Below are 687,500 nucleotides of genomic sequence, written 5' to 3'. Positions count from 1 at the left end.
AGTGCCGCCAGGCCAGCGGCACAAGCTACCGGGTGCGCCGAGTAGGTGTAGCCGTGCGGGAATTCCACGGCGTATTCCGGGGTCGGCTGGTTCATGAAGGTCTGGTAGATCTCGGAGCTGGCAATCACCGCGCCCATCGGGATCGCGCCGTTGGTGACTTGCTTGGCGATGCACATCAGGTCCGGGGTCACGCCGAAGGTGGTGGCGCCGAACATGGTGCCGGTCCGGCCGAAACCGGTGATCACTTCGTCGAACACCAGCAGGATGTTGTGCTGATCGCAGATTTCACGCAGACGCTTCAGATAACCCTGCGGCGGAACCAGCACGCCAGCGGAACCGGCCAGAGGCTCAACGAACACCGCAGCGATGTTCGACGCATCGTGCAGCTCGATCAGCTTCAGCAGCTCATCGGCCAGTGCGATACCGCCCTGCTCCGGCATGCCACGGGAGAAAGCATTGCTCGCCAGCAGAGTGTGCGGCAGGTGATCGACGTCCATCATCGCCTGACCGAACAGCTTGCGGTTGCCGTTGACGCCGCCGAGGCTGGTGCCGGCGATGTTCACACCGTGGTAGCCACGGGCGCGGCCGATCATCTTGGTCTTGGTCGACTGGCCTTTCAGGCGCCAGTAGGCACGGACCATTTTCACCGCGGTATCGGCACACTCGGAACCGGAGTCGGTGAAGAACACGTGGTTCAGGTTGCCCGGCGTCAGGTCGGTGATTTTCTCCGCCAGCTGGAACGACAGCGGGTGACCGTACTGGAAGCCCGGCGAGTAATCGAGAGTGCCCAACTGCTTGGCCACCGCTTCCTGGATTTCCTTGCGGGTATGCCCGGCGCCGCAGGTCCACAGACCGGACAGCGAGTCGTACACCTTGCGGCCCTTGTCGTCGATCAGCCAGCTGCCTTCGGCGCCGACGATCAGGCGCGGATCGCGCTGGAAGTTGCGGTTGGCGGTGTACGGCATCCAGTGCGCGTCCAGCTTCAGTTGGCTGGCCAGTGGCGACGACGCGTTTTCAGGCATGTTCATCGGGCAAAACCTCACAGGGCAATAAGCTTCAGAGAGATAGAAAGCGTTGTTGCAGCTAAATTGCCACGCGGATAAAGTCGGTGAAATTCAACTCTTCTAACCTTCAGTTAGAACTCTGCTAAACAATGAGAACAACAGCATGAGCAGCCGTCGCCCCGATCCACTGGCCCAGGTCAGTGACTTTGATATTCGCCTGCTGCGGATTTTTCGCAGCGTGGTGGAGTGCGGCGGTTTCTCGGCGGCGGAAACCGTGCTCGGCATCGGTCGCTCGGCGATCAGCCAGCAGATGAGCGATCTGGAACAACGTCTCGGCCTGCGTCTGTGCCAACGCGGGCGCGCCGGTTTTTCCCTGACCGAAGAGGGCCGCGAGGTCTATCAGTCGGCGTTGCAGCTATTGAGTGCGCTGGAAAGTTTCCGCACCGAGGTCAACGGCCTGCACCAGCACTTGCGCGGCGAGTTGATCATCGGCCTGACCGACAACCTCGTCACCCTGCCCCACATGCGCATCACCCACGCGCTCGCGCAATTGAAGGAGCGCGGGCCGGACGTGCAGATCCAGATCCGCATGATCGCTCCCAACGAAGTCGAACAAGGCGTGCTCGACGGACGCCTGCATGTCGGCGTAGTGCCGCAGGCCAGTGCGTTGTCGGGGCTGGAATATCAGCCGCTGTACAGCGAACGTTCACTTCTCTACTGCGCAGTTGGTCATCCGCTATTTTACGTCGACGATAAACAGCTGGATGACGAACGCCTGAACAGTCAGGACGCCATCGCCCCGACCTTCCGTTTGCCGGCAGAGATCCAGGCGCACTATCAGGCACTCAATTGCACCGCCAGCGCTTCCGACCGCGAAGGCATGGCGTTCCTGATTCTGACCGGGCGCTACATCGGTTATCTGCCGGATCACTACGCCAGTCTCTGGGTTCAACAGGGTCGCTTGCGCGCGCTCAAGGCCAGTACCCGCTTCTACGATTTGAGTCTGGCCTCGGTCACCCGCAAGGGTCGTCGCCCGCATCTGGTACTGGAAAGCTTTCTCGAAAGCCTGGCCGCCACCCGCTGACGACCGGGGTTTTATTCGCCCGGGGCTTGTCCCGCGCCGGTGGTTGCGCTATCAACGCAACTGGTTGCACCCCACAGACAAACCCGGAAGTGCCTATGACCTTTGAAGTCCCCGCTCACGGCGGCAAACCTGCCAGCCGCATTCGTCAGAAGAACGAAGAGACCATCATCAAAGCCGCCGAAGACGAGTTCGCCCGTCACGGGTACAAAGGCACGAGCATGAACACCATCGCCACCAAGGCCGGACTGCCCAAGGCGAACCTGCATTACTACTTCACCAACAAGCTCGGGTTGTACGTGGCGGTGCTGAGCAACATCCTTCAATTGTGGGACAGCACCTTCAACACCCTGACGGCCGAGGACGATCCGGCCGAAGCGCTGACCCGCTATATCCGCGCGAAAATGGAATTCTCCCGTCGCCAGCCGCAAGCGTCGCGGATCTTTGCGATGGAAGTGATCAGCGGCGGCGAATGCCTGACCGAATATTTCAACCAGGATTACCGCGCCTGGTTCCAGGGCCGCGCCGGCGTGTTCCAGGCCTGGATCGACGCGGGCAAAATGGACCCGATCGACCCGGTACACCTGATCTTCCTCTTGTGGGGCAGCACCCAGCATTACGCCGACTTCGCCACCCAGATCTGCCGGGTGACCGGTCGCAGCAAGTTGACCAAACAGGACATGGAAGACGCCGGCAACAATCTGATCCGCATCATTCTCAAAGGCTGCGGCCTCACTTCTTCTATATAAGTCGTTTTATGCCATTCACCCTCAGCGGCTTTTGCGAATTCCGCGAAGAGATTCGCAAAAGCCGTTTCATCACTTTCGCCGCGCCGATCGGCAGCCCCGCTGAGGCGCAAGCCTTCATCGAGCAGCACAGCGACTTGAACGCGTCGCACAATTGCTGGGCGTGGAAGCTCGGCGATCAATACCGCAGCAACGACGACGGCGAACCCGGCGGCACTGCGGGGCGGCCGATTCTCGCGGCCATCGAGGCGCAGGACTGCGATCAGGTCGCGGTGCTGGTGATCCGTTGGTACGGCGGCATTCAACTGGGCACCGGCGGTCTGGCCCGGGCCTATGGCGGCGGCGCCAACAAATGCCTGCAAGCCGCGCCGAAGATCGAGTTGATCAGTCGCGTGCCCGTGCGTTGCGCCTGCGCCTTTGGCGAACTGGCGCTGGTGAAACTGCGCGTCGCGGATCTGGGCGGATTGGTGCTCGAGGAAAACTTCACCGCCAATGGTGTCGAGCTGCAACTGGCCGTGGGCGAAGCGCACATCGAGCTGTTGCAGAATCAGTTGGCCGATCTGAGTCGTGGGCGAATCCTGCTGAAGCGTTGAAGCCCCGCCATGTTTTGGGGCACCAGCCCGTTTGCTTATGCCCGAGACTTGCCCACATCCGCTGTGCACCCGGCTGTGGATAACCTGAGCACAGGATGCTGTAACCCTTCTGTCACGTGGCTTTGCGGGATTTGTTCACTTTTCGTCCAATCGACTGACGCAACGAACAATTTCACGTAAAAACAATCGCTTAGCGCCGTTTATCGCCTTTAGAAGAAAGCCCGGCAGTGCTTATGCCCGGGATTTTGTCTTGCGCACAAATACTGTGGAGCAACCTGTGGATAAGCCGTTCATGGCTGGCGCAGTCGCAGGTTCTGCATGGCTTCGGCGAGGTTGTTCGTTTTTTGATCAGCCAGATGCGGGCAAAACTGGAGCCTGATCAAGGGCTTTGCCCTCAAGTGGTGCCGCGCAAGACGTCGAATTCATTTCACAGGCTCTACGCCACAGGCTGGCAAACAGCGGTCGTACAGGTTCCTGACTCAATGGCCAGGAAATTGCTTTATCCACAGGCACAACTCCAAGCGACCCGAGCCTGTCATGCCAAACCCCACGCCCACACCGCGCCTGCAACTGCGCCACATCAGCAAACGTTATCCCGGTTGCCTCGCCAATGACGCCATCGACCTGAGCATTGCCCCCGGTGAAATCCACGCGCTGCTCGGTGAAAACGGTGCAGGTAAAAGCACATTGATGAAGATCATCTACGGCGTCACCCAGGCCGATTCGGGCGAGATGCTGTGGCAGGGTCAACCGGTGAGCATGCGCAACCCGGCCCAGGCCCGGCAGTTGGGCATCGGCATGGTGTTCCAGCATTTCTCGCTGTTCGAGACCCTGAGCGTGGCGCAAAACATCGCACTGGCGATGGGCGCAGGAGCCGGTTCGCCGAAACAGCTTGAGGCGAAAATCCGTGAAGTGTCGCGCCGATATGGCATGGCGCTGGAACCCCAGCGACTTGTCCACAGCCTGTCGATCGGCGAGCGGCAACGGGTCGAGATCGTTCGTTGCCTGATGCAGGACATTCGCCTGCTGATTCTCGATGAGCCGACCTCGGTGCTCACGCCGCAGGAAGCCGACGAGTTGTTCATCACCCTGCGCCGGCTCGCGGCCGAGGGCTGCAGCATTCTGTTCATCAGCCACAAACTCGGCGAGGTGCGCGCCTTGTGTCACAGCGCCACAGTTCTGCGCGGCGGTCGGGTGGCCGGCCATTGCGTGCCGGCCGACTGCACTGATCGGCAACTGGCGCAATTGATGGTCGGAGAAGCCGCGACATTGATCGGCGAGTTCACGAAGGTCACCGGTGGCGCGGCGTTCTTGCAGGTCAGCGGATTGAACTGGCACAACCCGGATCCGTTCGGCTGCTCCCTGAGCGACATCGACCTGCAGGTGCGCAGCGGTGAAATCGTAGGCATCGCCGGCGTGGCGGGCAACGGACAGGACGAGTTACTCGCCTTGCTCAGCGGCGAACAGACACTGCCCCGCGATGCAGCGGCAACCATCCGTTTCCAAGAACACGCCGTCGCCGATCAGCGCCCGGATGCACGACGCAAACTCGGCCTGGCGTTCGTCCCCGCCGAACGACTCGGGCATGGCGCGGTGCCGGACATGAGTCTGGCGGACAACGCCCTGCTCACCGCTTTTCAACAAGGCCTGGTCAGCCACGGCTTGATCGAGCGCGGCAAGGTCGAAACCCTCGCCCGAACGATCATCCAGCGCTTCGGCGTGAAAACCCCGGACACCCAGACCGCCGCCCGCAGCCTGTCCGGCGGCAACCTGCAGAAATTCATCCTCGGCCGGGAAATCCTCCAGCAACCGAAACTGCTGATCGCCGCGCACCCGACCTGGGGCGTGGATGTTGGCGCGGCGGCCACCATTCACCGGGCGCTGATTGCCCTGCGCGATGCCGGGGCGGCGATTCTGGTGATCTCCGAAGACCTCGACGAACTGTTCCAGATCAGCGACCGCCTCGGCGCGCTGTGCAGCGGGCGCCTGTCGGCGTTGCAGGACACGGCGCAAACCCGCCTCAGCGACGTCGGCGGCTGGATGGCCGGCCAGTTCGACACCCCTCAATCACAACCGGCCACGGTTTAACGGAGTTTTCCCATGTTGCTTTCCCTCGAACCCCGTGGCCGGCAATCGCGCCTGATGCTGTGGTGCTCGCCGGTGCTGGCGGCGGCGCTGACGCTGGTGTGCGGATCTTTGCTGTTCATCGCCCTTGGCCACGATCCGCTGAAGACTTTGCACACGTTGTTGATCGCCCCTGTCAGCGACCTGTACGGCGTTTCCGAACTACTGGTCAAAACCCTGCCGATCCTGTTGTGTGCGTTGGGCCTCGCAGTGGCCTATCAAGCGCGGATCTGGAACATCGGCGCCGAAGGCCAGTTGCTGCTCGGCGCCCTGGCCGGAAGTGCGCTGGCGGTAAATATTATCGATATGCAAAGCCGCTGGGCGTTGGTGCTGATCCTGCTCACCGGCACCCTCGCCGGCGCCGCGTGGGCCGGGCTCACCGCCTGGTTGCGCACACGCTTCAACGCCAACGAAATCCTCACCAGCATCATGCTCAATTACATCGCGCTGAACCTGTTGCTGTTCTGCGTGCACGGGCCGCTGAAGGATCCGGCCGGATTCAACTTTCCCGAGTCGGCGATGTTCAGCGATGCCAGCCGCCTGCCGCTGTTGATGGAGGACGGGCGGGCGCATATCGGCGTGTATTTCGCCTTGCTTGCGCTGGTCGCGGTGTGGGTGTTGCTGCAGAAAAGCTTCGTCGGTTTCCAGATCAAGGTGCTGGGGCTGGACAAGCGTGCGGCAGGATTCGTCGGGTTTCGCGAGAAGCGTCTGATCTGGCTCGCACTGCTGATCAGCGGTGGATTGGCGGGACTCGCCGGCGTCTGCGAAGTCACCGGACCGATCGGCCAACTGGTGCCGCAAGTCTCGCCGGGCTACGGCTATGCGGCGATCACCGTGGCATTTCTCGGGCGGCTCAATCCCATCGGCATTCTGTTTTCCAGCCTGTTGATGGCGTTGCTTTACATCGGCGGCGAGAGCGCGCAGATGACGCTGAATCTGCCGCAGGCGATCACCCAGTTGTTCCAGGGAATGATGCTGTTTTTCCTGCTGGCCTGTGACGTGCTGATCCTCTATCGGCCACGCCTGAACCTGCGCTGGGTGCGGCGCACTTCTACCACCGCCGTAACCGCCGGAGCGCTGTGATGGATCTCGATCTGCTGAGCAATATTTTCTACGCAATGGTGCGCTGCGGTACGCCATTGCTGTTGGTGGCACTGGGTGAACTGATCTGCGAGAAGAGCGGCGTACTCAACCTCGGTCAGGAGGGGATGATGCTGTTTGGCGCGGTGATCGGTTTCATCGTCGCGTTCAACAGCGGCAACCTATGGTTGGGCGTGGTGCTGGCGATGCTCGCCGGGATGCTGTTGTCGTCGCTGTTTGCCCTGGTGGCGCTGGTGTTCAACGCCAATCAGGTGGCGACCGGGCTGGCGCTGACGATTTTTGGTGTGGGCCTGTCGACCTTTGTCGGCGCGGCGTGGGTTGGCAAACCGCTGGCGGGATTCGAGCCGATGGCGATTCCTTACTTGAGCGAAATCCCGCTGATCGGCCGCATGCTGTTTGCCCAGGATCTGCTGGTGTACCTGTCGTTCGCGCTGTTTGCGCTGGTGGCGTGGGTGATCGTGAAAAGTCGTGTCGGGCTGATCATTCAAGCGGTCGGCGAGAACCCGGATGCGGCCAGTGCCATGGGTTTGCCGGTGCTGACTGTGCGCACACTGGCGGTGCTGTTTGGCGGCGCGATGGCCGGACTGGCCGGGGCTTATCTTTCGCTGGCGTACACGCCGATGTGGGCCGAGAACATGACCGCCGGACGCGGCTGGATCGCGCTGGCGCTGGTGGTGTTCGCCAGTTGGCGGGTGTGGCGGTTGTTGCTCGGCGCGTATCTGTTCGGACTCGCCAGCATCCTGCACCTGGTGGCGCAGGGGTTGGGGCTGGCGATTCCTTCGAGTCTGCTGGCGATGCTGCCGTACGTCGCGACCATTCTGGTGCTGGTGTTGTTGTCGCGCGATGCGGTGCGTACGCGGTTGTATGCGCCGGTGTCACTGGGGCAACCGTGGCAGGCCGGACACTAAGCCGTGACGGCTCGCGACAGCGGCCGAACCGGCAACACCTGAGCAATGCCCCACGCCAGTTCGAAGACCAGGAAACCCACCAGCAACGAACTGGCGCCGTGGGCCAGGGCATACGTCATCCACGCGGCGAACAGAAACCGCGTCACCGCGTCATAGCGCCCATAAACCGGCTGCGGATCACGAATCCGCAGCACCGCCCACATGCACACCACCGAACCGAACAAATTGGCTATCAGCAGATGCGCAGGTTCGAACGGCGGCAGCTCGCCGGGCAGTTCCAGCGCCTGGCTCAGCGCCGTCAGCAACCCATGCAACACAGCAAAACTCCACGGCGTGACAAACGCCGCCGTCACGATCAAGTCATACCAGGCACTGCCGCGCACCAACTGCCGATACTGCGTTGAAGTCCACATCATCCTTGCTCCAAAAATTCAGGGAGCAACCACGATAAAGCCTGGAGTATGCTCCAGGGTCAAACACTTTCGAGACCTGCTAGATGCGCATCGGTGAGTTAGCCCAGGCCTGCGATGTCAGCCGTGACACGCTGCGTTTTTACGAGGAGCGCGGATTGATCGCGGCGCAACGCAGCGCCAACGGTTATCGCGACTATCCACCGGAGATGGCGCAACTGGTGCTCTACATCAAGACTGCGCAGCGTCTGGGCTTTACCCTCGGCGAGATCGGCAGCAGCGTTGGCTCGCTGTGGCAATCGCCAAATCCCGACACCACCGTCACGCAACTGCTGCAAGACAAACTCAAGCTGGTCGAAACCCGCATGGCCGAGCTCGGTGAGTTGCGCCAGGAGTTGCAGCATCGGCTCGGTCAACGCTGTCCATTGAACCCGTGATCTTTCAACTTTCAAGGAAAGCCCATCATGTCCGCACTGAATCCTGCCAAGCACGCATTGATCATCGGCGCCTCCCGGGGCCTGGGCCTGGGACTGGTGAAAACCCTGCTGGCCGACGGCTGGCGAGTCACCGCCACGGTTCGCAACCCTGCGAATGCCGAGGCGCTGAAAGCACTGGGCAACGTACAAGTCGAAAAACTCGACATGGACGACCAGCAAGCGGTAATCGCCTTGAGCCAGCAGCTCAAGGGCGAGACCTTCGACCTGTTATTCGTCAACGCCGGGGTCAAAGGCCCGGAAGTCCAGACGCCAGGCGGCGCGACGCTGGCGGAAGTCGGCCAGCTGTTCTTCACCAACGCCGTGGCGCCGATCAATCTGGCCCAGCGCTTCGTCGGGCAGATCCGCGACGGCAGCGGCGTGCTGGCGTTCATGAGTTCGGTGCTCGGCAGCGTGACCATGCCCGACGCGCCGGAACTGGCGCTGTACAAGGCCAGCAAAGCGGCGCTGAACTCGATGACCAACAGCTTCGTCACTCAATTGGGCGAGCAGAAACTCACCGTGCTGTCGCTGCATCCGGGCTGGGTGAAAACCGACATGGGCGGCGAAGGTGCCGACATCGACGTGGAGACCAGCACCCGGGGTCTGGTGGATCAGGTGGATGCATTTGCCGGCAAGGGCGGCCATCACTTCGTGAACTACAAGGGTGAAACCATTCCCTGGTAATCGCTGAATCCTGTGGGGGCTCGCTCCCACAGGGTTATCCCGGTGTCTGGTCGGGTTGGACTTGCCCGTCGTAACATTTTGTTCGAAACTCCGCACCTCGTCCTTCGCGGCGACCCTGGATCAGCAGACAGGGCAACACTGAGCTGGCAACCCTGAACCCAACTTTCAGAGGAGCCGGCCACAATGCCTGCGACCCGTATCTGGTTAAAAAATCCCCTCGCCATTTTCACGGCCAACGGTCTCGATGCCCGTGGCGGTCTGGTGCTGCAAGACGGTGTGATCACCGAAGTGCTCGGCGCCGGCCAGCAACCTTCCGCCCCATGCAATGAAGTGTTCGACGCCCGTGAACACGTGATTCTGCCGGGCCTGATCAACACCCACCACCACTTCTATCAGACCCTGACCCGCGCCTGGGCGCCGGTGGTCAATCAGCCGTTGTTCCCGTGGCTGAAAACCCTCTACCCGGTGTGGGCGCGCCTGACGCCTGAAAAACTCGCCCTTGCCACCAAAGTCGCGCTGGCCGAGTTGCTGCTGTCCGGCTGCACCACCGCTGCCGATCACCACTACCTGTTCCCGGATGGCCTGGAAAACGCCATCGACGTGCAAGTTGAAACCGTGCGCGAACTGGGTATGCGTGCGATGCTCACCCGCGGTTCGATGAGCCTCGGCGAGAAGGACGGCGGCCTGCCTCCGCAGCAGACCGTGCAGGAAGGCCAGGTGATTCTCGACGACAGCCAGCGGCTGATTCACGAGTACCACGAACGTGGTGACGGCGCGCAAATCCAGATCGCTCTGGCGCCGTGTTCGCCGTTCTCGGTGACCCCGGAAATCATGTCCGCCAGCGCCGAACTGGCGAACAAACTCGATGTGCGTCTGCACACCCACCTCGCCGAAACCCTCGACGAAGAAGATTTCTGCCTGCAACGCTTCGGCCTGCGCACCGTGGATTATCTGGACAGCGTCGGCTGGCTCGGCCCGCGCACCTGGCTGGCCCACGGCATCCATTTCAACCCCGACGAAATCGCCCGCCTCGGCGCCGCCGGCACCGGTATCTGCCATTGCCCGAGCTCGAACATGCGCCTGGCGTCCGGCATCTGCCCGAGCATCGAACTGACCGATGCCGGCGCGTTGTTCGGTATCGGTGTGGATGGTTCGGCGTCCAACGATGCATCGAACATGATCCTCGAAGCGCGTCAGGCTCTGTACATCCAGCGCCTGCGATACGGCGCCGAGAAGATCACCCCGGAACGCGTGCTGGGCTGGGCGACCAAGGGTTCGGCGAGTCTGCTGGGTCGCACCGATATCGGTGAACTGGCGGTGGGCAAGCAGGCGGATCTGGCGTTGTTCAAGCTCGATGAGCTGCGTTTCTCCGGCAGTCATGACCCGATCTCGGCGTTGCTGTTGTGCGGCGCGGACCGTGCGGATCGGGTGATGGTCGGCGGCAAGTGGCGTGTGGTTGACGGGCAGGTTGAAGGGCTGGATCTCAAAGGCCTGATTGCCGATCACAGCCAGGCGGCTCGGCAGTTGATCGCGGGCACCTGATCTCCCCCCCTCTGATCGTTCCCACGCTCCGCGTGGGAATGCATACCGGGACGCTCTGCGTCCCAGCATAGGACGCGGAGCGTCCTTTGCGGCATTCCCACGCAGAGTGTGGGAACGATCTGTCGGTGCTGTTCGCTCTCAGAGGCCCAGCAGCGACAACATGATGAACGTCGCAAACAGCACAAAGTGGGTCATGCCCTCGATGGCATTGGTCTCGCCGTCATTGAGGTTGATCGCGCTGACGATCAGCGTGATGAAGATCATCACCGTCTGCACTGGCGTCATCGCCATCTGAAACGGCTGCCCCGTGTAGAGCGCCATCGCTTCCATCACCGGCACAGTCAAAATCACCGTCGATAACGAAGCGCCCATCGCAATGTTGACCACCGACTGCATGCGGTTGGCCAACGCTGCACGCAACGCGGTCAAAATCTCCGGCGCCGCCGAAATCGCCGCCACCAGAATCGCCGTGATCACCGGCGGTGCGCCCGTCCCTTCCAGGCCCAGATCGAGGGTCTTGGACATTACCTCGGCCAGTGCGCCGATCACCACCACACCAAACACCAAAATGCCGATCGACAGCGCCAGGCTGACCGGTTTCGGCTCTTCTTCCACGGGCTCTTTCTTGCGGCGTTTGTCCGGGTAGCTGTAGCTGAAAAAGTAGCTGTGCGGGCCGACCTGCATGCGCAGGAACAACGCATAAAGCACCACCATCGCGCCGATGGTGAACGCCGAATAGATTTTCCAGTTGGCCTCGGGAATGAACTCCGGCACCACCATCGAAACGCCCATGGCGGTGAGGATCATCACGCTGTAACTGCGGGCCGAATCATCGTTGTAGGACTGCTCGCCATGCTTGATCCCGCCCATCAGCGCGGCGAGACCGAGGATGCCGTTGATGTCGAGCATCACCGCCGAATAGATCGTGTCGCGCACCAATGTCGGCGAGGCTTCGTTGCTCATCATGATCGCCAGGATCACCACTTCCACCAGCACGGCGGCGAGGGTCAGGATCATCGTGCCGTACGGGTCGCCGACTTTTTCCGCGAGCAATTCGGCCTGATGGGCAACGCGCATCGAGGCGGCGACGATGAACGCGATCAGCACAAGGCCGGCCGTCAGCGCGACGATCTGGCCGCTGTGCAGCAACCAGTGCTCCAGCGGATACGCGACAAAAGCCGCGATCAGGGCCAGCAGCAGAAAGCTTTCTTGCTTGAGGATCGTGAGCATGGCGGGCCTTTTGGCGCAGGGGTTTGAATGAGCTACTGACTGCGGGGCGGCGCTAATGGTTCGTTACACCTTAGCGCACCAGTGGATGGCGTCCGTGTACGGGCATGCACTTTTTTCGGCCCGGCCGGCCTCATCGCGAGCAAGCTCGCTCCCACAGGGATCGCGGTGCTTTTGTGGGAGCGAGCTTGCTCGCGAAGGCCTCGCCGCGATTTCGACTCGATTTGTTGTCCGCTTGGTCAGCCTTTTGCATTGCCCTCCCCACACACAACAAAAGGGAGTTCGCGTTCATGCAAAAACGTCCACTGCAAACACTGCTGTGCATCGCCATGGGCCTTGGCCTCAGCCTGAGCGCCAGTGCCGCCGATCCACTGAAAGTCGGCTTCGTCTACATCGGCCCCATCGGCGACCACGGCTGGACGTATCAGCATGAACAGGGGCGCAAGGCGCTGGCGGAAAAACTCGGTTCGCAGATCACCACCAATTACGTGGAGAACGTCGCCGAAGGCGCCGATGCCGAGCGGGTGATCCGCAACATGGCCAAGGACAACTACGACCTGATCTTCACCACCTCTTTCGGCTACATGAACCCGACGGTGAAAGTCGCCAAACAGTTTCCCAAGGTGACCTTCGAACACGCCACCGGCTACAAGCAGGACAAGAATCTCGGTACCTATCTCGCGCGCACCTACGAGGGCCGTTACGTCGGTGGTTTCCTCGCGGCGAAGATGACCAAGACCAAGAAGATCGGCTACGTCGCCTCGTTCCCGATCCCGGAAGTGATCCGCGACATCAACGCCATCCAGCTGGCCCTGAACAAGTACAACCCCGGCACCGAGATCAAAGTGGTATGGGTCAACTCTTGGTTCGATCCGGGCAAGGAAGCCGATGCCGCCAACGCGCTGATCGATCAGGGCGTGGACGTGGTGTTCCAGCACACCGACAGCCCGGCGCCGATCCAGGCCGCCGAGCGACGCGGTGTGTATGCCGTGGGCTACGCTTCGGACATGGCGCACTTCGGGCCGAAAGCGGTACTGACTTCGATCGTCAACGACTGGGCGCCGCACTACATTCAGGCGACCCAGAGCGTGATCGACCACAACTGGAAATCCCAGGACTACTGGGGCGGGTTGAAGGAAGGCACGGTCGAACTGCCGATCAGCGATCTGGTGCCGGCACCGGTGAAGGCCGAAGCCGAGCAGATCATCGCCGACATCAAGAGCGGCACCTTGCAACCGTTCACCGGGCCGATCAAGGATCAGGCCGGGGCCGAGAAAATCCCGGCGGGCGTGAGCGCCACCAACGCCGAACTGGCGTCGATGAATTACTACGTCGAAGGCATGAAGGCCGAGATGCCGAAGTAACCAACCTGACGCCGACCTGACCCTGATCGTTCCCACGCTCCGCGTGGGAATGCAGCCCGGGACGCTCCGCGTCCCTGCCGAAAGCGGACGCGGAGCGTCCATTGAGGCATTCCCACGCAGAGCGTGGGAACGATCGAACGATCATTAAAGAGCATTCGAAATGAACCAACTCCCGATCATCGACATCTCGCCGCTCTACTCCGACGACCAGAACGCCTGGCCCGCCGTCGCCGAACAGATCGACCACGCCTGCCGCGAATGGGGCTTCTTCTATATCAAGGGTCACCCGATTTCTGCGCAGCGCATCGGATCCCTGCTCGATCACGCACAGCGCTTCTTTGCGCAACCGGCAGAAGAAAAACTCAAGATCGACATCACCCAGACTGTCCATCACCGCGGCTACGGCGCCATCGCCACCGAACAGCTCGACCCGGACAAACCCAGCGACCTCAAGGAAACCTTCGACATGGGCCTGCACCTGCCGGCCGATCATCCCGAGGTGCTGGCGGAAAAACCCTTGCGTGGCCCCAACCGTCATCCGGCCATTCCCGGTTGGGAAACGCTGATGGAGCAGCATTACCTCGACATGCAGGCACTCGCGCAAACCCTGTTGCGGGCCATGACGTTAGCGCTGGGCATCGAGCGCGACTTCTTCGACACACGCTTCAACGAGCCGGTCAGCGTGCTGCGAATGATCCACTACCCGCCGCGCCACACCGCCAGTTCCGTCGAACAGCAAGGTGCCGGCGCGCACACCGATTACGGCTGCATCACTTTGTTGTATCAGGACACCGCCGGCGGCTTGCAGGTGAAAAACGTCAAAGGCCAGTGGATCGACGCACCGCCCATCGACGGCACGTTCGTGGTCAACCTCGGCGACATGATGGCGCGCTGGAGCAATGACCGATATCGCTCGACCCCGCATCGGGTCATCAGCCCGCTCGGCGTGGATCGCTACTCGATGCCGTTCTTCGCCGAACCGCACCCGGACACCCGCATCGAATGCCTGCCCGGTTGCCAGGACGCACACCATCCGGCGAAATATCCGACCACCACCTGCGCCGAATTCCTGCTGTCGCGCTTCGCCGATACCTACGCCTATCGACGGGAGCAGGAAGCGGTGTGATGGATCGGTTGGTCAGGTTTTGCCAATTGTTTCGGCGGGCATCTGTAGAATGCCGTCATTGCACCTGATGAGAAAAGAATATGTACGACTGGCTCAACGCCCTGCCCAAGGCCGAACTGCACCTGCACCTCGAAGGCTCGCTGGAGCCCGAGCTGCTGTTCGCCCTGGCCGAACGCAACAAGATCGCCCTGCCGTGGAGCGACGTCGAAACCCTGCGCAAGGCCTACGCCTTCAACAATCTGCAGGAATTCCTCGACCTGTATTACCAGGGCGCCGACGTGCTGCGCACCTCCCAGGATTTCTACGACCTGACCTGGGCCTACCTGCTGCGCTGCAAAGAACAGAACGTGATTCACACCGAACCGTTCTTCGATCCGCAGACCCACACCGACCGTGGCATCCCGTTCGAAGTGGTGCTCAACGGCATCGCCGCCGCGCTGAAGGATGGCGAGCAGCAACTGGGCATCACCAGCGGCTTGATCCTGAGTTTCCTGCGCCACCTGAGCGAAGACGAAGCGCAGAAAACCCTCGACCAGGCGCTGCCGTTCCGTGATGCATTCGTCGCGGTGGGTCTGGACAGTTCCGAAATGGGCCACCCGCCAAGCAAGTTCCAGCGCGTGTTCGATCGTGCCCGTCACGAAGGTTTCCTGACCGTCGCCCATGCAGGCGAAGAAGGCCCGCCGGAGTACATCTGGGAAGCCATCGACCTGCTGAAAATTCAGCGTATCGACCATGGCGTGCGCGCCATCGAAGACGAGCGCCTGATGCAGCGAATCATCGACGAGCAGATCCCGCTGACCGTGTGCCCGCTGTCGAACACCAAGCTCTGCGTGTTCGATCACATGTCGCAGCACAACATCCTCGACATGCTCGAGCGTGGCGTGAAGGTCACGGTGAACTCCGATGACCCGGCGTACTTCGGTGGTTACGTGACCGAGAACTTCCACGCGCTGCACACTCACCTGGGCATGACCCAGGATCAGGCCAAGCGCCTGGCGCAGAACAGCCTGGATGCGCGGTTGGTAAAACCATAAGCAACAGCGCATAACCAATGTGGGAGCGAGCTTGCTCGCGAATAGGGTCTGTCATTCAACGAAGATGTTGTTTGATACACCACTTTCGCGAGCAAGCTCGCTCCCACAGTTGGTTTAGGGTTCAGCCAATAACTTCTGCTTCGGTCAATTCCTCCAAGGTTTTACCCCGGGTCTCCATCCCGAACAGCCACACCACTCCCGCCGCAATCGCAAAGCACAGCGCTCCCAGCGCAAACACCCCGCCCTGCCCGGTGATAGGGAACACCAGCCCGGTGACCAACGGCCCGAGCAGCGAACCCACGCGCCCGATGGCCGAAGCGAACCCCGAGCCCGTCGCCCGCGCCGAGGTCGGATACAGTTCCGGCGTGTAGGTGTAGAGCACCGCCCACATGCCGAACAGGAAAAACTGCATCAACAGCCCCGTACCGATCAGCAGCGCCACGTTGCCGCCAAACACCGCGCTTTGTCCGTACAGAAACGCCATCACCCCGCCGCCGAGCAACGTGACGATGCACACCGGCTTGCGTCCCCAACGCTCCACCAGCCAGGCCGCCATCAGGAAGCCGGGAATCCCGCCGAGGGAAATCAGCACCGTGTAATACACCGACTGAGTCACGGCGAAACCCGATTGTTGCAACAACGCACTGAGCCACGAGGTCAGGCCGTAAAAACCGAGCAACGCGAAGAACCACAGGCTCCAGATCATCGTCGTGCGCTGGCGATACAGCGGTGACCAGATCTGTTTGAGTGCCGAAAGGAAATGGCCCGGAGGGGTCACGCTGCGTGGCAGACGAACCGGCTCCGGCAATGCAGCACCGCCGAGTGAGGCTTGTACCCGCGCCTCGATCCCACGCAACACCTTGTCCGCCGCGTCATGCTTGCCGGCCTGCTCCAGCCAGCGCGGCGACTCGGGAATGAAAAAGCGGATCGCCAGCACGAACACCGCCGGTACCGCCAACACCAGAAAGATGTCGCGCCAGCCAATCAACGGCAGCAGGAAATACGACAGCACGCCCGCCGCGACGAAACCCAGCGGCCAGAAACCGTCCATCAAGGCGATGTAGCGTCCCCGGCGCTGGGCAGGAATCAACTCCGACAGCATCGACTGGGCAATCGGAAACTCCATGCCCATGCCGATTCCCAGCAGAATGCGAAACAGCGTCAGGCTCTCGACCGTCTGCGCCGTGGAGCACAGGTAACTGGCCAGGCCCCACAAGACGATGCTCCACTGGAACACCGGTTTGCGACCGAACCGATCTGCCAGCAATCCGGACAGCGACGCCCCCAGCACCATGCCGAAAAAACTCGAACTGGCCAGCAGGCCGGCCTGCGCACTGCTCAGACCAAACTCGGCTTTGATCGAGCCGAGCAGGAAAGTCATCATCGCCAGATCCATGGAGTCGAAGAAAAACGCCAGGGCGATGATGATGAAGATGATCCGGTGATAACCGCTGACTGGCAGGCGCTCCAGTCGATCTGCCGCGCTGAAGTTTCCCGTGTCCATGCCACCTCCTCAATCCGAAAAGTCCCCGGATCGAGTGTGCGCGATAGCGGTTGCGCGCCTGTGCCAGATGCGACGTGTTCGCAGCCGTTGACGACGCTCAGTAGCAAACCACTGGAAGAAAGCGCTCTACAACGCCATTTCCAGCTCGGTTTCACAGGCAAATCGATGAATTTCCCGCTGGCCCGCCGCCGTCAGTTGCAGGGCGCGGGAATCGTTGGGCAGTACCAGCCAGCCCGACTGCATGAACAGCTGCAGCAACGCCGCCCCCAACGAGCCTCCCATGTGCGGGCGACGCTCGCTCCAGTCCGGACAGGCGCAGGCCACCTGGGCGTTGCGGTGGGCCAGCGCCTGGATGTACACCCCGCGCCCGGCCAGTTGAGTCGAGCCTTTATGCGTGACCACCACTCTATGCTCAAGCTGCTCGATCCAGCCGGCGTCGAGCAGGCGCTGGTACAGGTCGGCGGCCAGCGTTCCACCCAGATGGTCGTCGCAAAACCGCGCGCGCAGCAGTGACGAAGGCGCCGCCTGGGGTCTGACGACCGGCGAGGCACGCTTGAACACGTCGGGGATTTCTCGCGGAGCGCTGGCCAACGTGGCGCTGGCCAGCGCTTCGATGGCCGCGCCGATTTCGGGAGCCGCCAGGCGGAAGAAGCGTTTGCGACCGCGCGCCTCGACCTTCAACAGACCGCCTGCGGACAAGCGCCCCAGATGCGCACTGGCCGATGACGGCGAAAGCCCCGCCAGCAACGCCAGTTCCTCGGTCTGCCGCGCCGAGCCATCCATGAGCGCCCACATCATTGCGCTGCGTTTGGGATCGGCCAGCAACGTGGCGATCTGGCTGATGCAAGGTGCATGTTCCATCTATTCACTCCCTGTTGAATCGTATCGTCTACAGCTCATAGACATCTTGACCAGTAATCAGTCGTCGGCCAAGGCGCGCAAAATACCTTGAGCCCAAGCGAGGCAGCGCGCCGCAGCAAGGAAACCGCAGCACTGTCGCGACCCTCGTCCCTACCCGGCCGGTTGCGGTCTGATCGTTCTCGCATCGGCCTTTTGGTGCGGGCATCAGGCGGTCGCTAGTATAAGCGGGTTGCTCGCGGCGTCCTGCGCCGGAGCGGCCGTGGTTGGTGATTGTTCCTGAGAGAAATTTCGCTATTTACCTGCGACTAATGGTCAGACTTCTGGAAAACGGGAAAACGGCTACTCAATTCGGCGCAACGGCTGGCGAGCATCTCCCTCAGAAGGTTCACCGGCTTACTCAATTGTGCGCGATGGGCGCACAGCAGATTCAGCGGAGCGCGTTCGCAGAGCAGCTCCGGCAACAGCACTTTCAGCCGCCCCGCCAGCACATCACCGGCCACATCGAGCCACGATTTGTAGGCGATGCCGGCTCCCGCCACAGCCCAAAGACGCACCACATCGGCGTCGTCACTGAAGCGGTCGCCACTGACGGTCAGGCCGACCTCGCGCTTGCCGTCGTGGAAACTCCAATGGTCGTGCACCCGGCCACCGAGCATATAAAGCAGGCAGTTGTGCTGAGCGAGCTGTTCCAGATGCAGCGGCTCGCCGTGCCGGGCCAGGTAGGCCGGTGATGCGCACAACACCCGTCGGTTGTGCGGGGCAATCGGCAGCGCCACCAGACTGGAATCCTCCGGCTCGCCGTAGCGCAAGGCGATGTCCACCGGCTGGCGAAACAGGTCGGCGATGCGGTCACCCAGCAACAGGCGCACCGTCAGTTTCGGGTGTTCACGTTGAAAGTCATCGAGCCACGGCAACAGCAGGTTGCGCCCGAAATCCGAAGGTGCCGACAGCTGCAAAATCCCGCTGACCTGATCCTGCCCGCTGGCCAGCAGACGCCGACCCTCATCAAGGTTGCTCAGCGCCGCCCGGGCGTACTCGAGAAACCCTTCACCTTCGGCCGTCAGCCGCAGGCTGCGGGTGGAGCGCGCCAACAGCCGCGCGCCCAGTTGCTGTTCGATACGCTTGAGCGCAGCACTGGCCACGGCGGCGGACATGTCCATCACCCGCGCCGCCGCCGACAGGCTGCCCAGATCCGCCGCCCGGACAAACAACTGCAAGTCATCGAAACGCAGCATCCTCAGCCCCGATTATCAAAAAAATATTGAAAGAGACTGCTCTTTTAGCCGGTTTTATCTCCGGCAGAAATAGCCAATCATGCCATCCATCGAATTCATCCCGTCCCGGAGTCGAACATGTCCCAGCCTTTCACCGCCATCGCCACCCTGATTGCCCGACCTGGCCAGCAGGACGCCCTCGAACAGCACCTGCGTGCCCTCATCGAACCGACCCGCGCCGAAGCCGGTTGCGGCCAGTACGAGCTGCACCAGGATCTGGCCAACCCGCTGGCCTTCTACATGATCGAACAGTGGGCCAGCGACGAAGCCCTGCAAGCCCACGATGCCAGCGCTCATATCCAGCATTTCCGCAGCCAGGCCGAGGCGTTCCTCGAACACTTCGAACTCAAGCGCCTGCGCGTCATCGCCTGAAGCCTTCCTTTATTCACTTTCGGAGTTCCCCATGAAAGCCATCGCCTATTACGCCTCGCTCCCGATCAACGACGAAAAATCCCTGCAAGACATCGAACTGCCGGAGCCGGTAGCCGGCCCGCGCGACCTGCTGGTGGAAGTCAAAGCGATTTCGGTCAACCCGGTCGACACCAAGGTTCGCCAGAACGTCGCGCCGGAAGGCGGCGCCGCCAAGGTGCTGGGCTGGGACGTGGCCGGTGTGGTCAAGTCAGTCGGCAGTGAAGTGACCTTGTTCAAGGCCGGCGACAAGGTGTTCTACGCCGGCTCCATCGCCCGGGCCGGTGGCAACAGCGAACTGCACGTGGTGGATGAGCGGATCGTCGGCCATATGCCGAAAACCCTCGGTTTCGCCGAAGCCGCTGCACTGCCGCTGACCGCCATTACCGCTTGGGAGCTGTTGTTCGAACGTCTGCAGATTCGCGAAGGCAATACCGATGAAGGCCAGAGCCTGTTGATCGTCGGCGCGGCCGGCGGCGTCGGTTCGATCCTCACCCAACTGGCCAGCCAGTTGACCGGGCTCAAGGTGATCGGCACCGCCTCCCGCCCTGAGACCCGCGACTGGGTGACCGAGCTGGGCGCTGACCTGGTGATCGATCACAGCCAGCCGTTGAGCGAAGAACTGAAACGCGCCGGTGTCACCCAGGTGACCCACGTCGCCAGCCTGACCCAGACCGACCACCACCTGGACCAACTGGTCGAGGCCCTGGCGCCGCAAGGCAAACTTGCACTGATCGACGATCCGAAAGCGCTGGACGTGACCAAACTCAAGCGCAAGAGCCTGTCGCTGCACTGGGAGTTCATGTACACCCGCTCGCTGTTCGAAACGCCGGACATGATCGAGCAGCACAAACTGCTCAACCGGGTGGCCGGGCTGATCGACAGCGGTACCTTGAAAACCACGGTCGGCGAGCACTTCGGCACGATCAACGCGAGCAACCTGCGCCGCGCCCATGAATTGCTGGAAAGCGGCAAGGCCAAGGGGAAAATTGTTTTAGAAGGTTTCTAAAATTCGCAAGACCGCAGCCTTCTCCAGCCTCCGATGTGGCTGGCCCGGGGGCTGCGGTGTTTTTTTGCCGTCAGTCAGATGCTTGACCCTTGTCACAATTGCGATCGTATTCAGGACTACAATCGAGTCCTCTGCGATGCAATCTTTTACGTACGGGAGGTCAGCAATGAAGATCCTGATAAAAGAAGTGGCAAAGTCCCAGTGGCAAGTTCGTCTCGACCAGCACGCCGTGACCTTCCGCAGTGAGGCCGAAGCTCGCGCCTTCACTCGCACCCTCGAAGCGCGTATCTGCGCGCCCCACCAGATTCCCGACCTCGGCCAGCAACGCGCTGTCGGCTGAGTTTTTCCGTTCAGGCTTCGGCCTGCGCCTTTGCGAGCGCCCGGGCATTCTGCATGCGCCGGGTGAGCATTGCTGCGCAGACCACCAGCAAACCACACAAGGTGATGACGATGGCCATCGGCACGGCGGTGCCATCGTGCAGGATCCCCACCAGCGCCGAAGCCCCGGCGGCGACGCTGAATTGCATGCTGCCGAGCAACGCTGAAGCACTGCCGGCGCGACCGCCCTGCCCGTTCATCGCACATGCTGCCGCATTGGGGCTGATGCAGCCAAGGCTGGCCACGCAGATGAACAATGGAATCAGCAGTGGCCACAGGGCCTCGGTGTGCAAGGCGCTGACCGCGAGCAGCGTCAGCCCGGCGCCCAGGTAAACCCAGACCGCCCGCGACAGCAGGAACGCCGGACCACGTTTGGCCAACAGTCGCGCATTGACCTGCGCCACCAGAATGAACCCGGCCGCGTTGGTGCCGAACAGCCAGCCGAAGTGCTCGGCCGGTACGCCATACAACTTGATGAAAATGAACGGGGAGCCAGCGATGTAGGCAAACATCCCGGCGATGGCGATGCCGCCGGTCAGGGCATGGCCCATGTAGACCGGGTCCGCCAGGAGCCGACCGTACTGGCGCAAAGCGCCGGACAACGGCTGACGCGGAACATGCGCCGGCAGACTTTCCGGCAGGCCTAGGGCAACCGCCAGTCCGGCAAGGGCGCTGAAACCGGTCAGCACCAGGAAGATCGACTGCCACCCCGTCGTGTTGACCAACAGACCGCCGAGCATCGGCGCCAGAATCGGGGCCAGCCCCATCACCAGCATCAGTTGCGAGAAGACTTTCGCCGAACCCACCGCGTCGCACTTGTCGCTGACCACCGCCCGGGCAATCACCATCCCCGCACAACCGCCCAGCGCCTGCACGAGCCGCGCAGCGATCAGCCATTCCAGATTCGGCGCGTAGGCGCAGGCCACCGACGCCAGCGTGAACAGCGTCAGGCCAATGAGCAGCGGAATCCGCCGGCCAAAACGATCCGCCACCGGCCCGTAAGCCAGCTGGCCGATGGACAGGCCGAAGAAGTAAGCCGACAGCGTCAGCTGGACGTGTTTCTCGTCGGTGCCGAACGCCAGCGCCATGGTGGGAAACGCAGGTAGATAGAAGTCGATCGCCAGCGGACCGAAAGCGGTCAGGGCACCGAGAATCAGAAGGGTACGGAAGTTCATCAGGCGTCCACGTTCGGCAGGCATTGGGAGGGCACTTTAGTAGAGAGTGCAGCCCGACAGTCTAGCCGCGCGAAGACGCCTTGAACATTCCGGTAGCTCGCTAACTATTAAAAAGATCAGGCGAGCTTGATCGCATAACCTTCTTCGCTGATCGCCTCGATGACCTGCTCGGCACTCAACGCACTTTCGACGCCGACTTCCTTCGCCGCCAGATCGACCCGCACGCTGGCGGCCGGATCCTTGCTCTGCACCGCCTGAGTGACGGCTTTGACACAGTGACCGCAGGACATGCCTTCAACAGTGAACACTTGCATGGAAAGACTCCTTTGAGTGAGGTTGCCGGCAGTTTCGGGCTTGCCACGATGGCAAGGTCAAGTTCTGCAAAAAACTGCCGGGCTGGCAATCGTCGCCGCGCTCGGCCAAGCTGCATGCATCAATGACATGAATTCAGGAGATTCAGCCATGCGCTGGTCAGCTTTCAGCCTGTTTGGCTTTCTCAGCCTCTTTGCCGCGATCCCTTCGGTGCATGCCGCCGGGGAAGATTACGGGGTGCTGATCATTTCCCGCGAGCGCCTGGAAGTGGCGACCTCGTGCGAAATCGGCGTGTACATCCAGGATCAACTGTCGGCGCGCCTGTTCCAGGAGCAAAGCACGTCGTTCAACCTGCCGCCGGGCAATGTCTCGCTGCGCCTGAAACTGCTGCCGGGACAAATGCCGGGTTGCAATCCGGGCATGCTCGCGCCGGGCTCGCAGGAGATCAGACTGCATGCCGGCGACATCCTGAAATTCCGCATCGCGATGAACCAGGAAGGCATGTACCTCAAGCCGACCGGCCTCGGTTACTAAGGCCTGCCACTCGTTCCCACGCTCTGCGTGGGAATGCCTCTTGTGACGCTCTGCGTCACGCTTTGGGACGCAGAGCGTCCCCGGCTGCATTCCCACGCGGAGCGTGGGAACGATCAGGCGAACAAGCGAGCAGCCGGTAGCGGAAACTGGCGCTTGACCTTGCCAGCATGGCAAGGTTGATCCTGTAGGCATCCACTACAGGGAGTACGACCGATGTCCGATTCCATCACGTTCGATCTGCCCATCAGCGGCATGACCTGCGCCAGTTGCGCCGGTCGTGTCGAGCGGGCGTTGAGCAAAGTCAGCGGCGCCAGTGCCGTCAGCGTCAACCTCGCCACCGAACAGGCCCGGGTGCAGGCCCCCGGTGACAGCCTGCCGGCGCTGATGGAAGCGGTCGAACGCGCCGGTTACAGCGTGCCGCAGCAAAGCGTGGAATTGAACATCGACGGCATGACCTGCGCGTCCTGCGTCGGTCGCGTCGAACGCGCCCTGAACAAGGTTGCGGGGGTGAAAAGCGTCAGCGTCAACCTCGCCAATGAACGCGCCCACCTCGAATTGCTCGGCGCGGTCGACCCGCAAACCCTGATCGCCGCCGTGAGCAAGGCCGGTTATTCGGCCAGCCTCTTCGAACTCGAACATCCACAATCAGACAATCGCCAGCAACGCCTGAACCATGAACGCTGGGCGTTGATCTGTGCGATCGCGCTCGCCTTGCCGCTGGTGCTGCCTATGCTGCTGCAACCGTTCGGCATTCACTGGATGCTCCCGGCCTGGGCGCAATTCGCCCTCGCGACCCCGGTGCAATTCATCTTCGGTGCACGTTTTTATGTGGCCGCGTGGAAAGCTGTGCGCGCCGGCGCCGGCAACATGGACTTGCTGGTAGCGCTGGGCACCAGCGCCGGATATGGCCTGAGTCTCTATGAATGGGCGACCGCTGCCGGGCGCATGCCGCACCTGTATTTCGAAGCCTCGGCGGTGGTCATCGCTCTGGTGCTGCTCGGCAAATACCTGGAAAGCCGCGCCAAACGCCAGACCGCCAGCGCCATCCGCGCACTGGAAGCGTTGCGCCCGGAGCGGGCGATTCAAGTCATCGATGGCCGCGAACAGGACGTCGCCATCAGCGCCCTGCGCCTCGGTGACCTCGTATTGGTCAAACCCGGTGAACGCTTCCCGGTGGACGGCGAAGTGCTGGAAGGCCAAAGCCACGCTGACGAAGCGTTAATCAGTGGCGAAAGCCTGCCGGTACCCAAACAGCCGGGCGACAAGGTCACCGGCGGTGCAATCAACGGCGAAGGCCGCTTGCTGGTGAGCACCACGGCGCTCGGCGCGGAAAGCGTGCTGGCGCGGATCATCCGTCTGGTGGAGGACGCCCAGGCGGCGAAAGCGCCGATCCAGAAACTGGTGGATAAAGTCAGTCAGGTGTTTGTGCCGACCGTGTTGCTGCTGGCCCTGGCCACGCTGATCGGCTGGTGGCTGTACGGCGCGCCGCTGGAAACCGCGTTGATCAACGCCGTCGCGGTGCTGGTAATCGCCTGCCCGTGTGCCCTTGGTCTGGCGACACCGACCGCGATCATGGCCGGCACCGGCGTGGCCGCTCGGCACGGGATTCTGATCAAGGACGCCGAAGCCCTGGAACGTGCCCATGAAGTCAGCGCCGTGGTGTTCGACAAGACCGGCACCCTGACCTCCGGCACGCCGCGCATCGCGCATTTCAGTGCGATCGACGGTGACGAAAACGCCCTGCTGACAGCGGCCGGCGCACTGCAACGCGGCAGCGAACACCCATTGGCCAAAGCCGTGCTGGATGCCTGTGCCGAACGCAGTCTGAACGTACCGGATGTCAGCGACAGCCAGTCCCTGACCGGGCGCGGCATCGCCGGCAGCCTCGACGGTCGGCGCCTGGCGCTGGGCAACCGGCGCTTGCTGGAAGAAAGCGGTCTGAACGCCGGAAACCTGAGCGAATCCGCCAAGGCCTGGGAAACCGAGGGTCGCACGCTGTCCTGGTTGATCGAGCAAAGTCCGGAGCCCCGCGTACTCGGTCTGTTCGCCTTCGGCGACACCCTCAAGCCCGGCGCGCTGCACGCGGTGCAACAACTGGCGGCCCAGCATATCCACAGCCACCTGCTGACCGGCGACAACCGCGGCAGCGCCCGGGTGGTCGCCGAAGCGCTGGGCATCGAAAACGTCCATGCCGAAGTCCTGCCGGCGGAGAAAGCCGCCACTGTCGCCGAGCTGAAGAAAACCGGGGTCGTGGCCATGGTCGGCGACGGCATCAACGACGCACCGGCGCTGGCGGCCGCCGACATCGGTATCGCCATGGGCGGCGGCACCGACGTGGCCATGCACGCCGCCGGCATCACCCTGATGCGCGGCGACCCACGGCTGGTGCCCGCAGCGCTGGAGATCAGCCGCAAGACCTACGCGAAGATCCGGCAGAACCTGTTCTGGGCCTTCGTCTACAACCTGATCGGCATTCCGCTGGCGGCGTTCGGCTTCCTCAATCCGGTGCTGGCCGGTGCGGCGATGGCCTTGTCGAGCGTCAGCGTGGTGAGCAATGCGCTACTGTTGAAAACCTGGAAACCCGAGGATCTGGAGGACAACCGATGAACATCGGCCAAGCGGCCCGCCACAGTGGCCTGAGCGCGAAGATGATCCGTTATTACGAGTCGATCGGCCTGCTCAAGGCTGCCCATCGCACCGACAGCGGCTACCGCGTCTACGGCGACGATGACCTGCACACGCTGGCATTCATCAAGCGCTCGCGGGACCTGGGCTTTTCGCTGGAGGAAGTCGGCAAGCTGCTGACCCTCTGGCAGGATCGCCAGCGTGCCAGCGCCGATGTGAAGGCACTGGCCCGCCAGCACATCGACGAGCTGAATCAGAAGATCCGCGAACTCGGCGAACTGCGCGACACCCTGCAGGATCTGGTCGAGCACTGCCACGGCGACCATCGCCCGGACTGCCCGATCCTCAAGGAACTGGCGTCGGGCTGCTGCGCGCAACCCGCTCGCGCCTGAGCAGCAGGATTTTCATCGACAGCACTGTGGCGAGGGGAATGCCGTGGAACAGCAGCACCACGGCACCCGGCGCCCACCAGTTGTAGAACGGTGCGGCAATCAGCATGCCGACGCCAAACCCGGTCATCTGCAACAGCGTCAGGAAGCTGAAGATCGGCAGGCGCAGGGGCTCCGGCTCCCGTTGCAGCCGTGACATCAGGCCGACTTCCGAGAATCCGTCGCCCAGTCCGGCCGGCAGCGAAAACAGCAACAGACCGACGACGCTGTGCTGCTGGAACATCAGGATGAAACCGCAGGACATCAGCAATACGCCGCCGAAATAGCGACGCTCCAGATGGATGTTTTCCGAGCCTTTCAGGCGACTGGCGATCCGCGCGCCGAGCAGTTTTCCGGCGGCCCACACCGCGAGCATCAGGCCCAGCGTGGTGCTGGCTGAATCCGGCGTCAGCAGTCTGGAAATGATCGGAAAACCGACGTTGTGAGCAGCGCTGCCAAGGGTGTCGGCCATGGTCACCGCCAGCATCGCGGCCACCACCGGAGCGCTGCGCAGGCCTTGCAGCAAAGCCGACCATTCACCCTGTTTAGCGCTGGATTCGGCCACCGGCTCCGGTGCGCTGAACCGCAGTGGCACAATTAACACCGCCGCGAATAGATAGGTCAGCGCATTCAGCGCGAACACCGTTTCAAAACCAAACCCCGCGACCAGCAGCCCGGACACCAGACTGCCGCCGACCATCGCCATGGACGAGGCGGACGTGATCCAGGCATTGGTTTTGAGCAACTGCGCCGGCTCGATCAAGCGCGGCAACTGGCTGTTGAGGCCGATGGCGAACATCGAATTGCCAAAGCCAAGGCCGAACGCAATCAGCGGCAACAGCAACGCCTGCTGACTGACCGGAACGATCAGCAACAATCCGAGCACAGCGGCGCGCAGCAGATCGAAGGCAATCAACGGCAGACGGCCACTGCATCGACGATAAAACGCGGTGCCGATCAGGCTGGCGAAAATCCCGCCGCCCACGCGACTGGCGAGAAAAATCCCCACGCTCATCGCGCTGTTGCTCAGCAGATAGACATAAGTGGCCAGCGCCACCATGTTGAGGAAAGCGCCGAAATCGGAAATCAACCGGGCCGTGATGATCAGCAGGGCATTGCGGGAAGTGGTGCTCACAATCAATCCTTGAATGTGTAAAACCCGGCCGAAGCCGGGTTTTCTTTTTCAGATGCTCACTGCATCCACGGTGGCGGAGGCGGCTCGTCAGACTTGCCCTTGGGTTCGTCGTCCGCCGCGCGGATGGCTTGCTTGCGCTCCTCATCCAGACGCGCCGCTTCGATCTCGCGCAGCACCCCGCCGACATCAGCCAGGTCCTCGGGATCGTCGAACTCGCCGGTCAGCACGCTGGCCGGGTGCAACGTACCCGCTTCGTACAGCGCCCACATTTCCTTGGCGTATTTGGTCTTCTTCAACTCCGGGGCGAAGCGACCGAAGTACGAAGCCATGTTGCCGACGTCACGTTCGAGCATGCTGAACGCGTGGTTGTTGCCGGCGGCGTCCACCGCTTGTGGCAGGTCGATGATGACCGGGCCGGTCGGCGTCAGCAGCACGTTGAACTCCGAGAGGTCACCGTGCACCAGACCGGTACACAACATCAGCACGATCTGCGAGATCAGGAACGCGTGATATTCGCGGGCCTGATCCGGCTCCAGCACCACGTCGTTCAGACGCGGGGCGGCATCGCCGAATTCGTCGGCCACCAGTTCCATCAACAGCACGCCGTCGAGGAAGTCGTAGGGCTTGGGCACTCGCACACCCGCGCCGGCCAGACGGAACAGCGCCGCGACTTCGGCATTCTGCCAGGCGTCTTCGGTCTCTTTGCGACCGAATTTCGACCCCTTGGCCATCGCCCGGGCCTGTCGGCTGTTGCGAACCTTGCGGCCTTCCTGATACTCGGCCGCCTGGCGGAAACTGCGTTTGTTCGCCTCCTTGTAGACCTTTGCGCAACGTAACTGATTGCCGCAGCGCACCACATAAACAGCTGCTTCTTTGCCACTCATGAGTGGACGCAGCACTTCGTCGACCAGACCGTCCTCGATCAGGGGTTCAATGCGTTTTGGAGTCTTCATCAGCTTTTATTGTGGGTCCTTTATTACCAAACACGCGAATGTCATTCGTTATACGGCAATCCTCGCATCACGGGGAGGGGTTGCCGACCTGTGAACCTGTGGATGCACACACTGTGCCGGATAAACCGGGCCGATCCGCCGCTTTATCGACCGCTGCGAATCATAGCCGAGGCTGCCGAAGTTGTTGGCGACAGCACTTGAGGGCATTTGCGACAGAATCTGACATCCCGCTGCACGCAGCTCGTAAGAATTTTCTCTTGCGGCCTCAATTTCCCCCTCCGGCAGCCGAATTCCTCAGAGACAGAGGAATTTGTCCGACAATCGTTTCAAAAAAAACTTCGATGTCGCACTCAAGGAAACGGGTGGAAAACAACGTTTTTCGGCTGCCAATAACCGCGAGTCATCTGCACTGCGTGGGCCTACAAGAAAATCTGGAGCGCGGATGAACATCAAACAGAAGTTGACCTGGGCGTTTGCAATCATCGCCTGCTTGCCCGTGGTGCTGGTCGCCACGCTGGTGGTACTGAACCTGCGCAGCGATGCCCGGGACGATTTTGTCGACAGCAGCGGGCGCGAGATCCGTCAGGTCAGCAACGCCATGCAGCTTTTCTTTGACGGCATCAGCCAGAACGTCGATTACCTGGCGACGCAACCGCTGATCAAGAACACCGACGACAGCCTCAAGACCTACATGAGCGCCAACGCCGAAAGCATTCCGCAGGGCGAGATGGACAAGAAGGTCTTCGCCTTTCTGCAGGATCTGGGCAACAGTCACCCGGCTTACGCCTACGCAATCGTCGGCACCGCTGCCGGTGGCTATGTGTCCTGGCCCGACGATCCCAAATTGAACAACTACGATCCGCGTCAGCGCCCGTGGTACAAGGCCGCCCAGGCCAAGCCCGGCAAGCCGTTCCGCACTGCCGCCTATTACTGGGCGCAGGACGATGCGACCTACGTCAGCACCGTGCGCACCATCGACAACAAGCTCGGCAGCAACGGCGGCGTGGTCAGTATCGACGTGACGCTCAAGCAGCTCACCGAGATCGTCAAACAGATCAAACTCGGCGAAAGCGGTTACCTGATGCTGCTGGAAAACAGCGGCACGGTGCTGGTCGATCCCAAGCAGCCCGAGCACAACTTCAAGCCGCTCGACAGCCTCGGCGAGGGCTACGCGCAACTGGCCAAGGCCGGTAAAGGGCTGGTGGAAGTTGAGCTCAACGGCGAACGTTACATGGCCAACGTCTGGCCGTCGGAGCAACTGGGCTGGACCTTCATCGGCCTGATCAAACAGAACGACGTGATGAGCTCGGCCACTAAACTCACCTGGCTGATCGCAATCATCGCTGCCGTGCTGGCGGTGATCTTCGCAGTGGTTGGCGCCAGTTTCGCCAGCCTGATCGTGCGGCCGATCCGCAGCGTGGCCAGCGGTCTGGAAGGCATCGCTCAGGGCGAAGGCGACCTGACCAAGAACCTCGACATCCGTGGCAGCGACGAAACCGCGCAACTGGCCAACTGGTTCAACCAGTTCCTCACGGCGATCCGCAGCCTGATCCAGCACATCGGCGGCGCGGCCGGGAAAATCCTCGCCACTTCGCAGAGTTCGACCCGGGTTTCCGGCGACATGGCCGAAGCCGCCGGACGCCAGCGCGAAGCGGTGGACATGGTCTCGACCGCGTTCCACGAAATGGTCGCCACCGCCAACGAAGTCGCACGCTCTTGCAGCCAGGCGGCGGAGTCGGCCGACAGCGGCCAGCGCCAGGCCCGCGAAGGTCAGCAGCAGATCGATGCGGCGGTGCACAGCGTCGATCAACTGAGCCAGGAACTGGAGCAGTCGGCGCAGTCGATGCAACAACTGGAACGCGACAGCAACGACATCCAGTCGATCCTCGGCACCATCCGTTCCATCGCCGAACAGACCAACCTGCTGGCGCTCAACGCGGCCATCGAAGCGGCGCGGGCCGGTGAGCAAGGCCGTGGTTTTGCGGTGGTGGCCGATGAGGTTCGCGCACTGGCCAAACGCACGGCGGATTCGACGGCGGAAATCGACGGGTTGCTGGGCAATCTGGCCAAACGTACCAGCGCGGTCACTCAGCAGATGCGCGCCAGTCTTGATGTGTCGCAGCAATCGGTAGCGCGGATTGGCGAGGCGCGGGAGAGCTTTGGGCAGATTCGTGAGTCGGTGGATGTGATTCGCGACATGAACACGCAGATTGCGACAGCGGCGGAAGAGCAGCATCAGGTGGCCGAGGACATCAATCGGCACATCAGCCAGATTCATGGTGATGCGCAACTGGTGGCGGAGCTGGCGAATTCGGCGCGGCTGGATTCGCAGAGTCTGGCGGGGTTGTCGAATGAGCTGGATGGGTTGGTGCGGCGGTTCCGTACCTGAGTAACCTTTGGAATCCCCTCTCCCTTTGGGAGAGGGGATTCTTGTTCTTTCAGCGCTCGATGATCGCCGTCACACCTTGCCCCCCCGCCGCACAAATCGAAATCAACCCCCGCCCCTGCCCCGCCGCATCCAGCAACTTCGCCAGGTTCGCCACGATCCGCCCGCCCGTCGCAGCAAACGGATGCCCCGCCGCCAGCGAGCTGCCCTTGACGTTCAAGCGGCTGCGATCAATCGAGCCCAACGGCGCGTCCAGTCCCAACCGGGTCTTGCAGTACTCCGGATCTTCCCAGGCCTTCAACGTGCACAACACTTGCGCGGCAAAGGCTTCGTGGATTTCGTAGTAGTCGAAGTCCTGCAAGGTCAAACCATTGCGCGCCAGCAAGCGTGGCACCGCGTACACCGGAGCCATCAAAAGTCCTTCGGCACCGTTGACGAAATCCACCGCCGCTGCTTCACCGTCCCGCAGATACGCGAGGATCGGCAGGCCACGTTCCTTCGCCCACTCCTCGCTGCCCAACAGCACCACCGACGCGCCATCGGTCAGCGGTGTGGAGTTGCCGGCGGTCAGGGTGCCCTTGGCGCTTTTCTCGAAGGCCGGTTTCAGGGTCGCGAGTTTTTCCAGGGTCAGGTCCGGGCGCAGGTTGTTGTCGCGAGTCAGGCCGAGGAACGGGGTCATCAGGTCGTTGTGCCAGCCTTCGCTGTAGGACGCCGCCAGTTTGTGGTGGCTTTCAAAGGCCAGTTGATCCTGTTCTTCGCGGGGAATGTTCCAGGTCTGCGCCATCAATTCGCAGTGCTCGCCCATCGACAGGCCGGTGCGCGGTTCGCCGTTGCGCGGGAATTCGGGGATCAGGTGTTTCGGGCGCAATTGCAGAAAGGTCTTGAGCTTGTCGCCGGTGGTCTTGGCGCGGTTTGCTTGCAGGAGGATCTTGCGCAGGCCTTCGCTGACGCTGATCGGCGCGTCCGACGTGGTGTCGACGCCGCCGGCGATGCCGCAGTCGATCTGGCCGAGGGCGATCTTGTTCGCCACCAGCAACGCCGCTTCCAGGCCGGTGCCGCAGGCCTGCTGAATGTCGTAGGCCGGCGTCGCCGGCGACAGGCGCGAGCCGAGCACGCATTCGCGGGTCAGGTTCATATCCCGTGACAATTTCAGCACCGCTCCTGCGACCACTTCGCCGATGCGCTGGCCGTGCAGGTTGTAGCGTTCGATCAGGCCTTCGAGGGCGGCGGTGAGCATCACCTGATTGCTCGCGGTGGCATACGGCCCGTTGGAACGGGCGAACGGAATGCGGTTGCCACCAATGATCGCGACGCGGCGCAGCTGACTCATGAAATGCTCCTTGTGAAATATCCGGTCTGAAAATCGAGCGCTGAAAACCCGGTCGGGCCACAAAAGCGCCGAGGGCAAACTACTCTGCTGTTCTAGCGTAGGCCTTATTGCGTGGATCGAACGATTGATTGCCCTTCGCAGTCCACACTTTGAACCCCATCTTCTGGAGAGCGTTCCATGTCTGACCGCTATATCGACTTCGCCAACTCGTCCATCGGCCACCGTCTGGTCGGGGCCCTGGGCCTGCCGTCGCCGGTGCGGCTGGAACGCTGGCAGGCCGGGCGCCTGCGGCCGGTGGACGGTGCGCTGCTGATCGGCGGCGGGCCGCTGGCCGAACGGGTCAGTGCATTCGCCAATCGCCTGACCGACGCGATCTACCGCTACGGCGACCAGCCGGCAACTGCCACCCAATGGATTCCCGGCCATGGCCCGAAACTCAAGGCCGTGGTGTTCGACGCCAGCGATTTGCAGCACACCGACCAGCTCAAGCAGCTGCGCGAATTCTTCCAGCCGCTGATGAAGAACCTCGACAGCAGCGCGCACCTGGTGATTCTCGGCCGCGCCCCGGAAACCCTGCGCGAACCGTTTGCCGCCAGCGCGCAACGAGCGCTTGAAGGTTTCTCCCGCTCGCTGGCCAAGGAGCTGCGCAGCGGCGGCACGCTGCAACTGATCTACGTGGGCGAAGGCGCCGAGGATCAGCTCGAAGGGCCGCTGCGGTTTTTCCTCTCGCCGAAAAGCGCTTTCGTGTCCGGGCAAGTGATTCGTCTGACGGCCTGCGCCACTCAGGTCACCGACTGGACCCGCCCGCTGGCCGGGCGCAAGGCGCTGGTCACCGGCGCGGCGCGAGGCATCGGCGCCTCCATCGCCGAAACTTTGGCCCGTGACGGCGCCGAGGTGGTCCTGCTCGACGTGCCGCCCGCGAAAACCGATCTCGAAGCCCTGGCCGCTCGCCTCGGCGGGCGCGCCATCACCCTCGACATCTGCGCCGAAGACGCCGCTACGCAACTGATCGAACAGTTGCCAGACGGCCTCGACATTCTGGTGCACAACGCCGGCATCACCCGCGACAAGACCCTGGCCAACATGACGCCCGAGTTCTGGGACGCGGTGCTGGCGGTCAATCTCAACGCGCCGCAAGTGCTGACCAAGGCCCTGCTCGACAGCGGCACCTTGCGCGATAACGCGCGGGTGATTCTGCTGGCGTCCATCAGTGGCATCGCCGGCAATCGCGGGCAGACCAATTACGCGGCGAGCAAGGCCGGCCTGATCGGACTGGCCCAGGCCTGGGCGCCGACGCTGCTGGAACGCGGCATCAGCATCAACGCCGTGGCGCCGGGGTTCATCGAGACCCAGATGACCGCGCACATCCCCTTTGGCCTGCGCGAAGCCGGCCGGCGCATGAGTTCGCTGGGCCAGGGCGGCCTGCCGCAAGACGTCGCCGAAGCCGTGGCCTGGCTGGCCCAACCGGGCACCGGCGCGTTCACCGGGCAAGCCTTGCGAGTGTGCGGCCAAAGTGTGCTGGGGGCCTGAACATGACCATCGAATGGCAAACGCTGCACCACGAGCCGAGTCTGCCGGGGCTGTATGCCCGGGCAGCGACCCGACGCAAAATCACCGGCACCACTCTGCCCGACAGCGGCTTGCGCTGCGCCGTCGAGGTGGATGGCAAACGTCTGGCGGCGTATCGCAAGGTCTGCGGTTTCGCCGATGACGGCCTGCTGCCGCCGACCTATCCGCATATCCTGGCGTTCGCCCTGCAGATGCAATTGCTGACGGCCAAGGAGTTCCCGTTCCCTTTGCTTGGGCTGATTCATCTGAGCAACCGCATCCGCGTATTGCGGCCAATGGGCGGGATCAGTCGCGCACAAGTCAGCGTCCGGGTCCATAACCTGCAACCGCATCCGAAGGGCGCGACCTTCGATCTGCTGACCACCCTCGACGATCAACTCGGCCCGTTGTGGGAAGCTGAAAGCCGGATGCTCTGTCGTGGCGTGAAGCTCGAAGGCGAACCGGTCGAACAGACCTGGGAGCCGACACTGCCCCTCGCGCAAGTGGCGCAATGGAAGGCGCCGACGGATATCGGCCGGCAGTACGCCAAAGTCTCCGGCGACTACAACCCGATTCACTTGAGTGCCGCCAGCGCCAAGCTGTTCGGTTTCCCTACGGCCATCGCCCACGGTCTGTGGAACAAGGCCCGGACGCTGGCGGCACTGGCGGATCATCTGCCCAAGGCCAACCTTGAGGTCACCGTGCACTTTCGCAAACCGGTGCGCCTGCCGAGTGAAGTTTCGCTGTTCGCCAGCGCGGCCGGTTCCAGCGGTGAGTTACGCCTGATCGGCGCCGGCGATCTGGAGCACATGGTGGGCAACTGGCAGCCGGTGGCCTGAATCAATCCACCGTTCCCGTCGCTACCCCGACCTTCGCGGGGAGCGCCCCACACCCGTGGAACCTGATTAATTGTGTGTATATAACTTAAGTTTTTGTGCCCGCCGCCCACGCCTGCGCCAAACACCAAGCCTTGATTCTCAAGGCTTTTTTTTGCGCGTTTATATCCTCGGGATTAGTCGTTAAGCAGCACGTTCACCGATGTATATAAAGGCGTTAATACCAACTTGAGAATAGTGTGGATGCAGCCTTGCGATTGATATGAGCACAACGGACGAAGGCATTGCCGGCAACAGAATCGGCGAGCCATCGAAGACGACGAACGTTGTGACAGGTGCAAGGAATATCCAACATGAAAACTCAAGAGTGGTGCAAATCGGCAACAGCGCTGGCATTGATTCTTTCCCTCGGCCTGGCCGGCTGCAGCAGCGGCGGTGGCGGTCATCACAGCAGTTCCGGCAGCTCTTCCCCGGACAGCGCCGCCGCGGGCAGTGGCGGTACGGGCGCAACCGGCGGCACGGGTGACACAGCCGGGACTGGCGGAACAGGTGGAACGGGCAACACCGGTGGGACGGGTGGGACCGGCGGGACCGGGACTGGTGGTACGGCTGGCACCGGAGGAACAGGCGGAACCGGCGGTACAGGTGGCACGGGCGGTACCGACCCCACCAATCCGACCAATCCAACTGATCCGACTGACCCAACGAACCCGACCAACCCCACCACCCCTACGCTGGTGACGACCACCCTGGTACAGGATGTCGGCAACACCGTCAGTGGTGTGGGCGATGGTGTAGGCCAGGTGGGCGACTCGCTCAGTACCGTTCCGGTGGTCGGCGGGGTGGTGCAGAGCGTCGCCAATACCGCTGGCAATGTGGTCGGTACGCTGGGTGATGGTGTGTCGAACGGCATCGGCAAACTGGCCAGCACCCCGAATGGCGTGGGTGTGACCGCCTCGGCGGTCGGCGGAGTGGTGCAGGATGTCGGCAACGGCGTGTCGGATGTCAGCGGCAAGCTGGCGACCGCCACCGGCAGTATTCCGGTGGTCGGCGGGGTGGTGACCAAAGTGGCGCCGGTACTCGACGGCGTTGGCGAAAAAGTCACGATGCTTGGCGACACGCTCAGCACCGCTACTACCACCGGACCGCTCGGCGGACTCACCACGCAGGTCAGTCAGAAACTGGTGCCGGTGATTGCCATGGTTGAAAGCACCACCGACAAACTCGGGAGCACCACCGGTCTTGGCGCCCCGCTCAACGGCGTTCTCCAGAAAGTCGGCGGTACCGTGGACGGTCTCGGTGACAACGTGACGGCAGCGGGCAAGGGCAATGCCCTGACCAACACCCTCGGCGGTGCGCTGAGCAATGTCGGCACCACCGTCGGCAAGGCCGGCGGGCTGGTGGCCAACGGCACGGGTGGCAATTCAGGCGGTATCGGTGGCGGTCTCGGCGGCACCGGTGTGCTGCAAACGGTCGGTGGCGCCGTGGCCAATGTCGGTGCAGGTCTGGGAGCCGGCAACAGTACGTTGAGCGCACCCGGCAATGTGCTGGTGTCGACAGGCAACACCGTGGCTTCGCTCAACACCGCACTGGGTGGCTCCGGCACCCCCATCACCGCACCCACCACGGCGCTGGCCAGTGTCGGCAACGCCGTCGGCGCAGGCCTGAGCCCTGTGACCAGTGCAGTGACCAGCCTGACGCAAAATGTCGGTAGTACAACCGGGCTTGGCGGGCCTGTAGCCGGTCTCACAGCGCAAGTGGGTGGCGCCGTGAGCAATCTGGGTGGCACCCTCGCCGGCAGCACCACCAATCCGGTAGTCACGGCAGTCGGTGGCACCGTCGGCACGGTGGGCAGCACGGTAACCGCCGTCGGCGGTCTGCTCAATGGCGGTGCGGGTACCCCGGCCACCAATCCGGTCACGACCGTCGTCAGCAACACTGTCAATACCGTTGGCGGAGCGCTCACGGGCGCCACCAGTGGCGGCAGCGGCGCAGGTCTGGGTGGCGTCCTCGGTGGCCTGACCGGCGCCCTGGGCGGTAACAAACGCTGATTTGCACCTGGCCGATTCGACGGCCTTACCTACAGCGCCTACGCTTGGTTGAGGGCGGAAGATTCCCACGAGTCTTCCGCTTTTTTTCTTAGGAGAAACCCAGCCCCGTGCTGCGGGTTTGAACATGGAGTGTCCTATGCGCGTCATGGCATCCCTGCTGTTGCTCAGTCTCAGTTCCACCGCCCTCGCCGACACCCTGCCCAGCTTTCTCAACAGCAACGAAACCATCCGCAACCTGCCGGTGCCGAACCTGCCCGCCGACGCCTACCGGCCGAACGCCGCGCCGCTGCAAGTGCCGGATCCCGGCGCCACGGCCGCCCAACCGTTGCTGATGAGCACCAAGATCAACCTCAGGACCGTGCAGATCGAAGGCGGCACGCTCTATCCACTGAACGAACTGGCCGAAATCTACAAACCCCTGATCGGCCGCGAGAGCAGCCTCGCCGACCTGATCGAAGCCACCCGCTCGATCACCCGTCGCTACCAGCAGGACGGTTATCTGCTGTCCTACGCTTTCCTGCCACAACAGACCTTCGATGACGGTGTGGCACGCGTGGTGCTGGTGGAAGGCTACGTGCGCGACGTGCAGATCGCCGGCGACGTTGGACGGGTCAAAGCCCTGCTCGACCGATTGGCCGCCAAACTCCAGGCCGAACGCCCGCTGACGCGCAAGACGTTCGAGCGCTACACCACACTGATGACCCGCATTCCCGGCGTGACGATCCAGGCCCAGGTGCCGCCGCCCGGCACCACCGACGGTGCAACGACGCTGGTGGCCCAGGCCAGTCGCAAGCCGTTCACCAGCACCCTGAGCACCACCGAAGACAACCGCAACGGCACCCAGGCCCTGCTCGGCGTCAGCAGCAATTCGCAAACGTCGATGGGCGAACAGTTGAGCCTCAGCGGGCTGTTTCCACCGGGGGACGATCACGAGCATTACTACCGGCTGGACTACAACCAGTTCATCAACGATGAAGGCGCACAGCTGAGCCTGTCGGCCTCGCGCTATCGCGCCGATCCCGGCACCAACGTGCTGTTGACCAACGGACTGGAACTCAAGCCGCACCGCGAAAACGATCGTTATTCGCTCGGTTTCACCCTGCCGCTGATTGCCGCCTCGGATGAATTGCTGACCGCCGGATCGCGCCTGTACGCGGTCAACGACAAGACACGCTACAAGGTAATCGGTTACCCGCTGAGCGTCGAAGAACGCACCGACATCCGCGCCCTGGCCTTCGAAAGCGACTGGCGCAAGGCCGATGCCCGCCAACTGCGGATCCTCAGCGGCGGCGTGTACCAGGGCTTCGACAGCATGGGCGCACACACCAACAACAGCGCCATCGACCTCGACTTCTTTCGGGTGCGCCTCTCCGGAGTGCAGAGCAACAAGTTCCTCGACAACTGGCAAGGGGTGCTGTCGGCTGCGTTGTACTGGAGCCGCGACACCCTGCCCGACAGTGAGCGCGCGGTGTTCGGCGGGCAGAATTTCGGCCGCGGTTATCCCGACGATCAGGCGTCCGGTGACAAGGGCTGGGGAGTGGCTTACGAGATCAACTACAGCTTCAACCGCGACGGCAACTGGGTGCGCATCCTGCAACCGTACTTCGTGCTCGACCGCTCGCGCAGCTGGTTCAATGAATTGCCGGTGCAGGCCAACAACCTGTCATCGGCCGCGGTCGGCCTGAGATTCGGCGATGCGAAGTACTACAACATTGCCCTGGAAGCCGCCAAGGCGATGTCCGATGAAGCGTTCGATACGTTCAACCGCCGGCCGCGATACAGCATCAGTTTCAGCTATCAGTTATAGGCCGCTGCCGCAGGCAACGGCGGTTGCCTGCGAAGCGCGACTATTGCTTCTCGATCTTGCCACCCGCATCCGGGTCGTAGAAATCGGGAATCTCATATTTGTACTTCTTCAGCCAGCGCTGCATCGCCAGCTCACGCTCGGTGGCCGTGGCCGCCTGCGGATCGGGGGACGCAGCCTTGTTGCGGCTTTGCAGCAACAGCCAGCCTTCGGTTTCCTGCTGCTGGGCCGAGGCCGGGCCGGCGTCGATGGCCAGTGCGCCGAGCGGCAGACTCAGCAGACTCAGGCAGCACAGCGTCTTGAACGTGTTCATGGCAGCTCCTTGAGGCTCACTTGATCGTCGCCGGTTGCGCATCAACCGCCACCGCGACCTGATTGCCAGCGACAGGTCTGGCCTTGACCGGCGACTTGAGTTTCTCCGCGCGTTCCTGGGCATCGGTGAACTGTTCCGGGGTCAGGTGCGCACGGCTGACTACTTCCGCAGCTTGCTGCCAGTTGTTCTGGTAGAGCAGCAGGGTCACCAGATTCAGCGTCGCCAATTGATTGTTCTGCTTCAACTCGATGGCCGTCAGAAACTCGAAGCGAGCGTCTTCGAGCCGCAGCTGATTGAGGTACACCACGCCCAGATCGTTGCGGATGTCTTCATTGGTCGGCGCCAATCGCGCGGCCCGTTGCAGATGGGCCTGAGCCTGACCGTTGTCGCCACGGGCGGCATACAACTGGCCCAGACCATGTTCGGCGTCGGCGTTCAGGCACGTGCCGAGCAGGCTGCGATACAACGGCTCGGCTTCGCTGCGGCCCAGCAGGCGATAGACCTTGGCCTTGCGCAGGCGTACCTCGACGAGGTTGTCGGGCAGCCCCTGCAGGTTGGCCAGGCTGGCGTGCAGCTTGCCATCGTTGACCAGATCATCGGCCAGGTTCAGCGACAGCTCCTGTTCGGAACTCAGCTTGCTGCAACTGGCCGGCGCCAGCATCGTCGTCCACGGCGCCTGACCGTCCGTTGCGCAACCGCCGAGCAGCAACAGACTTGCCACAACCATCAGTGCTTTCATCCATCGCTCTCCATCGCCATAGTCATTTTCATTGTCAGGACGCAAACGCCCGGGTGATTGCGGTAAAACCCGGGCCCGCCAAAACGATCAGCAAGGCCGGGAACAGCAACAGCATCATGACCACTGACATCTTCGCCGACATCTTCGAGATGTATTCCTGCAAGCGTGTCAGGCGTCGGTCATCCAGCAGTTGCTTGAGCGTCAGCAGCGATTTCATCGCGCCGCCGCCCTGTTGAATCAGTTGTTGCAGGATCACGCAGGTGTCAGTGAACTCATCCACCGCCAGCATCGCGGCCGCCTTGTTCAGCTCCTGTCCGAGCTCGAGGCCCGAGTCGACACGGGCCAGAATCAGGCGCAGTTCGCTGGTCAGCTCCGGCAGCAGTTTCTGCCCTTCGATGCTGAGCACACGCAGGGCCTGCTCGACGGCCATGCCGGACTCGAACAGGATCCGCAGCAGCGGAATGAACGTCGACACTTCCACCGCAATGATTTTCTGCCGCCGGCCAGCGGCGTACGCCAGCAGGCGTTTGGGTACAAGATAACCAACGCCTGTGGCGATCATCGGCACCAGCCAGCCGTTGGGGGCGAGGGGAAAAAACACTTCTTTCAGAAACAGGCCCAGCCCCAGTGTCAGCAGCGGCGTGCCGATCTGGCAGGCGGCAAACAGCGAGCGCTCGCTGGCCCGGCGCCAGCCGAGGCGGCTGAGCAGGGTCTGGGTTTCACTGTCGATGCTCACCGAACGCTGGCCGAACCGACTGCTGCCCAGTGCCCGCAGCCAGTTGCCGAAACGGTTCTCGCGCACCAACTGTCCCTGCAGACGCTGGTTGACCTGACGCACTCGACGCCGCTCGGTCAGCAGGTGATTGCCGACCAGCAACAGCGCCCCGAGCAACAGCATGAGACTGGCCAGCATCAGCATGTCAGACACTCCTCAACATGCGCCAAAGCGCCAGGCAACCGGAGACCTGCAACACCACCGCGATAATCAGCATGGTCCGACCGCCCGAGTCGTTCCACATGCCGAGCATGTAGCCGGGATTGGTCAGCATGAAGTAACTGACCAGGATCACCGGCAGCGATCCGAGCACCCACGCGGTCATCCGGGTTTCGCCGGTCAGCGCGCGCAGTTGCCGGGCACCCTGGTCGCGTTCGCGAATCAGCTTGATCAGGTTCTCCAGCAACTCGCTGGCATTGCCGCCGTAGCGATGGTTGACCTTCAGGCCCAGGGCGAACATGCGCAGTTCGTCCTGCTCGTAGAGCTCGGCGAAATCGCTGACCGCGTCCGGCAGGTTCACCCCCAGCTGCACGTTGCGCTGCACCCGGCCCATCGCGGCTTTCAACGGGTCCTCACTGGTTTCAATGCCGCCCATCACTGCATCGCTCAGGGTCCGGCCGGACTTGAGGCTGCGCACGGTGTGGTCGAGCAACTGCGGCAACTGTTCGATCATCCGATTGAGCCGGCGCCGATATCGCCACGCGATGTACAGCCGCAGAATCAGCGGCGGCGCCAGTATCAGCACCAGCAGACCGATCCAGTCGGCCAGCAGGTAACCCAGCATCATGGCCACGACCCACAACGACAGCCAAAGCCCGAAATGCTCGCTCGGCCGGCCGAGGCCGGCCCGCAGAAACATCCGCTCCAGCCCGGTCCACGAGGTTTTTTCGGCAACGCCCTGGGGCTGCCCGGCGGCGAGGCGCGAGAGCACCCGTTCGTTGGCGGTCTTGCGCACGCCCTGCAGGAACAGGCGAATCGACAGCCCCAGCAACAGCAGGCAGAGGACGATCAGGATCACCGGTCCGATCATGACGAAGGCTCCATGCGCTCAGCCCAGACTCGACTCGTGTCGCAACTTGTCGCCGGCCGGGTTGACCGCTTCGCGCAGGAAGCCGAAACCGGTGCGTCGATCCAGACGGAACAGGGTGTTGGTGACGTACACGTCTTCACGCACGCCGACTACTTCCACCACTTCACTGACACAGCGGCGGCCGTCGGGCATGCGGGTCAATTGAATGATCACGTCGAGCGCCGCGCAGATCATCTGCCGCAGGGTGCGTTCGGCCACGGTGCGCCCGGTCAGGCCGACCAGGGTTTCCAGACGCAGCAATGCATCCTGAGCGTTGTTGGCGTGGACCGTGCTCATCGAGCCGTCGTGACCGGTGTTCATCGCCGTCAGCACGTCGAGCACTTCGACGCCGCGGATCTCGCCGAGAATGATCCGGTCCGGACGCATCCGCAGAGCGTTGCGGATCAGGTCGCTGGCCTTGACCTCGCCATGGCCCTCGGCATTCGGCGGCCGGGTTTCCAGGCGCACCACGTGAGGATGGCCGAGTTGCAGTTCGGCGACGTCTTCGATGGTTACCAACCGTTCGTGGGGGTTGATGAGTTGGCTGAGAATGTTCAGCAGCGTGGTCTTGCCGGTGCCCGTGCCGCCGCTGATCAGGATGTTGCAGCGCTTGCCCACGGCCTCCTGGAAGCACTCGAAAATCGGCAGGTCGATGGTCTGCATCGCAATCAGGTCGCTGCTCTTGAGCATGTCCTTGCGGAATTTTCGAATCGACAGGCACGGACCGTCGAGGGCAATCGGCGGGATGATCGCGTTGACCCGGCTGCCGTCCGGCAGGCGCGCATCGACCATCGGCGAAGACTCGTCCAGCCGGCGACCGAGGGGCGCGAGAATGCGCTGCATGACCCGTTCGACGTGATGCGCATCGATAAAGCGCAGGTCACTCTGATGCAGTACGCCGTCACGCTCGACGAACACCCGGTGCGGGCCGTTGACCAGAATTTCGGTCACGGCGCTGTCGCGCAGCAACACTTCCAGCGGGCCGAATCCGGTCAGCTCATCGACGATTTCTTCCGCCAGCCGCTCCATCTCGTAACGTGAAATCGCCAGGTGCAGACGAGCGATGTATTCGGCGACCTTGTCGGTGACGAATTGCGCCAGCAACTGCCGCGAGCCTTCCAGCAGGTTTTTCCCGGACTCCTCGATGGCATCGATGATGTACCGATGCAGGACCAGTTTCAGGCCTTCGTGGTCGGTGTTGCCCGACTGGCCACGCGCCGGCGCACCGAAGAGTTTTTCCGGGCTCATGAGGTGCCTCGCAACCGGTCGAACCAGGTGACTTTGGGTTTGGCCAGGCCTTCGGAGCGTTTGGCCAGCCGTTCGCCGAGCACCCGCAGGCTCTGGGTGAGTTTTTCCCGGGGGGCCAGTTCAAACAGGCTGACGCCCTGGTTCTTGGCGTTCATGCGCAGCTCCGGACTCAAGGCCAGCACGGCGATCACTTCCAGGTTGAAGGTCTTGCCGAGGGTGTCCGCATCCGGTGCGACGTTGCTCAGATAGCGGTCGACCAGCAGCCGTCCGTGATCGAGTTTCATGCCTTTTTCCCGCCACAGATTGAACACCGCCAGATTGCGCCGGCAATCGAGAACGCTCTGGTCGGTGTACCACAGCAGCTTGTCGCAATGACTGACGAAGGTGCGCAGGGCTTCGCTGTCGGGCTGGCCGGTGAGGTTCACGACGATGTGCTGGAAGTGCTGGCGCAAGGCGCTGAGCAACATGTACAGCTCGGCGGCGCTGGTGCTTTCCAGCGGTTCGTCGTTGTCGGCGTACGCCAGAATCCGCAGCCCCGCTTCGGCGCTGGTGAAGGCACTGTCGATCAACGTCGCGTCGAGCCTGCGCAGGTGGCGCAAGGCATCGCCGAAGTGGAACGAACTCTCCAGCCCCAGCAACGCCAGGCTGTCGCCACGGGGCAGCCCGAGATCCAGCAGCAGCGTCTGCTGTCCGCTCTTTTGCACCACCAGTGCCATATGGTTGGCCAGTAGCGCGCCGTCGGAACTGCTCTGTACGCCGTACAACACCGTCAGACCGCCCAGTTGTGCGTTATGGGTCACCGGCGGCAGGCGCTTGCTCAAGCGCCGCACCAACCCGGCCACTTCGCTGGAGCGCGAACCATAGGCGACGAAATCCCGTGCCCCGGCGCGCATCGCATTCAGTACAAGCTGATTGTCCATGCCATCGCCGAGGGCAACGATCGCCAGCATCGGTTTGGCCTCCAGCGCGCCTTCAATCAGCGCGCTCTGGGCCACCACGTGTTCACGGTCGAGGCCGACGAACACCAGGCTGGCGAAGGTGACGTCCACCAGCGCGAGCAATTCGTCGAGGCTACCGCCACCGGCACTGACCACCTGGCCCAACGGCGCAAGCGCGCTTTGCAGCCACTCCAGATCGGTGTTGTTGCGGGTGATGGCGAGGAAGGTCTGACTCAGGCTCTGGCTCATTGGGACAACCCGCTGCGCTTGTCGAAGTTACCGTTTTCCAGGAAGAACATGCGGTAGAAATTCGGATCGTAGTTGCGCAGTTTTTCACCCGGCAACGACGGCAGTTGTGCCTCCGCCGAGAGCGGGCGCACCAGGTGCGGGGTGACGATCATCAGCAGCTCACGTTCTTCGCGCTTGATCTGCGAGCTTTTGAAAAAGGCCCCGAGCACCGGGATATCGCCCAGCCCCGGAAACTTGTCGACCTGGGATGTGTTGGTGGTGCTGATCAGACCGCTGATGACAAAACTCTCGCCATCGGCCAGGGAAATGCTGGTGTCGGTGCGACGGATGGCCAGGGCCGGCACCGTGGTGCCGGCGATGTTCACCGCTTTGCTGAAATCCAGTTCGCTGACTTCCGGTGCCACTTTCAGGGCGATGCGATCGTGGCTGATGATGGTGGGCGTCAGGGTCAGGCGGATGCCGAATTCCTTGTATTCGATCGACACGTTGTCGCTGCCGGAGCTGGGCACCGGAATCGGAATCTGCCCGCCCGCGAGGAAACTTGCGCTTTGCCCATTGAGAGCCACCAGACTTGGCCGCGCCAGGGTGTAGGCGAAGCCGCTGCCCTCGAGGGCGTTGATGATTGCCATGGTCTTGCCGCCGATCCACGAGAAGTTGAACAGCGCGTTGTCCACCGGCAATCGCGGTTGCGGGACGCCGTCGATGGGCGGCAGGGTTCCGGGTGAGCCGAACAGGAAGTTGCCGCGGGTGCCGATCAGCGAAGCCGACGCCTGTTTGAGCTTGGTGCGGCTGACTTCGACGAAGCGAATGTCGGTCTGTACCTGCGAGGGCAACAGCGCATCATCCGACGGCAACGCACTGGTGTTGGTGAGGGCCGAAGTGGCGGCGCCCTTGACGAAGACCATGCTCTGACGCGGCTCGCTGGAACAGCCGGTCCAGACCATGAGGCTGGTAGCGCCCGGCGCCACGGCGGTGAGCAGGAACGAGGAATTGCCATTGGCATGCACATCGGCGATTTTCGGATCACCGATGGCCAGGCGTGTGATCGCCACCGGTGATTGCATGTCCTGCTGCCAGCCTTCGTTGATTTCGATCACCGGCGGCAAGCGCCCGAGGGCCGCGCAGTTGCCGGTGGCCGCGTGCGCGGCATTGATTGACAGTCCCATCAGCAGCAAGGCCCGGAGCACGGGATTGAAGGTCGGCCAGGAACGACTCTGCATGCACTTGGATCCTTGCTCAGTCATGGGTTTTGTTGGTTGGTCTGATTGCCGCGAATCACTTCCACTGCGGGCCGTGCCGCCACAGCTTGGTCGCCGCTCGACAACGCTTTCGGCGCTGTCCCCAGCGCCAGCTGCGTGAACTGGAAGAGCTGGCTGTTGGCGGCAACCAGTTTGTCCGGTGCCTGACTTTCGCCGGCCCAGTACTTGGCCAGGCGCTGTTCTTCACTGCTGCGCACGGCCAGGCGCAACGTCCCGACCTGGGTGGCGAGCATCAGTCGACTCAACAATTGTTCAGGCACCGCCAGCACTACGGTGCGCGCGGTGAGCCGGCGCTGGTCCTGTTTGATCTTGTCGTCGGCACTCATGGCGGGAGCGGACGGCTGGCCGTCGTTGGTCAGGCCGTACTGTTCGCCGACTCCCAGCACGCGCATCGCTGGCACCACAATCTGTGCCGACTGCTGCGGGTTGCTGGCGTCCTGGCGCAGGTACAACAGCACGTCGACATAATCTCCGGGGATCAGTTGCCCGGCCGCGCCGATCACTTCATCGACCGACACGGCCAGCGCGCGCTCATCTTTGTGGATCATGCGCGCCAGTGTGCCGCCAGCCTCGAAGCTTTCTTCGTTGAGCCAGGTGCCGGCGCTCAGGTGGCGCCACGGCGTGCGGCCCACGGCCTGCTCGATTGTGCCGAGGCTGCCGGCGGGGGCGCTCAGCAGTTTTTCAACGGCCAGATCGGCGGCAGTCAGGGGGGTGAATGGCGGGACGTCACGCACCAGCACCACGACAGGTTGACGGGTTTGGTCTTCGGCGGCAGCGACGGTTTTTTCGACGGTGACCACCGTCGGCGCGGGAGCCTCGGCCACCGGAGCGGGTTGGCGGCTGAGCACCAGGCCCCAATATCCGACAACGATGGCGCCCAGTAAAAGCACCGCTGCAAGGCCCATGGTCACACGACTGTTCATGACGGCTCTCCCTTTCCTGCTGCACTACCAGCCCGCACTTCCTACCAAGGGAACATCGCAATCAGGCAGCTATGAACATCCAACTATTTCGCTATTTCCACGCTAGCTGAAACAAGCCAAAACGCCATTTCTGACAGGCAAATAACCCACGAAAGTATGGGTGTTGGCCAATTGGCAGTCGAAATACCGGGAGAGACGAAGCGACTAATCCTTTATGACTAATCCGTTCTTACAGTTGTTGGGAGGGGGTTTGTTGACAATGCTCAAATGGCACGGCGAACGCTTTGCCGCTGCCGTTACATCGGCGCCAGGAGCGCAAAGGAGTGGGCACATGTTTCGAATGATCGTTGATTATTTAATGGCCAGAGCCCTGATGTTCTACAAACGTGAAGACGGTGCTTCGGCGATCGAATACGCCATCGTCGTGGCCATGGTCGCCGTGGTGGTTGTCGTTTTCGTCACTCCGCTGGGTGATCGTATGCTGGCGATCTTCAACAACGTCCTGGAGTCGCTGGGCGGCACTGCGCAAACCCGGCCAACTCCGTAATCGAAGTTGCGCCAGCACCTTGCTGATGTCGGGCTACACTCGATCTTCCATTCAGCTTTCAGGTACTGCCCATGAACGTGTCTTCTTCCCCACGCCAACAGTTGCTTCTGGTTGACGACGAAGAGGACGCGTTGCTGGAGCTGGCGGAGTTGCTGGAAGGCGAAGGCTTCGTCTGTCATACCGCCACATCGGTCAAACTCGCCCTGCATCATCTGACCCGCCATCCCGATATCGCCCTGGTGATCACCGATCTGCGCATGCCGGAGGAAAGCGGCATGTCGCTGATCAAGCGCTTGCGCGAGCACACCTCGCGCCAGCATCTGCCGGTGATCGTGACGTCGGGACATGCGGACATGGAAGACGTGAGCGACATGCTGCGGTTGCAGGTGCTGGACCTGTTCCGCAAACCGATCTATCACGTGCGGCTGCTGGAAACCCTCGACAACCTGTTTCCCAAGCCAAAGGTGAATGCCGGGTAAAGAGAATGCCCGGCAGTGTGATTCAGTGGGCAGTCACCCGCTGACGCAAACCGGAATTGCCCGGCGATAACGCCAGCGCCAACTGCGTGCGGTTATGCATGTGGGTCAGGCGCAACACCTGCGAAACGTACAGCTTCACGGTGTTTTCGGTGATGCCCAGCTCACAGGCAATCTGATAATTGGTCTGCCCCTTGCCCACCAGGCGCGCCACGTCCAGTTGCCGTGGCGACAGCTGATTGAAGATCGCCGGGATTTCCAGCTCACCGGTCTCGCGGGTGGCTTCGTCACTGGCGGGCGCCGGCCCGCGACGCACCTTGTCCAGATCCTGATAAAGATCGTCGATGGACGACGACAGATCTTGAAGCTTCTGATTCAGATGGCCCAGTTGCAGGGTTTTCTGCCGCTCCTGCAGCACCGTTTCCTGGCGTTGCAGGCCTTCGAGCAATTCATCGAGATTGACCGGCTTCTGGTAGTAGTCGGCAATCCCGGCGCGCAAGGCCTTGATCACGTCCTGCTTGTCGGCGCGGCCGGTGAGCATGATCGCTTCGAACGCCCGGTGTTTGCCGGCCAGCCGTTGCAGTTCCTGCACCAGTTGAATCCCGTCCATGTCCGGCATGTGCAGATCGCACAGCACCAGTCCGATCGCGAGGTCGTCCGAAAAACGCTCGATCGCCTCTTTGCTGGACTCGCACGGCACACAGCGGTAGCCGCTGCTCTCGAGAAATTCACAGAGTTCTTCGACGATCAGAGGCTGATCATCGACAACGAGGACTTTTATCGCAGATGTAAGCTTGTTCACGTGCCACTCCATGCCCAGGCCAAAGCTGACTATTCCTGTACTGTCAGCCGTCGGCTGTATAACCAGTACCTTTGAAAGTAGACCCACTTTCCGACTATGTACATAAGACTAGTGGCGTTCGGCGACTAATGGATCCAAGGTAGCGCAAGCACAAAACCGATCAGCACGAACGGCGCAAATGGCAGCTTTTTTGACATGGATGGCGCCATATATCGAAGACGATGCCTAAGCCCTTGACTCATATGCAGCCAGAGTCTTGGCGCCAGCAGGATCCAGACCACACTCGCCGCACCGGCGCCGATGAATATCCTGAGCAGCGACAGCCCGTCCGTCGAAAGACCGAGAGCTGTCATTAATTTCACATCGCCGGCGCCCATTCGCCCCATGAAATACCCCGGCAGCGTGAACGCCAGCGCCACGACACAGGCCCAGCCGCCCTGCCCGGCTTCGGCGCCCATCCAGGTGGTGCCGAAAGACAGCAGATAGACCAGCGCGAGAGCGGCGGCACCCAGCGTCAGAACGTTGGCAATCCTTCGTTGCCGGGCATCCTGAGCCGCGCACGCCGTCAACCAGATCAGAAGGACAAGGCTTTGCATGCGGTAAAAACCGTCCGTTTTTGCTGAATGATTCTATGCTGATACTACGCATTGACTGTCAGGGTAGACGCACGGATGAAAACCGGCTCTCGGAAGGCGCAAAAAGGTGCGGTGGCGATCGAGTTCGCCCTGGTGTTCGTGATCTTTTTCGCGGTGTTTTACGGTCTGGTCAGCTATGCCCTGCCGTTCGTGCTGATGCAGACATTCAACCAGGCCACAGCCGAAGCCATACGCCGCGCCGTGGCGGTCGATCCCGCGATTCCCAACTATTCCAGCGTGCTGGTCAGCACCGCGAATACCGCGTTGACCCAGCAATTGTCGGTGCTGCCGTCGTCGCTGAACGTGGTGGTCGGCACGGATACGACAACGGTCTACGACCCGACTCAGGGCACGCTCACCGTAAGCGTCAATTACCCGGTGAGCAAACTCAATCGGGTCATCCCGTTTCTGGTGTTGCCGGGCATCGGCGCTGTCCCCAGCCTGCCCACCAACCTGACCGCCATTTCGAGCCTTAAATTTTGACCCCGGGTGACAACCTGCTCGGCCGCCTGCTCAAGCGGAGCATGGTCGCCAGCGATTTGCCAGACGTGCTCGGCACCCCGCTGACGGGCCTGCACATCCACCTCGACAACGACGGCGGCGTGTTGCAAATGGCCGGCCCGCTGCGCTTGCTGCTGGCGCAACAGACGCCCCGTGACAAACCGTTGCCGTTGCACGACTACCTGCTGGCGCACAGCACGCTGGCGATCGAGGGCCGGCCGCAGGAATGGCAAGGCCAACTGCTGGATCTGGACTTTCCCGGCCTGGGCGACCAGACCTTGCACCTGCGCGGCTGGGTCCAGCCGCTGGGCAACGGCTGGCTGCTGCAACTGATCGACATCGCCGACCTGCTTTCCGAACGCCAGCAAGCACATCAGCGCGAGGCGTGCCACATGATCGCCGAGCAGATCAGCAAGCAGTTGCGCAGCTGCAGCCTGGGCCGGTTACCGATGCTCGTCAGCGAACAATTGCAGGTAATCGCCCAGCGCTGGCAGATCCCGTGCCTGGCGCTCGCCCTGCTCGATGAACAGGAACAGGGCTGGCAGATCCATCAACAATTCCACGCCCATGACGCCCCGGCGCTGTGGCATGACGGCCAGCGTCTGGGCACACCGCTCGACAGCCTCAATGGCACCGGCCCGCAGCGCCTGGGTGAGCATTACGGCCAGTATGAACACTCGCGGGTTCAGGGCCTGTTCGGCAATGCCGAAGGCTTCGCCGTGCCTTACAGCGATGATCGAGGCGTGATGGCGTGGCTGCTCTGCGGTTTTTACGCGGTGGACAAGACCGCGCCGTATCTGACCGACCGCGACTGGCTGATGCTGGCGGGCGCACTGGCCGGCCCACTGCTCGGGCGCTTGCGCGAACAACAGCATCAACTGCAACTGGAACGGCTGGAGTCATTGCAGTCGCTGCTCGGCACAGGCTGGTGGGAAATCAGCAGTAACGAGCAGATTCAACTGGCCCCGACGCTGGCCGCCACGCTGCAACAGGACAGCTCGACGCTGATGCTCGACACCTGGCTGACGCTGATCCATCCCGCCGATCGCGAAGAAGTCCGCAGCCGCCTGCAAGCCCTGCAACTGCACGGGGAAATTCTCGACCTGTGCGTGCGCCTGCATGCTCGCGACGCCAGCCAGACGCCGGCGTGGTATCGCCTTCAGGGGCAAGTCACCGGCACCGGCGAGCATCGGCGCCTGGTGGGGTTCATGCTCGACATCAGCGACATCAAGAACCAGCAGCAACTGGCCGCCGCCGCCCATGCACGGCTGGACAACCTGATCGCCAGTTCACCGGCGGTGATTTACGTCCAGCACTACGTCGAAGGCGCCTTGCTGCCGGCGTTTTTCAGCGCCAGCCTGCAACCGCTACTGGGCTGGAGCCTGGAGGACTGTGACGCCAGTGCGCTGGCAGAGCGGATTCATCCGGATGACCGTGCCCTGTATTTCGAGCGCACCCGGCAACTGCTGCGCGAAGGGTCGGTGCGCGCCCGCTATCGCCTGCGCGACAGTCACGGCGATTACCACTGGCTGCTCGACGAAGCCCGGCTGTTGCGCAATGACCTCGGCCTGCCGGTGGAGGCCGTCGGTTTGTGGCTGGACGTCACCGAAGCGACGCTGGCCGCCGAGCAGGTCAGACAGAGCGAGGAACGCTACCGGATTCTGGTGGAGGACTCGCCGGCGATGATCTGCCGCTACCGCCCGGATCTGATCCTGACGTTCGGCAACCGGCCGCTGGCGACCTATCTGGAATGCACTCCCGAAGACCTGGCCGGGGTCGATCTGGGCAGCTGGATGTCCGACGTTCAGCGCGCGGCCTTCGTTGAGCGGCTGGCGCAGTTGACCCCGCAATCCCCCGTCAGCACCGCCGAAATCAACCTGCAATTGCCGGGGCGCGAGCACGCGTGGTGGGTGTGGTCGGATCGCGGCGTGTTCGATGAGCACGGCAAACTGATCGAAATCCAAGCCGTTGGCCGCGACAACACCGAAGTGCGGCGCTCTCAACAGCAACTTACGCAAAGCGCAAAAATGGCCACCCTCGGCGAAATGGCCACCGGCCTGGCCCACGAAATCAATCAGCCGCTGAACGTCATGCGCATGGCCATCGTCAACGTGCAGAAGCGCCTGAGCAACGGCGATGTGCAGATCGATTACCTGACCGACAAACTCAATCGCATCGACGCTCAGGTGCAACGCGCCGCAAAAGTGGTGGATCACATGCGGGTGTTCGGTCGCCGTTCCGAGATCGAGCAGCAGCTGTTCAACCCGGCCAGCGCCATCGAAGGCACGCTGTCGCTGTTGGCCGAAGGCATGCGCGGCAAAGGCGTGGATTTGCGCATCAGTGAAACCGCGTTCGAGGTTCAGGTGCGCGGGTATGTCGATCAGCTTGAACAGGTGCTGATCAACCTGATGGTCAACGCCCGGGATGCACTGCTGGGCAAACGCGAGTCCGACTCGGCGTTCAAGCCGTGGATTTCGATCTACGCCGAGCGCGACGAGCAGAAGGTGCGGCTGTGGGTCGAGGACAACGGCGGCGGTATCGACCCGCGGCTGCTGGAGCGGATTTTCGAACCGTTCTTCACCACCAAACCGATAGGCGTCGGCACCGGTCTGGGGTTGTCGGTGAGTTACGGGATCATCGAGAACATGGGCGGCCACTTGAGCGTGCGCAACTCGGCGGACGGTGCACGGTTCTGCATCGAACTGCCGATCGCCCCCGACGACTAGATCACCAGATACGCCTTGCCGGTCTGGCCACAGGTCATGTTGGCGCCAACGTCGACATCCATCAGATTGATCCCCAGCCCCTTGAGCAAATTGTTGAGCAGCGGATCCAGCAGCGGGCTCACCACATTGGTGATCACCGGTTGCAAGGTCGTCGTGACATCGCTGATCAGGCTGGCGACGCCGGTGACGATCGCCCCCAGCGGGTTGCTGCCCTGGGGTTTGTAGACGATCAGATTGATCCCGGCGAGGGTGCTTGCCAGGCTGCTGACGATATTGGTTGAGGGCGCGGCGGCAATCACGCTCGGCGGCAGTTTCAGGTTGGGCGGTGTTGCGAACGGTGTACCACTGGAAAACACCAGATTCTGGGTGTTCTGCGCCACGCTGGTGTTGACCATGATCGCGATGCCGCCGGCGGCGTATTGCACGTGGGTGCTCGGATCGCAGCCGCCAAGGCCCAGGATCGTATGGCAGGTGATAATGCCCAGGTCCACCAGCGGCAGCGGAGTGACCGTGGGCTCGGCAGAGGATGAAAACGCATTGGTCGGGTCGATCTTGCCCAGTTTGAGGTCGGCAATCGACGTGGTGGTGCGGGCCGTCAGGCTTTTGGTACCGGTGTTGCCGGTCGGGCAGCTGTAGTCGGTGACATAGCTGACGGCGCCGCCGGCATCCAGGCTGATGTCGACTTGTGGTGACGGCAACAATAACGGATCCATTCGCTGGCAACCGGAACAGACAAGTGAGTTAAGCAACGAGACCAGATTCAGGCTCAACAGATCATTGACGACCGTGGTCAGAGTGCCGACCAGCCCCAGTACTGCGTTGCTCAGCCCGGGCACCCCGGACAACACCGGCAGTTTCACTGACAGCAGCGTGCGAATCTGCGCAGTGCGCACATAAATCCGGTTTGGCCCGGTGGGGTTGGCCTTGGCCAGCGCCGGATCGCCAATCGCCGAAAACTGCGGCGGCTCGATGACCTTGACCCGCACCGTGACATTCGCCAGCCCCAGCACGCTGATCGGCAAGGTCGCGGCCACCGCACTCTTGCTGTTGGCCAGTTGAATCACGCCCTGGACCAGTTGCAGCAACTGCAGATTGGCATCCAGCCCGGCGGCCGTGGTGCCGGTCTGCAATTGCAGGATGTCGCCGAGTTTTACCGGTGCGGCATTGATCGCCGCCACTTGCAGCTGGCCCAGCGCGGTAATCACTTCAGCGGTGGCGCCATTGAGCTGCACCGCCGTAATCGCGGCCTGGATCAATTGGGTCACCGTGGCCTGGGTATTGAGCAGCTGAGTGTAATTGCCGGCGGCCACGTTGAGGTTGATCGCCAGTTGGTTCAGGTAGCTGAGCAGATTGATGTCGGTGTTGAGCAGCCCGTTCCAGCCCAGGGCCGTCAGGTTGACATTGCCCCCGAGCAGCCCCGAGAACAGCGGATTGAGGATGTTCGATTGGGCGGTGTTGATGCTGGCCAGGTTACTGCGGATGTTCAATTGGGCGACGGTCGGCTTGGGTTTGGCCGCCACCGCCGAAGCATAAAGTACCGTGTTGAGATTGACCGGTGTGCCACTGAACAACGCCTGCACGCCACCGGCAAAACTGGTGGTGACGGTACGATTGGCCGCGACCTTGACCGCCTCTGATTGCGTCGCGTCCACCGTAAACGTGCGCAGGCCGGTAGCGGCTGTCGCCAACTTTCCGCAATCGATCACAAGGACGTTGGTGGCGTTGGCAACAAAGCCGTTGCGCGTTGCACTTTGCCCCGCGTAACTGGCGGCGGTGAGGCCCGGCAGGCAATTGCCGCCACGGCTGACGGCTTCGAGGGCGGCGGTGTCCACCAGGCGCTGCAGTTTGCGTTGTTCCATGTACAGGCGGCCGCTGTCCACGACCAGCAGCATCAACACCAGCGCCAGGCTGAGGGTGGCGGCCGCCATCAGGCCGATGGCCCCCCGCTGCCGGGCTGGCCCGCCGCACTGCGGATGACGCGACATGGCGCACTCCTTTGCCGGCGCACTGCCGGGCGCAACCTCCATTGGTGGATTTGAGTGTAGACGCGCTGCACCGACACTGCTGGCAACGCGCCAGTTTCACCCGCCCATAAAAAAGGGAGCCATAGGCTCCCGTTTTTTTGCACAGGCTCAGCGCGGAGGATAATTCGACAGGATCCGCGCCACCGTCTCGCGGATGGCATTGCTGCGATCCGCCGGGTTCGGCGTGCGGCTGAGCATCTGCTCGTCGCTGCCGCGCCACACCAGTTTGCCGTCCTTGCCGTCGAGCAGATCGACCTGGATGGTCGCCACCTTGTAGGTAATGTTGCGGGTTTCGTTGTACATCGGCGCACCCCAATAACCGTTCCACGGGCCACCCCAACCGCCGCCGTAGTTGGTGGTCACCTGTTGCTGCCGGTCCTCGACGATCAGGTAGGTCTGCACAAACAGATCGCCTCGGGCACCCGAAGCGGCCGGGCGCAGGCCACGCTGATCCAGTTGGTCGGCAACGGCCTGACGGATGCGCTGTTCGGTCAGATCGCTCTTGATCCGTGGATCGTCGGGGCGGTATTGCAGGGCGGGGTCTTTCCAGCTCCAGCTGCGATAGGCTGCAAAGTCGCGGCTGGCGTCGAAATCATGATTGACCTGGTTGGCGGCGCAGGCACTGAGCAGTGCGGCCACGGCCAGTAAAGCGAGACGGCGGAACATGGTTTTTCTCCGGTGGAAGACATGAACCTGAGGGAGCTTTTCAATTGCAGGAAGCTAACTGGGAGGATACGCCGACATGGCCTTTTCGACAGCCTCGCGAATCGCATCGGTGCGATCACCTTGTTTGCCCTGGGTGCGGGTTTCGGCGCTGGCGCTCCAGACCGGCTGGCCACTGCCGGCGTCGAACAGATCGACCCGCACCACCACGACCTGTTCCTGGTAGGTACGAACGATCGGCACCGTGTTGTACATCCCGTATCCGCGGCCGTAACGGTCATAACCACCATAGCCGCCGCCGTAGTAACCGTAATCGTCCTGCACCTGACGCAGGCGGGTTTCCAGGCTCAGGTTGGCACTGACCAGCAGATCAGCCGGACGATTGTCATGCAGCGGGCGCAATCCGCGCTGGTCCAGAGCACTGCTCACGGCTTCGGCCACTTGCGCCGAATCCGCCCAGGCCGTGCCCGGCGGCAGCTGACCGTTGAGCCACGCCCAGCTGCGGTAGCGCCCGTAGTCACGAGGCGGCGCGGGATAAGCGCTGCGGTCGAAGGTGGTCGCCGCTTGCGGTGGTGCCGGCGGCAACGGTCGCGACTGCGCCACGTAAGGGTTGCTGCCCTGGCAGGCGGCCAACCCCAGACAGATCAGCAGTAACCCTGAATGACCTTTCATTTCTCGCTCCGATCAGATCGGCCGGCAGATCCAGTGCAAGTAGCGCCCAAGCCCGGCGAAGCTTGGGTGACGACGGTGGGCGAGCTCCATCTCGAGCAAATCAATCAATTCGGCGCGGGCCTGGAATTCCACCGGCATGTAATCGTGGAAAACCCGCACCCCGCTCTGGGTTTCGACCTGCCACAACCCGGCGAGTTGCGTTGCCAGTTCCCGTGGATCGAGTGGCTGCTGCGGGGTCAGGCTCTGTTTTTCACCGGCCATGTCGTTCTTGCGCATTTTCTTGAAATGGCCTTTGAGCAGGTTCCGGTAAATCAGTGCATCGCGGTTGTAGAACGCCAGCGACAGCCAACCGCCGGGTTTGGTCAACTGATGCAGCACCGGCAGGATCGCGTGGGGTTCGGCCAGCCATTCAAGCACCGCATGGCACAGCACCAGGTCGTAGGGTTCGGTGAGCTGGCCGAGCAGTTCCTGCCAGGGCGCCTGAATGAATGTCGCGGCTTGCCCGGCTTCGGCAAATCGCTGGCGTGCGCCTTCGAGCATCGGCTCGGCCGGCTCGGTGAAGGTCACCTGGTGCCCGCGCTCGGCCAGCCACAGCGACATGTGGCCCAGGCCGCCACCGATGTCCAGCACCCGCAACGGACGATCCGGCAAGGCTTCGGCAAGGTCGGCCTGCAGCACCGCGAGGCGGATCGCGCCTTTGGCACCGCCGTAGATTTTTTCGGCGAAACGGGTCGCCAACTGATCGAAATGACGGTCGCTCATCAGCTGAACCGCCGTTCGCTGTCGGCGAGCTTGCTGCGCACCACTTCATTCATGTCCAGCCCCAGTTCGCTGCACAGCAGCAACAGATACAGAACGATGTCGCCGACTTCCTGCCCGGCGTGGGCGAGTTTGTCCGCCGGCAATTGGCGGGACTGGTCTTCGGTCAGCCACTGGAAGATTTCCACCAGTTCGGACATTTCCACGCTGGCGGCCATCGCCAGGTTTTTCGGGCTGTGAAATTGCCGCCAGTCATTACGGTCGCGAATGGCGTGCAGGCGTTCGGTCAGTTCAACAAGGTTCATCGGGCTCTCCTGAAGGCGTATAGCTTCGGGGGGATGCCCAGCGAAGGCAAGCGCCAGTCGCCCGTTAAAACCCTCTATGCTTGCAGGGAACTCGACCGCACCCGCTGCGGCCCAAGGCTCAGCTCTTTCATCAGGAAACAGACATGCAGGTAGAAAGCTTTTTCGAATGGCTGGGCCAGGCGCTCGGCTCGATCATCCGCTTCATCGTCGATGGCCTCAGCGGCCTGTTCAATCTGCTCGGCAACGCCGGCGGCAACTTTGTCGACGGGCTGTCGAAGGCGCTGGGCATGGACACGTCGATCATCAGCATCATCGCGCTGATCGTCGGCCTGATGCTGCTGTGGTCGGCAATCCGCGCGTTCATGAATGCCTCGATCATTGCCGGGATCATCTGGTTGCTGCTGGGATTGTGGCTGCTGAGCTGGATCATTCACTGACACCTCCCGCTACAATGCCGCTCCCCAAGGAGCCCGCATGTCCAACCTGATCGCCGACTGGCGCGACCGCCCGACCCATCGCCGGGTCTGGGCCCTCGCCGCCCCCATGATCCTCTCCAACATTTCCGTGCCGCTGGTGGCGCTGGTCGACAGCACCGTCATCGGTCACCTGCCCCACGCCCATCAACTGGGCGCGGTGGCGGTAGGCGCCAGCCTGTACACCTTTCTGGCCTGGGCCATGGGTTTTCTGCGCATGGGCACCACCGGTTTCGCCGCGCAGGCGGCCGGTCGCAGCGACGGTGCGGCCTTGCGACAGATTCTGCTTCAGGGCCTGCTGCTGGCGATGGGGCTGGCGCTGCTGCTCGGAACCCTGGGCGTACCGCTGAGCGGCGTCGCGCTGCACTTCATGCAACCGTCGGCGGAGCTGGGTCAACTGACCCGCGACTTCTTCCACACCCGGCTGTTCGGGCTGCCGGCGGCGCTGGCCAGTTATGCGCTGGTCGGCTGGTTCCTCGGCACTCAGAACGCCCGGGCGCCGCTGGCGATTCTGTTGAACACCAACCTGATCAACATCGTGCTCAACCTGTGGTTCGTGATGGGTCTGGACTGGGGCGTGGTCGGTTCGGCCCGGGCATCGGTGATCGCCGAATGGAGCGGCGCCCTGCTCGGCCTGTGGATGACTCGCAAGGCATTGCGCGCCTATCCCGGTCACATCGCCTGGGCCGCCCTGAAAGTCTGGCAGAGCTGGCGCCCGCTGCTGGCCGTCAACCGTGACATTTTCATCCGCAGCCTGGCCCTGCAATCGGTGTTTTTCCTGATCACCGTGCAGGGCGCGCGACTCGGCGATGCCACGGTCGCAGCCAACGCGCTGCTGCTCAACGGCCTGCTGCTGACCGCTCACGCGCTGGACGGTCTGGCCCACGCCGTCGAAGCCCTGTGCGGCCACGCCATCGGCGCCCGTGATCGTCTGGCCCTGCGCCGCTCGCTGGTGGTTGCCGGTGGCTGGTCGTTGCTGGCCAGCCTGGGCTTTGCCGCGCTGTTTCTGTTGGCCGGCCACTTGTTCATCGAAATGCAGACCGACATCCAAAGCGTGCGCGACACCGCCTTCATCTACCTGCCCTATCTGGCCGTCCTGCCGTTGATCGCGGTCTGGAGCTACTTGCTCGACGGCCTGTTCATCGGTGCCACCCGCGCCCGGGAAATGCGCAACGGCATGCTGGCGACCGTGATCCTGCTGCTGCCGGTCGCCTGGGCGCTGCAAGGTCTGGGCAATCACGGCCTGTGGATTTCATTCCTGCTGTTCATGGTGCTGCGCAGCCTGACGCTCGGAGGGCTGGCGTGGTGGCTGCGTCGCACCGATGGCTGGTTCAACGGTGCCGCTCACTGAAGCGGCGCCTCACGACGGGTCGTTCAGCCAACGCCGACGCAACAGCTCAAGCCGCTCCCGTGGGGTCAATCCTTGCGGCAGCGGTGTCAGTTCGGCACGCGGATGCTGCAAACGCAGCCACAGCCAATCGTCCAGCAGCGCCTGCTCGCTGAACCCCAGTTCCAGGCCTTGCTCCTGAAAGGAAGACATCAGCCGATAGTCGTTCCCTGTCGCCTGACTCCAGCGCCAGACATGCTGATCCAGCAGGCAGCGGTGCAGGCGTTCGCGCTGGCGACGGGTCAGGCTTTGCTCGATCCGCAGCGACTCCACGGCCAGCCCCGGATTGCGCAGTTGCTGCCAGCCCTGACTGCCACCGGCCAGATCGGCCCAGGTCCCGCCGAACCAGCGCAGCCACCCGATCGGCCCGAGCCAGCAGCTCAATTGCCGGGCATCGCAGGCATCGAAAAAGTAGCTGGCGGTCTGGCGATTGTAGAAATTGAGCAGTGCCCGATGATTGAGGCCGACGGACACGGTCAGCATCCGCTGCAAGTGTTCGCGCAATACCTGTGCCGAGGCCTCGCTGCCCAGCAGCAGGCCTTGCCAGGTCTGCGGGTCGGCGTGGCAAAGCGCCGACAGCGCCGGGCTGTCATGCAGGTCGATCAGCCACGGGCCTTGTTCACTGACCGGCTGGAACTCCGTACCGTCAAACAGCTTCAGGCTGTGCACACCGGCAAATCCCTGGCGTAACGTCTGCACGGCCTGTGGTGCCTGTGCGATATCCAGCAACAACCATTGAGCGCGCTGTCCGGGGGCCGCGACGCTCATCTTCCGTCGCTCGTTTTGAGCCCGGCGACCAATCGACAGCTGCACAGTGACGCCGCGCAATGCCGATAACTGCCGCCTCCCGGTATCAGGCACAACAACAATAACGGCTCGGCCGCTTTCAGCCATTGAGGCAGGCCCGCGCTCGCCAGATGCTCGGGCAGTGCTGACGGTGCATCATCCCCAATGGCTTCGGTGAGTGACGGAACCTGCAAGACGCCGCTGATCACGGGCTGCTCTGGGTCACCTTCCAGAAAGCTCACCACCACCTCCACCCCGTCCTTCAATGATGCCATCGGCGTATCGGCCAACGCCGGAGCCAGCGGCAGCCAGCAGTGGCTGGGGCGGGCCCCCTCTCCCTGATAGAGCCAGTCGAACTGAACGGCCACCGGCCGCACGGCATCCGGTTGCGCCTCCTCGACCGAGACCACCCACGCGCGTTGTGGGCTGCACATGCGCGCACCCCGGTATTCAACGGATGATCGGGACATCGGCAACTGGTCAGCGGTAAAGATCCGGTTGCTGTAGGGCGGCTCGAGCGACTGATCGGCCCGATGCTCGATTCGGCTCACCAGCCAGTGCGCATTCGCGTCTGCCAGGGGCTGGCCGGAAATCGTCAGCCAGTGACCACTGCGCAGGGTTGGCGAGTGGGAATGCCCCTGCGCCGTGCGTGTCCGCCGCGAGCCTGCTGCATGCAGGCGGGCATGTTCGCCCAGTTGCCAGCGGCTCAAATCCTCGCCCTCGCATCGCAGGCTCCCGGCGCGTGGCAGTCGAGCCGGGTCATCCCCGAACACCAGGCAATGCCCCCTGACCCCATGTTCGAAGTGATAGTGAATGCGTGCCTGGCCGCACAACCGCTGCACCAACTCCAGATCCGACTCGCCGTACTGGGTGCAGAACGTGCGGGGCGGATAGGCGTCCTGCAAATCAAACCGGCGCCCGTTGCCACTGATGCCGTGCTCCCTGAGCACCTGATCAAGAATCTGCGGTATCGAAAGATCACTGAAGATGCGCTGGCTGTAACGCAGGCCCAGGCAGCTCAACCGAGGCCCGAGTCGCGCCCGAAACAACCGGGCACCGCGCCCCTGTTCATGCTGGACAAGACTGTGCAACTGCCCGTGAACACCATTGCCGCAAGGCCCGAAACACAGGCGCGCCGAACGGTACATCAGGCCGGCAAGGTCCAGGTGCGGATCATCGACCAGCACGTCGATCTCGAATGAAAAAGGCTCGCTGATGGCTTCGCAACCCGTGAATGCCAGGACTTCAAGCGAGTCGGACAGGCCCGCTACATCGAGACGAAACGACGGCTCGTCGGCTGGATCGAACATGGGGGGATTCTCTACAGGGGGGCGGGCGGGGATTCTCGCCGAGACCCATGGCCGAGTAGAGGGCCGAACTACAAATTCGGAAATGACCTACGCGAAAAGCAGACGACGTCACTTTGCTCGCCTGGAAGCAAGCCGTTTCGCGAAGAGAAAAAGAAGCGTCTCACCTGGTTGTCTGAAACGTCCGCGGTGAGCGGAACAATTTCAGACAACCCGATGAAAGCGGAACCTGGCCTCAGGAAGACAGGTAGGAGGAGCGGGTCAGACCCAGGCGCAATGCATCGAGGAACTGGGTGCGCTCGCTGGCGCTGATGCGGGCACTGGCGCACTTGTCGCGGTAGTGGGTCATCAGCTCTTCCGGCGACAGGTGCACGTAGCGCAGCATGTCTTCGATGGTGTCGTGGGTTTCAATGCCGGCGTGGTACACGCTGCCGTCGGCGTTCTGGTAGATGTTCACCGAGTCGGTGTCACCGAACAGGTTGTGCATGTCGCCGAGGATTTCCTGATAGGCGCCGACCAGGAACACGCCCAGCAGGTAGTCTTCACCTTCGTTCAGCGCATGCACCGGCAGGCTGGTCTCGATGCTCTGCTCGTCGACGTACTGGTTGATCTTGCCGTCGGAGTCGCAGGTCAGGTCTTGCAGAACTGCACGACGCAGCGGCTCTTCGTCGAGACGGTGCAGCGGGATGATCGGCAGGACCTGATCGATCGCCCAGGTGTCCGGCAGGCTCTGGAACACCGAGAAGTTGCAAATGTACTTGTCGGCCAGCTTGTCGTTGAGTTCGTCCAGCACCTGACGGTGCGAACGCTGACGCGCTTTCAGCGAGTTGTGCAGGCGACGGCACACCGCGAAGTAGCATTGTTCGGCCAGGGCTTTCTCGGCCAGGGTCAGTTTGCCGTCGGCGTACTGGGCGGCCACGTCGCTCATGTAGTGGGTGGCGCGCCAGTAGGTTTCGGTGACCATTTCGATGTCGGTCGGGCCGAGCAGGTCAACCAGCCACTGCACGGTTTCCGGCAGTGCTTCCTTGTTCTCGATCTGCGGCACGTCGTCGTTGTGCTTCTCGACGTCGGTCACCTGCACCACCAGCATCGCGTGGTGCGCAGTCAGCGAGCGGCCGCTTTCGGAGAAGATGTGCGGATGCGGCAAGGCCTGCGCGTCGCAGAACTCCTTGAGCATTCCGACCACGACACCGGCGTAGTCGTCCATGTCGTAGTTGATCGAACTGGCGTTGCGCGAGTGGGTACCGTCGTAGTCGACGCCCAGGCCACCACCGACGTCGATGTGATCGACCGGCAGACCGAGGTTGCGCAGCTCGCCGTAGTAACGGATCGCTTCCTTGAAGCCGTGCTGGTAGTCAGCGAGGTTGGCGATCTGCGAACCCATATGGAAGTGCAGCAGGCGGATGCCCTGATCCAGGCCCGCCGCGCGGAAGCGCTCGACCACGGACAGCAGTTGCGCCGCCGACAGGCCGAACTTGGATTTCTCACCACCGGTGTCCGCCCACTTCGACGATGCCAGCGACGACAGACGCACGCGCAGGCCGACCTGCGGCTTGACCTTCAGCGAGGCGGCTTCTTCGATCACCAGACCGACTTCGGATTCTTTCTCGATCACGATGAACACGTTGTGACCGAGCTTCTGGCCCATCAGCGCCAGACGGATGAATTCGCGGTCCTTGTAACCGTTGCAGACGATGGTGCCGCCCTTCGGCGCCAGCGCCAGCACCGCCAGCAGCTCAGGCTTGGAGCCGGCTTCCAGACCGATGGAAACGTTCTGGGTGGCGATGATGTTCTCGATCACCGCTTCCTGCTGGTTGACCTTGATCGGGTACAGCGCGGTGTATTTGCTCTGGTATTCCAGACGCTCGATGTTCGCATCGAAAGCGCCGGTCAGCTGACGGACGCGGTCTTGCAGAATGTCGGGGAAACGCACCAGCAGCGGCAGGGACAAGCCACTCTTGCGCAACTGGTCGACTTGTTCGAACAGATCGATAGGCGAGCTGCTCGGGCCGTTCGGACGAACTTCGACGCGACCGGCGTCATTGATCGCGAAATACCCGGCCCCCCAATGGCGAATCCCGTAAACACTGCGGCTGTCCGCAACTGTCCATTGGCTGCCATCGTCTTTGCGTGTGCGTCGTACGGACATCGAAGTCCCCTATAAAGAAGTCATAGTGCGTCGCCTGATCTCAGGCCGGCGCAGTCTAAAGAATGAAAATGACGGTTCGTCAGCGGGGCGGTAGACCGCGCTGACAGCGTTGAGTTTAGAAACCGGTCATGAACAGGCTCTGTGAAAACCATGGAAACGACGTCAGGCCCAGGAACTCTGGAGCTGAATCAAGCCGCCGGTGGGTTTCACAGAGGCTGCTAGCCGCCGGACTTCTTCGCCTTGAAACCGTGCTTGACCAACTCGGCCAGGAGCAGCTCGACATGGTCGCCCTGAATCTCGATGATCCCGTCTTTCAACGCACCGCCGGTGCCGCAACGTTTCTTCAACGTTGTCGCCAGCTCCTTGAGCGCGTCTTCGGCCAGGGGCACGCCGGTGATGGTGGTCACCGTCTTGCCGCCACGGCCCTTGCTCTCGCGGCGCACGCGGGCAATGCCGTCGCCGGCCGGGATCACGGTTTGCTTGCAGATACAGGCGTCCACCGGCTTGCTGCATTCCGGGCAATGACGACCTGCGTCGGTGGAAAATACCAGGCCGCCCAAGGCGGCGAAGGATGCGGCTTTTTTGGCCACCGGCAATCCTCTCGGGAGGACAAAGACTGATCGCAGCCTTGGGCAAGGCTATCGACCGCGAAGCCCCACTCAGGCAGGGGCAGCGCTACTGTGCCGATTGATCCTGTAAGCAGGCCGGCACAGCTTGAAAAGGTCGCGCAGTGTAACGGCAAAAACGCCGATTGCTAAGTGCCAATCGGCGCCAATTTATGTGTTCTTTGCGACGTCGCTTTGCTGAGCCTTCAGATAGCGTTTCAACGCGGCCAGAGAGTCCGGGCAATAAGGCTTTTGCTGGATTTCCAGCATGACCTGCTCGACCGGAATGAAGCGCGCTTCGAGCACTTCTTCGGGCTGCAGGATCAGCGGCCCGTCCCACACTGCCGAAAACGCCGAACACCAGAGGCGATTGCCAGTGTCCTCGAAGTAGAAATGGTCGTGGGCCGTCAGCTCGACGCCGCTCACTCCCAACTCTTCCTCCAGTTCACGGGCCGCCGACTCGGCGTAGGTCTCGTTCGCCTGCACCATGCCGCCTGCCGCCACGTCCCAGTAACCGGGATAGATGGCTTTGCTCAACGTACGCCGATGGACGCAGAGTTCACCGGCGGAGTTGAACAGCATGATGTAGGTGCCACGGCCGATCAGCCCGCGCTCGCGCAGGTCGGAGCGCACCAGGGCGCCGAGCAGGTTGTCCTGCTCGTCGACCCAGGCGATCTGTTCGGCATCCGAGGCGGCGCGGTGGGCCGCCTCTTTGGCGCTCTCGTCCATGACTCAGCCCTGATTGAGCAGTTGACGCAAATCGATCACGGCGGCGTTGGCCCGGGAAATATAGTTGGCCATGACCAGCGAGTGGTTGGCCAGCACACCGAAACCGCTGCCATTGAGGATCATCGGGCTCCAGATCGGCTCCTGAGACGCCTCCAGCTCACGAATGATCTGACGCACGCTGACGGTCGCGTTCTTCTTCGCCAGCACGTCGGCGAAATCGACCTCGATTGCGCGCAGCAGGTGCGACAGCGCCCAGGCCTGGCCGCGGGCTTCGTAGAACACGTTGTCGATCTGCATCCACGGAGTCTCGACGACTTCCTCGTCGACCTGCGGCACTTCACCCACCGCCGGCACTTCGGTTTTCAGCGCGGTGTTGAGCTTGACCCGGCCAACGCTGGCCGACAGGCGTTGCGACAGCGAACCGAGACGGGTGCCGACATCGCCCAGCCAGTTGTTCAGGTTGTCGGCGCGGGCGTAGAACAGCGCGTTTTTCTGGGTCGGGTCGGACAGGCGCGCCTGATAACGGCTCAGGGAATTGATGCCTTCCTGATATTCCGATTCGCTGGACGGCAGGATCCAGCTCTTGTTGTCGAAGTTGAAGCGCGGCTCGGCCTTGGCCAGGTCGGCGTCTTCAGCCGATTGCGACTGCGAGCGGGCGAAGTCCTTGCGCAGGGCACGGGTCAGGTCGCGCACCTGCACCAGCACGCCGTATTCCCAGCTCGGCATATTGTCCATCCACAGGCCCGGCGGGAAACGGTCGTTGGAAATGTAGCCGCCCGGCTTGTCGAGCAACGTGCCGGCAACGGTTTTCAGGGTTTCGACGGTGGTGTAGCCGACCACCATCTGCTTGCCTTCCTTCTCGGCGGCAACCTGAGCGTTCTGCGCCACGGGAAACAGCGCCGGCTCCTGGCTCCAGTACCAGCCCAGGCCGATGGTCACCAACAGGTAAATGGCGACCAGCGTGGCCAGCGCCCGGCTGAACAACAGCCCGCCGACATAGCTGCGGGCGGCCGACTTGGGCTCGGCGGCACGTTCAGGCGCGCTGCCCGCGCGGTTCTTCCAGTCCAGCATGGCGATATCCTTTCAATCTTGGGTTCAACGGTTCGACCACAACCATACAACAACGTGCCTCGACCGGGCACCCGTCAATATTGACAGGCGTTGTCTCGCCACCCGACACGAGGCCCGGACAGACCGCCCTAAGGGATTCCCCGATATCCGAATCACCATCAGTTCGATGCCGATACCCGCAACGCGACAGCACAAACACCCCGCCCCACCTTTCTCATCCTCCGATAAATTCACCGGCATTCAGATCGGCAAATGCCCGATAGATGGGGACTTCCCCGACGATCAGGTTCAAATTGAAACCCGGCAGTCAGAAACTGAATGATGTCGTACCGCAGATTATTGACGTACGACACTCATGTAAGGGAAAAGAGGTGCTAGCATAGAGCCACCAGTCGATCTCAGCATGCACCCTAACTAGTAGTCAGGATATGACCGAGCCAGAAGACCCCAGCCGTGAGCGCCTCAAGCACCACTTTGCCCAGCGGGTAATTCATCAGGCACGTCAGATTCTTGAGATATGGCAGCGCCTGCAACGCAGTGAGTGGTCCACTGCCGATCTCGCCGAACTGAGCGAGGCCAATCTGCGCCTGCTGCGTTTTGCCGAGCGTTTCGAACAGCCCGAACACACGCAGCTGGCCCGCCACATCAGCCAGTCGCTGGAAGCGGTGGACGCCAATCGCGGGCGCCTGAGCAGCGGCCTGATCACCGATCTCAACCGTCTGATGCAGCGCTTGTCGCGCACCGGCCTGCGCCATGGCGATCAGCTCGATCAGACCTTCCTGCCGCCCCTGCGCAAACCGATCTACGTGATGCTGCAGGATCACGACCGCGCCGAGCGGCTGGCCAAGCAGCTGGAGTTTTTTGGTCTGAGCGCCCAGGCGCTGGACAGCGTGTCGGCGTTTCGCTCCTCGATGGTCGAGCGCCTGCCGGCCGCGATCGTCATGGACGTGGATTTCAGCGGTGCCGGCGTCGGCCTGAAACTCGCCGCCGAAGCCCAGCAAGGTCTGGAAGAACCGCTGCCGCTGCTGTTCTTCAGCCTGCACGAAACCGACACCCCGACCCGCCTCGCGGCGGTACGCGCTGGTGGCCAGGAATTCCTCACTGGCACCCTCGAAGCCTCGAGCCTGCTGGAGAAGATCGAAGTCCTGACCTGCGTCGCCCAGTACGAACCCTATAAAGTGCTGATCATCGACGACTCCCGCGCTCAGGCCCTGCACACCGAACGCCTGCTCAACAGCGCCGGGATCGTCACTCGCACCCTGATCGAACCGATTCAGGCCATGGCCGAGCTGGCGGACTTCCAGCCGGACCTGATCATCCTCGACATGTACATGCCGGCCTGCACCGGCACCGAGCTGGCCAAGGTCATCCGCCACAACGACCGCTATGTCAGCGTGCCGATCATTTATCTGTCGGCCGAGGACGATCTGGACAAACAGCTCGACGCCATGAGCGAAGGTGGCGACGACTTCCTGACCAAGCCGATCAAGCCGCGTCATCTGATCACCACTGTGCGCAACCGCGCCGCCCGCGCGCGCAACTTGAAGGCACGGATGGTCCGCGACAGCCTCACCGGCCTGTACAACCACACGCACATTCTGCAATTGCTCGAAGACTGCTCGTTCCGCGCCCGCCGCGAGAACAAGCCGCTGAGCTTTGCCATGCTCGACATCGACCACTTCAAGCGGGTCAACGACAGCCACGGCCATCCCATGGGCGATCGGGTGATCAAGAGCTTGGCGCTGTTTCTCAAGCAGCGTCTGCGCAAGACCGACTTCATCGGCCGTTACGGCGGCGAGGAATTCGCCATCGTCATGCCCGACACCGATATAGAAGCCGCGCACAAAGTGCTCGACGAAATCCGCCAGCGCTTTGCCGAGATTCACTATCCGGCTCAGCCGCAGGATCTGTGGTGCACGTTCAGCGCCGGCGTGGTGGAGATGCACGACGATTCCGACAGCCTGATGATGGCCAGCCAGGCCGACGAGGCGCTGTACCGCGCCAAGGGCGAAGGACGCAACCGGGTGCAGACCGCGCGCGACTCAAAGCAAAGTGCCACTTTTTCATCGGATTCGACCCAATCGGTCATAACCTTGTAACAGAACCGCAATAAATTCAGGCACTTACCATTCTGCCGTTGGTAGCCGTCATGCGCCTGAAGTTGCTCACCAATCTCAATACTCTGTTGCTGGTCGCCGTCTGCGTGGCCCTCGGCGCCACGCTGTGGTGGTCGCAGAAAGCCCTGGAGCGCCCGTATCTGTTGATGGAGCGTTACCTGGGGCTGTCGCAGACATTTCAGAATGACGTGGCACGCAATGTCGAGGATTACCTCGCCAGCGGCGACGCCCTGCGCCTGAGCAGCGCCAGCCAGGCCATCGATCAGTTGCAGAAAGAACTCGGCGAGTTGCCGCCCGCGCTGGCCGACACCTTGCGCCCGAGCCTCACCGGTCTCGATGAATTCAGCAAGACCGACCTGCTGGCCGCCGGCAAACTGGCCGGCGATCCACAAGCGCTGCTGTTGCAGGCCGAGCGCGAATTGAGCGCCAGCCTTGATCAACTCAGCACCTACGCCGGCGGCAACGCGACTTACCTCACGCCCCTGCTGGTCGCCTCTCAACATCTGGGCAAGCTGTCGCTGGCCCGGGACAAACTGGTCAGCAGCGGACGCAGTGAACTGGCCGCCGATGTCGAGCGCGAAGTCAGCAACATCCGCGCCCAGGCCCAGACGATCGACGCCCTGCCCTTGCTCGGCGTGGTCGCCAGCAGCGAATCCGGCAGCGATGATTTCGCCGCCATGATGGGCATCGAAAGCACGGAAAAAGCCGCTGCCGAAGACGCCGGCGTCGGCCTCAAACGCGAACTCAACAGTTTGGTAGGGCGTTACCCGGCGGAGCTGGCGCGCACCCGCGATCAGATCCAGAAACGCACCGACCTGAGCACCGCGACCCACCAGAAAATCGCCGCCGTGCAGCAGGCCATCGCCGGTCTCGAGCCGGTAGTGCGCGCCCAGCACGGGCAGATCCAGGGCGAAGTGCGGCTGATGCAAGGCGTGATGATCGGCCTGATTCTGCTGATCGCGCTGCTGATCGACACTCTGCAGCGGCGCCTGGCCCGCACCCTGACCAGCCTCGCCCCGGCGCTGTCGACCTGGGCCGAAGGCGATTTCAGCCGCGACATTCATCTGGGCAAGACCAACCGCGAACTGCACGACATCGAAGCCTCGCTCAATCGTCTGCGCGCCTATCTGGTGGATCTGGTCGGGACGATTCGCGGCAATGCCGAGCAAGTGGCAGGCAGCAGTCGCACCCTCGCCGAGCTGAGCAATGACTTGCACAGCGGTGCCGAACATCAGGCCGGCGATACCGCGCTGATCCGTGATTCCCTCGGCGAACTGGAAGCGACCATCCAGCAAGTGGCCGGCGATGCGCGTCAAGCTGCCGACGCCAGTCGCCATGCCGGACTGGCCGTCGAACACGGGCAACAAGTGATCGGCCAGAGCCTCACCGGCTTGCACGCGCTGGTCGGCGAAGTGCAAGGCAACGCACAGATGATCGAACACCTGGCCGAAGAGTCGGCAACCATCGGCGGCGTGCTGACGGTGATCCGCTCGATTGCCGACCAGACCAACCTGCTGGCGCTCAACGCGGCGATCGAAGCCGCCCGCGCCGGGGAAATGGGCCGTGGTTTTGCCGTGGTGGCCGAAGAAGTGCGCTCGCTGGCACAACGCACCGCCGGCGCCACCGCCGAAATCCAGACCCTGATCGCCGGCCTGCAAACCGCCGCCCGGCAATCGGTCGAGGGCATGCGCGCGCAGGTCGAACATGCCGAGGCCACGGCCAATCAGGCGCAATCGGCGGACGGTGCACTGGACAAGATTGTCGGCGCGATCCAGACCATCTCCGACACCGCGATCCGCATCGCCGACATCACCGCGCAACAGAGCGGCGCGGTCAGCGAAATCCGCGATCACAGCGAACGGATTCACCAGTTGGGCGGGGACAATCTGCTGCGTATCGGCCAGGGCCGCGAGCAAGGCGAGAACCTGCTGTTACTGGGCGGTCAGCTGCACACCGCCGTGCAGGCGTTCCGCGTGTGACACACAGCGCAGGGCCAAGTCCGCTATCATTCCCGCACCTTTGATTCGCGAGATTGTCATGCGCCGTCTGCTCTGCCTGCTGTTTTTCGTCTTCGCCCTGCCGGCCGGCGCCGCCGGTCTGTTCGACAGCAAACCCAGCGCCACGCTGGGCTCGGTCAACAACAGCGCCGATTTCCTGCCGGTGCGCGAAGCCTTTCAACTGAGCCTGGTCGAGAGCACGCCGCAATCGGTCAAACTGCGCTTCGTCGCCACCGAAGGCTATTACCTCTACCGCCATCGCTTCCAGTTTCGTGCCGAGCCTGCCGAGGTAAAACTTGGCGCCGCACAACTGCCCCAAGGCGAACAGAAACACGACGAGTATTTCGGCGACGTCGAGGTCTACCACGGCATTCTCGATGTGGAGCTGCCGCGCAATGATTCCCGGGCGTTTACGTTGGCCGTCACCTATCAGGGCTGTGCCGACAAGGGTTTGTGCTACCCACCGGAAACCGAACGCCTGAGCATCGAGGGCAACGCAGCGGCACGTGACGCGTCCGCTCCGGTGACGGGTTGGGACTGGCGTGATCTGGCGCTGTTCTTCCTGGCGGGCCTGGGGCTGACCTTCACACCTTGCGTATTGCCGATGCTGCCGATCCTGTCCGGCGTGGTGTTGCGCGGGCAGGTCGGCGGTTTGCGTGGCTTCAATCTGTCCCTCGCTTATGTGCTGCCGATGGCGGCGTGCTTTGCGCTGCTCGGGGCCTTGATGGGGCTGTTCGGTGCGCAACTGAATTTGCAGGCGCGGCTGCAATCGGCGTGGGTGCTGGTGCCGTTCGCGATGTTCTTTGCGGTGTTCGCGCTGGCGATGTTCGGCGTATTCGAGTTGAAACTGCCGCACTTCATCAGCAGCCGCCTCGACCGGATCGCCGGCCGTACCGAAGGCGGTTCGCTGTGGGGCGCGGCGGTATTGGGCGTGGTGTCGAGTCTGCTGGTATCGCCGTGTGTTTCCGCACCGCTGGCCGGCGCGCTGCTTTATATAAGCGCCAGTGGCGATGCGCTGGGCGGCGGTTTGAAGCTGTTCATGCTCGGCTTGGGCATGGGCGCGCCGCTGTTGCTGGTGGCTACCGGCGGCGCGGCGTGGCTGCCGAAAAGCGGGCCGTGGATGATGTACGTGAAGAATGGCATCGGCGTGTTGCTGCTCGGGCTGGCCATCGGCCTGCTCAGCCGCGTGTTGCCGGGGCAGATCACCTTGCTGCTGATCGGCTTGCTGGCTGGTGGCGTTGGCCTGTTCCTCGGTGCCCTGGAATTCGTCTACAAACCGCCGCGCAAACGGCTCGGCCAGTTGCTCGGCATGTTCCTGCTGTTTTATGCGCTGGCCTGCTGGTACGGCGCGTTCAGCGGGCAGACCGATCCGTTGAATCCGATAGCCCCGGCACGCCTTGCCGACAGCGGCTCGACCGCGCAAAACAGCGGCTCGTGGCAGACCGTCAGCACCCCGGCGGAACTGGATCGGGTGCTGCTCGAAGCGAAAACCGCCGGCACCCCGTTGCTGCTCGACTGGTACGCCGACTGGTGCATCAGCTGCAAAGTCATCGAACACGAAGTGCTCAATGACGCGACAGTCGTCGATCGGCTCAAGGGCTATCGGCTGATCCGCTTCGATATCACTGCGAGCAACGCCGAACAGCGCACCCTGCTCGACCGCTACAGCCTGTTTGGCCCACCGGCGCTGATGTTCTTCGGCAAGGACGGGGTGGAACGTCGCGATGTGCGGGTGATCGGCGAGATCAACGCCAGCGACTTCGCCGAACGTGTCGCCAAAGCGAATGACCGGATTTAATCAGTCAGTCACATATTTTGCGCAAACATCGGACATCGTGCTGGCTATTGCAGAGAACTGGACAGTCACAAAGTCTTTGCGGCATAGTCGCCGGGTTCTGACGAAGGCTCACCCATAACAAGGAACACGCAGATGGCAACGCTACTGGTGCTGCACGGCCCCAACCTGAACCTGCTCGGCACCCGGGAACCCGGGACCTACGGGTCGACCACCCTGGCGCAGATCAATCAGGATCTGGAACGCCGCGCCCGTGAAGCCGGCCATCATCTGCTGTATCTGCAAAGCAACGCCGAGTACGAATTGATCGACCGCATCCACGCCGCACGCGGCGAGGGCGTGGACTTCATTCTGATCAACCCGGCAGCATTTACACACACAAGTGTCGCATTACGTGACGCGCTGCTGGGAGTGAGCATCCCATTCATCGAAGTGCATTTGTCCAACGTGCACAAACGCGAACCTTTCCGCCATCACTCTTACTTCTCCGACGTAGCGGTAGGAGTGATCTGCGGCCTTGGCGCCAGCGGTTATCGACTGGCCCTGGAGGCTGCACTAGAGCAGCTTGAACAACAAGCTATACGCCCCTGACCGACCCTTGGGAGTTGATGATTCATGGATATCCGTAAAGTTAAGAAACTGATCGAATTGCTGGAAGAGTCCGGCATCGACGAGCTCGAGATCAAGGAAGGCGAAGAGTCCGTACGCATCAGCCGTCACAGCAAGACCCCGGCGCAGCAGTATTACGCACCGGCTCCGATGCAGGCTCCGGCCGCTGCACCTGCCGCCGCTGCCGCTCCGGTTGCTGCTGCAGCAGCTCCGGCTGCCGCTGCTGCTCCAGCGCTGAACGGCACCGTTGCCCGTTCGCCGATGGTCGGCACCTTCTATCGCAAATCTTCGCCAACCTCGCCGTCCTTCGTTGAAGTCGGCCAGACCGTGAAGAAAGGCGACACCCTGTGCATCGTCGAAGCCATGAAGATGATGAACCACATCGAAGCTGAAACCAGCGGTGTGATCGAGTCCATCCTCGTCGAAGACGGCCAGCCGGTTGAGTACGACCAACCGCTGTTCACCATCGTTTGAACTGCGGAGAGCCTTTGATGACTGCGAAGTTGGAAAAAGTTCTGATCGCTAACCGCGGTGAGATCGCCCTGCGGATTCTGCGTGCCTGCAAAGAGATGGGCATCAAGACCGTCGCCGTTTACTCCAAGGCCGACAAAGAGCTGATGCACCTGGGTCTGGCAGACGAATCCGTCTGCATCGGCCCGGCTTCTGCCGCTCAGTCCTACCTGCACATCCCGGCCATCATCGCTGCCGCTGAAGTGACTGGCGCTACCGCCATTCACCCAGGCTACGGTTTCCTCGCGGAAAACGCTGATTTCGCCGAGCAGGTCGAGAACTCCGGCTTCGCCTTCATCGGCCCGAAAGCCGACACCATTCGCCTGATGGGCGACAAGGTATCGGCCAAGCACGCGATGATCGAAGCGGGCGTGCCAACCGTTCCAGGTTCCGACGGCCCGCTGCCGGAAGACGAGGAAACGGCACTGCGCATCGGTCGTGAAGTCGGCTACCCGGTGATCATCAAGGCCGCCGGCGGCGGTGGTGGTCGCGGCATGCGTGTGGTGCACAAGGAAGAAGACCTGATCGCCTCGGCGAAACTGACCCGCTCCGAAGCTGGCGCGGCGTTCGGCAACCCGATGGTCTATCTGGAAAAATTCCTGACCAACCCGCGCCACGTCGAAGTGCAGGTTCTGTCCGACGGCCAGGGCAACGCCATCCATCTGGGCGACCGCGATTGCTCGCTGCAACGCCGTCACCAGAAGGTTCTCGAAGAAGCGCCGGCACCGGGCATCGACGAGAACGCGCGCAAGGAAGTCCTGGCTCGCTGCGTCAAGGCGTGCATCGACATCGGCTACCGTGGCGCCGGCACCTTCGAGTTCCTGTACGAGAACGGTCGTTTCTACTTCATCGAAATGAACACCCGTGTTCAGGTGGAGCACCCGGTTTCGGAAATGGTCACCGGTATCGACATCGTCAAGGAGATGCTCAGCATCGCCGCTGGCAACAAGCTGTCGTATACCCAGGATGATGTGGTCATCCGCGGTCACTCGCTGGAATGCCGGATCAACGCCGAAGACCCGAAAACCTTCATGCCGAGCCCGGGTACGGTCAAGCATTTCCACGCGCCAGGCGGCAACGGCGTTCGCGTCGATTCGCACCTGTACAGCGGTTATGCCGTTCCGCCGAACTACGACTCGCTGATCGGCAAGCTGATCACTTACGGCGCGACCCGCGACGAGGCCATGGCCCGCATGCGCAATGCCCTGGACGAAATCGTGGTCGACGGGATCAAGACCAACATCCCGCTGCACCGTGATCTGACCCGTGACGAAGGCTTCTGCAAAGGGGGCGTGAACATTCACTACCTCGAGCACAAGCTGGCTGGCGAGAAGCACTAAGCTTCAGCCCGCACCTGACAAGGCCGCCTTCGGGCGGCTTTGTTGTTTCCGAAGGTTTCATCTGCTCACACATTCCCCGCTCCCACAAAACCGTCGCGCTCGCGTAAACTTGCGCGCTTCTCGCAGGCCGCTAGGCTGCAATCAATCTTTTTCACAGGTGCCCGCCATGCCTTGGCTGCAAGTAAGACTCGCCATCAGCCCGGAACAAGCCGAAACCTACGAAGACGCTTTCCTTGAAGTGGGCGCCGTTTCGGTGACCTTCATGGACGCCGAAGATCAGCCGATCTTCGAACCGGAACTCAATACCACCCCGCTGTGGGCGCACACCCACCTGCTGGCCCTGTTCGAGGGCGGCACCGAAGCCGCCCCGGTACTGGCCCATCTGGAACTGCTGACCGGCAGCCCGCTGCCCGAGCACCACAGCGAAGTGATCGAAGACCAGGACTGGGAACGCAGCTGGATGGACGGTTTCCAGCCGATGCGCTTCGGCCAGCGCCTGTGGATCGTGCCGAGCTGGCACGCCGCACCGGAGCCGGACGCGGTCAACCTGCTGCTGGACCCGGGCCTGGCGTTCGGCACCGGCACCCACCCGACCACCGCCCTGTGCCTGGAATGGCTGGACGGCCAGGACCTGAAAGACTGCAACGTGCTGGATTTCGGCTGCGGCTCGGGGATTCTGGCGATTGCCGCCCTGCTGCTCGGCGCGAAAGAAGCCGTGGGCACCGACATCGACGTGCAGGCACTCGAAGCCTCCCGCGACAACGCCGGACGCAACAACATCGCCGACGAACTGTTCCCGCTGTACCTGCCGGAAGACTTGCCGCAGGTCAAAGCCGACGTACTGGTGGCCAACATTCTGGCCGGCCCGCTGGTTTCCCTGGCGCCGCAACTGTCCAGCCTGGTCAAGTCCGGCGGGCGTCTGGCACTGTCCGGGATTCTTGCCGAACAAGGTGACGAAGTCGCCGCCGCTTACGCGCAGGACTTCGATCTCGACCCGATCGCCAATCGCGATGGCTGGGTGCGCATCACCGGCCGTCGGCGCTAGAATGACCGCCTGCTCAATCCGGATCGCCGCATGACCGACAGCTTCGTCACCCAGTGCCCGCATTGCCAAACCAGTTTCCGTGTCAGCCACGCTCAGTTGAGCGTGGCCCGCGGGGTGGTTCGTTGCGGCTCCTGCCTGCAAGTGTTCAATGCCGCCAAGCAATTGCTGGAGCAACACGCAGGCAAGGAAGCGGTCACGCCGGTGGCGCCGTTGATCAGCGAGCCGCCACCGATCAGCGAGCCGGCGCCTGTCGAGCCACCGGCCATCGTCGAAACGCCCGAGCCGCGCGCCATCAGCCAGAAGCAATGGAGCGCCGCCGAGCTGGATCTGGACAGCCTGGATCTGGACGAAGAACTGGCCCGCCTCGAACAACGGGAAATCCAGCCGACCACCGAGTTCGGCCGCCCACGCGAAGACGCCCTGAGCGCTCGCCGCGACAGCCACGAACCGGAAGACACGACGTGGCCGGACAGCCTGTTCAGCGAACCGGCAGATGAGCGCGCACCCGAAGTCGAAGATGAACCCGAAGCCATCGAGCCCGAGCCGATCAAACCGGAGCGCACTGAACCTTCGCTGTCGCTGGAGCCGGTGGATCTCGACGATGAACCGCCGATCCCGCAACTGCGCCTGCACGATCCGATCGACCCGAACGCCCGCCGCGAACGCCTGTCGGCCAGCGACGACGTCGACGACGAACTGCCACTGATCGAAGCACCGCGCAAAAAACGCGAACGCGTCGAATCCAGTGTTCGCGCCGAAGCCTTGCAGGACCTGACCGACGATCCGCTGCAACTGGACTGGCAGAAACGCCGCTCGCCCTGGGGCCGTCGCCTGCTCTGGCTGTTGCTGATCGTACTCGCCGCTGCCGGCCTGGGCGGACAATACATCACCTATCACTTCGATGAACTGGCCCGCCAGGATCAATACCGGCCATGGTTCCAGCAACTGTGCCCGCAAGTCGGCTGCACGGTGCCGTCCAAGGTCGATATCGCCAAGATCAAGAGCAGCAATCTGGTGGTGCGCAGCCACCCGGAATTCAGCGGTGCGCTGGTGGTGGACGCGATCATTTATAACCGCGCGCCGTTCTCGCAGCCGTTTCCGCTGCTGGAGCTGCGCTTCGCCGACCTCAACGGTCACCTGATCGCCAGTCGTCGCTTCAAACCCGGCGAATACCTCAACGGCGACCTCGAAGGCATGGCGGAAATGCCGCCGCAGACGCCGATCCACATCGCCCTGGACATCCTCGATCCAGGCCCGAAAGCCGTGAACTACAGCCTGAGTTTCCACTCGCCCGAGTGAAACGCTTCATCGCTCCCGGATTGACGGCAGTTTTCTGACTGCTCAGCGCACGACCAAACCGGCGGTAATAACAGAATAACTGTTCAGATTTTGTTCAATTCAGCCTTTATCCAGTCATCGAGAGCGGGTATCATGCCAACCCTTTTTCGAACTCTCATGATCCGGCCCCACTTCAGGGAAGTCCTATGTCGGCGGTACGCATCGGCCCATATACATTGCAGAACGGCTTGATCCTCGCCCCGATGGCGGGTGTCACCGACCAGCCCTTTCGTCAGCTGTGCAAGCGTCTGGGCGCAGGGCTTGTAGTCTCGGAAATGGTCACCAGTGACATGAGCCTGTGGAACACCCGCAAGTCGCGCATGCGCATGATCCACGAAGGCGATCCCGAGCCACGCTCGGTGCAGATCGCCGGTGGCGATGCGCAGATGCTGGCGGATGCGGCCCGGGCCAACGTCGAACTGGGCGCACAGATTATTGATATCAACATGGGTTGCCCGGCGAAGAAGGTCTGCAACAAGGCCGCCGGCTCCGCGTTGTTGAAGGATGAGGCACTGGTTACCGAGATCCTGAACGCCGTCGTGGCGGCAGTTGATGTGCCGGTGACCCTGAAGATCCGCACCGGATGGGATCGCGACAACAAGAACGGCCTGACCGTGGCGAAGATCGCCGAGCAGGCCGGGATCACGGCGCTGGCGGTGCATGGCCGTACCCGCGCCGACCTGTACACCGGCGAAGCCGAATACGACACGATTGCCGCAATCAAGCAGGCGGTGTCGATTCCGGTCTTTGCCAACGGCGACATCGTATCGCCGGAAAAGGCCCGCTACGTGCTCGACGCGACCGGTGCCGATGGCCTGTTGATCGGCCGGGCCGCCCAGGGGCGGCCATGGATTTTTCGCGAGATCGAACACTTCCTGCGTACCGGCGAAAAACTGCCGGCGCCGGAGCTGATCGAGGTGGAACGCATTCTGCTTGAGCATCTGGCCGCCCTTCACGCCTTCTATGGGGACGTGATGGGTGTGCGAATTGCCCGCAAGCATGTGGGCTGGTATCTCGCAACCTTGCCGGGCGCCAGGGAATTTCGCGCCCACTTCAATCGTTTGGATGGTACGGAAACACAATGCGCCAACGTTCGGGAGTTCTTCGCCGAACGTTACAAGAGCCTGACAGGGGACGGAGAAGGGGTGGCCGCATGACGATGATGACCGAGACTTTAGTGAGTGGAACAACACCCGTGAGCGACAACGTGAATTTGAAACAGCACCTCAATACCCCGAGCGAAGAAGGCCAGACCCTTCGCGGGAGTGTCGAGAAGGCGCTGCACAATTATTTCGCCCACCTTGAGGGCGCGTCCGTCACGGACGTGTACAACCTGGTGCTCTCCGAAGTCGAGGCTCCCCTGCTCGAAAGCGTGATGAACTACGTCAAGGGCAACCAGACCAAGGCCAGCGAGCTGCTCGGACTGAACCGCGGCACGTTGCGCAAGAAACTCAAGCAGTACGATCTGCTGTAAGCATTCAATCAAACCAGAAAGGCGCCCGCGTAAAACCGGTCGCCTTTTTTGCTGACTTCCCTTGCTTTTGATGGAAATTGAGATGACCGACCAGACTACCCGCCTGCCGATCCGCCGCGCCTTGATCAGTGTTTCCGACAAGACCGGGATCCTCGAATTCGCCAGGGAGCTGGAAGCCCTGGGCGTGGAAATCCTTTCCACCGGCGGGACCTTCAAACTGCTGCAGGACAACGGCGTGGCCGCAGTGGAAGTCGCGGATTACACCGGTTTCGCAGAGATGATGGACGGTCGGGTGAAAACCCTGCACCCGAAAATCCACGGCGGGATCCTCGGTCGTCGCGGTACCGACGACGCGATCATGAACGAGCACGGCATCAAGCCGATCGATCTGGTGGCGGTCAACCTGTACCCGTTCGAAGCCACCATCAGCAAGCCAGGCTGCGACCTGCCGACCGCCATCGAGAACATCGACATCGGCGGCCCGACCATGGTCCGTTCGGCGGCGAAAAACCACAAAGACGTGGCCATCGTGGTGAATGCCAGCGATTACGCCAACGTCCTGGAAAACCTCAAGGTCGGCGGCCTGACCTACGCTCAGCGTTTCGACCTGATGCTCAAGGCGTTCGAACACACCGCTGCCTACGACGGCATGATCGCCAACTACATGGGCACTGTGAACCAGGCCGCTGACACCCTCAGCACCGAAGGTCGCAGCGAATTCCCGCGCACCTTCAACAGCCAGTTCATCAAGGCCCAGGAAATGCGCTACGGCGAGAACCCGCACCAGAGCGCTGCGTTCTACGTTGAAGCCAAGCCTGCCGAAGTCGGCATCGCCACCGCGACCCAACTGCAAGGCAAAGAACTGTCGTACAACAACGTGGCCGACACCGACGCCGCGCTGGAATGCGTGAAGAGCTTCGTCAAACCGGCCTGTGTGATCGTCAAGCACGCCAACCCGTGCGGCGTGGCCGTGAGCCCGGACGCCGAAGGCGGTATCCGCCAGGCCTACGAACTGGCCTACGCCACTGACACCGAATCGGCGTTCGGCGGCATCATCGCCTTCAACCGTGAACTGGATGCCGAGACCGCCAAGGCGATCGTCGAGCGTCAGTTCGTTGAAGTGATCATCGCCCCAAGCGTCAGCGAAGAAGCCCGCGCCATTGTTGCAGCCAAGGCCAACGTGCGCCTGCTGGCCTGCGGCGAGTGGTCGGCCGATCGCGTTCCGGCCTGGGACTACAAGCGCGTCAACGGCGGTCTGCTGGTACAGAGCCGCGACATTGGCATGATCGGCGCCGACGACCTGAAAGTGGTGACCAAGCGCGCCCCGACCGAACAGGAAGTCCACGACCTGATCTTCGCCTGGAAAGTGGCCAAGTTCGTCAAATCCAACGCCATCGTCTACGCCAAGAACCGTCAGACCATCGGTGTCGGCGCCGGCCAGATGAGCCGCGTGAACTCCGCGCGTATCGCGGCGATCAAGGCTGAGCACGCCGGTCTGCAAGTGGCTGGTTCGGTAATGGCATCGGACGCGTTCTTCCCGTTCCGCGACGGTCTGGACAACGCGGCCAAGGTCGGTATCACTGCGGTGATCCAGCCGGGTGGTTCGATGCGTGATGCTGAAGTGATTGCTGCTGCCGACGAAGCCGGCATTGCCATGGTGTTCACGGGAATGCGTCATTTCCGTCACTGATTTTCCTGCTTGATCGTGCCCACGCTCTGCGTGGGTACGTAGCCCGGGACGCTCTGCGTCCCTCGGACGCAGAGCGTCCGTTGAGGCATTCCCACGCAGAGCGTGGGAACGATCAGCCCCCACAGAATTAGCGTCATCCGAGGTTTTTGAAATGAATGTTTTGATCATTGGCAGCGGTGGCCGCGAACACGCCCTGGCCTGGAAAGTGGCTCAGGATCCGCGTGTGCAGAAAGTTTTCGTCGCACCGGGCAACGCCGGCACCGCGATTGAAGCCAAGTGCGAAAACGTCGCCATCGACGTGCTGGCCCTCGAGCAACTGGCCGACTTCGCCGAGAAAAACGTTTCCCTGACCATCGTCGGTCCGGAAGTGCCATTGGTGGCCGGCGTCGTCGACCTGTTCCGCTCCCGTGGCCTGGATTGCTTCGGTCCGACCGCTGGCGCCGCGCAGCTGGAAGGCTCGAAAGCCTTCACCAAGGATTTCCTGGCTCGCCACAAGATCCCGACCGCCGACTACCAGAACTTCACCGAGATCGAGCCGGCCCTGGCTTACCTGCGTGAAAAAGGCGCACCGATCGTGATCAAGGCCGACGGCCTGGCCGCCGGTAAAGGCGTGATCGTCGCCATGACTTTGGCCGAAGCCGAAGACGCCGTGCGCGACATGCTTGCCGGCAATTCCTTTGGCGACGCCGGTTCGCGCGTTGTCATCGAAGAATTCCTCGACGGCGAAGAAGCCAGCTTCATCGTCATGGTCGACGGCAAGAACGTTCTGCCGATGGCCACCAGCCAGGACCACAAACGCGTCGGCGACGGCGACAGCGGCCCGAACACCGGCGGCATGGGTGCTTACTCCCCTGCACCAGTGGTCACCGCCGACGTGCACCAGCGCGTGATGGACCAGGTGATCTGGCCGACCGTGCGCGGCATGGCCGACGAAGGCAACGTCTACACCGGTTTCCTGTACGCCGGCCTGATGATCGACAAGGCCGGCAATCCGAAGGTCATCGAGTTCAACTGCCGTTTCGGCGATCCGGAAACCCAACCGGTGATGCTGCGTCTGCAATCGAGCCTGGTGCTGCTGGTCGAAGCGGCACTGGCGCAAGCGCTGGACAAGGTTGAAGCGCAGTGGGATCCACGTCCGAGCGTCGGCATCGTGCTGGCCGCCGGCGGTTACCCGGGCGACTACGCCAAGGGCGCGCCGATCAACGGTCTGGACGCAGCCGCCGCACTGGAAGGCAAGGTCTTCCACGCCGGTACTGCGCTCAAGGACGGCAAGGTCGTGACGGCCGGTGGTCGGGTGCTTTGCGCCACTGCCATGGGCGCCAGCGTTGGCGCTGCGCAGGAGCAGGCCTACAAACTGGCCAAGGCCATCGACTGGGAAGGCTGCTTCTACCGCACCGACATTGGCTACCGCGCCATTGCCCGTGAACGCGGTGAGTCTCAGTAATAAGCTACGCTGTGTTTCCGGCAGGGGCTCATCGCCCTTGCCGGACTGTTCCGACGCTGCGCATCGTTATATTCTGGCATCAACCTACGAAGGGATTTCGCCGTGCGCTGGCTCAGGATTGCCATAGGCTTCACCGTCACGCTGTTGACCTTGCTCTGCATGCTCCCGGCCCAGGCCGCGCAAGGCAGTGGCTGGTCGGTATTGATTGACGATCAGGGCAACCTCCAGCTGAGCGACATCCGCTCCGCCCGCTACACCAATCAATTCAGCCCTATCGAGCTTGACCGCCTCACCGCGGCCGAACCCGATGGCGCCTTGTGGCTGCGCTTCAGGCTGGCGCCCGGCAAGCACGAACAAGTGCTGCGGATCTTCGCCCCCGACCTGTCGCACCTCAATCTGTATGTCCTCGACGGCGATCGCCTGATCGAACAACGCGACACCGGCACCACCCAGCCCCAGGTAGAGCGACCGCTGCCCAGCAGCGATTTCATGCTGCCGTTGCCGCAGAGCGACAAGCCCCTCGACGTTTACCTGCGACTGGTCTCCGATCACCAGTTGCGCCCGTACATCACCCTGCAATCGGCAGTGATGGCCGCGGCCAATCACAACCAGACGCTGATCTACGGCCTGCTGTTCGGCTGTCTGGCGATGCTGATCCTGCACAACCTGATCCGCTACGCCTACACCCGCTCGCGCAGCAGCCTGTGGCTCGCGGTGTGTGAAGGCCTGTTGAGCCTGAGCCTGTTGCTGTTGCTCAACCTCGCCGGCCCGTGGCTGCCGAACTGGCATGCGATCCAGACCCCCGGCGCCTATCTGGCCCTGCTGCTGACTGCACCGGCCGGCCTGATGTTCGCCTACCGCTTCTTCGCGCCGCTCGGCCCGCATCCGCTGAACAAGCTGTTGATCGGCGACATCCTGTTCATCGTGATCTGCAGCCTGCTGCTGTTGTTCGTCAACACCCTGCCGCTGAACATCATCACTTACGCGCTTGTGGCTCTCGCCGGGCTGAGCATGTTGCTGGTGGCGTTCTATCACTGGCAGAAAGGCTACCGCCCTGCCCGCTTGTTCGTCGCCGCGATGGTGGTGTTCAACATCGGCACGCTGATCATCCTTCCGGCCTTGCTGGGGCTGACCCTGGTCGCGCCGCAAGGCCTGATCATGACCCTGATGGGTTTCATCTGTATCAGTGGCCTGCTGATGAGCATCGCCCTCGGCGAGCGTCAGCGCAGCATCACCGAAAGCCGTTTCAGCATCAGCCGCGACCTCGCGGCGAGCAACGCCGAGATCAACGCCAAGGCCGAATTCCTGGCCAAGATCAGCCACGAAATCCGCACGCCCATGAACGGCGTACTGGGCATGACCGAACTGCTGCTCGGCACGCCACTGTCGGTCAAGCAACGCGATTACGTGCAAACCATCCACAGCGCCGGTAACGAACTGCTGACCCTGATCAACGAGATCCTCGACATCTCGAGGCTCGAGTCCGGGCAGATCGAACTCGACGACGTGCAGTTCGACCTCAACGCCCTGATCGACGATTGCCTGAGCATCTACCGCGCCAAGGCCGAACAGCAGAACGTCGAGCTGATCAGTTTTATCCAGCCGCAAGTGCCACGGGTCATCAGTGGCGACCCGACGCGCCTGCGCCAGACGTTGCTGAGCCTGCTGGAAAACGCCCTGAAGAAAACCGAAGAAGGCGAAGTGCTGGTAGTCGTCGCCCTCGACGAACGCAGCGCCGGGCCACGCCTGCGCATTGCCGTGCAGGACAGCGGCCAGCCGATGGATCAGGAAGAACGCGACGCGCTGATGCACGCCGAGTTGCACAGCAAGCACTTCCTGTCGGCCAACCGTCTGGGCGGCAACCTCGGTCTGGTGATCGCCCGCCAATTGATCCGTTTGATGCAGGGCGAGTTCGGCATCAAGAGCGGCGCCAGCCAGGGCAGCACGCTGTGGCTGACCCTGCCGCTGGACCCTGATCGCCTGGAGCATCCGACCTCGGACCTCGACAGCCCGCTGCAAGGCGCACGCGTGCTGGTGGTCGACGACAACGACACCTGCCGCAAGGTGCTGGTGCAGCAATGCAGCGCCTGGGGCCTGAACGTGAGCGCCGTGCCGTCGGGCAAGGAAGCGCTGGCCCTGCTGCGCACCAAGGCGCATTTGCGTGATTACTTCGACGTGGTCCTGCTCGACCAGAACATGCCCGGCATGACCGGCATGCAACTGGCCGCCAAGATCAAGGAAGACCCGAGCCTGAACCACGACATCCTGCTGATCATGCTCACCGGCATCAGCAATGCGCCGAGCAAGATCATCGCGCGCAACTCGGGGATCAAGCGCATCCTGGCCAAACCGGTGGCCGGCTATACGCTCAAGACCACGCTCGCCGACGAACTCAACCAGCGCAACCGTGGCCAGGTGGTGTTCCAGCCACAGGTCGCGAGTCCCGCTGCGCCGGTCAAGGTGCCGAGCGATTTCCGCATTCTGGTGGCCGAAGACAACACGATTTCGACCAAGGTGATCCGGGGCATGCTCGGCAAGCTCAACTTGCAGCCGGACACCGCCAGCAACGGCGAAGAAGCCTTGCAGGCGATGAAAGCCCAGCGTTACGACCTGGTGCTGATGGACTGTGAAATGCCGATCCTCGACGGTTTCTCCGCCACCCAGCAACTGCGGGCCTGGGAAGTCGGCAATCAGCGCATCCGCACGCCGATCGTGGCGCTGACCGCGCACATCCTCGCCGAGCACAAGGAACGCGCGCGTCAGGCCGGGATGGACGGGCACATGGCCAAACCGGTGGAGCTGTCGCAACTGCGTGAGCTGATCGAGCACTGGGTGGCCCAGCGTGATCAACAGAACCGCGCGACGACGCAACCGTCGTGAGCCGACAGACACGATAGCGCCTGTTAGACTCCCCCGACTTTCCCCGCCAGCGAGCCCGCGCCATGCTCCACGTGTTATTCAGTGTTTACCTGAAGATGCTGGTGCTCTACAGCCCGTTCTTCGTGTTGTCCTGCTTCATCAGTCTGACCCGCGGTTACTCGCGCAAGGAACAGCGCCGTCTGGCCTGGAAAGTGGCGGTCGCCACGCTGGTCTCGAGCGTGTTGCTGTATCTGTTCGGGCGGGTGATTTTCGATGTGTTCGGCATCACGGTGGACGCCTTCCGCATCGGCGCCGGCAGCGTGCTGTTCATTTCGGCGCTGGGCATGGCGCAAGGCAAGTCGGCCGTGCAGACCGACAACGTGCAGCAAGACGTGACGATCGTCCCGCTGACCATTCCGCTGACCGTCGGCCCCGGGACCATCGGTGCGCTATTGGTGATGGGCGTCAGCCAGCCGCACTGGGACGACAAGCTGTTCGCGATCATGAGTATCGCCCTCGCCAGCTTCACGGTGGGCGTGGTGCTTTACTTGTCGAACCGCATCGAACGCATTCTCGGCGATCAGGGTTTGCAGATCGTCAGCCGCCTGATGGGGTTGTTCGTGTGCGCATTGGCGGCGCAGATCATCTTTACCGGGGTCAAAGGCTATCTGGTGCCTTGAACCCGGAAACGAAAAGACCGCCGACGGTAACGTCGGCGGTCTTTTTTCGTCAGTGACCGCGGACCGTCAACCCGCCGACTCGACGGCTTTCTTCGCATCCGCCTGATCGATCAACGCTTTCAGCGTCAAGCCCTCGGCGCCTTCCTTGCGCGCCTTCAGCCAGCGAACCAGCGTCGACACCTGGCACGGACGCAGGCCATTGACCTCAAGCATCGCATCGCCCCGCTGCGAGGGATCTGACGCATCCGCATTGCGCACCAGCACGCAGTGCTCACTGTCGGGGTCGATCAGTACCAGATGATCCTCGACCATCGCCACTTCGAGCTTCTGAGGGACAGTCAGCGTCAGGATCAATCGGCTCAGGACCAACGGGCGGCCCCCCAGCGGATAACGACAGTCCACTACCAGCGAGTCGAGCTTGCGCATGAGCGCCTCCGACAGGTGCCATTTCATCGCACCGCGCCCTACCCGCAAAACGAGCGTGCGCACATCGTCCGGGATCACCGGCAGAAGATCGTAGGCATCCACCCGTCCTTCGAGCACCAGCACGTCACCCGTGCGCTGGACGTAATCCAGCGGCTTGATCTGGCGCAGGCTCGGATAACCCTGCACAACTCGATCCTGCGGCTCATGCAGCAAGACATCGGCATGCCGCCGGGTTCCCAGCAGCTGGTAATCCTGCGGCAGGTCGGCAGCGGGGATCTGAACCAGCCGCGCGCTGTCAGCGATGTACCACTGCACACTGGCGTCCTGTGCGCCGATCGAAATGAACGGACGATGCGCTTCGTTCGCCAGCAAGGCCTGCAAGTCGCTGATCAGATGTTCGCCATGGGCCGCCAGCCAATTCTGTTGCACACCGATGATCTGCGGTGGCTCCTGATGCTCCAGTTGCAGCACGACACCTTCGCCCGTCGTGCCCACGAGACCCGCACCGTCGACCCGCACATCGGCAAAGCGCCACGCCGTCCAGAGTCGTTCTGGCCTGGTCAGCATCCGGGTCTGCAGCAACTGCGTGCCTTCTCCGAATGCCGACTGCAGATGTTGCGGATCGATAAACGTCTGGCGCCAGACCTCACCACTCTCGGGCTCGAACAGCCATGCCGACTGATTGTCCGGTGTCATGCCCAGCAACCGGAGCTGCGTCTGCTGCGCTTCACACAACAACAAGCGGTTGTCCACGTACCAGGCGTGCAAGCGCGCATCCCCGGCAGCATTGGCAATGCCGACAATCGGGAATTGCTCGACGGCGTATTGCCGGGCAATGGCGTCGAGCGCCAGCCACCATTGCTTGCGTCCCTTGAGCCAGGGTTCTGCCAGGCCGGCAAAATGCAGCTCACCATCAGCGCCGATCCCGAATGACAACCCGTCCTCGGTGCGGGCCTGATAGCCATTGTGCTCAGCCGTCACCTGCTTCAGGCGCTCGGGTTGCACCCAGCGGTGCGACCATTGATTCTGCTCCTGCGCCACAGTGCGCTGCACCCGGCACAGGCTCTGGAACGGTCGGTCGTAAATGACAAACACGTCGCCGTCATCGGCCGGCGTCAGCAGCATCAGCTCGTTCAGGTTCTGGATCGAATCGGGCCAGGCGCGCGCATGGTGACGTCGCGGTACCGGGCGCACGATCAGGTTGTCACGGGTACGGACCCAGGCCATGTCCCGCTCGTTCTCTTCAATCATCCAGCAGACCGAAACATAAGGCGCGAACTGCCAGTCGACCGTGGCATAGCCTTTGTCCGCATGAACCGGCATGCGCTTCGCCCGATCACCCAGCACCGGAGCCCAATCTGCCAGACTTTTGCTGTCATCGAACAGCGCCGCGTAAGTCGGTTCAAGCCCGCGAGTGATCGAACTCAACCACAGCTCACCTTGGTGTATCAGGTAGTTGAGGCGCTCAAACGTGCCGTCTTCATACGTATATTCCTGCACCACATGGACGACACCCTGGCCATCGGCGTCAACACTACGAATCGAGCTCGCGCCCTTGTGCCGGAAGATCAATCGATAACGATGGCTGAGCAGCCCGGTGTCGGCATCGACCTGGCAGATATCGTAGCCACTCGGATCATGGAAAAACGCCGAGCCGCCGGTGACCACCGAGAACAATCCCTCATCGTCGAACACTTCATCATTGCGGATATAGAGGACCCGATCCTCCGCGGCGTCGTACCAGCCGTTGGTGTAACGCGGCGCCTTGGGGTTTTCAAAAGGAACCCGGTAGTTGAGGATCGGCGTATAGCGCAGCGCCAGTCGATGCGCCCGTGCCAGCGCTTGCAGATGATCCTGCAGGGTCTGGTCATCCAGCCCTTTGGGTGCCTGTTCCTGCAGCAGCTCCAGCTCGTGCCGTTTGCCGCCGGCGATCCTGAAGAGCCGGCCATTTTCGATCAGCAGGGAGATCTCCGGCGCACTGTTCGCCGTCACCTTGAACTGGCAGCCTTTGACACTGAACTGCCCGTCCTGGCTGAACACGATCTCCGACTCTCGGGCCCAGGGTGCGACGATGATCCAGCGGTTCTTTTGCGCCCCCACGGACACCAGTTCGACGTTGACACCTGGATTGAGCACCAGCGTACAAGCGCCTCCCCCACCCTGAATCCGATAACTGATCTGCTCGTGCCAGGGCTTGGGAATCACCGGCACAACCAGTTTGCGCGCCTGTGCATCGAGCGTGATGCTGATCTCGGTCGGGCGATAATCGGGGTACATCCGATGAACAATGTAATGGCTGGGGAACGAGTAGAACGAAAACAGGAACAGCCATTGGCCGTCCGTTTTTTTCTTCTCCAGACGCCGGGCAATGTCGAAACCCTTGTCGTGGCGTTGCGATGAAAACGGCAGGATCTGGTACTCGTAGCCGTAGCAAGTGAGCGGCGTGCACGGCAGGACAATGGCCTGCTCCGCCGATGGTGCGAACGTCATTTCGGCGGGGTAGCCAAGCTCTTTACTGAGGTGGATGGCTCGCGGGTAATCGACCTCGAAGTCCGGCACACCGAAATGATCACGCAGCGGATACAGCCGGGAACTGTCGATCAGCAGTTTGCCGGTGCTCAGATCCAGTCCGTTGATGATCAGCGACGGTCGCGGCAACCAGGCACCTTGCTCGTCGCTGTAGTGAAATCCGGCGCCGTGATGTGCCTGCTCAAGCTCCGCGAAAAACAGTCCGACCGCCTTCGCTTCTTCAGCGATGGTCGCAAAATTCTGCGCCAGCGCAGTCACGCCGACGGCCAGCCCTCCGAGAATCACCCCGGCGCCTCCCAGCACCGCAGCCGCCGTACCCGCGCCAGCGGCCGCTGCGCCAAGTCCCGCAGCGGTCAGGGCCAGACTGCTGGCGTCGAACGTCAGCTGGGTGGCGTAGGTGGCGGTCTCGACATCGTTGCGGGCATTCGCCAACTGATAGATATCAAAGCCGACATTCGCCAGACCCAGCACCGCGCCGACACCCTCGTTGGCCACATGCCCGGCCACCGCGCCGAGGGTTCTGCCGGTCAACGGCTCAAGCGCTTCGCCGACCACTTTCGCACTGGTGCGGGCGATCAGCTTTTCATCACGCAATGCGGCTTGCACCAGGCCGATCAGCCCCGCCGCATCGACCACGTTGCCATGCACCAGCTGTGCGTAGTTGACGTAGGCATGCCACTGCACCGCGGTGCTCACAGTGCGATCTTCACCCTCGCGCCCGCGCAATGCATTCATCAGCGCCTGTACCGCAAAACCGGCATTGAGCGTGTGCACGGCCGCCGCCTCTGTCGGATCCACCACCGCGCCGGTCGCAGGTTTGTGCCCCAGCGTCGAAAACAGATCCGTCAGGTAATTCCTGATCCGCAGCAGGCGATCATCCCGGCTGGTGACCACGGCGACCGTCTCGCCACTTTGCGGGTCGAGCATGTGTACCCGGTAACCGCCTTCAGGGGTCACCTCCAGCGAGTCGAACAACGGCACCAGTGGAGTGACCGACTCATGGCCCTCCTGCAAGCGTGCAGTGACGTCGGCAATCTGCTCGGCCCACCAGTCATTTTCTGAAGACAGCAATGCACTGCCCAGGCGCGAATTGTCCATGAGCGATCGACCGTGAGCGCTGTTCACCCTTTGGCGAACGGACCTGAACGGTTTGTCCGGCAGCGGTTCATCCCTGAGCAACTGACTTACCTTGATGCCGTTCGACAGGTTCAGGGCGGCAACCTTTTCGCCTTGCACATCGATCAGATCGAACTGGGGTCGGCCGGGTTTGCCGTACACGGCATAATGACGGGCGATATGCGTGTTCTTGAAAAATTGCTTCAGGGCCATCCGGAAGGTCGCCGGGCTGTCGAATTCGAACAGGCCGAAGTTCGGATCGTAGAAGTGGTAAACGGCCGTACTCCCGTTTACGGTCCGGGCCACCAGCATCGAGTGGTTGTCCGAGTTGAGCATCAGGGTTCGAGGCCCCGCGGACGCCTCGAGAGTCGCGACCATGTTATCCAGATCGACCCGCCCCAGCGCCGTGCCCACCTCTGCGGCGTTCACGCCACGCATTTCCTCCAGCGCGGCCAGAAACGCCTTCGAGTCCGAATGCTCCGGCTCAAGCACCGCCAGATAGAATCGCTCGCGCAACTGTCGGGTCTCACCCTCACCCTGCGTGAGGGCGGCACTCATTGCCAGCGCCAGCGGAAAACAGCGCCCGGCCGCGGTATCACCCAGCCCGTGCATCAACAAATCCTGAGGCACCAGTTTGACGGTGCCGACCGCGAACTGATTGAGCACCTGCTCCGCCCGCTCCTGGATTTGATCGCGATGCTCCTGAGTGGCCAGCCGCTGGATCTGCGCTACCCGGCGCCCCCAGTCAAACAGCGTCGCAGCGTTGGCCAGCGCGTTCTTTTTCAGGCTGAGTGCGTTGACCGAATGTGCGGGCAATTCATCACCCACACTGGACATGCCTGCCATGAACGCAGGTGCCCGGTGCTGATAGAGCTGCTGTTCAATTACCGCGTAACGCCCGGACGTACCGCGCTCACTGACGCTGTTGATCAGATTGTCCAGCGCACCGTTCAGGGCGGCAAAGCTCTGGGCATCCAGTGAATCGGCGCCCAGCAACGCGCCGATCGTCAAACGCTGCAGCGGGTTGAGCTGCGCGAGTTGCCAGGAACGGGTACCCAGCCCGATCAGCAGTTCATCCAGCGCGATACTCTGGGCAATCGGATTTTTCGGGAATGCCGGTGGCCGCAGGCGAGTGTCCTGATGACGTATGGCCTGACGATCATCGAAGCTCAGCGGCAATCGGTCGGCGAACACGACCGGCCCATCATGGCCGCTCATCATCGCTTTGGTAAACGGTTCCCCGAGGTGATCAGCCATACGCTGCAACAGCTCGGTATTCAGGACATGACGTCCTTCGACCAGTGGCCAGCCGAGTTCGAATTCGACGGTGGTCTGCTTGAGCAATTCGGCGACATTCCCGGCGTAGCGGGTTTTGTATCGGCCGTCGCGCCAGCTTTGCTGTTCGGTATCGAGCCACTTTCGGGTATCGGTTTCGTTTTCTTTCCAGGAGTGATCCAGCTCCTCTTCAGTGACCTGATTGACCGTCTGCAGAGGTGCGATGGCCATTTCCCGCCGTGACGCCTGCGCCCCTTCGGGCGTTAAAAATGTTTTTTCGAAATCGCTGGTGCCATCCTTGATTCCGACGGGCCCGGTCAAATAGATCGTCCCCTCGTTTCCCGGACGGATACCTTCGTTGTGGTATCCGGCAACGGCATCCGCCAGATAAGCCGCAAAAAGGGACTCCATTCCCGGCAACTCAACCAAAGGCCCGTAAGATCGTTCCAGCACTTCATTGGCCAGCGTACTCATCGCTTCATGCTCTTGAAGTCTGATACCTCTTTCAATGGCCAACCGGGTGGTGTCATCGAGCAGTTCGTAGTTGAACCTGAAGCGCTTGAGCACGGACTCAAGTACCGCCGAACCGGCATGAGCCATCATGTAGGCATTGCTGATCGTGTTTTCCATTGCCACTGCGCGCAGCGCATACGGTCGGACAAGCAGATCCTGCGGAGGCTGAAACACCTGAGTCAAAAGCGGCCGGCTTTTGGCAAACGCCTGCAGCACCGGGCGATGCTCTTCGGGTATTTGCAGCAGCTTGTCTCTGTACCGCCCCCGTAGCGCCTGTCGACCGGGCATCCAGTCGGGATTCTGATCCAGCATCAACTGCAAGACACCGAGGCGCGCATCAGCACCAAAGTCGCTGATATCGATACCTGCAATTTCCTTCAGCAACGGCGGCAAATTATCAACATCGCTGTAGCTGCCACCTTCGAAGTGCAAGACCTCTGCTCTTACGATATCCGACGCAGCCGCCAGGTTGCCCCGCATGCGCATTTCCCGCTGGTAAACATCCCGCAACTTCAAAGGTATTTCCGAACCCGCCAGATCGCGCACTCGAATATTACCTCCGACCAGCGCATCGATACTTTCACGGTTCTTTGCTTTCAACGCTCTTAAATCCTGAACGTTCTGCCCATAAGCACGGTTCAACAACTGCAATCTTGCTTCATCGGCGGATTCGCCTCTCGCAACCGCCGCATCAATGTGTTCGCTCATCTGTTGCTTCAAAGCGATAGCGCGGGCGACATACATTTCGCCCAAAACCTTGTCGGAGAGGCTGTCGACGCCCCCGTGCTCCATGGCGTCCGCCTTGGCCGCCTCGACCATCAAGCGATTGGCCTGCCAGGCCAGCAACGCATCACTGTCATACCAGACGTTGATCTGATAACCCTGACCGGCCAATACCTGTTTCCAGACATTGATGTAATCGCGCTGGATTTCACCGACTCCGCCACCCAGCCAGACGAAGTGCAGGATCTTCGGCACCTGCGTAGCAGGTGTTTTCATCAGTTCAACGCTGTAGTTCAGCCGCGACTCGAAGTCGCTGACCCTGGCGCTGATTTCTGAAAGATCGGGCGCTGTTTCCGTCTTCGGGCTCGGCGCAGGTGCTTTTTCAACTTCACGTCGCACCCGATGCCCGTCGAACTCTCCAAGCGCCCGCTTTAACAGCGCGAGTGGTTGCAAGAGCCGTGGCGAGTCGAGCAAACCGACACAGGCAAAGTAATAACGGATCACCTCGTCATAACGAACGGTATTCTTGTAGGGCAACAGCGCTTGTTCAAGATCAGACAATTTGAACAGATTGACAAACTTTACATACCCGCCATCAACTTTAGCTTCCTGCATTGAAACATTTCCTCGACATAATAAATTACACGCGCGCGCCGACGCCGCGAGAGCAAACAACTTGCAACAAGCAAACACTAAAACCCGAACAGATTTCACATAATCGAAACTAGTGCAAAACAATACCCAAAGACAAACGCAAAGCCATTCAAACAATGTCCAACGAAACATCCAACAACACTGGACCACTCAAACAAACGCTATTGAAACAAATACAAACTTCAGAAAGCGCACAAACCAAAAAGGCCGCGAATTGCGAATTCGCGGCCTTTTTGGGTTTTATCGAAAACTAATATAACGGTATCAGGCTACGGGCTTGTCCCCGTACCACCTCGGCGTATACACCCACTCCCCGCCTTCCGGGCGAGGGAAGGTGCACGTAGTGGACGAACCGATCAGGACCATGGTGCGCATGTCGACCTGATCCGGAGTCAATGCGCCCAACGTGGTGGTGCGTAACGCCTGTCCGGGACGGCCGATATCGCGGCCCAACACCACCGGCGTTTGCGGCGTGCGGTGTTGCGCGACGATTTCCAGCGCTCGCCCCAGTTGCCACGGACGGGCACGGGAGATCGGGTTGTAGAAGGCCAATGCCAGATCCGCCTCGGCGGCCAGATCCAGACGTTTTTCGATGATCGACCACGGCTTGAGGTTGTCCGACAGCGACATCACGCAGAAGTCGTGGCCCAGCGGTGCACCGGCCTGAGCGGCGGTGGCGAGCGACGCCGAAACACCCGGCAGGATTTCCAGATCGACGCTGTGCCACGCCGGGTCCGTCGACTCGTGCAACGCTTCGAGCACTGCCGCCGCCATGGCGAACACGCCCGGATCGCCCGACGAAACCACAATCACCGAACGACCCTGAGCGGCCAGCCTGAAGGCGTGACGGGCACGCTGCATTTCTTCGCGGTTGTCGGTGCAATGCTGCACCTGATCGTCGCGGAACGGACCGGCCATGCGCACATAGGTTTCGTAACCGAGCACGTCGGTGGCTCGGGCCAGTTCGGCTTTCACCGCCGGCACCATCAGCTCTGCCGCGCCCGGGCCAAGACCGATGACGGCCAGGCGACCGCGTGGACGGCCGACCTGCGAAACATCCAGCGGCTGTTCGGCCACGGCGATGGCAATGTCGCGGGATGTTGTGATGATTCGAGCGTCGGGGACTGCATCGCGAACCAGCTCAACGATGTCACTCGCCGGCGCGACAAAGCGCAACGGCACAGCCAATTCAAGCGCGGCTTCACGCAACGCCGGACTGGCCATCTGTGTATCAGCCGCCACCAGACAGGCCAGCGATTGAATAGCTACACCGGCCTGCTGCAACGCGTCGCGAATCGCATCCGGCAGACCGGCCACATCGGCACCGACCGCTACCGCCACGCTGCGCGGATAAATCAGCAACTCACTGGCGCTCGCCGCACGGGCATCGCTGCCCACATGAATCGAGCGCTGCGCCTGTGGATCTTCCGGCAGTTGCGCCTGCTCAAGCCACGGCGCTGCGCCGTCGATGCGCACGCTGTGGCCGGCGAGCAAGTCGGAGACAAAGCGTTTGCCCTGCTCCAGATCGCCGAGGGCATAACCGCCGGGCGGGTTGAGCAGGCAAGTGCCGAAACGCAATTCGCCGCTGGTGGTGATCGCCGCTGCCACTTCAAGCGCAGCTGCGATCTCGCGGGCCATGACATTCACCCCGCCGAGGCCGCCAAGCAGCGGCACCACGGCGCTGCCGTCTTCCGCTACGGCGAGCACCGGAGGCTCGACGCCCTTCTCCAGCAACAGCGGCGCCAGCGTGCGGATGACAATGCCGGCCGCGCACAGGGCAATGATCGGCGTGTCCTGTTGATACAGCTCGCGCAGGGTCGCGCCGAAGTCGCTGTAAGTCAGATCAGCCCCTTCGACTCGCCCTGAAAGGCCATGAACCTGCGCGCCCGGATAAACCTGCTGAAGGCGACGGGCCGTGGCCAGTGCGCCCTGGCCGAGAATGACGATAGCCGGTGTGGAATGAGTCATCAGCCTTGCCACCGTTCGCCGGGAACAATGATCAACGAGAAGTACGGCGACGACATCGGCTCGACCTCATCCAGCGGCACGATCTTCTGGTTGGCCATTGTCGCGCGCTCGACGTACAGCGCACGCTCGGCCAGGCCCAGCTCTGCCAACACGTCGCGCACTTTCGGGAAGTTGCGGCCCAGTTTCATGATCACCGCCGCGTCGGCATCGGCCAGACGACGCTTGAGTTCATCGTGAGGCAGCACACCGGACAGCACCGACAGGCTCTGATTGCGATACACCAGCGGTGCGCCCAGCACCGAAGCGCCGCCGAGCATCGAGCAGACGCCCGGCACCACTTCGGCTTCGTAACGGCTGGCGAGGCGATCGTGCAGGTACATGTAGGAGCCGTAGAAGAACGGATCACCTTCGCAGATCACCGCCACATCGCGACCGGCATCCAGATGCGCGGCCACTTCCACTGCCGCGTCATCGTAGAAGTCGCTGATCACTTGCTCGTAGGACAGCGGCGCCGGCAGCACTTCGGTGGTTACCGGGTACACCAGCGGCAGTAGATTCTGGGCGTCCTGCAGGTGCGCTTCGATGATGCCGAACGCGTTGCCCTTCTTGCCCTTGGCCACGAAGTACGCCACCACCGGCGATTCGCGCAGCAGGCGCAGGGCCTTGACGGTAATCAGTTCCGGATCACCGGGACCGACGCCCAGGCCAATCAAACGTCCTTTAGCCTGCATCATTCGATCTCCGTGGCGAGGGCATTGACCGCAGCGGCGGCCATGGCGCTACCGCCGAGGCGGCCCTGCATGATCACGAACGGCACGCCACGGCTGTTGGCGGCCAGCTCGGCCTTGGATTCGGCGGCGCCGACGAAGCCCACCGGGAAGCCGAGGATCAGCGCCGGTTTCGGGGCGCCGGCGTCGAGCATTTCCAGCAGATAGAACAGCGCGGTCGGCGCGTTGCCGATCACCACTACACTGCCTTCCAGATGCGGGCGCCACAGTTCCAGCGCGGCAGCGGAGCGAGTGTTGCCCAGCTCGCGCGCCAGCTCCGGCACGCTGTCATCGCGCAGAGTGCAGATCACTTGGTTGTTGGCCGGCAGGCGCGCACGGGTCACGCCCTCGGAAACCATCCGCGCATCGCACAGGATCGGCGCGCCGGCAGCCAGCGCATCGCGCCCGGCCTTGCCCGCGCCTTCGGAAAATTGCAGCCCGTCGATGGCCTCGACCATGCCGCAGGCGTGGATCACCCGCACCGCGAGTTTTTCCAGGTCGGCCGGGATGCGAGCCAGGTTGGCCTCGCTGCGAATGATCGCGAAGGAGTTGCGATAGATCTCCTGACCGTCGCGGATGTAATCAAGCATCAAGGGGGCTCCGTGAGCGGGCGGCGAGCAATTTCGCCGCCGCTTCGATAGTAAGGTTGTGAGCGTGCAGCGCGCCGAACCCCGGCAGCGCTGCATCGCGAAAATAGAGATCGTAGTGACCGGGGCCGACCGCCAGCAGAGTCACCGCAGCCCGATGCGCGGCGGCGCAGGAACGCGGACAGCCGGACAGGTGCACATCCACGGCGTGTGGCAACAGCGTAGCCAGCAGGCGGGCATCGTGTTTGGTGTCGGCCAGGCCTTTGCCGCAGCCGTTGGCGCCGGTGCAGGCGATCAGGTGCGCCAAGGGATCTTCGAAGTGGGTCAGCAGGTTCAGCTTGCTCAATTCGTCGAGCACTTGAACCGCATCGATTCCCCGCACATTGGGCAGCAACAGACTCTGCCAAGGGGTGAAACGCAGGCTGCCGTCACCGAAGGTTCTGGCCAATTGTGCGGCGCCACGCAGCATCTCCGGATCGAGGCGGCCGAGCGCCGGTGCTGCACCGACATAGGCCTGACCGGACGATTGCAGAGGGTGGATGCCGAGGTGCAAACCTTGCGGTCCGGCTTCGCGCTGCCAATCAGCGGCGGCTTTCAGGTTGATTCGCTGAGCGAGTTTTTCCAGGAAGACCGGCGCCGGGTATTCATCCAGCAGATGGCGCATTCGCGTCTGCTCCGGCCGGGCCAGATCGAGGAACAACTCCAGCACCGCCACCACCAGCGCATGTCCGTCCGCAAGCGCCACAGCGGCCAGCGGTCGATCCGTCGGACAACCCGCCAGGCCGAAAGCCAGCAGCGTGTCGCCGCGATCTTCGAATGCCGACAACCACAGGTCATGGGGATGTTCGAGCATCGCCAGCGCTTCACCGCCATCCAGTTGCACGGCGAACTTGGCGCTCAGCTCGTGGAAGCGCGGATGGCTTTGCAGGGTTTCGAGGATCTGCCCGGCCACTGGACGAGTATCGAAGCGCATCCGCCGGTCGATGCCGGCGGCGGGACTGAGCATCAGGTTGCGCACATCGTCACCCGCTGCGGTTCGCGGCCCGAGACCGGCGGCCAGCAGGCTTTCGATCAGCGCGGCGGACTGCTCGCCGATCCCGCGAATCTGCAGATTGCCCCGGTTGGTCGCCTCGATCGCCCCGCCGGCAAACCGTTCGGCGGCGTTGGCCACCGCATCGGCCTGATCGGCCGTGATCGAACCGCCATCGAGCTTGATCCGGCAGATCCCGCCATCCAGCGCCTGGACGATACGCAGCAACCCCGGGCAGGCCGAGGGGCGTATGGCGTTGGACATCGGGCGTTCGTTCAAGGGCTGGCAGCTCTGTGGGAAAGGCGCTTCGCGGGCGAAGGCGCGGTATTATGCCTGCTTTGTCCGACGGCATGAAAAGTCTGCCCGTCGGAACGGCGCGTTTGCGGACACTTTTTTGAGGGGCTACAGATGTCACCCTGGCTGACAGTGGTAGGAATCGGTGAAGACGGCTTCAAGGGCCTGGGCAAGAATGCCCGGCGCGCCCTGATGGGCGCTTCGCGGATCATCGGCGGTCAGCGTCAGCTGGATCTGTTGCCGGTGTGCATCCGTGGCGAGCGCCAGTTGTGGCCGAGCCCGTTTTCCCTGGCCCCGGTGCTCGAACGCCGTGGCGAAGCGGTGTGCGTGCTGGCCAGCGGTGATCCGATGTTCTACGGCGTTGGCGCGAGCCTGGCGCGGCAGGTGCCGGGGGCGGAGATGCTGGTTCTGCCGGCGCCGTCGTCCTGCTCGCTGGCGGCGGCCCGACTGGGCTGGCCGTTGCAGGACGTCAGCGTGCTGTCGCTGGTGGCTCGCCCGCTTGCGGCCCTCAACGCACAACTGTTCAGCGGCGCGCGCCTGTTGTTGCTGAGCAATGATGGCCAGAGCCCGTCCGCCGTTGCGCAATTGCTGCGTGAGCGCGGATTCGGCGCCAGTCGTCTGAGTGTTCTGGAACATCTGGGCGGCGACACCGAGCGCCGGATCGACGGCACCGCTAACGACTGGAATGACTCGCTCATTGCCGACCTCAACGTGATCGCCATCGAATGCCTGGGCGATCCGCAGACACCGCGCCTGTCGCGTCTCGCCGGTCTGCCGGACTCGGCCTTCCAGCACGACGGCCAGCTGACCAAGCGCGACGTGCGCGCGATCACCCTCGCCCGCCTCGCCCCGACGCCGGGCGAACTGTTGTGGGACGTCGGCGCCGGCAGCGGTTCGATCGGCATCGAGTGGATGCGCGCTCACCCGAGCTGCCGCGCTCTGGCTATCGAGGCCGATGACGGTCGCCAGCAATTGATCGAACACAACCGCAATGCGCTGGGCGTTCCCGGACTGCAACTGGTTCGCGGTAGTGCCCCGCAAGCTCTCGCCGGTCTTGAGCGACCGGATGCGATTTTCATCGGCGGCGGCGTGACCCGCGAAGGCGTGCTCGACACCTGCTGGGAACAACTCAAACCCGGCGGCCGACTGGTCGCCAACGCCGTAACCCTGCAAAGCGAAATGACCTTGATGAGCTGGCGCGAACGCCACGGCGGCGAGCTGACCCGCATCCACATCGCTCAAGCCCAGCCGCTGGGCGAGTTCGACACCTGGCGCCAGGCCCTGCCGATCACCCTGCTCGATCTGGTCAAACCCCTCGATGCGTGACGAAACCGCCGAACAACCCGCGCCCCTGCGCAGCGGCCTGACCACCGGCAGCTGTGCCACGGCCACCAGCCTCGCCGCTGCCCGCCTGCTGCTCGGCGGCGTGGTGGCGGACGCCGTGCAGATCGTCTTGCCCAAAGGCAAGCAGGTGCAGATGCGCCTGGAGTTCTGCCGGCTGACTGATGTCGGCGCTGAAGCCGGAACCATCAAGGATGCCGGCGACGACCCGGACGTGACTCACGGCGCCCTGCTCTACTCCCGCGTACAGCTGATCGACGAGCCGGGGATTCGCTTCATTGCTGGCAAAGGCGTCGGCACTGTCACCCGGCCGGGACTGGTGCTGGGGGTCGGCGAACCGGCGATCAACCCGGTGCCGCGCAAGATGATCAGCGATCACCTGACGCTGCTCGCCGAGGAAACCGGCTATCGCGGCGGCTTCGAGGTGACGGTCAATGTCGAGGGCGGCGAAGCCCTGGCGCTGAAAACCATGAACCCGCGCCTGGGGATACTCGGCGGCCTGTCGATCCTCGGCACCAGCGGCATCGTCCGGCCGTTTTCCTGCGCGGCGTACATCGCCTCGATCCATCAAGGCATCGACGTGGCGAAAACCAACGGCTACCTGCACATCGCCGCCTGCACCGGCAACGCCAGCGAGGACACCATGCGCCGGGTCTACAACCTGCCGGAAATCGCCCTGATCGAAATGGGCGACTTCGTCGGCGCCGTGCTCAAGCACCTGCGCAAAGTGCCTGTGGATAAACTCAGCCTGTGCGGCGGCTTCGGCAAGATCAGCAAACTGGCGGCCGGGCACATGGATCTGCACTCGCGCCATTCGAGCATCGACCTGCCACAACTGGCCGAATGGGCGGCGGCGATTGGTGCTGACGATGCGTTGCAGCAAGCCATACGCGGGGCGAACACCAGCCAGCAGGCGTTGGCGATGGCCAGTGCGGCTGGCGTTGCCCTCGGTGATGAGGTCTGTCGCCATGCTCTGGAATTCGCCCGTAGCGTGGTGCCGGCGCAGGTCCAGGTCGAGGTGTTTGCGATTGATCGTCAGGGCGGCATCGTCGGCCACGCGGGGGCTTTTGTATGAAACGGATTCTGTTGCTGGGCGGCGTGACTGAAGCACTGGCCATCGCGCGCACGTTGGGGCCGGAACACATCTACAGCCTGGCCGGCGTCGGCCGGGTGCCGACCGATCTGACGTGTCAGGTGCGCGTCGGCGGCTACGGTGGCGCCGAAGGTCTGGCGCAATTTATTCGCGACGAAGGCATCAGCCTGCTGCTTGACGCCACCCATCCCTACGCCGCGCAAATCAGCCAGAACGCCGCCATCGCCGCGCAACTCACCGGCATCCCCTGCTGGGCCCTGCGCCGCCCCGCGTGGCAACCGCAACTCGGCGATGACTGGCGCGAAGTCGCCGACTGGGCCGAACTGATCACCGCCCTCGAACCCTTCCGCCGCCCCCTGTTCACCCTTGGCCGCGAACCGCTGCAACACCTCGACGAAATCCCTGCACACCAGTTCTGGACCCTGCGCGCCCTCGACGTCTACCCCGGCAACGAACGCTGCGAAGTCATCGGCGCCCGTGGACCGTTTCTGCTGGAAGATGAGCGGGCACTGTTCGAACGCCGGCAGATCGACGTGCTGATCAGCAAGAACAGCGGCAGCACCGCAACCGAGCCGAAGCTGGACGTGGCGCGGGAGCTTGGGGTGCCGGTGATGGTGTTGAAGCGGCCGGTGTTGGCGGAGGTTGATCGGGAGTTTTCGACGGTTGCTGAAGCCATCAGCGCACTCACCATCAACTTACAGCCCTGAGTCTTTTGCGCTCTTGAATACGCCTTCGCGGGCTTGCCCGCGATGGCGTCGGCTCTCACAGCGAAAAACTTGAGTCCTACCAATCAATCGGACGCTACGCACAACAACTTAAAGCCCGACTGACTACCTGCAGCAGCCTCCCGAGCATACGTTTGCAGTATCAACCTGCCTCTGGACGCGATTCCAATGTTCGAAAAATTCACCCGCTTCGACGCTGCAGAGTTTCTTAAAACGCCGGAGGAGATGGCGGCTTACCTGGACGCTTGTTTTGACGAAGATGCTGGCGACGGCGTTCTCATCCGTGCAGCGCTTAATGACATTGCCCGCGCCCAAGGCATGACCCAGGTTGCACGAGATGCAGGTCTGGGCCGCGAAAGCCTTTATAAAGCGCTGAGCAGCACTGGAAATCCGGAATTCGCGACTATCATGAAAGTCATGAAGGCGCTGGGTTTGCGGTTACATGCCGTAGCAGGCTGAATCCTCTGCGACACCAAACCGCACGACGCTTTTTTACTTATCGGCCCTGATCAGGCTAAATAGCCGCGCCTGATCGCCCACCCTACGGATCTGTCCCATGAACCGACACCGGCTCGCATTTGCCTGGATCGCCTGCTTTGCAGTGCTGTTCAACATGCTCGCCATGCCGTTGACGGGAGCGATGGTGCAGGCGGCGCAAACGCCGGCCGAGCAGTTGCTCTGGAGCAGTTTCTGCACCGGCAGCGGGACGAAGATGGTGGCGATCGACATCGGCAGCCTCGATCAGAAAGCGCCGCAAAGCGGTGACAATCATTCGACCATGCAGCATTGCTGGTGCTGTTCCGGATCGGCGCCGTTGGTGGCGTTGCCGGGGCATTCGCCGCAGCTGTATTTCGCTCAATACGAAAGCAATCGCAGCGTGGCGCCCGCCGTGCTGCAAACTCCGACACCGCGCCAGCAATGGCCGAGCCTCAATCCCCGCGCCTCTCCTCTGGTTTGATTTGTTCCCGCATTTGACCTGCGTTTCAAATCGTTCTGGAGAACTGCCATGTTGAACAAATTCATCGTCATCGCTGCGCTGCTGCTGCCTGCGTGCTTCGCCCATGCCCACGAATACAAGGCCGGTGAGCTGGAAATCGCCCACCCGTGGTCGCAGGAACTGCCGCCGAACGCGCCGACCGTTGCCGCGTATTTCATCATTCACAATGCCGGCAAAACCGCTGACCGCCTGCTCAGTGTCGACTCGCCCATCGCCCCGACTGCGGAACTGCACGAGCATGTGATGCAGGGTGATCTGATGAAGATGCAACAGGTGCCGAACGTGGCCATCCCGGCCGGTGGAAACGTGACCTTCGCGCCGATGGCCTATCACGTGATGCTGATGAATCCGACCGACCGCAGTCTGCTGACCGACGGCAAGCGCTTTCCCCTGACGATGCACTTCGAAAAGGCCGGTGACGTGACCGTCGAAGTCGCCGTGCAGAAGAAACCACCGGAAGCCACGCAAGCCCACGCGCACGCCCAGTAACCGTTCCGGCAGACTCCGCCCATGCGCCCCCTGAGCGCCAGGCCCTCCCTGCAACGCCGTCAGACTGAACACCTGACCCGCGGCAGCTGGATCGCCCTGTTCGCCATGTTGATGATCTTCATCGGCCCGCTGATTTCCCAGTCGATGCCGATGGATCAGCACGCCTCGACCTCCATGCCGATGAGCATGGACATGTCGATGGACATGGCGGGCATGGATCATTCCGCGCATGAAGCAAAACCCTCGGCCGAACACTGCCCGCCGCAATCCTCGCACCATGTGCTGTGGGAAAAGTGCGGCTATTGCAGCCTGCTGTTCAACTGTCCGGCGCTGACCGGTGGTGGCAGCTTCGCCACTTTCAGCATTCCGCTCGTCAACACCTTCACCCCACCCTCCCCGCATCTGGGCCATGCCCGGCAGACCTTCTTCCCCGGCGCCCGCACCCGCGCCCCGCCCGTCGCAGCGTAAACACCCACCTCTGATTGCACACGGTTGAGAAGACAGCCTCAGGCTGCCGGCCGTGTCGTTTACGACTGTTTGATGGAAATTGTCATGTCCAGGTTTTCTGCTGTCCCACGCCCGGGTTCTGCCCCAGCGTCCTTTGCCCTGAACGAATCCCGCGTTCGTTTCAGGCACGCTACCGCCGTCCTTTGCGGCGTCCTGCTGTCCCCGCTGGTCCACGCCGACGAACACGCCGGTCACACTGATGAGCTGAGCCCGACGGTGATCACCGCCATCGCCCCGAGCTCGCCGCTGACCATCGTCACCAACCCGAAAGACCCGCGCCAACCGGTGCCTGCCAGCGACGGTGGTGACTACCTGAAGACCATTCCCGGCTTCGCCCTGGTGCGTAACGGCGGCACCAACGGTGATCCGGTGCTGCGCGGCATGTTCGGTTCGCGCCTGAACATCCTCACCAACGGCAGCATGATGCTCGGCGCCTGCCCCGGCCGGATGGACGCGCCGACCTCGTACATCTCGCCCGAGACCTACGACAAACTCACCGTGATCAAAGGCCCGCAAACCGTGCTCTACGGGCCGGGCGCGTCGGCCGGCACGATCCTGTTCGACCGCGAGCCGGAAAGCTTCGGCGAACTCGGCACCCGCGTGAACGCCAGCGTGCTGGCTGGCTCTCACGGGCGCTTCGACAAGGTCGTCGATGCGGCGGCCGGCGGCTCGCTGGGTTACGTGCGAGTGATCGGCAACACCGCGCATTCCGACGACTACCGCGACGGCAACAACGACATCGTTGCCTCGCGCTATGACAAGTGGAACGGCGATGTTGCGCTGGGCTGGACCCCGGATGCCGACACCCTGATCGAACTCACCGCCGGCAAGGGCGACGGCGAAGCACGCTACGCCGGGCGCGGCATGGATGGCTCGCAATTCCTGCGCGAAAGCCTCGGTCTGCGCGTCGAGAAATCCAACATCAGCGACGTGCTGGAGAAGCTCGAAGCGCAGGTCTACTACAACTACGCCGACCACGTGATGGACAACTACACCCTGCGCACACCGTCCGGCACCGGGATGATGGCCGGTCCCATGGCGTCCAACGTCGACCGCCGCACCCTCGGCGCCCGGATCAAGGCCACCTGGCGCTGGGCCGACATCCAGCTGATCACCGGCCTCGATGCGCAGACCAACGAACACCGTCAGCGCAGTGGCATGGGCATCGATACCTACAAGGATCAGCCGTACACCAAGGACGCCGACTTCCATAACTACGGGGTGTTCAGCGAAATGACCTGGTACGCCGCCGATCGCGACCGGCTGATCACCGGCGCCCGGGTCGACCGCGCCTCGGCCAGGGATTTCCGACAGACCACCGGCTCGGGAATGATGTCCCGCCCGAACCCGACTGCCGGCGATACCCGCGCCGACACCCTGCCGAGCGGCTTCATCCGCTACGAGCATGACCTGGCCGACAGCCCGACCACGCTCTACGCCGGTCTCGGCCACGCTCAACGTTTCCCGGATTACTGGGAGCTGTTTTCGCCCAAGTCCGGCCCGGCGGGTTCGGTCAATGCGTTCGATTCGATCAAGCCGGAAAAGACCACTCAGCTCGACTTCGGTGTGAACTACAAGAGCGCCGAACTTGAAGCCTGGGCCTCGGGTTACATCGGTGTGGTGCGCGATTACATCCTGTTCGATTACACCCCGGGGATGATGGGCATGAGCACTTCCCGCGCCGAGAACATCGACGCGCGGATCATGGGTGGTGAACTCGGTGCCGCTTACAAACTCACCGACAACTGGAAAGCCGATGCGACCCTGGCCTACGCCTGGGGCAAGAACAGCAGCGACGGCAAGGCTCTGCCGCAGATGCCGCCGTTGGATGCGCGCTTCGGTCTGACCTATACCGAAGACAACTGGAGCGCCGGCGCACTGTGGAGGGTGGTCGCCGCGCAAAACCGTATCGACCAGAACAAAGGCAACGTGGTCGGCAAGGATTACGACAAGAGTTCGGGCTTCGGCGTGTTCTCGCTCAACGGTGCCTACCGGATCAACAAGAACTGGAAGGTCAGTTCCGGCGTCGACAACCTGTTCGGCAAGGCTTACGCCGAACACCTGAACCTGGCGGGCAACGCCGGGTTCGGCTACCCGGCGAACGACCCGCAAGCGATCAATGAACCGGGGCGCACGCTCTGGACCAAGGTGGACATGAGTTTCTAACCCTGAAGGGCGCTCGCTCCTTTCAGGGAGCGGGCGGCAACAGACAACTAGAAGATCCAAGCCAAGCGGAGCACACGTGATGAAACAGCCCAAACCGAATTTCTACAACCTGGCCTGGCGTTGGCATTTTTATGCCGGATTGTTCGTCGCCCCATTCATGGTGATGCTGGCCCTGACCGGCATCATTTACCTGTTCAAGCCGCAGCTCGATTCGCTGATGTACAGCAGTCTGCTGAACGTCCCCGCCGGGCATCACACCGTGCCGGCCGACGACTTGCTGCAAAAGGTCAAAAGCGCTTATCCACAGGGCCAGGTCACCCAGTACCTGCCGCCGGTGAATGCCGAGCGCAGCGCGCAGTTTGTCGTGGCCAATGCCGGCCATGAGCTGAACGTGTTCGTCGATCCGTACCACGGCGATATCCTCGGCGAGCAGGATGCCAAGCAGAACCTGCAAGCCATCGCCCGGGCGATCCATGGCGAACTGATGATCGGCACTGTCGGTGACCGGCTGATCGAAATGGCCGCCGGCTGGGGCGTGGTGCTGGTGGTGTCCGGGGTTTTCCTGTGGTGGCCGCGAGGTCAGGCAGCGGGAATTTTGTGGCCACGCCTGAGCAGTCGCGGCCGCGTACTGTGGCGTGATCTGCATGCCGTTACCGGATTCTGGGGCGCGGCCTTGCTGCTGGTGATGCTGCTCAGCGGCATGACCTGGACCGGCTTCTGGGGCAAGCAGTACGCCCAGGTGTGGAACGTGTTCCCGGCGGCGATGTGGGACAACGTGCCGACTTCCGACGTCGAGGCCGGCAGCCTCAACAACGCTGCGCGCCAGACCGTACCGTGGGCGATGGAAAATACGCCGATGCCGATGTCCGGCGACCACGCCGAACACATGGCCCACGGCGGCATGCAACACGGCCCCGCCGCGCCGACCATCCGCCTGCAGGATGTGCAGAACATCGCCGTTGAGCGCAAGGTCGAGCCGGGCTACAGCATCACCCTGCCGACCACCGCCACCGGCGTGTTCACCATCGCCGTGTTCGCCGACGATCCGCGCAACGATGCGACCCTGCACGTCGATCAGTACACCGGCAAGGTGTTGGCCGACGTGCGATTCGAGCAGTACGGCGCTGTTGCCCGGGCCACCGAGATCGGCGTGATGCTCCACGAAGGCAAGATGTTCGGCACCTTCAATCAGATCGTCGTGCTGCTGATCTGCCTGATGATCCTGCTCAGCGCCGTCAGCGGCGTGGTGATCTGGTGGAAGCGCCGGCCACAGGGCAAGTTCGGCGTGCCGCCGCTGCGCCACGACCTGCCGAAGTGGAAAACCGGGGTGGCGATCATGCTGGTGCTGGCGGTGGTGTTTCCGCTGGTGGGGGCTTCGCTGGTGGTGGTGTGGTTGCTGGATCGGCTGCTGTTGTCGCGTCTGGGCCGACCAGCTGAATCTGCCTCAACTTCATCATGAAACAGGCGAGATGCGCGATCCAGACAGATCTTTAAACTGCCGGGGCTTAAACTCCGGCAATTTTTAGTGTTACTGTATAACGCAAATTTGCTGCTCTGCCCGCAGCCATGCACTGTCATGAGCCTGCGGGCTTTTCTTTTGAAGAAGTGATTCACCGCCCCGATGAACAAGTACCTCTTGTCCAGCCTCTGTCTGTTCGCCCTGAACCACAGCGCCCACGCCGACAACGCCCCGCTGACGCTGCCCACCGGCACCATCACCGCACCGGCCAATGATGACCAGACCGTCAGCCTGACCACGCCGACCAGCGCTGGCTCGCGCCTGAACCTCACGGCCATGGAAACCCCGGCCAGCGTCGAAAGCCTCAGCGGCGAACAAGTCCGCGCCCGTGGCGACCGCAGCGTGCAGGACGCGGTTTCGCGCAGCACCGGCATCAGTCGCACCGGCACACCGGGCGACGGCGGCACTTCGTTGCAGGCCCGGGGTTTTACCGGGCAGAGTTCGGTGATGCAGTTGTATGACGGCAACCGGATGTACACCGGCATGGGCACCGTGACGTTCCCGGTCGACACCTGGTCGGTGGAGCGCGTCGATGTCCTGCGCGGCCCGGCCTCGGTGCTGTATGGCGAAGGCGCGACCGGCGCGGTGGTCAACGTGATCCCGAAAAAGCCGTTCGACGGCGAAATAGAAAACCACGTGCGCGTCGGCTACGGCTCGTTCGACCGCCAGCAGCAGGCGTTCGACAGCGGCGGTTCGCTGACCGACACCCTGAGCTACCGCCTCAACCTCAATCGCCTGCGCAGCAATGGCTGGGTCGATCGCGGTGATTCATCCAGCGACTTCATCAGCGCCGCCCTGCGCTGGCAGGCCACTGACGACCTGACCTTCACCCTCGCCCACGATTACGGCGACCAACGCCCGCAGAACTACTTCGGCACGCCACTGATCAACGGCCAGTTGAAAGACAGCCTGCGTAACAAGAACTACAACGTGCACGACGACAAGCAGCACTACAACGATCAATGGACGCGCCTGACCACCGACTGGCAGATCAACGATGCGGTCAGCGCCAGCAACGAGCTGTACTACCTGAAAGCCCAGCGCCGCTGGCAGAACGCCGAGAACTACAACTTCGACGCTGACAGTCAGCAACTCAGCCGCAGCGGCTACTTCGGCATCGGCCACAAACAGGAGCAGGTCGGCGACCGCCAGACCTTCACCTTCAAGCATTCGCTGTTCGGCCTCGACAGCCAGACCGTGACTGGCGTCGACTACAACCGTATTCGCTTTCAGCTCGACAGCAACTCGCCGTTCAACGACGTATTGCCGAACGGTCAGCCGCTGGATCGGTATCACCCGCAACCCGGTTATTTCGAGAGCGCCGATCCGTATCGCGATCAGTTCGACAGCACCACCAAACAGATGTCGGTGTTCGCCGAAAACCGCACGCAACTGAGCGAGCGCTGGTCGCTGGTGACCGGTGTGCGCCGCGACTACGTGCATGTGGATCGCAACAACCTGGTCGACGGCAGCCAGAGCGACAAGACCCTGATCGGCAACAACTGGAAGGCTGGCCTGGTGTTCGCGCTGACGCAGGACACCTCGTTCTACGGCCAGGTCGCCACCAGCACCGATGGCATCGGCGGCCTGATTTCCCTGAGCCCGAGTCAGCAGCAATACGACTTGTCCACCGCGCGGCAAACCGAAATCGGCCTGAAGCAGCTGTTCTGGGATCAGCGTGGCGAATTCACGCTGGCGGCGTATCGCATCGTGAAGAAGAAGCTGCTGACCGACGACCCAGGCAACCCGACGCTCAAGCAGCAGGTCGGTCAGCAATCGTCGAACGGCCTGGAAGCCAGCCTCGATCTGCAATTGCCACACGCCTGGCAACTGCAAGCCAACGCTGCAATCTTGAAGGCCAAGTACGACGATTTTGAAGAAGTGGTCGGCGGCGTGCCGGTGTCGCGCAATGGCAATCGTCCGGTGGACGTACCACGCCGCACCGCCAATCTTTGGTTGAGCAAGGCGCTCACGGATGACCTGAAGGCTGGCGCTGGTGTGCGTTACGTCGATGCGCGCTACGCCGACATGGCCAACCGTAGCGAGCTGCCGAGCTACACCGTGGTCGATGCGACGCTGTCGTGGAAAGCCCTGCGCGACACCACGCTGGGATTGCAGGTGAACAATCTGTTTGACCGGACGTACGCGCAAAGCCAATACAATGAGGGCCAGCAGTGGATTCTGGGTGAGCCTCGTTCGTTCTTTGTCACGGCTGACTACACCTTCTAGAACAGGAACGAAATGACCTCACTGTCCCTCACCGATCTCGCCTGGACACCTTTGGGCCACGGCCACTGCCATCACCAGTTCCAGCTGCGTGACGCCTCGTTGCAAGTGGCCGCCGGTGAGTTCGTCGGGCTGATCGGGCCCAATGGCAGCGGCAAGACCAGCCTGTTGCGCTGTGCCTACCGTTTCAGCCAGCCGGAACACGGTGAGGTCAGACTCGACCACCACAACGTGTGGAAACAATCCTCACGCTGGTGTGCGCAACGCATCGCCGTGGTGCTGCAGGAATTCCCCGACGCCTTCGGCCTGACCGTCGAAGAAGTGGTCGCCATGGGCCGCACGCCGCACAAGGGCCTGTTCGACGGCGACACGCTTGAAGACCGTCACCTCGCCACCCAGGCCCTCAAATCCGTGGGCCTCGACGGCTTCGAAGACCACGCGTTCGCCACCCTGTCCGGTGGAGAAAAACAGCGGGTGATCCTCGCCCGAGCCCTGACCCAACAACCGCAACTGCTGATCCTCGACGAGCCGACCAACCACCTCGACCCGCGCTATCAGCTGGAACTGCTGCAACTGGTCAAGCGTTTGCAGATCGGCACGCTGGCAAGCATTCACGACCTGAACCTCGCCGCCGCGTTCTGCGACCGTTTGTATGTGATCAATCACGGTCGCATCGTCGCCAGCGGCACGCCGCAACAAGTCCTGACCGTCGAACTGCTGCGTGACGTGTTCGGCGTCGAAGCGTTGATCGATTCCCACCCTCTCCACGGCTACCCGCGAATCACCTGGATAACCCGACCATGACTGTGCGCTCCCTGCTTTGCCTCGCCCTGTTGCTGGGCACCACCCACGCCTTCGCCGAGGCCACCCAGTATCCGCTGACGATCCAGAGCTGCAACCGTGAAGTGACCTTCAAGGAAGCGCCGAAACACGCGGTCAGTCACGACATCAACATGACCCAGATGATGCTCGCCCTCGGCCTCAAGTCGAAGATGGCCGGCTACAGCGGCGTCAGTGGCTGGAAATCGGTAACGCCTGAAATGCAGAGCCTGCTCGACGGTCTGCCGGAGCTGGCAGCCAAGTACCCATCGGTGGAAACCCTGCTCAACGCCAACGTCGATTTCTTCTTCGCCGGCTGGGACTACGGCATGCGTGTTGGTGGCGATCTCACGCCGCAGACCCTGCAACCGCTGGGCATCAATGTGTATGAACTGACCGAATCCTGCGCCTTCGTGATGAAGCGCCCGGCCGCCACGCTAGACGACACTTATAACGACCTGCGCAACCTCGGAAAGATTTTCGACGTGCAGGATCGCGCCAACGCGCTGATCTCTGAAATGCAGAATCAAGTCGCCGAAGTCCGCAAAGACCTGCCCGCCGAAAAACCGCGGGTGTTCCTGTACGACAGCGGCGAAGACCGCGCCATGACCTCCGGCCGCCTCGGCATGCCGCAAGCGCTGATCGACGCCGCCGGCGGGCGCAACGTTCTCGATGACGTCGAAGCGAGCTGGACCCGGGTCAACTGGGAGACCGTGGTCGAGCGCAATCCGCAGGTGATCGTGATCGTCGACTACAGCGAAATCACCGCCGAGCAGAAGATTGAATTCCTGCTGAAGAACAAGGCGCTGCAATCGGTGGACGCGATCAAGAACCAGCGCTTCATCGTCATCCCTTACGTGCAGGCCACGCCGGGGATCGACAACGTGCTGGCGGTTGAAACCCTGGCCAAAGGGTTTCACGGCGAATGATCAATCGTCGCTACGGCTGGCTGCTGATTGCCCTCGGCGCGGTGCTGCTGGTGTCGTGCGTGGTGTCGCTGGGCTTTGGCCCGGCGCGGGTGCCGGTGGACGTGGTGTGGCGGATTCTGCTGCACAAGTTGTTCGGCCTCGGCGTACCGGACTGGAGCGCCGGCCAGGAACACATCGTCTGGCTGATCCGCGTACCGCGCATGCTGCTCGGTGCATTGGTCGGCGCCGGGCTGGCGTTGATCGGCGCGGTGCTGCAAGCGGTGACGCGTAATCCGCTGGCCGATCCGCACCTGCTCGGCGTCACTTCCGGCGCAACCCTCGGCGCAGTGATCGTGGTACTGCACGTCGGTGAAATCGTCGGCCTGCTGACCTTGCCGATTGCCGCGTTCATCGGCGCGTTGTTGAGCATGTTTCTGGTGCTGGGCATCGCCAACCGTCAGGGTCGGCTGGACAGTGATCGTCTGCTGCTGTGCGGCGTGGCGGTGTCGTTCGTGATGATGGCGATCGCCAATCTGCTGTTGTTCATGGGCGATCACCGCGCCAGTTCGGCGGTGATGTTCTGGATGCTTGGCGGCCTCGGCCTGGCGCGCTGGGAGTTGTTGGCCGTGCCGGCGCTCAGCGTGTTGCTCGGACTGATTCTGCTGATCGGCATGGCCCGTCCGCTGAACGCCTTGATGGCCGGTGAACAGACCGCCGTCACCCTCGGACTGAACGCCCGGGCGGTGCGTCTGCGGGTGTTCGTGATTGCTTCGCTGATGACCGGGGTGCTGGTGTCGATCAGCGGCTCCATCGGTTTTGTCGGGCTGATGGTGCCGCACATTGCCCGGCGTCTGATCGGTGCGGAGCACCGTCGTCTGCTGCCGGTGTGCGTGTTGCTCGGCAGCGTTTTCCTCGTCTGGGTGGATGTCGCGGCGCGTACGCTGATCGCCCCCGAAGACCTGCCCATCGGCGTTGCAACCGCTGCCCTCGGCGGCCTGTTCTTCATCGGCCTGATGCGCCGCCGCTGAATCCTCTGGGTGCGCCCCAATCTGGCGCACCCCGCTGCACCTTTGCATGCAACACGTCCCCTCATGGTGCGCCGACTCTGTGCGCAACCGCTCTAAACCGACATTTCCCTGCCCAAACCCGACCGGGCACAGCCCTTGCAAAACAGCCTTCAGTCGTTCGCATCTGCCAACCATAAAAAACTTTAACGTTCATGGAGATCGCACAATGAAGCGTCGCAGTTTGATCAAGGCTTTCACACTCACGGCATCCATTGCCGCGATGGGCATGACCTGGACCGTACAGGCCGCCGAGACCATCAAGGTCGGGATTCTGCATTCGTTGTCCGGCACCATGGCGATCTCCGAAACGTCGCTCAAGGACATGGCGTTGATGACCATCGACGAGATCAACGCCAAGGGCGGAGTGAACGGCAAGATGCTCGAACCGGTGGTGGTCGACCCGGCGTCGAACTGGCCGCTGTTCGCGGAAAAGGGCCGGCAGTTGCTGACCCAAGACAAGGTCGCGGTGGTGTTCGGCTGCTGGACCTCGGTGTCGCGCAAATCGGTGCTGCCGGTGTTCGAAGAACTCAACGGCCTGCTGTTCTACCCGGTGCAATACGAAGGTGAAGAGATGTCGCCGAACGTGTTCTACACCGGCGCCGCGCCGAACCAGCAAGCGATCCCGGCGGTTGAATACCTGATGAGCGAAGAAGGCGGCAGCGCCAAGCGCTACTTCCTGCTCGGCACCGACTATGTGTACCCGCGCACCACCAACAAGATCCTGCGTTCGTTCCTGCATTCCAAAGGCGTAGCGGATAAAGACATCGAAGAGGTCTACACCCCGTTCGGCCACAGCGACTATCAAACCATCGTAGCCAACATCAAAAAATTCTCGGCCGGCGGCAAGACCGCTGTGATTTCGACCGTGAATGGCGACTCCAACGTGCCGTTCTACAAAGAGCTGGCCAACCAGGGCCTGAAGGCGACCGACGTACCGGTGGTGGCGTTCTCGGTGGGCGAAGAAGAACTGCGCGGCATCGACACCAAACCGCTGGTGGGCAACCTCGCGGCGTGGAACTACTTCGAGTCGGTGGATAACCCGGCGAACAAGAAATTCGTCGCCGACTGGAAAGCCTACGCGAAGAAGCACAACCTGCCGGGCGCCGACAAAGCGGTGACCAACGACCCGATGGAAGCCACTTACGTCGGCATCCACATGTGGGCGCAGGCGGCGGAGAAAGCCAAATCGACCGACGTCGACAAGGTCCGCGAAGCCCTCGGCGGCCAGACCTTCGCCGCGCCGTCCGGCTACACCCTGACCATGGACAAGACCAATCACCACCTGCACAAACCGGTGATGATCGGCGAGATCCAGAGCGACGGTCAGTTCAACGTGGTGTGGCAGACCGAGGGGCCGATTCGGGCGCAGCCTTGGAGCCCGTTCATTCCGGGTAACGACAAGAAGCCGGAGTATGCGGTGAAGAGCAACTGAGTTAACCCGCTCAACCTGATCGTTCCCACGCTTTGCGTGGGAATGCCTCAATGGACGCTCTGCGTCCGCTTTTGGGACGCGGAGCGTCCCGGGCTGCATTCCCACGCGGAGCGTGGGAACGATCACTACGCAAGGCCATTTCATATGCCCACTGCCCTTTATCGTTTGCTCCTGGCCGTCGCACTTTTGCTACCGATGGCCGCCCATGCCGGGGAAGCGGAAGACTTCGTCGCCGCCAACCCGACCCAACAGGCCAAACTGCTGGAAGCCTGGGCCGCGCAGCCCGATCCGGCCCGTGTCGAACTGATCAACGCCCTGCAACAAGGTGAACTGACCGTTGACGGCCAACCCAAGACCCTGCGCCTGAACAATCGCCTGCGGGGTCTGATCGACACCGCGCTGGCCAGCCACCAATTGCTCGCCGCCGACGCCAAAACCCGTCTGACCGCCGCGCAGCAATTGCAGAAAAGCGCCAAACCGGCGCAGCTGAAATTCCTCGACCAGCAACTGGCTGGCGAACAAGACGAAAGCGTCCACGCCGCCCTGAGCCTGGCGCTGGCCAATCTGCAACTGGTCGACACCGACCCGGCGGTGCGCCTCGCGGCCGTGCGTCTGCTTGGTGAAACCGGCGACCCGCTGGCCCGCACTCGCCTCGAAGGTTTGCTCGAACCCGGCGTCGAAACCGATGCCAATGTGCGCACCGCCGCCGAAACCAGCCTCGCCCAGGTCAAGCGCAAACTGCTGGTCGGCGAACTGCTCGGACAGGCCTTCAGCGGCATGTCCCTCGGTTCGATTCTGTTGCTCGCCGCACTGGGTCTGGCGATCACCTTCGGCCTGCTCGGTGTGATCAACATGGCCCACGGCGAGATGCTGATGCTCGGTGCCTACTCGACCTACGTCGTGCAGTTGATGTTCCAGCGCTACGCGCCGAATGCCATCGAGTTCTATCCGCTGATCGCGCTGCCGGTGGCGTTCTTCGTCACCGCCGCCATCGGCATGGCCCTGGAGCGCACGGTGATTCGTCACCTCTACGGTCGCCCGCTGGAAACCCTGCTCGCCACCTGGGGCATCAGCCTGATGCTGATTCAGCTGGTGCGTCTGGTGTTCGGTGCGCAGAACGTTGAAGTGGCCAACCCGGCGTGGCTGTCCGGCGGGATTCAGGTGTTGCCGAATCTGGTGCTGCCGTACAACCGCATCGTGATCATCGCCTTCGCGTTGTTCGTAGTGGTGCTGACCTGGCTGCTGCTGAACAAGACCCGCCTCGGCCTGAACGTGCGCGCCGTCACCCAGAACCGCAACATGGCGGCCTGCTGCGGCGTGCCCACCGGGCGCGTCGACATGCTCGCCTTCGGCCTCGGCTCGGGCATCGCCGGGCTCGGTGGCGTGGCCCTGAGCCAGATCGGCAACGTCGGCCCTGACCTCGGCCAGAGCTACATCATCGACTCGTTCCTGGTGGTGGTGCTCGGCGGCGTCGGCCAACTGGCCGGCAGCGTGTTCGCCGCGTTCGGCCTGGGCATCGCCAACAAGATTCTCGAACCGCAGATCGGTGCGGTGCTCGGCAAGATCCTGATCCTCGCGCTGATCATTCTGTTCATCCAGAAACGTCCGCAAGGCCTCTTCGCACTGAAAGGACGGGTGATCGACTGATGAACCAGCCTCTACTAGTCACGGCCACACAAAAGGCCGGCCCGAAAGTCACTCTCGCTGTCGGCGCGGTGGTTCTCGCGTTGCTGGTCGCCCTGCCGCTGCTGTCACTGTTGCCAGCGGACAGTGCGCTGCACGTTTCCGCTTACACCCTGACGCTGGTCGGCAAGATTCTCTGCTACGCCATCGTCGCGCTGGCGCTGGATCTGGTCTGGGGTTACGCAGGTCTTTTGTCGCTGGGTCACGGTCTGTTCTTCGCCCTCGGCGGTTATGCGATGGGCATGTACCTGATGCGTCAGGCCGCCGGTGATGGCTTGCCGGCGTTCATGACCTTCCTGTCGTGGACCGAGTTGCCGTGGTACTGGAGCGGCACCGGCAACTTCCTCTGGGCGATGTGCCTGGTGGTATTGGCGCCGGGGTTGCTGGCGCTGGTGTTCGGTTTCTTCGCCTTCCGTTCGCGGATCAAGGGCGTGTATTTCTCGATCATGACCCAGGCCCTGACCTTCGCCGGGATGCTGCTGTTTTTCCGCAACGAGACCGGCTTCGGCGGCAACAACGGCTTCACCAATTTCCGCACGATCCTCGGTTTCGGCATCACCGAACCGGGCACTCGTGCGGTGCTGTTTCTGGCGACGGTGCTGTTGCTGGTGGCGAGCCTGTTCATCGGCTGGCGCCTGGCCCGCAGCAAGTTCGGCCGGGTGCTGACTGCCCTGCGTGATGCGGAAAATCGCCTGATGTTCTGCGGCTACGACCCGCGCGGTTTCAAGCTGTTCGTCTGGGTCTTGAGCGCGGTGTTGTGTGGTCTGGCGGGTGCGTTGTACGTGCCGCAGGTGGGGATCATCAACCCGAGCGAAATGTCGCCGACCAACTCGATCGAAGCCGCTGTGTGGGTGGCTCTTGGCGGGCGCGGCACCCTGATCGGCCCGCTGCTCGGCGCCGGTGTGGTCAACGGCATGAAGAGCTGGTTCACCGTGGCCTTCCCCGAATACTGGCTGTTCTTCCTCGGCGCGCTGTTCATCGTCGTGACGTTGTACCTGCCCAAAGGCGTGATCGGTCTGCTGAAGAAACGAGGTGAATCATGAGAGTCACGGCGAGCGCAGAATTCATGCTGGAACCGGCCTTTTTCCCGGTGGAGCCCAACAAGGACGAAGGCACCAGCCGCGACTCGATCGGCCTCGGGCAACGTGTCGGTCCGGGCCTCGACACCCGTCACGGCACGATCCTGACCCTGGAAGACATCAGCGTCAGCTTCGACGGCTTCCGGGCGCTGAACAATTTGAACCTGTACATCGGCGTCGGCGAACTGCGCTGCATCATCGGCCCCAACGGCGCGGGCAAGACCACGCTGATGGACGTGATCACCGGCAAGACCCGGCCGAGCCACGGCAAGGCCTGGTTCGGTGAAACCCTCGACCTGACGCAGATGAGCGAGGTGCAGATCGCCCAGGCCGGCATCGGTCGCAAGTTCCAGAAACCGACGGTGTTCGAAGCGTTGAGCGTGTTCGAGAACCTGGAACTGGCGCAGAAGACCGACAAGTCGGTATGGGCCAGCCTGCGGGCGAAGTTGAGCGGCGAGCAGAAAGACCGGATCAGCGAAGTGCTCGACACGATTCGCCTGACCACTTCGGTCAACCGTCCGGCGGGGCTACTGTCCCACGGACAGAAACAGTTTCTGGAAATCGGCATGTTGCTGATGCAGGACCCGCAATTGCTGCTGCTCGATGAACCGGTGGCGGGCATGACCGACGCCGAAACCGAGTTCACCGCCGAGCTGTTCAAGTCGCTGGCAGGCAAGCATTCGCTGATGGTGGTGGAACACGACATGGGCTTCGTCGGCTCGATTGCCGACCACGTCACCGTGCTGCACCAGGGCAGCGTGCTGGCCGAAGGATCACTGGAACAGGTGCAGGACAACGAGCGCGTGATCGAGGTTTACCTCGGCCGCTGAAGAGGAACCCGATCGTTCCCACGCTCCGCGTGGGAACGATCACCGGGGAGAGTTTGAACATGCTGCAAGTCGACAAGCTGCACCAGTACTACGGCGGAAGCCACATCCTGCGTGGCCTGAGCTTTGACGTGAAGGTCGGCGAAGTGACCTGCCTGCTCGGCCGTAACGGCGTGGGCAAGACCACGTTGCTCAAGTGCCTGATGGGCCTGTTGCCGGCCAAGGAAGGCGCGGTGAACTGGGAAGGCAAACCGATCACCACGTTCAAGCCACATCAACGGGTGCACGCCGGGATCGCCTACGTGCCGCAGGGCCGGGAGATTTTCGGCCGGCTGACCGTGGAAGAGAATCTGCTGATGGGTCTGTCGCGATTCCCCGGCAGCGAAGCCAAGGAAGTTCCCGCGTTCATCTACGAGCTGTTCCCGGTGCTGCTGCAAATGAAACAGCGACGCGGCGGCGATCTGTCCGGCGGTCAGCAACAGCAGCTCGCGATTGGCCGTGCACTGGCCAGCCGTCCGCGCCTGCTGATTCTCGACGAACCCACCGAAGGCATCCAGCCGTCGGTGATCAAGGAAATCGGCGCGGTGATCAAGAAGCTCGCCGCCCGGGGCGACATGGCGATTCTGCTGGTGGAGCAGTTCTACGATTTCGCCGCCGAACTGGCCGATCAGTACCTGGTGATGTCCCGGGGCGAGATCGTGCAGCAGGGCCGTGGCGAAAATATGGAAGCCGAAGGTGTACGCGGGCTGGTGACTATTTGAGGTTACGGTCTAATCTGTAGCGTCCTAACGATAATTAGAAAACATGAACTTACCTGTTGCGACTGCCCTGTTTACCCCGAGCTGGCACGCCGAGCTGGAGCTGGCCTACGCCCGCTTCGGCGATTGCACGCGGCCGACCCGACGCCGGCACCTCGGCCCGTTGCGGGTGCAAAAGCATCTGTACGCCGAAGGGCCCGAGGTCTGCCAGCACATCATCGTCCACCCGCCGGGCGGGATTGCCGGCGGTGACCGGCTGGACATCAGCGCCCGCGTCGAACAAGGCGCCTGGGCACAAATCACCAGCCCCGGCGCGGCCAAGTGGTATCGCGCGGCAGGGCCCGCTTATCAGTCGCTGAACCTGCATGTCGCTGATGGCGCGACACTGGAATGGCTACCGCAGGAAACCATCGTTTACAGCGCCGCCCAGGCAGAACTCACGACTTCGATTGAGCTTGAAGGCGATGCGCGGCTGTTCTACTGGGACGTGGTGGCCCTCGGGCGTCCGGCCAGTGGCGAGCGTTTTGATCTTGGGCATTTCCAGGCGCATCTGGATATTCGCCGTGATGGGCGGTTGTTGTGGCATGAGCGTCAGCGCATCGTCGGCGATGACGGCTTGCTTGATTCGCCGATCGGGCTGGATGGTAATCCGGTGTTTGCGACCTTGCTGGTGACCGGTGAGATTGATGCTGAATTGCTGGAGCGCTGCCGCTCGCTGGGCCACGAGGTGCGCGGGGATCTGACGCAGTTGCCCGGTCTGTTGGTCGCCCGTTGCCTGGCCAGTGAAGCGTTGCTGGCGCGGGCCTGGCTGATCGATCTCTGGCGATTGCTCAGACCTGCGCTGCTCGGCCGCGAAGCCCTGCCTCCCCGAATCTGGAATACCTGATTTTCTTCAACTGCCGACAATGGATTTCAAACGATGGACCTGACCCCACGCGAAAAAGACAAGCTGCTGATCTTCACCGCCGGCCTGGTTGCCGAGCGGCGACTGGCCCGTGGCGTGAAGCTCAACTACCCGGAAGCCATGGCATACATCTCGGCGGCGCTGCTCGAAGGCGCCCGTGACGGCCAGACCGTGGCCGAGCTGATGCACTACGGCACCACCCTGCTGACCCGCGATCAGGTGATGGAAGGCATCCCGGAAATGATCCCGGAGATCCAGGTCGAAGCGACGTTTCCCGACGGCACCAAACTGGTCACCGTCCACCAACCGATCGTCTGAGGCCGCGCCATGACTTACACCATCCGCGATGCACTGCACGCCGACCTGCCGGCGATCCGCGACATCTACAACGACGCCGTGCTCAACACCACGGCGATCTGGAATGAATCCGCCGTCGACCTCGGCAACCGTCAGGCGTGGTTCAGCGCGCGTCAGGCCCAGGGTTATCCGATCCTGGTGATCGTCGACGCCGACAACACCACCCTCGGCTACGCTTCTTTCGGTGACTGGCGACCGTTCGACGGTTTCCGCCACACCGTCGAGCACTCGGTCTACGTGCGCAGCGACCAGCGCGGCAACGGCCTCGGCCCGCAACTGATGACTGCGCTGATCGAACGCGCGAAAACCTGCGACAAGCACGTCATGGTCGCCGCCATCGAGAGCGGCAACGCCGCGTCGATTCGCCTGCACGAACGCGCCGGTTTCATCACCACCGGGCAGATGCCGCAAGTCGGCACCAAGTTCGGCCGCTGGCTCGATCTGACCTTCATGCAACTGACCCTCAATCCTGGCGCGGAGCCGCCGCCCGCCCACAAGGAGTGACACCGATGAACCCCGCCCAACTGCGACGCGTCAATGCTGAAAGTTTTGCGCACTATCGTCAGGGCCTGATCGACCTGCTGCTCGACGCCGTGGGTTATGGCGCCAGCGTCGGCTTCATGGCCGACCTCGATGCCACGCAGGCCCGCGCTTATTTCGACGATGTGCAGGACAACCTGAACAAGGGCAACGTTTTGCTGTGGGTGGTGGTCAAGGACGAACAGGTGCAGGCCAGCGTCCAGTTGAGCCTGTGCCAGAAGGCCAACGGCCTGAACCGCGCCGAGGTGCAGAAACTGCTGGTGCGCGAACACGCCCGGCGGCGCGGCCTCGGCCAGCAATTGATGGAAGCGCTTGAGCTGGCGGCCCGCCAATACAAGCGCGGCATGCTTTACCTCGACACCGAGGCCGGCTCCCCGGCTGAAGATTTCTACAAGGCCCTGGGTTATACCCGCGCCGGGGAAATCCCCGACTACGCCTGCGACCCGAACGGCACCTATCGCCCGACGGCCCTCTATTACAAAGTCCTGCAAGGAGCGAACTGATGATTCCCGGCGAATACCGGATCCAGCCCGGCGACATCGAACTCAACGTCGGTCGCCGCACCGTCAGCCTGAAAGTGGCGAACAGCGGCGACCGGCCGATCCAGGTCGGTTCGCACTACCATTTTTTCGAAACCAACGACGCCCTGACCTTCGACCGCGCCGCCAGCCGTGGCATGCGCCTGAACATTCCGGCGGGCACGGCGGTGCGCTTCGAGCCGGGACAAAGCCGTGAGGTGGAACTGGTGGATTACGCCGGACACCGGCGGGTGTTCGGGTTTGCCGGGCGGGTCATGGGTGACCTCGACTGACTGATCGTTCCCACGTCGAGGCGTCGAACCGTCTGCGTGGGAATGCATCCCGTGACGCTCCGCGTCACATAACGGCGGACGCAGAGCGTCCATGGCGGCATTCCCACGCAGAGCGTGGGAACGATCAATACCAAGGCGAACGAATGAAGATTTCCAGACAAGCCTACGCCGACATGTTCGGCCCCACCGTCGGCGACAAGGTGCGCCTGGCCGACACCGAGCTGTGGATCGAGGTCGAACAGGACTTCACCACCTACGGCGAAGAAGTGAAATTCGGCGGCGGCAAAGTGATCCGCGACGGCCAGGGTCAGAGCCAGTTGCTGGCCGCTGAAGTGGTCGACACCGTCATCACCAACGCGCTGATCATCGACCACTGGGGCATCGTCAAGGCTGACGTCGGCCTCAAGGACGGACGCATCGCTGCCATCGGCAAGGCCGGCAACCCGGACGTGCAGCCCGGCGTGACCATCGCCATCGGCGCCAGCAGCGAAGTGATCGCCGGCGAAGGCATGATCCTTACCGCCGGCGGCATCGACACCCACATCCACTTCATCTGCCCGCAACAGATCGAAGAAGCACTGATGAGCGGCGTCACCACCATGATCGGCGGCGGCACCGGGCCGGCCACCGGCACCAACGCCACCACCTGCACTTCGGGGCCGTGGCACCTGGCGCGGATGCTCCAGGCGGCGGACGCATTCCCGATGAACATCGGCCTCACCGGCAAGGGCAACGCCAGCCTGCCGGAGCCGTTGATCGAACAGGTCAAGGCCGGCGCCATTGGCCTCAAGCTGCATGAAGACTGGGGCACCACCCCGGCGAGCATCGACAACTGCCTGAGCGTCGCCGACCAGTACGACGTGCAAGTGGCGATCCACACCGACACCCTCAACGAGTCCGGTTTCGTCGAAACCACCCTCGGCGCGTTCAAGGGCCGGACCATCCACACCTATCACACCGAAGGTGCCGGTGGCGGCCATGCACCGGACATCATCAAGGCCTGCGGTTTCGCCAACGTGCTGCCGAGTTCGACCAACCCGACCCGGCCGTTTACCCGCAACACCATCGACGAACACCTCGACATGCTGATGGTCTGCCACCACCTCGACCCGAGCATTGCCGAAGACGTGGCGTTCGCCGAAAGCCGCATCCGCCGCGAAACGATTGCCGCCGAAGACATCCTCCACGACCTCGGTGCGTTCTCGATGATCAGCTCCGACAGCCAGGCCATGGGCCGCGTCGGCGAAGTCATCACACGCACCTGGCAGACCGCCGACAAGATGAAAAAGCAGCGCGGCCCGCTCGCGCAGGACGGCGAAGGCAACGACAACTTCCGCGCCAAACGCTACATCGCCAAGTACACGATCAACCCGGCGATCACCCATGGCATCAGCCATGAAGTGGGTTCGGTGGAAGTCGGCAAGTGGGCGGATCTGGTGCTGTGGCGCCCGGCGTTCTTCGGCGTGAAACCGACGCTGATCCTCAAGGGCGGTGCCATCGCCGCCAGCCTGATGGGCGACGCCAACGCCTCGATCCCGACCCCGCAACCGGTGCACTACCGCCCGATGTTCGCCAGCTACGGCGGCTCGCTGCACGCCACCAGCCTGACCTTCATCAGTCAGGCAGCGCAGGAGTCCGGACTGCCCGAAGCGTTGGGTCTGAAGAAGAAAATCGCGGTGGTCAAAGGCTGCCGCGACGTGCAGAAAACCGACCTGATCCACAACGACTACCTGCCGAACATCGACGTCGACCCGCAGACCTATCAGGTCAAGGCCGACGGCGTGTTGCTCTGGTGTGAACCGGCCGAAACCCTGCCGATGGCGCAGCGTTACTTTCTGTTCTGAGTCAGCGCCCCGGTCGTCGAGGCTTTCGACGACCGGGACTGCCGACACTTCAGCGGGTTGAAGTGTCCATCGAATAACGTGAAGAGCCAGGCTGCTCCTCGTCGAGAGTGACCGTCAGCGGTTCGCCTGTTTCCAGGTGCGACAGGGCAATCAGTTGCTGGTTGCGCTCGATACCGCGCTCGATCTCGAGCATCTGCACCGCCTCCTGGTACGCGGTGCTGGTCACGTCTTCATATTCATCCTCAAGTCGTTGCAGCTTTTCATCCGCGCTGCGCTTGAGTGCGCCGAGAGCATCCGGGTACTTCTCGGTCAGGTACTGCACCCAGTAATCGCGGCTGATCAGCTCTTCATAGAACCGCTCGCTTTTTTCCGCCGTCACGACGGCGTCACGCGCCGTCGCCAGCTCCTCGCCCCTGATGGGTCGGGCAAATCGCATGTGCCTTGGCTGCCCGGGCAGTTGCAGACCGTCTTCCCAACCTGAAGTCAGACCGATCCGATATTGCAATCGTACTTCCGCAGGATCGGCATGACGCCCCATGTTGCGGGCAGCAAGTTTTTCCACCTCGCCCAGGCGGAACAGCTGCCGCGACAATTCGAGCAGGGCGCGCCCCTTCGCCAAGAGGCCGGGTTGCAAATGTCGCAAGGCGTTGTACTCGAACACCTTGACCTCGATTTCACTGAGCGCCAGGGTGCGGCCATCGACGCATGTCGTGTGCGTGGTCGCCATGGAAAACAGTGTGTCGCGCAGCTCCTGACTGCCATCGGCCGCTTCGACGATTTCCCAGATGCGTCGTGTCAGATCGGCGCGAAACACCCGGAACTCCTCCGTATGCGGCATCTGCGAAAGCAGATGGAAGAAGGCGGCGTTATCGGGCTCGGCGGCCAACCGCTGCCACATCGCCCGACAGCGAGCGGCATCCTCATGAGGAATGTTTTCAATCCAGGGTGTGGCCTGGAGTTCAAGAACGCTTTCAGCAAGTGTCGGAACCACTTCATCCGGTTCTGCATCACTTTCGAAGCCCGCGCCATCACCGTCACTTTCGGTCGTACTGTCCATGTCATCGATCATCCGGTCGATGTCGGCATACGTCAGGCCCAGCACGTCGCCACGCCCATGGGTATCGGCGTAATCACGCAGCTGGATCAGACTTTGTTGCGACATTTCGTAGTTCTCCGACAGATTGCTGCCGGCTAGCAAACCGGCATGGTCGCTGTCGTACAACTCGACGGGAATCGACGAGATTTCATTGTTGCTCAGATCGATCGCTCGTAAACGGGGAGCTTGCAGCACCCCTTCCGGCCATGCCGTGAGCAGGTTGTCACGCAGGTTCAGCCGCTCCAGTCGCTCCAGTCGGGCGACGCTGAACGTGCGCAGGCCATTGTGGCTCAGGTCCAGCCGCCGCAGTTGCGGCAGGCCCGCCAGCGTTTGATCCAGCGCTGCGGAATCCACAAGCCCGGTGAATGACAGCTCCAGTCGCTCAATTTGCAGCATGTGCCCCACTGGCTCGGGAATTGCCAGCAAGTGATTGCCGCCGATGTTGAGCCTTCGCACCTGCGTGAACGCCCTGAGAAAGTCATTGGAACCCTCGGTAGTGAGCTTCACTCCCGAGAGGTTCAAGGTGCGCACCGCCGCGAACGTTTCTTCCAGTGCGGGCAGGTTGCCCACCTGCAGGCCGTCGAGATTCAGCTCTCGGTCAACCACGCCATTCCAGTCGACCGTGCCCTCACGCCAGCATTCGATGATCCGCTGTGCGGCGAGCTGACGAGTGCGCGATGACACGACCCAATCCATGCCCCGGGTTTCATGGGTGAACAACCAATCGTTCAGGCGTCGCGTCAGCGACTCGAACGTCTGCTCCCAAGCGTCGATTCGTGCACCGATCTCAACTTCGGTCAGCCCCGCGTCTTGCAGCCGTTCAATCGCCAGCTGCGCCTGAGCGCTGTCGTACTGCGAGCGCAGGCGCTGGATACGTGCAATCCACCCGGCCGGACCTTCGCCTGCCGACAGCGGCGGCAGCGGCAACAAACGTCGAGCGATCACCGAGCCACTTTCGACAGGCGGCGTGCGATGGCGCGGTTCTTCCAGCGCAAAGCGCTGCAACGATCCTGGCAGCAGGCCTCTGGCCTGTTCGATGCGCTGACGTGCGATGACCAGCAACAGGTTGGCCTGCTCGGTCAGCGGTGTTCCGACCAGGCTGGTATCGAGCAACAACGCGTCACGCGCCAGCAACGCCTCCGGCAGCGAGGTCAACTGACTGTTGCTGAGATCCAGCCAGGTCAGCTCCGGCAGAAACTCTGCCCCCACCGGCCATTCGCGCAGGCCCGTCGCGCTGAGATCCAGCGCCATCAGGCGATTCATCCCGCGCACGTCGATACTGCTCAGCGGATTGTCGTGCAGGTTCAGGGTTTCGAGTGCCGGCAGGGTATCTGCATCCAACGGCAATTCACTCAAGCCACAATGGCTCAGATCGAGGGTATCGATCCCGCGAAAGGTGCTGATGAAACCACGCAACTGCTCGACCGGTGCCTGTAATCCGGCCAGATGCAGACTTCTGACGTGGGTGAATCCTTCTGCCGAAAGCGTCGGCAGACTGTCCACCGGCGAGCCAAGAATATCCAGCACCGACGCATCGTTGGGCAAGCTGACGTACAGGTTGAAAAATATACTTTCGGTCCGCGCGCCGTAACGCTGGAACAATCCGCTGCGCCAACTGGCCTTCAGCGCATCGGCAACCGCCAAACGCGCGGTCCCGCCATTTTGAAGCGTCGGTTCGGCGCCGACCCACCCGTCCAGACGGTTGAGTTCACTGAACTGTTCACTCAAGGTTTCGATCGCCGCAAAGCGGCTGCCGACGTCAGCCCATTGCGCCTTGAAACCCGTACTCAAGACATCGAACAGGCTCGGCTCCATGCCGACAAAACGCTTGAGTTCGCCGCGGCAATAGTCCGCGACCATTTCGTCCAGATCGAGCAGATGCCGGGGCTGGTTACGGACAAATTCGTAGATCGGTTTGAACACCCGACGCGGGAACTTCGACCAGTCCAGTGACAGGCCGGACAACAGCCGCTGATGGCCCTCATAGATTTCCATCGGCAGGGTGTTGATTGCCGTTGATCGCAGGTTCAGGCGCTCCAGCCGTGGCAAATCCAGAACACCGTGTGGCCATTGGTGCATATGCGGACTGCCGATTTCCAGCCTGCGCAGTTGGCGCAGGCCGCCGACGTCGAGCGTCATGGGTACCACCGGATTCATGCCTCCAGAGGAACAGTGCAGCTCCAGCTCTTCGAGCCGGGTCAGCTCCCGAAGCCGTGTCGCCACTTGCCCGGTAATCGGAGTGGAGAGTTTCAGACGGGTCATGTGACGCAGGGTTTTCAAGGTCGCGAGCACTTTGTCGAATTCCGCAACGCGCGCGGTCAGTGCCAGTTTCTCGACATTGGGAAACGCCGCAAGCGTGTCGCCCACGACCGGAACGCGCAACGTCAGTTCGCGAACATGGGAGAAGTCCGCCGCCAATGACGGCAGTGGCGCGTCACTGATCAGCGTCAGGCGGGCCGCTCGCGGATCGTGTTCGGCCAACGGTGCATTGCGCCAACAGTCCTTGATGTTTTGCACCACGCTGACGAACTCGTCGCGGGCACTGCGCAGGCGCAGGTTCTGCGACATCATCCACTGATCGAGTGTTGTTTCCAGCTCCCGCCACTCGCTCAACCGGTTGTTGAGCAGATGAAAGATCTGTTGGTCGGTCTTGCCCAGCCGCCATTGCTCGAGAATGAAGCCGCGGGCCTGAACATCGGTCAGCCCCGGGTAGACGCTCTGGACATGACCGGTCAACGCCGGGTTCGGCCCCGGTCCATCGCCGCTGGCGGGATAACCGAGCAGTTTGGGGGCAATGCGTTGCGGCGGTTTGAACCATGGTTTTTCTGCCGCGCCCGCACGCAGAATCCGGGCCGACTGACTGCGCTCGGCGAGCGCTCGCTCAATGATCGCGTTTTGCAACTCGATGCTCTGCCCGACACTCGGAAAACCCAACGCATGACGTGCCGGATCGGGCAAGGCATGCATCAACGAGCTGAAAAAGTTATCACCCGTGTGGGGAATGCTATTGAGCGGCTCACCACGCTCATTGTCGGCTTGAAAGGCATCTCCATGCTTGACCAGATACTTGTGCGCAGAGGCCGTTTCGCTGCCGATGGCATCCAGCATCGGCCCGCTGATACTGCCCTCGCGGATTTCCAGACGCACGTCATCGGACCAGCCCGGCAGCCGACCCAATGTCTGCAACGCCAGATGACGACTGTCGGGCGAGGCCATCGTTTCACTGCGCAACCCGGCCAGAGCCCGGGTCAGGCGTCCCTGCTGGCGATACCAGCGACCGAGTTCCTGCAAATGCGACGGGACCTTCGCGGCGCTGTCCAGTCGCGCCAGCTCTTCGGCATCGGCCTGTCCCAATGCTGCCGTTGCCTCTCGCCCGGTCAACCCGGGGACGACTCGTTGCAGCTTCGCCGCCCGAGGGTCGACTGGATCGTTTGCCTTGAGAAGACGGTCGAACAACGCGGGCTGGTGCGCGCGGGCGTAGTCGGCAATTTGTCTGGAGAACTCCTGTGCCCTCGATGCGCGAACCCGTGCAGGCTCGCCACCCAGCAGACGCACTGTCTCTGCCTCATCCAGTGCCGCGAGTATCCGGGCCGGCAGCTCACCGTTCAGCACCTCGGCCCGGCTGATCCGGATCGGCGCCTTGCCGCCGCGTTTCGTCCCGTAACCGATTGCCCGCCCCGAGAAGTCCGGGCTGTCGAAGATCTGCAGCCTGCGCCCGAACGGCCAGCGCGGCATGTCGGGAAGCAGCGGCAACAGATGCATGAGTCGACTGTCGACTGCCTGTGTGCCGGCTGCCTGTTCGACGATCAATCCGGCATCGCGCTCGGCGTTGAACAGTTGCATGGCATCCGCCAGTTCCGGCGGCGGCAAGGCGTTGTCCAGGTGCATCTTGCGCAAGGCGTTGTCGCTGACATCGGCGACATCGGCCATCGTCAATAATTGCTCGTCAGAGAACGGGGCAGTGCGGTGGCCGATACGCCGCAACAGCGTCAACCGGTCCCAGACCTGCGGGCGTTCCAGGGTATATCGCCATGCGCCGGCGCCGTTGTGCGTCAAGGGTGGCTGATAGGCCTGCGGATCGCTCGGATGCTGGATGCGCCAGGCTTTGAGCGACTCGTCGTAAGTCTGCTGATAAGTCTTGCCATCGAGGCGTATGCAGGTTTTTTCTCCCGACTCGTACTGCCCCAGCGCATTCGGTACAGCATTCTCGTCCAGTGTGACCGGACTCTCGTAGCCACTCAGATCAGGCTTCCACAAGCGAGTCGTGCCGTCCGGCATTTCCACTTGGTGCAGGTTCTCGATGACCGGTGTCGATCGGGCGGCGGTCAGCCGGGCGAGCCCTTTGCCGGCGCCCGCCATCAAGGCAATCAACGCCAGATTCTGCGCGACATCGATCAGATGCGCCTTGGCGGCCTTGCGATCACCCTCGCTCCACTCGATGGCGCCTTCAAGGGTTTCTTCGAGCAGTTGCCCGGCCATCACCACCATCATCACTTCGCCCAGTACCGGCACGAACATCGAGACGCCCATCAGCACCAGCATCCCGATGTTCAACAATGTGGCGAGCTTCTCCGAGCGCACTTTGGCGTCGACATCCGCCGTGGGCACGGCGTGGCTGCGAGCATCGGCGATCAGCCGTTCGCGATGCTGCTCGAACTGGTAACCCCACAGATCGATGTTGTCCGACCAGATCCCGCCGCCCTTGCGCGACAGGTCAACCGGGTTCAGATACGGATCTGCGTTGGGCACCTGTTCGACCGGCGGCGCAGGCGGCAACTCGTGAATGCCGATCAGTGCCGCGTTGATTGGATTGAGTGCCTTGAAAAACTCATTGAGCAGCGGCTCGTAAGGAGCGAGTCTCTGCGAAAACGTGCGGTTCGGCGTGTCGTCGGTGAACTGGCCGAAGTAGCGCGGTCGGTCGGCATACGCGACGAACTGGCTGAAAAACCGCTGGTAGCTATTGGGGTCTGCAGGATGAGCCTGAGTCGCATCGGGAGCGGTGAACCGCTGCTTGAACATCGTCGCGATTTCCCGCCCCTTGTAGCGTTTGAGCGGGTGGTAGGGATCACCCGGGATGTACAGGATCGCGTCGTCGCTGTAGCGATACTTCTCGCAGATCGTGAACATTACACAGCCGGTCATGCGCCGGCCCATCAGGCCCAGATCACGGAACCAGATTTGCCGCTGGCCCTGACGCGGTGCCAGTTCGCCGTTGAGGATCGATCGAATCGAGGCGTAATCCTCACGGCCGATATCACCCTTGACCAACGCCAGTTCCGCAGCTGCACGCAAAGCGGTTTTATGGGCGTCGATGAATTTGTCGCGCAGCACGTGCTCGGCCACCGCGTCCCTGGGGTGCAGGAAATCCTTGAGGTAAGCCTGGTATTTCGCCCCGATGTCCAGCGAGCGGCACAGGCCGGTGAATTGCTCGACGGTCAAGGATGTGTTCAACGGCGCAAGCGTGCCGGGTGTCGAGGTTTCACTGCGAAATCCCGATGTTTCATGAAAAGCCCCGTTTTTGCATTCTCGGGCTTCGAAGTTGTGCAGCGACGCTTGCAACAAAGGCAGCTTCAGGACTTCGAAGAAATCGATATCGATGGCAAAAATCCCGATCTCCACCGGTTTGTTCAGCACCAGCCAGGTCTTGCTGACGTCCAGCGTCACGTTGAAACGGTCCTTGAGGGCCTTGGCCAGCAACGGCGCGGCGAAGCTGTCGATGTCCTGAAAGTTTGACATGGCCTTGTCCAGACGAGTCTGGGCGGCGAGGCTGGCGGTCAAGGCATCGCCCACGGCTTTGCGTTGTTCGCGCGATGCGCGCCTGTACCAGTCAGGTGCGGCGGGATCGGCACTGTTCAACCCTTCCCGCTGCCGAGCCGAGGCATTGATCAGCCAGTCCGGACTGGCTTTCTGAAGGAAATCGGCGTGCAGACTTTGCGTCGCGCGCGGAACTGGCGGGAGGGGGGCGTTATCGGGTGATGATCGGGTGACAGGGATTCCGGACATGGTTTCGCTCCTTGAAATGGAGCGAAAGCAGACCATGGCAAGCCTCTGTGGCTGCGGTAGATATGTATCGTGGCACGGCGGGTTGTCAGCGAAAATTTCAGCTCCAAGCGGCGCTTTCATTCCCGCGCAAAGGGGCTAATATTCGAACGCCCCGCCTTGAATTTCCAGGAACCCGGACATGCGTTTATCCGAATTCATCCGGCAACACGCGGATCACATCGTCGAGGAATGGGAACAGTTCGCCAGGACCATCACTCCGGCGGCCGACACCATGGATCGGGCAGCGTTGCGTGATCATGCCCGGGCGATCCTGCTGGCCGCCGCGCGCGACATGGACACCGCACAGACCGCCAGCGAACAAATCGCCAAGGCCAAGGGCGAAGGCCCGGAGAAAACCCCAAGCCTGGACGAGGCCGGCGCCAGCCATGGCGAGTTGCGGCATACCGTCGGGTTTGATCTGGTGCAGATGACATCGGAGTTCCGCCATTTGCGTGCCTGCGTGATCCGCCTCTGGGTCGGCAGTCTGGAATCCCCGGACATGGCGTATTTTCAGGACATGATCCGCTTCAACGAAGCCATTGATGAAGCCCTGGCCGAATCGACGGCCGCCTACGCCGAGCAGGTCAACCGCTCGCGGGACATTTTCCTCGCGATCCTCGGTCACGACCTGCGCGCGCCGCTGCAAGCGGTCAGCATGTCAACCGAATTGCTGATGCGCAAAACAGCGCTTGAAGGCGATGCGCTGACCTGTGCGCTGAACATCAAGCAAGGCGCGCGGCACATGGCGGCGATGGTCAGCGACCTGCTGGAACTGGTGCGCAGCCGCCTGGGCAGAAGCCTGCCGATCGAACCGGCACCGATGGACCTGGCCGACGCGGCGCGAGCAGCCATCGCCGAAGCCTGCGCCGGCAATCCGGAATGTGATCCGACATTGAAAACCGAGGGCGACACCCGCGGCGTCTGGGATGCCGGACGGATCGATCAATTGCTGCAAAATCTGATCGGCAATGCCTTGCAGCATGGTTCAGACCCGCGGGAAGTTCTGGTGACGCTGCGGGGCGATTCGGGAAGCGTTCACCTGAGCGTGCAAAACTACGGCAACCCCATCCCCGAAGAGGCCATCGGCACGATTTTCGATCCATTGGTGCGCAGTGCCGACGAAGAACTCGGCCAGCCGTCGACCAGCCTCGGTCTGGGCCTGTTCATCGTCAAGGAAGTGGTGACCGCCCACGGCGGGGCGATCGAAGTCAGTTCAAGCGAAGCCGACGGAACGCTGTTCAGCGTGACGCTGCCCAGACAGGTTTGAAGCGCTACTCGACCACCAGCCGCGCCAGACGCTGACGGAGCATGCGGTTCTCGGCCCGCAGCTCCTGCACTTCTTCCAGCAGGTCCAGCGCCAGGGCGACGCCTTCCCATTCCAGGTCAAGGTCGCGCCGCAGCTTGGCGGCGCGTTTGGCCAGGGCCAGTTCGTAGTCGGTGAAGCGCCATTCCCGGGGCTGCGCGCCCTGAGGTTCGAGGATGCCGTGCTCGACGATTTCGATCACGTAGACGTCCGACAGGTCGGCCGCCTCACAGAATTCTGCCATGTCCAGTTGAACGATCAGGGGGCTGCTCATGATGGGCTACTCCGTCGTCAGTATCAGAAGTTCTCTCGCGGATTGAAGGCGGCCTTCTTCGCCAGTTCCTGCCACAGCGCCTTGACGTCATCGCCGTTGGCTTTCGGCATCACGGCCTTCAGCTGGACGAACAGATAACCGCGTTCGCCGGCCTTGTTCTGCAAGCCATGGCCCTTGGCACGCATGCGCTGGCCGTTCTGGCTGCCGGCCGGGACCTTGAGGTTGATCTTGCCGGTGAGGGTCGGCACGGCCACTTCGGCGCCCAGCGCCAGCTCCCAGGGAGCGAGCGGCAGGGTGATGATCAGGTTTTCGCCTTCAACGTCGAATTTCGGGTGCGGCGCGAAACGGATGGTCAGGTACAGATCGCCATTGGCGCCGCCACCGATGCCCGGTGCGCCCTGGCCCTTGAGGCGAATACGCTCGCCGTCGGCCACGCCGGCCGGGATCTTCACGTTCAGGCTCTTGCTGGTGTTGCTGACGTGCTGGCCCGAACCGTTGTATTGCGGAACCTGGAAGCTGATCTTTTTCGATTCGTTCGAAAGCGTCTCTTCCAGAAAGATCGGCAGTTCCAGTTCCACGTCTTGCCCTCGCCGTCCGGCGCTGCGGGATTGCCGGCCAGCGCCGCCACCGAAACCGGGGCCGCGATTGCCGAAGATCGAACTGAAGAAGTCCGAAAAGTCGCCGGTGTCGCCACCGCCGCCGCCAAAGCCGCCACGGCTCTGCCAGCCAGGTGGGCCCTGAAACGGCTGGCCGTGCTGACCATAACGACGCAGTTCGTCGTATTCGGCGCGTTTGTCGGCACTTTTCAGCGCTTCATAGGCTTCCGAGGCGTCCTTGAACTTGGCCTCAGCGTCTTTTTCCTTGCTGACATCGGGGTGGTATTTGCGCGCCAGCTTGCGATAGGCAGCCTTGATTGCCTTGTCGTCAGCCGTCGGCTCCACGCCGAGTATCTTGTAATAGTCTTTGAAGTCCATCGAAGGAATCACCATCCGTTATCGATTTCGCGCCGATCCCAGCATGCGCCTATTCGCGCGTGCCGGGTTGACCGATCTCAAGTTTGTGACCGGGTGGCGCAGCAGAAGTTTATCGGCAGTGGACGGCGGTTCTTGCGACCGCCGGTATGTCTGCCGGCCCATGCCAGCAAGTTTGGGGCAAAGCGGCGAGTTTCAAGCAAGCTTAGTCGTGAAATAGCAGATGACCGGCCTTCGAATCTGTCGCGCACTGACATACACTGCGCGGCCGTTTTTTTGACCGGAACCGAAAGACCATGAAAGACGCCTCTCCAGCCCGTGCCTGCGGCATCGACTTCGGCACGTCCAACTCCACCGTCGGCTGGCTGCGCCCCGGCGTGGAAACGATGATCGCGCTGGAAGACGACAAGATCACCCTGCCGTCGGTGGTCTTCTTCAACATCGAGGAGCGCCGCCCGGTTTACGGTCGCCTGGCGCTGCACGAATACCTGGAAGGCTACGAAGGCCGGCTGATGCGCTCGCTCAAGAGCCTGCTCGGTTCCAAGCTGATCAAGCACGACACCAGCGTCCTCGGCACCGCGATGCCGTTCAAGGACTTGCTCGGGCTGTTCATCGGCCAGCTCAAGAGCCGCGCCGAAGCGGCCGCCGGTCGTGAGTTCGAGCAGGTGGTGCTGGGCCGTCCGGTGTTCTTCGTCGACGACGATCCGCTGGCCGACCAGGAAGCCGAAGACACCCTGGTGGAAGTGGCGCGCAAGCTCGGCTTCAAGGACGTTTCGTTCCAGTACGAGCCGATTGCCGCGGCCTTCGACTACGAGTCGACCATCGAAAAGGAAGAGCTGGTACTGATCGTCGACATCGGCGGTGGTACGTCGGACTTCTCGCTGGTGCGCCTGTCGCCCGAGCGTCGCGGTGTGGATAACCGTCACGATGACATTCTCGCCACCGGCGGCGTGCACATCGGCGGGACCGACTTCGACAAACAGTTGAGCCTGCAAGGCCTGATGCCGCTGTTCGGCTATGGCAGCCGCATGAAAAGCGGCGCGTTCATGCCGACCAGCCACCACATGAACCTGGCGACCTGGCACACCATCAACTCGGTGTACTCGCAGAAATCGACCCTGGCTCTGGGCAGCATGCGCTACGACATCGAGGACACCGGCGGCATCGACCGTCTGTTCAAACTGATCGAGCAGCGCGCCGGGCACTGGCTGGCGATGGAAGTGGAAGAAACCAAGATCCAGCTGACCCACAACGACAGCCGTCATGTGCCGCTGGATCGCATCGAGTCGGGCCTGAGCGTGGAACTGACCCGGGCGCTGTTCGAATCGGCCATCGAGTCGCAGCTCGAGCGCGTGCGCGGCAGCGTCACCCAGTTGCTGGCGGACGCCAATGTGGCGGTGGGTCAGGTTGATACGGTGTTCTTCACCGGTGGTTCGAGCGGTATTCCGGCACTGCGCAACAGCGTCTCGGCGATGCTGCCGAACGCGCGGCATGTGGAAGGGAATATCTTTGGCAGCATTGGTAGCGGTCTGGCGATTGAAGCCATGAAACGCTATGGCTCGGTGAACTGACACCGCACGAAGATCGTTCCCACGCTCTGCGTGGGAATGCAGCCCGGGACGCTCTGCGTCCCAAAGCGGACGCAGAGCGTCCATTGAGGCATTCCCACGCAGAGCGTGGGAACGATCAAGCCTGGATCAAACCATCCCGCCCAGCTTCAACTCACTCTTCAGATACGCGTAATAGATCGGCCCCGCCACCACCCCCGGCAGGCCGAACGCGGCCTCGAACACCAGCATTGCCAGCAGCAACTCCCAGGACTTGGCACTGATCTGCCCGCCGACGATGCGCGCGTTGAGAAAGTATTCCAGCTTGTGGATAAAGATCAGATAACCCAGCGCCGCAATCGCCACCCAGATCGACAGCGACAGGCCGACGATGGTGATCAGCGTGTTCGACATCAGATTGCCGATCACCGGCAGCAGACCGAGCAGGAACGTCAGCACGATCAGGGTCTTGGTCAGCGGCAGCTTGATCCCGAACATCGGCAGGATCACCGCCAGGAAAATCCCGGTGAAGAAGGTGTTGAGCAGGGAAATCTTGATCTGCGCGAACACGATGTTGCGAAACGCCTGAACCAGCAAGTGCAGACGGTCGAACAGCGCGGCCGCCAGCGGCTTGCGCTTGGTGACGTCCGGCACGCGCTGCAAGGCGATGATCGCGCCCAGCACCATGCCGATCAGCAGCGTCACGAACATGTGCGCCGCGTCCTTGCCCACCAGTTGCAGGTCGGACAGGTGTTTGCTCGCCCATTCACCGATGGCCACACGGAACTCGGCGGCACTGGCCGGCAGGTAGCTGTCGAGAAACGGCGGCAGTTGCCCGCGCGCGCGGTCGACCACGCCCATGAATTTATCGAGGGAAGCCCCGGGGTTTTCCGCCTCGTGCAGCAGGAAACTGATGGCCCCGGCAAAGATCAGCGCCAGCACACTCACCACCAGCGTGCCCAGCAGCGCCACCGCCAGCCAGCGCGCGCGCCGGCCTTCGATCAGACGTTGTAGTTGCGGGGTGAGCATGTTGACCAGTTCGAACACCAGCAACCCAGCCAGCAGACTGGGCAGCAGACGCAATGGCAACACCAGCAACAGACCGCCGAAAATGATGATGCAACTGACCCAGAACACTACATGACGCTCAGAAAACGTTGGCATACAGCCTCAAAACGAACGGCGTAAAAGGATTGGCAGTCTGCCAGCGATCCGGCGCCGAAGCGAGCGGATGCCCTGCCGCTCGCTGCGATCTGTCGATCTTATTTTTTCTTCAGACAATCACTCATGAACGTCTTGCGCGCATCACCCGTCAGCGCCTTGGTCTTGGCATCGGCATTACAGGTTTTCATCTTTTCCTGCTGCGGGGTCAGGGCCTTGGCGTCGTTGGCCGCCGGGGCTGCCTTGAGGCAGGTGCTCATGAAGGCTTTGCGCTCGTCGCCCTTGAGGCTCTTGGCCGTGGCGTCGGCGTTGCAGGTGGTCATCTTGTTCTGTTGCGCCGTGGCGGCGAAACCCTGGGAGCACAGCAGCAGACCGATCATCAACAAAGGGACACGCAGCATCTTCATGGAGTTTTCTCCTTGGCGCCGCCTCGATGGAGGTGGCCTCTGCTGGAGTGTAGTCAAAGCTTGTTACACCTTCCTAGCCTCAAGATGGCTGCGCCGATACTGCTCCGGGGTACATCCAGCCTGCCGGGCAAACATGGCGATGAAGGCCGAGCCGCTGCTGTAGCCGAGATCGAAAGCGATCTCCTGCACGCTGCGCGCCGACTCCAGCGCCTCGATGGCCGCGAGATAACGCAGCCGCTGGCGCCACTCGCCGAAACTCATCCCTAGCTCCCGCACGAATTGCCGGGCCAGGGTACGCTCGCTGACATGCACCTGCGCCGCCCAGTGCGCCAGCGGCTGGTTGTTGCCGGGCTCGGCCTGCAGGGTTTCGAGGATGGTCAGCAATCCGGGGCTGCTGGCGTAGGGCAGATAGCATTGGTGAACCGGCGCCTGGCGCAATTGATCCACCAGCACCTGGGCCAGACGCTGGTCGGCTTCGAACGCGGGGATCTTCACATCACGAGCGGCGAAGTCCTTGAGAATCGCCTTGAGAATGTCGCTGATCGCCAGGGTGCAGGCCTGCGCCGGCAAATCGGAACAGACATCCGGCGCCAGGCACACCGCCCGATAGTTGACCGGTTGATGGCTGTAGAAACTGTGCTCCACCTGCGGCGGCACCCACACCGCGTACTGCGGCGGCGACATGAAACGGCTGCCGTCGACATCCATGTGCAACACGCCGTGGGCCGCGTATTCCAGCGTGCCCCACGGATGGCGGTGCGGTGCGGCGTATTCATGGGCGTTGAAGTCGGCATAGCGGAAATACACCGCCGACGGCAGTTCGCTGAAGTCCAGCAGATCGATATGTTTACTGTTCATGCTGTCCGGAATCAGGGGCGGGTTGTCCGGTTCGCAGTATAGGCCTGCATCCAGACAGGGGATAATCACCATTCATCAACGTACTGGTTTCTCCTCCCATGCAATACGCGTTTCCCCTGCTGGCGATTTTCATCTGGGCCGGCAACACCGTGATCAACAAACTCGCGGTCGGTGCAATCTTCCCCGCCGAGATCGGCTTCTACCGCTGGCTGCTCGCCGGCCTGCTGTTCACGCCGTTCATGCTCAAAAAAGTAATTGCGCACTGGCCGCAGATCCGCCCGAACCTTGGCAAAATTTTCATCCTCGGCGTACTCGGCATGGCGGTCTATCAGAGCCTGGCCTACTTCGCCGCGACCATGACCAGCGCCACCAACATGGGCATCATCCTCTCGCTGATGCCGTTGATGTCGCTGGCCATGGCGATCATCAGCCTCGGCCAGCGCCTGACCGCCGGCGCGCTGGTCGGTGCGGTGCTGTCATTCGCCGGCGTGCTGGTGGTGGTGTCGTCCGGCAGCCTCGGCGCACTGCTGCAACACGGGGTGAACCTGGGTGACGCGATGATGCTGATCGCCACCCTCGCCTACGCGATCTACAGCACCCTGCTGAAAAAATGGCAGCTACGCCTGCCGCCGCTGGTGTTGCTGTATTTGCAGGTGCTGGTGGCGGTGGTGGTGCTATTTCCGCTGTACGCGGCTTCACCGAAAACCGGCCTGACCCTGCAGAACATTCCGCTGGTGCTGTACGCGTGCCTGCTGGCCTCGATGCTCGCGCCGCTGGCCTGGATGCAGGCCGTACAGCGCCTTGGCCCGAGCCGGACCACGCTGTTCTTCAACCTGCTGCCGTTGATCACGGCGCTGATTGCAGCGGTGGTGTTGAAGGAACAACTGGCGATGTATCACCTGGTCGGTGGCTTGCTGACGCTGGGCGGGGTGATTCTTTCCGAGCGCTGGACCACCGTCCTCGGTCGCTCCCGCACTCCGAGCGCCGCCTAGACCCCGGCGGCTTTCAACCGCGCCGCATGCTCGACGAACAGCCGCACCGGGTCCGCGCCTTTGCCGACCAGTCCCAGCGACTGGTTGACGATGTCGAAGTGATCCATCGGGTAGTCATCGCCGATGACCGTGCCCAGGTGCGAGCTGTAGCGTCCGACCATGCCGTCGCACTGCCCCGGCTCGCGCACGAAGGTTTTGGCGAACAACCGGCAACTGCGGTTGGTGCCGTCGAACAGGTTGCCACCGCGATCGGTCTTGCCCGGTTGCAAGGTGCCGGACCACGAGTAATAACGCACGCCGTTGACCTCTTCCGGCCCCTGCCCGCCCCAGGTATCAGGCAAGCCCTGTGGATAACGCTGATTGAACAGGGCCACGCCTTCGGTGGTCAGGGAATGGTGCGAGGCGTGAATATCCACCGGCAGTTTCGGCCCGTGGTAACCGGTTTCCAGCAGCGCCATCAGCCAGCCGATAAAACGCAACAGCGCTTCCAGAATGCGGCCCTTGGCGCTGTCCGCCGGATAGTGTTTCGCCAGATAGTCGGCCAGTTCCGAACCGTGATTGGGCCCGGCCACCGATGTGACTGAAGCCACCAGATCCGGTCGCTTGGCCGCCGCATAACGCGCCGTCAGCGAGCCCTGGCTATGGCCGAACAGATTGACCTTGGCCGCACCGGTCTCACGCAGGATTTCATCGATGCGCGTCAGCAACTGCTCGCCGCGCACTTCGGTGGAATTGAGCGGCGACACCTGCACCGCGATCACCGTTGCACCACCCCGGCGCAACGCCTTGATGATCCCGTACCAGTACGGGTACAGCACCAGACGGATGAAACCGAGCATTCCCGGCACCAGCACCAGTGGATAACGTGTGGCCGAATCTTGCGACATGGGCAAACATCCTTGTGGTCGGTGAGTGGATGCTGGGCGTGCAAAACGCCCGCCAAGCATCCTCCTCGATGATGACAACTCCACGACCAGCCTACTTCAGCCCCACCACCCCCGCCACAATCAGCCCCACCGACAACAACTTCACCAGCGTCAGGCTCTCGCCCAGCAGCGCGAAACCGAGAAACACCGTGCCGAGCGAGCCGATGGCGGTCCAGATCGGATAGGCGATGCTCACCGGCAACTCGCGCATCGCCAGGGTCAGGAAGTACACCCCGCCCACCGCCGCAACCACGGTAATCAGCGACGGCCAGAGCCGGGTGAAACCTTCGGCGTACTTCATGCCCATGGCGAAGGTGACCTCGAACCCGGCCGCGATCAGCAGAAACAGCCAGGCCACCTAGAACTCCCGGGCCAGGTTGAGCAAGCGCTGCTCGGCCTCGGCCACCGACACCGCAAAGGTGCGCTCGGCGGATTCCTCGCCCTCGGCGGCGACCACCGTGACATCGTTGATGCCGATGAAGCCCAGCGCGGTGCGCAACCATGGGTCAGCGTGGTTCAACGCCTCCAGCTCACCACCCGGGCCGAATCCGAAACCTCCGCGACTAGTGACGATCAGCGCCTTCTTGCCGTGCAACAGCGGCGTGTACTGGGCAATGCCGTTGTCCAGCGTATGGTCGAACGTCAGGCCCAACCGCACGATCTGATCGACCCAGGCCTTGAGGCCGCTGGGCACGTTGAAGTTGTACATCGGCGTGGAAATCAGCAGCAGGTCGTGATCGAACAACTCGCCCACCAGCTGATCGCTGAGCGCCAGATCGGCCTGCATCGTCAACGGACGCGCTTCGGGCTCCGGGTAAAACGCCGCTGCGACAAACGCTTCATTCACCGCCGGAATCAACGTACGCCCAACCTCGCGGCGGGTAACCTGAGTCTGTGGATAACGGACTTGCCAGGCGCTGAGAAAGCTCTCCGCCAAGCGCCGCGAATGGGAACGCTCACCACGAGGGCTGGCATGGATCGCAAGAATCTTGCTCATCTGAATCTCCTTGGGACTAGACTTGAGTGACGGTGTGGCGCCAGATTGCTGCCATTCAGTCATTGCCTCAAATGAGCAAAAATCAGTCGGGATGAACTGATTTCATCCGTGGAGTTTTCATGTTTGCTGCCTTGCCCCTGACCGCCCTGCGCGCGTTCGAATCAGCCTCACGCCTGTTGAGCTTCAAGGCGGCCGCCGAAGAACTGGCGGTGACGCCGACGGCGATTTCCCATCAGATCCGCTCGCTGGAGGACTGGCTCGGCGTGGCGCTGTTCGAACGCCTGCCGCGTCAGGTGCGCCTGACCGAGGGCGGCGAGCGGCTATTTCGCAGCCTGCATGGGGCATTTCTGGAGGTGGCGCAAAGCGTCGACACCCTGCGCCCGAAACGCAGCGGCAGCAGCCTGACGCTGTCGACCACCGCCGCGTTCGCCGCGCTGTGGCTTGTGCCGCGACTCGGGCGGTTTTACGCGAAGCATCCGAACATCAATGTGCGACTTGACACCCATTGCGAAGTCATCGACCTGCATCAGGACGCCAGCGTCGATCTGGTGCTGCGCTACAGCCTCGACGATTACCCGAACCTCTACGGGTTGTGCCTGTTCGACGAATCGTTCGGCGTGTACGGCTCGCCGGAACAAGTGGCGCTGGCCGCCCGCCGCACCCCGGCGCTGATCAGCGTGCGCTGGCACAACTCAAAGCTCTACGCCCACGGCTGGGAGGCATGGTGCGCGCAGTCAGGCGAGAACTGGCTGAATCAGCATCCGGCCGTCCGCGAATACGACGAAGAGCATTACGCCCTGCAAGCGGCCATTGCCGGACAGGGGCTGGTGCTGGCGAGCAATATTCTGGTGTCGGAGAGCGTCGCCAGCGGTCTGCTGGTGCCGTACAAAGGTGAAGTGCAGGTCGACGGCGCCGGTTACAGCGCGCTGTGCGTGCCGGGCCGCGAGCGGCATCCACCGGTGAAAGCGTTTTTTGCCTGGCTGCGCGAAGAGGCGCTGCTTTCCGGGCATGTCCCGCGCTGAATCCGACAAAACTTTTTGCAGCGTTCATCACTCACAACCTGGTAACGATCACGTCAGCAGAACGTGACGCCAATCGGATTAGCCTCCAGGAGACTGAAATGAGTGACCTGCATTTGTCTGATGTTCAAACCCTGCGCGAGCGCGCACGCCAGCACGTGGAAAACGGCGCAGTGACCGAAAGCTACAGCGCCAACCGTGAAGAAGTGCTGCGCCTGCTCAACGAATCGCTGGCCACTGAACTGGTCTGCGTCTTGCGCTACAAGCGCCACTACTTCATGGCCAACGGCCTGAAAGCCAACGTCGCCGCCGACGAGTTCCTCGAGCACGCCACTCAGGAAGCCGAACACGCCGACCGTCTGGCCGAGCGCATCGTGCAACTGGGCGGCGAGCCCGAGTTCAACCCTGACCTGCTGTCGAAGATGTCCCACGCGCAATACGTGGCCGGCAACACCTTGAAGGAAATGGTTTACGAAGACCTGGTGGCCGAACGGATCGCCATCGACAGCTACCGCGAGATCATCCAGTACATCGGCGAAAAGGATCCGACCACGCGGCGGATCTTCGAAGACATCCTGGCTCAGGAAGAAGAGCATGCGGATGACATGGCCGATATCCTGAAAGACCTCTAATCCCCGCTCCCCCGCTGACCGATCGTTCCCACGCTCTGCGTGGGAACGATCGGGTTGCAGCGATTACTTGGTGGGTTTGACGGTCACCGGTGCCTTGCCCGCCTTCATCTGCTCCAGCAACGGCGCGCACTGGTTCGGCTCGCCACCACTCGGCGCCACCAACGCCAGCAGTCCCGCCGCCGGTGCAGCGATCACGCCCAATGCCACCATCCCTGCCCCGCGCAACATTAGCGGCACTGCTTTCACCCCGGCATCCGGCTTGATGAATTTGCCACGCACGTACAGCGGCGAACGCAGGGAAATCAAACGCCAGCCTTTGGATTCCGGCGTCACCGTCAGATCCAGTTGCTCGGTGGCCATGTTCGCCGTGCCGTCGATGTAGATGATTGCGTTCTCGGTATCGAACACAAACAGCCGCGTACTCGCCAGGCCGGTCTTGATGTCGAAGTCCGCCGCCGCGCAGTTGATCTTCACTTCCTTGTCGCCAAAGATCTTGCCGACCACGTAGTTGCCGACGTTGAGCCCTGCCAGCTCCATCAACTCGCGACTGATCGCGCCGTCGTTGATCAGCATTTTCAGATTGCCGTTGGCGCCGCCCAGCAGTTTGGCCACCGAGTTGCCGCGACCGGCAATATCAGCATCGCCGTTGAGCTCGCCGAAACTGGTCTTCATCGGTTCGAAGGTCGGGAACAGCTGTTTGAGCTTGAACTTGCGCGCGGTCAATTTGGCCCGGCCTTCCAGCGGCTCGGTGCGCCCGTTGAGGCGAATCTGCGCGTCGAGGTTGCCACCGGCCACGCCGAAACGCAGCGGCTCCAGGCTTAGTTCGCCGTCGTTGAGTTTCAGGTGGGTATAGAGGTCGGTGAACGGCAGTTCCTCGCTGTGGACGATGCGTTTGCCGGTGAATTCGACGTCGGCGTCCATGTCGCGCCAGCGCTCGGTCTTGAACTCTTCCACCGGCAACACCTTGTCCGCCGGCTGCTTGCTTTCGCCGCCACGGGCCTTCTGCTTGGCATTGGAGTCGGCACCGATCAGCGGCGCGAGGTCGGCGAATAGCAGTTGATTGGACAGCAGCGCGCCACTCAGCTTGGGCCGTGGCTGGCTGGCGACGTAGGCCAGATCGCCATGAATGTCGCTGCTGCCGATCTTGCCGTTGAACTGTTCATAGCGGAATTGCGCGCCGCCCGGCTCATGCAGCTTGGCGATCAAATGGCCGTCGGTGGCATAAGGCGGGGTGTCCGGCAGGGTCACGCCGGTCAGCGGATACAGATTGCCGAGGCTGGCGCCCGCCAGTTTCAGGCGCAGATCGAGCGCACCGAGATTCAGCGGATCGGTCAGGGTGCCGGCGAGTTCGACGCTGGTATCGCCGATCTTCGCCTGGGCTTGCAACGGGAACGGTTTGCTCGCGTCCTGCAGGGCCAGCAAGCCGCCGATCTTGCCCTGGCCGGCGAGTTTCTGGCCGTGGTACTGGCCGGTGACTTTCAGGCCGAAGGCGTAATCCTGCGGTGCGCCGTCCTTGTCCTGTGCGGTTTTCGCGGCTTTGTCGCCGACGATGTCGCTGAACGGAATCGGCTTGCCCAGCGGATCGATCAGCAGGTCGAGGTTGGTCTTGAGGGTCTGGTCATCCAGGGTGACGTGGCCCTTGTCGAAGCCAATGGCGCCGATGTCGACCACCCAGTTCGACGGCTCGGCATTCGGATCCTTGGGATCGAACTTGAAGGTCCAGTTGGCGCGGCCGTCGGCCAAACGTTGCAATTGTGCATTGGGTTCGGTCAGGTCGATCCGTGGAATCGTCACCCGTTGCGCCAGCAAGGCCAGCGGCGAAATGCGCAACTCGACCCGTTTAAGGGTGACCATCTGCGGCTGCTTCGACCAGTCCGGATTGCCCAGCGTCAGGTCTTCGGCTACCACGTGCGGCCACGGCACCCAGGCGCGCCAGCCGCCCTCGTCGAGTTCACGCCGCCAGACCACCGACAGGTTGCCGTTAATGGCGAACGGTCGATGCAATTCTTCCGAGACTTTGGCGTTGAGCGGCGGTTTGATCCGGTTCCAGTCGAAGAACACGATGATCAACACCAGCACTGCCAGAAGCAGCACGAGGGTGGCGAAGGTCCAGGCGAAGATTTTACGCGTGCGCGTCATGCACAAAGCTCCTGAAGACGACTGCATCCATTGGCACGACGCAGCTGAAACGGCGGGCCGTGATGGCCCTCATGAAATATGTGACTGACAAACAGCCCGCAGGTTTAATCCAAAGCCCCCTCGAGGGGGAAAAACGGTCGCCATTCTGACCGATCGGTCGAGTTGGCGTTACCGGGCCCGCACTTTTGCGGAGCGCGAGTGGGTGGAAAATACCCACCGCAGTGCAAAACGGCCCGTCTGAAACGCCCGAGCTAGAGCCTCCCAAGCGAACAATCAATTCTGTTGATTATTACCATTGTGTTTATGAACTTTTATATCGACTTATCGAGAGTAGCATTGCCCTCGTACCCACTTTATCGCCCTCCCAAGGAGCAACCCATCATGAAACGCCAACTTCTGTTCAGTCTTACCCTCTCGATGCTGGCCAGCACCGCTTTCGCCCTGCCAGCTGCCGAACAGGCTACCCCGCAAGTGAAATCCAGCCACTCGGTGTTCAGCCAGACTGTTGCCGCTGATGGCTCGGACCGCACTCCACAAGGCCAGACCCTGGCTGAAAACGGTCGCAACCGTCTGGAAGAAAAAGGTCTGGTTCAAGATGGCTATGACAAAACCCCACAAGGTCAAACCGTAGCTGAAGGCGGCCGTGATCGTCTGGAAGAGAAAGGTCTGGTTCAAGACGGTTCGGATCGCACTCCACAAGGTCAAACCCTGGCATCTGACGGTGGCGACCGTACCCCACAAGGCCAGACTCTGGCTTCTGACGGCGGCGACCGTACCCCACAAGGTCAAACCCTGGCTGCTGACGGCTACGACAAAACCCCACAAGGTCAAACGCTGGCCGAAGGTGGTGGTGACCGCGTGATCGAACGCAACAGCGCTTTGAGCTAAGCCCATGGCGGCCTGGAAAAAAAGCCCAATCCCCGGATTGGGCTTTTGACTTTTCAGCAGCCGGTATAAAGAAGTCGCGATTTCCCTGCTCCATCTCCCCCGCTGCCGTTCGACGCCGACAAAGCCGATTTGCTAGAGTGCGGCGCTTGTCTTGCCTAAGAACACACCCTTGCGATGCTGCCCCGCGCCGAACAGAAACAACAGACCCGCAACGCCCTGATGGACGCTGCCCGCCACTTGATGGAAAGCGGCCGAGGATTCGGCAGCCTGAGCCTGCGTGAAGTGACGAAAACCGCCGGCATCGTGCCCACCGGTTTCTACCGGCATTTCGCTGATATGGACGAACTCGGCCTGGTACTGGTCAGCGAAGTCGGCCAGACCTTCCGCGAAACCATCCGCCTGGTCCGCCACAACGAATTCGTCATGGGCGGCATCATCGATGCGTCGGTGCGGATCTTCCTCGACGTGGTCAGCGCCAACCGTTCGCAATTCCTGTTTCTGGCCCGCGAGCAGTACGGCGGATCGTTGCCGGTGCGTCAGGCCATTGGCCGTTTGCGTGAGGACATCAGCTCCGACCTGGCGGCGGATCTGGCGTTGATGCCCAAGCTCCAGCACCTCAATCGCGAAGGCCTGAGCGTGATGGCCGATCTGATCGTCAAATCGGTGTTCGCCACCCTGCCGGACATCATCGATCCGCCCGCCGAAGCCCTGCCCGAACATTTGACGCCACAGGCGAAGATCACCCAGCAGCTGCGCTTCATCTTTATCGGGTTGAAGCACTGGCAAGGGCTCGGCAGTACCGAGTGAGAAAGCAAAAAATCGCAGCCCGAAGCTGCGATTTTTTTTGCGCCGCAAATTGGTGCATGTAAAAAACTTCATGCACCAAAACACCCCACAATCCTGCAACATCTTGAAACATCCACTAGGCTCCGACAGGGTTTTCCTACGCCTCGTCCGGTTGGCAAGCCCCTTGCTCTAGCCTGAGCATTGTCCACTGCTGGAAGCTTTCCGATGCTGGTGATTCATCGCAGAATCGACCCCCAACCCGTCTGGGCCGCCGAGTTGCACCTGACCTTCGAAGCCCGGAGCAAAAGCCGCCTGCGCTGTTTCAGTGCCGAAGGTGAAGACGTCGGACTGTTTCTGGAGCGCGGCCAGCCGCCGCTGTACGACGGCGAGTGCCTGCAAGCCGAAGATGGCCGGATCGTCCGGGTCTGCGCCCGTCCAGAACAACTGCTGCACGTCACCTGCGCCAACGCCTTCGAACTGACCCGCGCCGCCTATCACCTGGGCAATCGCCACGTCGCGCTACAAGTCGGTGACGGCTGGTTGCGGCTGCTCGACGATTACGTGCTCAAGGCGATGCTCGAACAGCTCGGCGCCGCCGTGGAATCGATCGAAGCGCCGTTCCAGCCGGAACACGGCGCCTACGGTGGCGGCCATCACCACTCGCGGCACGGTGACGAAGACTTCAACTACGCGCCGAAACTCCATCAGTTCGGCGTCCGTTTGTGAACCCGGCCTGGGCGCTGCTGCGCCTGGCCAGTCCGCAATTGCCGATTGGCGGCTACAGCTATTCCCAGGGCCTGGAAATGGCTGTGGATAACGGCCGCGTCGACAGCCCGGACAGCGCCCGCCGCTGGATCAGCGATCAATTGCTACTCAACCTCGCGCGGTTCGAAGCGCCCATGCTGCTCGCCCATTGCCAGGCCGGCGCGGACGAACACTGGGATGAATTGCGCAAGCTCTGCGAAAGTCACCGCGCCAGCCGCGAAACCCGCGAACTGCATCTGGAAAGCCGGCAGATGGGCTACTCGTTGCAGCAATTGCTCAACGGTTTGCCCGAGCTCGATCAGCCCGCGCGGGACTTTCTCGAACACTGCGCCGAACCGCACCTGGCCCTGTGCTGGGCCTTGGCGGCTCGCGCCTGGCAGATCAGCCCGCAGGACGCACTCGCCGCGTGGCTGTGGAGCTGGCTGGAAAACCAGCTCGCGGTGCTGATGAAAACCCTGCCGCTGGGCCAGCAAGCCGCCCAGCGCCTGACCAGCGAACTGCTGCCGCTGCTGCAACAGGCGCAGCAGGACGCCACCCGAATCAATCCCGAACACCTCGGCAGCGCCGCGTTCGGTCTGTCCCTGGCGTGCATGGCCCATGAGCGCCAGTACAGCCGCCTGTTCCGTTCCTAGGGCCTTTTATCTGGAGAATCACATGAACACACAACCCCTGCGCGTCGGCATCGGCGGCCCGGTCGGTTCCGGCAAGACCGCGTTGACCCTGGCCCTGTGCCTGGCGCTGCGCGAGCGCTACAACCTGGCGGTGGTGACTAACGACATCTACACCCGCGAAGACGCCGACTTTCTGGTGCGCAACGAAGCGCTGGCACCGGAACGCATCATCGGCGTGGAAACCGGCGGCTGCCCGCACACCGCCATTCGTGAGGACGCCTCGATCAACCTCGAAGCGGTGGATCAACTGAACCGCCGCTTTCCGGGGCTGGACCTGATTCTGGTGGAGTCCGGTGGCGACAATCTTTCCGCGACCTTCAGCCCGGAACTGTCCGACCTGACCATCTACGTGATCGACGTTTCAGCCGGCGACAAGCTGCCGCGCAAGGGCGGGCCCGGCATTTGCAAATCCGACCTGCTGGTAATCAACAAGATCGACCTCGCGCCGCTGGTCGGCGCCTCGCTGGAGATGATGAACAGCGACACCCAACGCATGCGCAACGGCAAGCCGTTCGTGTTCAGCAACCAGAAAACCGGTCAGGGCCTGGAAGAAATCATTGCCTTCATCGAACGCCAGGGCCTGCTGACCGCAGCCTGATTCACTGATCAACAAGGAAGCTTATCCATGACACTCAAACGCATTCTCGGCGCCGTCGCGCTGCTGCTGACTCCAGCCCTGGCCTTCGCCCACCCCGGTCACGGCGACTCTGGCCTGGTGGCCGGCATCAGCCACCCGATCGGCGGTCTTGACCATTTGCTGGCGATGGTGGCCGTCGGTCTGTGGGCCGCGCAGCAGCAAGGCGCCGCACGCTGGGCGCTGCCCTGCACCTTCGTCGGCACCATGCTGATCGGCGGCCTGCTCGGCTTTGAAGGGCTGGAGCTGCCGGCGCTGGAAAGCGGGATTGCCGCCTCGGTGCTGGCGCTGGGTCTGGCGGTGGCGCTGGCGGTGCGTCCGCCACTGGTGATGGCGGTGGCGGCGACGGCGCTGTTTGCGCTGTTCCATGGCGTGGCCCATGGCCTGGAGCTGCCGGACATGTCGAGCCCTTGGGCGTATGCCGCCGGTTTCGTGGTTGCAACGGCTGCGCTGCATGCGGCGGGTTATGCGGTGGTTCGTCTTCTGCCTCAGGCTGCTGCGCCGCTGGTACGACTGGCCGGAGCGGCTTCGGCAGTGACGGGCGCGTGGTTGCTGGCCGGCTGAATGGCACCTCTGATCGTTCCCGCGCATGGCGCGGGAACGATCGATCGCCACTCTCTGCTACCATGTCGCGCAATCGCCCCTGCCGTGACGACGTCCGCCCATGCCCCACGCTTCCCGCTCCACCTCCCTGCCTGAATTGACCACCCTGTTCGGTGAAGTGCAACAGCACTTTCTGAACGTGATCGTGCCCCTCTGGCAAGGACCGGGCTGGAACGCCGACATGGCGTTGCCTTACGAGGCGCTGGACGCCGCGCATCAGCCGCTGCCACCGCAGCGCTACCGGGCAATGGCCTGCGCACGGCAGCTTTACCTGTTTTCCAGCCTGATCGGGGTTGTGGATAACGCCGAAGTCCGCGCTGCTGCGCTGTTCCGTTCCCTGCAACGGCACTTCCACGATGCAGAGCACGGCGGCTGGTTCTACAGCATCGATCCGCAGGGCAAACCGCTGGATCAGCGCAAGGACCTCTACACCCACGCCTTTATCCTGTTCGCCTGCGCCCACTATTGGGACAAGTCTCGCGAACCGCTGGTGGAATCGACGCTCAACGCCGCGCTGGAAGTGATCGGCCGACGATTCGCAACGGGCGACGGCCTCTACGAAGCCTGCCTCGACCGCGACTGGATCACGCTGGAAACCGGCCCGCTGCAAAACCCGCTGATGCACCTGGCCGAAGCCTTCCTGGCCACGTTGGCCGTGCGCGAAGATCCCCAGACCCGGCAGGCGCTGAACGAGTTATGCACAGCCATGCACAAGCGCTTCATCGCACCGCAACAGGGCGTGTTGATGGAAAAGCCGCTGGGGGCTGTGGATAACTGGTTTGAGCCGGGGCATCAGTTCGAATGGTATTTCCTGCTCGAATCCTCGCCGCTACTGCGCGGGTCGAAGCTGCACGCGGCACTGGATCGTGCGTTTGCCTTCACCGAACAACAGGGCGTCGAGGCCGACACCGGTGCGGTGCTGGCCATGCTTGATCCGCAAGGACACGGGAAGGATTCGACCCAACGCATCTGGGCCCAGGCCGAATACCTGCGGGCCCTGACCTTGCGTCCGGGCAGTGAAAGCGCGGTGCTGCGCCAGTTGCAGGCGCTGCAACAGCGCTTCCTGCATGCCGGCGGCTGGCACGAATGCCGTGACGATCAGGGCGAGGTCAGCCGCAAGGACATGCCGTCGACCACGCCGTATCACCTGGCGACCTGCTATCGCGGCATCGCCGACTATCTGAGCTGACGTCGTGGCGAGCCCGCGCGCTCGCCCAAGTCAGGCAATCCACTTCCGGTCGCCAGTGAAGCTGATGGTCAGCCAGCGCGCCGCGTCCGGTTTGCCCAGCTTCGCGGAAATCTCCTCACGCAGCACATCCAGCTGGCCGACGCTCTGCAGCCGGTAATCCGCCGGCAACACCACATGAATCTCGATGAACCGCGCCCGCCCGTGTTTCTGCACATAGGACACGTAATCGTCGAAACCATGCTCGACCTTCGCGGCGTCCATCACCTGGCGCACCTGATCGTCCAGCGTGTCCGGCGCAATGCCGAGCACGTCCCGCAGCGCCGGGCCGAGGATCTTGAACGCCGGCGGCAGCATGGTCAGAGCCAGCACGATGAGAATCAGCGGGTCGACGAACTTCGCCCACTCGCCATAACCCTGGGACTTGAGCAGCAACGCCGCGAGGAAACTGATCAACAGGCCCACCGACAACATCGCGTCCACCAGCCAGCTGATGTTGTCGAACTGGATCAGGCTCGACTTGAGCTTGCGATTGCGGTGCCGGACGTAGAAGAAGTAGGCGAACTCGACAACGGTGAACACCGCCGCGTAGATGATCACCAGCCCCAGTTCGATCTCACGACCGCCGTTGATGATGCCGAACACACCGTTGAGAAACGCGTAGATCGCGATCAGTAGCAGGAAACTGCCCTCGATCAAAAGCACCATCGGCTCCAGATGCCAGAAACCGAACTGGAAGCGCTGGTTGCTTTGCTTGGCGATCAGCTTCGCGGTGATCAGCATCAGGACTTTGATGAAGGTTGCGATCAGCGAAAAAAAGCCATCGAACAGGATGGACTGGGAACCCGAAACAAAACCGGTGGCGATCCCGGCGATCGACACGGCCAACATCAGGATGGTCGATTGTTTGAGCAGCGACTGCTCACCTCGGTTACTCACTTTGACTCCTCGAAAAACCTTGAAAACCGCTGGGTGCGGTGGGGTCGTTGAGGAGTGAGTCTACCTTACTGCCAGAATTTGGCCGATTTGCCCTCTTCGCCAGCAGACTGGCGAAGAGGGCAAAACCGTATCAGGCCTTGTTACGCTCGATGGCAAAACCGGCCCAGGTCTGGCTCACCGGCATCAGCTCAAGGCTGTTGATGTTGATGTGCGCCGGCGCATTCAGTACCCAGAAGATCGTCTCGGCGATGTCCTGCGGCTGGATCGGCTCGGCACCGGCGTAGGTCGCATCGTAACGCGCCTGATCGCCGGCGAAACGCACCAGCGAGAACTCACTCTCGCACAGGCCCGGCTCGATGTTGCTGACGCGTACGCCAGTGCCCTGCAGGTCGCAACGCAGGTTCAGCGAGAACTGTTTGACGAACGCTTTGGTAGCGCCGTAAACGTGGCTACCCGGGTAAGGGTAGTTACCGGCGATGGAGCCGAGGTTGATGATGCCAGCACCACGACCGTGGGCGATCAGGCGAGGCAGCAGCAGACGAGTGCTGTACATCAGGCCTTTGACGTTGGTGTCGACCATGGTGTCCCAATCGTCGAGGTCGCACTTCGGTGCAGGGTCCACGCCCAGCGCCAGGCCTGCGTTGTTGATCAGGCCACGCAGTTTGGCGAACGACGGCGGCAGGTTGGCAATCGCCTCCTCCATCGCCTTGCGATCACGCACGTCCAGCACCAGGCCATGCACTTCGGTCTGCTTCGACAGCTCGGCGCACAGCGCATTGAGGCGTTCTTCACGACGACCGGTCAGCACCAGTTTCCAGCCGGCCTCGGCAAAACGACGGGCACAGGCTTCACCAAAACCGGAGGTCGCGCCGGTGATAAACAGGGTGTTGGACATCGTGTTCTCCTTGCTTCGGCTGCCGGGGCAGCCATTGGAATAGAAAATCAGCGGGCAGCATGCCCGGCCCTGCTTTAACCGGCAACCACCGAATCCTGCTCATTAATTGATCAATGGCCGCTACGCCATATGCGCCGCGGCCTGTAGCCATGTGCACGCACGTTATCCACAAGCCCTTCCACAGTTTCCGGGGGCAAGTGGAAAAGCGCAAAGCCGCGCTACACAAGGCTTTGCGGGCGATCTGGAAAGTTTTTTGCTTGACCCTGAACAACCAGTTGTGCCGGGCAGGGCATTTTGCACGACCGACCGGTCATGGCCATGATTGCGCGAGGCCAGCAATTACGGCCCTTAGCCGAGTCTTTCCAGAGTTTAATCACAGACTTATCCACAGGATTGACCACAGCCATCCGCGCTGTTTTGCGCCCCCATAAAAAGGTTGACAAACAGGCCTGCCCCTCAGCAAAAACACACTGATCAAAAAACAACCACAGCGCTGAAAGCCACGGTTTCAAAGGCTTTTAGCCAGCTACACCCACGTTATTCACAGCCAGCTCCACAGCAAACGGGGACAAGTCAAAACTGTGGAAAAACAGCCATTTGCAGCGGCTTTATGTCGCGCTTTGGCAGGTTGGCGATTTTGTTTTCCACAATTTCCCGAAAGTCCTGGTTTTCAGTGAACGAGCAAACGCAAAAAAGCCCCGACACTCACGCATCGGGGCTTGTGAACAACTTCAAACGATCAGTGACCGCCGAGGTAAGCGTTACGCACTTCTTCGTTCACCAGCAGCTCCTTGCCGGTGCCCGTCAGGCGGATCTCGCCGTTGACCATCACGTACGCCCGGTCAGACAGTTTCAACGCATGGTTGGCGTTCTGCTCGACGAGGAAAATGGTCATCCCGGTTTTCGCCAGTTCCCGCAGGGTGGCGAAGATCTGTTTCACCACGATCGGCGCCAGGCCCAGGCTCGGCTCATCCAGCAGCAACAGCTTGGGCCGGCTCATCAGCGCCCGGGCGATGGCGAGCATCTGCTGCTCGCCGCCAGACATGGTCATCGCGCGCTGCGTGCGGCGCTCTTCGAGCCGCGGGAACAGCTCGAACATGCGCTGCATGTCTTCCTTGGCGTACTTGTCGCCGATCGGAATGGTGCCCATCAGCAGGTTTTCCTCGACGGTCATGTCGGGGAACACCCGCCGCCCTTCCGGCGATTGCGCAATGCCGTTGGAGGCGATGTAGTGCGATGACTTGTGGGTAATGTCCACGCCCTGATACAGGATCTGCCCGCCCGCCGCCCGTGGCTGACCGAAGATCGACATCAGCAGGGTGGATTTGCCGGCACCGTTGGAGCCGATCAGGCTGACGGTTTCTCCTTCGTTGATCTGCAGCGAAACGCCTTTGAGGGCCTGGATCGGGCCGTAGAACACGTCCAGATCCTTGAGTTCGAGGATGGGTTGCGTCATACGACTTCCTCTTCGTCGGCGCCCAGGTAGGCAGCGATCACTTTCGGATCGTTACGAATGGCATCCGGCCCGCCCTCGGCGATGACGATGCCGTGGTCCAGCACCACGATGTGATCGGAAATGCTCATTACCATGCCCATGTCGTGTTCGATCAGCACCACGGTCAGATCGTGCTCGTCGCGCAGCAGCCGGATCATCGCGCTCAGCGCTTCGGTTTCCTGAGGGTTGAGGCCGGCGGCCGGTTCGTCGAGGCAGATGATCTGCGGCCGCGTGCACATGGCCCGGGCGATTTCCAGACGGCGTTGCTGGCCGTAGGACAGTTCACCGGCCAGACGGTTGGCGCAGTCCACCAGATCCACCACTTCCAGCCAGTAGAACGCGCAGTCCAGCGCGTCACTTTCAGCCTTGCGATAGCCCTTGGTATTGAGGATGCCGGCCAGCATGTTGCGGTTGACCCACATGTGCTGGGCCACCAGCAGGTTTTCCAGCACCGACATTTCCTTGAACAGGCGAATGTTCTGGAACGTCCGGGCCAGGCCCGCACGGTTCACCAGATGAGTGCCGCCGAACATCTTGTAGTACAGGCGACTGGCAAAGTTTTTCGGCGAAACGAAGTCGGTCGGCTTGAACGACTCGCCCAGCAGCTGGATGACGTTGGTCTGCTGGCCGCGCACGTTGAGTTCGATCTTGCCGCCGGAGGCTTTATAGAAACCGGTCAGGCAGTTGAACACGGTGGTCTTGCCGGCGCCGTTAGGGCCGATCAGGGCGAAGATCGAGTTGCGTTTGACCTTCAGGCTGACATCGCTCAAGGCCTTGATGCCCCCGAAGTGCATCATCAGTTTTTCAACAGAGAGTACGACTTCACTCATGGCGCAGTCCTCTCATAGTGAATGGCACCTTTGCGTGGAGTGACCCCGGTGCGGCTGATGCGGATCAGCCCGCGAGGTCGCCAGATCATCATCAACACCATCAGGATCCCGAACAGCAGCACGCGGTATTCGGCGAAGCCGCGCAGCAGTTCCGGAGCAACGGTCAGCACGAACGCTGCGATCACCACACCGATGGTCGAGCCCATGCCGCCGAGCACGACGATGGCGAGGATCAATGCCGATTCGAAGAAGGTGAACGAGGTCGGGTTGACGAAACCTTGATAGGTGGCGAAGAACACACCCGCCAGACCTGCCGTTGACGCACCGATGGTGAACGCCGAGAGCTTGACCAGCACGTGGTTGAGGCCCATCGAGCGGCAGGCGATCTCGTCTTCACGCAGGGCTTCCCAGGCGCGGCCGACCGGCATCTTCACCAGACGATGCTTGATGTACAGCACGGCCAGTACCACCAGGAACAGCACCGCATAGATGAAGTAGTACTTCACGTCCGGGTTGTAGGCGATGCCGAAGAACTCGTGGAACGGCACCCCGCCATCCTTCGCCCGTTTGCCGAATTCCAGACCGAAGAAGGTCGGCAGTGGCGCCGGCATGCCGTTCGGGCCGCCGGTCAGGGACAGCCAGTTGTTAAGCACCAGACGAATGATTTCACCGAAGCCCAGGGTCACGATCGCCAGGTAGTCGCCGTGCAGGCGCAGCACCGGGAAACCGAGGATGCAACCGGCAAGGCCAGCGGTGATCGCCGCCAGCGGCAGCACGGTCCAGAAGCCCAGCCCCAGGTACTGATAACCGAGCGCCAGACCGTAGGCGCCGATGGCGTAGAACGCCACGTAACCGAGGTCGAGCAGGCCGGCCAGGCCGACCACGATGTTCAGCCCCAGACCCAGCAACACGTAGATCAAACCGAGGATGACCACGCCCAGCAGGTAGGAGTTGGACACGAACGGCACGGCCACGGCCAGCACGATCAGCAGCGGGATGATCCAGCGCAGGCGGGATTTGTGATCGGCGGGCAAAACATGCACGCCGGAACCGGTGCTCTCGAATCCTTCGAGGATGCGCAGGCCCTTGGGGGTTTGCAGGAACAGGCTGAGGGCAAAGCGGCCGGCCATGACGATGGCGATGATCCACGCCACGCGGGTCGGTTCGAGGTTGAAGCTGTAGCCGTCGAGTACCACGCCGACAATCGGCCCGAACACGATCAGGGCAATCAGACCGGCGAGAATCGCCTCAACCAGGCTTTTTTTGACATCAATGGATTTTGTAGTGGTTGAAGACATCGCTTACACCTTCGACACAAGAGGACGGCCCAGCAGGCCTTGAGGCCGGAAGACCAGAACAAGTACGAGCAGCGAGAAGCTGAACACGTCTTTGTAGTCGGAGTTGACCAGGCCCGAGAACAGCGACTCGGAGATCCCGAGGATGATCCCGCCGAGCATGGCGCCAGGCAGCGAGCCAATCCCGCCGAGCACCGCGGCGGTGAACGCCTTGATGCCGATGACGAAGCCTGCGTAGAAGTCGAACGTGCCGTAGTTCATGGTGATCAGCACGCCGGCCAGGGCCGCCATCGCTGCACCGATGATGAACACATAGGAAATCACCCGGTCGGTGTTGATCCCCAGGATCGAGGCCATCTTGCGGTCTTGCTGGGTGGCGCGGCACATGCGGCCGAGCTTGGTGTACTTGATCACGTAGGTCAGCAGGCCCATCCCGACGAACGCCGCGACGAGAATGAAGATCTTGGTGTAGGTCAGCTGGACGAAGCCCGAGCCGACGTCGATGCGCCAGGCACCGGTGAGCAGCGTCGGAACACCCTGTTGGCGGGCGCCCTGGCTGATCTGGGCATAGTTTTGCAGGATCAGGGAGATACCGATGGCGCTGATCAGCGGTGCCAGTCGGGTGGAGTTGCGCAGTGGTTTGTAGGCGATGCGTTCGATGACCCAGCCATACACCCCCGTGACGACGATGGTGAAGACCAGTGTGCCGAGCATCAGCAGCGGGAAGGATTCGATACCGAAGTAAGCCAGCAGAGCCAGACTGATTGCCGCGAGGTAAGCGGAAATCATGTAAACCTCGCCGTGGGCGAAGTTGATCATGCCGATGATGCCGTAGACCATTGTGTAGCCGATGGCGATCAGGCCATAAACCGACCCGAGGGTCAGGCCGTTGACCAGTTGCTGCAGGAAAATACCATCCATAACGCAATCTCACGCAGTGAGAACCTGCACACCCTGGGGCGCGCGGTTCTTCTAGGAAAAATACAGATTTACGTCGGAGCAATGTCAGCCACGACCGGGCTGGCCCCCACAGGTGTTCTGCAGAGGTCAGCCGATCGCGTCAGCCCTTACTTCTGTTTTTCCAGCTGGTGATATTTGCCGTCCTTGTCCCACTGGTAAACCACGTAGTCGGAGACTTTCAGGTCGCCCTTGGCGTCCCAGGTCTTCTCGCCCATCACGGTTTTCACTGGGTTGGCTTTCAGCCATTTGGCAGCGTCTTCGCCCTTGTTGGACTTGGCGCCGTTGAAGCCGGCGGCCAGTGCCTGAACCGAAGCGTAGGCGTACAGGGTGTAGCCTTCAGGCTCGGTGCCGGCCTTGCGGAATGCGTCCACCACGGTTTTGCTGTCCGGCAGCATGCGCGGGTCGGCGCCGAAGGTCATCAGCACGCCGTCGACGTATTGCGGGCCGCCAGCGGTGGTCACCAGTTCGTCGGTCACGATGCCGTCGTCAGACATGAACTTCACGTCTTTCAGGCCTTCGGTACGCAGTTGCTTGACCAGTGGACCGGCTTCCGGGTGCAGACCACCGAAGTAGACCACGTCGGCACCGGCCGCGCGGATCTTGGTGACCACGGCGCTGAAGTCTTTCTCGCCACGGGTCAGGCCTTCGTACAGCACCGGCTTCACGCCGCGTTTTTCCAGTTGAGCCTTGGTCGCATCGGCCAGGCCCTGACCGTAGGTGTCCTTGTCGTGCAGCACGGCCACTTTCTTGCCCTTGAGCACGTCGACGATGTAGTCGCCGGCCACAATGCCTTGCTGGTCGTCACGGCCGCACATACGGAACATGGCGCTCAGGCCGCGCTCGGTCACTTGCGGGTTGGTGGAACCCGGGGTGATCGCGATGATGCCGGCTTCGTCGTAGATCTCCGACGCAGGAATGGTGGAGGACGAGCAGAAGTGGCCGACCACACCGGCGACTTTCTGGTTGGTGAGGTCCTTGGCGACCGTCACCGCCTGTTTCGGTTCGCAAGCGTCATCGCCCTTGACCAGGACGATTTTCTCCCCGTTGACGCCGCCCGCCGCGTTGACCGCGTCGGCCGCCGCTTGTGCCCCTTTCATGTACTGTTCGCCAAATGCCGCGTTGGCGCCCGTCATCGGACCCGCCACACCGATTTTCACATCAGCTTGTGCAAACGCAGAAACACCCAGCGCAGTAGCCACTGCGAGGGCCAGAAAGCCTTTCTTGTAAAACGTCTGGGACATGAGGTGGTGCTCCAAGGTTTTTTTTAGTTGGCACTGCGACTTCACTTGAATGCTCAGAGCAAGGGCCGTGCCATCGGTTTTTTATTCTTCAAAAAGTCGCTGCTTTCTTGTTATTTCGACTGTTTCGTTCCCATTTTCATTGGGCGTGCAACCGTCTAAACCGCGGAAGGTGAAACCAATTATTTTTTCAGGCGCAACCCGCACGCGCCATCATTGCAACCGCGGCGCCAAACGACGTGCAACCAGCCTGTAACAGCCCGCGTCACCGAACTGCACACTGCTGGTGCGGGACTGCTACAACCCGCACCATTACAGGCTAGTCGCTACATCGAAAAGCGCCGCTTCCGGCAACATATTTCAACACTCAAATGACGATCCGCAGGCACTGGCCCGCGTGATACAGCGAGAACCCGGCCTCGTACAGACAACTGCGCAAGCCCACACCCGCCAGGGGCTGCATCGGTGCGAAGGGAATCGGCAACGCCTGAGGATTTCCGTTACACAGGTAGTCGGCGAACGCCTTGCCGACCACGGTGCCGGTGGTCACGCCACGACCGTTGTAACCGGTGACGGCCACCAGTCCGGGGGCCGGCTCGAACAGGCGCATCAGGTGATCGGGAGTGAAAGCGATGCGCCCGGTCCAAGTGCATTCCCACTCCACGGGTTTGAGGTTGGGGAAGTAATGCTGCTGCACCCGGTCGGCCCAGGCCTTGAGGAACCAGGTCGGTTTCTGATTGCCGTTGCCGAGGCTGCCCAGCAACAGACGACCATCCTTGTCACGGCGGATGCTGCTCAGCACCTGACGGGTATCCCACGAGCCCTGCCCGCCCGGGAGAATTTCCTGGGCGGCGTCTTCGGTGAGCGGCACCGAAGCGACCTGATAGTAGTAACCGGGAAAGAAGTTGCGCTTGAGTTCGGTCCAGTCGCCTTCGGTGTAGGCGTTGGAGGCGATCACTACCTGTTCGGCGAGCACCGAACCCTGCTCGGTCTGCACCGACCATTTCTGCCCCTGGCGCTCAAGACGCGCGACCGGGGAGTGATCGAACATCTGCCCGCCCAGGCCGATCACAGCATTGGCCAGCCCGGTGACATAAGCCATCGGATTGAGCGTACCGGCGCGCCGGTCGAGCAATGCGGCGGCGATCTTCTGTGTACCGGTCGCCTGTTCACAGGCCTTGCCGGTCAACAGTTCGACCGGCGCCCCCCGGCGTTTCCACTGTTCTTCGCGACTGCGCAGATCCGCCTCGCCCTTGGCGTTGTGCGCCATGTGCAGGGTGCCTTCGCGGCGCAACTGGCAATCGATGTTGTATTTATCCACAAGGCTGAACACCAGCGCCGGCGCCGCACCGAGCATGCGGTTGAGCTGACTGCCGACCGCCTCGCCGAAGCCGGCCTCGATCTCGTCCGGCGGAATCCACATCCCGGCGTTGACCAGCCCGACGTTGCGCCCGGAGCCACCATGCCCGGCGCGATGGGCTTCGAGCACGCAGACGCTCTTGCCCTTTTCCAACAGATGCAGCGCCGCCGACAGCCCGGTAAACCCGGCCCCGATCACGCAGACATCGACTTTGACCTCGCCCCTGAGCGCCGTGTTATCCGGTCGTTGCGGCGTGAGTTTTTCCCACAGACATTCTTCGCGTAACGGCATTGCCAGACTCCAACAGAAACCTGCCAAACACACCTAAAAGATCGTTCCCACGCTCTGCGTGGGAACGCAGTCAGGGACGCTCTGCGTCCCGAAAGCGAACGCGGAGCGTTCGGTGCAGCATTCCCACGCAGAGCGTGGGAACGATCAACAGGGGGAATATCCAACTGTCAGTCGAAAGTAATGCCCTGCGCCAACGGCAACTCCAGCGAGTAGTTCACGGTGTTGGTCTGGCGGCGCATGTACGCGCGCCACGCATCCGAGCCCGACTCACGACCGCCGCCCGTTTCTTTTTCACCGCCAAACGCGCCGCCGATTTCCGCACCGCTCGGGCCGATGTTGACGTTGGCGATGCCGCAGTCACTGCCGACCGCCGACATGAATTTCTCGGCCTCGCGCACATCGGTGGTGAAGATGCACGACGACAACCCTTGCGGCACGGCATTGTTCAGGCGCAACGCCTCTTCAAAATCGCTGTAACCGACCACGTAGAGGATCGGTGCGAAGGTCTCGCTGCACACCACGTCGCTCTGCTCCGGCATTTCAACGATGGCTGGCGCCACGTAGTAGGCATTCGGGAATTGATCTTCCAGTTGGCGCTTGCCGCCGAACACCCGACCGCCCTCGCTCAGCGCCTGCTCCAGCGCGTCCTGCATGTTTTCGAAGCTGTGCTTGTCGATCAGCGGGCCAATCAGGTTGCCTTCCAGCGGGTGACCGATACGGACTTTGGAGTACGCGGCTTTGAGGCGGGTGACGATTTCCTCTTTCACCGATTCATGGGCGATCAGGCGACGCAAGGTGGTGCAACGCTGACCGGCGGTACCGACGGCGCTGAACAGGATGGCGCGCACGGCCATGTCCAGATCGGCGCTAGGGCCGAGGATCATGGCGTTGTTGCCACCCAGTTCGAGAATGCTGCGGGCAAAGCGTGCGGCGACTTTCGGCGCCACTTCGCGGCCCATGCGGGTGCTGCCGGTGGCGCTGATCAGCGCGACACGCGGGTCATCCACCAGCGCTTCGCCGGCATCACGACCGCCGATGATCACCTGGCTCAGGTGCGCCGGAGCATCGCTGAAATTCTTCAGTACGCGCTCGAACAGCGCCTGACAGGCCAGCGCGGTCAGCGGGGTTTTCTCCGACGGTTTCCACACCACCGGGTTGCCGCAGACCAGCGCCAGCGTGGTGTTCCACGCCCACACCGCGACCGGGAAGTTGAACGCACTGATCACGCCGACCACGCCCAGCGGGTGCCAGGTTTCACGCATGTGGTGGCCCGGACGCTCGGAGGCGATGGTCAAACCGTACAACTGGCGGGACAGGCCGACGGCGAAATCGCAGATGTCGATCATCTCCTGCACTTCACCGAGGCCTTCCTGAGTAATCTTGCCGGCCTCCCAGGAAACCAGTTCGCCAAGATCATTCTTGTACTCGCGCAGGACTTCGCCGAACTGACGCACCAGCTCGCCGCGACGCGGGGCCGGCACCTTGCGCCATTGTTCGAACGCATGATCTGCGCGACTGATGTGTTGCTCGACTTCGGCGGGGCCTTCCCAGTTCACGGCGCCGATGCGGCTGCCGTCGATGGGCGAATGCACCGGCACTTTGCCGTTCTGGTACAGGGCCGGGTTCACACCTAGACGATCAAGCAATGCGGCAACCATGGGTCACTCCTCAAGCAAAAAACTGAATGTGTGCGGGCGCGATTTCACGACCGGGCAGACCTTTAGTTGTAGCGTCAGGAAGGCTGTGCAACAAACGACCTTTACGCGAGATATCATTCCGTTTATTCATGCTGCGCAGAAAGACAAGAAAAGGATCGCCCATGCTGAACAAACGCCACTTGCCGTCGATCACCGCGTTGCAGTGCTTCGAGGCCGTGACCCGACACCTGAGTTTCACCCGGGCCGCCGAGGAACTGAACCTGACCCAGAGCGCTGTCAGCAAGCAGGTGGCGCAGCTCGAAGAATTGTTACAGCACTTGTTGTTCCGCCGGGTACGCCGCCGTTTGCAGATGACCCCGGCCGGCGATCTGTATCTGGTTGAAGTCAGAAAAATCCTGACCCAGGTCGAGATGTCGACCCATTACCTGCGTTCCTACGGCGGCGAAACCGAAGTCCTGCGCGTCTCCACCCCCTCAACCTTCGGCGCCCGATGGCTGGTGCCGCGCCTCAAGGGCTGGCGCCTGCGTCATCCGTCGATTCATCTGGACCTGTGCAACGAGCAAGAGGCCGATGACCTGCTGCAAGGGCGCAGCGACCTGGCGTTCTATTTCGGCCAGGGCTCACGTCCCGGCACCGAATGCCTGAAGCTGTTCGGCGAAGAGCTGGTGCCGGTCTGCGCGCCGAGCAGCCTGCCGGACACTCCGTTGACTGATCCAACGCAACTCGCCGATCTGGTCCTGCTGCAGAATGCTTCGCGCCCGCAAGCGTGGCACGACTGGTTCGACAGCCAGGGCTACCAGACCGAACACAGCTACCACGGCCCGCGCTTCGAAACCTTTTATATGTGCATCCGCGCCGCCCAGGTCGGTTGCGGCGTCGCCCTGTTGCCGAGGTTTCTGGTGGAAGAGGAATTGGCCGACGGCAAACTGGTCATTCCCTGGCAGCATGCAATGCCCAGCACCGACGCCTATTACCTGGCCTACCCGGAACACGCGGCGGAAGTGCCCAAGGTGCGGGATTTCGTGAAGTGGATGCTGGAGCAGATCGACAGTACTAATGCCGACTGACCTAAGTGAAAACGCGTTGTATTGCGCCGGCTCGGCGAATCGTCACGCAATTACAAACAGGCCATCAACAAACTTGGTTTGAGTGAGTCGCGCACGCAGGTCTTCATCGATAACCGGATCATCAACGTCATAAAGACGCACCCGGCGATAGGCATCGATCCGATTGATTTCCGGTCCCAGATACTCCCAAACGACCCGCGAACAAGCCGGAGCACGATGGTCAGCGGCGGACACACCCATTTTCAGACCGTTGAGCCGTGTGATGCAGCTTTTGAAGCTAGGTATGAGAATGGTTTGGCTGATCTCGTTCGAGGTCAGCGACTCGTAGTCGATAAGAAACAGGCGATCTCTCAGGTAGTAAGCGAACCCAACGTATCGATACCGTTCAAATTCGCCTTCAGCACCCGCAATCTGTAAGCGCTCGTTTCGCTCATAGACAATGTCTGCCCCATCTTCTCGGACGTGCACCAGTGAACACAAAATCGAGCCAGGCTCCGTCATAGCGTGGTAGTACTCATAGTAATAGCCGATGTGCGCCTTGAGCTCCGGCGAGGATCGTTGACGCAAGTGTCCTAGCATTCTCTGCGGTGCCGTTTGTTCATCGACGGTGCTGGTTTTCCTGGATTTCACGCCAATCAGTGTGATGAATTGCTCGGTTGGAAGAGCGATTTCAAACTCTTCAACCCCGAAAAAATCGCAGATTCTTTTCAGGTTGAAGGCTGTAGGAATGCTGTTACCGCAAAGATATTTATTGAATTGCCCACGATTAATCCGAATCTTCCTACAGACTTCTGCGACAGATCTGTAGTGACTGCACAGAAGTCTTAAGTTAGCTGGAAGAAACTCCCACATAAATATCCTTGAAACAGTTTTAGAAGGCGCAACCATAGCAGCAACTCGCATCACTTTTAAGCAACTTGCGAAATTGCGCCCTGCGAAATATGGCTGGATATTACGAGCCCTGATATTTCAGGACTTAACCAGCTAATAAAAAACGCCAGCACTTTCAATAGCAAGGAGCTTTGAATGCTAGACATCATCAACGACTTTCTTACGGGAAAGGTTTTGATCCCTGTAGTCCTTGGCCTGGGTAGCTATTTCACCATCCGATCACGGTTTGTCCAGTTCAGATACTTCATGCACATGTTTACCGTTCTACTGGGCAGTTGGCGCAGCGGCAGCCACCATCTGAGTTCGTTTCAGGCATTGACCCTCAGCCTCGCTGGGCGGGTGGGCACGGGGAATATCGTCGGGGTCGGAATTGCTGTGAGCATGGGAGGCCCAGGCGCAGTGTTCTGGATGTGGATGACAGCCTTGCTCGGCATGTCGAGTAGCTTCTTCGAATGCACACTGGGCCAACTCTACAAACGTAGCGATGGGAATGGCCTGTTCCGAGGCGGACCCTCCTGGTACATCGAGCACGGTCTGGACAAACGCTGGCTCGGAACAATTGCAGCGCTTCTACTGCTAGTGACGTTTGGATTTGCAATCAATGGTCTCGAATCGCATGCAGTCTCACATTCGCTGAAAGACGCTTTCGGTCTGGCGCCCATTTGGTCAGGACTCACATTGTCCCTGCTGCTCGGGGCAGTTTTTATTGGTGGGATAAAACGAATAGCTGCCGTAGCCGACTTGTTGGTGCCGTTGAAGGTTCTCGCTTACGTCGGCGTGACGAGTTACGTGATCGTGCTGCAGTTCGATCAGGTTCCACCAATGCTGATGACTATCATCCAAAGCGCGTTCGGTCTGGATCAAGCCTTTGGTGGATTGATCGGCAGCGCAATCGTCATGGGTGTGAGACGTGGTGTGTTTTCCAATGAAGCGGGCCTGGGCAGCGCTCCCAATGTCGCGTCAGTGGCGAAAATCGACCATCCGGTGGCCCAAGGCGTCGTGCAGGCATTCAGCGTTTTCATCGATACGTTCGTGATTTGTACCTGCACGGCACTACTCATTTTGCTTTCGGGTTTCTACGCGCCGGGATTTGAGGGCGACGGCGTTGCGCTGGCACAAAACTCGTTGGCAGCCGTGGTCGGTGAATGGGGGCGAATGTTCATCAGCGTGGTGCTGGCGCTGTTCGTCTTCACGGCGATGCTCTACAACTACTACCTGGGGGAAAACAGCCTTCGGTTCATGTTTGTCGAACCCCGAAAAGCGCTGTTTTTCTACCGTTCGCTGGTATTGGTTTTGGTGTTCTGGGGGGCGGTAGAGGACCTTTCGACCGTGCTTGCTTTCGCCGACATCACCATGACGCTGCTGGCGCTGGTCAACCTTGTGGCCATGGCAATGCTGTTTAAAGTTTGTCTCCGGATCTTGCGAGATTACGACGAGCAGCGTCGTGTCGGAATCAATACGCCCATTTTCGATTCCAGCAAGTTTCTTGATCTTGATCTCGACCCGTTGGCTTGGCCGCCGCAACCAAGAGAACTACAAACGATAAATCGCAGTTTGTCATCGGTAGCCAACGAAGCAACTACACGATCAGCTTAAATAATTAAGCCGAGCGCTGAGCCATTCGACCCCGCAATGGCTCAGCAAACCAATACTTAAGCCCCCACCAAATTGGCTGGAAAAACAAACAGCTCTTCTACTAATTAAGCCAAAAATAATTATCAGGACGCGTCCGATGAATCGTTATTCCCCACTTAAAGCCAATGCGACCAACAGTCCAACTTACTTAATAGATACACACGCCGCACCCAGCCAGTTGTTCGAAGATGCCTGCTTCAGAATCCGCGCTGCTGTCAGCCTTCTGGAGACCCTGACATCCGTAACCATCAAGGACATCAATGACTCAGATCTGTACCGACTGATACTTCCCGTTTATGTATTACTTCAAGATGGCGTTGACACACTCGACCAGGTTTCCTTCAAGGGAGACTTCACTCATGGCTGAAAAAGCAACCTATGCAATGCTCAGGGCAGCAATGATCAAAGCGGTTGAAACCAACCTCATCCCTAGGCATTCGCGTCTCGCAGAGTACATAAAAAGTTGGGAACGACTTGAGCTGGTCATTCAAGCCTCCCTCGATGTGTATCCCGAACAAAAAGCTGCTGCAGGAAAAAAAAAGCAAAAGCCGTCAAAAACAAAAGCAGGCCACCGAACAAAAAATCGCTAGCAATCTTCATCCAGGATATGAGCCACTAGCGCCATTGATTGATACCGCGCCAACGCGCGGCCCGTCTGGAGACCCCTTTATGAGCGAGAGTGTGTTTGCCGATCGCATCGTGCAGAACCTGCTCGACACCGACTTCTACAAACTGACGATGATGCAGGCGGTGCTGCACAACTACCCCAACGTCGAAGTCGAATGGGAGTTTCGTTGCCGTAACAGTGAAGATCTGCGCCCGTATCTGGCGGAGATCCGCTTCCAGGTCGAGCGTCTGGCCGAGTTGAGCCTGAGCGCCGATCAGTTGAGCTTTCTCGAGCGCATCTCGTTCCTCAAACCGGATTTCCTGCGCTTCCTCGGTCTGTTCCGTTTCAACCTGCGCTACCTGCACACCGGCATCGAGAACGGCGAGCTGTTCATCCGCCTGCGCGGGCCGTGGCTGCATGTGATCCTGTTTGAAGTGCCGCTGCTGGCGATCGTCAGCGAAGTGCGCAACCGCTATCGCTACCGTGAAACAGTGCTGGAACAAGCCCGCGAACAGCTTTACCGCAAGTTCGACTGGCTGACCGCCAACGCCTCGGCGGAAGAACTGTCGCAGTTGCAGGTCGCCGATTTCGGCACACGCCGGCGGTTTTCCTACCGTGTGCAGGAAGAAGTGGTGAACGTGCTCAAGCACGATTTCCCCGGGCGTTTCGTTGGCACCAGCAACGTGCACCTGTCTCGCGAACTGGACATGAAACCGCTGGGCACCATGGCTCATGAGTGGATCATGGCCCACCAGCAACTCGGTCCACGGCTGATCGACAGCCAGATCGCCGCCCTCGATTGCTGGGTTCGCGAGTATCGCGGGCTGCTGGGGATCGCCCTGACCGACTGCATTACCACCGACGCTTTCCTCGGCGATTTCGATCTGTTCTTCGCCAAGCTGTTCGACGGTTTGCGGCATGACTCCGGGGATCCGGTGCAGTGGGGCGAAAAATGTATCGCCCACTATCACAAGCTCGGCATCGACCCGATGAGCAAGACCCTGGTGTTCTCCGACAGCCTGACACTGCCCAAGTCGCTGGAGATCTTCCGGGCGCTGCGCGGCCGGATCAATGTCAGCTTCGGCATCGGCACCAACCTGACCTGTGACATTCCGGGTGTCGAACCGATGAGCATCGTGCTTAAAATGACCGCCTGCAATGGCCAACCGGTGGCGAAGATCTCCGACGAGCCGGGCAAGACCCACTGCAAAGACCCGAATTTCGTCGCCTATTTGCGACACGTTTTCCAGGTTCCTGCCGTTTCCAGCCTTTCTAGCAAGGAGTGAATTCATGCAAGCCGTACAGCGTGAGATTGCTGAACAGCTCAACGTTCAGCCGCCGTTCGCCGATTACCAGGCCCTCGAAGCGGAAGTCGCCCGACGCATCACCTTCATCCAGGATTGCCTGACCAGTTCCGGACTCAAGACCCTGGTGCTGGGCATCAGCGGCGGGGTCGATTCGCTGACCGCAGGGCTGCTGGCCCAGCGCGCCATGCGTGAACTGCGCGAACGCACCGGTGACGAGGCCTACAAGTTCATCGCCGTGCGCCTGCCGTACGACGTGCAGTTCGATGAACACGACGCCCAGGCCTCGGTGGACTTCATCGCCCCAGACGAGCGCCACACCGTCAACATCGGCCCGGCGGTCAAATCCCTGGCCAGCGAAGTCGCAGCCTTCGAAGGCAAGCACGCGGTGTCGGTGGATTTCGTGCTCGGCAATACCAAGGCGCGGATGCGCATGGTCGCCCAGTACACCATCGCCGGCGCGGCTCACGGCCTGGTGATCGGCACCGACCACGCGGCGGAAGCGGTGATGGGTTTCTTCACCAAGTTCGGTGACGGCGCCTGCGACCTGGCCCCGCTGAGCGGTCTGGTGAAGAACCAGGTCCGCGCCATCGCCCGCAGCTTCGGCGCACCGGAATCGCTGGTGGAAAAAGTGCCGACGGCGGATCTGGAAGACCTGTCGCCGGGCAAGCCGGACGAAGCGTCCCACGGCGTGACCTACGCCGAGATCGACGCCTTCCTGCACGGCGAGCCGGTGCGTCAGGAAGCATTCGACATCATCGTCAACACTTACAAAAAGACTCATCACAAGCGGGTCATGCCGTTTGCGCCTTGATTCCGAGGCATAAAAAAAGCGTCCTTCGGGACGCTTTTTTTATGACCTTGTGTTGCTTACTTCAGAGTCACGGTGCCTTTCATCATCGAGATGTGGCCCGGGAACGAGCAGAAGAAGCCGTACTTCTCGTCAGCCTTGAGCTTGGACACGTCGAAGGTCACCGAGTCGGTTTCCTTGGCGCCGATGATCTTGGTGTGAGCGATAACGCGCTCGTCACCGTCCTTCAGGTAGTTCTTGTCGATGCCGGCGGCCAGGCCGTCGGTGGCGATCGGCTGCATGTCGGCTTCTTTGCTGATCACCAGGTTGTGGCCCATGACGTTCTTCGGCAGGCTGCCGGAGTGGGTCAGCTCGACGGTGAAGGTCTTGCAGCTCTTGTCGATTTCGATGGCCTTGGTGTTGAAGGACATCTGGTCGGTGGAATCAACGGTGGTTTTGCACTCGGCAGCCATCAATTGGCTGCTGGCCAGCGCCAGCAGGGATACCGCAACAACTTTGGAAAACATGGTGAATCTCCAAGGCAGGGTTAACAAAAACACGAATGGTTGGAAGACTGCCTGAAATCTTCGCAAGTTCCTATGACTTGAGTCAAAAATTGTATACAACTTTCAGGCTATGACACTCATCGAAACAATCTAACAGCCAGACGTTTGGCCGGGCCGTATCTTCAGGGCTCAACACTCACCTGGAGTATCCGTCATGTCCTTCAACAGCCTGTTGTGCAGTCTGCTCGCCGCCTACGCCTGTGGTGCCAGCGGCACCTATGAAACCCCGAAACGCGAAGTCTAGCCCTTGGATCAAGGCGTGCCAGCCATTACCCTGTGACCGATTGACCCAGGAGGAAGGCATGTCTCTCACATCCGTTTGTGTATTTTGCGGTGCCAACGCCGGCACCACCCCGGCGTACACCGAAGCCGCGATCGCCCTCGGCACGGCTATCGCCGAGCGTAAGCTGACGCTGGTCTACGGCGGTGGCGCCGTCGGCCTGATGGGGATTGTCGCCGACGCCGCGCTGGCGGCCGGTGGCGAAGTGATCGGCATCATCCCGCAGAGCCTGATGGACAAGGAAATCGGTCACAAGAGCCTGACGCGTCTGGAAGTGGTCGACGGCATGCACGCGCGCAAGGCGCGGATGGCCGAACTCAGCGATGCGTTCATCGCCCTGCCCGGTGGTCTTGGCACCCTGGAGGAGCTGTTCGAAGTCTGGACCTGGGGCCAGCTCGGCTACCACGGCAAGCCGCTGGGCCTGCTGGAAGTGAACGGTTTCTACAGCAAACTCACTGCATTTCTCGATCACATCGTCGGCGAAGGCTTCGTTCGCGCGCCGCACCGTGACATGCTGCAAGTGAGCGAATCGTCGCAAACGCTGCTCGAAGCCCTCGACCACTGGAAGCCCACCGTCACCCCAAAATGGGTCGACCAGAAACCCGGTTAACCCCCGGGCACCGATACAGGGCAGAATACGCGCCGCTCAACCTCACCTTCGACCCCAGAGGATCGCCCATGGCCAAACCCAATTACTCCTTCGCCAAACGTCAACGTGACCTGGCCAAGGAACAGAAGAAAGAGGAAAAGCTTCAGCGCAAGAAACAGATGGCTGAAGAAGCGGCACTGAACCCTGACGGTGAAGTGGCGACCGATGATGATGTTGAGGCACCGAAAGACCAGGCACCCGACGCCTGAGCAACACTGCAGGACCACTGAACACAATCCCTGTGGGAGCGGGCTTGCTCGCGATGCGGGCGGCACATCTGAAATGGATGTGACTGACCCACTGTCATCGCGAGCAGGCTCGCTCCCACAATTGTTTTCTATTCCTCCAGTGGCATCACCGTGACCCGCACCTCCGGATCATGGCTTCCTCCCCCCAGAATCACCCCGCGCAACGGCGAAACATCGGAAAAATCCCGTCCCCAAGCCAGGGTGATGTGCTCCAGTGCCGGCTGCACATTGTTTGTCGGATCAAAATCCACCCAGCCCAGCACCGGGCAAAACACCGAGACCCAGGCATGGGACGCATCGGCGCCGATCAACCGTGGCTGCCCCGGTGGCGGTTGGGTCAACAGATAGCCGCTGACGTAACGCGCCGCCAACCCGCGTGAGCGCACACAGGCGAGCATCAGGTGTGCGAAGTCCTGACAGACGCCGCGTCGGCGCTCGAGCACTTCCACCAGCGGCGTCGCTACTTGCGTCGCTTCGGCATCGAAGGTGAATTCGCTGAAGATCTTCTGCATCAGGGCCTGCACACCCAGCATCAACGGTCTGCCAGCCGGGAAACAGCTTTCCGAGAACTCGACGAAGCTGCGCTTCAGATGCACGTAGGGCGACTGGAATCGATAGCGACAGGCTTCCAGCAACGAGGCGGACAGCGGCTGGCTGCTGTAGGTCAGCGCATTACGGGTCAGTTCCCAGGCCGGTGACTGATGGAAATCCACCACGGGCCGCGCCAGCACTTCGACCGTCAGCCGTGCGTTGACCTGCAACTCATCGTGAGGCCGTTCGAAAGCCAGGCGAGTCAGCGGATTGCCGAAGACATCCTGCTCGTCACGGCGGGTGGTCGGCTCCGGACTGATCAGCAATTGCTGCTCGGTGCAGCGCTGCCACTCGCATTCGCGCGGCCACAGATGCGCCAGTTGCTGGGCCAGGGACACCGGGCTGTCGTAGCGATAGCAGGTGTCGTGAAGGATCTGGTAATGGGCGCTCATCAGACGGACACCGTGCGCTGGCTGACATCATCAACATGGGCGAAATGGCGCAGGGCCAGACGATCGGATACCTGACTGCTGGCGTCGGCGATTTCCTGCAGCAGGTCTGCCAGACCGTCGAGGGCCGCGCGCACGCTGGATTCACCGAACAGCGGATTCTCCAGACAGCTCAGATCGAAGCGCGCCAGACGCTCGACCAGCGGCGGCAACCCAGCCTCTCTCGGCACACCGAAGTCATCATTCAGCCGCTTCAGGGTGCGGGTCACCAGTTTCAACTGGAACAGCACCGCATGGGGGTTCTGCTCGTCCAGCAGCAACAGGTCGAGCACCGGAATCAACTGCGCCACCGCCAGATAACGCGAGCGATAGGTGATGCTGCTGTTGCCCAGCTCCAGCAACCATTCAAGCCCGGCCTGATCGAACGCCCCGGCGCCACGCAGGAAACCCGCCAGGCTGCTGCTGAGAAATTGCAGGCGCTCGATCCGCCGGCCGATCATCAGGAAGCGCCAGCCTTCGTCACGGGTCATGTCGTCGAGGGCAAACCCGGACAGCGCCGCCAGCGACATCACCAACCGGTTGAGAAAATCCAGCAGCTCGCCGAAATCCGGTTCGTCGGTGTCCAGCTCCGAAGCCTCGCGTTGCAGTTCCACCAATGCCTGCCAGTTTTCCCGTGAGAGCTTGCCGCGCACCTGCGATGCCGCCCACTGCAAACGTTGCAGGTTGGAACGCAGGCTGAACGACCAGTCCTCGCCAAGCAGTGCCGCGAGCAAACGCTCCGGCAGCTCACCCTCATCCGGCAGCAGCATCAGCCGCTCGCCCAGATCCACGGCGGCCTGCAAGGCTTGCGGGTCATCGCCGTCGACGTATCGCGCGAGCATGATCCGCAGCAGCCGCGCGCTGTCGTCGCAACGCTCGCAATAACGGCCGAACCAGAACAGGTTTTCCACCACCCGCGACGGCAGATACGGATCGCGGCGCACCAGATCGGGCACGCCGATGTTGCGCTGGGCTTTCCATTGTTCCCCGCTCGGCGGCCGATCCCCCAGCACCCAGGTGTCTTTGCTCGCGCCACCGCGCTGCATCGACACCACTTCGGCATCGGCTTCGGCTGCGACCCGGGTCAGGCCACCGGGCAGCACCCGATAACCATCGTGACTGGCCACCGCGTACATGCGCATGCCGATCGCCCGAGGTTGCAGTTGCCCGTCCTCGGGCTGCCAGATCGGCGCCTGGGACAACTGGGCGAGTTCTTGCGCGACATAGGCATAAGGGCGGGCCTGCATGCGCGCGGCGAGACTTTCACGCTGTTTTTCGCTCAGATCCCGACCAAACACCGGTGTGAAGCTTTGCGATGGGAACGCCGGTTTGATCAACAGCTCCGGCAGTTTTTCCAGGGCCTGGGCCAACACCGGCGCTTCGCCGCACCACCACGTGGCAATGGACGGCAGGATCAGTTCTTCGCCGAACAGGTACTGATTGATCTTTGGCAGGAAACCTAGCAGCCCCGGCGACTCCAGCACGCCGCTGCCCAGCGCGTTCGCCACCAGCACCCGGCCCTGACGCACCGCCTCCAGCAATCCCGGAACGCCGAGCGCCGAATCCGTGCGCAACTCCAGCGGATCACAGAAGTCATCGTCGAGCCGACGCATGATCGCGTGCACCCGGCGCAGGCCGCTGAGGGTTTTCAGGTAGACCGTGGCATCACGCACTGTCAGGTCACCGCCCTCCACCAACGGATAACCGAGCTGGCGGGCGAGATAGAGATGCTCAAAATAGCTTTCGTTGAAACGACCTGGGGTCAGCAACACCACCAGGGGCGCGTCATCGTCGCAGGGAGCCTGACGGGCCAGCGTTTCCTGCAACGTGCGGAAGAATCCGGCCAGGTGCTGGACTTTCAGATCCCGATACAACTCGGGGAAGGCGCGGGACACGATGGTGCGATTTTCCAGCGCGTAACCGGCGCCGGATGGCGCCTGGGTACGATCCGCCGTCACCCACCAGCGCCCGTCCGGTGTGCGCGCCAGATCCACGGCATACAGATGCAGAAAGGCCCCGTCCGGCGGCGCAATGCCCTGACAGGGCCAGAGGAAGTTGTTATGGCCGAACACCAGCTCCGCCGGCAGCAAGCCTTCGCGGATCAACTGCTGCGGGCCATACAGGTCCGCCAGCACCGCATTGAGCAGCCGCGCGCGCTGGGCGATTCCGGCCGACAGTTGTTGCCACTCATCGGCAGCGATGACGTGAGGCAGCAGATCCAGCTCCCACGGACGATCCGCGCCCTTGGGATCGGCATACACGTTGTAGGTGACACCGTTTTCCTGAATCTGCCGGGTCAGCAACGCCTGACGCTGCACCAGTTGCGCCGGGGTGCTGCGCTGCAATTGGTCGACCAGTCGCCGCCAGTGCGGGCGCACCGCCCCGCTGTCGTCGAGCAGTTCGTGATAGGTGCCCGCTGTCAGCGGGTAGCGGTCAAGCAGGTCAGGCATGGAAAGCTCGGCAGCCGGCAAGGAGCGGTCAGACTAACGCAGGCACATGACGCCCGGATATACGAAAAATCCGGGGGTCGTGTACGAATCAAAAACGTCGTAAATCGAGAGTCATCGGTAGCTCGTCGGAGGTTGTCAGGTTCGGTATTGGAAGTTTCCCCGGCGTATGTCCGATGCGGAAGAAACGCGCCATGCGCCGGCTCTCTGCTTCGTTGGCGTTGACCGGCAGCGTTTCGTAATTGCGCCCGCCCGGATGCGCGACGTGGTACTGGCAGCCGCCCAGCGAACGTTGCATCCAGGTGTCGAGCAAGTCGAACACCAGCGGCGCATGCACCGGGATCGTCGGTTGCAGGCAGTTGGCCGGTTGCCACGCGCGGAAACGCACTCCGGCGACAAACTCGCCGACCCGCCCGGTCGATTGCAGCGGCACCGGGATGCCATTGCAGGTCAGCAGATAACGCTGCGGCGGCAGCCCCGTAAGCTTGACCTGCAAACGCTCCAGCGATGAGTCGACGTAGCGCACCGTACCGCCCGCCGCGCCCTCCTCGCCCAGCACATGCCAGGGTTCAAGGGCCTGACGTAATTCCAGCTCGATACCGTTGACGGCGTAGTCGCCGACCTTGGGGAAACGAAACTCAAGATGCGCCGCGAACCATTCGGCGCGCAGTGGATAACCGGCGTTGTTGAGTTCGACGATGACGTCGGCAAAGTCCTGCTCGATAAAATGCGGCAGCAGGAAGCGGTCGTGCAGTTCCGTGCCCCAGCGCACCAGTTTCGGCGGCGCATAAGGCTCGCGCCAGAACCGCGCCACCAGCGCCCGCAACAACAGCTGCTGAGCCAGGCTCATGCGCGCATGGGGCGGCATCTCGAACGCGCGCAACTCCAGCAGACCGAGGCGCCCGGTGGCGCCATCCGGTGAATACAGCTTGTCGATGCAGAACTCGGCGCGATGGGTGTTGCCGGTGACGTCGATCAGCAGATTGCGCAACAGTCGATCCACCAGCCACGGCGGGCAGTCTTCTCCCGGTGCCGGCATTTGCGCGAAAGCGATTTCCAGCTCATACAGCGCATCGTTGCGCGCTTCATCGACTCGCGGTGCCTGAGAGGTCGGGCCGATGAAAAGGCCGGAAAACAGGTAGGACAGCGAAGGATGGTTGTGCCAGTAGCTGATCAGGCTGCGCAGCAGGTCCGGACGGCGCAGAAACGGTGAATCGCCCGGTGTCGCGCCACCGAGCACGAAATGGTTACCGCCGCCGGTGCCGGTGTGTCGTCCATCGACCATGAATTTCTCGGTGGACAGTCGGGTCTGGCGCGCTTCTTCGTACAGAAATTCGGTGCGCTCGACCAACTCGTCCCAGGTCGCCGACGGCTGCACGTTGACCTCGATCACGCCGGGATCCGGGGTGATGCGGAAATTGCTCAGGCGCGGATCGCTCGGCGGCTCGTAGCCTTCCAGCAACACCGGACAGTGCAGCTCCTCGGCGGTGGCTTCGATGGCGGCCACCAGCTCCAGATAATCCTCGACCCGCTCCAGCGGCGGCATGAACAGGTACAACCGGCCTTCCCTGGCCTCGGCGCAGAACGCGGTGCGGGTCAGCCAGTCGGCGGACTCGTCGATCTTCGGCACACGCTCGTCCGCCGGAGCGGGCTCGCCGTGTTCGTTGAGCTGCGATGTTTCGGGCAGTTCGGGGAAGTCCTGATTCGGATCGTTCGGATGAATGAACGGATACTCTGCCGCCTTCACCCAGGGCTGCGAACCCAGTGGCAGGCGATAGCCGAGCGGTGAATCCCCCGGCACCAACCGGCAATGCTCGTCACGCAGATACCAGCGCCCGCTCTGCCATTGATCGCCCTTGGCGGTGCGCGCCAGCGGCAGCACCTGGCCGATGACCTTGTCCAGCCCCTGACTGAACACCTTGCGCAGTCGCGCACGTTCCAGCGGTTCCTCCAGGCGCGAGTCTTCGGCGCTGACGTTGCTCGGCAAGGCGCCTTCGCGCCAGAGGTAGTAGAAATTGTCTTCGTAGGCCGGGAATACGAAGCGTGTCGGCAGTTTCAGGCGTTCGGCGACACTCGCCAGAAAGCGCCCGGCCAGTTCACCCGTGGCGCCGTAATCCTGCTGCTCATCGGCAATCAATGCGTTGTTGTGCCAGATCGGCACGCCGTCGCGGCGCCAGTAGCAATTCAGCGACCAGCGCGGCAGCTGCTCCCCCGGATACCACTTGCCCTGGCCGAAATGCACCAACCCCTTGGGCGCGTAATGCTTGCGCATGCGCTGGAACAGTTCGGCGGATAGCCGACGCTTGTCCGGGCCCAGCGCAGCGGTATTCCATTCGGCACCGTCGGGGTCGTCGATGGACACAAAGGTCGGTTCGCCGCCCATGGTCAGGCGCACGTCGCCTTCGAGCAGGTCGGCATCGATCTGCCGGCCCAGCGCCTGGATCGCCAGCCATTGCTCATCGGTGTAGGGCTTGGTGACCCGGGGTGCTTCCCAGATCCGCTCCACGGACATTTCGTGGCTGAACTCGCATTCGCAAGGCTCCACCAGACCGCTGATCGGCGCCGCCGAGGACGGATCGGGACTGCAGGCCAGCGGGATATGCCCTTCCCCGGCGAACAATCCGGAGGTCGCATCAAGGCCGATCCAGCCGGCGCCGGGCAAATACACCTCGCACCACGCGTGCAGGTCGGTGAAGTCCACTTCGGTGCCGGAAGGGCCGTCGAGGCTTTTCACGTCGGCAGTCAGTTGAATCAGGTAACCGGAGACGAAACGCGCCGCCAGCCCGAGATTGCGCAGCAGTTGCACCAGCAGCCACGCCGAATCGCGGCAGGAGCCGGAGGCATGCTCGAGGGTGTGTTCCGGGGTCTGTACGCCCGGCTCCATGCGGATCAGGTAATTGATGTCTTCGCTCAGACGCTGGTTGAGCGCCACCAGGAAGTCCACGGCCGGCAGCGGCGTACGGTCGATGGCGTCCAGATAGGCCTTGAATTTCGGCGTCAGCGGCAGGGTTTCGAGGTACGGCGCCAGCTCCTTGCGCTCATCGGCGGCGTAGGCGAAGGGGATTTTCTCGGCGTAGGGCTCGAGGAAAAAGTCGAACGGGTTGAACACCGCCATCTCGGCCAGCAGATCGACCTCGATTCGCAACTCGGCGGTTTTCTCGGGGAACACCAGCCGTGCAAGGTAGTTGCCTTGAGGATCCTGCTGCCAGTTGATGAAGTGCTGCTCGGGCGAGACTTTCAGTGAATAAGACAGAATCCGCGTGCGGCTGTGAGCAGCCGGGCGCAGACGCACGATCTGCGGGCCGAGTTCGACAGCGCGGTCGTAGCGGTAATGCGTGACGTGATGCAATGCGACATGAATCGACACGGCGTGCCTCCTGCGAGCCCAAGCGTATTCGAAAGCGCGCAAGACTTATGCCATGCAGAGGCTTGGGCGCTTTCCCGGAATGCTTAGGGCAGTACAGCACCAAAATCGGGCGATGCGGTGAAATGGTTTGGCACAGTTGCACGCAAATGTTGCGAAGAGCCCCTTCCCCTGACCCTCTCCCGTGATCGTTCCCACGCTCCTGCGTGGGAATGCAGCCCGTGACGCTCTGCGTCACTGGACGCAGAGCGTCCCTAGAGGCATTCCCACGCAGAGCGTGGGAACGATCAGCAAAACGCCAACCCGAAGGTTGGCGTTCTGTTCAGCTCAAGTGCGTTTTAGCGCGGTACGACCGGCTTGCGTGCCGGTTTCGGCCCTTTGCCTTTCGCGGCTTCCTTGCGCTCCTTGGCGGCCTGCTGGTTGCGGGCGAATGCCGCGGCCTTGGCCTGTTCACGCTTGTCCCAAGGATTGCCGCCGTCGCTGGCGCGTGGAGGCAGACCGGTGTGCTGGGTGAGGATCTTGGTGGTCTTCTCTTTCGCGACCTTGTGGCTGCCAGCCGGGGTCGAGTTCTTGCGACGGGCACTCTGGTAGCTGTCGGTGGCCGGCTGGTGCAGCGGGATCAACTGGTTCTTGCCCGGCCCGATCAGGTCGGCGCGACCCATGCGGGTCAGCGCTTCACGCAGCATCGGCCAGCCTTTCGGGTCGTGATAACGCAGGAACGCCTTGTGCAGACGACGCTGCTCCTCGCTCTTGACGATGGTCACGCCGTCGCTCTTGTAGGTGACCTTGCGCAGCGGGTTCTTGCCGGAGTGGTACATCGCGGTGGCGGTGGCCATCGGCGACGGATAGAACGCCTGCACCTGGTCGGCACGGAAGCCGTTGCCCTTGAGCCACAGGGCCAGGTTCATCATGTCTTCGTCGGTGGTGCCCGGGTGCGCGGCGATGAAGTACGGAATCAGGTACTGCTCTTTCCCGGCTTCCTTGGTGTACTTCTCGAACATGCGCTTGAAGCGATCGTAGGTGCCGATCCCCGGTTTCATCATCTGGTTGAGCGGACCTTCCTCGGTGTGTTCCGGGGCGATCTTCAGGTAACCACCGACGTGGTGGGTCACCAGCTCCTTGACGTACTCCGGCGACTCGACCGCGAGGTCGTAACGCAGGCCGGAGGCGATCAGGATCTTCTTCACACCCGGCAACGCACGGGCGCTGCGGTACAGCTGAATCAGCGACGAGTGGTCGGTGTTCAGGTTCGGGCAGATGCCCGGGAACACGCAGGACGGCTTGCGGCACGCGGATTCGATTTCCGGGCTCTTGCAGGCGATGCGGTACATGTTCGCGGTCGGGCCGCCAAGGTCGGAGATGACGCCGGTGAATCCCGGCACCTTGTCGCGGATCTCTTCGATTTCGCGAATGATCGACTCTTCGGAACGGTTCTGGATGATCCGGCCTTCGTGCTCGGTGATCGAGCAGAAGGTGCAGCCACCGAAGCAGCCACGCATGATGTTCACCGAAAAACGGATCATGTCGTAGGCCGGGATCTTTTCCTTGCCGTACGCAGGGTGCGGAACACGTGCGTAAGGCATGCCGAACACGTAGTCCATTTCTTCAGTGGTCATCGGAATCGGCGGCGGATTGAACCAGACGTCGATCTCGCCATGCTTCTGCACCAGCGCACGGGCGTTGCCCGGGTTGGTTTCCAGGTGCAGCACGCGGTTGGCGTGGGCGTACAGGACCGGATCGTTACGCACCTTTTCCATCGACGGCAGGCGGATCACAGTCTTGTCGCGGGTCATTTTCGGGCTGGCCAGGATCTGCACGACCTTGGCTTCTTCCGGATCTTCAACCGGCCCCTTCTCCTGCTCGATCGCGCAAGCCTGAGTGTCCTGGGTGTTGACGTACGGGTTGATGATCTTGTCGATCTTGCCCGGACGGTCGATGCGCGTGGAGTCGACTTCGTACCAGCCCGCCGGAGTGTCGCGACGGATAAACGCGGTGCCGCGCACATCGGTGATGTCTTCGATCTTGTGACCGTAGGAGAGACGCTGGGCGACTTCGACAATCGCCCGCTCGGCGTTGCCGTACAGCAGGATGTCGGCGCTGGCGTCGATCAGGATCGAGTTGCGCACGCGATCCTGCCAGTAGTCGTAGTGGGCGATGCGGCGCAGGGAGGCTTCGATGCCGCCGAGCACGATCGGCACGTGCTTGTAGGCTTCCTTGCAGCGCTGGCTGTAAACCAGGCTCGCGCGGTCCGGACGTTTGCCCGCCATGCCACCCGGGGTGTAGGCGTCGTCGGAACGGATTTTCTTGTCGGCGGTGTAGCGGTTGATCATCGAGTCCATGTTGCCGGCCGCGACGCCGAAGAACAGGTTCGGCTCGCCGAGCTTCATGAAGTCGTCTTTGGACTGCCAGTTCGGCTGCGCGATGATCCCGACGCGGAAGCCTTGCGACTCCAGCAGCCGGCCGATGATCGCCATGCCGAATGACGGGTGATCGACGTAGGCATCTCCCGTAACAATGATGATGTCGCAGGAATCCCAGCCAAGCTGATCCATCTCCTCCCTGCTCATCGGCAGGAATGGCGCCGGCCCGAAACATTCGGCCCAGTATTTTGGATAGTCAAATAACGGCTTGGCTGCTTGCATGTCGACGACCGGTGTTGAGATGAAAAATCGCGGGCGCGGAATATAGCACAAATTTTGACCAATTCCGACGACTGTGGTCGGTTTCTCTTCCAGCCGCCCGCCTGTCATGCAACCGGCAGAAAACGAAGGTTCCGTAACTCATTCAAGGATGAATGCCCATGCCTGTAAAACCACCGTCCATCGGTATTACCACCGCCGAAGTGCATCATTTGCCTTCACGCCCTGCAAACGACACGCCCACGCATCGCGCGCCCATGCTTCACATCCCGCCTGCCGCGCACTCTCCCGTCATTACTCCGACACGAAACAGTGGTGCCGCAAACGCCCAGCTGGACACCATAAATTCCGACCCAGCGGTGGTCGTCAACGAACTCGATGCACCATTCCCTGCCACAAGCTCCCGGCACGCCTTGGAAATGTACAGAATCAGTCCCGGCGCCCAGCTTCCGCCCGCCGACGCGTCGGGCTTCAGATCCTTCAAGGGGCGTCTTTTCGTCGACACACACGACGGTGCGATCCTGTACATCGGCCTGGACCCGGACAGCGGTCTTTACCGAGCCAGACTCAGGAGCGAGCTGAAACCCTCGGGCCCGATTCTCTATCAGGACCCCGACACCAGGCGCTGGCACCCGCTGCTGGATGACCTGGAGGGGCATTCTGTCCCGTTAAGCTCCAGCCGCCTGGAACCCTTCAGGACAACACTGGATTTCTCCGCAGTTACGCCTGACAGCGACGGCCTGCACAGCTTCGAAGGCAAACGCTACCTGGTCGTTGAAAACCACGCTCATCAGGTGCTGCGTGACGTTGACGCATCCTCGGCCGGGCGCAGGGTGTGGCGCGTCGTCAATCCAAAGGACCCGGTCGCCACGGACAGCGAAAACATCTATCGCGCCAGTCGATCCGGCGAATCGCTTGCTGTTACCCGCAGTGCCGAAGGCATCTGGACAGCCAGCCTCGACGGACTCATGGGAGGCATGCGCCGCAATCCGACAGCTCAGGACAATAAAAGCTATTTGCTGCAACGCTATGAACCAGTCAGAAATGCCTTCGATGCTCTGGTCGCGTCCGAACGGCGCTACGGCGAACTCTGGCGCAACGCCCGAATCCTGCCTGAAGGGAGTGACGCCGTGAAAGCCGCGCTGATTGCGCTTGAAGTGCATGTGATCAAACACACGAGAATGCAGACCGATTACGCCAAGTCACTCATCGAAAACAAGGACTGGCTGATTCTGCTCAAGGCTGGCGGACTCTACAAAACCGAGCTTCATGCCCAGCAGATCAACAGAATCGACTACCTCAACAAATTGCTCGCGGTCATGGACCGCAGGGTTTTACCCACGCTGAATGTGATCACTGTTGAATCGCTGAAGCACAACCTTGCTCACCTGAACAAAAAGCTGAAGATCATGGACGATCGACAGGCGGTCATGGATCTGCTTCAAAAAACCGACCGCAGCGCAGTGTCGATCATGGACGACATGAATCGCGCATTGCCCTCCGTGGATCAGATCAACGCCAGCAAATACAACATTTGCCTGCGCCTTATTTCCGATGATCCGCAAACTCCACCGGATCAGGGTTTGCGCAGTGCCATGGCCATGCATTTGCACAAGCAGGATCTGAATAACGTCCGCGGCTACTCAGAACCGCTGGCACTGCAACTTTCGATCGAAAACATCAAAAGCGACAGGGCCGGCTTGCAGACATTGATCGCTTCAACGCCTCCCGCCAGGGCAGAGTTCGTCAATCAGGCTCTGTCCTTGCTGGATGCATTCGAAGTGAAAATCGAGGCCCGGCTTAACGAAATCTATGACCGGTTTGACAGCAACCACGAACTGCCCAGCTACGATCAGGAAATCGATTTCGACTTCCTCCCGGAGCAGACTGCAGGAGCCACGGAAGTCGTCGCTCCGCGAAAGCTGTTCCGGACCCGACAACATGGCACTTACCAGGTACTGGTCGGCGTGCCGGACACCGCGGCTGATGGCAGCGTCACCCTTAACGTTGCCAACATCTTCAAACCGAACGACCCGCCTCAACGGTACAAGAAGAGAGAGGGTGAATGGCAACCGGTACGCCCCGCCGCGACTCCCATCCCGAAACTTCAGCTGATGGACGAAGCGTCCGCACGCCTTGGCAACATGGATGCGTACGTTGCCCACGCCAGACAAATGGAAAGCCGAAGGGATAACCCGACCTCTATTGTCGAATACCTGGGCGCCGAGACGGATCGGCTCACAGATCTGGCGAAACGCCTAGAACCCACCGACGGAACAGCAGCGGGCGCCGACGCCACTGGCTTGATCCGTCGCCTCAAAGCTGCGGCGCAATCAATGGATGCCGAAGGACAAAGCATTTTGATCCGGATGTACAAAAACAGGGAGGTGCTGGACGTCCTGCGCCTGAGCTTTCTGCTCGACCATTCACAGCTGAAGGTTGTGAAAACGTTGGAACGCAGACAAATGGGCAAGGGCAAGGAAAAGTCCTTCCTCGATGTCTACTCGATCAACGACCGCTCAGACAACGCGCCTTTGTGGGAGGCCCACTTTCATTACGACAGACCCGACCGAGCGGCACTGGATTACAGCGTCAAGGGTGCGCATTTGAAAACCCTGGAGCAGCGTGCGCTCGGTCGATCGTTTCAACAGCGCGAAGAACAGGCTGGTCGGCCCCATCAACGAATCTGGAGGGAACTCATCAACCCGCGAATCGCCCAGAAACTGTTTGATCACCTGACGTGATCGATCGCGTTATTCGTCGTCGTCGAAGTTGTAGCTGCCCGGCGCGAGGTTTTCGAAGCGGGTGTACTTGCCGATGAAGGCCAGGCGGATGAAGCCGATCGGGCCGTTCCGCTGCTTGCCGATGATGATTTCGGCGATGCCCTTGTGCTCGGTTTCCGGGTGATACACCTCGTCCCGGTACACGAACATGATCACGTCGGCGTCCTGCTCGATCGCTCCGGATTCCCGCAAGTCGGAGTTCACTGGACGCTTGTTGGGACGTTGTTCCAGGGAACGGTTGAGCTGCGACAGGGCGACTACCGGGCAGTTGAATTCCTTGGCCAGGGCTTTCAGGGATCGGGAGATCTCGGAAATCTCGTTGGTCCGGTTGTCACCGCTGGAACCCGGGATCTGCATCAGCTGCAGGTAGTCGATCATGATCAGGCCGATGTCGCCGTGCTCGCGCACCAGACGCCGGGTCCGGGCGCGCATTTCCGACGGGCTGATGCCGGCGGTGTCATCAATGAACAGCTTGCGGTCGTTGAGCAGGTTGACCGCCGAGGTCAGGCGCGGCCAGTCGTCGTCTTCCAGCTGGCCGGAACGCACCTTGGTCTGGTCGATACGACCGAGGGACGACAGCATACGCATGATCAGCGATTCACCTGGCATCTCGAGGGAGTACACCAGCACCACCTTGTCGCTGCGCAACACGGCGTTTTCCACCAGGTTCATCGCAAAGGTGGTCTTACCCATCGACGGACGGCCGGCGACGATGATCAGGTCGGCCGGTTGCAGGCCGCTGGTCTTCTCGTCGAGGTCGGTGTAGCCGGTGGACAGGCCGGTGATCGAGTCGGCGGTGTTGAACAGGGTGTCGATGCGGTCGATGGCCTTGGTCAACAGGTCATTCACGCCCACCGGGCCGCCGGTTTTTGGCCGGGCCTCGGCAATCGCGAAAATCTGCCGCTCGGCTTCGTCGAGGATTTCCTCGGCGGTGCGACCTTCGGGGTTGAAGGCGCTGTCGGCAATTTCAGTGCTGATACCGATCAACTGACGCAACGTCGCACGCTGGCGGACGATCTGCGCATAGGCCTTGATGTTGGCGACAGACGGCGTGTTCTTCGCCAGCTCGCCGAGGTAACCGAGACCGCCGACCTGCGAGGTCTGACCTTCCTTGTCCAGTTGCTCGGCAAGGGTCACGACGTCGATCGGCATGTTCTGATCGGCCAGTTTGGCGATCGCACGGAAAATCAGACGGTGGTCATGTCGGTAGAAATCGCCGTCGGAGACTTGATCGAGCACGCGCTCCCAGGCGTTGTTGTCCAGCATCAGACCACCGAGCACGGCCTGTTCGGCCTCGATGGAATGCGGCGGCACCTTCAGCGCGGCGGTTTGCAGATCGTATTGCTCGGGAGCGGAGATTTCGTTCATGGCCACTTTTTAATCAGGAAAAGCAGGGAGTGCAGAAAGACAAAGGGCACGACCTGTAAACAGGATCGTGCCCGATGTTAACCGTCTGACGGACAAGCCGCCAGTCGATCAGGGTGTTGCTTAAGCTGCTACCACGACAACGCGTACGGTGGCTTCAACTTCGGCGTGCAGGTGCACAGCCACGTCGAATTCACCCACGTTGCGGATGGTGCCGTTCGGCAGACGAACTTCGCTTTTCGCAACTTCAACGCCGGAGGCGGTCAGTGCGTCAGCGATGTCGTGAGTACCGATCGAACCGAACAGCTTGCCTTCGTCGCCAGCGGTGGCAGTGATGGTCACTTCCAGCTCGGCCAGTTGGGCAGCACGGCTTTCAGCCGATGCTTTACGGTCTGCGGCGGCTTTTTCCAGCTCAGCGCGACGCTCTTCGAACGCAGCCAGGTTGGCAGCGGTCGCAGCGGTGGCTTTGCCGAAAGGCAGCAGGTAGTTACGGCCGTAACCGGCCTTAACGTTTACTTTGTCGCCCAGGTTGCCCAGGTTGGCGATTTTTTCCAGAAGGATCAGTTGCATGTGGAAATCCTCTTAACTTTTAACCTTCACCGTTCGCGTTATCGGTGTCTTTCGACACCCGACCGCGAAAATCAATCAGGCTGTCGACAATGGCCAGAACCACGAGCAACGGATAGATCAGCTGCATGAACAGCAACAGCGTCACGTACAACCCCACCAGCCAGAAACCGGCCAGTCGCCTTTGCGCCACCAGCCCGTGAATCAGGGCCAGCCCGGCGAACACCAGCGGTACACTGCACAACGGCGTCAACATGGCCATCTGTGCACCGAGATTCGGGCCCAGAAGCATCAACGCCAGCAGTAACATCGCCGGCCCCAGCGGGATCCGGATGGCGCGAAACTCGCGACCAAAACCACCCGGGTTGTACAACAACGCCTGCCAGTAACGCCCGACAATCAGGCTCAGCACGCTGACGATCTGCAACAAAGCCGCAATCAGGCCGGTCAGGACCGGTGCGATCAGCGACGCGAAACGCGCCTGCTCGTCTACCGACAACTGTTGGTAGGCATCACCGAGAAGCGCGGGCATGACCTTTACCAAGGCCTGCGCCAGCATCTCGATCTGGGGCGCAAACGCCGCCCCGAGCACCACTGAAAACACCAGCCCCATGGCTACGCTGACCAGCAGCGTACGGACCCAGGACTCGCTTGCGCGCAACACCAGCGCAAGCCCCGAAGAACCCAGCAGCACGAGAAGTGCCCTTGGGTCATCGGCATACAACCACCAGATCAATGCCGGCAGCAGTCCCAGCGACACGACGCCCAGGGCGTCGGTCAATCCGCGCCGCAGAAGCACCAGGCTCCCGGCGGCAGCACCCACCCAATACAACAACGGCAATGTTGCAAACCCGGCCACTACGAGAGTGGCCTGCATACGGCCGCGCATGATGAACTCAGCTAAGGCACGCATGCATTCAATCCTTTGCTACTTGTCGACTGCCCGGTCTCAGCGGCCGTGGCTGTCGGTGTAGGCCAGCAGGGCCAGGAAGCGGGCGCGCTTGATAGCGGTGGCCAGCTGACGCTGATAACGAGCTTTGGTACCGGTGATGCGGCTTGGAACGATTTTGCCGGTCTCGGATACGTAGGCTTTCAGAGTGTTGAGATCTTTGTAATCGATCTCCTTCACGTCTTCAGCGGTGAAGCGGCAGAATTTACGACGACGGAAGAAACGTGCCATTTGATAGGCTCCTTAAAAGGTCCGTGGATTACTCGTCAGCGTTATCGCTGTTGTCGCTGTCGCTATCGCTGTCATCGCCATCGGCGCTGCCATCGTGCTCAGGACGTTCGCGACGCTCACGGCGCTCACTGCGGTTTTCTTCAGCCTTGAGCATCTCGGACTGGCCGGTAACGGCTTCGTCGCGACGGATGACCAGGTTACGGATCACAGCATCGTTGTAGCGGAAGTTGTCTTCCAGCTCGGCCAGGGCCTTGCCGGTGCACTCAACGTTCAGCATCACGTAGTGAGCCTTGTGAACATTGTTGATTGCGTAGGCCAGTTGACGACGGCCCCAGTCTTCCAGACGGTGGATTTTGCCGCCGTCTTCTTCGATCAGCTTGGTGTAACGCTCAACCATGCCGCCGACTTGCTCGCTCTGGTCAGGGTGGACCAGAAAGATGATTTCGTAATGACGCATGAATGCTCCTTACGGGTTGTAGCCTGCCGCTCAAAAACGGTCAGACAAGGAGTGAATGACACTTATGGACTTGCTGGCGCGGGGGCACATGCATGCCTGCCGCCACAGCAAGGGGCGCAATTGTAGAGAAGGGACTGAAGAGGTGCAAGGCAATTGGTGATTATTTGAACAGCCACCGAAATTTTGCCCCGCCATAAAAGCCTGTGGGAGCGAGCTTGCTCGCGAAGGCGATACATCAGGCAACATTTTTGTCGACTGACACTCCGCTTTCGCGAGCAAGCTCGCTCCCACATTTGAATCGGCGTAAGGCTTAAGCCTTTTTAGCCGCCGCCTTGGCCTTGGCACCGCGCTGGCGCTGGGCTTCGAACAGGCACACGCCGGTCGCAACCGAAACGTTGAGACTGCTGACGCTACCGGCCATCGGCAAATGCACCAGGTAATCGCAATGCTCGCGGGTCAGGCGACGCATGCCTTTGCCTTCCGCGCCCATGATCAGGATGGTCGGGCCGGTCAGGTCCTGGTCATAGATGCTGACTTCGGCCTCACCCGCCGTACCTACAATCCACAACCCACGCTGCTGAAGCTTTTCCAGGGTGCGCGCAAGGTTGGTGACGGCCACCAGCGGAATCACTTCCGCCGCGCCGCAGGCCACTTTACGCACCACAGGGGTCAGGGTGGCCGACTTGTCTTTTGGCACAATGACCGCCAGCGCACCGGCAGCATCCGCCGAACGCAGGCAGGCGCCGAGGTTGTGCGGATCGGTCACGCCGTCGAGCACCAGCAACAGCGGCGCGCCTTCGGTGCGATCGAGCAGCTCGTCGAGCATCGCTTCACCCCAGACCTGGCTCGGGCTGACGTCCGCCACCACGCCCTGGTGCACGCCTTCGACCCAGGCGTCCATTTCGCGGCGCTCGGCCTGACCGATCTGGACCCGGTTTTCGTTGGCCAGTTCGATCAGCGTCTGCACGCGCGGATCGTTGCGGCTTTCGGCCAGCCAGATCTGCTTGACGCGTTTAGGGTGGTGACGCAGCAACGCTTCTACCGCGTGAACGCCGTAGATTTTTTCCAACTGACTCATGACTTCGCCTTCGGTTTACGCGCCCCGCCACTTTTGGCTGGAGCGGAACCCGCTTTCGGCGGGCCTTTACGGTGTTTGCTCGGTTTGGCTGGCTTGCCGCCGGAGGCCTTTTCAGGCGCCGACCGTCCGGTCTTTCCCCCGGACGCCGCTTTACCACCGTTTTTGGCGTCGGCCAGCAAGGCCTTCTTCATTTCACGGCTTTTGCGCAGTTCGGCGTTTTTCGCCACGGCATCGCTTGGACGATAAGCCTCGGCAACCTTTTCCTTGGCCGGACGACGGCTGGCGGTTTTTGCCGGAGCCTTTTCTTCCACAACCTTCGCTGCTGGAGCGGTTGTCTCGGCGCCACGCTTCTTGCGGCCGATCGGCGCGCTGATGGTTTTTTCAGCCATCTCGAAGTCGATCTTGCGCTCGTCGAGATCGACGCGCATGACGCGCACTTCAACGGTATCGCCAAGACGGAAACTACGACCGGTGCGCTCGCCCGCCAGGCGGTGGTGCACAGGGTCGAAGTGGTAGTAGTCGCCCGGCAGTGCGGTGACGTGCACCAGACCTTCGACGTAGATATCGGTCAGTTCGACGAACAGACCAAAACCGGTCACGGCAGTGATCACGCCCGGGAACGATTCGCCCACGCGGTCCTTCATGAACTCGCACTTGAGCCAGTTCACTACGTCGCGGGTCGCTTCGTCGGCACGGCGCTCGCTCATCGAGCACTGCTCGCCGAGTTGCTCCAGCGCTGCTTCGTCGTACGGATAGATGCGCGCCTTCGGAATGGTCATCGCACCGGCACGACGAACGTGCGGGGTGTCTTGTTTCGAATGGATCACGCTGCGGATCGCCCGGTGCGTGAGCAAGTCCGGGTAACGACGGATCGGCGAGGTGAAGTGGGTGTAGGCTTCGTAATTCAGGCCGAAGTGGCCTTCGTTCTGAGCGCTGTACACCGCCTGGCTCAGGGAGCGCAGCATCACGGTCTGGATCAGGTGGAAATCCGGACGGTCCTTGATGCTGGCCAGCAAGGCCTGATAGTCCTTCGGCGACGGACCATCCTTGCCTTTGTGCAGGGACAGGCCGAGTTCACCGAGGAACGCACGCAGTTTTTCCAGACGCTCCGGTGGCGGGCCGTCGTGGACGCGGTACAACGCAGGGATTTCGTGCTTCTTCAGGAATTCGGCGGTGGCCACGTTGGCCGCCAGCATGCATTCCTCGATCAGCTTGTGTGCATCGTTACGGGTGGTCGGACGGATTTCGGCAATCTTGCGCTCGGAACCGAAGATGATTCGGGTTTCCTGAGTTTCGAAATCGATCGCGCCGCGCACGTGACGGGCAGCCAACAACACCTTGTACAGCGCGTAGAGCTGCTTGAGGTGCGGCAAGACGTCGGTGTATTCACCGCGCAGCTTGCGACCTTCGGTAGCCTTCGGCGTTTCCAGCATCGCGCTGACCTTGTTGTAGGTCAGACGAGCGTGGGAATGGATCACCGCTTCATAGAAGCAGTAGTCGGTCATTTCGCCGGACTTGGAGATGGTCATCTCGCAAACCATGGCCAGACGATCGACATGTGGATTCAGCGAGCACAGGCCGTTGGAGAGCTGCTCCGGCAGCATCGGCACCACGCGCTCGGGGAAGTACACCGAGTTGCCGCGCACCTGGGCTTCGTTGTCCAGGGCCGAACCGATCTTCACGTAGCTGGAAACGTCGGCAATCGCCACGTACAACTTCCAGCCGCCGGAGAACAGGCGCAGCTTACCTGGCTTGGCTTCGCAGTAGACCGCGTCGTCGAAGTCGCGGGCATCTTCGCCGTCGATGGTGACGAACGGCAGATGGCGCAGGTCGACGCGCTTCTCTTTGTCTTTCTCTTCGACTTCCGGCTTGAGCTTGCCGGCTTCCTTCAGAACGGCTTCAGGCCAGACGTGCGGAATGTCGTAGGTGCGCAGGGCAACATCGATTTCCATGCCCGGCGCCATGTAGTTGCCGACGACTTCGATCACGTCGCCTTGCGGCTGGAAGCGCGGAGTCGGCCAGTGGGTGATTTTCACCTCGACGAACTGACCGATCTGGGCGTTGGCGTTGCGGCCCGGGGTGACCAGCACTTCCTGCTGGATCTTCGGGTTGTCCGCAACGACGAAGCCGATACCGCCTTCTTCGAAGTAACGGCCGACGATGCTTTCGTGGGCACGGGACACCACTTCGACGATCACGCCTTCGCGACGACCACGACGGTCCAGGCCGGAAACACGGGCCAGGGCACGGTCGCCATCGAACACCAGACGCATTTGCGCCGGGCTCATGAACAAGTCGTCGGAGCCGTCATCCGGTACCAGGAAGCCGAAGCCGTCGCGGTGACCGCTGATGCGACCGAGGATCAGGTCGAGCTTGTCCACCGGCGCATAAGTGCCACGGCGGGTGTAGATCAGTTGAGCGTCGCGCTCCATGGCGCGCAGGCGGCGGCGCAGGGCTTCGATCTGGTCTTCTGTGGTCAGACCAAACTCTTCGACCAGTTGCTCGCGGGCAGCAGGCGAACCCCGATCAGCAAGGTGCTGAAGGATCAGTTCGCGGCTGGGAATAGGGTTTTCATATTTTTCCGCTTCACGAGCGGCCTCGGGATCGAGGGACTGCCAATCGGCCATTAGAGAGTTTTCACCTTGTCTATATGCGGGTTAGTTTGGCATAGGCGCCATCAAACGGGAAATTTCCGACTATATAAGACGCGTCTGGAGCCTTGTATCGACGCCTGGAGGGCGTTTTGAACACCGCTGGTAAAAAAAATCATTTTTTTTGCTGGCAGGGGTTTACAGTTAAAAAGGCGCTCCGTATAGTGCGCGCCATCGACGACGTACACACGTTGACGAGATGCCCAGGTGGTGAAATTGGTAGACACGCCAGCTTCAGGTGCTGGTGACCTTACGGTCGTGGAAGTTCGAGTCTTCTCCTGGGCACCAATTTCGAGTTTGAGACTAGATCAGTTTCAAGACTCACACAAAAACCCGCGAAAGCGGGTTTTTTGCATTCTGCGCCCCGCCTTTTTCTGAAAATGATTTATTAAAATCAAATCAGGGGTTTACAGATCAAAAGGCGCTCCGTATAGTGCGCCACATCAACAGCGGCAACGCTGAAGATGAAGCCCAGATGGTGAAATTGGTAGACACGCCAGCTTCAGGTGCTGGTGACCTTACGGTCGTGGAAGTTCGAGTCTTCTTCTGGGCACCAATTCAAATTCAAGATCACGATCTTGAATCTCACAAAAACCCGCGAAAGCGGGTTTTTGCGTTTCCGGGGTTTGGAAACCTGAATCCCAACGCCTATCAGACCCACCCTCTCCCCTGCAAGGCGCACTTGAGAAACAATATCGTTTATCATTGTTGCAAGTTTTTGCAATGCGACAGTGAGGAACCCTGCGAATGATGTTTCGAAATACCCTGCGCCGCGGCTTGACCTTCACCCTGCTCGGCCTGGCACTCGCCACCCCCCTCACCCAGGCTGCCGACGCGGTTTCCCTGACTCTCTATAACGGTCAACACAAGGAAGTCGGCGACGCGATCGCCAAAGCCTTCGAAGCCAAGACCGGCATTCACGTCAATGTACGCAAGGGCAGCAGCAATCAGCTGGCCAGCCAGATCATCGAAGAAGGCGACCGCTCCCCCGCCGACGTCATCTACACCGAAGAATCCCCGCCGCTGAACAACCTCGGCGAGCAAGGCCTGCTGGCCAAGGCCGACGACGCGACCCTGGCTGTTCTGCCGAAAGAATACGTCGCCGGCAACGGCACGTGGATCGGCGTTACCGCCCGGGTTCGCGTGGTGGCTTTCAACCCGAAACTGATCGACGAAAAGGACCTGCCGAAATCGGTGCTGGATTTCGCCGACCCGCAGTGGCAAGGCAAGGTCGGTTTCGTACCGACCAGCGGCGCGTTCCAGGAACAGGCTGTCGCCATCATCAAAAAACACGGCCGCGAAGCCGCCGAAGAATGGCTGACCGGCCTGCGTGCCTTCGGCAAGACCTATAGCAACAACATGGTCGCCCTCAAGGCTGTGGAAAACGGCGAAGTCGCCACCGTGCTGGTGAACAACTACTACTGGTTCGCCCTGCAACGGGAAAAAGGCCAGCTTGATTCGAAACTGCATTACTTCACCGGCGGTGACGTTGGCGGCCTGATCACCGTTTCCAGCGCAGCCGTGCTGAAATCCAGCAAACATCCAAAAGAAGCCCAGCAATTCCTCGCCTACATGGCCAGCGAAGAAGGCCAGCGCGTGATCACCCAGACCACCGCCGAATACCCGCTGCACAAAGGCATGGAATCGGATCGCGGCCTCAAGCCGTTCAGCGAACTTGAAGCGCCGGACGTCACGCCCGCCGATCTGGGTAATGCCGAAGAAGCGCTGGAGCTGGAACGCGAAGTTGGCCTGAACTGATGACCGCATCGTTATCCGCCCCCGCTACACGCGGGGGTTACGTGCCACGGCGCAAGCGGCCGTCGATGTGGCTGATGCTGCCGGTGGTGTTGCTGGTGGTCATGAGCCTATTGCCGCTGGCCTATGTTGGGCTCAAAGCCTGGCAGGCCGGCTGGACCGAGGCGCTGCACTTGCTGTGGCGCCCGTATGTGTTCGGCCTGCTGCGCAATACGCTAGCGCTGATGGTTGGCGTAACCGTGACCTGCGGCCTGATCGGTCTGTCACTGGCGTGGTTGCTGGAGCGCAGCAATCTGCCGGGCCGACGGCTGTGGGGCGTGATTCTTTGCCTGCCGTTCGCGGTGCCGGCATTCGTCAGCAGCTTTACCTGGGTTTCGCTCAGCGCCCAGTTCGAAGGACTCGGCGGGGCGATCCTGGTGATGAGCCTGTCGAAGTACCCGCTGATCTTTCTGCCGGTCGCAGCAACCCTGCGCAATCTCGATCCCTCTCTTGAGGAATCGGCTCGCACGCTGGGCCAGAATCGCTGGGGCGTGTTTTTCCGGGTCACCTTGCCCCTGCTCAGGCCTTCGCTGCTGGCCGGTTCGCTGCTGATTGCATTGCACATGCTGGTGGAATTCGGCGCACTGTCGATCATTGGCCTGCAAACTTTCACCACCGCGATCTATCAGCAATTCGAACTGGAATTCAGCAATGCCAACGCGGCGATGCTGTCGGCGGTATTGCTGGCGCTGTGCCTGATGCTGTTGTGGCTGGAGTTGCGCGTGCGCGGCAAGGGCCGTCATGTGCGCACTGGCCAGGGCGCGGCGCGTCGAGCTGAACAAGTGCGACTCGGGCCTTGGGCGATCGCCGGTCAGCTGTATTGCCTGATGCTGGCGATTGTCGGCAGCGGAATTCCGCTGGGCATGCTGGCTTACTGGCTCGCGGTGGGATCCTCAGCAGCCTTCCCGGTTGCGGCGATCACCGAAGCTTTGCTGTCGTCGCTGGCGCTATCGCTGGGTGGCGCGGGATTGTGTCTGGTACTGGCGGTGCCGGTCGGGTTGCTGGTGGTGCGCTACAAAGGCCAATTGGCGATCTGGGCCGAGCGCTTGCCCTATCTGCTGCACGCCCTGCCGGGATTGGTGATCGCCCTGACGCTGGTGTATTTCGCCCTGCATTACGTGCCGGTGCTGTATCAGACCTCCGCGCTGTTGCTGATCGCTTATGCATTGCTGTTTCTGCCACTGGCTCAGGCGCCGATCCGCACGGCGCTGAACAAAGCCGCACCGCAACTCGAAGAAGCCGCCCGCACGCTGGGCGCCTCTTCGTTCACGGCGTTCTGCCGAGTGACCTTGCCGATCATCTTCCCGGCACTGGGCGCGGCGTTTGCGCTGGTGTTTCTGGATGCCATGAAAGAACTGACGGCGACGCTGCTGTTGAGTCCGACCGGGCTCAACACATTGGCGACCGAAGTCTGGGCCCACACCGCGAATGTCGAGTTCGCAGCCGCAGCGCCTTATGCGGCGTTGTTGATTGTGGTGTCGGGATTGCCCGTCTACCTTCTGACGACCCGGATGTATTTGAGCCGATAAAAAAATCGCAGCCGGGGCTGCGATTTTTTTTGCCCGGACTATCAGGCCCGGAACTGCCCCAGACTGGCCTTGAGCTGCGCCGCCAGACCATCGAGCACCTTGCCGCTGGCCGTGGTCTCGACCACCGCCTGAGCGGCTTTCTCGGCCTGGGCATGAATCGTCTCGACCCGCCCACGCACGGCCTGCGCGCCCTGCGCCTGATGCGCCGCTGCCTGAGTCGCCAGGCCAATCGCCGCATGCACCTGCTCGACCGACGCCTGCACCGACTGCTGCAACCGCGCGCTGTCACGCAGCACCAGCAAACCTTCGCTGGCCTGACGCCCGGCCTGACCGATCGCCTCCACCGCCTCACGGGCGCCCTGCTGCAAGGCCACGATGTGCGCTTGAATGTCGCCGGTGGAGCTTTGGGTCTTGCTCGCCAGCGCCCGCACTTCATCCGCCACCACTGCAAACCCGCGACCGGTCTCGCCGGCCCGGGCCGCTTCGATGGCCGCGTTGAGCGCCAGCAGGTTGGTCTGCTCGGCGATGCCGTGAATCACGGTCAGCACCACTTCGATCTGCTCGCTCTGCTGCGCCAGCCGTTCGATAACTTTCGCCCCGGTATCGACCTGCCCCGCCAGCGCCTCGATCAGGCTGCCGACCTTGGCCGAGGTGCGAGTGTTTTCGTCGGTGGCCTGGCGAATATCCACAACCTGCTTCAGCGCCGCCTGCATCGCATGGCTTTCCGATTGCGCCTCGTCGGCCATTTGCGACAGTGCCCGCAGACTTTCGGCCACTTCATCGCGCTGCATTCCGGCCGCCGCATCGGCACCGGCATTGCGCAAGGTCATCGCACCGATTTCCACACCGGTACGCTGAGCCACATCCCCGGCCTCGCGCACGATCGGCTGCAACTTGTCCACAAAGCGGTTGACCGCCGACGCCATGTCGCCGATTTCGTCCTTGCTGTTGATCTGCACGCGCTTGGTCAGATCGCCCTCGCCTGCCGCCAGATCATCCATGGCGGCGTTGAGCATTTTCAGGCGATTGACCACTCGATGACCGAGCACCACCGCCAGCAGCAACAGCACGCCGGCACCGACCAGCGCCAGGCCCATGCCGATACGCCAACGCAGGGTTGCTGCAGCGTCCTGCACGGTACTGGTGGTGTTCGCCTTCATCTCGGCAGCCGTGGACTGCGCCGATTGCAGGCGTGCGCGCATGGCCGTTGCACTGTCGGCAGCGGCGCCTTTGAGGCTGTCGCCAACCAGTTGATCGCTGCTGGCAATCAACGCCGTGAAGCGCTGATCGAGCGCCGCCAGATCGGTTTCGACCGAAGCAGTCGAGACACCCATCAGCACCTTGCCGATTTCCACGCCATTGGGGTTGATCGAGGCTTCGAGGTAGTAGACCGACGGATCGTTCTTCGCCGCATCCAGCACTTTATCTAGCGCCCGCTCGCCTTGGCCTTTTTCCAAAAGGGCCTTGTTGATCGGGTTTTCGCGGTTGAGGTAGCGGGTCAGATGCTGGCCGGTGGCGTCGTCATACACCACGAACAGCACGTTGGGATTGCGCTGGGCCCGGCGGGCGAACTCGGACAGGGTCGGCACGTCGCTGTCCCACATGGCGCGAGGCGCCACCGAGGCCAGCAACTGGGCCATGTCATTGGCCGAATCCTTCAGGTCTTTTTCCAGAGTCGCACGCAGCTGCGCCTGCTCTTCCTTCAGACGCGAGGAAAGGCCGGCGGTGAGACGCTGACGGGTACTTGAGGAGAGGTTGTCGAGGCTCGACGTGACTTCGCGCCCGGCCTGCTCCAGCTCACCGGACAACTTCTGGCTGTCGGCGCCCAGGCGAGTGCCGAGATCGGCTTCAAGCGCGGTGACGGTGCTCCGCGTCAGGGCGACGGCCACCAGCACTTGCACCAAAAGGGCGATACCAAGGGTAACGAACACAGGCCGCAACAGACGGCTTTGTAACAGTGAGAGAACGGCTGACACTTTGAATCCCTCTACTTCTGACGCCATTAATTTGATGGCACTCTTGTAGACAGAATCACAGCAAAGGTCATGCCGTCCAACAGGCATAAACGACAAAGGCCCCGATGAAGGGGCCTTTGTGTTTTTACATCAACGACTTATCAAGCGAACGGATGACGCAGAACGATGGTTTCGTTGCGGTCCGGACCCGTCGAAATAATGTCGATCGGCGCGCCGATCAACTCTTCAACGCGTTTGATGTAAGCACGAGCGTTAGCCGGCAGCTCTTCCAGGGTTTTGGCACCCACGGTCGATTCGGTCCAGCCTGGCACTTCTTCGTACACAGGCTGCAGACCTACGTAGCTGTCAGCGTCAGTCGGGGCAACAGCGTTGCCTTGTGCATCCTTGTAGCCGGTGCAGATGTTTATGGTTTCCAGACCGTCGAGTACGTCCAGCTTGGTCAGGCAGATGCCCGAGATGCTGTTCACATCGATAGCGCGACGCAGGATAACGGCGTCGAACCAGCCGCAACGACGGGCACGGCCAGTGGTAGCACCGAACTCGTGACCTTGTTTGGCCAGGTGCGCACCGACTTCGTCGAACAGCTCGGTCGGGAATGGGCCCGAACCTACGCGAGTGGTGTAGGCCTTGGTGATGCCCAGGATGTAATCCAGGAACATCGGGCCAACGCCCGAACCGGTCGCCACGCCACCCGCGGTGGTGTTGGAGCTGGTCACGTACGGATAGGTACCGTGGTCAATGTCGAGCAACGAACCCTGGGCGCCTTCGAACATGATGTCTTTGCCGGCGCGACGCAGGTCGTGCAGCTCGGCAGTCACGTCCAGCATCAGCGGCTTGAGCAGCTCGGCGTATTCCTTGCACTCGGCCAGAGTCTTTTCGTACTCGATGGCAGGCTCTTTGTAGTAACCGACCAGCATGAAGTTGTGGTAATCCACCAGTTCACGCAGCTTGTCTTCAAAGCGCGGCATGTTGAGCAGGTCGCCAACACGCAGGCCACGACGTGCAACCTTGTCTTCGTAAGCCGGGCCGATGCCGCGACCGGTCGTACCGATCTTCAGCTCGCCGCGGGCCTTTTCACGGGCCTGGTCCAGCGCCACGTGGAAGGACAGGATCAGCGGGCAGGAAGGGCTGATGCGCAGGCGCTCGCGCACCGGTACGCCTTTCTCTTCCAGCTTGGTGATCTCGCGCAGCAGGGCGTCAGGTGCAACCACCACGCCGTTGCCGATCAGGCACTGCACGCCTTCGCGCAGCACGCCCGACGGGATCAGGTGCAAGACGGTTTTTTCACCGTCGATCACCAGAGTGTGACCGGCGTTGTGGCCACCCTGGTAACGCACTACGGCGGCAGCATGTTCGGTCAGCAGATCAACGATCTTGCCTTTGCCCTCATCACCCCATTGGGTGCCCAGGACTACGACATTCTTACCCATAACACTTGTCCTCATTCGCGCAAACTTGGTGCCGGCGTCAGCCGGCAGGAAAACTCAAGAAGCCAGTGGCGATACTTGCCAAAGCCCGTTCTGCTGGATCAATTGCCGGTCGCAGTCCGCATCACGGGCGGCGGCCAAAGGTTGTCCAGGCAATGCCTGAACGACACGCTGACCCTCACTGCGCAACTGGCAAACCTGCTGCCAGAGTGCCGCATCCGTACTGTCAGGCATCCAGATACCGCCAGACGGTAGCTCGATCTCAGCACGCCCCAGGGTCACCAGGGTTTTCAAATCGGTAGAGAAGCCGGTGGCCGGACGGGCGCGACCGAAGTCCGCGCCGATGTCGTCGTAGCGACCGCCCTGGGCGATGGACTGGCCAACACCCGGCACGAATACCGCGAACACCACACCGGTGTGATAGTGATAACCGCGCAGCTCGCCCAGGTCGAAGTACAGCGGCAGCTCCGGGAAACGCACCGACAGACGCTCGGCAATCGCCAGCAAGTCTTCCAGTGCCGCCAGTACCGGGGCCGGCGCATTGGCCAGACGCTCGCGGGCAGCGGTCAGTACTTCACGACCGCCGCACAGGTCGACCAGCGCACGCAGCATGCCGGACAGATCGGCCGGCAGGCCTTCGGTCAAGGTAATGACCTCGTCGATGGCCTTGCGTTGCAACGCATCGAACAACTGCTGCTCGACTTCACCCGACAGACCGGCCGCCTGGGCCAGACCGCGGTAGATGCCGACATGCCCGAGGTCCATGTGCACGTCCGGCACGTCGGCCAGTTGCAGCATGGCCAGCATCAGGCTGATGACTTCGACGTCGCTGCTCGGGCTGGCATCGCCGTACAACTCGGCGCCCAACTGGATCGGGCTGCGCGAGGACGACAAGGCACGCGGCTGGGCATGCAGCACACTGCCGGCGTAGCACAGACGGCTCGGGCCTTCGCGACGCAGGGTGTGCGCATCGATGCGCGCCACTTGCGGCGTGATGTCGGCACGGAAACCCATCTGCCGGCCCGATTGCGGGTCGATGACCTTGAACGTACGCAGATCCAGGTCCTGGCCCGCGCCGGTCAGCAGGGATTCCAGGTACTCGATATGGGGAGTCACGACAAACTCGTAACCCCAGCTCTGGAACAGATCCAACACCTGACGACGCGCGACTTCAATGCGCGCCGCTTCCGGTGGCAGTACTTCTTCGATGCCATCTGGCAGCAGCCAGCGGTCTACCGTTGCCATTACGCCATTCCCCTTAGATCCGGGCGGCCAGCCCGAGGGCGAGCCTTGAGTGAAGCAGAAAATGACCGGCCCGTTCAAAACGCACGCGCATGAACGACGCGGCGAAAGGCCTGTTACCGGCTTCGCCCATCACTTTCCTCGAAAAACTGTCGGGCCATTCAACCCGATCTTCTGCAACAAAAACAGCAATCAAACGTGCAGACGCAAAAAAGCCGGGAATTTCCCGGCTGCCGCATCATACACACGTTTTCCCAAAGGATCACCCCGCCCGAGGTTTTAGCCGCCGGGCGGAATGATTCAGGTCAACGTCGTATCAAGGCTTGGACTTTTCCAGGTAACGGAAGAAGTCGCTGCTTGGGTCGAGGACCAGGACGTCGGATTTGTTCGCGAAGCTTTCACGGTAAGCACGCAGGCTACGGTAGAAACCGTAGAACTCCTGATCCTGACCGTAGGCCTTGGAGTAGATCGCAGCGGCCTGGGCGTCACCGTCACCGCGAATCTCTTCGGATTCACGATAGGCTTCAGCCAGCAGCACGCGGCGTTGACGATCGGCGTCGGCACGGATGCCTTCGGCCAGCTCGTTACCCTTGGCGCGGTGCTCGCGAGCTTCACGCTCACGCTCGGTGCTCATACGTTCGAACACGCTGCGGTTCACTTCTTTCGGCAGATCGATGGCCTTGACCCGGACATCGACCACTTCGATACCCAGCTCTTTTTCCGCCATCTTGTTCAGCGACGCGGTGATGTCAGCCATCAGCGCATCACGCTCACCCGACACCACTTCGTGCAGGGTGCGCTTACCGAACTGGTCACGCAGGCCCGATTCCAGACGACGGGACAGACGCTCGTCGGCGATCTGCTTCAGGCCGGATGTTGCGGTGTAGAAGCGCTCGGCATCTTTCACGCGCCACTTGGCGTATGCATCGACCATCACGGCTTTCTTTTCCAGCGTCAGGAAGCGCTGTGTCGGTGCATCCAGCGTCATCAGACGTGCGTCGAATTTACGCACCTGGTTAACGTAAGGAACCTTCACATGCAGACCCGGCTGAACGTCAGCCTGAACCACGCGACCGAATTGCAGCAACACCGCGCGCTCGGTCTGAGCAACGATGTAGAAGCAGTTCCAGCCAACCAGTACCACAACAACGCCAACGATCAGGGCGATCAGCGATTTATTGCTCATCAGCGGGTCTCCCTTGTACGCGACTGCGGCAGGTCAGTGACATGCGGCGTAGCATCCGTGTTGTTGCTGACGGCAGCCGAACCGGTGACCGGTGCATTGCTGCCCGAACTGTTCTGAATCATCTTGTCCAGCGGCAGGTAAAGCAGGTTGCTCTGGCCGTTCTTGTTGCCGGTCACGAGTACCTTGCTGGTGCTGCTGAAGACTTCCTGCATGGTGTCCAGGTACAGACGCTGGCGAGTGACCTCGGGCGCCTTGCGATATTCGGCGACCAGTTTGGTGAAGCGATCTGCCTCACCCTTGGCGCGCGAGACCGTTTCGTCACGGTAACCGTTGGCATCTTCGAGGATGCGCTGTGCCTGACCACGGGCTTCCGGCACCACGCCGTTGGCGTAGGTTTCGGCCTGGTTGCGCGAACGCTGCTCGTCTTCACGGGCGCGGATCACGTCATCGAAGGCTTCCTGCACTTCACGCGGTGCCGCTGCGCTCTGTACGTTGACCTGGGTGACGGTGATACCGGTGCGATAGGTATCGAGGAAACGTTGCAGACGCTCCTTGATCTCACTGGCCATCAGCTCACGACCTTCGGTCAGCACCTGGTCCATCGCGGTGGAACCCACCACATGGCGCAGCGCACTGTCGGTCGCGTGTTGCAGGCTGATTTCCGGCTGGTCGACGTTCAGCACGAAGTCCTGCAGGTTGCTGATCTTGTACTGCACGGTCAGCGGCACTTCGACGATGTTCTCGTCTTCGGTCAGCATCTGGCCCTGCTTGGTGTAGGCACGCTCACGCGTGACGTTCTCCATGTACTTCTTGTCGATCGGCGGGAAGTAGATGTTCAGGCCGGGACCGACAGTCTCGTAGTACTTGCCGAAGCGCAGCACCACGGCTTGCTCCTGCTCGTCCACAACGTAGACCGCGCTGTACAGCCAGACGGCCGCCAGCACGACCAGGCCGATGCCGAGCAGGCCGCCAAAGCCGCCGCTCTTGCCCGAGCCACCACCGTCATCACCGCGTTTTTTTCCACCACCGAACAACCCGTTCAGGCTTTCCTGCAGCTTTCGGAAGGCCTCGTCGAGATCCGGCGGTCCCTTGCGGTCGCCGTTGTTGCGACGCTTGCCACCCCAAGGATCCTGATTGTTCGAGTTGCCACCCGGCTCATTCCAAGCCATAGCGCTCTCCATCTGATAAAGCAAAGACGCACCCACGGCGCGCCGACCAATGCTACAGAATGCCTGCCGTTGCGGCACAACCGCTTTGCCAGGCTTTTATTGCAAAGTGTGTTGCTCGATGAACTCCGTCGGCACAACGCCTTCACGACTCACCAGTCGATTGAGCTCCGAGCGTGGCAATCGAACGGCCAGCAAGCTGACCCCTTCTTCGTCGTGTTCTTCTTTCTGTACCGCGCCCAGTTCGAAGAACTGCGCACGCAGACGCGCGAACCGCTGAGGCAGGCGCAAGGTTCCCACGAACAGGTCACTGCCCAACAACTCGGCAATCGCCTGCTCGAGCAATTCCAGACCGGTGCCATCACGCGCCGACAGCCAGACCCGCTGGGGCTTGCCGTTTTCATCGCGCTGGATTTGTGGCTCAACGCCTTCAAGCAAATCGAGTTTGTTATAGACCTCGAGGATCGGCAAGTCCTGGGCACCGATCTCGCCCAGCACCACCATCACCTGCTCGATCTGCAACATGCGATCCGGTTCGGCCGCATCGATCACGTGCAACAGCAGGTCGGAGTTGCTCGACTCTTCGAGCGTAGACCGAAATGCCTCGACCAGTTTGTGCGGCAAGTGGCGGATGAAACCCACCGTGTCGGCCAGGACAATCGGCCCCAGGTCGTCCAGATCCAGACGGCGCAGGGTCGGGTCGAGCGTGGCGAACAGCTGGTCAGCCGCATACACGTCGGACTTGGTCACGTTATTGAACAGCGTGGACTTGCCGGCGTTGGTGTATCCCACCAGAGACACGGTAGGGATATCCGCACGCGAGCGGCCGCGACGCGACTGTTCGCGCTGGCTGCGCACTTTTTCCAGCCGGCCCTTGATCTGGCGCAGGCGTACCCGCAGCAGTCGCCGGTCGGTTTCGAGCTGGGTTTCACCCGGGCCGCGCATGCCGATACCACCACCCTGACGCTCAAGGTGAGTCCAGCCGCGAACCAGCCGGGTGCTCATGTGGTCAAGCTGGGCCAGTTCTACCTGGAGCTTGCCCTCATGGGTACGGGCGCGTTGGGCGAAAATATCGAGAATCAGACCGGTACGGTCGATCACGCGACACTCGAAAACACGTTCGAGGTTACGTTCCTGACTGGGCGTGAGGACGTGATTGAAGATCACCAGATCGGCTTCTTCGGCGTGGACCAGGTCGCGCAATTCCTCGACCTTGCCGCTGCCAATCAGGTATTTGGCGGTTGGCCGATGACGCGGCACGTTAAAAAACGCAACGGTCTCGGCGCCAGCCGAATTTGCCAGTTCCTGAAACTCCTGCGGATCTTCGCGCGCCTCAGGGTCCTGTCCATCCAAGTGAACGAGGATGACTCGTTCACCACCACCGTGGCGCTCAAAGAACAAAGGAGACTCCTATCAGGCGTTACCTGGCTCAGCGTCACCTGCTTCGGATTCGGTTGCGCTTGGCAGACGAATTGGACGAACCGGCACGACTGTAGAGATAGCGTGTTTGTAAACCATCTGGCTGACGGTGTTCTTCAGCAGGATAACGAACTGGTCGAACGACTCGATCGTGCCTTGCAGTTTGATCCCGTTCACCAGGTAGATGGAAACCCCCACTTTCTCTTTACGTAAAGTATTCAAGTAAGGGTCTTGTAGCGAATGCCCTTTTGACATGTGCCGCACTCCTTTAAGGATTCAATATAAAAAATAGGTAAACAGATGGCTTTTGCCGCCACACCCCCAAGGATAGACGGCAATTGCAAGGACTCAGCTCAATATGGAGATCGTCCCAAGGTATTTCAAGGCGCGTGGCAGATTGTCGCAATCCAGACTGTCGAGCCAGTGTAAATCTTTCCAGCTGCGCAGCCAGGTGAACTGGCGTTTGGCCAATTGGCGCGTGGCGATGATGCCCCGTTCCTGCATCTCGGCCGACGTCAGCTTGCCATCCAGGAAGTCCCAGACCTGGCGGTAGCCTACCGCACGTATAGACGGCAACCCGGCATGCAGGTCACTTCTATTACGCAGGGCTACGACCTCGTCGATGAATCCCTGTTCCAGCATATTTGTGAATCTTTGTTTAATGCGCTCGTGCAGTACCTGCCGATTAGTTGGAGCAATCGCCAGGTTCGCGACAGTATAGGGCAATTGTTGCAGTCCCGATGCGGCCGCTTCGGTACTTTGTACAGATTGTTTCAGACGCAGTTCAGTCATGCTCTGACCGCTGACCCGGTAAACTTCCAGCGCACGACTCAGTCGTTGTGGATCGTTCGGATGAATGCGTGCCGCCGACTCCGGATCGATGACCGCCAATTGATCGTGCAGGGCCTGCCAGCCAAGGCGTGCGGCCTCTTCTTCAATCTGCGCGCGAACTTCGGGATCGGCCGCCGGCATGTCCGCCAGACCGTCGATCAAAGCCTTGTAATAGAGCATCGTGCCGCCCACCAGCAGCGGAATTTTTCCGCGTGCGGTGATCTCGGCCATGGCCTCCAGCGCATCACGACGGAAATCCGCTGCCGAATACGCTTCGGCCGGATCGAGAATGTCGATCAACCGGTGGGGAAATTCGGCAAGCAGCTCTTTGGAAGGCTTGGCGGTGCCGATGTCCATGCCGCGATAGACCAGCGCCGAATCGACACTGATCAGCTCGCACGGCAGCACCTTGGTCAGCTCGATGGCCAGGTCGGTCTTGCCCGCAGCGGTCGGGCCCATCAGGAAAATCGCTGGAGGAAGCTGGCTCATCAACGACCGCGCAGAAACAGTTTGTCCAGATCGTCCAGGCCCAATTGGGTCCAGGTCGGCCGGCCATGGTTGCATTGACCGCTGCGCTCGGTGTTTTCCATGTCACGCAGCAGGCCGTTCATTTCCGGCAGGGCCAGGCGCCGGTTGGCGCGGATCGCGCCGTGGCAGGCCATGGTGCCGAGCAGTTCGTTCAGATGCGCCTGGATCCGGTCGCTGGTGCCGTATTCCATCAAGTCCGACAGCACATCGCCCACCAGACGGTTGGCTTCGGCCTGCTTGAGCAGGGCCGGGATCTGCCGGATGGCCAGGGTTTCCGGGCCAAGGCGCTGCAATTCAAAACCGAGGCGCTGGAACCATGCCGCATGTTCTTCGGCACAATCGGCCTCGCGCTGACTGACCGCCAGCGATTCCGGCACCAGCAGCGGCTGACCGCTCAGGCCTTCGCTGGCCATGGCGATCTTCAAGCGCTCATACATGATCCGCTCGTGAGCGGCGTGCATGTCCACCAAAACCAGGCCTTGGGCGTTCTCGGACAGAATGTAGATGCCCTTGAGCTGCGCCAGCGCGTAGCCCAGCGGCGGAATGTCTTCCTGACCGGCTGGCAATGCATTGGCGTTGGCCTCGGGCAGCGGCGCAAAAAACTCGCGGTACGCGGCCTGGGCCTCGGCTACGGGCACGCTCGATTGCGGACGCGGCGTGTATTGATACTGATAAGCGCCGCCAGCGCTGGCACCCGACGAGGTATTGAACACCGGTTGCGCCTGCGGCTGCTCCAGCAGCGCATTGGCCGCCAGACGCATTTCACCCTGCGGCCCGAATTCACCGGCTTCAAGGCCGGTTGGCCGGACGATCGCGGTGGTGACCGAACCGGCAAGCTGATCTTCCGGCCGCACATCGCCGAGGGCACGGTGCAAGGTGCCATAGAGGAAGTCATGCACCATGCGCCCGTCACGGAAGCGCACTTCGTGTTTGGTCGGGTGCACGTTGACGTCGACCGCTGCCGGATCGACTTCGAAAAACAGTGCGAACGTCGGATGCCGGCCGTTGAACAGCACATCGCGATAAGCCTGACGCACCGCGTGAGCCACCAGCTTGTCACGCACCGCACGGCCGTTGACGAAGAAATACTGCAAGTCCGCCTGACTGCGGTTGAAGGTCGGCAGACCGACCCAGCCCCACAAATGCAGGCCATTGCGTTCAATCTCGATCGGCAGCGCCTGCTCAAGGAAGCCCGAACCACAGATTGCCGCCACGCGCCGGGCGCGGGCCGCGTCATCGTGGGCTTCGTGCAGGCTGAGGATGGTCTTGCCGTTGTGACGCAGATGGAACGCCACGTCGAAACGCGCCAGCGCCAGACGTTTGATCACTTCTTGCAGGTGATCGAATTCGGTTTTTTCAGTCTTGAGGAATTTGCGTCGCGCCGGGGTGTTGAAGAACAGGTCACGGACTTCCACCGACGTGCCGACCGGGTGCGCCGCCGGCTGCACGCGGGGCGCCATGTCACGGCCTTCGGTCTCGACCTGCCAGGCCTGATCGGCATCTCGGGTGCGCGAGGTCAGGGTCAGGCGCGCCACGGAGCTGATCGATGCCAAAGCCTCGCCCCGGAAACCCAGGCTCATTACTTGCTCAAGGTCTTCCAGGTTGCGGATCTTGCTGGTGGCGTGACGCGCCAGGGCCAGCGGCAGGTCATCGGCGGAAATACCGCTGCCGTCGTCACGCACACGCAGCAGTTTGACGCCGCCCTGTTCAACATCGACGTCGATACGTTTGGCGCCGGAGTCGAGGCTGTTTTCCAGCAGCTCCTTGATCACCGAGGCCGGGCGTTCGACCACCTCACCGGCGGCAATCTGGTTCGCCAGCCGCGGGCTGAGTAGTTCGATGCGCGCAGCGTTCAGGACCTGATTCATTCTTTGGACGCCAGTTCGGTGCCGGGAATGGTCAGGTGCTGACCGACTTTCAGATCATCGCTTTTCAGGTTGTTGGCGCTGCGCAGCGTGGCCGGCGAGATCTGATACCGCACGGCAATCATCGCCACGGTTTCACCCGGACCTACCCGGTGATCACGCGGCCCCTGAGCAATCTTGCCCGAGTCACGCAGCCAGGCGATGTAAGTGCCCGGTGGCGGATTCTGCTGGAAGAACTGGCGCACGCCGCTGCTGATCGAACGCGCCAGCGCCTGCTGGTGGCTCGCTGCCGAAAGCTTGTTCGCTTCGTTGGCGTTGGAGATGAAGCCGGTTTCCACCAGGATCGACGGGATGTCCGGCGACTTCAGCACCATGAACCCGGCCTGCTCCACGCGCTGCTTGTGCAGCGGAGTGACCCGGCCAATGTTGGTCAGGACTTTCTGGCCGACGTTGAGGCTGGAGGTCAGCGAAGCGGTCATCGACAGGTCGAGCAGAACGCCGGCCAGCATCCGGTCCTTGTCGTCGAGGCTGACGTTGCCGGCACCGCCGATCAGGTCGGAACGGTTTTCGCTGTCGGCCAGCCAACGGGCTGTTTCCGAAGTGGCACCACGATCGGACAGGGCGAACACCGACGCACCGAACGCGGCCGCAGACGGCGCGGCGTCGGCGTGGATCGAGACGAACAGGTCGGCGCCCTTCTTGCGAGCAATCTCGGTACGGCCGCGCAGCGGGATGAAGTAGTCGCCGGTACGGGTCAGTTCGGCGCGGAAGCCTTTCATGCCGTTGACCTGACGCTGCAACTCGCGGGCGATCTGCAGTACCACGTCTTTTTCGCGCTGACCGCGCGAACCGGACGCACCCGGGTCTTCGCCACCGTGACCGGCGTCGATCACCACGATGATGTCGCGCTTGCCGGCCGGGGCCGGTGGCAGTTTGATCGCAGGTTCGGCCGGGGTGACCGGCACCGCAGGCACGGTCGCAACCGTCGGGGTCGGGGCAGGTGTCGGCGCTGGTGCGGCGTCAGCCGGGTTGTCGAACAGGTCGACGACCAGACGGTTGCCGTACTGCGCATTCGGCGCCAGCGAGAAGCTTTTCGGGGTGACGGCTTTTTTCAGGTCGATGACCACCCGCAGGTCGGTCGGCGTACGTTGGGCCGAGCGCATGGCGGTGATCGGCGTGTTGGCGGTCTGCACATTCAGCGGCGCGCCGAGGGTGGCGCCGTTGATGTCGATCACCAGACGATCCGGCGCGGTCAGCGTGAAGACGCTGTGTTGCACCGGGCCTGTCAGGTCGAACACCAGTCGCGTGTTGTCCGGCGCCCGCCACAGGCGCACGCTGTTGACCTTCGTCTCGGCCACAGCGTTGACGGTTACTGCCATCAACATCAGTCCAGCGGCAGCCACCAACGCGCGAAAGCGCATACCTAACCCCATCATTCAATTGGTTTCCAATGCCAAAGCGGCACACCAGGCCTCGCCGCGCGAGCCCTGGGATAAAATGGTCAGCGAACGTCCGCTGTCTTGCGGGCTAATGGTAATGGTCAGGTCAGGCTTTGGCAAAAAGCCTGCACCTTTATCGGGCCATTCGATCAGGCACAGGGCGTCATCTTCGAAATAGTCGCGGATCCCGAGAAACTCCAGCTCCTCCGGATCGACCAGACGATACAGGTCGAAGTGAAACGCCCGGACGTCACCGATCTCGTAGGGCTCGACCAGGGTGAAGGTCGGACTTTTCACCGCCCCCACGTGCCCCAGACCGCGAATGATGCCCCGCGACAGCGTGGTTTTGCCCATCCCGAGATTGCCTTCGAGAAAGATCAGGCCATGGCCCTGGGTGATACGGGCGATGCGTGCGCCAAAGTCGCTCATGGCCTGTTCATCGGCCAGGTACAGGGTTACTTCAGACACGGTGCATGCTCCTCCAACAACTGACGAATGGCTGGAATCAGATCACTGGCCGCCAGCCCACGGCCGAATTTACCTTGTTGCAGACCGGCGTTGGCGTGCAGCCAGACCGCCAGACACGCGGCATCGAAACCGTCCATGCCCTGGGCCAGCAGCGCGCCGATCAGACCGGCCAATACATCGCCGAGCCCGGCGGTGGCCATGGCCGGATGGCCTTGATGACACAGCGCCAGACGACCATCGGGATGAGCAATCAGACTGCCTGCGCCTTTGAGCACCACCACCGCTGTATATTTTTTGCTCAACGCCAGCGCCGCCGCCGGACGATCGGCCTGCACCTCGGCAGTGCTGATCCCCAGCAGGCGCGCCGCCTCCCCCGGATGCGGCGTGATCACGCAATCCTTGGGCAGACTGACGAAACCGCAGGCCAACAGGTTCAGCGCATCGGCATCCCACACCTGCGGCAGCGAGGCATTGGCAGCAGCCGACAGCAACGCCCGTCCCCAACTCGCCTGACCAAGCCCCGGCCCGACCACCAGCACGGACACCTTTTCCAGCAGCCCCATCAGTTGATTGGCCGAAGAGGTGCCCAGCACCATGGCTTCCGGTACCCGGCTCAACGCCGCCGGCACATGTTCCGGGCGGGTCACCAGCGACACCATCCCGGCCCCACTGCGCAAGGCGCTTTCGGTGCTCAGCAGAATCGCCCCGCCAAAGCCGTGATCGCCGCCGATCAGCAGCACATGGCCGAAACGCCCCTTGTGCGCAGCCGGCGCACGGGCCGCCAGACGCGGCAGGTTAATCGCGCTGAGTCGTTGAGCGGCGGCAGGAATGTCACTGAAGTTTTCGGCCGAGGCCTGCAGATCGTTAAACAGCAGTTCGCCGACGTGATCCGCCGCCGCGCCCGTAAACAGCCCGAGTTTAAGGCCGATGAATGTCACGGTGAGATCAGCGTGCACCGCCTCACCCAGCGCATGACCAGTGTCGGCGCACAATCCGGAAGGGATATCGACCGCCACCACCGGCAGTCCGCTGGCATTGATCGCCGCAATCGCAGCGGCGTAAGGCTCACGCACCTCGCCGCTCAGGCCGGTGCCGAGCAACGCGTCAACGACGATACCGCGCAACCCGCAGGACACATCCCACGGGGCAATCGAGACGCCGTCGGCCACGGCTTCGGCGTGCGCCACGGCGGCATCGCCCTTCAAACGCTGCGGCTCGCCGACAGCCAGCACCTGAACCTGCCAACCCGCCCGATGCGCGAGCGCCGCCACCAGATAACCATCGCCGGCGTTGTTGCCGTGCCCCGCCAGCACCGTCATTTCATTCGCGGCCGGCCATTGGCGTACCAGTGCGCGCCACGTGGCATGGGCGGCACGCTGCATCAATTCGAAGCCCGGTGTGCCCGCGGCGATCAGCCGTGCATCGAGTTCACGCACCTGCGCGGCACGGTACAGCGCGTCGGGTAATTGATCTTTAGTGTGCGGCATGCGTCTTCGGGCTCCGATGTCTGGCAGAATTATACGCACCTCAGCTCCGGTTTCTCTCGCCTCATGTCCGCCATCACCACAGATCTGCCTGCCCTCGCCCAATCCATCAAGGACTGGGGCCGCGAGCTGGGCTTCCAGCAAGTCGGCATCAGCGGTCTGGACCTGGCCGAGCACGAGCAGCACCTGCAACGCTGGCTTGAGGCCGGCTACCACGGCGAAATGGATTACATGGGCGCCCATGGCAGCAAACGCTCGCACCCCGAAGAGCTGGTGCCGGGCACCTTGCGCGTAGTCTCACTGCGCATGGACTACCTGCCGGGCGACACGCAAATGGCGCAACTGCTGGCGAAACCGGAAAAGGCCTACATCTCCCGTTATGCCTTGGGCCGCGATTATCACAAGTTGATCCGTAAACGCGTTCAACAACTGGCGGACAGGATTCAATCCGAGATCGGCCCGTTCGGTTTCCGCGCCTTCGTCGACAGTGCGCCGGTGCTGGAAAAGGCGATTGCCGAACAGGCCGGCCTGGGCTGGATCGGCAAAAACACCCTGGTGCTGAACCGCAAGGCCGGCAGTTACTTCTTTCTCAGCGAACTGTTCGTCGACCTGCCCCTGCCGGTGGATGAACCCCACAGCACCGAACACTGCGGACGCTGCACGGCGTGCCTCGACATCTGCCCGACCAACGCCTTCGTCGGCCCGTATGTGCTGGACGCGCGACGTTGTATTTCCTACCTGACCATCGAACTGAAGAACGCCATCCCCGAAGACCTGCGACCGCTGATCGGTAACCGTGTGTTCGGCTGCGACGACTGCCAGATCTGCTGCCCGTGGAACCGCTTCGCCCGCCCGTCCGGCGAAAGCGATTTCAAGCCACGGCACAACCTGGACAACGCCGAACTGGCAGAGCTGTTCTTGTGGGATGAAGACAAATTCCTCAGCAGCACCGAGGGTTCGCCGTTGCGCCGTGCCGGTTATGAGCGCTGGCTGCGCAATCTGGCGGTGGGGCTGGGGAATGCGCCCTCAACGATTCCGGTGCTGGAAGCATTGCAGGCGCGACGGGATCATCCGTCAGAGTTGGTTAGAGAACATGTCGAATGGGCACTGCGCCAGCATCTGGATGAAAAGCCGTAAAGCTTTCCTTCACGAGCTCTCCACACCACTGTCCTCACCCTCGAATGCTGCAATTTGTGGCTGCATCTGGCCTTCTCCATCAACCTGAATCAGGACTTTCCTGTCCAGGCCAGCGGCCTCCATATAGACACTGACTCGCTGCAGCGTAGCCTCATCCAGCGGATTGTTTCGAAAGTTAAAATTGACTTGCCGAACATCCGGCACCTCGAAGAGTTCGTCTGGCAAGTGTGCAATTTCGTTATTGCGCAGATCGGCAAATGCCAGACTTTCGCTTTCAAATAGCCCGACAGGCACCTGGTTCAGCCCTGTATCCGAGAGATAAAGACTGTCCAGGCGCCTCATGAATCTGAGATCGGGCGACAGTCCGAGCGGGTTGTTGCTCAAGTCCAACAGTGTCAGTTGTTCAATGTGGGCAAGGCCTTCAACGCTGGCTTCGCTGAGCCGTATGTCACAGTTGTCCAAGGTCAGCGTCACCAGTTCCCTCATCTGGTACACCTCAGCGGGAAACGATTTCAACGCAAAGCCGGACAGGGTGAGATACCGCACACCCGGAAAACTCGCGAGAAAGGTGCTGTCTTCCAACGGGGCAGTGCTGGTCAGACTCAACTCGCGAACATGGCTGAAATCCGCCGACAAACGAGGCAGGCTGCCAAGTACATCGAGATCGTAATCCAGCGTCGATGGAGTGTACGGATTGGCGCTGGTTGCCTTCCGGGACCAATTGTCCTGAAGCTCCTGAGCAAAACGCTCTCGGCTTGCTGTCTGCGCGGCAATTTCGGTATTTGTCAGAGGCAAACCCGTGACCGGGTGTCGGGACGGCACCTGCCCGGTCCACGCGCCTAGATCCTTCACCAGAGTGAAGTGTTGCGCTTCCAGCCGGGCCACTGCCAGCAGCGGATCACCCGTCAATCGCTCGCGGTGCATGGAAGTCCGAGCATCCTGGGCCATGGTCGGAAACAACGTTGCCAGACGCTCATCTACACTGCGCGCCAGCCCCGACGGGGCATCGCCTCGATCCAACGGGCTCCCTGATGCTATAGGGCGCCAGTACCTACCCTCGGCGTCCGGCTCCATCAGCGGACCGGAAGCCTTGAGTTCTCTGGCGACCGTGGCGCGAAAAAGGCCGCTTTCGGCATCCCGAACCACTTGTACGAAATGATCGTCGGAAACAGCCACATACTGGCGCTGCTTGAACACCCGAACGCCCTGCGCATCGACCTCACCGAGACTTTTTCGGGCGGGAACCCGGTAATCCGCGAAAGAAGTGGGCGAGGCAACTCCCGCTACTTCATTGATCGCGAAAAGCTCCACGCTCGGCCTGGGATCGGTTATCTGCGCCGTCGTGACAGGATCCGGCAGGAAAAGAGACGGTAGCGGATCCGGACGATGCGGCAGGGCTGAGGGGGGAGAGTCCCCCCTGGGCACACGATGAGAACCATCGGCAGCGGAGTCATTTATTTTGCTGGAGCCAGGTTTGATCCTGGGTGATTTGTCAGCCATGAAACTCTCATCCTTGAGATTGGGTTGCACTGATAACGGAGTTCTACGCGAACCGTATCGAACGCGCAGGTCAGTCAGCCAAACCTGAATTGTCTGGCCCTCGAGAAAACCATCATACCGCTGCGCTTGCTGCGGGCTGTCGTATGTATGTCTACCGCATGAGCCTGCATGCCCAGACCGCCACCCCGCGGCGCGTTGACTGCCTGACCAGAAAATGAAAAGGCGCCTTCAGCGATTCCTGCTGGAACCGTTGAAGGCGCGACCGGATCATTCCTCAGAATATGTCCGGCAAAAGCACGAGTGAGCGTTGCTCTCCCGGCCATGGCATGCCACGCCCATCAAGCGCCTCTCACGGTATGACCAAACGCATGCATGGTCACCGTACGGGTGTCATGGTTCGCAAAGAAAAACAGGCGCGTGGCCTGGTTAAGCCTGATTTCTGTGTAACCCGTGTCATTGAAGTAACCTGGGTCGCGGAGTTGACGCGGGTTGGGAGACTTGAAAGGGACCATCTCATTGTAATAAGTCTTGCCCCCAAGCCCATTGGCAGCTTCGCTTGGAGACTTTCCTCCGTCCTTGATTGCATCCTTGAAACGGAAGAATTTATCCCTTGAAATGTCATCAAGGTCTTCAAAGCCGGGAATGGCGCCTCTTCCTGTTTTTTGCCCATCCACCGTCCCCCTGAAGCCCTGGGTCTTGTATGTCCATTTTCGTGCCCCCGCACTCGTTCCTGAAGTGCTTCGCCCCCCCATTCCACTCGCCATGGCTCTGGCGGCCTCGCGAGGATTATTGCTCAGCCCTGACTTGAAAGCCCCCGCCAACCTGCTGGCACCTTTGATAGCCTGACCCGCCAGGCCGGCGCCAAGGGATGCCAACCCAAGCCCCAGACTGATGTAACCCAGAATGTCGCCAGCCGAAGAGTGCGGATCCAGTTCATGCGCCAACTCGCTGGCAATGGCCGTAACGCCCGAGGCGACTCCCAGTCCCACGGCCAGTAATGCCAATGGCGTAGCCGCCCCCAGTGTCGCGATACTTGCAATACCCCCGATAAACCCCAGCGCAATCCCGGCAATCGACTGCCAGGAAACATGCCCCGTGGGATCCACTCGGTTAACCGGATCGCCAAGGCAATACGCGTAAGCATTCAAGCCGCCTGCATCGAACGGACTCAGGCTGTCCGGGCTGGTGAAGCGCATCAGTGTCGGGCTGTAGGCCCGGTAACCATTGCCCAGCAGATACAGACCGGTGACTTCATCCAGTTGCTCGCCGTTGAAACCCGCCTGACTGAACAGGCCTCCCTCGACAGCCCGATGCCCGTAGGGGCTGTAAGCGCTGTCGAGCGATTGCTCGCCGTACGAACGAGTCAGCACGCTCTGCTGCTGATCAGCCCCGAAAAGCCGAATGCCCGCACCCGCTCCCAGTTGCTGCTGTCCCAATATCAGACGGCCGTGTCGCACGACACTGCGTGATTCAGGACCACTGACTTCGCTGCTCACTTTGCCGTGGTGATAAAAGCGCTGCACCGCCGACTTCCCGGATTGCGACAACTCAACCAGCCGATCGAGGCCGTCGTATTGGTAGCCGCGCAGGAGCTCCCCACGTGCATCGATCACCTGAGTCAGGCGGCCAAAGGCGTCGTAGGCCAGAGTGCGGTCCTGATCGTCCTTGATCATTCGGCCATTGGCGTCGTATTCCAGGGTGACCGGTGCCGGATAGTCGGCATGAGAATGTTGGACCCCGACCAATCGGGCCGGGTCCTGTTCGCTGAAACTGAACGTCGTCACGTTGACGCCCACAGGGAACGTGGTTTGCAGGGCGAGAATGTTATCCAGCGCATCGAACGTGAATGTTTGCTGGATAATTTCCTTGCCATAAGGGTCTCGCGGTCGCTGGAGCCCTTCACAGTCGTACTGGATGACTCGCCCGCGTGCGTCGTAAGAGAACCGCTCATCGCGCAACACCATGAAGCCGCGTCTGAGAACCTTCTGCGCCAGCTTTCCCGCCACGGTGTAACTGGAGGTCAGTGTTTGCGAGGGCAATCCGTTGACTTCGAAACGGCGGGTCAGCTCACGACCGATATCATCGTAAGTCAGATGCGTGAGGAGCTGATGCCGGGACAGGGTATCCCGGGTTTCGATCCGGTCGAGCAACCCAGCCTTGCCATAGAAATATCGAGTTTCTACCGGACCTTGCCTGTGCAAGGTTTCGCGCCCCCAGATGTCGTACTCGGTTTTGTGCCGCGTGCCCACCACGTCCACGTATTCCAGAGGGCGCCCCGCCAGCGAGTAGGTATGGGAGGTCGTCTGGCGCCGTTCGGCAAAGCGGGTTGTTTCCGACTTCAGGCGCCCGGAAGGAAAGTATTCGAACAGATTCTCACGTCCTTGCTCGATGCAACTTTCCATTCTGCCGTTTCGTTCGTCATAGGTGAAACGGGTGAGTACTCCGCTGCCTGTTAGCGCTTTGCGCTCAGTCAAGGTGCCACCCGGACCCGATGAATAAACAAACTCGGTCGTTTCCCCTGCCGCACTCGTGTGCGATGCGGGCTGAGTCTTGCCGGCCGGATAAACCGCAACCGACTTGCGCCCGCCCACCGAAACCTCGGTCAGCCGATTCAAACCATCGAAGACTTGCTGCCCCAACAGTTTCCCGGCGACTCTGATGGCGACCGGCAAAACCTCGGTGCTGTGGACGGCAAAATCGGTCTGCACCACATGCCCGTCAGGCAAAACACTGCGAAACAGACGATCGTACGCATCGTACTCATAACTGGTCTTGTTCCCCGCCGGATCGGTTTGACTGATGGTGCGCCCCAATCCGTCGTACTCAAAGACGGTTTTGCCCAGGCTTTGCGCCTTGAGGTCGAAGACTTCAAGGCTGTCCGGCTTGCCGAAGGCATTGAAGACGGTGACGGTCTTACCCAGGCCCTGCTGCCAATGCTTGTGCTGGCGCTTCACCGGGTCGAATTCGTTGTACTCGACTCGTCCGTCGGCATGGCGAGTCTCCTTGACCTGACCCCAATTGTCGTAAAACAGCTGCGACTTCACAGGGCGCGCAACACCGTCCCACCAATCGGTGCGGGTCTGCTCAGTCAGTCGTCCGACCCGATCATGGAGCGCGGCATAGAACACTCGCATTGGAAATGCACCTGCCGGATCCGGGTTGTCACAATCCATTTCTTCAACGCCGATGACCCTCCCCAACGCGTCGTAGGTAACTTTTTGCATACCTCCCGACGGATCGGTCAGAACCACCGTGGCCGGCACGCCTACCTTGGCTGTTTCGTGACGCCATTGGTACGACGCGACATGCGCCGTGCCAGAGACAAGCGTCTTGCGGACACGACGCCCGAGCTTGTCGTATTCGAATGTAACCACACTGTCGTCGGCATCGCGCTCGGACAGCGCCAAACCGCTCAGGGTGGAAAGCGTTTGCTCGGTCGAACTCGCGGTACCGTCGAAACCCTGCAAGGTTGTCTTCAGCCTCAGGGAGAAACCGTCAGTCGCGTAGGCATAGTTGATACAAGTCGTCGTGCCGTTACGGGTGACCTTCTGCTGCTTCAGGAGGCCGTGTGTAAGCGGGTTGTCCGGCGTTTCCAGATAAGTCAGCGCAATGGTCGAACGATGGACTTCGCGATCTGCGACCCACTCGAAGAAGTTTTCCTCGACAGGCACCACACTGGCCAGCGTCCCGCCCTTGAGCATGGGGAGTAAGGCATAGCGGTAACGTGTGACGGTGGATGCACCGCCACCCGTCGCGGGGGCCACGGTTTTCTGCTTCAGGAAGCGGACAAACTCCAGCGGATCGGCCGGACAATCCTGAGTCTGGGTCGCCGGATAGTATTCAAACCGCGTTGTCACCCCGTCCACCCCAACCTGTTTGAGCAGGTTGCCGATGGCATCGTATTCAGTGACAGAGGTCTCGGAACGCTTCTCTTTTGTCGTCAGGTCCTCGTAAGTCAGGGTCTGGACTTGAGGCATCCGGAACTGCGCAGGTTGCTGAGTGAAAGGTAGCTTTACGTCACAGTAATATCGGGTTGAAACCGACGTTTGCGCATTACCGCAAGTGGTCACCTCGGAAATCAACAAATGGAACTTGTTGTAGGTTCGCTTGATGCGGGTGTGGACTGTGCTCCCGACAATCAGCCGCTCTTCGCTGGAATACTGATAGCCCCCCACGGCGCGGAAAAGAGGATCGCCATCGTCCTGGGGATCCGCTGCAACGCCGTGCCCAAGGTAATTATGGTCCGAGTAGGTGTAAATCTTGCTGACCTTCGGTTGCCCGTGTCTGGCGTAGATATCGTGGGCAATGACGCACGGCAGGCTTTGATCGCCCTCGACGGTCGGGAAGAGATGGCCGACTTCCTTGTAGCGAATGTTTTCCACGGCACCCAAGGGCGATTCAACTCGGGTCAGATAACCGTCTGCGTACTGCAGTTTCCAGCCCCCACCTTCCGGCAAATCGATGGCGTTGACCTGATCGTTTCTGAGCGTCAGAGCAAACTCAGCGCTGGAGGGCGTATCCGGATGCCGGGTCAAAATCACCCTTGTGTCTTTGCGGGCGATCTTGAGCAACGTTCTTTGGAAGTCGCTGATCTCGATCAGCATCGGCTGCTCATTGAACGTCCTGTACTTCAGGGAAATACTCACGCCATTGGCTGCGAATATCGTCTCGGGAACCGCGATGTTAGTCGCCCCATGGACCCTGAGCACTTCACGTCGACCATCCTTGTATCGGATCTCGTATCGTCCATCAGCAGTTTTCAGAACCTTGGCACTTTCCAGCTTCATTTCCTTGAAATGCAAGGCTCCCCGCGACTCCACAGCTTTGTAGCTCTCGCCGCTGGAAAACGTCATGACTCTGCTGCGCAAGTCATAACGGGTGATCGACAATGACCAGCCAGCGCCATAACCGGCACTGTGTGAATTCAAGGGATTGAAATTCAGCGCAAGATTGAATGAAGGGCCGTTGAGATCGACGGACTGAATAGACCCAAGGGATAACGAACAGGTATAAACGCCGGTTCTGGGATCGACCCCGCCGGCTACAAAATCACCAAAATTGAAAGCATTCGAATGCACGGATTCCGGAGAGTGGTTACTCATAAATAACATCCTGTCATTTGTTTCAAAATCGAATCAATTACGCACAATAAAGAACCGCTTTTCCGCAATCATTTAAAACTGCGAAAAAACGGCTGCATTAACCGTAAAACAAATCGGGCGACATCAGACGTGCGCGCTGCCACGCTCACCATCAACCAATACAGGAGTCGACACCGTTGTATTTTTAATCGGCAAGGTCTCGACGAAAAGAACTCAAGCAGTGACTGCACTCGCCGCGGACTTATCCCCGCTCCAGAAAGAACTCACGCTTTTCAGAGTCGGTCCGAATGGCCAACTTGTGCTCCGTGCCATATTGATCGATTACGGCAAACGGAAACACGCCATCGGCGCTGGAATCTGCCGCAGTGTACGCAAACTCGGAAAGCGCCTGCACGACGGTCAACTCGCCGTGACGATCATTGACTATCACGACATACTCTTTGGTCTTTGACGAAGAATCCAGAGCGTGATCTCGAAATGTATAATTCACAAAAGTATTGTCATTAACAGGTAGCGCCACAGTGATATCAGTCTTGTTCGGCCTTACCATGACTCCCTTCAGATAGTTGGTTTTCCACGCATGTACCCAGTTACCATAGGCAAACATGACATCATCCGTACCTTTTGAAGCAACCCAGTCCACCAGATTGATCTGCTGTCCCTGATAAACAAGTCCGAGATAGTAGTTCCAGATCCGGTTTCCCGGCTCCTCATTGCCGCGCCTGGTGGAAGTCCAGCGAAACTGGTCGACCGAATAGGTAACCGGCACCTGAGCGTCCAGAGTGACACTGCTGTCCTGAAAACCGGAAAGACCGGTTGCATTGCTTCGGATAGTCACTCCGCTCAAAAAAACGCTTGCCGCGATTTGCGTCGAGCCGCTACCCGAGGACGATACCCAGAATGTGCGCACTTGCGGATGGATACCGTTATCCGGCTCATCCTTAATCACTGGCGCTTCCAGCGTATATCGACCTTGATCGATACTGGCACTCCAGCCGTCGCGCAAGGCTCTCCCAGTGTTGTAGTGAATAAGTTCAACCGTATTCATGACTTCTTCTGGAACCAGAGTGCGATCCCCGTTTTCATCATAACCTGACACCAGCACCTGAACCTTTACTTGCATACGGCCGTTGCCGTACAGCACTTTATTTCGCGCGGATGAGGAAGAATTCAACTTCACTTTCAAGTCAATACTGTCCAGTCTTCCAGGACCGGCCAACTGATTTCCTGATACTTCGTTAAGCTCACTCATACTTTTACTCCTTGTGCTTGATGTCATTCCATACCTCGCAAAGCAAAAACGAAGCAAGCCATGAATAACATGCAACCCCAAACCGGCAAAAAGTTAAGTGTAAGAACCTGTAGCTAAAACCAATACAGAATCGGCAATTCTAAAAAAGCGGCCATATTAACTTCGAGATACATTCATCATAAAATGTAAATCCAAAGAAAAAAGCTCACGAAGAACGTAACGCGGCCGCCCCGGACAATCCAGATAGCAAAGAAGTCATTTGCTGGCAGACCAGCTATGGGTTCATTTGCGCAAGGTTTCAATGCTCGTCGTTATAGACGAACTTTGGCATTTCCCAATGAAAACGAATCGCCAGAAGACGCAACAGGAAGCCACCAAACAGCGTGATCAGAATCGCCTGCTCGCTCGGCACGTTGAGGAACAGACAGAGCATGTAGCACCACGCCGCAGCGAACGAGACGCTGGCGTACAGTTCGCGACGGAAGATCAACGGGATGTCGTTGCAGAAGATATCGCGCAGGATGCCGCCGAATACACCCGTGATCACGCCGCTGACCGAGGCCACCAGCATGCCGTGGCCCATTTCCAGGGCAGTCATGCAGCCGATCAGGGTGAATGCCACCAGACCGACCGCGTCGAGCACCAGAAACAGCGAACGCAGGTGACGCATCCAGCGTGCGGTAAACACAGTGATCATCGCCGCGACAGTCGTCAGCACCAGGTACTCCGGGTGTTTGACCCAGGTCAGCGGATAATGCCCGAGCAGCACATCGCGCACCGAACCGCCGCCTAAAGCCGTGACGCAGGCGATCAGCACCACGCCGAACCAGTCCATGCCGCGACGGCCCGCAGACAGGGCGCCGGTCATGGCTTCGGCAGTAATGGCGACGAGGTAGAGCATCAGCAACATGGTGGCGATCCTGGCAGGAAGGCGCGCAGTCTACTCACTTCGCCGAGGCACCAAAAGAGGGCACCTCGGCGTGGGTGCCGATCTCAGAACTTGATGAAATGCTTGCGGTAGTGCTGCAGCTCGGCGATGGATTCGCGGATGTCGTCCAGCGCCAGGTGAGTGCTGCCCTTCTTGAAGCTGTCGCGTACGTCCGGCGCCCAGCGCGCGGCCAGTTCCTTGAGCGTGGAAACGTCGAGGTTGCGGTAGTGGAAGTAGCTTTCCAGCGACTTCATGTGGGTATAAAGGAAGCGGCGATCCTGGCAGATGCTGTTGCCACAGATCGGCGACTTGCCCTTCGGCACCCACTGTTCGAGGAAGGCGATGGTTTCGGCTTCGGCCTCGGCCATGCTCACGCGGCTTTCACGCACGCGCTGGGTCAGGCCCGAGTTGCCGTGAGTGCGGGTGTTCCACTCGTCCATGCGGGCGAGGACTTCGTCGCTGTGGTGGATGGCGATCACCGGGCCTTCGGCCAGGGTGTTCAGGTCACTGTCGGTGACGATGGTGGCCATTTCGATGATCACGTCGTTTTCCGGATCCAGACCGGTCATTTCGAGGTCGATCCAGATCAGATTCTGCGGGTTTTGCATATTTCGGCTCCTGAGCAATGCTGCGCAGTTTAGCCTAGGCAGCCTGCAGGGCGTGCTAAACTCGCGGCCGTTTTACCTAATCGCTGCATTCTTCAGACGGAACACCCATGGCCAAACGCCAACTCAATCGTCGTCAAAACTGGCGCATCGAAAAGATTCAGGGCGAGCGCGCCGCCCGCGCCGCCAAACGCGAGTCCTCGGCTGTCGAGGCGCTCGAAGGCGGCGATCTGGGCCCGGAACAGCACGGCCTGGTGATCGCCCACTTCGGTGTGCAGGTCGAGGTCGAGGCCGTTGACGGCGAACTGGCCGGCCAGGTCTTCCGCTGCCACTTGCGTGCCAACCTGCCAGCGCTGGTGACCGGCGATCAAGTGGTCTGGCGCGCCGGCAACCAGGGCATCGGCGTGATCGTCGCGCAACTGCCGCGCACCACCGAGCTGTGCCGTCCGGACAGCCGTGGCCAGCTCAAACCGGTGGCCGCCAACGTCGACATGATCGTCATCGTCTTCGCCCCGCTGCCCGAGCCCCATGCCAACCTGATCGACCGCTATCTGGTCGCCGCCGAGCACGCCGGCATCCGCCCGTTGCTGCTGCTGAACAAATTCGACCTGATCGACGAGCAGAACGCCCCGGCGCTGAATGCCCTGCTGGCGGTCTATCGCACGCTGGGTTACCCGGTGCTGGAAGTCTCGGCGCACCACGGCAACGGCATGGAGCAATTGCAGAAGCAGCTCGACGGGCGCATCAGCGTGTTCGTCGGCCAGTCCGGTGTCGGCAAGTCGTCGCTGGTCAACAGCCTGCTGCCGGAAGTCGAAACCCGCGTCGGCCCGCTGTCCGAGCTGTCCGGCCAGGGCACGCACACCACGACCACCGCACGCCTGTTCCACTTCCCCGGCGGCGGCGAACTGATCGACTCCCCGGGCATCCGTGAATTCGGCCTCGGCCACGTCAGCCGCGCCGACGTCGAAGCCGGTTTCATCGAGTTCAACGACCTGCTCGGCACCTGCCGCTTCCGCGACTGCAAACACGACCGCGAACCGGGATGCGCACTGCTCAAGGCCCTGGAAGACGGCCGCGTGCAGCAGCAGCGCATGAATAGCTATCGCTCGATCATCGCCAGCCTGCCGGAAAACGGTTACTAGGCTTTAAAGTAGCCAGACACAAAAAAGCCGCGATCATCTCGCGGCTTTTTTGTGGGTCACTGTTTCGGCGCGGAGGCCGGTGCAGCAGCCGGTGCAGCCGGCGCCGGGGCTGGTGCCGCTGCGCCCGGCTCGGTCGGTTTCGGCAGCGGGTCGTCGAACAGGTTCAGCCGTTCGCGCAACTCGTGGGCCGGCACCGGCTGCTGATCCGCCGGCAGGGCGTTCGGGTCGACCGGGGTGGCCGGCGCGGCGCCGTTCTGGCCTTGATCTGCCGGTTTCGACGGGTCGGCACCTTGCGAACCTTCGATGGCTGCCTGAGCCTTTTTGGTCAGCACCACGATGTCGATGCGGCGGTTGACCGGGTTGAACGGGTTCTCCTTGTCGAACAGTGCCGACGAGGCGTAACCAACAACCCGCGCCACTTGAGCATCCGGATAACTGCCCGCCACCAGTGCACGCCGGGCGGCGTTGGCACGGTTGGCCGAGAGTTCCCAGTTACCGAAATCGCCGTTGCCCACGTAAGGCTTGGCATCGGTATGACCACTGATGCTGATCTTGTTCGGCACCGCCTTGATGGTGTCGGCCATGGCCAGCAGGATGTCTTCGAAGTACGGTTTCAGGCGTGCAGAACCGGAGTCGAACATCGGCCGGTTCTCGGCGTCCATGATCTGGATGCGCAAGCCGTTCGGCGTGATCTCGAACAGGATCTGGTCCTTGAATTTCTGCAGTTGCGGGTTCTCGTCGACCTTGTTCTGCAGTTCTTGCAGCAGCAGTTCCAGGCGTTCCTTCTCGACCTGCTCGGCCATGCCTTCAACCTGTTCGGTGTCGACCGTGACCTTGTCCGGCTGCGGTTGAGACTTCACTTCAGGGTTGAGGGTGTTTTCCGGCGCGAGGGTCGGCGTACCGCCCAGATCGATGATGTACGGCGTGCCGCTCTCGGAGAAACCGACCGGGTCCTTGAAGTAACCGGCGATGGCGATCTTCTGCTCCGGGGTCGCGGTGGACAGCAGCCACAACACCAGGAAGAACGCCATCATCGCCGTCGCGAAGTCGGCGAAGGCGATCTTCCACGCCCCGCCGTGATGCCCGCCGGCGATGCGCTTGACGCGCTTGATGATTATCGGCTGGTTATTTTCCATGACTTAACGACCGCGAACAGCTTGTTCCAGCTCGGCAAAGCTTGGACGGTGAGCCGGGTACAGAACCTTGCGACCGAACTCGACAGCCAGCGACGGCGGCATGCCGGAAGCCGAAGCCACCAGCGAGGCCTTGATGGCTTCGTAGACGTTCAGCTCTTCCTTGGCATCGTGGGCCAGGGAGTGCGCCAGCGGGCCGAAGAAACCGTACGCCGCGAGAATACCGAAGAAGGTACCCACGAGTGCCGCACCTACGTGCAGACCGATGGACTTCTGATCGCCCTCACCCAGGGAGGCCATGGTCACCACGATACCCAGTACCGCCGCGACGATACCGAAACCCGGCATGGCGTCGGCAATGCCGTTCACCGCGTGGGACGGATGCTCGAGGTCTTCCTTCAGGCTGTACAGTTCCATGTCGAACAGACCTTCCAGCTCGTGGGGAGCCATGTTGCCGGAGGACATGATGCGCAGGTAATCGCAGATGAACGCGGTCATGCGTTCGTCTTTCAGTACCGCCGGGTACTTGGCGAAGATCGGGCTCGCGGCGGCGTCTTCGATGTCGCCTTCGATGGCCATCATGCCTTCGCGGCGGCTCTTGTTGAGGATCTCGTAGATCAGGCCCAGCACTTCCAGATAGAACGTGTGGCTGAAACGCGAACTGAACATGCTCAGGGATTTCTTGAGCACGTGCATCGTCATGTAGCCGGGGTTGGCCTGCAGGAATGCACCGAGTGCAGCACCGCCGATGATCATCACCTCGAAGGGCTGGATCAGAGCGGCAATCTTGCCGTGGGAGAGCACGTATCCGCCGAGCACGCTCGCGAATACGACGATGATGCCGATAATTTTAGCCATAGGTAGAAAGTACTTATTTAAGTCGGGTTCAAGGTCATATTCGGAAGTTAAAAAATCTCTTCTTCTACTTATCGGCAAAACTGCGCCAGACTATAGCCAGTTCAGGCGAAAAGCCAATTTAGCCCATGCCGGGCGCGTCTACAGTCAGTGAAGATCTCGTCCAGACATGGCTAATGAAACGAACGTCCCACACGCAAAACCGACCACACTCGATGGCTGGGTGAAGCTGCTCGACAGCGTTCGCCTGCCGGTGCCGCAAGATGCCCATGACCGGGTCTGCCGGGCGATTCGCGATGACCGCAGCTCGCTGCGCGACATTGCCGACCTGATGCAGGACAGCCCGGCGCTGGCCCTGAGCATCATCCGCGAAGCCAACCGCCATACCCACGGCAACATGACTGCGCCTGCGGAAAACCTCGAAGTGGCGATCAATCGCCTCGGCCTTGCCCGTACCGAAGAACTGCTGGCGCGCCTGCCCGCCGAGCCTGCCGCACAGATCCCCCAGGCCCTGCGCCAGTTGCAGATGATCAGCCAGCACGCCACGCAACAGGCCAACGGTTTTTTCGCCAGCCGCCTGGCGCGACTGTGGCAGGACATCCATTGGGGCAGCCTGCTGTTTCTGTCGCCGCTGTGGCCGTTGGCTCTGACCTTTCCCAAATTGCTTGAAGAGTGGGAAGTGCGGGTTATCCACAAGGGTGAATCCGCCCGTGCAGTAGAGAAGCAATTGTTCGGCGTGCGCCTGCTGAAAATCGGCGAAGCGCTGGTGGAAGCCTGGCGTCTGCCGATCTGGGTCCAGCAAGGTTATCGCCTGCTGCTGACCGAGCAGCGCGAACTGGTCAAAGTCCTGCGCATTGCCCGCGACGTCGATCATCCGCTGCGCCAACAGAATCGCCTCGATGACGACCCGACCCTGCGCCGCTGGCTCAACCAGCCGGCCAACACCGTGTTGCTGGCCAACGGCCTGGCACTCTCGGCGCAACAGGCCTGGGACAGTCCGCACAGCGAGCGCTGGCAATACCTGACCAGCCTTTATCTGCAAATCTCGATGGACGAGGTGCAGCAACAGTTGCACCAACAGGCCGCCGTCAGCGCTCGCCATCATTCCATGCCGGACCTGTGGCACCCGGCGGTTTCGCTGCTGTGGCCGTGGGGCACCCGACGCCTGCCTGCCGGAATGCTGCCGGCTGCGGCGCCGTCCGCTGAAGACCTGACCCAGTGGCGCCGCCAATGCGCCGAACTGCTGGCTGTGCCAAGCCGCTTCACCAACGCCATGAGCCTGACCGTCGCCGCCCGCGATGCGCTGGTCGCCAGCGGCATGCGCCGGGTGATGATCCTGATGGCCGACCGCAGCCACGCCAATCTGCGCGTCCATCAAACCTCGGGGTTGCCGAAGGAAGCCGCTGCACTCAATTTCGTCGTCAGCCAGAGTTCGGTGCTGCAACGCTTGCTCGCGCAGCAGGCGCAAGTACGCATCACCCCGGACAACAACGCCCAGTTTTCCGCCCTGCTGCCGCCCTCGCTGCGCACGCTGTTCCGGGGCGAGCACCTGTTCCTGCGTTCGCTGGTGAACAACGGCCGGGTGATCATGATCGTGGTCGCCGACCAGGGTGGCGGGCCGTTCGCCGACATCACCGTGCAAGCCTTCGGCAAAACCGCGCAGTGCATCGAGAAAGCCCTGCACAGTTTTAGCCAGCGCGGCCAATGACAGCTACAATCCTTCCCCTTTGTGCTCTGGAGACCTCACATGTCTGATTTCTCTGGCCTGGCCCTGGTGATCGAGCCGAGCGACCTGCTGCCGCGCCTCGAATCCCGCGATCTGATTCTGGTGGATCTGACCAGTGCCGCCCGCTACGCCGAGGGACATATTCCCGGCGCACGTTTTGTTGATCCGAAACGCACCCAGCTGGGTCAGGCGCCGGCTCCGGGCCTGTTGCCGAGCAAGGAAAAACTCGAAGAACTGTTCGGTGAGCTGGGCCATCGCAAAGACGCTGTCTACGTGGTCTATGACGACGAAGGCGGCGGCTGGGCCGGGCGCTTCATCTGGCTGCTGGACGTGATCGGCCATGACAAATACCACTACCTCGACGGCGGTCTGCCGGCGTGGCTGGCGGAAGGTTCGCCGATGTCGATCCAGATTCCTCCGGCGGCGGGCGGCCCGGTTGCCCTGACCCTGCACGAGGAACCGACCGCCACTCGCGAGTACCTGCAGAGCCGTCTCGGCGCTGCTGACCTGGCGATCTGGGACGCTCGCGGGCCGCTGGAGTATTCCGGCGAGAAGGTCCTGGCGGCCAAAGCTGGACACATCCCCGGCGCAGTCAATTTCGAATGGACGGCAGGCATGGATCAGGCGCGCCAGCTGCGCATCCGTACCGACATGCCGCAGATCCTCGAAAACCTCGGGATCACCAGGGACAAAGAAATCATTACCCACTGCCAGACCCATCACCGGTCCGGTTTCACTTATCTGGTGGCCAAAGCCCTCGGTTATCCGCGGGTCAAGGGCTACGCCGGTTCCTGGGGCGAATGGGGCAACCACCCCGACACCCCCGTCGAGCTTTAAGGATTTTTAAGGACAGTCATGAAAGAGCGTTTGTTTATCATCAGCCAGTACCTGCTGCCTCATCACCTGCTGTCGCGCCTGGCCGGCTGCGTCGCCGAATGCCGCGTGCGCTGGTTCAAGAATGCCTTCACCACCTGGTTCGCCAAGCGTTACCAAGTGGACATGTCACAGGCACTGGTTGAAGACGTCACCGCTTACGAGCACTTCAACGCCTTCTTCACCCGCGCCCTGAAAGACGGCGCGCGTCCGCTGGACCAGACCCCGGGCGCGATCCTCAGCCCGGCCGACGGCGCGATCAGCCAGCTCGGCCCGATCGAACACGGTCGCATCTTCCAGGCCAAGGGCCACAGCTTCAGCGTGCTGGAACTGCTGGGCGGCGATGCAGCCAATGCGGCGCCGTTCATGGGCGGTGAATTCGCCACTGTTTACCTGTCGCCGAAGGACTACCACCGCGTGCACATGCCGCTGGCCGGCACCCTGCGCGAAATGGTCTACATCCCGGGCCGGATCTTCTCGGTCAACCAGACCACCGCAGAAAACGTTCCGGAACTGTTCGCCCGCAACGAGCGTGTGGCGTGCATCTTCGACACCGAGCGCGGGCCGATGGCCGTGGTGCTGGTGGGCGCGATGATCGTGGCATCGATCGAAACCGTGTGGGCCGGCCTGGTCACGCCACCGAAGCGCGAACTGAAAACCTTCCGTTACGACGAAGCCGCCCGTGCGCCGATTCATCTGGAAAAAGGTGCAGAACTGGGGCGCTTCAAGCTGGGTTCGACCGCGATCGTGCTGTTCGGGCCGGATCAGGTGAAATGGGTTGAAGAATTGAAAGCCGGCTCGCCGGTACAGATGGGTCAGGCCTTGGCACAGTCGAACGCCTGAACCTGTTGATCCGCCCTTTCGCACGTCTGCGAAGGGGCGGACACGACCTGAGTGGCGCCGTTACTCTATCTGCCCACGGAAGCCGATAGGGCCTTCGTTGGCGTAGGTATTGGTGCCACTGAGGTTTTTCCCTCCGTCACTGGACGTGACGCTCAACGCGATAACATTCTGGTTATCCCGCCCGCCGATCACCCACTTGCCACCTGGATGCCACGGGGCATCGTTGCCACCCCACTGGTTCTCGACGTTGTACTGGTTCTGGCCAGTGCGCTGAGCCTTGAAGCCAATAGGGCCTTCGCCGGCGTAGGTCATGGTGCCGGTGAAGCTTTTGCCACCGTCGCCGGACTTGATCTCGATCGCGACGACGTTCTGGTTGTCCCGCGCGCCCAGCACCCAGGTTCCACCCGGATGCCAAGGTGCCGAACTACCGCCCCATTGATTTGCCACTGCGTATTTAGACATGAACCTCATCTCCTTGAAGTTTTTCAGAGACCTGCCCGACGTTGCGGCAAGCCGTGCAACCGTGCGTTTCCGATCGCACGTCTGAGAGCCTAGTAGCGCCTGCCGAAATGGCACCAGGCCAGCAGACCAACGGTAAAAAAGCCTGACAATCGCCTGCGAAACAGAGCACAACTGCTAGAGTTTTTGGCATTGCCCTATTCGCCGCCGGAGCTTGTCACGGCATGAGTGAGCCTCGATCCCAACCAAAACTGAGCGCCCCGACGCCCACGCAGTTGCGCCTGTCCTTCTGTGAAGCCACGCCGCGCGACCTCAAGCGCTGGATCGCCGGCCTGCCCAAGGCCAACATCGGCGAAACCGCGCGCCTGCTGTATCAAGGCCTCGGCGAACTCAATCAACTGCTGACCCCCAGCGACAATCGCCTGCATCTGCTGGAACTGTTGCGCCCCGAGGTTTACTTCGTCTGCCAGCACCTGGAACGGCATTTTCTGCATCAGGCGATCATGCTCGATGAGCGCTCACGCAAGATCAGCAACCTGTGCCAGGCCCTGCAAAGTCAGCTGGCCATCGGTTACAAACAGATCATTGGGCGGATCGCGCCCAAGTATTCCCGGGATCGCGCAGCTCTGGTGAGCGAAGCGCTGCAACGAGCGGCCCATGCGCTCAAAGGGCAACTGGTTCGCGCCACACAGTTGTACAGCGCCGCACCGGAACAGCTGTGGTTCGAACTGCATCAATTGTTTCGCTGTGCCTGCGAGCTGCAACTGCAACATCGCCGGGTGCGCGACGACCTTGCCAGCCTGACCGGCGAGCTGAGTGTCGAACAGACCTACCTCGCCGCCCTGCTGCTGGGCAGCGCCCGTTGCAATCAGTTGCGCCAAAACCAGATCGCGCGTCTGGCGCAAGTGGTGGAACCGTGGAGTGCGTGGCTGAAACTGCATCCCGCCCATCCGGGCGAAGGGTTGTTCGCGATCTCGGCAGAGATCGACGCCGGCCCGCGCTACCGCTCCCAATTCCGTAGCGAGCAACGAGCCAGTCTGCTCGGCTTCGATCCGCAACCGCTGGTGAATGCCATCGAGGCTAACCTGCTGCATCAGGATGCGACTACGCCGCTGCCCGTGCCGTCCGGTCTGACCCTCGACACCCTGCAACACCTGCACGCCACCTGGGGCGAAGCCGCCGAGCGCAGCTTTCAGCGCACCGTGGGCCAGGGCAACCTGACCGTGTGCGTCGGCATGAGCGCCCTGCACTTCTACCTTGGCGGCGAGCGCACCTTCAGCGAACTGCTCAAGCACCCCGGCGCCCGCGCGGCGAATTTCAGCCGAGCGGTGGTTCAGGGCGAAAAGGACAGCTGGAGCCAGGCGTTCGACGCCGCACCACAGAGCACATCCGATGAATTGTTGCCCTACGAGGAAATCCGCTACGAACCGCTGACCGACGATGAAGGCGACGCCGACAGTCCGCCGCATTACCCGACCTATGCCTTGCCGGTGATCAACCACAGCCCCGGCGGTTACTGCCTGGCTTGGCCAAAGGACGTACCGGCCGAATTGCAGGCCGGGGAAATGGTCGGGATTCAGGACAGCCTCAATCAGGGCTGGAGCATTGCCGTGGTGCGCTGGATCCGCCAGGTACGCGGCGCCGGTACGCAAATGGGCATCGAACTGGTCGCGCCCCATGCCCGGCCGTGCGGGTTGCAACTGGTGCGTTCGCGGGATGATCACAGCCAGTATCTGCGCGGTTTGCTGTTGCCGGAGATCAGTGCGATCGATTTGCCGGCGACATTACTGGCGCCACGGCTGCCGTTTCAGGAAGGCAACAAAGTGCTGATCAACACCCAAGGCGAGGAGCACCGCGCCGGGCTGGATCGGCGGGTGGCCAGCACTCACAGTTTCAATCAGTTTGCCTATCGCTCGCTGGAGGCCGCCGGGAATGGCGGGAGCGAGGAGGATTTCGACTCGTTGTGGAAATCCCTTTGAGCCAGGACCGCAGCCGATGTCAGAGCTGCCCGTCGCGATCCCGGAAGCCCAGCAGGTACAGCACGCCATCCAGCCCGAGGGTCGAGATCGCCTGCTTCGCCGACTGCTTGACCAGCGGCTTGGCGCGGAACGCCACGCCCAGACCGGCAATCGCCAGCATCGGCAGGTCGTTGGCGCCGTCGCCCACGGCGATGGTCTGCTCCAGACGCAAACCTTCTTTTTCAGCCAGCTGCTTCAGCAGATCGGCCTTGCGCTGGGCATCGACGATCGGCTCGATCGCCACGCCGGTGCACTTGCCGTCGACCACTTCCAGTTCGTTGGCGAACACGTAATCGATGCCGAGTTTGGCCTGCAATTGCTTGGCGAAGTAGGTGAAGCCGCCCGACAGGATCGCGGTCTTGTAGCCCAGACGCTTGAGTTCGGCGAACAGGGTTTCGGCACCTTCGGTCAGGCGCAGCGAGGCGCCGATCGAGTCGAGCACGCTGACATCCAGACCCTTGAGCAGCGCCAGACGCTCTTTGAAGCTGGCGCGGAAGTCCAGCTCGCCGGCCATTGCCCGCTCGGTGATTTCCGAAACCTGATCGCCGACGCCGGCGGCTTTGGCCAGTTCATCGATGACTTCGGCTTCGATCAGGGTCGAGTCCATGTCGAACACCGCCAGACGACGGTTGCGACGGAACAGCGAATCCTCCTGGAAGGCGATGTCGACGTTCAGCTCCTGAGCCACGCTGAGGAATTCGGCGCGCAGCGCCTGCGGGTCGGCCGCTTCGCCACGCACGGAGAACTCGATGCAGCCCTTACCCTTGTCGGCCGGGGTGTCCAGCGGCATGCGACCCGACAGACGGTCGATATGGTCGATGTTCAGGCCGTATTTGGCGGTGATCGAGCTCACGGCCTGCAACTGGCCGGCGGTGACCTTGCGGGTCAGCAGGGTAACGATGTGGCGTTTCTTGCCCTGATTGCCCACCCATTGCTGGTAATCCTCTTCGGACACCGGGGTGAATCGCACCTGCTGGTCGAGCTCATAGCCCTTGAACAGGATGTCCTTGAGCACCGACTTGCCTTGCTCGGAGTCGGGGATTTCCACGAGGATGCCGAACGACAGCATGTCGTGGATCACCGCCTGACCGATGTCGAGGATATTCACACCACCCTGGGCCAGTACACCGGTAATGGCCGCCGTCAGACCCGGACGGTCGACTCCCGTGATGTTAATCAGGACGATTTCGCGCAACGCGCACCCCCGCAACTGGAAAAAAACCGCATTCTACCCACTTTCAGTGACCATCGGGCACCGCCAGCGCTTTGCCGGTCTAGGGCCTGTCGCTATACTGCGCGTCAACTTCACGGACAAAAGAGCCGAGCTCAGTGAACCGGCCCACGCCAGTTAAAACCGATAACTTCTTTCTGCTGATCTTCCGTGCACTGCGCCACCGCCGTGTACCGATTGCATTGCGCATTGCCAGCCATAACGTGATCCTGGTCGCCCTGGCCCTGGTGATCTATGCCTGCGTGATGGGCCTGCAGTTCAAGCAGGCCATGCACGAGCAGGCCGATGCGCTGGGCGAAAGCCTGACCACGCAGACCGCCACCTCCGCCACCGAACTGCTGGTGTCCAACGACATCCTCAGCCTCAACGTGCTGCTCAACAACCTGACCAAGAACAAGCTGGTGGCCCACGCCGCCATCTACAGCGTGGACAACCGCATCCTCGCCGAGTCCGGTCAGCGGCCCAAGCACGGCCTGCTCGGCGAAGCCGAGGGCATGTACGAGAGCAAGATCACCTTCCAGGATGTGACCGCCGGACAACTGCGCATCAGTCTGGACATGGATCAGTTCCAGCAGCCGATGACCATCAGCCTGCAAAGCATGGGCATCCTGAGTGCGATCCTGCTGGCACTGTCTCTGGCCCTGAGCCTGCGTCTGGGCCGGCACATTTCCACGCCGCTGCTGCAATTGCGTGTGTGGCTGCGCCGGATCGACGAATACACGCCGGGTATCGAGCGTCAGGACGAGATCGGCGATCTTGCCCGCCAGTTGCACGCCAACTATGCCCCGGAGCCGGCTGAACCGGAGCCTGAGCCGGAACCCGAGTTCGAGGACGACGAGCCGGAATTCGAAGTGCGCAACCTGCGTGATCCGAGTTTCGACGAGAGCCGCCCGATGGCCGCGCAGAAGCCTGCGCCACGCCATGTGGTCAGCACCGTTGAAGACGACGATGACGAAGATCCGTTCGCCGATCTGCGTGACGAGTCGCTGGACGAAGCAGCGCAACCGGCAGTGCGCCGACCGACCCCAAGCGTGCCGCAACATACGGCGGTACTGGCGGTGCAACTGGGTTCACAGGAACAACTGCGCCGTTTACCGCGCGCACGTCTGGAAGAGTTGCAGGATCGTTATCGCGATTGCCTGGAACAGGCCGCTTCGCTGTATCAGGGTGAAATCGAAACCCTGAACGACGGCAGTACGCTGATGCTGTTCCACACCGAGGACAGCGGCGACGATTACCTGACCAACGCCATCTGCTGCGGCGAGCTGCTGCGGGCGCTGGGCCACCAGTTGCAGATCGAAGTCGCCGACAGCGGCATCACCCTGCAATTGCAGCTGGGTCTGACTCTTGGCGACGAACTGTTCGGTCTGAGCCAGATCGACCTGTTGCTGACCGACTCCGCCCAGGACGCTCTGGCCCTGTCGCAACACAGCCGCAACCTGCTGCTGGTGGAGCGCAAGATCGGTGACGACGCGCTGATCCGCCAGCGTGCGCGGATCCGGCCGATTGCCAGCCCTGAGGGGGCTTGTTGTGTGGAGCGGTTGATGGAGCCTTATCCGTCGATGCTTGAGCGGCAATTGGCGCGGATGCATGAGCGTCGGGCTTAAGCCTTAGACCAGTTACAACGAAGCCCGCAGATGAGTGATTGTCTGTGGGCTTTTTTGTGCGTGGCGTTTTCGTGATTGCGCCAGGCTTTGGAGCCCCCTAGCCCTCTCCCTACGGGCGGTCCGACGTCTCGGGAGGGCTGGGGTGAGGGGCTTTTCGAGTCGGACACCAATGCATGTCCCACCAACGTCCAGACACAACAAAGCCCGCACAAGGCGGGCTCTGTTCTGACTCGATCCAGCCTTAGAAGCGAAACACTTCCATATCCGTACGAATCGGCGAAGCCATCGGTATCTTCGGCTGCTTCTCGGCTTCCGCCGCCGGTGCTGCCGGTTTTGGTGCCGGTTTGCGCGGCGCCTCGGCCACCGGAGGCTGATTGGCCAACGGCTTGAGCGCTACCGACAGCTGCTCCGCCAGACGCTGCAACAACACGCCTTGCGCTTGCACCTGCGCGGCGGTAGTGCCGGCATGCTGTTCCTGCAGATGGACGATGCGGTTATCGCGCACCTGACCACGGCGGTCGATCAGGCGCCATTGCGCATCAAGGATCGCCGGTTGCGACTGACCCGAGTCCAGACGCGTAATGGTCAACAGCACCTGCACATCCGGGGTGAAGCCCACGGTGGCCGGCGCCAGCACGACGCGCTGACTGTCCAGATGCCCGGCGACCTGACGCAACAGCAACTGATCGATGTCCGAAGACAGGCTACCCGCCCAACGGCCATCGACCGAGGCTTGCAGGCTGCCGTCGGGTTGACGTTGCAACAGGGTTTCCCGTTGCAGGTAATCGGCAACGATTACAGGGCCCAGCAAAACTGCCATGCCTGAGCTTTGCGCAGGCTGAGCCGGACTTCCGCTGTCCAGCTGATACAGCGACACCGGCTGGTGAACGCTGCAACCCGCCAGGCCAAGAACGCCGGCGAGCAGGAAAATAAGGGGGCGCAGAGAAGTCATCATCCCGTCCAGGTGGCCGCCACAAGGCTGACCACAGTGAAAATACTCAATAAATATGAAGAACGCTCGGCCACGCCGGCGCTTGGAAAGGCCATATCATCCGTGAATATGCGTTCCGACTCCAGCGCCAAAGCGCCGATCTACGCGTTAAATCGTAGATACGGCGCTCTAGGACGCCTAATTGAGGTTTTCGACGAGCAGCGCATCCACCCTCTGGAAGCCACGTGGCAGTTTGTTACCACGGCGACCACGTTCACCTTTGTAGTGTTCGAGGTCGTCGGCTTTCAGCGACAAGGTGCGTTTTCCGGCCTGCAAAACCAAGGTGGCGCCTTCCGGAAGAACGGCGATGTCCGTGACATATTCTTCGCGACTGGCCACACGTTCACCGGAAATACCGATGATCTTGTTGCCTTTGCCCTTCCCTAATTGTGGCAGATCGCTGATCTTGAAGATCAGCAGGCGACCCTCGGTCGTCACCGAAGCCAGCCAGTTATGCTCGCGGTCGGCGACCGGACGCGGCGCAATCACCTTGGCGTTGTTCGGCAGGCTCAACAGCGCCTTGCCGGCCTTGTTCTTGGCTTGCAGGTCTTCACCTTTCACCACAAAACCATAGCCGGCATCGGAGGCGATCACGTACAGCGAGTCCTCTTCAGGCATCAGCACGCATTCGAACGTGGCGCCCGGCGGCGGCGTCAGGCGACCGGTCAACGGCTCGCCCTGGCCCCGTGCCGATGGCAGGGTGTGGGTGGCCAGCGAGTAACTGCGGCCCGTGGAGTCGATGACCACCGCCGACTGGTTCGAACGCCCCGCCGCCGAGGTCTTGAAGCCGTCGCCGGCCTTGTACGACAGGCCGGTGGCGTCGATCTCGTGGCCCTTGGCCGAACGGATCCAGCCTTTTTCCGAAAGTACGACGGTGACTTTTTCGTTCGGCAGCAGATCGTGCTCGGTCAGCGCCTTGGCTTCAGCGCGCTCGACGATTGGCGACCGACGGTCATCGCCGTAGGTTTCAGCATCTTTCAGCAGCTCGCTGCGAACCAGCTTCTTCAGCTTGGCTTCACTGCTCAGCAGGGCTTGCAGCTTGGCCTGTTCCTTGAGCAGTTCGTCCTGCTCGTCGCGCAGTTTCATCTCTTCCAGTCGCGCCAACTGACGCAGACGGGTGTCGAGGATGTAGTCAGCCTGGATTTCGCTGAGGGCAAAACGCTCGATCAGCCTGGTTTTCGGATGCTCCTCGGTACGGATGATATGAATCACTTCATCCAGGTTGAGGTAAGCGATCAACAAACCGTCCAACAGGTGCAGGCGACGCTCGACCTTGTCGAGGCGGAATTGCAGGCGGCGACGCACAGTCAGCACGCGGAATTCCAGCCACTCCACCAGCAACGCACGGAGGTTTTTCAGCTGCGGCTTGCCGTCCAGACCGATGATGTTGACGTTGACCCGGTAGGTCGACTCCAGCTCGGTGCTGGCAAACAGGTGCTGCATCAGCGCTTCGTGGTCGACGCGGCTGTTGACCGGAATGATCACGATGCGGCACGGGTTTTCGTGGTCGGATTCGTCGCGAAGATCGGCGATCTGCGGCGCCTTCGACGGTTTGGCCTGCATCAGCGCGGCGATCTGCTCCAGCACCTTGGCCCCGGAGACCTGGTGTGGCAGCGCGGTGACGATGATGTCACCGTCCTCGACGTGGTACACGGCGCGCATGCGCACCGAGCCCTTGCCGGTTTCGTACATTTTCAGCAGGTCGGCGCGCGGGGTGATGATTTCCGCTTCGGTCGGGTAGTCCGGGCCCTGGATGTGTTCACAGAGCTGTTCGACCGTGGCTTTCGGCTCATCGAGCAGGCGCACGCACGCGGTGGCAACTTCGCGCAGGTTGTGCGGCGGCACGTCGGTGGCCATACCTACCGCAATACCGGTGGTGCCGTTGAGCAGGATGTTCGGCAAACGTGCCGGCAACACCAGCGGTTCCTGCAGGGTGCCGTCAAAGTTCGGGCCCCAGTCTGCGGTGCCCTGGCCTAGTTCGCTGAGCAGCACTTCGGAATAACGCGACAGCCGCGCTTCGGTGTAACGCATGGCGGCGAAGGATTTCGGATCGTCCGGCGCACCCCAGTTACCCTGGCCGTCCACCAGCGTGTAGCGATAGCTGAACGGCTGGGCCATCAGCACCATCGCCTCGTAGCACGCCGAGTCGCCGTGCGGGTGGAACTTGCCGAGCACGTCGCCGACGGTACGCGCCGACTTCTTGTGCTTGGAATCGGCATCCAGCCCCAACTCGCTCATGGCGTAGACGATACGCCGCTGTACCGGTTTCAGACCGTCGCCGATATGCGGCAGGGCACGGTCCATGATCACGTACATGGAGTAGTTGAGGTAGGCATTTTCGGTGAAGTCAGCCAGCGACCGGCGTTCTACGCCATCTAAGCTGTCTGCAAGGTTGTCGCTCATGCGGGCCTCATCGGTTCGTTGTCTGGCGCAGCAGCATGGTGCCGCCGCGCTGAGTAAATTCAAGTTTGTTCAGGGCGCTCATGCCGAGCAGCACCTGATCGCCATGCAGCCCCGGCGCCACCAGTGCGCGGACGTCCCGCAGCACGATGTCGCCCAGTTGCAGGCGGTCGATACGGGTGCGATAGCCCTGGCTCAGGCCATTGGCCGTGCTCAGGGTCACACCGAAACCTTCTTCCAGCCGGAGGTTTTTCGCCACCTCGGCCGGGATTGCCACGTCGGTCGCGCCGGTGTCGAGCATGAACTCCACCGGCCGACCGTTGATCAGCCCGCTGGCGACAAAATGTCCCTGGGCGTTGCCGATCAGTTTCACTTCGATAAAGCCGTTACCCTGCTGCGAAGCCACGTCCACATTGGGATTGCGCTGGCGCTCTTCCCACTGGCCGAAAAACCGCGTGGCCAGAAACAGCGCCGCGCACCACGCCAGAATCATCAGCACCCGACCGGCGCGTTTGCCCGGCGGTTGCTGGCTCATGGCTTGGCGCTCCAGCCACCCTCGGGCGCGGCGAAACGCCAGATGATCGGGCGAACCTCGCCATCGGCGCGCGGGCCAAAATTGTTGTCGACGCCGATCCAGGCACCTTGAGCATCGACCACCAGTGCCTCTTCCAGCCCGAAGTTCTGCGAATAACGCCGATTGGCCTGCAACAGTTCGGCCGCGTACGACCAGCAGAGCTCGACCTTGGCTGTCTGCGCATCGCGACGACAGATCTGGTACGCGTTGCGCTCAAGGGTAAACAGCTTGCCGTTGAACAGGGAGATATCGGAAAAATCCCGATTGACCGGACGGGCTTTCGGGAACTGCGGCGGTTGCATTTCCATGCCGCCTTCACTGAGCAGCACGCAGCGACCGTCACAATCCCACACCGTCTGCTGGCGTTTGATCAGCAACAAGCCACGGCTTTGCCGCTCGGCAGCCAGCCACATCTGATCGCCCGCCGGGTTGATCGCCAGGCCCTCGAATATCGCGTTGAATTGCAGCAACATCCCACTGGCCCGAGCCTCGCGCACCATCATCGGCGAGATTTTCAGCCACGACGACGGCCCCTGCGGCGGCACTTGCAGCACGGCCGCGTGGGCTTCGCTGACGATGTAGCGGTTGCCGGCGCTGTCGCAGCTGATGCCTTCGAAATCCAGATCGCCGCCACGAATGAACGACGCCGCCCAGGTGCGCGAACTGATGCCCCACGGCAAGCCGCTTTCCGGCACTTTCGGCGGATCGATGCGCACGGCCGTGGCCTGCCAGACCCGGTCGCGGATATCGAGACGGTAGATCTGGTCATCGTCACGATCCGAAACGGTCCACAGGTCATTGCCGCACAAGGCCAGCCCTGACAGATTGCCGCCGCGCATGCCTTCGACCGGGTGTTCGGCGAGCACGCGCAGCTCTTGCACAGGCTCTGCCGACACCGTCATCGAACCCAGCAGCAACGCACCCGCCAAGGCCCAGCCAAACCGCATCAGGCCAGAACCTCGGCGAGGTTGCCCTTGGATTCAAGCCAGGTCTTGCGGTCGCCGGCGCGTTTCTTCGCCAGCAGCATGTCCATCATTTCCGAGGTCTGGGCGAAGTCGTCCCCGAGGGTCAACTGCACCAGGCGCCGGGTGTTCGGGTCCATGGTGGTTTCACGCAGCTGCGGCGGGTTCATTTCACCCAGACCTTTGAATCGGGTGACCTGCGGCTTGCCGCGTTTTTTCTCGGCCACCAGACGGTCAAGGATCCCGTCGCGCTCGGCGTCATCCAGGGCGTAGAAAATCTCTTTGCCCAGGTCGATGCGGTACAGCGGCGGCATCGCCACGTAGACGTGACCGGCATCCACCAGCGGGCGGAAATGCTGGACGAACAAGGCGCAGAGCAAGGTTGCGATGTGCAGACCGTCGGAGTCGGCGTCGGCGAGGATGCAGATCTTGCCGTAGCGCAGCTGGCTCATGTCCTCGGCGCCCGGATCGACACCGATGGCCACGGCAATGTTGTGCACTTCCTGGCTGGCCAGCACTTCGCTGCCGTCGACTTCCCAAGTGTTGAGGATCTTGCCGCGCAACGGCAGGATCGCCTGGAATTCCTTGTCACGCGCCTGCTTGGCCGAACCGCCGGCGGAATCACCTTCCACCAGGAACAGCTCGGAACGCATCGGGTCCTGCCCGGCGCAATCGGCCAGTTTGCCCGGCAATGCCGGCCCCTGGGTGATGCGCTTGCGCTCGACTTTCTTGCTGGCCTTCAGGCGACGGCCGGCGTTGCTGATTGCCAGTTCTGCCAGCGCCAGACCGGTTTCCGGGTTGGCGTTGAGCCACAGGCTGAACGCGTCCTTGACCACACCGGAAACGAAGGCCGCCGCTTCGCGAGACGACAGACGCTCTTTGGTCTGGCCGGAGAATTGCGGTTCCTGCATCTTCATCGACAGGACGAAAGCGATGCGCTCCCAGACGTCTTCCGGCGCCAGCTTCACGCCGCGCGGCAGCAGGCTGCGGAATTCGCAGAACTCGCGCATCGCGTCGAGCAGGCCCTGACGCAGACCGTTGACGTGGGTGCCGCCCTGCTCCGTCGGGATCAGGTTGACATAGCTTTCAGTGACCGAGGTGCCGCCTTCCGGCAGCCACAGCAGGGCCCACTCGACCGCTTCCTTGGTACCGGCCAGGTTGCCGCAGAACGGCGCGTCCGGCAGGCGCTCGAATTCGCTCACCGCGTCTACCAGGTAGGAGCGCAGGCCGTCTTCGTAATGCCACTCGACCTTTTCGCCGGTGCCTTTGTCTTCGAAGCTGATCAACAGCCCCGGGCACAGAACGGCTTTGGCCTTGAGCACGTGCTTGAGGCGGCTGATGGAGAATTTTGGCGAATCGAAGTACTTCGGATCCGGCGCGAAGTACACGCTGGTCCCGGTATTGCGCTTGCCGACGGTGCCGATCACTTGCAGATCGGTGGCCTTGAAGCCGTCGGCGAAGGTCATTTCGTATTCGTTGCCGTCACGCTTGACCCGCACCCGTACCTGGGTCGACAAGGCGTTGACCACGGAAATACCCACCCCGTGCAGACCGCCGGAGAACTGGTAGTTCTTGTTGGAAAACTTGCCGCCCGCATGGAGCTTGGTGAGGATCAGTTCAACGCCCGACACACCCTCTTCCGGGTGGATGTCGACCGGCATGCCACGGCCGTCGTCGCAGACTTCCAGCGAGTGGTCGGCGTGGAGGATGACCTGGATCGATTTGGCGTGGCCGGCCAGGGCTTCGTCGACGCTGTTGTCGATGACTTCCTGGGCAAGGTGGTTCGGCCGACTGGTGTCGGTGTACATGCCGGGGCGCTTGCGCACCGGGTCGAGGCCCGAGAGGACTTCGATGGCGTCGGCGTTATAGGAGCTAGCGCTGGGAGTGGCCATAGGGTCTCGTCGTCAGTGATTCAATGAAAATGGGGCAAGACTTCACAGTGCGGTGAAATCGATTGCCTGATAGGTATCGGCGCCAATCCCGGCAAAGCTGAGCAATGCCGGCAATTGTGTAACAAATCCCTGGAAACTGTGGTCGCCGCCGGCCTGGATGCGCAAGGCACAGGCCCGGTAATACTGCTGGGCAAGGCGATAATCCAGCGTTTCATCCCCGGTCTGCAACCATACCTGATAACGCTGCGGATCCTGCGGCGCCGGCACTTCCAGCTCGGCCAGGGCCGTCACGTGGTCGTGGGTCAGCTCCCAGGTTTCGTCGGTGTACAGGTTTTTCTGGGTGCCCAGGTATCCGTCGAACATCCGGTGCGGACTGACGGCCGGGTTGACCAGCAGGGCTTTCAGGCCATGGCGCTCGGCCAGGTGAGTCGCATAGTAGCCGCCGAGCGAACTTCCCACCAGCAATGGCCGGCCGAGTTCGGCGATTGCCTGTTCCAGCTGACCGATGGCTTGGCGCGGGTGGTGATGCAGCGCCGGGACACGCAGTTGATCGCTCAAACCCAGCCGCTCCATCACCTCGACCAGCTGACAGGCCTTTTTCGAGGCCGGCGCACTGTTGAAACCATGGATATAGAGAATCGAACCGGACATTTGAGCTCCCTGGGCGTCGGCTGAAGAAAGCGGAGTTTACAGGGAGTCGAGGGGAGTTGGGCCAGCACCCGAGGAAATCAGCGCTGCGCCCTTTGATCAGTAACCGTCGGAGCCGTAATCAACGGTGAACCGGAAATCGGTGACACGCTCCACACCGGTCTCGATCCGGCCGTCCGGCAGCAACCGCAACCAGCGATATCCCGGCGCCTGATCGCCGACCTTGAAGTCTTCGCTGCCCGGCTCGAACTGGATGCAGGTCGACGGCGATGCCATCAGCCTTACGCCGCTGCGCTCGCGGTCGATCTCCTGATGGACATGCCCCCACAGCACGGCACGGGCCTGCGGGAAACGGTCGAGCACTTCGAAAAACGCTTCCGGATTACGCAAGCCGATCGGCTCCATCCAGGCGCAACCGATCGACACGGGATGATGGTGGAAGCACACCAGATGATGGCGATCCGGCGCTTCGCTCAGGGAGCGGGCGAGCAATTGCAGTTGGTCATCCTGCAAATACCCCGGCACCGATCCGGGCACCGCCGAATCGAGCAGGGTCACGCGCCAGTTGCCAACATCCACCACGGACTCCAGCAGCGCGCTCTTCACAGTCGCCTGAGACATGATCTGCGGTTCGTCGTGGTTACCGGGGATCCAGCGGGCCGGCGCGTCGATCTGCGCCGTCATCTGCCGGAATTGCTGGTAGGACTCCAGCGTGCCGTCCTGGGACAGGTCGCCGCTGGCAACGATCAGGTCGATCCGCGGTTGCTGTTCGAGCACCAGCTCGATGACTTTTTGCAGACTCTCGCGGGTGTTCATGCCCAGCAGCGTTCCGTCCGCCTCGGCGAACAGATGACTGTCAGAGAGTTGCACCAGCAACGCCGTGTCGGCGGTGGTCAAAGTCGATACGCTCGGCAAGGCGTTCTCCCCCGGGATCGCGGGACTGGATAGGTGCGGCAATTATGCGGGGGGACAGCGCAAAGAGAAACCGGCGAACCGGACGCAGTTCACAACTTGCGGTGGTTATCGGACCGCCGCGTATTCGTGTCCGCACGCCAGGCAATGACTCAGCCATTCGCCCAGGAACAGATTGAGCTGGGCCTTTTCGTCCGGCTGATGCATTGCCGCATTCGGGTAAGGATAGACGCCGCGAAAACGTCGCGCATGCTCGGCGCTGATCACCTCGGCCATGCGCGCGTCGTGATAGACCTGCACTTCCAGTTGCGGCACCGGCAGCCACGGCAGGCTGTGTTCCTGACGCACCTGCAGGGTCGTGGTGTACGGACAGGCCTGCAGCACTTCCAGAGTCAGTACGCCGAGCATCTGGTCGCCCTGGGTCACGGCGATGCGCCGTGCCTCCGGGTCGCTGCGCATGTCCGGCAACAGTCGCATCAGGCGCGCGTAGTTCGCCTCGCAGGCGGCTTGCAGGCCCACGAGGTCGACGCGGTAGCGATCGCGCAGCTTGTTTACGACCATAGCCCCCTCACTTCGGCGCGATTGAGCGCCAGCCACTGCAAGGCGATGATGCTCGCCGCATTGGCAATCCGTCCGTCACGTACGGCCTGCAGGGCATCTTCAAACGCCCAGACCGTGACGCGAATATCTTCAGCTTCTTCCTCCAGCCCATGCAGGCCGCCCGCGCCTTCGGTGCTGCAACGCCCCAGATACAAATGCACGAATTCGTTGCTGCCGCCCGGCGATGGAAAGTATTTGGTCATCGGCCACAGGGCCTTGATGTCCAGCCCAGCTTCCTCCTGTGCCTCGCGGTGAGCAACTTCTTCCGGCTGTTCGTCCTTGTCGATCAGACCGGCGACCAGTTCCACCAGCCAAGGGTTGTCCGCCTTGCCCAGAGCGCCGACGCGAAACTGCTCGATCAGCACCACTTCGTCGCGCTGCGGATCGTAGGGCAGCATGCACACCGCATCGTGGCGCACGAACACTTCACGATTGATTTCGCGGCTCATGCCACCGGCGAACAGTTCGTGGCGCAAGTGCAGACGGTCGAGCTTGTAGAAGCCCTTGTAGCACTGCTCGCGTCGCACGATATCGACGGCGGTCGGAATGGCTTTGGCAAAATCGGTCATGAGCATCCTCTTTACTGCAAATCCAATACGAGGCGCCTTACCTGCGACCTCGACTTCGCGCCATCCTAACGCGCCGGTGACGTTTGATGCAGCCCCTTTACTGTCAGCGGGATGGACGGTGGAGGCGAAACCCACTCTAATTAGCTTAGTGGCGAACTGACCGCTTCGTTGAGAGTCGAAGCGGTAACTTTTTGCCTTCCCCTGCTTCAGAAAGGACGCCCATGTCGCTTTTCAAAATTGCCTCCGTGGCCGCCATCGCCCTGACCCTGGGCGCCTGCGCCAGCCTGTTCCAGCCCAACTACCGCACGCCGCTGGAAACCACCCGCGACGCCTCTGAAACGCTGAAACCCGGTTGCTCCAACCCGGACTGCCCGCTGGTGAACATCGATACGTTGCGCTTCCCGGCAGAACCGGCGCTGGACGGCATCATCGAAAAACGCCTGCTGCAGATGACCCGCACCGCACCGAACGCCCCGGTGGCGCCGACGCTGGCAGCGTATCGCGAGCAGTTCCTGGCCAACGCCGGCCCGCGCAACAGCAGCTATTTGCAGGCGAAAGTACGCGAGCAGCATGACGGTCTGGTGATCATCGAAACATCGAGCTACCTGGACACCGGCGGTGCCCACGGTACGCCGGGACGCGGTTTCATCAACTATTCGCGTCAGCAGCACAAGGTGCTGACTCTGGCGGACATGTTGCTGCCGGGTCAGGAAGAGGCGTTCTGGAAAGCGGCGCAAGTGGCGCACAACAGCTGGCTGATCAGCACCAAGCTCGATCAGGAACCGGAGTTCGTGAAGAGCTGGCCGTTCGTCAAAACCCCGAACGTGGCGCTGACCTATGGCGGCGTGATCCTCAAGTACGACGTGACCACCATCGCACCTTATGCGCTGGGCCACGTCGAACTGAAGATCCCTTACCCGCGCCTGAACGGCATTCTCAAGCCCGAGCTGTTTCCCGGCCGTAACTGAAAGCCCGACCGAGTACGAGTTGCAGCAGCCCTGCCAGCACCAGCGCCGGCAGGGTCGCGCCGACATCCGGATACAGATTGGCCAGCAAGTGATAGGTGCTGATGCCACCCAGCCAGGCCAATAGCGCCGGCCAGCGCAACGCGGCCGACGCCACCTGGGCACTGCGCTTGCGCAGGATGAAGTGATCCACCAGCACCACGCCGAACAGCGGCGCGAACACCGAGCCGATCAGCAGCAGGAAGTTCTGGTACTGCGCCAACGGCGCGAGCAAGGCGATCAGGGTGCAGATCACGCCGATGGCCAACGCCAGATGCTCGACTTTCAGACGCAACAGAATCCCGCTGGAAACCGCTGCCGAATGAATGTCGGCGAAAGCGTTTTCCGACTCGTCCAGCAGAATCAGCAACAGCGGAATGCCCAGACCTGCGCCGGCCAGTGCCAGCAGCAGCGCGTTGACTTCACCGCTCGGCGCGAATGCCAGCGTGTACGCCACGCCGAGGCTCATCAGCCAGAAGTTGCCGATGAAGAAACCGATCGCGGTACCGCCGAATACATTCTTGGCCCGCTTGCCGAAACGCGAGTAGTCGGCGATCAGTGGCAGCCACGACAGCGGCATCGCAATCGCAATGTCGAAGCCCACGGCGAGCGACATCGAGCCATCCCCGGCCTGTGCCCACAAGGCGGCGAGGTCAGCCTTGGCGAACAGGTTCCAGGTCAGCCAGATGCACGCGGCCAGAATCAGCCAGATGCCCCATTTGCGCAGGATCTTGCGCACGAACGTCAACGGCCCGCTGATCGCGAGCAAGGTCGCCAGCGCACCGAAGCACAAAGTCCACAACATCGGACTGGCCCACAGCGAACCTTCGCTGAACGCACGGGTGCCGAGCAGGCTGGCCGCATCGCGCATGACGATGATTTCGAACGAACCCCAACCGATCAGTTGCAGCAGGTTGAGCAGCGCCGGCAGGCTTGCGCCTTTGCTGCCGAGGCTGAGCTTCAGCGCAGCCATCGACGACAGGCCGGTGTCGCTGCCGATCACGCCGACGGCGGCCAGCAACAGGACGCCGACCAGGGTGCCGAGGAAAATCGCCAGCAGCGATCCCGACAGGCCGAGCCCCGGGGCCAGCAGCGCACCGGTCTGCAAAACCATCAGGCCGATGCCGAGGGAAAACCACAGGGAAAACAGATCGCGACCGCCGAACACACGCTGGTTGGCGGGCACGGCGAGGTCGGGGGAATAAGTACCGGGTTGAATGCTCAAGGGTGTTATCTCAGAGGGACATTTGTTGTTGTGCTGACCCGTTGTGATCGTTCCCACGTCGAGGCGTCGAACCGTCCGCGTGGGAATGCAGCCCGTGACGCTCCGCGTCACTGGACGCGGAGCGTCCCTAGAGGCATTCCCACGCAGAGCGTGGGAACGATCAGTGCGGGATCAAACCTTCTTGTACAGCTGACTGCCTTCCTTCTTGAACCGCTCGGCCTGTTCCGCAAGGCCCTGGGCGACGTCCACGTCGACCGCGTCGATCCGCTGGTTGGCCGCGTATTCGCGGACTTCCTGAGTGATCTTCATCGAGCAGAATTTCGGCCCGCACATCGAACAGAAATGCGCGACCTTCGCCGAGTCCTTCGGCAGGGTTTCATCGTGATACGAACGAGCGGTGTCCGGGTCCAGGCCGAGGTTGAACTGGTCTTCCCAACGGAATTCGAAACGCGCCTTGCTCAAGGCGTTGTCGCGGATCTGCGCGCCCGGATGCCCCTTGGCCAGGTCCGCTGCGTGGGCCGCGATCTTGTAGGTGATGATCCCGGTCTTCACGTCATCCTTGTTCGGCAGACCCAGGTGTTCCTTCGGCGTCACGTAGCAGAGCATCGCGCAACCGAACCAGCCGATCATCGCCGCACCGATGCCGGAGGTGATGTGGTCGTAGCCCGGTGCAATGTCGGTGGTCAGCGGGCCGAGGGTGTAGAACGGCGCCTCGTCGCAACACTCCAGCTGCTTGTCCATGTTCTCTTTGATCAACTGCATCGGCACGTGGCCCGGGCCTTCGATCATGCATTGCACGTCGTGCTTCCAGGCGATCTTGGTCAGCTCACCGAGGGTTTCCAGTTCGCCGAATTGCGCTTCGTCGTTGGCGTCGGCAATCGAGCCCGGACGCAGACCGTCGCCCAGCGAGAAGCTGACGTCGTAGGCCTTCATGATTTCGCAGATTTCGTCGAAGTGGGTGTAGAGGAAGTTCTCTTTGTGGTGCGCCAGGCACCACTTGGCCATGATCGAACCGCCACGGGAGACGATGCCGGTCACGCGTTTGGCGGTCAGCGGCACGTAGCGCAGCAACACGCCGGCGTGGATGGTGAAGTAGTCGACGCCCTGCTCCGCCTGCTCGATCAGCGTGTCGCGGAACAGCTCCCAAGTCAGGTCTTCGGCCACGCCGTTGACCTTTTCCAGCGCCTGATAAATCGGCACGGTGCCGATCGGCACTGGCGAGTTACGGATGATCCACTCGCGGGTTTCGTGGATGTGCTTGCCGGTGGACAAGTCCATCACGGTGTCCGAACCCCAGCGAATGCCCCAGGTCAGTTTCGCCACTTCTTCTTCGATGGACGAACCCAGCGCGCTGTTGCCGATGTTGCCGTTGATCTTCACCAGGAAGTTACGGCCGATGATCATCGGTTCCAGTTCGACGTGGTTGATGTTGGCCGGAATGATCGCGCGGCCACGGGCGATTTCTTCGCGGACGAATTCAGGGGTGATTTCTTTCGGGATGCTCGCGCCGAAGCTGTGGCCGGCGTGCTGCTGCTTCAACAGACCGGCAGCGCGGGCCTCTTGCAGCTTCATGTTTTCGCGGATGGCGACGTATTCCATCTCGGCGGTGATGATGCCTTTGCGCGCGTAGTGCATCTGGGTGACGTTGGCCCCGGCCTTGGCGCGGCGCGGGTTGTTGACGTGGGCGAAACGCAGTTTGGTCAGTTCTGCGTCTGCAAGACGTTGCTGGCCGAAGTTCGAGCTCAGGCCTGGCAGGCGCTCGGTGTCGCCACGGTCGTCGATCCACGCCGAACGCACGTCGCCCAGACCTTTGCGCACGTCGATCACCACGTTCGGATCGGTGTACGGGCCGGAGGTGTCGTAGACGGTGACCGGCGCATTGATTTCGCCGCCGAAGTCGGTCGGGGTCACATCGAGGGTGATTTCGCGCATCGGCACGCGGATGTCCGGGCGGGAGCCCTGAACGTAGACTTTTTGCGAACGGGTGAACGGTTGAACCGACTGTTCGTCGACCTTGGCCGAGTCACTCAGGTTGATCGCGTTTTTAGATTTTGTAGTCATCACGGGCTCTCCAGACAGCATCCAGGCAGTGGATTGTCGGAGCAGAACCTGAAAGGCACGGACGCACCAGGACTGGTGCTGTGCATCGTCGTCGAGCGTTCGATTGTCGAACAATATCCCGGACGAAGCACAAGAGGACTCGCCGGGTGACGAGAAATCTTGTTCCCTACGCAGGCGCTAACCTGATCAGGTTCAACGGGATCCGAAATTATTCGATCTCAGCCTCATAGCAAGGCACCCCGACAAGAACCCGGCCAGTCTAGACACAACCGGCAAAGAACGCCAACACCGCTGCAAACACCATGATGAATGGCGCAATTGGCAGATTGTTGCCTGCCGCCTGCGCAACTACACTCGCTACGCCATGCTGCGCCTTGACGCTGCACGGGCCGCGCCTTACCTTTGGCGCCCGGATTATTTCCATAATATTCATGCTAGGGATCGCCTCATGCTGCGCAAACTCTCACTGGCTGTTGCCGTGTCTTGTGCGTCCACCGCCACGGTCTGGGCAGCAGAAGCGCCTTTATCGACCAAGACTGATCTGGTCAGCGTTTATCAGGAAGCGGTCGACAACAACGCCGACCTGGCCGCCGCCCGCGCCCAGTACGGCGCGCAGAAAGAAGTCGTGCCCCAGGCCCGCGCCGGGCTGCTGCCGAACTTGTCCGGTGGCGCCCAGGTCGCCAATGTGCGCACCGACATCGATCAGCCGTCGGCCGTCGCCAACCGCAGCGCCCAGTCGTATCAGGCGACCTTGGCGCAACCGCTGTTCCGCGCCGATCGCTGGTTCCAGTACCAGGCCGCCAAGGACGTCAACGAGCAGGCCGCGCTGCAACTCTCGGCCACCGAGCAGAACCTGATCCTGCAAACCGCCGAAAGCTACTTCAACGTGCTGCGCAGCCAGGACAACCTGGCCTCGACCAAGGCCGAGGAAGCCGCGTTCAAGCGCCAGCTCGACCAGTCCAACGAGCGCTTCGATGTGGGCCTGTCGGACAAGACCGACGTGCTGCAATCGCAAGCCAGTTACGACACTGCCCGCGCCAACCGGATCGTCGCCCAGCGTCAGGTCGATGATGCGTTCGAAGCCCTGATCACCCTGACCAACCGTCAGTACAACTCGATCCAGGGCATCGTCCACACGTTGCCGATCCTGCCGCCGGCGCCGAACGACGCCAAGGCCTGGGTCGATACCGCCGCGAAACAGAACCTCAATCTGCTGGCCAGCAACTACGCGGTCAGCTCCGCCGAACAGACCTTGAAACAGCGCAAGGCCGGCCACCTGCCGACCCTCGACGCCGTGGCGAAATACGAGAAAGGCGACAACGATTCGTTTGGCTTCAGCAACCCGAATGCTTTCGGCACGCCGTATGGCGGCAACGTCGAACAACGCACCCTGGCGTTGCAGGTGAACATCCCGATCTACAGCGGCGGGCTGACCAGCTCCCAGGTGCGCCAGTCTTACGCGCAACTGGATCAGACCGAACAGCAACGTGAAGGCCTGCGCCGGCAGATCGTCGAGAACACCCGCAACCTGCACCGCGCGGTGAACACCGACGTCGAGCAGGTACAGGCGCGCCGCCAGTCGATCATCTCCAACCAGAGCGCGGTGGAAGCCACGGAAATCGGTTATCAGGTGGGGACGCGCAACATCGTCGACGTACTCGACGCCCAGCGTCAGCTGTACACCTCGGTGCGCAACTACAACAACACCCGCTACGACTACATCCTCGACAACCTGCGCCTGAAGCAGGCGGCGGGGACGCTGAACCCGGGTGATTTGCAGGATCTGACGCGTTATCTGAAAGCCGACTACAACCCGGACAAGGATTTCCTGCCGCCGGACCTGGCCAAGGCTGCGGAAGCACAGCTCAAGGCCCGGCCTTAAACAAAAAACGCAGCCCTGAGGCTGCGTTTTTTTATGGGCGGTCGATCAACCTTCCCAGGCCATCGAGCAAGCGCTGCAACGCGCCCTGATTGCGGCGCATCACGCTCAGCCCGGCTTCTGCCATGCGCTGTGCATCGCGCGGCAGTTCGAACAGACGCTGCACTTCTGTCGCCAGACCTTCGGCGTCGTCAACCTCGGCCAAGGCTCCTGCGCTGCGCAGTTGCGCAGCGATGTCGAGGAAGTTGAACAGATGCGGGCCGCTGATCACCGGTTTCGCCAGCGCTGCCGGCTCCAGCAGGTTGTGTCCGCCGTTGGCTACCAGACTGCCGCCGACAAACGCACTGTCGGCCAATGCGTAGAGAAACAGCAACTCGCCCATGGTGTCGCCGAGCAGCACCGACGTCTGCGCATCGACGCTCGCGCCGGTCGAACGACGCACCGTGGCAAAGCCTTCACGCTGGCACAACTCGAACACCGAGTTGAAACGCTCGGGGTGACGCGGCACCAGAATCAGCAGCGCATCGGGATGGTTGGCCAACAGGCGACGGTGAGCATTCAGCACCACTTCGTCTTCGCCTTCATGGGTGCTGGCGGCGATCCATACCGGGCGCTCCAGCGCCTGCCATTGGCCGCGCAGTTCTGCGGCACGTTGCAGCAGTTGCGGATCGATGGTCAGGTCAAACTTGATCGAGCCGGTGACTTCGACTGTCTCAGGGCGCGCGCCGAGATCACGGAAGCGCTGGGCTTCGGCTTCGGTCTGCACGGCGAACAGGCTCATCTCGGCGAGCATCGGCGCGGTCAGTTTGCTGAACCGGCCATAGCCTTTGGCCGAGCGCTCGGACAGGCGCCCGTTGGCCAGCGCCACCGGAATCCCGCGTTTGGCGCATTGGTGAATGTGGTTGGGCCACAGTTCGGTTTCCATGATCACCGCCAGTTTCGGCTGCACGCGATCCAGAAAACGCGCCGCCGCGCAGGGCAAGTCGTAGGGCAAGTAGCAATGCTGGATGCGCGGCTCGTTGGCGAACATCGCGTGAATGCGCTCCGAACCGGTCGGCGTCATGCAGGTCACGGTGATCGGCAGCTGTGGATAACGTTGCAGCAGCGCGCGGATCATCGGCGCGGCGGCGATGCTTTCGCCCACCGACACGGCGTGAACCCAAATGCCGCCCGGTTGCAGGGTCGGCATGCCGTAGGAGAAACGTTCGCCAATCCGCTTGGCATACGCCGGTGCCTTGCGCGAGCGCAGCCACAGCCGAATCGCCACCAATGGCAGCCCCAGGTAAAACAGCGCGGTGTAGAGAGTTCTATTCATGGCGGCGGAGTTTATCGGCTTTTGCCGGCGATCGCCCGCAGGTGTATGGCAAATCGCTCCGCCAGCCAGCGAGCGGCCGGCCCCAGCGGTTCGTCGCGGCGCCAGACCAGTTCCACCACCAGCGCCGGCGGCGTCCATTCGCTGTCGAGTTCCACCATCAGGCCCTGATACGCCGAGTACTGCACCACGTGGCGCGGCAGCCAGGCCCAGCCGAGGTCGCGCACCAGCCATTCGGCCATCACGTAAAAACTGTCGGCGCGCCAGACCTGCGGGCTGGCCGGTTCGCTGCCGGGATAGACGCTGGTCTGAGTCGACATCAGCAATTGCCGATGTTGAGCAAGCTGCTGACAGTTGACCCGGGATTGCGCGGCCAGCGGATGATTGACGCCGCAGACCGTGACCATTTCCACGCTGCCCAGCACCCGACGTTCCAGCGCTTCGGGGATTTCGTCGTGATAGAACAGCAGCCCGAGATCGGCCCGACGCTCCACCAGTTTGCGCGAGACTTCACCCTGGGCGGCGCTGGTCAGTTGCACCTCCAGACTCGGAAACTGCTCGGCCAGCGCGCCGAAGCTTTCCACCAGCGCCTGATAAGGCATCGCCTCGTCCTGGGCCACCCGCAGTTGCGCTTCCTGCCCGCGCATCATGGCCACGGCCCGACCGTTCAGGCGCTCGCACTGGCGCAACACTTCACGCGCCTCTTCAAGCAAAGCTTCACCCGTTTCGGTAAGACTCGGCTGGCGACCACTGCTACGCTCGAACAGACTGACACCGAGGTCGTCCTCGAGCATGGCAATCGCGCTGCTGATCGCCGACTGCGCCTTGCGTTGCTGACGCGCCACGGCGGAAAACGAACGCTGTTCAGCCACCGCGACAAACACCCGCAACTGCTCCAGATTCCACTGCATGCTCATCGGCCAACCCATCTTGTAAACAGATAGGTAATGACTTTACCCCATCTGGTGAATCACTAGAATGCCGCCTCAGAAAGCAACGCTACACACGAGGATTTGAACATGAACGCTTACGTCTACCTGGCCATCGCCATCTGTGCCGAAGTGATCGCGACCGTTTCGATGAAAGCCGTCAAAGGTTTCAGCACGCCTTTGCCACTGGTGCTGGTCATCGTCGGCTACGCCATCGCGTTCTGGATGCTGACCCTGGTGGTGCGCAGCGTGCCGGTGGGCGTGGCCTACGCGGTGTGGGCCGGCATGGGCATCGTGATGGTCAGCGTCGCGGCGCTTTTCATTTATGGGCAGAAGCTGGATGTCCCGGCAATGCTCGGGATGGCGCTGATCGTGCTCGGCGTGGTGGTGATTCAGCTGTTCTCGAAAACCGCCGGCCATTAATCCTGACCTAAGCCCTTGCAGGCAATCGTGCCGGCAAGGGCTCATGCCTTCCCTCTGTTGATCATCGACAAATCCCCTTTTCCCCGAGTCTGTATACTGCGCCCTCGTCTTGAACACTGAGGTCGTTGCATGCCATCTCCAATTTCCACCGACGTGCTGATTGTCGGCGCGGGTGTCGCCGGTCTCTGGCTGAACGCGCGCCTGCGTCGCCAGGGTTTCTCGACCGTGCTGGTGGAAAGCGCCAGCCTCGGCGGCGGGCAGAGCGTGAAGTCCCAGGGCATCATCCACGGCGGCGCCAAGTACGCGTTGCACGGTGCGCTGACCGGCGCCTCGGAAGCCATCGCCGACATGCCGCGCCGCTGGCGTGAAGCCCTGGCCGGTAACGGCGAACTGGATCTGAGCGGCGTGCGCCTGCTGTCCGAAGCCCATTACCTGTGGTCGCCGGGCACCCTGGCCGGCAACCTCACCAGTTTCTTCGCCAGCAAAGCGGTGCGTGGCCGGGTCGATCAGGTCAAGGGCGATCAACTGCCGCCGGCCCTGCAAGACAAACGCTTCAAGGGCAAGGTCTACCGCCTCGCCGAACTGGTGATCGATGTACCGAGCCTGATCCAGCGTCTGGCCGACCTGTCGGGTGACGGTCTGCTGGCCGGCCAGACCATCGAGCCGCTGCTGGAAAGCGGCGTGCTGGTTGGCTTGAAAGTCGATGGCCGCGAGATCTGCGCCCAGCGCATCGTGCTCAGTGCCGGTGCCGGTACCGCCGACCTGCTGACTGCTTTGGGCCTGACTCATCCGGCCATGCAACGCCGGCCACTGCACATGATCATCGCCAAGGGCCCGGGCCTGAAGCCGCTGTACGCGCACTGCCTCGGTGGCGGCACCAAACCGCGCATCACCGTGACCACCCACCCGGCCGCTGACGGTCAGTGGGTCTGGTATCTGGGCGGCGACATTGCCGAATCCGAAGGCGTGGCCCGTGAGCCGGCCGAACAGATCGCCACCGCTCAAAAAGAGCTCGGTCAGCTGTTGCCATGGATCGACCTGAGCACCGTGCAATGGGCGACCCTGCGCGTCGATCGCGCCGAACCGCTGCAAACCGGTCTTACCCGTCCGGACAACGCGTTCCTCGCTGAAGAAGGTCGTCTGCTGGTCGGCTGGCCAACCAAACTGGCCCTGGCGCCGGACTTCGCTGACCGGGTAATCGCGTCCCTGGAGCGCGACGGCATCCAGCCAAGCCAACCGGCTCCGCTGCCCGAGCTGCCAAAACCACCGATGGGCGTTCCCGCCTGGGAGCAACTGCTGCCATGAGCCTGCCGACCCTGCACGATCTGCATCGCCCGTTGGGCAGCACCGGCCTGCTGGTTTCGCCGCTGGGCCTGGGCACCGTCAAACTCGGTCGCGACCAGGGCGTGAAATACCCCAACGGCTTCCAGATCCCCGACGACGACGCCGCACGCATGTTGCTCAAGCAGGCGCGGGAGCTGGGCATTAACCTGATCGACACCGCCCCGGCCTATGGCCGCAGCGAAGAACGCCTCGGCCCACTGCTGCGCGGTCAGCGTCAGGACTGGGTGATCGTCAGCAAGGTCGGCGAAGAATTTGTCGACGGCCAGTCGACCCACGACTTCAGCGCCGCACACACTCGGATGTCGGTGGAGCGCAGCCTGCAACGTCTTGAAACCGATTTTATCGACCTGGTGCTGGTGCACTCCGACGGTAACGATCTGGCGATCCTCAACGACAGCGAAGTCTACGCAACCCTCGCGGCACTCAAGGCCGAGGGCAAGATTCGCGGCTTCGGCTTTTCCGGCAAAACCGTCGACGGTGGCCTCAAAGCACTGGAGCAAGGCGACTGCGCGATGGTCACCTACAATCTGAACGAACAAAACGAGAAGGCGGTCATTGACTATGCTGCTGCCCACGGCAAAGCCATTCTGGTGAAGAAGGCCCTGGCCAGCGGTCATGTGTGCCTGAGTCCCGGCGTGGATCCGGTACGCGCCAGCTTCGAGTTGCTGTTCGCCCAGCCCGGCGTGGCCAGTGCCATTGTCGGGACGATCAATCCGCTGCACCTCGCCCATAACGTTGCGACCGTTGCCCAGGTCCTTCGTGGTCACTGACGCCGCCTCGCGGCCTTAAGCAGGAGCCGACATGCCGCGTACGCTCATCAGAAAGAACCCGAGCAACTTCAAGACGCTGCCGCTGTTCGTCGAAGCCACGCCGGAAGGCCTGACCTACCAGAGCATGGGCATGCCGCTGAATTTCGCCCAGACCCTGCAGCGGCGCAAACCGGTCAGCGTGGCCGACGCCGAGCGTTTTGCGCTGGAGCTGGCCAACCTCGGCGTCTCGGTACGCCTGACCCTGCACTGGCAGAATCGCGATTACTGGGTGCTGGTGCGCCAGCGCCGGCAGGATCGCGGCGATGTCGTGCTCAAGCTGATTTCCGGTTACGTGCCGGCCCATGAACTGAATATCCCGCTGCACACGGCGATTCAGGAAATTGCCGAGGAATGCCTGCTGGAAACCCCGGAAGGCTGGCTCGGCGGGCGCTTCAACGACACCTGGCTGCCAGCGCCGTACGCCTCGGCGCTGCATTATCGCGAGGCCTTGCCCTTTCGCTTGACGCCGCTGTCCGGTTCGGCGCGGCCGGTGCGTTGCGCCAATCTGCAATTGCTCGAACGGCCGAGGGCCTACGTGCATTTGCCGACCGCGTCCCTGCAATTGATCTACGACCTGCGGCTGGACGTACCCAAGGAAGCCAAGAACCTCAGCCTGTTTCATGTCGATGAACGGCTGGAAGGCGATCAACTGGTCGCCCGGCTCGACCGCAAACGCCCCGATCTGTACTTGATGCCGCTGCAGGACGGCGAGCCGCTGCCTGAGCTGTACACGCTGAAGAAAGGTCAGTTGTACCCGGCGGGCACTCGCGGTCTGTACCTGGCGGAAAGCTTCGCCCGACAGGACGGCTGGCTGGTGCGCGATGAGCGGATTCGCTGGAAGGACTGGTTGCGCCAACAGGGTTTGACGCCGCCGCCCAAGGACACGGGGCTGGCGCGGTTGCGCGGCAAGGCGAAGCAACTGCTGAAGAAGATCGTGCCGCGCAAGAAAGTGAACTCCTGAACGGCAAAAGACCGCGCCTGCGAGTGACTCCAGAGAGTCGTCGCAGACGCGGTCTTTATGTTTGCATCACTCGGACTTGCGGATTTTTTCCACAATCGCCGTGGTCGAGCTGTTTTCCACCAGCCCCAGCACTTTAACGGTGCCGCCGTAGGCTTTGACGATGTCGGCGCCGACAACCTGGTCGATGCCGTAATCGCCGCCCTTCACCAGCACGTCCGGCTTGACCTCGCGCAGCAGGTTTTCCGGAGTGCCTTCAGCGAAGCTGATCACCCAGTCCACTGCACCGAGACCGGCGAGAACCGCCATGCGCCGGTCAACGCTGTTGATCGGTCGGCCCGGCCCTTTCAGGCGGCTGACCGAGGCGTCGTCGTTGATCGCAACGATCAAGCGATCGCCTTGCGCTCGCGCCTGCTCGAGGTAGGTCACGTGGCCGGCATGCAGGATGTCGAAGCAGCCGTTGGTGAACACGATCTTCTCGTTGTGCGCACGGGCATCGGCGACTGCCAGCAGCAGTTGCTCCAGACCCAGCACGCCACGCTCCGAACCTTCTTCGCGCTGAATGGCGCGACGCAGTTCCGGGGCGCTGATCGCCGCCGTACCCAGCTTGCCGACCACGATGCCCGCCGCCAGGTTGGCCAGCGCCACCGCGTGCGGCAGTTCTTCGCCAGCGGCAATCGCGGCCGCCAGGGTGGAAATCACCGTGTCACCGGCACCGGTCACGTCGAACACTTCACGGGCCCGCGCAGGCAAATGCAGTGCCGGATGATCCGGACGCAGCAGGGTCATGCCGTGCTCGCCACGGGTCACCAGCAATGCGCCGAGATCCAGGTCGTGCATCAGCGTCGCGCCCTTGGTCACCAGCTCATGCTCATCGGCGCAACCGCCGACAATGGCTTCGAACTCGCTGAGGTTCGGGGTGATCAGGCTCGCGCCACGGTAGATCGAGAAATCCTTGCCCTTCGGGTCGGCCAGCACCGGAATGCCTTTGGCACGCGCGGCCTGGATCAGCGCCTGATGGTTTTTCAGGGCGCCTTTGCCGTAGTCGGACAGCACCAGCACCTTGATCCCTTCGAGCAGATCGTCGACCTGCGCGCCGAGGGCCAGTGCGTCGGTGGCGAACGGTTCTTCGAAGTCGATACGCAGCAATTGCTGGTGCCGGCTCATGACCCGCAGCTTGACGATGGTCGGCTGGTGCGCGATGCGCTGGAACAGAGCCCGTACGCCCGCACCCTTGAGGCTGTTGCTCAGGCTGTCGGCGGCTTCGTCGTCACCGGTCACACCGACCAGCGACGCCGGCGCACCCAGCGCGGCAATGTTCAAGGCAACGTTGGCGGCACCGCCCGGGCGGTCTTCGATTTGCTCGACTTTAACGACAGGAACCGGCGCCTCAGGGGAAATCCGTGAGGTACCACCATGCCAGTAACGGTCGAGCATGACATCGCCGACCACCAAGACAGGGGCTTGATCGAATCGCGGCATGGACAACTTCATGGAGCAACCCACATACAAAATAAACAGGGCCGCGATATTAACACAGGGTTGGCGAAGGCTTGTGCGGCGGCTGCAACAGGATGAAACAGCTGGCTTTTTTGCTCATTTTTTAAGCAGAAAAGCCGCCAACCGCTCGCAGGCCTCGCTCGGCTCGACCGCTTCCGTGTCGATCCGGCACTCCGCCGCCAACGGCGCCTCGTAAGGGCTGTCGATGCCAGTGAAATGCTGGATACGACCCTGGCGCACCGCCTGATACAAACCTTTCGGATCACGGCGCTCGCACACCGTGAGCGAAGTGCTCACATGCACTTCGATGAAGTCGCCCTCGGCAAACAGTTGCCGCGCAGCATCCCGCTCGGCCCGAAACGGCGAGATCGCCGCGACGATGACGATCAGCCCCGCATCAACCATCAGCCGGGCGACTTCGGCCATGCGCCGGATGTTTTCCCGGCGAGCGGCATCGTCCATGCCCAGGTCCCGGCACAGGCCATTGCGCACGTCGTCGCCATCGAGCAGAAAGGTGTGCAACCCGAATTGATGCAGATGCAGCTCCAGCGAATTGGCCAGGGTCGACTTGCCGGCGCCGGACAGCCCGGTCAGCCACAGGCAACGCGGCCGCTGTCCCTTGAGCGCGGCTCGCGCCTGGCGGGACAGCGCAAGGCTGTAGGGGCTGATGGCAGGCCGTGTCACCAGACTGTGCAGCGCCTCATTCATAACCGAGCAACTCGTAGTCGCGCTGATAGGCCCGACGCACCAGCCGACGGGTTCGCGCCGAGCAGAACTCCCGCGCCTTCAGCGGTTGGCGCTGCCGGGAGCTGTTGACGTGCGGCAACTGACACACCATCCCCAAGCGGTCGCAAACCTGTTTGAAATCCTGTTCCAGATGTTCCTGGTAACCGATGAAGTCCAGGGCCAGATGACCCAGTGAATCGGTCAGAAAGTCGGTCTGTGCGGCAAAGTGCAGCTGCCGCGAGATCGTCTCCGGATGCAGCCAGCGTGCGACAAAATCGTCGAAATCCCGATATTGCCGAACCATCTGCTGAGCGGCGTGATCGCGCCCGCCCAAGGTGTTGCCATGCAAAAAGGCGTAAGCCGAATAGGCGCGCTCCAGCGGGTCGCGCACAAAGGCAAATTTGTAGGCCGCGGCATATTGCTCGGGAAATTGCTCTTCGTACCAGTACAACGGCAAGTGTCCGGGACGCCAGCCGTCGAACATCGCCGCGCACAAGCTGCTGCCGGCGCATTTGGGCACGTGGATAAACAGACAGTCACGCTGCTCGAAGGCGGCAGGAAAGGCCAGACTGGCCGACATCGACTTGTTCACCACTTGCCGGTCGACCACCGACAGGCGCCCCAGCAGAAAGGCCCGCTGCGGCTTGGGCAGCAATTTCCAGAGATAACGTTGCAGCATGCCAGCACCCGCGCGAAGAGGATGGCCCCTTCGATTTGAAGTCAGAGTTCGTTCAGGAACCTTAACAAGCGCGATGGCCGGTTTTATGCCGGTTTGGTCAAGAAGGGTAAAGGACTGGATACAAATGAATGTGGGAGCGAGCCTGCTCGCGATGACGCATGCACATTCAACATTGATGTTGACTGTTGCACCGTTATCGCGAGCAGGCTCGCTCCCACAGGGTTTTCGGCGGGATCAGGCGATGTCTTCGGCCGGGGCGTCGAGGCCCATGGCGTTGAGACGCGCGTAGTAGCCGTTCTGTGCCAACAGGTCGTCGTGGGTGCCGCGCTCGACGATCCGGCCCTGATCCATGACCAGAATCAGATCGGCCTTCTCGATGGTCGACAGGCGGTGAGCAATTACCAGCGTGGTACGGCCCTTCATCACTTGATCCAGGGCGGCCTGGATGTGCCGCTCGGATTCGGTGTCGAGAGCCGAGGTGGCCTCGTCGAGAATCAGCAACGGCGCGTTCTTGAGCAAGGCACGGGCAATCGCCAGACGCTGGCGCTGGCCGCCGGAGAGCAGCACGCCGTTCTCGCCGACCTGGGTGTCCAGGCCTTGGGGCAGCTGCGAAATGAAGTCCATCGCGTAGGCATCACGCGCGGCTTTCTCGATGTCTTCGCGCGGTGCCCCGGCCAGATCGCCATAGGCGATGTTGTTGGCCACGGTGTCGCTGAACAGCGTGACGTGCTGGGTCACCTGGGCAATGTGGCGGCGCAGGTTGAGCAGCTTGTACTGCTCGACTTCCACACCGTCGATCAGGATTTCGCCCTTGTCGTGGTGATAGAAGCGCGGGATCAGGTTGGCCAGGGTCGACTTGCCGCTGCCCGAACGCCCCACCAGCGCCACCATTTGCCCCGGCTCGGCCGAGAAGCTGATGTCGTCGAGTACCTGACGCTCGGTGCCCGGGTAGGTGAAGCTCAGGTTGCGCACATCGAGGCGACCGCTGACCGAGTCGCGCTCGACCGTGCCGGTATCGACTTCCGGTTCGACGTCCAGTTGCTCGAAAATGCTTTCGGCACCGGCCACGCCCTTCTGGATGGTCGAACTGACTTCGGACAACTGACGGATCGGCTTGGGCAACAAACCGGCCAGAGTGATGTAGGCCACCATGTCACCCGCCGAGGCGTCACCGCGCAGGAACAGCACCAGGAACATCAGCACCGCCATGGCGCTGTAGATCACCAGTTGCAGCATCGGCGTGTAGATCGCGCCGGTGCGGGTCATGCGCAGTTGCTTGTCGGTGTTGCTCTGGCTGGCGTCGAGGAAGCGTTTCTCCTCGTAGGCTTCACCACCGAAACTGCGCACCACGCGATAGCCCTGAATGGTTTCCGAGGCGACGTGCGTCACGTCGCCCATGGCCAGTTGGATCTTCTTGCTCTGCTTGCGGAATTTCTTGCTCGCGGTGCGCACCATCACGGCGATCAGCGGCAGGATCGCGACCATCACCAGTGTCAGCTTCCAGTTCATGAACAGCAGCGAGGCGAACAGGAAGATCACCGTCATGCCTTCACGGATTACGACCTTGATCGCATCTGTTGCCGCCCCCGTGACCATCGTCACGTTGAAGGTGATACGCGAAATCAGGTGACCGGAGTTATGCTTGTCGAAATAACGGTTGGGCAGGACCAGCAGGTTGTTGAACAACTGCACCCGCAGGTCGTGCACCAGGCCCAGGGAAACCTTGGCCAGGAAATAGTTACCCAGATAAGATCCCAGACCCTGCCACGCAGCGATCAGGATGATCAGCAGCGGCACGGCCTGCAACAGTTGCAGATCGCGCAGGTAAGGCACGGTGGGAAACAGCACCGCCTCGGGATTGGACAGACCGTCGACAAAGTACTTGAGGATGTAGCCGAGCATCGGCTGGGTCGAGGCAAAAATCAGAAAACCGACGATGCTGATCAGGAACAGACTGATGTACGGCCGGACATAGCCGAGCAGGCGGAAGTAGATTTTCAAGCTCGAAGGGCTTGCGGCGGGACTGGAGTCGGTCATATCACGCGAAAGTCGATAAAAAGGACGCTGACTTTAGCACAGCTTCTTCAGGGTTCTGGCAATCGGGCAAAGGCTGTTATTGTTAGGCATCTTTTTCAGCATCAAATAGCCATCATCGAAATGGCCGATCAACTTCAGGATTGAATCTCTCAGCATGCAACTTCGCGGCTTCAGCAGTACGTCCAATCGAATTTTCGATTTCATTAGTCTGTGGATACTTCCCGTCGGCTACTTCCTGCTCTTGTGCGCGCTGTTTTTCCTGCCGGGTCGCAGTGTTCATCACAAGCTGTTTTACGGCTTGTTCAGCATTCCGACGCTGATCGCCATCTGCTTGCGCCCGCGGGCGTTCAAGGAGTTGTTCCAGGAGCCACTGATCATCGCACTGCTGCTGTTCGTCGCCTGGGCGCTGCTCAGCCTTTGCTGGGGACCGGGGGATGAACCGATCGGCGGTATGTTCAAGCCGCCACTGCACACCTTGCTGTTGTTCGCCGGCTGCTACCTGCTGGTGCGCTATCGCAACGATATCCTCCAGCCATTGCTGTTCACGGCGGCCCTGGTTGCGCTGGTGGCCACCAGTGTCTTCCTGATCCATTTTGCCCGCACCTATGAGCCCGGGATGCGCCTGATCGGTGGTGGCGCCTTCGACAACCCGCTGCTCAGTTCTCATCTGTTCGGTTTCTTTTGTGCCTACTGGCTCAGCATCAGCATGACCTGCAAGCGTCGCCAGCTGCTCTGGCTCAGTATGCCGGCGATGGCGATCATGTTCGCGGCGGTGATCGGCACCGGTTCCAGAACCCCGCTGGTCGCCCTGACCGCGGCGGCACTCTGGCTGTGCTTCATCTGCTGGAACCGTCGTTCGCTGCTGCTGCTGGGCGCGCTGGCCACCAGCGGTGCGGTGGTCATGGCCGTGTTTTCGCAAATGATCATCGAACGTGGCGACTCCTATCGCTTCGAAATCTGGCAACTGGCCTTGAGCAAGATTTCCGATCATCCGTGGATCGGCCACGGCTATAACGCCAGCCTGTCGATCGATCCCGGTGTCGGATACAACTTTCAGGAGCCGCACAGTTTTGCGCTGGGCGTCCTCTATTACGTCGGCCTGCTGGGCCTGCTGCCTTGGCTGTTCTTCCTCGCCTGGGGACTGCTGAGCAGTTGGCGCCAGCGTGTACAGCCCTTGCTGATCGTCGCCTCGACCCTGCTGGTATTCGGTATCGGTGCGGGACTGACCGAGGGTGGCGGCATCCTCTCGCGGCCCAAGGAGCACTGGTTCCTGCTGTGGATACCGCTGGCACTGATTGCCGCACTGAGCATTAACCTGCGTGCCCGTCGCCTGCTGGACAGGCCGGTGGTAAAACGCTCGGCAGCCGACATGCAGCAGCTGAGCCAAAATGCCCGGATCATCGAAGAAGACGGCCTGGGGCCCAAAGTTCTGCGCCTGGAAGATGGCAGTTTCCTGAAACTATTCCGCCGTCGCCGCTGGTACACCTCCGGCACCTTCAATCCCTACTCCGAGCGATTTGCCGTGAACAGCGAGCAATTGCGCAGGGCAGGCATCCCGACCCCGGAGATACTGGGTCTGTATCGTCTCGAAGACGGCAGCAGCGCCGTTCATTACTCTCCTTTGCCGGGCCATACCCTGCGTCAGGTGCTGCAAGGCATCACGGCTCCCGCAGTACGCCAGGCCCTGGTGGAACGCTTTGGCAAGTTCATGGCCCAACTGCATGAACAGGGTGTGTATTTCCGCTCGTTGCACCTGGGCAACGTACTGGTGCTGGAGGATGGCGAATTCGGATTGATCGATCTGGCCGACCTGCGCATCTATCCGTCGCCCCTTAGCCTTTCATTGCGCCAACGCAACTTGCGTCACATGCAGCGCTACACGGAAGACAAGCGCTGGCTGTTCGAGGATCACTTCGATGCCCTGCTTCAGGGTTATTCGGTGACGGCCTCCAAAGCTGCGGTCGACAATCTGCACCGGCAGGTGCAACAGGGCGGTCGCCCGGCCCGGGCCCATTGATCATGACGGATACAAACCCAGTTTATGCCGCGATAGCGTATCTGCTTGCTATCGCGACTTCGGCTCTGCTCCTTCGCCTGCTACCCAAAGCGGCCACGCATTTGCAACATGCCGGCGAAAGCCGCTATGGCAGTATTGACGGCCTGCGTGGCTACCTGGCTTTTGGCGTATTCATCCATCACGCCATCATCACCTGGTTTTACCTGCGTACCGGTGTGATCGACTTTCCGCCCAGCAACTTCTACTCGCAACTGGGTCAGGCCAGCGTTGCGCTGTTTTTCATGATCACCGGTTTTCTGTTCTGGAGCCGTCTGCTCAAACAGGGCCGTGATCACGACTGGCAGGCCTTTGCGGTGTCACGGGTATTTCGGCTTTATCCTCTGTACCTGCCGCTGATGCTGATCGTGTTTGTCACGGTGTTCTACCTGCAAGGCTGGGAACTGAAGGACTCCGGTACACAACTGGCCGGACAGATACTGGCCTGGCTGACCTTCGACCGACCTGACATCAATCAGTACCCGCAGAGCGGCATGTTGATTTCCAACGTGACCTGGACGCTGGCCTATGAGGTGTTTTTCTACCTGGCACTGCCGCTGCTGGGGCTGGTGTTCATCTATCGCGGACACTGGCTGCAAGTGGCGCTCTGCCTGATCGGGATCTACACCCTGTATCAGGTGGTCGGTTGGGAGCATTCGCTGAAGAAGCACTTCCTGGCGAGTTTTCTGGGAGGGATTGCCGCAGCCTACTGGGTGCGTCGCCCGCAGCTGACGGCATGGGGTCAGACACGTCTCGCCACCGTAATAGCCCTGCTGGCTCTGGTCCTGGTGATGACGCTGTACAAACGCGCCTTCAACCTGATGCCGTTGCTGCTGTTGACCGTGTTCTTCCTGATCGTGGCCTCGGGCAACCCGCTGTTTGGCGCCCTGCGCCTGCGCAGTGTCCGCTGGCTGGGAGAGATCAGCTACAGCACCTACCTGCTACACGGTTATGTGCTCTGGATCATGGTGCAGCAACTGCCGCACTTCATACCTTTCAACCCGCAAAACCCGATCCTCTATCTGCTGTTGATGGCCGTGTGCAGTTGCCTGCTGATCGTCATCGCCAGCCTGACATTCCTGTACATCGAAAAACCGGGCATTGAAGCGGGCAGGACATTTCTGCAGTGGTTGCGCCAGAAAAGGTCCGGGTCGAAGAAGCTGGCCGAGAAAGCCGTTCAGGATCGTTGAGCAACTATGTCGCCCGACGCTGTCGGGCGTAACTGAGAAATCCCTCGACGTCATCGCTGCACAGCGTGCCGGCCAGCCCGTTCAATTCGGCTTCCGGCCAGTCCCACCAGGCACTCTGCAACAGCTGTTGACGTTGCTCCTCGGGGAACCGCCAACGCAGGAACTTCGCGGGATTGCCCCCCATGACCGCATAGGGTTCGACATCCCGCGTAACCAGCGCACCCGCCGCGATGATCGCACCGCTGCCGACAGAGACGCCCGACAGGATCGTGCAACCGGAACACAGCCAGACATCGTTGCCGATGGTCACGTCACCATGGGTGCCGCTGTAATCGCTGATGTGGGCCGCCTCCGGCAGCATCGCCGGAAACGGAAACGTGGTCACCCAGTCGGCACGGTGATGCCCACCGAGAAAAATCTGCACGCCTTCGGCAATCGAACAATAAGCGCCGATATTCAGCGTCGAGCCTTCCTTCCAGTCATGCACCAGCGGCAAGCCATAACTGCCCCGACCGAAACCATAGTCAGGGTAGGCCTGCCGGAATCGCGCCGCGCCGCGTTCGATCTTCGGCAATTTGCGAATAGCCCGTTTCGCGCGTCGCTCGCGCCAGCGCTGAATCCAGCCCATGGCTCAGTCTTTTTCCAACGGTGAAAACAGCAACCGGCCCAATCCGCGCCAGGTCTTCTTGTTCCAGGCCTTGAACGGGATTTGCGCCAACAGCTCCCGCGCCAGTTTGCGATCGCGGTTGGCGGTTTTCAGGAACATCGAGTTGAGCGACTTGTAGCGCACTTCGTCGTACAGCGGATGATCGCTGAACAGCGCGTAGGTGCGCAGGATGTTCTCGATCATGAAACGGTGATTCTTGTAGGAGTTGGTGGCGTGCTTGCGATAGCGCGCCATCACCACGTTCAGGCCATCGATGAAGTACCCGGCGCGGGTGATTTTCAGCTCGATGTACAGATCCTCAAGACGAATCGTCGGGTCGAACCCGCCCACCTTGTCCAGAGCCTCACGACGGATCATCAGGGTCGGTGCCGGCGGATACGGCTTGCGTTCCAGGAACATGTCATCGAAATCCGCGCGACGGAACGGCACGTCCCGGCGCTGACGCTTTTCCGGGTAGAGATTGCCGTCGGCGTCCATCAGCTCGATGTTGCCGGCGCAGATGCCCACTTCCGGTTTGCCGTCCATGTAGGCGACCTGGGTGGCGATGCGATCCGGGTACATGATGTCGTCGGAGCCGAACGGCACGATCAGGCTGCCGTTGGCCCGCGCAATCGCGCCGTTGAGCGTATTGGTCAGGCCCTGGTTCTGCTGCACCCGGAAATCGAAGCCGTGTTTTTCCTGCAAGGCCTGGATGCGCTCGACGCTGTCGTCCTTCGAGCCGTCGTCGACCACCAGCAGCTCGATGTTCTGGTAGCTCTGGTTGATGACGCTGAGGATGCTTTCCTCGATGTATGGCCCGTGGTTGTAGGAGGCGATGATCACGGTGACGAGAGGTTGCTCACCGCTCACGGCTGCGGACTCGCTCATGGCTCTTTCTTCGCTCACGGCTGTTCCTTGCGGGCCTGCTCCAGGCCGGAGTCGATCAGGTTCAGGTATTCCTGGCGGAAGACCTCGATGTCGTGCTGCTCCTGCAAATAACGATAGGCCTGCTCGCCCTTGGCCTTGAGCTCGTCATCCGACAGCGCGAGGTAGGTGTCCAGCGCCGCAACCAGGCTCGGTACGTCCCTGGGCGTGATCGACAAGCCACCGGCACCTTCGATCAGCGGCAGCATGGCCGGCACGTTCGAGGCGATCACCGGCAGATGCCCGCTCATGCCTTCCAGCAAGGCCAGGCCCAGGCCTTCGGCCAGCGACGGCATGGTCCAGATATCGAACGCGCGTACGTATTGCAGGGCGTTTTCCTTGAAGCCCAGCAGGTGCGCCCGCCCGCTCAGGCCCAACTGTTCGATCTCGGCGGCCAGCGGCGCCTGAAGGCGTCCGGCACCGATGATTGCCAGTTGGGTATTCGGGTATTTGTCTTTGAGTTGGGCGAATGCCTGCAACAGATAAGTGTGGCCCTTGACCGACACCAGCCGCCCCAGCGCACCGATCAGGCGCACATTCGGATCGATACCCAACAACTCGCGCGCGCGTTCGCGGCTGTGTTGCAAACCCTCGGCCTGTTCGATGTCGATGGCGTTGGTGATCGCGTACGTGTTCTGGTCAGTGAAACCGCAATCGCAATCCAGCAAATACTGTTTGACCGCCGGCGACACGCCGACGAAGCGCCAGTGCCGATCGATCAGGCGCTGAGTCTGGCGACGACGGTAGAAACGGTCGTACTCGCCGAAACCGTGGGAAATGCCGATGCACAGCGGCACTTTCAACCAACGGTTCAGCGTCAGCATCATGTTCACCGGTTTGAAGCGGTTGCAGATCACGACGTCGAATTTTTCCCGACGGCAGAACTTGTACAGCTGCCACATCGCCCGCAGGCGCATGCCCTTCAGGGACTTGTCGGAAAACTCGAAATACACCGAACGGTCGGCACGGCTGACGGCTTCGCCCGGCCCTGGCTTGCCGCGCAGGAAGGCTGCGGTCACTTCGTAACGATCGGTCGGCAGCGCCTTGACGATCTGTTCGGCGAGGTCGGCGAAATCATGGGATTTGACGTTGTAGTCGGGCTGCAGCTGCAACACCTTTGACCGTTGACTCATAAATCTCCCCGGTTGACGCCCGTTTCGCCCTGTTTGAGTAGCCAGAACAGCTCCTGGCGCCTGACCGCTTTTCTGAAAAATTCGTTCTCGCCGTAGACCGACGGCATCCGACCGGCCAGCAGTCGCTGAAACAGCCGGCGCAGGCGACGCTTGAACGGCGCCGGTGGCTGCAGGTCATGCATCATGCCCAGCGCCATGGCCTTGTCCCGTTGCAATTCGATCGACAGCGGCAGGCACAGCGGCTGCATCGCCACGCCTGCGTCGAACGTCGGTGGCAAGGCAATGCCCTGCCCACTGTCGCCCATCGGCCAGCGGTCATTGTCGTGCAAGTGGTTGGCGTAACCGAGCAGGGTCGGTTGGTAATCGAGACCGCGCAAGGCTTCCAGCACCGCTTCCTGGGCGCAGATATGGTCGGGATGCGGATCCAGCGTCGGGTGCGGCAACACGATCACATCCGGACGCGCACGGGACAGCACGTCACGAAGGTCGGCCAGCAGGTTGTTCCAGGTCGGCGCGCCGTCGGCATCGCCGGGCAAGGCAAACGGATTCAACTGACGGAACAGACGCGTGTCGCTCAGATCGGCTTCCCGCGAGCCAATCGATTGATTCGGCGCAGCCTGCATCGCCGCCAATTGCAGGCAAAAATACCCGAGCTGCACGCAATGTTCCTGCGGCACACCGGCCCAACGTGGCACGGCAAGACTGTCCCAGGCACGCAAGCGGCCCTTGAGCCGCGCCGCCTCGACCTTGTTCAGGCCCATCTGTTGATAGTGTTCGGCTTCGATCTCGCCGGCAGTCAGGGTCACGATCCAGGCTTCTTTGGCCTGGCTGTACAGACCGTAGGCGGCCAGCTCGGCATCGTCGGCGTGCGGGGCGATCACCATCACCCGCTGCTGGCGGTAGTCCGGTTGCTCCAGCGCCCACAGCAGCGGCTCGCCGGACACCCGGCAAAAGCGCCCGCGCAGGCGCAACTGGCCTTGTGACAAGGCCTGCGCCTGACCGCTGAGGTTCAGATAACGCAGGCCGTTGACGCCGCGTTCGAACGTCTGCGCATCGGGATGGGTGCCACCGGCCAACTCGACCCGAGGATCGAAGAAGCGTCCCAGAAAGCTGCTTTTGACCTTCACGGCGAGGATCAGCGTGGCGTCGTCCACCAGCATCACACCCTCGTCGAGGCGCAATTGCTCACCGCTCAGATGCACTTTTGGCTGCGGTGTGAACGGCGGAAAGCTGTATTGGTAATCGTCTTTCGGCGAATAGAACAGGTGATCGGCAAACCACGCTTCGTGGGCAATCCAGCCAATGACCGCCAGCACCAGCGGTAACCACCAGGCCACCAGCACGCCGAGGGCGATCAACACAATCAGTGCGATCAGCAGGCCGATGCGTTTATTGCGCCGGTGACGCTTGAGCAGTTGCTGTTTGCGGCTCATGGGCTGACTCATACGGTGAAGACCGGCACAGGATTGCACCAGCGATCCTTGTATTCACGGTCGGCGCGACCGAAGGAAAAGCGCAGCGGCTTGTCCAGGGCCCGCGCATGCTCCCAGGCACTTTGCGTATTGAGAAAACTCAGGACGCTGCCAGGGCTGAATTCACGGGTTTCAGGATCGACGCCACCGTTGATGTACTCGACGCTGATCCACTCCGGGGCTTCGACGCGGTACACCAGTTGAATGGCGATCGGCGCATCGTTGAGGAAGATCACCGAGCCGATCAACAGCTCGCGCAACAGCTCGATGACTTCGGCCATGCGTGCCGCGCCAGTGGCCGGGAAACCCCAGCGACGCTGGAACAGGTCGCAATAAATGGCTGCCAGTTCGGCACTGGAAAAATCGCTGACCGGCCGCACCACCCCGCCCGCCTCTTCCAGCAGGCGCAGTTCGCGGCGCTGGTTGTAGCGAAACTTCTTCGACAGCTCTTCGGGAGTGCGGGCCATGGCCAGTTGTTCGGTCTGCAACTTGAGGCCGCTGAAGCGGTTTTCGTTGAGCGCCGACAGGTAGCGCCCGCGATGGCGCAGCGGGGCCTGGGCATCGGCGGCGGCCGGCAGGATCAGCTCGGCGTTGCCGAGGTCGAACAGGCCTTTCTTGCCGTTGCGTTTGAGCACGTCCTTGGACAAGGCCAGGTCGCGGCCCCAGGTCGGGATCGCGGCTTTGATTTCGCCCTGCTGTTCCCAGGCCAGATAGCGCACCGGGATGCCGGCCAGATTCGCCAGACGCTCAACGACCATGGGATGAGTCGCGACGCTGCCGCCGAAACGTTGCCAGGCCTGTGCATAAGTTGAGGCGTCAACGGGCGACCAGCCACGTTCGCGCCAGCCTTGAAATCGGTTGAGCATCAGCCCCTCGGTGCCAGATCGGTAACTTGCGGCAAATGCCAGAAGGTGTCGCGTACGGCGCGGTCGGAGAAGCGCTCGCGCAGGCGTTCGAACATCATCTCCGCGCATTGGCGACGCTGCTGCTCGTCCATACCGGCCAGATGTTTCAGGCCCTGGGCCAGATGTTCTGCGTCACCCAGCGGGAACAGAATGCCCACGCCTTCGACCACTTCCTTCGCCCCGCCGCACGCAGTCGCCAACAACGGAACACCGGCGGCCATGGCCTCCAGCAGCACCATGCCGAACGGTTCGTGGTCGGAGCTCAAGGCAAACACATCAAACGCGCGGAAGTAATTGCGCGCATCCGGCACCTGGCCGAGGAACAGCACGCGATCACCGACGCCCAGCTCGCGGGCCTGCGCCTTGAGTTCATCCTCGAGACGACCCTTGCCGAGAATCACCAGTTGGCTGTTGGCCGGCAAACCGGGCAATGCCGCGGCAAAACCGTGCAGCAGCGTGGCCTGATCCTTGTCCGGGTGCAGGCGACCGACGTTGCCGACAATGAACGCATCCGCCGACAGACCGAGGGTCTCGCGGGCTTCACGGGCGGACACCTGACTCATCTGCAACGCCGAGACATCGATGCGGTTGTAAAGGGTCTGGATGCGCGCCGCGGGCCATTTCGGCAGGCAACGACGCATGTCGTCGCGCACCGCATCGGACACGCCGAGCAGGCTCAGACGCTTGCGGAAAATGTGCGCAAAGAGTTTGCGCGTGCCGCGTTGGTAATCGCCAAACGCGTGATGCACGCCAATCACCGGCAGCGAAGTGCCGAGCAAGGCGATGTAGATCGGCTTGAAGCGATGGGCGATGCAGAAACTGAAATTGCGGGAAGCGGCGATCTTGCGCAGATCGCCGATGGCACCCAGCTTCAGGCCACGAATGGCCTTGGAGCTGTATTCCATGAACAACACTTCATCGGAAGCGCAGGCTGCGGCCACCTCGCTATCGGCAGCCCCGGTCAGAAAGACCGTGGTGACCCGATAACCGGTGCCCGCGAACAGGCTGGCGTACTGCCGCGCGCAGTCGAGGAACGGCCCGTCATAGCCGTGACAGAACTGCAGCACATGGCGTTCAGCCGAGCGTGTCATAAGCGTTTGCGCCTTCTTTGACCACCAGGATGTCTTCCATGATCAGGTACTGCAGATCCGAGCCGAAGAACATGTTCAGGGCGTCGGTCGGCGAGCAGATCATCGGTTCACCACGGCGGTTAAGCGAGGTGTTCAGGGACACGCCGTTGCCGGTCAGCACTTCCAGCGCCTTCATCATGTCGTAGTAACGCGGGTTGTATTCGCGCTTGAGCACCTGGGCCCGGGAAGTACCGTCTTCGTGGACGACTTCCGGCACGCGGGTCTTCCACTCTTCCGCCACTTCGAAGGTGAAGGTCATGAACGGCGCCGGGTGATCGATCTTGATCATCTGTGGCGCAACGGTGTCGAGCATCGACGGGCAGAAAGGCCTCCAGCGCTCGCGGAATTTGATCTGGTGGTTGATGCGGTCAGCCACGCCAGCCACGCTCGGGCAGCCGATGATCGAACGACCGCCCAGTGCACGCGGACCGAATTCCATGCGGCCCTGGAACCAGGCCACCGGGTTGCCATCGACCATGATCTTGGCGATCTGCTCTGGCATGTTGTCGAGCTTGCGCCAGGTCGGTTTGTTCTCGTGACGGGCGCACGCGGCGATCACGTCTTCGTTGCTGTACGACGGGCCGAGGTAGACGTGTTCCATCTTCTCGACCGGCACGCCACGGGCGTTGGACACGTAAGCTGCTGCGCCGACCGCCGTGCCGGCGTCGCCGGAAGCAGGCTGTACGAACAGTTCCTTGACGTCGTCGCGGGCGATGATTTTCTGGTTGAGCTTGACGTTCAACGCACAGCCACCGGCGTAGGCCAGTTTGCCGGTTTCCTTGAGCACGTCGCCCAGGTAGTAGTCGATCATCTGCAGCGCGATTTTTTCGAACAGCGCCTGAATGCTGGCGGCGTAGTGGATGTACGGCTCGTCGGCGATGTCGCCTTCGCGCTTCGGACCCAGCCACTCGATCAGCTTCGGCGAGAAGTAGTAACCCTTGCCCTTCTCTTTATAGCGACGCAGGCCGATCACGTTGGCGTAGTCGGTGTTGATCACCAGCTCGCCGTTCTCGAACGAAGCCAGGCGCGAGAAATCATATTTGCTGGCGTCGCCGTACGGCGCCATGCCCATGACCTTGAACTCGCCGTCCAGCATGTCGAAACCGAGGAACTCGGTGATCGCACCGTACAGGCCGCCGAGGGAGTCCGGATCGAAGAATTCCTTGATCTTGTGGATCTTGCCGTTTTCGCCATAACCGAAGAAGGTCGTGGCGTACTCGCCCTTGCCGTCGATGCCGAGGATCGCGGTTTTCTCTTTGAAACCCGAGCAGTGGTAGGCGCTGGATGCGTGGGCCAGGTGGTGTTCAACCGGCTCGATCTTGATTTTCTTCGGATCGAAGCCCAGTTGCTCCAGGCACCAGACGATCTTGTTGCGATAGCGCTTGTAGCGACGGTTGCCCATCAGGATCGCGTCGAGTGCACGGTCCGGGGCGTACCAGTAACGCTTGGCGTACTGCCAGCGAGCCTTGCCGAAAATGCTGATCGGGGCGAACGGAATCGCGACCACGTCAACGTCGGACGGCTTGATGCCTGCCTGCTCCAGGCAGAACTTCGCCGATTCGTAGGGCATGCGGTTCTTTGCATGTTTATCGCGTACGAAGCGCTCTTCCTCAGCCGCCGCGACCAGCTTGCCGTCGATGTACAAGGCTGCTGAAGGATCATGGCTAAGGGCGCCGGACAGGCCAAGAATCGTCAATGCCACAGGGGTCTAGCCTCTTTAGTCTGCATTCAGGCGCGATGCGCCTTGAAAAATGATGTGCCCTCGCACCGGGCGAGAGACAGCTAAAGGGCGGGATTATAGCGTAAACGTGGCGGGAATGACCCTGTGCGAATTGCCCCATGTCGTTCAACCCACAGAACCCTTGTCCATGGGCCTATCCACGGCCTGGTCGCCAATAAACACTGATATTCCCGTCCACCGCCTGGCGATAGATCGTGTAAGGCAGAAACGCCGTGTCGAACACCCCGGACAGGGTCAGGTCGAGCAGGACGACCGGCACCAGAATGCCAGTAGGATCGGGCGGCGCGTGCAGCAGGCAGAAATCGTGGGCGAGCCCGCTGTAGATGCGCGGAATCGACTGACAGTAGGTCTTCTGTTTGCGCAGGCCGCGCGTGGCGGCTTCATCGTCCTGCAACACCGTGACAGCGGTGCCGCAGCCGGACAGTGCCAGGGAAAATGCGCCGATAGAGATAGCGGTTTTGATGCTCAAGGTTTGCCCTCCGGGAACGTCGGGGCAAACTAGCATCGGGGTTTTGTGAGGGGCAGTTCATGGGTTCCGGGAAGGCCGTAGGACAAGTCACAAGGATTTGTCGCCACATGCCTTACCCGGATTCAACTGCAGAAATGTCTTACGCGCTGGCGAAAATAATCACGCAGTGCCCGCTACATCCTTGGGCAATCGCTGATCAATCACCCGATACAGCGCACTGCTCTCGGGCCAGTTGCGCATGAACCGCGCACGATCCCGGGCATAGGCCGGGGCGAAGCTGCCCACCGAGCCGTGCTGACACATCGAGTCCAGATCGATCAGCGCCCAGCGGTCTTCCTGCCAGAACAGGTTGTGGCCCTTGAAGTCGCCATGGCTGATGCGTTCGGCGATCAGCCGCGCAAACAGCTGATCCAGCGCCTGCAACTCGGCTTCCGGCGCATCGCCGCTTTCAACGTACGGCGCAAAGCGCTCGATGATGTCCGGCCCGGCCAGGTGCTCGGTAATCAGATAGGCCTTGCTGCGCAGCCAGAAAAACCGGGTTTCCAGCACTGCCAGCGGTTTTGGTGTGGCAATGCCGAGAAACGCCAGGCGATTGCCTTCGCGCCAGGAATGCCAGGCGCGGCTTGGACGCCAGAAGCGCTTGAGCCAATGGGCAAAATTCTTGATGTTGTAACGCTTGATCACCAGAGGACGCCCGGCAACCTCGACCTTGCCGACACTGGCCGCGCCGCCGGTCTTGTACAGATGGCCCTGATCGAGCAAGGCATCGGCCTGTTCCAGCACCGGCAGCATCGCGGGCTCTTCCTCGCGGCGAATCGAGCGCAGACCGAACGCGCCGCGCTTGACGCTGAACAGCGTGCATTCACGACCGACCTTGATCAGGTAATCCTTCAAGCGCCAGGCGCGAACCTTGTCGATCTGCTTTTGCAGGGCTTCCAGCGGCAGCGCGTGTTCGCTGTTGCTCAGCAGGTAATACACCAGCAATTCTTCGGTGAACGGCTCGAGCGACTTGGGCAACTGGGCGAAGAACACCCCGAGGTTTTCCAGCACTTTCTGCCGGGACAACGGCTGGCCGGCATTTTCTGCACAGATACCGGCGCCATCGATCAGATACAACTGACCGCCGTGGCGCAGCAGGTTGTCCAGGTGCAGGTCTTCCTGCCACAGGCCTTTACCGTGCAACTGACCGATGGCACCAAGCGCTTCGGCCAGCACCGCCGATTGCTCATCCGCCAGCACCGGCAAGGATTCGACCCTGCTCCAGGCATCGCCCAGGCTTTCGGCGCCTTCGAGGAACTCGAACAGCAGCCAGCCACCCTCGCCGTCCTTCAAGCCATCGGCCAGCAGCAACGGCGTGGTCATGCCCTGGGCGGCGAGCAGTTTCACGCCCTCCAGTTCACGCTGAAAATGCCGCGCAGCCTTGTTGCCGACCAGCAATTTGGCCAGCACCGGACGCCCGCGCCACACACCGGCACCGACGTAACGCTGCCCCGGCAACACCCGCAACAGGCTGAGCAACTGCAAATCGGCAGCGCCCGCCGCATCCGCGAGCGAAACCGTCAACGGCAGACTCGGCGTGCGCCCGGCATTTTTCAAGTCGGACAACTGCATCAGCGGGTCTCCTTGCGACTGCGCCGCGCGGTCAGCCGCGTGACCCAGCTGTCTACCAGCGAACTGTCCGTCGATTGATCGAGATACACCGCCAGCAGCTCACGCAATTGCGCTTCGCTCCACTCCGGCGCACGGCGCAGCAGCGGCTCCAGATCCTTGACCCGGTCACGCATACCGAACAGCAACGGCCGAGTCTTCTCCAGGTCGATCAACTGCGCCTGATATCCATCGCCCTCGGCGCGCAGGAAAATGTGCTTTGGATAAAAGCAACCATGCACCTGACGCATGCCGTGCAGATGGCGCGCCAACAGGCCGCAAGACTTGAGAATCGCCGATTGCTGCGCGGCATCGAGGTCGGACCAGCGCTGCAGCAGCGAATCGAGATCGTCCCAGCCGTCCAGCGCGCGGGTCAGCAGGATCGCACGGACTTCGCCGTTGACCTTGCGCTCGCCAAAGAACGCCGCCTGCAACGCCGGAATGCCAAGCTTGTTGTAACGACTGATGTTGCGAAATTCCCGGGCGAACGTCGGCTCGCCGAAGGGCGCGTGCAAAGTGCGAGTCAGGTAATTGCACTGGCGTTTGAGGTAATAGCCATGCCCTTCCAGGTCCAGACGAAACACGCTGCTCCAGCCGCCGCCATCGGTGTTGGGCTCATCCACGGCGTCGAGCTGCTTGGACCACAGCGCATCGAACGTGCCGAGACCGTGGCGCTCCAGCAGCGCACGGTCTTCAGCGGCCAGAAAATCAGTCATTCGCGTCCCTCGAAAAATTTCACCACGTGGCGAATCCGTTGCTTGTCGGCGGCATTCAGACGATCACGTCCACGGTATTGCAGGTAGAAGCGCAGGCGCTGGGTGTTCGACAGGTGATACTTGGCCACCTTGTCGAGACAGGCCAGATCCTTGGTGATCCGGTACTTGAGCCAGAAACCGCGCCAGAAATCGCCGTTCGGGCAGTCGATCAGAAACAGTTGCGCCTGATCGTCGATCAGCAGATTGCGCCACTTCAGATCGTTATGGGTGAAGCGGTGGTCGTGCATGACACGCGTATAAGCAGCCAGCTGCCGACTGACGCCGTCGACCCAGGCACGATCCTTGAGCTTGGGATCGTTGCGTTCGGCCAGCGCCGACAAGTCTTCGGTGCGCGGCAGTTCACGGGTGATCATCGCACCGCGATCGTAGGCCATGCCGTTGCGCTCCAGCCCCCACGCCACCACTTCGGCGGTGGGAATGCCCCACTTGGCGAAGCGTTTGAGGTTCTGCCATTCCATCTTCACCCGGGGCTTGCCCAGATAACGCCGCAGGCCCTTGCCGGCACCGCTGTAGCGCTTGACGTAATAGTTGACGCCGTTGAGCTGCACGCGAATGACTTCGGACAATGGATCGCGAGTCAGGCGCTCGCCCTGAAGGGCAAATACCGCTTCGAGGCTACCGAAATACTGCGCAAGTTCACTGTACTCAGGCTCCAGATTCCAACCCGCCATCAGAGCGCATCCCCGTACCGTTGCTTGCGCGCGTAGAGCTTGTTGGCCTTGCCTTCGAGCCAGCTCAGCAACGGCGCTTCTTCAGCCAGGATCTGGCGCAGCGGTTGCTGGAAGTAACCTTTAAGGAAGCGCAGCTTGTCGCGGCGGGTCAGGCCGATGTCCAGTGCGGAAAAGTACAGCGCCGCCAGATCCTTGTTGCGCCAGCGCTGAGTGATCGCCGGCCGGGTCTGGGCACGGTGCAAGTCGATCACCGAAAGTTTGAAGTCCTCCGGGGTGACCGGCTTGTCGGTGTGCAGCAGGAAATGGCAGATGTAGCAGTCGCGGTGATTGACCCCGGCGCGGTGCATCATGCCGGTCATCCGCGCGACCTCGGCGATCAGCGCCCGCTTGAGTTTCGGCTGCGGCGGTTGCTTGACCCAGTCGATGCTGAAGTCTTCGAGACTGATGGTCGGCGCCAGCTCTTCAGTAACGATGAACGAATGCTGATCCGCCGGGTTGCTGCCCTTCTCGCCGTACGCGACGGCGGTCATGGTCGGCACGCCGACTTCCTGCAAGCGCTGGATGGCTTTCCATTCCTGGCCCGCACCGAGTACCGGCAGCTTGGCGGTCAGCAGGTTCTTGAAGATCTCGCCCCAGCCGATGCCGCGGTGGATCTTGACGAAAAAGCCATTGCCGTCGACTTCCGTGCGCAACGTCCGGCGGGCTTCCAGCTCGCGGTACACCTCGCCCTGCAAGCCTTCGACTTCCACGAATGCATCGCGGCCAGCCCACAGGCTCTTGAACGGTTCAGCCAGCATCAACTTCATTTAAGCGTGCTCCGCCAGAATCACATCGGCCGCGTGCTGCGGCATGCTGTAGAGGTCGGCCGTCTCGGCGAAGGCCAGACCGTTGCGGCTCCAGGCCGCCCGTGCAGCGTCGTCGTTCAACATGTCAGTCAGGTATTGCGTCAGTTGCGCCTGATCGAACGGTTCGTCCAGCACTCGCCCGGCGTCGGCCTCGGCGATGTAATGGGCGTAACCGCAGACCGCGCTGACCAGCACCGGCAACCCGGCGACCAGCGCTTCAAGCAGCACCGTACCTGTGTTTTCGTTGTACGCCGGGTGGATCAGCAGATCGGCGCCGAGCAGGAAACGCGGGATATCACTGCGCCCCTTGAGGAACGTCACGTTGTCGCCCAGACCCAGCGTCGCACTCTGCATCTGGAACAATTTGGGGTCATCCTGGCCGATTACAAACAGCCGGGTGCGTTTCTTCAGCTCGGCAGGCAATGCGGCCAGCGCTTTCAGGCTGCGATCGACGCCCTTGGTCTTGAACCCGGAACCGATCTGCACCAGCAGCAGTTCGTCGTCCTTCAGATTGAATTCGGCGCGGAAACCGGCGCGAATCTCGTCGGCATCGGCAGGGCGGCGACGGTCCTGGGCAATGCCCGGCGGCAGCAGGTGGAAGCGTTCCAGTGGTGTGTCGTAATGCTTGATGAACAGCGGCTGCTGCACTTCGGAAATCATCAGCACTTCGGTCTTCGCGTCTTTGGCGAACACTGCACGCTCGTATTCGGCGAAGTGGCGGTAGCGGCCCCAGCGGCGATACAGCGAGTTACGCAGGTTCTGCGCCTTGTCTTCGAAGCAGCCGTCGGCGGCGTAGTAGACGTCCAGCCCCGGCATCTTGTTGAAACCGATCAGACGATCCACCGGACGCTTGGCCAGGTCCGCCTCCATCCACGCGCTGAGCTTTTCATTGCGCCGATGATTGAAGAACGCCTTGACCGGCGCCACCAGCACTTCGAAACCGGGTGGCACGTCGCCTTCCCAGATCAGGGTGTAGACGCGAATCTGGTGCCCGCGCTTCTGGCATTCGAGGGCGATGCGCATGAAATCGCGCTGCAAACCGCCGAACGGGAAATATTTGTACAGGACAAAAGCCAATTGCATCAGCGCAGCTCCTCAGCCATCAACAACGTGCTCAGTCGGCTGGCAACACGCTCGGGATTCAGACGCGTGAAGCACAGGGGCCACTCGCGTTTCAGGTCAAACTGACGGGCATCCTGCGCGGTCGGTTGATACGTACATTTCTTTTGCAGGCACGGCGCGCACGGAAAATCGCTGCCGAGGTGAATCTGCAGCTTGCCGTAGGCGCCGGTCAGGCCCGGATTGGTCGGGCCGAACAGGGAAATCGTCGGCACATCCAGCGCTGCGGCCAGATGGCCGAGACCGGTGTCCACCGCGACGCAGGCCTGGGCGCCGGCGAGCACCTTGCCGACTCCGGCCAGGTTCAGCTTCGGCAGCACTTCGGCGTGCTTGAAACCGGCGGCGATGCGCTCGGCCCGGGCCTTCTCCAGCGGGTTGCCCCACGGCAGCTTGATCCCCACGCCGAGGTAGCCGACCCGTTCGGTCAGCTCGCGCCAGTAGGCTTCGGGCCAGTGTTTGGTGTCCCAGGTGGTGCCATGCAGGAACACCACGTAGGCATTCTTGCGTGGCAGTTCGACCAGACGCTCGACGTTGAGGCCGTAATCGCCCAGGCCTTTGGGCAAGTCATAGCCCAAGGCGATAGCGAACAATTGGCGCACACGCTCGACAGCATGCTGACCTCGGGCCACCGCCAGTTTGCGGTCATAAAAGCGCGCGGCGATCGGTTCGCGGGCCGAGCCCTTGTCGAGACCGGCCACCGGGGCTTTGACGTAGCGGGTGAGCCAGGCGCTTTTCAGCAAGCCCTGAGCGTCGATCACCAGGTCATATTTGTTTGCCCGAACGGACTGCTTGAAGCGCTTCCATTCGCCGCTGGTGATGGTTTTCCAGATGTTTTTGCGCCAGCGGCGGATCGCCACCGGAATCACTTTGCCTACGGCCGGGTGCCAGGTCGGAATCTCGGCGAAGCCTTCTTCCACCACCCAGTCGAACTTGATCCCGGGAATCGCCCGGGCGGCGTCGGTCAGCGCCGGCAACGCGTGAATCACGTCGCCCAGCGATGAAGTCTTGATCAGCAATACCCGCAAGTTAATGAACCTCGACCACAGAGCCCTGCAAACGCTGCAAGGCATCGTTGACCGCGTCCGGCATCAGCTGGCGCAGACAGTTGTAATGGCCGAAACGGCAAGTGCGGTCGAAGCAAGGGCTGCAATCGAGGCCCAGACGGACGATTTCCACGTGCTCGGCCAGCGGCGGGGTGAAACCCGGCGAGGTCGACCCGTAGACCGCCACCAACGGGCGATTCAGCGCAGCGGCCACGTGCATCAGGCCGGAATCGTTGGAGACGACCGAATCGGCGCAGGACATCAGGTCGATGGCCTCGGCCAGCGAAGTGCCGCCACTGAGGTTCACGGACTCTTCGCGCAGGCCCGGAATCAGCCGCGCGCGAATGTCTTCGCCGACCGCGTGATCGTTCTTCGAACCGAACAGCCAGACCTGCCAGCCTTCGCGGATACGCGCCTCGGCGACCTTGGCGTAATGCTCGGACGGCCAGCGTTTGGCTTCACCGAATTCGGCGCCGGGGCACAACACCAACACCGGGCGGTCGAGGGTCAGACCGAACTTGGCCAATGCGGCCTCGCGGGTCACCGGATCGATTTGCAGGCTCGGGCGCGGATAAGGTTTCGGCAGCTCGGCGTTCGGCTCGTAGGCCAGCGCCATGAAACGCTCGATCATCAGCGGATAACGTTCTTTATCCAGCGTGCGCACGTCATTGAGCAGGCCGTAGCGGAATTCGCCGCGCCAGCCGGTGCGTTTCGGGATGCCGGCGAAGAACGGCACCAGCGCCGACTTCAACGAGTTCGGCAGCAGGATCGCCTGGTCGTACTGGCCGGCCAGGGATTTGCCGATCCGCCGACGGGTCGCCAGCTCCAGCGCGCCGTGGCCGAGCGGGAAGCTCAAGGCCTTGCGCACTTCGGGCATGCGTTCGAGGATCGGCCGGCTCCACTCGGGGGCCAGCACGTCGATTTCGCACTGCGGGTGGCGCTGCTTGAGACACTGAAACAGTGTCTGCGCCATCACCATGTCACCGACCCAACTGGGCCCAACGATCAGAATATTCATGTGGTTTCCATAAACGAACCGGGGAGGCTTTACGCCTCCCCGTCTCGAGAATCAGCTTAGCCCCAGCTCACGCCAGATCCGCATCACCTGCCGCCGTTCGTCCGCGAACTGATCGCCCGGTATCACCCCGGCGTCCTTCTGCAAGGCCTGCCGGTGGGCGGCGGAACGATAGGCTTTGTAGGCCTCGCGCAACAGGCTGGCGTCTTCGGCAGGCATCAGCCCTTCGTGCTCCAGCTCTTCCAGAATGCGGATATTGTCCGTCCAGCGCAGCAACGGCGGGTGGGTTTGCGACCACGCCAGAGCCGCGTATTGCACCATAAATTCAATATCGACGATACCTCCGGCGTCCTGCTTGAGGTCGAACGGCGCCGTGGCCTCAAAGGCATTCGCCCCGGTGCCGGCGGCAGTGCTCTTGCTGCCGAGGTTGTCGCGCATCTTGGCGCGCATCTCGCTCACTTCCTGTTGCAGTTTCGCCAGATCCCGCGCCTTGCCCAGCACCTGGGCCCGGACGCTCTCGAAGGCCTGGCCGACATCCTTGCTGCCCACCAGCACCCGCGCCCGCACCAGCGCCTGATGCTCCCAGGTCCAGGCTTCATTTTCCTGATAGCGCGCAAACGCGCCGAGCGAACTGACCAACAGCCCGGACGCCCCGGACGGACGCAGGCGCATGTCCACTTCGTACAGCTGACCGGAGTTGGTCTGCGCGGTCAGCAAGTGAATGATCCGCTGGCCGAGCCGGGTGAAGAACTGCGTGCCATCGATCGGTTTCGGGCCATCGGTTTCGGCCTGCTGATCGCCATCGTGGATGAACACCAGATCCAGATCCGAACCATGCCCCAACTCGATCCCGCCGACTTTCCCATAACCGACAATGATGAAGCCGGGATCGCACAGCGTGCCATCGGTGCGCAGCGGCGTGCCGTACTTGGCCACGGTCTGACGCCAGGCCAGGGCCAGCACTTGCTCCAGAATCGCTTCGGCCAGCCAGGTCAGGTAATCGCTGACTTTCATCAACGGCAGGCTGCCGGCGATTTCCGAGGCGGCGACGCGCAAGCGGTGCGCCAGTTTGAAATGGCGCAGGGCTTCCATCTGTTGTTCGAGGTCGTCTTCCGGGATCCGGGTCAGGCGCTCGCGCAACTCGGCGGCCAGTTCCGGCGCCAGCGGCGGCTTGAATAGCCGGCCTTCGTTGAGCAGTTCATCGAGCAACAGCGGGAAACGGGTGATCTGCTCGGCGATCCACGGGCTGGCAGCGCACAACGTCAGCAAACGCCGCAGCGCGCCGGGGTTTTCGGTCAGCAGCACCAGATAAGCCGAACGCCGGGCCACTGCTTCGACCAGCGGCAGAACGCGTTCCAGCACCAGATCGGGATTTTCATGCTCCACCGCCTGGGCGAGCAGGCGCGGAATAAACGCATCGAGACGCTCGCGACCCAGACGCTGCATCGCCCGCAACTGCGGGCTGGCACGCAGGCTCGCCAGTGCCTTCAAGGCCTTGGTCGCGTCAGCGAAACCGCCCTCCTCCAGCTGGCGACAGGCCGCCTCTTCGTCTTGAGCCTCTTCCCACAGCGGCAGCCATTCACCGCCGACCACCACTTCGCTCTCGACGCCTTCGTCCTCATCGGGATCGGCGATCACTTGCGCGAAGTGCCAGGCCACGCGGCCGCGCCAGAACATCAGCTTCTCGTGGAACGCCTCCCAGTCGGCGAAACCGAGCATGAATGCGATACGCGCCTGATCCTGAGCGCTGTCCGGCAGCATCTGGGTCTGGCGGTCGGCAATCGCCTGGATCGCGTGTTCGGTGTAACGCAGGAATTCGTAACCTTCGCGCAGCTCGCTGATCACCGCCGGCGGCAGATAGCCCTGCCCTTCGAGCGTGCTCAACACCTTTAATAGAGGGCGCTGTTGCAGACTCAGGTCGCGACCGCCGTGAATCAGTTGAAAGGCCTGGGCAATGAACTCGACTTCGCGGATACCGCCCGAGCCCAGCTTGATGTTGTCGGCCATGCCTTTGCGCCGCACTTCCTGCTGGATCAGCTGCTTCATGGTGCGCAGCGCTTCGATCGCCGAGAAGTCCAGATAGCGCCGATAAACGAACGGCCGCAGCATTTCCTGCAACTGCTCGCCCGCCACCTGATCGCCGGCCACCACCCGCGACTTGATCATCGCGTAGCGTTCCCAGTCGCGGCCCTGATCCTGGTAATACTGCTCCAGCGCATTGAAGCTCAGCACCAGCGCGCCGGACGAACCGTACGGGCGCAGGCGCATGTCGACGCGGAACACGAAACCGTCGACGGTGATCGGATCGAGGGCCTTGATCAGACGCTGGCCGAGGCGGATGAAAAATTCCTGGTTATCCAGCGGGCGTTTCACGCCGACGGTTTCCCCGCCCTCGGGGTAGGCGAAGATCAGGTCGATGTCCGAGGACAGGTTCAGCTCGACCGCGCCGAGCTTGCCCATGCCGAGGATGACCATCTGCTGCGGTTCGCCGCTGCGCCGGCCGGTCGGCGTGCCGAACTGGTCGCAATGGCGGCGGTACAACCATTGATAGGCCTGATCGATGCTGGCGTCGGCCATGTCCGAGAGATCGCGGCAGGTCTGCACCAGATCAGCCTGGCGGTTGAGGTCGCGCCAGATGATGCGAACCTGATGCCGGGTGCGCTGACGGCGCAGGGCTCGGCCCAGTTCATCTTCGGTCTGGGCGAGGCTGACGGCGGCGGCGATCTGCGCGCACAACTCACCTTTGGCGAACGGCCGGTCCAGCTCGCCGGACTGCACCAGCGACAACAACATCAAAGGGTCACGAACGCTCTGTTCAATGACGAAATCGCTGGCGGCGCTGACGCGGGCGAACTGCGCCCAGCGTTCCGGCGTCCAGGACGAGAAGCCGTGATCGTCTTCCAGTTGACCGACGGCCGCACGGAACGACTGCTCCGATCGGCTGACCAACGGCAGGAGAATGGCGGGCAGTTCGGCAAGCGCGGGCAGGGTCATGGTCTATCCTTGATCGGCGTGTAAATGGCCGCTTGTAGTGATGATTGAAAAACCGCTACGCGAAGGACTGTCGAACAAAAGTGAGAAATAGCTGAAATTTCTTTTTCTTTGGCAGCCAGCATCAAACTTTCACCTTTTTCGGATGGCTAAAGACCAACCTTAACGATTATTCTCACAACGCAGTCGGAGGCCACAAGCCTTTCATCTGTAGTTTTACTACTCGTCTATACATTCGAAAGGCTGAAATGCCGGATGATTTGTAGTAAAACTACACGCCGCCGGAACAACCTGTCGGCAATCCAAGAATTTTAAATCGTCTGCCCACAAGGCCAGTCGCAAACTCAGGCAACCGATTCTGGAAGCCTTTCCGCCCTGGAGCAAGCCATGCAAGACCTCGATCCCGTCGAAACCCAGGAATGGCTGGACGCCCTGGAATCGGTTCTCGACAAAGAAGGCGAAGACCGTGCTCACTATCTGATGACCCGTATGGGTGAACTGGCGACCCGCAGCGGTTCGCAGCTCCCTTACGCCATCACCACGCCTTACCGCAACACGATCCCCGTTACCCACGAAGCACGCATGCCTGGCGACCTGTTCATGGAACGCCGCATTCGCTCGCTGGTACGCTGGAACGCGATGGCCATGGTAATGCGTACGAACCTGAAAGATTCTGACCTGGGTGGTCACATCTCCAGCTTCGCTTCCAGTGCGACCCTGTACGACATCGGCTTCAACTACTTCTTCCAGGCCCCGACCGACGAACACGGCGGCGACCTGATCTACTTCCAGGGCCACACCTCGCCAGGCGTTTACGCCCGTGCATTCATGGAAGGCCGCATCACCGAAGACCAGATGAACAACTTCCGCCAGGAAGTCGACGGTCAGGGCCTGTCGTCCTACCCGCACCCTTGGCTGATGCCTGACTTCTGGCAGTTCCCGACCGTTTCGATGGGTCTGGGCCCGATCCAGGCGATCTACCAGGCTCGCTTCATGAAGTACCTGGAACACCGCGGTTTCATCCAGCCAGGCAAACAGAAAGTCTGGTGCTTCCTGGGCGACGGCGAGTGTGACGAGCCGGAATCCCTGGGCGCCATCTCCCTGGCCGGCCGCGAGAAGCTGGACAACCTGATCTTCGTCATCAACTGCAACCTGCAGCGCCTCGACGGCCCGGTTCGCGGCAACGGCAAGATCATCCAGGAACTCGAAGGCGTATTCCGCGGTGCTCAGTGGAACGTGACCAAAGTCATCTGGGGCCGTTTCTGGGACCCACTGCTGGCCAAAGACGTCGACGGCATCCTGCAACGTCGCATGGACGAAGTCATCGACGGCGAGTACCAGAACTACAAAGCCAAAGACGGCGCGTTCGTGCGTGAACACTTCTTCAACACGCCTGAACTCAAGGCGATGGTTGCTGATCTGTCCGACGACGAGATCTGGAAACTCAACCGTGGCGGCCACGACCCGTACAAGGTCTACGCGGCGTACCACGAAGCGGTCAACCACAAAGAACAACCGACCGTCATCCTGGCCAAGACCATCAAGGGTTACGGTACCGGTGCAGGCGAAGCGAAGAACACCGCGCACAACACCAAGAAAGTCGACGTCGACAGCCTGAAGCTGTTCCGCGACCGCTTCGACATTCCGGTGAAAGACGAAGAGCTGGAAAACCTGCCGTTCTTCAAGCCGGAGCCAAACAGCGCCGAAGCCCGTTACCTGGCCGAGCGTCGCTCTGCACTGGGCGGTTTCGTGCCTCAGCGTCGCGCACAAAGCTTCAGCGTACCGACTCCGGATCTGGACACCCTCAAGGCAATCCTCGACGGTTCCGGCGACCGTGAAATTTCCACCACCATGGCGTTCGTGCGGATCCTCGCGCAACTGGTCAAGGACAAGGAAATCGGCCCGCGCATCGTTCCGATCATTCCGGACGAAGCCCGTACCTTCGGTATGGAAGGCATGTTCCGTCAGCTGGGCATCTACTCGTCCGTCGGCCAGCTCTACGAGCCAGTCGATAAAGACCAGGTGATGTTCTACAAGGAAGACCAGAAAGGTCAGATCCTTGAAGAAGGCATCAACGAAGCAGGCGCCATGAGCTCTTTCATCGCTGCCGGTACTTCGTACTCCAGCCACAACCAGCCAATGCTGCCGTTCTACATCTTCTACTCGATGTTCGGCTTCCAGCGTATCGGCGATCTGGCATGGGCCGCTGGCGACAGCCGCACCCGTGGCTTCCTGATCGGCGGCACCGCCGGCCGTACCACCCTGAACGGTGAAGGCCTGCAGCACGAAGACGGTCACAGCCACCTGCTGGCTGCCACCATCCCGAACTGCCGCACCTACGATCCGACCTACGGCTACGAGCTGGCGGTGATCATTCAGGACGGCATGAAGAAGATGACCGAAGAGCAACAGGACATCTTCTATTACATCACCGTGATGAACGAGTCCTACCAGCAGCCAGCCATGCCGGCCGGTGCCGAAGAAGGCATCAAGAAAGGCATGTACCTGCTGGAAGAAGACACCCGCGATGCGGCGCACCACGTACAGCTGATGGGCTCCGGCACCATCCTGCGTGAAGTCCGTGAAGCGGCGAAGATCCTGCGTGAAGAGTTCAACATCGGCGCCGATGTCTGGAGCGTCACCAGCTTCAACGAACTGCGTCGCGACGGCCTGGCCGTAGAGCGCAGCAACCGTCTGAAACCTGGCCAGAAGCCTCAGCGCAGCTACGTCGAAGAATGCCTGAGCGGCCGTAAGGGTCCGGTCATCGCCTCTACCGACTACATGAAACTGTTCGCCGAGCAGATCCGTCAGTGGGTACCGTCCAAGGAATTCAAAGTCCTGGGCACCGACGGTTTCGGCCGCAGCGACAGCCGCAAGAAACTGCGTCATTTCTTCGAAGTCGACCGTCATTTCGTGGTGTTGGCAGCCCTGGAAGCACTGGCTGACCGTGGTGATATCGAACCTAAAGTCGTGGCCGAGGCCATTACCAAGTTCGGCATCGACCCGGAAAAACGCAACCCACTGGACTGCTGAGGAGAAACTCTGTGAGCGAACTCATTCGCGTACCTGACATCGGCAGCGGTGAAGGTGAAGTAATCGAACTGTTTGTGAAGGTCGGCGACCGTATCGAAGCCGACCAGAGCATCCTGACTCTGGAATCGGACAAGGCCAGCATGGAAGTGCCGGCCCCGAAAGCCGGCGTCATCAAGAGCCTGAAAGTGAAGCTGGGCGATCGCCTGAAAGAAGGCGACGAACTGCTGGAGCTGGAAGTCGAGGGCGCCGCGCAAGCGGCCCCTGCTCCGGCTGCTGCTCCTGCCGCCAAGGCCGAAGCTGCACCGGCTGCCGCTCCTGCACCGGCTGCTCCAGCTGCTGCCCCTGCTGCCGCTTCGGTTCAGCAAGTGCACGTGCCGGACATCGGTTCGTCGGGCAAGGCCCAGATCATCGAGATCCAGGTCAAGGTCGGCGACACCGTCGAGGCTGATCAGTCGCTGATCACCCTGGAATCCGACAAGGCGAGCATGGAAATCCCGTCGCCTGCCGCTGGCGTGGTCAAGGCCATCAGCGTCAAGTTGAACGACGAAGTCGGCACTGGCGATCTGATCCTGGATCTGGAAGTGGCGGGTGCTGCGGCCCCTGCTGCGGCCGCTCCGGCCCAGGCTGCTGCTCCAGCCGCTGCCGCTGCTCCGGCGCCTGCCGCTGCTCCGGCCGCACCGGTTGCCGACAGCGTTCAGGACATCCACGTTCCGGACATCGGCTCGGCCGGCAAGGCCAAGATCATCGAAGTGCTGGTCAAGGCTGGCGACAGCGTTGAAGCCGACCAGTCGCTGATCACTCTGGAATCCGACAAGGCGAGCATGGAAATCCCGTCGCCTGCCGCTGGCGTGGTGGAAAGCGTTTCCATCAAGCTGGACGACGAAGTCGGCACCGGCGACCTGATCCTCAAGCTGAAAGTCAAAGGCGCCGCTCCGGCTGCTGCCCCGGCTCCAGCTGCCGCTGCTGCTCCGAGCGCTCCGGCACCAGCCGCTGCTGCTCCGGCTGCCGCTGCACCTGCTGCTGCCGCTCCGGTTACTGCGCCAGCCAAGCCTGGTGCGAAAGTTCACGCCGGCCCTGCCGTGCGTCAACTGGCTCGCGAGTTCGGCGTCGAGCTGAGCGCTGTCGGCGCCAGCGGTCCGCACGGTCGCATCCTCAAAGAAGACGTGCAGGTTTACGTCAAAGCCATGATGCAGAAGGCCAAGGAAGCACCGGCCGCTGCTGCTGGCGCAACCGGTGGCGCGGGCATCCCGCCGATTCCGGTCGTCGACTTCAGCCGTTTCGGCGAAATCGAAGAAGTGCCAATGACCCGTCTGATGCAGGTCGGCGCCGCCAACCTGCATCGCAGCTGGCTGAACGTGCCGCACGTAACGCAATTCGACTCGGCCGATATCACCGAGCTGGAAGCGTTCCGCACCGCACAGAAAGCTGTCGCAGAGAAGGCCGGCGTCAAGCTGACCATCCTGCCGCTGCTGCTCAAGTCCTGCGCACACCTGCTCAAGGAACTGCCGGACTTCAACAGCTCGCTGGCACCAAGCGGCAAGGCGATCATCCGCAAGAAATACGTGAACATCGGCTTCGCCGTCGACACCCCGGATGGCCTGCTCGTACCGGTCATCAAGAACGTCGACCAGAAGAGCCTGCTGCAACTGGCCGCCGAGGCCGCTTCCCTGGCTGAAAAAGCCCGGACCAAGAAGCTCTCGTCGGACGAGATGCAAGGCGCCTGCTTCACCATTTCCAGCCTCGGCCACATTGGCGGTACCGGCTTCACGCCGATCGTCAACGCGCCGGAAGTGGCGATCCTCGGTGTTTCCAAGGCAAACATCCAGCCAGTCTGGGACGGCAAAGCCTTCCAGCCGAAACTGATGCTGCCTCTGTCGCTGTCCTACGATCACCGCGTGATCAACGGCGCCGCTGCTGCACGCTTCACCAAGCGTCTGAGCGACCTGCTGGCGGACATCCGCACCATCCTGCTGTAAAGCGCTCGGCCCTCCGGCAACGGAGGGCCGACCGTGTTCCACGTTTTCGAGCGCCACACGCTCGTACCTCAACCCCGTCAGTTTGGCGGGGCTTTTTTTTGCCTGAAATAACTGTCGCCTGCACTTTTCCCACAACTTGCGCTGATATAGGCCACGACTTTAGTCCACTTCAAATCGATATTTTTCAGCGACAGGCAACTAACCTTGGCGCATCAAAGTTGCACCGACAAGCCAGGCAACTTTATCAATCACCAACACTTATTCGAATGGATTCGAACATGCTGAAACCTACTGTCGGCCCGATCGTTGGCCACACAACAACTAATCAGGCGCGAATTTTCATTCGTGGCGGACTGCAACATAACGCTGCCGTATTTGCCGGCATCCGTTACCGGATACTGGATTCGAAACAATGGCAGACGGGCCAGTTTGTAAAACTGGATTCAACCCGCGACATGACTGAAGTGCTGGTGCTCGATCATTTGCAAGCCGACACCGAGTACGAATACCAGACCGGCTGGTTCAGCCCGATGAGTCCCGTCCACACTATCCACAGCGTGGCGGAGCTGCCGCTGCAATGGCCACGGGAGATCTATCGCCTGCGCACCCGCAGCAGCCAGCTTTTACAGCCGCGCGCCTACATCCTTGGTTCCTGTCGCTACCTGCGCATGACCTCCGGCATCCCGGTGCTCCCGCACCTGGGCGACCGGATCTTCGCGTCCATCAGCCAGTTGATCGAAGGCGCACAACCGGCGATCAGCGCCATCATGATGTGTGGCGATCAGATCTACGCGGACGATTTGAACCTGTTCGCCCCGGATCGCGACTATGACGATTTCATTGCAAAGTACCGTGCAGCGTTTTCCCTGCCCAATATCCGACGACTGATGTCGGAGACTTCGACTTACATGATTCTTGATGATCATGAAATAGAAGATAACTGGCCCATGAACACCCACGAGTCCGATGAAACACTGTTTAGCAATGCGATGACGGCTTACGAACTCTATCAAGCCAGTCATAGCCCTGCTTATTCATCAACAACTAACGGCACAATCGACCGCACTTCACTGAAGCACTACTGGTATCAATTCAGCGACGGCGATATCGAATGGTTTGTGACGGACAGTCGAACTCGCCGCGACTTGTCGAACGACAACCGTCGCATCCTCGATGAACAACAGGAACAGGCCTTGTGCACGTGGCTGGTCGAAAGCACGGCACGGGTCAAGTTCGTGGTCACCAGCGTCATGTTCTACCCCGACCGCAAAATGAACGGCGATGATGCCTGGGCGGGCTTCCCCGAACAGCGCCTGCGCTTGCTGGAAACCATTCGCCAACATCGGCTCAGAAACGTCGTGTTCATTTCCGGCGATGTGCATGGTTCGCTGACCAGTCGCCTGACTCACAGCGAAGACCCGGACTTTGAAGTACACACCGTCGTGTCTTCGCCGCTGAGCAACAGCAAACTGCTGCCCTACGCCACCGAAGCAACTTTCACGCTCGACCAGCCGCTGGCGCAGACCGAGGCAGGCGCGTACCAGCATGAACTGACCAGCCAGGTCATCAGCCAGGACAACTTCGCGCACATGGTGGTCGAGGCCGGGCGGATCCAGGTCAACTATCACGACCGGGATGGCAAGCACCTGCAATCCATCGATATTCCGTTGCGATGAATCCAGCGGCACGAACGTTCCGGATGCTGAAAGGCTCTGGAACGGCCGCCTCCGCGCTTAATAGCATTAGTTTCCGGCAAGTGCTGGAGAAATGTTCACTGCAGCCGACATATTCTTATAGCACTTGGCCTTCATGTCTCTTGTCAGTCGGTGCCGCAATGATGCAACCTTGCCGCAGGCAACAGTAAAGAGGGCGAGAGCCCGGCGCGTTCAGCAAATTTCCAAGCGAGTTCCCTTCATGAAGAGCCAACCCGATGCCGCCAGCCGTATGGTGGCCGAGGTAGTGACGCAGTTGCCTGTGCCCTCGCGGCTCGGCATGCTGCGTTTCGAGCGCCTGAATGAAGCCAGCTGGGCGATGCTGTTTCTCGATCCCAATTGTGAACGCCAGTTCGGCCAGCCCGCCGTCGAACTCTGCGCCCTGGTCGGCTCGCCCTACGCCAGCCTGATGGAGCCCGAAGCGCGCTATCAGCTGCACGACGCGATCCAGCAACAACTCGGCGACAGCCCGCATTATCTGGTGCGCTACACCCTGCACACCGCCGCCGGCGCGCTGAGCATTCTTGAACTCGGCGAAGCCTACAGACAGCACAACCGCCACTTGCTGCGCGGTTACCTGCTGGCGGTCGACAACGTGTTCGACGAAGCACCGACGCTGCCGTCAGTCGACCTGGAAACCCAGAATTCACGCCTGCAAATCGCCCTTGAGCTCAATCAGCGTGCCCAGCAGGAACAACTGCAGCATCTGGAGCGGGTGCGCGCCCAGCAGGACCTGATCCTGCTGCTGGCCCGCCAGCGCTACAGCAGCCAGAACTCCCTGCAAGAAGCCGCCGAACTGATTACCCGTTGCGCCTGCGATATCTATGAAATCGACTGCGCCAGCCTGTGGAATCTCGAAGGCCAGAAACTGGTGCCGATCTCGGCGTACCACCGCGCCACCCAGGAATACATCCTGCCGGACGTGATCGACGTCAGCGGCTTCCCCGATTACATGGAAGCCCTGCACGGCAGCCGCGCCATCGACGCGCACAATGCGATGCGCGACCCGCGTACCCGGGAAATGGCCGAAGCCCTGCGCCCGCGTGACGTCAACGCCATGCTCGACGCCAGCATCCGCGTCGACGGCCAGGTGGTCGGCGTGTTGTGCCTGGAGCAGACCGGCGTCACCCGCGCCTGGCAGTCCGACGAAATCGCCTTTGCCGGTGAACTGGCCGACCAGTTCGCCCAGGTCATCAACAATCACAACCGCCGCACCGCCACCAGCGCCCTGCACCTGTTCCAGCGCGCGGTCGAGCAAAGCGCCAACGCCTTTTTGCTGGTCAACTGCGACGGCGTGGTCGAGTACGTCAACCCGAGCTTCACCGCGATCACCCAGTACACCACCGAGGAAGTCCACGGCCAGCGCCTGTCGGAACTGCCGGCCCTGGAAAACCTCAGCGAGCTGCTGTTCGACGCGCCCTCGGCGCTGGCCAAGAGCAACAGCTGGCAGGGCGAGTTCAAGAGCCGCCGCAAGAACCTCGAACCCTACTGGGGTCAGTTGTCGATCTCCAAGGTCTACGGTGACAACCGTGAGCTGACGCATTACATCGGCATCTACGAAGACATCACCCAGACCAAACTGGCGCAGCAGCGCATCGAGCGCCTGGCGTACACCGACAACCTGACCAACCTCGGCAACCGGCCTGCATTTATCCGCAACCTGGATGAACGCTTCGCCCGAGATAGCGATACCCCGATCAGCCTGCTGCTGGTGGACATCGACAACTTCAAACGGATCAACGACAGCCTCGGCCACCAGACCGGCGACAAACTGTTGATCAGCCTGGCCCGGCGTCTGCGCAACAGCCTGAGCCCGAGCGGCAGCCTGGCGCGGTTCGCCAGTAATGAATTCGCGGTGCTGCTCGACAACACCGACCTCGAAGCCGGCCAACAGATCGCCAGCCAGCTGCTGATGACTCTCGACAAACCGATGTTCGTCGACAACCAGTTGATCAGCGTCACCGGCTCCGTGGGCCTGGCCTGCGCGCCGCTGCACGGCCGCGACCCGCAGACTTTGATGCGCAACGCCGGCCTCGCCCTGCACAAGGCCAAGGCCAACGGCAAACATCAGGTCCAGGTGTTCACCGAAGCGCTGAACGCCGAGGCCAGCTACAAACTGTTCGTCGAGAACAACTTGCGACGCGCCCTGACCCAGAACGAACTTGATGTGTTCTACCAGCCGAAGCTGTGCCTGCGCAGCGGTCGCCTGCTCGGCATGGAAGCATTGCTGCGCTGGAACCACCCGGAGCGCGGCATGATCCGCCCGGACCAATTCATCAGCGTCGCCGAGGAAACCGGCCTGATCATTCCGATCGGCAAGTGGATCGCCCGCCAGGCCTGCCGCATGAGCAAGGCGCTGACCGCGGCCGGCATGGGCAATCTGCAAGTGGCGATCAACCTGTCGCCCAAGCAGTTCTCCGACCCGGATCTGGTGGCCTCGATCGCCAACATCCTCAAGGAAGAAGCGCTGCCGGCCAATCTGCTGGAACTGGAACTGACCGAAGGCCTGCTGCTGGAAGCCACCGAAGACACCCACTTGCAGCTCGACCAGCTCAAGCGCCTGGGCCTGACCCTGGCCATGGACGACTTCGGTACCGGTTACTCGTCGCTCAGCTACCTGAAAAAATTCCCGATCGACATCATCAAGATCGATCGCAGCTTCATCCATGAAATCCCGGACAACCAGGACGACATGGAAATCACCTCCGCCGTGATCGCCATGGCCCACAACCTGAAACTCAAGGTCGTGGCCGAAGGCATCGAGACCGCCGAGCAGCTGGCGTTCCTGCGCCGGCATCGCTGCGACGTCGGCCAGGGCTACCTGTTCGACCGGCCGATTCCGGGCGCCGAGCTGATCCAGGCGCTCAAGCGCTACCCGCGCGGCCCGCTCTGCCTGTAAACCCCAAGACAGTATCCGCACATTTTGCCTAGTGATTAACCGGGCATCATTGGGCACACTGGCGGTCAGACTTTTTACATCCCATCCTGACTGAGAGGAACGATCATGGTTCTGCGCTCGGAAATTCTGGTGAACAAAAACGTGCTACCGACAAAAGAACAAGCTCTGCCTGGCCGCGAAACCGCAATGACCCTGCCTGAAAAGCACTTCGTGTTCGAAGAAACGCCGCTGCTCGGCCCGTTTTTCGAAGACGTCGACTTTGCGATCTTCGGCCTGGGGTGCTTCTGGGGTGCGGAACGCCGCTTCTGGCAGCGCGAAGGCGTGGTCAGCACCGTGGTCGGTTACGCCGGCGGCTACACGCCGAACCCGACCTACGAAGAAGTCTGCTCGGGCCTGACCGGCCACGCTGAAGTGGTGCTGGTGGTGTATGACAAGGCCAAGGTCAGCTACGAAGAGCTGCTGGCGATGTTCTGGGAATTGCACAACCCGACGCAGGGCATGCGCCAGGGCAATGACATCGGCACTCAGTACCGCTCGGTGATCTACGCGACCCATCCGGAGCAACTGGATGCGGCGCTGAAGAGCAAGGCTGTCTATCAGGCTGAGCTGTCGAAGGCGGGTCTGGGTGAAATCAGCACCGAGATTGAACAGGCCCCGACCGTTTACTTCGCCGAGACCTATCACCAGCAGTATCTGGCGAAAAATCCGGAAGGCTACTGCGGGATTGGCGGCACGGGTGTTTGCATGCCACCAAGCCTGGCGGGTAACTGACCGCGTCGTCTGACCGCGACCACTGATCGTTCCCACGCTCCGCGTGGGAATGCAGCCCGGGACGCTCCGCGTCCCAACAGCGGACGCAGAGCGTCCATTGAGGCATTCCCACGCGGACGGTTCGACGCCTCGACGTGGGAACGATCATTGACGGTTGATCAGCTCTCGGCGATCAACCAATCCATCTGCCACCCACCCTGGGTTTGCCCAAGCTTTTTGGACAACCACGGCAGCAGCTCACGCAATTCTTCCTCCAGCCCCCACGGCGGATTGGCAATCGCCAGGCCCGAGCCGTTCAGGCTGTTCGGCGTGTCCAGCGGATGCACCAGCAGCTCGACCCGCAGCAACTTCGGCGCACCGGTGCCGGCCAGATCCTGATAGAAACGACGCAGCGCACGCTGATCCTTCACCGGATACCAGATCGCCGCCACGGTCTGACGCATCCGGCCGATGGCCTCTTTCATCGACGCCGCACAACGCTGCATTTCATCGAGCTGTTCAAACGGCGGATCAATCAGCATCACCGCGCGTTTCTCCTGCACCGGCAACATCGCGCGGGCGACATGCCAGCCCTCACCCAGATGCACTTTTACCCGACGATCACCGGCCATGTTGTCCTTGAGCAGGACGCCGTCTTCTGGGTGCTTCTCGTTGAGCATCACCCGATCCTGCGGTCGGGTCAGACGCCGCGCCAGCTCGGGCGACCCCGGGTAATAGCGCAACTGGCCATCCGGGTTCATCTCGTGCAGCACTTTCATATAGTCCGCGGTCAGCGCGGGCAGATCCGGCTGATCCCACAACCGCGCGATGCCTTCCAGGTACTCGCCGGTACGATTCGCCTGATCGCCCTGCAGGTCATACAGACCGATGCCGGCGTGGCTGTCGAGATAGGCAAACGGCTGCTCCTTGCGCGACATCAGGGCGATGAGGCGGGTCAAGGTCAGGTGTTTGAACACATCGGCGTGATTGCCGGCATGGAAGGCGTGACGATAATTCATGGCTGCTCCTGCGAGGGCCGTGAAGTTTACCTTTTACCGGGCGGCAAGTCAGGGGTTGAGGGCTGAGTGGGTGGTCTTGCTGTCGGGTACATCCGTGAGAGCCCCCTGAGGTAGATGGGATCTAAGGCAAAAGCAACATCAAGAAACAACTCGCCATAGATACTCTTCATCTCTTGAACAAAGGGAATGCGAAGATCGATCGCACTTAAAACCTGTAAAGAGGGACATTTACATGGGAAGAAAGGTGATCGGAATCGGCGCTCCGACCTCAACCGGTGGCGCAGTGCTGGAAGGGAACGCCGGAATCAACATTGATTACGCCGTAAGCACATCCTCCATCGGCCACATGGCCAGCTGTCCGGCATGCAGTGCAGGCAAAGGCCCTATTGTGGCAGTCGGCCCTCGAACAGTTACATTACCCGCCGGACCGGTCGCACTCGAAGGTGATTACATCGCCTGCGGCTGTCCACCAAAATCCAACACGCTCTTGTTCGGTCAATCGTCTGTTTATGGTGGCGGTGAACATAGTGCTGCGAGCTTCTCTGCGATAAGCAGCCTTATTCCAAAGCCCAAAACCATACAACGAATAACCTTCTCGTACGGGGAAAGCCAAACTCCCGTGGACTCTGTGTCGCGTTTCTATACCGACCTCAATATTCACGTAAAAACATCCGGCTATTCACCCGGTGAAACGGTAACTGTCACGATCAGTGGCGCGACAGAAAAGACGTTGTCGGGCACTGTCGGAGCGAAAGGAATCGCGATCATCCCGAATGCTTTTCAAGGGGAAGCATTTGATATGGAAGGAGAGATCTAATGGCCCAGGTCAATATCAGTTCAGGCGGCGTGAGCTCCAACATCGTCGTCAAAAGGCCAAAATTCAGCACGCTGTGGACTGCCTACGCAGAGGTCGGCCTTAAAAGCTCAATAGATGTTTATGCGCTTGTCGGGGGCAATGTCGAGGCTGCCAGAGCAGAAAAACCGGACGCCTATGCAAACGCCTGTGCTTTGAGGATAAGCAGAGGGTTCAACTACGGCGGTTACAAAATCCCGAAAGGAACGATCATTCCCAGCAAATCCATCTATCGTCTGGCCGGCGCTGATCAGCTCCCCTACATCATGAAAGTCGCGGACTTTCTGGCTTTCCTGAAACACAATTGGGGGGCTCCCGATCACGAGTTGACGCTGAGCAACGCAGACTTCATCAATGGCAAGAAGGGCGTCATTATCATGGAGATCACGGGATGGAGCGATGCGACGGGCCATGCGACTTTATGGAATGGTAGCGCCACTGGAGACAACAGCGACTACCATCGTCCCGATAGCCATACCTATGACCGGCCAGACGTAAAGCTGGAAAAAATCAACTTCTGGGAGTTAAAGGGATGAAATTCCAGCTACTCGTCGCAATAGGCATTCTGGGTATTTCCGGAAGCGCCCTTTCAGGTGAGGCTGCAGTAAACAGTGCAAGAGTCTCACTGAAGAATTACGGTCTCGCCAACTGCATATCGAATCAATTCAAGTCTGAGTCCGACATAAAATCGGATCTTGGACTCGCTATTGGCGCCTACTCGGCCATGGGTAAGGGGCAACACGTGATACTGCAGAATGAAGATACGCTGGAGGTCACGCATGATCCGTATGCTGAGACTGAGAAATACATGGCAGGTGCATACCTCAAAACGTCCTCAACCAGTAAACAGACTGGTAAAAACATAGTGTTCTATTCTTGTCTGGAAATTTATAACTCCCCAGAGTTTGACGCTTTCATCAAGTCGCAGGATCAGTATCTGCAAAACTGAAATCTTCTCGCCTGACTAAATGATCCTTTCAAACCGATGCTGGAAGAATCTCTGGAAAGGGCTGAGAGTGAGGTCTTGCTAATGATCGTTCCCACGCTCCGCGTGGGAATACCTACAGGGACGCTCCGCGTTCCAGGCGTCCACCGCAGTTGTGGCTGATACCCCATGTGACGCTGAGCGTCACGGGCTGCATTCCCACGCAGAGCGTGGGAACGATCGAGTCAGGACGGTATGGCGTGTAGGCGCTTGCCAATCACATCCAAGACATCGCAGCCGTCACGCAATGGAATAACGCAGAGCTGGGCGAAGTCGCTGAGGATGACCGAGTCGCACTCGACCGAGCCGCGCATGCACATGTTTTCAAGGACCTGGATCACGGCGCGGATGCGGTAGTTGGCGGCGTCCATCAGGATGTCGAGCGGGGCGTGGGTGTCGATGAACAGGGTGGGCATGTCGTTGCAGTTGCTGGTCAGCGCCATGAGGCGGTTGTCGGGGTGGGGGGTGAAGGGTTCGTAGGGTGGATCGGGATGCAGATTTTTCATTTGTAACCTCCATGAGTGTGAATGCGGGCCACCGCCGCACCCTCCTACAGGTAGGGTGGCAGCCATACGCAGGAGTAGGAGAACCGAGCACTCATGGACCTCGGCCACGCCGAAGCGTGTCCTGCGCATAGCCGCCGCGAACGATGTTACGGACACGATTCAAGTGCCGCAAACAAACGACAAAGCCGTTGCACCATGAGGAAGGGGCTCCTACGCCCCGTCACCGATTTGCGGTGACAGCCAAAAGACTAACCTCACACCTCATCACCCACCAGTTCACGCAAACCGCCGCAACTCGCAGGAAACGTCCGAAGTCTTTGCCCGGAAATTTCACTCTGACTCGTCCCGCAAGTAGTCCAGCAATGCCGAAGCCGACGATTCGTCCGACGCCGAAACTTCGAAAAACCTGACAACCTTGCAGCGCAAGACATCGGTAGGGAATGCTTCGAACAACGCCGGTTGCTCCTCGCTCAACCACTGCAAGGCATTCTTGATCCGGGCATCACCGCCGAATTGCGCAAGCAGCTTTTGCGGCACCGACCACCAAGGAAACTCCCGCCCCGAGCCCCTCGCCCTGCCCCCGATCTCGACGGCCTGACCGTTGATCAAGCCTCGCGTGAGAACCGGCAGCAATTGCCCGGCATCCACCTCGGACGATTCAAGGATCGGCAACAAAAACCGCCCATCCCAAAACCGGAAGAACACCGCTTTCCCGTCCGGCATCAGCACCTGGGTCAAACTGCGAAAGTGCTCGACCACCGCCTCAAACCCTGCCGAAGAAACCGCCAGCCAACCCCAGTCACGAGACTCCGTGGTCGCCACCCAATCCAGAAACTCACTGCCTACGTCGACGATTCCCACGTAGGGCATCACCGCATCCCACTCGGCATAGATCGTTTCCGCCCAGACCGGTTTCGGCATCTGCGCTTTCAGCGGCCAAGCCTTCAGCGGATCCACCGCACTGGCGCTACTGAAAATCGCGAACACCTGCTCCGACGGCTTCAGCGGCACATCCTTCAACCATTGATCAGGCTGCACAGACACCGTCCTTGCAGCGCTCGCATTCTTCGCAGAACGGTGCGTCTCCTTTAAGGCTCATGATTTGCGCGGCAGTCAGAATCGCTGCCGGTGCCGCCACCAGTTTCTCCGGCAACCCCGGCACTGTCGGCGCAGCGCTCATCGCCGCCATCGGCGCGCCACCCACCACAATTGGCACGCTGCTGAAGATCCCGCCGGGGCCGATGTTGATCCACTGCCCGCCCGCCTGAATCGTCGCGCTCGCCCCGCCGTCGATCACCACTTGCTGGCCTGCGCTGACGTGGAATTGAGCACTGGCGTTGATCGCCTGATTGCTCACGCGGATGTGTCGGTCGCCGGTCACCGTGAGGTGGTCGTCCTGCTTCACTTCGGTCTGACGCTGACCGTGGGTGATGCGCTGCTCATCGGCCTTCAATTCATGCTTGGCGAGACCAGTCACGACAACACTGCGCTGGTTATCCACCTGTACCTGTTGATCATTCAGTACATGCTGCGTCCAGTTTCGCTGGGCACGCAGGTAGATTTCCTCGGCGCCTTTGCGATCCTCGATGCGCAATTCGTTGTAGCCCCCGCCGCCGGGACTGCTCTGGCTGCGGAAAATACTGCGGGTCTTGTCGGCCGGCAGATCCAAAGGCACGGGCGTCGCGGCGTTCGGCAGGCAACCCATGACCAGCGGTTTGTCGGCATCGGAATCGATAAACCCCACCAGCACTTCCATGCCGACCCGTGGTATCAGCACGCTGCCGTAACGGTCGTGAGCCCAGCCGCTGGCGACCCGCAGCCAGCAGCTGGAATGCTCGTTGAGTTCGCCGTCGCGATCCCAGGCCATTTGCACCTTGACCCGACCGTACTCGTCGCAATGGATTTCACTGTCTTTGGGGCCGGTGACCACGGCGGGTTGATAGCCGAGCATCCGTGGTTTTTCCGGGCCCATCGGCGGGCGGAAGAACACGTCCCACGGCGTGGCGAGAAAGGTATTACGGTAACCCTGGAATTCATCACCGTCGCTGGTCACCGATTCCTCCAGCACTTGCGGCTGTCGGCCATGGTGCTCGAGAGAGGTCAGCAACCAGAGATCATTCAAATCCTGGCGCGGATGCTCGGCCAGTTGCAGGAAATGTCCGCTGACCAAAGCAGATTGATCGCTGCGCCCCTCGGCCTGACGGTAGTCGGCGACATGCCGCTCAAGGGTGCGCTGGGCCAGTTGCTTGCCGGTTTCGCGCTCGGTGAACTGGCCGGGAAAGTGGTAATCCTCCAGCACCGGGCGCTGTTCGCTTTCGGCGCGACTTTGCAGCGCCAGCCGGGGTTTGCTGAAGTCGTAATCACGTCGGGTGACCACGCTGGTGCGGGTTTCCACCCGAACGGTGAAGCGCTTGATCGCCGGTGCCGCCGCAGCCATGCCGCTGCCCGGCAGGTACAGCGTCGGCTCGGCCAGACGCGGGAACACCGTTTGATCGTCACCGAACACCAACAGATGCCCGTCCGGGCTGTGCTGAAAGTGGAAGTGAATGCCGACTTCGGCACACAGCCGCTGGATGAACGCCAGATCGCTCTCGGCGTACTGCACGCAGTATTCACGCGGCGGGTAATCGCTGCCGAGGCGAAATTCGAAGGCGTCGCGCAGGATCGCGTGATCCTTGAGGATCTGCGTCACGATCTGCGGAACGCTTTGGTGCTGGAAAATTCGCTGGTTGATCCGATGACCAAGGTAGGCCAGACGCGGAACGAGGCTGACGTGATAGCGAGTCAGACGCTTGCCGGAATCCCCCTGCCCGACCCGATAGATCTGACCGTGGATACCGGAACCGTCTTCATCAAAACTCAGAAACGCCTGACAGTGCAGCAGGCTTTCCAGATCCAGATCCGGCCGTTCACTGACCAGCTCCAGGTCAAAGCGGAAGGGTTGGCTGATGGCTTCCTTGCCCGTGAACTCAAGGACTTTGAGGTCAAACTGGGCGCCTTCGACGGTCAACGTGAAACGCGGTTGATTGGCAGGCGCGAACATCCGATGTCTCTCTGCAGATTGAGGGCGGGCGATTCTGCATGAGGGGCAAGGGGTGCAGGATGGGTGACTGAAAAATCAGATTTTCCCTACTTGAAACTTCGATCTCCCCTTCAAGAATTGGCGCATTCGACTACATACTTTGCCTTCAGAAAAATCGCAGGCAATAAAAAACGGCCCGCTTCCTGGTAGGAAACGGGCCGTTTTCTTGTGAGCCTCAGCTCATTTCCATCACTTGTTCAGATGGAAATCCTTCTCGGCCGCTTCAAAGCGCTGAACCATGCCGGCGCTCGGCTGGCCCATCAGGCTGACGAAGTAGATCGCCAGGCTGGCGAAGATGAAGCCCGGGATGATTTCGTACAGACCCAGCAGCTCGAAGTGCTTCCACACGATCACGGTGATCGCGCCGACCAGGATGCCGGCCAGTGCGCCATCACGGGTCATCTTCTTCCAGATCACCGAGATCAGCACGACCGGACCGAAGGCTGCACCGAAACCGGCCCAGGCGTAGGACACCAGACCCAGCACGCGGTTGTCCGGGTTGGCGGCCATCGCGATGGCGATCAGTGCAACCAGCAGCACCATGGCGCGACCGACCCACACCAGCTCGACTTGCGAGGCGGATTTACGCAGGAAAGTCTTGTAGAAGTCTTCGGTCAGGGCGCTCGAGCACACCAGCAACTGGCAGCTCAGGGTGCTCATAACAGCAGCCAGAATGGCCGACAGCAGCACACCGGCGATCCACGGGTTGAACAGCAGCTTGGCCAGTTCGATGAACACACGCTCGTGGTTCTCGGTCACTGGACCCGCGACTTCCGGGTGCGCCGAGAAGTAAGCGATACCGAAGAAGCCCACGGCCACAGTGCCGCCCAGGCACAGGATCATCCAGGTCATGGAAATGCGACGGGCGTTGGCGATGGATTTCACCGAGTCGGCGGCCATGAAGCGCGCCAGAATGTGCGGCTGGCCGAAGTAGCCCAGGCCCCAGCCCATCAGCGAGATGATGCCGATGAAGGTGGTGTTTTTCAGCATGTCGAAGTTGCTTGGATCTTGCGCTTCGATGGCCAGGAACGTGGTATCGACGCCGCCGGTGGCCAGCAGCACGATGATCGGCGTCAGCAGCAGGGCGAAGATCATCAGGGTGGCTTGTACGGTGTCGGTCCAGCTCACCGCGAGGAAACCGCCGACAAAGGTGTAGGCAATCGTCGCTGCAGCACCGGCCCACAGCGCGGTCTCGTAGGACATGCCGAAGGTGCTTTCGAACAGACGGGCACCGGCAACGATGCCGGAAGCGCAATAAATGGTGAAGAACACCAGAATCACTACCGCCGAAATGATGCGCAGCAGGCCGCTTTTGTCTTCAAAACGGCTGGCGAAGTAGTCCGGCAGGGTCAGGGCATCGCCGTTGTGTTCGGTTTGAACCCGCAGACGACCGGCGACGAACAGCCAGTTCAGGTAGGCACCGACGATCAGGCCGATGGCGATCCAGCTTTCGGACAGGCCGGACATGTAGATGGCACCCGGCAGGCCCATCAGCAACCAGCCGCTCATGTCGGAAGCGCCGGCGGACAATGCGGTCACCACGCTGCCCAGGCTGCGGCCGCCCAGAATATAGTCGGAAAGGTTGTTGGTGGAGCGATAGGCCATGAAGCCGATCAGCACCATTGCTGCGATGTAGATCACGAACGTGATCAGGGTTGGATTGCTTGCGCTCATTACGTACGTGCCCTGGCTTTGTTTTTATGTAGCGGCGGCGGTTGCACCGTTTGCAGACTGACGTCTGACAGACGATTCGCACGGCCGCGCATTTATGACCAATGTTTCCCCAGGAAAGCCATTGGCCGGTACACCGGGTTTTCCCCGGTTGCACCTTGGGCGCGAATCCTATTCAACAAACTAAAACAGGTGCAACCAGTTTCTTGAGAATTAGTTGCACCTAATCGGAATTATCCCGAAAAGTCGGTTTTTTGCTCCCTTTTAGCGCAGTCAGGGGCCTTTGCTAGAAGCAAAAGCACCAAGCAGGAGCGGCACTTTCGTACCAGAAATTATTTCCTGACGAGTTGCCGAATATTCCGACAAAAAAGGGTTGCACCCGGTTGCACCTCTTTCGGCTCGCGGCTAATCTTGCCGCCAGCTGTTGTCGCGCAACTGCGGCACCTATGAGGATAAAAATATGGCTACCACCACCCTTGGGGTCAAACTTGACGACCCGACCCGCGAGCGCCTGAAGGCCGCCGCAACCTCGATTGATCGCACACCGCACTGGCTGATCAAGCAGGCAATTTTCAATTACCTGGAAAAACTCGAGGGTGGTGCAACCCTGACCGAGCTGAACGGTTTGACCGCCAAGGACGCCGACGACGCGGGCGAAGTCCACACCGATCACGCTCATCAATGTTTCCTCGAATTCGCCGAAAGCATCCTGCCGCAATCGGTGCTGCGCGCCTCGATCACCGCCGCTTACCGTCGCCCTGAGCCGGAAGTGGTGCCGATGCTGATCGAGCAGGCTCGCCTGCCGGCACCGATGGCCGAAGCCACCAACAAACTCGCCGCAACCATCGCGGAAAAACTGCGTAACCAGAAGAGTGCCGGCGGTCGTGCAGGCATTGTTCAGGGCCTGCTGCAGGAATTTTCCCTGTCGTCCCAGGAAGGCGTGGCACTGATGTGCCTGGCCGAAGCGCTGCTGCGTATCCCGGACAAGGGCACTCGCGATGCACTGATCCGCGACAAGATCAGCACCGGCAACTGGCAGCCGCACCTGGGCAACAGCCCGTCGCTGTTCGTCAACGCGGCGACCTGGGGCTTGCTGCTGACCGGCAAACTGGTCTCCACCCACAACGAAGCCGGCCTGACTTCGTCCCTGAGCCGCATCATCGGCAAGAGCGGCGAGCCGATGATCCGCAAGGGCGTCGACATGGCCATGCGCCTGATGGGCGAGCAGTTCGTGACCGGCGAAACCATCGCCGAAGCACTGGCCAACGCGAGCAAGTTCGAAGCCAAAGGCTTCCGTTATTCCTACGACATGCTTGGTGAAGCGGCGCTGACCGAACACGACGCCCAGAAGTACCTGGCCTCGTACGAACAAGCCATTCACTCGATCGGCAAAGCGTCCCACGGCCGTGGGATTTATGAAGGCCCGGGCATCTCGATCAAACTGTCGGCCCTGCACCCGCGTTACAGCCGCGCCCAGTACGAGCGCGTGATGGACGAGCTGTACCCGCGCCTGCTGTCGCTGACCCTGCTGGCCAAGCAATACGACATCGGCCTGAACATCGACGCCGAAGAAGCCGACCGCCTGGAGCTGTCGCTGGATCTGCTCGAGCGCCTGTGCTTCGAGCCGCAACTGACCGGCTGGAACGGCATCGGTTTCGTGATCCAGGCCTACCAGAAACGTTGCCCGTACGTGATCGACTACGTGATCGACCTGGCTCGCCGCAGCCGTCATCGCCTGATGATCCGCCTGGTGAAAGGCGCGTACTGGGACAGCGAAATCAAGCGTGCCCAGGTCGAAGGCCTGGAAGGCTATCCGGTCTACACCCGCAAGGTGTACACCGACGTTTCCTACATCGCCTGCGCCCGCAAACTGCTGTCGGTACCGGAAGTCATCTACCCGCAGTTCGCCACGCACAACGCCCACACTCTGTCGGCGATTTATCACATTGCCGGTCAGAACTATTACCCGGGCCAGTACGAATTCCAGTGCCTGCACGGCATGGGCGAACCGTTGTACGAGCAGGTTGTAGGCAAGGTTTCCGAAGGCAAGCTGAACCGTCCGTGCCGCGTGTACGCTCCGGTCGGCACCCACGAAACCCTGCTGGCGTACCTCGTACGTCGTCTGCTGGAAAACGGCGCCAACACCTCGTTCGTCAATCGCATTGCCGACCAGTCGATTTCGATCCAGGAACTGGTGGCCGATCCAGTTGCGCAGATCGAGCAGATGGCGACCGTGGAAGGTGGTTTCGGCCTGCCGCACCCGCGCATTCCGCTGCCGCGTGACCTGTACGGTTCCGAACGCGCCAACTCCAGCGGCATCGACATGGCCAACGAACATCGTCTGGCCTCGCTGTCCTGCGCCCTGCTGGCCACCGCGCACAACAACTGGAAAGCCGCGCCGATGCTCGGTTGCGCCTCCAGCAACGAAGCGCCGGCACCGGTGCTGAACCCGTCCGATCTGCGTGACGTGGTCGGCCACGTACAGGAAGCCACCGTCGAAGACGTCGACAACGCCATTCAATGCGCCCTGAACGCCGCTCCGATCTGGCAAGCCACCCCGCCCGCCGAACGTGCCGCGATTCTGGAACGCGCCGCTGACCTGATGGAAGGCGAGATCCAGCCGCTGATGGGCCTGCTGGCCCGCGAAGCCGGCAAGACCTTCGCCAACGCCATCGCCGAAGTCCGCGAAGCCGTCGACTTCCTGCGTTACTACGCGGTGCAGGCGCGCAACGATTTCAGCAACGACGCCCACCGCCCACTGGGCCCGGTGGTCTGCATCAGCCCGTGGAACTTCCCGCTGGCGATCTTCAGCGGTCAGGTCGCCGCCGCACTGGCCGCCGGTAACCCGGTGCTGGCCAAACCGGCCGAACAGACTCCGCTGGTGGCTGCACAAGCCGTGCGCCTGCTGCTCGAAGCCGGGATCCCGGAAGGCGTGCTGCAACTGCTGCCGGGTCGCGGTGAAACCGTCGGTGCCGGTCTGGTGGGCGATGAGCGCGTCAAAGGCGTGATGTTCACCGGCTCCACCGAAGTCGCGCGTCTGCTGCAACGCAACATCGCCGGTCGCCTCGACAACCAGGGCCGTCCGATTCCGCTGATCGCCGAAACCGGCGGCCAGAACGCGATGATCGTCGACTCTTCGGCACTGACCGAACAGGTGGTGATCGACGTGGTGTCGTCGGCCTTCGACAGCGCCGGTCAGCGTTGCTCGGCCCTGCGCGTCCTGTGCTTGCAGGAAGATTCCGCAGATCGCGTCATCGAAATGCTTAAAGGTGCGATGGCTGAAAGCCGTCTCGGCAACCCGGAGCGCCTGTCCGTGGACATCGGCCCGGTGATCGACGCCGAAGCCAAGGCCGGTATCGAGAAGCACATCCAGGGCATGCGCGACAAAGGTCGCAACGTGTACCAGGTGGCCATCGCCGATACCGAGGAAGTCAAACGCGGCACCTTCGTCATGCCGACCCTGATCGAGCTGGAAAGCTTCGATGAGCTGCAACGCGAGATCTTCGGTCCGGTGCTGCACGTGGTGCGCTACAAGCGTAAAGAGATCGACCAGTTGATCGCCCAGATCAACGCCTCCGGTTACGGCCTGACCCTCGGCGTGCATACCCGCATCGACGAGACGATCGCCAAGGTGATCGACAACGTCAACGCCGGTAACGTCTACGTCAACCGCAACATCGTGGGTGCCGTGGTCGGCGTTCAGCCGTTCGGTGGCGAAGGCCTGTCGGGTACTGGCCCTAAAGCCGGTGGCCCGCTGTACCTGTACCGTCTGCTGTCGACGCGTCCTACCGATGCCATCGAACAATCCTTCGCTCGCGGTGATGCTGCCGTGGCACCGGACGTTCGTCTGCGCGACGCCATGAGCAAACCGCTGACCGCTCTGAAAGCCTGGGCCGACAGCAACAAGTTCGCTGATCTGAGCACCCTGTGCGTGCAGTACGCGGCCCAGTCGCAAAGCGGTATCACCCGCGTACTGGCCGGCCCGACCGGCGAGAAGAACAGCTACGCGATCCTGCCGCGCGAGCACGTGCTGTGCCTGGCGGACATCGAAGGTGATCTGCTGACCCAGCTCGCGGCGGTACTGGCGGTGGGCGGTTCGGCGGTCTGGCCGGAATCCGACACCAGCAAGGCATTGTTCGCACGCCTGCCGAAGGACATTCAGGCGCGGATCAAACTGGTTTCCGACTGGAACAAGGACGACGTGGTGTTCGATGCGGTTCTGCATCACGGCCATTCCGACCAGTTGCGTGCGGTCTGCCAGCAGATCGCCAAGCGTGCCGGCGCCATCGTTGGAGTTCAGGGCCTGTCCCAGGGCGAGACCAACATTGCGCTGGAGCGTCTGGTGATCGAGCGCGCGCTGAGCGTCAACACTGCGGCAGCGGGCGGTAACGCCAGCCTGATGACCATCGGTTAATCAGCGACTCCGCTGCTGATCGTTCCCACGCTCTGCGTGGGAATGCCTCAAGGGACGCTCCGCGTTCCAGCCACGCTGCCGATTTCAAGCCTGGCACCGATGGGACGCAGAGCGTCCGGGGCTGCATTCCCACGCAGAGCGTGGGAACGATCAACACTCCGTCAGGAACTTAGAAATGGGCGCCCTCACCGGCGACCATTTTTTTGGCCTCTCCATCACCGTTATCAATCTTCCTGTTCAGCCTTTATTCGCACGCCTAGACTCGGCCCATTCCAAAAAAAGGTAGGCCGCCATGTCCGAGACGCTGCTCAGTTCCCGCAATCTGGCTTTCGAGCTGTACGAAGTCCTCGATGCCGAGGGCCTGACCCGGCGCGAGCGGTTTGCCGAGCACAACCGCGAAACCTTCGATGCCGCCATCGGCACGGCGCGCAACATCGCCGAGAAGTACTTCGCACCGCACAACCGCAAGGGCGACGAGAACGAGCCGCGCTACGAGAACGGTCAGGCGATTCTGATTCCCGAAGTGAAACCGGCGGTGGATGCCTTCCTCGAAGCCGGATTCCTCAACGCTGCACGCAGTTTCGACGCCGGCGGCATGCAACTTCCTACATTGTTGTCCCAAGCCTGCTTCGCCCACTTCCAGTCGGCCAACGCGGCGTCGACCTCATACCCGTTCCTGACCATGGGCGCCGCCAACCTGATCGAAAGTTTCGGCACCGAAGAGCAGAAGCAACGCTTCCTGCAACCGATGATCGACGGCCGCTTCTTCGGCACCATGGCCCTGACCGAACCCCATGCAGGTTCGTCACTGTCGGATATTCGTACCCGCGCCGAGCCTGCGTCCGACGGCACTTATCGCCTCAAGGGCAACAAGATCTTCATTTCCGGCGGCGATCACCCGCTCTCGGAAAACATCGTGCACATGGTGCTGGCCAAGCTGCCGGACGCGCCGGCCGGGGTGAAGGGCATTTCGCTGTTTATCGTGCCCAAGTTTCTGGTCAACGATGACGGCAGCCTCGGCAAGCGCAACGACGTGCTGCTCGCCGGGCTGTTCCACAAGATGGGCTGGCGCGGCACGACGTCCACGGCGCTGAACTTCGGCGATAACGGCGAGTGTGTCGGTTATCTGGTGGGCAAGCCGCATCATGGCTTGAGCTACATGTTCCAGATGATGAACGAGGCGCGGATCGGTGTCGGCATGGGCGCGGTGATGCTTGGTTATGCCGGTTATCTGTACTCGCTGGAATACGCTCGCGAACGTCCGCAGGGCCGGGTGCCGGACAGCAAGGACCCGACGACGGCGCCGGTGGCGATCATTCAGCACGCCGATGTCAGACGCATGCTGCTGACGCAGAAATCCTACGTCGAAGGTGCTTTCGATCTCGGTCTGTATGCGGCACGGCTGTTCGATGACACCACCACGCTGGAAACCGAGGCCGAACGCAAACAGGCCCATGAACTGCTGGATTTGCTGACGCCGATCGTCAAATCCTGGCCGTCCGAGTTTTGCCTGAAAGCGAACGAACTGGCGATCCAGATTCTCGGCGGCCACGGTTACACCCGCGAATACCCGGTGGAGCAGTACTACCGCGACAACCGCCTGAACCCGATCCACGAAGGCACTCACGGCATTCAGTCGCTGGACTTGCTCGGGCGCAAACTGGCGCAGAACGGTGGCGCCGGGCTCAAGCAACTGATTCGCCTGATTGCCGACACCGCCGAGCGCGCGGTGGCGTACGAATCGTTGACCACACTGCGTGAGCCGCTGGAGAAACTGGTGGCGCGCCTGCAGAGCGTGACCATCAGCTTGCTGACGGATCTGGCTCAAGGCAAGGTCAACAGCAGCCTGGCGAATTCGGCGTTGTACCTGAAGGTGTTCGGGCACGCGGTGATTGGCTGGCGCTGGCTGGAGCAGGCGATTAGGGCCAAGGAAGGGTTGGCCAAGGGGAATGCGGCGGATGCCGACTTCTATAAGGGCAAGTTGCAGGCGGCACGGTATTTTCTGACGTGGGAAGTGCCGGGGTGCCAGCATGAGCTGACGTTGCTGGAGGCGCGGGATGATACGTGTCTGGCAATGCAGGATGCGTGGTTCTGATCCCACGGTGTCGTTCCCACGCTCCGCGTGGGAATGCCTCCTGTGACGCTCTGCGTCACGATCTTGAGAGGACGCGGAGCGTCCGGGGCTGCATTCCCACGCAGAGCGTCGGAACGATCAATCAAGATAGTTTGAACCCACCCATCTGCCGCGCCAGATCATCCGCCAACCGCTGCAACATCTGACAATCCTCCCGACACGCCCGAACCTCCCCCGCCGTCGCCCGGGCCAGATCGGAAATCCCCTGCACATTGCGGTTGATCTCCTCGGTCACCGCCGACTGCTCCTCGGTCGCCGTCGCCACCTGATGGTTCATGTCACTGATGCGCTCGACCTGCCCGGTAATCGCGGTCAAAGACGCCCCCGTACGCTGGCTCGATTCAACCCCGGTGCCAGTCGCGGCCTGCCCGGTGCGCATCGATGACACCGCATTCTCCGCCCCCTGCTTGAGGCTGCCGATCATCTGCTGAATCTCGTCGGTAGACGCCTGAGTCCGTCGCGCCAAGGTGCGGACTTCATCCGCCACCACCGCAAAACCACGCCCCATGTCCCCGGCTCGCGCCGCTTCAATTGCCGCATTCAACGCCAACAGATTGGTCTGCTCGGAAACACCACGAATCACCGCGAGCACCTGATCGATCGAGGCCACCTGATGCGCCAGCTCCCCCACCGCGCCCGCCGCGACGCCGATTTCATCGGACATGCTTTCTATATGGCGAATCGACCCGCCGACCACTTCCCGCGCCTGCATCGCTTCATCGCGCGCCGTTTGCGAGGCAAGCGCCGCGTTGCCGGCGTTCTGGGCGATTTCCTGCACCGTCAGGCCCATCTCGTGGACGGCGGTGGCGACCATGTCGGTCATTTCCTGCTGGCGACCTGAGCGCTCGGCGGTGTTATCCACAACCCGGGCCACCTGGCCGACGGCAACACGCAGACGCTCGCTGGTGGTCAGCACTTCGCCGATCATCCCGCGCTGGCTGTCGAGGAAACGGTTGAAGCCCCGGGCGAGGTCGCCCAGTTCATCGGCGCGGCTGGAATCTAACCGATGGGTCAAATCTCCACCACCGCTACCGATTGCTACCAGCGCAGCTGTTACCTGACGAATCGGTCGCACCAATCCCTGAGCCAGCCAGATCACCAGCGCCAGGCAAACCAGCGCCACCGCCAGACCGATGCCGCTGCTCATCCACATCGCCCGGCGGGCTTCGGCGTAGATCTGCGACTGTGGCACTTCGGCCACCAGCGTCCAGCCGAGGTCGCGCAAAGGCAGGCTGAAGGCGAGGAAGTCTTCGCCGTCGCGCTGGAAGCTGCTGTTGGCGGCGACTTTATGGCCCATGACCGCTTGTGCCGCCGAGCCGCCGATCTGCTCGCTCAAGGTGCGCTTGCCGCTGAACTGTGCCTCGGGATGGACCTGGATCAAACCATCGGAACGCACGAGATAGACCTTCCCGCGTTCGCCGAAACTGAAATTGTGGATCAGCTCCGACAGTTCTTTCATGCTCAATCCAAGACCCGCCACGCCGACCACTTTGCCGGCCTGCTCCACCTTCAAATCGATGAACAGCGCCAGCTCCCCGGTGGCCCCGTCGTTGTCGATGTTCAGGGTTCGCGGCTGGTTGCTGTCGAGGAAAGAGTAGAACCACGCATCGGCCGGTTTGGATCGGCTGAGGGTGCGATCCAGGCCCTTTTCAGTGATGTAGTGATTGGATTCGGTGCCGATGATCAGCGCGGTAAACGCCTTGTGTTCGGCGCGGATGCCTTCCAGATACTGCGCGAAGCCCGCCGTTTTTGCGGAATCTTCACCGTTGGCCAGCCAGTCGCGGACCATCGTGTTGCTGGCGATGTCCTTGGCGGCGGTGAGGGGTTGAACGAGAATTCGTTCGATGTCGTTGCGCGTCGCTTCGATGCTCGACGGCAGCGCCTGTTCGACCAGATAGCTCTGGGCGAGGCGGTTGACCACCAGGGTATAAATGCCAACCACGATCAGAATGCTGACCAGCAGGGCAGTGCCCATACCGAGGATCAGCTGCCATTGAATACTGCGACGCCAGAACTGCATGGAGCACCCCCAAAGAATAAGAGGCTGAAACACTGCAACAGCCGTGCCGATTGTATACAACGCAATCGACAATCTTATTCTTTGGTTGTGCGCAACCCCATCAACCCTGATTGATGGTCTTGGCGATGGTCTCGACCGTGGCGCTGACTTGCTCTTGGTAACGCTCGAGTTCTTCCTGATGCTGCTTCTTCATTTCAATCTGCTGCGAGCACAGATTCATCGCCGCCAGCACCAGCAGGCGGTCGCCGATCAGCGTCGGGTATTTGCGCTTGGTGTCGGCCAGTGCGGCCTTGAGCATCAAGGCGGCGTCCAGCAGGGTCTGTTCTTCCCCGGCCGGTGCCTTGATCGAATAGTCCTCCCCCATGATGGAGATGACTTTTACCCCTGCTGTGCCGTGGTTCATGCGCTGACAGGGCCTGCGTTGACGCGATCAACCAGGGCCTGGATGCGCGCGGCGGTGGCGCCGTGCTTTTCTTCCTGTTCCATCAGGCTCAGTTGCAGGCTTTCGTTTTCATCCTTGGCCTGGGCCAGTTCCGTGGACAGGGTCTGGTTGGTTTCCGACAGGGTCTGGTTCTGTTGCACCAGGTCGCTGACGAGCTGTTCCAATTGGCTGAGGGATGCTTCCAACATTTTGATCTTCCAGGGCTTTTTCAAAGGGCGCGTACGATAAAGAAAAGTCGTCGTTGACGCCAGGGTTAAACCGGCGCAAGGCCTTGATTTTCCTGGCGGCTCGACCGTTCTTGCGAGTCTTAGAGACTGTCATCTGCCGATCTGGTTCCTGCACTTCGTCGCTTGCGTACGGATGCGACAAATACGCACATGGACTAAAGAGTTCATCCGCCTGACCGATAAGTCACCCAACAGCAGTCTCAGCCCGCACGGATGCGGCCCTTCCCTGGTATCCGCCTCCATGTCCCTTCGTAATATGAACATCGCCCCCCGGGCGTTCACCGGCTTTGCCCTGATCGGCGGTCTGATGCTGATTCTCGGCGTGTTCGCCCTGAATCAGATGAGCAAAATCCGCGCAGCAGGCGAAGACATCGCCACGGCCAGCGTGCCTTCGATCAAGGCCCTCGACGAATTTACCCAGTTGACCCTGCGCCTGCGCGTGCTGTCGTATCGGTTGCTGATCAACCGTGAGCCAGACGTCCAGCAAAAAACCATCGAGCTGTTCGATTTGCGCAACCGGCAGATCACCGACGCGCAACGCGCCTACGAGCCGCTGATCGATGGCCCGCAAGAACGCGCGGCTTACGATCAGTACGTGCAGTTGCTGGCGCAGTACCGCCAGCTCGAAGACCGGATGAAGACTCTGTCGCGCAACAATCAGATCGACGAACTGCGGCAGATGCTCAACACCGATTTGCTCGCCAATTCCGAAGCGGTGAATACCGCTCTCGCGCGTTTGCTGGAGATCAACACCCAACAGATCGCCGAGACCAATCAGGGCGCCACTGATCAGTATTCGATGTCGTTTAATCTGGTCGTGACCCTGTTAATCATCGCCACCGGCCTGACTTTGTTGTTCGCCTGGCTGTTGACCAGCAGCATTACCAAGCCAATTGCCAAGGCACTGGATGCGGCGGAAACCATCGCCGAAGGCAACCTGACCCAGCCGATCCACGTTGACGGCACCGACGAAGCCGGGCGCCTGCTGGCAGCCATGGCCAAGATGCAATCGAAGCTGCGCGACACCCTGCAGCGGATTTCCGGCTCGGCCACCCAACTGGCCTCCGCCGCCGAAGAGCTGAACAGCGTCACCGACGAAAGCGCCCGTGGCCTGACCCAGCAGAACAACGAAATCGAGCAGGCCGCCACCGCGGTCAACGAGATGACCAGCGCCGTAGAAGAAGTTGCGCGCAACGCGGTCAGCACGTCCGAAGCCTCGAAGAACGCCACCACCTCCGCCGGCGACGGCCGCGACCTGGTGCAGGAAACCGTCAGCGCCATCGAACGCATGAGCGCCGACGTGCAGAGCACCGCGACCCTGATCGGCGACCTGGCCAACGAATCCCGCGACATCGGCAAGGTACTGGACGTGATCCGTGGCCTGGCCGACCAGACCAACCTGCTGGCACTGAACGCCGCGATCGAAGCGGCCCGTGCCGGTGAAGCCGGTCGTGGTTTTGCCGTGGTGGCTGACGAAGTTCGTGCCCTGGCGCACCGCACCCAGCAGTCGACCAGCGAGATCGAGCGCATGATCGGCAGCATCCAGAGCGGCACCGAACACGCCGTGGACTCGATGCGCAACAGCACCGAGCGCGCCGAGTCGACCCTGAACATCGCCCGTGGCGCCGGTCTGTCGCTGGACACGATCAACACGGCCATCGTCGAAATCAACGAGCGCAACCTGGTGATCGCCAGCGCTGCTGAAGAGCAGGCACAAGTGGCGCGGGAAGTGGATCGCAACCTGGTGAACATCCGCGATCTGTCGGTGCAGTCGGCGACCGGCGCGAATCAGACCAGTGCGGCGAGTAATGAGCTGTCGCGATTGGCGCTGGATCTGAACAATATGGTTGGGCGGTTTAGCCTCTAACCCTCTGCGTTGATCGTTCCCACGTCGAGGCATCGAACCGTCTGCGGGGGAATGCAGCCGCTCTCTGCGTTGATCGTTTCCACGCTCTGCGTGGGAACGATCATGCGCAAAGCTGAAAAAGCTTTTTGACAGCATCACATTTCAACAGGTTAGAATCGCTGGCACGCAGACTGCATGGTCAGTTTGTGCCCGTCTTTCCGCTTCTGGAGTACTGCCTTTGAATGCGACGACCATCAACAGCCTGTTCTTGATCGGCGCGTTGCTGGTAGGCGCAAGCATTCTTGTCAGCTCCCTGTCTTCCCGTCTCGGCATCCCGATTCTGGTGATCATCCTCGCGGTCGGCATGACTGCCGGGGTCGATGGTGGCGGCATCATTTTCGATAACTACCCGACGGCCTATCTGGTCGGCAACCTCGCTCTGGCAGTGATCCTGCTCGACGGCGGCTTGCGCACCCGGGTGTCCAGTTTCCGCGTGGCCTTGTGGCCGGCATTGTCACTTGCGACGGTCGGGGTACTCATCACCACCGGCCTCACCGGCATGGCCGCTGCGTGGCTGTTCGACCTCAACCTGATTCAAGGCCTGCTGATCGGCGCCATCGTCGGTTCCACGGACGCCGCGGCGGTGTTCTCACTGCTTGGCGGCAAAGGGCTGAACGAACGGGTAACCGCCAGCCTGGAAATCGAATCCGGCAGCAACGACCCGATGGCGGTGTTCCTCACCGTGACCCTGATCGACATGCTCGCCAGCGGCCAGACCGGCCTGCACTGGAGCCTGTTGACTCACCTGATCCGCGAGTTCGGCATCGGCGGTGTGATCGGTCTGGGCGGTGGCTGGCTGATGCTGCAACTGGTCAACCGGATCAATCTGGCCGCTGGCCTGTATCCGATCCTAGTGATCGCCGGCGGTCTGGTGGTGTTCGCCCTGACCAACGCCCTGCACGGCAGCGGCTTCCTCGCCGTGTACCTGTGCGGTCTGGTGATCGGCAACCGCCCGGTTCGCAGCCGCCACGGCATCCTGCACATGCTCGACGGCATGGCGTGGCTGGCGCAGATCGGCATGTTCCTGGTGCTGGGACTGCTGGTCACTCCGCATGATCTGCTGCCGATCGCCGTGCCTGCCTTGGGCTTGGCGCTGTGGATGATTCTGTTCGCTCGGCCGCTGTCGGTGCTGGTCGGGTTGCTGCCGTTCAAGGCCTTCCACGGTCGCGAGAAAGCCTTCATTTCCTGGGTAGGCCTGCGTGGCGCGGTACCGATCATCCTGGCGGTGTTCCCGCTGATGGCCGGGCTGCCGAATGCGCAGCTGTACTTCAACCTCGCCTTCTTTATCGTGCTGGTGTCGCTGCTGGTGCAGGGCACGAGCCTGCCGTGGGTGGCCAAGCTGCTCAAGGTGACGGTGCCGCCGGAGCCGGCGCCGATCTCCCGCGCCGCCCTCGAAGTGCACGTCACCAGCGAGTGGGAGCTGTTCGTTTACAAGCTCGGCGCGGAAAAATGGTGCATCGGTTCGCCCCTTCGCGAGCTGAAAATGCCCGAAGGCACACGTATCGCCGCCCTGTTTCGTGGCCAGCAACTGCTCCATCCGTCGGGTAGTACGGTGCTGGAAGTCGATGATTTGCTGTGTGTTATCGGCCATGAACACAACCTTCCGGCCCTCGGAAAACTGTTCAGCCAGGCGCCGCAACGCGGCCTCGATCTGCGCTTCTTCGGCGACTTCGTACTCGAAGGAGATGCCCAGCTCAAAGCGGTTGCTGCCCTGTACGGCCTGCCCGCCGAAGGCATCGATCCGGACATGACCCTGGGCCACTTCATCGCCCAGAAAGTCGGCGGTGCACCGATCGTTGGCGACCAGGTGGAATGGAACAACACCCACTGGACGGTTGCGGTCATGGACGGGAACAAGATCGGCAAAGTGGGCGTCAGATTCCCCGAAGGAAGTCGCCCGGGCCCCGGGCTCTTCCTCTAAACTGCGTCCACTCTCACTTGCTTGACCGGTCTCTATGCCTACCCTGCGCTCCTTTTTCCTCGCGGCCCTGCTGGGCCTGAGTCTTTCCGTCGGCCCGCTGCAAGCCGCCGAACCGCCGTCCAGCGACGCCGTGCAGGCCAGCCTGGATAAACTCACCGACAGCAAACTGCCCGAGGCCGACAAGAAGGCCCTGCAGACGGTCCTGCAAAACACGCTGAACCAGCTCAACAACCGGCGTGACTACGAGCAGAAGCTGATCGACCTCAAACAGCAGCTGGCCACTGCGCCGAAGCAGACCATCGAGAATTCGCGCGAACTGACCCGCCTCAAGGCCAGCGCCGTGGTACCGGTAGCGCAGCGCTTTCCCAAGGAAAACATCCAGCAGCTGGAGCAGATGCTCACCGAGCGCTCGACCCAGCAAAGCGATCTGCAAAAGGCCCTGGCCGACGCCAACAGCCTGATCATCACCGCCCAGACCCGCCCCGAGCGTGCCCAGGCCGAGATTTCCAGCAGCCAGACGCGCATCCAGCAGATCAACAACATCCTCAAGACCGGCAAGGACGCCGGCAAGACCGTCAGCGCTGAGCAGCGCGACCTGCTCAACGCCGAACTGGCCGCCTTGAACGCGCTGATCCCGCTGCGCCGTCAGGAGCTGGCCGGCAACAACCAGTTGCAGGATCTGGGCAACAGCCAGCATGACCTGCTCTCGGAAAAGTCCGACCGTCTGGACCGCGAGATCCAGGAACTGCAAACCCTGATCAACCAGAAGCGTCTGACCCTTTCGCAGGAAACCGTGACGCAGCAGTCGATCGAGGCACAGAAGTCCGGCAGCAGCACCCTGCTCGCCACGGAAAGCGCGGCCAACCTCAAGCTCTCCGACTACCTGCTCAAGAGCACCGACCGCCTCAACGAACTGACCCAACAGAACCTGCAGACCAAGCAACAATTGGACAGCGTGACCCAGAGCGATTCGGCCCTCGACGAACAGATCAACGTGCTCAAGGGCAGCCTGCTGCTGTCGAAGATTCTCTATAAACAGAAACAGGCGCTGCCGCGCCTCAAGGTCGACCGCGACCTGGCGGATCAGATCGCCGACATTCGCCTGTACCAGTTCGAAATCAACCAGCAGCGCGAACAGCTGAGCAATCCGGCGACGTACGTCGACAACCTGCTTTCCACCCAGCCGCCGGAGCAAGTCACGCCACAACTGCGCAAGAGTCTGCTGGAGCTGGCCAACACTCGCGTCGATCTGCTGGAACGGCTGAGTCGCGAACTGAGCGCGATGCTCAACGAATCGATCACCCTGCAACTGAACCAGAAACAACTGCTGAGCACCGCGCAAAGCCTGCGCGCAACCCTCGATGAGCAGATGTTCTGGATTCCGAGCAACAAGCCGCTGGACACCGAATGGATGCGCGGCGTACCGGAGCGACTGAAGCGTCAGATCGACACGTTGCCGCTGGCCTCAAGCTTCAGCGAACTGACCGATGGCCTGACCCAGCGACCGCTGTTGTTCCTGCCGCTGGCGCTGCTGATCGGCGCGCTGCTGTGGCGCCGCAAGCAGTTGTATTCGCGCTTGAACAAGGTTCACCAGGACATCGGCCACTTCAAGCGTGACAGCCAGTGGCACACACCCCAGGCGATCCTGATCAATATTCTGCTGGCGATGCCGGTGGCGCTGGGCCTGGCGCTATGCGGGCTGGCGTTGCAGATCGACGCCCGCGGGCAGAACGCCAACATGGGCGCGGCGCTGCTGCAAATGGCCCAGGCGTGGCTGGTGTTCTACACCGCTTACCGGATTCTCGCGCCGGGTGGCGTGGCTGAACTGCACTTCCGCTGGGAAAAGCCGCAGGTCGAATTCCTGCAAGGCTGGGTGCGTCGCCTCGGGCTGGTGGTCATGGCACTGGTGGCGGTGGTGGCGGTTGCCGAACTGCAACCGGCGGCGCTGGCCGACGATGTGCTGGGCATGCCGGTGGTGCTGACCTGCTACGCCCTGATGGCATGGCTACTCAGCCGCCTGCTGATCAGCAGCCCGACCCACGAAAACGCCTCGCTGTTCCGCAAGGCCGTGGGTGTGATGTTCACCCTGCTGCCCATCGCGCTGTTCGTCGCCGTGTGCTTCGGCTACTACTACACCGCGCTGAAGCTCAGTGACCGCTTGATCAACACGTTGTACCTGCTGATGTTCTGGCTGGTGATCGAAGCCACCTTCGTCCGTGGTCTCGCGGTCGCGGCACGTCGTCTGGCTTACCAGCGCGCCCTGGCCAAACGTCAGGCCGCGAAGGAAGCCGGCGACGGCGAAGCGGTGATTGAAGAGCCGACCCTGGACATCGAAAAGGTCAACGAACAGTCCCTGCGCCTGATCCGTCTGGCGCTGCTCGGCGGTTTCATCGCCGCGCTGTACTGGGTCTGGGCCGACCTGATCACTGTGTTCTCGTACCTCGACAACATCACCCTCTACGAATACACCAGCGGCACCGGCGCCAACATGAGCATGGTGCCGATCAGCATCGGCGACATGCTCGGCGCACTGATCATCATCGGCATCACCTTTGCGCTCGCGCGCAACTTGCCGGGCCTGCTTGAAGTGTTTGTGCTTTCGAAACTCAATCTGGCTCAAGGCAGTGCGTACGCGACCACGACGCTGCTGTCGTACGTGATCGCCGGGGTCGGTTTCGTCTCGACCCTGTCGACCCTCGGCGTGAGCTGGGACAAGTTGCAATGGCTGGTGGCGGCGCTGTCGGTGGGCCTCGGTTTCGGCATGCAGGAGATCTTCGCGAACTTCATCTCCGGCATCATGATCCTGTTCGAGCGCCCGGTGCGGATCGGCGACACCATCACCATCGGCAACCTGTCGGGCACGGTGAGCAAGATCCGCATCCGCGCCACAACCATCACCGACTTCGACCGCAAGGACATCATTGTCCCGAACAAGACGTTCATCACCGGGCAACTGATCAACTGGTCGCTGACCGACACCATCACCCGGGTGACCCTGAAACTCGGCGTCGATTACGGCTCGGATCTGGATCTGGTCAAGGAACTGCTGCTCAAGGCCGCCCGGGAAAACCCGCGCGTGCTCAAGGAACCCGAGCCGCACGTGTATTTCCTCAACTTCGGCGAAAGCACCCTCGACCACGAACTGCGCATGCATGTGCGCGATCTCGGCGACCGCAACCCAGTACTCGATGAGGTCAACCGCTTCATCAACCGCGAGTTCAAGAAGCAGCACATCAACATCTCGTTCCGCCAGATGGAGGTTTACCTGAAGAACCTCCACGGTCAGGAATACAAGATGGTGCCGATCGAGCCGGAAACCAAAACCATCGTGCCGGTCAGCGACGACCAGAAACCGTTGCAGGAACCGCCGCCGGCCAAACTCGACTAACCCGGCTAATCCCAGCAGAATGCTCGGACATTCTGCTGGAGCCGGTCCTTGAAATCCCTCGACGAACTGACCTTCGACAACCGCTTCGCCCGCCTGGGCGATGCGTTCTCGGCCCACGTGCTGCCCGAACCGATCGACAATCCGCGACTGGTCGTGGCCAGCCCTGCGGCCCTGGCGCTGCTGGATCTGGACCCGGCGGTGGCTGACACCCAGGAATTTGCCGAGCTGTTCGGCGGCCACAAGTTGTGGGCCGATGCCGAGCCGCGGGCGATGGTCTATTCCGGGCATCAGTTCGGCGGCTACACCCCGCAACTGGGCGATGGCCGCGGGTTGTTGCTGGGCGAGGTCTACAACGCGGCCGGCGAGCACTGGGACTTGCATCTGAAGGGCGCCGGGCAGACGCCGTTCTCGCGGATGGGCGATGGTCGCGCGGTACTGCGCTCGTCGATCCGCGAGTTTCTCGCGTCCGAAGCGCTGCATGCGCTGAACATCCCGTCTTCACGCGCCGCCTGCGTGATCGGCTCCGACACCCCGGTCTGGCGTGAGAAACAGGAACGCGCCGCGATGGTGCTGCGCCTGGCGCCGAGCCACATCCGTTTCGGCCACTTCGAATACTTCTATTACACCAAGCGCCCCGAACAGCAGAAGCAGCTCGGCGAGCACGTGTTGGCGATGCACTACGCCGAATGCCTGGAACAGCCGGAACCCTATCTGGCGATGTTCCGCGAGATCGTCGAGCGCAACGCCGAACTGATCGCCAAATGGCAGGCCTACGGCTTCTGCCACGGCGTGATGAACACCGACAACATGTCGATCCTCGGCATCACCTTCGACTTCGGCCCGTTCGCCTTCCTCGACGATTTCGACGCGAACTTCATCTGCAACCACTCCGACGATCAGGGCCGCTACTCCTTCAGCAATCAAGTGCCGGTCGGCCAGTGGAACCTCAGCGCCCTGGCGCAGGCCCTGACGCCGTTCATCAGCGTCGAAGCCCTGCGCGAAACCCTCGGCCTGTACCTGCCGCTGTTCCAGGCCCATTACCTCGACCTGATGCGCCGCCGCTTCGGCTTCACCACCGCCGAGGACGACGACCAGCAACTGCTGGAACAACTGCTGCAACTGATGCAGAACAGCGGCGTCGATTACACGCTGTTCTTCCGCCGCCTGGGCGAACAGTCAGCCGAACAGGCCATCGCTCGCCTGCGCGATGACTTCGTCGATATCAAAGGTTTCGATGCCTGGGGCGAGCGCTATGTCGCCCGTGTCGCACGCGATGGTGCAAGCGATCAAGAACAGCGCCGCGCGCGGATGCATGCGGTGAATCCGCTGTACATCCTGCGCAATTACCTGGCGCAGAAGGCGATTGATGCTGCCGAGCAGGGTGACTATTCAGAAGTGCGCCGGTTGCACGCAGTGCTGAGCAATCCATTCGAGGAACAACCTGGAATGGAGAGCTATGCGGAACGGCCGCCGGAGTGGGGTAAGCATTTGGAGATTAGTTGTTCCTCATGAAGCGCACGGTCTCCTGTCTCGGAGCCGTGCACCCTCGCGTCAGGCAACCTGCTAGATGACAGCGCCGGCTGAAAAAGCTGCGCGACATGCTCAGAGTGCAAATGCCACGACTCTGGACACACTGGTTTGCTTTCAGATAAACACGTCCACAGGTAGCTTGAAGTGCTCGGCCAGCCAGCGGACCTGCCGCAGATTCAACTGGCGCTTTCCACTTAGGATTTCTGAAACAACAGACTGAGTGCCCACACCCGGCAAATCGCTCTGGGTCAAACCATGCTCACGCATCAAATACCTCAGCACTTCAAAACCGGGCGGTTTAGGCGTCGGGTGATGCACGCGATCCCATTCTTCAATCCAGTCACCGATGATATCCACCAGACTCATTAAAGGATGAGACTCATCATCGCCCGTCATTTCGAGCAGCTCGTCAAGGGCTTGAACGAGCCTGTCGTAGTCGTCTTCGCTTTTCGGCTTGCGCAGCAAAGGCGAAACGAACTCCCAGTGCTCAGCGGCTTTTTTGATCAGAACACTCATGCCTTAGCCTCCTTCCATTTACCGCGGTCATATTCGCGATGATCCAACACATGTCTGATGTACAACTTTTGAGGTCGAAATCTGACATAGGCGATCAACCTGAGCTTGTTACCGCCAATATCGAAAACGTGAAAATCACCCACTTTGTCGACAGCTGGAAACAAGGCCTTCAGCGCCGCAAAATCTGGCGATTTGCTCCCTTTCGCCACTTCCAGCCAGTGGTCCAGTGCTGTAGCTGCGTTAGGCCATTTGGCCTTCGCTTCTCGTATTCGTTTTCCGGTGATGACATGCATGCAACATCCTTATCGCATTCTGCTATGGGGAGTTAATCACAGATCAAAATTATCGCAAGTTGCGATACAGCCGAGCAGACCAACGGGTCTCGACCGGTTCATCTCAGCCTAGGCTCACAGCCAAACACTGCACGATTGAAAATATGAGCAAACGTCTCCAACTAGGAGTTATCAGCTTTCCACTGGATCCCGATCATGACCGACCCACTCCTCATCCCCTGCCCCTCCTGCAACGGCCTCAACCGCATCCCCGCCGAGCGCCTCAACGACCATCCGAAGTGCGGGCGCTGCAAGTCCGAGGTGCTGCTGAACAAGCCGTTTGAGCTCAAGCAAGGCGATTACGCCAGTCAGATCAAGGGTGATCTGCCGTTGCTGGTGGACGTGTGGGCGGACTGGTGCGGGCCGTGCAAGTCGTTTGCGCCGGTGTTCGAGCAAGCGGCTGCGCAGTTGGCGGGCAAGTGCCGGCTGGCCAAGCTGGACAGCGAGGCCAATCAGCAGTTGTCGGCGCAGTTGGGGATTCGTTCGATTCCGAGCCTGATTCTGTTCCGCAACGGCCGGGAAGTCGCCCGTCAGAGCGGGGCCTTCCCGTTGCCGCAGTTGATGGCCTGGCTGCGTAGCCAGGGCATCTGACAAGGCTTCAGGCGTCTTCGAGCAGGTTATGCAGCTCGACGAACTGCTGCGTCAGCTTGTGCCGTGGGTCGAGGTGGATCAGCGGCGTGTTGGCCTGATGGGATTCGCGCATGCGCACTGAACTGGCGAGGTAGACCGGCAGTACCGGCAGGCCCTCGGCGATCAGTTCGTCGAGGATCTGCTGCGGCAGGCTGGCCCGGGCCTGGAACTGGTTGACCACAATGCCTTCGACTTCCAGGCCTTCGTTGTGGTCTTCCTTCAACTCGTCGATCTCGGCGATCAGACCGTACAGGGCCTGACGCGAGAAGCTGTCGCAGTCGAAGGGAATCAATACCCGATCGGCGGCAATCAGGGCCGAGACCGCATAGAAATTCAGCGCCGGCGGCGTATCCAGATAGATCCGGTCGTAATCTTCCGACAGCTCGTCGAGCAGCTTTCGCAGCTTGTTGATCTTGTGCTTTGCCTCGAGCTTGGGCTGCAAATCGGCCAGTTCGGCGGTGGCGGTGATGATGTGCAGGTTGTCGAACGGCGTTTCGTAGATATCCGCCTGATTCTTTTTCGAGAACGGCCCGGAAGACAGGGTCTGTTTGAAGAAGTCGGCAATGCCCATCGGAATGTCGTCACCCGTGAGCCCGGTCAGATACTGAGTGGAATTGGCCTGGGCATCGAGGTCGACCAACAGCGTGCGATAACCCTCGCTGGCGCTCACCGCCGCCAGATTGCAGGCAATGCTGGATTTGCCCACGCCACCTTTCTGATTGAACACCACGCGCCGCATGACAAAACCTCCGTGTATCAAAGAATGACCGAGTGTAGTGGTGCCCGGTGCCGGTTCGCTACCTCGATGGACACGGACTACAGAGTCAGGCGCCAATATCCCAATGAATACGGCGCAAAGACACCCGTTGATCGCCGATTCGCCCGACAGACAGACACCCGACAATCTGGATAATGGCCAAGTGACAGTTTTTTGCTGCGTACCATTCGGTCCATTTCACTGCGCAAAATGTAACCAGCATTTGCTACACACTCGTCGCACCGGGATAATGCGCGCCACCCGGCGCCACGCGCCATGCCATTTCCGGCTAAATCAGCTCAGCGGCGACGTTGGCGAAACCGCGTCAAATCAGCCCGCAGGGGCGGGATAAATGTCCGTGATCAACTTCAACATCGCCCAATGGCGCGCCTGGGCTCCCGGGCTCGACAGTGTGGAAGCCTGGCAGGCCTGGAGCCGACAACCGGTCGTGCTCGAAAGCAGCGATGCCGCACCCGATGTTTCGTTTCTGCCAGCCATGCAGCGCCGTCGTCTCAGCCGTCTGGCGCGGATGGCGTTCAGTGTCGGCTGGCCGCTGGCCGACGGTCGGGAAAATCTGCCGCTGGTGTTTGTCTCCCGGCATGGCGAAACCCCGCGCACCTTTGAAATCCTCAGCGATCTGGCCAACGAGCAGCCGTTGTCGCCGACCCAGTTCAGCCTGTCGGTGCACAACGCGATCATCGGCCTGTGGTCGATCATGCGCGGCGAAACCAGCGAAATGACCGCCCTCGCCGCAGCCGGCGACGGCCTCGAACACGGCATGCTCGAAGCGGCCACTTTGCTGAACGAAGGGGCCCCGGCGGTACTGCTGGTGATCACCGAGGAACAGCCGCCGGAAGCCTATTCGACGTGGATCGACGACGTACCGTTTCCCTATGCCGTCGGGCTGTTGCTCACCCCCGGTACCGACTGGCGGCTGACCCTGAACAGCGCCCCCGAAGCACGGTCAAAAACGCAGTGGCCCCATGCGCTGAATCTGCTGCGAACCCTGCTCGGTCAGCAACCCCATTGCCAACATGCCTGGAAGACTCGTCTATGGACCTGGCAACGCAACCAGTAGTCGGAAAAAACCGCGACGCCTATTACTGGCGTCTGCTGGCCACCGCCACCAGCTTCGCCCTGTTCGGGCTGGGTGGCCTGTGCCTGCGCCTGCTGGTATTTCCATTGCTCGGCTGCCTGCCGGGCGATGCCAGGGTGCATCGCGAGCGGGCACGCCAGACCGTCAGCCGGCTGTTCTGGTTTTTTGTCCGGTTCATGGCCCGTACCGGCGTGCTGACCTACGACATTCAGGGCGCCGAACGTCTCGGCCGTCCGGGGCAGATGATCATCGCCAACCACCCGTCGCTGATCGATGTGGTATTCCTGATCGGTCTGGTGCGCCGGGCCAACTGCGTGGTGAAGAAAAGCCTGTGGGAAAACCCCTTCACCCGTGGCCCGCTGCGCAGCACCGAATACATCAGCAACGACGGCAGCATGGACATGCTCGACGCTGCCGCCGGTGCCCTGCAAAGCGGGCAGACCCTGATCATTTTCCCCGAAGGCACCCGCACCCAACCGGGACAGGCGCCGGCCTTTCATCGGGGGGCGGCGGCCATCGCATTGCGCGGTGCGAAAATCGTCACCCCGGTGGTCATCCACGTCAGCCCGACCACCCTGACCAAGGCCGAACCCTGGTATCGCATTCCCAGTCGCCGCGTGCACTTCAGTTTTCGCGTCGGGGCCGATATAGACCCACAGACTTTCGCCGCGCAGGGGCCAGCGCCCCAGGCTTCGCGCAAGCTCAACGACTATTTGCACCAATTCTTTATCAAGGAGCTCGCCGAAGATGAGCGATCTAAACCGTGACATCAAAGAGCTGATCATCGACGCCCTGGGCCTCGAAGACATCAGCGCAGAGGACATCGGCGACGACCAGACGCTGTTCGGCGAAGGCCTGGGCCTGGATTCCGTCGACGCCCTGGAGCTCGGCCTGGCGATCCAGAAAAAGTACGGCATCAAGATCGACGCCGACGCCAAGGACACCCGTAACCATTTCTCCAACGTGGCGAGCCTTGCGGCGTTCGTCACGGCAAAACAGGCAGCTTGAGACCGGACCATGCAAACTCGTGACGACATCTTCAACACCCTGCGCGATGCCCTGGTCGAGCTGTTCGAACTGGACCCGGCTCGCGTGAGCCTGGAATCCAACCTGTATCAGGATCTGGAAATCGACAGCATCGACGCCGTCGACCTGATCGATCACATCAAACGCCAGACCGGCAAGAAAATCGCCGCCGAGGAATTCAAGTCGGTGCGCACCGTCAGCGACGTGGTCGAGGCGGTCTACCGTCTGGTTCAACCGGCCGCATGAGCCGACTGATCGGCCTCGGCCTGCTGCTGGCAGGCCTGCTGTATCCCTTTGCGGTGTATTTCGGCATGGAGCATTTCGCGCCATGGCAGTTTGGTCTGCTGCTGGGCGGCCTTTGGCTGGCCCGGGCGCTGACCGGCGAACGCAAGCCCGGCAGCCTGTGGATGGCCTGCGTGGCAATCGTGTTCTGCCTGCTGCTGGCGGTGTTCGACAGCCCTTTGTTGTTGCGCTGGTACCCGGTGCTGATCAGCGGCTTCATGCTGGTGCTGTTCAGCCTGAGCCTGAAATACGGCCCGCCGATGGTCGAGCGTCTGGCTCGACTGCGTGAACCGCAACTGCCGCCCAAGGCGATTCGTTACACCCGCCAGGTCACCGTGGCCTGGAGCGTGTTTTTCTTTTGCAACGGTTTGTGCGCCGCCCTGCTGACACTGTGGGCGCCGCTGAACTGGTGGATGTTGTACACCGGCCTGATCTCCTACGGATTGATCGGCCTGATGTTTGCCATTGAATGGCTGATACGACAACGGGTAAGAGGTCGCCCATGAACTGGATAAAACTTGAGCAGCTATTGCTCAAGGCCCTGCCGGCGCGCGCGGTAACGAGCGCACCGGCACTCGATCATGCACAACTGCGCGAACAGGCTCTGAGCCTGGCCGCCGGTCTGCAAGCGCGCGGCGTGCAACGTCTGGCGGTACATCTGGAAGATGCCGCCGACCTGGCCGTCGCCCTGCTCGGCGCCTGGCGTGCCGGCATCAGCGTGTTGCTGCCTTCGGATCTGCAAGCGCAGACCCGTCAGCGCTGGTCGAACGACGTCGATCTGTGGCTGACCGATCAGGCCGATGACGCTCGCCTGAACGATCTGCTGCAACCTCCCCTGCCCGCTGCCGAACTGGATCTCGACCAGTGCCGCCTGAGCCTGTGCACTTCCGGCTCCAGTGGCGAGCCCAAGCGCATCGACAAATCCCTGCGCCAACTGGCCAACGAAGTCGAAGCCCTTGAGCAACTGTGGGGCGCGGATCTCGGTGAAGCCTGCATTCTTGGCAGCGTCGCCACCCAGCACATCTACGGCTTGCTGTTCCGCGTGCTGTGGCCGCTGTGCGCCGGGCGTCCGTTCCTGCGCAAGCAACTGGCTTTCCCGGAGGACCTGCAACGCGCCAGCCGCGAGCACCCGAGCTTCGCCTGGGTCGCGAGCCCGGCGCTGCTCAAACGCATGGGCGACAACCTCGACTGGCCAGCGCTGAGTGCTGTGCGTCGGGTGTTTTCGTCCGGTGGCGCGCTGCCGGCAGACGCCGCGCACAGCCTGCATCAACGTCTGGGACAGTGGCCGACGGAAATCCTCGGCAGCTCGGAAACCGGTGGTATCGCCTGGCGTCAGGGCGAACCGTTGTGGCAGCCGTTTGCCGGCGTCGAGTTGAGCCAGGACAGCGACGGCGCCCTGCTGATCGCTTCGCCTTACCTGCCCGCCGGGCATGTCGAACACACCGCCGATGCGGCGCGTATTCAGGCCGATGGCCGCTTTGAATTGCTCGGGCGACTCGACCGGATCGTCAAACTCGAAGAAAAACGTATTTCCCTGCCGATGCTTGAACAGGCGCTGGTGGCCCACGACTGGGTCGCCGAAACGCGTCTGGGCGTGGTGCAGGAAAACCGCGCGTCCCTCGGCGCTCTGCTGGTGCTCAGCGAATCGGGCCTGTTTGCCCTGCGCGAACACGGTCGGCGCAGCCTGACCGAAACCCTGCGCCGTCATCTCGGCGACCATTGCGAAGCCCTGGCCCTGCCCCGCCGCTGGCGCCTGCTGCGGCAGTTGCCGCTGACCTCGCAGGGCAAGTTGCCTCAAGCCGACGTCGAAGCCTTGCTGCTGGCGCCACGGCCGAAGGCGCCGGAGATTTTGGAGCAGGCTGAAACCGAGGGCGAATGGAACCTGCAATTGAGCGTTCCGCCGGACCTGGCCTACTTCAGCGGCCACTTTCCCAAGGCCCCGGTGCTGCCGGGCGTGGTGCAGGTCGAATGGGCGCTGAACCTGGGTCGGCAACTGCTGAACCTGCCCGGCGCGTTCGCCGGCATGGAAGTGCTGAAATTCCAGCAACTGGTGCGCCCCGGCGATGAAATCCAGTTGCACCTGCGCTTCGACCCGGAGCGCGGCAAGTTGTATTTCGCCTACCGAAATGACACCGCCACCTGCTCCAGCGGGCGGATTCTGTTGGGGAGGGGCGATGCATAAGCCTTGCGCAGTGATCCCGGTCTACAACCACGAAACCGCCATCGGCACGGTGGTCGACGCCCTGCTCGCCGAGGATCTGCCATGCATTCTGGTGGACGACGCCAGCAGCAAATCCTGCGCGGCGGTGCTCGACGCGCTGGCCGAGCGCGAGCGGGTTCATCTGGTGCGCCTCACTGCCAACCAGGGCAAGGGCGGCGCGGTGATGACCGGTCTGCGTGAAGCGGCGCGGCTCGGCTTCAGCCATGCGTTGCAGGTCGACGCCGACGGTCAGCATGACTTGCAGGATGTCGCGCGGTTCATCGAAGAATCCCGCGCTCACCCCAAGTCGCTGATCTGCGGTTATCCGCTGTACGACGCCAGTGTGCCCAAAGGCCGTTTGTATGCGCGTTACCTGACCCACGTGATGGTGTGGATCAACACCTTGTCGCTGCAGATTCGCGACTCGATGTGCGGCTTCCGGGTGTACCCGCTGGAACCGACGCTGGGCGTGATCGACTCGGCGCGGATCGGCAAGCGCATGGATTTCGACTCGGACATTCTGGTGCGTCTGGCGTGGCGCAATCAGCCGATGCGCTGGTTGCAGACCAGCGTGCATTACCCGCTGGACGGCGTGTCGCACTTTCGCCTGTTCCACGACAACGTGCTGATCTCGAGCATGCACACGCGCCTGTTTTTCGGCATGTTGCTGCGCCTGCCCGTGATCCTCTGGCGACGGTGGCGCGCATGACCGTCGAGACCGACAAGAAGCACTGGGCCGACCGCGAAGAGCGCGGCAGTTTCCTGCTGATGAAATTCACCGCGTTCGCCGCCAAGGTCCTTGGCCGACGCCTGCTGAGTCCGTTGCTGTACGGCATCGTCCTGTACTTTTTCCTGTTCGGTCGCACTGCGCGGCGCAGTGCCTGGCAGTATCAGCAGCGCCTCGCTGACTGGAGCGGTCGCCCCGAATTGCGTCCGACCCGGTGGCGGGTGTTCCGCCAGTTCATGGCATTCGCCGATTCGCTGCTCGACAAGCTCGACGTGTGGAACGGCAAGCTGAAGATCGAGCAGATCGAAATCATCGACCCGGCACTGCTGCGCAATAAGTTGCGCGGCAGTCGCGGGCAAATGCTGGTGGGCGCGCATCTGGGCAACCTCGAAGTTTGCCGGGCGCTGGCGGAGCTGGGCGAAAAGGTCACGATGAACGTGCTGGTGCACACCAAGCACGCCGAGCAATTCAATCGCCTGCTGGGCGAGGCCGGGGCGACCAATCTGCGACTGATCCAGGTCAGCGAGCTGGACCCGGTGATCATGCTGCAACTGCACGAACGGCTGGAGCGCGGCGAGTGGCTGGCGATTGCCGGCGATCGCGTGCCGCTGCACGGCGGGCGCAGCGTGACCGTGGACTTTCTCGGCCACCCTGCGCCATTCCCGCAAGGGCCGTGGCTGCTGGCCGGCCTGCTGAAATGCCCGGTCAACCTGCTGATGTGCCTCAAGCAACCTGACGGTCACTATCGCCTGACCCTCGAACCGTTCGCAGATGCCGTGGTGTGGTCACGCCGCGAGCGCGAACAGGTCATTCATCAGTGGGCCACCCGCTATGCGCAACGCCTGAGTCACTATTGCCTCGAAGCACCGAGCCAATGGTTCAACTTTTACCCATTCTGGAAAACCGATGACAACGCCAACTCCTGAGCCGGTCACCTTCGGCGAACGCCCTTTGCGCATCGAAGACGTGCTGGCCCTGGCCAACCGTCAGGCGCCCGTGCAGTTGCAGAGCGACGCGCCTTATCGCGAACGCATCGCCAAAGGCGCGCGGTTCCTCGATTCGCTGCTGGACAAGGAAGGCGTGATCTACGGCGTGACCACCGGTTACGGCGACTCCTGCGTGGTCGCGGTGCCGCTGCATCATGTCGAGGCGCTGCCGCGTCATCTCTACACGTTCCACGGTTGCGGGCTGGGCAAACTGCTCGACGCCCAGGCCACCCGCGCAGTGCTGGCGGCGCGTTTGCAGTCGTTGTGCCACGGCGTATCCGGGGTGCGCATCGAGTTGCTGGAGCGCCTGCATGCTTTCCTTGAACACGACATTTTGCCGCTGATTCCTGAAGAGGGTTCGGTGGGCGCCAGCGGCGACCTGACGCCGCTTTCCTACGTCGCTGCGACTCTGTCCGGCGAGCGTGAAGTGATCTTCCGGGGCGAGCGTCGCCAGGCTGCCGACGTGCACCGCGAACTGGGCTGGACACCGTTGGTGCTGCGCCCGAAAGAAGCGTTGGCACTGATGAACGGCACCGCCGTGATGACCGGTCTGGCCTGCCTGGCTTACGCCCGCGCCGATTACCTGCTGCAATTGGCCACCCGCATCACCGCGCTGAACGTGGTGGCGCTGCAAGGCAATCCGGAACACTTCGACGAGCGCCTGTTCGCCGCCAAGCCGCATCCGGGTCAGATGCAGGTCGCCGCGTGGCTGCGCAAGGATCTGGCGATCGACGCACCGACCGCGCCGTTGCACCGCTTGCAGGATCGCTACTCGCTGCGCTGCGCACCGCACGTGCTCGGCGTGTTGGCCGACAGCCTGAACTGGCTGCGTTCGTTCATCGAGACCGAACTCAACAGCGCCAACGACAACCCGATCATCGACGCCGAAGCCGAGCGCGTGCTGCACGGTGGGCACTTCTACGGCGGACACATCGCGTTCGCCATGGACAGCCTGAAAAACCTCGTTGCCAACGTCGCCGACCTGCTCGACCGACAACTCGCGCTGCTGGTGGACGAGCGTTACAACCACGGTTTGCCGAGCAACCTGTCCGGCGCCAGCGCCGACCGCGCGATGCTCAACCACGGCTTCAAGGCTGTGCAGATCGGTGCCAGCGCGTGGACTGCCGAAGCGTTGAAAAACACCATGCCGGCCAGCGTGTTCTCGCGTTCCACCGAGTGCCACAACCAGGACAAGGTGAGCATGGGCACCATCGCCGCCCGCGACGCCATTCGCGTGCTGGAGCTGACCGAACAGGTCGCCGCCGCCACGCTGCTCGCGGCCAATCAAGGCGTATGGCTGCGCGGTCGCGATGCAGACGCGCGTCCGCTGCCACCGTCGCTGGCCGCCATGCATAAACAACTGGCCCAGGACTTCCCGCCGGTGATCGAAGACCGCGCCCTGGAAGGCGAACTGCGCCTGTGCCTGCAACGCATCGCCGAACAACACTGGAGGCTGCATGCGTAGTGCCGGAGTGCTTCACGCCGATACGGAAATCCTCGTGCCGTTCTTTGACGTCGACACCATGCACGTCGTCTGGCACGGCCATTACGTGAAATACCTGGAAGTGGCGCGTTGCGCATTGCTCGACAAGATCGGCCACAACTACAACCAGATGGTCGACTCGGGCTATGCCTGGCCGGTGATCGACCTGCAACTGCGCTACGTGCGCGGCGCGGTGTTCGGTCAGCGGCTGAACGTGCGCGCCAGTCTGGTGGAGTGGGAAAACCGCCTGAAGATCCACTACCTGATCACCGACGCCGAGACCGGCGAGCGTCTGACCCGCGCCAGCTCGGTGCAGGTCGCCGTCGAGATGAGCAGCCGCGAGATGCAACTGGCCTCGCCGAAAGTCTTCACCGATGCCGTGGAAAGGATGCTGCGATGAATGTGCTGTTGAAATCCCTCGGAGCCATGGCGCTGCTGACGCTGTCGTCGCTGGCCAACGCCTTCGACCTGCAACAGTTGAGCGAGCAACTGGCGAAACCGGACGTGATCCACGGCCAGTTCATCCAGGAAAAACACCTGCGTGCCCTGCCCCAGCCGCTGATCAGCAAAGGCAGTTTTGTCCTCGCGAAAAACCACGGATTGCTGTGGCTGCTGAAAACCCCGCTGCAACAGGATTACAGGATCAGCGCCAAAGGCATCGCCCGGCGTGATGCTACCGGCTGGCAACTGCTGCCGAACAAGAGCGCCGGGGCCGAACAGAACCGTTTGTTCCTCGCCGTACTGCAAGGCGACAGCAGCGGTCTGCAACGGGATTTCGAACTGGCCCTGAGCGGCGATGCGCAGAAATGGCAACTGACCCTGACCCCGCGCTCGGTGCTGCTCAAGCAGGTCTTCAACCAGATCAACATCAGCGGCGGCGCGTTGGTGAACACCATCGAACTGCTGGAAACCCAGGGCGACAGCACCGTGCTGCGCATGCAGGACAGCACCGCCGGCCAACCTCTGAGCGACGCGGAGCAACATGACTTTGCCGAGTGAACGCAGGCTGCCCTGGCTGTTCCTGATCCTGCTGCTGGCCGTCGTCGCACTGGGCGCCTGGCAGTGGCGCGATGGTGCGCCGCTGTCGGCCAACCTGATGGAACTGGTGCCCGGCACCCATCCGGACGCCCTCGAACTGCGCGCCGAACAACGCATGCAGGAACCGCTCAACCGCGACATGCTGGTGCTGGTCGGCCACGCCGATCGCCAGCAAGCCGTCGCCATGGCCCAGACCCTGGGCGAGCAATGGCAGGCCAGCGGACTGTTCGAAAAGGTCCAGTGGAACCTGCAAGCCGATCTGCCGGCCCTGCGCACGCAGTTGCTGCAAGGGCGGCTGGCGATGCTTTCGGCGGATGACCGGCAACTGCTGAGCGAACATCCCGACGCCTTTATCCAGCAACGGGTGCAGGCCCTGTTCGACCCGTTCACCGGGTTCAGTCTGGTGCCGAGCCAGGACGACTGGCTGGGTCTGACCGGGCGCATCCAGAACAGCCAGCCGCAACATGGCGCGGTGCAACTGGACATCGGCAGTGGCGCGTTGATCGCCGATGCCGACGGCAAAAGCTGGGTGCTGCTGCGCGCACGCACCACCGGCAGTGCCTTCGACATGAATCAACCGCTGCAAATCGCCGCACTACTGCAACACAGCCGTGAACAAGCGGCGAGTGCCGATGTGCAACTGCTGGCCGCCAGCGGCCTGCTGTACGCCGCCAACGGTCAGCAGCAGGCGACCCGGGAAATGACTTGGGTCGGCGGCGGCGCCACGGTCGGCATCCTGTTGCTGTTGCTGCTCGCCTTCCGCCGCTGGCGGGTGCTGCTGGCGTTCATTCCGGTGCTGGTCGGCATGCTGTTCGGCGCGGTGGCCTGCGTGGCGCTGTTCGGACACATGCACGTGATGACGCTGGTGCTCGGTTCCAGCCTGATCGGCGTGGCGGTGGATTACCCGCTGCACTACCTGTCCAAGAGCTGGAGCCTCAAGCCTTGGCACAGCTGGCCGGCGTTGCGCCTGACCCTGTCCGGGCTGACGTTGAGCCTGATCACCAGCGCCATTGGTTATCTGGCACTGGCCTGGACGCCCTTCCCGGCGCTGACCCAGATCGCGGTGTTCTCCTCCGCCGGTTTGCTCGGCGCTTACCTGTCGGCGGTGTGCCTGCTGCCGGCGCTGCTGAAGAACGTCGAACTGCGCCCGGCGCAATGGCCGCTGCAACTGGCCGAACGTCTGGTGCGGTTGCGGGAAACCCTGCTCGAGCACGTCCGGACGCCGGTGTTGCTGGCCCTGCTGATCGCCTTCTGCGTCGGCGGCCTGCTGCAACTGGAGAGCAAGAACGACATCCGCCAGTGGGTCGGCGCGCCGCAACGCCTGACCGATGAGGCGCAGACCATTGCGCGGATTACCGGCTATCAGCCGACCAGCCAGTTCTTCCTGGTGCGCGCCGCCGATCAGCAGCAATTGCTGGAACGGCAAGCGGCCCTGAGCGAGCGGCTGGATCAACTGGTCAACCTCGACAAGTTGCAGGGTTATCTGGCGCTCAATCAACTGGTCAGCCCGCCGGCTCAGCAACAACAAGTACGTGAGGCGCTCGGCAAGTTGCCGCAGTTCTGGCAGCCGTTGCTGGAGGTCGGCGTGCCGCTGGCGGCGCTGCAAACCGAGCTGCAACAGTTGCAGGCGCTGCCCGCCGAAGACATCGATGCGGCGCTGGCCGGGCCGCTCGGCGAGCCCTACCGCACGCTGTGGCTCGGGCCGACCGAGGACGGCGTGGCAGCGATGGTCAGCCTGCAAGGCCTGAACAACCCGTCGCTGCTGCGGGTGCAGGCGCTGGACCTGCCGGGCGTGATGCTGGTGGACCGGCTCGGTGATCTGAACAAGGTGTTCGCCCAGACCCAGATCAGCGCGGCTGAACTCAAACTCGCGTCCTGCGTGTTGATCGTACTGGTGCTGATGCTGCCGTTCGGTCTCGGTGGCGCGCTGCGGATCGTCGCCCTGCCGCTGCTCGCTGCGCTGTGCAGCCTCGCCAGCCTGGGCTGGCTCGGTCAGCCGCTGACCCTGTTCAGCCTGTTCGGCCTGTTGCTGGTGACGGCGATCAGCGTCGACTACGCGATCCTCATGCGTGAGCAGGTCGGCGGTGCGGCCGTGAGCCTGCTCGGCACCTTGCTCGCGGCCGCCACCACCTGGCTGTCGTTCGGGCTGCTGGCGGTGTCGAGCACGCCGGCGGTGAGTAACTTCGGCCTGTCGGTGAGCCTCGGGCTGGCGTTCAGCTTCATGCTCGCGCCGTGGGCCGGGCGTCAGGCCCACGCGGTTGCCGTCACGGAGCCTGCAGCATGATGGTGGTGATTTTCTGGCTGATGGCCCTGGCGCTGTTTTTCGTCGCCACCCGGGTCGGCCGGCACTTCGGGCTGATCCCGATCGTCAGTCAATTGCTGCTGGCGAGCTTCGGTCTGCCGCTGCTGATGTACTTCTGGATCGAGCCGGGCTGGCAACTCAACGGCGCCGAACTGATCGCGCCGGGCTGGCTGAAAAACCTCTACAGCCTGAGCTTCGCCCTGCTGCTGGGGCACATCCTCAGCGACGTGATCGACCTGCGCCTGGACCGCCAGAGCGTGAAGATCGCCCTGCCGAGTTTCGCCGTGCCGTTCACCTGCGGTCTCGCGACGGCGTACTGGCTGTTGCCGACGCAGCCGTGGATCAACTCGCTGGCCATCGGTCTGGTGTTCGCGATCACCGCGATCCCGGTGTTGTACCTGTACCTGCGCCACATCGATTACCCGCCCGCCGCCACCCGGCGTCTGGTGCAGACCGCAATCCTGATCGACCTGACCTGCTGGACCCTGTTCGGCCTCGCTCAGGGCAGCCTGCACCTGAGCAGTCTGTTGCTGCCGCTGGGGCTGGCCTGCGTGCCGGTGCTGCTACGGGTGTTCGGCATACGCCGACCATTGACCTACAGCCTTGGTTTTTTTGCGCTGTTGGTGCTGGCCGAACACTACAAACTCAACGCACTGATTTTCGGCATCGGTTATCTGCTGTGCATGGCCGCGCTCAAGGTGCCACTGGTGTTGCCGCTGCCGGCGCACTGGATGAACCGCTTGCAGACGTGGGTCGCGATTCCGCTGATCCTTACTTTCGGCATCGTCCAGATCGACGTGCACAGCGCCCTCGCCAGCCTCGGCGCCGTGCAATGGGCGGCGCTGCTGCTGTTGCCGATCGCCAGCAAAATCCTGGGCAACTGGCTCGGTCTCGGCTGGGCCGGCGCGTCGTTCGCAGGCGCCAGCCGCTGGCGCGAAAGCGTGCTGCTGAATATTCGCGGCTTGAGCGAAATCGTTTTTCTCAACCTGCTGTTGCAACAACAGCTCATCAGTCCGGCGCTGTACTTTGCGCTGATGCTGATGGGTCTGATCGCGACGCTGTTGCCGGCCTTCATCGGCTTGCACCGGGCGTCACTGAACCCTATTGCCGTACCCAGGAGCTCGCGTGCCAATCGTTGAAATGGAATCCCGTCAGGTCGTGATCATCGGCGCCGGCCCCTCCGGCGCCATTGCCGCTGCACTGCTCAAGCGCAAGGGGCACGACGTGCTGGTGATCGAGCGCCAGCATTTCCCGAGGTTCTCCATCGGTGAAAGCCTGCTCTGCCATTGCCTGGATTTCGTCGAAGAAGCCGGCATGCTCGAAGCGGTAAATGCCGCCGGGTTCCAGCGCAAGAACGGTGCGGCGTTCGCCTGGGGCGAGCGCTACAGCGCCTTCGATTTTGGTGACACCTTCACCGCCGGCAAGCCCACGACCCTGCAGGTGCAACGCGCCGACTTCGACAAGTTGCTGGCCGATCAGGCCGCACTGCAGGGTGCGGAAATCCGCTACGGCGACGCGATTGTCAGCGTCGATTTCGAACGTCCGCGACCGCAGTTGAATGTGCTCCGCGAAGACGGCAGCGAGTACCGCGTCGAAGCCGACTTTGTCCTCGATGCCAGCGGTTACGGCCGCGTGCTGTCGCGCCTGCTCGACCTCGAAGCACCGTCGAATTTCCCGGTTCGCCAGGCCGTCTTCACCCACGTTGAAGACCATATCGATCACCCCGGTTTCGACCGCGAGAAGATCCTCATCACCACTCACCCGCAGCACCGCGACATCTGGTTCTGGTCGATCCCGTTCAGCAACGGTCGCTGCTCCGTCGGCGTGGTGGCTGCCGCTGAACATTTCGCAGGTCGCGATACCGACCTCGACGCCTGCCTGCGCGGTTTCATCGCCGAAACCCCGAGCCTGGCCAAGGTGCTGAACAACGCCGTGTGGGACACCCCGGCGCGCACTCTCGGCGGCTATGCGGCCAACGTCAAAACCCTGCACGGCCCAGGCTTTGCGCTGCTGGGTAACGCGGCGGAGTTTCTCGACCCGGTGTTCTCCTCGGGCGTGACCATTGCCATGCGTTCGGCGAGCATGGCCGCCGCTGTGCTGCACCGGCAGTTGCAGGGCGAAACGGTGGACTGGCAAAGCGAATTCGCCGAGCCGCTGAAACGCGGGGTCGACACGTTCCGCTGCTACGTCGAAGGCTGGTACGCCGGCACTTTCCAGGACGTGATTTTCCACGAGCAAGGCTCCCCGGAAATCCGCCGCATGATCTGCTCGATCCTCGCCGGTTACGCCTGGGATGAACGCAACCCGTTCGTCAGTGAAGCGCGCCGTCGGCTGAAGACGATCTCCGAACTCTGTGCAAGGGACGACACATGAATTACTTGAGCGACAACTACGTCGAGGAAACCCGCTTCGGCTTCTGGTTCCTGCGCAGCCACACCTGGCAGCACCATGTGTTGCGCGTGGCGATCAACGACCTGCGCGGACTGTTCAGCGAATCGTTGCCGGCCAGTCCGGTGCTGCTGGATGCCGGTTGCGGCCAGGGCAAGTCCTTCGGCCATTTGCGCCAGACCTTCGCGCCACAGCGCCTGATCGGCGTCGATGCCGACCCGCACAGCCTTGAATTGAGCGCCGCCGAGGCCGCGCGCCTGGGATTCGACGTCGAGCTGATCGGCAGCGACTGCGCGACGCTCAATGTGCCGGACGCCAGCGTCGACCTGCTGTTCTGTCACCAGACCTTCCATCATCTGGTGGAGCAGGAAAAAGCCCTCGCCGAGTTCTATCGGGTGCTCAAGCCGGGCGGTTATCTGCTGTTCGCCGAGTCCACTGAGGCTTACATTGATACGTGGGTGATTCGCTGGCTGTTCCGTCATCCGATGCACGTGCAAAAGAGCGCGGCGCAGTACCTGGAGATGATTCGCCAGCAGGGTTTCGAGTTCGCCGAGCAGAACGTTTCGTACCCGTATCTGTGGTGGAGCCGGTCGAAGGATTTCGGCCTGCTCGAGCGTTTTGGTCTGCGCCAGCCCAAGCCCTTTGGCCAGCGGGAAGAAACCCTGGTCAACGTGGTGGCCCGCAAACCCTTGAACGAGGCTGTCTGATGTTGCGTGTTCTGCTGCTCGCCTGCGTCTTGCTGCTCGGTGCCTGCGCCAGTCAGGCGCCGCTGCCGGCCGGCAACCCGAGCCTGCCGCTGCCGATGCAATTGCATATCGAACGTCACCTGGCCGGGCAACAGCAAGACTGGTTGTTGGTGATCCAGCGCGAAGGCCCCGGCATCCGCTGGTCGATGATGGATCCACTGGGCATTCCCCAGGCGCGTCAGCAACTGATCGACGGGCATTGGCAGGCCGACGGCCTGCTGCCGCCCAACCCGGAAGCCCGGGAGCTGTTCGCCGCGCTGCTGTTCGCCCTGACCCCGGCGGGCGAGCTGTCGCGCAACTATCCCGACGCGCAGCAACAGGGCGGCCAACGTTCCCTGCCGGCGCGCTGGGACATCCGTTACACCCGACCCTTGAGCTTCGAATTGAACCTGCCACAAGGCCCGCACTATCGCGTAACGCCACTCGGTGAACCGACGTCATGACCGCCTACCTCAATGCCCTCGGCGTGATCTGCGCCCTGGGGCGCGACAAGCAAGCCGTGGCACGCAACCTGTTTGCCGGCGACTGCTCGGGCATGCGCCGCGAGTCCGGCTGGGTGCCGGAGCGCGAACTGCCGGTGGCCGCCGTGCACGGTGATCTGGCGCCGATTCCCGAGGCGCTGGCCGACCAGCGCAGCCGCAACAATCAACTGTTGCTGGAAGCCGCGTTGCAGATTCGCGATGACATCGAGCAGGCGATCCAGACGTACGGGCGCGAGCGCATCGGCGTGGTACTCGGCACCAGCACTTCCGGTATCGACGAGGCCAGTCGCGGCCTGGCGCACTACATTCGCGACCACCAGTTCCCGACCGATTACGACTACCGGCAACAGGAACTCGGCGCCCCGGCGAATTTCCTCGCCGACTGGCTGCAACTGAGCGGCCCGACCTATGTGATTTCCACCGCCTGCACCTCCAGCGCACGCGCGCTGATGAGCGCCCGACGCCTGCTCGATCTAGGCCTGTGCGACGCCGTGCTGTGCGGCGGTGTCGACAGCCTGTGCAAACTGACCCTCAACGGTTTCAGTGCGCTGGAAGCGGTGTCCGACGAGCGCTGTAATCCGTTTTCCGCCAACCGCAACGGCATCAACATCGGCGAAGCGGCGGTGCTGTTCGTGATGAGCAAAGCACGCGGCGCAGGGCCGGGCATCGCCCTGCTCGGAGCTGGCGCCAGCTCCGACGCGCACCATATTTCCGCACCGGAACCGAGCGGCCGTGGCGCACTGCAATCGATGCAAAAAGCCCTCGATCAAGCCCACCTGCAAGCCGGCGACATCAGCTACCTGAACCTGCACGGCACCGCGACCCAGCACAACGACGCCATGGAAAGCCTGGCCGTCGCCGCGCTGTTTGCCGAAGGCGTGCCGTGTTCCTCGACCAAACCGATGACCGGCCACACCCTCGGCGCCGCCGGCGCACTGGAAGCGGCGTTCTGCTGGTTGAGCCTGAGTACCGACAACCCTGACCACGCCTTGCCGCCGCACATCTGGGACGGCCAGGCCGACCCGGCATTGCCAGCGCTGAAGTGGGTGACCGCAAGCGAACGCCTGGCGTCCATTGCACCCCGCTACCTGATGAGCAACTCGTTTGCCTTCGGTGGCAATAACGTCAGCCTGATTATCGGAGACGCCCCATGACCCACTGGCCGCTCGCCGAACTGCTGCCCCACGCTGGCGACATGATCCTGATCGACCGGATCCTGAGCTTTGACGACGAACAGATCCACACCACCCTCACCGTCCGGCCCGGCGGCCTGTTCAGCCTGCCCGACGGCAGCCTGCCGGCGTGGGTCGGCGTCGAATTGATGGCGCAAAGCGTCGCCGCGTTCGCCGGCTGCCATGCGCGGCAAAAAGGCAACCCGGTGGAGCTGGGCTTTCTGCTCGGCACACGCAAGTTCGAATGCAATGTCGCGGCCTTTCCGGTTGGCAGCGAACTGACCATCCATGGCCTGCGCTCGCTGGAAGACGACAACGGCATGGGTGTATTCGAATGCCACATCAACGCGCCCGGCATCGAGGCCAGCGCCCGGCTGAACGTGTTCCGCCCGCCCCATGCGGCGGACTATCTAGAGCAATCCAAGGAGTCGAACGATGACTGAATCAATACTGGTCACCGGCTCCAGCCGTGGCATCGGCCGCGCTATTGCCCTGCGCCTGGCCAGTGCCGGCCACGACATCGTCCTGCATTGCCGCAGTGGCCTGAGCGACGCGCAAGCGGTGCAGGCTGAAATCCAGGCCTTGGGCCGCAACGCGCGCATCCTGCAATTCGACGTGGCGGATCGCGAAACCTGCAAAGCCATCCTCGAAGCCGACGTTGAAGCCCACGGCGCCTATTACGGCGTGGTGCTAAACGCCGGCCTGACCCGCGACGGCGCCTTTCCGGCCCTGAGCGACGATGACTGGGACGTGGTGCTGCGCACCAACCTCGACGGTTTCTACAACGTCCTGCACCCGGTGATGATGCCGATGATCCGCCGCCGCGCCGCTGGTCGCATCGTTTGCATCACCTCGGTCTCGGGGCTGATCGGCAACCGTGGTCAGGTCAATTACAGCGCGTCGAAAGCGGGTGTGATCGGCGCCGCGAAAGCCTTGGCGATCGAACTGGCCAAGCGCAAGATCACGGTCAACTGCGTCGCGCCGGGCCTGATCGACACGGCGATGCTGGATGAAAACGTGCCGGTGGAAGAACTGATGAAAATGATCCCCGCGCAACGCATGGGCACACCTGAAGAGGTCGCCGGTGCGGTGAATTTCCTGATGTCGGCGGAAGCGTCGTACATCACCCGCCAGGTGCTGGCGGTCAACGGAGGCTTGTGCTGATGAAGCGCGTCGTCGTCACCGGCATGGCCGGCATTACCTCGCTGGGCAGCGACTGGGACACCATCGCCAGCAATTTCGCCGCCAACCGCAGCGGCATCCGCCGGATGGACGAGTGGGATCGCTTCAGCGAACTCAACACCCGTCTGGCCGGGCCCATCGATGATTTCCAGGTGCCGGCGCACTGGACCCGCAAGCAGCTGCGCAGCATGGGCCGTGTTTCGCGGCTGGCCGTCGGCGCGGCGGAAAAAGCGCTGGCCGATGCCGGCCTGCTCGGCGACGAATCGATCAAGGACGGGCGCATGGGCGTGGCCTGTGGTTCGTCCACCGGCAGCACCGACGAGATCAAGGCGTTCGGCAACATGCTGCTCAACTCGGTGGCCGAAGGCCTCAACGCCAACTCCTACGTGCGGATGATGCCGCACACCACGGCGGCGAACATCAGCATCTTCTTCGGCCTCACCGGCCGTTTGATCCCGACCTCCAGCGCCTGCACCAGCGGCAGCCAGGGCATCGGTTATGCCTACGAGGCGATCAAGTTCGGACGCCTGCCGCTGATGCTCGCCGGTGGCGCCGAAGAGCTGTGCCCGACCGAAGCCATGGTGTTCGACGCGCTGTACGCCACCAGCCTGAAAAACGATGCACCGCACACTTCGCCACGCCCGTACGACAAGGGCCGCGACGGTCTGGTGATCGGTGAAGGCGGCGGCATGCTGGTGCTTGAAGAACTGGAACATGCCCTCGCTCGCGGTGCGCACATTCACGCCGAGATCGTCGGTTTCGGCAGCAACGCCGACGGCCAGCACACCACCCGCCCCGAGCAAGTCACCATGCGCCGGGCGATGGAACTGGCGCTGGAAGACGCGGGCCTCACGCCGGACGTCATCGGCTACGTCAACGGCCACGGCACCGCCACCGAACAGGGCGATGTCGCTGAAACCCTGGCCACCAGTGCCCTGTTCGGCGAACGCATGCCGATCAGTTCGCAAAAGAGCTTCCTGGGCCACACCCTCGGCGCCTGCGGGGCGCTGGAGTCGTGGTTCAGCATCGAGATGCTCAACCGCGACCTGTACGTGCACACGCTCAACCTCGACGAGGTCGACCCGCACTGCGGCAAGCTCGACTACCTGCGCGGCGAGTTCCGCCAGATGAGCCACGAATACGTAATGAACAACAACTTCGCTTTCGGCGGGGTCAACACCTCGCTGATTTTCCGTCGCTGGCCCCAACCGAATTAATCCAGGTCAAGGAGACCTTCATGCACTTCAAGAAACTCGCTGCCACCCTGCTCATCTGCGCCCTGCCGGCCGTAAGCCAGGCCCGTGACACGGCGGTGTACCTGCCGTTTGACAAGGCCGTCGCCGAAGCGACCCGCACCGGCAAGATCGACGGCAGCGTGAAGTTCTATCTGGCGGGCAACGCCCCGGCCGGCAAAGTCACCGTCGTCAGCCCCGGCGCCGTGACCAACAAGAAGACCAACGCCTTCAACAAAACCGACCAGGAAGCCTGCGAGTGGGTCGTGCAATCGGCGATCATCAGCCTGCACCAGGCCGCGAAAAATGCCGGCGCCAATGCCGTGACCAACATCGTCAGCTTCTACAAGAGCAACGAGCGCAAGGATGCGAAAACCTACGAATGCCACGCGGGCGCGATCATGGCCGGCGTAGCGTTGAAGGGCGATCTGGCGACGGTTCAGTAACGGCCGGAAACGACAAAGGGCGCCTTTCGGCGCCCTTTTCTATTCAGATCATGTGCTGGCATGCAACTTCAGCCCCAGCGCTTTCATGACTTTGAGGATCGTTCCAAATTCAGGATTTACCTCGCCTGACAGTGCGCGATAAAGACTTTCCCTTGATAGCCCCGCATCCCGCGCGACCTGGGTCATGCCACGCGCCCGAGCAATCGTGCCAAGTGCCTTGGCAATAAAAGCCGGGTCGTCACCCGCCTCTTCCATGCAGGCGTCCAGATAGTTGGCCATGTCCTCTTCTGTCTTGAGGTACTCGGCTGAGTCCCAACGAGTGAATTGTTCGGTCATGGGTTTTGCTCCTGCCAGGATTCCGCGATGAGCCTGGCTTGCTTGATGTCTCGAGATTGACTGCTCTTGTCTCCACCACAAAGGAGGATGACCAGCTGACGACCTTGCTGCATGAAATAGACCCGATATCCCGGGCCATAGTCAATTCGGGCTTCGCTGATCCCTTCGCCAATGGCTTTGACATCACCGAAATTCCCATCAGCCATGCGATCAATTCGCACCTGAATACGCATCCTGGCGCGACTATCAACCAGCTTCACAAGCCAGCTCGAGAATGTGGAGCTTCGAAGTATCTCAGTCATGGCCGCAAGTGTAGCCGCTAAGCTACACGCACTCTACATGGACTTCTCTCTGTCCGATATACGGCGTCTACACTCGTCATACCCATGATTTGCTGCGCGTTACGTCAAGGAGATGACCATGCAAGCGAAAGACCTCATCGCCGCCGCCCTTTTCAGCCTGCTCCCCAGCGCCAGCCATGCCACCAATCTGATGTACATGCCGTTCGAAACAGTCGTGTCGGATGCAATGCGCGCCGGGCGGCTGGATGGCAGTGTGAAGTTTTATCTGGTCGGCAACGGGCCTCAGGGCACTCAACGGATGTTGCAGCGCGGTGTGGTCAGCGACTTGAAGACCAACGGCTTCAACAAGAGCGATCACGACTCCTGCGAGTGGGTGTTGCAGTCGAATCTGATTGCGCTGCAGGCCGAGGCCAAGCGTGTCGGGGCGAATGCGGTGACCAATATCGTCAGCTACTACGACCAGCATGTGCGCAAGGATCTGAACACTTATGAATGTCGGGCCGGGGTGTTTGTGACGCGGGTGGCGTTGAAGGGAGATCTGGTGCGGCTGCCCTGATGGGCAACGCCTCCACGACGGGCGTGAAGGCGTGCGAAATGCTTACTGAGCCTGGATCAGTTTGCTTTCATTGACGCCGGCGCGACCGGTCGTTTCATCGACCACTTGCAGGGCATTGCGCGCCTTAATGAAACCGACCTTCACTTCCTGCCAGACGAAATAGTTCTTGCCCGCTTCGGCCGAGAGTTTCAGCTCCGAATCGTTTTCTGCCGAGGACACCAGCGTCTGCTGACCTGCCGGTACCGACAGCATCAGATACGATTTGGCGACGGTTGCACCTACCGGCCTGCCATTGAGCGCGACAGGCATCTTCACGCCGGCACCCATGCTCTCGTTGCGGTAAACGTAGATGTGAGCCTTGTCCGGGCTGACCTGGAAGGTTTTAGCCTGAGCGTCTTGAGTATCGTCGGCCATTTTTACCGAAGCGCAACCTGTGCTGAGCGCGGCAACTACCAACAAAGCGGCGAAGCTGAACTGCTTGAACATCCCGTTTCTCCATAATTTGATGATCCAACCAGAGCGTATCGGCCGCTTCGGAGAAAACACCAACGCCTTAAACGTTCATCTTGCGCGTAAGCAGTTCGACAAACGCCTTGGCCATCGGCGATTTCTGGTCCTTGCGCTGCACCAGCCACACCGCCGTCACGGCCTCGGGATCGAGCAGCGGCCGGTAGACCACGCCGTCGATGCGCATCCGCTGATACGACGCCGGCATCACCGACACGCCCAGACCCGCTGCCACCAGACCGATGATGGTCATGGCTTCGCCGGCCTCCTGGGCGAAGTGCGGACTGAACCCGGCGTCACGGGCCAGGCTGATCAGTTGCGAATACAGACCACTGCCGTAGCTGCGCGGGAAGAACACGAACGGCTCCAGAGCCAGCGCCGAGAGGAACAGCCCCTCTTCAGAGCCCTGTGCCAGCGGATGTTTGGAGCTGAGCACCGCGACCAATGGCTCGCGCATCAGTTCGACTACGCTCAGCGAATCCGGCAGGCCCAGCGGGCGCATGATGCCGACTTCGATCGATTCGTCCACCAACGCGTCGGCCACCATGGTGCTGCTCATCTCGCGCAGGTTCAGGTGCACGGCCGGGAAACGCTGACGGAAGGAAAATATCGCCTGGGGAATGGTCGAGTTGAACGGCGCCGACGAGGTGAAACCGATCTTCAACTCCCCCAGCTCGCCGAGTTGCGCGCGGCGGGCCACGTCGGCCGCTTTATCGACCTGCGCGAGCACCAGCCGCGCTTCCTCCAGAAACAGTCGCCCGGCCTCGCTGAGCTCGACCCGACGATTGGTACGCTCGAACAGTCGCGCGCCGACTTCCTGTTCCAGCGTCTGGATCTGCTGGCTCAGCGGTGGCTGGGAGATACCCAGCACCTGCGCGGCGCGGCCGAAGTGCAGTTCTTCGGCGACGGCGATGAAGTAGCGCAGATGACGTAATTCCATGGGCACCCCATTAGGTCGTGAAAGCTATCAAACAGGTCGAACAATATATTGGATAGAAACATTAGCCAGCTATATGATTTTTTCATTGCCTGCCTGCCCGCGCCCTCCGAGGTCTGATGTGAAAACCGCCGTAGCTCCACTGGCCCATGAAGTCCCGCCCGCCGCGGCGGACGATGTACTGACCGAACTGCAAGAGATCTACATCGAGAAAGGCACGCCCGCGTTCATGCGCACGGTACTCGCGCTGTTCAGCGGCGGCTTCGCCACCTTCGCCCTGCTGTACTGCGTGCAGCCGATGATGCCGCTGCTGTCCCACGAATATTCGATCAACGCGGCGCAGAGCAGTCTGATCCTGTCGGTGGCCACCGGCATGCTGGCGTTCGGTCTGCTGATCACCGGCCCGATTTCCGATCGGGTCGGGCGCAAGCCGGTGATGGTTGCCGCGCTGTTTGCCGCGGCGCTGTGCACCATCGCCAGTTCGATGATGCCGAGCTGGCACGGCGTATTGATCATGCGCGCGCTGATCGGGTTGTCGTTGAGCGGCCTGGCGGCGGTGGCAATGACGTACCTGAGCGAGGAAATCCATCCGCAGCACATCGGTCTGGCGATGGGTTTGTACATAGGCGGCAACGCGATTGGCGGCATGAGCGGGCGGTTGATCACCGGTGTGCTGATCGACTTCGTCAGCTGGCACACGGCGATGATGGTGATCGGTGGGCTGGCGCTGATTGCGGCGGCGGTGTTCTGGAAGATCCTGCCGGAGTCGCGCAACTTCCGCTCCCGCTCGCTGCATCCGCGCAGCCTGCTCGACGGCTTCACCATGCACTTTCGCGATGCCGGCCTGCCGCTGCTGTTCCTTGAGGCGTTCGTGCTGATGGGCGCGTTCGTCACGTTGTTCAACTACATCGGCTACCGCCTGCTGGCCGAGCCGTACCACATGGATCAAGTGTTCGTGGGGCTGTTGTCGGTGGTGTACCTGTCGGGCATCTACAGCTCGGCGAAAATCGGTTCGCTGGCCGACAAACTGGGCCGCCGCAAAGTGCTGTGGGCGACGATCGCCCTGATGTTCGCCGGCCTCGCCCTGACGATGTTCACACCGCTGCCGCTGGTGATCATCGGCATGCTGATCTTCACCTTCGGCTTCTTCGGCGCCCACTCGGTGGCCAGCAGCTGGATCGGCCGTCGGGCGCTCAAGGCCAAAGGCCAGGCGTCGTCGTTGTACCTGTTCAGTTATTACGCCGGGTCGAGCATCGCCGGGACGGCGGGCGGGGTGTTCTGGCACATGGCAGGATGGAACGGGATTGGTCTGTTCATTGGCGCGCTGTTGCTGGTGGCGCTGTTGGTGGCGTTGAAGCTGGCGAAGTTGCCGCCGTTGGGTGGTGGCGAAAAGGTTTAGCCACAACTGCGCCCTAGCGGTAATCACGGGCCAAGGTACACTGACGGCATTCGCCTGCTTTGGTAAAGGGAAGCCAGAATGCGCCTGGACCGTCTCCACATTAAAAATTTTCGTTGCTACGAAGATGCCACTTTCGACTTTCAGCCAAGGTTCAATCTGGTGGTGGGGGTTAATGGGAGTGGTAAGACTTCGTTGCTGCAAGCGGCGAGCACGGCTATTGCTGCATTCATAAACTCGACGGGCAGAAATTTCTACCCATCACTTCAATCAGATGAACAAGTCCGGTTTGTAGTTGATAAATTTGAAGGTCGTGTCAGATTCGAACGACGCTACCCACTGAAAATTGAAGCGACAGGTACTGTCTTCGGAGTCACTCAATGGGGATCAACAAAGGATCGAAAAGAAGGGGTCAATGATCAGGACCATATAATATTTTCAGCCGTGGCTTCAGCAATGAAAGCTTTAGATTCCGGAGAAAGTATTGATCTGCCTGTCGCAGCCTTTTACAGAGCAAACCGAAGATGGATTGCAACTCAGGTATCCACTGAGTTTGCGGCCACTCAAAAACCTTCAAGACTCGACGGCTATGCGAGCTGGTTTGATGCTGCGATCGACCTGCGAGACTTTGAAAGCTGGTTCATTGGAAAGACCCTGGAGCGTCTTGAGCGGCTCGCAAACAACGAGGCCCCAAAAGATAACTTCGATGACGAACTGGCATGGGTTAACTCAGCTATTTGTATCGCTCTGCCAGAAGCCAGGGGCTTTCGGTATGACCTGAAGCTACGCACCCTGATGGTCGATATAGCTTCCGAAAGGTCACTACCGTTCAATGATCTGAGTGACGGTCAACGCGGCATGGTTGCTTTGATTGCTGACATTGCACGTCGAATGTGTCTGTTGAACCCACACATGGGAAAAGATGTACTTTCGAAAACCTCTGGCCTGATCATAATTGATGAGCTGGACATACATCTCCATCCCTCATGGCAACGGAGCATCGTATCCGCTCTGAAAACTGCATTTCCGAATGTTCAGTTTATTGCCGCCAGCCACTCCCCACAAATCATTGGCAGCCTGCATTCCGAAGAAGTCATAGTGCTGAATAACCGCGACGCTTCCAATCCTCGGGTCACTTATGGACTGGACTCAAGCAGCGTGCTTGAAGAGGTGATGGAGGCCGCTAAACGCGAACCAGAAGTTGAAGCCCTTCTGACGGAACTATTTTCTACGCTTGAGGATAATGACCTTGAGACAGCGAAGAAACAGCTTGAGGCGTTAAAGCAAATAGCCCCTGATCTACCTGAGTTCGCCGGTGCTGAAGCTTTGATCAGGCGTAAGGAGATTCTCGGCAAATGAAGCGAGTGCTCAAAGGAACTGAACCAGCTTCATTTACAGATTGGAAAAACTCGGCGAACGAGGAGTGGAGCCCTACTTACCCGACGTTGCAAAACCCGCAAAAGCGAGACCTGCATAATGCATTGCTTCAGGAACAAGGCTTCCTCTGCTGTTATTGCGGTCGGGAAATCGACACCTCTACCAGCCATATTGAGCACTTCAGGCCTCAAGAACAGTTCGAAGATCTGGCACTGGAGTTCGATAATCTCCACGCCTCCTGCCTGCGCGAGACGAAGCCCGGCAACCCGTTGCACTGCGGCCATAACAAGGCCAACTGGTTCGACGAAAACCAACACATCTCTCCCACCGACGAGAATTGTGAACTGCGTTTCCGCTACCTGCGCACTGGCGAGATACAGCCGAAAGATTCTGATGACGTTCCTGCCGCCAAGATGATTGAGGTATTAGCGCTGGATATCGCCTATCTCAAGAATCGACGTGAAGACACAATTCGCAGGTTGTTCGATGAGGAGTTCGTCATGCATGCCAGCAATGAGGACCTCGACCGACTTGTGACGGCCATCAGAGCAACCGCCGTATCTGATCAAAAACCCTTCGACCACATCATCGCCCGCTACGCCGAGCAACTCCTCGGACGCTAAACCCATCGCAAATAAAAACGCCCGGCACAAGCCGGGCGTTTTTGTTTTCTAGCATTAGAGCTGAGCGCCGATTACTCGTGATACTGCGCCGACAACTCGTGCACCGCGCGCAGGAACGCGCCGGCGTGTTCCGGGTCGACTTCCGGGGTGATGCCGTGGCCAAGGTTGAACACGTGGCCGCTGCCCTTGCCGTAGCTGGCGAGGATGCGCCCGACTTCGGTGCGGATCGCTTCCGGCTTGGCGTAGAGCACGGTCGGGTCCATGTTGCCTTGCAGCGCGACCTTGTCGCCGACGCGGGCGCGGGCGTTGCCGATGTCGCAGGTCCAGTCCAGACCCAGTGCGTCAGCGCCGGCGTCGGCGATGCTTTCCAGCCACAGGCCGCCGTTCTTGGTGAACAGGATCACCGGCACTTTGCGACCGTCGTGCTCGCGGATCAGGCCGCTGACGATTTTCTTCATGTAGGCCAGGGAGAATTCCTGATACGCCGCCGCCGACAGGTTGCCGCCCCAGGTATCGAAGATCTGCACCGCTTGGGCGCCGGCCTGGATCTGGCCGTTCAAGTAAGAAGTCACCGACTGCGCCAGCTTGTCCAGCAGCAGGTGCATGGCTTGCGGGTTGTCGTAGAGCATCGCCTTGGTCTTGCGGAAGTCTTTCGACGAACCGCCTTCGACCATGTACGTGGCGAGGGTCCACGGGCTGCCGGAGAAACCGATCAGCGGTACACGGCCGTTCAGCTCGCGGCGGATGGTGCTGACCGCGTCCATCACGTAGCCGAGGTCTTTGTGCGGATCCGGGATCGGCAGGGCTTCGATGTCGGCCAGGGTGCTGACGACTTTCTTGAAGCGCGGACCTTCACCGGTCTCAAAGTACAGGCCCTGGCCCATGGCATCGGGGATGGTGAGGATATCGGAGAACAGGATCGCCGCGTCCAGTTGCGGATAGCGGTCGAGGGGTTGCAGCGTGACTTCGCAGGCGAATTCCGGATTCATGCACAGGCTCATGAAATCACCGGCCTGGGCGCGGCTGGCGCGGTATTCCGGCAGGTAGCGGCCGGCCTGGCGCATCATCCACACAGGGGTGACGTCTACGGGTTGCTTGAGCAGGGCGCGGAGGAAACGGTCGTTCTTCAGGGCAGTCATGTCGGCATCCGGAAAAAAAGTGCGGGCATTTTCTCAGAGCGCGACGCAAAAGGCACGGATGCAGGTCAGCCTTTTGTCTATCGGGTCAATTTGTCGCAATAAATACGGGGCATCAGCAACAGCGAGAAACAACTGTGGGAGCGAGCTTGCTCGCGAATAGGCCTGTACATCCAACATTGAAGTTGACTGACAGACCGCTTTCGCGAGCAAGCTCGCTCCCACAGGTATTGCGCTGCAGTTTCGAACCGGGTTTAGACGCCCAGGTAATCCAGGATCCCTTCAGCCGCATTGCGGCCTTCGAAGATCGCCGTCACCACCAGGTCGGAACCGCGCACCATATCGCCACCGGCGAAGATTTTCGGGTTGCTGGTCTGGTGCTTGTACTGACCTTGCTCGGGCGCAACGACGCGGCCCTGGCTGTCGGTCTGGATCTCGAACTGCTCGAACCACGGCGCCGGGCTTGGACGGAAACCGAAAGCGATGACCACGGCGTCGGCCGGGATGATCTCTTCGGAGCCCGGGATCGGCTCGGGGCTGCGACGGCCACGGGCATCCGGCTCGCCGAGACGGGTCTCGACCACTTTCACGCCTTCGACCTTGTCCTCGCCAACGATGGCGATCGGCTGGCGGTTGTAGAGGAATTTCACGCCTTCTTCCTTGGCGTTCTTTACCTCTTTGCGCGAGCCGGGCATGTTCGCTTCGTCACGACGATAGGCGCAGGTCACCGACTTGGCGCCCTGGCGGATCGACGTACGGTTGCAGTCCATCGCCGTGTCGCCGCCGCCCAACACCACGACCTTCTTGCCTTTCATGTCGACGAAATCTTCCGGCGACTTTTCAAAGCCCAGGTTGCGGTTGACGTTGGCAATCAGGAAGTCCAGCGCGTCATAAACGCCCGGCAGGTCCTCACCGGCGAAACCGCCCTTCATGTAGGTGTAGGTGCCCATGCCCATGAATACGGCATCGTATTCGGCGAGCAGTTGCTCCATGGTCACGTCCTTGCCGACCTCGGTGTTGAGGCGGAACTCGATGCCCATGCCGGTGAAGACTTCGCGGCGATTGCTCAGCACGGTCTTCTCGAGCTTGAACTCGGGGATGCCGAAGGTCAGCAGACCGCCGATTTCCGGGTTCTTGTCGAACACCACCGGGGTCACGCCGCCGCGCACCAGCACGTCGGCACAACCGAGGCCCGCCGGGCCTGCGCCGATGATCGCGACACGCTTGCCGGTCGGTTTGACCTTGGACATGTCCGGGCGCCAGCCCATGGCGAACGCGGTGTCGGTGATGTACTTCTCGACCGAACCGATGGTCACCGCGCCGAAGCCGTCGTTAAGGGTGCAGGCACCCTCACACAGACGATCCTGCGGACACACCCGGCCGCAGACTTCCGGCAGGGTGTTGGTCTGGTGCGACAGCTCGGCGGCCTGGAGGATGTTGCCCTCGGCCACCAGCTTCAGCCAGTTCGGAATGAAGTTGTGCACCGGGCACTTCCATTCGCAATACGGGTTGCCGCAACCCAGGCAGCGGTGGGCCTGATCGGCCGACTGCTGGGGTTTGAACGGTTCGTAGATTTCCACGAACTCTTTCTTGCGTTGACGCAACAGTTTCTTCTTCGGATCCTTGCGCCCGACATCGATGAACTGGAAGTCGTTATTCAGACGTTCAGCCATTGTTAAAACCTCATCAAACTCTTCAGGCGCATATCACTGCGGGTTGGCACGGGTGCTGGAAAGCAACGACTTCAGGTTGGCAGCCTTCGGCTTGACCAGCCAGAAACGACGCAGGTAGTCATCGAGGTTCTCGGCGAGTTCACGACCCCACTCGCTGTCGGTTTCCGCGACGTACTCGTTCAGCACGTTCTGCAGGTGGCTGCGATAGGCTTCCATCGCCTCGCCGCTGATCCGCTGGATTTCCACCAGTTCGTGGTTGACCCGGTCAACGAAGGTGTTGTCCTGGTCGAGCACGTAGGCGAAACCGCCGGTCATGCCAGAGCCGAAGTTGTAACCGGTCTTGCCCAGAACGCAGACAAAACCACCGGTCATGTACTCACAGCAGTGATCGCCAGTGCCTTCCACAACCGTGTGGGCACCGGAGTTGCGCACGGCGAAACGCTCGCCTGCGGTGCCGGCGGCGAACAGCTTGCCGCCCGTGGCGCCGTACAGGCAGGTGTTGCCGATGATGGCGCTTTCCTGAGTCTTATAAACGCTGCCCTTCGGCGGCACGATGGTCAGCTTGCCACCGGTCATGCCTTTGCCGACGTAGTCGTTGGCGTCGCCTTCCAGGTACATGTTCAGACCGCCGGCGTTCCACACGCCGAAGCTCTGACCTGCAGTGCCCTTGAAGCGGAAGGTGATCGGCGCTTTCGCCATGCCCTGGTTGCCGTGCTTGCGCGCGATTTCGCCGGAGATCCGTGCGCCGATCGAACGGTCGCAGTTGCAGATATCCAGATCGAACTCGGCGCCGCTGAGGTCGTTGATCGCCGACGTCGCCATCTCGACCATTTTCTCGGCCAACAGGCCCTGGTCGAACGGCGGGTTGCGCTCGACGCCGCAGAACTGAGGCTTGTCCGCCGGGATGTGGTCGCTGCCCAGCAGCGGAGTCAGATCCAGGTGATGCTGCTTGGCGGTCTGGCCTTCGAGGATTTCCAGCAGATCGGTACGGCCGATCAGCTCTTCGAGGGAACGCACGCCCAGCTTGGCCAGCCACTCACGGGTTTCTTCGGCGACGTAGGTGAAGAAGTTCACCACCATGTCGACGGTGCCGATGTAGTGATCCTTGCGCAGTTTCTCGTTCTGGGTCGCTACGCCGGTGGCGCAGTTGTTCAGGTGGCAGATACGCAGGTATTTGCAGCCCAGCGCGATCATCGGCGCGGTACCGAAGCCGAAGCTTTCGGCGCCGAGGATGGCTGCCTTGATCACGTCGAGGCCGGTTTTCAGGCCGCCGTCGGTCTGGACCCGGACCTTGCCGCGCAGGTCGTTGCCGCGCAGGGTCTGGTGGGTTTCGGCCAGGCCGAGTTCCCAAGGTGCGCCAGCGTATTTGATCGAGGTCAGCGGCGAAGCACCGGTGCCACCGTCGTAGCCGGAGATGGTGATCAAGTCCGCATAGGCCTTGGCCACACCGGCGGCGATGGTGCCAACGCCTGCTTCAGCCACGAGTTTCACCGAGACCAGCGCCTTCGGGTTGACCTGTTTCAGGTCAAAGATCAGCTGCGACAAGTCTTCGATCGAGTAGATGTCGTGGTGCGGCGGTGGCGAAATCAGGGTCACGCCCGGCACTGCGTAACGCAGTTTGGCGATCAGCCCGTTCACTTTACCGCCCGGCAGTTGCCCGCCCTCGCCCGGCTTGGCGCCCTGGGCGACCTTGATCTGCAGCACTTCGGCGTTGACCAGGTATTCCGGGGTCACCCCGAAACGGCCGGTCGCGACCTGTTTGATTTTCGAGCTCTTGATGGTGCCGTAACGCGCCGGGTCTTCGCCGCCTTCGCCGGAGTTGGAACGCGCACCGAGGCGGTTCATGGCTTCGGCCAGGGCTTCGTGAGCTTCCGGCGACAGGGCGCCCAGCGAGATACCGGCGGAGTCGAAGCGCTTGAGCACCGATTCCAGCGGTTCGATTTCACTGATGTCCAGCGGCGTATCGAGGGTCTTGACCTTGAACAGGTCGCGGATCATCGACACCGGACGGTTGTCCACCAGCGAGGTGTATTCCTTGAATTTGGCGTAGTCGCCCTGCTGCACGGCGGCTTGCAGGGTGTTGACCACGTCCGGGTTGTACGCGTGGTATTCGCCACCGTGGACGAACTTCAGCAGACCGCCCTGCTGGATCGGCTTGCGCGGACTCCAGGCTTCGGTGGCCAGTGCTTTCTGCTCGGCTTCGATGTCGACGAAACGCGCACCCTTGATGCGGCTCGGCACGCCACGGAAGCTCAGCTCGCAAACTTCTTCGGACAGGCCGATGGCTTCGAACAACTGAGCACCGCGATAGGACGCGATGGTCGAGATGCCCATCTTCGACAGGATCTTCAACAGGCCTTTGGTGATGCCTTTACGGTAGTTCTTGAACACCTCGTAGAGGTCGCCCAGTACTTCACCGGTCCGGATCAGGTCGCCCAGCACTTCGTAGGCCAGGAACGGATAGACCGCCGAGGCGCCGAAACCGATCAGCACGGCGAAGTGGTGCGGATCGCGTGCAGTGGCGGTTTCAACCAGGATGTTGGAGTCGCAGCGCAGGCCTTTTTCGGTCAGGCGGTGGTGCACCGCGCCAGTGGCGAGCGAAGCGTGGATCGGCAGTTTGCCCGGAGCGATATGACGGTCGCTCAGAACGATCTGGGTACGACCGGCACGCACGGCTTCTTCAGCCTGATCGGCGACGTTGCGGATTGCCGCTTCGAGGCCGACGCTTTCGTCGTAGTTGAGGTCGATGATCTGCCGCTCGAAACCCGGGCGGTCGAGGTTCATCAGCGAGCGCCACTTGGCCGGGGAAATGACCGGCGAGCTGAGGATCACGCGCGAAGCGTGCTCAGGCGACTCCTGGAAGATGTTGCGCTCGGCACCGAGGCAGATTTCCAGCGACATCACGATCGCTTCACGCAGCGGGTCGATCGGCGGGTTGGTCACCTGCGCGAACTGCTGACGGAAATAGTCGTACGGCGTGCGCACGCGCTGGGACAGCACGGCCATCGGCGTGTCGTCGCCCATCGAGCCGACGGCTTCGTAGCCCTGTTCGCCAAGCGGACGCAGTACCTGATCGCGCTCTTCGAACGTGACCTGATACATCTTCATGTATTGCTTGAGCTGATCGACGTCGTAGAAAGCCGAACCGTGATCGTTGTCTTCCATGGTCGCCTGGATGCGCAGGGCATTCTTGCGCAGCCATTGCTTGTACGGATGACGGGATTTGAGACGGTTGTCGATCGCGTCGGTGTCGAGGATCTGCCCGGTTTCGGTGTCCACGGCGAAGATCTGGCCCGGGCCGACACGGCCCTTGGCAATCACGTCTTCAGGCTTGTAGTCCCACACGCCGATTTCCGACGCGAGGGTGATGAAACCGTTGGTGGTAGTGACCCAGCGCGCCGGGCGCAGACCGTTACGGTCGAGCAGGCACACCGCGTAGCGACCGTCGGTCATTACCACGCCGGCCGGGCCGTCCCACGGCTCCATGTGCATCGAGTTGTACTCGTAGAACGCACGCAGATCCGGATCCATGGTTTCGACGTTCTGCCACGCTGGCGGAATGATCATCCGCACGCCACGGAACAGGTCGATGCCGCCGGTCACCATCAGCTCAAGCATGTTGTCCATGCTCGATGAGTCGGAACCGACACGGTTGACCAGCGGGCCGAGTTCTTCCAGATCCATCAGATCGTTGGTGAACTTGGTGCGACGGGCCTGGGCCCAGTTGCGGTTGCCGGTGATGGTGTTGATCTCGCCGTTGTGGGCGAGGAAGCGGAATGGCTGGGCCAGCGGCCATTTCGGCAGGGTGTTGGTGGAGAAGCGCTGGTGGAACACGCAGATCGCGGTTTGCAGGCGCTCGTCGCTCAGGTCCGGATAGAACGCGGCCAGGTCGGCCGGCATCATCAGGCCTTTATAGATGATGGTCTTGTGGGAAAAGCTGCAGATGTAGTGATCGCTATCGACGGCGTTGGCCACCGACGAACGACGACGGGCGCTGAACAGCTTGACCGCCATGTCCTGATCGCTCAGGCCTTCGCCGCCGATGTACACCTGCTCGATCTGCGGCAGGCGCTCAAGGGCCAGGCGGCCGAGGACGCTGGTGTCGATTGGCACTTTGCGCCAGCCGATCAGTTGCAGGCCTTCGGCCAGGATCTCGCGGTTCATGTTCTCGCGAGCGGCTTCGGCCTTGGCCGGATCCTGATTGAAGAAGACCATGCCCACGGCATATTGCTTGGGCAGCTCGACGCTGAAGGTTTCCTGGGCAATGGCACGCAGGAACGCGTCGGGCTTTTGAATCAGCAGACCGCAACCGTCACCGGTCTTGCCGTCGGCATTAATCCCACCGCGGTGGGTCATGCAGGTCAGGGCCTCGATGGCCGTTTGCAAAAGGGTATGACTGGGTTCGCCCTGCATATGGGCTATCAGGCCGAAACCGCAGTTATCCTTGAATTCATCTGGTTGGTACAGACCTGCTTTCATAGACACTTTCTCACCAGGCTGCCTCTTTTCGAGGCAAATTTCTTTTCAATTCAACCACTTGCATCTCGCGCCGAACGTACGCCGGCTTAGCGGGGGCAAAAGGGTGGTCATTGTACACAGCGACACAGAGGCTCACAAATTTGACGACGAAATGTCGCAAATTCATGTCGCATTTGTGAAAGGTTTAAAGCGATCTGCTGTGCTAGTCAAAACTTTTTTAATTTTGACCGCAACGACTCAAAGACTACTGTGACGCAGACACCACAAGGCACGCGGCCCGTAAGGGCGGCGCGCACTTGTAGAAATTTTGAGGTGCTTGGAGAGGCGGCCTGGGTAAGGCCGCCGAATCTTCAGCGAGTTGTTGCCAGTTCCTGTTGGACGCTGGCGACAGTGCGAGGCCAAGGTTTACCAGCCTGAACCTTCGCTGGCAAGGCCTTGATGGCAGAAACGGCTGCATCACGATTGGCGAAGTTGCCGTAGGTGATCACGTAGAGAGGCTTGCCGTTGAGGACTTTCTTGAAATAACGGTACTCGCCGCCCTGTTCCTTGACGAAGCTTTGCGCGGTCGCTTCGGAGCTGGTGCCGAGGATCTGCACCACGTAGTTGCTGGTCGGCTGACCGGCGTACCAGCTGCCACCGGCGGCCTTGGCGACGGTGACCGGCTTCTCGGCAGGTTTCGCGGCGGCAACAGGCTTGGCAGGCGCGGGAGCCGGTTTGGCCGCTGGAGCGGCCGGAGCAGGCTTGGCGGTAGCGACCTGGGTCGGGGCCGGAGTCGGTTTGGCTGCCGGGACTGGAACCGGAACTGGCGTCGGTGCAGGGCCGGCCTGAACGCCCGCCGGCGGCGCGGTGGTGGTCACGGTCGGCGGCGTGTTGCTGGAGCCTTCAACCGGCACACCGTCGTCGCCTTCAGTGATACCACCCGCGGCTTCAGCCAGCGGACCGCGCATCACCGGCTGCGAGTTGCCGACCAGCGGCAGCGGCATCGGTTGGGTATTGCCGTTGAATTCGACGGACGGTGCGCCACCGGTCTGCGGCGTGCCCTGGCCCAATGGCAGTTGCGCCTGCTCGTTGGCCGGCGCACCGGTGGTCGGTGCCTTGTTGCGACCCGGCATCAGCCAGGCGGCAGCGACCGCGACCACAACGACGGCGGAAATCGCCAATACGTGTTTCTTCGGCATGTTGAACCCCATACTTGGACGCTTGACCGCAGAGCGGCTGGCAATCATGACTTCGATCAGAGCATCGCGAGCGACCTGGTTGATGTTGCCGGGCCAACCCTCGGAGCTTTCGTGAATATCAGAGATCTGATCCGCGGTGAAAAGTTCGACACCCCGGCCCGCGCCTTCGAGCCGCTGGTCGAGATACTCGCGGGTCTCTTCTTCGGTGTACGGCTGTAATTCGATGACGTGGAAGCGCTCTTCCTCAAGGTGCAAAGCCTCGAGCTGGGCGATCAGCGACGACTCACCGAACAGGAACACGTGCGGGCGGCCTTCCGGCGCGCCGGCGCCCAGCGCCATCAGGGCTTCAAGCGCGGACTCGTCGAGCTGCTCGGCATCGTCCACCAGCAGATAGACTTCCTGACCGGTCAGCGCGAGCTGCACGACCTGATCGAGGATCGCCCCGACTTCGGCCTGGGCCACGTCCAGCGCTTGGGCGATCTGGCGCAGCACACCGGCTGCATCGCCGGCGCCACGGGCGGAAACGACGACGCTCTGCACCGATTGCTTGTTGGTACTGGCAACCAGCGCCTGACGCAGCAAGGTCTTGCCGCTGCCCTGCGGACCGGTGACCACCAGCAGCAACTGGCTGTAACGCGCCAGATGATGCAACTGACCCAGCACCGGCTTGCGCTGGGCCGGGAAGAATTTGAAGCCCGGCACCCGCGGCGCGAAAGGGTCGTGACTTAACTGGAAATGGCCGAGGAACGCCTCGTCGGCATGCAAACTAGTCATCGGAATCTTATTAACCTTTAAGCTGAGCCAGAGCGCGGTAATCCGCTCCCAGCGTGGCCTGTAGAACCTCTTTCGGATAATCGTCGGTCACCACCGCTTCGCCCATCCGGCGCAGCAGCACCAGGCGCAAGCGACCGTCGATCACTTTTTTGTCAATTGCCATGTGTTCAAGAAAATCGGCTTCGGTCATCTCTTCCGGCGGAATCACCGGCAGACCGGCACGCTGGAACAGGCGGATGCCGCGATCGCGCTCCTGCTCGCTGATCCAGCCGAGGCGCGCGGACATTTCCAGCGCCATCACGGTGCCAGCGGCGACCGCCTCGCCATGCAACCAGACACCATAGCCCATGTGGGTTTCGATAGCGTGGCCAAAGGTGTGGCCGAGATTAAGGGTGGCCCGTACGCCGGTTTCCTTCTCGTCGGCTCCGACCACCGCCGCCTTGGCGGCGCAGGAACGTTCGATGGCATAGGTCAGGGCCGTTTGATCCAGCGCACGCAGGGCGTCGACGTTGTCTTCGAGCCAGGTCAGGAACGGCTCGTCGCAGATCAGACCGTATTTGATGACTTCCGCCAGGCCGGCCGACAGCTCGCGCGCTGGCAGGGTTTTCAGGGACGCGGTATCGATCAGCACCACATTCGGCTGATAGAACGCGCCGACCATGTTCTTGCCCAGTGGATGGTTGATCCCGGTCTTGCCGCCCACCGACGAATCGACCTGGGACAGCAGCGTGGTAGGGATCTGGATGAAATCGACGCCGCGCTGGTAGCAGGCGGCCGCGAAACCGGCCATGTCGCCGATCACACCGCCGCCGAGGGCGATCACCGTGGTGCGGCGGTCATGACGAGCGGTTAGCAGGCCGTCGAAGATCAGTTGCAGGGTTTCCCAGTTCTTGAAGGCTTCGCCGTCGGGCAGCACCACGGAAACCACCGAGAACTGCGCCAGGCTGCGGGTCAGACGTTCGAGATAGAGCGGCGCAACGGTCTCGTTGGAGATGATTGCCACTTGCCGCCCGTGGATATGCGGGGCCAGCAGTTCAGGCTGGTCCAGCAGTCCCTCGCCAATGTGAATCGGGTAGCTGCGCTCGCCTAGGTCGACCTTGAGTGTCTGCATGTGTCCCCACAGTGAAGATGGAAGCAGGCGTCCTGCCTTGAATTATCGGATGTCCCCGGTCTTGAGGGATATGACGCCGCTTGCATGCGATCCGCCACAACCCTCGACAGGTCGCCGAGGATAGCGCATTTCGTGCGGCGCTTTAACGGGGCGGAAGTTGCTGCAGGCGGTCGAGAATATCGAGCACGACCATGCGCGGTGGCCGCTCGTCGGTTTCCACCACCAGATCGGCGATTTCCCGATAGAGCGGATCACGGATCGCCAGCAGATCGCGCAAGGTTTTCTCCGGATTGGCGGTGCGCAGCAACGGCCGGTTGCGGTCGCGGGAAGTGCGGCCGACCTGCTGCTCGACGGAGGCGTGCAGATACACCACCCGCCCGCCCTCGTGCAGGGCCTTGCGGTTGGCATCGCGCATCACCGCGCCACCGCCGGTCGCCAGCACTACGCCGTCGAACGCGCACAGCTCGGCGATCATCGCCTGCTCACGGTCACGAAAGCCGGGCTCGCCTTCCTTGTCGAAGATCCACGGGATATTGGCGCCCGTACGCAGTTCAATTTCCTTGTCGGAATCCTTGAACGGCAGGCGCAGCTCTTTGGCCAGTAATCGGCCGATGGTGCTTTTTCCAGCCCCCATCGGTCCTACAAGAATCAAATTTCGCACAGAATCAACGACTCACAGCAATCGCCTGGTTATTCATGATACGCGGAGTGAGAAATACCAGCAGCTCGGATTTTTTCTCCGAAACCACATCACGCCGGAAAAGGCGGCCAAGATACGGCACATCGCCAAGAAATGGCACCTTATCTACAACCTTGCTTTGAGTATTTGAGAAAACGCCCCCAATCACGATGGTCTCGCCGTCGTTCACCAGCACCTTGGCGTTGACCTCGTTTTTCTTGATCGGCGGTACATCCTGCACTTTGTTCAGGTAGTCCGGTTCGTCCTTGGTGACCTTGACCTCCATGATGATGCGGTTGTCCGGGGTGATCTGCGGCGTCACTTCCAGCGACAGCGACGCCTCCTTGAAGGACACCGACGTAGCGCCGCTGGAGCTGGCTTCCTGATACGGAATCTCGGTGCCCTTGAGGATCTTCGCGGTTTCCTTGTCGGAGGTGACCACTTTGGGCTGCGAGACGATTTCGCCGTTGCCGGTCTTCTCCATCGCCGTCAGTTCAAGGTCGAGCAGGACGTTGTCGGTGATGAACGCGATGCCGATCCCGGACGTGTTGTTGACCGTGCCCATGTCGACGAACGGCGAGTTGGTGCTGGTGCTGCCCGGCGTGCCGATGGTGGTCGACGAACCGTTGCTGACCCCGGAAGTGTTCCAGTTGCCCTTGTTCTGAATCGAACCGCCCCAGCGCACGCCCAGGCTCTTGTCGTAATCGACGTTGGCCTCGACGATCCGCGCCTCGATCATCACCTGACGCACCGGGATATCCAGCTGCGCCACGATCCGCCGCAGCTCGTCGAGGCGATCCTGGGTCTGGTAGGCAATGATGTTGTTGGTCCGCTCATCGACGGTGATCGAACCCCGCTCGTCGACCTTGGCCTCGGCGCTGGTGACCGACTGGAACAGCTTGGCGATGTCCGCGGCCTTGGCGTAGTTCACTTGCAGCAGCTCGCGGCGCAACGGCGCCAGTTCGGCGATCTGTTTCTGCGACTCCAGTTCCTGCCGCTCACGCGCAGCGATTTCATCCGCCGGCGCCACCAGCAACACGTTGCCGACCTTGCGTTTGTCCAGGCCCTTGGTCTTGAGCACCAGATCCAGCGCCTGATCCCACGGCACGTTCTGCAGGCGCAAGGTGATTCCGCCCTGCACCGTATCGCTGGCCACCAGATTGAGGTTGGTGAAGTCGGCGATCAGTTGCAGCACCGAACGCACATCGATGTCCTGGAAGTTGAGAGAGAGCTTTTCGCCGTTATAGCTGTTGCGGTCGGCGTTGCGCTTTTGCAGGTCATCGACGGTCAACGGCCGGATGCTGACGGTCAGCTTGTTGTCGGTCTGGTAAGTGGAATAGTCGAACGTACCGTTGGGTTCGACGGTGATCGTCGCGCGATCACCGCTGACACCGGCATTGACGAACTGCACCGGGGTGGCGAAATCCTTGACGTCGAGGCGCACCCGCAGCGGTTCGGGCAATTGGGTACGGGCGAAATTGAGGATGATCTTGCCGTCGTGTTCCTGAATATCCGGTGCGATGGCTGGATCGGACAGGTCGATGACCACGTTGCCCTCGCCCGCCGTGCCACGCTGGAAATCCACACCGCGAATGGCTCTGGCGGTTGGCGCAAAGGTCCGGACCGGCGCTGCCGCAGGTGCTGCGCGCGGCGCACGAGATGCCGTACGCGGGGCAGCGGCTTTGCTGCCCTGCCCGACCACCACGAACACCGTATTGCCTTCGACCCGGGTGTCGTACGGCGCCAGTTGCGTCAGGCTGATGATCAGCCGCGTCCGGTTATTGGCCTCAACCACCGTGGCCGTGCGGGCATTACCGTTGCCCAGGTCACGGGTCTTGCTCGCCAACTGACTTGCGACACCCGGTAGATCGAGGGCGATCCGCGCCGGCGAATCGGTGGTGTAGCCCTTGGGTTGCGGGGGCGGGCCGTCGAATGACAGCTTCAGCTCGACCCGGTCGCCCGGCAGTGCCGCGACGTCCAGCGCCTTCAGATTGGCTGCCTGTACCATCGGTGAAAGCAGCGCCATCCATAGCGAAAAACCGAGGGTGGAAAAAATCCTGTTCATTATTCGACTTCCACTTATGAGTGCTCTTTCAAAGGAATGGTGCGCGGCCGCTCAAGCCAGGCGCCCTGGCCATCCGGAACGATTTCCACCACTTCGACCTGGGAAGCGCTGATCGCAACGATCCGCCCGTCGTTACGGCCCAGGTAATCGCCGACCTTGAGCCGATGGACCCCGCCCGCCCCCCGCAGCAACGCGAAGGAACCAGAGGCGTTGGCAATCGTGCCGACCATTTCAAACTGCTCGATGTTGAAACCTTCGAGGTATTGCTTGACCCGGTTGGGATCGGGTTTCACGTCGCGAGAGCCGTGTTTCTGCCCGGCCAGATCGACCCGTAACTGACGCGAAAACGGACTGCGCAGGTTGGCGGCGCTGTAGGTGAACGTCGGGAAAGAGCGGAAGGTCGGGGTCGGCTCGATCTTGCCCGGCGGACGCAGGCGCACTTCATTCATGTAGGCGTCGAGGTCACTGAAGTCATCGCCGCCACAGCCACCGAGCATCAATAACAATGTCGATAAGGCGATAAAACGGATCGGGCTCATTTTTGCAGCCCCTTGTCGTTGTAGCGGTAGGTCTTGGCGAGAATGCTCATGCGCAACTTCGGCCCGCCTTCGGGATTGGCCGGCGCCAGCTCGAAATCGTGCAGGGTGACGATGCGGGGCAACCCGGCCACGCCGCTGACGAAAGTCGCAAGGTCGTGATAGGCACCGGTCACGGTGATCTGGATGGGCAGCTCGATGTAGAACTGTTGGGTGACCTCCGGCAGCAGCTTGATCTCTTCGAATTCAAGACCGCTGCCCAGCCCGGTGCGCGTGATGTCTTCCAGCAACCCCGGCACTTCGGTGTCACTGGGCAATTGCCGCAACAGCACGCCGAACGAGTTTTCCATCTCTTTCATCTGCTGGGTGTACAGCTCCAGATTGGCCGCCATGCGCGCCTTGCTCGCGAATTGCTCCTTGAGGGTGACCTCCTCCTCACGCTTGAGCTCGAGCTGGTTCTCCAGGTCACTGATGAAAAAGTTATAGCCAAGCGCCAGAACCAACACCATCAACAGCCCGCCGGCCAGGCTTTTGACCACTGGCGGCCAGGAGCCGATGTTGCTGGTGTCCAGGTCGTTGAAATCGACATTGCGCAGGCTGTCCAGCCACTCGGACGGCTTCATTGGTCGTCCTCCTCGATCCGGGGTCGAGTCTGGCGAACGGTCAGCTGGAAGACGTTGGCCTGATCCACCTGGCCAGCGGTGGTGGCTTTCACTTCATTGAGGTTGGGCGCATCGAACCAGTCGGAGGCATCGAGATTGCGCATCAGGTCGGACACCCGATTGTTCGACTCAGCCGCGCCGCTGATCGACAGGGTCTTGCCGACCATTTTCACATCGGTGAAATACACCCCGTCGGGCAAGGTGCGCGCCAGCTGATCGAAAATCCGCCCGCTGATCTGCCGGTTGCCCTGCAAGTCCTGGATGATGCGCATGCGCTCCACCAGTTGCTGGCGATGGGCCTTGAGCTCGCTGATCTGTTTGATCCGTTCATCGACCACGGCGATCTGCTTGCCGATGTAGTCATTGCGCGCGACCTGTCGCGCGATGGCGGCGCTGATGATCTGGTCGGCAATGAGCACCGCCCCCACCGAACCGACCACCACACCGGTCAAGGCCAGCAGGAAGCGTTTGCGCCGCTCTTCGCGACGCTCCTCGCGCCAGGGTAAAAGGTTGATCCGCGCCATCAGTCGAAACTCCTGAGCGCGAGCCCGCAGGCAATCATCAGGGCCGGCGCATCGCTCGCCAGGGCCCCGGCGTTGACCTTGCTGCTCAAGGCCATGTCGGAAAACGGGTTGGCCACCTGGGTCGGTGTGTTCAGGCGCTCTTCGATCAGCCGGTCGAGCCCGGGCACCGACGCCGTGCCGCCGGCCAGCAGAATGTGGTCGACGGCGTTGTACTGGCCGGAGGCGAAAAAGAACTGCAGGGAGCGCGACACCTGCTGCACCAGCGCCTCGCGAAACGGTTGCAGCACCTCGCTGACGTAGTCGTCCGGCAGGCCGCCCTGCTTCTTGGCGAGTCCCGCCTGTTCAAGGGTCAGGCCATAACGGCGCTGGATTTCCTCGGTCAGCTGTCGACCGCCGAACAGCTGTTCGCGGGTATAGATGATCCGGCCGTTGTGCAGGACGCTGAGGGTGGTCATGGTGGCGCCGATGTCGACCACGGCCACTGTCAGCCGGTCCTGGGACGCGGCCAGTTGCGTCGCCAGCAGGCCGAACGAGCGTTCCAGTGCGTAGGCTTCGACATCCACCACCCGCGCGGTCAACCCGGCGAGGGCGAGCGCCGCTTCGCGGACTTCGACGTTTTCCTTTCGACAGGCGGCCAGCAGCACGTTGACCCGCTCGGGGTTGCGCGGCGAAACGCCCTGGACTTCGAAGTCGATGGCGACCTCGTCCAGCGGATAGGGAATGTATTGATCGGCCTCGATCTTGAGCTGGTTTTCCAGTTCGTCGTCCGACAGCCCGGCGTCCATCTCGATGACCTTGGTGATCACCGCAGAACCGGCCACCGCCACCGCCACGGTTTTCAGCCCGGTGCGCGCCTTGACCAGCACCCGGGACAGGGCCTGACCGACGCCCTCGAGCTCGGCGATGTTCTTTTCGACCACGGCACTCGCCGGCAACGGCTCCACCGCGTACGCCTCGACCCGGTAGCGCTCACCCTGACGGCTCAGCTCCAGCAGCTTCACCGATGTGGAGCTGATATCGATCCCCAGTAACGTATTGGCCTTTTTATTGAAGAGTCCTAGCACTACCAATTCCCTATGACTATCCGTGAGTTACGGACTCTGTAATGCGCATTGCGTTCCCTCGCCCCGTCTTGACAGAAGCGCAAATGACGCCCCCAGCGGAAAAGTGCTTATAATGCCCAGCGATTTTTTCCGCTTTTTACTGCCGGCGCGGGTCGTTCTGTGTGTACCCGGAACCCTGTCGCCCAATTCATTCTTTGCCGTGGATGTCCAAAAGCCTTGATTCGTCTGCTGAAATTTTTCGGTTGGTCCATCGTCGCCGTTTTCTGCGGACTGCTTTTAGGTCTCAGCGGCGCGTTTCTTTACCTTAGTCCGGGTTTGCCATCTGTGGAGGCGCTGAGAAGCATTCAGTTGCAGATTCCGCTCCGGGTGTACAGCAGCGACAACAAGTTGATCGCAGAATTTGGCGAAATGCGCCGCACACCGATCCGTTTCGCCGACATTCCCCCCAATTTCATCAATGCGTTACTAAGTGCTGAAGACGACAACTTCGCCAATCACTATGGCGTCGATCCGAGCAGCCTGATGCGTGCCGCGACCCAACTGGTCAAGAGCGGTCACATCCAGTCCGGCGGCAGCACCATCACCATGCAGGTGGCGAAGAACTTCTTCCTGACCAGCGAACGCAGCTTCTCGCGCAAGACCACTGAAATCCTTCTGGCCCTGCAGATCGAACGCCAGCTGACCAAGGACGAGATCCTTGAGCTGTACGTGAACAAGATCTATCTGGGCAACCGCGCCTACGGCATCGAGGCGGCGGCGCAGGTGTATTACGGCAAGTCGATCCGCGAAGTCAGCCTGGCGCAGATGGCGATGATCGCCGGCCTGCCGAAAGCCCCGTCGCGCTTCAACCCGCTGGCCAACCCGGCGCGCAGCAAGGAGCGTCGCGACTGGATCCTCGGCCGCATGTACAAGCTCGGCAAGATCACCGAGGCCGACTACACCGCCGCGATCAACGAGCCGCTGAACGCCAGCTATCACGTGCCGACCCCGGAAGTGAACGCGCCGTACATCGCCGAAATGGCCCGTGCGGAAATGGTCGGTCGCTACGGCAGCGACGCCTATACCGAAGGTTTCCGCGTCACCACCACGGTGCCGAGCAACCTCCAGGAAATGGCCAACACCGCGCTGCACGAAGGCCTGATGACCTACGATCAGCGCCACGGCTACCGTGGCCCTGAATCGCGCCTGCCGGGCAAGACCCGTGAAGCCTGGGCCACCGAACTGACCAAGCAACGCACCATCAGCAGCCTTGAGCCGGCCATCGTCATCCAGGTCGACAAGACCGGCCTGCAGGTGCTGACCCGCACCGGCGAAGAGCATGTGGCGTGGGACACCATGAAATGGGCCCGTCCGTTCCTCAATACCAACAGCATGGGCGCCAACCCGCGTCAGCCGTCGGATGTGGCACAGATCGGCGATCTGGTTCGCGTTCAGCGCCAGCCGAACAATTCGCTGAAGTTCAGCCAGATTCCGCAGGCGCAGGGCGCGCTGGTGTCGCTGGATCCGCAGAACGGCGCGATCCGTTCGCTGGTCGGCGGTTTCGCCTTCGAGCAGAGCAACTACAACCGCGCGATGCAGGCCAAGCGTCAGCCGGGCTCTAGCTTCAAGCCGTTCGTCTACAGCGCCGCACTGGATAACGGCTACACCGCCGCCAGCCTGGTCAACGACGCACCGATCGTGTTCGTCGACGAGTACCTGGACAAGGTCTGGCGTCCGAAGAACGACACCAACACCTTCCTCGGCCCGATCCGTCTGCGTGAGGCGCTATACAAGTCGCGCAACCTGGTTTCGATCCGCCTGCTGCAGGCGATGGGCGTGGGCAAGACCATCGACTACATCACCCGCTTCGGCTTCAACAAGCAGGACCTGCCGCCAAACCTGTCCCTGGCGCTGGGCACCGCGACCCTGACGCCAATGGAGATCGCCACCGGCTGGAGCACCTTCGCCAACGGCGGCTACAAGATCACCCCGTACATCATCGACAAGATCGAAAGCCGCAACGGCGACACGCTGTTCGTCGCCAATCCGCCGACCGTACCGCAGGGCGGCGCGGCCACCGATGGCATCGCGGCACCCGCTACCGAATCGTTTACCGTCAATGCAGCGCCGGTTCCGGGTGAAGCGCCGGGCAGCGCAGCTGTGCCGCAAGCACCGGCAGTCGCCGAGCGCATCGTCGATGGCCGTACCACCTACATCCTCAACAGCATGTTGCAGGACGTGATCAAGCTTGGCACCGGCCGTCGCGCACTGGCCCTGGGCCGCAGCGACATCGCCGGCAAGACCGGTACCACCAACGAATCCAAGGATGCGTGGTTCTCCGGTTACAACGCCGATTACGTGACCACCGTGTGGACCGGTTTCGACCAGCCGGAAAGCCTCGGTCGCCGGGAGTTCGGCGGCACCGTGGCACTGCCGATCTGGATGAACTACATGGCCGCCGCGCTCAAGGACAAGCCACCGCATGTCCAGCCGGAGCCGGAAGGCATCCTCAGCCTGCGGGTGGACCCGGTCAGCGGTCGCGCGGCATCGCCGAGCACGCCGGGGGCCTACTTCGAGCTGTTCAAGGCTGAGGACACGCCACCGTCGGTCAACGAGATCGGCAATGGCACCGTGCCGGGCAGTCCGCTGCCGGCGGATGAGCAGGCGCCGATCGATCTGTTCTGATCCTGATCCTGAACCGCTAAAAAGCCCTGCCTTCGATTGAAGTGCGGGGCTTTTTATTACCTGTTCATTTTTGTGTTGTCTGGGCCGGCCTCTTCGCGGGCAAGCCCGCTCCCACAGTAACCGGGCGTACGCTCCATTTGTGAACGCCACAAAACCCTGTGGGAGCGGGCTTGCCCGCGAAGAGGCCCTTAAGATCACCCCAAAATCAACAGGCATAAAAAAGCCCCGACTCTCACGAGCCGGGGCTTTCGGTTGAAGCGCTACAACGACTTAGCCGTTGAACACGTCATCCACGCTTTTCAGCGGGTAGTTCTTCGGATACGGCAGGGTCGCCACACCGGTCTCGATCGCGGCCTTGGCCACGGCGTCGGAGATCACGGTGATCAGACGCTTGTCCATTGGCTTCGGAATGATGTACTCACGGCCGAATTCCAGGGAGATACCGCCGTAGGCGTCGCAGACTTCCTGAGGCACCGGCAGCTTGGCCAGTTCGCGCAGGGCGTTGGCGGCAGCGATCTTCATTTCTTCGTTGATGCGCTTGGCGCGAACGTCCAGGGCACCACGGAAGATGAACGGGAAGCCCAGCACGTTGTTGACCTGGTTCGGGTAGTCCGAACGGCCGGTGGCCATGATCACGTCGTTACGGGTGGCGTGAGCCAGTTCCGGGGAGATTTCCGGATCCGGGTTGGAGCAGGCGAAGACGATCGGGTTGGCCGCCATGCGCTTGAGTTGCTCGGCGCTCAGCAGGTTCGGGCCCGACAGGCCGACGAATACGTCAGCGCCTTCGATGGCGTCGTCCAGGGTGCGTTTCTCGGTAGGGTGAGCGAACACAGCCTTGTACTGGTTCAGGTCGTCACGGCCAGCGTGGATCACGCCAGTACGGTCAACCATGAAGATGTTCTCGACCTTGGCGCCCATGCTCACCAGCAGTTTCATGCAGGAGATGGCGGCTGCGCCAGCGCCCAGGCAGACGATCTTGGCGTCGGCCAGGGTTTTGCCAGCGATTTCCAGGGCGTTGATCATGCCCGCAGCGGTCACGATCGCGGTGCCGTGCTGGTCATCGTGGAATACCGGAATGTCGCACTGCTCGATCAGAGCACGTTCGATCTCAAAGCACTCAGGCGCCTTGATGTCTTCCAGGTTGATGCCACCGAAGGTGATGGAAATGCGTTTTACGGTGTCGATGAAGGCTTGCGGGCTTTCGGAGTCGACTTCGATGTCGAAGACGTCGATGCCGGCGAAGCGCTTGAACAGCACGCCTTTACCTTCCATGACTGGCTTGGAAGCCAGTGGGCCGAGGTTACCCAGGCCCAGAATCGCGGTGCCATCGGAAATGACTGCAACCAGGTTGCCCTTGCCGGTGTACTTGTAGGCCAGTTCAGGATCGCGGGCGATCTCGCGCACTGGTTCAGCTACGCCGGGGCTGTAGGCCAGCGACAGGTCGCGGGCGGTAGCAGTGGCCTTGGTGAGCTCGACACTCAGCTTTCCTGGACGAGGATTGGCATGATATTCGAGAGCGGCAGTTTTCAGATCAGACATTTTGGCATTCCGCTTTTTACTGTTGGACAGACTGGTCAGCGAGGATACGCGCCTCGCAAAGTCCCCACAAGACTGCCCGGTCACCCCTGTCAAGCGCCCTGCCCTAAGACTTTGGGCCAAGAGCCACGGCGCACAAGGGCTAGACTGTTCACAATCGACAGAAAAAATGTCTACAACTTTTTATTCAACGGGACGGCTGGAGCATCGAAGGATCGGTCAGCGGCAACAGCCAACGCGCCTGACCTGATTTCAGTCCACCGCGCCGGGAACGGTCGACCACCCAGCCACGAGCCTCGATCTGCTTGCCCTTCAACGCCTGCAGAGAGGCACCATCGAAGCGCTCCAGCAGATTGGGTGCAACGCGCAGTACAAGCTTGTCCTGCAACTCGATCCAGATTCCGCCGCGATTGCGTTGAACCTTGCTCACACGACCGCTGACCACGGCAAAACCAGAGCGCTCGATCTGCTCCGCTTTCAGTACAGGAGAGCGCTTCCACAGACCCAGCCCGGCCTTTCGCGCGCGGCGTTCAGCGGCTTGCTGGCAATCGACCAGATCGACATTCGGCGCCACCGCGACCTGGAAACCGAGGCCATCGGCGAGCATTTGCGCTTCGAGGTTCTCACCCTTGGCGCTGAAAACATGGGCCAGGGTGCGGCCGTAACGGTCCTTGGACTCGGCACCGAGTCGTAGGCCGACCCGCCCGTCGCTCTCGGCGACCAAGGCTTCGAGGCGCTTGCGCGCGGCCACTGCAAACGGCTCGTCGCTGCGGCCCTGCTTGCCGAGTTCGGGCGTATTGAGGCCGATCATCCGCACATTGCGCCCATCGCCCAGGCGCAGGGTGTCGCCGTCGACCACCCGCTGCACCGTGGCGCTGTCCAGCCCGGCCGGGGCCGGGCACAAGGCCTGGGCGGCGGAGAGCCAAATCGCGGACACAAAAAAGGCGCCCGCAAGGGACGCCTTTTTCATCAGACCGGAAAAGCCGCTGAGGTTTTCCAGAATGAAGGGCCTTAGGCCTTTTTCGCGCCGAAAGCACCGAAACGGTCGGCGAACTTCTGAACGCGACCACCGGTGTCCAGAGTCTTCTGCTTACCGGTGTAGAACGGGTGGCACTCGTTGCAAACGTCGATCGCCAGGGCTTTGCCGAAGGTCGAACGGGTTTCGAACTTGTTGCCGCAGCTGCAAGTTACTGCAACTTCTGGGTAATTCGGGTGGATATCGGCTTTCATGGTGTTTTCCTCAGCTGGCGTGCCGCCATCCAACACGATTGTTGAATACCGCACGTAATTAGGCCGCGGATTCTACCAGACAATCCCGATCACGCAAGCTGTCGCTGAGACCGACCGTCTGCTAGGCTCCCGGCCCAAACCTCATCCCCGCTGCTTGTTAGCTTCTTATCGAGATCCCGCGTGCCCGACGCCATTCTGCGCCTCGCCCTGCCTTCGCCCCTGCGCCGCCTGTTCGACTATCGGGCCCCGACCGGTGTGCTGCGTTCGCAGTTGCAACCGGGCATGCGCCTGCGGGTGCCGTTCGGCCGGCGGGAGATGATCGGGATTCTGGTGGAAGTCACCGACACCAGCGAAGTGCCGGTGGAAAAGCTCAAACCGGCGCTGGCGCTGCTCGACGCTACCGCCCCACTGCCGCCGGCGCTGTTCAAGCTGTGCCTGTGGACGGCTCAGTATTATCAGCACAGCCTCGGCGACACGCTGAGCTGGTCGTTGCCAGTGCTGCTGCGTCAGGGCGAATTGGCCGAGGCTCGTCAGGAGCGATTCTGGTCGGCGGCTCCCGGCGCCAGCCTCGATGACCCGCGCATCGCCCGCGCCCCGCGCCAGCGTGAAGCCCTGGCGACGCTGGCCCAGCACCCTCACGGTGTCGCCCATCAGTTGCTGAGCAAACTGATGCTGAGCAAGGACAGCCTTGATCTGCTGCTGGCCAAGGATCTGGTGCAGGTCGAAGTGCGCCGTCACGCCCCCGGCGCGCGCCATGAACATTGGCTGGCCCAGCCCGAGCTGCCGCTCAACAGCGAACAGCGCGCCGCCTACGAGGCGATTCGCGCCGGGTTCGACAGTTATCACGCCTTCCTGCTCGCCGGGGTCACCGGCAGCGGCAAGACCGAAGTCTATTTGCAACTGATCCGCGAAACCCTCGAGGCCGGCAAACAGGCGCTGGTGCTGATCCCGGAGATCAACCTCGGCCCGCAGACCCTCGCGCGGTTCGAACAACGCTTCAATGCCCGCATCGCCCTGCTGCACTCGGCGGTCAACGATCGTGATCGACTGGATGCCTGGCTCGCTGCCCGTGACGGCGAGGCCGACATTATTATCGGCACCCGCTCGGCGCTGTTCACCCCGATGAAAAATCCGGGGCTGATCATCATCGACGAAGAACACGACGGCTCCTATAAACAGCAGGAAGGCCTGCGCTACCACGCGCGGGATCTGGCGCTGGTGCGCGCGCGGCAGGAAAACATCCCGATCGTGCTCGGCTCCGCGACGCCATCGCTGGAAAGCCTGCACAACGCCTACACCGGTCGCTACGGACTCCTGCGCCTGAACGAACGGGCCGGCGGCGCCAAGAAGCCACGTTTCCTGCGTCTGGATGTGAAAAGTCGTCCACTGGACAGCGGCATTTCCGGGCCAATGCAGCAAGCCATCGGCCAGACCCTCGCCGCCGGCCAGCAGGTATTGGTGTTCCTCAACCGTCGGGGTTTTGCCCCGACTCTGCTGTGCCACGACTGCGGCTGGATGTCCGAGTGCCAGCGCTGCGATGCGCGGATGACCGTGCACCAGCGCTACGGTGAACTGCGCTGCCACCACTGCGGTTACGTCGAGCGCGTACCCCGCCAATGCCCGAAGTGCAACAAGGTCGATCTGCGCCCCGTGGGCGCCGGTACCGAGCGGGCCGAGGAGCGGCTGGCGATTCTGTTCCCGGACTATCCGGTGTTGCGCGTCGACCGTGACAGCACGTCGCGCAAGGATGCGATGAACCAGCTGTTCGCCACGATCCAGAAAGGCCAGCCGTGCATTCTGGTCGGCACCCAGATGTTGGCCAAGGGTCACCACTTCCCTCGGGTGACGCTGGTGTCAATCCTCGATGCCGACGGCGGGCTGTTTTCCGGCGACTTTCGCGCCAGCGAGCGCATGGCGCAGTTGATCGTGCAGGTTGCCGGCCGGGCCGGGCGGGCGGAAGAACCGGGCAAGGTGATCATCCAGACGCATCTGGCCGACCATCCTTTATTGGTGCAACTGACCGAGCAGGGTTACTTCGCCTTCGCCGAGCAGGCCCTGAGCGAACGCCGCGCCGCCGGACTGCCGCCGTTCGCGCATCTGGCGCTGTTGCGCGCCGAAGCGCACAAGCCGGGGCAGGCCGAAGGTTTTCTCGATGAGGCATGCAGCGAGGCCGAGCGTTTGCTGGCCGAACAGAACCTGACCGGCATCGAACTGCTGGGACCGGTGCCGGCGCCGATGGAACGCCGGGCCGGGCGCTTCCGCGCGCAGCTGCTGTTACAGGCCACGGCCCGGGCGCCGCTGCACCGATTGCTGGCGAGCTGGCTGCTGGTGCTGGAACAGATGCCAAGCGGCCGGGCGGTGCGCTGGTCACTGGATGTCGATCCGGTGGATCTGTACTGACCGGGCAAAACCGGCCGAATTGTCACCACACATCCACATCCTGCCTGCTAAGGTTGGCAAGCCCGTCTTCGCAACGGATAATGCCCAGTTTTTCCACCCGCGCATCGATGCGCCGCCGCGCTTGCGGTCGAAAGAGAAGACCATGAAAGACACCATTCGCCAGCTGATCCAACAAGCCCTCACCCAACTCGTCAACGAAGGTGTGTTGCCTGAAGGCCTGACGCCGGCGATCCATGTGGAAAACGCCCGGGACAAGACCCACGGCGACTTCGCCAGCAACATCGCGATGATGCTGGCCAAGCCTGCGGGCATGAAACCGCGCGACCTGGCGGAGAAAATCATCGCCGCCCTGCCGGCTGACGAGAACGTCACCAAGGCCGAAATCGCCGGCCCAGGCTTCATCAACTTCTTCCAGAACACTCAAGCGCTGGCCTCGCGCCTCGACGCCGCACTCGCTGACGCTCACGTTGGCGTGCGCAAGGCCGGCCCGGCGCAACGCACCGTGGTCGATCTGTCGGCACCGAACCTCGCCAAAGAGATGCACGTCGGCCACCTGCGTTCGACCATCATCGGCGACGGCGTGGCCCGTGTGCTCGAATTCCTCGGCGATACCGTGATCCGTCAGAACCACGTCGGCGACTGGGGCACCCAGTTCGGCATGTTGATGGCGTACCTGCAGGAAAACCCGATCACCAGCGACGAGCTGTCGGACCTGGAAAACTTCTACCGCGCCGCCAAGCAACGCTTCGACGAATCTCCGGAATTCGCCGATCGCGCCCGTGGTCTGGTGGTCAAGTTGCAGGCCGGCGACGCTGAATGCCTGGCGCTGTGGACCAAGTTCAAGGACATCTCGCTGTCGCACTGCCAGAAGATCTACGAACTGCTCAACGTCAAACTGACCATGGCCGACGTGATGGGCGAAAGCGCCTACAACGACGACCTGATCAACGTGGTCAACGACCTGAAAGCCGCCGGCATGCTGGTCGAAAGCAACGGCGCCCAATGCGTGTTCCTCGACGAATTCAAGAACGCCGAAGGCGAGCCGCTGCCGGTGATCATCGTCAAGGCTGACGGCGGCTACCTGTACGCCACCACCGACCTGGCGGCCGTGCGCTATCGCAGCGGCAAGCTGAAGGCCGACCGTGCGCTGTACTTCGTCGACCAGCGTCAGGCCCTGCACTTCCAGCAAGTGTTCGCCGTAGCGCGCAAGGCCGGTTTCGTGACCCATCCGATGGAAATGGAACACATGGGCTTCGGCACCATGAACGGCGCCGACGGCCGTCCGTTCAAGACCCGTGATGGCGGCACCGTGAAGCTGATCGACCTGCTGACCGAAGCGCAGGAACGTGCCTACAGCCTGGTGAAGGAAAAGAACCCGACACTGGCCGAAGACGAACTGCGCGCGATCGCCAAAGTGGTCGGCATCGGCGCGGTGAAATACGCCGACCTGTCGAAGCACCGCACCAGCGACTACAGCTTCAACTTCGACCTGATGCTCAACTTCGAAGGCAACACCGCGCCATACTTGCTGTACGCCTACACCCGCGTGGCCGGCGTGTTCCGCAAACTGGGCAAGGATTTCAGCGAAGTCGACGGCCAGATCGTCCTTGAGGCGGCGCACGAACAGGAACTGGCGGCCAAACTGGCGCAGTTCGGTGAAGTGCTGAACAACGTTGCGGAAAAGGGCACGCCACACACCCTCTGCACTTACCTGTACGACGTGGCCGGCCTGTTCTCCAGCTTCTACGAGAACTGCCCGATCCTCGCCGCCGACACCCCGGCACAAATGCAAAGCCGTCTGCGCCTTGCCGCGCTGACCGGCCGTACCCTCAAGCAAGGCCTGGAACTGCTCGGCCTGGAAACCCTGGAGCGCATGTAAGTTGGCTGCCAAGAAAAAACCTGCACCCAAGCGTGGCGCCAGCCGTTACCAAGCTCCAGCGAAGCAGCCGATTCCGGGTTGGCTGTGGATGGCCATCGGCCTGACGGTCGGCGCGTTCATCGTGTTCCTGATGAAGCTGGAGCCGGGCAAGGGCAGCGACACGGTCAAGCGCGAGAAGATCGAGCAACAGCAACAACAGAAAGCCACCAAGATCGCCGAGGCCAACAAGACCCCGCCGAGCCCGACGCAACCGGTGAAGCCGAAGTACGACTTCTACACCCTGCTGCCGGAATCGGAAGTGATCGTGCCGCCTGATGCCGTGCCGGAAAAAACCCTGCCGACGCCACAAGTGCCGGCAATCCCGACCACGCCGGTGACCCCGGCCGAAGCGGCGAAGATCGACACAGCGCGTGCACAGGCTGCACTGGCCGGGATCACCCCGCCGCCAGCGCCGCCGGTGACAAAGGCTGCACCGGTGACCAAGTTCTTCCTGCAGGCCGGTTCGTTCCGCAAAGAGACGGATGCCGACAAGGTCCGCGCGCAGATCATTCTGCTCGGCCAGGCAGTCGCGGTTGAGTCCGGGACGGTCAAGGATGAAACCTGGTATCGCGTACTGGTCGGCCCGTTCAGCAACCGCGAACAACTGACCACCGCCCAGAAACAACTGGCGGGCGCCGGCTTCAGCAACCTGTTGTTACAACAACGCCAGAGCCGCTGATACCTCCCCACCGATCGTTCCCACGCTCTGCGTGGGAATGCAGCCCGGGACGCTCCGCGTCCCTTGCCGCAGGGACGCGGAGCGTCCATTGAGGCATTCCCACGCGGAGCGTGGGAACGATCATGTCGTTCTGCGTGGGAACGATCATGTACAAAGCACCGCTCGTCCCCTCTCCCGCCCCGCAGTTGAAATCCTCTCCACCACCCCCATATGAATGGGCATAAGGCATTTTCGCCCCGCAGTGTGGAGACTCTTCCCTTGACCACCATCGTTTCAGTCCGCCGCCACGGCAAAGTCGTCATGGGCGGCGACGGCCAGGTTTCTCTCGGCAACACCGTGATGAAAGGCAACGCGAAGAAAGTTCGTCGCCTGTACCACGGCGAAGTCATCGCCGGTTTCGCCGGTGCCACCGCCGACGCCTTTACCCTGTTCGAACGTTTCGAAGGCCAGCTTGAAAAGCACCAGGGTCACCTGGTTCGCGCCGCCGTAGAACTCGCCAAAGAATGGCGCACCGACCGTTCCCTGAGCCGCCTCGAAGCGATGCTCGCGGTCGCCAACAAGGACGCATCCTTGATCATCACCGGCAACGGTGACGTGGTCGAACCCGAAGACGGCCTGATCGCCATGGGTTCCGGTGGCGCCTATGCGCAAGCCGCCGCCAGCGCCTTGCTGAAGAAAACCGACCTGTCGGCCCGCGAAATCGTCGAGACCGCTCTCGGCATCGCCGGCGACATCTGTGTATTCACCAACCACACCCAGACCATTGAGGAGCAGGATCTCGCTGAATAAGCCTGACGCGGCCCCTGTGCCACGGCTTGTTCCTGCTTGAGGACCGTCAATTATTATGTCCATGACTCCCCGCGAAATCGTCCACGAACTCAACCGCCACATCATCGGCCAGGACGATGCCAAGCGCGCCGTCGCGATTGCCCTGCGCAACCGCTGGCGCCGCATGCAACTGCCTGAAGAGCTGCGCGTTGAAGTGACCCCGAAGAACATCCTGATGATCGGCCCGACCGGTGTCGGTAAAACCGAGATCGCCCGTCGCCTGGCCAAGCTGGCCAACGCGCCGTTCATCAAGGTCGAAGCGACCAAGTTCACCGAAGTCGGCTACGTCGGCCGTGACGTCGAGTCGATCATCCGTGATCTGGCCGATGCCGCGATCAAGATGCTGCGCGAGCAGGAAATGACCCGCGTTCGTCACCGCGCCGAAGACGCCGCCGAGGACCGTATCCTCGACGCCCTGCTGCCACCGGCACGCATGGGCTTCAGCAATGAAGAAGCGCCGACCCAGGATTCCAACACTCGCCAACTGTTCCGCAAGCGCCTGCGCGAAGGTCAGCTGGACGACAAGGAAATCGAGATCGAAGTCGCCGAAATGGCCGGCATCGAAATCGCCACGCCTCCGGGCATGGAAGAAATGACCAACCAGTTGCAGAACCTGTTCGCCAACATGGGCAAGGGCAAGAAGAAGGCCCGCAAGCTCAAGGTCAAGGAAGCGCTGAAACTGGTACGCGACGAAGAAGCCGGTCGCCTGGTCAACGAAGAAGAGTTGAAGGCCAAGGCTCTGGAAGCAGTCGAGCAGCACGGTATCGTGTTCATCGACGAGATCGACAAGGTCGCCAAGCGCGGCAATGTCGGCGGCGCCGATGTGTCCCGCGAGGGCGTGCAACGTGACCTGCTGCCGCTGATCGAAGGCTGCACCGTCAACACCAAGCTGGGCATGGTCAAGACCGACCACATCCTGTTCATCGCCTCCGGTGCGTTCCACCTGAGCAAGCCGAGCGATCTGGTACCAGAGCTGCAAGGCCGTCTGCCGATCCGCGTCGAACTCAAGGCCCTGAGCCCGCAGGACTTCGAACGCATCCTCAGCGAACCGCACGCCTCGCTTACCGAGCAATACTGCGCGCTGCTGAAAACCGAAGGCCTGAACATCCAGTTCCAGCCGGAAGGCATCAAGCGTCTGGCGGAAATCGCCTGGCAGGTCAACGAGAAGACCGAGAACATCGGTGCCCGTCGCCTGCACACGCTGCTTGAGCGTCTGCTGGAAGAGGTGTCGTTCAGTGCCGGCGACCTGGCCAGCGCCCACGACGACAAGGCGATCCAGATCGACGCCGAATACGTCAACAGCCACCTGGGCGAATTGGCGCAGAACGAAGACCTGTCCCGTTATATCCTGTAAGCCATACTTACAGTGGTCGTGAAACTGTGGGAGCCATCGGCTCCCACAATTTTTTTCACCTGACGGAACGCCGGCAATGACCCAACTCCCCACCGACATCAAACTGCACAAAGCCTCGAAAACCCTGTCGCTCAAATACGCGACCGGCGAGGAATACACCTTGCCCGCCGAATTCCTGCGCGTGCATTCCCCCTCCGCCGAGGTCCAGGGCCACGGCAAACCGATCCTGCAATTCGGCAAGCTGAACGTCGGCCTGACCAAGGTAGAACCGGCCGGTCAGTACGCACTGAAACTGACCTTCGATGACGGTCACGACAGCGGTCTGTTCACCTGGGATTATCTGTACGAACTGGGGCGACGTTATGACGCACTCTGGGCGGATTATCTGGCCGAGCTCAAAGCCGCCGGCAAAACCCGCGACCCGGACCAGTCCGTCGTCAAGCTGATGCTCTAGTCCGCGCCTCGGACTGTTTAGAGGGCATTTTCTAGATTCATCTGTTTGAATGCTCCGCTAAAGCGGCCCGGGATCGGCTGCTTGCGAAAAAAATCAATCTCGGGTAACCAATGGAACTGGCAAGTTCCCTGCAGTGCTCTACGACTGTAAAGCAGCTATGCAGAATCAACGGTCACCCGAGCAGTAGTACCTGGCATTGGCTGTGGAACTGCACAGCAGAAAACCGGGTACTCGTCTCAGGACAATGGAGCGTCGTAGATGAGTAACAAGAATAACGATGATTTGAAGTACCAGGCCTCGGAGAACACCCTGGGGCTGAATCCTGTCGTTGGGCTACGCGGAAAGGATCTGCTGGCCTCTGCTCGAATGGTGCTGACCCAGGCCATCAAACAACCGATCCATAGTGTCAAACACGTCACCCAGTTCGGCCTCGAACTGAAGAACGTGCTGTTCGGCAAATCAGACCTGCAACCGGCGGGCGATGACCGTCGTTTCGTCGATCCGGCGTGGAGTCAGAACCCGCTGTACAAACGTTATCTGCAAACCTACCTGGCATGGCGCAAGGAACTCCATGCCTGGATCGACGACAGCAGCCTCTCGCCCAAGGACATCGCGCGCGGCCACTTCGTGATCAACCTGATGACCGAGGCCATGGCGCCGACCAACACGGCAGCCAACCCGGCAGCGGTCAAACGCTTCTTCGAGACCGGCGGCAAAAGCCTGCTCGACGGCCTCTCGCATCTGGCCAAGGATCTGGTGCACAACGGCGGCATGCCGAGCCAGGTCAACATGGGCGCGTTCGAGGTCGGCAAGAGCCTTGGCGTGACCGAAGGCGCGGTGGTGTTTCGCAACGATGTGCTGGAACTGATCCAGTACAAGCCGATCACCGAGCAAGTGCACGAGCGCCCGCTGCTGGTGGTGCCGCCGCAGATCAACAAGTTCTATGTATTCGACCTGAGCCCGGACAAGAGCCTGGCGCGTTTCTGCCTGCGCAACAATGTGCAGACCTTCATCGTCAGCTGGCGCAACCCAACCAAGGAACAGCGTGAGTGGGGCCTCTCGACCTACATCGAAGCCCTGAAGGAAGCGGTCGACGTGGTCACCGCGATCACCGGCAGCAAGGACGTCAACATGCTCGGCGCCTGCTCCGGCGGCATCACCTGCACCGCCCTGCTCGGCCACTACGCCGCCACCGGCGAAAACAAGGTCAACGCCCTGACCCTGCTGGTCAGCGTGCTCGACACCACCCTCGATAGCGATGTCGCGTTGTTCGTCGACGAGCAGACGCTGGAAATGGCCAAGCGACACTCCTATCAGGCCGGCGTGCTGGAAGGCAAAGACATGGCCAAGGTCTTTGCCTGGATGCGCCCCAACGATCTGATCTGGAACTACTGGGTCAACAACTACCTGCTCGGCAACGAGCCGCCGGTGTTCGACATCCTGTTCTGGAACAACGATACGACTCGACTGCCGGCCGCATTCCACGGCGACCTGATCGAGATGTTCAAAAACAACCCACTGATCCGCCCCAATGCACTGGAAGTGTGCGGCACGCCGATCGACCTCAAGCAGGTGACCGCCGACATCTTCTCGCTGGCCGGCACCAACGACCACATTACCCCGTGGAAGTCCTGCTACAAGTCGGCGCAGCTGTTCGGTGGCAAGGTGGAATTCGTGCTGTCGAGCAGCGGGCATATCCAGAGCATTCTGAACCCGCCGGGCAACCCGAAATCGCGCTACATGACCAGCGATGAAATGACCGCCAATGCCGATGACTGGCAGGAAAACTCGACCAAGCACGCCGACTCCTGGTGGCTGTACTGGCAGGCGTGGCAGGCCGCGCGGTCGGGCGAGCTGAAAAAGGCGCCGACCAAGCTGGGCAACAAGGCGTATCCGGCAGGCGAAGCTTCACCGGGCACTTACGTTCACGAGCGGTAACCGACATCTGTGGGAGCGAGCTTGCTCGCGAAGGCGGACTGACATTCAACATTGAAGTCGACTGATTCGCCGCTTTCGCGAGCAAGCTCGCTCCCACAGTTAAAGATGAGATAGAGATTTCACCCACAGGGCCTTGAAGCATGCCGCACCCGTTCATCTTTCGAACTGTCGAGCTGGATGGCCAGACCATCCGCACGGCGGTCCGCCCCGGCAAGCCTCACTTGACGCCCTTGCTGATATTCAACGGCATCGGCGCCAACCTGGAGCTGGTGTTTCCTTTCGTCGCGGCGCTGGATCCGGACCTGGAAGTGATCGCCTTCGACGTGCCAGGTGTCGGTGGTTCCTCGACGCCGAGCCGACCGTATCGCTTTCCCGGGCTGGCGAAACTCACCGCGCGGATGCTCGATTACCTCGACTACGGACAGGTCAACGTGATCGGCGTGTCCTGGGGTGGCGCGCTGGCGCAGCAGTTCGCCTACGACTATCCCGAGCGTTGCAAGAAGCTGGTGCTGGCGGCGACCGCTGCCGGTGCGGTGATGGTGCCGGGCAAGCCGAAAGTGCTGTGGATGATGGCCAGCCCACGGCGCTACATCCAGCCGTCCCATGTGATCCGCATCGCCCCGATGATCTATGGCGGCTCGTTCCGCCGCGACCCGACACTCGCCGCCAGCCATGCGGCCAAGGTGCGTTCGGCGGGCAAGCTCGGCTACTACTGGCAACTGTTCGCGGGCCTGGGCTGGACCAGCATTCACTGGCTGCACAAGATCCATCAGCCGACGCTGGTGCTGGCCGGTGATGACGATCCGCTGATCCCGCTGATCAACATGCGCATGCTCGCGTGGCGAATCCCCAACGCGCAGTTGCACATCATCGACGACGGGCATCTGTTCCTGATTACCCGGGCCGAGGCGGTGGCGCCGATCATCATGAAATTCCTCCAGGAGGAACGTCAGCGTGCGGTGATGCATCCGCACCCGACACCGCTGGGCGGATAACCGTCCCGGCACGGATTTCTGGACAGCGTTTTGCAACGCGTCTGGACAGGTGCGTGGCAGGAGGCCACGCAGGCAGCAACCCGCAACAGCGTCTATGGTGTTCTGGTTCGGTGTGTTTGTTTTTGGCCTGAAGACGAAGGAGTGTTGAGTCATGCGTGACAAACCAGCGACGGGCGTCGTGCCCAGCCCCGCCGTGTTCATCAATGCACAGAGTGCCATGACCGGTCTGCGCGGCCGGGACCTGATCTCGACCTTGCGCAACGTGGCTGCCCACGGTTTGCGCAATCCGATCCACAGTGCAAAACACGCCTTGAAGCTGGGAGGCGCGCTCGGACGCGTGCTGCTCGGCGAAACCCTGCACCCGACCAATCCGCAGGACAGCCGCTTCGCCGATCCAGCGTGGAGCCTGAACCCGTTCTATCGGCGCAGCCTCCAGGCCTATCTGGCCTGGCAGAAACAGGTCAAGAGCTGGATCGACGAGAGCAGCATGAGCGACGACGACCGCGCCCGTGCGCACTTCGCCTTCACCCTGTTCAACGACGCCGTGGCGCCTTCCAACACCCTGCTCAATCCGCTGGCGGTCAAGGAACTGTTCAACTCCGGCGGCCACAGTCTGGTGCGTGGGCTGAGCCATCTGTTCGATGACCTGCTGCACAACGACGGTCTGCCACGCCAGGTGACCAAACAGGCTTTCGAAGTCGGCAAGACGGTCGCCACCACCACCGGTTCGGTGGTTTTTCGCAATGAAATGCTCGAGCTGATCCAGTACCGGCCGATGAGCGAAAAACAGTATTCGAAACCGCTGCTGGTGGTGCCGCCGCAAATCAACAAGTACTACATTTTCGACCTCAGCCCGAGCAACAGCTTCGTCCAGTTCGCCCTGAAGAACGGCTTGCAGACCTTCATGATCAGCTGGCGCAACCCGGATGTGCGCCATCGCGAATGGGGCCTGTCGACCTACGTCGAAGCCGTGGAAGAAGCGATGAACATCTGCCGGGCAATCACCGGCGCCCGTGAGGTCAACCTGATGGGTGCCTGCGCCGGCGGGCTGACCATCGCGGCGCTGCAAGGGCATCTGCAGGCCAAGCGGCAGTTGCGGCGGGTCTCCAGCGCCACCTATCTGGTGAGCCTGCTCGACAGTGAAATGAACACCCCGGCCACCCTGTTCGCCGATGAGCAAACGCTCGAAGCAGCCAAGCGGCGCTCCTATCAGAAAGGCGTGCTGGACGGTCGCGACATGGCCAAGGTGTTCGCCTGGATGCGCCCCAACGATCTGATCTGGAGTTACTTCGTCAACAACTACCTGCTGGGCAAGGAGCCGCCGGCGTTCGACATTCTCTACTGGAACAACGACAGCACCCGTCTGCCCGCCGCGTTTCACGGCGACATTCTGGATTTCTTCAAGCACAACCCGTTGACCCATCCGGGTGGCCTGGAAGTGTGCGGCACGCCGATCGATCTGCAAAAGGTCACGGTCGACAGCTTCAGCGTGGCCGGCATGAACGACCACATCACGCCGTGGGACGCGGTGTATCGCTCGACGCTGTTGCTGGGCGGTGAGCGGCGCTTCGTGCTGTCCAACAGCGGCCACGTGCAGAGCATCCTCAACCCGCCGGGCAACCCGAAAGCCAATTACGTCGAGAACGGAAAGCTCAGCGGTGATCCGCGTGCCTGGTACTACGACGCCAAGAAAGTCGACGGCAGTTGGTGGCCGCAGTGGCTGGAGTGGGTGCAGCAGCGCTCCGGCACCCTGCGCGAAACCCAGATGCCCCTCGGCAACGCCAATTATCCACCGATGGAAGCGGCACCCGGCACCTATGTGCGTGTGCGCTGACTGACTCAAGCCCTTTTAAGAAGACTGGATGAAAACAAGCGAACGGATCCTCGAATGTGCCCTGCAGTTGTTCAATGAAAAGGGCGAGCCGAACGTCTCCACCATGGAGGTTGCCAATGAAATGGGGATCAGCCCCGGCAACCTCTACTACCACTTCCATGGCAAGGAACCGCTGATTCTCGGCCTGTTCGAGCGCTTCCAGAACGACCTCGCCCCGCTGCTCGACCCGCCCGCCGATGTCGAACTGGCGCCGGAGGATTACTGGTTGTTCCTGCACCTGATCGTCGAACGGTTGGCGCAGTACCGCTTCCTGTTCCAGGACCTGTCGAACCTGGCCGGACGCCTGCCGAAACTGGCCAAGGGCATTCGCCAGTTCCTCAACGTGCTCAAGCGCACGCTGGCGTCATTGCTGGCGCGGCTGAAGGCGTCGGGGCAGTTGGTCAGCGACACCCAGGCGCTGGGGCAACTGGTGGAGCAGATCACCATGACGTTGCTGTTCTCGCTGGACTATCAGCGGATTCTCGATCGCGAAGGGGAAGTGCGGCTGGTGGTGTACCAGATCATGATGCTGGTCGCGCCGCATCTGTTGCCGCCGGTGAAGGTGGCGACGGAGAGGATGGCTTTGCAGTATCTCGAAGATCACGAGTAATCCGACGGCTTTTACCCAAACAAAAACGCCCGACCTTCACAGGCCGGGCGTTTTCTTGAGCCCTGAAAAATCAGGACTGACTGGTTGGCGTCGACGGAGTCGATGCAGCAGTCGGAGCAGGCGTCGGGGTTGGAGCCGAGGCGGAGTTCGACGTGCTTGCCAGTGCTTGCGGTGTGGTCACCGGTTTTGGTGCTGCAGCTTTCGGCGCAGCGGCTTTCGGCGCGGCCGGTTTTTTCACTGCCGGTTTTTTCGCCGCAGCCGGTTTGGCGGCAGGCTTGGTAGCGGGTTTGGCGGCAGCGGTTTTCGCTGCTGGCTTGGCCGCAGGTTTGGCAGCTGGTTTTGCTGCCGGCTTGGCGGCGGCCTTGGCGGCAACCGGTTTGGCCGCGGCTTTCGCTGCAGGCTTGGCGGCAGCAGTTTTGGCTGCTGGTTTTGCGGCCGGTTTGGCGGCGGCTTTAGCCAGTGGCTTGGCAGCGGTTTTGGCCGCAGGCTTGGCTGCTGCGGTTTTGGCCGCGACAGGCTGAGCTTTCAGGCCGGTGAGTTTTTCGATCTGCTTGGTCAGGGTATCGACCTTCTTGTGCAGATCCTTCACCTCGTTGCGGCTCGGTACGCCCAGGCGCGAAATCGCGCTGTTCAGGCGCTTGTCGAAAGCCCCTTCCAGCTGATCCCAGGTGCCCAGTGCGCGATCTTTCACGCCGCTGATGCGCGATTTTGCCGAGCTTGCAGAGTCCTTGGCAGCATCGACTTTCTTGCCGACTGCAGCCTTGGTGAGCTTCTCGGCTTTCTCGCCGTCTTTGACCAATGTATCGAAGAGCTTGCTGCCGTCAGTGTCGATCTTCGAGTACACGCCTAAACCAGCCAGCCAGATCTTGCGGGAATAGTCTTCGACTTTTCCGATCCACGAGCTGCCTTCTTTATCGGTGTTCTTTTTACCAGCCATCCCGTTCTCCTTAAGATTTACGCGCGACGCGTTCGAGCAATGCCGTCAGCTCATCGAGCTTAGCAGAGAGTGCCTCAACGTCATGTTTAGACGGAATGCCGATACGATTCAAGGCACTGGCGACACGCGTGTCGAACGCCTTCTCGACCTTGTCGAGCTGAACTTCGACCCGGCCTTTGAAAGAGCTGACTTCGCTCTTGGCTTCATCGATCTCGGCGTTGGCCGCTTCGAGTTTTTCGGTGACGGCTTTTTTGCCTTTCTTTTCAACAGTTTGACCAGCCTTGATCAACTCCTGAAAGTACTCGCTGCCCTCCTGACCGACCTTGGTGTAGGCACCCAGGCCTGCCAGCCAGATCTTGCGGGCATAGGATTTGACGTCGCTCAGAGCGGAAGTCGAAGCGTCGATTTTTTTCTTCAAAATGACTTTGGCCATGGTGCACCTCACGCGCAGAAGGTTTGAGGAACTGCCCTGACGAGTGTCGGGCTCAGGCACAAAGTAGGGAGAAAAATTAGAAACGGCACCCTAACAACTGACATAAACAGGTGGGCACACCACAAAACAAATGTGGGAGCGGGCTTGCTCGCGAATGCGGTGTGTCAGTCACGGAAATGTCGGCTGATACAACGTATTCGTCGGATCGCCGCCCGGAGCAAGCTCGCTCCCACAGGGGGATTTCATTTCAGGCAGAAATCAGACCAGCGCTTTATCCAGCGCCTTTTCGATCTCGGCTTTGATCATGCCGCTCATGGCCGACATCATCAGGCCCAGTTCCACGTCGACCCGGATCGAATCCTCGGCCACATGCACCGCGCCCTTCACGCCCGAACGCTTGAGGTTCAGGACATCGCCCGACCACTGCGGCTCCAGGCCATATTGATCGGAGAGTTTCTGCGCCAGTTTGTCGGCTTTCTCGCGGGCCGCTTCCTTGCCCAGGCTGTGGGCACGCTCAACACTGATATGGGCCATTGAATGACTCCTGCTTTTTGAATGGGGCTATGAATGCCTGCAACGAATCTTGACCGCCACTGCGGCAAATCGTCCCGAAGGTTGCCCATCTTACCTTTAGCCATTCCAAGACAAAGCATGGCTTGGGGATTAGAATGTCGCGCATTCTCTTTTGGTGACAGCGATATGACTGATCAGCGCAAAGGCAGCGATGCCGAACCCACCACTCACTTCGGCTTCAAAAACGTTCCGGAAAGCCAGAAAGCGGAAAAAGTCGCTGAGGTGTTCCACTCCGTGGCCGCCAAGTACGACCTGATGAACGACCTTCTGTCGGGCGGCATGCACCGTCTGTGGAAGCGCTTCGCGATCGAACTGTCGGGCGTGCGCGCCGGCAATCGCGTGCTGGACATTGCCGGTGGCACGGGAGACCTGACCAAGAAATTCTCGCACCTGGTCGGCCCGACCGGTCAGGTGGTACTGGCCGATATCAACGAATCCATGCTCAAGGTCGGTCGTGACCGCCTGCTGGATGTCGGTGTGTCGGGCAATGTCGAGTTCGTCCAGGCCGACGCGGAAAAGCTGCCGTTCCCGGACAACCATTTCGACTGCGTGACCATCGCTTTCGGCCTGCGCAACGTGACGCACAAGGAAGACGCCCTGCGTTCGATGCTGCGCGTACTCAAGCCGGGCGGCCGTCTGCTGGTGCTGGAATTCTCCAAGCCGACCAACGCGCTGATGTCCAAGGCCTACGACGCCTACTCGTTCGCCTTCATGCCGCTGATGGGCAAGCTGATCACCAACGACTCGGAAAGCTATCGCTACCTGGCCGAATCGATCCGCATGCACCCGAATCAGGAAACCCTGAAGTCGATGATGGTCGACGCCGGTTTCGACCGTGTGACCTATCACAACATGACCGCAGGCATCGTCGCCCTGCACCGCGGCATCAAACCCTGATGCTGCTGACCGGGCTGCTCGCCAGCGTCGAACTCGGCCTGAACCGGGTGCTGCGTCTCGACAGCACGGCGCTGCCGCGACTGGCGCATCTGACCGGCAAAGTGATTGCCGTGGATTGCCGCAGCCCGGCGCTGCAACTGTTCATCCTGCCGAGCGACGAAGGCCTGATGCTGGCGTCCCACTGGGAAACCGGCGTCGACTGCACCCTGCGTGCCCCGGCTTCGAGCCTGGTGAAACTGGCCCTGAGCAAGGACAAGACGGCGGTGCTGCACGCGCCGGAAGTCGAACTCGACGGTGACAGCGGCGTGCTGCTGGAACTGGCGGGCGTGCTGCAGGATCTGGAGCTGGACTGGGAGTACGAACTCTCGCGCTGGCTGGGACCTGTCGCCACGCAACTGGTCGGCGGTCACCTACGCAGCCGCGCCCGCTGGTATCAACAAGGATTTGCCAGCCTCAACCAGAACCTCGCCGAATACCTGGCCGAAGAATCACGCACCCTCGTCGGTCAGCGCGAAGCCGAAGCCCGCTTCAGCGAACTGGACCGGATCAAACTCGATCTGGAACGTCTCGAGGCGCGCTTCGAGCGCCTTTCCCGATCCCTCGACCCAAGCGATAACGCATGAAGCTGCTCGCCGTCCGCCGTCTGTTGCGCATCCAGCGCGTCGTGATCCGCTACCGCCTCGATGACCTGCTGTTCGATCTGCCTTTGCCGTGGTTCCTGCTGGCGCTGCGCTACGTCTTGCCGTGGCGCTGGTTCCCGCGCAAGCCGCTGGACCTGAGCCGTGGCGCACGCCTGCGCCTGGCCTTGCAGGATCTGGGGCCGATCTTCATCAAGTTCGGGCAGATCCTTTCGACCCGCCGCGACCTGCTGCCGGAAGACATCGCCGATGAGCTGATGCGGTTGCAGGACCGCGTGCCGCCGTTCGATTCGCAGCTGTCGGTCAAGCTGATCGAAGAGCAACTGGGCAAGAAGATCAGCGAAGTGTTCAGCCGTTTCGACGTCGAACCGCTGGCCTCGGCCTCGGTGGCGCAGGTACACGCCGCGCAACTGAAGACCGGCGAAGAAGTGGTGGTCAAGGTGATCCGCCCTGGCCTGAAACCGATCATCGCCCAGGATCTGGCGTGGCTGTTCATCCTCGCCCGCGCCGCCGAGAAAGTCTCCGCCGACGCTCGCCTGCTGCACCCGGTGGACGTGGTCAGCGACTACGAAAAAACCATTTACGACGAACTCGATCTGTTGCGCGAGGCGGCCAACGCCAGCCAGTTGAAACGCAACTTCGAAGGCTCGCCGCTGCTTTACGTACCGCAAGTCTATTGGGACTGGTGCCGACCGAAAGTGCTGGTGATGGAGCGCATCTACGGGATTCAGGTGACCGATCTGGCGACCCTCGCCGACCAGCGCACCGACATGAAAATGCTCGCCGAACGCGGCGTGGAGATCTTCTTCACCCAAGTGTTCCGCGACAGTTTCTTCCACGCCGACATGCACCCGGGCAACATCTTCGTCAGCACCGTCAACCCGTGGAGCCCGCAGTACATCGCGATCGACTGCGGCATCGTCGGCAGCCTGACCCCGGAAGACCAGGACTATCTGGCGCGCAACCTGTTCGCGTTCTTCAAGCGCGACTACCGCCGCGTGGCGCAATTGCACATCGATTCGGGCTGGGTGCCGGCGGAAACCAAGCTCAATGAATTCGAAGCGGCGATCCGTACCGTGTGCGAGCCGATCTTCGAAAAACCATTAAAAGATATTTCATTTGGCCAGGTGCTGATGCGCCTGTTCCAGACCGCGCGCCGCTTCAACATGGAAGTGCAGCCGCAACTCGTATTGCTGCAAAAGACCCTGCTGAACATCGAAGGCCTGGGCCGTCAGCTGTACCCGGACCTCGATCTGTGGAACACCGCGCAGCCGTTCCTCGAACGCTGGATGCGCGAGCGCGTCAGCCCGAAAGCCTTGATCGGCAACGTCCAGAGCCAGTTCGAACAGCTGCCGCACCTGGCCAACATGGCCCGCGACCTGCTCGAACGCATGTCCCAGCCCCACGCCAACGACCCGCCGCCACCGTGGAAAAAGCGCAAGGACGACTGGTTCCTGCGCCTGCTCGGCAGCGCCCATCTGGCGGGTGGTACGATCCTCGCTGCCGGGGGCCCGATGCACGAACTGGGGCATTGGCCCGCCGGAATCATGGTGGCAGTCGGCTTGTATCTGGTCGTTCGCCGATAGCCAGTTCCGTGATCGGCTGGCACACTGTTTCAACGCCTGAGCCCGACTATTGAAGTGTGGGTTCGCTGTCGGAGTCGAAGATGAAAAACTGGCTGGACGAGATCAAGTGGGACGCCGATGGCCTGGTGCCGGCGATTGCCCAGGATCACAAGACCGGACGCGTATTGATGATGGCCTGGATGAACCGCGAAGCCCTGGAGCTGACCGCGGCGGAAAACCGTGCCATCTATTGGTCACGTTCCCGTGGCAAGCTGTGGCGCAAGGGCGAAGAGTCCGGCCACGTACAGACGCTGCATGAAATGCGTCTGGACTGCGACGCCGACGTCATCATCCTGATGGTCGAACAGATCGGCGACATTGCTTGCCATACCGGCCGTCAAAGCTGCTTCTACCGCGTCTTCGAAAACGGCGACTGGAAAACGGTCGACCCGGTCCTGAAAGACCCGCACGCCATCTATTCCGCAGGACACAAACATGAGTGACACCCTGACCCGCCTTGCTCAGGTGCTGGAAGAGCGCAAGGGCGCAGCCGCCGACAGCTCGTATGTCGCCAGCCTGTATCACAAGGGTCTGAACAAGATTCTGGAGAAAGTCGGCGAAGAATCGGTCGAAACGATCATTGCCGCCAAGGACGCCGCCGTCAGCGGCGACTGCAGCGACGTGATCTACGAGACCGCCGACCTGTGGTTCCACAGCATGGTCATGCTCGCCCAGCTGGGGCAGCATCCGCAGGCGGTGCTGGATGAACTGGATCGCCGTTTCGGCCTGTCCGGACACGTCGAGAAAGCCTCGCGCCCGTCCGCCTGAACAACTATTAGAGAGGAACAGCAACATGGGCATTTTTGACTGGAAACACTGGATCGTCATCCTGGTGGTCGTGGTACTGGTATTCGGCACCAAGAAACTTAAAAACCTTGGCACCGACGTCGGCGAATCGATCAAGGGCTTCCGTAAAGCCATGAACGACGACGAAAAACCGGCCGATCCAACCGTCACGCCTGCGCAACCGGTGCCGCCGGTTCAGCCGCAAGCCACCGCTCAGGCCAACCCGCCGCACACCATCGACGTGCAGGCGCAGAAAGTCGAAGAGCCGATCCGCAAAGACGTGTGAGCACTGACTAATGTTTGGTATCAGCTTCTCTGAACTGCTGCTCGTCGGCCTCGTTGCCCTGCTGGTGCTGGGCCCCGAGCGTCTGCCGGGCGCTGCACGCACCGCCGGCCTGTGGGTCGGACGGCTGAAGCGCAGCTTCAACGCGATCAAACAGGAAGTTGAGCGTGAAATCGGTGCCGACGAAATCCGTCGGCAACTGCACAACGAGCACATCCTGTCGCTGGAACAGGAGGCGCGGAAGATTTTCACGCCGGTTCAGCAGGAGCCGACGCCGGTCGAGCATGTGGGTGAGCAGACGATTCATGCGCCTGCCGCCGCGACGCCACCAGCACCTGCTGTAGCGCCAACCGAACCAGCGCCTGTCGTCGCGCCAGCCTCGGTTGAACACGTAGCCCCAACCGCCGCGCCGACCACACCAGCGCCTCACGACACCACTCTGCCGCCGCGAGCCCCATGAGCGATCTCCCCGAAAACGACCAGCACATGCCGCTGGTTTCGCACCTCACCGAGTTGCGCACCCGCCTGCTGCGTTGCGTCGCGGCGATCTTCATCATCTTCGCCGGGCTGTTTGCCTTCACCCAGCAGATCTACACCTTCGTCTCGACGCCGCTGCGCGAATACCTGCCGGCCGGTGCGACGATGATCGCCACCGACGTGTCGTCACCGTTCCTGACGCCGCTGAAACTGACGATGATGGTCTCGCTGTTCCTGGCGATTCCGGTGATCCTGCATCAGATCTGGGGCTTCATCGCACCGGGCCTGTACAAGCACGAGAAGCGTGTCGCAGTGCCGTTGCTGATCTCCAGCATCCTGCTGTTCTACACCGGCATGGCGTTCGCCTACTTCTTCGTGTTCCCGCTGATCTTCAAGTTCTTCGCCTCGGCCACCCCGGCCGGCGTGGAAATGATGACCGACATCACCAGTTACCTCGATTTCGTCATGACGCTGTTCTTCGCCTTCGGCGTGGCGTTCGAAATCCCGGTGGCCGTGGTGCTGCTGGTGTGGATCGGCGTGGTCGACGTCAAATACCTGAAGAAGATCCGTCCGTACGTGATCATCGGCTGCTTCGTGGTCGGCATGATCCTGACCCCGCCGGACATCTTCTCCCAGACCCTGCTGGCCGTGCCGATGTGGATGCTGTTCGAAGTCGGCATCCTGTTCGGCAGTCTGGTCAGCAAACGCGAGCGCCCGGAAGAAACCGCCGACGATCACAACGACCAGCCGCCAGCGACTCAGCCATGAACCTGCTGCTGCTCGAAGAGGCCGACTTCATCGCGGCCGACCGCGTCGTGCTGCGTGATCGGCGCCTGACTCACATGCAGGAAGTCCACCGCTCGGAAGTCGGCGACAGCCTGCGGGTCGGGCGCATCAACGGGTTGATGGGCTCGGCCGAGCTGCTGCGTCTGGACGCGGGTGAAGCCGAGCTGCGAGTCAGCCTCGATCAACCGCCGCCGGCCAAACTGCCGCTGACCCTGGTGCTCGCCCTGCCCCGCCCGAAGATGCTGCGCCGGGTGTTTCAGACCGTGGCGACCATGGGCGTGTCGAAGGTGATTCTGGTCAACAGCTACCGGGTCGAGAAAAGCTTCTGGCAAACGCCGTTCCTGGAGCCGGAAGCGATTCGCGAACAACTGATCCTCGGCCTCGAACAGGCTCGGGATACGGTGTTGCCGGAGATCATCATCGAGAAGCGCTTCAAGCCGTTCGTCGAAGATCGCCTGCCGGCCATCACCGACGGCACCCTCGGCCTGGTCGGGCACCCAGGCAATTTCCCGCCCTGCCCCCGCGCCCTGAACGAACCTGTAACCCTGGCCATCGGCCCCGAGGGTGGCTGGATTCCCTACGAAATCGATCTGCTGGCCAAGGCCGGGCTGCAACCGGTGCAGCTTGGCGAGCGAATCCTGCGGGTCGAAACCGCCGTCACCGCGCTGCTCGCCCGGTTGTTCTGAGCACTTCTGTTCTAAGCCCTTCTCCAGACAAATCGCGTTACAGATTGCCATCATGCGGCCGATACACTCTCCATAAGTCCAATTAGTGGTCCGAGGGGAGTCGTCGCATGTACCGTTGGTTAGCCGAGAGTCTTGGAAACGTCAGCGTCAAACGCAAGCTTGGAATCGGTTTCGGCCTGGTGCTGCTGCTGACCCTGTTGATCACCTTCACCGGCTGGACCGGCATGAGCGGGATCATCAGCCGGGGCGACAAGCTCGGGTTCATCTCCAGCCTCAACGAGTTGACCAAAGACCTGCGCCTGGCGCGCCTGGACTATGAAGCCCGCCGTGGCGAACAGGGCCCCGGCGCGGTCAACGACCTGCTCGGCAAACTCGACAGCGGCCTGCAAAGCGCTCGCGGCATGATCGAGCAACCGTCCGACGTGGCCATGATCGATCAGCAACTGGCGGCGGTCGCCGAGTACAAACGCGCCTTTGGCGACATGACCCAGGCCACCGTGCAGCGTGAAGACGCCCGCAGCAAACTCGGCGCCAGTGCCGACAACGCCGTGGCCAAGGTCAGCGAAGTCGAGAAATCCCTGCTGCAAGGCGACAGCGTCGCGCAATTCAACAGCGTGATCGAGCTGAGCAAACTGCTGCAACAGGCGCGCTATCAGGTGCGCGGCTACACCTACAGCGGCAAGGCCGAGGCCGAACAACCGGCGCTGGATGCCATCGCCGCCGCCCTGAACAATCTTGAAAGCCTGCCGAGCAAACTGCCCGAGCAACACATTGCCAACCTGCAACAGGCCACCGAATCGCTGAAGGCTTACCGCGCTGCCGTCAGCCAGTTCCGCGACTCCCAGGTGAACAATGCCAAGGCGCTGGCTCGCATGTCAGCCCAGGGCGACATCCTGCTCGACGTCAGCAAGAAACTCACCGAATCCCAGACCATCGTCCGCGACACCGATGCCGCCAGCGCCAAGAACCAGCTGCTGATCGCCACCCTGCTGGCCGTGGCCTTCGGTCTGCTCGCCGCTTGGGCGATCACCCGGCAGATCATCATTCCGCTGGAGCAGACCCTGAAAGTTGCCGAGCGGGTGGCCGCCGGCGACCTGACCCACAATCTGGTATCTCTGCGCCGCGACGAACTCGGTCAACTGCAACGCTCGATGCAGAGCATGACTCAGGGCCTGCGCGAATTGATCGGCGGCATCAGCGACGGCGTGACCCAGATTGCCAGCGCCGCCGAAGAGTTGTCCGCCGTGACCGAGCAGACCAGCGCCGGGGTCAACAATCAGAAAATCGAGACCGACCAGGTCGCCACCGCCATGAACGAAATGGCCGCCACCGTGCAGGAAGTCGCGCGCAACGCCGAGGAAGCCTCGGAAGCGGCCGTCGCTGCTGACCAGCAGGCCCGTGAAGGTGACAAGGTGGTTGGCGAAGCCATCGCCCAGATCGAACGTCTGGCTGCCGAAGTCGGCCACTCCACCGAGGCCATGGGCGAGCTCAAGCGCGAAAGCGACAAGATCGGCAGCGTGCTCGACGTGATCAAGTCCGTGGCCCAGCAAACCAACCTGCTGGCCCTCAACGCCGCCATCGAGGCCGCCCGTGCCGGTGAAGCCGGACGTGGTTTTGCGGTGGTCGCCGACGAAGTCCGCAGCCTCGCCCAGCGCACTCAGAAGTCCACGGAAGAGATCGAAGAGCTGATCGTCGGCCTGCAGAACGGCACCCAGCAAGTGGCGACGATCATGGACAACAGCCGCACCCTGACCGACAGCAGCGTCGAGCTGACCCGGCGTGCCGGTGGCTCGCTGGAAAGCATTACCCGTACCGTTTCGGCGATTCAGGCGATGAACCAGCAGATCGCCGCGGCGGCCGAGCAGCAGAGCGCCGTGGCCGAAGAGATCAACCGCAGCGTGCTGAACGTGCGGGATGTCTCGGACCAGACCTCGGCGGCCAGTGAAGAGACGGCGGCCTCCAGCGTCGAGCTGGCGCGTTTGGGCACTCACCTGCAAACGCTGGTGGGCCGGTTCAAGGTGTAAGTGGACGCCCGATCGTTCCCACGCTCCGCGTGGGAATGCATCCTGTGACGCTCCGCGTCACGCTTGCGAAGGGACGCAGAGCGTCCTGGGCGGCATTCCCACGCAGACGGTTCGACGCCTCGACGTGGGAACGATCAGTGATAAAAAAACGCAGCCAATGGCTGCGTTTTTTTTGCCCTGCGTTTAGAGGACTTGCCGCAGGAACGCCTGGGCTCGCGGGTCCTTCGGTGCATCGAAGAACTCTGAAGGCGAGGCGTCTTCCAGCAGTTTGCCGTGATCGAAGAACAGCACCCGATCCGCCACTTCCCGGGCGAAGCCCATTTCGTGGGTCACGCAGACCATGGTCATGCCTTCCACGGCCAGGTTCTTCATCACGTCCAGCACTTCGCCGACCATTTCCGGGTCGAGGGCCGAGGTCGGTTCGTCGAACAGCATGACCTTCGGATCCATCGCCAGCGCCCGGGCAATCGCCACGCGCTGCTGCTGACCGCCGGACAGGCGCGATGGATATTCGCGGGCCTTCTGGGCGATGCCGACCTTCTCCAGCAATGCCAGAGCCTTGGCCTCGCTTTCCTTCTGGCCGCGCTTGCGCACGACTTTCTGCGCCAGGCACAGGTTTTCCAGCACGGTCATGTGCGGGAACAGATTGAAATGCTGGAACACCATGCCGACTTCGCGGCGGTAGGCGTTGACGTCGGTTTTCGGGTCGGCCAGTTGCAGGCCGTCGATGCTCACCGAGCCGGAATCGAACTCTTCCAGACCATTGAGGCAACGCAGGAACGTCGATTTGCCGGAACCGGACGGGCCGATCACCACCAGCACTTCGCCCTTGTCCACGGACGTGCTGACGTTATCCACCGCGCGCACCACTTGCCCACGGGTGTCGAAGACTTTTACCAGATCGCGGACTTCAATCACTTTGCGCGAGCCTCCGCTCAAGCCGGCTGGCGATTTTCGACAGCGGCAGGTTGATCAACAGGTACAGGCCGGCGACGCAGAACAGGATTTCGAACGGCGAGAACGACGTGGTGATGACTTCACGACCGCTTTTCAGCAGTTCGGTGATGGCGATCACCGACACCAGCGAGGTGTCTTTGACCAGACTGATGAACTGCCCGGCCAACGGTGGCAGCACGCGCTTGAACGCTTGCGGCAGCACCACATGACGCATCGACTGACCAGCGCTCAGACCCAGCGAACGCGCCGCCTCGTTCTGGCCACGGGCAATCGACTGCACGCCGGAACGGATGATTTCCGCGACGTAGGCGCCGGTGAACAGCGACAGCGCGGCGATCCCGGCGAATTCCCGGGACAGGTTCATCACCGTGCCGATGAAGAAATAGAAAATGAAGATCTGCACCAGCAGCGGCGTGCCGCGCACCAGTTCGACATAGATCGTCGACAGGTCGCGCAGGGTCGGGTTGCTCGACAGCCGGCACAACCCGGTCGCCAGACCGATAAGCAGACCCAGCACCCCGGACACCACCGACAGCCAAAGCGTGGTCCACAGGCCCCACAACAGCGGACCTGCCGCCCAATGCCGCGTCACGCCCACAACGTCGCCTTCGGCCACATCGTCGCCCTGAGCGAATTGCAGGCTGTTTTCGTCGACGGTCAGGTGCTGCTCGTCACCGGCATCGTTGCGCAGGGTGACCTGCGCGCTGCCGCCCTTGCGCACCAGTTCGCTGACGGTGGAAATGTCGGTCGCGCGCTGGGTTTCCTCGGCCTGATAGGCGAAGTACTGCGGCACGCGGTTCCAGCGCCATTCGTAGGACATCAGCGACGTGGCGTAATACAGCGCGCCGGCCAGGCCGACCAGCACCAGCACGGTCAGGACGTGCCAGGGCCATTGGGCTTTTTTCTGTTTCATTGAATGTTTCTCTGATTCGCTCGTTCCCACGCTCTGCGTGGGAATGCATCCTGTGACGCTCTGCGTCACGCTTGCGAAGGGACGCGGAGCGTCCCGGGCGGCGTTCCCACGCAAAGCGTGGGAACGATCAGCGGGCGGGCCTTATTCCATGTCCTTGAGCCACTCGGTGCTCTTGAACCACTTGTCATGGATGCGATCGTAGGTGCCGTCTTCGTGGATCTGGTGCAGGAAGTTGTTGATGAAGTTGATGCTGTCGTAGTCACCCTTCTTCAAACCGAAGGCCAGCGGCTCGTAGGTGAACGGCTTGTCGAGGAACACCAGTTTGCCGGCGCCGACCTTGTTCACTGCAACGACGTTGTACGGCGCGTCGTAGATGAAGGCGTCAGCCTTGCCGTTGACCACGTCGAGCACGGCTTCCTGCTCGTTGTCGTAGCCGTGGTACTTGGCCTTGGAGATCAGCTTCTTGGCGACCATCTCGCCGGTGGTGCCGAGCTTGGAGGTGATGCGGTAGTCGGCGGTGTTCAGGTCTTTGTAGGACTTGATGGTGCCTTCCAGTTCCTTGCGGATCAGCAGGGTCTGGCCGACCACGATGAACGGTTCGCTGAAGTTCAGGCGCAGGTTGCGTTCCTGGGTCAGGGTCATGCCGCTGCCGATCATGTCGAACTTGTCGGTCATCAGTGCCGGGATGATCCCGTCGTAACCGGTGGAGACCAGCTCCAGCTTGACGCCCATGGCCTTGGTCATGGCTTTGAGGATGTCGACTTCGAAACCGATGATTTCGCCGCGCTTGTTGGTCATTTCGAACGGCATGTAGGTCGGATCCATACCGACTTTCAACGAACCGCGCTTGACCGCGTCATCGATGGCACCGGCCTGCGCCGCATTGACTGCAACCAGTGCCGTGACGCCGACCAGCAGCATCGACAGATACTTCTTCATCTTCAAGTCCCCAAAACCATTGCGTTTGCGGCGCGAAAACCGACAGAAATGGACAAGATTGCCCGGGTGCGCCAATTCGGGGACGGATGCTAACGCACTCGTCCGTTTGCACAAGGTTTTTTGATCGGTTGGTGCCGGATGGGACGCAGAGCGTCCCGGGCTGCATTCCCACGCAGAGCGTGGGAACGAGTGATCCGCGACGGTAATCGGCAGGCAAAAAAAACCCCGCTTTCGCGGGGTTTCTTCATCAGGCCGGTTGCGCCTGCAAGCTCACAGGCTTGAGCGGCAGCAGCGGTGCATGAGGGTCGGCTTTCACCGAAGCCCGCCATGCATCCAGCCACTCGGCGTGACCTTCGGCCCACACCTGCTCGTGCAGACGGGCCAGGGCCACCGGATCGCTCAGCAGTTGCAGGCGATCATGGTTGTTCAGCCCGGCCGGGCCGACCTTGATCGCGTGACGCACACGTTCCTGACGCAGCCATTCGATCGGCTCGGCCTGACCGTGACGCGAAGTCGCCAGCGAGCACGCCAGGGCGTTCTGCTGTGGATCGACCACGGCGCGGACGAAGCCGTCGTTCAGCGCGTGCCAGCGGTTTTCGTGGGTGTACTGATCGGTGGCCAGCAGCGCCTGTGGCGGATTGTATTCCTCGGGGATGAGGAACAGGCTCTCGTCACGGGATTTGAGGCCCAGACCGACGCGACTGGAAATCACCGACACCGGAATCGACAGCATCAGCGAACCGACGATCGGCACCAGCCACCAGAGGAAGCTCGGGTTCAGCCAGATCACCAGCAGCGCCCAGAAGAAGCCCAGCAGGGTCTGCGGACCGTGACGCTTGACCGCTTCGCTCCATGGCGTGGAGTCGTCGTCACGCTGCGGCGAGTTCCAGGTCGCGGCCCAGCCGAGGAACGCGGCCAGAACGAAACGGGTGTGGAAAATCATCCGCACCGGCGCCAGCAGCATGGAGAACAGCATCTCCAGCAGCATCGACAGGGTCACCTTGAACTTGCCGCCGAACTCTTTCGCGCCTTTGGCCCAGATCAGGATGATGCTCAACAGCTTCGGCAGGAACAGCAGCACGATAGTCGTCGAGAACAGCGCGATCGCCTTGTCCGGGTGCCATTGTGGCCACAGCGGATACAGCTGACGCGGTTCGAGGAAGTACTGCGGCTCCATCAGCGTGTTCACCGCCAGCAGCGCGGTCGACAACACCAGGAAGAAGAACCACAACGGCGCCGACAGGTAAGACATCACGCCGGTCAGGAACACCGCGCGGTGCACCGGATGCATGCCTTTTACCAGAAACAGACGGAAGTTCATCAGGTTGCCGTGGCACCAACGACGGTCACGCTTGAGCTCGTCGAGCAGGTTCGGCGGCAGTTCTTCGTAGCTGCCCGGCAGATCGTAGGCAATCCACACGCCCCAGCCGGCACGGCGCATCAGCGCAGCTTCAACGAAGTCGTGAGAGAGAATCGCACCAGAGAACGCACCCTTGCCCGGCAACGGCGCCAGGGCGCAGTGGTCGATGAACGGCTTCATGCGGATGATCGCGTTGTGACCCCAGTAGTGGGATTCACCCAGCTGCCAGAAGTGCAGACCGGCAGTGAACAGCGGACCGTACACACGAGTGGCGAACTGCTGCATGCGTGCATACAGCGTGTCCATGCCCGAAGCGCGCGGCGCGGTCTGGATGATACCGGCGTCCGGAGTGGCCTCCATCAGGCGCACCAGACTGGTCAGGCACTCGCCGCTCATCACCGAGTCGGCGTCAAGTACGACCATGTACTTGTAGTCACCGCCCCAGCGACGGCAGAAGTCGTCGAGGTTACCGCTCTTGCGTTTGACGCGGCGGCGACGGCGGCGATAGAAGATCTTGCCGAAGCCTTTAGCCTCGCGGCAGACGTCCAGCCAGGCCTGCTGCTCGGCCACGCAGATGTCGGAGTCGTTACTGTCGCTGAGGACGAAAAAGTCGAAACGGTCCAGGTCGCCGGTAGCGGCGACCGATTCGAACGTCGCGCGCAGACCGGCGAACACCCGAGGTACGTCTTCGTTGCAGATCGGCATCACCAGCGCGGTGCGGGCGTCTTTCGGAATCGGCTCGTTGCCGGCACTTTTACCGGAGATCCGGTATTTATCGTGGCCGGTGAGCAATTCGAGGAAGCCCATCAGCGCGGTCCAGAAACCGGCCGACACCCAGCAGAACAGAATCCCGAACATGATCAGGATGCTGGTCTGCAGCGCATACGGCAGCACTTGTGTGGCGGTTTGCAGCAGCGGTTGATGCAGGACTTCTTCCAGATCGACGAACGACCAGCCCTGGTACGGCATGATGCCTTTCATGTACCAGCCGGCGACGATGGTCTGCCCCAGCATCAGCACCAGCAGAATGTAGCGACGGATCGAACCGACCGTGCGCCAGCGCGCCGCCGGCAGCACGTTGGCGTCCTTCGGCGGTTGCGGCGGGTTGGTCCGGCCGGTCAGGCGGCGCCAGCCACGCACCAGAATGTTGGTGCGCCACGGCTCCGGCACGACCTTGGTCCGACGGATGGGCGGCGTGGCCTTCATGCTGACCCGGCCGCTGGCGTCGAGCACCAGCATTTCCGCGTCTTGCAGCTCTTCGGCGGTGCTCAGGGTCAGGCGCTTGCCCACCGAAGCCTGGGCGGCTTCGGTCGGCGCGTCAAAGGTCTTGGACGACAGGCGTTCATGCAATTCGCTGAAGGACTGGCAGCCCGCGAGTTCCGCGCGCTGCTCGTCGGTCATCGGCAGATGCGCCAGGTACTCGGACAGAGTCTCTGGCTGTACTTGAGAGTTACTCATCGGCAGGCAACTGATAGCTCCAGGTCTCGGTCAGGACTTCTTCAGTCGGTGCCGATTCCGGTGTGGCTGGGGCCGCGTCCGCAGCGGCTGGCTGCTTGGCGTCTTTGTTGGCCTTGTCCTTGGCATCTGCAACCGGCTTGGCGTCGGCCTGTTTGGCCTCGGCGGCCTTGGCTTCCTTGTCGGCTTTCTCTTGTTGCTTGGCGGCAACCTTGTCGGCCTTGGCTACCGACGAGTTGGACGTCGGTACCGAAGACTTGGCCAGATCAGCGGTGACCACTGGCTGCACCAGAGCTGCGCGCATCTCGGTGGACTTGCTCGCGTCCTTGATCTTCATCCGCAGGGTCAGGCGCCAGCCCTTGGTTTCCGGGTTGTAGCGCACGCTGTTCTCGACCAGTTCGGCGTTGTCGCCGACGCTGACCTGGCTGCGAACGTCCGCATCCGGGGCCAAAGCGGCCAGGGACGGGCCTTCGAAGTCGACCAGGTAGGCAACGCTGCCATCCGGCTGACGGATCAGGTTCGATTGTTTGACGTCACCAGTGGAGCGCAGGGTCTGGTTGACCCAGGCGCTGTCCGGTGCGTGCAGCGCGGCTTCGTCGATGGTCCAGTGCATGCGGTAGGCGAAGTCCAGCGGCTGGCCAGGCTCCGGCAGTTTTTCCGGGCTCCAGAACGCAACGATGTTGTCGTTGGTTTCGTCGGCGGTCGGAATCTCTACCAGATCGACAGTGCCTTTGCCCCAGTCGCCCTTCGGCTCGATCCAGGCGCTTGGGCGCTTGTCGTAGCGGTCGTCGAGGTCTTCGTAGTGGCTGAAGTCACGGCCACGTTGCAGCAGACCGAAACCACGCGGGTTCTCGACGCTGAACTGGCTGACAGCCAAATGTTTAGGGTTGTTCAGCGGACGCCAGATCCACTCGCCGTTGCCGGCATGGATCGACAGACCGCTGGAGTCGTGCAGTTCACGACGGTAGTTGAGCACCTTCGACGGCTGGTTGGCGCCAAACAGGAACATGCTGGTCAGCGGCGCGATGCCGAGCTTGCCGACCTTGTCACGCAGGTACATCTGGCCCTTGACGTCGACGATGGTGTCGCTGCCCGGACGCAGGATCAGGCGGTAGGCGCCGGTCGCACGTGGCGAATCCAGCAGGGCGAAGATCACCAGGTGCTTGTCACCCGGCTTCGGCTGCTGAATCCAGAACTCGCGAAAACGCGGGAATTCTTCGCCGGACGGCAGAGCGGTATCGATCGCCAGGCCACGGGCCGACAGACCGTAGGTGTGACCCTTGCCGACGACGCGGAAGTAGCTCGCGCCCAGCATGGTCATGATTTCGTCTTGCTTGTCAGCCTTGTTGATCGGGTACAGCACACGGAAACCGGCGTAGCCCAGTTGTTCGGTGGCCTTAGGATCGAACTGCAGGTCGCCGAAATCGAAACGGCTCGGATCGTATTTGATCTCTTCGACGGTGTTCGCGGTGATTTCGTTGATTTTCACCGGTGTATCGAAGTGCATGCCCTGGTGATAGAAGGACAGTTTGAACGGGGTCTTCTGGTCGGCCCATTCGGCTTTTTCGGTGCGGAAACGAATCTTCTGATAGTCCGCGAATTTCATTTCACGGAATTCGTTCGGCAGGTTGCTGCGCGGGGCTTCGAACTTCTGCCCGGCCAGCTCTTTGGCCTTGGCCGACACATCGTCAAGATTGAATGCCCAAAGCTGGCCGGCGCTGAGCAGGCAGAGTACTGCCGAGCCCGCTACCAGAGCGCTGCGCAAGCGTTTGGCAGACAATTTTGCTGCATTACAGGGACTAACAATCACGAGCAACCCTCGCCGAAAACAGATCAATAAACCAACGGCCAGATGAAGTGCCTGTGAGGGATTCGGTACAAAAAAACCGACCTTTCAGGACACCCTTGCCAAGTTGGCGAGCATTGTTCCGACTCCGCTGGGTCAAAATGATTCCCCAATCGGATCCGGACAAGTCTCTACCTAAGTCAAAATGGACCAACGAACGCTGATCCCCGTAGCGCGCGATTATCTAGTAGCCCGCGTGACAACGCATCAGGGGTAACAAAGTATTTATCGCGAAAATTCCCTGTTTTCAGTCGAAAAGCCCTTAAAAAGATGTTTCAAGCGCTTTCATGTCTGTAACAGGAAGGTTACCGGGCCATCGTTGACCAGGTGCACCTGCATATCCGAGCCGAATCTACCTGATGCCACTGTGCCATGCATCTGTTTCGCTTTGCTTAATAGGTAGTCGAATAATTCTTCGCCCAGCGCCGGAGGGGCGGCGGTCGAGAAACTCGGGCGCAACCCGCTTTTGGTGTCGGCAGCGAGGGTGAACTGAGAGACCAGCAGCAACCCGCCGCCCACATCCGCCAGGGACAGATTCATCTTGCCCTCCGCGTCACTGAACACTCGATAGTTAAGCAGCTTATGCAGAAGTTTGTCGGCGCTGGCCGGCGTGTCGTCGGGTTCGACCGCCACCAGCACCAATAAACCCTGATCGACACTGCCGACCACCTCGCCCGCCACTTCGACCCGCGCGCCTTTCACGCGCTGCAACAGACCCTTCATGCTTCTTCGGGCGGCAGGTCCAGCAGACGACGGGCCATTTTGCTGGCGGCGCGCACCAGTGCATCGGTGATGCCCGGTTCCGAGGCGGCGTGGCCGGCATCGCGGATCACCTGCAGCTCGCTGTTCGGCCAGGCCTGATGCAGTTCCCAGGCGTTGTCGAGCGGGCAGATCACGTCGTAACGACCATGGATGATCACGCCGGGCAGATGGGCGATCTTGCCCATGTCGCGGATCAGCTGGTTTGGCTCAAGGAACGCATTGTTGGTGAAGTAGTGGCATTCGATCCGCGCGATCGACAAGGCGCGCTGCGGCTCGGAGAAGCGGTCGACCACCAGCGGATTCGGACGCAGGGTCGCGGTGCGCCCTTCCCAGGTCGACCAGGCCTTGGCCGCGTGCATCTGGGCGATCTGGTCGTTGCCGGTCAGGCGTTTGTGGAAAGCGCTGAGCAGGTCGTCGCGCTCGTCCAGCGGAATCGGCGCGAGGTAGTCCTGCCAGTAATCGGGGAACAGACGGCTGGCGCCAGCCTGGTAGAACCATTCGATTTCCTGCGGACGGCAGAGAAAGATCCCGCGCAGGATGAGACCATGCACGCGCTCCGGATGGGTCTGCGCGTACGCCAGCGCCAGGGTCGACCCCCAGGAACCGCCGAACAGCACCCATTTGTCGATGCCCAGGTGTTTGCGGATGCGCTCGAGGTCTTCGACCAGATCCCAGGTGGTGTTGTTTTCCAGGCTGGCGTGGGGCGTGGAGCGACCGCAACCGCGCTGGTCGAAGGTGACAATGCGATACAGGTTCGGATCGAAGTAGCGGCGACTCTGGGCGTCGCACCCGGCGCCGGGACCTCCGTGGATGAACACCACCGGCAAACCTTCCGGTGAACCGCTTTCGTCGACGTACAGCGTATGGGTGTCATCGACGGCCAGATCGTGCCGTGCGTGAGGTTTGATCTGCGGAAACAAAGTCTGCATTGCGCGCTCCGTAAGGGGTCGAGGTCATCCCTGGGGGGACTTCTATTATTCTGCCGTCCGGCATCATAAACCCGATTTACGTCAATGAGCATGCCCGTGCGCTGTCACATTTTGTCAGCCATGAACCCCAGCAGGTTCTCAAAGAGACGATCGACCTCGGCGACCTGATGCCGCGCCCGCAGGCAGCCGTGAATCAGCCCTTCGCCGTAATACAGCGCCGCGTCGACGCCCGCTGCGTTAAGCCGTTCGGCGTAGCACACGCCGTCGTCACGCAGCGGATCGAACTGCGCCACGGCGATCCAGGCCGGGGGCAACCCGCTGAAGTCCCCGGCCAGCAACGGCATCGCATAAGCGTTCGGCTTCGCGGTGCCGCGCAGGTACAAGGCGTGATAGCAATCGACATCGCTGCTGGCGAGCAACGGCGCATCGGCGCATTCGCTGCGTGACGCCAACTGCTCGTCGCCTCCCAGCCCCGGATAGATCAAGACCTGCGCGCCCGGCAGCGGCTCGCCGGCATCGCGCAGCGCCAGGCACAGCGCCGCCGCCAGATTGCCGCCGGCGCTGTCGCCCGCCACCAGCATCCGCCCGGGATCGAACCAGAACGGTCCGCTGCGCAACGCGCGCCAGACGCTCAGGCAATCCTCGAAACCGGCCGGGAACGGATGCTCCGGCGCCAGCCGGTAATCCACCGCCACCACCATCGCCCCGAGCGCCATGGCCAGCTCGCAACAGATGAAGTCATGGGAATCCAGTCCGCCGACCACCCAACCGCCGCCGTGCAGATACAACACGCACGGCCAGCCACTGGCCGATGGCCGGACAGGCGGGCGATACGAACGCACCGCCACCCCGCTCAACTGGAAATCCACCACCTCCAGACCCGCCGTCCGTTCGGGCGTGAAGGCGCGGCACATGGCGTCATAGGATTTGCGCAATCCGCCGAGGCTGCTGTCATCGCTGGCAAAGCCTTCGGTTCTGGCGACGAACGCCGCCATCGACGGCGAGAGTGGATAAGTGCTCATCAGTTTTTCAGGCTGGCCTGAACCGTGGCCATGCCGTCCTTGCCGTCGAAACTGCTGACACCCGCCAGCCAGCGTTGCAGGTCTTCGGGATGCTCACGCAGCCAGGTTTTCGCCACTTCCTGAGGGGTCTTGCGCTCCATGATCGGCACCATCAACTGGCTTTCCTGGGCGGCGGTGAAGGTCAGGTTTTCCAGCAGTCGATGGACGTTCGGGCAGCGCTCGGCGTAGTCCGGCGCGGTGACGGTGGAAACGGTGGCGGCGCCTTCGTTGGGGCCGTAGACGTCTTCGCTGCCGGTCAGGTAGGTGATCTTCATGTTGATGTTCATCGGGTGCGGGGTCCAGCCGACGAATACCACGAATTCCTTGCGGTTTACCGCTCGTTGCACGGCGGCGAGCATGCCGGCCTCACCGGATTCGATGATCTTGAAATCCTTCAGGCCGAAGTGGTTGGTTTCGATCATGGTCTTGATCGTGGTGTTGGCGCCGCTGCCGGGCTCGATGCCGTAGATCTTGCCGCCGAGTTGATCCTTGAATTTCGCGATGTCGCCAAAGGTCTTCAGCCCCGCCGCCGCCACGTAATCCGGAACCGCCAGCGTCGCCTGGGCGTCGGCCAGGCTTGGTTTGTCCATGACTTTGACCTGATTGGCGGCGAGGAACGGCGCGATGTTCTTGTCCATCGCCGGTTTCCAGTAGCCGAGGAAGATATCCAGACGTTTGTCGCGGATGCCGGCGAAGATGATTTGCTGCACGGCGCTGGTCTGTTTGCTTTCGTAGCCGAGGCCGTTGAGCAACACGTCGGCCATGCCGCTGGTGGCGATCACGTCGGTCCAGTTGACCACGCCCATGCGCACGGTTTTGCAGGATGCATCGTCGGAAGCCATGGCGCCGGCGCCGAGCAGCGCACTGCCGGTGAGGATTAACGCACAACGAGTGAACAGTTTTTTCATGTGGGATCGTCTCGTGCGGCAGCGGTTTATTGTTTGGATCGGTGTCTTCTTGCACCGTGGCCGAAACATTACGCAGCAGACGAGCGGGAAAAGCGAACTGTGGCGACCGGGATTTGCACGGTGGCGACTTCTCCCGATCGTTCCCACGCGGACGGTTCGACGCCTCGACGTGGGAACGATCACAGCTGACTCAGTTGTAGTGTTTTTTGCCCCAGGCGAGCAGCCCTTGCAGCAGTTCCTTCAGCACCACCCGCGTCGCCTCCGCCAGATCGGCGCGGTAGCGGAACGGTTCGAACTCTTCCATATACGTGCACTGGCCCAGCTCCAGTTGCACAGCGTGGATGTTCTCGGCCGGGTTGCCGTAGTGACGGGTAATGTGGCCGCCCTTGAAGCGTCCGTTCAGCACATGGCTGTAAGCGTCGTGGCGGGCGCAGATCGCTTCCAGTTGCGTGGCCAGTTGTGGATCGCAACTGGCCCCGTTGAAGGTGCCGAGGTTGAAGTCCGGCAGCTTGCCGTCGAACAGGTGCGGGATGATCGAACGGATCGAATGCGCATCGAACAGCAGCGCGTAACCGAACTCGGCCTTCAGCCGCGCCAGCTCTTCCTGCAAGGTGCGGTGGTACGGCGTCCAGATCTGCTCCAGGTACGTCGCACGCTCTTCTTTCGACGGCTCTTTGCCTTCCTTGAACAACGGAATGCCATCGAACAGCGTCGCCGGGAACAGACCGGTGGTGGCGCCGGCGTACAGCGGTTTGTCGTCGGACGGCCGGTTCAGGTCGATGACGAACCGCGAGTACTCGGCCGCCAGGGTGCTGGCGCCCAGTTCGGCGGCGAAGTCGTAGAGCTGCGGAATGTGCCAGTCGGTGTCCGGCAGGCTTTTCGCGTCCGCGATCAACCCGGCCTCGACCGCCGGGGTGAGGCGCACACCGGCGTGGGGCATGCTGATCAGCAGCGGCACGCGACCTTGTTTGAAGTTCAGAACCTTATCCACAACCGCTCTCCTACAGACTTGATTCAACGCCGTGACGCACGACGCGTTTATCCAGTTCACCACCCAGCCAGTACGCCAGATCCGCCGGGCGGTCGATCTGCCAGGCGACAAAATCCGCGACCTTGCCGGCTTCCAGTGAGCCGTGGGTATCAGCCATGCCCAAAGCTTGCGCCGCGTGAATCGTGGCGCCGGCCAGGGCTTCTTCCGGGGTCATGCGGAAGCAGGTGCAGGCCATGTTCAGCATCAGACGCAACGACAGCGCCGGCGAGGTGCCGGGGTTGAGGTCGCTGGCGATGGCGATTTTCACTTTGTGTTTGCGCAGGGCTTCCATCGGCGGCAACTGGGTTTCGCGCAGGAAGTAGAACGCGCCCGGCAACAGCACCGCGACGGTGTCGGACTCGGCCATGGCGATGGCGTCGGCTTCGTCCATGAACTCCAGGTGATCGGCGGACAATGCGTGGTAGCGCGCAGCCAGGCTGGAGCCGTGCAGCGACGACAATTGTTCGGCGTGCAGCTTCACCGGTAGACCGAGTTTTTGCGCGGCGATGAACACCCGCTCGACTTGTTCCGGGGAGAACGCCAGGTATTCGCAGAACGCATCCACCGCGTCCACCAGGCCTTCGGCGGCCAGAGCCGGCAGCATTTCGGCGCAGATGTGATCGATGTAATCGTCGGCGCGATCCTTGTACTCCGGCGGCAATGCGTGAGCGGCCAGGCAGGTGCTGCGCACGCTGATCGGCAGCTCGGCGGCGAGGCGACGGATGACCCGCAGAATCTTGCGCTCGCTGGCCAGATCGAGGCCGTAGCCGGATTTCATTTCGACCGTGGTCACGCCGTCACGCATCAGGCTTTTCAGGCGTTTGGCGGCGCTGGCGAACAGCTCGTCTTCCGAGGCTTCGCGGGTGGCGCGCACGGTGCTGGCGATGCCGCCACCGGCGGCTGCGATCTCGGCGTAGCTGACGCCTTGCAGACGCTTCTCGAACTCGCCGCTGCGGTTGCCGCCGAACACGGTGTGGGTGTGGCAGTCGATCAGGCCGGGGGTGACCCACGCGCCTTGCAGGTCATTGACCGCCGGGTATTCGCCTGACGGCAATTGGCTGCGCGGGCCGATCCACTCGATGAGTGCACCGGACGTCACGATGGCCGCATCCTCGATGATCGAGTAGACGCCTTGCGCCATGGTTGCGACGTGGCAGTGTTGCCAGAGGGTTTTCATCCCAAGTCCTCGTCTTGTGATCGTTCCCACGCTCTGCGTGGGAATGCCTCAAGGGACGCTCCGCGTCCAGCGACGCGGAGCGTCACGGGCTGCATTCCCACGCAGAGCGTGGGAACGATCATTGGTGGTTAAAGGCTAGGCAGCAGTTTCGCCGGAACCAGCTCAGTCAGAACCCGCGAAGCCAGCAGTTCGGTCGCCGCATTGATGTCCGGCGCGAAGAAGCGGTCCTTCTCGTAGAACGGCACTTCGCGACGCAGAATCCCCCGAGCCTGTTCCAGCTTGGCCGAAGTCTTCAGGCCGTTGCGCAGGTCCAGACCCTGCACCGCCGCCAGCCATTCAACCGCGAGAATACCGCGGGTGTTCTCGGCCATTTCCCACAGGCGCTTGCCGGCAGCCGGGGCCATCGACACGTGGTCTTCCTGGTTGGCGGAGGTCGGCAGGCTGTCCACCGAATGCGGATGGGACAGCGCCTTGTTCTCGCTGGCCAGGGCCGCAGCGGTCACCTGGGCGATCATGAAGCCGGAGTTCACGCCGCCATTGGCCACCAGGAATGGCGGCAGTTGCGACATGTGTTTGTCCATCATCAGCGAGATTCGACGCTCGCTGAGAGAACCGATTTCGGCAATGGCCAGGGCCATGTTGTCAGCGGCCATGGCCACCGGCTCGGCGTGGAAGTTGCCGCCGGAAATCACGTCGCCTTCAGCCGCGAACACCAGCGGATTGTCGGATACGGCGTTGGCTTCGACAGCCAGCACTTCGGCGGCCTGACGGAACTGGGTCAGGCACGCGCCCATGACTTGCGGCTGGCAACGCAGCGAGTACGGATCCTGAACCTTCTCGCAGTTCTGGTGCGAGTCGGACACTTCGCTGCGCTCGCCCAGCAGATCGCGGTAAGCGGCAGCGGCGTCGATCTGGCCTTTCTGACCACGGGCAGCGTGGATGCGTGCGTCGAACGGCGAGCGCGAACCGAGCACCGCTTCCACCGTCAGACCGCCCAGCGCCAGCGCGCCGGCGAACAGGTCTTCACCTTCGAACAGACCACGCAACGCGAATGCGGTGGAAACCTGAGTGCCGTTGAGCAGCGCCAGACCTTCTTTCGCCGCCAGCGTCAGCGGCGTCAGACCGGCGACTTTCAGCGCTTCGGTCGCTTCCATCCACTCGCCCTTGTAACGCGCCTTGCCCTCGCCCAGCAGCACCAGCGACATGTGCGCCAATGGCGCGAGGTCACCGGAGGCGCCGACCGAACCTTTCAATGGAATGTGCGGATAGACCTCGGCGTTGATCAGGGCGATCAGCGCATCGATCACCACCCGACGGATGCCGGAGAAACCACGGCTGAGGCTGTTGACCTTGAGCACCATGATCAGACGCACCAGCTCATCGCTGATCGGCTGGCCGACGCCGGCGGCGTGGGACAGCACCAGCGAGCGCTGGAGGTTTTCCAGGTCTTCGCTAGCGATGCGGGTCGAGGCCAGCAGGCCGAAACCGGTGTTGATGCCGTAGGCGGTACGGTTTTCCGCGAGGATCTGCTCGACGCAGGCCACGCTGGCTTCGATCTGCGCGCTGGCGCTGTTGTCGAGGGTCAGCTTGACCGGGTTCTGATAAACGTCACGCAGTTGGGCCAGGCTCAGTTGGCCGGGGATCAGGTTCAGCGCAGTCATTTAAATGCTCCTTTTGAGGCATTGTTATTAACTACCAGTCGCTCCGGAGCATTCCGTTATCCGTCGCCTCTCGTCTTTTGGACGATCCGCGCCTTGGCACGCTGGTATGGGTAGTTGTCAGTGCAAATTCGGTAATGCGTTGTGCAGCAGATCCGTGTCTTTCAGAACGCTTGCGGCAGCGGCGATGTCCGGCGCCAGCCAGCGGTCCTGATCGTAGGCCGGGACCTTCTCGCGCAGCAGTCGCCAGGCGGTATCGGTGCCCGCGCCGAAACGCTGTTCCTTGAGAAATTCAAACGCCTGGGCCGCCAGCAGGTATTCAATGGCGAGGATCTGCGTGCAGTTTTCCAGCGCGCGGTGCAGCTTCAGCGCGGCGTTGGTGCCCATGCTCAAGTGATCTTCCTGCAGGCCCGAGGTGACGTAGTTGTCGAGCACTGCCGGTTGCGCCAACTGGCGGTTTTCCGCGCACAGCGACGCGGCGACGTATTGCACGATCATCATCCCGGAGTTCACCCCCGGATTGGCCACCAGAAACGCCGGCAGACCGCTGACGTGCGGGTTGATCAGACGATCCAGACGCCGCTCGGCAATCGAGCCGATTTCGGCCATCGCAATCGCCAGCAGATCCGCCGCCAGCGCCACCGATTGTCCGTGCGGGTTGGCCTGGGACATCACCCGGAAATCGTCCGGCGTGCCCAGCAGCAATGGGTTGTCGGTGCAGCCGTTGAGTTCGGTTTCGATCTGTTTGATCGCGTGTTCCAGTTGATCGCGGGCGGCGCCGTGCACCTGCGGGATCGAGCGGATGCTCAAGGCATCCTGAGTGCGAATGCCTTTGCTCGCGGCGATCACTTCGCTGCCATCGAGCAAGGCGCGCAGATTGACGCCCACCTGCTGCATGCCCGGATGCGGCTTGAGCGCGATGATCTCGGCATCGAACGCGGCGATCTGGCCGCGCTGGGCTTCAAAGCTCATGGCGCCGATCACGTCGGCCCATTGCACCAGACGCGTGGCGTCGGCAATCGCCAGGCAACCGAGGCCCGTCATGCACGGCGTACCGTTGACCAGACACAGACCGTCCTTCGCCCCGAGCTGCACCGGTTGCAGGCCCTCTTCGGCCAGCGCCTGCTGTGCAGACACGATCTGCCCGCGATAGCTGACATTGCCCACGCCCAGCAGCGCGATGCCGATGTGCGCCATGTGGGTCAGGTAACCCACCGACCCCTGAGACGGCACTTGCGGGGTGATGCCGCGATTGAGCAGCGCCAGCAGCGCTTCGACCACCCGGCGATGAATGCCGGATTTGCCGTGGCTGTAGTTGCGGATCGCCGAGCACATGATCGCCCGGGTCTGCTCATCGGCCAGCACCGGACCGACGCCGCAGGCATGGCTGAGCAAGGTGTTGCGCGACAGCTGGCTGAGCTGTTCGTCTTTCAGCGAAACGTTGCACAGCGCACCGAGCCCGGTGTTCACGCCATAGGCGCGCTCGCCGCTGGCAACGATGCGCTGGACGATGCCCTGCGCGTTTTCAATGCGCGCCCAGGTCTGCGCCGACAGCTCGAGCTGCGCGCCGTAACGGGCGACTGCGACCACATCCTGCCAACGCATAGGGGCGTCGGCGATAACGATTTTTTCAGCCTGGGACATCTAAAACCTCTTTAACCTGATCGTCACGGGATGCATTCCCACGCAGACGGTTCGACGCCTCGACGTGGGAACGAGCCTGCCGTAAACCTTTAAACCACCGCCGCCCGCCGCTGCACAAAACGGTCGACATATTCGTCCGCCGGCGAATGCAGGATCTCTTTCGGCGTGCCGACCTGGATCAGGCGGCCGTCCTTGAGGATCGCGATGCGGTTGCCGATGCGCACGGCCTCGTCGAGGTCGTGGGTGATGAAGACGATGGTCTTGTGCAGGGTCTTTTGCAGCTCCAGCAACTGATCCTGCATCTCGGCACGGATCAGCGGATCCAGCGCACTGAACGCTTCGTCCATCAGGATGATGTCGGTGTCCGCCGCCAGGGCGCGGGCCAGGCCCACACGCTGGCGCATGCCGCCGGAGAGCTGGTGCGGGTATTTGTTTTCGTAGCCCTTGAGACCCACGGTGTTGATCCAGTGCAGCGCACGTTCGGCGCACAGCTGCTTGGTCTCGCCACGCACCTTCAGGCCGTAGGCGACGTTGTCGAGCACGGTCTTGTGCGGCAGCAGGCCGAAGCTCTGGAACACCATGCTGATCTTGTGCCGGCGAAATTCGCGCAGGGCTTCCATGTCGTATTGCAGGATGTCCACGCCGTCCACCAGGATCGCGCCGCTGGTCGGGTCGATCAGGCGGTTGAAGTGGCGCACCAGCGTCGATTTTCCGGAGCCGGACAGGCCCATGATCACGAAGATCTCGCCGGTGCCGATGCTCAGGGACAAGTCGTTGACCCCGACCACGCAACCGGTTTCGTTCAGCACCTGATCCTTGGTCTTGCCCTGGCCGACCATCGCCAGAGCGTCCTTGGCGCGGTTGCCGAAAATCTTGAAGACGTTTTTGACTTCGATCTTGCTCACGGTTGCGTTGCTCATTTGCTCACCTCATGCCGTGGCCGACCATACGCCTGGGTAATGCGGTCGATGACCACTGCGAGAATCACGATCGCCAGACCGGCTTCCAGGCCACGTCCGACGTTGAGGGTCTGAATGCCCACCAGCACATCTTCACCCAGGCCACGGGCGCCGATCATCGAGGCGATCACCACCATCGACAGGGCCATCATGGTGGTCTGGTTGATCCCGGCCATGATGCTCGGCAGGGCCAGCGGCAGTTGCACGCCGAACAGTTGCTGCCAGCGGTTGGCGCCGAAGGCGTTGATCGCTTCCATCACTTCGCCGTCGACCTGGCGGATGCCCAGATCGGTCAGACGGATCAGCGGCGGCGCGGCGTAGATCACGGTGGCGAAAATCGCCGGCACCTTGCCCAGGCCGAACAGCATCAGCACCGGAATCAGGTACACGAAGCTGGGCATGGTCTGCATGATGTCGAGCAGCGGCATCAGCACCGAACGCAGGCGATTGCTGCGCGCCGAGAGAATCCCCAGCGGTACGCCGATCAGCACCGAAATGACCGTCGCCACCATCATCAGCGCGAGGGTCTGCATCAACTTGTCCCACAGGCCGACAGCGCCGACCAGGAACAACAGACCGACGATCACGGCGGTGGTCACGACCTTGCGCGTTGCGTGCCAGGCCACGACGCCGACAATGGCCAGCATCAACCACCACGGCGCGGCGCGCAGCAGGCCTTCAAGATTGACGATGGCCCACAGCAGGGTGTCGGAGATATGGCGGAACACATCGCCGTAGTTGGTGACCAGCGCATCGACCCAACCGTTGACCCAGTCGGCGATGGAAAAGGTAAAGCTTTCGGGAAACATAAGCGGCTCTCAATCAGGAAACTCAATCAAGCGATTGCGGCGAACACCCCGGCCAGCCTCTCGGTTGGCCGGGAGGAATTCGACCTACAGCGCCGCGTCGATTTTCTTGGCAGCGTCTTCACTCACCCACGCATGCCAGACCTCAGGATGTTCCTTGAGGAAGATTTTCGCCAGTTTTGGCGACTCGATACGTTCCTTCGCCATGCGGCCCAGGTTCTGGTTCAGCAGGTCGATCGGCAGGTTGACCTTTTCCAGCACGGCCACCAGCTCAGGCGCTTGTTCGTGGAAGGTCTTGGACAGGCCGACCTTGATGGTCACGGTCTTGTCGACGCCCGCTTTTTCTTCCAGTTTCACCGCGTCGATCTGGCCCATCAGCGGGGTTGGCGACCAGTAGTAGAACAGGATCGGCTCGCCACGCTTGTAGCTCGACAGCACGGCCGCATCCAGCGCTGGACCGGTGCCCGGACGGAAGTTGGTGTAGCTGTTTTCGAGGCCGTAGCTTTTCAGCATTTCGCTGTTGTCCAGTTCGCAGGTCCAGCCGGCCGGGCAGTTGTAGAAGCGGCCCTTGGAAGGCTCTTCGGCGTCCTTGAAGACGGCGGCGTATTTGCCCAGGTCGGCGATGTTTTTCAGGTCCGGCGCCTTGGCTTCGAGTTTGCGTTTGGCGTCGCCTTCGATCACGTAGCGCGGCACGTACCAGCCTTCGATCGCACCCACCACCGGCGCGCCGACACCGACGACCTTGCCGGCCTTCTCGGCCTTGTTCCAGACCTCGCTGCGGCCGACCCATTCTTCGGCGAAGATCTGGATGTCGTTGCTGCTCAGGGCGTTTTCCATGGTGATGGAGTTGCCCGGCAGGCTGTCGGTCTTGCAGTCGTAACCTTTCTCCAGCACCACCTGCAGAACGTCGGTCAGCAGCATGCCGCTTTCCCAGTTCAGGCCGGCGAATTTCACCGGTTTGCCGGACTCGCACCAGCCGGCGGCCTGGGTCGCGCCGGCGCTGGCCAGCAGGCCCATGGAAAGCAATGTGGTCAGCAGGGTCTTGTTCGATTTCATTGTTGTGACGCTCCTAATCATGAATTGGCTTACGGCAGTCAAGAGGCATCCAGCCCTGTCCACGTCCAAATCAGGCCTGCGCCGCAGCGCGACCGGCCCCGCTTGTTTTAGGTTGTACAACGCTGTCCTGCTCGACGGGCAGAATCAGTCGATCGGGTACGGTGCCGTGCCATTTTTTCGCGCAGACGTAGTACAGCGCTGCGGGCAGCACGAGACCGATGATCCAGGAAATATCCACATCCCCCAGGGCCGCTACCAATGGACCGGTATAGAACTTGGTGGAAATGAACGGCAGTTGCACCAGCACCCCGAACACATAAACGCTGATACCGAGGAGGTTCCAGCGGCCGTAGCGACCGTTCGGATCCGCCAGCGCCGGTACGTCATAGCGCTCGCGGGTGATGCAGTAGTAGTCCACCAGGTTGATCGCGCTCCACGGCGTGAAGAACGCCAGCAGGAACAGGATGAAGGACTTGAACGCACCGAGGAACGAGTGCTGGCCGAGTAGCGCGATCAGGGTCGCCGCGCCGACGATCACCAGCACGAACACCAGACGCTGCATGCGGGTGACCGTCAGGTGGCCACGGAAGCCACTGATGATGGTCGCGATGCACATGAAGCTGCCGTAGGAGTTCAGGGTGGAGATGGTGACCTTGCCGAACGCGATGCTGAAATACAGCAGCGCGGCGGTGGCACCGGTCCCGCCCAGACCGACGATGTAGGCAACTTCATGACCGGCGAATTGCCCATTGGCCGAAGCGGCCGCGAACACACCGAGGATCATCGCCACCTGTGCACCAATCACCGAACCGGCACCGGCGGCGAAGAAGGTTTTCACCGAAGACACCTTGCTCGGCAGGTAGCGCGAGTAGTCCGCCACGTACGGGCCGAAAGCGATCTGCCAGGAGGCCGCGAGCGACACCGCCAGCAGGAAACTGCTCCAGCTGAAGTGACGGATTTCCAGAAGTGCGCCGACGTCCACCTGACTCATCAGACGGCTGAACAGGTACACGAAAGCAATCACGCCAATGACACTGGCGATCCGGCCGATCCAGTGAATCACCCGATAGCCAAGCACCGTGACCACCACGATGACGCTGGCGAAAAGCAGGATGCCGACGGTGTCGCTGACCCCGAACAACTGGCCCAGCGCCTGACCCGACAGCACGGTTCCGGTGGCGGTGAAGCCCAGGTACATCAGGCACACCAGCACGATCGGAATCGCCGCGCCATAGACGCCGAACTGTACCCGGCTGGAAATCATCTGCGGCAGGCCAAGCTTCGGCCCTTGCGCCGCGTGCAGCGCCATCACACCGCCGCCCAGCAGTTGACCGATCAGCAGACCGATCAACGACCAGAACACATCGCCGCCCAGCACCACGGCCAGGGCCCCGGTGACAATCGCGGTGATTTGCAGGTTGGCACCCATCCACAGGGTGAACTGACTGAACAGACGACCGTGTCTTTCCGCTTCCGGGATGTAGTCGATCGAACGCCTTTCGATCAACGGTTTACTGCCTGCACGATCGGTGTTGCCCGCCATGATTCAACCTCTGTGGATTGTTTTAATTGTTCACTAAGCTTCTGTAGGGCCGCTTTTCTGTGGGAGCGAGCTTGCTCGCGAAAGCGATTTGTCAGTCAGCACAGATACTGAATGTGCCGGCCTTTTCGCGAGCAAGCTCGCTCCCACATAAAGCCAAAGCCTTTTATTTGCCGGTGATCATCGGCAGGTTCAGCCCTTGTTCCTTGGCGCAGTCGATGGCGATCTGGTAACCGGCATCGGCGTGACGCATGACGCCGGTACCCGGGTCGTTGTGCAGCACGCGAGCGATACGCTCGGCCGCTTCGTCAGTACCGTCGCAGACAATCACCATGCCCGAGTGCTGGGAGAAGCCCATGCCGACGCCGCCGCCGTGGTGCAGGGACACCCAGGTCGCACCGCTCGCGGTGTTCAACAGAGCATTGAGCAGCGGCCAGTCGGAGACTGCATCGGAGCCGTCCTGCATCGATTCGGTTTCACGGTTCGGGCTGGATACGGAGCCGGAGTCGAGGTGGTCGCGACCGATCACGATCGGCGCCGACAGCTCGCCGCTGCGCACCATTTCGTTGAACGCCAGACCGAGCTTGGCGCGCAGGCCCAGGCCGACCCAGCAGATACGCGCCGGCAGACCCTGGAAGCTGATGCGCTCGCGCGCCATGTCCAGCCAGTTGTGCAGGTGGGCGTCGTCCGGGATCAGCTCTTTGACTTTGGCGTCGGTCTTGTAGATGTCCTGCGGATCACCCGACAGCGCAGCCCAACGGAACGGGCCGATGCCACGGCAGAACAGCGGACGGATGTAGGCCGGTACGAAGCCTGGGAAATCGAATGCGTTTTCGACGCCTTCTTCCTGAGCCATCTGACGGATGTTGTTGCCGTAGTCGAAAGTCGGCACGCCCATTTTCTGGAAGTCGAGCATGGCTTTGACGTGAACGGCCATCGATTGCTTGGCGGCCTTGACCACAGCGGCTGGCTCGGTCTTGGCGCGGGCGCGGTATTCGTCCCAGGTCCAGCCGGCCGGCAGGTAACCGTTGAGCGGGTCGTGGGCGCTGGTCTGGTCGGTGACCATGTCCGGGCGCACGCCGCGCTTGACCAGTTCCGGGAGGATTTCAGCGGCGTTGCCGCACAGGGCGATGGAAACGGCCTTGCCTTCGGAGGTGTATTTGGCGATGCGGGCCAGCGCGTCGTCGAGGTCTTTGGCCTGCTCGTCGACGTAGCGGGTCTTGAGGCGGAAATCGATGCTGATCTGCTGGCATTCGATGTTCAGCGAGCAGGCACCGGCGAGGGTCGCGGCCAGTGGCTGGGCGCCGCCCATGCCGCCGAGACCGGCGGTCAGTACCCACTTGCCGGTGAGGTTGTCGTTGTAGTGCTGGCGACCGGCTTCAACGAAGGTTTCGTAGGTGCCCTGGACGATGCCCTGGCTGCCGATGTAGATCCAGCTGCCGGCGGTCATCTGGCCGTACATGGCCAGGCCTTTGGCGTCGAGTTCGTTGAAGTGTTCCCAGGTCGCCCAGTGCGGCACCAGGTTGGAGTTGGCGATCAGTACGCGCGGGGCGTTGCTGTGGGTCTTGAACACGCCGACCGGCTTGCCCGATTGCACCAGCAGGGTTTCGTCTTCGTTGAGGTTGGTCAGGCTCTCGACGATCTTGTCGTAGCACTCCCAGTTACGCGCCGCGCGGCCGATGCCACCGTAGACCACCAGCTCTTTCGGGTTCTCGGCGACTTCCGGGTCGAGGTTGTTCATCAGCATGCGCAGCGGCGCTTCGGTCAGCCAGCTCTTGGCGGTCAGCTTGTTGCCGCGGGCGGCACGGATTTCGACGTCACGAAACTTAGTGGTTTTGTTGTCAGTCACGAAAAAGACTCCTCAGCGATCAATTCAAACCAACCCTGGCAGTGGGCAAGCAGCCTGTGCGCATCAGTGCGCGACAAGCGAATCAGTGGACGCTGCGGAGAGTCTCGATTGACTCATACGCATACGTCTTTACTTGTACATACAAGCATATGCAATCGAGCGGCCAACTTGTTGGAGGGTCGTTCAACAAAAATCCCCGACAGAGCTGGAGAGCGCCTGAATCAAGGGCTCTGGCGTTGATGAAATTTTTCGCGGGGTGGATTGAGGGTAGCGAGAGGTTGTTACGAAAGCGTGGTTTTGCGCCACGCTGGGGCGTTCGGTAACAAGTTGGTGCGCATTTCGGGAACGTCGGGACGAAAAAAAACCGCTGCTTTCAAAGCAGCGGTTTTTGATCATTGATCGTTAGATCGTTCCCACGCTCTGCGTGGGAATGCCGCCATGGACGCTCCGCGTCCGCTTTGTGACGCAGAGCGTCACGGTATGCATTCCCACGCGGAGCGTGGGAACGATCAGGGGGCTCCGGGAGGGAGGATCAGCGTGGGGACAGTTCGATCACGCAGCAGCCGGCATTGACGGCGATCTCGGTCAGCCCGGTGTTACAGTCCAGTTGCAGGCAGTCATGGCGGCCGAGTTGCGATGCGCTGTCACCGACCGTGACCTCCAGCAGTTCACTGACGCTGAAGACCAGCACGGTGCTTGCCGAACTGAAAAACCGCTGTTCGCCGTCCAGCCATTGCAGGCGTGCGCTGTAACGCTGGGGCGAGTAGATCAGGTTGAAGTCGCGGATCGCGCCGCCGAGCAAAGTGCAGGACACCTGGCTTTCGCCGCTGAAGGCAAACGGGTCGAGGGGTAACAACGGCCGGGTATCGTCGCCGTCGACACACAGGGTCATGCCGTCGCCCTGCAATACCGTGATCACTCGCTGGTAACCGGCGAAGGTCGAGAAGCCGCCGGATTCGGCGATGTCGGCAATCGACAGACGCCAGCCAAAACCGTCGAGGCCGGCGCCGGCGTCACGGGTGATTTCCTCGGTGCTGCCGCCGCCGTTTTTCCACGGCATGCGCGGGTAGCCTTCGGCGCGTAGAACCTTCAACTCGCTCATTTATGCTCTCTATTTATGCTTTTTATTTATGAAACCGACCTTCCAGACGATGACGAGAACCGGGGTGGATCAGGCGCGCCGCCGTCACCGGCTGACGACCCGACCAGGTGCGGCGGCGGATCAGCAGGCACGGCTCGCCTTTTTCGATCTGCAGCAATTTGCATTCGGATGCTTCGGCGAGGATCGCTTCGACCACGTGCTCGCCTTCGGTCAGCGGCGCGACCTGGTTCAGATAGGCGTAAGGCGTTTGCAGGGTGAAGTCCTGCTTGAGGTATTCCGGGGCGACCAGCGCGTTGACGAAGCGGTCTTCGATCTGCACCGGAATGTCGTTTTCGTAGTGCACGATCAGCGAGTGAAAGACCTTCTGCCCTTCGCGCATGTCCAGCGCCAGCGCGCGCTCGGAACCGGCAGCCTCTTCTTCCAGGGTGATCACCTGACAGGTGTGGCGATGGCCACGGGAGGCGATTTCGTCGGCGATGTTGTGCACTTCGAACAGCGCGGACTGGCTCTTCGGCTCAGCAACGAAAGTGCCGACGCCTTGCATGCGCACCAGCAGACCGTCGGCGGTCATTTCCCGCAGCGCGCGGTTGATGGTCATTCGGCTGAAGCCCAACTGGCTGACCAGCTCGCTTTCCGACGGCACGCGGTAATGCGGCGGCCAGTTACCGCTGTCGATCTGCTGGGTGATCATCTGTTTGACGCGGGCGTACAAGGGCGCCGGACTGTCGCCCATGTTCGCGGCCAACGGGGAGACTGGAGGCGGAGTCGGCACGGTGGATCCCTGTTCATTGGATGAAGGTTGCTAGCTTGCCGGAGTTTACCGGGCAGGCAAACGTCTGTATATGTATATACAAATAACACACGATGGGGTGCTGAACCATGTCCGCCTTCTTTGCCGAACGCGCGCTGCTGCCTAACGGATGGGCCAACAATGTACGTCTCGAGGTCAGCGCCGATGGCGTGTTGACCCGAATCCAGGCCGATTCCACCGCAGATGGCGCCGAACGGTTGAGCGGTCCGCTGCTGCCGGGGATGCCGAATCTGCACTCCCACGCGTTCCAGCGAGCGATGGCGGGACTGGCGGAAGTGGCCGGTAATCCCAACGACAGTTTCTGGACCTGGCGCGATCTGATGTACCGGCTCGTCGGAAAAATCAGCCCCGACCAGCTCGGTGTGATTGCCCGTCAGCTGTACATCGAAATGCTCAAGGCCGGTTTCACCTCGGTCGCCGAATTCCATTACGTCCACCACGATCACAACGGCCAGCCTTACGCCGACCCGGCCGAGCTGGCGTTGCGCATCAGCCAGGCGGCCAGCTCCGCCGGTATCGGACTGACGCTGTTGCCGGTGCTCTACAGCCACAGCGGTTTCGGCGGCCAGACGCCGAACGAAGGCCAGCGTCGTTTCATCAACAGCACCGAAAACTACCTGAAGCTGCAATCACGCCTGCAACCGTTGCTGGCGCAGCAAAAGGCGCAGTCGCTGGGTCTGTGCTTCCACTCGTTGCGCGCGGTCACGCCGCAGCAGATCAGCGAAGTGCTGGCGGCCAGCGACAAGCAATGCCCGGTGCACATCCACATCGCCGAACAGCAGAAGGAAGTCGACGACTGCCTGAGCTGGAGCGGTCGTCGCCCGCTGCAATGGCTGTACGAAAACACCGAAGTCGACCAGCGCTGGTGCCTGGTGCACGCGACTCACGCCAATTCGGAAGAAGTCACGCTGATGGCCAAGAGTCGCGCCATCGCCGGCCTGTGCCTGACCACCGAGGCCAACCTCGGCGACGGAATTTTCCCGGCGGTGGATTTCCTCGCTCAGGGCGGGCGCATGGGCATCGGCTCCGACAGCCATGTGTCGTTGAGCGTGGTGGAAGAACTGCGCTGGCTGGAATACGGCCAGCGTCTGCGCGATCAGCGGCGCAATCGCTTGTATGGTGCGGATCAGCCAATGGTCGGCCGTACGCTGTATGACGCAGCGCTGGACGGTGGCGCTCAGGCTCTGGGCCAGCCGATCGGTGCGCTGGAAGTCGGCAAACGTGCCGACTGGATTGTGCTCGATGGCAGTGATCCGTATCTGGCCACGGCCAGCGGTGACGGGATTCTCAATCGCTGGCTGTTTGCCGGTGGCGATCGTCAGGTGCGCGATGTGCTGGTCAACGGTCAGTGGGTCGTGCGCGAGGGGCGACATGCCGGGGAGGAAGACAGCAATCGCGCCTTCACCCAAGTTCTGCGAGAGCTTTTGGGCTGACATAAAAAAACCTGTGGGGTTGTCCTCCACAGGTTTTTTGCACCTCTGTTACTGATCGTTCCCACGCTCTGCGTGGGAATGCCTCAATGGACGCTCTGCGTCCGTTTTTGGGACGCGGAGCGTCCCGGGCTGCATTCTCACGCGGAGCGTGGGAACGATCAGAAGAGGAGTAGTCAGTTGGACGTCTTGGCCATCTGCTGATCCGACGTACGCCAGATCAGGCGCGTGGTGTCGTAGCCCTGCTGACGCGCCTTGCTCAGCAGTTCTTCACGCACCACACCGTTGACGGTCGGCGTGCGGGACAACAGCCACAGGTAGCGACGACTCGGGTCGCCCACGAGCGCGGTCTTGTAGTCATCGCTGACGTACAGCACCCAGTATTGACCCTTCGCCACACCCGGAATCAGGCGCGAGAACCAGGTATCGAACTCGACCCACAGCTTGTCGGTCTTGCCCGGCACCTGTGGATAAGCCGTGCCTTTGACTTCTTCCCACGTCCAGTCTGCCGTCAGGCAGCGGTTGTACACCGCGATATTGCCATCGGGCTTGAGGGAATAACGGGCTTCGGATTGCGCGCAATTGCGCTGGAAATACATCGGCAGACGCGCCAGTTCGTACCAGGTGCCCTGGTAACGCTTGAGATTGACACTGTTGACCGTCTTCGGCGCCAGCGGATCTTCACCGGTCGTGGCGCAGCCGGCCAATACCAGGCCGGCAAAAAGGACAAGCAATAACCGCTTCATTGTTTTTCTCCCGTGGGCGCGTAGCCCCGGTTTACTTCAGGCCTTGGCCGGAAAACATCAGCACTTTGTCACCGGCGTACTGCACGCTGATAAAGCTGTTCTTGTCGCCCCAGGTGCAACTGGACATGCCGAGCGCGCCCGAGCAATCGGTGGGCTTGCCAAGCAGCGTCTCCACTTCGGCCTTGGCCATGCCGGCCGAGAGCTTCGAATAGTTTTCCTGATTGACCTTGCTGCATGCGGCCAACAGCACGCAAAACGACAGCAGGGCGATAGATCGCAGCGACATGGTGTAACTCCTGGAACGGAAGGGGGATGGCATGGCGCCAACCAGAAGCTTAGAAGAGAAAACCCCTGTCTGGTTCCCTGGGAGGCTGGCTATTTGTTAGCCCGCTCGTCCGGCTTTCGCCGGTAAATCAGACAGTTTGTAAGGCTATCGAGCATTTCGTCGCATTTCGCAAAAGGCGCCTAATCTTTGGCGCGCAGCGGTCGAAATAAGAGCAGCGCAAAGCCCGATAGTGTGGCAAATTGCCGCCCTTTCTTGACCAGCCCCTTCGCGGTAGCTCACTTAATGACCAGAAACATGAAATTCAGCCACAAGATCTTGTTGGCTGCCGCCCTCGTGGTGGCCGTTGCATTCGCCTGTTTCATTTTGTTCAACGACTATCGCCAGCGCGAAGCCCTGCAAAGCAGCACCGAAGCGTCGATGCAGGAACTGGGCAGCCTGACCACCAGCAACATCCAGACCTGGCTGGAAAGCCGCATCCAGTTGCTGCAATCGATGGCGCAACAGGTTGTCGCCGACGGCAACGCCCCGGCCAGCCTGAAACGCATCATCGACCTGCCCGCCTACACCGGCAATTTCCAGCTCAGCTACTTCGGCGGCGCCGACGGCGTGATGTTCTCGGTCCCGGCCGGCAACCGCGCACCGGATTACGACCCGCGCGCCCGTGGCTGGTACAAGGCAGCCAACGCTGCGCAACAGACCATCGTCACCGAACCGTACATCGCCGCCTCGTCGGGCAAACTAGTCATCACGGTCGCCACCCCGGTGCAGCGCCAGGGCCAGATGATCGGTGTGGCCGGCGCCGACATTGACCTGTCGAGCGTCAGCGCGATCATCAACTCGCTGAACTTCGGCGGCCACGGTCACGCGTTCATCGTCGGTGCCGACGGCAAAATCCTGATCCACCCGGACAGCAAACTGGTGCTCAAGACCCTCGCCGAGGCCTACCCCAACGGTGCGCCGAAAGTCAGCCCGGGCCTGAAGGAAGTCGAGTTCGACGGCAAGACCCAGTTGATCTCCTTCACCCACGTCAACGGCGTGCCGTCGGCCGACTGGTACGTGGCGCTGGTGCTGGACAAGGACACCGCGTTCTCGATGCTCAGCGAATTCCGCACCTCGGCGCTGATCGCCATGGTCATCGCCGTGGTGATCATCATCGCTCTGCTCGGCATGCTGATCCGCGTACTGATGCAACCGCTGCTGACCATGGGCCGCGCCATGCACGACATCGCCGAAGGCGAAGGTGACCTGACCAAACGCCTGACCATTCACGGCAACGATGAGTTCGGCGCACTGGGCACCTCTTTCAACCGTTTCGTCGAGCGCATCCACACTTCGATCCGCGAAGTGTCGTCGGCCACCGGACAAGTCAACGAAGTCGCCCTGCGCGTGGTCGCGGCGTCGAACTCGTCGATGTTCAACTCCGACCAGCAGGCCTCGCGCACCAACAGCGTGGCCGCCGCGATCAACCAGCTCGGCGCCGCCGCCCAGGAAATTGCCCAGAACGCCGCCCTCGCCTCGCAACATTCCAGCGACGCGCGCAGCCTGGCCGAAGACGGCCAGCAGGTTGTGGATAAAACCATCCACGCGATGCAACAGCTGTCGGCGAAGATCAGCGACTCCTGCGGCAACATCGAAACCCTGAACAGCAACACCGTGAACATCGGGCAGATTCTGGAAGTGATCACCAGCATCTCCCAGCAGACCAATCTGCTGGCGCTCAACGCCGCCATCGAAGCGGCCCGTGCCGGCGAGGCCGGTCGTGGTTTCGCCGTGGTCGCCGACGAAGTCCGCAACCTGGCGCACCGCACCCAGGATTCGGCGCAGCAAGTGCAGAAAATGATCGAAGAGCTGCAAGTCGGCGCGCGTCAGGCGGTCGGCATAATGACCGAGAGCCAGCGCGAGAGCGAAAGCAGCGTCGGCATCGCCAACCAGGCCGGCGAACGTCTGGGCAGCGTGACCCAGCGCATCGGCGAGATCGACGGCATGAACCAGTCGGTAGCGACCGCGACGGAAGAGCAGACGGCGGTGGTCGAGTCGATCAACGTTGATATCAACGAGATCAACACGCTGAACCAGGAAGGTGTGGAGAACTTGCAGGCGACGTTGCGGGCTTGTGCGGATCTGGAGCAGCAGGCTGCTCGACTCAAGCAGTTGGTGGGTAGCTTCCGGATCTGAGGCGCGGCTACTGACCTCATCGCTGGCAAGTCGAGTCGTCGCACCGTAGCTCCCACAGGTAATGTGTGTTTACACAATTTGTGTTTCACATCAAACACTGTGGGAGCGGGCTTGCCCGCGATAGCGGTATACATGACGCAGAAGGCCGGAAATGTAATCCGCGATTCGCAAGGAGATGTGGCTAATGAACAAGAAACACGATTGCACGGATTCAGATCAAACTACTTTACTGGCAATCCTTGCATTGGGTGCCGACGAGATTGATCAAGAAAAATACAGAGACGTTGAAGGCTTGTTTCTTGAGTTGGATAAAGTGGACGCGGACAAGCTAGAAACTTGACCCAGGCTGTTTGAGAAACTCCAGCTCCTCCGCCGTAGACTCCCGCCCCAACACCGCATTGCGATGCGGAAACCGTCCAAACCGCGCAATCACCTTCTGATGCCGCTCGGCATAATCCAGGTTGTCGGCAAACACCCCGCGCTCCGCTTCCGGCTGTTCAGCCACCAGTTCGATGAATCGCGAGACGGCTTCATTCTGCACCGCGAGGTTTTCGCAGTGTTCGAAGACGAGGTAGATGAAGAGTCGCTGGACCGGTTTCAACTGCCGATCGAAGTCTGCGGCAATCCCCTGAGCAACCAGTTTCTGCGCCCGTAGATCGCCGGAAAAAGCCTTGGGCGTATCGCGAAAGATCATTCGCGGGAGTTGGTCGAGCAGCAACACCACCGCCAGCCAACCTTCGGGACATTGCGTCCACTCGGTCAATTCGCCAGCGAGGGCCTGATCGACAAAGACCCCGAAACGCTCACGCGCTTCGAGGTCCTGGCTGTCTTTCTTGCCGAACCACAACCCGCCCTGTTGCGCCGTCACTTCAGTAGCCGATTCGGAGTGACCGAACCACCAATCGAGCAACGGCTGCCAGGGCGCGTTCATGGTTTATTCCTTGTGGTAGGCCGTGGCGCGGGCGACTTCTTCTTTCGAGCCGAGGAACACCGCTACGCGCTGGTGCAGGCCTTCAGGCTTGATGTCGAGAATGCGCTGGTGACCGTCGGTGGAAGCGCCGCCCGCCTGTTCCACCAGGAACGACATCGGGTTGGCTTCGTACATCAGACGCAGTTTGCCCGGCTTGGACGGCTCACGGCTGTCGCGCGGGTACATGAACAGACCGCCACGGGTCAGGATGCGGTGCACGTCGGCAACCATCGCCGCGACCCAGCGCATGTTGTAGTTCTTTTTCAGCGGGCCTTCTTCACCGGCCAGCAGTTCCGAAACGTAGCGCTGTACCGGAGCTTCCCAGTGACGCTGGTTGGACATGTTGATGGCGAATTCCTGGGTGGATTCAGGAATGGTGATGTCTTCGTGGGTCAGGACGAAGCTGCCCATTTCGCGGTCCAGGGTGAAGCCTTTGACGCCGTGCCCAAGGGTCAGCACCAGCATGGTTTGCGGGCCGTAGATCGCATAACCGGCGGCAACTTGCTGAGTGCCTGGCTGCAGGAAGGCCTTTTCGTCCAGCGCTTCGTTCTGGCTCAGGTATTCGTTCGGGCAACGCAGCACGGAGAAGATGGTGCCGACCGGGGCGTTGATGTCGATGTTCGACGAACCGTCCAGCGGGTCGAATACCAGCAGATAGGCGCCTTTCGGGTATTTGCCCGGGATCTGGTAGGCGTTGTCCATTTCTTCGGACGCCATGCCGGCCAGGTGACCGCCCCACTCGTTGGCTTCGAGCAGGATTTCGTTCGACAGCACGTCGAGCTTCTTCTGCACTTCGCCTTGCACGTTTTCTGTGCCCATGCTGCCCAGAACACCGCCCAGGGCGCCTTTGGACACGGCGTGGCTGATCTCTTTACAGGCACGCGCCACCACTTCGATCAGGAAGCGCAGATCGGCAGGAGTGTTGTTGCTGCGGGTCTGCTCAATCAAATAGCGACTCAGGGTAACGCGGGACATGGACGGCTCCGGTGGAATGGGGGGCTAAAAACCCGCGCAGTTTACAGGGAGTCTGAAACCGTAGCGAGCAATGACGCCCGGTAACGTGCGTCGGGTGCAATTCCTGCTATCAGACGTGATCGAACCGAGAGAGTTCAGGCACCGGATTCAGCGTAGTTGGAAACCCGACGGGTGTAGAGGCGACACCCGTCATATTCACGACTTGGCCGGCGGCTTGCGCAGCAGACTGAAGGCCATTGCCGCCAGAAACAGCACGCTGAGCAGCAGCACCGCCCACAGGCCGAACTTCTTCCAGTTGGTGTCCGCCGTGGCCGAGGTGGTGGCCGTCGAAGTCTGGGTCGCCAGCGCTTCGCCCTGTACCGTGGCCTTGCCCAGCGTGGCCAGTTTCTCCGGTTTGAAATCGGGGATCAGCGTGGTCAGCGGCAGGTTCGCCGTTTTCACGGTCGGATTGCCCAACGCCAGGCTGTAAGGCCCGTCGCCGCGCGCGAGGAAGATCACCTGAGTGGCGCGCACCGCGTATTTCACGCTCGGTGCCTGCTCGCCGAGACCGCCGCCGCGCTCGTCGACCGTCAGTTTCAACTGCTGCACGGTCTGCCCGTAGAGCTGCAATTCGTTCTGCACCACGTCCTGGCCATTCTGGGTCAGGCGATAGAGCAAGCCGCTGCTCAACGGTTGCCACGGCAGACTGCTTTCGCGGCGCCCCGACAGGGTCACCGGTGCCAGGCTGTTGGCTTGCTTCAGCTCGACCTGCACCCGCTCAATGTTCAGCCCCATCGGCAGCTGCCAGGTGTATTCGCCGGACTTGCCGCTGCTGCCGGCCAGCGCCGGGGACCAGACCAGCGGCAGCGGAAGATTGCGCGGATCGCTGCTTTTCAGTTGCGCCGACGTCAGGACCGGCGCCGAAGCCGGCGAATCCCACAGCAGACGCAGATACCGCGCCGATTGCCCCGGCAGCGCCACTTCATGCTGTTCGACCCGTTCGTCGGCAAACGTCAGGCGCGCGACCTGGCCCTCGCCCCAGGCCTGCCAGTGCTGCAAATCATCGCTGGCCTCGATGCTGAAACGCTGGAAGCCGTCGCGCTCGCTGGTCCAGTCGAGGATCAGTTGCTGCAACGGCGCCTTGATCGCACTGGCGTCGAGCAGCCAGCCGCGCAGCATTTCTTCACCGGCTTCTAGCTGGCTGGACGGCTGCACTTCCACCAGCGTGCCGGTGGTGGTGGATTGCACGCGAACGCTCGGCGCGCGCTCGGTAGCATCCGCCGAGTCGTACAGCGGGAACCACTTCACCTCATGCAACTGGCCATCGTCGCGGGTCTGCGCTGATTCCCGGGCCAGCGCATAGGCCTGCGGCTCCCCTGCGGTGTTGAACACCCGCAGGTCGCTGAGATCGGTCTGACGTGCCTGCAACTGCACGCTCAGCGGCAGTTCGAGGCGATACCACGGGCCGGAACCACTGACCGACAACGGCACCTGTGCGGCGAAGTCCGCCGGTTTTTCCTGGGCGCCGGCCGCCATGGCCACGCCCAGCAACAGCCACCCGAGATTAAGCTTGCGACTCAAGACGACACTCCTTCGGTTTCCGGGGCCGGTTTGTCCGCCGCCGGTACAGCTTCAACGCGCTTGGGCGGCAGTGGCGCAAAGTAGCCCACCACCAGCAGCAACACGCCGACGCCGATGAACGAGACGATCCGGGCCAGCCCGCCACGGTTGCTCAATTCGACAAAAATCAGTTTGGCCACCACCAGCGCAATCAGCGCCGCGCCGATCAGCCACACTTCGCGGCGATGGCGCAGGTGCCCGCCGATCATCAGCCCGAGCGCCATCAGCGTCCAGACGATGGACAGACCGGCCTGCACCAGCATCGATTCGAGCAGCAGATCCAGCTCGAACGGAATGCCGGCCCAATGGTGCGCGGCGCGGGTGACCAGCGCAGTGCAGAACGCGAACAGCGAAACACCGGCGATCAGTTGCGTCGCGTAAGCCGCGTAATCCTGGCGGATCGAAAGCTCGGCAACAGCGCTGCGCGACCAGACGTAGACACCGAACAGCGCAAACAGCAGACCCAGCTCCAGCGGATTGAGCAGCGGCACATAAGGCAGCGGCTCGGCATTGCCATCGCTGACGCCATTGGCCAGCCAGAACCAGACCAACATCAGCACCGCCAGCGGCGCCGCCGCGTACAGGCGATATTCGCGAGGGAACGCTGCTACCGGCCATGGCCACTGACGCGGTGCGGCCATCAGCAACAGATACACACTCGGCAGAATCGCCCAGCCCAGCCAGCGCCAGGCGTTGTATTGCTCGGACAACAGCAGCAGGCCGTAGCGCAACTCCAGCGCCAGCACGCCGATCAACAGCCAGCAACCGAGCATATGCGCCGTGCTCAAAGACCGTGCAGGCAAAATCGGCGCCAGACGCCGCAGGCTGATGAAATGCACAACGAACACCGCCGCCCAGGCCAGCCAGCCGAAATCCGCCGCCGGGTGATAACGCGAATGCCACGCACCGAGCAACACCAGTCCGGCCGCCGGAATCAGCACGGTGCAGAGCAACCCGAGCGACGGCCATTTCAGACGCAAGGCCAACAGCGTCCACAACGCGACACTCAGCGCGGCGACCAGCAGCAACAGCGTCGCTAGCAGATTCAGCGGCGCAAACCGCAGCACTTCGCTGACCCACGCCAACGCCCACCAACCGGCGCCCCACACCAGCAACACTTCGGACAATCGCTGCAAACTCAGCACATCGAACGCCGAAGCGTGATTGTCCAATTGCAGCCGCCACGCTCCGATCATCGCCGCCAGGCCCAGCACCAGCGGCGTCCAGAATCCGCCATGGGCCAGCGGTCGCAGACCTTCGCTGGACAGCGGCCCCAACAACTCGGGACCGGCCAGCAAAAACGCTGCGCCGCCGATCAGTTGCAACAGCAGACCGAAAACAAAACTCACGCACTGCTTGAGGTACAGACTGAGCCAGATGATCAGCAAACCACTGGCCGCCCACACCGCGCTCGCGGTCTGCCACGGCAGCACGAACAACACCGCCAGATTGATCAGCACCAGACCCGCCAGCAGCACCACCGACAAACCGCGCAGCAAACGAACATCGCTGCGCACCATCTCGTCGCGCGCCGCCAGCAACATGCCGGCGATCAGCGCCAGACCGATCAGCGATGCGCTGAGCAGACCGCTCCAGCCGGCGCTGAACACCGCCGCCGAATCCTCGCCCGCGCCTTGCAGACGCAACAGGAACAACGCCCCGCCGAGCAGTTGCACGGCAAACGCGGTGAACAGGAAGGTGCGCGATTGCAGGCGCAAGCCGACGAACAAGGTCACCAGACCGGCCAGCGCCCAACTGATCGCCGTGCCGTGAGTGAAGAAAAACAGCGGCGCCAACAGATACAGGAAGGTCAGCCCCAAGCACGCCAGCACCGGCAAGCCCTGACGCTCCCACGGTGAAGTTTGCTCCGGCGACGCCTTGCGCAATTGATAGAAGCTGAACAGCAACGCCGCCCCGAGCATCAATGCGCCCAGCGGCGCACCGTCAAGCAGGCTGCTTTCGCCAGCGCGCAGCTGGCTGAGAAACGCCAGCGCCGAACCCAATTGCAGCAGCAATGCGAAGGCCCGGGCCAATGGCCGTTGCTGACGCAAGCCCAGCCAGAAAATCCCCGCGCCCTCCACCGCCCAGGCGGCGGAGGTCCAGCGCGCATCCAGCCCCAGCGGAATCGCCAGGCTGGCGAAAATCACCCCGAGCGCCAGGCAAGTCTCGCCCAGCAACATCGCCCGACCGCCCATCAGCACTTTGGCCAGGGCCATGTAGATCATGCCCAGCGCCAGCGCACTGAACGCAGCGGCAAATTCCAGATGCTGGACCAGCGCGAATTGCAGACCGAAACCCACCAGCGGCGGACCGAACAGCATCGTGCCGTCGACGTAGTCGCCCTTACGCGCCGACCAGTGCAGCAGCGCCTCACGATCGTCGTCTGCCGGGGCGTCCGGCATGTCCAGCAACTTGCGTCGGGCGAACAGCAGGCCGATGGCGAGGTACATCAGGAAGAACAGAATCAGGAACGGCTCGGTGCTCCACAGCAACTCCGGCGTGTACCAGCGCAGGCCCCAGGCGAAACCGATGCCGAAGGTGCCCACGAAGCCGATCAGGTTGAGCAAGCGCCAGGCCTTGAACCAGGCGATGGCCAGAATGCCGGCGTTGAGCAATGCGAAATAACTGAACAGCGCGACATGGTTGCCGGCGCCGGTGGAGGTCAGGATCGGCGCAGCGAAACCGCCCAGCGCGGCGACGCAGGCCAAGGCCAGGGAATCCTGGGTGATGGCCAGAATGGCCGAGAACACCGTCACCGCCACCAGCAATCCCAGCGCGGCAGACGGATCGAGCAGCGGGTGCAGGCGCATCGCCGCAAACACCGTCAGGTACAACACCGCGATCCCGGTGCCTTGCAGCATCAAGGCGTAGCTCGTATTGCGATGGCGCAACCACCAGCCCAGCGCCAGCAATCCCAGCGCTGCCGCCGCAACCCCGGCGTAACGCAATTCGATCGGCACCACCATGCCTTCGGTGGCGTAGCGCAGCAGGAACGCCAGACCGAAGAACAACAGCACCACACCGACCCGCAGCACAGTATTGCCACCGAACAGCCAGTTGCGAGCAGCGCTGATGCCGCGCTCGATAAGGTTCGGGCCACGAGGCTCGGCAGGCGGTTGTGCTTCGCGGGTGACGGGCTCCGGGCGCCAGACATCGACCGGCAGCGGCTGGCTCGGTTCGCTGGCGGCGACGGCGACAGGTTCGAGTTCGGGTGGCAGCTCCCAGACCAGCTCGGGTTCTGCGGCAGAGGGTTGTTCAAATACCGTGACGGGTTCAACGACCGTTTCGCTGGCCGGCGCGACGCTCGGAGGCGCTGACGAATGTGCCGGAGCGCCCTCCAGCAGAAACAGACGCTGCTCGACGCCCTGCAACGCGATCTTCGCGTGATCCAGCTGACGCTGTTGCTCGGCGGCTTGTGAACCGAGCCGGGCAATGCGCATCGCCTGCCCGATGGCGAGCCCCAGCAACGCGCCCAACAGCGCATCGCTGAACGACTCGTCGAGCAGCCAGCCGAGCAGCAGCCCGATCAACATGAACATCCATTGCATGGTCGATATCCCTGAGCAGCCCCGTGGCGGGGCGGAACCAAGGCTCAGTATATCGGCCCGGCCCAACAATCGTGGGGCCGGGCGCACATTTGTCGCTAAAAGTTACTCCAGTGCCTTCCAGATATCCGTAGCGTACTCGCGGATTGTCCGGTCGGACGAGAACCAGCCCATACGTGAGGTGTTCAGCACCGCCGAGCGCCACCAGTTGTTGGCGTCGTGCCAATGCGCATCGACACGCATCTGCGCATCCCAATAGGAATCGAAATCCGCGCAGACGAAGAACCGGTCGTAATCCACCAGCGAATCGATCAGCCCGGTGTAGCGCGACGTGTCATCCGGCGAGAACACCCCGCTGCGGATCGCCTGCAACACATCGTTGAGGCGATGGGAGGCGGCGATGTCCGGCAAGGCGCTGAACTCGTGGTTCTGCTTGCGCGCCTCTACCTGCTGGGCGCTGAGACCGAAGATGAACATGTGCTCGGCGCCGATGTTTTCGCACATCTCGACGTTTGCGCCATCGAGGGTGCCGATGGTCAGCGCGCCGTTCAGGCCGAACTTCATGTTGCTGGTGCCCGAGGCCTCGAAACCGGCGGTGGAGATCTGCTCCGACAAGTCCGCCGCCGGAATGATGCTTTCCGCCAGGCTGACGTTGTAGTTGGGCAGGAACACCACTTTGAGCAGGCCGCGCACGGTCGGGTCGTTGTTCACCACCCGGGCGATATCGTTGGTCAGTTTGATGATCAGCTTGGCCTGGTGATAACTCGCCGCTGCCTTGCCGGCGAAGATTTTCACCCGCGGCACCCAGTCGATTTCCGGCTCGGCACGGATCGCCTGATACAGCGCTACCGTATGCATCAAGTTGAGCAACTGACGTTTGTATTCATGGATCCGCTTGACCTGCACGTCGAACATGGCCGCCGGATTGACCGCAATCCCCAGCCGTTCATGGATCAGGTAAGCCAAGGCCTTTTTGCTGTGCAACCGCTGCTCGGCGAAGGCTTTGCGGAAGGCGGGTTTCTCGGCGAAAGGCTCAAGATCGAGCAGACGCTGTTCCGGGTTATCCAGAACATCCGCGCCGAGGGAATCGACCAGCATCGACGTCAGTTCCGGGTTGGCCTGATACAGCCAGCGGCGGAAGGTGATCCCGTTGGTCTTGTTGTTGATCCGTTCCGGATACAGCTTGTGCAGTTCGGCGAACACGGTTTTGCGCATCAGCTGTGTGTGCAGCCCGGACACGCCGTTGACGCTGTGGGAACCGAGGAATGCGAGGTTGCCCATGCGCACCCGGCGGCCGTTGTCTTCCTCGATCAGCGACACCGCGCGCAGTACGTCGAAATCGTGAATGCCCTTGGCCCGCAGCGAGTCGATGTGCTGGGCGTTGATCAGATAAATGATCTGCATATGCCGCGGCAGCATGCGTTCCATCAGCCCCACCGGCCAGGTTTCCAGCGCTTCGGGGAGCAGCGTGTGGTTGGTGTACGACAGCGTGTCGACAGTGACTTGCCACGCCGCATCCCAGGCCACGTCATAAACGTCGACCAGTTGGCGCATCAGTTCGGCGACGGCGATCGAGGGGTGCGTGTCGTTGAGCTGGATCGCCGCGTGATCGCCGAGGGTCAGCACCGAGGTGTGCATGTTGCGATGACGGCGCAGCAGGTCCTGAAGCGACGCGGCGACGAAGAAGTATTCCTGACGCAGGCGCAGTTCCTGCCCGGCTTCGGTGCTGTCTGCCGGGTAGAGCACGCGGGAAATACTTTCGGCCCGGGCCACTTCGGCGACGGCGCCCAGGTGGTCACCGGCGTTGAAGCGCTCCAGGTGCAAATCTTCCATTGCCCTCGCCCGCCACAAGCGCAGGGTGTTGACGCTCGCTCCGCGCCAGCCGACCACCGGGGTGTCGTAGGCAATGGCCCGGACGGTTTCCGCCGGGTGCCAGACTTGCCGGGACTTGCCGCTGGCGTCCGTGACGGTCTCGACGCTGCCGCCAAAGCCGATCGGATAGACCACCTCTGGCCGCTCGAACTCCCAGGGGTTGCCGAAATCCAGCCAGTGCTCGGTCTGCTCCTGTTGCCAGCCGTCGACGATGGCCTGGCGGAACAGCCCGTGCTCATAACGAATGCCGTAGCCGTGGCCGGCGATGCCGAGGGTCGACATGCTTTCCATGAAACACGCCGCCAGCCGTCCGAGACCACCGTTGCCCAGCGCCGCATCCGGCTCCAGGATGCGGATGCGCTCCAGATCGACGCCCAGTTCGGTCAGCGCTTCACGGGCAACGTCCAGCAGACCGAGGTTGCTCAGGCTGTCGTACAGCAGGCGGCCGATGAGGAATTCCAGCGAGAGGTAATACACCCGCTTCTGGCCTTTGCGGTAGATCTGCCGGGTGTGGTCCATCCAGTGCTCGACCATGTGATCGCGCGCTGCCAGGGCGATGGCTTCGAACCAGTCATGGTCGAAGGCGTGATCCGGGTCTTTGCCCACCGCGTAGGTGAGTTTGGTCAGGACGGCGTCGCGGAATGCGGCCACCTCTGCTTCGCGAACTAGTGGTTCTTGAGTCATCGATAGGACCTCGAGCGAGCGGGGAGTTGTCAGAGCCTAGACGGTCTGACCGACGGTAAGGGCTCTGGTTCGGCAGTTTTTACCGAGAGTGTGAGATCGACCGGCAATACTCTGGCGAATGCCTCAATGAATGCAGGGGCCGTGCCGAATTGTCGGACGATGCGGGTGCATGAAGAAAAAATCTGGCGAAAGGTTGTTCAAAAATCCACCAGTCCCGGTATGATCGCGCGCCCTGATGCACACGCCTGGTAAACACCGATGATGAAGCCCAACCTGATCGCCGCAGCCGAGATCGACCGTCTCGATACCTGGGCCAAATATTCGGCCCCGATGTGCGGCTCGTGCGTTTCCAGCTGCTGCACGCTGCCGGTCGAGGTCAAGATCAAGGATCTGGTGCGCATCGGCGTGGTCGACGAGTTCGAACTGGGCGACCCGCCGAAGAACATCGCCAAGCGTCTGCAAAAAGAAGGTCTGGTCGAGCGCTTCAACCAGAAGTCGGGGATCTTCACCCTACAGCGCATGAGCAACAACGATTGCTACTACCTGGATCGTAAGAGCCGCCTGTGCACCATTTATGACAAGCGCCCGGACACCTGCCGCAACCACCCGAAGATCGGCCCGCGCCCGGGTTACTGCGCGTACAAGCCGAAGGAAGTGGAGCGGGTGCAGAATTCGCGGTCGATCGAGCGCTTCTGATCTTTGCGACTGACTCAAGATGATCGTTCCCACGCTCCGCGTGGGAATGCAGCCCGGGACGCTCTGCGTCCCAAGAGCCGAACGCGGAGCGTCCGCTGAGGCATTCCCACGCAGAGCGTGGGAACGAGACTTTCGAAAGCCAGACAAACAAAAACGCCCCCGGTCTCTCGACCGGGGGCGTTTTTTTAAGCCTTGGCTAAATCTTACGCCTTGGCTTTCTTGGCAGCGCGGGTACGCTCGCTTTCGTCCAGGATCTTCTTGCGAAGACGGATGGACTTAGGAGTAACTTCGCACAGCTCGTCTTCCTGGATGTATTCCAGAGCCTGTTCCAGGGTGAAGCGAACAGGTGGGACCAGAGCGATGGTTTCGTCTTTACCCGAAGCACGCATGTTGTCGAGCTTCTTGCCTTTGGTCGGGTTCACACCCAGGTCGTTGTCGCGGGAGTTCTGACCAACGATCTGACCGTTGTAGATCTCCTGGCCGTGTTCTACGAACAGCTTGCCACGAGCCTGCAGGGTTTCCAGGGAGTAGGTCAGTGCCTTGCCGGTTTCAACCGAAACCAGAACGCCGTTCTGACGGCCGGACATGTGGCCCGACTTCACTGGAGCGTAACGGTCGAAGATCGAGGTCAGGATGCCAGCACCGTTGGTCAGGGTCAGGAACTGGTTACGGAAACCGATCAGACCGCGAGCAGGGATGTTGTATTCCAGACGAACACGGCCTTTGCCATCCGGCACCATGTTGCTCAGGTCGCCTTTACGCAGACCCATTTCTTCCATGACCTTGCCCTGGGATTCTTCAGGGATGTCGATGGTTACGTTTTCGAACGGTTCCTGCTTCACGCCGTCAACTTCACGGATGATCACTTCAGGACGGCCCAGGGCCAGCTCGAAGCCTTCGCGACGCATGGTTTCGATCAGTACCGAGAGGTGCAGCTCACCACGGCCGGATACCTTGAACTTGTCAGCCGAGTCGCCTTCTTCAACGCGCAGTGCAACGTTGTACAGCAGCTCTTTGTCCAGACGATCCTTGATGTTACGGGAGGTCACGAACTTGCCTTCTTTACCGCAGAATGGCGAGTCGTTTACCTGGAAGGTCATGGAAACGGTTGGCTCGTCAACGGTCAGAGGCTTCATCGCCTCGACATTGTTGATGTCGCACAGGGTGTCGGAGATGAACAGCTCGTCGAAACCGCTGATGCAGACGATGTCGCCAGCTGCAGCTTCTTCAACGTCAACGCGGTGCAGACCGTGGTGACCCATCAGCTTCAGGATACGACCGTTACGGCGCTTGCCGTCGGCGCTGATAGCGACAACCGGGGTGTTCGGCTTGACGCGACCACGAGCGATACGGCCAACACCGATAACACCCAGGAAGCTGTTGTAGTCCAGAGCGGAGATCTGCATCTGGAACGGACCGTCACGGTCAACAGCCGGAGGCGGAACGTGGTCGACTACCGCCTGGTACAGCGCGGTCATGTCTTCGCCCATGGCGGTGTGGTCCAGACCGGCGATGCCGTTCAGGGCCGAAGCGTAAACAACCTGGAAGTCCAGTTGTTCTTCGGTAGCGCCCAGGTTGTCGAACAGATCGAAGATCTGGTCCAGAACCCAGTCAGGACGCGCGCCCGGACGGTCAACCTTGTTGATGACCACGATTGGACGCAGGCCGGCTTCGAAAGCCTTCTTGGTCACGAAACGGGTTTGCGGCATAGGGCCGTCTTGGGCGTCGACCAGCAGCAGCACGGAGTCAACCATGGACATTACGCGCTCAACTTCGCCGCCGAAGTCGGCGTGGCCCGGGGTGTCCACGATGTTGATGTGGTAGCCGTTCCAGTTGATGGCGGTGTTTTTCGCCAGAATGGTAATGCCGCGCTCTTTTTCCTGGTCGTTGGAGTCCATCACGCGCTCGTCGTTGAGCTCGTTGCGCTCCAGGGTGCCGGATTGACGCAGGAGTTTGTCTACCAGGGTGGTCTTACCATGGTCAACGTGGGCAATGATGGCGATGTTGCGTAGATTTTCGATCACTTGTGTATCTCGATCAGAGGATTCGGTTTGCTGACAAGTCTTGGCAGCGATTGACAGTAGTGTCCGGCATGGCCGTTACAGCTTGACGGCGGTGTCGGGGGGCCGGTGACGCAGGCCACAGGCAAACAGCCCCGGGCACTTAGCTCGGTCGATAAACGCGCACATTGGCATGCCCCTCACTGAGCAAATGGTGGGCATGCAGGCGACTCATCACGCCTTTGTCGCAATACAGCAGGTACTGGCGAGTAGGGTCCAGTTCCTTGAAACGAGCGTTCACTGCGTAGAACGGCATCGTCTGTACCTCTATGCCGGCGAGCTCCAGCGGGTCATCCTCGGCGGCATCCGGGTGGCGGATGTCGATGACGATCTGACCGGCCAGCGCTTCGCTGACTTCTTCGATCTGCAAATCCTGGCCCAATTCGTCGATCACCCGATCGATCGGCACCAGTCTGGCGTTTGCGAGCGCACGCTCGAGCACCGCCATGTCGAATTCCTGCTCTTCGTGCTCGACCCGGCCACGCTTGGCGGCGGTCTTCGGGTTGACCGAGATGACGCCGCAGTATTCCGGCATATGCCGGGCGAAATCACCGGTACCGATCTGGTCGGCCGTGTCGATGATGTCCTGCTTGTGGGCAACGATCAGCGGTCGCAGCACCAGCTTGTCGGTGACGCAATCGATGACCGACAGGTTCGGCAGCGTCTGACTCGACACCTGGGAAATCGCTTCGCCGGTGACCAGCGCATCGATGTGCAGGCGTTCGGCAATGCTCGACGCTGCGCGCAACATCATACGCTTCAATACGACGCCCATATGACTGTCGTCGACCTTGCCGAGAATTTCGCCCAATACTTCTTCGAACGGAACACTGACAAATAGCACGCGTTGCGAGCTGCCGTACTTCTTCCAGATGAAATGCGCGACTTCCATTACGCCCAATTCGTGGGCACGACCGCCCAGATTGAAGAAGCAGAAGTGCGTCATCAGGCCGCGACGAAGGATCTGATACGCGGCAACCGTCGAGTCAAAGCCGCCGGACATCAGCACCAGCGTCTGCTCCAGCGCACCGAGCGGGTAGCCGCCGATGCCATTGTGCTGGCTGTGGATCACGAACAACCGTTTGTCGCGAACTTCGATGCGGACTTCGATTTCCGGCTGTTTCAGGTCGATTCCGGCGGCACCGCACTCACGGCGCAGCTTGCTGCCGACGTATTTTTCGACGTCCATCGAGCTGAACGCATGCTTGCCCGCACGCTTGCAGCGCACCGAAAAGATCTTCCCGGCCAGCGCATCGCCGTAGTGCTGTTTGCACTTCTCGGTGATGTCGTCGAAGTCGCCCAGCGGGTACTCGTCGATCTGAAGAAAGTGCGCGATGCCCGGCATGCAGGTCAGGCGTTCGCCCATCTCTTTCAGGGCCTTGGGGTCGGTGACGCGGGTTTCCAGCTCGAGATTGTCCCACACACCGTTCACCACCACGGCCGGGTCCAGGTCGCGGAGCACGGTGCGGATGTTCTTGGCCAGCTGGCGGATGAATTTCGTCCGGACAGGTCGGCTTTTGATGGTGATCTCGGGGAAGACTTTTACGATTAGTTTCATGAAAACAGCGCGCGCAGGGCCAGCCGAAAAAGGGGGGCGCGGATTATAGCGGAAATTGCTCAAGGTTTAACCAGTTAATGTGCAGAAGGTTTTGCACGCACCAAAACGGGTCATTTTTCGATTTGAGCGCTACATTAAAGGGCGAGATTTTCGCCTTTAAGACGCTTTCGACCTTTAGAAGCGTGAATTTGGGGCAAAAAACCCATGCTGGGGCACTGGCATGCAATTTGCTCCCTTGTGAGGCAGGTTGCCTTGGCAGAGTATTCGCGCCGGCATCACCACTATTAAGGGCATCCACTACCCGCCCTAATTCACCCGGAGGACACTATGTCGAAGTCGGTTCAACTCATCAAAGATCATGACGTCAAGTGGATTGATCTGCGCTTCACGGACACCAAAGGCACTCAGCACCACGTGACCATGCCGGCTCGCGATGCGCTGGAAGACGACTTCTTCGAAGTTGGCAAGATGTTCGACGGTTCCTCCATCGCTGGCTGGAAAGGCATCGAAGCCTCCGACATGATCCTGCTGCCGGACGACGAAACCGCCGTTCTGGACCCGTTCACCGAAGAGCCGACCCTGATCCTGGTCTGCGACATCATCGAACCTTCGACCATGCAAGGTTACGATCGCGACCCGCGCGCCATTGCCCACCGCGCCGAGGAATACCTGAAGACCACCGGTATCGGTGACACCGTATTCGCCGGTCCAGAGCCTGAGTTCTTCATCTTCGACGAAGTGAAGTTCAAGTCCGACATCTCCGGTTCCATGTTCAAGATCTACTCCGAGCAAGGCTCGTGGATGTCCGACCAGGACGTGGAAGGCGGCAACAAAGGCCACCGTCCAGGCGTGAAAGGCGGCTACTTCCCGGTTCCGCCGTTCGACCACGACCACGAAATCCGTACTTCCATGTGCAACGCGCTGGAAGAGATGGGCCAGACCGTTGAAGTTCACCACCACGAAGTGGCAACTGCCGGTCAGAACGAAATTGGTGTCAAGTTCAACACCCTGGTGAAGAAAGCTGACGAAGTTCAGACTCTGAAATACGTTGTACACAACGTTGCCGACGCCTACGGCCGCACCGCGACCTTCATGCCGAAGCCGCTGTACGGCGACAACGGTTCGGGCATGCACGTTCACATGTCCATCTCCAAAGATGGCAAGAACACCTTCGCAGGTGAAGGTTATGCCGGCCTGTCCGACACCGCCCTGTACTTCATCGGCGGCATCATCAAGCACGGTAAGGCCCTGAACGGCTTCACCAACCCGGCCACCAACTCCTACAAGCGTCTGGTGCCAGGCTTCGAAGCGCCGGTAATGCTGGCCTACTCGGCTCGCAACCGTTCCGCCTCGATCCGTATTCCTTACGTCAACAGCCCGAAAGGCCGTCGTATCGAAGCGCGTTTCCCGGATCCGGCTGCCAACCCGTACCTGGCTTTCGCAGCACTGCTGATGGCCGGTCTGGACGGTATCCAGAACAAGATCCACCCAGGCGACGCAGCTGACAAAAACCTGTACGACCTGCCGCCTGAAGAGGCGAAAGAGATCCCGCAAGTTTGCGGCAGCCTGAAAGAAGCCCTGGAAGAGCTGGACAAGGGCCGTGCGTTCCTGACCAAGGGCGGCGTGTTCTCCGACGACTTCATCGACGCTTACATCGCGCTGAAATCCGAAGAAGAAATCAAGGTCCGCACCTTCGTACACCCACTGGAATATGAGCTGTACTACAGCTGCTGATCCGGTAGCGCCGCGTTACGCGGCGTGACAGAAAGAGGCCTCCTTCGGGAGGCCTTTTTTGTGCCCGCTCATCCATGGATAATCCGCCGCTTTCGCGCCACGACCGGCGCCTTGACGAAGGGACTCGCATGAAGTGGTTACGGGCTATCGCCCTGATGGCCGGCCTCGCCTGCTCAACAGCCGGGGCTGCCGAGTTCTATGAAGACAAGCCGCTGGCTCACCCGCTGATCCAGGGCTTGCAGGAAAGCTCGATGACTCTGGCGTTCATCAAGGAAACGAACGGAGTCAAAGGTTATTACTGCCGTTGCGACACGCCGGGCGAACGCCCGCAACTGCTTGATGAATTCGGTCAGGCGAACATCGAATCGGTTTTTCTCATGTCGCTCGACAGTGAGGATCCGACCCGCTTCGTGCTTTTTCGGCAAAACGACCGCTACAAAATCTACGCCTACAAATACAACGCCAACGACCACCTCTACAGCCGCGTCACGCGATTGCAGCCTGCACTGGACCGTATCACCGAAGGCCGCAAACACCTCGACGCCCTGACCATCAAGAAGTCGCTGAGCCAAATCACCCCGCTCAACTACAGCCTCTTCCTTGAAGAGTCCGGCATACCGGAATTTGACCAGCTCGATTTCAGCCAAGGGAAACTGGTGAGCTTTTACGGCCAGTACTACGACCCACTGAGCGACCCGACGCCAGATGACGAACCTTACTTCTTCAAAAAGACCTATCAGGAAAAAAACGGCCGGTTCCTTACCGTTACTTTCTGGCGATGGCTCGACGAGACGCTCGTCGAGGGCAAGCGCACGCTCTACAACTATCGGGTGAGGCGTATTGCCTGGGAAACCGAACCGACTAAATTCACCGGCAGCGAAGACGGCCAATCGGTGTCTTATGATTCCGGCTCGCTCTCGGCCCAAGGTGCTTACAAGCAGGGCGTGCGGACCGGTCCGTGGTCGTCTTCCAAAGACGAGAAATATTCGGAGTCCGGCAATTTCGTAGAGGGCAAACGAGAGGGCCAGTGGACGCTCTACCAGGATGGGCAAACACTGGAGGGCGAATTCCACAATGATTTGCGCGAGGGACGTTGGCAGCTTCTCAATCACGACGACATGGAATGGGTCGCCACCGGATTCCAGACCTACGCCCACGGCCAACTTAACGGCCTCAGCGAATTGACTGTCCGTGGCACTACCGAGCGCGGTGAATACCGCGATGACAAACGCCAAGGCCTCTGGGTGACCAGGCTCGACAATGGCCACACCCTCAACGTCAACTTCGTTGACGACGTAAAGGAAGGCGAGTTGCGCGAGGTCGACACCAAGGGGGTGCCGGTCCTGATCGAGTACTACAAGGCAGGCGTCCTGTCCGGCGCCCGCGAGAATGCGGTTGCGCCTGGCGCCGCACAATAAATCCTGTGCGGTTTGTGTGAGCAGATATTGTCCCGATTGGGCTTACCGCCGCCCCTGGCCTATGCTGCAAGCCAATCTCATTGTTGATCGGTCGAATCCATGGATCGTGGTTTTTTCTTCCTGCTGCTGATCGCCCTGCCCGCCGCCGCGCAGATCTATAAGTACACCGACGCCAGCGGCAACACGGTGTACAGCGATCACGCGCCGGACGGCGTGCAGGCGCAGCCGGTGGATTTGCCGCCGCTCAACAGCGTCCAGCCTCAGGCACCGAATGTGCCCTCTTCCGATACGGCCAGCCGTGAGCCTGCGCACAATGCCTATGAAGTGCTGGAGCTGACAGGTCTGCCCACCGAAGAAGCCCTGCGCGCCAACAACGGCACGTTCACGGTCAGCGTGCTGATCAAGCCGCGCCTGCAACCACCGCATCAATTGCGTCTGCTGCTCGATGACGCGCCTTATGGCCAGCCGAGCAACGTGCCGATCCTGCAGCTGGTGAACGTCGACCGGGGCGAGCATCGGCTGGCGGTGCAGGTGATCAATGGCGAGGCGATCATTCAGCAGAGTCCGGCGGTGGTGTTCACCGTGCAGCGGGTGCACAAGCCATGACACGGGGATTGATTGCCCTGTGCCTGTTGCTGATCGCGCTTGGCGCATCGGCCGAGGTGTTCACTTACATCGACGCACAGGGCAATCGTGTCTATACGGACCAACCGCGCGGCAACGCCAAGCGTGTGCCGCTGGCCACCAGCAATCGGATGGCCTCGAATCCGACCGCCGCTGCGCCGGTCACGCCGTCGAAGAAATCAGCAGAGCCGCCACTGTTCCACTACGACATGCTGCGCGTGCTGATCCCCGAGCCGGACGCGACCATTCGCAGCAGCGCCGGCGAGCTGATCGTCAGCGTCACCAGCGAGCCGGGCCTGCAACGAGGTCATCTGTATCGCCTGCTGCTGGACGGCCAGGCCGTCGGCGAACCCGGCCTGAGCCCGGTGTTCCCGCTGAGCAATATCGATCGCGGCAGCCACAACCTGTCGGTGGAGATCCTCGATGCTCAGGGCCGAACCGTGGAGAAAACCGCCAACCAGCCGTTCCACATGCAGCGCATTTCCCTGGCGCAGAAACGTCAGGTCAAACCGTGCGTCAGCGCCGACTACGGCGTTCGCCCGGAATGCCCGCTGAAAGACAAACCCGCTGAACCGAAAAATCCTTTCCTGCGTTTCTTCTGACGCCGTTCAGCTTTGCGCACTATATTGGTGCAATACGCTGCACCGTACTCACATTCCAACCCATTTTGGTTCGAAAGTACCCGCCAGAGCGGTTTGACTGCCACGCAAACGAGCGTCAAACGCCCGTTTCGGGGGTTGAACGCTTCTTTTCGGAGCCTTGGTTTGGTTTTTGCATTTTCCTCGCATCAGCGCTGTATCCCTGCGCGCGCCATGCTCCAAAAGAGGTCCTCATGACCATCAGTGACGCACTGCATCGCTTGCTACTCGACAACCTGACCACCGCCACCATCCTGCTCGACAGCGAATTGCGCCTCGAGTACATGAACCCGGCGGCGGAGATGCTGCTGGCCATCAGCGGTCAGCGCAGCCATGGGCAGTTCATCAGCGAGCTGTTCACCGAGTCCACCGAGGCGCTCAACTCGTTGCGCCAGGCGGTGGAGCAGGCGCACCCGTTCACCAAGCGCGAAGCGATGCTCACCGCCCTCACCGGCCAGACCCTGACCGTTGATTACGCGGTGACGCCGATCCTCAGCAACGGCGCGACCCTGCTGTTGCTGGAAGTCCATCCCCGTGATCGCCTGTTGCGGATCACCAAGGAAGAGGCCCAGTTGTCGAAGCAGGAAACCAGCAAGATGCTGGTGCGCGGCCTGGCCCACGAGATAAAGAACCCGCTGGGCGGCATTCGTGGCGCTGCGCAACTGCTGGCCCGGGAACTACCGGAAGACAGCCTGCGCGACTACACCAACGTGATCATCGAAGAGGCCGACCGCCTGCGCAATCTGGTCGACCGCATGCTCGGTTCGAACAAACTGCCGTCGCTGGCGCTGTGCAATGTCCACGAAGTGCTGGAGCGCGTCTGCCAACTGGTCGAGGCCGAAAGCCAGGGCTGCATCACGCTGGTGCGCGATTACGACCCGAGCATTCCCGACGTTCTGATCGACCGCGAACAAATGATTCAGGCGGTGTTGAACATCGTGCGCAACGCGATGCAGGCCATCAGCAGCCAGAACGAGCTGCGCCTGGGCCGCATCAGCCTGCGCACCCGCGCCATGCGCCAGTTCACCATCGGCCATGTCCGCCATCGCCTGGTGACCAAAATCGAGATCATCGACAACGGCCCGGGCATTCCGGCGGAACTCCAGGAAACCATCTTCTTTCCCATGGTCAGCGGCCGTCCGGACGGTACCGGGCTGGGCCTGGCCATCACCCAGAACATCATCAGCCAGCACCAGGGCCTGATCGAGTGTGACAGCCACCCCGGCCACACCACGTTTTCGATCTTTCTGCCACTGGAACAAGGAGCCACATCGACATGAGCCGTAGTGAAACCGTGTGGATCGTCGATGACGACCGTTCTATCCGTTGGGTTCTCGAAAAAGCCCTGCAACAGGAAGGCATGACCACCCAGAGCTTCGACAGTGCCGATGGCGTGATGAGCCGCCTCGCGCGCCAGCAGCCGGACGTGATCATCTCCGATATCCGCATGCCCGGCGCCAGTGGCCTGGACCTGCTGGCGCGGATCCGCGAGCAGCACCCGCGGCTGCCGGTGATCATCATGACCGCTCACTCCGATCTGGACAGCGCTGTCGCCTCCTATCAGGGCGGCGCGTTCGAGTACCTGCCCAAGCCGTTCGATGTCGACGAGGCGGTGTCGCTGGTCAAGCGCGCCAATCAGCACGCCCAGGAACAACAGGGCCTGGAAGTCGCACCGACCCTGACCCGCACCCCGGAAATCATCGGCGAAGCGCCGGCGATGCAGGAAGTGTTTCGTGCCATCGGGCGCTTGAGCCACTCCAACATCACCGTGCTGATCAACGGCGAATCCGGCACCGGCAAAGAACTGGTGGCCCACGCCCTGCACCGCCACAGCCCAAGAGCGGCTTCGCCGTTCATCGCGCTGAACATGGCGGCGATCCCCAAAGACCTGATGGAATCCGAGCTGTTCGGCCACGAGAAAGGCGCGTTCACCGGTGCGGCCAACCTGCGTCGCGGCCGTTTCGAACAGGCCGATGGCGGCACGCTTTTCCTCGATGAAATCGGCGACATGCCGGCGGACACCCAGACCAGACTGCTGCGGGTGCTGGCCGATGGCGAGTTCTATCGTGTCGGCGGGCATGTGCCGGTCAAGGTCGATGTGCGGATCATCGCCGCGACGCACCAGAATCTGGAAACCCTGGTTCACGCCGGTAAATTCCGTGAGGACTTGTTCCACCGCCTCAACGTGATCCGTATCCACATTCCGCGCCTGTCGGACCGTCGCGAAGACATCCCGACCCTGGCCAAGCACTTCCTCAGCCGCGCCGCGCAAGAACTGGCGGTGGAGCCGAAGCTGCTGAAAAGCGAGACCGAGGAATACCTGAAAAACCTGCCATGGCCAGGCAACGTGCGCCAGCTGGAAAATACCTGCCGCTGGATCACCGTGATGGCGTCCGGACGCGAAGTGCACATCAGCGACCTGCCGCCGGAACTGCTGAGCCTGCCGCAGGACTCGGCGCCAGTGACCAACTGGGAACAGGCGCTGCGTCAGTGGGCCGATCAGGCCTTGGCGCGCGGTCAGTCGAGCCTGCTCGACAGCGCGGTGCCGGCATTCGAGCGGATCATGATCGAGACCGCGTTGAAGCACACCGCCGGACGTCGTCGTGACGCTGCGGTACTGCTGGGCTGGGGCCGCAACACCTTGACCCGCAAGATCAAGGAACTCGGCATGAAGGTCGATGGCGGGGATGACGATGAGGGCGATGAAGGCTGAGATTCAGCGCCAGCCTGCACCGCCGAAAGGCACCGTGACCCTTAATCGGGCACGGCCACTGGCTCAGGCTTGCACTGTAAACCGCTGAAAATCCCATCCTGTGAAAAGACGAAGGCCCCGTATTACGGGGCCTTCGTCATTGTGCCGGGCTTTTTTGTTTCAAAACGAGAAAACCTGGCACGCCCCCTGCAATAACTCCATCAGGTGATTCGATTCACCCACCCTTTCGGGGGCCTTGGTACAGGCAGGCCGGGGATTCCCCTCTTTACACCGGACTCAGCGAGTCCACCCTTTTGGGGCCCTTGATACAGGCAGGTCAGGGGTTCCTTCTTTACACCGGCTCAGAACGCGATGCGATGAGCCCGCCCGTTTCGGGAACCTTGGTACAGGCAGGCCGGGGATTCCCTCTTTTATTGCTCCCGGAGATGGATCTCCAGCCGCCATCGGTCATCGACCGCCTGGCCGGCCCAGTCGCCCTGCAGCGGCCGCGCCGCCACCAGCGTCAGTAACAATCCCCCGTCACTCAGCCGCGTCCGCCAGTTCACGTCCTTGCCGTTGAACTTGAGCTGACCTTTCTGCGCCTTGCCTTCAGCCTCGAACAGCAACGCGAGGCTACCATCGACGATCTCGCCGTGCAGCTTCGGCTCGTTGTTGAACCAGACCGCCAGACCGCCATCGATCACCTCGACCTGCTGCAAGACGGTTGGGTCAGGCGTGGTCAAACGGCCGATCATCATCCCGACCATCACACCGACGATCGCCAGCGATGCCATCACCCGCGGGAATAGTTTCGAACGCGGATCCGCTTGCGGCGTAGAATGCGCGTCATCTTTACCTTCGGAGCCGTGCATGTTTCACGTCATCCTTTTTCAACCGGAAATTCCGCCGAACACCGGCAACGTTATCAGGCTGTGCGCCAACAGCGGCTGCCACCTGCATTTGATCGAACCGCTGGGTTTCGAGATGGACGACAAGCGCCTGCGCCGCGCCGGTCTCGACTACCACGAGTATGCCACTTTGCAGCGCCATGCCGACCTCGCCAGCTGCCTGGAAAGCCTCGGCCATCCACGGCTGTTCGCCTTCACCACCAAGGGTTCGCGGCCGTTTCACGATGCCGCGTTCGTCCCGGGGGATGCGTTCATCTTCGGCCCGGAAAGCCGTGGCCTGCCGCCGGAAGTACTCGATGCCCTGCCCGGCGAACAGCGCCTGCGCCTGCCGATGCGCGAAGGCTGCCGTAGCCTGAACCTTTCCAACACAGTGGCAGTCGCCGTGTACGAAGCGTGGCGGCAGAACGACTTCAAGTAATGCCACTCGATCGCCCAAGAAAAAAGCGCCTGTAACGGCGCTTTTTTCATTGTTGCATCGACCGCTTACTGAACGGTCGGGGTCTCGCCGGATTCCTGCATGCGCTGCAGCTCTTGCGCGTACAGGGCGTCGAAGTTCACCGGGGCCAGCATCAGGGCCGGGAACGAACCGCGGGTCACCAGGCTGTCCAGGGTTTCGCGAGCGTACGGGAACAGGATGTTCGGACAGAACGCACCCAGGGTGTGACTCATCGAGCCCGCGTCCAGGTTCTTGATCAGGAAGATACCGGCCTGTTGCACTTCAGCGATGAAGGCCACTTCTTCACCGTTTTTCACGGTCACGGACAGGGTCAGCACGACTTCGTAGAAATCACCTTCCAGGGCTTTCTGGCGGGTGTTCAGATCCAGAGCGACCGCCGGATCCCACTGCTGGCGGAAGATCGCCGGGCTTTTCGGGGCTTCGAAGGACAGGTCGCGTACGTAGATGCGCTGCAAGGAGAATTGCGGTGCGGTTTCTTCTTCGCTGGCTGCAGTGTTCTGTTGGTCAGTCATCTCAGATCCTTTCTGATCTTGGGTCTTTTAGGGTTCTTGGTTTGCAGGTGCAGCAGTTCAGGCCTTGAGCAGCGCGTCGAGCTTGCCGGCGCGCTCCAGGGCATACAAATCATCACATCCGCCGACGTGGGTGTCGCCGATCCAGATCTGCGGCACGGACGTGCGTCCGGCCTTTTGGGCCATGGCGGCGCGCACCTGCGGCTTGCCATCGACCTTGATCTCTTCGAAGGCCACGCCTTTGTTCGCGAGCAGGTACTTGGCGCGCGAGCAGTAAGGGCAGTAATCGCTGGAGTAGACGATGACGTCGCTCATGTCACTTCACCAACGGCAGGTTGTCGCCTTTCCAGCTGGAAATCCCGCCGGACAGCTTGGCGGCGGTGAAGCCGGCCTTCATCAGTTCGCGGGCGTGGGTGCCGGCGGTCTGGCCCAGGGCGTCGACCAGAATGATGGTCTTGGCCTTGTGTTTTTCCAGCTCGCCGATACGGACGGCCAGTTTGTCCTGGGGAATGTTCACCGCACCAACGATGTGACCGGCGGCGTAGTCCTTGCTCGGACGGATATCCACCACCACGCCGGCTTCCTTGTTGACCAGTGCGGTCAGCTCGCCCGTGCTCAGGCTTTTACCGCCGCCCTGCACCGTATGCGCCAGCAGCAAAGCCAGCAGTACGACGAAGATACCGACAAGAATGTAGTGGTTAGTGGCAAATTCAATCAGGTGAGCAACCATCGAAGGAGGTTCCAGGGCGTTAAAATGTCGGCCAGTATACACAGCCACTATGGTCGGCCAAACCCCGTCCGGCGGTGACGCCGCCGGAACTTCGCTTTAAACTCCAACTCCCTTTTCCATCGCCCTCTTCTTATTAGCCACGAGTGGATTCCATGACTACCACGCCTAAACCTTTGGTCCTGATGATTCTCGACGGCTTCGGTCACAGCGACAGCCCCGAATCCAACGCCGTCTATGCGGCCAAAAAGCCTGTGCTGGATCGCCTCTGGGCCACCGTGCCGAACGGCTTGATCTCGGGCAGCGGCATGGACGTCGGCCTGCCGGACGGCCAGATGGGCAACTCCGAAGTCGGCCACATGAACCTCGGCGCCGGGCGCGTGGTGTATCAGGACTTCACGCGCGTGACCAAAGCGATCCGCGACGGTGAGTTCTTCGAGAACCCGACCATCTGCGCCGCCGTGGACAAGGCCGTGGCCGCCGGCAAGGCCGTGCATTTCATGGGCCTGCTGTCGGACGGCGGCGTCCACAGCCACCAGGATCACCTGATCGCCATGGCCGAACTGGCCTTCAAGCGCGGCGCCGAAAAAATCTACCTGCACGCCTTCCTCGACGGCCGTGACACCCCGCCGAAAAGCGCCGCGTCGTCGATCGAACTGCTCGACGCGACCTTCCAGGCGCTCGGCAAGGGCCGTATCGCCAGCCTGATCGGCCGCTACTTCGCCATGGATCGTGACAACCGTTGGGACCGCGTATCCCAGGCCTACAACCTGATCGTTGATGGCAACGGCGAATTCAACGCCGCCACCGCCCAGGAAGGTCTGGAGGCCGCTTACGCCCGTGGCGAGAGCGACGAATTCGTCAAAGCCACCAGCATCGGTGAGCCGGTGAAAGTCGAAGACGGCGACGCCGTGGTGTTCATGAACTTCCGCGCCGACCGTGCCCGCGAGCTGAGCCGCGTGTTTGTCGAAGACGGCTTCAAGGAATTCGAGCGCGCACGCCAGCCAAAAGTGCAGTACGTGGGCCTGACCCAATACGCCGCCAGCATCCCGGCCCCCGCCGCCTTTGCGCCGGGCAGCCTGGAAAACGTGCTCGGCGACTATTTGGCGAAAAACGGCAAGACCCAGCTGCGCATCGCCGAAACCGAGAAATACGCCCACGTGACCTTCTTCTTCTCCGGCGGTCGTGAAGAGCCGTTCCCGGGCGAAGAGCGCATCCTGATCCCTTCGCCGAAAGTCGCCACCTATGACTTGCAGCCGGAAATGAGCGCACCGGAAGTCACCGACCGTATCGTCGAGGCCATCGAGAACCAGCGCTACGACGTGATCGTGGTCAACTACGCCAACGGCGACATGGTCGGCCATAGCGGCGTGTTCGAAGCCGCGGTGAAAGCCGTGGAATGCCTGGACACCTGCGTCGGCCGGATCGTCGATGCCCTGGAAAAAGTCGGCGGCGAAGCGCTGATCACCGCCGACCACGGCAACGTCGAGCAGATGGCCGACGAATCCACCGGGCAAGCGCACACCGCGCATACCACCGAGCCGGTGCCGTTCATTTATGTCGGCAAGCGCGACCTGAAAGTCCGCGAAGGCGGCGTGCTGGCGGACGTGGCGCCGACCATGCTGAAACTGCTGGGTCTGGAAAAACCGGCGGAAATGACTGGCACTTCGATTCTGGTCTGATATCAAAAACGCCCTGTAATCAGCCTGAAACGGCTTTTTATGACGAACGCCTCAAAGCAGTTGGCTTTGAGGCGTTTTTTTTGCCGCGTCGGGCGGGCATACTAGGCCGTCCCTTACCCTGGTGCCGCCCGCCTCTATGCTTCGCGTCCTGATCGCCCTCGCTCTGACATGCCTGCTCCAACCGGCCTTCGCGGATGAGCGCGCGCAAACCCAACAGCAACTGGACGCCACGCGCCAGGACATTGCCGAGCTGAAAAAACTGCTGGGCAAGCTCCAGGAAGAAAAATCCGGCGTGCAAAAGGAGCTCAAGGGCACCGAAACCGAGATGGGCAAGCTCGAGAAACAGGTCGAAGCCCTGCAGAAAGAGCTGAAGAAGAGCGAATCCGAGTTGCAGCGGCTCGATGCGGAGAAAAAAAAACTCCAGAGCGCGCGCACTGAACAGCAGCGACTGATCGCCATCCAGGCCCGCGCCGCCTACCAGAACGGTCGCCAGGAATACCTCAAGCTGCTGCTCAACCAGCAGAACCCCGAGAAATTCGCCCGCACCCTCACCTATTACGACTACCTGAGCCAGGCTCGCCTGGAGCAGTTGAAAAGCTTCAACGAAACCCTGCGCCAGTTGGCCAATGTCGAAAAGGACATCGGCTTGCAGCAGGCGCAATTGCTGGTACAGCAAAGCGATCTCGACACTCAGCGCGAAGCGCTCGACAAGGTCCGCAAGGAACGCCAGCAGGCCCTTGCCAAACTCAATGACGACGTGAAAGCGCGGGACCAGAAACTGGCCGCCCGCGAGCAGGATCAGGCAGACCTGTCTAAAGTCCTTAAAACCATTGAAGAAACCCTGGCCCGCCAGGCTCGTGAGGCAGAAGAAGCGCGACAGAAAGCGCTCATCGCCCAGCAGGAAGCCGAAAAAAAGCGCTTGCGTGAGGCCGAGGCGGAAAACACCGACGCCCCACGCAAACCGGTCAGATCGACTCCCGGCGCCCTGGTGTCCAGCGGCGGCGAGACCTTCGGTGGCCCTTTTGCTTCAAGTCGGGGAAAACTTCCATGGCCGGTTGATGGTCGACTGCTGGCACGCTTCGGTGAAACCCGTGGTGACGATGCCCGTACCAAGTGGGACGGCGTGATGATCAGCGCCTCCGCCGGCAGCCAGGTGCATGCCGTACACGGCGGGCGCGTGGTGTTTGCCGACTGGCTGCGTGGTGCCGGGCTGCTGGTGATCCTCGATCACGGCAACGGTTTTCTGAGCCTTTACGGTCACAACCAGACGCTACTGAAGTCGGCAGGTGACGTGGTAAAAGCCGGTGAGTCCATCTCCACTGTGGGTAACAGTGGCGGCCAGGACACACCAGCGCTGTATTTCGCAATTCGTCAGCAGGGTCACCCGAGTGATCCGGCGCAATGGTGCCGCGCGCAAGGATAGGCGTGAGTTACCGATATTAGGAGTTCGTTCGACATGCTGCATTTGTCCCGTCTTACCTCGCTGGCCCTGACGATCGCCCTGGTGATCGGCGCGCCTCTGGCGTTTGCCGCTCAACCGGCCCCGGCTGTCGCTCCGGCAGGCACTGCCGCCACCAGCAAGGCACCGTTGCCGCTGGAAGAGCTGCGCACCTTTGCCGAGGTCATGGACCGGATCAAGGCGGCCTATGTCGAGCCGGTGGACGACAAGACCCTGCTGGAAAACGCGATCAAGGGCATGCTCAGCAACCTCGATCCGCACTCCGCCTACCTCGGCCCTGAAGACTTCACCGAGTTGCAGGAAAGCACCAGCGGTGAGTTCGGCGGCCTGGGCATCGAAGTCGGCGCCGAAGACGGCTTCATCAAGGTCGTGTCGCCGATCGACGATACGCCAGCATCGAAGGCCGGCATCCAGGCCGGCGACTTCATCGTCAAGATCAACGGCGCGCCGACCCGTGGCCAGACCATGACCGAAGCCGTGGACAAAATGCGCGGCAAGATCGGCCAGAAAATCACCCTGACTTTGGTGCGCGACGGTGGTACGCCGTTCGACGTAACCCTCGCTCGCGCCGTGATTCAGGTGAAGAGCGTCAAGGCGCAACTGCTGGAATCGGGTTATGGCCTGATCCGCATCACCCAGTTCCAGGTCAAGACCGGCGAAGAGGTCTCCAAGGCCCTGGCCAAGCTGCGCAAGGACAACGGCAAGAAGCTCAACGGCATCATCCTCGACCTGCGCAACAACCCGGGCGGCGTGTTGCAGGCGGCGGTGGAAGTGGTCGACCACTTCATCACCAAAGGCTTGATCGTCTACACCAAGGGCCGGATCGCCAATTCCGAACTGCGCTTCTCCGCCACCGGCAAGGACGAGAGCGAAGCGGTGCCAATGGTTGTGCTGATCAACGGTGGCAGTGCCTCGGCCTCGGAAATCGTCGCCGGCGCCTTGCAGGACCAGAAACGCGCCGTGGTCATGGGCACCACCAGTTTCGGCAAGGGCTCGGTGCAGACCGTGCTGCCGCTGAACAACGACCGCGCGCTAAAGATCACCACTGCGCTGTACTTCACGCCGAACGGCCGCTCGATCCAGGCCCAGGGCATCGTCCCGGACATCGAAGTACGCCGTGCCAAGATCACCAACGAGGCGGACAACGACTACTTCAAGGAAGCCGATCTGCAAGGCCACCTGGGCAACGGCAACGGCGGCGCGGACAAACCGACCGGTTCCGGCGGCAAGGCCAAGGCGATGCCGCAAGATGACGATTACCAGCTGGCCCAGGCCCTGAGCCTGCTCAAAGGCCTGAGCATCACGTCCGGCCGCTGAGGATGTCTTTGCGTTTCGTCTTTGTCCTGCTGTGCTGTCTGGCGGGTGCTGCTCACGCGGAACCAGCCAGACCAACACCTCAAAAAGCCTACCTGACGCTGATCATCGACGACCTGGGGCAGAACCTGCCCCGGGATCGCCGCGTGCTGGCCCTCCCCGGGCCGGTGACCACAGCGATCATGCCCGACACCCCGCACGCCACCGAATTCGCCCGCGAAGCCCATCGCGCCGGCAAGGTCGTGATCCTGCACATGCCGATGGACCCGGCCACCGGCCCGTTCGCCTGGCATCCCGAACTGCCCATCGAAGAACTGGAAAAACGCCTGAACGCTGCGTTCAAAATGGTCCCCTACACCGCCGGCATCAACAATCACATGGGCAGTCGCATGACTGCACAACCGGTGGCGATGGCGTGGTTGATGGGCGAGTTGCAGCGCCGCCACAAGTTCTTCGTCGACAGCCGCACCAGCGCCCAGACCGTCGCTGCGCAACAGGCGCAGAAAATCGATCTGGCGAGCGTTTCGCGGGATGTGTTTCTCGATGACGAACGCACCGAAGCGGCGATCCTGACGCAGTTGCAGACGGCGATCAGCCTGGCGCACAAACAGGGTTCGGCCGTGATAATCGGCCATCCGTATCCACAGACTCTGGCTGTGCTGGAGCGTGAGTTGCCGAAGTTGAAGGCTCAGGGCATCGAGTGGATCGACATCAAGCAAATGATCAGCGTACGCAGTAATCGTGCGACAGCCGCTCATGGCAAAGACGGCGTTTACCGGTAACAAGTTGTCACCAAGCAATAAATAGATACCGCAGGACGCCACCTCCAGACCCGGATATTGAGACCCGTCGCGGCCACCGTGCCGTTTTCTCTATTCAGGATCAATCATGAACACCCAAACCCATCTCATATCACCGACTCGGCAAATGGAGCCCATAGCGGTTGAAAACCTGCTGATCAATTTCACCACCGAATTTCACAGGATCTGGGACAACACAGGCTCAAAGTCAAAACCCGGCAGCTTTTGGCGCCCCACACCGGCTCCCGACCTGCTGCCCGGCTATTTCCCCTTGGGCGACCTCGTTATCTCCGGACGGGACAACATCAACGAAAAACGGGTAATGGCCGTTGTCCGTGAAGGCGACTTGCAAAATGCCGAGGCCGGCAAAGGCCCGGCACTGAGCAGGCCCAATGACTATAAATGGGTCTGGAGCGATACCGGCTCGCGGGCCAACGGTGACTGTTCTATCTGGCGACCGATCCCACCCGAGGGTTATGTGGCACTCGGGCTGGTATGTTCCAACGACAGCAGCAAACCGTCCTTCAACGCCGTTCGCTGCGTACGCGCCGACCTGGTGGTAGCCTCAAGTGCCAGCACCCTGATCTGGAGCGACAAGGGCAGCGGAGCCGACCGCGACTTCAGCACCTGGACCGTCTCCCCCCCGAGCGCCCCCGCCGGGGAGATCTACTTTGCCCCCGGCACCTTTATCGGCGCTAACGGCTACAGCAAACCTGCAGCGCCCATCACCGCATACGCCTTGCGGATGCCGATTCCGCTTCAGGTCCAGACTCCACCGGCGGCTCCCGTACTGACCGGGCACGATGCCTCCGCCGCCCTGACGCCATCCAGGATCACACAGGTTGTCAGATTGCCGTGGTTCGCCGTCAGCGACCCGCTGATGCCAAGCCTCGTACAGCTGAAGACTTCACCGTTTTACCGCCTGGAAAGAACTGATCACTACTTGCTCGTCGGCGAAGGCCGGAACAGCTCTGACATGCATCGCCCTTTCAGATGGAGAGCCAGCCGAGCCCAGTCATTCGAGATGGTGCGCACGTTCACCCGCAATACGGGTCTCGACATCGGCAACCAATGGCCTTCGGCAATGTCTGCGCCTCAGTCGGCCATCACCTGCTCAGCCAGGCTGGGCGACAGCTTCTGCAACACCGGATCGGCACCCTATGAATGGGTGAATTCCTCGGAGGCAGAAGTTATTGCGCTGGTTGGAAAAAACCGGTTCGCCGCGGTGTATCTGATGCAAAGCGACTACCGATTACTTCGCGAAGATGGCTCACAAGTGGAGGGCCACCTCAGCTTTACCGATATGGATAGCCTGCATCTGGCGGACTACCCCGCCGAGCTGGAGCCGGCAAAGGACACGAAGAAGGAACTCGAGAAACAGACAGCCGTTGCGCCCGAACAGGAACCTGAAAAGCTGCCGGCTGCGGAGCCCAAGGCTGATCCGCAACCAACTACAGGATCAGCGATAGTTACAGATACCGCCCCATGATCTCGTCCACCACGCCGTCCTTGCGCATCTGATCAAGTGCGGTTTGAAGCTTGGCAACGGCTTCGTCCGGCACGTCCTTGTTCAGTGCCAGATACAGTTCTGCACTGTTGAAGCGCAGGACGGTTTTCAGCCCGGTCACGCCATCCTGCCGCGCCAGATAACGGCCGGCAGGATCGCCGGTGGCCCACAGATCGATCTGGCCGCTGACGAGTTTTTTGGCGTTGTCCTGATCGCGCAGCACCACCACCGGCTTCAAACCCTGTTTGGTCAACGTCTCGGCAATCGCATCGCCCTTGTAGGCGCCGATCTTGTACTTGCGCGCGTCATTGAGGGTTTCGAGGGTGATCTTGCTGTCGGCCTTGGCCAGCATGACCCAGTCGTCCGGGCCGATCGGGCCGACCCACTTGAAGAGCTTTTCGCGATCCGGCAGCCGTGCCATGACGAACGCACCGTAACCGGGATTCTCCAGCGCCAGCTTGTAGACCCGCTCCCATGGGAAACGCAGGGTCAGGCTGTAAGTGATGCCGGCACGCTTGAACATCTCGCGCACGATGTCCGTGGCGATGCCGTTGATGTTTTCATCCTGGGCGAAATTCTTGCCGTTCTTCGCCATGTTGTACGGCGGGAAGTTTTCGGTGAGGAGCACCAGATCGGTGTCGGGATTTTCTTCGGCGTGGCCGGTGTTGATCAACAACACGGAGGCACTGGCGAGGGCGAGAAGCAGGCGTTTGATCATGTCGGGCTACCGAAATCCATGGCGTGCCCAAGAGTGCCTTGGGTACGCCATGCTGTCCACTGGCCTGTATGGATGTTTAACGCATTACGATGCCGCGATGGGCCATGTAGGCCTTGGCTTCTTGAACGGTGTATTCGCCGAAGTGGAAAATACTCGCCGCCAATACTGCGCTGGCGTGGCCTTCAAGGATGCCGTCAGCCAGATGCTGCAGATTGCCGACGCCGCCGGAAGCGATCACCGGAATGCCCAGCGCATCGCTGATGGCGCGGGTCACGCCGAGGTCGAAACCGTTTTTCATGCCGTCCTGATCCATGCTGGTCAGGAGGATTTCACCGGCACCCAGGCCTTCCATTTTCTTCGCCCACTCGACGGCGTCGAGGCCGGTCGGTTTGCGTCCGCCGTGGGTGAAGATCTCCCATCGCGGGGTTTCGCCCGGGCCGGAGACCTTCTTCGCGTCGATGGCGACGACGATGCATTGCGAGCCGAAATGCTGCGCCGCTTCGCCGACGAATTCCGGGTTGAACACGGCAGCAGTGTTGATCGACACCTTGTCCGCACCGGCGTTGAGCAGGTTGCGGATGTCCTGCACGGTCCGCACGCCGCCGCCAACGGTCAGCGGAATGAACACCTGGCTGGCCATGCGCTCGACAGTATGGAGCGTGGTGTCACGGCCATCGACGCTGGCGGTGATGTCGAGAAAGGTAATCTCGTCGGCACCCTGCTCGTCGTAGCGACGAGCGATTTCCACCGGGTCGCCGGCGTCACGGATGTTCTCGAACTTCACACCTTTGACGACCCGGCCGTTGTCCACGTCCAGGCAAGGGATGATGCGTTTGGCCAGCGCCATGGTCAGTCCTCAGCCTTGGTACGAATCGCAGAAAGCTTGCGCTTCGGCGACGTCGAGAGTGCCTTCATAGATCGCCCGGCCGGTGATGGCGCCGATGATGCCCGGTGCCTTGGCGTCGAGCAGCGACTTGATGTCACCCAGGTTGTGAATGCCGCCGGAAGCGATCACCGGGATCTTGGTGGCAGCAGCGAGCGCAGCGGTGAACGGAACGTTGCAGCCCTGCATCATGCCGTCTTTGGCGATGTCGGTATAAACGATCGAGGACACGCCGTCGGCTTCAAATTGCTTGGCCAGGTCGATGACCTGCACGGTGCTGATTTCAGCCCAGCCATCGGTGGCGACAAAACCGTCTTTGGCATCGAGGCCAACGATGATCTTGCCCGGGAACGCGCGGCAGGCTTCAGCGACGAACGCTGGATCCTTCACCGCTTTGGTGCCGATGATCACGTAGCTGACGCCCGCCTTGACGTAGTGCTCGATGGTTTCCAGCGAACGGATGCCGCCGCCGATCTGGATCGGCAGGGTCGGGTAGCGCTTGGCGATCGCGGTCACCACTTCGCCGTTGACCGGCTGGCCTTCGAAAGCGCCGTTCAGGTCGACCAGATGCAGACGGCGGCAGCCGCCCTCCACCCACTTGGCAGCCATGCTCACCGGGTCATCGGAGAACACTGTGGAATCTTCCATGCGGCCCTGGCGCAGACGTACGCAGGCACCGTCTTTAAGATCGATAGCGGGAATAATCAGCATCTGGCAAACCTTCAAATTTGAATGTTCAGCTTGGCTCGGAAATCAGTTTTTCTCGAGCGCCCACAGGTCGCTTTCGATGCTTTCAAACCGCTCCTTGAGGTGGGTCTGCACATCGAAAATCGCCCTGTTGTAATAGTGCGGAGCAATTTCGCGGGTAAACAGCTCAAGAATTTCCGCCGCCTCGAACGAACCCAGGTCCAGTTCGAAACGATCCTCCATGAACCGCTGAATCTTGCGGTTGGCCTCGCTCTCCTGCTCGGGAGTGAGGGTCAGGATCGGCGGCTTGGATTTCTTGACGGCCATTTACCAGCGACCGTCCCACGCGGCGAAGTTCTGCAGCAATTGCAGGCCATGGGTATGGCTTTTCTCCGGGTGGAACTGCACGGCGAAACGCGAACCTTCGGCCAGCGCCGCGGCGAAATCGACACCGTAATGACCGCTGCCGACCACCTGCCGCGGGTTACCGGCGGCGATGTAGTAGCTGTGCACGAAGTAGAAACGCGCCAGGTCCGGAATGTTGTGCCACAGCGGGTGATCCACCGCCTGCTTCACTTCGTTCCAGCCCATGTGCGGGACTTTCAGGTGTTCGCCGTCTTCATGCAGGTCTTTGCCGAAGAACTTCACCGCGCCCGGGAACAGGCCGATGCAGTCGACGCCGTCGTTCTCTTCGCTGCTGTCGAGCAAGGCTTGCATGCCGACGCAGATGCCGAGGAACGGACGATCCTGGCTAACTTCACGCACCAGCGAATCGAAACCGAGGCGACGGATCTCCGCCATGCAATCGCGAATCGCGCCGACGCCTGGGAAAACCACACGGTCGGCTTCGCGGATCACTGCTGCATCGCTGGTGATCAGCACCTTGCCGGCACCGACGTGCTCGAGTGCCTTGGCCACCGAGTGCAGGTTGCCCATGCCGTAATCGATAACTGCAACCGTCTGCATTACAGGACGCCTTTGGTCGAAGGCATCTGGCCGGCCATGCGGTCATCCAGCTCGACGGCCATGCGCAGCGCGCGGCCGAATGCCTTGAACACGGTTTCGATCTGGTGGTGGGTGTTGGTGCCGCGCAGGTTGTCGATGTGCAGGCTGACCAGCGCGTGGTTGACGAAGCCCTGGAAGAACTCCTGGAACAGGTCGACGTCGAAGCCGCCAACGGTGGCGCGGGTGTACGGCACGTGCATCTGCAGGCCTGGGCGGCCGGAGAAGTCGATCACCACGCGCGACAGCGCTTCATCGAGCGGCACGTAGGCGTGGCCATAGCGACGGATGCCTTTCTTGTCGCCAATGGCTTGCGCGAAGGCCTGGCCGAGGGTGATACCGACGTCTTCCACCGTATGGTGGTCGTCGATATGCAGATCGCCCTTGCATTCGATATCCAGGTCGATCAACCCGTGACGGGCGATCTGATCCAGCATGTGCTCAAGAAAAGGAACACCGATATTGAATCGGGCCTTTCCGGTGCCATCAAGGTTGATCGAGGCTTTGATCTGGGTTTCCAGAGTGTCGCGCTCGACAGACGCCTTACGTTCGGCCATCACCAGCTCCGCAAAATCATTGGGCGAAAAAGGCAGCCATTATAGGGGCGCGGGGCAGAAACAGAAACACGAGAGGTGATATGACTGACGGATAGAACCCCGTGCTGTCGGGGATAGACATGTCCATACAAGCATTGAAAGGCACTGATCGCTCCCACGCTCTGCGTGGGAGTGCAGCCCCGGACGCTCTGCGTCCACTTCGAATGTGACGCAGAGCGTCACAGGGAGACATTCCCACGCAGAGCGTGGGAACGATCAGGTGTAAACGAACTTAGTGAAACAGAACCGCCGTCTTCTGCAGGGTCACCCACACACCCCACGCCAACGGAATCCCTACCACCAGCCACGCAGCGATCGCCAATGGCTTGCTGCCCGGCGCGGCTTTCCACTCCAGCACGGTGCTGGCGTCAGCACCCTTGTCGTGGCCCAGCGCCTGTTCGGCGGCCAGTTCGGCGTCGGTCATGAAGTACTTGTCGGCCACCGGGCGCACCAGCAGGTTGCACAGGAAGCCCAGCACCAGCAGGCCGGCGAGGATGTACAGGGTGATGTCGTAAGCGGCGGCGCGTTCAACACCGATGCTCAGCTGATACTCACGCAGATAGTTCACCAGCACCGGACCCAGCACGCCAGCAGCAGCCCAGGCAGTCAGCAGACGACCGTGGATCGCGCCCACCATCTGCGTACCGAACAGGTCGGCCAGATACGCTGGAACGGTCGCAAAACCACCGCCGTACATCGACAGGATGATGCAGAACGCCGCCACGAACAGCGCAACGTTGCCCAGGTGGCCGAGGTTCGGGATCAGTGCGTACAGCGCAAAACCCAGCGCGAAGAACACGAAGTAAGTGTTCTTGCGGCCCAGGTAATCCGAGAACGACGCCCAGAAGAAACGACCGCCGATGTTGAACAGGCTCAGCAGACCGGTGAAACCGGCTGCAATGGCAGCGATGGAAGCCAGTTGAGCGGCGTCCAGCTGACCGAACGGCAGATCGTTACCCAGCAGCTTGCCGCCGAACACTTCCTGCAACAATGGCGAAGCCATGCCGAGGATGCCGATACCGGCAGACACGTTCAGGCACAGCACCAGCCACACCAGACGGAATTGCGGGGTTTTCCACGCCACATTCACGTGAACGTGACGGTGGGTGATCATCGCGTTCGAGGCTTTCTTAGCCGGAGCGGTCCAGCCTTCAGGCTTCCAGCCGGTTGGCGGTACGCGGTAGGCCAAGGCGCCACCGATCATGAACACGAAGTAGATCGCAGCCATGGCCACGAAGCTCTGCCACACGCCCACGCCAGCCGGCGAAGCGAAATGGCTCATCAGAGCGGTTGCCAGCGGAGCACCGACCATCGCACCACCGCCGAAACCCATGATCGCCATGCCGGTCGCCATGCCGCGCTTGTCCGGGAACCACTTGATCAGGGTCGACACCGGCGAAATGTAGCCCAGGCCCAGACCGATACCGCCGATCACGCCGGAGCCGATCCACATCAGCCAGATCTGGTGGGTATAGATACCCAGTGCGGAAATCAGCAGACCACCGCACCAGCACAGTGCCGATACAACGCCGGCCTTGCGTGGCCCGGCGTGTTCAAGCCAGCCACCCCAGATCGCTGCCGAGCAGCCGAGGAAGATGAAGAACAGGGTGTAGATCCAGCCGAGCATGGAGATCGGCCAGTCGCATTGCGACGAGAAGACTTGTGCGATGAAGCTCATGTCCGGTGCGCAAGCCACCGGAGCGGTTACGCCCAGCGCCTTGGACAGCGGCAACCAGAACACCGAGAAGCCGTAGGCCATGCCGATGCACAGGTGAATGGCCAGAGCGGCCGGCGGGACCAGCCAACGGTTGAAACCGGGCTTGGCGATGATGCGTTCCTTGGACAGGAACCCGGGCTGATCGGCTTTGAGGCCGTCCGCCGTAATGGTCGTGCTCATTGTGTATCCCCCAATTATTAGTATGGTTCGCCAGCCACTGCTCACCCCCGGCCTTTATGCACGCAGGCATGACCGTTTTTTGCGGGTGAAGCTCCTTGAAAGCGCGACGTTAAGTCGCAGATGGGCGGACGAACGGGCGAAGGTTACCATTTGCACGTGACAGAAAAACCAAACTGATATCACCTTTTTTGAGTCATCTGATCTCCTGATGCCGGGGAACCCCGATGCCGATCGTTGTCGAAGCGCTGTACATCACGGTTCAGCAGGCTGCACGGGACACCGCAACAGCGCAGGTTGATGCAGCGCTATACTCCCCGGCTAAATTACGAATTCGACTACTTACAAGGACTCGCCCATGAAAGCGTTCGGCAAAATCCTGGGTCTGGTACTTCTCGGGCTGTTGCTGATCATTGTGGCGGCGGGCTTCGCCCTGACCCACCTGTTTGATCCCAACGACTACAAAGACGAGATCCGCCAGATTGCCCGCGACAAGGCCCACATCGAGCTGACGCTCAATGGCGACATCGGCTGGAGCCTGTTCCCGTGGCTCGGCCTGGAACTGCACGAGGCCAGCGTCGCGACCCTGGCCAAGCCTGCCGAACCGTTCGCCGACCTGCAGATGCTCGGCCTGTCCGTGCGCGTGCTGCCGCTGCTGCGCCGCGAAGTGCAGATGAGCGACGTACGCGTCGAAGGCCTGAACCTGCGCCTGAATCGTGACAAGAATGGTCACGGCAACTGGGAAGACATCGGCAAGGTGCCGCCCAAGGCCGGCAGCACACCAGCGCCGACCACCACGGCCGAAACCGCCCCCGAGGCCCCTGCGCAACCGGAAAAACCGGCCCAGCCGATCCGCCTCGACATCGACAGCCTGACCGTCAACAACGCCCGCGTGGAATACAACGACGAGCTGACCGGCAAGCAATTCAGCGCCGAAAGCATCCAGCTGAGCACCGGCGCTGTTCACGATTCGACCAACATCCCGGTCAAGGCCACCGCGTTCCTCGGCACCAACCAGCCAGTGCTGCGGGTGCGCACCGAGCTCAACGGCGAGCTGCGCTTCGAGCGCGCCCTGCAACGCTACAAGTTCGAAGACCTGAAGCTGTCCGGCGAAGTCGCCGGCGATCCGCTGCAAGGCAAGACCGTGACCTTCGCCGCCCAAGGCCAACTGTTGCTGGACAAGGCCGCCAACGTCGCCGAATGGACCGGCATCAAGCTTTCGGTCAATCAGTTGCGCGCCTTGGGCGAGTTGAAGGCCAATGACCTGGACAAGACGCCACAGATCACCGGCGGGATTTCCATCGCCCAGTTCGACCTGGCGAAATTCGTCGACAGCATCGGTCAGACCTTGCCGGCCATGGCCGAAGGCAGCCTGAGCAAGGTTGAACTGGTCAGCCGTGTCGCCGCGACGCCAACCAGCGTGGCGCTGGACAACATCAACCTGAAACTCGACGACAGCAGCTTCAGCGGCCGCATCGCCGTCGAAGATTTCGCCAAGCAATCGCTGCGGGCAGTCCTTAAGGCCGACACCTTCAACGTCGACCGCTACCTGCCGCCGAAATCGGAAAAAGCCAACAACGCCACGCAGGTTCGTCAGGCCGAAGTCGCCAGCACCGAGGCCGATGCGATGGCCGGTGCCGGCAGCACACCGCTGCCGGAAAAACCGAGCAAAAGCGCCTGGAGCACCGAGCGCCTGTTCCCTGTCGAGCGCCTGAGCAAGCTCGACGTGAACGCCGACCTGACCTTCGGCCAGTTGACTCTCGACAAGCTGCCAATTCAGAACGCCGCACTGAAAGCCACCGGCCAGGGCGGCCTGCTGACCCTGGAGAATCTGCGCGGCGAGCTGTACAACGGCGACTTCGAAGCCAAGGGCACGCTGGACGTGCGCCAGACCGCTCCGGTACTGAACCTGCAGACCCGGATCAACCGGGTGCCGGTGGAGAAAATCCTCGAAAGCCAGGGCAAGAATCCGCCGGTCAAAGGTCTGGTCAATCTCACCAGCACCGTCACCGGCAGCGGCAACAGCCAGCAGGCGCTGATCGAAACCCTCAATGGCAACGCCAGTTTCGTGATCAACAACGGCGTGCTGCTCAACGCCAACCTTGAGCAGCAACTGTGCAAGGGCATCGCCACCCTCAACCGCAAATCCCTGAGCGGCGAGCCGCGCGGCAAGGACACGCCGTTCCAGGAGCTCAAGGGCAACCTGACCTTCCGCAACGGCGTGGCCAGCAACCCGGACCTGAAAGTGCGCATCCCCGGCATGAGCGTCAACGGTGACGGCGATATCGACCTCAAGGTGCTGGGCATGGACTATCGCGTCGGCATCATCGTCGAAGGCGACACCAGCGCTATGCCGGACCCGGCCTGCCAGGTAGGTGACAAATTCGTCGGCATCGAATGGCCGCTGCGTTGCCGTGGCCCGCTGGAACTGGGCGCCAAGGCCTGCCGCGTGGACAACGAACGCATGGGCCAGGTCGCGACCAAACTGGCCGGCGACAAGATCAGCGAAAAAATCGACGAGAAGCTGGGTGACAAAGTCAGCCCGGAACTGAAAAACGCATTGAAGGGGCTGTTCAAGCGATGAGAGCGGAGCAGTTTTCCACGGCGGTGCTGGAATGGTTCGACCGCCACGGCCGCCATGATTTGCCCTGGCAACAGAACATCAACCCGTACCGGGTGTGGGTGTCCGAGATCATGTTGCAGCAGACCCAGGTCAGCACCGTGCTCAATTACTTCGACCGGTTCATGGCCGCGCTGCCGACGGTCGAGGCCCTGGCCGAAGCGCCGGAGGACGAAGTGCTGCACCTGTGGACGGGGCTGGGTTACTACACCCGCGCGCGCAATCTGCAGAAGACCGCGAAGATTGTCGTCAGCCAGTACGGCGGCGAGTTTCCCCGGGATGTCGAGAAGCTCACGGATTTGCCGGGCATCGGCCTGTCCACTGCGGGCGCGATCGCCAGCATCAGCATGGGCCTGCGCGCGCCGATTCTCGACGGCAACGTCAAACGGGTGCTGGCGCGCTTTACCGCGCAGGAGGGCTACCCCGGCGAGCCGAAGGTCGCCAAGCAGCTGTGGGCCAACGCCGAGCGCTTCACGCCGCAGGATCGGGTCAACGCCTACACCCAGGCGATGATGGATCTGGGCGCCACGCTCTGCACCCGCAGCAAGCCGAGCTGCCTGCTGTGTCCGCTGGAAAAGGGCTGCGAAGCGCACATGCTTGGCCTGGAGACGCGTTACCCGATCCCCAAGCCCCGCAAGGCCATCCCGCAGAAACGCACGCTGATGCCGCTGCTGGCCAACGAGGACGGCGCGATTCTGCTTTATCGCCGCCCGTCCAGCGGATTGTGGGGCGGTTTGTGGAGCCTGCCGGAACTCGACGACCTCGACGACCTGCAACACCTCGCCGCGCAGCACTCGCTGGAACTGGGCGAGCAGCAGGCGCTGCCGAGCCTTGTCCACACCTTCAGCCACTTCCAGCTGTCCATCGAACCCTGGCTGGTTCAGGTACAGGAAGCCGGCGGTCACGTGGCCGAGGCCGACTGGCTCTGGTATAACCTCGCCACCCCGCCGCGCCTGGGCCTCGCCGCCCCGGTCAAGACCTTGCTCGAACGCGCGGCCGCCGTCTTGAATGCAGGAGAGTCGACATGACCCGCACCGTAATGTGCCGCAAGTACAAAGAACAACTCGAAGGTCTGGAGCGCCCACCGTACCCGGGCGCCAAGGGCCAGGACATCTTCGAACACGTCTCGGCCAAGGCCTGGGCTGACTGGCAGAAACACCAGACCCTGCTGATCAACGAAAAACGCCTGAACATGATGAACGCCGAAGACCGCAAATTTCTTCAGGGCGAAATGGACAAGTACTTCTCCGGTGAGGAATACGCTCAGGCCGAAGGCTACGTTCCGCCTGCAGAGTAAACCCCGCGAAATCGGGGGGCGGATCGTAAGCGACGGAATTAATTTAAGAAATTTTAAAAAAGTCGTTGACGTAAATCCGAAAAACCCTTTTAATGCGCCCCGTTGCCCAGATAGCTCAGTCGGTAGAGCAGGGGATTGAAAATCCCCGTGTCGGCGGTTCGATTCCGTCTCTGGGCACCAAATACCGAAAACCCTGAATCGCAAGATTCAGGGTTTTTTTATGCCTGCGATTTGATGACGGCACGATTCCGCCCTTCTTGCAGGCCGGAATTCGCGATACGTTGCTCAACCCTTATGGAAGAGGGCTATCCCCGCAATGAACCAGAAAAGAACTCGCGTTCCCCTGCCCCACCCCGCACCCCCCGTAAAACGCACCGACTGGCTGATGATCGCGCTCGGGCTGGTGCTGATCCTGTGTATCGGCCTGATCGCCTACGAAACGGTGAACGGTCTGATTCAGGGACGCATCGGCAACATGGCACGCGGCAAACGCTTCGCCGTGTATTCGCTGACCACACAACCCGCCAGCTTCTGGTTTGCCGTCGCCACGCATTGCCTCCTCGCCCTATTCCTGTCGGGCGCCGCGTCGTTATTGATCTGGCTGGGCCGCACTGCGACGGTCGCGCCTTCCCGGCGCGACCGGTAACGCCACTAGCTGTTGTCGTTCCAGTGGAACACCAGATTGCGCGCGGCACCGCCGCCAATTTCCGCCGCATCCCGGCGCGTTTCACCATTGCGGGTCGCGACGACCGTGTACTTGCCGGGCGGCAACTGCACGTACACCAATGGCCCGGTCTGATTCAGCGTCAGCACGGTCTGGCCGGGGGCTTTTTGAATCATCACGTCGACATCGGCGGTGTACTGGTTTTGCATGCCGACGGCGAACGTCATATGCAGGTTGTAGCCAGCGGATTGCTGAATGGCTTTCGACTCATCTTCGCCAATCCCGCCGGCCAGATAGCGAACACCGTTTTGCTCTTGCTGCTGAACCTGCACAGCGGAATTGTTGATCGGCTCCAGACTTTCAGCCTGCGCCATAATCGGAAACAGCAGCACCGCCGCAGCGGCAAGGGGCAGCACGAATGAAAGAACGCGTTTCATGAGGACGACTCCCGGGTTCTCGCGGAACCCAATCGTTACCTCTTTTTAGATTCTGTCTCGCGGGGTGGGTTTTAGAACGATTGGGAGTTGCGGTTGATACGAAAAGGACTACAGAAACTCCACCGACGATTCGCGCCGCATTGCGTCTCGAATCAGCGATTGCCTGATCAGCCTGCGAATTGGGTACTCACTGCGTTCCAATTCGTTGCATACCCACCCGCTTGAAGTTCATCCTCGACCCGTCCCCGAAAGTCTGGATCGCCATGAACCTACAAAGCGCGACGCTGCCACTCGGTCAGCTGTCAGCAGAAAGCGAGCCCTTTCACGAGCCCGCCGCCGACGGCTATCTGCTCGGCGGTTTCACCTGGCGCCACGCTTCGCCCGACCCACTGCGCCCGGTGGTGATCATCAACGCCGCCACGTCCGTGCGCTGTCGCCACTACTCGCGCTTCGCGGCGTACCTGTTCGCCAACGGCTTTGACGTGATCATTTACGACTACCGGGGTATTGGCGAATCGCGGCCGAAGTCGATGAGGCATTTGCAGGCTTCGTGGACGGATTGGGGCGCGCTGGATTTCGAGGCGATGCTCAAGCGCGCGCAGCGGGAGTTTCCCGGGCAGCCGATCGATGTGGTCGGGCACAGCTTCGGCGGCTGCGCAGCAGGTCTGGGGACGTCCGGAAAGATAATCCGACGACTGGTGACGGTCGGCGCGCAGTTCGCTTACTGGCGCGATTACGCGCCCGAGCACCGCTGGCGGATGTTCGGCAAATGGCACCTGCTGATGCCGCTGGTCACACTGTTGTGTGGCTACTTTCCGGGCAAGCGACTCGGCTGGCTGGAAGACACGCCCGCCGGCGTGGTGCGCGACTGGAGCACGCCTGACGCACGTTATGAGCGGCGTCCGAGCGGTAAAGCGATGGCCGAATTACCTTTCGCCAACGTTCGGGCCAGAGCCCTGGCAATCAGCATCAGCGACGATCCCTACGGCACGATTCCCGCCATCGAACGCCTGCTCGCTTACTTCCACAACGCGCAAAAGACCCACCTGCGAATCGAGCCGCAGGACATTGACGAACAGCAAGTCGGACATTTCGCCTTTTTTCGCAGCGCATACCAAGCCACACTATGGCCCATCGCTCTGACCTGGCTGCAGACCGGCGAACTGGCCCCCGACACACCGGGGCGCGAAATCCCACGCAGCCAAGCCCTTTAACGCACCACGGAACACACACCATGGCTTCCGCCAACAAGCAGCAAAAACGCGCCGCCCGGGCCAAGACCAAGGCCAAGCAGAACCGCACCAAACGCGCGGAAGCGCCGGTCGAGCTGGACCCGAACGACGACCGCATCGATTTCGAGTCGGTGGACCTGACCGAACTGTTCAAGAAAATGATCGACGCCGAGAAGATCAGCCAGCAGGCCCTGTGCACCGCGTTCCTCGAAGACCCGCTGCTGGAGCTGGTGTACGAGCAGGAAGGCGAAGAAGGCGCAATGGACTTCATCCTCGCCGCGCTGATCGAGTACCGCCAGTGGGCCACCGAGACCGACGAAGCTGGTGCCTTGGCGTGGATTGAATCCCCAGACTTCCAGAAAGACTATGTGGCCGCGTCCGACGCAATCGCCGCACAAACCCAACAGAAAAACTGAGTTCCCATGGCATCCCTGAACAAGCAGCAGAAACGCGCCAAACGCGCCAAGGCCAAAGCCAAGCAAATCCGCATGGTCGGTCGCAAACCTCTGGCGCAGGACGATGACCTCGGTCACCTCGCCGAGCCGATCCCGGAATACACCCTGGCGATGTTCAGCAAGATGCGCGACGCCGAAGCCGTCAGCCGCAACGAAATGCTGCTGACGCTGCTCCGCGAGTTGGCATTCATCATCGTTGATCATCCTGAACTGCTGGACATGGAAAACGCCGAGAACGAAGGCATGGCCGCCACTCACCTGGCCGCCGACATGCTGATCGACTACCGCATGTGGGCCGACGGCATGGATCGCGAGACCGCCCAGGCCTGGCTGAGCGAACCGGAGTTCATCAGCGATTTCGGGATTGCGCTGGACACCTACGGTCAGTCGGTGGAAGCGCAGGAAGAGAAGAGCGAATAAACCGCTCGCAGTAACAAAAACGGCCGCTTGTCATCACTGACAGCGGCCGTTTTGCGTTACGCGTTGCGGATCAGTTCAGGACCGCGGCGCCACGCTTTTCCAGATTGCGGCGGCGGGCCACCAGCAGACCGGCAGCAACCACCAGCAGGCTGAGCAGGCCGGTCGCGAGGATTTCCACGCGGTGGGCGTCCTGGAACAGCATGATGGTCAGGGCCGCGACGATGAATACGATCACCGCGTAGGTCAGGCCCGGGAACAGCCACATGCTGAAGACGATTTTCTCGCCGCGAGCCATGCGTTGTTTACGCATGCGCAGTTGCGAAATCGCGATCACCAGGTACACCAGCAGCGCGATGGCGCCGGAGCTGGCCAGCAGGAACTCGAACACCGCAGCCGGGGCCACGTAGTTGGCGAAGGTGCACAGGAACGCCGCGCCGGTGGACAGCATCACCGCCCAGTAAGGCGTGCCGCTCTTGTTGGTGCGGGTTGCCATGGCCGGCGCATCGCCACGCTTGCCGAGGGAGAACAGCATCCGCGAAGAGGTGTACAGCGCCGAGTTCAGGCAGCTGGTCACAGCCACCAGAACCACGATGTCGACGATCATCTTGGCGTTCGGGATGCCCATGCGCTCAAGCACGGTCTGGTAAGAACCGACGCTGGCCAGAACCGGGTCGTTCCATGGCACCAGGGCCACAACGATGAAGATCGACACGAGGTAGAACAGGCCGATCCGCCAGATCACCGAGTTGGTGGCCTTGGAGATCTGCTTGCCAGGGTTCTTCGATTCCGCGGCCGCGATGGTCACGATCTCGGTACCCATGAAGGAGAACATGGTGGTCAGGATCGCGCCCAGCACTGCGCCCATGCCGTTCGGCAGGAAACCCTGGGTGTCGAAGATGTGCGACACGCCGCTGACCTGGCTGTTCGGCAGGAAGCCGAAAATGGCTGCGACGCCGAGGATGATGAAACCGATGATCGCCACGACTTTGAGCAGGGCGAACCAGAATTCGAACTCACCGTAGTTTTTCACGCTGAACAGGTTGGTCACCGTCAGCAGCATGGTGATGATCAGCGCGAAGGCCCAGATATCTACCCCCGGGAACCACGCGTGCAGGATGGTTGCGGCGGCGTTGGCTTCCAGAGGAATCACCAAGACCCAGAACCACCAGTACAGCCAGCCGATGGTGAAACCGGCCCAATGGCCGATAGCGCGGTCGGCGTAAGTCGAGAACGAGCCAGTGTCAGGCGAGGCAACAGCCATTTCGCCGAGCATGCGCATCACCAGCACAACCAGCGCGCCAGCAGCGGCGTAAGCCAGCAGAACAGCGGGACCGGCAGCGGCGATGGCGTGGCCGGAGCCTACGAACAGACCTGCACCGATCACCCCGGCGATCGACAGCATGGTCACATGACGCGGTTTGAGCCCCTGTTCGAGGCCATTGGAGCTTTGGGTACTGCTCATTGAAACTACCTTTGCGAGGAAAGCGATTCAGTCCGTCCCGTCTGGTTTTCCTTCTCGTAAAAAGAAACCAACGGGGCGTTCCAGATTCTGCACGCAATAATTGCGCCAAAATGTTTCAACCTCTTCTGGCCTGCGGTTTTCAGCGCGACCGGACAGTCATCGCAAGTCCTTGAGAATACTGGCCTTTCGCCAAAGCGTTACCCTGCGACCCACTTCCAAACGAATCAGCGCACCAGAAACACACTGAAAAAGTACGGGATGCACAATAAAAGGGCGAATGAGGAACGTTCGGCCGGTTAGCGCTTCCAACACCCCGCCAAAGGTGGCAACATCGCGCCTTTTTTTACGCGACACCCACGGGAATCCACGTTCAAACACCCGTTCGGTTGTTGATGGGGCGACAGTCTGCTGCGCCGATGCGACAACCTGCCACACGCCATCCGTTTACCGCTCGTAGCGCTGTTGGCTGCCATTGAAACGCTATGCTAGCTTGGCCGCCTCGCCAGGAAGGCCAACCAACAGCAGGAGCGCAACATATATGAGGAACGCACATGGCTGAGGCCACGCCCGCGCTTGAAATCCGCAACTTGCACAAACGCTACGGACAGCTTGAGGTGCTCAAAGGCATCTCGCTGACCGCCCGCGACGGCGATGTGATCTCGATCCTGGGTTCCTCCGGTTCCGGCAAGTCCACGTTCCTGCGTTGCATCAACCTGTTGGAAAACCCGCATCAGGGCCAGATCCTGGTCGCCGGGGAAGAACTCAAGCTCAAGGCCGCCAAGAATGGCGAACTGGTTGCCGCCGACGGCAAGCAGATCAATCGCCTGCGCTCCGAGATTGGTTTTGTGTTTCAAAACTTTAATCTGTGGCCGCACATGAGCGTGCTCGACAACATCATCGAAGCTCCGCGCCGCGTGCTCGGCCAGAGCAAGGCCGAAGCCATTGAAGTGGCCGAAGCGCTGCTGGCCAAGGTCGGCATCGCCGACAAGCGCCACGCCTACCCGGCGCAACTGTCCGGCGGCCAGCAACAGCGCGCGGCGATTGCCCGTACGCTGGCGATGCAGCCCAAGGTGATCCTGTTCGACGAGCCCACCTCCGCCCTTGACCCGGAAATGGTCCAGGAAGTACTTAATGTCATCCGCGCATTGGCCGAAGAAGGCCGCACCATGCTGCTCGTGACCCATGAAATGGGCTTCGCCCGTCAGGTCTCCAGCGAAGTGGTGTTCCTCCACCAGGGCCTGGTAGAAGAGCAAGGATCGCCACAGCAGGTGTTCGAAAACCCGCTTTCGGCGCGCTGCAAACAATTCATGTCCAGCAACCGCTAACGGAGCTACCCGCATGCAGAACTACAAAAAGGTCTTCCTGGCCGCCGCCGTCACCCTCGCGTTCAGCGCCGGTGCCATGGCCGAGACCCTGAAGATGGGCATCGAAGCGGCTTACCCGCCGTTCAACAACAAAGACGCCAGCGGCAACGTCGTCGGCTTCGACAAAGACATCGGCGACGCTCTGTGCGCCAAGATGAAAGTTGAATGCTCCGTGGTTACCTCGGACTGGGACGGCATCATCCCGGCCCTGAACGCCAAGAAGTTCGACTTCCTGATCTCCTCGATGTCGATCACCGACGAGCGCAAGCAAGCGGTGGACTTCACCGACCCGTACTACTCCAACAAGCTGCAATTCATCGCGCCGAAAAACGTCGACTTCAAAACCGACAAGGCTGCGCTGAAAGGCAAAGTGATCGGCGCCCAGCGTGCGACCCTGGCCGGCACCTTCCTGGAAGACAACTTCGGTGACGACATCACCGTCAAGCTGTACGACACCCAGGAAAACGCCTACCTCGACCTGACTTCCGGTCGTCTGGACGGCATCCTCGCCGACAAATACGTCAACTACGAGTGGCTGAAAAGCGACGCCGGCAAAGCCTATGAATTCAAGGGCGACCCGGTAGAAGAAAGCGACAAGATCGGTATCGCTGTACGTAAAGGCGACCCGATCCGCGAGAAGCTGAACGCCGCGCTGAAGGAAATCGTTGCCGACGGCACCTACAAGAAAATCAACGACAAGTACTTCCCGTTCAGCATCTACTGATCCTGACCTGCCGGATCGGCGCCGTTACATGACGGCGCCGATCCCCGGCCTTGCCTGCCGCGATTTGAAAAGAAATCCATGATTATCGACCTCTACGGATTCGGCCCGGCGCTTTTCGCCGGTGCGCTGATGACCGTCAAACTGGCACTCTCGGCCCTGTGCCTGGGGCTGGTGCTCGGTCTGCTCGGCGCCTTGGCCAAGACTTCCCCGTACAAGCCGTTGCAATGGCTTGGCGGAACCTATTCGACCCTGGTGCGCGGCGTCCCGGAATTGCTCTGGGTGCTGTTGATCTACTTCGGTACGGTCAACGCGATGCGCGCGCTCGGTGAGTTCCTCGGCAATCCCGAACTTGAACTCAGCGCGTTCGCCGCCGGCGTCATTGCGCTGGGCCTGTGCTTCGGCGCCTACGCCACGGAAGTATTTCGTGGCGCGATCCTCGCCATTCCCAAAGGCCACCGTGAGGCCGGCGTGGCCCTGGGCCTGTCGAAATGGCGGATCTTCACTCGACTGATCATGCCGCAGATGTGGCGCATCGCCCTGCCCGGCCTGGGCAACCTGTTCATGATCCTGATGAAAGACACCGCGCTGGTGTCGGTCATCGGCCTGGAAGAAATCATGCGCCACGCGCAGATCGGCGTGACCGTGTCCAAGCAGCCATTCACCTTCTATATGGTGGCGGCGCTCATGTACCTGTGCCTGACCGTGCTGGCGATGATCGGCATGCACCTGCTGGAAAAACGCGCCGCACGCGGCTTCGCGAGGAGCGCTCAATGAATTGGGAAGTCATCATCAAGTGGCTGCCGAAACTGGCCCAAGGCGCGACGCTGACCCTGGAGCTGGTGGCCATCGCCGTGATCGCCGGCTTGCTGCTGGCGATTCCACTGGGCATCGCCCGTTCTTCGAAGCTGTGGTACGTGCGCGCTTTGCCCTACGCCTACATCTTCTTTTTCCGTGGTACGCCGTTGCTGGTTCAGTTGTTCCTGGTCTATTACGGCCTGGCGCAGTTCGACGCGGTCCGTAACAGTTCGATGTGGCCATATCTGCGCGATCCGTTCTGGTGCGCCACCGCAACCATGACTCTGCATACGGCGGCATACATCGCCGAGATCCTGCGTGGTGCGATTCAGGCGATTCCGCCGGGCGAGATCGAAGCGGCGCGGGCGTTGGGCATGTCCCGGCCGAAAGCGTTGTTCTACATCATCCTGCCGCGTGCCGCGCGCATCGGCCTGCCGGCCTACAGCAACGAAGTGATCCTGATGCTCAAGGCTAGCGCCCTGGCCAGCACCGTGACCTTGCTGGAACTGACCGGCATGGCGCGCACGATCATCGCCCGCACTTACTTGCCGGTGGAAATCTTCTTCGCCGCCGGCGTGTTTTACCTGGTGATGGCTTACGTGCTGGTTCGCGGCTTCAAGCTGCTGGAACGCTGGCTGCGCGTCGATGCGTGCCAGGGGCGCTGATACTTCCTACGTGCTGACGGGCGAGGCCTTACTCGCCCGTTTCACGGCACTGGATGCATTTCTCACAACGCATCAGGCGTTGTGGAAACCCCGCCCGTTCACTCATCTGCAACTCCCTTGGGAAGCGTCCTACCCGGAACTCGCCTCGTGGCTACGCGGACGGTCGCTGGAAGATGCGGAAAACGCCCACAACCAACCTGCCGAACTCTTGGATGCGCCAGAGCCGTTTGCTTCATTGGCGGCGTTGTCGCTTGAGTTGGGTTCGGTCGGTGAATTACCTGCGCATTCGCTGGAAGCCGCCGGTCATCGCTTGAATGTCGATGTGCCGGGACGCAAATGGCAGCAGATCGAAGCCTTCGCCAGCCGCTTGTCGTTTGCCTCGCAACCGAAGCACTGGCTGGATTGGTGTTCGGGCAAAGGCCATTTGGGACGGCGTCTGCTCGGCGCTGGGCAGCAACTCACCTGTCTGGAATACGACCCGGCGCTGGTTGCCAGCGGTCAGGCGCTGAGTCAGCGGCATCACCTGCATGCGCTGCATGTGGAGCAGGATGTGCTCGCTGCGAATACCGCTTTATTGCTGAACGCCGAACACACCCCTGTCGCCTTGCATGCTTGCGGCGACCTGCATGTTCGGCTGATGCAACTGGCCTCCGCCGCTGACTGCCGACAATTGGCGATTGCACCGTGCTGCTACAACCGGATCAGTCGTACCGAGTATCAGGCTCTGTCTTGCGCCGTAGCGGGCTCCGCCCTACAGCTGTCGCTGGAAGATCTTTCGCTGCCGATGAGTGAAACCGTCACCGCCGGTGCACGTGTCCGTCGTCAGCGTGACACTTCCATGGCCCGGCGACTTGCCTTCGACCTCCTGCAACGGCAAGTGCGGGGCGTCGATGAATACCTGCCAACGCCTTCTCTGCCCAGCGCGTGGCTGGACAAACCCTTCGCAGATTACTGCTGCGATTTGGCGGTGCTCAAAGAGTTATCCACAATTGGCTCGCCAGATTGGGTAGCACTGGAAGCCGCCGGTTGGCAGCGATTGGCCGAAGTTCGCAACCTGGAATTGCTGCGCGGACTGTTCCGACGGCCGCTGGAGCTTTGGCTGAATCTTGATCGGGCACTTTTCCTCACCGAACAGGGATACATCGTACGCCTCGGCACCTTCTGCGAGGCGCCGCTCACACCGCGCAATTTCCTGTTGCTGGCCGAACGCGTTTAATCTTTCACAGCCTGTGGATAACTCTGTTGATGGATTAATCGTGGATCCAATATCCACGGCCGTTTCAGGCCATTAACAGCGCTGGTCATTTTTTGTTCACATAAATAAAAAACCGGCAAAACAGGGATTTGCGACTCAAATGAGAACCCGTCCACAAAAACCTGCCTAAGCGCGCCCTCTTCAGAGCCTGTTGTGCATAAGCCCTCGACCAAAAGGACATAACCGCCGAATCGCGGACGCCGCGAACGGGCAATTGCGCCTGCCATCCGCCCTTGCTATACAGACCTACGCCGTGCAGGTAGCGCAGGCCCGAACAAGAAAAATCTGACCGACAGGAAGCGACCGTGACGTTCATTTCTTACGCACAGAATTTCGAGGACATCCGCCTGTGGCGCGCCCTCAAGTTCTTTGAAAACGGCTTCTACATCGATGTCGGCGCCAACGACCCGATCCACGACTCGGTGACCAAGGCGTTCTACGATCGCGGCTGGAGCGGCATCAACGTCGAGCCGATGCAAAACTTCCACGATGCCCTGCGCCAACAACGCCCGCGTGACACGACCCTGCAATGCATCGCCAGTGATGAGCCCGGCGAAGTGACCTTCTACGGCATTCCCGGCACCGGCCTGTCCACCGCCGACCCCGTCACCGCTCAAGAGCGCCGCGACCTCGGCCTCGACGTACGCAGCCTCACCGTCAAGGCCCGCACCCTGACCTCAATCTGCGAAGAACACGCCGCCGGTCGCGAAATCCACTTCCTGAAAATCGACGTCGAAGGCCACGAAGAAACCGTGCTGCGCGGCATGGACTTTAGCCGCTTCCGCCCGTGGATCATCCTCATCGAAACCCCTTTCGAGCGCGACCACACCTGGGAACACCTGATCACCGACGCCGGCTACACCAACGTCTGCTTCGACGGCCTCAACAGCTACTTCCTGGCCGACGAACACCTGAACCTCAAACCGGCCTTCGACATGCCGCCCTGCCAGCTCGACAAATTCCAGCTGTGCCTCGGCCACCCCTTCGCCCACCCCGTCAGCCCCAGCGAAGCCGACGCCCTGGCGCAAATCAGCGCCGCCACGCAACGCGCCGAACACGCCGAAGCCCAACTGCGCGCCCTCCAGAACAACCGCGCCTGGCGAGCGCTCCAGAAACTGCGCAACGTCCTGCGCCGCGCCTGATCGGAGCCCGCGCAAAAATAGTCTGAATTCAGGGGTTTACAGAAGCAACCGAGTCGCTATAATCGTCGCCCACACGCCGGTATAGCTCAGATGGTAGAGCAACTGACTTGTAATCAGTAGGTCCCGGGTTCGATTCCTGGTGCCGGCACCATACAAAGCGAAGCCCCTGCAGAAATGCAGGGGCTTTGTTGTTTCTGGAGTGTCCACAAAACGTCCACATCTCCGATCATCAGCAACCGTGTTGCCAGTTAATCGGAACAATCGGTAGACGATTTCACCTCAGGCTGGCTGCAAATCCCGCAATGCTTCCGGATGCTGGCTAGCAACGCGTAACAATGTCTGTGCCGCGCCTGTCGGCTGCCTGCGACCCTGCTCCCAATCCTGCAACGTCCGCAGACTCACACCGATCAACTTGGCGAATGCACTCTGCGACACACCCACCTTGGCCCGCGCTTCAGCAGCCGCCGAGAGTGGCACCTCTGTCACACGAGCAGCTTTTCCCGCCTTCATTTGGCGGACAGAGTCCAGCAAGTCCTGCTGGAATTGCTCCAGATCATTGACCATCGCTGATTTCCTCCTTCAATTGCTTAAGGAAAGCTGCGGGCAGGTTGTCGAATTTGGCCTTGGTGTAGGCAATCAGCAACCAGATTGAGCCTTCGGAAAGCGTGTTGTAATAAATGACACGTGTACCACCTCGCTTGCCCATGCCGCTACGAGACCAGCGAACCTTGCGCAGGCCTCCGCTACCTGGAACGACGTCTCCGGCCAGCGGGTTTGCGGCAAGCCAGTTTATGAATTCATGCCGCTCACCCTCGGCCCAGATACCGTCAGCATAGCGCTTGAAAATTTCGGTTTCGATAATGGTATATATGGGCGGCACTATACGGCTTTGCCGTATAGATGAGCAATGCACGTTTGTCTGATGCAGAATCTGGTGGCTTTGGGAGGGGTTTAAGCGACTGTACGTACCGATTCACGTTGCTCCAACCATGTTCAACACACAGGAGGTTTCTCGGTATCGAATGAATATTCGAAAAATAAATCTGTCACCTTTTCTATTTGTCACTTTTTCTATTAGCATCTAGCCAATACAGTTACGATTACCACCATCGCATATCAAACTGGTAAAAGAGAAGCCTATGTTGAATCAGAACTTTTCACCGGAAAACCTTAAAAAATTCCTTCACAGCAGACGCGACCAGCGGAAACTAAAAAAACAAAACGCCTTTGAAAGCGAACAAAAAATCCTAACCGACCTGAGCTACACGGTGGATAGTCGAGACTTTAAGTTTGAGAGCATCAGCACAGCCAAAATAAAAAATAAATCGATAGTGCGCACAAAAAGCATAAAAGAAATTCTCATCCTAAGAAAACTGAACGACAACCTAAAACGTATCTATGGCGCAAAGCAGTCTAACCGCAGAGAAATAACCAAACAAGTCTACACACTACTCCAAGAAATAAATCCCATACACATAGTAAGACTAGACATTAAAAGCTTCTATGAAAGCATAAAACTAGAAGCCGTACTTGAACCAATTTTCGAAGAAACACTCCTGTCACCAACTTCGAAGAAAATAGTCAAGGCAATTCTAAACGCCCCTTCGATTCCTGACCATATCCCACGAGGGCTAAACATAAGCTCTACGTTAACAGAAATATATATGCGCGATTTCGATAGTGCGGTTAGAAGTCTTAGAGGAGTCTACTACTACGCTAGATACGTAGACGATATAATAATATTTGCGTACAAAAACATAATAAATGGAAGCGAGCGACCAATCCAAGATTGCCTTCCAGCAGGGCTTAATACCCACAAAAAAAAGAGCAAATATCACCCTATTATTTGCAGATGCCTGTTGAATTGCGAATGCAACAACAACTGTAAATGCAGAGCATCTTGCACCTGCGAACCAGAAACGCCAAAAAATATCACCTTAGACTACCTTGGATATAATTTTACCTTCTCCGATATCCCTAAAAACTCAAAAAAAGAAGATAGAAAAAAGCCAAAAAAAGTAACCGTAACCTTAGCAGAAAGAAAAGTAAATCGAATCAAGACAAGAATTATACTAGCGCTACTTGATCATTGCAAAAAACCAAACTTCCAACTACTGAAAGATAGAGTACACTTTCTAACAGGCAACTGTGAATTCAGCATTAAGGGCGATTTTAAAATTCGAAGCGGAATATTCTATAATTACCCACTCCTAAGTGCTGACGACCCAGCGCTACTGGACCTCACAAACTTCCTAAGAAAATCGATACACAGCAAGAGAGGCTCATTGGGGAAAGCGCTATCAAGATCGCTATCCAGCACGGATCGCTCTCAGCTAGGGAGACTTTCATTCCGATCCGGGTTCAAAAATAAAATCACCTATAAAGTTAGCGAAGAAAAACTGAGCGCCATAAAGGAGTGCTGGAAGAATGCCTAAATCCAGGATAAACAAAGGAGACTTCAATAGAGTTCTATTAACTGAAACAACACCATATGAAGTGCCTTTGACTTTCAACAACGAAGGCTTTTACCAACACATTAAAATTGGGAACACACACACGAAAAATCTTCTAAATTCTATAAGAAGTAATACCTGGAAAATTCCACTTCCCTACAAAATCAAAAAGGACACTCTAGGAGCTCGTAGCCTCAGCCTACCACACCCGACATCCCAACTTGACTATATAGAATTTTATAAAGACTACGATGTACTAATTACATCTCTGTGCTCAAGGAGCAAAATTTCTCTAAGGGCACCTGTAAAAATAGCAGGCTTTTTCTATGACATTGATAGCAAATATAATAACGTAGACATCAACCCAGAAGCCAAGGAGATAAATGACGATACTGACAGCTTAAACATCCCTCACGCGAGTTCTTATTTTGCGTACAACAAATACAACTTCCTTTATAAATTTTACGAATCTTACGAATACCATAGAATCGAAAAGAAATTCAACTTCTTGATGCGCTTTGACATTTCAAAATGCTTCGACTCTATTTACACTCACTCGGTAGCATGGGCGGTCAAAAACAAGGGCTTCGCCAAAGACAACCATAGCGGAATATCGTTTGAAAACAAATTTGATGAGATAATCAGAAACTCCAATCACGGAGAAACTAACGGTATAATTATCGGCCCCGAAACCTCAAGAATATTTTCTGAAATCATACTTCAGCGCGTGGATATAGACACTATATCCAACCTATCACAAGTCGACTTAATTTTTGGGCGAGATTACACCGTCAAGAGATATGTTGATGATTATTTTGTTTTTTCAAAAAAAGAAGAGACTTGCAGAAAGATATTCAAAAAATTCAAAGAAAATCTAGAACTGTATAAGCTGCACATCAATGAAAGCAAAACCAGCCTTCACTCTACACCCTTCATGACTTCACTCACTATCGCAAAAAGCGAAACCAGAACATTCATCAATAATTTTATTGATCAGCACATTGTGAATACAGATGAGGGAAAATTCGCTGTAGTTTGCAAAGGATCACCGTCAAAAAAAGCCAACCGCTTAATTCAAGAATTCAAACAAATACTATTTTCTAATGTCACTGATTACTCTGGCGTAGCTGGTATTGCCTTAAGTCGAATTTGCAAAAAAATTGGCAAGCTTAGAAATATTTCTTTCGCAGGCGGCACTGATCGAGAAAGCATTTTTAACTTAGTTTACATATTACTTGAGCTCTGCTTTTTTATTCTATCCATGACCCCAAGAGTTAGAGTAACATATTTAATCACACAGATATCTTCGATTTGCCTTGACATTTCCAAGCAACTTTCCTACGACCACGAAAACAATATAAAGAAAAAGATACTTGACGAAAGCATCTTATTTTTGGATTTAATGATCTACGATGAAAAGGACGACTGCAAAGTTGAATCATTAAACATCTTAACATTACTGTCCACCTTGGGCAGTGAATACCTACTCCCACCTCAAAAGCTGAAGTCTTTATATGACAAAATCAGCTCCAGCCATAATACTTGCTACTTTGAAACCATTACTTTTTTGCATTATATTAAGCGCAACCCTACATATACCCCCCTCAAAGAAGAGCTTCTAGAAAAAATTGAAGCTACTATATCTCTTGACCGCCGCGCGATTGAATCGAACACGATTCATTTGCTACTAGACTGCATGTCCTGTCCATATATAACTGATAAATTCAAGAAAAAACTGCTTCAACTTGTTCTAGATCAGTACGACATCCCCAACAAAAATAAAATTAATGAGTTTCTGGAGTCGGTTTCAAAAACGTGGTTCACCAACTGGGATAGCAAAATAAACCTACAGAGAGCTATCGACAAAAAAGGCTTGAAATTCACTTACTAATCAAAGTAGCATCTAGATGCTTGAGCAAGTGCCACTCAATACGGGACAATGAGGCAAGAAATTGCGGCTACACAGAGTCTTGAGCAATTAATTTTGCACACACACATAGCCTTCTCAAGTAAAGGTTGGCTGCGGTCAGTATGTACGCAGCCAATTTTTTGCTCTACATTCTCTTTTTCTCAAAAACAATACCGGTCAATGGTTCGCTCTGACTCGGATCTTTTTAGCATCACTCATCTACACGAGTTATTCGGTTATAACAAACCATTGATAGCTAAAATAAGCGAACTTTAACTATAAATTCAGCTTTAGGGATAGAGAATTTTACCCAGCACATTCTTCTTTAAAATTCAATTAGTTATTACTCAGTTCGATTCCTGGTACCGCACCATATAAAACAAAAGCCCCTGCAGAAATGCGAGGGCTTTGTTGTTTTTGGAGTTGGTTTTTTCCACCACAAATGAAAAGCCCCCGACAGTAAACGCTGTCGGGGGCTTTTCTCCAATCCTAATCAGCCTCAACCGAAAGCAAAATCCGCCGCCCAAGCTGCTGCAATGCACGCTCTACATTTTCTATCTTGGAGTGATGCAGGAAATCGACTAACCGATCTACCTGGGGTCGTTGCACCCCCAAGCGACGTGCAAGTTCAGCCTTGCTGACTCCAGACTCCAAAAGCGAATTCCAGAGCCCAACCTTTGCCGCAGTCAGTGCAGGCAGACGCAACACCGCGTCACTTTCCTGCTCTCCCACATCACCTGTCGGAATCAACCGGCGGTCATCTACGTAAATCGACAAAGCCGTCTCCATTGCATCAATCGCGCCGTCGAGTGCTTCCTCGAGGGTGTCGCCAGCGGCGTGCATCTCTGGAATTTCTGCGCAGGACACCCAGACACTGCTCGGCTCCTCGTGGATTTCCAACGCATATTCGAACATCACGCTTCCTCTCATGGGGTACAAACTCAGTCTCAGCCTTGTGGCCTAGCTGCATCGCTGAAACTCGATGTCGCTTATGCGCATCACGCGCTATTTCGGCAGAGAGACCGTGCAAGATATTTGTTACCCATGCAACACAAGTGTTGCATGCGAGTATGTCGGCCTTCCCGCCACCACCTGGCCACGATTGCGCCCAACCCTCCCCCACGCTACCGTCAAACCCGTCGCTGCCAATTCAGCGACCGGGCCTGAGAACCCGCGTAAGATGCAGGCGCACCAGCGCCCTAACCCACGTTTGCCGGCGTTTTTTTGTGCCTGCATTTCCGTGCAATGGCGGCTGTGCGTGGGAGGCTTTCGAGCCTGCCGGGTTCCTGTATCTCCGGTTTCTCAGCCTGCGCATAGCTGCCACCCTTTCGCCTGAGAACGAAATGGCAGCGCTCATTTGATACAGGGAGTTTCACAAATGATTAGCATCGATCCGTCCAAAGTCTGCCCTTTCCACCAACCAGCCAACGGTAGGTGAAGCCATGACCAATCCCCACGATCTGACAACCCTCGGTCTTACCCATTTCTCCTTCCAGTCCAACCACGCACTCTTCCGCACCAACTCAGGCGTCCCGGTCGTTACCGCCCTCTCCCACGCATCCCACCTGCTGCACATTTCCAAACTGCTCACATCAGATACTTCTGCCGCCAACGATCCTGAACTCCACGCCTGCGCCTCGCAATATTTGCAGGAGTTGAGCAAGGCGCTGGTCGATGACGCGGTCAAAGTGTTGAGTCCAGATCCATAAACCGTCGCGTACAAAAAAGCCCTCGCATCGCTGCAAGGGCTTTGTATTACCGCATCAATCAATGCCCAGCGCTCTGCCCACCATCCACATGCAGAATCTCGCCAGTCACAAAGTTCGCGTTATCGAGATACACCACCGCCTGCGCAATATCGTCGATCTCGCCCATGTGCCCAACCGGATGCAGCGCGCCCAGTGCCGCGTGGGTTTCCTCGCCGTGCATCGGTGTCTTGATGATGCCCGGCGATACCGCGTTCACCCGGATTCCGCGCTTGGCGTATTCGATGGCCAGGGATTTGGTCGCGGCGTTGAGGCCGCCTTTGGTCAGCGAAGCGAGGACCGAGGGCACGCCGTCGATGGCGTGGTCGACCAGGCTGGTGGTGATGTTGACCACGTGGCCCTTGCCCTGTTTTTCCATTTCGGCGATGGCCAGTTGGGTGATGTAGAAGAAGCCGTTGAGGTTGACCGACAGCACCGCGGCGTAGTCTTCCGGGGTGTAGGCGGTGAACGGTTTGGCGACGAAGATGCCGGCGTTGTTGACCAGGGTGTCGATGCGGCCGAAACGTGCCACGCCTTCGCTGATTACACGCTGTGCGGTGGCCGGGTCGCCGATGTCGCCGGCGATGGTCAGGATTTGCGGGTCGTTCGACGGTTTGATCGAGCGCGAGGTGGCGACGATGTTGTAACCCAGTTCACGGAAGGCCTTGACCATGCCTTCGCCCAGACCTTGGGACGCACCGGTGATAACGACGGTTTTTTTCGAGTTGCTCATGATGAAATCCTCAATCAATAAGTAGGTGTTGAATCAGGCGGTAGCCAGTTGTTTCAGCATTTGTTCGTAGTACTCGACCGATTGCGAACCGGACACCAGGTGCTTGCCGTTCAGGATCAGCGCGGGCACCGAGTTGATTCCGTGCTGCCGGTAAAACGCCTGCAGTTGCCGCACTTCGCTGGCGAATTCGTCATTGGCCAGCACCTTGCGGGCCCTCGCCGCATCCAGCCCCGCTTCGGTCGCCAGACGGATCAGCGTCGGGTGATCGTTGGGGTTCTCGCCGTCGCGGAAGTAAGCGCGCAGCAGGATCTTTTTCAGCGCGACTTGCCGCCCTTCCTGTGCCGCCCACATCAGCAATCGATGGGCATCGAAGGTGTTGTGAAAGTGCGTGCGTTTCTCCAGGTCGAACTCGAAACCGATGGCTTTGCCGCGTTCGATCTGCATCTTCTTGCCGGCGGCGACGTCCTCGGCGGTGCGGCCGTATTTGCGCATCAGATGCTGCACGGCCGGTTCGCCTTCGGCGGGCATGTCCGGGTTGAGTTCGAAGGGCTTGTAGGTCAGCTCCACCGAAATCTCGCCGGCCAGATTGCCGATCGCCTGCTCCAGCGCTGTCGCCCCGAGTGCGCACCAGGGACACACCACATCGGAGACGAAATCGATGGTCACGGTCGGGGTCATGACTGGCCCCGTTCCGCCAGTTGTCGGCGGTATTCGGTGGTGGTGATGCCGGCGTAGCCCCAGTTATCGGTGTCGACTTCTTCGATCACGATGTGGGTCAGGTCCGGGCGCTTGTTGAGGACGCGTTCCAGGGTTTCAGTGATTTCGGCGATCACCTGAGCTTTCTGCTCACGGGTAACACCGTCGCGGGTGATGCGTACGCTGACAAATGGCATGACGACTACTCCAGTGACCTGCCCTCGGGATGATGGTCAGGTGTTGGAGCTCAATGTAGGCGCGTGCCGGGAGGGGAAAAAGTAGGGGTGGGGTACTTCATTTGTGAGGTGGTGTAATGAATAGCCTGTAAAAATCGCGCCAAAAATTCTTTTAAAAACCCGCAGACGCACCCAAACCGTGCACTTTTTTTGACCCCAATCACCCCCACGTCACCAAAAACCCCGATCCTGTGTCAGCCTCCAGCCATCGGCGGGGACATCAATTCGCTACTAATTGCGCGACAACTATGCTCAGGTGCAGGAATATAGCCGGCAAATGGCGCCGTTCAGGTCGTCACGTACACAACAATACCCAGCCCACTTCAGAGGGCATTACCCATGGATAGCAGAACCTTACGCAACCTCATGCGCATCGTGCAGACCGGCTCGTTGTCGGCCGCAGCCGAGCATTCGTGCCTGACTGTGCAGGCCCTGGCCGCACAGTTGAACAAGGTCGAAGAGCAGTTCGGTTTCCGCTTGTTTAGACGATCCAACAAGGGGCTGACGCTGACGCCGCAAGGCACCGAGCTGACGCCCTATATGGACAGAGTGCTGATTGCCACGCGGCAGATGGAAGAGAAAGTCGAAGCGTTGAAGGTACCGGGACAGCGCACGTTGAAAGTGGCGTTGAACACCACGCTGGACCCGGATTTCAACCGGCGATTGATCGGGCGCCTGATCGACGTGTTCCCCGACTACCAGATGGAATTCAGCTACGCCGAGTCGATGGAAAACCTCAGCAAGCTGAAGAACGAAGACTTCGACCTTGCGGTGTTGATCGGGCCGCAGCGCCCGGGCTTGCCGAGCATTGTCCTGCCGGAAGTGCAGGTGCAGGTGGTCGGCGCGCACTGCGGTCAGGAGAACGATCCGCTGACGTTGCTTGGCAACAAGTTTCAGGTGCGTCCCGCAGAAGATTGTCCGTATTCCCACAGCTTTTTGCGTTTTCTCGACGCCGGGCTGGGCAATCACGAGAACAGTCAGCGGACGATCTACTCCTGCAGCGAAACGCTGACCTTGTCGCTCATCACCCAGATGGACGCGGTCGGCATGGTCTCCCGCGAGGCCGCGCAGAAGAACGGCCTGACGATTTTCCCCGGGTTCGAGGATTTCCTCGAAGTGCGCCTGGCGGTGAACAACCCGGATCTGTCCGGCCAGGCGTTGAACGACGTGGTCGATCTGCCGCTACATGAACGAGCCGAGCGCAATGTACGCAGCCGTCCCAACCGCCACACTGAGAAAGAGGTTTTTGCTGAAATACGCACATAACAACGTCGGAATCGCTGCATAGAATTCCGGGCGATCGAGCTGTATGTGCTGATCCTTGATCAACAAGGGTGTCAGGCTGATCGCAGCGACGATCGCCACCGGCAGGTACTCCAGCGCCCGGGCGACGAAGGGCGGCCAGTGCTCGGTGTTGACCTGCAGCGGCAAGGCCCGTGGCAGGAAGGTCACGGTCATCATCAGCGCGACCACCAGAATCAGGAACGTTTGGTCAGGCATACACCCACTCCGCAGCCCACAAACGTGGCGATGAAAACGTTGAATGGCGAGCTGCCCACCAGACTCAGTGCGCCCATGCAGACGACTGCGGCCAGAGCGGCGATGAGTTTGTTGCGGGTGTTGCACAGCGAGACCAGCACGTAGAGCATCATCGCGGTCAGCGCGTAATCGAGCTGGTATTTGATCAGGTGCGACGCGTACTGCGCGCACAGGGCGCCGAGCAATCCGCCGATCACCCAAGAGGTGTGGCAGAACAGGTTGAAGCCGATCAGATATCGGATGTTCACCGGCGCACCGGTGCCCAGTTTGACGCTGTGGAAGGCGAACGATTCATCGGTCAGGCCGCCGGCGTAACACCAGCGCTCCATGCGGCTCAGACCCAGTGCCCGCAGGGCCTTCGCCATGTAGACCGACATCAGCATGTGCCGCGCGTTGATCAGAAACGTGGTCAGCACAATGGTGGTCAGCGACGCCCCGCTGCTGATCAGCGCCAGCGCCGCAAATTGCGAAGCCCCGGCATACACGAACAGACACATGGCCACCGGCAGCCACAGCGGCAGCCCCGCGTTGACCGCCATCAGCCCGAACACGAACGACACGGTGAAGTAACCGGCCACCACCGGGCTGGCTTCGGCAAAGGTGCGCGATGGCTGACGGTCGACCATCAGCGGCGCACTGCCGGATGTTTCATTCATAGATCCCTCTCAAATGTCCGCTCGCCGTGAGGTTCGCAAAAACCCTGGGCCGTCCAGAAACGCTTGCCCGCGAGGTTAGCATCGTCGACGAACAGAAACATCCGCAGCACACCGACCCGTTTCATGTCGGCCGACGCCGCTTCCACCAACCGCTGGCCGACGCCCTGGCTGCGATAGCGCAGGCTGACCGCCAGATGGTTGATGGTGCCGCGACTGCCCAGCATGCCACCCAGCACCGCGCCGACGATTTCGCCTTCAACATCGAAGGCCAGATACGCCGTGGTGGTTTTCTGGATCAGCACGCCGCGCAGGCATTTGGCGTCCTGCCATTCACAGAACGACACTTCGTCGAACTGGCGGAAGAAACGCTCCATGCGCTGCGCGTCCTTGGCCGTCGCGCGCCGCAGCACCACCGGCGTCGAGCATTCGACGCCGTCGATTTGGGCAATCTGATTAGCGAACAATGTCGAAAGCGGTCCCGGGCCGCGAGAAAGAAATTGCCAGGATCTGCCGGTACGCCATGGCATGGGTATGGGTGTTGCGCGCCGGGGTCACGTAGTGACGCATGTCGCGATCGAGGAAGTAAGTGGTGTCGAGAATTTCCTGGTAGGTGGTCGACGCCAGTTGATGCTCGTGGATGTCGTACAGACGACTCTCCGCACCCTCGACATTGTTGCGGCCCCAGAAGTGCACGCCGCTGAACGGATAACCGTCGCAGTGAATCCCTTCCGGGGTGATTTCCAGTTGTTTGCCGGGTTTGATCTCGATGCGGATCTGATGGATCTGGCATTGCCAGATTTCATCGTGCAGCTCTTCCGGCAACACGCTTTTGTACACTTCAAAATCGGTGTCGATCAGGCTGCGCATTACCGGCGAGCTGATGACTTCGTCCGAGAAGTCCTGGAAGTGCCGCACCACGCCGCCCACATAGCTGTTGTTGGCCTTGGACTGCACGTACGCGCGATGTTCCAGCTGCTTCAGTTCACGAGTCTTGGGGTTGTACTCAAAGTCGCTGTAACGACGGTAACGCATGCCGGCTTCGGCCTGACCGTAGTAACTGTCAGGCTCCATGTTTTCCCAACTTTTGGTCAGTCTGACGAAGTCGGCGAAATGACCGTAGAGATTGAAGTCAGCACCCTGCACATTGGCGTACTTGTCACGCCGTAGCGATTCGCCCACTTCTCTGGTTAAAACGATCATTACCAAATTCTCCGCTGCATTGAGCGGCCTAATCTATTAGGTGGAGAATTTGCGTCCATGAGAAAGAATTTCAGGCATTTAAAGCCCTGTTTGAAACGCGATTTGAAACGGCTTGAAAGTGCATTTCAAATGACAAAAACACGGGTTTTTATGCTGTTTTTTCAAAAAGCGTCAAAAAAAAACCCCGAACGAGTCGGGGTTTTTCTGTCGCGTATCGCGGGTTCAGCCAATCATCAGAAAATGTTGATCGGGTAATCCACGAACACACGCAGTTCGTTGCCGCTGACGTTGTATTCGCTGGATTTCTGCGACACACGCAGGATCGAGCTACGCAGCTTGATGCTCAGGTCTTTGGCCGGGCCACTTTGCACGACGTACTTGAACTGGTTGAAGATTTCACGCTCGGTGCCGCCTTCGCTGGTGGACGTGGTGATGTTGTCGCCACGCACGTACGCGAAGTTGTAGCTCAGACCCGGTACGCCGAATGCGCTGAAGTCCAGGCCGTAGCCCAACTGCCAGCTGCGCTCGTCTTCAGCGTTGAAGTCGGACCAGTAGGAGTTGGCCAGGTAGATGGTGTTGCCACCGTCGCCCACGCGACCCTGACCTTTCTGGTAACCGCCGTAGGCGTAACCCAGGTTGCTGTCGCCGGTGGAGCGCTGGTGCGCCACGGTGAACGAGTGCGGGCCGGTGGCGAAGGTCGCTGCCAGGCTCCAGATCTTGTTGTCGTCGCCGGTCACACCGTTTTCGCGGACGTAGGAGTTGTCCAGCTTGGTGCGGTAACCGTTGAAGTCCAGGGTCAGGGACTGATCCTTGTCGATCGGGAACACGTAGTTGGCGTTCACGTATTGCTTCTTCAGCACGTCTTCGACGTCGGATGCGTACAGCGCAGCCTTGAACTGTTCGGTGAACTGGTAGCTACCGCCCAACACGTTGATCGATTTCAGACCACCGCTGTCACGGCCTTCAGCGCTTTTACGCGATTCGGCGGTGAAACGACCGGCATCCAGTTGCAGACCTTTGATCTCTTTGGAAGTGATCAAGGTACCGGTGTAGCTTTCCGGCAGCAGACGCACGTTGTCATAGCTCAGCACCGGCAGGGCCGGCATCTGGTCACCGTAAGTCAGTACGGTGTTGGAGATACGGAATTTGACCGCTGCACCGCCCTTCGACAGGTCGTCAGCCGCGTTGCCGCTGTCACCCTGTTTGAAGAAGTCGATACCGCCAGCGCCGCTGCGGCCCTTGCCGCCGTCCAGACGCAGCGCGTACAGACCGAACGCGTCCACACCTACACCGACGGTGCCTTGGGTGAAACCGGACGAGAACGTACCGATAGCCGCTTGGCCCCACTCGGCTTTATCGTCGTTACCGTCTTTGTAGTCACGATTGATGTAGGCATTGCGCAGCAGCACTTTGAGGCTGCTGTCTTCAACAAAACCCTTGGACTCGGCCTGGTCGTTAGCCATGGCCGAAGTGGCACTCAACATCCCCAGTGCGATCAGACTGATTCGCTTGTTCAACATTTTGTTTTCCTTATTACGGGTTGAAACGCGCTGTGTCGAACGGCTGAAACGGCGCTTATTGCACTCTTTTATTCACCCCGAAACAAAAAGACCCGCTCAAGACAATGTCATGGCGGGCCTGCTCCTAATTTTGAGTCATGGCGGTTAGCCACAGGCGTTGGGCCGAATCGTAGCCGCGCCCTCAACAATGTGTCAATTTCAAGAATCGTCTTTAAATAGGCGAAAAACGTCTAAAAAAAGTAAATTTTGCGATGGCTTCGTGCACGGAATTGCTCGCAGCCAGGGATTTTGATGCGGGATTACGCGCAACCATCGAGGCCACAGACCTGCAGGGTTTCAGTCCCTGGCGCGGGTGTAAACGACTCGCTCAGCCATTGAGCGAAGGCTTCGGACTTGCCCAGCCACGGCCCGATATCAACCAGTGTGAACTGACCGTCCTGTTCCAGTGCAAAAGTTGGAAAACCCTGCCCACCAACTTTTGCCAACAGGGCGCGGCTGTTCTTTATATGTTGTTCGGTGTCGACGGACTGCACGGTGTTCAAGAAAATATCGGCGTTGTAGCCCAACTCCACCGCACATTCCAACAGCACACTTTCGTCGGCGATTCGCCGCCCTTCGACATAGTGCGCAGTCTGCAAACGGCCAAGTAGTTCCAGGCCACGACCGTCGATTTTTTCCGCTGCCATCACAGCAGCAATCGGTGGTGCCGAATCAAACACCGCCGAGTGATCGCGCAACAAGCCTTCGAAGTAGGCGTCGCCGAATGGCTGACCGGTGTATTCGGCAATGCGTCGGTCGTGTGGCATCACATAATTGCGCAGTTGCGGTGAAACGTTCTGGCGGTTGGCTCCGGTCATCATGCCGCCGGCGTGGGCAATCACCGGCAGCACTTGCTGCGCGGCTTGCACCAGTGGTTTGGCGCCATAGCACCAGCCGCACAGCGGGTCGTAGATGTAATGAAGAGTCATCGGAAAGCTCCGGTCTGAAGGTGGGAAAAATGATGTCGGCACATTAGTCCCTCGGCCATTGCGGAAAAACGCCGGAATGGCTTTCAGACTGTTTCGGCAATCGGTCAAATGCACTCGTTGTCCGCTCCGATACAAATCGGAAATAAATTGACACAATCAAACCACGGAACCTTTCAGGAATAATTAACGAAAGTAAATGCAAAGCATTACCATTCGCGCGCTCGAATTCTTCCAACCTTTCGGATGCGCTTTTCAATGCCTGCCCCGTTCCGTCTCACGCCCGTCACGCTTGGGCTTTCTGCCTTTTTGTCTTCCGGTTTCGCTTACTCCGCGACCGAACTGCCCGCCACCTCGATCAGTGCCGAAACCCAGGCCGACGACCCGCGTGTGAAGGTCAGCAATACCGCGACCCGTACTTCAACACCCGTGCGTTACGTGCCCCAGGCAATCGACTCGGTCAAGACCGCCAACTTCGCCAACTACGGCACCAATGACCTGGGCGACGCCTTGAGCGGCATGCCCAACGTCAGCAGCGGCGGCGACACGCGCTTCGACAGCCTGCGCATCCGCGGCTTCGACGCCAGCAATGACTTCTATCTGGACGGCATCCGCGACGACAGCCAGTACAAGCGCGACCTGCACAACATCGAACGCGTCGAAGTGCTCAAAGGCCCGGCCGCTGTGTTGTACGGCCGTGGCAGCCAGGGCGGGATCGTCAACCGCGTGAGCAAGGCTCCCGAATTCGGTCGCCGCTCGACCATCGAGGCCCAGGGTGGCAGCGAAGATCTGCGCAGCCTGTACGCTGACCTCAGCACCGACCCGAGCGACAACATCAGCCTGCGCCTGAACATGGGCAACATGGACGAAAACAGCTTCCGCGACGGCGTCAGCGGCAATCGCCAGCTGTTTGCACCGTCGATGAGCTGGCAGCTCACCCCAGATCTGAACTGGCTGGTGCAATACGAATACAGCCGCTACAACCGCACACCGGATCGCGGTATTCCCGGGGTCGGTGGACGTCCGGCGGATGTCGGCCGGGACACGACCTACGGCAACGATCACGATTTCATCGACGACAAAACCCAGTCCCTGCGCTCGAAGCTGAGCTATGAAATCAACGATAACTGGCAGCTGCGCCACACACTCGGCGTGTTCAAGCTCGACAGCGATTTCGACAACACCTACCTCACCGGTTACACCCCGGCGACCAAGAAGGTCACCCGCCAGCACTGGCAGCAGGATCTGACTACCCGCAACGTGTTCAACAACGTTGAGCTGGAAGGCGGATTCGAAACCTTCGGCCTCGAGCACCGCCTGCTGACCGGCCTCGAAACCGGCAGCCAGCGCCGCGACCCGACGCTGTACAACGCCGCCACTTCCGGGCGCGGCAGTTCCGCCGTGCCTTCGCTGGATCTGTACAACCCCAACCGCGACCTGCGCCACGCCGGGCGCATGCAGGTGTCGAGCAGCAGCCACACCGAAGTCGAAAGCCGCGCGGTCTACGTTCAGGATCAACTGCGCCTGAATGATCAATGGCAATTGCTGGCCGGCCTGCGCTACGACACCTTCGATATCGAGTCGACCAACAAGCTGCGCAACATCTCCGAAGACCGTGACAGCCACAGCACCAGCCCGCGTTTCGGCGTGGTCTGGACGCCGCTGCAGAACCACTCGTTCTACGCCTCGTGGACCAAGACCTTCTCGCCGGTGGGCGGCGGTCTGATCGGCATCACCCCGGGCGCGGCCGGCAATACCAATGACCTGAGCCCGGAACTGACCAAGCAAAAGGAAATTGGCGTGAAGAGCGACTGGCTCGACGATCGCCTGAGCACCACCCTCGCCGTCTATGAGCTGGAACTCTACAACCGTCGCACCACCGATCCGAACGACCCGACCCTGACCGTGCTCAGCGGTCTGCAACGCTCGCGCGGGATCGAACTGACCGGGACCGGCAAGATCGTCGGCAACTGGTATGTGCGCGGCGGCGTCGGTGTGCAGGACGCGACCATCGAGAAGGACAACAACGGCCTGGAAGGCAAACGCGTGAACAACGTGGCCAAGCGCAACGGCAGCCTGTTCCTGACCTGGAAACCGGAAATGGGCTGGTACGCCGAAACCGGCCTGACCCTGGTCGGCCAGCGTTATGCCGACAACGCCAACACCACCGTGCTGCCGGGCTACGGTCGCTGGGACGCACTGGTCGGCTACCGCCACAAGGACTGGGACCTGCGTGGCGCCCTGAACAACATCACCGACCGCGAGTATTACTCGTCGGCCACCAGCGCGTTCCAGATCCAGCCGGGCGCTCCGCGCAGCCTGGTGGTCACCGGCACCTACAGCTTCTGATTCGCGCCCATAAAAAAAGCGCTGCCATCCCGGCAGCGCTTTTTACAATCCTTGTTTGTTCTTCTTATCCTTCCATCACATCCCAAAGTGCTTCCAGTTCGGCCTCGCTGAACAGGCCAGCGGGGTAACGCTCGATCATCATCCGGCGCGGATCAGGTTCCCTGATCTGACGCGTTCCATTGGACTTCAACCAGTGCGCGACAATCTGGAGCGACTCACTATTTACAGCCATGGGATGCAACGTCCGCTCGCTGATTACGTTCACTTCGGCGTTCATTTCAGCGCTCTCTCCCCGTTCATGAGCGGCTACGTTATCCAAGGTTTATGACAGAACTGTTGAAGTTCTCCCCCCTCCCTAGCGCGCCATGAGCGATACAAGAGCTATGCCAACGTCGTGAAATTGTCGACCGGCGGACATAAAGAAACCCGCAGTCCTGACGGGCTGCGGGTTTCTCTTCAAGCGGGGGCAACAAATGACTGCCCGGTCGATTTTCCAATCAACTCAAGCTGTTACATCCGCACTCACTCTTTGTGCGGTGCGGGTTGCTGTTGGGTAAGGCAGTGAATATTGCCACCGCCCAGTAACAGTTCGCGGCCCGGCACCATCACCACTTCGTGTTGCGGGAACAGGTTCTGCAGGATCTCCCGGGCCGGCGCGTCCATCGGATCGTCGAAGCTCGGCGCGATGATGCCGCCGTTGACGATCAGGAAGTTCACGTAGGAACCGGCCAGGCGCACGCTCGGGTTGCGCTCCTGAGTGCCGTCCACCGGATCCACGCCCGCGCATTCTTCTTCGGTGGCAAACAACGGCCCCGGAATCGGCATCTTGTGCACCGTGAACGGGCGGCCCTTGGCGTCGGTGCTGCTTTCCAGCACTTTCATTGCGGCCTGGCAGCGCGGGTAGTTCGGATCCTGCGGATCGTCGGTCCACGCCAGCAGCACTTCGCCCGGACGCACGTAGCAGCAGAAGTTATCCACATGGCCGTCGGTTTCGTCGTTGAACAGGCCATCCGGCAGCCAGATGATCTTGTCCACCGACAGGTTTTCGCTGAGAACCGCTTCGATTTCTTCGCGGCCCAAATGCGGGTTGCGATTGCGGTTGAGCAGGCATTCTTCGGTGGTGATCAGGGTGCCTTCGCCGTCGACGTGAATCGAACCGCCTTCGAGCACGAAGCCTTCGGTGCGGTAGCGCGGGCTGCGCTCGATTTCGAGGATCTTGCCGCCGACCTGGGAATCACGGTTCCACGGCGAATATAGGCCACCGTCAAAGCCGCCCCAGGCGTTGAAGTCCCAGTTCACACCGCGCACTTCGCCGCTGTTGTTGATCACGAAAGTCGGGCCGCTGTCGCGAACCCAGGCGTCATCGCTGGACATCTCGACCACGCGGATATTCGGCACGTCGAGGCGAGCACGAGCGTTTTCGTACTGGCCGGCGGACACCGCCACGGTGACCGGTTCGAAACGCGCGATGGCTTTGGCCACAGCGGCGTGAGCGGCCTGCGCCGGTTTGCCGCCCAGACGCCAGTTGTCCGGACGTTCCGGCCAGATCATCCAGGTCTGGGTTTGCGGTGCCCATTCGGCCGGCATGTAGAAGCCATCGGCGCGTGGTGTGCTTTTCAATGTGGTCATGTCGATCAGACTCCAGGGAACCGTCGAGGGTTTTCAACACGCCGTACAGGGTTGGACGACGGACTATGGCGACTTTATAAACGATAAATATCGGCTTTAGAAGCCATAAATAAAAAACAAACTCTATTTGAACCGACAAATACCGATACAAATCGGCATTTGTCGGTTCCACATCGCCTCAGAGCCCTTCTTCCAGCACCTTCGCCAGCATGTCGACAAAGAAATCCACGCTCTGACGCGAGGTGACCATCGGCGGTTTGATCTTCAGGACGTTGAGGTAATCGCCGGTTGGCTGCATGAAAATCCCCAGCGCCCGCAGGCGATCACACAACAGCGTGGTTTCCTCGGTCGCCGGTTCCAGGGTTTCCCGGTTGCGGATCAACTCGACCCCCAGATAGAACCCGGAACCGTGCACCGCGCCGACCAACGGATATTGATCGATCAACGCCTCCAGCCGGGCCTTGAAGTGGGCGCCGACCACCTGGGCGTTCTCCCAGAGTTTTTCTTCTTCCATGACGTCGAGCACCGCCATGCCGATCTGGCAACTCACGGGACTGCCGCCGGCGGACGAGAAGAAATAACCCTCGGCTTCCAGCGCCTCGGCGATTTCCCGGCGGGTGATCACGGCACCCAGCGGCTGACCGTTGCCCATGCCTTTGGCCATGGTGATGATGTCCGGCACCACGCCTTGCTCTTCGAAGCCCCAGAAGAAGTGGCCCATGCGCCCGTAACCGACCTGCACCTCATCAGCAATGCACACGCCGCCACGGGCGCGCACCATTTCATAAACCGTTTTCAGATAGCCCGGCGGCAGCGAGATCCCGCCCGCGTTGCCGTAGACCGGCTCGCAGATGAACCCGGCCAGTTGGCGTTTCTGCTCATCGAGCTTCACCAGATGATGTTCGACGCTGCGCACGTAATCCGGCGCCGAATCCGCGCCGCGAAATTCGCCGCGATAGGTGTTCGGCGCGGTGACCGCATGCACCCAGTCCGGGCGACTGCTCAGGGCCTGCGGGTTATCGGCAATCGAGGTCGAGACCGCGTCCGCGCCGACCGTCCAGCCGTGATAGGCCTCCAGCACGCTGATCATGTCGCGCCCACCGCTGGCGGCCCACGCCAGGCGAATCGCCAGGTCATTGGCCTCGCTGCCGCTGTTGACCAGGAACACCCGATCCATGCCCTCCGGCGCCAGCTTCAGCAAGCGCTCGGAAAACTCGGCGACCGCCGCATAGTTAAATCGCGAGTTGGTGTTGAGCAGCGACCACTGCCGGCTCGCCACCGCCGCCATGCGCGGATGACCGTGGCCGAGCACCGCGACGTTGTTGAGCATGTCGAGATAGGAGCGGCCCTGCATGTCGATCAGGTGATTGCGCCAGCCGCGCTCTATGCGCGGCGGGTCGACGTAATAATGCTTCTGGGTGCGGGCGAAACTGGCGTCGCGGCGCGCCAGCAGGGTTGCTGCGTCCAGCTCCGGCTCGGCGTCGCAGGCCAGGCCCAGCAGCGCGGCCGGTGATGGGGACAAGGCCTGCCATGCCGCCGCGCGGGTCGGCGTGCAGAACAGCGGCGCTTCAAGCTGTGCGCCGCGGGTCAATTGCACGATCAACGCACCGTCTACCGAACCGAGCACCTGACCTTTGACCAGCGCTGCACCGCTGTGCAACGAAGGTTTCACACCCAGCAAGCGCAGGCTCAGTTGCGGGCCGTCGAGTCGCAGCGCGCCATCGGCCGACAGGTGAAGTACGCCAGCGAACGGCGCTTCCACCGTCGAACTCTGGGGCACGTGCAATTCGACGTGCAGCGGAAATGTCTCTGGCTCATCGGCGCTGTCAGGCTGGGTGCGCGACAACCGGTATTGCCCGTATCGGCTGGCCGCCAGACCGTGGATCGCGGCGGCCTCGTTCAACAGGCGCTGATCGATGCCAGGCTGCTCCCAATTGCCCGCCTCGAAGTGCGCGCTCAACACACCCAGATCGATCAACGCGAATTCGCGCCCGACCAGATCGGGCAACAACGGCGCAAAACCTTCACTGTCGATGGCCGGCAATGTCTGGCCGACCGCTGTGAGAATCGCCGCCTCCATCAATGCCAGCGGCACCGAAGTGGCGACCCGAAAGATCTCCCACTCGTGGGTCAGGTTATCGCGGCTGTAGGTATTGCCCGGGTCGATGCTGACCTGTTGCTCGCCACTGAGCACCAGCACCGCCGCCCGTGCCACGATCAGCGGCCACAGCGCCAGAAGCTCTTCGTGTTGCAGCGGATTGACCGCGTGATAGGCCTGCACGGCCGGCAGAATCACGAACGGATCGCCGGCGGCGTGATGCAGCAGCGCGGCGCAGGTGACCGACAGATCGGTGATGCGCCAGGTGCGCACCAGATCGCCGAAATCGATGACGCCCTGCAACTGCCAGTGCCGCCGGGCATCACGCTGCCAGACCACGTTGTCATCGGTGATGTCCATGTGGATCGCCTGCACCGGCAGCTTTTCCAGCAGCGGCTGCAAACGAAGCCTGGCCTGTTCGGCAGCCTCGGCGATCAGCGCACGCTGGCGCTCGTCTTCGATCACCGGCAGCAGGTGCTCGATCAGTGCGCTGGCGTGGCGCGCGTCCCACTGCAACGTGCGCTCGAGCCCCGGATGGTCGAACCCGGCCAGAGCCAGATCCATTTCACCGCAGAGCCGTCCGAACCCGGCAACAACCTCATGGCCAAGATGATCGAGAGCCGTCAGTGGCTGGCCCTCGATGTAATCGAGCAACCGCACATGCACCGATTCTCCACCGACGTCCAGGGTCAGCAGGTCTTGGCCGTCATTGGCCGGGATGACCCGGGGAACGTGGACATCGCAGTGTTCAGCCAGATATTTCAGGCCAGCATGCTGGGCTTGCAGCTCGACCAGCGAATAGTCGCCCCGACAGATCTTCAGCACGAACCGCCCACGCTCGCTGTCGACCCGGTAATTGAGATCCTGCTGGCTGCCCAGGGCCTGCAACGTGCCGTTCAAGCCGTAATGCTGCGCCAGCAGATGCCGGGCCTGCTCCAGCGAAACCTGAGGGCTGGGCAAACTGGCGCGATGAATCAACGTGGCGAACGACATGGAACGACCCCTGAAATTTTATTAGGCGCCTATATCGCCATTGCTTCGGGCGATAAGCAACCCCCGACCATCCGTCCCCCGATCTGCTGCGAGACAGGCGGATTTGCAAGCGCCACTCGCACCCACCGGCACTTTGCGCAAGAATGTCGGCCATTCACACCTGCCACTGGAAAATCTTCATGAATGTAATCACCACCGACCTGCCTGGTGTCCTGATCATCGAACCCAAGGTGTTTGGTGACGAGCGCGGCTTCTTTTACGAAAGCTTCAATGCCAAGGCCTTTCAGGACGCGACCGGCCTCGACACGCAGTTTGTGCAGGACAACCATTCGCGCTCGCAGAAAGGCGTTCTGCGCGGGCTGCATTACCAGCTGGAAAATGCCCAGGGCAAACTGGTTCGCGTCACCGTTGGCGAAGTGCTCGACGTTGCAGTCGATATCCGCCGCAGTTCGCCGAACTTTGGCAAATGGGTCGCCGTGCGCCTGTCCGCCGAAAACCATCGCCAACTGTGGGTGCCGGAAGGTTTCGCCCATGGCTTCGTGGTGCTGAGCGAGTTCGCCGAATTCCTCTACAAGACCACCAACTACTACACCCCATCCGCCGAACGCAGCATTCGCTGGGACGACCCGGACCTGGGCATCGACTGGCAGCTGGACGAAGCGCCAAAACTGTCGGCCAAGGATCAGGCAGCCGCCTTCTTCAAGGACGCCGACGTCTTTTCCTGAAGTCCTGCGTGAATTTTCAGCGCCGCTGCACACCCGACCACGGGTGCGCAGACTGCGCCGGCAAGCCTAGGCATAATGCGCCTGTACCCACAGGCGCTCGATGCTCATGACTCCGACCCTTCCCCGCCGCCCCCGCTGGCGCAGCCTCGCCCTGCTGGCCCTGTGTCTGGCTCCGCTGCTGTGGCCGCTGGAGCATCTGGCCGAGCGCTATTACCGCAGCGAACTGGCCGGCCAGAACCGCCAGACCCTCGACCTCTACGTCGCCAACCTGCTGGGCACGCTGCATCGCTATGAAGTGCTGCCGCAAATCCTCGGCGACCTCCCGGCCCTGCGCGCGGTGCTCGGGGCGCCGGATGACGGCGTGACCCAGGGCAACGCCAACCGCCTGTTGAAGAACATCGCCGCGCAGACCGGCGCCGAAGTCATGTACCTGATGGACACCAAAGGTCAGACGCTCGCGGCGTCGAACTGGGACAAACACGACAGCTTCGTCGGGCGCAATTTCTCATTCCGGCCGTACTTCAGCGAGGCCATGGCCGGCCGCCTCGGGCGCTTCTTCGGTCTGGGCACCACTTCCGCCAAACGCGGCTATTTCTTCGCCGCAGCGGTGCGCAACGGCGAAAAAATCATCGGTGTACTAGTGATCAAGGTTGACCTGGACCACACCGAAAGCCTGTGGGGCAAAACCCCGGAACAACTGCTGGTGACCGACCACAACGGTGTCGTCATCCTCACCTCGCGCCCGGAATGGCGCTTTCGCGCGACCCGCACTCTGAGTGATGCCGAGCGTGCGGCGATCACCGCAATCCAGCCCTACCCGACCCGCGAGCCACGCCCGCTGAACCTGAGCCCGACAGCGTGGCTGCCGCAGACCCAGGACATCGCGGAAACCGGCTGGAGCGTCAGCATTCTGGCCCCGCGCACCTTGATCGACCGACCGGTGCGCACGGTGGTGGCGATCGGCGGCGCCACCTTGCTGGTGGTGATGCTATTGCTGGGCCTGATGATGCAGCGTCGTCGTCATTATCTGGAACGGATCGCCTTCGAAGCCAAGGCCCGACGGGAGCTTGAGGGGCGGGTCGCCGAACGCACCAGCGATCTCGAAGGCCTCAACCGCCGCCTGAAACAGGAAGTGCTTGAACGCGAACAGGCCCAGCAGGAACTGGTGCGCGCCCAGGATGATCTGGTGCAGGCCGGCAAACTGTCGGCGCTAGGGACAATGTCGGCGAGCATCAGCCACGAACTCAATCAGCCGCTGGCGGCGATCCGCAGCTACGCCGAGAACGCCGAAGTGCTGCTCGACCACGAACGCACTGAAGATGCGCGAGGCAACCTCAAACTGATCAGCGAGCTGACCGGGCGCATGGCCTCGATCATCGCTCACCTGCGGGCCTTTGCCCGCCGCGACCGCCACGCTCCGGAAAGCGTTGCCCTGCAACCGGCGCTGGACGACGCGCTCGCCTTGCTGGCCAAACGTCGCCGCAGCATGGACGTCGAACTGATCCGTGACCTGCCCGCCGCCACTCTGTGGGTCGAGGCCGGGGAAACCCGTCTGCGTCAGGTTCTGGGTAACCTGCTGGCCAACGCCCTCGACGCCCTGACGGAAAAAGGCCCGCCGCGCAAATTGTGGCTGAGTGCCGAATCCACCGACGACGGCGTCAACCTGTACATTCGCGACAATGGCCCGGGTTTCTGCATGGAAGCCCTGGGCCGCGCCAGCGAACCGTTTTACACAACCAAGACCCGCACTCAGGGTCTGGGTCTGGGGTTGGCCATTTGCGAAACCCTGATGCGCGCCTTCGGCGGTGAACTGTCGTTCGCCAACCACAAGCAAGGTGGCGCCTTGATCACCCTGCGGCTGCGCGCCGGCGCGCCCGGGGTCAGCCTGCAACCGTCCGAGGATCGAAGCGCATGACCATCGACAACCGCATTCAGGTGGTGCTGATCGACGACGATCCGCACCTGCGTCAGGCCCTCGGCCAGACTCTGGATCTGGCCGGCCTGAAAATTCTTCCGCTGTCCGAAGCCAAGGGCCTGGCCGCGCAACTGGAGCGCGACTGGCCGGGCGTGGTGGTCAGCGACATCCGCATGCCCGGCATGGATGGCCTGGAACTGCTGAGCGAACTGCACGCCCAGGATCCGGAACTGCCGGTGCTGCTGATCACCGGCCACGGCGACGTACCACTGGCCGTGCAGGCCATGCGTGCCGGTGCTTATGACTTTCTGGAAAAACCCTTCGCCAGTGACGCCCTGCTCGACAGCGTGCGCCGCGCCCTGGCCCTGCGCCGCCTGGTGCTGGACAACCGCAGCCTGCGCATGGCCCTGAGTGATCGCAACGAGCTGAGCGCACGGCTGGTCGGCCAGTCCGCGCCGATGTCACGCCTGCGCGAGCAGATCGGCGCACTGGCGGCGACCAAAGCCGACGTGCTGATCCTCGGCGAAACCGGCGCCGGCAAGGAAGTCGTCGCCCGCGCCCTTCACGATCTGTCGAGCCGGCGTAACGGCCCGTTCGTGGCGATCAACGCCGGAGCGCTGGCCGAGTCGGTGGTCGAAAGCGAATTGTTCGGCCATGAGCCCGGCGCTTTCACCGGCGCGCAAAAACGCCGGATCGGCAAGTTCGAATTCGCCAATGGCGGCACGCTGTTCCTCGATGAAATCGAGAGCATGAGCATGGATGTGCAGGTCAAACTGCTGCGCATGTTGCAGGAACGCGTGGTCGAACGCCTGGGCGGCAATCAGTTGATCCCGCTGGACATCCGCGTCATTGCCGCCACCAAGGAAGACCTGCGTCAGGCCGCCGATCAGGGACGTTTCCGGGCGGACTTGTATTACCGTCTCAACGTGGCGCCGCTGCGCATTCCGCCACTGCGTGAACGGGGCGAAGATGCGTTGATGCTGTTCCAGCATTACGCCGATGAAGCCAGCGCGCGCCATGGTCTGCCACCGCATGAACTGCAACCGGCGCAACGGGCGTTGCTGCTGCGGCATTCATGGCCGGGCAACGTGCGGGAATTGCAGAACGCGGCGGAGCGTTTTGCCCTCGGCCTGGAACTGGCACTGGACAACACGCAGCCCGATGGCAGCCCCGGCACCACCGTCGAAATCACGGCGGGCGGGCTCAGCGAGCAAGTGGAAAACTTCGAGAAATCCCTGATCGCCGCCGAACTGGCCCGCTCTCACGGTTCCGTGCGCAGTCTCGCCGAAGCCCTGGGCATTCCGCGCAAGACCCTGCACGACAAACTGCGCAAGCACGGGCTGAATTTCGCTGGCAGCGGCGGCCATTCCGACGAATCCGAATGAAGCACGCTCAATTCACTTTTCTGCCGCAAGAGGTCCGGGCATGAAGCACGACAGTCTTTATCTGGAATCCGTTCTTCACCACGACATCCCGCTGACCCGGGACATGGGCCTCAAGGTGCTCGACTGGCAGGAACAGCAACTACGCCTGCACCTGCCGCTGGACGCCAACGTCAATCACAAGAGCACCATGTTTGGCGGCAGCCTGTATTGCGGCGCGGTACTGGCCGGCTGGGGCTGGCTGCATTTGCGTTTGAAAGAAGAAGGCATCGAAGACGGTCACATCGTGATTCAGGAAGGGCAGATCAGTTATCCACTGCCGGTCACCGGCGATGCGATTGCGATCTGCCCTTCACCGAGCGCTGCGGTGTGGAAGAAATTTCTGGCGATGTATCAGCGCTACGGACGGGCGCGACTGACCCTGCACACGCGGGTGGTCAATACGGGAAGCGATGAGGATGCGGTGACGTTCAGCGGGCAGTACGTCCTGCACCGCTGAAGACTGAGGGAGCTTACGAGCGGGCGAGTTCGAGCAGCTTCGCCCGCCACGCGGCTTTCGCTGGCAACGCCAGGAAGAAACCGTTCAACAACGACTCTCGTGGTGGATAACAGAACGCTTCGCCACTCAGGTCCAGCACCTCGCCACCCGCCCCTTCCAGAACACCCTGCGCCGCTGCCGTGTCCCACTGCGAAGTCGGCGCCAGACGCGGGTAGCAATCGGCAGCACCTTCGGCCAGCAGACAGAACTTCAGCGAACTGCCGATGTTGGCCAACTGCAACTCGCCAAGGCTGGCACTCAACCCGGCCAGCAAGCGTTCCTGCTCCGGACTCGAATGACGGCGGCTGGCAACCACGGTGAAGGCTTCGCCAGGCCCCGGCACATCACGCACCTGAATCGCCACCGGCGTGCCGCCCGTGTCGCCGCGCCAGGCACCGAGCCCCGCACCGCCGACGTAGAAGCGACCGTTGGTCGGCATCGTCACCACACCGAACAACACCCGGCCGTTCTCGATCAGCGCGATGTTGACGGTGAACTCTTCGCTGCCGCTGATGAACTCCTTGGTGCCATCCAGCGGGTCCACCAGCCACCAGCGCTGCCAGCCGGCGCGCACGCTTTGCGGGATGTTGGCGTCCTCTTCGGACAGCACCGGAATGCTCGGATCCAGCGCTGTCAGGCCGGCCACGATCACGTGATGCGCGGCCATGTCCGCCGCCGTCACCGGCGAATCATCGGACTTGGCGGTGACGGCTACATCGGCGCGCCAGAACGGCAGGATCGCCTCACCGGCCCGCAATGCCAGCTCGACCACCGGCGCCATCAACGGATGGGGAAAACTCATCGGCATCTCACTCATGACTGAAAAAATCCGCGCTGGGTCAGCAGGTCGCGGGTCAGGTACAGCGCCGCCAGGGCGCGCCCTTCACTGAAATTCGGATTCTGCGCCAGCGTCGACAGCTCTCGCAGGTTGACCTTGTCCACACGCATCGGCTCAGGCTCATCGCCTTCGAGGCGTTCTTCGTACAGGTCGGTGGCCAGCACCACCTGGATCTTCTGGCTCATGTAACCGGGGGACAACGACAGCTCAGTCAGATGCTCCAGCTGTCGCGCGCCATAACCGGCTTCTTCCTTGAGCTCGCGTTCGGCGGCGGCCAGCACGTCTTCACCGGGCTCGATCAGGCCTTTGGGCAGCGACAGTTCATATTCGTCGGTGCCGCCGCAGTATTCCTCAACCAGCACCGCGTGCTCGGCATCGAGCATCGCCACGATCATGACCGCGCCATAACCGGCGCCCTTGCCGACCAGCCGCTCGTAGGTGCGTTCCACGCCGTTGGAGAAACGCAGCTTCAGCTCTTCGACGCAGAACAGCCGGCTGGTGGCGACGATCTCGCGGGCAAGTACGGTGGGTTTCTGGCGCATGCAAAGCTCCTTGGCGTGAACGCGCTACTATAACGCGGCTTTTCCGATTGTTTGCGTCGGATATCTTTCTACCGCTCGAGACGTTGCCATGCCTTCACTACCCTGGTCCGACATCGATACCGTTCTGCTGGACATGGACGGCACGCTGCTGGACCTGCACTTCGACAACCACTTCTGGCTGGAACACCTGCCGCAACGCTACGCCGAACTGCATGGCGTGAGCCGGGCCATGGCGGAAATGGAATTGCAGCCGCTGTTTGAGCGTCATGCCGGCCAGTTGCAGTGGTACTGCCTGGACTTCTGGAGTGCGGAACTGAAGCTGTCGGTGCGTGAACTGAAGCTGGAAACCGCCCACCTGATCGCCCTGCGTCCGGATGCCGACACCTTTCTGGAGGCGATCAAGCGAGCCGGCAAACGCGTGGTGATGATCACCAACGCGCACCGCGATTCACTGTCGCTGAAACTGGAACGAATCGAACTGGCGCCATACTTTGAACGGCTGATCAGCTCCCACGACTACGGCTTTCCCAAGGAGAACCCGCAATTCTGGGACGCGTTACAGACCGACATCGACTTCGACCCGGCGCGTAGTCTGTTCATCGACGACACCTTGCCGATCCTGCGCAGTGCACGGAATTTCGGCGTGGCGCATCTGTTGGCCGTGAAAGAGCCGGACAGCCGCAAAGGGCCGAAGGACACCGGGGAGTTCGCGGCGGTCGAGGATTATCGCGATTTGATTGCCGGGCTCTGATTGCCGGGCTCTGAAGACTGCAGGAGCCGCCAAAGGCTGCTCCCGCAGGCATGTTGTTACTCGGGAATACGCAGCGTCTGCCCCGGATAAATCTTGTCCGGGTGTGACAGCAGCGGCTTGTTGGCCTCGAAAATTTTGTTGTACTGGTTGGCGTTGCCATACACCGCCAGGGAAATCGCGCTGAGGGTGTCGCCCTTCTTCACGACCACAAAACGCGCCGCCGCCACAACCGGCCCGGTCACGGTGATCTGGTCATCGACGCTGCCGACACCGGCAATGTTGCCCACTGCCAGAAGAATCTTCTCTTTCTCTTCCTGGCTCGCCACTTCACCGGTGACCGTCACCTTGTCACCATCCACGGTCGCCTGGACATTCGGGTTACCCAACCCGACCTTACTGATGTGCTCCTTCAATTGCTCGCTGGCATTGGCGTTGCCAGGGGTCAACAGGTCGAGCAACTTCTCACCGGCCTCTTTCACAAAGCTCAAAAGACTCATAGCGCACACTCCTTGATTTAAGTTCCAGACGCCCAAGCCTAGACCACCCTGGACAAACCCGGTTCCGGCCCGACCAATGACCCTGCCCCCGCGCAAGCGGTAGAATCGCCCACCCTTGCCAGCGCCCCGGAGCGAAGATGGACATCAAGCAGCTGAAATTCCTCATCGCCCTCGACGAAACCCGCCATTTCGGCCAGGCCGCGGCCCGCTGCCACATTACCCAGCCGACCTTGTCGATGCGCCTACGCAGCCTCGAAGAAGAACTCGACCTGCCACTGGTCAACCGTGGCCAGCGCTTCGAAGGCTTTACCGCGCCGGGCGAACGGGTGCTGGCCTGGGCGCGCACGGTGCTGGCGGCCTACGACGGCCTGCAGGCGGAAGCGGCGGCCTGTCGCGGCAACCTGATCGGCACCCTGCGGCTGGGCGTGGTGCCGTTGTCGAGTTTCGATGCGCTGCCTTTGATGCAGCGCCTGCACGCGCAACACCCGAACCTGCGCTTCGAACTGTCCTCGCTGAGCTCCGAACAGGTTCTGGAGCAACTGGCGAACAACCGCATCGACATTGGTGTGTCTTACCTGGACCGCCTCGACGGCGAGCGGTTTGAATCCCTGGCCTTCAGTGAAACGCAGATGGGCCTGCTCTACGACCAGCGGTTCTTCAGCTTTGGCGAAGCACCGCTGAGCTGGGAATCACTGATCGAACTGCCCCTGGGCATGCTCACCAGCGGCATGCACTTTCGCCAGTCCATCGACCATAACTTCCACAGCCGAGGCCTGACCCCGCAACCCTTGCTGCAAACCGACGCCGTTCACCAATTGTTGCAAGCGGTGCACGGCGGGCTGTGCTGCGCGGTGATGCCACTGGACGGCGGCCTGGAAAACCTCACGGATAACCTGCGCCTGCAACCTATCGAAAACGCCCAGACCCTCGCCCGACTGGGCCTGATCATGCGTCGCGGCGCCCCACGCTCGGCGCTGGCCGAGGCCTGTTTCGCGCTCTATCAAAAATCACCCACGGGCGCTTGATCGACGGCATCTATCGAGGGATCGACACTAGCGATTAGACGCGACATCTTGCCGCGCCTAGTCTTAACGTTGATCAATCCGTCGGTGATGCCATGAACGCCAAGCGCCCGGCCTGCGCGGCGCCTGCTCTCGAAACGCCCGCGCCAGCCGCCAGTCAGACCTACAGCTACAGCGATCTCCCCCTCGCGGAATCGGCCAGCACCGCGCTGGCCGAAGAAGTCGCGTTGGCGATTGCCTACAACGGCATCAGCCAGGCCGTGATGCTGGTCACCCCGACCGACCTTGAAGACTTCATCGTCGGCTTCAGCCTCGGCAGCGGCATCATCGAAGACGCCTCGGACATCTACGACCTGCAACTGAGCGGTTCGGGCTCGGCGCAATACGCGCAAGTGACCATCGCCAACCGCGCTTTCTGGAATCTCAAGCAACAGCGTCGGCAACTGGCCGGCACCAGCGGTTGCGGGTTGTGCGGCGTGGAAGCGGTCGAGCAGGCACTGCCTGATCTCAAGGTTTTGCCCGGCGCGCCCTTGCCGCCCATCGAATGGCTCGAGGGTTTGCGTCAGCACATCGGCGCGTTCCAGCCGCTGGGCCAGCACTGCGGCGCGGTGCATGCCGCGGTGTTCATGAACGCCAGTGGTGAATTGCTGCTGGGCCGTGAAGACATCGGCCGGCACAACGCCCTCGACAAGCTGATCGGCGGCCTGATCCGACAAAAGATATCCACAGCCGGCGGCCTGGCGATTGTCACCAGCCGATGCAGCCTCGAATTGATCCAGAAAGTTTTGCGGGCCGGGATTCAGACCCTGGTCAGCCTGTCCGCGCCCACCGGCCTCGCCGTGCAATGGGCCCGACGCCACAACCTCAATCTCATCCACCTGCCGCAAAAGAACGCGCCGCGGGTGTATAGCCCAGAAATGGAGAAACACTCGTGAGCCAACACCATCAAGCCGACCAGAAACCCGTCCCGCGCTACAAGCCTTACAAGGGCGCAGCCGGCGGCTGGGGCGCACTGATCAGCGTGGCCCAGGCCTGGCTGACCAGCGACAACGCCCTGAAAAACCTGCGCATGATGCTCAAGACCAATCAGAACGGCGGCTTCGACTGCCCGGGCTGCGCCTGGGGTGACTCGCCGGAAAGCGGCATGGTCAAGTTCTGCGAGAACGGCGCCAAAGCGGTGAACTGGGAAGCGACCAAGCGCCGGGTGGACGGCAAATTTTTCGCCAAGCACAGCGTCACTGCGTTGCTGGAACAGAGCGACTACTGGCTCGAATATCAAGGTCGCCTGACCGAGCCGGTCGTGTATGACGCCGAAACCGATCGCTACAAGCCGATCAGCTGGGACGATGCCTACGCGCTGATCGGCAAACACCTGCAAGCGCTGTCGAGTCCGGATCAGGCCGAGTTCTACACCTCGGGCCGCGCCAGCAACGAAGCGGCGTACCTGTATCAACTGTTCGTGCGCGCCTTCGGCACCAACAACTTCCCCGACTGCTCGAACATGTGCCACGAGGCCAGCGGCGTGGCGCTGGCGCAGAGTGTCGGCGTCGGCAAAGGCACCGTGACCTTCGACGATTTCGAACACGCCGACGCGATTTTCGTCTGGGGCCAAAACCCGGGCACCAACCACCCGCGCATGCTCGAACCGCTGCGTGAAGCGGTGAAACGCGGCGCTCAGGTGGTGTGCATCAACCCGCTGAAAGAGCGTGGTCTGGAACGATTCCAGCATCCGCAGCACCCGATCGAAATGCTCACCAACGGCGACAAGCCGACCAACACCGCGTATTTCCGCCCGGCGCTGGGCGGCGACATGGCGGTGCTGCGCGGCATGGCCAAGTTCCTGCTGCAATGGGAACGCGATGCGCAGAAAGCCGGTGCGCCGGCGGTGTTCGATCACGACTTCCTCAATGAACACAGCGTCAACGTGCTCGAGTATCTGGGCGTCGTCGACGACACGCCGTGGGAACAGATCGTCGCGCAGTCCGGCCTTACCCTGGTGGAAATCGAGCAAGCGGCGCGCATGTACGCCAAAGGCAAGAACGTGATCATGTGCTGGGCGATGGGCATCACCCAGCACCGTCACTCGGTGCCGACCATCCAGGAAATCGCCAACCTGATGCTGCTGCGCGGCAACATCGGCAAACCCGGCGCCGGTCTGTGCCCGGTGCGTGGCCACAGTAACGTGCAGGGCGACCGCACAATGGGCATCAACGAGCGTCCGCCGGTGGCGTTCCTCGATTCCCTGGAGCGCCGCTTCCAGTTCAAGGTACCACGTCACAACGGGCACAACGTGGTCGAAGCGATTCATGCGATGGCCGAAGGTCGCGCCAAAGTGTTCATCGGGCTGGGCGGCAACTTCGCCCAAGCCACGCCGGACAGCCCGCGCACCTTCCAGGCCCTGAGCAACTGCGACCTGACCGTGCAGATCAGCACCAAACTCAACCGCAGCCACCTGGCTCACGGCAAGGATGCGTTGATCCTGCCGTGCCTGGGCCGTACCGACATCGACATCCAGACCGAAGGCCCGCAAGCCGTCACCGTGGAAGACTCGTTCAGCATGGTGCACGCCTCCAACGGTCAGTTGCAGCCGCTGTCGAACCAGATGCGCTCGGAGCCGTCGATCATTGCCGGCATCGCCGCCGCGACCCTGGGCAGCAAACCGGTGGACTGGAACTGGCTGGTGGCCGACTACCGGCGCATCCGCGAGCTGATCGCCGACACCATTCCGGGCTTCAAGGATTTCAACGAGAAGGTCAAGAACCCGGGCGGTTTCTACCTCGGCAACAGCGCCGGCGCGCGCAAATGGAACACCACGTCGGGTCGGGCCAACTTCAAGCCGAACATGCTGCCCAAGGATCTGATCCACGAGCGCACTCGCGCTACCGGCCAACTGCCGGACCTGATCCTGCAATCGATGCGTTCCCACGATCAATACAACACCACGATTTATGGTCTCGACGATCGTTATCGCGGCGTGAAGGGGCAACGTGATGTGCTGTTCGCCAACGAGGCAGACATCATTCGCCTGGGCTTCAAGCCGGGGCAAAAGGCTGACATCGTGTCCCTGTGGGACGACGGCCGCGAGCGTCGGGTGAAGGGCTTCACGCTGCTGGCGTTCGATATCCCGGCAGGGCAGGCGGCGGCTTATTACCCTGAGGTGAACCCGCTGGTGCCGCTCGAAAGCACCGGCGATGGCAGCCATACGCCGACATCGAAGTTCATTGCCATTCGCCTGGAAGCGGCGAGTGAAACGGGGCTGATCATGGCCAAGTCGGCCTGATCCTGATCGCTCCCACGTTCTGCGTGGGAGCGCAGACACTTTTCAAACGCCCACAAAAAAGGCCGCTTTGTGATCAAAGCGGCCTGTCCGAAGTAGCTAAAGACCGGCGAAAAACCGTTAAGTTCCGCCCAAAAATCAGCAACTTGCAGAATTGTATACAGGTCGTGCTATTCGTCGGATTTCGATTGTCACGCCCATTCCAGAGCCTCAGGATCGCGCCGTCATCCCTTTGAGGCTCCTCTATGAAGTTCTCCTCGATTCTCTTGTTGTCCCTTGGCCTGGTCAGTGGCTTCGCTTCTGCCGGAGGCACCACCGAAGCAGGTGTGGGCGGCGCATTGGGCGGGGTTCTTGGCTCGGTCGTCGGTCAATCGCTAGGCGGCAGTACAGGTTCAACCATTGGCGCAGCCCTGGGCGGCGCGGGTGGTAGTGCGGTGGGCGCCGACAAGCGCAGCCGTGGTGAAGCAGCCATCGGCGGTGCGCTGGGCGCAGCCGGCGGCAACGTGGTCGGCCGCAGCATGGGCGGCACCACCGGCAGCCTGATCGGCGCAGCAGCCGGCGGCGGCGCAGGTGGCGCGCTGGGCAACTACATGGGCAACAAGAGCGATGACGACGATCGTCATTACGACCGTGGTCGTGACCGTCGCTACTACCGTGACGACCACCGTGGTCGCGGTCATGCCTACGGCCATCGCAAGCATCACAAGTACTATCGCCACCGCTGAGGCGAAGGCTTGAAGAAAAATCGCAGCTCCCCCGGGCTGCGATTTTTTTTGCCTGTCACACCGTCAGGCGTTCCAGCGCATCACGCAATGGGGCCGGAATCGACACCGGCTGATTGGAGGCCCGGTCGACGAATACATGCACGAAACGTCCGGCGGCACAGGCTTCCACCTCTCCTTCCTTGAACACCGCCAGTTCGTATTGCACCGAACTGTTGCCCAGCTTGCCGACCCGCAGACCGATCTCGATTCGATCCGGAAAAGCGATCGACGCGAAATAGTCGCAGGACGAACTCACCACAAATCCCACCACCTCGCCGTCATGGATATCCAGCCCTCCGACCTGGATCAGGTAGGTGTTCACCGCCGTGTCGAAGAAGCTGTAATAGGTGACGTTGTTGACGTGGCCGTAGGCGTCGTTGTCATGCCAGCGCGTGGTGATCGGCTGGAAGTGCGGGTAATCGCTGCGTTGCGGCATCGGGTTGGACATCAGTGTCGATTCCTGGAGTGATCTGCCCAGTCTAAAGGTAAAAACCCTTGCCTCGCGCCGCCAGCTCGCCGATCAATGGTGCCGGTCGCCAGTGATCGCCCTGCCGGGTCTCCAGCGCCAGCAACCGTTTATGAATGTCGGTCAGCCCCTGATCATCCGCCCAGGCCATCGGTCCGCCCCGCTCCGCCGGGAAGCCATAGCCATTCAGGTAGACCTGATCGATGTCATGCGCCGACTCGGCAATCCCTTCCTGCAGGATCTTCGCGCCTTCATTGACCAACGCCAGCAAGCACCGCTCAAGGATCTCCTCCGAGCCGATATCCCGCCGATGAAATCCCAACCCTTCGCTGACGCTCAACACCAGCGCATCGACCTCGGGATCATGCTCGGCCTGACGGCTGCCCGGCTCGTAGTGGTAGTAACCATTACCGGACTTCTGACCGAAGCGACCCTGTTCGCACAAGCGGTTATCCACCTGAACCTCGGGCGCGTCCTGCCCCTTGCCGGCCAGCTCGCGGGCACGCCACTCGAGATCGATGCCGACCACGTCGTACATGCGAAACGGCCCCATGGCGAAACCGAAACTCTGCAATGCCGCATCGACCTGATGCGGATACGCCCCTTCGAGCAACATCTTGCGCGCTTCGAGCACATACGGATGCAGCATGCGGTTGCCGATAAAACCGTGGCAGTTGCCCGACACCACACTGACCTTGCCCATGCGCTTGCCCAGCTCAAGCGCCGCTTCAAGCACTGCCGGTGAGGTCTGTGCGCCACGGACTATTTCCAGCAACTTCATGATGTGCGCCGGGCTGAAGAAATGCAGGCCCAGCACTTGAGTCGGGCGCCGTGTCGCGGCGGCAATGGCGTCGATGTCCAGCGCCGAGGTATTGCTCGCCAGCAGCGCTTCGGGCTTAAGCACGCCATCGAGCTCGCGGAAGATCTTCTGCTTGAGTTCGAGGTTTTCGTACACCGCTTCGATCACCAGGTCGACGTTGCGGATCGCCACATAGTCTGGCGCCGCACTGACACGGGCAATCCGCGCATCGGCCTCGGCCTGGTCGATCCGTCCCTGTCGCACGTTGTGCGCGTAGGTATCGGCCACGGTGACCAGCGCCTGTTCGAGCATTTGTGGATTGTTATCGACCCACTGCACTGACACGCCGGCGTTGGCCAGGCACATGACAATGCCGCGGCCCATGGTGCCGGCGCCGATCACGGCGGCCTGCTGAATAGCGAAGGATGTCTGGCTCATGTTGTTCTCTTGTTGGCGATCCGAAGACAGCCATCACCATAGTCAGCCACCGGGCATTTTTGAAGTTCATTGCCGTGATGATCGACATTCAGCAGATGGATTCGAGACCTCAAAGATGCGCCTGAGCCCAGGCCCGTACCTCGGCGTAGGGATATTCCTCCAGCGCCGCAAACCCGGAAATGGCCCGCGCCTTGAGCTTGGTAAACAACGGCACGCTGATTCCGCACAAAAACCGGGTCAGCCGCTCCGCCGACGGAGCACTGCCAGCGTGCTGCTGATGCCTGTGGATAAAATCGCCACACAACGCCGCAAAATTTTTATCCACAAGCGCCGGCAATTCCGGAGGGGCCGGCAGCCGGGCGACTTGTCCGTGACACACCGAGCAATGTCCGCACTGCTGCGGCGCATTGTGATCCCCGAAATACTCGGCCAGCCGATATCCGAGGCATCGCTCGGTGGCGAACAGCTCGAGCATGGCGTGGATTCGCGCCACTTCGGTTTGCTCATGACGGGTGAAATAGTCATGCAGTTCGGCGCTCAGGGCCTGGCTGTCGAAATCGCCGCGCAGGACGTTGTAGACCTCGGTCATCTGCTTGCTCTCAAGCTCGACCCAGCCCTTTTCCTGAAAGTAATCCAGCGCCTTCACCACCCGATTGCGCTCGGCGGAATACTGCTCGTACATCGCCTCGAAATTCACCGTGGCCCAGGTCCGTGCGCGGCTTGAGGTCTGGATGATCGCGGTAACGAAATCCCTTCGCTCGCCCTCGAAACGCTCAAGCAACGCCTCGGGCTCCAGCAGGTATTTGAAGCGGTACTCGGCGTAGTACGCGTAGCGCGGGGCAATCAGCCCTCGCAGCTCCAGTTGCACCAGTAACGTCTTCAAAGGCAACGAACGAATGTTGCTCTGGTCCGCCAACGGCCCGAGCAGAAACTCCCATTGGCCTTCGGGCGCGGCGGCCCGCAACTCGTCGAGCACGTGACGAATGCCATCTTGCTCCGGCGTGTCGCCATACACGAAGTTTTCCAGCACGTTGAGGCTATCGCGGTTTGCCAGCACCAGACAGTCGGAGGGCTGCCCGTCACGTCCGGCACGGCCGATTTCCTGGCTGTAGTTTTCGATGGATTTGGGCAGGTCGAAATGCACCACGTTGCGGATGTCGCTCTTGTCTATACCCATGCCGAACGCGATGGTGGCGACGATGCAATTGGACTGCCCGCCCATGAAGCGCTTCTGGATCCCGTCCCGTTGCTCATGGGGCAAACCGGCGTGATAAGCCTCGGCCTGAATGCCATTGCGCTCCAGGTGTTCAGCAATCTGCTCGGCGGTTTTCTGCAGGGTGACGTAGACGATGCTCGGCTGGCCCGCACGCTCGCTCATCCACTCCACCAGACGCCGGCGCTTGTCCTGCCCACGCACCGGCTCGACCAGCAGATTGAGGTTGGGCCGATAGAAACCGGTGGTCACCACATCTTCTGCCGCGATGGCGAATTTCGCCTGCATGTCGGCGATGACCTTCGGCGTTGCCGTGGCGGTCAGCAGCAGGGTCTGCGGGATGTTGAACTGGCGCTGGTAGTCCGGCAGCTTGAGGTAGTCGGGGCGGAAGTTGTGGCCCCACTCGGAGATGCAGTGCGCCTCGTCCACCACCAGCAGCGAGATCGGCACCTGCTGCAAAAAGTTGCGAAAGCGCTCGTTCTTCAAACGCTCCACGGAAATCATCAGGATCTTCAGTTCACCCGAACGGGCGCGCGCCATTACATCGTTGGCGTCTTCGCGACTCTGCGCCGAATCGATGCTGCCTGCCGAAATCCCGTGTCGTCGCAAAAACTCGAGCTGATCCTGCATCAGCGCCAGCAGCGGCGAGACCACCAGCGTCAGGTGTGGCAGCAAGAGCGCCGGCACCTGGTAACAAATGGACTTGCCGGAGCCGGTGGGAAATATCGCGGCGGCCGAGCGCCCGGCGAGAACGGCGCTGATTGCGGTCTCCTGGCCGGGTCGAAACTGTGGATAACCGAAAACCTGTTCCAGGGTGTTGTGCATTCGCTGTCACTCCGTTGACCGCTGTGATGCCAACAGCCTAGCGGGCGATCGCAACGAGTCGAGAAAAGGTCGAGGGTCAAATCGATACGGGATGATACCCGACGACCTCCAGCCTTTGGCCAACGTCGTGACGGCGGGGCTGTGACGGCGGGGCCGTGACAGCGGGACTACGGCTGCAACACCGCCACTCGCAATTGCTCGTTCAACAGCTGCTCATGCACGCCCTGGCTTTTGCTGGCCCACAGCGCATGGGCCGGGCTGATATCACCGGTGAATGCCGCCGCCAACTGACGCAGGTCGGCGACACTGCGCACCCGAGGACAGAACGCTTGCTCGTCGCAGTTCTGGCTGGCGTTGCGATAGGTGGTGAGCAAACGATCCCATAGGCCGTCACGCACCTGGCGGATCGACTTGAGCTGCACATGCGGCACGCCCAGACGTTGTTTCAGCCCGGACTCATCCAGGCCTTCGCTGGCCAGCAGTGCCTTGCCGAACATCAGCACTTCGGCACGCGACGCCGTGTCGATGCTGGCCTGGGTCGTGAGTGCGTCCGGCCATTCGGTGCGCTCCACTTGGGTGAGCACCAGTCCATTGCCCGCCTCGGAGGCCAACGCCAAACGACAACCACTGGCCCATAGCAAAACGATCGAGGCCATTCGTAGCCACTGCATACCTAATTCCCTTTAAGTCTGTGTCGGACGTTTGGAAACACCCCACGGATTCTGGCGCGCACCATACAGATCTTTAACGGGAATCGCCCGACAAACACGTAGGAAATTTCGCCCATCAGGGTTTGGCTGTGAAAAAGCAGCAAAAACGCGTAGGGCAAATGCCCGGACCCCGGAAAAACCCCTACGAATTCTGTCCATTGTGGCTGTCTTGTCCCACTCGACGGCGCCCTTCTATAGTGGCCGGCGCGACTGAAAACACTGTGTCGGCCCGCCGAAGCGACTTCGTAAAGGACACGCCTCAATCATGAACATGTTCACACCGCTGAATACTCGTTTTCGCCCTCTCAAGACCTGCGACGGCGACAACCCGGTAATGGTCATCGACACCGCAGCAGCACCGGGTGATTTGCTCAATGCCGCCGATCAACGCCTGCGTGCCGCCAGTGATCTGCTGGAAACTCTTTACTGTTTGTGTTTCAAACAGGCCGACGTAAAAGATATCCCCAACATCGTCAATGCGCTTTATTTGTTGACGCAGGACGGCTGTGACTTGCTGGAAGTTGCCAGACAGCAAATAAATAATTAAAGCCAGCTGACCAACTTACAAAGTTCGCAACAACCCATCGCTTCCATTACAACAAAGATTGGAACTAGCCTGTTTGCTCTTACATCAATCAAGAGCAACAACATGACTACGCTGACTATTTTCTTTTGCGGTACAGGTTCGACAAAGTTTGATAACGCCCACGAAAACTATTGGGACGGTGAATTGGTCTCCACACTTGCCTCTCATCACGTCGGTCGTGAGTTCGCCGAATGGATCGTGGTCGATGGCCCCGGCACCAGCAACCTGCAAGCCGATGAACTGTTCACCCAATCCAAGGACTACGGCCTCAGCGGGACCTTGTTCGGCAAGGGCTGGGAGGAAAACGTCCTGCACGCGATGAACATCATCAAAGGCAAGTGCGACTGGCAGCGCGAGCAACTGACCGAAGCGGAATACAACCGCCTAAAAGCCGCCGGCATTCCGATTGAAGATGTAAAAGTCGAAGGTTCCTGGCTGTGGCGTAAATATAACTATGGCGATCGCAGCGTCACGCAACAGAAGTTACAGGAACAGATTATTAAAACCTTTCGCAAGGACGGTGTTATTCCAACAAAAGTCAATCTGGTGGGCTGGAGCCGCGGCGGTATCAGTTGTCATATGCTGGCCAATGCCATGTTCAACGACAGCGCGCTGAAAAACATTCCAGTGAATATCTTTGCCATCGACCCGGTGCCGGGCATCGGCAACTTTCAGGAACAACGGGTAAAGCTCAACGCCAACGTAAAAGAGTATGTGGGTTTCTATGCGCGGGATGAACGCTCCAAGGGCTTCAGTTGCGTCATCCCGCAAACCGCGACCGGCACCAAGACCAGCATCTTCCCCATGCCCGGCCGTCACGCCACCCTGGTCGGCAACGCCTCCGCCGACGGCAACAGTGGTCCAAAAGTGCTGGCCGAACCCGGCCTCATCGTCCGCCACTTTGCCGAGGTCTGCCTGAAACGCTGGGGCACCGTACTCGACAAAAACCTCAACCTCACCGACGCCGACCTTCGCAACCATGCCGCCACCATCGTCAACTCGGCAGCGAAGTACAAGGCCATGGAAAAGTGTTCCTACACCTGGTTCACCGAGCTGGATCAAGGCGAGCGCTACGTTTCGTTGGGCAGCAAAGGCGTTCCGTTTTCGACGGTGAAAGGCACGATCTACAGCCCGGCGACCGGGCTGACCACGAGTGTGCTGGATGTTGAGGGGTATCGGGCGATTCGTTGAGGCGGGACCGGTAACAGACGTCAACACAATCACGGGAGAATTGAACGATGGATAGATCCACTGACGGAATTGAACCTCACCGCGACGAGGAGACCTACAAAGAGTGGGTTACTCGGCAAGTTCAGAAAAGCATCGATGATCCCCGGCCAAGCATCCCCGATGAAGAGTCGAGACGCTTGATGGCAGCGAAACGTGAACTGTTGAGAACACGCAAGAATCCGTAGGAACGACCCTATTGAATCTTCGTCCACGTCCTACATGGAGTGATGCCTTATCGGCTATCGCCGTTTGTTAGCTCAAATCTATAGTCGTGACTGTCGCTGCCAAATCAGCGACTCGGGTTTGGTCACCTGAAAATGAGAGAGAAACTTCGCATGCCCTTGTATGCTTGCCGCCTGATTCATGCGGCACGCTTTATGGCGGCTGTGTTTGGGACGCTTCGGCGTGCCTGGAGTTCTCTCTCTCTGGTTGACCAACCCGAACACAGTCCGCCTCCTATCGTTTGGTCATGATGTTGGCGGTTCTTCGGATACTTGAGAGAGTCTAACCAATGAAATCATGGAACCAGTTCCCCAACGATCGCTACCGCCCACTTGATACCAACCTCACCGACACCAAGCCATTGGTCATCGACACCGAGGCCAACCCGCAAGACATCCTCGAATGCGCCGTCCAGCGCCTGCGCGCTTCAAGCGACCTGCTGCAAACTCTCTACTGCCTCTGCTTCAAACATGCCGACGTTGAAGACATTCCTCACATCACCCACGCCCTTTACCTGCTGACCAAAGACGGGTTTGACCTGTTGCAGGTCGCCCAGCAACGAATGCTCAACTGGAAAGCTCCAGTCTGAGGTTGAGTGATCAGATCGTTCCCATGTTCGACATGAGAACGATCACTTACCAGTCATCTACTCAAATCCCTTCAGCATTGCTGGAAGGTAAGCCAATGGCGTACATTTACGATGATTTTTGTTGAGACTCGGATCTTTACCCGTCGAGTAAAAGAGCTGCTGGACGATGACACGTATGCCGCTTTTCAGAAGCAACTGGTTGTAAGTCCTTCGATTGGCGATGTAATTGAAGGTACAGGCGGGATCCGCAAAACCCGAATCGCAGCGAAAGGATACGGCAAGCGAGGCGGAGCACGGGTGATCTACTACCACTTCGTTTCGGCGTCACAAATCGGGTTATTGATGATCTACCCTAAAAATGAACAACACGATCTGTCCAGCGATGAGCGTAAAGCACTCAAGGTCTTGATCGAAAAATGGAGATGACCATGAGCAAATTTTTTGATGAGCTGATGGAAAGTGTGCAAGAGATGGACGAGATTGTACGAGGCCAGCGCGCACCTTCTCGCGAATTCCACGTTGATGCATTGCAGGTCAAAGAGATTCGTAAAGCTACCGGTTTGACCCAGACCAAATTTGCGGCTCTGATCGACGTCCAACTCGGCACTCTACGAAATTGGGAACAGGGTCGTCGCGAGCCTACCGGGCCGGCAAAAGCTTTGCTCAAGGCCATTCATAACGACCCGGTTCATGTTTTGAATGCATTGGCCCATTGAGAAAATGATCACCCACAAAAAAGCCGCCCTCAAGAGGCGGCTTTTTCATTCACCAAAACTAAGTCTTACAACTTAGGCCCGGCAGCCTTGATCGCGTCGCTCACTTCGAACTTCTTGAAGTTCTCGATGAACAGACCGGCCAGTGCTTTTGCAGCTTCGTCGTACGCAGCCTTGTCAGCCCAGGTGTTGCGTGGGTTGAGCAGGTTGGTTTCGACGCCCGGTACGGCCAGTGGCACGTCCAGGTTGATGGTGTCCAGGTGCTCGGTGGCTGCACCGATCAGCGCGCCGCTCTGGATCGCTGCGATCACTGCACGAGTGGTCGGGATGTTGAAGCGTTTGCCGACGCCGTAGCCACCGCCGGTCCAGCCGGTGTTGACCAGGTAGACCTTGGAGCCGAAGCCGCGGATGCGTTTGATCAGCAGTTCAGCGTATTCGCCGGCCGGACGCGGGAAGAACGGTGCGCCGAAGCAGGTCGAGAAGGTCGACTTGATGCCGCTGCCCGAACCCATTTCAGTCGAGCCCACCAGAGCGGTGTAGCCGGACAGGAAGTGGTAGGCCGCTTGTTCTTCGTTGAGGATCGACACTGGCGGCAGAACGCCGGTGAGGTCGCAGGTCAGGAAGATCACAGCGTTTGGCTCGCCGCCCAGGTTCTTCTCGGAACGCTTGGCAACGTGCTCCAGCGGGTAGGCCGCGCGGCTGTTCTGGGTCAGGCTGACATCGGCGTAGTCGGCGTGCTTGGCGTCGTCGATCACGACGTTTTCCAGTACTGCGCCGTGCTTGATGGCTTTCCAGATGACCGGCTCGTTCTTCTCGGACAAGTCGATGCACTTGGCGTAGCAGCCGCCTTCGATGTTGAAGACAACGCCTTCGCCCCAGCCGTGTTCGTCGTCACCGATCAGGTAACGGCTTTCGTCGGCGGACAGGGTGGTCTTGCCGGTGCCCGACAGACCGAAGAACAGGGTCACGTCGCCTTCTTCGCCGATGTTGGCAGCGCAGTGCATTGGCAGCACGTCAGCGGCCGGCAGCAGGAAGTTCTGCACGGAGAACATGGCTTTCTTCATTTCACCGGCGTAACGCATGCCGGCGATCAGCACTTTCTTCTGGGCGAAGTTGATGATCACGCAACCGTCGGAGTTGGTGCCGTCACGCTCAGGCACGCACTCGAAGTTGGCGACGTTCAGCACTTGCCACTCTTCGCGACCGGCCGGGTTGTACTGGCCCGGGTTGATGAACAGGCAACGACCGAACAGGTTCTGCCAGGCAGTCTGGGTGGTCATCTTCACGGCCAGGTAGTGATCTTCGGCCGCGCCTACATGCACGTGGGAAACGAAATGCTCTTGCGCGTTGTTGAATGCTTCAACACGAGCCCACAGCGCGTCGAACTTGTCGGCCGGGAACTTGCGGTTGATCGGGCCCCAGGCAATGGCGGCCTGGGTGGAAGGCTCTTCAACGATGAAACGGTCGACTGGCGAACGGCCGGTGCGGTGACCGGTGCGAACAACCAGAGCGCCGGTATCGGCAAGCTCGCCTTCACCGCGTTTCAGGGCTTCTTTTACCAGATCATCAACACTCAGATCGGTGTACACGGCGTTATTGGCTTGCGTCATGAGGTTCCCCGTCGGCCAGTGGCCGAGTGTGCTCCAAACGTTTTGTAGTAGAAAGTCGTGCACTACTACCGCGAAAAAAGTGGGCCGGATTATGCCAGAAAAGCCCAAAAAGAGTAGGGCCCTCCCGTCGTAACGGCGTTATTCCGTCGTTGAGCAGTGAATTTACCTGCGCTGAACCGTTTTAGTGCCGGGTATCTGACGGCGTCTCGACGCCCGCGCCAGCGAACAATTGAGCGATATCCGCCGCATCGAACAGGTAGCGCTGGTTGCAGAACTGGCAGTCGATCTCGACTTTTCCACCTTGCTCGGCCACGAGCGCCTGCGCATCTTCCAGCCCCAGGCTGACCAGCGCATTGCCCGAGCGCTCGCGGGAGCAGCTGCAGTGGAAGCGCAGTTTCTGCACATCGAACAGACGAACCTGCTCTTCATGGTAGAGGCGATGCAGAACCGTTTCGTTGTCCAGGCTCAACAGTTCATCAGCGGTCAGGGTGTTGCCCAGCGCGGTGATGTGCTGCCAGCTGGCGGCGCGTTCTTCTTCGTCTTTCAGGCGATCGGCCGGCAGTTGCTGCAGCAGCAGGCCACGGGCACGACGGCCATCGGCGCACAGCTTGAAGCGAGTGCCGACCTGTTGGGACATGACGAAATAATTGGTGAAGCAATCGGACAGGGTTTCGCCGTCGAGGTCGACGATGCCCTGATAACGCTGGCCGGCGATCGGGTCGACGGTCAAGGCCAGGACACCGTTCGGCATCAGGTCGCCGAGGGTCGCATCGGCCGGAATCTGCTCGGCGTGATAGCGCGCCAGGCCACGGATTTCGCGCTCGCTGGAGCATTCGATCATCAGCAGCGGGATCGGGCCTTCGGAGCGGGCCTGAAGAATCAGCAAGCCATCGAATTTCAGGGTGCCCACCAGCAACGACGCGGCAGCCATCAGTTCGCCCAGCAATTGCGCAACCGGTTCCGGGTACGGGTGCTTGGCGAGCACTTCGGCATAGCTGCGCTCCAGCGACACCAGTTCGCCGCGCGTGTCGCTGTCATCGAAGATGAAGCGTTGGGTGTAATCGGTATCGAGGAAATCGGTCATAGGTCTGGGTATCTGAATGTGATGACAAAATGGTTACAAAGAATGAAAATCCCGCGCTTCTGGCATCCTTTTTGATGCCGATGTTCAGCCACGGGAGGCATTTTATGAACAATCCGGGTTTGTTCCAATCAAGGTGGAACCTCGGCCGGCTGGTTCTGTGCAACGTTGTGCCATTGGCACTACTGGCTTTCTGGTTATGGCCTACAGGTCAGATGCTGTGTGTGATTTTCGACGAGTGGCTGTTCCGCACACTCAACGCACCGCTGGCCAGCAACCCCATATGGCTCCACATCTGGGCAATTGCAAGTCTGCGACCGTTCGACATCGTCGTCGGCCTGATTCTGCTGACGCTGCTGATCAAGGGCGACTGGGTGTTCAGGGCGATTGACGTGCGTCGCGCCTTTTTCGGATTTTTTTCGATTCTGCTGCTGATGGTGGTGATCCGCGCGCTGTTTTCCAAGTTCGCCGATCACATGGGCTGGCAGCACAGCAGCCCGTCGATGGTGCTTGAAGGCGCGGTGCATATCAGCGATTACTTCCCGCATCTGGAGAAGACCTGGGAACTGAAGGACCGCTCGAGCCAGAGCTTCCCCGGTGACCACGCTTCGGTGCTACTGATCTGGGCGCTGTTCATGGGCGTGTTCAGTCGCACGGCTGGCCAATTCCTGGTGATCTGGGGCCTGGCGCTGCTGTTCATGCTGCCGCGCCTGGTCGCTGGTGCACATTGGGGCCAGGACGATTACATCGGCGGCATGCTGTTGGCGGTGTGGGCACTGGGCTGGGGTTACTACACGCCGTTTGCTTATCACGCGGCGAATTTCTGGCTGAAGGTCACGGCGCCGGTTTTCCGGCTGCTGGGCAAACTGCCGGTGGTTTCGCGAATGAGTGTGGTGTCCGCGCAGTAATCAACGGTTACTGAAAAAAACGCAGCCGCCGGCGGGTCTTGAACCCAGGCCGGCAGGCTGCGTTTTTTTATTCGCCGCTACTGTTCCCACGAAATTTAAACAGATCCCGACGCTGCTTCTTGCTCGGTTTACCGTCGGTGGTCACGCCCAGGGCGCCCGCCTTGCGCATCGCCGCAGCCGCTTCACGTTTGGCAATACTCGCCTCGGTCTCGGCATACAGCGTCTGCGCCTCAGGTGCGCCGCGACGCACAATCGACAGGGCCTGAACCACAACGGTCTTCTCATCGAAGCCCGTGCGAATCTCGAACTCATCGCCAATGCGTGGCTCTTTGCCAGGCTTGCAGCGCTCTCCCCGACAATGCACCTTGCCGCTCTCGATGGCCGCCTTGGCCAAAGCGCGAGTCTTGAAAAAACGCGCAGCCCACAGCCACTTGTCGAGACGGACCTTGTCGTCCTCTTCCTGTTTTTGCGCCATATGAATTCCTCGTTCAGCCAGTAGTCGGAACTGTACTACCGATTCTGTCGGGCGCAAGAATCCGGCCCTCCAGATAAACTGTGATCTTCGCCGGTTCAACGGCATGGAGTGATCGAGTGACCAAATTTCCGTCTTCATTGACCTCGCCCAAATCCGGGTGCCTGGGCTGCCAGCAAAGCGAGCCGCTGGGCTTCGATTTTTCGTTCGCTTATCAGCCCATCGTGGATCTGCGTGACGAGTCGGTGTACGCCTACGAGGCACTGGTTCGTGGTGCGGCTGGTGAAGGCGCTTTAACCGTGTTGGATCAGGTTACAGAAGATAACCGCTACCGTTTCGACCAGCTCTGCCGGACTCGGGCCATCGAAGGCGCAGCCGAGCTTAATATGCAGACACACTTGTCGATCAACTTCATGCCCAACGCCGTCTATCGTCCAGAGTTATGCATTCGCAGCACCCTGGAGGCTGCCAGAAAACACAATTTCCCGATCGACCGGCTGATTTTCGAAACACTGGAAAGCGAGCACGTAGATAACTATCGCCATTTGACCAATATTCTGCGTGAATACCGCGAATTCGGCTTCAAGACGGCCATCGACGATTTTGGCGCCGGCTATTCGGGGCTCAATCTGCTGGCCGATTTCCAACCGGACCTGATCAAGCTCGACATGGCGCTGATCCGCGATATCGACCGTGACCGTGTTCGTCAGGCTATCGTTCGGGGGATTGTCACAATCTGTGCGGAGTTGGACGTTACAGTCATCGCCGAAGGCATAGAGAGTGCGGGTGAACGGGATTTCCTGGCGGACTGCGGAATATTTCTGATGCAGGGTTACTGGTTCGCCAGACCCGCATTCAAAGCGTTAGCCCAGGTGTCCCCTGAAGCGTGGACGCGTTAATCGTTGGTTTTTTCCATTGAAGACATTTGACCATTTGACCGTTATCGGTCTGCGCGAGTGGGTGGCGCTTCCGGATCTGGGAGTCGCTGGCCTTCGGGCAAAAATCGACACCGGCGCCAGCACCTCCAGCCTGCATGCCACCGACATCGAGCCGTTCGAACGTGACGGCGAGAAGTGGGTGCGCTTCACTGCGCACCTGGGCACTGTCGTGCAGTTGCGTCATCGGCGATGCGAAGCACCACTGGTCGCCCGCAAGACCATCAAGAGTTCGAACGGTCAGGCCCAGGTGCGCTACGTGATCAGCACCACCCTGGCCCTGGGTGACCGGGTCTGGCCGATCGAGTTCACCCTCGCCTGCCGCAAGTCCATGCGCTATCGCCTGTTGCTCGGTTCCAAAGCCCTGATCGACGGCCAGCTGGTGGTCAATCCGGGCATCAAATATGTACAAGACAAGCCGGTGTTCCCGGTATCTACCTCCTCCACAGGTGTTGCATGAAGATCGCTGTGCTGTCGCGGAACCCGCGTCTGTATTCCACCCGCCGTCTGGTCGAAGCCGGAACCGAACGCGGGCATGAAATGGTGGTGATCGACACCTTGCGCGCCTATATGAACATTGCCAGCCACAAGCCGCAGATCCACTACCGCGGCAAGCCGCTGGAGGGTTTCGATGCAGTGATCCCGCGGATCGGCGCGTCGGTGACGTTTTATGGCTGCGCAGTGTTGCGTCAGTTTGAAATGATGGGCGTGTTTCCGCTCAACGAATCGGTGGCCATCGCCCGCTCGCGGGACAAGCTGCGTTCGCTGCAATTGCTGTCGCGCCGGGGCATCGGCCTGCCGGTGACCGGGTTCGCCCATTCGCCGGACGACATTCCCGACCTGATCGACATGGTCAACGGCGCGCCGCTGGTGATCAAAGTGCTGGAAGGCACACAGGGCATCGGCGTGGTGCTGTGCGAAACCGCGACGGCGGCGGAGTCGGTGATCGAGGCGTTCATGGGCCTGAAGCAGAACATCATGGTGCAGGAATACATCAAGGAGGCCGGCGGCGCCGACATCCGCTGCTTCGTGGTCGGCGACAAGGTGATCGCGGCGATGAAACGTCAGGCCAAGCCCGGCGAGTTCCGCTCCAATCTGCACCGGGGCGGCAGTGCCAGCCTGATCAAGATCACCCCGGAAGAACGCATGACTGCGCTGCGTGCAGCCAAGGTCATGGGGCTGTCGGTGGCGGGTGTGGATATCCTGCGCTCCAACCACGGGCCGCTGGTGATGGAAGTGAACTCGTCACCGGGTCTGGAAGGCATCGAAACCACCACGGGCAAGAACGTGGCGGGGATCATCATCGAGCATCTCGAGAAGAATGGCGGGCCGAACATGACCCGCACAAAAGGCAAGGGTTGAACCTTGAATCAGGCGGCCGCAAGGCCGCCTGAAACTTAAACCGCGTCTCGCGGCAGCATCAATCCCAGCGGTAACCGAACCCGTGCTTCCAGTCCGCCACCGGAGCGGTTGCGCAGTTCGACATTGCCGCCGTGCATCGAAGCAATCCGCTTCACAATCGCCAGTCCCAGCCCGGTGCCCTTCCCGCCCCGGGCACGATCGCCACGGGTGAACGGGTTGAAGATCGCCTCAAGTTCGGAAGGATCGATCCCCGCCCCACGGTCCATCACGCTCAGCACCACGTATGGCGCGCTGGTGTCACCGGACACATAGGCCGCGACGTCCACACTGCCGCCGGCATGATTCAGCGCGTTGCCAATCAGGTTGTTCAGCAGACGCTTCATCGACACCCGACGCAGCGGGAACGGCTGGATCGGTTCCAGGCGCAGGCGCACTTTCTCTTCGGTCTGGTTATAGGGCGCCGCCACTTCACGCACCAGATCGCTGAGGTCCACCTCCTCCACCGATTCGTCCCGACCATCGCGAATGAACGCGAGGAACTGGTCGAGGATCGCGTCCATGTCTTCGATGTCGCGCACCATGTCGTCGGTCAGGTCGGTGCGGTCGCCCATCAACTCCAGCGACAACCGCAAACGAGTCAGCGGCGTACGCAAGTCATGGGATACCCCCGCGAGCATCAGCTCACGCTCGCGACCGGCCTGCTCGACGTCTTCGGCCATCTGGTTGAAGGCGCGATAAACCTCGGCCATTTCGCTGGGGGTGTCGCTGATTGGCAGGCGCACGCTGCGGCCCTGGCCGAGTTGCCGGGCGGCGTAGACCAGACGTTTCAATGGCTGATTGAGCTGGCTGACGAAAATCCACGCAGACGCCGTGGACAGCAGGCCGATCGCCAGGAACCAGCCGAGCACGTTCCAGATTTTCTGGCCACGCAACGGGTGCGGGTACAACGGCACTTTCAACCAGCCATCACCGAGGCTCGGCGCGCGAACCCACAAGGCCGGCGGCGAGTGCATGCGCAAGCGCACTTCGGTGTCGGCACCCAGTTCCGCCTGCATCTGACGCTGGTAGATTTCACTGTACGGCCAGTGCTGTTCGCCTTCCGGCACACCGGCGCCGACCACCCGGATCAAGGTCGCGGCATCGGCGATTTTCGCGCGGTTCTCTTCGTCGGCGGCCCAGTAGGCACGCAGCGTCAGGGCGACGCCGTGGCTGTATTGCCGATCCACCAGCACGTCCTCGTTCATCAACAGATAAACCAGGGTCAATGCCTTGGAAAACAATACGACGATGAGCACCAGCCAAAGGGTGCGGGAGAAGAAACTTTGGGGGAACCAGACGGGGGTTTTCATGGATAACCGCTACACACTTGCAGGAGCGAGCAATGCTCGCATATTGCGGATTGCGAGTCTGCGCGGACGGCGTTTCCGACCGTTTCCCGCAGACCCGCTCCTACAAATCACCCATCACTTGGTGGAGTTGCCATCCGGCACGAACACGTAGCCGACACCCCAGACGGTCTGGATGTAGCGCGGCTTGGACGGATCAGGTTCGATCATCCGGCGCAGACGGGAAATCTGCACGTCGATGGAACGCTCCAGGGCATCCCACTCACGGCCACGGGCCAGGTTCATCAGCTTGTCGCGGGTCAGCGGCTGACGGGCGTTCATCACCAGGGCCTTGAGTACCGCAAACTCACCGGTGGTGAGCATGTGCACTTCGTCGCCGCGTTTGAGTTCGCGGGTGGCCAGGGACAGCACGTAGTCGCCGAACGTGACGTTTTCTTCTTCACTGCCCGGCGCGCCCGGTACCGGTGCGGCCTGACGGCGCAGCACGGCCTTGACGCGAGCCATCAGCTCGTCCGGGTTGAAAGGCTTAGCCAGGTAATCGTCGGCGCCCAGTTCCAGGCCCTTGATACGGCTCAGCTCGTCGCCCTTGGCGGTGAGCATGATGATCGGAATCTGATTGTTCGCGCCACGCAGGCGGCGGCAAGCGGTCAGGCCGTCTTCGCCCGGCAGCATCAGGTCGAGGACGACCAGGTTGAACACTTCACGCGACAGCAGACGATCCATCTGCTCGGTATTCGGTACGGCGCGGGCACGGTAGCCCTTGCTGACGAAAAAGCGTTCCAGCAGGCTGCTCAGCCCCGGATCGTCGTCAACGATGAGAATTTTTTCGCCTTCAGCAGTTTGTGCAGTGCTGCTCATTGGATGCTCCTTTTAGCTCGGCGCGCATTATGGCGTAGCTGCCGTTATACGCACCGTGTGCATTGTTAGCAGATTTTTCCTTCACTGCCAGAAAACCGGGGTTTGTGCCTACAGACTGCGTCGCCCCCGAATGACAGAACGCTGGTTATAATGCGCGGCCTTTTGTGTCAGGCAACGTCTGAATCGTTACCGCAGGTGGCCGTCCTTTATTTTCATGGGCGCCGCAGTAATTGTTCGATTTCACGGGTCAATGGGATGCCTTTTGACCCAGGCAGCGGCCAGCATCAAGCCGCCCCACCAGACTCCGGGCCTTCATTTACGCGCCTGCGAGCCTGCTTTCACAATTTGTCAGGTGGTTTTATGGACAGCATCAACAGCCGCATCGCCGAGGAACTCGGCGTACGCCCACAACAGGTCGAAGCGGCCGTCGCGCTACTCGATGAAGGCTCTACCGTTCCCTTCATCGCCCGTTACCGGAAAGAAGTGACCGGCAGCCTCGATGACACCCAATTGCGTCATCTGGAAGAGCGTCTGCGCTACCTGCGAGAACTCGACGAACGGCGCATCAGCATTCTTTCCAGCATCCAGGAGCAGGGCAAACTCACCCCTGAGCTGGAGCGCGAAATCAAACTCGCCGACACCAAGACCCGCCTCGAAGACTTGTACCTGCCGTACAAGCAGAAGCGCCGCACCAAGGGCCAGATCGCCCTGGAAGCCGGCCTCGGCGAACTGGCCGACGGTCTGTTCAACGAACCGTCACTTGCCCCGGAAGCCGAAGCCGCGCGCTTCATCGACGCCGAAAAAGGCGTGGCCGACGTCAAGGCAGCGCTCGAAGGCGCCAAGTACATCCTCATGGAGCGCTTCGCCGAAGACGCCAACCTGCTGGAAAAACTGCGCACCTACCTGAAGCAGGAAGCCACCCTCAGTGCCCGCGTGATCGCCGGCAAGGAAGAGGAAGGCGCGAAATTCCGTGATTACTTCGAACACGACGAACCGCTGAAAAGCATGCCGTCGCACCGCGCGCTGGCGATTTTCCGTGGCCGCAACGAAGGCATTCTCAGCTCCGCGCTGAAAGTCGGCGAAGAGCTGCCGGGCACCCTGCACCCGTGCGAAGGCATGATCGGCCAGCACGTCGGCATCCAGAACCAGAACCGTCCGGCCGACAAATGGCTCGGCGAAGTGGTGCGCTGGACCTGGAAGGTCAAGCTCTACACCCACCTGGAAACCGACCTGCTCGGCGAGCTGCGCGATGGCGCCGAAACCGAAGCGATCAACGTGTTCGCCCACAACCTGCACGACCTGCTGCTGGCCGCCCCGGCCGGCCCGCGCGCCACCCTGGGCCTCGACCCTGGCCTGCGTACCGGTTGCAAGGTTGCGGTGGTCGACTCCACCGGCAAACTGCTGGATCACGCCACGGTTTACCCGCACGTGCCGCACAACAAATGGGATCAGACCATCGCCATTCTGGCCGCTCTGTGCGCCAAGCACTCGGTCGACCTGATCGCCATCGGCAACGGCACCGCCAGCCGTGAAACCGACAAACTGGCCATCGAGCTGATCAAAAAATACCCAGCGATGAAAATGACCAAGGTCATGGTGTCCGAGGCCGGCGCATCGGTGTATTCGGCATCGGAGCTGGCAGCCAAGGAATTCCCGGATCTGGACGTGTCAATCCGTGGCGCGGTATCGATTGCCCGGCGCCTGCAGGATCCACTGGCCGAACTGGTGAAAATCGATCCGAAATCCATCGGTGTCGGCCAGTACCAGCACGACGTGTCGCAGCTGAAACTGGCGCGCGGCCTGGACGCCGTAGTCGAGGACTGCGTGAACGCCGTCGGCGTGGACGTCAACACCGCCTCCGTGGCGCTGCTGGCGCGGATCTCCGGCCTCAACGCAACCCTGGCGCAGAACATCGTGACTCACCGTGACGAACACGGCGCGTTCAAGACCCGCGCCGCCTTGAAGAAAGTCGCGCGTCTGGGCGAGAAAACCTTCGAACAGGCCGCCGGCTTCCTGCGCGTGATGAACGGCGACAACCCGCTGGACTCCTCGGCCGTTCACCCGGAAGCGTATCCGCTGGTGCAACGCATCGCCGCTGAAACCGACCGCGACATTCGCTCGCTGATCGGCGACGCCTCGTTCCTCAAGCGTCTGGATCCGAAGAAATTCACCGACGAGACTTTCGGTCTGCCAACCGTCACCGACATCCTGCAGGAACTGGAAAAACCGGGCCGCGACCCGCGTCCGGAGTTCAAGACCGCCGAGTTCCAGGAAGGCGTCGAGGACCTGAAGGACCTGCAACTGGGGATGATCCTCGAAGGCGTGGTGACCAACGTGACCGCGTTCGGTGCGTTCGTCGACATCGGCGTGCATCAGGACGGTCTGGTGCACATTTCGGCGCTGTCGGAGAAATTCATCAAGGATCCGCGCGAAGCGGTGAAGGCCGGTGACGTGGTGAAAGTGAAGGTCATGGAAGTCGACATCCCGCGCAAACGCGTCGGCCTGTCGATGCGCATGAGCGACACCCCGGGCGAGAAAATCGACGGTGCCCGTGGCTCGCGTCCGGGCTCGGCGCCACGCCAGTCGCAGGGTTCGGCTCCGCGCAAGGAAAGCACCCCGGCGGCTCCGGCGAACAACGCCATGGCGTCGCTGTTTGCCAACGCCAAGCAGTTGAAGAAACGCTGATGGATATTCCGGCCGGGCTCGTCGAGAGCGCGTTTTTCAAGCTGTTGGGCTGCCGCCTGCACAGCCTGGAAACCGGGGTGGCGCAAGTCGCCCTGGCGCTGGAACCCGAACTGCGCAATCGCGGCGGCAAGCTGCACGGCGGCGTGCTGTTCAGTCTGGTGGATATCGCCATGGGGCTGGCCTGTTCCAGCACCCACGGCTTCGACCAGCAGAGCGCAACCATCGAGTGCAAGATCAACTACATCCGCGCCGTCTCCGAGGGCGAGGTGATGTGCACGGCGCGGGTGATCCACCCGGGCCGGCGCACACTGGTGGTCGAAGCCGACGTGATGCAGGGCGACAAACTGGTCGCAAAAGCGCAAGGCACGTTCGCTGTCCTGTAGATGTTGTTCATCATTTTGAGTTAATTTCGGCGCTGTGATCGCAGCGTCGGAGTTTTCCTCGCCCGCGTCTGCCAGATTCAGGGACTGAAGTTGGCGTTTCCAATGGGGCTTTCATGGCCCGAAAACCAGGCGAAAACGCCAGTTTCAACTTCACCCTTGTAGACCGTCCTGCCCACCCCCATATTGGGGCGACTGACGCGTGAAGGAATCCAAATTGAGCGAACTTCTCAACCGCCGCCTGGCTCTGCTCGGCGAGCGCGCTAACCTCTCTCTGCTTGAGCAGTGCCTTCACGGTATCGAACGTGAATGCCTGCGCGTGACCGGCGAAGGCCGCCTGGCCCAAACGCCGCACCCTGAAGCCCTGGGTTCCGCGCTGACCAACGAACAGATCACGACCGACTATTCCGAGTCGCTGCTGGAGTTCATCACGCCCGCCCTGCCAGACCCTGCCGATACTCTGGCGAGCCTGGACAAGATTCATCGCTTCGCCTACAGCAAGCTCGGCAACGAGTACCTGTGGAGTCCATCGATGCCGTGCCCGTTGCCGGCCGAGGAAGACATCCCGATCGCCTATTACGGCACCTCCAACATCGGTCAGCTCAAGTACGTCTACCGCAAGGGTCTGGCCCTGCGTTACGGCAAGACCATGCAGTGCATTGCCGGGATTCACTACAACTTCTCCCTGCCGGAAAAGCTCTGGCCGTTGCTGAAAGAAGCCGAAGGCTTCGTCGGCACCGACCGGGATTTCCAGTCGTCGTCCTATATCGCGCTGATTCGTAACTTCCGCCGCTACAGCTGGCTGCTGATGTACCTGTTCGGTGCTTCGCCGGCGCTGGACGCCGGTTTCCTGCGCGGTCGTGCGCACCAGCTGGAACAGCTGGATCCGGACACCCTGTACCTGCCCTACGCCACCAGCCTGCGCATGAGCGACCTCGGTTACCAGAGCAACGCCCAGGCCGGCCTGACCCCTTGCTACAACGACCTGGCGAGCTACACCGACAGCCTGCGCAAAGCGGTGGCTACGCCATACGCGCAGTACGTCGAAGTCGGCACGCACCAGGATGGCGAGTGGGTGCAACTGAACACCAACATTCTGCAGATCGAAAACGAGTACTACTCGAACATCCGCCCGAAACGCGTGACCTATACCGGCGAGCGGCCGATCCAGGCCTTGATGGCCCGTGGCATTCAGTACGTCGAAGTGCGCTGCCTGGACATCAACCCGTTCCTGCCGATGGGCATCGACCTCACCGAGTCGCGCTTCCTCGACGCGTTCCTGCTGTACTGCGCGCTGAACGAAAGCCCGCTGCTGACCAACAACTCCTGCGGCAACGCCACCTCCAACTTCCTCAGCGTGGTCAAGGAAGGTCGCCGTCCGGGCCTGCAACTACAGCGCGACGGCCAACCGGTCGAGCTGAAGGAATGGGCCGCCGAACTGCTGGAAAAAATCGCTCCGCTGGCGGCGCTGCTGGATCAAAGCCACGGCGGCGATGCCCACAGCAAGGCGCTCGATGCGCAACTGGCCAAGGTCAAGGATTCGTCCCTGACGCCTTCGGCCCAGGTGCTGGCAGCCATGGCCGCGCACAAGGAAAGCTTCGCGCAATTCTCCCTGCGCCAGAGCCAGGCCCATGCCGAGTTCTTCCGCAGCGAGCCGTTGGCGGCTGAGGAACAGGCGAAGTTTGAGGAACTGGCGCGCTCTTCGCTGGCGCAACAGGCTGAGCTGGAGCAGAACGAGGTGGGCGATTTCGATGTGTTTGTCGGGTCGTATCAGGCGAGCATTTTGGCGATCAGTAACTGATCGTTTGTCTTTGGATTGATCGTTCCCACGTCGAGGCATCGAACCGCCTGTGTGGTAACGCCTCACGCTGATGATCGTTCCCACGCTCTGCGTGGGAATGCCTCAAGGGACGCTCTGCGTCCCAGTGACGCGGAGCGTCACACACTGAATTCCCACGCAGAGCGTGGGAACTATCGCCTTCTCTCCCAACTATCACGTTCCCTCCCTTAGATTTTTCCGCTCATAAGCTCATTCTAAAAAGTTATTTATTTTTAGATTCTTAGATCATTTAGTCTCCTTTCACGCCGACGCTCGGTCGCCTGATATGGAGCTCTTCAATGAAACTGAATTTCCCGCTTCGCCTGCTGGCCGTGGCCTCTCTGGCTGCCGCGAGTTTCCTGGCTCAGGCCGCCGACCTCACCGTCGCCTACCAGACCACCGTTGACCCGGCGAAAGTCGCCCAGGCCGACGGTGCCTACGAGAAAGCCACCAAGGCCGACATCAACTGGCGCAAGTTCGATAACGGTGCCGACATCATCGCCGCCATCGCCTCCGGCGACGTGCAGATCGGCTACCTCGGTTCCAGCCCGCTGACCGCCGCAATCACCCGCAAAGTCCCGGTGGAAACCTTCCTCATCGCCACCCAGATCGGCGCCGCCGAAGCGCTGGTTGCCCGCGACGGCTCCGGCATCAAGACACCGCAGGATCTGGTCGGCAAGAAAATCGCCGTGCCGTTCGTGTCCACCGGTCACTACAGCCTGCTCGCCGCGCTGAAGCACTGGAACATCGACCCGTCGAAAGTCACCGTCCTCAACCTCGCCCCGCCAGCGATCATTGCTGCGTGGAAACGCGGTGACATCGACGCCACCTACGTTTGGGATCCGGCGCTGGGTGTGGCCAAGGAAAACGGCAAAGTGCTGATCACGTCTGGTGAACTTGCCAAGTTCGGCGCGCCGACCTTCGACGCCTGGATCGTGCGCAAGGACTTCGCCGAGAAGCACCCGGAAATCGTCACCGCGTTCGCCAAGGTCACCCTCGACGCCTACGCCGACTACCGCAAGGATCCGAAAGCCTGGCTGGCCAATCAGAGCAACGTCGACAAGCTGGTGAAACTCTCGGGCGCCAAGGCCAGCGACATCCCATTGCTGCTGCAAGGCAACGTCTACCCGCTGGCAGCGGATCAGGTCAGTGACCTCGGCGCGCCGACCACCAAAGCCATCACCGACACCGCTGCGTTCCTCAAGGAGCAAGGCAAGGTCGAAGCGGTACTGCCGGACTACGCGCCGTACGTCAGCGCCAAGTACATCACCAACTGATCGGGAGTTAATTGCGATGGCCTTGCTACAGCTGGAGCGCATCAGCGCACAGTACCCCGGCAGCCCGGAACCGGTACTGTCCGACATTTCCCTGACCCTCGGCCCTCAGCAATTGCTGGTGGCCCTCGGCCCGTCCGGCAGTGGCAAGACTTCGCTGTTGAACCTGATTGCCGGCTTCGTCGAACCGAGCGCCGGCCGTATCACCCTCGACAACGTGCCGGTCAAAGGCCCGAGCGCCGAGCGCGGCGTGGTGTTCCAGGACGACGCCCTGCTGCCTTGGCAGGACGTGCTGGCCAACGTTGCCTTCGGTCTCGAACTGGCCGGTGTGGCCAAGGACAAACGCGAACAGCGCGCGCGGGAAATGCTCGCGCTGGTCGACCTTTCCGGTTTTGAACATCGTCGGATCTGGCAGCTTTCCGGCGGCCAGAAGCAGCGTGTTGGCCTGGCCCGCGCCCTCGCAGCCGATCCGCGCGTATTGCTGATGGACGAGCCCTTCGGCGCCCTCGACGCCTTCACCCGGGAACAGATGCAGGAGCTGTTGCTGCAAGTCTGGCAACGCACCGCCAAACCGGTGTTCCTGATTACCCACGACATTGAAGAAGCGGTGTTCCTCGCCACTGACCTGATTCTGCTGGCGCCGAATCCGGGGCAGATCGTCGAGCGTCTGCACCTCGACTTCGGCCAGCGCTACGCCGCCGGCGAATCGGCGCGGGCGATCAAGTCCGATCCGCGCTTCATCGAAACCCGCGAACACGTGCTCGCCAAAGTGTTCTCGCAACGCAGCGCCGTTCAGCGGCAGGAGCGCGCATGAGCAGTTACGACGTTTCCGCCACCGCAGTAAAACCCGCCGCCACGACGGTGGTGATTCCCGTACGCCGCAGCCTCAGCACACGCTGGATCAGCCTGCTGACCCTGTTCGCGTTGCTGGTGATCTGGTGGGCCGTGACGGCCACCGGCCTGATCGAACCGTTGTTCCTGCCGCCACCGTCCGCCGTGCTGCAAAAAGGCTGGTTGCTGGCGACCACGGGCTACATGGATTCGACGTTGTGGCAGCACCTGGGCGCCAGTCTGAGCCGCATCGGCCTGGGCCTCGGTTTTGCGATTCTGACCGCCGTGCCGGTGGGCATTGCCATCGGCGCCAACCGCATCGCCCGTGGCGTGCTGGATCCGCTGATCGAGTTCTACCGGCCGATTCCGCCACTCGCCTATCTGCCGCTGATCGTGATCTGGTGCGGCATCGGCGAGTTGTCGAAAGTGCTGCTGATCTATCTGGCGATTTTCGCTCCGATCGCGATCGCCACCGCCACCGGCGTGCGCACCGTCGACCCGGCCAAATTGCGCGCCGCACAGTCGCTGGGCGCCACTCGCGCACAACTGATCCGCCACGTAATTTTGCCAAGCGCCCTGCCGGACATTCTGACCGGTGTGCGCATTGGTCTGGGTGTCGGCTGGTCGACGCTGGTCGCTGCCGAACTGATCGCGGCCACCAGCGGCCTGGGCTTCATGGTGCAGTCTGCTGCGCAGTTCCTGGTCACCGATGTGGTGGTGCTGGGGATTCTGGTCATCGCCCTGATCGCCTTCGCCATGGAAATGGGCCTGCGCGCCCTGCAACGCAAACTGGTGCCGTGGCACGGCCAGGCCCACTGATTTTTCAGCACTGACTACCCCGACAGTTTCGGGGCCCCGGAATTGAAGAGAACCACCATGAGCAGCCTGAACATCACCCCGTTAAGCTCGGCCCTCGGCGCACAGATCAGCGGCGTCGACATCAGCCAGCCGCTGAACCTGGAACAGCGCGACGCCATCGAGCAGGCACTGCTCAAATACCAGGTGCTGTTCTTCCGCAATCAGCCGATCGAGCCTTCGCAACAAGCGCGTTTCGCAGCCTACTTTGGCGATCTGCACATTCACCCGATCTACCCGAACGTGCCGGAACAGCCGGAAGTGCTGATCCTCGACACCGCTGTCACCGACGTGCGCGACAACGCGATCTGGCACACCGACGTGACCTTCTTGCCGACCCCGGCCATGGGCGCGGTGCTCAGCGCCAAGCTGTTGCCGGAATTCGGTGGCGACACATTGTGGGCCAGCGGGATTGCCGCGTATGAAGCGCTGTCGGCGCCGATGAAAGCGCTGCTCGAAGGGCTGACCGCGACTCACGATTTCACCCGCTCGTTTCCGCTGGAACGCTACGGCAACACGCCGGAAGCACTGGCGCAGTGGGAAGCGGCACGGCGCAAGAATCCACCGTTGTCGCACCCGGTGATTCGCACGCATCCGGTGAGCGGACGGCGTTCGCTGTTCGTCAGCGAAGGGTTCACGTCGAAGATCAATGAGCTGTCGGAGACCGAGAGCGAAGCGGTGTTGAAGTTCTTGTTCGCGCATGCGACGCGGCCGGAATTCACCATTCGCTGGCGCTGGCAGAAGGATGACATTGCATTCTGGGACAACCGTGTGACGCAGCATTACGCGGTGGATGACTACCGGCCGGCGCGGCGGGTGATGCAGCGGGCTACGGTGTTGGGGGATGTACCGTTTTTTCGTTGAGCCTTTACGTTGATCGTTCCCACGCTCTACGTGGGAACGATCATCAGTGTGTCGTTACTCAGCCGTAGAAGGCTTCTCCCAAAGATTGATCCCGCCCTCCTGGGCAAACCGGTCAATCTCCGCCAATTCCTCAGCACTGAAGCTCAGATTCTTCAACGCCCCGACGTTCTCGATAATCTGCTCCGGCCGACTCGCGCCGATCAGCGCCGAGGTCACTCGCGGATCCCGCAGCGTCCACGCCAACGCCAGTTGCGCCAGGCTCTGCCCACGACGTTTGGCGATTTCATTCAACGCCCGCACATGAGCAATGTTGGCCTCGGACAAGTGCGAAGACAGCAACGAACCACCGCCCGGACGATTGACCCGCGCATCCGCCGGCACGCCGTTGAGGTATTTGTCGGTCAGCAGACCTTGCGCCAGCGGAGTGAAGGCAATCACGCCGGTGCCGAGTTCGTCGGTGGTGTCGAGCAGATCCTTTTCCACCCAGCGGTTGAGCAGGTTGTACGCCGGCTGATGGATCAGCAGCGGCACTTTCCACTCTTTGAGCAACGCCGCGATTTCGCGGGTTTTCACCCCGGAGTACGAAGAGATGCCGATGTACAACGCCTTGCCCTGCTGCACCGCAGTGGCAAGGGCGCTCGCGGTTTCTTCCAGCGGGGTGTCCGGGTCGAAGCGGTGCGAATAGAAGATATCCACATAGTCCAGACCGAGGCGTTGCAGGCTCTGGTCGAGGCTGGCCAGCACGTATTTGCGCGAGCCGCCGCCCTGGCCGTAAGGGCCGGGCCACATGTCCCAGCCGGCCTTGCTGGAGATGATCAGTTCGTCGCGATACTGCTTGAAGTCTTCGCGCAGCAGACGGCCGAAGTTGATCTCGGCGCTGCCGTAGGGCGGGCCATAGTTGTTGGCCAGGTCGAAGTGGTTGATCCCCAGATCGAACGCCGTGCGCAGCAACGAGCGCTGGGTGTCGATCGGCGTGCTGTCGCCGAAGTTGTGCCACAGGCCAAGGGACAGCGCCGGCAGCACCAGACCGCTGCGTCCGACGCGGCGGTAAGGGATGGAGTTGTAGCGATTCTCGGCAGCGGTGTAAGTCATCGAATCCTCTCTTGTCGGTCTTGAATCGGGTGTCGATTGCTACGCAAATCTGTTGCCGGGCCGGGCAAGGCCAAGGTTCTGGCGCAAGGTCCGACCCTCGTATTCGGTTCTGAACAGCCCACGCCGTTGCAGTTCCGGGACCACGCCATTGGCGAAGTCTTCGAGCCCACCGGGCAGGTGCGGCACCAGCACGTTGAAGCCATCCGCCGCGCCCTGCTCGAACCATTCCTGCAAACGGTCGGCAATCTGCGCCGGTGTGCCGACGACGCTGTAATGCCCGCGACCGCCAGCGATTCTGCGACCCAGTTCGGCCAGGGTCAGATGCTCCCGGCCGGCCAGTTCGGTCAGCAGTTTCTGTCGGCTTTGCTGGCCGCTGTCAGTCAGCGGCAACTCCGGCAGCGGCCCGTCCAGCGGGTACTTCGACAGATCGAAGTTGCCCAGCATACGCCCAAGAAGGGCGACGCCAACCTCGGGTTCGACCAATTGCTGAAACGTTTCATATTTTTCCTGCGCTTCGGCTTCCGTCTGCCCGACCACGACAAACACGCCGGGCATGATTTTCAGCGAATCGGCGCTGCGTCCGTACTTCGGCAAGCGTCCCTTGAGGTCGGCGTAAAACGCCTGGGCGCTGGCCAGCGAGGTCTGCGCGGTGAACACCACTTCGGCCGTCTGCGCCGCCAGTTCACGCCCGGTTTCCGACGAGCCGGCCTGCACGATCACGGGCTGACCCTGTGGCGAACGCGCGACATTCAGCGGGCCTTTGACCTTGAAGTGCTCGCCGACGTGATTCAGCACGTGCAGTTTTTCCGGGTGGTAATACGCGCCGCTGGCCTTGTCGCGGATGAAGGCGTCGTCCTGCCAACTGTCCCAAAGCCCGGTCACCACCTGATGAAATTCCCGGGCGCGGCTGTAGCGTTCGGCGTGGCCGATGTGTTCGTCGCGGCCGAAATTCTGCGCTTCGGCGGCGTTGTCCGAGGTCACCAGGTTCCACCCCGCTCGTCCGCCCGACAGGTGATCGAGGGAGGCGAATTTACGCGCCACGTGGTACGGCTCGTTGTAGCTGGTGGTGGCGGTAGCGATCAGGCCGATGTGCTCGGTCACTGCGCTCAGGGCCGAGAGCAAGGTCAGCGGTTCGAAGTGATCCGAACGAGCCATGCGGCTGGCAATGTCCTGGGTTGGCGCGGCGACGCTGTCGGCGACGAACAAGGTGTCAAACTTCGCTGCCTCGGCAATCTGCGCCAGGCGTTTGTAATGGGCGAAATCCAGCCCGGCGTTGGCCGGCACATCCGGGTGACGCCACGCGGCGACGTGGTGCCCGGTGGCCATGAGGAACGCGCCGAGTTTCAGCTGTCTGCTCATCTCAGAAGTCCTTGCGCAGTTGCACGCCGAAGTAGCGCTCGTCGTCGCGAGGCACAGCGCGGTAGATGTAGTTGCCACCGCTGGCGAGCAATGGCGAATACGACTTGTCGGTGAGGTTCTTGCCGAGTAACGCCACGCGCCAGCCATTGGTGTAATCGGCCAGAGCCACGCTGGCATTCCAGAGACCGTAGGCGCCTTGCTTGGTGTCGGCGTTCTGGCTGATGTCGTACTGCACTTCGCTCTGCCAGCTGTAATCGGTGCCGAGTTCGATATCCAGGCCGTTATCCAGCGGGATCGTGTAGTCGGCCCGCACATAGCTTTTCCAGTCCGGGCTGAACGGCAACGGTTTGCCATTGACGTTGCACGACGCCGCCGCGCCCGCCGGGCAGGCGAACTCGTCGATGCGAGCACGGGTGTAGGCCAGCGCACCGGAGAACTTCAGTTGCTGAGTCGCCTGCAGGGCGAAATCAAGTTCCACGCCCTCGGTGCTCACGCTGCCGGCGTTGATCAGACGCGTTACGACTTGCCCGGCGACGGTGTCGAAAAAGTTCGCCTGGTAGTTGTCGTAGTCGCTGTGGAAAACCGCGAGGTTGGTGGTCAGGCGATTGTTCCAGCTTGAGGCTTTGATCCCCGCCTCCCAGGTGTTGGAAGTCTCCGGTTTCAGCGCTTCGGTATCGCGCGGCTGCATGTTGAAGAACACGTTGTAGGCCGGGCCTTTGTAGCCACGCGAGTAGGTCAGATAAGTGGTGACGGTATCGCTCAGGTCGTACTGCAAACCGAGGCGGCCGGACCAGCCATCCTCGTCCACCGAACCGGAGCTGCGGGTGGCTGGCTGAATGCCGCTGACGGTGGTGGCGGAGGTGGAGACGCGACGGTGATCGTATTCCAGATCGTCGTGGGTGTAGCGCAGGCCGGCGATGCCACGGAAGTCCGAGGTGAAGTTCAGCGTGCTTTCGCCGAACACCGCGTAGCTGTCGCTGGTGGTGCTGTAATCGGCGACGCCGCGGTCAGTTCGTGTGGTGGTGGTCAGGGTGCGTTGATAGGTCTCTTCATCCTTGCCGTGCATGTAGAACAGGCCGCCGACGTATTCGAGGAACTCGCCTTTCGGCGACGCCAGACGCAGCTCCTGCGAGTACTGGTCGAAGGCCAGGTCACCCTTGTCCGCCGTGCCGGGGAACGCAGTCGTCACCGTGCCGAGGCGGTCGCCGTCCTGATACTGGGTGTTGTCCCAACCAAGCCACGCGGTGATCGAGGTCAGGGTGTAATCGCCGAGTTGCCAGTCGAGTTGGCCGGACAGGCCTTTGTTGGTGTCTTCGACGTGGGTACGGGTGTCGGTGTTGATGTCGCGGTTGTGGCTGGTCGCGCCGACCGGGCTCAACGCATTGGCGAAGGCCGGGGTCAGAGCCTTGGTCACTACGCCGTTGGGGCCGTCATCGTGGGACTGCATGTAGTCGGCGATCAGGGTGAAAGTGATGTCGTCGTTCGGAGTGAATTCCAGTTTGCCGCGCACGCCGCGATGGTTGTAACCGTTGACCTCCTGACCGTTGTGCTTGTTGTCGACGTTACCGTCGTAACTGCCGAACAAGGTGCTGATCGAGCCCTTGAGCGTGTCCGGAATCAGGCTGCCGCCGATGCCGAAACGGGTACGGCTTTCGTTACCGCTGTAGTACGACTGATCAATGTAGCCATGGGTCTCGGCGGTCGGCGCCTTGCTGGTGATGTTCAGCACGCCGGCCGAGGCGTTCTTGCCGAACAGCGTGCCTTGCGGGCCGCGCAGGACTTCGACGCGCTCCAGGTCCAACAGATCGAGAGTGGACTGGCCGGGACGGGCGTAGACCACGCCATCGATTACCGTGGCCACGGTCGGCTCGACGCCCGGCGAGGTGGAAATCGTCCCCACGCCACGCACGAACAACGAGGTGTCCTTGTTCGATGCGCCAGTGCGGAAATTCAGCGACGGCACTTGCTGGACGATGCTCGCCACGCTGTTGCGGTTATCGCGTTCCAGCTGCTCGCCGTCGATCACCGACACCGCCACCGGGACCTTTTGCAGCGACTCTTCGCGGCGGGTAGCGGTGACCGTGACGGACTTGAGTGTCGGCTCCTGATCGGTGCTGTCGGCGGCGAACGCGGCGGGCAGCGGCAGCGCGGCCAGCCCGGTGAGTAGCCAGCCCGCAGCGCGGATCGATTGCGCCAGTTTGTGTGTCGCCCCAGGAATGTTGTGCATATTTGCCCGCTCGAAAAGTTGCCCTGAACCGCTGCCGTTCTGCGACGACAGCGCCTGTCTCGGTGTCTTGGGCATTCGCTCGAGCGAGTAGCAGACAACGCGCTTTGTTAGCGCTAACATCGCCAGTATTGGCAAGCCGGACATAGACCGTCCAATACTGAAAAATTACTTTTATATGCGTTTTGGTTTTTAAGAAGGATCGAGCCTTGAGCGAAGAAAAGCCCCGCAAACGCCGTGGCGCCGGTCGCGTGACCCTCAACGCGGTGGCGCGCCAGGCTGGTGTTTCGGCGATCACGGTATCGCGCTACTTCAACCAGCCGGAACAGGTCTCGCCCGAACGTCGCGAACGGATCGCGGCCGTGGTCGCCGAACTGGGTTACGTACCGAATCTGGTGGCCGGCGGGCTCGCCTCGGCGCGGGGGAAAATCGTCGGCATGGTGATCCCGAACATCTCCGGGCCGATCTTCGCCAACACCATTCAGGGTTTCAGCGACACCCTCAGCCGCCACGGTTATCAGCTGCTTCTGGCCTCGAGTTACTTCAGCACCGAGCAGGAAGAAAACGCCGTGCGGGCGTTCCTCGGCTGGTCGCCGGCGGCGCTGGTGGTCACCAGTCATTTCCATAGCGCGGGCACGGAAAAGATGCTCGCCGAAGCGGATATCCCGGTGATCGAAACCTGGGATTACCAACCGGATCGCGAGCCGATGCAGATCGGCTTTTCGCACTTCGAAGTGGGTGTCAGCGCCGCTCGTTATCTGCACGGCAAAGGCTATCGACGCATCGCGTTCGTGCAGAACAGCGCACCCGGCGACTTCAGCGCACTGGAACGCCGTGACGGCTATGCGGCGACCGTGCGTGAGCTAGGACTTGAGCCCTGGGTATTCGCACCCGACGCCGATCGCGCCCCGTTCGAGGCCGGCAAGCAAGCGATGCAAGCGCTGATGAATGCCTCACCGCGCCCGGACGCCATCATCTTCGCCAACGACAACCTCGCCGCCGGCGGCCTGCTCGCCGGGCAACGCGCCGGCCTAAAAATCCCAGAAGACTGCGCCGTCCTCGGCTTCGGCGACTACCCGTTCGCCGAGATGCTGCTGCCAAGCCTGAGCACCATCAAACCGCCCGCGCTGGAGATCGGCGTACTGGCGGCAACGCGGGTGCTGGAAAGCCTTGGCGTGTTGCCGAGCGAGGAGGTGCAGCGGTTGAATCTGCTGCAATGCCAAGTCATCGAGCGAGAAAGCACCTGACAAATGTGGCGTGGGCGGGTTTGGCTATGCTCTAAATGAAACCGAGGTGGCGCCTTCGCGGGCAAGCCCGCTCCCACAGGTTCTGTGTTGCGTACAGAATCTGTGGAGGACGCAGAACACTTGTGGGAGCGGCGGTGCGACTTGCCCGCGAAGGCGCCCGACCAAACACCGACTATGCCGCAGGCCTCCCCATGCACACCGCAATCATCATCTTCTTCGGCCTGATCCTGCTGGCGCTGATGTTCTACATCGGCGAGCGCATCGGCTTCAGTCGGCAGACGCTGGCCTACGGCTTCGCGGCGTTGTGGCTGGCGTTGACGGTGATCAATGGTGCGGTCGGCGTGGTCCACGCCGGGCAGCCGTTGGGTTCGGAGATTGCGATCGGCAGCGCCGTGTATGGCGTGCCGCTGGCGGCGATGGTGTTGTTCATGGTGCTGAGCGCCGAGACCTGAATCGTCCCGGCGCCCTGCCCCGATCAACGCACCAGATGCAGGAACTGCATGTGCCGTTCGTACTGGTCGAGGATGTCGTTGATGATCTGCTCTTTCGTATAGCCGACCAGGTCGTAGTCCTGACTGCCCTCGCTCAGATGCACTTCGGCGCGGTAGTAGCGGCGATTGTTGAGCTGCTTGGAGCCCATGCCGCCACGGGCAAACGACGGCGTGAAATAGCCGCGCATCTGCACCTGATAAATGAACGGGTGCTGCTCGCCGTGACCGATTTCCAGACTGACGCTGTCGTGCGCCGGATCCGGTTGGGTGACCACGTTCAGGCCTTTCTCGGCAAACACGGCCGTCACTTCTTCGATGGCCGGTTTCACCGTGGTGTCCATGAAGCGGTACACCTCGTCGCGCGACGGGAAGTGCACGGCCTGGCTCAGACGCTGGCGCCATCCGCCCTTGCCACGCCGTGAGCCGGACACCGGCGCCAGCGAATGCAGTTGCGCGATCTGCTTCTGCGACTCCAGGTAGAACGCCTTGTGCAGCCCCCACATCATCAGCAGCAGAATCAGCGAGAACGGCAACGAGGTCAGCACCACCGCCGACTTCAGCGCATCGATGCTGCCGGAGAACAGCAGCGCACTGGTCACCAGCGCGGTCATCGCACCCCAGAACACCCGCAGCCATTTCGGACCGTCTTCATCCGGGTTGCCGCCCTTGGCCGACAGGGTCGAGAGCACTACGGTGCCGGAGTCGGCGGAGGTGACGAAGAACACGAAGCTGATGAACACCGTTACCGCGATGACGGTTTTGCTCCACGGGTAGGTTTCCAGCAGCAGGTAAAGGGTCATCGACGGGTTGTCGAGGGCCGACATACCCAGCGCCGACATACCGTGATTGAGCACCTGGTCGATGGCGCTGTTGCCGAAGATCGACATCCACGCCAGGGTGAACCCGAGCGGAATCAGCAGCACGCCGAAGACGAATTCGCGGATGGTCCGGCCACGAGAAATCCGTGCGATGAACAGGCCCACGAACGGCGACCACGCGATCCACCAGGCCCAGTAGAACACCGTCCAGCCGCCGAGCCAGTCGCTCGGCTTGTCGTAGGCGTAGAGGTCGAAACTCTTCATCGGCAACGCGCCGAGGTAGTCGCCCAGATTCTGGATCAGGGTGTTGAGCAAATGCTGGGTAGGGCCGGCGAACAACACGAACAGCAGCAGCGCACAGGCCAGCAGCATGTTGATGTCGGACATGACCCGCACGCCTTTATCCACACCCGAGACGGCGACGATGATCGCCGCGCCCATCATCAGCGTGATCAGGCCGACCTGAATCCACTGGGTGTGGGCGATGCCGAACAGGTAGTCCAGACCCGAGTTGAGATGGAGCACGCCGAAGCCCATGTCCGCACCGAGGCCGAACACCGTGGCGATGATGCCGAAGCCGTCCACCGCGTAGCCGATGGGGCCGTTGATGCGCTTGCCGATCAGCGGGTACAGCGCCGAACGCAGGGCCAGCGGCAGGTTATGCCGATAGGCGAAATACGCCAGCGCCATGCCGACGAAGGCGAACACGCCCCAGCCGTGCAGGCCCCAGTGCAGAAACAGAATCTGCATCGCCTGACGCGCCGCCTCCGCGGTGCCGGCCTCGCCTTGGGGCGGCTGGAGCATGTGGGTCAGCGGCTCGGACACACAGAAGAAAAACAGCGTGATGCTGATCCCGGCGGCGAACAGCATGCCGGCCCAGGACAGGTAACTGAATTCGGGTTCGTCGTGGTCGGCACCGAGCTTGATCTTGCCGTAGCCCGATAACGCGGTGACCACCACGAAGACCAGATACAGGGTCATCGCGAGCATGTAGTACCAGCCGACCGTGTTGGCCGCCCAGTTTTGCGCTTCGAGAAGCCAGGCGCCGGCCTGTTCCGGCATGGCGATGACCGTCAGGCCGAACAGCAGGATCACCGTCGCGGCGAACCAGAACACCGGCGGATTCATGCGCACCAGACCGCTGGCGGGGGTGGACGATGCACTCATGAACGGTGCACCTCAAGGGGTTGGAAAATGGCTGAAATGATCGGACTCAGCAAAGGCAAGCCTCCTGTTGTGAGCGGGCAGCGAACCGCCGGTTTAACTTGAATGAACGTTCAAGTTAAACATGGATAGTACGCTCAGGACTAATCGCAGGGCTCAGCGGTACCTTTCGTACGCTAGCTCAAGAGGGGGTATGACGCTGTGGCGAGGACGATCGTTCCCGCGTTGCGCGGGAACGATCAGACAGAAAAATTACTTCTGCGTCCCGTCATCATGCTGCAGGTTGGCCTGAGTCAGGTTGCACCCGGCCGGCACGCTGCGGGTCAGCCACACGTTGCCGCCGATGGTCGAGCCTTTGCCGATGGTGATCCGCCCGAGAATCGTCGCCCCGGCGTAGATCACCACGTCGTCCTCGACGATCGGATGGCGTGGATGGCCCTTCTGCAACTGGCCGTCCTCGTCCGCCGGGAAGCGTTTGGCGCCGAGGGTCACCGCCTGATAAATCCTGACGCGCTCGCCGATGATCGCGGTCTCGCCGATCACCACGCCGGTCCCGTGGTCGATGAAGAAACTGCGGCCGATCTGCGCGCCCGGGTGAATATCGATGCCGGTCGCCGAGTGGGCGATTTCCGAGCTGATCCGCGCCAGCAGCGGCAGGCCCGCGCGATACAAATGGTGGGCCAGACGATGGTGAATCACCGCCAGAATCCCCGGATAGCACAGCAGCACTTCATCCACGCTGCGCGCCGCCGGATCGCCGTGGTAGGCGGCCAGCACATCGGTGTCGAGCAGGCTGCGCAAGCCCGGCAACGCGAGGGCGAAATCCTGGATGATCCTGATCGCCTGCGCCTCGACTTCGGTATCGGCCTGGGCGCTGTGACGGGCGACGTAACGCAGTTCGAGTCGTGCCTGAGCCAGCAATGCATTCAGCGCGACGTCGAGGGTATGGCCGACGTAGAAATCCTCGCTTTCCTCACGCAGATCCACCGGGCCCAGCCGCATCGGAAACAGTGCGCCGCACAGGGCTTCAAGGATTTGCGCCATCGCATCACGGGACGGCAACTCGCGTCCGCCCTGCTCGCCGGAAGCACGGCCATTTTGTGCCCGCCACTGATCCCGCGCGGTACGCAGCTGGCTGACTATGGTCTGCAATTGCCAATGGCTGGAACGCTCGCTCACGGTAAAGACTCCTCACGGGCGGCCGGACTGTCTGGCCGCGTCAACGGCGACTACTTTACGGCAACCCCACGGGCGCGAATTAAGAACCGATAGTGCTGGGCTAAGCACATTTGGCTATAAGCGATTGGCGGTTGCCCCGGTAAATCGGCGTGCCTATAGTCCTGACATCTCCTTGCATCAGTACGGAACCATGTCCACACAACCGATCAAACAACAGCTGGATCGCTTTAACCGCCTCGACCTGCTCGGCCAACCGACCCCACTGGAAAAACTCGAGCGCCTGTCCACCTGGCTCGGCCGCGATGTCTACATCAAGCGCGATGACCTGACGCCGCTGGCCATGGGCGGCAACAAGCTGCGCAAGCTCGAATACCTCGCCGCCGATGCCCTCGCCCAAGGCGCGGACATGCTGATCACCGCCGGCGCACTGCAATCGAACCACGTTCGCCAGACCGCCGCGCTGGCCGCGAAACTGGGTCTGGGCTGCGTGGCCCTGCTGGAGAACCCGCTGGGCACCGACGACAGCAACTACACCGGCAACGGCAACCGCCTGCTGCTGGACCTGTTCGACACCAAGGTCGAGCTGGTCGACAACCTCGACAACGCCGACGAACAACTGGCCGCCCTCGCCGTGCGCCTGCGCAGCAACGGCAAGAAGCCGTATCTGGTACCGATCGGTGGCTCCAACGCCCTCGGTGCGCTGGGTTACGTGCGCGCCGGTCTGGAGCTGGCTGAGCAGATCAAGGACACCGGCCTGCAATTCTCCGCCGTGGTTCTGGCCTCGGGCAGCGCCGGCACTCACAGCGGTCTGGCGCTGGCCTTGAGCGAAGCCCTGCCGCAACTGCCGGTAATCGGCGTGACCGTCTCGCGCAGCGAAGAAGATCAGCGTCCGAAAGTCCAGGGCCTGGCCGAACGCACCGCCGACCTGCTGGGTGTGGTGCTGCCGGACAGCTTCAAGGTCGAGTTGTGGGACGAATACTTCGGCCCGCGCTACGGCGAGCCGAACGCCGGAACCCTGGCGGCGGTGAAGCTGCTGGCGAGTCAGGACGCCGTGCTGCTCGATCCGGTATACACCGGCAAGGCCATGGCCGGGATGCTCGACGGCATCGGTCGCGGGCGTTTCGACGACGGCCCGATCATCTTCCTGCACACCGGCGGCGCCCCGGCGTTGTTCGCGTACAAGGACTTTCTCTGATGCACTCGTTCCCACGCTCTGCGTGGGAATGCAGCCCGGGACGCTCCGCGTCCCTTGCCGCCGTTGAAGCGATCCCACGCAGCGTGTGGGATCAACCGAAATACGAAAAACACATATTCCACACAAGAATAACAAATGGAAAATTCATTATTTTCCATTCTAAAAGAACCGTCATATAGTCTCGCCGCAGGCGAATTTCGCGAGAGACGCATAAGCTGCTTTAAGGCAGGATAGCGCTGTCGTCCAATTCCCGGATTCGCCAACTTTCCTTAAGCGTCTTCCATAAGAAAACACAGGGGCTTGTCATGATTCTTTCCGCACTACGTCGAAATCTGCTGGTAGGTTCGCTGGGCCTGGCACTGAGCGCCGGTCTGCTGGGGCAGGCGGTTGCCGGTGAGCAACTGCAACAGATCAAGGACAAAGGCGTTATCAACGTCGGCCTGGAAGGCACTTACCCACCGTTCAGCTTCGTCGATGCCGACGGCAAGCTGTCGGGTTTCGAAGTCGAGCTGTCCGAAGCCCTGGCCAAGAAGCTGGGCGTGAAGGCCAAGATTCAGCCGACCAAATGGGACGGCATCCTCGCAGCCCTCGAATCCAAGCGTCTGGACGTCGTGGTTAACCAAGTGACCATCTCCGAAGAGCGCAAGAAGAAGTATGACTTCTCCGAGCCGTACACCGTTTCCGGGATTCAGGCGCTGGTGCTGAAAGACAAGGCCGCCGCGCTGAACATCAAATCCGCCGCTGACCTGTCCGGCAAGAAAGTCGGCGTGGGTCTGGGCACCAACTACGAACAATGGGTCCGCGCCAACGTGCCGGGTGCCGACGTTCGCACCTACGACGATGATCCGACCAAGTTCGCCGACCTGAACAACGGCCGTACCGACGCGATCCTGATCGACCGTCTGGCGGCACTGGAATACGCCAAGAAAGCGCCGAAAACCGTCGCTGCCGGTGAAGCCTTCTCGCGTCAGGAAGCCGGTGTTGCCCTGCGCAAAGGCGAGCCTGAACTGCTGGCCGCCGTGAACAAGGCCCTCGACGAACTGCGTGCCGACGGCACTCTTGAGAAGCTGTCCACGAAATACTTCAACGCTGACGTCACCAAATAATGGAAGAAGCTTTCCAACTCGCTCTGGACTCCGCGCCCTTCCTGTTGAAGGGCGCGTACTACACGGTAATCCTCAGCCTCGGCGGCATGTTCTTCGGCCTGCTGCTGGGCTTTGGCCTGGCGTTGATGCGCCTGTCGCGTTTCAAGTCGGTCAGCTGGCTGGCCCGCATCTACGTGTCGTTCTTTCGCGGCACGCCGTTGCTGGTGCAACTGTTCGTGATCTATTACGGCTTGCCGCAATTGGGCATGGAACTCGACCCGCTGCCGGCGGCACTGATCGGCTTCTCGCTGAACATGGCCGCCTACGCCTGTGAAATCCTGCGGTCCGCGATCGGTTCGATCGAACGCGGCCAGTGGGAAGCCGCTGCGAGCATCGGCATGACCCGCGCACAGACCCTGCGCCGGGCCATCCTGCCGCAGGCGATGCGCACGGCCTTGCCGCCGCTGGGCAACAGCTTCATTTCGCTGGTCAAGGACACCGCACTGGCCGCCACCATTCAGGTGCCGGAGCTGTTCCGTCAGGCACAGCTGATTACCGCCCGGACTTTCGAAGTCTTCACCATGTATCTTGCCGCCGCGCTGATCTACTGGATTCTGGCCACGGTGCTGTCGCACTTCCAGAACAAGTTGGAAGAGCGGGTCAATCGGCACGACCAGGAGTCCTGACCCCATGATTGTCGTGGAAAAACTGACAAAGCAGTTCAAGGGTCAAGTCGTGCTCAACGGCATTGATCTGGAGGTGAAGGAAGGCGAGGTCGTGGCAATCATCGGCCCCAGTGGCTCGGGCAAGACCACGTTCCTGCGTTGCCTGAACTTCCTCGAGCAACCCACCAGCGGCCGGATCAAGGTCGGCGATATCGAAATCGATACCAGCCGCCCGCTGAACCAGCAGCAGAGCCTGGTGCGCAACCTGCGCCAGCACGTGGGCTTCGTGTTCCAGAACTTCAACCTGTTCCCGCACCGCACCGCTCTGGAAAACGTCATCGAAGGCCCGATCGTGGTCAAGAAGACGCCCCGCGATGCAGCCATTGCCCTGGGCAAGAAGCTGCTGGCCAAGGTCGGCCTGGCGGGCAAGGAAGACGCCTACCCACGGCGCCTGTCCGGTGGCCAGCAACAGCGCGTGGCGATTGCCCGGGCGCTGGCGATGGAGCCGGAAGTGATCCTGTTCGACGAGCCGACCTCGGCCCTCGATCCGGAACTGGTAGGTGAAGTGCTGGCGACCATCCGCGGCCTCGCCGAGGAGAAACGCACCATGGTGATCGTCACCCACGAAATGGCGTTCGCCCGTGACGTGGCCAACCGCGTGGTGTTTTTCGACAAGGGCGTGATCGTCGAACAAGGTGAAGCGAAAGCGTTGTTTGCCAATCCGAAAGAAGAACGCACTCGACAGTTCCTCAGCAAGTTCAGAAACAACGGCTGATCCGTTAACTTTCCCGAATACAAACTTCCATGGATGGAAGTTTCGCTTACACCCTCCCCAATAAAAAAATTTAATCCAGCGACTGCATTACATATATATGTCCTGCAACAGTCTCGCCGCGATTAAAGTTCGCCCCCTGCAAATTTCCAGCTGTACAAACCGACCGACGACAGAACAATAAAATCCGGCAAAAGCTGTGGCCCGATTCGCTATGCAGAATAGGTAGAGTGCCTTATCCGCGTAGGAAGCTTCTGATAAATCCGTAATTCTTCAATTAACTAATCCTCTCCGTTGACACGCCATTCAGCGAACTTTTATCTAGTCACTCATCGCGCCCCCATAACATTACCTAGACCCAATAACGAATGGCCGAACGACCCTGTTTTTATTACCGGGCAATTCACGCCATTTGAACTTTCAGAAACGGATTTCGCTGCAAGGCTTCAAGGAGAGGACTTCATGACCCGCACTTCGCACATCCCCGAACTGGCCGCGCCGAGCCTGGCGCCATTCCAAAACAACGGCATCAACCTTGCGGCAGCGGCCCATCTGCTGGTCGATGTGCCCCCTTATCCGGACATGGACACCGGCGATCTGATCGAACTGTTTTGGGACAACTGCTACGTCGCCTCTCACGTGCTGACAGCACAGGACGTCGCCGCCCCGGTCAGCCTGCGAGTGCCAGAAAGCTTCATCGCCAGCGGATCGTCACGCATCCACTATCGGGTCATGCGGGTGGGTCACGGGCCATCGCTGTCGGCAGCCGCGCGGGTCACGGTCAAGCTCGACTGCCCCGGTGGGCAGCCTCCAGCGCTGTGTGGCGACGAAAACCAGCAACTCGCCCCCGTGACCCTGCCCGACACCATTCGCCGTCAGGGAGTCAACGCGAACCAGATCAGACGCGGCGTCCCGCTGACCATCGAGCCCTATCTGAACATGGCCGAAGGCGACGCCATCACCCTGCGCTGGGGCGATGTACGGATGGACCTGGCGCGCATCACCCCGGCCGATATCGGCAAGCCGATTCAGGTCTGGGTGCCGCCGGCGATCATCACCGAGGCCGGCGAGGACCTGCGGCTGGACGTGACCTACTGCATCCTCGACCGGGTCGGCAACAACTCGCGCTGGGCACCGCCGCGAACGCTGAAGATCGGTTGCGTGAATCCCTACCTCAAGGTGCCGCTCAAGGAAACGCTGAAGGCAGCAGAGCCGCGAAAAAAATGAGCATCGACGGTCGGCGAGGGACGAATTCCCTCGCCACCGCACGCTTAACCAGACCGACCACGACCCCTTCTATACATATTCCTAAAAGTTAGTTTATTTAAATTTTATACACGCTTAGGGTATATGAACCGGACCACCGGACATTCTTTCGTTCGCCGCACTTTTGCGGCGTTTTTCATGAGATGTGAGGTAGGTAGCATGGTCCGGAACACAATCACCCCAGTGCAGATCGCCAGGGCATTGCGTGCAGCCAAGGAGCGGCACTGATGTCCAGTCTGGCAGACGCAAACGTTCAGAGTGACCTGGACATCGCCCCGTTGTTGTTGCCCGCACAAGTGCTGCGCAACGACGCTCAAGCCATCAAGGCCGCCCATGAGCTGGCGCAAGTCGCCCGCGTGCAGGCCGCCAAACGTGACCGTCAGCGCAAGCTGCCGTGGTCGGAAATCGAACAGTTCACCCGCAGCGGCCTCGGCAGCATCGCGATTCCGCGCGAGTACGGCGGGCCGCAGGTTTCCTTCGTCACCCTGGCCGAGGTGTTCGCGATCATTTCCGCGGCCGACCCGGCACTGGGGCAGATCCCGCAGAACCAGTTCGGCATCATCAACCTGATCCTCGGCAGCGCCACCGAACAGCAGAAAAAACTGCTGTTGCAGAGCGTTCTGGAAGGCTGGCGCATCGGTAACGCCGGGCCTGAACGCGGTACCAAGGACACCCTGGAATTGAAAGCGCGCATCACCGCCGACGGCGATGACTACGTGATCAACGGCCAGAAGTTCTATTCCACCGGCGCCCTGTTCGCCCACTGGGTCGCGGTCAAGGCGCTCAACGATGACGGCAAACAAGTCCTGGCTTTCGTCCGTCGCGGCACGCCGGGATTGCGCATCGTCGATGACTGGTCGGGTTTCGGCCAGCGTACAACCGCCAGCGGCACGATCCTGTTGAACAACGTGCGAGTCGATGCCGGGCTCGTGGTGGACAACTGGAAGATCAACGAAAAGCCCAACACCCAAGGCGCAGTGTCGCAGCTGATTCAAGCGGCGATCGACGCAGGCATCGCCCGTGGCGCCATCGATGACGCCATCGAATTCGTCAAGACCCGCGCCCGGCCGTGGGTCGACGCCAACGTCGAACGCGCCAGCGACGATCTCTACGTGATCGCCGACATCGGCAAACTGAAAATCGAACTGCACGCTGCCGAAGCACTGCTGCGCAAGGCCGGGCAAGTGCTGGATCAGGTGCATGCCGCACCGCTGACCGCCGAGTCCGCCGCCCGCGCATCGATTGCCGTGGCCGAAGCCAAGGTGCTGACCACCGAGATCTCGCTGCTGGCCAGCGAAAAGCTCTTCGAACTGGCCGGCAGCCGCGCCACCCTCGCCGAATTCAATCTCGACCGTCACTGGCGCAACGCCCGGGTGCACACCCTGCACGACCCGGTGCGCTGGAAGTACCACGCGGTCGGCGCCTATCGCCTCAATGGCAAGTTGCCGGCTCGCCATTCCTGGATCTGACGACCAGAACACTTTTGACCAGATCTCTGGAGAAACACATGACCTTTTCCCATCCCGTCGCGCTCATCACCAGCGACGAGCAAGCCCTGATCGTCGCCAGCGACCTGGCCGAAGACTTCCAGCGCGACAGCAACCTGCGCGATCGCGAACGCCGCCTGCCGCTGCCGGAACTCGACGTGTTTTCCCGCTCCGGCCTGTGGGGTATCAGCGTGCCCAAAGAATACGGCGGCGCCGGCGTGTCCAACGTGACCCTGGCCAAAGTCATCGCCCTGATCGCCCGGGCCGATGGCTCGCTGGGGCAGATTCCGCAGAACCATTTCTATGCCCTCGAAGTGCTTCGGGTGAACGGCAGCCACGAGCAGAAAAAACGTTTGTACGCCGAAGTTCTCGCCGGCCAGCGCTTCGGCAATGCCCTGGCAGAACTGGGCACCAAGACCGCCCATGACCGTGTCACCAGCCTCAAACGCGACGGCAACGGTTTTCGCATCAACGGTCGCAAGTTCTATGCGACCGGTGCGATCTATGCCCAACGGATTCCAACGTCGGTAGTCGATGAAAACGGAGTGCAGCAACTGGCGTTCGTCCCGCGCGACAGCAAAGGCCTGACCGTGATCGACGACTGGAGCGGCTTCGGCCAGCGCACCACCGGCAGCGGCTCGGTGGTGTTCGAAGACGTGTACGTCGCCGCCGAAGATGTCATCCCTTTCCAGAGCGCCTTCGAACGCCCGACCCCGGTCGGCCCGCTGGCGCAGATCCTTCACGCCGCCATCGACACCGGCATCGCCCGCGCCGCTTACGAAGATGCGCTGCACTTCGTGCGCAGCAAGACCCGGCCATGGATCGATTCGGGTAACGACAAGGCCACCGAAGACCCGCTGACCCTCAAGAGTTTCGGCCACTTGAGCATTCGCCTGCATGCCACCGAAGCCTTGCTCGAACGCGCCGGCGAATTTCTCGACGCCGCTCAGGCCGAGACCAACGCCGATACCGTTGCAGCAGCCTCGATTGCCGTCGCCGAAGCACGGGCGATTAGCACCGAAATCTCCTTGGCCGCCGGCAGCACCCTGTTCGAACTCGCCGGCAGCCAGGCCACCCTGATCGAGCACGGCCTCGACCGTCACTGGCGCAACGCCCGGGTGCACACCCTGCACGACCCGGTGCGCTGGAAGTATCACGCGGTGGGCAATTACTACCTCAACGATGAAAACCCTCCGCTACGAGGGACCATCTGATGAGCAAGAAAAAGATCCTGCTCAATGCGTTCAACATGAACTGCATCGGCCACATCAACCACGGGTTGTGGACCCATCCCCGCGACACCTCGACCCAGTACAAGACCATCGAGTACTGGACCGAACTGGCGCAACTGCTGGAGCGCGGGCTGTTCGACGGGCTGTTCATCGCCGACATCGTCGGCGTGTACGACGTCTATCAGAACTCGGTGGACGTCACGCTGAAAGAGTCGATCCAGCTGCCGGTCAACGATCCGCTGCTGCTGGTATCGGCGATGTCCGCAGTGACCAAAAATCTGGGTTTCGGCCTGACCGCCAACCTCACCTACGAGCCGCCGTATCTGTTCGCCCGACGCATGTCGACCCTCGATCATCTGAGCCGTGGGCGGGTGGGCTGGAACATCGTCACCGGTTACCTGGACAGCGCCGCCAAGGCCATGGGCCTGAGTGAACAGGTCGAGCACGACCGGCGTTACGACCAGGCCGACGAATACCTCGAAGTGCTCTACAAACTCTGGGAAGGCAGCTGGGAAAACGGCGCGGTGCTCAACGATCCACAGCAGCGGATCTACGCGCAGCCGGACAAGGTGCACAAGGTCGAACACAAGGGCGAGTTCTATCAGGTCGAGGGTTATCACCTGTGCGAACCGTCACCGCAGCGCACGCCGGTGCTGTTCCAGGCCGGCAGTTCGGATCGCGGTCTGCTGTTCGCCGGGCGGCATGCCGAGTGCGTGTTCATCAGCGGCCAGAACAAGCCGTCGACCAAGGTGCAGGTGGACAAGGTCCGCGCCAGCGCCGTCGAAGCGGGTCGCAATCCCGAGGACATCAAGGTGTTCATGGGCCTGAACGTGATCGTCGGCGAGACCGAAGACGCGGCCTGGGCCAAGCACGCCGAATACCTGAGCTACGCCAGCGCCGAAGCGGGCGTGGCGCATTTTTCGGCGTCCACCGGGATCGATTTTTCCCAGTACGAAATCGACGAACCGATCCAGTACGTCAAGAGCAACGCGATCCAGTCCGCCACCAAGAACCTGCAGAACAACGACTGGACCCGGCGCAAGTTGCTCGACCAGCACGCTCTGGGCGGGCGCTACATCACCGTGGTCGGCTCGCCGCAGCAAGTGGCGGATGAACTGGAATCGTGGATCGCCGAAACCGGCCTCGACGGCTTCAACCTGACCCGCATCGTCACCCCGGAAAGCTATGTGGATTTCATCGATCTGGTGATTCCGGAACTGCAACGACGCGGCTCGTACAAGACCGCGTACGACACCGGCAGCCTGCGGGAAAAACTGTTTCACGGCGAAGCGCACCTGCCGCAGCAACACACCGGCGCCCACTACCGACACTAACCCCGGCACTGATCATTCCCACGCTCTGCGTGGGAATCAGGCTAATTTCACTGACTGGAAAACCACCATGACCAAGAAGCTCCTGTCCCACCCAGTCAAAGCACTGGCCCTGGCCTTCGGCCTGTTCAGCTCGGCGGTGTTCGCCGCCGATGCCCCGTTGAAAATCGGCACCACCGCCGCGTTCGCGATTCCGCTGGAAGCGGCCGTCGAGGAAGCCTCCAAACAAGGCCTGAAAGTCGAGCTGGTGGAGTTCACCGACTGGATCGCGCCGAACGTCAGTCTCGCCGCCGGCGACATCGACGTGAACTACTTCCAGCACATCCCGTTCCTGGAAAACGCCAAGGCCGCCTCCGGTTTCGACCTGGTGCCATTCGCCCCGGGGATCATCAACAACGTCGGCCTGTACTCGAAGAAATACAAAAGCTTCGACGAGCTGCCTGAGGGCGCCAGCGTCGCCATCGCCAACGACCCGATCAACAGCGGACGCGGCCTGCAACTGCTGGCCAAGGCCGGTCTGATCACCCTCAAACCGGGCGTCGGCTACAAGGCCACCGAAGACGATATCGTCGCCAATCCGAAGAAGATCAAGATCCTGCAAGTCGAAGCCGTGCAACTGGTGCGCGCCTACGATGACGCCGATCTGGTCCAGGGCTACCCGGCCTACATCCGTCTGGCGAAGACGTTCGATGCGGGCTCCGCGCTGCTGTTCGACGGCCTCGACCACAAGGAATACGTGATTCAGTTCGTGATCCAGCCGAAGAGCAAAACCGACCCGCGCCTGATCAAGTTCGTCGACATCTACCAGCATTCGCCGGCCGTTCGCGCCGCACTGGATAAGGCCCACGGCAAGCTGTACCAGGCCGGTTGGGAAAGCTGAGGATGACGGCAGCCATTCAACGGCGACTGGATCTTCCAGAGCCACCCGCGCTGGCACAGCGCACCGAACTGCATCCCGAGCTGAACCGCGCCCATGTGCGTTTCGTCGGGCTCGGCAAAACCTACGACGGCAAACAAGGCCCGGTCGCCGCGCTGCAAGGCATCGACCTGGCGATCCAGCGCGGTGAAGTGTTCGGCATCATCGGCCGCAGCGGCGCCGGCAAGTCGTCGCTGATCCGCACCATCAACCGCCTCGAACAACCGACCTCGGGCCGGGTGCTGATCGATCAGGTGGACATCGGCGAGTACGACGAGGATCGCCTCGTCGCCCTGCGTCGGCGGATCGGCATGATCTTCCAGCACTTCAACCTGATGTCGGCGAAAACGGTGTGGCAGAACGTCGAACTGCCACTGAAAGTCGCCGGCGTCCCAAAGGAACAACGGGAGAAAAAGGTTCGCGAACTGCTGGAACTGGTGGGCCTGCAAGCCAAGCACAAGGCGTATCCGGCGCAGCTTTCCGGCGGGCAGAAACAGCGTGTCGGCATCGCCCGCGCGCTGGTGCACGACCCGGACATTCTGTTGTGTGACGAAGCTACTTCGGCCCTCGATCCGGAAACCACCCAGTCGATCCTTGGGCTGCTGCGCGAGATCAACAAACGCCTGGGCCTGACCATCGTGCTGATCACTCACGAGATGGCGGTGATCCGGGAAATCTGCGACCGCGTCGTCGTGCTGGAACATGGCCGCATCGTCGAGCAAGGCCCGGTCTGGGAAGTGTTCGGCAACCCGCAGCACGAGGTCAGCCAGACCTTGCTCGCACCGCTGCAACACGCCTTGCCCGAAGAATTGCAGAGCCGTTTGCAGGCGCAACCGTCGTCGTCCGACGCGGCCGTGGTGCTGCGTTTGCAGTTCACCGGCAGCCAGCAGGATGAGCCGGATCTGGCCGCGCTGTTCGCCGCGCTCGGTGGCCGGGTGAAATTGCTTCAAGGCGGCGTGGAACGGATTCAGGGCCACGCGCTCGGGCAATTGCTGCTGGCGGTGGCGGGATCAAAGCTGAACGCCGAGGAATTGCGTCAGCGTGCCAGCCAGTGGGCACAACGCACGGAGGTGCTGGGTTATGTGGTTTGATCGCTTGCTGCAGGGTTTTATCGACACGTTTCTGATGGTCGGCGTGTCGTCGCTGATCGCACTGCTGGCGGGTATCCCGATGGCAGTGATTCTGGTCACCAGCGACAAGGGCGGGATCTACGAAGCGCCGGTGCTCAATCGCGCGCTGGGTGCGTTCGTGAACCTGTTTCGCTCGATCCCGTTTCTGATCCTGATGGTCGCGCTGATTCCGTTCACCCGGCTGATCGTCGGCACCACCTACGGCGTCTGGGCGGCGGTCGTGCCGTTGACCATTGCGGCCACGCCGTTCTTTGCGCGGATCGCCGAGGTGAGCCTGCGTGAAGTCGACTATGGCCTGATCGAAGCTGCGCAAGCCATGGGCTGCCGGCGCTGGCACATCGTCTGGCATGTGCTGCTGCCCGAGGCGCTGCCGGGGATCGTCGGCGGTTTCACCATCACCCTGGTGACGATGATCAACTCCTCGGCCATGGCCGGAGCGATTGGCGCCGGCGGTCTGGGCGACATTGCCTATCGCTACGGCTATCAGCGCTTCGACAGCCAGATCATGCTGACGGTGATCGTGCTGCTGGTGGCGCTGGTGGCGCTGATTCAGCTGGGCGGTGATCGCCTGGCGCGGGGGCTGAACAAGCGCTAGAACAATCGATGAGCGCTGCCCTCCCCGGCATCAATCATCGATCAGGCTGTCGAGCCACGCGTATTCAGTTTTGCTTCGATGCAGCGCCTGCATGCTTTTTGCCGCGTAAACAATGCTGTCGGCGTTGTTCGCGGCCAAATGCGCGCGCAGCGCCGGATTTGCATTGAACAGGCCGACCGCCGTCTGAAGATCCAGATCGTCGCCGATCCCCAGATAATCACTGATCCCGAACAGCAGGTTGTCGTGATCGTCCGTAAAAGCGTTCACGTACTCGACTGTCAATCCACCGCGCATGATCACTTCGGAAACACTGCGCTCCGGAATGTCGTAGACGGTCAGCGGCTCCAGACTCAGCAAACCACGCTGGCTGTCACCCAGATAGAAGAAATCCGCGGCGTTGGGACCGATGGTCCTGAAGCGATCGATGCGGTTGGTATGCAGCATTTCATGGCCCAGGGACATGCCTAGAATCTCTTGCTGCATGTACTTGCGGTTGAGGAAGAAGCGGCCATGGAAATCCTTCTTGTACATCCATGCGGCACTGTTGTTTTCAGTTTCCACTGCGAAGAACTTCTCCTCGCCCCAAGTCCCTTGGTACTCCCTGGAAAGCGCAAGACCTCGCGCCACCGAGTCAGAGAACTGCTGCGCCACGGCCTGGTGCCCTGCGCCAAAAAAACTTTCGTAAACCGCGCTGGCACCGTCGTATTTCAAGCCGATGGCGTGAACGGCATCAGCGAAAACGCTTTCGACCACTCGCAACTCCGTGCGAATCAATGCGGCCTGCTCCGGTGGAAACTGCTTCAGCCCCCGTGCAATCAGCGTGGCTTCCTTTGCAGTCTCGTGCTCGATCGCGTCATCAATACCGGTGTGAACCCGACTGTGCTTTTCCGAATCTTTCCTGATATTGCGGATGAGCTCATCGATGTCGATATCGATGACATTGCCTGCGTCGCCGGATGACCGAGCCCGTTCCGGCGACCATTTCTTGCTGTGCGGATCGAAGAACAGGACCGGTCCCGAAGCCGTCCACTCGGACATCAAGGTCGCGCGATATTCACCGCCCGCTGCGGTTTGCCGAACCTGGACAATCTCGCCGGGGGCGACATCGACGAACGTGCGTCCCTTGATAACCCTCAACCCCAGGGCATCAGGCGCAGGCAGAGTGACCGGCGCTTTCAGGCGATAGTCCGCAAGCGCCCCGTCCCCGAAACGACCCGACAGGACCTCGGCGGTCGGCAAGGATGAAACAATGACTGCGGCGTCTGGCATATCCGGTTGGCGAACGGCCTCCACATCCGTTTGATCCATGTCCCGAAAACTCTTGTGCGCAGGTTCGTACTCGGGAAAGTCAGCACCGGATCTTTTACGCAGTGCAATGGCGTCTGCCAGGCAGTGGCTGGAGGACGTGGTGGAGGTTTTGCGGGTATTGCCCATGAAAAAATCCTTGTTGAGTAAACCTCCCTGAAAAAATCGGGCAGACATCGCGCTAGTCGTCTATCGCGTGGGCGCTATTGCAACCGATCGGGAACGGTCAGGTGCGGTAAATATGTATTGCACTTGAGCCGGCGTTTTGTGCTTTGTCCGGATCTGGATCCTCTGAACCGCGAAAGCGCTTATAGTCTGCCGATCTTCCTTTCAGCCCATGACGACCATGAAGCAGACCTCTACCGACCTCGAACAGATCACCGCCACCACCCTCGGCCATTACAACTCGGTGGCCGAGGATTTTCGTGAAGGCACCCGCGATCACGATGTCAGCCAGAACGTCGACGCCCTGCTGCGGCACATCCAGGCTGAAGCGCCGTTTTCCATTCTCGATTTCGGCTGCGGGCCGGGGCGGGATTTGCAGACATTCACCCGGATGGGCCACGTCGCCGTCGGCCTCGACGGCGCGGAAAAATTCGCGCAGATGGCGCGGGAAGACAGTGGCTGTGAAGTGTGGTGCCAGGACTTTCTGAAGCTGGACCTGCCCGCAGAACGCTTCGACGGGATCTTCGCCAACGCGGTGCTGTTTCATGTGCCGTTGCAGGAGTTGCCCCGGGTCTTGAAGCAGTTGCACGGGACATTGAAACCGGGCGGCGTGTTGTTCAGTTCCAACCCGCGTGGGGATAACCGTGAGGGCTGGAACGGGCCGCGTTATGGCTCGTATCACGACCTGCAAGCGTGGCGCGGATTGTTGACCGCCGCCGGCTTTGTCGAGCTGGAGCATTACTACCGGCCGGCGGGGCTGCCGCGTGAGCAGCAGCCCTGGCTGGCGAGTGTCTGGCGTAAAGCCGTGTAGTTGGCGATGAGCGCAAGGCGCTCGCCTTACTGCGCCTCTTTCTTCGGCTCGCGAATCTTGTACCAGGCCACGTACAGCGCCGGCAGGAACAGCAGCGTCAGCAGGGTCGCAATCACGATCCCGCCGATCATCGCGTAGGCCATCGGCCCCCAGAACACTTCCCGGGCAATCGGGATCATGCCCATGCTCGCCGCGGCGGCGGTCAGCAGGATCGGGCGACGGCGGTGTTCGGTGGCTTCCACCACCGCATCCCACGGCGCGTAGCCTTTGCGCTCAAACTCGTCGATCTGGGTCACGAGGATCACCGAGTTGCGGATGATGATGCCGATCAGCGCCAGAATCCCGAGGATCGCCACGAAGCCCATCGGCGTGCCGGTTGGCACCAGCGCCAGCACCACGCCGATCAGCCCCAGCGGCGCGACACTGGCCACCAGAAACAGCTTCTGCACGCTGTGCAACTGGATCATCAGGAAGGTCGCCATCAGGAACAGCATCAGCGGCAACACCTTGGCAATCGGCCCCTGGGCCTTGCCACTCTCCTCGACCGTACCACCGGTGGCGACCTTGTAGCCCACGGGTAATTTGGCCGCAAAGTCATCAATCGATGGCTTGAGGATTTTCACCAGATCGGTCGGCTGAATCTCGTCACGCACCGACGCCTTGATGGTGATGGTCGGCAAGCGGTCGCGACGCCACACCAGCGGCTGCTCCAGCTCATAACGAACCGTGGCGAAGGCCAGCAGCGGAATCGACGTGCCGTTGGGCGTGACGATTTGCAGGTTCTGCAGGGTTTCCGGCGTACCGCGTTCCGAACTCACCGCGCGACCGACCACGTTGATCAGGTAGATGTCGTCGTTGACCTGGGTCAGCGGCGCGCCACTGACGATGCTGTTCATCAGGTTCGCCACGTCTTCGGACGAGAGCCCGAGCTGGCGCGCCTTGTCCTGGGCGATGTCGATACGCAGGACTTTGCCCGGCTCGTTCCAGTCGTAAATGATCTCGCCGATGTGCTCGTTCTTGTCCAGTTCAGTCGCCAGGTCGATGGCGTGCTTGCGCACCTGATCGATGTCCTTGCCGCTGATCCGGTACTGGATCGGACGCCCCACCGGCGGGCCCATTTCCAGCGCCTGCACGTAGCTGCCGATGCCGACGAAGTCCTTGTGCAGCCGTTCGCGCAGACGCTGACTCAGGGCCTCGCGGGCTTCGAAGTCTTTGCTGACGATCACCAGTTGCGCGTAGTACGGGTTCTGCAATTGCTGGTCGAGTGGCAGGTAGAAACGGATCGCCCCCTGACCGATGTAGGTGCTCCAGCGCACGATGTCCGCGTCGCCCTGGAGCGTGGCTTCGAGCTTGTCGACGGCCTTGCGGGTCTCGTCAATCGAAGCGTTCTGCGGCAGGTTGAGGTCGACCAGGATTTCCGGTCGATCCGAGGACGGGAAAAACTGATTCTGCACAAAGCGCATGCAGAACACCGCCAGCACAAACAACAGCACGGTGATGCCGATGGCCCACCAGCGATTGCGCATGCACCACAGCAAACCGCCATTGAATGCGCGGCCAACGCGCCCCGGTTCGGCTTCATGGGGTTTCACGTTGGTGCTGAGAATGTGCACGCCGATCACCGGGGCGAAGAACACCGCCACAATCCAGGACACGATCATCGCCACGGCAATCACCGCGAACAGCGTGTAGGTGTACTCGCCGGCAGAACTGGCGTTGAGGCCGATGGGGACGAAACCGGCGACCGTCACCAGCGTACCGGTGAGCATCGGGAACGCGGTCGAGGTGTAGGCGAACGTCGCGGCCTCCTCCTTGCTCTCGCCCATTTCCAGGCGCGTGACCATCATTTCCACGGTGATCATCGCGTCGTCCACCAGCAGGCCGAGGGCGATGATCAGAGCGCCGAGGGAAATCCGCTGCATGGTGATGCCGCTGTATTCCATGAACACGAACACCATCGCCAGCACCAGCGGGATCGAGCACGCCACCACCAGCCCGGCGCGCACGCCGAGGCTGATGAAGCTGACCACCAGCACGATCACCACCGCTTCGAACAACGCACTGGTGAAGCCGCCAACTGCTTCCTCCACCACCACTGCCTGATCGGACACCGTGTGTACGCCCACGCCAACCGGCAGATCTGCGGTCAGTTCATCGATGCGCTTATGCAGGGCCTTGCCGAACTCCTGGACGTTGCCGCCCTTCTGCATGGCAATCGCCAGACCGATCGCCGGCTTGCCGTCGAAACGGAATTCCGGTGTGGCCGGGTCGACGTAACCACGGGTGATGTCGGCCACGTCCGCCAGACGATAGAAACGGTCGTTGAGTTTGAGATTGACCTCGGCCAGGTCTTTCTCCGAAGCGAACTGCCCCGAAGTCCGCACGGAAATCCGCTCGGGCCCCGCCTCGATGACACCGGCCGGAGTCACCGCGTTCTGCGATTGCAGGCTCTGCACCACCTGACGCTGATCAATGCCCAGCGCCGCGAGTTTGCGGGTCGAGAAGTTCAGATAGATCACTTCGTCCTGCTGGCCGATCATTTCGATCTTGCCCAGCCCCGGCACATTGCGGATCTCGGCCCGCGCCTGTTCCACGTAATCGCGCAACTGACGCATGGTCAGGCCGTCGGCGGTGAAGGCGTAGACCGAGCCGAACACGTCACCGAATTCGTCGTTGAATCCCGGCCCCTGAATGCCTTGCGGAAATTGCCCGCGAATATCGTCGATCTTCTTGCGCACCTGGTACCAGATTTCCGGAATGTCCTTGGCGCTGGTGGTGTCGCGCAGGTACACGTACACCGTCGATTCGCCGGGGCGCGTGTAGCTTTTCACGTAGTCGAGGGAGTCGAGTTCTTCGAGTTTTTTCTCGATGCGGTCGGTGACCTGCTTGAGGGTTTCTTCCTGGGTCGCGCCCGGCCATTTGGTCTGGATCACCATGGTCTTGATGGTGAACGACGGGTCTTCCTCGCGCCCCAGATTGAAGTAGGAAAACACCCCCATGAGCAATCCGACGAACATCAGATACCAGACGAAAGACTGATGCTTGAGGGCCCATTCGGAGAGATTGAAAGAGCCTTTCATTGACTGTCCTCGTCAAGTTTCACGGATTGTCCGGGTTTGAGACTGTTGACGCCGGCGCTGACCACACGCTCGCCGTTCTTCACGCCCCCTGCGAGCACCACGCTGCTGTCGGTGCGGCTGATCACGCTGACGTCGCGCGGGTTGACGGTCTTGCTTTGGGTGTCGATGACCCAGATTCGCGGTTTCCCGTCGACCTCCTGCAACGCCGTGGCTGGCAATTCGATACGCGGCTTGATCGCCGAGCTGAGGGTGACGCTGATTGCGGTGCCGAGCCGGAAGCCGTCAGGCGTGTTGGCCAGGGTCAGCCGTGCGCGTCGGGTGCGTGTCGCACTTTGTGCCTGCGGTTCGATCTCGCGCAGGGTGGCCGTGGTGTTGATGCTCGGGTCGAGCTGCCCGGCCACCAGAAACACCACGTCGGACGGGATCTCATCGACCAGAGTGTCCGGCAGATCGATCACGGCTTCCTTGATGTCCGGTTGCGCCAGGGTCACCACTTGCTGGCCCGCCGTCACCACTTGCCCGGCCTCGGCGTTCCACGCGGTGACCACAGCTTTGTGATCGGAGCGCAGTTCGGTGTAATCGAGTTGATCCTTGCTTTGATTGACCGCCGCCCGCGCCTGATCCAGCGAGGCCTGGGTGGTTTTCAGGTCCGTCATGGCAATGTCCAGTTGCGCCTGCGCCCCGACGCCACGGTCGAACAGCGCTTGCTGACGGCGGGCATTGGCCTGGGCGTTGATCAGTTGTGCCTGAACCTTGGCCAGATCGCCCTGGGCCGAACGCAGCTGGTTTTGCTGATCGGACGGATCGAGGGTGGCGAGCAGCGTGCCCTTCTGCACTTCGGTACCGACATCGACGTTACGGCTGGCAATGCGCCCGCCGACACGAAAACCGGTGTTGCTTTCATAGCGCGCCTGAATGCTGCCGGCGAAACGCCCGAGGTTTTCCTCGCTCATCGCTTCGACCTTGACCGACAACACCGGCCGTACCGGCTCCGGCGGTGGTTCGCTTTTCGAGCAGGCGGCCAGCAACACGCCAATGGATAACAGCCCCAGACGCTTCATGGCTGTGCTCCCGGTTGCAGATCCTTGTAGGTGTTTTCGGCAATTTCGACCTTCATGCCCGGATGCAGCAACTGCCCACCCGCAACAATGACTTTTTCCCCGCCCTTGAGGCCCTCGCTGATGATGACCTTGCCGATCAGGTAGCGGCTGACGGTGACGTTGTGCAACTGCGCTTCGCCTTTGTCGTCGACCATCCACACCGCCGGATCGCTGACGTTCTTGGTCAGCGCCGACCACGGTAATTCAACGGCCGACTTGCCGGTGCCCTTGGCCGTGGCGCTCACCACCGAGCCCAGTTGCATCCCTTGCGGCAGGCTGTCGAGGCTGACCTTGACCTGCACCGTGCCGGACTGCGCAGACACCGCCGGGGTGATTTCGCGCACGGTGCCGGTGGTCTTGATGGCGGGGTTGTCGAGCAGGCTGACGACGATCGAACGCTCCGCCGGCCGCTCGGCCAGCAGGGATTCGTAAACGTTGAATACGGCGTCGCGGTCGCCGTCCCGGGCCAGGCTGAAAATCGGTGCCGTGGCTTGAACCACCTGGCCGACTTCGGCCTGACGCTCGGTGATGACGCCCGGCGCATCGGCGATCAGCGAGGTGTAGCTCAGTTGATCCTTGGCATTGGCCAACTGCGCCTGCGCTGCACTCAAGGCACTCTGGCTGCTGCGCAAGGCGGCCTGCGCCGAATCGTATTCGCTCTGGCTGGTGTAGCCCTTGGGCAACAGTTTCTGCTGGCGGACGAACGCGGCTGCGCTCTGTTTGACCCGCGCCTGCTCGGCCACTACCTGGGCCTGGGCGGAATCGACGTTGGTCTGCAAATCCTTCGGATCAAGCTTGGCCAGCACTTGTTTGGCCGAGACGCGGTCACCGACATCGACCATGCGCTGGATGATCTTGCCACCGACCCGGAACGACAGTTCGGTCTGCACGCGCGCCTGAACATCGCCGGTGAGGGTCACGGCGGCGGCGTAATTGGCGGGGTTGACCTCCTGCACGAAGACCCTGGGCAGGTATTCGGCGGGGGCCTTTTTCTCGCCGCACGCGCTCAACAAAGCGAACAGACTCAGCATGACCGCTGTTTTCAATCCGGGACTCGCCATGCAGACTCCTTCCTGTGTACGAACGTGCAAGTGACGATACGACTGTGAGCTTAGAACAGGGTTCCGAGTCTGTGTGCGCGAATCTTATACTCCCTGCAATCGTTCCCACGCTCTGCGTGGTAACGCCGCCATGGACGCTCCGCGTCTGCCTTTGACGCAGATGCATTCCCACGCACAGCGTGGGAACGATCAACGAGGATTCAATGCTCAAGACCCTCGCGGTAGCCAATTACCGCTCGATCAATAAATTGGTGATTCCGCTGGGCCGTCTGAACCTGATCACCGGCCCCAACGGCAGCGGCAAGTCCAATCTGTACCGGGCGCTGCGGCTGCTGGCAGAAACCGCTCAGGGCGGCGTGGTCAATGCGCTGGCCCGGGAGGGTGGGCTGGATTCGACCTTCTGGGCCGGGCCGGAAACCATCAGCCGGCGCATGCGCAACGGCGAGGTGCCGATTCAGTCGACCGTGCGCCAAGGCGTGAAGCGCCTGCGTCTGGGCTTTGCCGGGGAAGATTTCAGCTATTCGATCGCCCTGGGTTTGCCGGAGCCAAGCCTCTCGTTCTTTTCCCTCGACCCGGAAATCAAAAAGGAATGCATCTGGGCCGGGCCGCTCTATCGCCCGGCCAGTCTACTGGTGGATCGCGACGGGCCGATGATCCGTGCCCGTGAGGGTCGTGGCTGGGATGTTCTGGCGCAATACACGCCGAACTTCGACAGTCTGTTCGATCAGGTCGGCAGCCTGCGCACCTCGCCGGAAGTGTTCCAGATGCGCGAGTTCATCCGCCGCTGGCGCTTCTACGATCACTTTCGCAGCGACGCCGACGCCCCGGTGCGCCAGCCGCAACTGGGCACGCGCACGCCGGTGCTGCACCACGACGGGCGCGATCTGGCAGCGGCGTTGCAGACGATCCGCGAGATCGGCGATCCCGAGGCGCTGCAGGCGGCGATCAGCGATGCGTTTCCCGGCGCACGGCTGAACATCGCACCGCTGGCGGGCGGTCGCTTCGCCATCGAATTCTTTCAGGAAGGATTGCTGCGGCCGTTGTCGGCGGCGGAACTGTCGGATGGCACGTTGCGCTATCTGCTGCTGGTCGCCGCGCTGCTGACGCCACGCCCGCCGTCGCTGATGGTGCTGAACGAGCCGGAAACCAGCCTGCATCCGGACCTGCTGCCGGCGCTGGCGCGCTTGATCATCCGCGTGTCGGAGCAGTGTCAGGTATGGGTGGTGTCCCATGCCCGACGATTGATTTCGGCGTTGCAGGAAGACCCGGAATGCAATTGCATCGTGCTGGAAAAAACCCTCGGCCAGACGGGAATCGTCGGGCAGAGGATTCTGGATGAGCCGGCGTGGAACTGGCCTGATTAGTCTCACACTCTCGATCCCACACCGTATCTGATCGTTCCCACGCTCTGCGTGGGAATGCCTCTGGGGACGCTCCGCGTCCAGTGACGCGGAGCGTCACGGGCTGCATTCCCACGCGGAGCGTGGGAACGATCATCTGTCAGGGAGTTAACCCTGCCACTTCCCGCCTTCGACAATCACACTCTCAGGCTTGGTGTCATCACTCAGCTCCTTACGCACATATTGGTCATACAGCTTGAGCAGGTATTTCTCCTCACCCAGCTTGGCCAGCTCCGTATTCACCCAGTCGCGCAGTTCAATGTTGCCCTTCTTCACCGCCGGTGCAATCGGCGCTTCGGCGCCAAGTTTTTCGTCCAGCACGCGGTAGCCCGGGTTCTGCTTGGCCCAGCTGAACAGCACCAGATTGTCCTGCGCGTAGGCATCGCCACGCCCGTTGGCCAGGGCTTGCAGGGACTCGGAGTTTTTCTCGAATTTCAGCAGTTTCCAGTCCGGGTGGTTCTTGGTCAGCCAGATATCGGCGGTAGTACCGGTGGTGACGATGGTGGTGCGGGTCGCCAGATCATCCAGCTTCTTCACCTCGCTGCCCTGGGGCACCAGCGCCTGCACCGCGACTTTGAGGTTCGGGTTGGTGAATTCCACCGCTTCCTTGCGCTCCGGGGTGACGGTCATGTTGGCGAGGATCAGATCGACCTTGTCGCTTTGCAGGAACGGAATGCGGCTCGCCGGTTCCACGGCCACGAACTCGACCTTGTTTTCATCGCCCAGCAGATCCTTGGCGAATTGACGGCCGATGTCGGTATCGAAGCCGACGTAGCGCCCCGCTTCGTTGACGAAACCGAACGGCGGTTTGTCGGTGAACACGCCGACGATCAGTTTGTCGCGGGCCTTGATCTTGTCCAGGTAACCGGCCGGCGCGGTGCTTTCGCTGGCGACTTTCGGCTTGGCCGGTTCTTCGGTCTTGTTGCAGCCGGCCAGCAGCGCGAGGCTGATCAGCGGTAAAGCAAATAGGGCTTTGGCAGTTTTCATGGCAGTTCCAGTTCCTTGGGTTGAGTCGTTTTGGGCGAAGTCGTTGAAGTCAGCGCTTCAACGTAGGAGAACTTCTCCAGGAACTGCTGCGCGCGTGCGGTTTGCGGGTTCGTAAAGAAAAGCTCGGGCGGGTTCTGTTCAAGGATGCGCCCGCCATCCATGAACACGATGCGATCGGCCACCGCGCGGGCGAAGGCCATTTCGTGGGTGACGATCAACAGGGTCATGCCTTCGCGGGCCAGGCCCTGAATCACCTCCAGCACCTCCTTGACCATCTCCGGATCAAGGGCGGCGGTGACTTCGTCGAAGAGCATGACCCGCGGGTTCATGCACAACGAACGGACGATGGCGATGCGTTGCTGCTGGCCACCGGAGAGCTGGCGCGGGTAGGCGTCGCGCTTGTCCGACAGGCCCACGCGTTCAAGCAACGCTTCAGCTTGCTGCTGTGCTTCGCGGCGTTCGCGTTTCTGCACTTTGAGTGGGCCGAGCAGCAAGTTGTCGAGCACGCTCATGTGCGGAAACAGGTGATAACTCTGGAACACCATGCCGATCTGCTGACGCACTTCGCGCCAGTCGGTGGCCTTGTCCAGCAATTCACGACCGGCGAATTTCAGAGAACCGCTGTGGGCGGTTTCCAGTCCGTTGAGGCAACGCAGCAGGGTGCTTTTGCCGCAGCCGCTGGGGCCGAGGATGACGATGACTTCGCCGGACTTCACTTGCAGGTCGATGCCCTTGAGCACCTGCTGTTCGCCGAAGAATTTGTTGAAACCCTGAAACTCGATCAATGCGCTCATGCTTGCGTCCAGCGCCGCTCCAGCACGCGCGAAGCGGCCGACAGCGGGTAGCAGATGAAAAAGAAAAACAGGAACAGCGCGCCGTAGATCAGCACCGATTCGTAGGTCCGTTCGATGATCTGCTGGCCGACCTTGATCACATCGACAACGCCGATCAGCACCGCCAGCGAACTGGTCTTGATGATCCGCGTGTAGACGTTGATGGTCGGCGGCGTCATGCGCTTCAGCGCCTGGGGCAGCAGCACGTAGCCGTAGAGTTGCGCCGCGTTCAGACCGATCGACAGCCCCGCCTCACGCTGCCCGCGCGGCAACGAATGCAACGCACCGCGCGCCACTTCGCCCACCTCGCTGGCGCCCCACAGCGACAGCACCAGCACCGCACACCAGAAGCTCGGCAGGCTCAGACCGAAGAAAATCGGCAGGCCGAAAAACAGCAGGTACAACCAGACCAGCACCGGGATCGCCCGGAACAGTTCCAGATAGATCCGCAGCAGCGCGTTCAGCCACGTCACGTTGAGCGTGCGCAGCACGCCGTAGAGCACGCCGCCCACGGTGCTGATAGCGATACTGAGGAACGAGATCGACAGGGTTTGCCCGGCGCCTTTTGCCAACTGCGGCAACGACACCCAGAGCAGTTCAAGACCCGAACTGGCCATGCTGGAGCCTCCTTTCCAGACGGCTCAACAGCAGCGACAGCGGCAGGAACAGCAGCACGCAGATCAGCGTCAGCACGGCGAGCATTTCGTAGGTTTTGTAGTAGAGGGCAATGTAGCTTTTGGTGGTGTAGAGAATTTCCGGCACCGCCACGGCCGAGACCACGGTGGTCTCCTTGAGCAGGAAAATGAAGTTGGCGAACAGCGACGGCAGGCTGAGGATTCCGGCTTGCGGCAGGATCACGTAGCGCAGCAACTGACCGTGGGACAGGCCGATTGAGCGGCCCGATTCAAGCTGCGCCTGGGGCACCGCATCGACGCCGGCGCGCAGCACTTCGGTGAGGTAGGCGCCGCCGAGAAAAGTCATGGTGATGATCGCCGCAGTGAAACCGGAAACCTTGATCCCCAGGGCCGGCAACGCGAAGTAGACGAAGAACAGCTGGATCAGCAGCGGCGTGTTGCGCGCCAGCTCCACATACAGCCCGACCAGTTTTTGCAGGTAAGGCGTGCGGAACACCAGAATCGTCGCATTGAGCAGCGCCACCAGCAGCGAGGTGCCAATGGCGATCAAACCGACCTGTAGCGTCACGCCCACGGCCTTGAGAAACGCCGGCAGGGTGCTGAGGATAAATGCGTAATCGAAGGTCATGAAACATCCTGACGCCGCTCGGTAAGCGGCGGTAGTGCAGTCCATGGACAGCGGGTAACTGTCCGGCAGGCACCGACTTTAAAGGTATAAGAAAAAGAATTTAAATACCGTTAAAGCATATTGATATCACGCAAAAAACTATCCTGCGGGTTTGCCCCGACAGAATAAGAAGGCTATTTTTCCTTTCGCTGTAGGACGGATCTTTTTTTCGTAAAAGCCCTCCAAGGACGAACAGCTTTTGGCCAGACTCCCCCGGCCAACCCCATAACAAGGAAGAGAACATGGACGTAAAAGTGCCGCAGCGACCGGACCCGCAGGATTTCGTGAAATGGCTGGTGGCTTTGCGCAGGGCGCTGAAAACCAGCGCAGCCTGAGTTATCCACACGCAAGAAAAAACGCCGATGACCATCACTGGTCATCGGCGTTTTTTTTCAACCTTGAAGGGGGTTGCTGTTGCGTCGGATCAGAACGCCGGCAGTACCGCGCCGTTGTACTTCTTCTCGATGAACGCTTTGACTTCAGGGCTGGTCAGGGCAGCGGCCAGTTTCTTGATGGCGTCGCTGTTCTTGTTGTCTTCACGGGCAACCAGGAAGTTCACGTAAGGCGAATCAGCACCTTCGATCACCAGGGCGTCCTTGGTCGGGTTCAGCTTGGCTTCCAGCGCGTAGTTGGTGTTGATCATGTCCAGATCGACTTCTTTCAGAACACGTGGCAGCAGGGCCGATTCCAGTTCCTTGAACTTGAAGTTGTGCGGGTTCTTGGCGATGTCTTTCGGCGTGGCCAGAGCATTCTTAGGATCTTTCAGCTCGATCAGGCCGGCCTTCTGCAGCAGGATCAGTGCACGACCGCTGTTGCTGCCTTCGTTCGGAATGGCGATGGTGGCGCCGTCCGGCAGTTCGGCCAGGGTCTTGTACTTGCTCGAGTAGCCACCGAACGGTTCAACGTGAACACCTTGCACGGTCACCAGGTACTTGGCCTTGTCGTCCTTGTATTTGCCGGCGTTGAAGCTGTCCAGGTAAGGCTTGGTCTGGAAGTAGTTGGCGTCCAGACGCTTCTCGCCTACCTGTACGTTCGGCTGTACGTAGTCGGTGAAGACCTTGATTTCCAGATCCACGCCTTCTTTGGCGAGGGTCGGCTTGATCAGTTCGAGGATCTCGGCGTGCGGCACCGGCGTCGCGGCAACCACCAGTTTCTCGCCGGCCTGGGCCAGGGAAGCAGTCAGAGCAGCCGCCAATGCGGTAAACAACAGAACCTTTTTCATGCAGTGTCCTTATCGAAAATCGGTCGTCATCGACGACGGCATTAATACGTGTGCCAGCGATGTGCTACTGCTGGCGTGAAGCGGACAATACCGGGATTTTTTATTCCCGGACAATAACGTTTATTCAGCTTCATATTCCATTTTGTTCATGTTGAACAAAATGGTTACAACGCCTCGCTCAGGCTCAACAGCAATTCTTTCAATGCCTTACGTTCGTCGGCAGTGCCGTTGAGGCTCACGCTCGCCACCTGACGCTCGATCTGAACCAGCGGCCCAGACACCTCGGGCAGGTTCAGGTGCTCCGGCAGGATTTCGTCGCCGGTGCTCACCAGCAGCGCAAAATGAATGACGTTTTCCAGCTCCCGGGTGTTGCCCGGCCAGCTGTGTTGTTCGAGCACCTGCTGCGCCGCTTCGCTGATCAGCGGCACCGGCAGATCCAGGCGCTGGCTGTAGATGCCGAGGAAGTACTCGGCCAACGACAGAATATCGCCGACCCGCGCGCGCAATGCCGGCAGTTCCAGATGCCCTTCGCTGAGATAGTGATAAAGACGCTCGTGGAATTTCCCCGCCGCCACCGCTTGCGCCAGATCGATGCTGGTCGCAGCGACCAGTCGCACGTCCACCGGGCTTGGTTGATGCGCACCGACGCGGGTGACTTCGTGGTTTTCCAGAGCGGAAAGCAATTTGATCTGGATCGGCAGTGGCAGGTCGCCGATCTCGTCCAGGTACAGGGTGCCGCCGTTGGCCGAGCCGAACCAGCCGGCGCGACTGCTGGCCGAGCCGCTGTAGCTGCCGGCGGCGTAGCCGAACAATTCGGCATCGGCGTAGGTCGGGCTGATGGCGCCGCAATTGACCGAGACAAACAGCCCGCTGCGATCACTGGCGCGGTGGATGTGGCGAGCGAGCAATTCCTTGCCGGTGCCGGTCTCGCCGCGAATCAACACCGAGATCGAGCGTGGTGCGAGTTGGGCCATTTCCTCGCGCAACTGGCGCGAGCGTGGATCGACAAACACCAGCGCCTTGGCGCGAATGCTCAGGGGACTTTTTTCCGCATCGGGAAAGGTCAGCAACGGCTGACCGAAGGTTTCAAAACTCATGGCAGACTCCCGCCCCAAATCGCCGGGAGACGGGGGCGTTGAAAAAATAAAAGTGGTCAGGCACGGCGCCGGGCGTGGTGTTCCATGCGGTTTTGCAGGCGATACAGATAAGCGAAGCCCTGCTCCCAGCGTTGATGCCCGGACTTCACGTTGATATGGCCGGCGCCTGCGAGAATTCCCGCCTCGGCGCCCCAGTTGCGCGCCAGTTCCAGCGCACGCGGCGCGCTGACGGCGGCGTCGTTGTCGGAGCTGACGACCTGGCTCGGGAAGGGCAGCAGATCGGTCGGGATCGGCGCGAAATTACGCAGTGCCGGCACGCACGCCGGGCGCTCGACATCTGCCGGCGCTACCAGCAATGCCCCGCGCACTTGACGCAAATGATGCAGCGGCGCGGTGGCCGCCCAGTGCGCCACGGTGATGCAGCCCAGGCTGTGCGCGATGAGAATCACCGGCGAGCTGTCGGCGGCAATCGCCTCGGCCAGCGCAGCGACCCAGTCTTCACGACGCGGCGTCAGCCAGTCGGCCTGCTCCACCCGCGCGCTGTTGGGCAGGCTGTTCTGCCAGTGGGTTTGCCAATGATCTTCTGGCGATCCTTGCCAGCCCGGCACAATCAGATAACGGATTGATTCGTTGCGCATGGGGGAGCTCTCCTGCGTCGTGTCTGTTCCTGAACGAGTATAGGGACGGGATTTATATTCGTTAAGGAATAAGAAGATATTTATTAAGACCTGAAAAGAATATTAAGCATTGAGCAAAAAAAGGGGCCGCACCCTGCCAAGGAGACGGCCCCGGAAAAAACGTGAAACCCTTATCGCGCAGTGATCACCGACAGCTTGGTGATGCCCGCCCGCTCAATCGAAGCCATGGCTCGCGCCACTTCGCCGTAATTCACCCCGTCGTCAGCCTGCAATTGCACGCGCACTTCCGGGTCCTTGGCCTTGGCCGACTTGAGGTTGAACTCCAGCAGATCCGGCTGGATTTCGTCCTTGTTGATAAACAGTTTTCCAGCACCGTCGATGCTCACCACCAACGGGTCTTTCTGCTCGACCGGCGCCACCGCTTCAGTCTTCGGCAGGTTGATCGGTATCGCGTTGGTCAAAAGCGGCGCGGTGACGATGAACACCACCAGCAGCACCAGCATCACGTCCACCAGCGGCGTCACGTTGATCTCGCTCAGCACCTCGTCGCTGTCTTGCGTGGAGAAGGCCATATCAGGACGCCTCCTTCACTTTTGTTGCGTTGCCCTGGGCCGCTGCCTTGTGCGCGGTCGGGTGGATCAACACGCGGAACGCGCTCTTTTGCGCCAGGCTGTAGAAGTCGTGGGCAAAGTCGTCCAGGTCCGCCGCCGTCAGTTTCAGACGACGCAAAAAGTAGTTGTAAACCAGCACCGCCGGCACCGCGACCGCGATCCCCACCCCGGTGGCGACCAGCGCTGCACCGATGGGACCGGCGACCGTTTCCAGGCTCGCCGAACCCGCCGCGCTGATGCCTTTCAACGCTTCCATGATTCCCCACACCGTGCCGAACAGACCAATGAACGGCGAGGTGCTGCCAATACTCGCGACCACTGCCAGACCGGTTTCCAGCGAACGACGCTCGCGGACGATCTGCTGACGCAAGGCACGTTCGAGGCGATCCTGATGGTTGATCGCCTGGCTCAGGTCATTGGCCTGCGGCGCCTCGCCCACTTGAATCGCCGCATAACCGGCCTGTGCCACCCGCGCTGCTGCGCCGGGCTGGGTTTCGCTCAACTCGGCGGCGGAGTCCAGACTCGACGCCGCCCAGAAGCGCTTGTGAAATTTGCGATCCTGCGCCTTCAACCGGCCGAACTGCACAGCCTTGAGCAATGCCAGGCCCCAGGTGGCGACAGAGAAGACCACCAGCAGCCAGATCACCGCGCTTTCGATGGATTCCAGTGGAGATGCCAGTAACGTCATGATGTGTTCCCTCGTGTAAACGTTTAGCGCGAAATTGGTTTCGGTTTAATGAATCTTGAAATCGATGGGTACGCTGACCCAGCCGTCCTGGGCGACATCACCCTGCTTGGCCGGCACGAAGCTCCAGCGCTTCACGGCGTCCAGCGCCGCGTCGTCGAGCTGTTGCCGGCCACTGCTTTTCTGAATCTGGATCTCGCCCGGTTTGCCGCTGGCCAACACGTGCACCCGCAGCAACACCGTGCCTTCCCAACCGCGACGCTGGGCCAGCGACGGATACTCCGGTGCCGGGTTCTTCAGGTACGCCGCGTTGGCCGAGGCCGGCGTCACCGGAGCAGGTGCCGGTGGTGCAGGTGGCGCTGGCGCGGCGACCGGAGCGGCCGGTTGTGGCGGAGCCGGTGGTTGCTCGACCGCTTTTGGCGCTGGTTTCGGTACAGGTTTGGCGACCGGTTTCGGCTTGGGAATCGGCTTCGGTTTCGGTGGTGGCTTGGTTGCCAGTTCGTCTTCCACTGGCGGCGGTGGCTCGACCACAGGTGCCGGTGGCGGCGGTACAACCACAGGTGGTGCCGGTGGTGCCGGGCGCGAAAACTCGATGGTCATCGGTGGAATTTCCGGCGGCACGATCGGCAGCGCCGGTGTCGGATGCTGGTTGATCCAGTAGATCACCGCGCCATGCACCACCAGCGCCAGAACGCCGAGCAGAATCGTTTCGCGGCGGCTCAGAATGCCCTTGGGCGCGCGCTGCAAACGCAGCTGCCCCAATGGCACACGATGGGGCCGGCCGAGATCGACCAACTCGCCGCTCGGCGCCTGGCGCCACAGCACCTCCTGTGCACTGGCGGCGGTCTGGACATTGCCCATTGATTTACTCCCTGCGGTCTCTTTGCGTTTTTTCGCGTAGCCGATTCGCCGCTTGTTGAATCCCCCACGGCGTGATCGATGGGTCAATCATTGGGCTAGACGCTTATCTCCGAAAGTAATCTTTCATGTTATGAATAGACGTTTATGGAATATATGAAACAGTCATTTCCGCCAAAGCCACGGCCTGCAAGGCTTCCAGCGATTCGCCGGAATCGACATGCTTTCCCGGCATAAAAAGTATTCATCCAAGGCATCGGGTTATCGATGACCCCGGATTCAGTGACAACTAATACCAAGGTGATAGTTGACGAACTTTTTAAAAGACAAACAAAAAGGCCGATGCATGTTTAATGCATCGGCCTTCGATTTACGGAATTTATTATTGCTTCACAAACTCCCCAGCCAGACCGACTACATCACCGTCAAAGTTGGTACGCGAACCCACCGCGCGAACTTTCGAGTAGTTGTGATCCGGCGAGAACAGCGTCCAGGACTGATAGCCAGTGCCGTCATTCAGAGCCGCGAAAGTAATGATCGTAGGCTGCCCGGTGCTGTTCTGGAAGTGGTAGTGACCGTACGCGATGTCGTAGTTCACGCCGTTCTGGCTGAACTTGCCGCTGAAGGTGCCGTTGGAGTCGTTGCCATCGGTGATCGTCAGTTTGGCGCCAGCGTTAGCGTTTACATAGTTGCCATTAATGCTCGACATAACGAGATTTCCTTTATCGTTGGATAAGTGTCTTCCGATGAGAGCAAGTTTCCTCCTGGAAACTCACGACACTCAGGATGGTTGGACATTCATTTATTGTCCACGCGACTTTTCAACGAAATTGCTATATGCACTATTCATGTCGCTCATAACTTATTTCGATTCGGAAGACTCTTAATAACTAACCACTGGCATTGGTTTGTTGCACACCAATGGCCGGCGCGATCACTGCCGTTTCCGAGCGCGGCGTTCCTGCCGGCACCCAGTCATAACTCACAGGAAGGGCCCGATAGACCCAGTTGCTGATCGCGTCGCTGCCCGGTGCCTTGCCCAGATAAGGGCTGACGTATTCCCAGACATTTTCACCGCTGGCTGTCACCTGGAAGAACCGCCCGTTCATGCCTTCATCGATCAGCGTATTGCCGTTGGGCAAGCGCCGCGCGCTGCTGATGAACGAGCTGTAGAACGCCCACCCCGGCTGCTTCGAATTGGCCGCGCTGTACTGCCAGACGATTTCATTTTTCACCGGGTCGATCTCCAGCACCCGCGAACCGGAAATCAGCCCCAGCGTGACGTTCGGGTAACCCGCCGAACCCTGGTTGTCGAACACCAGCAGATTGCCCGCGCCGGGCAGTCCGGCCGGGATGATGTGCGCGTCATGCTGGCCGACGAACTGGTCCACCGGGCGCGGGATTTTCTGCGCGGTTTTCGGGTTGGTCAGCGGCAGATTCGGCCCCAGTCGCCACACCACTTTGCCGCTCTGCCTGTCGATGATCGCGATGAAGTTGGCGTTGCGCGAATCGATCAACAGGTTGTCCGGATTGAAGCGCTTGTCGCCGCCATCGAACCACTTGTTCGGCCCCACCAGGCTGAGGTTGTTGATGTGCAGGTAATCCGGATTTTCACTGGCGCGAACCAGCTTCAACTGCTCGGCAGTGAAGCCGAATTCGTTCAAGTGATCCGACGCCAGCCACTGCCATTTCACCGCGCCGGCGGGGCTGACTTCATAGATCGCGTCATCGATCACCTCGGGCACTTTGAAGCCTTTGACCTTGTGCACCTTGTTCGCCAGCACCACGGTGTTGCCGTTGCTCAGGCGACGCTGATCGTGATGCTGTTGCGCCGCACCACCGGGCGCCTTGTCGCCCCACTGCCAGACGACTTTGCCGTTCCAGTCCAGCTCGCCGACGCTCTGATTACCGAGGCCATTGCCGGCGGAACCGAGCTTGCCCGGATCCTTTTCGCTCAGTTGCAGCAACACATGACCGCGCTCGCCACCGACCAGTTTCGGATCGATGATCGCCGACGGGAAACCCGACTGCGGCCAGTTCTTGACCTCGTTGCCGTTCATGTCGATCAGGTGCGTCTGCTTGTCGGCACCGCTGAAGATCACATACTGATTGAAGGCCTTGGCCGGGTCGTAACGGGTGACGCCGGTGGGGTAGACGCTGGGTGCGGCGACCGCCCCGGCACTGAGCACTGCGCCGGACAGCAACACCGGTAAAGCGGTTTTGATGCGCAACATGATGCAGCTCCTTGAAGGATCGATCAGAAGTCGTAGCGACCGGTGACGCCGAGGGTGCGCGGCGTGCCGAGCAGGCCTTCATAGCCGCCGTTGCCGCCGGTCCACAGGGTCGTGTAGTAGGTTTTGTCGAAGGCGTTTTTCAGCCACAGGGAGACGTCCCACTGACCCTGATTGAAATCGCCGCGCAGGCCGGTGGAGAGATTGACCACCGCGTAGCTCGGGATCTGGCCGTAGTCGGAATCTTCCACCGTGCCCACCGCTTTGGAGCGGAACGCGTAGCTGCCGGTGACGTAAGGTTGCAGACCGTTATCCAGATTCCATTCGTACTTGCCGTTGGCGTTGCCGATCCATTTCGAGGCGCCGACCACCTGATGGCCGCTGAGGTCGCACGAGGCCGGAGCACCCGGTGCCTGGCTGACTTCAGGCGGGCACGGCGCGTCCTTGTAGGAGAGATAGCTGACGTCGTTGTACGAGCCGTTGAAGTTCAGCGTCAGGCCGCGCAGCGGGATCAAGGTGCTTTCGAATTCCACCCCGCGCGAGCGCACCGAGCCGGCGTTGGTCAGGTATTGCACACGGTTGACGTCGTCGTAGGCGTTGGTCTGGTAAGCGTTGACCTGAGTCCAGAACACGTTGGCGTTGAGCTGCAAACGGCGACCCCACAGCGTGCTCTTGAAGCCGAGTTCGGCGTTGTTGGCGCGCTCGGTGCCGATCAGCAGCGAGTCGGCGCCAGCGGTCGGGGCCGAGCCGACCACAAGGTTGACCCCGCCGGATTTTTCGCCGTGAGACAAGGTGGCGTAGCCGAGCAGATCATCGGTGAAGCGATAGCTGAGGTTGAGCAATCCGGACGGGCTGGAGCTGTACTGATTCAGGTCGCCGGAATCGTAGGCGCCGGTCCGGCCACGTCGCGCGGTGGCTGCGGCACCCGTGACAGCGGCGCCACCGACCGGCGCATCACGATTGACCCAGGCGTTCTTCTCTTCATAAGTGCCACGCACCCCGGCGGTGAAATCCAGACGCGGGGTCAGGTGCCAGGTGCCTTGGGCGAACAGCGCGAAGCTGTCGGTCTTGATGTGGCCACGACCGACACTGTTGACGTTGGCCAGCGCGCCCCGTGGCGTGCCGTTCCAGATGTCTGCCTGCGGGCCGTAATAGGCGAAGGATTTGTTGTCCAGGTCCGAGCCGAAATAGTAGGCACCGAGGACGTAATCGAAGAACTCGCCCTTGGGCGACGCGAGGCGAAATTCCTGGGAATACTGTTTGTCCTCCACCGACACACCGGCGTTGTAGGTCGCCGGCACGTTGAGGCCATCGTCGTTGCGCGGGGTGAAATTCCAGAAGCGGTACGAGCTGACCGAGGTCAGGGTGAAGTCGCTCGGCAGGGTCCAGTTGGCCTCCACCGACGTGCCGCCCTGATGCACGGTGACGTGCTGGTCGCTGTCCAGATTGACCTTGCGGTGCGAGCCGTTGACCAGCGTCGCACCGGCAGCGGCGGCACGGGCCGAGTAGAGATTGACGCCATTGATGGTCGGCCCGGTGTTGTACAGCACGCGCGTACCGGCGCTGGAATCCTCTTCGTTGTAGTCACCGATCCAGCGCAGATTGAAGTTTTCGTTGGGCTTGAACAGCAGCTGCGCACGGAAGCCGTCGCGGGATCCGCCGTTCAGATCATGGCCGTTGAATTCGTTCTTGATGTCGCCGTCACTGCGGGTGCGATAGGCCGACAAACGCCCGGCCAGCACATCGTTGAGCGGCCCGGAAATCGTGCCCTTGGTCTGGAAATACCCGTCCTCGCCGACCGACGTTTCGATGCTACGTTCCGGGGTGAAACTCGGCGCGCGGGTGCTGATGTTGATCACCCCGGCGGTGGTGTTCTTGCCGAATAAAGTCCCCTGCGGCCCGCGCAGGACTTCGAGCTGTTCGATGTCCATCAGGTCGAACACCGCCATCCCCGGGCGACCCAGATAAACGTTGTCGATGTACAGCCCGACGCTGCCTTCCAGACCGTCGCTGGCCGGGTTGTTGCCCAGGCCCCGGATCGACACGCTGGACTGGCGCGCATGCATGTAGGCGACGTTGACGCTGGGCACCAGTTGCTGCAGATCCTGAATCCGGTAGACCCGTTGCGTCTCCAGAGTCTGGCCGCTGACCACGCTCATTGGCGTCGGCACGTCCTGAGAACTTTCTTCGCGACGGCGGGTGGTAACGGTCACGGTTTCCAGTTGCGAAGTGGCGGTCGCGGTCTTGCCTGCCGGTGCCGCAACAGGGGTTTCCTTTTCCGCAGCGTAGCCGTGGGTCCAGCTGGCACTCCCCGCCAGCAACAGGGCCAGAGGCAGGCGTTTGAGCTGTCGTGGCGGCGGCGGTGAAGCGAGGTTCAACGGACTCATGGGGCTGCTCCTGGTCAAAAAACACGCAGACATCTTCCGTGCCGCATATTCTTTTAAGTTATTTATTTATGTTTTTACAAAGATTTACTGCATAAGAGATTGCCTTTATAAGGAGTCGACCTAATGCATATCCAATGCATTTCCCGGATATTTTTTATGTGAAAAATGCATATCGACTTGCGCCAACTCAGACACTTCATCGCCCTTGCCGAACAACGCAGCTTCGTCGCCGGCGCGCAGGCGGTGAACCTGTCGCAGTCGGCGTTCAGCCGCAGCATTCAGGCGCTGGAGCACAGCGTCGGTTGCCAGTTGGTGGATCGTGGGCGCAAGGAATTGCCACCGACCAAACAGGGCCAGGTGCTGCTTGAACACGCGCGGCGACTGGTCAGCGGTGCGCAGCAGATGGCCAACGAGATCAGCCAGTTCAACGGGCTGGAGGCGGGGGAATTGCGCTTCGGTTGCGGGCCGGCGCCAGCGGCAGGATTGATCCCGCGAGCGATCGGCAGCTTCATCGGCCGCTATCCGAAAGCGCGGGTGCATTACCAGGTTGATGACTGGCAGAGCCTGAGCAAACGGCTGCTGAGCGAAGAGTTCGAATTCTTCGTTGCCGACACTCGCCACTTCGAGGCGGATCCGGATTATCTGACCCACCGGTTGCGACCGCGCAAATGGCATTTCTGCTGCCGCGCCGGGCATCCGCTGGCCGCATCGGATCGGGTCACGGCCGAGCAATTGATGAGTTATCCACTGGCCGTGAGCATTCGCCCGCCAAACCTGCGCAAGGTCATCGTCGATCTTAGTGGCCGCCCGGATTTCGTCCCGAACGTGGAGTGCGAGAACAGCGCCAGCCTGCTCGGCGTGGTGTTGCGCTCCGACGCGATCGGCATCGTCGGCGCCTATTCGGATGCGCTGCATCAGGCCCGGGGTGAGTTGGTGTGCTTGAAGGTCGAAGGGTTGGCGGATGATCTGGAGGAGCTTTACACCCGTTACGGAATTGTCAGCCGCGCCGGGTATCGGTTGTCGCCACTGGCCGAGGCGATGATCGAGCAGATCAAGGCGATCGATGCGGTGGAAGAAGAGGTGTGCTCACTGGCGAACCTCGCCGTCTGAGCCCATGCGTTTCATGCATCGCAAGCATTCCCCGAATGCACTTGCCGAACACCCTCGCCGAAAGCGAAAAACCTCGCCTGTCTTTCTGACTGGTGAACCCCATGTCCAACCCGCAAAACCCTGTGCGCAACGTGCTGTACATCATGTGCGATCAACTGCGCCGCGATTACCTTTCCTGCTACGGCCACCCGCACCTGCACACCCCGAATATTGATCGCCTGGCCGCTGCCGGCGTGCGCTTCAGCCGCGCCTATACACAGGGCACGATCTGCGGGCCGTCGCGGATGTCGGCCTACACCGGGCGCTATGTCAGCAGCCATCAGGTGGCGTGGAACGCGGTGCCGCTGCCGCTGGAAGAACTGACCATCGGCGATTACCTGCGCCCCCACGGCATTCGTACTGCGCTGGTCGGCAAGACCCACGCCACAGCCAACGTGGATGCCTTGCAGCGGCTGGCGATCAACCCTGAAAGCGCCCAGGCCGAAGTGCTCAATGAAGTCGGCTTCGAACCGTACTTTCGTCACGACGGCATCTTCCCCGACGACCCGCTGTTCGATGACAAACGCGAATCCGCGCCCTACACCCATTACCTGCGAGAACAGGGTTTCGAAGGACGTAATCCCTGGCACGACTGGGCCAACTCTGCCGAAGGCGACAACGGCGAAATCCTCAGCGGCTGGAAAATGCGTAATGCCCATTTGCCGGCACGAATTCCCGAGCAACATTCAGAGACTGTCTACACTACAAATCGAGCCATCGAATTCATCGGTGAGCAAGGTGAAAAACCGTGGTTTTTACACCTGTCCTATATCAAACCCCACTGGCCCTACATCGTACCGGCTCCGTACCACACGCTGTACAGTACGAAATCGATTCTCGAACCGGTACGTAATGCCTCTCCAAGCGACCATCCGGTCTATCAGGCCTTTCGCCAGCATGAGGAAAGCCTGAATTTCTCCAAAGATCCGGTACGACTGAACGTGATCCCGACGTACATGGGCCTGGTCAAACAGGTCGATGATCAGTTGGGGCGGCTGTTTGATTTCCTGCAAAGCAACGGTCGCTGGGAGGACACGCTGATCGTGTTCACCAGCGATCACGGCGACTTTCTGGGCGACCACTGGCTGGGCGAGAAGGAGTTTTTGCTGGAGCAGGCGGTGGGCGTCCCCTTGATCGTGCGCGACCCGCGTGCGGCGGCGGATGTCACACGGGGCACGGTGGATGAACGCCTGGCGGAAACCATCGACGGGGTGCCGACCTTTCTCGACGCGCTGGGCGTGACGGGGGCCGAGCATCGCCTGGAAGGTCGCTCGTTAATTCCGCTGCTGCACGGTGAAAACCCCGACTGGCGCCGCTATGCGATCAGCGAATACGACTACGCCTTCCAGGCCCCGGCACGTGAGCGACTGGGCCAGCCGATCGACCGCTGCCGCATGACCATGGTGCGCAGCGAACGCTGGAAATACCTGGCGTACGACGGCTTCCGGCCGCAGCTTTTCGATCTGCTGAATGACCCGCAGGAGCTGCAGGATCTGGGCGCGGATCCGGCGTATGCGGCGGTGCGCGAGGAGCATGCGGGGTATCTGTTCGAGTGGGTGCGCGGGTTGAAGCGGCGCACGACCATCAGTCATCAGGAGATTGATTTGCGTGGGCAGCGGTTTCGTTATGGGGAGCCGGAGACCGAGAAGATGGTGCAGATCGGCGTTTGGTGACAGTGATCGCTCCCCCCGCCGAGGTGCTGATGTTCCCACGCTCCGCGTGGGAACGCCTCAATGGACGCTCTGCGTCCGCTTTGGGACGCGGAGCGTCCCGGGCTGCATTCCCACGCAGAGCGTGGGAACGATCATCTTCTGCTCTTACTCGCGCCCTTTGATGGTCTGGCTACGCTGCCCACTCGCCCCGACCGGCACTTCCCCTTTGAGCGTCACCCGACGCACCACACGATCCTGAGTGCCGTAATCATCAATCGCATAATGCTGCGTCGAGCGGTTATCCCAGATCGCCACGTCACCGGCCTTCCAGCGCCAGCGCACGACGTTCTCCTGGCGGATCACATGACTTTGCAGCAAGCCGAACAGGTGCGCCGAATCAGCCTGGGAATAGCCCTTGATGCGCTTGACGAAGTGCCCCAGCAACAAGCTCTTTTCGCCGCTGATCGGGTGTACACGAACCACCGGATGTTCAGTCTCGTAGACGGTCGAGGTGAAGATCTTGCGATAGCGCTCGAGCTTCTCCGCCGACACGTCCGGCTTCACGGCGGCGTAGTCGTACTCGTTGCTGTGCACGGCCACCAGTTTGTCTGCCAGCTCACGCAATTCCGTCGGCAGTTCGTTGTACGCGGTCGCGGTGTTCGCCCACAGCGTGTCGCCACCGAACGCCGGGGCCACCACCGAGCGCAGGATCGAGGCTTTCGGATAGGCATCGACGAAGGTCACGTCGGTGTGCCAGGAGTTGGCGCGCTGCCCTTCGGCGCCGTCCAGTTCAAGCAGGTAACGGGTGCCCTCGCGGGACGGCACGGTCGGGTGCGCCACCGGCTCGCCGAGCAGATGCGCGAAGGCTTCCTGACGTTGATCGTCAAGCTGGGTCTGCTCGCGGAAGAACACGACCTTGTACTGGATCAGTGCCTGTTGAATGGCTTCAACCGTCGCGGCATCCAGTTCACCGGACAAGTGCACGCCACGGATTTCGGCGCCGATACGGCCGGCCACCGGATGAATCTCCAGCGCGTGGACAGCGGGTTTTACAGCGAGTGCGGCATTGCTCATGGGTAGACCCTCATCGACTGCTTGCGGTTGGACGGCAGCGAAACAACGCTCTATCTATATTCCATTTACATCTAATAGATATTCACATGCTTCGTTGACGGAATAAGAGCTTGCATTTAAAACCTCAAGCAACCTCGTCGCAAATGCCTTCGAGCTATTTTTAGGATGCCGGAAAAGCATATGGATCTTCGCCAGTTGCGCTACTTCATCGCCCTCAACGAACACCGCAGTTTTGTCCGCGCGGCCGACGCCATGGGCATCACTCAACCGGCGTTCAGCCGCAGCATTCAAGGGCTGGAGCAGGAGTTCGGCTGCGTGCTGGTGGATCGTGGCAACAAGGATCTGCGCCCCACGCCCGAAGGCCAGGTGGTGCTGCAACACGCCCTGACCCTGGTGCAGGGCGCCGCATTGCTCAGCGCCGAAGTGACGCAAATGACCAAGCTCGACGCCGGCGAACTGCACTTCGGTTGCGGCCCGGCGCCGGCGGTGAAACTGGTGCCGGACGCGGTGGCGCAATTCATCAATGCGCACCCGAAAGTGCGCACCTGTTTTCAGGTGGATAACTGGGAAAAACTCAGCCGCGCCCTGAGCCGCGAGGAGATCGAATTCTTCATCGCCGACATCCGCCATTTCGAATCCGACCCGAACTTCCAGACCCAGCCGCTGACGCCCAAGCGCGGGGTATTTTTCTGCCGGCCGGGGCATCCGCTGCTGGCCAAGGAAAGCCTGTCGACCAACGACATGTTCGACTATCCGCTGGCGACCACGCTGATCCCGCCAGGCATTCGCAAACTGCTGGCGAATCTCAGCGGGCGGATCGATTTTTCCCCGACCATCGAGACCGAGCATTTTCCGGCGCTGGTGAAAGTGGTGTTGCAGTCCAACGCGATTGGCGTGGGCACTGAAGAGGCGTTTGTCGAGGACATCGCCCAAGGCTCACTGGCGCTGCTGCACTGGCGCAATCTGCCGCAGAACCTGGAGAGCATGAATGCACGGTGCGGGATCGTCAGCCGCACGGGATTCCGCTTGTCACCGGCAGCACGGGCGATGATCGAGACGTTGGTGGCGGTGGATAAACAGGCGATCAGCGTCGCGGTTTGAGGGTCATTCCCACGCTCTGCGCGGGAATGACCACATGACTCAGAGCTTCGCGGCCGCCAGCTCAGGCGCCACCCACTCGTTCACCTTGAACGGCTTGCGAATCAGCTTCTGCTGCGCCGCCAGATCCACCTTGCCCTGCAGGTTTTCGAGGAACAGCGGATCCAGTGTCGACGGGAACACTTCGCTCAGGTTCTGATCCTTCAGATCCTGGGTCAGGATCACCGGCGGATAGCTCGCCAGCCCCGAGACCAGTTGCACGTAGGCGTCCTTGTTGCTGTCCTGAGTCAGCCACTCCACTGCCTGCTGCTGCGCCTTGAGCAGCTTCGCCACGACGTCCGGATGCGCATCGACAAATTTACCGGTCCCCAACAGCACCGCCTGCACACTGCCGGCGCCACCGAGATCTTTGGTATTCAATGGCAGCTCAGCCAGTCCTTTGGCCTGCAAAGCAGTCAGCCCGGAACTGCCCCACGATGCATCGATCTGCTTCGCCGCCAGCGCCGCAACCGCTGCGTTGAAATCGAGGTTGATCACCTTCACGTCCTTCTCGCTCAGGCCCACGCTGGCCAGCGCCGCATCGAACGACAGCTGGGTCGCGGTGCCCCGGAAGATCGCCACGCGCTTGCCTTTGAGATCCTGCAGCGTCTTGATCCCCGAACCCGGCACCACACCCAGGTATTGCTTCACACCCCGGGCGCTGGCGCTGAGCAGGCGCGTATCCAGTCCGTTGGATTTGCCGATGATGGCCGCCAGATCCCCCAGATAGGCCAGATCCACCTGGCCGTTGGCGAACGCTTCGTTGATCACCGGCCCGGCGCCTTTGAAGAAGCTCCACTGAATCTTGATGCCCTGATCGGCGAAGGCCTTTTCGAAGATCTGCTGATCGCGCAGCACGTCCACGATGCCCCCGCCACTGTGTTGAGTACCCGCGCTCAGATCAGGCACAGCGATCCTGATTTCCTTGAGCTCGTCGGCCTGGGCAGAGAACGCCAGCAGACCCGCCAGCGCCGGCGCGGCAAACAGACTGATGACACGTTTGAAGGGAAGGTTCATGGGTGCGGCTCCTGATCACGGCGGGCATTGAGGAGCCGAAAGTAGGCGCAATCCGTATCAGCACTTAAATACTTAAAAAGCACATTTTTATAGCTTTTCAAGCTAAGCCAGCAAAGTCGGGACATGCAGAGCCGTATGCATGGAGAGCATCGAAAATATTCTTCGAATGCATTGGATGCGCGCAGGGCTGGAGGCCTTAAATGGCGCTTCTTATCTCCAAAATGATTATTTTCTAACTCGCTTATAACTATTGGTTTATAGCTAATTCCGCTGACTCGATCCAACCCGACAACGGAGGTCACCATGGCCCGTGAATCCCTGCTCAGCCTGCCACTGGCCGCACCGCCGTTGAAAAGCCGGCGTACCTGGCCAAGCCTGAGCCACCGCGTTTTACCCTGGATATTACCGCTCGGACTGTTCGCCCTGTGGTGGCTGGCGGCGCGCAATCAATGGATGAGCGAACAGATCCTGCCCGCGCCGTCACTGGTGTGGAACAGCGCGATCGAGTTGTCCCAGGGCGAGTTATGGAGCCATTTGTGGATCAGTCTGCAACGGTTGTTCTGGGGCCTGCTGGCGGGCGTTACAGCCGGCGCAGTACTCGGTGCGGCGTTGGGTTTCAGCCGTCGTCTCGAACGCCTGATCTTCCCGACTTTCGCCGGCCTGGCCCAGGTGCCGACGCTGGCGTGGATTCCACTGTTCATGGTGTTTTTCGGCATCGGCGAAACGCTGAAACTGGTGGTGCTGATCAAGGCCATCGTGGTGCCGGTGACCCTGCACACGCTGGTCGGCGTGCGTGACGCGCAACCGAAACTGCGCGAAGCCGCCGCCGTGTTGCGCCTGCCGCCACAGTTGCTGATTCGCAGACTGGTGCTGCCCGCCGCCCTCCCCGCATTCATGGCCGGCGTACGCCTGGCACTGGCCGCTGGCTGGACTTCGTTGCTCGCCGTCGAGCTGCTGGCCTCCAGCGAAGGCATCGGTTACCTGATGGTCTGGGCCCGGCAGCTGTTCATGCTCGACATCGTCTTTGTGTGCATCGTAGTGATCGGCCTGATCGGCGTGGCGATGGATCGCGGCATCGGCCTGCTGGACAAAAAACTGGTGCACTGGCCGCACCCAGCCACGGCGGAAATCCGTCGCGGCCCACGCTACGAAGGCTGGCAACGCGTGCAGCCGTGGCTGCTGCCACTGGCGCTGTTTGCGCTGTGGCAACTGGCAGTCGATCAGCAATGGGTCGACGCCAACATTCTGGTCAGCCCGTGGGTGGTGCTTGAGGCGACCAAAAACGGATTGCTCGACGGCACGTTGATCTCCGGCATGGCCCTGAGCCTGGGTCGCACCCTCGGCGGCTTGTTGATTGGCGGCGGCCTCGGCCTCGTGCTGGGTTTGCTGCTGGGTCTTTCGCGCACCAGCGAACGCGTGCTCGGCCCGACCCTCGCCGCCCTGCGCCAGATCGCGATTTTCGCCTGGGTCCCGCTGCTCACCGCATGGTTCGGTCTGGGCGAACTGGCGAAGTGGGTGTTCGTCGCCCTTGCCGCATTCTTTCCGTTGTTTGTCGCAACCCAACGCAGCGTCGCCAACCTCTCGCCACAACTCAACGAAGCCGCGCAGGTCCTGCGCCTGAGCCTCGGCCAGCGTCTGCGTCGACTGGTATTGCCGGGCGCCGCGCCGGGGATTTTCGCCGGCCTGCGCCTGAGCCTGATCTACGCCTGGCTCGGCACCATCGGCGCCGAATATTTCATGCCGTCCAACGGCGGCATCGGCAGCCAGATGATCGGCGCCCAACAACTGCTGCGCATGGACCTGATCATGGCCGGGATGCTGCTGGTCGGCCTCACCGGCGCCCTGCTCAACCTCATTGGCCAACGCCTGGAAATCCGCGCCACCCGCTGGAGACACGCATGAACGCACCGATTGTCAGCTTCAACCATGTAGGCAAATCCTTCGACGTCGACGGTTTCGAACTGGAGGCGATTCGCGAATTCAACCTCGACATTGCCGAGGGCGAATTCGTCGCCATCGTCGGTTCCAGCGGCTGCGGCAAATCCACCTTGCTGCGCTTGCTGGTAGGCCTCGACACGCAATTTCGCGGGCAGATCAGCGTCGATGGCAAAGCCGTCAATGGCATTGGCGGCGAGCGCGGCATCGTGTTTCAGGAACACCGTTTATTCCCGTGGCTGACGGTGGCCGACAACATCGGCCTGGGCCTGGTCAACGAGCCGCTGGCTGCCTCCGAAAAGCAGCAACGCATCAATGATTTCATCGAGCTGGTAGGCCTGCGCGACTTCACCCGCGCCTACCCGCATCAACTCTCCGGCGGCATGGCCCAGCGCGTGGCGATTGCTCGCGGTCTGGTGGCGAGCCCACGGATCCTGCTGCTCGACGAACCCTTCGGCGCCCTCGACGCACTGACCCGCCAGCAGATGCAGGACGAGCTGCTGGCGATTCGCGAGCGGGCAAAGATCACCACGATTCTGGTCACCCACGATGTCGAGGAAGCGATTTTCCTCGCCGACCGCGTGGTGGTGATGGAACCGCGCCCCGGCCGGATCAAACAGGTGGTGGACATCGCCCTGCCCCATCCGCGCCAGCGCAGCAGTTTCGACTTCCACCAGTTGCGCGAAGAACTGCTGCACGAGCTGACCAGTGACGACCATTACCAACCGAGCGCACCGGTGCAGATCCGCGATCTGCCGCTGTCGTTCATTGCCTGCTGAACAGGAGCCTGTTGATGCCGCAACGTCCCAACTTTCTGGTGATACTGGCCGATGACCTCGGTTTCTCCGACATCGGTGCCTTCGGCGGCGAAATCGCCACGCCGAACCTTGATGCCCTGGCCAATAACGGCCTGCGCCTGACCGATTTTCATACCGCACCGACCTGCTCGCCGACCCGCTCGATGCTGCTCACCGGCACCGATCACCACATCGCCGGCATCGGCACCATGGCTGAAACCCTGACCCCGGAGCTGATCGGCAAACCGGGTTACGAGGGCTATCTCAACGACCGTGTCGTCGCGTTGCCGGAGTTGCTGCGCGAGGCCGGTTACCAGACCTTGATGAGCGGCAAATGGCACTTGGGCCTGACTGCCGAACTGGCGCCCCACGCCCGTGGCTTCGAGCGTTCGTTCTCGCTGCTACCCGGCGCGGCCAACCACTACGGATTCGAACCGACCTACGATGAACACACGCCCGGCCTGCTGAAATCCACCCCGGCGCTGTACATCGAGGACGACACCTTCGTCGACGAATTGCCGAAGGATTTCTATTCCTCCGACGCCTTCGGCGACAAGCTGTTGCAGTACCTCAAGGAGCGTGACCAGAGCCGGCCGTTCTTCGCCTACCTGCCGTTTTCCGCACCGCACTGGCCGTTGCAGGCGCCCGCCGACATCGTCGAAAAATACCGTGGCCGCTACGACGCGGGGCCGGAAGTGCTGCGCCTCGAACGTCTGGAAAAACTCAAGTCGCTGGGGCTGATCGAGCCGGATGTCGAGCCGCATCCGCTGATCCAGCTGACCGCGCAATGGGACGCGCTGAGCGATGAGCAAAAACGGATTTCCGCCCGGGCAATGGAGGTCTACGCAGCGATGGTCGAGCGCATGGACTGGAATATCGGCCGCGTCATCGATTACCTGCGCCAGCAGGGCCAGCTCGACAACACCTTCATCCTGTTCATGTCCGACAACGGTGCCGAAGGCGCGCTGCTGGAAGCCTTCCCGAAATTCGGTCCGGAGCTGGTGACCTACCTGAGCCAACACTACGACAACAGCCTCGACAACATTGGCCGCGCCAATTCCTACGTCTGGTACGGGCCGAACTGGGCGCAGGTGGCGACCGCGCCGTCACGCCTGTTCAAGGCGTTCACCACCGAGGGCGGGATCCGCGTTCCGGCGCTGCTGCATTATCCGCAGCTGCCGCTGAAGGGGCAGATCAGCCATGGTTTCGGCACGGTGATGGACATCACGCCGACCATCCTCGATCTGGCCGGCGTGCGCCATCCGGGCAAGCAGTGGCACGGCAAACCGGTGGCGCCGTTGCGTGGTAAATCGTGGCTGGGTTTCCTGTCCGGCGAGACGGCGCAGGTGCATGACGAACACACCGTTACCGGCTGGGAGTTGTTCGGGCGCCGGGCGATTCGGCAGGGGCAGTGGAAGGCGGTGTGGATCCCTGGGCCAGTGGGGCCGGCGACCTGGCAGCTTTATGACCTGGGGAGTGATCCGGGGGAGATTCATGATCTGGCGTCGAGTCAGCCGCAGAAGCTTGAAGCGCTGATCGAGCATTGGCAGCGGTATGTGGAGGAGACCGGGGTGATTTTGAGTGAGTCGCCGTTTCAGCCGGATTGAGGGGGGCTGATGTAAGGCTATCGCCGGTTCGCCGGCGATAGCTTCGGATACCTTCAAGCCTGAGCCGTCTGCACTTCTTTCTGCTGGACTTCTTCCTTGCGAACAAACCGGTTCGCCCGCCCGAACGTCCCAAAATCATTAAACCGAACCCCCATCTCCCGCATCACCTTATGCGCCACCGGCACCGTCAACTGGCGAATGTAAAACGGCTCCTTCACCACAAAATGGTGAATCCCGTGACTGCTGCCGAAGTTGAAGCAGAACGCCTGCAACGGCCACAGCCACCACGGATTCAGCACCTGGCACTGCTGAAGCACATTACCCGGCTCCACATCCCCGTAGTAATGCATGTTCGAACTGATGAAGTGCAGGCAAAAGGTGCGCAACACGTTCGGCCCGATGATCACCACAGCAGCGATGTCGATCACCTGCATCACCGACAACGTGGTCGCTGACCATTCGATCGGCGAGCCCATCAGGTAAGCGATCCCGTTGGCGGCATGGAACCCGAGAAACACATACCAAGCCCCCCAATGCACCAGCGCCAGCGGCGCGTAGACCTTCAAAGTGCGTTTGATGATGCTGAACTTGTGCGCCCAGGTCTTGGCCCGCAGCATGCGGATGAACGCCGACATCACGTTGTCACCGACCATCAGCAACCGCGCGAAACCCCACGGCTCGCCGTTGGTGATTGCCCGTTCTTCCATATCGGTTTCAGTGCCGGACACCTTGTGATGATTGAGGTGCAGATGACGGCGAATCCACGGGTTGATCGTGCTCGGCCGCGCCAGCCACACCAGGCCCATCATCAGGTTGTGCGGAACCCGCTGTTTGCGGAAATACATGCTGTGAATCAGGTCGTGTTCGAGCTCATGGGTCAGCGAGGCGAAAAACGCGTTGAGCAGCAGGCACGCCCACCACGCCATGTGCCCGGTGATGTAGAGCGCCGCCGAACCGATCATCCCGGCCAGGGCAAACGCCAGAATCCCCGCGCCGAGGGCGTCCTGATGGTTGAGAATCGGGTAGCGCTCGCGCAGCTCGACGCCTTTGGCCAGCACCACTTCGCGAATATGCGCTGATCGCTGGGCAGCATTGTGTCGCTGGGGACTTGCAGAAGTACGGTCCATGCTTCCATCCTCTGGTTATTGATGTTCGTATCCTGCCCCGCGCGGATTCCGAACGCGGTAGCCGAGAACGCCAACCTGTTGACCGGAAGCGCCAATCAGCATGAAGGAACCGACTTCTCTCGCCAGCTGGACCCGTGCCCTGCGCAAGCAACTCGACGCGCTGGGGCTGGACAGCACTGCCCTGTGTCAGCAGGCCGGGCTCGATCCGCAATTGATGGACGACCCGAACGCCCGCTATCCGTTGTCCGCGACCACACGCCTGTGGGAAATCGCGGTGCAGGTCAGCGGCGATCCGGCGATCGGTTTGCGGGTGTCGCGCTTCGTCAGCCCCACGACGTTTCACGCGTTGGGCTATGCGTTGGTGGCCAGCGGCAGCCTGCGGGAAGTGTTCGAGCGGATCGTGCGTTATCACCAGGTGGTCAGCGACGCGCTGGAACTGGAGCTGATCCGCACCGAAGACCGCTATCGGTTTCGCCTGAAAATCCCGGCCGGCAACCCCGCTCCGGCCTTCGAAGCCATCGACGCCTTCGCCGCGATCTACGTACGCACCTGCCGCAATCGCCTGGGCCGCGACTACGCACCGCTGGCGGTGTACCTGCGTCGCCCGGAACCGGCCAATGCGCATCAATGGCACAAGGTGTTCCGCTCGCCGGTGCATTTTTCCGCCGAAGAAGACCGGATCGAATTCGCCCTCACCGACTTCGACAGCCACCTGGACGACGCCAACCCGGAACTGGCCGAGCACAACGAAGCGGTGCTCAAACGCACCCTCGCCCAGCTCAAGCCACTGACCTGGGAGCGCAAGGTGCGCGACGCCATCGAAGAACAACTGCCCGAAGGCGAGCCCAGCGCCGAACGCATCGCCCAGGCCCTGCACCTGAGCCTGCGCAGCCTGCAACGCCACCTGGCGGACGAGGGTTGTCGCTTCGACACCCTGCTGAATGAAAGCCGCGAGAACCTCGCGCTGCTGCACCTGCGCGATCCGCAATGCTCGCTGAGCGAGGTCAGTTATCTGTTGGGATTTGCCGACACCAGCAGCTTCAGTCGCGCGTTCAAACGCTGGACGGGGATGACGCCGGGGCAGTTTCGGGATCAGTTGCGCTGACGGGCCTGGAATTTGTACTGAATCGACCAGCCTCTTCGCGGGCAAGCCCGCTCCCACAAGGATCGGGGTGTACAAAAATCCGCGTCATACCTCGACCACTGTGGGAGCGGGCTTGCCCGCGAAAGCGCCCGTCAGGTCACCACAAACCCCAGTTCAAACACGGTGCCATTTGCATCACTACTCACCCGCACCCGCCCCCCATGCAACTGCATGATCGACTGCACGATCGCCAGTCCCAATCCGCCAGAATCTCCCGGTTCCGCGCGGGACGGGTCGACGCGGTAGAAGCGATCGAACAGTTTGCTCAGATGTTCATCCGCGATGACCGGGCCGAGGTTGTGGACTTGCAGCCAGCACATGCCCGGCTCATCGCGCCGGCACAGGCTGATGACCGAGCCGGCATCGGCATGACGTACGGCGTTGGCCAGCAGATTGCCCAAGGCGCGTTGCAGCAGTTGCTGATCCGCCAGCAATTCTCCGCTGAGCGTGTTTTCGAGGCGGATTTCCCGGTCATCGGCCAGGGCCTCGAAGTAGTCGCACAACTCATCGCCGATTTCGTGCAGTTCCAGCGTGCGCAGATCGAGCGCTCGCTCAGCTTGCTCGGCGCGGGCGAGAAACATCAGGTTTTCAGCCATGCGCTTGAGCCGTTCGAACTCTTCCATGTTCGACGCCAGCACTTCCTGATACTCGGTGCTGCTGCGCGGGTAATTCAGTGCCTGGCCGTTGCTCGCGAGCAAGGTGTGCAGCGGCGTGCGGATTTCATGGGCGAGGTCGGCGGAAAACTGTGAGAGGCGCTGGAAGCCGTCGTCCAGCCGCACCAGCATGCCGTTCAGCGCGTGCACCGGTTCCAGCAATTCCGCTGGCGTGCCGGCGGTGGGGACGCGTTGGTCGAGGCTGCGCAGGTCGATGCCGCGCAGTGCTTCACTCAGCTTGCGCAGAGGCCGCAAACCACGGCGCAACAGCACCAGGCCCAGCGTGAAGGCGAGCACGGCACCCAGGCCGACGGCCAGATACAAGCGCAGGCGATAGCTGCCGAGCATCTGCTCGCGCTCGCTCAAGACCTTGCCGGCGATCACGGTCAGTGCTTCGCCGTTAGGCCCTTGGGCCTGACCTGACAACAAGGCCAGTTCGACACCGTCCGCCGCCTGCCAGGTCAGCACATCGCGGCGTTGCGGCGGTTGATCCCGGGGGATGGCCTGCACGGACGGCAGTGCGCGTTGGTGAGGGTTGATCGTGATCACATTCGAGCCGTCCGCGCGCTGCACCAGCAGCAGACTGTCGAGGTTGCCGAGCATGTTCTGGTACAGCCGTGGCCGCGCCTGCAAGGCGTCGAGGCTGTCGCTGTCGGCGAGCAGCGCGCGCACCTGTTCCAGACGACCGAGCAACGCCATGTCGTCGCGCCAGGCGATTTCCGAGGCCAGCGAGCGATACAGGAACACGCCGATCGCGCTGAGCACCAACGCACAGACGGCTGCGAACGCCAGGGCCAGGCGCCAGGCGATGGATCTAGCGCGCATCGTCGGGTGCTTCGAGTTGATAGCCGACCCCGCGCACGGTGTGGATCAGTTTGGGCATGTACGGATCGTCGACTTTCGAACGCAGCCGACGCACCGCGACTTCGACCATGTTGGTGTCGCTGTCGAAATTCAGGTTCCACACCTGCGAAGCAATCAGCGTGCGCGACAGCACTTCACCCTGTCGGCTGGCAAGTAGATGCAGCAGGGCGAATTCCTTGTTGGTCAGGGCGATGCGCTGGCCGCCACGGCTGACCCGGCGGCGCAGTACGTCGATTTCCAGATCGGCGATGCTGTACGACTCGGCTTCGCGCATCGGCCCGCGCCGCAACAATGTGCGCACCCGCGCCAGCAATTCGGCGAAGGCGAACGGCTTGAGCAAATAGTCGTCGGCACCCAGTTCGAGGCCGCGCACGCGGTCTTCGATGGCATCCTTCGCTGTCAGGAACAGCACCGGCGTGGCGCCACGCTGGCGGATCAGCTGGAGCAATTGCCAGCCGTTGAGGCCCGGCAGCATCACGTCGAGGATGACCAGGTCATATGCCTGCTGCTCGATGAAGTAGCGCCCGTCGAGGCCATTCAGCGCCACATCCACGGCGAAACCCGACTCGCCCAGCCCTTTGGCGAGGAAATTCGCGGTTTTTGCTTCATCTTCTACGACCAGCAAACGCATGGCACACCTCGATTGATCAGAGGCACAGGCTAGGCCCCTTCGGCCGTGTTGCCCATTACAAACTTGTAATCCGGCTGACGAGGTTTCGACGGGGACCGGCGGATAAGGTGGCGGCCTTCGCTTCTGGAGCCTGCCCATGACCGTCAAATACTTGATTGCCAGCCTGGCAATCAGCTTCGGCACTGCCGCAATCGCCGCGCCTGAGTTGCCTCGACACGCCGATCTCGATCTGAAAACCGCACGGCTGCTGGCCGACACGGCGCTGGAAAAATGCACCGCCACGGTGTCGGTGCTCGACCGAGGCGGCAACCTGCTGGTGACCTTGCGCGGCGACGGTATTGGCCCGCACAACACCGCCGCCAGCCAACGCAAGGCCTACACCGCGCTATCGACGAAGACCCCGACCCGGTTGTTCGCCGAGCGCGCCCGCAGCAACCCGGAAACCGCCAACCTCAATACCCTCGACGAGCTGTTGTTACTCGGCGGCGGCATCCCGCTGTTCGCTGGCAAGGAACTGGTTGGCGCCATGGGCGTGGCCGGTTCCGGCGGCGGCGAGCAAGACGAGAACTGCGCGATCAAGGCTGCCGACATCGTCGGCCTTTCCATCAACCGTATTTGAACCCAGGAGCATCACCATGACCCCACTGCGCATGACTTTCGCCGCGCTTGGCTTGAGCGCTTTTTCGAGCCTGGCGCTGGCCGCCGGCAATCCGCTGAGCGTGCATGTACTCAATCTGGAAAACGGCCTGCCGTCTCCGGGTATCAACGTGACGCTGGAACGCCACGTGGGCCAGGACTGGCAGCCGCTGGCGCAGGGCACCACCAATGAACAGGGGCGGATCGCCGAACTGTTCCCGGCGAACAAACCGTTCGAAGCCGGTGAGTATCGGGTGGTGTTCAAGACCGGTGAGTATTTCGAGAAGGCGAAGCACGAGACGTTTTTTCCGGAGATTCCGGTGATTTTCAAAGTGAAGCAGACGGATCAGCACTACCACATTCCGCTGCTGCTCAGCCCGTATGGCTTCTCCACTTATCGCGGTTCATAAGAAGGTCGCAAGACTCCTTGTGGGAGCTAGCCTGCTAGCGATTAGATCTGTGAGCCACCTCGATGTTGGCTAATCGACCGCAATCGCTAGCAGGCTAGCTCCCACAGGAGATTGTCGGTGTCTTTTAGAGGGTCGCCAGTGCGCGCAATCGCACAGCGTCGAGGATTTCGATCTCGCCATAACTCAAGCCGATTATCCCCTGCCCCTGCAACTCCTTGAGGATCTGGTTGGTGGTCTGCCGCGACAGCGACAGCATCGACGCCAGCTGCTCCTGGGGCAGTTGCAGCACCCGGCGTGGCGGATCCAGTTCGCCGTAGCCTTCGGCGATCATCAGCAGGCGATGGGCCAGACGCGCCGGGGCCGGCAGCAAGCTCAGCTGTTCGAGGTTGATGAAGGTCAGGCGCAATTTGTGGCTCATCAGCAAAGCCAGATGCCGCCAGTAAATGGGATGTTCGTCGAGCAGTTTCAGCAGCGTAGCCTGGGGAATGTTCAGCAGGGTACAAGGCCCGACCGCGTAAGCATCGTGGGTACGTGGCTGACCATCGAACAGGCAGATTTCGCCGAACCAGTGCGGCGCCTCCACCAGGCTCAGCAATGCCTCCTTGCCCTGCTCGCTGACCGCGCCGATGCGCACCGCACCATCTAGCACCGCGTACAGCCCGCACGGCGCATCACCGCGCTGGAACAAGCGCTGCCCCGCCGCCAGCCGCCGCTCCCGGGCCGCTGCCAGCAGACTATCCTGAAAGGACGAAGGCAGATGACTGAACCATTGCCCGGTCAGCAGGCGCTCGCGCCAGACCTTATCCATGCGTTCTCCTAAAGATTGTCGCCTGCCTGACAGAGCGAGCCGTGAACCCGGGGCATGATTCGATCACCCTACAGGAGGAACAACAATGAAAAGCCTCGTCGATCATTTGAGTCAATACGCCGCTTACCACCGTGACCCGCGCAACATCGCCAGCCACTTTATCGGGATTCCGCTGATTGTGGTGGCGGTGGCCGTGCTGTTGTCGCGGCCGGAATGGTCGGTGGGCGAGTTGTGGATTTCCCCGGCGGTGATTGCCGCCCTTGCTTCGGCGTGGTTTTACCTGCGCCTGGAACTGAAACTCGGGGTTTTGATGACCGTACTGATGGGGCTGTCGGTCTGGGCCGGGCACGTCCTGGCGCAGCAGAGCACCATGGTCTGGCTCAGCAGCGGTCTGGCGATGTTCGTGATTGGCTGGGTGATCCAGTTTGTCGGGCACCACTATGAAGGGCGCAAACCGGCGTTTGTCGATGACTTGAGCGGGTTGATTGTCGGGCCGCTGTTTGTGGTGGCCGAACTGGCGTTCATGCTCGGGATGCGGCATGAGCTGAAAGAGCAGATCGAGGTGCGGGCGGGTGTGGTGCGGGTCAATCCGAATCGCGCGGCTGTCTGAACCACTGCCCGGCTCGCTCATTCCCACGCTCTGCGTGGGAATGAATCCCGTGACGCTCCGCGTCACAGTGGACGCGAAGCGTCCATAGCGGCGTTCCCACGCAGAGCGTGGGAACGAGCGAGATCAAACGTTGGCGACTTTCTGCCAGACCTTCGGCTTGAAGAACAACGTCTCACCCTTCGCCAACCCGGTCAGGCTGTCGTGATCCTTCACCACTTCCGCCTCGATCAGATCCGACTGGCCTTCAACCTTCAACGTCACCCGCGTGGTCGCGCCCAGCGGCCGGATATCGCGGACTTCAGCGGCGTGGTGATCCTCCAGCTCATGCCGCGACAGCGACACTTCGTGCGGACGGAACAGCACGTGGTTGTCATCGCCCAGATGCAGACGGTTCGAATCGCCGAGGAAGTGATAGACGAAATCGCTGGCCGGGTTTTCGTAGACGTCGCCCGGTGAACCGATCTGCTCGATCACACCCTTGTTCATCACCACGATGCGGTCGGCCACTTCCATCGCCTCTTCCTGGTCGTGGGTCACGAACACCGAGGTCAGGTTGATGTCTTCGTGCAGGCGCGCCAGCCAGCGGCGCAGCTCCTTACGCACCTTGGCGTCGAGGGCGCCGAACGGCTCGTCGAGCAGCAGTACTTTCGGCTCTACCGCCAGTGCACGGGCCAGGGCGATACGCTGACGCTGGCCGCCGGACAGTTGTTCCGGATAACGATCCGACAGCCAGTCCAGTTGCACCATGTTCAGCAGCTCGTGGACCTTGGTCGCGATCTGGCTTTCAGTCGGGCGCTGGTTTTTCGGCTTCATGCGCAGGCCGAATGCGACGTTGTCGAACACGGTCATGTGGCGGAACAGGGCGTAGTGCTGGAACACGAAACCGACGTTGCGATCCCGCACGTCATGGCCGGATACGTCTTCGCCGTGGAACACGATGTTGCCGTTATCCGGAGTTTCCAGACCGGCAATAATGCGCAGCAGGGTGGTCTTGCCGCAGCCGGACGGGCCGAGCAGCGCCACCAGTTCACCGCTGTGGATGTCCAGGCTGATGTTGTCCAGCGCCTTGAACGCATTGAAATTCTTGCTGACGTTACGCACTTCGATCGACATGAATTATTCCTCCGCGGCGCTGGCGCGCAGGCGGTTGATACGGTTTTCGCTCCACTGCTTGAGCAGCAGGATGAAGAGCGCCAGGATCAGCAACAGGCTCGCCACGGCGAACGCGGCCACGTGGTTGTATTCGTTGTAGAGGATCTCGACGTGCAGCGGCAAGGTGTTGGTCACCCCGCGAATGTGCCCGGAAACCACCGACACCGCACCGAACTCACCCATGGCCCGCGCGGTACACAGCACCACGCCATAGATCAGGCCCCATTTGATGTTGGGGACGGTCACGTGCCAGAACATCTGCCAGCCATTGGCGCCGAGCAGACGCGCGGCTTCCTCTTCCTGAGTGCCTTGTTCCTGCATCAGCGGGATCAGCTCACGGGCCACGAACGGCACGGTGACGAAGATCGTCGCCAGCACGATGCCCGGCAGGGCGAAGACGATCTGGATGTCGTGATCCTGTAGCCACGGCCCGAACAGGCCCTGGGCGCCGAACATCAACACGTAGACCAGACCGGCGATCACCGGCGATACCGAAAACGGCAGGTCGATCAGCGTCACCAGCATACTCTTGCCGCGGAACGAGTATTTGCTCACGCACCAGGCGGCACTGACGCCGAACACCAGGTTCAGCGGCACCGAAATCAGCACCGCAATCACGGTGAGTTTCAGGGCCGACAAGGCATCCGGTTCAAAGATCGCAGTGAAGAACGCGCCGAGGCCGTTCTTCAATCCCTGGGACACCACGATGAACAGCGGCAGCAGCAGAAACAGGAAGAAAATCAGCCAGCCGAGGCCGATCAGGATCCGCCGCGAAGTGGCACTGCCACGGCGGGCGGCGTTGGCCGAGGAAGCGGCCGCAATAGACGATTGGGACATGGTTCGCGCCTCCTTATGGGGTTTCGATCCGCCGCTGCAGCAAGTTGATCAGCAGCAACAGGACGAAGGAAACCACCAGCATCAACACGCCGATGGAGGTAGCGCCGGTGTAATCGTACTGGTCGAGCTTGACCATGATCAGCAGCGGCAGGATCTCGGTTTTCATCGGCATGTTGCCGGCGATGAAAATCACCGAACCGTACTCGCCGACGCCCCGGGCAAACGCCAGGGCAAAACCGGTCAGCCAGGCCGGCAACAGCGCCGGCAGCAGGATGTGACGGAACACCTGCAACGGTTTGGCACCGAGGCACGCGGCCGCTTCTTCGACTTCACGCGGGATGTCGGCCAGCACCGGCTGCACCGTGCGCACCACGAACGGCAGGGTCACGAAGGTCAGCGCCAGGGTGATCCCGAGCGGGGTGTAGGCGATCTTGAATCCGAGGTCGGCGGCGAACTGCCCGACCAGCCCGGTCGGCGTGTACAGCGCCGTCAGGGCAATACCGGCCACGGCGGTCGGCAGGGCGAACGGCAGATCGATCATCGCGTCGATCACCTTGCGTCCCGGGAACGTGTAGCGCACTAGCACCCACGCCAGCAACGTGCCGATGATGCCGTTGATGATCGCGGCGCACAGCGCGGTGCCGAAGCTCAGCTTCAGTGCGGCGAGAACGCGGGGCGCGGAGATGATCGTCCAGAACTGGTCCCAGGTGAGTTGGGCGGCGTGGACGAACATCGCCGCCAGCGGGATTAGCACAATCAGGCTGAGGTACACCAAGGTGTAGCCCAGCGTCAGCCCGAAGCCGGGTATGACGGGGGAGATACGACGCGACATAAAAGTCCTTGGTTTGAGAACGCGCAAAGCCCCGAACATAAATCCGGGGCTCGTTTTAGGCTATTGAAACTTACTGCGCCTGATAGATCTGGTCGAACACGCCACCGTCGTTGAAGAATTTCGGCTGTGCGGTTTTCCAGCCGCCGAAGTCCTTGTCGATGGTCACCAGTTCCAGTTTCGGGAACTGCTGGGCGTACTTGGCTGCCACGTCCTTGTCACGCGGGCGGTAGAAGTTCTTCGCCGCGATTTCCTGGCCGGCCGGGCTGTACAGGTGCTTGAGGTAGGCTTCGGCGATCTGCTCGTTGCCCTTCTTCTCGGCGTTCTTGTCGACTACCGCCACCGGTGGTTCGGCGAGGATCGACAGCGAAGGCACGACGATGTCGAACTTGTCCTTGCCGCCGTCTTCTTTCAGCGCCAGGAAGGCTTCGTTTTCCCAGGCCAGCAACACGTCACCCTGACCGTTGTTGACGAAGGTGATGGTCGAGCCACGCGCGCCGGTGTCCAGAACCGGAACGTGCTTGAACAGGGTCTGTACGTATTCCTTGGCTTTGGCTTCGTTGCCGCCGTTGGCTTTCAGGCCGTAGGCCCATGCCGCGAGGAAGTTCCAGCGCGCACCGCCGGAGGTTTTCGGGTTCGGGGTGATCACCGAGACATCGTTCTTGACCAGATCGCCCCAGTCCTTGATGCCTTTCGGGTTGCCCTTGCGCACCAGGAACACGATGGTCGAGGTGTACGGGGTGCTGGCTTCCGGCAGACGCTTCTGCCAGTCAGCCGGCAGGGTCTTGCCGAGCTTGGCGATTTCGTCGATGTCGCCGGCCAGGGCCAGGGTCACGACGTCGGCGCGCAGACCGTCGATCACCGCACGGCCCTGCTTGCCCGAACCGCCGTGGGATTGCTGGATTTTCACGGTGTCGCCGGCGTGCTCCGACTGCCAGTACTTCACGAACTCGGCGTTGTAATCCTGATACAGCTCGCGCGTCGGGTCATACGACACGTTGAGCAGTTCGTAATCCTTGGCAACCGCGGAACCGGCAAACACAGCACTGGCCAGAGCGGCCAAAGCGTAACGGCGAATCGACGACATGGTGAAAGCTCCTGGAATTCTTGGTGGTGGCTTTTTCTTATGGATTGCTGGAATCGGGTTGCTCGTTCAACGACCGCAGCCTGTGGCAGCTTCTGCCAACAGCTCCCCGCAGGAGCTGCCGCAGACTACGAATCAGGCCGGTTTGTTACCCGGTTGCTGCAGACGGAATTTCTCTTTGCGTTCGATCTGGACCACCTGGGCGTTATGCACAGTGATTTCCACCGCGCCGAAACGCAGGTCGCGCAAGGCGCTCTGGATTTCGCGCAAGATGGTGCTTTCGTCCTGACCGTCAACGCTACGCAGGGATGCGCTCATGGTGCTGCTCCTTTGTATGGGATATGCCTGGCAGTGGGCGGCACTGCGTTCGGCGTGGGAGCAATATAAGAGAGCTTTGGATATTCTTAAAAAGACTATTTAAGAATGTTTATATAACTGGAAAACATTATGTGATGCAGCAAGGGTTTGCGGCGGATTTGCCCGCCGACAAACCCGCCGCAGGCCGCCCTCAACCGATCAAGGGCGCCCGATTCCAGTCGATTTGCGCTTCCGGAACAGGCCGCCCAAACCAGTAGCCCTGCCCCAGATCACAGGCCTGGCCCAGCAGGAACGCCGCCTGTTCCGCCTGCTCGATGCCCTCGGCGTGCACCTGCATGCCCATGCTGCGGGCCAGGGCGATAATCACCCGGACGATCGCCGCGTCGTCCTCGTCCCACGGCAGGCCGGCGACGAATCCCTGATCGATCTTGAGCTTCTGCACCGGCAGGCGCTTGAGTCGCAGCAACGACGAATAACCGGTGCCGAAATCATCGATGGCCAAGCGAATGCCCAGCTCGCGCAGACGGTGCATCTGCTCCAGCGCGACTTCCGGATCGTCCATCACCGCGCTTTCGGTGACTTCCAGTTCCAGATAGGCCGGATCCAGGCCGGTCTCGTGCAGCACCTGCGCAACCTGCTCGTACAACTCGCGACGGGCGAACAAACGTGACGACACGTTCACCGCGACAAACGACAGCACCACCCCGGCCTGCTGCCATTGGCACATCTGCCGGCAGGCCTGCTGCATGACCCAGGCGTCGATTTCCGAGATCAGCCCGGTGCGCTCGGCAATCGGGATGAACTCCGCCGGCGACACCAGGCCCCGCTGCGGATGCTCCCAGCGCACCAGCGCCTCGACGCCGATCAGGCGACTGGTTTTCAGGTCGTGTACCGGTTGGTAGTAGACCCGCAGCTCCTGCTGCTCCAGTGCGCGGCGCAGTTCGAAAGCAATCTCGACCCGCTGCTGGGCGTGGGCCGTGAGTTCTTCGGTGTACAGCGCGTAGCCGTTGCGGCCACTGCTCTTGGCCTTGAACAGCGCCGCGTCGGCGTTGCGCAACAGCTGCTCGGCGCTCAGTGCATCGCTGGGAAACAGGCTGATGCCGAGGCTGGCGTTGATGAACAGTTCATGGCCGTCGAGGCAGAACGGCTCCTTGAGCGCATCGAGAATGCGCTGAGCCAGCGCCGCCGCCTGCGCCGGCTGTGGACAACTTTCCAGCAGGACCGCGAACTCGTCGCCGCCCAGCCGCGCCAGGGTGATGCCCGGCCCGAACAGCGCCTGCAAACGCGCGGCGACCGCCTTGAGCAAACGGTCACCGATGTTGTGGCCGAGGCTGTCGTTGATCAGTTTGAAGTGGTCCAGATCGATCATCAGCAGCGCGCAACCGCGCTTGTGGGTCTGCGCCGATGCCAGCGCTTGTTCGGCGCGATCGCTGAACAGCAGGCGGTTGGGCAGGTCGGTCAGCGGATCGTGGTGGGCCAGGTGCTTGAGTTCGTGCTCGGAATCCTTGATCGCGCTGATATCGGAAAACACCGCGACGTAATGGCTGAGCCGGTTGTCATCGTCACGAATGACCCGGATCGTTTGCCATTGCGGGTAGATCTCGCCGCTTTTACGGCGGTTCCAGATCTCGCCGCTCCACTCGTCCTGCGCCTGCAACGTGGCGAACATCGCCTGATAAAACCCCGGCGGATGGTGCCCGGACTTGAACAGGCTGGGCTGCTGGCCAATCACTTCTTCACGCTGATAGCCGGTGATTTCCATGAAGGCGCGATTGACGTGCACGATCAGCCCCAGCCGGTCCGTGACCAGCACGCCTTCGCGGGTGCAATCGAATACCGCAGCGGCCTGACGCAGCCTTTCGCGATCCGCCTGGCGCTCACGCAATCGGGCACCGATCCCCAGGCATTCGAACAGCCGCGACCGGGCCAGGAAGATCAACCCGGCGCTGAGCGCTACGAACAGATAGCCGTTGATCAGTTGCCAGCGCAGCAGTTCGTCAGAGTTATCGAAGAAACTGTTCAATAAATAGCCAGTGCCTTGCAGCCAGACAACGGCAAGGACCAGGTAAAGCAGCGCTGCACGCAAAGCATCGCGGTATGTGGCAGACATTCGGCCGTCCATGTCCCTACAAAAATGTCGGGATTATAGGTCAAGAAACATCCAGCCATCTCTTATCTGAAAGGGCGACTGGTTTTATCTGTGTGCTTGGTGATAATGCAACGGCTGTTTTTTCTTTATCGAGGGCCCTATAGCCTATGTGGTACGAAGGTTTTCTTGGCTTGTCGGCCTGGTCACTGGTCGCCGTCACCCTGGTGATGACCCACGTGACGATCGTTGCCGTCACGGTCTACTTGCACCGCTACTCGGCCCATCGCTCCCTGGAGCTGAATGCCGGGCTGAAGCATTTCTTCCGTTTCTGGCTGTGGCTGACCACGGCGCAGAACACCCGCGAGTGGACCGCCATCCACCGCAAGCACCACGCTAAATGCGAAACCGAAGACGACCCGCACAGTCCGGTCGTCAAGGGTCTGTCCACTGTCCTGCGCAAAGGTGCCGAGCTGTACCGCGAAGAAGCGCAGAACCCGGAAACCCTGCGCATCTACGGCAAGAACTGCCCCGAAGACTGGATCGAGCGCAACCTCTACAGCCGTTACCGGCTGCTGGGCGTGGCGATCATGGCTGTCGTCGACCTGCTGCTGTTCGGCACCATCGGCATCACCATCTGGGCAATCCAGATGATGTGGATTCCGGTCTGGGCGGCCGGCGTGGTCAACGGTCTCGGCCATGCCGTCGGTTACCGCAACTTCGAATGCCGCGACGCGGCGACCAATCTGGTGCCATGGGGCATCCTGATCGGCGGCGAAGAACTGCACAACAACCATCACACCTACCCCAATTCGGCCAAGCTGTCGGTCAAGAAGTGGGAGTTCGACCTCGGCTGGGCCTGGATCCAGGTCTTCAGCTTCCTGCGTCTGGCCAAGGTCCAGCGTGTTGCGCCAATCGCCCACCGCGTCGAAGGCAAGGGCAGCCTGGACATGGACACCGCCATGGCGATCCTCAACAACCGCTTCCAGATCATGGCCCAGTACCGCAAGCTGGTGATCGGCCCGTTGGTGAAGCAGGAACTGGCCAAGGTCGATCATTCGGTACGCCACCAGTTCCACCGGGCCAAACGCCTGCTGTCGCGGGAAACCAGCCTGCTGGAAGATCGCCACCACGCGCGCATCCAGAACATGCTCGAGCACAGTCAGGCGCTGAAGGTAATCTACGAGAAACGCCTGGCCCTGCAGCAGATCTGGGTCAAGACCAGCGCAAATGGCCACGACATGCTCGCCGCCATCAAGGAATGGGTACACGAGGCCGAGGCCAGTGGCATCCAGTCTCTGCGTGAATTCGCCGACCAGTTGAAAACCTACTCGCTGCGCCCAGCCGCCGTCTGATGCCGTTGATCGGTGCGCCCGGTTCCCGGGCGCACCCTTCGGAACTTCACCCCAGATCCCCTATCTCAAAGACACTTCGCCACCCCCGGCGGGCTTTCCCGTGGCCGTTGTCGACTTCCCGGCACGCCCTTTGAGATTCGTGTCGATGGTCAACAACAATCAAAAAGATTCATCCCCTCCCCAGTGGCCCGAGGCCGCGCAAACCCTGATGGCGTTGATGCACGCCCAGGGCGAAGTCGCCCGGCTGAGCGAGCGCGAGCAGCTGTTCAGCTCGCTGCTGGTCAGCGTCAACGCCGTGCTTTGGGCCTTCAACTGGGAAACCCGTCAGGTGCTCTACGTCAGCCCCGCCTACGAACGGATTTTCGGCCGCTCCGCCGCCCTGCTGCTGGCCGACTACAACCAGTGGCGCGACAGCATCTACCCGGACGATCTGGAATACGCCGAACGCAGCCTCGCCGAAGTGCTGCACAAAGGCGCCGTGGAAGACCGCGAGTACCGGATCATCGCCGCCGACGGCCAGGTGCGCTGGATCAGCGACAAGTGCTTCATCAACCGTCAGGACGAACCGGGGCAACCGGTGATCATCGTCGGCATCGCCGAAGACATCACCGACAAGAAGCAGATGGAAACCGAGCTGCAACGCCTGGCCACCACCGACGTGCTGACCCAGAGCAGCAATCGCCGTCACTTTTTCGAATGCGCCCACCGTGAATTCGAAAACGCCCGCCTGCAGGGCGCACCACTGGCGTTCCTGCTGCTGGACATCGATGACTTCAAGGTGATCAACGACACCTACGGCCATCCCGAAGGCGACAACGTGCTGCAACGAATTGCCGAATGCGGTCGTGCTTCGTTACGCCGGGGAGACCTGTTCGGGCGGATTGGCGGTGAGGAATTTGCTGCGGTTTTTCCGGGTTGTGCGCCGGACATGGCGATGCAGGTGGCCGAACGGCTGCAACGGGAAATCCAGCGGCTGAGCTTCAATCACGCCGATCAGACGTTCGGCATCACCGTCAGCCAGGGCCTGACCAGCCTCACCCTGGAAGACGAAAGCCTCGACACCCTGTTCGCCCGCGCGGACGCAGCGATGTACGAGGCCAAACGGCAGGGCAAGAACCGGATCATTTCCGCCTGATTCCAGACCGGATGCGCAATCAAGCCGCTATTTGCGCATCCGCATCAGCTCCGGCAAGCCGATTTTGAGCAAGCGCGCCGTGCGGCTCTTCGCCAGTTCTTCAACGCCTTCATGCTCGGTCAGCCGGGCCATCTGCGCCGCCATGTTCATCACCAGCGCCTCGCGGGAATACACCCCGCCACCGAGCTGGTAGACCGAGGCAATCAGCTCGCGCAACTCCAGCGGCAGGCGCCAGCGGGTACGCAACGCCGAACCATAGGCAGCACCGAATTCGGCCAGCGCATCGCCGACTTCCTCCAGCTCATCCAGCTCGCCGCCGGCCTGCTTCCACTCCTGCAGACAACGCAGCAACGCCAGATCGCCGAGGCGATGGAGCATCCCGGCGCAATAGCAGCGCTCCTGATCCAGATCGAGCAACCGTGCCAGCGTGCGGGCGTACTCGGCGGTGTGCAGCGACAGGCCCCAATAGCGCTCGGCGTAGTCGGCCAGACACGGGTCGCTGAGTCGGGCGCTGCGTTTGAGTGCAAGGCCAAGAATCAGGTTCATGCTCTGCCCGGTGCCCAAGCGATGCAGCGCCTGCGCCAGGGTCTGCACTGGCGCGCCATGATGCTGAGCGGCGCTGTTCGACGCTGCGATCAACACGGCGGTGATCTGCGGATCGGTGCGGATTTCCTCTTCCAGCAGCTTCAGGTCCAGGCCGTTGGGGTTGAGGCTGCGTTTGACCGCCACTTGCACGTCGGTCATCAGCGGCGCGCCATCGGCCTGCTCGCGGCGGCGTTCGAGAAACACAGACAGGGTCATGCCCGGCGCCAGCGCCGGTACTTCACAGAACACTTCCTCGCCGGCATTGAGCAGCAGACCCTGCAAACGCTCGGTCAGGCTTTCCATGTTCAGGGGTTTCGCCAGGTAGGCGGTCGGCGCCAGCGGCAGGGCTTCGCGCACGCTGGCGCTGTCATTGCGGCTGCTCATCAGAATGAACGGCAGCGGCGGATTGCGTTTGCGCTGGCGGACACTGCGCAACACGCTCAAGCCATCGACGCCGGGCAACTCCCAGTCGACGATCGCCAGGTCATAGGGGACTTCGCTGAGCAGCGTCATTGCCTCCTGGCCATCGGCGCACAGGTCCAGCCGCGCATCGCAGCGCACATTCAGCAACACTTGTTTGAGCAGGTCTCGAGACCATGGGTCGGCCTCGGCAATCAGCACTCGGGGTACAGCGGGTAAATCGACGGCAGTCATGCTCGCCCTCCCTTGCAATGCTTGAACCTTAGCCAATGCTGGCGTTTCGGTACAACCTGAAAACCGCGCAAGTGTTTCTCCAGACATGAAAAAACCCGCCGAAGCGGGTTTTTTGTCGATCCGATCACACGGTGCTACGGATTACAGCTCCGAGAAGCACTCTTCGATGATCGCCAGGCCTTTGTCCAATTGCTCGTCCGGCGAGGTCAGCGGTACCAGGACGCGCAGAACGTTGCCGTAGGTGCCGCAGGACAGCAGGATCAGGCCCTTGTCACGCGCCTTGGCCACGACAGCCGCGACGGCGGTCGGGTTTGGCTTGTGGCTGTCGCCGTTTTCGAACAGCTCGACGGCGATCATCGCGCCCAGTGCACGGACTTCGCCGATCACCGGGTACTTGGCCTGGATGGCTTTCAGGCCGGTGACCAGACGCTCGCCGACAGCCTTGCAGCGATCCAGCAGTTTTTCTTCTTCGAACACTTCCATCACGGCCAGGGCCGCGGCGCAAGCGATCGGGCTACCGGCGTAGGTGCCGCCCAGGCCGCCTGGAGCGATGGCGTCCATGTATTCGGCCTTACCGCAGACACCGGCCAGCGGGAAGCCGCCAGCGATGGATTTGGCGAAAGTGGTCAGGTCGGCAGCAACGCCCATCTGTTCCATGGCGAAGAAGGTGCCGGTACGGCCAGCGCCGGTCTGCACTTCGTCAGCGATCAGCAGGATGCCGTGCTGGTCGCACAGAGCGCGCAGACGCTTCATGAATTCTTTCGGCGCGACGTAGAAACCACCTTCACCCTGTACAGGCTCGATGATGATCGCGGCGATGTCTTTCGGCTCGGCGTCGTTCTTGAAGATGCGTTCGATGGAAGCGATCGAGTCGTCGATGCTCACGCCGTGCAGTTCGTTCGGGTACAGCGCGCGGAAGATGCCGCCTGGCATCAGGCCCATGCCGGCCGAGTAAGGCACGACTTTACCGGTCAGGCCCAAGGTCATCATGGTGCGACCGTGGTAAGCGCCGGTGAAGGCGATCACGCCAGCGCGGCCAGTGGCGGCACGAGCAATTTTCACGGCGTTTTCAACGGCTTCGGAACCGGTGGTCACCAGCAGGGTTTTCTTGGCGAAGTCGCCCGGTACGCGAGCGTTGATTTTCTCGCACAGCTCGACGTACGGCTCGTAGGCCAGTACCTGGAAGCAGGTGTGGGTCAGCTTGTTCAGTTGCTCGGTCACGGCGGCGATGATTTTCGGGTGCACGTGGCCGGTGTTCAGTACGGCGATACCGCCGGCGAAGTCGATGAATTCACGACCTTCAACGTCGGTCACGGTGGCGTTCTTCGCGGACTCGGCGAAGATCGGGTGAATCTGGCCAACACCACGTGGAACAGCTGCGGTACGACGGGCCATCAGTTCAGCGTTAGTCTTGCTCATTACAGTCCTCATTCGCCGCTCATCGGGCGGCGTGGTTCAAGGATAAAGCGGGAGGAATCGGCGGTGGCAGCATGCGATGATCGACTGCCACGGCGTTCCCGGCCGCAGAGAAAATTCCGGTTTGAAACGACGCAAAGGGACAGCGCTCTCGTGCCCTTTGCGTTTACAGCGATCTTCTACCGAGGCTTAGATGCCCAGGCAGAGGTATTTGATTTCCAGGTAATCTTCGATGCCGTACTTGGAGCCTTCACGGCCCAGGCCCGAGGCCTTGATGCCGCCGAACGGCGCGACTTCGTTGGAGATCAGCCCGGTGTTGACGCCGACCATGCCGTATTCCAGGGCTTCAGCCACACGGAACACACGGCCCAGGTCGCGAGCGTAGAAGTACGAGGCCAGACCGAACTCGGTGTCGTTCGACATCGCGATCACGTCGGCTTCGTCTTTGAAGCGGAACAGTGGCGCCAGCGGACCGAAGGTTTCTTCCTTGGCCACCGCCGCGTCTTTCGGCACGTTGGTCAGGATGGTCGGCTCGAAGAAGTTGCCTTCCATCGGCTTGCCACCGGCCAGAACGGTTGCGCCTTTGCTCACCGCGTCAGCGATGTGCTCTTGCACCTTGGCCACGGCTTTCTCGTCGATCAGCGGGCCGGTGGTGGTGCCTTCTTCCAGACCGTTGCCGATCTTCAGCTTGGCGACTGCCACTTTCAGCTTCTCGGCGAACGCGTCGTAGACCGAATCCTGAATGTACAGACGGTTGGCGCAAACGCAGGTCTGCCCGTTGTTGCGGTACTTGGAAATGATCGCGCCTTCGACGGCCTTATCCAGGTCCGCGTCGTCGAACACGATGAACGGCGCGTTGCCGCCTAGTTCGAGGGAGACTTTCTTGATGTCCTTGGCGCATTCCGACATCAGCTGACGACCGATTTCGGTCGAGCCGGTGAAGGACAGTTTGCGCACGATCGGGTTGCTGGTCAGCTCGCTGCCGATGTCGCCGGCGCTGCCGGACACCACGCTGAACACACCTTTAGGGATGCCGGCGCGCTGGGCCAGTTCGGCCAGAGCGAATGCGGAGAACGGGGTTTGCGAAGCAGGCTTGAGCACCATGGTGCAACCGGCAGCCAGGGCCGGACCCGCTTTACGGGTGATCATCGCCGCCGGGAAGTTCCACGGGGTGATGGCAGCGGTCACGCCGATCGGCTGTTTGATCACGATCAGACGCTTGTCCGGCTGGTGGCCCGGAATCACGTCGCCGTAGATGCGCTTGGCTTCTTCGGCGAACCACTCGATGAACGAAGCGGCGTAAACGATTTCGCCCTTGGCTTCGGCCAGCGGTTTGCCTTGCTCGAGGGTCATCAGGCGAGCGAGGTCGTCCTGGTTCTCGATCATCAGTTCGAACCAGCGACGCAGTTTGCCTGCACGCTCCTTGGCGGTCAGTGCACGCCAGGCCGGCAGCGCCTTGTCGGCGGCTTCGATGGCACGGCGGGTTTCGGCAGCGCCCATCTTCGGCACGGTGCCCAGAATCTCGCCAGTGGCCGGGTTGTTGACCTTGATCGTCTGACCGTTGTCCGCGTCGACCCATGCGCCATCGATGAAGGCTTGCTGGCGGAACAACTGGGTGTCTTTAAGCTGCATGTCGGCTTTCCTTAACAGCACCGCGCAAGGCGCGGAGCAAAATTATGATTGTAGAAAGGCGCCTCGCAAGGCTGCCGTCAGGGAAATCATTTACCGGGCTGGCACATAAATAGCGCACGACTCAAAACGCGTGCGGCTCAGCACCTGGATAAGGAGCGTTTGAAATCTCAAACGAATCCTAGGTTCAAAGGGGTTGAAGGACAATAGGGCGTTCGAAAAAAAGAACAAAAACGCCGCAATTGCTGAACATTTCAGATCAACGTACCAACAGCCCTGATCGCATGGAAACCATAGAACAGCCTCCCCAAAGCGCCAAGCGAGCCTTTTGCAGGACGTTACAGCTTTATGGAATGCAGGGGTTTCTTACCGACATGCATGCTGACAATCCACGCCCAAACCCGGCATGGACGCCCCGAGCCGACCTAGGTATGATGTCGCCCGCTGCACCAGTAGCTCAGCTGGATAGAGTACTGCCCTCCGAAGGCAGGGGTCGTGGGTTCGAATCCCGCCTGGTGCGCCATGAACAAAACGAAAAAGCCCCGGACTGCAAGGTCCGGGGCTTTTTTGTGTCTGCTGGCTGGCGACTCACTCCGTCGTCCAGTCAAACTCGTCATATTCATCATCGTCTTCTTCGTCCTCGATCAAGTCATCATCGAGAACGTCTTCCTCCAGATCCTCTTCGGCCTGTTTGGCCAGAAGAAACTCCTTGCGACTCTCCGTTACTGCCCGCCGCAGTTCCTCACCCTTCACCGGGCAGTTGAGCATTTGGGCGATGCGGTCGATTTTTTGGGCCACGGCATCCTCCAGCGCATCGGCAATGACCCGATAGTGCGCGTTTTTGCGGGTCAATGCCAAATGGCGGATGGCTGATACGGTCAGTTCTTGCGGATTTTTTCCAGTCGCAGGTCGAGATTCACGTTCGGGTAGCGCTTGTGCAGGTTGTTGAACAGGTTGTCGGCCGCTTGCGACTGGCCGGACTCGCGCAGGCGCAGGACTTCGCGCAGTTGCTCGTCGAGACCGTTGACCGGGGCGGCGGCGCGCTTGCTGACCTTGGCTTCGTCTGCCGTGTCGGCGCTGATCGATTCGCTCTGCATCGGTGCAGCCATTTCCGCCATTGGCTCCGGGGCCATTGCGGGTGCAGGCGCGGAAAGCGCGCCGGCGGGGGCCGACAGCGATCGGGCCTCTTGACGGGCCACAGGCGCAGCCGGTTTCGCGGCGGGGGCGAAATCGTATTGAGCCACGGGTTCCGGCGCGCGCTGCACCAGCGACAGCATCAGCGCGATGCCGACCAGACTGGCAAAAACCACTTGGTAGCGCGGTTTCTGGCAGGCCTTGAGCCAGCGTTGCCACACGCTCTGCCGTGGCGCCGGGGTTTCACGGTGGGCGGCGTTGAGGATCAGCGCATCGAGATGCGCCGGCGGCTCGGCGTTGTGCTGTTCGCGCACGTGCTTGAGCAGTTGCTCTTCGGGTGTCGGGCGGGCGTCCGTCATGTCAGTACCTCCTCGGCCAGCAGCCGACGCAGTTTTTGCTGGGCGTAGCGCAAGCGGCTCTTGACGGTTTCCAGCGGTGTTTCGGTGAGACTGGCGATTTGCGCCAGGTCGAGGTCGCCGTGGGCGCGCAGCAGGAACACTTCGCGCTGGTCGGCGGGCAAGGATTGCAGGGCGCTCTCCAGGCGCTCGCTGTCGCGGCTGAGGTTGAGCAGTTGTTCGGGACCGGACGCCTCGTCGCTGACGGCGTGGGTCTGTTCGTCGTAGCTGTCATGCAGCGGTTGCCGGGCGCCGTGTTTGCGCCAGTGGTCGATCAGGCGATTGCGGGCAATCTGGAACAACCACGTACGAAAGGTCGCCCGGCCTTGTGGCTGACTGGCACTGCGGATCAGGCTCAGCCACGTCTCCTGGAAAACCTCGTCGGCCAGTTCAGGTTTGCCGCTCAAACCGAGCAGAAACCGATAAAGACTTTGCCGATGACGGGCGTACAGGATCTCGAACGCCTTGCCGTCACCCTCGCGATAACGGGCCAGCAGCGATTCGTCGCTGCTGGCCTCAAGGCTGTCTGCTGAAGCAAACAGCTGGGTGATGAAGCCTTTGAGGCGGCTCACTATTCAATCCGTCGCTCGGTGGACATTGCGTTGGAGGCCGTGGACGTACGCAGGCTCTGCGCCAGCTCCACCAACTGCACGAACTCGTTGCGCAGGCCAAAGCGGTCATCGCCACGGGCACCTCGGGCCAGGGCTTCGGTGTCCTTTAGGCTGAATTCGCCGGTGTAGCGGCCGTCCTTGAGTTGCTGGGAAAACGCAGCGACGGCGGCAGCGAAACGCAGGTCTTCACTGGCTGGTACAACCTGACTGGCAATCGGCCGCTCGATCAGCAGACTTTTCCCACCCTCAGGCTTTTGATATCGCACGCGCAGCATGGCCAATTCTCCTTTCTTCTCGGAAACCACTGCATCGGTTTTTCCGTAGCGCAGCGGCTCCAGCCAGCCCTTCTCGCCTGCCGGGACGATTTCATACAACGCCGTCACCGTATGGCCTGCACCGATTTCACCGGCATCGACCTTGTCATTGCTGAAATCCTCACGCTTCAGTGCGCGGTTTTCGTAACCGAGCAGCCGGTATTCGCTGACCTGCGCCGGATTGAACTCAACCTGCAACTTGACGTTTTTCGCCACCACGGCGAGGGTCGAACCGAGTTGATCCACCAACACCTTGCGCGCTTCGCGCAGGTTGTCGATGTAGGCGTAGTTGCCGTCACCGGCATCGGCCAGTTGCTCCATCAGGTGTTCATTGTAGTTATCCACACCGAAACCCAGAGTGGTCAGGGAAATCCCGGTCTTGCGTTTATCCACAGCCATTTGTTTCAGACTGTCGAAGTCGCTGATGCCGACGTTGAAGTCACCATCGGTGGCCAACAGGATGCGGTTGATGCCTTTGGGGATGAACGCCTGCTGCGCCATCTGATAAGCCAACTCGATGCCTGAAGCGCCAGCGGTCGAGCCACCGGCGGTCAGTTGCTCGATGGCTGTGCGAATTTTCGCTTTTTCCCGTCCGGAAGTCGGCTCCAGCACCACTCTGGATTCGCCGGCATACACCACCAGCGACACCCGATCCTGCTCGCGCAATTGATCGACCAGCAACTTCAGGGTGCTTTTGACCCGCGGCAAACCTTCGGGGCGGTCCATTGAGCCGGACACATCCACCAGAAACACCAGATTGGCCGGGGCCAGTTCCGCCACCGCGCGGTCGGATGCCTTGATGCCGATACGCAGCAAGCGGGTGTGCGGGTTCCACGGTGAAGCGGCCAGTTCGGTGGTCACGCCAAAGGGCGAGCCATCGCTCGGCAGCGCGTAGTCGTAGGGAAAGTAATTGACAATCTCCTCCAGCCGCACCGCGCCTTCCGGCGGCAGTCGCCCCTGATTGAGTAGCCGCCGCACATTGGCGTAGGCGCCGGTGTCGACGTCGGCGCTAAAGGTCGAGACCGGGGTTTCGGCGACACTGTGGATCGGGTTGTCGGCCAGCTTGGCGTACTGCTCGCGCTGTTCGTCGCGATAGCCTTGTGGATAACTTTCACCGGCCGGCATCGGTGCAAAACTGGCGATCGGCGCCGCCAGTGCACTGCGCTTGGCCAGCGCGGTATCGGCCATGACCGCTTCAGGTTGCACTGAAGATTTCAGTTCGGTCTGCGCCGGAGGTGGCGCGACGGTGGTTTCCGGAGTGGAGGAAACACCGCAACCGGCAACCACCAGCAACACACTGGCAGCAAGGGGGCGCAGAAACGTGGAAGGGAGGGACATGGGGGCTGACCTCGGGGAAGAATTGATCCATTCATCCCCTGAGACGGGCAGCCCTGTCAGTTCGGGTTAAACCTCGCCGAAATTTTTTTCAGCGGTGATAACGCCGCACCGCACTGCTGTTGCGCAGCACGTGGCCTTTGATTTTTTCCATCAGCTGGGCGCGGGTCAGGCCGGCAGGCAAGGCGTCCGGGGCCAGATCCAGGGCGTAGATCTGGATGATGTAGTGGTGCGCGCTGTCGCCAACCGGCGGGCATGGGCCGATGTAGCTGGTGGTGCCTTTGCTGTTGGTGCCACCGACGCCTTCAAGGGCCGATTTGGCGCCGACGCCGGCGGGAATCTGCCGGGTCGTGGCCTTGATCCCGTAATGAACCCAGTGATCGACGCCCGCGCCTTTCTGGCCGTCCGGATCGTGCATGACGATGGCGTAGCTCAGGGTGCCGCTCGGGCCGGCATTCCAGCTCAGGGCCGGCGACTGGTTCTTGCCGCCGCAACCGGCCGCATCGCTGGCCGCCGCCGAGGTGAACAGACGGTTATCCGACACACCGGGAATGCTGAGGGTGAAACGCTCCTGGGCCTGCGCAGGAAACTGCACGCAAAGGGCGACGGCAACGGCCGCCAGCCAAGGGTTGAGAGAGGTCAATCGGGTCATTCCGGGAGCACCTTGTGCAGTTGGGCCTTCGTCGGCCTGCAAACTATAGCCGTACCGTTCGTGCCGTGGCAGTGGGAAATGGCTGAACCTCGCAATGCAGCCCAAACTCGTAAGAGAAATGCCTGTGAGGAGCACGACCATGACCCTGCACCGTGTCGCCCGTTTCGCCGATGTGCCTGAAGACCGTGGGCTGGAGGTGCAAATCGGCGACTGCAAGATCGTCCTGCTGCGCGCCGCCGGCCAGTTGCGCGCCTTTCAGGGGGAATGCCCGCACGCCGGCGCGCCGCTGGCGGAAGGCGCGCTGTGCCACGGCCGACTGATCTGCCCGTGGCACAAGGCAGCCTTTCGCGCCGAAGATGGCGCCCTGTGCGAACCTCCGGCGCTGGACAGTCTCAAGCGCTATCCGCTGGAACTGCGCGGCGACGAAGTATGGGTCGATGACCAGTCGCTGCCGGATCCGCACACCCCGCCGCAGGACGATCCGCGCACCTTTGTCATCGTCGGCGCCGGTGCCGGGGGAACGGCCTGCGCCGCCGCCCTGCGGGAAAAAGGCTTCGGCGGGCGGATCGTGCTGATCGACCGCGAGCCGGACGCCGGCTACGACCGCACGGTGCTGAGCAAATTCGTGCTGTCCGGGGAAATGCCGCCGCCGGAAACCCCGCCCCTGCGCGATGACGATTTTTACCGCGAACAGCACATCAACCGGGTTTCAGGCGAGGTCACCGGGCTCGATGCCGATACCAAAACCCTTCACCTGAGCGATGGCCGCACACTGCATTACAGCGCGGCGGTACTGGCCACCGGTGCAACGCCAAACGCGCTGAAACTGCCCGGCGCCGACCTGCCTCAAGTGTTTGTCCTGCGCTCCAAAGCCCAGGCGCAATCCATCATGGACGCCGCCCAACCTGGCCAGCGCGTGGTGATCATCGGTGACAGTTTCATTGCACTCGAATGCGCCTCGGCCCTGCGCCAGCACGGTCTCGAGGTGACGGTACTGGCGCGTCACGCGATTCCCTTTGCGGCGCAGTTCGGAGAAGCCGTCGGCAAGGCGATCCGGACACTGCACGAAGAAAACGGCGTGAAATTCATCACCGATCACGAAGCCAGGGAGATCACCGGCGACGGCAAGGTCGAGGCGGTATTGCTCGACAACGGCTTGCGCCTGTCGGCGGATCTGGTGTTGGCGGGAATTGGCGTACATCCAGCCACCGAAGCGTTCGGCGACTTGCCGCGCGAGGACGATCAATCACTGTTGGTCGATGCCAGCCTGCGCGTCGCGGACAGTCTGTGGGCGATTGGCGATATCGCCACCTTCCCGCTGAACGGCCAGCCACAGCGCATCGAACACTGGCGCCTGGCCCAGCAGCACGCGCGGATCGCCGCCGCCAACCTGCTCGGTGGCGACGAGCATTACCTCGACGTACCGTATTTCTGGACTTGGCATTTCGGCCGCAACTACGACTATCTCGGTCACGCCGAGGCGTGGGACGCAGTCGAATTCATCGGCGAACCCGAACAGCCGCCGTTTATTGGGCTGTTCGGGAGCAAGGGCGTGGTGGTGGCAGCGGTCGCCTGCGAAGAGGAACGAGCGATGGCCCTGCTGGCCGAACGCATGAAGCAACCGCTGCCGATGGATGAAGCCTGGCGACTGATTCGCGCCGTCAGGTGATCCGGTTCAGCGGCTCGCGGTTGTCGTCGTCCTCTGCGTGCAGAAAGATCACCCGAGGATGCTCCAGCGGGGCCAGCGGAGGTGGCAGCTCTTGCGGCTGGACCGGCCATAGATGCGGCACCACGTGACTGACGTCGCCGTCCTGATCGTTGTGGATAGTCATCACGCCCGGCCCGCGCAGTTTCTGAAAGCGGTCGTCGCACAATTTGAAGCTGCGGCTCAGCCCTTCATCGTCGACCACCGGGGACGGCAGGCGACGCTGGGCGAAGCTTCGGCTCTTGCGTTGCTGATAGCGCGCCCAGCCGATCAGGATCACCGCGTTGACCAGCGCCACCCACAGGTAAATCTGCAAGGTGCCGAGGGCTTCGAACGCCGAGTTGTCGATACGCGGCCCGCCTTCGTGGGTCTCGATTAGCGGCCATAAACCGCGCGCCAGCAGATACAGCAGGCCGATCCAGGCCAGCACGGTGAAGAACGCATCGACCACCACCAGAAACGGCCGTTGGCGGGTCCGGATGATTTTCATTTGATAACCTCCTCTTCATCGTCGCCGAGCGGCTTGATACCCCGGTCGGGACTGACCCAGCGCGCACGCTTCTGGTGTTGGCCGAACAGTACTTTGGGGAAACTGACCAGCGTGGTCAGCAGGCTGACTAACCAGAACGCAATCGGGTACCACACCACCCAGAACATGGTCTTGCCCAGGCCCGGTTCGTAACGCCGGTCAATGATGATGCTGACCGCGAACTGCACCAGGCAGACAAACGCCAGCAGCAACCCGGTAAACGCCGGCGGCATCAGGTGATCGACGGCAATGGCTTCCGGCATGACCACGAACTTGCCGACGCCCCAGAAGATCACCGACAACAGGAAGGTGAACGCCCAACCGGTCGACAGGCAGTATTCGAACAGCAGCGGCCACAGGTAACGGTGGCGGTACTGCCAGATCCCGCGAATGTTCTTGAACAGCACTTCGGCGCCGCCCTGGGCCCAGCGCAGACGCTGCTTCCACAGACCACGCAGGGTTTCCGGCATCAGGATCCAGCACAGGGCACGGGGCTCGTAGAAAATGCTCCAGTGGTCCAGTTGCAGCTTCCAGCTGATGTCGATGTCTTCGGTGATCATGTCCGGGCTCCAGTAGCCGACCCGGTTCAGCGCGGTGCGACGGAACGCGACGATCACACCGGACACGGTGAAGATCCGCCCGAACACCCGCTGAGTGCGCTTGATCAGCCCGATGATCGACGAGAACTCACCAACCTGAACCCGCCCGACCAGAGTCGAACGCGTGCGGATTCGTGGGTTGCCGGTCACCGCACCCAGTCGTGCGTTGTCGAGCATCGGCGCCACCAGATAAGCCGCAGTGTTCGGCGCCAACAGCGCATCACCGTCGATGCACACCAGATATTCGCTGCGTGCAGCGATGGCGCCCATGCGCAGGGCCACGGCCTTGCCCTGGTTTTCCGCCAGGTGCAGCACGCGCAGTCGTGGGTCTTCCTTGGCCAGCGCATCCAGCACTTCGGCAGTGTTGTCCTTGGAGCCGTCGTTGATCGCGATGACTTCGATGTTCGGGTAGTGCTGCGCCAGCGCCGCGTGGATGGTGTCGGCGGCGTTGTCGCCCTCGTTGTAGCAAGGAATCAGGATCGAAATCAGCGGTTCGCCTTCCAGCGGTGGCGGCAGCGTGTCGTCCTTCCACGGCCAGTGCCGCTCCCAGTGCAGCCAGAAATACAGGCCACCGGAAATCCACAACCCGGACATGAACAGCGGGTAGAAGAACACGAAGTCCATCAGGAATTGCCCGGTGACCAGGAAGATCAGCCCCAGCGGGACTCCGAGGACGATCGCCAGAACAAGCAGGGCCAGCAGTCTATCCAGCATGTCATGGGTTCCATTTGTTGGAGAGCGCAGGCCGCACGGTTTTCAGGTCCGGCAGGTTCTCGAGGAAGTTGTCCGGGTAGTAGCCGAAACTGGTGGCGCCCTGACGCTTGAGGCGGCTCATCCAGTCGGCCAGTTGTGCGCCGTCGATGTCGGCCTGGTCCTTTTTCGTCCAGTCCCGGGCTTGCAGTTCGAACACCGTGCGATCCAGCGCGCCGGGGCGCTGTTTGATCTTCGCCACCAGCTCTTCGAGCCACGGGCCGGATTGCGCCTGGGTCTGTTTTTCCATGAGCGGCATGGCCATCGGCGCCGTCCAGTCGTAGGTCCCGAGGAAGTCGTCGAGGTTTTGCGCGAACCACGCTTCGCTGTGCGGATTGAGCACCGGCTCGGCGAAGATGTTGCGTGCGGTGAGCACTTGCGGACCACGGATAGCGCGCACTTTGGCAGTCAGCTCGTTGGTGAAGTCGATCAGGTAGCGGCTCTTGAAGCGCGTCCAGCGCTGCATCGCCGCCGGATCGTCACGCAGAGCGGCGATCGAGCCCGGCAAGCCGTTGGCGGCATAGGCCTTCAGCGCCTGAGGGCCGGCGTCTTCGAAGTCCGAAAGCACTGCGTCGTCATGGTAGAGGATGCCGTCGACCGAGGTCAGGCGTGCCACGTCTTCGTAGATCTCGCCGATGATCCGCCGCACCTCGGGATCGAACGGCGACAGGCGTTTGTACTGATCCGGGTCGACAGCGGTCGTGCCGGTCTTCGGATCCCAGCGCGTCACCCGTGGCAGCTTCGAATCCAGTTCGAAACTCAGCACCGGCATCCACGCAAAGACCTTCACGTGAGCCCGGGTGCGCAATTGCCAGGCGACGCGGTCGAACAGGTCGGCGCGCATCGGCAGATGACGGTTGGGGAAGTACAGCGAATGCACCAGGCCATCGCCCTTCGGATCGGCGAACGCTTGCAGGAACACCGTGTTGGCGCCCATGTCGGCCATGCGCTGGATCAGTTTGCCGAGGTTGATTTCCTGCTGCGCCGGGTCCGGGTCGTAGACGTTATCCAGATCCACATGCACCACACGCATGGTGAAGTCCGATTGCACGCCGACCACGCTGTTGGCGAAGTGCTCGCCGTCAGGGTCGGAAGCCACCAGGAAACGCGGCCCGCTCATCAGGTTGTCGAGGGCATCGAGGCCGTCATCCAGGGTCAGGGCCATTTCATAGCCCTCTTCGCTGACCACGGTCAGCGACGTGCCGTCCGCCGTCCCGTAAGGCCAGACCCAGATGCGCGGTTTTTTACCGGTGTTCTTGCGGATCTTCTCCGAGATCGCCTGCACGTCGGCGCGGATCCGCGCCTGGAAATCGGCTTCTGACTCGTAGCGTTTGCTCACCGGATCGTAGCGCCGGGTCGCGGCCGCCGGCTGCAGGTTGCCTTGCGGGTTGGCGAGGATGCCTTTGTGGCTGGCGTCGGTGTGGGCGGCGATTTCCACCAGGCCCGATTGGGAGATTTCCCGCACCTGAGCCCAGGTCAGGAAGTCCGAGCGTGGACGCGGCGTGCCGGCAAAGTCCACCGGTTGGTTCAGCGGTGTATCGATCCAGGTGCCGACCGGCGCCAGCAGCGCATGCCAGTTATAGGCGCGCAATACCGGCAACACGCGGGTGTAGAAGCTTGAATAACCGTCGTCGAAGCTGAGCAGGATCGCTTTGGGTGGCAGTTCCGGCCCGCCTTTGCGCGCGGCCATGATCTGATCGACCGTCACCGGTTGGTAGTTGTTCTCCCGCAGCCAGGCCAGCTGTTCGAGCAGCCGCTCGGTGCGCACCGCCACCACCGCCTGATCGGGGTCACGGTCTTCGACGTCGTGGTAGGCAATGCCCAGCACGTGGTTTTTCGGCCAGGGCTTTTCATTGGCGGCCACCGGTCGCTCGGACGGCGGCACGAAGGCCGGGGCTTGCTGGGCGCAGGCGCTGACCAGCAGCACTCCCAGCAGAAGGATGAAACGCGAAATCAAAGGCATCTTCAAACTCTTCTAGAAGCGGAAAGTGAGGTCGACGAGCAGACGCAGATCGGTTTCCCGGTCACCGTCGTAGGGCCGGTTGATCACGCTGAACAAACCGCCCACCTCGAACACGTCGTTCCAGGCGTAGCGCTGGCCGTAACCGAGCAATGCCATGCCGCCGGTGCCGTGATCACGCTGGCTGTAAGTACCCGCACCGGCCTGGAACTGCTGGCTCCAGACGGTTTCGTAGCGGTGGTACAGCACGTGATTGACGTTCAGCAGCGGCATGACGCTGAAGTCCGACTTCGGGTTGAAGTACGGCACGTCATCGGACTTGGAGTTGTGGCTGGTGCCCACTTCAAGGCCCGCATCGACTTGCAGGTTCGGCGCGCTGTAGACGCCCTCTTTGCCGGTCAGCAAGGCTTCGACGCGGTTGTTGCCGTCGCTGAAGTGCGACGGACTGACCGACAGCCGCCACTCGCGGCTCTCGTTGGCGCGCCAGCGGATGAAACCGCTGCCGCCGTTGGCCTTGATGTCGCTGTTCAATGCCCGCAGCGGGGTCTCGGCCGACAGGTATTCGAGGCTGCCGCCGTATTGCCAGTGATCGTCGATGTCGCGGGCAATCGCCAGACGTGCCCCCTGCTTGTCGCCGAAACCATAGGAATGGTTCGACACTTCGGCTTCGAGGGTCATGTCGCGGGTGCGACGCTCCAGACCGACACGCTGGAAACGATGGTGGCCGGTGCCTTCGGCGAAATCGCCAGTGGCGTAACCGGCCCCGGCGAACACTCGCCAGTCTTCATCGATTGGCGGGCTGTAGAGGGTGGTCTGGATGCCGAAATCCCGGCTGCCGGTGACCGCACCGGCATCGCCACCGTTGCCGCCGTTGGCCTTGCCGCCGTAGGCCTCGACGCGCAGCTCGGACATGTCGTGCACTTCGCGCTCACGGGCCAGACGCTGGACCTGACGGTTGTCGGGAAAACGCGCCACCACGTCATCGGTCAGCGCATCCATCTGTCGCCATTCCTGCAAGTCCATGGCGGTGCGGGCCTGCGCGACTTCCAGGCCCATGTCGCGCGGCGCGATACTCTCGGTTTCCTTGAGCTGGTTTTCCGCGCGGCGCGGCCAGTTGCGGGCCAGGTACAGATCGGCCTGGGCCAGGCGCAGGCCGATGTTGCCCGGCGCCTGATCCACCAAAGTCTGCAAGCGCTCTTCGCCGTGAGGCAGGTCGGAGCCGTAGGTGCCGGCCTGCGCCGCCAGCTGTTGGGCGTCCATCCATTCGTCGTTGGGGTTGCCGATCGGCAGACCCTTGAGTTCGATGCGCGGTTTCTGTGTCTTCGCCTGATCTTCGGCGACCTTGCGCGCCTCTTCGGCGCGGTCGCTTTCCAGCAGCGAGTAATACAGCGCCGTGGTGTCTTCGAGTCGGTCGCCGACATCGGCGTCCGGCGCCGCCAGCACCTGACGGTAAAGATCGGTGGCGATTTCCGGCTGCCGCTGATCCAGATAAGAAGCCGCCACCCAGCGCAGGGCGTAGGTCGGAATCTTCACGCCTTCGGCTTGCAGCTTCTGGTATTCGCTGATCACCTCGGCGGTGCGCGCCCGGGCCTTGAGCGCGCCCATGCGGTCGATGCGCCAGCGGGTCACGTCGTCGTGGGCAGTGGCGTCCGGGGTCCAGGTGGCGAGCAATTTGTCGTAGTCGGCCAGGGCGCGGTCGGCAATCACATAACGTTCTTTTTCGCTGCGGGTGGCCAGTTCGGCAAGGCGCACGCGTTCGGCAGCCAGATCGCCTTCCAGACGTCGCAAGGTGACGGGATCGATCAACCCCGGACGCTGCTTGGCAAGACGCAACGCCGGTTCCGGCAGACGCGCCTTTTGCAGGGCGACCACGTATTCGCGGGCGACTTCCGGTTTGTTGCCGGCGCGAATGAAGGCCTGGTCGTATTCGAACAGCGCGTCGTACGGCTTGCCGGCGCGATTCAGGGCGTAGCCCAGCGCCAGTCGGCGGGAAGGATCATCGGGTTTGGCGGCAACCAGCGAACGGGCGCGGATCACCCCTTCGTCAGGCTTGCCGGAATCGGCCTGGGTCAGCGCCAGACCGAGTTGCAGGTCGGCGTTGTCCGGCTCCAGCGTCAGGGCCTTGTTGTAGACCTGGATCGCCTGATCCCAGCGTTTGAGGTTGCGGTAGGCCCGGGCGGTGGCGGTCAGCGCCTGAACCGGCAGTGCCCGGCCACGACCCTGAGTCTCGTAGACCTGCACCACTTCGGCGTCGAGCCCGGCCCAACCGGCAATTTGCAGGTGATCGCTGACCTGGCCGGTAGTGGCCTGGGCCGGCGGCACCTGACGCAAAGCGGTCAGCGCGGGCGTGTAATGCCCGGCACGGGCGTCGAGCACCATTTGATCGTAGGCCGTATCGGCGAACGCGAACGCCGGCCAGAGCAACTGGCTGCACAGCGCGACTCGAAACAAAGGGCGTAAACCACGATGTAATACAGGAACATCAATACGCGGCATTCGTCAGCATCCTTACATGGCCAGCCGGGTAGCAACGCCCCCCTTGCCCATTTCGTAACGGAGGCCAAGCAAAAAACGCTCAGCCAAGCTTATCCAAGCAGTCTTGCACGCAAGCGTAGATCAATATTCAGAACACAATAATTGTTCAGATTCGTGACGAAGGATTTCCCGACCGGCCGCAAACCCGGACGCCAGACAGCAAAACGCCCGGCGTCTGCGGGTGCAGAGGCCGGGCGTTTCGGTGTAGCGCGGGGCGTTTACTGAGGCTGTTCGATGCTGCCGAACTTGCTCATCAGGAAGCCGACGAACTGCTCCACGGTCATCTTCTGGCCGTTGAATTCCACCTGATTGGCGGCGTAATGCAGTTTGGTGACTACGTTGGTGCCATCCAGGGTCGCAAGCTGCGAACCGACGGCCATGCCGGCGAACATGTCGGCGCCAGCACTGGCCTGGTCAACGATGGCCTTGGCATCGGTCTGACCGTCGATTTGCGCCTGCACGCTGAGCAGATCGACCAGCATCGGCTTGGACACCAGCACATTGACGTCAAGCAGCGCGATCAGCTGTTTGCCCAGTTGATCCGGTGGCAGGTCCATCGACTGTGGCTTGGCCAGATCGAGCACCAGACTCGCGCGGCTTTCGCCGTTGGCGGTTTTCAGCGACAGGTCTTCCAGCGCCAGTTGCGGCCCGGCCGCCAGCAGTTTCTGCAGGTCGGCCTTGACCTGGGTGGACTCTGCTTCGGTCAGGTTCAGCTCCGGTGCCGGCAGGCCGGCGGCGGTGGCTTCGGCAGCGGCCTTCTCGTAAGGCTGGAGCTTGGTCTGGTAGATCTGCATCAGCGACATGGCCGACGGGATGTCGAGGTTTTTCAGACTCATGGCCAGGTTGGCCGAACCGATTTTCTTGTCGTTGAGGGTTACTTCGCCGACCTTGTAGTCGGCACGGCCGGAAGCGTTGCTGCCGTTCTCTTCGGTGCGGTTCTTCATTTCGAAGTTCTTCACGCCCAGCACCGATTGTTTGACGCCGAAGGTGGTCTTGCTGCTGGTCAGTTCCAGGGTGTTCTCGCCGGTGTAATAGCCGTAGGTGCTCTTGGCGAGGTTGCTGGCCAGGGTCAGGCCATTGAGTTCGATCTGCACCGGCGTCTGGTCTTCGGCGACCGTGGTCAGGTGCAGGCTGTCCATGTAGCCGTTGGCCTTGACCTTCTGCGCCTGGGCGCTGGCGGAAATGTCCATGTTCAGGCCGGAAAACTTCAGGCTCGACTTGTCGTCCAGCGCCGCTTCCAGCGGCAGCAGTTCGAGGTTGCCGGTAGTGGATTGGTCGTAACCGATGTTGACCACGCCTTTGAGCGGCGCGGCGCCCTTGGTGGCGGCAAACCATTTTTCGGTGATCGGGGTCTTTTCCAGTTCGTAGTGACTGGTGGCCATGACCGGCAGCCACTTCAGCGACACCAGTCGCGAGAACGGCAACGGGCCGTGTTCGATGTGATCGACGAACAGCAACTCGACCGGTGCCTCGCCGAACATTTCACCCTCGCCCTTGAGGCGATAGTGCGCGGTGCTGCTGAAGGTGTTGCGCTCGAGCGATACCAGTTCCAGCGACGCACTGCCGTTGGAGCCGGCCATGGCGGTCTGCAACTCGCTGTTGGCGTTGGCGACGGCATTGTTCAGCACGCCTTCGATTTTGGTGCCCGTGTACCAGGCCCCGCCTACGCTGATGGCGCCAATTGCCACAACAATTCCGAGAAGCACGCCTGCTGATTTATTCATGAATGACCTGATCGATTTCCGTGGCTGAAAGTGTGGTCGTCTTCCCTGAACCCGTGACCGGGCCGTGGCGCGACTCCGCTGAATTTAGCGGTGGAGATTAGCACTGGCAGTGCGACGCGGCCCAATGTTTAAAGGTTAAAGAATGTCCACGGGACATGGACAAACAAAAAGATCGCCGGGTTCGGCGATCTTTTCGGGATCAGGAATATTGCACCTCGATCTCATCGAGCTGATGGTCGAAGCTTTTCAGCCGCGCGGTCCAGGTGTACACCAGCACTTCGAAATCCCGGTCGATCACCGCCCCGCCCGGCCCATCGCTGCGCGGGTCGCAGAAATCCAGCTGATAACGCTCGCGGGCCATGGCCGTGGCGACGTCCGACAGTTCGCGGGCGTTGTTGAGCCAGTGCCAGCCGTCGTCGGCGACTTGCCGGTCGAGGGCCAGGCATTGTTTTTTCAGGGCTTCGAGGCTTTTTTCCAGCGGCGTGCCGGTGAGTTCGCCCATGACTTCGGCGAAGGTCCGCCCCGGTTGCCAGTAGCTGCCCCAGAAGTAGCGGTCGAACACGGTTTCGACTTTGCGCAGCGCGACTTTGGTGTCCCAGATCAGCAGCAGCGTCTTGCTTTGCTCAAGCTGGCGTTTCTTGAGTCGCTGGCTCTGCACCAGCGCCGACGCCACGACCACGATTGCCATGACCGCGATCAGCGCCACGGTGCTGTCGAGGAAGACCATTGCCTTGTCGATCTGGTGGGCCAGCATGATGCCGTAGAAATAGGTGGCCGACAGCAGCACCAGGGCTACCAGGGCGCACCAGAAGCCGAGAGCGTAAGGGTTTTTCATTATTGGTTTCCCCTAGACCTGCGCTAGCGATGTGCACTGAAAAGGCGCCTGGTTCGGGGCGCCCTTTCAATACTTCAAAGCATAGCAACGGCCTCAGGGTTTGCTGGCGCTCGAGGCTTGCGTTCGTCCGCTTTCCCAACCGCCGCCCAGGGCGAGGAACAAATCGATCTGGCTCATGGCAACCTGGGTGTTGGCGGCGGCCAGTTGCGCGGTGACGTCGGTGTAGGTGCGGGTGGCCTGCAGGTCGGCAAGGAACGACTCGCGGCCGGCCTGAAAGAAGCGGTGTGTTTGGTCCGCCGCCAGTTTCGCCGACTGCTCAGCATCGGCCAGCGCATCGCGGCGTTGCAGCAGTGCGGAATACTGGGACAGGCCGGTCTGGGTTTCGCGGATGGCGTTAAGCACCACGCCGTCGAAATGCGCCAGTGCGCCCTGGGTCGTAGCTTCGGCTTCGCGGATGCGGGCCCGGGCGCCGTTGGTCGGCACGCTCCAGCTCAGCGACGGGCCGAAGCCCCAGCGATTGGTGGAGGGTTTGCCAAGGTTGTCCAGAATGCCGACGGTGCCGATCGTCGCGCCGAAACTGATGTCCGGGTACAACTCGCCCGTGGCGATACCGATTCCGGCCGTCGCGGCCGCCAGACGCCGCTCGGCCTGGCGGATGTCCGGCCGGCGCTTGAGCAGCGTGGCGCCATCGCCCACTGGCACCAGTTGAGCGATTTTCGGCAGTTCGGCGCAGGTCGCGGTGCCGGCCGGCAATTGATCGACAGGCTTGGCCAGCAACATCGACAGACGAAACAACCCGGCCTGACGCGCCGCCTCATAACGCGGCATATCAGCGCGCAGGGATTTGAATTGGGTCTGCGAACGGGTGACCTGGGTTTCGTCGCCACGCCCGGCGTCGCGCAAACGCTGGATCAGCGTGGTGCTCTGGGATTGCAGGTCGAGGGAGTGCTGGGCGATTTCCCGCTCCTCGTTCGCCGCGCAGACCTGGGTGTAGGCCCGCACCACGTCGGCGACCAGGGTGATGCGCGCGGTGTCGGCAGCGGCCTGGGTCGCGTCGGCGTTGGCCTTCGCCGCTTCGATCCCGCGTTGCAGCGTGCCCCACAAGTCAAACTGGTAGGACGCGCTGATGCCGATATCGCCAATGTTGGCCACCGGCACTTTCTCCGGCAGCAGGAATGCCTCGCCGGATTCCTGCAAGCGTTGCGCGCCCATCTTCACGCCGCCGCTCCAGCCACCGGCCGCCTCGGCTTCATCGACCTGCGCACGGGCCCGCGACAGGTTCGCCGCCGCCACCCGCAGATCGGTGTTGGACGCCATGGCCTGCTGCACCAGTTGATCCAGACGCGGATCCTGATACAGCCGCCACCAGTCCGCCGGCACCGGGGCCGACACCACCGGTTTGCCGGCCACCGCCAGGTCGCCCTGGAAATCCTTGCGCTGGATCGCCGCGTCTTCGGGCACGTGATAGTCCGGCCCGACCATCGAGCAGGCCGACAGCATCATGCCCAGCCCGGCGATCATCAGAGCCCTGCTCATTTCGCGGGCTCCTGCGGTTGATCGTCGATGATCGACACGGTAGCGGTACGCCCGGCGATCATGCGGAAGTCATCCGGCACGTCGTCGAAGGCAATGCGCACCGGAATCCGTTGCGCCAGACGCACCCAGCTGAACGCCGGATTGACGTTGGGCAGCAGGTTGCTGCCGCTCGAACGGTCACGGTCTTCGATACCGGCGACGATGCTTTCGACATGCCCGCGCAAGCGGGCGCGGTCGCCGATCACGCGGATATCCACCGACTGACCGATGTGGATGCCGTCGAGTTTGGTTTCTTCGAAATAGCCGTCGATGTGGAACGAATTGCTGTCGACCACCGACAACACCGGACGCCCGGCGGTGACGAATTCCTGCGAGCGCGGCGCACGGTCGTTGACGTAGCCGTCCACCGGGCTGCGGATCACCGAGCGATCGAGGTTGAGCTGAGCGCTGTCCACCGCCACCAGCGCTTCGGCCAGGGCCGATTGCGCGCGGGCCACTTTCGACTGGCTTTCTTCCAGCTGTTCGGCCGGCACCAGATTGCCCAGGCCACGGTTACGCTTGGCTTCACGCTGCGCCTGGGCGAGGGTTTCTTCGCGATCAGCGACCGCCGCCCTGGCCTGGCGCAACGCCAGTTTGAAACGGTCTTGGTCGATGCTGAACAGCACCTGACCGCGTTTCACCAACTGGTTGTCCTTCACTTCGACCTGCTGGATCAGCCCGGACACGTCCGGGGCAATCTGCACGATGTCGGCGCGAATGTGGCCGTCGCGGGTCCAGGGCGCGAACATGTAATACATCACCATGCGCCAGACCACGACGACGGCGAAAGTCACGATCAGCAGCGTCAGGACGACGCGACCGAGGGTCAGAAACGGTTTTTTCATGTCATCAGGTATCGACTGAGTGAATCCACGCCGTACAGCATCACGGCGTAGAGAGCCACGTTGAACAATGCCCGGTGCCAGACCAGACGGTAGAAATGCAGGCGTGTGAGCACGCCGTGTACCAACACAAACAGCACATAAGTGATGCCCATCAACACCAGCAGGGTCGGCAGGAATATGCCGCTGATGTCCAGATCACCGATCATAGGGGCGCTCCTTCGGGCAACGGTTCTTCGGGCTCTGCGTTTGAAACGAACTCCACGCCGGGCAACAGCGCCAGGCGCAAACCGCTCAAGGCGTGCAACAGGTTTAGTCGGGTTTCTTCATCGCCGTGGCCGTTGAGCGCGCGGCGGGTGCGATCCATGGTCATCAGCAAGGCGCTTGGCGCCGGCAAGCGTTCCCCTGCCTTGAGGCAGGCCCGGAAATACTCGCCGACCTCTGCCACCACCTGCTTGAGCAACGCGTTCGGCGCGCCCGCCACTCGCGGCGTATAGGCGAGCAAGTCGAGCAGGTTCAGCCCCACGCGTACTTCGCGCATGGCGATGCCGGTGTCCTGGCCGGTCAGCGCCAGACGCGGCAGGTGCTGCATCAGGCGGTCGAGCAGTTGCACGCCCAGTTGCCGGTGTTCGGCGAGGTTGGCCGGTTCGGTCATGCTGACGATGTCTTTCCAGCTGAAACGGGTCAGGCGCTTGGCCGCCAGCTCGGCGCCGAACGGCCGGGCGATCAGCGTCCAGATGAACGCGAACAACAGCCCCATCGGGCCCGCCAGGTTGGAATTGACGAAGGCGAAGAAGTCCGCGTCGTAAGCACCGGAAATGCTGATGAACGACGAGGTGTTGACCAGCGTCAGCAGCATGCCGAGGTAGAAACGTGGCTGCACCGTCAAGGTGCCGACACAGATGAACGGCACCGCAAATGCCAGCACCAGCATCGGGAAGTCATGCAGGTTCGGCAGCACCAGAAACAGGTACAGGCTGGCGAACAGCACCGACATCCCGGTCCAGAAAAAGAACCGGTAGATCTGCGGCGCCGGGTCGTCCATCGAGGCGAAGAAGCTGCACGACACCGCCGCCAGAATCACCGCGCTGCCGCCGTCGGTCCAGCCCAGCAGGATCCACAGTACCGAGGCGACGATGATCGCCAGGATGGTCGAGACTACCGAATACAGCATCAGCCCTCGGTCGATGAATGGCGTCAGGCGACCCAGGCGCCAGTGGCGATAAACCGCGCGCCAGCTGTCTTGGCGCTCGCACAGGATCGCGTCCTGCAGACTGCGACAGTCCTGCCACAGATCGATGAATTCGCCGAGGCGATACAGCGCGTTGGAAAACAGCAACTGCTTGCGATCTTCGAGGGCTTCGGCGTTTGGTTGCAGCGCTTCGAGCTGATCCCGCAGGGCTTGCCAGCGGCCGAGATCGGCGTCTTTGTGGTCGAGCCATTCGCGGGTCGCAGTGAGCAGCGGCGCGAACTTTTCCACCAGCTCGGGCGTGCGCCGTTCGAGGGCGTAAAGCGAGTCTTCGAGGGCATCGATCACCGGCAGCAGGTGGATCATCCGCCCGCGCAATTCCTTGGTGTTGCGCACCGTCTGCGGCCGCGCACCTTCGTGCGGCAACTGACCGATCATCAATTCCAGGCTGTTGAAACTGCCGACCATGGCCATGCGCAGGGCAGTGACTTCTTCGGGCTGCACATCGCGGCTGAGGAATTTCAGGCTGTAGGTCGTGGCGTCGGCGAACCATTTGCCCACGGCATCGTTGAACACCGGTGCCAGGCGCCGTGGCCAGAACATCGCGCCGACCACCGCCGCCACCGCGATGCCGAGAAAGATCTCTTCAGTCCGCGATTCGGCCACGTCCCACACCGCCAGCGGGTTATCCACCACCGGCAGGGCGATCAGCGGCAAGGTGTAGCCGGCCAGCATCAGCGCGTAGTTGTTGCCGGTGCGCAAATGCAGGGACAGGAACAGCAGAATCCCCGTCCACAAGGCGATGACCACCACCAGCACATAAGGGCTCTGGACGAACATCGGCACGAACAGCACCGCCGCTGCCGCACCGAGAAACGTGCCGATCGCGCGATACAGCGCCTTGGAACTGGTCGGGCCGAGGAACGGGCTCGAGACGATGTACACCGTGGCCATCGCCCAATAAGGGCGCGGCATCTGCATGAGCAAGGCGATGTACAGCGCGGTCATCGAAGCCGCAAACGTGCGGACCCCGTAGAACCAGTCCCGCGCCGGGGGCATGCCGGAAAAGAACCCGTTCACGGATTGATCACCGTTGGCGGAGTGGCCGCCTCAAAAGCTCTCAGTACCCGAAGCGTAGCCTCCAGATCGCGCTGGTCGATGCCTTCGAGCACTTCATGACGCAGACGCACCAGTTGCGCCTCCACCGCTTGCACCAGTTCACGGCCGGTGTCGGTCAGGCTCAGGCATTTGGCACGACGATCCTGGGCATCTTCGGTGCGGCAGACAAAACCAGCGTGACACAACTGATCGAGCAGGCGCACCAGCGACGGCGACTCCATCCCCGCCGCCTGCGCCACCTGCACCTGGCGCACACCCTCGCCCAAACGCCCGATCATCAACAACGGGACGGCGCAGGCTTCGGAAATTCCATAGTTGACCAGCGTGGTCTGGCAGATCTTCCGCCAATGCCTGGCGGCCACCACCATGGCACTGCTGATATTCATCTGGAGAGCGTCGAGGTTATTCGGCACGAGGGAATGCACACACTGTTAGTTTGCTAACTATCAATATCGCATTGGTGGGGAAATTCAGTCAAGTTTTGAAACAAATTGGGTTGCGTGCTTCAGCTCAGCGTCTTTTCGCGTTTTCGTAGACGTCGCCTCGCTCGCGCTTACCCACGGCGACTACCGAGACAACCACTCGCTCTTCGATCACTTGGTAAACCAGTCGATAACCGGACACTTTGAGTTTGATCTTGTAGCAATCAGGCATGCCGTGGAGGGAGTCAGCCGGAATACGGGGACGCTCAAGACGCTCAGCCAGCTTCTTTTTAAATTGATCACGCAACGTATGACCCAGTTTGTTCCACTCTTTGTGAGCGGAAGGCAGAAATTCGAGCTTATAGGTCATCCAGGCTTACCGGTATGGGAGTCTCGTGACTGCGAGAACGAACGATTTCTGCCAACTCGAGATCATCGAGCCGCTCCATCATGGCTTCGTAAACGTCAGCCGGCACCATGTAGCCCATGACCCGGTTGTGATTCAGGACAGCAACTGCTCCTCCGTGCGCGCCGTTTAGCACTGCGGAGGGGTTTTTCTTCAATTCAGAAACACTGACAGCCATATCGGCCAGAACACTTTGCATAATAAAAGACCTCAATTGAGGTCGTAATTCTGGTCCAAGGAAGCATTACTGGCAACCGGATGAGTTGATTCAGCTTACGAACGGCAAGCTGATAATTACCCCCGCCCCTTCCTCAACATCACATCCAGCTGATCCACCACCTCCGCCCAATCCGCATCATCGAGAATCTCATCGCGCAGGAAATCCGCCTGGCTCTTGGTCCAGAAAAACGCGTCGCACAGGTGCAGTTCGGGCTTGAGCGGGGAATGGGTGGCGATGAACTGGTCGATGCTGACCGGGTCGTTGTCCAGGCCGAGTTGCTTGAACAGGGATGGGAGGCTGTGCGTCGGGTTTTCCATGTCGGAACTCCTGCGAGATTTATAGGGTGTGAAAGATTTTTCTCGAGCAAGCTCGCTCCCACAGGTTTGGCGCAGAACCTGTGGGAGCGAGCTTGCTCGCGATTTGGCGTCGGTACAGACGCTAAAAAACCTACTGACTCAACTCCCGCACCTGCGCATGCGGCACCATTTTCAGGAATTCGGGCATGCTCATGTGCAGCAGGTTGTTGTGGTTGCCGGCTTCCAGGTAGATGTCTTTCTGCCGGGTCAGCAGCGGGTCGATGACCATGTCCAGGCCGTAGGAATCCCCCAGCGGCGGCACGGCGCCGCGTTCGCAGTCGTCGAAGATGTGCGCCAGATTGCTTTCGCGGGTGATTTGCCATTCGCCGCTGCTGCGCACTTTGCTCAAGTCCAGGTGGCGGCTGGCGGGCAGCACCGCCATCAGGTAGTGCCCGTGACGGTCGTCCAGGATCACCGATTTGGCCACCCGTTCTGCGGCAATCCCGGAGACCCGCGCCGTTTCCAGGCTGCTGGACGAGTGCGGGTGGGTGACGATGTCATATTCGCATTGCGCCCGGTTGAGGCTGCTCTGCACTTTCTTGGCCATACGCATGATGCACCTCGGTGCCCGCCGACGCTGCGCGGCGGACGGTAATGAAACGCTGTGGCTGTCCTTGAAAGTCTAGTCCGGCGAGCTGCAAACACCGGGAAATCCGCCCACTGGCGAGGCAAGTAAACTGATCAAAAATCATCCAGCCGCAGCCTCAACTAGACTGTAAGAACAAGTTCTGACTCTCGCGGAGGGTCACGTGAACATTCGTTGCTGTGCGCTTGCCCTGTTGCTGCTGAGTGGATCGGTGGTTGCGGCAGACACCCCGTTTACCGCCGTCAGCCCGGTCGGCCTGTGGCTGATCACCCTGGGCATCACGTTTCTGATCGCCGAAGCCGCGCTGCCCAACTACGGGGTGATCGGCCTCGGCGGCATCGTCATGTTCGTGATCGGCGCGCTGATCCTGAGCAACGCCGAACTGCCGGTGCCGATGATGATTGGCCTCGGTCTGGTCAGCGCCCTGTTGCTGATCGCATTGCTGATCCGCGCCCTGAAAACCCGACCGCGCCAACCGGTCAGCGGCGATGCCGGCCTGCTCGGCAGTGTCACGGCGGTGACGGTGGTGCAACCGGAAGACAGCCGCAACGGCTGGGTGCAATTACAAGGAGAACGCTGGCAGGTGCTGAGCGCCACGCCGCTGCACACAGGGCAACCGGTGCGGGTGGTCGGGCGCAAGGGCCTGTTGCTGCAAGTGGCCGCGACTGACGCGGCACCGCTCGGAGAGTGATCATGGGTCTGCAAATCGGTTTTGTCGCGCTGCTGCTGTTGCTGATCGCCCTGGCCGGCTCGACGTTCCGCATCCTGCGCGAATACGAACGCGGCGTGGTGTTCCAACTCGGACGCTTCTGGCAGGTCAAAGGGCCGGGGCTGATCCTGCTGATCCCGGTGGTGCAGCAAATGGTCCGGGTCGACCTGCGCACCATCGTCCTCGATGTGCCGCCGCAAGACGTGATCACCCGCGACAACGTGTCGGTGAAGGTCAACGCGGTGCTGTATTTCCGCGTGCTCGACCCACAGAAAGCGATCATCCAGGTCGAAGACTTCCTCATGGCCACCAGCCAACTGGCCCAGACCACCCTGCGCGCGGTACTCGGCAAACATGAGCTGGACGAACTGCTGGCCGAGCGCGAACGTCTGAACATCGACATCCAGCAAGTGCTCGACGCCCAGACCGACGCCTGGGGGATCAAAGTCGCCAACGTCGAAATCAAGCACGTCGATCTCAACGAATCGATGGTGCGCGCTATCGCCAAGCAGGCCGAAGCCGAGCGGGAGCGGCGAGCCAAGGTGATCCACGCCGAAGGAGAATTGCAGGCCTCGGAAAAGCTCATGCAGGCCGCCGAAATGCTCGGCCGCCAGCCCGGCGCCATGCAGTTGCGCTACATGCAGACCTTGAGTTCGATTGCCGGCGACAAGAGCTCGACCATCGTCTTTCCATTGCCGATCGAACTGCTCAAGGGGATGGCGGATCTGTCGGCGAAATCGTGAGCGCGCGCAAGCGTTCCAGCGCGGCATAGGGCGCACGAGCGCAATGTTCGACCCGTGCCTGCAACAGCGCCGATGCCTCGCGGCGCTTGTGTTCGCCATCGACGACAAAGGGTTGTGACGGCTGCTTCGCGTGCTGCGCCGTTGCCGTCAGCGCCTGTTCGCACTGCGCCGCACTCAGCTTGAAAAACCGCGCCAGCCGCCCGCTCATCGCGTCGGGCAATTCGCTGTAATTGAGCGCCAGCCCGGCAGAATCACGGCAATGCACCCACCCCGCCTCCAGCAGGCGCCCCAGCCGCCGGGCGATGAAATCCTCGCGGCCCTCGAACGGCAAATCATCGTCCAGCACACAATCGCCGAGCGCATCCGGCACCATGTGCAGGCCAGGGCGACGCAGGTGCGAGACGGCGATTTCCAGCGGATCGCGATAGACAAACAGCCACGGCGTATCGGGGAAGCATTGCTGCAGCAACGGCCATTCACCGATGCTCCAGGCGTCGAGTTTGATCACCAGTCGCTGCTCCGTGCCGCGCCGACGCTGACCGTACGCCGAGAGCAATCCGGCGATGGCCGCGCGGCGCTCTTCGTCCGGCAGATCGCTGCGCAACAAGGCATCAAGGGGCGGCGGCTCCGAGACCACGATGTGATCGTCGAGCCGGGCAAGCATCTGGCTGATCAGCGTCGAACCGCATCGCGAGGCGTGGAGGATGAAGGCGCTCGGCGGCAGACCCGGACTGAGCGCCTGCCAATCCATGAGCGCCGACAAGGGTGTTTGCCGGCGGAACGCCTGATTGAACGGCAGGCGCAACGCGTCTTCGACGGCCTCACGAAAGAACGGCTGATACAGCGGCGTGTCGCCAAACCAGCACCAGTCGACCTGCCATTGCCCGGTGGTTTTCCAGATGCGGATCGGCAGCCAGCCGTCGAAATTCACAGACGCCATTGTTCGTTCCATGACCGACGACCGTTGCGCATCGCCGCCAGCAGTTCTTCACGGGAAAAATGCAGACCGCGCTCAGCGGCCAGCGCCAGCGTCTGGTCGATGAAGGTTTCGGGGTCGTGCAATGCCTGCAACGTTGCGGACAACACCGGATCCGTGACCAGCAACCGCTGAAATCGCTGCAGCGCCGTCTCCGCGCCATCAGGCTGCGGAGTGCTCGGCAACCCCTCAACAATCATCTGCTCCAGCCAGGGCGCGGGGCGGCAATCGAGCACCAGATGAACCCGAGCCGTGCGGTCGCGATTGTCGACCCGATGCGGCCGAGCGAGATCGAGAAACCAGCATTCTCCCGCCGTCATCGGCATCCGCTGGCCGTCGAGCCAGAAGTCCACGGCGGGCGGACTGAGCAGCGGAATGTGCAGGCGCAAATCGGCGTCCGCGCCCTCTAGATCGTAGTCGCGATGCTCATGAATCTGCCCGCCCGGCCCTAGTCGCAGCAGCCGCGCGCTGACGATTTCCAGCGGCAGATCCCGCAGAGCCTGCTGCCAGCGACCATCATTCAGCCAAGGGGCGCGTTGTACGGGTTCGGCACTGCCGGGGGACAGTTCGGTCAGCGCATCGGCGGCGGAAATCAGCGCCACGCCGCTCCAGTCGCCGGCGAAATAAGCGGTGTTGAAATGACCGCGCCAGGCAGCGTCGTCAATCGCCGCCAGCGCCTGCAACAGCAACGGCAGGTCCACCGTCACCGGCAACCGTGAGAACGCCGGCCGGCTCATGCCTTGGGCAACACCGCAGTTTCGCCGAGCCAGGTCAGCAACCGGTCGAGACAGGCTTCGACCGTCAGCGTACCAGTGTCGAGCACCAGCGAAGCCTGGGCCGGCGCCTCGTAAGGTGCCGATACGCCGGTGAACCCGGCCAACTCACCGCGCCGGGCCCGGGCGTAATGCCCTTTCGGATCGCGCTGCTCGCACACCGCCAGCGCGGCGCTGCACCAGACCTCGCGATAGTCCTTGCCCAAACGGCGAGCAAACACCTCGCGCAGTTCCGCCAGCGGCGCGATCATCGCCAGAATCACGATCTGCCCGTTCTCCACCAGCAACGCTGCCAGCTCACTGGCACGGCGGATGTTTTCCAGGCGGTCGGCATCGGTAAAACCCAGGTCGCGGTTGAGCCCGACCCGCAAACCGTCGCCATCGAGCACCACGCTTTGCAGACCGCGACTGAACAACTCGGCATGCAACGCCTGGGCAAGGGTCGATTTGCCCGCCGCCGGCAGACCGGTCAGCAGCATCGCCGTACCGCGATGGCCGTTGCGGGCCTCGCGTTGGGCACGGCTGATGCTGGCGGTCGGCGCCAGCACATCACTGCGCGGAGGCATGGGCCACCGGCAGCGAAATATCCCCTGACGCCCACGCCGCCTCGCGGTTGGCCAGCGCGGTGGCGATCGACTGGACTTCGGTCGACTGCACCTGATCCGGCAACGGATCAAGACCAGCGCTGGCGAAAATCTGGCCATAAGCATTGCGCAGATCGGCGTAGGACAGATCGCGCCGCAGATCGGCCTGCAAGGTGTTGAGCTCGCCCTGAATCAGGTCCAGCTCACCAATGCCATCGGCCTGACGACGGTTACGCAACTGACCGACGATTTGCCCGTCGATGTCCGACAGTTGCTGGTTGGTCTTGAACTGGCGCAGCGCCTCCTGATAGTTGGCGTTCGCCACGTAAAGCTGCGCCAGCACTGCAATCGACATCGCCTGGCGCCGTGCAGCAGCGACTTCTTCACCGGCCTTGGCCACGTCGATGGCCGCCGGGGCAGAGATCACGTTGAACAGGTTCCAGGTGACCTTCACGCCATAGTCGGCCCAACCCTGCTCGACCAGGAACGAGTTGCTGTCGTAATGCCCGCCGGCGGAGAACTCCAGGCCCGGCAACAGACGCAGCATGGCCTTGCGGGTTTCGGCGGCGCTGATCCGGGTCTGGTAATCCTGCTCGCGCAGTTCCGGACGGCTGGTCAAGGCTTCCTGTTCGAGTTTGCTCAGATCGACCTTGAGTTCCGGGATCTGATAACCGTCATCGGTGGCCAGGGTCAGGTTGGTGCCCAGCGGCAGGTTGATCAGGGTCGCCAGTTCGGTTTTCGCCAGCGACAGCGCGCGGCGTTGTTCTTCCAGTTGCCGGGTCGCTTCGATCAGCGAACGCTGATAACCGAGTGACTGCACCGGATCGCCGATGCGCTGTTCGCTCATGCTTTCGCTGTTGCGGCGGGCGGTGTCGACCCGCGCCATCAGGCTGTCGATCTGCTTGAGCAGGCGTTCGGCGGCCATCGCCCGCCAATAGGCAGAGCGCACGTCCTGAACGATGGTGTTGATCACCTTGCGCCGGCGTTCCTGAACGATCAGGCGCTGGTCGCCCTGCTGCTTGGCGCTGATGTAGCTGACGCCAAAATCCAGGACGTTCCAGACCATGGTCAGGTCGGCGACGTCGCGGTCGCGGTCCTGGGAGGTCGACGGTTCCAGGGACTGGGTGCCGGTGCGCACGCTCTGGCTGCTGGAGGCGCTGACGTTGTTACGCCCGACGTAGCCGGCGTCCAGCGCCATGCGCGGCAGCATGTCGAAACTGGCGAGGTCGAGCTGCCGCTTGGCCAGCGCTTCCTCCATGATTTTCAAGCGGCCTTCGAGGTTGTATTTCACCGCGCGGGCCATGGCCTGGTGCAGGGTCAGCGGACCGCTCAGCGGTTCCTGGCCCTTGTACATGTTTTGCAGGTCGGCCCGGGCCCTTTGTTCGCTGACACTGCGTTCGATCGGTTCACTGGTCACTGCACATCCGCTGATCGCCAGCGCCAGCAGGCTGGCGCCGAACAACTTCTGACTTTTCTTCATCCCTGGATCGCCCCTAGGTCCCGCACATATGTGAGTTGTTGTGTGTTGTCAGGCCGGCATTTCGCTGATGCCGACCTGTTGCAGTGCAGCGGCCAGGTTGTCGACCCGGTGCTGCTCGCTGTCCTTGATCTGTTGCAGTTGCTGGCCGAGGGTCGGCGCGCCGAACACACCGCGCAGGCCTTGGGAAATATCGCCGCCCTTGATCGACTGGCTGCCGAAGGCATTCAGCGAATCGCGCTCGGCGCTGCTGTCCTGATTGAACAGGCTCGACAGCGTGCTGCTGCCGAACACCCCCCCATCGCCGCCGCCGAATCCGAGGAAGCCATGACCGGAACCGTCACCCAGGTTGTCGCTGCTGCTGAAGACCTGGGCAATGAAGCTCGGGCTCAGCGCACCGCGATTGATGAAAATATCCCCCAGCGGACGGATGCCATTGCCGATCACCCGCTGTTCGAACAACGGCGCGAAGGTCAGCGGTGAACCGAGGTCACCGGTGGGCGGCGTGAAGACGATCGGTTGCAGCGGAACATTCGGCAGTGGTGGCGGCGCGACCGGATCGCTGCTGCGGAATTCCGGATCCGGCGTTACCACGATCAGCGGAGAAGTCGGTGTCACAGGAGGCACAGGCACCACCGGCACCGTGTTGATCACGTAATTGCCGGAGCTGCTGACACTGCTGCCACTGTTGCCCGACAGGTCGCTGACCCCGGCCGTGTTGATGCTGATCGCATTGCTGGCGCTGGTGACGTTGGCGTTCGGCGTCAGGGTCGCCGTCCAGGTCTTGCCGCCGTCGCTGCTGCTCAGGTTGGACAAGGTGCCGTTGGCCACGCTGAGGTCCGACAGGTCGAAACCACTCACCGCTTCATTGAAGGTGATGATCACCTGCGAAGTCTGACCAACACCCAGGTTCGGATTGGCGATCACCACCGTGGCGGTCGGCCGCTCGCTGTCGAGGGCGTAGTTGTTCGACACCGCCACCGTGCTGCCGGCATTGCCCGCAAGGTCGGTGACGTTGCTGGTGTCCAGCGCAATGAAGTTGCTCGGGTCAGTGACATTCGCGGTCGGCGTGAAGGTCGCGGTCCAGGTCTTGCCGCCATCGCTGCTGGTCAGGTTGCTCAGGTCGCCGTTGGTCACGCTCAGGTCGGACAGGTCGAAATTGCTCACCGCCTCGCTGAACGTGAAGGTCACCGTGGTGCTCTGGCCGATGCCCAGATTTGGATTGGCGACCACGATGTTTACCGTCGGCCGGGTCGCATCGAGGATGTAGTTGTTGGAGATGGCGATGCTCGCGCCAAGGTTACCGGCCAGATCCTGAACACCGGCGGTGTCGATCAGGATCAGGTTGGTCGGGTCGTTGACGTTGGCTGTCGGAGTGAAAGTCGCGGTCCAGGTCACGCCGCCGTCGCTGCTGGTCAGGTTCGACAGCGAACCGTTGGCGACGCTGATGTCCGACAGGTCGAACCCGCTCACCGCTTCGCTGAAGGTGATGGTCACCGTGGTGGTTTCACCGATGCCCAGCCGATTGTCTGCAACCACGATGGTGGCGGTCGGCAGCGCGGTGTCGATGGCGAAGTTATTGGAATCGGTGGTACCGACGCCACTGTTGCCCGACAGGTTGGCCACCCCGGCGTTGTTCAGGGTGATCAGGTTGCTGCTGTCGGTGATGTTGTTGGTGGGCGTGAAGGTCGCGGTCCAAGTGATACCGCCGTCACTGCTGCTGACGTTGCTCAACGTGCCGTTGGCGATGGTCAGGTCGCTGTTGTCGAAACCGCTGACCGCTTCGTTGAAGGTGATGGTCACCAGCGAGGTTTCCCCGGCCTTCAGCGAAGTGTCGGCAACCACGATGGTGGCAGTCGGCACCTGGGTCTGCACTTGGTAATTGGCCGAGTTGGTGGTGCCAGTGCCGGTGTTACCGGCCAGGTCGGTGATGCCGGTGTTGTTCAGGACGATCAGGTTGGTCAGATCGGTAACGCCGATGTTCGGCGTGAAGGTAGCCGTCCAGGTGATGCCGCCGTCGCTCGACGAAACGTTGCTCAGGGTGCCGTTGGCGACGCTCAGGTCGGAGTTGTCGAATCCGGTCACGGCCTCGCTGAAGGTGATAGTCACCAGCGACGTTTCACCCGGACGCAGGCTGGAGTCGCTCATGACAATGGTCGCGGTCGGGCGCTGACTGTCGACCGCGTAGTTGTTGGAATCGGTAGTACCGCTGCCGGCATTGCCCGCCAGATCGGAGATGCCGGTGTTGTCCAGGGTGATGATGTTGGTGGTGTCGGTGATACCGGCCGCTGGCGTGAACGTCGCCGTCCACGTGATGCCGCCATCGCTGCTGCTCACCGCACTCAGCGTACCGTTGGCGATGGTCAGGTCGGCGTTGGTGAAACCGGTCACTGCTTCGCTGAAGGTGATCGTCACCAGGCTGGTCTGACCGACGCCGAGCGCAGTGTCGGCGACCACGATGGTGGCCGTCGGGCGAACGGTATCGATCGAATAATTGTTCGAATCGGTGGTGCCGCTGCCGGCATTGCCCGACAGGTTCTGTACGCCAGAGTTGTCCAGCGTGATCAGGTTGGTGGCGTCGGTGATGCTGGTGGTCGGTGTGAACGTCGCCGTCCAGGTAATGCCGCCGTCGCTGCTGCTGACCGCGCTGAGGGTGCCGTTGACGATGGTCAGGTCGGCGTTGGTGAAACCGGTGACCGCTTCGCTGAAGGTGATGGTCACCAGCGAGGTTTCGCCGATTTTCAGCGAGTTGTCGGCAATGATGATGGTCGCTGTCGGCAGCACGGTGTCGATGGTGTAGTTCGGCGAACTGGTGGTGCCGGTACCGCTGTTTCCGGCCAGGTCGGCGATGCCGGTGTTGTTCAGGACAATCAGGTTGGTCGCATCGTTGACGCCCACGTTCGGCGTGAACGTTGCCGTCCAGGTGATGCCGCCGTCACTCGACGAAACATTGCTCAGCGTACCGTTGGCGACGCTCAGGTCGGCGTTGGTGAAGCCGGTCACCGCCTCGCTGAAGGTGATGGTCACCAGCGAAGTTTCGCCAGCACTGAGGGTGCTGTCGGAGAGCACGATGGTCGCCGTCGGACGCTGACTGTCGACCGCGTAGTTGTTGGAATCGGTGGTGCCGCTGCCGGCGTTGCCCGCCAGATCGGAGATGCCGGTGTTGTCCAGGGTGATCAGGTTGGTGGTATCGGTGATGCCCGCCGCCGGCGTGAACGTCGCGGTCCAGGTGATGCCGCCGTCGCTGCTGCTGACCGCGCTCAACGTACCGTTGGCGATGATCAGGTCGGCATTGGTGAAACCGGTCACCGCTTCGCTGAAGGTAATGGTCACCAGGCTGGTCTGGCCGACGCCGAGCGCCGTGTCGGCGACCACGATGGTGGCGGTCGGACGCACGGTATCGATCGAATAATTGTTCGAATCGGTGGTGCCGCTGCCGGCATTACCTGACAGGTTCTGTACGCCGGTATTGTCCAGCGTGATCAGGTTGGTGGCGTCGGTGATATTGGTGGTCGGCGTGAAGGTTGCCGTCCAGGTAATGCCGCCGTCGCTGCTGCTCACCGCGCTGAGCGTGCCGTTGGCAATCGTCAGGTCGGCGTTGGTGAAACCGGTCACCGCCTCGCTGAAGGTGATGGTCACCAGCGAGGACTCGCCGATTTTCAGCGCGTTGTCGGCAATGATGATGGTCGCGGTCGGCACCACAGTGTCGATGGTGTAGTTGTTGGAGTTGGTCGTGCCGCTGCCGGCGTTGCCCGAAAGGTCGGCGATGCCGGTATTGGTCAGCACGATCAGGTTGGTCGCGTCGTTGACGCCCAGGTTCGGCGTGAACGTTGCCGTCCAGGTTATGCCGCCGTCACTGCTGCTTACCGCCGTCAACGTGCCGTTGGCGATGATCAGGTCGGCGTTGGTGAAACCGCTCACCGCTTCGCTGAAGGTGATGGTCACCAGCGAGGTTTCACCGGCAGTGAGGTTGCTGTCGGCCACCACGATGGTCGCGGTTGGCCGCACCGTATCGATCGCATAATTGTTGGAATCGGTAGTACCGCTGCCGGCGTTGCCCGACAGGTCGACGATGCCGGTGTTGTCCAGGGTAATCAGGTTGGTGGTGTCGGTGATGCTGGCGCTCGGGGTGAACGTCGCGGTCCAGGTGATGCCGCCGTCGCTGCTGCTGACCGCGCTCAACGTGCCATTGGCGATCGTCAGGTCGGCGTTGGTGAAACCGCTGACCGCTTCACTGAAGGTGATGGTTACCAGCGAGGTTTCACCGATCCGCAGGTTGTTGTCGGCCACCACGATGGTCGCGGTCGGGCGCACGGTATCGATGGCGTAGTTGTTGGAGTCGGTGGTACCGCTGCCGGCGTTGCCGTTCACATCCGCGATGCCGGTGTTGTTCAGCGTGATCAGGTTGGTCGCGTCGGTGATGCTGGCGGTCGGCGTGAACGTCGCCGTCCAGGTGATGCCGCCGTCGCTGCTGCTGACCGCCGTCAGCGTGCCGTTGGCAATCGTCAGGTCGGCGTTGGTGAAACCGGTGATCGCTTCACTGAAGGTGATGGTCACCAGCGAGGTTTCGCCAATTTTCAGGGCGTTGTCCGCCACCACGATGGTCGCGGTCGGGCGCACGGTATCGATTGCATAGTTGTTGGAGTTGGTGGTGCCACTGCCGGCGTTGCCCGCCAGGTCAGCGATACCGGTGTTGTTCAGCGTGATCAGGTTGGTGGTGTCGGTGATGCTGGCGGTCGGCGTGAACGTCGCCGTCCAGGTGATGCCGCCGTCGCTGCTGCTCACCGCCGACAATGTACCGTTGGCGATGGTCAGGTCGGCGTTGGTGAAACCGCTCACGGCTTCGCTGAAGGTGAAAGTCACCAGCGACGTCTGGCCGATGGCCAGGTTGGGGTTGGCCACGACAATGGTCGCGGTCGGGCGCACGGTATCGATCGCGTAATTGTTCGAATCGGTGGTGCCGGTGCCGGCGTTGCCCGCCAGGTCGGCGATACCGGTGTTGTCCAGGGTGATCAGGTTGGTGGTGTCGGTGATGCTGGCGGTCGGGGTGAAGGTCCCGGTCCAGGTGATGCCACCATCGCTGCTGCTCACCGCCGTCAGCGTACCGTTGGCGATAGTCAGGTCGGCGTTGGTAAAACCGCTCACCGCTTCACTGAAGGTGAAGGTCACCAGTGAGGTTTCACCCACCCTCAATGCGGTGTCCGCCACGACGATGGTCACGGTCGGCCGCACGGTATCCACCGTGTAATTGACGGAGACCGTGGTACCGACACCGGCCACGCCGTCGTTGATCGCGACCACGCCAGTGTTGTCGAGGGTGATGACGTTGGTGGTGTCGGTGATGCTGCTGGTCGGGGTGAAGGTCGCCGTCCAGGTCAGGCCGCCGTCGCTACTGCTGACCGACGTCAGCGTACCGTTGGGAATCGTCAGGTCGGCGTTGGTGAAGCCGGTGACCGCCCGGCTGAAGGTGATGGTCACCAGCGAGGTTTCACCGATTTTCAGGGCCGTGTCCGCCATCACGATGGTCGCGGTCGGTGGTTCCACATAGGCGGTGTTGAGTGTGCCGCCGTTGTTGTAGATCGCCGCGAAGGCCAGCGGTACAGAGCCCGTCACGCCGCCGCCCAGTTCTGCGCCGCCGGAACCGCTGCCGGCCGCGTTGCCGCTGATGGCGCTGAAGTTGGCGGCGGTGATCAGTACCGTGCCGCCCTGGTTCCAGATCGCGCCGACACCCCGTCCACCGTCGCCGCCGTTCAGGTTGTTGCTGCCCTGGCCGCTGCCGCCACCGCCACCGCCGCCCGCGCCGATGTTGTTGCTGATGACCGAGGTGCCGACGATTTTCAGCGTGCCGGTGGAAGCGTTGTAAATGCCGCCGGCTGCATTGCCGCCTGCGCCGCCCACCTTGTCCCAGCCTGCGCCGCCACCGCCACCACCGATGGAAATCGTGCCGTTGCTGGCCGTGCCGCCATTGCCGCCGTTGCTGTAATAGGACACGCCCACACCGCCCGCGCCGCCCGTGGTCGAGCCGCCGCGCCCGCCCATGTGCGTCGCGTCGTAGCCACCGCCGTAACCGCCGACACCGCCGCTGCCGGCCTGGCCGCCCAGCGTACCGGTGCCCGGCCCGGCCGTGCCGCCATGACCGCCGCTCTGACCGCCAAGACCACCGCCACCGCCGCCGCCCCCGCCGTAAAACGCACCGGTGACACCCCCGCCGCCGCCACCGCCGGCCGCCGCGTTGCCGGTGACCGAAACGTTGTTCAGGGTCAGGATGCCGGCGTTGAAAATACCGCCGCCCATGGCGCCGGTTGCGCCGTAGCCGCCATTACCGCCGTTGCCCGAAACCAGGCCCCGGGTGATGACCAGACCATCCAGGGTCACCGTGCTGCCGGAGGTGATTTCCACCACTCGGGTCCGGTATTGGCCATCGAGCGTAACGTCGGCGACACCGTCGTTGTTCAGGTCGCCATCCACGGTGACGTTCTTGTTGATCAGCAATTCCGAGGTGAGCTGCACCGTCATGCCGCTGCTGAAGGTCACGATGTCGCCGTTCTGCGCCGACGCCAGCGCTGCGCGCAGCGAGCCGACCCCGGTGTTGGCATTGTTGGTGGCGGTCCAGGTGGCCAGGCCCCACTGGTATTCGCTCATCGCCTGGGTCGACAGCACGTTGGCGCTTTCGATGTTGCCGGTGGCGATCTCCAGATCCCAGTCGCCGCCCACCCCGGTGCGGTTGTTCGAGGCGGCCACGTCGCGGCCGGTCAATTGCGCCAGCGAGTCGACAAAGCTCAGGCCACGATCGCCCTCGGCGGTGTAGCAGCCGTAGATCAGGATGTCGCCGCCGACGTTCATGTCCTTGCCGATTTCCGCCAGGATCGCGCTGCGCTGGGCGACGTTATCGGCCGACAGATAACTGTTGCCCAGCCACAGGTCACCGGCGTTGCCGTGGGCGATGATCTGCACCGAGCTCACGCCCTGATGCTGGTCGAGGTAATCGGCGATCTGCTGCAAACCGTCCTTGCCCGCATCGAGCTTGACCACTTGGGTGCCGGGGGCCACGCCCTTGAGCAGGCTGTCGGCATCCTTGACCCGGGAATCGACGAACACCACGCTCTGCCCCGGCACCGCGACCGGGCTGGCGGCGGGCGTGGCGTCGGCCTGGCCGTGGGTGTCCTTGCTGGCGCTCGGGTGGTCGGCGGCCGGCGCTTTCGCGGCATCGGCGGTGGCATGGCTGTCAGCCTGGGCGGCGGTGTCGGCCACGGTGGCCGCGACGGCGCCGTCGAACAGCATGCGCGGTTCCAGCGACATGATCATGGGCGCCGCCAGCGTCCGTTGGCCTTCGGTAATCCGCGACTTCTGCTTGCTCCACCACATGTTGCTCACCCGGACTCGAACACAGTTGTTGACGCATCAATTAAAAACGCCGCGATCAACTGATCGCGGCGTCGGACTTCATACGAATGACATTGGCAGCGCTGGCTGAGCCATCGAGCCAGAAGGACAGATCGGCGTATTGCTTGAACAGGTCCGGCGGCAGGATCGTGCGCCGCGACTCAAGGGCGACCTTGGGTTTGACCTTGTGCAGGCCGGCCACGCCCAGGGCCTGGTCGAACTCCGGCGCGTCATAGGCCAGGTGCTCGAAATCGTGCTCGAACCAGGGTTCGCCGATGAAGTCGTAGACCAGCCGCAGCACCCGCTCCGGGGCCTGGGTCAGCAGGTCGTAATCGACGATCAGCAGCGAATCGGCGTGCTCGCCGTAATAGGCTTCCTTGAGCGCCGCCCAGGCAAAACCCACCAGACGGTTGCGCTGGGCCAAAGTCTCGCAGCGGCTGTAGACCGTGTTGCGCTCGACCGCATCGCCGAACAGCTTGGTGTTTTCGAAAGGATTGGCGCGGTACAGCCGCTCAAGGCTGTCCATCACCCAGGCGACGTTGCGCACACAGGCGATGACCTTGGCTTGAGGAAACAAATCGTTGATGGCCGGCAGTCGCGCAGACCACTGGCGGTTGGTGTCGAACACCACCGGTTTGTCGGCCTTGTCGGCGTAGTAGGAATCGAACAGGCCGCGCAACAGGCGGCGGCGCATGTCGGTGTCGATCACCGCGCCGAATTCGCTGCCGGCACTGCATTGTTCAAGGACACCGGAGAACAGCGCGCCAACCGGACTGGTCATGCCAGCATGAAAACGCGGGTTCTGCAGGAGGATTGCAGAAAGGAGGGTAGAACCTGAGCGCGGCAAGCCGGAGATAAAGTGGAACTGCTGCAATCCCTTCACCGTATTTGTAAGTCCTTTTGTCCCACGAGCGTAGTCCAACAATACCCTTTCGACTAGTAGTGTTTTGATATCAAAACAGAGCAAAACGGACTTAAAAAATTCGGCTTTATCGCGAATAAATTGGTGAACCGTTTAAGTCAGTTTTCTCCCGATCCATTGGGGGTCTGCACCGAAAAAAGCCGCGCTTTCGCCCCGCCCGCCTGCGCCTGATCCCGCAGGTGCCAGGTCGCAGGCAAGGGCAGAAACGGGTCCGGCACCTCCGCATCCAGATCACCGATCAACCAGACCCGGGCACTGTCCTTCGGCAGGTCTTCCAACCGATCGAGGTAAACCTCATCGGACACCAGCGTGCCGAAGCCGTAGTGGTTCGGGCGGGTCGAGCGCCCCTCGACGGTGGGCGGCGTAAACAGCCGGACTTGAGCGTCTGTACGGTTGTAATAGACGTAACTGAGGTACCAGAGCATGTCGCTGGTAACGATCCGGTCGCCGCTGGTGAAGTGGCGGTTGACGTAATCGACCATGACGTTGAACTGATCGTTGCGATCGACCGTGGCGTTGTTGTTCAACCCGATCATCTCGACCCCGACCAGCGACAGCAGCACCGCCACCGCCAGCACGCGCACGCTGGTGTAGAGCCGGTCGATGGCCAGCGCCGCCAGCATCGGCAGCCCCAGCGCGTAAGCGGTCAGGTAACGCTCGATGAACACCGGCGTGACGAAGGACACGGCGAACACCAGCAACAACGGCACGCCGGTGTAGAGCGCCAGCAGGACGCTGCCATGGTTCACGCTGCGATCCCGGGCGACGGCGACAGCCGCCAGCACCAGCAAGGCCAGCGGCACACCGCCAAACAGCAGCAACGGCAACTGCTCGCCCTCATCCTGGATCAGCCAGAGCCAGATCATCGACGGCAGCGAAGACAGGGTCACCGGATCTTCCCAGCCCACATCGCCGCCGGCCTTGAGCGCGTCCATGTGTTGCAGCAGGTCAATCAGGTTCGGCAACCACGGCAGGTAGAGCACGACAATGGCCAGATTGGCCAGCCACCAGTCCTTGCGCTGAAGATGCTTCAGGCGATAACCCGGCAACAGGCGGATCAGCCCCAGATACAGCCAATGGCTGAGCGCCGCCAGCACGGCGAAATAGTGGGTGTACAACGCCGCCGTCATCAGCAGCGCGTAGATCAGCAGATAGCGGTGACGCTGCGGGCGCCGGATCCACTTCACCAGCACCAGCGTCGCGCCGATCAGCAGCAAGCCAAGCAATGCGTACATGCGCACTTCCTGGCTATAGCGCACCGCCGTCGGCAGCAGCGCCAGCAACACCCCGGCGATGATTGCGGCGCGGCGGGTGGCCAGCCGGTCGACCAGGCTCACGCCGAGCCCGACCGTGGCGATACCGGCCAGCGCACTGAAACTGCGAATGGCCAGGAGACCGTCACCGAACACGCCGATCCAGCCGTGCAGCAGCATGAAGTACAGCGGCGGATGCACGTCGAACGCGGCGTGCGTCCAGATACCGCTCAGCGAATAGCGCGCCAGCAGCAGGCTCGAACCTTCATCGCCCCAGATTGCGGCCGCCGTCAGGTCATAAAAGCGCACCACCGTGGCCAGCAACAGGATCGGTATCAACCAGTGCTCGCGCGCCCAGCGCAACAGGCGCCGGACACCGGCATTCGGTGCGGCGAACGGATCCTGGGTATCCCCCAGCGGCGTCTCGCGAAGGACCTCCATCAACCTCCCCTCAGCGTTTTTTGCGAACTCGATTTGCGTCATTGACTGCGAACACTGTAGGCCAGCGCCGAAGTCGACGCGCGGCCGTGACGACGTCCGGCAAGTCCGTCGATCCGGGTCTACGCTACGGCTTGGCGTGACCTGCCCGCGCAAAAGGAAGGAGTCAGCAAAACGTTTCGACCGGCCCGACAACAAGGGCGACCGCGCGGCGCGCCGACCACACAACAGAAGGATGAGGAACCATGGAAGTCTTTATGGGTACGATTCAACCGTTCGCCTTCAACTTCGCCCCGAGTGGCTGGGCCTTGTGCAACGGGCAAATCCTGGGCATCTCGCAATACCAGGCGCTGTTCGCCTTGCTGGGCACTTACTACGGCGGCAATGGCACGACCAACTTTCAACTGCCCAACCTGCAAGGTCGCGTGCCCGTCGCACAAGGCACCGGACTGGGCCTGACACCGCGCGTCATCGGTCAGGTGTACGGCACCGAAAGCGTCACCGCCACCATCGCCAACATGCCCAACCACACCCACGCCATGACCGGCCTCACCGCCAACACGGCCTTGTCGCTGGCCGTACCCGCCAGCAATCCGGCGACCGTGCCGACCGCCACCAACTCGTACCTCGGCGCCTCCGGCGGCGGCCCGGGTTCGGCGAACATTTACTCCGACGCCCAAGGCGCCACACCGGTGCCGCTCAAGGGTGTGACCACCACCGTCACCGGGGACATTTCCTCCACCGGCGGCAGTCAGCCACTGCAAGTCTTGAACCCGGCCCTGGTCCTCAACTTCAGCGTTGCCCTGAACGGCCTGTTCCCGTCGCGCAACTGAGCAAACGCCGGGGGTTTCACGGCCCCCGGCCGTTCTTTTTTCACTGGAGTCAGACCATGCTGCAAGCGGTTCAGATTCAACACGTCCAGCCGTTGCTCGGACAGCAACGCACGCTGCACCTGCCCGATGGCACGGCATTGCCGATCCGGATCGAGCACCTTGATGAGGTCCCCGCGGCGAAAACCCGCTACAGCGAACGCATGCCCTTCTGCCTCGAATTCAACAGCCTGGTGCCGACCGGGTTCGTCGACGGTTTATGCGCGCTCGAGCTGCCGGAACTCGGGCGGGTGGAGGACATTTTCGTGTCGCGGGTGCCGGCGATGGGGCGGGATCCGCAGTTGGGGTATTTCTGCATTTCCTTCAACTGAAATCCCGCCTCACTGCGGGTACCACACCAACCGCTCCGCCGCCGGATTGCGCTCCTCCACGGCAAACCCCAGCGCCAGGTAATGCTGGCGCGCATGGGGGTTGTTGGCCCAGACCACCGTCGCCACCGGGCAGCGCACTTGCTGCGCGGCTTTTTGCACACCTTGCAGCACGGTTCGCCCGTAACCCTTGCCCCGCGCCTGGGGAATGAAGGCGAGGTACAAAACGCGGATTTCATTGACGCCGAAATCGGTGCTGAGTGCGCCGATGGCCGTGCCGAGTTTTTCCACGATGTAGTGCATGGCATTCGGATGGTTTTCACCCATGCCCTGCTCCTGCACCTGAAATTGCTGGGCAACGATTTGCTGCACCTGTTCCTGCTCGCCGTCGATCCATTGCAGATCCGGCCGCGCCGATTGATACAGGCTGTGCAGAAAGGGGCCGTCAGTCGCCCGCGAAGGCCGCACCACCAATCCGTCCGCCGCCAGGTTGTCCGTCATCTTCATGCTCCCTAGAAACCGCTTTCCCTGACCCCCAGCGCCGCCATCCGGCGCCAGGCCACGCCGAGCACCGATTCGCCACTGCCCCGCAACACCACCACGCCGCGCAGCGGCTGCACCGGGGTCGGTGCCTGATCCAGCGTAGTCAAACGCACGCCGTATTGCGCTTGCACCGGCTCCGCCCGTTGCTGCTGATCGCGGCGCACGGCAATCGGCCCGTGGTGATCGGAGGTCAGCGCCTCCTGATCGACATAGGCCACACCGTTGGTGTCGATTTCATTGAGTTGTACCGCGATGGCGGCATGCATCGGGTCGTCGGCGATAAACCGCCCAGTGGCACCGGGCTTGACCCGCCACAGTTCGGCTTCGGCCAGGTAACCGCGCAGTCGCGTGCCGTCCTCGACCACCCGCGCCAGCGCATCCTTGCTCGACAGCCAGCGACCCGGCGTCAGGTTCGGCAGCAGGTCTCGTACGGTGCCCGCATGAGGTGCGCGCAACAGAAGGCGTTCACGTTGAGCAGTCAGGCCACGGTATTCCGCCACCGCTTCGGCAAGGCGTTGCTCGACGATGCCGGCGTCGGCAGCGGTTTCACTGCGGCCAGCCTGACGGCGCATCAGCAATTGCTGGATGCGGATTTCCCGACGGACGATGGCCTGCCGCGAATCAAGGTCCGGCGATTCCAGTTCGATCAGCACGTCACCCTGAGCCACGGTCTGACCATCCTCCACCTTCACGGCTTTGACCCGCGCCGCCGTCGGCGCGTGCAAGGCACTGGCGCGACCGCCCTCGAGCATCGTCGGCAATTCCACCGAGCTGCGCCACGGCACGATCAGCACCAGCAACAGGCCGAGTACCGCCAGGCTGCTGAGCAATACGCGGGGGCCGTGAGCCTGTTCGCGGCGGCTCCACCACTGGCGCCACTCACTCATGATCGGCAGAAAGATGAACCACACCAGTTCCACCAGCATCAGGAAGATCCCCAACACCTTGAAGAACAGGTGATAGACCGCCAGCGCGATCCCGAAAAACAACGCCGCACGCCATAACCACGAGCCATACCCCCAGATCAGCAAACGCCGTTGCATCGTCGGCGACCAAGGCTCCGGCGCCGGAGCGCCATAGCCGAACAGAAATTCCCGCAGCCGCCAGCGACACAGGGCAAACGCCCGGCCCTGCAAATTGTCGACTTCCCAGAGATCGCTGAGCAGAAAGTAGCCATCAAACCGCATGAACGGGTTGAGATTGACCACCAGTGTGGTGATCCAAGTCGCGCTGGCGAGCATGAACGCCGCCGTGCGACCGGGCCCGTCCGGCAGGAACGACCAGACCAGCAGCGCGATGCTCGCCAACAGTAATTCCGCCAGCACCCCACCGGCACCGATCAACAGTCGCGCACGTCGATCATTGACCCGCCAGGCATCGCTGACATCGGTGTAGAACATCGGCAGCAAGACCATGAACGCCACGCCCATGCTTTGCACTCGACACCCGGCGCGCTTGGCCATGAACGCATGACCGAACTCGTGACAGAGCTTGGCGAAGAACAACGCGATGCCGAACGCGATCGCGCCGCCGAGGCTGAACAGGTGCGGAAAGGTGCCGACGAACCGCTGCCAGTCCCGCGACACCAGAAACACCCCGAGCGCCAGCGTCGCCGGCAGACCGTAGCGCAAAACCTTCGGACCGAAGCGCTCCAGCCACGGCCAGGCACGGTTGAGAAAAGCGTCCGGCCGCCACAGTGGAATGCGGAAGAACAGGTATTGATGCAGCAGGATTTTCCACAGGCTCTGGCGTTGTACGAGGGCCTTGAGCCGATAACTGGCGCGCTGCTGTTCGTCGAGGGCGCTGATCAGATCGTGGCCGCGCAGGAATTCCAGCAGTTGCGCCAGCTCGTTGCCGTCCAGAGGTAAACCCGGTTCACGATTGGCGGCGCGCAGCACTTGTTCGGGATCGCCCAGCGACCAGTGGCGCAACAGGCGCATGGCCGCCGCGCCGAGCTTGAAGTAGCGCCCGCGCACCGGGTCGGCCAACGTCCAGCGCGGCGAACCATCCAATGCCGGCGCCGCCGGCGACAATTGCAGGTCGGCACGCAGGCTCGGCAGGGTCATTTACAGGCCTACGCTCTGGCGCAGCCCGGCGAGTGGGCGCCGCAGCAGGTACAAGGCCAGCGGCGCCCGGTCGCCGAAAATTTTTGCGGTGCCGCGCAGGCCGATGCGCGGCGGGGCGTCGGCGAAATTGGCGTCCAGCCGATAGGCCAATTGGCCGCCGGCGGTGGGCTGCGCCTCGTAGGCCGAACGTTCGAGGGTGGCGAGGTGGCGTTGCAGCGGATCGCTGTCGAGAAACAGCGCGACTTCGGCGCCCGGCTTCAGCGAGATTGCGTCGCCCACCCCCAGCTCGATACGCAGTTCGGCTTGGCTCGGGTCGGCGATTTCCATCAGCCGTTCGCCGGTCTGCACTGGTTTGCCGGTCCAGCGCTCAGCATCGGCGAACACCGCAATACCGTCGCGCTCGGCACGCACTTCGCTGCGGTTGAGCAGTTCGCGGGCGTAGTCGCGTTCGGCGCGTTTCTGTTCGGCGCGGGCGGCCAGCAGGTCGACCCGGGAGCTGGATTCGGCGTCAACGAACGAGCGCTGGGAATTGGCTTTGAGTTCCGCTTCGGCGACCCCGAGCGCACGCTCGGCGACATCGGCCTGAGCCTTCAGCGTCGTGCTTTCAAAACGCAGCAACAGGTCGCCGGTTTTCACGCTCTGGTTGGGTTTGACCAAAAACTCGGCGATCACCCCGTCCAGCGGTGCGGCGACAACGCGCCCGCCCTGAGGCACCACTTCGGCGGGTGCCAGCACCGACTGGCGCACCGGGATCAACAGCCCGAGCAACAACACGGCGACCAGCGCCACCTGGCGTTTGCGGGTCCAGCGCAGTCGCCACGGCTTGCGCGGTTGCAACGCCAGCCAGGCATGACTGTAGGTGTCGCCCAGCTGCGACAGCAGCACTTGTTCGGAAGGATTCCACGGCAGATCACGGGCCAGCCACAAACCACCGAACACCTGTCCCTGACGATCAATCAACGGCAGCCAGAACACTTGCATGGCCGACAGACTGCGCCAGTCGGCCTGGATCGATTCGCCGACCATTTCCGGCGTGATCACCCGCGCCTGTTTCAGCACATCCTGCTTGAACAACTGCGCCACGGCCTGTTCGACGAACGCCACGAACGGCGCATTCGGCTCCACTGCGCTGACCCCGGTCACCGCCTGCACCTTGCCGGCGATCAGCAGCGCGGCATGGCGAAAACCGAACAACGACTGGCCGTCATTGACCAGGCTGTAGGCCAGTTGCGAAATGTCATGGGCGGCGCGGGTCTGCCGTTCGAGATCGAGAAACCGCGCGAAAACTTGCTCGGCGGCGCCGCTCACCGGGGCGTTCACTTAAGCTCCGGAAAACGCGCGGTGCCGCTCATGCCGGCGAGCAAGCCTTTGGCTTCGGGGAGTGTGGCGACCAGCAACAGGGTCTGGCTGCCTTCATCGATGCGCGCACCGAGGCGCTTGACCGTGGCGTCGATCGGCTGACCGGTTTCATCGGGCACGAAGCTGAACGATTGACCGGGCTTGAGCCTGGCCATCCAGCGCGACGGCACCAGCAGATGGATTTCCAGCGTGCGGTTGTCGACCACATCGAGCAGCGGCGCACCGGCCGGCACGCTTTCATAGCGCTGCACCTTGCGTTCGACCACTTGCCCGTCGAACGGCGCGACCACGCTGCAGCGTTTGACCTGAACTTGATAAACCTGAGATTGCGCCTGGGTTTCGCTGACCTTGGCCTCGGCCCGGGCCACTTCGAAACGCCCGACGGAATTGAGCGCCGCCAGTTGCCGGTTGTGCGCCAGCTCTTCACCGGCGCCACGGCTGGCGGCCTGCGCGGCATTCAACTGGGCCTGATAGGCCGAACAGTCGAACCGCGCCAGCGTATCGCCCTTCTTGAACGACTCGCCCTCGCTGAACGGCAACTCGACAATTCGCCCCGACAACTCGCTGGCCAGCGTCGCCTGATCCCGCGCCCGCAACACCCCGCGCGCTTCACTGCTGGCCGACGCATTCGCCGCCCCGCCGTTATCCAGCAGCGGATCGTCTGGCGCGGGCGTTTGAGCCTGAACTGCACACGTTACAAAGGTCAATCCGACAACCCAACCACGAAAACGCCGCATAACCGTTACTCCCTGACGGATGCTCGGAGTCTACGACAGCGGGGATTAGCGTCAAGCGAAAGGCCATCATTCGGGTGGGAGAATCAACGCTGCGCCATCTCCCCCACCGGATACACCGACTCCCATCCCCCGCCCAATGCCCGGTACAGCCCGACCATCGCCAGTGAAACGCCGGTGGAGCTTTCCACCCATTGTTCCTGGGTGGCGAGCAGTGCGCCTTGCACGGTGAGGACGTTGACGAAGTCGACCACGCCTTCGACGTATTGCTGTTGCGCGGTGCGCAGGGCGATCTGGTTCTGGCGCACGGCTTCGGCGAGGCTGTCGCGGCGGCGCTGGCTGGCGTTGTAGGCGGTCAGTTGGTCGTCGATTTCGTGCCAGGCGCGCAGGACGGTCTGTTGATAACCGATCGCCGCTTCCTGTTGCTGGGCTTCGCGCAGTTGCAGCACGCCGCGTAAGCGGCCGCCGTCGAACAGCGGCAGGCTGAATTGCGGGCCGATGCCGAAGGCGCGTGAGCCCCAGGAGCCGAAATCACTGAGCTGCATGGCTTGCGAGCCGAGATTGCCGGACAGGGTGATGCGCGGATAGAAATCGCCCTTCGCCACGCCAATGTTGGCGGTGGCGGCATGCAATCGAGCTTCGGCCTGGCGGATATCCGGCCGGCGCTCGGCGAGTTGCGACGGCAGACCGATGGCGACGGTCAGCGGCGACTGCGGCACTGGCGCGTCTGTGGATAACTCTTTCGCCAGCGCCTGCGGCGGTTCGCCCATCAACAGGCTGATGGCGTTGATCAGTTGCGCCTGACGTTGTTCCAGTGCCGGCAACCGTGATTCGATGGCTGCCACTTGCGCGGCCGCTTCGGCGACGTCGAGATCGGTGGCCACGCCGTCGTTGAGGCGCAGTTGCGAAAGCTTCAGGCTGTGCCGCGCCACATCGAGGTTCTGCTCGGTGACCGCGCGGGTGTTTTGCACGCCGCGCAGTTGGATGTAGTTCTGCGCGGTGTCCGCGAGTACCGCCAGCAACACGCCGCGACGGTCGTTTTCCGCGACTTCGAGATTCGCGTCAGCGGCTTCGGTTTCCCGGCGCACGCGGCCCCAGAAGTCCAGCTCCCAGGAAGCGGAGAAACCGGCATCCCACAGGTTGAACGCGGAATCGCCGTTATGCCCGGACGGGTCGTTCAGGCCTTCGCCGCTGTTGCGTTTGCGGGCGTAGCTACCGGTGGCGGCGGTCGTTGGATAACGGTCGGCGGTGATCACCTGGCGGGCGGCGCGGCTTTGTTGCAGGCGGCTGCTGGCCAGTTGCAGGTCAAGGTTGCTGCGCAAGGCTCGTTGGGTCAGGGTCGAGAGTTGCGCGTCATGAAAGACTTCCCACCAGCGCTCGTTCAGGGGTTCGCTGACGGCCTGGCTGGGTGCGGATTTGCCGGGTTTAGCCCACTCGGCAATCTGCGTGCCTTCGGGTTTCTGGAAGTCCGGGCCGACGGTGCAGGCCGCCAACGCCGACAGACTCAGGACAACCGTCATGGACTGAAAGCGCTTCATCGCTGCGTCACCTCTCGCACCGACGTCATCGAGCTTGCGGTGTCGATGCTCGCTTCCACCGACATCCCCACCCGCAAGCGTTCGGCCAGTGGCTGGCCCGGCTCCAGCAGGATCTTCACCGGAATCCGCTGCACAACTTTGGTGAAGTTGCCGGTGGCGTTGTCCGGTTTGACCGCCGCAAAAGTCACGCCGGTGGCCGGGGCAATACTCTCGACGCGGCCGGTGAGGGCTTCGCCGCCGAGGCTGTCGACCCGCACGATAACGTCCTGCCCCGGCTGCACGTCAGTGAGTTGGGTTTCCTGGAAGTTGGCGACCACATACGCCTGCTTCAACGGCACCACCGCCAGCAGTTTGCTGCCCGGCGTCACATAGGCGCCGACCCGCACGGCGCGCTCGCCGATCATGCCGTCCTGAGGCGCGGTGATGCGCGTGTAGGACAGCTCGAAACTGGCGATTTCCAGCGCGGCCTGAGCGTGTTTCAAACTGCCTTCGGCGGCATCGCGCTGCGCCGTCAGAATCTCGACCTGCTTACGTTCCGCTGCCAGTTTTGCCATGGCCGTGTCCAGCCGCGCAGAGGCCTGATCGATCCGGGTGCGCGCCTGTTGCGCGTTCTGCACGGTGCCGGCACCGACGCCGGCCAAGTGGTTGTAGCGGTTCAATTCCTGCTGGGCGAAAGCCATTTCAGCCTTGGCCGAAACCACCGACGCCTGCGCCTGTGCGATCACCGAGGTCTGGCGCTCCAGCGTGGCCTTGGCGTTCTGCAATTGGGCACGGGCCACCAGAGTTTGCGCGTCGGCGGCCTCGGCGGCAGCGCGCAAGTCGCGGTCATCGATCAGCGCCAGCAACTGCCCGGCCTTGACCTGCTGGTTGTCTTCCACCAGCACCTCTTTGATAAACCCGGCCACACGCGGCACCACCAGGGTGAAGTCGGCAGAAACGAATGCATCATTGGTGTTCTGCTGAGTGCGCTTGCCGAACAGCCCGGGCATCGCCAGATACACCAGCACACCGACCGCCAGCGCAGCGGCCACAGCCACCGCGAGTTTTTGCTTTGCTTGAGTCGTCATAAAAACCTTCTGTTCCAGTCAGGTCGGCGCGCGCGGCGGAAAGATCCGCGTCGGCAGCCAGAAAATCAGCAGGATCAGCGCCACCGCGACGCCAGCCATGCACAGATAAAGATCCGAAGAAGTCAGCACCACCGCCTGTTCGTGCAGGCGATGGGCGAGGCCGGGGTCGTTGCTCGCGGCCAGCGGCGAGTTGCCGAGGCGATCGACCAGCATCGTCGAGTGAAAATGCAGGCGCGAAGTGGTCAGCGCCTCGATCACGCCGGTGGCGACCACCGCCGCCAGACCTTTCACGGTGTTGAACCAGGCCGAGGCGAACGGCCCGTCCTGTGGCTGGATGCTGCCCGTCGATAGCATCAACAATGGCAGCACCGCCATCGGCTGGCCGAAAATCTGCAGCCATTGCAGGACGTAGAAATCGTCGCGAATCCATTCCGAAGTCAGCTGCGAGCCGCCCAGGCACGACAGCGTCAGCATGCTCAAACCGATGCCGAGCACCCAGCGGCAATCGACCCAGCGCAGGTTGCACAGCGCCGCCACCAGCGGCAGCGCGATCAACTGCGGCAACGCCGCGATCAGCGTGATCGGCGCCGTCTGCACCGGCCGGTAACCCTGCACCTGAGCCAGGTAACTCGATGGAATCAGCACCACCGCCAGCAGCACCACCAGCACGCCGGCCAATGTCATCAGCGCGAACGACAGGTTGCGAATGCCGAGCATCTGCAACTTGAAAAACGGAATCGGCTGCGACCATTCATTGATCAGAAACGCCACCAGCAACAGCGAACCGGCACCGAGCAAAGCGCAGATCAGGTTCGACTCGAACCAGTCCAGCCGATTGCCCTGCAACAGGCCAATCACCAACATGCAGATCGCCGGAAAGCCCAGCAACAGGCCTTTCCAGTTGAACGACTTGAGGCGTTCCAGACGCAGCGGATCCTGCGGCAACCCGTACGCAACAGCGGCCATGGCGATCAGGCACGGCACGATGATTTGCCAGAACGTCCACTGCCAGCCGACGTATTCGGTCCACAACCCGGCCAGCGGTGTACCGAGCCCGGGGCCGAAGGTGGCGGTCAGGGCGTAACCGGCGAGGCCGTAAAGCTTGATGTTGGCCGGCAGGAATCGCAGCGCAACGGTCATCAGCATCGGCGGCAACGCACCGCCAGCCAGGCCTTGCATGATGCGCATCAGCAACAGGCTTTCGTAGTTCGGGGCGAACGGACAGAGCACCCCGAGCAGGGTGAACACGCCGATGGCGCACAGGGTGAAGCGACGCAGGGAAAAGGTCACCGAGCACCACGGCGCGAATGCCATGGCCGCCACCGAGGTCGCGGTGTAGCTGGCGACCAGCCAGGTGCCTTCGTCGTAACCGATGCTCAGGGCGCCGCGAATGTCGGCCAGGGCGACCTTGGTCACCATCTCGTTGAGACCCGACACCAGCACCGCCAGCAGCACACCGACCAGACCGATGATGATCCGCGCCCCGAACACCGGGGGCGCGGCGGCCATCGGAGCGGCAGCGGCAATCGGCGCCGTGACCGTCAGGGATGTCATGCAGGCAAACTCCGGAGGGAAAAATACCGGAGTATGGTAGTAGGGCTTAGTGCTGACGAAAATTGACTTCTCGGCAGTTTATAAGTGCATCAGACGCAATCGTCAGGGCTGTGCCGCCAGCCAGGTTTCGTCGCAGCAGGTCTTGAGGGTTTCGCGCAGCCAGCGGTGGGCCGGATCCTTGTCGAAACGCGGGTGCCAGGCCTGGGTCAGCATCAGCGTCGGAAGCGGAATCGGCAGGTCGAAAGAGCGCAGCTTCAAGCCCAGCCGCCGCACGCTGAGCAACGCTTCCTTGGGTACTGGCAGGATCAGGTCGGAGTCCGGCAGGGCGAACATCGCCGCATGGAAACTCGGCGCGATCACCGCTACCCGCCGCTCCAGGCCCAGCGCATTCAACGCGGTGTCGATAGGCCCACGGGCAATGCCCCGGCGGGACATGCTGATGTGGGAAAAACCGGCGTAACGTTCGGCGGTGATCTCGCCATCCAGCAGCGGATGATCCTCGCGTACCAGACCGACAAAGTGGGTGGAAAACAGGTTCTGCACTTTGACTTCCGGCGTCACCGGGCGGGTGTTGCTCACGCTCAGATCGATCCGCCCTTCGCGCAGGGCTTCATCGTCACCGTCACCCTCGGGGACGAAACGCAACTCACAGTGCGGCGCCAGTTGATCGAGGGTGTCGAACAGCTTGCCGCCGTACACGCCAACGAAGAAGTCGTTGGCGCGAATGCTGAAGCGCCGGCGCAAAGTGCCCAGTTCCACCGCATCGGCCGAGCGAAACAGCAGCGCCGCCTGTTCGACCACATCGCGCACCTGCTCGCGCAGCTCCAGTGCCTTGGGCGTCGGCACCAGACCGCGACCGGCCCGCACCAGAATCGGATCGCCAATCGCTTCGCGGATCCGCGTCAGGGTGCGGCTCATGGCCGCCGAACTGAGGTTCATCCGCCGCGCGGCGCCGACCACGCTGCCCTCGTCGAGCAAGGCGTCGAGGGCGACCAACAGGTTCATGTCCGGGAGTTGCATGCTGAGCACTCATGACCGATCAGGATTGATTCGCACGCAATGCTAGCAGATCAGAAAATCAGCGCTGCATCCCCCAGCGTTTCACCGTCACCCGCTCCAGCGTGTCGAACACCAGGTTCTCCACCAGCAAACCGATGAGGATCACCACGGCCAGACCGGCAAACACCTTGTCGGTGTACAGCTCATTACGGTTCTGGAAGATGTACCAGCCCAGGCCACCCTTGCCGCTGGTGGCACCGAACACCAGTTCGGCGGCGATCAGGGTTCGCCAGGCGAAGGCCCAGCCGATTTTCAGTCCGGCGAGGATCGACGGCAGCGCCGCCGGAATCAGGATGAACAGCACGAAGCGCATGCCCTTCAACCCGTAGTTTCGTCCGGCCATGCGCAAGGTTTCCGAGACGCCGAGAAACCCGGCGTAAGTGTTCAGCGCCAACGCCCACAGCACCGAATGCACCAGCACAAAAATCAGGCTGTTCTGTCCCAGCCCGAACCACAGCAATGCCAGCGGCAATAGCGCAATGGCCGGCAACGGGTTGAACATCGAGGTCAGGGTACTCAGCAAATCCCGACCAAACTGGGTCGAAACCGCCAGCGTGGTCAGGGCAAAGGCCAGGACGATGCCGATCAGATAACCCTTGAGCAGCACCACCAGCGAGATCCACACCTTGCCCAGCAGTTCGCCGCTGAGCAGGCCGTCGTACAACGCATGACTGGTTTGCAAAAAGCTCGGCAGCAACAGGTCGTTGTTTTGCACCCGGGCGACCACCTCCCAGATCACGGCGAGCAAAATCAGGATCACGCTTTTGCGCAGCCAGCCCTGTTGCCACAGGCGCTGGCCCAGCGGCAACTCGCGCTCCACCGGGACGCTGGTCAGCGGTTGCAGATCGTTTTCGAATTCTTGACGTACGGATGATGAATGGCTCATCGGGCAATCCTCCAGGCGGCTCAATAAGCGATGCGGATATCGGTGAAATCCAGTTCGCGCTCGGTTTCCGGCGACTGCCCTTCATCGAACAGCAGCCGATGAATGCGCCGCGCCGACTCTTGAAACGCCACGCCGCCGAGGCTGTGCAGGTCATATTGATGGCTGTGCACTTCCGCCCTCACCCGGCCCGGATGCGGCGACAACAGCAGGATGCGATTGCCGACCACCAACGCTTCTTCAATCGAGTGGGTGACGAACAGCAAGGTGAAACGCACCTCCTCCCAGAGCAGCAGCAATTCCTCCTGCATCTTGCGCCGGGTCAGGGCGTCCAGCGCGGCGAATGGTTCGTCCATCAGCAGGATTTTCGGCTGCATCGCCAGCGCCCGGGCAATCGCCACCCGCGCTTTCATGCCGCCGGACAAGGTGTGCGGATAGGCATCGGCGAACGCCGCCAGACCGACCTTTTCCAGATAGTGCAGCGCACGCTCCTCGGCTTCCTTTTTCTTCAACGTGCGCGAGGCCAGCAGCGGAAACATCACGTTCTGTTTGACGGTTTTCCACGGCGGCAGTTGATCGAACTCCTGAAACACCACGATCCGGTCCGGCCCCGGCGCGTCGACGCGCTGGCCCTGCAGACGGATCTCGCCCTCGCACGGCGCAATGAACCCGGCGACGGCTTTGAGCAAGGTGGATTTACCGCAGCCGGACGGGCCGAGCAGCACGAAGCGATCCTGTTGATCGACTTCGAAACTGACCTGGTGGGTGGCCCGCACGACGCGCTGCGGCGTGCGGTATTCGAGGCTGACCTGGTCGACCGCCAGCAGCGCTTGCGCGGTGGCGATAGGGTTGCTGGCCGCGTGGCCTTGCAAAGGGGCGTTCATGTCGATCAGCTCCCTTGCAGCGGTTTGGCGTCCTGGAAGAAGTAGTCCTTCCACGATTCGGGTTTGTTCTTGATCGCGCCGACGCGGTAGAGGAATTCGGCGAGCGGGTAGGTGTTTTTCGGCGTGACGCTGAATTCGAACTGCGGGTTGTCGATGATTTTCAGCAACGCGGCGCGGTCGATCTTGGCCTTGGTCACGCGGATGTAAGTGTCGGCTGCCGCGCCTTTATCGTTCTGCGCAAATTGCGCGGCTTCGGTCAGGGCTTCGACGAACGCCTTGTAGGTTTTCGGGTTCTCGTTGCGAAATTTCTCGGTGGCGAACAGCACGGTCGGCGAGTTCGGGCCGAGCACGTCATAGGAGTTGAGCACCACGTGCACGTTCGGATTTTCCAGCGCCTGATCCTGGAACGGCGGGTTGGAGAAGTGCCCGGTCAGCTCGGTGCCGCCAGCGATCAACGCCGCAGTGGCGTCCGGGTGCGGAACGGCGATGGTGTACTTGTCGAGGCGATTGAATTCCTTGTCACCCCACTGTTTGGCCGCCGCGTATTGCAGGAAGCGCGACTGCACCGAAACGCCCACCGCCGGCACCGCAATGCGGTCCTTCTCGGTGAAGTCGGCGATGGTTTTGACCTTGGGATTGTTGCTGACGAGGTAGTACGGGAAGTTGCCCAGCGAGGCCACGGCTTTGACGTTCTGCTTGCCGTGGGTGCGATCCCAGATGGTCAGCAACGGCCCGACACCGGCGCCGGCAATGTCGATGGAGCCGGAGAGCAACGCATCGTTGACCGCCGCGCCGCCGGACAACTGGGTCCAGTCGACCTTGATGTCGAGGCCTTCCTGCTTGCCGTACTTCTCGATCAGACCCTGATCGCGCACCACATTGAGCAATAAATAGACAATGCCGAACTGCTCGGCGATGCGGATTTCACCTTCGGCGTGGGCCGCGGTCGGCGCCACCAGGCTGCCGGCGATCAGGCTGAAACCGAGGCCGATGGCCGCTGCCAGCGGCGCGAATGGAAGACGTTTGGACATGATCGAATCTCCGGCAAATCAGAAAGGCGCATCGCCCTGAATGGTGGTGCGATACAACTTGCGGCGCAGGTGCGCAGGGCAACCGGCGGCAAGGTGGATCAGCGAGCGGTTGTCCCAGAACACCATGTCGTGGGGCTGCCATTGATGGCGATAGATGTTCTGCGGCAGCACGCTGTGGGCGTAGAGCTCGTCGAGCAGTTGTTTGCTCTCGTCCTCCGGCAGGCCGACGATGCGGGTGGTAAAGCCTTCGCTGACGAACAACGCCTTGCGGCCGTTTTCCGGGTGGGTGCGGACCACCGGGTGCACGACCTCGGCGACCTGAGCCAGTTGCTCCGGGGTCAGGGTCGGGCGCCAGTTGCCTTCGAATTTGGTTTCGCTGTAACGCGCGGTATAGGAATGCGCAGCCGAGCGGCCTTCGACGGCTTTGCGCAGCGCGTCGGGCAGGCTGTCCCAGGCTTTGTGCATGTCGGCGAACAGGGTGTCGCCGCCTTCAGACGGCAGCTCCTGGGCGTGCAGCATCGAGCCGAGGCTCGGCAGCTCTTTATAGGAAAGGTCCGAGTGCCAGAACTTGCCGGCATCACCGAGGCCGATGTTCTGGCCGTTCTCGACGATGTTGGAAACGATGAGGATTTCCGGGTGATTGGCCAGCAGGAACTGCTTGAGCACGTGGATCTGCAACACGCCGAAGCGGCGGCTGAAATCGATCTGCTGTTGCGGGGTGATGCGCTGGTCGCGGAACACCACGACGTGGTGATCGAGGTGCGCGCGGTGAATGCGGGCGAAGTCTTCGTCGTTGACCGGACGGGTCAGGTCGAGGCCGATGATTTCGGCGCCGACGGCCCCGCTGAACGGACGGATCTCGAAGGTTTGCGGCGCGACAGTCGCGGCGCTTGGGGTAGCAGTAGCTGCGGACATCAATCAATCTCCCACGCACGGCGCGCTCAAGGGCGCGCGCGTCGATCAGAAACTCACGCTGGATTGCGTGTTGGTTCGTGTCGTGCGGCGCGCCGATTGGTCGGCAGGTACGCAGGAGGCTGACTTTATAGCTATAAGAATTGGAAATTAAATACCGTTAACGAATAACGATATGGCGATTGCTTAGGAATGGACTGGATGGTGAGTGACCATTTGTGTCACTTCTGGACGGAATGTGTTGGTGCGACGAACGCCTCCGCGAGTCCCGCGAAGGCGTCCGTGAAGATTTACCGCTCGTGCAACGCTTCGGCGCGCGCCCGGATGATCGGCTTGAGCAGATAGCTCAGCACGGTCTTCTTGCCGGTGATGATGTCCACCGACGCCACCATCCCCGGGATGATTAGCAACGGTTTCTCGTCAGTGCCGAGATGGCTGCGTTCGGTACGCAGTTTGATGATGTAGTAGGTGGTTTTCTTGTCTTCGTCGGTGATGGTGTCGGCGCCGATCTGTTCCAGCTTGGCCTTCAGACCACCGTAGATGGTGTAGTCATACGCGGTGAATTTCACCGTGGCTTCCTGACCCGGATGCAGGAATGCGATGTCCTGCGGGCGGATCTTCGCTTCGACAAGCAGGGTGTCATCCAGCGGCACGATTTCCAGCAGGTCGCTGCCCGGCTGAATCACGCCGCCAATGGTGTTGACCAGCATCTTGTTGACGATGCCCCGCACCGGCGAGGTGACGAGCGTACGGCTGACCCGGTCTTCCAGTGCCTTGCCGGTGGCCTGGGCCTTGTTCAGGTCGGTGCGTGCTTCGTTGAGCTGAGTCAGGGCTTCGCTGCGGAATTTACCGCGGGTCTCGTCAATCTTGCGCTGCACTTCCTTGATCGCCGATTCAGCGCGCGGGATCGCCAGGGTGGTGGCGTCGAGCTGACCACGGGTTTCCACTTCGGCACGCTTGAGTCGCAGCACCTCCACCGGCGACACCGCGCCCTGGGCCACCAGCGGCTCGGACATGTTGATTTCCTGACGTTGCAGGCCGAGTTGCTGGCGGTACTGCGCCTGCTTCGAGGTGAACTCGCGCAGCTCTTGCTGACGCTGGATCAGTTGTTCCTGCAAACCACCGACCTCGTCGTGCAATTGCTGACGACGGCTGATGTACAACGACTCTTCACTTTTCGCCTGACCCGGCACGGCTTTAAGCACGTCTTCGGGGAAATTCAGCGGCCGGTCATCGACCTCGGCACTCAGGCGCTCGACCCGCAGCAGCATCGACAGCCGATCAGCCTCGGTTTCGCCGACGTTGGAGGCAAAACGCGTGTCATCCAGCCGCACCAGCGGCGCGCCGGCCTCGACGATCTGGCCTTCCTTGACGAACAGCTCGGAGACAATCCCGCCCTCGAGGTTCTGGATTTTCTGGATCTTCGACGAAGGAATCGCCTTGCCGTCGCCCTTGGTCACTTCGTCGATGACGGCGAAGTTGGCCCACAGCATCAGGAACACGAAGAAACCGATGATCGCCCAGATCGTCAGCCGCACCACGCGCGGCGCGTCCTCGATCAAGGCCTTGTTGACCTCCGGCAGCGGCTGGCCCTGCAGCGATGCCGAGCCCTTGAAGTAGCGGCGGATCGAATCCTTGAAACCCGACTTAAGCAACACTGATCTGCCCCTTCTTCAACGCTTCCATGACGGCCGCTTTCGGGCCGTCGGCGAGGATCTGTCCACGGTCGACCACCAGCAGGCGATCGACCAGCGACAGCAGCGATGCCCGGTGCGTCACCAGCACCACGGTCTTGTTTTCCACCACCGCCGCGAGGCGTTGCTTGAGGCGTTCTTCGCCGGTGTTGTCCATGGCGCTGGTCGGTTCGTCGAGCAACAGGATCGGCGGATTGAGCAACAGCGCCCGGGCCAGCGCGACGTTCTGCCGCTGACCGCCAGACAGGTTCTGCCCGCGCTCGCCGACTTGCAGCTCATAACCCTGCGGGTGCAGACGGGCGAATTCGTGGACGCCGGCCAGTTCAGCGGCTTGCAGGACAAGCTCGTCCTCGACGTAACGGGCGCCGGAAACCAGGTTGTCGCGCAGGGTGCCGGCCAGCAGCTGGATGTCCTGCGGCACGTAGCCGATGTTGTAGCGCAGCTCGCTGACGTCGATCTGGCGAATGTCGACGCCGTCCACCAGCAACGCACCGTCGTCCGGCTGATAGAGGCCGACCAGCAGTTTTGCCAGTGAGCTTTTACCGGAACCGCTGCGGCCGATGATGCCGATTTTCTCGCCGGGACGGATCACCAGGTTGATGTTCTTCAGCGCCGGGTTCTGTTGTTCCGGATAGGTGAAGTTGAGCTGGCGGCATTCGATGGCGCCTTGCAGAACCTTGCGGCTCAACGGGCGTTCTTCGAAATTGCGCTCTTGCGGCAACTCCATCATCTGGTCGACCGAGGTCATGGTCACCCGCGCCTGCTGGTAGCGGGTCAACAGACCGGACAGCGACGCCAGCGGGCTGAGGGCGCGGCCACTGAGCATGTAGCAGGCGATCAGGCCGCCCATGCTCAGGTTGCCGGCGATGATCTGGTACACGCCGAAGACGATCATGATCACCCCGGCCAGTTGCTGGATCAGCAGGGTGATGTTCATCGCCAGACCGGAGAGCATTTTCACCCGCAGCTCGAGGCGGCTGAGGGTGCCGATGGTCTGCTCCCACTGATACTGGCGTTCGCTTTCGGCGTTGTTGACCTTCACCGCGTCGAGGCCGGCGAGGGTTTCGATCAGGCTCGACTGGCGCTCGGCGCCGAGGGCCATGGTGCGTTCCATGGTTGCCACCAGCGGCTTCTGCAACGCATAGCCGATCAGCAGCGCAATCGGGAAGGCCAGCACCGGAATCCACACCAGATGCCCGCCGAGAATCGCGATGACGATGAAGATCAGGATGGTGAACGGCAGGTCGATCAGGCTGGTCAGGGTCAGCGACGCGAGGAAATCGCGCAGGCTCTGGAACTCGTGGATGTTCTGGGCAAAGCTGCCGACCCGCGCCGGGCGGTATTTCATGGCCATGCCGACGATGCGTTCGAACAGCGTGGCGGAGATGATCAGGTCGGTTTTCTTGCCGGCCAGATCCAGGCACAGGCTGCGCAGGCTCTTGAGGATCAGGTCGAACATATAGGCGCCGGTGATGCCCAGCGCGAGGACCCACAGGGTCGCTTCGGCCTGGTTCGGCACCACGCGGTCGTAGACGTTCATCACGAACAGCGGCGCGGCCATGGCGATGATGTTGATCAGGAAACTGGCGGCGATGGCGTCGGCATACAGCCAGCGCGAACGCTTGAGGGTGTCGCGAAACCACGAGCGTGCACGCGGGATCAGCGTGCCGTGGTTGACGTCGAATTTGTGCTGGGGCTGGGCGAAGAACACTTTGCCGGTGTAGTCGTCGGCAAGCAGTTCGCGGCTGACCAGGGACTCGCCGCCGTCGCTTTCGCTGAGCAGCACCCGCGCTTCGTTCTCACCCTGCCAGCCGAGCAAGACGGCGCTGCGGCCATCCTTGAGCAGCAACAGCGCCGGCATGGCAATCGCCGGAATCTCTTCCAGCTTGCGTTGCAGCACCCGCCCTTGCAGCCCGGCGCGCGCCGCTGCACGGGGCAGCAGCTCGACACTCAGGCGTTGTTTGGGCAGCGGCAGGCCGGTGGTCAGCATCGCCGCGCTGGCGGGTTTCTGGTGAAGCATGCAAAGAGCGAGCAGACCATCCAGTAACGGATCGTCGTGCAACGCGCGTGGATCATGACTGAGATGAACTCGACTGACTTCTGATTCCACGCTCGACACTCTTTAGCAGTTGAAAAGGGACAACTCAATTCATCCCAGGCAGCTGGACCTTGGGCTTCACGTCGTTCTGCACAACGGATGCCAATGGTGCGACCACTCCCTGGCTCTTGAGCAATTCGCCCATGGTCGCCTTGATTCGATACTGAGTAAATAACTGAATGTTTTTGATTTCGGCCAGACGCCGCGAAGCGGTGAACAGCTCGTTTTCGCTGTCGAGCAAATCCAGCAGGGTACGTTCGCCGAGGCTGAACTGACGCTGGTAAGCGGTGCGCACCGAGGTGCTGTGATCAACGTACTGCTGAGCGATCGGCACCTGAGCGTTGGCGTTGTTCAGGGCGTTCCAGGCCAGGCCCAGTTCTTCGTTCAATTGACGCAGGGCGTTGTTGCGGATGTCCAGCGCCTGGTTCGACAGGTAGGACTTGGATTCCAAGTCCGCCTTGTTGCTGCCGCCCGAATACAGGTTGAAGCGCATGCGCAACATGGCCTGCCATTCGTTGTTGTGACCGTTCTGGCCGTCGAGGTCGTTGTCGGCAGTGCGACCCAGCTCGGCGTCGAAGCGCGGGTAGAAGGTCGACTTGGCGGTCTCGTACTGCTTCTCGGCAGCGGCGATGTCGGACTCGGCCGAGCGCAGGATCGGGCTGTTTTCCAGCATCTGCGCGCGGGCTTCATTCAGGTTGGCCGGCATCATCGCCATGAACGGCGCCGGACGCTCCAGTTGATCGGGCATCTGGCCGACGGCGCTGAGGAAATTGGTTTCCGAGTCGGCGAGGTTGGTCTGCTCGGTGATCAGGTTGTTGCGGGCCTGAGCCATACGCGCTTCGGCCTGATCGAGGTCGGCCCCGCTGCCGACGCCGCGCTGGGTGCGCAGCTGGATCTGGTCGTAGATGCGTTGGTGACTTTTGAGGTTTTCTTCGGCCAGACGCACGAATTCGCGACGGGTCAGCACATCCAGATAAACCTGGGCCACGGTCAGCGCGGTGCGCTCGGAAGTGCCGAGCAGAGAATAGGCGCGAGAGTTGACGGTGGCTTGTTGACGCCCGACTTCGCTGGACGTCGCAAAACCGTCAAAAACCATTTGCGACAGACGTAAACTTGACTCGCTGCGGTTCAGGGTTTCCCAGTGATTGCCGCCACCATTGGCGCGGGTGGTCACGCTGTCGGTGCCTTCACGACCATAACCGCCCAGCAGATCGACCTTGGGCAGGTATCCACCTTTTGCAGCCTTTAATTGATAATCCGCGGCCAGCCGACTGTTGACCCCTGCCTGGATTTCCGGATGGACATCCAGCGCCTGCTGCATGGCTTCTGGTAAGGATTGTGCTTGTACGAAAGAGGCGGCGAGAGCGAAGGGTAGAGCCTTGAACAGGTGCGAACGCATGGTAAAGATTTCCCAGAACTTCTTGTCTTGAATCACAGCAAATTGGTGAGCTGCGTCGGAAGATGGCAACCGGAATGACCGTATGTCGGAAAGTTTAAAACCGGAACTGGATCACACGCTGAAGGGCAGGTCGCCGCATAAATATCAATGTGACATTACTGGGACGATTGTTTAGGATGGCACCCAGAAGGTCAATAGTTTGGCATAAAGTTAATAGCGAAAGAATCTAGCCAAAATATTGACGAACAGCAGCGTCAACTTTGCTTTATCTTTTTTTAAAAGTACGTCCAGACTGAATCGGCGCAGACAGCCATCAGGTCTATGGAAGTCAACTGAACGTGACACCCGGAGAGTCTTCAATGAGCAGTGTTGTTGCTATCGTCAAAAGCATTGTCGGTCAGGTTTTCGTGGTGTCCCCAGAGGGCGTCCGTCGCGTACTCGTTGAAGGCGACCGGCTGTTTGCCGGCGATCAGGTCGACACCGGCGTTTCCGGCGCCGTGTCCCTGGAACTGGCCGATGGCCGCACGATCGATCTGGGCCGTGACACTCAGTGGAGCGCCGATACCCCGGACTCCAGCACCGACCTGGCCGAAGCCACCGCGCAAGCCGCGCCGTCGGTAGAAGAACTGCAACAAGCCATCGCCGCGGGCGTCGACCCGACCACCGCTCTTGATGCCACCGCTGCCGGCCCGAGCGCCGCAGGGACTGGCGGTGCCGCCGGCGGTGGTCACAGCTTCGTGATGCTCGATGCGACCGCCGGCCGCGTCGACCCAACCATCGGTTTCCCGACTGCGGGCATCAACGCTGCAGGCCAGGCCGCCCAGAACATCACCGGCGGCCAGACCACCGACACCAACGCCAATGCCCTGCGCGAATCGACCCTGAGCCTCAGCGCCACGCCGAGCATCACCGAAGCCGGCGGCGTGCTGGTGTACACCGCAACGCTGACCCAGGCGCCGCTGACCGACCTGACCATCACCCTGTCCAACGGTGCGGTGATCGTGATTCCGGCCGGTTCCACCACCGGCACCGTCAACGTGCCCCTGGCGCCGAACGACACTGTTTATAACGACCCGACCCAGATCGACGTGACCGTCACCGGCACCACCGGCGGCAACGGCATCACCGTGACCCCGCCGACCACCCCGGCCACGACCCAGGTCACCGATACCATCGACACCACCACCGTCACCCTGACGGCCGGCCCAAGCGTGACCGAAGGCGGTCAGATCACCTACACCGCCACGCTGACCAACCCGGCGCAGACGCCGGTGACCGTCACGTTGTCCAACGGCTCGACCATCACCATCGGCGCTGGCCAGACCACCGGCACCGTCAACGTGCCGACCGCGCCGAATGACGTCTATAACAACGGCAGCACCGTCACCACCACCATCACCGGTGCTACGGGCGGCAACTTCGAAAACCTGGTGCCGAACCCGACACCGGCCGTTACCACGATCGTCGATTCGCGAGACACCACCGGCCTGACCCTGACCGCTACCGGCACCGTGGTCGAAGGTGGCCAGATCACCTACACCGCGACCCTGACCAACCTGGCGCAGACACCGGTGACCGTCACCCTGTCGAACGGCTCGACCATCACCATCGGCGCCGGCCAGACCAGCGGCAGCGTCAACGTGCCGACCGCACCGAATGACGTCTACAACAACGGCGGCACCGTCAGCACCACGATTACCGGTGCTACCGGCGGCAATTTCGAGAATCTGGTGCCAAACACGACGCCAGCGACCACCACCGTCACCGACTCCATCGACACCACCAACCTGTCGCTGAGCGCTACCGGTTCCGTGGCCGAGGGCGGTTCGATCGTTTACACCGCAACCCTGACCAATCCTGCCGGCACCCCGGTGACCGTGACGTTGAGCAACGGCTCCGTCATCACCATCGAAGCTGGCAAAACTACCGGCACCGTGACCGTTCCGGCACCAGCCGATGACGTCTACAAAGACGCCGGCAAAGTCGAAGTCACCATCAAGGACGCCACCGGCGGCAACTTCGAGAACCTGGTGCCAAGCACCGTTCCGGCGGTCACCGAAGTCACCGACACTATCGACACCACCACGGTGAAACTCACTGCGACCGAATCGGCGGCTGAAGGTGGCACTGTCACTTATACCGCTACTGTCGGCGCGCCAGTGACCGGTTCGCCGGTCACCGTGACCTTGGCCAACGGTCAGACCATCACCATCGAAGTGGGCAAAACCACCGGCACCGTGACCACCACCGCGCCGAACGACGCATTGGCTGGCAATGCACCGCTGACCAACTCGATCACCGGCGTTTCCGGCGGCAATTACGAAAATCTGGTGGCCGACAAGACTCCGGTTTCGACCACGGTTACAGACGTTGCCGACACCACCAATCTGACCCTGAGCGCCACCGGCACCGTCGCCGAGGGTGGTTCGATTGTTTACACCGCGACCCTGACCAACCCGGCCGGCACGCCAGTGACCGTGACGTTGAGCAACGGCTCCGTCATTACCATTGAAGCGGGCAAGACCACTGGCACCGTGACCGTTCCGGCGCCAGCCGATGACGTCTATAAAGACGCCGGCAAAGTCGAAGTGACCATCAAGGACGCCACCGGCGGCAACTTCGAGAACCTGGTGCCAAGCACCGTTCCGGCCGTCACCGACGTGACCGATACCGTCGACACCACCACCGTCAAACTGACCGCTACCGAGTCGGCGGCCGAGGGCGGCACCGTCACTTACACCGCGACTGTTGGCGCACCGGTGACGGGCTCGCCGGTCACCGTGACCCTGGCTAACGGTCAGTCGATCACCATCGAAGTCGGCAAAACCACCGGCACGGTGACCACCACCGCACCGAACGACGCATTGGCCGGCAACGCACCGCTGACCAACGCGATCACCGGCGTGAGCGGCGGCAACTACGAGAATCTGGTCGCCGACAAGACGCCGGTCAGCACCACCGTGACCGACACCGTCGACACCACCAACCTGACCCTGAGCGCCACCGATTCCGTGGCCGAGGGCGGCTCGATCATCTACACCGCGACGCTGACCAATCCGGCGGGCACTCCGGTGACCGTGACGTTGAGCAACGGCTCCGTCATCACCATCGAAGCCGGCAAAACCACCGGCACCGTGACCGTTCCGGCCCCTGCCGATGATGTCTATAAGGATGCCGGCAAAGTCGAAGCGACCATTACCGGCGCAACCGGCGGCAACTTCGAAAACCTGGTGCCGAGCACTGTCCCGGCCGTGACCCAGGTCACCGACACCATCGACACGTCGACCGTCAAACTGACCGCGACCGAATCGGCTGCTGAAGGCGGTACCGTCACTTACACCGCGACGGTCGGCGCCCCGGTAACCGGCTCGCCGGTGACCGTGACCCTGGCCAACGGTCAGTCGATCACCATCGAAGTCGGCAAAACCACCGGCACCGTGACCACCACCGCGCCGAATGACGTACTGGCCGGCCATGCACCGCTGACCAACTCGATCACCAACGTCAGCGGCGGCAACTACGAAAACCTCGTGGCTGACAAAACGCCGGTCAGCACCACCATCACCGACACCGTCGACACCACCACCGTATCGCTGACCGCCACCGGCAACGTCAACGAGGGCGGGCAGATCGTCTACACCGCCACCCTGACCAACCCGGCCGGCACCCCGGTGACCGTGACGTTGAGCAACGGCTCCGTCATCACTATCGAAGCCGGCAAGACCACCGGCACCGTGACCGTTCCAGCTCCTGCCGATGACGTCTACAAAGACGCCGGCAAAGTCGAAGTGACCATCAAGGACACTTCCGGCGGCAACTTCGAAAACCTGGTGGCCAACCCGACGCCAGCGGTGACCAACGTCGCCGACACCATCAACACCACGCACCTGACTCTCAGCGCCGAAAGCTATGTGCTCGAAGGCACATCGATCACTTACACCGCGACCCTGACCAACGCCGCGCAGACGCCGGTAACCGTCAACCTGAGCAACGGCCAGACGATCGTTATCGAGGCCGGCAAGACCAGCGGCTCGGTAACCATCCCGGCACCGAGCGATGACGTCTACAAGGATGTCAGCAAGCTCACCGTGACCATGACCGATGCCAGCGGTGGCAACTTCGAGAAACTCGACGTCAGCAAGACGCCGGTCAGCACCACGGTCAACGACACCATAGACAAGACCACGCTGACCCTGAGCGCCAGCGACACCGTCAGCGAAGGTGGCCAGATCACCTATACCGCGACCCTGAGCAACCCGGCCGGCACCGCCATGACCGTGACCCTGGCCAACGGCGCGGTGATCAACATCGCCGCCGGTGCCACCAGCGGTTCGGTGAACTTCCCTGCGCCGGCCAACACGCCTTACATCGATGGCGGCAAGGTGCAGACCGCGATTGCCAGCCACAGCGGCGGCAACTTCGAACAGGTCGATGCCAACCGTTCGGCTGTGGTGACCAAGGTCACCGACACCGTCGACACCACCAATATCAGCCTGAGCGCCACCGGTTCGGTCGCCGAGGGTGGTTCGATCGTCTACACCGCGACCCTGACCAACCCGGCCGGCACGGCCATGACCGTGACCCTGAGCAACGGCGCGGTGATCAACATCGCCAAAGGCGCGAGCACCGGCACCATCACCGTCGCCGCACCGGGCGACGACGTGTACAAGGACGCCGGCAAAGTCGACGCCAGCATCACCAAGACCACGGGCGGCAACTTTGAAAACCTGGTGGTCGACAAGACCCCGGCGGTGACCGATGTCACCGACACCATCGACAACAGCACCGTTTCCCTGAGCGCCACGGCCAGCACCGTTGAAGGCGGCGTGGTGGTTTACACCGCCTCCGTCACCGCACCGGTGACCGGTTCGCCGGTGGTCGTGACCCTGTCGAACGGCCAGACCATCACCATCCCGGTCGGCGCCAGCAGCGCCAGCGTCAACTACACCGCACCGAACGATGCACTGGCCGGCGGCAACACGCTGAGCGTGAAGATCGACGGCACCAGCGGCGGCAATTACGAAAACCTGGTCGCCGACAAGACTCCGGCCGTGACGTCAGTCACCGACACCGTCGACACCACCAACCTGACCTTGAGCGCTACAGGTTCCGTGGCCGAAGGCGGTTCGATCGTTTACACCGCCACGCTGACCAATCCGGCTGGCACGCCAGTGACCGTGACGTTGAGCAATGGCTCGGTGATCACCATCGAAGCGGGTAAAACCACCGGCACCGTGACCGTTCCGGCTCCGGCCGATGACGTCTACAAAGACGCCGGCAAAGTCGAAGTGACCATCAAGGATGCGTCCGGCGGCAACTTCGAAAATCTGGTTCCGAGCACCGTTCCGGCCGTCACTGAAGTGACTGACACCATCGACACATCGACCGTGAAACTGAGCGCCGATACGTCGGTGGCTGAGGGCGGCACCGTCACCTACACCGCCACTGTTGGTGCGCCAGTGACTGGTTCGCCGGTCACCGTGACCCTGGCCAACGGTCAGACCATCACCATCGAAGTCGGCAAGACCACCGGCACCATCACCACCACCGCGCCGAACGATGCACTCAACGGTCACACACCGCTGAGCAACTCGATCACTGGCGTGAGCGGCGGCAACTACGAAAACCTCGTAGCCGACAAAACCCCGGTCAGCACCACCGTGACCGACACCGTCGACACCACCGATCTGACACTGACCGCGACCGGCACCGTGGCCGAAGGTGGTTCGATCACCTACACCGCCACCCTGACCAATCCGGCTGGTACTCCGGTCACCGTGACGTTGAGCAACGGCTCCGTCATTACCATCGAAGCCGGAAAAACCACCGGCACCGTGACCGTCGATGCGCCGAAAGACGACGTCTACAAGGACGCCGGCAAGGTTGAAGTCACCATCAAGGATGCGACTGGTGGCAACTTCGAGAATCTGGTGCCGAGCACTGTTCCGGCCGTTACCGAAGTCACTGACACCATCGACACCACCACGGTGAAACTGACTGCAACCGAGTCGGCGGCGGAGGGTGGCACTGTCACTTACACCGCGACCGTCGGCGCTCCGGTGACGGGTTCGCCTGTGACCGTGACCCTGGCCAATGGTCAGTCGATCACTATCGAAGTGGGCAAGACCACTGGCACCATCACCACCACTGCGCCGAACGATGCACTCAACGGTCATACCCCGCTGAGCAACTCGATCACTGGCGTGAGCGGCGGCAACTACGAAAATCTCGTGGCCGACAAAACCCCGGTTTCGACCACCGTCACTGACACCGTCGACACCACCAATCTGACCCTGAGCGCCACTGACTCGGTGGCCGAAGGTGGCTCGATCACCTACACCGCGACCCTGACCAACCCGGCCGGCACTCCGGTGACCGTGACGTTGAGCAACGGCTCCGTCATCACCATCGAGGCCGGTAAAACCACTGGCACCGTGACCGTCGATGCGCCGAAAGATGACGTCTACAAGGACGCCGGCAAAGTCGAAGTCACTATCAAGGATGCGTCCGGCGGCAACTTCGAGAACCTGGTGCCGAGCACTGTTCCGGCCGTTACCGAAGTCACCGACACCATCGACACCACTACGGTAAAACTGACCGCGACCGAGTCGGCAGCTGAAGGCGGCACTGTCACTTACACCGCCACCGTTGGCGCCCCGGTAACCGGTTCGCCTGTGACCGTGACCTTGGCCAATGGTCAGTCGATCACTATCGAAGTGGGTAAAACCACCGGCACCATCACCACCACCGCGCCGAACGACGCGCTGAACGGTCACACGCCGTTGACCAACTCGATCACGGGTGTGTCTGGCGGCAACTACGAAAACCTCGTAGCCGACAGGACCCCGGTTTCGACCACCGTCACCGATACCGTCGACACCACCAACCTGACCCTCAGCGCCACTGACTCGGTGGCCGAGGGCGGCTCGATCGTCTACACCGCGACCCTGACCAACCCGGCCGGCACCCCAGTGACCGTGACGCTTAGCAACGGCGCCGTCATCACCATCGAAGCCGGTAAAACCACCGGCACCGTGACCGTCGATGCGCCGAAAGACGACGTCTACAAAGACGCCGGCAAGGTCGAAGTCACCATCAAGGATGCAACTGGCGGCAACTTCGAGAATCTGGTGCCAAGCACCGTTCCGGCCGTTACCGATGTCACCGACACCATCGACACCTCGACCGTCAAACTGACCGCGACCGAGTCGGCTGCTGAAGGCGGCACCGTTACCTACACCGCCACCGTGGGCGCCCCGGTAACCGGCTCGCCTGTGACCGTGACCCTGGCCAACGGTCAGTCGATCACCATCGAAGTGGGCAAGACCACCGGCACCGTCACCACCACCGCACCGAACGATGCGCTCAACGGCCATACGCCGCTGACCAACTCGATCACCGGCGTAAGCGGCGGCAACTACGAAAACCTTGTGGCCGATAAAACGCCGGTCAGCACCACCGTGACCGACACCGTCGACACCACCAACCTGACCCTGAGCGCCACGCCGGAAGTCAACGAAGGTGGCCAGATCACCTACACCGCGACCCTGACCAACGCCGCTGGCACTCCGGTGACCGTGACCTTGAGCAACGGCGCCGTGATCACCATCGAGGCCGGTAAAACCACCGGCACCGTGACCGTCGATGCACCGAAGGACGACGTCTACAAGGACGCCGGCAAAGTCGAGACGACCATTTCGACCACCACCGGTGGCAACTTCGAAAACCTGGTCACCAGCACCGCCCCGGCGGTCACCACCGTCAATGACACCATCGACACGTCCACCGTGTCGCTGACCGCCACCGCCAACGTCGCCGAAGGCGAAACCGTGGTCTACACCGCGACCGTGACGGCACCAGTGACCGGCTCGCCGGTTGTCGTGACCCTGTCCAACGGCCAGACCATCACCATCGCCGTCGGCGAGACCACCGGCACCGTAAACTTCGTCGCGCCGAACAGCCCGTTGGCGGGCGGCAGCTCGCTGAGCGTGACCATCGACAAGGCCACCGGCGGTAACTACGAAAATCTGGCAGTCGACGGCAAATCCGCCGACACCTCGGTGTCGGACACTGTCGACACGACCAACCTGAACCTGACGGCCACCGATTCGGTTGCCGAGGGCGGTTCGATTACTTACACCGCGACCCTGACCAACCCGGCGGGTACGCCGGTGACCGTGACCCTGTCGAACGGCGCCGTCATTACTATCGAGGCCGGTAAAACCACCGGTACCGTGACCGTCGATGCGCCTAAAGACGACGTCTACAAAGACGCCGGCAAAGTCGAGGCAACCATTTCGACCGCTACTGGCGGTGGTTTCGAGAACCTGGTGCCGAGCACCGTTCCGGCCGTGACCAACGTCACCGACACCATCGACACCACCACGGTGAAACTCACCGCGACCGAGTCGGCGGCTGAAGGCGGCACCGTTACTTACACCGCTACCGTCGGCGCGCCTGTGACCGGTTCGCCTGTGACCGTGACCCTGTCCAACGGACAGTCGATCACTATCGAAGTCGGCAAGACCACGGGCACCGTGACCACCACCGCGCCGAACGATGCGCTCAACGGCCATGCGCCGCTGACCAACGCGATCACTGGCGTGACTGGTGGTAACTACGAAAACCTCGTGGCTGACAAAACGCCGGTTTCGACCACCGTCACTGATACCGTCGACACCACCAACCTGACCCTGAGCGCCACTGGCTCCGTGGCCGAGGGTGGTTCGATCGTTTACACCGCGACCCTGACCAACCCGGCCGGCACTCCGGTGACCGTGACCCTGTCGAACGGCGCCGTGATCACCATCGAAGCCGGTAAAACCACCGGCACCGTGACTGTCGATGCACCGAAAGACGACGTCTACAAAGATGCCGGCAAAGTCGAGGCAACCATTTCGACCGCCACCGGTGGCAACTTCGAGAACCTGGTGCCGAGCACCGTTCCGGCCGTGACCGAAGTCACCGACACCATCGACACCACTACGGTGAAACTCACTGCGACCGAGTCGGCAGTTGAGGGTGGCACCGTCACTTACACCGCTACCGTCGGCGCGCCTGTCACCGGTTCGCCTGTGACCGTGACGCTGTCCAACGGTCAGTCGATCACCATCGAGGTGGGCAAGACCACCGGCACTGTCACCACCACCGCACCGAACGATGCGTTGAATGGCCACGCACCACTGACCAACGCGATCACCGGCGTAACCGGCGGTAATTACGAAAATCTGGTCGCCGACAAAACCCCGGTCAGCACCACCGTGACCGACACCGTCGACACCACCAATCTGTCGCTGACCGCGACCGACAGCGTGGCCGAAGGCGGCTCGATCACTTACACCGCCACCCTGACCAACCCGGCCGGCACCCCGCTGACCGTGACCCTGTCGAACGGCGCCGTCATCACCATCGAAGCCGGTAAAACCACCGGCACCGTGACCGTTGCCGCACCAGCCGATGACGTCTACAAGGACGCCGGCAAAGTCGAAGTCACGATCAAGGACGCAACCGGTGGCAACTTCGAGAACCTGGTGCCAAGCACTGTTCCGGCTGTCACTGAAGTCACCGACACCGTCGACACGACGACCGTGAAGCTGACCGCTTCCGAAACGGCCGCTGAAGGTGGCACCGTCACTTACACCGCGACTGTTGGCGCGCCTGTGACCGGCTCGCCTGTGACCGTGACCCTGGCCAATGGTCAGTCGATCACCATCGAAGTGGGCAAAACCACGGGCACTGTCACCACCACCGCGCCGAACGATGCGCTCAACGGCCACACGCCGCTGACCAACGCAATCACCGGTGTGACGGGCGGCAACTACGAAAATCTCGTAGCCGACAAGACCCCGGTTTCGACCACCGTCACTGACACCGTCGACACCACCAACCTGACCCTCAGCGCTACCAATTCGGTGGCCGAGGGCGGTTCGATCACTTATACCGCCACACTGACCAACGCTGCGGGCACCCCGGTGACCGTGACCTTGAGCAACGGCGCCGTGATCACCATCGAAGCCGGTAAAACCACTGGCACCGTGACCGTCGATGCGCCGAAGGACGACGTCTACAAAGATGCAGGCAAAGTCGAAGCGACCATTTCGACCGCCACCGGTGGCAACTTCGAGAACCTGGTGCCGAGCACCGTTCCGGCTGTCACTGAAGTCACCGACACCATCGACACCACCACGGTCAAACTGACCGCGACCGAGTCGGCGGCTGAAGGCGGCACTGTCACTTACACCGCCACCGTGGGTGCACCTGTGACCGGCTCGCCAGTCACCGTGACCCTGTCCAACGGTCAGTCGATCACCATCGAAGTCGGCAAGACCACCGGCACCGTCACCACCACCGCACCGAACGATGCGTTGACCGGTCACACGCCGCTGACCAACGCGATCACCGGCGTGACGGGCGGCAACTACGAAAACCTCGTAGCCGACAAAACTCCGGTTTCGACCACCGTCACCGACACGGTCGACACCACCAACCTGACCCTCAGCGCCACCAATTCGGTTGCCGAGGGCGGTTCGATCATCTACACCGCGACCCTGACCAACGCCGCTGGCTCGCCAGTGACCGTGACTCTGTCGAACGGCGCCGTGATCACTATCGAAGCCGGCAAAACCACTGGCACCGTGACCGTTGCCGCGCCAGCCGACGACGTCTACAAAGACGCCGGCAACGTGCAGGCGACGATCACCAACGCCACCGGTGGCAACTTCGAAAACCTGGTGCCGAGCACCGTTCCGGCCGTGACCCAGGTCACCGATACCATCGACACCACCACCGTGAAGCTGACCGCGACCGCGTCAGCTGCTGAAGGCGGCACCGTCACCTACACCGCGACCGTGGGCGCTCCTGTGACTGGCTCGCCAGTGACCGTGAACCTGTCGAATGGCCAGAGCATCACCATCGAAGTGGGTAAAACCACCGGCACCGTGACGACCACGGCGCCTAACGATGCGCTCAACGGCCACACGCCGCTGACCAACGCCATCACCAACGTGACGGGCGGCAACTACGAAAATCTGGTGGCCGACAAGACCCCGGTCAGCACTACCGTGACCGACACCGTCGACACCACCAACCTGTCGCTGAGCGCGACCGGCACCGTGGCCGAAGGTGGTTCGATCACCTACACCGCGACCCTGACCAACGCTGCGGGCACCCCGGTGACCGTGACCTTGAGCAATGGCGCTGTCATCACCATCGAAGCCGGTAAAACCACGGGCACCGTGACCGTCGCAGCGCCAGCCGATGACGTCTACAAAGACGCCGGCAACGTGCAGGCCACGATCACCAACGCGACGGGCGGCAACTTCGAAAACCTGGTGACCAGCACCACGCCAGCGGTGACCAGCGTCACCGACACCATCGACACCACCACGGTGAAGCTGACTGCAACCGCAACAGCTGCTGAAGGTGGCAACGTTGTCTACACCGCCACCGTCGGCGCGCCAGTAACTGGCTCGCCAGTCACCGTGACCCTGTCGAACGGTCAGTCGATCACCATCGAAGTCGGCAAAACTACCGGCACCGTGACCACTACCGCGCCGAACGACGTGTTGACCGGTCATGCGCCGCTGACCAACGCAATCACCGGCGTGAGTGGTGGTAACTACGAAAATCTGGTGGCTGATAAAACCCCGGTTTCGACCACCGTCACCGACACCGTCGACACCACCAACCTGTCGCTCAGCGCGACTGGCACCGTGGCAGAAGGTGGTTCGATCACCTACACCGCAACCCTGACCAACGCCGCTGGCTCGCCAGTGACCGTGACCTTGTCGAACGGCGCCGTGATCACCATCGAAGCCGGTAAAACCACCGGCACCGTGACCGTTCCTGCGCCAGCCGATGACGTCTACAAGGACGCCGGCAACGTTCAGGCCACGATCACCAACGCCAGCGGTGGCAATTTCGAGAACCTGGTCACCAGCACCACACCAGCGGTAACCAGCGTCACCGACACCATCGACACCACCACCGTGAAGCTGACTGCGACCGCAACAGCTGCTGAAGGTGGCACCGTCACCTACACCGCTACCGTGGGGGCGCCGGTGACTGGCTCGCCAGTGACCGTAAACCTGTCCAACGGTCAGTCGATCACCATCGAAGTCGGCAAAACCACCGGCACCGTCACCACCACCGCGCCTAACGACGTGTTGAATGGCCACGCGCCGCTGACCAACGCGATCACCAACGTGACTGGCGGTAACTACGAGAATCTCGTTGCCGACAAGACTCCGGTTTCGACCACCGTCACTGACACCGTCGACACCACCAACCTGTCCCTCAGCGCCACCAATTCGGTCGCCGAAGGTGGTTCGATCACTTACACCGCGACACTGACCAATGCTGCGGGCACCCCGGTGACCGTCACCTTGAGCAACGGCGCCGTGATCACCATCGAGGCCGGTAAAACCACGGGCACCGTGACCGTTCCTGCGCCAGCCGATGACGTCTACAAGGACGCCGGCAACGTGCAGGCCACGATCACCAACGCTACCGGCGGCAACTTCGAGAACCTGGTAACCAGCACTACGCCAGCAGTGACCAGCGTCACCGACACCATCGACACCACCACGGTGAAGCTGACCGCGACCACGACGGCAGCCGAAGGTGGCACCGTCACCTACACCGCTACCGTCGGTGCGCCGGTGACTGGCTCGCCTGTGACCGTGAATCTGTCGAACGGTCAGTCGATCACCATCGAAGTGGGTAAAACCACCGGCACCGTGACCACCACCGCGCCGAACGACGCGTTGACCGGCCACACACCGCTGACCAACTCGATCACCAACGTTTCTGGCGGCAACTACGAAAATCTCGTAGCCGACAAGACCCCGGTCAGCACCACCGTCACCGACACTATCGACACCACCAACCTGTCGCTCAGCGCGACCGGCACCGTGGCCGAGGGTGGCCAGATCACTTACACCGCAACTCTGACCAACGCTGCTGGCTCGCCAGTGACCGTGACCTTGAGCAACGGTTCGGTGATCACCATCGAAGCCGGTAAAACCACCGGCACCGTGACCGTTCCTGCGCCAGCCGATGACGTCTACAAAGACGCCGGCAACGTGCAGGCCACGATCAAATCCGCCACCGGTGGCAACTTCGAAAACCTGGTCACCAGCACCACGCCAGCTGTAACCAGCGTTACCGACACCATCGACACCACCACCGTGAAGCTGACCGCGACCACGACGGCAGCCGAGGGTGGCAACGTTGTCTACACCGCGACTGTAGGCGCACCAGTGACGGGCTCGCCTGTAACCGTGACCCTGGCCAACGGTCAGTCGATCACCATCGAAGTCGGCAAGACCACCGGCACCGTGACCACCACCGCGCCTAACGACGCATTGACCGGCCACACGCCGCTGACCAACTCGATCACCAACGTTTCTGGCGGCAACTACGAGAATCTGGTGGCTGATAAGACTCCAGTCAGCACCACCGTCACCGACACCATCGACACCACCAACCTGTCGCTCAGCGCGACCGGCACCGTGGCTGAAGGTGGTTCGATCACTTACACCGCAACCCTGACCAACGCCGCTGGCTCGCCAGTGACCGTGACCCTGAGCAACGGCTCGGTGATCACCATCGAAGCGGGCAAGACCACCGGCACCGTGACCGTTCCTGCGCCAGCCGATGACGTCTACAAAGATGCCGGCAACGTGCAGGCCACGATCACCAACGCCACGGGTGGCAATTTCGAAAACCTGGTGACCAGCAACACACCAGCCGTGACCAGCGTCACCGATACCATCGACACCACCACCGTCAGCATCACCGGCAGCACCTCGGTGACCGAAGGCCAGACCGCCAGCTACACCGTCAGCCTGACCCACCCGGCGCAAACCGAAGTGACCCTGAAAATCGTCTACAGCGGCACCGCCGCCGACGGTTCGGACTTCACCGGCGTGTACACCGTGAAGATCCCGGCCGGTGCCAGCAGTGCGCAGTTCAACGTTGCGACCATCGATGACAAGATCACCGAAGGCACCGAGAACTTCGTGGTCAAGATCGACTCGGCCACCGGTGGCAACTTCGAAAACCTGGCGGTCAGCAGCACCAATGGCAGCGTCAGCACCTCGATCATCGACAACGATGCGCCACCGGTCATCGACCTCGACGCCAACAACTCCAGCGGTGCAACGGGTGCCGACTACAAGGTGACCTTCACCGAGGGCACAACAGGTCCAGGCGTGTCGATTGCCGACACCGACATCAAGATCACCGACCCGGACAGCACCATGCTGACCGGTGCCACCATCGTGCTGACCAACCGTCAGGACGGCGATGCGCTGAACCTGGGCAACAGCGTCAACGGCATCACCATCAATGCCAACAGCACCAACGGCACCGTCACCCTGACCCTGTCGGGCAACGCGACGCTGGCCGACTACATGCAGGCCATCAAGAACATCAGCTTCACCAATAGCAGTGAAGACCCGAGCACCGTGCCGCGGATCATCACCGTGACCGTGACCGATGGCGGCAACTACTCCAACACTGCGACCACCACGGTCAACGTGGTGGCGATCAACGACGCGCCGGTCGCTGCACCGGTCAACGTCACCGGCACCGAAGACACCCCGCTGGTTCTCGGCTGGTCGACCTTCGGCGTCAGCGACGTCGACAGCCCGGCCAGCAGCCTGGGCGTGAAAATCACCCAGCTGCCGGGCGAAGGCAAACTGCAGTACCTGGACGGCTCGACCTGGAAAGACGTCGCCACCAACCAGACCTTCAGCAAGGCTGACATCGACGCCGGCAAGCTGCGCTTCCTGCCGGATGCCAACGAGTCGGGCGTGAACGGTTACGGCGGCACCGGCCTGGGCAACAACCAGGCTGACTATGCGCAGATCAAGTTCCAGCCCACCGATGGCCAGTTGCTGGGCAACACTGGCACCGTGAAGATCGACATCACGCCGGTGGCGGATGCACCGACCCTGTCGGTCGCCGACAACAGCGTGAAGTCCACCGGGTTGATCAAGGAAGTCTGGACCGGTCTGTCGGGCCTGGGCACCGACGGCAGCGGCGCCAACTCGACCACCCTGAAAAACGTGATCGACGGCGCAGGCAAGCCGAACACCAGCGGTACCGTGAACAACGTGCAGTCCGACGGCAGCGTGACCGCCGGCACCGCGTCGAAAACCTCGGGCCTGATCTATCTGGAAGCCGGCAAGACCTACACCTTCAGCGGTACCGGCGATGACAGCCTGCTGGTGACCATCGGCGGCAAGAACGTGGCGTCCACAACGTGGGGCGCGGGCGGCAACCTCAACGGTTCGTTCACCCCGACCACCAGCGGCTACTACACCCTGGACATCTACCACCACAACCAGAGCGGCCCGGGCAGCTACGACGTCAACCTGTCGGTCAACGGCAGCACGCCGATCGACCTGAGCAGTGCCGGCGTGCCGATCTACACCGGCGTGCAGGACCTGGTGAATGCCGGCGTGACCGTCTCCGATCTGCACGGCACCAACGGCGAAGGCTATTACGACGGCTATAAACTCAACACCGGCGCCGAAGGCACCACGGTGAAACTGTCGTCGATCAGCACCGCACTGACCGACACCGACGGCTCGGAAACCCTGAGCATCAAGATCAGCGGCGCACCGGTCGGTTCGGTACTCAGCGACGGCGCAGGCCACAGCTTCACCGTGACCGCCACCAGCGGCGACGCCAACGTCACCGGCTGGAATCTCGGTACCCTGACCGTGACCCCGCCGACCTACTACAACGGCCAGTTCAACCTGACCGTGACCTCGACCTCCACCGAACAAGTCGGCGGCTCGGCCAGCACCACCGCGACCATCCCGGTCACCGTGGTGCCGGCGGTCTACAACTCGATTGTCGCCACCTCGGCCGACGACACCGTCACCGGTACCGACGGCAACGACATCATCGTCGCCGACATCGGCGGCCTGACCGTGGTACCGGGCACCAACTACAACATCGCGTTCATGGTCGACAGCTCGGGCAGTATGAGCGCCTCGTCGATCAACGCCGCCAAGGACTCGCTGACGTCGGTGTTCAACACCCTCAAGCAGAGCCTGGGCAGCAACTCCGGCACGGTGAACATCTTCCTGGTGGACTTCGATACCCAGGTCAACAAGTCGGTGTCGGTGAACCTCAACGACCCGAACGCGCTGACCTTGCTCAAGGCCGTGCTGGACTCGATGGCGTCCGGCGGCGGCACCAACTACGAAGACGTGTTCAAGGCTACGGCGAACTTCTTCCAGAGCGCCGAAGCGGTGGCCAACACCGGGGCGAAGAACCTTACGTACTTCATCACCGACGGCCAGCCGACCTACTACCAGAGCGGCGAGCAGACCAACCCGACGCTGTACGGCAACGTGAAGCTCGACGACGTGGTGAAAACCAGCAACTACAAGCTGGGCAGCAGCTTCGCCACCTACATCGACAGCACCCACTACCTGAGCATCAGCACCTCCGGTGAAGTGGTGCTGCAGACACTGAAGAACGGCAACTGGAACTGGAACAGCCTGGGCACCATTCACGCCCAGGGTGACGGCACCTACGAAATCTCGAGCCTGGCCGGCAGCGGCAACAGCACCTCGTCGAACACCACCGACAACTCTGCCGCCGGCTTCGCGCTGCTGAGCGGCCTGTCGAACGTCGAAGCGATCGGCCTGAACAACGGCGTCAGCCTCAGCGATTTGAAACCGTACGATTCGGACAAGACGCCGCAGACCAACATCGATCCGAAGGACCTGGCCAATTCGATCATCGGCCACACCGAAGCGACGATGCCGGGCAATGACACCGTCAGCGGTGGCGACGGCAACGACATCCTGTTCGGCGACCTGGTGAGCTTCAACGGCATTGCCGGCGAGGGTTATCAGGCGATGCAGGCGTTCGTGGCCAAGGAAACCGGGGTCGACGTCAGCAAGGTCACCACCAGCAACGTGCACCAGTACATCACCGAGCACTATCAGGCGTTTGATGTGTCTGGTGCCCACGATGGCAACGACACACTGCTGGGCGGCGCGGGCAACGACATCCTGTTCGGCTCGGGCGGCAACGACCTGCTCGACGGCGGCAAGGGCAATGACATCCTGCTCGGCGGCACCGGCAACGACACGCTGATCGGCGGTCAGGGCAACGACATCCTGATCGGTGGTTCCGGTGCCGACACCTTCGTCTGGAAGGCGGGCGACACCGGCAACGACGTGATCAAGGACTTCAAGGCCAGCGAAGGCGACCGCATCGACCTGCGTGACCTGTTGCAGGGCGAGACCGGCAGCACCATCGACAACTTCCTGAAGATCACCACGGTCGACGGCGTGTCGTCGCTGCAAGTCAGCTCGGGCGGCAAGTTCAACTCGGGCGATGCCGCAGCCGCCACACCGGACGTGACGATCAAACTGGAAGGCAACAACTGGTCCACGGCCAACATTCACAACCTGATTGCCGGCAGCGATCCGACCATCAAGGTCGACCACAACAACAGCTGATGCGTGAACAACGGCCGCCCCACTTGGGGCGGCCGTCACGTTTGCGGCGCTTGAACCGGTGACGATTTGGTCGGCGCACCGCATACTCGCGCGCAGTTGGCTATGCTGCTGACAGCATGACGCTGGTCCATTTCCGAGGGATGCTCAATGTTTTACGTGCAACGCGATGCGCAGGGTCAGTTGATTCGCGTGGAAGCTGCGGCCTACGCCGAGGCCACGGAAACGCTGCCGGCCGACCACCACGAAATCCAGGCCTGGTACGCCAACGAGGCCGTGGAGAACAGCCTCAAACAGCTCAAGCAGAGCGACCTGGAAATGATCCGGGTACTCGATGACCTGATTCAGGTGCTGACCCAGAAAGGCGTGATCCGCGTCACCGACCTGCCGCCGGCGGCCCAGGCCAAGTTGATGGACCGGACCCAGGCGCGGGAAGCGCTGGGCGGGTTGAGTCAGTTGATTGATGAGGATGAGGGTGGGTTGATCTGATCCGTTTGAAGTCGAGTTGATCGTTCCCACGCTCCGCGTGGGAATGCATCAAGGGACGCTCCGCGTTCCAGTCACACCATCGGCATTGCGTCGGACACCGTTGTGACGCGGAGCGTCACGAGCGGCATTCCCACGCAGAGCGTGGGAACGATCAGGCTCACCGCCAAGGCTTGGGCTCACCGAAGAGCTGCCCCTGAACCCCATACAACCCCATCTCGCGAATCACCGACAATTCCCCTTCCGTCTCGACCCGCTCGGCAATCAGCGGCAGATCGATGCTGTGTGCCGCTCGCTGGATCGCTTCGATGAACAGGCGCTTGTCGCTTTCCTGATCGATCGCCCGGATGTAGCTACCATCGATCTTCAGGTACGCCAGCCCCAGCCGCGCCAGGTTGCCGATCATGCTGAAGCGTCCGCCGAAGCGCTGCAGGCTCAGGGAGAAACCGAGCTCGCGCAGACGCCGGGTCAACTGTTCCAGCACCGCTTGCTCCGGCAATTGTTCCTCGCCGATTTCCAGGGTCAGGCGCGGGCCGAGGTTGGAATGCGCCCGCAGAATCTCGAACACTTTGTTCAACGCCTGCGGATCGGCCAGGGTCGCCGACGACAGATTCAGCGCCAGGGATTCTTCATGGCCGGCCATCTGCTCCAGCACCCGCTCGAGCATCAATCGGTCCAGTCGCGCAGTCCAGCCGAAGCGTTCAAGCCAAGGCAGGAAGCGCCCGGCGGGGATGGTCTGGCCCTGCTCGTCGAGCAAGCGCGACAGCACTTTGTAATGCAGCACCAGTTGCGTGTCCTGCGCCGCCACTACCGGCTGAAAGAACAGCTCGAAACGCCGCTGGTTCAGCGCCAGATCGAGCAAGCGGTGCCAGGCGTGGTGATCGTCACCGACGTCCGCCACCAGACTCTGATCGAGACATGCCCAGTTCTGCTCGCCCTGCCCTTCGGCCTGGGCCAGCGCCTGATCGCCGAGGCTGAGGACCGCTTGCGGCGAATCACCGTGAGCGAACGGCGCCAGGCCGATAGAAGCCACGGCGGCCACGTCGGTGGCGCCCGTCGCGTGCAGGCTGCTCAGCGCACTGTCGAGACTCTGCGCCAGTTGCAGCGCTTCTTCGCGGGTCAGCCCCGGCGCCAGCACGGCGAATTCACCACCACGAATCCGGGTGACGAGGTTCTGGGTTTCCGGATATTTGGCGCACTCGCGGGACAGTTGCTCGCCAACCGCTTTCAACAATTCATCGGTGCGCTGACCGCCAAGACGCTGGTTCAGCCCGGCCAGATCCTTGACCCGCAACAGCAGCAGATAACCGGAACTGGCCTGCTCCGGGTTGCTCACCCGCGCATTCAGTTGCATCTCGAAATAACGCCGGTTGGCCAACCCCGTGAGGTTGTCCTGATAGGACTCGGTGCGCAGTTTTTCGCTGCGCTCGGCCTGCTCCTGGAACAGTGCCTTGAGCTTCTCGACCATCTGGTTCATCGCCAGCACTACGCGCCGCAATTCAGGCGTGCGCGGTAGGTCCGGCAGACTCAGGAACTCACGACGAGCGATGGCGTGGGATTGCTTGACCATGTAATCCAGCGGCTTCAATTGCCGACGCAGCAGCAGCGCGCCGAGCACCGCACTCACCGCACCGCAGACCAGCAGCCAGCCCAGGCTGCCGAGGGCGCTCTGCCAGAGTTTGGCCAGGGCGAACATCGGGTGGCTGACCACCTCGACCCGCGCCGCCTGCTCCCAGCCACGGCTGACCAGCGCATCACCACCGGCCGGCTCCAGGCCGATCAGTTTGACGAACCAGTCCGGCACGTTGGTGACCGCCGGAATGCCGTTGCGCTCGACGATGGTCTGGTCGGTCTTCAGGTCGACCACGCGGATGCTCGAGTAATAACCGCTGTCGAAGATCGAACTGACCAGCAGCTCGACCATCGCCGGGTCATCGATGTTCGGCGTCAACGACAGCGCCAGCGCCGTGGCCGCATCCTGGGCGTGGGAGCGCAACTGGTTGACGTACTGGGTGCGCGAGCTCTCCAGACTGACCATGAAGCTGCCGGTGAAGGCGACCACCAGGAACAGACAGATAGCGATCAACAGCTGTTTGAACAAAGACATCTGAGCGCGTGCTCCTAGTTAGTCGTCTCGACCGGAAATCCTTCGGCCTGCATTTTCTTCAACACATCCTGCCAGCGTGACAGGCGTTTGGTGTCACCGACCTTCTTGTTGCCCTTGGCGCCCGGCAGGTACAACCCTTCGGCATTGAAAGAGTAGACCGGCAGCAAATCGGTTCGCTCGGCGGCCGGCTTGATCGGGTCGATCAGGCTGTCGAGCACCAGCGGCATGGCGTCAGGGCTGGAATAGTAAGTCAGGACCATGTGCGCGCGGTTCTGGCGCAGGGCCTTTACGTAGGTGATGCGCAACTTGTCACTGGCCACACCGAGGTGGCGCAGGCTGAAATACTTGGCGATCGCGTAGTCTTCGCAGTCGCCGGCGCCTTTCCACAAGGCTTCGATGGGGGTTTCCCAATAATCGACCTCGTGCCACAGATCGATGTCTTCGACGTAGCGCATCTGTTTGTTGAAAAACAGGTTCACCACTTTGAGCTTTTCCATCTCGCTGACCTGCTTCTGCGTGGCCAGCAGGTTCTGCCAGGCATCGATCCGCTGTTGCCCGGCGCCCAACGGCCCGTACAGTGCCGTGGCCTTGCGGCTGATCGCGGAAAAATCCCAATCGGCATGCAGGCCGCCCAGCATGATGCCGGCCAGCAGCAGCGCGCAGGCAAGCCAGCGCGCAATCCGTGGGATTGCGAAACGTACCGCCAATGCAAGGCATCCAGGGCAGAGAGGAAAGCGCTTGATGGTGAAGGTTAGCCCAGCAAAAAACAATGGCACCCTGAGATCATCGCTGGCGCGCTAAACTTCAGATGTGACAGGGTTCTTCTACACGGTTTGACAACCTGTAGAGCAATCACTAGTGTCCTTTGGATCCAAATCCGCAGTCATAGGGTGTGCAGTTGTGACCCAGAAGCCCAAGCCACTCCACAGCATCAAAGTCGAAGGCCCGATTCCCGCGCATCTGGCGCGCTCGGTCATCGAAGAAACCCTGCGCGCGGCGATTCTCGACGGGCGCCTGCCCTGCGGCACCGCCGTGCGCCAGCAGGATCTGGCCGACCTGTTCGGTGTCAGCCGCATGCCGGTGCGCGAAGCCTTGCGTCAGCTCGAGGCCCAGGGCCTGCTCAACGTGATTGCGCACAAGGGCGCCGTGGTGGCGCCGCTGATCCAGGGCGATGCAACGGAAACCTACGAACTGCGCATCCTGCTGGAGTCCGAAGCACTGCGCCAGTCGATCCCGCTGCTGACCCCGGCCGATCACGAACGCGCGGCCGGCTACATCGAAGAGCTGGAAATCGAACACGACTACACCGAGATCGGCCGGCTCAACCGTCTGTTTCACATGGCGCTCTACAGCAAGGCGCCCAATGGCCGGCTGTTGCGGCTGGTGGAAGACGGCCTGAATGAAGAAGAACGCTTCCTGCGCTTCAACCTCGAGGCCATGGGCCTGGGCAAACTCTCCCAGGACGATCACCGTGCGTTGTTGCAGGCCGTTAAAGAGCGTGACACCCCGCACGCCGTGACACTGCTGGAGCAGCACCTCAATCGCGGTGTCGAAGTGATCACCCGTTACCTCGCCAGTTCCGCCGGCCAAAGCCGCAAAGCGGCGCGCTGAATCTCTCTCCCGGGTGAGCTACCACTCACCCGGCGAATAACCCGCTTACAAATCCCCCCACCGGTCACGGTCATTTGCCGTGGCACATCGACGCCTGCGCTCTAACCTCCCCCTGCTTTGAACAGCCCGGAATTTGCACCGCAAGGAAGTCATTTTCGACGATAGCCGCGGCGCCGATTTACGCGCACCCTTGAAACGCCAACCCAATATAGAACGGGGACGCGCCGCCCCGGCAGCAGTCCCCGCACCAGGAACCTACGGAAGGAGCCTTGTCACGGGAACAGGAAGAAACGGCGCCGTTACAGCCCGACTTCATCCCCTCATATTCATTCAATTACTCAATTTGAAAGTTGCTTCGAGTGAGGCATTCACTCTTGTCGTTCAATTTTGGCCATTAAACGCCGAAAGGAGCAACTACGCCCAAATAAAACTTAACTTATAAGTTTTATCAGGCCCACTCATACTTCAAAAACAGCCAACTAAAAATAATTAAAAATAAACTTGTTAAGTTGTTTTGCGATGTATTAGTTTTTCTTCGCCGAGTTTGGATCCGAAATGACAAACCCGGCACAACCTTGCAGTACGGTCTCGATTGCGACGGCTTGACCGTCCGCTGCTGTCTCGGGCCCTTCAGACATTGCCTGCTTTCATCGAAACCGAATGAGGCTGTCGTTCGCCTGGAGAAACTTGTTCAGCGTTATTAGCGATTGATTGAGCAATCCCTACTTCCCTATTAGCCAGAGTCTCGCAACCATGCCAACTAAAGAGCAACTTACACTAAAGAAAGCCGAACTCAGCGTTCATCCGATCTTCTCCGAAATCGATTCTTTGGCGACATTGCGCCGTTTCATGGAGTCCCATGTATTTGCCGTCTGGGACTTCATGTCGCTGACCAAGCGCCTGCAGCAGGAACTGACTTGCACGCGTCTGCCGTGGTTGCCGCCACGGGATCCGCACGCGGCACGACTGATCAACGAAATCGTGCTCGGGGAAGAATCGGACGACCGGCTGTCACACGGGCATTACAGTCACTTCGAACTGTACCTCGATGCGATGCGCGAAGTCGGTGCGGACACGACAGCGGTGGAGCGCTTCGTGACGCTGCAGCAGGAAGGCGTGAGTTACGACGTCGCCCTGCAAAGCGTCGAGGTCGATCCGGCGGCTGCGCGGTTCGTCCGCGACACTTTGCACACCGCACTGCATGCACCCGGTCACAGCGTTGCCGCCGCCTTCCTGCATGGTCGCGAGAGCGTGATCCCGACCATGTTCCAGCGCATGCTCGATGCCTGGGGCATTGGCGTCGAGCAGGCGCCGACCTTCCGTTACTACCTGGAGCGACACATCGAGGTCGACTCCGAAGACCACGGCCCCGCCGCAGAACAACTGCTGGACCGGCTGGTCGATGGCGATCCGCAGCGCGAAGCCGAGGTCTACGCCAGCGCCATCGCCGCCGTGGAAAGCCGCATCGCCCTGTGGGACGGCCTGCGCCTGAGCATGCGCGAACCACTGGCGGAGGTGGCCCAATGAACGCCGCCGACTACCAGTCTTTCGCCGATGCCTGGGAAAGCCGCGCGACCATCCGCACCCGGCCACGCCGCGTGCTGGAGGACGATGCGCGGCTGATCTATCCGCTCAGCCGCCAGCCGTTGGTGCTCAGCGAAACCTTCCTGCGCGAATGCCCGGAACAGCGTGATTTCGCCCTGGTGCAGACGCTGTACAAATTCATCAACGACGTGGTGATTTTCGAAACCGAGATCGTCGACAAGACCGCGCGCAGCATCGCCAAGAACCGCTTCGCCGTGGCCTTCCCGTTCGCCTGTCGCTACGACGCCATGACCGTGGTCGTGGACGAGGATTACCACGCGCTGGTGGCGATGGATTTCATGCAACAAACGGTGGCCATGACCGGCATCGAGCCGATCGAGCTGCCGAATGAAATCGAACTGAGCCGGGCGATTCCGGCCGCCGTCGAACTGGCCCCGCAACACTTGCGCAGCGCCGTGGAACTGATCTGCGTAGCCATCGCCGAAAACACCGTGACCGGCGATGTCGCAGCGTTCGCCCGGGACGACACGGTCAAACCGTCGATCAAGGGCCTGATGGCCGACCACTTGCTCGACGAAGGCCGGCACTCGAGTTTCTGGGCGCGGATGGTGCGCATCTACTGGCACACCGCGAGCGACGCGGATCGCGAATGCATCGCGCAGATCCTGCCGGTGTTCATCGGCCATTACCTGACCAACGACATCCAGAAGTCCTTCGACCTGCGCCTGATCGACGCCCTGCCAGTCAACGAGGCAACCCGCCGCGCACTGAAAGACGAGATGGCCGGGCTCGCCTTCCCGATCAATCGCCACCACCCGCTGGTGGGCAACATCGTGCGGTTTTTCCACAACAGTTCGCTGCTCGACACACCGTGCGTGCAGCACGCCCTGCGCGACTACCTGGTTTGACAAGGAGGCTGACATGAGACGTCTCGACATTTTTCTGAGGGGCCGCAGCCAAGCCTTGACCGACCTGGCGCAGGAGCTCGAACAACACGGTCATTCATTGCTGACAGGGACTGCTCCGTCGGTGGATCTGGTGATCGATGACGGCAGTCTTGCGCCGCAGGATCACGGCGTGACACCGCACCTGACTTTACGCCTGGGTATCGGTGCAACGGGCGCCGGCGGTTTGCCGGTGCTTGATCTGCTGTGCCTGTGCAACTCGACGCTGCTGAGCCGCGTGCCCATCGCCGACGAACCGTCCGGCAACGGTCAGGCCCTGCGCCAGCGAACACTGGCGCAGGTGGTGGACGAGGTGGCGCTGCTGGTCAGCCGCTTTTCCCGCGATGCCGAGTATTTCCAGCATGCGACGACGGCCCGTGCGCCGGACTTCGAGCAGGTGGAAAACCTGCTGTTCCTCGACAGCCTGGCCTACGTCCATCGCCTCAATGCCACGGCCCATCCGGCATTACTGCAACAAGCGCAGATCCCGGTGATCGAGCGGCTGCAACAAAGCCTGATCGAGCACGCTGAACGCCCGGCGCTGCACCTCGCCGAGCAGTCGATCAGCTATCGCCAGCTGCATGATCACAGCCGTGCAATCCAGCAACGCTTGCTGGCAATGCTGGAGGCACAACCACAACCGTGGGTGGTGGGGATTTGCCTGCCGAAATGCGATGCGCTGTTTGCTTCGATTCTGGCCATTCTCGGCAGCGGCGCGGTGTATCTGCCGCTGGAGCCGAGCCATCCGCTTCAGCGCCAGCAGTACATTCTGGAAAACGCCGGAGCGGTGCTGTTGCTGCACGACGGCGAACATCCGCTGAGCGGTTCGATGCCGGGGCTGGATGTCTGTCGCATCGACCGCACCGACACCGATCTGTCGCGACCGTTGATGCGCCAGCGACCGTCGCTCGACTCGCCATGCATGGCGCTCTACACCTCGGGCACCACCGGGCATCCGAAGGGTGTGCTGCTGAGTCAGGCGAACCTCGCGCACTTCACCGCGTGGTACGCCGATTACGTGCAGTTGCGGGCTGAGAGTCGGGTGTTGCAGTTCTCGTCGCTGAGTTTCGACTCGTCGCTGATCGACATTTTCCCGAGCCTGCTCGAAGGCGCGGAACTGGTGGTGCCCGATGACAACCAGCGCCGCGACCCACTGCAACTGGTGGCGCTGATCCGCCGTCGGCAACTGACCCACGCGTTCCTGCCGCCGGCGCTGTTGAGCATCCTGCCGCTGGAGCAACTGCAAAGCGTCGGGCAAATCATGACCGGCGGTGATGTCTGCGAGCCGTTCGTGATCGAACAACTGACGCGCCAGGGCAAGCTGCACAATCTCTACGGTCCGACCGAAGCCACGGTGCTGATCACCGCGCGGCAACTGCAACCGGGCGACAGCAATCGCACACTCGGCGGGCCGATTGCCAACAGTCAGGTACTGATCCTCGATGACGATCTGCAACCGGTGCCGGAGCAAACGGTGGGCGAGCTGTTCATCGTCGGCCCCGGCGTGTGCCTGGGTTACCTGAACAATCCACAGCAGACATCGGAGCGCTATCTGGATCTGGAGTTGCCGGACGGTCAGCGTCTGCGCGCCTACCGCAGCGGCGACATGGCCAAGTGGGGCGAGGACGGCATCGAGCTGTGCGGGCGCCGCGACAATCAGGTGAAGATTCGCGGCTTCCGGGTCGAACCGGAAGAGATCGAACGGTGCCTGCGCGAGAGTCAGCTGTATCGGCAGATCGCCGTGGTGATCGACAGTCAGCGGCGGATTCTGGCGTTCCTTGCCCAGCCGCAATCGGATGCCGCGCGCGAGTCGTTGAAAGCTCACGCACAGCAGTTTTTGCCCGACTACATGCAACCGGTGGCGTGGACGGAATTGCCGAACATGCCGTTCGCCGCCAATGGCAAAATCGATCGAAAAGCCTTGCTGGAACTGCCGGTCAGCGTGCAGGACAGCGGCCCGAAATGCCTGCCGGCCAACGCCGACGAAGCGCTGCTGCTGGAAATCTGGGGCGAGTTGCTGGAGCTGCCGACCAGCGACATTTCCACCGACGAAAGCTTCTTCAATCTCGGCGGTCACTCGATTCTGCTGTCGCGCATGCTCCTGCGTCTGCGGGAGGAGTTCGGTCGCAGCATTTCGATCAACCGCTTCATCGAACTGCCGACCATCAGCAAGCTCGCCACCCTGGTACGCGGCACCGATGACAGTGCGGTGCTCAGCGCCCAGGCGATGGCCGACGCCGAGCGAGCGCTGGACATCGAGCCGTTGCCGATCAGCCGCATGGGCGATGTGCACAAGGTGATCGTCACCGGTGCCAACAGTTTTGTCGGCGTGCACATCGTCGAGGCGCTGCTGGGATGGGGCGCCAGCGAAGTGGCGTGTCTGGTGCGTGACGGCGGCGGGCAAACGGCGGCGCAGCGCTTTGCCCAGTCGTTGCGAGAGAACCGCCTGGAACATCTGGATCTGAGCCGGGTGCGGGTCTATTCGGCGGACATCACCCGGCCGCAACTGGGCCTCGCCGATGACGACTTCGAGCGACTGGATCGCGAGTTCGGCGCGCTGGTGCACAACGCGGCCAACGTCAATCACGTGCTCGATTACGAGTCGCTGGCGGCGGACAACGTCGAGCCGATTTTCGAACTGCTTCGACTGTGCGAAGGGCGCAGCAAGAAGGTGTTCAATTTCGTCTCGACACTGTCGGCCTCCAGCACCGTCGACGACGCAGGCCGGGTGCTGGAACTGCCCGCCGCACCGACGCCGCCGATCTACATCCGCAACGGCTACAACCTGTCGAAATGGGTCGGCGAGCGCATCCTCGAACGGGCGCGGGAGCGTGGGGTGCGGGTCAATCTGTATCGGCCCGGCAACATCAGTTTCAACAGCCTCAGCGGCGTCTGTCAGCCGCACAAGAACCGTTTGATGCTGATGCTCAAGGGCTCGATCCAGCTCGGTCAGGTGCCGGCCTTCGCGCTGAATTTCGACCTGATGCCGGTGGATTTCCTCGCCCGTTTCATCGCGTTCCATGCCAGCCGTTATTCGGCCGAACGGGCGGTGTTCAACCTGCATAACCCGAAGCCCCTGAGCTGGGATGCCTACGTCGCGTCGTTCCGCGAAACCGGCAGCGAGTTTTCGCTGGTCAGCGTCGCCGACTGGCAACAGCAACTGGGCCGGGTCGATGCCGACAACGCGCTGTTCGGCGTGCTCGGTTTCTACCTCAACGGTTTCGAGGAAGACATCGGCGACATCTCCCTGATCGGCCACGCCAACGCCCAGGCCGGCGTGCAGCAGATGGGCGCGCACTACCCGGAAAAATCCCCGGCGCTGCTGCGTCGCGGCTGCGACTACCTGAAAGAAATCAACTTCATCTGACTCATCAACCAAGGAGCAACACCATGAGCAATCTTCAACCCGACACCCTGATCAAAAACCCTCACGGCTGCCACGTCGTGTCTTCGGTGGAAGTGCCGGTGGACGCCAAGCAAGTGTGGGCAGTAGTGGGCAAATTCGACGGCTTCGACCGTTTCATTCCCGCCCTGTCGCACATCGAAATGACCGGCGAGGGCGTGTCGTCGCTGCGCAAGAAGTTCTTCAAGGATGGCAACGTGGTGGTCGAGCAACTCAACTCCCGGGACGACCAGGCGCTGAGCATGACCTGGACCACGATCTACAACACCCTGGGCGTGGCCAATCTGTGGGCGGCGATGAATGTGGAGTCGCTGGGCGCAGGCAAGTCGCGGGCGACCTGGACGATCATTGCCGAGCCGGCCAGCGGCGGCCCCGAGGCGCTGCCGGGGTTCAAGGATTTCGTGCAGGGGTTTGCCGATGATGCGATGGGCAATGTGCTGAAGCTGTTTGTGTAAGGCATGAAAAAGCCCGCTGCGGATCACTCCGCAGCGGGCTGTTTTTTGACCGCAAGCGATCAGATCTTGAAGCTGTCGACCAGTTGCTTCAAACGGTTGGCCTGCTGCGACAACGCATCGCAATCCTTCAACGTTTCATTGAGGTTGGCCACGCTCTGCTGGTTCAGCAGGTTGATCTGGTTGACGTCGACGTTGAGGGTTTCCACCACCGCAGTCTGCTCTTCGGTAGCCGCTGCCACCGACTGGTTCATGCCGTCGATTTCGCCGATGCGCTGGGTCACGCTGACCAGACGCAGACCGGCCTGGTTCGCCACTTCAACGCTCTCTTCGCTCGACGCCTGACTGGCGTTCATGGTGGTCACCGCTTCACGGGAACCGACCTGCAGCGAGGTGATCATCTTGTGGATTTCTTCCGCCGATTCCTGGGTGCGGTGAGCGAGGTTACGTACCTCGTCCGCCACCACCGCAAAACCGCGACCGGCTTCACCGGCACGGGCCGCTTCGATGGCCGCGTTGAGCGCCAGCAGGTTGGTCTGCTGGGAGATGCCTTTGATCACATCGAGAATGTGGCCGATGTTGTCGGTGCTCGCATTCAGGGTTTCGATCTGGGTGCACGACAGGCTGATCTTCTGCGACAGCTCGGTCATGGCCTGAATCGTTTGCTCGACCACCTGACGACCGTCATCGGCCTGCTCGCTCGCGCCGCTGGCGTGTTGCGAAGCATCGGCCGCGTTACGGGCGATTTCCTGGGTGGCGGCACCCAGTTGATTGATCGCGGCAGCCACACTGTTGGTGCGTGCGCTTTGCTCGTCGGAGCCGATGATCGAGGCGTTGGACGATGCCATCACCCGTTGCGACAGGTCGTGTACGTGGCGAGTCGCGGAAGACACTTCGGAAATGGACGCGTGAATCCGCTCCACGAACTGGTTGAACGAACTGCCCAGCTCACCGAACTCGTCCTTGCTTTCCACTACCAGGCGGCGAGTCAGGTCACCTTCACCCTGGGCGATGTCCTGCATCGCGCGGCCCATGGTGATCAGCGGACGCATCAGGACGGTGATCAGCAGGCTCAGGAAGACTGCAATCGCGCCCACCGCGACGAACATCGCAATCACTGCCGAGGTACGGAACTGGCTGAGTGCGGCGTAGGCCTTGTCGCGGTCGATCGACAGACCGATGTACCACTCGGCATTCGGCAGACCCGCGACCGGGGTGAACGACAGGATGCGTTCCTGGCCGTTGAGCACTACGTTCTGGTTGCCCTTCTCGATGCGCACACCGGCGTTCGGGTAAATGTCCTTGAGGTTCTTCATCACCTGATCTTTGTCCGGGCTGACGATCACCTGACCGTCACCGCTGACCAGGAACGCGTGGCCCAGGCCACCGAAGTCCACCGAGTTGATGATATTCACCAGGGTTTCCAGGCTCAGGTCACCGCCCACGACGCCGAGCAGCTCGCCGTTCTTTTTCACCGGCATGGCGATGGTCACCACCAGACCGCCGACGGCGGCCATGTATGGCGGGGTCAGCATGGTCTGGTCAGCGGCCACGGCTTGCTTGTACCAAGGGCGCTGACGCGGGTCGTAGCCGTCCGGCATCTTCGCGTCAGGACGCTGGGTGAACACGCCGTTGGCCTGGCCGACGTAGGTGAACTGGAAGTTCGAGGTGAAGGCCGGTTGATCGACCAGGCCCGGGAAGTCGGCGTTCTTGCCTTGATGGGCGACGTTCTGCGCGAGGTTTTCCAGCACCAGAATCCGCCCGCTCATCCAGTTCTGCACACTGCTGGCGGTCAGGTCGCCGGCCTGCTGGACGGAGGACTGGAGGTTCTGGCGAATGGTGTTTCGCTGCAGATAGTCGTTGTACAAAGTGAACAGCGCGAACGCCAGGACCACGACGCCCGAGGCGGCCAACAGGATTTTATGGCTGAACTTGAGATTCATTTCATGGGACTTCTTATGCCAAAAGTGGGGATGCGTTCCGGATGCAACATTCCATGTACAGCGCAGGCAGCGTTCTGATGGCTGCTCTACTTTGGTGCACGCATGTCTCACCAGTCTGTCGGCACGCTTCGGAGAAAACTTAGGGCTTTGCAGGAAATGGACGGCATTTCTGCCAGATTCCCGCCGAACGGCGTGCCAGAGCGCTCGCCTGTCATTTTTTGATGACTGTTTTGCAGCGCCGGTTGCAAATTCTGTAACCCTTGATGACAATGCGACTAATTATCATTTGTGACGTTCGGGCTGTCGCGTTCATGTCCTCACCTGAGTTTGCAGTACAGGCGCTTTACAGTAGTCATCACGGCTGGCTCAACGGCTGGTTGCGCGCGCGGCTGGGCAATGCCGCCGATGCGGCGGATCTGGCTCAGGACACCTTCGTGCGCCTGTTGCAACGCACCGAGCGTCTGGAGCTCAAGGCACCTCGCGCATTCTTGCGCACGGTTGCTCGGGGTTTGGTGATCGATCATTGGCGTCGTGAAGAAATTGAACGCGCCTGTCTGGAAACCATCGCCCATTTGCCCGAAGCCGAAACCCCGAGTGCCGAATCCCGCGCATTGGTGATCGAACTGCTCGAAAGCATTGCCCGCATGCTTGAAGGCTTGAAGCCGAAAGTCCGTCAGGCGTTTCTGCTGGCGCAGTGCGAAGGTTTGACCCACAAGCAGATCGCCGAGCAGATGGGCCTGTCCCTGCGCTCGGTAGAACGCTACGTCGCCGATGCCCTATTTCACTGCTACGTGCTGCGGTACGAAAACTGATGCCGGTGGATAACCTCTCGCTTGGCCGACGCGCCGAGCCACCGCAACAGGTCGTCCGCCAGGCCATTCACTGGCTCCTGCGCCTGCGCAACAACCATGGCAACCCGCGCCTGAATCGCCAGTGCGAACAATGGCGCGCCGAACACCATGATCACGAACTGGCCTGGCAACGGGTGCAGTCTCTGCAAGCCGAACTGACCCACAATCTGCGCGCCGTGCCCGGTGCGCAGGTGGCGTTCAACACGCTGGAAAACAGTGCCCAGGGGTTGGGTCGACGTCAGGCGTTGAAGCTGTTGTCCGGCGCGCTGCTGATGGGCTCGGCGGGATGGTTGGCCAAAGACACTTCCGCCTGGCAACAGTGGAGCGCCGACTACGCCACCGCCACCGGCGAGCGCCGTGGTTTCCAGTTGCCGGACGGCACGCGGATCGAACTCAACACCGCCAGCAGCGTGGATCTCGATTACACCGCGCAACAACGGCTGATCAAGCTGACCCGTGGCGAAATCATCGTCACCTGTGGCGGTGCCGATGAAGGTGCGTCGTTTGACCGACCACTGCGGGTTCAGAGTCGTCATGGCAGTTACGAGCCGTTCAAGGCGCGATTCATTCTGCGCCAGGAAGATGGATGCACGCGCCTGAGCGTCACCAGTGGCCGGGTCGCGATTCACTCCGCCGGCAACTCGACAGAGGCCATCGCCGGTCAGAGCTATCTGATCGATCACCATCAAGTTCGCCCGGCGCCACCGTTGGACATGGACGCCGGTGCCTGGGTCGACGGGCTGATCGTGACCCGCAACATGCGGCTGGGCGACTTCCTCAGCGAAGTCGGCCGGTATCGACAGGGCTTTCTGAAATGTGCGTCGGACATTGCGGATTTGCGCCTGTCCGGCGTGTTCCGTCTTGAGGACACCGACAAGCTGCTGGCGATCCTGCCGCAGACCCTGCCGGTGCAATTGCGCTACCGCACCCGATGGTGGGTGACGCTGGAGTCTGTGGCCTGAAATTATTTTGGCGGGTTTTCGTGGCAAGTCCGGCTTAGTCAGTAAGCACTTCAACTCAGCCTTCGCGACTGCCTACGGAAACCTACAATGACTGCGCGCGTTACGTGTAAGAACCCTCTGAATTTCTCTGCCGAATCGGGCCTGTTGCGTCACGCCGTTCGGGCGGCGCTGTTCTCTACTGCACTGGGCGTTGGCGTGTTGCCGAGCCTGAGCATGGCGGCCAATGCCAGCGAGGTCAGCAGCCACCGCTACAACATCGCCGCCGGACCGCTGGGCGATGCGCTCAACCAGTTCGCGCGCCAGGCGGGCATCACGTTGTCGATGACGCCGCAGCAAACCCAGGGCCGGCAGTCACCGGGTGTACAGGGTGAGTATTCGACCGATCAGGCGCTGAGTCATCTGCTCGGCGGTTCGGGTCTGGAGGCGGTCAGCCAGGACGGCAGCAGCTATGTGTTGCGCTCGGTCGCGGAAACCGAAGCACTGGCTCTGCCAACCACGGACATCAAAGGCTTCGCCCTCGGCAACGCGCTGGGCAGCATGGACGGCTACAACGCGACGCACAGCCAGATCGCCACCAAGACCAGTACCGCGCTGCTGGAAACTTCGCAAAGCGTGTCCGTGGTTACCCGTGAGCAAATGGACGACCAGGGCTCGCAAACCGTGTCCCAGGCCATGCGTTACACCCCCGGCGTGCTGACCAATCCTTACGGCGCCACGCACCGTTACGACTACGTGGCAATGCGCGGCTTCAACGATGGCTCGGTGGACAACATCTACCTCGACGGCCTCAAGTCGATGGGCGACAGCGGCACCTACAGCACGATGCAGGTCGATCCGTATTTCCTCGAGCGTGTCGATATTCTGAAGGGCCCGTCGTCGGTGCTCTACGGCCGCAGCTCGCCGGGCGGTCTGGTGGCGCTGACCAGCAAGAAGCCGCTGTACGAGGCCTATCACCAGGTTCAGGCCACGGTCGGTACTCAGGGCCAGCGCGGTGTCGGTTTTGACTTCAGCGGACCGGTCGATGACGACAAGCGTATCGCCTATCGTCTGATCGGTTTGACGGATCAGTCCGACACGCAATTCGACCACAACAAGGAAAAACGCTTCGCTCTCGCGCCAACTGTCAGCATCGATTTCAACGAAAATACTTCGCTGACCCTGCAGGCGTATCTGCAGCATGACCCGGATGGCGGCTACCACGGTGGCGTGCCGGCCGACGGCACGATTCATCAGCGCAACGGCAATCGCATCTCGCCGCATTTCTTCGAAGGCGAGCCGGGCATCGATGGTTACTCCCGTGATCAGCAGTCGTTCGGTTACCAGTTCGAACACCGCTTCAACGACGTCTTCACCGCGCGGCAGAACTTCCGCTACCTTGATTCCAAAGTGAACATGGATCAGGTGTACGCCTATGGCTGGACGTCGCCGACCAGCAACGAACTGAATCGCTACTACACCGGCGGTGACGAGCGTCTGCACGCATTCATCGTCGACAACATGCTCCAGGCTGAATTCTTCACCGGCGCGACCAAGCACACGGTGCTGATGGGAGCGGATTATCAGCGGCGCAAAACCGTGGTCGACTGGACCAGTGGCGGCCTGGCGCCGATCAATGCGTTCAACCCGGTGTATGGCAATTCCGCTATTACGCCGTACGGCGAGACCAGCTATCTGCGGCGCCTGGAGCAGACCGGCGTTTACCTGCAAGACCTGATCGAGATGGACAAGTGGCGCTTCTCGCTGGGGCTGCGCCAGGACTGGGTGGAAACCTCCGACGAAAACCGTATCGCCGAAGCTAACCGTCCGGTCGGTACCGAGATCAACGATCGACGCACCAAGCTCACCGGCCGTGCCGGCGCGCTGTATTTGTTCGATAACGGCCTTGCGCCGTACGTCAGCTATTCCGAGTCGTTCAACCCGAATTCCTACGCGGACAGCGCCGGCAATCCGCTCGCACCGACCGATGGAACGCAGTGGGAAATGGGCCTGAAGTATCAGCCGCCAGGTACCGACAATCTGTTCACCGCCTCGTTGTTCCGCATCGATCAGGAGAACCTGGCAACCAAACTGCCGCAGGAAAACTTCTATCGCGCTGTAGGCGCTGTCCGCTCTCAGGGTCTGGAACTGGAAGCGCACATGCAGTTGACCGACAATCTCAAAGTCCTCGGCAGCTACACCTTCACCGACATTGAATACTCGAAGTCGATGATCAGCACCTTGAGCACACCGACCAATGTGATCGAGAACAAAGGCAACTCGCCAACTCAGGCACCGCGACATATGGCGTCCTTGTGGGCCGACTATAAGTTCGACAGCGCGGCACTCGACGGGCTGCGATTGGGCGGAGGTGTGCGGTATGTCGGCTATAGCTGGGCGGATGCAGAGAACACCATGAAGGTGCCGTCCTACACATTGTTCGACGCATCGATTGGCTATGACCTCGGCAAGGTCGGTCTGAAGGGTGTCGACGTACGCCTGAATGCGAACAATCTGACCAACGAATCCTACGTAGCCTCCTGCGCCAGTCTGGACTTCTGCTACATGGGCGAAGAGCGCAACGTCGCCGCCACGGTCAGTTACCAGTTCTAAGCCTTTGTCTTGTGCATAAAAAAGCCAGCCCCTGATTTCAGGGGCTGGCTTTGTCGTATCTGTGAGGGAGTTTTCATGCGTTCGTTTCTGGTTTTATTGCACCGGTATATCGGGTTGGCCACGGCGGTTTTTCTGCTGCTGGCCGGGATCACGGGGAGCATTCTGGCGTTCAACCATGAGCTGGATGAGTGGTTGAATCCGGAGTTTTACGCGGCGTCGGCCGAGGGGGAGCGTCTGCCGCCAGGTGAGCTGGTTGATGCGGTGCAATCGGCCCATCCGAAGCTGCAGGTCTGGTACATGGAGTACCCGAATGAGGCAGGCCACACGGCATTGCTGGCGGCGGTTCCGCGGAATGATCCGGCGACGGGCGAACCGTTTAAAGAACGCAATGAAGTGTTCTACCTCGACCCGGTCAGTGGCGAGCAGAAAGGCCAGCGTTACTGGGGCGAGTGCTGTTTCCAGCGTGAGAACTTCGTTCCATTCATTCTCGAGTTTCACTACAACCTGACACTGCCCGGTAACTGGGGTTTGCTGTTGATGGGGTTGGTGGCCATCGCCTGGGTAATCGATTGCTTCATCGCCCTCTGGCTGACGCTACCGCGGGGTAAACCGTTCTGGAAGAAGTGGTCGAACGCCTGGAAGATCAAGGGCGGGCATGCCTATCGACTCAACTTTGATCTGCACCGGGCGGGGGGCTTGTGGCTGTGGTTGTTGTTGCTGCCGATAGCCGTCAGCAGCGTGGCGATGAACCTGCCGAGTCAGGTCTTCAAGCCTGCGGTGTCGTTGTTTTCTCCGATTGAACCGAGCGTGTATGAAGCCCGAGGGCGAATGCCTGCCGAAGAGCTGGGGATCACTCGATTGAGTTATCAACAGGCATACGAGAGAGCACAGCAGGAGGGGAAAAGGTTGGGGCTGACAGCGGCGATCGGCGAGTTGTATTACAGCTTTGAGTACAACTTCTACGGTGCGGGGTTTGGGCAGCATGACACCGAGGCCCACGGCAAATCCTGGTTGTTCTTCCACGGTACTGACGGGCGATTACTGGGGCAGGAGATCGCAGGAGAAGGGACGTTGGGAGAGCGGTTTTATCGGTTGCAGTTGCCGATACACGGGGGACGGATCATAGGCTTCACCGGACAAGTGATGATCGCGGTATTGGGTGTTCTGATTGCGGGGTTGTCGGGGACTGGCGTCTACATCTGGTGGCGCAAATGGCAGGCTCGTCGGAGCAGCAAGGTACGCAGAGCGGTTTGAAAATCGGATTTTTGTGGGTACTGAAACGACAAAACCCCTGTCTGCGTTAGCAGACAGGGGTTTCGGAATTCAATCTTGACGATGACCTACTCTCACATGGGGAAACCCCACACTACCATCGGCGATGCATCGTTTCACTTCTGAGTTCGGGATGGGATCAGGTGGTTCCAACGCTCTATGGTCGTCAAGAAATTCTGTGACCAGCCCGTTACCGCAGTAACGTTCCGGCAAAAATCGGTGACTTCTACTAAAACAAAACCCCAACTGCTTTCGCAATTGGGGTTTCGGAATTTAATCTTGACGATGACCTACTCTCACATGGGGAAACCCCACACTACCATCGGCGATGCATCGTTTCACTTCTGAGTTCGGGATGGGATCAGGTGGTTCCAACGCTCTATGGTCGTCAAGAAATTCGGGTACTGAGTCGTGACCAGATGGCCTCGCTTCAGCAAATTGGGTATGTGACAGCTAGGTGTTTTGTGAGCGTCGAACTTTCGGTTCATTTTCGTCTTCACACACCGCAATCTGGTCTCTTTCGAGTCTACAGATTGCTTGGGTGTTATATGGTCAAGCCTCACGGGCAATTAGTATTGGTTAGCTCAACGCCTCACAGCGCTTACACACCCAACCTATCAACGTCGTAGTCTTCGACGGCCCTTCAGGGAACTCAAGGTTCCAGTGAGATCTCATCTTGAGGCAAGTTTCCCGCTTAGATGCTTTCAGCGGTTATCTTTCCCGAACATAGCTACCCGGCAATGCCACTGGCGTGACAACCGGAACACCAGAGGTTCGTCCACTCCGGTCCTCTCGTACTAGGAGCAGCCCCTCTCAAATCTCAAACGTCCACGGCAGATAGGGACCGAACTGTCTCACGACGTTCTAAACCCAGCTCGCGTACCACTTTAAATGGCGAACAGCCATACCCTTGGGACCGGCTTCAGCCCCAGGATGTGATGAGCCGACATCGAGGTGCCAAACACCGCCGTCGATATGAACTCTTGGGCGGTATCAGCCTGTTATCCCCGGAGTACCTTTTATCCGTTGAGCGATGGCCCTTCCATACAGAACCACCGGATCACTAAGACCTACTTTCGTACCTGCTCGACGTGTCTGTCTCGCAGTCAAGCGCGCTTTTGCCTTTATACTCTACGACCGATTTCCGACCGGTCTGAGCGCACCTTCGTACTCCTCCGTTACTCTTTAGGAGGAGACCGCCCCAGTCAAACTACCCACCATACACTGTCCTCGATCCGGATAACGGACCTGAGTTAGAACCTCAAAGTTGCCAGGGTGGTATTTCAAGGATGGCTCCACGCGAACTGGCGTCCACGCTTCAAAGCCTCCCACCTATCCTACACAAGCAAATTCAAAGTCCAGTGCAAAGCTATAGTAAAGGTTCACGGGGTCTTTCCGTCTAGCCGCGGATACACTGCATCTTCACAGCGATTTCAATTTCACTGAGTCTCGGGTGGAGACAGCGCCGCCATCGTTACGCCATTCGTGCAGGTCGGAACTTACCCGACAAGGAATTTCGCTACCTTAGGACCGTTATAGTTACGGCCGCCGTTTACCGGGGCTTCGATCAAGAGCTTCGCGTTAGCTAACCCCATCAATTAACCTTCCGGCACCGGGCAGGCGTCACACCCTATACGTCCACTTTCGTGTTTGCAGAGTGCTGTGTTTTTAATAAACAGTCGCAGCGGCCTGGTATCTTCGACCGGCGTGGGCTTACGCAGCAAGTGCTTCACCCTCACCGGCGCACCTTCTCCCGAAGTTACGGTGCCATTTTGCCTAGTTCCTTCACCCGAGTTCTCTCAAGCGCCTTGGTATTCTCTACCCAACCACCTGTGTCGGTTTGGGGTACGGTTCCTGGTTATCTGAAGCTTAGAAGCTTTTCTTGGAAGCATGGCATCAACCACTTCGTCGCCTAAAGGCAACTCGTCATCAGCTCTCGGCCTTAAGATCCCGGATTTACCTAAGATCTCAGCCTACCACCTTAAACTTGGACAACCAACGCCAAGCTGGCCTAGCCTTCTCCGTCCCTCCATCGCAATAACCAGAAGTACAGGAATATTAACCTGTTTTCCATCGACTACGCTTTTCAGCCTCGCCTTAGGGACCGACTAACCCTGCGTCGATTAACGTTGCGCAGGAAACCTTGGTCTTTCGGCGTGGGTGTTTTTCACACCCATTGTCGTTACTCATGTCAGCATTCGCACTTCTGATACCTCCAGCAAGCTTCTCAACTCACCTTCACAGGCTTACAGAACGCTCCTCTACCGCATCACTTACGTGATACCCGTAGCTTCGGTGTATGGTTTGAGCCCCGTTACATCTTCCGCGCAGGCCGACTCGACTAGTGAGCTATTACGCTTTCTTTAAAGGGTGGCTGCTTCTAAGCCAACCTCCTAGCTGTCTAAGCCTTCCCACATCGTTTCCCACTTAACCATAACTTTGGGACCTTAGCTGACGGTCTGGGTTGTTTCCCTTTTCACGACGGACGTTAGCACCCGCCGTGTGTCTCCCATGCTCGGCACTTGTAGGTATTCGGAGTTTGCATCGGTTTGGTAAGTCGGGATGACCCCCTAGCCGAAACAGTGCTCTACCCCCTACAGTGATACATGAGGCGCTACCTAAATAGCTTTCGAGGAGAACCAGCTATCTCCGAGCTTGATTAGCCTTTCACTCCGATCCACAGGTCATCCGCTAACTTTTCAACGGTAGTCGGTTCGGTCCTCCAGTCAGTGTTACCTAACCTTCAACCTGCCCATGGATAGATCGCCCGGTTTCGGGTCTATTCCCAGCGACTAGACGCCCTATTAAGACTCGCTTTCGCTACG

At 61.4% G+C, this 687,500-nt stretch carries 576 protein-coding genes, 5 tRNA genes, 3 rRNA genes, 5 pseudogenes and 1 riboswitch (2 of these 590 only partly in view); of the genes and pseudogenes, 278 read left to right on the top strand and 311 right to left on the bottom strand.

What is annotated here, in order from left to right; all coding sequences use genetic code 11:
• A protein-coding gene (aptA, locus tag AC0R79_RS04615; RefSeq protein ID WP_474733420.1) for an omega-aminotransferase AptA crosses the window boundary here: on the bottom strand, positions 1-1,028 show its 5' portion. 322 nt of this gene lie to the left of the window's left edge; 1,028 of the gene's 1,350 nt are visible here — the first part of the coding sequence; its start codon is at positions 1,026-1,028; its stop codon lies off the left edge, out of view.
• 139 nt (positions 1,029-1,167) lie between these two features.
• Here aptA and AC0R79_RS04610 point away from each other — a divergent pair, with 139 nt between their 5' ends.
• The 6 genes from AC0R79_RS04610 (at position 1,168) to AC0R79_RS04585 (ending at position 7,557) form a co-directional block, all read left to right on the top strand.
• The gene (locus AC0R79_RS04610; protein WP_007958517.1) at positions 1,168-2,088 is read left to right on the top strand and encodes a LysR family transcriptional regulator; all 921 of its coding nucleotides are present in this window, start codon (positions 1,168-1,170) and stop codon (positions 2,086-2,088) included.
• Between the two features lie 95 nt (positions 2,089-2,183).
• Positions 2,184-2,834, top strand: a complete 651-nt coding sequence (locus AC0R79_RS04605) for a TetR/AcrR family transcriptional regulator (RefSeq protein WP_127796837.1) — start codon at positions 2,184-2,186, stop codon at positions 2,832-2,834.
• A gap of 8 nt (positions 2,835-2,842) precedes the next feature.
• Positions 2,843-3,424, top strand: coding sequence for an IMPACT family protein (locus AC0R79_RS04600; RefSeq protein WP_474733417.1), 582 nt, complete (start codon positions 2,843-2,845; stop codon positions 3,422-3,424).
• Positions 3,425-3,961: 537 nt separating this feature from the next.
• The gene (locus AC0R79_RS04595) at positions 3,962-5,512 is read left to right on the top strand and encodes an ABC transporter ATP-binding protein (protein WP_474733416.1); all 1,551 of its coding nucleotides are present in this window, start codon (positions 3,962-3,964) and stop codon (positions 5,510-5,512) included.
• A gap of 12 nt (positions 5,513-5,524) precedes the next feature.
• Positions 5,525-6,631 carry an ABC transporter permease gene (locus tag AC0R79_RS04590; protein WP_474733414.1) on the top strand — a complete coding sequence of 369 codons (1,107 nt, stop codon included), beginning with the start codon at positions 5,525-5,527 and terminating at the stop codon, positions 6,629-6,631.
• Positions 6,631-7,557, top strand: coding sequence for an ABC transporter permease (locus AC0R79_RS04585; RefSeq protein ID WP_474733413.1), 927 nt, complete (start codon positions 6,631-6,633; stop codon positions 7,555-7,557). Before AC0R79_RS04590 ends, AC0R79_RS04585 begins: the two co-directional genes overlap by 1 nt.
• Here the strand turns inward: AC0R79_RS04585 and AC0R79_RS04580 are convergent.
• Positions 7,554-7,970, bottom strand: a complete 417-nt coding sequence (locus AC0R79_RS04580) for a hypothetical protein (protein ID WP_375745273.1) — start codon at positions 7,968-7,970, stop codon at positions 7,554-7,556. The two genes, AC0R79_RS04585 and AC0R79_RS04580, sit on opposite strands and share 4 nt — an antisense overlap.
• 83 nt (positions 7,971-8,053) lie before the next feature.
• On the opposite strand from AC0R79_RS04580, the gene AC0R79_RS04575 reads away from it, so the two are divergent.
• The 3 genes from AC0R79_RS04575 (at position 8,054) to AC0R79_RS04565 (ending at position 10,669) form a co-directional block, all read left to right on the top strand.
• Positions 8,054-8,404: a MerR family DNA-binding transcriptional regulator gene (locus tag AC0R79_RS04575; protein ID WP_474733411.1), complete on the top strand. Its 351-nt coding sequence runs from the start codon at positions 8,054-8,056 to the stop codon at positions 8,402-8,404.
• Positions 8,405-8,440: 36 nt separating this feature from the next.
• A complete protein-coding gene (locus AC0R79_RS04570) occupies positions 8,441-9,127 on the top strand; it encodes an SDR family oxidoreductase (RefSeq protein WP_127800814.1) in 687 nt (228 codons plus the stop codon).
• A gap of 183 nt (positions 9,128-9,310) precedes the next feature.
• On the top strand, positions 9,311-10,669 hold the full coding sequence (locus tag AC0R79_RS04565) for an 8-oxoguanine deaminase (RefSeq protein ID WP_085703492.1): 1,359 nt from the start codon (positions 9,311-9,313) through the stop codon (positions 10,667-10,669).
• 138 nt (positions 10,670-10,807) lie between these two features.
• Here the strand turns inward: AC0R79_RS04565 and AC0R79_RS04560 are convergent, their stop codons facing one another.
• Positions 10,808-11,899 carry a calcium:cation antiporter gene (locus AC0R79_RS04560; RefSeq protein WP_085609260.1) on the bottom strand — a complete coding sequence of 364 codons (1,092 nt, stop codon included), beginning with the start codon at positions 11,897-11,899 and terminating at the stop codon, positions 10,808-10,810.
• 287 nt (positions 11,900-12,186) lie between these two features.
• Between AC0R79_RS04560 and AC0R79_RS04555 the strand changes: the two genes are divergently transcribed.
• From AC0R79_RS04555 to AC0R79_RS04545, 3 genes are all read left to right on the top strand, one after another.
• Positions 12,187-13,260 carry a BMP family ABC transporter substrate-binding protein gene (locus tag AC0R79_RS04555; RefSeq protein ID WP_474733409.1) on the top strand — a complete coding sequence of 358 codons (1,074 nt, stop codon included), beginning with the start codon at positions 12,187-12,189 and terminating at the stop codon, positions 13,258-13,260.
• Positions 13,261-13,420: 160 nt separating this feature from the next.
• On the top strand, positions 13,421-14,386 hold the full coding sequence (locus AC0R79_RS04550; protein ID WP_474733408.1) for a 2-oxoglutarate and iron-dependent oxygenase domain-containing protein: 966 nt from the start codon (positions 13,421-13,423) through the stop codon (positions 14,384-14,386).
• Positions 14,387-14,466: 80 nt separating this feature from the next.
• Entirely contained in the window at positions 14,467-15,420 is a 954-nt protein-coding gene (locus tag AC0R79_RS04545) for an adenosine deaminase (RefSeq protein ID WP_007958502.1), read from the top strand.
• 121 nt (positions 15,421-15,541) lie between these two features.
• Here AC0R79_RS04545 and AC0R79_RS04540 read toward each other — a convergent pair whose 3' ends face one another.
• The 3 genes from AC0R79_RS04540 to AC0R79_RS04530 all read right to left on the bottom strand — a co-directional run bounded on the left by AC0R79_RS04540 (position 15,542) and on the right by AC0R79_RS04530 (position 19,020).
• Positions 15,542-16,924: an MFS transporter gene (locus tag AC0R79_RS04540; RefSeq protein ID WP_085609263.1), complete on the bottom strand. Its 1,383-nt coding sequence runs from the start codon at positions 16,922-16,924 to the stop codon at positions 15,542-15,544.
• Between the two features lie 126 nt (positions 16,925-17,050).
• Positions 17,051-17,785, bottom strand: coding sequence for an ArsR/SmtB family transcription factor (locus tag AC0R79_RS04535; protein ID WP_007958496.1), 735 nt, complete (start codon positions 17,783-17,785; stop codon positions 17,051-17,053).
• Positions 17,786-18,090: 305 nt separating this feature from the next.
• A complete protein-coding gene (locus AC0R79_RS04530) occupies positions 18,091-19,020 on the bottom strand; it encodes a LysR family transcriptional regulator (RefSeq protein ID WP_007958495.1) in 930 nt (309 codons plus the stop codon).
• A 117-nt stretch (positions 19,021-19,137) separates the two neighbouring features.
• Between AC0R79_RS04530 and AC0R79_RS04525 the strand changes: the two genes are divergently transcribed.
• The 3 genes from AC0R79_RS04525 (at position 19,138) to AC0R79_RS04515 (ending at position 20,816) form a co-directional block, all read left to right on the top strand.
• Positions 19,138-19,431 carry a putative quinol monooxygenase gene (locus tag AC0R79_RS04525; protein ID WP_011332308.1) on the top strand — a complete coding sequence of 98 codons (294 nt, stop codon included), beginning with the start codon at positions 19,138-19,140 and terminating at the stop codon, positions 19,429-19,431.
• A gap of 31 nt (positions 19,432-19,462) precedes the next feature.
• On the top strand, positions 19,463-20,476 hold the full coding sequence (locus AC0R79_RS04520) for a zinc-binding alcohol dehydrogenase family protein (RefSeq protein ID WP_474733405.1): 1,014 nt from the start codon (positions 19,463-19,465) through the stop codon (positions 20,474-20,476).
• Between the two features lie 166 nt (positions 20,477-20,642).
• Positions 20,643-20,816, top strand: coding sequence for a hypothetical protein (locus AC0R79_RS04515; protein ID WP_011332306.1), 174 nt, complete (start codon positions 20,643-20,645; stop codon positions 20,814-20,816).
• A gap of 10 nt (positions 20,817-20,826) precedes the next feature.
• Here AC0R79_RS04515 and AC0R79_RS04510 read toward each other — a convergent pair whose 3' ends face one another.
• Positions 20,827-22,029 carry a multidrug effflux MFS transporter gene (locus tag AC0R79_RS04510; protein ID WP_474735061.1) on the bottom strand — a complete coding sequence of 401 codons (1,203 nt, stop codon included), beginning with the start codon at positions 22,027-22,029 and terminating at the stop codon, positions 20,827-20,829.
• Between the two features lie 116 nt (positions 22,030-22,145).
• Positions 22,146-22,343 carry a heavy-metal-associated domain-containing protein gene (locus tag AC0R79_RS04505; RefSeq protein WP_007958490.1) on the bottom strand — a complete coding sequence of 66 codons (198 nt, stop codon included), beginning with the start codon at positions 22,341-22,343 and terminating at the stop codon, positions 22,146-22,148.
• A 148-nt stretch (positions 22,344-22,491) separates the two neighbouring features.
• Between AC0R79_RS04505 and AC0R79_RS04500 the strand changes: the two genes are divergently transcribed.
• From AC0R79_RS04500 to cueR, 3 genes are all read left to right on the top strand, one after another.
• Positions 22,492-22,875 carry a hypothetical protein gene (locus tag AC0R79_RS04500; RefSeq protein ID WP_085609268.1) on the top strand — a complete coding sequence of 128 codons (384 nt, stop codon included), beginning with the start codon at positions 22,492-22,494 and terminating at the stop codon, positions 22,873-22,875.
• A gap of 213 nt (positions 22,876-23,088) precedes the next feature.
• Positions 23,089-25,482, top strand: a complete 2,394-nt coding sequence (locus tag AC0R79_RS04495; RefSeq protein ID WP_474733403.1) for a heavy metal translocating P-type ATPase — start codon at positions 23,089-23,091, stop codon at positions 25,480-25,482.
• Positions 25,479-25,892 (top strand): Cu(I)-responsive transcriptional regulator, encoded by a 414-nt coding sequence (gene cueR / locus AC0R79_RS04490; protein ID WP_007958485.1) that lies wholly within the window; start codon positions 25,479-25,481, stop codon positions 25,890-25,892. The genes AC0R79_RS04495 and cueR overlap by 4 nt, the downstream gene beginning before the upstream one ends.
• Here cueR and AC0R79_RS04485 read toward each other — a convergent pair.
• Both AC0R79_RS04485 and AC0R79_RS04480 read right to left on the bottom strand, forming a co-directional pair.
• Entirely contained in the window at positions 25,846-27,063 is a 1,218-nt protein-coding gene (locus AC0R79_RS04485; protein ID WP_474733401.1) for an MFS transporter, read from the bottom strand. The genes cueR and AC0R79_RS04485 overlap by 47 nt on opposite strands.
• Before the next feature lie 56 nt (positions 27,064-27,119).
• On the bottom strand, positions 27,120-28,016 hold the full coding sequence (locus tag AC0R79_RS04480; RefSeq protein WP_007958482.1) for a PA4780 family RIO1-like protein kinase: 897 nt from the start codon (positions 28,014-28,016) through the stop codon (positions 27,120-27,122).
• Between the two features lie 442 nt (positions 28,017-28,458).
• Here AC0R79_RS04480 and AC0R79_RS04475 point away from each other — a divergent pair.
• Both AC0R79_RS04475 and AC0R79_RS04470 read left to right on the top strand, forming a co-directional pair.
• Positions 28,459-29,547, top strand: a pseudogene (locus AC0R79_RS04475) (cache domain-containing protein); the annotation flags it as partial.
• 90 nt (positions 29,548-29,637) lie between these two features.
• Positions 29,638-30,405: a methyl-accepting chemotaxis protein gene (locus AC0R79_RS04470; protein WP_371850984.1), complete on the top strand. Its 768-nt coding sequence runs from the start codon at positions 29,638-29,640 to the stop codon at positions 30,403-30,405.
• 49 nt (positions 30,406-30,454) lie between these two features.
• Here the strand turns inward: AC0R79_RS04470 and AC0R79_RS04465 are convergent, their stop codons facing one another.
• Positions 30,455-31,732, bottom strand: a complete 1,278-nt coding sequence (locus AC0R79_RS04465) for an acetyl-CoA C-acetyltransferase (RefSeq protein WP_064379268.1) — start codon at positions 31,730-31,732, stop codon at positions 30,455-30,457.
• Between the two features lie 177 nt (positions 31,733-31,909).
• On the opposite strand from AC0R79_RS04465, the gene AC0R79_RS04460 reads away from it, so the two are divergent.
• From AC0R79_RS04460 to AC0R79_RS04445, 4 genes are all read left to right on the top strand, one after another.
• The gene (locus AC0R79_RS04460; RefSeq protein ID WP_085609182.1) at positions 31,910-33,262 is read left to right on the top strand and encodes a 3-oxoacyl-ACP reductase; all 1,353 of its coding nucleotides are present in this window, start codon (positions 31,910-31,912) and stop codon (positions 33,260-33,262) included.
• A 2-nt stretch (positions 33,263-33,264) separates the two neighbouring features.
• Positions 33,265-34,119: a MaoC family dehydratase gene (locus tag AC0R79_RS04455; protein WP_262159184.1), complete on the top strand. Its 855-nt coding sequence runs from the start codon at positions 33,265-33,267 to the stop codon at positions 34,117-34,119.
• A gap of 350 nt (positions 34,120-34,469) precedes the next feature.
• Entirely contained in the window at positions 34,470-36,167 is a 1,698-nt protein-coding gene (locus tag AC0R79_RS04450; RefSeq protein WP_474733397.1) for a collagen-like triple helix repeat-containing protein, read from the top strand.
• 136 nt (positions 36,168-36,303) lie between these two features.
• A complete protein-coding gene (locus AC0R79_RS04445) occupies positions 36,304-37,974 on the top strand; it encodes a ShlB/FhaC/HecB family hemolysin secretion/activation protein (protein ID WP_474733395.1) in 1,671 nt (556 codons plus the stop codon).
• Between the two features lie 40 nt (positions 37,975-38,014).
• Here AC0R79_RS04445 and AC0R79_RS04440 read toward each other — a convergent pair whose 3' ends face one another.
• From AC0R79_RS04440 to cpaB, 8 genes are read right to left on the bottom strand one after another with little or no spacing between them, the layout of a single operon-like run.
• The gene (locus tag AC0R79_RS04440; protein ID WP_007958460.1) at positions 38,015-38,284 is read right to left on the bottom strand and encodes a DUF3613 domain-containing protein; all 270 of its coding nucleotides are present in this window, start codon (positions 38,282-38,284) and stop codon (positions 38,015-38,017) included.
• 16 nt (positions 38,285-38,300) lie between these two features.
• Positions 38,301-39,023 (bottom strand): tetratricopeptide repeat protein, encoded by a 723-nt coding sequence (locus AC0R79_RS04435; RefSeq protein ID WP_007958459.1) that lies wholly within the window; start codon positions 39,021-39,023, stop codon positions 38,301-38,303.
• Between the two features lie 34 nt (positions 39,024-39,057).
• A complete protein-coding gene (locus tag AC0R79_RS04430; protein ID WP_474733391.1) occupies positions 39,058-39,942 on the bottom strand; it encodes a type II secretion system F family protein in 885 nt (294 codons plus the stop codon).
• Between the two features lies 1 nt (position 39,943).
• The gene (locus AC0R79_RS04425) at positions 39,944-40,828 is read right to left on the bottom strand and encodes a type II secretion system F family protein (RefSeq protein ID WP_375745246.1); all 885 of its coding nucleotides are present in this window, start codon (positions 40,826-40,828) and stop codon (positions 39,944-39,946) included.
• Positions 40,829-40,846: 18 nt separating this feature from the next.
• The gene (locus AC0R79_RS04420; protein ID WP_085609188.1) at positions 40,847-42,115 is read right to left on the bottom strand and encodes a TadA family conjugal transfer-associated ATPase; all 1,269 of its coding nucleotides are present in this window, start codon (positions 42,113-42,115) and stop codon (positions 40,847-40,849) included.
• The gene (locus tag AC0R79_RS04415) at positions 42,112-43,302 is read right to left on the bottom strand and encodes a CpaE/TadZ family protein (protein ID WP_007958455.1); all 1,191 of its coding nucleotides are present in this window, start codon (positions 43,300-43,302) and stop codon (positions 42,112-42,114) included. The genes AC0R79_RS04420 and AC0R79_RS04415 overlap by 4 nt, the downstream gene beginning before the upstream one ends.
• Positions 43,299-44,522 (bottom strand): type II and III secretion system protein family protein, encoded by a 1,224-nt coding sequence (locus AC0R79_RS04410; RefSeq protein WP_007958454.1) that lies wholly within the window; start codon positions 44,520-44,522, stop codon positions 43,299-43,301. Before AC0R79_RS04410 ends, AC0R79_RS04415 begins: the two co-directional genes overlap by 4 nt.
• Before the next feature lie 20 nt (positions 44,523-44,542).
• On the bottom strand, positions 44,543-45,484 hold the full coding sequence (cpaB, locus tag AC0R79_RS04405) for a Flp pilus assembly protein CpaB (protein ID WP_474733385.1): 942 nt from the start codon (positions 45,482-45,484) through the stop codon (positions 44,543-44,545).
• 340 nt (positions 45,485-45,824) lie between these two features.
• On the opposite strand from cpaB, the gene AC0R79_RS04400 reads away from it, so the two are divergent.
• Positions 45,825-46,031 carry a Flp family type IVb pilin gene (locus tag AC0R79_RS04400; protein ID WP_474735059.1) on the top strand — a complete coding sequence of 69 codons (207 nt, stop codon included), beginning with the start codon at positions 45,825-45,827 and terminating at the stop codon, positions 46,029-46,031.
• A gap of 71 nt (positions 46,032-46,102) precedes the next feature.
• Positions 46,103-46,510, top strand: a complete 408-nt coding sequence (locus tag AC0R79_RS04395; RefSeq protein WP_007958451.1) for a response regulator — start codon at positions 46,103-46,105, stop codon at positions 46,508-46,510.
• Positions 46,511-46,532: 22 nt separating this feature from the next.
• On the opposite strand, the gene AC0R79_RS04390 is transcribed toward AC0R79_RS04395, so the two are convergent.
• Complete coding sequence (locus AC0R79_RS04390) at positions 46,533-47,309, bottom strand: response regulator transcription factor (RefSeq protein ID WP_127796811.1); 777 nt, start codon at positions 47,307-47,309, stop codon at positions 46,533-46,535.
• Positions 47,310-47,434: 125 nt separating this feature from the next.
• Positions 47,435-47,905, bottom strand: a complete 471-nt coding sequence (locus AC0R79_RS04385; protein WP_127796810.1) for a prepilin peptidase — start codon at positions 47,903-47,905, stop codon at positions 47,435-47,437.
• Between the two features lie 75 nt (positions 47,906-47,980).
• On the opposite strand from AC0R79_RS04385, the gene AC0R79_RS04380 reads away from it, so the two are divergent.
• Both AC0R79_RS04380 and AC0R79_RS04375 read left to right on the top strand, forming a co-directional pair.
• Positions 47,981-48,427: a TadE/TadG family type IV pilus assembly protein gene (locus AC0R79_RS04380; protein ID WP_474733377.1), complete on the top strand. Its 447-nt coding sequence runs from the start codon at positions 47,981-47,983 to the stop codon at positions 48,425-48,427.
• Positions 48,424-51,171 (top strand): PAS domain-containing sensor histidine kinase, encoded by a 2,748-nt coding sequence (locus AC0R79_RS04375; protein ID WP_474733375.1) that lies wholly within the window; start codon positions 48,424-48,426, stop codon positions 51,169-51,171. Before AC0R79_RS04380 ends, AC0R79_RS04375 begins: the two co-directional genes overlap by 4 nt.
• Here AC0R79_RS04375 and AC0R79_RS04370 read toward each other — a convergent pair.
• From AC0R79_RS04370 to AC0R79_RS04350, 5 genes are all read right to left on the bottom strand, one after another.
• Entirely contained in the window at positions 51,168-53,156 is a 1,989-nt protein-coding gene (locus tag AC0R79_RS04370; RefSeq protein WP_375745238.1) for a pilus assembly protein TadG-related protein, read from the bottom strand. The genes AC0R79_RS04375 and AC0R79_RS04370 overlap by 4 nt on opposite strands.
• A gap of 147 nt (positions 53,157-53,303) precedes the next feature.
• Entirely contained in the window at positions 53,304-53,861 is a 558-nt protein-coding gene (locus tag AC0R79_RS04365) for a DUF4136 domain-containing protein (RefSeq protein WP_007951006.1), read from the bottom strand.
• Positions 53,862-53,915: 54 nt separating this feature from the next.
• Positions 53,916-54,530: a DUF4136 domain-containing protein gene (locus AC0R79_RS04360; RefSeq protein ID WP_474733371.1), complete on the bottom strand. Its 615-nt coding sequence runs from the start codon at positions 54,528-54,530 to the stop codon at positions 53,916-53,918.
• A gap of 12 nt (positions 54,531-54,542) precedes the next feature.
• Positions 54,543-55,292: a methyltransferase gene (locus AC0R79_RS04355; RefSeq protein ID WP_127796807.1), complete on the bottom strand. Its 750-nt coding sequence runs from the start codon at positions 55,290-55,292 to the stop codon at positions 54,543-54,545.
• Complete coding sequence (locus tag AC0R79_RS04350; RefSeq protein WP_007951009.1) at positions 55,292-55,594, bottom strand: MazG-like family protein; 303 nt, start codon at positions 55,592-55,594, stop codon at positions 55,292-55,294. The genes AC0R79_RS04355 and AC0R79_RS04350 overlap by 1 nt, the downstream gene beginning before the upstream one ends.
• Before the next feature lie 143 nt (positions 55,595-55,737).
• Here AC0R79_RS04350 and AC0R79_RS04345 point away from each other — a divergent pair, with 143 nt between their 5' ends.
• Together AC0R79_RS04345 and AC0R79_RS04340 are read left to right on the top strand one after the other, a co-directional pair.
• Entirely contained in the window at positions 55,738-56,031 is a 294-nt protein-coding gene (locus AC0R79_RS04345) for a hypothetical protein (RefSeq protein WP_007951010.1), read from the top strand.
• Between the two features lie 37 nt (positions 56,032-56,068).
• Positions 56,069-57,418, top strand: coding sequence for an MATE family efflux transporter (locus tag AC0R79_RS04340; RefSeq protein WP_474733366.1), 1,350 nt, complete (start codon positions 56,069-56,071; stop codon positions 57,416-57,418).
• 9 nt (positions 57,419-57,427) lie between these two features.
• On the opposite strand, the gene AC0R79_RS04335 is transcribed toward AC0R79_RS04340, so the two are convergent.
• From AC0R79_RS04335 to AC0R79_RS04310, 6 genes are all read right to left on the bottom strand, one after another.
• Positions 57,428-58,222 carry a DUF4123 domain-containing protein gene (locus AC0R79_RS04335; protein ID WP_127796805.1) on the bottom strand — a complete coding sequence of 265 codons (795 nt, stop codon included), beginning with the start codon at positions 58,220-58,222 and terminating at the stop codon, positions 57,428-57,430.
• A complete protein-coding gene (locus tag AC0R79_RS04330) occupies positions 58,219-59,550 on the bottom strand; it encodes a type VI secretion system Vgr family protein (RefSeq protein WP_127796804.1) in 1,332 nt (443 codons plus the stop codon). Before AC0R79_RS04330 ends, AC0R79_RS04335 begins: the two co-directional genes overlap by 4 nt.
• Positions 59,551-59,782: 232 nt before the next feature.
• The gene (gene speA, locus AC0R79_RS04325) at positions 59,783-61,696 is read right to left on the bottom strand and encodes an arginine decarboxylase (protein WP_011332271.1); all 1,914 of its coding nucleotides are present in this window, start codon (positions 61,694-61,696) and stop codon (positions 59,783-59,785) included.
• Between the two features lie 218 nt (positions 61,697-61,914).
• On the bottom strand, positions 61,915-62,286 hold the full coding sequence (locus tag AC0R79_RS04320) for a translation initiation factor Sui1 (RefSeq protein WP_007951016.1): 372 nt from the start codon (positions 62,284-62,286) through the stop codon (positions 61,915-61,917).
• Between the two features lie 186 nt (positions 62,287-62,472).
• A complete protein-coding gene (locus tag AC0R79_RS04315; RefSeq protein WP_007951017.1) occupies positions 62,473-63,030 on the bottom strand; it encodes an NUDIX hydrolase in 558 nt (185 codons plus the stop codon).
• Between the two features lie 3 nt (positions 63,031-63,033).
• Positions 63,034-64,101 (bottom strand): DUF2333 family protein, encoded by a 1,068-nt coding sequence (locus AC0R79_RS04310; protein ID WP_039772049.1) that lies wholly within the window; start codon positions 64,099-64,101, stop codon positions 63,034-63,036.
• A gap of 428 nt (positions 64,102-64,529) precedes the next feature.
• Between AC0R79_RS04310 and gcbA the strand changes: the two genes are divergently transcribed.
• The 14 genes from gcbA to AC0R79_RS04240 all read left to right on the top strand — a co-directional run bounded on the left by gcbA (position 64,530) and on the right by AC0R79_RS04240 (position 82,999).
• Complete coding sequence (gcbA, locus tag AC0R79_RS04305) at positions 64,530-66,200, top strand: diguanylate cyclase GcbA (RefSeq protein WP_085609200.1); 1,671 nt, start codon at positions 64,530-64,532, stop codon at positions 66,198-66,200.
• Positions 66,201-66,250: 50 nt separating this feature from the next.
• Positions 66,251-68,197 carry a methyl-accepting chemotaxis protein gene (locus AC0R79_RS04300; RefSeq protein ID WP_474733361.1) on the top strand — a complete coding sequence of 649 codons (1,947 nt, stop codon included), beginning with the start codon at positions 66,251-66,253 and terminating at the stop codon, positions 68,195-68,197.
• A 58-nt stretch (positions 68,198-68,255) separates the two neighbouring features.
• Entirely contained in the window at positions 68,256-70,013 is a 1,758-nt protein-coding gene (locus AC0R79_RS04295; RefSeq protein ID WP_474733359.1) for a protein-disulfide reductase DsbD, read from the top strand.
• A gap of 132 nt (positions 70,014-70,145) precedes the next feature.
• On the top strand, positions 70,146-70,601 hold the full coding sequence (aroQ, locus tag AC0R79_RS04290) for a type II 3-dehydroquinate dehydratase (RefSeq protein WP_007951022.1): 456 nt from the start codon (positions 70,146-70,148) through the stop codon (positions 70,599-70,601).
• A 24-nt stretch (positions 70,602-70,625) separates the two neighbouring features.
• Positions 70,626-71,093, top strand: coding sequence for an acetyl-CoA carboxylase biotin carboxyl carrier protein (accB, locus tag AC0R79_RS04285; protein ID WP_007951023.1), 468 nt, complete (start codon positions 70,626-70,628; stop codon positions 71,091-71,093).
• Between the two features lie 17 nt (positions 71,094-71,110).
• Positions 71,111-72,469 (top strand): acetyl-CoA carboxylase biotin carboxylase subunit, encoded by a 1,359-nt coding sequence (gene accC / locus AC0R79_RS04280; protein WP_007951024.1) that lies wholly within the window; start codon positions 71,111-71,113, stop codon positions 72,467-72,469.
• Positions 72,470-72,635: 166 nt separating this feature from the next.
• Positions 72,636-73,514 (top strand): 50S ribosomal protein L11 methyltransferase, encoded by an 879-nt coding sequence (gene prmA, locus AC0R79_RS04275; protein ID WP_474733355.1) that lies wholly within the window; start codon positions 72,636-72,638, stop codon positions 73,512-73,514.
• A gap of 30 nt (positions 73,515-73,544) precedes the next feature.
• On the top strand, positions 73,545-74,813 hold the full coding sequence (locus AC0R79_RS04270; protein WP_474733354.1) for a DUF3426 domain-containing protein: 1,269 nt from the start codon (positions 73,545-73,547) through the stop codon (positions 74,811-74,813).
• 185 nt (positions 74,814-74,998) lie between these two features.
• The gene (dusB, locus tag AC0R79_RS04265) at positions 74,999-76,009 is read left to right on the top strand and encodes a tRNA dihydrouridine synthase DusB (protein ID WP_011332261.1); all 1,011 of its coding nucleotides are present in this window, start codon (positions 74,999-75,001) and stop codon (positions 76,007-76,009) included.
• Complete coding sequence (gene fis, locus AC0R79_RS04260; protein ID WP_002555375.1) at positions 76,006-76,326, top strand: DNA-binding transcriptional regulator Fis; 321 nt, start codon at positions 76,006-76,008, stop codon at positions 76,324-76,326. The genes dusB and fis overlap by 4 nt, the downstream gene beginning before the upstream one ends.
• 82 nt (positions 76,327-76,408) lie before the next feature.
• Complete coding sequence (gene purH / locus AC0R79_RS04255) at positions 76,409-78,016, top strand: bifunctional phosphoribosylaminoimidazolecarboxamide formyltransferase/IMP cyclohydrolase (protein ID WP_474733352.1); 1,608 nt, start codon at positions 76,409-76,411, stop codon at positions 78,014-78,016.
• A gap of 151 nt (positions 78,017-78,167) precedes the next feature.
• Positions 78,168-79,460 (top strand): phosphoribosylamine--glycine ligase, encoded by a 1,293-nt coding sequence (purD, locus tag AC0R79_RS04250; RefSeq protein ID WP_127796798.1) that lies wholly within the window; start codon positions 78,168-78,170, stop codon positions 79,458-79,460.
• Between the two features lie 102 nt (positions 79,461-79,562).
• Entirely contained in the window at positions 79,563-82,340 is a 2,778-nt protein-coding gene (locus AC0R79_RS04245) for a hybrid sensor histidine kinase/response regulator (protein ID WP_474733350.1), read from the top strand.
• 62 nt (positions 82,341-82,402) lie between these two features.
• Positions 82,403-82,999, top strand: a complete 597-nt coding sequence (locus AC0R79_RS04240) for a MarC family protein (RefSeq protein WP_007951032.1) — start codon at positions 82,403-82,405, stop codon at positions 82,997-82,999.
• A 66-nt stretch (positions 83,000-83,065) separates the two neighbouring features.
• Here AC0R79_RS04240 and AC0R79_RS04235 read toward each other — a convergent pair whose 3' ends face one another.
• The 5 genes from AC0R79_RS04235 to cobG all read right to left on the bottom strand — a co-directional run bounded on the left by AC0R79_RS04235 (position 83,066) and on the right by cobG (position 94,851).
• On the bottom strand, positions 83,066-90,196 hold the full coding sequence (locus tag AC0R79_RS04235) for a TcdA/TcdB pore-forming domain-containing protein (RefSeq protein ID WP_474733347.1): 7,131 nt from the start codon (positions 90,194-90,196) through the stop codon (positions 83,066-83,068).
• A 303-nt stretch (positions 90,197-90,499) separates the two neighbouring features.
• On the bottom strand, positions 90,500-92,203 hold the full coding sequence (gene cobJ / locus AC0R79_RS04230) for a precorrin-3B C(17)-methyltransferase (RefSeq protein ID WP_474733345.1): 1,704 nt from the start codon (positions 92,201-92,203) through the stop codon (positions 90,500-90,502).
• Entirely contained in the window at positions 92,203-92,937 is a 735-nt protein-coding gene (locus AC0R79_RS04225) for a precorrin-2 C(20)-methyltransferase (protein WP_474733343.1), read from the bottom strand. Before AC0R79_RS04225 ends, cobJ begins: the two co-directional genes overlap by 1 nt.
• Positions 92,934-93,560 carry a precorrin-8X methylmutase gene (locus AC0R79_RS04220; RefSeq protein ID WP_011332253.1) on the bottom strand — a complete coding sequence of 209 codons (627 nt, stop codon included), beginning with the start codon at positions 93,558-93,560 and terminating at the stop codon, positions 92,934-92,936. The genes AC0R79_RS04225 and AC0R79_RS04220 overlap by 4 nt, the downstream gene beginning before the upstream one ends.
• A complete protein-coding gene (cobG, locus tag AC0R79_RS04215) occupies positions 93,553-94,851 on the bottom strand; it encodes a precorrin-3B synthase (protein ID WP_474733341.1) in 1,299 nt (432 codons plus the stop codon). Before cobG ends, AC0R79_RS04220 begins: the two co-directional genes overlap by 8 nt.
• Before the next feature lie 144 nt (positions 94,852-94,995).
• Between cobG and cbiE the strand changes: the two genes are divergently transcribed.
• From cbiE to ureC, 24 genes are all read left to right on the top strand, one after another.
• Positions 94,996-96,207: a precorrin-6y C5,15-methyltransferase (decarboxylating) subunit CbiE gene (gene cbiE, locus AC0R79_RS04210; protein WP_375745206.1), complete on the top strand. Its 1,212-nt coding sequence runs from the start codon at positions 94,996-94,998 to the stop codon at positions 96,205-96,207.
• The gene (locus AC0R79_RS04205) at positions 96,200-97,297 is read left to right on the top strand and encodes a cobalt-precorrin-5B (C(1))-methyltransferase (protein ID WP_474733339.1); all 1,098 of its coding nucleotides are present in this window, start codon (positions 96,200-96,202) and stop codon (positions 97,295-97,297) included. The genes cbiE and AC0R79_RS04205 overlap by 8 nt, the downstream gene beginning before the upstream one ends.
• Positions 97,294-98,022: a cobalt-precorrin-6A reductase gene (locus tag AC0R79_RS04200; protein ID WP_474733337.1), complete on the top strand. Its 729-nt coding sequence runs from the start codon at positions 97,294-97,296 to the stop codon at positions 98,020-98,022. The genes AC0R79_RS04205 and AC0R79_RS04200 overlap by 4 nt, the downstream gene beginning before the upstream one ends.
• Positions 98,023-98,208: 186 nt before the next feature.
• Positions 98,209-98,499 carry an addiction module antidote protein gene (locus AC0R79_RS04195; protein WP_085700999.1) on the top strand — a complete coding sequence of 97 codons (291 nt, stop codon included), beginning with the start codon at positions 98,209-98,211 and terminating at the stop codon, positions 98,497-98,499.
• Positions 98,500-98,596: 97 nt separating this feature from the next.
• Entirely contained in the window at positions 98,597-98,998 is a 402-nt protein-coding gene (locus AC0R79_RS04190) for a DUF2946 domain-containing protein (protein ID WP_474733335.1), read from the top strand.
• A 48-nt stretch (positions 98,999-99,046) separates the two neighbouring features.
• Positions 99,047-99,526 (top strand): copper chaperone PCu(A)C, encoded by a 480-nt coding sequence (locus AC0R79_RS04185; protein ID WP_085703440.1) that lies wholly within the window; start codon positions 99,047-99,049, stop codon positions 99,524-99,526.
• 21 nt (positions 99,527-99,547) lie between these two features.
• Positions 99,548-99,994, top strand: coding sequence for a DUF2946 domain-containing protein (locus AC0R79_RS04180; RefSeq protein ID WP_085609230.1), 447 nt, complete (start codon positions 99,548-99,550; stop codon positions 99,992-99,994).
• A gap of 84 nt (positions 99,995-100,078) precedes the next feature.
• Positions 100,079-102,199 (top strand): TonB-dependent copper receptor, encoded by a 2,121-nt coding sequence (locus AC0R79_RS04175; RefSeq protein WP_474733333.1) that lies wholly within the window; start codon positions 100,079-100,081, stop codon positions 102,197-102,199.
• 79 nt (positions 102,200-102,278) lie between these two features.
• Positions 102,279-103,658 carry a PepSY-associated TM helix domain-containing protein gene (locus tag AC0R79_RS04170; RefSeq protein ID WP_474733331.1) on the top strand — a complete coding sequence of 460 codons (1,380 nt, stop codon included), beginning with the start codon at positions 102,279-102,281 and terminating at the stop codon, positions 103,656-103,658.
• Positions 103,659-103,820: 162 nt separating this feature from the next.
• Positions 103,821-105,947, top strand: a complete 2,127-nt coding sequence (locus AC0R79_RS04165; protein WP_474733329.1) for a TonB-dependent receptor — start codon at positions 103,821-103,823, stop codon at positions 105,945-105,947.
• 12 nt (positions 105,948-105,959) lie between these two features.
• Positions 105,960-106,748, top strand: coding sequence for an ABC transporter ATP-binding protein (locus AC0R79_RS04160; RefSeq protein WP_474733327.1), 789 nt, complete (start codon positions 105,960-105,962; stop codon positions 106,746-106,748).
• On the top strand, positions 106,745-107,692 hold the full coding sequence (locus AC0R79_RS04155) for an ABC transporter substrate-binding protein (protein WP_474733325.1): 948 nt from the start codon (positions 106,745-106,747) through the stop codon (positions 107,690-107,692). Before AC0R79_RS04160 ends, AC0R79_RS04155 begins: the two co-directional genes overlap by 4 nt.
• Positions 107,689-108,699: a FecCD family ABC transporter permease gene (locus AC0R79_RS04150; protein ID WP_085609224.1), complete on the top strand. Its 1,011-nt coding sequence runs from the start codon at positions 107,689-107,691 to the stop codon at positions 108,697-108,699. The genes AC0R79_RS04155 and AC0R79_RS04150 overlap by 4 nt, the downstream gene beginning before the upstream one ends.
• A 205-nt stretch (positions 108,700-108,904) precedes the next feature.
• Positions 108,905-110,170: an urea ABC transporter substrate-binding protein gene (urtA, locus tag AC0R79_RS04145; RefSeq protein ID WP_007950596.1), complete on the top strand. Its 1,266-nt coding sequence runs from the start codon at positions 108,905-108,907 to the stop codon at positions 110,168-110,170.
• A gap of 144 nt (positions 110,171-110,314) precedes the next feature.
• The gene (urtB, locus tag AC0R79_RS04140; protein WP_375745183.1) at positions 110,315-111,817 is read left to right on the top strand and encodes an urea ABC transporter permease subunit UrtB; all 1,503 of its coding nucleotides are present in this window, start codon (positions 110,315-110,317) and stop codon (positions 111,815-111,817) included.
• Complete coding sequence (urtC, locus tag AC0R79_RS04135) at positions 111,817-112,896, top strand: urea ABC transporter permease subunit UrtC (RefSeq protein WP_474733322.1); 1,080 nt, start codon at positions 111,817-111,819, stop codon at positions 112,894-112,896. Before urtB ends, urtC begins: the two co-directional genes overlap by 1 nt.
• A complete protein-coding gene (gene urtD / locus AC0R79_RS04130; protein WP_007950599.1) occupies positions 112,893-113,762 on the top strand; it encodes an urea ABC transporter ATP-binding protein UrtD in 870 nt (289 codons plus the stop codon). The genes urtC and urtD overlap by 4 nt, the downstream gene beginning before the upstream one ends.
• Positions 113,763-113,821: 59 nt before the next feature.
• A complete protein-coding gene (urtE, locus tag AC0R79_RS04125; protein ID WP_007950600.1) occupies positions 113,822-114,520 on the top strand; it encodes an urea ABC transporter ATP-binding subunit UrtE in 699 nt (232 codons plus the stop codon).
• Positions 114,521-114,563: 43 nt separating this feature from the next.
• A complete protein-coding gene (locus AC0R79_RS04120) occupies positions 114,564-115,403 on the top strand; it encodes an urease accessory protein UreD (RefSeq protein WP_474733320.1) in 840 nt (279 codons plus the stop codon).
• A gap of 33 nt (positions 115,404-115,436) precedes the next feature.
• Positions 115,437-115,739: an urease subunit gamma gene (gene ureA, locus AC0R79_RS04115; RefSeq protein WP_039766748.1), complete on the top strand. Its 303-nt coding sequence runs from the start codon at positions 115,437-115,439 to the stop codon at positions 115,737-115,739.
• A 9-nt stretch (positions 115,740-115,748) separates the two neighbouring features.
• A complete protein-coding gene (locus AC0R79_RS04110; protein ID WP_007950603.1) occupies positions 115,749-116,282 on the top strand; it encodes a GNAT family N-acetyltransferase in 534 nt (177 codons plus the stop codon).
• Between the two features lie 5 nt (positions 116,283-116,287).
• Positions 116,288-116,821: a GNAT family N-acetyltransferase gene (locus AC0R79_RS04105; RefSeq protein WP_262159149.1), complete on the top strand. Its 534-nt coding sequence runs from the start codon at positions 116,288-116,290 to the stop codon at positions 116,819-116,821.
• Positions 116,821-117,129: an urease subunit beta gene (locus tag AC0R79_RS04100; RefSeq protein ID WP_127796780.1), complete on the top strand. Its 309-nt coding sequence runs from the start codon at positions 116,821-116,823 to the stop codon at positions 117,127-117,129. Before AC0R79_RS04105 ends, AC0R79_RS04100 begins: the two co-directional genes overlap by 1 nt.
• A gap of 143 nt (positions 117,130-117,272) precedes the next feature.
• Positions 117,273-118,973: an urease subunit alpha gene (ureC, locus tag AC0R79_RS04095; RefSeq protein ID WP_474733317.1), complete on the top strand. Its 1,701-nt coding sequence runs from the start codon at positions 117,273-117,275 to the stop codon at positions 118,971-118,973.
• A 49-nt stretch (positions 118,974-119,022) separates the two neighbouring features.
• On the opposite strand, the gene AC0R79_RS04090 is transcribed toward ureC, so the two are convergent.
• Positions 119,023-126,072 carry an NEL-type E3 ubiquitin ligase domain-containing protein gene (locus AC0R79_RS04090; RefSeq protein WP_474733315.1) on the bottom strand — a complete coding sequence of 2,350 codons (7,050 nt, stop codon included), beginning with the start codon at positions 126,070-126,072 and terminating at the stop codon, positions 119,023-119,025.
• Between the two features lie 178 nt (positions 126,073-126,250).
• Between AC0R79_RS04090 and AC0R79_RS04085 the strand changes: the two genes are divergently transcribed.
• Complete coding sequence (locus AC0R79_RS04085; protein ID WP_474733313.1) at positions 126,251-127,378, top strand: sensor histidine kinase; 1,128 nt, start codon at positions 126,251-126,253, stop codon at positions 127,376-127,378.
• Between the two features lie 4 nt (positions 127,379-127,382).
• Here the strand turns inward: AC0R79_RS04085 and AC0R79_RS04080 are convergent, their stop codons facing one another.
• On the bottom strand, positions 127,383-127,688 hold the full coding sequence (locus AC0R79_RS04080; protein ID WP_007950609.1) for a chaperone modulator CbpM: 306 nt from the start codon (positions 127,686-127,688) through the stop codon (positions 127,383-127,385).
• Between the two features lie 23 nt (positions 127,689-127,711).
• Positions 127,712-128,662, bottom strand: coding sequence for a DnaJ C-terminal domain-containing protein (locus tag AC0R79_RS04075; protein WP_064600657.1), 951 nt, complete (start codon positions 128,660-128,662; stop codon positions 127,712-127,714).
• A gap of 293 nt (positions 128,663-128,955) precedes the next feature.
• Here AC0R79_RS04075 and AC0R79_RS04070 point away from each other — a divergent pair, with 293 nt between their 5' ends.
• Entirely contained in the window at positions 128,956-130,230 is a 1,275-nt protein-coding gene (locus tag AC0R79_RS04070; RefSeq protein ID WP_127796776.1) for an Hsp70 family protein, read from the top strand.
• A gap of 126 nt (positions 130,231-130,356) precedes the next feature.
• Here the strand turns inward: AC0R79_RS04070 and AC0R79_RS04065 are convergent, their stop codons facing one another.
• The 3 genes from AC0R79_RS04065 to AC0R79_RS04055 form a co-directional block, all read right to left on the bottom strand.
• Positions 130,357-131,370, bottom strand: a complete 1,014-nt coding sequence (locus AC0R79_RS04065; RefSeq protein WP_007950612.1) for an AI-2E family transporter — start codon at positions 131,368-131,370, stop codon at positions 130,357-130,359.
• 98 nt (positions 131,371-131,468) lie between these two features.
• On the bottom strand, positions 131,469-131,774 hold the full coding sequence (locus AC0R79_RS04060) for a PsiF family protein (RefSeq protein WP_064379136.1): 306 nt from the start codon (positions 131,772-131,774) through the stop codon (positions 131,469-131,471).
• Between the two features lie 63 nt (positions 131,775-131,837).
• Positions 131,838-132,632: an AraC family transcriptional regulator gene (locus tag AC0R79_RS04055; protein WP_039766731.1), complete on the bottom strand. Its 795-nt coding sequence runs from the start codon at positions 132,630-132,632 to the stop codon at positions 131,838-131,840.
• 98 nt (positions 132,633-132,730) lie between these two features.
• On the opposite strand from AC0R79_RS04055, the gene AC0R79_RS04050 reads away from it, so the two are divergent.
• Positions 132,731-133,624, top strand: a complete 894-nt coding sequence (locus AC0R79_RS04050; protein WP_273897073.1) for a DMT family transporter — start codon at positions 132,731-132,733, stop codon at positions 133,622-133,624.
• Here AC0R79_RS04050 and AC0R79_RS04045 read toward each other — a convergent pair.
• The 3 genes from AC0R79_RS04045 to AC0R79_RS04035 form a co-directional block, all read right to left on the bottom strand.
• Positions 133,621-134,511, bottom strand: coding sequence for an esterase/lipase family protein (locus AC0R79_RS04045; protein WP_474733306.1), 891 nt, complete (start codon positions 134,509-134,511; stop codon positions 133,621-133,623). The genes AC0R79_RS04050 and AC0R79_RS04045 overlap by 4 nt on opposite strands.
• 91 nt (positions 134,512-134,602) lie before the next feature.
• Positions 134,603-134,908, bottom strand: coding sequence for a DMT family transporter (locus AC0R79_RS04040; RefSeq protein WP_011332220.1), 306 nt, complete (start codon positions 134,906-134,908; stop codon positions 134,603-134,605).
• Positions 134,909-135,547, bottom strand: a complete 639-nt coding sequence (locus AC0R79_RS04035; protein WP_474733303.1) for an FMN-dependent NADH-azoreductase — start codon at positions 135,545-135,547, stop codon at positions 134,909-134,911.
• 119 nt (positions 135,548-135,666) lie between these two features.
• Between AC0R79_RS04035 and AC0R79_RS04030 the strand changes: the two genes are divergently transcribed.
• Together AC0R79_RS04030 and AC0R79_RS04025 are read left to right on the top strand one after the other, a co-directional pair.
• Positions 135,667-136,569: a LysR substrate-binding domain-containing protein gene (locus tag AC0R79_RS04030; protein ID WP_474733301.1), complete on the top strand. Its 903-nt coding sequence runs from the start codon at positions 135,667-135,669 to the stop codon at positions 136,567-136,569.
• A gap of 98 nt (positions 136,570-136,667) precedes the next feature.
• Complete coding sequence (locus AC0R79_RS04025) at positions 136,668-137,198, top strand: ferritin-like domain-containing protein (protein ID WP_064379129.1); 531 nt, start codon at positions 136,668-136,670, stop codon at positions 137,196-137,198.
• A 63-nt stretch (positions 137,199-137,261) separates the two neighbouring features.
• Here the strand turns inward: AC0R79_RS04025 and AC0R79_RS04020 are convergent, their stop codons facing one another.
• Positions 137,262-139,337: an AsmA family protein gene (locus AC0R79_RS04020; protein ID WP_474733299.1), complete on the bottom strand. Its 2,076-nt coding sequence runs from the start codon at positions 139,335-139,337 to the stop codon at positions 137,262-137,264.
• Between the two features lie 381 nt (positions 139,338-139,718).
• On the opposite strand from AC0R79_RS04020, the gene AC0R79_RS04015 reads away from it, so the two are divergent.
• The 7 genes from AC0R79_RS04015 (at position 139,719) to AC0R79_RS03985 (ending at position 144,873) form a co-directional block, all read left to right on the top strand.
• Entirely contained in the window at positions 139,719-140,225 is a 507-nt protein-coding gene (locus AC0R79_RS04015; protein WP_127796770.1) for a hypothetical protein, read from the top strand.
• Between the two features lie 174 nt (positions 140,226-140,399).
• Positions 140,400-141,032 carry a TetR family transcriptional regulator gene (locus tag AC0R79_RS04010; protein ID WP_007950628.1) on the top strand — a complete coding sequence of 211 codons (633 nt, stop codon included), beginning with the start codon at positions 140,400-140,402 and terminating at the stop codon, positions 141,030-141,032.
• Positions 141,033-141,236: 204 nt separating this feature from the next.
• The gene (gene ureE / locus AC0R79_RS04005; protein ID WP_007950631.1) at positions 141,237-141,737 is read left to right on the top strand and encodes an urease accessory protein UreE; all 501 of its coding nucleotides are present in this window, start codon (positions 141,237-141,239) and stop codon (positions 141,735-141,737) included.
• Positions 141,734-142,408 carry an urease accessory protein UreF gene (locus AC0R79_RS04000; protein ID WP_474733295.1) on the top strand — a complete coding sequence of 225 codons (675 nt, stop codon included), beginning with the start codon at positions 141,734-141,736 and terminating at the stop codon, positions 142,406-142,408. The genes ureE and AC0R79_RS04000 overlap by 4 nt, the downstream gene beginning before the upstream one ends.
• A gap of 22 nt (positions 142,409-142,430) precedes the next feature.
• The gene (ureG, locus tag AC0R79_RS03995; RefSeq protein ID WP_008001031.1) at positions 142,431-143,045 is read left to right on the top strand and encodes an urease accessory protein UreG; all 615 of its coding nucleotides are present in this window, start codon (positions 142,431-142,433) and stop codon (positions 143,043-143,045) included.
• A 27-nt stretch (positions 143,046-143,072) separates the two neighbouring features.
• Positions 143,073-143,645 (top strand): HupE/UreJ family protein, encoded by a 573-nt coding sequence (locus tag AC0R79_RS03990; protein ID WP_474733293.1) that lies wholly within the window; start codon positions 143,073-143,075, stop codon positions 143,643-143,645.
• Between the two features lie 100 nt (positions 143,646-143,745).
• Complete coding sequence (locus AC0R79_RS03985; protein WP_375745156.1) at positions 143,746-144,873, top strand: AGE family epimerase/isomerase; 1,128 nt, start codon at positions 143,746-143,748, stop codon at positions 144,871-144,873.
• 30 nt (positions 144,874-144,903) lie between these two features.
• Here the strand turns inward: AC0R79_RS03985 and AC0R79_RS03980 are convergent, their stop codons facing one another.
• The 9 genes from AC0R79_RS03980 to amaB form a co-directional block, all read right to left on the bottom strand.
• Positions 144,904-145,809 carry a cation diffusion facilitator family transporter gene (locus AC0R79_RS03980; protein WP_375745154.1) on the bottom strand — a complete coding sequence of 302 codons (906 nt, stop codon included), beginning with the start codon at positions 145,807-145,809 and terminating at the stop codon, positions 144,904-144,906.
• Between the two features lie 130 nt (positions 145,810-145,939).
• A complete protein-coding gene (locus AC0R79_RS03975) occupies positions 145,940-146,704 on the bottom strand; it encodes an SDR family oxidoreductase (RefSeq protein WP_011332209.1) in 765 nt (254 codons plus the stop codon).
• 739 nt (positions 146,705-147,443) lie between these two features.
• Positions 147,444-148,160 carry an ABC transporter ATP-binding protein gene (locus tag AC0R79_RS03970; protein WP_007950655.1) on the bottom strand — a complete coding sequence of 239 codons (717 nt, stop codon included), beginning with the start codon at positions 148,158-148,160 and terminating at the stop codon, positions 147,444-147,446.
• A complete protein-coding gene (locus AC0R79_RS03965; RefSeq protein WP_007950657.1) occupies positions 148,157-149,029 on the bottom strand; it encodes an ATP-binding cassette domain-containing protein in 873 nt (290 codons plus the stop codon). The genes AC0R79_RS03970 and AC0R79_RS03965 overlap by 4 nt, the downstream gene beginning before the upstream one ends.
• The gene (livM, locus tag AC0R79_RS03960) at positions 149,026-150,327 is read right to left on the bottom strand and encodes a high-affinity branched-chain amino acid ABC transporter permease LivM (RefSeq protein ID WP_007950660.1); all 1,302 of its coding nucleotides are present in this window, start codon (positions 150,325-150,327) and stop codon (positions 149,026-149,028) included. Before livM ends, AC0R79_RS03965 begins: the two co-directional genes overlap by 4 nt.
• Positions 150,328-150,330: 3 nt before the next feature.
• Positions 150,331-151,245 carry an ABC transporter permease subunit gene (locus AC0R79_RS03955; protein ID WP_007950661.1) on the bottom strand — a complete coding sequence of 305 codons (915 nt, stop codon included), beginning with the start codon at positions 151,243-151,245 and terminating at the stop codon, positions 150,331-150,333.
• A gap of 146 nt (positions 151,246-151,391) precedes the next feature.
• The gene (locus AC0R79_RS03950; RefSeq protein WP_007950664.1) at positions 151,392-152,525 is read right to left on the bottom strand and encodes an ABC transporter substrate-binding protein; all 1,134 of its coding nucleotides are present in this window, start codon (positions 152,523-152,525) and stop codon (positions 151,392-151,394) included.
• Between the two features lie 364 nt (positions 152,526-152,889).
• On the bottom strand, positions 152,890-154,173 hold the full coding sequence (gene amaA, locus AC0R79_RS03945) for an L-pipecolate oxidase (protein WP_474733287.1): 1,284 nt from the start codon (positions 154,171-154,173) through the stop codon (positions 152,890-152,892).
• A gap of 167 nt (positions 154,174-154,340) precedes the next feature.
• Positions 154,341-155,831, bottom strand: a complete 1,491-nt coding sequence (gene amaB / locus AC0R79_RS03940) for an L-piperidine-6-carboxylate dehydrogenase (protein WP_127796763.1) — start codon at positions 155,829-155,831, stop codon at positions 154,341-154,343.
• Between the two features lie 161 nt (positions 155,832-155,992).
• On the opposite strand from amaB, the gene AC0R79_RS03935 reads away from it, so the two are divergent.
• Positions 155,993-156,898, top strand: coding sequence for a LysR family transcriptional regulator (locus AC0R79_RS03935; RefSeq protein ID WP_474733285.1), 906 nt, complete (start codon positions 155,993-155,995; stop codon positions 156,896-156,898).
• Positions 156,899-156,940: 42 nt separating this feature from the next.
• On the opposite strand, the gene AC0R79_RS03930 is transcribed toward AC0R79_RS03935, so the two are convergent.
• The gene (locus tag AC0R79_RS03930) at positions 156,941-157,750 is read right to left on the bottom strand and encodes a helix-turn-helix domain-containing protein (protein ID WP_474733283.1); all 810 of its coding nucleotides are present in this window, start codon (positions 157,748-157,750) and stop codon (positions 156,941-156,943) included.
• A 174-nt stretch (positions 157,751-157,924) separates the two neighbouring features.
• Between AC0R79_RS03930 and AC0R79_RS03925 the strand changes: the two genes are divergently transcribed.
• The 5 genes from AC0R79_RS03925 to nadE all read left to right on the top strand — a co-directional run bounded on the left by AC0R79_RS03925 (position 157,925) and on the right by nadE (position 162,149).
• Positions 157,925-159,385 carry an alanine/glycine:cation symporter family protein gene (locus AC0R79_RS03925; protein ID WP_474733281.1) on the top strand — a complete coding sequence of 487 codons (1,461 nt, stop codon included), beginning with the start codon at positions 157,925-157,927 and terminating at the stop codon, positions 159,383-159,385.
• A 136-nt stretch (positions 159,386-159,521) separates the two neighbouring features.
• A complete protein-coding gene (locus AC0R79_RS03920) occupies positions 159,522-159,791 on the top strand; it encodes a hypothetical protein (RefSeq protein WP_039766693.1) in 270 nt (89 codons plus the stop codon).
• Positions 159,784-160,014 carry a hypothetical protein gene (locus tag AC0R79_RS03915; RefSeq protein WP_085667731.1) on the top strand — a complete coding sequence of 77 codons (231 nt, stop codon included), beginning with the start codon at positions 159,784-159,786 and terminating at the stop codon, positions 160,012-160,014. The genes AC0R79_RS03920 and AC0R79_RS03915 overlap by 8 nt, the downstream gene beginning before the upstream one ends.
• A 79-nt stretch (positions 160,015-160,093) precedes the next feature.
• A complete protein-coding gene (pncB, locus tag AC0R79_RS03910; protein WP_085685119.1) occupies positions 160,094-161,317 on the top strand; it encodes a nicotinate phosphoribosyltransferase in 1,224 nt (407 codons plus the stop codon).
• A gap of 4 nt (positions 161,318-161,321) precedes the next feature.
• The gene (nadE, locus tag AC0R79_RS03905; protein WP_007950678.1) at positions 161,322-162,149 is read left to right on the top strand and encodes an ammonia-dependent NAD(+) synthetase; all 828 of its coding nucleotides are present in this window, start codon (positions 161,322-161,324) and stop codon (positions 162,147-162,149) included.
• 56 nt (positions 162,150-162,205) lie between these two features.
• Here nadE and azu read toward each other — a convergent pair whose 3' ends face one another.
• Positions 162,206-162,652 carry an azurin gene (azu, locus tag AC0R79_RS03900; RefSeq protein WP_064593127.1) on the bottom strand — a complete coding sequence of 149 codons (447 nt, stop codon included), beginning with the start codon at positions 162,650-162,652 and terminating at the stop codon, positions 162,206-162,208.
• 341 nt (positions 162,653-162,993) lie between these two features.
• On the opposite strand from azu, the gene AC0R79_RS03895 reads away from it, so the two are divergent.
• Together AC0R79_RS03895 and AC0R79_RS03890 are read left to right on the top strand one after the other, a co-directional pair.
• Positions 162,994-163,581, top strand: a complete 588-nt coding sequence (locus AC0R79_RS03895; protein WP_474733278.1) for an LOG family protein — start codon at positions 162,994-162,996, stop codon at positions 163,579-163,581.
• A 68-nt stretch (positions 163,582-163,649) separates the two neighbouring features.
• Positions 163,650-163,829, top strand: a complete 180-nt coding sequence (locus AC0R79_RS03890) for a hypothetical protein (RefSeq protein ID WP_007950694.1) — start codon at positions 163,650-163,652, stop codon at positions 163,827-163,829.
• A gap of 128 nt (positions 163,830-163,957) precedes the next feature.
• Here AC0R79_RS03890 and AC0R79_RS03885 read toward each other — a convergent pair whose 3' ends face one another.
• The 4 genes from AC0R79_RS03885 to AC0R79_RS03870 form a co-directional block, all read right to left on the bottom strand.
• On the bottom strand, positions 163,958-164,851 hold the full coding sequence (locus AC0R79_RS03885; protein ID WP_127796758.1) for a transglutaminase family protein: 894 nt from the start codon (positions 164,849-164,851) through the stop codon (positions 163,958-163,960).
• Complete coding sequence (locus AC0R79_RS03880) at positions 164,851-167,337, bottom strand: circularly permuted type 2 ATP-grasp protein (RefSeq protein ID WP_474733276.1); 2,487 nt, start codon at positions 167,335-167,337, stop codon at positions 164,851-164,853. Before AC0R79_RS03880 ends, AC0R79_RS03885 begins: the two co-directional genes overlap by 1 nt.
• 88 nt (positions 167,338-167,425) lie before the next feature.
• Entirely contained in the window at positions 167,426-170,701 is a 3,276-nt protein-coding gene (locus AC0R79_RS03875; RefSeq protein ID WP_474733275.1) for a transglutaminase family protein, read from the bottom strand.
• 335 nt (positions 170,702-171,036) lie between these two features.
• Positions 171,037-173,340, bottom strand: a complete 2,304-nt coding sequence (locus AC0R79_RS03870) for a YgiQ family radical SAM protein (protein ID WP_007950699.1) — start codon at positions 173,338-173,340, stop codon at positions 171,037-171,039.
• Positions 173,341-173,498: 158 nt separating this feature from the next.
• Here AC0R79_RS03870 and AC0R79_RS03865 point away from each other — a divergent pair, with 158 nt between their 5' ends.
• Positions 173,499-176,081: a hypothetical protein gene (locus AC0R79_RS03865; protein WP_474733272.1), complete on the top strand. Its 2,583-nt coding sequence runs from the start codon at positions 173,499-173,501 to the stop codon at positions 176,079-176,081.
• A gap of 9 nt (positions 176,082-176,090) precedes the next feature.
• On the opposite strand, the gene dnaB is transcribed toward AC0R79_RS03865, so the two are convergent.
• From dnaB to rpsF, 5 genes are all read right to left on the bottom strand, one after another.
• Positions 176,091-177,488, bottom strand: coding sequence for a replicative DNA helicase (gene dnaB / locus AC0R79_RS03860; protein WP_007950700.1), 1,398 nt, complete (start codon positions 177,486-177,488; stop codon positions 176,091-176,093).
• Positions 177,489-177,608: 120 nt separating this feature from the next.
• Positions 177,609-178,055 carry a 50S ribosomal protein L9 gene (gene rplI, locus AC0R79_RS03855; RefSeq protein WP_003186385.1) on the bottom strand — a complete coding sequence of 149 codons (447 nt, stop codon included), beginning with the start codon at positions 178,053-178,055 and terminating at the stop codon, positions 177,609-177,611.
• A gap of 19 nt (positions 178,056-178,074) precedes the next feature.
• Positions 178,075-178,965, bottom strand: a complete 891-nt coding sequence (locus AC0R79_RS03850) for a hypothetical protein (protein ID WP_474733270.1) — start codon at positions 178,963-178,965, stop codon at positions 178,075-178,077.
• A 36-nt stretch (positions 178,966-179,001) separates the two neighbouring features.
• Entirely contained in the window at positions 179,002-179,232 is a 231-nt protein-coding gene (gene rpsR, locus AC0R79_RS03845; protein WP_002551829.1) for a 30S ribosomal protein S18, read from the bottom strand.
• Positions 179,233-179,260: 28 nt separating this feature from the next.
• Positions 179,261-179,689, bottom strand: coding sequence for a 30S ribosomal protein S6 (gene rpsF / locus AC0R79_RS03840; RefSeq protein ID WP_007950702.1), 429 nt, complete (start codon positions 179,687-179,689; stop codon positions 179,261-179,263).
• Positions 179,690-179,892: 203 nt separating this feature from the next.
• Here rpsF and AC0R79_RS03835 point away from each other — a divergent pair.
• Positions 179,893-179,979 (top strand): annotated as a pseudogene (locus AC0R79_RS03835) (metal ABC transporter ATP-binding protein); the annotation flags it as partial.
• A 20-nt stretch (positions 179,980-179,999) separates the two neighbouring features.
• Here the strand turns inward: AC0R79_RS03835 and rlmB are convergent.
• Both rlmB and rnr read right to left on the bottom strand, forming a co-directional pair.
• On the bottom strand, positions 180,000-180,767 hold the full coding sequence (gene rlmB / locus AC0R79_RS03830; RefSeq protein ID WP_007950704.1) for a 23S rRNA (guanosine(2251)-2'-O)-methyltransferase RlmB: 768 nt from the start codon (positions 180,765-180,767) through the stop codon (positions 180,000-180,002).
• Complete coding sequence (gene rnr / locus AC0R79_RS03825) at positions 180,764-183,394, bottom strand: ribonuclease R (RefSeq protein WP_221535375.1); 2,631 nt, start codon at positions 183,392-183,394, stop codon at positions 180,764-180,766. The genes rlmB and rnr overlap by 4 nt, the downstream gene beginning before the upstream one ends.
• Before the next feature lie 225 nt (positions 183,395-183,619).
• Between rnr and AC0R79_RS03820 the strand changes: the two genes are divergently transcribed.
• From AC0R79_RS03820 to AC0R79_RS03805, 4 genes are all read left to right on the top strand, one after another.
• Positions 183,620-183,706 (top strand) — tRNA-Leu (locus AC0R79_RS03820).
• Between the two features lie 181 nt (positions 183,707-183,887).
• Positions 183,888-183,974: transfer RNA gene (locus AC0R79_RS03815), tRNA-Leu, on the top strand.
• Positions 183,975-184,165: 191 nt separating this feature from the next.
• The gene (locus AC0R79_RS03810; RefSeq protein WP_085608502.1) at positions 184,166-185,176 is read left to right on the top strand and encodes an extracellular solute-binding protein; all 1,011 of its coding nucleotides are present in this window, start codon (positions 184,166-184,168) and stop codon (positions 185,174-185,176) included.
• Positions 185,176-186,741 carry an ABC transporter permease gene (locus AC0R79_RS03805; RefSeq protein WP_474733267.1) on the top strand — a complete coding sequence of 522 codons (1,566 nt, stop codon included), beginning with the start codon at positions 185,176-185,178 and terminating at the stop codon, positions 186,739-186,741. The genes AC0R79_RS03810 and AC0R79_RS03805 overlap by 1 nt, the downstream gene beginning before the upstream one ends.
• 41 nt (positions 186,742-186,782) lie before the next feature.
• Here AC0R79_RS03805 and AC0R79_RS03800 read toward each other — a convergent pair whose 3' ends face one another.
• From AC0R79_RS03800 to AC0R79_RS03745, 12 genes are all read right to left on the bottom strand, one after another.
• Complete coding sequence (locus tag AC0R79_RS03800; RefSeq protein ID WP_127796751.1) at positions 186,783-188,717, bottom strand: methyl-accepting chemotaxis protein; 1,935 nt, start codon at positions 188,715-188,717, stop codon at positions 186,783-186,785.
• Between the two features lie 140 nt (positions 188,718-188,857).
• Positions 188,858-190,147, bottom strand: coding sequence for an adenylosuccinate synthase (locus tag AC0R79_RS03795; RefSeq protein ID WP_007950715.1), 1,290 nt, complete (start codon positions 190,145-190,147; stop codon positions 188,858-188,860).
• Positions 190,148-190,201: 54 nt separating this feature from the next.
• The gene (locus AC0R79_RS03790) at positions 190,202-191,389 is read right to left on the bottom strand and encodes an ATP phosphoribosyltransferase regulatory subunit (RefSeq protein ID WP_007950716.1); all 1,188 of its coding nucleotides are present in this window, start codon (positions 191,387-191,389) and stop codon (positions 190,202-190,204) included.
• Positions 191,390-191,702: 313 nt separating this feature from the next.
• Entirely contained in the window at positions 191,703-192,572 is an 870-nt protein-coding gene (gene hflC / locus AC0R79_RS03785) for a protease modulator HflC (RefSeq protein ID WP_007950723.1), read from the bottom strand.
• Positions 192,572-193,741, bottom strand: coding sequence for an FtsH protease activity modulator HflK (hflK, locus tag AC0R79_RS03780; protein WP_127796749.1), 1,170 nt, complete (start codon positions 193,739-193,741; stop codon positions 192,572-192,574). The genes hflC and hflK overlap by 1 nt, the downstream gene beginning before the upstream one ends.
• Before the next feature lie 96 nt (positions 193,742-193,837).
• A complete protein-coding gene (gene hflX, locus AC0R79_RS03775) occupies positions 193,838-195,139 on the bottom strand; it encodes a ribosome rescue GTPase HflX (protein WP_007950725.1) in 1,302 nt (433 codons plus the stop codon).
• Positions 195,140-195,151: 12 nt separating this feature from the next.
• Entirely contained in the window at positions 195,152-195,412 is a 261-nt protein-coding gene (hfq, locus tag AC0R79_RS03770) for an RNA chaperone Hfq (RefSeq protein ID WP_007902656.1), read from the bottom strand.
• A 93-nt stretch (positions 195,413-195,505) separates the two neighbouring features.
• A complete protein-coding gene (miaA, locus tag AC0R79_RS03765) occupies positions 195,506-196,477 on the bottom strand; it encodes a tRNA (adenosine(37)-N6)-dimethylallyltransferase MiaA (protein WP_127800806.1) in 972 nt (323 codons plus the stop codon).
• Entirely contained in the window at positions 196,477-198,384 is a 1,908-nt protein-coding gene (gene mutL / locus AC0R79_RS03760) for a DNA mismatch repair endonuclease MutL (RefSeq protein WP_127796748.1), read from the bottom strand. The genes miaA and mutL overlap by 1 nt, the downstream gene beginning before the upstream one ends.
• On the bottom strand, positions 198,381-199,766 hold the full coding sequence (locus AC0R79_RS03755; RefSeq protein WP_371915873.1) for an N-acetylmuramoyl-L-alanine amidase: 1,386 nt from the start codon (positions 199,764-199,766) through the stop codon (positions 198,381-198,383). The genes mutL and AC0R79_RS03755 overlap by 4 nt, the downstream gene beginning before the upstream one ends.
• A gap of 51 nt (positions 199,767-199,817) precedes the next feature.
• Positions 199,818-200,288 carry a tRNA (adenosine(37)-N6)-threonylcarbamoyltransferase complex ATPase subunit type 1 TsaE gene (gene tsaE / locus AC0R79_RS03750; protein WP_007950729.1) on the bottom strand — a complete coding sequence of 157 codons (471 nt, stop codon included), beginning with the start codon at positions 200,286-200,288 and terminating at the stop codon, positions 199,818-199,820.
• Positions 200,276-201,775, bottom strand: a complete 1,500-nt coding sequence (locus AC0R79_RS03745; protein ID WP_127796747.1) for an NAD(P)H-hydrate dehydratase — start codon at positions 201,773-201,775, stop codon at positions 200,276-200,278. The genes tsaE and AC0R79_RS03745 overlap by 13 nt, the downstream gene beginning before the upstream one ends.
• Positions 201,776-201,838: 63 nt before the next feature.
• Between AC0R79_RS03745 and queG the strand changes: the two genes are divergently transcribed.
• Entirely contained in the window at positions 201,839-202,909 is a 1,071-nt protein-coding gene (gene queG, locus AC0R79_RS03740; protein WP_127796746.1) for a tRNA epoxyqueuosine(34) reductase QueG, read from the top strand.
• Positions 202,910-202,918: 9 nt separating this feature from the next.
• Here the strand turns inward: queG and AC0R79_RS03735 are convergent, their stop codons facing one another.
• The 5 genes from AC0R79_RS03735 to orn all read right to left on the bottom strand — a co-directional run bounded on the left by AC0R79_RS03735 (position 202,919) and on the right by orn (position 212,299).
• The gene (locus tag AC0R79_RS03735; protein ID WP_474733262.1) at positions 202,919-204,409 is read right to left on the bottom strand and encodes a leucine-rich repeat domain-containing protein; all 1,491 of its coding nucleotides are present in this window, start codon (positions 204,407-204,409) and stop codon (positions 202,919-202,921) included.
• Positions 204,410-204,747: 338 nt separating this feature from the next.
• Complete coding sequence (locus tag AC0R79_RS03730; protein ID WP_474733261.1) at positions 204,748-209,511, bottom strand: RHS repeat domain-containing protein; 4,764 nt, start codon at positions 209,509-209,511, stop codon at positions 204,748-204,750.
• A gap of 241 nt (positions 209,512-209,752) precedes the next feature.
• Positions 209,753-210,763 (bottom strand): hypothetical protein, encoded by a 1,011-nt coding sequence (locus tag AC0R79_RS03725; RefSeq protein ID WP_474733259.1) that lies wholly within the window; start codon positions 210,761-210,763, stop codon positions 209,753-209,755.
• Positions 210,764-211,061: 298 nt separating this feature from the next.
• The gene (locus AC0R79_RS03720; protein WP_064593093.1) at positions 211,062-211,673 is read right to left on the bottom strand and encodes a trimeric intracellular cation channel family protein; all 612 of its coding nucleotides are present in this window, start codon (positions 211,671-211,673) and stop codon (positions 211,062-211,064) included.
• A gap of 83 nt (positions 211,674-211,756) precedes the next feature.
• On the bottom strand, positions 211,757-212,299 hold the full coding sequence (gene orn, locus AC0R79_RS03715) for an oligoribonuclease (RefSeq protein ID WP_085608493.1): 543 nt from the start codon (positions 212,297-212,299) through the stop codon (positions 211,757-211,759).
• 107 nt (positions 212,300-212,406) lie between these two features.
• On the opposite strand from orn, the gene rsgA reads away from it, so the two are divergent.
• Positions 212,407-213,438, top strand: coding sequence for a small ribosomal subunit biogenesis GTPase RsgA (gene rsgA / locus AC0R79_RS03710; protein ID WP_007950741.1), 1,032 nt, complete (start codon positions 212,407-212,409; stop codon positions 213,436-213,438).
• Positions 213,439-213,494: 56 nt separating this feature from the next.
• Here rsgA and motB read toward each other — a convergent pair whose 3' ends face one another.
• Together motB and motA are read right to left on the bottom strand one after the other, a co-directional pair.
• Complete coding sequence (gene motB / locus AC0R79_RS03705) at positions 213,495-214,574, bottom strand: flagellar motor protein MotB (RefSeq protein WP_474733256.1); 1,080 nt, start codon at positions 214,572-214,574, stop codon at positions 213,495-213,497.
• 3 nt (positions 214,575-214,577) lie between these two features.
• On the bottom strand, positions 214,578-215,429 hold the full coding sequence (motA, locus tag AC0R79_RS03700; protein ID WP_007952169.1) for a flagellar motor stator protein MotA: 852 nt from the start codon (positions 215,427-215,429) through the stop codon (positions 214,578-214,580).
• A gap of 166 nt (positions 215,430-215,595) precedes the next feature.
• Between motA and AC0R79_RS03695 the strand changes: the two genes are divergently transcribed.
• The 3 genes from AC0R79_RS03695 to asd are packed head-to-tail and all read left to right on the top strand — an operon-like array spanning position 215,596 to position 218,868.
• Positions 215,596-217,134 carry an HDOD domain-containing protein gene (locus AC0R79_RS03695; protein ID WP_127796742.1) on the top strand — a complete coding sequence of 513 codons (1,539 nt, stop codon included), beginning with the start codon at positions 215,596-215,598 and terminating at the stop codon, positions 217,132-217,134.
• 39 nt (positions 217,135-217,173) lie between these two features.
• Positions 217,174-217,989 carry a rhodanese-like domain-containing protein gene (locus AC0R79_RS03690; RefSeq protein ID WP_474733252.1) on the top strand — a complete coding sequence of 272 codons (816 nt, stop codon included), beginning with the start codon at positions 217,174-217,176 and terminating at the stop codon, positions 217,987-217,989.
• Between the two features lie 18 nt (positions 217,990-218,007).
• A complete protein-coding gene (asd, locus tag AC0R79_RS03685; protein ID WP_064379081.1) occupies positions 218,008-218,868 on the top strand; it encodes an archaetidylserine decarboxylase in 861 nt (286 codons plus the stop codon).
• A 60-nt stretch (positions 218,869-218,928) separates the two neighbouring features.
• On the opposite strand, the gene AC0R79_RS03680 is transcribed toward asd, so the two are convergent.
• Entirely contained in the window at positions 218,929-219,330 is a 402-nt protein-coding gene (locus AC0R79_RS03680) for a lectin OAA family protein (RefSeq protein WP_011332171.1), read from the bottom strand.
• Positions 219,331-219,551: 221 nt separating this feature from the next.
• Between AC0R79_RS03680 and AC0R79_RS03675 the strand changes: the two genes are divergently transcribed.
• Positions 219,552-221,306, top strand: a complete 1,755-nt coding sequence (locus AC0R79_RS03675) for a molecular chaperone (protein WP_375745101.1) — start codon at positions 219,552-219,554, stop codon at positions 221,304-221,306.
• 19 nt (positions 221,307-221,325) lie between these two features.
• On the opposite strand, the gene serB is transcribed toward AC0R79_RS03675, so the two are convergent.
• Positions 221,326-222,540 carry a phosphoserine phosphatase SerB gene (serB, locus tag AC0R79_RS03670; protein WP_007952163.1) on the bottom strand — a complete coding sequence of 405 codons (1,215 nt, stop codon included), beginning with the start codon at positions 222,538-222,540 and terminating at the stop codon, positions 221,326-221,328.
• Between the two features lie 134 nt (positions 222,541-222,674).
• On the opposite strand from serB, the gene AC0R79_RS03665 reads away from it, so the two are divergent.
• Positions 222,675-224,183 carry an AhpA/YtjB family protein gene (locus AC0R79_RS03665; RefSeq protein ID WP_085608487.1) on the top strand — a complete coding sequence of 503 codons (1,509 nt, stop codon included), beginning with the start codon at positions 222,675-222,677 and terminating at the stop codon, positions 224,181-224,183.
• 241 nt (positions 224,184-224,424) lie between these two features.
• On the opposite strand, the gene AC0R79_RS03660 is transcribed toward AC0R79_RS03665, so the two are convergent.
• The 9 genes from AC0R79_RS03660 to AC0R79_RS03620 form a co-directional block, all read right to left on the bottom strand.
• A complete protein-coding gene (locus AC0R79_RS03660) occupies positions 224,425-225,135 on the bottom strand; it encodes a PqiC family protein (protein ID WP_007952202.1) in 711 nt (236 codons plus the stop codon).
• Between the two features lie 177 nt (positions 225,136-225,312).
• Positions 225,313-227,577, bottom strand: a complete 2,265-nt coding sequence (parC, locus tag AC0R79_RS03655; protein WP_127796739.1) for a DNA topoisomerase IV subunit A — start codon at positions 227,575-227,577, stop codon at positions 225,313-225,315.
• Between the two features lie 7 nt (positions 227,578-227,584).
• Complete coding sequence (locus tag AC0R79_RS03650; RefSeq protein ID WP_474733246.1) at positions 227,585-228,109, bottom strand: retropepsin-like aspartic protease family protein; 525 nt, start codon at positions 228,107-228,109, stop codon at positions 227,585-227,587.
• Entirely contained in the window at positions 228,106-229,095 is a 990-nt protein-coding gene (locus tag AC0R79_RS03645; protein WP_474733244.1) for an esterase-like activity of phytase family protein, read from the bottom strand. The genes AC0R79_RS03650 and AC0R79_RS03645 overlap by 4 nt, the downstream gene beginning before the upstream one ends.
• Entirely contained in the window at positions 229,095-231,002 is a 1,908-nt protein-coding gene (gene parE, locus AC0R79_RS03640) for a DNA topoisomerase IV subunit B (protein ID WP_007952212.1), read from the bottom strand. Before parE ends, AC0R79_RS03645 begins: the two co-directional genes overlap by 1 nt.
• A 42-nt stretch (positions 231,003-231,044) precedes the next feature.
• Complete coding sequence (locus tag AC0R79_RS03635) at positions 231,045-231,653, bottom strand: YqiA/YcfP family alpha/beta fold hydrolase (protein WP_085608482.1); 609 nt, start codon at positions 231,651-231,653, stop codon at positions 231,045-231,047.
• A gap of 96 nt (positions 231,654-231,749) precedes the next feature.
• The gene (gene cpdA / locus AC0R79_RS03630) at positions 231,750-232,565 is read right to left on the bottom strand and encodes a 3',5'-cyclic-AMP phosphodiesterase (RefSeq protein ID WP_474733240.1); all 816 of its coding nucleotides are present in this window, start codon (positions 232,563-232,565) and stop codon (positions 231,750-231,752) included.
• Positions 232,566-232,670: 105 nt separating this feature from the next.
• Positions 232,671-233,123, bottom strand: coding sequence for a DUF1249 domain-containing protein (locus AC0R79_RS03625; RefSeq protein WP_007952222.1), 453 nt, complete (start codon positions 233,121-233,123; stop codon positions 232,671-232,673).
• Positions 233,114-233,731: an NUDIX domain-containing protein gene (locus AC0R79_RS03620; RefSeq protein WP_007952223.1), complete on the bottom strand. Its 618-nt coding sequence runs from the start codon at positions 233,729-233,731 to the stop codon at positions 233,114-233,116. The genes AC0R79_RS03625 and AC0R79_RS03620 overlap by 10 nt, the downstream gene beginning before the upstream one ends.
• A gap of 221 nt (positions 233,732-233,952) precedes the next feature.
• Between AC0R79_RS03620 and AC0R79_RS03615 the strand changes: the two genes are divergently transcribed.
• Positions 233,953-234,699 (top strand): RsiV family protein, encoded by a 747-nt coding sequence (locus tag AC0R79_RS03615; RefSeq protein WP_085701039.1) that lies wholly within the window; start codon positions 233,953-233,955, stop codon positions 234,697-234,699.
• On the opposite strand, the gene cytX is transcribed toward AC0R79_RS03615, so the two are convergent.
• Complete coding sequence (gene cytX / locus AC0R79_RS03610; RefSeq protein ID WP_262159120.1) at positions 234,668-235,960, bottom strand: putative hydroxymethylpyrimidine transporter CytX; 1,293 nt, start codon at positions 235,958-235,960, stop codon at positions 234,668-234,670. The two genes, AC0R79_RS03615 and cytX, sit on opposite strands and share 32 nt — an antisense overlap.
• A gap of 171 nt (positions 235,961-236,131) precedes the next feature.
• Positions 236,132-238,021 carry a phosphomethylpyrimidine synthase ThiC gene (thiC, locus tag AC0R79_RS03605; RefSeq protein WP_375745088.1) on the bottom strand — a complete coding sequence of 630 codons (1,890 nt, stop codon included), beginning with the start codon at positions 238,019-238,021 and terminating at the stop codon, positions 236,132-236,134.
• Positions 238,022-238,167: 146 nt separating this feature from the next.
• Positions 238,168-238,273: riboswitch (TPP riboswitch) on the bottom strand.
• Positions 238,274-238,469: 196 nt separating this feature from the next.
• Between thiC and AC0R79_RS03600 the strand changes: the two genes are divergently transcribed.
• Entirely contained in the window at positions 238,470-239,903 is a 1,434-nt protein-coding gene (locus tag AC0R79_RS03600) for a TolC family outer membrane protein (RefSeq protein WP_085608475.1), read from the top strand.
• A gap of 31 nt (positions 239,904-239,934) precedes the next feature.
• Here the strand turns inward: AC0R79_RS03600 and waaA are convergent, their stop codons facing one another.
• Together waaA and AC0R79_RS03590 are read right to left on the bottom strand one after the other, a co-directional pair.
• Positions 239,935-241,215, bottom strand: coding sequence for a lipid IV(A) 3-deoxy-D-manno-octulosonic acid transferase (waaA, locus tag AC0R79_RS03595; protein WP_474733234.1), 1,281 nt, complete (start codon positions 241,213-241,215; stop codon positions 239,935-239,937).
• A gap of 11 nt (positions 241,216-241,226) precedes the next feature.
• A complete protein-coding gene (locus AC0R79_RS03590; protein ID WP_127796731.1) occupies positions 241,227-242,129 on the bottom strand; it encodes a LysR family transcriptional regulator in 903 nt (300 codons plus the stop codon).
• A gap of 102 nt (positions 242,130-242,231) precedes the next feature.
• On the opposite strand from AC0R79_RS03590, the gene AC0R79_RS03585 reads away from it, so the two are divergent.
• The 4 genes from AC0R79_RS03585 (at position 242,232) to AC0R79_RS03570 (ending at position 245,678) form a co-directional block, all read left to right on the top strand.
• Positions 242,232-242,564, top strand: a complete 333-nt coding sequence (locus AC0R79_RS03585; protein ID WP_085608473.1) for a DMT family transporter — start codon at positions 242,232-242,234, stop codon at positions 242,562-242,564.
• Positions 242,565-242,693: 129 nt separating this feature from the next.
• Positions 242,694-243,869, top strand: coding sequence for an NAD(P)/FAD-dependent oxidoreductase (locus AC0R79_RS03580; protein ID WP_127796730.1), 1,176 nt, complete (start codon positions 242,694-242,696; stop codon positions 243,867-243,869).
• Positions 243,866-244,678 (top strand): aldo/keto reductase, encoded by an 813-nt coding sequence (locus tag AC0R79_RS03575; protein ID WP_011332151.1) that lies wholly within the window; start codon positions 243,866-243,868, stop codon positions 244,676-244,678. Before AC0R79_RS03580 ends, AC0R79_RS03575 begins: the two co-directional genes overlap by 4 nt.
• A 31-nt stretch (positions 244,679-244,709) precedes the next feature.
• A complete protein-coding gene (locus AC0R79_RS03570; RefSeq protein WP_127796729.1) occupies positions 244,710-245,678 on the top strand; it encodes a metal ABC transporter ATPase in 969 nt (322 codons plus the stop codon).
• A gap of 66 nt (positions 245,679-245,744) precedes the next feature.
• On the opposite strand, the gene hldE is transcribed toward AC0R79_RS03570, so the two are convergent.
• The 4 genes from hldE to msbA form a co-directional block, all read right to left on the bottom strand.
• On the bottom strand, positions 245,745-247,169 hold the full coding sequence (gene hldE, locus AC0R79_RS03565; protein WP_007952241.1) for a bifunctional D-glycero-beta-D-manno-heptose-7-phosphate kinase/D-glycero-beta-D-manno-heptose 1-phosphate adenylyltransferase HldE: 1,425 nt from the start codon (positions 247,167-247,169) through the stop codon (positions 245,745-245,747).
• Positions 247,170-247,271: 102 nt separating this feature from the next.
• The gene (gene cysC / locus AC0R79_RS03560) at positions 247,272-247,883 is read right to left on the bottom strand and encodes an adenylyl-sulfate kinase (protein ID WP_474733226.1); all 612 of its coding nucleotides are present in this window, start codon (positions 247,881-247,883) and stop codon (positions 247,272-247,274) included.
• Positions 247,876-248,580, bottom strand: a complete 705-nt coding sequence (locus AC0R79_RS03555; protein WP_007952246.1) for a sulfotransferase family 2 domain-containing protein — start codon at positions 248,578-248,580, stop codon at positions 247,876-247,878. Before AC0R79_RS03555 ends, cysC (AC0R79_RS03560) begins: the two co-directional genes overlap by 8 nt.
• 234 nt (positions 248,581-248,814) lie before the next feature.
• Entirely contained in the window at positions 248,815-250,617 is a 1,803-nt protein-coding gene (gene msbA, locus AC0R79_RS03550; RefSeq protein WP_007952248.1) for a lipid A export permease/ATP-binding protein MsbA, read from the bottom strand.
• 154 nt (positions 250,618-250,771) lie between these two features.
• Here msbA and AC0R79_RS03545 point away from each other — a divergent pair, with 154 nt between their 5' ends.
• Both AC0R79_RS03545 and AC0R79_RS03540 read left to right on the top strand, forming a co-directional pair.
• Positions 250,772-252,634 carry a bifunctional O-antigen ligase/aminoglycoside phosphotransferase family protein gene (locus AC0R79_RS03545; protein ID WP_127796726.1) on the top strand — a complete coding sequence of 621 codons (1,863 nt, stop codon included), beginning with the start codon at positions 250,772-250,774 and terminating at the stop codon, positions 252,632-252,634.
• Between the two features lie 2 nt (positions 252,635-252,636).
• Positions 252,637-253,860 (top strand): acyltransferase family protein, encoded by a 1,224-nt coding sequence (locus AC0R79_RS03540; protein ID WP_127796725.1) that lies wholly within the window; start codon positions 252,637-252,639, stop codon positions 253,858-253,860.
• Between the two features lie 4 nt (positions 253,861-253,864).
• Here AC0R79_RS03540 and AC0R79_RS03535 read toward each other — a convergent pair whose 3' ends face one another.
• The 17 genes from AC0R79_RS03535 to AC0R79_RS03455 all read right to left on the bottom strand — a co-directional run bounded on the left by AC0R79_RS03535 (position 253,865) and on the right by AC0R79_RS03455 (position 272,512).
• The gene (locus AC0R79_RS03535) at positions 253,865-254,488 is read right to left on the bottom strand and encodes a CatB-related O-acetyltransferase (RefSeq protein WP_127796724.1); all 624 of its coding nucleotides are present in this window, start codon (positions 254,486-254,488) and stop codon (positions 253,865-253,867) included.
• A gap of 3 nt (positions 254,489-254,491) precedes the next feature.
• Positions 254,492-255,394: a glycosyltransferase gene (locus AC0R79_RS03530; RefSeq protein ID WP_205891535.1), complete on the bottom strand. Its 903-nt coding sequence runs from the start codon at positions 255,392-255,394 to the stop codon at positions 254,492-254,494.
• Positions 255,395-255,408: 14 nt separating this feature from the next.
• Entirely contained in the window at positions 255,409-256,563 is a 1,155-nt protein-coding gene (locus AC0R79_RS03525) for a glycosyltransferase family 4 protein (RefSeq protein WP_375745080.1), read from the bottom strand.
• A complete protein-coding gene (locus AC0R79_RS03520) occupies positions 256,560-257,996 on the bottom strand; it encodes a PIG-L family deacetylase (RefSeq protein WP_474733222.1) in 1,437 nt (478 codons plus the stop codon). The genes AC0R79_RS03525 and AC0R79_RS03520 overlap by 4 nt, the downstream gene beginning before the upstream one ends.
• A gap of 8 nt (positions 257,997-258,004) precedes the next feature.
• Positions 258,005-258,901 (bottom strand): antimicrobial resistance protein Mig-14, encoded by an 897-nt coding sequence (locus AC0R79_RS03515; RefSeq protein ID WP_007952259.1) that lies wholly within the window; start codon positions 258,899-258,901, stop codon positions 258,005-258,007.
• Entirely contained in the window at positions 258,901-260,031 is a 1,131-nt protein-coding gene (locus AC0R79_RS03510) for a glycosyltransferase (RefSeq protein WP_375745076.1), read from the bottom strand. Before AC0R79_RS03510 ends, AC0R79_RS03515 begins: the two co-directional genes overlap by 1 nt.
• A complete protein-coding gene (locus AC0R79_RS03505; protein WP_007952261.1) occupies positions 260,015-261,772 on the bottom strand; it encodes a carbamoyltransferase family protein in 1,758 nt (585 codons plus the stop codon). The genes AC0R79_RS03510 and AC0R79_RS03505 overlap by 17 nt, the downstream gene beginning before the upstream one ends.
• Positions 261,773-261,944: 172 nt before the next feature.
• The gene (locus tag AC0R79_RS03500) at positions 261,945-262,280 is read right to left on the bottom strand and encodes a YceK/YidQ family lipoprotein (RefSeq protein WP_127796720.1); all 336 of its coding nucleotides are present in this window, start codon (positions 262,278-262,280) and stop codon (positions 261,945-261,947) included.
• A gap of 159 nt (positions 262,281-262,439) precedes the next feature.
• A complete protein-coding gene (locus AC0R79_RS03495) occupies positions 262,440-263,891 on the bottom strand; it encodes a lipopolysaccharide kinase InaA family protein (protein WP_474733217.1) in 1,452 nt (483 codons plus the stop codon).
• On the bottom strand, positions 263,891-264,643 hold the full coding sequence (locus AC0R79_RS03490; protein ID WP_474733215.1) for a lipopolysaccharide kinase InaA family protein: 753 nt from the start codon (positions 264,641-264,643) through the stop codon (positions 263,891-263,893). The genes AC0R79_RS03495 and AC0R79_RS03490 overlap by 1 nt, the downstream gene beginning before the upstream one ends.
• Positions 264,640-265,374: a lipopolysaccharide kinase InaA family protein gene (locus AC0R79_RS03485; protein WP_474733213.1), complete on the bottom strand. Its 735-nt coding sequence runs from the start codon at positions 265,372-265,374 to the stop codon at positions 264,640-264,642. Before AC0R79_RS03485 ends, AC0R79_RS03490 begins: the two co-directional genes overlap by 4 nt.
• Positions 265,374-266,180, bottom strand: a complete 807-nt coding sequence (gene rfaP, locus AC0R79_RS03480) for a lipopolysaccharide core heptose(I) kinase RfaP (protein ID WP_085608461.1) — start codon at positions 266,178-266,180, stop codon at positions 265,374-265,376. The genes AC0R79_RS03485 and rfaP overlap by 1 nt, the downstream gene beginning before the upstream one ends.
• Positions 266,181-267,302, bottom strand: coding sequence for a glycosyltransferase family 4 protein (locus tag AC0R79_RS03475; protein ID WP_007952285.1), 1,122 nt, complete (start codon positions 267,300-267,302; stop codon positions 266,181-266,183). It abuts the gene before it with no gap.
• Positions 267,302-268,363: a lipopolysaccharide heptosyltransferase I gene (gene waaC / locus AC0R79_RS03470; protein WP_074689605.1), complete on the bottom strand. Its 1,062-nt coding sequence runs from the start codon at positions 268,361-268,363 to the stop codon at positions 267,302-267,304. Before waaC ends, AC0R79_RS03475 begins: the two co-directional genes overlap by 1 nt.
• 1 nt (position 268,364) lies before the next feature.
• The gene (gene waaF / locus AC0R79_RS03465; RefSeq protein WP_039766536.1) at positions 268,365-269,399 is read right to left on the bottom strand and encodes a lipopolysaccharide heptosyltransferase II; all 1,035 of its coding nucleotides are present in this window, start codon (positions 269,397-269,399) and stop codon (positions 268,365-268,367) included.
• A gap of 51 nt (positions 269,400-269,450) precedes the next feature.
• Entirely contained in the window at positions 269,451-272,390 is a 2,940-nt protein-coding gene (gene glnE, locus AC0R79_RS03460) for a bifunctional [glutamate--ammonia ligase]-adenylyl-L-tyrosine phosphorylase/[glutamate--ammonia-ligase] adenylyltransferase (protein WP_474733209.1), read from the bottom strand.
• On the bottom strand, positions 272,387-272,512 hold the full coding sequence (locus tag AC0R79_RS03455; RefSeq protein ID WP_255261909.1) for a hypothetical protein: 126 nt from the start codon (positions 272,510-272,512) through the stop codon (positions 272,387-272,389). The genes glnE and AC0R79_RS03455 overlap by 4 nt, the downstream gene beginning before the upstream one ends.
• Positions 272,513-272,774: 262 nt before the next feature.
• Between AC0R79_RS03455 and aceE the strand changes: the two genes are divergently transcribed.
• The 5 genes from aceE (at position 272,775) to msrA (ending at position 282,778) form a co-directional block, all read left to right on the top strand.
• Positions 272,775-275,420: a pyruvate dehydrogenase (acetyl-transferring), homodimeric type gene (gene aceE / locus AC0R79_RS03450; protein ID WP_007952295.1), complete on the top strand. Its 2,646-nt coding sequence runs from the start codon at positions 272,775-272,777 to the stop codon at positions 275,418-275,420.
• 11 nt (positions 275,421-275,431) lie between these two features.
• Positions 275,432-277,396 carry a dihydrolipoyllysine-residue acetyltransferase gene (gene aceF, locus AC0R79_RS03445; protein ID WP_474733206.1) on the top strand — a complete coding sequence of 655 codons (1,965 nt, stop codon included), beginning with the start codon at positions 275,432-275,434 and terminating at the stop codon, positions 277,394-277,396.
• 278 nt (positions 277,397-277,674) lie between these two features.
• Positions 277,675-279,072, top strand: a complete 1,398-nt coding sequence (locus AC0R79_RS03440; RefSeq protein ID WP_474733204.1) for an alkaline phosphatase D family protein — start codon at positions 277,675-277,677, stop codon at positions 279,070-279,072.
• A 238-nt stretch (positions 279,073-279,310) separates the two neighbouring features.
• The gene (locus AC0R79_RS03435) at positions 279,311-282,007 is read left to right on the top strand and encodes a putative bifunctional diguanylate cyclase/phosphodiesterase (protein ID WP_474733202.1); all 2,697 of its coding nucleotides are present in this window, start codon (positions 279,311-279,313) and stop codon (positions 282,005-282,007) included.
• A gap of 105 nt (positions 282,008-282,112) precedes the next feature.
• Positions 282,113-282,778, top strand: coding sequence for a peptide-methionine (S)-S-oxide reductase MsrA (gene msrA / locus AC0R79_RS03430; RefSeq protein WP_375745057.1), 666 nt, complete (start codon positions 282,113-282,115; stop codon positions 282,776-282,778).
• A 158-nt stretch (positions 282,779-282,936) separates the two neighbouring features.
• On the opposite strand, the gene AC0R79_RS03425 is transcribed toward msrA, so the two are convergent.
• Positions 282,937-283,776 (bottom strand): 23S rRNA (adenine(2030)-N(6))-methyltransferase RlmJ, encoded by an 840-nt coding sequence (locus AC0R79_RS03425; protein ID WP_007952304.1) that lies wholly within the window; start codon positions 283,774-283,776, stop codon positions 282,937-282,939.
• A gap of 232 nt (positions 283,777-284,008) precedes the next feature.
• Here AC0R79_RS03425 and AC0R79_RS03420 point away from each other — a divergent pair, with 232 nt between their 5' ends.
• From AC0R79_RS03420 to AC0R79_RS03410, 3 genes are read left to right on the top strand one after another with little or no spacing between them, the layout of a single operon-like run.
• On the top strand, positions 284,009-284,593 hold the full coding sequence (locus AC0R79_RS03420) for a PAAR domain-containing protein (protein WP_127796711.1): 585 nt from the start codon (positions 284,009-284,011) through the stop codon (positions 284,591-284,593).
• Positions 284,593-285,165 carry a type VI secretion system amidase effector protein Tae4 gene (locus AC0R79_RS03415; RefSeq protein ID WP_127796710.1) on the top strand — a complete coding sequence of 191 codons (573 nt, stop codon included), beginning with the start codon at positions 284,593-284,595 and terminating at the stop codon, positions 285,163-285,165. The genes AC0R79_RS03420 and AC0R79_RS03415 overlap by 1 nt, the downstream gene beginning before the upstream one ends.
• Positions 285,162-285,578, top strand: coding sequence for a hypothetical protein (locus tag AC0R79_RS03410; protein ID WP_127796709.1), 417 nt, complete (start codon positions 285,162-285,164; stop codon positions 285,576-285,578). Before AC0R79_RS03415 ends, AC0R79_RS03410 begins: the two co-directional genes overlap by 4 nt.
• A gap of 221 nt (positions 285,579-285,799) precedes the next feature.
• On the opposite strand, the gene AC0R79_RS03405 is transcribed toward AC0R79_RS03410, so the two are convergent.
• From AC0R79_RS03405 to putP, 4 genes are all read right to left on the bottom strand, one after another.
• Positions 285,800-286,120: a hypothetical protein gene (locus AC0R79_RS03405; protein WP_474733198.1), complete on the bottom strand. Its 321-nt coding sequence runs from the start codon at positions 286,118-286,120 to the stop codon at positions 285,800-285,802.
• Positions 286,121-286,450: 330 nt separating this feature from the next.
• The gene (locus tag AC0R79_RS03400) at positions 286,451-287,158 is read right to left on the bottom strand and encodes a DUF4123 domain-containing protein (RefSeq protein ID WP_474733196.1); all 708 of its coding nucleotides are present in this window, start codon (positions 287,156-287,158) and stop codon (positions 286,451-286,453) included.
• A complete protein-coding gene (locus AC0R79_RS03395) occupies positions 287,148-289,163 on the bottom strand; it encodes a type VI secretion system Vgr family protein (protein ID WP_474733194.1) in 2,016 nt (671 codons plus the stop codon). The genes AC0R79_RS03400 and AC0R79_RS03395 overlap by 11 nt, the downstream gene beginning before the upstream one ends.
• Positions 289,164-289,391: 228 nt before the next feature.
• Positions 289,392-290,876 carry a sodium/proline symporter PutP gene (gene putP / locus AC0R79_RS03390; RefSeq protein WP_007952308.1) on the bottom strand — a complete coding sequence of 495 codons (1,485 nt, stop codon included), beginning with the start codon at positions 290,874-290,876 and terminating at the stop codon, positions 289,392-289,394.
• A 457-nt stretch (positions 290,877-291,333) separates the two neighbouring features.
• On the opposite strand from putP, the gene putA reads away from it, so the two are divergent.
• Positions 291,334-295,287, top strand: a complete 3,954-nt coding sequence (gene putA, locus AC0R79_RS03385; RefSeq protein ID WP_474733192.1) for a trifunctional transcriptional regulator/proline dehydrogenase/L-glutamate gamma-semialdehyde dehydrogenase — start codon at positions 291,334-291,336, stop codon at positions 295,285-295,287.
• A 292-nt stretch (positions 295,288-295,579) separates the two neighbouring features.
• Complete coding sequence (locus AC0R79_RS03380) at positions 295,580-297,382, top strand: acyl-CoA dehydrogenase (protein ID WP_474733190.1); 1,803 nt, start codon at positions 295,580-295,582, stop codon at positions 297,380-297,382.
• 121 nt (positions 297,383-297,503) lie between these two features.
• On the opposite strand, the gene AC0R79_RS03375 is transcribed toward AC0R79_RS03380, so the two are convergent.
• The 4 genes and pseudogenes from AC0R79_RS03375 to AC0R79_RS03360 all read right to left on the bottom strand — a co-directional run bounded on the left by AC0R79_RS03375 (position 297,504) and on the right by AC0R79_RS03360 (position 300,071).
• Positions 297,504-298,235: a methyl-accepting chemotaxis protein gene (locus AC0R79_RS03375; RefSeq protein ID WP_425273009.1), complete on the bottom strand. Its 732-nt coding sequence runs from the start codon at positions 298,233-298,235 to the stop codon at positions 297,504-297,506.
• Positions 298,236-298,370: 135 nt separating this feature from the next.
• Positions 298,371-299,396: pseudogene (locus AC0R79_RS03370) on the bottom strand (cache domain-containing protein); the annotation flags it as partial.
• Between the two features lie 145 nt (positions 299,397-299,541).
• Positions 299,542-299,844 carry a cell division protein ZapA gene (locus tag AC0R79_RS03365; protein ID WP_007952314.1) on the bottom strand — a complete coding sequence of 101 codons (303 nt, stop codon included), beginning with the start codon at positions 299,842-299,844 and terminating at the stop codon, positions 299,542-299,544.
• Positions 299,841-300,071, bottom strand: coding sequence for a hypothetical protein (locus AC0R79_RS03360; RefSeq protein WP_007952320.1), 231 nt, complete (start codon positions 300,069-300,071; stop codon positions 299,841-299,843). The genes AC0R79_RS03365 and AC0R79_RS03360 overlap by 4 nt, the downstream gene beginning before the upstream one ends.
• Before the next feature lie 172 nt (positions 300,072-300,243).
• Here AC0R79_RS03360 and AC0R79_RS03355 point away from each other — a divergent pair.
• The 5 genes and pseudogenes from AC0R79_RS03355 to selO all read left to right on the top strand — a co-directional run.
• Positions 300,244-301,122, top strand: a pseudogene (locus AC0R79_RS03355) (MCP four helix bundle domain-containing protein); the annotation flags it as partial.
• A complete protein-coding gene (locus tag AC0R79_RS03350) occupies positions 301,105-301,977 on the top strand; it encodes a methyl-accepting chemotaxis protein (protein WP_371850982.1) in 873 nt (290 codons plus the stop codon). The pseudogene AC0R79_RS03355 and the gene AC0R79_RS03350, both read left to right, overlap by 18 nt.
• A 217-nt stretch (positions 301,978-302,194) precedes the next feature.
• Entirely contained in the window at positions 302,195-303,937 is a 1,743-nt protein-coding gene (locus AC0R79_RS03345; protein WP_039766498.1) for a potassium/proton antiporter, read from the top strand.
• A gap of 34 nt (positions 303,938-303,971) precedes the next feature.
• Complete coding sequence (mscK, locus tag AC0R79_RS03340; RefSeq protein WP_375745047.1) at positions 303,972-307,325, top strand: mechanosensitive channel MscK; 3,354 nt, start codon at positions 303,972-303,974, stop codon at positions 307,323-307,325.
• 48 nt (positions 307,326-307,373) lie between these two features.
• Positions 307,374-308,837, top strand: coding sequence for a protein adenylyltransferase SelO (selO, locus tag AC0R79_RS03335; protein ID WP_474733186.1), 1,464 nt, complete (start codon positions 307,374-307,376; stop codon positions 308,835-308,837).
• A 132-nt stretch (positions 308,838-308,969) separates the two neighbouring features.
• Here selO and AC0R79_RS03330 read toward each other — a convergent pair whose 3' ends face one another.
• Together AC0R79_RS03330 and AC0R79_RS03325 are read right to left on the bottom strand one after the other, a co-directional pair.
• The gene (locus AC0R79_RS03330) at positions 308,970-309,371 is read right to left on the bottom strand and encodes a helix-turn-helix domain-containing protein (RefSeq protein ID WP_474733185.1); all 402 of its coding nucleotides are present in this window, start codon (positions 309,369-309,371) and stop codon (positions 308,970-308,972) included.
• Positions 309,368-309,664: a type II toxin-antitoxin system HigB family toxin gene (locus AC0R79_RS03325; RefSeq protein WP_102718314.1), complete on the bottom strand. Its 297-nt coding sequence runs from the start codon at positions 309,662-309,664 to the stop codon at positions 309,368-309,370. The genes AC0R79_RS03330 and AC0R79_RS03325 overlap by 4 nt, the downstream gene beginning before the upstream one ends.
• Positions 309,665-309,859: 195 nt before the next feature.
• Here AC0R79_RS03325 and trxC point away from each other — a divergent pair, with 195 nt between their 5' ends.
• Positions 309,860-310,294: a thioredoxin TrxC gene (gene trxC / locus AC0R79_RS03320; RefSeq protein ID WP_064592954.1), complete on the top strand. Its 435-nt coding sequence runs from the start codon at positions 309,860-309,862 to the stop codon at positions 310,292-310,294.
• 7 nt (positions 310,295-310,301) lie between these two features.
• Here the strand turns inward: trxC and AC0R79_RS03315 are convergent, their stop codons facing one another.
• Complete coding sequence (locus AC0R79_RS03315; protein ID WP_007952339.1) at positions 310,302-311,072, bottom strand: ParA family protein; 771 nt, start codon at positions 311,070-311,072, stop codon at positions 310,302-310,304.
• 370 nt (positions 311,073-311,442) lie between these two features.
• On the opposite strand from AC0R79_RS03315, the gene AC0R79_RS03310 reads away from it, so the two are divergent.
• The 21 genes from AC0R79_RS03310 to AC0R79_RS03210 are packed head-to-tail and all read left to right on the top strand — an operon-like array spanning position 311,443 to position 329,878.
• The gene (locus AC0R79_RS03310; RefSeq protein ID WP_127796700.1) at positions 311,443-312,168 is read left to right on the top strand and encodes a beta-ketoacyl synthase chain length factor; all 726 of its coding nucleotides are present in this window, start codon (positions 311,443-311,445) and stop codon (positions 312,166-312,168) included.
• On the top strand, positions 312,144-312,953 hold the full coding sequence (locus tag AC0R79_RS03305) for a lysophospholipid acyltransferase family protein (protein ID WP_127796699.1): 810 nt from the start codon (positions 312,144-312,146) through the stop codon (positions 312,951-312,953). The genes AC0R79_RS03310 and AC0R79_RS03305 overlap by 25 nt, the downstream gene beginning before the upstream one ends.
• Positions 312,934-313,194 (top strand): phosphopantetheine-binding protein, encoded by a 261-nt coding sequence (locus AC0R79_RS03300; RefSeq protein WP_007952344.1) that lies wholly within the window; start codon positions 312,934-312,936, stop codon positions 313,192-313,194. Before AC0R79_RS03305 ends, AC0R79_RS03300 begins: the two co-directional genes overlap by 20 nt.
• Positions 313,195-313,203: 9 nt before the next feature.
• The gene (locus tag AC0R79_RS03295) at positions 313,204-313,458 is read left to right on the top strand and encodes an acyl carrier protein (RefSeq protein ID WP_007947135.1); all 255 of its coding nucleotides are present in this window, start codon (positions 313,204-313,206) and stop codon (positions 313,456-313,458) included.
• Positions 313,455-314,000 (top strand): COG4648 family protein, encoded by a 546-nt coding sequence (locus tag AC0R79_RS03290; protein WP_007952346.1) that lies wholly within the window; start codon positions 313,455-313,457, stop codon positions 313,998-314,000. Before AC0R79_RS03295 ends, AC0R79_RS03290 begins: the two co-directional genes overlap by 4 nt.
• Positions 313,997-315,676 carry an ApeI family dehydratase gene (locus tag AC0R79_RS03285; RefSeq protein ID WP_474733178.1) on the top strand — a complete coding sequence of 560 codons (1,680 nt, stop codon included), beginning with the start codon at positions 313,997-313,999 and terminating at the stop codon, positions 315,674-315,676. The genes AC0R79_RS03290 and AC0R79_RS03285 overlap by 4 nt, the downstream gene beginning before the upstream one ends.
• The gene (locus AC0R79_RS03280) at positions 315,669-316,403 is read left to right on the top strand and encodes a glycosyltransferase family 2 protein (RefSeq protein ID WP_474733176.1); all 735 of its coding nucleotides are present in this window, start codon (positions 315,669-315,671) and stop codon (positions 316,401-316,403) included. The genes AC0R79_RS03285 and AC0R79_RS03280 overlap by 8 nt, the downstream gene beginning before the upstream one ends.
• A complete protein-coding gene (locus AC0R79_RS03275) occupies positions 316,400-317,347 on the top strand; it encodes an LpxL/LpxP family acyltransferase (protein ID WP_474733175.1) in 948 nt (315 codons plus the stop codon). The genes AC0R79_RS03280 and AC0R79_RS03275 overlap by 4 nt, the downstream gene beginning before the upstream one ends.
• Entirely contained in the window at positions 317,328-318,872 is a 1,545-nt protein-coding gene (locus AC0R79_RS03270; protein ID WP_127796696.1) for an HAL/PAL/TAL family ammonia-lyase, read from the top strand. The genes AC0R79_RS03275 and AC0R79_RS03270 overlap by 20 nt, the downstream gene beginning before the upstream one ends.
• On the top strand, positions 318,865-319,290 hold the full coding sequence (locus tag AC0R79_RS03265; RefSeq protein ID WP_085746436.1) for an acyl-CoA thioesterase: 426 nt from the start codon (positions 318,865-318,867) through the stop codon (positions 319,288-319,290). Before AC0R79_RS03270 ends, AC0R79_RS03265 begins: the two co-directional genes overlap by 8 nt.
• Positions 319,287-319,889 (top strand): outer membrane lipoprotein carrier protein LolA, encoded by a 603-nt coding sequence (locus AC0R79_RS03260; protein ID WP_127796695.1) that lies wholly within the window; start codon positions 319,287-319,289, stop codon positions 319,887-319,889. Before AC0R79_RS03265 ends, AC0R79_RS03260 begins: the two co-directional genes overlap by 4 nt.
• Entirely contained in the window at positions 319,873-322,212 is a 2,340-nt protein-coding gene (locus AC0R79_RS03255; RefSeq protein ID WP_474733173.1) for an MMPL family transporter, read from the top strand. The genes AC0R79_RS03260 and AC0R79_RS03255 overlap by 17 nt, the downstream gene beginning before the upstream one ends.
• A complete protein-coding gene (locus AC0R79_RS03250) occupies positions 322,209-323,369 on the top strand; it encodes a cation:proton antiporter (protein ID WP_127796693.1) in 1,161 nt (386 codons plus the stop codon). Before AC0R79_RS03255 ends, AC0R79_RS03250 begins: the two co-directional genes overlap by 4 nt.
• The gene (locus AC0R79_RS03245; protein ID WP_127796692.1) at positions 323,356-324,603 is read left to right on the top strand and encodes an NAD(P)/FAD-dependent oxidoreductase; all 1,248 of its coding nucleotides are present in this window, start codon (positions 323,356-323,358) and stop codon (positions 324,601-324,603) included. Before AC0R79_RS03250 ends, AC0R79_RS03245 begins: the two co-directional genes overlap by 14 nt.
• Complete coding sequence (locus tag AC0R79_RS03240; protein WP_127796691.1) at positions 324,600-325,325, top strand: class I SAM-dependent methyltransferase; 726 nt, start codon at positions 324,600-324,602, stop codon at positions 325,323-325,325. Before AC0R79_RS03245 ends, AC0R79_RS03240 begins: the two co-directional genes overlap by 4 nt.
• On the top strand, positions 325,325-325,807 hold the full coding sequence (locus tag AC0R79_RS03235) for a hypothetical protein (RefSeq protein WP_127796690.1): 483 nt from the start codon (positions 325,325-325,327) through the stop codon (positions 325,805-325,807). The genes AC0R79_RS03240 and AC0R79_RS03235 overlap by 1 nt, the downstream gene beginning before the upstream one ends.
• Entirely contained in the window at positions 325,804-327,000 is a 1,197-nt protein-coding gene (locus tag AC0R79_RS03230; protein ID WP_221533665.1) for a beta-ketoacyl-[acyl-carrier-protein] synthase family protein, read from the top strand. The genes AC0R79_RS03235 and AC0R79_RS03230 overlap by 4 nt, the downstream gene beginning before the upstream one ends.
• Positions 326,997-327,461 carry a hotdog family protein gene (locus tag AC0R79_RS03225; protein ID WP_127796688.1) on the top strand — a complete coding sequence of 155 codons (465 nt, stop codon included), beginning with the start codon at positions 326,997-326,999 and terminating at the stop codon, positions 327,459-327,461. Before AC0R79_RS03230 ends, AC0R79_RS03225 begins: the two co-directional genes overlap by 4 nt.
• Positions 327,454-328,182: a 3-ketoacyl-ACP reductase FabG2 gene (locus tag AC0R79_RS03220; protein WP_474733168.1), complete on the top strand. Its 729-nt coding sequence runs from the start codon at positions 327,454-327,456 to the stop codon at positions 328,180-328,182. The genes AC0R79_RS03225 and AC0R79_RS03220 overlap by 8 nt, the downstream gene beginning before the upstream one ends.
• Entirely contained in the window at positions 328,182-329,417 is a 1,236-nt protein-coding gene (locus tag AC0R79_RS03215; RefSeq protein WP_474733167.1) for a beta-ketoacyl-ACP synthase, read from the top strand. Before AC0R79_RS03220 ends, AC0R79_RS03215 begins: the two co-directional genes overlap by 1 nt.
• A 20-nt stretch (positions 329,418-329,437) precedes the next feature.
• Positions 329,438-329,878, top strand: a complete 441-nt coding sequence (locus AC0R79_RS03210) for an excinuclease (RefSeq protein WP_085648021.1) — start codon at positions 329,438-329,440, stop codon at positions 329,876-329,878.
• 48 nt (positions 329,879-329,926) lie between these two features.
• Here the strand turns inward: AC0R79_RS03210 and AC0R79_RS03205 are convergent, their stop codons facing one another.
• Together AC0R79_RS03205 and AC0R79_RS03200 are read right to left on the bottom strand one after the other, a co-directional pair.
• Positions 329,927-330,214, bottom strand: a complete 288-nt coding sequence (locus tag AC0R79_RS03205) for an addiction module antidote protein (RefSeq protein WP_011332089.1) — start codon at positions 330,212-330,214, stop codon at positions 329,927-329,929.
• Positions 330,211-330,516: a type II toxin-antitoxin system RelE/ParE family toxin gene (locus AC0R79_RS03200; RefSeq protein WP_221533660.1), complete on the bottom strand. Its 306-nt coding sequence runs from the start codon at positions 330,514-330,516 to the stop codon at positions 330,211-330,213. The genes AC0R79_RS03205 and AC0R79_RS03200 overlap by 4 nt, the downstream gene beginning before the upstream one ends.
• 118 nt (positions 330,517-330,634) lie before the next feature.
• Here AC0R79_RS03200 and AC0R79_RS03195 point away from each other — a divergent pair, with 118 nt between their 5' ends.
• On the top strand, positions 330,635-331,072 hold the full coding sequence (locus tag AC0R79_RS03195) for an excinuclease (protein WP_221533659.1): 438 nt from the start codon (positions 330,635-330,637) through the stop codon (positions 331,070-331,072).
• Positions 331,073-331,114: 42 nt separating this feature from the next.
• Here AC0R79_RS03195 and AC0R79_RS03190 read toward each other — a convergent pair whose 3' ends face one another.
• Complete coding sequence (locus AC0R79_RS03190) at positions 331,115-331,558, bottom strand: DUF2846 domain-containing protein (RefSeq protein WP_221533658.1); 444 nt, start codon at positions 331,556-331,558, stop codon at positions 331,115-331,117.
• Between the two features lie 67 nt (positions 331,559-331,625).
• Positions 331,626-332,519, bottom strand: a complete 894-nt coding sequence (locus tag AC0R79_RS03185) for a LysR family transcriptional regulator (protein ID WP_474733162.1) — start codon at positions 332,517-332,519, stop codon at positions 331,626-331,628.
• Positions 332,520-332,637: 118 nt separating this feature from the next.
• Between AC0R79_RS03185 and AC0R79_RS03180 the strand changes: the two genes are divergently transcribed.
• The 3 genes from AC0R79_RS03180 (at position 332,638) to AC0R79_RS03170 (ending at position 335,912) form a co-directional block, all read left to right on the top strand.
• Positions 332,638-333,915: an MFS transporter gene (locus AC0R79_RS03180; RefSeq protein WP_085611129.1), complete on the top strand. Its 1,278-nt coding sequence runs from the start codon at positions 332,638-332,640 to the stop codon at positions 333,913-333,915.
• Between the two features lie 78 nt (positions 333,916-333,993).
• Positions 333,994-335,271, top strand: a complete 1,278-nt coding sequence (locus AC0R79_RS03175) for an AAA family ATPase (protein WP_474733159.1) — start codon at positions 333,994-333,996, stop codon at positions 335,269-335,271.
• A complete protein-coding gene (locus tag AC0R79_RS03170) occupies positions 335,268-335,912 on the top strand; it encodes a retron system putative HNH endonuclease (protein WP_474733157.1) in 645 nt (214 codons plus the stop codon). Before AC0R79_RS03175 ends, AC0R79_RS03170 begins: the two co-directional genes overlap by 4 nt.
• 71 nt (positions 335,913-335,983) lie before the next feature.
• Here the strand turns inward: AC0R79_RS03170 and hemE are convergent, their stop codons facing one another.
• The 11 genes from hemE to AC0R79_RS03115 form a co-directional block, all read right to left on the bottom strand.
• The gene (gene hemE / locus AC0R79_RS03165; protein WP_007952372.1) at positions 335,984-337,051 is read right to left on the bottom strand and encodes a uroporphyrinogen decarboxylase; all 1,068 of its coding nucleotides are present in this window, start codon (positions 337,049-337,051) and stop codon (positions 335,984-335,986) included.
• Positions 337,052-337,302: 251 nt separating this feature from the next.
• On the bottom strand, positions 337,303-338,721 hold the full coding sequence (locus tag AC0R79_RS03160; protein ID WP_007909438.1) for an FAD-dependent oxidoreductase: 1,419 nt from the start codon (positions 338,719-338,721) through the stop codon (positions 337,303-337,305).
• Positions 338,722-338,754: 33 nt separating this feature from the next.
• On the bottom strand, positions 338,755-343,200 hold the full coding sequence (gene gltB / locus AC0R79_RS03155) for a glutamate synthase large subunit (protein ID WP_127796677.1): 4,446 nt from the start codon (positions 343,198-343,200) through the stop codon (positions 338,755-338,757).
• A gap of 350 nt (positions 343,201-343,550) precedes the next feature.
• Positions 343,551-345,152 carry an AAA family ATPase gene (locus tag AC0R79_RS03150; RefSeq protein ID WP_085608417.1) on the bottom strand — a complete coding sequence of 534 codons (1,602 nt, stop codon included), beginning with the start codon at positions 345,150-345,152 and terminating at the stop codon, positions 343,551-343,553.
• A 10-nt stretch (positions 345,153-345,162) separates the two neighbouring features.
• A complete protein-coding gene (gene aroB, locus AC0R79_RS03145; protein ID WP_011332082.1) occupies positions 345,163-346,263 on the bottom strand; it encodes a 3-dehydroquinate synthase in 1,101 nt (366 codons plus the stop codon).
• A gap of 142 nt (positions 346,264-346,405) precedes the next feature.
• Positions 346,406-346,924 carry a shikimate kinase AroK gene (gene aroK, locus AC0R79_RS03140; RefSeq protein WP_045121685.1) on the bottom strand — a complete coding sequence of 173 codons (519 nt, stop codon included), beginning with the start codon at positions 346,922-346,924 and terminating at the stop codon, positions 346,406-346,408.
• A 4-nt stretch (positions 346,925-346,928) separates the two neighbouring features.
• The gene (locus AC0R79_RS03135; RefSeq protein ID WP_474733154.1) at positions 346,929-349,007 is read right to left on the bottom strand and encodes a type IV pilus secretin PilQ; all 2,079 of its coding nucleotides are present in this window, start codon (positions 349,005-349,007) and stop codon (positions 346,929-346,931) included.
• 14 nt (positions 349,008-349,021) lie between these two features.
• The gene (locus AC0R79_RS03130; RefSeq protein WP_258712762.1) at positions 349,022-349,546 is read right to left on the bottom strand and encodes a pilus assembly protein PilP; all 525 of its coding nucleotides are present in this window, start codon (positions 349,544-349,546) and stop codon (positions 349,022-349,024) included.
• Positions 349,543-350,166 (bottom strand): type 4a pilus biogenesis protein PilO, encoded by a 624-nt coding sequence (gene pilO, locus AC0R79_RS03125; protein ID WP_085608413.1) that lies wholly within the window; start codon positions 350,164-350,166, stop codon positions 349,543-349,545. Before pilO ends, AC0R79_RS03130 begins: the two co-directional genes overlap by 4 nt.
• Positions 350,163-350,729, bottom strand: a complete 567-nt coding sequence (locus AC0R79_RS03120; protein ID WP_007952387.1) for a PilN domain-containing protein — start codon at positions 350,727-350,729, stop codon at positions 350,163-350,165. The genes pilO and AC0R79_RS03120 overlap by 4 nt, the downstream gene beginning before the upstream one ends.
• A complete protein-coding gene (locus AC0R79_RS03115) occupies positions 350,729-351,793 on the bottom strand; it encodes a pilus assembly protein PilM (protein WP_007952389.1) in 1,065 nt (354 codons plus the stop codon). Before AC0R79_RS03115 ends, AC0R79_RS03120 begins: the two co-directional genes overlap by 1 nt.
• A gap of 219 nt (positions 351,794-352,012) precedes the next feature.
• Here AC0R79_RS03115 and AC0R79_RS03110 point away from each other — a divergent pair, with 219 nt between their 5' ends.
• The gene (locus AC0R79_RS03110) at positions 352,013-354,457 is read left to right on the top strand and encodes a penicillin-binding protein 1A (protein WP_474735056.1); all 2,445 of its coding nucleotides are present in this window, start codon (positions 352,013-352,015) and stop codon (positions 354,455-354,457) included.
• Positions 354,458-354,727: 270 nt separating this feature from the next.
• Here AC0R79_RS03110 and AC0R79_RS03105 read toward each other — a convergent pair whose 3' ends face one another.
• From AC0R79_RS03105 to rpmE, 3 genes are all read right to left on the bottom strand, one after another.
• Entirely contained in the window at positions 354,728-355,996 is a 1,269-nt protein-coding gene (locus AC0R79_RS03105) for a malic enzyme-like NAD(P)-binding protein (RefSeq protein ID WP_007952395.1), read from the bottom strand.
• A 184-nt stretch (positions 355,997-356,180) separates the two neighbouring features.
• Entirely contained in the window at positions 356,181-356,963 is a 783-nt protein-coding gene (locus AC0R79_RS03100; RefSeq protein ID WP_474733149.1) for a thermonuclease family protein, read from the bottom strand.
• A 41-nt stretch (positions 356,964-357,004) separates the two neighbouring features.
• Entirely contained in the window at positions 357,005-357,223 is a 219-nt protein-coding gene (gene rpmE / locus AC0R79_RS03095) for a 50S ribosomal protein L31 (protein WP_007952398.1), read from the bottom strand.
• Between the two features lie 180 nt (positions 357,224-357,403).
• Here rpmE and AC0R79_RS03090 point away from each other — a divergent pair, with 180 nt between their 5' ends.
• The 10 genes from AC0R79_RS03090 (at position 357,404) to AC0R79_RS03045 (ending at position 370,272) form a co-directional block, all read left to right on the top strand.
• Positions 357,404-359,623, top strand: a complete 2,220-nt coding sequence (locus tag AC0R79_RS03090) for a primosomal protein N' (RefSeq protein WP_474733147.1) — start codon at positions 357,404-357,406, stop codon at positions 359,621-359,623.
• 142 nt (positions 359,624-359,765) lie between these two features.
• Complete coding sequence (gene argS, locus AC0R79_RS03085; RefSeq protein WP_474733145.1) at positions 359,766-361,502, top strand: arginine--tRNA ligase; 1,737 nt, start codon at positions 359,766-359,768, stop codon at positions 361,500-361,502.
• 1 nt (position 361,503) lies between these two features.
• Positions 361,504-362,220 (top strand): SPOR domain-containing protein, encoded by a 717-nt coding sequence (locus AC0R79_RS03080; RefSeq protein ID WP_011332070.1) that lies wholly within the window; start codon positions 361,504-361,506, stop codon positions 362,218-362,220.
• Positions 362,221-362,478: 258 nt separating this feature from the next.
• Entirely contained in the window at positions 362,479-363,009 is a 531-nt protein-coding gene (gene hslV / locus AC0R79_RS03075; RefSeq protein ID WP_003196958.1) for an ATP-dependent protease subunit HslV, read from the top strand.
• Between the two features lie 55 nt (positions 363,010-363,064).
• Positions 363,065-364,402, top strand: coding sequence for an ATP-dependent protease ATPase subunit HslU (gene hslU, locus AC0R79_RS03070; protein WP_007952406.1), 1,338 nt, complete (start codon positions 363,065-363,067; stop codon positions 364,400-364,402).
• Between the two features lie 76 nt (positions 364,403-364,478).
• Positions 364,479-364,856: a gamma-butyrobetaine hydroxylase family protein gene (locus AC0R79_RS03065; protein ID WP_127796669.1), complete on the top strand. Its 378-nt coding sequence runs from the start codon at positions 364,479-364,481 to the stop codon at positions 364,854-364,856.
• 258 nt (positions 364,857-365,114) lie between these two features.
• On the top strand, positions 365,115-366,794 hold the full coding sequence (gene phaC / locus AC0R79_RS03060) for a class II poly(R)-hydroxyalkanoic acid synthase (RefSeq protein WP_011332067.1): 1,680 nt from the start codon (positions 365,115-365,117) through the stop codon (positions 366,792-366,794).
• Between the two features lie 140 nt (positions 366,795-366,934).
• On the top strand, positions 366,935-367,789 hold the full coding sequence (phaZ, locus tag AC0R79_RS03055) for a poly(3-hydroxyalkanoate) depolymerase (RefSeq protein ID WP_007952412.1): 855 nt from the start codon (positions 366,935-366,937) through the stop codon (positions 367,787-367,789).
• Positions 367,790-367,940: 151 nt separating this feature from the next.
• The gene (gene phaC / locus AC0R79_RS03050; RefSeq protein WP_474733141.1) at positions 367,941-369,623 is read left to right on the top strand and encodes a class II poly(R)-hydroxyalkanoic acid synthase; all 1,683 of its coding nucleotides are present in this window, start codon (positions 367,941-367,943) and stop codon (positions 369,621-369,623) included.
• Between the two features lie 28 nt (positions 369,624-369,651).
• On the top strand, positions 369,652-370,272 hold the full coding sequence (locus AC0R79_RS03045) for a TetR/AcrR family transcriptional regulator (protein WP_007952414.1): 621 nt from the start codon (positions 369,652-369,654) through the stop codon (positions 370,270-370,272).
• A 70-nt stretch (positions 370,273-370,342) separates the two neighbouring features.
• Here AC0R79_RS03045 and AC0R79_RS03040 read toward each other — a convergent pair whose 3' ends face one another.
• The 3 genes from AC0R79_RS03040 to AC0R79_RS03030 form a co-directional block, all read right to left on the bottom strand.
• Positions 370,343-371,209, bottom strand: coding sequence for a phasin family protein (locus tag AC0R79_RS03040; RefSeq protein ID WP_474733139.1), 867 nt, complete (start codon positions 371,207-371,209; stop codon positions 370,343-370,345).
• Positions 371,210-371,219: 10 nt separating this feature from the next.
• Positions 371,220-371,642 carry a phasin family protein gene (locus tag AC0R79_RS03035; protein ID WP_007952416.1) on the bottom strand — a complete coding sequence of 141 codons (423 nt, stop codon included), beginning with the start codon at positions 371,640-371,642 and terminating at the stop codon, positions 371,220-371,222.
• Between the two features lie 258 nt (positions 371,643-371,900).
• Positions 371,901-372,176 carry a polyhydroxyalkanoic acid system family protein gene (locus AC0R79_RS03030; RefSeq protein WP_007952417.1) on the bottom strand — a complete coding sequence of 92 codons (276 nt, stop codon included), beginning with the start codon at positions 372,174-372,176 and terminating at the stop codon, positions 371,901-371,903.
• Positions 372,177-372,341: 165 nt separating this feature from the next.
• On the opposite strand from AC0R79_RS03030, the gene ubiE reads away from it, so the two are divergent.
• From ubiE to AC0R79_RS02975, 11 genes and pseudogenes are all read left to right on the top strand, one after another.
• A complete protein-coding gene (gene ubiE, locus AC0R79_RS03025) occupies positions 372,342-373,112 on the top strand; it encodes a bifunctional demethylmenaquinone methyltransferase/2-methoxy-6-polyprenyl-1,4-benzoquinol methylase UbiE (protein ID WP_007952418.1) in 771 nt (256 codons plus the stop codon).
• Entirely contained in the window at positions 373,112-373,735 is a 624-nt protein-coding gene (locus AC0R79_RS03020; RefSeq protein ID WP_007952419.1) for a ubiquinone biosynthesis accessory factor UbiJ, read from the top strand. The genes ubiE and AC0R79_RS03020 overlap by 1 nt, the downstream gene beginning before the upstream one ends.
• Positions 373,732-375,336 carry a ubiquinone biosynthesis regulatory protein kinase UbiB gene (gene ubiB, locus AC0R79_RS03015; RefSeq protein ID WP_007952420.1) on the top strand — a complete coding sequence of 535 codons (1,605 nt, stop codon included), beginning with the start codon at positions 373,732-373,734 and terminating at the stop codon, positions 375,334-375,336. Before AC0R79_RS03020 ends, ubiB begins: the two co-directional genes overlap by 4 nt.
• A gap of 80 nt (positions 375,337-375,416) precedes the next feature.
• Positions 375,417-375,818 (top strand): phosphoribosyl-AMP cyclohydrolase, encoded by a 402-nt coding sequence (hisI, locus tag AC0R79_RS03010; RefSeq protein ID WP_007909357.1) that lies wholly within the window; start codon positions 375,417-375,419, stop codon positions 375,816-375,818.
• Positions 375,811-376,143, top strand: coding sequence for a phosphoribosyl-ATP diphosphatase (locus tag AC0R79_RS03005; RefSeq protein WP_007952422.1), 333 nt, complete (start codon positions 375,811-375,813; stop codon positions 376,141-376,143). Before hisI ends, AC0R79_RS03005 begins: the two co-directional genes overlap by 8 nt.
• 25 nt (positions 376,144-376,168) lie before the next feature.
• Complete coding sequence (locus AC0R79_RS03000) at positions 376,169-376,447, top strand: twin-arginine translocase TatA/TatE family subunit (RefSeq protein WP_007952423.1); 279 nt, start codon at positions 376,169-376,171, stop codon at positions 376,445-376,447.
• Between the two features lie 10 nt (positions 376,448-376,457).
• Positions 376,458-376,904: a Sec-independent protein translocase protein TatB gene (gene tatB, locus AC0R79_RS02995; RefSeq protein WP_474733134.1), complete on the top strand. Its 447-nt coding sequence runs from the start codon at positions 376,458-376,460 to the stop codon at positions 376,902-376,904.
• Positions 376,901-377,689: a twin-arginine translocase subunit TatC gene (tatC, locus tag AC0R79_RS02990; protein ID WP_007952425.1), complete on the top strand. Its 789-nt coding sequence runs from the start codon at positions 376,901-376,903 to the stop codon at positions 377,687-377,689. The genes tatB and tatC overlap by 4 nt, the downstream gene beginning before the upstream one ends.
• Positions 377,686-378,393 carry a 16S rRNA (uracil(1498)-N(3))-methyltransferase gene (locus AC0R79_RS02985; RefSeq protein WP_474733131.1) on the top strand — a complete coding sequence of 236 codons (708 nt, stop codon included), beginning with the start codon at positions 377,686-377,688 and terminating at the stop codon, positions 378,391-378,393. The genes tatC and AC0R79_RS02985 overlap by 4 nt, the downstream gene beginning before the upstream one ends.
• 107 nt (positions 378,394-378,500) lie before the next feature.
• Positions 378,501-379,562, top strand: a pseudogene (locus AC0R79_RS02980) (methyl-accepting chemotaxis protein); the annotation flags it as partial.
• On the top strand, positions 379,545-380,417 hold the full coding sequence (locus AC0R79_RS02975; RefSeq protein WP_371850981.1) for a methyl-accepting chemotaxis protein: 873 nt from the start codon (positions 379,545-379,547) through the stop codon (positions 380,415-380,417). The pseudogene AC0R79_RS02980 and the gene AC0R79_RS02975, both read left to right, overlap by 18 nt.
• A 183-nt stretch (positions 380,418-380,600) precedes the next feature.
• Here the strand turns inward: AC0R79_RS02975 and AC0R79_RS02970 are convergent, their stop codons facing one another.
• From AC0R79_RS02970 to hutC, 20 genes are all read right to left on the bottom strand, one after another.
• The gene (locus tag AC0R79_RS02970; RefSeq protein ID WP_474733129.1) at positions 380,601-381,335 is read right to left on the bottom strand and encodes an amino acid ABC transporter ATP-binding protein; all 735 of its coding nucleotides are present in this window, start codon (positions 381,333-381,335) and stop codon (positions 380,601-380,603) included.
• Complete coding sequence (locus tag AC0R79_RS02965; protein ID WP_007952431.1) at positions 381,328-382,287, bottom strand: amino acid ABC transporter permease; 960 nt, start codon at positions 382,285-382,287, stop codon at positions 381,328-381,330. Before AC0R79_RS02965 ends, AC0R79_RS02970 begins: the two co-directional genes overlap by 8 nt.
• 141 nt (positions 382,288-382,428) lie before the next feature.
• Positions 382,429-383,226 (bottom strand): transporter substrate-binding domain-containing protein, encoded by a 798-nt coding sequence (locus AC0R79_RS02960; protein WP_039772466.1) that lies wholly within the window; start codon positions 383,224-383,226, stop codon positions 382,429-382,431.
• 247 nt (positions 383,227-383,473) lie between these two features.
• Entirely contained in the window at positions 383,474-386,044 is a 2,571-nt protein-coding gene (gene mdoH / locus AC0R79_RS02955) for a glucans biosynthesis glucosyltransferase MdoH (RefSeq protein ID WP_474733126.1), read from the bottom strand.
• Positions 386,037-387,851: a glucan biosynthesis protein G gene (locus AC0R79_RS02950; protein ID WP_102687895.1), complete on the bottom strand. Its 1,815-nt coding sequence runs from the start codon at positions 387,849-387,851 to the stop codon at positions 386,037-386,039. Before AC0R79_RS02950 ends, mdoH begins: the two co-directional genes overlap by 8 nt.
• Before the next feature lie 321 nt (positions 387,852-388,172).
• Positions 388,173-388,610, bottom strand: a complete 438-nt coding sequence (dtd, locus tag AC0R79_RS02945; protein ID WP_474733124.1) for a D-aminoacyl-tRNA deacylase — start codon at positions 388,608-388,610, stop codon at positions 388,173-388,175.
• Entirely contained in the window at positions 388,607-389,578 is a 972-nt protein-coding gene (gene pip, locus AC0R79_RS02940; protein ID WP_007952436.1) for a prolyl aminopeptidase, read from the bottom strand. Before pip ends, dtd begins: the two co-directional genes overlap by 4 nt.
• A gap of 104 nt (positions 389,579-389,682) precedes the next feature.
• Entirely contained in the window at positions 389,683-390,600 is a 918-nt protein-coding gene (locus AC0R79_RS02935) for an alpha/beta hydrolase (protein ID WP_474733121.1), read from the bottom strand.
• Positions 390,600-391,547 (bottom strand): choline ABC transporter substrate-binding protein, encoded by a 948-nt coding sequence (locus tag AC0R79_RS02930; RefSeq protein ID WP_474733119.1) that lies wholly within the window; start codon positions 391,545-391,547, stop codon positions 390,600-390,602. Before AC0R79_RS02930 ends, AC0R79_RS02935 begins: the two co-directional genes overlap by 1 nt.
• Positions 391,548-391,737: 190 nt before the next feature.
• Entirely contained in the window at positions 391,738-392,538 is an 801-nt protein-coding gene (gene hutG / locus AC0R79_RS02925) for an N-formylglutamate deformylase (protein ID WP_474733117.1), read from the bottom strand.
• Positions 392,539-392,548: 10 nt separating this feature from the next.
• Positions 392,549-393,754: an imidazolonepropionase gene (gene hutI, locus AC0R79_RS02920; RefSeq protein WP_085648000.1), complete on the bottom strand. Its 1,206-nt coding sequence runs from the start codon at positions 393,752-393,754 to the stop codon at positions 392,549-392,551.
• A gap of 128 nt (positions 393,755-393,882) precedes the next feature.
• On the bottom strand, positions 393,883-395,415 hold the full coding sequence (hutH, locus tag AC0R79_RS02915) for a histidine ammonia-lyase (RefSeq protein ID WP_127796658.1): 1,533 nt from the start codon (positions 395,413-395,415) through the stop codon (positions 393,883-393,885).
• Between the two features lie 117 nt (positions 395,416-395,532).
• Entirely contained in the window at positions 395,533-397,056 is a 1,524-nt protein-coding gene (hutH, locus tag AC0R79_RS02910) for a histidine ammonia-lyase (RefSeq protein WP_375744972.1), read from the bottom strand.
• 89 nt (positions 397,057-397,145) lie between these two features.
• A complete protein-coding gene (locus AC0R79_RS02905; protein WP_179692956.1) occupies positions 397,146-397,976 on the bottom strand; it encodes a quaternary amine ABC transporter ATP-binding protein in 831 nt (276 codons plus the stop codon).
• Complete coding sequence (locus AC0R79_RS02900) at positions 397,973-398,824, bottom strand: ABC transporter permease (protein ID WP_007952475.1); 852 nt, start codon at positions 398,822-398,824, stop codon at positions 397,973-397,975. The genes AC0R79_RS02905 and AC0R79_RS02900 overlap by 4 nt, the downstream gene beginning before the upstream one ends.
• An 84-nt stretch (positions 398,825-398,908) precedes the next feature.
• Positions 398,909-399,877 (bottom strand): ABC transporter substrate-binding protein, encoded by a 969-nt coding sequence (locus AC0R79_RS02895; protein ID WP_007952476.1) that lies wholly within the window; start codon positions 399,875-399,877, stop codon positions 398,909-398,911.
• A gap of 70 nt (positions 399,878-399,947) precedes the next feature.
• On the bottom strand, positions 399,948-401,420 hold the full coding sequence (locus AC0R79_RS02890) for a purine-cytosine permease family protein (RefSeq protein WP_127796656.1): 1,473 nt from the start codon (positions 401,418-401,420) through the stop codon (positions 399,948-399,950).
• Positions 401,421-401,583: 163 nt separating this feature from the next.
• Positions 401,584-403,266: a urocanate hydratase gene (hutU, locus tag AC0R79_RS02885; RefSeq protein ID WP_039764719.1), complete on the bottom strand. Its 1,683-nt coding sequence runs from the start codon at positions 403,264-403,266 to the stop codon at positions 401,584-401,586.
• Positions 403,267-403,798: 532 nt separating this feature from the next.
• Positions 403,799-404,368, bottom strand: a complete 570-nt coding sequence (locus AC0R79_RS02880) for a HutD/Ves family protein (protein ID WP_375744967.1) — start codon at positions 404,366-404,368, stop codon at positions 403,799-403,801.
• 22 nt (positions 404,369-404,390) lie between these two features.
• A complete protein-coding gene (hutC, locus tag AC0R79_RS02875; protein ID WP_170844914.1) occupies positions 404,391-405,101 on the bottom strand; it encodes a histidine utilization repressor in 711 nt (236 codons plus the stop codon).
• A 146-nt stretch (positions 405,102-405,247) separates the two neighbouring features.
• Here hutC and AC0R79_RS02870 point away from each other — a divergent pair, with 146 nt between their 5' ends.
• On the top strand, positions 405,248-406,612 hold the full coding sequence (locus AC0R79_RS02870; RefSeq protein ID WP_474733111.1) for a formimidoylglutamate deiminase: 1,365 nt from the start codon (positions 405,248-405,250) through the stop codon (positions 406,610-406,612).
• Positions 406,613-406,785: 173 nt separating this feature from the next.
• On the opposite strand, the gene AC0R79_RS02865 is transcribed toward AC0R79_RS02870, so the two are convergent.
• Both AC0R79_RS02865 and AC0R79_RS02860 read right to left on the bottom strand, forming a co-directional pair.
• Positions 406,786-407,355 carry a lipocalin family protein gene (locus AC0R79_RS02865; RefSeq protein WP_179692959.1) on the bottom strand — a complete coding sequence of 190 codons (570 nt, stop codon included), beginning with the start codon at positions 407,353-407,355 and terminating at the stop codon, positions 406,786-406,788.
• Between the two features lie 31 nt (positions 407,356-407,386).
• On the bottom strand, positions 407,387-407,641 hold the full coding sequence (locus AC0R79_RS02860; protein WP_007952486.1) for a hypothetical protein: 255 nt from the start codon (positions 407,639-407,641) through the stop codon (positions 407,387-407,389).
• Between the two features lie 282 nt (positions 407,642-407,923).
• On the opposite strand from AC0R79_RS02860, the gene AC0R79_RS02855 reads away from it, so the two are divergent.
• Together AC0R79_RS02855 and AC0R79_RS02850 are read left to right on the top strand one after the other, a co-directional pair.
• A complete protein-coding gene (locus AC0R79_RS02855) occupies positions 407,924-409,816 on the top strand; it encodes a methyl-accepting chemotaxis protein (protein ID WP_218887838.1) in 1,893 nt (630 codons plus the stop codon).
• 184 nt (positions 409,817-410,000) lie between these two features.
• Complete coding sequence (locus AC0R79_RS02850; RefSeq protein WP_164872124.1) at positions 410,001-410,156, top strand: hypothetical protein; 156 nt, start codon at positions 410,001-410,003, stop codon at positions 410,154-410,156.
• Here AC0R79_RS02850 and AC0R79_RS02845 read toward each other — a convergent pair.
• The 5 genes from AC0R79_RS02845 to AC0R79_RS02825 all read right to left on the bottom strand — a co-directional run bounded on the left by AC0R79_RS02845 (position 410,145) and on the right by AC0R79_RS02825 (position 419,461).
• Positions 410,145-410,747, bottom strand: coding sequence for a DUF924 family protein (locus AC0R79_RS02845; protein ID WP_474733107.1), 603 nt, complete (start codon positions 410,745-410,747; stop codon positions 410,145-410,147). The two genes, AC0R79_RS02850 and AC0R79_RS02845, sit on opposite strands and share 12 nt — an antisense overlap.
• Positions 410,748-410,750: 3 nt before the next feature.
• A complete protein-coding gene (locus tag AC0R79_RS02840; protein ID WP_007952492.1) occupies positions 410,751-411,761 on the bottom strand; it encodes a class 1 fructose-bisphosphatase in 1,011 nt (336 codons plus the stop codon).
• A 195-nt stretch (positions 411,762-411,956) separates the two neighbouring features.
• Entirely contained in the window at positions 411,957-413,321 is a 1,365-nt protein-coding gene (locus tag AC0R79_RS02835) for a DUF3999 domain-containing protein (protein WP_474733105.1), read from the bottom strand.
• Complete coding sequence (locus tag AC0R79_RS02830) at positions 413,318-416,908, bottom strand: DUF2339 domain-containing protein (RefSeq protein WP_474733103.1); 3,591 nt, start codon at positions 416,906-416,908, stop codon at positions 413,318-413,320. The genes AC0R79_RS02835 and AC0R79_RS02830 overlap by 4 nt, the downstream gene beginning before the upstream one ends.
• 102 nt (positions 416,909-417,010) lie before the next feature.
• On the bottom strand, positions 417,011-419,461 hold the full coding sequence (locus AC0R79_RS02825) for a glycogen/starch/alpha-glucan phosphorylase (RefSeq protein WP_007952498.1): 2,451 nt from the start codon (positions 419,459-419,461) through the stop codon (positions 417,011-417,013).
• 258 nt (positions 419,462-419,719) lie between these two features.
• On the opposite strand from AC0R79_RS02825, the gene AC0R79_RS02820 reads away from it, so the two are divergent.
• On the top strand, positions 419,720-420,157 hold the full coding sequence (locus AC0R79_RS02820) for a YkgJ family cysteine cluster protein (protein WP_007952500.1): 438 nt from the start codon (positions 419,720-419,722) through the stop codon (positions 420,155-420,157).
• A 203-nt stretch (positions 420,158-420,360) separates the two neighbouring features.
• Here the strand turns inward: AC0R79_RS02820 and typA are convergent, their stop codons facing one another.
• Both typA and thiI read right to left on the bottom strand, forming a co-directional pair.
• Positions 420,361-422,181: a translational GTPase TypA gene (gene typA, locus AC0R79_RS02815; protein ID WP_007952502.1), complete on the bottom strand. Its 1,821-nt coding sequence runs from the start codon at positions 422,179-422,181 to the stop codon at positions 420,361-420,363.
• A 139-nt stretch (positions 422,182-422,320) separates the two neighbouring features.
• Positions 422,321-423,775 (bottom strand): tRNA uracil 4-sulfurtransferase ThiI, encoded by a 1,455-nt coding sequence (gene thiI, locus AC0R79_RS02810; protein WP_011332034.1) that lies wholly within the window; start codon positions 423,773-423,775, stop codon positions 422,321-422,323.
• A gap of 327 nt (positions 423,776-424,102) precedes the next feature.
• On the opposite strand from thiI, the gene glnA reads away from it, so the two are divergent.
• From glnA to ntrC, 6 genes are all read left to right on the top strand, one after another.
• Positions 424,103-425,509 (top strand): glutamate--ammonia ligase, encoded by a 1,407-nt coding sequence (gene glnA / locus AC0R79_RS02805; protein ID WP_007952507.1) that lies wholly within the window; start codon positions 424,103-424,105, stop codon positions 425,507-425,509.
• A gap of 74 nt (positions 425,510-425,583) precedes the next feature.
• A complete protein-coding gene (locus tag AC0R79_RS02800) occupies positions 425,584-426,927 on the top strand; it encodes a toxin-antitoxin system YwqK family antitoxin (RefSeq protein ID WP_474733100.1) in 1,344 nt (447 codons plus the stop codon).
• 99 nt (positions 426,928-427,026) lie between these two features.
• Positions 427,027-427,533 carry a DUF4124 domain-containing protein gene (locus tag AC0R79_RS02795; protein ID WP_474733099.1) on the top strand — a complete coding sequence of 169 codons (507 nt, stop codon included), beginning with the start codon at positions 427,027-427,029 and terminating at the stop codon, positions 427,531-427,533.
• On the top strand, positions 427,530-428,153 hold the full coding sequence (locus AC0R79_RS02790) for a DUF4124 domain-containing protein (RefSeq protein WP_474733097.1): 624 nt from the start codon (positions 427,530-427,532) through the stop codon (positions 428,151-428,153). The genes AC0R79_RS02795 and AC0R79_RS02790 overlap by 4 nt, the downstream gene beginning before the upstream one ends.
• A gap of 230 nt (positions 428,154-428,383) precedes the next feature.
• Positions 428,384-429,469 (top strand): nitrogen regulation protein NR(II), encoded by a 1,086-nt coding sequence (gene glnL / locus AC0R79_RS02785; RefSeq protein WP_007952516.1) that lies wholly within the window; start codon positions 428,384-428,386, stop codon positions 429,467-429,469.
• Positions 429,466-430,902, top strand: coding sequence for a nitrogen regulation protein NR(I) (ntrC, locus tag AC0R79_RS02780; RefSeq protein ID WP_007952518.1), 1,437 nt, complete (start codon positions 429,466-429,468; stop codon positions 430,900-430,902). Before glnL ends, ntrC begins: the two co-directional genes overlap by 4 nt.
• A gap of 410 nt (positions 430,903-431,312) precedes the next feature.
• Here the strand turns inward: ntrC and AC0R79_RS02775 are convergent, their stop codons facing one another.
• Positions 431,313-431,753, bottom strand: a complete 441-nt coding sequence (locus tag AC0R79_RS02775) for a hypothetical protein (RefSeq protein WP_102717658.1) — start codon at positions 431,751-431,753, stop codon at positions 431,313-431,315.
• On the opposite strand from AC0R79_RS02775, the gene AC0R79_RS02770 reads away from it, so the two are divergent.
• Entirely contained in the window at positions 431,752-432,207 is a 456-nt protein-coding gene (locus AC0R79_RS02770; RefSeq protein WP_007952520.1) for a tRNA (cytidine(34)-2'-O)-methyltransferase, read from the top strand. The genes AC0R79_RS02775 and AC0R79_RS02770 overlap by 2 nt on opposite strands.
• Positions 432,208-432,272: 65 nt before the next feature.
• Here AC0R79_RS02770 and secB read toward each other — a convergent pair whose 3' ends face one another.
• From secB to AC0R79_RS02755, 3 genes are read right to left on the bottom strand one after another with little or no spacing between them, the layout of a single operon-like run.
• Positions 432,273-432,758, bottom strand: coding sequence for a protein-export chaperone SecB (gene secB, locus AC0R79_RS02765; protein WP_007952521.1), 486 nt, complete (start codon positions 432,756-432,758; stop codon positions 432,273-432,275).
• 57 nt (positions 432,759-432,815) lie between these two features.
• The gene (grxC, locus tag AC0R79_RS02760) at positions 432,816-433,070 is read right to left on the bottom strand and encodes a glutaredoxin 3 (RefSeq protein WP_007952522.1); all 255 of its coding nucleotides are present in this window, start codon (positions 433,068-433,070) and stop codon (positions 432,816-432,818) included.
• Position 433,071: 1 nt separating this feature from the next.
• Positions 433,072-433,485 (bottom strand): rhodanese-like domain-containing protein, encoded by a 414-nt coding sequence (locus tag AC0R79_RS02755; protein WP_474733091.1) that lies wholly within the window; start codon positions 433,483-433,485, stop codon positions 433,072-433,074.
• 152 nt (positions 433,486-433,637) lie between these two features.
• Between AC0R79_RS02755 and gpmI the strand changes: the two genes are divergently transcribed.
• From gpmI to AC0R79_RS02730, 5 genes are all read left to right on the top strand, one after another.
• Entirely contained in the window at positions 433,638-435,164 is a 1,527-nt protein-coding gene (gene gpmI / locus AC0R79_RS02750; RefSeq protein ID WP_474733089.1) for a 2,3-bisphosphoglycerate-independent phosphoglycerate mutase, read from the top strand.
• Positions 435,165-435,300: 136 nt separating this feature from the next.
• On the top strand, positions 435,301-436,587 hold the full coding sequence (locus AC0R79_RS02745; RefSeq protein WP_115076224.1) for a murein hydrolase activator EnvC family protein: 1,287 nt from the start codon (positions 435,301-435,303) through the stop codon (positions 436,585-436,587).
• A 33-nt stretch (positions 436,588-436,620) separates the two neighbouring features.
• A complete protein-coding gene (locus AC0R79_RS02740; protein ID WP_007952532.1) occupies positions 436,621-437,940 on the top strand; it encodes a S41 family peptidase in 1,320 nt (439 codons plus the stop codon).
• Between the two features lie 2 nt (positions 437,941-437,942).
• Complete coding sequence (locus AC0R79_RS02735) at positions 437,943-438,719, top strand: divergent polysaccharide deacetylase family protein (RefSeq protein ID WP_375744946.1); 777 nt, start codon at positions 437,943-437,945, stop codon at positions 438,717-438,719.
• A gap of 106 nt (positions 438,720-438,825) precedes the next feature.
• Positions 438,826-440,226 (top strand): Vps62-related protein, encoded by a 1,401-nt coding sequence (locus tag AC0R79_RS02730; RefSeq protein WP_474733086.1) that lies wholly within the window; start codon positions 438,826-438,828, stop codon positions 440,224-440,226.
• On the opposite strand, the gene AC0R79_RS02725 is transcribed toward AC0R79_RS02730, so the two are convergent.
• From AC0R79_RS02725 to AC0R79_RS02695, 7 genes are all read right to left on the bottom strand, one after another.
• On the bottom strand, positions 440,207-440,962 hold the full coding sequence (locus AC0R79_RS02725; RefSeq protein ID WP_474733084.1) for a substrate-binding periplasmic protein: 756 nt from the start codon (positions 440,960-440,962) through the stop codon (positions 440,207-440,209). The two genes, AC0R79_RS02730 and AC0R79_RS02725, sit on opposite strands and share 20 nt — an antisense overlap.
• Before the next feature lie 76 nt (positions 440,963-441,038).
• On the bottom strand, positions 441,039-441,809 hold the full coding sequence (hisF, locus tag AC0R79_RS02720; RefSeq protein ID WP_007897430.1) for an imidazole glycerol phosphate synthase subunit HisF: 771 nt from the start codon (positions 441,807-441,809) through the stop codon (positions 441,039-441,041).
• A 9-nt stretch (positions 441,810-441,818) separates the two neighbouring features.
• Complete coding sequence (hisA, locus tag AC0R79_RS02715) at positions 441,819-442,556, bottom strand: 1-(5-phosphoribosyl)-5-[(5-phosphoribosylamino)methylideneamino]imidazole-4-carboxamide isomerase (RefSeq protein ID WP_003220753.1); 738 nt, start codon at positions 442,554-442,556, stop codon at positions 441,819-441,821.
• A gap of 42 nt (positions 442,557-442,598) precedes the next feature.
• A complete protein-coding gene (locus tag AC0R79_RS02710; protein ID WP_011332018.1) occupies positions 442,599-442,859 on the bottom strand; it encodes a DUF2164 domain-containing protein in 261 nt (86 codons plus the stop codon).
• Positions 442,860-443,498: an imidazole glycerol phosphate synthase subunit HisH gene (hisH, locus tag AC0R79_RS02705; RefSeq protein ID WP_007952546.1), complete on the bottom strand. Its 639-nt coding sequence runs from the start codon at positions 443,496-443,498 to the stop codon at positions 442,860-442,862.
• Positions 443,498-444,091 carry an imidazoleglycerol-phosphate dehydratase HisB gene (gene hisB / locus AC0R79_RS02700; RefSeq protein ID WP_007952547.1) on the bottom strand — a complete coding sequence of 198 codons (594 nt, stop codon included), beginning with the start codon at positions 444,089-444,091 and terminating at the stop codon, positions 443,498-443,500. The genes hisH and hisB overlap by 1 nt, the downstream gene beginning before the upstream one ends.
• Before the next feature lie 271 nt (positions 444,092-444,362).
• Positions 444,363-446,027 (bottom strand): OFA family MFS transporter, encoded by a 1,665-nt coding sequence (locus tag AC0R79_RS02695; RefSeq protein WP_474733079.1) that lies wholly within the window; start codon positions 446,025-446,027, stop codon positions 444,363-444,365.
• Between the two features lie 355 nt (positions 446,028-446,382).
• On the opposite strand from AC0R79_RS02695, the gene AC0R79_RS02690 reads away from it, so the two are divergent.
• From AC0R79_RS02690 to AC0R79_RS02670, 5 genes are all read left to right on the top strand, one after another.
• Positions 446,383-448,608: an AsmA family protein gene (locus tag AC0R79_RS02690; protein WP_273901383.1), complete on the top strand. Its 2,226-nt coding sequence runs from the start codon at positions 446,383-446,385 to the stop codon at positions 448,606-448,608.
• Positions 448,605-449,672 (top strand): A/G-specific adenine glycosylase, encoded by a 1,068-nt coding sequence (gene mutY, locus AC0R79_RS02685; RefSeq protein WP_007952550.1) that lies wholly within the window; start codon positions 448,605-448,607, stop codon positions 449,670-449,672. The genes AC0R79_RS02690 and mutY overlap by 4 nt, the downstream gene beginning before the upstream one ends.
• Positions 449,669-449,941 carry an oxidative damage protection protein gene (locus tag AC0R79_RS02680; protein ID WP_007952551.1) on the top strand — a complete coding sequence of 91 codons (273 nt, stop codon included), beginning with the start codon at positions 449,669-449,671 and terminating at the stop codon, positions 449,939-449,941. Before mutY ends, AC0R79_RS02680 begins: the two co-directional genes overlap by 4 nt.
• A 104-nt stretch (positions 449,942-450,045) precedes the next feature.
• Positions 450,046-450,121, top strand: a tRNA-Phe gene (locus AC0R79_RS02675).
• A 136-nt stretch (positions 450,122-450,257) separates the two neighbouring features.
• Positions 450,258-450,587, top strand: coding sequence for a hypothetical protein (locus tag AC0R79_RS02670; RefSeq protein ID WP_127796639.1), 330 nt, complete (start codon positions 450,258-450,260; stop codon positions 450,585-450,587).
• A gap of 5 nt (positions 450,588-450,592) precedes the next feature.
• Here AC0R79_RS02670 and AC0R79_RS02665 read toward each other — a convergent pair whose 3' ends face one another.
• Positions 450,593-451,042: a carboxypeptidase regulatory-like domain-containing protein gene (locus AC0R79_RS02665; RefSeq protein ID WP_474733074.1), complete on the bottom strand. Its 450-nt coding sequence runs from the start codon at positions 451,040-451,042 to the stop codon at positions 450,593-450,595.
• Positions 451,043-451,305: 263 nt separating this feature from the next.
• On the opposite strand from AC0R79_RS02665, the gene AC0R79_RS02660 reads away from it, so the two are divergent.
• Genes AC0R79_RS02660 through AC0R79_RS02650 form a run of 3 tightly spaced genes read left to right on the top strand, consistent with a single transcriptional unit; the run spans position 451,306 to position 453,149 of the window.
• Positions 451,306-452,256 carry an alpha/beta hydrolase family protein gene (locus AC0R79_RS02660; RefSeq protein ID WP_474733072.1) on the top strand — a complete coding sequence of 317 codons (951 nt, stop codon included), beginning with the start codon at positions 451,306-451,308 and terminating at the stop codon, positions 452,254-452,256.
• 20 nt (positions 452,257-452,276) lie between these two features.
• On the top strand, positions 452,277-452,690 hold the full coding sequence (locus tag AC0R79_RS02655; RefSeq protein ID WP_064592813.1) for a hypothetical protein: 414 nt from the start codon (positions 452,277-452,279) through the stop codon (positions 452,688-452,690).
• A 6-nt stretch (positions 452,691-452,696) separates the two neighbouring features.
• Positions 452,697-453,149: a hypothetical protein gene (locus AC0R79_RS02650; protein WP_085608645.1), complete on the top strand. Its 453-nt coding sequence runs from the start codon at positions 452,697-452,699 to the stop codon at positions 453,147-453,149.
• Positions 453,150-453,219: 70 nt separating this feature from the next.
• On the opposite strand, the gene gabP is transcribed toward AC0R79_RS02650, so the two are convergent.
• Complete coding sequence (gene gabP, locus AC0R79_RS02645) at positions 453,220-454,611, bottom strand: GABA permease (RefSeq protein ID WP_007952562.1); 1,392 nt, start codon at positions 454,609-454,611, stop codon at positions 453,220-453,222.
• Positions 454,612-455,162: 551 nt separating this feature from the next.
• Here gabP and AC0R79_RS02640 point away from each other — a divergent pair.
• The 7 genes from AC0R79_RS02640 (at position 455,163) to AC0R79_RS02610 (ending at position 460,707) form a co-directional block, all read left to right on the top strand.
• Positions 455,163-455,936 (top strand): ABC transporter ATP-binding protein, encoded by a 774-nt coding sequence (locus AC0R79_RS02640; protein WP_007897462.1) that lies wholly within the window; start codon positions 455,163-455,165, stop codon positions 455,934-455,936.
• A gap of 13 nt (positions 455,937-455,949) precedes the next feature.
• Positions 455,950-456,699, top strand: a complete 750-nt coding sequence (locus tag AC0R79_RS02635) for an ABC transporter substrate-binding protein (protein WP_039764659.1) — start codon at positions 455,950-455,952, stop codon at positions 456,697-456,699.
• Positions 456,700-456,777: 78 nt separating this feature from the next.
• Positions 456,778-457,473 (top strand): ABC transporter permease, encoded by a 696-nt coding sequence (locus AC0R79_RS02630; RefSeq protein ID WP_007952567.1) that lies wholly within the window; start codon positions 456,778-456,780, stop codon positions 457,471-457,473.
• Positions 457,470-458,159, top strand: coding sequence for an ABC transporter permease (locus AC0R79_RS02625; RefSeq protein WP_007952568.1), 690 nt, complete (start codon positions 457,470-457,472; stop codon positions 458,157-458,159). Before AC0R79_RS02630 ends, AC0R79_RS02625 begins: the two co-directional genes overlap by 4 nt.
• Positions 458,140-459,375: a methyltransferase gene (locus tag AC0R79_RS02620; protein WP_375744929.1), complete on the top strand. Its 1,236-nt coding sequence runs from the start codon at positions 458,140-458,142 to the stop codon at positions 459,373-459,375. Before AC0R79_RS02625 ends, AC0R79_RS02620 begins: the two co-directional genes overlap by 20 nt.
• Positions 459,376-459,719: 344 nt before the next feature.
• On the top strand, positions 459,720-460,556 hold the full coding sequence (locus AC0R79_RS02615; RefSeq protein WP_375744927.1) for an FkbM family methyltransferase: 837 nt from the start codon (positions 459,720-459,722) through the stop codon (positions 460,554-460,556).
• Between the two features lie 75 nt (positions 460,557-460,631).
• Positions 460,632-460,707 (top strand) — tRNA-Thr (locus AC0R79_RS02610).
• A gap of 128 nt (positions 460,708-460,835) precedes the next feature.
• On the opposite strand, the gene AC0R79_RS02605 is transcribed toward AC0R79_RS02610, so the two are convergent.
• Both AC0R79_RS02605 and AC0R79_RS02600 read right to left on the bottom strand, forming a co-directional pair.
• Positions 460,836-461,120, bottom strand: coding sequence for a helix-turn-helix domain-containing protein (locus tag AC0R79_RS02605; protein ID WP_474733065.1), 285 nt, complete (start codon positions 461,118-461,120; stop codon positions 460,836-460,838).
• Positions 461,110-461,427 carry a transcriptional regulator gene (locus tag AC0R79_RS02600; RefSeq protein WP_474735054.1) on the bottom strand — a complete coding sequence of 106 codons (318 nt, stop codon included), beginning with the start codon at positions 461,425-461,427 and terminating at the stop codon, positions 461,110-461,112. The genes AC0R79_RS02605 and AC0R79_RS02600 overlap by 11 nt, the downstream gene beginning before the upstream one ends.
• A gap of 268 nt (positions 461,428-461,695) precedes the next feature.
• Between AC0R79_RS02600 and drt3a the strand changes: the two genes are divergently transcribed.
• Together drt3a and drt3b are read left to right on the top strand one after the other, a co-directional pair.
• Positions 461,696-462,991 (top strand): antiviral reverse transcriptase Drt3a, encoded by a 1,296-nt coding sequence (gene drt3a, locus AC0R79_RS02595; RefSeq protein ID WP_474733063.1) that lies wholly within the window; start codon positions 461,696-461,698, stop codon positions 462,989-462,991.
• Complete coding sequence (drt3b, locus tag AC0R79_RS02590) at positions 462,984-464,900, top strand: antiviral reverse transcriptase Drt3b (protein WP_474733061.1); 1,917 nt, start codon at positions 462,984-462,986, stop codon at positions 464,898-464,900. The genes drt3a and drt3b overlap by 8 nt, the downstream gene beginning before the upstream one ends.
• Before the next feature lie 507 nt (positions 464,901-465,407).
• On the opposite strand, the gene AC0R79_RS02585 is transcribed toward drt3b, so the two are convergent.
• Complete coding sequence (locus AC0R79_RS02585; protein WP_474733059.1) at positions 465,408-465,833, bottom strand: type II toxin-antitoxin system HicB family antitoxin; 426 nt, start codon at positions 465,831-465,833, stop codon at positions 465,408-465,410.
• A gap of 527 nt (positions 465,834-466,360) precedes the next feature.
• Between AC0R79_RS02585 and AC0R79_RS02580 the strand changes: the two genes are divergently transcribed.
• Entirely contained in the window at positions 466,361-466,627 is a 267-nt protein-coding gene (locus AC0R79_RS02580; RefSeq protein WP_474733057.1) for a DUF3077 domain-containing protein, read from the top strand.
• A 58-nt stretch (positions 466,628-466,685) separates the two neighbouring features.
• On the opposite strand, the gene AC0R79_RS02575 is transcribed toward AC0R79_RS02580, so the two are convergent.
• From AC0R79_RS02575 to AC0R79_RS02565, 3 genes are read right to left on the bottom strand one after another with little or no spacing between them, the layout of a single operon-like run.
• The gene (locus AC0R79_RS02575) at positions 466,686-467,396 is read right to left on the bottom strand and encodes an SDR family NAD(P)-dependent oxidoreductase (RefSeq protein WP_085608639.1); all 711 of its coding nucleotides are present in this window, start codon (positions 467,394-467,396) and stop codon (positions 466,686-466,688) included.
• 33 nt (positions 467,397-467,429) lie between these two features.
• On the bottom strand, positions 467,430-468,074 hold the full coding sequence (locus AC0R79_RS02570; RefSeq protein WP_127796632.1) for a DsbA family oxidoreductase: 645 nt from the start codon (positions 468,072-468,074) through the stop codon (positions 467,430-467,432).
• Positions 468,071-468,289, bottom strand: coding sequence for a tautomerase family protein (locus AC0R79_RS02565; protein ID WP_007952610.1), 219 nt, complete (start codon positions 468,287-468,289; stop codon positions 468,071-468,073). The genes AC0R79_RS02570 and AC0R79_RS02565 overlap by 4 nt, the downstream gene beginning before the upstream one ends.
• Positions 468,290-468,667: 378 nt before the next feature.
• On the opposite strand from AC0R79_RS02565, the gene AC0R79_RS02560 reads away from it, so the two are divergent.
• Complete coding sequence (locus AC0R79_RS02560) at positions 468,668-469,594, top strand: LysR family transcriptional regulator (protein ID WP_085712740.1); 927 nt, start codon at positions 468,668-468,670, stop codon at positions 469,592-469,594.
• On the opposite strand, the gene AC0R79_RS02555 is transcribed toward AC0R79_RS02560, so the two are convergent.
• The 6 genes from AC0R79_RS02555 to AC0R79_RS02530 form a co-directional block, all read right to left on the bottom strand.
• Complete coding sequence (locus tag AC0R79_RS02555; RefSeq protein WP_463398038.1) at positions 469,511-469,828, bottom strand: AzlD domain-containing protein; 318 nt, start codon at positions 469,826-469,828, stop codon at positions 469,511-469,513. The two genes, AC0R79_RS02560 and AC0R79_RS02555, sit on opposite strands and share 84 nt — an antisense overlap.
• A complete protein-coding gene (locus tag AC0R79_RS02550; protein WP_085608636.1) occupies positions 469,807-470,523 on the bottom strand; it encodes an AzlC family ABC transporter permease in 717 nt (238 codons plus the stop codon). The genes AC0R79_RS02555 and AC0R79_RS02550 overlap by 22 nt, the downstream gene beginning before the upstream one ends.
• Positions 470,520-470,897: a GNAT family N-acetyltransferase gene (locus AC0R79_RS02545; protein ID WP_007952618.1), complete on the bottom strand. Its 378-nt coding sequence runs from the start codon at positions 470,895-470,897 to the stop codon at positions 470,520-470,522. Before AC0R79_RS02545 ends, AC0R79_RS02550 begins: the two co-directional genes overlap by 4 nt.
• 79 nt (positions 470,898-470,976) lie before the next feature.
• Positions 470,977-471,723 carry a 2OG-Fe dioxygenase family protein gene (locus tag AC0R79_RS02540; RefSeq protein ID WP_085608635.1) on the bottom strand — a complete coding sequence of 249 codons (747 nt, stop codon included), beginning with the start codon at positions 471,721-471,723 and terminating at the stop codon, positions 470,977-470,979.
• Positions 471,724-471,956: 233 nt separating this feature from the next.
• Positions 471,957-473,243 carry an OprD family porin gene (locus AC0R79_RS02535; protein ID WP_474733052.1) on the bottom strand — a complete coding sequence of 429 codons (1,287 nt, stop codon included), beginning with the start codon at positions 473,241-473,243 and terminating at the stop codon, positions 471,957-471,959.
• A gap of 299 nt (positions 473,244-473,542) precedes the next feature.
• Complete coding sequence (locus tag AC0R79_RS02530) at positions 473,543-474,211, bottom strand: DsbA family protein (RefSeq protein ID WP_007952625.1); 669 nt, start codon at positions 474,209-474,211, stop codon at positions 473,543-473,545.
• 255 nt (positions 474,212-474,466) lie between these two features.
• Between AC0R79_RS02530 and AC0R79_RS02525 the strand changes: the two genes are divergently transcribed.
• A complete protein-coding gene (locus tag AC0R79_RS02525; RefSeq protein WP_375744919.1) occupies positions 474,467-476,557 on the top strand; it encodes a TonB-dependent receptor in 2,091 nt (696 codons plus the stop codon).
• Positions 476,558-476,621: 64 nt separating this feature from the next.
• Here AC0R79_RS02525 and AC0R79_RS02520 read toward each other — a convergent pair whose 3' ends face one another.
• The 3 genes from AC0R79_RS02520 to AC0R79_RS02510 form a co-directional block, all read right to left on the bottom strand.
• Entirely contained in the window at positions 476,622-476,834 is a 213-nt protein-coding gene (locus AC0R79_RS02520) for a hypothetical protein (protein ID WP_007952633.1), read from the bottom strand.
• Between the two features lie 245 nt (positions 476,835-477,079).
• Positions 477,080-478,186 (bottom strand): agmatine deiminase, encoded by a 1,107-nt coding sequence (aguA, locus tag AC0R79_RS02515; protein WP_007952634.1) that lies wholly within the window; start codon positions 478,184-478,186, stop codon positions 477,080-477,082.
• Between the two features lie 178 nt (positions 478,187-478,364).
• A complete protein-coding gene (locus AC0R79_RS02510) occupies positions 478,365-481,277 on the bottom strand; it encodes an aminotransferase (protein WP_474733048.1) in 2,913 nt (970 codons plus the stop codon).
• Between the two features lie 179 nt (positions 481,278-481,456).
• On the opposite strand from AC0R79_RS02510, the gene rfbC reads away from it, so the two are divergent.
• From rfbC to AC0R79_RS02490, 4 genes are all read left to right on the top strand, one after another.
• Positions 481,457-482,002, top strand: a complete 546-nt coding sequence (gene rfbC / locus AC0R79_RS02505) for a dTDP-4-dehydrorhamnose 3,5-epimerase (protein WP_127796626.1) — start codon at positions 481,457-481,459, stop codon at positions 482,000-482,002.
• A gap of 106 nt (positions 482,003-482,108) precedes the next feature.
• Positions 482,109-483,917, top strand: coding sequence for a sensor histidine kinase (locus AC0R79_RS02500; protein ID WP_375744914.1), 1,809 nt, complete (start codon positions 482,109-482,111; stop codon positions 483,915-483,917).
• Positions 483,914-485,302: a sigma-54-dependent transcriptional regulator gene (locus AC0R79_RS02495; RefSeq protein ID WP_007952638.1), complete on the top strand. Its 1,389-nt coding sequence runs from the start codon at positions 483,914-483,916 to the stop codon at positions 485,300-485,302. Before AC0R79_RS02500 ends, AC0R79_RS02495 begins: the two co-directional genes overlap by 4 nt.
• 40 nt (positions 485,303-485,342) lie before the next feature.
• Positions 485,343-485,798 (top strand): thioesterase domain-containing protein, encoded by a 456-nt coding sequence (locus AC0R79_RS02490; RefSeq protein WP_375744911.1) that lies wholly within the window; start codon positions 485,343-485,345, stop codon positions 485,796-485,798.
• A gap of 13 nt (positions 485,799-485,811) precedes the next feature.
• On the opposite strand, the gene cysQ is transcribed toward AC0R79_RS02490, so the two are convergent.
• A complete protein-coding gene (gene cysQ, locus AC0R79_RS02485) occupies positions 485,812-486,645 on the bottom strand; it encodes a 3'(2'),5'-bisphosphate nucleotidase CysQ (protein WP_474735052.1) in 834 nt (277 codons plus the stop codon).
• A gap of 5 nt (positions 486,646-486,650) precedes the next feature.
• On the bottom strand, positions 486,651-487,217 hold the full coding sequence (gene nudE / locus AC0R79_RS02480) for an ADP compounds hydrolase NudE (RefSeq protein ID WP_007952641.1): 567 nt from the start codon (positions 487,215-487,217) through the stop codon (positions 486,651-486,653).
• 88 nt (positions 487,218-487,305) lie between these two features.
• Here nudE and yrfG point away from each other — a divergent pair, with 88 nt between their 5' ends.
• A complete protein-coding gene (gene yrfG / locus AC0R79_RS02475; protein WP_129973502.1) occupies positions 487,306-487,968 on the top strand; it encodes a GMP/IMP nucleotidase in 663 nt (220 codons plus the stop codon).
• Between the two features lie 56 nt (positions 487,969-488,024).
• Here yrfG and lysM read toward each other — a convergent pair whose 3' ends face one another.
• Positions 488,025-488,465, bottom strand: a complete 441-nt coding sequence (gene lysM, locus AC0R79_RS02470) for a peptidoglycan-binding protein LysM (protein ID WP_039764611.1) — start codon at positions 488,463-488,465, stop codon at positions 488,025-488,027.
• Between the two features lie 137 nt (positions 488,466-488,602).
• Here lysM and AC0R79_RS02465 point away from each other — a divergent pair, with 137 nt between their 5' ends.
• From AC0R79_RS02465 to AC0R79_RS02450, 4 genes are all read left to right on the top strand, one after another.
• Positions 488,603-489,490 (top strand): LysR family transcriptional regulator, encoded by an 888-nt coding sequence (locus tag AC0R79_RS02465; RefSeq protein WP_474733044.1) that lies wholly within the window; start codon positions 488,603-488,605, stop codon positions 489,488-489,490.
• Positions 489,491-489,582: 92 nt separating this feature from the next.
• Complete coding sequence (gene fdhD, locus AC0R79_RS02460) at positions 489,583-490,422, top strand: formate dehydrogenase accessory sulfurtransferase FdhD (RefSeq protein ID WP_474733042.1); 840 nt, start codon at positions 489,583-489,585, stop codon at positions 490,420-490,422.
• Positions 490,419-492,767, top strand: coding sequence for an FdhF/YdeP family oxidoreductase (locus tag AC0R79_RS02455; protein ID WP_179693005.1), 2,349 nt, complete (start codon positions 490,419-490,421; stop codon positions 492,765-492,767). Before fdhD ends, AC0R79_RS02455 begins: the two co-directional genes overlap by 4 nt.
• A gap of 242 nt (positions 492,768-493,009) precedes the next feature.
• Positions 493,010-493,489: a glycine zipper domain-containing protein gene (locus AC0R79_RS02450; protein ID WP_085608624.1), complete on the top strand. Its 480-nt coding sequence runs from the start codon at positions 493,010-493,012 to the stop codon at positions 493,487-493,489.
• 55 nt (positions 493,490-493,544) lie between these two features.
• Here AC0R79_RS02450 and AC0R79_RS02445 read toward each other — a convergent pair whose 3' ends face one another.
• From AC0R79_RS02445 to AC0R79_RS02430, 4 genes are all read right to left on the bottom strand, one after another.
• Positions 493,545-493,976: an acyl-CoA thioesterase gene (locus AC0R79_RS02445; protein WP_273897947.1), complete on the bottom strand. Its 432-nt coding sequence runs from the start codon at positions 493,974-493,976 to the stop codon at positions 493,545-493,547.
• Positions 493,977-494,007: 31 nt separating this feature from the next.
• Positions 494,008-495,231, bottom strand: coding sequence for a 3-hydroxyacyl-CoA dehydrogenase (locus tag AC0R79_RS02440; RefSeq protein ID WP_375744905.1), 1,224 nt, complete (start codon positions 495,229-495,231; stop codon positions 494,008-494,010).
• A 109-nt stretch (positions 495,232-495,340) separates the two neighbouring features.
• Positions 495,341-497,269, bottom strand: a complete 1,929-nt coding sequence (locus AC0R79_RS02435) for a RecQ family ATP-dependent DNA helicase (RefSeq protein ID WP_474733038.1) — start codon at positions 497,267-497,269, stop codon at positions 495,341-495,343.
• A 167-nt stretch (positions 497,270-497,436) separates the two neighbouring features.
• On the bottom strand, positions 497,437-497,940 hold the full coding sequence (locus AC0R79_RS02430) for a hypothetical protein (RefSeq protein WP_007952668.1): 504 nt from the start codon (positions 497,938-497,940) through the stop codon (positions 497,437-497,439).
• A gap of 304 nt (positions 497,941-498,244) precedes the next feature.
• On the opposite strand from AC0R79_RS02430, the gene AC0R79_RS02425 reads away from it, so the two are divergent.
• The 6 genes from AC0R79_RS02425 (at position 498,245) to nadS (ending at position 501,322) form a co-directional block, all read left to right on the top strand.
• Positions 498,245-498,526: a hypothetical protein gene (locus AC0R79_RS02425; protein ID WP_205891534.1), complete on the top strand. Its 282-nt coding sequence runs from the start codon at positions 498,245-498,247 to the stop codon at positions 498,524-498,526.
• A gap of 102 nt (positions 498,527-498,628) precedes the next feature.
• Complete coding sequence (locus tag AC0R79_RS02420) at positions 498,629-499,756, top strand: hypothetical protein (protein WP_085608618.1); 1,128 nt, start codon at positions 498,629-498,631, stop codon at positions 499,754-499,756.
• 47 nt (positions 499,757-499,803) lie between these two features.
• Entirely contained in the window at positions 499,804-499,980 is a 177-nt protein-coding gene (locus AC0R79_RS02415) for an antitoxin PaaA2 family protein (protein WP_346001550.1), read from the top strand.
• 326 nt (positions 499,981-500,306) lie between these two features.
• Positions 500,307-500,606, top strand: a complete 300-nt coding sequence (locus AC0R79_RS02410; protein WP_115076187.1) for a hypothetical protein — start codon at positions 500,307-500,309, stop codon at positions 500,604-500,606.
• Positions 500,607-500,717: 111 nt separating this feature from the next.
• Positions 500,718-501,032, top strand: a complete 315-nt coding sequence (locus AC0R79_RS02405; protein WP_127796616.1) for a type II toxin-antitoxin system RelE/ParE family toxin — start codon at positions 500,718-500,720, stop codon at positions 501,030-501,032.
• 2 nt (positions 501,033-501,034) lie between these two features.
• Entirely contained in the window at positions 501,035-501,322 is a 288-nt protein-coding gene (gene nadS, locus AC0R79_RS02400) for a NadS family protein (RefSeq protein WP_127796615.1), read from the top strand.
• A 65-nt stretch (positions 501,323-501,387) separates the two neighbouring features.
• Here the strand turns inward: nadS and AC0R79_RS02395 are convergent, their stop codons facing one another.
• Complete coding sequence (locus tag AC0R79_RS02395; RefSeq protein ID WP_474733034.1) at positions 501,388-502,929, bottom strand: phosphoenolpyruvate carboxykinase; 1,542 nt, start codon at positions 502,927-502,929, stop codon at positions 501,388-501,390.
• 181 nt (positions 502,930-503,110) lie between these two features.
• Positions 503,111-504,013: an Hsp33 family molecular chaperone HslO gene (gene hslO, locus AC0R79_RS02390; RefSeq protein ID WP_085608616.1), complete on the bottom strand. Its 903-nt coding sequence runs from the start codon at positions 504,011-504,013 to the stop codon at positions 503,111-503,113.
• A gap of 104 nt (positions 504,014-504,117) precedes the next feature.
• On the opposite strand from hslO, the gene AC0R79_RS02385 reads away from it, so the two are divergent.
• Positions 504,118-504,918 carry a phosphatase PAP2 family protein gene (locus AC0R79_RS02385; RefSeq protein WP_474733032.1) on the top strand — a complete coding sequence of 267 codons (801 nt, stop codon included), beginning with the start codon at positions 504,118-504,120 and terminating at the stop codon, positions 504,916-504,918.
• A gap of 67 nt (positions 504,919-504,985) precedes the next feature.
• Here the strand turns inward: AC0R79_RS02385 and AC0R79_RS02380 are convergent, their stop codons facing one another.
• Entirely contained in the window at positions 504,986-505,393 is a 408-nt protein-coding gene (locus AC0R79_RS02380; protein ID WP_007952687.1) for an RNA-binding S4 domain-containing protein, read from the bottom strand.
• A 116-nt stretch (positions 505,394-505,509) separates the two neighbouring features.
• Between AC0R79_RS02380 and rimA the strand changes: the two genes are divergently transcribed.
• Genes rimA through rimK form a run of 3 tightly spaced genes read left to right on the top strand, consistent with a single transcriptional unit; the run spans position 505,510 to position 507,687 of the window.
• Positions 505,510-506,289, top strand: coding sequence for a S6 modification regulatory phosphodiesterase RimA (gene rimA / locus AC0R79_RS02375; RefSeq protein ID WP_007952688.1), 780 nt, complete (start codon positions 505,510-505,512; stop codon positions 506,287-506,289).
• A gap of 16 nt (positions 506,290-506,305) precedes the next feature.
• On the top strand, positions 506,306-506,785 hold the full coding sequence (gene rimB, locus AC0R79_RS02370) for a retropepsin-like aspartic endopeptidase RimB (RefSeq protein ID WP_011331964.1): 480 nt from the start codon (positions 506,306-506,308) through the stop codon (positions 506,783-506,785).
• Positions 506,782-507,687, top strand: coding sequence for a 30S ribosomal protein S6--L-glutamate ligase (rimK, locus tag AC0R79_RS02365; protein WP_007952690.1), 906 nt, complete (start codon positions 506,782-506,784; stop codon positions 507,685-507,687). Before rimB ends, rimK begins: the two co-directional genes overlap by 4 nt.
• A gap of 35 nt (positions 507,688-507,722) precedes the next feature.
• On the opposite strand, the gene AC0R79_RS02360 is transcribed toward rimK, so the two are convergent.
• Positions 507,723-509,036, bottom strand: a complete 1,314-nt coding sequence (locus AC0R79_RS02360) for an ATP-binding protein (RefSeq protein WP_007952691.1) — start codon at positions 509,034-509,036, stop codon at positions 507,723-507,725.
• Positions 509,037-509,150: 114 nt separating this feature from the next.
• Positions 509,151-509,891, bottom strand: coding sequence for an osmolarity response regulator transcription factor OmpR (ompR, locus tag AC0R79_RS02355; protein WP_007952694.1), 741 nt, complete (start codon positions 509,889-509,891; stop codon positions 509,151-509,153).
• Between the two features lie 360 nt (positions 509,892-510,251).
• Here ompR and AC0R79_RS02350 point away from each other — a divergent pair, with 360 nt between their 5' ends.
• The 7 genes from AC0R79_RS02350 to tauD all read left to right on the top strand — a co-directional run bounded on the left by AC0R79_RS02350 (position 510,252) and on the right by tauD (position 518,599).
• Positions 510,252-512,576: a Tex family protein gene (locus AC0R79_RS02350; RefSeq protein WP_474733028.1), complete on the top strand. Its 2,325-nt coding sequence runs from the start codon at positions 510,252-510,254 to the stop codon at positions 512,574-512,576.
• Positions 512,576-512,959 (top strand): PaaI family thioesterase, encoded by a 384-nt coding sequence (locus tag AC0R79_RS02345; RefSeq protein WP_474733026.1) that lies wholly within the window; start codon positions 512,576-512,578, stop codon positions 512,957-512,959. The genes AC0R79_RS02350 and AC0R79_RS02345 overlap by 1 nt, the downstream gene beginning before the upstream one ends.
• Positions 512,960-513,173: 214 nt before the next feature.
• Entirely contained in the window at positions 513,174-514,757 is a 1,584-nt protein-coding gene (gene gshA, locus AC0R79_RS02340; protein ID WP_474733024.1) for a glutamate--cysteine ligase, read from the top strand.
• Positions 514,758-515,074: 317 nt separating this feature from the next.
• Positions 515,075-516,052 (top strand): taurine ABC transporter substrate-binding protein, encoded by a 978-nt coding sequence (gene tauA, locus AC0R79_RS02335; RefSeq protein ID WP_007952702.1) that lies wholly within the window; start codon positions 515,075-515,077, stop codon positions 516,050-516,052.
• 16 nt (positions 516,053-516,068) lie between these two features.
• Positions 516,069-516,863: a taurine ABC transporter ATP-binding subunit gene (gene tauB, locus AC0R79_RS02330; protein WP_011331959.1), complete on the top strand. Its 795-nt coding sequence runs from the start codon at positions 516,069-516,071 to the stop codon at positions 516,861-516,863.
• The gene (gene tauC, locus AC0R79_RS02325; protein ID WP_127796612.1) at positions 516,860-517,699 is read left to right on the top strand and encodes a taurine ABC transporter permease TauC; all 840 of its coding nucleotides are present in this window, start codon (positions 516,860-516,862) and stop codon (positions 517,697-517,699) included. Before tauB ends, tauC begins: the two co-directional genes overlap by 4 nt.
• A gap of 57 nt (positions 517,700-517,756) precedes the next feature.
• Positions 517,757-518,599: a taurine dioxygenase gene (tauD, locus tag AC0R79_RS02320; RefSeq protein WP_127796611.1), complete on the top strand. Its 843-nt coding sequence runs from the start codon at positions 517,757-517,759 to the stop codon at positions 518,597-518,599.
• Positions 518,600-518,653: 54 nt separating this feature from the next.
• On the opposite strand, the gene mgrA is transcribed toward tauD, so the two are convergent.
• From mgrA to AC0R79_RS02305, 3 genes are read right to left on the bottom strand one after another with little or no spacing between them, the layout of a single operon-like run.
• Positions 518,654-519,691 carry an L-glyceraldehyde 3-phosphate reductase gene (gene mgrA, locus AC0R79_RS02315; RefSeq protein WP_127796610.1) on the bottom strand — a complete coding sequence of 346 codons (1,038 nt, stop codon included), beginning with the start codon at positions 519,689-519,691 and terminating at the stop codon, positions 518,654-518,656.
• Positions 519,692-519,730: 39 nt separating this feature from the next.
• A complete protein-coding gene (locus AC0R79_RS02310; RefSeq protein WP_459795488.1) occupies positions 519,731-521,050 on the bottom strand; it encodes an LLM class flavin-dependent oxidoreductase in 1,320 nt (439 codons plus the stop codon).
• 1 nt (position 521,051) lies between these two features.
• Positions 521,052-523,277, bottom strand: coding sequence for a TonB-dependent receptor (locus AC0R79_RS02305; RefSeq protein ID WP_474733019.1), 2,226 nt, complete (start codon positions 523,275-523,277; stop codon positions 521,052-521,054).
• 206 nt (positions 523,278-523,483) lie between these two features.
• Here AC0R79_RS02305 and AC0R79_RS02300 point away from each other — a divergent pair, with 206 nt between their 5' ends.
• Together AC0R79_RS02300 and AC0R79_RS02295 are read left to right on the top strand one after the other, a co-directional pair.
• Complete coding sequence (locus tag AC0R79_RS02300; RefSeq protein ID WP_375744881.1) at positions 523,484-524,521, top strand: LacI family DNA-binding transcriptional regulator; 1,038 nt, start codon at positions 523,484-523,486, stop codon at positions 524,519-524,521.
• Positions 524,522-524,712: 191 nt separating this feature from the next.
• Complete coding sequence (locus tag AC0R79_RS02295; protein WP_007952727.1) at positions 524,713-524,973, top strand: hypothetical protein; 261 nt, start codon at positions 524,713-524,715, stop codon at positions 524,971-524,973.
• Positions 524,974-524,996: 23 nt separating this feature from the next.
• Here the strand turns inward: AC0R79_RS02295 and betT are convergent, their stop codons facing one another.
• Together betT and epsC are read right to left on the bottom strand one after the other, a co-directional pair.
• Entirely contained in the window at positions 524,997-526,958 is a 1,962-nt protein-coding gene (betT, locus tag AC0R79_RS02290) for a choline transporter BetT (RefSeq protein ID WP_162831787.1), read from the bottom strand.
• Positions 526,959-527,246: 288 nt separating this feature from the next.
• Positions 527,247-528,173, bottom strand: a complete 927-nt coding sequence (gene epsC / locus AC0R79_RS02285; protein ID WP_007952730.1) for a serine O-acetyltransferase EpsC — start codon at positions 528,171-528,173, stop codon at positions 527,247-527,249.
• A 190-nt stretch (positions 528,174-528,363) separates the two neighbouring features.
• Between epsC and AC0R79_RS02280 the strand changes: the two genes are divergently transcribed.
• The 11 genes from AC0R79_RS02280 to AC0R79_RS02230 all read left to right on the top strand — a co-directional run bounded on the left by AC0R79_RS02280 (position 528,364) and on the right by AC0R79_RS02230 (position 539,847).
• Positions 528,364-529,368, top strand: coding sequence for a D-cysteine desulfhydrase (locus AC0R79_RS02280; protein WP_474733017.1), 1,005 nt, complete (start codon positions 528,364-528,366; stop codon positions 529,366-529,368).
• 305 nt (positions 529,369-529,673) lie between these two features.
• Positions 529,674-530,474, top strand: coding sequence for a cystine ABC transporter substrate-binding protein (gene tcyJ / locus AC0R79_RS02275; protein WP_230734714.1), 801 nt, complete (start codon positions 529,674-529,676; stop codon positions 530,472-530,474).
• Entirely contained in the window at positions 530,474-531,139 is a 666-nt protein-coding gene (gene tcyL, locus AC0R79_RS02270; RefSeq protein ID WP_007952735.1) for a cystine ABC transporter permease, read from the top strand. Before tcyJ ends, tcyL begins: the two co-directional genes overlap by 1 nt.
• Positions 531,140-531,143: 4 nt before the next feature.
• Entirely contained in the window at positions 531,144-531,893 is a 750-nt protein-coding gene (gene tcyN, locus AC0R79_RS02265; RefSeq protein ID WP_007952738.1) for an L-cystine ABC transporter ATP-binding protein TcyN, read from the top strand.
• A 459-nt stretch (positions 531,894-532,352) separates the two neighbouring features.
• Complete coding sequence (locus tag AC0R79_RS02260; RefSeq protein ID WP_474733014.1) at positions 532,353-533,117, top strand: hypothetical protein; 765 nt, start codon at positions 532,353-532,355, stop codon at positions 533,115-533,117.
• 266 nt (positions 533,118-533,383) lie between these two features.
• The gene (locus AC0R79_RS02255; protein ID WP_085608600.1) at positions 533,384-534,625 is read left to right on the top strand and encodes an SfnB family sulfur acquisition oxidoreductase; all 1,242 of its coding nucleotides are present in this window, start codon (positions 533,384-533,386) and stop codon (positions 534,623-534,625) included.
• A 38-nt stretch (positions 534,626-534,663) separates the two neighbouring features.
• Positions 534,664-535,857: an SfnB family sulfur acquisition oxidoreductase gene (locus tag AC0R79_RS02250; protein WP_127796602.1), complete on the top strand. Its 1,194-nt coding sequence runs from the start codon at positions 534,664-534,666 to the stop codon at positions 535,855-535,857.
• A complete protein-coding gene (locus AC0R79_RS02245; RefSeq protein ID WP_375744873.1) occupies positions 535,857-537,209 on the top strand; it encodes an LLM class flavin-dependent oxidoreductase in 1,353 nt (450 codons plus the stop codon). The genes AC0R79_RS02250 and AC0R79_RS02245 overlap by 1 nt, the downstream gene beginning before the upstream one ends.
• Positions 537,210-537,276: 67 nt before the next feature.
• Positions 537,277-538,086, top strand: coding sequence for a MetQ/NlpA family ABC transporter substrate-binding protein (locus AC0R79_RS02240; protein WP_007952748.1), 810 nt, complete (start codon positions 537,277-537,279; stop codon positions 538,084-538,086).
• A 2-nt stretch (positions 538,087-538,088) separates the two neighbouring features.
• Positions 538,089-539,213: a methionine ABC transporter ATP-binding protein gene (locus AC0R79_RS02235; RefSeq protein ID WP_433898875.1), complete on the top strand. Its 1,125-nt coding sequence runs from the start codon at positions 538,089-538,091 to the stop codon at positions 539,211-539,213.
• Complete coding sequence (locus tag AC0R79_RS02230; protein WP_007952752.1) at positions 539,203-539,847, top strand: methionine ABC transporter permease; 645 nt, start codon at positions 539,203-539,205, stop codon at positions 539,845-539,847. Before AC0R79_RS02235 ends, AC0R79_RS02230 begins: the two co-directional genes overlap by 11 nt.
• Positions 539,848-539,877: 30 nt before the next feature.
• On the opposite strand, the gene AC0R79_RS02225 is transcribed toward AC0R79_RS02230, so the two are convergent.
• Positions 539,878-541,281: a hypothetical protein gene (locus tag AC0R79_RS02225; protein ID WP_474733011.1), complete on the bottom strand. Its 1,404-nt coding sequence runs from the start codon at positions 541,279-541,281 to the stop codon at positions 539,878-539,880.
• A gap of 217 nt (positions 541,282-541,498) precedes the next feature.
• On the opposite strand from AC0R79_RS02225, the gene AC0R79_RS02220 reads away from it, so the two are divergent.
• Complete coding sequence (locus tag AC0R79_RS02220) at positions 541,499-542,128, top strand: class I SAM-dependent methyltransferase (protein ID WP_474733009.1); 630 nt, start codon at positions 541,499-541,501, stop codon at positions 542,126-542,128.
• Between the two features lie 26 nt (positions 542,129-542,154).
• Here AC0R79_RS02220 and AC0R79_RS02215 read toward each other — a convergent pair whose 3' ends face one another.
• From AC0R79_RS02215 to AC0R79_RS02205, 3 genes are read right to left on the bottom strand one after another with little or no spacing between them, the layout of a single operon-like run.
• Positions 542,155-545,208: an efflux RND transporter permease subunit gene (locus tag AC0R79_RS02215; RefSeq protein WP_474733007.1), complete on the bottom strand. Its 3,054-nt coding sequence runs from the start codon at positions 545,206-545,208 to the stop codon at positions 542,155-542,157.
• The gene (locus tag AC0R79_RS02210; RefSeq protein ID WP_127796597.1) at positions 545,205-546,269 is read right to left on the bottom strand and encodes an efflux RND transporter periplasmic adaptor subunit; all 1,065 of its coding nucleotides are present in this window, start codon (positions 546,267-546,269) and stop codon (positions 545,205-545,207) included. Before AC0R79_RS02210 ends, AC0R79_RS02215 begins: the two co-directional genes overlap by 4 nt.
• Positions 546,266-547,369: an efflux RND transporter periplasmic adaptor subunit gene (locus tag AC0R79_RS02205; protein WP_085608591.1), complete on the bottom strand. Its 1,104-nt coding sequence runs from the start codon at positions 547,367-547,369 to the stop codon at positions 546,266-546,268. The genes AC0R79_RS02210 and AC0R79_RS02205 overlap by 4 nt, the downstream gene beginning before the upstream one ends.
• A 203-nt stretch (positions 547,370-547,572) precedes the next feature.
• Here AC0R79_RS02205 and AC0R79_RS02200 point away from each other — a divergent pair, with 203 nt between their 5' ends.
• The gene (locus tag AC0R79_RS02200; RefSeq protein ID WP_127796596.1) at positions 547,573-548,733 is read left to right on the top strand and encodes an AAA family ATPase; all 1,161 of its coding nucleotides are present in this window, start codon (positions 547,573-547,575) and stop codon (positions 548,731-548,733) included.
• 144 nt (positions 548,734-548,877) lie between these two features.
• On the opposite strand, the gene AC0R79_RS02195 is transcribed toward AC0R79_RS02200, so the two are convergent.
• From AC0R79_RS02195 to AC0R79_RS02135, 13 genes are all read right to left on the bottom strand, one after another.
• A complete protein-coding gene (locus AC0R79_RS02195) occupies positions 548,878-549,756 on the bottom strand; it encodes a transporter substrate-binding domain-containing protein (RefSeq protein WP_007952765.1) in 879 nt (292 codons plus the stop codon).
• Positions 549,753-550,550, bottom strand: coding sequence for an amino acid ABC transporter ATP-binding protein (locus AC0R79_RS02190; protein WP_474733004.1), 798 nt, complete (start codon positions 550,548-550,550; stop codon positions 549,753-549,755). The genes AC0R79_RS02195 and AC0R79_RS02190 overlap by 4 nt, the downstream gene beginning before the upstream one ends.
• Positions 550,547-551,206: an amino acid ABC transporter permease gene (locus AC0R79_RS02185; protein ID WP_007952770.1), complete on the bottom strand. Its 660-nt coding sequence runs from the start codon at positions 551,204-551,206 to the stop codon at positions 550,547-550,549. Before AC0R79_RS02185 ends, AC0R79_RS02190 begins: the two co-directional genes overlap by 4 nt.
• Positions 551,187-551,852, bottom strand: coding sequence for an amino acid ABC transporter permease (locus AC0R79_RS02180; RefSeq protein WP_007918712.1), 666 nt, complete (start codon positions 551,850-551,852; stop codon positions 551,187-551,189). The genes AC0R79_RS02185 and AC0R79_RS02180 overlap by 20 nt, the downstream gene beginning before the upstream one ends.
• Before the next feature lie 463 nt (positions 551,853-552,315).
• Positions 552,316-553,113: a MetQ/NlpA family ABC transporter substrate-binding protein gene (locus AC0R79_RS02175; RefSeq protein ID WP_011331930.1), complete on the bottom strand. Its 798-nt coding sequence runs from the start codon at positions 553,111-553,113 to the stop codon at positions 552,316-552,318.
• A gap of 164 nt (positions 553,114-553,277) precedes the next feature.
• Positions 553,278-554,210, bottom strand: coding sequence for a sigma 54-interacting transcriptional regulator (locus tag AC0R79_RS02170; RefSeq protein ID WP_064592681.1), 933 nt, complete (start codon positions 554,208-554,210; stop codon positions 553,278-553,280).
• A gap of 56 nt (positions 554,211-554,266) precedes the next feature.
• The gene (locus AC0R79_RS02165) at positions 554,267-554,848 is read right to left on the bottom strand and encodes an alpha/beta hydrolase (RefSeq protein WP_007952774.1); all 582 of its coding nucleotides are present in this window, start codon (positions 554,846-554,848) and stop codon (positions 554,267-554,269) included.
• A 170-nt stretch (positions 554,849-555,018) separates the two neighbouring features.
• Positions 555,019-555,420, bottom strand: a complete 402-nt coding sequence (locus AC0R79_RS02160; protein WP_003220570.1) for an ExbD/TolR family protein — start codon at positions 555,418-555,420, stop codon at positions 555,019-555,021.
• A gap of 1 nt (position 555,421) precedes the next feature.
• Positions 555,422-556,147: a MotA/TolQ/ExbB proton channel family protein gene (locus AC0R79_RS02155; protein WP_039764509.1), complete on the bottom strand. Its 726-nt coding sequence runs from the start codon at positions 556,145-556,147 to the stop codon at positions 555,422-555,424.
• A 45-nt stretch (positions 556,148-556,192) separates the two neighbouring features.
• Positions 556,193-557,005 (bottom strand): energy transducer TonB, encoded by an 813-nt coding sequence (locus tag AC0R79_RS02150; protein ID WP_041475106.1) that lies wholly within the window; start codon positions 557,003-557,005, stop codon positions 556,193-556,195.
• Between the two features lie 379 nt (positions 557,006-557,384).
• A complete protein-coding gene (locus AC0R79_RS02145; protein ID WP_007952780.1) occupies positions 557,385-557,711 on the bottom strand; it encodes a hypothetical protein in 327 nt (108 codons plus the stop codon).
• Between the two features lie 181 nt (positions 557,712-557,892).
• Positions 557,893-559,236 carry an aryl-sulfate sulfotransferase gene (locus tag AC0R79_RS02140; RefSeq protein WP_474732995.1) on the bottom strand — a complete coding sequence of 448 codons (1,344 nt, stop codon included), beginning with the start codon at positions 559,234-559,236 and terminating at the stop codon, positions 557,893-557,895.
• A 23-nt stretch (positions 559,237-559,259) separates the two neighbouring features.
• Entirely contained in the window at positions 559,260-561,620 is a 2,361-nt protein-coding gene (locus AC0R79_RS02135; RefSeq protein ID WP_474732993.1) for a TonB-dependent receptor, read from the bottom strand.
• A 165-nt stretch (positions 561,621-561,785) separates the two neighbouring features.
• Here AC0R79_RS02135 and AC0R79_RS02130 point away from each other — a divergent pair, with 165 nt between their 5' ends.
• Together AC0R79_RS02130 and AC0R79_RS02125 are read left to right on the top strand one after the other, a co-directional pair.
• On the top strand, positions 561,786-562,730 hold the full coding sequence (locus AC0R79_RS02130; RefSeq protein WP_127796589.1) for a LysR family transcriptional regulator: 945 nt from the start codon (positions 561,786-561,788) through the stop codon (positions 562,728-562,730).
• Between the two features lie 101 nt (positions 562,731-562,831).
• On the top strand, positions 562,832-564,442 hold the full coding sequence (locus AC0R79_RS02125) for an alkaline phosphatase family protein (protein WP_474732991.1): 1,611 nt from the start codon (positions 562,832-562,834) through the stop codon (positions 564,440-564,442).
• A gap of 144 nt (positions 564,443-564,586) precedes the next feature.
• Here the strand turns inward: AC0R79_RS02125 and AC0R79_RS02120 are convergent, their stop codons facing one another.
• The gene (locus tag AC0R79_RS02120; RefSeq protein ID WP_474732990.1) at positions 564,587-565,495 is read right to left on the bottom strand and encodes a TauD/TfdA dioxygenase family protein; all 909 of its coding nucleotides are present in this window, start codon (positions 565,493-565,495) and stop codon (positions 564,587-564,589) included.
• Between the two features lie 180 nt (positions 565,496-565,675).
• Between AC0R79_RS02120 and AC0R79_RS02115 the strand changes: the two genes are divergently transcribed.
• A complete protein-coding gene (locus AC0R79_RS02115; protein WP_041475105.1) occupies positions 565,676-566,596 on the top strand; it encodes a LysR family transcriptional regulator in 921 nt (306 codons plus the stop codon).
• 39 nt (positions 566,597-566,635) lie between these two features.
• Here AC0R79_RS02115 and AC0R79_RS02110 read toward each other — a convergent pair whose 3' ends face one another.
• Positions 566,636-567,649: an ABC transporter substrate-binding protein gene (locus tag AC0R79_RS02110; RefSeq protein ID WP_262194813.1), complete on the bottom strand. Its 1,014-nt coding sequence runs from the start codon at positions 567,647-567,649 to the stop codon at positions 566,636-566,638.
• A 303-nt stretch (positions 567,650-567,952) separates the two neighbouring features.
• Between AC0R79_RS02110 and AC0R79_RS02105 the strand changes: the two genes are divergently transcribed.
• From AC0R79_RS02105 to AC0R79_RS02095, 3 genes are read left to right on the top strand one after another with little or no spacing between them, the layout of a single operon-like run.
• Complete coding sequence (locus tag AC0R79_RS02105) at positions 567,953-569,551, top strand: ABC transporter permease (RefSeq protein ID WP_474732987.1); 1,599 nt, start codon at positions 567,953-567,955, stop codon at positions 569,549-569,551.
• Positions 569,548-570,363 carry an ABC transporter ATP-binding protein gene (locus AC0R79_RS02100; RefSeq protein WP_127796583.1) on the top strand — a complete coding sequence of 272 codons (816 nt, stop codon included), beginning with the start codon at positions 569,548-569,550 and terminating at the stop codon, positions 570,361-570,363. Before AC0R79_RS02105 ends, AC0R79_RS02100 begins: the two co-directional genes overlap by 4 nt.
• 14 nt (positions 570,364-570,377) lie before the next feature.
• A complete protein-coding gene (locus AC0R79_RS02095) occupies positions 570,378-571,988 on the top strand; it encodes an arylsulfatase (protein WP_375744842.1) in 1,611 nt (536 codons plus the stop codon).
• Positions 571,989-572,041: 53 nt separating this feature from the next.
• Here the strand turns inward: AC0R79_RS02095 and AC0R79_RS02090 are convergent, their stop codons facing one another.
• On the bottom strand, positions 572,042-573,115 hold the full coding sequence (locus AC0R79_RS02090) for a fatty acid desaturase (RefSeq protein ID WP_474732984.1): 1,074 nt from the start codon (positions 573,113-573,115) through the stop codon (positions 572,042-572,044).
• A gap of 100 nt (positions 573,116-573,215) precedes the next feature.
• On the opposite strand from AC0R79_RS02090, the gene AC0R79_RS02085 reads away from it, so the two are divergent.
• The gene (locus AC0R79_RS02085; RefSeq protein WP_474732983.1) at positions 573,216-574,220 is read left to right on the top strand and encodes an AraC family transcriptional regulator; all 1,005 of its coding nucleotides are present in this window, start codon (positions 573,216-573,218) and stop codon (positions 574,218-574,220) included.
• A gap of 131 nt (positions 574,221-574,351) precedes the next feature.
• On the opposite strand, the gene AC0R79_RS02080 is transcribed toward AC0R79_RS02085, so the two are convergent.
• Together AC0R79_RS02080 and AC0R79_RS02075 are read right to left on the bottom strand one after the other, a co-directional pair.
• Positions 574,352-575,737, bottom strand: a complete 1,386-nt coding sequence (locus AC0R79_RS02080) for a heavy metal sensor histidine kinase (RefSeq protein ID WP_127796579.1) — start codon at positions 575,735-575,737, stop codon at positions 574,352-574,354.
• On the bottom strand, positions 575,727-576,407 hold the full coding sequence (locus tag AC0R79_RS02075) for a heavy metal response regulator transcription factor (RefSeq protein WP_474732982.1): 681 nt from the start codon (positions 576,405-576,407) through the stop codon (positions 575,727-575,729). The genes AC0R79_RS02080 and AC0R79_RS02075 overlap by 11 nt, the downstream gene beginning before the upstream one ends.
• 136 nt (positions 576,408-576,543) lie before the next feature.
• On the opposite strand from AC0R79_RS02075, the gene AC0R79_RS02070 reads away from it, so the two are divergent.
• On the top strand, positions 576,544-577,026 hold the full coding sequence (locus tag AC0R79_RS02070; protein WP_474732980.1) for a GlcG/HbpS family heme-binding protein: 483 nt from the start codon (positions 576,544-576,546) through the stop codon (positions 577,024-577,026).
• Positions 577,027-577,042: 16 nt separating this feature from the next.
• Positions 577,043-577,453, top strand: a complete 411-nt coding sequence (uraH, locus tag AC0R79_RS02065; protein ID WP_262161237.1) for a hydroxyisourate hydrolase — start codon at positions 577,043-577,045, stop codon at positions 577,451-577,453.
• 124 nt (positions 577,454-577,577) lie between these two features.
• Here uraH and AC0R79_RS02060 read toward each other — a convergent pair whose 3' ends face one another.
• Complete coding sequence (locus AC0R79_RS02060; RefSeq protein ID WP_474732979.1) at positions 577,578-578,261, bottom strand: Crp/Fnr family transcriptional regulator; 684 nt, start codon at positions 578,259-578,261, stop codon at positions 577,578-577,580.
• Positions 578,262-578,346: 85 nt separating this feature from the next.
• On the opposite strand from AC0R79_RS02060, the gene AC0R79_RS02055 reads away from it, so the two are divergent.
• Complete coding sequence (locus AC0R79_RS02055; protein ID WP_474732978.1) at positions 578,347-578,871, top strand: Mpo1 family 2-hydroxy fatty acid dioxygenase; 525 nt, start codon at positions 578,347-578,349, stop codon at positions 578,869-578,871.
• A gap of 123 nt (positions 578,872-578,994) precedes the next feature.
• Here the strand turns inward: AC0R79_RS02055 and AC0R79_RS02050 are convergent, their stop codons facing one another.
• From AC0R79_RS02050 to dibA, 6 genes are all read right to left on the bottom strand, one after another.
• Complete coding sequence (locus tag AC0R79_RS02050) at positions 578,995-579,984, bottom strand: sulfate/molybdate ABC transporter ATP-binding protein (protein WP_102687462.1); 990 nt, start codon at positions 579,982-579,984, stop codon at positions 578,995-578,997.
• 3 nt (positions 579,985-579,987) lie between these two features.
• Complete coding sequence (gene cysW / locus AC0R79_RS02045) at positions 579,988-580,860, bottom strand: sulfate ABC transporter permease subunit CysW (protein WP_064361637.1); 873 nt, start codon at positions 580,858-580,860, stop codon at positions 579,988-579,990.
• A 13-nt stretch (positions 580,861-580,873) separates the two neighbouring features.
• Positions 580,874-581,692, bottom strand: a complete 819-nt coding sequence (gene cysT, locus AC0R79_RS02040) for a sulfate ABC transporter permease subunit CysT (RefSeq protein ID WP_007952818.1) — start codon at positions 581,690-581,692, stop codon at positions 580,874-580,876.
• Between the two features lie 70 nt (positions 581,693-581,762).
• On the bottom strand, positions 581,763-582,776 hold the full coding sequence (locus tag AC0R79_RS02035) for a sulfate ABC transporter substrate-binding protein (protein WP_007952819.1): 1,014 nt from the start codon (positions 582,774-582,776) through the stop codon (positions 581,763-581,765).
• 132 nt (positions 582,777-582,908) lie between these two features.
• Positions 582,909-583,091, bottom strand: coding sequence for a sulfur starvation response protein OscA (gene oscA, locus AC0R79_RS02030; RefSeq protein ID WP_007952821.1), 183 nt, complete (start codon positions 583,089-583,091; stop codon positions 582,909-582,911).
• 190 nt (positions 583,092-583,281) lie between these two features.
• The gene (gene dibA, locus AC0R79_RS02025; RefSeq protein WP_474732975.1) at positions 583,282-585,201 is read right to left on the bottom strand and encodes a phosphodiesterase DibA; all 1,920 of its coding nucleotides are present in this window, start codon (positions 585,199-585,201) and stop codon (positions 583,282-583,284) included.
• Positions 585,202-585,347: 146 nt separating this feature from the next.
• On the opposite strand from dibA, the gene desA reads away from it, so the two are divergent.
• Together desA and AC0R79_RS02015 are read left to right on the top strand one after the other, a co-directional pair.
• Positions 585,348-586,532 carry a delta-9 fatty acid desaturase DesA gene (gene desA / locus AC0R79_RS02020; RefSeq protein WP_115076129.1) on the top strand — a complete coding sequence of 395 codons (1,185 nt, stop codon included), beginning with the start codon at positions 585,348-585,350 and terminating at the stop codon, positions 586,530-586,532.
• Between the two features lie 145 nt (positions 586,533-586,677).
• Complete coding sequence (locus AC0R79_RS02015) at positions 586,678-587,667, top strand: GGDEF domain-containing protein (RefSeq protein ID WP_474732973.1); 990 nt, start codon at positions 586,678-586,680, stop codon at positions 587,665-587,667.
• 27 nt (positions 587,668-587,694) lie between these two features.
• Here the strand turns inward: AC0R79_RS02015 and AC0R79_RS02010 are convergent, their stop codons facing one another.
• The 3 genes from AC0R79_RS02010 to gabD form a co-directional block, all read right to left on the bottom strand.
• A complete protein-coding gene (locus tag AC0R79_RS02010; RefSeq protein ID WP_102687459.1) occupies positions 587,695-588,906 on the bottom strand; it encodes a response regulator in 1,212 nt (403 codons plus the stop codon).
• 141 nt (positions 588,907-589,047) lie between these two features.
• Positions 589,048-590,325, bottom strand: a complete 1,278-nt coding sequence (gene gabT / locus AC0R79_RS02005) for a 4-aminobutyrate--2-oxoglutarate transaminase (RefSeq protein WP_007957613.1) — start codon at positions 590,323-590,325, stop codon at positions 589,048-589,050.
• Between the two features lie 186 nt (positions 590,326-590,511).
• Positions 590,512-591,954 (bottom strand): NADP-dependent succinate-semialdehyde dehydrogenase, encoded by a 1,443-nt coding sequence (gene gabD, locus AC0R79_RS02000; protein ID WP_011331898.1) that lies wholly within the window; start codon positions 591,952-591,954, stop codon positions 590,512-590,514.
• Positions 591,955-592,397: 443 nt separating this feature from the next.
• Here gabD and AC0R79_RS01995 point away from each other — a divergent pair.
• Positions 592,398-592,474: transfer RNA gene (locus tag AC0R79_RS01995), tRNA-Arg, on the top strand.
• 65 nt (positions 592,475-592,539) lie between these two features.
• On the opposite strand, the gene AC0R79_RS01990 is transcribed toward AC0R79_RS01995, so the two are convergent.
• From AC0R79_RS01990 to AC0R79_RS01970, 5 genes are all read right to left on the bottom strand, one after another.
• On the bottom strand, positions 592,540-592,809 hold the full coding sequence (locus tag AC0R79_RS01990) for a hypothetical protein (RefSeq protein ID WP_011331897.1): 270 nt from the start codon (positions 592,807-592,809) through the stop codon (positions 592,540-592,542).
• A 20-nt stretch (positions 592,810-592,829) separates the two neighbouring features.
• Positions 592,830-593,444 (bottom strand): hypothetical protein, encoded by a 615-nt coding sequence (locus AC0R79_RS01985; protein ID WP_474732969.1) that lies wholly within the window; start codon positions 593,442-593,444, stop codon positions 592,830-592,832.
• Complete coding sequence (locus tag AC0R79_RS01980) at positions 593,441-594,022, bottom strand: RNA polymerase sigma factor (protein ID WP_474735050.1); 582 nt, start codon at positions 594,020-594,022, stop codon at positions 593,441-593,443. The genes AC0R79_RS01985 and AC0R79_RS01980 overlap by 4 nt, the downstream gene beginning before the upstream one ends.
• Positions 594,023-594,051: 29 nt before the next feature.
• Positions 594,052-595,743, bottom strand: a complete 1,692-nt coding sequence (locus AC0R79_RS01975; RefSeq protein ID WP_474732967.1) for a vWA domain-containing protein — start codon at positions 595,741-595,743, stop codon at positions 594,052-594,054.
• A gap of 88 nt (positions 595,744-595,831) precedes the next feature.
• Positions 595,832-596,392 carry a YbhB/YbcL family Raf kinase inhibitor-like protein gene (locus AC0R79_RS01970; protein ID WP_007957638.1) on the bottom strand — a complete coding sequence of 187 codons (561 nt, stop codon included), beginning with the start codon at positions 596,390-596,392 and terminating at the stop codon, positions 595,832-595,834.
• A gap of 139 nt (positions 596,393-596,531) precedes the next feature.
• On the opposite strand from AC0R79_RS01970, the gene AC0R79_RS01965 reads away from it, so the two are divergent.
• A complete protein-coding gene (locus tag AC0R79_RS01965) occupies positions 596,532-598,061 on the top strand; it encodes an FAD-dependent oxidoreductase (protein WP_474732965.1) in 1,530 nt (509 codons plus the stop codon).
• Here the strand turns inward: AC0R79_RS01965 and pgaD are convergent.
• The 15 genes from pgaD to AC0R79_RS01890 form a co-directional block, all read right to left on the bottom strand.
• Entirely contained in the window at positions 598,054-598,587 is a 534-nt protein-coding gene (gene pgaD, locus AC0R79_RS01960) for a poly-beta-1,6-N-acetyl-D-glucosamine biosynthesis protein PgaD (RefSeq protein ID WP_474732963.1), read from the bottom strand. The two genes, AC0R79_RS01965 and pgaD, sit on opposite strands and share 8 nt — an antisense overlap.
• The gene (gene pgaC / locus AC0R79_RS01955; RefSeq protein ID WP_474732961.1) at positions 598,584-599,939 is read right to left on the bottom strand and encodes a poly-beta-1,6-N-acetyl-D-glucosamine synthase; all 1,356 of its coding nucleotides are present in this window, start codon (positions 599,937-599,939) and stop codon (positions 598,584-598,586) included. Before pgaC ends, pgaD begins: the two co-directional genes overlap by 4 nt.
• Position 599,940: 1 nt before the next feature.
• Positions 599,941-601,938 (bottom strand): poly-beta-1,6-N-acetyl-D-glucosamine N-deacetylase PgaB, encoded by a 1,998-nt coding sequence (gene pgaB, locus AC0R79_RS01950; protein ID WP_474732959.1) that lies wholly within the window; start codon positions 601,936-601,938, stop codon positions 599,941-599,943.
• Between the two features lie 12 nt (positions 601,939-601,950).
• Positions 601,951-604,431, bottom strand: coding sequence for a poly-beta-1,6 N-acetyl-D-glucosamine export porin PgaA (pgaA, locus tag AC0R79_RS01945; protein ID WP_474732957.1), 2,481 nt, complete (start codon positions 604,429-604,431; stop codon positions 601,951-601,953).
• A gap of 257 nt (positions 604,432-604,688) precedes the next feature.
• On the bottom strand, positions 604,689-606,194 hold the full coding sequence (locus AC0R79_RS01940) for a YdgA family protein (protein WP_474732955.1): 1,506 nt from the start codon (positions 606,192-606,194) through the stop codon (positions 604,689-604,691).
• Positions 606,195-606,393: 199 nt separating this feature from the next.
• On the bottom strand, positions 606,394-607,029 hold the full coding sequence (locus tag AC0R79_RS01935; RefSeq protein ID WP_007957651.1) for a hypothetical protein: 636 nt from the start codon (positions 607,027-607,029) through the stop codon (positions 606,394-606,396).
• Positions 607,030-607,122: 93 nt separating this feature from the next.
• Entirely contained in the window at positions 607,123-608,565 is a 1,443-nt protein-coding gene (locus tag AC0R79_RS01930) for an efflux transporter outer membrane subunit (RefSeq protein WP_179693069.1), read from the bottom strand.
• A complete protein-coding gene (locus AC0R79_RS01925) occupies positions 608,562-609,449 on the bottom strand; it encodes an efflux RND transporter periplasmic adaptor subunit (RefSeq protein WP_085702796.1) in 888 nt (295 codons plus the stop codon). The genes AC0R79_RS01930 and AC0R79_RS01925 overlap by 4 nt, the downstream gene beginning before the upstream one ends.
• Entirely contained in the window at positions 609,446-609,655 is a 210-nt protein-coding gene (locus tag AC0R79_RS01920) for a DUF1656 domain-containing protein (protein ID WP_007957657.1), read from the bottom strand. Before AC0R79_RS01920 ends, AC0R79_RS01925 begins: the two co-directional genes overlap by 4 nt.
• Positions 609,652-611,715, bottom strand: coding sequence for an FUSC family protein (locus AC0R79_RS01915; RefSeq protein ID WP_474732952.1), 2,064 nt, complete (start codon positions 611,713-611,715; stop codon positions 609,652-609,654). Before AC0R79_RS01915 ends, AC0R79_RS01920 begins: the two co-directional genes overlap by 4 nt.
• A complete protein-coding gene (locus AC0R79_RS01910; RefSeq protein WP_011331882.1) occupies positions 611,712-612,140 on the bottom strand; it encodes a MarR family winged helix-turn-helix transcriptional regulator in 429 nt (142 codons plus the stop codon). Before AC0R79_RS01910 ends, AC0R79_RS01915 begins: the two co-directional genes overlap by 4 nt.
• Before the next feature lie 124 nt (positions 612,141-612,264).
• A complete protein-coding gene (locus AC0R79_RS01905) occupies positions 612,265-612,546 on the bottom strand; it encodes a type II toxin-antitoxin system RelE family toxin (protein ID WP_127796561.1) in 282 nt (93 codons plus the stop codon).
• Positions 612,536-612,781, bottom strand: coding sequence for a type II toxin-antitoxin system Phd/YefM family antitoxin (locus AC0R79_RS01900; RefSeq protein WP_039773014.1), 246 nt, complete (start codon positions 612,779-612,781; stop codon positions 612,536-612,538). Before AC0R79_RS01900 ends, AC0R79_RS01905 begins: the two co-directional genes overlap by 11 nt.
• 95 nt (positions 612,782-612,876) lie before the next feature.
• Positions 612,877-613,119 carry a DUF2789 domain-containing protein gene (locus AC0R79_RS01895; protein ID WP_085608554.1) on the bottom strand — a complete coding sequence of 81 codons (243 nt, stop codon included), beginning with the start codon at positions 613,117-613,119 and terminating at the stop codon, positions 612,877-612,879.
• A gap of 130 nt (positions 613,120-613,249) precedes the next feature.
• Positions 613,250-613,711, bottom strand: coding sequence for an aminoacyl-tRNA deacylase (locus AC0R79_RS01890; RefSeq protein WP_007957669.1), 462 nt, complete (start codon positions 613,709-613,711; stop codon positions 613,250-613,252).
• 196 nt (positions 613,712-613,907) lie between these two features.
• Between AC0R79_RS01890 and AC0R79_RS01885 the strand changes: the two genes are divergently transcribed.
• Together AC0R79_RS01885 and AC0R79_RS01880 are read left to right on the top strand one after the other, a co-directional pair.
• On the top strand, positions 613,908-614,435 hold the full coding sequence (locus AC0R79_RS01885) for an NfeD family protein (RefSeq protein WP_127796559.1): 528 nt from the start codon (positions 613,908-613,910) through the stop codon (positions 614,433-614,435).
• Between the two features lie 2 nt (positions 614,436-614,437).
• Positions 614,438-615,196 carry a slipin family protein gene (locus AC0R79_RS01880; protein ID WP_007957673.1) on the top strand — a complete coding sequence of 253 codons (759 nt, stop codon included), beginning with the start codon at positions 614,438-614,440 and terminating at the stop codon, positions 615,194-615,196.
• On the opposite strand, the gene AC0R79_RS01875 is transcribed toward AC0R79_RS01880, so the two are convergent.
• The 7 genes from AC0R79_RS01875 to AC0R79_RS01845 all read right to left on the bottom strand — a co-directional run bounded on the left by AC0R79_RS01875 (position 615,162) and on the right by AC0R79_RS01845 (position 629,005).
• The gene (locus tag AC0R79_RS01875) at positions 615,162-616,136 is read right to left on the bottom strand and encodes a sulfotransferase family protein (RefSeq protein WP_474732947.1); all 975 of its coding nucleotides are present in this window, start codon (positions 616,134-616,136) and stop codon (positions 615,162-615,164) included. The genes AC0R79_RS01880 and AC0R79_RS01875 overlap by 35 nt on opposite strands.
• Positions 616,124-616,909, bottom strand: coding sequence for an aspartyl/asparaginyl beta-hydroxylase domain-containing protein (locus tag AC0R79_RS01870; protein ID WP_375744790.1), 786 nt, complete (start codon positions 616,907-616,909; stop codon positions 616,124-616,126). The genes AC0R79_RS01875 and AC0R79_RS01870 overlap by 13 nt, the downstream gene beginning before the upstream one ends.
• Positions 616,906-617,511: an adenylyl-sulfate kinase gene (gene cysC / locus AC0R79_RS01865; RefSeq protein ID WP_127796556.1), complete on the bottom strand. Its 606-nt coding sequence runs from the start codon at positions 617,509-617,511 to the stop codon at positions 616,906-616,908. Before cysC (AC0R79_RS01865) ends, AC0R79_RS01870 begins: the two co-directional genes overlap by 4 nt.
• Complete coding sequence (locus AC0R79_RS01860; RefSeq protein ID WP_375744787.1) at positions 617,495-619,009, bottom strand: TolC family protein; 1,515 nt, start codon at positions 619,007-619,009, stop codon at positions 617,495-617,497. Before AC0R79_RS01860 ends, cysC (AC0R79_RS01865) begins: the two co-directional genes overlap by 17 nt.
• A gap of 48 nt (positions 619,010-619,057) precedes the next feature.
• The gene (locus AC0R79_RS01855; RefSeq protein ID WP_474735048.1) at positions 619,058-626,287 is read right to left on the bottom strand and encodes an Ig-like domain-containing protein; all 7,230 of its coding nucleotides are present in this window, start codon (positions 626,285-626,287) and stop codon (positions 619,058-619,060) included.
• Between the two features lie 139 nt (positions 626,288-626,426).
• Positions 626,427-627,272 (bottom strand): sulfotransferase family protein, encoded by an 846-nt coding sequence (locus AC0R79_RS01850; RefSeq protein WP_085608546.1) that lies wholly within the window; start codon positions 627,270-627,272, stop codon positions 626,427-626,429.
• Between the two features lie 137 nt (positions 627,273-627,409).
• Positions 627,410-629,005 carry a glycosyltransferase family 39 protein gene (locus AC0R79_RS01845; RefSeq protein WP_474732944.1) on the bottom strand — a complete coding sequence of 532 codons (1,596 nt, stop codon included), beginning with the start codon at positions 629,003-629,005 and terminating at the stop codon, positions 627,410-627,412.
• Positions 629,006-629,247: 242 nt separating this feature from the next.
• On the opposite strand from AC0R79_RS01845, the gene AC0R79_RS01840 reads away from it, so the two are divergent.
• Both AC0R79_RS01840 and AC0R79_RS01835 read left to right on the top strand, forming a co-directional pair.
• Positions 629,248-629,835, top strand: coding sequence for a phage tail protein (locus tag AC0R79_RS01840; RefSeq protein WP_085608544.1), 588 nt, complete (start codon positions 629,248-629,250; stop codon positions 629,833-629,835).
• A 56-nt stretch (positions 629,836-629,891) separates the two neighbouring features.
• Positions 629,892-630,203, top strand: a complete 312-nt coding sequence (locus AC0R79_RS01835; RefSeq protein ID WP_007957696.1) for a DUF6916 family protein — start codon at positions 629,892-629,894, stop codon at positions 630,201-630,203.
• A gap of 9 nt (positions 630,204-630,212) precedes the next feature.
• Here the strand turns inward: AC0R79_RS01835 and AC0R79_RS01830 are convergent, their stop codons facing one another.
• The 15 genes from AC0R79_RS01830 to AC0R79_RS01760 all read right to left on the bottom strand — a co-directional run bounded on the left by AC0R79_RS01830 (position 630,213) and on the right by AC0R79_RS01760 (position 649,021).
• Positions 630,213-630,701, bottom strand: a complete 489-nt coding sequence (locus AC0R79_RS01830) for a GNAT family N-acetyltransferase (protein WP_420793689.1) — start codon at positions 630,699-630,701, stop codon at positions 630,213-630,215.
• An 11-nt stretch (positions 630,702-630,712) separates the two neighbouring features.
• Positions 630,713-632,809: a site-2 protease family protein gene (locus AC0R79_RS01825; RefSeq protein ID WP_474732940.1), complete on the bottom strand. Its 2,097-nt coding sequence runs from the start codon at positions 632,807-632,809 to the stop codon at positions 630,713-630,715.
• Positions 632,810-634,129, bottom strand: a complete 1,320-nt coding sequence (locus AC0R79_RS01820; RefSeq protein ID WP_474732938.1) for an efflux RND transporter periplasmic adaptor subunit — start codon at positions 634,127-634,129, stop codon at positions 632,810-632,812.
• A complete protein-coding gene (locus AC0R79_RS01815) occupies positions 634,126-634,905 on the bottom strand; it encodes an efflux RND transporter periplasmic adaptor subunit (protein ID WP_115076096.1) in 780 nt (259 codons plus the stop codon). Before AC0R79_RS01815 ends, AC0R79_RS01820 begins: the two co-directional genes overlap by 4 nt.
• 83 nt (positions 634,906-634,988) lie before the next feature.
• A complete protein-coding gene (locus AC0R79_RS01810) occupies positions 634,989-636,440 on the bottom strand; it encodes an efflux transporter outer membrane subunit (protein ID WP_127796546.1) in 1,452 nt (483 codons plus the stop codon).
• Positions 636,437-637,507 (bottom strand): HlyD family secretion protein, encoded by a 1,071-nt coding sequence (locus AC0R79_RS01805; protein ID WP_474732936.1) that lies wholly within the window; start codon positions 637,505-637,507, stop codon positions 636,437-636,439. Before AC0R79_RS01805 ends, AC0R79_RS01810 begins: the two co-directional genes overlap by 4 nt.
• Positions 637,508-637,525: 18 nt before the next feature.
• Positions 637,526-639,061, bottom strand: coding sequence for an MFS transporter (locus tag AC0R79_RS01800; protein ID WP_474732934.1), 1,536 nt, complete (start codon positions 639,059-639,061; stop codon positions 637,526-637,528).
• A gap of 102 nt (positions 639,062-639,163) precedes the next feature.
• On the bottom strand, positions 639,164-640,081 hold the full coding sequence (locus AC0R79_RS01795; RefSeq protein ID WP_127796543.1) for a LysR family transcriptional regulator: 918 nt from the start codon (positions 640,079-640,081) through the stop codon (positions 639,164-639,166).
• A 58-nt stretch (positions 640,082-640,139) separates the two neighbouring features.
• Positions 640,140-641,006, bottom strand: coding sequence for an ABC transporter permease (locus AC0R79_RS01790; RefSeq protein ID WP_127796542.1), 867 nt, complete (start codon positions 641,004-641,006; stop codon positions 640,140-640,142).
• A 20-nt stretch (positions 641,007-641,026) separates the two neighbouring features.
• Positions 641,027-641,887: an ABC transporter ATP-binding protein gene (locus tag AC0R79_RS01785; protein ID WP_007957720.1), complete on the bottom strand. Its 861-nt coding sequence runs from the start codon at positions 641,885-641,887 to the stop codon at positions 641,027-641,029.
• Positions 641,888-641,892: 5 nt separating this feature from the next.
• Positions 641,893-642,918 carry an ABC transporter substrate-binding protein gene (locus AC0R79_RS01780; protein WP_074689341.1) on the bottom strand — a complete coding sequence of 342 codons (1,026 nt, stop codon included), beginning with the start codon at positions 642,916-642,918 and terminating at the stop codon, positions 641,893-641,895.
• Positions 642,919-642,936: 18 nt separating this feature from the next.
• Positions 642,937-643,833, bottom strand: coding sequence for a TauD/TfdA dioxygenase family protein (locus AC0R79_RS01775; protein WP_007957724.1), 897 nt, complete (start codon positions 643,831-643,833; stop codon positions 642,937-642,939).
• Between the two features lie 287 nt (positions 643,834-644,120).
• Complete coding sequence (locus tag AC0R79_RS01770; protein WP_007957729.1) at positions 644,121-645,488, bottom strand: HlyD family type I secretion periplasmic adaptor subunit; 1,368 nt, start codon at positions 645,486-645,488, stop codon at positions 644,121-644,123.
• Positions 645,478-647,634 (bottom strand): type I secretion system permease/ATPase, encoded by a 2,157-nt coding sequence (locus tag AC0R79_RS01765; RefSeq protein WP_045121845.1) that lies wholly within the window; start codon positions 647,632-647,634, stop codon positions 645,478-645,480. The genes AC0R79_RS01770 and AC0R79_RS01765 overlap by 11 nt, the downstream gene beginning before the upstream one ends.
• Positions 647,635-647,668: 34 nt before the next feature.
• Positions 647,669-649,021, bottom strand: a complete 1,353-nt coding sequence (locus tag AC0R79_RS01760) for a TolC family outer membrane protein (RefSeq protein ID WP_192563030.1) — start codon at positions 649,019-649,021, stop codon at positions 647,669-647,671.
• Positions 649,022-649,380: 359 nt separating this feature from the next.
• Here AC0R79_RS01760 and AC0R79_RS01755 point away from each other — a divergent pair, with 359 nt between their 5' ends.
• Both AC0R79_RS01755 and AC0R79_RS01750 read left to right on the top strand, forming a co-directional pair.
• Positions 649,381-666,513, top strand: a complete 17,133-nt coding sequence (locus AC0R79_RS01755; protein ID WP_474732930.1) for a LapA family giant adhesin — start codon at positions 649,381-649,383, stop codon at positions 666,511-666,513.
• Between the two features lie 147 nt (positions 666,514-666,660).
• Positions 666,661-666,999 (top strand): hypothetical protein, encoded by a 339-nt coding sequence (locus tag AC0R79_RS01750; RefSeq protein ID WP_039773037.1) that lies wholly within the window; start codon positions 666,661-666,663, stop codon positions 666,997-666,999.
• A 157-nt stretch (positions 667,000-667,156) separates the two neighbouring features.
• Here the strand turns inward: AC0R79_RS01750 and lapD are convergent, their stop codons facing one another.
• Positions 667,157-669,103 (bottom strand): cyclic di-GMP receptor LapD, encoded by a 1,947-nt coding sequence (gene lapD / locus AC0R79_RS01745; protein WP_474732929.1) that lies wholly within the window; start codon positions 669,101-669,103, stop codon positions 667,157-667,159.
• A 14-nt stretch (positions 669,104-669,117) separates the two neighbouring features.
• Positions 669,118-669,810: a cysteine protease LapG gene (gene lapG / locus AC0R79_RS01740; protein WP_007960234.1), complete on the bottom strand. Its 693-nt coding sequence runs from the start codon at positions 669,808-669,810 to the stop codon at positions 669,118-669,120.
• A 193-nt stretch (positions 669,811-670,003) separates the two neighbouring features.
• Here lapG and AC0R79_RS01735 point away from each other — a divergent pair, with 193 nt between their 5' ends.
• From AC0R79_RS01735 to AC0R79_RS01715, 5 genes are all read left to right on the top strand, one after another.
• Positions 670,004-670,714 (top strand): GntR family transcriptional regulator, encoded by a 711-nt coding sequence (locus AC0R79_RS01735; RefSeq protein ID WP_007960233.1) that lies wholly within the window; start codon positions 670,004-670,006, stop codon positions 670,712-670,714.
• A 753-nt stretch (positions 670,715-671,467) separates the two neighbouring features.
• The gene (locus tag AC0R79_RS01730) at positions 671,468-672,241 is read left to right on the top strand and encodes a DUF3050 domain-containing protein (RefSeq protein WP_085684382.1); all 774 of its coding nucleotides are present in this window, start codon (positions 671,468-671,470) and stop codon (positions 672,239-672,241) included.
• Positions 672,238-673,167 carry a diiron oxygenase gene (locus AC0R79_RS01725; RefSeq protein ID WP_085608526.1) on the top strand — a complete coding sequence of 310 codons (930 nt, stop codon included), beginning with the start codon at positions 672,238-672,240 and terminating at the stop codon, positions 673,165-673,167. The genes AC0R79_RS01730 and AC0R79_RS01725 overlap by 4 nt, the downstream gene beginning before the upstream one ends.
• Before the next feature lie 13 nt (positions 673,168-673,180).
• Complete coding sequence (locus AC0R79_RS01720) at positions 673,181-676,570, top strand: amino acid adenylation domain-containing protein (RefSeq protein ID WP_474732925.1); 3,390 nt, start codon at positions 673,181-673,183, stop codon at positions 676,568-676,570.
• 23 nt (positions 676,571-676,593) lie between these two features.
• Positions 676,594-677,061 (top strand): SRPBCC family protein, encoded by a 468-nt coding sequence (locus AC0R79_RS01715; protein WP_085748542.1) that lies wholly within the window; start codon positions 676,594-676,596, stop codon positions 677,059-677,061.
• A gap of 59 nt (positions 677,062-677,120) precedes the next feature.
• Here AC0R79_RS01715 and AC0R79_RS01710 read toward each other — a convergent pair whose 3' ends face one another.
• Complete coding sequence (locus tag AC0R79_RS01710; protein WP_474732923.1) at positions 677,121-679,001, bottom strand: methyl-accepting chemotaxis protein; 1,881 nt, start codon at positions 678,999-679,001, stop codon at positions 677,121-677,123.
• A 311-nt stretch (positions 679,002-679,312) separates the two neighbouring features.
• On the opposite strand from AC0R79_RS01710, the gene AC0R79_RS01705 reads away from it, so the two are divergent.
• The 4 genes from AC0R79_RS01705 to AC0R79_RS01690 all read left to right on the top strand — a co-directional run bounded on the left by AC0R79_RS01705 (position 679,313) and on the right by AC0R79_RS01690 (position 684,657).
• Positions 679,313-679,813, top strand: coding sequence for a sigma-70 family RNA polymerase sigma factor (locus tag AC0R79_RS01705; protein WP_474732921.1), 501 nt, complete (start codon positions 679,313-679,315; stop codon positions 679,811-679,813).
• Positions 679,813-680,814, top strand: coding sequence for a FecR domain-containing protein (locus AC0R79_RS01700; RefSeq protein WP_474732919.1), 1,002 nt, complete (start codon positions 679,813-679,815; stop codon positions 680,812-680,814). The genes AC0R79_RS01705 and AC0R79_RS01700 overlap by 1 nt, the downstream gene beginning before the upstream one ends.
• A gap of 87 nt (positions 680,815-680,901) precedes the next feature.
• The gene (locus tag AC0R79_RS01695; RefSeq protein WP_474732917.1) at positions 680,902-683,403 is read left to right on the top strand and encodes a TonB-dependent siderophore receptor; all 2,502 of its coding nucleotides are present in this window, start codon (positions 680,902-680,904) and stop codon (positions 683,401-683,403) included.
• A gap of 75 nt (positions 683,404-683,478) precedes the next feature.
• Positions 683,479-684,657 (top strand): PepSY-associated TM helix domain-containing protein, encoded by a 1,179-nt coding sequence (locus tag AC0R79_RS01690; RefSeq protein ID WP_474732915.1) that lies wholly within the window; start codon positions 683,479-683,481, stop codon positions 684,655-684,657.
• A gap of 73 nt (positions 684,658-684,730) precedes the next feature.
• On the opposite strand, the gene rrf (AC0R79_RS01685) is transcribed toward AC0R79_RS01690, so the two are convergent.
• The 3 genes from rrf (AC0R79_RS01685) to AC0R79_RS01675 form a co-directional block, all read right to left on the bottom strand.
• Positions 684,731-684,846, bottom strand: a 5S ribosomal RNA gene (gene rrf, locus AC0R79_RS01685).
• Between the two features lie 106 nt (positions 684,847-684,952).
• Positions 684,953-685,068: ribosomal RNA gene (gene rrf / locus AC0R79_RS01680) — 5S ribosomal RNA — on the bottom strand.
• A 155-nt stretch (positions 685,069-685,223) separates the two neighbouring features.
• Positions 685,224-687,500 (bottom strand): 23S ribosomal RNA (locus AC0R79_RS01675) (it continues 614 nt past the right edge of the window).

Source organism: Pseudomonas sp. HD57-3 (assembly GCF_056113135.1).
Note: the sequence above shows the minus strand (reverse complement) of the source record. Positions and strands in the feature narration are given on the sequence as shown.

Bases quoted from the DNA above. Each gene is read 5' to 3' on its own strand.
- AC0R79_RS02280 (WP_474733017.1), top strand. From the start codon at position 528,364: ATGTCCACACAACCGATCAAACAACAGCTGGATCGCTTTAACCGCCTC.
- AC0R79_RS04520 (WP_474733405.1), top strand. From the start codon at position 19,463: ATGAAAGCCATCGCCTATTACGCCTCGCTCCCGATCAACGACGAAAAA.
- AC0R79_RS04530 (WP_007958495.1), bottom strand. From the start codon at position 19,020: ATGCTGCGTTTCGATGACTTGCAGTTGTTTGTCCGGGCGGCGGATCTG.
- AC0R79_RS03035 (WP_007952416.1), bottom strand. From the start codon at position 371,642: ATGGCCAAAGTCATTTTGAAGAAAAAAATCGACGCTTCGACTTCCGCT.
- AC0R79_RS02160 (WP_003220570.1), bottom strand. From the start codon at position 555,420: ATGGCCTTCTCCACGCAAGACAGCGACGAGGTGCTGAGCGAGATCAAC.
- AC0R79_RS02050 (WP_102687462.1), bottom strand. From the start codon at position 579,984: ATGTCGATCGAAGTGCGTAACGTCAGCAAGAATTTCAATGCGTTCAAG.
- AC0R79_RS02930 (WP_474733119.1), bottom strand. From the start codon at position 391,547: ATGAAAAAACTGTTCACTCGTTGTGCGTTAATCCTCACCGGCAGTGCG.
- AC0R79_RS02255 (WP_085608600.1), top strand. From the start codon at position 533,384: ATGTCCAGTCTGGCAGACGCAAACGTTCAGAGTGACCTGGACATCGCC.
- AC0R79_RS01905 (WP_127796561.1), bottom strand. From the start codon at position 612,546: ATGACCTATAAGCTCGAATTTCTGCCTTCCGCTCACAAAGAGTGGAAC.
- AC0R79_RS04580 (WP_375745273.1), bottom strand. From the start codon at position 7,970: ATGTGGACTTCAACGCAGTATCGGCAGTTGGTGCGCGGCAGTGCCTGG.
- AC0R79_RS04310 (WP_039772049.1), bottom strand. From the start codon at position 64,101: ATGCTGGACTGGAAGAACCGCGCGGGCAGCGCGCCTGAACGTGCCGCC.
- cysW (WP_064361637.1), bottom strand. From the start codon at position 580,860: ATGTCCCAATCGTCTATTGCGGCCGCTTCCTCGGCCAACGCCGCCCGC.
- AC0R79_RS03005 (WP_007952422.1), top strand. From the start codon at position 375,811: ATGAGTGACACCCTGACCCGCCTTGCTCAGGTGCTGGAAGAGCGCAAG.
- AC0R79_RS02790 (WP_474733097.1), top strand. From the start codon at position 427,530: ATGACACGGGGATTGATTGCCCTGTGCCTGTTGCTGATCGCGCTTGGC.
- AC0R79_RS03935 (WP_474733285.1), top strand. From the start codon at position 155,993: ATGCTGAACAAACGCCACTTGCCGTCGATCACCGCGTTGCAGTGCTTC.
- AC0R79_RS02745 (WP_115076224.1), top strand. From the start codon at position 435,301: ATGCTTCGCGTCCTGATCGCCCTCGCTCTGACATGCCTGCTCCAACCG.
- phaZ (WP_007952412.1), top strand. From the start codon at position 366,935: ATGCCGCACCCGTTCATCTTTCGAACTGTCGAGCTGGATGGCCAGACC.
- AC0R79_RS01935 (WP_007957651.1), bottom strand. From the start codon at position 607,029: ATGAAAAACCCTTACGCTCTCGGCTTCTGGTGCGCCCTGGTAGCCCTG.
- AC0R79_RS01930 (WP_179693069.1), bottom strand. From the start codon at position 608,565: ATGAGCAGGGCTCTGATGATCGCCGGGCTGGGCATGATGCTGTCGGCC.
- AC0R79_RS02310 (WP_459795488.1), bottom strand. From the start codon at position 521,050: ATGAGCAGACAGCTGAAACTCGGCGCGTTCCTCATGGCCACCGGGCAC.
- AC0R79_RS04060 (WP_064379136.1), bottom strand. From the start codon at position 131,774: ATGAAGATGCTGCGTGTCCCTTTGTTGATGATCGGTCTGCTGCTGTGC.
- parE (WP_007952212.1), bottom strand. From the start codon at position 231,002: ATGGCCACTCCCAGCGCTAGCTCCTATAACGCCGACGCCATCGAAGTC.
- AC0R79_RS02570 (WP_127796632.1), bottom strand. From the start codon at position 468,074: ATGACCCCGACCGTGACCATCGATTTCGTCTCCGATGTGGTGTGTCCC.
- AC0R79_RS04270 (WP_474733354.1), top strand. From the start codon at position 73,545: ATGACCGACAGCTTCGTCACCCAGTGCCCGCATTGCCAAACCAGTTTC.
- AC0R79_RS01760 (WP_192563030.1), bottom strand. From the start codon at position 649,021: ATGCGTTCGCACCTGTTCAAGGCTCTACCCTTCGCTCTCGCCGCCTCT.
- AC0R79_RS01730 (WP_085684382.1), top strand. From the start codon at position 671,468: ATGCCAACTAAAGAGCAACTTACACTAAAGAAAGCCGAACTCAGCGTT.
- AC0R79_RS03545 (WP_127796726.1), top strand. From the start codon at position 250,772: ATGCAACTTCGCGGCTTCAGCAGTACGTCCAATCGAATTTTCGATTTC.
- rpmE (WP_007952398.1), bottom strand. From the start codon at position 357,223: ATGAAAGCCGATATCCACCCGAATTACCCAGAAGTTGCAGTAACTTGC.
- AC0R79_RS01870 (WP_375744790.1), bottom strand. From the start codon at position 616,909: ATGAGCCGGCCGGCGTTCTCACGGTTGCCGGTGACGGTGGACCTGCCG.
- fis (WP_002555375.1), top strand. From the start codon at position 76,006: ATGACGATGATGACCGAGACTTTAGTGAGTGGAACAACACCCGTGAGC.
- AC0R79_RS04295 (WP_474733359.1), top strand. From the start codon at position 68,256: ATGCGCCGTCTGCTCTGCCTGCTGTTTTTCGTCTTCGCCCTGCCGGCC.
- AC0R79_RS04010 (WP_007950628.1), top strand. From the start codon at position 140,400: ATGCTGCCCCGCGCCGAACAGAAACAACAGACCCGCAACGCCCTGATG.
- AC0R79_RS02080 (WP_127796579.1), bottom strand. From the start codon at position 575,737: ATGCGCGCTAGATCCATCGCCTGGCGCCTGGCCCTGGCGTTCGCAGCC.
- AC0R79_RS03515 (WP_007952259.1), bottom strand. From the start codon at position 258,901: ATGCTCAACCGATTTCAAGGCTGGCGCGAACGTGGCTGGTCGCCCGTT.
- AC0R79_RS02755 (WP_474733091.1), bottom strand. From the start codon at position 433,485: ATGGTTGCTCACCTGATTGAATTTGCCACTAACCACTACATTCTTGTC.
- hutC (WP_170844914.1), bottom strand. From the start codon at position 405,101: ATGGGCGACAGTCCGGCGCCCTTGTACGCCCGCGTCAAACAGATGATC.
- AC0R79_RS04450 (WP_474733397.1), top strand. From the start codon at position 34,470: ATGAAAACTCAAGAGTGGTGCAAATCGGCAACAGCGCTGGCATTGATT.
- AC0R79_RS03490 (WP_474733215.1), bottom strand. From the start codon at position 264,643: ATGACTGATTTTCTGGCCGCTGAAGACCGTGCGCTGCTGGAGCGCCAC.
- AC0R79_RS04575 (WP_474733411.1), top strand. From the start codon at position 8,054: ATGCGCATCGGTGAGTTAGCCCAGGCCTGCGATGTCAGCCGTGACACG.
- ureG (WP_008001031.1), top strand. From the start codon at position 142,431: ATGAACACACAACCCCTGCGCGTCGGCATCGGCGGCCCGGTCGGTTCC.
- AC0R79_RS03810 (WP_085608502.1), top strand. From the start codon at position 184,166: ATGATGTTTCGAAATACCCTGCGCCGCGGCTTGACCTTCACCCTGCTC.
- AC0R79_RS03680 (WP_011332171.1), bottom strand. From the start codon at position 219,330: ATGTCTAAATACGCAGTGGCAAATCAATGGGGCGGTAGTTCGGCACCT.
- AC0R79_RS02545 (WP_007952618.1), bottom strand. From the start codon at position 470,897: ATGGAGCGTTTCTTCCGCCAGTTCGACGAAGTGTCGTTCTGTGAATGG.
- rimK (WP_007952690.1), top strand. From the start codon at position 506,782: ATGAAGATCGCTGTGCTGTCGCGGAACCCGCGTCTGTATTCCACCCGC.
- AC0R79_RS03270 (WP_127796696.1), top strand. From the start codon at position 317,328: ATGACAACGCCAACTCCTGAGCCGGTCACCTTCGGCGAACGCCCTTTG.
- AC0R79_RS02730 (WP_474733086.1), top strand. From the start codon at position 438,826: ATGAACACCCAAACCCATCTCATATCACCGACTCGGCAAATGGAGCCC.
- AC0R79_RS04565 (WP_085703492.1), top strand. From the start codon at position 9,311: ATGCCTGCGACCCGTATCTGGTTAAAAAATCCCCTCGCCATTTTCACG.
- AC0R79_RS02295 (WP_007952727.1), top strand. From the start codon at position 524,713: ATGCACACCGCAATCATCATCTTCTTCGGCCTGATCCTGCTGGCGCTG.
- AC0R79_RS03790 (WP_007950716.1), bottom strand. From the start codon at position 191,389: ATGGCAACGGTAGACCGCTGGCTGCTGCCAGATGGCATCGAAGAAGTA.
- phaC (WP_474733141.1), top strand. From the start codon at position 367,941: ATGCGTGACAAACCAGCGACGGGCGTCGTGCCCAGCCCCGCCGTGTTC.
- AC0R79_RS04330 (WP_127796804.1), bottom strand. From the start codon at position 59,550: ATGTTCGATCCAGCCGACGAGCCGTCGTTTCGTCTCGATGTAGCGGGC.
- AC0R79_RS04155 (WP_474733325.1), top strand. From the start codon at position 106,745: ATGACTGTGCGCTCCCTGCTTTGCCTCGCCCTGTTGCTGGGCACCACC.
- AC0R79_RS03255 (WP_474733173.1), top strand. From the start codon at position 319,873: ATGACTTTGCCGAGTGAACGCAGGCTGCCCTGGCTGTTCCTGATCCTG.
- AC0R79_RS02855 (WP_218887838.1), top strand. From the start codon at position 407,924: ATGACCAGAAACATGAAATTCAGCCACAAGATCTTGTTGGCTGCCGCC.
- tauC (WP_127796612.1), top strand. From the start codon at position 516,860: ATGAGCAGTTACGACGTTTCCGCCACCGCAGTAAAACCCGCCGCCACG.
- AC0R79_RS02695 (WP_474733079.1), bottom strand. From the start codon at position 446,027: ATGAGCACGACCATTACGGCGGACGGCCTCAAAGCCGATCAGCCCGGG.
- AC0R79_RS03130 (WP_258712762.1), bottom strand. From the start codon at position 349,546: ATGAGCCCGATCCGTTTTATCGCCTTATCGACATTGTTATTGATGCTC.
- AC0R79_RS03720 (WP_064593093.1), bottom strand. From the start codon at position 211,673: ATGTTGCTGATGCTCTACCTCGTCGCCATTACTGCCGAAGCCATGACC.
- AC0R79_RS02385 (WP_474733032.1), top strand. From the start codon at position 504,118: ATGAACAATCCGGGTTTGTTCCAATCAAGGTGGAACCTCGGCCGGCTG.
- AC0R79_RS02825 (WP_007952498.1), bottom strand. From the start codon at position 419,461: ATGACTCAAGAACCACTAGTTCGCGAAGCAGAGGTGGCCGCATTCCGC.
- mutL (WP_127796748.1), bottom strand. From the start codon at position 198,384: ATGAATCAGGTCCTGAACGCTGCGCGCATCGAACTACTCAGCCCGCGG.
- drt3b (WP_474733061.1), top strand. From the start codon at position 462,984: ATGCCTAAATCCAGGATAAACAAAGGAGACTTCAATAGAGTTCTATTA.
- pgaD (WP_474732963.1), bottom strand. From the start codon at position 598,587: ATGAAAATCATCCGGACCCGCCAACGGCCGTTTCTGGTGGTGGTCGAT.
- AC0R79_RS04415 (WP_007958455.1), bottom strand. From the start codon at position 43,302: ATGAGCCAGAGCCTGAGTCAGACCTTCCTCGCCATCACCCGCAACAAC.
- AC0R79_RS04220 (WP_011332253.1), bottom strand. From the start codon at position 93,560: ATGCTTGATTACATCCGCGACGGTCAGGAGATCTATCGCAACTCCTTC.
- nudE (WP_007952641.1), bottom strand. From the start codon at position 487,217: ATGCGCCAGAAACCCACCGTACTTGCCCGCGAGATCGTCGCCACCAGC.
- AC0R79_RS02490 (WP_375744911.1), top strand. From the start codon at position 485,343: ATGAAGCACGACAGTCTTTATCTGGAATCCGTTCTTCACCACGACATC.
- AC0R79_RS03590 (WP_127796731.1), bottom strand. From the start codon at position 242,129: ATGAGCATGCAGTGGAATCTGGAGCAGTTGCGGGTGTTTGTCGCGGTG.
- AC0R79_RS04590 (WP_474733414.1), top strand. From the start codon at position 5,525: ATGTTGCTTTCCCTCGAACCCCGTGGCCGGCAATCGCGCCTGATGCTG.
- AC0R79_RS02215 (WP_474733007.1), bottom strand. From the start codon at position 545,208: ATGAAAGGCTCTTTCAATCTCTCCGAATGGGCCCTCAAGCATCAGTCT.
- AC0R79_RS02635 (WP_039764659.1), top strand. From the start codon at position 455,950: ATGCAGAACTACAAAAAGGTCTTCCTGGCCGCCGCCGTCACCCTCGCG.
- AC0R79_RS03275 (WP_474733175.1), top strand. From the start codon at position 316,400: ATGACCGTCGAGACCGACAAGAAGCACTGGGCCGACCGCGAAGAGCGC.
- AC0R79_RS03235 (WP_127796690.1), top strand. From the start codon at position 325,325: ATGTTGCGTGTTCTGCTGCTCGCCTGCGTCTTGCTGCTCGGTGCCTGC.
- AC0R79_RS02580 (WP_474733057.1), top strand. From the start codon at position 466,361: ATGACCAATCCCCACGATCTGACAACCCTCGGTCTTACCCATTTCTCC.
- dibA (WP_474732975.1), bottom strand. From the start codon at position 585,201: ATGTCTGCCACATACCGCGATGCTTTGCGTGCAGCGCTGCTTTACCTG.
- AC0R79_RS04315 (WP_007951017.1), bottom strand. From the start codon at position 63,030: ATGGACGAGAGCGCCAAAGAGGCGGCCCACCGCGCCGCCTCGGATGCC.
- hutH (WP_375744972.1), bottom strand. From the start codon at position 397,056: ATGTCCCAGGCTGAAAAAATCGTTATCGCCGACGCCCCTATGCGTTGG.
- AC0R79_RS03040 (WP_474733139.1), bottom strand. From the start codon at position 371,209: ATGGCTGGTAAAAAGAACACCGATAAAGAAGGCAGCTCGTGGATCGGA.
- AC0R79_RS02445 (WP_273897947.1), bottom strand. From the start codon at position 493,976: ATGTCCAACCCGATGCCGCAACGCAGCGATTACCCGCACTTCCAGCCG.
- AC0R79_RS03755 (WP_371915873.1), bottom strand. From the start codon at position 199,766: ATGTTGATGGCAGTAACCGTCAACGCTGTGGCCGAGACGAAGGTCAAC.
- AC0R79_RS02095 (WP_375744842.1), top strand. From the start codon at position 570,378: ATGCCGCAACGTCCCAACTTTCTGGTGATACTGGCCGATGACCTCGGT.
- AC0R79_RS02440 (WP_375744905.1), bottom strand. From the start codon at position 495,231: ATGAGCCAGACATCCTTCGCTATTCAGCAGGCCGCCGTGATCGGCGCC.
- AC0R79_RS02880 (WP_375744967.1), bottom strand. From the start codon at position 404,368: ATGAGCGAGTTGAAGGTTCTACGCGCCGAAGGCTACCCGCGCATGCCG.
- AC0R79_RS03330 (WP_474733185.1), bottom strand. From the start codon at position 309,371: ATGAGTGTTCTGATCAAAAAAGCCGCTGAGCACTGGGAGTTCGTTTCG.
- miaA (WP_127800806.1), bottom strand. From the start codon at position 196,477: ATGAGCCAGCTTCCTCCAGCGATTTTCCTGATGGGCCCGACCGCTGCG.
- cysQ (WP_474735052.1), bottom strand. From the start codon at position 486,645: ATGCCGATGAGTTTTCCCCATCCGTTGATGGCGCCGGTGGTCGAGCTG.
- urtD (WP_007950599.1), top strand. From the start codon at position 112,893: ATGAGAGTCACGGCGAGCGCAGAATTCATGCTGGAACCGGCCTTTTTC.
- AC0R79_RS02865 (WP_179692959.1), bottom strand. From the start codon at position 407,355: ATGAAGCGGTTATTGCTTGTCCTTTTTGCCGGCCTGGTATTGGCCGGC.
- cysC (WP_474733226.1), bottom strand. From the start codon at position 247,883: ATGAATGAGGCGCTGCACAGTCTGGTGACACGGCCTGCCATCAGCCCC.
- AC0R79_RS02245 (WP_375744873.1), top strand. From the start codon at position 535,857: ATGAGCAAGAAAAAGATCCTGCTCAATGCGTTCAACATGAACTGCATC.
- AC0R79_RS02115 (WP_041475105.1), top strand. From the start codon at position 565,676: ATGGATCTTCGCCAGTTGCGCTACTTCATCGCCCTCAACGAACACCGC.
- AC0R79_RS04175 (WP_474733333.1), top strand. From the start codon at position 100,079: ATGTCCAGGTTTTCTGCTGTCCCACGCCCGGGTTCTGCCCCAGCGTCC.
- hutH (WP_127796658.1), bottom strand. From the start codon at position 395,415: ATGACTGCGCTGAACCTGATCCCCGGCCAACTGAGCCTGGCCCAACTG.
- gpmI (WP_474733089.1), top strand. From the start codon at position 433,638: ATGACTACCACGCCTAAACCTTTGGTCCTGATGATTCTCGACGGCTTC.
- AC0R79_RS04025 (WP_064379129.1), top strand. From the start codon at position 136,668: ATGAGTGACCTGCATTTGTCTGATGTTCAAACCCTGCGCGAGCGCGCA.
- AC0R79_RS03695 (WP_127796742.1), top strand. From the start codon at position 215,596: ATGGCTAATGAAACGAACGTCCCACACGCAAAACCGACCACACTCGAT.
- AC0R79_RS02665 (WP_474733074.1), bottom strand. From the start codon at position 451,042: ATGAAACGCGTTCTTTCATTCGTGCTGCCCCTTGCCGCTGCGGCGGTG.
- hflK (WP_127796749.1), bottom strand. From the start codon at position 193,741: ATGGCTTGGAATGAGCCGGGTGGCAACTCGAACAATCAGGATCCTTGG.
- AC0R79_RS02200 (WP_127796596.1), top strand. From the start codon at position 547,573: ATGCTCAAGACCCTCGCGGTAGCCAATTACCGCTCGATCAATAAATTG.
- nadS (WP_127796615.1), top strand. From the start codon at position 501,035: ATGAGCAAATTTTTTGATGAGCTGATGGAAAGTGTGCAAGAGATGGAC.
- AC0R79_RS03160 (WP_007909438.1), bottom strand. From the start codon at position 338,721: ATGGCTGAACGTCTGAATAACGACTTCCAGTTCATCGATGTCGGGCGC.
- livM (WP_007950660.1), bottom strand. From the start codon at position 150,327: ATGTCTTCAACCACTACAAAATCCATTGATGTCAAAAAAAGCCTGGTT.
- AC0R79_RS02525 (WP_375744919.1), top strand. From the start codon at position 474,467: ATGCCTGCCCCGTTCCGTCTCACGCCCGTCACGCTTGGGCTTTCTGCC.
- AC0R79_RS01695 (WP_474732917.1), top strand. From the start codon at position 680,902: ATGACTGCGCGCGTTACGTGTAAGAACCCTCTGAATTTCTCTGCCGAA.
- oscA (WP_007952821.1), bottom strand. From the start codon at position 583,091: ATGAGCGCATCCCTGCGTAGCGTTGACGGTCAGGACGAAAGCACCATC.
- AC0R79_RS02840 (WP_007952492.1), bottom strand. From the start codon at position 411,761: ATGTCCCGCGTTACCCTGAGTCGCTATTTGATTGAGCAGACCCGCAGC.
- AC0R79_RS03425 (WP_007952304.1), bottom strand. From the start codon at position 283,776: ATGAATTATCGTCACGCCTTCCATGCCGGCAATCACGCCGATGTGTTC.
- AC0R79_RS02495 (WP_007952638.1), top strand. From the start codon at position 483,914: ATGACCATCGACAACCGCATTCAGGTGGTGCTGATCGACGACGATCCG.
- AC0R79_RS03690 (WP_474733252.1), top strand. From the start codon at position 217,174: ATGTCTGATTTCTCTGGCCTGGCCCTGGTGATCGAGCCGAGCGACCTG.
- AC0R79_RS02450 (WP_085608624.1), top strand. From the start codon at position 493,010: ATGAAGTTCTCCTCGATTCTCTTGTTGTCCCTTGGCCTGGTCAGTGGC.
- hslU (WP_007952406.1), top strand. From the start codon at position 363,065: ATGTCCATGACTCCCCGCGAAATCGTCCACGAACTCAACCGCCACATC.
- yrfG (WP_129973502.1), top strand. From the start codon at position 487,306: ATGCCTTCACTACCCTGGTCCGACATCGATACCGTTCTGCTGGACATG.
- AC0R79_RS03660 (WP_007952202.1), bottom strand. From the start codon at position 225,135: ATGACTTCTCTGCGCCCCCTTATTTTCCTGCTCGCCGGCGTTCTTGGC.
- AC0R79_RS02775 (WP_102717658.1), bottom strand. From the start codon at position 431,753: ATGCACGGCTCCGAAGGTAAAGATGACGCGCATTCTACGCCGCAAGCG.
- AC0R79_RS03225 (WP_127796688.1), top strand. From the start codon at position 326,997: ATGACCCACTGGCCGCTCGCCGAACTGCTGCCCCACGCTGGCGACATG.
- AC0R79_RS02120 (WP_474732990.1), bottom strand. From the start codon at position 565,495: ATGAGCAATGCCGCACTCGCTGTAAAACCCGCTGTCCACGCGCTGGAG.
- accB (WP_007951023.1), top strand. From the start codon at position 70,626: ATGGATATCCGTAAAGTTAAGAAACTGATCGAATTGCTGGAAGAGTCC.
- AC0R79_RS03280 (WP_474733176.1), top strand. From the start codon at position 315,669: ATGCATAAGCCTTGCGCAGTGATCCCGGTCTACAACCACGAAACCGCC.
- AC0R79_RS02425 (WP_205891534.1), top strand. From the start codon at position 498,245: ATGAACATGTTCACACCGCTGAATACTCGTTTTCGCCCTCTCAAGACC.
- AC0R79_RS03525 (WP_375745080.1), bottom strand. From the start codon at position 256,563: ATGAGTCAACGGTCAAAGGTGTTGCAGCTGCAGCCCGACTACAACGTC.
- AC0R79_RS01785 (WP_007957720.1), bottom strand. From the start codon at position 641,887: ATGAACGCCCCTTTGCAAGGCCACGCGGCCAGCAACCCTATCGCCACC.
- AC0R79_RS02060 (WP_474732979.1), bottom strand. From the start codon at position 578,261: ATGGATAAGGTCTGGCGCGAGCGCCTGCTGACCGGGCAATGGTTCAGT.
- AC0R79_RS03105 (WP_007952395.1), bottom strand. From the start codon at position 355,996: ATGTCTGATCTGAAAACTGCCGCTCTCGAATATCATGCCAATCCTCGT.
- AC0R79_RS03000 (WP_007952423.1), top strand. From the start codon at position 376,169: ATGGGCATTTTTGACTGGAAACACTGGATCGTCATCCTGGTGGTCGTG.
- AC0R79_RS02410 (WP_115076187.1), top strand. From the start codon at position 500,307: ATGAAATCATGGAACCAGTTCCCCAACGATCGCTACCGCCCACTTGAT.
- rsgA (WP_007950741.1), top strand. From the start codon at position 212,407: ATGGCCAAACGCCAACTCAATCGTCGTCAAAACTGGCGCATCGAAAAG.
- AC0R79_RS04165 (WP_474733329.1), top strand. From the start codon at position 103,821: ATGAACAAGTACCTCTTGTCCAGCCTCTGTCTGTTCGCCCTGAACCAC.
- AC0R79_RS02085 (WP_474732983.1), top strand. From the start codon at position 573,216: ATGAAGGAACCGACTTCTCTCGCCAGCTGGACCCGTGCCCTGCGCAAG.
- AC0R79_RS02145 (WP_007952780.1), bottom strand. From the start codon at position 557,711: ATGTCGAGCATTAATGGCAACTATGTAAACGCTAACGCTGGCGCCAAA.
- AC0R79_RS03635 (WP_085608482.1), bottom strand. From the start codon at position 231,653: ATGTCCGGTTCGATTCTCTATATCCATGGTTTCAACAGTGCGCCGGCC.
- AC0R79_RS02565 (WP_007952610.1), bottom strand. From the start codon at position 468,289: ATGCCATTTGTCAGCGTACGCATCACCCGCGACGGTGTTACCCGTGAG.
- cobG (WP_474733341.1), bottom strand. From the start codon at position 94,851: ATGTCCAACGCCATACGCCCCTCGGCCTGCCCGGGGTTGCTGCGTATC.
- AC0R79_RS03475 (WP_007952285.1), bottom strand. From the start codon at position 267,302: ATGCAATTGGCTTTTGTCCTGTACAAATATTTCCCGTTCGGCGGTTTG.
- AC0R79_RS02015 (WP_474732973.1), top strand. From the start codon at position 586,678: ATGGTCAACAACAATCAAAAAGATTCATCCCCTCCCCAGTGGCCCGAG.
- AC0R79_RS03435 (WP_474733202.1), top strand. From the start codon at position 279,311: ATGAAGAGCCAACCCGATGCCGCCAGCCGTATGGTGGCCGAGGTAGTG.
- AC0R79_RS04550 (WP_474733408.1), top strand. From the start codon at position 13,421: ATGAACCAACTCCCGATCATCGACATCTCGCCGCTCTACTCCGACGAC.
- AC0R79_RS03955 (WP_007950661.1), bottom strand. From the start codon at position 151,245: ATGGATGGTATTTTCCTGCAGCAACTGGTCAACGGCCTGACCCTCGGG.
- hisI (WP_007909357.1), top strand. From the start codon at position 375,417: ATGAAAAACTGGCTGGACGAGATCAAGTGGGACGCCGATGGCCTGGTG.
- AC0R79_RS04515 (WP_011332306.1), top strand. From the start codon at position 20,643: ATGAAGATCCTGATAAAAGAAGTGGCAAAGTCCCAGTGGCAAGTTCGT.
- AC0R79_RS04610 (WP_007958517.1), top strand. From the start codon at position 1,168: ATGAGCAGCCGTCGCCCCGATCCACTGGCCCAGGTCAGTGACTTTGAT.
- AC0R79_RS02405 (WP_127796616.1), top strand. From the start codon at position 500,718: ATGATTTTTGTTGAGACTCGGATCTTTACCCGTCGAGTAAAAGAGCTG.
- dusB (WP_011332261.1), top strand. From the start codon at position 74,999: ATGTCGGCGGTACGCATCGGCCCATATACATTGCAGAACGGCTTGATC.
- AC0R79_RS02895 (WP_007952476.1), bottom strand. From the start codon at position 399,877: ATGAAATCGAACAAGACCCTGCTGACCACATTGCTTTCCATGGGCCTG.
- AC0R79_RS02140 (WP_474732995.1), bottom strand. From the start codon at position 559,236: ATGTTGCGCATCAAAACCGCTTTACCGGTGTTGCTGTCCGGCGCAGTG.
- AC0R79_RS02205 (WP_085608591.1), bottom strand. From the start codon at position 547,369: ATGGCGAGTCCCGGATTGAAAACAGCGGTCATGCTGAGTCTGTTCGCT.
- AC0R79_RS02890 (WP_127796656.1), bottom strand. From the start codon at position 401,420: ATGGCGGGCAACACCGATCGTGCAGGCAGTAAACCGTTGATCGAAAGG.
- AC0R79_RS02710 (WP_011332018.1), bottom strand. From the start codon at position 442,859: ATGGCCGTCAAGAAATCCAAGCCGCCGATCCTGACCCTCACTCCCGAG.
- AC0R79_RS02555 (WP_463398038.1), bottom strand. From the start codon at position 469,828: ATGCCTGACCAAACGTTCCTGATTCTGGTGGTCGCGCTGATGATGACC.
- hisB (WP_007952547.1), bottom strand. From the start codon at position 444,091: ATGGCCGAACGTAAGGCGTCTGTCGAGCGCGACACTCTGGAAACCCAG.
- AC0R79_RS02540 (WP_085608635.1), bottom strand. From the start codon at position 471,723: ATGATCGTTTTAACCAGAGAAGTGGGCGAATCGCTACGGCGTGACAAG.
- AC0R79_RS02165 (WP_007952774.1), bottom strand. From the start codon at position 554,848: ATGCGCAACGAATCAATCCGTTATCTGATTGTGCCGGGCTGGCAAGGA.
- AC0R79_RS01880 (WP_007957673.1), top strand. From the start codon at position 614,438: ATGGGTCTGCAAATCGGTTTTGTCGCGCTGCTGCTGTTGCTGATCGCC.
- AC0R79_RS03650 (WP_474733246.1), bottom strand. From the start codon at position 228,109: ATGAGCCAGCAACCGCCGGGCAAACGCGCCGGTCGGGTGCTGATGATT.
- AC0R79_RS04235 (WP_474733347.1), bottom strand. From the start codon at position 90,196: ATGCAGGAAGCTAAAGTTGATGGCGGGTATGTAAAGTTTGTCAATCTG.
- AC0R79_RS02100 (WP_127796583.1), top strand. From the start codon at position 569,548: ATGAACGCACCGATTGTCAGCTTCAACCATGTAGGCAAATCCTTCGAC.
- AC0R79_RS04600 (WP_474733417.1), top strand. From the start codon at position 2,843: ATGCCATTCACCCTCAGCGGCTTTTGCGAATTCCGCGAAGAGATTCGC.
- AC0R79_RS03150 (WP_085608417.1), bottom strand. From the start codon at position 345,152: ATGACTAGTTTGCATGCCGACGAGGCGTTCCTCGGCCATTTCCAGTTA.
- AC0R79_RS03175 (WP_474733159.1), top strand. From the start codon at position 333,994: ATGCGCCTGGACCGTCTCCACATTAAAAATTTTCGTTGCTACGAAGAT.
- AC0R79_RS02520 (WP_007952633.1), bottom strand. From the start codon at position 476,834: ATGAACGCCGAAGTGAACGTAATCAGCGAGCGGACGTTGCATCCCATG.
- AC0R79_RS04595 (WP_474733416.1), top strand. From the start codon at position 3,962: ATGCCAAACCCCACGCCCACACCGCGCCTGCAACTGCGCCACATCAGC.
- AC0R79_RS02960 (WP_039772466.1), bottom strand. From the start codon at position 383,226: ATGAAGAAGTATCTGTCGATGCTGCTGGTCGGCGTCACGGCACTGGTT.
- AC0R79_RS03890 (WP_007950694.1), top strand. From the start codon at position 163,650: ATGGCCAAACCCAATTACTCCTTCGCCAAACGTCAACGTGACCTGGCC.
- AC0R79_RS01835 (WP_007957696.1), top strand. From the start codon at position 629,892: ATGCTGCAAGCGGTTCAGATTCAACACGTCCAGCCGTTGCTCGGACAG.
- AC0R79_RS02670 (WP_127796639.1), top strand. From the start codon at position 450,258: ATGAACCAGAAAAGAACTCGCGTTCCCCTGCCCCACCCCGCACCCCCC.
- AC0R79_RS04505 (WP_007958490.1), bottom strand. From the start codon at position 22,343: ATGCAAGTGTTCACTGTTGAAGGCATGTCCTGCGGTCACTGTGTCAAA.
- AC0R79_RS03030 (WP_007952417.1), bottom strand. From the start codon at position 372,176: ATGGCCCATATCAGTGTTGAGCGTGCCCACAGCCTGGGCAAGGAAGCG.
- AC0R79_RS01700 (WP_474732919.1), top strand. From the start codon at position 679,813: ATGCCGGTGGATAACCTCTCGCTTGGCCGACGCGCCGAGCCACCGCAA.
- mgrA (WP_127796610.1), bottom strand. From the start codon at position 519,691: ATGACTTACACCGCTGCCGAGAATCGCTACAACTCCATCCCTTACCGC.
- AC0R79_RS03120 (WP_007952387.1), bottom strand. From the start codon at position 350,729: ATGGCGCGGATCAACCTTTTACCCTGGCGCGAGGAGCGTCGCGAAGAG.
- AC0R79_RS04105 (WP_262159149.1), top strand. From the start codon at position 116,288: ATGAACCCCGCCCAACTGCGACGCGTCAATGCTGAAAGTTTTGCGCAC.
- AC0R79_RS01910 (WP_011331882.1), bottom strand. From the start codon at position 612,140: ATGAATATCAGCAGTGCCATGGTGGTGGCCGCCAGGCATTGGCGGAAG.
- rfbC (WP_127796626.1), top strand. From the start codon at position 481,457: ATGAATGTAATCACCACCGACCTGCCTGGTGTCCTGATCATCGAACCC.
- AC0R79_RS02190 (WP_474733004.1), bottom strand. From the start codon at position 550,550: ATGAGCGCATTGATCGAGTTTCAGGGTTTCAACAAATTCTTCGGCGAA.
- AC0R79_RS02240 (WP_007952748.1), top strand. From the start codon at position 537,277: ATGACCAAGAAGCTCCTGTCCCACCCAGTCAAAGCACTGGCCCTGGCC.
- cpaB (WP_474733385.1), bottom strand. From the start codon at position 45,484: ATGAACAGTCGTGTGACCATGGGCCTTGCAGCGGTGCTTTTACTGGGC.
- mdoH (WP_474733126.1), bottom strand. From the start codon at position 386,044: ATGAGTAACTCTCAAGTACAGCCAGAGACTCTGTCCGAGTACCTGGCG.
- AC0R79_RS02680 (WP_007952551.1), top strand. From the start codon at position 449,669: ATGACCCGCACCGTAATGTGCCGCAAGTACAAAGAACAACTCGAAGGT.
- waaF (WP_039766536.1), bottom strand. From the start codon at position 269,399: ATGAATATTCTGATCGTTGGGCCCAGTTGGGTCGGTGACATGGTGATG.
- AC0R79_RS04400 (WP_474735059.1), top strand. From the start codon at position 45,825: ATGATCGTTGATTATTTAATGGCCAGAGCCCTGATGTTCTACAAACGT.
- cbiE (WP_375745206.1), top strand. From the start codon at position 94,996: ATGTCACCCTGGCTGACAGTGGTAGGAATCGGTGAAGACGGCTTCAAG.
- ureA (WP_039766748.1), top strand. From the start codon at position 115,437: ATGGACCTGACCCCACGCGAAAAAGACAAGCTGCTGATCTTCACCGCC.
- AC0R79_RS01975 (WP_474732967.1), bottom strand. From the start codon at position 595,743: ATGTCCCTCCCTTCCACGTTTCTGCGCCCCCTTGCTGCCAGTGTGTTG.
- AC0R79_RS04370 (WP_375745238.1), bottom strand. From the start codon at position 53,156: ATGTCGCGTCATCCGCAGTGCGGCGGGCCAGCCCGGCAGCGGGGGGCC.
- nadE (WP_007950678.1), top strand. From the start codon at position 161,322: ATGCAAGCCGTACAGCGTGAGATTGCTGAACAGCTCAACGTTCAGCCG.
- urtB (WP_375745183.1), top strand. From the start codon at position 110,315: ATGCCCACTGCCCTTTATCGTTTGCTCCTGGCCGTCGCACTTTTGCTA.
- AC0R79_RS03205 (WP_011332089.1), bottom strand. From the start codon at position 330,214: ATGACCGAACAATTCACTCGTTGGGACTCAGCCGAGTACCTCAAGACA.
- AC0R79_RS01710 (WP_474732923.1), bottom strand. From the start codon at position 679,001: ATGAATCTCAAGTTCAGCCATAAAATCCTGTTGGCCGCCTCGGGCGTC.
- AC0R79_RS04395 (WP_007958451.1), top strand. From the start codon at position 46,103: ATGAACGTGTCTTCTTCCCCACGCCAACAGTTGCTTCTGGTTGACGAC.
- AC0R79_RS01795 (WP_127796543.1), bottom strand. From the start codon at position 640,081: ATGCAACTCCCGGACATGAACCTGTTGGTCGCCCTCGACGCCTTGCTC.
- thiI (WP_011332034.1), bottom strand. From the start codon at position 423,775: ATGAAACTAATCGTAAAAGTCTTCCCCGAGATCACCATCAAAAGCCGA.
- AC0R79_RS01840 (WP_085608544.1), top strand. From the start codon at position 629,248: ATGGAAGTCTTTATGGGTACGATTCAACCGTTCGCCTTCAACTTCGCC.
- AC0R79_RS03735 (WP_474733262.1), bottom strand. From the start codon at position 204,409: ATGGCTGACAAATCACCCAGGATCAAACCTGGCTCCAGCAAAATAAAT.
- AC0R79_RS01690 (WP_474732915.1), top strand. From the start codon at position 683,479: ATGCGTTCGTTTCTGGTTTTATTGCACCGGTATATCGGGTTGGCCACG.
- AC0R79_RS02360 (WP_007952691.1), bottom strand. From the start codon at position 509,036: ATGAAAACCCCCGTCTGGTTCCCCCAAAGTTTCTTCTCCCGCACCCTT.
- AC0R79_RS03190 (WP_221533658.1), bottom strand. From the start codon at position 331,558: ATGTTCAAGCAGTTCAGCTTCGCCGCTTTGTTGGTAGTTGCCGCGCTC.
- AC0R79_RS02510 (WP_474733048.1), bottom strand. From the start codon at position 481,277: ATGTCGTTCGCCACGTTGATTCATCGCGCCAGTTTGCCCAGCCCTCAG.
- AC0R79_RS04525 (WP_011332308.1), top strand. From the start codon at position 19,138: ATGTCCCAGCCTTTCACCGCCATCGCCACCCTGATTGCCCGACCTGGC.
- parC (WP_127796739.1), bottom strand. From the start codon at position 227,577: ATGAGCGACAACCTTGCAGACAGCTTAGATGGCGTAGAACGCCGGTCG.
- AC0R79_RS02500 (WP_375744914.1), top strand. From the start codon at position 482,109: ATGACTCCGACCCTTCCCCGCCGCCCCCGCTGGCGCAGCCTCGCCCTG.
- AC0R79_RS02380 (WP_007952687.1), bottom strand. From the start codon at position 505,393: ATGGCGCAAAAACAGGAAGAGGACGACAAGGTCCGTCTCGACAAGTGG.
- AC0R79_RS02900 (WP_007952475.1), bottom strand. From the start codon at position 398,824: ATGTTTCCCGAAAGCTTTACCTTTTCCATCGCCGACTGGGTCAACGGT.
- AC0R79_RS03325 (WP_102718314.1), bottom strand. From the start codon at position 309,664: ATGCATGTCATCACCGGAAAACGAATACGAGAAGCGAAGGCCAAATGG.
- dnaB (WP_007950700.1), bottom strand. From the start codon at position 177,488: ATGAACGAAATCTCCGCTCCCGAGCAATACGATCTGCAAACCGCCGCG.
- urtA (WP_007950596.1), top strand. From the start codon at position 108,905: ATGAAGCGTCGCAGTTTGATCAAGGCTTTCACACTCACGGCATCCATT.
- phaC (WP_011332067.1), top strand. From the start codon at position 365,115: ATGAGTAACAAGAATAACGATGATTTGAAGTACCAGGCCTCGGAGAAC.
- AC0R79_RS01825 (WP_474732940.1), bottom strand. From the start codon at position 632,809: ATGACCCTGCCGAGCCTGCGTGCCGACCTGCAATTGTCGCCGGCGGCG.
- AC0R79_RS03420 (WP_127796711.1), top strand. From the start codon at position 284,009: ATGGGAAGAAAGGTGATCGGAATCGGCGCTCCGACCTCAACCGGTGGC.
- AC0R79_RS04335 (WP_127796805.1), bottom strand. From the start codon at position 58,222: ATGAGCGTCGCGGCCCCCGGACAGCGCGCTCAATGGTTGTTGCTGGAT.
- AC0R79_RS04460 (WP_085609182.1), top strand. From the start codon at position 31,910: ATGTCTGACCGCTATATCGACTTCGCCAACTCGTCCATCGGCCACCGT.
- AC0R79_RS04355 (WP_127796807.1), bottom strand. From the start codon at position 55,292: ATGAGCGACCGTCATTTCGATCAGTTGGCGACCCGTTTCGCCGAAAAA.
- AC0R79_RS03925 (WP_474733281.1), top strand. From the start codon at position 157,925: ATGCTAGACATCATCAACGACTTTCTTACGGGAAAGGTTTTGATCCCT.
- hutI (WP_085648000.1), bottom strand. From the start codon at position 393,754: ATGAAAACCCTCTGGCAACACTGCCACGTCGCAACCATGGCGCAAGGC.
- AC0R79_RS03220 (WP_474733168.1), top strand. From the start codon at position 327,454: ATGACTGAATCAATACTGGTCACCGGCTCCAGCCGTGGCATCGGCCGC.
- AC0R79_RS01860 (WP_375744787.1), bottom strand. From the start codon at position 619,009: ATGAAGAAAAGTCAGAAGTTGTTCGGCGCCAGCCTGCTGGCGCTGGCG.
- AC0R79_RS03745 (WP_127796747.1), bottom strand. From the start codon at position 201,775: ATGCCGCACACTAAAGATCAATTACCCGACGCGCTGTACCGTGCCGCG.
- AC0R79_RS02105 (WP_474732987.1), top strand. From the start codon at position 567,953: ATGGCCCGTGAATCCCTGCTCAGCCTGCCACTGGCCGCACCGCCGTTG.
- pip (WP_007952436.1), bottom strand. From the start codon at position 389,578: ATGCAGACTTTGTTTCCGCAGATCAAACCTCACGCACGGCACGATCTG.
- AC0R79_RS03555 (WP_007952246.1), bottom strand. From the start codon at position 248,580: ATGCTGCAACGTTATCTCTGGAAATTGCTGCCCAAGCCGCAGCGGGCC.
- thiC (WP_375745088.1), bottom strand. From the start codon at position 238,021: ATGACTACAAAATCTAAAAACGCGATCAACCTGAGTGACTCGGCCAAG.
- rplI (WP_003186385.1), bottom strand. From the start codon at position 178,055: ATGCAACTGATCCTTCTGGAAAAAATCGCCAACCTGGGCAACCTGGGC.
- AC0R79_RS01725 (WP_085608526.1), top strand. From the start codon at position 672,238: ATGAACGCCGCCGACTACCAGTCTTTCGCCGATGCCTGGGAAAGCCGC.
- AC0R79_RS04340 (WP_474733366.1), top strand. From the start codon at position 56,069: ATGTCCAACCTGATCGCCGACTGGCGCGACCGCCCGACCCATCGCCGG.
- AC0R79_RS04090 (WP_474733315.1), bottom strand. From the start codon at position 126,072: ATGTCCGGAATCCCTGTCACCCGATCATCACCCGATAACGCCCCCCTC.
- AC0R79_RS03645 (WP_474733244.1), bottom strand. From the start codon at position 229,095: ATGCGGTTTGGCTGGGCCTTGGCGGGTGCGTTGCTGCTGGGTTCGATG.
- AC0R79_RS02530 (WP_007952625.1), bottom strand. From the start codon at position 474,211: ATGACTCTTCATTACATCTACGACCCGCTGTGCGGCTGGTGCTATGGC.
- AC0R79_RS03920 (WP_039766693.1), top strand. From the start codon at position 159,522: ATGAATCGTTATTCCCCACTTAAAGCCAATGCGACCAACAGTCCAACT.
- AC0R79_RS03805 (WP_474733267.1), top strand. From the start codon at position 185,176: ATGACCGCATCGTTATCCGCCCCCGCTACACGCGGGGGTTACGTGCCA.
- AC0R79_RS04180 (WP_085609230.1), top strand. From the start codon at position 99,548: ATGCGCCCCCTGAGCGCCAGGCCCTCCCTGCAACGCCGTCAGACTGAA.
- azu (WP_064593127.1), bottom strand. From the start codon at position 162,652: ATGTTTTCCAAAGTTGTTGCGGTATCCCTGCTGGCGCTGGCCAGCAGC.
- AC0R79_RS04160 (WP_474733327.1), top strand. From the start codon at position 105,960: ATGACCTCACTGTCCCTCACCGATCTCGCCTGGACACCTTTGGGCCAC.
- AC0R79_RS03725 (WP_474733259.1), bottom strand. From the start codon at position 210,763: ATGAGTGAGCTTAACGAAGTATCAGGAAATCAGTTGGCCGGTCCTGGA.
- AC0R79_RS02075 (WP_474732982.1), bottom strand. From the start codon at position 576,407: ATGCGTTTGCTGGTCGTAGAAGATGAAGCAAAAACCGCGAATTTCCTC.
- rlmB (WP_007950704.1), bottom strand. From the start codon at position 180,767: ATGAGTCAGTTGGAAAAAATCTACGGCGTTCACGCGGTAGAAGCGTTG.
- AC0R79_RS02035 (WP_007952819.1), bottom strand. From the start codon at position 582,776: ATGTCGTCGATTCGCCGTTACGCTTTGGCCGCTCTGGCCAGTGCTGTG.
- gabT (WP_007957613.1), bottom strand. From the start codon at position 590,325: ATGAGCAAGACTAACGCTGAACTGATGGCCCGTCGTACCGCAGCTGTT.
- AC0R79_RS03300 (WP_007952344.1), top strand. From the start codon at position 312,934: ATGAGCGATCTAAACCGTGACATCAAAGAGCTGATCATCGACGCCCTG.
- AC0R79_RS02795 (WP_474733099.1), top strand. From the start codon at position 427,027: ATGGATCGTGGTTTTTTCTTCCTGCTGCTGATCGCCCTGCCCGCCGCC.
- lysM (WP_039764611.1), bottom strand. From the start codon at position 488,465: ATGAGTCTTTTGAGCTTTGTGAAAGAGGCCGGTGAGAAGTTGCTCGAC.
- tcyL (WP_007952735.1), top strand. From the start codon at position 530,474: ATGGAAGAAGCTTTCCAACTCGCTCTGGACTCCGCGCCCTTCCTGTTG.
- AC0R79_RS02575 (WP_085608639.1), bottom strand. From the start codon at position 467,396: ATGAGCAACTCGAAAAAAACCGTCGTTATCACCGGTGCGTCCCAAGGT.
- AC0R79_RS03865 (WP_474733272.1), top strand. From the start codon at position 173,499: ATGCCTGTAAAACCACCGTCCATCGGTATTACCACCGCCGAAGTGCAT.
- hflC (WP_007950723.1), bottom strand. From the start codon at position 192,572: ATGAGCAATAAATCGCTGATCGCCCTGATCGTTGGCGTTGTTGTGGTA.
- AC0R79_RS02350 (WP_474733028.1), top strand. From the start codon at position 510,252: ATGGACAGCATCAACAGCCGCATCGCCGAGGAACTCGGCGTACGCCCA.
- rfaP (WP_085608461.1), bottom strand. From the start codon at position 266,180: ATGAAGTTGATGCTGGCTGAACCGTTCAAGAGCCTGTGGGCTGGCCGC.
- amaB (WP_127796763.1), bottom strand. From the start codon at position 155,831: ATGGTTGCCGCATTGCTTGATCGTCTAGGTGTGAACCCGGCCCTGTAC.
- AC0R79_RS01830 (WP_420793689.1), bottom strand. From the start codon at position 630,701: ATGACGGACAACCTGGCGGCGGACGGATTGGTGGTGCGGCCTTCGCGG.
- tauA (WP_007952702.1), top strand. From the start codon at position 515,075: ATGAAACTGAATTTCCCGCTTCGCCTGCTGGCCGTGGCCTCTCTGGCT.
- AC0R79_RS04465 (WP_064379268.1), bottom strand. From the start codon at position 31,732: ATGAGTCAGCTGCGCCGCGTCGCGATCATTGGTGGCAACCGCATTCCG.
- AC0R79_RS03350 (WP_371850982.1), top strand. From the start codon at position 301,105: ATGGCCAAGATGCAATCGAAGCTGCGCGACACCCTGCAGCGGATTTCC.
- AC0R79_RS03195 (WP_221533659.1), top strand. From the start codon at position 330,635: ATGCAAGCGAAAGACCTCATCGCCGCCGCCCTTTTCAGCCTGCTCCCC.
- AC0R79_RS02420 (WP_085608618.1), top strand. From the start codon at position 498,629: ATGACTACGCTGACTATTTTCTTTTGCGGTACAGGTTCGACAAAGTTT.
- gabD (WP_011331898.1), bottom strand. From the start codon at position 591,954: ATGCAGCTTAAAGACACCCAGTTGTTCCGCCAGCAAGCCTTCATCGAT.
- AC0R79_RS04195 (WP_085700999.1), top strand. From the start codon at position 98,209: ATGTTCGAAAAATTCACCCGCTTCGACGCTGCAGAGTTTCTTAAAACG.
- AC0R79_RS04470 (WP_371850984.1), top strand. From the start codon at position 29,638: ATGGCCGAAGCCGCCGGACGCCAGCGCGAAGCGGTGGACATGGTCTCG.
- tauB (WP_011331959.1), top strand. From the start codon at position 516,069: ATGGCCTTGCTACAGCTGGAGCGCATCAGCGCACAGTACCCCGGCAGC.
- AC0R79_RS03615 (WP_085701039.1), top strand. From the start codon at position 233,953: ATGTCGCTTTTCAAAATTGCCTCCGTGGCCGCCATCGCCCTGACCCTG.
- AC0R79_RS03415 (WP_127796710.1), top strand. From the start codon at position 284,593: ATGGCCCAGGTCAATATCAGTTCAGGCGGCGTGAGCTCCAACATCGTC.
- AC0R79_RS04045 (WP_474733306.1), bottom strand. From the start codon at position 134,511: ATGTCGCAAGATTCGGCCACACGTTATCCACTGGTGCTGGTGCCGGGA.
- AC0R79_RS04440 (WP_007958460.1), bottom strand. From the start codon at position 38,284: ATGAACACGTTCAAGACGCTGTGCTGCCTGAGTCTGCTGAGTCTGCCG.
- AC0R79_RS02195 (WP_007952765.1), bottom strand. From the start codon at position 549,756: ATGAAAACTGCCAAAGCCCTATTTGCTTTACCGCTGATCAGCCTCGCG.
- asd (WP_064379081.1), top strand. From the start codon at position 218,008: ATGAAAGAGCGTTTGTTTATCATCAGCCAGTACCTGCTGCCTCATCAC.
- accC (WP_007951024.1), top strand. From the start codon at position 71,111: ATGACTGCGAAGTTGGAAAAAGTTCTGATCGCTAACCGCGGTGAGATC.
- AC0R79_RS02550 (WP_085608636.1), bottom strand. From the start codon at position 470,523: ATGAATGAAACATCCGGCAGTGCGCCGCTGATGGTCGACCGTCAGCCA.
- gcbA (WP_085609200.1), top strand. From the start codon at position 64,530: ATGACCGAGCCAGAAGACCCCAGCCGTGAGCGCCTCAAGCACCACTTT.
- AC0R79_RS02055 (WP_474732978.1), top strand. From the start codon at position 578,347: ATGAAAAGCCTCGTCGATCATTTGAGTCAATACGCCGCTTACCACCGT.
- desA (WP_115076129.1), top strand. From the start codon at position 585,348: ATGTGGTACGAAGGTTTTCTTGGCTTGTCGGCCTGGTCACTGGTCGCC.
- AC0R79_RS04410 (WP_007958454.1), bottom strand. From the start codon at position 44,522: ATGCAGAGTCGTTCCTGGCCGACCTTCAATCCCGTGCTCCGGGCCTTG.
- pgaC (WP_474732961.1), bottom strand. From the start codon at position 599,939: ATGCTGGATAGACTGCTGGCCCTGCTTGTTCTGGCGATCGTCCTCGGA.
- AC0R79_RS04425 (WP_375745246.1), bottom strand. From the start codon at position 40,828: ATGATCGGACCGGTGATCCTGATCGTCCTCTGCCTGCTGTTGCTGGGG.
- AC0R79_RS03540 (WP_127796725.1), top strand. From the start codon at position 252,637: ATGACGGATACAAACCCAGTTTATGCCGCGATAGCGTATCTGCTTGCT.
- AC0R79_RS04535 (WP_007958496.1), bottom strand. From the start codon at position 17,785: ATGGAACATGCACCTTGCATCAGCCAGATCGCCACGTTGCTGGCCGAT.
- AC0R79_RS03850 (WP_474733270.1), bottom strand. From the start codon at position 178,965: ATGCGTGCCTTAGCTGAGTTCATCATGCGCGGCCGTATGCAGGCCACT.
- AC0R79_RS03045 (WP_007952414.1), top strand. From the start codon at position 369,652: ATGAAAACAAGCGAACGGATCCTCGAATGTGCCCTGCAGTTGTTCAAT.
- AC0R79_RS03530 (WP_205891535.1), bottom strand. From the start codon at position 255,394: ATGAGCGAGTCCGCAGCCGTGAGCGGTGAGCAACCTCTCGTCACCGTG.
- AC0R79_RS04345 (WP_007951010.1), top strand. From the start codon at position 55,738: ATGCAGGTAGAAAGCTTTTTCGAATGGCTGGGCCAGGCGCTCGGCTCG.
- AC0R79_RS02430 (WP_007952668.1), bottom strand. From the start codon at position 497,940: ATGCAGTGGCTACGAATGGCCTCGATCGTTTTGCTATGGGCCAGTGGT.
- AC0R79_RS03880 (WP_474733276.1), bottom strand. From the start codon at position 167,337: ATGCCTGACCTGCTTGACCGCTACCCGCTGACAGCGGGCACCTATCAC.
- cobJ (WP_474733345.1), bottom strand. From the start codon at position 92,203: ATGACTCATTCCACACCGGCTATCGTCATTCTCGGCCAGGGCGCACTG.
- AC0R79_RS03570 (WP_127796729.1), top strand. From the start codon at position 244,710: ATGCCGCGTACGCTCATCAGAAAGAACCCGAGCAACTTCAAGACGCTG.
- AC0R79_RS03970 (WP_007950655.1), bottom strand. From the start codon at position 148,160: ATGACGCAACCCATCCTCGAACTCAAGGATCTGGACGTGTTCTACGGC.
- AC0R79_RS02605 (WP_474733065.1), bottom strand. From the start codon at position 461,120: ATGGTCAATGATCTGGAGCAATTCCAGCAGGACTTGCTGGACTCTGTC.
- glnL (WP_007952516.1), top strand. From the start codon at position 428,384: ATGACCATCAGTGACGCACTGCATCGCTTGCTACTCGACAACCTGACC.
- AC0R79_RS01965 (WP_474732965.1), top strand. From the start codon at position 596,532: ATGACCCTGCACCGTGTCGCCCGTTTCGCCGATGTGCCTGAAGACCGT.
- AC0R79_RS01925 (WP_085702796.1), bottom strand. From the start codon at position 609,449: ATGAAAAAACCGTTTCTGACCCTCGGTCGCGTCGTCCTGACGCTGCTG.
- AC0R79_RS03215 (WP_474733167.1), top strand. From the start codon at position 328,182: ATGAAGCGCGTCGTCGTCACCGGCATGGCCGGCATTACCTCGCTGGGC.
- AC0R79_RS02435 (WP_474733038.1), bottom strand. From the start codon at position 497,269: ATGCACAACACCCTGGAACAGGTTTTCGGTTATCCACAGTTTCGACCC.
- AC0R79_RS03365 (WP_007952314.1), bottom strand. From the start codon at position 299,844: ATGAACCACGGCACAGCAGGGGTAAAAGTCATCTCCATCATGGGGGAG.
- AC0R79_RS03240 (WP_127796691.1), top strand. From the start codon at position 324,600: ATGAATTACTTGAGCGACAACTACGTCGAGGAAACCCGCTTCGGCTTC.
- AC0R79_RS04560 (WP_085609260.1), bottom strand. From the start codon at position 11,899: ATGCTCACGATCCTCAAGCAAGAAAGCTTTCTGCTGCTGGCCCTGATC.
- AC0R79_RS02230 (WP_007952752.1), top strand. From the start codon at position 539,203: ATGTGGTTTGATCGCTTGCTGCAGGGTTTTATCGACACGTTTCTGATG.
- pgaA (WP_474732957.1), bottom strand. From the start codon at position 604,431: ATGCCGCGTATTGATGTTCCTGTATTACATCGTGGTTTACGCCCTTTG.
- AC0R79_RS03410 (WP_127796709.1), top strand. From the start codon at position 285,162: ATGAAATTCCAGCTACTCGTCGCAATAGGCATTCTGGGTATTTCCGGA.
- AC0R79_RS03100 (WP_474733149.1), bottom strand. From the start codon at position 356,963: ATGAAAAAGGCGTCCCTTGCGGGCGCCTTTTTTGTGTCCGCGATTTGG.
- hfq (WP_007902656.1), bottom strand. From the start codon at position 195,412: ATGTCAAAAGGGCATTCGCTACAAGACCCTTACTTGAATACTTTACGT.
- AC0R79_RS04360 (WP_474733371.1), bottom strand. From the start codon at position 54,530: ATGAAAGGTCATTCAGGGTTACTGCTGATCTGTCTGGGGTTGGCCGCC.
- pilO (WP_085608413.1), bottom strand. From the start codon at position 350,166: ATGAAGCCGTCCGAGTGGCTGGACAGCCTGCGCAATGTCGATTTCAAC.
- AC0R79_RS04435 (WP_007958459.1), bottom strand. From the start codon at position 39,023: ATGAAAGCACTGATGGTTGTGGCAAGTCTGTTGCTGCTCGGCGGTTGC.
- AC0R79_RS04495 (WP_474733403.1), top strand. From the start codon at position 23,089: ATGTCCGATTCCATCACGTTCGATCTGCCCATCAGCGGCATGACCTGC.
- AC0R79_RS01805 (WP_474732936.1), bottom strand. From the start codon at position 637,507: ATGACGACTCAAGCAAAGCAAAAACTCGCGGTGGCTGTGGCCGCTGCG.
- AC0R79_RS02175 (WP_011331930.1), bottom strand. From the start codon at position 553,113: ATGAAAAAGGTTCTGTTGTTTACCGCATTGGCGGCTGCTCTGACTGCT.
- AC0R79_RS02180 (WP_007918712.1), bottom strand. From the start codon at position 551,852: ATGACCTTCGATTACGCATTTATCCTCAGCACCCTGCCGGCGTTTCTC.
- AC0R79_RS02210 (WP_127796597.1), bottom strand. From the start codon at position 546,269: ATGAAGCGTCTGGGGCTGTTATCCATTGGCGTGTTGCTGGCCGCCTGC.
- AC0R79_RS03485 (WP_474733213.1), bottom strand. From the start codon at position 265,374: ATGGCGGGTTGGAATCTGGAGCCTGAGTACAGTGAACTTGCGCAGTAT.
- AC0R79_RS01845 (WP_474732944.1), bottom strand. From the start codon at position 629,005: ATGGAGGTCCTTCGCGAGACGCCGCTGGGGGATACCCAGGATCCGTTC.
- AC0R79_RS02395 (WP_474733034.1), bottom strand. From the start codon at position 502,929: ATGACGCAAGCCAATAACGCCGTGTACACCGATCTGAGTGTTGATGAT.
- AC0R79_RS02830 (WP_474733103.1), bottom strand. From the start codon at position 416,908: ATGCAATGGATGTTCATGTTGATCGGGCTGCTGCTCGGCTGGCTGCTC.
- AC0R79_RS04120 (WP_474733320.1), top strand. From the start codon at position 114,564: ATGAACTTACCTGTTGCGACTGCCCTGTTTACCCCGAGCTGGCACGCC.
- urtE (WP_007950600.1), top strand. From the start codon at position 113,822: ATGCTGCAAGTCGACAAGCTGCACCAGTACTACGGCGGAAGCCACATC.
- AC0R79_RS04545 (WP_007958502.1), top strand. From the start codon at position 14,467: ATGTACGACTGGCTCAACGCCCTGCCCAAGGCCGAACTGCACCTGCAC.
- putA (WP_474733192.1), top strand. From the start codon at position 291,334: ATGGCTACCACCACCCTTGGGGTCAAACTTGACGACCCGACCCGCGAG.
- AC0R79_RS03520 (WP_474733222.1), bottom strand. From the start codon at position 257,996: ATGAGCCGCAAACAGCAACTGCTCAAGCGTCACCGGCGCAATAAACGC.
- AC0R79_RS02935 (WP_474733121.1), bottom strand. From the start codon at position 390,600: ATGAGCACTTATCCACTCTCGCCGTCGATGGCGGCGTTCGTCGCCAGA.
- AC0R79_RS04385 (WP_127796810.1), bottom strand. From the start codon at position 47,905: ATGCAAAGCCTTGTCCTTCTGATCTGGTTGACGGCGTGCGCGGCTCAG.
- purH (WP_474733352.1), top strand. From the start codon at position 76,409: ATGACCGACCAGACTACCCGCCTGCCGATCCGCCGCGCCTTGATCAGT.
- AC0R79_RS01940 (WP_474732955.1), bottom strand. From the start codon at position 606,194: ATGAATAAATCAGCAGGCGTGCTTCTCGGAATTGTTGTGGCAATTGGC.
- AC0R79_RS03585 (WP_085608473.1), top strand. From the start codon at position 242,232: ATGAACGCTTACGTCTACCTGGCCATCGCCATCTGTGCCGAAGTGATC.
- AC0R79_RS03210 (WP_085648021.1), top strand. From the start codon at position 329,438: ATGCACTTCAAGAAACTCGCTGCCACCCTGCTCATCTGCGCCCTGCCG.
- hemE (WP_007952372.1), bottom strand. From the start codon at position 337,051: ATGACTGCCCTGAAGAACGACCGTTTCCTCCGCGCCCTGCTCAAGCAA.
- hisF (WP_007897430.1), bottom strand. From the start codon at position 441,809: ATGGCGCTGGCCAAACGCATCATCCCTTGCCTGGACGTGGACAACGGC.
- motA (WP_007952169.1), bottom strand. From the start codon at position 215,429: ATGGCTAAAATTATCGGCATCATCGTCGTATTCGCGAGCGTGCTCGGC.
- rnr (WP_221535375.1), bottom strand. From the start codon at position 183,394: ATGGCCGATTGGCAGTCCCTCGATCCCGAGGCCGCTCGTGAAGCGGAA.
- AC0R79_RS02725 (WP_474733084.1), bottom strand. From the start codon at position 440,962: ATGATCAAACGCCTGCTTCTCGCCCTCGCCAGTGCCTCCGTGTTGTTG.
- queG (WP_127796746.1), top strand. From the start codon at position 201,839: ATGTCCGCCATCACCACAGATCTGCCTGCCCTCGCCCAATCCATCAAG.
- AC0R79_RS02250 (WP_127796602.1), top strand. From the start codon at position 534,664: ATGACCTTTTCCCATCCCGTCGCGCTCATCACCAGCGACGAGCAAGCC.
- hslO (WP_085608616.1), bottom strand. From the start codon at position 504,013: ATGACCGATTTCCTCGATACCGATTACACCCAACGCTTCATCTTCGAT.
- AC0R79_RS04500 (WP_085609268.1), top strand. From the start codon at position 22,492: ATGCGCTGGTCAGCTTTCAGCCTGTTTGGCTTTCTCAGCCTCTTTGCC.
- prmA (WP_474733355.1), top strand. From the start codon at position 72,636: ATGCCTTGGCTGCAAGTAAGACTCGCCATCAGCCCGGAACAAGCCGAA.
- AC0R79_RS04585 (WP_474733413.1), top strand. From the start codon at position 6,631: ATGGATCTCGATCTGCTGAGCAATATTTTCTACGCAATGGTGCGCTGC.
- AC0R79_RS04555 (WP_474733409.1), top strand. From the start codon at position 12,187: ATGCAAAAACGTCCACTGCAAACACTGCTGTGCATCGCCATGGGCCTT.
- putP (WP_007952308.1), bottom strand. From the start codon at position 290,876: ATGAGCGCAAGCAATCCAACCCTGATCACGTTCGTGATCTACATCGCA.
- AC0R79_RS01720 (WP_474732925.1), top strand. From the start codon at position 673,181: ATGAGACGTCTCGACATTTTTCTGAGGGGCCGCAGCCAAGCCTTGACC.
- tcyJ (WP_230734714.1), top strand. From the start codon at position 529,674: ATGATTCTTTCCGCACTACGTCGAAATCTGCTGGTAGGTTCGCTGGGC.
- AC0R79_RS02130 (WP_127796589.1), top strand. From the start codon at position 561,786: ATGCATATCGACTTGCGCCAACTCAGACACTTCATCGCCCTTGCCGAA.
- AC0R79_RS03915 (WP_085667731.1), top strand. From the start codon at position 159,784: ATGGCTGAAAAAGCAACCTATGCAATGCTCAGGGCAGCAATGATCAAA.
- AC0R79_RS04020 (WP_474733299.1), bottom strand. From the start codon at position 139,337: ATGACGCGCACGCGTAAAATCTTCGCCTGGACCTTCGCCACCCTCGTG.
- trxC (WP_064592954.1), top strand. From the start codon at position 309,860: ATGACCGACCCACTCCTCATCCCCTGCCCCTCCTGCAACGGCCTCAAC.
- AC0R79_RS04150 (WP_085609224.1), top strand. From the start codon at position 107,689: ATGATCAATCGTCGCTACGGCTGGCTGCTGATTGCCCTCGGCGCGGTG.
- AC0R79_RS03535 (WP_127796724.1), bottom strand. From the start codon at position 254,488: ATGGGCTGGATTCAGCGCTGGCGCGAGCGACGCGCGAAACGGGCTATT.
- AC0R79_RS01890 (WP_007957669.1), bottom strand. From the start codon at position 613,711: ATGCGTATGGCCAAGAAAGTGCAGAGCAGCCTCAACCGGGCGCAATGC.
- AC0R79_RS04605 (WP_127796837.1), top strand. From the start codon at position 2,184: ATGACCTTTGAAGTCCCCGCTCACGGCGGCAAACCTGCCAGCCGCATT.
- AC0R79_RS03310 (WP_127796700.1), top strand. From the start codon at position 311,443: ATGTCCGTGATCAACTTCAACATCGCCCAATGGCGCGCCTGGGCTCCC.
- AC0R79_RS04185 (WP_085703440.1), top strand. From the start codon at position 99,047: ATGTTGAACAAATTCATCGTCATCGCTGCGCTGCTGCTGCCTGCGTGC.
- AC0R79_RS01780 (WP_074689341.1), bottom strand. From the start codon at position 642,918: ATGTCCAAACGTCTTCCATTCGCGCCGCTGGCAGCGGCCATCGGCCTC.
- AC0R79_RS02415 (WP_346001550.1), top strand. From the start codon at position 499,804: ATGGATAGATCCACTGACGGAATTGAACCTCACCGCGACGAGGAGACC.
- grxC (WP_007952522.1), bottom strand. From the start codon at position 433,070: ATGAGCGACGTCATCGTCTACTCCAGCGATTACTGCCCTTACTGCTCG.
- AC0R79_RS02985 (WP_474733131.1), top strand. From the start codon at position 377,686: ATGAACCTGCTGCTGCTCGAAGAGGCCGACTTCATCGCGGCCGACCGC.
- AC0R79_RS03495 (WP_474733217.1), bottom strand. From the start codon at position 263,891: ATGCAGTTGTCCGACTTGAAAAATGCCGGGCGCACGCCGAGTCTGCCG.
- AC0R79_RS02740 (WP_007952532.1), top strand. From the start codon at position 436,621: ATGCTGCATTTGTCCCGTCTTACCTCGCTGGCCCTGACGATCGCCCTG.
- AC0R79_RS04075 (WP_064600657.1), bottom strand. From the start codon at position 128,662: ATGGACTTCAAAGACTATTACAAGATACTCGGCGTGGAGCCGACGGCT.
- msbA (WP_007952248.1), bottom strand. From the start codon at position 250,617: ATGACCGACTCCAGTCCCGCCGCAAGCCCTTCGAGCTTGAAAATCTAC.
- hisH (WP_007952546.1), bottom strand. From the start codon at position 443,498: ATGCAGACGGTTGCAGTTATCGATTACGGCATGGGCAACCTGCACTCG.
- AC0R79_RS04205 (WP_474733339.1), top strand. From the start codon at position 96,200: ATGCGTGACGAAACCGCCGAACAACCCGCGCCCCTGCGCAGCGGCCTG.
- rpsR (WP_002551829.1), bottom strand. From the start codon at position 179,232: ATGGCACGTTTCTTCCGTCGTCGTAAATTCTGCCGCTTCACCGCTGAA.
- betT (WP_162831787.1), bottom strand. From the start codon at position 526,958: ATGAATCCGCCGGTGTTCTGGTTCGCCGCGACGGTGATCCTGCTGTTC.
- tcyN (WP_007952738.1), top strand. From the start codon at position 531,144: ATGATTGTCGTGGAAAAACTGACAAAGCAGTTCAAGGGTCAAGTCGTG.
- AC0R79_RS03950 (WP_007950664.1), bottom strand. From the start codon at position 152,525: ATGTCCCAGACGTTTTACAAGAAAGGCTTTCTGGCCCTCGCAGTGGCT.
- AC0R79_RS02185 (WP_007952770.1), bottom strand. From the start codon at position 551,206: ATGGCCAGTTCGGGTCTTGAACTGCTCTGGGTGTCGTTGCCGCAGTTG.
- AC0R79_RS04380 (WP_474733377.1), top strand. From the start codon at position 47,981: ATGAAAACCGGCTCTCGGAAGGCGCAAAAAGGTGCGGTGGCGATCGAG.
- AC0R79_RS04200 (WP_474733337.1), top strand. From the start codon at position 97,294: ATGAAACGGATTCTGTTGCTGGGCGGCGTGACTGAAGCACTGGCCATC.
- AC0R79_RS03440 (WP_474733204.1), top strand. From the start codon at position 277,675: ATGCTGAAACCTACTGTCGGCCCGATCGTTGGCCACACAACAACTAAT.
- AC0R79_RS03260 (WP_127796695.1), top strand. From the start codon at position 319,287: ATGAATGTGCTGTTGAAATCCCTCGGAGCCATGGCGCTGCTGACGCTG.
- AC0R79_RS03285 (WP_474733178.1), top strand. From the start codon at position 313,997: ATGAACTGGATAAAACTTGAGCAGCTATTGCTCAAGGCCCTGCCGGCG.
- AC0R79_RS02585 (WP_474733059.1), bottom strand. From the start codon at position 465,833: ATGTTCGAATATGCGTTGGAAATCCACGAGGAGCCGAGCAGTGTCTGG.
- AC0R79_RS03870 (WP_007950699.1), bottom strand. From the start codon at position 173,340: ATGCAAGCAGCCAAGCCGTTATTTGACTATCCAAAATACTGGGCCGAA.
- AC0R79_RS02150 (WP_041475106.1), bottom strand. From the start codon at position 557,005: ATGGGCAATGTCCAGACCGCCGCCAGTGCACAGGAGGTGCTGTGGCGC.
- AC0R79_RS01920 (WP_007957657.1), bottom strand. From the start codon at position 609,655: ATGATCGGTGATCTGGACATCAGCGGCATATTCCTGCCGACCCTGCTG.
- AC0R79_RS02535 (WP_474733052.1), bottom strand. From the start codon at position 473,243: ATGTTGAACAAGCGAATCAGTCTGATCGCACTGGGGATGTTGAGTGCC.
- AC0R79_RS03315 (WP_007952339.1), bottom strand. From the start codon at position 311,072: ATGCGGCGCGTGGTGTTCAATCAGAAAGGTGGCGTGGGCAAATCCAGC.
- AC0R79_RS01855 (WP_474735048.1), bottom strand. From the start codon at position 626,287: ATGCTGTTCGACGGCGCCGTCGCGGCCACCGTGGCCGACACCGCCGCC.
- tauD (WP_127796611.1), top strand. From the start codon at position 517,757: ATGAGCAGCCTGAACATCACCCCGTTAAGCTCGGCCCTCGGCGCACAG.
- AC0R79_RS02870 (WP_474733111.1), top strand. From the start codon at position 405,248: ATGTCCGCCTTCTTTGCCGAACGCGCGCTGCTGCCTAACGGATGGGCC.
- AC0R79_RS04170 (WP_474733331.1), top strand. From the start codon at position 102,279: ATGAAACAGCCCAAACCGAATTTCTACAACCTGGCCTGGCGTTGGCAT.
- AC0R79_RS01810 (WP_127796546.1), bottom strand. From the start codon at position 636,440: ATGAAGCGCTTTCAGTCCATGACGGTTGTCCTGAGTCTGTCGGCGTTG.
- AC0R79_RS04240 (WP_007951032.1), top strand. From the start codon at position 82,403: ATGCTCCACGTGTTATTCAGTGTTTACCTGAAGATGCTGGTGCTCTAC.
- msrA (WP_375745057.1), top strand. From the start codon at position 282,113: ATGGTTCTGCGCTCGGAAATTCTGGTGAACAAAAACGTGCTACCGACA.
- cueR (WP_007958485.1), top strand. From the start codon at position 25,479: ATGAACATCGGCCAAGCGGCCCGCCACAGTGGCCTGAGCGCGAAGATG.
- AC0R79_RS03600 (WP_085608475.1), top strand. From the start codon at position 238,470: ATGCTGCGCAAACTCTCACTGGCTGTTGCCGTGTCTTGTGCGTCCACC.
- AC0R79_RS01750 (WP_039773037.1), top strand. From the start codon at position 666,661: ATGTTTTACGTGCAACGCGATGCGCAGGGTCAGTTGATTCGCGTGGAA.
- AC0R79_RS04420 (WP_085609188.1), bottom strand. From the start codon at position 42,115: ATGAGCCCGGAAAAACTCTTCGGTGCGCCGGCGCGTGGCCAGTCGGGC.
- AC0R79_RS02625 (WP_007952568.1), top strand. From the start codon at position 457,470: ATGAATTGGGAAGTCATCATCAAGTGGCTGCCGAAACTGGCCCAAGGC.
- AC0R79_RS02800 (WP_474733100.1), top strand. From the start codon at position 425,584: ATGGATAATCCGCCGCTTTCGCGCCACGACCGGCGCCTTGACGAAGGG.
- AC0R79_RS03265 (WP_085746436.1), top strand. From the start codon at position 318,865: ATGCGTAGTGCCGGAGTGCTTCACGCCGATACGGAAATCCTCGTGCCG.
- AC0R79_RS04080 (WP_007950609.1), bottom strand. From the start codon at position 127,688: ATGAGCAGCCCCCTGATCGTTCAACTGGACATGGCAGAATTCTGTGAG.
- hisA (WP_003220753.1), bottom strand. From the start codon at position 442,556: ATGCTGATTATTCCCGCTATCGATCTTAAAGACGGTGCCTGCGTACGT.
- AC0R79_RS02820 (WP_007952500.1), top strand. From the start codon at position 419,720: ATGATGAAGCCCAACCTGATCGCCGCAGCCGAGATCGACCGTCTCGAT.
- AC0R79_RS03380 (WP_474733190.1), top strand. From the start codon at position 295,580: ATGTCCGAGACGCTGCTCAGTTCCCGCAATCTGGCTTTCGAGCTGTAC.
- mutY (WP_007952550.1), top strand. From the start codon at position 448,605: ATGAGAGCGGAGCAGTTTTCCACGGCGGTGCTGGAATGGTTCGACCGC.
- ureE (WP_007950631.1), top strand. From the start codon at position 141,237: ATGCTGGTGATTCATCGCAGAATCGACCCCCAACCCGTCTGGGCCGCC.
- AC0R79_RS02260 (WP_474733014.1), top strand. From the start codon at position 532,353: ATGACCCGCACTTCGCACATCCCCGAACTGGCCGCGCCGAGCCTGGCG.
- ompR (WP_007952694.1), bottom strand. From the start codon at position 509,891: ATGAGCAGCACTGCACAAACTGCTGAAGGCGAAAAAATTCTCATCGTT.
- AC0R79_RS03295 (WP_007947135.1), top strand. From the start codon at position 313,204: ATGCAAACTCGTGACGACATCTTCAACACCCTGCGCGATGCCCTGGTC.
- AC0R79_RS04430 (WP_474733391.1), bottom strand. From the start codon at position 39,942: ATGCTGATGCTGGCCAGTCTCATGCTGTTGCTCGGGGCGCTGTTGCTG.
- cysT (WP_007952818.1), bottom strand. From the start codon at position 581,692: ATGTCGCGTCGTATCTCCCCCGTCATACCCGGCTTCGGGCTGACGCTG.
- AC0R79_RS02690 (WP_273901383.1), top strand. From the start codon at position 446,383: ATGAAAGCGTTCGGCAAAATCCTGGGTCTGGTACTTCTCGGGCTGTTG.
- aroB (WP_011332082.1), bottom strand. From the start codon at position 346,263: ATGCAGACACTCAAGGTCGACCTAGGCGAGCGCAGCTACCCGATTCAC.
- ubiE (WP_007952418.1), top strand. From the start codon at position 372,342: ATGACTGATCAGCGCAAAGGCAGCGATGCCGAACCCACCACTCACTTC.
- AC0R79_RS04035 (WP_474733303.1), bottom strand. From the start codon at position 135,547: ATGAGCAAGATTCTTGCGATCCATGCCAGCCCTCGTGGTGAGCGTTCC.
- AC0R79_RS02225 (WP_474733011.1), bottom strand. From the start codon at position 541,281: ATGGGCAATACCCGCAAAACCTCCACCACGTCCTCCAGCCACTGCCTG.
- AC0R79_RS02155 (WP_039764509.1), bottom strand. From the start codon at position 556,147: ATGACGTTACTGGCATCTCCACTGGAATCCATCGAAAGCGCGGTGATC.
- AC0R79_RS02010 (WP_102687459.1), bottom strand. From the start codon at position 588,906: ATGACTGCCGTCGATTTACCCGCTGTACCCCGAGTGCTGATTGCCGAG.
- hldE (WP_007952241.1), bottom strand. From the start codon at position 247,169: ATGAAGTTGTCCATGCCGCGATTCGATCAAGCCCCTGTCTTGGTGGTC.
- AC0R79_RS03185 (WP_474733162.1), bottom strand. From the start codon at position 332,519: ATGGAATTACGTCATCTGCGCTACTTCATCGCCGTCGCCGAAGAACTG.
- AC0R79_RS02860 (WP_007952486.1), bottom strand. From the start codon at position 407,641: ATGTCGCTGCGATCTATCGCCCTGCTGTCGTTTTGCGTGCTGTTGGCC.
- AC0R79_RS01900 (WP_039773014.1), bottom strand. From the start codon at position 612,781: ATGCAAAGTGTTCTGGCCGATATGGCTGTCAGTGTTTCTGAATTGAAG.
- AC0R79_RS01715 (WP_085748542.1), top strand. From the start codon at position 676,594: ATGAGCAATCTTCAACCCGACACCCTGATCAAAAACCCTCACGGCTGC.
- gabP (WP_007952562.1), bottom strand. From the start codon at position 454,611: ATGAGCAGTACCCAAAGCTCCAATGGCCTCGAACAGGGGCTCAAACCG.
- AC0R79_RS03230 (WP_221533665.1), top strand. From the start codon at position 325,804: ATGACCGCCTACCTCAATGCCCTCGGCGTGATCTGCGCCCTGGGGCGC.
- AC0R79_RS04365 (WP_007951006.1), bottom strand. From the start codon at position 53,861: ATGTTCCGCCGTCTCGCTTTACTGGCCGTGGCCGCACTGCTCAGTGCC.
- mscK (WP_375745047.1), top strand. From the start codon at position 303,972: ATGCCTACCCTGCGCTCCTTTTTCCTCGCGGCCCTGCTGGGCCTGAGT.
- speA (WP_011332271.1), bottom strand. From the start codon at position 61,696: ATGTCCGTACGACGCACACGCAAAGACGATGGCAGCCAATGGACAGTT.
- AC0R79_RS04540 (WP_085609263.1), bottom strand. From the start codon at position 16,924: ATGGACACGGGAAACTTCAGCGCGGCAGATCGACTGGAGCGCCTGCCA.
- uraH (WP_262161237.1), top strand. From the start codon at position 577,043: ATGACCCCACTGCGCATGACTTTCGCCGCGCTTGGCTTGAGCGCTTTT.
- AC0R79_RS04030 (WP_474733301.1), top strand. From the start codon at position 135,667: ATGTTTGCTGCCTTGCCCCTGACCGCCCTGCGCGCGTTCGAATCAGCC.
- AC0R79_RS01755 (WP_474732930.1), top strand. From the start codon at position 649,381: ATGAGCAGTGTTGTTGCTATCGTCAAAAGCATTGTCGGTCAGGTTTTC.
- ureC (WP_474733317.1), top strand. From the start codon at position 117,273: ATGAAGATTTCCAGACAAGCCTACGCCGACATGTTCGGCCCCACCGTC.
- AC0R79_RS04510 (WP_474735061.1), bottom strand. From the start codon at position 22,029: ATGAACTTCCGTACCCTTCTGATTCTCGGTGCCCTGACCGCTTTCGGT.
- drt3a (WP_474733063.1), top strand. From the start codon at position 461,696: ATGTTGAATCAGAACTTTTCACCGGAAAACCTTAAAAAATTCCTTCAC.
- glnA (WP_007952507.1), top strand. From the start codon at position 424,103: ATGTCGAAGTCGGTTCAACTCATCAAAGATCATGACGTCAAGTGGATT.
- AC0R79_RS04225 (WP_474733343.1), bottom strand. From the start codon at position 92,937: ATGATGCAGGCTAAAGGACGTTTGATTGGCCTGGGCGTCGGTCCCGGT.
- AC0R79_RS01895 (WP_085608554.1), bottom strand. From the start codon at position 613,119: ATGGAAAACCCGACGCACAGCCTCCCATCCCTGTTCAAGCAACTCGGC.
- fdhD (WP_474733042.1), top strand. From the start codon at position 489,583: ATGAACGCCAAGCGCCCGGCCTGCGCGGCGCCTGCTCTCGAAACGCCC.
- AC0R79_RS03985 (WP_375745156.1), top strand. From the start codon at position 143,746: ATGCCCCACGCTTCCCGCTCCACCTCCCTGCCTGAATTGACCACCCTG.
- AC0R79_RS03020 (WP_007952419.1), top strand. From the start codon at position 373,112: ATGCTGCTGACCGGGCTGCTCGCCAGCGTCGAACTCGGCCTGAACCGG.
- AC0R79_RS03930 (WP_474733283.1), bottom strand. From the start codon at position 157,750: ATGTGGGAGTTTCTTCCAGCTAACTTAAGACTTCTGTGCAGTCACTAC.
- AC0R79_RS04445 (WP_474733395.1), top strand. From the start codon at position 36,304: ATGCGCGTCATGGCATCCCTGCTGTTGCTCAGTCTCAGTTCCACCGCC.
- AC0R79_RS02090 (WP_474732984.1), bottom strand. From the start codon at position 573,115: ATGGACCGTACTTCTGCAAGTCCCCAGCGACACAATGCTGCCCAGCGA.
- AC0R79_RS04455 (WP_262159184.1), top strand. From the start codon at position 33,265: ATGACCATCGAATGGCAAACGCTGCACCACGAGCCGAGTCTGCCGGGG.
- AC0R79_RS03455 (WP_255261909.1), bottom strand. From the start codon at position 272,512: ATGCTGGCTGCCAAAGAAAAAGAAATTTCAGCTATTTCTCACTTTTGT.
- AC0R79_RS01790 (WP_127796542.1), bottom strand. From the start codon at position 641,006: ATGAGCCATTCATCATCCGTACGTCAAGAATTCGAAAACGATCTGCAA.
- AC0R79_RS01970 (WP_007957638.1), bottom strand. From the start codon at position 596,392: ATGACCCGATTGACCTCTCTCAACCCTTGGCTGGCGGCCGTTGCCGTC.
- AC0R79_RS02125 (WP_474732991.1), top strand. From the start codon at position 562,832: ATGTCCAACCCGCAAAACCCTGTGCGCAACGTGCTGTACATCATGTGC.
- AC0R79_RS04055 (WP_039766731.1), bottom strand. From the start codon at position 132,632: ATGAACAGTAAACATATCGATCTGCTGGACTTCAGCGAACTGCCGTCG.
- AC0R79_RS02220 (WP_474733009.1), top strand. From the start codon at position 541,499: ATGAAGCAGACCTCTACCGACCTCGAACAGATCACCGCCACCACCCTC.
- AC0R79_RS01875 (WP_474732947.1), bottom strand. From the start codon at position 616,136: ATGGCGTCTGTGAATTTCGACGGCTGGCTGCCGATCCGCATCTGGAAA.
- orn (WP_085608493.1), bottom strand. From the start codon at position 212,299: ATGCAAAACCCGCAGAATCTGATCTGGATCGACCTCGAAATGACCGGT.
- AC0R79_RS03895 (WP_474733278.1), top strand. From the start codon at position 162,994: ATGTCTCTCACATCCGTTTGTGTATTTTGCGGTGCCAACGCCGGCACC.
- AC0R79_RS03965 (WP_007950657.1), bottom strand. From the start codon at position 149,029: ATGAGTGAAGTCGTACTCTCTGTTGAAAAACTGATGATGCACTTCGGG.
- AC0R79_RS02135 (WP_474732993.1), bottom strand. From the start codon at position 561,620: ATGAGTCCGTTGAACCTCGCTTCACCGCCGCCGCCACGACAGCTCAAA.
- AC0R79_RS03375 (WP_425273009.1), bottom strand. From the start codon at position 298,235: ATGGTCGCCACCGCCGTCCACGAGATGGGCCTGACGGTGCAGGAAATC.
- ubiB (WP_007952420.1), top strand. From the start codon at position 373,732: ATGAAGCTGCTCGCCGTCCGCCGTCTGTTGCGCATCCAGCGCGTCGTG.
- AC0R79_RS03620 (WP_007952223.1), bottom strand. From the start codon at position 233,731: ATGACCGATTTTGCCAAAGCCATTCCGACCGCCGTCGATATCGTGCGA.
- waaA (WP_474733234.1), bottom strand. From the start codon at position 241,215: ATGAATAGAACTCTCTACACCGCGCTGTTTTACCTGGGGCTGCCATTG.
- AC0R79_RS03625 (WP_007952222.1), bottom strand. From the start codon at position 233,123: ATGGTCGTAAACAAGCTGCGCGATCGCTACCGCGTCGACCTCGTGGGC.
- AC0R79_RS03360 (WP_007952320.1), bottom strand. From the start codon at position 300,071: ATGTTGGAAGCATCCCTCAGCCAATTGGAACAGCTCGTCAGCGACCTG.
- AC0R79_RS02630 (WP_007952567.1), top strand. From the start codon at position 456,778: ATGATTATCGACCTCTACGGATTCGGCCCGGCGCTTTTCGCCGGTGCG.
- tatC (WP_007952425.1), top strand. From the start codon at position 376,901: ATGAGCGATCTCCCCGAAAACGACCAGCACATGCCGCTGGTTTCGCAC.
- AC0R79_RS02110 (WP_262194813.1), bottom strand. From the start codon at position 567,649: ATGAACCTTCCCTTCAAACGTGTCATCAGTCTGTTTGCCGCGCCGGCG.
- AC0R79_RS03405 (WP_474733198.1), bottom strand. From the start codon at position 286,120: ATGAAAAATCTGCATCCCGATCCACCCTACGAACCCTTCACCCCCCAC.
- AC0R79_RS04085 (WP_474733313.1), top strand. From the start codon at position 126,251: ATGCGTTTATCCGAATTCATCCGGCAACACGCGGATCACATCGTCGAG.
- AC0R79_RS02845 (WP_474733107.1), bottom strand. From the start codon at position 410,747: ATGAACGCGCCCTGGCAGCCGTTGCTCGATTGGTGGTTCGGTCACTCC.
- AC0R79_RS02735 (WP_375744946.1), top strand. From the start codon at position 437,943: ATGTCTTTGCGTTTCGTCTTTGTCCTGCTGTGCTGTCTGGCGGGTGCT.
- AC0R79_RS03795 (WP_007950715.1), bottom strand. From the start codon at position 190,147: ATGGGTAAGAATGTCGTAGTCCTGGGCACCCAATGGGGTGATGAGGGC.
- AC0R79_RS03065 (WP_127796669.1), top strand. From the start codon at position 364,479: ATGACCCAACTCCCCACCGACATCAAACTGCACAAAGCCTCGAAAACC.
- AC0R79_RS03730 (WP_474733261.1), bottom strand. From the start codon at position 209,511: ATGAGTAACCACTCTCCGGAATCCGTGCATTCGAATGCTTTCAATTTT.
- AC0R79_RS04350 (WP_007951009.1), bottom strand. From the start codon at position 55,594: ATGAACCTTGTTGAACTGACCGAACGCCTGCACGCCATTCGCGACCGT.
- aceE (WP_007952295.1), top strand. From the start codon at position 272,775: ATGCAAGACCTCGATCCCGTCGAAACCCAGGAATGGCTGGACGCCCTG.
- AC0R79_RS03575 (WP_011332151.1), top strand. From the start codon at position 243,866: ATGAGCCTGCCGACCCTGCACGATCTGCATCGCCCGTTGGGCAGCACC.
- AC0R79_RS03395 (WP_474733194.1), bottom strand. From the start codon at position 289,163: ATGTTCGCGCCTGCCAATCAACCGCGTTTCACGTTGACCGTCGAAGGC.
- glnE (WP_474733209.1), bottom strand. From the start codon at position 272,390: ATGACCCTGCCCGCGCTTGCCGAACTGCCCGCCATTCTCCTGCCGTTG.
- AC0R79_RS02620 (WP_375744929.1), top strand. From the start codon at position 458,140: ATGCGTGCCAGGGGCGCTGATACTTCCTACGTGCTGACGGGCGAGGCC.
- AC0R79_RS03990 (WP_474733293.1), top strand. From the start codon at position 143,073: ATGACACTCAAACGCATTCTCGGCGCCGTCGCGCTGCTGCTGACTCCA.
- AC0R79_RS03200 (WP_221533660.1), bottom strand. From the start codon at position 330,516: ATGACTGAGATACTTCGAAGCTCCACATTCTCGAGCTGGCTTGTGAAG.
- AC0R79_RS02305 (WP_474733019.1), bottom strand. From the start codon at position 523,277: ATGCACAACATTCCTGGGGCGACACACAAACTGGCGCAATCGATCCGC.
- argS (WP_474733145.1), top strand. From the start codon at position 359,766: ATGAAAGACACCATTCGCCAGCTGATCCAACAAGCCCTCACCCAACTC.
- dtd (WP_474733124.1), bottom strand. From the start codon at position 388,610: ATGAAGGGTCTGTTGCAGCGCGTGAAAGGCGCGCGGGTCGAAGTGGCG.
- pncB (WP_085685119.1), top strand. From the start codon at position 160,094: ATGAGCGAGAGTGTGTTTGCCGATCGCATCGTGCAGAACCTGCTCGAC.
- AC0R79_RS01815 (WP_115076096.1), bottom strand. From the start codon at position 634,905: ATGCGGCGTTTTCGTGGTTGGGTTGTCGGATTGACCTTTGTAACGTGT.
- tatB (WP_474733134.1), top strand. From the start codon at position 376,458: ATGTTTGGTATCAGCTTCTCTGAACTGCTGCTCGTCGGCCTCGTTGCC.
- AC0R79_RS04300 (WP_474733361.1), top strand. From the start codon at position 66,251: ATGCGCCTGAAGTTGCTCACCAATCTCAATACTCTGTTGCTGGTCGCC.
- AC0R79_RS01800 (WP_474732934.1), bottom strand. From the start codon at position 639,061: ATGACATCCCTGACGGTCACGGCGCCGATTGCCGCTGCCGCTCCGATG.
- motB (WP_474733256.1), bottom strand. From the start codon at position 214,574: ATGGAAAATAACCAGCCGATAATCATCAAGCGCGTCAAGCGCATCGCC.
- AC0R79_RS02345 (WP_474733026.1), top strand. From the start codon at position 512,576: ATGGATATTCCGGCCGGGCTCGTCGAGAGCGCGTTTTTCAAGCTGTTG.
- AC0R79_RS03975 (WP_011332209.1), bottom strand. From the start codon at position 146,704: ATGTCCAACACCCTGTTTATCACCGGCGCGACCTCCGGTTTTGGTGAA.
- purD (WP_127796798.1), top strand. From the start codon at position 78,168: ATGAATGTTTTGATCATTGGCAGCGGTGGCCGCGAACACGCCCTGGCC.
- AC0R79_RS03305 (WP_127796699.1), top strand. From the start codon at position 312,144: ATGGACCTGGCAACGCAACCAGTAGTCGGAAAAAACCGCGACGCCTAT.
- AC0R79_RS03135 (WP_474733154.1), bottom strand. From the start codon at position 349,007: ATGAACAGGATTTTTTCCACCCTCGGTTTTTCGCTATGGATGGCGCTG.
- pgaB (WP_474732959.1), bottom strand. From the start codon at position 601,938: ATGCCTTTGATTTCGCGTTTCATCCTTCTGCTGGGAGTGCTGCTGGTC.
- AC0R79_RS02975 (WP_371850981.1), top strand. From the start codon at position 379,545: ATGCAGAGCATGACTCAGGGCCTGCGCGAATTGATCGGCGGCATCAGC.
- AC0R79_RS04110 (WP_007950603.1), top strand. From the start codon at position 115,749: ATGACTTACACCATCCGCGATGCACTGCACGCCGACCTGCCGGCGATC.
- AC0R79_RS02850 (WP_164872124.1), top strand. From the start codon at position 410,001: ATGAACAAGAAACACGATTGCACGGATTCAGATCAAACTACTTTACTG.
- AC0R79_RS01705 (WP_474732921.1), top strand. From the start codon at position 679,313: ATGTCCTCACCTGAGTTTGCAGTACAGGCGCTTTACAGTAGTCATCAC.
- AC0R79_RS03170 (WP_474733157.1), top strand. From the start codon at position 335,268: ATGAAGCGAGTGCTCAAAGGAACTGAACCAGCTTCATTTACAGATTGG.
- AC0R79_RS03675 (WP_375745101.1), top strand. From the start codon at position 219,552: ATGAGTGAGCCTCGATCCCAACCAAAACTGAGCGCCCCGACGCCCACG.
- AC0R79_RS02655 (WP_064592813.1), top strand. From the start codon at position 452,277: ATGGCTTCCGCCAACAAGCAGCAAAAACGCGCCGCCCGGGCCAAGACC.
- aroQ (WP_007951022.1), top strand. From the start codon at position 70,146: ATGGCAACGCTACTGGTGCTGCACGGCCCCAACCTGAACCTGCTCGGC.
- AC0R79_RS02640 (WP_007897462.1), top strand. From the start codon at position 455,163: ATGGCTGAGGCCACGCCCGCGCTTGAAATCCGCAACTTGCACAAACGC.
- amaA (WP_474733287.1), bottom strand. From the start codon at position 154,173: ATGCCGTTACGCGAAGAATGTCTGTGGGAAAAACTCACGCCGCAACGA.
- gltB (WP_127796677.1), bottom strand. From the start codon at position 343,200: ATGAAAGCAGGTCTGTACCAACCAGATGAATTCAAGGATAACTGCGGT.
- AC0R79_RS02560 (WP_085712740.1), top strand. From the start codon at position 468,668: ATGGATAGCAGAACCTTACGCAACCTCATGCGCATCGTGCAGACCGGC.
- cysC (WP_127796556.1), bottom strand. From the start codon at position 617,511: ATGCCTCCGCGCAGTGATGTGCTGGCGCCGACCGCCAGCATCAGCCGT.
- AC0R79_RS04050 (WP_273897073.1), top strand. From the start codon at position 132,731: ATGCAATACGCGTTTCCCCTGCTGGCGATTTTCATCTGGGCCGGCAAC.
- AC0R79_RS03250 (WP_127796693.1), top strand. From the start codon at position 322,209: ATGATGGTGGTGATTTTCTGGCTGATGGCCCTGGCGCTGTTTTTCGTC.
- AC0R79_RS02465 (WP_474733044.1), top strand. From the start codon at position 488,603: ATGGACATCAAGCAGCTGAAATTCCTCATCGCCCTCGACGAAACCCGC.
- AC0R79_RS02235 (WP_433898875.1), top strand. From the start codon at position 538,089: ATGACGGCAGCCATTCAACGGCGACTGGATCTTCCAGAGCCACCCGCG.
- lapD (WP_474732929.1), bottom strand. From the start codon at position 669,103: ATGTCTTTGTTCAAACAGCTGTTGATCGCTATCTGTCTGTTCCTGGTG.
- urtC (WP_474733322.1), top strand. From the start codon at position 111,817: ATGAACCAGCCTCTACTAGTCACGGCCACACAAAAGGCCGGCCCGAAA.
- AC0R79_RS02650 (WP_085608645.1), top strand. From the start codon at position 452,697: ATGGCATCCCTGAACAAGCAGCAGAAACGCGCCAAACGCGCCAAGGCC.
- AC0R79_RS02965 (WP_007952431.1), bottom strand. From the start codon at position 382,287: ATGAAACAGAAAAAAGCCCAATGGCCCTGGCACGTCCTGACCGTGCTG.
- secB (WP_007952521.1), bottom strand. From the start codon at position 432,758: ATGACTGACCAACAGAACACTGCAGCCAGCGAAGAAGAAACCGCACCG.
- rpsF (WP_007950702.1), bottom strand. From the start codon at position 179,689: ATGCGTCATTACGAAATCATCTTTCTGGTCCACCCTGACCAGAGCGAG.
- AC0R79_RS01775 (WP_007957724.1), bottom strand. From the start codon at position 643,833: ATGTCCGCAGCTACTGCTACCCCAAGCGCCGCGACTGTCGCGCCGCAA.
- AC0R79_RS04070 (WP_127796776.1), top strand. From the start codon at position 128,956: ATGAAAGACGCCTCTCCAGCCCGTGCCTGCGGCATCGACTTCGGCACG.
- AC0R79_RS04190 (WP_474733335.1), top strand. From the start codon at position 98,597: ATGAACCGACACCGGCTCGCATTTGCCTGGATCGCCTGCTTTGCAGTG.
- ntrC (WP_007952518.1), top strand. From the start codon at position 429,466: ATGAGCCGTAGTGAAACCGTGTGGATCGTCGATGACGACCGTTCTATC.
- AC0R79_RS03290 (WP_007952346.1), top strand. From the start codon at position 313,455: ATGAGCCGACTGATCGGCCTCGGCCTGCTGCTGGCAGGCCTGCTGTAT.
- AC0R79_RS04480 (WP_007958482.1), bottom strand. From the start codon at position 28,016: ATGAAGACTCCAAAACGCATTGAACCCCTGATCGAGGACGGTCTGGTC.
- AC0R79_RS03885 (WP_127796758.1), bottom strand. From the start codon at position 164,851: ATGAGCGCCCATTACCAGATCCTTCACGACACCTGCTATCGCTACGAC.
- aguA (WP_007952634.1), bottom strand. From the start codon at position 478,186: ATGACCACATTGAAAAGCACACCACGCGCCGATGGCTTCTACATGCCG.
- AC0R79_RS02070 (WP_474732980.1), top strand. From the start codon at position 576,544: ATGACCGTCAAATACTTGATTGCCAGCCTGGCAATCAGCTTCGGCACT.
- AC0R79_RS02660 (WP_474733072.1), top strand. From the start codon at position 451,306: ATGAACCTACAAAGCGCGACGCTGCCACTCGGTCAGCTGTCAGCAGAA.
- AC0R79_RS02170 (WP_064592681.1), bottom strand. From the start codon at position 554,210: ATGAGTTTTGAAACCTTCGGTCAGCCGTTGCTGACCTTTCCCGATGCG.
- AC0R79_RS04065 (WP_007950612.1), bottom strand. From the start codon at position 131,370: ATGCCAACGTTTTCTGAGCGTCATGTAGTGTTCTGGGTCAGTTGCATC.
- AC0R79_RS02905 (WP_179692956.1), bottom strand. From the start codon at position 397,976: ATGAGCAACGCAACCGTGAGCAAGATCGAAGTCAAAAACGTCTTCAAG.
- AC0R79_RS04015 (WP_127796770.1), top strand. From the start codon at position 139,719: ATGAAACGCCAACTTCTGTTCAGTCTTACCCTCTCGATGCTGGCCAGC.
- AC0R79_RS03580 (WP_127796730.1), top strand. From the start codon at position 242,694: ATGCCATCTCCAATTTCCACCGACGTGCTGATTGTCGGCGCGGGTGTC.
- AC0R79_RS04100 (WP_127796780.1), top strand. From the start codon at position 116,821: ATGATTCCCGGCGAATACCGGATCCAGCCCGGCGACATCGAACTCAAC.
- AC0R79_RS03510 (WP_375745076.1), bottom strand. From the start codon at position 260,031: ATGACACGCTCGGCTGAACGCCATGTGCTGCAGTTCTGTCACGGCTAT.
- AC0R79_RS01985 (WP_474732969.1), bottom strand. From the start codon at position 593,444: ATGACGGACGCCCGCCCGACACCCGAAGAGCAACTGCTCAAGCACGTG.
- AC0R79_RS02770 (WP_007952520.1), top strand. From the start codon at position 431,752: ATGTTTCACGTCATCCTTTTTCAACCGGAAATTCCGCCGAACACCGGC.